773 protein-coding genes, 17 tRNA genes, 12 other RNA genes, 10 pseudogenes and 3 riboswitches (2 of these 815 only partly in view) are annotated in these 922,746 nt (G+C 66.7%); of the genes and pseudogenes, 294 read left to right on the plus strand and 518 right to left on the minus strand.

Translation table 11 applies throughout. The annotated features are described in order from the left end of the window. From dapE to map, 5 genes are all read right to left on the minus strand, one after another. On the minus strand, positions 1 to 906 hold the 5' portion of the coding sequence (dapE, locus tag ACCQ05_RS14350) for a succinyl-diaminopimelate desuccinylase (RefSeq protein ID WP_372391047.1). Its footprint begins 228 nt before the window's first position; only the first 906 of its 1,134 coding nucleotides appear in the window; it begins with the start codon at positions 904 to 906; its stop codon lies off the left edge, out of view. A 110-nt stretch (positions 907 to 1,016) separates the two neighbouring features. After that, positions 1,017 to 1,373: an arsenate reductase gene (locus ACCQ05_RS14355; protein ID WP_228962407.1), complete on the minus strand. Its 357-nt coding sequence runs from the start codon at positions 1,371 to 1,373 to the stop codon at positions 1,017 to 1,019. 541 nt (positions 1,374 to 1,914) lie between these two features. Next, positions 1,915 to 3,066, minus strand: coding sequence for a 2,3,4,5-tetrahydropyridine-2,6-dicarboxylate N-succinyltransferase (gene dapD, locus ACCQ05_RS14360; protein WP_372391049.1), 1,152 nt, complete (start codon positions 3,064 to 3,066; stop codon positions 1,915 to 1,917). Positions 3,067 to 3,083: 17 nt separating this feature from the next. After that, positions 3,084 to 5,693 (minus strand): [protein-PII] uridylyltransferase, encoded by a 2,610-nt coding sequence (locus ACCQ05_RS14365; RefSeq protein WP_372360431.1) that lies wholly within the window; start codon positions 5,691 to 5,693, stop codon positions 3,084 to 3,086. After that, positions 5,690 to 6,466, minus strand: coding sequence for a type I methionyl aminopeptidase (gene map / locus ACCQ05_RS14370; protein ID WP_104542654.1), 777 nt, complete (start codon positions 6,464 to 6,466; stop codon positions 5,690 to 5,692). The genes ACCQ05_RS14365 and map overlap by 4 nt, the downstream gene beginning before the upstream one ends. Positions 6,467 to 6,781: 315 nt before the next feature. Here map and ACCQ05_RS14375 point away from each other — a divergent pair, with 315 nt between their 5' ends. From ACCQ05_RS14375 to bamA, 16 genes are all read left to right on the plus strand, one after another. Further along, a complete protein-coding gene (locus ACCQ05_RS14375; protein WP_167394677.1) occupies positions 6,782 to 7,306 on the plus strand; it encodes a Csu type fimbrial protein in 525 nt (174 codons plus the stop codon). An 8-nt stretch (positions 7,307 to 7,314) separates the two neighbouring features. Next, entirely contained in the window at positions 7,315 to 8,085 is a 771-nt protein-coding gene (locus ACCQ05_RS14380; protein ID WP_372391051.1) for a fimbrial biogenesis chaperone, read from the plus strand. A 16-nt stretch (positions 8,086 to 8,101) separates the two neighbouring features. Further along, complete coding sequence (locus ACCQ05_RS14385) at positions 8,102 to 10,450, plus strand: fimbria/pilus outer membrane usher protein (RefSeq protein WP_372391053.1); 2,349 nt, start codon at positions 8,102 to 8,104, stop codon at positions 10,448 to 10,450. Then, positions 10,447 to 11,481 (plus strand): Csu type fimbrial protein, encoded by a 1,035-nt coding sequence (locus tag ACCQ05_RS14390; protein WP_372391056.1) that lies wholly within the window; start codon positions 10,447 to 10,449, stop codon positions 11,479 to 11,481. Before ACCQ05_RS14385 ends, ACCQ05_RS14390 begins: the two co-directional genes overlap by 4 nt. Before the next feature lie 48 nt (positions 11,482 to 11,529). Beyond that, positions 11,530 to 11,853: a hypothetical protein gene (locus tag ACCQ05_RS14395; RefSeq protein ID WP_372391058.1), complete on the plus strand. Its 324-nt coding sequence runs from the start codon at positions 11,530 to 11,532 to the stop codon at positions 11,851 to 11,853. A gap of 2 nt (positions 11,854 to 11,855) precedes the next feature. Beyond that, positions 11,856 to 12,566, plus strand: coding sequence for a fimbrial biogenesis chaperone (locus tag ACCQ05_RS14400; RefSeq protein WP_372391060.1), 711 nt, complete (start codon positions 11,856 to 11,858; stop codon positions 12,564 to 12,566). Positions 12,567 to 12,875: 309 nt separating this feature from the next. Next, positions 12,876 to 13,679 carry a 30S ribosomal protein S2 gene (gene rpsB, locus ACCQ05_RS14405; RefSeq protein WP_104542666.1) on the plus strand — a complete coding sequence of 268 codons (804 nt, stop codon included), beginning with the start codon at positions 12,876 to 12,878 and terminating at the stop codon, positions 13,677 to 13,679. Between the two features lie 168 nt (positions 13,680 to 13,847). Further along, on the plus strand, positions 13,848 to 14,726 hold the full coding sequence (gene tsf, locus ACCQ05_RS14410) for a translation elongation factor Ts (RefSeq protein ID WP_104542668.1): 879 nt from the start codon (positions 13,848 to 13,850) through the stop codon (positions 14,724 to 14,726). Positions 14,727 to 15,006: 280 nt separating this feature from the next. After that, positions 15,007 to 16,530, plus strand: coding sequence for a sensor domain-containing diguanylate cyclase (locus ACCQ05_RS14415; RefSeq protein WP_104542670.1), 1,524 nt, complete (start codon positions 15,007 to 15,009; stop codon positions 16,528 to 16,530). A gap of 105 nt (positions 16,531 to 16,635) precedes the next feature. Further along, complete coding sequence (pyrH, locus tag ACCQ05_RS14420; RefSeq protein WP_104542672.1) at positions 16,636 to 17,358, plus strand: UMP kinase; 723 nt, start codon at positions 16,636 to 16,638, stop codon at positions 17,356 to 17,358. A gap of 194 nt (positions 17,359 to 17,552) precedes the next feature. Continuing rightward, complete coding sequence (gene frr / locus ACCQ05_RS14425; protein ID WP_228962395.1) at positions 17,553 to 18,110, plus strand: ribosome recycling factor; 558 nt, start codon at positions 17,553 to 17,555, stop codon at positions 18,108 to 18,110. A 17-nt stretch (positions 18,111 to 18,127) separates the two neighbouring features. Beyond that, entirely contained in the window at positions 18,128 to 18,889 is a 762-nt protein-coding gene (gene uppS / locus ACCQ05_RS14430; protein WP_228962394.1) for a polyprenyl diphosphate synthase, read from the plus strand. Continuing rightward, entirely contained in the window at positions 18,886 to 19,713 is an 828-nt protein-coding gene (locus tag ACCQ05_RS14435; RefSeq protein WP_228962391.1) for a phosphatidate cytidylyltransferase, read from the plus strand. Before uppS ends, ACCQ05_RS14435 begins: the two co-directional genes overlap by 4 nt. Positions 19,714 to 19,715: 2 nt before the next feature. Next, positions 19,716 to 20,906 (plus strand): 1-deoxy-D-xylulose-5-phosphate reductoisomerase, encoded by a 1,191-nt coding sequence (locus ACCQ05_RS14440; protein ID WP_372391062.1) that lies wholly within the window; start codon positions 19,716 to 19,718, stop codon positions 20,904 to 20,906. 26 nt (positions 20,907 to 20,932) lie between these two features. After that, positions 20,933 to 22,291 (plus strand): RIP metalloprotease RseP, encoded by a 1,359-nt coding sequence (gene rseP, locus ACCQ05_RS14445; RefSeq protein ID WP_228962389.1) that lies wholly within the window; start codon positions 20,933 to 20,935, stop codon positions 22,289 to 22,291. 83 nt (positions 22,292 to 22,374) lie between these two features. Continuing rightward, positions 22,375 to 24,741 (plus strand): outer membrane protein assembly factor BamA, encoded by a 2,367-nt coding sequence (bamA, locus tag ACCQ05_RS14450; protein ID WP_228962388.1) that lies wholly within the window; start codon positions 22,375 to 22,377, stop codon positions 24,739 to 24,741. A 77-nt stretch (positions 24,742 to 24,818) separates the two neighbouring features. On the opposite strand, the gene ACCQ05_RS14455 is transcribed toward bamA, so the two are convergent. Further along, on the minus strand, positions 24,819 to 25,010 hold the full coding sequence (locus ACCQ05_RS14455) for a hypothetical protein (protein ID WP_228962386.1): 192 nt from the start codon (positions 25,008 to 25,010) through the stop codon (positions 24,819 to 24,821). A 127-nt stretch (positions 25,011 to 25,137) separates the two neighbouring features. On the opposite strand from ACCQ05_RS14455, the gene lpxD reads away from it, so the two are divergent. The 9 genes from lpxD (at position 25,138) to ACCQ05_RS14500 (ending at position 35,735) form a co-directional block, all read left to right on the plus strand. Further along, positions 25,138 to 26,151 (plus strand): UDP-3-O-(3-hydroxymyristoyl)glucosamine N-acyltransferase, encoded by a 1,014-nt coding sequence (gene lpxD / locus ACCQ05_RS14460; RefSeq protein WP_228962385.1) that lies wholly within the window; start codon positions 25,138 to 25,140, stop codon positions 26,149 to 26,151. Next, positions 26,148 to 26,609 carry a 3-hydroxyacyl-ACP dehydratase FabZ gene (fabZ, locus tag ACCQ05_RS14465; RefSeq protein WP_104542688.1) on the plus strand — a complete coding sequence of 154 codons (462 nt, stop codon included), beginning with the start codon at positions 26,148 to 26,150 and terminating at the stop codon, positions 26,607 to 26,609. The genes lpxD and fabZ overlap by 4 nt, the downstream gene beginning before the upstream one ends. Before the next feature lie 23 nt (positions 26,610 to 26,632). Then, positions 26,633 to 27,424 (plus strand): acyl-ACP--UDP-N-acetylglucosamine O-acyltransferase, encoded by a 792-nt coding sequence (lpxA, locus tag ACCQ05_RS14470; RefSeq protein ID WP_104542690.1) that lies wholly within the window; start codon positions 26,633 to 26,635, stop codon positions 27,422 to 27,424. Between the two features lie 95 nt (positions 27,425 to 27,519). Then, positions 27,520 to 28,737, plus strand: a complete 1,218-nt coding sequence (lpxB, locus tag ACCQ05_RS14475; protein WP_228962439.1) for a lipid-A-disaccharide synthase — start codon at positions 27,520 to 27,522, stop codon at positions 28,735 to 28,737. Continuing rightward, entirely contained in the window at positions 28,734 to 29,450 is a 717-nt protein-coding gene (gene rnhB, locus ACCQ05_RS14480; RefSeq protein WP_372391064.1) for a ribonuclease HII, read from the plus strand. The genes lpxB and rnhB overlap by 4 nt, the downstream gene beginning before the upstream one ends. Before the next feature lie 205 nt (positions 29,451 to 29,655). After that, positions 29,656 to 33,243, plus strand: a complete 3,588-nt coding sequence (gene dnaE / locus ACCQ05_RS14485; protein ID WP_372391066.1) for a DNA polymerase III subunit alpha — start codon at positions 29,656 to 29,658, stop codon at positions 33,241 to 33,243. Between the two features lie 187 nt (positions 33,244 to 33,430). Continuing rightward, entirely contained in the window at positions 33,431 to 34,390 is a 960-nt protein-coding gene (locus ACCQ05_RS14490; RefSeq protein ID WP_228962382.1) for an acetyl-CoA carboxylase carboxyltransferase subunit alpha, read from the plus strand. A 58-nt stretch (positions 34,391 to 34,448) separates the two neighbouring features. Beyond that, on the plus strand, positions 34,449 to 35,204 hold the full coding sequence (locus tag ACCQ05_RS14495) for a tetratricopeptide repeat protein (RefSeq protein ID WP_228962381.1): 756 nt from the start codon (positions 34,449 to 34,451) through the stop codon (positions 35,202 to 35,204). A gap of 81 nt (positions 35,205 to 35,285) precedes the next feature. After that, positions 35,286 to 35,735: a hypothetical protein gene (locus ACCQ05_RS14500; RefSeq protein ID WP_372391068.1), complete on the plus strand. Its 450-nt coding sequence runs from the start codon at positions 35,286 to 35,288 to the stop codon at positions 35,733 to 35,735. A 270-nt stretch (positions 35,736 to 36,005) separates the two neighbouring features. Here ACCQ05_RS14500 and ACCQ05_RS14505 read toward each other — a convergent pair whose 3' ends face one another. Then, positions 36,006 to 36,452: a HemJ family protein gene (locus tag ACCQ05_RS14505; RefSeq protein WP_372391070.1), complete on the minus strand. Its 447-nt coding sequence runs from the start codon at positions 36,450 to 36,452 to the stop codon at positions 36,006 to 36,008. A 72-nt stretch (positions 36,453 to 36,524) separates the two neighbouring features. Between ACCQ05_RS14505 and ACCQ05_RS14510 the strand changes: the two genes are divergently transcribed. Then, a complete protein-coding gene (locus ACCQ05_RS14510; protein ID WP_372391073.1) occupies positions 36,525 to 37,127 on the plus strand; it encodes a methyltransferase in 603 nt (200 codons plus the stop codon). 137 nt (positions 37,128 to 37,264) lie between these two features. Here the strand turns inward: ACCQ05_RS14510 and ACCQ05_RS14515 are convergent, their stop codons facing one another. Beyond that, the gene (locus ACCQ05_RS14515) at positions 37,265 to 38,185 is read right to left on the minus strand and encodes an IS110 family transposase (protein ID WP_372391075.1); all 921 of its coding nucleotides are present in this window, start codon (positions 38,183 to 38,185) and stop codon (positions 37,265 to 37,267) included. 485 nt (positions 38,186 to 38,670) lie between these two features. Between ACCQ05_RS14515 and ACCQ05_RS14520 the strand changes: the two genes are divergently transcribed. Continuing rightward, positions 38,671 to 40,014, plus strand: coding sequence for a polyhydroxyalkanoate depolymerase (locus ACCQ05_RS14520; protein ID WP_208800490.1), 1,344 nt, complete (start codon positions 38,671 to 38,673; stop codon positions 40,012 to 40,014). A gap of 137 nt (positions 40,015 to 40,151) precedes the next feature. On the opposite strand, the gene ACCQ05_RS14525 is transcribed toward ACCQ05_RS14520, so the two are convergent. Further along, positions 40,152 to 41,069: a sensor domain-containing protein gene (locus tag ACCQ05_RS14525; protein ID WP_372391077.1), complete on the minus strand. Its 918-nt coding sequence runs from the start codon at positions 41,067 to 41,069 to the stop codon at positions 40,152 to 40,154. After that, entirely contained in the window at positions 41,066 to 41,428 is a 363-nt protein-coding gene (locus tag ACCQ05_RS14530) for a PadR family transcriptional regulator (RefSeq protein ID WP_167394456.1), read from the minus strand. The genes ACCQ05_RS14525 and ACCQ05_RS14530 overlap by 4 nt, the downstream gene beginning before the upstream one ends. Before the next feature lie 377 nt (positions 41,429 to 41,805). Here ACCQ05_RS14530 and ACCQ05_RS14535 point away from each other — a divergent pair, with 377 nt between their 5' ends. After that, the gene (locus ACCQ05_RS14535) at positions 41,806 to 43,359 is read left to right on the plus strand and encodes an alginate export family protein (RefSeq protein WP_372391079.1); all 1,554 of its coding nucleotides are present in this window, start codon (positions 41,806 to 41,808) and stop codon (positions 43,357 to 43,359) included. A gap of 269 nt (positions 43,360 to 43,628) precedes the next feature. Here ACCQ05_RS14535 and ACCQ05_RS14540 read toward each other — a convergent pair whose 3' ends face one another. Continuing rightward, a complete protein-coding gene (locus ACCQ05_RS14540; RefSeq protein ID WP_372391081.1) occupies positions 43,629 to 44,987 on the minus strand; it encodes a hypothetical protein in 1,359 nt (452 codons plus the stop codon). A 483-nt stretch (positions 44,988 to 45,470) separates the two neighbouring features. Between ACCQ05_RS14540 and ACCQ05_RS14545 the strand changes: the two genes are divergently transcribed. From ACCQ05_RS14545 to ACCQ05_RS14555, 3 genes are all read left to right on the plus strand, one after another. Beyond that, complete coding sequence (locus tag ACCQ05_RS14545) at positions 45,471 to 46,145, plus strand: DUF502 domain-containing protein (RefSeq protein ID WP_104539714.1); 675 nt, start codon at positions 45,471 to 45,473, stop codon at positions 46,143 to 46,145. A 4-nt stretch (positions 46,146 to 46,149) separates the two neighbouring features. Then, positions 46,150 to 46,926 (plus strand): queuosine precursor transporter, encoded by a 777-nt coding sequence (locus ACCQ05_RS14550; RefSeq protein ID WP_372391083.1) that lies wholly within the window; start codon positions 46,150 to 46,152, stop codon positions 46,924 to 46,926. Positions 46,927 to 47,195: 269 nt separating this feature from the next. Then, complete coding sequence (locus tag ACCQ05_RS14555) at positions 47,196 to 49,142, plus strand: DUF885 domain-containing protein (protein ID WP_372391085.1); 1,947 nt, start codon at positions 47,196 to 47,198, stop codon at positions 49,140 to 49,142. Positions 49,143 to 49,321: 179 nt separating this feature from the next. On the opposite strand, the gene mmuM is transcribed toward ACCQ05_RS14555, so the two are convergent. Beyond that, entirely contained in the window at positions 49,322 to 50,287 is a 966-nt protein-coding gene (gene mmuM / locus ACCQ05_RS14560; protein WP_372391087.1) for a homocysteine S-methyltransferase, read from the minus strand. Beyond that, the gene (gene mmuP / locus ACCQ05_RS14565; RefSeq protein WP_372391092.1) at positions 50,284 to 51,681 is read right to left on the minus strand and encodes an S-methylmethionine permease; all 1,398 of its coding nucleotides are present in this window, start codon (positions 51,679 to 51,681) and stop codon (positions 50,284 to 50,286) included. Before mmuP ends, mmuM begins: the two co-directional genes overlap by 4 nt. Before the next feature lie 357 nt (positions 51,682 to 52,038). On the opposite strand from mmuP, the gene gloA2 reads away from it, so the two are divergent. From gloA2 to ACCQ05_RS14645, 16 genes are all read left to right on the plus strand, one after another. Beyond that, the gene (gene gloA2, locus ACCQ05_RS14570) at positions 52,039 to 52,428 is read left to right on the plus strand and encodes an SMU1112c/YaeR family gloxylase I-like metalloprotein (RefSeq protein ID WP_372391094.1); all 390 of its coding nucleotides are present in this window, start codon (positions 52,039 to 52,041) and stop codon (positions 52,426 to 52,428) included. A 194-nt stretch (positions 52,429 to 52,622) separates the two neighbouring features. Then, on the plus strand, positions 52,623 to 53,072 hold the full coding sequence (locus ACCQ05_RS14575) for a DUF2147 domain-containing protein (RefSeq protein ID WP_228962371.1): 450 nt from the start codon (positions 52,623 to 52,625) through the stop codon (positions 53,070 to 53,072). A 226-nt stretch (positions 53,073 to 53,298) separates the two neighbouring features. Beyond that, on the plus strand, positions 53,299 to 55,383 hold the full coding sequence (gene metG / locus ACCQ05_RS14580; RefSeq protein ID WP_372391096.1) for a methionine--tRNA ligase: 2,085 nt from the start codon (positions 53,299 to 53,301) through the stop codon (positions 55,381 to 55,383). A 309-nt stretch (positions 55,384 to 55,692) separates the two neighbouring features. Further along, entirely contained in the window at positions 55,693 to 56,283 is a 591-nt protein-coding gene (locus tag ACCQ05_RS14585; RefSeq protein ID WP_372391098.1) for an HAD family hydrolase, read from the plus strand. 7 nt (positions 56,284 to 56,290) lie between these two features. Then, positions 56,291 to 56,710 (plus strand): Rnf electron transport complex subunit RnfB, encoded by a 420-nt coding sequence (rnfB, locus tag ACCQ05_RS14590; RefSeq protein ID WP_372391100.1) that lies wholly within the window; start codon positions 56,291 to 56,293, stop codon positions 56,708 to 56,710. A 155-nt stretch (positions 56,711 to 56,865) separates the two neighbouring features. Beyond that, entirely contained in the window at positions 56,866 to 57,654 is a 789-nt protein-coding gene (locus ACCQ05_RS14595; protein ID WP_372391102.1) for a hypothetical protein, read from the plus strand. Positions 57,655 to 57,739: 85 nt separating this feature from the next. Then, positions 57,740 to 58,105, plus strand: a complete 366-nt coding sequence (locus ACCQ05_RS14600; RefSeq protein WP_104539671.1) for a DUF4345 family protein — start codon at positions 57,740 to 57,742, stop codon at positions 58,103 to 58,105. Positions 58,106 to 58,163: 58 nt separating this feature from the next. Beyond that, complete coding sequence (locus tag ACCQ05_RS14605) at positions 58,164 to 58,727, plus strand: sigma-70 family RNA polymerase sigma factor (RefSeq protein ID WP_104539670.1); 564 nt, start codon at positions 58,164 to 58,166, stop codon at positions 58,725 to 58,727. Beyond that, entirely contained in the window at positions 58,724 to 59,551 is an 828-nt protein-coding gene (locus ACCQ05_RS14610; RefSeq protein WP_228962366.1) for an anti-sigma factor, read from the plus strand. The genes ACCQ05_RS14605 and ACCQ05_RS14610 overlap by 4 nt, the downstream gene beginning before the upstream one ends. A gap of 253 nt (positions 59,552 to 59,804) precedes the next feature. Next, positions 59,805 to 60,803, plus strand: coding sequence for an acyl-CoA desaturase (locus ACCQ05_RS14615; protein WP_372391104.1), 999 nt, complete (start codon positions 59,805 to 59,807; stop codon positions 60,801 to 60,803). Further along, positions 60,800 to 62,050: an NAD(P)/FAD-dependent oxidoreductase gene (locus ACCQ05_RS14620; RefSeq protein WP_372391106.1), complete on the plus strand. Its 1,251-nt coding sequence runs from the start codon at positions 60,800 to 60,802 to the stop codon at positions 62,048 to 62,050. Before ACCQ05_RS14615 ends, ACCQ05_RS14620 begins: the two co-directional genes overlap by 4 nt. Then, positions 62,050 to 62,934, plus strand: coding sequence for a DUF1365 domain-containing protein (locus ACCQ05_RS14625; RefSeq protein ID WP_372394106.1), 885 nt, complete (start codon positions 62,050 to 62,052; stop codon positions 62,932 to 62,934). Before ACCQ05_RS14620 ends, ACCQ05_RS14625 begins: the two co-directional genes overlap by 1 nt. Continuing rightward, on the plus strand, positions 62,931 to 64,223 hold the full coding sequence (locus tag ACCQ05_RS14630; RefSeq protein WP_372391108.1) for a class I SAM-dependent methyltransferase: 1,293 nt from the start codon (positions 62,931 to 62,933) through the stop codon (positions 64,221 to 64,223). Before ACCQ05_RS14625 ends, ACCQ05_RS14630 begins: the two co-directional genes overlap by 4 nt. Further along, complete coding sequence (locus tag ACCQ05_RS14635) at positions 64,220 to 64,765, plus strand: DUF2878 domain-containing protein (protein WP_372391110.1); 546 nt, start codon at positions 64,220 to 64,222, stop codon at positions 64,763 to 64,765. The genes ACCQ05_RS14630 and ACCQ05_RS14635 overlap by 4 nt, the downstream gene beginning before the upstream one ends. Next, on the plus strand, positions 64,762 to 65,544 hold the full coding sequence (locus ACCQ05_RS14640; protein WP_372391112.1) for a DUF1295 domain-containing protein: 783 nt from the start codon (positions 64,762 to 64,764) through the stop codon (positions 65,542 to 65,544). Before ACCQ05_RS14635 ends, ACCQ05_RS14640 begins: the two co-directional genes overlap by 4 nt. A gap of 17 nt (positions 65,545 to 65,561) precedes the next feature. Beyond that, positions 65,562 to 66,632, plus strand: a complete 1,071-nt coding sequence (locus ACCQ05_RS14645) for an SAM-dependent methyltransferase (protein WP_372391115.1) — start codon at positions 65,562 to 65,564, stop codon at positions 66,630 to 66,632. A gap of 377 nt (positions 66,633 to 67,009) precedes the next feature. Here ACCQ05_RS14645 and ACCQ05_RS14650 read toward each other — a convergent pair whose 3' ends face one another. Both ACCQ05_RS14650 and ACCQ05_RS14655 read right to left on the minus strand, forming a co-directional pair. Next, a complete protein-coding gene (locus ACCQ05_RS14650) occupies positions 67,010 to 67,357 on the minus strand; it encodes a RidA family protein (RefSeq protein WP_104539661.1) in 348 nt (115 codons plus the stop codon). 10 nt (positions 67,358 to 67,367) lie between these two features. Next, on the minus strand, positions 67,368 to 68,075 hold the full coding sequence (locus ACCQ05_RS14655; protein ID WP_372391117.1) for a DUF998 domain-containing protein: 708 nt from the start codon (positions 68,073 to 68,075) through the stop codon (positions 67,368 to 67,370). Positions 68,076 to 68,336: 261 nt separating this feature from the next. Between ACCQ05_RS14655 and mprF the strand changes: the two genes are divergently transcribed. Then, positions 68,337 to 70,901 carry a bifunctional lysylphosphatidylglycerol flippase/synthetase MprF gene (gene mprF / locus ACCQ05_RS14660; protein ID WP_372391119.1) on the plus strand — a complete coding sequence of 855 codons (2,565 nt, stop codon included), beginning with the start codon at positions 68,337 to 68,339 and terminating at the stop codon, positions 70,899 to 70,901. 531 nt (positions 70,902 to 71,432) lie between these two features. Here mprF and ACCQ05_RS14665 read toward each other — a convergent pair. The 6 genes from ACCQ05_RS14665 to ACCQ05_RS14690 all read right to left on the minus strand — a co-directional run bounded on the left by ACCQ05_RS14665 (position 71,433) and on the right by ACCQ05_RS14690 (position 77,040). Further along, positions 71,433 to 72,806 (minus strand): virulence factor, encoded by a 1,374-nt coding sequence (locus tag ACCQ05_RS14665; protein ID WP_372391122.1) that lies wholly within the window; start codon positions 72,804 to 72,806, stop codon positions 71,433 to 71,435. 69 nt (positions 72,807 to 72,875) lie between these two features. After that, complete coding sequence (locus tag ACCQ05_RS14670) at positions 72,876 to 73,058, minus strand: oxidoreductase-like domain-containing protein (RefSeq protein ID WP_228962356.1); 183 nt, start codon at positions 73,056 to 73,058, stop codon at positions 72,876 to 72,878. A 63-nt stretch (positions 73,059 to 73,121) separates the two neighbouring features. Continuing rightward, a complete protein-coding gene (locus tag ACCQ05_RS14675) occupies positions 73,122 to 73,727 on the minus strand; it encodes an HD domain-containing protein (protein WP_372391128.1) in 606 nt (201 codons plus the stop codon). A 48-nt stretch (positions 73,728 to 73,775) separates the two neighbouring features. After that, positions 73,776 to 74,378, minus strand: a complete 603-nt coding sequence (thpR, locus tag ACCQ05_RS14680; RefSeq protein WP_228962354.1) for an RNA 2',3'-cyclic phosphodiesterase — start codon at positions 74,376 to 74,378, stop codon at positions 73,776 to 73,778. A 263-nt stretch (positions 74,379 to 74,641) separates the two neighbouring features. Next, positions 74,642 to 75,097 carry a PA2169 family four-helix-bundle protein gene (locus ACCQ05_RS14685; RefSeq protein ID WP_372391130.1) on the minus strand — a complete coding sequence of 152 codons (456 nt, stop codon included), beginning with the start codon at positions 75,095 to 75,097 and terminating at the stop codon, positions 74,642 to 74,644. Between the two features lie 734 nt (positions 75,098 to 75,831). Continuing rightward, positions 75,832 to 77,040 carry an MFS transporter gene (locus ACCQ05_RS14690; RefSeq protein ID WP_372391132.1) on the minus strand — a complete coding sequence of 403 codons (1,209 nt, stop codon included), beginning with the start codon at positions 77,038 to 77,040 and terminating at the stop codon, positions 75,832 to 75,834. A gap of 245 nt (positions 77,041 to 77,285) precedes the next feature. On the opposite strand from ACCQ05_RS14690, the gene ACCQ05_RS14695 reads away from it, so the two are divergent. Further along, on the plus strand, positions 77,286 to 78,377 hold the full coding sequence (locus tag ACCQ05_RS14695) for an alkene reductase (RefSeq protein ID WP_372391134.1): 1,092 nt from the start codon (positions 77,286 to 77,288) through the stop codon (positions 78,375 to 78,377). Between the two features lie 268 nt (positions 78,378 to 78,645). Beyond that, positions 78,646 to 79,437: a hypothetical protein gene (locus tag ACCQ05_RS14700; protein ID WP_372391137.1), complete on the plus strand. Its 792-nt coding sequence runs from the start codon at positions 78,646 to 78,648 to the stop codon at positions 79,435 to 79,437. A 4-nt stretch (positions 79,438 to 79,441) separates the two neighbouring features. Here ACCQ05_RS14700 and ACCQ05_RS14705 read toward each other — a convergent pair. Together ACCQ05_RS14705 and ACCQ05_RS14710 are read right to left on the minus strand one after the other, a co-directional pair. After that, a non-coding RNA gene (locus ACCQ05_RS14705) (sX9 sRNA) lies at positions 79,442 to 79,517 on the minus strand. A gap of 285 nt (positions 79,518 to 79,802) precedes the next feature. Further along, positions 79,803 to 80,138 (minus strand): zinc ribbon domain-containing protein YjdM, encoded by a 336-nt coding sequence (locus ACCQ05_RS14710; RefSeq protein WP_228962351.1) that lies wholly within the window; start codon positions 80,136 to 80,138, stop codon positions 79,803 to 79,805. 111 nt (positions 80,139 to 80,249) lie between these two features. Between ACCQ05_RS14710 and ACCQ05_RS14715 the strand changes: the two genes are divergently transcribed. From ACCQ05_RS14715 to ACCQ05_RS14730, 4 genes are all read left to right on the plus strand, one after another. Continuing rightward, positions 80,250 to 81,320, plus strand: a complete 1,071-nt coding sequence (locus ACCQ05_RS14715) for a cation diffusion facilitator family transporter (RefSeq protein WP_228962350.1) — start codon at positions 80,250 to 80,252, stop codon at positions 81,318 to 81,320. A 377-nt stretch (positions 81,321 to 81,697) separates the two neighbouring features. Next, positions 81,698 to 82,171: an FKBP-type peptidyl-prolyl cis-trans isomerase gene (locus ACCQ05_RS14720; protein WP_372391139.1), complete on the plus strand. Its 474-nt coding sequence runs from the start codon at positions 81,698 to 81,700 to the stop codon at positions 82,169 to 82,171. Between the two features lie 138 nt (positions 82,172 to 82,309). Beyond that, positions 82,310 to 83,686: an Hsp70 family protein gene (locus ACCQ05_RS14725; protein WP_372391142.1), complete on the plus strand. Its 1,377-nt coding sequence runs from the start codon at positions 82,310 to 82,312 to the stop codon at positions 83,684 to 83,686. Between the two features lie 190 nt (positions 83,687 to 83,876). Beyond that, complete coding sequence (locus tag ACCQ05_RS14730) at positions 83,877 to 84,062, plus strand: hypothetical protein (protein WP_029221706.1); 186 nt, start codon at positions 83,877 to 83,879, stop codon at positions 84,060 to 84,062. 134 nt (positions 84,063 to 84,196) lie between these two features. Here ACCQ05_RS14730 and ACCQ05_RS14735 read toward each other — a convergent pair whose 3' ends face one another. The 3 genes from ACCQ05_RS14735 to ACCQ05_RS14745 are packed head-to-tail and all read right to left on the minus strand — an operon-like array spanning position 84,197 to position 86,201. Next, entirely contained in the window at positions 84,197 to 85,081 is an 885-nt protein-coding gene (locus ACCQ05_RS14735) for a DUF4097 family beta strand repeat-containing protein (RefSeq protein WP_372391145.1), read from the minus strand. An 11-nt stretch (positions 85,082 to 85,092) separates the two neighbouring features. Next, on the minus strand, positions 85,093 to 85,614 hold the full coding sequence (locus tag ACCQ05_RS14740) for a hypothetical protein (protein WP_372391148.1): 522 nt from the start codon (positions 85,612 to 85,614) through the stop codon (positions 85,093 to 85,095). Continuing rightward, the gene (locus ACCQ05_RS14745; protein WP_372391150.1) at positions 85,611 to 86,201 is read right to left on the minus strand and encodes an RNA polymerase sigma factor; all 591 of its coding nucleotides are present in this window, start codon (positions 86,199 to 86,201) and stop codon (positions 85,611 to 85,613) included. Before ACCQ05_RS14745 ends, ACCQ05_RS14740 begins: the two co-directional genes overlap by 4 nt. Before the next feature lie 265 nt (positions 86,202 to 86,466). Here ACCQ05_RS14745 and ACCQ05_RS14750 point away from each other — a divergent pair, with 265 nt between their 5' ends. After that, positions 86,467 to 86,718, plus strand: coding sequence for a hypothetical protein (locus ACCQ05_RS14750; protein WP_372391152.1), 252 nt, complete (start codon positions 86,467 to 86,469; stop codon positions 86,716 to 86,718). A gap of 359 nt (positions 86,719 to 87,077) precedes the next feature. Continuing rightward, complete coding sequence (locus tag ACCQ05_RS14755) at positions 87,078 to 87,671, plus strand: mechanosensitive ion channel family protein (protein WP_228961344.1); 594 nt, start codon at positions 87,078 to 87,080, stop codon at positions 87,669 to 87,671. Between the two features lie 147 nt (positions 87,672 to 87,818). Here the strand turns inward: ACCQ05_RS14755 and ACCQ05_RS14760 are convergent, their stop codons facing one another. Continuing rightward, positions 87,819 to 88,085, minus strand: a complete 267-nt coding sequence (locus ACCQ05_RS14760) for a DksA/TraR family C4-type zinc finger protein (protein WP_228961336.1) — start codon at positions 88,083 to 88,085, stop codon at positions 87,819 to 87,821. Positions 88,086 to 88,215: 130 nt separating this feature from the next. Here ACCQ05_RS14760 and ACCQ05_RS14765 point away from each other — a divergent pair, with 130 nt between their 5' ends. Then, complete coding sequence (locus ACCQ05_RS14765; protein ID WP_104539647.1) at positions 88,216 to 88,470, plus strand: DUF2789 domain-containing protein; 255 nt, start codon at positions 88,216 to 88,218, stop codon at positions 88,468 to 88,470. Positions 88,471 to 88,628: 158 nt separating this feature from the next. Here the strand turns inward: ACCQ05_RS14765 and ACCQ05_RS14770 are convergent, their stop codons facing one another. Next, on the minus strand, positions 88,629 to 88,802 hold the full coding sequence (locus ACCQ05_RS14770) for a DUF1328 domain-containing protein (protein ID WP_104539646.1): 174 nt from the start codon (positions 88,800 to 88,802) through the stop codon (positions 88,629 to 88,631). 410 nt (positions 88,803 to 89,212) lie between these two features. Here ACCQ05_RS14770 and ACCQ05_RS14775 point away from each other — a divergent pair, with 410 nt between their 5' ends. From ACCQ05_RS14775 to ACCQ05_RS14785, 3 genes are all read left to right on the plus strand, one after another. Continuing rightward, a complete protein-coding gene (locus tag ACCQ05_RS14775) occupies positions 89,213 to 89,740 on the plus strand; it encodes a M48 metallopeptidase family protein (RefSeq protein WP_372391154.1) in 528 nt (175 codons plus the stop codon). Between the two features lie 35 nt (positions 89,741 to 89,775). Next, positions 89,776 to 91,032, plus strand: coding sequence for a 2OG-Fe(II) oxygenase (locus ACCQ05_RS14780; protein WP_372391157.1), 1,257 nt, complete (start codon positions 89,776 to 89,778; stop codon positions 91,030 to 91,032). Between the two features lie 156 nt (positions 91,033 to 91,188). Next, positions 91,189 to 92,289, plus strand: a complete 1,101-nt coding sequence (locus ACCQ05_RS14785; protein ID WP_228961338.1) for a Glu/Leu/Phe/Val dehydrogenase dimerization domain-containing protein — start codon at positions 91,189 to 91,191, stop codon at positions 92,287 to 92,289. 98 nt (positions 92,290 to 92,387) lie between these two features. Here ACCQ05_RS14785 and ACCQ05_RS14790 read toward each other — a convergent pair whose 3' ends face one another. After that, entirely contained in the window at positions 92,388 to 95,231 is a 2,844-nt protein-coding gene (locus tag ACCQ05_RS14790; RefSeq protein ID WP_372391159.1) for a S8 family serine peptidase, read from the minus strand. Between the two features lie 157 nt (positions 95,232 to 95,388). Here ACCQ05_RS14790 and ACCQ05_RS14795 point away from each other — a divergent pair, with 157 nt between their 5' ends. The 11 genes from ACCQ05_RS14795 to pdeM all read left to right on the plus strand — a co-directional run bounded on the left by ACCQ05_RS14795 (position 95,389) and on the right by pdeM (position 107,161). Then, complete coding sequence (locus tag ACCQ05_RS14795; protein ID WP_228961340.1) at positions 95,389 to 96,564, plus strand: thiolase family protein; 1,176 nt, start codon at positions 95,389 to 95,391, stop codon at positions 96,562 to 96,564. A 122-nt stretch (positions 96,565 to 96,686) separates the two neighbouring features. Then, positions 96,687 to 97,028, plus strand: coding sequence for a hypothetical protein (locus ACCQ05_RS14800; RefSeq protein ID WP_029221720.1), 342 nt, complete (start codon positions 96,687 to 96,689; stop codon positions 97,026 to 97,028). Between the two features lie 227 nt (positions 97,029 to 97,255). Then, on the plus strand, positions 97,256 to 97,582 hold the full coding sequence (locus ACCQ05_RS14805; RefSeq protein WP_104539642.1) for an XAC1346 family secretion chaperone: 327 nt from the start codon (positions 97,256 to 97,258) through the stop codon (positions 97,580 to 97,582). A 248-nt stretch (positions 97,583 to 97,830) separates the two neighbouring features. Continuing rightward, a complete protein-coding gene (locus tag ACCQ05_RS14810; RefSeq protein ID WP_372391161.1) occupies positions 97,831 to 99,540 on the plus strand; it encodes a diguanylate cyclase in 1,710 nt (569 codons plus the stop codon). Positions 99,541 to 99,637: 97 nt separating this feature from the next. Continuing rightward, entirely contained in the window at positions 99,638 to 100,216 is a 579-nt protein-coding gene (locus ACCQ05_RS14815) for a bactofilin family protein (RefSeq protein ID WP_372391163.1), read from the plus strand. After that, a complete protein-coding gene (locus tag ACCQ05_RS14820; protein WP_104539639.1) occupies positions 100,213 to 100,578 on the plus strand; it encodes a hypothetical protein in 366 nt (121 codons plus the stop codon). The genes ACCQ05_RS14815 and ACCQ05_RS14820 overlap by 4 nt, the downstream gene beginning before the upstream one ends. A 609-nt stretch (positions 100,579 to 101,187) precedes the next feature. After that, positions 101,188 to 102,198 (plus strand): ligase-associated DNA damage response exonuclease, encoded by a 1,011-nt coding sequence (locus ACCQ05_RS14825; protein WP_372391165.1) that lies wholly within the window; start codon positions 101,188 to 101,190, stop codon positions 102,196 to 102,198. After that, positions 102,195 to 102,428 carry a hypothetical protein gene (locus tag ACCQ05_RS14830; RefSeq protein ID WP_372391167.1) on the plus strand — a complete coding sequence of 78 codons (234 nt, stop codon included), beginning with the start codon at positions 102,195 to 102,197 and terminating at the stop codon, positions 102,426 to 102,428. Before ACCQ05_RS14825 ends, ACCQ05_RS14830 begins: the two co-directional genes overlap by 4 nt. Next, on the plus strand, positions 102,425 to 104,029 hold the full coding sequence (locus tag ACCQ05_RS14835) for an ATP-dependent DNA ligase (RefSeq protein WP_372391170.1): 1,605 nt from the start codon (positions 102,425 to 102,427) through the stop codon (positions 104,027 to 104,029). The genes ACCQ05_RS14830 and ACCQ05_RS14835 overlap by 4 nt, the downstream gene beginning before the upstream one ends. After that, a complete protein-coding gene (locus tag ACCQ05_RS14840; RefSeq protein ID WP_372391172.1) occupies positions 104,026 to 106,527 on the plus strand; it encodes a ligase-associated DNA damage response DEXH box helicase in 2,502 nt (833 codons plus the stop codon). Before ACCQ05_RS14835 ends, ACCQ05_RS14840 begins: the two co-directional genes overlap by 4 nt. After that, positions 106,517 to 107,161: a ligase-associated DNA damage response endonuclease PdeM gene (pdeM, locus tag ACCQ05_RS14845; protein WP_372391174.1), complete on the plus strand. Its 645-nt coding sequence runs from the start codon at positions 106,517 to 106,519 to the stop codon at positions 107,159 to 107,161. Before ACCQ05_RS14840 ends, pdeM begins: the two co-directional genes overlap by 11 nt. A gap of 131 nt (positions 107,162 to 107,292) precedes the next feature. Here pdeM and ACCQ05_RS14850 read toward each other — a convergent pair whose 3' ends face one another. The 14 genes and pseudogenes from ACCQ05_RS14850 to rlmD form a co-directional block, all read right to left on the minus strand. Beyond that, positions 107,293 to 108,762 carry an XVIPCD domain-containing protein gene (locus ACCQ05_RS14850; protein ID WP_372391176.1) on the minus strand — a complete coding sequence of 490 codons (1,470 nt, stop codon included), beginning with the start codon at positions 108,760 to 108,762 and terminating at the stop codon, positions 107,293 to 107,295. A 14-nt stretch (positions 108,763 to 108,776) separates the two neighbouring features. Continuing rightward, a complete protein-coding gene (locus tag ACCQ05_RS14855) occupies positions 108,777 to 109,406 on the minus strand; it encodes a hypothetical protein (protein ID WP_372391178.1) in 630 nt (209 codons plus the stop codon). A gap of 86 nt (positions 109,407 to 109,492) precedes the next feature. After that, positions 109,493 to 109,847 (minus strand): annotated as a pseudogene (locus tag ACCQ05_RS14860) (SymE family type I addiction module toxin). Positions 109,848 to 109,923: 76 nt separating this feature from the next. Then, on the minus strand, positions 109,924 to 111,192 hold the full coding sequence (locus tag ACCQ05_RS14865) for an FAD-dependent oxidoreductase (protein ID WP_372391181.1): 1,269 nt from the start codon (positions 111,190 to 111,192) through the stop codon (positions 109,924 to 109,926). Between the two features lie 94 nt (positions 111,193 to 111,286). Further along, positions 111,287 to 111,493 (minus strand): transcription antiterminator/RNA stability regulator CspE, encoded by a 207-nt coding sequence (gene cspE, locus ACCQ05_RS14870; protein WP_003488188.1) that lies wholly within the window; start codon positions 111,491 to 111,493, stop codon positions 111,287 to 111,289. 87 nt (positions 111,494 to 111,580) lie between these two features. Next, positions 111,581 to 112,333 (minus strand): S-methyl-5'-thioinosine phosphorylase, encoded by a 753-nt coding sequence (locus ACCQ05_RS14875; RefSeq protein ID WP_372391183.1) that lies wholly within the window; start codon positions 112,331 to 112,333, stop codon positions 111,581 to 111,583. Positions 112,334 to 112,564: 231 nt separating this feature from the next. Further along, positions 112,565 to 112,636, minus strand: a non-coding RNA gene (locus ACCQ05_RS14880) — sX9 sRNA. A gap of 59 nt (positions 112,637 to 112,695) precedes the next feature. After that, positions 112,696 to 113,250 (minus strand): hypoxanthine-guanine phosphoribosyltransferase, encoded by a 555-nt coding sequence (locus tag ACCQ05_RS14885; RefSeq protein ID WP_228964311.1) that lies wholly within the window; start codon positions 113,248 to 113,250, stop codon positions 112,696 to 112,698. Continuing rightward, positions 113,250 to 114,251 (minus strand): beta-N-acetylhexosaminidase, encoded by a 1,002-nt coding sequence (gene nagZ / locus ACCQ05_RS14890; protein ID WP_372391185.1) that lies wholly within the window; start codon positions 114,249 to 114,251, stop codon positions 113,250 to 113,252. The genes ACCQ05_RS14885 and nagZ overlap by 1 nt, the downstream gene beginning before the upstream one ends. 437 nt (positions 114,252 to 114,688) lie before the next feature. Further along, positions 114,689 to 116,266 carry a cryptochrome/photolyase family protein gene (locus tag ACCQ05_RS14895; protein ID WP_372391187.1) on the minus strand — a complete coding sequence of 526 codons (1,578 nt, stop codon included), beginning with the start codon at positions 116,264 to 116,266 and terminating at the stop codon, positions 114,689 to 114,691. A 145-nt stretch (positions 116,267 to 116,411) separates the two neighbouring features. Next, entirely contained in the window at positions 116,412 to 117,452 is a 1,041-nt protein-coding gene (locus ACCQ05_RS14900) for an NAD(P)/FAD-dependent oxidoreductase (protein WP_372391189.1), read from the minus strand. Positions 117,453 to 117,467: 15 nt separating this feature from the next. Beyond that, positions 117,468 to 118,151, minus strand: a complete 684-nt coding sequence (locus tag ACCQ05_RS14905) for a DsbA family oxidoreductase (RefSeq protein ID WP_228964315.1) — start codon at positions 118,149 to 118,151, stop codon at positions 117,468 to 117,470. Between the two features lie 114 nt (positions 118,152 to 118,265). Further along, the gene (locus ACCQ05_RS14910) at positions 118,266 to 118,781 is read right to left on the minus strand and encodes a CYTH domain-containing protein (protein WP_228964316.1); all 516 of its coding nucleotides are present in this window, start codon (positions 118,779 to 118,781) and stop codon (positions 118,266 to 118,268) included. A 175-nt stretch (positions 118,782 to 118,956) separates the two neighbouring features. After that, the gene (rlmD, locus tag ACCQ05_RS14915; RefSeq protein WP_372391191.1) at positions 118,957 to 120,291 is read right to left on the minus strand and encodes a 23S rRNA (uracil(1939)-C(5))-methyltransferase RlmD; all 1,335 of its coding nucleotides are present in this window, start codon (positions 120,289 to 120,291) and stop codon (positions 118,957 to 118,959) included. A gap of 158 nt (positions 120,292 to 120,449) precedes the next feature. On the opposite strand from rlmD, the gene ACCQ05_RS14920 reads away from it, so the two are divergent. After that, on the plus strand, positions 120,450 to 121,172 hold the full coding sequence (locus ACCQ05_RS14920; RefSeq protein WP_228964318.1) for a response regulator: 723 nt from the start codon (positions 120,450 to 120,452) through the stop codon (positions 121,170 to 121,172). 106 nt (positions 121,173 to 121,278) lie between these two features. Here ACCQ05_RS14920 and recO read toward each other — a convergent pair whose 3' ends face one another. From recO to rpoE, 10 genes are all read right to left on the minus strand, one after another. Next, positions 121,279 to 122,001 carry a DNA repair protein RecO gene (gene recO, locus ACCQ05_RS14925; protein ID WP_372391193.1) on the minus strand — a complete coding sequence of 241 codons (723 nt, stop codon included), beginning with the start codon at positions 121,999 to 122,001 and terminating at the stop codon, positions 121,279 to 121,281. A gap of 142 nt (positions 122,002 to 122,143) precedes the next feature. Next, positions 122,144 to 122,920, minus strand: coding sequence for a hypothetical protein (locus ACCQ05_RS14930; protein ID WP_372391195.1), 777 nt, complete (start codon positions 122,918 to 122,920; stop codon positions 122,144 to 122,146). A gap of 26 nt (positions 122,921 to 122,946) precedes the next feature. Next, positions 122,947 to 123,846, minus strand: coding sequence for a GTPase Era (gene era / locus ACCQ05_RS14935; RefSeq protein ID WP_372391197.1), 900 nt, complete (start codon positions 123,844 to 123,846; stop codon positions 122,947 to 122,949). Continuing rightward, positions 123,843 to 124,523: a ribonuclease III gene (rnc, locus tag ACCQ05_RS14940; protein WP_228964320.1), complete on the minus strand. Its 681-nt coding sequence runs from the start codon at positions 124,521 to 124,523 to the stop codon at positions 123,843 to 123,845. Before rnc ends, era begins: the two co-directional genes overlap by 4 nt. Beyond that, positions 124,513 to 124,920, minus strand: a complete 408-nt coding sequence (locus ACCQ05_RS14945; protein WP_104539618.1) for a DUF4845 domain-containing protein — start codon at positions 124,918 to 124,920, stop codon at positions 124,513 to 124,515. Before ACCQ05_RS14945 ends, rnc begins: the two co-directional genes overlap by 11 nt. Then, positions 124,921 to 125,721 (minus strand): signal peptidase I, encoded by an 801-nt coding sequence (gene lepB / locus ACCQ05_RS14950; protein WP_104539617.1) that lies wholly within the window; start codon positions 125,719 to 125,721, stop codon positions 124,921 to 124,923. It lies immediately after the preceding gene. Positions 125,722 to 125,825: 104 nt separating this feature from the next. Continuing rightward, on the minus strand, positions 125,826 to 127,616 hold the full coding sequence (lepA, locus tag ACCQ05_RS14955; protein ID WP_372394108.1) for a translation elongation factor 4: 1,791 nt from the start codon (positions 127,614 to 127,616) through the stop codon (positions 125,826 to 125,828). A 190-nt stretch (positions 127,617 to 127,806) separates the two neighbouring features. Beyond that, positions 127,807 to 129,387: a DegQ family serine endoprotease gene (locus ACCQ05_RS14960; protein WP_372391199.1), complete on the minus strand. Its 1,581-nt coding sequence runs from the start codon at positions 129,385 to 129,387 to the stop codon at positions 127,807 to 127,809. Between the two features lie 109 nt (positions 129,388 to 129,496). Further along, complete coding sequence (locus ACCQ05_RS14965) at positions 129,497 to 130,366, minus strand: sigma-E factor negative regulatory protein (RefSeq protein ID WP_372391201.1); 870 nt, start codon at positions 130,364 to 130,366, stop codon at positions 129,497 to 129,499. Beyond that, positions 130,363 to 130,983: an RNA polymerase sigma factor RpoE gene (gene rpoE, locus ACCQ05_RS14970; RefSeq protein WP_064509110.1), complete on the minus strand. Its 621-nt coding sequence runs from the start codon at positions 130,981 to 130,983 to the stop codon at positions 130,363 to 130,365. Before rpoE ends, ACCQ05_RS14965 begins: the two co-directional genes overlap by 4 nt. Positions 130,984 to 131,216: 233 nt before the next feature. On the opposite strand from rpoE, the gene ACCQ05_RS14975 reads away from it, so the two are divergent. Next, positions 131,217 to 133,298: a 3-hydroxyacyl-CoA dehydrogenase NAD-binding domain-containing protein gene (locus ACCQ05_RS14975; RefSeq protein ID WP_372391203.1), complete on the plus strand. Its 2,082-nt coding sequence runs from the start codon at positions 131,217 to 131,219 to the stop codon at positions 133,296 to 133,298. Between the two features lie 190 nt (positions 133,299 to 133,488). Here ACCQ05_RS14975 and ACCQ05_RS14980 read toward each other — a convergent pair whose 3' ends face one another. The 6 genes from ACCQ05_RS14980 to ACCQ05_RS15005 form a co-directional block, all read right to left on the minus strand. After that, positions 133,489 to 134,469 (minus strand): cation diffusion facilitator family transporter, encoded by a 981-nt coding sequence (locus tag ACCQ05_RS14980; protein WP_372391205.1) that lies wholly within the window; start codon positions 134,467 to 134,469, stop codon positions 133,489 to 133,491. A 558-nt stretch (positions 134,470 to 135,027) separates the two neighbouring features. Next, positions 135,028 to 135,930, minus strand: a complete 903-nt coding sequence (mmsB, locus tag ACCQ05_RS14985; protein ID WP_372394110.1) for a 3-hydroxyisobutyrate dehydrogenase — start codon at positions 135,928 to 135,930, stop codon at positions 135,028 to 135,030. A 126-nt stretch (positions 135,931 to 136,056) separates the two neighbouring features. After that, positions 136,057 to 137,229, minus strand: coding sequence for an enoyl-CoA hydratase/isomerase family protein (locus tag ACCQ05_RS14990; RefSeq protein ID WP_372391207.1), 1,173 nt, complete (start codon positions 137,227 to 137,229; stop codon positions 136,057 to 136,059). Next, entirely contained in the window at positions 137,229 to 138,026 is a 798-nt protein-coding gene (locus tag ACCQ05_RS14995) for an enoyl-CoA hydratase (protein WP_372391209.1), read from the minus strand. Before ACCQ05_RS14995 ends, ACCQ05_RS14990 begins: the two co-directional genes overlap by 1 nt. After that, on the minus strand, positions 138,023 to 139,204 hold the full coding sequence (locus tag ACCQ05_RS15000) for an acyl-CoA dehydrogenase family protein (RefSeq protein ID WP_372391211.1): 1,182 nt from the start codon (positions 139,202 to 139,204) through the stop codon (positions 138,023 to 138,025). Before ACCQ05_RS15000 ends, ACCQ05_RS14995 begins: the two co-directional genes overlap by 4 nt. Positions 139,205 to 139,214: 10 nt before the next feature. Next, the gene (locus ACCQ05_RS15005) at positions 139,215 to 140,720 is read right to left on the minus strand and encodes a CoA-acylating methylmalonate-semialdehyde dehydrogenase (RefSeq protein ID WP_372391213.1); all 1,506 of its coding nucleotides are present in this window, start codon (positions 140,718 to 140,720) and stop codon (positions 139,215 to 139,217) included. 134 nt (positions 140,721 to 140,854) lie between these two features. Here ACCQ05_RS15005 and ACCQ05_RS15010 point away from each other — a divergent pair, with 134 nt between their 5' ends. The 4 genes from ACCQ05_RS15010 (at position 140,855) to galA (ending at position 149,350) form a co-directional block, all read left to right on the plus strand. Further along, positions 140,855 to 142,240: a helix-turn-helix domain-containing protein gene (locus ACCQ05_RS15010; protein ID WP_372391215.1), complete on the plus strand. Its 1,386-nt coding sequence runs from the start codon at positions 140,855 to 140,857 to the stop codon at positions 142,238 to 142,240. A gap of 490 nt (positions 142,241 to 142,730) precedes the next feature. Then, positions 142,731 to 145,424, plus strand: a complete 2,694-nt coding sequence (locus tag ACCQ05_RS15015; RefSeq protein WP_372391217.1) for a TonB-dependent receptor — start codon at positions 142,731 to 142,733, stop codon at positions 145,422 to 145,424. Positions 145,425 to 145,583: 159 nt separating this feature from the next. Next, on the plus strand, positions 145,584 to 146,786 hold the full coding sequence (locus tag ACCQ05_RS15020; protein ID WP_372391219.1) for a glycoside hydrolase family 53 protein: 1,203 nt from the start codon (positions 145,584 to 145,586) through the stop codon (positions 146,784 to 146,786). Continuing rightward, the gene (gene galA, locus ACCQ05_RS15025) at positions 146,783 to 149,350 is read left to right on the plus strand and encodes a beta-galactosidase GalA (protein WP_372391221.1); all 2,568 of its coding nucleotides are present in this window, start codon (positions 146,783 to 146,785) and stop codon (positions 149,348 to 149,350) included. The genes ACCQ05_RS15020 and galA overlap by 4 nt, the downstream gene beginning before the upstream one ends. A gap of 238 nt (positions 149,351 to 149,588) precedes the next feature. Here galA and ACCQ05_RS15030 read toward each other — a convergent pair whose 3' ends face one another. Together ACCQ05_RS15030 and ACCQ05_RS15035 are read right to left on the minus strand one after the other, a co-directional pair. Further along, on the minus strand, positions 149,589 to 151,517 hold the full coding sequence (locus ACCQ05_RS15030) for an alpha-L-fucosidase (protein WP_372391223.1): 1,929 nt from the start codon (positions 151,515 to 151,517) through the stop codon (positions 149,589 to 149,591). Positions 151,518 to 152,251: 734 nt separating this feature from the next. Further along, the gene (locus tag ACCQ05_RS15035; RefSeq protein ID WP_372394112.1) at positions 152,252 to 152,563 is read right to left on the minus strand and encodes a hypothetical protein; all 312 of its coding nucleotides are present in this window, start codon (positions 152,561 to 152,563) and stop codon (positions 152,252 to 152,254) included. A 308-nt stretch (positions 152,564 to 152,871) separates the two neighbouring features. On the opposite strand from ACCQ05_RS15035, the gene ACCQ05_RS15040 reads away from it, so the two are divergent. Next, positions 152,872 to 155,133 carry a methyl-accepting chemotaxis protein gene (locus tag ACCQ05_RS15040; protein WP_372391225.1) on the plus strand — a complete coding sequence of 754 codons (2,262 nt, stop codon included), beginning with the start codon at positions 152,872 to 152,874 and terminating at the stop codon, positions 155,131 to 155,133. Positions 155,134 to 156,261: 1,128 nt separating this feature from the next. Next, a complete protein-coding gene (locus tag ACCQ05_RS15045) occupies positions 156,262 to 156,549 on the plus strand; it encodes an energy transducer TonB (protein ID WP_372391227.1) in 288 nt (95 codons plus the stop codon). A gap of 11 nt (positions 156,550 to 156,560) precedes the next feature. On the opposite strand, the gene ACCQ05_RS15050 is transcribed toward ACCQ05_RS15045, so the two are convergent. The 5 genes from ACCQ05_RS15050 to ACCQ05_RS15070 all read right to left on the minus strand — a co-directional run bounded on the left by ACCQ05_RS15050 (position 156,561) and on the right by ACCQ05_RS15070 (position 162,033). Next, on the minus strand, positions 156,561 to 157,595 hold the full coding sequence (locus ACCQ05_RS15050) for a cytochrome-c peroxidase (protein ID WP_372391229.1): 1,035 nt from the start codon (positions 157,593 to 157,595) through the stop codon (positions 156,561 to 156,563). Between the two features lie 144 nt (positions 157,596 to 157,739). Next, positions 157,740 to 160,502, minus strand: coding sequence for a TonB-dependent receptor (locus ACCQ05_RS15055; RefSeq protein WP_372391231.1), 2,763 nt, complete (start codon positions 160,500 to 160,502; stop codon positions 157,740 to 157,742). A gap of 69 nt (positions 160,503 to 160,571) precedes the next feature. Beyond that, positions 160,572 to 161,549: a FecR domain-containing protein gene (locus tag ACCQ05_RS15060; protein WP_372391233.1), complete on the minus strand. Its 978-nt coding sequence runs from the start codon at positions 161,547 to 161,549 to the stop codon at positions 160,572 to 160,574. Beyond that, the gene (locus ACCQ05_RS15065) at positions 161,539 to 161,757 is read right to left on the minus strand and encodes a sigma factor-like helix-turn-helix DNA-binding protein (RefSeq protein ID WP_372391235.1); all 219 of its coding nucleotides are present in this window, start codon (positions 161,755 to 161,757) and stop codon (positions 161,539 to 161,541) included. Before ACCQ05_RS15065 ends, ACCQ05_RS15060 begins: the two co-directional genes overlap by 11 nt. 51 nt (positions 161,758 to 161,808) lie before the next feature. Further along, positions 161,809 to 162,033, minus strand: a complete 225-nt coding sequence (locus tag ACCQ05_RS15070) for a sigma factor (protein ID WP_372391237.1) — start codon at positions 162,031 to 162,033, stop codon at positions 161,809 to 161,811. Positions 162,034 to 162,512: 479 nt separating this feature from the next. Here ACCQ05_RS15070 and mutS point away from each other — a divergent pair, with 479 nt between their 5' ends. The 4 genes from mutS to ACCQ05_RS15090 all read left to right on the plus strand — a co-directional run bounded on the left by mutS (position 162,513) and on the right by ACCQ05_RS15090 (position 168,712). Next, complete coding sequence (mutS, locus tag ACCQ05_RS15075; RefSeq protein WP_372391239.1) at positions 162,513 to 165,068, plus strand: DNA mismatch repair protein MutS; 2,556 nt, start codon at positions 162,513 to 162,515, stop codon at positions 165,066 to 165,068. A 330-nt stretch (positions 165,069 to 165,398) separates the two neighbouring features. Further along, entirely contained in the window at positions 165,399 to 165,992 is a 594-nt protein-coding gene (locus ACCQ05_RS15080; RefSeq protein ID WP_228962890.1) for a DUF937 domain-containing protein, read from the plus strand. Positions 165,993 to 166,328: 336 nt separating this feature from the next. Beyond that, the gene (gene katG, locus ACCQ05_RS15085) at positions 166,329 to 168,575 is read left to right on the plus strand and encodes a catalase/peroxidase HPI (RefSeq protein ID WP_372391241.1); all 2,247 of its coding nucleotides are present in this window, start codon (positions 166,329 to 166,331) and stop codon (positions 168,573 to 168,575) included. Positions 168,576 to 168,636: 61 nt separating this feature from the next. Continuing rightward, positions 168,637 to 168,712: non-coding RNA, sX9 sRNA (locus tag ACCQ05_RS15090), on the plus strand. Positions 168,713 to 168,818: 106 nt separating this feature from the next. On the opposite strand, the gene ACCQ05_RS15095 is transcribed toward ACCQ05_RS15090, so the two are convergent. After that, entirely contained in the window at positions 168,819 to 169,226 is a 408-nt protein-coding gene (locus ACCQ05_RS15095; RefSeq protein WP_372391243.1) for an RNA-binding S4 domain-containing protein, read from the minus strand. An 837-nt stretch (positions 169,227 to 170,063) separates the two neighbouring features. Here ACCQ05_RS15095 and ACCQ05_RS15100 point away from each other — a divergent pair. Next, positions 170,064 to 171,536, plus strand: coding sequence for an MATE family efflux transporter (locus tag ACCQ05_RS15100; RefSeq protein ID WP_372391245.1), 1,473 nt, complete (start codon positions 170,064 to 170,066; stop codon positions 171,534 to 171,536). A 179-nt stretch (positions 171,537 to 171,715) separates the two neighbouring features. Here ACCQ05_RS15100 and rplS read toward each other — a convergent pair whose 3' ends face one another. The 8 genes from rplS to ffh all read right to left on the minus strand — a co-directional run bounded on the left by rplS (position 171,716) and on the right by ffh (position 178,553). Further along, the gene (rplS, locus tag ACCQ05_RS15105) at positions 171,716 to 172,123 is read right to left on the minus strand and encodes a 50S ribosomal protein L19 (protein WP_005989873.1); all 408 of its coding nucleotides are present in this window, start codon (positions 172,121 to 172,123) and stop codon (positions 171,716 to 171,718) included. 144 nt (positions 172,124 to 172,267) lie between these two features. Further along, a complete protein-coding gene (gene trmD, locus ACCQ05_RS15110) occupies positions 172,268 to 173,041 on the minus strand; it encodes a tRNA (guanosine(37)-N1)-methyltransferase TrmD (protein WP_228961720.1) in 774 nt (257 codons plus the stop codon). A 56-nt stretch (positions 173,042 to 173,097) separates the two neighbouring features. Further along, complete coding sequence (rimM, locus tag ACCQ05_RS15115; RefSeq protein WP_372391247.1) at positions 173,098 to 173,610, minus strand: ribosome maturation factor RimM; 513 nt, start codon at positions 173,608 to 173,610, stop codon at positions 173,098 to 173,100. 43 nt (positions 173,611 to 173,653) lie between these two features. Then, positions 173,654 to 173,914 carry a 30S ribosomal protein S16 gene (gene rpsP / locus ACCQ05_RS15120; protein WP_029220601.1) on the minus strand — a complete coding sequence of 87 codons (261 nt, stop codon included), beginning with the start codon at positions 173,912 to 173,914 and terminating at the stop codon, positions 173,654 to 173,656. Between the two features lie 109 nt (positions 173,915 to 174,023). After that, on the minus strand, positions 174,024 to 174,821 hold the full coding sequence (locus ACCQ05_RS15125) for an aminotransferase class IV family protein (RefSeq protein WP_372391249.1): 798 nt from the start codon (positions 174,819 to 174,821) through the stop codon (positions 174,024 to 174,026). Then, the gene (locus ACCQ05_RS15130; protein ID WP_372391251.1) at positions 174,812 to 175,888 is read right to left on the minus strand and encodes an NAD(P)H-dependent flavin oxidoreductase; all 1,077 of its coding nucleotides are present in this window, start codon (positions 175,886 to 175,888) and stop codon (positions 174,812 to 174,814) included. The genes ACCQ05_RS15125 and ACCQ05_RS15130 overlap by 10 nt, the downstream gene beginning before the upstream one ends. Before the next feature lie 258 nt (positions 175,889 to 176,146). Next, on the minus strand, positions 176,147 to 177,070 hold the full coding sequence (locus ACCQ05_RS15135) for a hypothetical protein (RefSeq protein WP_372391253.1): 924 nt from the start codon (positions 177,068 to 177,070) through the stop codon (positions 176,147 to 176,149). A gap of 106 nt (positions 177,071 to 177,176) precedes the next feature. Next, positions 177,177 to 178,553: a signal recognition particle protein gene (gene ffh / locus ACCQ05_RS15140; protein ID WP_169705450.1), complete on the minus strand. Its 1,377-nt coding sequence runs from the start codon at positions 178,551 to 178,553 to the stop codon at positions 177,177 to 177,179. 446 nt (positions 178,554 to 178,999) lie between these two features. Between ffh and ACCQ05_RS15145 the strand changes: the two genes are divergently transcribed. Then, the gene (locus tag ACCQ05_RS15145; RefSeq protein WP_228961717.1) at positions 179,000 to 179,791 is read left to right on the plus strand and encodes a cytochrome C assembly family protein; all 792 of its coding nucleotides are present in this window, start codon (positions 179,000 to 179,002) and stop codon (positions 179,789 to 179,791) included. A 47-nt stretch (positions 179,792 to 179,838) separates the two neighbouring features. Here ACCQ05_RS15145 and ACCQ05_RS15150 read toward each other — a convergent pair whose 3' ends face one another. Further along, positions 179,839 to 180,888, minus strand: a complete 1,050-nt coding sequence (locus tag ACCQ05_RS15150; RefSeq protein ID WP_372391255.1) for an aldose epimerase family protein — start codon at positions 180,886 to 180,888, stop codon at positions 179,839 to 179,841. A 243-nt stretch (positions 180,889 to 181,131) separates the two neighbouring features. Here ACCQ05_RS15150 and ACCQ05_RS15155 point away from each other — a divergent pair, with 243 nt between their 5' ends. Both ACCQ05_RS15155 and ACCQ05_RS15160 read left to right on the plus strand, forming a co-directional pair. Next, positions 181,132 to 182,715, plus strand: a complete 1,584-nt coding sequence (locus ACCQ05_RS15155) for an alpha-N-arabinofuranosidase (protein ID WP_372391257.1) — start codon at positions 181,132 to 181,134, stop codon at positions 182,713 to 182,715. A gap of 387 nt (positions 182,716 to 183,102) precedes the next feature. Further along, entirely contained in the window at positions 183,103 to 184,452 is a 1,350-nt protein-coding gene (locus ACCQ05_RS15160) for a glycoside hydrolase family 16 protein (protein ID WP_228961714.1), read from the plus strand. 111 nt (positions 184,453 to 184,563) lie between these two features. Here ACCQ05_RS15160 and ACCQ05_RS15165 read toward each other — a convergent pair whose 3' ends face one another. Beyond that, positions 184,564 to 184,932 carry a response regulator gene (locus tag ACCQ05_RS15165; protein WP_228961713.1) on the minus strand — a complete coding sequence of 123 codons (369 nt, stop codon included), beginning with the start codon at positions 184,930 to 184,932 and terminating at the stop codon, positions 184,564 to 184,566. Then, the gene (locus ACCQ05_RS15170) at positions 184,925 to 186,088 is read right to left on the minus strand and encodes a PAS domain S-box protein (RefSeq protein ID WP_228961712.1); all 1,164 of its coding nucleotides are present in this window, start codon (positions 186,086 to 186,088) and stop codon (positions 184,925 to 184,927) included. The genes ACCQ05_RS15165 and ACCQ05_RS15170 overlap by 8 nt, the downstream gene beginning before the upstream one ends. Before the next feature lie 157 nt (positions 186,089 to 186,245). Between ACCQ05_RS15170 and ACCQ05_RS15175 the strand changes: the two genes are divergently transcribed. The 6 genes from ACCQ05_RS15175 (at position 186,246) to trxC (ending at position 193,247) form a co-directional block, all read left to right on the plus strand. Then, entirely contained in the window at positions 186,246 to 189,413 is a 3,168-nt protein-coding gene (locus tag ACCQ05_RS15175; RefSeq protein ID WP_372391259.1) for a response regulator, read from the plus strand. After that, on the plus strand, positions 189,386 to 190,234 hold the full coding sequence (locus ACCQ05_RS15180) for a CheR family methyltransferase (RefSeq protein WP_208622679.1): 849 nt from the start codon (positions 189,386 to 189,388) through the stop codon (positions 190,232 to 190,234). The genes ACCQ05_RS15175 and ACCQ05_RS15180 overlap by 28 nt, the downstream gene beginning before the upstream one ends. Then, positions 190,231 to 190,815 carry a chemotaxis protein CheB gene (locus ACCQ05_RS15185; protein ID WP_228961710.1) on the plus strand — a complete coding sequence of 195 codons (585 nt, stop codon included), beginning with the start codon at positions 190,231 to 190,233 and terminating at the stop codon, positions 190,813 to 190,815. Before ACCQ05_RS15180 ends, ACCQ05_RS15185 begins: the two co-directional genes overlap by 4 nt. Continuing rightward, entirely contained in the window at positions 190,812 to 191,936 is a 1,125-nt protein-coding gene (locus tag ACCQ05_RS15190; protein ID WP_228961709.1) for a hybrid sensor histidine kinase/response regulator, read from the plus strand. The genes ACCQ05_RS15185 and ACCQ05_RS15190 overlap by 4 nt, the downstream gene beginning before the upstream one ends. A gap of 359 nt (positions 191,937 to 192,295) precedes the next feature. Further along, a complete protein-coding gene (locus ACCQ05_RS15195) occupies positions 192,296 to 192,661 on the plus strand; it encodes a DUF1428 domain-containing protein (RefSeq protein ID WP_228961708.1) in 366 nt (121 codons plus the stop codon). Between the two features lie 139 nt (positions 192,662 to 192,800). Then, positions 192,801 to 193,247, plus strand: a complete 447-nt coding sequence (gene trxC / locus ACCQ05_RS15200) for a thioredoxin TrxC (RefSeq protein WP_228961707.1) — start codon at positions 192,801 to 192,803, stop codon at positions 193,245 to 193,247. Positions 193,248 to 193,341: 94 nt separating this feature from the next. On the opposite strand, the gene ACCQ05_RS15205 is transcribed toward trxC, so the two are convergent. Continuing rightward, positions 193,342 to 195,708, minus strand: coding sequence for a TonB-dependent receptor (locus tag ACCQ05_RS15205; protein WP_372391261.1), 2,367 nt, complete (start codon positions 195,706 to 195,708; stop codon positions 193,342 to 193,344). Between the two features lie 280 nt (positions 195,709 to 195,988). Between ACCQ05_RS15205 and ACCQ05_RS15210 the strand changes: the two genes are divergently transcribed. After that, positions 195,989 to 197,638 (plus strand): glycoside hydrolase family 43 protein, encoded by a 1,650-nt coding sequence (locus ACCQ05_RS15210; protein WP_372394114.1) that lies wholly within the window; start codon positions 195,989 to 195,991, stop codon positions 197,636 to 197,638. 460 nt (positions 197,639 to 198,098) lie between these two features. Here ACCQ05_RS15210 and ACCQ05_RS15215 read toward each other — a convergent pair whose 3' ends face one another. The 6 genes from ACCQ05_RS15215 to ACCQ05_RS15240 are packed head-to-tail and all read right to left on the minus strand — an operon-like array spanning position 198,099 to position 203,515. After that, positions 198,099 to 200,054: a PAS domain-containing hybrid sensor histidine kinase/response regulator gene (locus tag ACCQ05_RS15215; RefSeq protein WP_372391263.1), complete on the minus strand. Its 1,956-nt coding sequence runs from the start codon at positions 200,052 to 200,054 to the stop codon at positions 198,099 to 198,101. Then, entirely contained in the window at positions 200,044 to 200,919 is an 876-nt protein-coding gene (locus ACCQ05_RS15220) for a sensor histidine kinase (protein WP_104539571.1), read from the minus strand. Before ACCQ05_RS15220 ends, ACCQ05_RS15215 begins: the two co-directional genes overlap by 11 nt. Then, positions 200,916 to 201,926, minus strand: coding sequence for an ATP-binding protein (locus ACCQ05_RS15225; RefSeq protein WP_372391265.1), 1,011 nt, complete (start codon positions 201,924 to 201,926; stop codon positions 200,916 to 200,918). The genes ACCQ05_RS15220 and ACCQ05_RS15225 overlap by 4 nt, the downstream gene beginning before the upstream one ends. Next, the gene (locus tag ACCQ05_RS15230) at positions 201,917 to 202,312 is read right to left on the minus strand and encodes an ATP-binding protein (protein WP_228962550.1); all 396 of its coding nucleotides are present in this window, start codon (positions 202,310 to 202,312) and stop codon (positions 201,917 to 201,919) included. Before ACCQ05_RS15230 ends, ACCQ05_RS15225 begins: the two co-directional genes overlap by 10 nt. Next, on the minus strand, positions 202,309 to 202,671 hold the full coding sequence (locus ACCQ05_RS15235) for an STAS domain-containing protein (protein ID WP_064509613.1): 363 nt from the start codon (positions 202,669 to 202,671) through the stop codon (positions 202,309 to 202,311). Before ACCQ05_RS15235 ends, ACCQ05_RS15230 begins: the two co-directional genes overlap by 4 nt. A 1-nt stretch (position 202,672) precedes the next feature. Continuing rightward, positions 202,673 to 203,515, minus strand: a complete 843-nt coding sequence (locus ACCQ05_RS15240; protein ID WP_104539569.1) for an STAS domain-containing protein — start codon at positions 203,513 to 203,515, stop codon at positions 202,673 to 202,675. Positions 203,516 to 204,201: 686 nt separating this feature from the next. Here ACCQ05_RS15240 and ACCQ05_RS15245 point away from each other — a divergent pair. Then, on the plus strand, positions 204,202 to 205,302 hold the full coding sequence (locus tag ACCQ05_RS15245) for an NADH:flavin oxidoreductase/NADH oxidase (RefSeq protein ID WP_372391268.1): 1,101 nt from the start codon (positions 204,202 to 204,204) through the stop codon (positions 205,300 to 205,302). A 216-nt stretch (positions 205,303 to 205,518) separates the two neighbouring features. On the opposite strand, the gene ACCQ05_RS15250 is transcribed toward ACCQ05_RS15245, so the two are convergent. The 4 genes from ACCQ05_RS15250 to ACCQ05_RS15265 all read right to left on the minus strand — a co-directional run bounded on the left by ACCQ05_RS15250 (position 205,519) and on the right by ACCQ05_RS15265 (position 211,782). Next, complete coding sequence (locus ACCQ05_RS15250; protein WP_372391270.1) at positions 205,519 to 207,843, minus strand: tetratricopeptide repeat protein; 2,325 nt, start codon at positions 207,841 to 207,843, stop codon at positions 205,519 to 205,521. A 21-nt stretch (positions 207,844 to 207,864) separates the two neighbouring features. Next, positions 207,865 to 209,733 (minus strand): ATP-binding protein, encoded by a 1,869-nt coding sequence (locus ACCQ05_RS15255; RefSeq protein ID WP_372391272.1) that lies wholly within the window; start codon positions 209,731 to 209,733, stop codon positions 207,865 to 207,867. Between the two features lie 208 nt (positions 209,734 to 209,941). Further along, a complete protein-coding gene (locus ACCQ05_RS15260; RefSeq protein ID WP_372394116.1) occupies positions 209,942 to 211,297 on the minus strand; it encodes a helix-turn-helix transcriptional regulator in 1,356 nt (451 codons plus the stop codon). 281 nt (positions 211,298 to 211,578) lie between these two features. Then, positions 211,579 to 211,782 (minus strand): hypothetical protein, encoded by a 204-nt coding sequence (locus ACCQ05_RS15265; protein ID WP_372391274.1) that lies wholly within the window; start codon positions 211,780 to 211,782, stop codon positions 211,579 to 211,581. A 436-nt stretch (positions 211,783 to 212,218) separates the two neighbouring features. Between ACCQ05_RS15265 and ACCQ05_RS15270 the strand changes: the two genes are divergently transcribed. Beyond that, positions 212,219 to 213,007 carry a winged helix-turn-helix transcriptional regulator gene (locus tag ACCQ05_RS15270; RefSeq protein ID WP_104539697.1) on the plus strand — a complete coding sequence of 263 codons (789 nt, stop codon included), beginning with the start codon at positions 212,219 to 212,221 and terminating at the stop codon, positions 213,005 to 213,007. Between the two features lie 446 nt (positions 213,008 to 213,453). Here the strand turns inward: ACCQ05_RS15270 and ACCQ05_RS15275 are convergent, their stop codons facing one another. Beyond that, the gene (locus ACCQ05_RS15275; RefSeq protein WP_228964683.1) at positions 213,454 to 213,837 is read right to left on the minus strand and encodes a DUF805 domain-containing protein; all 384 of its coding nucleotides are present in this window, start codon (positions 213,835 to 213,837) and stop codon (positions 213,454 to 213,456) included. Positions 213,838 to 214,067: 230 nt separating this feature from the next. Then, positions 214,068 to 215,459, minus strand: a complete 1,392-nt coding sequence (gene radA, locus ACCQ05_RS15280) for a DNA repair protein RadA (protein ID WP_104539562.1) — start codon at positions 215,457 to 215,459, stop codon at positions 214,068 to 214,070. Positions 215,460 to 215,807: 348 nt separating this feature from the next. On the opposite strand from radA, the gene ACCQ05_RS15285 reads away from it, so the two are divergent. Beyond that, a complete protein-coding gene (locus ACCQ05_RS15285) occupies positions 215,808 to 216,392 on the plus strand; it encodes a hypothetical protein (protein ID WP_372391276.1) in 585 nt (194 codons plus the stop codon). 131 nt (positions 216,393 to 216,523) lie between these two features. Here the strand turns inward: ACCQ05_RS15285 and ACCQ05_RS15290 are convergent, their stop codons facing one another. The 11 genes from ACCQ05_RS15290 to murJ all read right to left on the minus strand — a co-directional run bounded on the left by ACCQ05_RS15290 (position 216,524) and on the right by murJ (position 230,734). Then, a complete protein-coding gene (locus tag ACCQ05_RS15290; RefSeq protein WP_372391278.1) occupies positions 216,524 to 218,404 on the minus strand; it encodes a M61 family metallopeptidase in 1,881 nt (626 codons plus the stop codon). 154 nt (positions 218,405 to 218,558) lie between these two features. Beyond that, positions 218,559 to 218,894, minus strand: a complete 336-nt coding sequence (gene cyoD, locus ACCQ05_RS15295) for a cytochrome o ubiquinol oxidase subunit IV (RefSeq protein ID WP_104539560.1) — start codon at positions 218,892 to 218,894, stop codon at positions 218,559 to 218,561. After that, positions 218,894 to 219,526, minus strand: coding sequence for a cytochrome o ubiquinol oxidase subunit III (gene cyoC / locus ACCQ05_RS15300; RefSeq protein ID WP_208800484.1), 633 nt, complete (start codon positions 219,524 to 219,526; stop codon positions 218,894 to 218,896). Before cyoC ends, cyoD begins: the two co-directional genes overlap by 1 nt. Then, entirely contained in the window at positions 219,523 to 221,523 is a 2,001-nt protein-coding gene (gene cyoB / locus ACCQ05_RS15305) for a cytochrome o ubiquinol oxidase subunit I (RefSeq protein WP_104539559.1), read from the minus strand. Before cyoB ends, cyoC begins: the two co-directional genes overlap by 4 nt. After that, positions 221,523 to 222,458: a ubiquinol oxidase subunit II gene (cyoA, locus tag ACCQ05_RS15310; RefSeq protein WP_104539558.1), complete on the minus strand. Its 936-nt coding sequence runs from the start codon at positions 222,456 to 222,458 to the stop codon at positions 221,523 to 221,525. The genes cyoB and cyoA overlap by 1 nt, the downstream gene beginning before the upstream one ends. 356 nt (positions 222,459 to 222,814) lie before the next feature. Beyond that, positions 222,815 to 222,890: transfer RNA gene (locus tag ACCQ05_RS15315), tRNA-Thr, on the minus strand. A gap of 85 nt (positions 222,891 to 222,975) precedes the next feature. Beyond that, positions 222,976 to 223,926: a 4-hydroxy-3-methylbut-2-enyl diphosphate reductase gene (gene ispH / locus ACCQ05_RS15320; RefSeq protein WP_372391280.1), complete on the minus strand. Its 951-nt coding sequence runs from the start codon at positions 223,924 to 223,926 to the stop codon at positions 222,976 to 222,978. Positions 223,927 to 224,063: 137 nt separating this feature from the next. Beyond that, the gene (gene lspA / locus ACCQ05_RS15325; protein ID WP_372391282.1) at positions 224,064 to 224,567 is read right to left on the minus strand and encodes a signal peptidase II; all 504 of its coding nucleotides are present in this window, start codon (positions 224,565 to 224,567) and stop codon (positions 224,064 to 224,066) included. Between the two features lie 292 nt (positions 224,568 to 224,859). Next, entirely contained in the window at positions 224,860 to 227,691 is a 2,832-nt protein-coding gene (ileS, locus tag ACCQ05_RS15330; RefSeq protein ID WP_372391284.1) for an isoleucine--tRNA ligase, read from the minus strand. A gap of 6 nt (positions 227,692 to 227,697) precedes the next feature. Continuing rightward, entirely contained in the window at positions 227,698 to 228,831 is a 1,134-nt protein-coding gene (locus ACCQ05_RS15335) for a bifunctional riboflavin kinase/FAD synthetase (protein ID WP_372391286.1), read from the minus strand. A gap of 298 nt (positions 228,832 to 229,129) precedes the next feature. Then, a complete protein-coding gene (gene murJ / locus ACCQ05_RS15340; protein ID WP_372394118.1) occupies positions 229,130 to 230,734 on the minus strand; it encodes a murein biosynthesis integral membrane protein MurJ in 1,605 nt (534 codons plus the stop codon). Between the two features lie 116 nt (positions 230,735 to 230,850). Here murJ and rpsT point away from each other — a divergent pair, with 116 nt between their 5' ends. Beyond that, positions 230,851 to 231,120 (plus strand): 30S ribosomal protein S20, encoded by a 270-nt coding sequence (gene rpsT / locus ACCQ05_RS15345; protein WP_002807888.1) that lies wholly within the window; start codon positions 230,851 to 230,853, stop codon positions 231,118 to 231,120. 91 nt (positions 231,121 to 231,211) lie between these two features. Here the strand turns inward: rpsT and cgtA are convergent, their stop codons facing one another. From cgtA to rplU, 3 genes are all read right to left on the minus strand, one after another. Further along, positions 231,212 to 232,261, minus strand: a complete 1,050-nt coding sequence (gene cgtA, locus ACCQ05_RS15350) for an Obg family GTPase CgtA (protein WP_372391289.1) — start codon at positions 232,259 to 232,261, stop codon at positions 231,212 to 231,214. A 232-nt stretch (positions 232,262 to 232,493) separates the two neighbouring features. Continuing rightward, a complete protein-coding gene (gene rpmA / locus ACCQ05_RS15355) occupies positions 232,494 to 232,754 on the minus strand; it encodes a 50S ribosomal protein L27 (protein WP_003484326.1) in 261 nt (86 codons plus the stop codon). 12 nt (positions 232,755 to 232,766) lie between these two features. Next, positions 232,767 to 233,087, minus strand: a complete 321-nt coding sequence (gene rplU / locus ACCQ05_RS15360; RefSeq protein ID WP_003484328.1) for a 50S ribosomal protein L21 — start codon at positions 233,085 to 233,087, stop codon at positions 232,767 to 232,769. Between the two features lie 291 nt (positions 233,088 to 233,378). Here rplU and uvrA point away from each other — a divergent pair, with 291 nt between their 5' ends. Both uvrA and ACCQ05_RS15370 read left to right on the plus strand, forming a co-directional pair. Then, the gene (uvrA, locus tag ACCQ05_RS15365; RefSeq protein WP_228963753.1) at positions 233,379 to 236,354 is read left to right on the plus strand and encodes an excinuclease ABC subunit UvrA; all 2,976 of its coding nucleotides are present in this window, start codon (positions 233,379 to 233,381) and stop codon (positions 236,352 to 236,354) included. Further along, on the plus strand, positions 236,354 to 236,758 hold the full coding sequence (locus ACCQ05_RS15370; protein WP_372391291.1) for an acyl-CoA thioesterase: 405 nt from the start codon (positions 236,354 to 236,356) through the stop codon (positions 236,756 to 236,758). The genes uvrA and ACCQ05_RS15370 overlap by 1 nt, the downstream gene beginning before the upstream one ends. Positions 236,759 to 236,981: 223 nt before the next feature. On the opposite strand, the gene ACCQ05_RS15375 is transcribed toward ACCQ05_RS15370, so the two are convergent. Further along, positions 236,982 to 237,389: a copper chaperone PCu(A)C gene (locus tag ACCQ05_RS15375; protein ID WP_372360437.1), complete on the minus strand. Its 408-nt coding sequence runs from the start codon at positions 237,387 to 237,389 to the stop codon at positions 236,982 to 236,984. A gap of 86 nt (positions 237,390 to 237,475) precedes the next feature. Between ACCQ05_RS15375 and ACCQ05_RS15380 the strand changes: the two genes are divergently transcribed. The 4 genes from ACCQ05_RS15380 to ACCQ05_RS15395 all read left to right on the plus strand — a co-directional run bounded on the left by ACCQ05_RS15380 (position 237,476) and on the right by ACCQ05_RS15395 (position 241,256). Continuing rightward, complete coding sequence (locus ACCQ05_RS15380) at positions 237,476 to 238,246, plus strand: enoyl-CoA hydratase/isomerase family protein (RefSeq protein ID WP_372391293.1); 771 nt, start codon at positions 237,476 to 237,478, stop codon at positions 238,244 to 238,246. 71 nt (positions 238,247 to 238,317) lie between these two features. Beyond that, the gene (gene tesB, locus ACCQ05_RS15385) at positions 238,318 to 239,223 is read left to right on the plus strand and encodes an acyl-CoA thioesterase II (protein WP_228963747.1); all 906 of its coding nucleotides are present in this window, start codon (positions 238,318 to 238,320) and stop codon (positions 239,221 to 239,223) included. 223 nt (positions 239,224 to 239,446) lie between these two features. Further along, positions 239,447 to 239,944 carry a putative signal transducing protein gene (locus ACCQ05_RS15390; protein ID WP_372391296.1) on the plus strand — a complete coding sequence of 166 codons (498 nt, stop codon included), beginning with the start codon at positions 239,447 to 239,449 and terminating at the stop codon, positions 239,942 to 239,944. Between the two features lie 118 nt (positions 239,945 to 240,062). After that, positions 240,063 to 241,256, plus strand: a complete 1,194-nt coding sequence (locus ACCQ05_RS15395) for an RNA polymerase sigma factor (protein WP_372391299.1) — start codon at positions 240,063 to 240,065, stop codon at positions 241,254 to 241,256. Positions 241,257 to 241,492: 236 nt separating this feature from the next. Here ACCQ05_RS15395 and ACCQ05_RS15400 read toward each other — a convergent pair whose 3' ends face one another. After that, positions 241,493 to 242,083, minus strand: coding sequence for an EF-hand domain-containing protein (locus ACCQ05_RS15400; RefSeq protein WP_228963743.1), 591 nt, complete (start codon positions 242,081 to 242,083; stop codon positions 241,493 to 241,495). A gap of 40 nt (positions 242,084 to 242,123) precedes the next feature. On the opposite strand from ACCQ05_RS15400, the gene ACCQ05_RS15405 reads away from it, so the two are divergent. Then, entirely contained in the window at positions 242,124 to 243,038 is a 915-nt protein-coding gene (locus ACCQ05_RS15405; RefSeq protein WP_228963742.1) for an arginyltransferase, read from the plus strand. Next, on the plus strand, positions 242,992 to 244,320 hold the full coding sequence (locus tag ACCQ05_RS15410; protein ID WP_228963740.1) for an endonuclease/exonuclease/phosphatase family protein: 1,329 nt from the start codon (positions 242,992 to 242,994) through the stop codon (positions 244,318 to 244,320). The genes ACCQ05_RS15405 and ACCQ05_RS15410 overlap by 47 nt, the downstream gene beginning before the upstream one ends. A 389-nt stretch (positions 244,321 to 244,709) precedes the next feature. Here ACCQ05_RS15410 and purT read toward each other — a convergent pair whose 3' ends face one another. Next, positions 244,710 to 245,912 (minus strand): formate-dependent phosphoribosylglycinamide formyltransferase, encoded by a 1,203-nt coding sequence (purT, locus tag ACCQ05_RS15415; protein ID WP_372391301.1) that lies wholly within the window; start codon positions 245,910 to 245,912, stop codon positions 244,710 to 244,712. Positions 245,913 to 246,039: 127 nt separating this feature from the next. On the opposite strand from purT, the gene ACCQ05_RS15420 reads away from it, so the two are divergent. The 4 genes from ACCQ05_RS15420 to ACCQ05_RS15435 all read left to right on the plus strand — a co-directional run bounded on the left by ACCQ05_RS15420 (position 246,040) and on the right by ACCQ05_RS15435 (position 248,477). Next, positions 246,040 to 246,906: an SPFH domain-containing protein gene (locus ACCQ05_RS15420; RefSeq protein ID WP_228963736.1), complete on the plus strand. Its 867-nt coding sequence runs from the start codon at positions 246,040 to 246,042 to the stop codon at positions 246,904 to 246,906. Positions 246,907 to 246,915: 9 nt separating this feature from the next. Continuing rightward, positions 246,916 to 247,200 carry a hypothetical protein gene (locus ACCQ05_RS15425; RefSeq protein WP_228963734.1) on the plus strand — a complete coding sequence of 95 codons (285 nt, stop codon included), beginning with the start codon at positions 246,916 to 246,918 and terminating at the stop codon, positions 247,198 to 247,200. Then, positions 247,197 to 247,376 (plus strand): type II toxin-antitoxin system antitoxin, encoded by a 180-nt coding sequence (locus ACCQ05_RS15430; RefSeq protein ID WP_029219408.1) that lies wholly within the window; start codon positions 247,197 to 247,199, stop codon positions 247,374 to 247,376. Before ACCQ05_RS15425 ends, ACCQ05_RS15430 begins: the two co-directional genes overlap by 4 nt. 303 nt (positions 247,377 to 247,679) lie before the next feature. Beyond that, the gene (locus tag ACCQ05_RS15435; RefSeq protein ID WP_372391304.1) at positions 247,680 to 248,477 is read left to right on the plus strand and encodes a M15 family metallopeptidase; all 798 of its coding nucleotides are present in this window, start codon (positions 247,680 to 247,682) and stop codon (positions 248,475 to 248,477) included. Between the two features lie 34 nt (positions 248,478 to 248,511). On the opposite strand, the gene ACCQ05_RS15440 is transcribed toward ACCQ05_RS15435, so the two are convergent. The 5 genes from ACCQ05_RS15440 to ACCQ05_RS15460 form a co-directional block, all read right to left on the minus strand. After that, positions 248,512 to 249,186, minus strand: coding sequence for a DNA-3-methyladenine glycosylase family protein (locus tag ACCQ05_RS15440; RefSeq protein ID WP_372391306.1), 675 nt, complete (start codon positions 249,184 to 249,186; stop codon positions 248,512 to 248,514). A 1-nt stretch (position 249,187) separates the two neighbouring features. Further along, entirely contained in the window at positions 249,188 to 249,559 is a 372-nt protein-coding gene (locus ACCQ05_RS15445) for a DUF423 domain-containing protein (RefSeq protein ID WP_372391308.1), read from the minus strand. 97 nt (positions 249,560 to 249,656) lie between these two features. Further along, positions 249,657 to 250,826: a polyketide cyclase gene (locus ACCQ05_RS15450; protein ID WP_228961757.1), complete on the minus strand. Its 1,170-nt coding sequence runs from the start codon at positions 250,824 to 250,826 to the stop codon at positions 249,657 to 249,659. Positions 250,827 to 251,237: 411 nt separating this feature from the next. Continuing rightward, entirely contained in the window at positions 251,238 to 251,879 is a 642-nt protein-coding gene (locus ACCQ05_RS15455; protein ID WP_104539537.1) for a response regulator, read from the minus strand. Further along, positions 251,879 to 253,072 (minus strand): sensor histidine kinase, encoded by a 1,194-nt coding sequence (locus ACCQ05_RS15460; protein WP_372391310.1) that lies wholly within the window; start codon positions 253,070 to 253,072, stop codon positions 251,879 to 251,881. The genes ACCQ05_RS15455 and ACCQ05_RS15460 overlap by 1 nt, the downstream gene beginning before the upstream one ends. A gap of 264 nt (positions 253,073 to 253,336) precedes the next feature. On the opposite strand from ACCQ05_RS15460, the gene ACCQ05_RS15465 reads away from it, so the two are divergent. From ACCQ05_RS15465 to ACCQ05_RS15485, 5 genes are all read left to right on the plus strand, one after another. Beyond that, entirely contained in the window at positions 253,337 to 253,936 is a 600-nt protein-coding gene (locus ACCQ05_RS15465; RefSeq protein ID WP_372391316.1) for a GNAT family N-acetyltransferase, read from the plus strand. Between the two features lie 3 nt (positions 253,937 to 253,939). Further along, positions 253,940 to 254,683 (plus strand): septum site-determining protein MinC, encoded by a 744-nt coding sequence (minC, locus tag ACCQ05_RS15470; RefSeq protein WP_372391318.1) that lies wholly within the window; start codon positions 253,940 to 253,942, stop codon positions 254,681 to 254,683. Between the two features lie 35 nt (positions 254,684 to 254,718). Beyond that, positions 254,719 to 255,528, plus strand: coding sequence for a septum site-determining protein MinD (minD, locus tag ACCQ05_RS15475; protein WP_372391321.1), 810 nt, complete (start codon positions 254,719 to 254,721; stop codon positions 255,526 to 255,528). A gap of 2 nt (positions 255,529 to 255,530) precedes the next feature. Continuing rightward, positions 255,531 to 255,788: a cell division topological specificity factor MinE gene (minE, locus tag ACCQ05_RS15480; protein WP_104539532.1), complete on the plus strand. Its 258-nt coding sequence runs from the start codon at positions 255,531 to 255,533 to the stop codon at positions 255,786 to 255,788. A gap of 157 nt (positions 255,789 to 255,945) precedes the next feature. Then, positions 255,946 to 256,437: a hypothetical protein gene (locus ACCQ05_RS15485; protein ID WP_372391323.1), complete on the plus strand. Its 492-nt coding sequence runs from the start codon at positions 255,946 to 255,948 to the stop codon at positions 256,435 to 256,437. 55 nt (positions 256,438 to 256,492) lie between these two features. Here ACCQ05_RS15485 and ACCQ05_RS15490 read toward each other — a convergent pair whose 3' ends face one another. Continuing rightward, on the minus strand, positions 256,493 to 257,794 hold the full coding sequence (locus tag ACCQ05_RS15490; protein WP_372391325.1) for a sensor histidine kinase: 1,302 nt from the start codon (positions 257,792 to 257,794) through the stop codon (positions 256,493 to 256,495). Beyond that, complete coding sequence (locus ACCQ05_RS15495) at positions 257,787 to 258,503, minus strand: response regulator transcription factor (RefSeq protein ID WP_228961552.1); 717 nt, start codon at positions 258,501 to 258,503, stop codon at positions 257,787 to 257,789. Before ACCQ05_RS15495 ends, ACCQ05_RS15490 begins: the two co-directional genes overlap by 8 nt. 160 nt (positions 258,504 to 258,663) lie before the next feature. Here ACCQ05_RS15495 and ACCQ05_RS15500 point away from each other — a divergent pair, with 160 nt between their 5' ends. From ACCQ05_RS15500 to ACCQ05_RS15520, 5 genes are all read left to right on the plus strand, one after another. Beyond that, entirely contained in the window at positions 258,664 to 260,391 is a 1,728-nt protein-coding gene (locus ACCQ05_RS15500) for an ArnT family glycosyltransferase (protein WP_372391327.1), read from the plus strand. A gap of 99 nt (positions 260,392 to 260,490) precedes the next feature. Continuing rightward, positions 260,491 to 261,255 (plus strand): phosphatase PAP2 family protein, encoded by a 765-nt coding sequence (locus ACCQ05_RS15505; protein ID WP_372391329.1) that lies wholly within the window; start codon positions 260,491 to 260,493, stop codon positions 261,253 to 261,255. Beyond that, a complete protein-coding gene (locus ACCQ05_RS15510) occupies positions 261,252 to 262,916 on the plus strand; it encodes a phosphoethanolamine transferase (protein WP_372391331.1) in 1,665 nt (554 codons plus the stop codon). Before ACCQ05_RS15505 ends, ACCQ05_RS15510 begins: the two co-directional genes overlap by 4 nt. 242 nt (positions 262,917 to 263,158) lie before the next feature. After that, on the plus strand, positions 263,159 to 265,180 hold the full coding sequence (locus tag ACCQ05_RS15515) for a M2 family metallopeptidase (RefSeq protein ID WP_372391334.1): 2,022 nt from the start codon (positions 263,159 to 263,161) through the stop codon (positions 265,178 to 265,180). 132 nt (positions 265,181 to 265,312) lie between these two features. Beyond that, entirely contained in the window at positions 265,313 to 267,247 is a 1,935-nt protein-coding gene (locus tag ACCQ05_RS15520) for an XVIPCD domain-containing protein (RefSeq protein WP_372391336.1), read from the plus strand. Positions 267,248 to 267,503: 256 nt separating this feature from the next. Here ACCQ05_RS15520 and ACCQ05_RS15525 read toward each other — a convergent pair whose 3' ends face one another. Together ACCQ05_RS15525 and ACCQ05_RS15530 are read right to left on the minus strand one after the other, a co-directional pair. Beyond that, positions 267,504 to 267,908 carry a hypothetical protein gene (locus ACCQ05_RS15525; protein WP_228961546.1) on the minus strand — a complete coding sequence of 135 codons (405 nt, stop codon included), beginning with the start codon at positions 267,906 to 267,908 and terminating at the stop codon, positions 267,504 to 267,506. Between the two features lie 16 nt (positions 267,909 to 267,924). Next, positions 267,925 to 269,178, minus strand: coding sequence for a multidrug effflux MFS transporter (locus tag ACCQ05_RS15530; protein ID WP_372391338.1), 1,254 nt, complete (start codon positions 269,176 to 269,178; stop codon positions 267,925 to 267,927). 265 nt (positions 269,179 to 269,443) lie between these two features. Beyond that, positions 269,444 to 269,558, plus strand: a riboswitch (glycine riboswitch). A gap of 99 nt (positions 269,559 to 269,657) precedes the next feature. On the opposite strand from ACCQ05_RS15530, the gene gcvP reads away from it, so the two are divergent. Beyond that, a complete protein-coding gene (gcvP, locus tag ACCQ05_RS15535) occupies positions 269,658 to 272,585 on the plus strand; it encodes an aminomethyl-transferring glycine dehydrogenase (protein ID WP_372391340.1) in 2,928 nt (975 codons plus the stop codon). 120 nt (positions 272,586 to 272,705) lie between these two features. On the opposite strand, the gene ACCQ05_RS15540 is transcribed toward gcvP, so the two are convergent. Continuing rightward, a complete protein-coding gene (locus ACCQ05_RS15540; RefSeq protein WP_372391342.1) occupies positions 272,706 to 272,939 on the minus strand; it encodes a hypothetical protein in 234 nt (77 codons plus the stop codon). Between the two features lie 246 nt (positions 272,940 to 273,185). Here ACCQ05_RS15540 and ACCQ05_RS15545 point away from each other — a divergent pair, with 246 nt between their 5' ends. From ACCQ05_RS15545 to ACCQ05_RS15560, 4 genes are all read left to right on the plus strand, one after another. After that, positions 273,186 to 274,778: a carboxylesterase/lipase family protein gene (locus ACCQ05_RS15545; RefSeq protein WP_372394120.1), complete on the plus strand. Its 1,593-nt coding sequence runs from the start codon at positions 273,186 to 273,188 to the stop codon at positions 274,776 to 274,778. 136 nt (positions 274,779 to 274,914) lie between these two features. Beyond that, on the plus strand, positions 274,915 to 275,769 hold the full coding sequence (locus ACCQ05_RS15550; protein ID WP_372391344.1) for an aldo/keto reductase: 855 nt from the start codon (positions 274,915 to 274,917) through the stop codon (positions 275,767 to 275,769). Between the two features lie 206 nt (positions 275,770 to 275,975). Continuing rightward, the gene (locus ACCQ05_RS15555; RefSeq protein ID WP_372391347.1) at positions 275,976 to 278,078 is read left to right on the plus strand and encodes a catalase; all 2,103 of its coding nucleotides are present in this window, start codon (positions 275,976 to 275,978) and stop codon (positions 278,076 to 278,078) included. Positions 278,079 to 278,891: 813 nt separating this feature from the next. Beyond that, a non-coding RNA gene (locus tag ACCQ05_RS15560) (sX9 sRNA) lies at positions 278,892 to 278,967 on the plus strand. 3 nt (positions 278,968 to 278,970) lie between these two features. Here ACCQ05_RS15560 and ACCQ05_RS15565 read toward each other — a convergent pair. The 5 genes from ACCQ05_RS15565 to ACCQ05_RS15585 all read right to left on the minus strand — a co-directional run bounded on the left by ACCQ05_RS15565 (position 278,971) and on the right by ACCQ05_RS15585 (position 286,267). Continuing rightward, positions 278,971 to 279,696, minus strand: coding sequence for a PAS domain-containing protein (locus ACCQ05_RS15565; RefSeq protein ID WP_372391353.1), 726 nt, complete (start codon positions 279,694 to 279,696; stop codon positions 278,971 to 278,973). 122 nt (positions 279,697 to 279,818) lie between these two features. Continuing rightward, the gene (locus ACCQ05_RS15570) at positions 279,819 to 280,304 is read right to left on the minus strand and encodes a hypothetical protein (RefSeq protein WP_372391355.1); all 486 of its coding nucleotides are present in this window, start codon (positions 280,302 to 280,304) and stop codon (positions 279,819 to 279,821) included. 378 nt (positions 280,305 to 280,682) lie between these two features. Then, positions 280,683 to 282,824 carry a prolyl oligopeptidase family serine peptidase gene (locus tag ACCQ05_RS15575; protein WP_372391358.1) on the minus strand — a complete coding sequence of 714 codons (2,142 nt, stop codon included), beginning with the start codon at positions 282,822 to 282,824 and terminating at the stop codon, positions 280,683 to 280,685. A 109-nt stretch (positions 282,825 to 282,933) separates the two neighbouring features. Next, the gene (locus ACCQ05_RS15580) at positions 282,934 to 283,776 is read right to left on the minus strand and encodes a transporter (RefSeq protein ID WP_372391361.1); all 843 of its coding nucleotides are present in this window, start codon (positions 283,774 to 283,776) and stop codon (positions 282,934 to 282,936) included. Positions 283,777 to 284,296: 520 nt separating this feature from the next. Next, complete coding sequence (locus ACCQ05_RS15585; protein WP_372391363.1) at positions 284,297 to 286,267, minus strand: OPT family oligopeptide transporter; 1,971 nt, start codon at positions 286,265 to 286,267, stop codon at positions 284,297 to 284,299. 165 nt (positions 286,268 to 286,432) lie between these two features. On the opposite strand from ACCQ05_RS15585, the gene ACCQ05_RS15590 reads away from it, so the two are divergent. Further along, positions 286,433 to 287,149 carry a DUF3757 domain-containing protein gene (locus tag ACCQ05_RS15590; protein ID WP_506191527.1) on the plus strand — a complete coding sequence of 239 codons (717 nt, stop codon included), beginning with the start codon at positions 286,433 to 286,435 and terminating at the stop codon, positions 287,147 to 287,149. An 18-nt stretch (positions 287,150 to 287,167) separates the two neighbouring features. On the opposite strand, the gene ACCQ05_RS15595 is transcribed toward ACCQ05_RS15590, so the two are convergent. Further along, positions 287,168 to 287,986 (minus strand): HDOD domain-containing protein, encoded by an 819-nt coding sequence (locus ACCQ05_RS15595; RefSeq protein WP_104539512.1) that lies wholly within the window; start codon positions 287,984 to 287,986, stop codon positions 287,168 to 287,170. 786 nt (positions 287,987 to 288,772) lie between these two features. On the opposite strand from ACCQ05_RS15595, the gene ACCQ05_RS15600 reads away from it, so the two are divergent. Further along, a non-coding RNA gene (locus tag ACCQ05_RS15600) (sX9 sRNA) lies at positions 288,773 to 288,848 on the plus strand. 4 nt (positions 288,849 to 288,852) lie between these two features. Here the strand turns inward: ACCQ05_RS15600 and ACCQ05_RS15605 are convergent. The 4 genes from ACCQ05_RS15605 to lexA all read right to left on the minus strand — a co-directional run bounded on the left by ACCQ05_RS15605 (position 288,853) and on the right by lexA (position 294,957). Beyond that, positions 288,853 to 292,101 (minus strand): error-prone DNA polymerase, encoded by a 3,249-nt coding sequence (locus tag ACCQ05_RS15605; protein ID WP_372391369.1) that lies wholly within the window; start codon positions 292,099 to 292,101, stop codon positions 288,853 to 288,855. 172 nt (positions 292,102 to 292,273) lie between these two features. Beyond that, positions 292,274 to 293,692 (minus strand): Y-family DNA polymerase, encoded by a 1,419-nt coding sequence (locus tag ACCQ05_RS15610; protein ID WP_372391372.1) that lies wholly within the window; start codon positions 293,690 to 293,692, stop codon positions 292,274 to 292,276. Between the two features lie 7 nt (positions 293,693 to 293,699). Further along, positions 293,700 to 294,350 carry a translesion DNA synthesis-associated protein ImuA gene (imuA, locus tag ACCQ05_RS15615; protein WP_228963587.1) on the minus strand — a complete coding sequence of 217 codons (651 nt, stop codon included), beginning with the start codon at positions 294,348 to 294,350 and terminating at the stop codon, positions 293,700 to 293,702. A 1-nt stretch (position 294,351) separates the two neighbouring features. Beyond that, the gene (gene lexA, locus ACCQ05_RS15620; protein ID WP_372391375.1) at positions 294,352 to 294,957 is read right to left on the minus strand and encodes a transcriptional repressor LexA; all 606 of its coding nucleotides are present in this window, start codon (positions 294,955 to 294,957) and stop codon (positions 294,352 to 294,354) included. A gap of 149 nt (positions 294,958 to 295,106) precedes the next feature. Here lexA and ACCQ05_RS15625 point away from each other — a divergent pair, with 149 nt between their 5' ends. Together ACCQ05_RS15625 and ACCQ05_RS15630 are read left to right on the plus strand one after the other, a co-directional pair. Next, positions 295,107 to 295,328 (plus strand): AbrB/MazE/SpoVT family DNA-binding domain-containing protein, encoded by a 222-nt coding sequence (locus ACCQ05_RS15625; protein WP_228963590.1) that lies wholly within the window; start codon positions 295,107 to 295,109, stop codon positions 295,326 to 295,328. Positions 295,329 to 295,337: 9 nt separating this feature from the next. Further along, positions 295,338 to 295,763 carry a type II toxin-antitoxin system death-on-curing family toxin gene (locus ACCQ05_RS15630; RefSeq protein WP_372391379.1) on the plus strand — a complete coding sequence of 142 codons (426 nt, stop codon included), beginning with the start codon at positions 295,338 to 295,340 and terminating at the stop codon, positions 295,761 to 295,763. 83 nt (positions 295,764 to 295,846) lie between these two features. On the opposite strand, the gene ACCQ05_RS15635 is transcribed toward ACCQ05_RS15630, so the two are convergent. The 3 genes and pseudogenes from ACCQ05_RS15635 to ACCQ05_RS15645 form a co-directional block, all read right to left on the minus strand. Beyond that, complete coding sequence (locus tag ACCQ05_RS15635; protein WP_372391381.1) at positions 295,847 to 296,365, minus strand: DUF6496 domain-containing protein; 519 nt, start codon at positions 296,363 to 296,365, stop codon at positions 295,847 to 295,849. Between the two features lie 285 nt (positions 296,366 to 296,650). Continuing rightward, positions 296,651 to 297,244 (minus strand): GIY-YIG nuclease family protein, encoded by a 594-nt coding sequence (locus ACCQ05_RS15640; RefSeq protein WP_372391383.1) that lies wholly within the window; start codon positions 297,242 to 297,244, stop codon positions 296,651 to 296,653. Then, positions 297,241 to 298,571, minus strand: a pseudogene (locus ACCQ05_RS15645) (DUF763 domain-containing protein). The gene ACCQ05_RS15640 and the pseudogene ACCQ05_RS15645 overlap by 4 nt, the downstream one beginning before the upstream one ends. 284 nt (positions 298,572 to 298,855) lie before the next feature. Here ACCQ05_RS15645 and ACCQ05_RS15650 point away from each other — a divergent pair. Genes ACCQ05_RS15650 through ACCQ05_RS15660 form a run of 3 tightly spaced genes read left to right on the plus strand, consistent with a single transcriptional unit; the run spans position 298,856 to position 302,786 of the window. After that, a complete protein-coding gene (locus tag ACCQ05_RS15650) occupies positions 298,856 to 299,431 on the plus strand; it encodes a (2Fe-2S)-binding protein (protein WP_372391385.1) in 576 nt (191 codons plus the stop codon). Continuing rightward, positions 299,404 to 300,492, plus strand: a complete 1,089-nt coding sequence (locus ACCQ05_RS15655; RefSeq protein WP_372394122.1) for an FAD binding domain-containing protein — start codon at positions 299,404 to 299,406, stop codon at positions 300,490 to 300,492. The genes ACCQ05_RS15650 and ACCQ05_RS15655 overlap by 28 nt, the downstream gene beginning before the upstream one ends. Beyond that, on the plus strand, positions 300,489 to 302,786 hold the full coding sequence (locus ACCQ05_RS15660; protein ID WP_372391388.1) for a xanthine dehydrogenase family protein molybdopterin-binding subunit: 2,298 nt from the start codon (positions 300,489 to 300,491) through the stop codon (positions 302,784 to 302,786). Before ACCQ05_RS15655 ends, ACCQ05_RS15660 begins: the two co-directional genes overlap by 4 nt. A gap of 304 nt (positions 302,787 to 303,090) precedes the next feature. Here ACCQ05_RS15660 and ACCQ05_RS15665 read toward each other — a convergent pair whose 3' ends face one another. Beyond that, the gene (locus tag ACCQ05_RS15665) at positions 303,091 to 303,681 is read right to left on the minus strand and encodes a TetR/AcrR family transcriptional regulator (RefSeq protein ID WP_372391391.1); all 591 of its coding nucleotides are present in this window, start codon (positions 303,679 to 303,681) and stop codon (positions 303,091 to 303,093) included. Between the two features lie 132 nt (positions 303,682 to 303,813). Here ACCQ05_RS15665 and ACCQ05_RS15670 point away from each other — a divergent pair, with 132 nt between their 5' ends. Then, on the plus strand, positions 303,814 to 304,887 hold the full coding sequence (locus tag ACCQ05_RS15670; protein WP_372391394.1) for an NAD(P)-dependent alcohol dehydrogenase: 1,074 nt from the start codon (positions 303,814 to 303,816) through the stop codon (positions 304,885 to 304,887). Positions 304,888 to 305,171: 284 nt separating this feature from the next. Here the strand turns inward: ACCQ05_RS15670 and ACCQ05_RS15675 are convergent, their stop codons facing one another. After that, positions 305,172 to 307,715: an excinuclease ABC subunit UvrA gene (locus ACCQ05_RS15675; protein WP_372391397.1), complete on the minus strand. Its 2,544-nt coding sequence runs from the start codon at positions 307,713 to 307,715 to the stop codon at positions 305,172 to 305,174. Positions 307,716 to 308,141: 426 nt separating this feature from the next. Further along, entirely contained in the window at positions 308,142 to 308,780 is a 639-nt protein-coding gene (locus tag ACCQ05_RS15680; RefSeq protein WP_228963606.1) for an HD domain-containing protein, read from the minus strand. Between the two features lie 347 nt (positions 308,781 to 309,127). Between ACCQ05_RS15680 and ACCQ05_RS15685 the strand changes: the two genes are divergently transcribed. Further along, on the plus strand, positions 309,128 to 309,874 hold the full coding sequence (locus ACCQ05_RS15685; RefSeq protein ID WP_372391399.1) for an EAL domain-containing protein: 747 nt from the start codon (positions 309,128 to 309,130) through the stop codon (positions 309,872 to 309,874). Positions 309,875 to 310,014: 140 nt separating this feature from the next. Further along, a non-coding RNA gene (locus ACCQ05_RS15690) (sX9 sRNA) lies at positions 310,015 to 310,090 on the plus strand. A gap of 99 nt (positions 310,091 to 310,189) precedes the next feature. Here the strand turns inward: ACCQ05_RS15690 and ACCQ05_RS15695 are convergent. Beyond that, the gene (locus ACCQ05_RS15695; protein ID WP_372391402.1) at positions 310,190 to 311,893 is read right to left on the minus strand and encodes an FAD-dependent oxidoreductase; all 1,704 of its coding nucleotides are present in this window, start codon (positions 311,891 to 311,893) and stop codon (positions 310,190 to 310,192) included. Positions 311,894 to 312,238: 345 nt separating this feature from the next. On the opposite strand from ACCQ05_RS15695, the gene ACCQ05_RS15700 reads away from it, so the two are divergent. After that, complete coding sequence (locus ACCQ05_RS15700; protein ID WP_372391404.1) at positions 312,239 to 314,584, plus strand: GH92 family glycosyl hydrolase; 2,346 nt, start codon at positions 312,239 to 312,241, stop codon at positions 314,582 to 314,584. Between the two features lie 637 nt (positions 314,585 to 315,221). Here the strand turns inward: ACCQ05_RS15700 and ACCQ05_RS15705 are convergent. Further along, complete coding sequence (locus ACCQ05_RS15705) at positions 315,222 to 316,106, minus strand: NAD(P)H-hydrate dehydratase (protein WP_372391406.1); 885 nt, start codon at positions 316,104 to 316,106, stop codon at positions 315,222 to 315,224. A 1-nt stretch (position 316,107) separates the two neighbouring features. Continuing rightward, positions 316,108 to 316,887, minus strand: coding sequence for a histidine phosphatase family protein (locus ACCQ05_RS15710; protein ID WP_372391408.1), 780 nt, complete (start codon positions 316,885 to 316,887; stop codon positions 316,108 to 316,110). A 181-nt stretch (positions 316,888 to 317,068) separates the two neighbouring features. Between ACCQ05_RS15710 and ACCQ05_RS15715 the strand changes: the two genes are divergently transcribed. Next, positions 317,069 to 317,698 carry a TetR/AcrR family transcriptional regulator gene (locus ACCQ05_RS15715; RefSeq protein WP_372391411.1) on the plus strand — a complete coding sequence of 210 codons (630 nt, stop codon included), beginning with the start codon at positions 317,069 to 317,071 and terminating at the stop codon, positions 317,696 to 317,698. Positions 317,699 to 317,703: 5 nt separating this feature from the next. Here the strand turns inward: ACCQ05_RS15715 and ACCQ05_RS15720 are convergent, their stop codons facing one another. The 13 genes from ACCQ05_RS15720 to ACCQ05_RS15780 form a co-directional block, all read right to left on the minus strand. Further along, on the minus strand, positions 317,704 to 317,973 hold the full coding sequence (locus ACCQ05_RS15720; protein ID WP_372391413.1) for an XAC0095 family protein: 270 nt from the start codon (positions 317,971 to 317,973) through the stop codon (positions 317,704 to 317,706). 366 nt (positions 317,974 to 318,339) lie between these two features. Beyond that, a complete protein-coding gene (locus ACCQ05_RS15725; RefSeq protein WP_372391415.1) occupies positions 318,340 to 319,044 on the minus strand; it encodes a M48 family metallopeptidase in 705 nt (234 codons plus the stop codon). After that, complete coding sequence (locus ACCQ05_RS15730) at positions 319,044 to 322,166, minus strand: type I restriction endonuclease subunit R (RefSeq protein ID WP_372391417.1); 3,123 nt, start codon at positions 322,164 to 322,166, stop codon at positions 319,044 to 319,046. Before ACCQ05_RS15730 ends, ACCQ05_RS15725 begins: the two co-directional genes overlap by 1 nt. A gap of 4 nt (positions 322,167 to 322,170) precedes the next feature. Next, a complete protein-coding gene (locus ACCQ05_RS15735; RefSeq protein WP_372391419.1) occupies positions 322,171 to 323,226 on the minus strand; it encodes a PDDEXK nuclease domain-containing protein in 1,056 nt (351 codons plus the stop codon). Continuing rightward, positions 323,223 to 324,461 carry a restriction endonuclease subunit S gene (locus ACCQ05_RS15740; RefSeq protein WP_372391421.1) on the minus strand — a complete coding sequence of 413 codons (1,239 nt, stop codon included), beginning with the start codon at positions 324,459 to 324,461 and terminating at the stop codon, positions 323,223 to 323,225. Before ACCQ05_RS15740 ends, ACCQ05_RS15735 begins: the two co-directional genes overlap by 4 nt. After that, complete coding sequence (locus ACCQ05_RS15745; RefSeq protein ID WP_372391423.1) at positions 324,452 to 327,196, minus strand: type I restriction-modification system subunit M; 2,745 nt, start codon at positions 327,194 to 327,196, stop codon at positions 324,452 to 324,454. Before ACCQ05_RS15745 ends, ACCQ05_RS15740 begins: the two co-directional genes overlap by 10 nt. A gap of 140 nt (positions 327,197 to 327,336) precedes the next feature. Next, complete coding sequence (locus ACCQ05_RS15750) at positions 327,337 to 328,227, minus strand: restriction endonuclease (protein WP_372391425.1); 891 nt, start codon at positions 328,225 to 328,227, stop codon at positions 327,337 to 327,339. 40 nt (positions 328,228 to 328,267) lie between these two features. Next, positions 328,268 to 328,576 carry a type II toxin-antitoxin system RelE/ParE family toxin gene (locus ACCQ05_RS15755; RefSeq protein WP_372391427.1) on the minus strand — a complete coding sequence of 103 codons (309 nt, stop codon included), beginning with the start codon at positions 328,574 to 328,576 and terminating at the stop codon, positions 328,268 to 328,270. A gap of 6 nt (positions 328,577 to 328,582) precedes the next feature. Then, positions 328,583 to 328,846 carry a YlcI/YnfO family protein gene (locus tag ACCQ05_RS15760; protein WP_372391430.1) on the minus strand — a complete coding sequence of 88 codons (264 nt, stop codon included), beginning with the start codon at positions 328,844 to 328,846 and terminating at the stop codon, positions 328,583 to 328,585. A gap of 195 nt (positions 328,847 to 329,041) precedes the next feature. After that, complete coding sequence (locus ACCQ05_RS15765) at positions 329,042 to 329,992, minus strand: IS481 family transposase (RefSeq protein WP_372391432.1); 951 nt, start codon at positions 329,990 to 329,992, stop codon at positions 329,042 to 329,044. 67 nt (positions 329,993 to 330,059) lie between these two features. Then, positions 330,060 to 330,662 carry a hypothetical protein gene (locus ACCQ05_RS15770; RefSeq protein ID WP_372391435.1) on the minus strand — a complete coding sequence of 201 codons (603 nt, stop codon included), beginning with the start codon at positions 330,660 to 330,662 and terminating at the stop codon, positions 330,060 to 330,062. Then, on the minus strand, positions 330,652 to 331,182 hold the full coding sequence (locus tag ACCQ05_RS15775) for a MarR family transcriptional regulator (protein ID WP_372391437.1): 531 nt from the start codon (positions 331,180 to 331,182) through the stop codon (positions 330,652 to 330,654). Before ACCQ05_RS15775 ends, ACCQ05_RS15770 begins: the two co-directional genes overlap by 11 nt. 130 nt (positions 331,183 to 331,312) lie before the next feature. Next, on the minus strand, positions 331,313 to 331,909 hold the full coding sequence (locus tag ACCQ05_RS15780) for a TetR/AcrR family transcriptional regulator (protein WP_372391439.1): 597 nt from the start codon (positions 331,907 to 331,909) through the stop codon (positions 331,313 to 331,315). Positions 331,910 to 331,980: 71 nt separating this feature from the next. Here ACCQ05_RS15780 and bdcA point away from each other — a divergent pair, with 71 nt between their 5' ends. The 3 genes from bdcA to ACCQ05_RS15795 all read left to right on the plus strand — a co-directional run bounded on the left by bdcA (position 331,981) and on the right by ACCQ05_RS15795 (position 335,164). Continuing rightward, positions 331,981 to 332,694, plus strand: coding sequence for an SDR family oxidoreductase (gene bdcA / locus ACCQ05_RS15785; RefSeq protein ID WP_372391441.1), 714 nt, complete (start codon positions 331,981 to 331,983; stop codon positions 332,692 to 332,694). Between the two features lie 255 nt (positions 332,695 to 332,949). Beyond that, positions 332,950 to 333,813 (plus strand): Smlt3025 familytype IV secretion system inhibitor, encoded by an 864-nt coding sequence (locus tag ACCQ05_RS15790; protein WP_372391444.1) that lies wholly within the window; start codon positions 332,950 to 332,952, stop codon positions 333,811 to 333,813. Between the two features lie 25 nt (positions 333,814 to 333,838). Continuing rightward, positions 333,839 to 335,164 (plus strand): Smlt3024 family type IV secretion system effector, encoded by a 1,326-nt coding sequence (locus ACCQ05_RS15795; RefSeq protein WP_372391446.1) that lies wholly within the window; start codon positions 333,839 to 333,841, stop codon positions 335,162 to 335,164. A gap of 183 nt (positions 335,165 to 335,347) precedes the next feature. Here ACCQ05_RS15795 and ACCQ05_RS15800 read toward each other — a convergent pair whose 3' ends face one another. The 9 genes from ACCQ05_RS15800 to ACCQ05_RS15840 all read right to left on the minus strand — a co-directional run bounded on the left by ACCQ05_RS15800 (position 335,348) and on the right by ACCQ05_RS15840 (position 346,717). Next, entirely contained in the window at positions 335,348 to 338,020 is a 2,673-nt protein-coding gene (locus ACCQ05_RS15800; protein WP_372391448.1) for a M1 family metallopeptidase, read from the minus strand. Positions 338,021 to 338,182: 162 nt separating this feature from the next. Beyond that, positions 338,183 to 339,475, minus strand: a complete 1,293-nt coding sequence (locus tag ACCQ05_RS15805; protein ID WP_104539740.1) for an adenylosuccinate synthase — start codon at positions 339,473 to 339,475, stop codon at positions 338,183 to 338,185. 339 nt (positions 339,476 to 339,814) lie between these two features. Beyond that, complete coding sequence (locus ACCQ05_RS15810) at positions 339,815 to 340,000, minus strand: DUF2065 domain-containing protein (protein ID WP_228964189.1); 186 nt, start codon at positions 339,998 to 340,000, stop codon at positions 339,815 to 339,817. A 136-nt stretch (positions 340,001 to 340,136) separates the two neighbouring features. Further along, the gene (locus ACCQ05_RS15815; protein WP_228964190.1) at positions 340,137 to 340,601 is read right to left on the minus strand and encodes an REP-associated tyrosine transposase; all 465 of its coding nucleotides are present in this window, start codon (positions 340,599 to 340,601) and stop codon (positions 340,137 to 340,139) included. 399 nt (positions 340,602 to 341,000) lie between these two features. After that, positions 341,001 to 341,864, minus strand: coding sequence for a protease modulator HflC (gene hflC / locus ACCQ05_RS15820; RefSeq protein WP_104539742.1), 864 nt, complete (start codon positions 341,862 to 341,864; stop codon positions 341,001 to 341,003). Continuing rightward, positions 341,864 to 342,997 carry an FtsH protease activity modulator HflK gene (gene hflK / locus ACCQ05_RS15825; RefSeq protein ID WP_104539743.1) on the minus strand — a complete coding sequence of 378 codons (1,134 nt, stop codon included), beginning with the start codon at positions 342,995 to 342,997 and terminating at the stop codon, positions 341,864 to 341,866. Before hflK ends, hflC begins: the two co-directional genes overlap by 1 nt. Positions 342,998 to 343,699: 702 nt before the next feature. Next, complete coding sequence (gene pilH, locus ACCQ05_RS15830) at positions 343,700 to 344,086, minus strand: twitching motility response regulator PilH (protein WP_029219344.1); 387 nt, start codon at positions 344,084 to 344,086, stop codon at positions 343,700 to 343,702. A gap of 862 nt (positions 344,087 to 344,948) precedes the next feature. Further along, positions 344,949 to 345,845, minus strand: coding sequence for a DnaJ C-terminal domain-containing protein (locus ACCQ05_RS15835; RefSeq protein ID WP_372391451.1), 897 nt, complete (start codon positions 345,843 to 345,845; stop codon positions 344,949 to 344,951). A 395-nt stretch (positions 345,846 to 346,240) separates the two neighbouring features. Beyond that, positions 346,241 to 346,717, minus strand: a complete 477-nt coding sequence (locus ACCQ05_RS15840) for an Hsp20/alpha crystallin family protein (RefSeq protein WP_372391453.1) — start codon at positions 346,715 to 346,717, stop codon at positions 346,241 to 346,243. Between the two features lie 161 nt (positions 346,718 to 346,878). Between ACCQ05_RS15840 and ACCQ05_RS15845 the strand changes: the two genes are divergently transcribed. Both ACCQ05_RS15845 and ACCQ05_RS15850 read left to right on the plus strand, forming a co-directional pair. Next, positions 346,879 to 347,361, plus strand: a complete 483-nt coding sequence (locus ACCQ05_RS15845) for a peroxiredoxin (RefSeq protein ID WP_228964290.1) — start codon at positions 346,879 to 346,881, stop codon at positions 347,359 to 347,361. 42 nt (positions 347,362 to 347,403) lie between these two features. Beyond that, the gene (locus ACCQ05_RS15850) at positions 347,404 to 347,964 is read left to right on the plus strand and encodes a ferritin-like domain-containing protein (RefSeq protein ID WP_228964291.1); all 561 of its coding nucleotides are present in this window, start codon (positions 347,404 to 347,406) and stop codon (positions 347,962 to 347,964) included. Between the two features lie 480 nt (positions 347,965 to 348,444). Here ACCQ05_RS15850 and pbpC read toward each other — a convergent pair whose 3' ends face one another. From pbpC to prpB, 12 genes are all read right to left on the minus strand, one after another. Then, on the minus strand, positions 348,445 to 350,865 hold the full coding sequence (gene pbpC / locus ACCQ05_RS15855; protein ID WP_372391455.1) for a penicillin-binding protein 1C: 2,421 nt from the start codon (positions 350,863 to 350,865) through the stop codon (positions 348,445 to 348,447). 90 nt (positions 350,866 to 350,955) lie between these two features. Next, a complete protein-coding gene (locus ACCQ05_RS15860; protein ID WP_372391458.1) occupies positions 350,956 to 351,750 on the minus strand; it encodes a CPBP family glutamic-type intramembrane protease in 795 nt (264 codons plus the stop codon). 268 nt (positions 351,751 to 352,018) lie between these two features. Continuing rightward, positions 352,019 to 352,966 carry a glycerophosphodiester phosphodiesterase family protein gene (locus tag ACCQ05_RS15865; protein WP_372391460.1) on the minus strand — a complete coding sequence of 316 codons (948 nt, stop codon included), beginning with the start codon at positions 352,964 to 352,966 and terminating at the stop codon, positions 352,019 to 352,021. A 152-nt stretch (positions 352,967 to 353,118) separates the two neighbouring features. Then, positions 353,119 to 356,085: a TonB-dependent receptor gene (locus tag ACCQ05_RS15870; RefSeq protein ID WP_372391462.1), complete on the minus strand. Its 2,967-nt coding sequence runs from the start codon at positions 356,083 to 356,085 to the stop codon at positions 353,119 to 353,121. A 557-nt stretch (positions 356,086 to 356,642) separates the two neighbouring features. Beyond that, a complete protein-coding gene (locus tag ACCQ05_RS15875) occupies positions 356,643 to 361,544 on the minus strand; it encodes an alpha-2-macroglobulin family protein (protein ID WP_372391464.1) in 4,902 nt (1,633 codons plus the stop codon). 819 nt (positions 361,545 to 362,363) lie between these two features. Then, positions 362,364 to 363,356: a nucleoside hydrolase gene (locus ACCQ05_RS15880; RefSeq protein WP_372391467.1), complete on the minus strand. Its 993-nt coding sequence runs from the start codon at positions 363,354 to 363,356 to the stop codon at positions 362,364 to 362,366. Positions 363,357 to 363,432: 76 nt separating this feature from the next. Next, the gene (locus tag ACCQ05_RS15885) at positions 363,433 to 365,649 is read right to left on the minus strand and encodes a TonB-dependent receptor (RefSeq protein WP_228962224.1); all 2,217 of its coding nucleotides are present in this window, start codon (positions 365,647 to 365,649) and stop codon (positions 363,433 to 363,435) included. A 255-nt stretch (positions 365,650 to 365,904) separates the two neighbouring features. Continuing rightward, complete coding sequence (gene prpF, locus ACCQ05_RS15890) at positions 365,905 to 367,092, minus strand: 2-methylaconitate cis-trans isomerase PrpF (RefSeq protein ID WP_372391469.1); 1,188 nt, start codon at positions 367,090 to 367,092, stop codon at positions 365,905 to 365,907. 65 nt (positions 367,093 to 367,157) lie between these two features. Then, positions 367,158 to 369,800, minus strand: coding sequence for a Fe/S-dependent 2-methylisocitrate dehydratase AcnD (acnD, locus tag ACCQ05_RS15895; RefSeq protein ID WP_372391471.1), 2,643 nt, complete (start codon positions 369,798 to 369,800; stop codon positions 367,158 to 367,160). Further along, positions 369,793 to 370,008: a hypothetical protein gene (locus ACCQ05_RS15900; RefSeq protein WP_372391473.1), complete on the minus strand. Its 216-nt coding sequence runs from the start codon at positions 370,006 to 370,008 to the stop codon at positions 369,793 to 369,795. The genes acnD and ACCQ05_RS15900 overlap by 8 nt, the downstream gene beginning before the upstream one ends. A gap of 84 nt (positions 370,009 to 370,092) precedes the next feature. Next, positions 370,093 to 371,247, minus strand: a complete 1,155-nt coding sequence (gene prpC, locus ACCQ05_RS15905; RefSeq protein ID WP_372391475.1) for a bifunctional 2-methylcitrate synthase/citrate synthase — start codon at positions 371,245 to 371,247, stop codon at positions 370,093 to 370,095. A gap of 75 nt (positions 371,248 to 371,322) precedes the next feature. Then, entirely contained in the window at positions 371,323 to 372,219 is an 897-nt protein-coding gene (gene prpB / locus ACCQ05_RS15910; RefSeq protein ID WP_372391477.1) for a methylisocitrate lyase, read from the minus strand. Between the two features lie 145 nt (positions 372,220 to 372,364). Between prpB and prpR the strand changes: the two genes are divergently transcribed. Next, positions 372,365 to 373,969 carry a propionate catabolism operon regulatory protein PrpR gene (gene prpR, locus ACCQ05_RS15915; protein WP_372391479.1) on the plus strand — a complete coding sequence of 535 codons (1,605 nt, stop codon included), beginning with the start codon at positions 372,365 to 372,367 and terminating at the stop codon, positions 373,967 to 373,969. A gap of 132 nt (positions 373,970 to 374,101) precedes the next feature. Here prpR and ACCQ05_RS15920 read toward each other — a convergent pair whose 3' ends face one another. Then, on the minus strand, positions 374,102 to 374,428 hold the full coding sequence (locus ACCQ05_RS15920; RefSeq protein WP_104539760.1) for a hypothetical protein: 327 nt from the start codon (positions 374,426 to 374,428) through the stop codon (positions 374,102 to 374,104). A 208-nt stretch (positions 374,429 to 374,636) separates the two neighbouring features. On the opposite strand from ACCQ05_RS15920, the gene ACCQ05_RS15925 reads away from it, so the two are divergent. Continuing rightward, complete coding sequence (locus tag ACCQ05_RS15925) at positions 374,637 to 374,897, plus strand: hypothetical protein (RefSeq protein ID WP_372391481.1); 261 nt, start codon at positions 374,637 to 374,639, stop codon at positions 374,895 to 374,897. 84 nt (positions 374,898 to 374,981) lie between these two features. On the opposite strand, the gene ACCQ05_RS15930 is transcribed toward ACCQ05_RS15925, so the two are convergent. The 12 genes from ACCQ05_RS15930 to ACCQ05_RS15985 all read right to left on the minus strand — a co-directional run bounded on the left by ACCQ05_RS15930 (position 374,982) and on the right by ACCQ05_RS15985 (position 384,906). After that, a tRNA-Val gene (locus ACCQ05_RS15930) sits at positions 374,982 to 375,056 on the minus strand. 166 nt (positions 375,057 to 375,222) lie between these two features. Continuing rightward, positions 375,223 to 375,576, minus strand: coding sequence for a PilZ domain-containing protein (locus ACCQ05_RS15935; RefSeq protein WP_003483889.1), 354 nt, complete (start codon positions 375,574 to 375,576; stop codon positions 375,223 to 375,225). Further along, positions 375,573 to 376,532: a DNA polymerase III subunit delta' gene (locus ACCQ05_RS15940; RefSeq protein WP_372391483.1), complete on the minus strand. Its 960-nt coding sequence runs from the start codon at positions 376,530 to 376,532 to the stop codon at positions 375,573 to 375,575. Before ACCQ05_RS15940 ends, ACCQ05_RS15935 begins: the two co-directional genes overlap by 4 nt. Beyond that, positions 376,529 to 377,602, minus strand: a complete 1,074-nt coding sequence (mltG, locus tag ACCQ05_RS15945) for an endolytic transglycosylase MltG (RefSeq protein WP_372391486.1) — start codon at positions 377,600 to 377,602, stop codon at positions 376,529 to 376,531. Before mltG ends, ACCQ05_RS15940 begins: the two co-directional genes overlap by 4 nt. A 60-nt stretch (positions 377,603 to 377,662) precedes the next feature. Continuing rightward, a complete protein-coding gene (locus tag ACCQ05_RS15950; protein ID WP_372391488.1) occupies positions 377,663 to 379,018 on the minus strand; it encodes an aminodeoxychorismate synthase component I in 1,356 nt (451 codons plus the stop codon). A 205-nt stretch (positions 379,019 to 379,223) separates the two neighbouring features. Continuing rightward, on the minus strand, positions 379,224 to 380,459 hold the full coding sequence (fabF, locus tag ACCQ05_RS15955; RefSeq protein WP_228964178.1) for a beta-ketoacyl-ACP synthase II: 1,236 nt from the start codon (positions 380,457 to 380,459) through the stop codon (positions 379,224 to 379,226). A gap of 140 nt (positions 380,460 to 380,599) precedes the next feature. Next, a complete protein-coding gene (gene acpP / locus ACCQ05_RS15960; protein ID WP_002814322.1) occupies positions 380,600 to 380,839 on the minus strand; it encodes an acyl carrier protein in 240 nt (79 codons plus the stop codon). Positions 380,840 to 381,042: 203 nt separating this feature from the next. Further along, positions 381,043 to 381,786: a 3-oxoacyl-ACP reductase FabG gene (gene fabG / locus ACCQ05_RS15965; protein WP_228964177.1), complete on the minus strand. Its 744-nt coding sequence runs from the start codon at positions 381,784 to 381,786 to the stop codon at positions 381,043 to 381,045. Positions 381,787 to 381,867: 81 nt separating this feature from the next. Next, positions 381,868 to 382,812 carry an ACP S-malonyltransferase gene (gene fabD, locus ACCQ05_RS15970; protein WP_228964176.1) on the minus strand — a complete coding sequence of 315 codons (945 nt, stop codon included), beginning with the start codon at positions 382,810 to 382,812 and terminating at the stop codon, positions 381,868 to 381,870. A 223-nt stretch (positions 382,813 to 383,035) separates the two neighbouring features. Next, on the minus strand, positions 383,036 to 384,013 hold the full coding sequence (locus ACCQ05_RS15975; RefSeq protein ID WP_372391491.1) for a beta-ketoacyl-ACP synthase III: 978 nt from the start codon (positions 384,011 to 384,013) through the stop codon (positions 383,036 to 383,038). 90 nt (positions 384,014 to 384,103) lie between these two features. Next, positions 384,104 to 384,298: a 50S ribosomal protein L32 gene (rpmF, locus tag ACCQ05_RS15980; protein ID WP_010368401.1), complete on the minus strand. Its 195-nt coding sequence runs from the start codon at positions 384,296 to 384,298 to the stop codon at positions 384,104 to 384,106. Positions 384,299 to 384,396: 98 nt separating this feature from the next. Then, complete coding sequence (locus tag ACCQ05_RS15985) at positions 384,397 to 384,906, minus strand: YceD family protein (RefSeq protein ID WP_104539768.1); 510 nt, start codon at positions 384,904 to 384,906, stop codon at positions 384,397 to 384,399. Between the two features lie 110 nt (positions 384,907 to 385,016). Between ACCQ05_RS15985 and ACCQ05_RS15990 the strand changes: the two genes are divergently transcribed. Further along, positions 385,017 to 385,592 (plus strand): Maf family protein, encoded by a 576-nt coding sequence (locus ACCQ05_RS15990; RefSeq protein WP_372391493.1) that lies wholly within the window; start codon positions 385,017 to 385,019, stop codon positions 385,590 to 385,592. Positions 385,593 to 385,705: 113 nt separating this feature from the next. Here ACCQ05_RS15990 and ACCQ05_RS15995 read toward each other — a convergent pair. The 3 genes and pseudogenes from ACCQ05_RS15995 to ACCQ05_RS16005 form a co-directional block, all read right to left on the minus strand. Continuing rightward, positions 385,706 to 387,521: pseudogene (locus tag ACCQ05_RS15995) on the minus strand (hypothetical protein). Further along, positions 387,521 to 388,515: pseudogene (locus ACCQ05_RS16000) on the minus strand (glycosyltransferase family 2 protein). The pseudogenes ACCQ05_RS15995 and ACCQ05_RS16000 overlap by 1 nt, the downstream one beginning before the upstream one ends. 8 nt (positions 388,516 to 388,523) lie before the next feature. Next, positions 388,524 to 390,365, minus strand: coding sequence for a glycosyltransferase family 39 protein (locus tag ACCQ05_RS16005; protein WP_372391496.1), 1,842 nt, complete (start codon positions 390,363 to 390,365; stop codon positions 388,524 to 388,526). A gap of 37 nt (positions 390,366 to 390,402) precedes the next feature. Here ACCQ05_RS16005 and ACCQ05_RS16010 point away from each other — a divergent pair, with 37 nt between their 5' ends. From ACCQ05_RS16010 to ACCQ05_RS16025, 4 genes are read left to right on the plus strand one after another with little or no spacing between them, the layout of a single operon-like run. Next, positions 390,403 to 391,356, plus strand: coding sequence for an AAA family ATPase (locus ACCQ05_RS16010; protein ID WP_228964172.1), 954 nt, complete (start codon positions 390,403 to 390,405; stop codon positions 391,354 to 391,356). 5 nt (positions 391,357 to 391,361) lie between these two features. Then, positions 391,362 to 392,318, plus strand: a complete 957-nt coding sequence (locus tag ACCQ05_RS16015) for a DUF58 domain-containing protein (RefSeq protein WP_372391498.1) — start codon at positions 391,362 to 391,364, stop codon at positions 392,316 to 392,318. Beyond that, positions 392,311 to 394,263 carry a transglutaminase TgpA family protein gene (locus ACCQ05_RS16020; RefSeq protein WP_372391500.1) on the plus strand — a complete coding sequence of 651 codons (1,953 nt, stop codon included), beginning with the start codon at positions 392,311 to 392,313 and terminating at the stop codon, positions 394,261 to 394,263. The genes ACCQ05_RS16015 and ACCQ05_RS16020 overlap by 8 nt, the downstream gene beginning before the upstream one ends. Further along, the gene (locus ACCQ05_RS16025; RefSeq protein ID WP_104539774.1) at positions 394,260 to 394,793 is read left to right on the plus strand and encodes a Slp family lipoprotein; all 534 of its coding nucleotides are present in this window, start codon (positions 394,260 to 394,262) and stop codon (positions 394,791 to 394,793) included. Before ACCQ05_RS16020 ends, ACCQ05_RS16025 begins: the two co-directional genes overlap by 4 nt. 134 nt (positions 394,794 to 394,927) lie before the next feature. Here ACCQ05_RS16025 and ACCQ05_RS16030 read toward each other — a convergent pair whose 3' ends face one another. The 4 genes from ACCQ05_RS16030 to dnaX all read right to left on the minus strand — a co-directional run bounded on the left by ACCQ05_RS16030 (position 394,928) and on the right by dnaX (position 398,417). After that, complete coding sequence (locus ACCQ05_RS16030) at positions 394,928 to 395,278, minus strand: histidine triad nucleotide-binding protein (RefSeq protein WP_372391502.1); 351 nt, start codon at positions 395,276 to 395,278, stop codon at positions 394,928 to 394,930. A 99-nt stretch (positions 395,279 to 395,377) separates the two neighbouring features. Then, complete coding sequence (gene recR, locus ACCQ05_RS16035) at positions 395,378 to 395,971, minus strand: recombination mediator RecR (protein ID WP_372391504.1); 594 nt, start codon at positions 395,969 to 395,971, stop codon at positions 395,378 to 395,380. A gap of 100 nt (positions 395,972 to 396,071) precedes the next feature. Continuing rightward, positions 396,072 to 396,392, minus strand: coding sequence for a YbaB/EbfC family nucleoid-associated protein (locus ACCQ05_RS16040; RefSeq protein ID WP_104539777.1), 321 nt, complete (start codon positions 396,390 to 396,392; stop codon positions 396,072 to 396,074). Between the two features lie 6 nt (positions 396,393 to 396,398). Then, positions 396,399 to 398,417, minus strand: a complete 2,019-nt coding sequence (gene dnaX / locus ACCQ05_RS16045; RefSeq protein ID WP_372391506.1) for a DNA polymerase III subunit gamma/tau — start codon at positions 398,415 to 398,417, stop codon at positions 396,399 to 396,401. 223 nt (positions 398,418 to 398,640) lie between these two features. Here dnaX and ACCQ05_RS16050 point away from each other — a divergent pair. Both ACCQ05_RS16050 and ffs read left to right on the plus strand, forming a co-directional pair. Beyond that, positions 398,641 to 398,733: transfer RNA gene (locus ACCQ05_RS16050), tRNA-Ser, on the plus strand. A 74-nt stretch (positions 398,734 to 398,807) separates the two neighbouring features. Beyond that, an RNA gene (gene ffs, locus ACCQ05_RS16055) (signal recognition particle sRNA small type) lies at positions 398,808 to 398,904 on the plus strand. Positions 398,905 to 399,135: 231 nt separating this feature from the next. Here ffs and ACCQ05_RS16060 read toward each other — a convergent pair. The 7 genes and pseudogenes from ACCQ05_RS16060 to ACCQ05_RS16090 form a co-directional block, all read right to left on the minus strand. After that, positions 399,136 to 399,579, minus strand: coding sequence for a molybdenum cofactor biosynthesis protein MoaE (locus ACCQ05_RS16060; RefSeq protein WP_372391508.1), 444 nt, complete (start codon positions 399,577 to 399,579; stop codon positions 399,136 to 399,138). Next, entirely contained in the window at positions 399,576 to 399,821 is a 246-nt protein-coding gene (locus tag ACCQ05_RS16065; RefSeq protein WP_228964166.1) for a MoaD/ThiS family protein, read from the minus strand. Before ACCQ05_RS16065 ends, ACCQ05_RS16060 begins: the two co-directional genes overlap by 4 nt. Next, positions 399,818 to 400,315, minus strand: a complete 498-nt coding sequence (moaC, locus tag ACCQ05_RS16070) for a cyclic pyranopterin monophosphate synthase MoaC (protein ID WP_372394127.1) — start codon at positions 400,313 to 400,315, stop codon at positions 399,818 to 399,820. The genes ACCQ05_RS16065 and moaC overlap by 4 nt, the downstream gene beginning before the upstream one ends. 27 nt (positions 400,316 to 400,342) lie before the next feature. Next, a pseudogene (locus ACCQ05_RS16075) lies at positions 400,343 to 400,564 on the minus strand (DUF4440 domain-containing protein); the annotation flags it as partial. Between the two features lie 155 nt (positions 400,565 to 400,719). After that, complete coding sequence (moaA, locus tag ACCQ05_RS16080) at positions 400,720 to 401,751, minus strand: GTP 3',8-cyclase MoaA (RefSeq protein ID WP_228964164.1); 1,032 nt, start codon at positions 401,749 to 401,751, stop codon at positions 400,720 to 400,722. After that, complete coding sequence (locus ACCQ05_RS16085; RefSeq protein ID WP_372391510.1) at positions 401,751 to 402,500, minus strand: MBL fold metallo-hydrolase; 750 nt, start codon at positions 402,498 to 402,500, stop codon at positions 401,751 to 401,753. Before ACCQ05_RS16085 ends, moaA begins: the two co-directional genes overlap by 1 nt. Continuing rightward, the gene (locus tag ACCQ05_RS16090; RefSeq protein ID WP_104539785.1) at positions 402,500 to 403,249 is read right to left on the minus strand and encodes a 3-deoxy-D-manno-octulosonic acid kinase; all 750 of its coding nucleotides are present in this window, start codon (positions 403,247 to 403,249) and stop codon (positions 402,500 to 402,502) included. The genes ACCQ05_RS16085 and ACCQ05_RS16090 overlap by 1 nt, the downstream gene beginning before the upstream one ends. 20 nt (positions 403,250 to 403,269) lie before the next feature. Between ACCQ05_RS16090 and ACCQ05_RS16095 the strand changes: the two genes are divergently transcribed. Next, positions 403,270 to 404,319, plus strand: a complete 1,050-nt coding sequence (locus tag ACCQ05_RS16095; protein ID WP_228964162.1) for a glycosyltransferase family 9 protein — start codon at positions 403,270 to 403,272, stop codon at positions 404,317 to 404,319. Positions 404,320 to 404,538: 219 nt separating this feature from the next. On the opposite strand, the gene ACCQ05_RS16100 is transcribed toward ACCQ05_RS16095, so the two are convergent. Both ACCQ05_RS16100 and ACCQ05_RS16105 read right to left on the minus strand, forming a co-directional pair. Beyond that, complete coding sequence (locus tag ACCQ05_RS16100; RefSeq protein WP_228964161.1) at positions 404,539 to 404,943, minus strand: DUF6165 family protein; 405 nt, start codon at positions 404,941 to 404,943, stop codon at positions 404,539 to 404,541. 164 nt (positions 404,944 to 405,107) lie between these two features. Beyond that, a tRNA-Ser gene (locus tag ACCQ05_RS16105) sits at positions 405,108 to 405,198 on the minus strand. Between the two features lie 196 nt (positions 405,199 to 405,394). On the opposite strand from ACCQ05_RS16105, the gene ACCQ05_RS16110 reads away from it, so the two are divergent. Then, complete coding sequence (locus tag ACCQ05_RS16110) at positions 405,395 to 406,099, plus strand: PP2C family protein-serine/threonine phosphatase (protein WP_372391512.1); 705 nt, start codon at positions 405,395 to 405,397, stop codon at positions 406,097 to 406,099. Positions 406,100 to 406,262: 163 nt separating this feature from the next. Here ACCQ05_RS16110 and dnaQ read toward each other — a convergent pair whose 3' ends face one another. The 3 genes from dnaQ to ACCQ05_RS16125 are packed head-to-tail and all read right to left on the minus strand — an operon-like array spanning position 406,263 to position 408,146. Continuing rightward, positions 406,263 to 406,997 (minus strand): DNA polymerase III subunit epsilon, encoded by a 735-nt coding sequence (dnaQ, locus tag ACCQ05_RS16115; protein WP_372391514.1) that lies wholly within the window; start codon positions 406,995 to 406,997, stop codon positions 406,263 to 406,265. 9 nt (positions 406,998 to 407,006) lie between these two features. Further along, the gene (rnhA, locus tag ACCQ05_RS16120) at positions 407,007 to 407,459 is read right to left on the minus strand and encodes a ribonuclease HI (RefSeq protein WP_029219283.1); all 453 of its coding nucleotides are present in this window, start codon (positions 407,457 to 407,459) and stop codon (positions 407,007 to 407,009) included. Between the two features lie 30 nt (positions 407,460 to 407,489). After that, positions 407,490 to 408,146 carry a hypothetical protein gene (locus tag ACCQ05_RS16125; RefSeq protein WP_104539791.1) on the minus strand — a complete coding sequence of 219 codons (657 nt, stop codon included), beginning with the start codon at positions 408,144 to 408,146 and terminating at the stop codon, positions 407,490 to 407,492. Between the two features lie 12 nt (positions 408,147 to 408,158). Here ACCQ05_RS16125 and gloB point away from each other — a divergent pair, with 12 nt between their 5' ends. Both gloB and ACCQ05_RS16135 read left to right on the plus strand, forming a co-directional pair. Further along, entirely contained in the window at positions 408,159 to 408,926 is a 768-nt protein-coding gene (gene gloB / locus ACCQ05_RS16130) for a hydroxyacylglutathione hydrolase (RefSeq protein WP_372391516.1), read from the plus strand. Further along, on the plus strand, positions 408,923 to 410,104 hold the full coding sequence (locus ACCQ05_RS16135) for a lytic transglycosylase domain-containing protein (RefSeq protein WP_228964157.1): 1,182 nt from the start codon (positions 408,923 to 408,925) through the stop codon (positions 410,102 to 410,104). Before gloB ends, ACCQ05_RS16135 begins: the two co-directional genes overlap by 4 nt. A gap of 434 nt (positions 410,105 to 410,538) precedes the next feature. Here the strand turns inward: ACCQ05_RS16135 and ACCQ05_RS16140 are convergent, their stop codons facing one another. The 10 genes from ACCQ05_RS16140 to ACCQ05_RS16185 all read right to left on the minus strand — a co-directional run bounded on the left by ACCQ05_RS16140 (position 410,539) and on the right by ACCQ05_RS16185 (position 419,954). Further along, the gene (locus ACCQ05_RS16140; protein WP_372391519.1) at positions 410,539 to 412,509 is read right to left on the minus strand and encodes a peptidyl-prolyl cis-trans isomerase; all 1,971 of its coding nucleotides are present in this window, start codon (positions 412,507 to 412,509) and stop codon (positions 410,539 to 410,541) included. A gap of 275 nt (positions 412,510 to 412,784) precedes the next feature. Beyond that, positions 412,785 to 412,861: transfer RNA gene (locus ACCQ05_RS16145), tRNA-Asp, on the minus strand. A gap of 93 nt (positions 412,862 to 412,954) precedes the next feature. Further along, positions 412,955 to 413,031, minus strand: a tRNA-Asp gene (locus tag ACCQ05_RS16150). Between the two features lie 28 nt (positions 413,032 to 413,059). Further along, positions 413,060 to 413,134, minus strand: a tRNA-Val gene (locus ACCQ05_RS16155). 11 nt (positions 413,135 to 413,145) lie between these two features. After that, positions 413,146 to 413,418 carry a non-specific DNA-binding protein Hbs gene (gene hbs / locus ACCQ05_RS16160; RefSeq protein WP_002806049.1) on the minus strand — a complete coding sequence of 91 codons (273 nt, stop codon included), beginning with the start codon at positions 413,416 to 413,418 and terminating at the stop codon, positions 413,146 to 413,148. Positions 413,419 to 413,632: 214 nt separating this feature from the next. After that, complete coding sequence (gene lon, locus ACCQ05_RS16165) at positions 413,633 to 416,104, minus strand: endopeptidase La (RefSeq protein ID WP_372391522.1); 2,472 nt, start codon at positions 416,102 to 416,104, stop codon at positions 413,633 to 413,635. Positions 416,105 to 416,248: 144 nt separating this feature from the next. Beyond that, the gene (gene clpX / locus ACCQ05_RS16170) at positions 416,249 to 417,535 is read right to left on the minus strand and encodes an ATP-dependent Clp protease ATP-binding subunit ClpX (RefSeq protein WP_005920420.1); all 1,287 of its coding nucleotides are present in this window, start codon (positions 417,533 to 417,535) and stop codon (positions 416,249 to 416,251) included. A gap of 125 nt (positions 417,536 to 417,660) precedes the next feature. Beyond that, the gene (gene clpP, locus ACCQ05_RS16175; RefSeq protein ID WP_002806026.1) at positions 417,661 to 418,287 is read right to left on the minus strand and encodes an ATP-dependent Clp endopeptidase proteolytic subunit ClpP; all 627 of its coding nucleotides are present in this window, start codon (positions 418,285 to 418,287) and stop codon (positions 417,661 to 417,663) included. A 92-nt stretch (positions 418,288 to 418,379) separates the two neighbouring features. Further along, the gene (gene tig / locus ACCQ05_RS16180) at positions 418,380 to 419,672 is read right to left on the minus strand and encodes a trigger factor (RefSeq protein WP_372391525.1); all 1,293 of its coding nucleotides are present in this window, start codon (positions 419,670 to 419,672) and stop codon (positions 418,380 to 418,382) included. Positions 419,673 to 419,869: 197 nt separating this feature from the next. Further along, a tRNA-Leu gene (locus ACCQ05_RS16185) sits at positions 419,870 to 419,954 on the minus strand. Between the two features lie 775 nt (positions 419,955 to 420,729). Between ACCQ05_RS16185 and ACCQ05_RS16190 the strand changes: the two are divergent. Then, positions 420,730 to 420,915: pseudogene (locus tag ACCQ05_RS16190) on the plus strand (alpha/beta hydrolase); the annotation flags it as partial. Between the two features lie 237 nt (positions 420,916 to 421,152). On the opposite strand, the gene ACCQ05_RS16195 reads toward ACCQ05_RS16190, so the two are convergent. The 4 genes from ACCQ05_RS16195 to ACCQ05_RS16210 form a co-directional block, all read right to left on the minus strand. Continuing rightward, a tRNA-Lys gene (locus tag ACCQ05_RS16195) sits at positions 421,153 to 421,228 on the minus strand. Between the two features lie 91 nt (positions 421,229 to 421,319). Further along, positions 421,320 to 421,396: transfer RNA gene (locus tag ACCQ05_RS16200), tRNA-His, on the minus strand. A 32-nt stretch (positions 421,397 to 421,428) separates the two neighbouring features. Beyond that, positions 421,429 to 421,505: transfer RNA gene (locus tag ACCQ05_RS16205), tRNA-Arg, on the minus strand. Between the two features lie 42 nt (positions 421,506 to 421,547). After that, a tRNA-Pro gene (locus ACCQ05_RS16210) sits at positions 421,548 to 421,624 on the minus strand. 151 nt (positions 421,625 to 421,775) lie between these two features. On the opposite strand from ACCQ05_RS16210, the gene ACCQ05_RS16215 reads away from it, so the two are divergent. Beyond that, entirely contained in the window at positions 421,776 to 422,537 is a 762-nt protein-coding gene (locus ACCQ05_RS16215) for a Bax inhibitor-1/YccA family protein (RefSeq protein WP_372391527.1), read from the plus strand. A gap of 140 nt (positions 422,538 to 422,677) precedes the next feature. Here ACCQ05_RS16215 and ACCQ05_RS16220 read toward each other — a convergent pair whose 3' ends face one another. The 3 genes from ACCQ05_RS16220 to grxC all read right to left on the minus strand — a co-directional run bounded on the left by ACCQ05_RS16220 (position 422,678) and on the right by grxC (position 424,645). Beyond that, complete coding sequence (locus ACCQ05_RS16220) at positions 422,678 to 423,685, minus strand: isocitrate dehydrogenase (RefSeq protein WP_104539798.1); 1,008 nt, start codon at positions 423,683 to 423,685, stop codon at positions 422,678 to 422,680. Between the two features lie 262 nt (positions 423,686 to 423,947). After that, entirely contained in the window at positions 423,948 to 424,343 is a 396-nt protein-coding gene (locus tag ACCQ05_RS16225; RefSeq protein ID WP_372391529.1) for a carboxymuconolactone decarboxylase family protein, read from the minus strand. After that, a complete protein-coding gene (grxC, locus tag ACCQ05_RS16230; protein WP_372391531.1) occupies positions 424,340 to 424,645 on the minus strand; it encodes a glutaredoxin 3 in 306 nt (101 codons plus the stop codon). The genes ACCQ05_RS16225 and grxC overlap by 4 nt, the downstream gene beginning before the upstream one ends. A gap of 148 nt (positions 424,646 to 424,793) precedes the next feature. Between grxC and ACCQ05_RS16235 the strand changes: the two genes are divergently transcribed. The 8 genes from ACCQ05_RS16235 to lpxH all read left to right on the plus strand — a co-directional run bounded on the left by ACCQ05_RS16235 (position 424,794) and on the right by lpxH (position 435,680). Beyond that, positions 424,794 to 426,440 carry a M48 family metalloprotease gene (locus ACCQ05_RS16235; RefSeq protein ID WP_372391533.1) on the plus strand — a complete coding sequence of 549 codons (1,647 nt, stop codon included), beginning with the start codon at positions 424,794 to 424,796 and terminating at the stop codon, positions 426,438 to 426,440. 193 nt (positions 426,441 to 426,633) lie between these two features. Continuing rightward, positions 426,634 to 427,323, plus strand: a complete 690-nt coding sequence (gene phoB, locus ACCQ05_RS16240) for a phosphate regulon transcriptional regulator PhoB (RefSeq protein WP_104539801.1) — start codon at positions 426,634 to 426,636, stop codon at positions 427,321 to 427,323. Between the two features lie 79 nt (positions 427,324 to 427,402). Further along, positions 427,403 to 428,731 carry a phosphate regulon sensor histidine kinase PhoR gene (gene phoR, locus ACCQ05_RS16245; protein WP_372391535.1) on the plus strand — a complete coding sequence of 443 codons (1,329 nt, stop codon included), beginning with the start codon at positions 427,403 to 427,405 and terminating at the stop codon, positions 428,729 to 428,731. Positions 428,732 to 428,852: 121 nt separating this feature from the next. Next, positions 428,853 to 430,955: a polyphosphate kinase 1 gene (gene ppk1 / locus ACCQ05_RS16250; protein WP_372394129.1), complete on the plus strand. Its 2,103-nt coding sequence runs from the start codon at positions 428,853 to 428,855 to the stop codon at positions 430,953 to 430,955. A gap of 58 nt (positions 430,956 to 431,013) precedes the next feature. Next, entirely contained in the window at positions 431,014 to 432,540 is a 1,527-nt protein-coding gene (gene ppx, locus ACCQ05_RS16255; protein ID WP_228964253.1) for an exopolyphosphatase, read from the plus strand. 461 nt (positions 432,541 to 433,001) lie between these two features. Beyond that, positions 433,002 to 434,141 carry a glycosyltransferase family 4 protein gene (locus ACCQ05_RS16260; RefSeq protein ID WP_372391537.1) on the plus strand — a complete coding sequence of 380 codons (1,140 nt, stop codon included), beginning with the start codon at positions 433,002 to 433,004 and terminating at the stop codon, positions 434,139 to 434,141. Continuing rightward, positions 434,122 to 434,664, plus strand: coding sequence for a phosphatase PAP2 family protein (locus ACCQ05_RS16265; protein ID WP_104539805.1), 543 nt, complete (start codon positions 434,122 to 434,124; stop codon positions 434,662 to 434,664). Before ACCQ05_RS16260 ends, ACCQ05_RS16265 begins: the two co-directional genes overlap by 20 nt. Positions 434,665 to 434,936: 272 nt before the next feature. Beyond that, positions 434,937 to 435,680: a UDP-2,3-diacylglucosamine diphosphatase gene (gene lpxH, locus ACCQ05_RS16270; protein WP_104539806.1), complete on the plus strand. Its 744-nt coding sequence runs from the start codon at positions 434,937 to 434,939 to the stop codon at positions 435,678 to 435,680. A gap of 107 nt (positions 435,681 to 435,787) precedes the next feature. Here the strand turns inward: lpxH and ACCQ05_RS16275 are convergent, their stop codons facing one another. The 13 genes from ACCQ05_RS16275 to ACCQ05_RS16335 all read right to left on the minus strand — a co-directional run bounded on the left by ACCQ05_RS16275 (position 435,788) and on the right by ACCQ05_RS16335 (position 449,691). Beyond that, the gene (locus tag ACCQ05_RS16275; protein ID WP_104539807.1) at positions 435,788 to 436,207 is read right to left on the minus strand and encodes a hypothetical protein; all 420 of its coding nucleotides are present in this window, start codon (positions 436,205 to 436,207) and stop codon (positions 435,788 to 435,790) included. A 130-nt stretch (positions 436,208 to 436,337) separates the two neighbouring features. Then, positions 436,338 to 437,591, minus strand: coding sequence for a zinc-dependent metalloprotease (locus tag ACCQ05_RS16280; protein ID WP_372391540.1), 1,254 nt, complete (start codon positions 437,589 to 437,591; stop codon positions 436,338 to 436,340). Positions 437,592 to 438,067: 476 nt separating this feature from the next. Further along, entirely contained in the window at positions 438,068 to 438,892 is an 825-nt protein-coding gene (locus tag ACCQ05_RS16285) for an IS3 family transposase (protein WP_228964733.1), read from the minus strand. After that, positions 438,892 to 439,206 (minus strand): DUF1153 domain-containing protein, encoded by a 315-nt coding sequence (locus tag ACCQ05_RS16290; protein WP_372390370.1) that lies wholly within the window; start codon positions 439,204 to 439,206, stop codon positions 438,892 to 438,894. The genes ACCQ05_RS16285 and ACCQ05_RS16290 overlap by 1 nt, the downstream gene beginning before the upstream one ends. A 150-nt stretch (positions 439,207 to 439,356) precedes the next feature. Beyond that, positions 439,357 to 440,163 (minus strand): ferritin-like domain-containing protein, encoded by an 807-nt coding sequence (locus ACCQ05_RS16295; RefSeq protein WP_267475856.1) that lies wholly within the window; start codon positions 440,161 to 440,163, stop codon positions 439,357 to 439,359. Next, a complete protein-coding gene (locus tag ACCQ05_RS16300) occupies positions 440,160 to 440,765 on the minus strand; it encodes a hypothetical protein (RefSeq protein ID WP_372391542.1) in 606 nt (201 codons plus the stop codon). Before ACCQ05_RS16300 ends, ACCQ05_RS16295 begins: the two co-directional genes overlap by 4 nt. Next, positions 440,740 to 442,206: an amidophosphoribosyltransferase gene (gene purF, locus ACCQ05_RS16305; protein ID WP_104539812.1), complete on the minus strand. Its 1,467-nt coding sequence runs from the start codon at positions 442,204 to 442,206 to the stop codon at positions 440,740 to 440,742. The genes ACCQ05_RS16300 and purF overlap by 26 nt, the downstream gene beginning before the upstream one ends. A 30-nt stretch (positions 442,207 to 442,236) precedes the next feature. Next, positions 442,237 to 442,986, minus strand: a complete 750-nt coding sequence (locus tag ACCQ05_RS16310) for a CvpA family protein (RefSeq protein WP_104539813.1) — start codon at positions 442,984 to 442,986, stop codon at positions 442,237 to 442,239. A gap of 227 nt (positions 442,987 to 443,213) precedes the next feature. After that, positions 443,214 to 444,293: an SPOR domain-containing protein gene (locus tag ACCQ05_RS16315; RefSeq protein WP_372391546.1), complete on the minus strand. Its 1,080-nt coding sequence runs from the start codon at positions 444,291 to 444,293 to the stop codon at positions 443,214 to 443,216. Between the two features lie 68 nt (positions 444,294 to 444,361). Further along, positions 444,362 to 445,630: a bifunctional tetrahydrofolate synthase/dihydrofolate synthase gene (gene folC, locus ACCQ05_RS16320; protein ID WP_372391549.1), complete on the minus strand. Its 1,269-nt coding sequence runs from the start codon at positions 445,628 to 445,630 to the stop codon at positions 444,362 to 444,364. A 228-nt stretch (positions 445,631 to 445,858) separates the two neighbouring features. Further along, positions 445,859 to 446,407, minus strand: a complete 549-nt coding sequence (locus ACCQ05_RS16325; protein WP_372391551.1) for a hypothetical protein — start codon at positions 446,405 to 446,407, stop codon at positions 445,859 to 445,861. A gap of 208 nt (positions 446,408 to 446,615) precedes the next feature. Beyond that, a complete protein-coding gene (locus ACCQ05_RS16330; protein ID WP_372391553.1) occupies positions 446,616 to 447,260 on the minus strand; it encodes a histidine phosphatase family protein in 645 nt (214 codons plus the stop codon). Between the two features lie 349 nt (positions 447,261 to 447,609). Then, a complete protein-coding gene (locus ACCQ05_RS16335; protein WP_372391555.1) occupies positions 447,610 to 449,691 on the minus strand; it encodes a phosphocholine-specific phospholipase C in 2,082 nt (693 codons plus the stop codon). A gap of 104 nt (positions 449,692 to 449,795) precedes the next feature. Here ACCQ05_RS16335 and ACCQ05_RS16340 point away from each other — a divergent pair, with 104 nt between their 5' ends. Further along, entirely contained in the window at positions 449,796 to 452,210 is a 2,415-nt protein-coding gene (locus ACCQ05_RS16340) for a TonB-dependent receptor (RefSeq protein ID WP_372391557.1), read from the plus strand. 537 nt (positions 452,211 to 452,747) lie between these two features. Then, positions 452,748 to 453,782 (plus strand): L-threonine 3-dehydrogenase, encoded by a 1,035-nt coding sequence (gene tdh, locus ACCQ05_RS16345; protein ID WP_167394470.1) that lies wholly within the window; start codon positions 452,748 to 452,750, stop codon positions 453,780 to 453,782. A gap of 159 nt (positions 453,783 to 453,941) precedes the next feature. Here the strand turns inward: tdh and ACCQ05_RS16350 are convergent, their stop codons facing one another. From ACCQ05_RS16350 to ACCQ05_RS16370, 5 genes are all read right to left on the minus strand, one after another. Then, on the minus strand, positions 453,942 to 454,658 hold the full coding sequence (locus ACCQ05_RS16350) for a TorF family putative porin (protein WP_104539819.1): 717 nt from the start codon (positions 454,656 to 454,658) through the stop codon (positions 453,942 to 453,944). Positions 454,659 to 455,132: 474 nt separating this feature from the next. Then, positions 455,133 to 456,164 (minus strand): sulfate/molybdate ABC transporter ATP-binding protein, encoded by a 1,032-nt coding sequence (locus ACCQ05_RS16355; RefSeq protein WP_372391559.1) that lies wholly within the window; start codon positions 456,162 to 456,164, stop codon positions 455,133 to 455,135. A 7-nt stretch (positions 456,165 to 456,171) separates the two neighbouring features. Then, a complete protein-coding gene (gene cysW, locus ACCQ05_RS16360; RefSeq protein WP_104539821.1) occupies positions 456,172 to 457,125 on the minus strand; it encodes a sulfate ABC transporter permease subunit CysW in 954 nt (317 codons plus the stop codon). Then, positions 457,122 to 457,985 (minus strand): sulfate ABC transporter permease subunit CysT, encoded by an 864-nt coding sequence (gene cysT / locus ACCQ05_RS16365; protein ID WP_228963549.1) that lies wholly within the window; start codon positions 457,983 to 457,985, stop codon positions 457,122 to 457,124. The genes cysW and cysT overlap by 4 nt, the downstream gene beginning before the upstream one ends. A 2-nt stretch (positions 457,986 to 457,987) precedes the next feature. Next, positions 457,988 to 459,004, minus strand: a complete 1,017-nt coding sequence (locus tag ACCQ05_RS16370) for a sulfate ABC transporter substrate-binding protein (protein ID WP_228963551.1) — start codon at positions 459,002 to 459,004, stop codon at positions 457,988 to 457,990. A gap of 170 nt (positions 459,005 to 459,174) precedes the next feature. Here ACCQ05_RS16370 and kbl point away from each other — a divergent pair, with 170 nt between their 5' ends. Both kbl and ACCQ05_RS16380 read left to right on the plus strand, forming a co-directional pair. Then, on the plus strand, positions 459,175 to 460,383 hold the full coding sequence (gene kbl, locus ACCQ05_RS16375) for a glycine C-acetyltransferase (protein WP_228963552.1): 1,209 nt from the start codon (positions 459,175 to 459,177) through the stop codon (positions 460,381 to 460,383). Between the two features lie 2 nt (positions 460,384 to 460,385). Then, positions 460,386 to 460,790, plus strand: a complete 405-nt coding sequence (locus tag ACCQ05_RS16380) for an HNH endonuclease (RefSeq protein ID WP_228963555.1) — start codon at positions 460,386 to 460,388, stop codon at positions 460,788 to 460,790. Here the strand turns inward: ACCQ05_RS16380 and ACCQ05_RS16385 are convergent. The 3 genes from ACCQ05_RS16385 to ACCQ05_RS16395 all read right to left on the minus strand — a co-directional run bounded on the left by ACCQ05_RS16385 (position 460,729) and on the right by ACCQ05_RS16395 (position 463,414). After that, positions 460,729 to 461,589, minus strand: coding sequence for a pseudouridine synthase (locus ACCQ05_RS16385; protein WP_372391563.1), 861 nt, complete (start codon positions 461,587 to 461,589; stop codon positions 460,729 to 460,731). The genes ACCQ05_RS16380 and ACCQ05_RS16385 overlap by 62 nt on opposite strands. A gap of 19 nt (positions 461,590 to 461,608) precedes the next feature. Continuing rightward, a complete protein-coding gene (locus ACCQ05_RS16390; RefSeq protein WP_372391565.1) occupies positions 461,609 to 462,115 on the minus strand; it encodes a hypothetical protein in 507 nt (168 codons plus the stop codon). A 201-nt stretch (positions 462,116 to 462,316) separates the two neighbouring features. Further along, a complete protein-coding gene (locus ACCQ05_RS16395) occupies positions 462,317 to 463,414 on the minus strand; it encodes an OmpA family protein (protein WP_104539826.1) in 1,098 nt (365 codons plus the stop codon). Between the two features lie 414 nt (positions 463,415 to 463,828). Here ACCQ05_RS16395 and ACCQ05_RS16400 point away from each other — a divergent pair, with 414 nt between their 5' ends. The 4 genes from ACCQ05_RS16400 (at position 463,829) to ACCQ05_RS16415 (ending at position 470,069) form a co-directional block, all read left to right on the plus strand. Next, entirely contained in the window at positions 463,829 to 464,851 is a 1,023-nt protein-coding gene (locus ACCQ05_RS16400; protein ID WP_372391567.1) for a zinc-binding alcohol dehydrogenase family protein, read from the plus strand. A 291-nt stretch (positions 464,852 to 465,142) separates the two neighbouring features. Further along, a complete protein-coding gene (locus ACCQ05_RS16405; RefSeq protein WP_372391569.1) occupies positions 465,143 to 467,182 on the plus strand; it encodes an oxidoreductase in 2,040 nt (679 codons plus the stop codon). A gap of 365 nt (positions 467,183 to 467,547) precedes the next feature. Continuing rightward, positions 467,548 to 468,858, plus strand: a complete 1,311-nt coding sequence (locus ACCQ05_RS16410; RefSeq protein ID WP_372391571.1) for an MFS transporter — start codon at positions 467,548 to 467,550, stop codon at positions 468,856 to 468,858. A gap of 749 nt (positions 468,859 to 469,607) precedes the next feature. Further along, complete coding sequence (locus ACCQ05_RS16415; protein ID WP_064508663.1) at positions 469,608 to 470,069, plus strand: cell wall hydrolase; 462 nt, start codon at positions 469,608 to 469,610, stop codon at positions 470,067 to 470,069. Between the two features lie 43 nt (positions 470,070 to 470,112). Here ACCQ05_RS16415 and ACCQ05_RS16420 read toward each other — a convergent pair whose 3' ends face one another. Then, positions 470,113 to 471,906: a chloride channel protein gene (locus ACCQ05_RS16420; RefSeq protein ID WP_506191554.1), complete on the minus strand. Its 1,794-nt coding sequence runs from the start codon at positions 471,904 to 471,906 to the stop codon at positions 470,113 to 470,115. 429 nt (positions 471,907 to 472,335) lie between these two features. Between ACCQ05_RS16420 and ACCQ05_RS16425 the strand changes: the two genes are divergently transcribed. Beyond that, on the plus strand, positions 472,336 to 472,950 hold the full coding sequence (locus ACCQ05_RS16425; RefSeq protein WP_372391575.1) for a glutathione S-transferase family protein: 615 nt from the start codon (positions 472,336 to 472,338) through the stop codon (positions 472,948 to 472,950). Positions 472,951 to 473,278: 328 nt separating this feature from the next. On the opposite strand, the gene ACCQ05_RS16430 is transcribed toward ACCQ05_RS16425, so the two are convergent. Continuing rightward, positions 473,279 to 474,265, minus strand: a complete 987-nt coding sequence (locus ACCQ05_RS16430; RefSeq protein WP_104539831.1) for a malate dehydrogenase — start codon at positions 474,263 to 474,265, stop codon at positions 473,279 to 473,281. A gap of 121 nt (positions 474,266 to 474,386) precedes the next feature. Further along, complete coding sequence (locus ACCQ05_RS16435; protein WP_039413197.1) at positions 474,387 to 474,881, minus strand: peptidylprolyl isomerase; 495 nt, start codon at positions 474,879 to 474,881, stop codon at positions 474,387 to 474,389. A gap of 242 nt (positions 474,882 to 475,123) precedes the next feature. On the opposite strand from ACCQ05_RS16435, the gene typA reads away from it, so the two are divergent. The 3 genes from typA (at position 475,124) to ACCQ05_RS16450 (ending at position 479,161) form a co-directional block, all read left to right on the plus strand. Then, positions 475,124 to 476,953 carry a translational GTPase TypA gene (typA, locus tag ACCQ05_RS16440; protein ID WP_104539832.1) on the plus strand — a complete coding sequence of 610 codons (1,830 nt, stop codon included), beginning with the start codon at positions 475,124 to 475,126 and terminating at the stop codon, positions 476,951 to 476,953. An 18-nt stretch (positions 476,954 to 476,971) separates the two neighbouring features. Then, positions 476,972 to 477,439, plus strand: a complete 468-nt coding sequence (locus ACCQ05_RS16445) for a DUF2127 domain-containing protein (RefSeq protein WP_228963569.1) — start codon at positions 476,972 to 476,974, stop codon at positions 477,437 to 477,439. A gap of 108 nt (positions 477,440 to 477,547) precedes the next feature. Continuing rightward, positions 477,548 to 479,161 carry an amidase gene (locus ACCQ05_RS16450; protein WP_372394131.1) on the plus strand — a complete coding sequence of 538 codons (1,614 nt, stop codon included), beginning with the start codon at positions 477,548 to 477,550 and terminating at the stop codon, positions 479,159 to 479,161. 178 nt (positions 479,162 to 479,339) lie between these two features. On the opposite strand, the gene ACCQ05_RS16455 is transcribed toward ACCQ05_RS16450, so the two are convergent. The 55 genes from ACCQ05_RS16455 to ACCQ05_RS16725 form a co-directional block, all read right to left on the minus strand. Next, positions 479,340 to 480,467 (minus strand): mechanosensitive ion channel family protein, encoded by a 1,128-nt coding sequence (locus ACCQ05_RS16455; protein WP_228963571.1) that lies wholly within the window; start codon positions 480,465 to 480,467, stop codon positions 479,340 to 479,342. 85 nt (positions 480,468 to 480,552) lie between these two features. Beyond that, on the minus strand, positions 480,553 to 481,950 hold the full coding sequence (locus ACCQ05_RS16460) for a class II 3-deoxy-7-phosphoheptulonate synthase (RefSeq protein WP_228963572.1): 1,398 nt from the start codon (positions 481,948 to 481,950) through the stop codon (positions 480,553 to 480,555). Positions 481,951 to 482,099: 149 nt separating this feature from the next. Next, the gene (locus tag ACCQ05_RS16465) at positions 482,100 to 482,618 is read right to left on the minus strand and encodes a disulfide bond formation protein B (RefSeq protein ID WP_372391578.1); all 519 of its coding nucleotides are present in this window, start codon (positions 482,616 to 482,618) and stop codon (positions 482,100 to 482,102) included. Positions 482,619 to 482,971: 353 nt separating this feature from the next. After that, positions 482,972 to 483,355, minus strand: a complete 384-nt coding sequence (gene rplQ / locus ACCQ05_RS16470; protein ID WP_003486665.1) for a 50S ribosomal protein L17 — start codon at positions 483,353 to 483,355, stop codon at positions 482,972 to 482,974. 179 nt (positions 483,356 to 483,534) lie between these two features. After that, positions 483,535 to 484,533 (minus strand): DNA-directed RNA polymerase subunit alpha, encoded by a 999-nt coding sequence (locus ACCQ05_RS16475; RefSeq protein WP_002811635.1) that lies wholly within the window; start codon positions 484,531 to 484,533, stop codon positions 483,535 to 483,537. A 53-nt stretch (positions 484,534 to 484,586) separates the two neighbouring features. Then, positions 484,587 to 485,213: a 30S ribosomal protein S4 gene (gene rpsD, locus ACCQ05_RS16480; protein WP_002811641.1), complete on the minus strand. Its 627-nt coding sequence runs from the start codon at positions 485,211 to 485,213 to the stop codon at positions 484,587 to 484,589. A 15-nt stretch (positions 485,214 to 485,228) separates the two neighbouring features. Next, positions 485,229 to 485,621: a 30S ribosomal protein S11 gene (gene rpsK, locus ACCQ05_RS16485; protein ID WP_003486671.1), complete on the minus strand. Its 393-nt coding sequence runs from the start codon at positions 485,619 to 485,621 to the stop codon at positions 485,229 to 485,231. Between the two features lie 10 nt (positions 485,622 to 485,631). Beyond that, on the minus strand, positions 485,632 to 485,988 hold the full coding sequence (rpsM, locus tag ACCQ05_RS16490) for a 30S ribosomal protein S13 (RefSeq protein WP_104539893.1): 357 nt from the start codon (positions 485,986 to 485,988) through the stop codon (positions 485,632 to 485,634). A gap of 332 nt (positions 485,989 to 486,320) precedes the next feature. Beyond that, positions 486,321 to 487,685, minus strand: coding sequence for a preprotein translocase subunit SecY (gene secY, locus ACCQ05_RS16495; RefSeq protein ID WP_008571664.1), 1,365 nt, complete (start codon positions 487,683 to 487,685; stop codon positions 486,321 to 486,323). Positions 487,686 to 487,692: 7 nt separating this feature from the next. Then, positions 487,693 to 488,136: a 50S ribosomal protein L15 gene (gene rplO, locus ACCQ05_RS16500; protein WP_372391581.1), complete on the minus strand. Its 444-nt coding sequence runs from the start codon at positions 488,134 to 488,136 to the stop codon at positions 487,693 to 487,695. A gap of 4 nt (positions 488,137 to 488,140) precedes the next feature. Then, a complete protein-coding gene (gene rpmD / locus ACCQ05_RS16505) occupies positions 488,141 to 488,332 on the minus strand; it encodes a 50S ribosomal protein L30 (protein WP_003486678.1) in 192 nt (63 codons plus the stop codon). Beyond that, positions 488,325 to 488,867, minus strand: a complete 543-nt coding sequence (gene rpsE / locus ACCQ05_RS16510) for a 30S ribosomal protein S5 (RefSeq protein WP_003486682.1) — start codon at positions 488,865 to 488,867, stop codon at positions 488,325 to 488,327. Before rpsE ends, rpmD begins: the two co-directional genes overlap by 8 nt. A 158-nt stretch (positions 488,868 to 489,025) precedes the next feature. After that, positions 489,026 to 489,385 carry a 50S ribosomal protein L18 gene (gene rplR, locus ACCQ05_RS16515; protein WP_104539838.1) on the minus strand — a complete coding sequence of 120 codons (360 nt, stop codon included), beginning with the start codon at positions 489,383 to 489,385 and terminating at the stop codon, positions 489,026 to 489,028. Positions 489,386 to 489,476: 91 nt separating this feature from the next. Further along, complete coding sequence (gene rplF, locus ACCQ05_RS16520; protein WP_104539839.1) at positions 489,477 to 490,004, minus strand: 50S ribosomal protein L6; 528 nt, start codon at positions 490,002 to 490,004, stop codon at positions 489,477 to 489,479. A 15-nt stretch (positions 490,005 to 490,019) separates the two neighbouring features. Next, entirely contained in the window at positions 490,020 to 490,418 is a 399-nt protein-coding gene (rpsH, locus tag ACCQ05_RS16525) for a 30S ribosomal protein S8 (protein WP_010371096.1), read from the minus strand. A 204-nt stretch (positions 490,419 to 490,622) separates the two neighbouring features. Next, positions 490,623 to 490,928, minus strand: coding sequence for a 30S ribosomal protein S14 (gene rpsN / locus ACCQ05_RS16530; protein ID WP_005917137.1), 306 nt, complete (start codon positions 490,926 to 490,928; stop codon positions 490,623 to 490,625). 18 nt (positions 490,929 to 490,946) lie between these two features. Next, on the minus strand, positions 490,947 to 491,489 hold the full coding sequence (gene rplE / locus ACCQ05_RS16535) for a 50S ribosomal protein L5 (protein ID WP_010371090.1): 543 nt from the start codon (positions 491,487 to 491,489) through the stop codon (positions 490,947 to 490,949). 11 nt (positions 491,490 to 491,500) lie between these two features. Further along, positions 491,501 to 491,818: a 50S ribosomal protein L24 gene (gene rplX / locus ACCQ05_RS16540; RefSeq protein ID WP_003486696.1), complete on the minus strand. Its 318-nt coding sequence runs from the start codon at positions 491,816 to 491,818 to the stop codon at positions 491,501 to 491,503. Positions 491,819 to 491,833: 15 nt separating this feature from the next. Next, the gene (gene rplN / locus ACCQ05_RS16545) at positions 491,834 to 492,202 is read right to left on the minus strand and encodes a 50S ribosomal protein L14 (RefSeq protein ID WP_003486699.1); all 369 of its coding nucleotides are present in this window, start codon (positions 492,200 to 492,202) and stop codon (positions 491,834 to 491,836) included. A gap of 14 nt (positions 492,203 to 492,216) precedes the next feature. Then, a complete protein-coding gene (gene rpsQ / locus ACCQ05_RS16550; RefSeq protein ID WP_003486701.1) occupies positions 492,217 to 492,486 on the minus strand; it encodes a 30S ribosomal protein S17 in 270 nt (89 codons plus the stop codon). A gap of 11 nt (positions 492,487 to 492,497) precedes the next feature. Beyond that, the gene (gene rpmC / locus ACCQ05_RS16555; protein WP_003486703.1) at positions 492,498 to 492,683 is read right to left on the minus strand and encodes a 50S ribosomal protein L29; all 186 of its coding nucleotides are present in this window, start codon (positions 492,681 to 492,683) and stop codon (positions 492,498 to 492,500) included. After that, positions 492,683 to 493,096: a 50S ribosomal protein L16 gene (rplP, locus tag ACCQ05_RS16560; protein WP_003486706.1), complete on the minus strand. Its 414-nt coding sequence runs from the start codon at positions 493,094 to 493,096 to the stop codon at positions 492,683 to 492,685. The genes rpmC and rplP overlap by 1 nt, the downstream gene beginning before the upstream one ends. Positions 493,097 to 493,101: 5 nt before the next feature. Next, the gene (rpsC, locus tag ACCQ05_RS16565) at positions 493,102 to 493,836 is read right to left on the minus strand and encodes a 30S ribosomal protein S3 (RefSeq protein ID WP_033898118.1); all 735 of its coding nucleotides are present in this window, start codon (positions 493,834 to 493,836) and stop codon (positions 493,102 to 493,104) included. Positions 493,837 to 493,853: 17 nt separating this feature from the next. After that, positions 493,854 to 494,189, minus strand: a complete 336-nt coding sequence (gene rplV / locus ACCQ05_RS16570; RefSeq protein ID WP_003486710.1) for a 50S ribosomal protein L22 — start codon at positions 494,187 to 494,189, stop codon at positions 493,854 to 493,856. 12 nt (positions 494,190 to 494,201) lie between these two features. After that, complete coding sequence (gene rpsS, locus ACCQ05_RS16575; RefSeq protein ID WP_005917128.1) at positions 494,202 to 494,471, minus strand: 30S ribosomal protein S19; 270 nt, start codon at positions 494,469 to 494,471, stop codon at positions 494,202 to 494,204. A 6-nt stretch (positions 494,472 to 494,477) separates the two neighbouring features. Continuing rightward, on the minus strand, positions 494,478 to 495,305 hold the full coding sequence (rplB, locus tag ACCQ05_RS16580; protein WP_003486715.1) for a 50S ribosomal protein L2: 828 nt from the start codon (positions 495,303 to 495,305) through the stop codon (positions 494,478 to 494,480). Between the two features lie 10 nt (positions 495,306 to 495,315). Continuing rightward, the gene (gene rplW / locus ACCQ05_RS16585) at positions 495,316 to 495,615 is read right to left on the minus strand and encodes a 50S ribosomal protein L23 (RefSeq protein WP_002811694.1); all 300 of its coding nucleotides are present in this window, start codon (positions 495,613 to 495,615) and stop codon (positions 495,316 to 495,318) included. Beyond that, positions 495,612 to 496,217 carry a 50S ribosomal protein L4 gene (rplD, locus tag ACCQ05_RS16590; protein ID WP_010371054.1) on the minus strand — a complete coding sequence of 202 codons (606 nt, stop codon included), beginning with the start codon at positions 496,215 to 496,217 and terminating at the stop codon, positions 495,612 to 495,614. Before rplD ends, rplW begins: the two co-directional genes overlap by 4 nt. A gap of 12 nt (positions 496,218 to 496,229) precedes the next feature. Continuing rightward, positions 496,230 to 496,880: a 50S ribosomal protein L3 gene (rplC, locus tag ACCQ05_RS16595; RefSeq protein WP_005993363.1), complete on the minus strand. Its 651-nt coding sequence runs from the start codon at positions 496,878 to 496,880 to the stop codon at positions 496,230 to 496,232. Positions 496,881 to 496,891: 11 nt separating this feature from the next. After that, on the minus strand, positions 496,892 to 497,203 hold the full coding sequence (gene rpsJ / locus ACCQ05_RS16600; protein ID WP_003486723.1) for a 30S ribosomal protein S10: 312 nt from the start codon (positions 497,201 to 497,203) through the stop codon (positions 496,892 to 496,894). Between the two features lie 456 nt (positions 497,204 to 497,659). Continuing rightward, positions 497,660 to 498,850, minus strand: a complete 1,191-nt coding sequence (gene tuf, locus ACCQ05_RS16605) for an elongation factor Tu (protein WP_372360458.1) — start codon at positions 498,848 to 498,850, stop codon at positions 497,660 to 497,662. 46 nt (positions 498,851 to 498,896) lie between these two features. Further along, positions 498,897 to 501,014, minus strand: coding sequence for an elongation factor G (fusA, locus tag ACCQ05_RS16610; protein WP_104544220.1), 2,118 nt, complete (start codon positions 501,012 to 501,014; stop codon positions 498,897 to 498,899). Between the two features lie 137 nt (positions 501,015 to 501,151). Next, positions 501,152 to 501,619, minus strand: coding sequence for a 30S ribosomal protein S7 (rpsG, locus tag ACCQ05_RS16615; protein WP_005993356.1), 468 nt, complete (start codon positions 501,617 to 501,619; stop codon positions 501,152 to 501,154). A 12-nt stretch (positions 501,620 to 501,631) separates the two neighbouring features. Further along, on the minus strand, positions 501,632 to 502,006 hold the full coding sequence (gene rpsL / locus ACCQ05_RS16620) for a 30S ribosomal protein S12 (protein WP_003469157.1): 375 nt from the start codon (positions 502,004 to 502,006) through the stop codon (positions 501,632 to 501,634). A gap of 221 nt (positions 502,007 to 502,227) precedes the next feature. After that, positions 502,228 to 506,442: a DNA-directed RNA polymerase subunit beta' gene (gene rpoC / locus ACCQ05_RS16625; protein ID WP_104544222.1), complete on the minus strand. Its 4,215-nt coding sequence runs from the start codon at positions 506,440 to 506,442 to the stop codon at positions 502,228 to 502,230. Positions 506,443 to 506,595: 153 nt separating this feature from the next. Next, a complete protein-coding gene (gene rpoB, locus ACCQ05_RS16630) occupies positions 506,596 to 510,747 on the minus strand; it encodes a DNA-directed RNA polymerase subunit beta (protein WP_104544224.1) in 4,152 nt (1,383 codons plus the stop codon). A gap of 347 nt (positions 510,748 to 511,094) precedes the next feature. Continuing rightward, a complete protein-coding gene (rplL, locus tag ACCQ05_RS16635; RefSeq protein ID WP_104544226.1) occupies positions 511,095 to 511,460 on the minus strand; it encodes a 50S ribosomal protein L7/L12 in 366 nt (121 codons plus the stop codon). A 54-nt stretch (positions 511,461 to 511,514) separates the two neighbouring features. After that, positions 511,515 to 512,048 carry a 50S ribosomal protein L10 gene (gene rplJ, locus ACCQ05_RS16640; protein WP_372391586.1) on the minus strand — a complete coding sequence of 178 codons (534 nt, stop codon included), beginning with the start codon at positions 512,046 to 512,048 and terminating at the stop codon, positions 511,515 to 511,517. A 545-nt stretch (positions 512,049 to 512,593) separates the two neighbouring features. Then, complete coding sequence (gene rplA / locus ACCQ05_RS16645) at positions 512,594 to 513,292, minus strand: 50S ribosomal protein L1 (protein WP_104544230.1); 699 nt, start codon at positions 513,290 to 513,292, stop codon at positions 512,594 to 512,596. A gap of 3 nt (positions 513,293 to 513,295) precedes the next feature. Beyond that, complete coding sequence (gene rplK, locus ACCQ05_RS16650; RefSeq protein WP_104544232.1) at positions 513,296 to 513,724, minus strand: 50S ribosomal protein L11; 429 nt, start codon at positions 513,722 to 513,724, stop codon at positions 513,296 to 513,298. A 198-nt stretch (positions 513,725 to 513,922) separates the two neighbouring features. Then, positions 513,923 to 514,480, minus strand: coding sequence for a transcription termination/antitermination protein NusG (gene nusG / locus ACCQ05_RS16655; protein ID WP_372391589.1), 558 nt, complete (start codon positions 514,478 to 514,480; stop codon positions 513,923 to 513,925). A 13-nt stretch (positions 514,481 to 514,493) separates the two neighbouring features. Further along, positions 514,494 to 514,904, minus strand: coding sequence for a preprotein translocase subunit SecE (secE, locus tag ACCQ05_RS16660; RefSeq protein WP_104544236.1), 411 nt, complete (start codon positions 514,902 to 514,904; stop codon positions 514,494 to 514,496). 49 nt (positions 514,905 to 514,953) lie between these two features. Beyond that, positions 514,954 to 515,029 (minus strand) — tRNA-Trp (locus tag ACCQ05_RS16665). Between the two features lie 104 nt (positions 515,030 to 515,133). Then, on the minus strand, positions 515,134 to 516,324 hold the full coding sequence (tuf, locus tag ACCQ05_RS16670) for an elongation factor Tu (protein ID WP_064508646.1): 1,191 nt from the start codon (positions 516,322 to 516,324) through the stop codon (positions 515,134 to 515,136). 46 nt (positions 516,325 to 516,370) lie between these two features. Next, a tRNA-Thr gene (locus ACCQ05_RS16675) sits at positions 516,371 to 516,446 on the minus strand. Positions 516,447 to 516,479: 33 nt separating this feature from the next. Continuing rightward, positions 516,480 to 516,553: transfer RNA gene (locus tag ACCQ05_RS16680), tRNA-Gly, on the minus strand. Between the two features lie 29 nt (positions 516,554 to 516,582). Beyond that, positions 516,583 to 516,668: transfer RNA gene (locus tag ACCQ05_RS16685), tRNA-Tyr, on the minus strand. Positions 516,669 to 516,820: 152 nt separating this feature from the next. Next, positions 516,821 to 517,912: a redox-regulated ATPase YchF gene (ychF, locus tag ACCQ05_RS16690; RefSeq protein ID WP_372391591.1), complete on the minus strand. Its 1,092-nt coding sequence runs from the start codon at positions 517,910 to 517,912 to the stop codon at positions 516,821 to 516,823. 74 nt (positions 517,913 to 517,986) lie between these two features. After that, positions 517,987 to 518,571 carry an aminoacyl-tRNA hydrolase gene (pth, locus tag ACCQ05_RS16695; RefSeq protein ID WP_372391593.1) on the minus strand — a complete coding sequence of 195 codons (585 nt, stop codon included), beginning with the start codon at positions 518,569 to 518,571 and terminating at the stop codon, positions 517,987 to 517,989. A 51-nt stretch (positions 518,572 to 518,622) separates the two neighbouring features. Continuing rightward, on the minus strand, positions 518,623 to 519,258 hold the full coding sequence (locus ACCQ05_RS16700) for a 50S ribosomal protein L25/general stress protein Ctc (RefSeq protein ID WP_104539844.1): 636 nt from the start codon (positions 519,256 to 519,258) through the stop codon (positions 518,623 to 518,625). Between the two features lie 108 nt (positions 519,259 to 519,366). Then, positions 519,367 to 520,326 carry a ribose-phosphate diphosphokinase gene (locus ACCQ05_RS16705; RefSeq protein ID WP_228963981.1) on the minus strand — a complete coding sequence of 320 codons (960 nt, stop codon included), beginning with the start codon at positions 520,324 to 520,326 and terminating at the stop codon, positions 519,367 to 519,369. 157 nt (positions 520,327 to 520,483) lie between these two features. Next, a tRNA-Gln gene (locus ACCQ05_RS16710) sits at positions 520,484 to 520,560 on the minus strand. Positions 520,561 to 520,572: 12 nt separating this feature from the next. Beyond that, positions 520,573 to 521,451, minus strand: a complete 879-nt coding sequence (ispE, locus tag ACCQ05_RS16715) for a 4-(cytidine 5'-diphospho)-2-C-methyl-D-erythritol kinase (RefSeq protein ID WP_372391595.1) — start codon at positions 521,449 to 521,451, stop codon at positions 520,573 to 520,575. Continuing rightward, complete coding sequence (gene lolB, locus ACCQ05_RS16720) at positions 521,433 to 522,086, minus strand: lipoprotein insertase outer membrane protein LolB (protein WP_228963985.1); 654 nt, start codon at positions 522,084 to 522,086, stop codon at positions 521,433 to 521,435. Before lolB ends, ispE begins: the two co-directional genes overlap by 19 nt. Further along, positions 522,083 to 523,771 carry a tetratricopeptide repeat protein gene (locus ACCQ05_RS16725; protein WP_104539848.1) on the minus strand — a complete coding sequence of 563 codons (1,689 nt, stop codon included), beginning with the start codon at positions 523,769 to 523,771 and terminating at the stop codon, positions 522,083 to 522,085. Before ACCQ05_RS16725 ends, lolB begins: the two co-directional genes overlap by 4 nt. A gap of 65 nt (positions 523,772 to 523,836) precedes the next feature. On the opposite strand from ACCQ05_RS16725, the gene hemA reads away from it, so the two are divergent. The 5 genes from hemA (at position 523,837) to ppk2 (ending at position 529,758) form a co-directional block, all read left to right on the plus strand. After that, positions 523,837 to 525,135 (plus strand): glutamyl-tRNA reductase, encoded by a 1,299-nt coding sequence (gene hemA, locus ACCQ05_RS16730; RefSeq protein ID WP_372391598.1) that lies wholly within the window; start codon positions 523,837 to 523,839, stop codon positions 525,133 to 525,135. Then, complete coding sequence (prfA, locus tag ACCQ05_RS16735) at positions 525,113 to 526,198, plus strand: peptide chain release factor 1 (RefSeq protein WP_372391600.1); 1,086 nt, start codon at positions 525,113 to 525,115, stop codon at positions 526,196 to 526,198. Before hemA ends, prfA begins: the two co-directional genes overlap by 23 nt. Continuing rightward, positions 526,195 to 527,901 (plus strand): O-linked N-acetylglucosamine transferase, SPINDLY family protein, encoded by a 1,707-nt coding sequence (locus ACCQ05_RS16740; protein ID WP_372391602.1) that lies wholly within the window; start codon positions 526,195 to 526,197, stop codon positions 527,899 to 527,901. The genes prfA and ACCQ05_RS16740 overlap by 4 nt, the downstream gene beginning before the upstream one ends. A 523-nt stretch (positions 527,902 to 528,424) precedes the next feature. Continuing rightward, the gene (gene moaB / locus ACCQ05_RS16745) at positions 528,425 to 528,943 is read left to right on the plus strand and encodes a molybdenum cofactor biosynthesis protein B (RefSeq protein ID WP_372391605.1); all 519 of its coding nucleotides are present in this window, start codon (positions 528,425 to 528,427) and stop codon (positions 528,941 to 528,943) included. Between the two features lie 32 nt (positions 528,944 to 528,975). After that, positions 528,976 to 529,758 (plus strand): polyphosphate kinase 2, encoded by a 783-nt coding sequence (gene ppk2 / locus ACCQ05_RS16750; protein WP_372391608.1) that lies wholly within the window; start codon positions 528,976 to 528,978, stop codon positions 529,756 to 529,758. Here ppk2 and ACCQ05_RS16755 read toward each other — a convergent pair. The 4 genes from ACCQ05_RS16755 to ACCQ05_RS16770 all read right to left on the minus strand — a co-directional run bounded on the left by ACCQ05_RS16755 (position 529,740) and on the right by ACCQ05_RS16770 (position 533,205). Continuing rightward, on the minus strand, positions 529,740 to 530,969 hold the full coding sequence (locus tag ACCQ05_RS16755) for a hypothetical protein (protein WP_104539855.1): 1,230 nt from the start codon (positions 530,967 to 530,969) through the stop codon (positions 529,740 to 529,742). The two genes, ppk2 and ACCQ05_RS16755, sit on opposite strands and share 19 nt — an antisense overlap. A gap of 84 nt (positions 530,970 to 531,053) precedes the next feature. Continuing rightward, entirely contained in the window at positions 531,054 to 531,320 is a 267-nt protein-coding gene (locus tag ACCQ05_RS16760; protein WP_372391612.1) for an acylphosphatase, read from the minus strand. Further along, entirely contained in the window at positions 531,320 to 531,931 is a 612-nt protein-coding gene (locus ACCQ05_RS16765; protein WP_228964005.1) for a TlpA family protein disulfide reductase, read from the minus strand. Before ACCQ05_RS16765 ends, ACCQ05_RS16760 begins: the two co-directional genes overlap by 1 nt. Then, positions 531,928 to 533,205: a YihY family inner membrane protein gene (locus ACCQ05_RS16770; RefSeq protein WP_104539858.1), complete on the minus strand. Its 1,278-nt coding sequence runs from the start codon at positions 533,203 to 533,205 to the stop codon at positions 531,928 to 531,930. The genes ACCQ05_RS16765 and ACCQ05_RS16770 overlap by 4 nt, the downstream gene beginning before the upstream one ends. A gap of 51 nt (positions 533,206 to 533,256) precedes the next feature. Between ACCQ05_RS16770 and wrbA the strand changes: the two genes are divergently transcribed. The 4 genes from wrbA (at position 533,257) to ybaK (ending at position 535,391) form a co-directional block, all read left to right on the plus strand. Further along, a complete protein-coding gene (gene wrbA, locus ACCQ05_RS16775) occupies positions 533,257 to 533,913 on the plus strand; it encodes an NAD(P)H:quinone oxidoreductase (protein ID WP_372391614.1) in 657 nt (218 codons plus the stop codon). After that, positions 533,910 to 534,254 (plus strand): DUF2069 domain-containing protein, encoded by a 345-nt coding sequence (locus ACCQ05_RS16780; RefSeq protein ID WP_104539860.1) that lies wholly within the window; start codon positions 533,910 to 533,912, stop codon positions 534,252 to 534,254. The genes wrbA and ACCQ05_RS16780 overlap by 4 nt, the downstream gene beginning before the upstream one ends. A 167-nt stretch (positions 534,255 to 534,421) precedes the next feature. Then, positions 534,422 to 534,907, plus strand: coding sequence for an asparaginase domain-containing protein (locus ACCQ05_RS16785; RefSeq protein WP_104539861.1), 486 nt, complete (start codon positions 534,422 to 534,424; stop codon positions 534,905 to 534,907). Positions 534,908 to 534,911: 4 nt separating this feature from the next. Beyond that, positions 534,912 to 535,391 carry a Cys-tRNA(Pro) deacylase gene (gene ybaK, locus ACCQ05_RS16790; protein WP_228964008.1) on the plus strand — a complete coding sequence of 160 codons (480 nt, stop codon included), beginning with the start codon at positions 534,912 to 534,914 and terminating at the stop codon, positions 535,389 to 535,391. Between the two features lie 154 nt (positions 535,392 to 535,545). Here the strand turns inward: ybaK and ACCQ05_RS16795 are convergent, their stop codons facing one another. From ACCQ05_RS16795 to sufT, 6 genes are all read right to left on the minus strand, one after another. Continuing rightward, the gene (locus tag ACCQ05_RS16795) at positions 535,546 to 537,243 is read right to left on the minus strand and encodes a S8 family peptidase (protein ID WP_228964011.1); all 1,698 of its coding nucleotides are present in this window, start codon (positions 537,241 to 537,243) and stop codon (positions 535,546 to 535,548) included. 346 nt (positions 537,244 to 537,589) lie between these two features. Beyond that, on the minus strand, positions 537,590 to 538,996 hold the full coding sequence (locus ACCQ05_RS16800; RefSeq protein WP_372360459.1) for a S8 family peptidase: 1,407 nt from the start codon (positions 538,994 to 538,996) through the stop codon (positions 537,590 to 537,592). A gap of 269 nt (positions 538,997 to 539,265) precedes the next feature. After that, positions 539,266 to 539,340: non-coding RNA, sX9 sRNA (locus tag ACCQ05_RS16805), on the minus strand. A gap of 61 nt (positions 539,341 to 539,401) precedes the next feature. Beyond that, positions 539,402 to 541,150, minus strand: a complete 1,749-nt coding sequence (locus ACCQ05_RS16810; RefSeq protein WP_372391616.1) for a S8 family peptidase — start codon at positions 541,148 to 541,150, stop codon at positions 539,402 to 539,404. 313 nt (positions 541,151 to 541,463) lie between these two features. Next, the gene (locus ACCQ05_RS16815; RefSeq protein WP_064508623.1) at positions 541,464 to 542,549 is read right to left on the minus strand and encodes a branched-chain amino acid aminotransferase; all 1,086 of its coding nucleotides are present in this window, start codon (positions 542,547 to 542,549) and stop codon (positions 541,464 to 541,466) included. Between the two features lie 65 nt (positions 542,550 to 542,614). Next, the gene (gene sufT / locus ACCQ05_RS16820) at positions 542,615 to 543,169 is read right to left on the minus strand and encodes a putative Fe-S cluster assembly protein SufT (protein WP_228962207.1); all 555 of its coding nucleotides are present in this window, start codon (positions 543,167 to 543,169) and stop codon (positions 542,615 to 542,617) included. Between the two features lie 173 nt (positions 543,170 to 543,342). Between sufT and ACCQ05_RS16825 the strand changes: the two genes are divergently transcribed. Continuing rightward, positions 543,343 to 543,762 carry a hypothetical protein gene (locus tag ACCQ05_RS16825; protein ID WP_372391618.1) on the plus strand — a complete coding sequence of 140 codons (420 nt, stop codon included), beginning with the start codon at positions 543,343 to 543,345 and terminating at the stop codon, positions 543,760 to 543,762. A 585-nt stretch (positions 543,763 to 544,347) separates the two neighbouring features. Here ACCQ05_RS16825 and ACCQ05_RS16830 read toward each other — a convergent pair. Next, positions 544,348 to 545,805, minus strand: a complete 1,458-nt coding sequence (locus ACCQ05_RS16830) for an NAD(P)(+) transhydrogenase (Re/Si-specific) subunit beta (protein WP_372391620.1) — start codon at positions 545,803 to 545,805, stop codon at positions 544,348 to 544,350. Next, a complete protein-coding gene (locus ACCQ05_RS16835; RefSeq protein WP_104539868.1) occupies positions 545,802 to 546,107 on the minus strand; it encodes an NAD(P) transhydrogenase subunit alpha part 2 in 306 nt (101 codons plus the stop codon). Before ACCQ05_RS16835 ends, ACCQ05_RS16830 begins: the two co-directional genes overlap by 4 nt. Positions 546,108 to 546,220: 113 nt before the next feature. Between ACCQ05_RS16835 and ACCQ05_RS16840 the strand changes: the two genes are divergently transcribed. The 3 genes from ACCQ05_RS16840 to ACCQ05_RS16850 are packed head-to-tail and all read left to right on the plus strand — an operon-like array spanning position 546,221 to position 547,613. After that, a complete protein-coding gene (locus ACCQ05_RS16840; RefSeq protein WP_228962210.1) occupies positions 546,221 to 546,781 on the plus strand; it encodes an RNA polymerase sigma factor in 561 nt (186 codons plus the stop codon). Beyond that, positions 546,778 to 547,125, plus strand: coding sequence for a hypothetical protein (locus ACCQ05_RS16845; RefSeq protein ID WP_372391622.1), 348 nt, complete (start codon positions 546,778 to 546,780; stop codon positions 547,123 to 547,125). Before ACCQ05_RS16840 ends, ACCQ05_RS16845 begins: the two co-directional genes overlap by 4 nt. Positions 547,126 to 547,130: 5 nt before the next feature. After that, positions 547,131 to 547,613, plus strand: a complete 483-nt coding sequence (locus ACCQ05_RS16850) for a DUF3106 domain-containing protein (RefSeq protein WP_372391624.1) — start codon at positions 547,131 to 547,133, stop codon at positions 547,611 to 547,613. Between the two features lie 175 nt (positions 547,614 to 547,788). Here the strand turns inward: ACCQ05_RS16850 and ACCQ05_RS16855 are convergent, their stop codons facing one another. Further along, positions 547,789 to 548,880, minus strand: a complete 1,092-nt coding sequence (locus ACCQ05_RS16855) for an NAD(P) transhydrogenase subunit alpha (RefSeq protein WP_372391626.1) — start codon at positions 548,878 to 548,880, stop codon at positions 547,789 to 547,791. Positions 548,881 to 549,035: 155 nt separating this feature from the next. Beyond that, entirely contained in the window at positions 549,036 to 549,635 is a 600-nt protein-coding gene (locus ACCQ05_RS16860) for a TetR/AcrR family transcriptional regulator (RefSeq protein ID WP_372391629.1), read from the minus strand. A gap of 122 nt (positions 549,636 to 549,757) precedes the next feature. Here ACCQ05_RS16860 and ACCQ05_RS16865 point away from each other — a divergent pair, with 122 nt between their 5' ends. After that, a complete protein-coding gene (locus ACCQ05_RS16865) occupies positions 549,758 to 550,621 on the plus strand; it encodes an alpha/beta fold hydrolase (protein WP_372391631.1) in 864 nt (287 codons plus the stop codon). A 185-nt stretch (positions 550,622 to 550,806) separates the two neighbouring features. Here the strand turns inward: ACCQ05_RS16865 and pacR are convergent, their stop codons facing one another. Continuing rightward, positions 550,807 to 553,164 carry a PacR family protein gene (pacR, locus tag ACCQ05_RS16870; protein ID WP_372391633.1) on the minus strand — a complete coding sequence of 786 codons (2,358 nt, stop codon included), beginning with the start codon at positions 553,162 to 553,164 and terminating at the stop codon, positions 550,807 to 550,809. Positions 553,165 to 553,386: 222 nt separating this feature from the next. Further along, a complete protein-coding gene (locus ACCQ05_RS16875) occupies positions 553,387 to 555,609 on the minus strand; it encodes a DUF1631 family protein (RefSeq protein ID WP_372391635.1) in 2,223 nt (740 codons plus the stop codon). A 262-nt stretch (positions 555,610 to 555,871) separates the two neighbouring features. Here ACCQ05_RS16875 and ACCQ05_RS16880 point away from each other — a divergent pair, with 262 nt between their 5' ends. From ACCQ05_RS16880 to ACCQ05_RS16895, 4 genes are read left to right on the plus strand one after another with little or no spacing between them, the layout of a single operon-like run. Then, on the plus strand, positions 555,872 to 556,447 hold the full coding sequence (locus tag ACCQ05_RS16880) for a nitroreductase family protein (RefSeq protein WP_104539876.1): 576 nt from the start codon (positions 555,872 to 555,874) through the stop codon (positions 556,445 to 556,447). Further along, a complete protein-coding gene (locus tag ACCQ05_RS16885; RefSeq protein WP_228962218.1) occupies positions 556,444 to 557,430 on the plus strand; it encodes a 5'-3' exonuclease in 987 nt (328 codons plus the stop codon). The genes ACCQ05_RS16880 and ACCQ05_RS16885 overlap by 4 nt, the downstream gene beginning before the upstream one ends. Beyond that, on the plus strand, positions 557,427 to 557,978 hold the full coding sequence (locus ACCQ05_RS16890; RefSeq protein ID WP_372391637.1) for an NUDIX hydrolase: 552 nt from the start codon (positions 557,427 to 557,429) through the stop codon (positions 557,976 to 557,978). The genes ACCQ05_RS16885 and ACCQ05_RS16890 overlap by 4 nt, the downstream gene beginning before the upstream one ends. After that, the gene (locus ACCQ05_RS16895; RefSeq protein ID WP_372391640.1) at positions 557,971 to 558,756 is read left to right on the plus strand and encodes an N-formylglutamate amidohydrolase; all 786 of its coding nucleotides are present in this window, start codon (positions 557,971 to 557,973) and stop codon (positions 558,754 to 558,756) included. The genes ACCQ05_RS16890 and ACCQ05_RS16895 overlap by 8 nt, the downstream gene beginning before the upstream one ends. Before the next feature lie 199 nt (positions 558,757 to 558,955). Here ACCQ05_RS16895 and pip read toward each other — a convergent pair whose 3' ends face one another. Together pip and prmC are read right to left on the minus strand one after the other, a co-directional pair. Then, a complete protein-coding gene (gene pip / locus ACCQ05_RS16900) occupies positions 558,956 to 559,897 on the minus strand; it encodes a prolyl aminopeptidase (RefSeq protein WP_372391643.1) in 942 nt (313 codons plus the stop codon). Positions 559,898 to 560,018: 121 nt separating this feature from the next. Continuing rightward, entirely contained in the window at positions 560,019 to 560,870 is an 852-nt protein-coding gene (prmC, locus tag ACCQ05_RS16905) for a peptide chain release factor N(5)-glutamine methyltransferase (RefSeq protein WP_372391645.1), read from the minus strand. A gap of 203 nt (positions 560,871 to 561,073) precedes the next feature. Here prmC and ahpC point away from each other — a divergent pair, with 203 nt between their 5' ends. From ahpC to ACCQ05_RS16935, 6 genes are all read left to right on the plus strand, one after another. After that, complete coding sequence (gene ahpC, locus ACCQ05_RS16910; RefSeq protein ID WP_064508604.1) at positions 561,074 to 561,637, plus strand: alkyl hydroperoxide reductase subunit C; 564 nt, start codon at positions 561,074 to 561,076, stop codon at positions 561,635 to 561,637. A 189-nt stretch (positions 561,638 to 561,826) separates the two neighbouring features. Further along, a complete protein-coding gene (gene ahpF / locus ACCQ05_RS16915; protein WP_104544286.1) occupies positions 561,827 to 563,419 on the plus strand; it encodes an alkyl hydroperoxide reductase subunit F in 1,593 nt (530 codons plus the stop codon). Positions 563,420 to 563,507: 88 nt separating this feature from the next. Continuing rightward, positions 563,508 to 564,449, plus strand: coding sequence for a LysR substrate-binding domain-containing protein (locus ACCQ05_RS16920; RefSeq protein ID WP_372391649.1), 942 nt, complete (start codon positions 563,508 to 563,510; stop codon positions 564,447 to 564,449). 427 nt (positions 564,450 to 564,876) lie between these two features. Beyond that, the gene (rnk, locus tag ACCQ05_RS16925; RefSeq protein WP_104544282.1) at positions 564,877 to 565,317 is read left to right on the plus strand and encodes a nucleoside diphosphate kinase regulator; all 441 of its coding nucleotides are present in this window, start codon (positions 564,877 to 564,879) and stop codon (positions 565,315 to 565,317) included. Positions 565,318 to 565,368: 51 nt separating this feature from the next. Beyond that, complete coding sequence (gene tal, locus ACCQ05_RS16930; RefSeq protein ID WP_372391651.1) at positions 565,369 to 566,337, plus strand: transaldolase; 969 nt, start codon at positions 565,369 to 565,371, stop codon at positions 566,335 to 566,337. A 411-nt stretch (positions 566,338 to 566,748) separates the two neighbouring features. Further along, positions 566,749 to 567,318 (plus strand): type 1 glutamine amidotransferase family protein, encoded by a 570-nt coding sequence (locus ACCQ05_RS16935; RefSeq protein ID WP_372391653.1) that lies wholly within the window; start codon positions 566,749 to 566,751, stop codon positions 567,316 to 567,318. A gap of 248 nt (positions 567,319 to 567,566) precedes the next feature. Here the strand turns inward: ACCQ05_RS16935 and msrA are convergent, their stop codons facing one another. Next, on the minus strand, positions 567,567 to 568,217 hold the full coding sequence (msrA, locus tag ACCQ05_RS16940; protein ID WP_372391655.1) for a peptide-methionine (S)-S-oxide reductase MsrA: 651 nt from the start codon (positions 568,215 to 568,217) through the stop codon (positions 567,567 to 567,569). 97 nt (positions 568,218 to 568,314) lie between these two features. Continuing rightward, positions 568,315 to 568,830, minus strand: a complete 516-nt coding sequence (locus ACCQ05_RS16945; protein ID WP_372391656.1) for an SgcJ/EcaC family oxidoreductase — start codon at positions 568,828 to 568,830, stop codon at positions 568,315 to 568,317. A 126-nt stretch (positions 568,831 to 568,956) separates the two neighbouring features. Between ACCQ05_RS16945 and ACCQ05_RS16950 the strand changes: the two genes are divergently transcribed. The 3 genes from ACCQ05_RS16950 to ACCQ05_RS16960 are packed head-to-tail and all read left to right on the plus strand — an operon-like array spanning position 568,957 to position 572,032. Continuing rightward, on the plus strand, positions 568,957 to 569,664 hold the full coding sequence (locus tag ACCQ05_RS16950; protein WP_372391657.1) for a helix-turn-helix transcriptional regulator: 708 nt from the start codon (positions 568,957 to 568,959) through the stop codon (positions 569,662 to 569,664). Then, complete coding sequence (locus ACCQ05_RS16955) at positions 569,661 to 571,571, plus strand: hybrid sensor histidine kinase/response regulator (RefSeq protein WP_372391658.1); 1,911 nt, start codon at positions 569,661 to 569,663, stop codon at positions 571,569 to 571,571. The genes ACCQ05_RS16950 and ACCQ05_RS16955 overlap by 4 nt, the downstream gene beginning before the upstream one ends. Further along, positions 571,568 to 572,032 carry a response regulator gene (locus ACCQ05_RS16960; RefSeq protein WP_372391659.1) on the plus strand — a complete coding sequence of 155 codons (465 nt, stop codon included), beginning with the start codon at positions 571,568 to 571,570 and terminating at the stop codon, positions 572,030 to 572,032. The genes ACCQ05_RS16955 and ACCQ05_RS16960 overlap by 4 nt, the downstream gene beginning before the upstream one ends. A gap of 105 nt (positions 572,033 to 572,137) precedes the next feature. On the opposite strand, the gene ACCQ05_RS16965 is transcribed toward ACCQ05_RS16960, so the two are convergent. Beyond that, complete coding sequence (locus tag ACCQ05_RS16965; RefSeq protein WP_228964605.1) at positions 572,138 to 572,368, minus strand: putative signal transducing protein; 231 nt, start codon at positions 572,366 to 572,368, stop codon at positions 572,138 to 572,140. Continuing rightward, entirely contained in the window at positions 572,368 to 573,009 is a 642-nt protein-coding gene (locus ACCQ05_RS16970) for a glutathione S-transferase family protein (RefSeq protein WP_372391660.1), read from the minus strand. The genes ACCQ05_RS16965 and ACCQ05_RS16970 overlap by 1 nt, the downstream gene beginning before the upstream one ends. A 278-nt stretch (positions 573,010 to 573,287) precedes the next feature. Between ACCQ05_RS16970 and ACCQ05_RS16975 the strand changes: the two genes are divergently transcribed. The 3 genes from ACCQ05_RS16975 (at position 573,288) to ACCQ05_RS16985 (ending at position 576,913) form a co-directional block, all read left to right on the plus strand. Further along, positions 573,288 to 575,027, plus strand: coding sequence for a glutamine--tRNA ligase/YqeY domain fusion protein (locus tag ACCQ05_RS16975; RefSeq protein WP_372391661.1), 1,740 nt, complete (start codon positions 573,288 to 573,290; stop codon positions 575,025 to 575,027). A gap of 267 nt (positions 575,028 to 575,294) precedes the next feature. Then, a complete protein-coding gene (locus tag ACCQ05_RS16980) occupies positions 575,295 to 576,224 on the plus strand; it encodes a DMT family transporter (RefSeq protein ID WP_372391662.1) in 930 nt (309 codons plus the stop codon). A gap of 353 nt (positions 576,225 to 576,577) precedes the next feature. Beyond that, on the plus strand, positions 576,578 to 576,913 hold the full coding sequence (locus ACCQ05_RS16985; RefSeq protein WP_104541593.1) for a hypothetical protein: 336 nt from the start codon (positions 576,578 to 576,580) through the stop codon (positions 576,911 to 576,913). Between the two features lie 96 nt (positions 576,914 to 577,009). Here the strand turns inward: ACCQ05_RS16985 and ACCQ05_RS16990 are convergent, their stop codons facing one another. Beyond that, positions 577,010 to 577,960, minus strand: a complete 951-nt coding sequence (locus tag ACCQ05_RS16990; protein WP_506191528.1) for an IS481 family transposase — start codon at positions 577,958 to 577,960, stop codon at positions 577,010 to 577,012. Between the two features lie 184 nt (positions 577,961 to 578,144). Between ACCQ05_RS16990 and ACCQ05_RS16995 the strand changes: the two genes are divergently transcribed. Next, on the plus strand, positions 578,145 to 578,705 hold the full coding sequence (locus tag ACCQ05_RS16995) for a nucleoside deaminase (protein WP_104541591.1): 561 nt from the start codon (positions 578,145 to 578,147) through the stop codon (positions 578,703 to 578,705). 21 nt (positions 578,706 to 578,726) lie between these two features. Next, on the plus strand, positions 578,727 to 579,770 hold the full coding sequence (gene rlmM, locus ACCQ05_RS17000) for a 23S rRNA (cytidine(2498)-2'-O)-methyltransferase RlmM (RefSeq protein WP_372391663.1): 1,044 nt from the start codon (positions 578,727 to 578,729) through the stop codon (positions 579,768 to 579,770). Positions 579,771 to 580,117: 347 nt separating this feature from the next. Here the strand turns inward: rlmM and ACCQ05_RS17005 are convergent, their stop codons facing one another. Further along, on the minus strand, positions 580,118 to 581,227 hold the full coding sequence (locus ACCQ05_RS17005) for a Gfo/Idh/MocA family protein (protein ID WP_372391665.1): 1,110 nt from the start codon (positions 581,225 to 581,227) through the stop codon (positions 580,118 to 580,120). 271 nt (positions 581,228 to 581,498) lie between these two features. On the opposite strand from ACCQ05_RS17005, the gene ACCQ05_RS17010 reads away from it, so the two are divergent. From ACCQ05_RS17010 to ACCQ05_RS17040, 7 genes are all read left to right on the plus strand, one after another. Further along, entirely contained in the window at positions 581,499 to 582,404 is a 906-nt protein-coding gene (locus ACCQ05_RS17010) for an SMP-30/gluconolactonase/LRE family protein (protein WP_372391667.1), read from the plus strand. An 81-nt stretch (positions 582,405 to 582,485) separates the two neighbouring features. Next, positions 582,486 to 583,208 (plus strand): hypothetical protein, encoded by a 723-nt coding sequence (locus ACCQ05_RS17015; RefSeq protein WP_104541584.1) that lies wholly within the window; start codon positions 582,486 to 582,488, stop codon positions 583,206 to 583,208. A gap of 189 nt (positions 583,209 to 583,397) precedes the next feature. Continuing rightward, positions 583,398 to 583,793, plus strand: coding sequence for an EF-hand domain-containing protein (locus tag ACCQ05_RS17020; RefSeq protein WP_372391668.1), 396 nt, complete (start codon positions 583,398 to 583,400; stop codon positions 583,791 to 583,793). Between the two features lie 141 nt (positions 583,794 to 583,934). Then, a complete protein-coding gene (locus ACCQ05_RS17025) occupies positions 583,935 to 584,408 on the plus strand; it encodes a MarR family winged helix-turn-helix transcriptional regulator (protein ID WP_104541583.1) in 474 nt (157 codons plus the stop codon). Between the two features lie 33 nt (positions 584,409 to 584,441). Continuing rightward, on the plus strand, positions 584,442 to 585,269 hold the full coding sequence (locus ACCQ05_RS17030) for a p-hydroxycinnamoyl CoA hydratase/lyase (RefSeq protein ID WP_104541581.1): 828 nt from the start codon (positions 584,442 to 584,444) through the stop codon (positions 585,267 to 585,269). 82 nt (positions 585,270 to 585,351) lie between these two features. After that, positions 585,352 to 586,821: an aldehyde dehydrogenase gene (locus tag ACCQ05_RS17035; protein WP_228961171.1), complete on the plus strand. Its 1,470-nt coding sequence runs from the start codon at positions 585,352 to 585,354 to the stop codon at positions 586,819 to 586,821. Positions 586,822 to 587,024: 203 nt separating this feature from the next. Beyond that, complete coding sequence (locus tag ACCQ05_RS17040; RefSeq protein WP_228961170.1) at positions 587,025 to 588,503, plus strand: AMP-binding protein; 1,479 nt, start codon at positions 587,025 to 587,027, stop codon at positions 588,501 to 588,503. A gap of 100 nt (positions 588,504 to 588,603) precedes the next feature. On the opposite strand, the gene ACCQ05_RS17045 is transcribed toward ACCQ05_RS17040, so the two are convergent. From ACCQ05_RS17045 to ACCQ05_RS17055, 3 genes are all read right to left on the minus strand, one after another. Continuing rightward, positions 588,604 to 589,605: a LysR substrate-binding domain-containing protein gene (locus ACCQ05_RS17045; RefSeq protein ID WP_104541575.1), complete on the minus strand. Its 1,002-nt coding sequence runs from the start codon at positions 589,603 to 589,605 to the stop codon at positions 588,604 to 588,606. Between the two features lie 65 nt (positions 589,606 to 589,670). Beyond that, complete coding sequence (locus tag ACCQ05_RS17050; RefSeq protein WP_372391669.1) at positions 589,671 to 590,030, minus strand: protocatechuate 3,4-dioxygenase; 360 nt, start codon at positions 590,028 to 590,030, stop codon at positions 589,671 to 589,673. Between the two features lie 10 nt (positions 590,031 to 590,040). After that, positions 590,041 to 590,937: a gallate dioxygenase gene (locus ACCQ05_RS17055; protein WP_104541571.1), complete on the minus strand. Its 897-nt coding sequence runs from the start codon at positions 590,935 to 590,937 to the stop codon at positions 590,041 to 590,043. Positions 590,938 to 591,164: 227 nt separating this feature from the next. On the opposite strand from ACCQ05_RS17055, the gene ACCQ05_RS17060 reads away from it, so the two are divergent. Then, positions 591,165 to 591,839 carry a GntR family transcriptional regulator gene (locus ACCQ05_RS17060; protein ID WP_228961173.1) on the plus strand — a complete coding sequence of 225 codons (675 nt, stop codon included), beginning with the start codon at positions 591,165 to 591,167 and terminating at the stop codon, positions 591,837 to 591,839. 172 nt (positions 591,840 to 592,011) lie between these two features. Here ACCQ05_RS17060 and ACCQ05_RS17065 read toward each other — a convergent pair whose 3' ends face one another. The 5 genes from ACCQ05_RS17065 to ubiH all read right to left on the minus strand — a co-directional run bounded on the left by ACCQ05_RS17065 (position 592,012) and on the right by ubiH (position 596,911). Further along, the gene (locus ACCQ05_RS17065; RefSeq protein WP_372394133.1) at positions 592,012 to 593,046 is read right to left on the minus strand and encodes a SphA family protein; all 1,035 of its coding nucleotides are present in this window, start codon (positions 593,044 to 593,046) and stop codon (positions 592,012 to 592,014) included. Positions 593,047 to 593,168: 122 nt separating this feature from the next. Next, positions 593,169 to 593,597, minus strand: a complete 429-nt coding sequence (locus tag ACCQ05_RS17070) for a nuclear transport factor 2 family protein (protein ID WP_372391670.1) — start codon at positions 593,595 to 593,597, stop codon at positions 593,169 to 593,171. A gap of 82 nt (positions 593,598 to 593,679) precedes the next feature. Continuing rightward, a complete protein-coding gene (locus ACCQ05_RS17075; RefSeq protein ID WP_372391671.1) occupies positions 593,680 to 594,399 on the minus strand; it encodes an alpha/beta fold hydrolase in 720 nt (239 codons plus the stop codon). Between the two features lie 125 nt (positions 594,400 to 594,524). Then, positions 594,525 to 595,706 (minus strand): UbiH/UbiF family hydroxylase, encoded by a 1,182-nt coding sequence (locus ACCQ05_RS17080; RefSeq protein WP_372391672.1) that lies wholly within the window; start codon positions 595,704 to 595,706, stop codon positions 594,525 to 594,527. Continuing rightward, positions 595,703 to 596,911 (minus strand): 2-octaprenyl-6-methoxyphenyl hydroxylase, encoded by a 1,209-nt coding sequence (ubiH, locus tag ACCQ05_RS17085; protein ID WP_372391673.1) that lies wholly within the window; start codon positions 596,909 to 596,911, stop codon positions 595,703 to 595,705. The genes ACCQ05_RS17080 and ubiH overlap by 4 nt, the downstream gene beginning before the upstream one ends. Positions 596,912 to 597,103: 192 nt before the next feature. Here ubiH and ACCQ05_RS17090 point away from each other — a divergent pair, with 192 nt between their 5' ends. From ACCQ05_RS17090 to ACCQ05_RS17130, 9 genes are all read left to right on the plus strand, one after another. Next, positions 597,104 to 597,682: a hypothetical protein gene (locus ACCQ05_RS17090; protein ID WP_372391674.1), complete on the plus strand. Its 579-nt coding sequence runs from the start codon at positions 597,104 to 597,106 to the stop codon at positions 597,680 to 597,682. A 4-nt stretch (positions 597,683 to 597,686) separates the two neighbouring features. Continuing rightward, the gene (locus tag ACCQ05_RS17095; protein WP_372391676.1) at positions 597,687 to 598,244 is read left to right on the plus strand and encodes a cob(I)yrinic acid a,c-diamide adenosyltransferase; all 558 of its coding nucleotides are present in this window, start codon (positions 597,687 to 597,689) and stop codon (positions 598,242 to 598,244) included. A gap of 38 nt (positions 598,245 to 598,282) precedes the next feature. Beyond that, entirely contained in the window at positions 598,283 to 599,191 is a 909-nt protein-coding gene (locus ACCQ05_RS17100) for a histone deacetylase family protein (protein ID WP_104541555.1), read from the plus strand. A 127-nt stretch (positions 599,192 to 599,318) separates the two neighbouring features. After that, on the plus strand, positions 599,319 to 601,742 hold the full coding sequence (gene lptD, locus ACCQ05_RS17105) for an LPS-assembly protein LptD (RefSeq protein ID WP_104541553.1): 2,424 nt from the start codon (positions 599,319 to 599,321) through the stop codon (positions 601,740 to 601,742). Further along, on the plus strand, positions 601,739 to 603,130 hold the full coding sequence (locus ACCQ05_RS17110) for a peptidylprolyl isomerase (RefSeq protein WP_372391678.1): 1,392 nt from the start codon (positions 601,739 to 601,741) through the stop codon (positions 603,128 to 603,130). Before lptD ends, ACCQ05_RS17110 begins: the two co-directional genes overlap by 4 nt. Before the next feature lie 4 nt (positions 603,131 to 603,134). Further along, positions 603,135 to 604,106 carry a 4-hydroxythreonine-4-phosphate dehydrogenase PdxA gene (gene pdxA / locus ACCQ05_RS17115; RefSeq protein ID WP_372391680.1) on the plus strand — a complete coding sequence of 324 codons (972 nt, stop codon included), beginning with the start codon at positions 603,135 to 603,137 and terminating at the stop codon, positions 604,104 to 604,106. 112 nt (positions 604,107 to 604,218) lie between these two features. Then, positions 604,219 to 605,007, plus strand: coding sequence for a 16S rRNA (adenine(1518)-N(6)/adenine(1519)-N(6))-dimethyltransferase RsmA (gene rsmA / locus ACCQ05_RS17120; protein ID WP_228961159.1), 789 nt, complete (start codon positions 604,219 to 604,221; stop codon positions 605,005 to 605,007). Between the two features lie 36 nt (positions 605,008 to 605,043). Next, complete coding sequence (apaG, locus tag ACCQ05_RS17125) at positions 605,044 to 605,427, plus strand: Co2+/Mg2+ efflux facilitator ApaG/CorD (protein ID WP_104541545.1); 384 nt, start codon at positions 605,044 to 605,046, stop codon at positions 605,425 to 605,427. 28 nt (positions 605,428 to 605,455) lie between these two features. Further along, positions 605,456 to 606,451, plus strand: coding sequence for a symmetrical bis(5'-nucleosyl)-tetraphosphatase (locus tag ACCQ05_RS17130; protein ID WP_372391682.1), 996 nt, complete (start codon positions 605,456 to 605,458; stop codon positions 606,449 to 606,451). A gap of 47 nt (positions 606,452 to 606,498) precedes the next feature. Here the strand turns inward: ACCQ05_RS17130 and ACCQ05_RS17135 are convergent, their stop codons facing one another. From ACCQ05_RS17135 to ACCQ05_RS17165, 7 genes are all read right to left on the minus strand, one after another. Then, positions 606,499 to 607,032 (minus strand): dihydrofolate reductase, encoded by a 534-nt coding sequence (locus ACCQ05_RS17135; RefSeq protein ID WP_372394135.1) that lies wholly within the window; start codon positions 607,030 to 607,032, stop codon positions 606,499 to 606,501. A gap of 95 nt (positions 607,033 to 607,127) precedes the next feature. Continuing rightward, on the minus strand, positions 607,128 to 607,922 hold the full coding sequence (locus ACCQ05_RS17140; RefSeq protein WP_228964721.1) for a thymidylate synthase: 795 nt from the start codon (positions 607,920 to 607,922) through the stop codon (positions 607,128 to 607,130). Further along, positions 607,919 to 608,809 carry a prolipoprotein diacylglyceryl transferase gene (gene lgt, locus ACCQ05_RS17145; RefSeq protein ID WP_104541539.1) on the minus strand — a complete coding sequence of 297 codons (891 nt, stop codon included), beginning with the start codon at positions 608,807 to 608,809 and terminating at the stop codon, positions 607,919 to 607,921. The genes ACCQ05_RS17140 and lgt overlap by 4 nt, the downstream gene beginning before the upstream one ends. Positions 608,810 to 608,862: 53 nt before the next feature. Next, on the minus strand, positions 608,863 to 609,354 hold the full coding sequence (locus ACCQ05_RS17150) for a TPM domain-containing protein (protein ID WP_372391685.1): 492 nt from the start codon (positions 609,352 to 609,354) through the stop codon (positions 608,863 to 608,865). Beyond that, a complete protein-coding gene (locus ACCQ05_RS17155; protein WP_372391686.1) occupies positions 609,354 to 610,247 on the minus strand; it encodes a TPM domain-containing protein in 894 nt (297 codons plus the stop codon). Before ACCQ05_RS17155 ends, ACCQ05_RS17150 begins: the two co-directional genes overlap by 1 nt. 196 nt (positions 610,248 to 610,443) lie before the next feature. Continuing rightward, complete coding sequence (locus ACCQ05_RS17160; RefSeq protein WP_372391688.1) at positions 610,444 to 611,070, minus strand: LemA family protein; 627 nt, start codon at positions 611,068 to 611,070, stop codon at positions 610,444 to 610,446. 168 nt (positions 611,071 to 611,238) lie between these two features. Continuing rightward, the gene (locus tag ACCQ05_RS17165; protein WP_228964717.1) at positions 611,239 to 611,619 is read right to left on the minus strand and encodes a diacylglycerol kinase; all 381 of its coding nucleotides are present in this window, start codon (positions 611,617 to 611,619) and stop codon (positions 611,239 to 611,241) included. Between the two features lie 182 nt (positions 611,620 to 611,801). Here ACCQ05_RS17165 and ACCQ05_RS17170 point away from each other — a divergent pair, with 182 nt between their 5' ends. Next, positions 611,802 to 612,497 (plus strand): SGNH/GDSL hydrolase family protein, encoded by a 696-nt coding sequence (locus ACCQ05_RS17170; RefSeq protein ID WP_228964716.1) that lies wholly within the window; start codon positions 611,802 to 611,804, stop codon positions 612,495 to 612,497. Between the two features lie 367 nt (positions 612,498 to 612,864). Here the strand turns inward: ACCQ05_RS17170 and ACCQ05_RS17175 are convergent, their stop codons facing one another. From ACCQ05_RS17175 to ACCQ05_RS17185, 3 genes are all read right to left on the minus strand, one after another. Beyond that, on the minus strand, positions 612,865 to 614,136 hold the full coding sequence (locus ACCQ05_RS17175) for a sensor histidine kinase (protein WP_372391691.1): 1,272 nt from the start codon (positions 614,134 to 614,136) through the stop codon (positions 612,865 to 612,867). Between the two features lie 157 nt (positions 614,137 to 614,293). Beyond that, positions 614,294 to 615,007 (minus strand): response regulator transcription factor, encoded by a 714-nt coding sequence (locus tag ACCQ05_RS17180; RefSeq protein ID WP_005408123.1) that lies wholly within the window; start codon positions 615,005 to 615,007, stop codon positions 614,294 to 614,296. An 88-nt stretch (positions 615,008 to 615,095) separates the two neighbouring features. Continuing rightward, complete coding sequence (locus ACCQ05_RS17185; RefSeq protein ID WP_228964713.1) at positions 615,096 to 615,764, minus strand: arylesterase; 669 nt, start codon at positions 615,762 to 615,764, stop codon at positions 615,096 to 615,098. A 109-nt stretch (positions 615,765 to 615,873) separates the two neighbouring features. Between ACCQ05_RS17185 and ACCQ05_RS17190 the strand changes: the two genes are divergently transcribed. From ACCQ05_RS17190 to ACCQ05_RS17220, 7 genes are all read left to right on the plus strand, one after another. Next, the gene (locus ACCQ05_RS17190; RefSeq protein WP_104541529.1) at positions 615,874 to 616,476 is read left to right on the plus strand and encodes an ABC transporter ATP-binding protein; all 603 of its coding nucleotides are present in this window, start codon (positions 615,874 to 615,876) and stop codon (positions 616,474 to 616,476) included. Continuing rightward, a complete protein-coding gene (locus tag ACCQ05_RS17195; protein ID WP_372391694.1) occupies positions 616,473 to 618,956 on the plus strand; it encodes an ABC transporter permease in 2,484 nt (827 codons plus the stop codon). Before ACCQ05_RS17190 ends, ACCQ05_RS17195 begins: the two co-directional genes overlap by 4 nt. Before the next feature lie 535 nt (positions 618,957 to 619,491). Next, positions 619,492 to 620,409, plus strand: coding sequence for a TauD/TfdA dioxygenase family protein (locus ACCQ05_RS17200; protein WP_372391696.1), 918 nt, complete (start codon positions 619,492 to 619,494; stop codon positions 620,407 to 620,409). A gap of 38 nt (positions 620,410 to 620,447) precedes the next feature. Next, entirely contained in the window at positions 620,448 to 621,491 is a 1,044-nt protein-coding gene (locus tag ACCQ05_RS17205; protein WP_372391698.1) for an ABC transporter substrate-binding protein, read from the plus strand. A gap of 3 nt (positions 621,492 to 621,494) precedes the next feature. Then, positions 621,495 to 622,328 (plus strand): ABC transporter ATP-binding protein, encoded by an 834-nt coding sequence (locus ACCQ05_RS17210; RefSeq protein ID WP_372391700.1) that lies wholly within the window; start codon positions 621,495 to 621,497, stop codon positions 622,326 to 622,328. Beyond that, positions 622,325 to 623,209, plus strand: a complete 885-nt coding sequence (locus ACCQ05_RS17215; RefSeq protein WP_372391702.1) for an ABC transporter permease — start codon at positions 622,325 to 622,327, stop codon at positions 623,207 to 623,209. Before ACCQ05_RS17210 ends, ACCQ05_RS17215 begins: the two co-directional genes overlap by 4 nt. Before the next feature lie 172 nt (positions 623,210 to 623,381). Beyond that, positions 623,382 to 623,735: a DMT family protein gene (locus ACCQ05_RS17220; protein ID WP_104541520.1), complete on the plus strand. Its 354-nt coding sequence runs from the start codon at positions 623,382 to 623,384 to the stop codon at positions 623,733 to 623,735. 93 nt (positions 623,736 to 623,828) lie between these two features. Here ACCQ05_RS17220 and ACCQ05_RS17225 read toward each other — a convergent pair whose 3' ends face one another. The 5 genes from ACCQ05_RS17225 to ACCQ05_RS17245 all read right to left on the minus strand — a co-directional run bounded on the left by ACCQ05_RS17225 (position 623,829) and on the right by ACCQ05_RS17245 (position 630,016). After that, complete coding sequence (locus ACCQ05_RS17225; RefSeq protein ID WP_372391705.1) at positions 623,829 to 624,755, minus strand: DUF6607 family protein; 927 nt, start codon at positions 624,753 to 624,755, stop codon at positions 623,829 to 623,831. 29 nt (positions 624,756 to 624,784) lie between these two features. Next, positions 624,785 to 625,426, minus strand: coding sequence for a Hemin transport protein (locus ACCQ05_RS17230; protein WP_372391707.1), 642 nt, complete (start codon positions 625,424 to 625,426; stop codon positions 624,785 to 624,787). Positions 625,427 to 625,431: 5 nt separating this feature from the next. Next, on the minus strand, positions 625,432 to 627,663 hold the full coding sequence (locus tag ACCQ05_RS17235) for a TonB-dependent hemoglobin/transferrin/lactoferrin family receptor (protein WP_372391709.1): 2,232 nt from the start codon (positions 627,661 to 627,663) through the stop codon (positions 625,432 to 625,434). A 303-nt stretch (positions 627,664 to 627,966) separates the two neighbouring features. Further along, positions 627,967 to 628,206 (minus strand): hemin uptake protein HemP, encoded by a 240-nt coding sequence (gene hemP, locus ACCQ05_RS17240; RefSeq protein ID WP_228964703.1) that lies wholly within the window; start codon positions 628,204 to 628,206, stop codon positions 627,967 to 627,969. 826 nt (positions 628,207 to 629,032) lie between these two features. Beyond that, positions 629,033 to 630,016: a potassium channel beta subunit family protein gene (locus ACCQ05_RS17245; RefSeq protein WP_228964702.1), complete on the minus strand. Its 984-nt coding sequence runs from the start codon at positions 630,014 to 630,016 to the stop codon at positions 629,033 to 629,035. Between the two features lie 154 nt (positions 630,017 to 630,170). Between ACCQ05_RS17245 and ACCQ05_RS17250 the strand changes: the two genes are divergently transcribed. The 6 genes from ACCQ05_RS17250 (at position 630,171) to ACCQ05_RS17275 (ending at position 636,905) form a co-directional block, all read left to right on the plus strand. Beyond that, entirely contained in the window at positions 630,171 to 631,469 is a 1,299-nt protein-coding gene (locus ACCQ05_RS17250) for a NupC/NupG family nucleoside CNT transporter (protein WP_104541511.1), read from the plus strand. Positions 631,470 to 631,549: 80 nt separating this feature from the next. Continuing rightward, entirely contained in the window at positions 631,550 to 632,503 is a 954-nt protein-coding gene (locus ACCQ05_RS17255) for a ribokinase (protein ID WP_228964700.1), read from the plus strand. A 215-nt stretch (positions 632,504 to 632,718) separates the two neighbouring features. Continuing rightward, a non-coding RNA gene (locus ACCQ05_RS17260) (sX9 sRNA) lies at positions 632,719 to 632,794 on the plus strand. Between the two features lie 80 nt (positions 632,795 to 632,874). Continuing rightward, entirely contained in the window at positions 632,875 to 634,998 is a 2,124-nt protein-coding gene (locus ACCQ05_RS17265; protein ID WP_324250859.1) for a TonB-dependent receptor, read from the plus strand. Positions 634,999 to 635,050: 52 nt separating this feature from the next. Then, positions 635,051 to 636,049, plus strand: coding sequence for a tRNA dihydrouridine synthase DusB (gene dusB, locus ACCQ05_RS17270; protein WP_228964699.1), 999 nt, complete (start codon positions 635,051 to 635,053; stop codon positions 636,047 to 636,049). Between the two features lie 28 nt (positions 636,050 to 636,077). Then, positions 636,078 to 636,905 (plus strand): methyltransferase domain-containing protein, encoded by an 828-nt coding sequence (locus tag ACCQ05_RS17275; protein ID WP_104541505.1) that lies wholly within the window; start codon positions 636,078 to 636,080, stop codon positions 636,903 to 636,905. Here ACCQ05_RS17275 and ACCQ05_RS17280 read toward each other — a convergent pair. Then, positions 636,899 to 638,005, minus strand: coding sequence for a metal-dependent hydrolase (locus ACCQ05_RS17280; RefSeq protein ID WP_228964698.1), 1,107 nt, complete (start codon positions 638,003 to 638,005; stop codon positions 636,899 to 636,901). The genes ACCQ05_RS17275 and ACCQ05_RS17280 overlap by 7 nt on opposite strands. A gap of 219 nt (positions 638,006 to 638,224) precedes the next feature. Here ACCQ05_RS17280 and metK point away from each other — a divergent pair, with 219 nt between their 5' ends. Further along, complete coding sequence (gene metK / locus ACCQ05_RS17285) at positions 638,225 to 639,436, plus strand: methionine adenosyltransferase (RefSeq protein ID WP_228964697.1); 1,212 nt, start codon at positions 638,225 to 638,227, stop codon at positions 639,434 to 639,436. Between the two features lie 494 nt (positions 639,437 to 639,930). On the opposite strand, the gene ACCQ05_RS17290 is transcribed toward metK, so the two are convergent. The 6 genes from ACCQ05_RS17290 to ppc all read right to left on the minus strand — a co-directional run bounded on the left by ACCQ05_RS17290 (position 639,931) and on the right by ppc (position 649,599). Further along, positions 639,931 to 641,454 carry a histidine-type phosphatase gene (locus tag ACCQ05_RS17290; protein WP_372360513.1) on the minus strand — a complete coding sequence of 508 codons (1,524 nt, stop codon included), beginning with the start codon at positions 641,452 to 641,454 and terminating at the stop codon, positions 639,931 to 639,933. A 401-nt stretch (positions 641,455 to 641,855) separates the two neighbouring features. Further along, positions 641,856 to 643,052, minus strand: coding sequence for an OmpA family protein (locus ACCQ05_RS17295; RefSeq protein WP_372391711.1), 1,197 nt, complete (start codon positions 643,050 to 643,052; stop codon positions 641,856 to 641,858). Between the two features lie 115 nt (positions 643,053 to 643,167). Further along, positions 643,168 to 645,120 (minus strand): esterase/lipase family protein, encoded by a 1,953-nt coding sequence (locus ACCQ05_RS17300; RefSeq protein WP_372394137.1) that lies wholly within the window; start codon positions 645,118 to 645,120, stop codon positions 643,168 to 643,170. A gap of 77 nt (positions 645,121 to 645,197) precedes the next feature. Further along, entirely contained in the window at positions 645,198 to 646,235 is a 1,038-nt protein-coding gene (locus ACCQ05_RS17305; protein ID WP_228964695.1) for an Lnb N-terminal periplasmic domain-containing protein, read from the minus strand. Continuing rightward, positions 646,232 to 646,804, minus strand: a complete 573-nt coding sequence (locus tag ACCQ05_RS17310; protein ID WP_228964694.1) for a TetR/AcrR family transcriptional regulator — start codon at positions 646,802 to 646,804, stop codon at positions 646,232 to 646,234. Before ACCQ05_RS17310 ends, ACCQ05_RS17305 begins: the two co-directional genes overlap by 4 nt. Positions 646,805 to 646,884: 80 nt before the next feature. Then, positions 646,885 to 649,599, minus strand: a complete 2,715-nt coding sequence (gene ppc / locus ACCQ05_RS17315; RefSeq protein ID WP_372391713.1) for a phosphoenolpyruvate carboxylase — start codon at positions 649,597 to 649,599, stop codon at positions 646,885 to 646,887. Positions 649,600 to 650,068: 469 nt separating this feature from the next. On the opposite strand from ppc, the gene ACCQ05_RS17320 reads away from it, so the two are divergent. Then, on the plus strand, positions 650,069 to 651,040 hold the full coding sequence (locus tag ACCQ05_RS17320; protein WP_104544391.1) for an IS110 family RNA-guided transposase: 972 nt from the start codon (positions 650,069 to 650,071) through the stop codon (positions 651,038 to 651,040). Positions 651,041 to 651,111: 71 nt separating this feature from the next. Here ACCQ05_RS17320 and ACCQ05_RS17325 read toward each other — a convergent pair whose 3' ends face one another. After that, entirely contained in the window at positions 651,112 to 653,592 is a 2,481-nt protein-coding gene (locus tag ACCQ05_RS17325; protein ID WP_372394139.1) for a S9 family peptidase, read from the minus strand. Between the two features lie 270 nt (positions 653,593 to 653,862). Then, a riboswitch (S-adenosyl-L-homocysteine riboswitch) is annotated at positions 653,863 to 653,976 on the plus strand. A 31-nt stretch (positions 653,977 to 654,007) separates the two neighbouring features. Here ACCQ05_RS17325 and ahcY point away from each other — a divergent pair. From ahcY to ACCQ05_RS17345, 4 genes and pseudogenes are all read left to right on the plus strand, one after another. Next, a complete protein-coding gene (ahcY, locus tag ACCQ05_RS17330) occupies positions 654,008 to 655,450 on the plus strand; it encodes an adenosylhomocysteinase (RefSeq protein ID WP_104541487.1) in 1,443 nt (480 codons plus the stop codon). Positions 655,451 to 655,832: 382 nt separating this feature from the next. Further along, positions 655,833 to 656,117 (plus strand): CopG family ribbon-helix-helix protein, encoded by a 285-nt coding sequence (locus ACCQ05_RS17335; RefSeq protein ID WP_029219084.1) that lies wholly within the window; start codon positions 655,833 to 655,835, stop codon positions 656,115 to 656,117. 1 nt (position 656,118) lies between these two features. Next, entirely contained in the window at positions 656,119 to 656,418 is a 300-nt protein-coding gene (locus ACCQ05_RS17340; RefSeq protein ID WP_372391717.1) for a type II toxin-antitoxin system RelE/ParE family toxin, read from the plus strand. Positions 656,419 to 656,512: 94 nt separating this feature from the next. Then, a pseudogene (locus tag ACCQ05_RS17345) lies at positions 656,513 to 656,728 on the plus strand (hypothetical protein); the annotation flags it as partial. Positions 656,729 to 656,770: 42 nt separating this feature from the next. On the opposite strand, the gene ACCQ05_RS17350 reads toward ACCQ05_RS17345, so the two are convergent. Together ACCQ05_RS17350 and ACCQ05_RS17355 are read right to left on the minus strand one after the other, a co-directional pair. After that, the gene (locus ACCQ05_RS17350; protein ID WP_372391719.1) at positions 656,771 to 657,328 is read right to left on the minus strand and encodes a DUF3228 family protein; all 558 of its coding nucleotides are present in this window, start codon (positions 657,326 to 657,328) and stop codon (positions 656,771 to 656,773) included. A gap of 162 nt (positions 657,329 to 657,490) precedes the next feature. Beyond that, complete coding sequence (locus ACCQ05_RS17355; RefSeq protein ID WP_228963125.1) at positions 657,491 to 658,036, minus strand: DUF2058 domain-containing protein; 546 nt, start codon at positions 658,034 to 658,036, stop codon at positions 657,491 to 657,493. 163 nt (positions 658,037 to 658,199) lie between these two features. Here ACCQ05_RS17355 and ACCQ05_RS17360 point away from each other — a divergent pair, with 163 nt between their 5' ends. The 3 genes from ACCQ05_RS17360 to ACCQ05_RS17370 all read left to right on the plus strand — a co-directional run bounded on the left by ACCQ05_RS17360 (position 658,200) and on the right by ACCQ05_RS17370 (position 662,884). Further along, positions 658,200 to 658,838, plus strand: coding sequence for a hypothetical protein (locus tag ACCQ05_RS17360; protein ID WP_372391721.1), 639 nt, complete (start codon positions 658,200 to 658,202; stop codon positions 658,836 to 658,838). Between the two features lie 571 nt (positions 658,839 to 659,409). Next, positions 659,410 to 660,780 carry an alpha-amylase family protein gene (locus ACCQ05_RS17365; protein ID WP_372394141.1) on the plus strand — a complete coding sequence of 457 codons (1,371 nt, stop codon included), beginning with the start codon at positions 659,410 to 659,412 and terminating at the stop codon, positions 660,778 to 660,780. 433 nt (positions 660,781 to 661,213) lie between these two features. Beyond that, entirely contained in the window at positions 661,214 to 662,884 is a 1,671-nt protein-coding gene (locus ACCQ05_RS17370) for a histidine phosphatase family protein (RefSeq protein ID WP_372391723.1), read from the plus strand. A gap of 73 nt (positions 662,885 to 662,957) precedes the next feature. On the opposite strand, the gene ACCQ05_RS17375 is transcribed toward ACCQ05_RS17370, so the two are convergent. Then, a non-coding RNA gene (locus tag ACCQ05_RS17375) (sX9 sRNA) lies at positions 662,958 to 663,033 on the minus strand. A gap of 61 nt (positions 663,034 to 663,094) precedes the next feature. Then, positions 663,095 to 664,030, minus strand: coding sequence for a Gfo/Idh/MocA family protein (locus tag ACCQ05_RS17380; RefSeq protein ID WP_372391725.1), 936 nt, complete (start codon positions 664,028 to 664,030; stop codon positions 663,095 to 663,097). Between the two features lie 378 nt (positions 664,031 to 664,408). On the opposite strand from ACCQ05_RS17380, the gene ACCQ05_RS17385 reads away from it, so the two are divergent. Beyond that, positions 664,409 to 664,807, plus strand: coding sequence for a VOC family protein (locus ACCQ05_RS17385; RefSeq protein ID WP_372391727.1), 399 nt, complete (start codon positions 664,409 to 664,411; stop codon positions 664,805 to 664,807). Between the two features lie 75 nt (positions 664,808 to 664,882). On the opposite strand, the gene ACCQ05_RS17390 is transcribed toward ACCQ05_RS17385, so the two are convergent. Then, positions 664,883 to 665,860, minus strand: coding sequence for an NAD(P)H-quinone oxidoreductase (locus ACCQ05_RS17390; protein WP_372391729.1), 978 nt, complete (start codon positions 665,858 to 665,860; stop codon positions 664,883 to 664,885). Between the two features lie 568 nt (positions 665,861 to 666,428). Between ACCQ05_RS17390 and metF the strand changes: the two genes are divergently transcribed. Next, on the plus strand, positions 666,429 to 667,256 hold the full coding sequence (gene metF / locus ACCQ05_RS17395; protein ID WP_228963119.1) for a methylenetetrahydrofolate reductase [NAD(P)H]: 828 nt from the start codon (positions 666,429 to 666,431) through the stop codon (positions 667,254 to 667,256). A gap of 71 nt (positions 667,257 to 667,327) precedes the next feature. Then, the gene (locus ACCQ05_RS17400; RefSeq protein WP_372394143.1) at positions 667,328 to 667,960 is read left to right on the plus strand and encodes a hypothetical protein; all 633 of its coding nucleotides are present in this window, start codon (positions 667,328 to 667,330) and stop codon (positions 667,958 to 667,960) included. A 223-nt stretch (positions 667,961 to 668,183) separates the two neighbouring features. Here ACCQ05_RS17400 and ACCQ05_RS17405 read toward each other — a convergent pair whose 3' ends face one another. The 4 genes from ACCQ05_RS17405 to ACCQ05_RS17420 form a co-directional block, all read right to left on the minus strand. Continuing rightward, a complete protein-coding gene (locus tag ACCQ05_RS17405; protein WP_104541463.1) occupies positions 668,184 to 669,131 on the minus strand; it encodes a Nudix family hydrolase in 948 nt (315 codons plus the stop codon). A gap of 133 nt (positions 669,132 to 669,264) precedes the next feature. Next, positions 669,265 to 669,633 carry a VOC family protein gene (locus ACCQ05_RS17410; protein ID WP_228963118.1) on the minus strand — a complete coding sequence of 123 codons (369 nt, stop codon included), beginning with the start codon at positions 669,631 to 669,633 and terminating at the stop codon, positions 669,265 to 669,267. 459 nt (positions 669,634 to 670,092) lie between these two features. Next, positions 670,093 to 672,831, minus strand: a complete 2,739-nt coding sequence (gene secA, locus ACCQ05_RS17415) for a preprotein translocase subunit SecA (protein WP_372391731.1) — start codon at positions 672,829 to 672,831, stop codon at positions 670,093 to 670,095. Between the two features lie 168 nt (positions 672,832 to 672,999). Then, entirely contained in the window at positions 673,000 to 673,944 is a 945-nt protein-coding gene (locus ACCQ05_RS17420) for a M23 family metallopeptidase (protein ID WP_372391734.1), read from the minus strand. Between ACCQ05_RS17420 and ACCQ05_RS17425 the strand changes: the two genes are divergently transcribed. Then, a complete protein-coding gene (locus ACCQ05_RS17425) occupies positions 673,945 to 674,391 on the plus strand; it encodes a DciA family protein (protein WP_104543950.1) in 447 nt (148 codons plus the stop codon). A 302-nt stretch (positions 674,392 to 674,693) separates the two neighbouring features. Here the strand turns inward: ACCQ05_RS17425 and lpxC are convergent, their stop codons facing one another. The 15 genes from lpxC to mraZ all read right to left on the minus strand — a co-directional run bounded on the left by lpxC (position 674,694) and on the right by mraZ (position 692,702). Continuing rightward, positions 674,694 to 675,605, minus strand: a complete 912-nt coding sequence (gene lpxC / locus ACCQ05_RS17430; RefSeq protein ID WP_228963117.1) for a UDP-3-O-acyl-N-acetylglucosamine deacetylase — start codon at positions 675,603 to 675,605, stop codon at positions 674,694 to 674,696. Between the two features lie 234 nt (positions 675,606 to 675,839). Continuing rightward, positions 675,840 to 677,072: a cell division protein FtsZ gene (gene ftsZ / locus ACCQ05_RS17435; RefSeq protein ID WP_104543946.1), complete on the minus strand. Its 1,233-nt coding sequence runs from the start codon at positions 677,070 to 677,072 to the stop codon at positions 675,840 to 675,842. A gap of 291 nt (positions 677,073 to 677,363) precedes the next feature. Then, positions 677,364 to 678,599 carry a cell division protein FtsA gene (ftsA, locus tag ACCQ05_RS17440; RefSeq protein ID WP_003485272.1) on the minus strand — a complete coding sequence of 412 codons (1,236 nt, stop codon included), beginning with the start codon at positions 678,597 to 678,599 and terminating at the stop codon, positions 677,364 to 677,366. Further along, complete coding sequence (locus ACCQ05_RS17445) at positions 678,596 to 679,423, minus strand: cell division protein FtsQ/DivIB (RefSeq protein WP_372391737.1); 828 nt, start codon at positions 679,421 to 679,423, stop codon at positions 678,596 to 678,598. The genes ftsA and ACCQ05_RS17445 overlap by 4 nt, the downstream gene beginning before the upstream one ends. 169 nt (positions 679,424 to 679,592) lie before the next feature. Continuing rightward, complete coding sequence (locus ACCQ05_RS17450; protein ID WP_372391740.1) at positions 679,593 to 680,537, minus strand: D-alanine--D-alanine ligase; 945 nt, start codon at positions 680,535 to 680,537, stop codon at positions 679,593 to 679,595. 68 nt (positions 680,538 to 680,605) lie between these two features. Then, positions 680,606 to 682,039: a UDP-N-acetylmuramate--L-alanine ligase gene (gene murC, locus ACCQ05_RS17455; protein WP_372391742.1), complete on the minus strand. Its 1,434-nt coding sequence runs from the start codon at positions 682,037 to 682,039 to the stop codon at positions 680,606 to 680,608. Continuing rightward, positions 682,036 to 683,238, minus strand: a complete 1,203-nt coding sequence (gene murG, locus ACCQ05_RS17460; protein WP_372394145.1) for an undecaprenyldiphospho-muramoylpentapeptide beta-N-acetylglucosaminyltransferase — start codon at positions 683,236 to 683,238, stop codon at positions 682,036 to 682,038. The genes murC and murG overlap by 4 nt, the downstream gene beginning before the upstream one ends. Before the next feature lie 59 nt (positions 683,239 to 683,297). After that, positions 683,298 to 684,677, minus strand: coding sequence for a putative lipid II flippase FtsW (gene ftsW, locus ACCQ05_RS17465; RefSeq protein ID WP_372391744.1), 1,380 nt, complete (start codon positions 684,675 to 684,677; stop codon positions 683,298 to 683,300). After that, positions 684,677 to 685,762, minus strand: a complete 1,086-nt coding sequence (gene mraY, locus ACCQ05_RS17470) for a phospho-N-acetylmuramoyl-pentapeptide-transferase (RefSeq protein ID WP_372173317.1) — start codon at positions 685,760 to 685,762, stop codon at positions 684,677 to 684,679. The genes ftsW and mraY overlap by 1 nt, the downstream gene beginning before the upstream one ends. Next, positions 685,752 to 687,308 carry a UDP-N-acetylmuramoyl-tripeptide--D-alanyl-D-alanine ligase gene (locus ACCQ05_RS17475; RefSeq protein ID WP_372391746.1) on the minus strand — a complete coding sequence of 519 codons (1,557 nt, stop codon included), beginning with the start codon at positions 687,306 to 687,308 and terminating at the stop codon, positions 685,752 to 685,754. Before ACCQ05_RS17475 ends, mraY begins: the two co-directional genes overlap by 11 nt. Then, positions 687,305 to 688,780 (minus strand): UDP-N-acetylmuramoyl-L-alanyl-D-glutamate--2,6-diaminopimelate ligase, encoded by a 1,476-nt coding sequence (locus ACCQ05_RS17480; protein ID WP_372394147.1) that lies wholly within the window; start codon positions 688,778 to 688,780, stop codon positions 687,305 to 687,307. Before ACCQ05_RS17480 ends, ACCQ05_RS17475 begins: the two co-directional genes overlap by 4 nt. Before the next feature lie 8 nt (positions 688,781 to 688,788). After that, a complete protein-coding gene (locus tag ACCQ05_RS17485; protein WP_372391748.1) occupies positions 688,789 to 690,651 on the minus strand; it encodes a peptidoglycan D,D-transpeptidase FtsI family protein in 1,863 nt (620 codons plus the stop codon). A 283-nt stretch (positions 690,652 to 690,934) separates the two neighbouring features. Next, positions 690,935 to 691,198: a cell division protein FtsL gene (ftsL, locus tag ACCQ05_RS17490; protein WP_005991913.1), complete on the minus strand. Its 264-nt coding sequence runs from the start codon at positions 691,196 to 691,198 to the stop codon at positions 690,935 to 690,937. Beyond that, positions 691,195 to 692,241 carry a 16S rRNA (cytosine(1402)-N(4))-methyltransferase RsmH gene (gene rsmH / locus ACCQ05_RS17495; RefSeq protein ID WP_372394149.1) on the minus strand — a complete coding sequence of 349 codons (1,047 nt, stop codon included), beginning with the start codon at positions 692,239 to 692,241 and terminating at the stop codon, positions 691,195 to 691,197. Before rsmH ends, ftsL begins: the two co-directional genes overlap by 4 nt. A 14-nt stretch (positions 692,242 to 692,255) precedes the next feature. After that, entirely contained in the window at positions 692,256 to 692,702 is a 447-nt protein-coding gene (mraZ, locus tag ACCQ05_RS17500; protein ID WP_003485296.1) for a division/cell wall cluster transcriptional repressor MraZ, read from the minus strand. A 323-nt stretch (positions 692,703 to 693,025) separates the two neighbouring features. Here mraZ and ACCQ05_RS17505 point away from each other — a divergent pair, with 323 nt between their 5' ends. The 3 genes from ACCQ05_RS17505 to ACCQ05_RS17515 are packed head-to-tail and all read left to right on the plus strand — an operon-like array spanning position 693,026 to position 694,406. Next, positions 693,026 to 693,814 (plus strand): NRDE family protein, encoded by a 789-nt coding sequence (locus ACCQ05_RS17505; protein WP_372391750.1) that lies wholly within the window; start codon positions 693,026 to 693,028, stop codon positions 693,812 to 693,814. A 26-nt stretch (positions 693,815 to 693,840) separates the two neighbouring features. Then, positions 693,841 to 694,092 carry a type II toxin-antitoxin system CcdA family antitoxin gene (locus ACCQ05_RS17510; RefSeq protein ID WP_104543924.1) on the plus strand — a complete coding sequence of 84 codons (252 nt, stop codon included), beginning with the start codon at positions 693,841 to 693,843 and terminating at the stop codon, positions 694,090 to 694,092. After that, positions 694,089 to 694,406, plus strand: coding sequence for a CcdB family protein (locus ACCQ05_RS17515; protein WP_372391753.1), 318 nt, complete (start codon positions 694,089 to 694,091; stop codon positions 694,404 to 694,406). Before ACCQ05_RS17510 ends, ACCQ05_RS17515 begins: the two co-directional genes overlap by 4 nt. A 616-nt stretch (positions 694,407 to 695,022) precedes the next feature. On the opposite strand, the gene rnpB is transcribed toward ACCQ05_RS17515, so the two are convergent. The 3 genes from rnpB to rsmI form a co-directional block, all read right to left on the minus strand. Then, positions 695,023 to 695,449, minus strand: an RNA gene (gene rnpB / locus ACCQ05_RS17520) — RNase P RNA component class A. Between the two features lie 20 nt (positions 695,450 to 695,469). Then, on the minus strand, positions 695,470 to 695,694 hold the full coding sequence (locus tag ACCQ05_RS17525) for a hypothetical protein (RefSeq protein WP_372394151.1): 225 nt from the start codon (positions 695,692 to 695,694) through the stop codon (positions 695,470 to 695,472). Positions 695,695 to 696,178: 484 nt separating this feature from the next. Then, positions 696,179 to 697,006, minus strand: coding sequence for a 16S rRNA (cytidine(1402)-2'-O)-methyltransferase (rsmI, locus tag ACCQ05_RS17530; RefSeq protein ID WP_372391755.1), 828 nt, complete (start codon positions 697,004 to 697,006; stop codon positions 696,179 to 696,181). Positions 697,007 to 697,088: 82 nt separating this feature from the next. Here rsmI and ACCQ05_RS17535 point away from each other — a divergent pair, with 82 nt between their 5' ends. From ACCQ05_RS17535 to ACCQ05_RS17555, 5 genes and pseudogenes are all read left to right on the plus strand, one after another. Further along, positions 697,089 to 698,819, plus strand: coding sequence for a penicillin-binding protein activator (locus ACCQ05_RS17535; RefSeq protein ID WP_228963106.1), 1,731 nt, complete (start codon positions 697,089 to 697,091; stop codon positions 698,817 to 698,819). 5 nt (positions 698,820 to 698,824) lie between these two features. Continuing rightward, positions 698,825 to 699,193, plus strand: coding sequence for a YraN family protein (locus ACCQ05_RS17540; RefSeq protein WP_104543916.1), 369 nt, complete (start codon positions 698,825 to 698,827; stop codon positions 699,191 to 699,193). A gap of 28 nt (positions 699,194 to 699,221) precedes the next feature. After that, the gene (locus tag ACCQ05_RS17545) at positions 699,222 to 699,761 is read left to right on the plus strand and encodes a metal-dependent hydrolase (protein WP_372391757.1); all 540 of its coding nucleotides are present in this window, start codon (positions 699,222 to 699,224) and stop codon (positions 699,759 to 699,761) included. After that, positions 699,758 to 701,152 (plus strand): FAD-binding oxidoreductase, encoded by a 1,395-nt coding sequence (locus ACCQ05_RS17550; protein ID WP_372391759.1) that lies wholly within the window; start codon positions 699,758 to 699,760, stop codon positions 701,150 to 701,152. Before ACCQ05_RS17545 ends, ACCQ05_RS17550 begins: the two co-directional genes overlap by 4 nt. 99 nt (positions 701,153 to 701,251) lie before the next feature. Then, positions 701,252 to 701,552 (plus strand): annotated as a pseudogene (locus ACCQ05_RS17555) (hypothetical protein); the annotation flags it as partial. Between the two features lie 37 nt (positions 701,553 to 701,589). On the opposite strand, the gene ACCQ05_RS17560 reads toward ACCQ05_RS17555, so the two are convergent. The 12 genes from ACCQ05_RS17560 to ACCQ05_RS17615 form a co-directional block, all read right to left on the minus strand. Further along, the gene (locus ACCQ05_RS17560; protein WP_104544312.1) at positions 701,590 to 702,306 is read right to left on the minus strand and encodes a response regulator; all 717 of its coding nucleotides are present in this window, start codon (positions 702,304 to 702,306) and stop codon (positions 701,590 to 701,592) included. Continuing rightward, positions 702,296 to 704,956, minus strand: a complete 2,661-nt coding sequence (locus ACCQ05_RS17565) for a DUF4118 domain-containing protein (RefSeq protein ID WP_372391762.1) — start codon at positions 704,954 to 704,956, stop codon at positions 702,296 to 702,298. The genes ACCQ05_RS17560 and ACCQ05_RS17565 overlap by 11 nt, the downstream gene beginning before the upstream one ends. 140 nt (positions 704,957 to 705,096) lie before the next feature. Then, a complete protein-coding gene (kdpC, locus tag ACCQ05_RS17570) occupies positions 705,097 to 705,711 on the minus strand; it encodes a potassium-transporting ATPase subunit KdpC (RefSeq protein WP_372391764.1) in 615 nt (204 codons plus the stop codon). Between the two features lie 30 nt (positions 705,712 to 705,741). Next, positions 705,742 to 707,790 carry a potassium-transporting ATPase subunit KdpB gene (gene kdpB / locus ACCQ05_RS17575; RefSeq protein ID WP_228962145.1) on the minus strand — a complete coding sequence of 683 codons (2,049 nt, stop codon included), beginning with the start codon at positions 707,788 to 707,790 and terminating at the stop codon, positions 705,742 to 705,744. Positions 707,791 to 707,799: 9 nt separating this feature from the next. Beyond that, a complete protein-coding gene (gene kdpA, locus ACCQ05_RS17580) occupies positions 707,800 to 709,599 on the minus strand; it encodes a potassium-transporting ATPase subunit KdpA (protein ID WP_372391766.1) in 1,800 nt (599 codons plus the stop codon). A 15-nt stretch (positions 709,600 to 709,614) separates the two neighbouring features. Continuing rightward, entirely contained in the window at positions 709,615 to 709,707 is a 93-nt protein-coding gene (locus ACCQ05_RS17585) for a potassium-transporting ATPase subunit F (RefSeq protein WP_006452907.1), read from the minus strand. A gap of 1,046 nt (positions 709,708 to 710,753) precedes the next feature. Continuing rightward, on the minus strand, positions 710,754 to 712,334 hold the full coding sequence (locus ACCQ05_RS17590) for a CocE/NonD family hydrolase (RefSeq protein WP_372391768.1): 1,581 nt from the start codon (positions 712,332 to 712,334) through the stop codon (positions 710,754 to 710,756). Positions 712,335 to 712,860: 526 nt separating this feature from the next. After that, entirely contained in the window at positions 712,861 to 713,835 is a 975-nt protein-coding gene (gene thiL, locus ACCQ05_RS17595) for a thiamine-phosphate kinase (RefSeq protein ID WP_372391770.1), read from the minus strand. A gap of 211 nt (positions 713,836 to 714,046) precedes the next feature. Beyond that, positions 714,047 to 714,517 (minus strand): transcription antitermination factor NusB, encoded by a 471-nt coding sequence (gene nusB / locus ACCQ05_RS17600; RefSeq protein ID WP_104539297.1) that lies wholly within the window; start codon positions 714,515 to 714,517, stop codon positions 714,047 to 714,049. Continuing rightward, on the minus strand, positions 714,514 to 714,978 hold the full coding sequence (gene ribH / locus ACCQ05_RS17605; protein WP_003490334.1) for a 6,7-dimethyl-8-ribityllumazine synthase: 465 nt from the start codon (positions 714,976 to 714,978) through the stop codon (positions 714,514 to 714,516). Before ribH ends, nusB begins: the two co-directional genes overlap by 4 nt. Positions 714,979 to 715,221: 243 nt before the next feature. Beyond that, positions 715,222 to 716,361, minus strand: coding sequence for a 3,4-dihydroxy-2-butanone-4-phosphate synthase (gene ribB / locus ACCQ05_RS17610; protein ID WP_372391772.1), 1,140 nt, complete (start codon positions 716,359 to 716,361; stop codon positions 715,222 to 715,224). Further along, the gene (locus ACCQ05_RS17615) at positions 716,358 to 716,960 is read right to left on the minus strand and encodes a riboflavin synthase (protein ID WP_372391774.1); all 603 of its coding nucleotides are present in this window, start codon (positions 716,958 to 716,960) and stop codon (positions 716,358 to 716,360) included. Before ACCQ05_RS17615 ends, ribB begins: the two co-directional genes overlap by 4 nt. Before the next feature lie 167 nt (positions 716,961 to 717,127). Further along, positions 717,128 to 717,297: riboswitch (FMN riboswitch) on the minus strand. Positions 717,298 to 717,512: 215 nt separating this feature from the next. Between ACCQ05_RS17615 and ACCQ05_RS17620 the strand changes: the two genes are divergently transcribed. Next, positions 717,513 to 718,136: a hypothetical protein gene (locus ACCQ05_RS17620; protein WP_372391776.1), complete on the plus strand. Its 624-nt coding sequence runs from the start codon at positions 717,513 to 717,515 to the stop codon at positions 718,134 to 718,136. A gap of 353 nt (positions 718,137 to 718,489) precedes the next feature. Here ACCQ05_RS17620 and ribD read toward each other — a convergent pair whose 3' ends face one another. The 5 genes from ribD to ACCQ05_RS17645 form a co-directional block, all read right to left on the minus strand. After that, the gene (ribD, locus tag ACCQ05_RS17625; RefSeq protein ID WP_372394153.1) at positions 718,490 to 719,554 is read right to left on the minus strand and encodes a bifunctional diaminohydroxyphosphoribosylaminopyrimidine deaminase/5-amino-6-(5-phosphoribosylamino)uracil reductase RibD; all 1,065 of its coding nucleotides are present in this window, start codon (positions 719,552 to 719,554) and stop codon (positions 718,490 to 718,492) included. A 35-nt stretch (positions 719,555 to 719,589) separates the two neighbouring features. After that, complete coding sequence (locus tag ACCQ05_RS17630; RefSeq protein WP_372394155.1) at positions 719,590 to 720,075, minus strand: GNAT family N-acetyltransferase; 486 nt, start codon at positions 720,073 to 720,075, stop codon at positions 719,590 to 719,592. Continuing rightward, positions 720,072 to 720,596 (minus strand): transcriptional regulator NrdR, encoded by a 525-nt coding sequence (gene nrdR, locus ACCQ05_RS17635; protein WP_024743411.1) that lies wholly within the window; start codon positions 720,594 to 720,596, stop codon positions 720,072 to 720,074. Before nrdR ends, ACCQ05_RS17630 begins: the two co-directional genes overlap by 4 nt. A 102-nt stretch (positions 720,597 to 720,698) precedes the next feature. Then, a complete protein-coding gene (gene glyA, locus ACCQ05_RS17640; protein ID WP_228962580.1) occupies positions 720,699 to 721,952 on the minus strand; it encodes a serine hydroxymethyltransferase in 1,254 nt (417 codons plus the stop codon). 183 nt (positions 721,953 to 722,135) lie between these two features. Then, the gene (locus ACCQ05_RS17645; protein WP_228962579.1) at positions 722,136 to 722,639 is read right to left on the minus strand and encodes an RcnB family protein; all 504 of its coding nucleotides are present in this window, start codon (positions 722,637 to 722,639) and stop codon (positions 722,136 to 722,138) included. A 226-nt stretch (positions 722,640 to 722,865) separates the two neighbouring features. On the opposite strand from ACCQ05_RS17645, the gene ettA reads away from it, so the two are divergent. Continuing rightward, positions 722,866 to 724,527 (plus strand): energy-dependent translational throttle protein EttA, encoded by a 1,662-nt coding sequence (gene ettA / locus ACCQ05_RS17650; RefSeq protein ID WP_228962578.1) that lies wholly within the window; start codon positions 722,866 to 722,868, stop codon positions 724,525 to 724,527. A 230-nt stretch (positions 724,528 to 724,757) separates the two neighbouring features. On the opposite strand, the gene def is transcribed toward ettA, so the two are convergent. Both def and arsC read right to left on the minus strand, forming a co-directional pair. Beyond that, positions 724,758 to 725,273 (minus strand): peptide deformylase, encoded by a 516-nt coding sequence (gene def, locus ACCQ05_RS17655; protein WP_372391779.1) that lies wholly within the window; start codon positions 725,271 to 725,273, stop codon positions 724,758 to 724,760. Between the two features lie 215 nt (positions 725,274 to 725,488). Then, entirely contained in the window at positions 725,489 to 725,911 is a 423-nt protein-coding gene (gene arsC / locus ACCQ05_RS17660; RefSeq protein WP_372391783.1) for an arsenate reductase (glutaredoxin), read from the minus strand. A 678-nt stretch (positions 725,912 to 726,589) separates the two neighbouring features. Between arsC and ACCQ05_RS17665 the strand changes: the two genes are divergently transcribed. Beyond that, a complete protein-coding gene (locus tag ACCQ05_RS17665) occupies positions 726,590 to 727,000 on the plus strand; it encodes a post-PEP-CTERM-1 domain-containing protein (protein WP_146091806.1) in 411 nt (136 codons plus the stop codon). Next, positions 726,993 to 728,651, plus strand: a complete 1,659-nt coding sequence (locus ACCQ05_RS17670) for a PA domain-containing protein (protein WP_104539306.1) — start codon at positions 726,993 to 726,995, stop codon at positions 728,649 to 728,651. Before ACCQ05_RS17665 ends, ACCQ05_RS17670 begins: the two co-directional genes overlap by 8 nt. Before the next feature lie 202 nt (positions 728,652 to 728,853). Here ACCQ05_RS17670 and ACCQ05_RS17675 read toward each other — a convergent pair whose 3' ends face one another. The 12 genes and pseudogenes from ACCQ05_RS17675 to ACCQ05_RS17730 all read right to left on the minus strand — a co-directional run bounded on the left by ACCQ05_RS17675 (position 728,854) and on the right by ACCQ05_RS17730 (position 747,760). Beyond that, positions 728,854 to 733,377 carry a cellulose biosynthesis protein BcsC gene (locus ACCQ05_RS17675; RefSeq protein WP_372391785.1) on the minus strand — a complete coding sequence of 1,508 codons (4,524 nt, stop codon included), beginning with the start codon at positions 733,375 to 733,377 and terminating at the stop codon, positions 728,854 to 728,856. After that, positions 733,359 to 734,540, minus strand: coding sequence for a cellulose synthase complex periplasmic endoglucanase BcsZ (bcsZ, locus tag ACCQ05_RS17680; RefSeq protein ID WP_228962575.1), 1,182 nt, complete (start codon positions 734,538 to 734,540; stop codon positions 733,359 to 733,361). The genes ACCQ05_RS17675 and bcsZ overlap by 19 nt, the downstream gene beginning before the upstream one ends. Continuing rightward, the gene (gene bcsB, locus ACCQ05_RS17685) at positions 734,537 to 736,837 is read right to left on the minus strand and encodes a cellulose biosynthesis cyclic di-GMP-binding regulatory protein BcsB (RefSeq protein ID WP_372391787.1); all 2,301 of its coding nucleotides are present in this window, start codon (positions 736,835 to 736,837) and stop codon (positions 734,537 to 734,539) included. Before bcsB ends, bcsZ begins: the two co-directional genes overlap by 4 nt. A 44-nt stretch (positions 736,838 to 736,881) precedes the next feature. Continuing rightward, positions 736,882 to 739,026, minus strand: a complete 2,145-nt coding sequence (gene bcsA, locus ACCQ05_RS17690) for a UDP-forming cellulose synthase catalytic subunit (RefSeq protein WP_372391789.1) — start codon at positions 739,024 to 739,026, stop codon at positions 736,882 to 736,884. Between the two features lie 91 nt (positions 739,027 to 739,117). Further along, positions 739,118 to 739,582, minus strand: a complete 465-nt coding sequence (locus ACCQ05_RS17695; protein WP_372391791.1) for a hypothetical protein — start codon at positions 739,580 to 739,582, stop codon at positions 739,118 to 739,120. 28 nt (positions 739,583 to 739,610) lie between these two features. Continuing rightward, entirely contained in the window at positions 739,611 to 740,066 is a 456-nt protein-coding gene (gene bcsD / locus ACCQ05_RS17700) for a cellulose biosynthesis protein BcsD (RefSeq protein ID WP_372391794.1), read from the minus strand. 190 nt (positions 740,067 to 740,256) lie between these two features. Next, the gene (pncB, locus tag ACCQ05_RS17705; RefSeq protein WP_104539313.1) at positions 740,257 to 741,438 is read right to left on the minus strand and encodes a nicotinate phosphoribosyltransferase; all 1,182 of its coding nucleotides are present in this window, start codon (positions 741,436 to 741,438) and stop codon (positions 740,257 to 740,259) included. Positions 741,439 to 741,549: 111 nt separating this feature from the next. Next, positions 741,550 to 742,518, minus strand: coding sequence for a glycoside hydrolase family 113 (locus ACCQ05_RS17710; protein WP_372391797.1), 969 nt, complete (start codon positions 742,516 to 742,518; stop codon positions 741,550 to 741,552). 220 nt (positions 742,519 to 742,738) lie between these two features. Next, positions 742,739 to 743,795 (minus strand): annotated as a pseudogene (locus ACCQ05_RS17715) (hypothetical protein); the annotation flags it as partial. 49 nt (positions 743,796 to 743,844) lie between these two features. Next, positions 743,845 to 745,752, minus strand: coding sequence for a glycosyltransferase family 2 protein (locus ACCQ05_RS17720; protein WP_228962571.1), 1,908 nt, complete (start codon positions 745,750 to 745,752; stop codon positions 743,845 to 743,847). Between the two features lie 12 nt (positions 745,753 to 745,764). Beyond that, positions 745,765 to 746,667 carry a hypothetical protein gene (locus ACCQ05_RS17725; protein ID WP_372391800.1) on the minus strand — a complete coding sequence of 301 codons (903 nt, stop codon included), beginning with the start codon at positions 746,665 to 746,667 and terminating at the stop codon, positions 745,765 to 745,767. 253 nt (positions 746,668 to 746,920) lie between these two features. Next, a complete protein-coding gene (locus ACCQ05_RS17730) occupies positions 746,921 to 747,760 on the minus strand; it encodes a glycosyltransferase family 2 protein (RefSeq protein ID WP_372391802.1) in 840 nt (279 codons plus the stop codon). Between ACCQ05_RS17730 and ACCQ05_RS17735 the strand changes: the two genes are divergently transcribed. The 5 genes from ACCQ05_RS17735 (at position 747,759) to ACCQ05_RS17755 (ending at position 753,148) form a co-directional block, all read left to right on the plus strand. Continuing rightward, positions 747,759 to 747,992 carry a hypothetical protein gene (locus tag ACCQ05_RS17735; protein WP_372391804.1) on the plus strand — a complete coding sequence of 78 codons (234 nt, stop codon included), beginning with the start codon at positions 747,759 to 747,761 and terminating at the stop codon, positions 747,990 to 747,992. The genes ACCQ05_RS17730 and ACCQ05_RS17735 overlap by 2 nt on opposite strands. 145 nt (positions 747,993 to 748,137) lie before the next feature. After that, on the plus strand, positions 748,138 to 749,298 hold the full coding sequence (locus ACCQ05_RS17740; protein ID WP_372391806.1) for a phosphotransferase enzyme family protein: 1,161 nt from the start codon (positions 748,138 to 748,140) through the stop codon (positions 749,296 to 749,298). Between the two features lie 29 nt (positions 749,299 to 749,327). Beyond that, a complete protein-coding gene (locus ACCQ05_RS17745; protein WP_372391808.1) occupies positions 749,328 to 751,499 on the plus strand; it encodes a TonB-dependent receptor in 2,172 nt (723 codons plus the stop codon). Between the two features lie 239 nt (positions 751,500 to 751,738). Further along, the gene (pnuC, locus tag ACCQ05_RS17750; RefSeq protein WP_372391811.1) at positions 751,739 to 752,314 is read left to right on the plus strand and encodes a nicotinamide riboside transporter PnuC; all 576 of its coding nucleotides are present in this window, start codon (positions 751,739 to 751,741) and stop codon (positions 752,312 to 752,314) included. Positions 752,315 to 752,419: 105 nt separating this feature from the next. Beyond that, positions 752,420 to 753,148: a UTRA domain-containing protein gene (locus ACCQ05_RS17755; protein WP_372391813.1), complete on the plus strand. Its 729-nt coding sequence runs from the start codon at positions 752,420 to 752,422 to the stop codon at positions 753,146 to 753,148. 18 nt (positions 753,149 to 753,166) lie between these two features. On the opposite strand, the gene ACCQ05_RS17760 is transcribed toward ACCQ05_RS17755, so the two are convergent. Further along, positions 753,167 to 753,937 (minus strand): substrate-binding domain-containing protein, encoded by a 771-nt coding sequence (locus tag ACCQ05_RS17760; protein ID WP_372391815.1) that lies wholly within the window; start codon positions 753,935 to 753,937, stop codon positions 753,167 to 753,169. Positions 753,938 to 754,100: 163 nt separating this feature from the next. Next, the gene (locus tag ACCQ05_RS17765) at positions 754,101 to 754,883 is read right to left on the minus strand and encodes a type 1 glutamine amidotransferase domain-containing protein (RefSeq protein ID WP_372391817.1); all 783 of its coding nucleotides are present in this window, start codon (positions 754,881 to 754,883) and stop codon (positions 754,101 to 754,103) included. A gap of 240 nt (positions 754,884 to 755,123) precedes the next feature. Here ACCQ05_RS17765 and ACCQ05_RS17770 point away from each other — a divergent pair, with 240 nt between their 5' ends. Then, on the plus strand, positions 755,124 to 756,029 hold the full coding sequence (locus ACCQ05_RS17770) for an AraC family transcriptional regulator (RefSeq protein ID WP_372391820.1): 906 nt from the start codon (positions 755,124 to 755,126) through the stop codon (positions 756,027 to 756,029). Positions 756,030 to 756,122: 93 nt separating this feature from the next. Here ACCQ05_RS17770 and ACCQ05_RS17775 read toward each other — a convergent pair whose 3' ends face one another. From ACCQ05_RS17775 to xerD, 20 genes are all read right to left on the minus strand, one after another. Continuing rightward, positions 756,123 to 756,959 carry a glycosyltransferase family 2 protein gene (locus ACCQ05_RS17775; protein WP_372391823.1) on the minus strand — a complete coding sequence of 279 codons (837 nt, stop codon included), beginning with the start codon at positions 756,957 to 756,959 and terminating at the stop codon, positions 756,123 to 756,125. Then, positions 756,956 to 759,265 carry a type II secretion system secretin GspD gene (gene gspD, locus ACCQ05_RS17780; RefSeq protein ID WP_372391825.1) on the minus strand — a complete coding sequence of 770 codons (2,310 nt, stop codon included), beginning with the start codon at positions 759,263 to 759,265 and terminating at the stop codon, positions 756,956 to 756,958. The genes ACCQ05_RS17775 and gspD (ACCQ05_RS17780) overlap by 4 nt, the downstream gene beginning before the upstream one ends. Next, a complete protein-coding gene (xpsN, locus tag ACCQ05_RS17785; protein ID WP_372391829.1) occupies positions 759,262 to 760,056 on the minus strand; it encodes a type II secretion system protein XpsN in 795 nt (264 codons plus the stop codon). The genes gspD (ACCQ05_RS17780) and xpsN overlap by 4 nt, the downstream gene beginning before the upstream one ends. After that, on the minus strand, positions 760,046 to 760,702 hold the full coding sequence (gspM, locus tag ACCQ05_RS17790) for a type II secretion system protein GspM (protein WP_104539328.1): 657 nt from the start codon (positions 760,700 to 760,702) through the stop codon (positions 760,046 to 760,048). Before gspM ends, xpsN begins: the two co-directional genes overlap by 11 nt. Continuing rightward, complete coding sequence (locus tag ACCQ05_RS17795) at positions 760,686 to 761,807, minus strand: PilN domain-containing protein (protein ID WP_104539329.1); 1,122 nt, start codon at positions 761,805 to 761,807, stop codon at positions 760,686 to 760,688. Before ACCQ05_RS17795 ends, gspM begins: the two co-directional genes overlap by 17 nt. Further along, on the minus strand, positions 761,804 to 762,655 hold the full coding sequence (locus ACCQ05_RS17800) for a type II secretion system minor pseudopilin (RefSeq protein ID WP_104539330.1): 852 nt from the start codon (positions 762,653 to 762,655) through the stop codon (positions 761,804 to 761,806). The genes ACCQ05_RS17795 and ACCQ05_RS17800 overlap by 4 nt, the downstream gene beginning before the upstream one ends. Next, the gene (locus ACCQ05_RS17805; RefSeq protein WP_104539331.1) at positions 762,652 to 763,287 is read right to left on the minus strand and encodes a type II secretion system protein J; all 636 of its coding nucleotides are present in this window, start codon (positions 763,285 to 763,287) and stop codon (positions 762,652 to 762,654) included. The genes ACCQ05_RS17800 and ACCQ05_RS17805 overlap by 4 nt, the downstream gene beginning before the upstream one ends. Further along, positions 763,284 to 763,700, minus strand: a complete 417-nt coding sequence (gene xpsI, locus ACCQ05_RS17810; protein WP_104539332.1) for a type II secretion system protein XpsI — start codon at positions 763,698 to 763,700, stop codon at positions 763,284 to 763,286. The genes ACCQ05_RS17805 and xpsI overlap by 4 nt, the downstream gene beginning before the upstream one ends. Next, positions 763,697 to 764,206, minus strand: coding sequence for a type II secretion system protein XpsH (xpsH, locus tag ACCQ05_RS17815; protein ID WP_228962558.1), 510 nt, complete (start codon positions 764,204 to 764,206; stop codon positions 763,697 to 763,699). Before xpsH ends, xpsI begins: the two co-directional genes overlap by 4 nt. Before the next feature lie 10 nt (positions 764,207 to 764,216). After that, the gene (gspG, locus tag ACCQ05_RS17820; RefSeq protein ID WP_104539334.1) at positions 764,217 to 764,648 is read right to left on the minus strand and encodes a type II secretion system major pseudopilin GspG; all 432 of its coding nucleotides are present in this window, start codon (positions 764,646 to 764,648) and stop codon (positions 764,217 to 764,219) included. A 228-nt stretch (positions 764,649 to 764,876) separates the two neighbouring features. Next, positions 764,877 to 766,094, minus strand: coding sequence for a type II secretion system protein XpsF (gene xpsF, locus ACCQ05_RS17825; protein WP_372391831.1), 1,218 nt, complete (start codon positions 766,092 to 766,094; stop codon positions 764,877 to 764,879). A 265-nt stretch (positions 766,095 to 766,359) separates the two neighbouring features. Further along, positions 766,360 to 768,087, minus strand: a complete 1,728-nt coding sequence (gene gspE / locus ACCQ05_RS17830; protein WP_372391833.1) for a type II secretion system ATPase GspE — start codon at positions 768,085 to 768,087, stop codon at positions 766,360 to 766,362. A 130-nt stretch (positions 768,088 to 768,217) separates the two neighbouring features. Further along, complete coding sequence (locus ACCQ05_RS17835) at positions 768,218 to 770,101, minus strand: S8 family serine peptidase (RefSeq protein ID WP_372394157.1); 1,884 nt, start codon at positions 770,099 to 770,101, stop codon at positions 768,218 to 768,220. A gap of 220 nt (positions 770,102 to 770,321) precedes the next feature. Continuing rightward, positions 770,322 to 776,903, minus strand: a complete 6,582-nt coding sequence (locus ACCQ05_RS17840; RefSeq protein ID WP_372391835.1) for an ESPR-type extended signal peptide-containing protein — start codon at positions 776,901 to 776,903, stop codon at positions 770,322 to 770,324. Positions 776,904 to 777,424: 521 nt separating this feature from the next. Further along, complete coding sequence (locus tag ACCQ05_RS17845; RefSeq protein ID WP_372391837.1) at positions 777,425 to 779,305, minus strand: S8 family serine peptidase; 1,881 nt, start codon at positions 779,303 to 779,305, stop codon at positions 777,425 to 777,427. Between the two features lie 89 nt (positions 779,306 to 779,394). Beyond that, positions 779,395 to 781,914, minus strand: a complete 2,520-nt coding sequence (locus ACCQ05_RS17850; RefSeq protein ID WP_372391840.1) for a YadA family autotransporter adhesin — start codon at positions 781,912 to 781,914, stop codon at positions 779,395 to 779,397. After that, a complete protein-coding gene (locus tag ACCQ05_RS17855) occupies positions 781,805 to 783,148 on the minus strand; it encodes a hypothetical protein (protein ID WP_372391842.1) in 1,344 nt (447 codons plus the stop codon). Before ACCQ05_RS17855 ends, ACCQ05_RS17850 begins: the two co-directional genes overlap by 110 nt. A 1,319-nt stretch (positions 783,149 to 784,467) precedes the next feature. Beyond that, the gene (gene purL / locus ACCQ05_RS17860; RefSeq protein ID WP_372391844.1) at positions 784,468 to 788,520 is read right to left on the minus strand and encodes a phosphoribosylformylglycinamidine synthase; all 4,053 of its coding nucleotides are present in this window, start codon (positions 788,518 to 788,520) and stop codon (positions 784,468 to 784,470) included. A 565-nt stretch (positions 788,521 to 789,085) separates the two neighbouring features. Beyond that, a complete protein-coding gene (locus ACCQ05_RS17865; protein ID WP_372391846.1) occupies positions 789,086 to 789,889 on the minus strand; it encodes a DsbC family protein in 804 nt (267 codons plus the stop codon). A 234-nt stretch (positions 789,890 to 790,123) separates the two neighbouring features. Next, complete coding sequence (gene xerD / locus ACCQ05_RS17870) at positions 790,124 to 791,095, minus strand: site-specific tyrosine recombinase XerD (protein WP_372391848.1); 972 nt, start codon at positions 791,093 to 791,095, stop codon at positions 790,124 to 790,126. Positions 791,096 to 791,270: 175 nt separating this feature from the next. On the opposite strand from xerD, the gene ACCQ05_RS17875 reads away from it, so the two are divergent. Continuing rightward, the gene (locus ACCQ05_RS17875) at positions 791,271 to 791,738 is read left to right on the plus strand and encodes an RDD family protein (RefSeq protein ID WP_372391850.1); all 468 of its coding nucleotides are present in this window, start codon (positions 791,271 to 791,273) and stop codon (positions 791,736 to 791,738) included. A gap of 98 nt (positions 791,739 to 791,836) precedes the next feature. On the opposite strand, the gene ACCQ05_RS17880 is transcribed toward ACCQ05_RS17875, so the two are convergent. From ACCQ05_RS17880 to lptF, 3 genes are read right to left on the minus strand one after another with little or no spacing between them, the layout of a single operon-like run. Continuing rightward, positions 791,837 to 792,088, minus strand: coding sequence for a hypothetical protein (locus ACCQ05_RS17880; RefSeq protein ID WP_228962200.1), 252 nt, complete (start codon positions 792,086 to 792,088; stop codon positions 791,837 to 791,839). A gap of 53 nt (positions 792,089 to 792,141) precedes the next feature. Beyond that, positions 792,142 to 793,248: an LPS export ABC transporter permease LptG gene (gene lptG, locus ACCQ05_RS17885; RefSeq protein ID WP_372391853.1), complete on the minus strand. Its 1,107-nt coding sequence runs from the start codon at positions 793,246 to 793,248 to the stop codon at positions 792,142 to 792,144. Further along, positions 793,245 to 794,327 (minus strand): LPS export ABC transporter permease LptF, encoded by a 1,083-nt coding sequence (gene lptF, locus ACCQ05_RS17890; RefSeq protein ID WP_372391855.1) that lies wholly within the window; start codon positions 794,325 to 794,327, stop codon positions 793,245 to 793,247. Before lptF ends, lptG begins: the two co-directional genes overlap by 4 nt. Before the next feature lie 107 nt (positions 794,328 to 794,434). Between lptF and ACCQ05_RS17895 the strand changes: the two genes are divergently transcribed. The 4 genes from ACCQ05_RS17895 (at position 794,435) to ACCQ05_RS17910 (ending at position 801,277) form a co-directional block, all read left to right on the plus strand. Further along, a complete protein-coding gene (locus ACCQ05_RS17895; RefSeq protein ID WP_372391857.1) occupies positions 794,435 to 795,919 on the plus strand; it encodes a leucyl aminopeptidase in 1,485 nt (494 codons plus the stop codon). 121 nt (positions 795,920 to 796,040) lie between these two features. Next, a complete protein-coding gene (locus tag ACCQ05_RS17900; protein WP_372391859.1) occupies positions 796,041 to 796,466 on the plus strand; it encodes a DNA polymerase III subunit chi in 426 nt (141 codons plus the stop codon). A gap of 208 nt (positions 796,467 to 796,674) precedes the next feature. After that, positions 796,675 to 799,713: a valine--tRNA ligase gene (locus ACCQ05_RS17905; protein WP_372391861.1), complete on the plus strand. Its 3,039-nt coding sequence runs from the start codon at positions 796,675 to 796,677 to the stop codon at positions 799,711 to 799,713. A 331-nt stretch (positions 799,714 to 800,044) separates the two neighbouring features. Further along, a complete protein-coding gene (locus ACCQ05_RS17910; protein WP_372391863.1) occupies positions 800,045 to 801,277 on the plus strand; it encodes a multifunctional CCA addition/repair protein in 1,233 nt (410 codons plus the stop codon). 146 nt (positions 801,278 to 801,423) lie between these two features. Here the strand turns inward: ACCQ05_RS17910 and ACCQ05_RS17915 are convergent, their stop codons facing one another. Next, positions 801,424 to 804,069 (minus strand): TonB-dependent receptor, encoded by a 2,646-nt coding sequence (locus ACCQ05_RS17915; protein WP_228962158.1) that lies wholly within the window; start codon positions 804,067 to 804,069, stop codon positions 801,424 to 801,426. Here ACCQ05_RS17915 and ACCQ05_RS17920 point away from each other — a divergent pair. Beyond that, on the plus strand, positions 804,068 to 804,568 hold the full coding sequence (locus ACCQ05_RS17920) for a hypothetical protein (RefSeq protein WP_228962159.1): 501 nt from the start codon (positions 804,068 to 804,070) through the stop codon (positions 804,566 to 804,568). The genes ACCQ05_RS17915 and ACCQ05_RS17920 overlap by 2 nt on opposite strands. Before the next feature lie 195 nt (positions 804,569 to 804,763). On the opposite strand, the gene nagA is transcribed toward ACCQ05_RS17920, so the two are convergent. The 19 genes from nagA to ACCQ05_RS18015 form a co-directional block, all read right to left on the minus strand. Next, positions 804,764 to 805,918, minus strand: coding sequence for an N-acetylglucosamine-6-phosphate deacetylase (gene nagA / locus ACCQ05_RS17925; protein WP_228962160.1), 1,155 nt, complete (start codon positions 805,916 to 805,918; stop codon positions 804,764 to 804,766). A gap of 2 nt (positions 805,919 to 805,920) precedes the next feature. Further along, positions 805,921 to 806,949, minus strand: a complete 1,029-nt coding sequence (locus tag ACCQ05_RS17930; RefSeq protein ID WP_228962161.1) for an SIS domain-containing protein — start codon at positions 806,947 to 806,949, stop codon at positions 805,921 to 805,923. A 6-nt stretch (positions 806,950 to 806,955) separates the two neighbouring features. After that, on the minus strand, positions 806,956 to 808,023 hold the full coding sequence (locus tag ACCQ05_RS17935) for a LacI family DNA-binding transcriptional regulator (protein WP_029218977.1): 1,068 nt from the start codon (positions 808,021 to 808,023) through the stop codon (positions 806,956 to 806,958). Positions 808,024 to 808,063: 40 nt separating this feature from the next. Beyond that, positions 808,064 to 809,341: a sugar MFS transporter gene (locus ACCQ05_RS17940; protein WP_372391865.1), complete on the minus strand. Its 1,278-nt coding sequence runs from the start codon at positions 809,339 to 809,341 to the stop codon at positions 808,064 to 808,066. A gap of 43 nt (positions 809,342 to 809,384) precedes the next feature. Further along, entirely contained in the window at positions 809,385 to 810,107 is a 723-nt protein-coding gene (locus ACCQ05_RS17945; RefSeq protein WP_372394159.1) for a GntR family transcriptional regulator, read from the minus strand. Positions 810,108 to 810,507: 400 nt separating this feature from the next. Beyond that, the gene (gspN, locus tag ACCQ05_RS17950; RefSeq protein ID WP_372391867.1) at positions 810,508 to 811,224 is read right to left on the minus strand and encodes a type II secretion system protein N; all 717 of its coding nucleotides are present in this window, start codon (positions 811,222 to 811,224) and stop codon (positions 810,508 to 810,510) included. Then, positions 811,221 to 811,673 carry a type II secretion system protein M gene (locus tag ACCQ05_RS17955; RefSeq protein ID WP_372391869.1) on the minus strand — a complete coding sequence of 151 codons (453 nt, stop codon included), beginning with the start codon at positions 811,671 to 811,673 and terminating at the stop codon, positions 811,221 to 811,223. Before ACCQ05_RS17955 ends, gspN begins: the two co-directional genes overlap by 4 nt. Continuing rightward, on the minus strand, positions 811,670 to 812,761 hold the full coding sequence (gene gspL / locus ACCQ05_RS17960) for a type II secretion system protein GspL (protein ID WP_372391871.1): 1,092 nt from the start codon (positions 812,759 to 812,761) through the stop codon (positions 811,670 to 811,672). The genes ACCQ05_RS17955 and gspL overlap by 4 nt, the downstream gene beginning before the upstream one ends. Further along, on the minus strand, positions 812,758 to 813,750 hold the full coding sequence (gspK, locus tag ACCQ05_RS17965; protein WP_372391873.1) for a type II secretion system minor pseudopilin GspK: 993 nt from the start codon (positions 813,748 to 813,750) through the stop codon (positions 812,758 to 812,760). The genes gspL and gspK overlap by 4 nt, the downstream gene beginning before the upstream one ends. Beyond that, on the minus strand, positions 813,747 to 814,349 hold the full coding sequence (gene gspJ / locus ACCQ05_RS17970; RefSeq protein WP_372391875.1) for a type II secretion system minor pseudopilin GspJ: 603 nt from the start codon (positions 814,347 to 814,349) through the stop codon (positions 813,747 to 813,749). The genes gspK and gspJ overlap by 4 nt, the downstream gene beginning before the upstream one ends. Further along, positions 814,346 to 814,723: a type II secretion system minor pseudopilin GspI gene (gspI, locus tag ACCQ05_RS17975; protein ID WP_372391878.1), complete on the minus strand. Its 378-nt coding sequence runs from the start codon at positions 814,721 to 814,723 to the stop codon at positions 814,346 to 814,348. The genes gspJ and gspI overlap by 4 nt, the downstream gene beginning before the upstream one ends. Then, positions 814,707 to 815,207, minus strand: a complete 501-nt coding sequence (locus tag ACCQ05_RS17980) for a GspH/FimT family pseudopilin (RefSeq protein WP_372391880.1) — start codon at positions 815,205 to 815,207, stop codon at positions 814,707 to 814,709. The genes gspI and ACCQ05_RS17980 overlap by 17 nt, the downstream gene beginning before the upstream one ends. A 7-nt stretch (positions 815,208 to 815,214) precedes the next feature. Then, the gene (gene gspG / locus ACCQ05_RS17985; RefSeq protein WP_372391882.1) at positions 815,215 to 815,679 is read right to left on the minus strand and encodes a type II secretion system major pseudopilin GspG; all 465 of its coding nucleotides are present in this window, start codon (positions 815,677 to 815,679) and stop codon (positions 815,215 to 815,217) included. 26 nt (positions 815,680 to 815,705) lie between these two features. Beyond that, on the minus strand, positions 815,706 to 816,914 hold the full coding sequence (gene gspF / locus ACCQ05_RS17990; protein WP_372391884.1) for a type II secretion system inner membrane protein GspF: 1,209 nt from the start codon (positions 816,912 to 816,914) through the stop codon (positions 815,706 to 815,708). Continuing rightward, positions 816,901 to 818,388, minus strand: a complete 1,488-nt coding sequence (gene gspE / locus ACCQ05_RS17995; RefSeq protein ID WP_372391887.1) for a type II secretion system ATPase GspE — start codon at positions 818,386 to 818,388, stop codon at positions 816,901 to 816,903. The genes gspF and gspE (ACCQ05_RS17995) overlap by 14 nt, the downstream gene beginning before the upstream one ends. Before the next feature lie 4 nt (positions 818,389 to 818,392). Beyond that, positions 818,393 to 820,477 carry a type II secretion system secretin GspD gene (gene gspD, locus ACCQ05_RS18000; protein ID WP_372391889.1) on the minus strand — a complete coding sequence of 695 codons (2,085 nt, stop codon included), beginning with the start codon at positions 820,475 to 820,477 and terminating at the stop codon, positions 818,393 to 818,395. Continuing rightward, complete coding sequence (locus ACCQ05_RS18005) at positions 820,474 to 821,289, minus strand: type II secretion system protein N (protein WP_372391891.1); 816 nt, start codon at positions 821,287 to 821,289, stop codon at positions 820,474 to 820,476. The genes gspD (ACCQ05_RS18000) and ACCQ05_RS18005 overlap by 4 nt, the downstream gene beginning before the upstream one ends. Before the next feature lie 158 nt (positions 821,290 to 821,447). Continuing rightward, positions 821,448 to 824,096 carry a TonB-dependent receptor domain-containing protein gene (locus tag ACCQ05_RS18010; protein ID WP_372391893.1) on the minus strand — a complete coding sequence of 883 codons (2,649 nt, stop codon included), beginning with the start codon at positions 824,094 to 824,096 and terminating at the stop codon, positions 821,448 to 821,450. 77 nt (positions 824,097 to 824,173) lie between these two features. Further along, a complete protein-coding gene (locus ACCQ05_RS18015; RefSeq protein WP_372391895.1) occupies positions 824,174 to 825,634 on the minus strand; it encodes a beta-helix domain-containing protein in 1,461 nt (486 codons plus the stop codon). A gap of 186 nt (positions 825,635 to 825,820) precedes the next feature. Here ACCQ05_RS18015 and ACCQ05_RS18020 point away from each other — a divergent pair, with 186 nt between their 5' ends. Then, a complete protein-coding gene (locus tag ACCQ05_RS18020; RefSeq protein WP_372391897.1) occupies positions 825,821 to 826,681 on the plus strand; it encodes a 2OG-Fe(II) oxygenase in 861 nt (286 codons plus the stop codon). A 562-nt stretch (positions 826,682 to 827,243) separates the two neighbouring features. Here ACCQ05_RS18020 and ACCQ05_RS18025 read toward each other — a convergent pair. Both ACCQ05_RS18025 and ACCQ05_RS18030 read right to left on the minus strand, forming a co-directional pair. Continuing rightward, positions 827,244 to 827,657, minus strand: coding sequence for a VanZ family protein (locus tag ACCQ05_RS18025; RefSeq protein ID WP_372391899.1), 414 nt, complete (start codon positions 827,655 to 827,657; stop codon positions 827,244 to 827,246). Then, a complete protein-coding gene (locus ACCQ05_RS18030) occupies positions 827,645 to 828,898 on the minus strand; it encodes a class I SAM-dependent methyltransferase (RefSeq protein ID WP_372391901.1) in 1,254 nt (417 codons plus the stop codon). The genes ACCQ05_RS18025 and ACCQ05_RS18030 overlap by 13 nt, the downstream gene beginning before the upstream one ends. On the opposite strand from ACCQ05_RS18030, the gene ACCQ05_RS18035 reads away from it, so the two are divergent. Next, positions 828,897 to 829,634, plus strand: coding sequence for a pteridine reductase (locus tag ACCQ05_RS18035; RefSeq protein ID WP_372391903.1), 738 nt, complete (start codon positions 828,897 to 828,899; stop codon positions 829,632 to 829,634). The genes ACCQ05_RS18030 and ACCQ05_RS18035 overlap by 2 nt on opposite strands. 263 nt (positions 829,635 to 829,897) lie before the next feature. On the opposite strand, the gene folK is transcribed toward ACCQ05_RS18035, so the two are convergent. The 5 genes from folK to ACCQ05_RS18060 form a co-directional block, all read right to left on the minus strand. Next, positions 829,898 to 830,407 (minus strand): 2-amino-4-hydroxy-6-hydroxymethyldihydropteridine diphosphokinase, encoded by a 510-nt coding sequence (gene folK / locus ACCQ05_RS18040; RefSeq protein WP_104539483.1) that lies wholly within the window; start codon positions 830,405 to 830,407, stop codon positions 829,898 to 829,900. Positions 830,408 to 830,498: 91 nt separating this feature from the next. After that, positions 830,499 to 832,001: an ATP-binding response regulator gene (locus ACCQ05_RS18045; RefSeq protein WP_372391905.1), complete on the minus strand. Its 1,503-nt coding sequence runs from the start codon at positions 831,999 to 832,001 to the stop codon at positions 830,499 to 830,501. Between the two features lie 3 nt (positions 832,002 to 832,004). Continuing rightward, positions 832,005 to 832,445: a response regulator gene (locus ACCQ05_RS18050; protein ID WP_064510966.1), complete on the minus strand. Its 441-nt coding sequence runs from the start codon at positions 832,443 to 832,445 to the stop codon at positions 832,005 to 832,007. Further along, positions 832,442 to 834,253, minus strand: coding sequence for a sensor histidine kinase (locus ACCQ05_RS18055; RefSeq protein ID WP_372360468.1), 1,812 nt, complete (start codon positions 834,251 to 834,253; stop codon positions 832,442 to 832,444). The genes ACCQ05_RS18050 and ACCQ05_RS18055 overlap by 4 nt, the downstream gene beginning before the upstream one ends. Before the next feature lie 284 nt (positions 834,254 to 834,537). Further along, positions 834,538 to 834,915 carry a BON domain-containing protein gene (locus tag ACCQ05_RS18060; RefSeq protein ID WP_167394429.1) on the minus strand — a complete coding sequence of 126 codons (378 nt, stop codon included), beginning with the start codon at positions 834,913 to 834,915 and terminating at the stop codon, positions 834,538 to 834,540. A gap of 149 nt (positions 834,916 to 835,064) precedes the next feature. Between ACCQ05_RS18060 and ACCQ05_RS18065 the strand changes: the two genes are divergently transcribed. Then, positions 835,065 to 836,123: an oxidoreductase gene (locus ACCQ05_RS18065; RefSeq protein ID WP_372391908.1), complete on the plus strand. Its 1,059-nt coding sequence runs from the start codon at positions 835,065 to 835,067 to the stop codon at positions 836,121 to 836,123. Between the two features lie 51 nt (positions 836,124 to 836,174). On the opposite strand, the gene gnd is transcribed toward ACCQ05_RS18065, so the two are convergent. The 8 genes from gnd to ACCQ05_RS18105 form a co-directional block, all read right to left on the minus strand. Beyond that, a complete protein-coding gene (gene gnd, locus ACCQ05_RS18070; protein WP_372391910.1) occupies positions 836,175 to 837,116 on the minus strand; it encodes a phosphogluconate dehydrogenase (NAD(+)-dependent, decarboxylating) in 942 nt (313 codons plus the stop codon). 20 nt (positions 837,117 to 837,136) lie between these two features. Next, positions 837,137 to 838,480 carry a hypothetical protein gene (locus ACCQ05_RS18075; protein WP_372394161.1) on the minus strand — a complete coding sequence of 448 codons (1,344 nt, stop codon included), beginning with the start codon at positions 838,478 to 838,480 and terminating at the stop codon, positions 837,137 to 837,139. Between the two features lie 143 nt (positions 838,481 to 838,623). Further along, positions 838,624 to 839,004: a glycine zipper 2TM domain-containing protein gene (locus ACCQ05_RS18080; protein WP_372391912.1), complete on the minus strand. Its 381-nt coding sequence runs from the start codon at positions 839,002 to 839,004 to the stop codon at positions 838,624 to 838,626. A gap of 125 nt (positions 839,005 to 839,129) precedes the next feature. Continuing rightward, the gene (locus tag ACCQ05_RS18085) at positions 839,130 to 839,930 is read right to left on the minus strand and encodes a DUF2242 domain-containing protein (RefSeq protein ID WP_228962186.1); all 801 of its coding nucleotides are present in this window, start codon (positions 839,928 to 839,930) and stop codon (positions 839,130 to 839,132) included. 73 nt (positions 839,931 to 840,003) lie between these two features. Next, on the minus strand, positions 840,004 to 841,068 hold the full coding sequence (locus tag ACCQ05_RS18090) for a DNA methyltransferase (protein ID WP_228962187.1): 1,065 nt from the start codon (positions 841,066 to 841,068) through the stop codon (positions 840,004 to 840,006). Beyond that, a complete protein-coding gene (locus ACCQ05_RS18095) occupies positions 841,061 to 842,167 on the minus strand; it encodes a hypothetical protein (RefSeq protein ID WP_372391915.1) in 1,107 nt (368 codons plus the stop codon). The genes ACCQ05_RS18090 and ACCQ05_RS18095 overlap by 8 nt, the downstream gene beginning before the upstream one ends. A gap of 16 nt (positions 842,168 to 842,183) precedes the next feature. Further along, the gene (locus ACCQ05_RS18100) at positions 842,184 to 843,587 is read right to left on the minus strand and encodes a nicotinate phosphoribosyltransferase (RefSeq protein ID WP_372391917.1); all 1,404 of its coding nucleotides are present in this window, start codon (positions 843,585 to 843,587) and stop codon (positions 842,184 to 842,186) included. 128 nt (positions 843,588 to 843,715) lie between these two features. Next, on the minus strand, positions 843,716 to 844,771 hold the full coding sequence (locus tag ACCQ05_RS18105; RefSeq protein WP_372391919.1) for a bifunctional nicotinamide-nucleotide adenylyltransferase/Nudix hydroxylase: 1,056 nt from the start codon (positions 844,769 to 844,771) through the stop codon (positions 843,716 to 843,718). Between the two features lie 180 nt (positions 844,772 to 844,951). On the opposite strand from ACCQ05_RS18105, the gene ACCQ05_RS18110 reads away from it, so the two are divergent. Next, positions 844,952 to 845,818, plus strand: a complete 867-nt coding sequence (locus ACCQ05_RS18110; RefSeq protein WP_372391921.1) for an endonuclease/exonuclease/phosphatase family protein — start codon at positions 844,952 to 844,954, stop codon at positions 845,816 to 845,818. 211 nt (positions 845,819 to 846,029) lie between these two features. Here ACCQ05_RS18110 and ACCQ05_RS18115 read toward each other — a convergent pair whose 3' ends face one another. Then, entirely contained in the window at positions 846,030 to 846,935 is a 906-nt protein-coding gene (locus ACCQ05_RS18115) for a LysR family transcriptional regulator (protein WP_267475678.1), read from the minus strand. Positions 846,936 to 847,023: 88 nt separating this feature from the next. On the opposite strand from ACCQ05_RS18115, the gene ACCQ05_RS18120 reads away from it, so the two are divergent. After that, positions 847,024 to 847,767, plus strand: coding sequence for a sulfite exporter TauE/SafE family protein (locus ACCQ05_RS18120; protein WP_372391923.1), 744 nt, complete (start codon positions 847,024 to 847,026; stop codon positions 847,765 to 847,767). 84 nt (positions 847,768 to 847,851) lie between these two features. Here the strand turns inward: ACCQ05_RS18120 and ACCQ05_RS18125 are convergent, their stop codons facing one another. The 4 genes from ACCQ05_RS18125 to ACCQ05_RS18140 form a co-directional block, all read right to left on the minus strand. Then, entirely contained in the window at positions 847,852 to 850,011 is a 2,160-nt protein-coding gene (locus ACCQ05_RS18125) for a carboxy terminal-processing peptidase (protein ID WP_228962203.1), read from the minus strand. 354 nt (positions 850,012 to 850,365) lie between these two features. Further along, entirely contained in the window at positions 850,366 to 851,379 is a 1,014-nt protein-coding gene (lipA, locus tag ACCQ05_RS18130; RefSeq protein ID WP_372391925.1) for a lipoyl synthase, read from the minus strand. Positions 851,380 to 851,393: 14 nt separating this feature from the next. After that, the gene (gene lipB, locus ACCQ05_RS18135; RefSeq protein WP_372391928.1) at positions 851,394 to 852,092 is read right to left on the minus strand and encodes a lipoyl(octanoyl) transferase LipB; all 699 of its coding nucleotides are present in this window, start codon (positions 852,090 to 852,092) and stop codon (positions 851,394 to 851,396) included. Beyond that, positions 852,080 to 852,358, minus strand: coding sequence for a YbeD family protein (locus ACCQ05_RS18140; RefSeq protein ID WP_104539387.1), 279 nt, complete (start codon positions 852,356 to 852,358; stop codon positions 852,080 to 852,082). The genes lipB and ACCQ05_RS18140 overlap by 13 nt, the downstream gene beginning before the upstream one ends. Positions 852,359 to 852,629: 271 nt before the next feature. On the opposite strand from ACCQ05_RS18140, the gene ACCQ05_RS18145 reads away from it, so the two are divergent. Next, complete coding sequence (locus ACCQ05_RS18145; protein ID WP_228962196.1) at positions 852,630 to 853,691, plus strand: lipid A deacylase LpxR family protein; 1,062 nt, start codon at positions 852,630 to 852,632, stop codon at positions 853,689 to 853,691. Between the two features lie 345 nt (positions 853,692 to 854,036). Here ACCQ05_RS18145 and ACCQ05_RS18150 read toward each other — a convergent pair whose 3' ends face one another. The 9 genes from ACCQ05_RS18150 to ACCQ05_RS18190 all read right to left on the minus strand — a co-directional run bounded on the left by ACCQ05_RS18150 (position 854,037) and on the right by ACCQ05_RS18190 (position 866,426). Continuing rightward, on the minus strand, positions 854,037 to 855,242 hold the full coding sequence (locus tag ACCQ05_RS18150; RefSeq protein WP_228962197.1) for a D-alanyl-D-alanine carboxypeptidase family protein: 1,206 nt from the start codon (positions 855,240 to 855,242) through the stop codon (positions 854,037 to 854,039). 264 nt (positions 855,243 to 855,506) lie between these two features. Beyond that, positions 855,507 to 856,883: a septal ring lytic transglycosylase RlpA family protein gene (locus tag ACCQ05_RS18155; protein ID WP_372391930.1), complete on the minus strand. Its 1,377-nt coding sequence runs from the start codon at positions 856,881 to 856,883 to the stop codon at positions 855,507 to 855,509. Continuing rightward, positions 856,880 to 858,028, minus strand: coding sequence for a lytic murein transglycosylase B (gene mltB, locus ACCQ05_RS18160; protein ID WP_104539392.1), 1,149 nt, complete (start codon positions 858,026 to 858,028; stop codon positions 856,880 to 856,882). Before mltB ends, ACCQ05_RS18155 begins: the two co-directional genes overlap by 4 nt. A gap of 524 nt (positions 858,029 to 858,552) precedes the next feature. Continuing rightward, positions 858,553 to 859,950, minus strand: coding sequence for a glycoside hydrolase family 28 protein (locus tag ACCQ05_RS18165; RefSeq protein ID WP_372391933.1), 1,398 nt, complete (start codon positions 859,948 to 859,950; stop codon positions 858,553 to 858,555). A gap of 312 nt (positions 859,951 to 860,262) precedes the next feature. Beyond that, positions 860,263 to 861,381 (minus strand): rod shape-determining protein RodA, encoded by a 1,119-nt coding sequence (gene rodA, locus ACCQ05_RS18170; RefSeq protein ID WP_372391935.1) that lies wholly within the window; start codon positions 861,379 to 861,381, stop codon positions 860,263 to 860,265. Continuing rightward, a complete protein-coding gene (gene mrdA, locus ACCQ05_RS18175; RefSeq protein WP_372391936.1) occupies positions 861,378 to 863,438 on the minus strand; it encodes a penicillin-binding protein 2 in 2,061 nt (686 codons plus the stop codon). The genes rodA and mrdA overlap by 4 nt, the downstream gene beginning before the upstream one ends. Before the next feature lie 3 nt (positions 863,439 to 863,441). Continuing rightward, positions 863,442 to 863,927 (minus strand): rod shape-determining protein MreD, encoded by a 486-nt coding sequence (gene mreD / locus ACCQ05_RS18180; protein WP_104539396.1) that lies wholly within the window; start codon positions 863,925 to 863,927, stop codon positions 863,442 to 863,444. Continuing rightward, positions 863,924 to 865,207 (minus strand): rod shape-determining protein MreC, encoded by a 1,284-nt coding sequence (gene mreC / locus ACCQ05_RS18185; protein WP_372391938.1) that lies wholly within the window; start codon positions 865,205 to 865,207, stop codon positions 863,924 to 863,926. Before mreC ends, mreD begins: the two co-directional genes overlap by 4 nt. A gap of 172 nt (positions 865,208 to 865,379) precedes the next feature. After that, positions 865,380 to 866,426: a rod shape-determining protein gene (locus ACCQ05_RS18190; protein WP_010368259.1), complete on the minus strand. Its 1,047-nt coding sequence runs from the start codon at positions 866,424 to 866,426 to the stop codon at positions 865,380 to 865,382. Positions 866,427 to 866,703: 277 nt separating this feature from the next. Here ACCQ05_RS18190 and ACCQ05_RS18195 point away from each other — a divergent pair, with 277 nt between their 5' ends. Together ACCQ05_RS18195 and ACCQ05_RS18200 are read left to right on the plus strand one after the other, a co-directional pair. Then, the gene (locus ACCQ05_RS18195; RefSeq protein WP_104539399.1) at positions 866,704 to 867,636 is read left to right on the plus strand and encodes a carbohydrate kinase family protein; all 933 of its coding nucleotides are present in this window, start codon (positions 866,704 to 866,706) and stop codon (positions 867,634 to 867,636) included. Positions 867,637 to 868,391: 755 nt separating this feature from the next. After that, positions 868,392 to 870,362 (plus strand): sigma-54-dependent Fis family transcriptional regulator, encoded by a 1,971-nt coding sequence (locus ACCQ05_RS18200; protein WP_372391941.1) that lies wholly within the window; start codon positions 868,392 to 868,394, stop codon positions 870,360 to 870,362. A gap of 118 nt (positions 870,363 to 870,480) precedes the next feature. Here the strand turns inward: ACCQ05_RS18200 and ACCQ05_RS18205 are convergent, their stop codons facing one another. From ACCQ05_RS18205 to ubiE, 12 genes are all read right to left on the minus strand, one after another. After that, positions 870,481 to 872,865 carry a TonB-dependent receptor gene (locus ACCQ05_RS18205; protein WP_372391943.1) on the minus strand — a complete coding sequence of 795 codons (2,385 nt, stop codon included), beginning with the start codon at positions 872,863 to 872,865 and terminating at the stop codon, positions 870,481 to 870,483. Between the two features lie 11 nt (positions 872,866 to 872,876). Beyond that, a complete protein-coding gene (locus ACCQ05_RS18210) occupies positions 872,877 to 873,983 on the minus strand; it encodes an S-(hydroxymethyl)glutathione dehydrogenase/class III alcohol dehydrogenase (RefSeq protein WP_372391945.1) in 1,107 nt (368 codons plus the stop codon). 35 nt (positions 873,984 to 874,018) lie between these two features. Continuing rightward, the gene (locus ACCQ05_RS18215) at positions 874,019 to 875,098 is read right to left on the minus strand and encodes a beta-propeller fold lactonase family protein (protein ID WP_372391947.1); all 1,080 of its coding nucleotides are present in this window, start codon (positions 875,096 to 875,098) and stop codon (positions 874,019 to 874,021) included. Continuing rightward, positions 875,095 to 875,754 (minus strand): c-type cytochrome, encoded by a 660-nt coding sequence (locus ACCQ05_RS18220; RefSeq protein ID WP_372391949.1) that lies wholly within the window; start codon positions 875,752 to 875,754, stop codon positions 875,095 to 875,097. The genes ACCQ05_RS18215 and ACCQ05_RS18220 overlap by 4 nt, the downstream gene beginning before the upstream one ends. A 24-nt stretch (positions 875,755 to 875,778) precedes the next feature. Next, positions 875,779 to 877,563, minus strand: a complete 1,785-nt coding sequence (locus ACCQ05_RS18225) for a quinoprotein dehydrogenase-associated putative ABC transporter substrate-binding protein (RefSeq protein WP_372391951.1) — start codon at positions 877,561 to 877,563, stop codon at positions 875,779 to 875,781. Beyond that, complete coding sequence (locus tag ACCQ05_RS18230; protein WP_324250862.1) at positions 877,560 to 879,575, minus strand: methanol/ethanol family PQQ-dependent dehydrogenase; 2,016 nt, start codon at positions 879,573 to 879,575, stop codon at positions 877,560 to 877,562. The genes ACCQ05_RS18225 and ACCQ05_RS18230 overlap by 4 nt, the downstream gene beginning before the upstream one ends. Before the next feature lie 516 nt (positions 879,576 to 880,091). After that, a non-coding RNA gene (locus ACCQ05_RS18235) (sX9 sRNA) lies at positions 880,092 to 880,167 on the minus strand. A 42-nt stretch (positions 880,168 to 880,209) separates the two neighbouring features. Continuing rightward, a complete protein-coding gene (locus ACCQ05_RS18240) occupies positions 880,210 to 880,839 on the minus strand; it encodes an HAD family hydrolase (protein ID WP_228964771.1) in 630 nt (209 codons plus the stop codon). A 4-nt stretch (positions 880,840 to 880,843) separates the two neighbouring features. Next, positions 880,844 to 881,563, minus strand: a complete 720-nt coding sequence (locus ACCQ05_RS18245; protein ID WP_372391953.1) for a hypothetical protein — start codon at positions 881,561 to 881,563, stop codon at positions 880,844 to 880,846. A gap of 232 nt (positions 881,564 to 881,795) precedes the next feature. Next, positions 881,796 to 883,751: a M1 family metallopeptidase gene (locus ACCQ05_RS18250; protein WP_372394163.1), complete on the minus strand. Its 1,956-nt coding sequence runs from the start codon at positions 883,749 to 883,751 to the stop codon at positions 881,796 to 881,798. A gap of 139 nt (positions 883,752 to 883,890) precedes the next feature. Then, positions 883,891 to 884,781, minus strand: a complete 891-nt coding sequence (locus ACCQ05_RS18255) for a GGDEF domain-containing protein (protein ID WP_167394431.1) — start codon at positions 884,779 to 884,781, stop codon at positions 883,891 to 883,893. 181 nt (positions 884,782 to 884,962) lie between these two features. Next, positions 884,963 to 885,724, minus strand: coding sequence for a bifunctional demethylmenaquinone methyltransferase/2-methoxy-6-polyprenyl-1,4-benzoquinol methylase UbiE (gene ubiE / locus ACCQ05_RS18260; protein ID WP_104539409.1), 762 nt, complete (start codon positions 885,722 to 885,724; stop codon positions 884,963 to 884,965). Between the two features lie 86 nt (positions 885,725 to 885,810). On the opposite strand from ubiE, the gene ACCQ05_RS18265 reads away from it, so the two are divergent. The 4 genes from ACCQ05_RS18265 to ACCQ05_RS18280 all read left to right on the plus strand — a co-directional run bounded on the left by ACCQ05_RS18265 (position 885,811) and on the right by ACCQ05_RS18280 (position 889,556). Further along, on the plus strand, positions 885,811 to 887,460 hold the full coding sequence (locus ACCQ05_RS18265) for an MFS transporter (RefSeq protein WP_372391956.1): 1,650 nt from the start codon (positions 885,811 to 885,813) through the stop codon (positions 887,458 to 887,460). Continuing rightward, positions 887,457 to 888,542: an HlyD family secretion protein gene (locus ACCQ05_RS18270; RefSeq protein WP_372391958.1), complete on the plus strand. Its 1,086-nt coding sequence runs from the start codon at positions 887,457 to 887,459 to the stop codon at positions 888,540 to 888,542. The genes ACCQ05_RS18265 and ACCQ05_RS18270 overlap by 4 nt, the downstream gene beginning before the upstream one ends. 61 nt (positions 888,543 to 888,603) lie before the next feature. Continuing rightward, the gene (locus ACCQ05_RS18275; RefSeq protein WP_372391960.1) at positions 888,604 to 889,104 is read left to right on the plus strand and encodes a GNAT family N-acetyltransferase; all 501 of its coding nucleotides are present in this window, start codon (positions 888,604 to 888,606) and stop codon (positions 889,102 to 889,104) included. Next, on the plus strand, positions 889,101 to 889,556 hold the full coding sequence (locus ACCQ05_RS18280) for a nucleoside deaminase (protein ID WP_372391962.1): 456 nt from the start codon (positions 889,101 to 889,103) through the stop codon (positions 889,554 to 889,556). Before ACCQ05_RS18275 ends, ACCQ05_RS18280 begins: the two co-directional genes overlap by 4 nt. A gap of 893 nt (positions 889,557 to 890,449) precedes the next feature. On the opposite strand, the gene hslU is transcribed toward ACCQ05_RS18280, so the two are convergent. From hslU to ACCQ05_RS18320, 8 genes and pseudogenes are all read right to left on the minus strand, one after another. Beyond that, the gene (gene hslU, locus ACCQ05_RS18285) at positions 890,450 to 891,817 is read right to left on the minus strand and encodes an ATP-dependent protease ATPase subunit HslU (RefSeq protein WP_372391964.1); all 1,368 of its coding nucleotides are present in this window, start codon (positions 891,815 to 891,817) and stop codon (positions 890,450 to 890,452) included. A 100-nt stretch (positions 891,818 to 891,917) separates the two neighbouring features. Then, positions 891,918 to 892,469: an ATP-dependent protease subunit HslV gene (gene hslV / locus ACCQ05_RS18290; RefSeq protein ID WP_026112384.1), complete on the minus strand. Its 552-nt coding sequence runs from the start codon at positions 892,467 to 892,469 to the stop codon at positions 891,918 to 891,920. A gap of 299 nt (positions 892,470 to 892,768) precedes the next feature. Continuing rightward, positions 892,769 to 893,671 (minus strand): tyrosine recombinase XerC, encoded by a 903-nt coding sequence (gene xerC / locus ACCQ05_RS18295; protein ID WP_372391966.1) that lies wholly within the window; start codon positions 893,669 to 893,671, stop codon positions 892,769 to 892,771. A 75-nt stretch (positions 893,672 to 893,746) separates the two neighbouring features. After that, positions 893,747 to 894,418: a DUF484 family protein gene (locus tag ACCQ05_RS18300; protein WP_228963218.1), complete on the minus strand. Its 672-nt coding sequence runs from the start codon at positions 894,416 to 894,418 to the stop codon at positions 893,747 to 893,749. After that, on the minus strand, positions 894,418 to 895,269 hold the full coding sequence (gene dapF, locus ACCQ05_RS18305) for a diaminopimelate epimerase (RefSeq protein ID WP_372391969.1): 852 nt from the start codon (positions 895,267 to 895,269) through the stop codon (positions 894,418 to 894,420). The genes ACCQ05_RS18300 and dapF overlap by 1 nt, the downstream gene beginning before the upstream one ends. Next, entirely contained in the window at positions 895,259 to 895,513 is a 255-nt protein-coding gene (gene lptM, locus ACCQ05_RS18310; protein ID WP_372391972.1) for an LPS translocon maturation chaperone LptM, read from the minus strand. Before lptM ends, dapF begins: the two co-directional genes overlap by 11 nt. A gap of 39 nt (positions 895,514 to 895,552) precedes the next feature. After that, positions 895,553 to 895,951, minus strand: a complete 399-nt coding sequence (locus ACCQ05_RS18315; protein ID WP_064509415.1) for a YbaN family protein — start codon at positions 895,949 to 895,951, stop codon at positions 895,553 to 895,555. 155 nt (positions 895,952 to 896,106) lie between these two features. Then, positions 896,107 to 898,222 (minus strand): annotated as a pseudogene (locus ACCQ05_RS18320) (S9 family peptidase). A gap of 109 nt (positions 898,223 to 898,331) precedes the next feature. Here ACCQ05_RS18320 and ACCQ05_RS18325 point away from each other — a divergent pair. Then, the gene (locus ACCQ05_RS18325; RefSeq protein ID WP_372391974.1) at positions 898,332 to 899,516 is read left to right on the plus strand and encodes a pyridoxal phosphate-dependent aminotransferase; all 1,185 of its coding nucleotides are present in this window, start codon (positions 898,332 to 898,334) and stop codon (positions 899,514 to 899,516) included. Positions 899,517 to 899,999: 483 nt separating this feature from the next. On the opposite strand, the gene ACCQ05_RS18330 is transcribed toward ACCQ05_RS18325, so the two are convergent. Together ACCQ05_RS18330 and ACCQ05_RS18335 are read right to left on the minus strand one after the other, a co-directional pair. Continuing rightward, positions 900,000 to 902,093 (minus strand): prolyl oligopeptidase family serine peptidase, encoded by a 2,094-nt coding sequence (locus ACCQ05_RS18330; RefSeq protein WP_372391976.1) that lies wholly within the window; start codon positions 902,091 to 902,093, stop codon positions 900,000 to 900,002. 68 nt (positions 902,094 to 902,161) lie between these two features. Further along, positions 902,162 to 902,473 carry a hypothetical protein gene (locus ACCQ05_RS18335; protein WP_372360472.1) on the minus strand — a complete coding sequence of 104 codons (312 nt, stop codon included), beginning with the start codon at positions 902,471 to 902,473 and terminating at the stop codon, positions 902,162 to 902,164. A 561-nt stretch (positions 902,474 to 903,034) separates the two neighbouring features. Here ACCQ05_RS18335 and ACCQ05_RS18340 point away from each other — a divergent pair. Continuing rightward, positions 903,035 to 903,604 carry a lipocalin family protein gene (locus ACCQ05_RS18340; RefSeq protein ID WP_104539424.1) on the plus strand — a complete coding sequence of 190 codons (570 nt, stop codon included), beginning with the start codon at positions 903,035 to 903,037 and terminating at the stop codon, positions 903,602 to 903,604. Positions 903,605 to 903,692: 88 nt separating this feature from the next. Here ACCQ05_RS18340 and ACCQ05_RS18345 read toward each other — a convergent pair whose 3' ends face one another. Then, the gene (locus tag ACCQ05_RS18345; RefSeq protein WP_228961443.1) at positions 903,693 to 904,658 is read right to left on the minus strand and encodes a helix-turn-helix transcriptional regulator; all 966 of its coding nucleotides are present in this window, start codon (positions 904,656 to 904,658) and stop codon (positions 903,693 to 903,695) included. 274 nt (positions 904,659 to 904,932) lie between these two features. Here ACCQ05_RS18345 and ACCQ05_RS18350 point away from each other — a divergent pair, with 274 nt between their 5' ends. After that, complete coding sequence (locus ACCQ05_RS18350) at positions 904,933 to 905,739, plus strand: DUF481 domain-containing protein (RefSeq protein WP_228961442.1); 807 nt, start codon at positions 904,933 to 904,935, stop codon at positions 905,737 to 905,739. 164 nt (positions 905,740 to 905,903) lie between these two features. Here the strand turns inward: ACCQ05_RS18350 and hemC are convergent, their stop codons facing one another. The 8 genes from hemC to ACCQ05_RS18390 all read right to left on the minus strand — a co-directional run bounded on the left by hemC (position 905,904) and on the right by ACCQ05_RS18390 (position 916,895). Continuing rightward, entirely contained in the window at positions 905,904 to 906,818 is a 915-nt protein-coding gene (hemC, locus tag ACCQ05_RS18355) for a hydroxymethylbilane synthase (protein ID WP_228961441.1), read from the minus strand. Positions 906,819 to 906,848: 30 nt separating this feature from the next. Next, positions 906,849 to 907,586 (minus strand): LytR/AlgR family response regulator transcription factor, encoded by a 738-nt coding sequence (locus tag ACCQ05_RS18360; RefSeq protein ID WP_167394433.1) that lies wholly within the window; start codon positions 907,584 to 907,586, stop codon positions 906,849 to 906,851. A gap of 33 nt (positions 907,587 to 907,619) precedes the next feature. Further along, a complete protein-coding gene (locus tag ACCQ05_RS18365) occupies positions 907,620 to 908,672 on the minus strand; it encodes a sensor histidine kinase (RefSeq protein ID WP_104539429.1) in 1,053 nt (350 codons plus the stop codon). Between the two features lie 4 nt (positions 908,673 to 908,676). After that, the gene (locus ACCQ05_RS18370) at positions 908,677 to 909,345 is read right to left on the minus strand and encodes an alpha/beta hydrolase (protein WP_372391978.1); all 669 of its coding nucleotides are present in this window, start codon (positions 909,343 to 909,345) and stop codon (positions 908,677 to 908,679) included. 83 nt (positions 909,346 to 909,428) lie between these two features. Further along, the gene (mdoH, locus tag ACCQ05_RS18375; RefSeq protein ID WP_372391981.1) at positions 909,429 to 911,366 is read right to left on the minus strand and encodes a glucans biosynthesis glucosyltransferase MdoH; all 1,938 of its coding nucleotides are present in this window, start codon (positions 911,364 to 911,366) and stop codon (positions 909,429 to 909,431) included. 871 nt (positions 911,367 to 912,237) lie between these two features. Beyond that, positions 912,238 to 913,872 carry a M28 family metallopeptidase gene (locus ACCQ05_RS18380; protein ID WP_506191555.1) on the minus strand — a complete coding sequence of 545 codons (1,635 nt, stop codon included), beginning with the start codon at positions 913,870 to 913,872 and terminating at the stop codon, positions 912,238 to 912,240. Between the two features lie 315 nt (positions 913,873 to 914,187). Then, the gene (locus tag ACCQ05_RS18385) at positions 914,188 to 915,168 is read right to left on the minus strand and encodes a GGDEF domain-containing protein (protein ID WP_372391987.1); all 981 of its coding nucleotides are present in this window, start codon (positions 915,166 to 915,168) and stop codon (positions 914,188 to 914,190) included. A 239-nt stretch (positions 915,169 to 915,407) separates the two neighbouring features. Next, positions 915,408 to 916,895, minus strand: coding sequence for a SulP family inorganic anion transporter (locus tag ACCQ05_RS18390; RefSeq protein ID WP_372391990.1), 1,488 nt, complete (start codon positions 916,893 to 916,895; stop codon positions 915,408 to 915,410). Positions 916,896 to 917,103: 208 nt separating this feature from the next. Between ACCQ05_RS18390 and ACCQ05_RS18395 the strand changes: the two genes are divergently transcribed. Together ACCQ05_RS18395 and ACCQ05_RS18400 are read left to right on the plus strand one after the other, a co-directional pair. Then, positions 917,104 to 918,567 (plus strand): cellulase family glycosylhydrolase, encoded by a 1,464-nt coding sequence (locus ACCQ05_RS18395; protein WP_372391992.1) that lies wholly within the window; start codon positions 917,104 to 917,106, stop codon positions 918,565 to 918,567. 463 nt (positions 918,568 to 919,030) lie between these two features. Continuing rightward, entirely contained in the window at positions 919,031 to 921,163 is a 2,133-nt protein-coding gene (locus ACCQ05_RS18400; RefSeq protein WP_372394167.1) for a methyl-accepting chemotaxis protein, read from the plus strand. A gap of 450 nt (positions 921,164 to 921,613) precedes the next feature. Here the strand turns inward: ACCQ05_RS18400 and ACCQ05_RS18405 are convergent, their stop codons facing one another. Further along, positions 921,614 to 922,746, minus strand: the 3' end of a protein-coding gene (locus tag ACCQ05_RS18405; RefSeq protein WP_372391994.1) for a PAS domain S-box protein. 1,576 nt of this gene lie beyond the right edge of the window; 1,133 of the gene's 2,709 nt are visible here — the last part of the coding sequence; its start codon lies off the right edge, out of view; the stop codon is at positions 921,614 to 921,616.

Raw genomic sequence — 922,746 nt, forward strand, 5'->3', positions numbered from 1 at the left:
GCGCAGGCGGCCCTCGGGGGTGTAGAAGGGTTCACCGCTGCGATGCCAGCGCAGCGCGTAGTCCAGCCCGTGTTGATCGAGCATGGCGGCGATTTCTGCTTCCAGCCGCGGCGCATCCCAATGCGGGGTATAGCGAAGATTGAAGGCGACCTGCAGCTCGCCGGGAATCACGTTGTTGGCGCCGGTGCCGGCATGGATGTTGGACAGTTGCAGGCTGGTGGGCGGAAAACTTTCGAAGCCCTCGTCCCACTGCCGGGCCACCAGCTCGGCCAGCGCCGGCGCGGACTGGTGGATCGGGTTGCGCGCCTTGTGCGGGTAAGCCACATGCCCTTGCACGCCGCGCACCGTGAGCGCACCGGACAGGCTGCCGCGCCGACCCACCCGCAGCAAGTCGCCCAGCCGTTCGGTGGACGACGGCTCGCCGGTGATGCACCAGTCGATGCGCTGCCCGCGCGTGCGCAGCAGCTCGGCCACGCGGCGCACGCCGTCGATGGCATCGCCTTCTTCGTCGGAGGTGAGCAGTACCGCCAGCGTGCCGGGATGCTGCGGGTGCGCGGCTACGAACTGCTCTGCAGCGACGACGAACGCGGCCACGCTGCCCTTCATGTCGGCCGTGCCGCGCCCGTACAACACGCCATCGCGGATCTGCGCTTCGAATGGATCGCTGGTCCACGCATCGCGCGGTCCTGGCGGCACCACGTCGGTATGCCCGAGCAAGACAAGCACCGGTGCACCGCTGCCATGCGTGGCCCAAAGATTGTCGACCTCGCCCAGGCGCAGGTGTTCGCACGCAAAACCTGCGGCAGCCAGGCGCTCGGCAAGCATCGTCTGGCAGCCGGCATCGTCGGGAGTCACCGACGCGCGCGCGATCAGGTCGCAGGTCAATTGCAGGACGTCGCTGGTCATCATGATCTCTAGCTTGTGGATGCATGCCGCGCATGCATGGAAACGGGCAGCGTGCGCCTGCACGCAGCAATCGGCAGGCCATCAGGCGAAACGATGACGCCGCATTGGCGTCAGCCGATCGAAAAGCGCGCCTTGAAGCCGTTGTCGGAAAAGCCCTGGCTGACGACGCCGTCGTCGGTCACCACCACCGGGCGGCGGATCAGTTGCGGATACTCACGCAGCAGCAGTTTCCATTCCGCGTCCGAGCCTGGCGTCTTTCTGTTGTCGGGCAACTGCCGCCAGGTGGTGGAGGACTTGTTGATCAAGGCGTCGAATCCGCCGGCCTTGCCGGCCCACTCCAGCAGCGTTTCCGGCGAGGGCTTGTTGTCGCGGTAATCCACAAACGCATGGGCGACACCGAAACGGTCCAGCCACTTGGTGGCCTTCTTGCAGGTGTCGCAGTTCTTCAATCCGTAGAGCGTGGTCATTTCTGTATCCCGAAAAATCGGCCTGTAATGCCCCTCTTCCGCCGGGAGAGGGGTTGGGGTGAGGGTACGGGCGCAGCCTAGTGCAGACCGTGCAGCAGGCCTTGCTCTCGCCCTCATCCGGCGCTGCGCGCCACCTTCTCCCCATGGGAGAAGGGAAGCACGCGCGTCCTCATTCAACGCGAGTACCTTGCAATGCCCCTCTCCCGCCGGGAGAGGGGTTGGGGTGAGGGTACGGGCGCAGCCTCGTGCAGAACGTGCACCAGGCGTTACTCGCGCCCTCATCCGGCGCTGCGCGCCACCTTCTCCCCGTGGGAGAAGGGAAGCACGCGTGTCCTCATTCAATGCGAGTACCTTGCAAGGCCCCTCTCCCACCGGGAGAGGGGTTGGGGTGAGGGTACGGGCGCAGCCTCGTGCAGACCGTGCACCAGGCCTTGCTCGCGCCCTCATCCGGCGCTGCGCGCCACCTTGTCCCCATGGGAGGAGGGAAACATGCATCTCACGCCCGAGCAATTCGCAGCACTCCTCACGATGGACAAACGGATCAATCCGCCAGCCCGCGCAGCAGTTCGTTGACGCTGGTCTTGCTACGCGTCTTGGCATCGACCTGCTTGACGATCACCGCGCAATACAGCGAGTGCGAGCCGTCCTTGGAGGGCAACTGACCGGAGACGACCACGCTGTAAGGTGGCACATAGCCGTAGGAAATCTCGCCGGTGGCACGGTTGTAGATGCGCGTGCTCTGGCTGATGAACACCCCCATGCCGATCACGCTGTGGTGGCCGACGACCACGCCTTCGACCACTTCCGAGCGCGCACCGATGAAGCAATGGTCTTCGATGATGGTGGGGCTGGCCTGCAGGGGTTCGAGCACGCCGCCAATGCCGGCGCCGCCGGACAGATGGCAATGCTTGCCGATCTGCGCGCACGAGCCCACCGTGGCCCAGGTGTCGACCATGGTGCCTTCGCCGACATACGCGCCGATATTGGTGAAGCTCGGCATCAGCACCACGTCCTTGCCGAAATAGCTGCCGCGGCGCGCCACCGCGCCCGGCACCACGCGCACGCCGGCCTTGCGGAATTCCGCTTCGTGGAAGCCGGCAAAGCGCGATTCCACCTTGTCCCAGAACGGCGCCGGCTGCGCATCGATCACCGCCATCTCGTTGACGCGGAAATACAGCAGCACGGCCTTCTTCAACCACTCGTTGACGGTCCAGCCACCCTGCCCGTCCGGCTCGGCCACGCGGAATTGTCCGCTTTCCAGGCCGTCGATCACGCGATTGACGATGGTGCGGGTGGAGCCGTCGATCTCGTCCATGGTCAAGGTGGCGCGACGCTCGAAGGCGCTTTCGATGCCGAACCTGAGCTCATCGTCGCCCACATGGGTTGCCGCGCTCTGCACCGCCTGTTCGGCGATCGGCCGCTTCCTGGCGGCAGCGGCCTTCCTGGCCGCCGGCGTGGAGACCACACTGGTCGGCTGCCTGGCCACGCGCGGCGCGCCAGCCGACTTCTTCACCGCAGCGTTCTTTGCCACAGCGGGCCTGGATGCAGCGTTCTTGCCGACAGCTGCCAGTGGCTTCGCCTTGGCGGCGGGCATTGCCTTGGCGGCCTTGCTGCTGCGCGTGCCGGCTTGCTTGGATGCGGCGCTGGCAGCGCTCGCGCTGGACTTGCGCGCGGTCTTCTTGGTGGTGGCCATGGGGGTCTCCAGGAGTGCTAGGCGGGATCGAGACAGGCGCATAGCGCATCGCGCAGCGCCTGCCGGGCGGATTCGGACAACGGGCGGTCGTGCTCGTCGGTGATCTGGAACTGGTCCTCGGCACGCTCGCCGAAGGTGGCGATGCGTGCGTCGTGCACGCGCAGGTGCTGCATCCGCAGTACATGCGCGATGTCGGCGAGCAGACCGGGGCGGTCGGGTGCGACCAGGCTGATGCGGGTACGGCGGCCGCCGGCGCTTTCGCTGAATTCCACCCGCGGCGCGAAGCGGAAATGCCGCAACTGGCGCGGCACCGCGCGTCGCGCCGGGCGCACCTTCGCCAGGTCGCCGGCCAGCACCTGACGCACGGTCGCGGCCAGTCGCTGCGGGTCGCCGTCGGCAAAGCTGTCCTGCGGCAGGACCTCGAACACGTCGAAGATCGCATCGTGCGGCGCGTCCAGCACGCGCGCGCGATGGATGCCATAGCCCTTGCGGTCCAACGTGGCCACGATCGCCGAAAACAGGCCGTCGCGGTCGGGCGAGTACACGAACACTTCCAGCGCATCGTTGTCAGGCACCGCACGCCGCGCCTTGACCAGGGTCTGGCCGATCTCCACCTCGATCAGCGAGGCGGCCTGCCAGGCCAGTTGTTCGGGACGGAAGCGCAGGAAGTTTTCGTCCGGCATGCCGGCGAACTGGCGGTCGATGGTGACATCGTCATGCCCTTGCGCCTGCATCAGCGCGCGTGCGGATTCGCGCGCCTCGCGCAGGCGTTCCTCGCGCGGCGGCGGGTGTTCCAGCCCTTCGCGCAAGGCGCGGCGTGCGGCGAAATACAGGTCGGCCAGCAAGCGGTCCTTCCACGCATTCCACAACTTGGGGCTGGTGCCGGCGATATCGGCGCAGGTCAGCAGATAGAGGTAATCCAGGCGCTCGCGGGTGCCCACCAGGGTGGCGAAGCGGTGGATCACCTCCGGGTCGGAGATGTCCTGCTTCTGTGCGGTGACCGACATGCGCAGGTGCTGCTCCACCAGCCAGGTCACCAGTTCGGTATCGCCTTCGCTCAGGCGGTGCGCCAGGCAGAACGCACGCGCATCCACCGCGCCCAGTTCGGAATGATCGCCGCCACGGCCCTTGGCGATGTCATGGAACAGGCCGGCCAGCAACAGCAATTCCGGCTTGCGCAGGCGCGGCCAGACTTCATGCGTGATCGAGAAGCGCTCGTCGGCGCGGCCGGCGGCGAACAGCGCGATGTTCCGCAGCACCATCAAGGTGTGCTGATCGACCGTGTAGACATGGAACAGATCGAACTGCATGCGCCCGGAGACGCTGGCAAACGCGGGAATCCACTGCCCCAGCACGCCCAGCCGCGCCATGCGGTTGAGCGTTTCCACCGCGCGCGGGCCGCGCAGCAGCGCCATGAAACGATCGCGCGTGGCCGCATCGGCGACGTCGTAGGCCGGCAGAGCGTGCAGCACCTCGGCCAGCGCGCGCGCGGTCAGCGAGTGCAGCCCGCGCACCTCGCGATGCGCGGCCCATTGCGCGAACAACGCGAGCACCTGCAACACATCGCCGTCGGGCCAGCTGTCGGCATCGGCAGCCAGGTAGCCACGGCGCAGGCTGAAACCGTCGCCCAGCGGCTCGGGGACCGCTTCGCCATCGAACTGTTCCTCGAAGCGCTGCAGCAGCCGGTCGCTGATGCGGCGAATCAGCGCAGCGCTGCGGTAGAAGCGCTGCATCATCTTTTCCACGCCCAGGCTTTCCGGGTCGTCGGCGAAGCCCAGCCGCTGCGCCAGGGTCTTCTGGTAGTCGAAGCGCAGGCGCTCTTCCGGCCGGTTGGCGACCAGATGCAGGCCAAAGCGCAGCCGCGCCAGTTCCTCGCGCTCGCGGCGCAGCGCCGCCGCCTCGTCGAAACCGACATGGCCCAGCCCGACCAGCGCTTCCAGATCCTTGACCCCGAACGCACGCAACGCCATCCAGCCCAGCGTCTGCAGATCGCGCAGGCCGCCCGGGCCATCCTTGATGTCGGGTTCGAGGTTATCGGCGGTATCGCCGAAGCGCTGATGGCGTGCCAGCAATTCCTCGCGCTTGGCCTGGAAGAAATCGCGCGGCGGCCACACCTGTTGCGGCGCGATCGCCTTGGCCAGTGCCGCGCGCGCAGCGGCATCGGCCACCAGCGCGCGCGATTCGATCAGCGCGGTGAGCACCGTCTGGTCGGCCGCGGCCGCCGTGCACTGCGCGGGCGAGCGCACCGCGTGACTGATCGGCAGGCCTACATCCCACAGCAGCGCGAACAGGCGCGCCAGATGCTGCTCATGCTGTTGCTGGGCCGCGCTTTCGCCCAGCACCAGCACATCCACATCCGAGCGCGGAAACAGCTCGCCACGTCCGTAGCCGCCCACCGCGTGCAGCGACAGACCGCTGTCGGCCGGGATGCAGCGGGCCCAGGCATTGCGCATCAACTGATCCACGGCGCGCGCACGCAAGGCCACCAGCCGCTCGATCGGCTCGCCCTGGTCGAAACGCTTGCACAGGCGCATGTCCGCATGCACCAGCAGCGGACGGGCCTGTGCGGCCCAGTCCGCGTCGCCGGCGACGCCCGGGTCGGGTCGCTCCGCCGGCGCGTCCGTCATACCGGCGCGGGCGAATTGGCCGACAGCGTCAGCACATCCACGCCGTCTTCGGTTACCGCCACCATGTGTTCCCACTGCGCGGACAACTTGCGGTCCTTGGTCACCACGGTCCAGCCGTCGGGCAGGGTCTTATGGTGATAGGTGCCTTCGTTGATCATCGGCTCGATGGTGAAGGTCATGCCCGGCTTGAGCACCAGGCCCTCGCCCGGACGGCCGTAATGCATCACCTGCGGTTCGTCGTGATAGACCTTGCCGATGCCGTGGCCGCAGTAGTCGCGCACCACGCTGAAGCGCTCGGCTTCGGCGAACTTCTGGATCGCGTGCCCTACATCGCCCAGGGTGGCACCGGGCTTGACCGCACGGATGCCACGCCACATCGCCTCATAGGTGGTCTCCACCAGCCGCTTGGCCATCACCGAGGGCGTGCCCACGTAATACATGCGGCTGGTATCGCCATGCCAGCCATCCTTGATCACGGTGACATCGATGTTGACGATATCGCCGTCTTTCAGCACCTTGGCCGCGCTGGGGATGCCGTGGCAGATCACATTGTTGACCGAGGTGCACACGCTCTTGGGAAAGCCGCGGTAGCCCACGTTGGCAGGAATGGTGCCCTGCACGTTGACGATGTGGTCGTGGCAGATGCGGTCCAGTTCGGCCGTGGTCACGCCCGGCTTGACATGCGGGGCCACGATATCGAGCACCTCGGCGGCCAGGCGGCCGGCGACACGCATCAGTTCGATTTCTTCTTTGGTTTTCAGATTGACACTCATGGCGGGGATTATCGCCGATCCGGGCTGAATCTGAACGGCCCGCGCCGACGTTTTTTGTACGCCACCGCGGCTCGGCAAGCGGACCGGGCAACAGGAAACCGCCACCGTTGCCCATTCATCCGTGACGATGTGCACGCAGCGTCAAGATTTGCACTAGCGAAGTCATGCGCAAGACATCGCAGATTTGACGAAAGCGCCAGCAGAAACAGGTAGATACAAGCTGAATTCGCCGCTATGTTTGGCACGGCGGATGCATTGCATGAGCAGCGACGAGTGGTCGCGTCATCAATGACCTGATCGGTCAAGGAAATGTCCATGCGTACTGTCCGCCCTGTCCTGCTGTCCCTTGGCCTGCTCTCGACCGTCGGCATCGCCAGCGCAGCAGATACCACCACCTTCAACGTCAAGATCGCCGTGACCAAGGCCTGCACCATCACTGCCGCCTCCGCCACCGACGTGGACTTCGGTTCGGTGCTGTCGACCTCGACCGCCAACGCCGATGCCAACGGCAGCGTGACCGCCCAGTGCACGGCGCTGACGCCCTACAACATCGCGCTGAGCGCGGGCAGCAACGCCGGCACCGCCAACGACGTCACCACCCGCCGCATGAAGAACGCCGACCCGCTGGTCACCACCAACAACTACATCGCCTACCAGCTGTACCAGGACCTGGGCCGCAGCACCGTCTGGGGCAGCACCACCGGCACCAATACGCTCAGCCGCACCGCTACCGGCATCAACCAGGTCTATCCGGTCTACGGCCGCGTGACCAATCCCTCGGCTAACAACCCCGCCACCGGTAGCTACCAGGACACGATCACCGCCACGATCATCTACTGAGGCCACGCATGTCCTTGCATTGCTGCCTGCCCCGTCACCTGGCCTCCTGGCCGATCCGCGCCGCACTGGCACTGCTGTTGGTGCTGGTCGGCGGCTGGCTGTCGCTGCCGGCGCACGCGGCCAGCCTGCAACTGGCGCCGACCTCGCTCAGCCTGAGCGCAGAGCAGGCCGCCGACGGGTTGTGGCTGAGCAATAGCGGCGGTGCGCCGGTGCAGGTACAGACCCGCGCCTATCGCTGGACCCAGCGCGATGGCCAGGACCAGCTCGAGCCGACCCAGGAGCTGCTGGTCAGCCCGCCGATGCGCACCCTGGCCGCCGGCGAGCGCCAGCTGATCCGGGTGATTCGCGCCGGGCCGCCCCCCACCGGGGAGGAACGCTGCTACCGCATCATCGTCGACGAACTTCCCAGTGCCGATGCCGACCGCAAGGGCATGCAGTTCGTGCTGCGCTATTCGGTGCCGATCTTCGTGCTGCCACCGGGCAACAGCGAACCGGCGCCCAGCCTGAGCGCACAGGTGGTTGCCGGCAGCGACGGCACCGCACAGATCCAGATCCGCAACACCGGCAACGGGCACGCCCAGGTGGCCGACCTGCAACACCGCGTCGACGGCGCGACCAAGAGCGCGCTGAGCGGCCTGGTCGGCTACGTGCTGCCCGGCCAGACCATGCGCTGGTCGCTGGGCGCGCCGGTGGCGCAGTTCGCGCGCGGCTCCATCGTCGCAAGGATCAATGGTGAGGCCGACGAACGCACCCTGCTGGCCGTGCCCGCGGCCCCGTGACGCGGCCCGGCTGGCGATGACGCTGTTCGCCGCCACCGGCTGCCTGGGAACCGTTGCGGCCAGCGACCTGGCCGACATGACCTCGCTGCCCGACCCTCCCGCGCAAGCCGCTACCACGCAGCCGCAGACGCTGTATCTCGATGTCACCCTGAATCAGGCCGACCGCGGCCTGGCGCCTTTCGAGATGGTCGATGGGCATCTGCGTGCCTCGGTCGACACGCTGCGCAAGCTTGGCTTCGTTCTCGCCGACCGTGCCGCCGACGAGCAGGTCGCGCTGGACAGCCTGCGTGACGTGGAGGTGCGCTACGACGCCGCACTGCAGCGGCTGGCCCTGCAGGCCCCGCTGGCGCAGCTATCGTTATCGACAACCGTGCTGAAGGCCGAGGACATCGCACCGCCCAGCGCCACCGCATCGCCGGGCATGTTGCTCAACTACGACCTGTACGCCACGCGCAACACCGGCGCCAGCAGCGTATCGCTGTCCACCGAACTGCGCGGCTTCGGCATCGGCCGCGGCATGGTCGACACCACCGCCGTGTTCCTGACCTACGACCGTCCGCAGGACAATCGCTGGCGCAGCGAAGCGGTGCGCCTGGACAGCGCCTGGCAGATGGATTTTCCCGAGACCGCCACCAGCCTGCGGGTTGGCGATTTCTATAGCGGTTTCGTCGACTGGAGCCGCTCGTTGCGCCTGGGCGGCGTGCAGATCGGGCGCAATTACGCCTTGCAGCCGTATCGGGTGCTGACTCCCACGCCCAGCTTCCTGGGCGAGGCGGCCGTGCCCTCGACGGTGGAGCTGTATGTCGATGGCCTGCGCCAATACAGCGGGCAGGTGCCTGCCGGCCCGTTCCAGTTGGCCGCGCAACCGGGCATCAGCGGCACCGGGCAGGCGCAGATCGTGGTGACCGATGCGTTCGGGCGCGTGCGCCGGCTGGACTTTGCGTTCTATGGCACGCCACAGCTGCTGGCGCGCGGCATCTCCGAATGGTCGGCCGGCATCGGCCATCTGCGCCGCGATTACGGTGTGCGCTCGTTCGCTTACGCGTCCCGGCCCGTCGCCAGCGCCACCCTGCGCAAGGGGCTGCGCGATGATTTCACCATCGAGGCGCATACCGAAGCCGGCGGCGGCGTGGTCAATGCCGGCGCTGGCGGGATCTGGCTGCTCGGCGCCGGCGGCGTGGTCAATGCGGCCTACGCGCACAGCCGCATGCATGCATTGAGCGGCGGCCAGTACGTGCTGGGCTATGCCTGGAACAACCGCCGCTTCAACTTCAACCTGGGGACCCAGCGTACCCATGGCGACTATCGCGACCTGGGAGCGCTGCAGGGCAGCCTGCCGGCGCGCATCAGCGACCGTGTCGTATTCGGCGTCAACCTTGCCGCCATCGGCTCGCTGGGCACCAGCTACGTGCGGCTGAGCTATCCGCAGGGCGACACCTCGCGCTACGCCAGCGTGTTCTGGTCGCGCAGCTTCGGGCGCAGCTGGGCCGCCAACCTGTCGGCCAACCAGAACCTGGATGTGCGCAGCGACCGCAGCGTGTATCTGTCGCTGTCGACCACCTTCGGCGAGATCCGCCAGGCCAGCGCCTCGATGCAGCGCAACGGCAATCGCACCGGGTTTGTGGCCGACATCAGCCAGCCGCTGCCCGGCGATGGCGACCTGGGCGGCATCGGCTGGCGGCTGCAGGGACGCGCCGGCGACGACGCCAGCGGCGGCCTGGCCGAGCTGGGCTGGTTGAACCGGGTCGGCCGCTACAACATCGGCGCCGCCAATCAGGGGGGCGACACCTTCGGCTATGCCAGCGCCAGTGGCAGCCTGGTCTGGATGAACGGCAGGGGGTTTGCGGCGCGCGACATCCAGGACGCCTTCGCCGTGGTCTCCACCGACGGGCAAGCCGGCATTCCGGTACGGCTGGAGAATCGCCTGATCGGGGTGACCGATGCGCGCGGCACCCTGCTGGTGACGCCGCTGCAATCGTGGCAGCGCAATCAGCTGTCCATCGACACCCTGAACCTGCCGGCCGACCTGCGCGTGGACCGGGTCGACACCACGGTCACCCCGCGCCAGCAGTCCGGCGTGGCGGTGCGCTTCGGTATCACCCGGGTACAGGCAGCGGTCATCGTGCTGCACGACACCAACGGCGCACCGGTGCCAGTGGGCAGCGTGGTGCAACGCGAGGGCGACGCCGAACGGGTGGTGGTCGGCTACGACGGCGAAACCTATCTGGACAACCTGCAGCGCGACAACCGCATCCTGGTCGATACCCCGGATGGCCGCTGCGTTGCGCAGTTCGCCTATCCCACGTCCTCCGGCGGCATCCCACGCGTGGGCCCGCTGCCCTGCATCGCCGAGCGCGCGCCATGACTGCGCACAGGGTCTGGCGGGCGCTGCTGATCCTGGCCCTGGCCACGTTGTGGCTGGCGCCCGGCGCGCCAGCGCGGGCCGACACCGTGTGCACCGTCACCCTGGGTACGCCGCTGGCCTTCGGCAACGTGGCCGCCAACGGCGCCACCGACGCGGTGGCCACCTTCAACGTCTCCTGCGCCACCGCCGCACTCAGCGTGCTGGGCAACGCACGGGTGACGCTGTGCCTGGACCTTGGCCCCGGCAGCGCCAGTGGCGGGCAGTACACGCCACGCCGCCTGGGCAATGGCACAGGCGACAGCCTGGGCTACCAGATCTACAGCGATGCGGCGCGCACGCAGATCTGGGGCGCAGCCAACTCCACGGTCCCGTCGCCGATGGTGCTGAACTTTGCCTACGGAGTGCCGGTCATCACCGGCGGCTCGCAGACCACCACCGTCACGCTGTACGGGCGCATCCCCGGCAGCCAGACGTTGTCGGTGGGCAACCACACCAGCACCTTCGGCGGCGCCGACACCGTGGTGCGCTACGCCTACAACGAAAGCGTGATCGGCGGCATCCAGCAGCCAGCCGACTGCAACACCGCCATCAGCGGCGCCAAGACCGCCAGCAACGCGTTTCCGTTCACCGCCTCGGCCAATGTGCCGGCGCGCTGCAATACCTACGTCACCACCGATCTGGATTTCGGCAGCATCGCCGGCAGCATCGAAAACGCGATCGACCGCACTTCCACCATCAGCCTGGCCTGCACCAACCGCACCGCCTGGAACATCGGCCTGGATGTCGGCAGCAACGCCAACGGCAGCACCCGTCGCATGCGCCACGCCAGCAGCGCCAACTTCATCACCTACGAGCTCTACCGCGATGCCGGCCGCAGCAACCGCTGGGGCACCACGATCGGGCTCGACACCCTGGCAGGCACCGGCAACGGCACCACCCAGACGGTGACCGTGTATGGCCGCGCGCCTGCCCCGCAACTGCCGATTGCCGGCGCTTACTCGGACACGGTGACCGTCTCCATCACTTACTGACAGTTAATAAAGTTCGCTGCGGTGGCGTCGTTATTTCCTACGACTCCAATGCAAACGATTGCCTTCATGACGCCGGTCATCTTTCTGAAGCGCTTGATCCTGGTCGCCCTCGTTTGCGGCGTCACTCCAGTCCAAGCCGCCAATCGCGGGCCGGAGAACTCCACCCTGCACATCGGCCTGCGCCTGCTCAGCGGCTGCGAACTGCGCACCACGCCGCCGCGCGCCAGCTGCTCGCGCGGCACGCCGATGGCGATCGCGCTGCCGGCGCGCAGCACCGACGCTCCGGCCACCACCACCAGCGGCCAGGACGCCAGCGCCCTGGCCGGGCCCGCACCCAGCGGCGCGGCGCGCGTCACCACCATCGCGTTCTGATCATGGCCACCTCCTGCCCACGCCGGGCCTGGCTGGCCGCCGGCCTGATCGGGCTGACAAGCCTGGCCGGCACTGCCGCCGGCGCCGAGATCGCGATCGCCCCGACCACCGCGCACATTCCCGCCGACAGCGATCAGGCTGCGGTCTGGCTCTACAACCAGGCCGCGCAACCCTGGCGTGCCGACGCCAAGCTGTACCGCTGGCGCCAGGATGGCGAACGCGAGCTGCTGGAGCCGGCCACCGGCGCCACCGTCAGCCCCGGCCAGTTCGAGATTCCCTCGCAGGGCCGCCAGTTGCTGCGGGTGATCCGCCTCGGCCCCAGCCCGACGCACACCGAGGAGAGCTACCGGCTGGTGGTGACCCAGAACGCCGACGGCAGCGACACCGAGCTGCTGCGCTACTCCACGCCGGTGTTCGCCACCCCCCGCGAGCCTGGCCGGACGCATCCGCTCCTGCAGGCGACGCTGTCCTCCCAGGGCACTCAGCGCACCCTGCGCGTGCACAACGCCGGCCTCAATCACGCACGCCTGGCCGATCTGGCCTTCATCGATGCCGGCGGGAACCGCCGCAGCATCGGCAACGACCTGGCCGGCTACGTGCTGCCTGGCCAGACCCGGCAATGGGCGCTGCCAGCGAGCATCGCCACCGGCCCAGGCCGTTTCGTGGCACGCGTCAACAGCGAGACCGAAACCACGCTGACGCTGCAGCCCTGAGCGTCGCCCCTGCCGGCCAACGCCAGCGTAGATTGCAGGCAACCACCCGGGCGGATATACTCCGCCGGCTGTTTTGCGTCCCTGGCGCAGCGCGCCGTCCACGTCGGACGTCACCGACGAATCCACACCTGCTGCCGCCATCCGCGCCGGGGTGCCCCCACAAGGGGTTCGTCGCGGAGGCAACAGGGAAGCCCAACCCCGGAATCCTGTGCGTTTTGATGCGAGTCCCTCGCAACAGCCCGCACATCCATGTGCGGACTTTTCAACAACAAGCCGCGCACGGCGATTCCGCTATCAGGAGTTACTGCAATGCCCCAAGTCACCATGCGTCAGATGCTGGAAGCCGGCGTCCACTTCGGCCACCAGACCCGCTACTGGAACCCCAAGATGGCGCCGTACATCTTCGGCGCGCGCGGCAAGATCCACATCATCAACCTCGAGAAGACCGTTCCGCTCTTCAATGACGCGATGAACTTCCTCTCCTCGATCGCGCAGAAGCGCGGCACCGTGCTGTTCCTGGGCACCAAGCGCAGCGCGCGCGAGTCCATCAAGGAAGAAGCCGAGCGTTGCGGCATGCCGTTCATGACCCAGCGCTGGCTGGGCGGCACCCTGACCAACTTCCGTACCGTCAAGCAGTCGGTTGCCCGCCTGAAGGAACTGGAATCGGCCGAAACCGACGGCACCTTCGACAAGCTGGTCAAGCACGAAGTGCTGGGCCTGCGTCGCGAGCGCGAGAAGCTGGATGCCTCGCTGGGCGGCATCAAGGAAATGAACCGCCTGCCCGACGCGATCTTCGTGATCGACATCGGCCATGAAGACATCGCCATCAAGGAAGCCAAGAAGCTCGGCATCCCGGTGATCGCAGTGGTCGATACCAACTACGATCCGGCCCTGGTCGACTACGCCATCCCGGGCAACGACGACGCCATCCGCGCCGTGCAGCTGTACGCACGCGCCGCTGCCGACGCCGTGCTGGAAGGCAAGGCGGCTGCACCGAACTCCGCTTCGGTTCGCGAAGAAGAGTTCTCGGCCGAGTCCGCCGACGAAGGCAAGGGCCGTCGCGCTCCGGCCAAGAAGGGCGACAAGAAGGCCGACGCCGCCGCTGCCGAGTAATCGGCATGCAATGCGGCCGCACCATGCTGTGCGGCCGCAGCCCCGGCGGGTCCATCACGACCTGCCGTCCGGGCCACCAAAGACACCGTGGGGGCGGCCGGCACGCTGCACCGTCTCCTACTGGCGGAAACACCTCCGCCGCACGCATTCGTCCAATGAGGTAATCCCGTGGAAATCACTGCTTCCCTGGTCAAGGAACTGCGCGAGCGCACCGGCGCCGGCATGATGGAGTGCAAGAAGGCACTCGTCGAAAACGCTGGCGACATCGACGCCGCTGCCGAGTGGCTGCGCAAGTCGGGCCTGGCCAAGGCCGACAAGAAGGCCGACCGCGTCGCCGCCGAAGGCCGCATCGCCACCGCACAGGCCGGCGGCAAGGCCGTGCTGGTCGAAGTCAACTCCGAAACCGACTTCGTCGCCAAGGACGAGAACTTCCTGGCCTTCACCGAAGTCGTGGCCAATGCCGCGCTGAACTCGGACGCGGCCGATGCCGAAGCGCTCAAGAGCGTCAAGCTCGACAGCGGTGAGACCATCGAAGAGCGCCGCGCTGCGGTCATCGCCAAGGTCGGCGAGAACCTGCAAGTGCGTCGCCTGGTCCGTATCGACAGCGCCAACAACGTCGCCGCCTATGTGCACGGCGGCCGTATCGGCGTGCTGGTCGAGCTGAAGGGTGGCGACATCGAGCTGGCACGCGGCATCGCCATGCACATCGCCGCCATGAACCCGCCGCACGTGAAGGCCTCCGACGTCCCGGCCGAGTTCATCGCCAAGGAAAAGGAAATCGAGCTGGCCAAGATGTCCGAAAAGGACAAGGCCAAGCCGGCCGACATCCTGGAAAAGATCATCAGCGGCAAGATCAGCAAGATCGTCAACGAAGTCACCCTGTACGGCCAGCCGTACGTGCTCAACACCGACCAGACGGTCGAGCAGGCGGTCAAGGCCGCCGGCGCCGAGGTGATCGGCTTCCAGCGCCTGGCAGTCGGCGAAGGCATCGAGAAGGTGGTGGAAGACTACGCCGCCGAAGTGATGAAGCAGGCCGGCCTGGCCTGAGTCCGGTCACGCTGAAAGAAGCCGCGGCATGCCGCGGCTTTTTTTTGCCTGCCGCAGGCCCACACCCGGCGACGACGCCTTGCCGGTCTGCGCCCAGCCCAGCCCGACGCCGGCGGCCGGCCGCGGCGCTACAGATGCGCCTGCCGGTGCCGCTACTTCCAGATGCCGACCAGGCTTTCAGCACCTGCGCGCATGCACTGCCGCGCGGCGATTGCGGGGCATGGCGCGCCCTACTTACCGAACGCAGCTGTATGCTTGCGATCACTGTCGGCGATGACTCATGCAACCAGATCTTCAGGCCGCCCTGCACTACTGCCATAACCTGCCCTCGCCGCCCGGCGTGGCGCTGCGCATCATCGCGCTGGCGCAGGACCCGGACGTGGACATGACCACCACGGCAAAGGTCATCGGCATGGACATGGCGCTGAGCGCGCGCATGCTGCGTGTGGCCAATTCGCCGCTGTACGCGAGCCGGCGCCGCGTGGACAACCTGGGCCAGGCGTTGACCATGCTCGGTCTCAACGCCACCTTGAGCCTGGCACTGGGATTTTCGATGGTGCATGGCGTGCGCAGCACCTTTACCGCCCATCCCTTGCACGAGCGCATCTGGCGACGCGCCGGGCTGTGCGCGCTGGCCAGCCGCATCCTGGGCCAGGCCTATGGCATCCGCAAACCCGAGGAACTGATGCTGGCCGGCCTGCTGCAGGACATCGGCAAGCTGGCGCTGCTGCAGGGCGCACCCGAGCTGTACGCGCCGCTGCTGGAACAGGCGCCGGACAATGCCTCGCTGCTGGACGCCGAACGCGAGCACCTGGGCGCCACCCATGCCGAGGTCGGCGCCTGGCTGGCGCATCAGTGGCAGCTGCCGCCGTACCTGCAGAATGCGATCGCCCAGAGCGAGGAGGAGCCCGTCAGCCTGGAGCCTTTCATGGCCTGCGTGGCGCTGTCCGGCCGGCTGGCCGATATCTGGCTGTCGGCAAGCGCGGTCGCCGCCACCGAGCACGCGCAGCGGCAGGCGCAGGACGTGCTGGAACTGGACGCCGAACGCTTCGAGAAGGTGATCGAACGCATCGCCGAATCGCTGCCCGAGCTGGAAGCGCTGTTCGACATCCGCGTGCCGCAACCCGAGCACATCCAGATGATCTTCGAGCAGGCGCGCGAGCTGGCCATGCTGCGCAGCCTGCGCGAATTGCAGGACGTGGCCGAAGCGCGCCGGCATGCCGACGAATCGGAGAACCGCATGCGCCATCTGGCCGAACAGGCCAGCCGCGATGCACTCACCGGCGTGTTCAACCGGCACCAGCTGGGCACCGCACTCACGCATGAATTCGAACTGGCTTCGCGGCAGGGCTGGCCGTTGTCGATCGCCTTCATCGACCTGGACGACTTCAAGCGCGTCAACGACGCGCACGGCCACCTGGTCGGCGACGAAGTCTTGCGCAATTTCGCGCAGACGCTGCAACGCATGGTGCGCACCAGCGATCTGGTGGCGCGGTATGGCGGCGAAGAATTCCTGGTGCTCCTGCCCAACACGCCGGCCGATGCGGCCTTGATGGTGATCGAGCGCATCCTGGCCGAAACCGCACGCACGCCGATGGCGCAGCTGCAGGGTGGCCCCTTGCACATCACCTTTTCGGCGGGCCTGGCCACGCACGGCGGCGTCGAGCGCCAGTTCGACAGCATCGACCACCTGCTGCAGGCCGCCGACAGCACGCTGTATCGCTCCAAGCATCGCGGCCGCAACCGCGTGACCGCCTACGATGCGACCGATGTGCCGACGCCGCCGAACCCGCGCGCGCACTGAGCCAGGCATCACGCCGAGGCCGACAAAGGAATTTTTACCACGCCCGGTGGCGGGCTTCCGCTAGAATTGCCGGCGTTTGCCGTCCCCCACCCCCGAGGCCTCCCCATGTCCGAACTTTCCTATCGCCGCATTCTTCTCAAACTTTCCGGGGAGGCGCTGATGGGAGACGGGGATTACGGCATCGATCCCAAGGTCATCAATCGCCTCGCCCTGGAGGTGATCGAAGCCCAGCAGGCAGGCGCGCAGGTGGCCCTGGTCATCGGTGGCGGCAACATCTTCCGCGGCGCCGGCCTGGCTGCCAGCGGCATGGACCGGGTCACCGGCGATCACATGGGCATGCTGGCCACGGTGATCAATGCGCTGGCGATGCAGGATGCGCTGGAAAAGCTCGGCGCCAAGGTGCGCGTGATGAGCGCGATCAAGATCAACGATGTCTGCGAGGACTTCATCCGCCGCCGCGCCATGCGCCATCTGGAAAAGGGCCGCATCGCGATCTTCGCCGCCGGCACCGGCAATCCGTTCTTCACCACCGATTCGGGCGCCGCGCTGCGCGCGATCGAGATCGGTGCCGACCTGCTGCTGAAGGCGACCAAGGTCGATGGCGTGTACGACAAGGATCCCAAGAAGCACAGCGACGCGGTGCGCTACGACAGCCTGACCTACGACGAGGTCATCCTGCAGGGCCTGGAAGTGATGGATACCGCCGCGTTCGCGCTGGCACGCGACAGCGACCTGCCGCTGCGCATCTTCGGCATGAGCGAGCCCGGCGTGCTGCTGCGCATCCTGCGCGGCGAGCAGATCGGCACTCTGGTGCAGGGCCGGAGCTGAGGTTCGGGATTCGGGAGTCGGGATTGGGGAATCGCAAAGGCGCAGTGCCGCAGGCTGCACGGAACCCTCCAACCCAATCCCGGCGCGAAGACGGGCGGCAAGTGAACCGGCTGCGCGGGTCCTGACGACCCGCGAGTCGTGAAACCCCAGTCCCGGCTATAATCCCCGGATTCAGCTCCACACGGATTCCGGCGATGCTCACCCAGATCAAACAAGACGCGCAGACGCGCATGACCAAGAGCATCGATGCTCTGCGCCATTCCCTGACCACCATTCGCACCGGCCGTGCGTCGCCGGCGCTGCTGGATGGCATCAAGGTCAAGGCCTACGGTGCCGACACACCCCTCAACCAGGTCGCCAGCATCAGCGTCTCCGAAGGCCGCTCGCTGGTCATCAGCCTGTTCGACAAGAACATGATCAAGGACGTGGAAAAAGCCATCTACGCCTCCGACCTGGGCCTGACCCCGACCGTGGTCGGCACCGTGATCCGCCTCAACCTGCCGCCGCTGACCGAGGAGCGCCGCAAGGAGCTCAGCAAGGCCGTGCATGGCGAAGGCGAAGACACCAAGGTGGCCATCCGCAACATCCGTCGCGATGCCAACCAGCAGGTCAAGGATCTGCTCAAGGACAAGGCCGTCACCGAGGACGAGGCGCGCAGCGCCGAAGACGACATCCAGAAGCTCACCGACAAGGCCATCAAGGACGTGGATGAGGTCGTCAAGGGCAAGGAACAGGAATTGATGACGGTCTGATCGTGGCAGTGCCTGCCATGCATCCAGCCCCTCCCGCCGATGCGGTCCCGCGCCATATCGCCATCATCATGGATGGCAACGGGCGTTGGGCGCAGCGTCGGCGCCGTCCGCGCATGATCGGCCATCGCGCCGGCGCGCGGGCGGTCAATCGCACCATCGATTTCTGCCTGGAAAAAGGCGTCGGCGCGCTGACCCTGTTCGCGTTTTCCAGCGAAAACTGGGGCCGCCCACAGGAAGAAGTGGATGCGCTGATGAAGCTGTTCCTGCATGCGCTGGACCGCGAGGTCGACGAGCTGCAGCGGCGCGGCGTGCAGGTGCGTTTCATCGGCGAGCGCGGCCGGTTTGCCGCTGCGCTGCGCGATCGCATGGCCGCGGCCGAGCTCGCCACCGCGGCCAATACGCGGCTGGTGCTGAGCATCGCGGCCAGTTACGGCGGCCGGCAGGACATCGCGCAGGCCGCGCGTGCGCTGGCCGAAGAGGTCGCCGCCGGCCGCCTGCAGCCGCAGCAGATCGACGAAGCCCTGCTCGCCAGCCGGGTGGCCCTGGCCGACCTGCCGGCGCCGGACCTGTTCATCCGCACCGGTGGCGATACGCGCATCAGCAATTTCCTGCTGTGGCAGCTGGCCTACACCGAGCTGTGGTTCACCGAGACCCTGTGGCCGGAGTTCGACGCCGGCGTACTGCAGCAGGCGCTGGACGATTACGCCGGACGCGAGCGTCGCTTCGGCCTGACCAGCGCCCAGATCGCCGACAAGGCGACGGAGATGTCCTCCGCATGACCAAGACCCGCGTGATTGCCGCGCTGATCATGGCGCCGCTCGCCATCTGCGCGATCGTGCTGCTGCCTACCCAGTGGCTGGCGGCGCTGGCGGCGATCCTGTTCCTCACCGGCCTGTGGGAGTGGCTCAAGCTCTCCGGTATCGACGACAGTCTGCCGCGCACCGTGCTGCTGATGCTCAACCTGCTGCTGATGGTGCTGATGGTGTGGGCCTCGGCCGGCTCCATGGTGCTGTTCCAGATCGCTGCGCTGGTCGGAGTGGCGTGGTGGGGGCTGGCGCTGCTGTGGCTGCGCTTTTTCACCTTCGGCGCCGATCACGGCAACGGCCAGGCGCGCGCGCTCAAGCTTGCGGCCGGCAGCCTCGCGGTCCTGCCGGCCTGGGCCGCGCTGGTGTTGCTGCATGCCAACCCGGACAAGGGCAACCTGTGGCTGCTGACCGCGTTGACCATGGTATGGGCGGCCGACTCGGGCGCGTATTTTGCTGGGCGCGCGTTCGGCAAGCACAAGCTGGCACCGCGGATCAGCCCCAACAAGACCATCGAAGGCCTGGTCGGCGGCATGGTCGCCGGTATCGCGGTGGCCTGCGCCTTCGGCTGGCTGGCCGGGCTGACCGTGGCACACGTGCCTCAGCTGGTGCTGGTGGCAGCAGTGGCGGTGCTGGCCTCGGTGCTCGGCGACCTGTTCGAAAGCCTGCTCAAGCGGCATGCCGGCGCCAAGGACTCCGGGGCGGTGATTCCCGGCCACGGCGGCGTGCTGGATCGTATCGATGGCGTGCTCGCCGCCCTGCCGGTGTTCGCACTCGGCAAGGAAATTCTCGGATTCTAGGCATGGCTGGTTCTTCTCTCCGTCAGGTTGCCGTGTTCGGCGCCACCGGCTCGATCGGCGCATCGGCGCTGGATGTGATCGCACGCCACCCGGAGCGACTGCGCGCCAGCGTGCTGTCGGCCGGCAGCAAGGTCGATGAGCTGCTGGCGCTGTGCGCCATCCACCGGCCCGCGCATGCGGTGATCGCCGACCAAGCGCTGTATCCGGCGCTGCGCGACGGCCTGCGTGCCGCCGGCCTGGGCACCCAGGCACATGCCGGCACCGACGCGCTGGACGCACTGGCCGGCAGCGATGCCTGCGATACGGTGGTGGCCGCGATCGTGGGTGCCGCCGGCCTGCCCTCCACCCTGGCCGCCGCGCGCGCCGGCAAGCGCCTGCTGCTGGCCAACAAGGAATCGCTGGTGCTGGCCGGCGAACTGCTGACCCGCACCGCCACCGCCGCGGGTGCGGACATCATTCCGATCGACAGCGAGCACAGCGCCATCTTCCAGTGCCTGCGCTCCTGCGACGCCAGCGGCGGCGTGCGCCGGGTGATCCTGACCGCCTCCGGCGGCCCGTTCCGCGGTTGGGACCGCGCCGCGCTGTCGGCCGTGACGCCCGCACAGGCGGTGGCGCATCCCAAGTGGTCGATGGGGCCGAAGATTTCGGTGGATTCGGCGACCCTGATGAACAAGGGCCTGGAAGTCATCGAGGCGCATCACCTGTTCGGCCTGCCCGGCGACCGGATCGATGTGCTGGTGCACCCGCAAAGCCTGGTGCATTCGCTGGTCGAATTCGTCGACGGCTCCACCCTGGCCCAGCTCGGCCTGCCGGACATGCGCACGACCCTGGCGGTCGGCCTGGCCTGGCCGGAGCGGGTCGACTCGGGGGTGGCGGGGCTGGATCTGTTGCAACAGGGCCGGCTGGATTTCGAGGCGCCCGACACCGCTGCATTTCCCTGCCTGGGCCTGGCCTGGGCCGCGCTGCGCGCCGGCGGCACCGCCCCGGCCATCCTGAACGCAGCCAATGAAGTAGCCGTTTCAGCGTTTCTTCAGGGCCAAATAGGTTTCCTAGCTGTTCCTGCGTTGGTCGAACACACGTTGACAACGCTCCCGCGGCACAATGCCGACACCCTCGACAGCCTGCTTTTTGCCGACGCGCAAGCCCGGCAAATCGCCGAACGCGCCCTTCCCCACTACGCCCTTCATGCCTGATCGATTCACGCAACCGAGTTGCATCCATGGGTGATTTCATCGGGTCGGTCTGGTGGATGATCGTCAGCCTGGGTGTGTTGGTGACCTTTCACGAATTTGGGCACTTCTGGGTCGCACGCCGCTGCGGCGTCAAGGTGCTGCGTTTCTCGGTGGGCTTCGGCAAACCGCTGTGGATGCGCCGCGACCGCCACGGTACCGAGTTCGTGGTGGCAGCGATTCCGCTGGGCGGCTACGTCAGGATGCTGGACGAACGCGAAGGCGACGTGCACCCGGCCGAGCAGGACCAGGCCTTCAACCGCAAGAGCGTATGGCAGCGCATCGCGATCGTCGCTGCCGGCCCGATCGCCAACCTGCTGCTGTGCATGGCGATGCTGTGGGCCATGTTCGTGGTGGGCAAGCAGGACTACTCGGCCACCGTCGGCCGCGCCGACGGCCTGGCCGCCGAAGCCGGGCTGACCCCGGGCGAACGCATCGTGCGCATCGACGGGCGCAGCGTGAGCAGCTGGAGCGATGCCAGCATGCAGCTCACCACCGCGGCGATGGACAGGCGCGACATCCAGGTGCAGACCAGCGTCGAAGGCGCGGGCAGCCGCGAACATACGCTGCGCCTGTCGCAGCTGCCGGTCGGTTTCGACGAACGCCGCGTGGCGTCGCTGGCCGGGATCGGTTGGCAGTTCATGCTGCAACCACCGGTGATCGCCGAAGTGGTCCCCGGCTCGGTGGCCGACGGCCTGCTCAAGCCGGGCGACCGCATCGTGGCCATCGACGGCCAGCCGATCCGCTCGGCCGAGGACATCATTCCGCAGGTGCAGGCGCTGGGCGAGCACGGTGGCCTGGGTATGATCGAGGTGGCGCGCAAGGGCGAACAGGGCGAAGACCGGCTGGCGCTGGAGATCGCCCCACGCAAGTCGCCGCAGGGCCAGTGGATGATCGGCATCCGCCCGGCCGCAGCGCCCGCCCCGGCGTACGACAGCCGCCAGCAGTACGGTCTATTTGCCGCGGTGCCTGCGGCGATCCGCGAAACCGGCCGGATGACCGCCGATTCGCTGGGCATGATGAAGCGCATGTTGACCGGCCAGGCTTCGGTGAAGAACATTTCCGGCCCGGTGACCATCGCGCGCGCCGCCAATGCCTCGGCCGAACGCGGGCTCGACTGGTTCCTGTATTTCCTCGGTCTGCTGTCGCTGAGCCTTGCGATCATCAACCTGATGCCTATCCCGATCTTGGACGGGGGGCATCTGCTGTATTACCTTATTGAGTTGGTCAAGGGCAGCCCGATCAGCGAGCGGGCCATGATTGCCGGGCAATATGTCGGCCTCGCGGTCCTGGCAGGGCTGATGGGACTGGCGTTCTACAACGACATTCTTGGCCTGGTTACACGATGAAGCTGCTCCACTCTTTCCGCCTGTTGTCGTCGTCATACGCCGGCATCCAGCAACACCCGAAATCGACTCCAACCGGATGTGACATGACGCGTCTTCCCACTCGCCGCTTGCTTGCCCTCGCTCTTGCCGCCGGCCTCAGCCTGCCAGCCGTTGCCCTGGCCGCCGAGCCGTTCGTTGCCAGCGACATCCGCGTCGATGGCCTGCAGCGCATTGCATCCGGCACCGTGTTCACCTATCTGCCGGTGAACCGCGGCGACACCGTGGACGATGCCAAGGTGGCCGATTCGATCCGCGCGCTCTACCGCACCGGTTTCTTCGAGGACGTACAGCTGGACCGCCAGGGCAACATCCTGGTCATCACCGTCAAGGAGCGGCCGGCGATCAACAAGCTCACCGTGACCGGCAACAAGGACATCAAGTCCGAGGAGCTGCTCAAGGGCCTGGGCGACATCGGCCTGTCCGAAGGCGGCACCTTCGACCGCCTGAGCCTGGACCGCGTGACCCAGGAACTGACCCGCCAGTACAACAACCGCGGCAAGTACAACGTGGAGATCACCCCGACGGTGAGCCCGCTGGACCGCAACCGCGTCGATGTGGCCATCGCGATCAAGGAAGGCAAGGCGGCCAAGATCCGCCACGTCAACCTGATCGGTACGGAAAAGTTCGCCAACGAGGACATCCTGGAGAACTGGGAATCCAAGGAGCACAACTGGGCCTCGTGGTATCGCCGCGACGACCAGTACTCCAAGGAAAAGATGTCCGGCGACCTGGAGAAGCTCAATTCCTGGTACCTGGACCGTGGCTACGTGGACTTCAGCATCGATTCCACCCAGGTGTCGATCAGCCCGGACAAGCGCGACATGTTCGTCAGTGCCGGCGTCACCGAGGGCGAGCAGTACAAGATTTCCGAGATCAAGGTCACCGGCGACACCGTGCTGCCGCAGGCCGACATCGAGCGCCTGGTGATCCCCAAGGCCGGCGACATCTTCTCGCGTGCGCTGCTGGAGTACACCTCCGATGCGATCACCAATACGCTGAGCAATGTCGGTTACGCATTCGCCAAGGTCAATCCGATCCCGACCCCGAACCGCGAGGACCGCACCGTTGCGGTGAACCTGCAGGTGGTGCCCGGCCCGCGCGTGACCGTGCGCCGCATCCTCTACAAGGGCAACAGCCGCACCTCCGACGAGGTCTTGCGCCGCGAAATGCGCCAGTTCGAGAACACCTGGTATTCGCAGGCGGCGATCGACCGTTCCAAGATCCGTCTGCAGCGCCTGGGCTACTTCGAGTCGGTGAACGTGGAAACCCCCGCGGTGCCCGGCAGCAACGACCAGGTGGACGTGGTCTACGACGTCAAGGAAACCACCTCCGGCAGCTTCGTGTTCGGCCTGGGCTATTCGCAGAGCTTCGGCGTGACCACCTCGGTGCAGTTGTCGCAGAACAACTTCCTGGGCGGCGGCAACCGGGTGGCGGTGGAAGCCTCGCGCAGCACCTTCCAGCAGCGCTATGCGTTCTCCTACACCAACCCGTTCTTTACCGACGACGGTGTGTCGCTGGGCTACAACCTGTCCTGGCGCTCGCTGGACTACTCGGACTTCAACACCGCGCAGTTCAACAGCAAGAACGGCTCGGCGCAGGTGGTGTTCGGCGTGCCGATCACCGAGAACGACACCGTCTCGGCGATGGTGGGCATCGACAGCAACCAGATCACGGTTTTTCCAGGCACCACCCCGCGCGCCATCATCGACTACATCGACGCGGTCGGTACCCGCACCTTCCACGCCTGGCGCACCGAGCTGGGCTGGGCGCGCGATACCCGCAACGATTTCTTCATGCCCACCCGCGGCATGTACCAGCGCGTCGGCCTGGAGACCACCCTGCCCGGCTCCACGGTCGAGTACTACAAGCTCAACTACCAGATCTCCAACTACTGGCCGATCATCCCCGCGCTGGTGTTGAACACGCGTTTCGAGCTGGGCTACGGCGACAGCTACGGCAACGACAGCACCCGCGTGGTCACCAACCCGGATGGGTCGACCCGCACCATCACCGCCACCGGCCTGCCGTTCTACGAGAACTTCTATGCCGGCGGTACCAACTCGGTGCGCGGTTTCGAAGACAACACCCTGGGCCCGCGTTCGGAAGCGATCAACGGCTTCAACCGCGGCCAGCCGCTGGGTGGCTCGTTCAAGACCGTCGGTTCGGTGGAAATGTATTTCCCGAAGCTGTTCGACAGCCCGTCGGCACGTATCTCGGCGTTCGTCGACTTCGGTAACGTCTACAACGGCGTGGACAACTTCCAGGCCAACGAGCTGCGTGCCTCCACCGGTGTGGCGCTGTTGTGGCGCGCCCCGGTCGGCCCCATTTCGATCAGCTATGCGTTCCCGCTGAAGAAGGAAGACAACGACGAAATCGAGCGTCTGCAGTTCACCTTCGGCGGCCAGTTCTAAGATTGGCACGCAAAACAATGGCGGCCCGGTCGCTCGGGCCGCCATTGTTTGTTTGAACAACCCGATGCGAAACAGCCTTAGAAGTAGTTGCTCCAGACCTTGCCCAGGCAGCTGGCGGTGGCGCTCCAATCGGATGAGTCCACGCATTGCACCTGCTGGTCCCAGAAGCTCTGCGCATCGGCACGCTGCTGCGCGAAATCGTCGGCCGATGCGCTGCTGACAGCGCCCAGCAGGATCACACCGGCGAACATGGAGAGGAGGGATTTCATATGCTTCTTCCTGGGTTAGCCGCGCGGTTGCGGCCAGGCAACAGATACGCCTGACTGTTTAGCGCATTCTTGGCAATGTTTTTTTTCCGTAAAAACAGCCACTTACTGTTTACGCGAGGTTCACCTGATGCCGTTGACCGCCAGTGCGATTGCCGAACAATTTGGTCTGACCGTCGTTGGCGACGGCGCGACCGAGGTCACCGGGGTGGCGACGCTGGCGCACGCCGGCGCAAGCCAGCTGAGCTTCCTGTCCAATCCGCGTTACCGGCCGCAATTGGCTGACACCCGGGCCGCCGTGGTCGTGGTGCGCGCCGAGGATGCCGAGGCCGCGCGCGGCACCGTGCTGGTCGCCAAGGACCCGTATACAGCGTTCGCCAAGATTGCGGCGCTGTTCGACGTGGCGCCGGTGCGTGCACCTGGCATCCACCCGTCGGCCGTGATCGATCCCAGCGCGCAGGTCTCGCCGGGCGCGCATGTCGGCCCGTTCGTCAGCATCGGTGCGCGTAGCCGCGTGGGCGATGGCTGCGTGATCGGCACCGGCAGCATCATCGGCGAGGACTGCGTGGTGGACGACGGCAGCGAACTGCTCGCCCGGGTCACCCTGGTCACCCGGGTGCGCCTGGGCAGGCGCGTGCGGATCCATCCGGGCGCGGTGATCGGCGCGGACGGCTTCGGCCTGGCGATGGACGCCGGCCACTGGATCAAGGTGCCGCAGCTCGGCGGCGTGGTCATCGGCGACGATTGCGAGATCGGCGCCAACACCTGCATCGACCGCGGCGCACTGGAAGACACCGTGCTGGAAGAAGACGTGCGCGTGGACAATCTGGTGCAGATCGCGCACAACTGCCGCATCGGCGCCCATAGCGCCATCGCCGGCTGCACCGGCATTGCCGGCAGCGCCAAGATCGGCCGCTATTGCCTGCTTGGCGGGCATGTGGGCGTAGTCGGCCACCTGGAGATCTGCGACAAGGTGGTGATCACCGGCAAGTCGGTGGTGCGCAATTCCATCCATGAGCCGGGCGAGTATTCGTCCGGCACCCCTCTCACCGACAACCGCACGTGGCGCAAGAATGCCGCGCGCTTCAAACAACTCGATGCGCTGGCAAGGCGCATCCTGGCTGTGGGCAAGGAGAACGCATGAGTCACCCCGTTTACGAGCTGCCGATCGACGTCAACCAGATCCAGACGCTGATCCCGCATCGCTACCCGTTCCTGCTGATCGACCGGGTCATCGAGCTGGACCTGGATGCCAAGCGCATCGTCGGCCAGAAAAACGTCAGCATCAACGAGCCGTTCTTCCAGGGCCACTTCCCGACCCGCCCGGTGATGCCCGGCGTGCTGATCATCGAAGCGCTGGCGCAGGCCGGCGGCGTGATGACCCAGCTCGGCCTGGGGCGCGATGCGCTGTCCAAGCTGTTCTACATGGTCAAGGTCGACAACGCCCGCTTCAACAAGCAGGTGGTGCCGGGCGACGTGCTGATCCTGGACGTGCAGATGAAGCGGCTGATCCGCAACATGGGATGCTACTACGGCGAGGCCAAGGTCAACGGCGAAGTCGTGGCCAGCGCGGAAGTCATGTGCGCCGGCGCCAGGGAATAATCCGTTTTTGGAGGTGAGAGACGATGCGTGATCAGGCACCCTTGATTCATCCCACCGCCGTCATCGATCCCGCGGCGCGACTGGCCGACGATGTGCGCGTCGGCGCGTTCTGCCTGATCGGCGCCGATGTGGAGATCGGCGCCGGTACCGAGGTGGGGCCGCATTGCTCGATCCACGGCCCTACCCGGATCGGTCGCAACAACCGCTTCATCGGCCATGCGGCGATCGGCGGCGAGCCACAGGACAAGAAATATGCCGGCGAACGCACCGAACTGGTGATCGGCGACGGCAACGTGATCCGCGAGTTCGTCACCATCAATCGCGGCACCGGTGGCGGCGGCGGCATCACCGTGATCGGCAACGACAACTGGATGCTGGCCTATACGCACGTGGCGCACGACTGCCATGTCGGCAACCATTGCGTGTTTTCCAACAACACCACGCTGGCCGGCCACGTTACCGTGGGCGACTACGTGATCATCAGCGGCTTTGCCGGTGCGCATCAGTTCTGCCGCATCGGCGCGCACGCCTTCCTGGGCATGGGCGCGCTGACCAACGGCGACGTGCCGCCGTTCACCATGGTCGGCAGCGACTCGTTGGGCCGCCCGCGCGGCATCAACAGCGAAGGCCTCAAGCGCCGCGGCTTCGATGCCGAGCGCATCACCGCGATCAAGCGCGCCTACCGCACGCTGTACGTCGCCGGTCTGCCGCTGGCCGATGCCAAGGCGCAACTGGCCGAACAGGCCAAGGACAGCGAAGACGTCCGCGGCATGCTGGAGTTCATCGAAGCGGCGGAAAGGCCGTTGCTGCGATGAAGACCGGGATTCGGGAGTCGGAATTGGGGATGAGCAGCGTTACCTCGCAGCAGGGTGAGGCGGTCATCCCCGCCCTTGCCAATCCCGAATCCCGAATGCCCAATCCCGGCGCGCGTGGGCGCGCGCCGCGCATCGCGCTGATCGCCGGCGAAGCCTCCGGCGATATCCTGGGCGCGGGCCTGATAGAACAGTTGCGGCTGCGCTACCCCAACGCCGAATTCGTGGGCATCGGCGGCGATGCGATGCGTGGCGCGGGCTGCCAGACCTGGTTCGATGCCAGCGAGCTGGCAGTGATGGGCCTGACCGAAGTGCTGCGCCATCTGCCGCGTCTGCTCAAGCTGCGCAGCGCGTTCCGCGAGCGCGTGCTGGCGTGGAAGCCGGACGTGTTCATCGGCATCGATGCGCCGGACTTCAATCTGCCGGTGGAGCGCTGGCTCAAGCAGCGCGGCATCAGGACCGTGCATTACGTCAGCCCCTCGGTGTGGGCCTGGCGCGAAAAGCGTGCGGAAAAGATCGGCGCCAGCGCCGACCTGGTGCTGTGCCTGTTCCCGATGGAACCGCCGATCTATGCCAAACACGGCGTGGACGCGCGCTTCGTCGGCCACCCGATGGCCGACGACATCGCCTACCAGGCCGACCGCGAGGCCGCGCGCGCCACGCTGGGGTTGTCTGCCTCCAGTACCGTGCTGGCGGTGCTGCCGGGCAGCCGACATGGCGAAATCAGCCGACTCGGCGATACCTTCTTCCAGGCCGCCTGGCTGGTGTCCGAGCACCTATCCAACCTGCATGTGCTGGTGCCGGCCGCCAACCCGGGCTGCAAGCAGTTGCTGGCCGAGCAGCTGTCGCGCTCGTCGCTGCCGGTGATGCGCTCGCACCTGCTCGACGGCCAGGCACGCACCGCCATGCTCGCCGCCGACGTGGTGCTGCTGGCCTCGGGCACCGCCACGCTGGAAGCGATGCTGGTCAAGCGCCCGATGGTGGTCGGCTACAAGGTGGCGCCACTGACCTACCGCATCGTCAAGACGCTGGGCCTGCTCAAGGTCAACCGCTACGCCCTGCCCAACATCCTGGCCAACGACGACCTCGCCCCCGAGTTGATGCAGGACGACTGCACCCCGGAACGGCTGTGCGTGGCCCTGCTGGACTGGTTCAAGCACCCGGAAAAGGTCGCCGCCCTGCAACCGCGGTATCTGGCCCTGCACGCCGAACTGCGCCGCGATGCCTCGGCGCGCGCGGCCGATGCGGTGGCGGAGCTGCTGGAGGGCCGGGATTCGGGAGTGGGGATTCGGGATTCGTCAGGAGCAACAGCATGACCGACCTCCGCCAGCCGGCCTTGTTTGGCCAATCCCAAATCCCGAATGCCGAATCCCGGATTTTGACCGCCGGTGTCGACGAAGCCGGCCGCGGTCCGCTGGCCGGGCCGGTGGCAGTCGCGGCGGTGGTGTTCGACCCGGGCAAGCCGCGCATCAACGGGCTGGACGATTCCAAGCAGCTCACGGCCGAGCGCCGCGAGCAGTTGTACGCGCGCATCATCGACCGGGCGCTGGCGTGGTCGGTGGTGTTGATCGAGAGCGAAGAAATCGACCGCATCAATATCTACCAGGCCACCATGCTCGGGATGCGCCGCGCGGTGGAAGGTGTGGCGCATGTGGCCAGCTTCGCGCGCATCGACGGCAACCGCGTCCCCAAGGGGCTGCCCTGCCCGGCCGAAGCGCTGATCGGCGGCGATGCGCTGGACCGCGCCATCATGGCCGCCTCGATCGTGGCCAAGGTCACCCGCGACCGCGTGATGCATCAGCTGCATGCACAGCACCCCGAATACCGCTTCGATCAGCACAAGGGGTACAGCACGCCCACCCACCTGGCCGCCCTGCAGACCCACGGGCCGTGCCCGCAGCATCGCCGCAGCTTTGCGCCGGTGCGGTTGGCGCTGGAGAGCCTGGGGAGCCGGGACCCGGGACCGGGGATCGAGGACCCGGAACAGCTGCAGGTGGTGCAGCTGGTTGCGCCGCTTTTAGAGGTCTGAGGTCTGAGGCCGGGACTGGGGACCCGGGACCGGGGACCCGGCAAAGCAACGGCAACGGCAACGGCCGGCAGCGGACCGCCACGTATTCGCGCTTTTGCTTTTGCTCCCCCCGGGTCCCCGGTCCCGGGCCCCCGGTCCCGGCTTGTCAAGCCTTGTTCCTCCCCGCCCCCGCCGCTACCCTGCCCGGGCATCGTTCTGGTTCCGCATGTCCACTTCCCGCTTCGTCCATCTGCACGTCCACACCGAGTTCTCGCTGGCGGATTCCACCATCCGTGTGCCCGAGAAACCGGATCAGGCCGATCCGAAAAAAGCCAAGCAGGCCAATCTGCTGAGCCGGGCGGTCGAACTCGACATGCCCGCGCTGGCGGTCACCGACCTCAACAACCTGTTCGCGCTGGTCAAGTTCTACAAGGCCGCCGAAGGCGTGGGCATCAAACCCATCGCCGGCGCCGACGTGATGATCGCCACGCCGGACATGACGCCGTGGCGCATGACCCTGCTATGCCGCGACCGCGAGGGTTACCTGAGCCTGTCGCGGCTGCTCACCCGCGCCTGGATGGAAGGCCACCGCCCCGAGGGCGGGGTGGCGGTCCATCCCGAGTGGTTGCAGGCCGGCCATGCCAACCTGTTCGCGCTGGCCGGACGCGACAGCCTGGCCGGGCGCTTGTTCAACGAGGGCCGTGCCGACCTGGCCGAGCAGCAGCTGGCCGACTGGCAACGCGTGTTCGGCGATGGCCTGCACCTGGAACTCACCCGCACCGGCCGCGAGGGCGAAGAACGCTTCAACCAGTTCGCCCTGCATGCGGCCGGCGTGCGCGGGTTGCCGGTGGTGGCCAGCAACGACGTGCGCTTCCTGTACGCCAACGATTTCAACGCGCACGAGGCGCGCGTGTGCATTTCCTCCGGCCGCGTGCTGGACGATCCCAAGCGGCCACGCGAGTACAGCGATCAGCAATACCTGAAATCCAGCGAGGAGATGGCCGCGCTGTTCGCCGACATCCCCGATGCGATCGACAACACACATGCGCTGGCGCAGCGCTGCAACATCGAGATGCGGCTGGGCACCTACTTCCTGCCCGCCTACCCGGTGCCCGAAGACGAGACCCTGGACAGCTGGATCCGCAGCCAGTCGCGACAGGGCCTGGCCGCACGCCTGGAAAAGAACCCGATCGCCCCGGGCAAGACGCGCCAGGACTACGTGGACCGGCTGGAATTCGAGCTGGACACCATCATCAAGATGGGCTTTCCAGGCTACTTCCTGATCGTGGCCGACTTCATCCAGTGGGGCAAGAACCAGGGCATTCCGATCGGCCCGGGGCGCGGTTCCGGTGCCGGTTCGCTGGTGGCCTGGGCGCTGCAGATCACCGACCTAGACCCGCTGCCGTACAACCTGCTGTTCGAGCGCTTCTTGAACCCCGAGCGCGTGTCGATGCCCGACTTCGACATCGACTTCTGCATGGACCGCCGCGACGAAGTCATCGACTACGTGGCGCGCAAGTACGGCCGCGAGCGCGTCAGCCAGATCATCACCTACGGCACCATGGCGGCCAAGGCGGTGGTGCGCGACGCCGGCCGCGTGCTGGGCTTCTCGTATGGTCTGGTGGACAGCGTCGCCAAGCTGATCCCCAACATCCTGGGCATCACGCTCAAGGACGCGATGGGCGAAGGCAAGGACTCGGAGATGGCCTCGCCGGACCTGATCCAGCGCTACCAGGTCGAAGACGACGTGCGCGACCTGATGGACCTGGCGCGCCAGCTCGAAGATCTCACCCGCAACGCCGGCAAGCACGCCGGCGGCGTAGTGATCGCGCCGGATCCGCTGTCCGAGTTCTGCCCGCTGTTCGCCGAACACGACGAAGACGGCCGCGGCAAGAACCCGGTGACCCAGTTCGACAAGGACGATGTTGAAGCGGTGGGCCTGGTGAAGTTCGACTTCCTCGGCCTGCGCACGCTGACCATCATCGACTGGGCGGTCAAGGCGATCAACGTGCGCCACGCGCGCGCCGGCATCGACCCGGTGAACATCACCGCCATCCCGCTCGACGACGCGCCGACCTACAAGGGCGTGTTCGCTTCCGGCGCCACCGGTGCGGTGTTCCAGTTCGAATCCTCGGGCATGCGCCGCCTGCTCAAGGACGCGCGCCCGGACCGCTTCGAAGACCTGATCGCGCTGGTGTCGCTGTACCGCCCCGGCCCGATGGACCTGATCCCGGACTTCAACGCGCGCAAGCACGGCCAGCAGGAGATCGTCTATCCCGATCCGCGCACCGAAGTCATCCTGAAAGACACCTACGGCATCATGGTGTACCAGGAGCAGGTGATGCAGATGGCGCAGATCGTCGGCGATTACTCGCTGGGTGGCGCCGACCTGCTGCGTCGCGCGATGGGCAAGAAGGTGCCGGCCGAAATGGCCAAGCACCGCGAGATCTTCCGCGAGGGTGCGGCCAAGGGCGGCGTGGGCGCGGCCAAGGCCGACGAAATCTTCGACCTGATGGAGAAGTTCGCCGGCTACGGCTTCAACAAGTCGCACGCGGCCGCCTACGCGCTGGTCAGCTACCAGACCGCCTGGCTGAAACGGCATTACCCGGCCGAATTCATGGCCGCCACGCTGTCCTCGGACATGGACAACACCGACAAGGTGGTGGGCTTTCTCGATGAGGTGCGCAATCTCGGCCTGACCGTCAGGCCGCCGCGCGTCAACGAATCGGCCTACATGTTCGAAGCCGCCAGCCCGGACACGATCCAGTACGGCCTGGGCGCGATCAAGGGCGTCGGCCAGGGTGCCTGCGAAGCGATCGTCGAAGAACGCCAGCGCGGCGGCCCCTATACCACGCTGCTGGATTTCTGCACGCGCGTGGGCACCGCAAAGCTCAATCGGCGCACGCTGGAAGCGATGATCAATGCTGGCGCCATGGATGGGCTGGGCAAGAACCGCGCCTCGCTGATGCTGCAGCTGCCCGAAGTGATGAAGGCCACCGAACAGATGGCGCGCGAGCGCGCCTCGGGGCAGAACTCGCTGTTCGGCGGCCCGGACCCGAGCGCGCCGGCGATGCGCCTGGACCTGCCCGAGAGCAAGGAATGGCCGTTGGGCCAGCTGCTCACCGGCGAGCGCGAAACGCTGGGCTTCTACCTCAGCGGGCATCCGTTCGACCCGCACCGCGAGGAGGTGCGCGAGCTGGTCGGCTGCGACCTGGGCGCGCTGGAAAAGATCCTGGCCTCCCAGCAACGTGGCGGCGGTGGTGGTGGCGACGGCGAGAAACGCGCCTGGCGCCCGGAGGTGAGCGCCATTCTTGCCGGCCAGGTGGTCGGCGTGCGCCGCAAGGGCGACAGCCAGGTGTTCGTGCAACTGGAAGACGGCCGCGGCCGGGTGGAATGCAGCGCGTTCTCCGATGCGATGGCCGAGTTCGGCCACCTGCTCACCCGCGACCGCATCCTGATCGTCAAGGGCGGCCTGCGCGAGGACGAATTCAACGGCGGCTACAGCCTGCGCATCCGCCAGTGCTGGGACTACGAGCAGATCTGCGCCGACCACGCGCAACGGCTGTCGCTGCGCCTGGACCTGCGCGAGAAGCAGGCCTTCAAGCGCATCGACGCCCTGCTGGCCAAGCACCGCCCCGGCAAGACGCCCCTGCGCCTGGACCTGCTGCTGCGCGCCCCCTGCGGCGGCGTGGCCGGCATGCTCGACCTCAACGGCAACCACTCGGTGCGCATCGACCAGCAACTGATGGACAGCCTGCGCGCCGACCCGGCGGTGCGGACGTTGAAGATCAAGTACAGCCCCCCATGGGCCTGAGGGGCCGGGATTGGGCATTCGGGATTGGGGATTCGCAACGGCGGTCTACCGCCATGCCGAAGCGGCGCGGTACTGCTCTAGCGAATCCCGAATCCCGACTCCCCAATCCCCGCCTCCGAACGGCTGCGTACGGGCCAGCCACACCGCTTCAGCTACACTCCCCGCCTTACGTTGACGACGCCATTGCATGAATCCTAACTACCTCGACTTCGAGCAACCCATCGCCGATCTGGAAGCCAAGATCCAGGAGCTGCGCAAGGCCAGTACCGGGCCTGCAGTCAACGTGGAGACCGAAGTCCGCGCGCTGCGCGACAAGTTGCGCGTGCGCACCGCGCAGATCTTCCGCGACCTGTCGGCCTGGCAGGTCTCGCAGCTGGCGCGCCACCCGCAGCGCCCGTACACGCTGGACTACATCGGCACCATCTGCGATGAGTTCCAGGAACTGGCCGGAGACCGCGCCTATGCCGACGACAAGGCCATCGTCGGTGGCCTGGGCCGCATCGATGGCCGCCCGGTGGTGATCATCGGGCACCAGAAGGGCCGCGATACCAAGACCAAGGTGGCACGCAACTTCGGCATGCCGCGTCCGGAGGGCTACCGCAAGGCGCTGCGCCTGATGAAGCTGGCCGAACGCTTCCGCCTGCCACTGCTGACCTTCATCGACACCCCCGGCGCCTATCCGGGCATCGGCGCGGAGGAGCGCGGCCAGTCCGAAGCGATCGCGCGCAACCTGCTCGAAATGGCCGAGCTGAAGATCCCGGTGATCTGCACCGTGATCGGCGAAGGCGGCTCCGGCGGTGCGCTGGCGATCGGCGTGGGCGACCGCACCCTGATGCTGGAATACGGCACCTATTCGGTCATTTCGCCCGAAGGCTGCGCCTCGATCCTGTGGAAGGACGCGGCCAAGGCCAAGGACGCCGCCGAACAGCTGGGCCTGACCGCCAAGCGCCTGAAGGGCCTGGGCCTGGTCGACAAGGTGATCCGCGAACCCACCGGCGGCGCGCATCGCAATCCAGAACAGATGGGCAAGCGCCTGAAGGCGGTCCTGCTCAACGAACTGGACGCGCTGGAAAAGATCCCGATGGAAACCCTGCTGCAGCAACGCTACGAGCGCCTGCGCAGCTACGGTGCCTACGAGGGGCATTGATCCGCGTGCACGATGACCGGCCGCGCCAGCTGCGCGGCCTTGGAAAGGACTCCCAGGCATGACCCCACTCCTGCTGATCTCGCTGTTGCTGCAAGCCGCCTGCTGCGTCCACGTCGTACGCAGCGGCCGCCCGTTGTACTGGATCTTCCTGCTGCTGGCGTTTTCGCTGCTGGCGGTGCTGGTCTACGTGTTCGTGGCGGTGATCCCGGACCTGCGCAACGACCCCAACGCGCGCCGCAGCCTCAAGCGCGTGCGCAACACCCTGGACCCGCAGCGCGAACAACGCGATGCCTCGCGCCGCCTGGATGTGGCCGACACTCCGGAAAATCGTCGCCAGCTCGCCGAGAGCCTGTTGGCCCGCGGCGACTACGCGCAGGCCGCCGAGCATTACCAGGGCGCGTTGCGCGGGCTGTATCGCGACGATCCGCACCTGATGCTGGGCCTGGCCAAGGCCCAGTTCGGGCTGGGCCAGCCGCAGCAGACGCGGCAGACCCTGGATGCCCTGATCGCGGCCAACCCCGGCTTTCGTTCGCACGACGGGCACCTGCTGTATGCGCGTGCCGTCGAAGACAGCGGCGACATCGATGCCGCGCTGCACGAGTACGAAACGCTGGCGCAGGGCTATCCCGGCGAAGAGGCGCGCGTGCGCTATGCGCAGCTGCTGCAGCGCACCGCACGCAGCGACCAGGCCAAGGCGATGTACGAACAGGTGCTGCGGCATGCCGCCGCGTCGCCCAAGCACTACCAACGCGAGCAACGCGCCTGGGTCGACCTGGCACGCAAGGGTCTGCGCGAGCTGGACACCGGCGCGTAATCGCCGGCCGCTCCAGGGGTCATCTGGCAACAACGAACGCGACGCGCATTCGAGCAGCCCCGCGCGACCAAGGCGACCAGCATGCCCAGAAAACCCGACATCGAGGCAGGCCTGAAGGCCGAGATCGACCATCTGCTGGAGCTGTCGGCGCAGGCGTTTCGCAGCGGCGCCATTGCGGACTCGCTGGCCCTCGGATTGCAGGCCTGGGCGCTGATCCCCGAGCCCAAACAGGCCTGGGATTACTACCCGCAAAGCCTGTCGGCGAGTTTCGTGAAGGACTACGCCGATCTGCGCGACGAGGACAACGTGCGTCAGTGGATCGAGGTGATGGCGCTGATGTACGACGACCCGGATCACACCGACCATCTGGTGCTGATGACCGAAGGCGAAGCACTGCTGCAGCTCGGGGATGAAGCGGGTGCGCGCGCTGTCTTCGGGAAAATTTACGCGCTGTACGGCAAAAAGGGATTTGCCGGGCACCAGAAGCGCTATCTGGCCGTGCATCTCGAGCAACAGCGCAACGACGCGTAACCCACCACGGCTGCCACGCGCTCGCTTCGCACCGCATCGCTCGCGGCTGCATCGACGTGCGTGTCGATGCAGCTGATCCATTTCACCGTCACTGCATGAACGCGACACGCCGAGGCATGACTGCGCACGCCCATCGCGAACCTGTCTGAGCAGGCGGTTTCTGCGCTTGCGATGCCGAAGCTACCGTCGGCGAGCTGGCCTCCACGCCCTGGCGCTCGATGATGTCCACAGCGAGTCCAGCAAGCCTGCGTCACCTTGCTGTGGCGTGGCTCAGAACGGCTTGGCCAACACCAGCCAGATCACGCCCACCAGCAGGATCACCGGCACTTCATTGAACCAACGCAGGGCCCGACCACCGGGCACGCCACGTCCCTGTTCGGCGCCTTTGACCCAGCGGCCGGACACGATGTAGTGGGCAAGAATCAAGGCCACCGCAAACAACTTGGCGTGCAGCCAGCCGCCGGCCACCATCGTCGGGAAATCCGGAATCACCCGGTAGCCCTGCCACAGCACCGCACCCAGCAGCAGCGCCAAGCCGAGCATGCTGTGGCCGAATTTGTACAGCCGCCGCCCCATCAGCACCAGGCGCGCGCGCACCGCGGTGTCGCTACCGGCTTCGGCGATATTGACCAGGATGCGCGGCAGGTAGAACACCGCGGCCATCCAGGCGATGACGAACAACAGGTGGAAGGTCTTGATCCACAGATACAAGGTCATGCGCTGGCTCCACTGGCTCGCGTAGGATGGCCCGCATTTTCACCTATCCAAGGCCGCGAAAGCGCCTCACACATGTCCACGCCCGATCACAAACAGTACGACGCCGCCTATTTCACCCGCTGGTACCGCAACGCGGGCCTGGCCGACCCGGCGCGCCTGCGACGCAAGGTCGCACTGGCTGTCGCCCAGGCCGAGTACCACCTGGAGCGCCCGATCCGCAGCGTGCTGGACGTGGGCTGCGGCGAAGGCGCATGGCGTGCGCCGCTGCTGGCGCTGCGCCCCAGGCTCAGCTACCTGGGCTTCGACAGCAGCGCCTACGCCGTGCAGCGCTATGGCCGCAGCCGCCAGATCCATCCGGCCCGTTTCGGCGATTTCGCCTGGCTGCGCCCCTGCGCACCGGTGGACCTGCTGATCTGTTCGGACGTCCTGCATTACGTGCCCACCCGCGAATTCAACCAGGGACTGCCCGGGCTGGCCGAGCTGTGTGCGGGCGTCGCCTTCCTGGAGACCTTTGCGCAGGAAGATGCGTTCGAAGGCGACCACGACGGCTTCCAGCCACGGCCGGCGCGCTGGTATCGCAAGCGCTTTGGCAGCGTGGGCTTCACCGCGCTGGGATCGCATTGCTGGTTGTCGCCGCAGCTGGCCGATGAGGCGTCGTCGTTGGAGCGCGGTTGAGGAGAACTGCTTCGCCCGTGCCGTGAAGACAGGCAGCTTTTCTGCCGTGTGTTGGCTGCTTGAAGCATGCAATGCGTGTAGCTTCGCTCCGTACCCTCACCCCAACCCCTCTCCCGCAGGGAGAGCAACTGTCTTGATCAACCGGCGGCGTCAGCCGCCAGTTGATCTCGCATCTTGGCGTTGAGGATGACCAGCAGCTTGCGCATTGCCGCGACCAGGGCCACTTTGGCGGCCTTCCCGCGCTCACGCAGCCGTTGGTAAAAGTCGCGCAGTGCCGGGTTGAAGCGCACCGCCACCAGCGTCGCCATGTACAGCACCTGGCGCACGCAGGCCCGTCCACCCCAGATGTGGCGGACCCCGCGCATCAGGCCGCTATCGCGTGCCAGCGGCGCCACCCCGACCAGCTTGCCGATCGCCTTGCCGGTCAAGCGGCCCAACTCCGGCAACTGCGCCGCCAGGCTCGCCAGCAGGACCGGGCCGACCCCTTTGACCTGACGCAGCACCTCCAGCTCCGGACGTGCAGCCACCTGCTGGGCAATGCGCGCGTCCAATTCACTCAACTGCTGCTGCCATTGCCGTAAACCGCAGTGCGCCTGCTCCTTGAGCCACGCATCGCTCAGTTGGGACACCTGCTGGCGCTGCTGCTGCACCAGCGCCAGGACCTGCATGCGGCGCTGCTGGTAGGCGCGCAACCTCCGGCGCCAGTCCTCCAGCGGCTGATAGCGCCTCAAGCTCAGCACTGCTGCCATCTGCGCCAGCACCCGTGCATCCAGCTGATCGGTCTTGGACAGTTGCCCGGTTGCCCGGGCAAAGTCGCGCCCTTGCCGAGGATTGATGCGCACCACCGGCAGGCCGGCCGCATGCAACGCGTCCAGCGCCATCTGCTCATAGTTGCCGGTTGCCTCCAGCACCACCTGATGCAGCTCCATGGATCCCAGCCAGGCGCACACCTGGCGCAGGCCCGCTGCGTTGTTGGCAAAGCGCCGCCCCTGACGCAGCTGGTGAATATGGACATCCAGCCACTGCTTGCAGACATCGATTCCTGCACTGTCGTTCATGGATAACTCCGCTATGCTCCAAGGGTCGAGAGCTCTCCTGTGCAGCCCAGCCTTATCGTTACGAGCGCCTACTCGAGCAACTGTTCGGGCGTTTGACAGGAGATTCCGGCGTGGCGACCTCGCTCTCCCGCGGTCACTCAGACCTGTGGGCTATCGGTCGACCACGCCGGCTCTCGACGCCTAATCTGGCAGATCGCCAAGAGATAAGGGTCGAGAGCTCTCCTGTGCAGCCCAGCCTTATCGTTACGAGCGCCTACTCGAGCAACTGTTCGGGCGTTTGCCAGGAGATTCCGGCGTGGCGACCTCGCTCTCCCGCGGTCACTCAGACCTGTGGGCTATCGGTCGACCACGCCGGCTCTCGACGCCTAATCTGGCAGATCGCCAAGAGATAAGGGGTCCCTTCCACGGCAGGCCTATTGCCATATTTCGTATGACAGCCTCAACCATCCGCAGCCCCATTAAGGTGCAAATGCGCCAAACCCGGTATGCTGCGCGGCAGCAAAACCGCACGGATGGGTGGAATGCTTTATCAACTGCATGAGCTGACCCGCAATCTGCTAGCCCCCTGGGTGCATCAGGCCCAGGCGAACGCCAAGATGTTTTCCGACCCCGACAGCCTGTGGGCCTCGCTCCCGGGCGCCGAACGCATGGCCGCCAGCAACGAGCTGTTCCACCGGCTGGGCAAGGAATACGAGAAGCCTGCCTGGGCGCTGGACGATGTCGAAGTGGACGGCCATTCGCTGCCCATCATCGAGCGCGAGGTGCTGAGCAAGCCGTTCTGCCGCCTGCTGCGCTTCAAGCGTTTCAGTGATCACGTCGAGCTGATCGGCAAGATGAAGGAGCAGCCGGCGGTGCTGGTGGTGGCGCCGTTGTCCGGCCACCACGCCACCCTGCTGCGCGATACCGTGCGCACCCTGCTGCGCAACCACAAGGTCTATGTGACCGACTGGGTGGACGCGCGCATGGTGCCGTTGGAAGCTGGCGCGTTCCGGCTCGAGGACTACATCACCTATATCCAGGACTTCATCCGCCACATCGGCGCCGAGCGCCTGCATGTGGTGAGCGTCTGCCAGCCCACCGTGCCGGTGCTGGCCGCGGTGTCGCTGATGGCCAGCAACGACGAGCCCACGCCGCGCTCGCTGGTGATGATGGGCGGCCCGATCGATGCGCGTCGCAGCCCGACCCAGGTCAACAACCTGGCAACCGAAAACGGCATCGAGTGGTTCCAGAACAACCTGATCCACACCGTGCCGTTCCCATACCCGGGCCACGGCCGCCAGGTGTATCCGGGCTTCCTGCAGCACGCCGGTTTCCTGTCGATGAACCCCAACCGGCACGTGATGTCGCACTGGGATTTCTACACCGACCTGGTCAAGGGCGACCTGCAGGATGCGCAGGCGCACCGGCAGTTCTACGACGAGTACAACGCCGTGCTCGACATGCCGGCGGAGTATTACCTGGACACGATCCGCGTGGTGTTCCAGGAGTTCCTGTTGCCGCAGGGCAAGTGGAAGGTGGACGGCCAGCTGGTCAAGCCCTCCGCGATCCGCAATACCGCCTTGCTCAGCATCGAAGGCGAACTGGACGACATTGCCGGCCTGGGTCAGACCGAAGCCGTACACGATCTGTGCACCGGCATCGATGCGGCGCACCGCCGCCACCTGGTCGTGGAAGGCGCCGGCCATTACGGCATCTTCAGCGGCCGTCGCTGGCGCGAGGTGGTGTACCCGCAGGTGCGCGAGTTCATCGCCCGCTACGATGCCGACCCGGTGGGCAGCCGCGACCCGGCTACCGTCACCCCGATCCGCAAGCGCGGCAAACGCGCCTGATCCGAGAGAACAATCCCCGACACGCCCGGGGATTTTTTTGTGTCAACGCCAGCGGCGGACAGCGCAGTCGGTCGCAGCCAGGCTGGCCGTCGTCGCCTGGCGTCGGCGCCTGGCGTGCACAGCCGGTGCGCCGCACATCACGCGGCAGCATCGCCGCTCTTGACCAACAGATGCTTGGCGAACATGCCGTGCAGCTTGCCGAAGGCGCGCGCCAGATGCAGCGTGACGAACAGCAACAGCGCGCCCACCGCGAACAAGGGCAACGTCAGCCAGGAGCTGGTGATGTCCACGCCATCCCAGGTCAGCACCGCCGTGTGGTCGAACAACGCGATGACCGGTGACGCGGCCAGCCCCAGTGAGAGCGACAGCAGCGTGATGAACACGGTGAAGTAAACGATGCCCAGCGGCAGCATCAGCAGGAAGTACAGCATCGTGCTCCAGGTGCGCGCGTCGGTGAACATCGCACCGATGCGCTGCAGCCAGCCGCCTTGCGCGCCGGGATGCTGTGGGCGGCGCGGCATGCGCACGCCCAGCAAGGTTTCCACCACGCGCCCCTCCACCAGCGACAGCACCCGCACCGAGCCGAAGAACACCACCAACAGCGGTACGCCGATGATCAGGATCAACAATCCCAGCGACAGGCTGGCACCGGTGACCACCCAGGTGAAATAGAAGATGCCGGTGGCCAGCGACAGCAGCATGTAGAACAACGCGCCGTAGGTGCGCGGGTCGGCCGCCACGCCGAAGAACTTGCCCAGCCACGAGCTGCGCCGGGGCGGCAGCGGCGGGCGCAGCGCGCGGCTCACCGTGACTTCGGTTTCGCGGTAGATCTCGGCCACTTCCTCGGGCGCGCCGTAGCTGCCGGCCACACCCGCAATGACATCGGCTTCGCTCTTGCCCTGCTGCTCTGCCAGTTCGGCACGCAGATATTCTTCGGCGTCGTAGAGCGCGTCCTGGATCATCGCCGGATCGGCGCCGGACAGCGCCTGGCGCAGTTGCATCAGGTAATCGGGAATGGTCGTCGGCAACGGACGTGGGTGTGCGGTCGTCATCATGAGTGAGTCCCCTCCAGCACGGAATCAACGGAATCACGGGTGGCTCGCCAGGCGGCGGTCCAGTCGCGCAGGCAGTCACGCCCGCTGTCGGTAATGCGGTAATAGCGTCGCGGCGGCCCGGAGGCCGACGGCTCGACATGGCTCTGCAGCAATCCGGCCCCTTCCAGATTGCGCAGTACCGGGTACAACGCGCTCTGCTTGCCGCTGAGTACCCCTTCCAGACCTTCCAGTCGCTTGGCGATCAGATAGCCGTACAGCGGCTCCCCGGCCTGGGCCAGCACCGCCAGCAAGGCCAACGACACCGTGCCGGCACTGAGTTCCTTCTGGAACTTCTTCAGATGGGCATCCAGCTCGCTCATCGCCGTCTCCTGTTAGGTTGAAGGCAATGCTATGTAGAAGTTTGGTATAGCGGATGTGCTGGTAGTCATGGACTGGGAGTGGGGGTGGGATTCGAGATTGGTCACTGCGGGATTGGGCAGCTGACGGCGCAGTGGCCTGGCAACAAGCTGCAGCGCAAACTCGGCCGCTGACAGACGCACAAGGCCCATGCCATCCGCTGTAGCCAATCCCTCCACCGAATCCCCGCTCCCGCCCCTGTCGCGTTCGATTCCCGAGCCGGTTCATGAGCTTAGAACCTTTGGGTTACTGCCTTTCCGCCGAGGCTCCACTACAGTCAACGCCCCCTGTGCCGTTAAAACTCGCTCAGGTGGTTTTCACTTTTCGATAGGGCGACACGATGCAACTGACACGCTTGGCGCAGCTGGCCACGGCTGACACTTCCTTTGGTGCCACACGGCGCCTGTGCCTCGCGATCGGGTTGGCGTTGCCGGGCCTTGCTCTGGCGCAGGCGCAGCCAGCCCCGGCCAATGCCGAACAGGCGGTGGCCGAGCCCGCCAAGGCACCGGTCACCGCTGCGCCGGCCACCGCCAAGGGCTATCCGCAGGAAGCCCAGGGCTGGGGTGCCAAGCAGGGCGGCAACATGTGGCAGGTGCGCTGGGCCGAAGACTGGTCGTATCTGAAGGATCGGTCCAAGCGCAAGAGCCCGTTCGACCCGCTCAAATACATCCCGCTCAGCGAAGACGGCGATGTCTACGTCTCGCTCAGCAACGAGCTGCGCGTGCGCAGCAACACCATCACCAACCCGGGGCTGATTCCCGGCAGCCACTCGCAGCAGCAGTACCTGTTCCGTGCGTTCTTCGGTGCGGATCTGCACGTGGGAGAGCACTTCCGTCTGTATACCGAACTGGCGCACGGCAGCCTGGACGGGCGCAACGAAGGCGCCAAGACCGGCACCCAGGAGAACAACGCGATCCTGCAGCAGGTGTTCTTCGACGTGAAGGGCAACATCGGCGGCGCCGATACCGGCCTGCGGATCGGCCGTCAGGTGTTCGTCGATGGCCCGACCACCCTGATGGCGCTGCGCGACAACACCGATATCTTCGTGACCTTCAACGGCACGCGCGCCTGGGCGATCGGCGAAAAGACCCGGGTGGACGTGTTCGACTTGAACTTCAATCTCGACGGCACCGAAGGCCTGGGCGACGACCGCATCGACCGCTCGCGGCACTTCCGCGGCGTGGTCGGCGGCTATCGCCTGCCGACCGCCAAGCCGATGTACCTGGAGCCGTTCTTCTATCAGTTCCGCAACGACAACCAGGTATGGGGCCGCCAGACCGCCGAAGAACACCGCAATTACTACGGCCTGCGGCTGTGGGGCAACGTGGGCAAGCTGCGCACCGATTCGTTCGTGACGGTGCAGCGCGGCAGCTATGGTGGCCGCGATCTGCGCGCCTACATGGCCAGCACCTCCAACGCCTGGTCGCTGAGCGACACCGGCTGGAAACCGCGCCTGGGCTTCCACAGCGAAATCGCCTCCGGCGGCGGCGGCACGTCCGGCACCGGCACGCTGCGCAACAACAACTTCCTGTACGGCAATACGATCTACTTCAGCTGGGCCACGTTCTTCGGCCCGGTGAACCTGGTCACCGCCGCCCCGACCTTCACCTTCTCGCCCACGCCCAAGCTCACGGTGAACCTGGAGTGGGAAACCCTGTGGCGCCAGACCACCAGCGATGCGATCTACAACAACCAGGCGCGTGCCTACGCGCGCACCCAGAGCACCGGCGAGCGTCGCATCGGCACCATGCCGCGCATCAACGCTACCTGGAACATCGACCCGAACTGGTCGGTGACCTTCCGCGCCGAGCACCTGATGGCCGGTCCGGCACTGGAGAAGGCCGGCTACGGCGATTCGACCTTCGTGATGGGCTGGTTGAACTTCCGCTTCTGAGCATGCGCCCGGCGCGCCTGTGCGCACCGCTTCGTTCTGCTGCGCGCTTGCGTGGCGACCCGTCTCCATGCCGCATCCTGTCAGGGGCGCGGCATGTTGCTTTTCAGCGTATGGAATGCCGTTGCTGCGATGACCGCGGCGCGCACGTCTTGCACGCCTTGGATGATCGCACGGATTCGCTGATGAACCTTCAGGGCCGCTGCCGGCGGACCGGGGCGAGTAGCACCGCGCTCCAGAGGGCTGCGCAGCGCCGGTGACGCCTTGCGCCGCTACTGGATCGCAATGCCCGTGGGCTCCAGCGCAAGCCGGCTGGCTGACATTGGCCAGCGATCGTCTCCGGCATCTTCTTCGCCTCTGGCATACCGAGCGATGCTCAGATGCTTGCCGTCGCCATCGGCCTGCAGCGGGCGTGCCTGCCCGCGCAGCGCGGGCGGCAGCTCGGCCAGTCGCTGCGCGAGCGGCCTCGTGTCGGCCGGACGATCGCGCAACCACAGCAGGGCCGTCACCGTGCGTAGCGCCGCGGCAGTGTCCTGCAGCCTGTGCTGGTAATTGGCATAGTCCGGATGCGCCACATTCGCCAACAGGCAGCCGGTGGCATTGGCCACGCAGGCCACCGTGGCCGTGTCGGGCGTTGCCACCATGCCCGGCGGCAGCGCCCGATCCTGCGCCAGCACTGCCCGCACCGGTGCGCTGCAGGCCCAGGTAAAGGTCGGTGCCAGCAGCGCCTGGGTGCGCTCGCGATCCAGCAGCCGTGGCGAGATGCGATCCAGCCAGGCGCGATCGCCATCCTGCACGGACGCGTTCTGCAGCATCGAAAACACCATCCGCGATTCGCCGTGCAGCGCATTGCACAGCGAGATCTCTTCCATCGCCGCCGGTGCAAACGCCGCGGCGCACCGCGCCGGCAGCGGCGCCTGCATCGGTAGCTCGGCCAGCATGTCGGCGAACAACTGCGCATTGCCGCGCAGCATCGCCGCACCGATCATCGTGATCGCCAGATTGTCGCCGCTACGCAGCAGCACCCGGGCAACCTGCGCGTCGCTGCAGACATCGCTCAGGGCCTGGGTGGTGCGCCCCTGGACGAAGTCCAGTGCGCTGGCCGTCATCGACAGCGGCATCCGCGGCAGCTCGGGCACCGCCATATCGGCGCGTGGCCGGAACGGGCTGCGGTAGTCGCTGTAGTTCGCCAATGCCCGCATCCTGCTCAACATCGGCGCCTGCGTGGCCAGTGCATCGGCATAGGCCTGCGGTTGTTCACGCACGCGCTGCAGGCATCCACCTGCGCTGGCCCTGCACAGTGCCGGCGCGGTGGATGGCCAGCGTGGCAGGCGCGGATAGTCCGCTGCGGCACTTTGAAACGGCACTTCTTGCGGCTGCCGATTCAACCGCGCCACGTCCTTGGCCAGCACGGTCTCGCGCTGCGCTTCCGGAACCGCATAGGACAGCGACCACAGCGCCGCGAACAGATTGGCCCCACGCAACGGCGGCAGCGGTTGACGCAGCTGCGCCAGCGCCTGCCGCTGTGCATCGGGGATGGGCCAACGTTGGGAGACGGCATACAGCGCCGCCAATACCGCAAGCAGGATGCAACCACCGAGCAAGGCGGTCTTGAGGAACTTGGCAAGCATGCACAGCGCTTTCGGCGGGAAGCCGGGCATCTTACTGCCGTCGGCGTAGCCCCGCGATGGGTGGACGAAGACACGTCCACGTATCGACATCGTGTTCCTTCAGCAGGCAAAACAGCGACAGCCGATTGGGCGAAAAATCCGCGCAGTGTCCGGGCGACGGCCGGCCGGTTTTCAGGCAGCGCAGTTGGAAGAGCCTGGTCCCAGAGATCAGCGGCGGCCGTACCCTCATCCGGCGCTACGCGCCACCTTCTCCCGGCGGGAGAAGGAAGCGGCCCACCATCTGCTTTTGCTTTTGCTTTTGCTTTTGCCCGCGCCTCAACCTACCCGGCGTTCTGTGCCCAGGCCCTTACGTTGCCGTTGCCTCTGAAACCACTGGTTGCACCAGTACGCCACACAGTGCCGCGCTTCTACCACTCCCCACTCCCCACTCCCCAATCCCCGCCCCACCTCCACCGAGCGCGGCCGAATGCCTACACTATGCCGATGTCCGAATCCCCCACTCCGCACGCCCGCCCTTCCCTGCAACGCGTCTTCCTGACCGGGTTGCTCACCTTGCTGCCGGTCTGGCTGACCTGGGTGGTGGTGAAGTTCGTCTTCGCGCTGCTCTCGGGTATCAGCAGCCCCTGGGTGGTGCCGTTGTCCGAACGCATCGCCGCCTCGTTTCCGGACGAACTGGGCTGGATCAAGGCGCTGTGGGTACAGAACAGCATCGCCCTGGTTGCCACGGTGGCAGCAATCCTGTTCGTCGGCATCCTCAGCCGGCGCGTGATCGGCCAGCGCCTGCTGCGCTGGTTCGAAGCGGTCATGCGGCGCATTCCGCTGGCCAGCGTGGTCTACGACAGCGCGCGCAAGCTGCTGGATATCCTGCAGACCCAGCCGGGCAGCACCCAGCGCGTGGTGCTGATCGACTTCCCGCATCGGGACATGAAGTCGGTCGGCCTGGTCACCCGCGTGATCAAGGAACAGGGCACCGGTCGCGAACTGGCGGCGGTGTATGTGCCGACCACCCCCAACCCCACCTCCGGCTACCTGGAAATCGTGCCGGTGGAACTGCTCACGCCCACCGACTGGAGCGTGGACCAGGCGATGAGCTTCATCATCTCCGGCGGCGCGGTCGCGCCGGAATCGGTGCCCTTCACCCGGACCGCGGATCGCTGACACCATGGCACCTGTGCGCACCCTCGACGATCGTGCGGTACGCCTGTTCATTGCGCTGGCGGCATTCTTCTGCGTCAACGCCGCGCTGGCCGAGTTCATCGGGGTCAAGATCTTCGCGCTGGAAGACACCCTGGGCATCGCGCCGCTGAACTGGAACCTGTTCGGCCAGACCGGCTCGCTCAGCTTCACTGCCGGCACCTTGCTGTGGCCGGTGGTGTTCATCATGACCGACACCATCAACGAGTTCTTCGGCAGCCGCGGGGTGCGTTTCATCTCGTGGGTGGCGGTGGCGCTGATCGGCTATGGGTTCGTGTTCGCCTTCGCCGCCATCGCCCTGGCTCCGGCCGGCTGGTGGGTCACCGCCGCGCAGAGCCAGGGCGTGCCGGACTACCAGGCCGCGTTCGCGGCGGTGTTCGGGCAGGGGCTGTGGACCATCGGCGGCTCGCTGGTGGCGTTTTTGTTCGGCCAGCTGATCGATGTATCGGTGTTCCACCGCATCCGCCGCGCCACCGGCGAAAAGCACGTGTGGCTGCGCGCCACCGGCTCCACCGCGGTCTCGCAGCTGGTGGACAGCTTCGTGGTGATCTACATCGCCTTCGTGCTCGGTCCGCAGCACTGGTCGATGGACCAGTTCCTGGCGGTGAGTACGCTCAACTACGTCTACAAGATGGGCTTTGCGGTGGCCCTGATCCCGCTGCTGTATCTGGCGCGCCGCGGCATCGGTGCCTACCTGGGCGCCGAGCGGGCCGAGCAGCTGCGCGAGGAAGCCGCTGCGGAGTGAACCGGGCCGCGTCTGGCAGACGCATCGTGCCGGTGCATCGCTACAGCAATGCCTTGCCGGCAGTGGTACGCAGCTTCGCGTGACAGCCATGCGCGCCGCACGCTGTGGTCGCCTGCAAATCCTGGGTATGCCGCAGCGCACCACGCCAGGCCGGCGCAGGTCCGCGCCCATGCGCCGGATGAATTGCCGATAGGCGGTATGACCGCGGTGGGTGGCCGTAACCGTGCATATCGGGCAAGCTCCCCGCTCGCTTGTTTCCGGAGCCGGTAATGCCCCTCAGCTTTTCCCGCCTGCTGTCGCTGGCCCTCGCCGCCGTGTTGAGCCTGTCAGTGGCAGCGCCCGCCGATGCGGCCAAGAAGAAGACCGCCAAGGCACAGACCACGCAAACGCGCGCGAAGGCGAGCAAGGCCAAGAAGACCACCAAGCCGGCCAGGAGCAGCAAGGCCGCCAAGGGCAGCAAGACCACCAGGGCCAGGCCGCGCGCCGTGGCCGCGCCGGTGGTGCTGACCAAGGCACAGCAACTCAACCTGCTCTACGACCAGTACTGGGACGCCTCGCTCAAGCTCAATCCGCTGCAGGCCACCTTCCAGGGCGAGAGCCGCTACAACGACCAGCTTCCCAACTTCCTGTCGCCGGCGTTCCGCCAGCAGTCGCACGATTTCACCGTGCTGTGGCTGGGCAAGGCCGAAGCGCTGGGCCCGGACGGCCTGAGCGGACAGGACCTGCTCAGCTACCAGATCTTCGTGCGCGACGCGCGCAGCGCGCTGGCGGCCGAGCAGTTCCCCAGCTGGATGCTGCCGATCAATCAGTTCTACAACATCGCCAGCATCGCGGTGGTGCTGGGCTCGGGCACCGGCGCGCAGCCGTTCAAGACGGTCAAGGACTACGACAACTGGTCGCGGCGCGCGCTCGGCATCCCGGACCTGTTCGATCAGGCCATCGCCAATATGCGCGCCGGCATGCAGGCCGGGGTGGTGCAACCCAAGGTGCTGATGCAGAAGGTGCTGCCGCAGCTGGATGCGATCATTGCGCGCAGTGCCGAAGACAGCCTGTTCTGGGGGCCGATCCGTAACCTGCCGGCCGATATGCCCGAGGCGGACAAGCAGCGCCTCACCGCCGAGTACAAGCGGCTGATCGAGGTGCGCATCCTGCCGGCGTATCGCGCGCTGCGCGGCTTCATCGCCACAGAATACCTGCCGGCCTGCCGCGACAGCGATGGCCTGGCGGCGCTGCCCAACGGCGCGGCGTGGTACGCCTACGACGTGCGTCAGAGCACCACCTCCGAGCTGAGCCCGGAGCAGATCCACCAGATCGGGCTGGACGAAGTGGCGCGCCTGCAGGGCGAGATCCAGGCGCTGGCCAAGCAGGTCAAGTTCCGCGGCAGCCTGCCAAAGTTCTACAAGTTCATGCAGACCGACAAGCGCTTCGGCTTCCGCAGCGACACCGAACTGCTGGGCTATTACCGCGGTCTGCAGGGGCGCGTGCAGGGTGCGGTGCCGCGCCTGTTCAACATCCAGGCCATCCCAGCGCTGGAAGTGCGGGTGGTGGAACCGGCGCGGGCCGCGTCGGCTGCCAGTGGCTCGTACATGCGCCCGGTCGTCAATGGCAGCAACGGCAGCAGCCCGGGCATCTTCTACGTCAACACCTACGACCTGCCCTCGCGCAGGACCTGGGAAGCGGAAAGCCTGTTCCTGCACGAAGCCATTCCCGGCCATCATTACCAACTCGGCCTGCAGCAGCAGCTGACCGACCTGCCCAAGTTCCGCCGCCTGGGCGGCGAAACCGCCTACATCGAAGGCTGGGGCCTGTACGCCGAATCTCTGGGCCGCGAGCTGGGGCTGTATCAGGATCCGTACAACTACTACGGCTACCTGCAGAACGCCTTATGGCGCTCGATTCGGCTGGTGGCCGATACCGGCCTGCACAGCAAGGGCTGGACCCGCGCCCAGGCGATCGACTACATGCAGGACAACTCGGCGATGAGCCGTACCGATATCGAAGCCGAGGTCGACCGCTACCTGGCCATTCCCGGCCAGGCGCTGGCCTACAAGGTGGGCGAGATGAAGATCGCGCAGCTGCGCGACCAGGCCCAACGCGAACTGGGGCCGCGCTTCGACGTGCGCGCGTTCCACACCGAAGTGCTCAAGGACGGCTCGGTGCCGCTGGACATCCTGCAGGAAAAGATCCAGCGCTGGATCGCAGCGCAGAAAGGCTGAGGCAACGATCGCGGCCGCCGTGCTCGTCATCAGCCGTCGTGACCGGGCCGTTGCTCCGGCGGGTGTCGATGCAGGACTGGCGCGCTGCGCTCGAGGGCGGCATGACGTCGCCGATTGCAGGCAGTGCTCCGGCAACGGCAGCTTCCGCCCGCACACTCAGTGCGCACATCTGGGTGTGATCAACCTACTGCCCGCGCCGCCGCCAATGCGGCGATGTCGCGTGGGGTGGTGCGGCAGCAGCCACCGATCAGGCGCGCGCCGGCGGCCAGCCATTGCGCGTGCTGCTCGGCCAGGCTGCAGGCAGGCGCATCGCCGGCATGCCAGCGCTTGTTGCCCGCATCGTACTGTTCGCCCGAGTTCGGATACACCACCAATGGCAAGGCGGTCAGCGCCGACAGGCAGTGCAAGGCCGGCGTGACCCGATCCAGGGCGATGCAGTTGATGCCCACCGCGAGCACCTGCGGGCAGGCATCCAGCGCCGGAACCACTTGCGCCAGCGGCGTGCCATCGCTCAGGTGCGCCGCATCGCGCAGGGTGAACGAAAACCACGCAGGCAGCTGCGGAAATTCGTTTTCCAGCAACTGCCGTAGCGCCACGATTTCGCTCGCCGATGGCAACGTCTCGCAGGCCAGTACATCCACCCCGGCCGCCGCCAGCGCAGCGATGCGCGGACGGTGGAAGTCCATCATCTGCTGCAACGGCACCGCGTAATCGCCGCGATACTCCGAACCATCGGCCAGATACGCGCCATACGGACCCACCGAGCCGGCCACCCACAACGGCGCAGCATCCGGCTGCTGCTGCAGGTGATCGGCGCGTGCCTGCGCGGCCAGTTGCACGCTGCGCGCGATCAGCGCCTGCGACTGCGCCAGATCCAGTCCCCGCGCGGCAAACCCCAACGGCGTGGCCTGGTAGCTGGCGGTGATCGCGCATTGCGCACCGGCGGCGAAGTAGTCGCGATGCACCTGGTAGATCAGCTCCGGCTGCTCCATCAGCACCCGCGCCGACCATAGCGCATCGTTGAGATCGCAGCCGCGGTGTTCCAGTTCGGTGGCCAGGGCGCCATCCAGCAGCACGTACCCCTCGTGCTGCAAGGCCTGGCTGAAGGGCGCATTTTCGCGCGGTTGGCGGGCAGCGATCGTCATGGGCGCAGTCTCCGGGCCTCAAGCCATTGGGTCAGTGCGTAGGCGCCATAACACAGCGCCACGAAGGGAATCCCGCAGTACAGCGCAATGCGCTGCTGCGGATCGAAGGCCAGCCCGATGCAGGCCAGCAGGCACAGCGCAAATCCCAGGATCGGCGTCCACGGATACCACGGCGCACGATAGGCCAGCGTCTCCACCGCGATGCCATCGCGCAGCAACTGGCGGCGAAAACGGTAATGCGCCGCGCAGATGCTCAGCCACACCACCACCACCGCAAACCCGGACACCGCGGAGATCGCCACGAACACGGTATCGGCGGCATACACGCCGGTCAGCAGGGCCAGCAGCCCGCCCAGCATGCTCAGCAACAAGGCCGGCAACGGAATGCCGCGACGGGTCAGCCGCGCAAGCCGCGCCGGTAGCGTGCCCTCGTTGGCCAGCGACCACAGCATGCGCGCGGCGGCGTACAGGCCGGAATTGGCGGCCGACAGAATCGCGGTCAGGATCACCGCGTTCAGCACGTCGGCCGCATACGGGATGCCCAGCAACGCGAAGCCGCGCACGAACGGACTGGTGTCCACCGCCGCCTGCCCGGCCGGCAGCAACGCCGCCAGCACCAGCACGGTGCCGACGAACAGCACCACCAGCCGAACCAGCGTGGTGCGGATCGCCAGTGGGATCGCACGTGCCGGCTGCGCGGTCTCGCCGGCGGCCACGCCGATCAGCTCGGTGCCGGAGAAGGCGAAATTCACCGCCACCATCGTCATCAGGATCGGCAAGGTGCCCTGCGCAAACCAGCCGTCGGCACGCAGATGGCGCAGACCCGGCGGCGGCGAACCATCGGCCAGCGGCAGCAGGCCCACCACTGCCGCACCGCCCAGCACGATGAAGATCAAAATGGTGATCACCTTGATCAGCGAGAACCAGAATTCGCCTTCGGCAAACCAGCGCGCCGATACCGTGTTCAAACCGAAGATCAGCGCGCAGAACAGCAGGCACCACGGCCATGCCGGGCTGTGCGGAAACCAGTACTGCATGCAGAACGCCGCGGCGGTCAGGCTGGAGCCCAGCGCCACCGTCCAGGTCAGCCAATACAGCCACGCCACCACGTAGCCGGTGGCCGGCCCCAGATAACGCGCGGCATACACATGGAACGCGCCGGTCTGCGGCATCGCCACGGCCAGTTCGCCCAGGCATTGCATCACCAGATACACCACCAGCGCGCCGATCAGGTACGCGATCACCTTGCCCAGCGCGCCGGTGCTGGCGATGATGTAACCAGTATTGAAGAACAGCCCGGTGCCGATCACCCCGCCCAGCGACAGCATCACCAGATGGCGTACCTGCATGCTGCGCTGGAACTGCGGTGCCGCGGTGGACGATGGTTCGGACATGGGTGCGTCTGGGCGGAGGAGCTTCATCCTGCCATGCACACGCAGACGAGCCCAGCCATGCGCAGGCCAGCTGTGACGCAAGACCTGCAACTCACTTGCCGACCGTTATGCTGATGACTGTTTCTTGCAGGCCATCCCCATGCCACACGATCGCCGTCCAGCTCTTCAGACATCCACGCGCGGCCTTGCCGCGGGCGTGCCGGAGCACTTGCCAACTGCGTACAGCGCGACCAGTGCAGGCATCGCCGACCCTGTTGCGTTTTCACTCGCGCGCATGCATCTGCGCTGCGCGCACGGCACGTGGCCGAACACGTCGGCATCGGGCATCCTGCCGACCACGCTGCTTCGGAGCGCTGCATGATGCTCGCCGGCATCCACCACGTGGCAATCATCGCGGGCGACTACGCGCGCTCCAAGCAGTTCTATTGCCAGATCCTGGGCCTGCGCGTACTCGATGAGCATTACCGGCAGGCGCGCGATTCCTGGAAGCTGGACCTGGCGCTGCCCGATGGCGGCCAGATCGAGCTGTTCTCGTTCCCCAACGCACCCGCGCGCCCCAGCCGCCCGGAAGCGCAAGGACTGCGCCATCTTGCGTTTCGCGTCCAAGACCTGGATACGGCCGTTGCGCATCTCAACGCGCATGGCGTGGCGACCGAAGACATCCGCATCGACGAATACACCGGCCGCCGCTTCACGTTTTTCGCCGACCCGGATGAGTTGCCGCTGGAGCTGTACGAGGCCGGCTAGGCAGCAACGCGCAGGCGACACCGATGCCGCCCACGGAAGACGTGCGTCCGCCGAGGGGCTGCCATTGCCTCGGCGAAGAGCGACATGCACGCATGAACGCATCCCGCAGCGCATCTTTCCGCAACCATACCCCACGGTATACATTCGCTCTCAGGCCGCCGACGGCGGCCCCCGTCATCCCTGGGAGGGGACACATGCGCAAGACCTTCAAGACCCTGATCGTGGCCCTGCCGCTGGCGGCCGCCTCGTTGCTGGCCCAGGCCTCCGATTCGCCGGTGGGCCGCTGGAAGACCATCGACGACGAAACCGGCAAGCCCAAGTCGGTGGTGCAGATCGAACAGGCCGCCAACGGCACGCTCAGCGGCAAAGTCGTCGAGATCCTGCAGTCGGCCAAGGGGCCGAACCCGATCTGCGACAAGTGCGATGGCGAGCGCAAGAACAAGCCGATCAAGGGCATGACCATCCTGTGGGGCCTGAAGCCGGACGGCACCGCGGTATGGAGCGGCGGCTCGGTGCTCGACCCGGCCAAGGGCAAGACCTACAAGGCCAAGATCACCCTGACCGAAGGCGGCAAGAAGCTGCAGATGCGCGGCTATGTCGGCATCGAAGCGCTCGGTCGCACGCAGACCTGGGTGCGCGAGTAGCCGGGAATCGGGATTCGGGATTCGGTAAGAGCAGGCGCCCGTGAGGGCGCCTTTTTTGTGCGTGCCCATCCTGACGCCACATGCGCGGCAAAACACCTGCGCGCCTCGACAACACGGCCACATGACCCTGCTTTGACCGATTCCCTAATCCCGATTCCCCATTCCCAGCCCCAATCCCGGCTGCCGACTAGTGCGATAATCGCGTGTCCCCCGCATTACGCCCGCCATGACCCGCACTGCACTCGTCACCACCGCCCTGCCCTACGCCAACGGCCCGCTGCATCTGGGGCACCTGGTCGGCTATATCCAGGCCGACATCTGGGTGCGCGCGCGCCGGTTGCGCGGCGACAAGACCTGGTTCGTCTGCGCCGACGACACCCACGGCACGCCGATCATGCTGGCCGCCGAGAAGGCCGGGGTGACCCCGGAAGCATTCATCGCCAGCATCCAGGCCAGCCACGAGCGCGATTTCGCCGCGTTCGGGGTGACCTTCGACCATTACGATTCGACCAATTCGCCGGTCAACCGCGAACTCACCGAGGCCTTCTACGCCAGGCTCGAGGCCGCCGGACACATCAGCCGGCGCTCGGTGGCGCAGTTCTACGACCCGGCCAAGGGCATGTTCCTGCCGGACCGCTACATCAAGGGCATCTGCCCCAACTGCGGCAGCGCCGACCAGTACGGCGACAATTGCGAGGTCTGCGGCGCCACCTATGCGCCCACCGAGTTGAAGGAGCCCAGGTCGGTGATCTCCGGCGCCACGCCGGAGCTGCGCGATTCGGAGCATTTTTTCTTCGAAGTGGGCCATTTCGACGGTTTCCTGCGCGACTGGCTGGCGGGCGAGGTGGCGCTGCCCGGCGTCAAGGCCAAGCTCAAGGAGTGGCTGGACGCCGAAGGCGGCCTGCGCGCCTGGGATATCTCCCGCGATGCGCCGTATTTCGGTTTCCAGATTCCCGGCCAGCCGGGCAAGTATTTCTACGTGTGGCTGGATGCGCCGATCGGCTACCTGTGCAGCTTCAAGACGCTGTGTGTGCAGATGGGCGAAGACTTCGACGCGCACCTGGTGGCCGGCACGCAGACCGAGCTGCATCACTTCATCGGCAAGGACATCGTCAATTTCCACGGCCTGTTCTGGCCGGCGGTGCTGCACGGCACCGGCCACCGCGCGCCCACGCGCCTGCACGTCAACGGCTACCTGACCGTGGACGGCGCCAAGATGTCCAAGTCGCGCGGCACCTTCGTGATGGCGCGGACCTTCCTGGACGTGGGCCTGGAGCCGGAAGCGCTGCGTTACTACTTCGCCGCCAAGTCCTCCGGCGGCGTGGACGATCTGGATCTGAACCTGGGCGATTTCATCGCGCGGGTGAACGCGGATCTGGTCGGCAAGTTCGTCAACCTGGCCAGCCGCTGCGCCGGCTTCATCGGCAAGCGCTTCGACGGCAAGCTGGCCGACGCGCTGCCCGACCCGGCGCAATACGAGCGCTTCGTCGCCGCACTGGCGCCGATCCGCGAAGCCTACGAGCGCAACGATGCGGCCAGCGCGATCCGCCAGACCATGGCGCTGGCCGACGAGGCCAACAAGTACATCGACGACACCAAGCCATGGGTGATCGCCAAGCAGGAGGGCGCCGATGCGCTGTTGCAGTCGGTGTGCACGCAAGGGCTGAATCTGTTCCGCATCCTGGTCGCCGCGCTCAAGCCGATCCTGCCGCGCACCTGTGCCGAGGCCGAGGCGTTTCTGTCGGCGCCGATGACCAGTTGGGAAGATGTGGAGCGCCCGCTGACCGCGCACACGATCCAGCCCTACACCGCCCTTTTCACCCGTATCGACCCCAAACTGATCGACGCCATGACCGACGCCTCCAAGGACACCCTCGCCGCACCTGCGGCACCGGCTGCCACCTCCAAGCCTGCACCGGCCAAGGCGGACGCAAAGCCTAGCGCCGTTGCGAGTCCCGAATCCCAAACCACCAATCCCGGCCTCATCGGCATCGACGATTTTGCCAAGCTCGATCTGCGCATCGGCAAGGTGCTGGTGTGCGAATTCGTGGAAGGCTCGGACAAGCTGCTGCGCTTCGAACTGGATGCCGGCGAGCTGGGCAAGCGCCAGATCTTCTCGGGCATCCGCGGCAGCTACGGCGAGCCGGAGACGTTGGTCGGCCGCAGCGTGGTGTTCATCGCCAACCTGGCCCCGCGCAAGATGCGCTTTGGCATCAGCGAAGGCATGATCCTGTCGGCCGGTTTCGACGGCGGCGCGCTCGCGCTGCTGGACGCCGACAGCGGCGCGCAGCCGGGCATGCCTGTCAGGTAACGGGATTGGGGAGTCGGGATTTGGGATTCGTAGAAGCCGGAGCTGATTGTTGTAGTAGACCTGACTTGAGTGCTCGGCACCTGCCCTCATCCGCCCCTGCGGGGCACCTTCTCCCGCACGCGGGAGAAGGGAGCAATCAGTCACCGCGCTTTTAACCAATCCCCACTGTCGTAGTAGACCTGACTTGAGTGCCTGGCACCTGCCCTCATCCGCCCCTGCGAGGCACCTTCTCCCGCACGCGGGAGAAGGGAACAATCAGTCACCGCGCTTTTAACCAATCCCCACTCCCGACTCCCCAATCCCAGCCCCATGCACCTGGCCCTGTTCGACTTCGATCACACCGTCACCACCTGCGACACCTATGTGCGTTTCCTGCGCAAGGTCGCCACGCCTGCGCAACTGGCGGCGGCGAAGTGGCAGGTGGGCCCATGGCTGCTCGGGTATCGGACAGGCGTGGTGTCCGCTGCCGCGCTGCGCGCGCGGGTCACGCGCATGGTGTTCAGCGGCCGTGCGCTGGACGAGATGGCCGCATATGGCGTGGACTACGCACGCACCGCACTGCCGGGCGTGCTGCGTGCCGAGGTGATGCAGCGCATCGACTGGCATCAGGCGCAGGGGCATGAAGTGGTGCTGGTCTCCGCCTCGCTGGACCTGTATCTGCAGCCGTGGTGCACGCAGCATGGGCTGTCGCTGATCTGCAACCGGCTCGAACACACCGGTGGCGTGCTGAGCGGGCGCTATGCCGATGGCGATTGCGGGCCGCACAAGGCCGTGCAGATCCGCGCACGCTACGACCTGGCGCAGTACGCCTGCGTGCATGCCTACGGCGACAGCCGCGAAGACCGGCCGATGCTGGCCCTGGCGCAACAGCGCTGGTATCGCGGCCATCCGCTGCACTGACACCGCCATGCCCGCCTCCATCCCCGATCTGGTCGAACGGCTCGACCGCCTGCTGCCGCAGACCCAATGCGGCCAGTGCGGCTACGACGGCTGCCGCCCCTATGCGCAGGCGATGGCGGACGGTCAGGCCGGTGTCGACCACTGCCCTCCCGGCGGCGATGCCGGTGCGCGTGCGCTGGCGCACCTGCTCGGCGTGCCTGCACGTCCCTACGATCGCAGTCGCGGGGCGCACAAGCCGGCGCAGGTGGCGTGGATCGTGGAGGCCGACTGCATCGGCTGCACCAAATGCATCCAGGCCTGTCCGGTGGATGCCATCGTCGGTGGCGCCAAGCACATGCATACGGTGATCGCACCGCTGTGCACCGGTTGCGAGCTGTGTCTGCCGGCGTGCCCGGTGGATTGCATCGAGCTGCATCCAACCGGCTGAGGCAGCGCCAGATCCGGCGGATCGGTGATCGCCATGCCGCCACGCGGCACCTGCGCGCTGCACCCACAGGCGGTCAGGAACGTCCTGACGCGCGATGGCGCATCCATGCTGCGGCCGCGCCCGTATGGGTAAACACTGCCATCGAGGATGTGCCCATGCGTCCACTTGCTGCCGCCATTGTCGCCATTGCCGCCTGCTGCCGGCCGATTCCGCCATTGCTGCTGCTGGTGCTTGGCAGCCTGCCGCTGAGTGCGGCGGCGGCGACGCGCGTGGACGGCGAGGTCTTCGATGCCGACAGCGGCGCATTGCGCTACCGCGAATCGCATTGGCTGCTCGATGACGGCGGGCGATTGGTGCTGTACCGCTGCCTCAACGGGCAGGCGTTTGCGCGCAAGCAGGTCGACGGCGGCGGCACGGCACCCGATTTCAGCCTGATCGACGGACGCGACGGGTATCGCGAAGGCGTGCGCCGGCGCGATGGCGTGCGCGAGATGTTCCAACAGCCGCCAGGGAAACCCGAACGTAGCACCGCGTTGCCGGCCGGCGAAGACGAGCGCGTGATCGATGCCGGTTTCGATACCTATCTGCGCAACCACTGGGAGGCGCTTGCCAGCACGTCGCAACGCGTGGACTTCGTGCTGCCCAGCCTGCAACGGCAGTTGGCGTTCCGGGTCGAACGCATCGACGACAGCGCAGGCCAGCGGCGCTTCCGCATTTCGCTCGATGCCTGGTATGGCGCGGCGGTGCCTTCGCTGGAGGTGCGTTATTCCATCGCCAACAAACGCCTGCTCGAGTTCCGCGGCGTGGGCAATCTGCGCGACGCGCAGGGGCGCTACCCGCGCGTGCGCATCGTGTTCCCGGACACCGCGCCGGCTGCCGCCAGCGACACCGAGCTGCAACAGGCGCGCGAGCAACCGCTGACCCGCAGCTGCGCCACCCCGTGACCCAGACGGCCTCCATCTTCACGCCCGACCACGCGCCGTTGCGTACAACGGCCCAGGCCCCCCTTTCGCGCACAGGAGCACCCGCATGGCAAAGGCCTACCTCTGGATCAACGCAATACTGTATGTCGCCCTGGCGATCTGGTGCACGCTCTCGCCGATCAAGACCGCGAACGCGGTGGGCTACACCCAGCTCTCCCCGGCCGGACAGTCCGAATACCTGGTCATCTACGGCGGCCTGCAGCTGGGCATGGCGTTCCTGTTCGGCTACTTCGCCTGGATCGATCAACCGCGTACCGGCCTGCTGGTCGCACTGGCCTTCTACGTGCCCATCGTGCTGTTCCGCAGCGTGTCGCTGGCCAGGCTATGGCCGGTCTCCGCGCCCACGGTGGCGCTGGCCGTCGTGGAAGTCGTCTTGCTGCTTGCCGCTGCGCTGCTGTGGTGGCGGAAATGAAGGACAGCATCGGCACAGTCCGGTAGCATCGCGCTCACCTCTCCCAACGCCCGACCGCATGAGTGCCATTCCCGGCAACGACGACGATGAGACCGGACGCCTGCTGACCGCAACCGCAGGTGGCGACCGGCATGCCTTCGAAGCGCTCTACCGGCAGACCTCGCCCAAGCTGTTCGGCGTGTGCCTGCGGTTGATCCCGCAGCGCGCCGAAGCCGAGGAAGTGCTGCAGGACGTGTTTACGCTGATCTGGCACAAGGCCGGTCAATTCGACCCCAGCCGTGCCCGCGGCCTGACCTGGCTGGCGATGATCGCGCGCAACAAGGCCATCGACCATCTGCGCGCCAACGCGCCGCAGCGCCGCAACGTGGCGCTGGACGATGCCGGCGAGCTGCGCGACCAGGATGCACTGCCGCTCGAGCGGACCGAACGCGCCAGCACCCGGCGCCGCATCGACCACTGCCTGGCCGAACTGGAACCGCCGCGGAGCGAGCTGATTCGCACCGCGTTTTTCGAAGGCATCACCTACGAAGAACTCGCCGCGCGCACCGATACACCCATCGGCACGGTCAAGAGCTGGATCCGCCGTAGCCTGGCAAAACTCAAGGCATGTCTGGAACGATGAGTACGCCCTTTCCCATCGACCAGGAACCGCCACGCGACGTGTTGGCCGGCGAGTACGTGCTCGGCCTGTTGAGCGCCGACGAACGTCTGGCGGCCGAGCAGCGGATCGCCACCGATGCCGCGTTCGCCCAGGCGGTGCTGCAGTGGCAGGAGCATCTGGCCCCGCTGCTGGAAGAGATCGCCGCGGTGACGCCGCCGGACCAGGTCTGGGCACGCGTGCGCCAGACGCTGGGCTTCGATACGCCGTTGCGCGCCGTGCCGGTGGCAGCGCCCGCCAGCACCGGCACGCCGGCCACCCCGCTCTGGAACAACCTGCGCTTCTGGCGCTGGGCCAGCGCCGCTGGCCTGGCCACCGCCGCGGTCTGCGTGCTGGCGCTGTTGAACCTGCGCACGGCGCCCGTGCAGCCGCCGCGCGACACACCCGTCGTGCAGACGCCGGTCACCCCGCCTGCGGAGACCACCCCGCCGGCGACCGGCATCGCCATGACCTCGACGCTGGCGACCGAAGACGGACGGCCGGGCTACGTGGCGCTGATGGATGCCGACAAGCACACCATCACGGTGACGCCGCTGGACCGCACCGCCACCGCCGGCAAGGTGCCCGAGCTGTGGCTGATCACGCCCGATGGCAAGGCGCACTCGATGGGCACCTTCGACGATCAACGGGCCCACCGCGCCCAGATCCCCGATCAGCTGATGCCCATGCTCAGCAACGAGGCGATCCTGGCCGTGACGCTGGAACCGCCGGGCGGCGCACCCGGTGGCGTGGCGACCGGCACGGTGGTTGCCAAGGGTGGCATCAGCACGCTGGCGATGGCGCCCTGAGCCAGCGCAACCACGGCTGCCTGCGATACACGCGCAGGCAGCCGTGTTCACAAGCAGCCTCATACGTGTCACCGATACTGCGCGCACAGTTCGCCGCGCGCGATAACGCGATCGTGCATGCGAGCGCCCAGCTGCGCAATCCGCATGCGACGCTCACCGCTAGGTGTCGAAGCGGCGGGCGATCGACTGGGCGGGTGCATCTGTTTGCCGGCCGCTTCCGTACAGGGTCACGACTACACACGGAGATTGATGCGTGCCGAGTTCCGGAACCGACCCACACCCCGCCTCGCCCCGGTCCGGTCTCTCGCGTCGGCGCGGTGGAGTCGCCGGCCGTCTGGGCAGCCTGCGCCGCTGGGTGGATTCGCAAGCCGATGGTCCCCTGGACGAGGCGCGCGCCGACCGCATCGACTGGCTGCGCGCCCTGCCCTTCATCGCGCTGCACCTGGCCTGCCTGGCGGTGTTCTGGGTTGGCGCCTCGTGGTTTGCGGTCGGCACCGCGCTGGCGCTGTATGCACTGCGCATGTTCGCGCTCACCGGCTTCTACCACCGCTACTTTTCGCATCGCGCGTTCAAGACTTCGCGCGTGCTGCAGTTCGTGTTCGCGTCCATCGGCGCCACCTGCGTGCAACGTGGGCCGCTCTGGTGGGCCGCGCATCACCGTAACCATCACCGGCATACCGATACCGGGCGCGATCCGCATTCGCCGGCCCAGCACGGCTTCTGGTGGAGCCACACCGGCTGGTTCCTGACACCGCGCAATTTCCGCACCGACTGGGAGGTCATCCCGGATCTGCGTCGGTTTGCCGAGCTGCGCTTTCTCGACCGCTTCGACATCGTGATGCCGGTGCTGCTGGCCGTGGGCCTGTACCTGCTCGGCAGCTGGCTGGACAGTGCCGCACCAGGGTTGCACACCAATGGTCCGCAGTTGCTGGTATGGGGATTCGTCATTTCTACCGTGGCGTTGTTCCATGCCACCTTCACCATCAATTCGCTGGCGCACCGTTTCGGCAGCCGGCGTTTCGACACCCGCGACGACAGCCGCAACAACTGGCTGCTGGCGCTGCTCACCTTCGGCGAAGGCTGGCACAACAACCACCACTTCTATCCCGGCTCGGCACGCCAGGGCCTGCGCTGGTGGGAATACGACGTGACCTGGTACGGACTCACCGCGATGTCGTGGCTGGGCCTGGTCTGGGATCTCAAGCCGATGCCGGCGTCGCTGGTCAGCCGTGGCCAGCGGGTGAGCCCATGAACGAGCGCAGGATCGCCGTGGTCGGCAGCGGCATTGCCGGCCTGGGCGCGGCGTGGCTGCTGTCGCGGCGCTACGAGGTCACGGTGTTCGAAGCCGCCGATTACCTGGGCGGGCACACCCACACCCACGACATCCAGTTGGACGGCCGGCACTACGCGGTGGACAGCGGCTTCATCGTGTTCAATCCGCAGCACTACCCGCTGCTCACGCGCATGTTCGCCGAGCTCGACGTGGCCGCGCAGCCGACCACGATGAGCTTTTCGGTGCACGATGCGCGCAGCGGGCTCGAATACAACGCCGGCACCTTGAACGGGCTGTTCTGCCAGCGCCGCAACCTGCTCAGCCCACGCTTCTGGGGCATGCTGGCGGACCTGCGCCGTTTCTATCGGCAGGCGCCGGCGGTGCTGCACAGCGACGAGCGTTTCAGCACGCTGGGCGCGTATCTGCAACGGCATGGCTATGGCGCAGCATTCCGCGATCAACACCTGGTACCGATGGCGTCGGCGCTCTGGTCTTCGCCATCGCAGACCATTCTCGAATTTCCGATGGGCCAGTTGATCGGCTTCATGGCCAACCACCACATGCTGCAACTCAGCGGGCGGCCGCAGTGGCAGGTGGTGCGCGGCGGCTCCAACAGCTATGTGCGTGCGCTGCGGCGGCGCTGGCAGGTGATCGAGCGCCTGTCCACGCCGGTGCATGGCATCCGCCGTACCCCCGATGGCGTGGTGGTGAGCTCGCTGCGCGGGCAGGAACATTTCGACGAGGTGGTGCTGGCCTGCCACGCCGACGATGCGCTGGCATTGCTCAGCGATGCCTCCGAGGCCGAACAGCAGATCCTGGGCGGCATCACCTACCAGAACAACGACACCGTGCTGCATACCGATGCCCGCATCCTGCCGCGCGACCGGCGTGCCTGGGCGGCCTGGAACGCGCATGTGCCGGCCGACTTGCAAGCGCCATGCACGGTGAGCTACTGGATGAACGCACTGCAATCCATCGACGCACCGCAGCCGTTCATCGTCTCCCTCAACCGCGACCACGACATCGACCCGGCCAAGGTGTTGCGGCGCATGCGCTACCGGCATCCGGTGCAGAACGCCGCCGCGCTGGCGGCGCAGGGCCGCAAGGCCGAGATCCAGGGCAGGCAGCACACCTGGTTCGCTGGCGCTGCATGGGGCTTCGGCTTTCACGAAGACGGCCTGCGCAGCGGTGTCGATGTCGCCCACCAGTTGGGAGTGAGCTGGTGATGCAGCTGCTGCGCGAAGCCAGCACCGATGCCGTGCCGCTGCCTCCCGGTGAGGACAGCGGTGCCGGCAGCGCGGCGGGTGGCTTGCGCAGCGCGGTCTACACCGGCTGGGTGCGGCATCGGCGGTTCGCGCCCAAGCCGCTGGACTTCCGTTACCGGCTGTTCCTGCTGTATCTGGATCTGTCCGAGCTCGATAGGGTCTTCGCGGGCCGCTGGCTGTGGTCGGTGGGGCGCGCCAACCTGGCGCAGTTCCGCCGCAGCGATTACCTGGGCGACCCGGCCATTCCACTGGATCAGGCCGTGCGCGACTGCGTGCAGGCGCACACCGGGCAGCGCCCGGACGGTGCGATCCGTCTGCTGACGCACCTGCGCTACTTCGGCCATGTGTTCAACCCGGTGAGCTTCTACTACTGCTTCGACCGCCACGAGGGATTGCGCTGGATCGTGGCGGAAATCACCAACACGCCGTGGCAGCAACGCCACGCCTACGTGCTGCCGGTGGCGCAGGCGCGCACCCATCGCGATGTGCATGCCTGGCGCTTCGACAAGCGCTTCCATGTCTCGCCGTTCATGGGCATGCAGCATCGCTACGACTGGCGCTTCAATGTGCCGGATGCGCAACTGCGCGTGCATATGGACGTGCTGGACGCCACCGATGCTGCCGCTGACCGCGCGATCGACAACGGCGATACGCGCCGCTTCGATGCCACGCTGGTGCTGCAGCGTCAGCCACTGACCGCGCGCACGCTGGCGCGCACCTTGCTCGCCTACCCCCTGATGACCGTGCAGGTGGTGCTCGCCATCCACTGGCAGGCCTTGCGCCTGTGGATGCGCGGTAACCCTGTGCACGACCACCCCCACCCGCCTGTGCGAGATCGCCGATGAACGCCACGTCCCTGCCCGACTCCGCCATACCACGCGCGGCCTCCTGGACGGACCGCCTGTTGCGCAAGCGCCTGCTGGCCACGCTGGGCGAGCTGCACGACGGGCAATTGCAGCTGCACGATGCCGACGGCATCACCACGCTGGGCACTGCCAGCGGCGCGGACGCGCTGCAGGTGCAACTGCACGTCAGCGATCCGGGCTTCTACCGCCAGGCCGCGCTCAACGGCAGCGTAGGTGCCGGCGAGTCGTATATGGACGGGCAATGGCGGTGCGACGATCTGGTCGGGCTGATGCGCGTGCTGTTGCGCAATCGCGACCGCCTGGATGCGATGGAAACCGGCACCGCGCGCCTCGGCGGCTGGGTCATGCGCAGCCTGCACGCGCTGGCCCGCAATACCCGCAGCGGCAGCCGGCGCAATATCGCCGCGCACTACGACCTGGGCAACCCGCTGTTCAACTTGTTCCTGGACGCCAACCTGATGTACTCGTCGGCGATCTTCGTCGATGGCGAAGAAGCGCAGGGCGAAGCGGCGCTGGAACGCGCGGCCACGCGCAAGCTCGAACGCATCTGCCAGAAACTTCGCCTGGGCCCGCAGCACCACGTGGTGGAGATCGGCACCGGCTGGGGCGGCTTCGCCCTGCATGCCGCCCGCGAACATGGCTGCCGCGTCACCACCACCACGATTTCGCGCGAGCAGTTCGAGCTGGCCACCCAGCGGATCGCCGAAGCCGGCCTGGGCGAGCGGGTCACCGTGTTGATGAGCGACTACCGCGACCTGCAGGGCCGCTTTGATCGCGTGGTGTCGATCGAGATGATCGAGGCGATCGGCCATCAGTATCTGGACACCTACTTCGCCAAGGTCGGCAGCCTGCTCGCAGACGATGGCGAGGCGCTGATCCAGGCCATCACCATCGAAGACCATCGCTACAAGCAGGCGCTGCACTCGGTGGACTTCATCAAGCGGCACATCTTTCCCGGCAGTTTCATCCCATCGGTGGCGGCGATGACCGGCGCGATCGCCAATGCCAGCGATCTGCGCCTGTTCCATCTGGAAGACATCGGCCCGAGTTATGCGCTGACCCTGCGCGCGTGGCGGCAGCGCTTCATGGCGCAGCTGCCGCAGGTGCGCGCCCTGGGCTACGACGAGCGCTTCATCCGCATGTGGGAGTTCTACCTGGCCTATTGCGAAGCCGGCTTTCTGGAACGGTCGATCGGCGATGTGCATCTATGGCTGAGCAAGCCCGGTGCGCGCCCACCGCAGTTCGTGCCCGGTCTTGCCAACGCATGAAGCAGCTGGGCAACTATCTCGGCCTGCAGGTGCTGTGGGTGGTGGCGGTGGCCGCCGCCGCGCACGGGCGCGTGTGGCCAACGCTGCTGATATTGGCGCTGTTCGCGCTGTACCAGCTGTGGCCATCGCGGCGTGCGCCGGGCGATGTGCCGTTGCTGATCGCCGCGTTGGCGCTGGGTTTGCTGCTGGACACCACGCTGGCGGCAGGAGGCTGGGTGCGTTACGCCGCGCCCTGGCCCGGTAGCGTGCTGGCGCCTGCCTGGATCCTGGCGCTGTGGCTGGGCTTTGCGCTCACGCTCAACCATTCGCTGCGCAGCGTGATGCGCCATCCGGGGTTGGCGGTGTTGCTTGGCGCCATCTTCGGTCCGTTTTCCTACTGGCTGGCGCAACGCAGCTGGCACGCAGTGGAACTGTTGCCGCCGTTGCTGCATGCGGTCCTTGCCGTGGGCATCGGCTGGGGCGTGGCATGCGGCGTGTTGTCGCTGTATGCACGGCGTCTGGCGCGACCATTGCCGCACGACATGACCGGAGAACTGCAATGACTGCGTGGCCGCTGCTACATGTGGGCGTATTCGCAAGTGTGGTGATGCTGCTGGGCTGGCTATGGCAGCGCCGCAGCGGCAACGCCGGCCCGGTCGATGTGTTGTGGGCCGCCTGCCTGGCGCTCGCTGCGCCGTACTGCGCGTGGATGTCCGACGGTGCGTTGCTGCCGCGCGTGCTGGTGGGCGTGCTGGGCGGTCTGTGGGGCGCGCGTCTGGCCTGGCATCTGGGCGTGCGCGTGTTCGGCGACCCGCACGAAGACGGCCGTTATCGCGCCCTGCGCGAGCACTGGAACGGCGACCAGCGCAAGTTCCTCGGCTTCTTCCTGGCCCAGGCGGTGGTGGTGGTGCTGTTTGCGGTGCCGTTTCTGGCTGCGGCCAGCAATCCGAACCCGGCATGGAGCCTGTGGAGCACGCTGGCGGTCGTGGTGTGGTTGATCGCAGTCGGCGGCGAAGCACTGGCCGACCGGCAGCTGTCTGCGCACAAGGCCGACCCGGCCAATCGCGGCAAGACCTGTCGCAAGGGCCTGTGGCGGTATTCGCGTCATCCCAATTATTTCTTCGAGTTCGTGCACTGGTTCGCCTACCTGGCATTGGCGGTCGGCGCCGGGCCGTTGCCGGTGGCGCTGTGCGCGCTCGGGCCGGTGACGATGTTCGCGTTCCTGTATCGCTTCACCGGCATTCCCTATACCGAGCAGCAGGCATTGCGCTCGCGCGGCGAGGACTACGCGCAGTACCAACGCACCACCAGCGCGTTCTTCCCGCTTCCCCCTTCGTCCTGAGTTGCCTGGAGAGTCGCATGTCCACCATCACCGTCCCGCCCTCCTCGCTCCCGGACGAAGCGTTCGCCACCCGCCTGGCCGAATCCGGCGTGCTGCCCGACGCCGCCCTGCGCTACGGCATCCGCCGTCTGTGCGCGCAGCGGCTGCGTGATGAGCGTGGCGACGACGCCGATGCCAACGGCGAGCGCCAACGCGCCTTCATCGACAGCCTGCGTGCCAGTGCCATCGCGATCGAGACCGATGCGGCCAATCGCCAGCACTACGAATTGCCGCCGCAGTTCTTCACCCTGTGCCTGGGCAAGCGCTTGAAGTACAGCAGCTGCTACTGGGACGCGAGCACGCCAGACCTGGACGCAGCCGAAGAACGCATGCTGGCGCTGTACGGGCAGCGCGCCGAGCTGGCCGATGGCCAGCGCATCCTGGAGCTGGGTTGCGGCTGGGGATCGCTGACGCTGTGGATGGCCGAGCGCTACCCCACTGCCACGATCACCGCGGTGTCCAACTCACGCCCGCAGCGCGCGCACATCCTGGAGCAGTGCCGCCTGCGCGGGCTGGACAACGTGCAGGTGATCACCGCCGACGTCAACGCGCTGGCGCTGCCGTCGGGCACGTTCGACCGTGTGGTGTCGGTGGAGATGTTTGAACATATGCGCAACTACCGCGAGCTGCTCGCGCGCGTGGGCAGCTGGCTGGCGCCGGGCGGCAAGCTGTTCGTGCACATCTTCTGCCACCGCGATCTGGCCTATCCCTTCGAAGTGGCCGGCGAAGACAACTGGATGGGCCGGCACTTCTTCACCGGCGGGCTGATGCCGGCGGCCGATACCCTGCTGCATTTCCAGCAGGACGTGGTCATCGAACAGCGCTGGCTGCTCTCGGGCCAGCACTACGAAAAGACCGCCAACGCCTGGCTGCACAACCAGGATCGCCATCGCACGCAGATCATGCCGTTGCTGCAGCAGACCTATGGCGACGATGCGCAACGTTGGTGGCAACGCTGGCGCATGTTCTGGCTGGCGTGCGCGGAACTGTTCGGCTACGACCAGGGCCGCGAATGGGGCGTGGCGCACTATCGCTTCGTCAAGCGCTGATCGCCGGAGGCCGGCACGCCCGCGGCGGAATACCGGCTGCCGGGTGGCCTGGCTGTCCGGATGCCGCTCGCATGCATCGGACATCGAAGTATCGGAGATGGCCGTGGGCTGGCGCACCACCTGCCCCCGCATCGCCGTTTCAGTCCGTGTGAACGTCGAGAAGTGCGCACACGCGTCGACGGCAACGCGCGCCAACGCCTCGCACGACAGCGCACCGGCGCCGCAGCACGAGCGGTTGACCGAGCGCAGTGGTGCTCGTTAAGTCATCGATAGCGCCTGTGCCCCGCAGCGACCGGCGGCGCCCGCCAAGTCGATCGCCGGGCACCACCTGCATAACCAAACTGCGCTCGTCGCGGCCGCCGCTCCGAATGCCGGAGTCAGCCCGCCGCTGCAGTGATCACGATCTCCACTTTCCATTCCGGCCGCGCCAACTTTGCCTCGACCGTGGCACGCGCCGGGGTGAACCCATGCGGCACCCATTCGTCCCAGGCCGCGTTCATGCCATCGAAATCGGCAATGTCGGCCAGGTAGATCTCCGCGCGCAGGATCTTCGTCTTGTCGCTGGCCGCCATCGCCAGCAATTTGTCGATCTCGCCCAGCACCTGGCGGGTCTGGCCGGTGATGTCTTCGCTGGTGTCCTCGGCAATCTGGCCGGCCAGATAACACACGCCGCCATGGACGGTCATCTCGGACATACGCGGGCCCGCATCGAATCGCTGCAGCATTTCAGACTTCCTACGGTTGATGGACCCTGCCATTGTCACGCGAATGCGCAGCGCGTGCAGCTCCGCTGCGTACCAGGCGCGCAAGCCAGAGCCCGACGCGCACCATCCACAGCACGATCAGCACGATGGCGCTCTTCTGGCTGATGCCCAGGGGCGCGGTGCTCACGCTGACGTGGAACAGCAGCGCGGCAAACGCGGCACAGCCCACGCCGAATGCCGATGCGAAGTGCTGTCGCCATGCGCGATCACGCCGGAAATACCAGGATTGCAGCAATACCGCTGCGATCACGCACAGGAAGGTGGCATCGGCCGACAGCACATGCACCATCTTCGCCGCGTCAGGCGCCAGCTCCGGCATCCAGCTGTCGCCGATCGACACCGCGCACAATCCCAGCGCCGCCAGCCAGAACAGTCCCAGCACGGTGCGGCTGCGCGCGGCCGGCTGCAGCGCTGCATACAGCCCCAGCGCCAGCCATGCCATCGCCACAGCCAACAAGCAATACGCGGTGCGCAGCAGCAGGCCATAGGCGCCGTGCAGATAGGCACTCAACTGCGCATCGATCCAGCGCAGGTCGCCACGCAGCCATTGCAGCACCAGCACCAGGCCGATGAAGGCGGCGCCGGCCGCGGCGGCGAGCGCGCCGGCCCGGCCGCTCCAGGCGGGTAGATCTACCGCTACCGGTTGCGCTTCCGGTACGCATCGCTCCGACGTGCTCATCCGCTGCCTGTCTGCCTTACAACCGTGACCTCGTGCATCCTGCTTCCCCGCGGCACGCGCATGCGCCGATGCCCTATGATGCGCGCGGCCGTCCCGGGCCGACAGGGGGCAGCGCCTTCGAACCTGTGTTCACTTCTTCTCGGCACTCACGCGATCACGCTGCATGCACCTTCACTTCGCTGGCCCATGCAGACCCACCGCGCACGCGGCACACCGCGTGCATGCGTCCTACCTCCCTCTTGAACAGACCCCGTTGCCCCCATGACGGATACCCCCGTGTCTTCCGAAGCGCCGGCCAGCGGCTGGCGGCGCGCCCTGCCGGTCCTGATCAGTCTGGCGATCCTGGCGATGGCCCTGCACGCGCTGTCGGCGCAGTTCACCGACCATGGCTATCGCCAGATCCGGCAGGCGTTCCGTGCGCTGGGGGCCGGGCAGATCGCCCTGACCTTGCTGCTGGGGCTGAGCAGCTACGCCTGCCTGGTGGGCTTCGACTGGGTGGGGCTCAAGCGCACCGGCAAGCGGCTGCATCCGGCTCGGGTGGGTATCACCGCCTTCATGGCGCACGCGGTCGGCCAGACCCTGGGCTTTGCCGCGCTCACCGGCGGCGCCGTGCGCCTGCGTGGCTACGGCAGCGTCGGGCTGACCCTGGCCGAAATCGGCCAGGTGGTGTTGATGAGCACGCTGGGCTTCATCTTCGGCGCCTGGGTGCTACTCGGGTTGGCGCTGATGCTGGAACCGGAAGCGGCCGCGCGCGCCCTGCCGATCACCGCCGGGGGCATCCGCATCGCCGGCATCGCCCTGCTGGCGAGCTACGTGGCCATGCTGGTGCTGGTCGGCAGGCAGGGCCGCGAGTTCGGCCTGCGCAGCCATCGCTTCTGGTTGCCCGATCGCAACACCGTGCTCGGTGTCACCGCGCTCAGCCTGGTCGAACTGGGTCTGGCCGCGGCCGCGTTCTACGTGCTGCTGCCGCCGGACCCGGGCACCGGCTATTTCGGCTTCATCGGCATCTGGCTGGTGGCGGTGGTGGCTGGCCTGATCTCCACCGTGCCGGCCGGCCTGGGCGTGTTCGAGTGGAGCCTGCTCAAGCTGCTGCCGCATGTCACCCCTGCGGCCGTGCTGGCTGCGGCGCTGGCCTACCGCGTCACCTACTACATCGTGCCGTTGCTGATTTCGGTCGCCATGGCGGCGGCCTCGGGATTGGGCGCGCCGGTCCGCGCCAGCGCCAGTACCGCCCGCACGGTGTGGAAGGCGCTGCGTCCGTGGTTGCCGCAGATCCTGGCGCTGGCGGTGTTTGCGGTGGGTGCGGCGCTGATGATCGACGGCACCCTGCCGACGCCGCGCGCGCGCCAGGACGTGGCGCCGCTGCCGCTGATCGAAACCTCGCACCTGCTGGTCAGCCTGGGCGGCATGATGCTGCTGCTGATCGGCCAGGGGCTGCAACGCCGCAGCCACGCCGCCTGGATGCTGGCGCTGGGCGTGTGCATCCTGTTGCCGCCGCTGTCGCTGCTGCGCGGCAGCCATATTTCGGTGTCGCTGTCGGCGGCGCTGGCCGCGCTGGCGCTGTGGGCGGCGCGGCGCGAGTTCTATCGCCAGGGCGCGCTGCTGGACGAAGCCTGGTCGTGGCGCTGGCTGAGCAACCTGGGCCTGGTGCTGGTGGCCACCTTCTGGCTGTTGTTCTTCGTCTACAGCCATGTCGAATACAGCAACGACCTATGGTGGGAATTCGCCACCTCGGCCAACGCCCCGCGCGCGCTGCGTGCCGCGCTGATCCTGTGCGTGGGTGTGATCATGTTCGGCATGGCGCGCTTGCTGCGCGGCGGACGGCGCCCGATGCCGGCGGCAGATGCGCAGACCCTGTCCGCGCTGGCACCGATCCTGGAAAACAGCACCGACACCCAGGCCTGCCTGGCGTTGACCGGCGACAAGGCCTTCCTGTTCGACGGACAGAGCCGCGGCTTCGTGATGATGCAGCGCTACGGCGGTTCGCTGATCTCGATGGGTGATCCGGTGGGCCCGCCGGAAGTGGCGCGTGCGCTGATCTGGCGCTTTCGCGAGGAAGCCGACCATATGGGCCTGCGCCCGGTGTTCTACCAGGTCGGCGAAAAATACTGGCAGACCTACCTGGACATGGGCATGACGCTGGTCAAGCTGGGCGAAGAGGCGATCGTGCCGCTGGAGCACTTCACCCTGGAAGGCCGCGACCGCGCCGAGCTGCGCCAGGCCTGGAACCGCGGCAAGCGTAGCGGCCTGAGTTTCCGCATGCTGCAGCCCGAACAGGTGGACGCGGTGTTGCCGCGCCTTGCCGAGGTGTCGGAACAGTGGCTGGAAGAAAAGTCCGGCGAAGAGAAAGGCTTCTCGCTCGGCAGCTTCGATGCCGATTACCTGCGCCGTTTCCCGGTGGCGGTGGCCGAGGCGGAAGGCCGGATCGTGGCCTTCGCCAACGTGTGGTGGGCGCCGGCCGGTGGCGAGCTGTCGGTGGACCTGATGCGGCATAGCGCCGAAGCGCCGAAGGGCACCATGGACTTTTTGTTCATCGAGTTGTTCCTGTGGGGCCAGGCCAACGGCTATGCGCGTTTCTCGCTGGGCATGGCACCGCTGTCCGGACTGGCCGAGCACCGCCTGGCCGGCCGCTGGAACCGCTTCGCCAGCCTGGTGGCACGCCACGGCGAGCGCTTCTATGGCTTCAGCGGGCTACGCCGCTTCAAGTCGAAATTCGCCCCGACCTGGCGCCCGCGCTATCTGGTTGCGCCGGGCGGCATGCATCTGCCGGCCGCACTGCTGGATGTGACCCGATTGATCTCGGTGGATCCGGGCCGGCAGGAGTAAGGCCGCTCGATACCTGCGGTCTTACGCGAATGCCTCGCCCTGCTTCGGGCGCTTGCACGTGTGCCTGAAGGCAGTGCTTGCCGATCGGCGATCACAATCTTGAAAGCGCGGTGCCGCGTCCGGGGCCGGGACCGTGTGGCGGCATGGATGCCGCCACCGAGCCTCCAGGGACGGATTCACGGCGTGTCCCGGCACCGGATGCGGCGCCGCGCTGCCGACCGACCCCGCACACCGATCGATCTTGTGCACGACATCCAGAGTTCCAAGCGACGCTTCGGTCTGCTGCGGGCGCTTGCACGCGCACCGGCGTGGGACACGCCGCAAGTACGTCCATGCAGGCTTTGGCGCGGCATCCATGCCGCTCAAGGTCCCGCACCGGCACGCGCGCAAGCACCACCGATTGTTATCGGTTGTGGAAAGAAATGCCGGGGGCCTGCCAGGCTGGACGCAGGCCGAACCGAACGGCGACGACCGGGTTGTTGACCTGCATCGGCCCGGCGTCGGGCCGAACCAGCTCACACACTCCCTGCTCTACGGCTTCGACAGTGCGTGCAACTGCTCCATGATCACCTTGGCCAGGGTCGCGTAATCGCCCTTGAAATGGTGATCGCCCGGCAGCGCAACGCGCTTGACAGCGGTTGCGGGCAAGCTGGGGCACAGTGCGTCGTCGTCGTCCTGTCCATAGATGCAGACCGTGGTACCGGCCGGCAGGCGCTGCACCTCCGGCGCGATCGGCAGGCCCTCGTCATCCGAACCCAGCCAGTTGCTGACATGGAATTCGTAGTCGGCCAGCTTGCCCACCGACAGCAGCGCGGTCATGCGGATGTTCTGCTTGGTCGGTGCGGGCAGCGTGTTGATCGCCGCCGGCAACACATCGGCGCCCTGCGAAAAACCGATCAACACCACGCGCTTGCGCTGCCAGCGTTGCGCATAGACGCGTGCAATGCGATCCAGGTCGGTGGCAAAGCCCTGCGGGGTGCGCTCGGTCCAGAAGTAGCGCAGCGAATCCAGCCCCACCACCGGGATGCCCTGCGCGGCGAGCGCATCGGCCACCTCTTCGTCCAGGCCGGCCCAGCCGCCGTCACCGGAGACGAAGATCACGAAGGTATCGTCGTCGCTGTCGCCGTCAGGCTTGGCCGGCAGTTCCACCACCGGTAGGTCGCTCAACCCACCCGGCGGCGGCGGCAAGGCCACGCCCTTCTGGTCGCCCAGCGAACGGGCGGCCGCGCGCAGGCCGGGCAGGATGTCGCCCCGCGCAGAGCGCCTGAAGGTGCGCGCTTGCGGAATCTGCTTGAGAAAGGCCTCTTCGGCGGGTGCGGGGCACCGCGTGTCCTGGCTGCCGGCAAGCACCCACGGAATCTGCAGCGGCACCGGAACCAGGCGATTGCCGCCCGGCTGCACGCCCGGCTGGCAGATCGCCTGATCGGACACCGCTGCCGGGCACACCCCGTCGGTGAGCACACCGGCAAGCACATGCGGCTTGGCCTGTGCGCCGATCGCGTACGCCAGCGCGGCGCCCTCGCCATCGCCCACCAGCAGCGGCAGGCGGTAGGTGGGGATGTGGTAGAAGGCCTGCAGGTAGCGGGAAAAATTCTCCACATCGCCGACCGAGAACGCGCAGGTGCCGCCGGCCTTGCGCAGCACCGCATACAGATGGGCGGTGTCCACCACGGCGACCATGGCGCCATCCTCGCGCAGGGCCTGTGCCTGCGCCTGGCGCTTGCCGGCATTGCCGGTGCCGGCCAGCCAGATCACCACGCGCTGCGGCTCGCCCTTGGGCATCAGCACCGGCACTTGTTCGAACCGCCCGTGGCTGACCGGATCCGGGGCCTGCGCGGCAACCATGCCCGACAGCATCAGCACCGCCGCGCCGCAGAGCGCGCTCACTCGTTCAAGTCGTCGCATGTCGCACCATCGGGGAAAGTGGTCCAAAGATAATCGTTCCGGCACGTGCCGCGAAGCGCCGTGCTCCGTTCACCGCGCCTGCGCCTGTTGGCGCGCTTCCCAGGCGGCCAGGGCCTGGCGGTAGCGGCTCAGCTCCTCGGCATACAGGTCGTGCACGCACAACGGGCAGCCGCTCTCGCAGCACTCGTTGGGCGCTGGCGCCTGCGGCGGTTGCGGGCGTGGATCGGCGGCGGAAACGGCGTGGTCGTGCATGCGGTCATTGTAGCGTGCGCTGCGCGGCCTTCCCCGACGCGGCGCAGCGCCCGCAAGGACCCCTCAACGGCCCAGCCGACGACGCAGGTTGGCGCGCGCCGCGGCATCGGCGTTGGCATGGAAATACGCGCTGAGAAAGATGCGCGGACGCTTGAGCAGGCCGGCCAGGAAACGCCGTCGATTCAGCCGGAACAGCACCGCAGGCACATGCCCCCGATATTCGTCGGCGATTGCGCGGTCGTAGGCATCGAAGATCTCGGCCGGCGCCGCCAGAATCGCCATGTCGCAATCCAGAAACAGCGCCGCCTCTTCGTCGACATCGTTCGGTTGCAGCTGGCCATGCCGTGCAGTGAGCAGGATCAGTGCCTGCACGCGCGCAAGGTCTACCTCGGCCTGTGGCCACCAGCGCGGGATGCACTCCAGTGCCCAGGCCGCCGATTGCGCTTCGTTGTCGCTGCGCCCGGGGTGGTACACCGCATCGTGGAACAGCACGGCCAGCCAGACCTCGACCGGCCGCTGCCAGCCGGGCCCGGCAGCGACCTCGGCATAGTGCTGCAGCAGTGCGCGCACGTGGCCGAAGTGATGATAGGCGCGCGCAGGCGTGGCGTAGGCCTGCTCCAGTGCGGCCAGGTGGTCTGCATGCAACGGCAGCGGTGTGGTGATGTCCATGCACGCAGGCTAGCGCGTACGCGCCGGTCTGCCCATGGGCGCGACGGTTCAGTGCAGCGACCAGCGCCCTTCGATCTGGTAGCGCGACTGTCCCAGGAAACTGCGCACCAATGCGAATTCGCGCACTGTCCAGGCCAGTGCCTGGCAACGTCGCTGCGGCAGTGCCTGATTGCAATACAGCAGGGTCATGTGCGGCGTGTACTGCCCATCGCCAGCAATACCCACATGTGCCAGCTGCCGCCCCAGTGCTCCCTGCAGCTCGTACAGCCCGCGCACCCGCTCTTCGCCGCGCAACACGCAAGGCAATTGCGAACGTCGCCCACCGAAGGTGCCAACGCGGTCGAACTCCACATCGAAGGCCGGCAGCGCGATGCGTTCGGCGGCCTGGCTGGCCCGGCTGACCAGCGACGGCGGCAATCCGCCCGCGTAATCGCCCAGGTGATGCAAGGTCACGTGCAGCCGCTCGCGCCCCAGCAGCTTTCCATCCACCTGCCCTGCCTGCAGCAACCCATTGGCGATGTCGGTTGCACGGTCTGCGGTGTGCGCATCTGCCATCACCGCAAAGAACAGCCGCTCGGTGGTCTTCTCCTCGCCCAGGCCCAGCGACAACTGCGCCTCGGCCGATGACAGGTAGAGAAACTGCTGTTTCATGAGGGTGTCCACGACCGCCTGCGCGGGCCTGGCTGAAGAAGGGCGGCGGATACTAGCAGACACGGTGCCTGCCGAATACGCCGCATCCGTATGCGTCAGTGTGGAACACGCCGCACTCGTGGAACAGCACATGGTGAAGAACGCAATGCGGCTACGTCACACACGGCACAAAAAGAAACGGGCAGCTTGCGCCACCCGTCTCCCGCCTGTATCGATTTATCCCGGAGCTGCATCGAGGTGATGCACTACGGGTTTGCAGCCACTCAGGCCGCGTTCTTCATCGCGTGCTTGCGGTTGCGCATCACGTCATGGCAGGCACGCACTTCCGGCAACAGGCGCAGTGCGGCGTCGCGTGCGGCAGCCGGCGCATCCTTATCGGCGATGGTTTCATCGAATGCCTTCAGCAGACGATCTTCGGACTCTTCCAGTTCGGCCACGTAGCCGTACTTGGTGTCGCCCAGCGTTGCACGGACCTTGCCGTAGAACTGCTGCATGCTGCCGACCATGGTACCTTGCTTCTCCGGCGTACCACCCACCGATGCCACCACGCTGCTCAGATTGCTGACGATGTCGCTCTTGACGCCGGCAATGCGGCGGAACAGCGTCGCAAGCTCGGCATCGCCCACCTTGGCAGCGGCTTCTTCGTAGAAGTCCTTGCCGTCGCGGGAAATGGCGATGAGGTCGTTGAGGCTGTGCTCGGTCTTGCTCTGGATGCTCATGTGTCGCTCCTGGTTGCATGGGCCGCGCGGCGCGGTGATGCGTTGCGCTGGCTTTCGGGATGGCGCAATCGATGCGTTGATTGCGGTGCCTTTGCGTTGTGTACGGCTCCATGCTGGCGATGCCCGCATAATCGGCATGTGAGCGAGACGACCTGCGTCCTCACACCGTCGTGCGGCCGATGAATCGCGATTCATCGATGCCAATACCGCATCAAGGCGCCTTCGGTTGTCGGCTGGCCCACATGTTGTCGATCAGATTCGGGTATGGGCGCCCAGCCTCCTCTGCTCGCCGCCGGGCCGCGGCCTTCTGCGCTTCGGTCAACGGCGTGGACACCTTGCGTCCGGGGCTGGGACGCTTCCATGGCGGTGGAGTGAAGTCGGTCATGACGGTTCGGTCCGCTTGCTGGCAAGCACGCAGTCTCGATGGCGTGTCGTGAGGTGACCGTGGATGAGACATGGCCGCGCACGACAGCAGCATCGGTGTTGGCAGGATCCGGACAACCGGCACCGGCACGACCTGCACCAGTGCAGCCGGCACGGCGCTGTGCGCGCGTCTGAACTCAGCGGGCGCATGGCCGCCCTGGCCGGTGACTGGCACCGCTGCAGTAACAACGCAGGCAACAGCAAATCACCGCGCCCGGCAGACATCGCCTGCACGCACGCGCAATGTCCGAGCACAGCGATATCAGAGACGTGGTGTTACCCGACAGGAGGTGAACCGACAACGGTTCACCTCAATAGCTGGCCAGCGCGCTGCGCTGACGCTGCTCCTGCCACACCGCTGCCGCATAGATCAGCAGGCCACCCAGCGCGGTGGCAGCGCCCACATAACCGGTGGACGTCCAGCCCCAGCCCGCGGTGATTGCCATGCCGCCCAGCCACGGCCCCAGCGCATTGGCGGTATTGAACGCCGCATGGTTGGACGCCGCCGCCAGGGTCTGCGCTTCGGCGGCCACATCCATCAGGCGGGTCTGCAATGCAGGCGCCAGGGCGCCCATGGTGCCCACCGCGACGATGGAGACGAATACCCACAGCCCCGAATGCGCGGCCAACGGAAACGTCAGCATCACCACGATCGACCACCCCAGCAGCACCGGCACCGCGCGGAACTGCAGGCGATCGAACAGCCAGCCGCCCAGGATGCTGCCAAGCACGCCGCCCACGCCGAAGGCCGCCATCGCCAGGGGGATGCGCGCCGGCTCCACGCCGGTCACTGCCGTCAGCGTTGGCGCCAGATAACTGAAGACGCAGAACATGCCGGAAAACCCCACCGCGCCGATCGCCAGCGCCAACCACACCTGCGGCCGGTTGAACGCACGCAGTTCGCGCAGCGGCTGCTGGCGGGGCTCGTCCGGCGCGGGCGGCAACAAGGCAGCCACCGCCGCGACCGTGCCCAATGCGATCACCGACACCGACGCGTACGCCCAGCGCCAGCTGACGATCTGCCCCAGCCAGGTCGCCAGCGGATTGCCCACCAGCAACGCCACGCTCAAGCCCAGCAGCACGCGCCCCACCGCCGTTGCGCGCTGATTGGGCGGGCTGATCGATGCGGCCACCAACGAGGCCACGCCGAAGTATGCGCCATGCGGCAGGCCAGCGATGAAGCGGCACAACAACATCGTGTGATAGCTCGGCGCCAACGCGCTGGCGAGGTTGCCGAGCGCGTAGAACACCATCAGCAGCAGCAACAGGGTGCGCCGTGGCCAACGCGCGCCCAGGATCGCCAGCAATGGCGCACCGACCACCACGCCGAGCGCGTAGGCACTGATGACATGGCCGACCTGCGGCTCGCTGATCTGCAGGCCCTGCGCAATCTGCGTCATCAGGCCCATCGTGGAAAATTCGCTGATGCCGATCGCAAAGCCGCCCATCGCCAGCGCCAGCAGGATCAGCACGTAATCGCGCCGGGGCACGCGCGGGGCGGAAGGATCGATATCGGACATGCCCGACTCCAGATTGACGGGGCGGCTTATTATTGTGCAATGCAGCAACGCAGGAAAGGCCGGTGTTCCGGGCGATTCAGCCCACGCCCCTTGTCCGTCAAGGTTTCGCTCGCCTCAGTGCGCCAGGAGACGCTGTGTCCCATCGGCGTCGCTCGAATCCGCTTGGGTCCGCCACCATCGCTGTGGAGCACCGCGATCGGCGCGGCGCCGCGCCTTGCGTGTGATCCAACAACGACTGGTTGCTGATGTCCACATCCACTCATTCCCCACTGTTTTCCCCGGTGCGCCTGGGCGCGCTGGATCTTGCCAACCGCGTGATCATGGCGCCGCTGACGCGTAACCGCGCCGGCGCCGGGCAGGTGCCGTCGCCGCTGGCCGCCGAATACTACGGCCAGCGCGCCACCGCCGGCCTGATCGTCGCCGAGGGCACCCAGATCAGCCCGCTCGGCCAGGGCTACCTGGACACGCCAGGCATCCACAGCACCGAACAGGTCGCCGGCTGGCGCGCGGTCACCGATGAAGTGCATCGCCGTGGCGGCAAGATCGTGTTGCAGCTCTGGCATGTCGGCCGCGTCTCGCACACCAGCGTGCTGCCGCCGGGCGAAGTGCCGGTCGCGCCCAGCGCGATTCGTGCAGAGGGCAAGACCTACACCAAGAACGGCTTCGAGGATGTTTCCGAGCCGCGCGCACTGGCGCTGGACGAAATTCCCGCGCTGATCGAGGACTACCGCATCGCCGCGCGCAATGCGATCGAGGCCGGCTTCGATGGCGTGGAAGTGCATGCAGCCAATGGCTACCTGCTCGACCAGTTCCTGCGCGATGGTTCCAACAAGCGCACCGATGCCTACGGCGGCGATATCGAAAACCGCACCCGCCTGCTCGCCGAAGTGGTGCAGGCCATCGCCGACGAGATCGGTGCCGAGCGCACCGGCGTGCGCCTGTCGCCGGTCACCCCGGTGTACGGCGCACACGACTCCGACCCGCAGCCGTTGTTCGAACGTGCCGTGGAACGGCTGAACCTGATCGGCGGCTTGGCATTCGTGCACGTGATCGAGGGGGCAACCGGCGGCGCACGCGACAACATCGCCTTCGACTACGCTGCATTGCGCGCAAAGTTCGATGGCGCCTGGATTGCCAACAACGGCTACGACCGTGCGATGTCCGAGCGTGCCCTCAGCAGCGGCTATGCCGATGCCATCGCCTATGGCCGTCCGTTCATTGCAAACCCGGATCTGGTGCGTCGCCTGCGCGAACACGCCCCGCTGGCCGAGGTGGATCAATCCACCCTCTATGGCGGCGGCGCCAAGGGCTATACCGACTACCCGTCGCTACCGTAGGCAAGCATCACGCCGGCATGCCCGGTCGTCGTTGCCCTGCGGCGGCGCTCGGGCTGCGCCTGCGACCGCCCACGCGCACTGCCGGAATTCCTGCAAGCCGCACGCTGCATGTCGGGCGTCGCCTCCAGGACACGGCGGCGACGCCTTGGGGGCAGCGGCGATGAGGCAGCGGCGATGGCGCGACGATCTGCCGCCGCTGCGCTGGCGTTTGCAAGCGCAACGCAGCCGGCACATGATGCAGCTATCTCATTGGCCAAGGATGTGCATGATGCCTACGCCCACCGCGACTTTGCTTGGCATCGCGTTGTCCTGCTGTTGCGCGCTCGCTGCATCCGCAGAGCCAGCGCGCCCCGCCGCGCCCGATGCCAGTTGCCTGGATGCGCGCCAGGTCTCGGAGTTCCATCAGGCCGATGCGCGCACGCTGGCGGTGGCTGAACGCGATGGTCGCCTGTTCCGCCTGCAGCTGGCGCAGGACTGCCCGCAGCTCGGCGCACAGGCCGATGCGAACCTGCTCGCACCACACGGTTGGGTCTGCAACGGGGCGCCGGCGTACGCCAGCGCCGGACAGCAGCGCTGCGCCGTTGCCCAGGTTGCCGCGATCGATGCACGCGACTTCGCCGACCTGGCGCGTCGTCGCAATCATGGCGAGGTGCCGACCCTGGAAGGCGTGAGCGTGCGCGAGGCACGGCGGCGCAACTTCGCCGGCTCATCCAGCTACTGCTTTCATCCCAGCCTGCTGCGTGCCTGGTCGGAGGATGCGCAGGGGCTGGTGGTGGAAGTCTCCCCGCGCCATCCCGGCACGCATCGCCACTACCGGGTGGAGCTGATGGACAGTTGCAACGAACTGAGCGGCGCCCCGCCGATCCGCTTCGTGTCCGGCATGGGCTTGAACGCGATCTGCGGCAATCCCGGCGACAAGGTCGACGTGCTGGACGAGATCGGCATTGCGGGCGCAAGCGCCGGTGCCGGCCACGAGGGAGACCTGGGCACGACGCGTGGCGGCCGGCTCTCTCGCATGCGCCAGAGCTGCCTGGTGGCAGCGGTGTACCCGCGCGACTGAGCGCGGCTACCACACCGCGGCGAGCGATCGTCAGGTGGATGCGGATGGCGCGAGGGAGCCGGAGTGTACGCGTGCTACATCCCGTACCGGGCACCGGCCGCGCCCGCCTGGCGGTGAGCACGGTAGTTTCGTAGCTGCTCCAAGTATCGGCATACGTTCTTGGCTGGGCGGGCCTGGCGCGTTGCGCATGGCATCTGATCTTGCGGCACGTCCAGGGTGTAATTCGCCGCGCCAGTGCGGCGCACCGCGGCGCGGATCACTGCGCGCCGCGATCAACTGGGGGCACGGAAGCCGCAGCGCGCATGCCAGTCCCGACCAAGCACCTCACATGCGCGACTGGACGCCGTCATGCCACCAGCAAGCGGTCAAGCCTTGCGCAGGAAGCAGGTCTTCAGCACCAGTCCCTTGATCTTTTCCGAGTTGCCCTCGATATGCTCGGCATCGTCTTCGACCAGGCGGATATTGCGGATCACCGTGCCCTGCTTGAGCGGAATCGACGAGCCCTTGACCTTGAGATCCTTGATCACCGTCACCGTGTCGCCGGCCTGCAGCGCATTGCCGTTGCTGTCGCGTACCACGGTGGCGTTTGCGGCAGGCTCCCCCGCACTCCACTCGAAACCGCAGTCCGCGCAGACCGACAGCGCGCCGTCGGCATAGGTGTTGTCCTGGCCGCATTGCGGGCAGGCGGAAACGGTAGACATGCGAGTCCTTGATCGAAGCGGGCGTGGATTGTAGCCGCCAGCGCTGCGATCACGTAGCGGGCACGGCTGCAGCGCGATAGTGCGGCGCTTGCCGAAGACTGCAGGCCGCCTGTGTCCAATCGCCCAGACCCTTCCACACCTGCTGCCGCATCGCCGCTCAGCGATGCGCCCGCTGCCGGGCAGAACGGCGACGCCGCCAAGGCTGCAGATAAGAACGCCGGGCCGGACCACACCAAGGGCTCGCACCTGGTGGTCTACGTCGCACTGGCCGGCAACCTGGCCATTGCGGTGGCCAAGTTCATCGCGGCCGGCATCTCCGGCAGCTCGGCCATGCTCAGCGAGGGCGTGCATTCGCTGGTGGACACCGTCAACGAAGTGCTGCTGCTCCATGGCCTGCGTCGCGCGGCGCGCGCGCCTACACCCACCCATCCGTTCGGCTACGGGCGCGAGCTGTACTTCTGGAGCTTCATCGTGGCGCTGCTGGTGTTTGCGATGGGCGCCGGCATATCGCTGTACGAAGGCATCGTGCATCTACGCCATCCCGAGCCAGCCAAGAATCACCTGATCGCCTACGGCGTGCTCGGCGTGTCCATCGTGTTCGAAGGTATTTCCTGGGTGGTGGCATTGCGCGAGTTCCGCGCCAAGAAGGGCCGCATGGGTTACTTCGAGGCGTTTCGCAAGAGCAAGGACCCCAGCACCTTCACCGTGCTGCTGGAAGACAGCGCCGCCTTGATCGGCTTGTTCATGGCCCTGCTCGGCCTTGCCGGCGCACACCTATTGGACATGCCGCAGCTCGACGGCATTGCCTCGATCGGCATCGCCGGCGTGCTCGCCTTCACCGCCTTCCTGCTGGCACGCGAAACCAAGGGCTTGCTGATCGGCGAACCTGCGCATGCGCATATCAGCGCGTCGCTGTTGCGCATTGCTGCCAGCGACCCGGACGTACGCGCCGCCAATGGCGTGCTGACCATGCAGATGGGTCCCAACCAGGTGGTGGCCGCGCTGAGTGCCGAATTCGAGGACACCCGCAGCACGCCGGAAATCGAAGCCTGTGTCGCACGTATCGAAGCGGCGGCCAAGCGCCAGCATCCGGAGATCACCGCCTTGTTCGTCAAGCCGCAGACGCCGGAAACCTGGCGCGCGCGACGCACCCAGATCGAACGTGGCGCGCAGGCAGACTGAGCGCCATCCACACGCATGCAATGTAAAACTGGCAGGCGCGCTTGCGCGTTTCTGCAGAATCTGCAGGATCCACCCTGCCTGCTGTGGGGGTGGCATCGAGTCGCACCAGCGCGCCGGATCGCAGCCGGCACGCGACGCCATGCACGATGACCACTCACACCGGTACACCTGTCTGTCTTGCGCGCACCGCGCATGTGCAGCGCCGTTCGGCAGTGCCGCCGACAGGCGCGTTTCCACCAACCTGATCCTCGGCCCAATAGCCGCTCCGGCAGCGGTTGCATGATGCAGCCCGATTGCCTACGGTGTGCCTGCGGCATCTCTTCGCATCGTGAATCCGCCGATGCACTCCCCTTGATCCCCCTCATGGAGGTTTCCATATGGAAATCAGCCAGGGTCGCGTTGCGACCATCCATTACACCCTTTCCGACGACAGCGGCCAGGTACTGGACCGTTCCACGCCGGACACGCCGCTGAGCTACCTGCATGGTGCCGGCAATATCGTGCCTGGCCTGGAGCAGGCGCTGGACGGCAGGCAGGTCGGCGATACCCTCACTGCCGATGTCGCCCCGGAACAAGGCTATGGCCCACGCCACGAGCAGCTGATCCAGCACGTGCCGCGCGATGCCTTCCCGACCGATGTGGACGTGGTGCCGGGCGTGCAGTTCGAGGCACGCACCCAACAGGGGCCGGTGCTGGTCACCGTGACCGAGGTTGGTCCCAAGCAGGTCACCGTGGACGGCAACCACCCGCTCGCCGGGCAGACCCTGCATTTCGCAGTGGAAGTGGTGCAAGTGCGCGAAGCCACCACCGAGGAGTTGAACCAGGGCCACGTCGACGACGTCGCCGCCTGAGGCCAGCTTCCGCCTGCCTTGAGGCACATGGCAGTGTCGCCCCGTGTATCGTCCAGGCATGTTGTCCAGGCACACCGGCCTGGACGGCGGCTGCAGCCGCCGTAGTAAAGTGCGCGGCCCGTTCCCAGGCAGCTGCACATGAAACTCGGCATCGACTTCGGTACCAGCAACTCCGCCGCCGCGGCAATCGTCGATGGCAAGGTGGAGCCGGTGCGCTTCGGCGAGGCCTTGCAGTTCCGCACCACGGTGTACTTTCCCGAGACCATGCGCGACCCGGAGGATTTCAGCCTGACGCCGGCGCTGGAATACGAGATGGAGCGCCTGATCGATTCCGCGCGTCGCGACGCCACCGCCGCCGGGCGCTCCTCCAATCCCGACAGCCTTCGCCGCGACGCGTTGCGTATCGTGCGTCGCCAATGGATGGAGCAGCAGGTGCGCGAGCCGCGGAGTTCGGCGGCACTGCTGCAGAACGCGGTCTACGGCGACGAGGCGCTGGACGCCTACTTTCTCGAAGGCGAAGGCAATCTGGTGCAGAGCCCCAAATCGATGCTGGGCTATAACCTGCACCCGCGTGCGCGCCAGACCATTACCGGCATCGCCACGCACGTGCTGGAACATATCCGCCTCACCGCCTCGCGTCAGTTCGACATCAATATCCGCGAGGCCGTGCTCGGTCGTCCGGTGCAGTTCCGCAGTTCGATCGGCGATGCCGGCAACGCGCAGGCGCTGGAGATCCTGCAGACCGCCGCCATTGCCGCCGGTTTCGACAGCGTGGAGTTTCTCGAAGAACCCGCTGCGGCGGCCATGCATTACCACGTCAGCCACAACAGCCGCCACGACACCGTGGTGGTGGATATCGGCGGCGGCACCACCGATATCGCGCATGCCAGCGTCGGCGGCAGCGCCGCACCGCAGGTGCATCGCGCCTGGGGCATCGCGCGCGGCGGCACCGATATCGATCTGGCGCTCAGCCTTGCCAGCTACATGCCGCTGTTCGGCCGCGGCAGCACCCGCGTACCAGCGCACCATTACGTGGAAGCGGCGATGGTGCAGGACATGACGCGCCAGCGCGAGTTCCGCCTGCACAACTATCAGGACGCCCCGGCCCCGTTCGATACGCGCCTGAAGGCGCTGCAGGACACCGGCAATACCGCGCGCCTGTATCGCAACGTGGAAGCCTGCAAGATTGCGCTCAGCGAAGCCGACCAGCACCACACGGCACTGGATTTCATCGAACGCGGGCTGCAGGTGGACGTGCAGGCCGATGCGCTGGTTGCGTCCGCCTCCAGCTACCTGCGCGAGCTGGAAGCGCTGCTGGCGCAGGTCCGCGCCGACATGGCCGCGCCCCCGACCACCCTGTTCCTGACCGGCGGCATGTCGCGCGCCGGCTATCTGCGCGACGCGGTGGCGGCCGCTTTCCCGGAATCGCGCATGGTGCAGGGCGATCCGTCGTTCGGGGTCGTGCAAGGCCTGGCCTGGGCTGCGGCAGGCGGCGCCCGTCCATCGGAGCGTTAACAAAAGTCGCCAATCAGCTCGTATAATGCGCGGTTGCTGCGTGACGCCCCGCCGTCATGCCTGCAAGGCACGCCCGCCGTGCCGCCGCGATTGCGCACCGAACGCAATCGCACTTCTCGACACCGCTTCACGCGCGCGCCACCCCTCGCCGCACGCGGTGTCATTGCACTTCCCCGCTACAGGAGGCCACATGGCACGTCCCGCGACCAAGCAGAAATCCCAGCCCAGCATCGCTCGCAGCGAAGGCAAGTCGCAGCCGCTCAGTCGTGAGCGCATCGCTGCCGACATTGCCGCGTTCCGCAAGACCGGCGGCCGGATCGAAGTGCTCACCACCAACTTCGGCCCCGCGCGCAACGATGGCGACAAGATCGGCTGAGCGGCACGCCGCTGTCGTCTGCCCCGCCGTGCGGCGAGCAGACCGGCAGCTGCCTGCAAGGGTTGCCTTGAAGTGTTTCACCGACGTGCCACCGCAAGGTGGCACGTTTGTTTTGCAGGCCCGGTTGCCGCGGCTCAGTTGTTGTAGTCGATACGCACCGAGCCCGAGTGCGACTCCAGCTTGATGTCGCCATTGCCGCCCCCCAGCGTGGTGCGCAGGTGCTTGCCGGGGCCGTACTCGGGGCGCTCGACCTTGCCGACCACCGAGCGGATGTCGCCGCTGAACACGTCCACGTCCAGCGCTGCCGACACGTTGCGCGGTACCCCCAGCGTGATCGTGCCGCTGACGCTTTCTGCAGAAATGCTGCCGCCCGGCGCCAGCCCGGCCACTGTCAACGCAGTCGCGCCCGACACGCTTTCCGAGCGCAACTGCGACACCTGGCCGGCGCCGATCCGGATCTGACCGGACACCGATTCGACCGACACCACGCCGCTGGCGCCCGCCTGCGCATCGATCTCCCCGCTGACCGTCCCCAAGGTCACCCGCGCACTGTTCACCGTGCTGCGCAGCTGCCCGCTGACCGTTTCCAGTTGCGTTTCCCTGGCGCGTCCGCTGGCGACCACATCGCCACTGACGGACTTGAGCTGCAGCGTCGCCAGGTCGACCTGATCCACATCGACCGAGGCACTGACCGCATCCACCTGCAACAAGGCGCCGCGCGGCACGCGCAACTCCAGCTGCGCGCCCCGGCCGTTGTGGCTGTTGCGCGGGTAGATCACCTCGAACTGCAGCCGGTTCGAGCTTGCGTCCACATCCAGCCGCTGGCCCTCGCCCAGGGTCCCGGTCAGCGTCACTTCGTCGCGGTCCCAGCCGCGCACGCGGATCTTGCCGGCAATATTTTCCAGTTCCACGCGCCCTCCGCGCGCCAGCGGATGGCTCTGATTCACGGCGTTCTGCGCTGTCGCAGGCGCAGCGCAGAACGCGGCCAACAGCAGCAGGGAAACGGTGGCGTAGCGCATGGGCATGCTCCTCAACTCGGAAAGGACGCCTCGCCTTGCGAGGCGAGACGGGTCAACTGCAGCCGCTTGGCGTAGGTACGCTGCAGCTGCGACAACAAAAAAGCCGAACGCGGGCTTTGCACGATGGCGGCATGAATGCTGCGGGCGCTGCGATCCAGCTCGTCCAGTGCCGGCCGCAGCGCTGCCGGCGCCTGCTGCAGCGGAAATTCCGCCATGGCCTGCTGGTATTGCCCAGCCATCGCCTGCGCCTGCAGCACCAGCGCCGGCTGTGCGGGCGGTGGCGCCGACCGGTGGATGCCGGGCACGACGGCGATCAAGGCCACCGCCGCGGCCAGGGCCACGCCGAGCGCCGGTAGTGCCCAGCCCCGCCTGCGCTGCGCCCGCAGCGCAGCGGCGCCAGGCTGCGGCCCCAACGCGGGGGCGATGCGTTCCCACACCTGCGCAGGTGGCAGGCGTTGCTGAGGCAAGGCCTGCAGGCGCGCGCGCAATGCAGCGTCCGCGGCCTCGTAGTGGTCATGCGACTCATGGGTCATGCGGGTTCTCCCAACCGCGCGCGCAGCAGCCCGCGCGCACGATGCAGTTGTGCCTTGGAACTGCCGACCGCCATCTGTAGCTGGTCGGCAATCTCCTGGTGTTTCCAGCCTTCGATATCGTGCAGCACCAGCACTGCACGGGCGCGTGGCGGCAGGGTTTCCAGCGCCCGCTCCAGATCCATCCGGGTCGACTGGCACCGCGCAGCGTCGGGCACCGCCGCCAGGATCTCGCCATCGGCATCGTCCACGACGGGGTGGCCGGAGGCCGCGTGCGCACGCAATTCCATCAGCGCGGTATTGACGGCCAGACGGTGCAGCCAGGTGCCCAGCGCGCTCTGGAAACGAAACTGCGGCAGCGCCTTCCACGCGGCGATGAAGGTCTCCTGCAACACGTCGTCGGCGCGCGCGGCGTTGCCGCCACACAGGCGCCAGACCAGCGCATACAACCGCGGCGAATGCCGGCGATAGATCGCCTCGTACGCCGCGCGCTCTCCTGCCGCCGCCGCACGCGCCAATGCCGCGTCGTCGCGGTCGGCGGAGGTGGCACCGGGCGGTGGTCGGTCGATGGGCACGGAGGTGTCGAGCATAACCAGTTGGATGCGCCTGACGGCGCAAAGGTTTAAACCTCGGCAGTTTTTTTGCACCCGCGCCTCAGATGCAAAGTGCCGCTGCAGGATTGGACTGGTGTTGCATCGATCCCGTGCCCGCCCCGCCGCACCCGCTGGAGCGCAATGCAGATTGCGCTCTAAACCTTTTCGGCGGTTGACGCATCCAAGCCTGCAACGGCGCTTCTGCGCCGCACGCTGCCTGCTCCTTTCGTGCTGGCAGCGCCTGTCCACGCTGGAGATCGTCATGTCGTACCTGCTCGGCCTGATTCTGGCCTTGTGCTCCCCCAGCCACTGCACATCCGCCCTGTCGCTGGACGCGGTACAGCTCACACTGACATCCACCCGGATCGAACTGTGCCTGCGTCGCACAACGTGGTCGCAGTCCTCCTGCATTGGCGTGGAGGGCCCAGCTGCATGGATGCCGGTCCGTTCCGTCGAGCAGACCTTGCAGCGCCTGGTCAGGCTGGCCGACCCAGGCCGGCGCCGTCAGCGATGACCCGCAAGGCCGATCGTCGCGCTTCCCTGTCGCCAGCGCACATCGCGGCGTGATCGCCGACATGGCCGCAGTGCAGACGAGATCCCCACATCGACGTTGCATGCGGCCACCGCGCCGCGGTTGAAGAACCAGGCACACAGACTGTTGGCCAATACGTACCGTGCGCACATGGACAAACCGGCGAACAACGCTACGTTGCAAGCTCACCTGCGCATATTGGTCACGCACGTCGCAACGCCACGAGCCCGCCGATATCGGCAGACATCTCGCCAAGCCGGACGAGCGCGCATCACCCCATGCTCCTGGCGATCGAATCTCGCGCGTTACAATGGGCGCCTGTTCCGCTTTCCCATGCAGTGATGTCCGCGTCCGATGCCTTGCCCGCCATGATCCGCAGCCTGCTGCCACACTGGAACCCGCAATGGCTGGCGGTTGCGGTGCCAACGATCAAGATCGTCCTGATCCTCGCGGTCGCCGCATTGACCCGGTTACTGCTGCGCCAGCTGCTGCGGCGCATCTGCACCCATTACAACGTCCCGGCGGAGATCACGATCGGTATCCGCCGTGTCGGCAGCTTCGTCATTTCGTTCAGCGCGGTCCTGATTGCGCTGCACGTACTCGGCGTCTCGACCGCCGTGCTGTGGACGGCCTTCACCAGCTTTGCAGCGGTTGGCGCGGTCGCGTTCTTCGCCGCGTGGAGCGTGCTGTCCAACATCTTCTGCACGTTCCTGATCATCACCACCCGCCCATTCCGGCTGCACGACCATATCGAATTGCTCGAAGGGGGCGACAAGCCGGGCCTGAAAGGACGCGTGATCGATATCAATGTGATCTACACGACGCTGGAAGAAACCGGCGACCACGCCGGCAGCGTACTGCAGGTGCCCAACAGCCTGTTCTTCCAGCGCACCACGCGTCGCTGGCGCGAGAGCAGCGGCCTCACCGCGGGCTGACATCTGGGCGACTTGCGCGGCGGGCACGCCACGCGGGCAAGCCTGCCCGCCGCATGCCTTCGTCGCAGGCGCCCGCCCTGCTCGGCCTGCTCGATACGGGCGACAGGACATGCGGTCTGCAAGCCGACGGACAGGCCGCCGGCCTGGTCAGCGCAGCTGGCTATCCTTGCTGCCACGGCGGTTGAAGCCGCTCTGCGCGCCGTGCTCCCGATCGTGGATTTCCTGGCAGCTCACGCACAGATGCACGCCCGGCACGGCCTTGCGGCGCGCCTCGGGGATCGGTGCGTCGCAGTCCTCGCAGTGGCTCAGGCTCGGCCCCTGGTGCAACTGGCTCCGCGCGCGCTTGATTGCATCCTCGACGGTGGCATCGATCTGGTCCTGCACCGCTCCATCACCCGCCCATCCGGTCGCCATGGTGGTCTCACCCTTGCTGGTCAGGCTATCGATATGGTCATTGGCGCAGGCAAATCCAAGCCGCGTGTGCACAGTGCCCTCAAACTGGGTGCTCTAACATCCGGTCATCCGCACCTACGAGGGATCTGCAATGGAACAACCCGTCCACCCGTTCTCGGAACTGTTCGCCCAGCTTGGCCTGCCGTCGGACGAGGCGAGTATTCGCCATTTCATCGCCGAGCACTCGCCGCTGCCGGGCGAGATGCGCCTGGAGGAGGCGCCGTTCTGGACACCGGCACAGGCGCAGTTGTTGCGTGAAGAGCGTCTCGACGATGCCGACTGGATCGTGACCATCGACCAGCTCAACATCGCGCTGCATACCACGGCCGACAACACCGGCGTCTGACGGCAGGTCGGAGCACAGCCTGTGGCTACCGACTACGGTTGCGGCCGCCTGCGGCACCGCGGCCGGACAGGCAGGTGTAAAAAAAAGAGCGGCCCTTGGCCGCTCTCTGGCTGCATGGGACTCGTCGAGAGAGGCCTTGGCAACAAATGCGAGCCGCCTCAGGTCACCTTCCTGGCGATCGTCATCCCCAGCACGAACAGCACGATGGCGATGATGATGCCGGCCCAGAACAGGAACTTGGCAATCCCCATCGCGGCGCCCGCCATTCCACCAAATCCGAGCGCACCGGCGATCAGTCCGATGATGGCGAAGATAATGGCCCACTTGATCATGTTGTTGTCTCCTGGTTCGACACAGTGCAATCGTGTGTCTGCGGCACAGCGCCGCAAAACATGCGCTGCACGCTACCCACCCGGATGTGCCGCGTTCGTGAATACGCATGACACACGCTGGCACACATCCGTCACCCCGGTCTGACGCAGCAGTGCGAGCCCGCCTGCGCGTCGCCATATCACTGCAACCGTGCTGCCGTTCCACACTGATTCGATAGCGCCCGCTTTTGAACTCTGCACTGCGCTTACGGATGACGCTCCACGCACAAGCCGACCGCCTGCCACCTCACGAGGTCTTTTGCGGCCGTCATGGCCGCCTCCACAGCCCCATATTCCCGGCGTCGCTTTGGGGGTCCACTGCTGGCGCGGCGCCAGCGCAACAGTCGCCAGCCCTGCCCGCATCGGCGATCATGCGGTTCTCGCCGCACCCGATCGCCATGGACACTCTTCGCTATCTCGCCGGTTACCCACCCGCTGTCCTGGATCAGGTGCGCGAACTGATCGCGCAGGACAAGCTTGCCGCAGTACTGGCACGGCGCTACCCCGAGCGGCACACCATCCGCACCGATCGCCACCTGTACGACTACGTCAAGGCCATGAAGGAGCGCTACATGCGCTCCTCGCCGACCTTGCACAAGGCCGTCTACGACAATCACCTGCAGGTAGTGAAGCACGCATTGGGCACGCACACCGCAATCTCGCGCGTCCACGGCAGCCGGCTCAAGGCCAGCCGCGAGATCCGTATCGCCACGGTGTTTCGCGACGCGCCCGAACCCTTCCTGCACATGATCGTGGCCCACGAGCTGGCGCACCTGAAAGAGGCCGATCACAACAAGGCCTTCTACCAACTGTGCAACCACATGCGCCCGGATTACCACCAGCTGGAATTCGACCTGCGCCTGTACCTGACCCACCTGGCACTTCAGGCAGGCACCTGATCGCGCAGTACGGGGCCAGGGCTTAGGATGCACTCATGCATCCCCCCTCACTCGACAGCCTTCTGCTTGCCGCACAAAGCCGACAACCTGCGGCCATGAATGCCCTGGCACAGGCACTGATACGCAGCGGCCAGGCAGAGGAGTCCCTTGCCTGGTATCTGCGCAGTGCAGCCACTGGCGATGCCACCGCGCAGATCGAGGCCGGCCGCCTGCTGGCGTACGGCATCGGATGCACGGTGGATGTCGCGCAGGCACGGACGCATTGGCAAACTGCCGAACGCGGCGGCGCCGTGGCAGCGGGGTATTTGCTGGCGACGCTGGCGGTAGGCACTAGCCCAGTGGAGCTGGAAGCACGGGAACTGGCGCGCCTGCACGCGGCAGCGGCGGCTGGCTATTCACCGGCCCTGCGTGCGCTGGCGATCCAGCACGGCCGGATCGATGATCCACAGCAGCAACAGCGCTGCGTCGGCTTGCTGGAACACGCCGCATCGCTCGGGGACGTGCCTGCTGCGGTCCTGCTTGCCGAGCGCCTGGCGCGCGGCGAAGGCGTGCCGCGGCAGCCGGATGCCGCGGCCCACCTGCTGCTGCAACTGCAGCCGCTGGGCATTGCGGCGCTTCCCGATCTGGACATCGCGCCTCCCGAAACCGCCGATGGCAGCGAAGCCAGCAGGTTACGTTTCACCCCGCACCGCTTGCCGACATCGCACCACCAGCGGCCGATGATCGAGGAACACTCGGCCGTGCTGTCAGCCGACGAGTGCCGGTTGTTGATCCTGCTGGCACGCCCGCATCTACGCGCCTCCCAGGTGCTGGACCCCAATGATGCGAGCGCGCACCACACACCGGTTCGCACCAGCCGCGGCGCCACGCTCGATCCGGTTCTGGAAGATTTTGCCGCGCGTGCGGCGCAGGCACGGTTAGCAGCGTGCGCCCGGCTGCCACTGACCCACGCCGAACCGCTGTCGGTGCTGTGCTACGCACCCGGCGAGCACTATCGCGCACATCGCGACTACCTGCCGGCAGGCAGGGTGGCGGCCGACCGCCCCGCTGCCGGCAATCGTCTGCGCACTGCCTGCGTGTATCTCAATGCGGTCGAAGCAGGCGGCCAGACCGATTTTCCGATCGCAGGGATCCGCGTACAGCCGCGTGCCGGCTCGGTGGTGTGCTTCGACAATCTCCACCCCGACGGCCGCCCCGATCCGGATTCGCTCCACGCCGGCCTGCCGGTTGCGGCCGGAAGCAAGTGGCTGGGGACGCTGTGGTTTCGGCAGCAGCGCTATCGGGATTGGTGAACAGATTCATACACAACCCCCTGTCGACGTGGTTTAAAATGTTGCAGCGCGACGTGACCGGACTGGATCTGCAAACGTTGCGTTTTTTGTTTCCCATTGCACGGGTGCAGACCCGGCCTCAGGGAAGGCACATCACGCAGCCCCGCGGAGCCTTCGATGCTTTTCGAAACCCTCGACACCACCGGCCACGAGCAGGTGATCTTCTGTCACAACCGCGACGCCAATCTCAAGGCCATCATCGCCTTGCACAGCACGCGGCTCGGGCCTGCCCTGGGCGGCGTGCGCATGCGCCCCTACCCCGACAGCGAGGCGGCGCTGGACGACGCGCTGCGGCTGAGCCGCACCATGACCTACAAGAACGCGCTGGCCGGCCTGAATGTCGGCGGCGGCAAGGCGGTGATCATCGGCGACCCCAAGACCGACAAGAGCGAGGCGCTGTTCCGCGCATTCGGCCGGTTCGTGGACACCCTGGGCGGGCGCTACATCACCTCCGAAGACGTCGGCACCGACGTCAACGACATGGAGCAGATCTACCTGGAGAGCGAGTACGTCACCGGCGTGCACCAGGTGCACCGCGGCTCCGGCGACCCTGCTCCCTTCACCGCCTATGGCGCGCTGCAGGCGCTGATGGCCTCGCTCAACCGCAAGCTCGGCCATGAGGAAGTGGGCAAGGCCAGCATTGCGATCCAGGGCCTGGGCCACATCGGCATGGAGTTGGTGAAGCTGCTCAAGGAACGCGGCGCGAAACTGTATGTGGCCGACCTGAACCAGGCACTGGTCGACCGCGCCGTCGCCGAATACGGCGCCGAGGCCGTGCGCCCGGACGAGATCCATCAGGTGGCGGCCGACGTGTTCGCTCCCTGCGCACTGGAGGGAGCCATCAACGAACAGACCCTGCCGCAACTCAAGGCCAGGATCATCTGCGGCACCGCCAATAATCAGCTTGCCAGCGCTGCTATCGGCGAGGAACTGCACCGGCGCGGCATCCTGTATGCGCCCGATTACGTGGTCAATGCCGGCGGGGTGATGAATGTCTCGCTGGAGATCGACGGCTACAACCGCGAACGCGCCATGCGCCTGATCCGCAGCATCTACCACAACCTGGAAAAGGTCTTCGACCTGTCGGCGCAGCAGGACGTCTCGCCGCAGGTGGCGGCCGATCGGATCGCCGAAACCCGCATCGAGGCGATCAGCAAACTCAAGCTGCCGCTGGGTCGTACCGCGCCGCGCTTCCTGCACAAACTACGCGGCGAGTAACTGGAAACAGACGGATCGGGCGCAACGAGCAGCGCAGTCTGTGATTGCCGCTGAAAACGCCGCGCCCGGGCATCGCGCCCGGGCGTCATGGGCGCCGATCAGAAATCGGCGCTGTACTTCAGGCTCAGCGCGCGATCGTCGCCGCGCTCGCCCACCCGCTGGTCGTAACCGAAACGCAGCTGGCTCTGCTGCCCGAGCGGCGCGGACGCGGCAATCCCGAACAGCCCGCCCGAACGCGCCGGCTGCATGCCACGCAACGGTGCCCAGGCATCCACACCGATGAAGCTGGCATCCAGCATCAGGCCCTGGCTGCTCAACGCCTGCTGCCATTCGGCATAACCACCGAGTTGCAGGCCACGCCACCGGTACGCCGATCGCACGCCTGCCAGCACCTGGGTGCGCGATGAAGTATTCGCATCGGCACGCAGACCGAAGCCGTCGCCACCGCTTTCGCGGAAGCCTTCGCTGCGCAGGCGCACATGGTCCAGCCCGATATATGGCGTCAGCGAGGCGGCTGCATATCCCCAGCGGTAGCCGGCTTCCAGGTTGCTGCTGAGATAACTGCCGCTGTAATCGCTGAAGGCGCTGCTGCGGTCTTCGCCCAATTGCAGATTCCGTTCGATCTGCCGGTTGACGTTGCCAAACCCCAGCTGCCCGAGCGTATAGGCCGACCCCAGCGTGGTGCCCCAGTACAGCTGTGCCTGCACCTGCCGATCGCGGCCACGTGCACCGTCCAGGTCGCCCAGGCTATTGGAGCGCGTTTCGCCGAACGCAAAACCGGTGACTGCGCCCGATGCCAGGCGCAGGTCGTTGCCCATCATCCAGCCGGAGGTGGCAAACCCGGTAGTGGTCACTCCGCCCTCGCCCGGGCCACCCAGCGCGCGCTGCCAGGTACCGAGCAGGCGCGGCTGCTGCGACAGACCATCGAAATGCGAGGCCAGCGCACGCCGCCCCAGATCGATGGTGTCGAAGGTCATTGCCGCCGATGCCGCATGCGCACGCCCCGACAGGCTGCGCAGCGAGTCCGCTGCGGTCTTGGCATCGGGTGATTGCTGCAACGCCGCTGCGGCACGAATGAAGCTGCCGCTGATCGCGCCACTGCCCTGCAGCTGTTGCGCATCCACTTGCTGGAACGCCTGCTCCACCCGAACGGCAGACTCCATCGCGGCCGTCCCCACTGCACCGAGCGAGGTGGCGACCGCGGTGACATCCATCCGCTGCAGCGACACGAACGCGGTGTTGGCGTCGTAGCTCAGCGTGGCGTTGAGGAAGGTCACGGCAGGGCCGCTGCTGGTCGTCGCAAACGTGCCCTGCAAACCGTTGGTCGCCTGCAACACCGGATAGGTGGTGTTGTTGACGACATAGCTGCGCCGGCCAAGCAGTTGCAGGTCACCGGCGATGCTCGCGGTGCCGCTCACGCTCAGGCGATCGCCGACAGTCAGTGCCAGGCGCCCGTTGCCGTCCTGGGTGTAGTTGCCGTTGACCGAGAGCACTGCGCTGTCGACCTGCAGCGTGCCGGCATTGTCCACCCGTCCGCCGATCCTGCCAGCGCCGATTAAGCTCGCTCCATTGGCGATACCCACCCGTGCGCTCTGCAGGCTGGCGGTCTGCAAGGTGCCGCCAAGTACCTGCGTATCGCCAGTGAAGGTATTGGCCGCGCTGCCCAATACCAGCGTGCCGCTCCCACGCTTGATCAGGCCACCGGTGCCACTGATGTCGTTGGCCCAGGTCGAACGCAAGGTGTTCACGTTGACGTCCACCGTGCCCCAGTCGAACCGTGCCGGCCCCAGGACCGCCTTGCCCACATTGAGCAGGCCGTTGCCGAACACCGGATCGACACCTGCTGCGCCCAGATCGGTGGCCGTTCCCAGCAGCGTCTGGCGCACCAGATCGTTGTTGAAATACGGAAACGCCTGCCATACCAGCGCCGCTGCGCCGGAGACCAGCGGTGCGGCAAACGAGGTACCGCTGCCATGGAAATAACGGATGTTGCTGGCGGTGGCATCGGGGTCGATGAACATCGATGTCCCCGGCGCCACCAGACAATAGCGCATCGCCACGCCGCAGGCGTTGGAGTAGGAGGCCAGCTGGGTGGGATTGGCGGTATCCAGCGCGCCGACGACCAGCCAGCCGCGCTCCAGGTCCGCTGCCGGCAAGGTGCCGTTGGGGCCCGGCTGACTCGGCAGCGCCGCAGTGTCGGAAGGCTGGGCACGCGCCTCGTTGCCTGCGGCAAATACCACCAGACCGTCGTTACCGGTGACGAAGGACCGATATTCCTGCGCGATCTGATTGGTGACCGATGCGTCGTTCCAGTACAGGCCACCCCAGGAATTGTTCATGATGCGCACGCCGGCACCGATCAGGTCCGCATGTACCGGTCCCAACCCGAGCGGGCCATCCACCTGGTTGCCTTGGCCGCTGCCATCATCCACCGGCGCCCGGTCATTGATGATGCGCGCAGACACCAGACCCGCTCCGGGCGCGATACCGCCCGGCCATTGAGCCACTGCGCGTCCGGCAGCGAGCTCGGCGACGATGGTGCCATGCCCGACCACGTCGCCCACGGCAACGTTGTTGGTACGCGGATCGACATAGATGAAGCTGTTGCTCACGCGCCCCTGCAACGCCGGATGAGTGGTGTTGATGCCGCTGTCGATGACCCCGATGCGATAGCCCGCACCGGTGAAGCCCAAGGCCTGCGCCGCACGTGCGTTGGTCAGTGCCAGATGCGCATCGATCGCAGGCTCCGGTGCCGGCGCAGTGGCCGGCGGTGGCGGAGGCGTAGGTGGCGGCGGCGGCGGTGGAGGCGATGTCGGCGGCGGTGCGACCGGCGGCGTCGGACGGATACCGCCCCCGCCACCACCCCCACCGCCGCCGCACGCGGTCAACGCCACGGCCAACGCCGAAGCCAGGACAGTCCTGGCGACATCCCCTTTTTTCATGCTCGCTCTCCCCCAATCCCATTCCATGGAACGGGCCCAACCCGGGCCCGACTATCCATTTTTATACTGTATGCCATGCACGTGCTCCAGCGCGGCGTGCGCTGGCGCGATCTGGCCATGAGGCAGATAATCGTTTCACTTTAAACGGTATCCACTCATGTCCGACATCGTCATCGTTGCTGCAAAACGCACCGCCATCGGCTCGTTCCTCGGCCAATTCAACGGAGTGCCGGCACCTGCCCTCGCCGCCGCCGCGATCGAAGGCGCGCTGGCGCAGTCCGGGGTCGCGCCGGCCGATGTTTCCGAGGTCATCGTCGGCTGCGTGCTGCCGGCCAATCTCGGCCAGGCGCCTGCGCGGCAGGCCGCCATCGCGGCCGGCATTCCGACCTCGACCGGCGCCACCACCATCAACAAGGTGTGCGGCTCGGGCATGAAGGCGATCATGTTCGGCCACGACCTGATCAAGGCCGGCTCGGCCAGCATCGTGGTCGCCGGCGGCATGGAGTCGATGAGCAACGCACCGCATCTGCTGCCCAATTCGCGCACCGGCAATCGCTACGGCAATTTCCAGGCCGTGGACCACATGGCCTGGGATGGCCTGACCAACCCGTATGACGGCCAGGCCATGGGCGTGTTCGGCGAAGCCACTGCCGAAAAGTTCGGTTTCAGCCGCGCCGACCAGGATGCGTTCGCGATCGCCTCGGTCGAACGTGCGCAGGCCGCGCAGCACAGCGGCGCGTTCGCCGAAGAAATCGTTCCGTTCACGGTGACCACGCGCAAGGGCGAGGCCATCGTCGATCGCGATGAGCAGCCCGGCAAATCCGATGTCGCCAAGATCCCGACCTTGAAGCCGGCCTTCAAGAAGGACGGGACCGTGACCGCGGCCAGTTCGTCGAGCATCTCCGACGGCGCCGCGATCACCGTGCTGATGAGTGCCGAGGACGCACAACGCCGTGGCGTGACCCCGCTGGCGCGCATTGTCGGCCATGTTACCCACTCGCAGGCGCCCGAATGGTTCACTACCGCGCCGGTGGCGGCCATCCAGTCGCTGCTCGGCAAGATCGGCTGGCAACTGGACCAGGTGGACCTGTTCGAAATCAACGAAGCCTTCGCCGTGGTGGCGATGGCGCCGATCAAGGAACTGGGCATTTCGCACGACAAGGTCAACGTGCATGGCGGTGCCTGCGCGCTGGGCCACCCGATCGGTGCATCCGGTGCGCGATTGGTGGTGACATTGGTGAATGCGTTGCGCACGCGCGCAGGCAAGCGCGGGATCGCGACGCTGTGCATCGGTGGCGGCGAAGCGACCGCCATCGCTATCGAATTGATTTAACAGCCTTTAACGGCGATTTTGCAAAACTGAATGCGCGTGCGCTTGACACCCGTCTTGTGGCCGTCATCATGTCGGGGGCGCGCAATAGCGCGTTGCCTAATCTAACGACGAGGATTGAAACAATGACCATCAACAAGCTGCTGATCGCAATGGCTCTGGGCCTGGCCCTGACCGCTTGCTCGAAGCCGGAACAGGCTCAGGACGCTGCTGCTTCGGCTAACGAAGCTGCTGCCGACGCTCAGACCGCTGCCGACCAGGCTGCTGCCTCGGGCTCGCAGTCGGCTGACGCCGCTCAGGCTGCTGCCACCACCGCCGCTGCTTCGGCCGACACCGCTGCCGACGCTGCCCAGGCTGCTTCCGGCGCCGCGACCGACGCTGCTGCCGAGCAGGCTGCCGACGCTGCCAAGACGGCTGAAAACACCGCCGAAGCTGCTAAGGACACCGCTGAAGAAGCCAAGAAGTAATCACTTCTTCGCTTTAAGCGCGTTCGGAGAAAGCCGCTGGTTTCCAGCGGCTTTTTCTTTGCCTGTCATCCGGCTGGTGCTTTGCTGATCGATGGGGATGCGGCCTTGCGTCGCCACCGATTCTCCTGTGTGCCCTGCATCGGGGAGCAGGCTGCACCTTGACGCAGGCTGCATCGGCCCCTGCATAAGCTCGGCTCTCCACTACCGGAACAGGAACAGGACCACCCATGAAGACGATCCGCATGCTGTCGTTGAGCGCCATCGCCGCCCTCACTCTCGCCGCCTGCCAGGGACCTGACGCGGAGCAGGCGCGCCGCGACGCTGCCTCTGCCGCCAAGCACGCCGCAGCGGCCACCGAGCAGGCCGCCGACCGCGCGGCGATCCAGGCCAAGGAGGCCACTGCCGATGCCCGCGTTGCCGCCAACGAGCTGGCGGCCGATGCCAGCCGCGCCACTGCCAATGCCGCCGACGCTACCGCCGACAAGACCCGCGAGCTGGCCAACAAGGCCGAGCAGAATGCCGACAAGCACGACGCCGAGCATTCCCAGCACTGAGAGCAACCGACGCGGCTTGCACTCAGGCGCAAGGGAGCAGCCAGTGCCCGAAGGCGGGTGTGGGTATCGCCCGGGCGCAGCAGTCAACCAGCCACCCACGCCTGACGAAGGACGGCTCGCCACGAGGCGCCAGCCACGTCCATCACCCTGCATCACTTCGTTTGCGCGCCGGCAATTTCGTGCCGGCGCGCACGCCTCCAGCCGGCATCGCGCTCGTGTTGTCGAGGCTGGCACGCTAGCATTCGGACATGCCCTCTTCCTTTACCTCGCGCCGCCGCAACCAGCTGGCGCTGGCCTTCTCTGCGCTGATCTTCATCGCCATCGGCATTGGCATCTTCGTCGGCGCACGCCGCTCGCTGGCCGATGCCGCGCTGGTGTCGCATACGCATGAAGTGATCGGCCGGGTCGACGAAATCCAGGCGCGCTTGCTCGATGCCGAATCGGCGCAGCGCGGTTTCCTGCTCACCGGCAACGACGCCTACCTGCTGGATTACCAGACCAGCGTCGAGCGCCTGCCGATCCTGCTCGCCAACCTGCGCCGGCTGATCGCCGACAACCCGGCGCAGGAGCAGCATCTGGACCAGTTGCAGGCGCTGGTGCAGGCGCGTCTGCAGCAGATCCAGCAGGTGCTGGATATCTACGCGCAGAGCGGCCTGGAACCGGCACGTGCGAGCATCCGGCAGACCGCGTTCCGCACCACCAGCGCCATCCGCGAACAGGCGCTGACCATGGTGCAGCGCGAACAGGAACTGCTGGCGCAACGCGCCGAAAGCAGCCGGCAGAGCGCCACCTTGCTGCTGGTGCTGGCATTGGCCGGCATCCCGTTCGGGCTGTTGGTGGTCGGCGCGGTGTATGCCTTGCTGATGCGCGAATTGCGCCATCGGGCGCAGGCCGAACGTCTGGCTGCGCAGGCCAATCGCGAGCTGGGCGACAGCGTGGGCGCGCTGCAGCGCAGTACCGCCGATCTCAACCTGCTCAGCCGCTATACCGGGCTGCTGCAGAGCTGCATCAGTGCCGAAGAAGCATTGGTGGTCACCAGCCGCACCCTGGCCAGCCTGCTGCCCGGCGTTGCCGGAAGCGTGTATCTGCTGCGCGCCTCGCAGGATCGTGCCGAGGCGATCAGCCACTGGGGCGAACCGCTGGTGCAAAGCGCTCCGCATCTGTTGCCGGAAGAGTGCTGGGCCTTGCGCCGCGGCCAGCCGCACATCGTCGAGGACCTGCGCCGGGATGCGGTGTGCGCGCACATCGAGTCGCCTGACACCGACGTGTCCATCAGTACCGCGTGCCTGCCGATGTCGGCGCAGGGCACCCAACTCGGCTTCCTGTTCCTGTCCTCGCCTGGCCCGGGTCCGATGCCGCGGCTGGAAATCGCCGAGGCGGCCGCCGAGCAGCTGTCGCTGGCGTTGAGCAATCTGCGCCTGCGCGAGTCGCTGCGCCGGCAGTCGATCCGCGATGCGCTGACCGGGCTGTACAACCGTCGCTACCTGGAAGAATCGCTCAGCCATGAACTTGCGCGCTGCGCACGCCGCGGCCTGCCGCTGTCGGTGCTGATGCTGGATGTCGATCACTTCAAGCAGTTCAACGACAGCCAGGGACATGCCGGCGGCGACCTGCTGCTGGCCGCGGTGGGCGAGCTGCTGCTGACCCGCCTGCGCGCCGAGGACGTGGCCTGCCGCTACGGCGGCGAGGAATTCACCGTGATCCTGCCCGAGGCCGATGGCGACGAAGCCATGCGCGTGGCCGAGCAGATCCGCGGCCATATCGCAGCGCTGGCGGTCAGCGACGGCCAACGTGCGCTGCCGCGGGTGACCGCCTCCATCGGGGTGGCCAGCTTCCCGGCCGATGGCGAACTGGGCGCCAGCCTGATCCAGAAGGCCGATGCGGCGCTGTACGCGGCCAAGCACCGGGGACGCAACCGGGTCGAGCGCCATGGCGCGGGAATGCCTGCGCTGGACTGAGCAGGCACCGCGTCGATCCCGGATTGCGCGCGTCGTCACAAAAAAGATCGATTGACGCGGCGATAGTCGGCCCAGACCCCCGAAGCGAGGCAATCCGATGTCGATGTGGCGCGATCAAGGTCCCAACAAGAAAGACGGCGTTCCGCCGGCCCCCGAGGTTCCGGCCGCCGATGGACGGCTGTTCACCGCAGACGCCAGCCCCGCCCCGCCCGTGCCCGCCGCCGCTACGCCCGCTGCCACGCCGTCGCCGCGGCAGAGCGAGGCCAAGGAATCGCTGATCGCCGCCGACATCAGCATCGAGGGCAAGATCGAAGGCGCCGGCCATGTGCGTCTGGCTGGCCGCTTCAAGGGCGATGTGAACGTCAAGGGCGACCTCACCATCGAACGCGGCGCCAAGCTCAACGGCGGGGTACGCGCCAACAAGGTCATCATCGCCGGCGAGTTGGAAGGCAATATCGAATCGGCCGCGCAGGTGGAGCTGCAGACCTCCGGCGTGCTGGTCGGCGACGTCAAGGCCGGCAGCCTCACCGTGGCGTCGGGCGCGCGGATGCGCGGCCAGGCGGATTTCGGCTGGGGCGAGGATGCGGCCAAGCCGGGCGCTGGCGGCAAGGCCAACGGCAGTGGCGGCAGCGCCGCTGTCGGCACCAGCGGCGGCGGCGACAGCGACGCCACATGAGTGCAGCCCGCCCGGGCACGCCCGGCGCTACCCGCAGCTGCCCGCATTGCAAGGCCACGATCCTGGAAAGCGCCAGCGTCTGCCCGGCCTGCAAGCACCACCTGCGCTTCGACTCGGCGGCTGCGCAGCACGCGCAGCCGGCGCCGATCGTGCCGCTCAAGGTCGACGGCACCATTCGCCATCCTGCCGATGGCGATCCGTGGGAATACACGGTGGTGGTGATCGTGCGCAATGGAAAAGGCGAGGAGATCCGCCGCCAGGTCGTGGATGTGGGCGCGATGCTCGGCGGCGAAGAACGCGGCTTCACCCTGGCTGTGGAGGCGACCGCGGTGCGTTCGCCTGGGCGGCGCACGCGGCACTGACGCGGACCGGTGCGAAAGCTGCTACCGGCTCAATCGCTCGGCAGCGCGGATGCGCTGGAAACAGCCGGGGGCTGTCCTCGTCAGTGGCGCAGTGACCGGGTTTCGATTCCCGGGCGTGCGAGATGATCGTCCCGCTGCCAGATGCAGGCAACGCCTGTCGGTCGGCCACGCTCTGCTGTTTGCTTGTCGCTTCCTGCTTGCCTGCTGCCTGTCATCGCCGTTGCCATTGCAGCGGTTGTCCGCTGCCTGGCGGTCGATGCGTGTGGCGTCGTTCGGTGCCAGCGCAAGGCTTGCCAGTCCGTGCAATCGGTCATGACGCCGCTCGATGTGACAACGCGACCGATGCTCAGCCCGCCCAGGACCTCGACCAACGTGGTCTAGCGGCTCGTGTACCGATTGCCTGATCGCATCATCCCTCTGCGCGGCGCGCGACAGGTCACGAGGTGTATGGGATGGCTGGCGTCGCGCGCTCTGGGCCGCGGCAGGGAGAGCAAGGATAACGTTTGATGGCGATGCGCTCGGCGCGGGCGGCGATGCCTGGCACATTCCATCCACCTGCATCCATTCCCATTCTCAGGATCTGCACATCGGCTTGGCCAGAGTTGGGCCATGCATAACGGCAACGACAAACGCGGCGATCTGGTGGTGCTGGGGCCCGAAGGGCTGTATTGCCCGCAGGGCGACTTCCACATCGACCCGTGGCGGCCGGTGCCGCGCGCGGTGATCACCCACGGGCATGGCGACCACGCGCGCAGCGGCATGGGCGAGTACCACTGCACGCGCGAAAGCCTGCCGATCCTGCAGTGGCGGCTTGGCGAACAGGCCTATCACACGCATGCCGATGGGGAAGCGTTTACGCTGGGACGTGCCCGCGTGTCGCTGCATCCGGCCGGACACGTGCTGGGCTCGGCGCAGGTCCGCATCGAAGTGGATGGCGAGGTCTGGGTGGCCTCCGGCGACTACAAGCGCCAGCACGATCCCACCTGCAAGCCTTTCGAGGTGGTGCCGTGCGACACCTTCATCACCGAAGCGACCTTCGGACTGCCGGTGTATCGCTGGCCGGACACCGCGGCCGTTGCCGCCGACATCGTCGCCTGGCGCCACGAATGCGCCGGGCGCGGCGAGGCCGCCATCCTGTACTGCTACGCGCTGGGCAAGGCGCAGCGCGTGCTGGCCGAACTGCGCGCCTGTGACACGCAACCGGCGTTGCTGCATGGCGCGATCGCCACCGGCGTGGAGGTGTATCGCCAGGCCGGCATTGCGATGCTGGACACTCAACCAGTCAGCGAGCATGCGCGCGGTGCCGACTATGCCGGCCAGCTGGTGCTGGCACCGCCCTCGGCCGCGGGCAGCACCTGGATCCGCCGTTTCCGGCATGCTCAGCAGGGATTCGCCTCGGGCTGGATGCGCATCCGCGGCAATCGTCGTCGCCGCAATTACGACCGCGGCTTCGTGGTGTCCGACCACGCCGACTGGCCGGACCTGTTGCGCACCATCGAAGACACCGGCGCTCGCCGCGTGATCGCCACCCATGGCAATACCGATGCGCTGATCCAGCACCTGCGCGAGCACGGCGTGGCCGCCGAGGCCTTCCGCACCGATTTTGGAGCCGAGGAATGAATCCGCTCCCCGCACGCCGGTATACGCGCGCACGTGCGCGCATCCGCCTGAGCGGCGCGCTGGCGTTCCGCCGGCATGCGCTGGCATTTCGCGTGCATCGCAGCGCGCCGGCCGCCGTCATCGGTCCACCCCGGCCACAGCGTCGCCCACGCACGCTGGCTGCATTCACACGCCGCGCACTGGAGTTGCGCGCGGCCAACCGACACGCAACGGCGCAGGCGCTGCCGTGAAGCGGTTTGCTGCGCTGTACCGCACCCTGGACCGCAGCACCGGCACGCTCGACAAGCGTGCCGCGCTGGTCGCCTACTTTCGCGATGCCGCTCCGCTGGATGCGGCCTGGGCGCTGTACCTGCTGGCCGGCGGCAAGGTCGCCAGCAGCCGCATGCGCATCGCCAGCAGCGGCGAGCTGCGCGAATGGATCACCGACACCGCCGGAATCGCCGACTGGCTGGTGGCCGACAGCTACGACCACGTGGGAGATCTGGCCGAAACGCTGGCATTGCTGCTCGACGACCCGGTCACCGAAGCGGCCGATCTGCCGCTGGCCGACTGGATCGAACAGCGGCTGCTGCCAATCGCCAACCAGGATGTGGACGTGCGCAAGGCGTGCATCGTGCAGGCCTGGCGCAGCCTGGCCTTCGACGAGCGCCTGGTGTTCAACAAGCTGCTGACTGGCGCCCTGCGCGTGGGTGTCTCGCAGCGGCTGGTGCAACAGGCGCTGGCTGAGTTGTCGGGCGTGGACATCGCCCGCATCGCCCAACGCATGCTGGGCAGCTGGCGCCCGCATCCCACCTACCTGGCCGAGCTGTTGACCAGCGAAGAGCTGCCCGGTGACCGCCAGCAGCCCTACCCGTTCTTCCTCGCCTCGCCGTTAGAGGCGGATGTGGACACGCTGGGCGCCATCGACGACTGGCTGCTGGAATGGAAATGGGATGGCATCCGCCTGCAGCTGATCCGGCGCGCCGGCGAAGCCGCCTTGTGGTCGCGCGGCGAAGAACGCCTGGATGGCCGCTTCCCGGAGATCGAGCAGGCGGCGTTGCAGTTGCCCGACGGCACCGTCATCGATGGCGAGTTGCTGGCCTGGCAGCCCGAGCAGCCGTTGCCGATGGCGTTCACTGCCTTGCAGACGCGTATCCAGCGGCTCAAGCCTGGGCCCAAGACCCTGGCGGCCGCGCCTGTGCGCGTGGTCGCCTACGACTTGCTGGAACTGGATGGCACGGATCTGCGCGAACGCCCCCTGCAGGAGCGGCGCGCGCTGCTGGACACGCTGCTTGCCACGCTTGGCGACCCACGCATCGTGGCCTCGCCGCTGGTCCAGGCCGGCGATTGGCAGGCCGCCGCGCAGCTGCGCGTGCAGGCGCGCGAACGCGGCGTGGAAGGCCTGATGCTCAAGCGCGCCACCTCGGTCTACCAGGCCGGGCGACGCCGCGGCGACTGGTGGAAGTGGAAGATCGACCCGCTCACCATCGATGCGGTGCTGCTGTACGCGCAGGCCGGCCATGGCCGGCGCAGTACCCTGTATACCGACTACACCTTCGGGCTGTGGCATGCCGGCCAGCTGGTGCCGATCGCCAAGGCCTATTCGGGCCTGGACGATGCCGAGATCCTGCAACTGGACCGCTGGATCCGCGCCAATACCACCGAACGTTTCGGGCCGGTGCGTGCGGTGAGCCCGCATCACGTGTTCGAGCTGGGCTTTGAGGCGGTGAACCGTAGCGCACGCCACAAGTCGGGTATTGCGGTGCGCTTCCCGCGCATTCTGCGTTGGCGGCACGACAAGCCGTATGCCGAGGCCGACCACCTGAGCAGTCTGCAGGCACTGGCGCGGTGACGGCACCGCAGCACGCACGCGGCACCCCATTGCAGCAATGGCGCGCCTGGTTCGCGCAGCGCGGCTGGGCACCATTGGCGTTCCAGCGCGATGTCTGGAAGCGCTATCTCGACGGCGAGTCCGGCTTGCTGCATACGCCTACCGGCAGCGGCAAGACGTTGGCGGCCTTCGGCGGTCCACTGCTGGAAGCGCTGGCCGCGCGCGGACGCAAACCGGTGGCACCATCCGCCAGACCCGCAGCCAGTGCGCGCCGGCAGCAACAACGCACGCTACAGGTGCTCTGGATCACGCCACTGCGTGCACTGGCCGCCGACACCGCGCGTGCGCTGCGCGAACCGGTAGATGCCTTGGGGTTGGACTGGCAGGTAGGCCTGCGTACCGGCGATGCCAGCGCGCGCGACAAGCGCCTGGCGCGCAGCGGCAAGCTCGATGTGCTGGTCACCACACCCGAGTCGCTCGCCCTGCTGCTGTCGTACCCGGACACCGCGCCGCAGCTGTCGGCGTTGCGTTGCGTGATCGTGGACGAGTGGCACGAGCTGCTGGGCAACAAGCGCGGCGTGCTGCTGCAGTTGTGCCTGGCGCGCCTGCGCGGCTGGGCGCCGACCCTGCGCATCTGGGGTCTGTCGGCCACCTTGGGCAACCTGGCGCAGGCGCGCGACGTGCTGCTGCCGCATCTGCCCGGTGCCGCACTGGTATCCGGCGCCAGGCCACGCGCCATGACGCTGGAAACGCTGTTGCCCGACAGCGGCGAGCGCTTTCCATGGGCAGGGCATCTGGGTCTGGCGCAACTGGCGCGCGTCTTGCAGAAGATCATGGAGCACGGGACCAGCCTGGTGTTCACCAATACCCGTGCGCAGGCGGAGCTCTGGCATCAGGCCTTGAGCGCCGTGTGGCCGGACGATCTGGCCACGCTGGCGCTGCACCACGGCTCGCTGGACCCGAGCCTGCGCGCAGCGGCCGAGCAAGGGCTGCGCGATGGCAGCTTGCGCTGCGTGGTGGCCACCTCCAGCCTGGACCTGGGTGTGGATTTTCCGGCGGTGGATCAGGTGCTGCAGGTCGGCAGCCCCAAGGGCATTGCGCGCTTGCTGCAACGCGCCGGCCGCGCGCGCCATCGCCCCGGCGAATCCGGCCACGTGGTGTGTGTGCCCTCGCACGCGCTGGAACTGGTGGAGTACGCCGCCGCACGCCGCGCGATTGCCCACGGCCACATCGAGGCGCGGCCGCCTCCGCGATTGTCGCTGGACGTGCTGGCGCAACATTGCGTCACCCTCGCACTCGGCGGAGGTTTCGATGCCGATGCCTTGTTCGCGCAGGTGCGCGGCACCGATGCGTTTGCCGCACTGGACCCAGCCACCTGGACTGCAGTGCTGGACTTCATCGTGCAGGGCGGTAGCGCGTTGGCGCACTACCCGGATTTCCACAAGGTGGTCCGCGACGACGAGGGAATCTACCGCGTCACCGACCGGCGCGTTGCGCTGCGCCATCGGCTGTCCATCGGCACGATCACCAGCGATGGCAGCGTGCGCGTGCAGTTCCTGCGCGGTGGTCGGCTGGGCGCGGTGGAAGAACAGTTCGTCGGCCGCCTGCGCCGCGGCGACCGCTTCCAGTTCGCCGGCCGGTTGCTGGAACTGGTGCGCCTGGAAGACATGACCGCCTACGTGCGCGTGGCAAAAGGCGGCAGCGGCGTGGTGCCCAAGTGGATGGGCGGGCGCATGCCGCTGTCCTCCGCATTGGGGCGCGAAGTGGAAGCACTGTTCGCCGACCCCGGCGACGCGCCGGAGATGCAGGCGCTGGCGCCGTTGTTGCAGCTGCAGGCGTCGCTCTCGTCGCTGCCCGGCCCCGATCACCTGCTGGTGGAGAGGATCAAGGCGCGCGATGGCCGGCACGTGTTCGTGTACCCGTTCGCCGGCCGCCAGGTCAACGAAGGCCTGGCGGCCCTGCTGGCTGCACGCTGGGGCCGCCGCCAGCGCAATACCTTCAGCTTCGCCGCCAACGATTACGGCTTCGTGCTTTCGCCGGCACAGGATGTGGACATCGATCCCGGCCTGTTGCAGGCACTGCTATCGCCGCTTGGCCTGTTCGACGATCTGCGCGACAGCCTCAACCTGGGCGAGCTGGCACGCCGCCAGTTCCGCGAGATCGCACGCGTGGCCGGCCTGTTGTCGCCATCGTTGCCCGGCCGAGCACCGCGCAGCCTGCGCCAGCTGCAGGCCTCCAGCGGATTGCTCTACGACGTGCTGCAGCGCTTCGACCCCGACCATCTGCTGCTGGCGCAAGCCGAGCGCGAAGTGTTCGAAGGACAACTGGAACTGGCGCGCCTGGCGCATGCGCTGGAGGACTGCGCCCGGCGCGAGCTGCGCCTGTGCACGCCACGCAGCCTCACCCCGTTGTCGTTTCCGCTGTGGGCCGAGCGCGTGCGTGGCCAGCTGAGTACCGAAGACTGGAAGGCGCGCGTGTTGCGCGCCGCCGAACAACTGGAGCGCAAGCATGGGCGATAGCGTGCAGCTGCAGCTGGGCGGCGAAACCGTGGAATTGCTCGGCGAACGTGCGCTGTACCGGCCGGCGCGGCGCGCCTTGCTGATTGCCGACCTGCACCTGGGCAAGGCCGATGTGTTCCGGCGTGCCGGCATCGGGCTGCCGGCAGGCGGCACCGCGCACGATCTGGACCGGCTGGATGCCTTGCTTGGGCAACGCGAGGTGGACGCGCTGTGGATTCTGGGCGACCTGCTGCATGGACCGGCACCGCGTGCGGCCTGGCATCGGCGCTGGAGCGCCTGGCGCGAACGGCACTGCAGCCTGCGTGTGATCGCGATCCGCGGCAATCACGATCGCGCCCTGGCGGGTGCGGACCTGCATATCGAAGCGGCCGGCGAACAGGTCGAGGACGGTCCGTTCGTGCTGCGCCACGATCCGCTGCCGCACCCCACCGGCCATGTGCTGTGCGGGCATCTGCATCCGCTGGCGGCACTGCCCGGGCTGTCGCGGCGCTGGCCGGCGTTCTGGCTGCGCGAAAACGTCACCATCCTGCCGGCGTTTTCGCAGTTCACCGCCGGCGTGGTGCCGACCCTGGTCCAGGGCGAGCGTCTGGTTGCCTGCGTGGAAGGCGATGCAGTGGCCTTGCCGGTGCGTTGAACCCCCACCGTGGCGGCTACGCCGTTGCACGGTCGACGGATCGCCGACTGTGCCTGTCACGCGTGCCGCCGGCCCATCGTCGTCAGCAGTCTCGCTCAGGAAGGCCAGGCCTTGCCGTGCTGCGTTGAACCTCAGCGCGTCATCGACGCAGCCGCCTGGGTAACGGCTTGCTGCGACTGCTCCAGCGCCTGCTGCTGTTCGCGCACCTGGGCCTGGGTCTGGCTGATCATCTGCAAACGATCGAACGACTGCGTCTCTGGCGTCTGCACCGCTTCCACGGTTGGCATATAGGCGCGTTGGTGCGCCGGATCATTGAGGGCGCCCTGCACGACGAAGACCCTCTCGCCACCGGCAAGATCGGCTGTTGGGCTGTTGAGCACAACGTGGTCCACACGCGACAATCCTTCTTCTTTTGCCAGCGCAAGCAGGCTGGCGGTCATCCGCTGGCTTGATGCATCCCACTGCCTGCCGTGCTGGGCATCGAGATTTTGCACCCCCTCCTTGATCTGTTGGTAGAGCGAGTAATCCGCATGACCGGGGTCTGACGGAAGACGCTGGGCTGGTGGCCCTGGCGATTGCGGATCGCGCTGCCGCAGCTCCTGTTCCAGTTCGCGTGCGGTGATGGGCGAGACGTGCAAGTGCGTATTCTTGCTGTGCTGGAACAGGCCGGGCGTCGGTGGCTGCGTGCTGCTGTCCAGGTAAGGCATGGGGCGGGTATCGCTACCCAGGTCGATGCCGTTGCGCTCCAGTATTTCTTCCTTCAGCCCAAGGCGCTGCATATCCAGAATCATCGGCTGTTCTGGCTCGCCGGGCTTTGTTTTGTTGTAGTGTCGTTCGTATATCGCGGCGGTGCTGACCACCCACGGACCGTAATGGTTGACGTAGTCGGACTGCCCCACATGACCGATACGGGTGTCCTTGACCGATTTGTCGAAGTAATTCACTCCCATTGCCTCGACATTACTTCCCGTGGGCGACAACGTCAGGTCGCTATTGAACGTCAGGTTTGCCTTGGGCGTATAGACGCTTGGATAGCCGCTGCGCGTGACGAAATCTCTGGCCCGACCATCCGCAAATAGGTACACATCTTCAAGCGTAGGATTAGGATTACGACTCTTGACCGCGCTCACGATAGCGTTCCATCCGGCTATTTCGGCCGTTGCTTCATCCGTACGGTTACTGGCCAGCACTTTCCCGCCAGCAGTAGTGTAATCGTGCGTGCTACGGGCAATTTTTATTGCCTCTGTTGTGAACTTTTCCCGCGCAAGCGCGGCAGTTGGACTATAAAGGCTATGCTGAATTTCATGCCCCAGGACGAAGGTCAAATCGCCTGCTGCTGCATGCCTACCGTTGGCATCGTTTACCAGCGCCGCAAGCGGCAGGTGAATTTTCTGATCGCGTGGATCATAGATGCCTCCCGCATGCGGGTCGTTCAACGGCGCGAAGCCTTTCAGCACTTTTTTCTGCACCGCCTCGTTGATCTGGCGGGTCAACTCTGGCGAATCGTTCAGGACCCGGTTGAAGTTGCCCAGATGCTCACGCGTGACACCTGGTTGCTGACCAAATGACGCCACCACTGCACTTGCTTCTTGGCTCAACATGCCCGCTCCTTGGACTAGCGAATTTGAATCCACTCGACGCACTGATGCGTGGTGCGCGCTAAAGGTTCGTCAGCTTCGCCACGCGGGAAGAGCTCCACGCGCATTCCTGGGCGTTGAAAAATATCGCTCATCCATCGTCCATCCTCGACACGATTGCGCTGTCGCGAAAACCCCATTTTCTCGAGATGCGCCGCAAATGCCTCGAAGTCGATCTGGCAGATATCCGACATAGACGGAGCCGCTTCTGGCGGATTAGGCAGGAACAGGAACTCGAACCATGCGCCCTTTACTTCCGTTTTGTTGACACCAAACCCGTAGTTCCAGTCTCGGGTCAGCACTCCGCTGGCACCGAATCGCCCGGAACCATCATCGCGATGCTGTACCGACTGGCCCATTGCTCGAGACACATGGTCGGCAGTGAACGATTCAATGCTGGCACTTGTGCGAATCAGCTCCAGTACCCGCTCCAATGCTTCCTGCGCGGTACGTGGTCCACCTTTGGAAGGATCTGCAGGTATGTGATCGGATGAGGAACTCATGGCAGATGTCTCCGTGACGGTTGCCGGGGCTGGGGTGGCCGCCGTGTGGGCGCATGCGCCCAGGGCTAGGGTGACGAGCAATGCGTAGAGGGCGCGCGCGATCATGTAGCGTCCGTGGTGCGCTGGTGTGGCTGCGACGCTAGTGGCATCCCGTGCGCAGGTCAATCGCAAGGCTTCTGGCAGACGCAGCGTCATCGCCGCACGCTGCGCGGCTTGGCCGGCACCTCCATCGGCGGCAACACCTCCATCAACAACTGACCTTCACTGGCGGCGATGCGTAGCCTGGTGCCAATGGCAAAGCCCAATTGTTCCAGCCATGGGCCGCTGAGGCGGACGTGGCGCACATGCTGGTCGCCGTCGTGGTCGTGCGCGCCGGGGTAATGGGTGTAGCTGATGGTACATTGGCGCGCGCGGCGGGCGCGGCGGGCGCGGCGGGCGCGGCGGGGTGCGCGTAGCGTGCCGGGGCCTTGCGGGGGAGTCGTCAGGGTCGGGCGGCAGCATCGGTGGCGGCCTGGCACGGTCTGGTTCCACAACCACCCACTGCACCCGCCTGGGCGGCGCGGGGCGCGCACGCGCGCGGGTGGGCCGTGCGCTGGCAGATACCGTGGGTGGGTCTACACAGCTAGCGCGCCGCTGCCTCGACGCCTTGGCCGATCGGCTGCGCGCAGGGCTGCGACAACGCCCCCACGAATTCCGGCGCCAACGCCAGCTTGCCGAACCAGCCATGCTGGGTGCCGCTCAGCACGCGCAACATATGCCCGCGCCCGCCCGGCACGCGGCCCATCGGTTGCAGCAACAGATCGCGCCCATAGGCCCACACATCGCGCTCGGATTGGAACAGCGGCGTCAGCCAGCGGCTCCAGCGGTGGTAGATCGCCACATGCGCCTGGCGTTGCCGCTGGTAGCGCAGCAAGGCCTCGTCCAGATCGGTGCCCGCGCGCAGCGCGTCGCGCAGCGCCAGCGCATCCAGCAGCGCCATGTTCACTCCCTGCCCCAGCTGCGGACTCATCGCATGTGCGGCATCGCCTGCCAATACGAAACGACCACGGTGCCAGCGCGTCATCACCGCATCGCGGTAGCTGGCGCGTGCCAGCGCGGTGTGGACCTGCACCGTCTGCAGGCGCGCGATCGCATCGGGCCACATCTGCGCCACTTCCTCGCGCCAGGCCTCGATGCCGCGTTGTTCCCATGCGGCGAAATCGCTGCATGGCAGGCTCCAGAAAAAGCTCAGGCGCGGGGTATCGTCGCCCGGCCGCGTGCCGACCGGCAACAACCCGATCATCTTGCGCGCACCGATGTAGCGCTGGCGCAACTCGTCGACAAACGGCCAGTCCTCGCGCGGCAGCAGGCACCACAGCGCCCCCCACGGATACACCCGGTCCAGCCGCGTGCCTTGCACCTGCGCACGCAGTGTCGATGCCGAACCATCGGCGGCAATGATCAGATCGTAGGGACCATGCCACTGCCCGCGCTGGTCCTGCACGCGCGTGCCGTCATGGTCGATGGCGGTGATCTGCGTATCGGTGTGCAGCTGCGCGTACTCGGGCCAGGCATCGCGCAACAGCGAGAACAACGCACCGCGCTGCATGCCCAGCCCCATCAACCGCGGGTCCAGATCGCGGTACTGCATGTCCATCACTGCGCGACCGCAGGGCGTTTCGCCGTAGAGACGCCGCACCGGCGCCCCATGCGCCAAGGCTTGCGACAACAGGCCCATCTTCCACAGCACCTGCAGGCCGCTGGGCTGCAACAGGAAGCCGGCGCCAACCGGCCCAGGTGCCGCAGCGCGTTCGAAGACATCCAAGTGGTGGCCGTCTGCGCCCAGCAGCACCGCCAAGGCCTGACCGGCCGTTCCATAGCCCACTACCGCAATCCGCAATGTCCGTTGCATCGTTCCCGACTCTGTTCTTCTCTTGCCGCCCCGCGGGCCGGCGCAAAAAAAACCCCGCCGTGGCGGGGTTCTTCAACCGCTCAATCGAGTCAGCTTACTCGACCGGCGTGATGTTCGAAGCCTGGGCACCCTTGGGGCCCTGGGTCACGTCGTAACTGACGCGCTGGCCTTCCTGCAGGCTGCGGAAGCCCTTGGAGTTGATCGCGGAGAAGTGCGCGAAGACATCGGCGCTGCCGTCCTCCGGTGAGATGAAGCCAAATCCTTTGGCGTCGTTGAACCACTTGACGGTACCGTTCGGCATGGTGATGCGAGACCTTTGCAATAATTAATGGGTGGTGTACGGCAGTGCGTACGCGCCGAGTATGCAAAGCTTATGCCCCGATGACAATCACCCGCGTGCAAGTTCGCCGATCAGTTCCGGCAGCCCCGACGAGGCCGCATCCACGTTGGCCAGCACCTCCGCCATGGTGATTTCCTGGGCGTCGCCACAGCCGGCCGCCCAGTTGGCCACGATCGCCAGACACGCATATTCCAGGCCTTTTTCGCGCGCCAGCCCGGCTTCCGGCATGCCGGTCATGCCGACCAGGTCGCAGCCGTCGCGGCGCATGCGGGCGATTTCTGCAATCGTTTCCAAACGCGGTCCCTGCGTTGCGCCGTAGCAACCGCCGGCAACCAGCGTGACGCCGGTCACCTTGGCGGCGGCGATGACCTTGCTGCGGAACATCGGAGAATACGGGTGGCCGAAATCCACGTGCTGTACCTCGCTGCCCGGCTCTTCGCAGAAGGTGGAAATACGGCCCCAGGTGTAGTCGATCAGTTGGTCGGGGCACGCCAGCACGCGCGGACCGAACTGCTCGGTGATGCCGCCCACCGTGTTGAGCGCGAGCACGCGCGAGGCACCGATTTGCTGCAGCGCAGCGATGTTTGCGCGGTAGTTGACCTTGTGCGGCGGCAGCGAATGCCCCTCGCCGTGCCGGGCCAGGAACGCCACGCGATGGCCAAGCAACATGCCAACCCGGATCGGCCCGGACGGTACGCCGTACGGGGTGTCGAGCTCATGCGTCTGCACGTCGTCGAGCTGCGCAAGCTTGTAGACACCGGTGCCGCCGATGACGGCCAGGGCGATGGAATTGGGGGACATGGGCGACCTCTGCTACGGATTGACGTGGATGCGCGCGGTGCGCGCCGGATTGCCCGCGCGGCGGCGGGCCAGGACGAACGACGCCGACCAGGCCGTCGGTGTCGCTATTGAACATGCGGGACTGCGATCTGCGCGCTCCCAGCCTCGGTGCGCGCGGCGTTGGACATCGTCCGCGCTGCTTGGGGCCTCGCGCGCAGCCGGCACGCTCGGCCGCGCTGCATGAACCTAGGGGGTCACAGGACATAGCCGGCAGCCGGCGACTGCGGACGGCGCGCTTGGAACCAGAGTGTACGAGCGGTACATGCCGCACCGAGCACCGGCCACGCCGCCTGGCGGCTGCGCGGCCGTGTTGTCAGCCGCTGTTACTGCTTCATCGCATAGATGGCCGGAATGCCGCGCAGTTGCTCGTTGACGTCCATGCCGAAGCCGAACACATAGCGGTCGGGCACTTCCACGCCCACGTAGTCGGCGGTCACGCCAGCCACGCAGCGGTCGTGACGCTTGACGGTCAACACCGCCACGCGCACGTCGGTGGCGCCCTGCTCCAGGCACCACTGCCGCACGCCCTGCAGCGTGTAGCCCTCGTCGAGGATGTCGTCGACCAGGATCACCCGGCGACCGAACAATGCGGTGGCCGGGCGGTGCTTCCACACCAGCTCGCCGCCGACGGTTTCGCCGCGGTAGCGGGTGGCGTGCAGGTAATCGAACTGCAGGTCCTGGCCGCGCGCGCCCAGCTCCAGCGCAAGCTGTCCGGAGAACGGCAGCGCACCGTGCATGATGGTGAGGTACACCGGCACTTCGCCGGCATAGTCGCGCGCGATGGCGTCGGCGATGGTGGAGACGGCCGTGTCGATAGCGGGGCGATCGACCAGCAGATCGGCTTGGGCCAGGGCCTGGGAAATGGTGAGCGTGGACATCAGGCAAGTGTTCCGAAAGGGGCAGAAGGAGTGTTGAAGGAAGCGTCGGTGCCGGCCAGCAGGCCATCCCAGCCGAGCGCGCCGCGCCCGATCAGGCCGATCAGCGCGGCGGTATTGAGGTGGAGGCCCTGCACGGCCTGCAGCGACTCGGGCACCAGTTCCGGATGGCAGACCAGCACCACATCGCAGCCGGCATCCAGATGCGCATGCACGCGCCCTGCCACGCCGCCGGCGCTGAACGAGGCGGCCATGCCGATGTCGTCGGAGAACACCACGCCGCGAAAGCCCAGTTGCCCGCGCAGGATCTGCTCGATCCAGCGCGACGAATAGCCGGCCGGCTCCGGTGCCACCTGCGGATAGACCACGTGCGCCATCATCACCGCGTCGGCGCCAGCCTCGATGCCGGCCACGAACGGCAGCAGATCTTCGGCCTGCAGCACCTCCAGCGGACGCGGGTCGCTGGCGTGATCCACATGGGTATCCTCAAGCACCGTGCCGTGGCCGGGGAAGTGCTTGAGCGTGGCCGCCATGCCGGCACCATGCAGGGCCTGCACATAGGCACGGGTGAAGGTAGCCACCACCTGCGGATCGTCGCTGAAGGCGCGATCGCCGATGGCGCGATTGCCGCGGCCCAGATCCACCACCGGCGCAAAACTCAGGTCCACACCGCTGGCGCGAACTTCGCTGGCCATCAGCTGCGCATGCACGCGGGCCGCAGCCAGCGCGCCGTCCGGGTCCTGCGCGTACTGCACGCCGAAACTCTGCAACGGCGCCAACGCACTGAAGCCTTCGCGAAACCGCTGCACGCGGCCGCCTTCCTGGTCCACGCAGATCAGCACCGGGCGCGGCGCGGCGGCACGGATGGAGGCAGACAATTCGGCCACTTGCGTGCGCGAAGCGAAATTGCGCTTGAACAGCACCACGCCGGCGACCGCATCGTGCTGCAACCAGTCGCGTTCCTGTGCGCTGAGTTCGGTACCGGCAACGCCGATCAAAAGCATGTTGGGGGACTCCGGGCCAGGCGCCACAAGGGCGCAGCGCGGCATTGTCGCAGATGCGCGTGGCAGCGTCAGATTGCGCATTCAGGCAAGGGCTGGCGTACCCACGCCCGGGCGTCCCTGCGCTACGGCACCCACCGCCGGTGCGCTGCCCCCGAACGCGGGAGGAATCCCGGCCGACCCGCGTTTGTGGCAGTCATGCAGGCCTGCCAATAATGCCGGCCTGCGTCTGCCAGCATGGGAAGGCATCGGGTGACTCACGATGCCCGCGCTGTCTGGCGCGTCCCTCCCGTTGCCACGCCGGATCCGTGGCGTGGTGCCGGGGCGTGCATCACCGCTGCGCGGCCCAGGCCGCCGGTGGGCAGGGCTGTCTGCAACAGCGACGCATGCGGCAGGCATGCGCTCCCGCCGCACGGCAGGCGCGCCGCCCCCTGGTCGGTTCAGAGGTGCTCCAGGTTCGCCCTCCAGTGCGCGGCTTGGGCCTGGATGCCTTCCAGCACCTCGGGAGCCATCGTGTCGAGCTGCCGATACGGCATCGCCAGCCGCTCGTTGGCGCCCAGCAACGGGCGCTGCCGCGCCAGGAAATCCCAGTACAGCGCGTTATAGGGGCAGGCCCGTGCGCCGACCCGCGCCTTGCGCTGGTAGCGGCAGCCGCCGCAGTAATCGCTCATGCGGTCGATATAGGCCGCGCCGCTGATATAGGGCTTGCTGCCGAGCAGCCCGCCATCGGCGAACTGGCTCATGCCCACCGTGTTGGGCAGTTCCACCCACTCGAAGGCATCGATATACACGCCCAGATACCAGCGATGTAGCGCCTGCGGGTCCAGCCCCGCCAGCAGCGCAAAATTGCCGATCACCATCAGCCGCTGGATATGGTGCGCATGCGCATTGGCCAGCGAATTGCCCACCGCATCGGCCAGGCAGCGCATGCCGATCTGCCCATCCCAGAACCAGTGCGGCAACGGCAGGTGCTGATCCAGGTAGTTGGTCTGCGCGTACCCGGGCATCTGCGACCAGTACACGCCACGCACGTATTCGCGCCAGCCCAGAACCTGCCGGATGAAGCCTTCCACCGAGGCCAGCGGTGCCCGCCCCTGGCGCCAGGCGGCTTCGGCGCGCGCGATCACTTCGGCCGGGTGCAGCATCTTGACGTTGAGCGCGAACGACAGCAGCGAATGGAACAGACGCGGGCTGCGCGTGCTCATCGCATCCTCGTAGCGGCCGAAATCCGGCAAGGCGCGTTCGATGAAGGCATCCAGGTGCTGCAACGCTTCGGCGCGATCCTGTGGCCACGGCAGCGCCTGGGCGTTGGGCGTGCCGAAACTGCGTACGCCAGCCGCCTCGATGCTGCGCCACAGCTGGCTGTGATCGTGTGCGCTGCGCCAGTCCTGCGGCGCAGGCGGATCGCCTGGCCAGGGCTCACGATTAGCGTGATCGAAGTTCCAGCGCCCGCCTTCCGGTTGCCCGGCGGCATCGAGCAGGATGCGATGGCGTCGGCGCATCTGCCGATAGAACACTTCCATGCGCCATGGACTGCCCGCGCGGAAGCACGCAGCCACCTCGTCACGCGTGGCCAGAAAATGCTCGCTGTCGACCCTGCGCGTGACGAACGCCTGCGCGGCACTCCACTGCTGCAAGGCCTGATCCAGCCGCCATTCGTCCGGTGCCTGATACTCCAGTTGCTGCGCGCGGTAATGCGCCATCAGCGCGTCCAGGTTGGCCGGAATCGATTGCCGGTTGCTGGCGGCGTCGATTGCCACGTAGCGCACCCGGTGGCCGGCCTGTCGCAGCGCGGCGGCAAACGCGCGCATCGCGGCGAAGATCGCCAGGATCTTCTGCGCATGGTGCAGCACGTAGTCGGTTTCGGCGCGCACCTCCATCAACACATAGACCACGCCAGGGTCGTGCGTGGCGAACCAGCTGTGCTGCGGGTTGAGCTGATCGCCCAGGATCAGGCGCAACGTGTGGGCAGGCGTTTGCGCCGTGTTACCGATCGAAGGAGTTTCGGGCGGCGTCATCAACGTCGGCCCAACGCAGCCGAGGCGAGCACTGCCGATTGCGCAGCGCGCAGCAGCGTTGCCGAGAGCATGCCGGGCGATGCTGCCACGCGCGTGGCTTGCAGGCAGTGCTGCATCGATACCGACGCGGCGGCACGCCAACGCATCACTGCGCCGTGCAATCTGTTGCCGCGATGCCGGCCACCTCGCGTGCCAGGGCGGTTCCACTGAGCCAGGCGCCTTCGACCTTGCCGCCTGCCAGCCAGTCGCCACACAGGCCGAGCCCGAGGCTGGCATCCCAGGCACAGCCGGCCTGCAATGGCGGATCGGTACTGGCCGCCACCCAGCGATATGCCTCGCAGGCCAGCGGTGGCGGCAGGCCCAGCGCCGCCAGTTCGGGCAACAGGCTGTCGATCACCTGCGCGGGCGTGGCATCGCCATGCATCTGGCTCCACGTTGCCGTGGCATGCAGCAGCCAGGTCTCGGCACCTGCACGCGCGGGTTTGCTGGAATCGCGCGCCACCCAGTGCAACGGGCCGGCGTTGACGAACAGGGCGTCGTAGCCCGGATCGATAGGCGCAGCGAACTGCAGCACGACGGCCCAGGCCGGCAACATCTGCGCGCTGCGGGCAACGCGCAGCAGCGCGGGTGCGCGATCGGCCAGCAACCTGGCCGCATCGGCAGCCGGCACTGCCAGCAGCAGCGCATCGACCGCCTGCGTTGCGACCGCGGTCGCAGCGCCGAGGTCGACCACCCATCCCGCACTGCTGCGCTCGAGCGCATGCACGCTCGCCCGCGTGTGCACCTGCAGGCCGGCTGCCAGCGCGCGTGCGGGTGCGGCCATGTCGGGAGTTCCGACAAACCGCGCCAATGCGCTTTGCGAGCGGCGCATCACCGCGCCATCCCAGCTGGCGACCCGTGCCGGCCAGCGTGCGGCCACGCCGTCGGCGATCCATCGCTCGATCACGGCCGCGAAGCCCGGATCGCGCGCGGTGAAGTATTGCGCGCCGTCGTCGCACTGCCAGCCCTGTCCGGTGCGGGTATGCATGCGTCCGCCAACCACATCGGCGCCTTCGTACACCGTTACGTCAATGCCTGTTTTTTGCAATGCATCGGCACAAGCCAGGCCGGCCAGGCCGGCACCAATGATCGCCACGCGCGTTGGGCGGCGCGGCGGCGTCATCGGATCAACGCCTTGCGCAGACATGCTGCCATCGGCCGGTCACACCGCGCAGCCATCCGGCCCGCAGGCATCGGCGCCACCGACCGGCACCGATTCGGCGGCCAGCTGCAACAGTGCCTGGGCAAAACTCTCCGGCGGCTGCGCCCCCTGGATCAGGCTGCGCCCGTCGATCACGAAACTGGGCACCGCGCGGATGCCCAGCGCGCTGGCCTGCGCCAACTGCGCCTGCACTTCCACCGTGCCTTCATCGGAGTCCAGCATCGCCTGCACGCGCGCGGCGGCCAGACCGCCGGCCTCGCCGGCATGCACCAGGGTTTCGGTCGCCGCAACGTTGCGGCCTTCGGCAAAATGCGCATGGAACAGCGCTTCCATCACCGCACCGACATCGCCTTCGTGGGTGGCCAGCCACAGCAGCCGATGCGCCCGCAGGGTGCTCACCTGCACCTGGCCGCGTCCGAAGTCGAATGGCAGGCCTTCGGCGCGCGCCGTGGCCTGGGTTTGCTCAAGCATCTGATCGACGCGTGCGATGCCGCCGAACTTGCGTGCCAGGGCATCGCGCAGCGGCACCGGTGCCGCGCCGGCCTCCGGGTCCAGCTCGAACGCGTGGTAATGGATGTCCAGCGCCGGCGCCTTGTCGCCAAGCGCGGCAATCGCCTGCTCAAAGCGGCGCTTGCCGATCCAGCACCAGGGGCAGACCACGTCGGACCAGATATCGATGCGCATGAGCGGGGATTGGGGATTGGGCAGTGGGGATTGGCAGAGCATAAGCCCCAACACGCGGATTGGGGATTGGAGATTCGCAACGCATCGCCCAGGGCCGACGCATCACCCTTGCTCTCACGAATCCCCAATCCCCAATCCCGACTCCCGCCACTGCTTGAACGGATGCGATGCCAGCGCCAGATTGTAGTAACGCGTGTCGTCCGTCACTTCCTTGCCGATCCACCCGGGCCTGGCAAAGGCTTCGTCGGCGCTGGCGAGCTCGATCTCGGCCACCACCAGCCCGGCGTTGTCGCCGAGAAATTCATCCACTTCCCATACATGGCCCTGGTATTCGACCAGATGCCGGCGCTTGTCGATCAGCCCGCCGACGCACAGCTCCAGCAACGCGCGCGCATCGGCGACGGGAATCGGGTACTCGAACTCCTGGCGGGTATGCCCCACCTCACGCGACTTCAGATTCAAGAACGCGCCCTCGCCCTGCACCCGTACACGCACCGACGCATGTTGCGCCCCGCTACGCAACGCTGCCTGGTCGTTGATGTAGCCCTGTGCCATCGGGATCACCGCATGCGCGGCAGCGCGCCAGCCATCGCCGGTGACGAGAAACTTGCGTTCGATTTCTAGGGGCATGGGATTGGGGATTCGGAATTGGGATTGGTTAAAGCAACGCACGGCATGCCTGTGGGGTTCTTGCCAAGACCCCGCAGTACCACGGGCAATGCTTCGATCTGACGCTTGGGTACAGCGGTTGGCGAAAGGACACATCACGACTCGCTGTTGCGAATCCCCAATGTCCAATCCCCAATCACCGCTTCTCAAACACCGCGATACTTTCCACATGCGCGGTATGCGGGAACATGTCCATCGCCCCTGCCGACACCAGGGTGAAACCCTGGTCGTTGACCAGGTAGCCGGCGTCGCGCGCCAGCGAGCCCGGGTGGCAGCTGACGTAGACGATGCGCTGGAAGCGCTTCAATGGCAGCTGTTGCAGCACTTCCAGTGCGCCCGAGCGCGGCGGATCGAGCAGCAGCTTGTCGAAGCCCTGCTTCATCCAGGGCGCATTGCGTTGGTCCTGGGTGAGATCGGCGGCGTGGAACTGCGCGTTGGCCAGGCCATTGCGCTGCGCATTTTCCCTGGCGCGCGCCACCAGCCCGGCATCGCCTTCCACGCCCACCACCTCGCGCACCGTGCGCGCCAGCGGCAGGGTGAAGTTGCCCAGGCCGCAGAACAGGTCCAGCACCCGGTCTTCGGCGGTGGCATCCAGCAGCGCCAGCGCATGCGCAATCATCTTCTGGTTGAGCGAGGCATTGACCTGGATGAAGTCCAGCGGCCGGAACGCCAGCTCGACATCCCATTGCGGCAGGCGGAACGCCAACGGCACCTCGCGCGGCCACAGCGGGTGCACACTGTCCACACCGCCGGGCTGCAGGAAGATCGCAAAACCGTGCGCCTGTGCAAACTCCACCCAGGCCTGCTGATCGCGCTCGCTGAGCGGCTGCATGTGGCGGATGGTCAGCACCACTGCCTGGTCGCCGGCGATGAACTCGATCTGCGGGATGTCGCGCTTGCCGTCCATGCCTTCGATCAGCGCCGCCAGCAACGGGATCTTCTCGCCGATCTGCGGAATCACCGTGTAGCACACCGACAGGTCGGCCACGAAACGCGGGTCCAGCTCGCGGAAGCCGACCAGGGTCTTGTCCTTCTTCTCCACCCGCCGGACCGAAAACCGCCCCTTGCGCCGGTACCCCCAGCTGTCGCCCACCAGGGCAGGCAACACGGTCTGCGGGGTGACATGCCCGATCCGTTCGAGGTTGTCGGTGAGCACCCGCTGCTTGGCGACGATCTGCTGCGATTCTTCCAGGTGCTGCAGCACGCAACCGGCGCAGACGCCGAAGTGCGGGCAACGCGGAGCCACCCGCTGCGGCGAGGCTTCCAGAACCTCGATCGTCCTGGCTTCGTCGAAATGGCGGCTGCGCGCAGTGGGTTCGGCACGTACCAGCTCGCCCGGCAAGGCGCCGCTGATGAAGGTGACCTTGCCACCCTCGCCATCGCGACGGGCCACTCCGCGGCCGTCGTGGCTGAGGTCGATGATGGCGGTCTGGAAAGGAGTACGGTCGAGGCGATTGCGGGTTCTGGCCACGTGGCGACAGGCTGCGGGCAAAAAGGGTGCGTATTGTCGCAGATGCGATCGACGGAGGCCGCTCCACGCGGCACGGCAATTGTCGTGCCACCCAAACACAGGCAAACTTCACCTGCGCGCGGCAGCTCAGGCCGCGGCACCGCTGACAAGGAGGCAGCATGAATATGGCGACACGTCAGGAACCCCATCCACGCCTGCTGTTGGTGGAGGACGACCCGATCAGCCGTGGCTTCCTGCAGGCCGCACTGGAAGGCCTGCCGGCCCAGGTGGATTGGGCCGATTCGCTGTCTTCGGCGCTGGACCGTGCGCGCGAACGTCGCCACGATCTTTGGCTGATCGACGTCAATCTGCCCGATGGCACCGGCAGCGGCCTGCTGCGGGCGCTGCGCCTGCTGCACCCGGACGTCCCCGCACTGGCGCACACCGCCGACGGCACCGTGGCGATGCAGCAAGGCCTGCAGTCCGATGGCTTCCTGGAAATGCTGGTCAAACCGCTGACCACCGAACGCCTGCTGCAGGCCGTGCGTCGTGGCCTGGCGCGCGGCCGCTACAGCGTGGCACCTGTCGGGGTGGTGGACATTGCCGCCAGCGACTGGGACGAGGCCGCGGCACTGAGCGCACTCAATGGCCAGCAGCATCACCTCAATGCCTTGCGCGAGTTGTTCCTGGCGGAATTGCCGGGCACCCGCGACGCAGTGACCTCGGCGCTGAACGTCAGCGACGAGCAGGCCCTGCGCAATCACCTGCACCGGCTGCAGGCCAGTTGCGGGTTCGTCGGCGCCGCGCGGCTCGCTGGAGCGGTGCGCCTGCTGCGTGGCGATCCGCAGTCGCGCACTGCGCAGACCCAGTTCCATGCGGCGGTGGCCGCGTTGCTGCACTGATCCACACCATCGCCTCGCCGCGCCCCAAGGTTCGGCGCCGGGTGAAGGGCATCCCCGATCTGATTGAATGGCACGCGCCGCACTGCACTCGCAGCTGCGCTGCCGGTCAGCGACGCAGCGCCAGATCCTCGAGCATTTCCCAGGATTTCAGGCCGCGTCCGTTCAGATGATGCAGCAGCACGCTGCGCATGCTGCGGCGCAGGCCGGGCATGTCCTCGCTCGCCGGCATGCGGTCTTCACCCAGGGCAAGCAACCCCGCACCGGTGACGGTCTCGCGCCGATCCTGTGCCAGACGCTCGCTCAATACCCGCATCGCGCCCTCCTGCGGGTCGAGTCGATAGCGCGCCGCCGGGTCGATCGGTTGTCCGTCGCTGTCGTGTTGCAGATCGAAGGCAAACCCCAGCCCCTCCAGCACATCGCGCTCGAACCGGCGCAGCCCCCACGCCAGCGACAACTCCGATGCCAGATGCGCCCGTGCCTGCGCATAGCACGCATACAACTCCGGAACCGCGTCGTTGCGCGGCGCCAGGCGCAGCAGCAGTTCGCAAATATAGAACCCGGCCAGCATGCGTTCGCCGACCAGTCGCGGGGCAGTATCCAGCGCTTCGGCCTGGCGCAGCTGCGCGAGCTCACCGCGCTGCACGGCACTGAACTGGATCAGTTGCAGCGGCTGCAGCGCCGCACGCAGCGCTTGTTTGCGCGGCCCCTGAACACCGCGCGCCAGCAATCCCACCCGGCCGTGCTGCTCGGTCAGCACCTCGACCAGCAAGCTGGTCTCACGCCAGGCCCGCACATGCAGGACGAAGCCGTGTTCGTGCTCGATCAGCATCTCAGGCCAGCGCTCGCCAGCGCATTTCCAGCCCAGGCCATGCGGTCATCATGCGCTCGGCAGTGCGGTGCCAGCACAGCTTGCAGCATTTTTCGTGAGTTCCCAAGGACGACAGAAAGCGCACATGCAATGCCGCAATCGGCTACGAGGCGCCATCTGCTTCAATACAGCGCCTCAATTGATCTCTGGCTTGGTGACCATCGTGCCACTCGATTTCGAACACCTGCTTATTGTCGATGAGTAACCTGTAATGCGCCTTGTCGTCTATCCCACCAAGCATTGCCTCGGCACTTGGGACCGCGAAGGCGATCGTGGCCAATTCAGTACCAGGAGTGAGGTAGTGGAAGGCGCGCACGGTTGTCGGCTTTCCATCGCCACCATCCAGGCCAACCTTGATCAAACCGTCTTTCTTGGCCTTCGGTAATCCGGGCCCGGTAAACGACATCAGCGCACGGCGATAGTCACCTGCAGGGCCGGCCAGGGTCACGATACCTTGCAGATTACCGTATGCCACAACGCAGTTATCGCCAGGCTTCGCATCGGCACCAGGCTCGAAGTATTGCCAGAAGCCGTTACGGAAACGTTGATAATTCGGATCGCTCGCTAGCTTGGCCTTCTCACTCAAGAGCATCTGTGCCATGCCCAGTGCAGCGGTCGCACGCGCTTTGAGCGGGTCGTATTCTGGCTGCGCCGTACCTGTCGAGGCCGCGCCATCACGTACGCATAGTGGTGTAGGTGCCAGGCCGGGACCACCTGGTGCTGTCCCCACCATACGCTCGCCGGCTCCAGGTGTATTGGAGCATGGGAAGGTCTGCGCACTCGCTGCAAATGGCAGCAATCCCAGCACCAGCGCGCCAACCACCGTCCTGCCGCCAATCCAAGGCCTTAGCCCGATAAAGTTCGCTTTCTTAAGCCACATCATGCACCTCCCTGTTTAATCCAAGATTAGTCGCCGTACCCAAATGCCTTGAGCGCGCCCTCATCGTCCGACCAGCCTTCGCGCACGCGGACCCAGGTTTCCAGGAACACCTTCGCACCGAACAGCCGCTCCATCTGCAGACGCGCCTTGCCGCCGATTTCCTTCAGGCGGGTACCGCCCTTGCCGATCACGATCGCCTTCTGGCCTTCGCGCTCGACCCAGATCACCGCACCAATGCGCAGCAGCGCGCCGTCCTCGGCGAAACGTTCGATTTCCACCGTGGTGGCATACGGCAATTCTTCGCCGAGCTGGCGCATCAGCTGCTCGCGGACCAATTCGCCGGCCAGGAAGCGCTGGCTGCGGTCTGTGATTTCGTCCTCGCCGAACATCGGCTCGGCCTCGGGCACCAGCTTGAGCAGGTCGCCCACCAGCGCTTCCAGGCCCTTGCGCTTGAGCGCGGAAACCGGATGCACCGCCGCGAAGGTGCGCCCCTCGCTGACCTGGGCCAGGAACGGGAACAATGCGGTCTTGTCCTTGAGCCGGTCCACCTTGTTGACGACCAGCACCACCGGCACATTGGCATCGCTGAGCACACGGAATGCCAGGGTGTCCTCTTCGTCCCAGCGGCCGGCTTCGATCACCAGCACCGCGGCATCCACGCCTTCGAGCGAGCCACGTGCGGCACGGTTCATCACCCGGTTCATCGCGCGCTTCTGCTCGCGGTGCAGCCCGGGCGTGTCGACCAGCATCAGCTGCCCTTCGGGGAAGGTGGCGATGCCCAGCAAGCGATGCCGGGTGGTCTGCGGCCGGTTGGAGACGATGCTGACCTTGGCGCCCACCAGGGCGTTGGTCAGGGTGGACTTGCCGACATTCGGCCGGCCGATCACGGCAACGCTGCCGCTACGGTGGGGAGTGGTTTCGCTCACGTGTTGACATCCAGTTGTGCGATGACGGTAGCCGCCGCCTGCTGCTCGGCAAGACGACGCGACGTGCCCTGGCCTTCGGCGCGGGCGACGGGATGCTCCAGGATGCAGGCGACGTGGAACTGCTTGGCATGCTCGTCGCCGCTTTCGCTGATCAGCGCGTAGGTGGGCAACGGCAACTGCCGCGCCTGCAACCATTCCTGCAGCCGGGTCTTGGGATCTTTTTCCGCCTTGCCGACCGGCAGCGCCGCCAGCGAGGGCTCGAACCACGGCAGCACCACCGCGCGGCAGCGCTCGAACCCGCAGTCCAGATAGATGGCCGCGACGATCGCCTCGACTGCATCGGCCAGGATTGAATCGCGGCGATGACCACCGGATTTGAGTTCGCCCGGCCCCAGCGTCAGCCGTTCGCCCAGGTTGAGCGTGCGCCCGATCACCGCCAGCGCACCTTCGCGCACCAGCTCGGCGCGCGCGCGCGTCAGTGCACCTTCGTCGGCCTTGGGCCAGCGCTGGTACAGCGCCTCGGCGATCAACAGATTGACGATGCCATCGCCAAGGAACTCCAACCGCTCGTTGTGCGGCGTCCCGGCGCTGCGATGGCGCAGCGCCTGGGCGAGCAGACCCGGATCGGCGAACGCATGCCCGATCGGATCACCGCGCTGGAAGGTTCTATTCGACACTGCGCCCTTTCATGTCCTGGGACGTGTCGAACTTGCCCACGATATCCAGATTGCCGATCAATTCACGGCGCACTTCGTAGTTGACCTTCATGCGCCAGCCGCCATCCACGCGCTCGAACTTCACGTCTTCCTTTTTGACATTTTCCGAGTAGTTGATGTACAGGCGGCGAAAGAACAGGTCCTGCAACTTGGACGGATCCATATTGGCACTGCCCGGCTCATTGGCCAGACCCTTCATCGCCGTCCGCACGGAGTAGTACTCCTGGTACATCGGAAACAGCTTCATCCCGATGTACAGGCCGAACCCCACCACCGCCAGCACCACCACGAACGACGTCAACGTCATACCGCTTTGCTTGCGCTTCATTGTGCTTCCCCTGGCACGCCGTGCGTGCATTTACTGGATTCCAGTCCCGATCCGCGATGGATCGAAACTCCCCTTGCAGAACCACCCTTCGCAATTGAGCCAGATCAGGAACGCCTTGCCGCGCAGATTGGCTTCCGGCAGAAAGTGCGTCTGGGTCCAAAACCGGCTGTCTTCGCTATTGTCGCGATTGTCCCCCATCACGAAATAGCTGTCTGCCGGCACCGTCCAGTCGCCCTGGCCGGCCGGCATGTTGCGGTCCACCCACTCCAGCACGGTATGGGTGCGGCCTGGCAGGTCTTCCACCAGCAACGTGGTGCCGGTCATCTCCGCGCCCTTGCCCTTGCCGATGTACTCGCCCTTGACCGTGTAACGCATGGGCTTGTCGTTGATGTACAGGGTGTCGCCATGGAAGCCGATCTTGTCGCCCGGCAGGCCCACCACGCGCTTGATCCAGTTCTGGTCCGGCGCATGCGGCGGCTTGAACACCACCACGTCGCCGCGCTTGGGCTCGCCGGTGGGAATGAACTTGGTATTGGTGATCGGCAGACGGAAACCGTAGGCGAACTTGTTGACCAGGATGAAATCGCCGATCAGCAGGTTGGGCATCATCGAACTGGACGGAATCTTGTACGGCTCGGCCACGAAGCTGCGCAGGATCAGCACCACCGCCAGCACCGGGAAGAAGGCGCGCGAGTAGTCGACGATCGCCGGCTCGCTGTCCAGCAACCCGGCGCGTGCAGCGCGGCGCTTGGCCAGGAACAGCTTGTCCAGCAACCAGATGAAGCCGCTGCCCAGGGTCAGCACAACCAGGACGATTTCAAACCATTTCATTGGTGTTCCTTCGGAACGGGATTCGGGATTGGAGATTGGGGATTCGCAAAAACTCAGGGCTGGTGCGTCGCTGCCAATCCCCAATTACGAATCCCGAATCCCTGCTACTTATCCATCTGCAGCACGGCCAGGAAGGCTTCCTGCGGAATCTCCACGCGGCCGACCTGCTTCATGCGCTTCTTGCCTTCCTTCTGCTTTTCCAGCAGCTTTTTCTTGCGCGAGACGTCGCCACCATAGCACTTGGCCAACACGTTCTTGCGCATCGCCTTGACCGTGGAGCGCGAGATGATCTGCGAGCCGATGGCGGCCTGGATCGCCACGTCGAACATCTGCCGCGGGATCAGGTCCTTCATCTTTTCGCACAGCTCGCGGCCGCGCCGGTCGGCGTGGCTGCGGTGCACGATCAACGACAACGCATCGACCTTGTCGCCGTTGATCAGCACGTCCACGCGCACGAACGGGCCGGCATCAAAGCGCACGAAGTGGTAATCCAGCGAGGCGTAGCCACGGCTGACGGACTTGAGCTTGTCGAAGAAATCCAGCACCACCTCGGCCATCGGCAGCTCGTAGCTGATCTGCACCTGGCTGCCCAGGTAATTGATGCCGATCTGGGTGCCGCGCTTTTCTTCGCACAGCTTGATGATGTTGCCGATGTACTCCTCGGGCGTGAGCACGTTGGCGCGGATGATCGGCTCGCGGATCTCGTCCACCAGGTTCAACTGCGGCAGCTTGGCCGGGTTGTCCATGTTGATGACCGAGCCATCGGTCTTGAGCACCTCGTACACCACCGTCGGCGCGGTGCTGATCAGGTCCAGGTTGTATTCGCGCTCCAGCCGCTCCTGCACGATTTCCATGTGCAGCATGCCCAAAAAGCCGCAGCGGAAGCCGAAGCCCATCGCCTCGGAGCTTTCCGGCTCGAAGCGCAGCGCCGCGTCGTTCAGGCGCAGCTTGTCCAGCGCTTCGCGCAGGTCCGGATAGTCCTCGGCATCGACCGGGAACAGGCCGGCGAACACGCGCGGCTGCATTTCCTGGAAGCCGGGCAAGGCATGCGGGGCGGGATCGCCGGCCAGGGTCAGGGTGTCGCCGACCGGCGCACCGTGCACGTCCTTGATCGAGGCATTGATCCAGCCCACTTCGCCGGCGCCCAGTGCGGCCAGCTCCTTGCGCTTGGGCGTGAACACGCCGACCTTGTCCACCAGATGGGTGCGACCGGTGGACATCACCAGGATCTTGCTGCCCGGTTTGATCTCGCCCTGCATCACGCGTACCAGCGACACCACGCCCAGGTAGTTGTCGAACCAGGAGTCGATGATCAGCGCCTGCAGCTTGTCGGTGTCGCGCGGCTTGGGCGGCGGAATGCGATGCACGATCGCTTCCAGCACCAGGTCGATGTTCAGGCCGGTCTTGGCGCTGACCGCCACCGCACCTTCGGCATCGATGCCGATCACCGCTTCGATCTCGGCCTTGGCGCGGTCGACATCGGCGGTGGGCAGGTCGATCTTGTTGAGCACCGGCACCACTTCCAGGCCCTGCTCCACTGCCGTGTAGCAGTTGGCCACCGACTGCGCCTCCACGCCCTGCGCCGCATCCACCACCAGCAGCGCGCCCTCGCAGGCGGCCAGCGAGCGGCTGACTTCATAGGAGAAGTCCACATGCCCGGGGGTGTCGATGAAGTTCAGGTGGTAGGTCTGCCCGTCCTTGGCCGTGTACGGCAGGGACACCGACTGCGCCTTGATGGTGATGCCGCGCTCGCGCTCGATCGGATTGGAGTCCAGCACCTGGGCCTCCATCTCGCGCGCCTGCAGGCCGCCACACAGCTGGATGATCCGGTCGGCCAGGGTGGATTTACCGTGGTCGACATGAGCAATGATGGAGAAATTGCGGATGTTCCGCATTGAATCAGAGGACATTGAGGTGGGCGCCGGCGCAGCCGTCGTCAGGGTAACGCAGCATTATCGCATGCTTTGGAGCCGGGATTAGGGAGTCGGGATTGGGGATTGGAAACGGCAGAGCAGGAGCAGGCATCCCCGAGCGGGGGCCTGCTCCTGCCAATCCCGAATCACCAATGACGCATCCCGGCAGCCCTCAGCCGCCGGCCTTCAGGGCCACGTAGCTGGTGGCCTTGCCATCGGTGACCAGCAGCATGACCACATCGCCCTTCTTGTAGCTGGACAGCGCGCGGTTGAGCTCGGCGACGCTGCCGACCTTGGTGCGGCCGACGCGGGCGATGATCAGACCCGGCGACAGCGGTGGCTGGGTGCTACGCGCGGCAGCGCCGGTGACTGCGGTAATCCGCACGCCCTCACCCGCGTCCACGCCCAGGCGGCTGCGTTCAGCGGGCGTCAGGTCGGCCACCTGCAGGCCGAGCAAGGCCACGCTGGCCGGAGCCTCCGGCTTGGCGTCCTCGGCGGCGGTGCGCGGTGCAGCGCTGTCGCTGCCGTCCTGCAACGGCGCCAGGGTCACGCTGATCTGGCGCGGTTTGCCGTCGCGCAGGATGTCCAGGTTGACCTTGGTACCCGGTGCCATCAGGCCGATCATCGGCGGCAGATCGCTGGCCACCTCGATCGGCTTGCCATTGACTGCACGAATCACATCACCCACTTCGACACCAGCCTTGCCAGCCGGGCTACCGGCCGGGATATCGTTGACCAGCGCGCCGCGCGTATCCGGCAGGCCCAGGCCCTGCGCCTTCAACGAATCGATCGGCCCCACCGCCACGCCCAGCATGCCGCGACTGACCCGCCCGGTGGCCTTGATCTGCTCGGCGGCACTGAAAGCCAGGTCGATCGGGATCGCAAAGCTGATCCCCATGTAGCCGCCCGACGCGGAGAAGATCTGCGAGTTGATGCCGACCACTTCGCCGCGGGTGTTGAGCAGCGGGCCGCCGGAGTTACCCTGATTGATCGCCACGTCGGTCTGGATGAACGGCACGTAGCGCTGATCCGCGTACGGATTGCTGCGACCGGTGGCACTGACGATGCCGGCAGTGACCGAGTGGTCCAGGCCGAACGGCGAGCCGATCGCCACCACCCACTGACCCGGCTTGAGCGTATTGGAATCGCCCAGGCGCACGGTCGGCAGACCCTTGGCCTCGATCTTCAGCAGCGCCACGTCGTACTGCTCGTCGCTGCCCACCACCTTGGCCTTGAACTCGCGGCGATCGGTCAGCTTGACGGTGACCTCGCTGGCGCCGTCGACCACGTGATGATTGGTCAGCACATACCCGTCGGCGGAAATGATGAAGCCCGAGCCCATCGACTTGCCGGCAATGCCGCCGTCGTCATCGCCGCCCTGGCCAGGCCCCTGGCGCGGCCCGCCGGGCATCTGGAAATCCGGCCCGAAAAAGCGCTTGAAGAACTCCGGCATCTGCTCGTCGTCGGGCATCCCGCCCTGACCACCGCGCCCGCCCCGTGCCGAACGCGCCATCGCGTCCTTGCGGGTGGTGGTGGTTTCGATATTGACCACACCCGGGCCGACCTGCTCGACCAGATTGGTGAAATCCGGCAAGCCCGCCACCAGCTGCGGCGCCGGGGTGGTGCTGCGGTTGGCGGCGATCGGTGCACTGGCTTTGGCGGCGGACGCCGGTGCGCCTTGCTGGGCACAGGCGGCCAGCGGCAGGGTCATGGCGAGCAGGCCGAACATCTGGGTACGGATGCGGTGATTCATCGAGTTGCCTCCGATGGCAGGGCGACAGGAACCGGAACCCGTGCAGCGACACGGGTCCGACAAAGTAACGGGAGGGAGGGCGCCGAGTGGATGAAGATCGGCCGCCGGATCAGCGTTGAGGGTCCGGCGCCGACGACGGCTGGCTCGGTGCGGGAGCCGGGGCCGCCTGCGGCGCTGGTTCGAACGGATAGAACGCCGGGCCCTGACGGCTCTGGCTGAAACTGGCATTGAGCGGATTGTCGCCAACGCCAGACAGTGCCGCGCGTGGCCAGGGACGTGCCTGCAAGGTGGTCTCCGGGTGCGTGAACGGGCTGGACGACACCGTCGGACTCGCCGCGGCCGGGGGAGCGGCAGCGACCATCTGCACCGGCGCCTGCTGCTGGCGCGCCGCCGCGCTGCGCGCGACCTGCTGATTGCGGGTGGCGGCACCGCGACGCGTGGACGCCAGCGCAGCGGCCGGGACTGCCGCAACCAGCGCACCACCGTCGCCGGGGTTGGCCGGATCGGGAGCTGCAGGCGCCTTCGGCGCGATGGACGGCCGGGCGGTGGCAGGCACCTCGGCAACCGTGGCATACACCGGCACCTCGGTTACCGGCGGGGCCGGATCCGGCAAGCGCTCGCGCGCCATGAACATGGCGATCGCCGCGACCGAGGCGGCAATCGCCGCACCGCCGCCCCACCGCCAGCGTGCGGCCGCGCGCGGCGCCGGCTGCGGCAGGGGTGCGGGCTCATCGGCAATCGCACTACGGACCCGCGCCGCGAAATCCAGCGGGGCCGGCGCACTGGCCGCGCCGCGCAATACATCGCCGCAGAGCTGCCAGCGCTCGTGGCAACCGGCCAGCTCTTCGTCGTGGGCCAGCCGGCGCAACAGGAAACGCGATTCGTCGGCACTCAGCTCGCCGTCGACCAGCGCAGACAACTGCTGCCGGTAATGACGTTCGAACTTGTCGGTGGTGGACATGTCGGGGTTATGGCTCATACACGGTGTCGCTCACGGGTAGCGCTTTCGGTCTCCAGCAGAGGCCGCAGCTCGATGTCGATGGCCTCGCGCGCCCGGAAGATGCGCGAGCGCACCGTTCCGATCGGGCAATCCATCTTTCGCGCGATGTCCTCGTAACTTAGACCTTCCACCTCGCGCAGGGTGATGGCCGACCGAAGTTCTTCCGGCAGGGCTTGGACCGCGCGCATCACCGTTTGTTCCAGCTCCTGTCGCATCAGTTCACGCTCCGGGGTATCGGTATCGCGCAACCGGGTGGCCCCATCGAACTGCTCGGCATCGCTGATCTCGATGTCGTCGGTGGGCGGCCGGCGGTTGTGCGCAACCAGATGGTTCTTGGCAGTGTTGACGGCAATGCGGTGCAGCCACGTGTAGAACTGGGAGTCGCCGCGGAAACTGTTGATGGCGCGATACGCGCGCACAAACGTGTCCTGGGCCACATCCTGGCATTCGCTCCAGTCGGCGATGTAGCGCCCGATCAGGGCGACGATCCGATGCTGGTACTTGCGCACCAGCACATCGAACGCCGCGCTTTCGCCGCGCTGCACACGCCGGACCAGTTCAAGGTCCAGCTCCTGAGGTGTATCGACTTCGGCCATGGTGGGCCGCACTCCTGTCAGCCCACCGAAGTCGGGCAATGAGACCGCCGTTGAAGAGGAAAGTTCATACCGATCCGTACGCGTCACGCATCAGGGTGGCGGTACCGATGCGCCGCCGGCGACGCCTCGCCGAAGCGCGCGCCGTCCCCGTCGACAGGTATGGGTATTTGACGTGAAGGAAACAACCTCTGGATGATAACGGCCTTTCCTTATATCGCCGGACGGCCAACCGCATGCTTCCAGGTTTCGACGGGCTCCGATTCAGCCACTGGCAGGCCGACCTGCGCGAGGACGGCGTGCTCGTGCTCAGCCTTGATCGTCAGGGCGCAGCGGTCAATGCATTTTCGCAGGAGGTGCTGCTCGAGCTGGGCGCACTGGTGGAACGGCTGGCGCTGGATCCGCCCAAGGGCGTGGTACTGCGCTCGGCCAAGGCCAACGGCTTCATTGCCGGTGCCGACCTCAAGGAGTTCCAGGATTTCGACCGCAAGGGCACCGTCAACGACGCGATCCATCGCGGCCAGCAGGTGTTCCAGAAGCTGGCCGAGCTGCCCTGCCCCACGGTGGCGGCCATCCACGGCTTCTGCATGGGCGGCGGTACCGAAATCGCGCTGGCCTGCCGTTACCGGGTGGCCTCCGATGACGGCAGCACCCGCATCGGCCTGCCGGAAACCAAGCTAGGCATCTTTCCCGGCTGGGGCGGCAGCGCCCGCTTGCCGCGTCTGATCGGCGCACCGGCGGCGATGGACATGATGCTGACCGGGCGCACCGTCTCGGCCAAGGCCGCGCGTGCGATGGGCCTGGTGGACAAGGTCGCAGCGCCTGCCGTGCTGGTCGACGTGGCCGCTGCCCTGGCGCTGGCCGGCACCACGCGTCCGCTCAAGCAACGCGCCACCGCCTGGGCAACCAATACCTTGCTCGCCCGCAAGCTGCTGGCGCCGCAGATGCGCAAGCAGGTGGCGCGCAAGGCGCGCAAGGAGCATTACCCGGCACCCTACGCCTTGATCAATGTCTGGGAGCGGGCCGGCGGCAGCGGCATCCAGGCGCGCCTGGCGGCCGAGCGCAAGGCGGTGGTCAAGCTCGCCAGCACCCCGGCCGCACGCAACCTGATCCGCATCTTCTTCCTCACCGAGCGGCTGAAGGCGCTGGGCGGCAAGGAGGCCGGCGGCGCGGCAGCGACACCGATCCGCCATGTGCATGTGATCGGCGCCGGCGTGATGGGTGGCGACATCGCGGCGTGGGCCGCCTACAAGGGCTTCGAGGTCACCCTGCAGGATCGCGAGCAGCGCTTCATCGACACCGCGCTGGGCCGTGGCGGCGAGCTGTTCGCCAAGCGGGTCAAGGACGAGGCCAAGCGCCCGGCGGTGGCTGCACGCCTGCGTGGCGATCTGGCCGGTGCCGGGGTGGCGCAGGCAGACCTGGTGATCGAGGCGATCATCGAGAATCCGCAGGCCAAGCGCGAGCTCTACCAATCGATCGAACCGCAGCTCAAGCCCGATGCGGTGCTGACCACCAACACCTCGTCGATCCCGCTCACCGAACTGCGTGGCCATCTGCTGCGTCCGGCCCAGTTCGCCGGCCTGCACTACTTCAACCCGGTGGCGATGATGCCGCTGGTGGAGATCGTGCAGCACGACGGGCTGGATCCGGCCAATGTGGCGCGCCTGGCGGCGTTCTGCAAGGCGCTGGACAAGTTCCCGGTGCCGGTGGCGGGCACCCCGGGCTTCCTGGTCAACCGCGTGCTGTTCCCGTACCTGCTTGAAGCGGCCACCGCCTATGCCGAGGGCATCCCGGGACCGGTGCTGGACAAGACTGCGGTCAAGTTCGGCATGCCGATGGGGCCGATCGAACTGATCGACACCGTGGGCCTGGACGTGGCTGCCGGCGTCGGTGCGGAACTGGCGCCATTCCTGCACCTGCCGATTCCAGCCGCCCTGGCGACCGTGGAAGCCGGCAAGCGCGGCAAGAAGGATGGCCAAGGGTTGTACAAATGGGAGAACGGACGTGCGATCAAACCTGAGGTGGCCAGCGGCTACGCCGTGCCGGCCGATCTGGAAGACCGCCTGATCCTGCCACTGCTCAACGAAGCGGTGGCCTGCCTGCACGACGGCGTGGTGGCCGATGCCGATTTGCTCGATGCCGGCGTGATCTTCGGTACCGGGTTCGCCCCGTTCCGCGGCGGCCCGATCCAGCACATCCGCAGCGTCGGTGCCGACGCGCTGCTAGCGCGCCTGCAGGCGCTGCATGCCCGCTACGGCGAACGCTTCGCTCCGCGCCCGGGCTGGGACTCGCCGGTGTTACGCGAGCTGGTGGCATGAGGCCAAGCTGACCTGAGTAGCAGGCCCTGATACGCAAGAAGCCGCCTATGGCGGCTTCTTGCGTTTGCGCTCAGCCATCGGCGGGCACGCTGCTGCGCCATGCAGCGATACGAGTTCGATGCAGATGTCCGGGGACGCTTCAAGCGTTGCGGCAGAGTCCACGCACCGCCCTTTCGAGCATCGCAACGCCTCAGTGGTGGTGATGACCTCCATGCGCATGCGAGTGCCCATGCCGGTGTCCAGCATGCCCGGCGTGCCCGTGCTGCTGGGCGCTGGCTGGGGAACCGCAGGGGTCGGTGCCGCAATCGCCGCTTTCCACCTGCAGGGTCACGTGGTCGATGTCGAAGCGTTCGTGCAGGAGCGCGGCGAGTGCGTCGCGCAGCTGGTCGCGGTCGACGGACTCGCCCACCACCACGTGTGCGGTGAGTGCAGGCGTGCTGGAGGCCAGTGCCCAGACATGCAGGTCGTGCACATCGTCCACGCCCGGATAGCCGGCCAGGGCCTGACGTACCTGCGCCAGGTCGATGCCCTTGGGTACGCCCTCGAGCAGCACATTGATCGCTTCGCGCAGCAGCACCCAGGTGCGCGGCAGCACCCACAGGCCGATCAGCACCGCAAGCACCGGGTCGATCCAGTGCCAGCCGGTCCAGCGGATCAGCAAGGCACCGATGATCACCGCCACCGAGCCGAGCATGTCGCTCCAGACTTCCAGGTAGGCGCCCTTGACGTTGAGGCTTTCGCCGCTGCCGGCATGCAGCAGCTTCATCGCGATCAGGTTGATCACCAGGCCCAGCCCAGCGATCAGCAGCATGCCGTTGGAGGAAATGTCCTGCGGGGCGCGAAAGCGTTGCGCGGCTTCCCACAGGATGTAGGCACCCACGACGAACAGCAGTGCACCATTGACCAGCGCCCCCAGCGCCTCCAGGCGCACATAGCCGTAGGTACGGCGTGCGTCTGCCGGGCGCCGGCTCAGCCGCACGGCAAGCAACGCGATCATCAGGCCGAGCGTGTCGGTGGCCATGTGCGCGGCATCAGACAGCAAGGCCAGACTGTTGGACACGAACGCGCCGATGACTTCGGCCACCAGGAAGGAGGCCGTCAAGCCAAGCGCCCACCATAGCGGTGCTTCGTGGCGGATTTCGCTGGGGGCGTGGTTGTGGTCGTGTCCCATGCTGTGCGGCCTCGTGCAGTGCGCGCACACAGTAGGCGCGTGGGCATGCGGAGACTATTACACCTGTGCGTGATGAAATCACATCACGTGAGCACGGCGCTGCGCCGTATTGCCCGAGCCGGGCAGCCAATTGAAGCGGCTGACACAAGCGCTCGAACACCGTCGCAATGGCGGCACGCATTGACCCCACTGCCTTCATTGGCGAGTGGAAGGATGTCGTTGTGGCAGTGCGACTGCTCGGGTGGAAGATGCTGACAAGACCGCGCTTCGTCAGACACCGCGCTACACGCACTGCTTGCAAGCATGCATACCGACCATCCCGACAGGCCCTTGCCCGCCTACCGTCGCGGGACCTTATGCGGCATGGATGCCGCATAAGAGCCTACAGGGACGTACTTGCGGCGCGTCCGGCGATGGTGGGCGGGCAAGGGCCTTGCAGCCAGGCCGCAGATCATCGCTCTGCCCGCTACGCCCTCCTGTTCAATCACACGAGGGAGGCGAGTTACAACGCCGGCGAGGTCCACTTGCCGGTGGACGCAGTGGCCCTGTAAGCCGCTCTCACACCTTGGCGACCAGCTTGACCACGCTGGAAAAATCCAGCGCGCCGTTGCCGGCCTGGCTGTTCATCGCATACAGGTTGCGCGCCAGCTCGCCCAGCGGGATCGAGACACCGGCCTGCACTGCCGATTCGGCCACCAGCCCCAGGTCCTTGAGCATCAGATCGTTGCCGAAGCCGCCGCTGTAGCCGCGCGAAGCCGGTGCGTTGGGCAGCACGCCCGGCCAGGGATTGCAGACCTCGGTGGCCCAGCTGCGGCCGGTGCTGACCGCCATCATCTGCGACAGCACCGCCGGATCCAGACCCTGTGCCACGCCCAGCGCCAACGCCTCGCCGGTGGCGGCCATGATCACGCCCAACGCCATGTTGTTGCACAGCTTGGCGACCTGGCCGGCGCCGTTGTCGCCGACGTGGAAGATGTTCTTGCCCATCGCCTGCAGCACGGGGCGCGCACGCTCCAGTGCCTCGGCAGCACCGCCGACGATGAAGGTCAGCGTGCCGGCCGCCGCGCCGGCAGTGCCGCCGGAGACCGGGGCGTCCAGCATCGCCAACCCGCGTGCGTGGGCGGCGTCGGCCACCTTGCGCGCGGACACCGGTGCGATGGTGCTGCAGTCGATGACCAGCGCGCCGTCTGGAATCTGCGCCAGGATGCCGCCGTCGCCCAGGTACAGGCCCTCCACATGGCGGCTGGCAGGCAGCATCGAAATGACGATCTCGGCCTCGGCCAGGGTGTCGTGCGCCGAGCCGGCCGCGTGCGCGCCGGCAGCTGCAGCAGTGTCCAGCGCGGCAGGCACCAGGTCGAACACACGCAACTGGTGCCCGGCCTTGATCAGGTTGGCGGCCATCGGACCACCCATGTTGCCCAGGCCGATAAAGGCGATCTTGCTCATCGTGTCGATCTCCAGGTTGGAGCGTTCATCAGAAGAAGAAACATAGTGCGTCCTGGCCGGCAGCGACCTTGCGGCTACACGGCCGCGGGGCGCGGCGGCGCGCAAGCGCGCCCGCCTGCACGGCGCCGCACATCGCCATGCCTAGCGCGTGCCCAGATCGGCCAGCGGATGCTGCGCCGCCGGCCATGGGGCATCGAAGAAGGTTGCTGCCCACGCCGCATCGGCTTCGCCCAGCGATGCCGGTTGCCAGCGCGGCTGGCGATCCTTGTCGATCAGCAGCGCGCGGATGCCTTCGGCGAAATCGCCATGCGCGGCGGCATGCAACGCCACCACATACTCGGTACGGAACGTGTCGGCCAATGTTGCAGTGCCGGGATGACGTTGCAGTTCCCAGGCCAGACGTGCCGACCCCGGCGCACCGGCGGCCAAAGTGCTGCGCGCGGCCTGCAGCCAGGCGTCCTCGCTCTGCAGGGCGTCGATGGCCGCGACGACCTGTTCCAGCGTGTCGCCGGACACCAGTTGCGCGATCAACCCCGCATGCAGTTGCAGCGGGCCCGGCTCCAGCGGCTGTGCACTGCCCTGCAGGAAGGCGCCCAGTTGCGCGCGATCCTCCTGCGCATCGCCGCTCCACGCATGCGCGCTGAGCGCTTCCAGCACCGCCGGATACTGCGCATGTTCCAGCTGCACGTCGGCCAGCCCGGCATGGATGGCATCGCTGGCAGTGAGTGGAGCCCCGGTCAATGCCAGGAACAGGCCGGCGCCGTCCGGCACGCGCCGCAGCAGCCAGCTGCCGCCCACATCCGGGAACAGGCCAACGGTGATTTCAGGCATGGCCAGGCGCGAGCGCTCGGTGACCACGCGATGGCTGGCGCCGGACATCAGCCCGATCCCGCCGCCCATCACGATGCCATGACCCCAGCACAGCAGCGGCTTGGGATAGGTGTGGATGCGGTGATCCAGCCGATACTCTTCTTCGAAGAAGGCAGCGGCGTGCGCATTGTCCTGCGGCCTGGCGCGTCGCTGCGGAGCCTCGGGCACCGCCTCGCGATGCGCGCGCATGCTCTGGTGGAGCCCATGCAGATCGCCACCGGCACACAAGGCCTTGTCGCCGGCACCGCGCAACACCACGCAGGCGATCTGCGCATCGTCGGCCCAGGCCCGCAGCTGCGCGTCCAGCAGCCGTGTCATCTCCAGCGACAGCCCGTTGAGGGTCTTGGGTGCGTTCAAGGTGGCGATGCCGATGCGGTGCCCGTCGGCGCAGTCGCGCTGTTCGAACAGCACCGGCGCGTTGTCGCGTGCGCTGCTGTCCGGCATCAGGCGGCGCTCCAGCGCGGCGCGCGCTTTTCCAGGAATGCGGCAACGCCTTCGGCCTGGTCGGCCTGCTCGAACAGATCCACGAAGGCCTCGCGCTCGGCCACCAGGGCCGCGGCATGGGTGCCGGTGCGGGTGGCCTGCACCAGGCGCTTGCAGGCCGCAACGCTGACCGGGCTCTGTTTGCCGACGCGCTGCGCCCAGGCGATCGCCAACGCGCGCGACTCGCCCTGGCCGACGACCTCTTCCACCAATCCGATGCGCTGCGCGGTGGCGGCATCGATGCGTTCGCCCAACAGGATCATGCGCTTGGCCCAACCCTCGCCGACCAGCCGCGGCAGGTTCTGGGTGCCGCCGGCACAGGGCAGCAAGCCGACACTGGCTTCCGGCAAGGCCAGCTGTGCATGTTGTTCGGCAATGCGCAGATCGCAGGCCAGTGCGCATTCCAGCCCGCCGCCCATCGCATAGCCGTTGATGGCGGCAATCGACACGCCGCGGAACGCGCTCAAGGCCTCGAAGGCTTCGCCGAAGCGCCGCGCCGCTTCGCGTGCCACGGCATGATCGCCGCTGGCGAACTGCTTGAGGTCGGCACCGGCGCTGAAGAACTTCTCGCCCTGGCCGGTGATCACCAGCGCGTACACGCTGCGGTCGGTATCCAGGGCATGCACCAGCTCGCGCAAGGCCGCCAGGCTCTGCACGGTCCAGGTATTGGCCGGCGGGTTGCTCAGCGTGACGATGGCCACATGGCCATCGCGTTCGACCTGCAGGCCGGTGTGCACGCGCCCTTCCCACTCGCTCATCGCAGTTCCTCCTCGCCGTTGAGCAGGTGACGCGCCACGATCATGCGCATCACTTCGTTGGTGCCCTCCAGGATGCGATGCACGCGGCTGTCGCGCAGCAATCGCTCGATCGGGTACTCGCGGATATAGCCATACCCGCCGTGAATCTGCAGTGCCTCATCGCAGATGGCAAAGCCGGCGTCGGTGGCGAAGCGCTTTGCCATCGCGCACCACACCGTTGCGTCATGGCTGCCGGCATCGAGCTTGCGCGCAGCGGTGTGCACCATCTGCCGCGCGGCCACCAGCTGGGTGGCCATGTCGGCGAGCTTGAACTGCAGGGCCTGGAAATCGGCGAGCTTCTTGCCGAACTGGCGGCGCTCGCCCATGTAGCGGCGCGCGGCGTCCAGCGCGCCCTGCGCGGCGCCCAGCGAGCAGGCGGCGATATTGATGCGGCCGCCATCCAGTGCCTTCATCGCCATCTTGAAGCCTTCGCCTTCCTTGCCGAGCAGGTTGGCGGCGGGAATGCGCACATCGGCGAAGGTCACCCCGCGCGTGGGCTGGCTGTTCCAGCCCATCTTCTCTTCCTTGCGGCCGTAGCTGATACCGGGCGCATCGGCAGGCACCACGAAGGCGCTGATGCCACGCGCGCCGTCTTCGCCGGTACGCGCCATCACCACCAGCACATCGGTGGCGCCGGCGCCGGAAATGAAGGCCTTGCTGCCGTTGAGCACGTAGCTGTCGCCATCGCGCTGCGCGCGCGTCTTTAGCGAGGCCGCATCCGAACCGCTGCCAGGTTCGGTCAGGCAGTACGAGCCCAGCTTGGCGCCGCTGGTCATCGCCTCGCCCCACTGTGCGCGCACCGCGTCGCTGCCGTAGCTGGCGATCAACCAGGTGGCCATGTTGTGGATGCTGATGAAGGCCGAGGTGGAGGGATCGACCGTCGCCAGTTCCTCGAACACCACTGCCGCATCGAGCCGGCGCATGCCCAGGCCGCCCACGCCCTCGTCGGTGTACAGGCCGCAGAAGCCCAGTTCGGCGGCCTTGGCGATGGCCTCGCGCGGGAAGTGTCCTTCCGCGTCCCACTGCGCGGCGTGCGGGGCGAGTTCCTTGTCGGCGAAGTCGCGCGCGGCGGCGCGGAAGGCCTCCTGCTCGTCGTTCAGATCGGCCGCGTTGGGGTGGAGCTGGATGGCTACATTCATGGCGATCGGCTCACTTGAGGGAGATGGTGGTGTTGACGCCATGGCTCAGCGTCTGGTCGTCGAACCAGCGCGCGGTCACCGTCTTGGTCTGGGTGTAGAACATCACCACCTGCTTGCCGTACGGGCCGAGGTCGCCGAGCTTGGAGGCGCGCGAGCCGGTAAAGGAGAACAGCGGCACCGGCACCGGGATCGGCACGTTGATGCCGACCTGACCCACGTCGATGTCTTCCTGGAAACGCCGCGCGGCCGCGCCGGACTGGGTGAACAGCGCGGTGCCATTGCCGTTGGGATTGGCGTTGACCAGCGCGATGGCCTCATCCAGCGTGGCGGCTTCGAGAATGACCAACACCGGCCCGAAGATCTCTTCGTCGTAGATGCGCATGCCGGGTTTGACCCCGGAAAAGATCGTCGGACCGACGAAGTTGCCCTGCTCGAACCCCGGCACCTGCGGCGCGCGCCCGTCCAGTTCCAGGATGGCGCCCTGCTCCACGCCCGAGGCGATCAACGCCTCCACACGCTCGCGCGCAGCGCAGGAAATCAACGGACCAACATCGGTGCCAGCAGCGTTGCCCGCGCCGAGCTTCAGCTGCCTGGCCTTGTCCACCAGCTGCGCAATCCACTGCCGCGCCTCGCCGACCAGCACCAGGGTAGAGGCGGCCATGCAGCGCTGGCCGGCCGCACCGAAAGCGGCACCGACCATCGCATTGAGCGTCTGCTCCTGGTTGGCGTCCGGCAGCACCACGGCATGGTTCTTGGCGCCCATCATGCATTGCACGCGCTTGCCGGCCAGCGAGGCGCGGCGGTACACATGCGTGCCCACCTTAGTGGAGCCGACGAACGACAAGGCCTTGATATCGGGGTGATCGCACAGCGCATTGACCACCGCTTCGCCGCCGTGCACCACGTTGAGCACGCCCTTGGGAATGCCCGCCTCCAGCGCCAGTTCCACCAGCCGCATGGTCACCATCGGGTCCTGCTCGGAGGGCTTGAGCACGAAAGTATTGCCAGTGGCAATCGCCATCGGGAACATCCACAGCGGAATCATCGCCGGGAAGTTGAACGGGGTGATGCCGGCGCACACGCCCAGCGGCTGCAGCAAGGTGTAGGTGTCCACGCCGGTGGCGACGTTGTTGGCCAACTCGCCCAGTTGCAGGTTGCCGATCGCCGCGGCGTGCTCCACCACTTCCAGCCCGCGGAACACATCGCCCTCGGCATCGGCCAGGGTCTTGCCCTGCTCGGCGCTGAGCAGCGCGGCCAGCTCGGGCATGTGCTCGCGGATCAGTTGCTGGTACTTGAGGAAGATGCGCGCGCGGGTGCCGATCGGCGTCTTGCGCCAGCCGACGAAGGCCCGGCTGGCTGCGGCAACGGCGGCATCGACCTCGGCAACGGTGGCGAACGGCACCTGCGCCAGCACCGACTGGTCGGCCGGGTTGACCACGTCCTGCCACTGGTCGCTGGCCGAGACCACCATTTCACCATCGATCAACAGGGATACGCGGGGGACGGATTCGCTCATCACGGGCTCGCTCACAGGGGGCATCGGGCCACACCGGCCCAGTGCTTCGCATTGTTCGCACCCGGCCCGGGCATTCCCAGCCATGGATTGCTTAATCGCGCTAAGCTGCCTGCAAACTTTTGCGAAGTTTGCGAATGCCCCAATCCCTCACTTCCTTGCGGCATCAGCTGGGCCTGCGCCTGCAGCGGCTGCGCCAGCGCCACGGCCTGACCCAGGCCGAGCTGGCGCGCCGGCTGGGCCTGTCGCCCAGCTATCTGAACCAGATCGAGCGCAACCAGCGGCCGCTGACCCTGGCGATCCAGCAGCGCCTCAAGGCCACGCTGGGCGAGCTGGACGGCCTGCACGACCTGGACGACCCGGCTGCCCTGGTCGAGCCGCTGGACGATGCGCTGCGCAGCCTGGGCCACACCTTGTCGCCGCCCGAGCTGCGTGCGCTTACCGGCAACCTGCCGCAGGTAGCGCAGGCCTTGCTGGACCTGCAGCGCGCCCACCAGCATCTGCTGGAGCGCAATGCCGCGCTGGAAGTACAGGTTGGCGTGGGGCATGCGGCAATGCCGTCGCTGTCGCCCGGCGAGCAGGTGCGCGATTACTTCAACCGCGCGCACAACTATCTGCCCGAACTGGACGAGCGCGCCGAAGCCCTGCACGCCGAGCTCGGCGCGACCACCGACAGCCTGCCGCTGCGGCTACGTCAACGCCTGGCCGACCGCCATGGCCTGCTGGTGCAGGAATCGCCCGATCTGCACCACGACAAGCGGCATGTGGATGCACAGGCGCGCGTGCTGTGGCTGCCGGCGCACCTGCGCCCCGGCCAGCAGGCGTTCCAACTGGCCGCGCAACTGGCCTTACTGGAATGCGCCCCGCTACTGGAGGCGCGTATCGCCGATGCCGGCTTCGCCGATGCCGAGCGCATCGCGCTATCGCGGATCGGGTTGTCCAACTATTTCGCCGGCGCGCTGGTGATGCCGTACAGCGATTTCCTGCACAGTGCGCAAGCCTCGCGCTACGACATCGAATGGCTGGCGGATCGTTTCGGCGTGGGTTTCGAAGCGGTCTGCCATCGCTTGAGCACCCTGCAGCGGCGCGGCGCGGTGGGCTTGCCGATCTTCTTCATGCGGGTGGACCGCGCCGGCAACGTCTCCAAGCGCCACTCGGCCACCGACTTCCATTTTTCCCACGTCGGCGGCGCTTGCCCGCTGTGGATCGTGTACGAAGCCTTCAACCAGCCCGACCGCATCCTCACCCAGATCGCGCGCATGCCCGACGGACGGCGCTATTTCTGGCTGGCACGCCAGGTCAGCAGCGGGCCGCCAGGCTACGGCCGCCCGCGCAAGACCTTTGCGCTGGCGATGGGCTGCGACCTGCGCCATGCCGACCAGTTGGTCTATGCGCGCGGCTGGGACCTGGGCGCGGTGGACGATGCGGTGCCGATCGGGCCGGGCTGCCTGACCTGCGAGCGCAGCGATTGCGTGCAGCGTGCATTTCCGGCGCTGCCGCGCCTGGGAGCGAACTCACGCTGACGCGGCCGACCCCACTGCGCCGGCCGCGCATGGCTACCGCCGACGAAGGCTCGCCGCAGCGAGAACAGCCCCGCGGAGTCGCCCGGGCCGTCATACCTCTTCTGCGCCCGACGGCCAGGCAACACTGGCGCAGACCCGGAATCTCTCCACCGGACGGTCGACGCTTCGCGATGGACCTCATGTCCCCAACGCGACCAAGCAGACGCTAGCGCTGCACTGCAGCATTCCAAGCCGGGATAGCTCCCGCAAAATGCTTCATTGGAATGGAATGACTCACGCTTCTACCCTGAAGCGGACACGTGCAGGACAGGGGGGCGTCACGCGATCCAACCGATTGCAACAGCGCCGCGCAAACGAATACGCAACGCCAATAACGCAGCACCGCACCAACCGCCATGCCTCGCGATCGCGCCCGCCCACGCCGGCGCCGCGGGATCGCCACAGCCGCACCACACCGATTCGATCACATCGTCCTGGGAGGGATCATCCGATGCCTGTTCACCATACCGGTCGCCCGGCCAGCCGGCGCCTGCGCCGCACGCCGGTCCGCGACATCCTCTGCACCACCATCGCCTGCGTGCTGGCCACCGCGTTCGCCGCCCAGGCGCAACAGGCGCCGGCCACCGCACCGCCGGCCGCCAGTACCGACAATGCGGCCGGCAGCGACCAGGCGCCGGTCACCCTGGACAACATCACCGTGATCGGCCAGCGCGCCAGCCTGAATCAGGCGGTGCAGGCCAAGCAGATGTCCGACCATGTCGTGGAAGTCATCTCGGCCGACAACATGGGGCAGATGCCGAACGTCACCGTGGCCGAGGCGCTGGTGCGCCTGCCCGGCGTCAACGGCACCCGCGACCGCGGCAACGAGAGCCTGGCCACCGTGCGCGGCCTCGGGCCGCGCATGACCATGGGCACCGTCAACGGCCGCGAGATCGCCTCCTCCGAGCCCAACCGGGCGGTGCGCTGGGAAGTGTTCCCCACCGAGGTGGTTTCGACCGTCAAGGTCTACAAAACCCAATCGGCCGATCTGGTGGCAGGCGGTCTTGCCGCCACCGTGGACATCTCCACCATCAGCCCGCTGGACTACAACGGCCCTGGCTTCGTCGGCACCGCCGCGCCGGTCTTCTACGACCATGCCAAGGACGTTCCCGGCTACAGCCCCTGGGGGAGCCGCTTCGGCGCCAGCTGGGTGCACAAGATCAACGACAATCTCGCCGTCGCCCTGGGCGCCACCTACCAGAAGCAGAAGAACGCCGGCTCCTCGATCGGCAGCTGGGGCTATACCGATGCCAGCAGCGCGCGCGACATCAACGGCGACGGCACCCCGGACCCCACGCCGTGGGGCGCCGCCGACCAGCTGAAGTTGATCGATCAGACCCGCACCGGCGCGATGGGCACCGTGCAGTGGCGTTCGGGCAACCTGGACGTGAAGCTCGACGGCCTGTACTCGCGCATCGCGATCGAAGAAGACCAACTGCAGAACTGGTTCAACGGGCTGGCCTACAGCGTGTTCTCCAGCGGCGCCAATCCGTATACCGCACCGGGCTCGTCCTACACCATCGTCGGCGGCGACGTGGTGGCCGCCACCCTGGCCAACTCGAACCTGCAGGTCGACCATGTGGTCAGCCACTACAACGAGGTCAAGACGCTCGCTGCCGGCGGCCTGAATGCCAAGTGGAGCGGCGATGTGTGGACGCTGGCCGGCGACCTGTCGTTCTCGCAGGCCAAGCGCGACAACGAGTGGCAGGCGGTGCGCTTCGGCAGCAATCCGGACACGATCTCCTTCGACTTCCGTCGCACCATCAAGCCGACCATCAGTACCAGCTCGGACACGCCCGAGTACGGCATCAACGGCCAGACCAATCCGCAGGGATTGCGCGACAAGATCGCCGCGCTGGCGCTCAACGCCAGCCGTGCGGTCGATGCAGGCCCTTTCACCTCGCTGGAGTTCGGCGCGCGCGCGGCCCACCGGGAAAAACAGAACCGGGCCTTCGTCAGCAATCAGTCCAATTTCGACCAGCCCATCTCGGCATACCAGGACCTGATCTATCCGGTCACGATGCCGGGCCTGCGCGTGCCCACACTCACCGGCGGCAACATGCAGGAGATCGCCCGGATCGGCTTCGGCGGTTTCGATCCGAATGCGATCACCGAGCAGATGCTCGATCACTGGGCCGTCAAGGAGGACGTGCGCGAAGCGTTCGCCAAGGCGGTGTTCAGCTCGCAGCTGTTCGGCACCGATGTCACCGGCAATATCGGCGTGCGTCTGGTCAACACCCGGACCGACAGCGACGGCTTCGATTCGGTGGGCAGCACCATCCAGCCCAGCAGCGACAGCAAGGAGTACACCGATGTACTGCCCAGCGCCACGCTCAACTTCCTGATCGACGAGCAGCGCATCCTGCGCTTTGCCGTGGCCAAGGTCATCGCACGCCCGCCGCTGGACGAACTGCGTACCGGCCGCCGCCTGGACGACCCCAACGTCACCGTCGGCCAGCTCACCGGCAGCGGCGGCAATCCGCAGCTGGATCCGTTCAAGGCCACCCAGCTCGACGTCTCCTACGAGTGGTACTTCCACAAGGAAGCGCTGGCGGCACTGGCGGTGTATCGCAAGGAAGTGGATTCGAGCATCGGGTACCGCACCGATCGCGAAGTGATCAACGGCCTGGATTACCTGGTCAGCGCGCCGTTCAACGGCGGCGGCGGCCACATCAACGGCGTGGAGCTCACCTTCCAGACCCCGTTCTTCTTCATCCCGCACGTGGAGAATTTCGGCGTCTATTCGAACTTCTCGCTGGTGGATTCCAACCTCAAGGAATTCTCGCCGCAAGACAACCCGCTGCCGCTGAGCGGGCTGGCGCGCAGGACCGGCACCTTCGACCTGTGGTACAGCGACGGCACCTTCGAAGCGCGCGTGGGCTACAAGTACCACAGCCCCTACACCGTGGTGTACGGGTGGAATGCCGCGCGTCTGGCCAGGCTGCAGAGCGAAGGCACGGTGGATCTGAGCCTGAACTGGCAGTACAGCAAGCAGCTCGGCTTCCGTTTCCAGGCCAGCAATCTCACCGACGAACCGCTGCGCGCCTACACCGACAACCGGCCAGACCGCCTGGCCAACCAGGACGACGGCGGCTACCAGTTGTTCGGCCGGCGCTATCAGCTGGAGGCGACCTACCGGTTCTGATCCACCGTTTACCGCCTGGCGCGTTCGACGCCAGGCGGGCACGGCCATCGCGCGGCAGCGCACCGCTCCAGGCGGCGCCCGCCGGGCACCGGCTGTGCAGCAAGGCGGCCGCACGCTGCACGCCGCCGGCCGCTCCACTTTGCTTCGTCGAGGAATCGCATGCGCTCTACCCGCCGCTTCTGGACGCCAACGCTGCTGGCATTGGCCCTGTCCGTCTCCGCACACGCCGCCCAGCCCCCCGCCACGCTGTATCTCGGCGCGGACCTGTCCTACGTCAACGAGATGGAGGAATGCGGTATGCAATACCGCGAGAACGGCGTGGTCACCGATCCGTTCGAACTGTTCCATGCGCATGGCGCCAATCTGGTGCGGGTGCGGCTGTGGAACGATGCGCGCTGGACCAAGTACAGCGACCTGTCCGACGTGAAGAAGACCATCGCCCGCGCACGCGCGCAGGGCATGCAGGTGCTGCTGGACCTGCACTATTCCGACGACTGGGCCGACGGCGACAAACAGCTGATCCCCAAATCCTGGGTCGGCATCACCGATACCGACGAACTGGCGCGCATCCTCTACGGCTTCACCTACGACACGCTCAGCGCACTCGACCGCGCGGGGTTGATGCCGGAACTGGTGCAGGTCGGCAACGAAAGCAATTCCGACCTGATGGCCAGCCAGCCCTGGGACAAGAAACGTCCGATCGACTGGCAGCGCAACGCCAAACTGTTCAACGCCGGCATCAAGGCGGTACGCGACATGAGTGCACGCTCGGCGATAAAACCGCGGGTGATGCTGCATATCGCCCAGCCGGAAAACGTGGAGCCATGGTTCGCTGCCGCTGCCAAGGCCGGCGTCACCGACTTCGACCTGATCGGCATCAGCTACTACCGCAAGTGGTCCACCCAATCGATGGCGCAGCTGGGCAAGACCATCAAGCGCCTGCGCGGGCGCTACGATGCCGACGTGGTGGTGGTGGAAACCGCCTATCCCTGGACCCTGGAATCCGGCGACACCTCGCCCAACCTGCTCGGCGAAGACTCCCTGATCGCCGGCTATCCCGCCACCGCGCAGGGGCAGGCACGCTACATGATCGATCTCACCCAGCTGGTGATCGATACCGGTGGCGCCGGCGTCGTGTATTGGGAACCGGCCTGGACCAGCAGCAGCTGCAAGACGCGCTGGGGCACCGGTTCGTCGTGGGAGAATGCCAGCTTCTTCGATTTCCGGCACGGCAACGAGGTGTTGCCGGCCATCGACTTCATGCGCCACCCGTACACCGGCGCGCCTGCATCGTACCGGCCGGTACCCGCTGCGCCGGGAGCGGACAGGCCAGCCAACCCCGGCAAGGAGACACAGCCATGACCGGCATCAACCGCCGTGAACTCTTGCGCGGCATGCTTGCCAGCGGCGTGAGCGCCGCCTTACCGGTGGGCGCCGTCGGCGCCCTGGCGCCGGCTGTGGCCGGCGCCGCTGCGGCGAGCACCGACAACACCGCCCCGGCCGGCTCGCTGGGCGATGCCGCGCTGGCGCCGCGCGAACGCCTGTTGTTCGATTTCGGTTGGCGCTTCCATCTGGGCCACGCCAGCGATGCATCGCGCGACTTCGAGTTCGGCACCTTCCAGCGCAGCTTCGCCAAGGCCGGCAAGGACACCGCCACCGCCGCGCAACTGGAGTTCGACGACAGTGCTTGGCAGCAGGTGGATCTGCCGCACGATTGGGCGGTCACCCTGCCGTTCCGGCCGGAGCCGATCTCGGCCACGATGACCGAGGACGACCCGGCCGCCTCGCACGGCTACAAGGCCCTGGGGACCAGCTTTCCGGAAAACAGCGTGGGCTGGTACCGGCGCACGCTGCAGATTCCGGCCAGCGATCTGGGCAAGCGCATCTGCCTGGTGTTCGACGGCGTGTTCCGCGATTGCATCGTGTTCTGCAATGGGCATGTGGTCGGCCGCAATGCCAGCGGGTATTGCGGCTTCGAGGTCGACCTCAGCGAAGTGCTCGACTACGGCAAGCCCAATGTCATCGCCGTGCGCGTGGATGCCACCCTGGGCGAAGGCTGGTTCTACGAGGGCGCCGGCATCTACCGCCATCTGTGGCTGCAAAAGACCGATCCGCTGCACGTGCCGCAGCACGGCGTGTTCGTGCGTAGCGGCATCGAGGGCGGCAACGCCACCGCGCAGGTCTCCACCGAAGTGCGCAACGACGGCACAACGCCACGCCAGTGCGTCGTGCACACACGCATCACCGCGCCCGATGGCCGCGTGGTTGCGCAATCGGCCAGCGCAGCCATCACGCTGGCGCCTGGGCAGCTGCAGCAGATCGAGCAGACCCTGCCACTGGGCCAGGCCATGCTGTGGTCGATCGACACGCCGCAGCTCTACAGCGCCACCACCAGCGTGCACAGCGACGGCCGCGCCACCGATGCGCTGGTCACGCCGTTTGGCGTGCGCAGCATCGCCTTCGACGCGCAGCGTGGATTCCTGTTGAACGGGGCACCGCTCAAGCTGCACGGCACCAACAATCACCAGGATCATGCCGGCGTCGGCACCGCCATCCCGGATGCGCTGCACGAATGGCGCCTGCGCCAGCTCAAGTCGATGGGTTGCAACGCGTATCGCAGCTCGCACAACCCGGCCACCCCCGAACTGCTCGCGCTATGCGACCGCTTGGGCATGTTCGTCATCGAAGAAACCCGGCGCATGTCCACCGACCCCGAAGCGATGGGCGAGCTGGAAACCATGGTGCGACGCGGGCGCAATCATCCCAGCGTCATCCTGTGGTCGCTCGGCAACGAAGAGCCGCAGCAGGTCACCGAGCGCGGCGCGCGCATCGTGTCGCGCATGCAGCAGCGCGTGCGTCAGCTCGACCCCACCCGCCCGACCACCTTCGCCATGGACAAGGGCTTTGGCGACGGCGTTGGCCAGGTGGTGGACGTGGTCGGCTTCAACTACCGCACCAGCCAGATGGATGGCTTCCACGCGCAATACCCAAACATTCCGATCTACGGCAGCGAAACCGGCAGCACCGTGTCGGTCCGCGGCAACTATCGGCGCGACGACAAACGCGGCTACACGCGCGCCTACGACCTGGACCACCCATGGTGGGCCAGCACCGCCGAAGCGTGGTGGAGCTATGTCGCCCAACGCCCCTATATCGCCGGCGGCTTCATCTGGACCGGCTTCGACTACCGCGGCGAACCCACCCCATACAACCGCTGGCCCAATGTGGCCTCGCAATTCGGCGTGCTCGACAGCTGCGGATTTCCCAAGGACAACTACTGGTACTACCGCGCGCAGTGGACCAGCGAACCAGTGCTGCACCTGTTCCCGCACTGGAACTGGGAGGGTCTGCTGCAGCCGGACGACAATGGCCATGTCGCGGTCTGGTGCCATAGCAACCTCGAGGCGGTGGAACTGCTGGTCAACGGCGTCAGCCAGGGCTTGCAGAAGGTGCCGGCTTATGGCCATGTGGAATGGCGCGTGGCCTATGCGCCCGGCGCGATCGAAGCGCGCGGCTATCGCAGCGGCAAGCTGGTGCTGAGCGAGCGCCGCGAAACCGCAGGCAAGCCGGCCGCCATCCGCCTGAGTTGCGATCGAAACGCATTGCGCGCCGATGCCGAAGATGTGGCCGTGGTGAAGGTGGAAATCGTCGATGCGCAAGGGCGCATGGTGCCGACCGCCGACAATCAGGTGCAGTTCGCCGTGCGCGGCCCCGCACGCCTGATCGGCGTGGGCAACGGCGATCCCACCAGTCACGAGGACGACAAGGCGCCGCAGCGCAAGGCGTTCAATGGGCTGTGCGCGGCGCTGCTGCAGACCACGCGCACGGCCGGCACGCTGGTCGTGGAAGCAAGCGCGCCGGGGCTGACCACTGCGCGGCTGGCGTTGCGCAGTAGCCAGGCAAAAGCGCGGCCGTCGGTGACCTGATCGGCAGGACAGCGCGGCAGCCACCGCGCGTGTCGCCGGCCCGAGGTGTCTCGGGCCGGCACCTGGCCGGGTGCACTTCGTCGCGCGGATCCGCCAAGGCCACTCTTCAAGACCCCCCCTGGATGCCCGGGCGGATGAAGCAGTTCTTCGAGGCGCTCAGGTATCGCCGGGTTCGTGATGCCGCACCGCCGAGCCATGCACGGCCGCCGCCGTGCATGCCGAGGAGGACCAGCTGCTGTCAGCGCAAGCGCGAGAACGCACCGATCCCGGCAATCGCCAGCCGTTCGGCAGGTACCGCCGTTTCGGCGAACGACAGCCGCAGGTAACGGATCTGGCGGACCTCGGGGAAATTCAGGCGTTGGGTCGAAAGCGCATAGGCGATGTTGGCCAGCTCGCCGGCGCCGGCCGGCTGCCAGCGTTGACCATCTTCGCTGGTTTCGGCGCGATAGCCCTTCGGTGGCGCGGCACCATTCATCACCGTGCGCGAGGGCGTGAGGCTGAAGCCGGCGACCTGACGCAGCATACCCACGTCGATGGTCACCTGCGCAGGGCGGCCCGGGGTGGGAGCGGGCACGATCCAGATCGTGCTGGCATCGTCGTCGAGCAACGTCTCCGCCCCCGGCGCGCTGGCCTCGACGATGCGCCAGCCGGCGCTGGACAGCACGTCCGGCGCGTTCGCCGTCGGCCGCGCGACCGGCACCGGCGCCACCGCGCGGAACAGCGCGAACTCGCTGATCGCCGGGCACACCGGCGCCTCCAGCACGACCAGGCGCACCCGGCGTGCGGTCAGCGGGCGATCCAGGCGCACGATCCGCTGCGCGCCGATGCATTGCGCTTCGGCCAGCCGCCGCCATTGCCCATCGACCTCGGCCTCGACCGCGAAACGGGTGACGCGCACGCCCAGCGGCAGATATTCGCGCAGCCGGATCAAGTCGAAGGCGTGTGCCGCCGACAATTCCAGCGTCAGCGTCGGCGTGGTGACCTCATCCGGCGTGGACCAGTAGCTGTCCGGCTGGCGATCGAGCACGCGCGCCGGCTCGAACCCCGCACCGCGCGACGCAGTGGCGCTGGCCTTGGCGCCCTTGGCCAGGTCGATGGCGAAGCTGCCGCGGATCGCATCGCCGAAACTCTGCAGCACTGCCACATCGTGGTCGGGAATACGACCTCGTCGGTCCGGCGGCAGATTGAGGTTCATGTTGGTGCCGCGCGCCACGGAGGTGTCGAAATAGCGCACCAGGTTTTCCGGGCTGCGTACCTTGCCGTCTTCGTCGGCGTGGTAGAACCAGCCCGGGCGGATCGAGGTATTGGTTTCTGCCGGCCACCACAGCGGCGCCCCGCGCACGCCGGAGTTGCCGTTTTCCTGGGTGTACGGAGCATTGGGCATGGTCGGCCAGCTCGGATCGCCGGCGATCCCGTCCTCGTTGCCGCCCCAGCGAATATCGGCACCGAGCGGGTCGAACGTGCAGGCCATCGGCTGGTGCTGGTGAACCAGCGCGATCATCCGTGGCCAGTCGTAGTAGGCAGGCGCATCGATCTTGCGCGACTCGCGCGCACCACCGTAGTAGCCGTCGCCGCCATTGGCGCCGTCGAACCAGAACTCGAACAGCTCGCCATAACCGGTGCAGAGCTCGACGATCTGCTTGCGGAAGTAGTCGAGATAGCCGGGGCGGCCATAGTCGGCGTGGTTGCGATCCCAGGGGGAGAGGTAGATGCCGAACGCCAGGCCGGCGCGGCGGCACGCCGCCGCCATTTCGCCGACGATGTCGCCCTTGCCGTTCTTGTAGGGCGAATTGCGAATGCAATGTTCGGTCAAGCGTGTCGGCCAGAGGCAGAATCCATCGTGATGCTTGGCGGTGAAGATCAACCCTTTCAGATTGCCGGCCTTGGCAGCGGCGACGATCTGGTCGGCAGAGAAATCGCTGGGATCGAACCTGCGCGGATCTTCGTCCCCGTAGCCCCACTCCTTGTCGGTGAAGGTGTTCATCGCAAAATGCACGAAAGCGTATTGCTCCCACCGATGCCACCGCAGCTGTCGTGCGCTGGGCACGGCGCCCCATGGTGCCGGCCCGTCCGCACGCGGCGCAGCCATCACCCGGGCGGGGTAGGCGCCAACACTTGCGGCAACGGCCACGACACCGGTGGCAAGGAAAGTACGACGATCGATCATTGGCGCCTCCAACTCTGCACAAGCTCGGATCTTAGCGTTTCCAACGGCGTGAGGGGTTTTCGCCGACGCCACCCACGATGCGGATTTCCTGCAAATGCTGGCTTGAACGAGCCAGCCAGCATCCGCAGTCCGCTGATGGACAGGAAGGTGACGTGCGGATGCTGCCGATCGGTCTTGGCAATGGCAACGACGCCGGTGGTGAACGCCATAGGTCAGCATCACCACGTCATCAACGGTCAGCAAATGACGTACTGCCCCGTTGGCAGCGGCAACGCGGTGTCGCTGTCAGCTTCCGCGTCCGCCTGGCTTCTAAGAAGCTGCCGTCGATGAGCATGCGAAGCCGCCACGATCGTTCGCGGGGCGACGGTTGGTTGCGCCATGTAGACTCGCTTCGCCAAATCCGGTGCACGCTTCTGCCCTGAACAGGCAACCGGCTCGCATCGGAGGCATCGGCTCTTGCACGCAGATCGACGCGTGCGGCGCAGCTGTCCAGCGCTGCGTCGCCTTCTTCATCACAGCACCAATCGCCAAGCCGCAACGCTCGCCATGACAGCAACGCCACCGGCAAGCAGGGCAGGATCCGCGGGACGTCTCTCATAAGACATCGGGTATCAGACAGGGCTAGCAGATGCTCCCGCCTTCGAACAAACCGGATGGAAAGTCATCCCGGCAACTGGCGGCCAACGCCTGCTCGGTGGCGCGCAAGGCGATGCCCCCTGCCAGTACGCTCGTGATCACCCTGACGTATCGTCAGGCGATGGATTCAGATCGCGCGGGAAATAACGGCGAAACTTCTCTTCCCACGCCTGGAATTGCTCCAGCGTATAGCCATCCATCGGCCGTTCCACCTGGGCGGCCGCCTTGTTTTGCGCCACGTAGGCGATGCGCTGGGACGACAGTTCATCCCACGCCTTTCTGAGCGCGGCAGGATCGGGATGCGAGACCAGCATCGCCTCCAGCAAGGTGGCCTGCGCAACGCGCGCAGCCAGCAGGTCGCTGAGCGCATCGGTGACGGCCTGCATCCATTCTTGGTTGTGGGTCTCCATGCGCGCATGCCGGACGTCGGTGGGGGCAACGACTCTAACGCGGCCGCCGACACGATCATGTGCACTGACGGCTGAGTTCGCTGCCATCGCAGGCTGTCGCCTCTGCAGTCTGCAGACTCGCCCAGAACGTCCGCCAGTCGGGTATTTCCCGACCTTTTGACAACGGCGACGCGGACTTAAATCTGTTTGCATCGAAAGATCAAGTTTCCAAAACGCCCGTCGTTATCCACGGTGCCGACCCGATCCTCATGCGATCTTCACACGACTGGTCTGACCGGCGCCTTCCAACCTGGACTCGGGACTGCCGCATGACCACCTTACTGCAACGCTATTCCGTCGGCCGCCGTCTTGGCGCCGCATTCGCCTTGTTAATCCTGCTGTCGGGCCTGCTGGTTGCCATCGGCTTGAGTTCGATGGCCAGTGCCAAGAAGCAGCTGGACTTCATCGTGCTGGACCGCATGGCCAAGATCCAGATGGGCAATGGGATGCTGGATGCCAACTCGTCGATCATGATCGCGCTGGGCACCTACGCCATGGCCACCAGTGCCGAGCTCGACAGCCAGGCCCTGGAGACGATCAAGACCCAGCGCCAGCGCTACAAGGAGTTGCGTGCAAAGCTCGACACGCTTCCAAGCTCCGAGGAAGACCGCAAGATTCTCGCCGAGATGGACGCGCTGCGTGCGGTCTCCGGCAAGATCAATGACGACGTGATGGCGCTGGCCGCAGCCGACGACAATACGCCCGCGCAGATCTTGCTTGGCGAAAAGGCCCGCGCTGCCAATGTCGCCTGGCAGGACAAGATCCGTGAGCTGGTGAGCCGGCAGGAGCAGCAGAGCCAGCAGGCCTATGCTGAAACCGTGCAATCGATGCACCGTGCCAAGTTGTTGTTGCTGATCGGCGGGATTGCCGTGGTCACCGTCAGCGGCTTGCTGGCCTGGCTGATCACCCGCAGCCTCACTCATCCATTGGCCCGTGCCACCAAGGCCGCCGAAGCGATCGCCAACGGCCAGCTGGACAACCAGGTGCAGACCGACGCACAGGACGAAACCGGCCGCCTGTTGCGCGCCATGAGCGGAATGCAGGCCCAGTTGCAGTCCCTGTTGCGCGCGCAAGGCGAAATGGCCAAGCGTCACGACGAAGGGCAGATCAGTTTCCGTATCGATGCCAATGCGTTTCCCGGCGATTACGGCCGCATGGCGCAGGACACCAACACGCTGGTGGCCTCGCACCTGGCGGTGCAGACCACGCTTGCGCGCATCATGGGCCGCTACGCGATTGGCGACCTGAGCGAAAGCATGGCGGCCTTGCCCGGCGAAAAGGCCGTGCTCACCCAGACCATGGACGAGGTCAAGGCCAACCTGTCGGCGATGAACGCAGAAATCAAGCAGCTGGCCGTGTCTGCAGCCAACGGCGACTTCAGCGCGCGTGGCGATGCCGATCGCTTCCAGTACGACTTCCACGTCATGGTCGATAGCCTCAACCAGCTGATGGCCACCGCCGATGGCAATCTGCAATCGCTGTCCGCGCTGTTGCAGTCCATCGCCGCGGGCGATCTCACCGCACGCATGAGTGGCGATTTCCGCGGTGTGTTCGCGCAGATGCGCGACGACGCCAATGCCACTGCCACGCAACTGGCCGAGATCGTCGGGCGCATCCAGCAGTCGGCGGTGTCGATCAATTCGGCCGCCAGTGAAATCGCCGCCGGAAACCAGGACCTGTCGCAGCGCACCGAACAGCAGGCCGCCAACCTTGAAGAAACCGCGGCGTCGATGGAAGAGCTCACCTCCACCGTCAGGCAGAACGCAGAACACGCGCGCCAGGCCAACCAGCTGGCGATCGGTGCGGCCAGTGTCGCCTCGCAAGGCGGCGAGATCGTGGGCAAGGTCGTGGGCACCATGACCGGTATCGAAGCCTCGTCCAGGAAGATCGCCGACATCATCAGCGTCATCGACGGCATCTCGTTCCAGACCAACATCCTGGCGCTCAATGCCGCGGTGGAAGCCGCACGCGCCGGCGAACAAGGCCGCGGTTTTGCCGTGGTTGCCAGCGAGGTGCGCACCCTCGCCCAGCGTTCCACCGCCGCGGCCAAGGAAATCAAGAGCCTCATCGACGACTCGGTCCAGCGCGTGGCCGAGGGCTCCACGCTGGTGCACACTGCCGGCACCACCATGGCCGAGATCGTGGCCAGCGTGCAGCGGGTCACCGACATCATGGGCGAGATTTCCGCCGCCTCGCAGGAGCAGTCGGCCGGCATCGAGCAGGTCAACCTCACCGTCACCCAGATGGACGAGACCACCCAGCAGAATGCCGCACTGGTGGAAGAGGCCACCGCCGCCGCCCGCTCGATGGAAGAACAGGCCGTGCAGCTCAGGCAGGCGGTATCGATCTTCAAGATCGAAGCCGAACGTCCATCGGTCCTGCATGCAGTCGCGCCCACCGTGGTGCCTGCCAAGAGCAAGCCGGCCAGCCCGCCCAAGCGCGAAACCGCCGCGGCACCAGCCAAGCGCCCGGCCAGGCAGGCAGCGGTCGCCAGCGTATCGAGCGGCAGCGCCGATTGGCAGGAGTTCTAGACCTGGGACCATCCGACCGCAAGGCCGGCTGCGCAAGCAGCCGGCCTTGCGCCGTCATGGCATCGGGCGCGCGCGACACGATCACGCCATCGCGCAGGAGCGCCTGCCTTCGAGCCTCCGCCGAACGAGGAAACAGCGATCGGCGGCTGGCGGCCGGCGTGGCAGCAGCCAGTAGCCGGCATCACCGCCGACAGCATCGACCGTGGCTCTTGGTGCACTCGCATTCGATGCAGTGACATGGTGTCCACCGATCCAGTGCCGTGTGTCGCGGTGGTCTTTGCATTGCAGGTGCCTGCCAGCGCTCGCCACTGCCGCGCGCCTGCCACAGGCTCGAATGTCGTCCGTCGCCTGTCGAATGCCGTGTCGCATTTCCGCGCGAGCGGGCGTTGGCATTGCACGCCGGGCAGTCCGCCCTCCCGGAAGGGATCGATCGCTGCGCGAGCGCAGGCGAAATAGCAGCGCAAAACGGCATGCGTCCGGGACGAGCGTGCGATCGCCAGGCGCCGGCGTGCGCTTGCGCGACCATCGGTGGCCGCAGCGGTGTGCTGTTGGGAATCGTCCCGCGCGCGCTGTCCGTGACCTCGTCTGGTCGACCGCGCTGGCAGCACCGGCCCGGCCAGGGTGTAAAATATAACGACTCTCATTTACATCCACGTCATGCCCCGTGCCGCCCGTCACTCCATCCGCGCCATGGCTCGGTCGGACCCTCATCTCTGGGCACGTGTTGCCGCAGCGACTGCCACGGTCGTGATCCATGCATTGGTCGCCTGGCTTGTGTTCGATGTGCGCCGCTTCGAGGCCGACCTTGCGCCGCCGCAGGACGTCCGACTGCGCCTCACCCTGCTGCCCGCGGCGGCTCCGCCGACACCCGTCGCACCGCGACTCGCTCCAGAACAGGTGGTGCCGCTGCAGGCGCACCGTGCGCCCGCCGTCCGGTCTCGCCCGCAGCTGCCTCCGGTCGAGCATCCGACACGCGATCCGCTGCCCGCTGCGCTCCCCAGCGTTGACCTCCCACCGTCATCGACCGCAATCACCCAGCAGGTCCCCGCATCCGACGGCCAGGACAATGCCACCTCGGCAGCGGCCGCCCCGGCCCCGCCCCCTGCACCACCGGCACCTGCCGCCGGAATGAGCGACCCTGGTTGGGAAGGGCGCGTCCTGGAGCGCCTGCAGCGTTTCCGTCGCTACCCCAGCGCCGCCAGAGCGCTTCGTCAGGAGGGGGTGGTCTTCGTGCGTGCCATGGTCGACCGTCAGGGCCGGGTCATCGCCGCACGCGTGCAGCTGGGGAGCGGCTACCTGGCGCTGGACGACGAAGCGCTTGGCACGTTTGCCCGGGCGCAGCCGCTTCCTCGGCCGCCCCACACCTTGCCCGACCCCGTGGAGCTCGAGGTGCCGGTGGAATTTTTCCTGCAGTAGCCCGCCGCCGGTCAAAGCGTTTCCAGAAACGCCACGATGGCATCGCGCTCTTCCTTCTGCAGGCCAAGAGGAACCAGCAGGGGATCGGGTCGAGGAAAGAGCGGATCGCCGCGCTGCTGCTCCCTGGGCCTCGGCCTTGGCATGCCCGCGTTGTAGGCGGTAACGACACTGCGCAGATCGGTGAATCCGCCGGTGTGCATATAAGGGCCGGTCTTGCCCACCTGGCGCAACGACGGGGTGCGGAACGTTCCGCTGTCGCGAGGATCCCCGCTGACCTCGTAGCGGCCCAGATCCTGGCGCGCGCGCCCGTAGAAATGCAGCCCGAGATTGTGGAAGCGATTGTCGGCGAGCGTCGGGCCGCTATGGCAGTTCATGCAGCGGGCCCGCGTCCTGAAAAGATGCAGCCCCCACAGCTGCTGATCCGTCAACAGCTCGCGCCGCCCCTGTAGAAAGCGATCGTAGCGACTGGCACGCGGCACCAGGCTGCGTTCGAATGCCGCCAATGCCCGGGCGATGTCCTGCCCGGTGATGCGTGATGTGCCAAACACGCGTCGGAATCGGCCGGGGTAGTCCACGCTGCGGTTGAGCCGCTCCACCAGGCCGGCGGACGAGAACGCCATTTCCCTGCCATCTTCGATGGGGTGGAGCGCCTGCTCCTCCAGCGACGGCGCACGTCCATCCCAGAACAACGACGCTGCAAATCCCGCCATGGCCACACTCGGTGCGTTGCGTCGTCCCTGCTGGCGATCGTGGCCGAACGATACGCGACGCCCATCCCCCCACCCGAATTGCGGATCGTGGCAACTCGCGCACGCGATCTGCCCCGAGCGCGACAAGCGCGGGTCTTCGAACAGCTGTCGGCCAAGCTCGATCTTCTGCGCGGTTGCCGGATTGTCGAAGGGCTCCGGGGCTTTCGTGGGCAGGGGCGCCAGCTCTCGCCAGGTTGCGCCTTCGGAAATGTGAGGCCTCGGCCACGATGCCTGCGGGCCGGCATAGGCCTGGCGCAGGCAAGCCATGTCAATGCCGGGCGATGACAACGCAAGCATCGCCTCGCAGTGCCGAACTGCGGGCGTGGACGCTGTCTCGGGCACCGCATGGCCTGCGATACACCAGGCCGCCAGCACCAGCCAGCCGCGTCTGGCAGCGCCTGCCACCTCAAAGGCCCCAACGCATCGGTCAATTCCTCGCCATCAAAACCGATAGCCCGCTTCGAGCCAGTAGCTGCGCCCCTGCTCGAAGTAGGACGACGACGACGTCGTTCCAGCGATCTTGTTGATGCGATTGAGCACGTTCATGGCTTCCACGCGCACATACAGGTGCTGTTGGGCAGGCAGGCGCAGGCTGTATTCCAGGCTCGTGTCCACGGTGAAGGCGCGCGGGTAGCGCACGTCGCGATAAACCGGATAGACCTCGCCACCGACGTCCTCGCTTCCTTGCTGCACGATGTCGCGAAACCCATCGCGGTAGCGCAGGAAATTGCTCCAGACCAGTGCGCCGGGCCCGAGGTCCAGGTGCGATTGCGTTGACAGGCGGGCGGTCCATTTCCGCGCGAAGTCGGTGGCCGGAAGGTCGTAGAGCCAGACGCGGCTTCCCTTGTACAGCACCAGCTGATCGCTCTGCTCGCTCCAGCTGGTCTGGTAGGTACTGTAGTTACGTCGAATATCGGTGTAGTCGAAGGCGAACTGCAGCTGAGTCCGACTCGGTCCCCAGTTCACGCTGTTTTCGGGGGTTACGCTCAGGGTGTAGACGTCGCTTCGGCTACGTCCGTTGTTCACGTATTCGTAGACATTGCTGGTGAATGCACCGGATGCGTCGTCGCTTCGCACCGATTGCCGCAGCACCTCGTCGCGGTTGTCGCGATTGACGTACTTCAGGCTCAGGTCCAGTCCACGCCAACGCTGGTCCAGCCCCACCGTCCATTCGTTGGTATAGGGAATGTCGACATCGCTCAGACGGTTGGTCGAAGCGGCGGACGTGCCCTGCAGGCTTTCCCATGCGGTGCGTGCACTGGTGCGGGTCTTGACCAGGGTCAGGCGTTCGCGGCCCTCCCGCAACAGATACGTAAAGAAATTGCGCCCGTAGTAGCGGTTGAGCCCAGCGGTCAGCAGGGTGCGCTTGTTGTCGAACACATCCCACGAAGCGGCCAGGCGTGGGGAGAACGTCGTCCTGTCCCAGATGCTGTCCTGATCCAGACGTATCCCGCTGCGTATGCTCACCGGACCCAGGCGCGCGTCGTCCTGCAACCACGCTCCATAGGCCTGGCCACTGACCTTGAACTCCCCTGCCTGGTAGGTCGTCTGCCGCCGGAAGTATTGCCCGCGCCCGGCGACGACGGTCCCGGATACGGAGGTCAGCACCGGCGACAGCGAACAGCTTTCCGTATCCACCGTGCCGTTGCTGCTGGTGCAGCTGGTAGTGGCGTACGGCTGCAGATAGCTGTAATGGTCGTTGAGGCGCTCGTAATTCGCCTCCCGGTGCTGCAACGACATGCCCAGCTGCAGCGTGTGCTCGCTGGCGCCCCAGGCCAGCGGCTCGCGGTCGAACTGCGCCTGGTAGCCCACCTTGCGGTCATGCTGGTCGATATTGCCCCAGCTGCCCTCTCGACTGCTGTTGTTCACTCCCCAATCGAATTCCCGCGACCTGGCCCAGGATTTCCAGTAATCGACCTTGCTTCTGCGCGAGCTTTCCAGATCGCTGTAGCTCAGCGTATTGCGCATCGTCCAGGCCCCGCGTTCGAGATTGGCCCGCAACGCGAGCACCGGGCCACCGGATTTCAGATCGAACCAGGAGTGCCTGGCACTCTGGATGAAGTAACGGTCATCGGTCGGCGCATAGGTGAGGCTGGCGCCGAGTTCGATGCCGCGACCGCTTGTCCAGTCGGCCGACAGGCTTGCTGCAGTGTTCTGTCGGGTTTGGGTTTTGCGATTAGCATCGCTGGCGCTCTCCTCTCCTGCGGCATAGCCACGGAGGGGGATGTCCGAACGTGTCTGCGTCACGGTACCAATCAGCCCGATGCCGCCCGCGGTTCGTCCTTCCAGCCGTACCCCCAGCTTGAACTTGTCGAACTCCGGCTGGAAGTCGCTGCTCGCCGACTGCTCGAAGTCCTGTTCCTGTCCCTCGGGGACGATGATGTCGTTCCACACCGAGCGCGCCATGCGGAACCACACCTTGCCATGCAGCTGCTCGCCTGCCCTGCGGGTCTGGGCATCCACTACCCCGCCGGTGAAATTGCCGTAGGCGGCGGGTACATTGCTGTCGTAGACTGTCACGCCTTCGAGCAGATCGGTGTCGACCGCGATGCCCTGCGACTGGCTGGGCACATCGGCATAGTGGTCAGGGTTGTTGAAGACCGGATCGATGTCGTTGTTGAAACTGATCCCATCGATCAGGAACAGGTTCTGGTAGAACGGCGCACCATTGATGCTGAAATCTGCCGGACGAATCTCGCCGGCATTGCGCGAACTCCTGGCGGTATCGCTGAACTGCACCGAGGGATTGATCCGCAACAGCGTGGCCAGATCGCTCTCGCCGCGCGGGGCCGCATCGAGATAGGCCTGGTCCAGCGCCATTCCTTCCGAGTAGGGGAAGGTGCGCTGCGCTCCGATGCGCAGAGGCGCCAGCGGAACGACACCGCTGCCTGCGGCAGGCGCCCGCAGCAGCGTGTAGCTTCCATTGGAGCGCGCAAGCAGACGCAGCCCCGAGCCCGCCAGCAGGTGCTCCAGGCCTTCGCGATCGGTCACGCGGCCCTGTAGCGCGGGCGCGGAGAGTCCATCGGTCAAGGCAGGATCGAAGGCCAAGGCGATCCCTCGTTCCGCGGCAAACGCGGTGAGCGTCGCTCCCAGCGGACCGGCGGGCAATCGTGCCGGCGTTGCCTGGGCGAAGGCTGGACTTGAGGTGGCCGCCAGGGCCAGGGCCAGTAGACGGATGCGCACAGGGCGGCAAAGACGACGCATGAAGACGCTCAACGGTGGGGGTTCTTCCACTTGCCCCGCGAAACCGGAAAAAGTGTCACCCCGATGGGCTCAGGGCGGGACGACCGTCGTCCACCAGCCGTGGGCGCGACGCTCGATGGCCAGGCCGTGGGCCTGGGCGATCATGTCGAGCGCCTGGTCGGTCCGCGCCAGCGGGAAGACACCCGAGACCCGCAGCGCTGCCACACGCGGGTCGCAGCGCAGCACGCCACGGCGATACCGGCCAAGCTCCTGGATCACCTCCCCGAGTGGCTGGGCATCGATCGCCAGCACGCCGCGTGTCCATCCGGCCAACCGCTCCGTTGGTGCGGGGGCACGGTCACAGCGATTGCGGTCGAACCACACCGCAGCTCCCGCATCGACCCGGTGGAACGAAGGCACCCGCCCTCCCAGCTCGACGCGCACCGCGCCGTCGAAGACGGCCAGATGCGTGCGGTGGTCTTCGACACGGACCGTGAAGCGCGTGCCCAGCGCCTGCATGCATCCATGCGCAGTGGCGACCTGGAACGGCCGCGATGCAGGCAGGCTGTCAGGCGCGGTGGCGATCAGCACCTGACCGCGCTGCAGACGCAGCAACCGGTGGGTTGTCCCGTACGCGACCTCCAGCGCGGTCTGGGTATCGAGGTCGACCTGGGTTCCATCGGCGAGCTGCCGGTGCAGGCGCTCCCCCGTGCCTGTCCGCAGATGGAGATTCCCGTTCGATCGCTCCCACAGCTGCCAGGCAAGCCACCCGCTGGGCGCGGCGATTGCGCAGGCACCGAGGTGCTTCAGGGCCAAGCGCCGCCCCGGATAACGCGGACGTTCCAGGACAGGACGGGCCACACGCGGGGGGATCGTCTTCAGCGTCCCCAGAAGTTCCTCGACCCGTTGCCAGGCCCGGGCATGATCGGGGTGCTGTCGCTGCCAGCGCTCGCACGCTGCCCGGTCCTCCGCTCCGCCATGCTCGCTCAGGCGCATGGCCCAGTCGGCGGCCTGTTCGAGCACGCGGGGATCGAGCGGAACGGTGCGCCCGGCGGGATCAGGGCGCATGGGTCAGGCACGCAAGCCAGGCGCGCTTCATGTGGCGCTTGACGGTACTCAGCGACAGCTCGAGCGCGTGGCCGATCTCCGCATAACCGAGCCCCTCGCACTGTGCCAGCAGGAAGACCTGGCGCACCGGCACCGGCAATCCAGCGAGCATCGCGTCGATCAGGCACAGCGCCTCGCAGACCAGCGCGCGCTCCTCTTCGGAGGGCACGCTGGCATCGGGGAGCGCGGCCAGGCTGTCCAGGTAGGCCCGCTCCAGCGACTACCGGCGATACCAGTTGGCCATGAGTCCCTTGGCCACGGTGGTCAGGAAGGCACGCGGCTCGTTGAGTCCTCCGAGGTCTCGCCGGCCGACCAGGCGGGCGAAGGCGTCCTGGGTCAGGTCTTGCGCAACCTCTTTGCATCCGACCCGGCCGCCAACCCAGCGCTGCAACCACGGCTGATGATTGCGGTAGAGCAAGGCGAGCTCGGAGTGGTCGACGGCCATGAGAAACCCCTGGAAGCGAGGGCGGCTTCGAACGACATGGCTGACCCAAAGATGAGAGTGATTCTCAATTTTGACATGCCGTGCAGGGCCTGGCTACCGTCGATGGGCGGCGGGCAGGCGCCGATACGGTGTCGAAATGGCCTTGCCGATGTGCATGCCGTCGGGGCCAACGGGCAACGGCACGACGGCAGCGCACGGATTCGCCGGTGAGTGCGCTTAAACTTGCGTGCGCGCCGACCCGGGGCAGCGGCCGATCCCGTTGCAGACACCTGTGCCATCCCGGCCCCGTACGTGTCGTCGCAGCATCGACCTCACCCCTGTTCAGAGGGTCGTCGCGACAGGCTCGCGCCGAACATCGCGCCACCTCGCCGCACCCGACCCTGATCGACCGCCACATCCCGGAAGAAGATTTCTTGCAAAACACCGACACAAAAGAAAAAACCAGGAACACCGGTGGGGCTGTAGAGCACACCCCGCTGATGAAGCAGTTCTTCGCCGCCAAGTCGGACTACCCCGACCTGCTGCTGTTCTTCCGCATGGGCGATTTCTACGAGCTGTTCTACGACGATGCGCGCAAGGCCGCGCGCCTGCTGGATATCACCCTGACCCAGCGCGGCAGCTCCGGCGGTGCACCGATCCCGATGGCCGGCGTGCCGGTGCACGCGTATGAAGGCTATCTGGCGCGGCTGGTGGCCTTGGGCGAATCGGTGGCGATCTGCGAGCAGATCGGCGATCCGGCGCTGGCCAAGGGACTGGTCGAGCGCAAGGTGGTGCGCATCGTCACCCCCGGCACGGTCACCGACGAGGCGCTGCTGGACGAACGCCGCGACACCCTGCTGATGGCGATCGCGCGCAGCAAGCAGGGCTATGGCCTGGCCTGGGCGGATCTGGCCGGTGGCCGCTTCCTGGTCAACGAAGTGGACAGCGTCGATGCGCTGGAGGCGGAAATCGCCCGCCTGGAGCCGGCCGAGCTGCTGGTACCGGACGAAGACAACTGGCCGGAGTTCCTGCGCAGCCGCACCGGCGCGCGGCGCCGGCCGCCGTGGTTGTTCGATGCCGACAGCGGCCGGCGTCAGCTGCTGGCGTTCTTCAAACTGCACGATCTGTCCGGCTTCGGCATCGACGACAAGCCCTGCGCCACCGCCGCTGCCGGCGCGCTGCTCGGCTACGTGGAAGAAACCCAGAAACAACGCCTGCCGCACCTGACCTCGATCGCGATGGAAGTGGCCGGCGAAGCGATCGCGATGAATGCCGCCACGCGTCGGCATCTGGAGCTGGACACGCGTGTGGATGGCGACACCCGCAATACCTTGCTCGGGGTGCTGGACAGCACGGTCACGCCGATGGGTGGGCGCCTGCTACGGCGTTGGCTGCATCGCCCGCTGCGCCTGCGCGATGTGCTGGTGCAGCGCCATCACGCAGTGGCAAGCCTGATCGATTCCGGCGCCGATGCGGATGTGCGCGAGGCCTTCCGCGCGCTCGGCGATCTGGAACGCATCCTCACCCGCGTGGCGCTGCGCTCGGCGCGACCGCGCGATTTCTCCACCCTGCGCGATGGCCTGGCATTGCTGCCGAAGGTGCGCGCCCTCCTGGCGCCGCTGGATTCGCCGCGCCTGCAGGCCCTGTTCGTCGAACTCGGCGAGCACGATGCCACTGCGCATCTGCTGGTCAGCGCAGTGGCCGAACAGCCACCGCTCAAGCTCAGCGATGGCGGCGTCATCGCACCCGGTTACGACGCCGAGCTGGACGAACTGCGCCGGCTGTCCACCAACGCCGACCAGTTCCTGATCGACCTGGAGCAACGCGAGCGCGCCAGCAGCGGCATCGCCACGCTCAAGGTCGGCTACAACCGCGTGCACGGCTATTACATCGAGATCAGCAAGGGCCAGGCCGACAAGGCGCCGCTGCATTACAGCCGCCGCCAGACCCTGACCAATGCCGAGCGCTACATCACCGAAGAGTTGAAGAGTTTCGAAGACAAGGTGCTGTCGGCGCGCGAGCGCTCGCTGTCGCGCGAAAAACTGCTTTACGAAGGCCTGCTCGATGCGCTGGGCAGCGAACTGGAAGGCCTCAAGCGCTGCGCAGGCGCCCTGAGCGAACTGGATGTGCTGGCCGCCTTCGCCGAGCGCGCACAGGCACTGGACTGGTCGCAGCCGGAACTGGACGACGCGCCCTGCCTGCGCATCGAACGCGGCCGCCACCCGGTGGTGGAAGCGGTGCGCGAGCAACCCTTCGAACCCAACGATCTGGAGTTGCACAGCGAGCGCCGCATGCTGGTGATCACCGGCCCGAACATGGGCGGTAAATCGACCTATATGCGGCAGAACGCGTTGATCGTGCTGCTGGCGCATATCGGCAGCTTCGTGCCGGCCAGCCGCGCGGTCATCGGGCCGATCGACCGCATCCTCACCCGCATCGGTGCCGGCGACGACCTGGCGCGCGGGCAATCCACCTTCATGGTGGAAATGGCCGAGACCAGCTACATCCTGCACCACGCCACTCCGCAGTCGCTGGTGCTGATGGACGAGATCGGCCGCGGCACCTCCACCTACGACGGGCTGGCACTGGCAGACGCGGTCGCGCGCCACCTGGCGCACAGCAATCGCTGCTACACCTTGTTCGCCACGCATTATTTCGAGCTCACTGCGCTGGCCGACGAATCCCACGCCGGCGGCGCCAGCGGCATCGCCAACGTGCACCTGGATGCGGTGGAACACGGCGAGCGGCTGGTGTTCATGCATGCGGTCAAGGATGGCCCGGCCAATCGCAGCTTCGGTCTGCAGGTCGCCGCGCTGGCCGGCCTGCCCAAGGCGGCGGTGACCCAGGCGCGACGTCGGCTGGCCGAGCTGGAGCAGCGCGGTGGCGAAAGCCATAGCGCGCAGATGGCACCGGCGGCACTGGATGCACCGCAGCAGTTCGGGCTGTTCACCGCGCCGTCCTCCGCGGCCCAGGAAGCGCTGCAGGCGCTGGACCCGGACGAGCTCACGCCCAAGCAGGCGCTGGAAGCGCTGTATCGGCTGAAGGCGCTGCTCTGACAGCGGTGCCAGGACCGCACAGCGATCCTGGCAGCCTCGCGCCGTCGGGAACGTGGAAAGGCAGCTCCGGCACGTAGCCACGGCATCGTGCCGCTTCGCACTCGGGCAGGACGTATCCACCACCAGGCACTCCTGGCACGCGGCCGGCGCAGCCCAGCCTGCGGCCAAGCGCGCCGCTCCACCCCAGGGCCCGTGCCCCGACGCGGCACCACGATGCGATCGACCCGGGCAGCGGCGTTGCCAAGCGACACCAGGCAACTCTCCGCCAATTGCCCTGGATGCCGGACGGGAGCACCCTGCCGTAACGCTCGCTCACAGGAAACGATGCCGATGACCCCGTCCGACTCGCTCACCGCGCAACTGCTCGCGCAGCTACAGGGCCCGCACCTGCAACACCTGGCTGGGCGCCTGGGCATCGCGCCCGACCAGGCGCAATCGGCGGTGCAGACCGCGCTGCCGCTGTTGATGGGCGCCCTGGGCCGCAACAGCCAGCAGGCCGGTGGCAGCGATGCCTTGCTGGGTGCACTGCAGCGCGACCATGCCGGCAGCCCCGACATCGGCAGCCTGGTCGGCTCGCTGCTGGGCGGCACCGCCAGCGGCGCGCAGGCCAACGGCGCCGGCATCGTTGGCCATGTATTCGGAGCCAAGGCAGCGCAGGCGGCCGCCGGCCTGGAATCCGGCAAAGCCAGTCAATTGCTGCAACTGCTCGCCCCCATCGTGATGGCGTACCTGGCCAAGCGCTTCGTCGGCGGCGGTGCGGCGGCCGGCAGCCAGCTGGGGCCCGCGCTGGCGCAGGAACAGCAGCACGTCAACAGCGGCGGCGCGGGCGGCCTGCTGAGCCGCGTGCTGGATCAGGACGGCGACGGGCAGTTGGGTCTGGGCGATGTCATGCAGCTGGGCGGACGTCTGTTCGGCAAACGTTGAGCGCTCTGCCGCTCCGGCACCGGCGTGCTATCCATAGCAACGCGCTATCGATACGTTTGAATCATTCGAATTCAATAAGCGATCAGCGCTCTTTATGGTGTCTCAACGCTTCCAGAAAATGTGTCCGCTCGATGCAGCCTCTCAGCCCATTTCGATCTCCCCACTGTTCCGGCGGCTGCAGCCACCCGCTAGCATCGGCAGGACCCGTGGAGCTCCCCGCGCTCGCTGTTTCATCGATAACCATGCACTGAGCCTTGCCCGCCACTTCGATCCCCCAGCACGTGCCGGCCGTTCGGCACGCCGCTCCCCAAGTGCCCACGCACACAGGTAACCGCCATGACAACCGAAGCAAAGTGCCCGTTCAACCACGCCGTCGTCGGGACCGGAACCACCAACCGCGACTGGTGGCCGAACCAGCTGCGCGTGGATCTGCTGAGCCAGCATTCGAGCAAGTCCAATCCGCTGGGCGAGACCTTCAACTACGCCGAGGCGTTCAAGCGCATCGACCTGCAGGCGCTCAAGCAGGACCTGCGCGCGCTGATGACCGATTCGCAGGACTGGTGGCCGGCCGACTTCGGCCATTACGGCCCTCTGTTTGTGCGCATGGCCTGGCATAGTGCCGGCACCTACCGTATCGGCGACGGGCGCGGCGGCGGCGGCCGTGGGCAGCAGCGTTTCGCGCCGCTCAACAGCTGGCCGGACAACGTCAGCCTGGACAAGGCGCGCCGGCTGCTGTGGCCGATCAAGCAGAAGTATGGCCAGGCCATCTCCTGGGCCGACCTGATGATCCTCACCGGCAACGTCGCGCTGGAATCGATGGGCTTCAAGACCTTCGGCTTCGCCGGCGGCCGCGAAGACACCTGGGAACCGGATCAGGATCTGTACTGGGGCCGGGAGACCAAGTGGCTGGGCGGCGACGACCGCTATTCGCGCGGCTCGCCCGGCGTGGACGAAGCGCACGGCGTGCTGGTGAAGGACGACGACAGCGAAGTACCGCACACCCGCGATCTGGAGAACCCGCTGGCCGCCGTGCAGATGGGCCTGATCTACGTCAACCCGGAAGGCCCGGACGGCAAGCCGGACCCGGTGGCCGCCGCGCGCGACATCCGCGACACCTTCGCGCGCATGGCGATGAACGACGAAGAGACCGTGGCGCTGATCGCCGGTGGCCACACCTTCGGCAAGACCCACGGCGCCGGCCCGGCCGATAACGTCGGCGCCGAGCCCGAAGCCGGCGAGCTGGAAAGCCAGGGCCTGGGCTGGCACAACCGCTACGGCAGCGGCAAGGGCGCCGACACCATCACCAGCGGCCTGGAAGTGACCTGGACCACCACGCCGGCGCAGTGGAGCAACGACTTCTTCGACCACCTGTTCACCTTCGACTGGGAACTGAGCAAGAGCCCGGCCGGAGCGCACCAGTGGGTGGCCAAGAACGCCGACGCCATCATTCCCGATGCGCACGATGCCTCCAGGAAGCATCGCCCCACCATGCTGACCACCGACCTGGCGCTGCGCTTCGACCCGGCGTACGAGGCGATCTCGCGCCGCTTCCATCAGCACCCGGAGCAGTTCGCCGATGCCTTCGCGCGCGCCTGGTTCAAGCTCACCCACCGCGACATGGGCCCGCGCTCGCGCTATCTGGGCCCGGACGTGCCGTCGGAGGAGCTGCTGTGGCAGGACCCGGTGCCGGCCGTCGACCACCCATTGGTCGATGCACAGGACGCTGCGGCCCTCAAGCAGACCATCCTGGCCTCGGGCCTGAGCGTGGCGCAGCTTGTCTCGACCGCCTGGGCCTCGGCGTCCACCTTTCGCGGCTCGGACAGGCGCGGCGGTGCCAACGGCGCGCGCATCCGCCTGGCGCCGCAGAAGGACTGGCAGGCCAACCAGCCCGAGCAGCTGGCCACCGTGCTGGCCACGCTTGAGCGCATCCAGGCCGACTTCAATACCGCGCAGTCGGATGGAAAGAAGATTTCGCTGGCCGACCTGATCGTGCTGGCCGGTAACGCGGCGGTGGAGCAGGCTGCGCAGGCAGCGGGCCAGCAGGTGACCGTGCCGTTCGCCCCTGGCCGCACCGACGCCTCGCAGGAACAGACCGATGTCGAATCGTTCGCGGTGCTGGAACCGGTGGCCGATGGCTTCCGCAACTTCGCCAAGCGCCGCTACGCGGTGCCGGCCGAAGCGCTGCTCATCGACAAGGCACAGCTGCTGACCCTGACCGCGCCGGAGCTAACCGTGCTGGTCGGTGGCCTTCGCGTGCTGGGGGCGAACGCCGATGGCTCCACCCATGGCGTGTTCACCAGCCGTCCCGGCGTGCTGAGCAACGACTTCTTCGCCAACCTGCTCGACATGCGGACCGAGTGGACGGCTACCTCCGACACCAAGGAGCTGTACGCAGGCCGCGACCGCAGCACCGGCGAGCAGCGCTGGACCGGCACGCGGGTGGACCTGGTGTTCGGCTCCAACTCCATCCTGCGCGCAGTCGCCGAGGTCTATGCCAGCGCCGATGCGCAGGAGAAGTTCGTGCAGGACTTCGTCGCCGCCTGGACCAAGGTGATGCAGCTGGACCGTTTCGATCTGGCCTAAGAGCAGCTAGCAAAACGACTGCGCGGCCGCCAGGCGGGCGCGGTCGGTGCTCGGAATCGGCATGTACCACTCGTACACTGCGGTTCCTCCGCGCCGTCCGCACCCACCTGACGACCGCTCGCTACGTTTTGTTAGCCGCTCTAAGTCGCTGGATCGTTCGTCGATCCGGGCCGCACGGCTGCTGCGATACACACGCCCCGGGCCACCGGGGCGTCTTGTTTGCGTTCGATTCGGCCGCCAGGACTACAAGGCGTCGATATCGCCCAAGGCATTGATCAACCGGCGTGCGCGCTTGTCGGGCTTGCTCTCCGGCGCCCGGTAGCCGGTGCGCTCGGCGGCGCGCTGCAACCGCCACTGCGCGCGCGCCTCACGCGATGGCTCGCTCTCCACGTACAAGGCCTGCGCCACCGGCGCCGGCCTGCGGACATCGCTAAGCCCGGCCACCGTGATCTCGAAGATTTCGCCACCACGGTCGATGCGCAGTCGCTCGCCGCGGCGCAGGCTGCGCGAGGGCTTGGGGCGCTGGCCGCCCACGTCCACCTTGCCGGTGTCCACCGCGTTCTTGGCCAGGCTGCGTGTCTTGAAAAAGCGTGCGGCCCACAGCCACACATCCAGCCTGACCGTCGTGCCCTGTTCCAGCTCCGGATTCATGCGCCGTGTTGTCTCGCTCTGTCAGGTAACCGATGTTTGGGCAGCCATCGGGAACTCAAGCTGGGCCGTCGATGCGGTCGTGGTGGTCGGGAACCCAGCGCGATGGTCGGCACTGCCCCCATCCGCCCTGCGGGCACCTTCCCCCGCAGGCGGGGGAAGAAAGCGCGAAGCGCCGGATGAGGGAACGCCCGCCCATGCCCATCGCCGACCGAACAAGCACCCGCCAGCCCCGCCCTTCTCCCGCCCGCGGGAAAAGGTGGCGCGCAGCGCCGGATAAGGGAACGCCTGCCCATGCCCATCGCCGATCGAACAAACACCCGCCAGCCCCGCCCTTCTCCCGCCCGCGGGAGAAGGTGGCGCGCAGCGCCGGATGAGGGAACGCCCGCCCATGCCCATCGCCGACCGAACAAGTACCCGCCAGCCCCACCCTTCTCCCGCCCGCGGGAGAAGGTGGCGCGCAGCGCCGGATGAGGGAACGCGCGCCCATGCCCATCGCCGACCGAACAAACACCCGCCAACGCTCCCTTCTCCCGCCCGCGGGAGAAGGTGGCGCGAAGCGCCGGATGAGGGAACGCGCGCCCATGCCCATCGCCGACCGAACAAGCACCCGCCAACGCGCCCTTCTCCCGCAGGCGGGAGAAGGTGGCGCGAAGCGCCGGATGAGGGACACGGCCCGGCCTCGACCGAAAGAGTCAGCGCACCGTCCCCGAAGGCTGCATCGCTACTGTCGAATATGGAACCTGCCTCGAAACAAGATACGCAGCGCAAGCGGATGACTGCATTGGCTCTCATCCAGCAATGCTAGTGTGCGCAACTTCTGCGCGACGATGCCAAGCGATGCCCAACTCCGCTGTCCTGACCGAAGGCCCGATCGGCAAGAACCTACTGTTGTTCGCGTTGCCGATCATGGCCGGCAATATCGCCCAGTCGCTCAACGGCTCGGTCAACGCGATCTGGATCGGCCGCTATCTTGGCGAGGAAGCGCTGACCGCCGCAGCCAACGCCAACAGCATCATGTTCTTCCTGATCGGTTCGGTGTTCGGTATCGGCATGGCATCCACCATCCTGATCGGCCAGGCCATGGGCGCGCGCGACATCGCCCAGGCGCGCAAGGTGATGGGCACCAGCGCGAGTTTCTTCGGCGGGCTGTCGGCCGTGATCGCCATCCTCGGCTGGTTCCTGGCACCGCATCTGCTCACCGCGATGGGCACGCCGGCCGCTTCGCAACAACTGGCCGAAGCGTATCTGCGGGTGATCTTCCTGGCGATGCCCACGCTGTATCTGTTCGCGTTCCTGTCCGCAGCCCTGCGCGGCACCGGCGATGCGCGCACGCCGTTCCGTTTCCTGCTGCTGTCGGTGCTGCTGGATATCGTGTTCAACCCGCTGCTGCTGTTCGGCATCGGGCCGTTTCCGGCGCTGGGCATCGCCGGTGCAGCCTGGGCCACGCTGATCGCGCAGGTGGTGGCGCTGGTCGGGCTGTTGGTGTATCTGCGCCGGAAGCGCCACATCCTGTGGCTGGGGCGGCGCGACCTGCACCTGTTCCGCATCGACCCCGCCATCCTGCGTGCGCTCATCGTCAAGGGCGTGCCGATGGGGCTGCAGATGGTGATGATCTCGCTGGCGATGATCGCGATGCTGTCGTTGGTCAACGGCTTCGGCACCGACACCGCTGCCGCCTATGGCGCGGCGCTGCAGCTGTGGAATTACGTGCAGATGCCGGCGATGGCGGTGGGCGCAGCCTGCTCGTCGATGGCCGCGCAGAACGTGGGCGCCGGCCTGTGGGCGCGCGTGGACGCCACCGCCCGCACCGGGATCGCCGCCAACTTCCTGATGACCGGCCTGCTGATCGCACCGCTGATCCTGTTCGACCGCTGGACCCTGGCGTTGTTCCTGCCCGAGGGCAGCGCCACCCTGGAGATCGCGCGCCATCTCAACCACATCGCCATCTGGTCGTTCCTGCTGTTCGGAGTGAGCTTTGTGGTATCGGGCGTGGTACGCGCCACCGGTGCGGTGATCCCACCGCTGTTGATCCTGGCGTTTTCGCTATGGGGCGTGCGGGTACCGCTGGCCAATGCGCTGTTGCCGCACCTGGGCGCCGATGCGGTGTGGTGGAGCTTCCCCATCAGTTCCACCTGCTCGATGCTGCTGTCGCTGGCGTATTACCGCTGGGGCGGCTGGCGAACGGCACGCATGCTGGCGACGCCGGCCAATCCTTCCGAGCTGGCCGCCGCGGCGGAAGTGCCCGCTCATCCGGCCTCGCCGGTGGCGGATACGGCGCCGATACAGGCGCCGCCGCAACCGCCGCGTTGATCATGCCTGCGACCGCAGGCGCACCCCGCTACACGGTGCCGGGCAGCTTCCCAGTACAACGCTGCATCGACACGCCCGGTGCGAATTGGTACGACGTTCGCTGAGCCACAAACGCAAACGGCCGCCCCGAGGGCGGCCGTCTGACAGCTGCAGGCACGAGGACCTGGCAGCGATATGGCTTACTCGGCCTTGGCAGCAGCCTGGCGAGCGGCCTTGGCCTGCGCAGCGGCGGCCAGATCTTCCTTGATGCGGGCAGCCTTGCCTTCCAGGCCACGCAGGTAGTACAGCTTGCCGGCGCGGACCTTACCGCGGCGCTTCACTTCGACCGAGTCGATGATGGCGCTGTGGGTCTGGAACACGCGCTCGACGCCGAAACCGTGCGAGATCTTGCGCACGGTGAAAGCGGAGTTCAGGCCGGCATTCTTGGTACCGATCACCACGCCCTCATAGGCCTGCACGCGCTCGCGGTTGCCTTCCTTCACCTTGACGTTCACCACAACGGTGTCGCCCTGGTTGAATTCCGGCAGCTTGCGCTGGATCTGGGCGGCTTCGAAGTCAGCCAGGATGGTCTTGTTGAGTTTGCTCATGGTGGGCACCGCGTGTCTGGTGATATTGGACCGGCAGTCGCCGCACGGCGATTGCTCGAGGTTCGTAGGAGGGCCAGACGCAAGGCTGGCCAGCAAGCCGCATATTGTACCCCAATCGAATCTTCAAGGGCTAGGGGTGCGCCCTTATTTCTTGTCGCCGGGCTTGTCGTCGCCTGGGTCGAGTTCGCGGCGAAACTCTTCCAGCAACCGACGATCGTGCTTGTCCAATCCGGCCTCGTCCAGCAGGTCCGGGCGACGCAGCCAAGTCCGGCCCAGCGACTGCTGCCGCCGCCAGCGCGCGATGGCGCCGTGGTTGCCCGACCGCAGCACCTCGGGAACGTCACCCCAGGCATGGGTCGCCGGATGGCTGTAGTGCGGGCAGTCCAGCAGGCCCTGTGGCCCTTCGAAACTGTCCTGCGCGGCGGATTCGGCGTCGTTCAACACGCCGTCCTGCAACCGCGTCACCACGTCCACCAGCACCGCCGCGCCCAGCTCGCCACCGGACAGCACGTAGTCGCCGATGGAGATTTCCATGTCCACCGCCTGATCGAGGAAGCGCTCGTCCACGCCCTCGTAGCGGCCGCACAGCAGCACCATGCGCGGCAGCCGCGCCAGCTCGCGGGCGAGCGCTTGGGTGAGCGGCCGCCCCTGCGGGCTGAGGTAGATCACCGGTGCCGGGCGCGTGTCAGCGGCTTGCGCCGCTTCCAGGCAGGCCCGCAACGGCTCGATCAGCATCACCATGCCCGGGCCGCCGCCGAACGGACGGTCGTCCACCCGGCGGTAGTTGCCCTGCGCATGATCGCGCGGATTCCAGCCCTGCAGTTCCAGCAATCCGCGCTCCTGCGCCCGCCCGACCACGCCGAACGCCGCGCATTGCGCGATGAACTCGGGAAACAGGCTGATGACGTCGATGCGCACTGGCAGGGATTCGGGAATCGGGAATGGGAAGGCAAGAGCGAAGCGGATGGCTTCGCTCAGAAATCCGGGTCCCAGTCGACCACGATCCGGTTGGCCTCGAAATCCACCGACTTGACGTAGTCCGGCAACACGAACGGAATCATCCGCTCGCGATCGCCGCGCACCACCACCACGTCGTTGGAGCCGGTGGAGAACAGGTGCGAGACCGTGCCGAGGCTGACCCCTTCGACGGTTTCTACCTGCAGGCCTTCCAGATCCACCCAGTAATACTCATCGGGCTTGGGCGGCGGCAACGCACTGCGGGGAACAAAGATCTCGGTCCCGTGCATGGCTTCGACGGTGTCGCGGTCGCTGATATCGGGGAACACCGCAATCAGATTCTTGCCCTGATCGCGTCCACGCACACCGCTGAGCATCGATTCCTGGCCCGATGGCGAGCGCACGATCCACGGCTGGTACCGGAAGATCGCGATGCGCGGCTCGGTCCAGGATTCGAGCTTGAGCTCGCCCTTGACACCAAAAGCGCCGACTATCCTGCCTAACAGGATGCGGCGCTCGGTCGGCTTCATCTGGGTCGACTCTGGGCCGGGCAGCGAGGCCTGGCCCTCAAGATCAGGCCGCAGCGGCCTGGGACTTGGACGCTTCGCGATACAGGTTGCGCACCTTGTCGGTGAGCTGTGCACCGTTGCCAACCCAATGGTCGACACGGGCGATATCGAGCACGATGCGCGGTTCGGCGCCCTGCGCCACCGGGTTGTAGTAACCCAGACGCTCGATGTTGCGGCCGTCGCGCGCGCTGCGCACGTCGGTCACGATGATGTGGTAGAACGGACGCTTCTTGGCGCCGCCGCGGGTCAGTCGAATCTTGACCATGGTGTCGTTTTCCTAAGTTGCCCAGTCGCCAGAGTGGCGCGGTAAGCCGGAGATTATAGCCGGCCGCGCCAGCGAAGCCAAGCCACCCCGCGCAACTGCGCCGGATCGCTCAGATCGCTTGCCAGGCATGGGTTTGCAGGGCCCGCTCCAGTAGCGGCAGCTGCGCGGCATGCGGCGCCCAGCGGGCCGGCCCGAGCGCAACGATGGCCTGCTGCCCGCGTGCGTTGCAGGCGAATGCGCCATCGAAACGCTCCAGCTCGCCCAGCTCCACCGGCCGGCTCACCTGGGCGATGCCCAGCGCCGTCAGTCCCGCCTGCAGCAGCTGTTGCCGCGTGCCCAGCAGCACCGGCCCCTGCGGCCACACCACTCCACCGCGCTCCCACAGCCCCAGATTCCAGAACGCCCCCTCCAGCACCCTGCCCTGCCGATCGTGCAGCACCACATCGTCATGGCCGGCCTGCATGGCCAGCCGGCGCAGGTGCAGCAGCGGAAAGGTGCCGACATGCTTGAGTTCCGGCCGTTCGCGCACGTACTCGGCGAGCTGCGCGCGCAGCCCGGTCTCGGGCATGTCCGCAGGTGGCGACAGCGCGACCAGCACCTCCAGCGCGACCTCGCGCAAGGGGTTGCGAAAATCGTAATCGGGCGCGAACACCGTGACGCGCAGACTGGCATCGGCCATGGCCGACGCGGCCAGCGCGGCACGCAGGTGCGCGCGCAGCTGCTGCGGCTCCAGCGCCTGGCCGAACAGCGCGCGACTGCCGTCCTGCAGGCGCTGCAGGTGCAGATCCAGCCCCAGCGCGGCGCCGTTGCGGACCTGCAACGTGGTGAAGTGGCCGTAGTTGATGAGCGCCGCGGCGCCGAGTTGCTGCGCGCTGGCCGGTGCGCCGTTGCAGAAGATCAGCGACATAACAGGGCCTGCGCCCGCTCCCACCACTGCGTGACCAGGTCGCCGGCCGGTTGCGCAGGCGCCATCCAGGCCGACTGCCCGGCCCAGGCCTGCATCGCATCCAGGCGGTTGTCGCGCGCGGCGGCCTGGCGCATCGGTGCAGTCAGCGCGCGCTGCACCGGATACGGTGCCGGCGGCGGTGCATCCGCCGCGCTGGCGGCCCGCACGTAAGGCGTTGCCAGCGCGCGGCCGAGTCGTCCGGAAAATGCGCGGGTGGGCTGGGTCTGCTCGGGTTCGGACGTGGCCAGCGCGTCGGCCCAGGCGCCGGGCAGTGCCGCTTCGGGCGTGCGCAGCAGGCCGGTGCCGATCTGCACGGCACTGGCGCCGAGCAGCAGCGCCGCGGCGATCCCGCGCGCATCGGCGATGCCGCCGGCGGCGATGACCGGGACGTCCAGGTGATCGACCAGGCGCGGCAACAACGCAAACAAGCCGGTCATCTGGCGCTCGGCCTGGACGGCATCGAACGCGCCGCGATGGCCGCCGGCTTCCGCGCCCTGCGCAACCACCGCATCGGCGCCGGCGTCCTGCGCCGCACGCGCCTCCTGCAAGGTCGTGGCGCAGGCGAACCAGGCGATGCCGGACGCCTTCAGTCGCGCCACCTGATCGGGACGGAACACGCCCATGATCGAGGAGGCCACCGTCGGGCGTGCGGCGAGCAAGGCCTCGAACTGTGCATCGAAGTCGGCCGGCCCAGCGTCGTCCGCCGATTCGGGCACCGACGGCCCCCATTGCGCGAGAAACGCACGCCCACGCGCCTCGGCTTTCGCATCGCGCGCGGGCGCCGGACCGGGAATCCAGAGATTGACCTGCGCAGGCCCGTCACCAGCCTGCCGGAAGGCCTGCATCCACGCCACGATGTCCTGCGGCTGCGACAACACCGCCCCCATCGCCCCCATGCCGCCGGCATTGGCAACCGCCACCGACAACGGCACCGGGCAGGCGCCGGCCATTGGACTGAGCAGGATCGGCAGGCGCAGACCGAAGCGCTCGCAAAAAGCGGCACCGTGACTTGAGTTCGAACGATTCATCGTCACTCTGAAACATTACGACCGAGTCCCAGTATGCATTGAGACATCAAACCATGCGCACCGTCTTTCGTTATGCCTCAGGCATCACCCCCAATGAATTGGTCATCCAACTTACCAAACAGCGAGGCAACGATACGCCCAACAGCTCATGCCTGACACACCAATTAAAAATCACGCATTGAGAGATTAAGAATGACGCACTGAAAGACGGGACAGACTCACAAGGTTGGCCCGCGTGTCACGGGCCAACCTTGCTGACTAGATACCGAAGCGGATCGTTCCACGTAACGGCGCAGTCCCACAATACTGCTCAAACTCAGCATGCAACTTGACTACATTACCCTCGACATCTTTTTCGATAGCACGCACATTCAGCGTACCGCTATTCTCGTTGCATCCTCGTCCATTGCCGGCGAAATCCAAGCCGGCATGAGTACGATCCCCAAAACGATTTGTAGAATAACGGCCAGGCACCAACGCCTTCCCCACTGGTGCGACTATGCTTGCAGACCAGTCATCACGTTGGCCTGACGCGTAATATTGAAGGCGCGAAGTTGTTCCGCTAAGCACGAAGATGCTGGTGTCGTTGTAATACATCTTCCCGACGCCACCACCAATGTAATCACCAACACCACTGGTAAGCTTCAAAGATAATGGCGGAGCATTGTAGCTAATGACACCAGCGAGCGCCGGTGCCTTACTACCATCGCATCGCTGCAAGAACGTCGCCTCTAACTTATCCACATTCCCAGCGACGTCAAACGAAATCTGCCTGATCGTGAATTTCCCCCATACCTCATTGCATCCCCGCCCGGTACTGGAGGCATCAAGGCCAGGCGAACGTCCCGTCTTAAATGCTGACCGCTCTGCGCTCCCATATATTCCCGGAGCCAGAACGCCACCGACCGGAGCACTCATCCGTATAAACCAAGATTCGCCCGAAGTGGCATTTACAGTAAATGTAAGCCGGTCTTCGGTACCTCGCAGGCCGAAGGCCGCGTTGGCATCCGTCAAAACGGCGGACTTGCCTTGGCCAATGAAATCATTTGCGTTACTGGAATAAGAAAATATGGATGCCGCACTACAGGTAACCACTAGCCCGACACCAGCAAGACCGATCGCAAACTTGCAGAAAAATCCTTTAAATCCTTGCATGAATCCTCCGATGATTAGGTTGCTCATCCACGAGCAAGCTCGCCCGTCCGCGGGCGCGCAATCCTAACATTGAAGCGATTTCAATACTCAACAGATGATGCGACCAAGCGGACGCATCAACACACCACTGTACTCAGCGGAACGGCATGCCGCCGCGGCCACCCATCGCACCCATCATGCCCTTCATGTTGCGCATCAGGCCCTTCATGCCGCCGCCGGCCAGCTTGCCCATCATCTTTTCCATCTGCTGGTACTGCTTCATCAGCTTGTTGACGTCGGCCGGCTGCATGCCCGAGCCGCGTGCGATGCGGGCGCGGCGCGAGCCGTTGAGCAACGCCGGATTGCGGCGCTCCTTCTTGGTCATCGAGTTGATGATGGCGATCATGCGCGGCACTTCCTTGCCGGTGACCTGCTGCTTGACGTTGTCCGGGATCTGGCCCATGCCCGGCAGCTTGTCCATCAGCCCATGGATGCCGCCCATGTTCTGCATCTGCTCAAGCTGTTCCTTCATGTCGTTGAGGTCGAACTTCTTGCCCTTGGCGACCTTGGCGGCGAGCTTGGCGGCCTTTTCCTGGTCGACGCTGTGCTCGACCTGCTCCACCAGCGACAGCACATCGCCCATGTCCAGGATACGGCTGGCGACGCGGTCGGGATGGAACACGTCCAGGCCGTCGGTCTTTTCGCCGGTACCGACGAACTTGATCGGCTTACCGGTGATGTAGCGCACGCTCAGCGCCGCGCCGCCGCGGGCATCGCCGTCGGTCTTGGTCAGCACCACGCCGGTCAGCGGCAGCGCCTCGCCGAACGCCTTGGCGGTGTTGGCCGCGTCCTGGCCGGTCATCGCATCGACCACGAACAGGGTCTCGGTGGGATTGACCGCAGCGTGCAGCGCCTTGATCTCGTCCATCATCGCCTGATCGATGGCCAGGCGACCGGCGGTATCGACCAGCAGCACGTCGACGAAGGACTTGCGCGCATCGCTGATGGCCGCGCGCACGATGTCGACCGGCTTCTGCGACGCATCGGAGGCAAAGAACAACACGCCGACCTGTTCGGCCAGGGTCTTTAGCTGCTCAATCGCGGCCGGGCGGTAGACGTCGGCCGAGACCACCATGACCTTCTTCTTGCGCTTTTCCTTCAGGTGCTTGGCGAGCTTGCCCACGGTGGTGGTCTTGCCCGCGCCCTGCAGGCCGGCCATCAGCACGATGGCCGGAGCCGGCACGTTGAGATTGAGATCCGTGGCGGCCGCACCCATCACGGCGGTGAGCTCGTCGCGCACCACCTTGATCAGGGCCTGGCCCGGAGTCAGCGACTTGAGCACTTCCTGGCCCACCGCACGCACCTTGATGCGCTCGATCAGCGCCTGCACCACCGGCAGCGCGACGTCGGCCTCCAGCAGCGCGATGCGCACTTCGCGGGTGGCTTCGCGGATGTTCTCCTCGGTCAGGCGGCCGCGGCCGCGCAGGCGCTCCATGGTGCCGGAGAGACGTTGGGTAAGGGACTCGAACATGCGCAAGGGACCGCGAAGGGGAAACGGGCGTCGATTATAGCGGCACCGGCCAACGCCCAGCCCCAACCCCAACCGGCCCGTCCCCTGCCTGGCAGCACCGTCCCGAGGGAGGAACTCCGCGAACGCGCGGCGGTGCGGACACCAGCACAACGGGCCCGCAAAGAAGAAGAAGAACAAGAGCAGCAGCAACCAGACCAGACCAGACCAGTCCGCCCTACCGCCCCGCCCCGCCCTGCCTGCCTGCCTGCCGGTGCGAGCCTGGTGTGGTGCGGAGTCGAGGCACGCCTCACTCGCGGGCGCCTCCCGTCGCTACGTGCACCGCTTCCCCGCCTACCCCAAACCCACGCACCCCGCCGCCGCCAGCTTTTCCCGAATCCCGAATCCCGAATCCCGAATCCCGAATCCCGAATCCCGAATCCCAGCCCCCAGTATGCGAAACTTCCACGATGACAATCGTTCTCATCGCGTTCGCCCTGTACCTGCTGGCTGCGGCCCTGCTCACCCGCGCGGTGATGCGCGATGGCAACCAGTCGCCTGCGCGCTGGCTGGCGCCGGCGCTGGCAGCGGTGGCGCTGCATGCCGGCTACCACGTGCTGGTGGCGTTGCGTACCGCCGGTGGGCCGGACATGCATTTTTTTGCGGCGCTGTCGCTGACCGGGCTGGGCATGGCTGGGCTGACCGCGGTGTTCGGCGGGCGCGGCAGGACCGCAGCGGTGGGCGTGGTGGTGTTCCCGTTGTCGGCGATCCTGCTGGCCTGTTACCACGCCTATGGCCACGAGCCCAGCGCGGACCTGGGCTGGCGGCTGGAGCTGCATGCGTGGATGGCCCTGCTGGCCTACGCCACCTTGGGCATCGCCGCCTTGCTGGCGATCATGTTGTGGCTGCAGGAGCGCGCACTACGGCGACGCGACTTCCACACCTGGCTGCGTGCGCTGCCGCCGCTGACCGAGCTGGAAACGCTGCTGTTCCGCACGATCACGGTCGGCTTCGTGTTGCTGAGCCTGACCCTGCTGACCGGCCTGCTGTTCGTGCAGGACTTCCTGGCGCAGCGCCTGCTGCACAAGACCGTGCTCAGCATCCTGTCGTGGATCGTGTTCGGCGCGCTGCTGATCGGCCGCTGGCGTAACGGCTGGCGCGGCACCAAGGCGGTGCACTGGACGCTGACCGCGATGGCGCTGCTGGTGCTGTCGTTCTTCGGCAGCAAGTTCGTGATCGAACTGGTGCTGGGCCCGCGCTGATTGCGATGACGTCGGGTGACCGACGGTCACCGGCGCCGACGCAGCCTCTATCCATCCAATGCAGCGCTGACCAACTCCCATGGCTGCTGCGGGCCCGGGTGGGCGAAGCGATAGGCGATGCGGCGGCGATAGACCTGGCCAGGTCGCAGGATGGTCGAGGGGAACTGTGGGTGATTGGGCGCATCCGGGTAGTCCTGCGGCTCCAGGCAGATGCCGCGCCCGAGCCCGGGGTGATGCGCATCCAGATGCTGCCCTTCGTAGAGCTGCACGGCCGGCGCATCGCTGCTGATGCGCATCGCCACGCCGCTGTGCGGCGAGTACAGCTCGGCAACGCAGTCCGCGCCCTCGGCCAGCACCAGGCACTGGTCGTAGCCCTTGCCCAGCACGATCTGCGGATGCGCCGGGTCGATCCGCTCGGCCAGCGCGGCAGGCGTGCGGAAGTCGAACGGCGTGCCGGCCACTGCGGCGATCTCCCCGGTCGGGATCGATTCGGCATCCACCGGCAGATAGCGGTCCGCCGGCACCCGCAACACCTGCGATGCGGCACGCAGCTGCGGGTCGCCGGACAGGTTGAAATAGGGGTGATGGGTCAGGTTCACCGGCGTGGCGGCATCGCAGCGCGCCTCGAAGTCCAGCTGCAGCGTGTCGCCATGCAGGGCCAGCCGTGCACGCACCTGCAGGTTGCCGGGATAGCCTTCTTCGCCATCGGGCGAATCGTAGCCAAGCAGCACCTGTTCGGCGGTTTGCTCCAGCACGCTCCAGACCCGCCGGCCGAAACCGCGCAGGCCGCCGTGCAGCTGGTTGCGCCCCTCGTTGGCGGCCAGCACATGGGTGAGGCCATCGAGCGTGTAGCGCGCACCGGCAATGCGGTTGCCGAAGCGGCCGACCAGGATGTTGAGGCTGTCGCCATCGGCGGCGTAGGCAGGCAGATCCGGCAGGTTCAGCACCAGCGGCACCACGCCCTGTGCGGTGGTCAGATGCAGCGTGTGCAGGATGCCGCCATAGGTCAGCACTTCGGCCGTCAACCCGGCATCGCTGCGCAGGGTCAACGCATGGACCTCGGTTCCGTCTGGCAACTGCCCGAACACTCGCTGCATGGATCGCCCCGCCGCTGTTGGAAGCCCGCGAGCATAGCCGCCTGGCGCCGTCGCCGGCCATGCGCTTGCGCACATCCTGGCCGGCCTGACACTGCCGCCGGCACGCACCAGCGCGCGCACGCGGCAGGGCTCGCCTTCCCATCATCCAACGCGGCGACAGACGGCCACGCACGCACTACCCTACCGCCACGCCTGCGACGCCGGCGCACGCCCTCGCCTACCGATCCCAGGAGCGCCCAGCCGATGCAGTGGATTTCCCTCGCGTTGCAGACTTCACGCAGCAGGCTGCTGCCCGCCATGGTTGCGACCGCCGTGGCGATCACCGCATTGGCGGCCCCTGCGGCCGAGGTCAAGGTGACCGGCACGCTGCGCGTGGACCAGCCTGGCGCACAGGTGTCGCGCCAGGTGTTCGGGCAATTCGCCGAACACCTGGGCACCGGCATCTATGGCGGGGTGTGGGTGGGCGAGGAGTCGCCGATTCCCAACACGCGCGGCTATCGCAACGACGTGCTTGCGGCGTTGAAGGCGATCGCGGTGCCCAATATCCGCTGGCCGGGTGGCTGCTTTGCCGACGAATACCACTGGCGCGACGGCGTGGGTGCACCGGCGAAGCGCCCGATCCGCGTCAACACCCACTGGGGCGGCGTGGAGGAATCCAACCGGTTCGGCACCCACGAGTTCATGGACTTCACCGAACTGCTCGGCACCCAGGCGTACATCGCCGGCAACGTGGGCAATGCGGCGCCGGACGAGATCGCGCAGTGGAGCGAGTACATGACCGCCCCCACCCGCTCCAGCCTGGCCAGCGAGCGCCGCGCCAATGGCCGCGATGCGCCCTGGCAGGTGCCCTACTTCGGCGTGGGCAACGAGCTGTGGGGCTGCGGCGGCAACATGCGGGTGGAATACGCGGCCGATGTGTACCGGCGCTACCAGACCTTCGTCAAGGCGCCAGCCAACCAGAAGATCCTCAAGATCGCCCCCGGCCCGAACAACGACGACTATCACTGGACCGAGGTGATGATGCGCGAGGCCGGCACCTTGATGGATGGCCTGAGCCTGCACTACTACACCGTGCCCGGCGGCTGGCCGCCGCGCGCCTCGTCCACCGATTTCGACGAGGCCGCGTGGATCGACACGCTCTCGCGCACCCTGGTGATGGACGAACTGATCACCAAGCACAGCGCCATCATGGACGAGTACGATCCGGCCAAGAAAGTGGCCCTGGTGGTGGACGAATGGGGCACCTGGTACGCCGGCCTGCCCGGTGCGAACCCGGGATTCCTGCACCAGCAGAACAGCCTGCGCGATGCATTGGTGGCGGCGCTGAATATCGACATCTTCAGCGCGCATGCCGAGCGCGTACGCATGGCCAACATCGCGCAGATGGTCAACGTGCTGCAGGCGATGATCCTCACCGACGGCGACAGGATGGTGCTGACGCCGACCTACCACGTGTTCGCACTGTACAAACCCTACCAGGACGCCTCCCAGCTGCCGCTCGAGCTGCGCACGCCCGAGTATCGCCATGGCAGCGTGCACGTGCCGGCGGTGCACGGCTCGGCCGTCAAGGCCAGGGATGGGCATGTGTATGTGGCGCTGACCAACCTGGATGCAACAAGCGCGGCTGACGTCAGCGTGGAGGTGCGGGGGCTGTCCGCACGCCGTGTCGAGGGACAGATTCTCACCGCCCCCGCGATCACCGCGCACAACACGTTCGCGCAGCCGCACGCAGTGGAACCCGCAGCGTTCAAGCAGGCACGCCTGCAAGGCAAGACGCTGGCGGTGGCGCTACCTGCGCGCTCGGTGGTGATGCTCAGGCTTGAGTGAGCCGCCAGCGGCGGATGGGCGATCGGTGCGCTGGCGCCGCGGGACGCGATACTGGGGATGGCTATCTTGCGCCGATCGCATGGTCGCCCACCACCCGGGACGCACGGGCGATCCGACTCGCATGCAACGCATGGCGAGGGTGCCTGCCCAGTTGCACCGGCGATCCACGCCGACGCAGTAACGGCAGTTTCCGTCAGGCATCGCTGCCGGCTGCTGCCACGCAACATGCGGCGGCCATCGTTTGCGACCGGCGTCACGCCAATGATTGATTATTCCGGAATGAACACCACGAAACTGAAACACGCCGGACATTTGCTTTGACACTGAAGTACCGGCTCCGCAGCGTCGCCTCTCCACGGGCCCCGGCCCGCGCTTGGAGAAGCACGCATGAAGTCCTTGGGCAGTGTGGCGATGCAGGTGGCGGTTGTGCTCGGCGTGGCGTTGGCGCCCGGCGCACACGCGCAAACCCTGGTGTGGGAAGAGAACTTCAACGGGCCGTCCATCGACGGCAGCAAGTGGACCTACGATGTGGGCACCGGTTGCCAGATCGGCTTGTGCGGATGGGGCAACGGCGAGATGCAGTACTACACCAGCCGCCCCGAGAACGCGCGCATCGACAACGGCCGGCTGGTGATCGAAGCCAGACGCGAGGCCTTCCAGGGCATGCCGTTCACCTCGGCGCGGCTCAAGACCGAAGGCCGCATGCACTTCAAGTACGGCACGCTGGAAGCACGGATCAAGACACCGGCAGTCGGCAATGGGCTGTGGCCGGCGTACTGGATGCTGGGCACGATCGGCGTGTGGCCCGGCCGTGGCGAGATCGACCTGATGGAAGCCGGCATGGCCGCAGCGATCGCCAACGGCACCGCCAATCGCCGCATCGGTGCGGCCGTGCACTGGGACTACAACGGCTCGCAAGCCGACTACGACACCAGCTACACCCACCCAGTGAACCTGCACAACGACTTCCATGTGTACCGGCTGACCTGGGACCCGCAGTTCCTGCGCGTGTCGATCGATGGGCAGCAATACTTCGAATTTGCCATCTCCAATATCGAAGGCGCATCGCTGCACGAATTCCACCAGCAGCATTATCTGCTGCTCAATCTGGCCGTCGGCGGAACCTATACCGGCGTGACCTCGCCGGCGGCCGTCACCGCACCACTGCCCGGCAAGATGGAGGTCGACTACATCCGCCTGTATCAGAACCCCGGATCGCAGCTGTACGTGGGCACGCAACATGCGGTCCCCGCCGGACGCTTCGGTGTGTTCACCGAGCAGAGCGATACCAGCGCGCGGCTGACCTTCGGGCAGGATGCCGAACTGTATCTGTGGAACAACCTCAGCCCGATCGCGCAGGCACCGTTCGAGGGCGGCAGCGTGATGGCCTATCGCGCCAACGCCGGCGCCTGGTTCGGGCTGGGCATCCAGAGCGATTACCGCAACCTGGCCGCCTACGCCGGTGGCACGCTCAAGCTGCACCTGAAGACGACCACAGCATCCACGTTCAAGGTCGGCATCAATACCAGTTTTGGCGATAGCTGGGTGGATTTCGTGGCCGGTGGCAACCAGTACGGACTGGTGCGCGATGGGGCCTGGCACGAGGTGAGCATTCCCTTCAGCGCGTTCTACGATCTGGACCTGCAGGCGGTGAAGCAGCCCTTCATGCTGGTGGCCGACCCGCCGGCAGCGCCGGTGGAGATCGCCATCGACAAGGTGTATTACCAGAGCCGCTGAGCGCGGCAGCGGCTGTGCAGCCAGCGATCAGCGCTGGCTGCAGAAACATGTCGAAACCAGGGTGACGCGACTCCGGGGTGGGTGCAACGCCCACCTCGCAGCTGCCGGCGCTCAGGCGCTGGCGGCCGCTCCCTTCAACATGTCGATGAGCTGGCGCAGCCGATACGGCTTGGGCAGGAAATCGACCCGCGCCGGCAACGGCGGTAGCTGCGCCTTGGCAAAGCCCGACGCCAGGATTACGCGCGCCTGCGGCAACAACTGCGCCACCTGCTCGCTCAATTCGATGCCCGACATGCCGTTGGGCATGCGGATGTCGCTGAACACCACATCGTAAGGGCCGCTCTCGCGCAGCATGCGCAATGCGCCATAGCCATCGTCGGCGGTGTCGACACTGATGCCGGCATCGCGTAACGCTTCGCCGATCAACTCGCGCAGTTCTTCCTGATCTTCCACCATCAGCAGGCGCAGGGGTTCAGTCATGCTCGGCCTCCTCGATGGCCGGGAGAAACAGGGTGACAGTGGTGCCGCATCCTGGGGCGGTCTCGATCTCGGCAAAACCGCCGGACTGGGACGCAAAGCCGAACACCTGGCTCAACCCCAGGCCGGAGCCCTTGCCAACATCCTTGGTGGTGAAAAACGGTTCGCTGGCGCGCTGCGCCACGTGCGCCGACATGCCCGGGCCGTCGTCGCGCACGGCGATGCCGACATAGCGGCGCACCGCGCCGTGCGGCTCCGATGGCACAGCGCGCTGCTGCACGGCCGTGCTCAATGCGATCGCGCCACCGTCGGGCATCGCATCGCAACTGTTGAACACCAGGTTGAGCAGTGCCGATTCGAGCTGACTGGGGTCAACGCACACATCCGGCAATGCATCGGGCAGTTGCAACGCCAGACCAATCCCGGCCGGGCAGGCGCGGCGCAGTAGCTCCAGCGCACGCGTCACTACCGCATTGGCGGCATGTCGTTCCGGTGCCAGCCGTTGACCGCGCGCAAAGCAAAGCAGTTGCCGCGTCAGCAAGGTGCCGCGATCGGCCGCCGTCTGCGCCGCTTCCACCAGCATGCGGGTGCGCGCATCATCGCCGGCGCGCAAGGCGATCAGGTCCAGGCTGGTCACCATGACCGTCAGCAGGTTGTTGAAATCGTGCGCCATGCCCAGTGTCAACCGGCCCAGCGCTTCCATCTTCTGCGACTCCAGCAGTGCATGCTGCGCCTGTTGCAGTAGTCGCTGCGCTTCGTGGCGGTCGGTGACATCGCGGGTGATCTTGGCAAAGCCGACCAGCACGCCGAATTCCAGCACCGGCTCGATCACCACGCTGGCCCAGAAACGGCTGCCGTCCTTGCGCAGGCGCCACCCCTCGGTGGCCAGGCGCCCCTGCTGGCGGGCAAGCTCGAGATTGTGCATGGGCTCGTTGCGCTGCACATCGTCGGGCAGGTAGAAACGCGAGAAATGCACGCCGAGCACTTCGTCGGCGCGATAGCCCTTGATGCGCTCGCCACCGGGATTCCAGCTGCGCACATTCCCCGCGACATCGAGCATGTAAATGGCGTAGTCGGAAACGCTCTGCACCAACAGCTGGCACTGCCGGCTGTCGTGAGACAGCGGCCCTGCGTTGTCGATGGCGGTCTGGGCATCCATCTGGCGATGTTTTCCCGGAAAAGCGCGCGACCATAGTGACGTGCGCGTGAAGGTTGCGTGCAAGCCGTCGCAGCCGCAAAAGCGTCAAAAACCCGGCGATTTGCGCGTGAAACTTATCGGCTACCATGACCGCCCTCCCAGTTTCGGTCAGCGCCTCATGCAGAACATCTCGACCACACGCGACCGCTGGATCTGGGTGTGCGCGGGGGCCCTGATGGCCGGGACATTGGGCGCAGAGCTGGTGACGCCGCTGGGCTACGCGGTGTGGCTGACCTATTTCATGGCCGTTGGCGTCACCGTGTTCCAGAACCGCCCGCAGGTGCCCATCGTGGTCGGCGTACTGTCGTGCGTGCTGCTGGCAACCGGCTTTCACCTGGCGCCGCCCAGCACCAACTCGAGTTTCTCTTCGATCAATCGCAGCATCGGCGGTGTGTCGTTCCTGGCGATGGCGCTGGTGGTGACGCAGGCGATTCGGGCGCGGCGCCAGGCCGAGGTGGCGCTGTGGCTGCAGCAGGCCGAAAACACCGTGGAAGCCAGCCTGCGCGGCGACCAGAATCCACAGGACCTGGCCGATGCCGCGGTGCGCGCCCTGTGCGAGACGCTGGATGCGCAGGTCGGTGCGCTGTATCGCATCGAGGGCGATCGCCTGCGCCTGACCGGCGGTGCCGCACTGCCGGTGGACATGCCGGCCTCGCTGCCGAGCAACGCCGGCCAATGGGGCGAGGTATTGCAGCGGGCGGCGGTGCGCCGGGTGCGCGGCGTGGACGCCGGGCACCTGCAGATCGCCTCCGGCCTGGGCCAGAGCGCCTGCCAGGAACTGTTGCTGGCGCCGGTCACTGCCGATGGGCGGGTGATCGGCCTGCTGGAGCTGGGCCGTGTCAGTGATGCGCGGCCGGCAGCCACGCGCGAGGACGAACTGCTGGCACGCTGCGGCGAAAACATCGGCCTGGCCCTGCGCACCGCGCTGCTGCGCGCGCAGTTGGTGGCCCTGCTGGAAGAAACCCAGCGCCAGAGCGAGGAACTGCAGACGCAGCAGGAAGAACTGCGCGTTGCCAACGAAGAACTGGAAGAACAGAGCCGTAGCCTGCAGCAGTCGCAGAGCGATCTGGAGCAGCAGCAGGCCGAGCTGGAACAGACCAACGTGCAGCTGGAAGAGCGCACCCAGGCGCTGGAAGCGCAGAAGCAGGCCTTGCTGGTGGCGCAGAACCAGCTGGTGCGCAATGGCAACGAGTTGGCGACCGCATCGCGCTACAAGTCCGAGTTCCTGGCCAATATGTCGCACGAGCTGCGCACGCCGCTCAACAGCGCGCTGATCCTGGCCAAGCTGCTGGCCGACAACAAGGACGGCACGCTCAGCGCCGAACAGGTGAAATACGCGCAGGCGATCCTGTCGTCCAACAACGACCTGCTGGCGCTGATCAACGACATCCTGGATCTGTCCAAGATCGAGGCCGGGCACGTGGAGCTGGCAGATGAGACCGTGGACACCGGCAGCATCGTGCAGCGGCTGCGCGACACCTTCGAACCGCTGGCGCGGCAGAAAGGGCTGACGCTGGAGATCGAAGCCGGGGTCGGCGTCCCCAGCCAGCTGGTGGTCGACAACCAGCGCCTGCAGCAAATCCTCAAGAACCTGCTGGCCAACGCGGTCAAGTTCACCGAGCACGGCAAGGTGCGTCTGTCGATCCAGGCGCATACGCCCGGGCGGGTGCTGTTCAAGGTGGAAGACACCGGCATCGGCATTGCGCGCGAGCAGACCGAGGTGATCTTCGAAGCGTTCCGGCAGGCCGATGGCAGCACACGGCGGCGCTATGGCGGCACCGGCCTGGGGCTATCGATCTCGCGCGATCTGGCGCAACGCATGGGCGGCAGCATCCGCGTGGACAGCGAACCGGGACGTGGCAGCTGCTTCACGCTGGAGCTGCCTACCGACGGCGCACCTGCCGAGGATGTCGTCCTCCCCCACACCGACCCTACTGCCACTGCATCGACATCGGCAGCCGAGTCTGCGCAACTCACGCATGCTGGGGTGGCCACTGCCGCACGGCGCGGCGTTGTCAACGGCATCACGTCCACGCCGCCGTTGCCGATTCCCGCCGCCGGCGCCGCGCCGCTGCCGCCTGCGCTGGACGATCGCGAGCAACGGCTACGGCCCGGCCGCCTGATCCTGGCGGTGGAAGACGACACCCGCTTTGCGCAGGCGCTGGTCGATCTGGCGCATGAACTGGATTTCGACTGCGTGGTGGCGCCCAATGCCGAAGAGGCGCTGCGCCTGGCCGCCGAACTGCGCCCCAGCGGCATCCTGCTGGACATCGGCCTGCCGGACGCCTCCGGCCTGAGCGTGCTCGAACGCCTCAAGCGCGATCCGGCCACCCGGCATATCCCGGTACACGTGGTATCGGCGCTGGAACGCAGCCAGATTGCGCTGGAACTCGGCGCAGTGGGCTATCTGATCAAGCCGGCCACGCGCGAGTTGCTGGCCGGCGCGATCCGCCAGCTGGAAGAAACCAATGCACGCGCAGTGCGACGCCTGCTGATCGTCGAAGACGACAGCGCCTTGCGTGCCAACCTGCAGCTGCTGCTGGCGCGCGACCAACTGGAGATCGTGGCCGTGGGCACGATTGCCGAAGCGATGGAGCAACTGGCCGGCTCCACCTTCGACTGCATGGTCACCGACCTGGCGTTGCCGGACGGTAGCGGCTACGACCTGCTCGAACGCATGGCCGGCAACGATGCGGTGGCCTTCCCACCGGTGATCGTCTACACCGGTCGCGCACTGACGCGCGATGAAGAGCAGCAACTGCGTCGTTACTCCAAGAGCATCATCATCAAGGGCGTGCGTTCGCCCGAGCGCCTGCTCGACGAAGTGACGCTGTTCCTGCACAGCGTGGAAGCCTCGCTGCCCAGCGACCAGCAACGCCTGCTGCGCGAAGCGCGTCGCCGCGATGCGGTGCTCGACGGCGCCACCGTGCTGCTGGCCGAAGACGATGTGCGCAACATCTTCGCGCTGTCCAGCGTGCTCGAACCGCTGGGCGTGACGCTGGAAATCGCCCGCAACGGACGCGAGGCGCTGGAACGGCTGGCCGTCCGCGAGGTGGACCTGGTACTGATGGACATCATGATGCCCGAGATGGATGGCCTGACCGCGATGCGCGAAATCCGCGCCAATCGGCAATGGCAGGATCTGCCCATCATCGCGCTGACCGCCAAGGCCATGGCCGACGACCGCGAGCGTTGCCTGGAAGCCGGCGCCAACGACTACATCGCCAAGCCCATCGACGTGGACAAGCTGGTGTCGCTGTGCCGCGTCTGGTGCTCGCGGCAATGAACCCGGTGGAACTGTTCGACCTGGAATTGCGGGTGCTGCTGGAGGCGGTCTACCAGCGCTACCACTACGATTTCCGCGATTACGCGGTGTCCTCGCTGCGGCGGCGCATGCGCCATGCGATGGCGCGTTTCGAGTGCGCGCGGGTGGCCGACCTGCAGCACCGCCTGCTGCACGAGCCGGACACCTTCGCGCAGGCGATGCAGTTCTTCACGGTGCAGGTGTCGGAGATGTTCCGCGATCCGGCGTATTTCCGCGTGCTGCGCGAGCATGCGTTGCCGGTGTTGCGCACCTACCCTTCGATCAAGCTGTGGGTGGCCGGCTGCAGTACCGGCGAGGAAGTGTGGTCGCTGGCGATCCTGCTGCACGAAGAAGGCCTGCTGGAAAAAGCGGTGATCTACGCCACCGACATCAATCCCGAGGCGCTCGGCATGGCCGAGGCCGGTGCCTACGGCATCGACCGCATTGCGCAGTTCAGCCGCAACTACCTGGAGGCCGGCGGCCTGGGTTCGCTTTCGGATTACTACACCACCGCCTACGACGGTGCGGTGTTCGACCGCCGCCTGAAACGCAACATCGTATTCGCCGATCACAGCCTGGCCACCGACACGGTGTTTTCGGAAGTGCACCTGGTGTCGTGCCGCAATGTGCTGATCTATTTCAACCGCAGCCTGCAGGACCGCGCGGTGGGCCTGTTCTTCGAGGCACTGGTGCACCGCGGGTTCCTGGGCCTGGGCAGCAAGGAATCGCTGCAGTTCGGCGCGCATGCGCAGGCGTTCGAAACCTGCGCGCGCGAACAACGCCTGTATCGGAAGGCCGCATGAGCGCCCTGCCCGCACACCCGCGCTTCGATGCGATGGTGATCGGCGCGTCGGCCGGCGGGGTCACGGCGCTGCAGGCGCTGTTGTCCAGCCTGCCGGCGTCCCTGCCGATGCCGGTGCTGGTGGTGCTGCACCTGCCGCGCGACCGCGCCAGCCATGTGGCCGAACTGATGGATGCGCGCTGCGCGCTGCCGGTGCGCGAGGCCGAAGACAAGCAGCCGTTGCTGGCCGGCACCGTCACCATCGCGCCACCCGATTACCACCTGCTGGTGGAGAGCCGCACCACCCTGGCGTTGTCGATGGATGCGCCGGTGCTGTTCTCGCGCCCGGCGATCGACCCGCTGTTCGAGTCGGCCGCCGACGTGTTTGCCGAGCGCCTGCTGGCGATCCTGCTCACCGGCGCCAGCAGCGATGGCAGCGCCGGCGTGGCGGCGGTGCGCGCGGCCGGTGGCACGGCCTGGATCCAGCGGCCCGACGATGCAGCCTCTCCCTTGATGCCCGCCTCCGCGCTTGCCCACGCCGGCGCCGATGCGGTGCTGACCCTGCAGGCGATCTGCAGCGAACTGGAAACCTTTCGCCCATGAACCTCACCGCGACCGGCCCTGATGCGCCCGGCGATGAACCCGCCAAGATCCTGATCGTGGACGATGTGCCGCAGAATCTGGTGGCGATGGAAGCGCTGCTGCAGCGCGACGGCATCGAAGTGCTGTGCGCCGCATCCGGTGCGCAGGCGCTGGAGCTGCTGCTCGAACACGACGTGGCGCTGGCCCTGCTCGATGTGCACATGCCGGAAATGGACGGATTCTCGCTGGCCGAACTGATGCGCGGCTCGCAGCGCACCCGGCATGTACCGATCATTTTCCTGACCGCGTCGCCGAACGATCCGATGCGCGCCTTCCAGGGCTACGAGACCGGCGCGGTGGATTTCCTGCACAAGCCCATCGAGCCGCACGTGATCCTGAGCAAGGTCAACGTGTTCATCGAGTTGTACCAGCAGCGGCGCTTGCTCAAGGCACGCAACGCCTCGCTGGAACGCGCGCTCACGCTCAACGAAACCATGATGGCGGTGCTCACCCACGACCTGCGCACGCCGCTGTCGGTGATTTTGTTGTGCGCCGACAAGCTCGGCCTGGACGTGGCGGCCGATGGCTCGGCGGCCCGCACGCTCGAGCACCTGGAAAACAGCGCGCGGCGCATGGCGCGCATGGTCGAGCAGTTGCTGGATTTCTCGCGCCTGCGCACCGATGGGTTGCCGATGCAATTCGGCCCCTGCAATTTTGGCGAGGTGGCGCATGGCGTGGTCGGTGAAGTGGCGCAGGCCAACCCGCAGACCACCATCGATTTGCGCACCGAGGGCGACCTGCACGGCGATGGCGATGGCGACCGGCTGGCCCAGGTGGTCTCCAACCTGGTCGGCAACGCCGTGCTGCACGGCGGCCAGCACCCGGTGCAGGTGCATCTGGACGGGCGCGAGGCCGACACGCTACGGCTGTCGGTACGCAATGCCGGACACATCCCAGACAGCCTGATGCCGCGCCTGTTCGAGCCGTTCAAGGCCAGCTTCCATGCCAGCCAGGGGCTGGGGCTGGGGTTGTTCATCGCCGACCAGTTCGTCAAGGCGCATGGCGGCACCTTGCAGGCGCGCAACGAAGACGGCGAGGTGGTCTTCGAAGCCCGGCTGCGTCGCCACAACCTGGCGGCCTGACCGCCGCACTGCAGGTCTCGCGCCCGCGGCAGGCAACAGCGGGCTCCGGCTCCTCCCTGCAGGGGCGGCCCGCCTGTTGTCCCGCCCGAGGAGCGGAATCCGGGCGCTGCCATCGGTCAAACCGAGCCAGCGCGAGCCATCGGCAGTCGTTCGAACGGGCCCGACCGGCGCCGTGTAGGGCGCACCCCACGTGACAGCCAACTCAAGCAGTGCTCACCGGCTGCCAGCACCGTATGCTCAAGCGGCAAGCGCGCTGGATGCACGCTCCCGGCCCCCACTGCTTCCCACGTTCTTGGTCGCACCAACATCCCTTGGTCATCCTCGGGTGCACGCCGTGCGCCCGGTCTACGGAGGTGGTTATGTCGTATATCGATGGGTTTGTGCTGGCCGTGCCCACGGCCAACAAGGACGCGTTCATCGCGCACGCCCGCATGGGCGATGCGATCATCATGGAATACGGTGCGCTGCGCGTGGTGGAGTGCTGGGGCGATGATGTGCAACGGGGGCAATGGACCGACTTCTATCGCGCGGTCGAGGCCACCGAGGACGAGACGGTGGTGTTTTCCTGGATCGAATGGCCGGACAAGGCCACCCGCGACGAGGGCATGCGCAAGATGATGGAAGACCCGCGCATGGACCCGTCGGTCAACCCGATGCCATTCGACGGCAAACGCATGATCTATGGCGGCTTCGTTCCGACCGTGGTGCTGGGGCAGTCGGCCTGAGCCTGCAGCGTGCGCTCGCCGTGCATCTCGCAGTGCACGGTGTTCGCGCATGGTGATGGCTACACTGGCAGCCTGCCGCCGCGTTCGCCGCCCAGGCGCGAGCTGGCGAACGCCCTGCATGACCACCGGAGACCCCTGCATGACCGACGCCCCGCTGCTGATTGCCTGTCCGAGCTGCGCGTCGATGAACCGCGTCGCGCGTGCGCGTCTGCGCGATGCGCCCAACTGCGGCCACTGCCACCGCCCGCTGTTTCTCGGCGCGCCGGTGGCCTTGTCGGCTGTGGATTTCGACAAGCACGCCGTGCGCAGCGAGCTGCCGCTGGTGGTGGATTTCTGGGCGCCGTGGTGCGGGCCATGCCTGAGCATGGCGCCGCAATTCGCCGCCGCCTCGGCAACGCTGGAGCCGCAGGTGCGGCTGGCCAAGGTGGACACCGACCTGCATCCGGCCCTGGGCACGCGCTTTGGCATTCGCAGCATCCCCACCTTGCTGGTGATCCGCGCCGGGCACGAGATCGGCCGACATTCCGGTGCGGTGAGCAGCGCGCAGATCGTCAGCTGGGTACGCTCGGTCCTGAGCCAGGGCTGAGACGACAACGCCAGCGGCGCATCCATGCCGCTGGCCTGGCTGCGTCAGCAGGCAGGGCCGCGACAGCTGCGCCGCGGCCCTGTCTGCGCTGGCGTTACTGCCAGTTGACGTTGACCGACACGCCCACGATGCGCGGCTCGTTATAGACCGCCGCCATGTAGTTTTCGATCACACCCTTGACGTTCTTTTCGTTGGTGATGTTGCGTGCGAATGCCGCCACTTCCCACGCACCGTAACCGCCGGTATAGCCCAGCTTGAGGCCGCCTTCGAAATTGCCGTCGGCGCGGAACTCGGTGGAGTCGTACAGCACGAAGCTGGTCTGGCCCTGCCTGTTCCAGTCGGTGGACACGAAGAACGCACCGTCGTTGCCCACCGGGATGTCGTAGCGCGCGGCCAGGTTGAGGTTGTACTTGGGCGCATTGGGCAACGGGTTGCCGTCGATCTGCGCAAAGGTATTGGCACCCACGCGGATGGTCGGGTCGTTGACCGTGCACACCACCACGCCATTGAGTGCGCAGGCCTGTGCATAGACACGCTTGTCGTGGATTTCGCTATGCAGCAGGCTCAGGCCGGCGGTAAGCGACAGATTGGAGATCGGGCGCCAGTCCAGGTCCGCTTCCAGGCCGTAGGCCTTGGCCTTGTCGGCGTTGAACAGCACGCCGTTGCCGTCCGAATCGTTGCCGTTGAGCTGGATGTCATCGACGGTGTAGGTGAAGCCGCTGACGTTCAGACGCAGGCGATTGTCGAACAGGCTGCTCTTGATGCCGGCTTCCCAGGACAGGATGGTTTCCGAATCGGCAGTGGTGAAGTCCGAATTGAACACCGCGCTGCGGCCCTGGATGGTGGGGCCGCGGAAGCCGCGCGCCACGCGGGCATACACGCTCAACTCCGGGTTGAACGCGTACATGGCGCTCAGGTCCCAGCTGGGTTGGGTGTCGGACAGGCGCACGTCGCGCCGGCCGCGGTAGGTCACCACGCCGGCGGCGGTGTCGGCGCTCTTGAGCAGGCGGGTCTGCTTGGTGTCCTTGGTCTGGCGGATGCCGGCGGTCAGCGTCAGTGCGTCGGTGGCCTTGTAGCTCAGCTGGCCGAAGCCGGCCCACGAGGTGTTGGTGTTGCGCAGGCGCACCCAGTTGTTGGGATTGCGCGCGGCGGTCTGCAGGAAATAGGCACGCTGATAGAAATCGGTGGTGTCGCGGCCGTCGAAATAGAACGCGCCCAGCTGCCATTGCAGCGCATCGTCGCCTTCGCTGGCCAGTCGCAGTTCCTGGGTGTACTGGTCCAGGTCGCGGATCTGGCCCATCGACTGGCCGAAGCCGTTCGGCACGCCATTGACCGGGAAATTGGCCGCCGCGCCGCCATCGGTGTCGCCACGGCTGTAGCCGGAGGTGGTTTCGTAGGCGGTGATCGAGGTCAGCGACACGCCGCCGAAATCGTAGATCGCCTTGATCGAGCCGCCGTCGGTCTGGTACGCCTGCGGGTTGTCGTGCGCTTCGTCGTAGGCCACGCGATCGCGCGGCACGTCCACCTTGTCGCTGCCGCGGGTGACCGCATTGCGCAGGAACAGCGTGGAGGTACCGTCGTAATCGCGTGTATGCACCGAGCCCAGCAACGAGAACGCGTCGTTGGGCTTCAGCAGCACCTGCAGGCGCGCGTTGCGGTCGTTGTAGCCGCCCATCGCGTCCTTGCGCGGGGTGCGCGTGCCATCGGCGCTGCTGCCGGCGAAGGTGTTGTCCACCCAGTCGTCGCGGTGCTGGTACAACGCCGAGACGCGGAACGACAGCACATCGTTGATCGGGCCGCCGAAGCCGCCATCCAGGGACACGGTGTTGTAGCTGCCGTAGCTGGCGTCGAGACGGCCGGTATAGGTGTCGCCGGGCTTGACGGTGTCGAACTTGACGATGCCGGCGGTGGTGTTGCGGCCGAACAGGGTGCCCTGCGGGCCGCGCAGCACTTCCACCTGGTCCACGTCGTAGACCGGGTTGGACTTGAGCACCACGTGCTCCAGCACCACGTCGTCCTGGATGATGGACACCGGCTGCGAGGCGCCCAGATAGAAGTCGATGTTGCCCAGGCCGCGGATGTAGAAGCGCGGGAAGATGCGCCCGGTGGTGGTCTCGGCGTAGAAGCCCGGCACGCGGCCGGACAGCGCCAGCAAGGTGTCCTCGCCACCGGCGGTGTACTGGCGCATGGCCGCGCCCTGCACCACCCCCACCGACACCGGCACCTCCTGCAGGTTCTGCTCGCGGTGCTCGGCGGTGACGGTCACCGTATCCAGCGCGGTCGGGCTGCCCTCGCCCTGGGTCACCGGCGCCTGCTGCGCGGAAGCGGCGGCCGCCATCGAGGCCAGCAGCAGGCCGGCGCAGGCGCGTGCCAGCGGCGTGCGCTGCAACGCGGTGCGGCAGCGCGCGGGGTGCAGGGTGGCGGGCGTCAGCGACGGCGAGACAGGCGAGTACAACGACATGCGGGTGGGTCCTTGAATGAGTGACGCGAGAATGAGTCCGTTCGGCATGGGCATGCCGGAAGGGGGCGCAGCATGGCGCCGCGCGCACGATATGTCAGCAATGTTGCAGCGAAGTGGCAGCCGCGACCGTCCCGGGCCACCGGCCGTGGTGCAGGCAGTCATGCTGGTGTGCCATGGCGCATCGTCGCCACCAGCCCTGCCACGAAGTGGCATGCTGCCGTGGGGCTGGCGCCGGGCCAGCGCGACGATTGGGGAAGCGGTCTTGAAACGCATCGGATGGATGTTGGGGATGCTGGCCAGCGTGAGCTGCCAGCTGGCATATGCCGGCAGCGCGCTGGTCACCCGCGTGGACTACCAGGGCGATGACGGCGGGCCGCTGCCCACCGAAGCCCAGTACCGCAACCCGGTGCTGGCCGGCTTTTATCCCGACCCGTCTGCGATCCGGGTCGGCGATGACTTCTACCTGGTCAACTCCACGTTCGGCTACTTTCCAGGCCTGCCGGTGTTCAAGAGCAGCGACTTGGTGCACTGGACCCAGATCGGCAATGCGATCGATCGGCCGGACCAGATCGATTACGGCCGCGACGAACTGACCCGCGGCCTGTTCGCCGCCAGCATCAGCCACCACGACGGCACCTTCTACATCGCCAACACCTGTTTCTATTGCGATGGCGGCAACTTCCTGATCACCGCCAAGGACCCGGCCGGGCCCTGGTCGGATCCGGTGTGGCTGGATGCCAAGGGCATCGACCCGTCGCTGTTCTTCGACGACGACGGCAGCGCCTGGCTGGTCCACAACGACGTGCCTGCGGGCAAGATGCGGTACGAAGGACACCGTGCGATCTGGCTGCAGCAGCTGGATCTGGCCAGCATGAAGTTGGTCGGCACGCGCCAGATGATCCGGGATTCCGGCTTCCAGCCGGCCACCAATCCCGAACACATCGAGGGCCCCCACCTGTTCCGCCACAAGGGCTACTACTACCTGACCGCGGCCGAAGGCGGCACCGGCGAACAGCACGCACAGATGATCTACCGCAGCCGCAAGATCAACGGCCCGTACCAAGCCTGGAGCGGCAACCCGGTGCTCACCCAGCGCGATCTGGATCCCGGCCGCAGTGCGCCGATCACCTCGACCGGGCACGCACAGTTCGTCGAGCTGAAGGACGGCTCGTGGTGGGCGGTGTTCCTGGCCACCCGCCCCTACCGGGGCAACCAGTACAACCTGGGCCGCGAAACCTTCCTGCTGCCTGTGACCTGGCGCGACGGCTGGCCGGTGGTGCTGCCGCACGGGAGCGCCGTGCCGGCGGTGACCACGCGCCCGACGCTGCCGAAGGGCACGCAGACCATCCCCACCAGCGGCCCGATGCAGTGGAGCGAGCGCTTCCAGACGGCGCGGGTTCCGATGCAGTGGATGACCTTCCACCCGCCGGTGCAACCCTGGTACGTGCCTGGACCACAGGGCCTGCGCATTACGCCATCGAAAGTGGCCTTGGGCGATATCGGCCGCGGCCAGCCGGCGTATCTGGGTCACCGCCTGCAGCATCATCACGCTACCCTGCTGGCACAGGTGGATGGCAGTGCCCTGGCATCCGGCGAACAGGCCGGCCTGGCGGTGGTCGCCAAGGAAAGCCACTTCCTGGCAGCGATGCTGGTACGCGACGACGCCGGCACCTCGGTGGTGCTGTATCGCCGTGCGGGCGTGCAGGATCCGGCCATCGGCAGCGTGCTGGCACGTGCACCACTTTCCGATGCCACGCAACCGGTGCAGCTGCGCTTCACGCTGGATGGGGCGCGGGTGCGCGTGGACTATGCCGTGGGCGCCGGCCAGTGGCAGACCTTGCTCGAGCAGGGCGATGCCAGCATCCTCAGTACCGACACCGCCGGCGGTTTCCTGGGTGCCACGTTCGGTCCGTACGCGTATGCGCGCTGAGTGCAGCCGCGCTACGGATGCGAGTCTTGCGGCTGGGGGCTGACGCGCGCGATTGGGGATTGGGGATTGGATCAGCGATCAGGATGATCGCAAACCGGCCGTGCCGGTGTGCCCCGAGAAATGCGATGCGCTCGCAACGTACACGTGCGAGCGCATCGCCCCGCGCGGCGGCGACCTTGGCCACACCCGCGGCGCGAAACCACGCCGCTGTAGCGCGCCTCTCCACGCACGACCTCGCACCGCGTGCACACAGGAAACACCCTCAGCAGGCGTCACGCGGCATCTCACGCCCGCTGATGATCGAAGCCTCACGCACCACCGATGCCGAAGCACGCATCGCCTTCCAGCGCCACTGCCGCGCACCGCGCCAAGCGCCACCCTCTCGCGCCTGTGCCACGCGTCCGGCCTGGCGGTTGCAGCCGATCGCAGCTGCCATCGCTGCGGCCAGGCGCGCCGGCCGCTACGCGCGCGCCAGCGCGCTGCTGTCGAGCATCTGGCCGACGGTATTGAGCAGGTCGTTGAGGCTGAAGGGCTTGGGCAACAGGGCCATGCCCTCGGCCAGGAACTCCTGCCGGGTGATCGCGTTCTCTGCGTAGCCGGTGATGAACAGGATCGGCAGGCCAGGCCGCAGCACCCGCGCCAGGTCGGCCATGTCGCGCCCGTTCATGCCCGGCAGGCCGACATCCGACACCACCAGATCGATCGGCACCTCGGTGCGCAGATGGGTCAGCGCGCCGTTGGCATCCTCGGCTTCGAGCACCAGATAGCCGGCGTCGGTGAGTACCTCGCTCACCATCATGCGCACCACGTCGGTGTCGTCCACCAGCAGGATGCGCGCATTGTGCGTGCGCGGCGTGCTCGGTGCCGGCGGCGGTGGCAGCTCGCTGGCGGTCAGCCCGCGCGGCAGCAGCAGCGTCACCGTGGTGCCCTCGCCCACCTGGCTGGAGATGCGCGCGGTGCCACAGGACTGGCGCGCAAACCCGTAGGTCATCGACAGCCCCAGGCCGGTGCCTTCGCCGATGGGCTTGGTGGTGAAGAACGGCTCGAACACCTGGTTGAGGATGGCCGGTGCGATCCCGCTGCCATTGTCGATCACCTTCACCGCCACGTACTCGCCGTCGTCCAGCTCCGGGTCGTCGTGCGCGGTATGCGCGGTGGTCTGCACGCGGATGCTGCCCTGGCCCTGCAACGCATCGCGGGCGTTGATCACCAGGTTGAGCACCACGTTTTCCAGCTGGTTGGCATCGGCCACCGCCACCAGCGTCGCGTCGGCCAGTTCCAGTTCCAGCACGATGTTTTCGCCGATCGAGCGGCGCAGCATGTCTTCCAGCGAACGCACGCGCAGGTTCACGTCGAAGGGCTGGGCATCCAGCGATTGCTTGCGCGCGAAGGCGAGCATGCGCTGGGTCAGCGCTGCGGCACGATGCGCCGAACCGGTGGCGACTTCGGCCAGCCGTGGCACCCGCTCGATGCGGTTGGATTCCACTGCCAGCTGGATCATGTCCAGGCCGGAGATGATGCTGGTCAGCAGGTTGTTGAAGTCGTGCGCGATGCCGCCGGTGAGCTTGCCCAGCGCTTCCATCTTCTGCGCCTGCAGCAGCTGGATTTCGGTGCGTTGGCGCTCGGCGATCTGGTGCGCCAGTTCGGTGGTGGCAGTGTCCAGTTCCTGGCGCTGCTCGCGCTCGCGCAGGCGCTGCTCGGTCACGTCCTCGACCATCAGCAGGCCCAGATCCGGCTCGCGATATGGCGACACCCGCCATTCGGTTTCGCGTGCACGGCCATCGCGCAGCAAGGTCAGAGCGCCGCTCCAGCGTTCGCGTTGCCGCAGCGCGGTGGTCAGCGCCTGCACGGTCGCGGACTGGTCCAGCCCAGCGGCCTGGATCGCCTCGGCCGGGCTGGCGCTGCCGATCAGGCGTTGGAATGCCGCATTGACCTCATGCGTATGCAGCTGCGCATCGACCACCGCTATCGGTGCGCCGATGTGTTCGAAGATCTCGCGAAAACGCGCCTCGCTGGCCCGCAGCTCCTCTTCGGCATGGCGCGCGCGCAGCAAGGTACGCAGCGTGGCGACCAGCACGTTCGGGTCCACCGGATGGATCATGTACGCGTCGGCGCCGGCATCGAGCCCGGTGATCATGTCGCCGGTGGCGATCGAGGCGGCCGAGACGTGCACCACCGGCAGCAACGCGGTGCGCGGCTCGGCGCGCAGCGTGCGCACGATGTCGAAACCGCTCATGTCCGGCAGGTTGACATCCAGCACTACCGCCGCGAACGACTGCGCGGCCAGCTTGGCCAGGCCATCGGTGCCGGTGCCGGCTTCCTCGACCACGAAGCGGTGGTGCTCCAGCACGCGCCGCACCGAATAGCGCGTCACCGCATTGTCGTCCACGACCAGGATGTGGTGCTTACTGCCCAAGTGCCTTCTCCGCTGCCAGCGTCACCGGCAGCACCACGAAAAATTCCGACCCCTGCCCCACCACGCTGTTGATGCCGACCCGTCCGCCCAGCAGCTCGGCGAAGCGCTTGCAGATCGACAGGCCCAGCCCGGTGCCGGTCAGGCGCTTCTGCAACGGCGAGTCCACCTGTACAAAATCCTCGAACAAGGCCTCGTGAAGCTCCGGTGCGATGCCGATGCCGGTGTCCTGCACGCTGAAGCGCACATGGTGCTCGTCTTCCAGCTGCGCCAGCACGCGCACATGGCCTTGCGGGGTGAACTTGAGCGCGTTGGAAATGAAGTTGCGCAGGATCTGCGCCAGCTTCTTGTCGTCGGTGTACAGCATCGGCAGCACCGGCGGATCTTCGAAGATCAAGGTGGTGCTGCCCACATCGGTAAGCGGGCGGAACATGCCGCGCAAGGCGGCGAACAGGTCCATCAGGTCGAACCAGCCCGGCGAGATGGTGATGCGCCCGGCCTCGATCTTGGCCAGGTCCAGCAAATCGTCCACCATCTCGCTCAGTTCGCGCGTGGAGGCGCTGACAAAGCGCACCTGCTTGAGCTGCTCGTCGTTGAGCGGCCCGTCCATGCCGTCCTCCAGCAACCGGGTGATGCTCAGGATCGAGCCTAGCGGGGTGCGGAACTCATGGCTCATGTACGACAGGAAGCGGCTCTTGAGCTCGGACACATCGCGCAGCTGCTCGGCCTGCTGGTCGAGCTCGGCGTACAGCGCGAGCACGCCCTGGTTGGTTTCTTCCAGCTCCTCGCGCAGGGCCTGGTTCTGCTGGCGCAGGGTCTCCAGTTCGGCCAGCGGATCGCTGGCCGGTGCCGCATCGGGTGGGTTCATTGCAGGCCTCCCAGGCGCATGACGAAGACGCAGGCATCGTCGCGGCCGCGCGCGTAATCGCGCGCCAGCACCGCGGCAACGATGCGTGGATGGCGCGACAGCACGCCTGGATGATCGCGCAGGTTCCAGCGCGATTGCAGGCCGTCGCTGTGCATCACCAGCAGCTTGCCGGCGGCCTGTGGAAAGTCGAAGGATTGCGCCTTGCGAAACTGCACGCCGACGATGCCCGGATGCGACGGCATGCCGCGCACGCCGTCGCCATCGCACAGCGTCGCGGCGATGTTGCCCACCCCGGCAAAGCGCACCCGGCCGGTTTCACCGTCGAACTGCATCACCGCCGCGGCGCCTCCACGGGTGCCGGACATGGCGACATGCAACCGTGCAAGACGCGCGCCGGGCTCACCGCTGGCCACCGCGGCGGCGCGCGCACCCGCATCGGCGGCATCGGCCGCGCCCGCTCCGTGGCCCAGGCCATCGATCACGGTGGCGGTGAGGCACTGCGCATCGACGTCCAAGTGCCAGGCGTCGCCGCAGACGGTTTCGCTGTGCAACGGCAGGCGGATCGCACCATAGGGCAGGTCTGCCGCCGTCTCCTGCGTGGCGTATACCCGCGCCAGTACCACCGCACCGGTCGCATCCGAATAGGCATCCAGCAACGCGGCATGCCGCTGCACGGTGCCCAGTCCGTTACCGGGCGTGCTGCCGGTGGAATAGCCATCGGGCAGGCAGTCGGCAAGGACGAAGCCGGGGCCGTGATCGAGCGAGCACAATTCCACGCCAGGGCCATCGCGGCCGGCCACGCTGCACAACTGCATCTGCCCGCCACCGCCGTGGTTGAGCAGGTTGGTGCACAGCTCGGTGGCCACCAGCGCCACACGTCCGCAGGCGTCCTCGTCGAATCCGCAGGCCTGGGCCAGCGCCACCGCGTCGCGGCGTACCTGCCCCACCTGGGTGGACTCTTCGACGCGGATCACCTGGGTGAGCGCACCGGCGACATTCACTTCCATTTGGTGATGGTGATGCGGGTGCCCTTGCCGGCTGCACTATCGAGCACGAAATCGTCCACCAGCCGCCGGCTGCCGGACAGGCCCAGCCCCAGCCCGCTGCCCGAGGTCCAGCCATCGGTGAGCGCAAGGTCCAGGTCGGCAATGCCCGGGCCTTCGTCGCGGAAGGTCAGCTGCACGCCCTTGCGAATGCCGCTATCCACCAGCGCCCAGTCCATGTCGCCGCCGCCACCGTAGATCACGGTATTGCGCGCCAGTTCGCTGGCCGCGGTGACCAGCTTGGTCTGGTCGACCAGCCGCAGCCCGCATTGCACCACCAGCTTGCGCACGGTCTGCCGTGCCAGCACCACGTCCTGTTCGGTGCGGACCGGTTGCGAACCGGCGCTCATGACTGCGGGTCGGGTTGTTGCAGCAGGCGCATGCCGCGCTCGACATCGAGCGCCGTGCGCACCGATGGCAGGGTCAGCCCCAGTTCGACCAGGGTGATCGCCACCGCCGGCTGCATGCCCACCACCACGGTCCGCGCGCCCATCAGCGCGGCCAGACCGGAAATGGTGCTGATCATGCGGCCGATGAACGAATCGACGATGTCCAGCGCGGAGATATCGATCAGCACGCCGCGCGCGGAAGTGGCGCTGATCTTTTCCGACAGGTCTTCCTGCAGCTGCAGCGCCAGCTGATCGTGCATGTCCACCTGGATGGTGACCAGCAACAGGTGGCCCATGCGCAGGATCGGGATGCGTTCCATGTCAGTCTGCCTTGCTCACGGTCAGACCGGTGCGCTTGAGCGCCAGCGCCAGCGCATCGGCCAGGTTGGCCTTGGTCACGATGCCCTGCAGGTCCAGCCCCAGGTGCACGATGGTCTGGGCGATCTGCGGGCGCACGCCACTGATGATGGCATCGGCGCCCATCAGACGGATCGCGGTGACGGTCTTGAGCAGGTGCTGCGCCACCAGGGTGTCCACGGTGGGCACGCCGGTGATATCGATGATGGCGATCTCCGAACCGGTATCGACGATACGCTGCAACAGCGACTCCATCACCACCTGGGTGCGCTGCGAATCCAGCGTACCGATCATCGGCAGCGCCAGCACGCCTTCCCATAGCTTCACCACCGGCGTGGACAGCTCCAGCATCTCTTCCTGCTGGCGCACGATGATGTCTTCGCGGGTCTTCTGAAACGTCCTGACGGTGTACAGGCCCAGGCGGTCGAGCAGTTCGGACAGGGCCCACAGCTGCTGGCCCAGTTCGTCCGGATCACTGGCGTATTCGCGCTGGACCAGCGTAAACAGCACGCGCTTGAGCGAGAAGATGAAGTTGGCGGTTTCCTGCGAATCGAAGCCGCGCGTGGCGCGGTCGCGTGAGAGGGTCTCCAGGAAGCGGCGGACCTCGCTCCATTCGGCGCTGTCCAGGCTGCTGCCATCCTCCTTCAACGCCGCCACCAGCAGACTCAGGAATTGTGCGCTCTGGGTTTCCAGCTCCTGCCGGGAAAGGCGCGCATCGTTGCCAACGCCGGATGCGAGCCAGGCGGCCAACAAGGCCGGCTCCTGGCTACGAATCACGTCGATCGAGCGCTGCTGCAGTGCCACCATGAGATCACCCGCCAAATAAAGTAAAGAGAGGCTGGGCATGCGGGCTGGACTGCGCCCGGATCGACGCGGCGCCCCCACGCCGAAGCGCAGCAGAGTAAAGCAATTCAGTTTCTGCAACCAGCGACCCAACCTGTCGCGGTCAGCGGCGCTGGCCTGGGCAGTTTGACATTGCCGCGACGGCGGCGAACGTGCGCCGGCCCACGCCTGCGGACAAGCGCCACATCGGCCGCCCTGGACGCCCGTCAGCGATCGGGCGTATGCAGGCGGCGGGCTATGCAGGCGCTGGAAACGCACCGCACCCGGCTGGCTCCAGGGCACGCTCCGCGTCGGGGGCACCTCGCAAGACCAGGGTTCTGGCCGGCCCATTACCGTGCGAGCGTCCGGCCTCGAAAGATGGCCAGGCCGCTGTCTGGTGCCACCAGCTTGCAGATGCGTGCCGGCGCAGTGGCGCCGGTGGCGTGGCCGCCCACGCCGCATGTGGTGCACCCGGTGCGGCGTCGATCGGCATTGCGGCGACACAGCGTTGCAACGGCCGCCGTCCGCCCGCAGCAACCCTCTGCGCAGGCATGGTGTGGCCGGGCGCGCAGTCGGCAGCGGCTGCAACGCGGTGTGCCAATGGCGCGGGTGTCGCGCGGCCGCACGACATGGTCTGATCGCGCCCTCGCTCTCTCAGACCAAAGTCCCCCATGTCATCGTTGTTTTCGCCGTACCAGCTGAAGGATGTCACGCTCCGCAATCGCATCGCGATTCCTCCCATGTGCCAGTACACCGCCGTTAACGGCCTGAGCAACGACTGGCATCAGGTGCACTACGCCGCACTGGCGCGCGGCGGCGCCGGGCTGGTGATCGTGGAGGCGACCGGCGTCTCGCCGGAAGGACGCATCACCCCGGGATGCCTTGGCCTGTGGAACGACGCGCAGGCCGAAGGGCTGGCGCGCATCGCCGCCTCCATCCGCGCCGCCGGCGCGGTGCCGGGCATCCAGATCGGCCATGCCGGGCGCAAGGCCAGTGCCAACCGTCCCTGGGAAGGCGACGACCATATTGCTGCCGACGATGCGCGCGGCTGGGACACCGTGTCGCCATCGGCACTCGCCTTCGGTGGCGGCCTGTCCAAGCTGCCGCGCGAAATGACGCAGGACGATATCGCCCGCGTGCGTGGCGATTTTGTCGCCGCCGCGCAGCGTGCACGCGATGCCGGCTTTCAGTGGCTGGAACTGCACTTCGCGCACGGCTATCTGGCGCAGAGCTTCTTCTCGGTGCACGCCAATCTGCGCCAGGACCGCTATGGCGGCGATGCCGACGGCCGCGCGCGCTTCCTGCTGGAGACGCTGCAGGCGGTGCGTGCGGTCTGGCCCGAACATCTGCCGCTCACCGCCCGCTTCGGCGTCATCGAATTCGACGGCCGCGACGAGCAAACGCTGGCCGAAGCGATCGACCTGACGCGCGCATTCAAGCGCAGCGGCCTGGACCTGTTGAATGTCAGCATCGGCTTCAGCACGCCGACTGCGCAGATTCCCTGGGGCCCTGCGCTGCTGGCCCCAATCGCCGCGCAGGTAAGCCGCGAGGCGCAGCTGCCGGTGGCCTCGTCCTGGAATATCGACGCCCCGCACGAAGCCAACCGCGTGGTCGCCGACGGTCAGATGGAACTGGTGATGGTCGGCCGCGCGCATCTGGCCAACCCGCATTGGCCCTATCAGGCCGCACTGGCACTGGGCGAAGAACGTCCGTCCTGGCAACTGCCGGCGTCGTATGCGCACTGGCTGGAGCGCTACGGCGCACGTCACTGATGGCAAGGCCGGCAGGGTTGCCGCTCGCTGCGGCAACCCTGGGCAAGGCCAACGCGTTGCAGCACTGGCCGGAACAGCGCACGGCGGCGCCAAACCGGCGGCGAAGGCGTGGCCACGCAGTGCGGGCTGGCGACAACGTCAGTCCGCCACCTTAGACGCTTCGATCGCACGTCACCGCCCTGGCCGCTCGAGCTGCACGCGTCCCCGGAGCACGGTTTACAACCCGTAACGCTCCACCGCGTCCAGATGCGGGCGTGGATCCTGGTCGCAGGCCTCGGCCAGCCGCAGCCAGCACATCGGGTGCGACCAGCGCGAGGTGGTGCAGCGCAGGACGCGGTGCAACTCCTGCGGCGAAACGTTTTCCGGAAGCGCCACGGTGAACAGCACCCCCGGCAGGCCCGAGGTCGCATCGTCCGGGTCGAAGGCGTCCGGCCGATCCGGATCCATGACACGGTAGTCGCCGCGACTGTGCACCCACATCTTCCAGCCGCGCGATTCCATGTCCGCGCGCATCGCCTCGATGACCTCGTCGCCCGGATGCACGCCATCCACCAGCCAGCTACTGCCGTAGCCACCGGTCTCCAGCACATGCACCTGCGCATAGGTGGGCACGAAACGCTCGCGTTCGGCCTCGTCCTCCGGCGCCGGATACAGCAGCTCGGCATCGAACACCACCCAGTCACCGACATGCTGGCGCCGGTGCGCAGGCGCATTCTCGATGATGCGCGCGGTCACCGGGCCGGTGCGGCGTGCGTAATAGTCGGCCGCCTCGCCATCGTCCACGCAACGCACGATCACCCAGCCCCAGTCTTCCTCGACAACCCCGCTGGTGCTGCTCAGTTCCATGCCGATCGCCGCTGCCGAGGCACGCACCGCATCCCAATCCTGCGCGGCGCTGGCGGCGGTCATATGGTCCCAGTGCGCCGAGCGTGGCTCGTCCATCACCGCGATCAAGTGACGGTAGACCTCGGCAGCCTCGGCAAAACGTCCGGTGTCCAGATACATGCGCGCCAACAATCCGCGCGCGCCATGCGAGCCGGGCGACAGCTCCAGCAAGGCCGTGCACGCCTGTTCCAGCGCCGGCCAGTCGGCCAGCCGCTGGGCCAGTTGCGCCTCGCACCACAGCGCGGCTACCGGCACCTGCGGGCGATACAGCTGCGCCAGCTTGCGCACCCCGGCGTCGTCGCCGCGGCCCAGCAGCAGATTCATCAGCCGGAAGGTCGGGCTGGTTTCGCGGTCGGCGTGCCGCTGCACGAAGTCCCACAGCAACATGATCGCCTGCTCGTCCGCCGCGCAGGCGATCAAGGCCGACGCCGCGGTATCGACCAGCTCCGCATCGTCGGGCCGCTCGGCCACGGCCTGCAGCAACCGCTGCGCCTCCCGCTCGGGATTGCGCACCGCCTCCTGGCCCTGCGCGTTCAACCACTCCAGCAGCTGATCGGCCGGCACCGGTGCCGCCTCGCCGGTGGCAGCCGGCTCGACACGGGCGGCCCAACGGTCCAGTGCCTGCGTGGCACCGCGGTCCTGCCGCAACTTGGGCAGGTGCGCACGGGCGAGCGCCAGATGCCGGCGTGCCGTCCACACCGCACCGCGTTGCAGGGCAAGATCGATCGCAAGTTCCGCCGCCTCGATCAGGATGCGATGCGCACCGACCTGCGCGTAATGATCGAGCATCAGCTGCACGCGGCTGCCCAGGTCCCAGGTATTGCGCTCGGGCGCACGCGTCACCAGCACCGCCACCGCGCGCAACCAGTGCAGGCGGTAGCGCGGCGCCACCTCGCGCCAGGGCAGCAAGGCGTCCAGGGCCTCGTCGTCGCGATTGAGCATTGCCAGCGCGCGCGCCTTCTGCAGACGACGCGGCTGACTGCAATTGGCCCACTCCGCACCCTCGCGCGCCGCCTCGCGCTCACGTTGTTCGATCAATACCAGCGCCTGCTCGGCGCGTCCCAGCGACAGCAGGATCGAGATCCGCATGTCCGGCACGCCGTCGTAGATCTGACCACCGTGGGCAACGATGGTCTGCGACTGCTGGTCCAGATAGCTCAGCGCCGCATCTCCACGCCCGTCGTCGAGCAGGGCATCGGCTTTTTCGCAGCTCAGGCACTGGTAGCACGACCAGCTCGGGTCGATGCGGCCCAAGGTTTCGTCGCAGACCTCGATGCGTTCTTGCACCCAGCCCGGGCCATCGATGTTGGCATAGCACGCCGCCAGATCCTGGGTGACGCAGACCGATTGCGGGCATTCCACCGCATCGGCGCGGTGCGCCCGCTCGAACAGCGCCACCGCATCGCCGAGCGCGCGTTCTCCCTCGCACAGGTTACCGACCCGGTTGCGCATCTCCCAATGGCCGACGAACACTTCCAGCCACGGATTGGCCAGCGTCTTGCCCAGCGCACGCGCCTCGGGCAGCAAGGCTTCGGCACGTTCGATCTGCAGATCGCAAATATGGTCGGTCAGGCGCGTCAGCAGCTGCGCGTTCTGCGGCTGCCCGGCTTCGCCCAGGTCGTCCTGCAGTTTTTCCACCCAGTTCCAGATTTCCATCGCACGTCCTTCGGTGCGCGCTCAGCGCGCCAGCAGTTGACTCACGGCCGCGGCAAGATCGCCGAAGGCCTTGTTGAGATCGGGCCCGCCCGACTCGGGGCCCCCTGGCTGCGGCGGCGCACGCCCCTGCGCTGCCACGATCACCTTCAGTGAGCGCAGCAAGCGCGCAGCGATGGCGGCCTGCGGATTGCCATCGCGCTGGGCGGCCAGCAAGGCCTGCAGCGCCGGATTGTCCAGATTGAGATACAGCCGCTGGGTCTGCCGCGCCTCGATGCGCGCGGTGAACTGCCGCGCCAGCCGCAACGCGGCCGTCGACACCCGCTTGTCGTTTTCGTCCTGTTCCAGCCGGCGCTTGAGCTCTGCCTCGCGATCGGGCACCACCACCAGCGGCAATTCCGCAGGACTGAAACGTGCCGGCACCAGCGCTTCGCCATCGCCCAGGTGCTGCTCCAGCCATGCCAGTTCATCGGCCGGCAGGCGATCCAGATGGAACAACTGACGGTTGCCGTGCTCGGTTCCCAGCTCGACCAGGCGCACCCCCTTGGCCTGCGCCCAACGGCGCAGGAACGGCACCACCGCATAGCGGTTGCCATAGGCCACCGGCACGCCCATGGCGCGGAACAGCATCTCTTCGAAGCCGCTGTCGCTGTCCAGGATCACGTGCACGGCGCCACGCGCCGGCAATTGCTGCGCCGGCAGGTCACCCTGCGAGGTCGGCACCCGCACATGTTCCAGCAGCAACTCGAACAGGCGCTCGTCGCACAGTGCAGCGCCCAGCAAGGCCTCGTTATGCCGCAGCAGGATGCGACGCCATGCCTCCGGCTGCTGCCGCGCCACATCCGCCAGCCCCTGCACCAGGGCCTCGGACAGCGCATGCTGCACCGAGCTGTAGACCGCATCGCGCTGCAGGTCCTCGCGGCTTGCCGTCGGCGTCAGGCGATTGGATTCGATCACCCCGCCAATGAAACCGGCCCACGGCGGCAGCAATTCGCGCGCGTTGTCGTCCAGCAACATGCCGCGCAGGAACACCGACAGATTGCGGTTATCGCTGGTGCCGTAGGTGGCACCGTCCTGCACCCACAGCAGGCCCACCGCGTCGCTCCCCTCGTCCGCACGGACCGGCATGCAGCACAACGGCTCGAAGTTGCGCTCGAAGCGCGCAGCGAACTCGCGCTGCCGGCGCCAGGCCTGCACCGGATGCAGCGGCACCGCATCGTGCGTGCGCCACGGCGGCGGCTCGGGATTGATCGGCTGCATGTTGGCACCGACCCAGATCGGCTCGCGCAACAAGGCGCAATAGCGCGCCAGGATCTCGTGCAGGCGTCCGTCCTGTGCCAATGCCAGGTATTGGTCGTGCAACTCCAGCACCACCTCGGTACCCACCTGCCCACGCGCGGGTATCGGGCTCACCGTGTATTGCTCGGCATTGCTGGAGATGTAGCAATGGCCCAGGGTCGGCGTCTGGTAGGAGGTGGTGCGCACGGTGACACGGCGTGCCAGCACGAAGGCCGACAGGAAGCCCAGCCCGAACATGCCGATCAGCCCGCTGTCTTCGTGCCCGCCCTGGCGTAGCCCGCGGGTATAGCCCACGCCCACGGTAGCCAGGTAATCATGGATTTCCTGCTGGGTGAGCCCGGCACCCGTATCGACGATGCGCACGATTCCTTGCGCCGGATCGGCCTGCACGTGGATGCGCGATTCACCCTGCCACTGCGGCTGTTCCAGCCGGCGCCGCAGGATCGAGTCGTGCGCGTTCTGCACCAGCTCGCGTAACGCGACCACCGGCGTGGAATACAGATGCTTGCTCAGAACCGACATCAATCCATTGAGGTCGACGCCGGCACGGCGGATCTGTGAGGCGTCCGTCGCCTCGGAGATGGGATCTTGCATGATCGTCGTCGTTTCCCTGGCGGCCACGCCCGTCCTCGGACGCGCCTCCTGCGTGGCAGTGCGAGCCGGCAAGGATAGCCGCAAGCCATCGTGCACGCACGTCTCACCTGGGCTCCTGCCCTCGCCTGCGTACCAACGACGGCGCCTGCACGGGATGCAGGAAACGATGCGCACGGCCAGGCGCTGCCGCCCGGCCGTGCGCGGCCGGCTAGCGTTGCAGGGTCTCCATCGGCGCTTCATTGAAATGCTGGCGATACCCCTTGGCGAGCGCTGAACGACTGCCAACGCCCCAACGGCTGGCCGCCTGCAGCACGCTGCCGCAACCGCCATCGGCCAGCAGCTCGTCGCGGATGCTCTGCATGCGATAGCGCCGCAGGACCTGGGTCGGCGACAGCCCGGTGGCCGACTTGAATGCCTGCTGCAATGCCCGCCCGGTCACCCCGATCTGCGCGGCCACTTCGTTGATCGACAGGTCCGAGCGGTGCGCATTGGCGATCATGTAGCTGTAGGCACGGCGGTACTTGGCCGGCAGGCGCGCGGAGATGTCGTCGCTGACATGCGCCGGCGTGCCGCTTTCGAGCAGGCGCGGCGCCTGCACTTCGCTGCGCAGGCATTGCACCGCACCCAGCGCGTAGCGGTTGTACAGCAGCAAGGCCTGTTCGGTGCGCCCCAGCGCCTGGCTGATCTTGGCCTGGCAATACTCGAACTCCAGATTCCAGCGCGGCGCGTGATGCCGGCCGGCACCGGCCAGGGCGCGCTCGGCCAGGTCGGCTCGGCCTACCGCCAGGGCGGCCAGCGCCAATTCCACCTGCGCGTCCTGCCGCGCGCATGGGGGGAACCCGTTGGCTGCAGCCGGCAGGGCGTCGATCTGTGCATCGAACCCGAAGGTGTCGCCACCGGCGATCCGCAGCAGGTTGCGAACATGCCGCAGCCGCTGCGCGAGCACCGGCATGCTTTCGGACAGATCGGCGATGCAGGCCCGCAGCTCGCTCGGTTCGAAGGCATGCGCGGCGTCTTCCTGGCGCAGCGTGGCCTGCCAGAACACGTGGTCGCTCATGCGGTCGGCGCGGCGGATACGCAATTGCGCGATCATGTCCAGACGCAGCGCCGTGACGATCCGCAGCCAGTCGGATGCACCGCTTTCCAGTTCGGACAGCACTTCGTGGGCACGCTCTAGCGTCTGCAGGGCCAGGCTGCTCTGGCCAAGATGGAAATGCGTCAGCGCCTTGCCGAGCAAGCCTTCGCCACCCAGACAGGCCGGCGTATCGCGGTCCATCGCAAGCTGCGCAAAGCAGTTCAACGCGGCGCTCAGCCGGCGCTGGCTCAGCATCAGCCAGGCGGTATTGCGACACGACAGCAGTCGCAGCTGGCGCTGATGCCCACGCATCGCCTTCAAGGCATGCCGATAAGCGTCTTCGGCTTCTTCTTGATACTCCAGGATCAACAACGCATCGCCGCTGGCACCGAGCAGGCTGACTTCATCGTCGGTTCCTTCGGGCGTTCCCTGGCCGTCACGGCGTTGTTGAAGATGTTGCAGACCTTGCGGCCAGGCACCAACCAGCATCCTGCTTGTATAGGTAGGAAGACGATCTGCGTACGACAACGCGGAGATCGCTGCGAAGTAGGTGGAAAGGATCATGCCGGGCTCTCTCGTAGGGGGATGAGCAAAAGACAACATCGCGCCGGTCTCGCTGGCGCAAACGATTGTATGCAGGGGATCCAATGGAATTTCTCACCCGGAAGCGCTGCAAAAATCAAAAAATCTCACTCTGTCTTCCTGCACGTCGGCCACGCGTTTTTGACTATGCCCAATTCCTTCGCGCGCGCCGACGCCGATGTCTAGCGCTAGACATCGCCCACCATTCGAGCGGGTATTGAATAAGGAGCAGTGCGCGCCGCTGCGCGGTGTTCGTACAACGTCTGCCAACGCGCCGCTTCGGCGCGGATTTCGCCGCGTTGGTGCTCCGGCTGCGTGGTGCGGTCAGTGCCGATCGCGGAACACGACGACGACACCGTCGGCTCCGGATCGAGGCAAGAGAATTTCTTCATGCGGGCGATCAGCTATTCCATAGAGGCGACAAGATCATCCGAATCGCAATACGTTGGTCTAGACCTCTATCCGCCAATCCGGCTTCGCTCGATCCTCGCTCCGAAACTGGAGCCGTCATCCGAAAAGCCTCGATAGATACTGAAATCCCTTATTCCCGTTCGGCCCATGCCCTGGCCGTAAGAGCTGTTGCACGCGTAGATGAGCGTAGGTTAAAGCGCACCTACTCAAACCCGAAGAAAAGTGCGCAGCAGTGAAACTTTCTGCCTTCGGAATGGTACATACCATTCGTCCGACCTCGGTCCGACACCCCCCTTGGCAGCCGGATGGTTTGGCGATGCACCTTTCTATAGATGTGGGTTTCACGTTGACGCCTGCGGTCCGTCGCCGGCATCCCACGCACGACTGGTACGTGTGCCGCCACGGGAAGGCTGGCTGATGCACGGCAACCCTCCCCTCGGTAAGCAAGGATCGGCTTTCCTGTTGACGCAGGACGCGCGTCTGGCCTCGCAGGTCAATGCGAGCCTTGCTCCGTTGGGTCCACAGATCGCGGTGTTTTCCGACGAACTCGAGCTGCTGCGTTCCCTGCGGCATTCGCCCTGTGAGCTACTGATCTTCGATGCGACCTGTGTTGCCTCGGACGATAGCTCGGTGCTGGCCTGGCAGCGCTGCCATAGCGGCCACCCCACTCCATTGATCGTGCTTGGACGCTTCGACAGTCCCAACGAGATCCTGGCCTGGTATCGTGCCGGCGCCCAGGAAGTGCTAGCGCTCCCATTCAATTCCCACGAGTTGCAGGTTCGCTCGGCCCTGGCCATCTCGCCAGTGGCCCATACCTGCCAGGAATCGCAACATCTCAGCGTCGGCCCGTATCACCTGATCCGCGAAGAAAACACCGTCTACCTGCACGGCAAGCCGATCGTGCTCACAGCACGGGAATTTTCGATCGCCTGGCTGCTGTTCTCCAGCCCCGGCGTCTGTTTCCGCCGCTGCCAGTTGGCCAAGGCCGTCTGGGGCAGCCATACCGAATTCACCGACCGCACGATGGAACAGCACATCTACAAGCTGCGCAAGAAGTTGCAGCTGTGCAACAACAGCGGGGCGGTCCGCATCAGGACCGTGTATTCGCACGGCTACAAGCTGGAACTCGCCTCGCAGGACAAGGACCCGCTGATGCCGGGCAAGAGCAATAGCCCAAGTTCTGCCCATCACTCGGCCGCCTGCTAGCGAAGCGTTCACCACCAGGCAAGGGCCATGCGTCGACGCCTGCTTGCCATCTGCACTGAGCGGCGACGTAGAAATCTGGTGTGCCTACGTTCGGAGCCAACGCGGCTGCGGGGCATCCGGATCGCACGAGGCCGATCACAACTGACAGCGACGAACTCGCCTGTACGGTCTCGCCATCGCGCTGGCGAAGAATCGTTCCAGCTGCAATCCGCTACGCAACGGCGCCAGGCCGCTGCAGAACCGGCGTGCTGCGCCTCAAGATGTGTTACTGCGCGGCACTCGACAAACAGCTGCAACGCAGGAAACTGCAGCAGTGCCATCGACCGTGCGCCAGCCCGATGGGGTTGCATTGCATCGCACCCGCTGTCGCCAGCCATCGCATAAACGATAATGGCGCAGGGAATCCCCGCGCCATTGCTTGAATCAAACTCGGTATGTAGCGCCGATTACTTCGGGCTCTCGCCATATTGGTTCGGGCCCGGCGTTCCCTCCAGGCACATGAAGACCAGCACGATAAGGCCGCCGACGTAGGGCACGAAGCTGATCAGATAGTACCAGCCGGACTTGTTCTGATCGTGCAGGCGGCGAACCGTCACTGCGATGCTCGGAACGATCAGCGCCAGCACGACAATACCGATCACCGCACCCACCAACCATGCCAGCGGACCGGGGCCGCTATCGTTTCCCATCACCGCTGCTGCGATGGCAAACAGGGTGCCCAACACGGCCAGGACGATCACCTGCAACAGCATGAACATCCAGTATTCCTTGCGACGCGAGCGACCTTGAAAGTCGGCATAGCGCTTGAGCGGCAACAACATCCATTCCATCGTGATTCTCCAGTTCGAGCAGTCAGCGGTCTTTGTGATCCGGTGCACAGTGCAACGGGCCGCGCATGGTGCCATAGCCGCTACCTGGTGAAAACGGTTTCTTCATATCCAAATGCAGCTGCGAGCGACCAGCCGACAAACGGTCGCGGGCACTGGGCCGGGCGCCCGGCTATGCCAGGCACGACCTGCCTGGTGACATCCGCGGCTCGCCTCGCCGATCGGCGACGCTCCTAGTCCGCCGCCGCTTCCAGCGCCTGGCTCAGCCGCTCCACCGCGATGATCTCCATGCCCTTGATGCTGGCCGTCTTCGGCGCATTGGCCCTGGGCACGATCGCGCGCTTGAAACCGTGGGTAGCGGCCTCCTTCAAGCGGTCCTCGCCATTGGGCACCGGGCGAATTTCACCGGACAGCCCCACTTCGCCGAAGGCGATGGTCTTCTCGGACAATGGCCGGTCGCGCAACGAGGACAGCACCGCCAGCAGCACCGGCAGGTCGGCTGCGGTCTCCTGCACGCGAATGCCGCCGACCACGTTGACGAACACGTCCTGGTCGCCGACCACGATGCCGCCATGCCGATGCAGCACCGCCAGCAGCATCGCCAGCCGGTTCTGCTCCAGCCCCACCGCCACCCGGCGAGGATTGGACAATGGCGAGGCATCCACCAGCGCCTGCACCTCCACCATCAACGGCCGGGTGCCTTCGCGGGTCACCATCACGCAACTGCCCGGCTGCTGGGTGCTGCCTCCGGACAGGAAGATCGCCGAAGGATTGGAGACCTCCTTGAGCCCCTTCTCGCCCATCGCGAACACGCCCAGCTCGTTGACCGCGCCGAAGCGGTTCTTGAACGCACGCAGCAGGCGGAACCGGCTCCCGCTCTCGCCTTCGAAGTACAGCACCGCATCGACCATGTGTTCGAGCACACGCGGACCGGCGATGCCGCCCTCCTTGGTGACATGGCCCACCAGGAACACCGCCGTGCCGGTTTCCTTGGCGAACCGAACCAGCCGCGCCGCGCTCTCGCGCACCTGGCTCACCGACCCCGGCGCTGCAGTCAGCGATTCGGTCCACAGCGTCTGCACCGAATCGGCCACGATCAGCTTCGGCCGCGCCACGCTTGCATGCTGAAGGATGTGTTCGATGCCGGTTTCGGCCAGCGCATTCAAGCCTTCCAGCGGCAGATCCAGGCGCACCGCGCGCCCGGCCACCTGGGCCAGCGACTCTTCGCCAGTGACATAGAGCACCGGCAGCGCGCCCGCCATGCTGGCCAGCGCCTGCAACAGCAGGGTCGACTTGCCGATGCCGGGGTCGCCGCCGATCAACACAACCGCCCCTTCGACCAGGCCGCCGCCCAACACCCGGTCGAACTCGCCGATGCCGGTGGACACGCGCGCCTGCTCGGTCTGCTGCACATCCTTGAGCGCCATGATTTTGGGCGCTTCGGCCTTGCCGGCCCACCCACTACGCCGCGACGCCGCCGGCGAGGCCTTGCCGCCAGGGGCCGCACTTTCCAGCACGATTTCGCTGAGCGTATTCCACACCCCGCACTCAGTGCATTGCCCCTGCCACTTGGTGTATTCGGCGCCGCACTCGCCGCAGACATAGGCCGTCTTCGCCTTCGCCATTTCGCTGTTGCCTGTTTCCGGAAGCTGCCAGCATAGTGGCTGGCCGTCTCAAAAGACGCGATCGCGTCGCCGTGCACAAGCGTAATGCCTGCCTGCGCCGCCACGCGCAGCACCTGCAGCGCGTCGGAGATTGGCCATCGCCGCGCAGGCGGTTCGCTGACACCACAGACCAGCGCCACGCGAACCCGCGCACTGCATGTCCGCACTCAAGCACGTGGGCGGCCTCGTGAAGCGATGCAGCCGGCGGTCATCGCAACGCGACGCAGCCAGCCACTTTTCGCGACTTCTGCGGCTTGTCGACGAGCTCGCGCATGCGCCTGGACGCGCCTTGCACCGCTTGTGGTCGCCATGGGCGTTTCACATATCCCTGCCTCCATCGCTTGTAGCGTCGTTGCCGAGATCGGCCGCGCACTCGTGGATTGGCGGCATCGCGCATGGGAGGGTCGGTCCTGTTCGCTGCAGGTTGGCAAGACACTGCAAGGCACGCAATCAACGGACGAGGTCATCATGAAACTGCTCATCATCGTGCTGTTCGGATTATTCGGACTTGCCCATGCGGGCGCGGCGCGCGCCGACGGCTGCGGCGGCAATCTCATCGATCACAAGCCTGTGAGCATCGCTGGCGAACGAGTGGGCGAACTGCAGCTGTACTACAACAGCGGCAATGGCAGGAATTGCGCGGTTTTCGCACATCTGGGCTCCACGCGTGGGAAGCCGCTGTTCACCAGCGTGGAGGTCTACGTCTGCAAACCCAACCGCACCAATTGCGGTGTGTGGCAATGGGATCCGTGGTGGGATCGCGACGATGGAACCTATGCCTACCAGGCAGGCCCGGTGCGCATCGACGGACGCGACAAATGCGTGCAGGCAATGGGATATCTGGACTACAAGGGACAAACGGCAGTTGCCGTGTCCGGCGTGCATTGTCGCTAGCGCAGCGACTACGGCGAGCATCTATGGGCACAGGCGGCGCGCTCGCACCGCCTGCTTGAGTGAATCGCCCGTAGGCTCGGCGACGCAAGACGCGACACCGAGCCCACGGATGGCGAGGCGAGGCGCCGCGCTCAGCGCGCCTTGTACAGCTCGCTCAAACGATCCGGCTTGCCGGCAACACGCTCCAGGTGCGGGTACAACAGACCGCCGTGGTAGTCGATGCGAACGGTGTCGTAGCGGTCGCCGCGCTTGACCAGCAGTTCGATCGGCGTCGTCGTGCCCTTGGCCGCCTTGATGGCATCCTTGATCACCTCACCGCTGAACGCGCGGCCGTTGACCGCAACGATCGTGTTGCCGCTGATCAAGCCGGCATTGAATGCCGGGCTGTCCCACAACACCTCGTTGATTTCCCCAGACCCTTCCAGCGACAGCCCCAGCGAGTAGGTCAGGCTGACATCGTTTTCGTTGCTCTCGTAGGTCTTGGTGGCCAGGTTCGGTTGGTCGGTGTAGACCAGCTTCCAGCCGTTGGCCTCGATGCCACCGTTCAACGAGCCATGCCCGTCCATGCGGCTGCGCAACAGGCTGGCCCAGTCGTAGGCCGCCACGCCGTTGAGGGTGGCGACGATGTCATCGAAGGTGTACGGATTGACGTCCCAGTCGCCGTTGTTCATGCCGAAGAAGGCCTTGCCGAAGTCGTCGATCGAACGCTTGTTGTTGGTCAGTTCGCGCAGCTTGCCATCCACTTCCAGCCACATCATCTGGCCGCCGGAATAATAGTCTTCGGCCATCTGATAGCTGCGGTAGGCCCTGGGCCGGCGCATCGACATGGTGGGGTCATTGGTGGTGTCCTGCACCGTGCGCCACGCCATGCCCGGGCGACCCCGCTCATACTGGGCCGCAACGCCGGCCAGCATGTCGCGGGCCTGGTCCTGCGTCCACAGGCCCGAACGTGCCGCCATCACCTCGCCCCAGAACTGGGTCTGGCCTTCGTACAGCCACAGCAGGCTGTCGCCCATCGGCACATTGAAGTTGGGCGTGGCCAGGTCCGCGCCACGGCGGTATTTGCCGTTCCAGGAGTGGTTGTATTCGTGCGCGAGCAGGTCGCGCATGGTCCAGCTCTTGTCCCACTCGGTGAAGTAATTGGTCGGGCCGCTGTTCTCGCTGGAACGGTGATGCTCCAGGCCGATGCCGCCCAGCTTCTTGGTCAGCGCCAGCAGGAATTGGTAATGATCGAAATGCCGCGCACCGTACAGCTTGTCCATCTGCTGCACCAGCGCCGCATGCGCCTTGATCTGCTCGGGCTTGGCCTCCAGCGCCTTGGCCTCGTCGGCAAACACGTTGAGGTAGACCGGCTGCTTGCCGCTGCTCAGCTCCACCCGCTTGTAGTACTTGCCGGCGAACATCGGCGAGTCGACCAGGTCGTCGAAGTCGATCGGCTTGAAGGTGACCGTGTCGCCCACGCGGCGATCTGTTTCCAGCGCGGTGGCATAGCTCCAGCCAGCCGGCAGGGTGACGCTGGCCTGGGCCTTGATGTTGCGCGCGAAATACCCGGCCGGATAGAGCGCCGTGGTGTTCCACTGCAGGTTGAGCATTTCCGGGGTCATCATCACCCGGCCCTGGTTGCTCGCCTGCGGCGAGAGGAACTTGAATTCGGCCGTCAGCTCGGTGGCGCCCTGCGGCACATCCACCTTGAACGCGTAGACGTCGAATTGGTCGCGCGTCCATGGCACCACCTTGCCGTCGACCTTGACCACCAGCCCGGCAAGCTTGTCGATCGGACCGGTCGGCGAATGGTTGCCGGGAATCCACTGCGGGTACAGCAGCGTCATCGGGCCCGGCTTGGCCGGCATGCTGGTCTTGACCTTGAAGATGCGGTGGGCCAGGTCGGTGGCGTCGACGTCGATCTTCAGCGTGCCCTCGAACGGCACGTCCTGCGGCGGCGCGGTTTGCGCTGCGGCGGGCAAGGACAACGCTGCCAGCAGCGACACGGACAACAAGGTGGGCATCTTCATCGCAACTCCGCAGGTGACCTGGACCAGGCAAGCCCACGATGCTAAGCGCCAACCAGGCGTTACCCGTATGCCATTGGTCATGCCACAGGCCATTGGCGGGCAAAAAAAAGCCGCCAATGACTGGCGGCTTCCTTCGATCCGGCCCGCGGCCGTCTCAATGCATCATGTTGACGTTCATGTTGTGCAGCACCCACAGCGAGCCGACGATCACGATGCCGATGATCAGCAGCGAGAACAGGCCGACCTGCACGTTGGAGCGCTGCTCCGGCGAGCGGTCCATGTGCAGGAAGTACACCATGTGCACCAGCATCTGTACCGCCGCCATGATCGAGATCACCACGACGGTGACGCCCTTGGAGAACGCGCCGCTCATCACCATCGCGAACGGGATGACGGTCAGGATCACGGCCATGACGAAGCCGATCAGGTAGGACTTCAAGCCACCGGCATGCGCATCGGCGGCATTTTCGGTGTGGTGGTGATTGGCCATTACAGCGCTCCCAGCAGGTAGACGACGGTGAACACACCGATCCAGATGATGTCCAGGAAGTGCCAGAACAGGCTCAGGCACGCCAGGCGGGTGCTGTTGCGCGCGGTCAGGCCATGCTTGGAGATCTGGATCACCAGCACCGCCATCCACAGCAGGCCCGACGCCACGTGCAGGCCGTGGGTACCCACCAGGGTGAAGAATGCCGACAGGAACGCACTGCGACCCGGGCCAGCGCCTTCATGGATCAGGTGGTTGAACTCCCAGATTTCCATGCACAGGAAGCCGATACCCAGCAGCGCGGTGACCGCCAGCCAGCCGTACAGGCCGCCCATCTTGCGCTTGTGCGCGGCGATCATCGCGAAGCCGAAGCTCAGGCTGCTGAACAACAGCAGGAAGGTTTCCACCAGCACGAACTTCAGATCGAACAGTTCCTTGGCGGTCGGTCCATCCACCGTGGCGCCGGAGAGCACCGCATAGGTGGCGAACAGGCCGGCGAACAGCAGGCAGTCGCTCATCAGGTAGACCCAGAACCCGAAGACGGTGTTGCCACCGGCGTCGTGATGCTCGTGGTCGTGATCGTGGCCGCCCGCGTGGGCGGCGTGGTCAAGCGTGGTCGAGGAAGCCATGGTCATACCACCTTCGCGGCCTGCGCCGCCTGTTGCTGTTCGAGCAGGGCAAAGCGTGCATTCTCGATGCGCTCCACTTCTTCGGCCGGCACCCAGTAATCGATGTCGTTATCGAAGGTGCGTGCGATGAAGCTGCCGATCATGCCCACCAGGCCAACGATGGCCAGCCACCAGATGTGCCAGGTCAGACCGAAGCCCAGCAGCACGCTGAACGCCCCCATGTAGACGCCGGCGCCGGTATTGCGCGGCATGTGGATCGGCTCGTACTTGGACGGCCGCACCCAGCCCTTGCCGTTCTGCTTGTCGGCCCAGAACTGATCGCGATCGTCGATGTGCGGCAGCACGGCGAAGTTGTAGAACGGCGGCGGCGAGGAGGTGGCCCACTCCAGCGTACGACCGTCCCACGGATCGCCGGTGTAGTCCATGTGCTGCTTGCGCTTCCACACGCTGTAACCGATCTGCACCAGGTTCAGGAAGATGCCCAGGCCGATGATCGCAGCGCCCACCGCGGCAACGTACAGCCACGGCGCCCACTCGGGGTGGTTGTAGGTGTTCATGCGGCGGGTCATGCCCATGAAACCGAGCACGTACAGCGGCATGAAGGCGATGAAGAAGCCGATGATCCAGCACCAGAACGAGGCCTTGCCCAGCTTCTCGTTGAGCTTGAAGCCGAACGCCTTCGGGAACCAGTAGGTCAGGCCCGCCAGGTAACCGAACACCACGCCGCCGATGATGACGTTATGGAAGTGCGCGATCAGGAACAGGCTGTTGTGCAGCACGAAGTCCACGGCCGGAATGGCCAGCATCACGCCGGTCATGCCACCGATGGTGAAGGTGATGATGAAGCCGATCGTCCACAGCACCGGCGAGGTCATGTGCACGCGACCGCGGAACATGGTGAACAGCCAGTTGAAGATCTTCACGCCGGTCGGAATCGAGATGATCATCGTCGTGATGCCGAAGAAGGCATTGACGTTGGCACCCGAGCCCATGGTGAAGAAGTGGTGCAGCCACACCACGAACGACAGCACGCCGATGCACGAGGTGGCGTAGACCATCGAGGTGTAGCCGAACAGGCGCTTGCGGCTATAGGTCGCAATCAACTCGGAGAAGATGCCGAACGCCGGCAGGATCAGGATGTAGACCTCCGGATGGCCCCAGATCCAGATCAGGTTGACGTACATCATGGCGTTGCCGCCACCGTCGTTGGTGAAGAAGTGCGTGCCCAGGTAACGGTCGGCCCCCAGCAGCGCCAGCGCCACGGTCAGGATCGGGAACGCGGCGATGATCAGGATGTTGGTGATCAGCGCGGTCCAGGTGAAGATCGGCATGCGCATCAGGGTCATGCCCGGTGCGCGCATCCGCATGATCGTCACAAAGAAGTTCACGCCGGTCAGCAAGGTCCCCAATCCGGAGATCTGCAACGCCCAGATGTAGTAATCGACACCGACCCCCGGACTGTATTCCAGCCCCGACAACGGCGGGTACGCCAGCCAACCGGTCTGCGCGAATTCACCGACGCCCAGCGAGATGTTGATCAGCGCCGCGCCGGCCACGAACAGCCAGAAGCTCAGCGAGTTCAGGAACGGGAACGCCACGTCGCGCGCGCCGATCTGCAGCGGCACGATCAGGTTCAACAGGCCGGTCATGAACGGCATGGCCATGAAGAAGATCATGATCACGCCATGCGCGGTGAAGATCTGGTCGTAGTGATGCGGCGGCAGCACGCCTTCGCCGCCATTACCGGCCAGCGCCTGCTGGGTGCGCATCATCGCCGCATCGGCGAAGCCGCGCAGCAGCATGACCAGCGCCACGATGATGTACATCACGCCGATGCGCTTGTGATCCACCGAGGTGAACCACTCCTTCCAGAGATAGCCCCACAGCTTGTACTTGGTGAGGGCGCCCGCGATGAGCAGGCCGAGCAGGCCGGCACCACCCAGCGCGACCATGATGATCGGCTCGTGGTACGGAACCGCCTCGATCGTAAGTTTGCCTAACATCACTTGTCTCCAGAAGTGCACATGGCAACCGGCTCAGTGCCCGATGCCTGATGGTCGCCGTGGCCCTTGTTGTGGCCCGGACCATTCATGTATTTGTCGACCAGCGAGCGGAACATGCCTTCCTGCACCGACGAGTAGTAGGTGACCGGGTACTGTTCCTTGTCGTTGCGATTGGCGGCCAGCACCTGGTATTCGGCGGCATTGAGCGCGGTCGGCGAGGCCTTGACCTTGGCCACCCATGCATCGAAGCCGGCCTGATCGAGCGCATGCGCCTTGAAGCTCATCTTCGAGAAGCCGTGACCGCTGTAGTTGGTGGACAGGCCGAAGTATTCGCCCGGCTCGTCGGCCACCAGATGCAGCTTGGTTTCCATGCCCGCCATCGCGTAGATCATGGTGCCCAGATGCGGAATGAAGAACGAGTTCATCACCGTGTCGGAGGTGATCTTGAAGTTCAGCGGCGTGCGTACCGGGAACGCGATCTCGTTGACCGTGGCAATGTTCTGGTCGGGGTAGATGAACATCCACTTCCAGTCCAGCGACACCGCTTCGATGGTGATCGGCTTGACGTCCGAATCCAGTGGCCGGTACGGGTCCAGCGCATGCGACGAGCGCCAGGTCAGCACTGCCAGCACCAGAATGATCACGCACGGAATCGACCACACCACCACTTCGATCGCGGTGGAGTGCGACCAGTCCGGCTCATAGCGGGCCTTGGTGTTGGAGGCGCGATACTTCCACGCGAACGCAATCGTCATCACGATCACCGGGATGACCACGATCAGCATCAGCACCACCGAGGTGATCAGCAGTTGCTTCTCGTCGTGGCCGATCTGGCCTTTCGGATTGAGGATGGCCGAGTTGCAGCCTGCCAGCAGCAGGAACGGCAACATCAGGCCTGGACGAAGTAAACGCCCGAGATGTTTCAGCGGAATCATCGGTCGATCCAAGTGCGAAGGAACGCCAGCCTCGTTCGTCGTATCGGCAAGGAACATGTCCGACAGAGCCCTTCCTGGTGAAGGCGGGCCCGCGCAGACCGAAGACACGGGTTAGCGCGCCAATTTTAGTCTTTGCTGCACCTGCACGAAACCCATTGGCAATGATCTGCCGCAATAAATGCGCGCAAATTTGTGCGACATGTTGTCGCAGCGCAGCGAAACGCCATAGCGCGCCCCGACGCACGCCGACAACGACACGGAGAGTGGTGTACGCGACTGCAGCGACCTGCGTGGACTGCCCACACGCCAGGCCAAACGCAACTGGGCCGGCCATAGGCCGACCCAGTGCGAAGTGATGGTGCCGGAAATAGGAATCGAACCTACGACCTACGCATTACGAATGCGCCGCTCTACCAACTGAGCTATTCCGGCGAGCCGCCAATTGTAGGAGCGCGGCCAGCCCGCGGTCAATCGCCGGCATGCGCGGCGTCGGCCATCGACCGATGCGTACCCTGCCTCAGCCGACCAGGCGCAGCCGCAATTCCTTGGGCAGCGCGAACACCATCGATTCCGGCTCGCCTTCCAGTTCGGAGACGCCCGCCGCGCCAAGCTCGCGCAGCCGCGCCAGCACGCCATCGACCAGCACCTGCGGCGCCGAGGCGCCGGCGGTCAGGCCGATGTGCTGCTTGCCGACGATCCAGGCCGGATCGATCTCGCTGGCGTTGTCGATCAGGTAAGACTCCACCCCGTCGCGCCGGGCCAGCTCGCTCAGGCGGTTGGAATTGGAGCTGTTGGGCGAGCCCACCACCAGCACCAGATCGCATTGCCGCGCCAGGTCGCGCACCGCGTCCTGGCGGTTCTGGGTGGCGTAGCAGATATCGTCGTGGCGCGGCCCCTGCATCGCCGGGTAGCGCGCACGCAGGGCCTCGATGATGCCCATGGTGTCGTCCACTGACAGCGTGGTCTGGGTGGTGTAGGCAAGATTGTCGGGCTGATCGATCTGCAGCGTGGCGACCTGCTCGATGTCTTCCACCAGGTAGATCCTGCCCGCGCCGCGCTCGCGGTTCCATTGGCCCATGGTGCCTTCCACTTCCGGATGGCCGGCATGGCCGATCAGCACCACGTCGCGACCGGCCCGGCAATGCCGCGCCACCTCGAAGTGCACCTTGGTCACCAGCGGACAGGTGGCATCGAACACCTTCAGCGCGCGCCGTTCGGCCTCCTGGCGCACCGCCTGCGAGACGCCGTGCGCGCTGAAGATCACCGTAGCGCCGTCGGGTACCTCGTCCAGTTCCTCGACGAAGATGGCGCCGCGTTCCTTGAGATCGTCGACCACGAAGCGGTTGTGCACCACTTCGTGCCGCACATAGATCGGCGCACCCAGCGTCTCGATCGCACGCTTGACGATCTCGATCGCGCGGTCGACACCGGCGCAGAAACCGCGGGGATTGGCGAGCAGGACGTCCATACGCTTGTTCTCTTCGACAGCCCGGCCAGGGTGGCCGGACATTTCAGGGGGGCATCTGCCGAGCACGCGGTGCCGCGCCTTGGGCGGGTGCGGCGACCGTCCTTGCGGGACGGACGCACGACGGCTTGGGACCGGGATTATCCCGCTTTTCGGCTGCGCTTGCCGTCGAACAGACCGAACACTGCGATCCCGATGGCGCCGCCCACGATCGCCGAATCGGCGATGTTGAAGGCCGGCCAGGTGTGGCTGCCGATGTACCACTGGATGAAGTCGACCACGTGGCCGTGCATCAGGCGGTCGATCACGTTACCGATCGCCCCGCCGATCACCAGCGCGTACGGCAGCGCGCTGCGCCAGTCTCCACGTGCGGTGCGCGACAGCCAGAACGCCAGCAGGCCGCTGATACCCACCGCCAGGGCAGTGAAGAACCATAGCTGCCAGCCACCGGCATCGCTCAGAAAACTGAAGGCTGCGCCGGTGTTGTAGGTGCGGTACCAGTTCCAGAAACCCTCGATGACCGGCACCGGGGTGTATTCAGGCAGGCTGGACAGCACCCAAGCCTTGCTCCACTGGTCCAGTCCGACCACGGCGACGGACAGCAGCAGCCAGATCAGGGCGGAGGGTTTGGGTCTTGCGGTCATTGAATCACCTTAGCTGTTGCTACTCCCGGGTTCGGAAGAAGCTGCCCAACGGGCAAATCGGCAAGCGGCGCCGGATGCGCCGGTATGGCCCTCATCCGGCGCTGCGCGCCACCTTCTCCCGCTTGCGGGAGAAGGGTGTTGAAATGGACTCCCGCTTGCGGGAGAAGGATAGTGAGACGGACTCCCGCTTGCGGGAGAAGGATATTGAAATGGACTCCCGCTTGCGGGAGAAGGATATTGAAATGGACTCCCGCTTGCGGGAGAGGGAATCAGGACATCAGAACCAGCGAGGCTAGAACCAGCGACGGTCCTCGCCAGGGCCTTCGATGTTGCTGACGCAGCGGCTGCACAGCTCCGGATGCCGCGGGTCGCTGCCCACGCTGGCCTGGTGGTGCCAGCAGCGCACGCACTTGGCCTTGGTGGTCGGCTGGGCACTGACGAAGATGTCGTCGGTGCTGGCCGCGGTCACGGTCACATCGCCACTGATGAACAGGAAGCGCAGTTCCTGGCTCAGCGGCTGCCAGCGCGCGGCGGTTTGCGCATCGGCGGCGACGGTGATCTCCGCTTCCAGTGCCGCGCCAATGGCGCCATTGGCACGCATCGGCTCCAGCACCTTGGCCACCTGCTCGCGCAGCGCCAGCAACTTCTCGACATCGGCACTGGTCAACGCCGCATCGGCCGGCAGCGGCGCCAGGCCGTCGTACCAGGTGGCGAACAGCACGTTGCCGGCATGCTCGCCCGGCAGATAGGCCCATAGTTCGTCGGCGGTGAAGCTCAGCACCGGCGCGACCCAGCGCACGAACGCCTCGGCCACGTGATACATCGCGCTCTGCGCCGAACGCCGGCCGCGCGAATCCTCGGCCATCGTGTACAGACGGTCCTTGGTGACATCCAGGTACAGCGAGCCCAGGTCCACGCTGCAGAAATTCAGCAGCGCCTGCACGATCTCGGCGAAGTCGTAGCGCGCATAGGCGGCGACGATCCTTTCCTGCAACTCGTGCGCGCGGTGCACGATCCAGCGGTCCAGCAGCACCATGTCCTCCAGCGCCACCAGATGCTGCCGTGGATCGAAGCCATGCAGGTTGCCGAGCAAAAAGCGAGCGGTATTGCGCAGGCGGCGGTAGGCGTCGGCATTGCGCTTGAGGATCTCCTGCGACAGCGACATCTCGTTGCTGTAGTCGGCCGAGGCGATCCACAGACGCAGGATGTCCGCCCCCAGGGTCTTCATGATGTCCTGCGGCTCGATGCCGTTGCCCAGCGACTTGGACATCTTGCGGCCGTGCTCGTCCACGGTGAAACCGTGAGTCAGGCATTGCTTGTACGGCGCCGCCTTGTCCATCGCCACGCCGGTCAGCAGCGAGGACTGGAACCAGCCGCGGTGCTGGTCCGAGCCTTCCAGGTACAGGTCGGCCGGCTTGGGCAGGCCACGGTCCACCAGCACCGCCTCATGGGTCACGCCGGAATCGAACCAGACATCCAGGATGTCGGTGATCTTGTCGTAGTCGGCGGCCTCCTCGCCCAGCAGTTCGGCCGCATCCAGCGTGTACCACACGTCCACACCGCCCTGCTCCACCCGATCGGCCACCTGACGCAGGAGCTCGGTGCTACGCGGATGCGGTTCGCCGGTTTCGCGGTGCACGAACAACGCGATCGGCACGCCCCAGGTGCGCTGGCGCGAGATGGTCCAGTCCGGGCGACCTTCCACCATGCCGGCGATGCGCGCCTGGCCCCAGGACGGATACCAGGTCACGCCTTCGATAGCCTTGAGCGCGTCGGCACGCAGGCCCGCCTTCTCCATCGAGAAGAACCACTGCGGCGTGGCGCGAAAGGCGATCGGCGTCTTGTGGCGCCAGCAGTGCGGGTAGCTGTGCTCCATCTTGCTGGCCGCCAGCAGCACGCCGGTGTCGCGCAGGGATTCGATGATGACGTCGTTGGCCTTCCAGATATGCAGCCCGGCCAACACGGTGTCGCCCAGCGGCGGCGTCGACGGCAGGTACACGCCGCGGCCGTCCACCGGATTGATCTGCGCGGCGCCATAGCGCTCCAGCAGGCCGTACTGCCTGGACACCTGGTAGTCCTCCTGGCCATGGCCAGGCGCGGTGTGCACGGCGCCGGTACCGTCCTCGGCCGACACGTGGTCGCCCAGCAGCAGCGGGATCTCGCGCTCGGCATAGAACGGGTGCGCCAGCAGCATCTGCTCCAGCGCCGCACCCTTGGCATGGCCGTGCACCACGACCTCGTCCACGCCGTAGCGGGCCAGCGCGTTGGCCGCCAGCGCTTCGGCCACCACCAGCCAGCGCGGCTGGCCGCGGTCGGCCGGGCCTTCGACCAGCACGTAGTCCAGCTCCGCGCCCAGGCTCACCGCCAGCGAGGCCGGCAGCGTCCACGGCGTGGTGGTCCAGATCGGCACAGCCACGCTCATACCGGCCGGCAGGCTGGCGCCGAAAGCAGCAGCCACAGCCGCCGGGTCACGGGCCGGATAGGCGATATCCACCGTCGGCGACAGCTTGTCGGCGTATTCGATCTCGGCCTCGGCCAGCGCCGAACCGCAGTCGAAGCACCAGTGCACCGGCTTCACGCCACGGGTGAGGTGGCCGTTGTCGACGATCTTTGCCAGCGCACGGATCTCGTTGGCCTCGAAACGGAAATCCAGCGTCTTGTACGGGTTGTCCCAGTCGCCGATCACACCCAGGCGCTTGAAGTCGCGGCGCTGCAGATCGATCTGCTCGGTCGCGTATTCGCGGCACTTCTGCCGGAACTGCGCGGCATCGAGCTTGACGCCGACCTTGCCGTACTTCTTTTCGATGGCGATCTCGATCGGCAGGCCGTGGCAGTCCCAGCCCGGGATAAACGGCGCATCGAAGCCAGCCAGATACTTCGACTTGACGATGATGTCCTTGAGGATCTTGTTGACCGCATGGCCGAGGTGGATCTGGCCGTTGGCATACGGCGGACCATCGTGCAGCACGAACAGCGGGCGCCCTGCCGCGTTGGCGCGCAGCTGCGCATACAGCCCCTCGCGCTCCCAGCGGTCCAGCATCGCCGGCTCGCGCTTGGGCAGGTCGCCGCGCATCGGAAATTCCGTCGCAGGCAGATGAAGAGTGGCTTTGTAGTCTTGGGTCACAGGAATCTACCGTTGCGCTGGATTTTTTACTAAGTCCGCACAGGGATGTGCGGGCTGTTGCGAGGGACTCGTATCATGCGAGGAGCCCGCATGGATTTCGCCTGCAGCAGGAGCCGCAGCGTCTTGCGTGCGACTGCTTTCGGCATCCACGCAAACATCGACAGCCTGCTGTGGGCTGCCAATGCTTCCAGCGCCCACCAGCATTGGCGACGGACTGCGCTGAAGCACCGCGCGCGCCTGCTCGGCATCACGATGCATCTGTAGCGTCAGCGCCTGAAGGCCATCGAACTTTTCCTCGTCGCGCAGCTTGGCGACGAACTCGACCTCCAGGTGCCGGCCGTAAAGGTCACCCTGGAAATCGAACAGATGCGCCTCCAGCAGCGGCTCCACGCCAGCCACGGTCGGCCGTGTGCCGAAACTGGACACCGACGGCCATGGCTGCGCGGCCACGCCATGCACCCAGGTGGCATAGATGCCCGACAGCGCCGGCGTGCGCGAGAACCGCAGATTCGCAGTGGGGTAGCCCAACGTGCGTCCCAGCTGCTTGCCACGCACCACCCGCCCGCCGATGGCGTACGGGCGGCCGAGCAGAGCTGCGGCATGCGCAAACTCGCCCGCCACCAACAACTCACGGATGCGTGTGGCGGAAATGCGCTCGCCGTGCAGATGCACGGGCGCGATCTCGCCGGCGACGAATCCATGCTGCTGGCCGAGGACGCGCAGCAAGGCGATGTCGCCGCCACGGCGATGGCCGAAACGGAACTCCGGGCCGATCCACACCTCGCGCGCGCAGAGCCGGCCAACCAGGGCCAGGCGCACGAAGTCCTCGGCGCTCATCGCCGACAGGCGGCCGTCGAAGCGGATCAGGCCCACGCTGTCGGCGCCGAAACCGAGCAGGCCCTCGATCTTGGCGCGTGCCAGGGTCAGCCGCGGTGGCGGTGCGGCCGGGGCGAAGAACTCGCGCGGCAACGGTTCGAAGCTCAACGCCACCGCCGGCACGCCGAGCGCGCGCGCGCGGTCGACCGCGTGCTGCACCAATGCCCGATGCCCCAGGTGCAGGCCATCGAAGGCGCCGATGCAGACCACGCTTCCGTGCGGGAACAACGTCCCGCCCTCGACGTCTCTAAACAGCCTGCTCATTCCTCGATCCAAACAGATGCCGGCCTGCGGCCGACCCTCGCTGATGCATAACTTGTAAGTATAGCCGTGCCTGTCAACCCGCATGACCCGCATCGATCACGCAAGCGCTCAGCGGCACCAGGCCAAGCCCGCCGCCAGTGCCGCCTACCCCCATCCGCCCTTCGGGCACCTTCCCCCGCACGCGGGGGAAGGGAGATCTGATCGCGATGAAGAAGGCAGGGTGCCGTCGTTGGTTGAGCCGGCGACGCCCTTCGGGTCCCTTCCCCCGCACGCGGGGGAAGGGACCCGACGCCCAGACTCAGCTCTCGCGCAGGTGGCGCGGCCTCAGACCCAGCGCCAGCTGGGCCACCACATAGGTCAGCCCGCCACTGCCGACCAGCACCGCCAGCCAGCCGATCCGCTGCCACTTGTCCATTCCGGTGAACGACGGCAGCCACCACAGCAGGCCCAACAGCACCGCCACCATGGCCGCACACGCCAGCAGCAGACGCAGCGCATAGCCGCCCCACCCTGGCCGGCGCTGATACACGCCGGATTTACCCAGCCAGTACCACAGCAGCCCCAGGTTGAGATAACTCGACAGCGCGCTGGCGATGCCCAGCGCCAGATGCAACCCCGGCTGTTTGCCCAGCGCCTGCATCACGCCCTGCGCCTTGAGCTCGGGCGGCACCATCAACTGATACAACACCGCCAGGAACGCGAAATTGAACACCATGTTGGCCACCAGTGCGGCCACGCCGGCGCGCACCGGGGTACGGGTGTCCTGGCGCGCATAGAAGGCCGGCAGTACCACCTTGAGCATCGCGTAGGCCGGCAGGCCGAAGCTCAGCCCGTACACCGACAACGCCGTCATGCGAGTGTCGAAGGCGGTGAACTTGTGATATTGGAATAACGTTGCCACCAATGGCTCAGCCAGCAACACCAACCCCAGCATCGCCGGCATTGCGATCAGCAAGGTGGTCCGGAAGCCCCAGTCCAGCGCGCTGGAAAACGCTGCGCGGTCGGTCTTGACGTGATGGCGTGCCAGTGCCGGCAGGATCACCGTGCCCAGCGCCACGCCGAACACGCCCAACGGCAATTCCAGGAACCGGTCGGCCAGCGACAACCACGACTGCGAGCCATCGGTCAGCTTGGCGGCGATCACGGTGTCCAGCAGCAGGTTGATCTGCGCCACCGAGGAGCCGAACAGGGTCGGCACCATCAGGGTCAGCACCTTGCGCACACCCGGATGTCGCCAGCCCCAGCGCGGCAGGGTCAACAGATTGATGCCTTTCAGCGAAGGCAGCTGGAACAGCAACTGCAGCATGCCCGCGGCCAGCACCGCCCAGCCCAGCGCGAGGATCTGCCTTTCCGGCGTCCCGCCCAGCCGCGGCGCCAGCCACACCGCCCCGGCGATCATGCACAGGTTGAGGATCACCGGGGTCAGCGCCGGCATGGCGAACTTCTGGAAACTGTTCAGCGCCCCGCCCGCCAGCGCGGTCAGCGAAACGAACAGCAGGAACGGGAAGGTCAGACGGAACAGGTCCACCAGCAGGCCATGCTTGGCCGGATCGGTGTCCACCCCGCTGGAGAACAGCGTGGCCAGCTGCGGGGCGAAGACCAGCGCCAGCGCGGTGACCAGCAGCAGCACCCCGCCAAGGGTGCCGGCCACGCGCGCCATCAGTTCGCGCAGCTCGGTATGCGGGCGGGTCTCCTTGACTTCGGTGAACACCGGCACGAAGGCCGTGGCGAAAGAGCCCTCGGCAAACAGCCGCCGCAGGAAATTGGGAACCCGGAAGGCCACCCAGAACGCATCGGTCACCGCATTGCTGCCGAAGGTGGTGGTGATGACCTGGTCGCGCACCAGCCCCAACACCCGTGACACCATGGTCATACTGCTGAACGAGAGCAGGCCCCTCACCATGCGGGGTGTGCTCATGGGCGATCCCTCTTGACAACTGACTTGACGTACATAATTGAGTCCATCATACTTTCGCGCTTGCTTTTTCCACCATACCGATTTTTCAGGAACCCACCACCGTGGCCAATATCAAGTCCGCCAAGAAGCGCGCCAAGCAGACCGTTGTGCGCAATGAGCGCAACACCGGCCAGCGCTCGATGCTGCGCACCGCCGTCAAGAAGGTGATCAAGGCCCTTGACGCCAACGATGCTGCCGGCGCCGAAGCCGCTTTTGCCGTTGCACAGCCGATCCTCGACCGTTTCAGCGCCCGCGGCCTGATTCACAAGAACAAGGCTGCACGTCACAAGAGCCGCCTGACCGCACGCATCAAGGCCATCAAGGCCGCGTAAGCGATCAGTCGAGCCATTGCCGGGAGCCTGGCTTCCGGCAATACAGAAAAACCCGGCCTTGGCCGGGTTTTTTGTGTGCCCGCTCCGGCACTCAGCCCGCATCGCGCGCTTCGAGTTCGTCCTCGCGCTGGCGATCGAAGAACGCCATCACATCCTTCATGATCGGGAAGGTACCGTCGCGGCCCAGCGCCGAGACCAGATACCAGGGCGCGGTCCAGCCCAGCTCAGCCACGATGGCCTCGGCTGCGGCACGCGCTTCATCCTCGAACAGCAGGTCGGCCTTGTTGAGCACCAGCCAGCGCGGCTTCTTCAGCAACTCCGGATCATGCCGTTCGAGCTCGCGTTCGAGCGTGCGCACCTGGTCGGCCGGCGACACACCGTCCACACCATCCATCGGCGCCATGTCCACCAGATGCAGCAGCAGGCGGGTGCGCTGCAGATGGCGCAGGAACTGCGTGCCCAGGCCGGCACCATCGGCAGCGCCTTCGATCAGACCCGGCACATCGGCGATCACGAAGCTGCGATGGGCTTCGACGCTGACCACGCCCAGATTCGGGTAGAGCGTGGTGAACGGATAATCGGCCACCTTCGGCGTCGCCGCCGAGACCGCGCGGATCAGCGTGCTCTTGCCGGCGTTGGGGAAGCCCAGCAGGCCGACGTCAGCCAGCAACTTGAGCTCCAGCTTCAACAACCGCTCCTCCCCTTCTTCGCCGGTGGTGGCCTGGCGCGGCGCGCGGTTGACCGAGCTCTTGAAATGCATGTTGCCCAGGCCGCCCTTACCCCCCTTGGCCACCAACAGGCGGTCGCCGTGCCGGGTCAGGTCGCCGATCACTTCGTCGGTCTGCACGTTGATCACCACGGTGCCGACCGGCACCACGATGACGCGATCCTCGCCGCCCTTGCCATAGGCCTGGCGGCCCATGCCGTTCTCGCCGCGCTGCGCCTTGAAGGTACGCTCATGGCGGAAGTCGACCAGGGTATTGACGTTCTCGTCGGCCACGATCCACACGCTGCCACCGGCCCCGCCATCGCCACCGTCCGGCCCGCCCAGCGGGATGAATTTCTCGCGGCGAAAGCCGACACAGCCATTGCCGCCATTACCGGCGGTGACCAGGATTTCTGCTTCGTCGACTAACTTCATGAGATTTGGGATTCGTTATTTGGGATTGGTAACACCACCGCAGGACGTCGCATGGCGGCCGCGGAAACAGCAGGAAGCGCCGGCATCGGGACGATCGAAATCCGCCGTCGCGAATCCCCACTCCCGAATCCCCACTCCCGGCCGTCAAACGAAAAACCCCGCAAAAGCGGGGCTTTCCGTCTCGTCCGCCGGGCAGCGATGCCTGACGGACTGGCCTGCATGGAGCGGGCGATTACGCCTCGGCGACCACGCTGACGGTACGACGCTTCTTCGGGCCCTTGGTGGAGAACTCCACCTTGCCGTCGACCAGCGCAAACAGCGTGTGGTCACGACCCAGGCCGACGCCGGCGCCCGGATGGAACTGGGTGCCGCGCTGACGCACGATGATGTTGCCGGCATCGATGGCCTGGCCACCGAAGATCTTCACGCCCAGGTACTTCGGGTTGGAATCGCGACCGTTGCGCGAGGAACCTACGCCCTTTTTATGTGCCATGACTGGTTCTCCTTACTTCTTGTCGCCACCGGCAATGCCGGTGATCTCGATTTCGGTGTAGTGCTGACGGTGCCCCTGACGCTTCATGTGGTGCTTGCGGCGACGGAACTTGATGATGCGCACCTTGTCGGCGCGGCCATGGGCCACGACCTTGGCGGTGACCGAGGCGCCCTTGAGCGCATCGCCCAGCTTGATGCCATCGCTATCGCCCAGCATCAGGATGGTGTCGAACTTGATCTCGTTGCCTGCTTCGACTTCGAGCTTTTCCACGCGGAGCGTTTCGCCCTGCGCGACGCGGTATTGCTTACCGCCGGTTACCAGAACTGCGTACATGACCAGGTGTTCCTCTGTAGTTATTATGGTCGCCTGCCTTGCCCATGGGGCAGACAGGAGCGGGATTGTACTGACCCGGCGGGTTTGGAGTCAACCTGTAGGCAGTCTGGCCTCGGCAGGCCCGGATCGGGCCGTGAAACGCATCATCCGGCCGCCACAACCGCCCCGGCAGACTGGCATTGAGGCAATTTGCCCTCACCTAGGTCGGCGGGTAGGCTGATCGACTGCCACTCATTCCTGCTGAGCACGCTCGCACCACCGCCGGTTCGCCGGCCCGACATCGGATCCCCCATGGCGATGGATTTCATCCGCATCCGCGGCGCGCGGACGCACAACCTCAAGAACATCGACCTCGACCTGCCTCGCGACAAACTGATCGTGATCACCGGCCTGTCCGGCTCGGGCAAGTCGTCGCTGGCGTTCGACACCATCTATGCAGAAGGCCAGCGCCGCTACGTCGAGTCGCTGTCGGCGTATGCGCGCCAGTTCCTCAGCGTGATGGAAAAGCCGGATCTGGACCACATCGAAGGCTTGTCGCCGGCGATTTCGATCGAACAGAAGTCCACCTCGCACAACCCGCGCTCCACCGTGGGCACCATCACCGAGATCTACGATTACCTGCGCCTGCTGTACGCGCGCGTCGGCCAGCCGCGCTGCCCGGACCATGGCTTCCCGCTGGAAGCACAGACCGTCAGCCAGATGGTCGACCACATGCTCACCCAGGACCAGGAGCAGCGCTACATGTTGCTGGCGCCGGTGATCCGCGACCGCAAGGGCGAGCATGCGCAGGTGTTCGAGCAACTGCGCGCGCAGGGCTTCGTGCGCGTGCGCGTGGACGGCGAGCTGTACGAGATCGATGCGGTGCCGCCGCTGGCACTGCGCCAGAAGCACACCATCGAAGCGGTGATCGACCGCTTCCGCCCGCGCGAGGACATCAAGCAGCGGCTGGCGGAAAGTTTCGAGACCGCGCTCAAGCTGGGCGAAGGCATGGTGGCGGTGCAGTCGCTGGACGACCCGGCCGCAGCCCCGCATCTGTTCTCGTCCAAGTACAGCTGCCCGGTGTGCGATTACTCGCTGCCGGAGCTGGAACCGCGCCTGTTCTCGTTCAACGCACCGGTGGGCGCCTGCCCGAGCTGCGATGGCCTGGGCGTGGCCGAATTCTTCGACCCGGACCGGGTGGTGGTGCATCCGGAGCTGTCGCTGTCGGCCGGCGCAGTGCGCGGCTGGGACCGGCGCAATGCCTATTATTTCCAGCTGATCGCCTCGCTGGCCAAGCACTATAAGTTCGACGTGGATGCGGTGTGGAACACGCTGCCGGCCAAGGTGCGCCAGGCGGTGCTGTTCGGCAGCGGCGACGAGGTCATCAATTTCACCTACTTCACCGACGCGGGCGGGCGCACCACCCGCAAGCATCGCTTCGAGGGCATCCTGCCGAACCTGGAACGGCGCTATCGCGAAACCGAGTCGCCGGCCGTGCGCGAAGAGCTGACCAAATACGTCAGCCAGCAACCCTGCCCCGCCTGTCATGGGACGCGGCTGAATCGCGCCGCGCGCAACGTATTCGTCGCCGACCGTCCATTGCCGGAACTGGTGGTGCTGCCGGTCAACGAGGCACTGAGCTTCTTCCGCGGCCTGTCGCTGCCGGGCTGGCGTGGCGAGATCGCTGCCAAGATCGTCAAGGAGATTGCCGAGCGGCTGGGCTTCCTGGTCGACGTGGGCCTGGACTACCTCACCCTGGAGCGCAAGGCCGACACCTTGTCCGGCGGTGAAGCACAGCGCATCCGACTGGCCAGCCAGATCGGCGCCGGCCTGGTCGGGGTGATGTACGTGCTGGACGAGCCATCGATCGGCCTGCACCAGCGCGACAACGAGCGCCTGCTCGGCACGTTGACCCGGCTGCGCGACCTGGGCAACACGGTGATCGTGGTCGAGCACGACGAAGATGCGATCCGCCTGGCCGACCATGTGCTGGACATCGGCCCCGGTGCGGGCGTGCACGGCGGCGAGATCTGCGCACAGGGCACGCTGCAGGACATCCTGGAATCGCCGCGCTCGCTGACCGGGCAATACCTGTCGGGCAAGCGCCGCATCGAGATCCCCAAGCAGCGCCACAAGCCCAACCCGAAGATGATGCTGCATCTGCGCGGAGCCACCGGCAACAATCTCAAGAATGTCGACCTGGACATTCCAGCCGGGCTGCTGACCTGCATCACCGGCGTGTCCGGGTCGGGCAAGTCCACGCTGATCAACGACACCCTGTTCTCGCTGGCCGCCAACGAGATCAATGGCGCTTCGCATCCGGTGGCCGCGCATCGGGAGATCGAGAACCTCGATCTGTTCGACAAGGTGGTGGATATCGACCAGTCGCCGATCGGGCGCACGCCGCGCTCCAACCCGGCGACCTACACCGGCATGTTCACCCCCTTGCGCGAGCTGTTCGCGCAGGTGCCCGAAGCGCGTGCGCGCGGTTATTCGCCAGGGCGCTTCAGCTTCAACGTGCGTGGCGGCCGCTGCGAGGCCTGCCAGGGCGACGGCATGATCAAGGTGGAAATGCACTTCCTCCCCGACGTGTACGTGCCCTGCGATGTCTGCCACGGCAAGCGCTACAACCGCGAGACGCTGGAGATCCGCTACAAGGGCTTCAACATCAGCGACGTGTTGCAGATGACCGTCGAGGACGCGCTGCAGCTGTTCGAGCCGGTGCCGGCGATCGCGCGCAAGCTGGAAACGCTGGTGGACGTGGGCCTGAGCTACATCAAGCTGGGCCAGAGCGCGACCACCTTGTCCGGTGGCGAGGCGCAGCGCGTCAAACTGTCCAAGGAGCTGTCGCGTCGCGATACCGGACGCACCCTGTACATCCTCGACGAGCCGACCACCGGCCTGCACTTCCACGATATCGAGGCCTTGCTCGGCGTGCTGCACAAGCTGCGCGACGAGGGCAATACGGTGGTGGTGATCGAACACAACCTTGACGTGATCAAGACCGCCGACTGGATCGTGGACCTGGGTCCGGAAGGTGGTCACCGTGGCGGCACCATCCTGGTGTGCGGCACGCCGGAAGAAGTGGCCGCCGAGCCGACGTCCTACACCGGACAGTTCCTGGCCAAGATGCTGCCGTCGGTCAAGGCGCGCGAGACGCGTCCGGCCGCGACGGCCAACAAGCCCGATGCGCGCCCGCCGCGCAAGGTCAAACCGGAGAAGGTGGCCAAGGCCGCCAAATCCGCCAAACCCGCCACCAAGAAGACTGCGAAGAAGAAGGCAAGCTGATGAGCGAACACAAGGTTCTGGCACGCATCCCGATCAGCGTGCGCTGGCGCGACATGGACAGCATGGGCCACGTCAACAACGCCAAGTACATTTCCTACCTGGAAGAGGCGCGCGTGCGCTGGATGCTGGGCGTGCAAGGCGTGTCGATGACCGACCGTATCGCCCCGGTGGTGGCCGCCACCAACGTCAACTACAAGCAGCCGCTGATCTGGCCCAACGACATCACCGTGGAATTGTTCGTCGAGCGCCTGGGCACCAGCAGCGTGACCATCGGCCACCGCATCTTCGACCAGAAGGACGACGGCAAGCTGTATTCGGACGGCAATGTCGTGGTGGTGTGGATCGACACCCAGACCGGCAAGAGCGCCGCGCTCCCGGACGCGGTACGGATCGCCAGCAGCTGAGCCGACGCGGCGCTGCCAGCACATGCTAGATCGCGACAACGACGGCGGCTCTCCCGGGAGCCGCCGTTTTTCATGCCGCTTTGGTGGCGTTGCCACCGGCAATGCAAATCAGCGCCGCACAGCTGCATCGTCCGGGGCCGCCTGCCTGCACGGCAGTGCCGAGCAGGCGCGCAGCCAACGCGAGCGCCCACTGCCCGGGCACGGCAGCGCCGACGCCGCGACCTTACGACCCCGGTGCGCGCTTGCGGGCCTGAAGCGTGGCCTTGATCTGGCGACCATCCTGCAAGGTGAACGTCACCGGCACCTGCGTGCCTTCCTGCAATGGCGCGCGGGCGTCCATCAGCATCAGGTGCAGGCCGCCCGGGGCCAACGGCACCGCCCCACCGGCCGGCAACGCCAGTTCGGGCACCGCGCGCATGCGGCTGACGCCATTGCTTTGCGTGGTTTCGTGCAGGGACACATCGGCGAACGCGCTGCTGCTGACCGCGGTGACCTTCAGCGGCTGCGCGCAGCCGTTGTGGAACTGGCCGAAGCCGGCCGCCATCCCCATGCCACCAGGCGGCGGGATGCGGATCCAGCCCTGGTTGAACTCCGGCAGGCACTGCGCTGCGACGCCTGCACTGCCCAGCATTACCACCGCACCAAGCAGCACACGCGCACGCAGGTGCCGCCTGCTTCGACTGCCGTCTATCATGACCCGACCTCCAGGAGCCCCGAATGAGCATCCAGATCTTAGACCATGGCCGAGTTCGCGAAATCCGTCTGGCGCGCCCGCCGGTCAACGCGCTGGACAGTGCCCTGTGCCAGGCCCTGAGCGCTGCGGTGCGGCAGGCCGGCGACGAGGCCGACGGCATCGTGCTGTCGGGCAGCGAGCGGATTTTTTCCGGCGGCATGGATGTGCCGCAGTTGCTGGCGCATGGCACCGACCGGGCCGCGCTGCTGGCCAGCTGGACGGCGTTCTTCCAGGCCGCGCAGGCGCTGGCCAACAGCCGTATCCCGGTGGTGGCGGCGATCGGCGGGCATGCGCCGGCCGGCGGCTGCGTGCTGGCGCTGTGCTGCGATTACCGGGTGATGGCGCGCAGTGCCGATACCGCCAAACCGTATACGATCGGCTTGAACGAAGTGCAGGTGGGCCTGGCCGCACCCGAAGGCATCCAGCGGCTGTTGCGCCGCGTGGTCGGCGCGCACCGCGCCGAGCGCCTGCTGATCGCCGGGCAGCTGCTGCCGGCCGAACAGGCGGTGCAGATCGGCCTGGTGGACGAGTTGGTCGATGGCGAACTGGTCACCGCGCGCGCGGTGGCCTGGCTGCACGATCTGCAGCAGCTGCCGCGTCAGCCGATGCTGGCCACGCGTGCGGTGGCACGCGCAGACCTGCGCGCGGCACTGGCTCCGGAACTGATCCAGCTGGAGCGTTTCGTCGACGGCTGGTACGCGCCGGATGCCCAGGCTGCACTGCAGGGCCTGGTGGCGCGCCTGCACAAGGCCTGAGCCGGCCGCGGCACGGTGCCCGGCGGGTGGCCCGGTATAATCGCCACCCTTCGCACGCCCAGGCCAGCCTCTTGTCCGCCAATGCCGAACCCGTGGTCTCCGAACTGATCAGCCTGCTGTCGCTGGAGCGCCTGGAAGACAACCTGTTCCGCGGCCAGAGCCGCGATATCGGCACCAAGTACGTGTTCGGCGGCCAGGTATTGGGCCAGGCGCTGTCGGCGGCGCAGGCCACGGTGGAAAACGGCCGCCAGGCGCATTCGCTGCATGCCTATTTCCTGCGCGCCGGCAATATCGACCACCCCATCGTCTACGACGTCGATCGCACCCGCGATGGCGGCAGTTTTTCGGTACGGCGCGTCACTGCGATCCAGCACGGCAAGGTGATCTTCTTCTGCGCGGCCTCGTTCCAGGAACGCGAGGACGGCGCCGAACATCAATCGGCAATGCCGGTGGTACCGCCGCCGGAAGACATCGAGCCGGCCGCCCCACTGGCACCGGAGGTGCTGGCGAACCTGCCGGCCAAGGTGCAACGCTGGCTCTCGCGCGGCGGGCCGTTCGAGTTTCGTCATGTGTTTCCGCGCGACGAACTCAAGCCGCCCAAGCGCCCGCCATTCCAGCAGATGTGGCTGCGCCTGACCGACCCCATCGGCGACGACGTCGGCCTGCACCAGGCACTGCTGGCCTATGCCTCGGACTTCCAGTTGTTGGGCACCTCGACGTTTCCGCACGGCATCAGCTACTACACGCCGAACGTGCAGATGGCCTCGCTGGATCATGCGCTGTGGTTCCATCGCCCGTTCCGCACCGACGACTGGCTGCTGTATTCGCTGGACAGCCCTACCGCGCAGGGCTCGCGCGGCCTGGCGCGCGGGCAGTTCTTCACCCGCGACGGCGTGCTGGTCGCCAGCACGACGCAGGAAGGCTTGATCCGCGTGGTACCCGACGGCAGCGCGGCCGCGGTGCCGGCCAAGGAGTAGCGCGCAACGGCGTGGCCAGGGTGCGCCTATCGGTGGTCCCAGGGCACAGCGCCCCGGTCGTGTACGCCGCAGTCCACCGCCACGCACGCCGCAGAGGCTGCAAACTGGCATGCTCACCTGCCATGCGATGCGAGCAGCTGACGGCAGCCGCACCTGAATGCCTCATCTTGAACCGGCACCTTAGCGGTGCCATCTGATCCGGACCCAACGGCGTTTTCCCACCATGCGCAAGATCTTCAGCAGTCAACGTATCGAAACCGCCGAAGGCGTCGCCAATCTGTTGCGCGATGCGGGAATCGAGATCCGCATCAGCAATGGCCGCTCCTACCAGAGCAAGCGCGGTGGCCAGTTCAGCTATCTGGAGCAAGGCAACGCGCAGGCGCAGCCCACCGTGTGGATCGTGCATGCCAACGACCAGCCGCGTGCGCGCGATCTGCTGCGCGAAGCGCGCCTGCTCGACACCACCCGCCGCGACCTGCCGAACGTGGAGTACACCTTCCGCGATGGCGAGAACGGTTCCAGTGCCAGCGCGCGCAGTTGGGCCTGGCGGATCCGCCTGGTCCTGCTGCTGGTGATCGGCGCCGTGGCCATGGTGGTGGTGATGCGCCATCGCAGTGCGCCTGCGCCGGTCGCCCCGTCAATGCAGCCGGCATCGCCATCGGCAGCTGACCCAGCGCCAGAAGACGAGGAAATGCGGGTACGGATCCAGCCATCGCGCTGACTGCGGCCGGCCGGAGGGCGCCCGCTCGGTCGATGGCGTGACAGGTGCGAGGTTCACCAGCTCGGTCACATCCATTGCCGGCATGCGTCATGCTGGCAACAGGACATGGAGTGCGCCGATGACTGCCGACACGCTGGATCTGATGTTGCAACGCGAACTGCCCAGCGCCGCAGCCGGATGCCAGCAGGCCTATGGCCGCATCGTCAGCGCCTGCCAGAACACGGTGACCGCCATCGCACTGGCCATCACCCGGGATATCGCCGCCAGCGAGGACATCGCCCAGGAAGCCTTCCTGCGCGCCTGGCAGCGGCTGGCGCAACTGCATCAGCCCGCCAGCTTCCTGCCGTGGCTGCGCCAGATCACCCGCAACCTGGCGCGTGACTGGCTGCGTGCGAATCGCCACCGCGCGCTCAGCGGCGAGGCCGCCGACCTGGCGATCGCCATGGCCGCCGATCCGGCTCCCTCGCCCGCCGACCATCTGTTGCAGGCCGAGGAAGAGATCGCCGCATTCGACATGATTTCCGCGCTACCGGAAGAAAGCCGCGAGACGCTGCTGCTGTATTACCGCGAAGGCCAGAGCTCACAACAGGTTGCGTCGCTGCTGGGCCTGAGCGACGCGGCGGTGCGCAAGCGGCTGTCGCGCGCACGTGCCAGCGTGCGCGATGAACTGTTGAAACGGTTCGGCGAATTCGCACGTGGTAGCGCACCAGGCGTTGCCTTTGCCACCGCAGTGACCTCGGCAACCCTGCTTGCGGCACCAGGCACCGCAAGCGCGGCGATCGTGCTGGGCGGTCTCGGTGGCGCGGGCAAGCTGGGCATGAGTGCAGTGACTGGCTCGGTGCTCGGCGGGGGTGGGTCCGCTGGCGCGCTCAGCATCTGGCTCGGCATGCCGGCGCTGTTCGCAACCGGCGCCGTGCTGGTTGCCGGATTCGGCACGTACTGGTCGTGCTGGTACCTGCTGCGCTTTGCACAGACCGACCTTGAGGCAGCCGCCATTGGCCGCTTCATGCGCATGACCACGCTGACGTCGGTGCTGGTGGTCGGCGGCACGCTCCTGCTTAAAAAGCTGGATGCCGGTGCGTGGCCATCGCTGCTGGTGCTCTGCACCGGCATGGCGGTGCTCAGCTATCAATCCATCCGGGTGCTACCACGGGTCATGCGCCCCATGCTGGAACGCGATGCGCGCAGACGCGGCGCCACACATGCACCGCTGCTGTACCGGTGCCTGTTCAGTCCGGGTGCAATGCTGGCGAGCGTGGCGGCAGTCATGCTGCCGATCGTGCGTCACTACATGCAGCTGGGAATGCTTTGAGGCCGGCGTGGCGTCACCGCTACACCGCCAATGACAGCCCACTGCAGGCAACGAGAACGGCCCCCTGCTCGCGCAGGAGGCCATTGGTCGATCGGCGCCTTGTTACGTATTGCTGTTACGTATTGCTGTTGCGTATTGCTGTTGCGTATTGCTGTTGCGTGTTGCTGTTGCCTGCAGCGACCGACACGCGTCACGCGCCGGCCGCTGCATCATTCACATTGATGCGCGCTACGCGCTCAGTTGGCGGCAGCGGGCCTGGGCGGCATCGGATGCTTGCCGTGATCGCCATGCTCGCCCGGACCACGCGGGCCGTGCTCGCCACGTAACTTCGATGCTGCATCGAACTCGGCCTTGCTCAGCTTGCCGTCCTTGTCGGTGTCGGCCTTGGCGAACCAGGCATCGCGGTGCTGCTGCATGCGCAGCTCACGGTCGGCACGATCGATAAAGCCATCCTTGTTGACGTCCATCTGGTCGAAGCGCGCAGCGAATTTCGGATCGGCCTTGGCCTCTTCGCGGCTGATGCGCCCGTCCTTGTTGGTGTCGAACTTGGCCAGCCACTCGCCGCGACCTTCGCGCCCTGGGCCACGATGGCGAGGACGCTCATCGCGCGAGAGCTTGCCGTCCTTGTTGGCGTCCAGGGTGTCGAACTGCGCCGCCAGCGTCGGGTTGGCGGCCGCTTCGCTGCGGTCGACCACGCCATCGCCGTTGCTGTCGAGCTTGGCAGGACGCGGCGCATCGCCGGATGCCGGCGGGGTGGCGGCGACGACTGCGCCGGTGGACAGCGCGGCCAATACGGCCAGGGCGAGAAAGGGTTTGCGGGACGTCATGGGAAACTCCTGATCTGTGGGAACCACACGCGGCACCTGCATGGGCCGCATCGCGTGGGTGGCGCATCCGGATCCGCCGTGCGCTGCCACCAACACACACACCAACGAGCCGCCGGCGCAGGCGTTGACGCGCGCATCGGCCGCATTCATCCGGCGGACAGTCGCCGCTGTTGCGACGCACAGGCGCTATCCTGCGCGCATGGCCATCCATGCCGACACCCACGACGACCTGCGCCTGTTCCAGACCGGCGAACATCCCTGCGGCTACTGGCCCGACCGCCAGGCGCGCGATCTGGTACTGGACCCACACGATCCGCGTTTGGGAACGATCTACCCGCAGGCCCTGGCGTGGGGATTCCGCCGCTCCGGCGATCTGGTCTACCGTCCGCATTGCGAACGTTGCCGCGCCTGCGTGCCGGTACGCATCGTGGTGGATACGTTCCAACCCGATCGCAGCCAACGCCGCTGCCTGGCGCGCAACCAGGACCTGGTGGTGCGCGTGGTCGCCGCCGAACGTACCGACGAGCAGCTTGCGCTGTACCGTCGCTATCTCAAGCACCGGCATCCCGGCGGCGGCATGGACGAGCACGGCGCCACCGAGTTCGACCAGTTCCTGATCGGCGGCTGGTCGCATGGGCGCTTTCTGGAAATCCGCCAGGCGCCTGTCGCGCATGGTCCGGGGGAATTGCTCGCCGTGGCGGTCACCGATGTCACCGAACATGCGCTGTCGGCCGTTTACACGTTCTATGCGCCCGAGGCGGCTACGCGCAGCCTGGGGACGTTCGCGATCCTGCAGCAGATCCAGTGGGCACAGCGCGAGCGGCGCGCACATGTCTACCTGGGCTACTGGATCGAAGGCCACGCCAAGATGAACTACAAGCGCCGCTTCGATGCGCTGGAGGCCTACGATGGCCGCCACTGGCGTGGATTGCCCGCCAGCGTACTGCCTCCTTGAGCTGCCAAACGGCGACATCGGCCTGTCGCATCGGCCATGCGAGAATTCCGCGATGATCAAACCTCTCCTGCTGCTTGCGCTCGGCGCACTGTGTACCGCCTGCACCCATCGGGTGCCGTCCACCACCACGGCGTCCGATCCTTCGCCTGCCAAGCCTGTTGCAGCGCCACTGCGCATCGCCACCTACAACACCTCGCTGTATTCGGACGAAGCGGGCGGCCTGATCGCCGAACTGCAGGGCGACAGCGCGCATGCGCGCAAGATTGCCGCGGTATTGCAGCGTGTGCGCCCGGATCTGGTGCTGCTCAACGAATTCGATTTCGATCCGCAACACCGCGCTGCCGATCTGTTCCAGCAGCGCTACCTGCAGGTGGCGCAGCCGGGGGGCGGCGAGCCGCTGCGTTATCCGTATCGGTACCTGGCGCCGGTCAACACCGGCGTCCCGAGCGGGCTGGATCTGGACAACAGCGGCAGTGTCGGCGGCGATGGCCGCAACCGCGGCAACGATGCCTGGGGCTTCGGCCTGCATCCCGGCCAGTACGGCATGCTGGTGCTGTCGCGGTATCCCATCGATGCGCAGGCCGTGCGCAGTTTCCAGCTCCTGAAGTGGAGCACGTTGCCCGGCGCACTGCGGCCGATCGATCCGTCCACGCGGGCATCGTTTTACAGCGACGCGATCTGGGCGCAGTTGCGGCTGTCATCCAAATCGCACTGGGACGTGCCGGTACGCACGCCGCTGGGCGTGGTGCATGCACTGGTGTCGCACCCCACCCCACCGGTGTTCGATGGCGCGGAAAAACGCAACGCCGCACGCAACCACGATGAGCTCGCGCTGTGGCGTGCATACCTGGACAACGCGGCCGACAGCCGGCGCTGGCTGTGCGACGACAAAGGCGCCTGCGGTGGCCTGCCCGCCGATGCGCGTTTCGTCATCCTGGGCGATCTGAACAACGACCCGATCGATGGCGCCGGCCGCCATGAGGCGATCCGCGCATTGATCGATCACCCGCGCGTTCTCCAGTACCCCACCCCACGCAGCGCCGGCGGCCCGGAAAAGACCGCCGAATACGCCGCGCACGGCGTCGCGCATACCGGCGACCCGCACCAGGTCACCGGCGACTTCGGCCCGCAGGCCGGCACCATGCGTCTGGACTACGTGCTGCCGTCGCGCCAGTTCACCCTGGCTGGCAGCGGCATCTTCTGGCCCGCCAGCAGCGACCCGGAAGCGGCGATCGCCGATGGCAGCGACCATCACGCGGTGTGGGTGGATGTGGTCTGGTAGCCGGGATTGGGGAGTGGGGAGTGGGGAGTGGGGATTCGGAAGGGTGGGTTCCTGGCCCCGCCTGCGTTTGTGCGCCTGCTGGTGGGCCGACGCAGGCACGTGCGGTCAGTCGCGCTTGGTGGCGCAGGTTTGCTCGCAGTGAACCGATCATGTCGCTTCACTACCAACGATCCGAGCCAAACGGCACTCGCGTGTTTGCTTCTCCCGCCCGGACATTGCCCTCCTTTGTGGGGAGAAGCTGCCCGGAAGGGGCGGATGAGGGTACGCGCGAAGCCTCGTGCGGTTTGCATGGGCCAGGGATGCCGGTCATGGTGACGCATCGAAGCCCGCAGCGTTTGGCGGGCTGAAGAAGTGCAGCGGTGCGCTGCACCTCTCAGAACGTGCGGCGATCAGTCCTGCAACTGGATCGACAGCGCCGCAGCGGCCACGCGCGCCTTCTCGCGTGCGTCATCGATGCTGCCGGCACGGGCAAGCGTCACGCCGACGCGGCGGTGACCATCCACCCGTGGCTTGCCGAACAGGCGCAGTGCGGTGTCCGGGTCGCGCAGTGCATCGGCCACGTTGTCGAACACCGGCACGCCGTTGCCATGCGCCAGCAGCGCGCAGGAGGCCGACGGGCCGCTCTGGCGGATCACCCCGCCATCCTCCGCACCGACCGGCAGGCCAAGAATGGCGCGGGCATGCAATGCGAACTCGCTCAGGTCCTGGGAGACCAGCGTGACCAGCCCGGTGTCGTGCGGGCGCGGCGACACTTCGCTGAACCACACTTCGTCGCCCTTGACGAACAGCTCCACGCCGAACAGGCCCCAGCCGCCGAGGTCGTCGGTGATGGCTTTTGCGATCTGTTGCGAGCGACGCAATGCGGCTTCCGACATCGGCTGCGGCTGCCAGCTCTCGCGGTAATCGCCATCCTGCTGCCAGTGGCCGATAGGGTCGCAGTACGAGGTGCCGCCGGCATGCCGCACGGTGAGCAGGGTGATCTCGTAATCGAAATCGATGAAGCCTTCGACAATGCAGCGGCCGGCACCGGCGCGCCCACCGGTCTGCGCGTACTCCCACGCCGCATCGATATCGGCCTCGCTGCGCAGCGTGCTCTGGCCCTTGCCGGAGGAGGACATCACCGGCTTGACCACGCAGGGCAGGCCAACGGCGGCGATCGCCTCGCGGTATTGCGAGGCGGTGTCGACAAAGCGGTACGGCGAGGTCGGCAGACCCAGCGTCTCGGCAGCCAGCCGGCGGATGCCTTCGCGGTCCATGGTCAGGCGTGCGGCGCGCGCGGTGGGAATCACCTTCTGGCCCTGTTCGCGTTCCAGCGCCACCAGGGTCTCGGTGTGGATGGCCTCGATCTCCGGCACGATCAGCTGCGGCCGCTCGCTGGCGATCAGCGCGCGCAGCGCCGCGGGGTCGAGCATGTCCAGCACGTGCGAGCGATGCGCCACCTGCATCGCCGGCGCGTCCGCATAGCGGTCGGCAGCGATCACCTCCGCACCGAAGCGCTGCAGCTCGATCGCCACTTCCTTGCCCAGTTCGCCCGAGCCCAACAGCAGCACGCGGGTGGCGGAAGGCGACAGCGGAGTGCCGAGGGTGGTCATGAGGCGTTATCCAGATCGAGGGGACAGCCATTTTAGCGGGCCGATGCCACGACCGTCGGTCGGAAACCCGGTTAAAACTTGATATCAATTTGATATCTTTCATCCAAACCACAAGGACGCCCCAGCCATGAAAGAGAAGTCGCTCGGTTCTTTTCCCGGCATTCCAGTGATCGCTGCCAGTGTCGTCGTGCTGCTGCTGGCTGCCACGGTGCTGATCGCCGCCGGCGCGGGATATCTGCCGCCACTGGCCATGCTGCCAGCCATTCTGGTCGCTGCCGGCAATGTGTTCGTCCTGGCTGGCCTGTACACGCTGGAGCCGAACCAGGCGGCCGTCCTGAGCCTGTTCGGCAAGTACATCGGCACGGTCAAGGATTCGGGGATGCGCTGGAACAGCCCCTTCTACTCCAAGCGCCGGGTCAGTCAGCGCGTGCGCAATTTCGAAAGCGGACGGCTCAAGGTCAACGAGCTGGATGGCAGCCCGATCGAGATCGCCGCGGTGATCGTGTGGCAGGTGCTGGATGCCTCCGAAGCCGTGTACAACGTGGACGACTACGAAAGCTTCGTGCACATCCAGTCCGAAGCCGCATTGCGCGCGATGGCCACCAGCTACCCGTACGACCAGCACGAAGAAGGCCAGATTTCGCTGCGCAGCCACCCGGCCGAAATCAGCGAACAGCTCAAGCACCACCTGGACGAACGCCTGACCCAGGCGGGCGTGGACGTGATCGAAGCACGCATCAGCCATCTGGCCTATGCACCGGAAATCGCCCAGGCCATGCTGCAGCGCCAGCAGGCCAACGCAGTGATCGCCGCGCGCACGCGCATCGTGGCCGGTGCGGTGGGCATGGTCGAAATGGCGCTGGCCGAGCTGCAGAAGAACGGCGTGGTGCAGCTGGACGAAGAGCGCAAGGCGCATATGGTCAGCAACCTGCTCACGGTGCTGTGTTCTGATCGCGGGACCCAGCCGGTTGTCAACGCCGGCTCGCTGTATTGAGGTGATGCAATGAATGTGATGGTGCCGCTGGTGGTTGCGCTTTCCGGATTGCCCGCGTTGGCGATCGCCGCCTCGATCGGGGCGAACGACGACGACCGCGCGCGCGGACTGGGCCTGCGCTGGGCATTGATCAGCCTGGTGATCCTGGTCGGGGCTGCGTGCCTGTACTGGGCGGGCGACAACCGCGCCGGCATCTATGCGGTGGTGATCGGCATGCTCATCGGCGTCAACACGCTGATCGTGTCGATGGTCATGCACCTGCGCCGCCACGGCAGCCGCGGAAACGGCGAATGAGCGAAAAGAAGGCCTATCCGCTGCGCATCAACGCCGATGTCCTGGCCGCCGCGCAACGCTGGGCCGACGACGAACTGCGCAGCCTCAACGCGCAGATCGAATACGTGCTGCGCGATGCGCTGCGCAAGGCCGGCCGGCTACCGAAACCGCGCGACGAGCCTGAACGCGATGCGTGAGCGTTCATCGGTCCATCGGCGTGCGGGAGCGGCAACCCTGACCATGGCCCTGACTATCGGCACGCCGGCCGCCGTCTCGGCCACCGGATCGGGACAGGCCGGGCGTCGAAGCGGCGCCTGTACCCGCGCGATGCACCGCCCCTGCCTACAACCGGGGCCCATCGCCATGACTTCGGCGATCGGAATCGCGCGCGCCTTGTCGGCATCGTCGCCACCGCGCACGACCGGCAGCTCGCCGGCCGGAAATGCCCGCCGGGTCTGCAACGTCTGGCCGCGCATCACCGTTCGCCCTACCCTGTCGCGATGCGCCCGACCCTGACCCTGCTGCTCAACACCACCGCCATCGAACTGCTGCCTGCCGCGCTACTGCACGCGCGCAGCAATGCCGACGCCCGCGTACTGGCGCAGGCCGACTGGCTGCTGCGGCGCAAGCGCGACGGACGCTATCTGGCCGCGCAGCTGCCATGGGGGATCATGCCGTTGATTCCGCACCTACCGCGCGAGCCCGGTCTGGACGAAGCGCTGGACCGGCTGCAGGCTGCCGCGACGGGCCCCGTGCGGTCCAGCGGCGCAGCGCTGGCGATCGATGGACTGCAGCGACGCCTGGCGCAGCTGGGGCTGGCCGCGGACGACTACGTGCGACAGACCGGCCTGTCCCTGATCGCGGAGCCGGCCACGCTGCAGTTCGCCGGACACGACCGCTTCGGGCGGCCATTGTGGTTGAGCGACGGCGCGGCGCGTGCGTGGCGCCTGATGCGTGCGGCAGCACTGCGCGCGGACATCGTGCTGGATGCCATCTCCGGCTATCGCAGCCACGATTACCAACTGGGCATCTTCGAGCGCAAGTTCGCACGCGGACTATCGTTGCAGCAGATTCTGGCAGTCAACGCAGCGCCCGGTTTCAGCGAGCACCACAGCGGCGACGCGCTGGATATCGGCACCCCCGGCGAACTGCCGGCCGAAGAGTCGTTCGAGGCTACCGCAGCGTTTGCGTGGCTGAGCCGGCATGCTCCGGATTTTGGCTATCGCCTGAGCTACCCGCGCCACAACCCGCATGGCATCGTCTACGAGCCGTGGCATTGGCGCTGGCACGCGGTGTGAGGCATGCGGAGCTCGCGTCGCGCTCCATGCCTGATCACTCCTGCGAACGCGGTGTCGGCACCTTGGCGGCGATACTGAAGTCGGCGATCTTCCAGAGATAGAACGCGGCATACGTGCGGTAGGGACCCCAGCGTTCGCCGCGTTCGGCCAATGCCTTGGGGGCAGGCATCTGTTCGTGCCTGTCCACGCGCTGGGCACCCTTGCGCACGCCCAGGTCGTCGATGGGCAGCAGGTCCGGGCGGCCCAGGCGGAACATCAGCATCATTTCCACCGTCCAGCGGCCGATGCCACGGACCGGTACCAGCGTCTGCACAATGGCTTCGTCGGGCATGAAGGCCATGCTGCGCAGCGAAGGAATTTCACCGGCCAGTTCGCGCTGCGCCAGGTCGCGGAGCGCCAACGCCTTGTTGCCGGACACACCGCAGGCGCGCAACGCGGCATCGTCCACGCGCGCCAGCGTGCCGGCATGCAGCCGGCTCGCGCCGATGGCCACTTCCACCCGTGCCACGATGGTGGACGCGGCCTTGCCGCTGAGCTGCTGGAACAGGATCGCGCGCGCCAACGCATCCACCGGGTCGAACGGTTTGCGCCAGCCCGGCTGCGCGGCGATGGGGCCGACCCGTCGCATCCACGCCCCCAGCGCGCGATCGCGCCGGACCAGATGCGCAAAGGCGGCCTCCACATCGAACCCGCGCGCATGCCGCGGCATTTCAACGTCTCAACGCGCCAATGGCCAGCAGCACCCAGCCCAGCATCAGGCTGACCCCGCCCACCGGTGCCAGGCTGGTCGGCCAGTGCAGCAACGCGCCGCCGACCAGGCTGCCGGCAAACAGCAGCGTGCCGAGCAGCAGCAGGTACAAGCCAACCCGCCCGAGCACGCGCGTTTCGGCAGCGCCCAGCACGGTCAGTACCGCGCCATGGCCGAACGCATACAGCGACGCCAGCTGTAGCCGCGACTGCACCAGCGCATCGGCCACGCCGTGCGAGGCGTAAGCCGACAACCCGACGGCCACGGCGGCCAGCAGGCCGCCGCAGAACGCCAGCAGCGAGGGGTGTTTCTTACGACGGTCGAGCAAGGACATGCAGGCAACTTCCCCGGCAGCGCCGTAGCGCCAAAAAAAAGCGCGCCGCAGGACTGCGGCGCGCTTTGGTCTGGATCAGGTCATCGCGGTAAGACGATTACTTGATGGCCCAGTAGACATCGTAGGTACCGTCCTGGGTGAACGACTTGTCCACGCCGCCCTTCCAGGCTTCGTACGGACGCTCGGTCACATCCATGCCGCTGGTGGCAGCCCAGGCGCGCAGCGAGTTACGTACCGCATCCAGGCCCGCCATGTGGCCCGCATAGGTCGCAAACGCCGAGCGGTGCGCCGGAGTGCGCTGGTACTTCACCGGTGCCTCGGACGGGATGTTGAGCTTCAGCTCTTCGCCGGTGGCAGCGACCGGAGTCGCATCGACCGGAGCAGCGGCTGCCGCGTCATCCTTCTTGGCGTCGGTCTTGGCGGTGTCGGTCTTCGGCGCGCCACCGGCACGCTTGCGGACCGGCTGCACGACGTCGAAGGCGTACTTGTCGGTGGCGAAGTCGGTGGTGACGATACGGACCGGGCCAGCAGCTTCCAGACCATTGGCGTCCATCACGCGCTTGATCCACTCCTGGTTGTCCTTGATCGACTTCTTGATGGTCTCGTTATCGCGGTCGATGTTGCCCGCGGTGACGACCAGCAGGTCTTCGGCCGGCACGTCGACGATCTTGAGATCGCTCAACACCGGCTTGCCATCCAGCTGCGCGCGGTAGTCGAAGTTCGGCACGGTGGCCAGTGCGGTAGCCAGACGCGACAGACCCAGCTTCAGATCGTCGCCAACGTGGCGGCTGACATACAGGCCGGCATAGCGACCGAACAGGTTCCAGCCGTACTTGACGCTGTAGTCCTGCGTGATCTTGACGTTCCTGTTGTTCTTGCCGGTCGGTGCCAGGGTGAAGTTGGTGACCTTGTCGTAGCCCTTGGTGGGATCTTCGATCGCGATCTCGACACGCTCGTTCTTGACGGTGTTGGTGATTTCCCAGCTGCCGTTGCCGATGTAGCCTTCGGTGGAGCTGTACTCGACACGTGCACCCTTGCCCTCTTCCGGGCCGACCAGCTTCAGCTGGATCTTCGGGTCGCGCAGCACAAGCGGGTTCCAATCCTTGAAACGACGGAAGCTGTTCACAGTGTCGTAAACGATCGTCATTCGGCGGTTGGTCTCAACACTCTCGGACATCTGCCGTTCCGAGGGCAACACCAGGCCCACCACGACAAACAAGCCAGCCACGATCCCCAAGGCGATCAGGAACTCGATAATACGGGTCATTCAGGAGGTCTCCGGGGCCGATCCCACGGCCGGGTTGAGTGAAGCGAAGCCACCATCCTAGCAGGCTTCGGCAAAGATGTTCAGTTGTGCGACGGGTAGCGCGGTCTTGCGGTGTCATTTGGCGCGTGCAGGGCCGCGCTGGAGCTGCGCAATCCCAGCCGTTGCAAGGGTTTGCGCCAATCGCGCGCAGCCATCATGCACATCCCACGCTGCCTGCGTGTGATGCCGCCAGGGCACGACGCCCGATCGGACCGATGCGGGCCGTCGCCAAGCCGCCACCGATGCAATCCACAGGCAAGCCGGCGCCACTGCACTTGCCGCCGGGACAGGGTGAGCGAACGCCACCTGCAAGCCGCAGGCTTGCGCGCCCGCGAACGCCCGGCGCGCTGCGCCGGGCGGGACATGCTGCCGTCACACCAACTGCAGCTCGAACGCCTTCAGCACCGCGCGGGTGCGGTCGCGTACGCCAAGTTTGGACAGGATGTTGGACACGTGATTCTTGATAGTGCCCTCGGCTACGCCCAGCGAATTGGCGATCTCCTTGTTGGAAAAGCCGCTGGCCATCAGGCGCAGGATCTCGGTCTCGCGGTCGGTGAGCGGATCGGGCCGGTCCAGGCTGACGAACTCGTTGCGCATGTGTTCCAGGCCCGAGAGCAGGCGCTGGGTCACTGCCGGCTGCACCAGCGAGCCGCCCTCGGCCACGGTGCGGATAGCGCCGACCAGCTGTTCCAGCGAGACGTCCTTGAGCAGGTAGCCCTTGGCGCCGGCCTTGAGCCCGGCCAGCACCAGCTGGTCGTCGTCGAAGGTGGTCAGGATGATGGTCGGCGGCAGCGTGCCGTTGCGCGAGAGCATCTGCAGCGCTTCCAGGCCGGACATCACCGGCATGCGCATATCCATCAGCACCACGTCCGGCTGGATCTGCGGGATCTGCTCCACCGCCTGCTTTCCGTCAGAGGCCTCGGCCACCACCTCGATGCCGTTGTCCAGCGCCAACAGCGAGCGGATCCCCTGGCGCACCAGGGTTTGGTCGTCGACCAGGCACACACGGATCATCAGAACACTCCTTGGGTCACGGCCGCAGGCATCAGTGCCGGCGCGCCTGGAACGGAGATGCGCAGGCCGAAGCCGTCACCTCGCCGGGTTTGGATTTCCAGCTGCCCACCATACTGGCTGAGCCGCTCGCGCATGCCGCGCAAGCCGTTGCCGGGCGCCACCGCATCGGCACCATGGCCATCGTCGCGGGCATCGATCAACACCGTCCCCGCATCGCGCCGCACCTGGATCCACAGGTTACGCGCGCCGGCGTGGCGCACCGCATTGGTGATGATCTCCTGGGTGCAGCGCAGCAGCACATGGGCGCGCTCGGGGTCGTCCAGGGTCAGCGGCTGGGCGATGTCCAGGTGGATGTCCAGCGACGGCACCTGGGTCACCAGCGGCCGCAGCGCCGCTTCCAGGTCGATCGCGCCGCTGTCGCGCAGCTGGCTGACCGCTTCGCGCACGTCGGTGAGCAGCAGCTTGGCCAGGGTATGCGCCTGGCGCACATGCTCCTGGGCCTGGCCTTCGGTGATGTGGCCGGCCACTTCCAGGTTGAGGCTGAGCGCGGTCAGGTGGTGCCCGAGCAGGTCGTGCAACTCGCGCGAGATGCGGGTGCGTTCGTTGATGCGCGCGCTTTCGGCCAGCAGCGCACGGGTGGCGCGCAGTTCGGCGTTGAGCCGGCGCTGTTCCTCGCGGGCCTCGGCCTGCTGGCGGGCCACCAGGCTGGTGACGAAGATGAACATCGAAAAGCCGCCGTAGAGCAGCGACTGCATCAGCGCGCCCGAGACCGGAAACCCCAGCAACAGGTGGTAGACCGGAAGCACGGCCAGCTGGCTCAGCACCAGCCAGACCACGCCAACGCGCAGCGGCAACAACCAGGGGATCACACCGGCCGCCACCATCATCAGGATGCTGCCGAGCCCGGTCCGGGTGAGATAGCTCACCGCAAGCGCGCAGACCGTGAGCAACAGCAGGATCAGCCGGTCGTACCAGTGGGCATGGCCGCCGCTGCTCAGGCCACGCGTCAACCAGAAATAGCTGGCCCCGAAGCCGACGAAGAACGCCGACATCAAGGCCGCCTCCATCACGCTGCGGTGGTCGCCCTCCTCGGCGGGTGCCCAGTAGATGAACACCAAGGGCATGGCGATCATCGCCCAGGTGAACAGGCCGGCGAAGCGCAGGACGCGCGTATGGCTGAGGTATCCCAACATGTCCGCATCTTAGGCCCAAGCGCCGCCGCTGCCCTCTTGCCGGAAGTCATGCATGCGCCGGCCAGCGCTTGCGGACCAGCAATCGGGTCGGCGGCGCAGCGGCGCGGCATGCGTCGGCGGCATGCGTCGGGCGCTGCGCATTGGCTCATTGCCCGGGCGCGCGACCAGCGGCGGGCACGCGCCGGGTCGCCGCTTCAGGCCACGCATGTAATAATCCGACGCAGATCCGATTTCGGGTCGAGAGCGTTACCCCACGGAGTCCCAATGTCGATCGTCATCCGCGACGTGCGCGAGCACGAGCTCGATTCCGTCCTGGCCCTGAACAACAATGCCGGACTGGCGATCCTGCCGCTGGATTCAACCAAGCTGCAACGGTTCTACGCCCAGGCCGAATATTTCCGCGTCGCCGAGCGCGACGGCAACCTGGCCGGGTTCCTGGTCGGGTTCGGCAGCGGCAGTGCCCATGACAGCAGCAATTTCGCCTGGTTCCGGGACCGTCATCCGGAATTCTTCTATATCGACCGCATCGTGGTCGCCAGCCGCCGGCGCGGCGGCGGCGTCGGGCGGGCGTTCTACGCCGACGTGCAGAGCTATACCGAGCTGCGTTACCCGCAGCTGGCCTGCGAGGTGTTCCTGGACCACGGTGCCGATGCGGCGCTGCTGTTCCATGGCAGCTTCGGCTTCCGCGAGGTGGGCCAGAACACCATGCCGGACGTGGACGTGCGCGCCAGCATGCTGATGAAGGACATGTGCAGCTATCCATGGGTCAAGGAAACCTATGGCGGCAAGCTGCCCGAAGACCTGCCGTGGGTGGGCCGGCCGCGCCATGCCGCCGCCACCGCCAATCCATCGACGGGGAGCTGAGGCGTGTCGAGTGTGAATGTGGATTTTGAACAGGCCGGCGAGCTGAAGATCGGCCAGGTGGGCATCGCCAACCTGCGCGTGCGCACCCTGGATGTGCCGCGGCTGGTGCAGGAAATGCGCGAGCGCGTGACCCGCGCGCCCAAGCTGTTCGGGCGGGCGGCGGTGATCCTGGATTTCGGCGGGCTGTCGCAGGTGCCGGACATGGGCACCGCCAAGGCACTGCTGGATGGCCTGCGCGATGCCGGCGTGCTGCCGGTGGCGCTGGCCTACGGCACCAGCGAGATCGACCTGCTGTCGCAGCAGCTCGGCCTGCCGTTGCTGGCCAAGTTCCGTGCCCAGTACGAGCCCACCGCGGTCAGCCCACCGCCTCCACCGCCCCCTGCGCGCGCCGAGCCGGCGCCGCCGGCCGCGCGCCCGGCGCCTGGCCGCATGCAACGTACCGCGGTGCGCTCGGGCCAGCAGCTGTATGCGGAGAATTGCGACCTGACTGTGCTCAATACGGTCGGTGCCGGAGCGGAGGTCATCGCCGACGGCAGCATCCATATCTACGGTACCCTGCGTGGCCGCGCTTTGGCCGGCGCGCAGGGCAACCCGGACGCGCGCATCTTCTGCCGCGACTTCCACGCCGAACTGGTCGCCATCGCTGGCCACTACAAGGTGCTGGACGATGTTCCCATGGACCTGCGTGGCAAGGCCGTCCAGGTCTGGCTGGAGCAGGATCAGATCAAGATCGCTGCGCTTGATTGACGCAGCCCAACCACAGAAACATTCGGAGAAATCCTTTGGCTGAAATCATCGTAGTCACCTCCGGCAAGGGCGGCGTCGGCAAGACCACCACCAGCGCGAGCCTGGCCTGCGGGCTGGCACGGCGCGGCAAGAAGGTCGCCGTCATCGACTTCGACGTCGGTCTGCGCAACCTGGACCTGATCATGGGCTGCGAGCGGCGCGTGGTGTACGACTTCGTCAACGTCGTGCACGGCGAAGCCACGCTCAAGCAGTCGCTGATCAAGGACAAGCGCTTCGAGAACCTGTACGTGCTGGCCGCCTCGCAGACCCGCGACAAGGACGCACTGACCCAGGACGGCGTGGAGAAGGTGCTCAAGGACCTGGCCGCCGACGGCTTCGACTACATCGTCTGCGACTCGCCGGCCGGCATCGAAAAAGGCGCGTTCCTGGCGATGTACTTCGCCGACCGCGCGGTAGTGGTGGTGAACCCGGAAGTGTCCTCGGTGCGCGACTCCGACCGCATCATCGGCCTGCTCGACTCCAAGACCCGCAAGGCCGAGGAAGGCAAGACCGTGCCGGCCTTCCTGCTGCTGACCCGCTACAGCCCGGGCCGCGTGGAAGGCGGCGAGATGCTCAGCATCACCGACGTGGAAGAAGTGCTGGGCCTGAAGGCGATCGGCGTGATTCCCGAATCCGGCGACGTGCTCAACGCCTCCAACAAGGGCGAGCCGGTGATCCTGGATGCCGAGTCCCCGGCCGGCCAGGCGTATGACGACGCAGTCGCCCGCATCATGGGCGAGGAGCGCCCGATGCGATTCACATCCGTGGAGAAGAAGGGCTTCTTCAGCAAGCTGTTCGGAGGGTAAGCATGGGCCTGCTCGATTTTCTCAAGAGCAAGAAGAACACCGCCGAGACGGCCAAGAACCGCCTGCAGATCATCATTGCGCAGGAGCGCAGCCACCGCGGCGGGCCGGATTATCTGCCGCTGATGCAGCGCGAATTGCTGGAAGTGATCAAGAAGTACGTCAACATCGACGCCGATGCGGTGCGGGTTGATCTGGTCAAGGACGGCGAGCACGACGTGCTGGATATCTCGGTCGCCTTGCCGGAAGACGGCGACAAGTAAGCCTGGTCATGGATGCCGGCACGCCGTCCGTGCTCGCTGGCACGGAGCACGGTGGCGTGATGCGACATCCTTCCAGCGGCACCGTGCCTGCACGGTGCCGTTTCGGTTTCCGCCCATCGTGCGCCCTTGCGGCGCTCCCGACCGCGAGCCATTGCGTATGACCCCTCACCCCGCGACGGCGCCCGAGGCATCCGGCGTGCTGTGTGTGGCCGATATCGGCCTGGATGCGCCGGCTGCCCTGCTCGCACGCTACGGCCTGCGCCTGCATCGCGTGGCGACCGGCGCGCCGATACCGGGCAGTTTCTGGGGCGAACCGGAGGCCGGCATCATCGGCTGCGATGTGTATGTGCGCGACGACACGCCGGTGCATTCGATGCTGCACGAGGCCGGGCATCTGATCGTGCTGCCGGCCGACAGGCGCGCCGCCGTGCACACCGACGCCACCGATTCGGTGGATGAGGAAGATGCCACCTGTTACCTGCAGATCCTGCTGGCCGACCAGCTACCCGGCGTGGGCAGCGCACGGCTGATGGCCGACATGGATGCCTGGGGATACACCTACCGCCTGGGCTCCACCCGCGCCTGGTTCGAGCAGGATGCGGAAAATGCGCGCAGCTGGCTGGAGGCGCGCGGCTTGTTGCCAGCCTAGGAGCGGCGCCGTCAGCACCCGTCTGACGACTGCTCGCTACGTTTTGGTAGCCGCGCTAGGTCGCCCTCGATTCGGTCGTGGCGATCGCAGCGGACAGGTCCAGCGTCGCCACGGTGCCCTGCCCCGCATCGGATTCCAGCTGCAGGTGCCAGCCCAGGTGCTCGCAGAGCCGGCCGATCAGTTCCAGGCCGATGCCGTTGCCCTGCCGTGCGTTGCCGCGCGCCAGGCGCGCGTAGATGGCGCTGATTTCCTCCGGGCTCATTCCGTGCCCCGGGTCGGCGATGCGCACCACGCCCGGCGCGGACAGCCGGACGCGGATGACGCCGCGGTCGCTGTTCTCGATCGCGTTGCGCAGCAGGTTGCCGATGGCGGTCTGCACGATGGCCATCGGCGCGGTCAGGCTGCACGACGGGAGCGGGTCGATGACCACCTGCAGATCCTTGTCGGCACACAGATGCGCATGGTCGGCGACGATCTCCGGCAGCAGGTGATCCAGCCGCACGGCATCGCCGCTGCGTACCAGCCGCCCCGGATCCTTCGCAAGCACCAGCAGCAAGGTGATCAGCTGCTCCACCGCGGCGCTGGTCTGCGCGATGCGGGTGAGCTGGTGGCGCACCGCCGGCGGCGTGCCCGGCTGTTCCAGCGCCAGCTCCACCGCATTGCCGATCACCGCGATCGGGGTGCGCAGCTCGTGGCTGGCGCTGTCGATGAAGGCGCGTTCGCGCTCGACGAACTGGCTGTTGCGTTCCAGATAATCGTTGAGCGCATCGGCGATGACGTAGAGCTCGGCACTGCCCTGCGCGCCCACGGTGATCTGTTGCGCGCGTCGTTCCGGGCGCAACGCGCCGATGTCGCGGGCCAGCTCCACCAGCGGGTGCACCAGCCGCGCCATCGCGTAGGCGCCCATCAGCAAGGTGATGCCGATCAACGCGACGCCGGCCGCCAGCATCCAGCGGGTGAGAAATTTTTCCAGCGCCTCGAAATCGGTGATGTCCAGCACCAGCGCCAGGCGGCCGGCCTGCGGCGTGTCGCGCACCATCACTGCGCTCTGGCGGCCGGCGATCTCCAGCTCGTCGTGCAGGCCGGGGTGCAGCGTACGCAGCACCGGCGGCACGCCGGCCGAGCCATCGATGCGGTACAGCCGCAAGGTGTCCGAGTCCTGCCAGTGGTAGTCCGGATTGCGCACGCTGCGCTCCAGGATGCTGTCCAGTTCGGAATTCAGCAGCGAGCGCCACACGCCGTGCTCGGCACGCTCATGCAGATACTGCGCGGTGCCGAACACCGCCAACGTCATCAGCAAGGTGTAGCCGAACAGCCACAGCATGACGCGCCGGCCCAGCGGGCGCGGCCTAGCCATCGACGCACGCGTTGCCGGCCGATTCGCCGGCGGCATCCAGCGCCGCCAGGCGATAGCCGAGCCGCGGCAGGGTGTGGATCAGCTTCTGCGCGAACGGACCGTCCACGCTGCGGCGCAGTTCGTAGATATGCGAGCGCAGCATGTCGCCATCGGGCGGGTCGTCGCCCCACAGCGCCTGTTCCAGGCGTTGCCGGGTGACCGCTGCCGGACTGGCCTGCATCAGCACTTCCAGCAGCTTGCGGCAGGCCGGATACAGATGCAGCGCCTGGCCCGCACGGGTGGCTTCCAGGGTCGCCAGGTCCAGCCGCAGATCGGCCACCTGCAATACCTTGCCGCGGCGCCGACCATGTGCACGGGCGAGCAAGGCGTCGATGCGCACTTCCAGCTCGGGCAGCGCGAACGGCTTGGTCAGGTAATCGTCGGCCCCGGCGCGAAAGCCGGCGATCTTGTCGGGCAATTCGTCGCGCGCGGTGAGCATGATCACCGGCAGCTCGGAATGATGCTGCTCGCGCAGGCGGCGCAACACCTCCGGGCCATCCATGCGCGGCATCATCCAGTCCAGCACCAGCACGTCGTAGTGCTGGGTGGTGGCCAGATGCAGGCCGGTGATGCCGTCGGGCGCCGCGTCCAGGGTGTGCCCGCGGGCTTCGAAATAATCGAACAGGTTGGCAACCATGTTGCGGTTGTCTTCGATGACCAGCAGCCGCATGCGCGCGATTCCAGAACGGTCCGACAGGGACGCTGTGCGCATCCTACCCGAGGCCAGCCGGCCGCCGACTGCCCTCGTCGTTCGGCGCGCGCGGCGGCAGGGCTTCCGACAAAATTCCGACAAGGTCGCCAGCTATCGTTCCGCCCCTTTCACTCGAGGCGTGCGCGTGCCGCCAGCCACCTCTGCCTCCCTGCCCCACCGCCCTGCGCTGTTGGTGGCATTGCTGCTGATTGTCGTCAGCCTGCTGGCCGGCCTGGGGCTGCGCCAGCCCAATCCGCCGGACGAGCCGCGCTTCGTGCTGGCGGCACGCACCATGGTCGAGAGCGGCCAGTGGTTGCTGCCGCACCGTGGCAGCGAGCTGTACGCGGAAAAGCCGCCGGTGTTCATGTGGCTGCAGGCGGCGACCTATGAGCTGGTGCCGCACTGGCCGGTGGCGTTCCTGCTGCCCTCGCTGCTGGCCGCACTGGTCACGCTGTGGCTGACCTGGGATCTGACGCGCCGGCTGTGGAACCGGCGCGTGGCCGGCGATGCGGTGCTGGCCCTGTTCGCGGTGCTGCAGTTCGGCCTGATGGCAAAGCGCGCGCAGATCGACATGGTGCTGGTGGCGCTGACCACGCTGGCGTTGTGGGGAATGCTGCGGCATCTGCTGCGCGGGCCGGATTGGCGCGCGTGGACACTGGGGCTGTTCGCCGCCGGCGTCGGCACGGTCACCAAGGGCGTGGGCTTCCTGCCGCTGCTGCTGTTGCTGCCATGGATGGCGCTGCCGCGCAGGCACTGGAGCGTGCTGCCCGCGCGTGCGCAGGCCGGCCGCACCTGGTTGCTGGTGTTGCCGGCATTCGTGGCCGGCACCGCGGTGTGGCTGGGGCCGCTGGGCATCGCGCTGCTGCACAGCCAGGACCCGCAGTTGCACGCCTACGCGCACGAGTTGCTGTTCAAGCAGACCGGCACCCGCTACGCGCACGCCTGGCATCACGTCAAACCGGCCTGGTACTACCTGCAGGTGATCGCCACCTTGTGGCTGCCCGGCTGCCTGTTGCTGCCCTGGCTGTTGCCGGCGTGGTGGCGCCGGTTGCGGCGTGGCGATCCGCGCCATGTGTTGCTGCTGGCGTGGAGCGTGCTGGTCCTGCTGTTCTTCAGCGCCAGCCCGGGCAAGCGCGAGGTCTATATCTTTCCGATGCTGCCTGCGCTGTGCATGGCGGCGGCGCCGTTGCTGCCCGGGCTGCTGCGCAGGCGCGGCGTGCGCGCGGTGCTGACCGGCTACGTGGTGGTGCTGGCGCTTGCCGGGCTGGTGCTGGGCGGCGCGATCGCGCTGCATCTGCCCTGGGCGGAAACCACCGCCTTGAAGCGCGGGATGGAACTTGCCTCGCTGCGGCCGGTGGGATTCTGGCTGCTCGGCCTGGGCGTGATCGGTGCCGGCGCAGTGGCCTGGTCGCGCGGCAAACGCGCCGGGACGGCGGTGGTGGCGATGACCGCCGCGCTGTGGATGGTGCAGGGCCTGGGCCTGATGCCGGCGCTGGATCCGTACAGTTCCTCTGCACGGCTGATGCAACGCGTGGGGCAACGCATCGGGCCCGATGCCGAACTGGGCATGCTGGCCTGGCGCGAGCAGAACCTGTTGCAGGCCGACCGGCCGGTGACCGATTTCGGCTTCAAGGCGAGTTGGCAGGCGCAATGGGCCAAGGCCGGCCCGTGGCTGGCGCAAGCGCCGGAAAAACGCTGGCTGTTCGTGCTCGAGCAGGCGGTACCGGCCTGCATCGATCCGGCGCGGCGTATCGACATCGGCGAATCCAACCGCAATCGCTGGCAGCTGATTCCGGGCACGGCGTGGCATGCCGGCTGCACCACGACCGCGTCCGAACAAACCGGTGGCGACAGCGACGCAGACTGAACGACAGGTGTTGGGTTAACGCCTGAGCAACTCCGGTCCGACCGCTCTCCGACATCGGGGTTTCGAAGATGCCGGGCATTGACACAGCCCGACGTTTCGATGACCACGCTTCCGGTTTTTTCGCCTGCCCTGGCACGCACTGCCACCGTTGCACACACGCACTTTCTTGCCCGCCATCTGTGGCTGCCATTGGCGGGCGCGCTGGTAGCCAGTGCCTTGCTGATGGGCGCCGGCGGCGACCAATGGGTGGCCGATGCGCTGTATCGGCTGCAAGGCGGGCATTGGCTGCTCAAGGATCATTGGTTCACCAGCGGCGTGGTGCATCGTGTCGGCAAATGGTTGAGCACCGCAGCCGGCGTCAGCGTGGTGATCCTGGCCGTGGCGGCGTGGTGCAAGCCTCGCCTGCGCGTGCTGCGCTGGCCGCTCACCTATCTGGGCGCCTCGGTTGCAGTGTCGACCTCGCTGGTCTCGCTGCTCAAGTCATGGACTGCGATGGATTGCCCGTGGGACCTGAGCCGCTATGGCGGCACGCAGGCGATGGTGGGGCTGTTCGAATCGCGCCATGGCATTGCTGCGTCCGGGTGTTTTCCCGCTGGCCATGCCAGTGCCGGCTATGCGTGGGTGGCGCTGTATTTCTGCGCACTGTCGCTGCGCCCCGCATGGCGCCTGCAGGGGTTGTCCATCGGCCTGGCGGCAGGCCTGATCTTCGGCATCGCCCAGCAGTTACGCGGCGCGCATTTCCTGTCGCACGACCTGTGGTCGCTGGCGGTGTGCTGGCTGACCGCGCTGGGCTTGTACTACGTGATGCTGGCGCGCCCGCGTCGCGCGCTCCAACCGCTGCTGCCATCGGGGGATGCGGCATGAGCACCTGGCTACCGGAACCGCATGCGCGGATCGGCGCGCGATCGCTGACGTGGCGCATGCGCCCCACGGTGTCGACCGAGGCATTGATCCTGCTGTCGAGCCTGTTCTTTGCGCTGGTGTGCAACCAGCTGTTCTGGCGCACGGCGATGGCCACGCACCCGGGCAGTATTGGATTTGCGCTCTCGTTGATGGCGTTGCTGGTCGCCGTGCATGCGCTGCTGCTGGGGCTGCTGGTGTGGCGCTGGAACGCCAGACCTCTGCTGACGTTGCTCCTGTTCACCACCGCATTGGCCGCGCACTACATGGACAGCTACAACGTCTATCTGGACGCGGACATGCTGCGCAACGTGCTGCATACCGACCACAAGGAATCGCGCGAGCTGCTCACGCCCGGCCTGATCCTGCCGCTGCTGTGCTACTTCCTGATTCCGACAGTGCTGCTGTGGTGCATCCGTCTGCGCGTGCGCAGCATTGGCAAGTCGCTGCTGTGGCGGTGCGGCTTCCTGTTGGCAGTGGCCGTGGTGGGTGCGGGCGGTGCGATGCTGTCGTTCCAGGACATCTCGGCCCTGATGCGCAATCACCGCGAGGTGCGCTACTTGGCCACGCCGATCAACTACATCGTCGCGCTGCGCCAGAACCTGAAGTCCGACTCGCCGATCAAGCACGCCCCCAAGCAACCTGTCGAACACGATGCCATGGCCACCCCGCGCGCGTCAGGCAGCCGCCCGCGCCTGTTGCTGGTGGTGCTGGGCGAAACCGCGCGCGCGCAGAACTGGGGCCTCAACGGCTATGCGCGGCAGACCACGCCGGAGCTGGCGCAGGCCGGGGTGATCAATTTTCCGGACATGCATTCCTGCGGCACCAGCACCGAGGTCTCGGTGCCCTGCATGTTCTCGCCGTTCGGCCGCCGCGACTACAACGAAGACAGGATCCGTGGTCACCAGTCGCTGCTGCATGTGCTCGAGCACGCCGGCATTTCGACCTTGTGGCGCGACAACCAATCCGGTTGCAAGGGCGTCTGCGATGGCCTGCAACTGCAGAAACTCGATGACGCCACCACGCCGGGGCTGTGCGCCGATGGCCGCTGCATGGACGAAATCCTGCTCGGCGACCTGGCCGCGCAGGTGCGCGCCAAGCCCGGCGATCGGGTGGTGGTGCTGCATCAACTCGGTAGCCACGGTCCCAGTTATTTCGAACGCTACCCGGCGCAGTTCGAACGCTACAAGCCGGTCTGCAAGACCGCCGACCTGGGCAGCTGCAGCCGCCAGGACATCGTCAACGCCTACGACAATTCCATCAGCTATACCGACCATTTCCTCAGCCAGGCCATCCACACCCTGCGCGGCCTGCCCGACTACGACACTGCCATGATCTATCTGTCCGATCACGGCGAATCGCTGGGCGAAAAGGGCCTGTACCTGCACGGCGTGCCGTACGCCATTGCGCCGAAAGAGCAGACCCACGTGCCGATGGTGATGTGGTTCTCGCCGGAATTCGCGCGCGACCGCGGACTTGACGAGACCTGCCTGCGCCACCGCGCCGGCCAGTACACCGACCAGGACGCGCTGTTCCCCTCGGTGCTGGGCCTGATGCAGGTCAGGACCAGCATCTATGCACGCGAGCGCGATGTGTTCGCGCAATGCACGACGAAGACCGGCTGACAATGGACAAGGCGTACCGCCAGCGTGCCGGAGCTATCAGGGACGCAGACATGCCGCTTGCGGCCGGCGGCAGTCCGCCCCCGGGATTACGCAGCGCTGCGGGCTGCGACTTTCCGAACCGGACCTGCATCGCGACGACGCACTTGCCGGGTCGCCGCTACCGCGATTGAAACGGTCGTACCGCTTGCCCTGGCGCCTGGCGCGCTCTAGCCTTTGGCCGGACTTCACCGCAAGGACCACCCGTGAATCCTCGTCTGCTGTTGCTGGCACTGGCTGTCGCCGCCGGCGCCGTATCGCTGTCGGCCTGCCGTCGGGATGCGGCACCGCCAAGCCCCCCCACCGCGACCAAGCCCGCGCCCGCCGAAAGCGCCGACGCCTTCGTTGCGCGCATCAATGCCGAGTACAAGGCGGCGTATCCGGAGGTCACCGCCGCGCAGTGGCTGTCCTCGACCTACATCAACAGCGATTCGCAGTTGCTGGCGGCCAAGGCCAACGAGCGTTCGCTGGCACAGCTGGATCGCTGGATCGAACAATCCAAGCAGTACGCCGGCACGCCGATGTCGGCCGACAGCGCACGCGCCCTGCAACTGCTCAAGCTGATGAGCGCCCTGCCCGCGCCGCGCGATGCCGCCAAACTGGCCGAACTCACCCGTATCGCGGCCAAGATGGAAGGCGACTACGGCGCCGGCACTTACTGCGTGGGCGATGGCGAACAACGCCGTTGCCGCCAGCTCGGCGAGCTGGAACAGGTGCTGGCAAGCAGCCGCGACTACAACGAGCAACTCGATGCCTGGCAGGGCTGGCATGCCACCGCGCAGCCGATGCGCAAGGACTACCAGCGCTTCGTCGAGCTGGCCAACGAAGGCGCACGCGGCCTGGGCTTTGCCGATGTCGGGCTGATGTGGCGCAGCGGCTACGACATGCCGCCGGCGCAACTGGCGAGCGAAACGGATCGATTGTGGGAACAGGTCAAACCGCTGTACGCGCAGCTGCAGTGCTACGCGCGCGGCAAGCTGGATACCCAGTACGGCAAGGACAAGGGCGAGCTGCCCGGCGGGCTGTTGCCTGCGCACCTGATGGGCAATATGTGGCAGCAAGACTGGAGCAACCTGTGGGACCTGTTGCAGCCCTATCCCGGTGCCGGCGACCTGGACATCACCTCCGCCCTGGAAAAACAGTACCAGGGCAATCTGAGCGCGGTGCTGGCGCGCAACACCGGGGGCGATGGCGGTAGCGCCGCACGCTTCAACGCCGAGCGCGAGGCGCAGCTGCGCACCGCCAAACAGATGACCGAGCGCGCGCAGGAGTTCTACACCTCGCTGGGCATGCCCAAGCTGCCGGAAACCTATTGGAAGCGCTCGCAGTTCATCAAGCCGCTGGACCGCGACGTGGTCTGCCACGCCAGCGCCTGGGACATGAACATGGGTGGCGAACCGGGCCAGAACAGCGGCGCGGACGTGCGCACCAAGATGTGCATCAAGCCCACCGAGGAAGACTTCACCACCATCTACCACGAGCTCGGCCATATCTATTACGACCTGGCCTACAACCCGTTGCCGCCGCTGTTCCAGAACGGCGCCAACGACGGCTTCCACGAAGCGATCGGCGACACCATCGTGCTGGCGATGACGCCGAAGTATCTGCAGTCGATCGGCATGGTGGGCGAGCAGCAGGCCGGCCGCGAAGCGCTGATCAACTCGCAGATGCGCATGGCCTTGAGCAAGGTGGCGTTCCTGCCGTTCGGTTTGATGATCGACCGCTGGCGCTGGGGCGTGTTCGATGGCTCGATCACGCCGGAGCGCTACAACCAGGCCTGGTGGGAACTCAAAGCCAGATACCAGGGCGTGGCGCCGGCCAGCGCGCGCGGCGAGGAATTCTTCGATCCCGGCGCCAAATACCATGTGCCTGGCAATACGCCCTACACGCGGTATTTCCTTGCGCACATCCTGCAGTTCCAGTTCTACAAGGGCCTGTGCCAGGCGGCCGGCCACCAGGGCCCGCTGTACGAGTGCAGCTTCTACGGCAACAAGGACGCCGGGCAGAAATTCTGGTCGATGCTGCAACGCGGCTCCAGCCAGCCATGGCAGACCACGCTGAAGGAACTCACCGGCAGCGACACGCTCGATGCCGGTCCGATGCTGGAGTACTTCGCGCCGATGAACGAATGGCTCAAGCAGCAGAATCAGGGGCAGATGTGCGGGTGGCAGCCGGCGCTGGCGCCTGCTGGCGCGAGCAACGCGCCTGCACCTGCAGCGCCGCGCTGACGCGCCGCTCTGGCTGCGGCATGCGGCAGCCGCGACATCCGGTTGCCGCATAACATTCCTTTGATAACCGCCTGAAAGCCCGGCGATATACTGCGCGCCCGCTGCACAGGCGCAGCATGCAGGAAGCATCCCATGAGCAACGCCTCCACCGGCCCTGACGCGCGCGATGCAGATCGCAACACGCAGTTCATCGACGATGCGAACGATCGCGCGTTCGACCCGACCTACAGCAGCTCCAACAGCGAATACGCCGCGACGGTGGGAAGCGGCACCGTCTCGGTCACCCCGGCAGAGCAGTCGGCCAAATATTCGCAGACCAGCGAGCAGAGCATTGGCAATCCGACGCAGCCGCTGGGCGCAACCAGCCTGCGTCACGGCGGCTCGCTGAGCGCAGGCATTGTCAGCGATGCCGACGCAAAGACCACCACCTTCAGCCTTGAGGCCGACGCGCAGACCGGCCAGCAACAAAGCCTGCAATCCAGGCTCGGCGACAGCAAGCTGAGCGTCGAGGCCGGCGCCAGTGCCGGGCAGCGCATGCGCTACGTCCTGACGCTGCCCGGGGTCGATCAACCGCTGGAGGCCGCCAGGCAGGTCAATCCACTGCAGCCGGAGAGCCTTCCTATTGGCGCACGCGCGGTGATGGACACCCAGACGTTCGTGCAGCGCGAATCCTCGGCGAGCCTGCGCTCGCTGAGCACGCAGAGCGAGATCACCGAAGCCAGCGGCCGCAGCTACATGATCGAGCGCGTCGACGAGCGCCACGTGCGCGTGGTGACCGGGCCGAACGCGGCCATCGAGGCGGTGAATGCGCTTGGCGTCAAGGCGGGGCCGGCGCAGGCCCTGCTCGGGCGCGCCGACTCCCTGGGACAGTCGCAGGTCAACAGCGCGCAGTTCGACCTGGCCGATCCGCGTGCACGCGCGGCGATGGACGCGTTCGTGCGTGAGGGCAGGATTGCCCCGGGCGTGCCCGGCGTCGATGAAATGCAGACGCTGGAGCGGGTCAATTTCAGCTCGCAGCAGCGTCTGCAGCTGGAACTGGGCCCACTCAGCGCCGATGTCGCCGGCAACCGCAACGAAGGCAGCCAGGTGCGCATCAGCACGCCGGGCCAGGATGGCTATACCGTGGTGCAACAGCTGCGCTATGGCGACAACGTGCCGCTGACGATCGTGCGCCAGTACGACGGCAACGATGCCGAGCGCACGGAGCAGCGCAGCTACCGTTTCGAGATCGATGGCGACGTGGCCGCGCCGGGCCTGCTGCAGCGCCTGGGCGGACGCAACGAGGCCAGCGAGGAAAAGGCGATCGCGCAGACCCTCAACAGCGTGTTGAGCGGCGAGATGACGGGTGACGGCGCGATTGCGCCGGGCCAGAAGACCACGCTGGAGTTCAGCGAGGTGCAGATGCAGGCGTTGCTGGAGCAGACCCGCGCCAGCGCCAACGCCAGCAGGATCGGCGGCAGCGCGCTGACCTCGCTGGTCGGCGACCGCGATGCCCCGGCGCAGTCGCCCGAGCAGTTCGCGATCGCGATGGCCCGCAACCTGGGTGGATCGCCTTATGCGTTTGCCGAACGGCTGCAGCACATCGCCGACGGCGCGGACGGGAGCTACGACGGCCAGCTGCAGCGTGTCGATGCCACCGTACTGCCGCGACCGGCAGATGCCGCCCCGGCGCTTGCGGACCCGCGCGATGCAGCGCACCCGGATCACGCCCTGCTGCAGCAATGCACCGCGGCAGTGGAGCGCCTGCAAGCGGCGCCCGGCCCCGCGGCCGGAATGGATGGCGAACGCCTGGCCCTGGGGTCGGTGGTGGCCGCACGCGAAAATGGCTTGCAACGCGTGGATCACGTGCTGCTCGGCAACGATCCCGCGCGTGGTTTCGTGGTGCAGGGAGCGCTCGACTCGCCAGCCCACCTGCGCGGCAGTTTCGATGCAAAGGCCGTGCAGGAAGCGCCACTGGAAGCCAGCCTGCAGCGCCTGCAGGCGCTGGCCCCCGGCTTGGAGCGCGATGCCGTTGCACAGTCACAGCAGACACAGCAGGAAACGCAACGACAGGCACCGGCACGCTGAGACAGCGCGCCAGGTCGTCGCACTGACGTCCCGGATCGGAAGAGTTCGATCGCAGCTGCGGCCAACCACTGTGTTGGCCGCGTGCGCTGGCGACATCATCGGCGGCTGGCTGGCCGATGATGTCGCGCGACACATCTCCGGGCGCCAGACCTGAGCCCCCCTGTCGCTCGCCCTGGCGGCAGGTGCAGCAAGCCGGTGATCGGCCCCAACCGCCGCGCACCTCGACGCGCCCGCGACGGCAGGCGGCGAGAGTGGCTCAATTGAGCTTGGCGCCCCCCTGCAAGCGCTCGCTCAATCTGGTCTTGAATTGCTCGAACTCCATGCCGTCGGCCTGGGCTTCGGCATGCGCGGCGTCCTTGAGCGCGTCCGAATAGGTCAGCCGCACCGGCGTGCCCTGGCGTTCGTGCAGTTCGGCCGCACGCATGATCAAGGCCAGCACCTGTGCGGCGCTGGTGCTCTCGCCGGCGATGCGGCCGTCCATGCCCAGTACCCATTCGCCATCGCGGCGGACGATGCCGGCCAGCAGGGTGCGTTGCTGGTCGCGCAGTTCGGCGTGCGGCTCGATCGGAGAGACCGGCGCGGGATTGGCGGCGGCCTGGTTGCGCTGGCGCTCGGCGGCGCGTTTGCGGGCATCGCGGCGCAACTTGGAATCGGTGGACATGCAGGCTCCTGTCGGGTCAAAGGTGGTCGGCCGGTTCCAGTGGGACCGCCTCGGTCGCCTGGCGGTGACGCAGGCGGCGGCCGCTGCGGCGCTCCCAGCGCCAGAATAGCCAGCCCAGCAAGAAAAAACCGGTCATGCCGATCGCCAGATGCCGCGGGTGTTCACTCAGCAGCGGCGACAGTACCCCGGCCACCAGCGTATTGGTCATCAGCTGGGTGAAGGCCTGCAGCGAGGACGCCAGGCCGCGCTGGTGCGGGTACATGTCCAGCACCGCCAGCGCCAGGATCGGGAAGATCAACGCCATGCCCACGCCGGCCAGGAAGATCGGCAGCACCGCCCATGGCAGGGCGATCTGCGCCACGGTCATGGTGTAGCCCAGGTTGGCCAGCGCAGCCACGCCGCAACAGATGAAGCCGATGCGGATCTGCCGCACCGGCTGCATGCGCCCGGCCATGCGCCCGGACAGGAACGAGCCCAGCGTCATGCCGCCGATGGTGGGGATGAACAGCCAGGCGAAGTCGCCCTCGCCCAGACCCAGGTGCTGCATGATCAGCACCGGGGCCGAGGCGATGTACAGGAAGATGCCGGCGAAATTGAACGCCCCGGCCGCAGCCAGCCGCTGGAAACGCGGGTTGAAGCCGATCCGCACGTAGTCCTGCAGCAGGCGCTTGAACTGCAGCGGGGTACGCGCCTGCACCGGGTGGGTTTCCGGCAGCCAGACCAGGGTGGCCACCAGCAGCACCAGCCCGAATGCCACCAGGAACCAGAAGATCAGCGGCCAGCCAGCGCCGCTGAGCAGGATCCAGCCGCCGATGATGGGCGCGATGGCCGGCGCAATGCCGAAGATCATCGACACCTGGCTCATCAGCCGCTGCGCATCCGGGCCATGGAACAGGTCGCGGATCACCGCCCGTCCCACGATCATACCCACGCCCGCCGACAGGCCCTGCAGCGCGCGGAACGCCAGCAGCGTCGGCAGGTCCTGCGACAGCGCGCAGCCCACCGAGCCGGCGATGAACAGCACCAGCCCGCCCAGGATCACCCGCTTGCGGCCCCAGGCGTCGGACAGCGGCCCATGCGCGATGCTCATCGCCCCGTAGGCCAGCAGATAGACGCTGATCGTTTGCTGGATCGCCACCTGGTCCACCGCCAGGCTGCGACTGAGCCGCGAGAACGCCGGGAAGATGGTGTCGATGGAAAACGGGCCGAACATCGCCAGCCCGGCCAGCAGCAGCGCCATGCGTCGGGTGGAAGGCGTGGTGGGGGTCATGCAGGGATCCGAAACGTGGTGCATCGGGGGACGCACGCCGGCACCTGCCTGTCGCAGTGCCGGGATGAGCACAAGGACGCCGATGATAGGCGCTTGCGTTGCCAAGGTTAAGCAAACGCGAGTGCGCCACCCACCGGGGCGCCCCTGCCGGCCCGCCCCACGGCGCGCAGCCACGCTATAATTGGCCGGCAACACGGTGGGAGAAGCGGCACTGCCGCTGCCGAAGGCGCAACAGCCCGTAATCGCTCAGGCCCGATACCATCTTCAACACAACTCTGGAGAGACCGGCCGATGCCGGCGCCGAAGGGGCACGGAACGCAGGCAGGCACTACGCCAGGCCGCATTCCTAAACTCTCAGGCAAAAGGACAGAGGGGCGCGAGGAAGACCGCCACTGCGGCAGGTGATGGCGCGCCCATGCGCGTCATGCCGGTCGCGGTGCTTCCGACCTTTCGCATGCCCTCTGCCCCGGATGCCCGCCATGTCCCACACTCCGTCTTCCCTGCGCGACCTCGAACACCACAGCGCGTTCGTCGAACGCCACATCGGCCCCAACGACACAGAAATCGCGCAGATGCTGGAGGTGGTCGGCCACGCTTCGCTGGATGCGATGACCGATGCCATCGTGCCGGGCAACATCAAGTCGCCGGCCGCACTTGCGCTGCCCGAGGCGATCACCGAAGAAGAGGCGCTGGCCAAGATCCGCGCCATCGCCCGCAAGAACCAGGTGCAGCGCAGCTTCATCGGCCAGGGCTATTACGGCACCCACACGCCGAAGGTGATCCTGCGCAACATCCTGGAAAACCCGGCCTGGTACACCGCCTACACGCCGTACCAGGCGGAAATTTCGCAGGGCCGCATGGAAGCGCTGATCAACTTCCAGACCCTGTGCGCGGATCTGACCGGCATGCAGATCGCCAACGCCTCGCTGCTGGACGAAGCCACCGCCGCGGCCGAGGCGATGACGCTGGCCAAGCGCTCGGCCAAGTCCAGATCCGACACCTTCTTCGTGCACGACGCCGTGCACCCGCAGACGCTGGAACTGCTGCGCACCCGCGCCGAGCCGCTGGGCATCGTGCTGCGCGTCGGCACCCCGGAAGAAGCGCTGCAGGCCGAGTGCTTCGGCGTGCTGCTGCAGTATCCGGACAGCTTCGGTCACATCGGCGACCACGCCGCGCTGGCCGATGCCGTGCACGCGCAAGGCGGCCTGGTGGCCGTGGCCACCGACCTGCTGGCACTGACCCTGATCGCCGCACCGGGCGAATGGGGCGCGGACATCGTGGTCGGCAATTCGCAGCGCTTTGGCGTGCCGTTCGGTTTCGGCGGCCCGCATGCGGCCTTCATGGCCTGCCGCGATGCCTACAAGCGCTCGATGCCCGGCCGGCTGATCGGCGTGTCGATCGATGCCGCCGGCAACCCGGCGTATCGCCTCACCTTGCAGACGCGCGAACAGCATATCCGCCGCGAAAAGGCCACCTCCAACATCTGCACCGCGCAGGTGCTGCTGGCGGTGATGGCCTCGATGTACGCGGTCTACCACGGCCCCGATGGGCTGACCCGCATCGCGCGACGCACCCATCGCCTGGCCGCGATCCTGGCTGCCGCCCTGCGCAGCGCCGGCGTCGACGTGGGCGAGCAGTTCTTCGACACCCTGCACGTCAAGGCGATCGATGCCGAGGCCATCCATGCGCGTGCGCGTGCGGCCGGCATCAACCTGCGCGCCATCGACAGCGAGGCAGTGGGCATCAGCCTGGACGAAACCACCACGCGTGCCGACGTGGTCGCGCTGGCCGCGTTGTTCGGCGCCACTGCAGAAGTGGACGCACTCGATGCCACCACCGCCGATGCGTTGCCGCAGGGCCTGCTGCGCACCAGCGCGTTCCTGACCCACCCGGTGTTCAACACCCACCACAGCGAGCACGAACTGCTGCGCTACATGCGCTCGCTGGCCGACAAGGATCTGGCGATGGATCGCACCATGATCCCGCTGGGCAGCTGCACCATGAAGCTCAACGCCACCGCCGAAATGATCCCGGTGACCTGGCCCGAATTCGGCGCGATCCACCCGCTGGCCCCGGCCGAGCAGTCGGCCGGCTACGCGCAGCTGATCGATGAACTGGAAGCGATGCTGGTCGAGTGCACCGGCTATGACGCGGTGAGCCTGCAACCCAATTCCGGTGCGCAGGGCGAGTACGCCGGCCTGCTGGCGATCCGCGCCTATCACCGTGCCCGCGGGCAAGCGCATCGCGATATCTGCCTGATCCCCGAATCCGCGCACGGCACCAACCCGGCCTCGGCGCAGATGTGCGGCATGACGGTGGTGGTCACCAAGTGCGATGCCAACGGCAACGTGGACGTGGACGACATACGCGCCAAGGCGGAAAAGTATTCCGATCGCCTGGCCGCACTGATGATCACCTACCCGTCCACCCACGGCGTGTTCGAAGAAGACGTGGTGGCGATCTGCGAAGCGGTGCATGCGCATGGCGGCCAGGTCTACACCGACGGCGCCAACATGAATGCCCTGGTCGGCGTGGCCAAACCGGGCAAATGGGGCTCGGACGTGTCGCATCTGAACCTGCACAAGACCTTCTGCATCCCGCACGGCGGCGGCGGCCCGGGCGTCGGCCCGTGTGCGGTCAAATCGCACCTGGCCCCGTATCTCCCGAAGACGCTTCCTATTGCCGGCGTCCGTGCCGGCGAGAATCAAACAGCTGCCATCCATGGCAGCGGATTCAACGGCGGCGAAGGCGACGTCGGCATGGTCAGCGCTGCCAGTTACGGCTCGGCCTCGATCCTGCCGATCAGCTGGATGTACGTGACCATGATGGGCAGCGCCGGTCTGCGCAAGGCCACGCAAGTGGCATTGCTCAACGCCAACTACATCGCCAAGCGCCTGGCACCGCACTACAAGACGCTGTACACCGGCCGCAATGGCCTGGTCGCGCACGAGTGCATCCTCGACGTGCGCCCGCTGGAAAGGACCAGCGGCATCGGCGCCGAAGACATCGCCAAGCGGCTGATCGACTTCGGCTTCCACGCACCGACGCTGAGCTTCCCGGTCGCCGGCACGCTGATGGTGGAACCGACCGAAAGCGAATCGCTGCACGAACTGGACCGCTTCATCGACGCGATGATCCAGATCCGCGAAGAGATCCGCGCCATCGAAGACGGCCGCCTGGACCGCGAGGACAACCCGCTCAAGCACGCCCCGCACACTGCCACCCAGGTGTCGGCCAGCGAGTGGACCCACGCCTACCCGCGCGAACTGGCCGCCTTCCCGCTGCCCAGCCTCAAGCAGCAGAAGTACTGGCCGCCGGTGGCACGCGTGGACAATGTCTACGGCGACAAGAACGTGATGTGCGCGTGCATCCCGGTGGATGCGTACAAGGACGATGTGGTGGCGTAACTCCGCGCCATTGCAGTCCTGTCGTCACACCCGGCCGTGTCCGTTGCGGCCGGGTGCGACGGCGAGCATGGAGCCAGCATGTTGCCGGTGATGGCAGCCATCGTCAGGCCGCATACGGCGCTAGCGCTGGCGACGTTCGCGCCGGCGTCGTACGCCCCACGCGAGCATCACCGCCACACCTACCAGGACAATGGCCAGAATAGGCCAAAGCACCAGCTCGGCCAGCACTCCGCAGCCGCCTTCGCTACAGTCGAACTGGCCGCTCAAGGCCCACCAATAGGCCAGGTGAAAGGCGAACAGGGCGCAAACCCCGCAGATCCCTGACCACGAGAGGAATTGCTTCAACCGTGTCATGCCGACCGTCCCTGCATACGCTGCCATCCAGGCCGGACGTATAGCACAAGTGCTTTCGCTATCGGCAGCGGCGCAGGCCCGCGTCCACGCATTGAATCGCGCTCACATGCATCGCTGCGCCATCGCTCGTTGACTCCTCCCTCAGCATGCACTTGCGATGCTGGCAGGCATCGACACAGGAGAGCGCGCGCAGTGATCAAGCTCGATATGACCAGACGCCTGTGCACGCTGAGCTGCCTGCTGCTGATGGCTTGCAGCATCTCCAGCTGCGCACCACGTCGTCCCGGCGAAGTGCCGGCACTGGTCCATGCACCCGATGCGCGTACCGACGTGGTACAGACACAGGCCGGACCGGTGCGCGGTGTTGCCAGTGCGCTGGGCCGGGCGTTTTTGGGCGTGCCGTTTGCGGCGCCGCCGGTGGGCGCGCTGCGCTTCCGCGCGCCGCAGCCGGTGGCGGCGTGGACGCAGGTGCGCGATGCCACGCAGGCCGGTCCGGCCTGCCTGCCGCGCTATCGTTTCGGGCAGAAGCATGTCTCCGAAGACTGCCTCACGCTCAACCTCTATGCCCCACCCGGCCCTGCGCCCGCGCATCCGCGCGCGGTGATGGTGTGGATCTACGGCGGCGCCCTGCAGTTGGGCAGCAATGTCGATTACGACCTGAGCGCATTGGCGGCACGCCAGGATGTGATCGTGGTGGCGCCCAACTACCGGCTGGGCGTGTTCGGGTTCCTTGCGCACCCGGCGCTGCGTGGCGAAGGCGAAGGCGCCTATGCCCTGCTTGATCAGCAGGCGGCATTGCGCTGGGTGCAGCGCAATATCGGCGCCTTTGGCGGCGATCCGCGCAACGTCACCGTGTTCGGCGAATCGGCCGGTGCCTGGAGCATCTGTTACCAGCTGGTGTCGCCAGGAGCGAGGGACCTGTTCCAACGTGCCATCCTGCAAAGCGGCAGCTGCCTGGCTGCCGATTCCAGCATCGCGCGCAACGCAGCCGAAGCCGGCGGCACGCGCATGGCGCAAACGCTGGGATGCGCCGGCGGTGCGGATGCGGCGACGTGCCTGCGCGCGTTGCCGGCCGATGCCATCGCCGATGCCAGGCCGCAACGGCGTGGCCTGACCGGCCGCGATGCCTGGGCACCGATGAGCGGCGGCGACGTGCTGCCTGTGCCGCCTGCTGCCGCCATCGCCAGCGCGCAACAGATGCAGGTGCCCGTCATGATCGGCACCAATCGCGACGAAGGGCGGCTGTTCGCGCAGCTGCTGTCTTATGTCGGCGGGCTCACGCTGCGCAGCGGCTATGCCGCCCGCGTGGAACGCATGCACCCCGACTCCAGCCATGTGATGGCGCAGTACGCGGACATCGCCGCGCAGTCGCGCTGGAATGCGTATGCCGACATCGTCACCGATAGCGGCTTCGCCTGCCCCAGCCGCCGGCTGGGACAGGCATTGCGTACGCAGGCGCCGGTGTATGCATATGAATTCGATGATGCGCATGCGCCCTACGGCCTGCTCCGCCTGCCGTTCTCGCCGCCGCTGGGCGCGTATCACGCTTCCGAGCTGGTGTACCTGTTCCAGCGCCCGTGGGTGCTGAGCGGCACCCCGCGATTCACTGCCGCGCAGCAGGCGTTTTCCACAACCCTGCAGGATTATTGGGGTGCGTTCGCGCGTACCGGCGACCCGAATGGCGATGCTCGTCCGCCGTGGCCGCGCTTCGATGGCGAGACCCCGTTGCTGCTGTCGCCGCAAGGAATCGGGCCGGCCGCGGATTTCGTGCAGCGTCACCGCTGTGCGTTCTGGGATGCGCACGCGGACGCGGACGCGCCCTCACCGGCACTGCCGTGATCTTCGCATCAGGATCAGCCGCACGTAACACGCCATGGGCAACCCTGTCCGTGCCGCCAGGGAGTTCGCACGGTTTGGTCTGTGTCTCATCCGGGCTGTCATTTGTGCATCGCATTCACCGTTACAGGAGCGTTCCATGACCACAGCCACGTCATCCCCCTGCCCCACCGTGCAACTACGCAACGGGCGGCAGGCTCCGGCACTGGGCCTGGGTTCCTGGAATCTGGGGCAGGGCCGGCATCCGCCGCAGCAGGAGATCGAGGCCTTGCAGACCGGCCAGCAGCTGGGCATGCGCCTGATCGATACCGCCGAGATGTATGGAAATGGCCGCTCCGAGCAATTGATCGGCCAGGCCATCGATACCGCGCAGCCGCCGTACCTGGTGTCCAAGGTGCTGCCGAGCAACGCCAGCGCACGCGGTATCGCGCGGGCCTGCGAGGCCAGCCTGCAACGGCTGGGCGTGCGCAGCCTGGATCTCTACCTGTTGCACTGGCGGGGTGGCAGCGATTTGGCCGAGGTGGTGGACGCCTTCGAAGCGCTGCGCGACGCTGGCAAGATCCGCGACTGGGGCGTGTCGAATTTCGACGTCGACGACATGGAGGAGCTCTGGGCCGTCGATGGCGGAGCGCGTTGCCTGGTCAACCAGGTGCTGTATCACGCCGGCAGTCGTGGGATCGAATTCGACCTGTTGCCGTGGTGCGCGGAGCAGGCGGTGACCGTGATGGCGTATTCGCCACTGGGAAGCCGTGCCTTGTTGGATCATCCGGTGCTGCACGCCATCGGCAAGCGGCGCGGTGTGGCCGCGACCACCATCGCACTGGCCTGGGCAATCCGCAGCGGCAAGGTGATTGCCATCCCGGAATCCGGCACGCCCGAGCATGTGCGTGCAAATGCAGCGGCTTGCAGCCTGCATCTGCAGGCGCAGGATCTCGAAGAGCTTGATCGCGCATTTCCTCCTCCTACCCGCAAACAGGCGCTGGACCTGTTGTAAGCCAGTTGACCGCATCATGTTCGGAGCTGTTGCGACGGCGCCACGCTGGCATGTGATGCCTTCAACGTGCAGTAGCGCACGCTTTGCACCGCTGCAAAGTGCACGCGCGTGAGTATTCGTTCGCATGCAGACACGCGCAATTAACGGCGGCACTCCCAGGCTCGATGAAATAGCTCGCCTCTCAAGCCCGCCAACGTGGAGTCCCCATGGCCAAGTCCCCCAAATCCGTACAGCCGACTGCTGTCGGCAATTCCGCAGCTGCGCACGACGTGCGCGGCACCGGCGACGAATTGCACCAGAAAGCAGGCGGTACGCATCCGCAGCTGACCACCAACCAGGGCATTCCCGTTGGCGACAACGAGAACTCGCTGCGCGCCACTGCGCGCGGGCCGACGCTGCTCGAAGATTTCATCCTGCGCGAGAAGATCACCCATTTCGATCACGAGCGTATCCCCGAGCGCATCGTGCATGCGCGCGGCAGTGCCGCACATGGCTACTTCGAGTTGACCAAGTCGTTGAGCCAGTACACCACCGCCAAGATCTTTACCGAGGTGGGCGAGAAGACGCCGTTGTTCACGCGCTTTTCCACAGTGGCAGGCGGCGCGGGCTCGGTAGATACGCCGCGCGATGTGCGCGGCTTTGCGGTGAAGTTCTACACCAAGGAAGGCAATTGGGATCTGGTGGGCAACAACATCCCGGTGTTCTTCATCCAGGACGCGATGAAGTTCCCCGACCTGATCCATGCGGTGAAGATGGAACCGGATCGCGGCTTCCCGCAGGCGGCCAGCGCGCACGACACGTTCTGGGACTTCATTTCGCTGTCGCCCGAATCCATGCACATGATCATGTGGGCAATGAGCGACCGCACCATTCCGCGTTCGCTGCGCATGATCGAAGGCTTCGGCATCCACAGCTTCCGCTTCCTCAACGAGAAGGGCGAAAGCACATTCGTCAAATTCCATTGGCGGCCCAAGCTCGGCCTGCAATCCACCATCTGGGACGAGGCGGTGAAGATCGCCGGCGCCGACCCGGACTTCCAGCGCCGCGACCTGTTCGAAGCCATCCAGAACGGCGACTTCCCGGAATGGGAATTGGGTGTGCAGCTCTTCACCGAGGCGGAGGCCGACGCCTTCCCGTTCGATCATCTGGATTCCACCAAGGTCATCCCGGAAGAATTGGTGCCGCTGCAAATCGTCGGGCGCATGGTGCTGGACCGCTGGCCGGACAATTTCTTTGCGGAAACCGAGCAGGTCGCGTACTGCCCGGCCAATATCGTGCCCGGCATCGACTTCAGCAACGATCCGTTGCTGCAAGGCCGTCTGTTCTCGTATCTGGATACACAGCTGAGCCGCCTGGGCGGGCCGAACTTCCACCAGATCCCGATCAACGCGCCCAAGTGCCCATTCGCCAACAACCAGCGTGATGGACATATGCAGATGGGCGTGCCGAAGGGTCGGGTGGCCTACGAGCCGAGCTCGTTGCAAGCCGATGCACCGCGCGAGGCGCTGCGTGGATTTCCCAGCCACGCCACGCCGGCCGAGAATGGCGCAAAGGGCCGCGTGCGCGCGGAGAGCTTTGCCGACCATTACAGCCAGGCGCGGCTGTTCTTCCGCAGCCAGACAGCGCCGGAACAGGCGCATATCGCTTCGGCCCTGGTGTTCGAGCTGTCCAAGGTGGAAACCGCGCACGTGCGTGAGGCCATCGTCGGCCACCTGCGACACATCGATGAAAGCCTGGCCAAGCGCGTGGCCGACGGCATGGGCATGACCCGCCTGCCGCCTGCCCCACCTGCCGCTGTCGCGCCCACCGACATGCCGTTGTCGCCAGCCCTGCAGCTGATCGGCAAGATGAAGGACACCTTGCAGGGCCGCACGGTCGGCATCCTGATCCACGACGGTTCCGATGCCGCCGCCATCAAGGCCGTGCGCAAGGCGGCCGAGGCCGCAGGTGCCACGGTCAAGATCGTCGCGCCCAAGCTCGGCGGTGCAAAGCTCAGCGATGGCAAGCAACTGGCGGCCGACGGACAGCTGGCCGGTACGCCATCGATCGTGTTCGATGCGGTGGCGGTGCTGTTGTCCTCGGAAGCGGCGAAACAGCTGACCAACGAATCGGCCGCACTGGATTTCGTCAGCAATGCCTGGGCGCATCTGAAAGCCATCGCCTTCGACGACGGCGCGCAGCTGCTGCTCAAGGCAGGCAATGTCGGCAAGGACGCAGGCATCGTGCCGGCCGCCGACACCAAGGCCTTCATCGCCGCGGCCAAGACCCGCCAGTGGGCGCGCGAGCCGAAGGTGCGCATGCTGGCGTAACCGCATCCGCAAAGGTGCTGCAAACTTGGGCGCGGCCGACTGTCATGTCGTTTCGCGCCCATTGCGTTTCATTCGCTCCTTATCAGTATCCCGTTTTGGCGAGGACACAGCGCGCACGACGCGCTCAGCGTTTGAGCGCTATCGATATGCCGCCATGACTCGGAAATCTTGCTCGCCGTGGAGTGATTGCGTGGATCGCGCGCGGAGAGATCGGTTGTGGAGCGGATATCTGCGACCAGGCTGCAGGGCCCTTGCCCGCCCACCATCACGGGACACGCTGCAAGTACGTCCATGTAAGCTCTTTGGCGGCATCCATGCCGCCAAAGGTCCCGCGACGGTGGGCGGGCAAGGACCAATCGCGATAGTCGGTGTCCAAGGCTGCAAGCCATGCCGGACGTACGTCTGATCGGCTAGGTATCGCTCCGCGACTCGGACCAGCACGCCAACGCGTCGCACGAGACTGCCGGCTTTTTTACCAAGCGACCGACCAACGTCCTGGCGCGGTGTCCTCGCCGCTTGCGGGACCGTGTGGCGGCATGGATGCCGCCACCGAGCCTCCATGGACGAATTCACGGCGTGTCCCGCAAGCGGTGGGGGCGCCGCACGCTCGACTCCGCAGGCTTTTGACTGCATCTGCCGAACAAGGATGCAACCCGGAATCCCGATGGATTCACGCAGTTCCCCGCAAGCATTACAGAGGAGCGGTGCTCGACCAATTCAGCAGCTGAGCAGTCGTCTTGTCGAATGCACTAAGAGCAACCAGCAAAACTACTGCGCGGCCGCCAGGCGGGCGCGGTCGGTGCTCGGTGCGGCATGTACCACGCGTACACTGCGGTTCCTCCGCGCCGTCCGCACCCACCTGACGGCCGCTCGCTACGTTTTGTTAGCCGCTCTAAGCCGGTTCGGCAGGAAACTGTGCAGCACTCGCCAGCGCACGATACTCGCGCGGGGTCATGCCCACTGCCAGCTTGAATTGCCGCGCAAATGCGCTCTGGTCGCTGAAGCCGCAGGCGTGGCCGATCTCGGTCAGGCTCTTGTCGCCATGCAGCAGATGCATGGCCATCTGCAGGCGCAACTTGGCCAGCACCTGTTGCGGGGTGAGCTGGAAGACCTTGCGAAACGAACGCTGCAGCTTGGACATCGAGAACCCGGTGATCTCCACCAGCGCCTGCATGCGCACGTTCTGCGCGTAGTTGGCGTTGAGGTAGGCCAGCGCCAGCCGCAGCTTTTCGTACTGCGATTCGTGCCCGTCCTGAGGGCCAAGATCGCGCGAGATGCCGATGATGCCCTGCACCTTGCCCTCCACCAGCAGGGGACGCTTGCAGGTCAGGCACCAGCCCGGCTCGCGGTTGGCGAACAGATGCAGTTCCAGCAGGTTGTCGATCACCTCGCCGGCCAGCACCTGCTCGTCCTGATTGGCGTAGTTGGCGCCCAGCCCGCTCGGGTAGACCTCGGCAACGCGCTTGCCGATCAGCTCCTTGCGCGATTTCAGCCCCAGCCGCCGCAGCATGGTCTGGTTGACGTGGGTGTAGCGACCCTCGCGATCCTTGACGAAGAACAGCACGTCCGGCACGGCATCGAACAACGCTTCCAGATCGGCAGGATCGATGCTCTTCATGCAGGACGGTGGGCTCGTGACCAGGAAAGGCGCGGCAATCGGACGGCGACGCCGCACTCCCTGCGAACACCATCAACGTGTGCGTGATGATACGCCGCACGGACCGCGCGGCCTGCAGGCGCTCAGCGCGGGTCTTCGGCCACGGTGGCCGTGGCGGCAGCGGGGCCGGCCTTGGCGCTGTCGAGCGAGGCACTGGTGGCACCCATACGATCGGCCGGCGTGCGCCGCGCCGCCCAGCCCTGCACGACTGCCGCGCCAGCCTGCGAACCCACCTGCACACGCAGGCGCGCGCCGGCGGTGGCTGCGACGAATTCGATCTCGCAATCGCCAGCCGCCATGCAGCTGTCGGCAGCCAGCGGGTCGACCGGCTGCCAGCCCTGTTCGGCGATCGCCTGCGAGAACGCGCGGTAGCTCATGCCCGACTTCAGCGACGCCGGCAGCGGCACCAGCAACTCGCTGTTGGCCGCATCGTTGGTCGAGCCGGCCACAGGTGGCGCGGCAACCTGGGTATGTGCAGCCGCGGCCGCTGCAGGCCGCGGTACGGCGCTCCAGGCAGGGCTGAACATCAAGGCGAGCGCCAACATGGCGGGGCGGGCAAACGTGCGCATACGCGACATCCTTGCGATCCTGGCAGGGATTGGAGAAGTTAAGGAAGCGCTATTTTGACACGTCCACATGACGTGCGGGAGATGACGCCGCTGGCCGATCAGCTGCCATTGCGTCGGCGGCACCCAATAAGCGAACTCATCTTCTTGCACTGCGCGCAAGGCATGCGCGGAGCAGGCGCGGCGTTTGCACGCTTCCCATGATGACGCAGCGCTGCGCCGATTGCAGCGCAGGAATGGCCCCGGCGCGCCGGGGTCCAGATTGCGGTGCGCGGTGCGGACAGCATGCTGGAACGTCGCTGCAGATCGATCCACATTGCCCGTAACGGCCGACCATCATCCCGGCACGCCGCACCGCGCGACATGCCGGGATGACACAGCTTACTGGCCGATATGCCGCTTCAACCAGCCATTGACGGTGTCGTGCCACAGGATGCTGTTGTCCGGCTTGAGCACCCAGTGGTTCTCGTCCGGGAAGTACAGGAACTTGGATTCGATGCCCTTGCGCTGCAGCGCGGTGAATGCGGCCAGGCCCTGCTCGACCGGGATGCGGAAATCCTGCTGGCCGTGGATCACCAGCATCGGCACCCTCCACTTGTCCACGTGCAGCACCGGGTTGAACTTCTCGTAGCTGGCCGGGTTCTGCCACGGCGTGCCGCCGTTCTCCCATTCGCTGAACCACAATTCCTCGGTGGCGTAGCCCATGGTGCGGTTGTCGAACACGCCGTCGTGGTCGACCAGGCACTTCCACGGTTGATTCCAGTTGCCTGCCATCCAGTAGACCATGTAGCCGCCATAGCTGGCGCCCAATGCACACGCCTTGTCGCCGTCGAGGAAGTCGTACTGCTTCTGCGCGGCAGCCCAGCCCTTCTGCAGGTCTTCCAGCGGGCGGTCGCCCCAGTGCTGGCTGATCGCATCGGTGAACTCCTGGCCGTAACCGGTGGAGCCGTGGAAGTCGATCATCACCACTGCATAGCCCTGGCCAGCGTAGGTCTGCGGATTCCAGCGATTGCTCCAGCCATTGCCGAAGCTGCCCTGCGGGCCGCCGTGGATCAGGAACGCCACCGGATAGGTCTTGCCTTCCTGGTAGTTGTACGGCTTGACCACATAGCCATACACGGTGTCGTTGTTCCAGCCCTTGAACTTGAACTGCTCGTAGTCGCCGAACTGCACGTCGGGCAGCTGCTCGGCAGCGCTCTGGGTGATGGCACGCACCCCCTGGCCTTGCGCATCGCTGACGAAGATCTGGTCGCCGCTCTTGAGCGAGCTGCGGGTAAACGCCAGCGTGCTGCCGGCCAGCGTCGGCGCATGCACGCTGCCCTCGCCCACCAGCTTGGTCACCTCGCCGCTGGCGATATCGATCTTGAACAGCGGATGCTCGCCGAGGTCGTCGGCACTGGTGTAGAGGCTGGTGCCGTCTTCGCTCAGCACGATCTCGCCGGCCGAGCGATCCCACTTGGGCGCAATCTCGCGGGTCTTGCCGCTGGCCACGTCCATCGCCATCAGGCCGAAGCGGTCGGCCTCGAAGCCAGGGCGCTTCATGGCGCGGTAGTACAGCGTCCTGCCGTCGGCGCTGAACACCGGGCCGGCGTCCCAGGCCGGGTTGGACGCAGTCAAATTGACCGGAGCGGACTTGCCGCTGGCATCCAGGCGGTACAGGTCGAAGTTGGTCTGCCAGGATTCGTCGTTGCCGGTGGGCTTGGCGCCGGCCTTGGCGTTCCTGCCCGCTTCCGGGCCATGCGGCTGCGGGATGCGCACGCTGGCCACCACGCTGGCGCCATCGGGTGACCAGGCGTAGTCGTCGTTGCCACCGAACGGCTTGGACGGCGCGTCGCCGGCCAGGGTGGCGCTGATCGCCGACGCCCCGGCCACGGCCTTGGCGCCGGCGGCGGGCAGGTCGGCCACGAACAAGGTATTGCGGCGGCCATCGTTCCAGGTGTCCCAATGGCGCACGAACAGCTGGTCGTAGACCACGCCGCTGGCCTTGCTGTTCTTGCGCTCGCCCAACTTCTTCTTGGTGCAGCCCAGGTCCGAACCGCAGTCCTGGAACACGCCGGCACTGAAGGCGATGCGCTTGCCGTCGGGCGAGAGCTTGTAGCTGTCCACGTCCACCGCAAAGGCGGTGAGCTGCTGCGGCGTGCCGCCGGCCAGCGGCTGCGCGTACAGCTGCTGGCTGCCGGACTTGCTGCCGAGGAAATACACGGTCTTGCCGTCGGGCGACAACGCCGGGCTGTTGACGTTCCATCCGTCCGGGGTGAGCCGCTTGGGCGGCGCCAGATCGCGGGTGCGCAGGTTGCGCACCCACAGGCTGGTGGCGGGCTTGCCATTGCCGGTCTTGGCCTGGCGTTTGGCGAACACGACCATGCTGCCGTCGGGGCTGAGCGTGGGCGAGGACACCCGGTCCAGCGCCACCATGTCGCGCACATCGAAGCCGCGCGCGGCGGCGAGGTGCGGCAAGGCGGCCAACAGGCACAGGGGCAATACGGCGTGACGCAGCTTCATCGGCGATTCCTGCAACGGCAAAACGTCGATGGTAGGCGTTGCTGCGGCGCACGTGCAAAGGCCTGCGCTCATGCACGCGGCGTATCGCCTGCACCCTGCCGCCTCGATGCGGCAGGGGCCGCTGAGCGATTCAGAACCGGTGCGACAGCCCCACGTAGATCTGGGTGTCGGGAGTGCGGTCGTTGAGGCCGAAATTGGCGCCCGCGTCCAGCTGCAGCAGCGGATTCAGCAGATAGGTGGCCGCGATATCGGCCGACGCCTGTTCGACGGTCTGCGCAGGGTCGCGATTGATCGAGGACCACAGCTCCACCGCCATCGAGAATCGGGGCGTCAGCGGCCGCGCCAGATTGATCAGGTTGATGATCGCCACGTGCTTGCCGCTGCCATCGCTGTCGGCCAGCCAGTCCAGCTCCGGGCCGAAGGTCAGCGAGAAGCTGTTGGGCAAGGCGAAGTTGATCGGCAATGCAACGCCCCCTTCCCATTCGTCATTGCCCAGGCCGGTGCGCGCGGTGGGCGCCTTGACGAATGGCAGTACCGCGACAGTGGCGGTATCGCTTTCGTAGAAGCGCGCCTTCATGCGCAGATAGATGTCGCCACCGCCGCTCAGACTGCTGCGCTCGCCGGTTGCACGATCGGTGCTTTTGACCTGCAGCTGCGGGGCCCAGTTGAGCTGCAGATCGATACGCTCGCTGATGCCGACCTTGAGCGTGGGATTGGTGAAGTACGCCGTTTCCGTGCGCGTGCCGGGCTGGGTATCGCGGATGTAGTTGCCGATATCGGTTTCCAGCTGCCAGGCGCCGGCTGGCACCGTGCAGGTGGCATTGGCCTTGGTCGGGCGGTCGGTGCACAGCGCGGCCTCGGTGGCGTCCTGCGCCTGGGCCTGAAAGACAAGACTGCCCAGCAGGCCGGCGATAGCGAGGGCGAGCAATGGGCGGCAGGTTGCGGTGGAAGCGCGTAAAGCGAAGAGTTGCATGACGGTGATCCAGGGTGAACCGCTGGAAGATCGAACGATCGGCCAGGGTTGAATGAGTAGGAAAATAAGCTGTATCGCGGCGCAAGGCAGCGCCGCTGCCGTGATGGGCAAACGGCGTACGCGCAGGCCAGGGTTGCATCGCGTCGTGCATGTCGCCGGCATCGCCGCGCGCACATCGGTGTGCGATGGGAATGCGCGATAGACAAACGAAGCGGTACTAGCGACAACGACGGCCTGCGTCGGGTTGTGTCATCGGGTCGGTCGAAGCATGCAGCCCCCTTGGCGCACCATGCGTGCGAGAGACGGCACGATACGGAGCAGGGGCATAAAGTCGCTATCCGCAGCGGCGGTGCCTGGCGTAAAGCCGGCGCAAAGTGGCGTGATGGCGCGTTCAACCCACGCTGCGGCAAACATCGATATCGCAGCGGCGCAAAGGCCGCCATGCCCGGCCCATTCGCCTGCATGGGGTGCCACATCGAGATGGCGCATGCAACCGGCATGCGCCATCTCCAACGCAGGCTCAGGCCGCCTTTTCGCCGCGCTTGCCCACGCGATACAGCAGCCAGCCGACCAGGGCCAGGATGGCCAGGCCGAACCACTGGTTGAGTTGCAGCGTCTCCGGCAATGCCAGCACATCGGCGCGGCTGGACAGCACGATCGGCACGGCAATGGCGATACCCATCAGCGCCTCGCCGGTGATCAGGCCCGCCGCGAACAGCACGCCGGGGCGATGCACGCGATCGCGGCCGTCTTCATCGTCGGCGCGGATGTTGTGGAAGCGCTCGACCAGATGCGCGATCAGCCCCCCCAGGAAGATCGGCACCATCAGCTCCAGCGGCAGGTAGATACCGATGGCCGCTGCCAACACCGGCACGCGGAAACGTTTGCCGGTGGCCTTCAACCATTCGTCCAGCGCGATGATGGCCGACCCCACCACCGCACCGATGGCGATCATGCTCCACGGCAGCTGGCCACCGAACAGGCCCTTGGCCACAGAGGCCATCAGGGTGGCCTGCGGCGCGCCCAGCGAATTGGGATGCTGCGGCGTGGCCGGGCCGATGCCGTAGGCCTGGGCCAGCAGGTTCAGCACCGGCGCCATGATCAATGCGCACGAAAACGCACCGATGCCCAGCATCAGCTGCTGCTTCCACGGCGTGGCACCGACCAGGTAACCGGCCTTGAGATCCTGCAGGTTGTCGCCGCCCACCGCCGCCGCGCAGCACACCACCGCGCCGATCATGATCGCGGCCACCGCGCCCAGCGGCGCGGCGCCGATGCCCACCGGCACCAATCCGCTCTTGCCCAACAGCAGCACCAGCACCGCCGAGGCGAACAGGATGGTGGAGATGGTGATGCCGGAGACCGGGTTGTTCGACGAGCCGATCAGCCCCGCCAGATACCCCGACACCGACACGAACAAAAAGCCGGCCACGATCATGATGATGGTCATCGGGATCGATACATGCCACTGCTGCACGATGGCCTGGTACAGGCCCAGCAGCGGCAAGGTGCACAGCACCAGCGCCACCAGCATCCACTTCATCGGCAGGTCGCGCTCGGTCTCGGCCACCACGCCGCCACCGCCCTTGCGCGCGGCGGCAAAGCCGCTCCTGACGCCGGACAACAGCGACTTGCGCAGCGAGAACAGCGTCCACACGCCCCCGATCAACATCGCGCCCACGCCCAGGTAGCGGATCTTCGCGCCCCAGATGCCGAACGCGGCATCGGCTGCCGGCGCACCGGCCAGGCTCTGCGCCAGTGCCGGATCGCTGCCCATGAAGAACTGCTGGTAGAGCGGAATGGCGATGTGCCAGGACAGGATCGAGCCGGACAGCACCACGATGCCTACATTGAGGCCGACGATATAGCCCACGCCCAGCAGCGCTGGCGACAGGTTGGTGCCGATATAGCCCACCAGCCGGCTGCTGCCCAGGTAGGTGGCCTGTGCCCAGGTATCGGGGATCACGCGCAGGCCGCTGGCCGCGCCCAGTTTGACCAGCGCGCCGATGGCACCGGACACCGCCAGGATCTTCAGGCCCGGGCCGGGATTTTCGCCGGCCTTGAGCACCTCGGCCGCAGCCTTGCCCTCGGGGAACGGCAGCGGGTCTTCGACGATCATCGAGCGCCGCAGCGGCACCGAGAACAGCACGCCCAGCAGCCCGCCCATGCCGGCAATGCCCAGCACCCACCAGTACTTGAAGTCCGGCCAGTAGCCCATGATCACCAGCGCCGGGATGGTGAAGATCACCCCGGCGGCGATCGACGACCCGGCCGAGGCGCCGGTCTGGACGATGTTGTTCTCCAGGATGGTGCCGCCGCCGAGCAGGCGCAGCACGCCCATCGACACCACGGCCGCCGGAATGGCGGTAGCGATGGTCAAACCGGCGAACAGGCCGAGATAGGCGTTGGCAGCCGAAAGCACCACCGCCAGCACGATGGCCAGCACGACGGCGCGGAAGGTGAGCTGGCGCGGTTGCGCGTCGTGGCGCATTGGGCATTCCCCTGTAGGCAAAAAATCCGCACCACGCTAGCGCCTGCGCCCAGCTGAGTCCAGCTGCGGCGCGGCGTGACAGTGTGCACGCTATGGCGTGTGGCGCACAGGCATCGACAGCGATGCCTTGCGTGGCGCAATGCAGACGCCAACAGGCGGCAGCCCGTGTGGATCGGTGCGCCCGTGGCGCCGCCGGTTCGCACACCGCGCCAGTCGGGACGCGGCGCTCGCTATCGTCGTGCACAGCAGCGCGTCGACACGAGCCTGTGCGCCCCGCTCCGGCCGATACGGCGTGCGCTGACCGCCAAGGTCGCTTTCATCGGCCATCCATTGCACACCGCGGCCGCGTGCCCGAAGGTCCGACACATGATCCGTTCACTGACACCGTTGATTCTGGCCGGCATGCTGCTGCCGCCTGCCGCAGCCAGTGCATCCGGCAAGCAGCCTGCCCAGGACCTGGCACGATGCCCGGCGCCTGAAACGGTGCACTACCAAGCTGGGCGCTATCGCGCCCCTGTCCGGCTCAACGTCGGCTCCGGGAACGGCGTGTGGGCCAGTACGCTGCAACCCAACGCGGGCAGCCCACGGCATCTGTCATCGGCGCTCTACTACGGCACCCTCGCCGCTGCGGCGCCCAGCACCGGGGTGCTGGTCAATTGCAGCTACACGTTGCGCGCCGGCACGCAGGTGGATCTGGCCTACTTCGACCGTCAAACGCCGCAGACGCAACGCAATCTGATCGTCACCCTGCAGGACCCATCCCGCTGGCAGCTCGATGAAGAAACGCCGGCCCCCGGGCGGGAGCAGTTCTATGCCTGTCCGCGGGGCGGAGAGATCCGGAGCGCGGCCGACTGCGCGTTCGAACCGCTGCGCCTGGAGTGACGCAGCGGCAGGCACTGTTCAGTGCAGCAGTTCGGCGAACGCGCGATCGGCCTCGATGACATCCGGCAGCGCGGTGAACAGCGCCTCCAGGTCCACGCCGTCCATCAGCGGCCCACGCACCGCTTCCAGCGCCGCCGGGGTGGCGCCGCCGTGGGCGTGCAGCGCGTCGGACACCTGCGCTGCCTGGGCGACCAGCAGCGGCATCCGCGCCCCATCCGGCGCGGCCGCGGGGCGCACCTGGTAGGCGATGGCGTCCTGGATCACGCTCGGCAACTGCCAGCGGCGCGCCAGCTCGGCACCCACCTCCGGATAGCCGAAGCCAAGTTGCAGGGTTTCTTCGGCGGCATGGCCGGCGGACGAGGTCTCGTGGTTGATGCGGCTGGCGTACTCCGGCGCGCCGGACTGGATCAGCAGCTCGCCGATGTTGTGCATCATGCCGCAGGTGAAGGCGGTCTCCGGATCGAGCCCGTGCTGGCGCGCCAGCAGGCGGCAGATGCCGGCCACTTCGAAACTGTGGCGCCAGAATGCCTTGAGGTCGAAACCCGGGCCGGCACGGAAGGCGCCGGTCATCGCCGAGGCCAGCACCAGCGTGCGCAGCGTATTGAAACCCAGGCGCATGGCGGCATCTTCCACGCTGGTGGAATCGCGCAGGCCATGGAAGCGCGCCGAGTTGGCGAGCCGCAGCACCTTGGCGGCGATCACCGGATCGCGCTCGATGGTGTGCGCCAGCGTATCGATATTGGTGTCCGGATCGTCGAACTGACGGATCAGGTCCTGCGCCACCTTGGGCACGGTGGGCAAGGTGTGCAACTGGTCGAACAACGCCTCCAACTTCATGATCGCCTCGTGGGTGAAGGAACAGGCCGCGCGGTGCGCGGGAGTGCATGGTGTAGCACAGACCGGTTGGTTCCCGGTGACTCGCGCGTGGCCGGATTCACCTGCGCGTGAGGCCGCTGGGCACGGCCCAGCATTGTCCGGCGGATGTAGCGGGATGCCCCCCGCCTTGGCGAGCTCGGCCGTCCATGGAAAGCCGGAAGCCTATCGGCGCCGGCGCCCGATGATGGCGCGGCAGGTGACTGGCGGCAATGCCGCGACAAAGCACCCACGCGCGGAACGCCCGCGTTATCCGGGTACGCGAGTGCGGGTGGTCGCCCTTACCCGTGATCGGGCGTGCATGTGCGGGGCCAGTTGGGCCGATGCCGGTGCGGCTGCGATCGGCGGCAATGTCGCAATGCAACGCGCCGGCACGGAACGTCCACGCAGCCTGACCGATGGCCGAGGCGAAGTGATCGTACTGCCCGGACCCGGGGCGACGCGTACCCGGGCTGGCAGGAACACGCCGGTCTTTTTGGGGATACGGGCGGCACCTGCCGATTCGAAGCACGGGCCTGGCCGTGGTGTCGGCGATCGGGAGTGGAGCAGCCAAGCACTTGCGCAGCTGCCGTCAGGTGGATACGCACGGCGCATATTCACCGCGGCGGTCAGCTGTGTCGCGTGCCGACTTGGAGGGCGCAGGCGACGTCGGCCTCGGCGCACACGCAGCAATCGTGTTGGTCGTCGTTAGAGCAGCTGGCAAAACGACTGCGCGGCCGCCAGGCGGGCGCGGTCGGTGCTCGGTGCGGCATGTACCACTCGTACACTGCGGTTCCTCCGCGCCGTCCGCACCCACCTGACGACCGCTCGCTACGTTTTGTTAGCCGCTCTTAGTGGAAATCGCGCGAAGGCAGCTGCATCTGGCCGAGCAATTGACTGAGGTCGTACAGATCGCCGGCGATCAGGTGCTCCACGCCGTCCACGCGCTCCCAGCGGCCGCGCACCGCGAGCAAGCGCGATTCCAGCAGTGCGCGGCGGCGGCGCAACGCCAGGTGCGCCCAGACGATGACGTTGATCATGCCGTGTTCGTCTTCCAGGGTGACGAAGATGGTGCCCTTGGCGGTGGCCGGACGCTGGCGCTGGGTGACCAGCCCGGCCACGTGCACGCCGCTGCCGTGGCGGCGACCCTGCAGCTCGCGCAGGCCCAGGATGCGCCGCTGCAGCATCTGCGGGCGCAGCAGCGCCATCGGGTGCTGGCGCAGGCTCAGGCCCACCGCGCGGTAATCGGCCAGGATCTCCTCGCCGGCGCGCGGCGCCTCGAAGTGCACCGGGCGTTCGGCCGGGCTGCCCGGCAGCAATGGCCGCCGCGCCTCCACCCCGGCCATGGCCCAGCGCGCGGCGTTGCGGTTGCCCACCATCGACTGCAGCGCGCCGGCTTCGGCCAGTGCCAGGCGCGCCTTTTCGTCGAGTGCGGCGCGCAGGCACAGGTCGCCGATATCGGCGAAGGCGCGTTGCGCGCGTGCGGCGACGATGCGTATGGCCGCCTGTTCCGACAGGCCGCTGACCTGGCGCATGCCCAGGCGGATCGCCGGTTGTTCGCCAGGATCAACGTCGCTGCGCCACGGCCGCCCGCCGACCAGGCTGTTGTCCCAGTCGCTGTGCAGCACATCCACCGGCAACACCTCCACCGGCTGGCGCTCCGGGCTGCCGCGGCGCGCGTCCTGCACGATCTGGCTGGCCGAATAGAACCCCATCGGCTGCGCGTTGAGCAGGCCGCAGGCAAACGCCGCCGGCTCGTGACGCTTGAGCCAGCAGCTGGCATAGACGAGCTTGGCGAACGAGGCGGCATGGCTCTGCGGAAACCCGTAGGAGCCAAAGCCCTTGATCTGTTCGAAGATCTGGTCGATGAAGGTGGAAGCGTAGCCTTTGCGCTCCATCAGGGCACGTATGCGCACGCGATGCGATTCCATGTCGCCGCCGCGCCGCCAGGCTGCCATCGAGCGGCGTAGATTGTCGGCCTCGTCAGGCTCGTAGCCTGCATGGATCACCAGTTCCATCACCTGCTCCTGGAACAGAGGGATTCCCAGGGTTGGCCCGAGAATCTTCTCCACGCCTTCGGAGGGATAACTGATCAGGCTGCTGTCTTTGCGACGTTGCAGATACGGGTGCACCATGTCGCCCTGGATCGGACCTGGCCGCACGATCGCCACCTCGATCACCAGATCGTAGAACACGGCAGGCTTGAGACGCGGCAGCATTGCCATCTGCGCGCGCGATTCGATCTGGAACACACCCACCGTATCGGCACGCTGGATCATCTTGTAGGTCGGCGCATCCTCATCGGGCAGCGTGGCCAGTGTGTAATCGCGACCACGGTGGCCGCGTACCAGATTCAGCGTCTTGCGGATGCAGGTGAGCATGCCCAGGGCCAGGCAATCGACCTTGAGCAGCTTCATGGTTTCCAGATCGTCCTTGTCCCACTGGATGATGGTGCGATCAGCCATGGCGGCGTTTTCCACCGGCACCAGCAACGACAGCGGCTCGTCGGAGATGACGAACCCGCCGACATGCTGGGACAGATGGCGCGGGTGATCGCGCAAGTGCTCGGTCACTTCAAGGATCTTGTCGATCAGCGGGTTGGCCGGATCGAAGCCGGCTTCTTCGATGCGCTGCTGCATCGGCGTATCGCCATTGCCCCAGCCATAGCAATTGGCCAGCAGGACGATCTGGTCCGGCGGCAGGCCGAAGGCCTTGGCCACGTCGCGCACTGCGCTTTTTCCGCGGTAGCAGATCACCGTGGCTGCCAGCGCGGCGCGCTCACGGCCATACTTGTTGTAGACGTACTGCAGCACTTCCTCGCGGCGTTCGTGCTCGAAATCCACGTCGATATCCGGCGGCTCGTTGCGCGCCTTGGACAGGAAGCGCGAGATCAACAATCGTGTCTTGATTGGATCTACCGAGGTGATGCCGAGCGCATAGCAGACTGCCGAATTTGCTGAAGACCCACGTCCCTGACACAGGATCTCTTTGGACCGGGCAAACTGCACCACATCCTGTACGGTGAGAAAAAATGCCTCGTACTTCTTGTAGGCGATCAGCTCCAGTTCTTTTTCGATGTCATCACGTATTTTTCTTGGCACCCCATCAGGCCAGCGCTCCCGGATGCCGGCCTCGGTGAGCTGACGCAAATAACTGGCAGGCGTATGCCCTTCAGGCACCAGCTCCCTGGGATAGGTGTACTCGAGCTTGGAAATATCGAACGTGCAGCGCTGCGCCAATGTCACGCTGGCCTGCAGCAAGGCCGGTGGATAGATATTGCCCAGCGCGCGCCGGGTACGCAGATGCCGCTCGCCATTGCGGAACAGGTGCGCACCGCACTCGGCCAGCGGCAGGGTGTGGCGGATGGCGGTCAGGGTGTCCTGCACGATGCGCTCGCGGCGTTGCGCCATATGCACATCGCCACTGGCCAATGCGGTCATGCCCAGGCGCTGGGCCAGCAGTTGCAGCGCCTGCAGGCGCGCGGCGTCGTCCTGTTCGCGATGCAGCTCCACCGCCAGGAACGCACGCTCGCCGAATACCTGCTGCAACCACGCGCCCTGCTCGGCCTGCGGCTGCACACCGGGCAACCACAACGCGAACACGCCCGGCACCCCGGCGCGGAACTGTGCCTCCACCTCGGCACACCCCAACCGATAGGCGCCTTTGCCTGCCGCGCGCCGCGCAGTGGTGATCAGCGCACACAGCTGCGGATAGCCTTGCGCATGTTCCACCAGCAGCACGAAGCGAGTGCCATCGACCAGGGTGAATTCGCTGCCGACGATCAACCGCACTCCGGTGGCGCGCGACGCTTCCAGGCCGCGCACGATGCCGGCCAGCGAGCATTCGTCGGTGATCGCCAGTGCGCTGTAGCCGCAGTGCTGCGCGCGGGAAAACAGCTGCTCGGCACTGGACGCACCGCGCAAAAACGAAAAGTCCGACAGGCAATGCAGCTCGGCATACGCAGGCAGGCCATCGGCATCCTGGGTGTGGGCGATGTCATCGTTGGCCGCGCGCAGCCGTGCGGCCACGTTCCAGGCACGCGGCATGCGCCCGCCAGGCGTCTCGCGGTCCACCCCATCGACGGCGTCATCCCAACTCATGGCCGAACGTCTTCGACAGCGCGCTTTGCCACAAGCACGTCTGCATGCGCGGCAAAGCGCTGCACAGACCCTGCTGCGGACCGCCTGCAGCGCTGGCAGCGACTGCCTGGATCATCGCCACCATCAGCAGTCGGCAAGGACGTGCCCGCAGACCGCACGCGCATGCACCCGATCACGCAAACCACCCATGCAGCATCCACCCTTCCACGCGGCCGGGCGCGGCAAACACCCAGGCGCGCCGGCCGCGCGCGGTTTCCACCACGTAGTAGTCGCGCCGCGCCTCGTCGTCGTCCCACCAGCCGCTTTCCAGGCGTTCCGGGCCGGACACGATGCGCAGCTGCGGCTCATGCAGCGGCACCGGTTGCGGCAGCAGCCAGGTAGGCCGCGGCGGGCGCGGCGGCGCGGCGGCTTCGTGCACCGCATCGCCGATGGCGCGGCGCCAGGCACGCTCCGGGCGCGGGTCGTCGGCAGGCAACACGCGGTACACCGCCTCGTCGCCCAGCCGCGCACGCAGCCGCTCGCGCAACTGCGGCCAGTCCACCGATTGCTGCGCGCGTTGATCGAACAGGTCGCGCATGGCCGGCACGAACGGCGGCAGCTGGCGCGCCAGCAGGCGCATCGCCACCACCGGGCGCGGAATCTCCACCCGTTCCAGCCGGTTGCGGGCCAGCTCGAACAACAGCGTGGGCGCACGCTCGGGCGTGAGCAGGCCGATCTCGACATCGGTGGCGCCTTCTTCGTGTTCCAGCCGCAGCAGAAACCGCTGCACGCCACCATCGCGGATCGACAGATAGGTGCACAGGTCGCCGATCAACCGGCGCAGCGGGAACAGCAAGGCCGGGTGCGTTTCCACCTCGTAGCCCAGCTCCACGCGCTGGTCGAAATGGTCCGGCGGCGCATAGCAGTCCAGCGGGTCATCGGCATCGCCGTAGAGACGGTCCAGATGTTCCAGCAGGCCGGCCCCGAAACGCCGGCGCAGGCCATCGCGCGGCAACGCACGGACTGCGGCGAGCGTGCGCAGGCCCATGTGCTGCAGGCGCTCGCCGGCATCGCCCGGCAAGGCCGCGCGGCGCACCGGCACGGTGTCCAGCGTTCGGTGCAAGGCCGGCAGTTCGGTCACCACCATGCCATCGCGCAGGCCGGCCAGCACCCGCGCCGCGCGCGGCGTGGGCGCCAGCGCAAGCCGGTGCTGGAAGCCCAACGCCTGCAGTTCGTCGCGCAAGCGGCGCTCGAAGCGTGGCCAGGGGCCGAACAAGCGGAAGCTGGCTGCCGCTTCCAGCACGATGGCGCGCGACCACTGCTGGCTCACCAGCGAGCTATGCCGGTATGCCCAGGCCGCAAGAAACCGCTGCGTGCGCGCTTCGTTCTGCGCGTCGTAATCGATGGTGCGCACCTGCGTCATCAGCGCATGCGCCGCCGACAACCGCATGCCCGCCTTCAAGCCGGCCGCGGCGGCCGCGGCATTGACCGAATGCAGGCTGCGCAGCTGCGCCGGCCCCTGCACCAGCACCAGCGGCGCCTGCGGTTCTTCCATGCGCCGCAGGACAGCGTCCAGCGCCAGCTGTGGCAGCAATAGGCAGGCCCACAACATGCGCGCCTCAATGCGCCAGCCGCAGCGGCTGCGAGGGCACCTGCCCGCCGCGGCACTTGCGCACCTGCCAGGCATCGCGCTCGGGCAGGAATTCCAGCCGCAGCGCCGCTGGCGATGCATTGACCGCATGCCGGCGGTCGCGCAACGCGAACGCGCAGCAGTTGCCGCTGTCGGCCGCCACCTGCAGGCGCCGCAGCGCGCGGGCATCGCCGGTCTGCGGCCAACCCAGCACCGCCGCACAGGCCCCGCTGCGCAGGCATTGCTCGAACGCCCACAGCGCTTCGCGCGGCTCGGCCTGTACCACCTCCAGCTGCTGCAGCACCACCCCACCCGCCTGCCAGGCCGGCGCATACGGAATGAACGGCGGCGCCACCAGCACCACCCGGCTGCCGGCACCGGTCATGCGCGCCAGCGTGGGCAGCAGCAAGGCGATCTCGCCGATGCCATGGGCGGGCAGCAACAGTTCGGTCAGCGCGCGCCGCGGCCAGCCACCATCGGGCAGCACCGCATCCAGCCCGGCATGTCCGGTGGCTTCGCCGCCGCCGACGGTGGCCGTGCCGTGGCCGGCCCGCCATACCGTGCGCGCCGCCAGCAACGCGTCCAGCGGCATCGCCACCGCCGCATTGCCGTGTTGTCGCAGTTGCACCGGCTCGCTCATCTCAACCCTGCCGGATCAGGCCGCAGTAGAGCCCTTCGATCGCGAAGTCGGCATCGGCCGGCACCACGATCGGCGCATGCGCGCGGTTGCGCGGCAGCAGGCGGATACGCTCTGCGCCACGCTCCAGCCGCTTGATGGTGATTTCGCCCTCCACCCGCGCCACCACGATCTGCCCATCGCGCGCCTCGTTGCTGCGATGCACGCCGACCAGGTCGCCGTCCAGGATGCCGTCGTCGATCATCGAATCGCCTTGCACCTTGAGCAGGTAATCCGGCCGCAGCGAAAACAGCGCGCGGTCCAGCCACAGTTGCCGGTCCAGGCCGATATCCGCGCCGATCGGCACGCCGGCCGCCACCCGCCCCAGCACCGGCAACGCCAGCAAGGCATCGCGCCCGCCACTGCCCGGCACGCGGATGCCGCGCTTCTGATTGGGCCGCAGTTCGATCAAGCCGGCCTCGGCCAGCGCCTGCACATGCTTCTGCGCCGCGGTGCGCGAGGCAAACCCGAACGCCTGCGCGATCTCGGCCAGGCTGGGAGAGACCCCTGCCATGGCTTGCTCCTGCAGAAACGCCAGCACGGCGGCACGTTGGGGGGTGAGCGGTGGCATCGGGGCGCGGCAACTGGATGGGACAAGGTGTACATTTGTACACCGATCGGTCGCAGCAGGCGAGATTGGCTTGCTGAGCCGCTTCAGCACGCCACTTGCGAGTAGCCGAGGCGCAAGTTATAACTCAAGTACTAACGCGAGATGCCGCCATGAAACTCAAAATCACTGCCATCGGCAATTCCTCAGGGGTCATCCTGCCCAAGGAACTGCTTGCCCGCCTGCGCCTGGGCAAGGGCGACGAGCTGTATGCGCTGGAAACCCCGGACGGAGTCAAACTGACTGCCTTCGACCCCACCCTGGCCGCACAGATGGAGGTGGCCGAGCAGGTGATGCGCGAGCGTCGCACGCTGCTGCACAAGCTGGCGCAGTAGCCCGCAGCCATGATCATCTGGATCGAACGGCCCCTGCTGCTGGCCATCCATGACCGCCAGCTGGCAGAGCATGGTGGCGGCAGCGGCGTGCGCGACGATGCCCTGCTCGACTCGGCACTGGCCAGACCCAGGCAATTGCTGTCCTACGGCGACCCGCCACCGGATCTGGCGGCACCTGCGGCCAGCCTAGCCTATGGTCTGGCGCGCAATCACCCGTTTGTCGACGGCAACAAACGCACCGCCGCCGTCGCTTGCGAAACCTTCATCGTGCTCAACGGCGCAAGCCTGGTAGCAGACGACCTGGAACTCTACGGGCTCTACATCGGGCTGGCCGACGGCTCGCTGGACGAGGCGGCCTGCGCGGCGTGGTTGCGGCCCCGCCTGCAAGTGCGGCACCCGCAGCGCGTCAACGAATCAACGCCCGACTACGGCTGAAGCGCACTGACCGATGCGCACCGTGTCGGGCATTGCACAAACGCCGTGTCTGGCCGACGCACGCAACCTGATCGATCGCCGCGCTAGCTCTTGCTGCCCTGGCCGGTACGCTGGCGTGTCGCCGCCGCCTTCTTCGCCGCTGCCTTGCGCACGGCCGGGCCTTTGGTTTTCGCAGCTTTCTTCGCAGTTGCCGAGCGGTCGCTGGCGCTGCGCTTGCTGGCGGCGTGCCCGGTCTGTGCCGACAATGCCTGCTTGCCCACCGTTTGGCTGGCCGTGGTCTTCTTGCTTGCGGTCTTCAGCGCTTTCTTTGCACCCGCTGCGCGCGTCGGCGAGGTCGGCGTGTCGGATTTGGCTGCAGCGCTGTCATGTGCGGCTTTCTTCCTGGTGGCCTTGGATGCGGTGTTGGAAGGCGGCGCGTCCACGCCATCACGGCGCGCCTTGGACAAGCCGATCGCGATCGCCTGCTGGGTGTTCTTGACCCCGTGCGTCCCCTTGCGCACGCGTTCGATTTCTTCCTTGACGTATTCGCCGGCCTGCGTGCTGGCCGACTTTCCTTCGCGCTTGCCCTTGGCGGCGGCGCGGCGTGTCTTGGCGTCTGGCATGGGAGCGTCCAGTGCGGGAGTCGTTGCACGGTGTAACAAGCGCGGCGTCAATGCGAGGTGGGTAACGTGCCTGTCCAGTATGGAAATCTCATCGTCTGCTGCTGGTACCAGTCCAGCGCGTGGTTGGAATGCGCATCTTCAACGCGCGCTGGAAGCTGACATCGCCGCAGTCAGCCCTTCCCCGCCGGCAACGGCTCACCCTGCGCATTGAAGTCTGCATGGCAGCACCTGCCCAGGATTTGCAGCGCTGCCCGCCTGCACTGCGTCACCGGCTCGCCGACCCGCTCACCGCGCTCCGCAATACCAGGCCCAGATCCGCTCGGGCAGATGCGGCTGCAGCGGCAGATCCATGGCGCGGTAGCCATCGAGCACATCGCGCAGCGCGCGTTGGGCCGGTGTCGGCCCGAGCAGGCCATCCAGTTCGTCCGGACTCAGCTGCACGGCCGACCAGTCGTACAACCGATCGATGCGCTGCGCCATCGCCGCGTGCAACCAGTCGCGCACTACGAACACGCGGTAGCCGTGGGCCTGCAAACCACTCACTGCCAGTTCCAGCGCCCCACTCACCCCACGGAACCACTCGGTTTGCCCGCCGGCCGCGATGCGGATCGCCATCGGCGCCGGTGCCTTGTGCACGCGCAAGGGACGACGCAGTTGCAGCTCCAGATCGCGCGCATCGCGCTCGCGTTCGGTTTCCACCAGCAGCCCGCGTTCGAGATCGAAGAACTCGAACCAGCGCGGGTGCAGGCTGCCGATGCGTGCCAATGGGTCGCGCGAAAAGCCGATCTTGCAATGGTCTTCCCATTGGCACGGAAACACGTAGGTGAAGCAGCGGCCATCGGTCGCCGCCGTCGCGCCACGGCCCTTGCGCGCCGTCATCGCCGCCCTGCACGCGTACGCGCTGGCAGCCATGATGCGGCCGGATCCGGTGCCGGCTCCCAGCCGAATACGCTGCGCCCGCCATAACGGTGCGCATCGCGCCGTTCCTGTGCGATGTACTCATCGACCGAGGGGCCGTGTGCGGTGGCTTCGAGCCGGCGCGCCTGTGCGTCCAGCCGCGCAATCGCCTGCAGGCGTTCGTCATTGCCCAGCCGGGCCTGTTGCATCGCCTGCTTGAGCACGCCGATGGTGTGGTCGAGCACGCGCGTGGGCACCGAGAACGGCTGCCGGTCCTTGCCGCCATGGGCCAGCGAAAAACGCGCCGGGTCGCTGAACCGGCAGGGCGTCCCGTGCATCACCTCGGCCACCATCGCCAGCGAGCGCAATGTGCGTGCGCCCACACCGGGCACCTGCAACAAGGCAGTGAAATCGCGCGGGCCAGCCTCTGCTGCGGCGGCCAGGCTGGCATGCAGGCGCCGCGCAATCACCGTCTCGCTGCGCACCTCATGATGGTCGGGCATGCACAGATGCGGTTGCTGCGCCGGGTCCCAGGCGTGACCGGCGAACAGATCGCCGGTGACCGGGGCCGGGGCGACAACCGCCGATGCAGGCGCTGCTGCATCGGCGATGCGTTGCCACTGGCGTGCCAACCGGTCCGGTGCGGTGCTGCGCAACAGCTCCACTTGCGCATCGCGCGAGGCAGCGGCGCGATGGTCGGTCAGATTGACGATAGCGCCCTGGTGCCTCCCGTCGATGGCCGCATGCGGTGCATCGACAAAGCTGCTCAAACCTTCCGACAGCCAGTGATAGCGGCGCGCCTGCTTGCGCTGCGTCTGCATGCCCTGCTGCAAACCACCCAGCGGCCATCGTCGCTGACGATGAAACCGTGCAGATACAGGTCGAATCCATCCTGTACCGCTGCGCTGTCCACCTTGGCCACCAGGCGGCTGGCCTGCGCCAGTGCCGCGCCGTCGATGCCCACCGCATCGCCTACCGCCAGCAACTCGGCGGGCGTGGCACGCGAATGCCGGCCGCGTCCGCCGCAGACATGGATCCCGAGCTCGCCGGCCAACGGCGTCAGGCCGCGCTTGAGCGCACCGATCACGCTGGTGGTGATGCCCGAGGAATGCCAGTCCATGCCCATCACCGCGCCGAACGACTGGAACCAATACGGATGCGCAAGCCGCCGCAACAATTCGTCGCGCCCGTAGCTGTGCACGATCGCCTCGCACATCACCGTGCCCAGCCGCGTCATGCGCTCGCCCAGCCAGTGCGGAACACGTCCGCCATGCAATGGAAGATCCGCACTGCCGCCGCGCCGGCTCATTGCTGCCACCGTGTTCTCATCGTGCAAGGATACCGGCGCGCGGTCGCAGCAGCCGGGACGCCGGCACATGCCGCAGCAGCGTCGCTGACGAATTCAGCTCGCGGACCATTGCGTGTTGCGCATCCACACAATGCCTGTCCACGCAAGCGTGCCACCGTCACAGTGCGGCACGTTGCCTGCAGCATCGCGTGGCAAACATCGCTTCGGTGTCGGTGCGGTCACTCTGTCTTGACTGCAGCGCGCCCAAGGTGGTGGCCCTCCTCAGCCATCGCCACGGGGTTCGCATGAATGCCACGCCCGCCACCGCCCATGACACGGCATCGGCACCCGCCACATCCGCGCCGACCTATCCGGTCAATCTGCGCATCAACGGCCAGCCCCATCACTTGCAGCTCGAAGCCTGGGTGAGCCTGCTCGACCTGTTGCGCGACCGGCTCGACCTCACCGGCACCAAGAAAGGCTGCGATCACGGCCAGTGCGGCGCCTGCACGGTGCTGGTGAACGGGCGCCGCATCAATAGCTGCCTGACGCTGGCGGTGATGCAGGACGGTGCCGACATCACCACCGTCGAAGGTCTTGCCGACGGCGAGCACCTGCATCCGTTGCAACGCGCCTTCATCGAACGCGATGCCTTCCAGTGCGGCTACTGCACACCTGGCCAGCTGTGCTCGGCCGCCGGCCTGCTCAACGAAGGCAAGGCGCATACCCGCGACCAGGTGCGCGAACTGATGAGCGGCAACCTGTGCCGCTGCGGCGCCTATCCGCAGATCACCGACGCGGTGATGGATGTACTCGATGCATCCGGCCAGGCAAGCCAGAGCACCAGCAAGACCTGGGAACCCGGGACGGTGCCGGCATGATCCCGCTCAGCTATACGCGCGCAGACAGCATCGACGCCGCGCTCACCGCCATCGCCCCGCGCGCCGACGAGGCGCACCCTGTGCCGTCGCAAGCGCCGGTCCGGCTGATCGCCGGCGGCACCAATCTCACCGACCTGATGAAACTGCAGCTGATGCGGCCCAGCCGCCTGGTCGACATCAATCGCCTGCCGCTGGACAGCATCACCGTCCAGCCCGATGGCGGCCTGCGCCTGGGTGCACTCGCACGCAACGCCGATACCGCCTATCACCCGGAAGTGGAAACACGTTACCCGTTGTTGAGTGCGGCGATCCTGGCCGGCGCCTCGGCGCAGATCCGCAACATGGCCAGCAATGGCGGCAACCTGCTGCAGCGCACCCGCTGCCTGTATTTCTACGACAGCGCCACGCCCTGCAACAAGCGCGCACCCGGCAGCGGGTGCTCTGCCATCGGCGGGCTCACCACCTACAACGCCATCCTGGGCACCAGCGCGCACTGCATCGCCACCCATCCATCGGACATGTGTGTGGCACTGGCTGCACTGGATGCGGTGGTGCATGTACAAGGCCCAACCGGCGAACGCGATATCGCATTAGCCGATTTCCACCGCCTGCCCGGCGACCACCCGGAGCTGGACAGCACGCTGGCGCCGGACGAATTGATCGTGCATATCGACCTGCCCGAGGCGCAGCGTTTCGTCGCGCATAGCGCCTACCTGAAAATCCGCGAGCGCCTGTCGTATGCGTTTGCGCTGGTCTCGGTCGCCGCCGCGCTGGATCTGGCCGAAGACGGCAGCATTGGCGAGGTGCGCGTTGCCCTGGGGGGCGTGGCGCACAAGCCCTGGCGCAAGCCGGAGGCCGAAGCACGGCTGGTGGGCCTGCCCGCCAACGCAGACAGTTTCGCGCGCCTGGCCGACGCGTTGCTGGAGGGTGCGCAGCCGCAGGGCGCCAACGCCTTCAAGCTGCCGTTGGCACGCCGCGCCATCGTGCGCGCGCTCGAGGTCGCGCGCGAGGGCAGCATCGACAACCGCGGGCGCCCCCATGCGCTGGAGGAATCGCCATGAACGCACGCAGCTCCGATCTATCCAACACCGAATTGACGCCACCGGTCGCCGATCGAGGCACCGGCTTTCGCCCCACCGGCACTGGCGTGCCGCGCATCGATGGACGCGCAAAAGTCACCGGCCAGGCACGCTATGCCGCCGAATGGCCGGTGCCGGACCTGGCCTATGGCGTGGTGGTCAGCAGCAGCATTGCGAAGGGAACCATCGTCGGCTTCGACCTGGCGGCCGCACGCGCGGTCCCCGGCGTGCTGGAGATCGTCACCCACGAGAATCGCCCGCATATGCGCGGCATGGATCTGTTCTACAAGGACATGACCGCACCGCCCGGCTCGCCGTTCCGGCCACTGTACGACAACGTCATTCTCTACAGCGGCCAGCCCGTCGCGCTGGTGGTGGCCGACACGTTCGAGGCGGCGCGGCATGCCGCGCATCTGGTGCAGGTGGAGTACGCGCAGGAACCGCATCAAACCGATCTGATGACACAGCTGGACCGTGCGCACAAACCCAAGGGCATGCGGGCCGGCTTCACGCCGCCGCCCAAGGACAAGGGCGCGCCGGACACCGCGTTCGCCGATGCCGCCTGCCAGGTGCAGGCCGATTACTACAGCGGTGTGGAGCACCACAATCCGATGGAGCTGTTCGCCTCCACCGTGATACGCGAAGACGACGGCAACTTCACCATCTACGACAAGACCCAGGGCTCGCAGAACAGCCGCTGGTATGTCTCGCATGTGTTCGGCCTGAGCAAGCGCAAGGTGACCGTGCGCAATCCGTACGTGGGCGGCGCGTTCGGCTCCGGGTTGCGCCCGCAATACCAGCTGGCGCTGGCGGTGATGGCGTCCATCCTGCTGGATCGCTCGGTGCGCGTGGTGCTCACCCGCCAGCAGATGTTCACCTTCGGCCACCGCCCGGAAACCGTGCAGCGGCTCAAGCTCGGCGCCGACCGCGACGGCACGCTGCGTGCGATCTGGCACGAGGCCATCGCCGAAACCTCGCGCATCGAAGACTACGTCGAAGTGGTGGTCAACTGGAGCGGGCAGCTGTATGCCTGCGACAACGTGCACCTGGGCTACAGCCTGGTCAGCCTGGACCAGTACAGCCCGATGGACATGCGCGCCCCCGGCGCCACCCATGGCATGCACGCGCTGGAAGTGGCGATGGACGAGCTGTCCTACGAAGTGGGCATCGATCCGCTGGCGCTGCGGCTGAAGAACTACGCCGAGGTCAACCCTGCCGACGACACGCCGTTTTCCAGCAAGGCCCTGCGCGAGTGCTACCAGCAAGGCGCCGAGCGCTTCGGCTGGTCGCAGCGCCCCCCGCAGCCACGCGCGCGCAAGGAAGGCCGTGAATGGGTCGGCTGGGGCATGGCCACCGGGCAATGGGATGCGATGCAGATGTTCGCGCGTGCGCATGCCGTGCTGCATGCCGACGGGCGCCTGGTGGTGAGCAGCGCCGCCAGCGATATCGGCACCGGCACCTATACGGTGATGGCGATGATCGCCGCCGAAGCGCTCGGCCTGCCGCTGGAACAGGTCACCTTCCAGCTTGGCGATTCCACCTTGCCGGTTGCTCCCATCGAGGGCGGCTCATCGCATGTGAGCACGGTCGGCTCGGCCGTGGATGGCGTCTGCCGTAAATTGCAGACCCAGCTGCTGCGGCTGGCGCAGGCGCTGCCCGATTCGCGCTTCGCACGTACCAAGCTGGACGATGTGGTGTTCGCCGATGGCAGCATCGCCTTGCGCGCCGACTCCAGCAGTGCCATCGCCTTGCCGGACCTGTTGCGGGCCGCAGGAAAGGAACAGATCGACGACAAGTTCCTGCTGCTGCCCAATGTGCTCAAGCAACGCAAATACACCCGCGCCACGCACGGGGCGGTGTTCGTGGAAGTGCGGGTGGACGAAGAACTGGGCACGGTGCGGGTGACGCGTGTGGTCAGTGCGATCGCCGCCGGGCGCATCCTCAACCCCACCACCGCGCGCAGCCAGATCATCGGTGGCGTGGTGTGGGGCATCGGCCAGGCCCTGCACGAGCACACCCAGGCCGATCACCGCTTCGGCCGCTTCATGAATCACGATCTTGCCCAGTATCACGTGTCCGCCAATGCCGACATCCACGACATCGAGGTGATCTTTGCCGACGAAGACGACCGCGTGGTCAGCAGCCTGGGCGCGAAGGGCGTGGGCGAGATCGGCCAGGTGGGCGTCTCTGCAGCCATCTGCAATGCCATCTTCCACGCCACCGGCAAGCGCATCCGCAGCACGCCGATGACGCCGGAGAAGGTCATGGCCGACTGATTGCCCGCGGTGGATCGGGAACGGTCCGTACCCTGTCGCAGATGACGGCGCACGAGCCCGGCACATGCCGGGCTCGTTGCGTCTCCACGATGGTGGCCCGAGATCCGCCATACGTGAAAGGCTCGGCTGGAGACATCGCCGGGCAGTGGCATGCCGATCTACCGCCCTGCACCGGTGTGAGTGCTTCATCGTGTAGCGCTGACCACGTCCCGATGCAGCGGGCCGACGCTCCAGGCCCTGTCTTTCGACCGTGGTGCGCATGCAGATGCGATAGCCATGTCGCCGATCGCTGCATGCAGCCCCGTCATCGACCGCGAGCCGGCGACTTCTTGGCCTGCGTATTGTTGCCCGGCGCCCGCCCCGCCCCGGCCTGCACCGTGGACAAGGCCATCGTGATCAGGCCGGCAATCAGGCGACGCAGCACCGCTTCGTTATCGGCCGAGGCCTTCAGGCTGGTGGTGGCAAGCCGCAGGATGTAGGCGAGATCGGCGGCCGACATCGCGCTGTCTGCCCGCACGTGCGGGCCGAGCAGGCGCACCAGCGTGTCCTCCATCTGCTGGTACAACGCGTCCAGCGCGGCCGGCGCGTAGACGCCGCAGTTGGCCACCAGATCCAGCCCATTGTCCGAGTCGATCACCGAGGCCATCGGCTCCAGCACCCAGATATCGAACAGGTGCCGCAATTGGGTGTGCAGATCCTGCGAGTCGCGCACGCGTTGCGCGGTCTCGGCCACGCAGGCATCGCGCTGGCGCGCCACCTGTGCCGCAAAGATCGCTTCCTTGTTGGGGAAGGCCGCATACAGTGACGGCCGCGACATCTGCGCGGCCTGGGCAATGTCGCTCATGCTCACCTTGCGGTAGCCGTGGCGCAGGAACAGCTGCAGCGCGGTGTCCATGACACGCGCTTCCTTGCCCTCGGCGGGTGCGGGCAAGGCGTCGACGGCCGCCCGATGCGACTTTACACTTGACATTATTTGTAAATAAGTAAATCTTACAGATTCAGCCAATTGTAAAGCATCGCCACCGCCATGACCTCAGCCCAGACCAGCGCCACCGGCTCCGGCCGCCTCACCCGTGCCTACGCCGCGCTCGAAAAGCGTGGCCCCATGCTGCCCTGGCAGTTCGAGCGCCGCGCCGTGCGCGCCACCGACGTGGCCATCAAGGTGCTGTACTGCGGCGTCTGCCACTCGGACCTGCATTCGGTGAACCAATGGGCCAGCGAATATCCGCTGGTGCCCGGCCACGAAATCGTCGGCGAGGTGATCGAGCTGGGTGCGCAGGTCGAAGGCTTCGCGCTGGGCCAGCGCGTGATGATCGGCACCATCGTCGATTCCTGCCGGCACTGCGCGCCGTGCCAGGCCCATGACGAAGTGTATTGCCATGCCTTTCCCACCCTGACCTTCGACGGCGTGGACCGTGTCGACGGCAGCCGCACGCGCGGAGGGTATTCGGAGTACTACGTGTCCGATGCGCGCTTTGTCTACCCGCTGCCCGAGGGCCTGGATCCGGCTGCCGCCGCGCCCTTGCTGTGCGCCGGCATCACCAGCTTTGCGCCGCTGCACCGCTACGGCATTGGTCCTGGCCATACAGTGGGCGTGGTCGGCATCGGTGGGCTTGGCCATCTGGGCATCAAGTTCGCACGGGCGATGGGCGCGCACGTGGTCGCCTTCACCACCTCGCCCAGGAAGGCTGCCGAAGCGCAGCGCCTGGGCGCACACGAGGTGGTGGTATCCACCGACTCGGTACAGATGCAGGCGCAGGCCTACCGCTTCGATTTCATTCTCGATACCGTCTCACGCCGCTATCCCATGAACGACATGCTCAAGGCGCTGAACCTGGATGGCACGCTGTGCTCGCTCGGCTTGCCGGACCAGCTGGATTTCCGCCCGGTGCTGTTGGCCATGGGTCGCCGCAAGGTCACCAGCTCCGGCACCGGCGGCACTGCCGACACCCACGCCATGCTCGCGTTCTGCCAGCAGCACGGCATCGTGGCCGACATCGAGCTGATCACGCTGCAGGACATCAACGCCGCCTTCGCGCGCGTGGACGCCAACGATGTGCATTACCGGTTCGTGATCGATCTGCAGGCATCGACCTTTTGAACCGGCGGCACGGGCAGCGACCGCGCGTGCTCCTCCGACACATCGCCCGGCCAGGCGATGTGCGGCAATGCCACCTCGGCCTGGAACGAGAGTGCGTGGCACCGTGCGCGCCTTCGGACTACCCAACCGGAAACCATGCCAAGGGCCTCTCTTTCCGCGCCTGTTGCGCACCAGGCGACTGGACCTGATCGGCGGGATCGCCAGCGATGCGCCGCAGCGCAGCGCCCACTCCACGCAGCAGCCATGCACATCAGGAGGCTGTCGCCATTGTCAGCAGCGCACGCTCAGCCCTGCGTTTCCTCACGCATCGCCTGCGCCAGAAACGGCGCGGTGCGGCTGCCACGCTGCCGCGCCACTACCTCCGGCGCTCCGGCCACCACCACGTTGCCGCCGGCATCGCCGGCACCCGGGCCCATGTCCAGCACCCAGTCGCTGCTGGCGGCCACGCGCATGTCGTGTTCGACCACGATCACCGTATTGCCTGCCTGCACCAGCCCCTGCAGCTGCGCCATCAAGGTATCCACGTCGGCCGGGTGCAGGCCGGTGGTGGGCTCGTCCAGCACGTAGACGGTATCGCGCCGTTGGGCGCGTTGCAGTTCGGTGGCCAGCTTGATGCGCTGCGCCTCGCCGCCGGAGAGTTCGGTGGCCGGCTGGCCCAGCCGCAGATAGCCGAGCCCCACCTCGCGCAGCACCTGCAGTGGCCGCAGCACGCTGGCATCGTCGGCAAAGAAGCCTGCCGCCTGGTCCACGGTCAGCTCCAGCACCTGCGCGATGGTGTGCCCGCGCAGTTCGATCTCCAGGGTCTTGGCGTTGTAGCGCGCGCCGTGACAGGTCGGGCATGGCGCATAGACGCTGGGCATGAACAGCAACTCCACCGACACCGAGCCCTCGCCTTCGCAGGTGGCGCAGCGGCCCTTGGTCACGTTGAAGGAGAACTGGCCCGGGTCGTAGCGGCGGCGGCGTGCGGCCGGGGTGGCCGCGAACAGCTTGCGAACCGGGTCGAACAGGCCGGTGTAAGTCGCCAGATTCGAGCGCGGCGTGCGCCCGATCGGTTTCTGGTCCACGCGTACCAGCCGGCGCACCCGATCCAGCCCGCCGACGATCGCACCATCCACCGGCACCTGGGTGCCGCGCTCCAGCGGGTCCAGTGTGTCCTCGTCGTCTGCGTGGCTCTGGCCGAGGTGGGCGGCAAGCAGTTCCACCAGCGCCTGGCTGATCAACGAGGACTTGCCCGAGCCGGAGATGCCGGTGACGGTGGTGAACACCCCCAGCGGCAGATCCACATCCAGGCCGCGCACGTTGTTGCGCGTGATACCGCGCAACTGCAGCCAACCACTGGCCTGCCGCGCATGGCGATGTACCTGCGGCGGCGCGCCGAACAGATAACGTCGCGTGGACGATGCCTCCACCGCCTCCAGCCCGGCGGGCGGGCCGCTGTACAGCACCTGCCCGCCATGCGCACCGGCGGCCGGGCCCACGTCCACGATCCAGTCGGCGTGGCGGATCACATCAACTTCGTGCTCGACCACGAACACCGAATTGCCGGCCGCCTTGAGCTGGTCCAGCGCGCCCAGCAGCGCCTGCGCATCGGCCGGGTGCAGGCCGGCCGATGGTTCGTCCATCACATACACCACGCCGAACAACTGCGAGCGGATCTGCGTGGCCAGCCGCAGCCGTTGCAGTTCGCCCGGCGACAGCGTGGGCGTGCTGCGCTCCAGGCTCAGATAGCCCAGGCCCAGGGCCTGCACCACGGCGATGCGCGCGCGCAGGTCTGCGGCGATGCGTTGCGCGGCGATGCGCTGTTCCGGATGCGCGGCTGCGCCTTTCTTGTTGCCCTGCGTGCGCAGGTCGGCGTCCGCCGCCGGGCGCAGCAACTCGGCCACTTCGTCCAGCGGGCGCCGCGACAACTCACCGATATCCAGCCCGGCAAATGTCACCGACAGCGCCTCGCGTCGCAGCCGCTTGCCGTCGCAGTGCGGGCATTGGGTGCTCACCAGATACTGCGCCACGCGCTTTTTCATCTGCGCGCTCTGGGTGCTGGCGAAGGTGTGCAACACGTAGCGCCGCGCGCTGGTGAAGGTGCCCATGTAGCTGGGCTCTTCCTTGCGTTTGAGTGCGCGCTTGACCTCGGCCAGGTCGTAGCCGGCATATACCGGCACCACCGGCTGCTCGTCGGTGAACAGAATCCAGTCGCGGGTCTTCTTCGGCAATTGATGCCACGGCACATCCACGTCGATGCCCAACGTGGTGAGGATGTCGCGCTGGTTCTGCCCATGCCAGGCACCCGGCCAGGCCGCCACCGCGCGCTCGCGGATGCTCAGGCTGCGGTCCAGCACCATGGTCGCCTCGGTGGCGTCGTAGATGCGGCCCAGGCCGTGGCAGGTGGGGCAGGCACCGGCCGGCGTGTTCGGCGAAAACCCGTCCGCATAGATGATCTGCTGCCCCGGCGGATACTGGCCCGCGCGCGAGTACAGCATGCGCAGCGAATTGGAGATGGTGGTGACGCTGCCCACCGACGAACGCGCGCTTGGCGCACCGCGTGCCTGCTGCAGGGCCACCGCCGGCGGCAGGCCATCGATGGCATCCACCTCCGGCACACCCACCTGGTCGATCAGGCGCCGCGCATAGGGAGAGATGGAGTCCAGGTAGCGCCGCTGCGCTTCGGCAAAGAGGGTACCGAACGCCAGCGACGATTTGCCCGAGCCGGACACCCCGGTGAACACCACCAGCGCATCGCGCGGGATGTCCACGTCCACGTTCTTGAGGTTGTGCTCGCGCGCACCGCGCACGCGCACCAGGCCGGAGAAAGATGAGATTGCGTTGGACATGACCACCAGACCGACATTCGACAGCGCCCTAGCCTAGCGCGGGACGCATGCAGCCAACGTCAGTGTTGCCGGCGAGCCCTGCAGCGCCTGGCGCTGATCGCCTTGAAATACATCGGTCGAGGGCGCGGTGCCCACACCAGACAATTGGTCGGCGCTCACTTGAAAAGCTATCCGTAGTGCGGCGCGCATCCGGCATGGTGACGATGCTCATGACCGAATAGGGCGCACCCGGCAGTGCTCTTCCATGCACACCGACCAACTCGCCTGGTCCTTGCTCGCCCCCCGTCGCGGGACCTTACGCAGCATGGATGACGCGTAAGAACTTACATGGACGTACTTGCAGCGTGTCCCCGCGATGGTGGGCGGGCAAGGGCGCTGCAGGCAGGGAGCAAATCAGTCGCCCTAATCGGCCATCCTAAAGCGCGATCAGCCCAGCGCGTGCGCCGGCACCGGCTGCTCGCCGGTCTCCGCCAGTGCCTGCATGCGCATGACAACGCCACTGAACAGCCGCGCAGTTGCCGCATCGCGGGTGCGGAAGATCTCTTCCAGCGCGGCGTAGTACCACAAGGTGCCGTCGCGGCCGGCGGTAAAGACCTTGAAGATGTCCTGGCCCACCGCAGGGTTTTCCAGGTCCTGCACGATGGTGCGTGCGTTGTAGAGCTTGTCGCAACCGGACACCAGCAAGGCGCGCTCCGGGGTCTTGCGCAGATGCTCCAGATAGGCCAGCTTGCGTTCGCGCCAATCGCGCTTGCGCGCACGCTCGCTGTTGTCCACCTCGGCCTTGTCTTCGGCGGTGGCGTCGGTGCAGGCCATCACGATGTCGGCCACGCTGTCGCCGAACTGCGCGCGGATCGACGCCTCATGCCCACCGCCACAGTCTTCCACCACATCGTGCAGCAGCCCGGCGATAGCCTGCTCCTCGTCGCCACCGCATTCCAGCACCAGCGTGGAAACGCCGAGCAGATGACTCAGGTACGGAATCTGCGTGCCCTTGCGCAGCTGCCCGGCATGGGCGATGCGGGCGTAATCCACGGCCTGGGCGTAGCGTTCGGTAAGGGCGGTCATGGGGCTTCCGATGCGGGCGATATGCCCAGTATCGCCGAGCCCGACCACCGGCAGGGTGAGGACGTTGCGATGGAGAAGGCGCGGGAGCCGCGGAGGCTGCGCTCGCGTGGCGCGCGCTCGCCGTGTACCAGAACCGGCACAGCGGGCGCGGCCTGCGGTGCAATGCCGCACGCGTGCGCCCCAGCTTGCCAGCCGCGGCGACACCGGACGCCCAGGGACTGTGCCGACTCCTGGCATTGGCCATGCCGGCCCTGCCTGCAACGCCGCAATCGGACTGGCCGCCCTCAATGACGCGCCATTGCGGCCGATAAGGCTAGGCTCGATCCAAGTCGCACGGTGATCCCGCCATGACCCAGATTCCTGTTTGCAACGCCTGCCGCGATGGTCAAGAGTTCCCCACCGCCATCACCATGGCCTTCCAGCCGATTGTCGATGTGGTCGCGCACACCGTCTACGCCGGCGAAGCGTTGGTGCGTGGCATCAACGGCGAGTCGGCCGGCAGCATCCTGGCCGCGGTGGACACCCACAACCGCTACGCCTTCGACCAGGCCTGCCGGATCAAGGCGATCGAATGCGCTGCGCAGATCGCCCTGCCGACGCTGCTGTCGATCAACTTCATGCCCAACGCGGTCTACAACCCCGAGCACTGCCTGCGCGCCACGCTTGCGGCCACCGCGCACTACGGATGGCCGCTGGAAGCGATCATCTTCGAGGTCAGCGAGCAGGAATACCTGACCGATCCGTCGCATCTGCTCGAGATCCTGCGCACCTACCGCGCGCGCGGCATGAAGACCGCCATCGACGACTTCGGCGCCGGCTATGCCGGGCTGGGCCTGCTGGCCGAGTTCCAGCCGGATCTGCTCAAGCTGGACATCGCACTGATCCGCGGCATCGACACCGACCGCAACCGCCAGGCCATCGTGCGCCACGTCACCCGCATGTGCGAAGAACTCGGCATCGCCGTCATCGCCGAAGGCATCGAACGAGCCGACGAATACCGCGCCCTGCGTGAGCTGGGCATCCACCTGCAACAAGGCTATCTGTTCGCCCGCCCGCAGATCGGAGTGCTACCGCAGGTGCACTGGCCGACTTGAGTGGCACGCGGTGCCAGGCGCATCCAACGATGCCCGGCAGATCAAGCGATCTCCACCAAAAGCAAGCACCAAAAATTTAGAGCAGCTAGCAAAACGACTGCGCGGCCGCCAGGCGGGCGCGGTTGGTGTTCTGAATCCTCATGTACCACTCGTACACTCCGGTTCCTCCGCGCCGTCCGCGCCCACCTGACGACCGCTCGTTACGTTTTGTTAGCCGCTCTTAGACGCGGACGCTTGGCTTGACGATTGTCCAATCCCGATTCCCGATTCCCGATTCCCGATTCCCGGCAGGACATCAGCGCGGCATTAAGCGATTCAAGTGCCGGTCGGCTCCTGGGTGGCAAGTTCGGACACCGGCACCGGTTCTGCCTGATGCGCCAGATACTGGTGAATCTGCGCGACCACCGCAGCGCCCTCGCCCACCGCCGCCGCCACGCGCTTGACCGAGCCGGCCCGCACATCGCCGATGGCGAATACACCGGGGCGATTGGTTTCCAGCGGCAGGCAGGCGGGCACGCCATCGCCGCGTGCGCTGCCGGTGATGACGAAGCCGCGCTTGTCGGTCTCAACGCAGTCCTGCAGCCAGCCCGTGTTGGGATCGGCACCGACGAACAGGAACAGGTGCCGCAGCTCCACGCGCGTGGTCGCGCCATCGCTGTGCGTGCGCAGCGTCGCCGCCTGCAGCCCGCGCTCGTGGTCGCCATCCAGTGCGGCCACTTCGGTGCCGGTATGCAGCTGCACGTTTGGCAGCGCGGCAATGCGCTCGATCAGGTACTGCGACATCGACGCTTCCAGGCCGTCGCCACGAATGATCAGATGCAACTGCTTCACCCGCGGCGCCAGGAACGCAACCGCCTGGCCTGCAGAATTGCCGCCACCCACCAGCGCCACCACGCCGCCCTCGCATAGCCGCGCTTCCACCGGCGAGGCCCAGTACGACACGCCATGGCCTTCGAAGCGCTCCAGCCCGTCGATCTGCGGGCGCCGGTAGCGCGCACCCGAGGCGATTACCACGGTGCTGGCCAGCACCTGCTTGCCGTCGGCCAGATCCAGGTGCAGCGCGCCATCGTCGCGCCCGCACTCCAGGGTGGCCGCCTCGATCGGGATCGCCAGCTCGGCGCCGAATTTCAGCGCCTGGTTATAGGCACGGCCCGCCAACGCCTGCCCGGAAATCCCGGTGGGAAAGCCCAGATAGTTTTCGATGCGCGCCGACGCGCCGGCCTGGCCGCCGATGGCGCGCTGGTCCATCACCAGCACCGACAAGCCTTCGGAGGCGGCGTACACCGCCGTGGCCAGGCCCGCAGGCCCGGCACCGACGATGGCCACGTCGTAACGCCTGTCCGGGTCGATGTCGGGTGTCATGCCCAGGCAATGCGCGGCTTCGGCATCGCTGGGCTGGCGCAGCACGCGGCCGCTGGGGCAGACCATCACCGGCAGATCGTGCTCCTGGATACCCAGTCGCTCGACCAGCGCGCGGCCATCGTCGTTGGAGATGTCCACCACCGTGTTGGGGTAGCCGTTGCGGGTGAGAAAGCCCTGCAGCCGCGTCAGATGCCTGTCGTCCGGTGCACCGATCAACACCGAGCCGGAGGCATCGCCCTCGATCAGGCCCACCCGGCGCAGGATCAGCGCACGCATCACCACTTCGCCCACTTCGGCAGAACTGATCATCAATGCGCGCAAGTGTGCGGTGTCGAACGGCAGTGCCAGGCAGCCCTCCGGTCCGGCCCGCCCGGCTGCCAGCGACGCGCGGCCGGCCAGCTGGCTCACCTCGCCGGTGAATTGCCCGGGCGTGTGCCGGGTGATCGGTTTTTCGTTGCCCAGGCCGTCGCGGCGTACCACCTCGATGCTGCCTTCCAGCACCACCCAGACCGGTGCGTGCGCATCGCCGACATCGAACACGGTGTCGCCGGCTGCAAACCGCTGCGCCGGCCCGCTGGCGAAGCGCCGCGTCATCGCCAACAGGCCCGCGTCCAGTTCGGGAAACATCTGATGGTGGCGGGTATCGTCCAGGGGCATGGATCGGCAACGCAGGTGGGGACTGCATGCAAGCATGGACAGGGGTGATGGCAATGGCAATCACCCGACAGAGGCAGCACACACCGCCTTGCGCACGCCGCGCGACGCACGCGGCCACCCGCGCAGGCGCCCTCGCGTCGGTGCGCGCCGACCCAGCGTGACGGCGCAGACGAACGCCACCGGCAGCGTCCGCGGCGCGCACATGACAGATGCCTCCGACGTGATCGCAACGCGCAGGCGCTGCAGAGCGAACGCGACCACTCGCGCGGAATACGCCACTGCAAACTGGCTCGCCGCCGCCGCTGTGCTACGGTCCGGCGCTGCATCCGCACGGAGCCGTCCCGCATGCCGCATCGACCGATCGTTTTCTGCCTGCGCTGGCTCGCAGTGTTTGCCGCCGCTGCCTGTCTCGCAGTTCCCGCCGCTGCACGCACGGCCGGGTCCGCCTTCGACGCGGTGGATCCGTTCATCGGCACCGGCGGCGAAGGCCATACCTATCCCGGTGCCACGGTGCCGTTCGGCATGGTGCAGCTGAGTCCGGATACGCAGATCAAGCCGCGCAAGGAGGCTTATGGCTGGGCCGCCGGTTACCGCCATAGCGACAGCACCATCGTGGGGTTTTCGCATACGCATTTTTCCGGCTCCGGGCATTCGGACCTGGGCGACATCCTGCTGATGCCGCAGACAGGCGAGATCAAGCTGGAACGCGGCGATGCCAGCAAACCGGGCAGCGGCTACACCGCGCAGTTCGACCACGCCAGCGAACAGGCGCAGCCTGGCTACTATGCAGTGACCTTGAAGGACCGCAATATCCGCGCCGAACTCACCGCCAGTGCGCGCGTGGGCGTGCACCGCTACCAGTTCCCCAAGGGCAAGCCGGCGCATGTGTTGGTGGACCTGCGCACCAGCCTGTACGACTACCCCGGCAAGGTGCAGTGGGCGCGGCTGCGCGTGCGCAGCGATGGCACCGTGACCGGTTTTCGCCAGACGCGCGGTTGGGCGCCCGGCCGGCAGCTGTATTTCGCCATGCGCTTCTCGCGCGCGCTCACTGCCACGCAGTTGCACGACACCGAGCAGGACATCCCGTACAAGGGCTTCCCGCCGCCGGGCGAGAAGAACCCCGCGCAGCGCGCGCAGATCGAAGGCCGGCAACTGGTTGGTGTGTTCGATGTCGCCAACGACGGCACGCCGCTGGTGGTCACCGTGGCGCTGTCGCCGGTCAGCGAGGCCGCGGCCATCGCCAACCTGCAGGCCGAAGTGCCCGGCTTCGACTTCGACCGCGTACGCGCCGATGCGCGTGCGCAATGGACGCAGGCGCTATCGGCGATCGACGCGCAGGGTACGCCGCAACAGCGCACCCAGCTCTACACCGCGCTGTATCACAGCCTGCTCGGCCCCACGTTATTCATGGACAGCGACGGCGGCTATCGCGGCCCGGACAATGCCGTGCATCGCGCCGATGGCTGGACCAACTATTCCACCTTCTCGCTGTGGGATACCTACCGCGCCCTGCACCCGTTGCTCACGCTGGTGCAGCCGCCGCAACGCAGCAGCGACATGGTCAATTCATTGCTCGCCGCACGCCGCGACAGCGCCTACGGCATCCTGCCGGTGTGGGCGTTCCATGGCCTGGAAACCTGGTGCATGATCGGCTACCACGCAGTGCCGGTGATCGCCGATGCCTACATGAAAGGCATCGGCGGCTTCGATGCCGACGCGGCCCTGCAGGCGATGGTGGCCAGTGCCAACTACGGCCCCTACGACGGTATCGCGCAGTATCGCGAGCTGGGCTATGTGCCCATCGACGAAGAGGGCGAAGCCGCCTCGAAGACGCTGGAATATGCCTTCGACGATTGGACCATCGCGCGCATGGCCGACAAGCTCGGCAAACCCGAGATCGCTGCCGATTTTTCCAAGCGCGCCGGCAACTGGAAGCACGCCTTCGACCCGTCCACCGGCTACATGCGCGCGCGCACCCGCGCCGGCAATTTCCGCGAACCCTTCGATCCCTCCGCCAGCGGCTACGGCAGCGACTACACCGAAGGCAATGCCTGGCAGTACTCCTGGTATGTGCCGCAGGACGTGGCCGGCCTGGCCACCGCGCACGGTGGCGAAGACAAGCTGCTGGCGCGCCTGGACGCCGTGTTCGATGCCAAGGTGGACCCCAAGGTATTCGAGCACATGGAAGACATCACCGGCCTGATCGGTTGGTACGCGCATGGCAACGAGCCCAGCCACCACGTGGCCTATCTCTACGCCTACGCCGGCCAGCCGTGGCGCACGCAGGCGCGCCTGACCCAGATCATGGACACGCAATACCACGCCGGCCCGGAAGGGCTGGCCGGTAACGACGACCTGGGCCAGATGTCGGCCTGGTACGTGTTCACCACCCTGGGCTTCTATCCGGTGGCGCCGGGCAGCAACCAATACATCATCGGCCGCCCGTTCCTCCCGCGCGCCACGCTCCACCTGCCCAACGGCAAACGCTTCAGCGTCATCGCCGATGGCCTCAGCAACGCACGCGCCTACATCGGCAGTGCCAGCCTCAACGGCAAGCCATTGCATCGCGCTTACCTTACGCACGAAGAAATCCAGGCCGGTGGCGAACTGCGCTTCCGCATGCAGGCCACGCCGAACACGCAGTGGGCCACGGACCCGGCACAGCGGCCGTATTCGATGTCGGTGCAGTAACGCTGCACCGTCAGTAATGGATGCCCATGCGCAACCCGCAGGCATCCAGCTCCCCCACCGCAGGCAAGTTGCTCCATCACCGCAAGCAAGTTGCCGGCGGCGCCCGCGGCGATGCGCTGCGCGCTCCAGATTCCTTCTCCCACCGGGAGAAGGTGGCGCGCAGCGCCGGATGAGGGTACGGGCGCATGCTGACTGTGAGTGCGCTCACAGCGATGCGAGCAAGTACACCAAGCCGTCTCCAACACGATCGAGCGATCGTACCCTCACCCCAACCCCCGCTCCGCGCCCCGGCCCGCGCTTGCGGCGCGGGCGCTCCAAGGCACACGCGCCAATGGCGCGTAAGCCGTGCCTTTTCGCCCCGACGGGAGAGGGGGCTATCTGCCCGCTGCGAACAAACGCGACAACCGATCCACGATTCCCGGCACTTCGCGCGGAGTTCGCTAAACGCTCGCGAGCACGAAAGTAGTTCCGAGGTTCCTTCTCCCATCGGGAGAAGGTGGCGCGCAGCGCCGGATGAGTGTGCGGGCGCACGCGGAGCATGCGTACGCAGCGATGCGATGCGAGTAAACATCAACCGTCTGCAACACGGTCGACCCATCGCACCCTCACCCCAACCCCTCTCCCGACGGGAGAGGGGCTATCTACCCGCTGCGGACACTCGCGATAACCGGTCCACGATTCCCGGCACTTCCAGCGGAATTTCTCGTGCCAGAAATCCCACCGTACCGATCCGCCCGGCCAATCGCTTGCCGGCCGCCGCATGCACAAACACGCCCCATAGCGCGGCAGTCAATGCATCGCTTCCGCGCGCGGCAAATCCCGCAATCAGTCCAGCCAAGGTATCGCCCGAACCGGAGGTGCCCAGGCCTGGCACCCCGCCACGGTGCACCCACAGCGCGCCGTCAGGCCCGGCGATGAAACTGTCGGCGCCTTTGACGATCACCACGCTGCGCATCTTCTTTGCAAAGGCCAACGCGTAGTCGCCAGGCGCCGCCTCCACTGCCGTCTTGTCGTCACCGGCCAACGCCGCCATTTCGCCAGCATGCGGCGTCAGCACGAACGGCCGCCCGGCCGGCGCGCGCAGGTTTTTCGATAAAGCGCCGGCATCCAGCACCAATGTGCACACCGCCTGCGCAATGGCGCGCCTGACCAGCGCCGCTGTAGTGCTAGTGGAGGACATCCCCGGGCCGATCACCGCTGCGTCGCACACAGCCATCGCCGCATCCAGCGCACGGTGCCCGCGCACGATCTCGCCTTGCCCGTTCTGCCCCAACCCCAGCACCAAGGCTTCCGGCACCGCCAAGGCCATGCCCGGCGCCACGCTTGCCGCCGTGGCGATCTGCAACTTGCCCGCACCCGCACGCAGCGCGGCTTCGCCCGCCAACAGCGCCGCACCAGGCACCCGCATCGACCCGCCCACGATCAGCACCCGCCCACGCTGCTCCTTGTCCCCACCGGGCGATGGCAACGGCATCGTGCGCAATGCGGCAGCCGTCAAGGTGCGTAGCCGCGGGGCGCTCATCTCAGCGCGCCCCGGCCGGGCGATCGGACTCGGTGGTCACCGGCTCATCGGCCAGTTCCGGCGGCACGAACTTGGTGCGGATCAGCTCCAGCGATTGCCCATCGGCAGCGGCCGCATACTCTGTGACGCCGCAATTGGGCACATCGCCTTCGCGATCGATGGCCAGGATGGTGGCCTCGTCCATCCGCTCGATCAGATAGCGGAAGCAATTGACGATCACCTGGTGCCCCACGATCAGCACCCGTGCCCCCACATGGTTGCGCTGCAGATCGCCCACGATGCTGCGCAGGCGAAAGATCACATCGCACCAGCTCTCGCCACCAGGCGGGCGGAAATAGAACTTACCTACCAGATTGCGTTGCTCGAACAAGGCCGGAAAGGCCTCGCGGATGCCCGAGGTGGTGTAGCGATCGAGCACGCCAAATTCCTTCTCACGCAAGCGTTCATCCACACTGACCGCATCGGCTGGCTGACCCAACGCTCGCGCAACCGCCGCTGCTGTCTGCCGCGCACGCACGTACGTTGAACTCAGAATCAGGGTTGGCCGCTCCTGTGCCGGCAACCCGGCAATCCATGCGCCCAGCGCATCCGCCTGGCGCTCGCCTAGCGGCGACAATGGAATATCCGCATCGCGATGCTCCAGCTCGATCAACGCCGCCCCATTGGACTCAGCCACATCGCGCGCCACGTTGCCCGCACTTTGTCCATGCCGCACCACCCATAAGCGCGCCGGCCATTGCGCCGACACGCCTGCAACTGCACTGTTCTCACTCACATGCATCTCCTGCAACCAGACCTCACGTGTCGCACAGCCGCCGTGAAAAATCGGTTGATCCATGCCCGCAGTACACAGTGCAGGTCGCCTTGCAAGCCCCCATGACTGATGGCACAGATGCAAGCGAACGCAACGGATGGGCAACGCTGCGCCGGTATACTGCAGCCCCCCGCCGATCTGCTGCCCCATGTCCAACGTTCTGCTGCTACGCACGGCGAAAGAGCGCGAAGAACTGCTGCTGGAAGATGTCCTGGACGCCACCGAACAGTGCATCGACGAAGTGGGCCTGGGCGCCACCAGCTTCGAACTGATCGCCGAACGCGCCAGGGTCAGTTGCGGCAGCCTGCTGCAACGTTTCGAAGACAAGGACGCGCTGGTACGTGCACTGCTGGAGCGCAACTACATGCGCGCTATCCGCCAGATGTGGCTGGTGGAGCGCCCGGCCAACGTGCACGTAGTGGATTTCATCGCCGGCCTGCTCGAAGAGTGGCTGTTGCAGGAAACCAGCATCAAGCGCACCCGCATCGACCTGGAACTGCACCTGGCCACCCTCCGCGACCCGGTGCTGGCCGCCTTCATGCGCAGGCAGAGCGCATCACTGATCGAACACCTCAGCGCCCTGCTCAAGCGCCTGCTCCGCGGCCACGCCGACCCGGCCAGCAGCGAACACGAATTCCAGGCCCGCGTCTTCGCCGTCGCCGCCATGTGCGGCGGCCTGCACAGCGTGATGACCAGCGGCATGGAGCTCAACCGCATGCATCTGCAGCTGATCCTGCGGGAGAGTCTGTCGGGCATTTTGAAGTCTGCGCCGGTGTAGGAGCGCTACTTCTCTCCGACTGATTCTTCCAGACTCGCCGGCCACTGAACTTGCTTCAGCGCATGGGTCATCTGATCGGCAAGCAGCTCCAGACAAAACGCCAGCTCGTCCATGCAGATGGCTGGCTGCCTCGCCTGCTCTTCGGCCTGCGTGCGCGGCTGCGCCAGACGCGCCAGAAAGCGCATATGGTCGCGCAGCTGCTGCAAGCGGTACTGCGCGCCTTCTGGCAGGTAGTAGCCCGGGTGTGACTGCGCATCACGTACAACGTCCGACATGGCCTGCTCCTCATTCCATGGAATCAGCCCGCCCGCCGCTAGGCGACGGACGGGAAGTCGGGAGGCTCGAAACCGCGTACAGCCGGCGGGCGTATTTCCCTTGCGGGTGTTGTATTAGCCGCCCTCCCGACGCAGGCATCGCGTCGGTTGCGCCCCTAAACAAGCAGGCACAAAAAACCCACCGGTTTGTCGGAGGTGGGTACCGCTGTACGGGGAGTTTCGAGGCTCCGTAGGCTGAGCATGCTACTCATCAAATCCAGCGTCAACCCCAAGGCACGCGTTGGAGCGGAGAGCCTGCACCCTTCTAGACTTGAGCTAGCAGCCGCCCTCGAATCGTCGCAGTGCGAGCAGGGCGATACCTGTCGGCTATGTCGCCAGGGGCAAGGCGTTGAGCTCAGCTCTTGCGTCTCGCCATCCAGCGTAGTGCTTGTCCAGCAAGGCAATGAAGCGTGCATTGTGCGTTGGCTCAAGCAGATGAATCATCTCATGCACAATCACGTATTCGAGCAAGTCACGCGGCTTCTTGACCAGCTCGGTATTGAGCCGGATGTGGGCGCGCAGGTGATTGCAGCTCCCCCACTTGGTTTTCATGCGCTGAAGGAAATAGCCATCCACCTTTACGCCGATACGGCCTTCCCAGTGCGCGATCAACGGCTGGATCGCTTCATGCAACAAAGACCGCTGCCAACGTTGATAGATGGCCTCGCGCCTGCCTGCATCGGTGCCGGGACGCACACTCAGGGTGATGCGCCGGTGGTCCATCTTGACGGCGGGCGGAGTATCGCGCTCCACCACAGCAAGCAGATAGCGCCGCCCCCAGATGTAATGACTCTCGCGGGTGACAAACGCCCTGGGTGTTTCACGTACCTGCGCCAGCAATTGCATCTGCTGTTGGCGAATCCAACGCAACTTTGAAATCACATAAGCGCGCGCCACTTCAAGCCGTGTGCCAGTCGGCGCCACCAGTGTCACCTCGCCTTGCGGCGGGTGAACAGACAGATGAACATTCTTCACGGCCTTGAAGGTGACCGCAATGTCCAACTCGCCCAAGCGAATGTGCGTCTGTTTCATTAGTAGACCGACTGACTCTTCAGCAGCTCGAACAGCTTGAGTGTGGCCTCGCGATTGCGCCCCGTCAGCGGATACAGGACATTTTGCACAATGCGTTCCTTAGCCTCATCTCCTCGCCATCCTGCCGGAGCCTCGTCACGCATCAGGCGATCGATGTTGAGTGCCAGGAAGGCCAGCCGGTTGCCGTAATTCACTTCCGACTCCTGGACAGCGCAATGTCCAGCTTGAGCATCATCAGAAATGATGTCCGGCAGATTGCGATAAATCACCAGCGCGCCGGTATTGCCACGCAGCATGGTGGGTTCATCACTATCGTGCTGTCTCTCATGCCAGGTCATCACCAACGCCTCTGCCTTCCTCAGAAATGCCTCGTAGGCTTCGGTGCTCTCGCGGCTTTGTTGGATCAAATCGTCGAGCAGCTTGGACATCTGCTCGTAAAACCGTGGATCAGTCAGGCGGTCGCGGATAATGGTCTTGCGGACATTGTTGATGATGGTTTCCGCAATGGCATTCTTTGACAGCTTACCCTTCTCGTTTAGCTTTTTGGCAATGGCGTCGTGGACACCGGTTTCGATGATCAGCTCAGTCAGCGAGAGCTCGGCCAACTGCCCCAATACTTGCGCCGGTTCGGCATGGACATAGGTGTTGATGAGATGTCGCATATCAGCCTCAAAGGGTTTGATATCCAGCTCCTCACAACTGCAATGCTTGATGGCAGACCTAACCTCGGCATAGAACTCGGTTTCTCGCCGCAAGGTGTCGGCCTCGCTATTGGGATAACCCGCCTCGGCCAAATCCTGGGCAATTTCGGCAAAGGCGCGCAGATAGGTCGCTACAGCTTTGTAGAAGGCAATACGTAGCGCCTCACTCTCCAGTAGCGCCTCCGGATCACCCGCATGGCCGCAAAAGTAGTGGATGAACTGTTCCACTTCGCGAGGGTGCTCGACCGGCTCGCACAGGTAGTGCAACGCCTCGCGCGCCTCATCCAACTGTTTACGACCTTCGCCCAGCCAATTCTTTAGCTGTATGTTGTTGTCGCCACCGTTACCGGCGTCGATATCCAATGCGTCGGAGCTGTACACCGCAATCGCCTCCTGCACATCGTCAAACAGCTTTTTGTAATCGACGATGTAGCCATAGCCCTTGTCCTCGCCGTCGAGACGGTTGGTGCGACAAATGGCCTGAAACAGGTTGTGGTCATGCAGTTCGTTGTCCAGGTAGATGTAAGTGCAACTGGGCGCATCGAACCCTGTCAACAGCTTGCTGACCACAATCAGCAGCTTCATGCTGGCCGGCTCTTCAATAAAGCGGCGCTTGGTTTCGTCTTCGTACTGCTTGGTTGTTTGGCCGGTGCGCAGCACATGCTGCTTATAGGTGTCGTACTTGTAGCGCTCATCGCTGCCCGATGACGCCTTCGAAATCGCCGCCGGGTTGGGCTCAAACGATGTGATGACACCCACATGCGGGCTAAAATGTGTGTTCTGGAAAAGCCGAAAATAATGGCATGCGTCGTAGATCGACGCAGCCACCAGAATCGCCGTACCACGATCGTTATCCAGGCGGGGCTTGAGGCTGAAATCCTCGATAATGTTGGCAACGATGCGGTCCTTGCGCTCTTTACCGCTCATCAACTCTTCCATCGTTGCCCAGCGCTTGCGCAGGATGGATTTCTGAAAGTTGTTCAACCCTCGCGTTTTCTTTTCGAACCAGGCATCGATGGCCGCACGCGAGGTCAACCGCTGCGGCACGTCGCGGGCCTCGTACTTCAAGTCCAACACCACCTTGTCTGCCACTGCCTGGTGAAACTTGTAGGTGTGGATGTAGGTCCCGAACACATCGCGGGTGGTTTGCCTATCCTTGCGCAGTAGCGGCGTGCCAGTAAAGCCAATGAAAATCGCATCGTCTAGCCAGCGCTTCATCTGCTTGTTCATGTTGCCACCCTGAGTACGGTGGCATTCGTCAACAAACACGTAGAACCGCCCATGGATCGGTGGTGGCTCGCCCTTGAGGTCCGCAGCATCAAACTTGTGGATCAGCGCGCACAGCAAGCGGGGAGCGGCCGCACTCAGTTTTCGCACGAAGTCCGCTCGGGAGGTGATGCGCGGCGCAGCGGATTCCGCACCAATCACACCGGCATTGCGCATGACACCTTCGATCTGCTTGTCCAGTTCGTCGCGGTCAGTGACCACCAGCACGCGCGCCTGCGGGTCGTGCTCCAGCAGCCACTTGGCCAGCAGCACCATCAAGATGCTTTTGCCACTGCCCTGGGTGTGCCAGATCACACCACCCTCGCGTTGGGCAATGCGCGCCTGGGCCGCCTTGATGCCCTGGTACTGGTGCTGCCTGGGCACCTTCTTGAAGCCTGCGTCGAAGATCACGAAGTTGCGGATCAAGTCCAGCAACTGCACCTTGCTACACATCTGTGCCAGTGGACGATCCAATAAGGCGCCTGCCGCTACTGCAGCCAATGGTTGTTCGTCTTTCCACTGCACGAAGAACTGTTCAGGGGTGCCGGTGGTGCCATAGCGCAGCCCCTGCGCGTCGCTTCCGGCCAGCAACACCTGCACCGTACTGAAGAAACCTTGGTTGAACGCCTCCTCCTGATTGCTGCGCAGCTGGCGAATGCCGTCGCCCAGATCCACCGAGCTGCGCTTGAGCTCAATCACCGCCACCGCCAGGCCATTGATGTACAGCACGATGTCCGGCCGGCGTGTGCTCCCGCCTCTCAGCGTCACTTCTTCGGCAAGGGCAAACTGATTCCGATGCGGCTGCACCCAGTCGATCAGCTGTACCGTCTCGTGCGATTTGCCGGCCGCAGTCTGCACCGGCACGCCATAGCGCAGCAATTGGTAGGTGCGTAGGTTAGCCTGATAGGGCGTGATGCCGGTGACATCCACCGCAACTTCCAGCTTCTGCAGCGCGGCGCTGATATGGGCAGGCGCGTAACCGCGCGCTGCCAGATTGACACGTAGCAGATCGACTTCAATGGCCCGATTATTCTCACGCTTGCTCCAATTGCCAAGGTGCTCGTACCCCAAGCCGCCCTTGTCTACGGGGTCAGCGAACAGGCGCGCTACGCGGTTTTGTGAGTTGCGCTCGGAGCGCGGCATGCTTTGGGTCATTGCATCATTCCTTGGTGCGTTCATTGACAGCGCTGGCCAGCTCCCGCTCGATCTGCTCGATGCTCGGCAGGCTGGTTTGCAGCTCTTGCGGCAGAGATTCCACTAGCTTGTATTCGGCAATGCCCATCGGCTGCGACTTGTCGCCCAGCGCGTATTCGGCCACCACCTTGTTCTTGCTCTTGCACAGCAGCAGGCCGATGCTTGGGTTGTCTTGCACGTGCTTCAGCTGCCGATCCACCGCCGTCAGATAAAAGCCCAGTTGCCCCAGGTGCTCGGGCTTGAACTTGCCTGCCTTGAGTTCGATTACTACGTAGCAGCGCAGTTTGAGGTGATAGAACAGCAGGTCGATGAAGAACTCCTCGCCGCCCACGTCCAGCAACACCTGCCGCCCCACAAAGGCAAAGCCCGCGCCCAGTTCCAGCAGGAAATCGGTCACATGCTGCACCAGCGCGCCCTCGATCTCGCGTTCCTGCGCTTGCTCGCCAAGGCCGAGGAAATCGAAGCGGTACGGATCTTTCAACGACTCCATGGCCAAGTCGGACTGCGGGGCGGGCAAGGTGGCCGGAAAGTTCGTCACGGCCGAACCGCTACGCTCCAACAGCCCGGACTCGATCTGCAGCACCAACACGTTGCGCGACCAATTGTGCTCGATGGCCTTGGCGGCATACCAGCGGCGGGTTTCAGGGCCGGGCAACTTGTCCAGCAAGGCCAGCTGGTGATACCAGGGCAATTGTGCAAGCACCGCTTGCACAAATGATTCGTCCGGCCAGGCCTCGGCAAAGGCCCGCATGTATTTGAGGTTGCGTGGCGAAAAACCATTCATCTCCGGGAAGGCAGCACGCAGGTCATGCGCCAGACGCTCGATCACCTTGGCGCCCCAACCCTGCTCGGCCTGCCGCGCCAGAATGTCGCGGCCGATCTGCCAGTACAGCCCCACCAGCTCCCGATTGACCGCCAGCGCCGCACGTTGCTGTGCGCCGTGGATGCGTCCCTTGAGCTCTACCAGCCAGTCGGCATAGCCCTGCGGGGTGGCGGCGAGGGAAGCTGGCTTGTCGCTCATATCAACCTCGTCTTCCCCGTCAACAGTTCCTGCATCATCGCCTGCTTGAGCACGCGGGTCTTGGCGCGACGGATTTCGAGCGCGATGATCTCGGCATTCATGTCAGTGAGGACGGTAGCGATGGCAGTTTGTTCATTTTTCTTTGGAAAAGATATCTCTAGGCGCTTCAACTCGTTAACTGAAATACCCTTAACTGTGCTTCCGCTACCAATATCGTCTATGCGCTCACCATAGCAAGAAAACCAGTGGAATAAGAAATCAACAGTCACGTCCGAATTCAAGAACAAAGCCTTCATGTCTTGATTGATTGCCACATCAACTTGATAGACCACTGCTTTACCAAGCGTCATACGAACTGAAGTTATCAGCGTTCCAGTCGGAATCAAATTTGATGCACTATTACATAAACCCAACCTTGTTATTCCCTCTTGCGCCTGAAACGGATTGAAGGTTGCAAAATCCTTCACGGTCACCCAGGGAATTTCATTCCCCCAATATGCGGGATTTGCCCGACTTGGTGTCCCACCCCCAACAAAATGGTCAACCACATCGCCAAGCGTCTTCACCTCCCATTCTCCGCTGAACCCCGGCAGGCGAATGTGGCCGGCAAGGATTTTCTGCATGGCGGACTGTTTGATGGCGCGCTTTTTGGCGATCAGGCGATCCAATCCGTCCAGCAGCGCATCCATATCACTCAGGACAGAAGCGATAGCGCGCTGATCTTCATACGGAGGTATAGGCGCTAAAACTTTACCCAAGCTCTGCTGTCCGATGTTTGCACGAACTGCACCTTGCCCCATCGGAACAATCTGAGAGCGAATAAATGGCGCGCGAAAAGCATAGCCAGAGTACAGAGGATCAAGAGCCTGAAAAATTGGTCGCCCACGAATAACAAAGCCACCAAACACAACAACCTCGGAATCAAGATAAGTCGCCGCCAAACCAATTTCAGATTCCGTCTCTGATGTACGATTAAAAATTACGTCACCCTTCTTGACGGCGTAATGATTAATAATGCGCTCCGGAAGAGACACCCTCCCAGGAATATCTTGGCCATGTAGGTGCGAATATGTAATAGGCTCCAGAACATTTATGAACCGAACACCCTCACCATATGCATTCTTATCGGCGTTAACTCCATTTCTAAATTCGAATAATTCGTCAAATGACTTAATCTCCCAATCCTCCGGAATCACTCCCACGTCCGTCAGCTTGTAACCCGGTTTCACTTCCATACCGCCCCCATCTTTTTCAGATGTGCTTCCACCTTGGCGCTAATGGTGGCCACGTCATCTTCCAGCGTGGGCAGCGGGGTCTCGTAGCGCTCGGCCAGTTCGCGGATGCGCTGGGCGAGGGTTTGCGAGATGCTTTCCAACTCTTGTTGCACCTTGGCTTGGAGGTGGGCCAGCCATTTGTCTTGCACCACCAGCGTTTTCACCTCAGCTTCGCCCAGGCTGGCGTACCGCTCGTAGGCTTGCTGGTCGAGTTCCCCTTCAAGCGCTTTGACGGTCTTTTTCAGCGCTGCTTCGCGGGCGCTGAGCTGCTGCCACTGCTGGAGCACGGCGCGTTCGTCAGCGCTGTCGGCGTCGTCGCCAATCTCGGCGATACGGTCTTTCACCTGCACGGCGTTGATTTTGTCGAAGCCTGCGAAGGCACCATCTTCGCCACTGTGTTCTTCCTGCAACTCGGCAAGCTGACTAGCAACGCTATCAAGCTCGGCTTGTTTGGCCTCCAGCTCGGCCTGCTCGGTGGCGAAGTAGCGGGCAACGATATAGGACTTCGGCAGCAGATCGCAGATCCAGCCCTTGTCCTTGGATTTGCCTTTCTTGTCGATTTCGACGATGCGCCGGGGCAGCGCCACCCAGCCGTCGGCAGCAATCAGGTAGGCGTCGTCCTGCATCACTTCCGCCCAGTAGTCCATCAGATGCTGGTAGATGTCATAAGGGTCAAGCAGGGGCGCAGCGTGGAAGGTTGCAAGCAGGGTTTCGGCCGCCTGCGTAATCAGCACCTTGGGTTTGTCGCCGGGCTGGATACCGGTGAGTAAGGGGGTGACAGCTTGTTGCCATTTTTCGAACAGGGTTTCGACCTTGCTGCGGAATCGCTGGAATTGCGGGTGGGCCAGGATGACGGGGCGCACTTCGGCTATCGGCTGGCGCAGCCGCGCATAGCCAGGGCGCTCGGCCTCGAACAGCGCCTGGCGCAGGGCTGGCATTTCCTCCCAGTCAGCGGCGAATGCGCCGATATCGCACTCGGGGATGCCGCCGTTGAGGTGCGCATCGATGTCGTGCAGGTCTTCCGGCTCGCTGCTGTCGATGTAGCGCGGCAAATTGAGGTTGTAGCTGTTCTTGTCGCTGGCGATTTCATCCAGCGGCACCATACGGGCATAGCGCGGCACATCCACGCCACGGCGGAAGGCATCGACGATGCGATGGATATCCTGCTCGCGCAGGCGGTTCTTGGGGCCGTCCTTGATGAAGCCTTTGCTGGCGTCGATCATGAAGATGCCCTTGCGAGCGCTGGCATTTTCCTTGTCCAGCACCAGGATGCAGGCGGGGATGCCGGTGCCGTAGAACAGATTGGCCGGCAGGCCGATGATGCCCTTGAGCATGCCGGAGCGCACAAGGTTTTTGCGAATGACGCCTTCCGCGTTGCCACGGAACAGCACACCGTGCGGCAGGATGATGGCACCCTTGCCGGTAGTTGCCTTCATGCTACGCATGACGTGCAGCAAATAGGCGTAGTCGCCCTGCTTGTCCGGCGGTGCGCCCCAGGCAAAACGTTGATAAGGATCGTTGGCGGGTGTCAGCCCGGTGGACCACTTCTTGTCCGAGAAAGGCGGATTGGCGACCACATAGTCGTAGCTACGCAGTTGCTCCCCATCCTTGAACCTGGGATTGGACAGCGTGTCCCCGCCAAGGATGGTGGCACTGGGGAAGTGGTGCAGGATCATATTCATCCGCGCCAGGCCGGCAGTGGTCACGTCCTTTTCCTGCCCTTCCAGCGTGATCTGCCGGCCGGCCTCGGCTGCCACTTTCAGCAATAGTGAGCCTGAGCCGCAGGTTGGATCGTAGGCGGTCGTAGATCCGCGGCTATTGGCATGCGAGATGCCGATCACCTGGGCGATGATGCTACTGACTTCGGAGGGGGTGTAGAACTGGCCCTTGCTCTTGCCGGAGTCCTGCGCAAAGTGGCGCATCAGGTACTCGTACGCATCGCCGAGCAGGTCGTCGTTGTCGGCCCGGTTGTTGGCGAAGTTTAGCTCGGGCTTTTCGAAGATGGCGATCAGGTTGCCCAACCGCTCGACCATGGCCGGGCCTTCGCCGAGCTTGTTGGGGTCGTTGAAGTCGGGGAAGTCGCTGCGCGCCAGCTTGGTGTTGGCGTCGATCAGCTTTTGAATGACTTGCGTGTTGATCCTGTCACCGATATCGGCCTTGCCCTTGAGCGCCACCATGTCCTTGAACGAGGCGCCAGGCGGGATGACGACAGGCGGGGCGAATTCGTCACTGTTACCGTACTTGTCGCTGATGTACTTGATGAACAGCATAAACAGTACATAGTCCTTGTACTGGCTTGCGTCCATGCCACCGCGCAGCTCATCGCAGGAGGCCCAGATGGAGCTATATAAGTCCGACTTTTTGACTACCCCGCTGCGCCTCACCGACGGTGCTGTGTCTGTCTCGATATGCGTCTTGGCTGCCTTTGCTTTAAGAACTTCCACTACTTTTTCTGCCTGTTTTGCACCAGAATCTCCGGCTCTGTTTTGCACCACAGCCGTCTCAGCAAGCGCGACGGAACCGCCGCGCCCTCGGCCAGACACGATGTCGCCTTGCTCGATCAACAGGTGTTTGATGCGTAGATACGTACTTTCCTGCCAGCCAAGTTCCTCTCGCAGCTTGCTGTTGCCAGCAGAGCCGCCGAGAGACTGCAACATGGCGAGAAAACGTTCGGTATTTTGCTCGGTGGATGTCACTGCGTCGTTCCGTACTGCTTGAGGGCCTGCATCACGCCTGCCAGTGAAGCCGCTTCAGCGGCACAAAGTAATTTTTCGGCATCGACAGCCACTTAGCCAGGGGTTGTTTCAAGCATGACGCGCACGATGCTCGGACCTACTTATTCTTTTCCGGCCAGAAACCAAACCGGCTTGAGCGGCAGACGGGCCCTGGCGGTGTCCTCAAGCTGTGAATAGTGCGTGGTCCATAGCTCCACCAACTTCCGCGCATCGATCAGATTGATGCGACGATGCGACTGCCGCGCTTCGTAGTCGGCGTCCTTGGTGAAACCTGACAACGCGACATACAGGCCGACGTCGCCCTCTCCCAGCACAGCCATAAAGCTGCGCAGGCCAGTCACATCGATCCGCGGTGAGTTGGCATTGCGCTTGACCTGCACCTTGATGCGCGGCGGACGGGTGCCGAGCGGGTCATTGTAGGCAATGATGTCGGTGCCACCGTCCTTGCCCGGCGGTGCGACCCAGGCGACGTGATACCCCATCGCCCGTAGCAGCGAGGCCACGAGTTCCTGGAAGTCATACGGCGGCATCGCGGCAAGGTAAGCCTCGATCTCGGCCCATGCCATTTCTTCGGCTTCTTCCAGCGTGATGCTGGCCGATTCCTCGGTAAGTTCGCCTTCGGGATCGTCGACCTCGTCGGCAACGGGCTGGGCACTCTTCCATTTCTTGTACAGCTGCCCCACCGCGCGAATGAACTCCTCTGGGTCCGGATACGCGTCAAGCGCCGCTTCCCCCTCTGGCGTGAGGGTCCAGATGCCTTTGTCCTTGACCAGCCAGCCGGCCTTGACCGGCGCCACGGTGCTGAAGCGCACAATTTTCTCGAAGCGACGGCCGCCGGTTTCGTAGTCGCCCGCTTCGTACTCGGTGAGCACGACCTGCTTTTCCAGCACGGCCAGCGCGTCTGCGGCGCGCATGCCTTCCGGCTGGGTCTTGAGGATATGGAACAGCGCACGGGTCAATTCCCCCGTGCGGCGCCTGCTGATATTGGCCATCTACTTCCCCTGTGGCGCGGCGTTGGCGCCGGCGCCGTGCTTAATGATAGTCGTCTTCACGCTGATGCCTGACTGCCAAAACGGTGACGACCTGATCGCTTTCCACCTCAAACAGCAGTGCGTAGCCGCCGGCACCTAAGCCGATCACCAGCTCCCGCAAGAACGGGTCTGCCACCCCCGCTTTGCGGCAGCTCAACGGGGCCAGTTCAAGCATGGTGACGCCATCGCGGATGGCCTGCAGCGCGCGCTCGGCCACGGTGAAGTCACCTTCGGCACGCTGTAGCAGCCAGTCGTAAAGACGCGCGAGATCCTCGCGCGCTTGCTGAGTGAAGCGGACAGAAAATCCCACCTTGGCTTAGCCCTTACGTGCCTTGCCCAGTTGGGACTGCAGCCCGGACAGAACATCGGTCGCGTCGATGTAGCGGCCAGACGCTTTGGCGCTGTCACGCGAGGCCAGCCCACGTGCAATGAAGGCTTCCTGCTGCTGGCGCTGCTGCACCTGGGCGCGCACGGAGTGCTCGACGAAGCTGGAAAGCGTCTCGCCCTCCTGTAACACAGCTTCGGCCGCTTCGCGCAGCGCCGGGTCTACCCGGAGCGATGGAAGAGATGCGGATTTCATGGCAGGCCCAGTGCGTTGCAATTGCGATGCATCATCGCAAGCGAGCGCCGGTGCTTCAAGGTTTTCTTTGCAGACCTAAGCCGAAGATGTGCAGCTACGCTGATGCAATGGTGCGTAGACGCTGAAGCACGACGCTTGCGCGATCCGGTTCGGCGACCAATCCCGGCAACGCGTTCACAAACGCCGGGTTATCCACTAGCTGTGTAAACCCACCACGTTGTTCAGTGGAATGTGGATGCGGGAGATGGGTGGGCGTTTTCCGAGACTGGCATGGGGCCGATGCCAGTTGTAGTGATGGAGCCAGGGCAATAGGTGCGCGGCACGTTGCTCGGAGTTGTCGTAGCGGTGGGCATAAGCCCACTCACGCAATGCCGTCTGGATGAAGCGTTCTGCCTTGCCGTTGGTGCGTGGGGTATAGGGACGGGTGCGGTAGTGCCTGAGGTTGAGGCGCCGGATGGTGCGGGCGAAGGCCTTGGAGCGATAGCAGGCGCCGTTGTCGGTCAACACCCGCTGGAAGGTCACGCCCAGGCTACGGTAGTAGCGCAATGCGGCGATCAACGCCCGGCAGGCACTAACACCGCACTCATCTGGATGCAGGCTGGTAAAGGCAACGCGGGAGTGATCGTCGATGGCGACATGGACATACTCCCATCCGGCGCCTCGGCTGGTCTGGGTACGGTCCCCCGTGACGCGATGGCCGGCTTGCTGGAAGCGCCCGAGCTTTTTGATGTCCAGATGCAACATGCCGCCAGGCTGGGGGTATTGGTAGCGCACGACAGGGGGCTTGGGTTCCAGTTCGGCCAGGCGATGCAGGCCGGCACGGCGCACGATGCGCGCGATGGTGCTGTGGCCCACGTTCAGGTGGGTGGCGATCTGCCAATAGGTGGCGCGTTGTCGGCGTTGCTGCAGGATCTGCTCGACCAGTTCCGGCGGCGTGGCATGCGGACAGTGTTGAGGGCGCGAAGAACGGTCCTGCAGGCCGTCCTCTCCCAGCAGGCGGTAGCGCGCCAGCCACTTGTAGGCGGTCCGCACGCTCACGCCACTGGCGTGCGCGGCCTCTTCCACTCGCAAGCCGTGCTCCACGATGCGCTGCACAAGCAAGGCTCGACCTCGTGGCGTCAAACGGGCATGTTTATGCAGGTTCATCCGGGGCTCCTGGGGGCTGGGTTGGTGTGGTAACCCCCATCTTCCAGATCGGCCCCGGATGAACAACCTACTGAGAGATCACAACTAGCCCCACAAACACGCCAGCAACCCACTGCCGGAGGTCTACATGCTCCACCGCGAGCTCTTCCACCAGCTCGGTACGGCCATCGACGACATTGAGGACGTCTTCCAGGTCGTGACTGGAAAGAAAGTCGCTGTTGCCTCGGGTGACGAAGGCTTCGAGCTTGGTTGCCACGAATGCTGTCGCTGTCACCAGGCGGATGGACAGACGATCGCTCAAGGCCACCACTTGGGCCGTCTCTACAGCATGGGCGTACCAGCGGTTTGAGAAGCCAAGCACGCCTTCATCCACCGGCATCAGGTCGAAGAGGACGCCTGACGCTTTGTGTACCCAGCGGCAGACGACGCCGCTCTGCATTTCGCGCGCGAAGCCCTGCGATTCCACACGCGCCTCGATACCGCGGAACCGGGACCAATCAAGATTGACCACCGCATCGACGTCATAGGTGGCGCGGACGTTTTCCGCCAATGGATCCGACACCAGCAGGCCGACGACTGCCCCGCCAAGGAAGACCACCTGGTCGCAAAGTTCGCCCAGTGCATCCGCAATCACCAGTAGATGCGGCAGATTAGGATCGTCAGGCCGCATCACCAAGCCCCAGCAACTGCTTGAGATAGCGCGCTGCAAGCGTGCGCTCGCGGGCACGCCCGCTGCGCAGGGCGTCCTGCAGCGCCAGCAATTGGTGCAAGGCAGGGTCGGCCAGCGCAGCGTTGGGCGCACCTGCCGACAACGGCGACAAGCTGGGGCCTTTGGCCGTGCCCTGCGCGCTTGGCCACACCGGTGCCTCCCCTGGGGAGCTGGCAATGGTAATGGACAGTGGGGGCACGCCAAAGGCCGTAGGAATGCCACGCTTTGGCGGCCCGATGACTGCGGGAAAGGCGTAACGCACGCCGTGGACCGCAAACTCGTGCAGCGCCGTGCGCACTGTCTCCCACCCGCCGCGGCTTTTTTCCAGCGCCAAGCCGGATGCCACCGCGCGCTTGACGCTGCGATGCACCTGAGAAGGGCTCATGCCCAGCGCTTCTCCAAGGGATGCATACGTCCAGGCCTGGCCCGCCTGAGCGACCTGCTTGTACAGCACCACCAGATCCTGGGGCTTCAGTTCCACAGCCGAGCCCGCCTTATTCCATATTCCGGAATATGGAATATCCAGCGAGCGAGCTGTTTTTGCAAGCAGTCTTCGCTAAGCGCTCTGACTAAAAGAGGGTCTACCACTCAACGGCAGAAGCCAGACACGCTCAACCAATTCCCCGCAGCGCCACCCGAAGCGCCTCCCCCGCCAACCGCGCACTCGCCAGCAGACGCTCCAGGCTCTGCCCATGCCGGGCGCTCGCGGACAGCCCGGCCATGGTGGTGCTAACGAAGTCCGCCAGCCGGTCTGCGTCGTGCGGGCACTGCTTGGCGATGTGGGAGCGGATCAACTCCTGGGCGGCGACATGAAAGCCGCAGGCGGCCTCGCGCGCCTGCGGGTCGTTGCTGCGTGTGCCTTCCAGCACCAGGCAGCCGGTGGCGGTGGGGTCTGCGGCGTAGCAGCGCGCTGCCTGCTCCAGTACATCGGCCAGCGCGTCGGCCAGCGGGCGGTTGGCGTCCAGAATTTGCGGCAACGGGATGGCCCCGGTCTGCGCGTAGCGGTCGAGGATGCGCGCATACAGGCCGGCCTTGCTGCCGAAGGCGGCGTAGAAACTGGGCGGGTTGATGCCCAGCGCCTGGGTGAGATCGGCCACGCTCAGTGCGTCGTAGCCGCGCGCATGGAACAGCTGCTGCGCGGTGGCGACCGCTTGATCCGGGTCGAATGCACGCGGCCGCCCGCGGGCCCGGGAGCTTTCTGTAGTCATTGTTACAAAATCCTTGACGGCGGACGAGATCTATTATGTATTGCTCGCTACATTAATTGCGAGGTGGGTGCATGTCAGCGTTCAAAGACAAGTCGGTGTTGGTGCTTGGTGGCAGCCGGGGGATTGGGGCCGCCATCGTGCGGCGCTTCGTGGCCGAGGGCGCACAGGTGACGTTTACCTATGCCGGCTCTGCCGAGGCGGCGCAGCATCTGGCCAGCGACACCGGCAGCATCGCGGTGCTGGCAGACAGCGCCGACCGCGATGCGGTCATCGACACGGTGCGCCTCAGCGGGCCACTGGATGTGCTGGTGGTCAACTCCGGCATCGCCTTGTTCGGCGATGCGCTGGAGCAGGATCCGGATGCGGTGGACCGGCTGTTCCGCATCAACGTGCACGCGCCCTACCACGCGGCCGTGGAGGCAGCGCGGCAGATGCCGTCCGGCGGCCGCATCATCGTGATCGGCTCGGTCAACGGCGACCGCATGCCGCTGCCCGGCATGGCGTCCTACGCGCTGAGCAAATCCGCGCTACAGGGGCTGGCGCGCGGGCTGGCCCGCGACTTCGGGCCACGCGGCATCACCATCAACGTGGTGCAACCGGGCCCGATCGATACCGACGCCAACCCGGAAAACGGGCCGATGAAAGACCTGATGCACAGCTTCATGGCGATCAAACGCCACGGCCGCGCCGAGGAAGTGGCCGGCATGGTGGCTTGGCTGGCGGGTCCGGAAGCGAGCTTTGTCACTGGGGCGATGCATACGATCGACGGTGCGTTTGGGGCATGACGCGGCGAGGTCTGCGTTGATGGCACTGCAGCTCGACACGTGCGACCGATGGCGGCAAACGCCCTCCTTCAACACACATGGCGAGCTGACGTTGCACGGCCAGCCTCCTGGTCCGCCTGTATATCCTGCCGGCAGCGCGTGATCGCATTCCCATGCCATGCGGCGCATGGCACGGGTCATCGCAGGCTTGGTCCTTGCTGTCGCGCTGATCCCAAGTTGCCTATAGTTACGGCGAACCCTGCAATGGATTGACCAATGCACATGATGTCATCCGGCCGGTGCCTGGCCCTTGCACTCGCCGTGGCTGTCACCGGCAGTGCGTGTGCACGGACGCCATCACCCGAACAAGAAAGGACTTCCCCCATGCCAGACAACGTCATCACCGGCCGCACCATCAACGGCCACACCTATTCGGACGCTCCGGTTGACGTAAAGCTGGGGCCGAACACCTTCCGCATCCCCGCCAACTACCTGGACAGCCAGATTGCACCGTGGTCCGTCGAGGTGGTGACGCTGGTCATCGAGTGGCCAGATATGACCCCCACCCCGCCCGGTGCGCGGGCGAACCCGCGCACGAATGATTTCCGCAAGGAGATCCATGCCTCGATGAATTATGTTGACCGCGTTCCCATTGAGGGATTGCTGGCACGCTATTCATCCAACGAAGCGATTACCGAGCCTGATTCGGTCGAACGAGGTGATCCCGTCGACAGACTCGATCTGCGTATCGCACAGCCTGAAACACTCGGATTGACGCCCTATGCCATCGATGAAGAAAAGATGGCCGTGTACGTTAAAGCGTACGAGGCCCACTATGGCAAGCCTCCAACACGCAACCCTGCGTTTGAGGACGACTGGTACGTCGCGCGCGACTCCAGCGGCAATTTGACCACATTCATCAAGTGCGACAGCAAAAAATTCCGAGCAGATGGCGTTCGGCTGGAGGGATCTGAAGTAGTTCATGAAAAAGGTGCCGTCGCTGCAAGTTGCGTCCACTACTTCTCCGATATCGAGAACAAACTTTCCATCAGTCTCAACTACAAGCGTGCATTCTTGAAGGACTGGAAACGCATGGAAGATGCAGTAAAAGAAGTACTGGCACGCACCAAGGTCAGGTGATCAGCGTATTGACAGGGAGTAAAACATGAGTGGACTGACTGGGCGAGATATCGAAATCCTTGCCAGCTATGCGGATAAAGGCAATCGCGAGTTGTATTGGAACTATCTTTCGCAGCTGGATGGTGCGGACGGCTACGGTACGCTGGCGCTGGGCGTGGTGCGCAACGACAGCTTGCCCGGCCAAGTGGCCAATAGTTATGCACAAGACTATGCCAGGACACAGCACGATACTGGCTCTCGTTTTGCCAATGCGGACTTGAGCGAGCGGCAGTGGGAGGAGTTTGGACAGACACTGCTCAAGAAGGATCTTGAACTTCGGCAAATCTGGTTCCGTCAAGATCGTCCGGATCTGGCGCTGAACCTGCCCGGGGCCTCCGTCATGCTGGCACACGATCAAGCCTTCCTGGACCATGAGCTCGACCCCAACTGCTGGACGCCCCGCGTGCTCCTGCAGGCAGCATTGGAAAAAAGCGGCCCCCAGAAGCTGGAACAGATCTGGACCAACATGCTCGACAACGGGTATGCCGGCGCCACCCGCATCAGCAACACGGGCTATGAGACCTTTGCGCAGATGGGCCTAGCGGCCGGTAGCGAGTACCTGGCCAAGCTCGGCACTACCGAAGCGATCCAGATGCTGGAGGGCCGCTCTGCCGTCGATCCCAATGTCATCGGCAGCAACAGCTTCTACGCGATGTACTTCGAAAAAGAACAGAAGTGGGTGAACGTCAGCGCAGGCGGCGGGCATCTTTCCATGCGCGAAGAGACCAATCCCGGCCGTATCGCCGAACTCGACGATGCCCGCGCCGTCCGCCTGGAGCGGCAGCAGAAAGCCACGCAGTTCCATGAAGACGACCCATACCGCTCCATCACCCGCAGCCCGTTCACCGCGTCGGTCGATGACATGCCTGATCGGATGCTGCCGCCCACCAAGCTGGCCGATATCGGCCCTGATCATCAGGACTACGCACTACTGCAGCAGGTGCGAGCGGGCGTAAGCGCGATCGATGCGCAGGCTGGGCGCACGCCGGACGAAAACAGCGAGCGCCTCATCGCCAGCGTGATGACCCTCGCACGCCAGAACAACCTGGACCGGGCCGACCATGTGGTGCTGAGCGCACAGACCGCCGACAGCCCGGCCGGCCGCAACGTGTTTGTGGTGCAGGGCGAATTGAACAATCCCGCGCACCTACGCGCCCACATGCCCACCGATGTGGCCGTGCAGACGCCGGTGGAGCAGTCGCTGCAGCGGCTGGAAGTGACCAGCGCGGAACGCCAACAGGCCTTGGCGCAGAGCCAGCAGCAGGAGATGGACAACCGGCAGCGTGAGAGTGCAGCAATCCGCATGGGGTAAGCGATGCTGCGTGTCGGCGCCTCCGAGGCAACGCCACCCCGGGGCCGCCCTAACGGGGGGGCGGCATCGCTGCCCTCCCCGTCAGGATCACGTGGCGCGCCAGGGTGGAGAAAGCTTTCCGGGAGTAGGCTTTGGGCTTGTCGACGGCATCCGATGCAGCCAAGGCTGCACAGCGCGCGTGAATCAAGCCTTGCGCGCCTGCAACCACGCCCTGATCTGCGGCACACGCTGATCACGCAGCCGGACCCGCGTCTGGATGGTGCCGATCGCGGTGTCCGCCTCGCGGCGCGAGGTGGGGGCGATGTACTTGTCCGCAAACGCCTTGATCCTGTTGACGGTATTGAGGTCGAACGAGCCATCCGCCAGGCCGGGGTAGTAACGCGCACGCGAGGTGGTGTCGACCAGTGCGTCGACTTGGCTGCGATGGGCAACGGCGAAATCGAACGCCAGCTCCGGGTGCTCCTCTGCGACCGCACGGATCATGCTGGCGGCATTGGTCGCCCCAGGTTCGCTGGTGAGGGCCAGCGCCAGGGCGCGCTCTGCCAGTGCCGGGTCCTTGGCCTGTGCAAGATAAAGATAGTCCTCATCGCGCACCATCGCGGAGGTTTCCTTTCTTGCCATTGCCTGCAGTACTTGCCAGGTGGCGGCATCGGCATGCCGGGCGACGATGCCGAGCACGGCACTGCGCAGCTCCGGCGACAGCGCGGCGGGCGTGGCCTGGAAGGCAACGAAGCGGCGCTGCGCTTCGGCGATCACCGCAGGGTCGTCCAGTGAGCTCAGCGAGGTGATCAATTGCGCGCGTAGTTGCTTGACCTGCGCCGAGTCGCCAGCGCGGTCGTCCCAGCCATAGCGGGCGAACACCGGCGCCAGCCGCGCCAATGCGTAGCTGCGCCAGGCGGTGCGGTCGGCAACACTGTCCGCGAACAGATCATCCAGATCCACGACGGTGCGGGACACGATCTGCCACAGGTCCGGTGCGGCATCGGCCGATAGGTTGGCGGTGAGGTCGAGCAGGTCCGCATCCGGCTGCAGGCCCACCTTGGCCAGTGCCGCGGTATCCAGCAGGACGCCGAGTTGGTCCACCACCGGCAGCGTCGGCAAGCGCGCGGCCAGCGCCTTGAACTGCGCGGGCGCATACAGCGTGCGGTAGTAGCCCTTCTGGCCGGCGTTGACCAGCACCGGGGCATCGCAGCCGGGCAGTGCGAGCTGCGCGGTGCGGTCCACCAACACGCGCTGGGTGTTGCCGGCGCCGTCGCGCACGGTGACCGGCACGCGCCATGTCAGCGGTGTCTTGTTGGGCCGATCCAGGGTGTATTCGCCCTGCTGCAAGGTGAGCGTGGTGGTGCCGGCATCGCAGCGGGTGCTGGCCTTGATCAGCGGCACGCCCGGTTGCTGGGTGAAGTCGTGCGCAATATCGATGAAGTGCTTGCCGGGTGCGACCTTGTCGATCTGCTGCCACAGCTGGCCGGTGACCGCATTACCGTACTGATGCTGCTGCAGATACTGCCGCACGCCGGTGCGCCAGTCGTCCGCGCCCACATAGTCTTCCAGCATGCTGATCACCGCCTCGCCCTTGTCGTAGGTGATGGTGTCGAAGGCCTGGCTGGCCTGCTCCACGGTGGCCACGTGCTGCACCACCGGGTGGGTGGTGGCATAGGCATCGAGCGTCATCGCGTTGCGGCTTTTGTAGGCCGGGCCGGTCTTGTCGATATCCCACTCCGGATGCAGCTTGGCGGTGGTGCGCGCCTCCATCCAGTTGGCGAAGCCTTCGTTGAGCCACAGGTCGTCCCACCAGGCCATGGTCACCAGATTGCCGAACCATTGATGCGCGATTTCATGCGCGGCGATAGTGAACACGTCCTGCCTGTCGCTGACGGTGGACACCGCCGGATCCAGCAGCAAAAAGCGCTCGAAGGTGAAGATGGCGCCCCAGTTTTCCATCGCACCGAAGAACTGGCTGCTGCCGGGCGCGGCGATGTTGTCCAGCTTGGGCAAGGGATAGGGAATGCCGAAGTAGGCGTTGTATTCGTGCAGCACATCGCGGCCGGACTCCAGTGCGAACTGCGCCTGATCCACCTTGCCCTTCTGCGCAATCACGCCGATCTCGGTGCCGTTTTCGGCAGTGACGGTGGCGCGCTCGAACTCTCCCATGCTGACGAACAGCAGGTACGTGGACATTTTCGGCGAGGTCTGGAATGCGATCCGGGTGCGACCATCGGCGCCCGGCGTGGACGATGCCACCGGCATGTTGCTCACCGCCATCTGCCCGGCCGGTGCATGGATGACCAGGTCGAAGGTGGCTTTGAAATCGGGTTCGTCCCACGCCGGCACGAAGCGGCGCGCATCGGAGTTCTCGAACTGGGTGAACAGCGCGCGACGGGAGCCCTGCGCGGTGGGGTAGTCCAGTGCGAACAGGCCATTGGCCTGGGTGCCGATGGTGCCGCTGTACTCCAGCGTGAGCAGGTACTTGCCCGGCGCCAGCGCGGCGCCGGTAGCGATGCTGGCGGTTTGCGCCTCCGCATCGGTGGTGACCTTGGCGACCGCCGGCTTGCCACCTGCCGCGGTCAGCGTGGCCTTGTTGAAGCGCAGATCCGCTGCCTGCAGCACGATGGCATCGGTGGGCACCAGCACGTCCACATCGATGCCGACCTTGCCGTCGAAGCGCATCGCCTCGGCATGCGGGGTGATCTCGATGGCGTAGTGGCTGGGCCGGGCGGTGCGCGGCAGCTGGGTGGTAATGGCCGCATCGGCCGGTGCCGCCGTCGTGGCCTTCGCGGTTTCGGCAGCATGGACCGCGCCCGTCAGGGCGGTGCCGGCGAGGGCCAGCGCGATGGCGGTTACCAGGGGAAGACGCATGGGCAATTCTCGCAAGAGGGCGTGTGGATCGACCCATCCATGATCCTCCTGCGGGCTCATCCGCGCGCACCGCCGAAAGTCATGCCAATGCGCAGCAAGGCTCAAACGCCAACGGCCCGGACAAGCCGGGCCGTTGGTGTGCCACTGCGCGGGGTCAGCCGATCAGGCGAACGGGTCCTGCAACACCATGGTGTGGTCGCGGTCCGGGCCGGTGGAGACGATGCTGATCGGGCAGCCGGCCAGTTCTTCCAGCGCGCGCAGGTAGGCGCGGGCTGCCGGCGGCAACTCGTCCCACACGGTGATGCCGTGGGTGTTCTCGGTCCAGCCGGGGAACTCCAGGTACACCGGGGTGCACTCTTCCCAGCCCTGCGCGTCCAGCGGGGCGTATTCGGTGCGCTTGCCGCGGTATTCGTAGGCGATGCAGACCTTGAGCTTTTCCATGCCGTCGAGCACGTCGAGCTTGGTGATGCACAGGCCGGAGATGCCGTTGATGGCCACCGCACGCTTGAGCGCGACGATGTCCATCCAGCCGCAACGGCGCGGGCGGCCGGTGGAGGCGCCGTACTCGGCACCGCGATCGCGGATGCCCTGGCCCACTTCGTCGTCCAGCTCGGTCGGGAACGGGCCACCGCCCACGCGGGTGGCATAGGCCTTGGCGATGCCCAGCACGTAGTCGATCGCGTCGGCACCCACGCCGGTACCGGCCAGTGCGCCGCCCACGGTGGTGTTGGAGCTGGTGACGTACGGATAGGTGCCGTGGTCGATGTCCAGCAGCGCGCCCTGCGCGCCTTCGAACAGCACGCGTTTGCCCTGCTTGCGCAGGTCGTGCAGGATGCCGGCCACATCCGACTTCATCGGCTGCACGTACTCGCCGAAGGCCAGCGCCTCGTCGAAGGTCTTCTGGAAATCCACCGCGTCCACGCCCAGGTACTTGGTCAGCACGAAGTTGTGGTAATCCAGCGCGGTGCGCAGCAGTTCTTCCAGCTGCGCCGGGTAATGCAGGTCGGCGATGCGGATGCCGCGGCGTGCCACCTTGTCTTCGTACGCCGGGCCGATACCGCGGCCGGTGGTGCCGATGGCCTTGCCGCCGGCGGCCTTCTCGCGGGCCTGATCCAGGGCGATGTGGTAGGGCATGATCAGCGGCGCGGCCGGGCTGATCTTCAGGCGCGAACGCACTTCCACGCCGGCCGATTCCAGCTCGCCGATCTCCTTGATCAGCGCCGCCGGGGAGATCACCACGCCGTTGCCGATCAGGCACAGCGCATCGTCGCGCAGGATGCCGGAGGGGATCAGGTGCAAGACGGTCTTCTTGCCGTTGATGACCAGGGTATGGCCGGCGTTGTGGCCGCCCTGGAAGCGGACGACCGCACCGATCTCTTCGGTGAGCAGATCGACGATCTTGCCCTTGCCTTCATCGCCCCACTGGGCACCGAGCACGACAACTGATTGACCCATGACGGGTGAACTCCTGAGTTTTGCTGCGGCCATCGGGGCCGCGGGATGGGACCGGTTCGGGGCCGACGGCGCCACCATGCGCGCGGCTCCATCGGGGAGCGTTGCGGCGGCCAGACGCCCGGACACGGAAAAAGCCGAACGGAGTGCTCTGGTTGGAGCGTGCCCGGCCGACTTTTGTGCATTATCCGGGTTTCGGGTGACGTGCACTACCCCTGGCGCGCGGGAACGCGGCAGTCTGGTCAATCAGGAGCTGGACCCAGTCCGCGGCCGCCCGGCCCGGCCGGCTGGCGACGCCCAGGCCTCTTCACGCCAATCCCAATGCCGCTCACCGCAGGCCGATCAATGGCGCACGATCCACAGCCCGATGACGGCCAGCGCCAGGGTCACTGCGCCGATGGCCCGCACCTGCGCGACCGGCAGGCTGAAAAGCTGATCGATCATGCGCTTCCAGGCGATGGGCATGGCAAACAGCAGCAGGCCTTCGATGACGAAGATCAGACACAGGGCAGTGAGCAAGTCTTGCATGGGCGATGCGGTATCAGGACGGAATTGTAGTGTGCCTCGATCCGTAGCCACACGCGCTCCTCGCGTAGGAGCGCACCCGGGCGCGACATGGCATTACCGGAAATGCCTTGTCGCGCCCCGGTGCGCTGCTACGCCCTCAAAGCCAGACAGCGTTCCAGAACGGATAATCCCCGATCCGGGTGACCAGTCCAGCCCGGAGCGGGTTGGCTACGATGTATCGCGCTGCTACCCGCAGATCGTCGTCCGTACGCAACGCGTGATCGTGATAACTCCGGCCCCACACCGGTGCGCTCGACTGGCGCTGCACGTTCACCGCTCGCGCTGAACATGCTTCCATGCGCGACACGGCGTCGGCCAATACGGCAACGTGTCCAAGTTGCATCAGAAAGTGCGCGTGATCCGGCATCAACACCCAGGCCAGCAGCGTGGCGTCGGATGGCGTTGCCGCGGTGAACGCGCGACAGGCCGTTGCTGCCAGCCCCCAGTCTGCGAACACGGCGCGACGCTGCCATGTGGCCGTGGTCAGCAGGTAACAACAACTGGGCACCGAATGCCTGCCATGGCGCAGCGCGCGATGTCCTGGAGCGTGGACGTCACCCATGAGGCGATGCTGACGCTCTTCAACATCACGCGCCATCAGTTATTGGTGCAGTGATTGGTGCATCCAGCCCTTGGGAAGTTGCACTGCGCATCATGCTTGAAACCCGCTGGAGACAGCGTTCGCGCCCAGGTGCGCTCCTACGCGATGGCAGCTCTGCATGTCTAGGGGTTTGGGAACCGGCCAGGCGCCTTGTCCATGCATGTTCGGATGCGATGGCATACCAAACGCCGGCATTCATGCTGACACCCGCTCAATGCGGCGGTCGCGCCCGGGTGCGCTCCTATGCACGGTGGCGGATCTTCCTGCCGATGCCAAGGCTTGCCTATGCATGCGCGGCTGCAATGGCGCACAGACAAGAACGCCCGCATGACGCGGGCGTTCTTAATCATGCAACGCGACTCAGCGATCGCTCTTGAGGTACTGCAGGAACGGGTCGTTCTTGTCCAGCACTACCACGCCGTTGCCATCGGTCATCGACTCGCGGTAGGCCTCCAGGCTGCGGTAGAAGGCGTAGAACGCGGGGTCCTTGGAGCCGGCCTGCCCGTAGATCCGCGCGGCTTGGGCATCGCCTTCGCCACGCAGCTTCTGTGCGTCGCGCTCGGCATCGGCCTTGATCACCGTGCTCTCGCGGTCGGCCTGGGCGCGAATGGTCAGTGCCTGCTCTTCGCCTTCGGCGCGCAGCTTGCTGGCTTCCTGCTTGCGCTGGGCACGCATGCGCTCGTAGACGTCGGTGATCACCTGGCTGTCGGTGGGCAGGTCGATCTGCTTGATGCGCAGGTCGGTGATCTGCATACCCAAGCCCTTGATGGCGGCGTTGATGCCCTTGAGCTGGTTGGCGATCAGCTCGCTGCGGTCGCCGGAGACCAGCTGCTGCAGGGTGCGCGAGTTGATCTGGTTGCGCAGCGAGTCGGTGATGATCGGGGCCAGGCGCGAGTTCGCCACGGCCTCCTCGCCGCCGGTGGCGCGGTAGAACGCCCGCACATCGGAGATGTAGCCGATGGCGAAGAAATCCACGCTCACGTCTTTCTGCTCGGCAGTGAAGTATCGCGCCGGGGCGGTGTCCAGCACCTGGAAGCGACGGTCGAACACGCGCACCGATTCCACCATCGGAATCTTGAAGTGCAGGCCGGGCTTGAGGTCGGCGCGCACCACGCGGCCCAGATTGAGCACCATGGCGGTCTGGTCCTCGCGCACCACGAACACCGAGCCCATCAGGCCCAGCAACACGGCGACGATCAGGCCGATGACTAGCGAATTCTTCATTATTCGGTTCCCTCACGGCCGGTCGGACGCGGGCCGCGATCCGGATTACGGATGGCCTCGCTGCTGGCACTCTGCGGCGGGTTGAGCAGCACGTCCTGCGGCACCATCGACGGCATGCCACCGTTGGTGTTGCCACTGGCGTTGGCAGGCTTGTTGGCATCGGCTGGCAGCGGCACATAGATGACCTGACGGCCATCGCTGCCGATCACCTTGCGGTTCTCGGCCAGCACCTTCTGCACGGTTTCCAGCCACAGCCGCTTGCGGGTGACCTCCGGGGCGCCGGCATACTGTTCCTGCAGCAGGGTGAAGCGGTCGGCATCGCCCTCGGCCTTGGAGATCACCGCCTGCTTGTAGCCTTCGGCGCCGGTACGGGTGCGTGCACCCTGGCCGCGCGCTTCCGGCACCACCTTGGCGGCGTAGGCCTGGGCTTCGTTGATCAGGCGCTCGCGCACCTGCTGGGCACCGTTGACCTCGTCGAAGGCCGGCTTCACCTCTTCCGGCGGACGGGCGTCGGGCAGGGTGACGGCAGTGACGGACAAGCCGGTGTTGTAGGCGTCGAGCGAGGCCTGCAGGCGATCCTTGGACGCGATCGCCAGCGGGCCGCGATTGTTGAGCACGGTATTGAGATCGGAACGACCGACCTGCTCACGCACGGCACTCTGCGCGGCCTGCTCCAGCACCAGGTCGGCATTGCGCGAACCGAACAGATACTTGCGCGGGTCGCTGATCTGGTACTGCACGTTGAGCGAGACGTTGACGATGTTCTCGTCGCGGGTCAGCACCGGCACCTGGTTGCTGAAGGTCTTGATCTCGGTGGCATTGACCTTGCGCACCGACTCGATCGGCCACGGCAGCTTGAAGTTCGGGCCAGGCTGCAGGATGCGCGAGAACTGGCCGAAGCGCAGCACCACGCCACGCTGCTGTTCGCCGATGAGCTGGAAGCTGGAGAACAGCACCATCAGCACCACCGCGACCAGGATCCAGCGGCCCACGCCGCCATCGAACAGCTCCTTCAATGGCGCCGGCAGATTGCCCCAGCCCCCGCCATTGCCGCCGCCGCGCGGCCCCCAGGACCTGCGACGGTTGGGATCCGGGCCATCTCCGCCCTTGTTGCCGGGTGTATTCCAGGCCATGCACGCTCCGTGATCGAGGGGCTGTGCGGGCCAGTCCCGCAGTGCCGCCGTGTTGTGTGATTCGCCGATTCTACTAGATGGGGCAGACCCGCCGTTTTGAAAGGCCCGGATCGGTGCATCGGCGGTTTAGCCGCTGGGGCGGATCGAACGCGAAGCGGGTGTCGGCACCGAGCGACCAGCGACATGCCTGCGCGGGCGGGAATCGGAGAACCAGGCGCGCGCCTGCCCCGCAGTGCGATGGCCGGGAGCGAACTACCGATATGTCGCCCGCCTGAGCGGGCAGCCCTGGCCTGCCGGCGCTGGGCTGGCGTGCGTGGGTGCGAGCGGGCGCATCGACGTGCGCCCCGGTCCAACCAAAGGGCGCGTAAGCGCAGATCCGACGTTTGGGGACGATGCGCGCTGCCACGCTGGGCAATGCGCCGACGCCGATGCCTCTGGCTCACCGGAGGCGTAGTGGTTGCGTGCGGGCAACCGCTGCGTCGGTCGCAGGCATGACGCCGCCTGGTGAGTTGACGCGGCCGTGCGCAGCGATGCATGGGGCGTTGCGCCGGCGGCCTTCAACGGCGCATCTGCTCGACCCGTGCACCGGCCGGGGCGAGGATCGCCATGCCGCTTATCCTTATCCCAGCCTGCTCCCATGGAAGCGGGGTGTGCCCCGCCCGCCTGCGAAGGACCTTGTCCGGCAGAGCCTTGCCGACGCGCTCAGGCCGCCGGCGGTTCGTCCTTCTGGTTGAACACGCGTTCCATCACTTCCAGCAGTTCGTCTTCGGAGAACGGCTTGGTGATGTAGGCGCGCGCGCCCTGGCGCATGCCCCACATGCGGTCGGTGTCCTGGTCCTTGGTGGTCACCAGGATCACCGGGATGTGCTGGGTGGTGGGCTCGCGCTTGAGCGTGCGCGTGGCCTGGAAGCCGTTGAGGTTGGGCATGACCACGTCCATCAGCACCAGATCCGGCAGCGACTCCTTGGCGGCTTCCACGCCGGCGGCGCCATCGGTGGCGGTAATGGTCTCGTGTCCCAGCTTCTCGACGATGCGCTGAATCCCCAGCAGCTGCGACGGCGAGTCGTCGACGATCAGAATGCGTGCCATGTGTTTCCCCTAGTGTGCGGCGAGTGTAGTGCGCCGGCAGCGCTTTCGGTAGCTGGGCCGGGCCAACTGCCTGATGCGTGCTGCCTGGCGCCTTGCAAGTGTTGCTGCACGCGAACGCACGGCGCTGGCGTGTGAACGCACGTCCCCCCATCCGCCCTTCGGGCACCTTCCCCCGCGAGCGGGGGAAGGGAGCGGGTGGATGGTCGTGCAGCGCAACCAACAGATCACACGCATCCAGGCGTCTCTTCTCCCGCTGGCGGGAGAAGGTGGCGCGCAGCGCCGGATGAGGGCGACACCGTCATGGCCACACAGCTGCAGGCATGGCAACGCACGGCGCTGGCGTGTGAACGCACGTCCCCCCATCCGCCCTTCGGGCATCTTCCCCCGCGAGCGGGGGAAGGGAGCGGGTGGATGGTCGTGCAGCGCAACCAACATGTCACACGCAGCCAGGCGTCCCTTCTCCCGCTGGCGGGAGAAGGTGGCGCGCAGCGCCGGATAAGGGCGACACCGTCATGGCCACACGGCTGCAGGCATGGCAATGCACGGCGCTGACGTGTGAACGCACGTCCCCCCATCCGCCATTCGGGCACCTTCCCCCGCGAGCGGGGGAATAGAGCGGGTGGATGGCCGTGCAGCGCAACCAACAGATCACACGCAGCCAGGCGTCCCTTCTCCCGCTGGCGGGAGAAGGTGGCGCGCAGCGCCGGATGAGGGCATGGCTACGATTCGATGGTGCAGATCGACGTCGACTGCTGCGGTGCTGGCCGAGCGTACCCTCCCCCACCACCTCGCGCGCCAATGGCGCGCAAGCCGTGCCTCATCGCCCCGTAGGGAGGGACTCCAGTTCCCGTTGTGGGGAACCTCACACCGTCTCGCCAAAGGCCTTGGCGAGATTGCGATACGCCTTCTTCTGCGCATCTTCGGTGGGCGCCGGCGCCAGGATTTCCAGTTCCACGATCTGGTCGCCCGGGGTGGTGCCCGGCAGCCCGCGCCCGCGCAGGCGCAGCTTGCGGCCGGCATCCGAATCCGCAGGCACCTTCAACTCCACCGACCCGCCCAGGGTGGGCACGCTGATGGTGGTGCCCAGCGCAGCCTGCCAGGGCGTGACCTGCAAGGTGTACAGGATGTTGCGCCCGTCCACCTCGAAGTGCGGGTGCGCGGCATATTCGATCTCCAGCAGCAGATTGCCGCCACCATTGCCCTGCCCGCTCAGGCGGATCACCTGGCCGGGCTGCACGCCCTTGGGCACGCGCACGTCCAGCTGCTTGCCATTGATGGTGATGCGCACGCTGTCGCCCGAATGCACGGCCTCCAGCGGCACCGCCAGCTTGGCGCGGGTGTCGCCACGCGCCTGACGGCCGGCTCCCGCGCCCGGACCGGCACCCGGGCCGCGTGGCCGCCCACCGCGCTGGCCGGCGAACAGGCTCTCGAAGAAATCGCTGAAGCCGCCACCGGCACCGCCGTTGCCGAACACTTCCTCGAAATCGAAGCCCTGCCCGCCGCCGTAGCCGGGGGGAGCCTGGAATTCGTCGCCCGGGCGATAGCCCTGCGCCTTCAGCTGATCGTAGGCCTTGCGCTTGGCCGGGTCGCGTAATGCCTCGTAGGCTTCGTTGATGGCCTTGAACTTGTCTTCGGCGCCGGCTTCCTTGCTGACGTCGGGGTGGTACTTGCGCGCCAGCCGCCGGTAGGCGGTCTTGATCTCCGCATCGCCTGCGCTGGGCTCCACACCCAGCGTTGCGTAGTAATCCTTGAATTCCATCTAATCACCTCTGGAAAAAAAACGGCCCGCAGCCAGGGCCACGAGCCAGTTCGAGGGGCGGCACCCGGTTGGCGCGGCCATGACTGCGGTGGCACCCGCTGCAGGGACATGCCGCCCCTGCAGATCCGGATACCCACCGCGCCGTGGCGCTGACGCAACTCAAGTGCCAGCCGATCCATTCGCAGCCGGGCGGGCGACCGCGCCTATTCTACGGCGCGACCGTCGCCGGGGAGCGAAGCCGATGGCTTCGCCCCAGGTCGATTGCCTTTCAGTGGCTCGCCGCATTGGCGCACAGGCGGCCGTCCGGTGCTGCCACGTTCCGGGCGCCGTACGCGGCCCGGAGCGTGGCAGTCAGCAGAATCGGCGGCCTTGCAGCCTCGCTGCGACCACGCGGCTTACTGCACCGTGCCGCCGCTGGCGTCCTGCCCGTTACCGACCTGAATACGACGCGGTGTCGCCGCCGGACGCTTGGGAATGCGGATCTCCAGCACCCCGTTATGGCCGGCCGCAGTGATGCCGTCGGGATCGGCACTGTCGGGCAGCGCGAAGCGGCGATGGAAGCTGCCGTAGCGGCGCTCGATGCGCGAGAAGCGCTCGGTCTCGGTACTGGACTCGCCCTTGCGCTCGCCCTTGATCGACAGGATGCCCTTATCCATCTGCACCTCGATCTGGCTCGGGTCGATGCCCGGCAGGTCGGCATACAGCACGAAGTGATTGGCCTCTTCCTTGATGTCCACGCGCGGCACCCACTGCGCGGTGACCACGGCCGATTCGTCGGTATCGCCGTTCTGCTCGAAGAAGCGGTCGAACACATGCTTGATCTCGTTTTGCAGGGCGTGCGTGGGCCACTGGGGATAACGAACGATGTTCATTGCAAGCCTCCAAAAGGTTGGGTGAGGGGCCGGCGGCGGTGGCGTGCACCGTTGCGCCGGCCATGTGCGTCAGATAGGCGTCGGGTTGCGGATTTCAAGCGCGTTGACGCGCTTTTCCCCTGCCCTTTTCTAGACTTCGTTCAGCCACAGGAGCCCCACCCATGACCATCGCCGTTGGTGACAGCATTCCCGAAGTAGTGCTCAAGCGCATGCGCGAGGGTATCGAAGCGGTCGACACGCATAGCCTGTTCGCCGGCCGCAAGGTGTTGCTGTTTGCGGTGCCGGGCGCGTTTACGCCCACGTGTTCTGCCAAGCACCTGCCGGGCTATGTGGAGCACTTCGAGGAGTTCCGCAAACGCGGCATCGAGGTGCTGTGCACCGCCGTCAACGACCCGTTCGTGATGCAGGCCTGGGGGCGCAGCCAGCTGGTCCCCGACGGCCTGCATCTGTTGCCCGACGGCAACGCCGAACTGGCGCGCGCCCTGGGCCTGGAGATCGACGCCAGCGGTTCGGGCATGGGCCTGCGCTCGCGTCGCTACGCGCTCTATGCCGACGACGGCGTGGTCAAGGCCTTGTTCGTCGAAGAGCCCGGCGAGTTCAAGGTGTCTGCCGCCGATTACGTCCTGCGGCACTTGCCCGACTGATCCACTGATTTCCCCGTCCACTCAGAAGGAGAACGGCCAGCCATGTCCACTCAGCCAGCCAGCCCCACCGCCGCCGGTATCACCGATACCGCCACCCTGCGCGCCCGCGCACGCAAGAGCATCGAAGACGGTGCCATCACCGAGAGCTACCATGCCGATCGCGAGAAGGTGATCGAGCTGCTCAACACCGCGCTCGCCACCGAATACGTGTGCACCCTGCGCTACTACCGCCACTACTTCATGGCCAAGGGCATGCTCGCCGACGCGGTGAAGGGCGAGTTCCTGGAGCATGCGCAGCAGGAGCAGGAACACGCGCACAAGCTCGCCGAACGCATCGTGCAGCTGGGCGGCGAACCGGACCTCAACCCGGATACGCTGACCAGGCGCTCGCACGCCGAGTACAAGGAAGGCAGCGACCTGCGCGACATGGTCAAGGAGAACCTGATCGCCGAGCGCATCGCCATCGACAGCTACCGCGAGATGATCGATTTCATCGGCGACAAGGACACCACCACCAAGCGCATCCTGGAAAGCATCCTGGCCCAGGAAGAAGAGCATGCCGACGAATTCGCCGACATGCTGGAAGGCTGGATCGGCGAGTGAGCCGAGCGGTGGCGATGCGTTTGATCGACGCGTTTGGTGTACCGCAGTAGCGACAGCGACGATGAAACAGACAGGGCGCTCGGAGCGCCCTGTTTACTGTCTGCACTGCGCAGTGGCGCGTGGATGACATCGTTCCGGCCGATGCCGCTGCGATGCGGCACGCCATGCCCTTGGCCATCGTTGGAACCCATATTGGCGCGACGGGATTTCCAGGCAACGCCCGTCGCGCCCGGGTGCGCTCCTACCCCGGCAGCGGTGTTCCTGCGTGGACGCCGCCACACGATGCAGAAAAAACAGCGTGCCGTTGAGCACCACGCTTCCATCCATCGCCGGTATGGCTTGCCAACTGAGCGGTGAGTTTTAAACACCATGCAGACAACCATCATTCCCTAGGAGCGCACCCGGGCGCGACGAGATTCCAGGCAGTGTCTGTCGCACCCAGGTGCGCTCCTGCCACAACAGTGCTGTGGCCCTGCCCGCTCAACGCAGGACGCGAAAGCGCACCTGGGTCCAGGCGCCGTCGGCGGCCATCGCGGTCAGCGTGTGCTGGCCTACCTCGGCAAAATCGCGCTGAAACCCCTGTCGCCCGCTGGTCTGGGCGATCCAGCGGCCATCCAGCAGCCAGTCGATGCGTGCTTCACTGCCCAGCGCGCGCAGTTGCAGCCGCACCGGGCGGGCGCTGTCGTTGGCGCGTGCCAGGGTGGCGCGGTCGCTCAGCCCGTCGATGCGCAGCACCCCGCCACCGGTCATGCGCCCATCGGGCAGGCAGTCGGCGGCCAGCGGCGGCAGTTGCGCAGCCGCGCGCTCGGCCGCGCTGAGCCATGGCGACACCAGCGCCGGCCAGCGCGCCAACGCACGCGGTTCCCGCTGATGCGGCTGGGTGCACTCCTGCGACAAGCGCTGGCCGCTGCGCGCGTCCACCTCGAACCGCAGCTGGCCGCTCTGCCATAGCCGCGCATCGCGTTCGGCAAAGGTGGGCGGCACCGCACCCTCGAGCGTGTAGGCCTCGGCCCGGCGCGCGCACAGCGGCGGCGGCGTCTGCTCGGCCGCACCGCCCAGCGGCCAGCAGATCTCCACCGGCTGCACCGTGGCAGGCATCGGCAGTGGCGCGCTGTCGCCGGCATTGCGCGGCAATGCATCGATGACTTCGAACATCAGCGGCAATGCAGTCACCGCGCCGTACTGCCCCGGCAGCGGCGTGCCGTCCGGTCGCCCCACCCATACGCCCACGGTGTAGCGACGCGTTCCGCCGATCGCCCAGGCATCGCGGTAGCCATAACTGGTGCCGGTCTTCCAGGCCACGCCCGGACGCGCGGCGGTGTCGAAGGTGCCGCTGCCATAGCCGGGGCGCGGGTTGCTCTGCAGGATCTCGCGCACGATCCAGGCCGCACCGGGCGACATCAGCCGGCGGTTGATCTGGGCATCGTCTGGCGTATAGCGCACATGCCCGGCAATGCCGCCGCGATTGAACGCCGCGAAGGCGCCGACCAACTCCTGCAGTTGCGCGCCGGTACCACCCAGTATCAACGCCAGCGAAGGCGGCGTGCCGCGTGGAAAATGCAGCGCGATCCCGGCATTGGACAGCCGCGCGGCAAAGCGTGCCGGGCCGATGCGATCGAGCAGATCCACTGCCGGCACATTCAACGACAGCCGTAATGCAGTGGCCGCGCTCACCGGCCCATTGAAGGCGGCATCGAAATTGCCAGGCCGGTAATTGCCGAAGCTCTGCGGCGCGTCCACCAGCAGGCTCTCCGAATGGATCAGGCCATCGTCCAGTGCCATGCCGTAGAGAAACGGCTTGAGCGTGGAGCCGGGCGAGCGCCAGGCCTGCACCATGTCCACATGCCCCAGCCGCCGACGGTCGCCGAAGCTGGCCGAGCCGACATAGGCGCGCGCTTCCATGGTGGCGTTATCGACCACCAGCAAGGCGGCCGAGGTACGTTCGGGCAATTGCGAGAAATAGCTGCTCACGCGTTCTTCCAGCGTGCGCTGCAGCTCCACGTCCAGCGTGGTGACGATGCGTGCGGCGCGCGGCTGTGCGCTGTGCAGGCGCTGCGCCAGCAGGGCCGCATGCAGTGGCGGTTTGAGCGACCGGGTCACCACCGGCTCGATGCGCGCATCGTCCACCTGCGCGCGCGACCACACGCCCAGTTCCACCATGCGATCGAGCACCTTGTCGCGTGCGCGCTGCGCCGCCTCCGGATGCCGGTCCGGGCGCAGCCGGCTGGGCGATTGCGGCAACACTGCCAGCAAGGCCGCTTCGGCCTGCGAGAGCGCCCTGGCCGGCTTGCCCAGGTAGGCCCAGCTGGCCGCCTCCACACCCTCGATGGTGCCGCCGTAGGGCGCGCGCTCCAGGTAGAGGGTGAGGATCTCGCGCTTGCTCAGATGCGCTTCCAGCTGCAGCGCACGCAGTAGCTGCTTGATCTTGCCCCATGGCGTTCGCGTATGCGGGTCCAGGATGCGCGCCACCTGCATGGTCAGGGTGGAACCGCCGGAGACGATGCGCCCCTGCCCCAGCCACTGCCCGCCGGCACGCAGCAGCCCCCACGGATTGATGCCAGGGTGGCGCCAGAACCAGCGATCCTCGTAATTCAGCAATGCCTGCAGATACAGCGGCGACACCGTCTGCGGGCTGGCCGGATAGCGCCACACGCCATTGCGATCGGCGAACGCACGCAACGGCGTGCCGTCGCGCGCCACCACCAGGGTGGAGGTGTCGCGAGATTTGGGTAGCGGCAGCGGGAAGGCCAGGTCCAGCACCAGCAATACGGTCAGCAGCGCGGCCGCGCTCCAGCGCAGCCATCGCAGCCAACGGCGGCGACGCTGGGCCGGTTGTATCAGCGCATGCGGGCGCGGCGGCGTCTGGTCCATCCCTGTCTGCGCCTGCGGTTGTTCGTCCATCGTGCAAAGCATGCAGGGCAAAACGCATTTCGGCCACTGCCACGCGGTGCGGGCGGTGGTATTGCCAGCGCCGGCTGACCAGCCGCGGCGCTAGGGGTGCGGCGTCCGGTCGGCAACGACAGCGCTGTGCGCGGGCCGGGCAGGCCTGACGAATGCCCGCAGCAATCCCATTGCCAGAAGCACCGCCGACAACCGCAGCGCCATCCCCAGCCAGCCACTGGCCGCCGAGTCGGACACCGCAAACACGGTCCACGCGGCATTGAGCGAGACATGCAGCACCCAGCCGCTCCAGATCGTGTAGCCATCCTGCGCATCCACGATGGCAAACAGCAGCGCCCCGATCCCGGTGATGGCAAAAATCAGCAGCGCCTCACCGCCAGCGCCGCTTGCCCCCAGCCAATGCACGCCGCCGAATACCAGCGCCTGCAGCAGCGCGGCCAACGCCGGGCGCCAGGCAAGCGCGCGGCAGGCGAACACGAAGCCGAACCCGCGGAAGACGATCTCTTCGGCCAGCGGAAACAGCACCGCCAACCACAGCAGTCCCAGCAAGTCGTCGGTACCGATCGCGGTGGCCTGCGTCCACAGGCCGATCCAGCACGGCAGCGTGGCAAGCAGCGTCAACAGCGGCCCACGCAGGCCATTGCAGCGCAGCCCCAGGCGCGCGAACAGATCGCCAGGCGTGCTGCGGTAGAGCAAGGCGGCCGTCGCCAGCACGACGACGACGCTGAGCCCGTTGTCGAGGATCGCGCCGCCATACGGCACCGGAATCCTGGGAATCGGCAGGCCGATGGCCTTGGCGATATCGCGCACCTGCAGCGCGACCAGCAGCACCGCCATCCAGACAAGATGCCGGGCCAACGGCCAGGCGCGGAACGCGAGCGACATGCAGACATCCTTGAGCGCAACCGTCGGAGCCCGACTGTAGCCAGTGCCGACCGATGCCCGCAATGGCTTCGACCTGGTCAAGCCGATAGCCGTGGCGCCAGACCCTGCGAGTCGGCGGCTCGCGTGCAGCATGCACCGTGGTCTTTGCACGCGACCGCTGCATCAGGCGGTCAGGCGCCTCTTGGTGCCCGCTGTACACGGTGACATGGTGACGCTTGATTGGGCAGCGCGCAGCTCAGTAGGTCCACTGCGCACTCCTGTCACGTACTCAACGTTTTTCCAGCATGGCGCGATAGCGCAGCAACGCTTCCGGCGCATCGGTCTGGATGATGCTCACCCCATCGCGGTACAGGCGGCCCCAGACCTGGTCCGGGTCGCGCAGCGCATCGGCATCGCCGCCATAGCCGGCGATGAAGCCTTCCCACAACGAGTTGACCATCAACCGCACGTTGTGTGCCTTGCTGACCGCTGCCAGGGCCGGCAATTGCTCCGCGGTCATCTTGGGCAACTCGAATGCCATCGGGCGTGCGTTGCGGGTCTGTGCGGTGGCGATCGCGGCCAGATCGGCGGTGCCGTGTGCATTGATCAAGATCGGGAAAAAATACACGGTGTTGAACGGCACCATCGCCGCCAGCGGCGGCGTGGCGATGCCGGCTTCGGCCTTGACGATCACCTGGTGATGCATGCCGGCGCGCGCGACCGCATCGACCACCTGCACATAGATCGCATCCTTGACATCCAGATTGAGCAGGATGCGGCCCTTGGACGCAGCCAGCATCTGCTCCAGCGTGACCACGCGCTGGTCGGTCAATGGCGCCTGTGCGCCGCCTTCGTCACTGCGCAGGCGCAGCTTCTGCAGGTCGGCCAGGGTCAGCTCGGACAGCTTGCCGGTGCCGTCGGTGGTGCGGTCCACGCTGGCATCGTGCAGCATCACCAGCGTGCCGTCGGCGGCGCGGCGCACGTCGGTTTCCATCACATCGGCACCGATTGCGATGCAGCGCTCCAATGCGGCCAGCGAGTTCTCCGGCGCGGTGTCGGCGAAGCCATGTTCCGGTGCCGGCGCGTGACAGCCGCGATGGGCCACCACCACGATGCCACCGTGCGGATTGCTCAGGCGTGCCTGGATGGCGGCCACGCCGCCCGACGCTGCGCTGGCTGCACTGGTCATGGCCGCACACACCAGCGCAGCGAGGACGGGGATAGATTGCAAGGACATCGGAACGACTCCAGGTGAAGGAAAGAACGCACTGCGCATCCGCCAGCGCAACAGACCGACTGCGAACGATCGGCGCATGCGCCCCCGTACAGGCTGGCACCACGCGCTGGAGACAGGCATGCCGCAGCGAACAAGGGCTTGCTGCGGCCGGATCAAAACGCTGGGGTGAACCGCAGACCAACCCAATAGGTGGTGGGCACCGAATAGCTGTCCTTGAGCAGGTTCTGCCCCGGGCCGGTCACGCTGGTGATGCGGCTATGGGTGAGGTTGCTGACCTGGCCGACCAGGCTGAGCTGCTTGCCGATGGCATAGGTCGCGCTGAAGTCCAACTGCGAGCGTGGCGACCAGTACAGATCCTGCCAATCGATATTGCTGACGATGGCGCGCAGCGCCTTGCCCTGGCGATTGTAGGCCGCGCGCAGTTCCAGGCCGCCGCTGTTGTAGAACACCGTGGCGTTGGCGGTGTAGTCCGGCTGGCCGACCAGGTTGTCGAGCTTGCGCTCGCGCTGGGTGACATTGCTGCCGCTGCCCACGCTGTACGGCACGTCGAGGCTGCCATCGAGCACGGCAACATTGGCACTGAAGCCCACACCGCTGAGCCACGGCGCAAGCGGTGCCAGCGTGTTGACGATGCCGTTGAATTCCACACCGCGGATGCGCGCCTTGGCGGCATTGGCCGGCGTGCTGATCAGCGCATTGGCGTAGGTGGTGCCGTCGAAGGTGTAGCTGTCGGTGCGCGAAAGGGTAAAGATTTCGTCCTGGATGCGCTTGCCGAACACCGCCGCAGAGGCGAACGCATCGAAATCTCCAGGCAGGCGCCATTCCAGCGACAGATCCAGGTTATTGGACACGCGCGGCTTGATATCCGGGTTGCCGATGGTGACGGTGACGCCTTGTGCATTCGGGTTGCCGGCGTCGGCGGTGTTGACGAAGCCGATCGAGGTGCGGGCGGCATACGCATCGTACGGCGGGCGGCCCAGCGTGCGGCTGGCACCGGCGCGCAGGTCCAGCGCGTCGGTCAGGTGGTAGGTCATGATGGCCGACGGCAGCAGATAGTCGTAATCCGCGCTGGTGGGATTGTCGACATACACATATCGGTTGGTGGCGGTATCCAGCTGCCGCTGGCGACCGACGGTGTCGAGCCTGGTGCTGTCCAGATGCACACCGGCCTGCACATTGAGCCGGTCGCTGCGATAACTCAGCAGGCCGTAGCTGCCGAAGATCTTCTCGGTGTGCGTGAAGTTGTCCTGGTTGCTGAAGGCCTGCTGGTCGGTGCTGTTGAAAGCGCTCAATGGTGTGTTGGCCAGCACGCGGTTGGCCTTGTCCGGATCGATGGTGAGCAGGTTCAGGCCGGCGTAGCGCATCGGCGCCGTGCCGGTGCCGGCCACGTCGGCCAGGCCCAAGACCGGCGCGCTGGCATTGGGCTGATATTCCACGCGATAGATGTCGTAGGACGGCTTGTCGGTGGTGTAGGACACGCCTGCCGCAACGCCAATGCCCTGATCGCTTTCGCCCTGATTGAAGCCGTAGTCGAGCCGACCGGTGAGGATGCGATCGGCGGCGGTGCGTTTGTAGTCCGGCCGCCAGTACGACAGACTGTAGTTGTCCAGGTTGTTGTAGGCCTGCGGCGACACGCCAAACCGTTGATCGAACCTGGAGGTGTCGTAGTTGAATGCGTAATTGGGCGTGGCATTGAGGGTCACTCCACTGCCGGTCTGCCCCACCGGCACCGGCGCGGCGCGGCTGATGCCGGTGGCGTACTTGATCATGCGGATCGGCTCGTCGTAGGTCGCATCCGACCACGCACCGCGCGCAGAGAATTGCTGCCGGTCGGTCGGCCGCCAGAGCGTTCCCAACTGCGCCACCTTGGTGCGCGTGGTGACGATCTGGTTGGAATAACCCACCTCGATATCGCCGCCGGGATAACGGCCGGAGGTGGCGGTCTGGTCGAACACCTGATTGCGGTTGCGCGGGTCGATGATGATCTCGTTGCGCTCCATATCGTCCTTGAAATAGTAGTAGCCGGCCATGGTATAGGCTTCCAGCGCCGCGCTGGGCCGCAGTTCGAACTTGCCGGTAACGCCATAGCGGTCGCGCTGGTTCTGCACGTACCAGTACTTGTCCTGCTGCGGCACCGCCCAGCCATTGCCGAGATTGGCACCGGTCTGCAGCACGCCATTGTTGTCGTAGAACCCGTAATGCACCGTATCGGTGGTCATATGGGTTTCGGTGTAGCTGCTGAGCGTCTGGTAGTTGGCCGACAGCGTGAGCCCGTACTGCTGCTCGCTGCCGAAGGTATGGCTGCCGGTGGCATTCAACCGGTAGCCGAGATCGTCCTGGTCGCGCGGCTTGCCCACGTCGTTGGCGTGGCCGAGCGCGGCTTCGGCACTGAAGAAGGGTTTGCCGCCGTTTTCGAATGCACTGCGCGTCTTGAGGTTGATCGCACCGCCGGTGGCATTGGGATCCAGATCCGGCGTAAAGGTCTTGACCACCTGCAGCTCGCTGACCATCGAGGCCGGCAGCAGATCCAGCCGCACGCCGCGGGTGATCGACCCGAGCGTGCCGTTCGGCGTGCCGGGTGATGCGATGGTGAGCCCATCGATGGTGACATTGTTGTACGACGGACCCAGGCCGCGCAGCACCGGCGTGGCTGCTTCGTCGCGCGGATGCTCGTTGTCGGTTGCCGGCAGTACCGACAACCCCGGAACGCGACGCAGCGCTTCCACAATCGTGCTGTCCGGCAATGCGCGCACATCGGTGGCACTGATCACATCGGTGATGTTGGTCGCCGCACGCTTGCTCTCCACTGCGGCGGCGTTGGCGCGCCGTACGCCGGTGACCTGCATGGCATCCAGCGTCTGCACACCGGTTTTGGTTGCGGCGGCTGGTGCATCGGCGTTGGATACGTCACCCGGGGACGCGGCGGATTCTGCGCCTGCCGCGTTGTCCGGTGCCGCGCTAGCGTCTGCAGGACTTACAGATGATGTAGGCGACGATGAGACGGTGCGCTCTGCGCTAGCAGACATCGCGTTGGTCTGCGCCTGCAACGCTGGTGAACATGCCGCGATGGCGACGGCGAGAACGGTCAAGTGAAAACGGCACGAATCGGAGCGCTGCATGGAATCCCGGGATCGCGCAGCAAGGGCGCCACGCCTGTGAGAAAGCACGCCACCGTAGCCAGTAGAAATGACCCTTGCGTGTCGCTTGCATCGCACCGCCAAGACAATGCGCAGCGGTGTCGCCAGATACGAAGCGGGTCGTTGGAGGCGCAACGACCTTCAGTGCGGCGCTTCAAAAGTCCCTCTCCCGGCCGGAGAGGGATTGGGGTGAAGGTACGGAGCGAAGCCACTTGGCCATCGATGACACCAGGCTTCGCACCTACCCTCATCCGCCCTTGCGGGGCACCTTCTCCTCCATGAAGGAGGACAATGTCCCGACGAGAGAAGGAATCGCTTACGGCACCGCTACGTTTGCGACCTTATCCCTCCTCACTCCTGCCGCGGGCGATCAAAGCCCCTCTCCCGGCGGGAGAGGGGTTGGGGGTAAGGGTGCGGGGCGAAGCCACTCAGCCATCGATGACATCAGGCTTCGCAGCTACCCTCATCCGCCCTGCGAGGCACCTTCTCCTCCATGAAGGAGGACAATGTCCCGACGGGAGAAGGGCCAACGCATCGCCTTATGGCTGCACCACCGTGATCGTCGCGGGCGCGGTGCGCCCCACCCCGCGCAATTCCGGCCGGTACATGTCTTCCACCAGCGACGGCGGCACGGTGTAGGTGCCCGGCGTGACTGCGCGCACCAGGTAATACAGCTGGGCCTTGCTGCCTTTGGAAAGCGCCAGCGCGGCCACGTAGCGGTCGTCGCGGAACTCTTCGTGCTTGATGTCGGCCGCGCTGGAACGCTCGCTGATGCCGATGCCGTCCACCACCACGTCGGCCCACTGCTTGGCATCGCCCAGGTTGAAGTTTTCGATCTCCAGGCCGGCCGGCAGCAGGTCGGTGAGCAATGCATCGGGCATCGATTCGTTGGCGGTGATGGTGACGCGCACGATCAGCGCCTCGCCTTCCTTCAACGCGCGCGGCGTCCACGGCTTGCCGTCGGTGGTGTACCAGCTGCGCTCCACGCTGAGGTGGCGCGTATCTGCCTCCGGTGCGCTGCGCGGGATGCCGGCCACTTCCAGGCTGGCGTACATCGGCGCCTCGCCCTGCGGTGCGAACTGCACACCGCGTGCAAGCGCGGCGCTGTCGAAGCTGCGCCCGAACAAGCGCACCGGAGCGATCTGCTGGGCGTCGCCGCCGATGGTCAACGTGCCGGACACCTGCTTGCCCTGGCCCACCATCAAGGCCTTGCCCAGGCGTGCCAGGGCGACCTGTTCCTGCGTGCTCAGCCACAGTGGGCCACCGGCGCGGCGTGCATCCAGCGCACGACCCAGCGCCACCGCGCGGGTGTCGTACTCGGGCTTGGACAGACCACGCTCGTGCAGCAGGGCCATCATCAAGGCATCGTCGCGGATCGCACTGCCGTAGTCGCCGAAATACGGCGGCCGCTCGGAACTGTCCTTGGCAAAGCCAGCCTTGATCGCCGCCGCGCCGCGCTTGGTGTCGCCCTGCAGCGACAGCGCCGCCCCCAGGTGCACCAGCGACAAGCCGGTCAGCGCCTTGTCGCGCTGGTTGTCGTACAGCGCGCGCAGCGTGCCCAACGGGGCGCGGTTGACGCGTGCCAGCACGTAGCCGGACCAGGCCTGGTTGGCGAACTTCAGATTGTCGCGGCGGTCCTGCCCATAGAACTCGTTGCCGCCGGAGAGCAGATCTTCGCTCAGGCGATTGAGCGCCTTCTGCAGCACGTTGTCGGGCACCGTGAAACCGGCATCCTTGGCGTCGAGCAGGAACTCGGCGATATACGGCGTCAGCGCCGGATTGACGTAGCCGTCGTCGCCCCACATCGAAAAATGCCCGCTGGCGATCTGCATCGACGCCAGCCGCCCGAACGCGCCTTCCATGCGTTCGCGGCGCTTGGCCGCATCGAGCCCCTGGGTGCCGAGCGCCTTGGCGGTGGCGTCGTCGAGCAACAGCGCCGCATAGCCCTTGCTGGTGGTCTGCTCGGCGCATCCATACGGATATTCCAGCGCGCCCTGCAGCGCGCTGGCGAAGGGAATCGGCGGCAACGGGCTGACCACCATGCGCGCGGTGACCGAGCCGGCCATCAGGCCATCGGCAAAGCCGCTGTCCAGGGTGATCGGCGCCAGCGGATCGAGCACGCGCGTCTGCGCACGCAGCACCTGCGGCCAGCCGGCACGCACTGGCAGCTCATAGCTGCGGTCGGCCTTGAAGCCGTTGCCGTCCACGCGCACGCGCACCTTGGCCACGCTATAGCCTTCGGTGGCGGTGAGCGGGAAGCTCAGCGTCTGCTTGGCATCCACGTTCAACTTGATGCTGCGCGTCGCCTCGGCAATCGCCAGCGGGCCGATGCCGTCCACGCGTACATTGAACTCGCCGGGCTTGCCGGTGAAGTTCTGCACGTCCAGCGTCACCGTGCTGCGATCGCCCGGTGCCATCACGCGCGGCATGCTGGCTTCGGCCAGGATCGGCGCACGCACGACGGTTTCCATGTCGCGGTTGCCGTAGCGCGAGTCCGAATACACCAGCGCAGACACCCGCAGGGTGCCGTTGAAATCCGGCACCGGCAGTTGCACGCGCGCATTGCCACGGGCGTCGAGCTTCACCGAGCCGGAGAACAGGTCCACGGTCTGCACGCGCGCAGTGGGGCGCTTGGCCTGCGGCAGTGCTTCCAGTGCCATGTCGCCACCGAACTTGAGCTTGCCGCTGGCGCCTTCGAAGCTTTCGATCACCCGGCCATAGATATCGTAGGCATCGGTACCCAGGCGCCGCTGTGCGAAGAACTGCGCATTGGCATCGGGCACCGGGAAGCGAGTGATGTTGAGAATGCCCACGTCCACCGCCGAGATGGTCACGTGTGCCGCCTTGCCTGCCAGCTCGGGCACGCTCACCGTCACCGGCAAGGGCTGCTCCGGGCGCATCTGCTTGGGCGCCGACAGACCCACTGCCACGCGGCGGCTCTTGCGTTCCATCGGCACGAACGCCACGCCCACCGCGCGTGCGGGCGTGATCTTGCTGGGGGCGGTGCCGCCGCGGAACACCAGCGCGGTGACATACACATCGTGACGTTCCCAGCTGTCGGTCACCGGAATCTCGAACGTGCTGCCCGGCTTGACGTCGATGTCCTGCACGTACAGCAGCTTGTCGCTTTCCACCAGCAGCACGCCCTTGCCGGCATGCGGCGGGGTCAAGGTGACCTTGAGCGTATCGCCGGCGCGGTAGCCGGTCTTGTCCAGGGCCAGCTTGACCTTGTCCGGGCGCGCGTCCAGGCCGCGATTTTCGTCGTTCCAGCTCCAGCCGGCGCGGAACGGATAGCGCGTGGTCAGCCCGGTGGCCGGGTCGAACACATCCAGGCGGTACTCGCCCCATTCCACCGGGAAATCCAGCTTGGCGTTGCCGCTGGCCACGTCGATGGTGCGCGTGTCCTTGTTCTCGAAGCGGCGGGTGAAGTCGTAGTCCCAATGGTCGTCGGTGTAGTTCCAGTGGTAGTCGCGCAGCTCGCGCACCAGCGTGGCCTTCAGGCCCTTGGCCGGCTGCGGCTTGCCATCGGCATCCACGCGGGTGATCTCGAAGCGCGCATTCGCGTTGGCATCGGCGCCGTCCTTGTCGTCGAACAACGGGCGCACGCCCACCAGCGCCTTGGCCGGCCACAGCACGCGCTTGAGCGTGCGGGTGACGGTACGCCCGCCGGTTTCATACACGCTGCCGGAGACCACCGCGGCAATCGTACTGACCGGCTTGGCCTCAGCCGGCAGCGCGATGTCTTCGCGCAGGATGCCGTCGCCGCCGAACTCGGTATCGATCACGTCCTTGGCCTCGCGCGGCAGCTCCAGCGTGGGGTCGCCGAAGAACCAGCCCGGCAACGACTCCAGCGGGTGCTGCTCCACGCTCACCGCCAGCTTGGCGGTGAAGCGGTTGCCATCGGCCGGCGCGCCGTACAGGTACGCGGCATTGGCCACCAGCTTGAACGGCTGGCCGGCGCTCAAGGTCTTCTGCGTGCTGTCCAGGTCCAGCTTCATGCGCTCGGGCAGGAATTCTTCCACGCGCACGGTCATGCCCTGCACGGCCTCCTTGCTGGCCGGGTCGGTGCGGAACTCCACCTGCCAGCGGCCGGTCGGCGCATCGGCGGGAATCTGCTGGGTGAACTCGAAATAGCCTTGCTCGCCGGGTTGCAGCTTGGTTTCGCGGAAGGTCTTGCCGTCGGGCTGCTTCAGGCGCAGGAACACCGGCTGCGGCTTGGTGGGCTTGCCGTCGTTGTCGCGCAGGATCGCCGAGACGCGCATGGTCTCGCCGGGGCGATACAGGTCGCGTCCGGCCCAGGCGAATACGTCGAACCACGCGCTCTGCCGCCCGGCCACCGCAAATTCGCTCAGGTCCAGCGCCGGCTGGTTGAACGGCAGCATGGACAGATCGGTCTTGCTGCGCGCCACCAGCACATGGCCGGCATCCAGCGTGTAGTTGAGCAGCGCATTGCCGTTGCCGTCGGTGGCACCCTTGAGGAACAGCTCGCCCTTCGCATCCAGGATGCGGATTTCCACGTTCTTGATCGCCTCACCGCTCTGCAGCGAGGCGGTGTGCACGAACAGCTTGTCCTTGTAGGCGCGCGTATGCAGGCCGATGTCGCTGACGGTGAAGAACGCGGTATCGAATTCGTTGCCGAAGCTGCCGGCGCGCTTCATCACCGCGAAGTACAGGCCCGGCTCCTGCAGCTCCTTGATGTCCTGCGTGGGCAGGTAGGTCAGCACGCGCTCGTTCTGCTTGCCGCCCAGGATGAACCGGTTGACGTAAACCGGGTCGGCCAGCTTGGACAACGGCTGCTTGCCGCTGTATTCGCTCTCCAGCTCCCAGCTGCCGCGGCGCCCGCCGCGCTGAAAATGCTGGAAGAACGCCGGCAGCGACTTCTCGCGCACGCGCAGGAATTCCACGTCCACTTCCGGCACGTTGACCGACACCACCGGCAGGCCGCGGCTTTCGCGCGCGGGCAGCACGCTGCCCTGCGAGGCGAACCCGGCCACCGGCTGCAACTGGCCGGTATAGACCTTTTGCTTGAGCGGCTTGCCCAGCCGGCTGCCGTCGGCGGCCAGCAGGTTGGCGTCGACCAGTACCGTGTAGTCCTTGGCGGCCTCGACATACGGATAGCGCAGGGTCTTGCCGTCGTCGGACAGCGACCAGCTGCTGTCGCCGTTGCCGACCTTTTCCTCGAAACGCACCAGCGCATCGAAATCCTGCGTACCGACCAGCGGCCGGGAGAATTCCAGCGCCAGCGACACGCCATCGCCGGTCTGGTCGGGATAGGCGCGCGCTAGCGCAAAACCGGTGATGGCCTGCGTGTCGCCCTTGATCGCCTCGCCGCTGGCCGCCGGCAGCTGGCCGCCCTCATTGCGCCTGCAGGCCACGCTGCCCAGCGCCACCGCCAGCAACACCACCCACAGCAGCATGCGCTGCATGCCCGACGCCCTCATCCCTGATCCCCGGCTGTCCATTCGTGCTATCCCATGACTGAGGCGCCCAGTATAGCGACGTGCCTCACCCGCATGCGTGGCGCGGCAGCACAGGCATCGCCCCTCTGGCGCTGCGCGTCCTGGTCTTCAGCGGCCTCGGGCAGGGAGTCCTGGCGGTTGCTGGATCGGCTGCGCGCAGGCGCATCGAGCCGGGCACCTGGACTCGATGCGTGGTGGGTGGGCTGACAGGGATTTCCCAACAGCCCCTCATCCGCCCTTCGGGCACCTTCTCCCGCACGCGGGAGAAGGAGTGCCGGGCTGGATGGACGTGCATCTGGCCCGCAGGCGTGGTGCCTGGCACCGCGCATTGTGTCGACGCACCTGCGCAAGCGAGTATGCACCTGTCCTTCGTTCGTCTGCCTCGCACGCGTGGAGGTTGCTTCCAGGCCTGATGCGTGCGGGTGTCGCGGCAGTGGGCAGACCTGGCACGCACGTCATTGCCCCAAGTGGCCAGCAACGCCACCAAGCTCATGCCTCTCCCTTCCCCCATTTGACGGGAGAAGGTGCGCGAAGGGCGGATGAGGGGGCGGTTCACGGGAATACCAAGGCTCCCAGCATCGCCGCGATGCTCGTGCCCTTCCCTTCTCCCGTTCACGGGAGAAGGTGCCCGAAGGGCGGATGAGGGGGCGGCAATTCACGCGAACACGAAGGCTCGCACCAGACACACCAGCAACACCACCAGGCTCATGCACCTCCCTTCTCCCGTTTGACGGGAGAAGGTGCCCGAAGGGCGGATGAGGGGCAGTCCACGCCGCCACGCCGGAGTTTGCAACAGGCATCTCAGCGCAGCAGTTGTCGCATGTACAACGCAATCAACGCCGGCTTGTCCAGGCGCAGGCACGCCTGCACGTTCGGTGCGCCTGGCATCTCGCGGGTGTAGCCCTGCGCGTCCACGTCCAGGTGCAGCGGGGTGGTCGGACATAGCTGCGGCTGCAGCAACCAGGCCACCGGCACCACATCGAACACCGTCGGAGTGGCGCTGGCCCAGGGCTGGTCGGTGTTGCGCCATTGGTAGTAGAGCTGGGTCAGCGCATCGGTCAGGCCGTCGCCATGCGCGAACAGCGCGATACGTTCGGGCTCTTCCAGCCCGACCTGGGTGGCATCCAGCGGTAGCAGCACGATGGGTACGCCCGCAGCGAACACCCGTTGCGCCGCAGGCACGTCTGCCAGGATGTTGTATTCCGGTGCCGGCGCACTGGCCGGGCGATACGCGGACTTGCCGTAGCCCGCCCGCACCGAGCCGCCCATCGCCACGATGCGCTTGAGCTTGGCAAAGCCGGCCGGATCGCGTTGCTGCGCCAACGCGGCATCGGTCATCGGGCCCAGCACCAGCAAGGTCACTTCGCCCGGATGACGCCGCGCCTGCTGCAGGATCATCGCCGCCGCGTCCGGCAGTCCGGCCGGCAGCTGGCCCCTGGCGGCCCAGCGTGCCTGGCTGAAGGGAATCGTGCTGGTCGTGGGTGCCCCCACCGCCAGCGCAATCTCGCCGCGCCCGGCCTGCTGCAGCAAGCGCTGCAGCAACTGTGCGCGCAAGCGGGTGTCACCCCAGGCCGAGGCAATACCCAGCACGTCCAGCTGCGGGCTGCGCAGCAACAGACCCAACGCGAAGGCATCGTCGATGTCGTCGCCGATGTCGGTGGAAACAATCACCTTCTCGGCCGCCAGCGGCACGGCTGCGTGCTGTTCGGCCGGTGCAGGACGCTGCGCCCACGCGGAGGTGGACGCGCACACCATCGCCATCATCACCCACACCCGTTGCCGGATCCGCTGCATGTCCTCACTCCTGCCGCCATAAAAAAACCGCCGGCAGGATCGCCGGCGGCTGGATGCTGCTACACGCCGGCGCCGATCAGAAATTGGCGCGGAACTGCGCACCGACGATGCGCGGGTCGTTGATGAAGCCGGTGAGGTTGTTGAAGTCGATCGCACCGGTCACGCGGATCTGGTTGGTGCAGTTGCGGCAGAACACCGACAATTCGTACGCACCGCCCCCCCAGTTGTAGCCGATCTTGGCGCCGCCTTCGACCAGCGGCGGGCCGGTGAATTCCTTGGAGTCGTACAGGAAGAAATTCACTTCGCTGCGGTAGGACCAGTCGGTGTAGAAGAACAGTTCACCGTCTTCGCCCATCGGGATGCCGTAACGCAGGGTGGCGTTGGCCATCCACTTGGAGGCCTGCGGCAGGTCGTTACCGTCGATCAGCGCGCGGCCGGCCGCGTTGAGCGGGTCGGTCACGGTGCAGGTACGGCACACGCCCACCGACAGGCTGGGATCGTCGATGCGGGTCCAGTTATAGGCGCCGCCGGCGGTCACGCGCAGGTTCTGGGTGAGCAGCGCCTCGAAATCGAACTCGGCGCCGCGCGCCTTGGTCTTGTCGGCATTGAGCAGGCGCACGTCGTTGGACGCGCCGCCCACCGCGGTGAGCTGCTGGTTCTTGACCCGAAAATCGTAGATGTCGAAGCTCAGGCGCGCACGGTTGTCGAACAGGTCGGACTTGATGCCGATCTCGAACGAATCCACCGTCTCCGGCTCGGCCACGGTCAGCGGCGCGGTGCCCGATGGCACGCCGAAGCTGGCTCCGCGGAAACCGCGTGCCGCGCGTGCGTACACATTGACGTCGTCGTTGATGGAGAACGTGGCCGCCAGGTCGCCGGTGACCTTGGAGTTGTCGGTCTCGCCGCTGGACGGGGTCTGCAGCACGACGCGATCCAGCGCCAGCACGTCGAAGGTCTTCTTGTCGTAGGTGTAGCGGATGCCGGCGCGCAGGTTCAGCCGATCGGTAGCCGCGTAGTTCAACGAGCCGAACGCCGCCCACGAGGTATTGCGCTGGCGGGTCAGCTGGTAGCTGGCCAGGGCGCCGCCACCGAAGGTGTTGTAGGTGTAGTTTTCGCCTTCCACATCGTCATGGAAGTAGTACAGGCCGGCCTGCCAGTTGAGCGGGCCTTCGTACTGCGATTCGGCACGCAGTTCCTGGCTGTACTGATCCAGGCTCTTGATGCCGCCGGCGGTTTCCACCGGGAACGGGATCGCGCCGGGGCCGGACGGCGGCGCGAACACCGCGCCGAAGCCGCCGTCGATATCGCCGCGGCTGTAGTACTTGCCAATGCCTTCGTAGGCGGTGATCGAGTGCAGCGCGATGTCGCCCAGGTCCCAGGTCAGGTTGGCGCTGCCGCCGTAGGTCTGCAGTTCCTGGGTATTGGCGCCGTCGATGAAGGATTTTTCCGCATCGAAGCCATCCACCAGCTGGTTGGTGCCGGGCTGGATGATGTTGGCGCGGAACAGCCGCGCGGTGCCGTCTAGGTGGCGCGCATGCGCATTGAACAAGGCGCTGAAATCGTCGCTGGCCTGGTACAGCAGCTGCAGGCGCACTGCCGAGTCGGTATAGCCTTCCAGGTCGCGGCCGTCGCGGTTTTCCACCCAGTCGTCGCGGCGCTGGCCCAGCGTGGACAGACGCGCTGCCCAATGTTCGCCCATGGCGATGCTCAGGCCGCTCTCCAGGGTCATGGTGCCGTAGGTGCCATACGACAGGCTGGCGTAGCCGTCGTTGGCGCCGATGGCCGGCTTGACCGAATTGAACTTGACCACGCCGGCCGGCGTGTTGCGGCCGAACAGGGTGCCTTGCGGGCCGCGCAACACCTCCAGGCCTTCCAGATCGAAGATCGGGAAGCCCTTCAGGAAGGCGTTTTCCTGCACCACGTCGTCATAGATCAACGATACCGGCTGCGAGGCATAGGTGTTGAAATCGGTGTTGCCGTAGCCGCGGATGTACACGCGCGGGAACACGCGGCCGTTGGACGATTCGATGTTCAGGCTGGGCGCCTTGCCGGCAAGCACGCGGATATCCGAGCCACTGGTGGCGATGGCATCCAGGAATTCCGGCCGCAGCACCGAGGCGGACACCGGCACGTCCTTGGAATCTTCCGAACGGCGCTCGACGGTCACCTTGACCGCATCCAGGCGCACGACACCGTCGTCGCCGGGCGCCTGCTGCGCGGCAGCGTGGAGCGGGAGGAAAGAAGCGACGGCAACGGCAAGCGCGCTGATCTTGAACGACCGGCTGGCTGACATGGGAAGACTCCGGATTCTGGTGGCGGGGCGGCTGCCTGGCCTGCATGCCGCGGTGCAACAGAATTAACACGATTTACACAATTATGGCAGAGCCCGTACGAAAAAGTTTTCATAATTCGACCTGGCGTTCGAATTAATGCAACACCCCAGTGCAATTCGTGCGCCAGGTCGATGCCAATCTCCCGGCCGCGCGTTCGCGTGACGGCGTCCGTAGCGGTCGCTCGTCCGCATCGGCGACGCGCGGCCGCCGCTCACTCACTGCGGCGCGGGCACCCGCACCCAGCCTTCCATCAGCACCCGCGCACTGCGGCTCATCAGCGCCTTGGTGACCTGCCACTGCCCATCGACCCGTGTCGCCTCGGCCCCCACCCGCAAGGTGCCCGATGGATGCCCGAACCGCACGGCCGAGCGTGCCGCGCCGCCGGCCGCCAGGTTGACCAGGGTGCCCGGCACGGCCGCCGCGGTGCCGATGGCGACCGCCGCGGTGCCCATCATCGCGTGATGCAGCTTGCCCATCGACATCGCCCGTACCAGCAGGTCGATCTCGGCCGCATGCACCGGCTTACCGCTGGAGGCGACGTAGTCCGCGGGCGGCGCGACGAAGGCCACCTTGGGCGTGTGCTGGCGCGTGGCCGCCTCTTCCAGTCGCGCGATCAAGCCCATGCGAACCGCACCGTGGGCGCGCAAGGTCTCGAACATGGCCAGCGCACGCGGGTCGCCATTGATGGCGTCCTGCAGTTCGGTGCCGGTGTAGCCCAGGTCGCGCGCATTGACGAAGATGGTCGGAATGCCGGCGTTGATCAGCGTTGCATCGAGCCGGCCAAGGCCGGGAATGTCCAGCTGGTCGATGAGGTTGCCGGTGGGAAACATCGCCCCGCCCTCGCCTTCGGCATCGTCGGCCGGGTCGAGGAACTCCAGCTGCACCTCGGCCGCCGGAAAGGTCACCCCGTCCAATTCGAAGTCGCCGGTTTCCTGCACCTGGCCATCGCTCATCGGCACATGCGCCACGATGGTCTTGCCGATGTTGGCCTGCCAGATGCGCACCGTTGCCACGCCATCGCGCGGCAGCGTTGCGGCATCGACCAGGCCGCTGGCAATGGCAAACGGCCCCACTGCCGCCGACAGGTTGCCGCAGTTGCCGCTCCAGTCAACGAACGCGCTGTCGATGGACACCTGTCCGAACAGATAGTCCACATCATGATCCGGCCGCGCGCTGGTGGAGACGATCACGCTCTTGCTGGTGCTCGAGGTCGCCCCGCCCATGCCATCGATCTGCTTGCCATAGGGATCGGGGCTACCGATCACCCGCAGCAACAGCGCATCGCGTGCAGCGCCGGGCTGCTGCGCCGCTGCGGGCAGATCCTGCAGCCGGAAGAACACGCCCTTGCTGGTGCCGCCGCGCAGGTAGGTGGCAGGGATGCGGAGTTGCGGAAGATGGGTCATGGGTGAGAGCCCGGGAGTGGGGATTGGGGATCAGCGCGGCGATATGACGCCGGTAGCCATTGACGTTAGTGCGCTCGCGCTGCCGATGTCGCTTGCAACGAATCTCGATTCCCGACTCCCGATTCCCGGCTCTCCAGAAAATCCTGCGCGAACCGTTGCAGCACGCCACCGGCTTGGTAGATCGAGACTTCCTCTGCAGTGTCCAGCCGGCAGGTGACCGGCACCTGCAGCAGCTCGCCATCGCGCCGATGGATCGACAGCGTCAGCGTGGCGCCTGGCGTACGCTCGCCGGTCACGTCGAAGGTCTCGCTGCCATCGATCCCCAGGCTCTTGCGATCGGTTCCAGGTTTGAATTCCAGCGGCAGCACGCCCATGCCGATCAGGTTGGTGCGGTGAATCCGCTCAAAGCCCTCGGCCACGATCACTTCCACGCCCGCCAGCCGCACGCCTTTGGCTGCCCAGTCGCGCGAGGAGCCCTGCCCGTAATCGGCGCCGGCAATGATGATCAGCGGCTGCTTGCGCGTCATGTAGGTTTCGATCGCTTCCCACATGCGCAGCACCTGGCCCTCTGGCTCCAGCCGTGCCAGCGAGCCGGCGACGACCCGCCCATCGACCACCGCCATTTCATTGACCAACTTGGGGTTGGCGAAGGTGGCGCGCTGCGCGGTGAGGTGGTCTCCGCGGTGGGTAGCGTAGGAATTGAAGTCTTCCTCCGGCACGCCCATCCGCGCCAGATACTCGCCGGCCGCACTGCCGGCCAGGATCGCGTTCGATGGCGAGAGATGATCGGTGGTGATGTTGTCGCCCAGCACCGCCAGCGGCCGCATGCCGCGCAGGGTGCGTGCACCGGCCAGCGCGCCCTCCCAATACGGCGGGCGGCGGATATAGGTACTTTGCGGGCGCCAGTCGTATAGCGGGCTCACGCGGAGCCCCTGCCCCACGCTGCGCTTGAACATCGGGTCGTACACGCTGCGGAAATGCTCCGGCTTGACGCTACGCGCCACCACCGCATCGATCTCCGCATCGCTGGGCCACAGGTCCTTCAGCGTCACCGGCACCCCGTCCGCATCGATGCCGAGGACATCCTTCTCGATATCGAAGCGCACCGTGCCGGCGATGGCGTAGGCAATCACCAGCGGCGGCGAGGCCAGGAAGGCCTGCTTGGCGTAGGGATGGATGCGGCCATCGAAATTGCGGTTGCCCGACAGCACGGCGGTGGCATACAGATCACGCGCGATGATCTCCTGCTGGATCTCCGGATCCAGCGCCCCGCTCATGCCGTTGCAGGTGGTGCAGGCGAACGCCACGATGCCGAAGCCCAGCTGCTCCAGTTCGCCCAATAGGCCAGCGTCTTCCAGATACAGCTGCACCGCTTTCGACCCCGGCGCCAGCGAGCTCTTGACCCATGGCTTGCGGGTCAGGCCGCGCGCGTTGGCGTTGCGCGCCAGCAGGCCGGCGGCGATGACGTTGCGCGGATTGGAGGTGTTGGTGCAGGAGGTGATCGCGGCGATGATCACCGCGCCATCGGGCATCTGCCCCGGTACCTCGTCCCATTGCCCCGCGATACCGCGTTGCGCCAACTCAGTGGTCGCCACGCGCTTGTGCGGGTTGGAGGGCCCGGCCATGTTGCGCACCACGCTGGCCAGATCGAACTGCAGCACGCGCTCGTAGCGCGCGGTCGCCATGTCGTCCGCCCACAGGCCGGTGTGGCGTGCGTAGGTTTCCACCAGCGCCACCTGCGCATCGTCGCGGCCGGTCAGGCGCAGGTAGTCGATGGTCTGCTGGTCGATATAGAACATCGCCGCGGTGGCACCGAATTCCGGGGTCATGTTGGAGATGGTGGCGCGGTCGCCGATGGTTAGCGCACTGGCACCGGCGCCGAAGAACTCCAGGTAGGCCCCCACCACGCGCTGCTGGCGCAAGAACTCGGTCAAGGCCAGCACGATGTCGGTGGCGGTGATGCCAGGCGCCGGCCGGCCGGTCAGCTCCACTCCGATGATATCCGGCAGGCGCATCCACGAGGCGCGCCCCAGCATCACGTTCTCCGCTTCCAGCCCGCCCACGCCCACCGCGATCACGCCCAACGCGTCCACATGCGGGGTATGGCTGTCGGTGCCCACGCAGGTATCCGGAAACGCCACGCCGTCCAGCGTGTAGATCACCGGCGACATCTTCTCCAGATTGATCTGGTGCATGATCCCGTTGCCTGGCGGAATCACTTCCATGTTCTCGAAGGCGCGCTTGGTCCATTCGATGAAATGGAAGCGATCGGCATTGCGGCGATCTTCCACATCGCGGTTCTTGGCGAACGCCTGCTTGTCAAACCCCGCATATTCCACCGCCAGCGAGTGGTCCACGATCAGCTGCACCGGCACCACCGGGTTGACCTGGGCCGGGTCGCCCCCCTGTTCGGCGATGGCATCGCGCAGGCCGGCCAGGTCCACCAGGGCGGTCTGGCCAAGGATGTCGTGGCAGACCACACGCGCCGGAAACCACGGAAAATCCAGCTCGCGCTTGCGCTCGATCAGCTGGCGCAGGTAGGCCTCCAGCATTTGCGGTTCGGCGCGGCGCACCAGGTTTTCCGCGTGCACGCGTGCGGTGTACGGCAATGCCGCATACGCGCCGGGCTGCAACGCATCGATGGCGGCGCGTGCATCGAAGTACTCCAACGACGTGCCCGGCAAGGGCTTGCGGTACTGGCTATTCATGGCTGGCGATATCACAAAGCGGGCGGGGTCTGTTGTTGTTGCTGTTGTTGTTGCTGTTGTTGCTGTTGTTGCTGTTGCTGTTGTTGCTGTTGTTGCTGTTGTTGCTGTTGTTGCTGTTGTTGCTGTTGCTGTTGTTGCTGTTGTTGCTGTTGTTGCTGTTGTTGCTGTTGTTGTTGCTGTTGTTGTTGTTGTTGTTGCTCCCATTCACGACGCATTGCATGCCGCTCCCCCTTCTCCCGCCGGGCGGGAGAAGGTGCCCGAAGGGCGGATGAGGGGCACTTGCAAGCAGCCGTCAGCCGCGCTGATCCAGCGGCACGAACACCCGATCCTCCGGACCCGTGTAATTGGCCGAAGGCCGAATGATCTTGCCGTCCACGCGCTGCTCGATGATATGCGCGCTCCAACCAGCCGTACGCGCCAGCACGAACAGCGGGGTGAACATCGCCGTCGGCACCCCCATCATGTGGTAGCTCACCGCACTGAACCAGTCCAGGTTGGGGAACATCTTCTTGATGTCCCACATCACGCTCTCCAGACGCTCGGCGATGTCGTACATCTTGCGGCTGCCCTGCTCCTCGGAAAGCTCGCGCGCCACGTCCTTGATCACCTTGTTGCGTGGATCGGACACGGTATACACCGGATGTCCGAAACCGATCACCACTTCCTTGCGCTCCACCCGCGCCTTGATATCGGCCTCGGCTTCGTCGGGCGTGTCGTAGCGCTTTTGCACTTCGAACGCCACTTCGTTGGCGCCGCCATGCTTGGGACCACGCAGCGCGCCGATGCCACCGGCAATGGCGCTGTACATGTCGCTGCCGGTGCCGGCGATCACGCGGCAGGCGAACGTGGACGCATTGAACTCGTGCTCTGCATACAGGATCAGGCTGGTGTGCATCGCACGCACCCACGAGTCCTTCGGCGCAAAGCCGTGCAGCAAGTGCAGGAAATGCCCGCCGATAGAATCGTCATCGGTCTCCACCTCGATGCGCTTGCCGTTGTGGCTGTAGTGATACCAGTACAGCAGCATCGAACCCAGCGACGCCATCAGCTTGTCGGCGATGTCGCGTGCGCCCGGATGATTGTGGTCGTCCTTTTCCGGCTGCAGGCAGCCCAGCACCGACACGCCGGTGCGCATCACATCCATCGGATGCGCCGACGGCGGCAATTGTTCCAGCGCCGCCTTCACTGCCGCCGGCACGCCGCGCAGCGAGCGCAGCTTGGCCTTGTAGCCGCGCAGCTCGCCGCTGTTGGGCAACTTGCCGTGCACCAGCAGGTAGGCGATCTCCTCGAACTCACTGGTGGTGGCCAGATCGAGAATGTCGTAACCGCGATAGTGCAGGTCGTTGCCGCTGCGCCCCACGGTGCACAGGGCCGTATTGCCGGCGGCAGTGCCGGACAGGGCAACGGATTTCTTCGGCTTGAAACCAGGATTGACGGTGTCGTTCATGCAATGAGCTCCCAGACTATGTCGTATCGCGGTGTGACTGACGAGGTGGCAACGAAGGTGATCAGCAGAACGCGATCATGCGCCTTTGCGTGCAAACAAGGCATCCAGCCGCTGCTCGTAATCGTGATAGCCGATGCGTTCGTAAAGCTCTTCGCGCGTCTGCATGCTGTCCAGCACGGCCTGTTGATGCCCATCGCGACGGATCGCGGTATAGACCGCCTCGGCCGCCTTGTTGGCCGCACGGAAGGCCGACAGCGGAAACAGCTGCATCGCCACACCGGCCTGCGCGAGCTGGTCGCGGGTGAACAACGGCGTCTTGCCGAATTCGGTGATGTTGGCCAGCACCGGCACCTTCACCGCATCGACGAAGCGCGCGTAGGTCTCCAGGTCGTAGGCGGCCTCGGCAAAGATGCCGTCCGCACCGGCCTCCACGCAGGCGATGGCGCGCTCGATGGCCGCTTCCACGCCTTCCATCTGGATTGCGTCGGTGCGGGCGATCAGGAAGAACGCCGGATCGGTCTTGGCATCGGCCGCCGCCTTGACCCGGTCCACCATCTCGCCCTGGCTGACGATTTCCTTGCCCGGCCGATGCCCGCAGCGCTTGGCGCCGACCTGGTCTTCGATATGGCAGCCGGCCGCACCGGCCTTGATCAGCGATTTGATGGTGCGTTCGATGTTGAATGCGCTTGGCCCGAAGCCGGTGTCCACGTCCACCAGCAGCGGCAATGCGCAGACGTCGGTGATGCGACGCACGTCGATCAGCACGTCCTCCAGCGTGTTGATGCCCAGGTCCGGCAAGCCGAGCGAACCGGCCGCCACCCCGCCACCGGACAGATAGATGGCCTGGTAGCCGGCTCGCTGGGCCAGCAGCGCATGGTTGGCATTGATCGCGCCGATCACCTGCAGCGGCGACTCGGCAGCCAGCGCCGCGCGAAAGCGCATGCCGGCGGTGGTGGTGGGCGAAGACGTCATGGCGATTCCTGCGGTGAGATGGGGGAGTAGGCGCAAAGGCCGTGCCAACGGCAAATAGTTGATTTTGCTATCGCAAACAGCCTTCAATGTTGCAAAAACGAAACATCCAGCGCAGCATGCAACACAACTGAAACATGGCTTGCCAGTGCCCAGAATCCCGCCGAACGACTCCTTGGAGTCCACCCCACCCACCATCTGGACCGTCAGCGTCTCGCGCCTGACCGGCCTGCTGGCCGACGTCATTCCCGAATTCGACCAGCGCGCTCGCATCGAGCAGATCAACCTGGGCTTTGCCGACGCGGTGGAGGTCATCAGCCAGCGTCTGCGCCGCGAGCGCTGCGACGCGCTGGTCGCCGGCGGCTCCAACGCCGCCTACCTGCGCAGTCGCCTGCCGTTGCCGCTGGCGCCGATCCAGGCCACCGGCTTCGACCTGATGGAGGCGCTGGCGCGCGCGCGCCGCATCTCCCCGCGTATCGGCGTGGTGACGCATGCCAGCGACGTTCCGTCGTTTCATGCCTTCCAGACCAGCTTCGACCTGGACATCGAACACCGCCGCTTCGTCACTGCCGAAGATGCGCGCGACTGCATTGCCGACCTGCGCACAGCGGGTATCCAGGTCATCGTGGGCACCGGCATGGCGATCGATTTCGCCGAACAGGCCGGCCTGCCCGGCGTCTTGCTGTATTCGGCCGCGTCGGTGCGCCAGGCACTGGAGCAGGCCATCGCATTGTGCAGCGCCTCCACTAGCCCGCCGCCGCGCACTGCGCGCAACGGCACGCGCCGCGTGCGCCGCAACGATGCCCTGCTTGGCGAGGACGCCCCCATGCTGCAGGCGCGCGACCTGGTGCAGTTGTACGCCCCCCATGCGGGGACCGTGCTGATCAGCGGCGAGACCGGCACCGGCAAGGAACTGGTTGCGCGCCAGCTGCACGCCGGCAGCCGGCGTCGCGGCCGCTTCGTCGCCATTAACTGTGGCGCCATCAGCGAATCGCTGCTGGAAGCGGAATTGTTCGGCTACAGCGATGGTGCCTTCACCGGCGCGCGCCGTGGTGGCCACACCGGCTTGATCGAGGCCGCGCACGAGGGCACCTTGTTTCTCGATGAAATCGGCGAGCTTCCCACGCCGCTGCAGACCCGCCTGCTGCGCGTTCTGGAGGAGCGCGAGGTGCTGCGTGTCGGCGCCACGGTTCCAGTGGCGGTGGACGTACGCGTGGTCGCCGCCAGCCTGCAGGACCTGCACGCCCTGGTCGAGCAGGGCCGCTTCCGGCGCGACCTGTTCTATCGCCTGGCGGCATTGCGCATCGCCCTGCCCCCGTTACGCAACCGCCCCGACGCCATTGCGCTGCTGCTTGCGCATTACTTCCAGCAATTGGGCAATAGCAGCTCGCCCCTGTCCGAAGACGCCCTGCAGCGGCTGCAACAGCACACCTGGCCCGGCAACGTGCGCGAATTGCGCAACCTGGTCGAACGGCTGTGCATCCATTGGAAAGCGCAGCCAGGCAATCGCTTGAGCCTGGAACAACTGCGGCGCTGGGCGCCCGAACTGTTCGAAGGGCATCCCCATCAACAGACCGCTCCGGGGACGCAAACGGACCTGTCCACCTCGCGCAGGCAACTCACCGACGCAGCGGTGCGCATCGCGCTGGATCGCGCCAACGGCAACCGCGCCATCGCCGCACAGGCACTGGGCGTTTCGCGTACCACGCTGTGGCGCTGGATGCAGGCAAACCGACGCACAGCAGACTCGTAGTCATCAGCTCGCGCACGCAGTCACGCGTACGACGCTTCTCCAGCAGCGTCGTCGGCAAGCGATGCGCCTGCACATGCATTGCCTCCCTGGGCAACCACGCCTGCAACGGCACCGCAGCGCCCCATCCCGGCGTCACTTGACCCGCGTGTATTCGGTATCGCCAGTGCTCAAACGCCCGGTCGCCTCATCGATCGCATAGTTGACGGTGCCGCTGCCACTGGACACCTGCAGCACGCCCTTGGTCAGCAGCGCCGGGTAGTTCCTGGTCTTGGCGCCATTGCCAAACAGTTCCGGCGTGGTGTCGCGGATGATGAAGCTTTCGCCATTGTGCTCGATGCTCAGCACATGCTTCTGCGACTTCACGTCCACCCACTTGCCCACGTACTGCTCGCCCACATCGCGCGCGCAACCAGCCAACAGCAACATCGCAACCAGCGCACTTCCCAGCAGCGTCTTCATCGCCACTCCATCTCGAACGGGGGGCTTTGCAGGATGGCAACTCCTTGTCGAGCTCGCAACAACCGGGGACCAGCTGGGCGATGGGCAACGCGCCGGGCCGCAGCCACCATTCAGACCGTAACTCCGTGCACGACGAGACCTGCGCCGACCATTGATCCTGATTGCCAATTTGCGGTAATGCGCGCTCCTGCCATTACCGAGCGACCCGATGACCGTCCATGCGTACCCACGCCTGCAGGCACTGCAGGCGATCGCCACTTGCATCTACGGACGTCGCTGGCGCGCACCCGCGGCACGCGCGATGGGGGTTTGGCTGGAAACGCTGGAAAGCTGGTTGCTAGACCGCACGATCATGCCCGCCGGCCATATCGAACTCATTGTGCGGCTTGGACGCATGCACGCCAGGCGCTGCATTGCGTACTGCGATGCCATTGAAAGGATTGAGCGCGACCCACTGCTCGACTCCTAGCAGACAGAAAACGCGGGCACAAAAAAACCGGCGCATGGCCGGCTTTCTCTTCGCGTCGAAATCCGTGGACCCGCTGGATTTCAATGGTGGGCGGTACAGGGATCGAACCTGTGACCCTTGCCGTGTGAAGGCAATGCTCTACCGCTGAGCTAACCGCCCGGTGACGCGAGCCGCACATTATAGGGCAGCGGCAGCCATCGTCAATAGTTGTTTACCTGGCCCTGTCATGCGACGACACGGCGGCTGCATCGCCCGACCCGACTACGGCGGCGAAGCGGATGCGCCTTGCGCCTTGCGTACCACCCCGCTACGCCAACGCCCCGTTTCACATGGTGTGCGTGGGCTTGTCCGAGGTGGTCAGGCCGGCCAGCAGGGTTTCGATCTTGTTGCGCACCGCCTCGCCTTCCGGGCCGTCCGGAAACTGCACGCCGATGCCGGCGGCGCGGTTGCCCTGCGCACCGGCGGGCGTGGTCCAGATGACCTTGCCGGCCACCGGCAGGCGCTCGCTGGAATCGGGCAGGGTCAGCAGTAGGAACACCTCGTCGCCCAGCATGTAGCGCTTGGGCGTCGGGACGAAGATGCCGCCGCCTTTGACGAACGGCATGTAGGCGCTGTAGAGCGCCGGCTTGTCCTTCAACGCCAGCGACAAAATGCCTTGGCGTGCATTCATTGCACTCATCGAGTTCCCCTAGAACGTGCCTGGCGCTCTCCCTCGCGCCAGGCCAGCAGCAATTCCGTCACTGCCAGGTCGGCGCGGACGGTGGTGCGCAACAGATCGCGGGTGCGATTGGCGGCGTCGAACCAGGTCGCCAGCTTGTGCAACCGCGGCGGATCGGTCAAGCCGGCCGATGCCTGCGCCAACGCCAGGTCGGCGGCATGGCGCAGGCGCTGATCGGCCTGGCCGTCGTTGGTCCAGCGCTGCGCGACATCCACCGCGCCGGCGCGACCACTGGCGATCTGCTCCAGGTCCTGCGCCACAGCGCGTCGCAGCGCCAGGCCGTCCTCGCGCACCCACTGTATGGCCAGGCCGGGATGACCGCGCGCGGCATCCAGCGCTTCCTGCGCGGCGCGCGCCTGGACACCTTGCGCCAGCAGCCACTGCAGCGCCTCCTGCGCGGGCGGCAGCTTGAATTCCAGCCGCTGGCAGCGGCTACGGATGGTGGCCGGCAGGCGTGCCGGCTGCGCGCTGATCAGCCACAGGTAGCGGCCGGGCGAGGGTTCTTCCAGCGTCTTGAGCAAGGCATTGCAGGCGGCGCGATTGATCGCATCGGCCGGGTCGACGATCACCACCTGGGCGATGCCGTATTGCGGCGTCAGCGCCAGCTTCTGCGAAATCTCGCGCACCTGCTCGATGATGATCTCGGTGCGCAGTTTGTCGCCGGTACGGTTGGGAATGAAGGAGATCAGCTGCAGGTCCGGATGGGTGCCGGCGGCGATCAACTGCCGCGTGCGCTGCGCCAGCGCCGGGTCTGGCGAGCTGGCCAGCACGTGCTCGGCCAGCGCCAGGGCCACCTCGCGCTTGCCCAGGCCTTCGGGGCCGCAGATCAGCAGCCCGTGCCCGAGCCGGCCGGCGTCCAGTGCCGCCACGGTCTGGTCGAAGGCGCGCCGCTGCCAGGGCGAAAACGCGGCGGTCATGGCGTGGGCTCCTTGTGCGGCATCTCGGGCAGGCGGCGGCGTTGCAGGTAGCGCGCCACCGCGGCGTTGTGCTCGGCCAATGTGGCCGAGAAGGCATGGGCACCGGTGCCGTCGCCCACGGCCACGAAGTACAGCGCATCGCCGGGAGCCGGGCGTACCGCCGCCAGCAGCGCCTCGCGGCCAGGCATGGCGATCGGCGTCGGCGTCAGGCCGGCGCGCGTATAGGTGTTGTAGGGCGTGTCGGTGGTGAGGTCGCGGCGGCGGATATTGCCGTCATAGCTGCTGCCGATGCCGTAGATCACGGTGGGGTCGGTCTGCAGCTTCATGCCCAGCTGCAGGCGGCGCAGGAACACCCCGGCGATCAGCGGCCGCTCGCTGCCCAGCGCGGTTTCCTTCTCGATGATGGACGCCAGGATCAGCGCCTGCTCCGGCGATGCCAGCGGCAGGTCGGCAGCGCGTTGTTCCCAGGCCTGCGCCAGCGCCTTGTCCATCGCTGCGTGCGCGCGCTTGAGCACATCCAGATCGCTGTCGCCGCGCTGGTACAGATAGGTCTCCGGCAGGAAGCGCCCTTCCGGATGCTGACCCGGGAATCCGAGCCGCGCCATCAGCTCCGCATCGTCCAGGCTGCCGATGGACTGCTGCAACGGCGTGGCGGTGGCCAGCGCGGCGCGCAGCTGGCGGACATTCCAGCCCTCCACGATCGTGAAGCGGTACTGGATCACCCGCCCCTGGCGCATGCGCGTCAGCAGCTCGCGCGGCGACAGTGCCGGCGCCAGTGCGTATTCGCCCACCTTGAGCTTGCCGGCCGCATCCACCTGGCGGGCCAGCAGCTGCCATTCCAGATCCATGCCCTGGGTGATGCCGGCTTGGCGCAGCTTGCGCAGCGTGGCCTTGAGCGAATCGCCGGGCGCCACCACCACGCTGGGCGCGGCGGCCTTGGCCGGCGTGTCGGCGAACTGCAGGTAGTGCCGCCATGCCACCAGCCCGGCAATCGCCACTAGTGCCACGAGCAGCACTGCCGTGCCCAGCACGGCCAGACATCCGCGTTTGCCAGTCACCGCCACACCCACCTCGTCATTGCCCCAGCGCCGCGCAGGATACCGCGCGCCGGTGATGTCCCGTTGAAGCGCTCACGCCGGATCCAGTGCGCGCAGTACACCGCGCGCCTTGGCGCGGGTCTCGTCCAGCTCGCGCTGCGGATCCGAATCCACCACGATGCCGGCCCCGGTGCGGAACCGCACCTGGTTGCCGGCCACCTCGGCGGTGCGGATCAGGATGTTCAGGTCCATGTCGCCATCGCGATTGAGCCAGCCGAACGCACCGGTGTAGGCGCCGCGTGCGGTCTGTTCGAGCTCGGCGATGATCTGCATGCAGCGCACCTTCGGGCAGCCGGTGATGGTGCCGCCCGGGAACACCGCCGCGATCACTTCGCCCGGGGTGACGCCGGCACGCAGGCGGCCGCGCACGTTGCTGACGATGTGGTGCACGTGCGCATAGCTTTCCACCGCCATCAGCTCGTCCACCTCCACCGAGCCCGGCGCGCAGATGCGGCCCAGGTCGTTGCGCTCCAGGTCGATCAGCATCACGTGCTCGGCACGTTCCTTGGGGTGCCCCACCAGTTCGCGGATCCGCGCCGCATCGTCGTCGCCGGCAAAGCGCGCGCGGGTGCCGGCGATCGGGCGCGTCTGCACCGCATCGCCCTGCACCGACACCAGACGCTCGGGCGAGGAACTGGCCACTGCCCGCCCGGCCGCAGCGAAGACTCCGGCAAACGGCGCGGGGTTGGCTGCGCGCAGCCGCGCATGCAGCGCCGCCGGGTCGACCGCCTCGGCGAACGTGGCCTGCCAGGCGCGCGAGATATTGGCCTGGAACACATCGCCGGCGCGCAGGTAGTCGAGCACCCGCAGCACTGCGTCGGTAAAGCGTTCTGGCGCGTCTTCATCGACCGCCACCGGCCCGACCCAGGCCGGCAGCGGCGGCAGCGCAGCGCACGCAGCGATGTCCTCGACGATGCGCGCCAGCAGATCATCACGGCCCGGTTCGGCCAGCGCGATGCAGCGGCCTTGCACACGGTCGCGCAACACCGCCGCCGGCGCGCGCAGCGCCAGTGCCGAGGGCAGGCCATCGGCGCGCGTGGGCAATTGCAGGATCGGCTCGACCTGGGCCGCCACCTCGTAATCCAGCAGCACCGCCCAGCCACCACGAAACGGCCACGGGCCGTGCGCATCATGCGGCACGCGCTCGGCCTGCCAGGCGGCGTCCAGCGCGGCCAGGAAGCTGCCTTCCAGCACCCTGCCCTCGCCATCGCGGGTGCGGCCATCGGCATCCAGCCGCAGGCTGTCGCCCTCGGCCAGCAACAGCACGTCCCAGCGCCCATGCTCGGTGCCGGAGGCGGTGGATTCCAGCAGTGCCGGATAGCGCTGCGGCGCCAGCCGGTGCAGCGCCAGCAAGTCGATGTCCGCGTGCAATGATCTGGTGAGCGTCATCGGTCCGGCATAGCGAGGGTACGGGAGTTCGCGGCGCTGCCGAGACTGCAGCGCGCACGGGAGTGAATCGGGAATGGATCAACGATCGATCGGCAAACGACGGATCGGCAGCAGATCGAACGACAACCGGGGGCGCCGGCGTGAGTGCCGCGCCTCGCCGTGCAGGCGCGCGCGGCACGGCGTGCAGCGCGACCGGCGCGCCGGCTCAGATGCGCTTGAACACCAGCGTTCCGTTGGTGCCGCCAAAACCGAAGCCGTTGGACATCACCGCATCCACCTTGGCCTCGCGCGCCACGTTCGGCACGTAGTCCAGGTCGCAGCCTTCGCCGGGCTCTTCCAGGTTGATGGTCGGCGGAATGATGCCGGTGTGCAGCGCCATCACCGAGAAGATCGCCTCGGCACCGCCGGCAGCGCCGAGCAGGTGGCCGGTCATCGACTTGGTCGAGCTGACCATGGTCTTGTAGGCGTGATCGCCCAGCGCGCGCTTCATCGCCAGCGTCTCGGCCAGATCGCCCAGCGGCGTGGAGGTGCCGTGCGCGTTGAGGTAGCCGATCTGCTCGGGATTGAGCTTGGCGTCGCGCATGGCGGCGACCATGCTGCGCGCCGCGCCTTCGCCGTCTTCGCTCGGCGCGGTCATGTGGAAGGCGTCGGAGCTGGCGCCGAAACCGACCAGCTCGGCATAGATGCGCGCACCGCGCGCCTTGGCGTGTTCGTATTCCTCCAGCACCAGCACGCCGGCACCGTCGCCCAGCACAAAACCGTCGCGCTGCTTGTCCCACGGGCGCGAGGCGGCAGCGGGATCGTCGTTGCGGGTGGACATGGCCTTCATCGCGCAGAAACCGCCGACCGAGCTCGGCGAGGACCCGCGCTCGGCGCCGCCGGCCAGCATCACGTCGGCATCGCCGTACTGGATCATGCGCATCGCCGTGCCGATCGAGTGGTTGGAGGTGGCGCAGGCCGATACCGCCGAGAACGTCGGGCCCTTCAGGCCTTTGATCAGGCTCACTTGGCCCGGCAGCATGTTGATGATGGTGCTGGGCACGTAGAACGGCGAAATCTTGCGCGCGCCGCCCTCATGGAATTTGATGGTCTGCTCTTCGATGCCGAGCAGCCCGCCGATGCCGGAGCCGAGGATGGCACCGATGCGTTCGGCATTGCTTTCGTCGATTTCCAGGCCGGAGTCGTCCAGCGCCATGAACGAGGCGCCGACACCGTAGTGGATGAACGAATCCATCTTCTTGACGTCCTTGGCGGACACAAAAAGCGTGGGGTCGAAATTCTTGATCTCGCCGGCGATCTTGGTGGTGAACTGCGAGGCATCGATCTGCGTGATCGGGCCGATGCCGGAGCGCCCGTGGATGATTCCATCCCAGCTGCTGGCCAGATCATTGCCCAGCGGCGACACCATGCCCATGCCGGTAACGACAACACGACGACTCATTGCAGATCTCCTCACCACGGAACGGACGGTGCTTGCGGTTAGCGGGTGACGCTTGAAAAACACAGGGCCGCATCAGCGGCCCCATGGATGTCTGACGCAGCAGCGGCATGACGCGCGCCACCGCCGTCAGGAACAACGCATCAGCTCTTGACGTGAGCCTTGACGTAGTCGATCGCCTGCTGGACCGAGGTGATCTTCTCGGCCTCTTCGTCCGGGATCTCGCACTCGAACTCTTCTTCCAGCGCCATCACCAGCTCGACGGTGTCCAGCGAGTCGGCACCCAGGTCATCGACGAACGATGCGCTGGTGGTGACTTCCTCTTCCTTGACGCCGAGTTGTTCGACGACGATTTTCTTGACGCGTTCTTCGATGGTGCTCATTGGGGATATCGCTCCAGCTGGAGTAGTGGTGGTTCGAGTTTTAGGATCCCCGCACATGGATGTGCGGTGCTCCTGTGAGGGACTCACAAACGCCATCGCCGCTGCGATGGCCGCGTTGGATAGTGTAGTGGAAGCGCCCGGGCCTTGCATTGCAACACAAGTCCCGGCCGATCAGCCACTTAGCGCCTCCCGGCGGCGCACGCTCACGGCATGTACATACCGCCGTTGACGTGCAGGGTTTCACCAGTGATGTAGCGGGCGGTCGGCCCCGCCAGGAACGCCACCGCATTGGCGATGTCCTCGGGCGCGCCCAGATGGCCGAGCGCGATCTGCTCCAGCAATGCCGCCCTGGACTCCTCCGGCAATGCCTTGGTCATGTCGGTATCGATGAAACCGGGCGCCACCACGTTCACGGTGACCCCGCGCGAGCCGATTTCCTTGGCCAGCGACTTGGAGAACGCGATGATGCCGGCCTTGGCCGCGGCGTAGTTGGTCTGGCCCGGATTGCCGGTCACGCCGACCACCGAGGCGATATTGATGATGCGGCCCTTGCGCGCCTTCATCATGCCGCGCATCACCGCCTTGGAGGTGCGGAACACGCTGGTCAGATTGGTGTCCAGGATGGCCTGCCAGTCGTCGTCCTTCATCCGCATCAACAGATTGTCGCGGGTGATGCCGGCGTTGTTGACCAGGATCGAGATGGCGCCGAATTCCTTGCCGATCGCATCGATCAGGCCGTCGACCGCGGCGGCATCGGTGACGTTGAGTTCGCGGCCGTGGCCGCCGCCTGCGGCCAGACGCTCGCCGATGGCCGCCGCGCCGGACGCCGAGGTGGCGGTGCCGATGACGGTGGCGCCCTGGGCGGCCAGGGTGTCGGCAATGGCCGCACCGATACCGCGACTGGCGCCGGTGACGAGGGCGATTTCGCTCTGAAGAGGCTTGCTCATGACTACTGTTCCTCGAAGGGGGACGTCGCGATCATCGCCGCGAACGTCGAGGGGGCCGGCATACCGCGTGCGTGCGCTGGATCAGTGCGTCCACGCGTCGAGCGCGCCGGCGTAATCGGCCGGAGTGGCGAGCGAACGCGCGTCCAGGGTCTTGTCGATCCGCTTGATCAGCCCGCTCAGCACCTTGCCGGGGCCGCATTCGGCGACGCGGGTGATGCCCCGGGCGGCCAGCGCCTGCACGCAGCCGGTCCATTGCACCGGCAGGTACAACTGTTCCACCAGCGCCTGGCGGATCGCCTCGCTGCCGTCGTGCACGCGCGCGTCCACGTTCTGCACCACCGGGATCTGCGGCGCCTGCCAGCGCAGCCCGGCCATCGCTTCACCCAGCTGATTGGCCGCATCGCGCATCAGCGGGGTATGCGAAGGCACGCTCACTGCAAGCTTGACCGCCTTGCGCACGCCGCGCTCGGCCAACAGCGCCAGCGCGCGGTCCACCGCTGCGGCATCGCCACCGATCACGATCTGGCCCGGCGAATTGAAGTTGGCCGGCACCACCACCTGGCTGCCGGACGCCTGCTCACAGACCTCCTGCACCACCGCATCCTCGGCACCCAGCACCGCCGCCATCGCGCCGACACCGGCCGGGGCGGCCGCCTGCATGAACTGGCCGCGCAGGCGCACCAGGTGGGCGCCGTCGTGCAGCGACAAGGCGCCGGAGGCGACCAGGGCGGTGTATTCGCCCAGGCTATGGCCCGCCAGCAGCGCCGGGCGTTCGCCGCGCTGCGCGTTCCACAGCCGCCACACCGCCACGCCCGCGGCCAGCAGCGCCGGCTGGGTGTACTCGGTACGGTTGAGCATCTCTTCCGGGCCGCCCTGCGACAGGGCCCACAGATCGACACCGGCGCCATCGGAGGCCTCGACGAAGGTCTCGCGGATCTGCGGGTGCAGTTCGGCCAGTTCGGCCAGCATGCCCAGGGACTGGGAGCCCTGGCCGGGGAACACGAAAGCGAGCGTAGATTCGGTCACGCGATGCTGCCTACAAAAATCGAGCCGGGATGATACGTGCGAAATCGCCCGGCCGTCTGTACTGCCGCGTATGCAGGGGCCACCGGAACGTGGCCAGACGTCGCAACGCTGCACACCGGTTCGGTCCCGAACGGGCACGCAACGGCATCCGCCGCGCAGGTGCGCGGCAGTCCGGAATCGATATCGAAAGCGCTGCCGGCGAATGCGGCAGCGCTCGGGGGCCTCAGTAGCGCAGCAGCGCCGAGCCCCAGGTGAAGCCGCCACCGAAGGCTTCAAGCAACAGCAACTGCCCACGCTGCACGCGGCCGGAGCGGACCGCCTCGTCCAGCGCCAGCGGCACCGAGGCCGAGGACGTGTTGCCGTGGCGATCCACCGTGACCACCACCTGCTCCATCGGCAGTTCCAACCGCTTGGCGGTGGCCTCGATGATGCGCAGGTTGGCCTGGTGCGGAATCAGCCAGTCCAGGTCGTGCTTGTCCAGGCCATTGGCGGCCAGAGTCTCATCGACCACCGAATCCAGCGCCTTGACCGCGTACTTGAACACGTCGTTGCCCTTCATCAGCAACGCACCGCCGCCATTCTTGCCTTCGCCGAAGCCGACCGACACGCCGACAGGGTCCCATAGCAACTCCTTCTTGCTGCCGTCGGCATGCAGGTGGGTGCTGAGGATGCCGGTCTCTTCGTCGGCCTTGAGGATCACCGCGCCGGCACCATCGCCGAACAGCACGCAGGTGGTGCGGTCGGTCCAGTCGACGATGCGGGTCAGGGTTTCCGCGCCGACCACCAGCACGGTCTTGGCGTCGCCGCTGCGCACGAACTTGTCGGCCACGCTGAGCGCGTAGACGAAGCCCGAGCAGGCCGCGTTGACGTCCATCGCGCCGCAGCCGACATTGCCCAGCCGCGCCTGCAACAGGCAGGCCGTGGACGGAAAGATCAGGTCGGGCGTGGTGGTGCCGACGACGATCAGGTCGATCTCGTCGGCGGTCACACCGGCCGCTTCCATCGCCTTGATCGAGGCGAAGTACGCCAGATCGCTGGTGGTCTGGTCGTCGGCGACGATGTGGCGCTCACGGATACCAGTGCGCGAGAAGATCCATTCATCGCTGGTGTCGACGATCTTCGACATGTCGTCGTTGGTCAACACCTTTTCGGGCAAATACCTACCCGTGCCCGCGATTCTGGAATAGATCCGCTTGCTCATACTGTTTCCTGGTGCAAGAGCCGCGGTGACCGGCGGCTCCGGAAGAATCGAGGGTCACCCGGCCGCGCGTGGCGCGGCGGGCGCCACGGATCAATCTTCTTGGACGGCCGACGACTTGGTCGTGATCACCTTCTTGCCACGGTAGTAACCGTCGGCGGTGATGTGGTGGCGCAGATGGATCTCGCCGCTGGTCGGGTCGGTCGACAGCTGCTTGGCGGTCAGGGCATCGTGCGAACGACGCTGGCCGCGGCGGGACGGGGTGACACGGGATTTCTGCACAGCCATGGGATTGCTCCAACTTTAGTTCGATAACTTGATCTGTTGAGTCGAACAGCACGCTCTACGCCCGCGTCGACCTGTCTTACCGCCCTTCACAGCGGCGGTTACTGTTTCTTCAACGCTGCCAGCGCCGCGAACGGACTGGCCTTGTCTTGCTCTTCCCGGGTCGGAACCCACTCGGCCTCGACCGCCTCGCTTCCCGGCGCCATCGGCACCACCGGTACCGACAGCACCAGTTCGTCCTCCACCAGATCCATCGCCCGCAGCATGCCGTCTTCGGGCACCAGCAAGGCCTCGTAATCGGGCGGCAACGCGGCCTCTTCGTCCTCGTCGCGGATCAGTCCAAGACGCTGCCTAACCTGCACCGGATACAGAAACCGCTGCAAGGTGCGCTGGCAGGCCAGTGGCAGCTCGACATCGATGCTGAGCTCGACATAGGCGACCTTGAGCAGAGCGTCCTGGTCGAATTGGAGCGAATAGACGCATTCGCCCTCGGTATCGACCAGACTTCCCTGCAAGCGAGTCATCGCAGAGAGCGGGATGCGGCCATCGAAGCGCCTGCGCGCTGCGACCATCCGCCAAGCATCCAGCATTTCGGGTACGTTCGCGGACATAAGCCGCAGAATGTTAAAGACCCGCCGAGGCCATGTCAAATGCACCCATTCACAGATCCTGCGACCCGTGCCGGCTGGCAAACTCCCCCTGCCCGTCCTTCGTCATGCCCATGATGCCACGCCTGATCCTCGCCTCCACCTCCGTCTACCGGCGCGAGCTGCTCGCCCGCCTGCAACTGGAGTTCAGCACCGCCCGCCCGGACGTCGATGAGCAGGCGCAGCCGGACGAGAGCCCTGAAACCCTGGCCAGCCGCCTGGCCGCCGAGAAGGCCGCGGCCGTGGCAGCCGGCGCGCCCGACGCCTGGGTGATCGGCTCGGACCAGGTCGCCGACCTGGACGGACAGATTCTGGGCAAGCCCGGCACCCTGGAGCAGGCGCGTGCGCAACTGGGCGCCATGGCCGGGCGCACGGTGCGCTTCCACACCGCCGTCAGCCTGACAGGCCCACAACGCAGCTTCCACGCACTGGATCTGACCGAGGTGCAGCTGCGCCCACTGACGCCTGACGACATCGCGCGTTACCTGGCCGCCGAGCCGGCACTGGACTGCGCAGGCAGCTTCAAGTGCGAGGGCCTGGGCATCAGCCTGTTCGACGCCATCCGCACCAGCGACCCGACCGCACTGATCGGCCTGCCGTTGATCGCGCTGGCTCGGTTGCTGCGACAGGCGGGGTTCGTGCTTCCTTGAAACCCGCTGCGGACGCAGCTTGCGACAGCAGCGCCGGCCTGAACGAACATCACGCCGGCATCGCCGCCGAGCCACCCGCGGCGATACCCCGCTCTCGCACCTGCCGCTCCTTGCTACGGATGTGCCAGTGCGCAGAACTGATAGGGATAGTCGGCCTGCCCGACCTGCGAGGACAAAATGCGGCAGCGCGCCGGATCCAGCGTCAGCCCATACGCAGCAAGACGCTGCTGCGCAGCCTCGCGCACCGCGCGGTCCGCAGCGACGGTATCCAGCGCCTTGCCCTTGGGCACCGTGAGCAGGCAGCGCCCCGGCGGCACCTCTTCCAGCCCGGCACGCAGCCCGCGCGCGATCAGCCACCGCAACCGCGTGCACTGCGGCTGGACATCCCAGCCCAGCTGTTGCGCCAGCTGGTTCATTCGATCGACCCGCAACTGCTGCTTGTCGCGCGCCGCACCCAACATCGCATAGAGCCGCGGCCGCTCGGCGATCAGCGCGCGCACTCGCTGGCGATACTGATCTGTTTCGGAGATGTTGGTGGCCACCCCGATGTAGCGCGCCTGCCGTGGCAGCAGCGGCACGCGCCAGGATTGCGGCTCATCGCCAACCAGCAACACGGTCGCGGCAGCCGCATCCCCAAGGTCCGGCTGCTCGACCCGAAAACTGTCGCGCGCCCAGGACTCGTGCCCCCAATCCTTCCACCCCACTACCGCCACCAGCGCGCACAGACCGATCAACCAGGCGGCCTTGCGCTCAGGCTGAGCGGTGAAGGCGCGTCGGCACACGATCCACAGCACCAGCGGTGCCAGCAGCTCCAGCACCACCAGGTAGCGATGAATGCTGAAGACCGCCTGCCACAGCGCGTAGGCGACGCCGAAGAAGACCAGCAGCACGACGGCGGAGCGATCGAGGCCATCTGTCCGCACCGGACGCCGCAGCACGCTGCGCCCAACTGCGAGAACGGCCACGACGTACAACACCGCCCAAACTGCCTGCACCAGACCGAGATCACCGATTCGCTGCGGCTTGAGCGTGAACAGCAGCGGCCAGATCAGCTGTTCGCCCAGGTTGCGCGGCAGCCAGCGCACATCGGCAATCGACACCGGCGCCGCCAGCGGCGACTGGAAGATGCCGTTGAATTGTGGAAACAGCGGGTTGCCCAGCTGTTGCCACACCTGCCAGTACCACGGGCCAGCCACCAGCGCCAACACCAGCAGCGCCGTGCCCGACACCACGGCGAGCGCGGTCACGCGCGAACGCCCAGGCCCGCCATCGCAGAGCATCGCCGGCGCCAAGGCCAGCGCGTACAACGCGTTGGTGAGCTTGAGCGACACCGCCAGACCGATCAGCGCGCCGGCCATGCCCCATATCCGCCCAACACGCGCACCGCCGCGCGCCCCGGCGTGTGCCCACAGCACGGCGGCCACGGCCCCCAGCACCGGTATCGCCCATGGTGGCGCCCAGTTCGGACAGGAACACCGCACTGCACATGCCGGCCAACGCGAGCAGCGGCGCCCACTGCGCGCGCCGGGGATGGTTGGACAGGACCCGCCACGCCACTGCCGCCACCGGAATGAAGACCAGCGCGTGCAAGGCACCCAGCAATGCTCCCACCAGTGGCGCCGGCAGCCGCAGCATCAACCCGGCATGCAGCACATCCAGCAACGGGCTGAAGTAGCTCTGCATCTGCGCAGGTGCCAGATCCACGCCCAGGCGGCCATTGACCCAGGCATCGCCGATGTAAAGGTGATAGTTGCGCAGATCCCAGTTGGCATCCTGGCCGAGACAAAGCGACAGCAGTGCGCCGAGCAGCACCACTGCACACGTCGCCGCGATGACATGGCGCGGCGAATGGAAGCCGAAACGATGGTCCGCCCAGTGCAAAAAGCGCTGTCGGCGGGTGATGGATGCAGCGGCGGTCGCAGTTGCCATCAGGTCGCGTCCCCGGCGCGCAGCATCGCACGCAGAGTTCCCACGCCCGGCTCGGCGAGATAGGCCAGATGCTTGGCTTCGACCCGCCCCCGCGTGACCGTGTCCAGGATCAGCCCACAGGCCAGCAACAGAAATCCCAGCAGCATCAGCGCCACGCACAGGATCGCCGTTGGAAAGCGCGGCACCAGCCCGGTCTGCAGGTACGTTTCAAACAGCGGGATCGCCAGCACGATCGACAGCGCGGCACTGAGCACGAAGCCGATCGAGAAGAACAACAACGGCCGTTCGGCCTTGAACAGCTTGGCGATGGTGGTGAGGATGCGCCAGCCATCGCGCCAGGTATTCAACTTGCTTTGCGAGCCTTCCGGGCGCACGCCGTAGGCGGTCTGCACCTCGGCCACCGGCATGCGCAGTTGCAGGGCGTGCACGGCCAGTTCGGTTTCGGTCTCGAAACCCTGCGCATGCGCGGCGAAGGATTTGACGTAGCGCCGCGAGAACACCCGATAGCCGGACAGCATGTCGTCGAAACTGCGACCGAACAGCAGCCCCACGCAACGCGTCAACAATACGTTGCCGACGCGATGACCGGCCGATAAGCGGCCTGCTGCTGATCGCGTCGCGCGCCGACCACCATGTCCAGCCGCTCGTCGACGAGCTTGCGCACCAGGATGGGCGCAGCAGCTGCATCGTAGGTGGCATCGCCATCGACCAGCACATAGATGTCGGCCTCCACATCGGCAAATCCACGCCGCACCACATTGCCCTTGCCTTTCAACGCCACGCGACTCACCTGCGCGCCCGCTGCCGCTGCGACCGCGGCGGTGGCATCGCTGGAATTGTTGTCCAGCACATGCACGACCGCGCCCGGCAGCGCCGCGGCGAACGCGCCGACCACCTCGGCCACGGTCGCCGCCTCGTTGTTGCACGGCACCAGCACGGCGATGCGAATCCCGGACGCAAGCGCGGGATGGGGAGAGGAGACGGTATCGGTCATCGCGGGATCTAGGGTGCGGAAACGGTGACGGGTTGCTCCCACCAGTCCTCGACGCTGCCGTCGCGGCCGTGCAGGCGCAGTCCCAACCAATGCGTGCCGGGCGGCAACGCCTGCGTGTCGAGCGTGGCGGAGAAGCCGACATTCGGATGCTGCGGGTCGGTGGAGATCTTCCAGTACGGGCGCACGTCCAGCACGCTGCCATACTCGGCGTTCGCCACCGGCCGCCCGTCGAGCAGCAGCTCCACGGCTGCCAGCCCGATGCCATCCTTGAAGGCCCAGCCGCGCACCTGCACCCGACCGGCGACGTTCGCATCCGGCAGTGGCGCATCGATCCAGGCCATCGCCGGGGCCACGCATGGACCGGGTGCGCGCTGGGCCGGCAGTGCGAACAGCAGGAAGCGCTGGTAGCCATGATCGGTGGAAACCACGGTGGGCGGCGGCAATGGCCCGACCATGTCGCAGACGGCGTGATAGCGCGCGAGCAGATCGCGATAGCGCTGATCGCTGGGCGACAGCACCAGCAAGCGCGGTCCGTCGCGCCTGCCGTCGCTGAGCAGCCCCCACTGCTGCAGTTGCGCGCTGCGCCCGTGCTTGTCGTTCAACTCGGCGTACAGCACCTCGATCTGCGCATTGCGCAACTGGAAACCGAGCTCGGCGCCGACCTTGAAATTCCCCGCCAGCACGCGCGTGCCCGGCGGCATCTGCGCCAGCTGGCGCTTGACCGCGCGCGCCAGATCGTTCCAGCCGGCAAAATTGCGCGGGTAGTATTTTTCGCCGGCCGCCTGCGCGCGAATGGAGGGCACCGACACCGCCAGGTAGTACCCATACGCGCCCAGCGTGCCGAGCAGCGCAAGCAGCCAGGCGGCACGCCGCAGCGGATGCGGCCAGCGCATCAGGATCATCGGCACCGGCACCAGCAGCGCGAGATAGCCGGGCAGCGGCCAATGGAAGCTGATGCGTTCGGCATCGCTGAAGAAGCCGAGCACGAAGATCGCCACGGTCGAGATGCCGCCCAGCAGGCCGAAGTAGCGCCATTGCGCCCGCGACCCGCCGCCGCTACGGGTGCCGGCCAGGCCCACCTTGAGCATCGCCCAGGCCAATAGCGGCGTCACCGCCACCGCCTGGATCAGCAGGAACCACAGGCCGCTGATCTGGAAACGCCACGGATGCCGATCGACCAGCTGGAAGCGCAGCCCGGCCTCGTCATGGTCGGTGTTCCAGAACAGCAGCGGCAGCCAGCTCATCGCACCTACCGTCAGCGCCATCCAGATGCGCGGGTCGCGCAGTACCGCGCGCCCCTGCGGAATGCACAGCAGCGCAATGCAGCCCACCCCGATCACGCCGACAAAGCGGTAGTGGCTGAGCGCACCGATGACCAGGCCGATGGCGAGCTCCAGCGCACTGGTGGCATCGACCTCGCGCAACAGGCGTGCGCCGGCGTCCATGCACAGCACCGCGGCCAGGGCCATCGGCACGTCCGGCACCGCCAGGATGCCCAGCGTGGCCGACAGCGGCATCAGCAGAGTCAGGCTGCCCGCCTGCCAGCCCAGGGTGGAGCCGAACCAGCGCGTGGCGATGTGCGCGATCAACCACGGCAGCAACGCGGCGATGGCCAGGAACGGCAGCCGCAGCGCCAGCAGGTGATGTCCACCGAATTCGACACCCAGTCGCGTCAGCCAGGCGGTCATGCCCGGCAGATCCGAATACGCCGCCGCCAGGTGCTGGCCTTCCTGCCAGTAGAACGCCTCGTCCACGAACAACGGCAAGCGTGCGGCGATCAACAGCTTGACGGCAGTGGCCAGTGTCCACAGGATCACGAAGGTGCGATGTGCGCGTTGGTCCCCCTGCATTGCCCTGTGCACTCTTCTTTTCACCTACGGAATTGTGATGTCGACACCGCTGCGTTCCACGGAAATGCTAACCGATGCGCTGCGCCAATCGCTGCGGCGTGCGCAAGACCAGGTCAATTCGCTGCTGCTGGGCAAGGCGCAGGAAGTGCGGCTGGCGTTCGTGGCACTGCTGTCCGGGGGACATTTATTGATCGAGGACCTGCCCGGCCTGGGCAAGACCACCCTGGCCCACGCCATGGCCTCCAGCCTGGGGTTGGGTTTCCAGCGCGTGCAGTTCACCTCGGACCTGTTGCCGGCCGATGTGCTGGGCGTGTCGGTCTACGATGCCGCCTCGCGCCAGTTCCAGTTCCACCCCGGCCCGGTGTTCACCAACGTGCTGCTGGCCGATGAAATCAATCGCGCCCCGCCGCGCACGCAGAGCTCGCTGCTGGAAGCGATGGCCGAGCAGCAGGTCACCCTGGATGGCATCACGCATTCCTTGCCCGAGCCGTTCTTCGTGATCGCCACGCAGAACCCGGTGGACCTGTCGGGCACGTTTCCCCTGCCCGATTCGCAGCTGGACCGCTTCCTGCTGCGGCTGAGCCTGGGCTACCCCAGCGCCGATGCCGAACGCGCCCTGTTGTCGGGGACCGACCGGCGCGAATTGATCGCCCAGGCCGCACCGCAGCTCAGCGATACCGACGTGGTGACGTTGCGCGCGGTGGTCGGCCAGATCCACACCAGCGATGCGTTGATCGCCTATGTACAGGCGCTGCTGCTGCGCAGCCGCCAGCATGCTGGGGTGCGCGTGGGGCTGTCGCCGCGTGCCGGCATCGCACTGCTGCGCGCCGCCAAGGCCTACGCGCTGCTGCTGGGGCGCGAGCATGTGCTACCGGAGGATGTGCAGGCGCTGTTCGTCGCCGTGGCCGGACACCGGCTGGTACCGGAAGCCGAATCCTCGTCCGGTCCGGCGCTGGCCAAGGCGCTGCTGCACAGCGTGCCGGTGGACTGAGACCGGTGCTTGCGTCATTGCGCGGCGTTGGCCGCCGACTCAGCCTGCTGGCCCGTCCGCGGGGCGCGGAAGCGTTGCCGATCGTGCTGGATCGGCGGCGGATCTATGTGCTGCCGACCCGCTTCGGCCTGTTCGTCGCCGCACTGCTGCTGGCGATGTTGCTGGGTGCGCTGAACTACAACAACAACCCGGCGCTGCTGTTGGCGCTGCTGCTGGCCACCGCCGGGATCGCCAGCAGCATCATGGCGCACCTGCAGTTGTCGGCGTTGCGCGTGGAAGCGGTGTCGGCCGAACCGGTGGTCGCCGGCGAACCGCTGCGCATGCGGGTCTCGTTGGCCCGCCGCGACACCCGCCTGCGGCGTGGCCTGCGCCTGGATCATCTGGACAGCAGCGGCTTCTGTTCGCTGCTCGACCACGACAACGCCGAGGTCGACCTGTTGGTGCCCACCACCCGGCGCGGCTGGCAGGACATCGAACGCATCCGCCTGTCCAGCACCCAGCCGCTGGGACTGGTACGTGCCTGGTCCTGGGTCTGGCCGGAAACGCCGCTGCTGGCCTACCCCCGGCCCGAGGATCACGGCCCCACCCTGCCGGACGGCGCCGGCGCGCCCAACCAGACCCGGCTGCACGCCCAGGGCGAAGAACTGCACCAGCTGCGCCCGTACCGCGCCGGCGATGCCCCACGCACGATCTCCTGGAAGCATTCGGCCCGCCGCGACACCCTGCTGGTGCGCGAGTACGAACAGCCCCTCGGGATCGAAGTGACCCTGGACTGGCGCACGCTGCACGCACTGCCCTACGAACGCCGCATCGCGCGGCTGGCACGCTGGGTCAACCTGGCCGAACGCGACGGGCGCCGCTATCGCCTGTTGCTGCCCGGCCAGCCGCCGCTGGGGCCTGCGCAAGGGCCCTCGCACCATCATCTGTGTCTGCGCGCCCTGGCACTGCTTCCCCATGACTGAGCCGGCCCTTCCCATTTCACAGGCCAGCCGTGGCTGGGTGCTGGCCACCAGCTGGCTGGCGCTGGCGCCGCTGCTGCTGCAGCTGCCCGGCCTGCTCGCCGCCACCATCGCGGTGGCCGCGGTGCTGGTCGGGGCGATGAGCTGGCGCGGCAGCCTGCTGGCGCCGCTGCGGCTGTTGCTGGTGATCGCGATGCTGGCGGCGGTGTACTGGCAGATCGGCATGCGTTTCGGCCGCGATACCGGCTGCGCGGTGCTGGCTGCGATGCTGGCGATCAAGGCCTCCGAACTGCGCACCCTGCGCGATGCGCGCAGCCTGCTCGGCTTTGCGTTGTTCGCACCGTTCGCTGCATTCCTGCTCGACCAGGGGCCGACGACGATGGGCCTGGCGCTGCTGGCCGTGCTCGGCGCCCTGCTCAGCATGCAGCGGCTGGCCGACGAAGAGCACCGCACCCCCACCCCCACCCTGCGCCTGCAGTTGCGCGGCATCGGCAAACTGGTGGCGATCGGGGTACCGCTGGCGCTGGCCACGTTCTGGCTACTGCCGCGCCTGAGTTCGCCGCTCTGGGGAGTGCCCGAGCGCGCGCTGTCGCGCCCCGGCCTGTCGGACAACATGTCGCCGGGCGAATGGATCGACCTGATGGCCGACGACAGCCCGGCACTGCGCGTGCAGTTCGCCGGCAAGGCGCCGCCCCCGCAGCAGCGTTACTGGCGCGGGCCGGTGATGTGGGATTTCGACGGCCGCAGCTGGCAGCGCGCGCGCTGGACCGGTCGCGGCCGCCCCGCCACGGTGACTTCCGGCCCGCAGACCTATCGCTATCGCCTGGATTACGAGCCCACCGACCGGCGTCAGCTGGTCTCGCTGGACCTGCCGACCCAGGGCGTTGCCAATGCCGATCTCTCGCCCGACTACGAACTGTTCGCGCAGCGCCCCTTGAGTGCGCTGACCCGCTGGGAGCTGCAATCGGCACCGCCGGCACGCTTCGACATCGACCTGCCCGAGCCGTTGCGCAAACGCGCGCTCGCGCTGCCGCCCGGCTTCAATCCACGCACGCTCAGCCTGGCCCGGCAATGGCGCACCGAAGCCGGCAGCAACGACGACGCCATCGTGCAGCGGGCACTGCAGTGGATCACCCGCGAATTCGCCTACACGCTGGACACGCCATTGCTGGGCCGCAACAGCGTCGACGAATTCCTGTTCCAGCAGAAGGCCGGCTTCTGCGAGCACTTCAGCTCGGCGTTCGTGGTGCTGATGCGCGCGGCCGGCATCCCTGCACGCGTGGTCACCGGCTATGCCGGCGGCACCTACAACAGCTTCGGCAACTATTGGGTGGTGCGGCGCATGGATGCGCATGCCTGGACCGAGGTGTGGCTGGCAGGCCGCGGCTGGGTGCGCGTGGACCCCACTGCCGCCGTGGCGCCGGAGCGCATCTACGACACCCTGGAAGATCGCCTGCAGACCGGTGGCGGCAACGACTTCGCCCAGCTCGGCGCCTGGGCCAGCCTGGGCCAGGTCAGCGACTGGCTGCGCCGCGGCTGGAACGACCTGGTGCTGTCCTTCAATGCCGACCGCCAGCAACGGCTGCTGCAACCGTTCGGCATCGAGCGCCTGGATCCCACCCAGCTGGCCGCCCTCTTCGGCGTGTTTGCCGTCGGTGCCCTGGCCTGGATGGGCTGGCTGCTGGCGCGTGGCGAACGCGAACGCGATCCGCTGCTGCGCGCCTGGCACCGGGTCAGCCACCGCTACGGCAAGCTGGGCCTTGCCCGGGAACCGCACGAACCGGCCATCACCTGGGCGCGACGCGTGGCCCGCACACACCCGGACACGACACTGTTGGCACTCAGCCAACGTTTCGCTGCCGCGCGATACGCTGGCGCCGATTCGGACAGCGCCTCACTTCTGAAAGACTTGCAGCAGCATCGCCCGCGAACCGGAGCTTCCTCATGAGTACCCGTTTTCTGATTCCCATTGTCGCTGTGCTCGGGCTCGCAGCCTGCGCTACCGCGCCCAAGCCGCTGCAGGGCCAGTTCCCCACGGTCAGCCCGAGCGATTCCACTGCCAGCGCGCAACTGGGCACCTCGGTGCGCTGGGGCGGCAAGATCATCCAGACCAAGCCCAGCCAGGGCCAGACCTGCTTCGAGCTGATTTCGCGTCCGCTCAATGCCAGCGGGCGCCCGGATCGCAATGCCGTGGATGCCAGCGATGGCCGCTTCCTGGCCTGCCGCGCAGGCTTCTACGACCCAGCGGTGTTCGAGCCGGGCCGTGAGGTCACCTTCATCGGCAAGATCGAGGGGTATGAAACCACCAAGATCGGCGAGTACGACTACAAGCTGCCCAAGGTGGCGGCCGACGTGGTCTATCTGTGGCCGGAAGTGCGCGATGTGGAGGTGATTCCGGCCTACCCGTATGGCCCGTGGGGCGATCCGTGGGGTCCGCGCTGGGGTGGCGGCTGGGGCTGGGGCCGCGGCTGGTGGTAATCCACCGCTGAGTCAGACCTGATGCAAAACGCCGCTCGCAGGAGCGGCGTTTTCGTTTGCGCGAGCGTGTGCGGAAGGCCGACGACCAGCCGTCCGGCGTGTGCCCGATGCCGGGTCGGCACACGGCGCCCGGCTCAGGGCGTACCGAATCGTCCCAGTGGCGCGCCGGCCAGCAGGTGCAGATGGATATGGAACACCGTCTGCCCGGCGTGCTCGCGACAGTTCATCACGATGCGGTAGCCATCCTGCGCCAGACCCTGCTCACGTGCGTATGCGGCGGCGGCGAGCGCCAGCTTGCCGATCAGCAGGGTCTGCTCGGGCAGCACATCGTCCAGGGTGGGAATCGCGTGCTGTTTGGGGATGAACAGCACATGCACCGGTGCCTGCGGCGCGATGTCTTCGAAGCCCAGCACGTCGTCGTCTTCGTAGACGATGGTGGCCGGAATTTCGCGGCGGATGATCTTGCCGAAGATGGTGTCGGTCATAGACGGGATCGGGAGTTGGGATTCGGGATTGGCCAAAGCTTACCGCGCGCGTCAGCCTGCTTTAGCGAATCCCAAATCCCAACTCCCCAATCCCCGCCCTCAAAGCACCTCACTGCGCGTGCCGAAGGCATGCGACAGGGTGCCACGGTCCACGTATTCCAGCTCGCCGCCCAGCGGCATGCCCTGGGCGAGCCGGCTGGGGCGCACGCCGTGCTGGCGCGCCAGCTGCGCCAGGTAGTGCGCGGTGGCCTCGCCTTCCACGGTGGCGTTGGTGGCGATGATCATTTCGGTCACTTCACCGGCAGCCAGGCGCTCGCCGAGCCGGTCCAGCCCCAGCTCGCGCGGGCCGATGCCATCCAGCGGCGACAGGCGTCCCTGCAGGATGAAGTACAGGCCACGGTAGCCGGTGGCGTGCTCGATCGCCAGGCGATCGGCCGGCGATTCCACCACGCACAGCTGCTGCCGATCGCGGCTGCTGCTGGCGCAGATCGCACAGATGTCCGATTCGGTGAAATCGCGGCACTGCACGCAATGCCCGACCTTTTCCACCGCATTGCCCAATGCCGCGGCCAGGCGACGCCCACCCTCGCGCTCGCGTTCGAGCACGTGATACGCCATGCGCTGGGCGGATTTCTGGCCCACGCCCGGCAACACCCGGAAGGCCTCGATCAGTTGTTCGAGTAAGGAAGACATTGCGTGGCCGGGATTGGGCATTGGAGATTCGGGATTCGCAGATGCAGAAGCAAACTCGCTTCTGGCCACTCCCCAATCCCGACTCCCCAATCCCACTCGTTCAGAACGGCAACTTCATGCCCGGCGGCAGCTGCATGCCGGCGGTGGCCGAGCCCATGCGCTGCTTGGATTCGGCGTCGATCTTGTTGGAGGCGTCGTTGAAGGCGGCGGCGATCAGGTCTTCGGCCATCTCCTGGTCGGAGAGGATGCTCGGATCGATGCGCACCTTGCGGCATTCCTTGGCGCCGGTCAGCGTCACGCTGACCATGCCGCCGCCGGCAGTGCCGGTGACTTCCAGCTTGGCCAGTTCTTCCTGGGCGCGCTGCAGGTTCTCCTGCATCTTCTGCGCCTGCTGCATCAATTGGGCGATATTTCCACGCATGGGTCGTTACTCGTCGTAAGGGCGGATGGAATCGGGAACCACCCGCGCGCCCTGCTGCTGGATCAGCTGCTGCACATGCGGGTCGTTCATGAAAGCGTCTTCGGCGGCGCTCTGGCGCTCGCCTTTCTGCCGGCTGGCGCGCTCGTGCAAGGTCTCGACATCGGCACTGCCGGTCTCGATGACGATGCGGGGCGTGTTGCCCAGCACCGGTGCCAGCGCCTGGGCCAGGTTGGCGATGGAACGCTCGGACGTGAGGTATTCGAAGCCCGGCGCCAGCGCCAGGCGCAAGACGCCATCGCGGTGACCGATAAAGGCCGCGTTGGCCGCGAGCTGGCGCGACGGGCCGTTCAGGCCACTGCGGGTGACAAGGTCCAGCCACTGCTCGGCATCGGCAATCTGGCCGTCATCGATCAACGCTGCCGGAGTGCTGGCCGGTGCGGTGGATACCGACGTGGAGACCGGCAACGGTGCAGCCAGCGGCACGGCCACCGCAGTCGCATCGGATGCGGCTGCAGGATCTGCGGCCTCGACAGGAGGCGCCATGGCCGCTTCCGGCGCAACCACCACCGCTGCCGAAGCGATCGCCGGCGCGGTGGCGTCGGACGCAACGGCCACGGTCGAAGAAGGCGCAGGCGCTGCGGACGTCCTGACCGGCGCATCGTCCACCGCCCAGGGCGGGGTATCGTCGGTGCGCGCCGTCGCTGCGCCGACAGGCGCTGCCGAGGCCGACAGCGAGACCACCGGCGCAGTAGCAGCGGCGGCCGGCGGTGCAGCAGGCACAGGTGGCGCAAATGCCGCTTCCATGGCCTGCGCCGGCTCTGTTGCGGGCACGGCGGCGGCGGCGGCGGCGGCCGGCGCAGCCGCCTGCACGCCGGCGCCCGGCGCACGCGTGCCGCCGCCGACCGTGGCTCCACGGCCATCGTCGCTGCTGCCGGCCGGCACCGCTGCCGCCGGCCGGAAGGCCAGCATCCGCAACACCGCCATTTCAAAGCCTGCGCGCGGGCTGGGCGCCAGATACAGATCGCGACGCCCGTTGAGCGCCATCTGGTACCACAGCTGCACCACTTCCGGGCGCAGCTGGGCGGCAAACGGAGTCGGGTCGATACCGTCGCCGACGAACGCCACCGACGGCACCAGCTGTTGCACCTGCACGCGGTGCAGGGCCTCGGCCAGCGCTTCCAGCACGCCACTCCAGTCCGGCGAGAATTCGGCCAGCGCGGCCACGACCTTGAGCAACTGCGCGCCATCGCCATCGGCCAGCGACTGCAGCATGGCGCCGACCTGGGTGCGGTCCACCGTGCCGAGCATCGTGCGCACCACGTCCTCGCGCAGCGCACCGCCGGCATAGGCGATCGCCTGGTCCAGCAGCGACAGGCCGTCGCGCAGCGAGCCGTCGGCCGCCTTGGACAGCTGCACGATCGCCGACGGGTCCGATTCGATCTGCTCGGCGGCCAGGATGCGGGTCATCTGGCCCTGGATCTGGTCTTCGTCCAGGCGCTTGAGGTTGAACTGCAGGCAGCGCGACAGCACCGTCACCGGCAGCTTCTGCGGGTCGGTGGTGGCCAGCAGGAACTTCACGTGCTCGGGCGGCTCTTCCAGCGTCTTCAGCAACGCGTTGAAGGCGGCCTTGGAGAGCATGTGCACTTCGTCGATCAGGTAGACCTTGAACTTGCCGCGCGAGGGCATGTACTGCGCGTTCTCGATCACCTCGCGCACGTCGTCCACACCGGTGTTGGAGGCGGCGTCGATCTCCAGCAGGTCGATGTAGCGCCCGGCATCGATGTCCAGGCAGGCCGGGCAGGTACCGCACGGGTCGGCGCTGGTGCCGGTCTCGCAGTTCAGCGACTTGGCGAAGATGCGCGCGATGGTGGTCTTGCCCACGCCGCGGGTACCGGTGAACAGGAAGGCGTGGTGCACGCGCCCGCTATCGAGCGCATTGCTGAGCGCACGGACCACGTGTTCCTGGCCTACCAGCTCGGCAAAACGCTTCGGGCGCCACTTGCGGGCGAGAACGAGATAGGACATCGGGCAACCGGCTTCTTCTGAACCGATATTGTGCCATGCCGTGTCAAGCCGATCGTTCAGGGGTTGCCGCCCGTCTTCACGCCGCCGACCATGCCGCCACGCCCCTGCCCAGCAGGTCCCCACTGCACGCGGATGCGCTGCCGCCTGGCGGGTGTCCTTGTTAACGGCGCGCGTGACGGCTAGAATCCCGCTCCTGCCTTCGACCTGGTCGTCCGGCAGGCACGGAGAGGTGTCCGAGTGGTTGAAGGAGCACGCCTGGAAAGTGTGTAAGCGTCTAAACCGCGCTTCGGGGGTTCGAATCCCCCTCTCTCCGCCAGATTCACGATGTGCGCGATGACACCGTCGCAGCAGATCCCGGGCCATGCCACTGGCCCACGTCTTATGGTGGCCCCGTCGGTCCCTCGCGACGCTAGATCGAAAATCCCGCCAGGGCCGGAAGGCAGCAACGGTATCGATTGATGCGGGCGCCGAGGTCAACCGGCGGGGACACCACCCCAACTTTCCACAGACGCCACGCAAAACAGCCGGAATCCTGGCTTGCATGCGATTGATCAAGCGGCAAGCAGCAGTCATCTCGTGCAGCGCTGTGCGCCCGTGTACAAAGCCAAGCAATCATTCGCACTCGCCGTGGCGACGGCGACGCATTCCCACGACGTCAGCGTCCTACGGCGCGCCGCGCCGGCCTCACGCATCAGCCAGCCTTGCGCTCGCGCCTGCCCTACTGCGATTCCGGATGCAGCCAACCCGCATCGCCGTCGAGGTAATGCTCGTGCTTCCAGATCGGTACGCGCGCCTTGACCTCGTCGATGATGAAGCGGCATGCATCGAAGGCAGCGCCGCGGTGCGCCGCACTCACACCCACCCACACCGCCATGTCGCCGATACCCAGTTCGCCCACGCGGTGCACGCAGTGCGCGTGCACAATGGAAAACCGTTGCATCGCCTCGTCCAGCACGCGCTGGCCTTCGGCCTGCGCCAGCGCGGCATACGCCTCGTAGCGCAGCCCGGCCACACTGCGACCGTCATTGTGATTGCGCACCCAGCCTTCGAAGCTGGCAAAGGCACCAGCATGCGGATGTTCCATCCCGGCACGCAACCGATCGAGCGGCAACGGGACATCGGACAACGCAAACACCGCGGCACTCTGCTCGCTCATGCTCAACCTCCCGACACCGGCGGAATGAACACCACTTCGCTGCCGTCGCGCAGCGCATCCTCCCAGCGCGCGAACGCGCCATCCACGGCCACCCGCAATTGCGCCGGTGTCCAACGCAGGCCGTGCCGCGCATCGAGCTCGGTGTACAGGCCACGCAAGCTCTGTGCATCGGACTGCACGCGTTCGTCGGCCATGCCCGCCGCCTCGCGCAGGCTGGCGAAATACAACACCGTCACCGTCGCACTCATTGCGCCGCTCCGATATCGCGCTTGCCACCACGCTTGCACACCAGCCTGGTCGGCCCGATCGTCATGGCATGCGACAAGGCCTTGCACATGTCGTACACCGTCAGGGCCGCCATGCTGGCGCCGGTGAGCGCCTCCATTTCCACCCCGGTGCGGTGCACGCAACGCACCGTGCACTGGATGTCCAGCACCTGCTCGCCAGCCCAGTCGATCTCGAACCGGCAGGCATCGATCGGCAACGGATGGCAGAACGGAATCAGCTCGTGCGTGCGTTTGACCGCCATGGTGCCGGCGATCACTGCGGTTTCCACGATGCCGCCCTTGGCGCTACGCAAGCCAGTGGCGCGCAACTGCGCCGCAACCGCTGCCGGAAAGCGCACCCGGCTGGTCGCCGTGGCGCTGCGCGCGGTGACGGCCTTGTCCGAGACATCCACCATGGTGGGAAGCCCGGCGGCGTCGATGTGGGTCAGGCGGGCGGAACGGGATTTGGCAGACATGGGAGGCGACGCGAAAACAGGCAGGCAGGATGCGGCATTCTCGGTGAACGGGGTGCCTTGATGGAACAGCAACCGGCATGCGTCAGCGTTCCTGCGCCACGACAAACTGCGCAAGGCCCGTCGCTCAACACCCTGACGGCGATCCATCGACCGCTAACGCAGCTGCGCAAGATTCGATGCAAGCCGCACGCACTCAGAGCCATCGGCGTGGCACTCGGCCGCGACACCGGGGGCGCGCCAGGCCTCGATCACCGCGCTGTGCGTGTACCGACGGCCCCGACGCACCGAACTCGGCAAACGCCGGTTCGGGCAGCGCTTCTACAACCCGCACATCGGCACACGGCTGCGCAGATCGAGCAGACGCAGTTCCAACGCGCACGGCTGAGCCAGCAGCAGGTTCTCGCTCATCCGCCGATCAAAAACATCTCGACCGGCTTGCCGCGCCGCGGCGCCGAGGCCCGCACTTCGCTGTAGCGGTCGCCGCGCAAACTCCAGCGCTGCCGCAGATGCGTCGCCAGCGCTTGCTCGCCTTCGGCCAGGGCCGGCTTGAGGTCATGGCCCTGGCTGGCGAACAGGCAGGTGTACAGATGCCCATCGGCCGACACGCGTGCACGCTGGCAGTCGCCGCAGAACGGCACGCTGACCGAACTGACGAATCCCACCTCGCCGGCACCATCGGCAAACGCGTGTCGCTGCGCGACCTCGCCGATGTAGTTGGCATCCAGCGCCCGCAGCGGCCAGCGCGCGTGGATGCGCGCATGCAGTTGCGCCGAGCTCACCACCGCCTCCGGCGTCCACCCGTTGCAGCTGCCCACGTCCATGAATTCGATGAAACGCAGCACATGCCCGCTGCCCCGGAAGTGCTCCACCAGCGGCAGCACCTGGTCTTCGTTGACGCCGCGCTGCACCACGCAGTTGATCTTCAACCGTTCGAACCCGGCGCGCTCGGCCGCGGCAATCCCGCCCAGGACCTGTGCGATCTGGCCGCGTCCGCCGCTCATGCGCTCGAACAGCGCAGGGTCCAGCGCATCCATGCTGACGGTGATTCGGCGCAGGCCGGCCTCACGCAACGCCTGCGCCTGCCGCGCAAGCAGGGTGCCGTTGGTGGTCAACGCCAGGTCTTCGATACCATCGATCACCGCCAGACGCGCAATCAGGCTCGGCAGGTCGCGTCGCAGCAGCGGCTCGCCGCCGGTCAGGCGCAGCTTGGTGACGCCCACGGCCACGAAGGAGCGCACCAGCGTCTCCAGCTGATCGAAACTCAACCGCTGCTGCGCATCCAGGCCGTAATCGTCGGGCACGCGGTCGGCCGGCATGCAGTAGCCGCACCGGAAGTTGCAGGCCTCGATCACCGACAGGCGCAGGTCGCGCAGCGGGCGGCCGTAGCGGTCCTGCATGGGCGCGCCGGCCAGCGTGGGCAGCGTCAGGGCACCCATCAGCGCACCATGGCGGCGGTCGGGTCCGCCAGCGTCAGATATTGCCCGGGCACGGCCACGCGGTGACCACGCGCGCGCAGCACGTCGCCGTCGGCATCGCTGGCATAGTGGTACAGCAGCATGCGGCTCAACAGGTCCTGCGGGTACTCCCGCTCCAGATCGTCCACGCCAGTATGCGACGGGTTGCCGTGAACGCCGCAGTCATGCGCAATCAGCTCGTTGTCGCCGGCATAACGCTTCAGCATCTCCGGGATGGGCCGGGTGTCGCCGGTCCACACCAGCGCGCCCTGCAGGCGCAGCCCGTAGGCGGTCTCCGGCCAGTGGTGGCGCACCGGAAACACCTCCAGCCGCACGCCGTCGTGCCAGAACGCATCGCCCACCGGCACCAGTTGGAATGCATCCCAGAAGTTGGCCCCGCCCTCGGCCAGCACATTCGGATAATCGGCGATGCGCCGCTGCAACAGGGGCACCACCGGCGCCGGCACGTACAGGCGCGTGCGCCCACGTCGCTCGGAGAAATAACTGTCCACGAACAGCCGCTCCAGCCCGCCGACGTGGTCCAGATGCACGTGGGTGATGAAGACTGACTGCGGTAGCTGGCCGTAGTGCGCCTGATAGGCAGTCAGCCCCTCGCTCCCGCAATCGATGGTCAGCCATGGCGCTCCGGCACGCTCGAGCGTGGCCATCGGCGAACCGAGCGCCACTGCCGACGCATTGCCGACTCCCTGGACACGCAAGCCCCATTGCATCAATAGCCCCGGCCCCAGGCCAGTTCGTAGGCGCGGTGCAGGCGCTCGTAGTCCTTGTCGACCTCCTCGCGGCTGCGGCTGCCACGCAGCTTCAGCAGCGAACGATGCAGCCGCTGGAGGTTGCGCTCGCGCCAGCGCGTGGCCGGGATGCGCAGCACGCCGCGGTCGAAATCGATCAACCAGCCATGCCCGCCGGCATCGAACAGGATGTTGTGGGCGTTGAGATCGGCGTGATCCAGCCCGGCGCGATGGAAGCGCGCAATCAGCTGGCCAGTGGCCTCCCACGGCGCACCGCGCCCGGCCACCTGGGCGTGATCGGCCAGCGAGCGCACGTTTTCCAGCCGCTCCATCAACAGCGCCGCGCGATAGCCCAGGCCTTCGCGCAGATAGCAGGCAGCCAGCGGTCGCGGCACCGGCAGCTTGCGCTTGATCAGTTCGCGCATCAGCCGGAACTCGGCAAAACTGCGCGTGCGTCCGGCGCCTTTCCACAGGTAGTGATCGCGGCTCACGCGCGCCGCCATGCCGCCACGCAGGTACTGCCGCAAGACGCTGCGGCCGAATGGCGCATCCACGAACCACGCCCCGCCACGCCCGCCCTCATCCACCGGCCGCGCCCTGTCGCCCCAGCGCTGCGGCGAAAACAGCCCGGCATCGGCTTGCCGCAGCCGTTCGCGGTCGAACAGAATGGCGCCATAGCCGCGGCCCTCGCGGTACGGCGTCAGCGCTTCGGTGGCGTCGAAAGAAACCATCTATCGAGTCTAACAACACCATGGCTGTAACGCCTGCATCGCTGTGTCTGCTGCGCCTGTCCGCCCTGGGCGACGTCACCCATGTGGTGCCGCTGGTGCGCACGCTGCAGGCGGGCTTTCCGCAGACGGCGCTGCACTGGATCATCGACAAGGCCGGGCTGAAGTTGCTCGACGGCCTGCCCGGCGTGCATTTCCACGCCTACGACAAACGCAGTGGCGTGGCCGGCATGCGCGCACTGCGCCGGCAACTGGTGCCGCTGGGTCGCTTCGATGCCCTGCTGCAGATGCAGGTGGCGTTGCGCGCGAACGTGCTCTCGGCCTTCGTGCCGGCGCGCCGGCGCATCGGCTACGACCGCAGCCGCTCCAAGGACCTGCACGGCCTGTTCGTCAACGAACGCATCGCCGACCGCCCCGGTATCCACGTGCTGGACGCCATCGGCAGCTTCGCCGAACCGCTGGGCCTGCAGCAGACCCGGGTGCGCTGGGATCTGCCGGTGCCCGAGGATGCGCACGCCTGGGCGCAGGCGCAGTGGCAGGACGATGGTCGCCCGGTGTTGATGATCTCGCCCTGCTCCAGCCACGCACGACGCAACTGGTATCCGGATCGGCATGCCGCACTGGCCGATCATGCGGCCGCGCAGGGCTGGCGCGTGGTCCTGTGCGGGGGGCGTAGCGATCTGGAGCGCAGCACCGCCGACGCCATCGTCGCCAGTGCGCGCGCGCCGGTACTGGACCTGGTCGGCAAGGACACGCTCAAGCAGCTGCCCGCCCTGCTCGCCCGCGCCGATCTGGTGGTGACGCCGGATTCCGGGCCGATGCACATCGCCAATGCGATGGGCACCAAGGTGCTGGGACTGCATGCGGCCAGCAATCCGCGGCGCAGCGGCCCGTATTCGGACGTGCGCTATTGCGTGGACCGCTACGACGCGGCTGCGCGCAAGTTCCTGCACAAGCCGGCCGACCAGCTGCGCTGGGGCACCAAGATCGAGTTCGATGACGTGATGGCGCTGGTCACCGTCGAAGATGCGATTGCCGCCTTCGAACGCTACCGCGCCGATCATCCCCGCTAGGCGCCAGACCGCGCCTGTGAGCGCTCGGGCCGTCGGCCAGGCACTGCCGTCGGTTGCCACCTTTCACACCGGCACCATGCGCAGATGCCAGCGACCGGCCCCCGAATCACAGCCGCGGGCATCGCGCCGCGGCAGGCGCCGCCCCTCCCCACACGCACTCGCTGCATCCACGACAGTGCACGCCAACCGGACGGCGGCGCGACCGGTCGGACAAGGATCTCAGGCGGTGGGCGCGCGATAGTCCTGGTAGGACTTCTCTTCCACATACGAAGAGCCCAACGCCAGGTTGATCTGCTTCTTGATCCGCGCACGCTCGTCGTTCTCGATATACACGCTGCGCGCGAGCTGCACGAAGGTGTCGTCGAAGGTCTGGGCCTGCTCCTTGAGCCGGATGTCGTCCTCGATCACCCACAGCCGCTCGTTGACGGCCTTCAGTTCGGCGCGCAGCCGCACGATGTCGTGGCCGGCGGCCGGGTGCGCCATCCAGCTGTTCTCCAGCGCGGACAGCTCGTTGCGCACGTTGGCCAGCTTGGCCGCGTCGCTCATCCGCTCGGACTTGATCTGCAGGATCGCGATCTTGTCGAGCAGCTCACCAAAGGACACGGGCACCAGGATCTCGGACATGACAGGCCTCCAACGGGAATCGAGCGGATTGTAGTCATCGCCGCAGGCAGCGATGGACACACATAAACAAAAGCCCCCTTGCGGGGGCTGATGCGAGTCTGGCGACAGAAGGAAATACCGCCGGCGAAACCCGCGCGGCACTGGCACACCTGTTCGCCTCAATCTGGCGGAGAGGGGGGGATTCGAACCCCCGAGGCGCTATAAACGCCTGCCTGATTTCGAGTCAGGTACATTCAACCGCTCTGCCACCTCTCCAGATGGTCCCCAGTGTCCTGGGGCCGTGCATCATACGGGCACACGGCCCCGGCCACAAGCGGCCCGGGCCGGCGCCAGGTAGCGCCAGGACCGGCCGGGCGTGAACCGGTCCTGCGCCGTTCGCCGGCCGCGTGTTGCTGCTGGCCGGGCGGGCCGCGATGATGGTGGCGCATCTTCTCCCTGGCGACCCGGCCCCATGCTCGAATTCGGACACCTTACCCACGTTGGCCTGCGCCGTGACCTCAACGAGGACACCTACTACGGCGACAGCGAACTGGGGTTGTGGCTGGTGGCCGATGGCATGGGCGGGCACGCCTGCGGCGAGGTCGCCAGCGCACTGGCACGCGAAACCATCGTGCGCGAAGTGCGCGCCGGCACGCCGCTGGCACAGGCGATTCGCATCGCCGACGAGGAAATCATCAAGACTTCGCGCCGCTGCAACGACACCTTGCCGATGGGTACCACCGTGGTCGCCGCACGCGTGCTGGGCCAGCGCTTCGAAGTGGCCTGGGTCGGCGACAGCCGCGCGTATCTATGGCGCGACGGACGCCTGGCCCAGCTGAGCCAGGACCACAGTTATGTGCAGGAGCTCATCGCCCAGGGCACGCTCACCAGCGAGCAGGCGCGCGCGCACCCGCATCGCAACGTGGTGACCCAGGCGCTGGGCGTCACCGACCCGGCGCATCTCAACGTCGCCACCATGCAGGGCGAACTCAAATCCGGCATGCAGCTGCTGCTGTGCAGCGACGGACTGACCGAGGAGGTGGACGATGCCACGATCGCGGCAACGCTGTCGCAGGCCGACTGCAGTGCGCAGGAGTGCGTCGAGTGCCTGGTTGCCGCAGCACTGGATGGCGGCGGCTCGGACAACATCACCGCCATCCTGGTGCGTAGCTACTGAGGCGCGCCCCCATCCTGATACATAGCGACTGAGGCGCGCTTCGCGCTGCTGAAGCACTTCGACAGCCCATTTGCCTCTCGATCCGCGCCGTGCGCGTGTCGAGAGCGCAGGACTAGGCGGGCCTGACCACATCGCCCCCCACTCGCCTATTGCTTATCGTCGCCTAGCCGGCGGCCGCGGCCTCTTCGACCGGCGGATCCCACAGCGCACGCCCGGCCTTCTTGCGCAGCTGTGCCAGGCGCGCCTCGTGCGCCTGCGTCTCGGAGACAGTCACCGCCACGCGCGGGCGCGGCAACAGCAACGCCGGATCAAAGGTGATCGCATTGTCGCCATCGCTGGCATGCTGTCCGGCATCGGCGCTGGCGAAGCCAATTTCTTCCTGCCCGGAGGTCAGCGCGATGTACACATCGGCCAGGATCTGCGCATCGAGCAAGGCGCCATGCAACTGGCGGTGCGAATTGTCCACGCCCAGCCGCTTGCACAAGGCATCCAGCGAATTGCGCTGCCCCGGATAGCGTTCGCGCGCCATCATCAAGGTGTCGACCACGCTGGCGCGGTCGATGATGCGGCCGTAGCCGTCGCCCAACAGCGCCAGTTCGTTGTCGAGGAAGCCCAGGTCGAACGCGGCGTTGTGAATGATCAGCTCCGCGCCGTCGATATAGGCGAGAAATTCCTCCACCACATCGGCGAACAGCGGCTTGTCGGCCAGAAATTCCAGGGTCAGCCCGGTCACTTCCTGCGCGCCGGGCTCGAAGTCGCAATCGGGTTTCAGGTAACGATGGAAATTGTTGCCGCTAGGGCGCCGCTCCAGCAGCTCCACCGCACCGATTTCCACGACGCGATTGCCCTTGCGCCATTCCAGGCCGGTGGTTTCTGTATCGAGAATGATCTGACGCATTGAATCCTCTTACGCGGTTGCACTGCCACTGCGCTGGGCAATGGCCTGGTTGCGGGCGAGCACGTCGACGCGTTCGTTGTCCGGGTCGCCATTGTGGCCCTTCACCCAGCGCCAATCGATGCTGTGCCGTTGCGTGGCCGCATGCAGCCGCTCCCACAGTTCGCGGTTCTTGACCGGATCGCCGCCGGCCGTCTTCCAGCCACGCCGTACCCAGCCGGACATCCACTCGGTAATGCCCTGGCGGACGTATTGCGAGTCGGTATGCAGCACGATCTGGCACGGTTCGGTCAGCGTTTCCAGCGCCATGATCGCGGCCATCAGCTCCATGCGGTTGTTGGTGGACACCGCTTCGCCGCCGGCCAGTTCCTTCTCGCGGCCGTTGTAGCGCAACAGCGCCGCCCAACCGCCCGGACCGGGATTGCCGAGGCAGGAGCCGTCGGTATGCACTTCAATTGATTTCATCAGATTCCAGGATTGCAACGTTACTGAGGATCAGATCGTGGCCACCGGCTGCGGCCAGCGCGACGGCAGCGCAATCGGGGTCGGCGCGATCGGGGCGCAGGCGCGCTTTTCCACTTCAAGCAGATACACCGCGCGCCAGGGCGCGCGACCGGGATCGGGCGAGCCACGCCCGGCACGCCAGATCGGCCCGAGGTAGCGCTCGGTTTCGACACCTTGCAGGCCGGCGCGCTGCGCCAGCACCCGCCAGCGATCCGGGCGCAGCGCCACCGGGCCGCGGCGCGCCCAGTGGAAGCGGTAAGGGCTCAACGGATTGAGCGTGAACAGCCATAGCCGGCCACCCGGCATCAACAGGCGCTCGCACTCAGCCAGAAAATCCGCCGCCCCGCCAACCACGGCATGCTGCACCACGATGGCCTGCAGGCTCTCGGTCGGTAGCGGAAACGGCATCGCACACCGGGCATCGCCGGCAAACCGCCCGGCATTGCGAAACAGGCGCAGGCCGCGGCCCTGCAGGCCCTCGCGCGGCGGCAGATCGCCGCTGGGCGTGACCCACAGCCAGGGCTGGGATGGTCGCGCCTGCAGCGCCTCCAATGCCAGTCGGCGCTCCAGCTGCAGCAGGCTGCGCCCCGCCCCCGTATCAAACCAGGTCGAGACACCAGCTTGACGGGAGAATGGCGTGGCAGGCATGGTCCCAATTCTATGCGACTGATCGCCCTGCCCGCATTCGACGACAACTATATCTGGGCATTGGTCGCCGCCGATGGCCGCGCCATCGTGGTCGATCCCGGCCAGGCCGAGCCGGTGATCGCCGCCGCAGAACGCGGCGAGCTGGTCCCCAGCGCGGTGCTGCTGACCCACCACCACGCCGACCATATCGGTGGCGTAGCAGCGCTGCAGGCGCGTTGGCCGCAGCTGGAGCTGTTCGGCCCTGCCGACGAACGCATCCCTGCAACTGCCCGCCAGGTGGGACAGGGCGAGCGCTTGCGTCTGCTTGAAACCGCATTCGAAGTGCTGGAGGTTCCCGGCCACACCCGTAGCCATATCGCCTTCGTGACCGACCGCCACCTGTTCAGTGGTGATACCCTGTTCAGCCTAGGCTGTGGACGCATGTTCGAAGGTACCGCTCCGCAGATGTTCGACTCGTTGCAGCGCCTGGCCCGATTGCCCGGCGAAACGCTTGTGTGTTGCGGCCACGAATACACCCTGGCCAATGCGGCCTTTGCGCTGCACGTCGACCCCACCAACGCTGCCTTGCAGCGCCGTCAACAGGAAGCCCAGGCCATGCGTCAAGCAGCCCGTCCTACCCTGCCGATTTCGCTCAAGAGTGAACTGGCCACCAATCCGTTCTTACGTACCAGCCGCCCTGAAATCCGCTCCGCGGTCACACCACGCGCAGCCGGTGCAGTTTCCTCTGAAGTAGACGTTTTCGCCGAACTTCGGCGCTGGAAAGACGAATTTCGCGCATGAGGCGCCTGGTTTTTGCAGTGCTGGCCGCCTGCGCGGCCACCGCGCCAGCGGCCGCCTCATCCACCGATGCCAGTCGCCCGACGTCGGCCGAGAGCATCTCCCCCTCGACCAGCGCACCCAGCATGCGCAACGGGCGCGAGATCTTTTCGTCGTTTCTGGAAGGCCGCGCCGACCCCGGCTGCGACAGTGAGCATAGCGACACCCGCTGGGAACAGCATTTCTCGCGCGCCCCCGCGCGCCTTGCCGACGACGCACAGGACGTCCTGCCGTTGTTCGGCTATGTCGTCGACGAGTTGCGTGCCGCCGACATGCCCACCGAATTTGCGCTGATCCCGTTCGTCGAGAGTGGCTACCGCCCCGGCGCGCGCAACGGCAGCGGCCCGGCCGGACTCTGGCAATTCATCGCCACCACCGCCCGCAACCACCATGTTCCGGTCGGCGCGCAGTACGACGGCCGCCTGTCGGCGGTGGATTCCACCACCGCGGCGGTGCGCTATCTCAAGACCCTGTACGGCATGTTCGGCGGCGACTGGCGCCTGGCACTGATGGCCTACAACGCCGGCGAGTACCGGGTGTTGCAGGCGATGCGCAGCGCCGGGATGAATGCCCAGAACGCGCGTCCGGCGGAACTGCCCGGCATGTCCAGGGTCACCTACGACTATGTCGAAAAACTGCACGCGCTGGCCTGCGTCCTCGATCATGCGCAGCAGCAGGGCAGTCTGTTGACGTCCCTGGACCGCCAGGTCCCGGTCCTCACCGAACATGCGCTGCCTGCCGGTACCAGCCTCAACACCTGGGCCGGGCAACGCGCGATCGAACCGCAGCTGCTGGCCCGCCTCAATCCGGCCGTGGCAAGCGCCCGTGCCGCGCCCAAGGGGGTGCATGTGCTTGCGCCCATCGCCCCGGCGCAGCCAGGATCCAGCACGGCGGTTGCCGCCGCCCAGACAGCTGCTGCCGACCCGCAGACCAGCGCCGCCACAGCGGCGGTCGCCAGCGTTGCGGTCGCCAAGCCATCCCGCGCCCCCGCCAGAACCCACACCGTCCGCAATGGCGAATCGGCCTGGGCCATTGCACGCCGCTACGGCATCACGGTCGCCACGCTGCTCGCCAGTAATGGCCTGGACAAGCGCGCCGTCCTCAAGCCCGGCATGGTGCTGTCGTTCAACGATACGCCCTGACGTCCGCACAGGTCGTCGCACCCGATCGTTCCCGGTGGCCCAGCGCCTCACCGCACATGCCCATCGCACCGCCCCGGCTTGCATATCTTCCGTAGGAGCGTGGCCCTGGCCGCGATGGGCTTTACAGATAGAGCCCTCACGGCCAGGACCGTTCCTACGACGGCATCGCGGTCGAGGTGGTCAGTCAATCGCGCCAGGCCGCCCTGCCCGGCACAGGTTTGCCGGCCGGAAGAGCGCCCGCAGTCGTGCCGCCCCGACGGGGTATACCCTTTGCCGCGTGCGCCCTTTCGAATTCGTGAGCGCCGGGCTGTCATGCGTCGATTCGTCCAGACCGCGCAGCCCATCAGCGCGCCCCGTGCCATGGACCAGCAGTTCAGGCAAAGAAAAAGCCCGGTTGCCCGGGCTCGTTCCTGACAGCAATCGTCAGCGCGGCGTTACAGCTGCGCTTCCTCGATCTGGATCTTGTAACGCTTGCGCATTTCCTTGACGTAGGCCTGCGCGGCGTTGTTTCCGTCGATCTGGCTCAGCTGCTCGCGCAGCATGGTCTGCTGTTCGGCCGGCATCTGCTTTAGGTCGCCCGGCGTCGCCTTGCTGATGACGAACACCGCAAAGCGCCCGCCGTCCAGCTCCACCTTGCCGACCGAAGGCTTACCCTCGCTTGGGCGAGGAGCGCTGAAAATTGCGCGGTTCGCGGCTGGCGTGGGGATCGGCGCGGTGCGCGGCAGCCCCGGGATCGGCTGCAGCTGCAGCTTCTCGCTCTCCGCCAGCGCCTGCAGGGTTTCGCCCTTCTGCACGCGGGCCAGCAGGGCGCCTGCAGCGGCGGCAGCAGCCTTCTCGGTGCGATCCGCATGCACGGCGGCAATCACCTTGTCGCGCACCTTGTCCAACGGCAACGCCTGTTCGGCGGTGTGGTTGGTCACGCGCAACACCACGCTGTGGTTGGGCGCGATGGTGATCGGATCGCTCACCATCCCGTCCTGCACCAGCGTTTCGGAAAATGCCGAGCGCAGTACCGCCGGATTGGCGGCAATGCCGCTGGCAGTGGTGCGCGAGAACGGGCCCAGGGCCTGTACCGGCAAACCGACCTGCTTTGCGGCCGGCTCCAAGGCGGTGGGGTTCTTGTAGATCTGATCCACCAGCTTGCCGCTGACATCGGCAAATGCCTTGTCGGCATCGGCCTTGAGCTGCTCGGCCGCGAGCTGGTCGCGGACCTGCTCGAACGACTTGCCCTGCCCGCCCTTGACCTCGCGCAGCTGGATCACGTGATAACCGAATTCGCTCTTGATCGGCCCGACCACCTCGCCCGCCTTCATCGAAAACAGCGCGTCTTCGAACGGCTTGACCATCGTGCCCTTCTCGACCCAGCCCAGATCGCCACCGGCATCCTTGGAGCCAGGATCCTGCGAGTTGGCCTTGGCCAACGCGGCGAAGTCGGCGCCCGGCTGCTTGGCATCGGCGGCCAGCTTGGCGGCCTTCGCCTCTGCTGCCTTCTGCGCAGCAGCATCGCTGCCGGCAGTGATCAGGATGTGCGATGCCAGACGCTGATCCGGCTCGACAAAGCGCGCCTTCTCTTCTTCGTAGCGCTTGCGCAGCGTGGCTTCATCGGCCGCCGTGGCCGGCGGCATCGTGGCGGCGTTGAGCTCCACGTATTCGATGCTTACCGTCTCCGGCTGACGGAAATCCTGCGTGTGTGCGTCATACCACTGCTTGATCTGCGCATCGCTGACCGGGGCAGTGTCGGCCGCGGGCGCCGGCAACATCGCCAGCTCCACGTCACGGGTTTCGCCCATCAGCTTGAGCAGGCGCTCGAATTCGGTCTTGGTCGCAAAACCCGATTCGGCCACGGCCTGCGGAATCACCGACTGCTGCAGGCTGTCGCGTACCAAGGCATCGAACTGCGCAGGGGTGCGCGGCGGAGTGCCCTGCGCCAGGGCGGCGCGGTACTGATCCGGACTGAACTTGCCATCGACCTGGAACGCCTGGATGTTGGCGATGTAGTCGCGCACCGTCGCATCGCCGATCACGATCCCGGCATCTTCCGCGCCCAACCGCACGACTTGCTCATCCACCAGCTGGTCGAGCACCTGCAGCTTGTTCTCGCGGGATTCGAACGCGCGCGGATCGAAATTCTCGCCCTGGCGCTGACGTTCCTGCATGCGCGCCTGTTCGAAACGCGCGCGGAAATCCTGCGTGCTGATTTCATGGTGCTGCCACAGCAGCGAGACCGGCCACCACGTCGGCGCAGACTTCCACCATGTCGGTGGCGCCTGCACCTTGGCCACGTTATTGGCGCCAATGCCGCCCAGGTAGCTGTTGTCGATGACGAACAGGAACGGAATCATCAGCAACCCCAGGATGGCGGTAGCGACCCAGCCTGACGTCTTGTCGCGAAGTTTCTGCAGCATTGGCAAATCACGGCCTGTGGGCGAGCCGCGCAGTGTAACCCGCCTGACGCCACGCACCCAGCCCGGGGCCGGTCACTCCGGGCCCGCAGTACAAAAACGGCCGATCTGGAGTGATGCAGGCGCATTCGGCGCATCGAGACGGACGCGCGCCCACCGCATGGTCGAGCGATGCCACCGCCGATTTCCACATGCGGCGCTGCACACCGTCTGGCTTGGAGCGCTGCCCGAAGGCCAAAAAAAAGCCCCCGGCACAAGGCCAGGGGCTTTGGTGTAACTGGCGGAGCGGACGGGACTCGAACCCGCGACCTCCGGCGTGACAGGCCAGCATTCTAACCAGCTGAACTACCGCTCCGCTTTAAACTTGGACATCTGCCCCACGACATTCGCAGCACGAATGTCGTGGAGAAAGCGAAGCCCCCAATCGCTCAGGGGCTTTGCGTGTAACTGGCGGAGCGGACGGGACTCGAACCCGCGACCTCCGGCGTGACAGGCCAGCATTCTAACCAGCTGAACTACCGCTCCGCGCTTGAAACTTTTGCCTGGTGCTTAGTGGTGGGTGCTGAGGGTTTCGAACCCCCGACCCTCTCCGTGTAAGGGAGACGCTCTACCGCTGAGCTAAGCACCCTAGCGAGTCGATTAGTTTACTGCATCCTTCAGGGCTTTACCAGCCTTGAATGCAGGATTCTTCGAAGCGGCGATCTTGATGCTGTCGCCCGTCTTCGGATTGCGGCCGGTACGCTCGGCGCGCTCGCGGACCTGGAAGGTGCCGAAGCCAACGAGGGTGACGGCGTCGCCCTTCTTCAGCGCCTTGGTGATTTCGCTCACAACCGCGTCGACAGCACGGCCAGCTTCAGCCTTGGAGATGTCAGCGGCAGCGGCAACGCCATCGATCAATTCGGTTTTATTCATTCTTGAAACTCCCTTTGCGGCAGATGCCGCGGAATCGACAATCGGCGCTCTTGCCGTTAGCGAAGAACCCGACACAAGTGGTATCGCGTGACGCATCACATTTTGCCGCGCCCACGAGTCGTGCATTTATACCAGCGCCCCCAACAGCACGCAAGCCAAAACCCAATAACGACGCGGGTTTTGGCTTGTTTCGGGACGTCTTAGACAGCGCACGTTAGTGCTTGACGCGGGCTCCCGGAGTGGTGCGCGACTTGCCGCGGACAGCCACGCGCGAAGCGGTCTTGCGCGCCTTTTCCTTGCCGACCTTCTTGGGCGCCAGCGGGCGCTCCAGCGCCAGATCCAGCACTTCGTCGATCCACTTCACCGGTACGATCTTCAGGTCGCGGGTGACGTTGGCAGGAATGTCGGCCAGGTCCTTGCGGTTCTCATCCGGGATCAGCACCGTGCGGATACCGCCACGTAGCGCAGCCAGCAACTTTTCCTTCAACCCACCGATGGCCGACACGCGGCCGCGCAAGGTGATTTCGCCAGTCATCGCCACATCGGCCCGGATCGGCACGCGGGTCAGGATCGACACCAGCGAGGTCACCATCGCGATACCTGCGCTGGGGCCATCCTTCGGCGTAGCGCCGTCGGGAACGTGCACGTGCACGTCCTGCTTCTGCAGGAAATCCACGTCGATGCCCAAGCGCTCGGCACGCGAGCGCACCACCGACAGCGCCGCCGATGCGGATTCCTTCATGACGTTGCCGAGCTGGCCGGTGAGGATCAGGTTGCCCTTGCCCGGCACCAGCGTGGATTCGATCTGCAGCAATTCGCCACCGACCTCGGTCCAGGCCAGACCGGTCACCAGGCCGATCTCGTTTTCTTCTTCGGCGCGCCCGAAGTCGAAGCGACGCACACCGAGATACTTGTCGAGATTCTTCGAGCCCACCGTCACCAGCGCCTTCGGCTTGCCCTTCTTGGCGACCGTCTTCTTGGCGGCCGGCTGCGGGCCGGCCAGCGCGATTTCCTTCACCACCTTGCGGCAGATCTTGGCGATTTCGCGCTCCAGATTACGCACACCCGATTCGCGCGTGTAGTAGCGCACGACGTCCTGGATGGCGTCGCCGCCGATCTCGATCTCTTCGGGCTTCAAGCCATTGGCCTTGATCTGCTTGGGCACCAGATAACGCATGGCGATGTTGAGCTTTTCGTCCTCGGTATAGCCGGGGATGCGAATGACCTCCATGCGATCCAGCAGCGGGCCGGGGATGTTGAGCGAGTTGGACGTGGCGACGAACATCACCTCCGACAGGTCCAGATCCACTTCCAGATAGTGATCGTTGAAGGAGTTGTTCTGCTCGGGGTCGAGCACCTCCAGCAGCGCCGACGACGGGTCGCCACGGAAGTCCATCGACATCTTGTCGATTTCGTCCAGCAGGAACAGCGGATTCTTGCTGCCGACCTTGTTGAGGTTCTGCACCAGGCGGCCGGGCATGGAACCGACATAGGTCCGACGATGGCCGCGGATCTCGGCCTCGTCGCGGATGCCGCCCAGGCTCATGCGCACGAACTTGCGATTGGTGGCCTTGGCGATCGACTGCCCGAGCGAGGTCTTGCCCACGCCCGGCGGCCCGACCAGGCACAGGATCGGCCCCTTCATCAGCTTCACGCGTGACTGCACCGCCAGGTATTCGAGGATGCGTTCCTTGACTTTGTCCAGGCCGTAGTGATCGGCGTCCAGGGTGTCCTCGGCCACCTTCAGATCCTTGCGGACCTTGGTGCGCTTCTTCCACGGCACGCCCAGCAACCAGTCCAGATAGTTGCGCACCACCGCCGCCTCAGCGGACATCGGCGACATCTGCTTGAGCTTGTTGAGCTCGGCCTTGGCCTTGGTTTCCACCGGCTTGGGCATGCCCGCCTCGGCGATCTTGCGGGCCAACTCCTCCAGTTCGCCCGGCGCGTCGTCCAGGTCGCCCAGCTCCTTCTGGATCGCCTTCATCTGCTCGTTGAGGTAGTACTCGCGCTGGCTCTTTTCCATCTGCGACTTCACGCGGCCACGGATGCGCTTTTCCAGCTGCTGCACGTCGATTTCGCCGTCCACCAGCCCGACCAGCAACTCCAGCCGCTCGCCGATGTCGGTGATCTCCAGCAGACGCTGCTTGTCGGCCAGGCGCACGCCGATATGCGCGGCAATGGTGTCGGCCAGGCGACCCGGCTCGTCGATACCGGCCAGGGTCTGGAGCAGTTCGGGCGGCAGCTTGCGGTTGGTCTTGACGTATTGCTCGAACAGCGACATCAACGAGCGCGCGATCGCCTCCACTTCGCGCGTCTCGCGCGCATCGCTGGCTTCCACCTCGATGCCCTGGCCCTGCAACGCGCCGTCCAGCTCGACCACCTTGTCGACGGTAACGCGCGACAGGCCTTCGACCAGCACCTTGATGGTGCCGTCGGGAAGCTTGAGCAGCTGCAGCACCTGCGCCAGGGTGCCGACGGTATACAGATCGGCCGCCGCAGGGTCGTCGGTTTCGGCCGACTTCTGCGCCACCAGCAGGATGCGCTTGTCCGCCTCCATGGCCTTTTCCAGCGCGCGCATCGACTTGTCACGGCCGACGAACAGCGGGATCACCATGTGCGGAAACACCACCACGTCGCGCAGCGGCAACACCGGCAGATCGAGAACTTCTGGTTGGGACTGGGCCATGGGGCGCTCCGCAGGAATGGGAATTCAAGGCGTTAAAAAAGCCGATGGCCCCGTTATGGGGCCATCGGCTGGACGTTGCAAGTAGCGCTCGGAAACCCTTTAGCCGCCAGCGAGGACACCGCCTGGCTGGCCGGCTGGCGGGGCTCAGTCCCCGGACGCGGCCTTGGCCGGTGCCGGTTGCGCCTGGTAGATCAGATACGGCTCGGACTTGTGCTCGATCACCGACTCGTCCACCACCACCTTGCTGACATTTTCCTGCGACGGCAGCTCGTACATGGTGTCCAGCAGCACCGATTCGACGATGGTACGCAGGCCGCGGGCGCCGGTCTTGCGCTTGAGCGCCTTCTTGGCAATCGCCGACAGCGCATCAGGGCGGAACTCCAGCTCCACGCCTTCCATGTCGAACAGCTTCCTGAACTGCTTGGTGATGGCGTTCTTGGGCTCGGTCAGGATCTTGATCAGCGCCGGCTCGTCCAGCTCCTCCAGCGTGGCGACCACCGGCAGGCGACCGACGAATTCCGGAATCAGGCCGAACTTGATCAGATCTTCCGGCTCGACCTCGGCCAGGATCTTGCCCACTTCCTGCTTGCGCTCGCTGCTCTTGACCTTGGCACCGAAGCCGATACCGCCGGCATCGTTGGACCGCTGCTGGATCACCTTGTCCAGCCCGGCGAACGCGCCGCCGCAAATGAACAGGATGTTCTTGGTGTCCACCTGCAGGAATTCCTGCTGCGGATGCTTGCGGCCGCCCTGCGGCGGTACCGACGCCACCGTGCCTTCGATCAGCTTCAGCAGCGCCTGCTGAACGCCTTCGCCGGACACATCGCGGGTGATCGACGGGTTCTCGCTCTTGCGCGAGATCTTGTCGATTTCATCGATGTAGACGATGCCCTGCTGCGCCTTCTCGACGTCGTAGTCGCACTTCTGCAGCAGCTTCTGGATGATGTTTTCCACGTCCTCGCCAACATAGCCGGCTTCGGTCAGCGTGGTGGCATCGGCGATGGTGAACGGCACATTGAGCAGGCGCGCCAGCGTTTCGGCCAGCAAGGTCTTGCCCGAACCAGTCGGACCGACCAGCAGGATATTGGACTTCGCCAGCTCGACGTCGTCGTTCTTGCTGCGGCTCTCGATGCGCTTGTAGTGGTTGTACACGGCCACCGCGAGCGTGCGCTTGGCACGCAGCTGCCCGATCACGTACTGGTCCAGGACCTCGAGGATCTCGCGCGGCTTGGGCAGGCTGGACCGCGCCGACTGCGCCTTCTCTTCGAGCTCCTCACGGATGATGTCGTTGCACAACTCAACGCACTCATCGCAGATGAATACGCTGGGACCGGCAATCAGCTTGCGGACCTCATGCTGACTCTTACCGCAGAACGAGCAGTAGAGAATCTTGTTGCTGTCGCCGGAACGACCTTGGCGGTCTTCGCTCATGCTTCTGTTACCCAGTTACCCCACCCGATGCACGGGGGTTCGATTTCGAGAATAGCACAGGGCCGGGAGGACATTCGCCCTGCCCGACCCTGCCGGATTTTCCTGCAATTTCAGCGACCTGGCGATCAAGACGGCTGGATCGACTCTTCCGGACGACGCTCCAGCACCTGATCGACCAGGCCATAGGCCTGGGCGTCGACGGCACTCTTGAAGTTGTCGCGCTCGGTGTCGCGTGCGATGGTCTCCAGCGACTGGCCGGTATGCTTGGCGAGGATCTCGTTCAGACGCGAACGCAGGGTCAGGATCTCGCGGGCGTGGATGTCGATGTCCGTCGCCTGGCCCTGGAAGCCGCCCAGCGGCTGGTGGATCATCACGCGTGAATTCGGCAGCGCATAGCGCTTGCCCGCCGCACCCGAGGCCAGCAGCAGCGCGCCCATGGAGGCCGCCTGGCCGACGCAGATGGTGCTCACGTCCGGCTTGATGTACTGCATGGTGTCGTAGATCGCCATGCCGGCGGTGACCACGCCGCCTGGCGAATTGATGTAGATGCTGATGTCCTTCTCCGGATTGTCCGCTTCCAGGAACAGCAGCTGGGCCACGATCACGTTGGCCATATGGTCGTCGATGGGACCGACCAGGAAGATCAGACGCTCCTTCAGCAGACGCGAGTAGATGTCGTACGCACGCTCGCCACGGCTGGTCTGTTCGACCACCATCGGCACCAGGTTCAGGGCTTTGGTCACAATGCTCATCAGTCTTCCTGTTGTGGCAGCGGCCTGTGCCGCTGCCCGTGTTCGATATCCGCGCCCCGACGACCGCAGGGCGCGGTTCTCTTGCTACCGCCTCAGACCCGGATGGCGTCCTGGAACGACAGCGACTGCTCGGTGTGCTGGGCGCGCTCGGCGATCCAGTCGATCACCTGCTCTTCCATCACACGGCTCTGCAGCCCACCCATCAACTGGGGATCGTTGCGGTACATCTCAATGACCTGCTCGGGCTCTTCGTAGGTCGAGGCGATCAGACGCAGCGTTTCGCTGACGCGCTTGGATTCCAGGCGCAGCTCGTTGCGACGGGCCACTTCGCCCACCAGCAGGCCGACCAGCACACGCTTGGCGGCGGCGTCCATGAAACTCTGGTAGGCGTCGTCCGGCACCTGGCCCGGATCGCGGCCACTGCGGCGCACCTGCTCGACCTGCTGGGCCAGCATCGAACGCGCTTCGTTCTCGACCAGGCGCGGCGGCATTTCGACATGCGCGTAGGCGGCGATCAGCTGCTCGCCCACTTCGCGGCGCAGGCGGTTCATCAGCGCGCCCTTGAGCTCGCGCTCCAGGTTGGTGCGGATGTCGGCGCGGAACTGCTCGGCATCGCCACTCTTCACCCCGAAGCTCTTGATGAACTCCTTGTCCACCGCCGGCAACACCGGTTCGGACACTTCGACCGCCTTGACGTGCACCTGCACGGTCTTGCCGGCCAACTGCGGCACGCGCCATTCGGCCGGGAAATCCACGCTCAGGGTTTTTTCTTCACCCTTGGACAGCCCTTCCAGCCCCTTTTCGATCTGGTCGAACATCACGCCCGAGCCCAACACGCTGCTGCCGGTCTCCACGCCTTCGGCGGGCAGACGCTCGTCGCCGGCCTGCGACCAGGTCTCCAGCGCCACCAGGTCGCCGACCTGCGCGCCGCGCGCGACCGGGTTCCAAGTACGGCGTTGCAGGCGCAGGTTCTCGATCATCTGGTCGATGTCGGCATCGGTCACTTCGGCGGTGTGACGCACCACCGACAGCTTACTCACATCGATGTCGCCGAAATCCGGCACCACTTCGAAGGTGGCGACGAAATCGAAGTCGCTTTCGCCCTGGTCGATGCGCGGGTTGCCGGCCAGGCGCAACGAGTGCTCACGCACCGCCGAATCGAAGGTCTCACGCAGCAGGCCTTCCATCGCTTCGGCACGCACCTGCTGCCCGAAACGCTGCTCGATCACCTTCGGCGGCACCTTGCCCGGACGGAAGCCCTTGATGCGCGTGGTCCGCGCAAGCTCGCGTAGGCGGCCACCGACATGCGTCTCCAGGCGCTCCTGCGGCAGGGTGAAGGTCAGGCGGCGTTCCAGATTGCCGGTGGATTCGATCGAAGCTTGCATGTTGACTCCTGCCACCGACAGCGCATGGCGTCGGCACGAGATGGAAGATGCGGGTTGACGGATGGCGAGAAAGCCGCCGAGCCTTGTAGTTTCGCCGATAACGGCGGCCGCTGCCAGCGGGGCGGGCGCCCCAGAGGGCAAAAAGCGAGGGTATGACAGGCGCTGTAGCGGCCGGAGTGCTCACGGCCGCACTGCAGTGGTGCGAAAGGGGGGACTCGAACCCCCACGCCTTGCGGCGTCAGAACCTAAATCTGGTGCGTCTACCAATTCCGCCACTTTCGCAATGCCGCAGGCACCCAACTATTGTTACAGGGACGCCGACAAAGAAAAAGCACCACTGCCTTCCGGGGCCCGGCTGCGCTACTCTGCGGAGCCTGGCGCTTCCTCGCGCCGCTGCTTACGGCGAACCCGGCACTGGAACCCGGTGAACGGTTCATTGTCGAGCCCGCATCAGGCGGTACCCGCAGATCGCGGCCTTGCCGCGGGACTGCCCCGGAGACATCGACCTCGAAGAGCGGATCATGTCAGTCAACGCCGATGGCTTGACACCTACCCTTGTCGCCCGCCACCAGGAGATGCTGGCGCACGCGCAAGCATGGCCTACCGACCGCATCGCACACCCAGCGCGCTCTGCAAGAGCGCACCGAAGGCGATCTAGACGTCGTGGGCGCAGCGCGGGGCGTTGCGGAAAAGAACGCCGATAGGCGCAAAGGGGCGATGTGGCCCGACAACTCCTGGCCTGCGTCGTTCACGAATGCGCTGCGACGTGCTGGACCAGAAGATAGCGCCCCACCGCCACCATCGGATGAATCGACGTCTGCGATGGTGTGCGGGACGTTCGCGCGGGGAGTGTGCGCTTCGTTGCTGCCGAATGCCGCCCCGATCTACAGGCACATAGTCTGCCCACCTGCACAGCCAGGCTTCGCCAACACCCATCTACTGGCTATTGCCGCGCAATCCACCGTCACGCGCGCCTTGATCCACGCGCCTTGCGGATTGCCTGCAGCCAACACCTTCAAGCGTCTCACCACTCCCCCACACGGCCGCATTCACCGCCGCTACCGTCCCGTTGAAGAACGCAACCACGGCCATCGCCGCCTTCAAACGTCGCGGCAGCACGCAGGTGTCGGTGGTGGATGTGGGAAGCGGCAATCCTGCCGACAACGATGCCCTGGCACATCTGGCCAGCAAGGAAAGCTGCATGATCGCCGTGCGCCAGCAGTTGCTGGACAAGCAGCGCTAAGAGGACCGACGACACCAAAGACGGCGCGCAGGATGTTGCCGCCGTCTGCAGGAGTGCGGGCCACAGAAGATCTGTAGCTCCATTGCGCAGCTGAGAGGACGCCGCCAGTGTCTGGCGCAAGACGCGCCCCACTTGCACTGGCAACAGAAGAACGCACTGGTCACGACTGCTTCGCCGGAAACACACATCAGCACAAAGAAAAACAGCCACTCAACTTGCGTTGAGTGGCTGCCTGTCTGGTGGGCCGTCAAGGATTCGAACCTTGGACCTATTGATTAAGAGTCAACTGCTCTACCAACTGAGCTAACGGCCCTGAAACTGGTCGCACATTGTATGCGCGTTTTTGCTTCGTTGCAACACCCGCGACGCATCGGGGCAAACTTTCCTGCAATCGCCTGTTTCAGTGGGGTGGCTGAGGGGACTCGAACCCCCGACATCTGGAATCACAATCCAGTACTCTAACCAGCTGAGCTACAGCCACCACTGAAAACCTGCTTCCTACCGTACCGCCGATGGCGCGCCCGACAGGACTCGAACCTGTAACCGCCGGCTTAGAAGGCCGGTGCTCTATCCGGTTGAGCTACGGGCGCCCGGACCGAACTTCGCATTCCCACGCCGCAAGGAGCTCGGAATGGTCGGGGTAGAGGGATTCGAACCCCCGACATCCTGCTCCCAAAGCAGGCGCGCTACCAGACTGCGCTATACCCCGGCGGGACCTTTCAATCCCGAAGGCTGGAAAGGTCGGCTATTTTGGGAATGATTGGCCTCGCTGTCAATCACCCTGTGTAAATTGGGAGATCACGTATCCTCCCACTATCGCTCGCCGGCAAGGCGGGCACCCTTTCATATGGAGAACGCGCATGCGTAGCGGTAACCCGGCTCTTCGGGAATCCACTTTCCTCGACCTCGGCTCCGGCTCGGTGGTCACCCGCGACGGCCAGGCGATGACCCTCAATGGCACCGTCAACAAGACCGGGCTGCTGTTGTTGATGGCGGTGGTCACCGCCGCGTTTGCGTGGTCGCAATCGATCGGCGCCGACGGCACACCGCTGCCGGCGGCACGCCTGTACATGATCGCCGGCGCGATCGGCGGGCTGGTGTTCGCAATCACGACCTGCTTCAAGCCGACCTGGTCGCCGGTCACCGCGCCGCTGTACGCACTGGTGGAAGGCCTCTTCCTGGGCTCGATCTCGGCGGTCTACGAGGCGCGTTTCGACGGCATCGTGTTCCAGGCGGTCCTGCTGACCTTCGGCACCATGTTCGCGCTGTTGTTCGCGTATCGCAGCGGATTGATCAAGGCTACCGAGAACTTCAAGCTCGGCGTCGTCGCAGCCACCGGCGGCATCGCACTGGTGTACCTGGCGACCATCGTGCTGGGCATGTTCGGCGTGCGCATTCCCTTCATCCACGACTCGGGCCTGATCGGTATTGGCTTCAGCCTGTTCGTGGTGGTGGTGGCTGCGCTGAACCTGGTACTGGACTTCGACTTCATCGAAAGCGGGGTCGCGCAGGGCGCGCCCAAGCACATGGAGTGGTATGGCGCGTTCGGCCTGATGGTCACGCTGGTGTGGCTGTACATCGAGTTCCTGCGCTTGCTGTCGAAGCTGCAGTCGCGGAATTGAGCTGGGAGTCGGGAATCGGGATTGGGGAATCGTAAAAGCGGTTTTCTGCAGTCGATGAGCGGATGCGGCTTCTCAGCAACTTCCGAGCAAAACAAAAGGCGCCTAGGCGCCTTTTGTTTTTGTGCATTCGACCCACCCACTCAGAGGCGGCTGGCGATGGCCTTGGCGAAGCCCATGGTGTTGCCGGTGCCGCCCAGGTCGGGGGTCAGCGAATCCTTGGCTTCCAGGGTAGCCACGATAGCCTCGCGCAGGCGCTCGGCGTTCTGCGGCTGGCCGATATGGTCCAGCATCTGCGCGGCGCCCAGCAGCAGCGCACACGGGTTGGCCTTGCCCTGCCCGGCGATATCCGGCGCCGAGCCGTGCACGGCCTCGAAGATGGCCGCGTCGACACCGATATTGGCGCCCGGCGCCAGACCCAGGCCGCCCACCAGACCGGCGCACAGGTCGGAGATGATGTCGCCGAACAGGTTGGTGGTCACGATGATGTCGAACTGCTCCGGACGCATCACCAGCTGCATGCAGGTGTTGTCGACGATCATTTCCTGGAATTCGATTTCCGGGTATTGCGCGGCCACATCGCGGGCCACCTTCAGGAACAGGCCCGAGGTGGACTTGATGATGTTGGCCTTGTGCACCGCGGTGACCTTCTTGCGGCCGGTGGCGCGCGCCAGGTCGAAGGCGTAGCGCACGATGCGCTCGGAGCCCTTGCGGGTGATGCGGGTGCCGGAGAACGCGGTCTCGCCATCCTCGGACACGGTCTGGCCTTCGCTCAGGTACGCGCCTTCGGTGTTCTCGCGCACGGTGATCAGGTCCACGCCATCGGCGAAGCGCGACTTGGTGTTCGGGAATGACTTGGCCGGACGCACATTGGCGTACAGGTCGAACTTGCGACGCATGGCCACGTTGATCGAGCTGAAACCCTCGCCGACCGGCGTGGTCAGCGGGCTCTTCAGGGCGACCTTGTTCTTGGTGATCGAGGCCAGGGTGGACTCGGGCAGCAGATCGCCATGCTTTTCCAGCGCGACCAGGCCGGCATCGGCGTATTCGTAGGTCAGGCCAGCCTGCAGCGCGTCGAGCACGAACAGCGTGGCATCCATGATCTCCGGGCCAATACCGTCGCCGCGGATGACCGTGATTGTCTGCGTCATAACGTTGGGTTTCCGAACTTGAAGGGGGGAGCGCCAGCCGGAAGCCCGGCTCACCGGCGCAAGGAGGTTTCACAGGCAATTATGCCCGATGCCGGTGAAGGCGCCCAAACCGACCTTGGTCTAAGGCATGGACGGCATGCGGGCAGCCCGCCCGGGACCGACCATCCAAACGCAACGCGCCGCCTCGACTGCGGCGCGATCGGCCCTTCACGAATCCCCAATTCCCAATCCCGAACGTCAGTCACCCGCTCAGCCGCAGCCATCAACCATGCGCGTGCTGGACCGGTGGCGGTGCGCCGCCTTCGAGCTGGTCGAGGAAATCCACCGCGCGGCGCAGGTGCGGGATCACGATCGAACCGCCTACCACCAGGCCGACCGAGAAGGTTTCGAAGAACTCCTCGCGGCTCACCCCGGCCTCCTTGCATTGGGCGACGTGATAGCTGATGCAGTCATCGCAGCGCAGCACCATCGAAGCGACCAGGCCAAGCAGTTCCTTGGTCTTCACGTCCAGCGCGCCGGCCTGGTAGGTCTGGGTGTCGAGCGCGAAGAAGCGCCGCACGACCTGGTTGGGCTCGGCCAGGATGCGCTGGTTCATGCGCTGGCGGAACTCGGTGAACTCGCGCAGGCGGTCAGCGCTGCCCTCGTCGGAACCACTCATGCCTGACCGCCCGTGCCGGTGAACAGCGGCTCCAGCTTGCCGGCGCGATGCATGGCCATCATGTCGTCGTAGCCGCCCACGTGGACGTCGCCGACGAAGATCTGCGGCACGCTGGTGCGCCGCGCCAGCGCGACCATCTTCTCGCGCTCGGCCGGGTCCAAGTCGATCCGCACCTCGGTCCAGGTCTGGCCCTTGCTCTTGAGGAAATTCTTGGCCGCCACGCAGTACGGGCAGATGGCGGTGGAATACAAGGTGATCTGCGGGCCGGCGGCCGCGTCCTGCCCGGTGTTGTCTTGGCTCACGGGAAACTCCGTGGTTGGTCTGAGGTCTGACACATGGTAACGGGCGACTGGAATTTCCACCTCGCCACCGCAACACTGTGGATTAATAGCCGATTCACGCCGCCGCGCCTGCTGCCCGCATGCTCCGCGCACCACTTGGGAGTTCCACTTGCGCCTGCTTCCGCTCGCTACCGCCCTGACCCTGGCCTTCGCCATGGGCGTGGCACCCGCGCAGGAGAACCGCCTGCCCGATATCGGTTCGTCGGCCGGCGAACTGCTGACGCCGGCGCGCCAGGCCGAGTACGGCAAGATGATGCTGGCCGAGCTGCGCAACTACGACTACGTGCTGGACGACCCGTTGATCAGCGACTGGCTGCAGACCATGGGCACCCGCCTGGGCGCCAACAGCGATCAGCCGCAGCAGCCGTTCACCTTCTTCATGCTGCGCGACCGCCAGATCAATGCGTTCGCCACGCTGGGCGGCTACATCGCGGTCAACGCCGGGCTGGTGCTGACCGCCGAGCGCGAGGACGAAGTGGCGGCGGTGCTGTCGCACGAAATCGCCCATGTCACCCAGCAGCACGTACTGCGCGGGGTGGAACGCGCGCAGCGCGACCAGATTCCGATCCTGCTCGGCATGCTGGCCGCGGTGGTAGCGGCGCAGCAGGCCGGTGGCAACTCCAAGGGCGATGCCACCATGGCCACCATCACCAGCGCCATGGGGCTGATGCAGCAGCGCCAGATCGACTACACCCGCTCCAATGAATCCGAGGCCGACCGGCTGGGCATCCGCACCCTGGTACGCAGCGGCTACGACGTCGATGCGATGGCCGGCTTCTTCGAACGCATGTCGGTGGCGATGCGCGCCAACGAGGGCGGCTACAGCGCACCGGATTTCCTGCAGACCCACCCGGTCACCACCACCCGCATCAGCGAAGCCAAGGCGCGCGCCGAGCAGATGAAGAAGAACACCGTGGTGCTGACCACTTCGGTACCGGGCGGCACGCGCCAGGAACGCGTGGACCCGGCCGACCCGTCGCTGTCGGAGCCGTTGAGCCGCAACGGCAACGCACTGCTGCCCTACGCGCTGCGGTTGCCGGTGGACGCGCTCAGCCGCGGCGGCGACCAGCAGGGCTTCGATTGGGCCAAGGAGCGCCTGCGCGTGCTCAGCGCCAGCACGCCGGATGCGGCCATCCGCGAATACGAGAACCTGCGGCGCAGCGCCAAGCAGGGCCTGAGCGATGCGCAGCGCTATGGGCTGGCGCTGGCCCGGCTGCGCAACAGCGGCGGCCGGCCCGGCGAACCGGTGTCCGAACTGACCAGCCTGCTGGAGACGCACCCGGACAATCTGTGGCTGGCACTGGGCCTGAGCGAGGCGCAGGCACGCGTCGGCCAGCGCGAGGCGGCCAATGCGCGTTTCGATGCCTTGCTCAAGCGGTTGCCGAACAATCGCGCGGTGGCGCTGACCTACGCAGGCGCGCTCAACGAGCAGGCCAACAAGCAATCCGGCCAGCGCGCACGCCAGGTGCTGGAGCCGCTGCTGCATCGCAGTGGCGAGGACCCGTTGCTGCAGCAGACCTATGCCCGCGCCTGCGAGCTGGCCGGGGACCATCTGCGCGCCAGCGAGGCCTATGCCGAGTCCGCGTATCTGAACGGGCGCCCGGAGCAGGCCTTGCTGCAGCTGGAGGCGCTGAAGAAGAAGGATCTGGACTATGTGACACGGGCGCGGGTGGATGCGCGCATCGCCGCGATCACGCCCACGGTGCTGGAACTGCGCCGGCAGGGGATTCGCGACCCGGATCTGTCGACGCAGTGACGCCTGGGCGGGATTCGGGATTCGGGATTCGGATGACAGCGTGCCGTGCGACGTACTGGACCTTGTCACACCTTTACAGTCCAGTCCGCTTGCTAGGTCAGCGCGCCGCCGACGGGCTGCGCCGACCCTGTCACATTAGAGTCACAAAACCGTAGTCTACTGGCGACCACCAAAGCCAGACGGTACGCCCCGCGTGCAGAAACGCATTCTGATCGTCGATGACGAACCCGCGATTCGCGACATGGTGGCGTTCGCGCTGCGCAAAGGCGAGTTCGAGCCCATTCATGCCGGCGACGCGCGCGAGGCGCAGACCGCCATCGCCGACCGGGTGCCGGATCTGATCCTGCTGGACTGGATGCTGCCCGGCACCAGCGGCCTGGACCTGGCACGGCGCTGGCGCAAGGAACAACTGACGCGCGAGATTCCGATCATCATGCTGACCGCACGCGGCGAAGAGAACGACCGTGTCGGCGGCCTGGAAGCCGGCGTCGACGACTATGTGGTCAAGCCGTTCTCGGCCCGTGAGTTGCTGGCACGTATCCGTGCGGTGATGCGGCGTACCCGCGATGACGATGAGGACGGCAGCGTGGCAGTGGGCCGCCTGCGGATCGATGGCGCGGCGCACCGCGTGTTCGCCGGCGATGCGCCGGTGCCGATCGGCCCGACCGAATACCGGCTGCTGCACTTCTTCATGACCCATCCCGAGCGCGTGTATACGCGTACCCAGCTGCTGGACCATGTCTGGGGCGGCAGTGTGTACGTGGAAGAGCGCACCATCGACGTGCACATCCGCCGCCTGCGCAAGACGCTGGAACCGTTCGGCCTGGAAAACATGGTGCAGACCGTGCGTGGCTCGGGCTATCGCTTTTCCTCGGCAACCTGATCGTTGCCGCACAGCCGCCGGGCCGCCACATTGGCTGGCCGGGCAGCTGCCTACCTGACGCTTCGTGGTAACGCCTTCCATGCCTCAACATATCCGTTCCGCCTGGCTCAAGACGCTCGGCACCCTTGCGCTGTTGTTGGGCGCTGCCGTCGTGGTGGGCGTGTTGATCGAGCATGTGTGGATGGCACTGACGCTCACAGCGCTGGGCGTGCTGGGCTGGCATTACTGGCGGCTGCGCCAGGTGCTGCGCCGGCTCACCGCGCGCCAGCGTGCCGAACCCGCCGCCGGCGTCGGCGCCTGGAACGAACTGGACCGCCTGCTGTACCGCAGCCAGGCCGAAATGCGCGGGCGCAAGCGGCGCCTGATCGACATGCTGCGCACCTACCGCGCCGCCGCGCAGGCGCTGCCCGATGCGGTGGTGGTGGTAGACCGCAACAGCCAGCGCGTGCAGTGGTTCAACAAGGCCGCCGGCGGCCTGCTCGGCCTGCACCATCCCGGCGACATGGGCGTGTCGGTGGTGGAACGCCTGCAACCGCTGCCGCTGGCGCATTGGCTGGCGGCCGGGCGCAATGCAGAACCAATGCTGGATGCGGCCTCGCCGGTGGATCCGGACCTGCGCCTGAACCTGCGGCTGATCCCGTATTCGGACGATTACTGGCTGCTGGTGGCGCGCGATGTCAGCAAGCTGCTGCGCCTGGAGCAGGTCCGCCGCGACTTCGTGGCCAATGTCTCGCACGAGCTGCGCACCCCGTTGACGGTGGTGCACGGCTACCTGGACATGCTCGATCCGGAAGACTTCCCGGACTCGGGCCCGATGCTGGCGGAGATGCGCAAGCAGTCGCAGCGCATGGCGCAGCTGGTGGAAGACCTGTTGACCCTGTCGCGGCTGGAATCGCAGGAAGAACTCGGCGAAGAACACGTGGCGATGGCGCCGATGCTGTCCACCCTGCGCCGCGAGGCCGAGGCGCACAGCCAGGGCCGGCACACGGTGGAAGTGATCGACGAGGCCGGCGTGGATCTGCTCGGCTCCAACAAGGAACTGCACAGCGCGTTCTCCAACCTGGTAACCAACGCGGTGCGCTACACGCCCGGCGGCGGCACGGTCACGATCCGCTTCCTGCGCGAAGGCGACGGCGCGGCGCTGGCGGTGCGCGACACCGGCTACGGCATCCCCGCCTCGCATCTGCCGCGCATCACCGAACGCTTCTATCGCGTCTCCAGCAGCCGCTCGCGCGAGAGTGGCGGCACCGGGCTGGGGCTGTCGATCGTCAAGCACATCCTGGGCCTGCACCAGGCGCGGCTGGACATCGAAAGCGAGGTGGGACGCGGCAGCGAATTTTCGTGCCATTTCGTGGCCGCCCGTGTCGTGCAACGCGAACAGTCCCTGCCACTGTCACGCTCGGCGTGATATGTAAGAGGTGCAGGCCGCAACGCGGCGCGATGCACCGGCGCCATCCGTGTCGCATCGCCTGCGCCACGGCCCACGCGCCGCACACCACGCACACCTATTCGCCTTGATGACCGACTCCATGGGCCACGCCAAAGAACTGCACGACGTCAAAACCGGCGACGACATCGCCACCGATCCGCTGCGTGATCCGGCGCTGTACATCAACCGCGAGCTGTCGCAGCTGGACTTCAATTTCCGGGTATTGGCGCAGGCGCTGGACGAACAGGTGCCGCTGCTGGAACGCCTGCGTTTCCTGTGCATTTCCTGCACCAATCTGGACGAATTCTTCGAGATCCGCGCCGCCACCGTACGGCATGCACAGGAGTTCGGCTTGCCACCGGCACCGGACGGCTTGAGCCCCACGGCCATCCTCAATGCCGTGCACGATCGCGCGGCCAAGCTGGTTGAGCAGCAGTACCACGCCTGGAACGAGGTGCTGCGCCCGGCGATGGAAGAGGCCGGCGTGGCGGTGCTCAGCCGCAGCGCGTGGACGGCGCGGCAGAAGCGCTGGCTGCGCGCCTACTTCCGTAACGAGATCATGCCGGTGCTGTCGCCGCTGGGGCTGGATCCGGCGCATCCGTTCCCGAAGATCCTCAACAAGACCCTGAACATCGTGGTGGTGCTGGAAGGACAGGATGCGTTCGGACGCGCCGGCCACCTGGCCATCGTGCGGGCGCCGCGTTCGTTGCCGCGCATCATCCAGTTGCCGTCCAGCCTGTCGCCGGAAGGCGCGCAGAGTTTCGTGTTCCTGTCCTCGGTGCTGTCCGAGTTCGTGGACGAGCTGTTCCCGGGCATGCAGGTCAAGGGGTCCTACCAGTTCCGCGTCACCCGCAATTCCGAGTTGGTGGTGGACGAGGAAGAAGTCGAAAATCTTGCGCTCGCCCTGCGCGATGAGCTGGTCACGCGCGGCTACCGGCCGGCGGTCCGCCTGGAGATCGCGCACGATTGTCCGGCGCCGATCATGCGCACCCTGCTGCAGAACTTCGGCCTGAACGAAAACGCCGTGTACCGCATCGTTGGCCCGGTCAATCTCAGCCGCGTCACCCAGGTCTACGACCTGGTGCAGCGCCCCGAGCTCAAATATCCCTCCTTCAATCCGCGCACCCTGCGCGACAGCGAGGGCATCTTCGATATCATCGGCAAGGGCGATGTGCTGCTGCACCACCCCTTCGATGCGTTTACCGCGGTGCTGGACGTGATCCGGCAGGCGGCGGTCGATCCGAACGTACTGGCGATCAAGCAGACGCTGTACCGCACCGGCAAGGACTCGCTGATCGTCGATGCGCTGATCCTGGCCGCGCGCAACGGCAAGGACGTGACCGTGGTGGTGGAGCTGCGCGCGCGCTTCGACGAAGAAGCCAACCTGGGGCTGGCCGACAAGTTGCAGGAAGCCGGTGTGCAGGTGGTCTACGGCGTGGTCGGCTACAAGACCCACGCCAAGATGCTGCTGATCGTGCGCCGCGAGGGACGCAAGCTCAAACGCTATGTGCATCTGGGCACCGGCAATTACCACAGCGGCACCGCGCGGATATACACCGACATCAGCCTGATCACCGCCGATGCGGAGATCGGCAACGATGTGCACATGCTGTTCCAGCAACTGTCCGGGCTGGCCCCGCGCATGAAGCTGGATCAGCTGCTGCAATCGCCGTTCACCCTGCATGCCGGCGTGCTGAAACGCATCGAACGCGAAACCCGCCTGGCCCGCAACGGCCGCCCGGGCCGCATCATCGCCAAGATGAACGCACTCAACGAACCGCAGGTGGTGCGAGCCCTTTATGCCGCGTCGCAAGCCGGCGTGCAGATCGACCTGATCATCCGCGGGGCCTGCACGCTGCGGCCGGGCGTGCCGGGCGTATCCGACAATATCCGCGTGCGTTCGATCGTGGGGCGTTTTCTCGAACACAGCCGCGTGTACTGGTTCGGCAACGACGGCGCGGCCGAGCTGTATTGCGCCAGCGCCGACTGGCTGGAACGCAACCTGTTGCGCCGGGTGGAAACCTGTTTCCCGATCCTGGAGCCGGATCTGGCCAGGCGCGTGTATCGCGAGGTGCTGCAGAACTATCTGGACGACAACGTCAGCGCCTGGGAACTGGATGCCGAGGGCGTCTACCACAAGCGCACCCCTGCGCCCGGAGAACCGCCACATTCGGCGCAGATGACGCTGCTCGATCGGATCTGAGAACGCCGCGGCCGGGGACTCTCACGTGGCCAACGGCCCATCGGCTACCATGCGGCCCATGCCAACATCCTCCCCCACGATTGCCCCCCTGCGTGATGGCGATTTTCTTGCTGCCATCGATCTAGGTTCCAACAGTTTCCACATGGTCATCGCGCGCTACCTGATGGGTCAGCTGCGGGTGGTCGACCGCCTGCGCGAAACCGTGCGCATGGCCGATGGTCTGGATGGCAAGGGCGGCCTGTCCAACGAGGCGCGTCAGCGTGCGCTGGAGTGTCTGGCGCGCTTCGGGCAGCGCATCCGCGACGTGCCTTCGCTGCGCGTGCGCGCCCTGGCCACCAATACGGTGCGTCAGCTGCGCTCGCCGCAGACGTTTCTGATGCCGGCCGAAACCGCGCTCGGGCATGCGATCGAAGTGGTGAGCGGCCGCGAGGAGGCGCGCCTGATCTATCTCGGCGTCACCCACGCGCAACCGCCCAAGCCCGACCAGCGCCGGCTGGTGATCGACATCGGCGGCGGCTCCACGGAATTCATCATCGGCCGCGGCTTCCAGACCCTGGAGCGCGAAAGCCTGCAGGCCGGCTGCATCGCCAGCACCCGGCGGTTCTTTCCCGGCGGCAAGTTGTCCAAGAAGAAATGGAAGGACGCGCTGACCGAGATCGGTGCCGAATTCCAGCAGTTCGCCGGCCAGTACAAGGCGTTGGGCTGGCACGAAGCGATCGGTTCGTCGGGCACGCACAAGGCGATCGGCGAGATCTGCGCGGCGATGAAGCTCACCAAGGGCGCGATCACCGCGCAGGCGCTGCCGGCACTGCGCGAGGAGCTGCTCAAGGCCAAGCGTATCGAAGACATCCAGCTGCCCGGGCTGGCCGCCGAACGCCGGCCGATCATTGCCGGCGGCATCCTGGTGCTCGAAGCGGCCTTCCAGGCGCTGGGGCTGGAGAAGCTGATGGTCAGCAAGGCGGCGATGCGCGAAGGCATCCTGTACGACATGCTTGGCCGCGCCGGCCAGAACGACCCGCGCGACAGTTCGGTGGCCTCGCTGGTGCAGCGCTACGGCATCGACGAAGTGCAGGCGCAGCGCGTGGAGGCCACCGCCTGCCGCCTGTTCGACCAGGTGTGCGACTCCTGGCAACTGGACGGCGACGATGCACAGGTGCTGCGTCGCGCCGCGCGCCTGCACGAACTGGGCCTGATCATCGCGCACAGCCAGTACCACGTGCACGGCAGCTACATCCTGGAGCACTCCGATATCGCCGGCTTCTCGCGGCAGGAACAGCAGGTGCTGGCTGCGCTGGTGCGCACGCATCGGCGCAACGTGCCCAAGACCGCCTTCGACGCCCTGCCCGACCGCCTGCTGCTGCCCACCCGCCGCAAGGCCGCGCTGCTGCGCCTGGCGGTGTTGCTGCACCGCGCGCACGAAGCGGACCCGATTCCGACCCTGGAACTCACCGCCGAAGACACACGGCTGTCATTGATCCTGTCGCAAAGCTGGATCGACTCACGCCCGCTGCTGCGCGCCGACCTGATCGGCGAAGTGGAAAGCATGGCCGGCCTGGGTATCGCGTTCAAACCGTTTGTGACCTGAGGCCGGAGGCCTCAGGTGGGATTCGGGATTCGGGATTCGGGATTAGTTTGGCATTGGGCTCTGATGTCTTTGCCTGACCGTCAGCGGTCGCGCCAAACGCTGGCAGTGCACCGCTTCTGCGAATCTCCAATCCCGAATTCCCATCCCGTCGCGCTTGTCACTACCGCGACTTGTCGGCACACCATCGGTATCGCCTTCAAACCGTTTGTGACCTGAGGCCGGAGGCCTCAGGCGGGATTTGGGAGTGGGGATTCGGGATTTGTTTGACATGGGCTCTGATGTCTTTGCCTGACAGCCAGCGGTTGCGCTAAACGCTGGCAGTGCACCGCTTCTGCGAATCTCCAATCCCGAATCTCGAATCCCGAATTCCCACTCCCGTCGCGCTTGTCACTACCGCGACTTGTCGGCGCAACATCAATGCCATCGCGCTCCCGGAAGCTAGCGAAAACGGGAGAACGGGCATGCGCTACGCGATCGTTACCGAAACCTATCCCCCCGAAGTCAACGGCGTGGCACTCACGGTGCATGGCCTGGAAACCGGGCTGCGCGCGCGCGGGCACCAGGTGGACGTGGTGCGGCCGCGCCAGAACAACGATTCGGCCGAGGCCGCCGATGCCTTGCTGGTGCGTGGCGCGGCGCTGCCGCGTTATCCGGGGCTGAAGTTCGGGTTGCCGGCCACCCAGCGCCTGGTCCGCCACTGGCGCACGAGCCAACCGGATGCGATCTACATCGCTACCGAAGGCCCGTTGGGCTGGTCGGCGATGCGGGCCGCGCGCCGGCTGGGCATTCCGGTGGCCAGCGGCTTCCATACCCGCTTCGACGAATACCTGCCCGACTACGGCGCGGCCTGGCTGCAAGGCGCCGCACTGCGCTGGATGCGGCGCTTCCACAACCAGGCCGAAGCCACCCTGGTACCCACCCGCGAGCTGCAGCAGACCCTGCGCGATGACGGCTTCCAGCACGTGCAGGTGCTGGCGCGCGCGGTCGACAGCCAGCAGTTCGATCCGGCACGGCGCGATCCGGCGTTGCGGGCGCAATGGGGGATCGAAGGCGAAGGGTTTGCGGCGATCTATGTCGGGCGCATCGCCAACGAAAAGAACCTGCCGCTGGCCGTGCATGCATTCCGCAAGCTACAGCAGGTGCGCCCGAAGGCGCGCTTCGTCTGGGTAGGCGATGGCCCGGCGCGCGAGAAGATCGCGCATGAAAACCCCGACTTCATCTTCAGCGGCATCCAGCGCGGCGACGCGCTGGCGCGCCATTTCGCCAGCGGCGATCTGTTCCTGTTTCCCAGCCGCAGCGAGACCTTCGGCAATGTGACCCTGGAGGCCATGGCCAGCGGTGTGGCCACGGTCGCCTTCGACTACGGCGCCGCACGCGAGTACCTGCGCAATGGCCAGAACGGCGCGGCGGTGGAGACCGATGAGGCCTTCGTCCAGGCCGCCGTGGCGCTGGCCCAGGACGATGCACTGCGCCAGCGCCTGGGTATGGCCGCCGCGCAGGCGATGAAGAAACTGCACCCGGACACTGTGGTGTCCGACTTCGAGGCCCTGCTGCTGGGCATCACCGCTGCACGGGGGCGTTATGTCGTCGACGCGGCTTGAGGTATGGCGCGGTCACGAAGCGCGCTGGTGCCGGCGCGCCAACCACTGGTGCCGTCGCCACCCGGTGCGGCGCACGTTTGCCGCGATCAGCCGGCTGGGCGACGGCGTGTTCTGGTACAGCCTGATGGGGCTGCTGGTGCTGCTCGACGGCATGGACGGCGTGCGTGCCTCCGCGCACATGGCCGCGACCGGCGTGCTGGCGCTGACGCTGTACAAGGCGCTCAAGCGCTGGACCCGCCGCCCGCGCCCCTACGCGGCCGACGTGCGCATCCGCGCCTGGGTGGCGCCGCTGGACGAGTTCAGCTTTCCGTCCGGGCACACCCTGCACGCGGTGTCCTTCAGCATCGTGGCACTGGCCTACTATCCCTGGCTGGCTCCGCTGCTGGTGCCGTTCTCTGCAGGTGTTGCGCTGTCGCGCGTGGTGCTGGGGCTGCATTATCCCAGCGACGTGCTGGCCGCCACCGCGATCGGTGTGGTGCTGGCGAGCCTGTCGCTGTGGGGGCTGCCTGCGCTGCTGGGGTAAGCGATAGAGGCTTGCGTGAAAACCGGTTTTCTGACCGACCGGCGCAATGCGGGCGAACAGGGAGCCAAGACGAACTCAGCAAATTTCAGAGCGTCTCCGCTGTTCCTTCTCCCTGTGGGAGAAGGTGCCCCACAGGGGCGGATGAGGGTGCATGCGAGGCCTGGTGTTATCGATTGCCGAGTGGCTTCGCCCGTACCCTCACCCCAACCCCGCTCCCGCAGGAGAGGGGCTTGCTGCATTCCCGTCCCGTGCTCCCGCCGTACAATGACGCGATGACGACCCTGTTCATTTCCGATCTGCATCTGGATCCGGCCCGGCCGGCGATCACCGAGTTGTTCCTGGAGTTCCTGCGCACGCAGGTGCCCGGCAGCGATGCGCTGTACATCCTCGGCGACCTGTTCGAAGCCTGGATTGGCGACGACACCCCGTCGACCGCGGCCGATGCGATCGCGCTGGCGCTGCATGCGGTGGCCGATGCAGGCGTGCCGGTGTTCTTCATGGCCGGCAATCGCGACTTCCTGGTTGGCGAACACTATGCACAGCGTGCGGGTTTCCGCATCCTGCCCGACCCCACGGTGATCGATCTGTACGGGCACACCACCTTGTTGATGCACGGCGACCTGTTGTGCACCGACGACACCGCGTACCAGGCCTTCCGCGCGCAGACGCGCGACCCGGTGTTTCAGGCGCAATTCCTGTCGCAACCGCTGGCAGCGCGCGTGGCCTTTGCACAGCAGGCGCGTGCCGCAAGCCAGGCCCGCTACGCCGAACTCCAGCAAGGCGATCAGGCACAGCTGGAAACCGTCACTGATGTCTCCCAGACCGAAGTAGAGACCACCTTCGTGCGTTACGGTGTGGATCGCCTGATCCATGGGCATACCCACCGCCCCGCCATCCACACCGTGCAGGCCGGCGATCGCACCTGCACGCGCATCGTGCTGGGCGACTGGTACGAACAGGGCTCGGTGCTGCGCGTGGATGCCGACGGCGTTGCGCTGGAACAACTGCCACTGTAGTTGCGCCGCCGGTGTGTTGCGAGCGGCCGACACGTCGCTCACGCGCCAGCGGGCAGTGCCTTCAAGCCGCGGCCGGAATTCAAGATGCTGGTGTTGCTGCGCAGGCCTTATTGCAGGCTGCGCGCGCGCTCGGCGTAGTCGACGAAATCGGCGTTGACCACGTCGTACCACTGCACCGTGCCGTCGGCCTGCACGCGGAAGCGATCGCGCACCGGGCTGGTCTGCGGGTCGCCGGGGCAACCGTTGCCGTGGCGCTCGTGGACGGCAAATTCAAATGTACCCGCAGCAGGCGCATCGCCGGCTTCGGTGAGAATGCTGATGCAGTTGTCCGGATAGGCGTGATCGCGCTGCAGCTGCGCTTCGAGCACGTGCAGCGCGCGGGCCTCGGCATCGTTGCCGGTCACGGCCGCCGGCGCTGACGCGGCAGGCGTGGGCGTGGTGGCAGCGGGCTCGGCCGGCTGCTGCCGGCAGCCGAGCACCGCCAGCGCAACCAGGCACGCGACGGCATAACGCGAGGATGTAGACATGAGGACTCCGCTCGACAGGACGTGACCGGCTGGCGCCGGCGGGGCCTCTAGTCTGCGCGATCATCGCGTGCGGGAGTAGCGCCCCGTCCCGGCACCTGACGGTGTCGGGACGGGAGCTGCAGGCACGGCCTCAGCGGAAGCCGGCGATCGTGGCCTTGGTGTTGACCAGCACGCGCTGGTTGTCGGCGGTGCTGGCATTGCCCATCGGCACGCCGTTGTAGCTGATGTTGGGATTGGACCAGTAGTTCAGGCGCGGGCAACCACTGTTGCAGTCGTAGGCCATGATGGTGCGCCAGCTGTTGCCGTAGCGATACCCGTGGCCGTAGGCGTACGGCGAAGTGCTCGGGTCGTTGGTGGCATCGTGACGCGCGCTCTGCAAGTGGCCGATTTCATGCGCGAAACTGTAGTAGCCGGTGGCGCAATCCCAGTACACCGAGGCGAACGCACTGGCCGCATTCGAGCCGATGCCCGAGGCCAGGCCGCAGTAGCTGCTGTTGTCCAGCACGATCACGCCCACGTCCGCGGTGTAGGTATTGCGGCTGGTGTGGATGCTGTCCATGTAACCGTCGTTGGTCACGCGGAAGCGTTGCAGATCGGTGGTGAAGTTGCCGGATTCGGTGTAACTGGTGGTCTCGTAGCGCGCCAGCTGCAAGGTGATGCCGACGTTGCTGTTGATATAGCCCTGGTTGGCTTCGGCCACCGCCAGCTGCACCAGCGATTGCATGTTGCCGCCGTACGCATTGACCGCCTTGTTGGTGGCGACCACCAGCACGCGAATGGTGGCCGGGCTACCGGACGAGGCAGCCGCAGTGGTGACGCGCCCGTCGCCCGGCATGTCGAACTTGGGCAACAGGCTGTACTCGGCCGGATGCTCCTGCGGCATGCGCTGCTCGTCGACCTGCACCAGCACGTGGCGGCCATCGGCCAGCGGACGCAGGCGATACAGTTTGCCGGCATAGCGAATGGTGCCGGTGACGGTGTCGCCACTACGCACCAGGATGGCCGAGTTCAGCGGATCCACGCCGGACAACGTGCGCGCACGGGTGCCGGCACGCGGGCCGAGATTGCCGTACCAGACGCTGTCGCCGCCTTCCAGCGCGTCCACTTTGGCCTGGGTGGCGGTGATGGTCTGGCCATCCAGCTGCAATTCCAGCAGCTTCTCGCCCGCTGCCACCGCGCCGGCATCGAGCTGGACCACCTGGGCATTGGCGGTGGACGGTGCGCTCAACAGGCGTTGCAGCGAGGGTTCGGTGGTGACCGTGGCAGCGGCGCTGCGGCTGAGCGCCGGACCGGCCTGGTATAGCGGCTTGCCCGCGGCGGCGGCGGTGCCGGCCAGGCACATGGCAATCAGGCCCACCGTGGTGCACATCGACTTCGACTTCATCGTCTCTCTCTCCTAAGACATGGAAGTAACGGATGCAAAGCACCGGGCCCCTGTCCCCGGAACGCCATTAGGGCGCGCACGAATGTATTTTTTGCAAGTTGTTACAAAAGAAAATTACGTTTATGTGATGAATAGCGGCCACTGGATGCGATTCCGGCGGCGCCAGGAAGGGAACCAGCGCACAGTCCGGTCCGGCAGGCCGCGCTCGTCGCATGGCAGAGCGGCCGGGCAGCGCGCGATCAGGCAGCACGCAATCGCAGCGGGCAGCGTCCACACCGGCAGCGGTCTCGCCTTCGTGCCGGGCAGCTGGCGAGCGAGGCCCGGTGCAATGCCGCGTGCGCGTTGCCACGCGGCACCATCGCGATCCGGCGCGTGGTCCCGCACTCCGGCCTGCCCGTCGCACGGTCACGCGGCGCCACCGCGCGCAGCCGAAGCCGAATCGCCCTCGTGTAATGACCCATCGGTTTCTGCTCAGGTCATGCAGTTAATGTAGCGGCATAGGCCGCATCCGGGGTCATCATCTTCAGCGCCTGGTGAGGGCGCTGTTGGTTGTAGAAGGCGATCCAGTCAGCAATCACTCGCAGCGCGTGTGTGTGGCTCTCAAAGCGATGTCGGTGCACGCACTGTTCCTTCAAGGTCCGGATCACACGCTCCACCATCCCGTTCTGCTGTGGGCAATGCGGGGTGATGAACTCCTGCATCAGCCCATAGCTGCGAACCAGTCGGGTGTAGTCGCGGCTGGTGAACACCAGACCATTGTCTGAGCGAAGCAGAAATGGCTCCTGCACTCGGCCCAGCGTGCCGTAGCGTGTGATGAGCGCCTGCTCCAGTGCGGCAGATGCCGTGCTGGCTTTACCGGTCCGTGACAGGTGCCAGCCGAGCAGTTGCCGCGTGCTGCAGTCGATCACCAGCGCCAGACTCAGCCAGCCGTCCTTGCCGCCCCAAACGCGACACAGATCAGTGGCCCAGCGTTGATCCGGCTTCTCGGCGCGGGAGACCTTGGCTTCAATGCGCGGGCGCTGGCCAAGGGCACGCTTGCGCACCTGCCAGCCCTTCAGCTGGAAGATCCGCTGCACCGTGTTTTTGTTCATACCAAGCAGCGCAGCGACCGTGCGATAGCCGAAACTCGGCTCCGTCTCGATCATCTTCTTGATCGGTTCGGCCAGCTCCGGCTTCACTTTGGCTGGCGATCTGGTCGGCTTGTAGTACGTCGTGCGACGTGCCACACCGAACCATTGGCACAACTTGGTCATCGGAACCGAAACACCTTCGTCCTTCAGGCCCTGCTGGACCGAGAGCATCAGCTCTCGTCCTTTCCCAGCAGGGAGGCCAGCTTTTTTCGGGCGCGGATCTCCAACATCGCCTCGCCGTAGGCCTCCTGCAAGTCCTTCAGCTGCCGCTCGTACTGCTCGCGCACGTCCTCGGGCTTCGCCCGTAGGGCGTTCTTCATGCCTCGCTTGCCCTCCTCAACCCAGTTCTCGATCTCAGCCGGGGTCAGGTCGAACTGCCGGCTGGCCGCTGCTACCGTCGTCTTGCTCTGGATGATCTCAAGCACCAGCGCTGACTTGCGCCGGGCGGTCCAGCGCTTGATCTCTTCTTCCATCACTTCGCTCATCGGTGTCTCCTTCGGGGAAAGTAACACCTGAGCAGGAAATCAGTGGGTCATTACACTTGATCGTCGGCCTGCAGCAGGCGCAGCGCCGCAGCCGATTCATCCACACAGCGGACCGGCGTCGACCGCACGAAGGCCAGTCGCGTTGCGTCGCTAGCCGGCCTGCTCCACCAGGCTGGCCAACTCGTCCTCGTCGAAGCCGGCAAGCAGGCGTGCCTGGATATTGAACGGACCATGCAGATAGCCGCCGGCATACTCGCGCAGCAACGTCTTGAAGCGGGCACGCGGCTCGATGCCGGCCCGCTCGCAATACCAGCGGTACCAGCGCGAGCCGGCCGCCACGTGCGCCACTTCTTCGCGCAGGATGATGTCGAGCACGTCGGCAGTGGCGGCATCGCCCAAGGAGCGCAGCTTGACGATCATCGCTGGCGTCACATCCAGCCCGCGCGCCTCCAGCACGCGCGGCACCAGCGCCATCCGCGCCAGTCCGTCGTGTGCGGTCTTCTCGCACATCTCCCACAGCCCGTTATGCGCGGCGAAGTCGCCGTAGTCGCGAGCGTGCGCCTGCAATCGCGCGCGCAGCAGCATGAAATGCCGCGATTCGTCGTCGGCCACCGCCACCCAATCGGCGTAGAACGCGTCGGGCAGCCCGCGAAAGCGGTACACCGCATCCCAGGCCAGGTCGATCGCATTGAGTTCGATATGCGCAATGGCGTGGATGAAGGCGGCACGCCCGTCCGGCGTGCCCAGCCCGCGCCGCGGCAGCTCGCGCGGGTGCACCAGGATCGGCGCGGCAGGACGGCCCGGCATGCGGATCGGCGCCGGCGGCGGCGCCGCCGGATCGATCCTCAATTGACCATCGCGAAACGCCGCTGCGTAGTGCTGCGTCAACGCGACTTTTTGCAGCGGATCGGCAGCGTCCAGGCACGCGCATGCAGCGTCGAACAGATCCGTGATCATTTTGCCTGCCGCAGTGATGGCTGGCTCAGCGCTGCGAGCGATGCGGCACGCACCCGCTCGCACGCGTTTGCCTTGATCCGCAGCTCGCAGGCGGTGCGGTTGGCACACACCAGCCCGAACAGACGCGTGCGATCGGCCTGCGCAGGCGCCGGCACCGATGAAGACAACGCGCCGGGCAGGCCTGCACCAATACCGATTCCTGCACCGAGCAAGCGCGTCCGCTGGCTGCGGCAATCCACCGCGTACGTCCATTCCGCCAGGCCCGCTGGCGCTGCGCCCGCGGCCGCCGCCTCGCGCAGACGCACCACCACGATCGCCTCGCCCACGCGTGTGGCGCCGGCAAGATCCAGCCGCCGCGCGCCTGCAGGCGTGGCGAATGCGGGATCCAGCGCGGCCTGCTGCTGCCAATCCAGTTGCATGTCCAGCGTGGTGCTCAGCGCCACGGGCGGTTGTCCGTTGCCCAGGCGGTGGTCGTCTACCGAGCGCACTGCCGCCGTGTCGTTGGCCGCGCAACCCACCAGCTGCGCCGCCACTCCAGCCGCCAGCACGGCCAGCCGGCGGCAGCGCCGCTGGGATTCATGCGCGGCGACGCTTCTTGGCATCGTCCGAGCGCAGCTGCTGGATGCGTTCGAAATATCCCGGCTCGATGCCGGTGATGTACTCGCCGTTGAAGCACGAGGAATCGAACTGCTTGATGTCCGGGTTGCCTTCGCGCACCGCCACTTCCAGGTCTTCCAGGTCCTGGTAGATCAGCCAGTCGCAGCCCAAAAAGTCCTGGATTTCCTGCTCGCTACGGCCATGCGCGATGAGTTCTTCGGCGGCCGGCATGTCGATGCCGTAGATGTTGGGGTAACGCACCGGCGGCGCGGCCGAGGCCAGATACACCTTGCGCGCACCGGCATCGCGCGCCATCTGCACGATCTGCCGGCTGGTGGTGCCGCGCACGATCGAATCGTCCACCAGCAGCACCACGCGGTTGCGGAATTCCAGGTGGATCGGGTTGAGCTTGCGTCGCACCGACTTCTGCCGTTCGCCCTGCCCCGGCATGATGAAGGTGCGGCCCACGTAGCGATTCTTGACGAAGCCTTCGCGGTACTTCACGCCGAGCACGTTGGACATTTCCAGCGCCACGTCGCGCGAGGTATCCGGGATCGGAATGATGGTGTCGATGTCGTGATCCGGACGCAGGCGCAGGATCTTCTCGCCCAGCTTCAGGCCCATGCGCATGCGCGCCTTGTGCACCGAGATGTTGTCGATCATCGAATCGGGACGCGCGAAGTACACGTACTCGAAAATGCACGGCGCATGGTCGGTGGGCGCGGCGCAGACTTCCGAGAACAGCTCGCCGCGCGCGGTGATCACCAGCGCTTCGCCCGGGCGCACGTCGCGCACGCGCTGATAGCCGAGGATGTCCAGCGCTGCCGACTCGGAGGACACGATGTATTCGGTGCCTTCGGCGTGTTCGCGCTTGCCCAGCACCAGCGGGCGAATGCCGTGCGGATCGCGGAACGCGACCAGGCCCAGGCCCAGCACCACGCTGACCACCGCATAGCCACCCTTGCAACGGCGGTGCACGCCGGCCACGGCACGGATCGCCGCTTCCGGGGTGAGCATGCGCTGCGCGTCCAGCTCGTAGGCGAACACGTTCAACAGCACTTCGCTGTCCGAATCGGTGTTGATGTTGCGGCGGTCGGCTTCGAACACCTGCTGGCGCAGCGCCTCGGTATTGATCAGGTTGCCGTTGTGCGCCAGCGCGATTCCGTAGGGCGAATTGACGTAGAACGGCTGCGCTTCGTCCATGCCTTCCGACCCGGCGGTGGGGTAGCGGCAATGCGCGATGCCGACACGGCCCTCGAGCACCGCCATCTTCCTTTCGTCGAAGACATCGCGCACCAGGCCGTTGGCCTTCTGCACGCGCAACCGCGTGCCGTCGGCGGTGGCGATGCCTGCGGCGTCCTGCCCACGATGCTGCAGGACGGTCAAGCCGTCATACAGCTGCCCGGCGACGTTCTGGTTGCCGACAATACCGACGATGCCACACATGGTGCGTGTTCTCCGCTTCGGCTTGCGCCGTTACTGTGAAGGTGGCCGTGCCTGGCCTTGGGACTCGACCCGCGCGGGGTCGCTTTCTCCGCCGCGAACCTGCGCCGGATCGATATTGGCCGGCATCGCCTGCGCCGGATCGCGTCCGTCGCTGGCGGCCTTGCCGGGCTGCTTGCCGAGCGCACGCGTGATGGTGTCGCTCAGCCCCGAGCCGGCAAGCGCCTTGCCCAGGTCGGCATTATCGCCTGCCGAGGGCAACTTCCCCAACTCCGCTGGCAGGTTGCGCAATTCCATCGACGGCATCTCCATCGATGGCATCCGCCAGCCCGGCAGCTGCGCCCGCATCCAGCCCGCACCGGGCTCCAGCACCGGCAACAGCACCGACTGGCGCCATGCCGGTTCGCGCGGCAGCGGGGTGAACCCCATCAGCAACACCAGCACGCTGGCCAGGAATGCGCCGCGCACTACGCCCAGCCCGAACCCGAGCATACGATCGGTACCACCCAGCTTGACCGCGTCGACGCCGGCGCGGATCACCATGCCGGTCACTGCCACGGTGATCAGCACGCCGACGAACACCATGGCGTAACCGCCGAACGATTCGGTCGCAGACGGATGCTTGCCATCGGCCAGCCAGCGCGCGGCCGCCGCGCCGAACTGGAACGTGGCCCAACCGGCAAGCAACCACGACAAGGTTCCCACCACGATCGCGACGAAGCCGCGCAGCAGCCCCAGCAGGGCCGACACCAGGATGATGACGCCCAGCACCATGTCGATCATCGGCGATGTCTCCGCGCGGCATGCGGGCCGCTTGTGCAACGTGGCGAGCTGATCATGGCCTTCCCCTCCCTGGGCGTGAGGCTGTCGAACGATTCGGTGCAACAGATGCGTGCTGAACGCATGCATTGGTCAAGACGGCGTCTGCTTTACGTGGATAGCGTAGACAGCATGCTACGCCCTCGTGCCGCCGCAACCGCCGGGCGACGGCGCGACGCATTGCGCTGATCTCAAGGATGCGGGCGCACCATGCCGGAAATGCCGACCTTGGCCGCCACCTGCGCACGCAACTGTTCGGCATCGCCACGGTTGGCCACCGGACCGACGCGCACGCGATTGAGCGCACCCTTGTCGGTGCGGACCTGTTCGACGAACGCGCTGAAGCCGGCGGCGCGCACACGGTCGCGCAGCGCATTGGCGTCTTCGGCGCGGCCGAAGGCACCCAGCTGTACCGCAAACCCGACGCCGCTGGCGGCCGGCGCTGCCGGAGCCGTGGGGGCAGGCGCAGCGGGTTTGGCCGCTTCGGGCTTGGCCGGTGCCGGCGTTGCCGGGGTGGTCTTGGCGACCTCGGGCTTGGCCGGTGCCGGCTTCGGGGTCTCGGCCGGCTTGGGCGCGGCGGCGACCGGCTTGGCTGGCTCCGGCGGCAGGCTTTCGGTCCTGGGGGCGGCCGGCGTGCCAGCGGCAGTGGCGCTGCTGGCCGGCTTGGGCGCCGCCGCCGGGGTCGGGGTCGCCACCGGCGGTGGCGCGCTGGCGCTCGCATCCAGCGTCACTACCTGGGCATTGACGTCGCTGCGGACCTTCACCGCCTGCAGCCGGGCCGATTCGGCCTGCGCCTGATCGGCATACGGGCCCACGCGCACGCGCCAGGCCTCACGGCCGCTGATCTGGGTCTTCTCGCTGAAGCCGGGCAACTGCGCCTGCTTGAGCCGGGCGATCACCGCATCGGCATCGGCGCTGGTGGCGTAGGCGCCGAAATTGACCGCGTAGTTGCCGGCCGCCACTTCCGGCGCGGACGGCGCACTGGACGGCGTGGCCAGATCGGCGGCGTCGGGGTTGTCCTGCACCGCTGCCGGGGCGCCGGGGGCGCCGGCCATGCCCAGCGCACCACCGGCCGGGGCATCGCCCGGCGTCACCAACGGCAGCTCACGGGTTTCGAATTCGCCCTTGCCGGGCGCGGCGGGCGCCTCCAACGGAACGTCGGCCACGCCGCTGGACGGCGCAGGGCCCTTGACCAGCATCGGCAGGAAGATCACGGCAAGCGCCACCAGAACGATGGCGCCAATCAATCGCTGTTTCAGAGCAGTGTCCACAGAAGAGAGCTAGAGGCGGCGTGGCGGGGTGCCGCGGCGATTATAAGGCCGGCGCCCGCTTGCCGACCCTAACGGGCTGAACGAAGTGCGCTCAGCGCGTCGGCAACGGTATGGAACGAGCCGAACACCAGTATCCGATCGCCGGCCTGGGCGGCGGCCAGCACCGCCTGCAGCGCGCCAGCAACGTCGGCGTGGCAAGCGGCCTGGGCGGCGGCGGTGCCGTGCAGGCGTTGCTGCAGGGCCTGGGCCGATTGACCGCGCGCACCGTCCAATCCTGTCAGCGTCCAGTGGTCGACCTGCGCCGCCAGGGCCTCGACCACGCCTGGCGCATCCTTGTCGGCCAGCGCGGCGTAGACGGCGTAGGTGCTGCCGGCGACAGGCTGCGCGGCCAGCGCCTGGGCCAGCGCGCGCGCCGCCTGCGGGTTGTGCCCCACATCCAGCAAGACTTCCACGCCGGCCACATCCAGGCGCTGCAAACGCCCTGCCACCTGCGCCGCGACAATCCCCTGCGCCCACGCCGCCTGCGGCACCTCCACCGGCAGCGCCTGCAAGGCAGCAATCGCCGCGGCGGCATTGGCCAGCTGCACCGGCGCCTGCAGCGCAGGCATCGGCAATTCCAGGCTCACCGCCACATCGCGCCAGCGCCAGTGCTGCGCATCGACCGGTTCATGGAAATAATCGCTGCCGGCACGGATCGCATTGGCGCCCAGCAGGTAGGCGCGGCGCAGTACGCTCGATGGCGGGTCGATCTCGCCCAGCACCACCGGCTTCCACGCGCGGATGATGCCGGCCTTCTCGGCGCCGATCGCCTCGCGGTCCTCGCCCAGCCAGTCGGTGTGATCGATATCGACCGTGGTGATCACCGCCACGTCCGAGTCGACGAGATTGACCGCATCCAGCCGTCCGCCCAGGCCGACTTCCAGCACCGCCAGATCCAGCGCGGCGCCCTGGAACAGCCACAAGGCCGCCAACGTGCCGAATTCGAAATAGGTCAGCGCGGTGTCGCCACGCGCGGCCTCTACCGCAGCAAACGCATCGACCAGCTGCGCATCGCCGGCCTCCTCGCCATCGATGCGCACGCGCTCGTTATAGCGCAGCAGATGCGGCGAGGTGTAGGCACCCACCTTCCACCCGGCAGCACGCCCGATCGCCTCGATGAAGGCCACCGTCGAGCCCTTGCCGTTGGTGCCGCCCACCACGATGACGTGCCTGGCCGGCGTCTCCAGCTGCAGACGCGCGGCAACCTCGCGTACGCGTTCCAGACCCATCGCGATGGCGCTGGGATGCTGCTGCTCGATGTAGGCGAGCCAGTCGGAGAGAGAAGTGGTTGCGTTCATGGGGAGGGCTGCGCAAAGAGGGGCACATTATCGCCATTTGCGCGTGCGCATCGCACACCACGTCGGCGCTTGATGCCTCGCGAATGCTTGGTCAGACCGATGCACGGCACGGCGCGTCATCAATTCGTACAGGCGATATGCGCGCGTGGCCTTGGAAGGTTGTTTGGACTTACCGGCAGCAATCCATGCGGGGGACACCACTGCCAGAAAGACCACGCGTTCGACCACTCATTGCGGCCCGTAGATCTCAGTGACCCGCGCACCCAAGACCGAGCGTTGCCCTTTCAAGGTCACCGCGATCGGCTGCTCTGGGTAGCGGCGGTACAGCTCCTCCTTGATGCAAAGATAATTTGGAAATGCATGCTCCATCGGGCCACCGCGCAATTGATATTTGCAAAAATCGCTCGTCGATTGATGGTAGGTCTGCATGACATATGTCTCCTCGAACGTCGCCCCCACCAGCAATGTCACTCCCCAGGGAATGGCTTTTGCCAGAAACAACCAGGAGAGAAAGCCCATCATTGCCGGCATCCCGAGGAACATAAAGACTTTAAGAACGTGCCCGCCACCCTCCATGTCTGTTCGTCGACCCAAGCGACGGTTATGCCTACGCAGAAACATCGTTAGCGCGACGCCGATCGCCAAGGCTGGCCACTTCCAATAGCGCCCTTGCAGGAAATCGGCCGGGATAAATGTGGCAAGCGTGCTAGGCAGAATTAGTCCCAGCATCATGAAGATAGAGGCAACCTTCATCAAAGCGAACAGCTTTGTTTTCACCGAACTGGTCCCTCAGACGTATGCGCATGCTGCGCAGCGGCCAAGCAACGCTGAAGAGCGAGACCAAACATCCCTCTTCAAACATGCAAATTCAAAGAGGACACATGCATTGCAAGCAGCAACGCATGGAACTCCATCTCGATCACCTGAATGTTGGCAGCGTGAAGACAGTCAGAATTATTCCCGAGCGCAACACGCCACCACCAAGCTACAGCGCCCGATGCTTGGCTTCCCCGAAGAACGGCGTGTGGTGGGCGCAGTCGTTGAGACGCACCACGTCCAGATGATCGACGTCGTCGCCTTCGAGCAGGTTGAGCGTGGTCGGGGCCTGGCGGAAGGTCCACAGCCTGGACAACGGCAGGCCCAGGATCTTGCACAGGATGACGCGATTGACCGCGTCGTGCGCGACCACCAGCAGGGTGTCGTCGGCGCCCAGTCCGTCGGCGGCACGCGCCAGGCCGCGCCAGCTGCGGTCCAGCACCTGGCGCAGCGATTCGCCGCCGGGCATCAGCACGGTATCGGGTTCCTCGCGCCAGGCGCGCAGGCGTGCCGGGTCCTTGTCGTGGATTTCGCTTGCAAGCAACCCTTCCCATTCGCCGTGCGCGATTTCCTGCAGGTCGGCATCGGTCTGCAGCAGCGATGCGCGCGACGCGCCAAGGGCGGCCTTGGCCGTGGCCTGCGCGCGCGACAGCGGCGAGGCGACCGCACGGGTGATCTGCAAGGTCTGCAGCCGTTCGCCCAATGCACGCGCCTGGTCTTCGCCGACCGGCGACAGCGGAATATCGATCTGGCCCTGATAACGGCCTTCGGCGTTCCACGGCGTCTCGCCGTGACGAGCAAGCAGGATGCGCATGCGCTGAGAGTTCCTTGGGGAGGGGGCGGCTCGCAGCAGCGAAACCGGACCGCATCATAACCGCTCCCCGCCCCGCGCCCGGCCGACTCAGCGCACGCCCAGCTCCTACAGCAGCCGCGGCGCTGGCGCCACCTCGGTCATGATCCGGCGCAGGCCGCGGCTGTCCACGGCGATCGCGCAAAGCACGGCCGGGGCGACCATTCCCTTGCCGCTGCTCCACTCGCACCGCCATCCAGGCCCCGCCCGCATGTCCCGCATGTCCCGCGCATCCATCGCCGAGGAGCCAGAGTTGCCGCTGGCGATCTGCGGTTGAAGCGCAACTGGAAGCGCGCGATGCGGCCGTCGTGGCTCAGGCGCGCCCGAAGCTGGGGTCGCTGCGGCTGGGCCGCCCGGTTTCCAGGTGGCCGGCCAGGCGGCGGCGGAAGGCCGCACCCGGCTGCTCGACCACCAGGTCGTACCAGTGATCGCTCGCCGCCAGCGGCAGACGGATGCTCTGCCGCTGGCCGGCGGCCAGGCGCAGCGGCCGCGGCGTCGGGTCGCCATGGTCCAGCGCGCGCAATTGCAGCGCGCAGGACTGTGGCCCGGCGTTGCCGATCTCCAGCACCAGCGCCTCGCCGTCCTGTCGCGCTTGAACCCAGGGCCCGGCCTGCTGCGCAGCGTCGGGGTGGAGTTCGCCGGCGAACTCGCGCAGGAAACCGTTGGGCCCATGCACGCGCAGCGCGTACGTCCCCTCGTGCAGCGCACCTGGCGGGACATCGTCGAGCTGCGTGCCCGGCAGCACGGTGTAATACCAGGGGCCACCGCTGGGCTTGCTGGTGTAGACGTTGAACGCCGCCGCCGCGGTGCCGCTGTTGACGAACTGCAACTGCAGCGCGTTGCCGGCGTGCACGCGCGCATGCACCTGCAGGGCGTATGGCAACGCGCGCGCGGGGCGTTGGCCCGGCTCCTGCCGCGGCATGCCGGGGTCGCTCGGCGGCACCGGTAGCGGCTTGTTGCGCAACGCAGCGGTACGCGCGCGGTAGTCGTCGATCGCTGGCAACGCGCTCAGCGCCGAATCGTCCGGCTTGCGGAAATCGAACACGCTGGTCAGATCGCCGCTGACCGCGCGGCGCCACGGGCTGATGTTCGGCTCGGCCACGCCGAAGCGGCGCTCCAGCAGGCGCAGCACCGAGGTGTGGTCGAACACCTGCGAGTTGACCCAGCCACCGCGGGTCCACGGCGAGATCACCAGCATCGGCACGCGGATGCCCAGACCGACCGGCACGCCGTCATGGGCTTCGCCGCGCACATCGACATTGCTGCGCCCCATGCGCGCATCCAGCGCCGGCAACGGCGCCGGCACATGATCGAAGAAGCCGTCGTTCTCGTCGTAGTTGATGATCAGCGCGGTCCTGGCCCAGACCTGCGGATTGGAGGTCAACGCATCGATCAGCCGCGCCACCAGCGACTCACCGTAGGCCGGCGGCGCTTCGGGATGTTCGCAGTACGCGGTGGGTGGAATGATCCACGACACCTGCGGAAGGCGATTGCCCTGCACGTCGGCCGCAATCGCTGCGATCAGATGATCGGCCTGGGTGGTGACCGCGTTGTCTGCGCTGGATCCGGGCACATAGGCACGTGCGCGCCGATAACGTTCGTCGGCGGGATCGAGCCCACGGTAATGGGAAAAATACGCCAGCGAGTTGCAGCCGAAGTTGTCGTATTCCTGGTACACGCGCCAGTCGATGCCGGCCGCCTGCAAGCGCTGCGCATAGGTGGTCCAGCCCATCGCCGCGTAACCGGGTTTGTCGCGCGCCATGTCGGCGGTCCAGTTGCCGTCGTCGGCGTTGCTGATCACCTGTGCGCGGGTGTCGCCCACGGTCAGCCCGCTGGTACCGGTAAACAGATACATGCGATTGGGATTGGTGGGCCCATGCATCGAACAGAAGTAGCCGTCGCAGATGGTGAAGGCGTCGGCAAGCGCGTGGTAGTACGGGATGTCCTGGCGCTGGAAATAGCCCATCGTCAGCTCGCCCTTGTACGGCACCCAGGCATCGTATTCGGCCCAGCGTGTTGGGTCCTGCCCATGGCCGGCCTTCCAGGAGTGATCCAGGCTCTTGATCAACGGCGCGCTGGTGTTGTGCGAATCGAATGCGAACGGCAACAGCCGGCGTCCATCGGCGGCAGGCTGGCTCCAGACCGGGTTGCCGTCGCGCAGCTGCAGCGCGTGCGGGTCGCCGAAGCCGCGCACGCCGCGCAGCGCGCCGAAGTAATGATCGAACGAGCGGTTTTCCTGCATCAGGATCACCACATGCTCGATGTCGCGCAGCGTGCCGGTGCGCGCATTGGCAGGCAGCGCCAGCGCGCGACCGATCGACGACGGTAGCGCACCGGCGGCGGTGAGCGCGGCAACCCGCTTGAGGAAATCGCGGCGCGAAGAAGAAGACGTCATGACCAAAGCCTTGCCGAAGTCGGTGCGATGCAGCGCATGTCGCGATGCGCAGCGCACACGTATAGCCGCCGTGCACGACAGTTTTGCGACAGCGGCCGTCATCAATGTTTCATGAGCCGTTGACACCCTGCGTCGCGAAACGCCGGTCTTGCGCCGCGCGTCCGCCCCCAGCCGTGCTCGAACAGGATTCCCCCATGACTTCCGCTCGTCGTTTTGATGTCACTCCGTTGGCGCTGGCCCTGACTGCGCTGCTTCCCGTCATGGCGCATGCCGCCGAGCCGGTTGCCGCCCGTGGTGCAGATGCTCCGGCCGCCGTGGCCGATGCTGCAGGCAACGCGACCCAGCTGGATGCGATCAACGTGGTCTCGCAGGGCAGTACACGCCAGGTACAGCGCATCAGCCGACAGGACATCGAGCAGCTGACGCCGGGCAGCAGTGCCTTCAAGGCGGTGGAAAAACTGCCAGGCGTGCAGTTCCAGTCCGCCGATCCGTTCGGTACCTACGAGTGGTCCACGCAGGTCACCCTGCACGGCTTCGATCAGAGCCGCCTGGGTTACACGCTGGATGGTATTCCGCTGGGCAACATGAGCTACGGCGTCACCAACGGCCTGCACATCACCCGCGCGATCATTTCCGAAAACCTCGGCTCGGTGGAGATCGCGCAGGGTGCCGGTGCGCTGGGCACCGCCTCCAACACCAATCTCGGCGGCACCATGCAGTTCTACTCGGCCGATCCGCAGACCACGCCCGGTGCGCGGCTGGTGCAGACGGCGGGCAGCGATGCGACGCGCCGCACCTTCGTGCGCGCCGACACCGGCGATCGCAATGGACTGTCGGCGTACCTGTCCTACGCCAACGCCAGTACCGACAAGTGGAAGGGCTTCGGCGACCAGACCTCCGAACAGGCCAACCTCAAGACCGTGTACCAGTGGGGCGACGGCAATCGCCTGAGCCTGTTCCTGGATACCTCGCGGCGCAAGGAATACGACTACATGGACCTGTCCTTGACCAGCCAGCGCGCGCTGGGCTGGGATTTCGACTACCTGCAGCCGGATTGGGCCACCGCGGTGCAGATGGCACGCGCCTACCAGAGCACCGGCGCCACCAGTGGCGTGGCCAACGGGTATCCGCAATCGCTGTCCAGCCTGCCCAGCGACTACAGCTGGCTGGATGCCAGCTACTACGCCGGTGGCGGCCTGCGTCGCGACAATCTGGCTGGCCTGTCCGGCACCTTCGTGTTCGGCGGCGCCACCCTGGATGCCACCGGCTACTACCACGCCAATCGTGGCGAAGGCCAATGGGTGACCCCGTACGTTGTCACCTCGGCGCAGATTCCTCTCTCCATGCGTACCACCGACTACGGGCTGGATCGTTTTGGCGGCACCAGTGCCTTGAAGTGGTCGTGGGGCAATCACGATCTGGAAGTGGGCGCCTGGGCCGAGAATGCGCGCACCACGCAGGGCCGCAACTATTTCGCGCTCGGCAACGAGGGCTATACCTCGCTGTACAACGTGTACGAAGCGCAGATCCCGTTCCGCCGCGACTTCCTGCAGCGCTACACCACCCAGACGCGCATGCTCTACCTGCAGGACACCGTGCGCCTGCTCGATGACCGCCTCACGTTGAACTACGGCGCAAAAGCGCTCGACACCACCACGCGCGCGCAATCGCTGGTGCCGACCACCGCGCTGGCGCAAGGCCGCATCCGCGCCGAAGACGGCTTCCTGCCGCAGGTAGGCATCAACTACAAGCTCGACGAGCGCCAGGACCTGTACGCCTCCTACAGCAAGAACATCGCCGCATTCGGGTTCACCCCGTTCGCCACCTCGCAGGCCGCCTTCGACCGCAGCCGCGCCACGCTGGAGCCGGAACAATCGCAGACCGTGCAGGTGGGCTACCGTGTGCAGGACGCGCAGTTCCAGCTCTCGGCCGATGCCTACTTCACCAAGTTCTCCAACCGCCTGCTGACCACCTCGCCGTGTACTGCGGTGCAGACCTGCGCGGCGATACTGAGCAACGTCGGCGCCGTGCATAGCGCCGGTGCCGACCTGGCGCTGATGTGGCGCCCGGTCGAAGGCCTGAGCTGGTTGAACTCGCTGTCGTGGAATCGCTCGCGCTACCAGGACGATTACCTCAACAATGGCGTGGTCGCCACCTCGGGCAAGGACGTGGTCGGCATCCCCTCGCTGATGTTCTCCTCCAGCGCCAGCTACCAGATCGGCAACCTGCGCCTGGACCTGGACGGCAAGTACGTCGACAAGCGCTACATCACCTTCCTCAACGATTCGCAGGTGCCTTCGTACTGGCTGTTCAATGCCGGCGCGCGTTACGACTTCGGCCGCCTCGGCGGGGTGGCGGACGTGGCCCTGGCGCTCAACATCACCAACCTCACCGACAAGCGCTACTTCGCCAGCACCGGCACCAACGGCTACGTCGCTTCCGATCCGGATGGCTACAACCAGACCATGGTGGTCGGCGCACCGCGGCAGACCTTCCTGAGCTTGGATGTGAAGTTCTGAGCATCCGTCGGTGGCGCCCCTCATCCGGCACTGCGCGCCACCTTCTCCCGCAAGCGGGAGAAGGGTGAAGAAGGCAGTGATGACTTCCATCAGGCGCTGCACACTCCTTCCCCCGCACGCGGGGGAAGATGCCCGAAGGGCAGATGGGGGCAGCGCGCGAACGTGGCCCTAGCGCTCGACATCACCAACCTCACCGACAGATGTGAAGTTCTAAGCGTCTGCCGGTGGCGCCCCTCATCCGGCGCTGCGCGCCGCCTTCTCCCGCAAGCGGGAGAAGGGTGAAGAAGGAAGTGATGACCTCCATCTGGCGCTGCGCCCCCCTTCCCCCGCACGCGGGGGAAGGTGCCCGAAGGGCGGATGGGGGCGGCGCGCGAAGTCGCCCCCCTGCCCGGCTCGTGATTGCCCGCTCGTGCACCGCCTGCTCCCGCCTCCCGGCAGGCGCCGGAGCAAGGTGGACGGCCGTCCTGCACTGCCGCATGGCGGATGCGGCATCGGGCATATAATTGCCGACTTATTTCACTTAGCAGGCCTCGCCACATGGCGCAGACGATGAAGGCGCTGGTCAAGCGCGATGCGGGAAAAGGGATCTGGATGGAGCAGGTGCCGGTTCCCACCCCCGGCCCCAATGAGGTGTTGATCAAGCTGGAAAAGACCGCCATCTGCGGCACCGATCTGCACATCTACCTTTGGGACGAGTGGAGCCAGCGCACCATCAAACCCGGCCTGACCATCGGCCATGAATTCGTCGGCCGCGTGGCCGAGCTCGGTTCGGCAGTGACCGGCTACCAGGTGGGCCAGCGCGTCTCGGCCGAAGGCCATATCGTCTGCGGCCATTGCCGCAACTGTCGCGGCGGCCGCCCGCACCTGTGCCCGAACACGGTGGGCATCGGCGTCAACGTCAACGGCGCCTTTGCCGAATACATGGTGATGCCGGCCTCCAACCTGTGGCCGATCCCGGACCAGATCCCGTCCGAACTGGCGGCATTCTTCGACCCGTACGGCAACGCCGCCCATTGCGCGCTGGAATTCGACGTCATCGGCGAGGACGTGCTGATCACCGGCGCCGGGCCGATCGGCATCATTGCGGCAGGCATCTGCAAGCACATCGGGGCGCGCAACGTGGTGGTCACCGACGTCAACGATTTCCGTCTCAAGCTGGCCGCCGACATGGGCGCCACCCGCGTGGTCAACGTGTCCAACACTTCGTTGAAGGACGTGATGAAGGACCTGCACATGGAGGGCTTCGACGTCGGCCTGGAGATGAGCGGCAACCCGCGCGCGTTCAACGACATGCTCGATTGCATGTACCACGGCGGCAAGATCGCCATGCTCGGCATCATGCCGCGCGGCGCCGGTTGCGACTGGGACAAGATCATCTTCAAGGGCCTGACCGTGCAGGGCATCTACGGCCGCAAGATGTACGAGACCTGGTACAAGATGACCCAGCTGGTGCTGTCGGGTTTCCCATTGCAGAAGGTGCTGACCCACCAGCTGCCGATCGACGACTTCCAGAAGGGCTTCGACCTGATGGAAGAAGGCAAGGCCGGCAAGGTCGTGTTGAGCTGGAACTGATCGGCTGATCCTGCAGATACGCAAAAGGCGCCGCGAGGCGCCTTTTGTATGTCCATTGCCTGACGTCACCTGGATGCAGGGACCGAAGACGCTGCGCGCAACGCTTCGCTACGCACGGCGACGCAGCGAAGGTGAGGGAGTCGCTTCAGCCAATCGCACTTACGGCCAGGTGACCGTTGCCGTCGCCACCAGGTGGTTCTGCGAATTCTGCTGCCCGAAGCCGAATTCGGCCGCTTCGCTGGTGTCGTAATACCCAACGCTCAAGCCCAGCGGACCGAAGGTCTTGCCGACATTCACGCCGAAATCGTTGTAGTCGTGATCCACCTGCCTGAGCGCCGAGGTATAGATGCTGTGCCCGGCGTGCGCCCCGATGGTGAAGTTGTGCGGCAGTGACCAGTTGGCATCCAGCGCGTAGTAATACCCGTCCGTCTTCGAACCGTACAGATCGTTGGTGTACGCCAGGGTCAGGCTATAGGTTTTCAGGAACGTGGTCTTGGTGATCAGCTCGGCGTAGTTGGAGGCACCGGCACCGAGGTAGTGATAGCGGTTGACCATCACGTCCAGATTGAAATTCGCGCTGAGGTCGGTGTTGTAGCCGACAAACCCATCCACCTCCCAGTCCGGATCGCCCGCGCCGAAGTCGACGTTGGAGCCCCAGGTCCCGACGTAGAAACCATACGGCAGCTTGTAGGTCAGGCCCGCCTGGAACGCAGGCTCTTCGTTGGTCTGCGAGATGCCGCGGAACAGGTAATCGCTGGTCAGCGCGAACGTGCCGCTGAGCGGCGGCGCGGGCGCCTCTTCGTCCTGCGCCTGTGCCAGCGGCACGACGCCAGACAACAGCAACGACAGACAACAAGCGAGCGAGGACGGCTTCATGGGGCTTCTCCTGGAGCGGCGGGCGGTCGGATGGCGCGAAGCGGGGGCTGCAATGAATTCTTAGTCGAACTGTCGCTGCAGCGCAACATAAAAGTCGCGCTCGCTTGATCCAGCGCACATCCTTCGCCTGGCGATGCGCCGATCCGATAGGCGTTTCATCGACCACTGCTGTGGAATCTTGATGTTGGAGATTCGGGATTCGGGATTCGGGATTCGGGATTCGGGATTCGGGAGTCGGGAGTCCGCGTCCGGGACCTGGCGTCTGGAATGCGTACTGACAGTCTCGGGCAGGCCTGTAGAGATGTGTCGTTCGCAAAGCGCCCCCGCTCCGCACGCAGCGCGGCCAGCTGGCGCCGATCGCTTGCCGATCGGTCCTTGGGATTTCGCATTCACAGGCACGGCAAGCCGGGGGCTCTCCCAGCGATCCCCGGCACTTGCATCACGCACTGAGTGAGGCGCACCCGCGGCGACTTCTCAGGCCGGAAACACCCCGTAGTGGCGTGCGGCCAGTCGCAGCTGTTGGCCGGGCTGGAAATTGCCGGCCGAGGCCGGCAGTTCCACTTCCACCTCGTTGCCCGCCGGCTGCAGGGTGGCGCGCAGCCGCAGCCGTGGGCCGCTGCGCTGCGACCAGGCCACCGTGGCCGGCCAGCCGGCGTCATCGGGCACCAGATCCTCGGGGCGCACGTAGACTTCCACCGGACCGGCGGCCAGTGCCGCATTGGCCGCCGGCAAGGCATGACCGGCCACCTGGATCTGCCCCTGCTCCAGCACGCCGGGGATGCGGTTGACTGCCCCCACGAAGGAATACACGAACGGCGAGGCCGGTGTGTCGTAGATCGCCGCCGGGGTGTCGAGCTGTTCGATGCGTCCGCGGTTGAGGATGGCGACCCGGTCAGCCAGTTCCAGCGCTTCTTCCTGGTCATGGGTCACGAACACCGTGGTCAGGCCGGTACGCTCGTGCAACTCGCGCAGCCAGCGCCGCAGGTCGCGGCGCACCTGCGCATCCAGCGCGCCGAAGGGTTCGTCCAGCAACAGCACACGCGGTTCGATCGCCAGCGCCCGCGCCAGCGCCACGCGCTGTCGCTGGCCGCCGGAGAGCTGGGTGGGATAACGCTGCTCCAGCCCCTGCAGCTGCACCAGCGCCAGCAGCTCTTCAACCCGCGCACGGATGCGTGCTTCGGCCCAGCGCTCGTTGCCGCGCCGCACGCGCAGCCCGAAGGCGATGTTCTCGAAGACATCCATGTGCTTGAACAGCGCGTAGTGCTGAAACACGAAGCCGACCCGGCGCGACTGCACGCTCATACCGGTGGCGTCCTCGTCGCCGAACAGCACCTGGCCGCCGTCTGCGTGCTCCAGCCCGGCCATGATCCGCAACAAGGTGGTCTTGCCCGACCCGGACGGCCCCAGCAGCGCCAGCAGCTCGCCCTGGCGCACGTCCAGGCTGATGTCGTCCAGCGCGGTGAAATTCTCGAACTGCTTGCGCAGGCGGTGGATACGGATGCCCATGGTGACCTCAGTGGCGGTGGTTGGCGGCCAGCGAATCGCCGTGCCGCCATTCCAGATACGTCTTCAGCGCCAGCGTCAGCAGCGCGGTCAGAGCCAGCAACGAGGCGCACGCGAATGCCGCGCTGTAGGCGTATTCGTTGTAGAGAATTTCCACATGCAGCGGCAGCGTATTGGTGCGCCCGCGGATATGTCCGGACACCACCGACACCGCGCCGAACTCGCCCATCGCCCGCGCCGCGCACAACAGCACCCCATACAGCAGGCCCCAGCGGATATTGGGCAGGGTCACCCGCCAGAACATCTGCCAGCCATTGGCGCCCAGGCTCAGCGCAGCCAGCTCCTCGTCGCTGCCCTGCTGCTCCATCAACGGCATCAGTTCGCGCGCGATGAACGGGAAAGTGACAAACGTCGTTGCCAGCACGATGCCCGGCAACGCGAACACGATGCGTGGCAGCTGGATCAGCGTCTCGCCCAGCAGCGGCAACTGCACGCGCCAGCCCTCGTCGATCAGCGGCCAGGCCCAGCCGTTGCGGCCGAAAATCAGCACGAAGATCAGCCCGGCCACCACCGGCGACACCGAGAACGGCAGGTCGATCAGGCTGACCAGCAGGCGCTTGCCGCGGAACTGGTGCTTGCTCACTGCCCAGGCAGCGGCCACCCCAAAGACCAGGTTCAACGGCAGCACGAAGGCCGTCACCAGCAGCGTCAGCTTGATCGCCGACAGCGCATCCGGGTCGACCACCGCGCGCAGGAAGGTCTCCCAGCCGCCGCGCAGCGCTTCGGCGAACACCAGCACCAGCGGCAGCAACAAGAACGCCAGCAGAAATCCCAGTGCGCCCAGGATCATCAGCCACTGCACCCAACGCGGCTCGTTGGTGGCCGAATCGGTGATGCGGCGCGCCTGCTCGGTCATCGCACGGGTCTGCAGCATCGAGGGCAACGAGGAAACAGCATCGGTCATGCCGGCCTCCGTTGATAGCGCAACAGGCGTGCCTGCAACGTGTTGACCACCAGCAGGATCACCAGCGACAGCAACAGCATCGCCGCAGCGATCGCGGTGGCGCCGGCATAGTCGAACTCTTCCAGCCGGATGGTGATCAGCAACGGCGCGATCTCGGTGGCGTTGGGCAGGTTGCCGGCGATGAAGATCACCGACCCGTACTCCCCCACCCCGCGCGCGAACGCCAGCGCAAACCCCGTCAGCACCGCCGGCCACAGCCCCGGCAACACCACTCGCCAGACCGTCTGCCAGCGCGAGGCGCCCAGCGTGGCGGCCGCAGCCTCCATTTCACGATCGCTTTCGGCCAGCACCGGCTGCACCACCCGCACCACGAAGGGCAGGCCCACGAACACCAGCGCGATCACGATGCCGAGCTGGGTATAGGCCACCTTGATGCCGGCGGCCTCCAGCCAGCGCCCGATCCAGCCGTTGCCGCCATACAACGCGGTCAGCGCGATGCCGGCCACTGCGGTAGGCAACGCGAACGGCAGGTCGATCACCGCGTCGAAGAAGCGCTTGGCCGGGAAGCGATAGCGCACGAATACCCAGGCCACCCAGGTACCCATCACCGCATTGAAGGCGCCTGCCGCCAGCGCGGTGCCGAAGCTCAGCCGCAACGCCGCCAGCACGCGCGGTTCGCTCCAGACCTTCCACAACCCTTCCCAGCCCAGCCCGCTGGTCTTGATGAAGATGCCCAGCAACGGGATCAGCACGATCAGGCCGAGCCAGGTCAGGGTGATGCCCAGACTCAGGCCCAGTCCGGGCATCACGCGGCGGCGGCGCGCTGGCGACACCGGGCGGGGTGCAACCGAGGTCTGCATGCCTACTTCTTGGCCTGGATCTGGTCGAACAGGCCGCCGTCGGCGAAGTGTTCCTGCTGCGCCTTGTCCCAGGACCCGAACGCCTGCTGGATGGTCACCAGCTTGATGTCGGGGAAGCGGGCCAGATCCGCGGGATCGGCAAACTCCCGATGCCGCGGGCGATAGAAATGCCTGGCCGCCAGTTTCTGCCCTTCCGGCGCATACAGGTAGCGCAGATAGGCCTCAGCCACCTCGCGGGTGCCGTGCCTGTCGACGTTCTTGTCCACCAGCGCCACCGAGGGCTCGGCCAGGATCGACAGCTTCGGCACCACGATCTCGAACTTGTCCTTGCCCAGTTCCTCGCGCGCCAGCAGCGCCTCGTTCTCCCAGGCCAGCAGCACGTCGCCGATACCGCGCTGGACGAAGGTGGTGGTGGCGCCGCGCGCGCCGGTATCGAGCACCGGCACATTGCGGAACAGCGCCTGCATGTAGCGCAGGATGCGCTCGCGGTCGCCCTTGAAGATGTGGTCGGCATACGCCCAGGCGGCCAGGTAGTTCCAACGCGCCCCGCCGGAGGTCTTGGGGTTGGGCGTCACCACCGCCACGCCCGAACGCAGCAGGTCCGGCCAGTCCTTGATGTTCTTCGGATTGCCCTTGCGCACCAGGAACACGATGGTGGAGGTGTACGGCGCGCTGTTGTCCGGCAGCCGCTTCTCCCAACCGCTGTCGATCAGCTTGGCCTTCTGCGCGATCGCATCCACGTCGTAGGCCAGCGCCAGGGTCACCACGTCCGCCTCGATGCCGTCGATGACCGCGCGCGCCTGCTTGCCGGACCCGCCGTGCGAGGTCTCCACGGTGACCGTGTCCTGCGGGTGCTGCTGCTTCCACTGCGCTGCGAAGGCGGTGTTGAAATCGCGATAGAACTCGCGGGTCGGGTCGTAGCTCACATTGAGCAAGCCAATGTCGCGTGCGCCTGCCGGGCCGGCCAGGGCCAGCAGGATGCACACGAAGGAAACAAGGCGGAAGCGGGGGTGTGTCACAACGATCTCCTGGCCGGGGGCACAGCTGAACAGCAAGCATGCCATGCTGCGCAGCGGCACGCAGGCGGTGAAATGACATCCGCGCCGCTGCTTATGCCGATATTGCATGACGTAGTGGTATGCCATGGTGATCGTTAAGATTGCGCTTCTTCCTTGCCACTGCGACCGCCATGACCCGTCCGCCTGCCGCGCTCACCGCCCACTACGCCGCCGAACTGGATGCCATCCAGTCCCAGGGCCTGTTCAAGTCCGAGCGCATCATCACCGGCCCGCAGTCAGCACGGATCACGCTGGCCGACGGCCGCAGCGTGCTGAACTTCTGCGCCAACAACTATCTTGGCCTGGCCGACCATCCGGACATCATCCAGGCCGCCAAGGACGCACTGGACAGCCACGGCTTCGGCATGGCCTCGGTGCGCTTCATCTGCGGCACCCAGGACCTGCACAAGCAGCTCGAGCGCACCATCGCCGCGTTCTTCGGCACCGAAGACACCATCCTCTATGCGGCCTGCTTCGACGCCAACGGCGGCCTGTTCGAACCGCTGCTCGGCGAGCACGATGCGATCATTTCCGATGCACTGAACCACGCCTCCATCATCGACGGCGTGCGCCTGTGCAAGGCCAAGCGCTTCCGCTACGCCAACTGCGACATGGCCGACCTGGAGGCGCAGCTGCAGGCCGCCGATGCGGCCGGCTGCAAGACCAAGCTGATCACCAGCGACGGCGTGTTCTCGATGGACGGCTTCATCGCGCCGCTGGACGAGATCACCGCCCTGGCCCGCAAGTACAACGCGCTGGTGCATATCGACGAATGCCATGCCACCGGCTTCCTGGGCGCCACCGGCCGCGGCTCGGCCGAGGTCAAGGGCGTACTGGACCAGATCGACATCTTCACCGGCACGCTGGGCAAGGCCATGGGCGGTGCGCTGGGCGGCTTCACCACCGCCAGGCGCGAGGTGATCGAACTGCTGCGCCAGCGCTCGCGCCCCTACCTGTTCTCCAATTCGTTGCCGCCGCACGTGGTGGCTGCCGGCATCAAGGCGTTCGAGATGCTGGACGCGGCCGGCGAGCTGCGCACGCAACTGGTGGAAAACACCCGCTACTTCCGCGAACGCATGACCGCCGCCGGCTTCGACCTCAAGCCCGGCGTGCATCCGATCAGCCCGGTGATGCTCTACGACGCACCGCTGGCGCAGAGGTTCGCCGAGCGCCTGCTGGAAGAAGGCATCTACGCGATCGGCTTCTTCTTCCCGGTGGTACCCAAGGGCCAGGCCCGCATCCGCACCCAGATCAGCGCCGCGCACACCCGCGCGCAGCTGGACCAGGCCATCGACGCCTTCATCAAGATCGGCCGCGAACTGGGCGTCATCAAGGCCTGAGCATGCGGACAGTGCTGCGCCAACGGCTCCTGCTCGCGGCGCACACCGATGCCCAGGCGCGGCTGCTGGATGGCAGCTGGGAAACCCGCTGCCTGCATTGCCGGCGGCGCCTGCACGTCGGCATCGACGGCGAACCGCTGGGGCACACCACGCTGGAACACGTGGTGCCGCAGGCCTGGTTCGGCCGGCGTGCGGCCGCCGCGCTCTGCGCGCTGGTGGGTGACGACCCCAACGACGCGCGCAATCTGGCGCTGGCCTGTGCCAGCTGCAATCACGCCAAGGGCCGGCGCCATGACGCCAACGGCGCCGGCGACGCGCGCGCGGTGGAAGTGGTGAATGCCTTGCTCAGCGCGCGCCTGGCGCGCTGGCGCGAGCCGGCGTCAGCGCCAGGACTTCCGCCGCACTGAGCATCCGCCAGGCGCCCTTGCCCAGCTCGCCGATTGCCAGCGGCCCGATCGCCACGCGCACCAGCCGCAGCACGCCGATGTCCAGCGCCGCCAGCAACCGGCGGATCTGCCGATTACGGCCTTCGTCCAGCACGATTTCCAGCCAGGCATTGCGCTCGCCTTCGCGCAGCACCTCGACCCGCTTGGCGCGCAGCAACACACCCTCGCCTTGTGGATCGGGATCGACCACCCCGGCCTGCAACTGCGCCAGTTGCGCAGCGCTCGGGTGGCAATCGATCTGCACGTGATAGGTCTTGTCCGGACCACTGGCGGGATCGGTCACCGCTGCCGCCCATTGCGGATCGTTGCTGAACAGCAGCAGGCCTTCGCTGGCCTTGTCCAGCCGCCCCACCGGCGCGAGCCACGGCAGGCCCGCGCCATCGAAACAGCGGTACACGGTGTCCCTGCCCTGCTCGTCGCGCACCGTGGTGACCACGCCGCGCGGCTTGTTGAGCATCAGATACAGCCGCGAAGGTCCAGCCAGGGGTTGGCCATCGATGGCGATGGCCGCGTGCTGCGCGGTGCGGATCGGACATTCGGGGTCGCGGATCACCCGTCCATCGACGCTGACCCGGCCATCGGCGATCCATCGGGCCGCCTCGGTGCGCGAGCACACGCCCAGCTTGGACAGCACCCGCGCCAGCCCGTGTCGCGGCGCGGAATTGCCCTGTGCAGCGGTGGACGCGCGCGCGGCGCGCGCCGGCGGTGCCGGGCCGCGCGGGCGAGGCCGGGACGTCGCCGGCGGAAGCCGCCGGGTCATGCCGTCCCGACCGCGTGGATTACTTGTTCTCGACCGGCTTGGCGTCGGCTGCCGGCGCCGCTGCGGCAGGAGCCGCGACGGGGGCCGGACGCGCCTTGACCACGCGCACGCCGCGCGCCTTCATCCAGGCGTCGAATTCTTCGGCCGTCATGCGCTTGCCGTTCTGGCTCATGTCGAAGCGCCACGGAGTGTTGTCGAAGGCGGTGGTGGCCTTGTAGGCCGCCGGATCGTTAGGGTTGACCGCGCCACCCGGCGGGATCACCTTGGCCACGTCCTGGCAGCCTTCCACGCGCAGGCGCAGCAGCACGCGGTCCACAGACTGATCGCTGCTGTAGGGCTGGGCCAGCACGCCGGTGGGCATGCCCAGCTGCACGCTGCGGGTATAGAACTCGGCGGCGGCCGGCGCAATCACGGTGGCGGGCAACGGCAGCGGCTGGGACACCATGCTGCCGGCGCAGTTCGGAGCGGCGTAGGCGGCGGGAATCAGAGCGAGACAGAGCAGTCCTGCCGTAGCGGTACGCAGCATCGTTGGTTCTTCCAATTAAGAGTATGTGTCGACGCGGCGAGTGTAGGCAGCGATGAACGCTGTTTCAACAGGAACCGTGCCGGAAGCGCAACACAGACAGCATCGCAGCCTGTATGCGAAGGAACCAGGGGACGTTTGGTACACATATAGACAAAACCCGGCGCAAGGCCGGGTTTTGTATGAAGCAGACTGGCGGTCCGATTAGTTCTGGACGTTCAGCTCGGTACGACGGTTCTTCGCACGGCCTTCCGGGTTGTCGGAACCATCCGGGTTGGCGTTCGGAGCGATCGGACGGCTCTCGCCGTAGCCGATCGGGCCGACCAGACGCGACGCATCGACGCCGTTCTTGGTCAGGTAGTCGTACACGGTGGTCGCACGACGCTCGGACAGCTTCTGGTTGTACGCGTCGGTACCCTTCGAGTCGGTGTGACCGGCAACCTCGACCTTCAGGTCGGGGTAGCGCTTCAGGATTTCGGTCGCTTCGCTCAGGATCGACACGGCATCCGGACGCAGGGTCGACTTGTTGAAGTCGAAGTTCACGCCCTTCAGGTCGATCGACACAGGCACCGGGCAGCCGTCCGGACCGATGGTCTGGCCAGGCTGCGAAGCCGGGCACTTGTCGTCGCAGTTGTTGACGCCGTCACCGTCGTCATCCAGGTCTGCGCAGCTCGGGGCAACCGGAGCCGGAGCCGGCGGCGGAGCGGTCGACGGAGCAGGTCCCAGCGGGATCACGACGCCGACCGAAGCCAGCACGTCGCCGAACCAGTCTTCCTGCGGAGCGGCAACGCTCTGGTCGTTGAAGTCGGCGCGGTAGGCCACTTCGGCACGCACGGCAACGCGCTTGTCGAAGGTGGTCTGCAGACCCACACCAGCCTTGGCGGCAAAGTTGCCGTCCTTCTGCTGGCCCGGCGACACCGGGTTCGGGGTGGCGTCGAACTCTTCTTCCGAGCGCTGGTAGCCCAGACCGAACAGCAGGTACGGGTTCCAGCCGCGGCCTTCCTGGATGAAGTGACGACGCAGGTCGAACGAGATGCCGTACTGGCTCCAGTTCTGGTCCTGGTTGGCGTCGAAGTTCGGATTCTGGTAGTTCAGCTCACCGTCGATCGACCAGTTCGGGCTGACGAACTTGCCCAGGCCCAGGGTGACGAACGGAGCATCATTGGTCAGACGGTCGTTGTCCTGGAAGTTGAAGCCAGCGCCACCGGTCAGGTACCAACGGTCATCGAACTCCTGCGCGGAAGCAGCCTGGGCCACTGCCAGACCGCCGAGCAACGCGGCAGTGAGAATTTTCTTGTTCATTTATACAGCTCCTTCTTTGGGAGATAAAACCGATAGAGGCGGTGTTCTTGGTAAAGATGCTCGTCACATCCAGAGCCATCGGGGCGCAGATTAAGCCGGCCTCAGTGAAGATCGCGTTAACGGTCATATAACATGTGAAAGCAATCGCCAGGGCTGCAAACCCTAGCCAATACTACGTATACAGTTTCATGAAGAAAAGGACCGGGCACCCACTTCTGCCGATCGCGTGATATGAACGAGAGCCGAATCGAGCACATTGGAGACGGTTACAACACGGCCCGGTTTTGACCTTCCTGAGCGTTGGAAAAACCACATTGGTGAACGCCAGGCCCCGTTCGAGCTGAATTGTGGGGTCCATGGTTGCAGCCAACTTGCTTCACAACGCACCCTGAACTCCCCACCAGGAGCGTCCCGATGAAAGCTGTGGTCCTCACCCGTTATCTTCCGATCGACGATCCGGCGTCGTTGCTCGACATGGAGCTTCCGGCTCCCGGAGCACCGTCGGGGTATGACTTGTTGGTACGAGTGGAAGCGATCTCGGTGAATCCGGTCGACACCAAGATGCGCGCGCCCAGGCAACAGCCCCTGGAAGCGCCGAAGATCCTGGGCTATGACGCCGCTGGCGTGATCGAGGCGGTGGGTCCGGACGTCACGGCGTTTGCGGTGGGCGACGAGGTCTACTACGCCGGCGACATCAGCCGGCCGGGCAGCAACGCGCAGTACCAATGGGTGGATGCGCGCATCGCCGGCTGCAAACCCACCTCACTGAGCTTTGCCCAGGCCGCGGCGCTGCCGTTGACCACGCTCACCGCGTGGGAGCTGCTGTTCCAGCGCATGCCGTTCGCCTTCGACGGCGCACGCAACCGCGGCCGGCATCTGCTGATCATCGGCGGCGCCGGCGGGGTTGGCTCCATCGCGATCCAGCTGGCGCGGCATGCCGGCTTCACGGTGATCGCCACCGCATCGCGGCCGGAGAGCATCGAATGGGTGCGGCAGATGGGCGCCCAGTATGTGATCGACCATCACCAGCCGCTGCACCCACAGTTGCAGGCGCTGGGCCTGCACAGCGTGGATGCGGCGCTGAACCTGGCCGACACCGATCTCTACTGGCAACCGCTGGGCGAGATCCTGGCGCCGCAGGGGCATGTCGGCCTGATCGTCGAGCCCCGCGGTCCGTTGCCGATCGGCGACCCATACAAGTCCAAGTGCATCGGCATTCATTGGGAGCTGATGTTCGCCCGCTCGCGCTACGCCACCGACGACATCGTGGAACAGCATCGCATCCTCAACCGTGCGGCGAGCCTGATCGACGCGGGCGAGTTGCGCACGACACATACCGAAACGCTGTCGCCGATCAATGCCGGCACCTTGCGTGAAGCGCACCGTCGGCTGGAAAGCGGCAGCACCATCGGCAAGCTGACCTTGGCCGGCTGGTAGCCGTGGCAGGTCGCGTTTCGCTGCCGCCCCTGCACTGAAGCGGCCATCGGTCCGCAGCGAAACAGCAATGGCCCCGAGGCTCGCGCCTCGGGTTCATTGCACCTCGAAACCAGCTGCCACAGCAGGCATGGGCCGGCACTGCGCCGGGCAGCTCCTGGCATGGCAGGCGGTGTCACCTCGGCGATCCGGTGGCGGCGGCGCAGCCCTCACCCCGGACTTGGGCACCGGGGACTTGCCGCCACGCCCGTTTGCCTGCATCGTGCGCACTCCGTACGCCAGCGTATCCACATCATGTCGCCCGCCACCGGCCCTTCGCCCTCGCCCTTCCCGCACCTGTTCACGCCGCTCGATCTGGGCTTCACCCAACTGCGCAACCGCGTCCTGATGGGCTCGATGCACACCGGGCTGGAAGACCGTGCACGCGATTTTCCCAAGCTGGCGGCGTATTTCGCCGAGCGCGCGGCCGGTGGGGTCGGCCTGATCGTCACCGGCGGCTTTTCTCCGAACGTGGTGGGCTGGCTCAAGCCGTTCGGTGGCAAGCTGTCCTGGCCCTGGGAAGTGCGCCCGCACCGCCAAGTCACCCGCGCCGTGCACGAGCATGGCGCCAAGATCTGCCTGCAGTTGCTGCATGCCGGGCGCTACGCCTATCACCCGCTGTCGGTGGCGCCGTCCAGGCTGCAGGCGCCGATCAATCCGTTCACCCCGCGTGCCCTGTCTGCGGCAGCGGTGGACCGCCAGATCGCCGCCTACGCGCGGTCGGCGCGGCTGGCGCGCGAAGCCGGCTACGACGGTGTGGAGGTGATGGGTTCGGAAGGCTATCTGATCAACGAGTTCACCGCCGCACGCACCAACCAACGCAGCGATGCCTGGGGCGGCGATGCGGCAAAGCGCATGCGCTTTGCGGTGGAGATCGTGCGCCGCATCCGCGAGGCCTGCGGACCGGACTTCATCATCATCTACCGGCTGTCGCTGGTGGACCTGGTCGAGGACGGCAACCAGTGGCAGGAAATCCTGGCCCAGGCCCAGGCGATCGAAGCGGCCGGCGCCACCATCATCAATTCCGGCATTGGCTGGCACGAGGCGCGCATCCCCACCATCGCCACCTCGGTGCCGCGCGCCGCGTTCGCCAGCGTGACCGCCAAACTCAAACCGCACCTGCGCATTCCCGTGGTGGCGAGCAACCGCATCAACATGCCGGAGGTGGCCGAGCGCATCCTGGTCGACGGCGCGGCGGACATGGTGTCGCTGGCGCGACCGCTGCTGGCCGACCCGCAGTGGACCAACAAGTCGCGCACCGGGCAATCGCACACCATCAATACCTGCATCGCCTGCAACCAGGCCTGCCTGGATCATGTGTTCGAGAACAAGCTGGCCACCTGCCTGGTCAACCCGCGTGCGGTCCACGAGACCGAGCTGGTCTACACCCCCGCCGCCACGCCCAAGCGCATCGCCGTGGTCGGCGCCGGCCCGGCGGGGCTGGCCTGCGCGACGGTGGCGGCCGAGCGCGGCCACCACGTGACCCTGTTCGATGCGAGCAATGCGATCGGCGGGCAGTTCAACGTCGCCAGGCGCATTCCCGGCAAGGAAGAGTTCAACGAGACGCTGCGCTACTTCAGCCACCGCATCGAGGCGACCGGCGTGCAGTTGCGCCTGGATACCCATGTGCAGGCAGCCGACCTGACCGAGTTCGACGAGGTGGTTCTGGCCACCGGTATCGAGCCGCGCAAGGTCGACTTCCCGGGCGCCGACCATCCGATGGTGGTGAGCTATTTGGACGTGGTGCTGGGCCGCCATGTCGCTGCCGACAAGGTCGCGATCATCGGCGCCGGCGGGATTGGCTTCGATGTCGGCGAATTCCTGGTGCACGAGGGCGAATCCGTGTCGCTGGACCCGGCGCGCTGGATGGCCGAATGGGGCGTGGATGCGACCTTCGAGACCCGCGGCGCGCTGGTCAGACCGCAGCCCGAGCGCCCTGCCCGCCAGGTCTGGCTGCTGCAACGCAGCCCGGGGCGGCCGGGTGCGCGGCTGGGCAAGACCACCGGCTGGATCCACCGCGCCACACTCAAGGCCAAGGGCGTGAAGATGCTCGGCGGCGTGGAATACCTGGGCGTGGACGATGCCGGACTGCGGATCCGCGTGGAGGGCAGCGAGCAGTTGCTCGATGTCGGCACGGTGGTGATCTGCGCCGGCCAGGAACCGCGCCGCGAGCTGCAGGCCGCCTTGCAGGCGCTCGGCAAGCAGCCGCACCTGATCGGCGGCGCCGATGTGGCAGCCGAGCTGGATGCCAAGCGCGCGATCAACCAGGCCAGCCGACTCGCCGCAACCTTGTGATGTCTGCGCCGGTGCCGCCGCCCTGCGTTTGACGGCGTGGCCGCTGGCGCATGCCGGCTGACCAGGGCCGGTCGACGGGCAATCGTCGGAATCCCTTCGTTCTGGAGGGGCACTGGCCTCTGTCGCGCCATCGCCGCTCTGCGGCAACCGCTGCGGGTCGTGCCCCAGGCCGCATGCCGGTCGCGCACGCCCGGCCCGCCGCGGCGAAGCTGTTGATAGCGCCAGCGCGCGTACTGTGGATCGAAACAGATCCACGCCGCCGCGCAGCCCCTTGCCAACGCCCGAGGCAGGCGTCGCAACCGCGCGCGGCGGCGGCATCCTGCGGCCTTCTTTTTGTTGTCGCAGAACACGTCTATAACCGGCCCATGCCAGCCTCGACGACAGCGCCGCCGCCCCTCACCCTGCCGCTGTCGGCGATGCTGGCGTACGCAGCTGCGCACTTCGGCAAGAGCCTGCTCTGGTACACCGGCGAGCTGTTGCTGATCTTTGCCCTGACCGAATACGTACAGCTGAGCGCCACCGCCGCCGGCGTGTCGGTCGCAGCGGGCCTGGTAGTGAGTGCAGTGATGGGCGTGCTCGCTGCACGTCGCTGGCAGGCAAGCAGCAGCCTGACCTGGGCCGGTCATGCGCAATGGCGCGGCGTGGCCATCGCCGCCGTGGCGATGGCGCTGCTGTTCCTGGTGCCGTGGTTGCCTGCGCCCACGCGCCTGGCCTGCGTGTTGCTCTTCAGCCTGTTGTTCCGCGCGGCATACGCAATGGGAGATGTTGCGCAGAACACCTTGCTTGGCCTGGGCCGCTGGCCATGGCGGGGCGCCAAGGGCGTCAGCGCACTGCGGTTGGTCGGCAGTGGCCTGGCCGCATTGTCGGTCAGTGCGACGATCGGGATGCTGGTGCATTCCAGAGCGCATGCAGGCGCCTGCCTCGCGATGGCGGTGGTGGCTGCCGTCAGCACGCTGGCCATGCTGACGGCATGGCGGCTGCGCCAAGCACTATTGCCGCATGCGCAGCACATTGCAGGCCCGGCAGACATAGCGCGTGCAGTCCTGTGCAGCGCATCTGTGCTGCCACTGCTGGTGATCGCAGTGTTATCGCTGGCCCTGCCCACCTTTACCAAACTGGCGCCGTATCTGGCGCAAGCGCTGCTCCCTTCGCCAGGCTGGGGCAGCGCCGTTCTGATCAGCTACGCCGTCGGTACCGTGGCCATACAGCCGCTTGCGGCACGGTTGCAGACCGGCGCTGTCCAGCGGCTGGGATGCAGCGGGCTCGCGTTGGTCGTGTTCGGGCTGCTGTTTGCGATGAAGACAACACGCAGCGTATGGCCCGACGCCACGCTGGCATTCGGCATGGGGATGGCAGCCGGCGCAGCCGGGCAGTGGGCGTGGGCACGACATGCCGAACTGGCCACGCACTATGGCCCCGCGCAACAGGCACGCGGCGTCGCAATCCTGACGGCCGTCGCCCAACTCGCGCTTGCATCAGGCAGCGTGCTGATCGGCCTGTTGCTGCACTTGAATAACGATCATGCCGCCGGTCATGCACAGTTGGCATGGTCGATGGCGATCGGCCCTGTGCTCTGCGGTGCGGCATGCGTGTTGCTGGCCTGCGGCAACCCATCCCGCATGACGCCCCGACAGCAGCGGCATAGTGAAAGAGCGAACCTGCCGCAACGAGCCTGAACGCTGCTCGCCAGAGGCGTGCATACCTATCTTTTGACGGCCCGACGCAAGAGCGCGCATCGGTTGCAGCGAGCGGCCAACTCGAACGCATGACTGATCAGAAGACGCAGTCGTGGCCGAGTCGCGCCCTGCGCGTCATCTGGTGGTGACGAACTGGTTCAAACTGGGTGCGACGCCGATACAGCGCGAGCGGCGTCGGCGGCTTCTCTGCTCACGCTCGTCAGTCACGCGCAGGCACGAATGCGCAGCTGACGGCGTGTGTTGCCAGGCATCTGCGTGAGGCCGCGCATCGGTTGCCCGCTACACCTGTCCCACAACTGTCCAGCCGATACGATCGGCCTGCGACGCCTGGCAGACGCTGCATGCCGTCATGCCTGAATCCCTCCACCCATTGCCATGCGCGTTGCCAATGCAGAGATATGCAGACGGATGCGGCGACGCCACCGGTCCGTCGCTGTGCCGATGCGACGCGGCTGCGCTGCCGCAGTGCGTTGTGCACGACTGCGCAAAGCAGGCACAGCAGCCCCCTGCGCTGCGTCAACCCCGTCCATTCAGCCTCGATTGTGTGATCGCCGCCTACCTTGCGCCAACTTTTTGACCCACCCACTTGGTGGGCACCTTCGGCAACTCTCTTTCGCCGGAGACCGGGCGGCCCGTGACAGGTCGCCTCCCCATGACGCCAAGCCTTTCGCACTGGTGCATCCACCTTGGATGCCCTGCGGACCGGCCCATACGGAGCAAGGAGTTGTATGAAGATGATTTGGATTTTCTGGCTGGCGCAATTGATGCCGCAGCCAGCTGCGGATTCGCTGTGCTTGAGTACCACCGTGTACCTGGAAGCGCGCGACCAGACCTTGCGCGGCCAGCAGGCTGTCGCCGAAGTCGCATTGCGCCGGCTGGACAGCGGTCTGTGGGGCGATTCGATGTGCGAAGTGGTTACCGCACGCAAGCAGTTCGCACCGACCATCGTGGCGCCGGGCACGCAGCTGAAGAACGATGACGCCTGGAACAAGGCGCTCGGTGTCGCACTGGCTGCAGAGCGCAATTGGGCATTGCCGGCTGGTCAGCGCAAGGAAATCGTGCCGGGTGCCAGCCACTTTGCCGCCAGCGCGATTGCAAGCCCGAGCTGGCGCAATGCCTATCAGGTGGCCACCATTGGCGACCACACGTTCTATCGCGTGCAGAAGCTGCGTCCGCGCACAGCGTCGTAAGCGACACACCGCACCATGCTGCGGCGTGTCGCTACCGCCGTCGTCACGCCTCTGGAATTATCTGCGCTGTCTTTGCCCGCATTGGGCCGCGCGCAGTGCTTCGCACGATTTCCCTGGCGGCGCGCAGGCGGCCGCCATGCGCCGCGAGCAGGTCGCTACGCGTGATGATGCCGATGACACGCAAGGTCTGCCGCCCATCCACGACCACCAACCTGCCGACACCGGCATCGCTCATGTGATCGGCGGCTTCGCGGAGCGAGTGCTCTTCGCCGATGACCACCGGAGCACGCTGCAGCAGCGCAGCCAGCGGCACGTCATCGCCCAGACGCAGGTCGAGCAGATCGCGGCGTGTCAGCACGCCGCGCAGCATGCCCTCCGCGCCGGTGACCGGAAAGCCCTGGTGGCTGACCTCGGCACCGCCACCGCGCACCCACTGGCGCACCTCGCCCAGCGTCTGCGTTGTCTGCAGGCTTACCACGTCGCGACTGCACACCGTGCCTACTGCGATCTGATCCAGATGATCGGCACTGTAGTCGGATGGAACGCGAACGCCGCGGCGCACGATCTTCTCGGTCATGATGGTGTGGCGCATCATCAAACCGGAGACCAGATACGCCGCAGCGCAGCCGCCCAGCAGTGGCAGCAGTCCGTGCGTCTGCTGTGTCGCTTCGAAGGCAAAGATCACCGAGGCCAGGAACGCGCGCGATGCGCCGGCGAACATGGCCGCCATGCAGACCAGCGCTGCCATCCGTGGGTCGACGCCGAGCCAGGGTGCATGGCTCGCCACGGCAATCCCGAGCACGCCACCCAGCGCACCTCCGATGGTGAACAACGGCGCCAGTGTGCCGCCAGAGGTTCCACTGCCCAGCGCCACCGACCACGACACCAGTTTGGCCACGCACAGGATCAACATCGTGCCCAGCCCCACGCCACCGCCCAATACCAGAATGATGTTGTCGTATCCCACGCCCAAGGTCCGCGGCACCCAGTAGCCGACGACGCCCACCACCACGCCACCGATCGCCGGCCACCACATCCAGTGCAGCGGAATCCGTTCGAATGCATCTTCGATGCCGTAAGTCAGGCGTGTCACGCCGACGCTGATCGCGCCGACCACGGCTCCCATCGCCACATAGGCGAACAAGGCACTCAACGCCGCCGGCGGCAGCGTCGGCATGGGAAATACCGGGCCAGTGCCTTCGAATACGCCGTGCATCGCGGCCCCGACCATTGCCGCCAGCGCCACCGGAATCAGCGAACGCGCGCGGCGTTCGAACAACAGCAGCTCCACCGCCAACACCACCGCCGCGATCGGGGTTGCAAAGATCGCGGCCATACCGGCGGCAGCACCTGCGGCAAGCAGGGTCTTGCGTTCGTCGGCAGTGACATGCAGTCGTTGCCCCAGCAGCGATCCGAGTGCGCCGCCGGTGGCGATGATGGGTCCTTCCGCACCGAATGGCCCGCCGGTGCCGATCGCCACGGCCGACGATGTCGGTTTGAGCCAGGTCATGATGGGCGGAATGCGGCTGTCGTTACGCAGCACCTGTTCCATCGCCTCGGGAATGCCGTGCCCCCGAATCGCACGCGACCCGTAGCGCGCCATCGCACCGACGATCACGCCACCGACCACCGACACCGCAATCGCCCAGGCTCCCAAGGCGTGCTTTGCCGGGCTGACCATCTCCACGCTCAGACGCCCGAAATACGCCAGGTTGGTGACCAACCCGATCAGCGCCGTCAGCACCTGCGCAACGCCCGCCACGACGAAGGCCAACATCAGGCCGAGACTGGCGATCCAGACCACGCGGCAATCCAGCGGCCGAAACCGAGCCGGCATCTGTGCCTGCGCCAGTGCTGGATCCAACGATGGGGCGAGCGGAATCGCCACGCGCGAGTGCGTGCTGGAGGTGGAATCGATCAAGGGGAGGACGTCAGAAGTGGGACGCGGCAAAGGCTACGCCGATCGTCTCGCAGTAGCTGGCTCAAACTTAAACCCGTGCGTCATGCGTCTGTCGGGACAAGCGTGCCTGGAACGGTCCATGTGCATCCACCGCACCGCCACGATCGGCACTGCCGCAACACCGGCGGCGGCATCTGCGAAGGACCACATCGGCCTCGTCCTTGCCGCGCCTGTCGCGCCGCCTGCATCGAGGCACGCCGTCACGCCCGTCCGTCTCCAGTGGTGCGCCGCGCGTCGCCCGTCCGGCGCCACAGCTCGCAGGGCAACCCGGCTAAGCTTGTGATCCTGTTCCTCACTGGATTGACCATGAAGCTCTACACCAAGCCCGGCGCCTGCTCGCTCGCTGACCACATCGTCCTGCGCTGGTCCGGGTTGCCGTTCGACCTGGTGGTGGTCGATGCCGCCACCATGAAGTCGCCCGACTATCTGCAGCTCAATCCGGCAGGTGCCGTGCCGTTGCTGGTCATCGACGATTGGGCGCTCACGCAGAACGCCGCCATCCTGAATTACATCGCCGACATCGCGCCGCTGACCGGCCTGGGCGGCGATGGAAGCGCGCGCAACCGCGCCGAGATCAATCGCTGGATCGCATTTTGCAATGCCGATGTCCACCCCACCTTCAAGCCGATCTTCGGCAGCACCGCCTACTTGCAGGATCAGGCATTGATCGCGCGCAGCCACGACGATGCGCGCAGCAAGTTGCGCACGCTCTACGCGCGTGCCGATGCGCATCTGCAGGGCCGCCAGTGGCTGGCCGGCGACAGCCATACCGGCGCCGATGCGTATCTGTTCGTGACCTTGCGCTGGGCCCGCAAGGCCGGCGTGGACGTGAGTGGGCTGACGGCACTGGATGCCTTCTTCCAGCGCATGCAGGCCGATGCCGACGTGCAGGCTGCGCTGAAGGCCGAAGGCCTGGAATAAGAGCGACTGACAGAACGACTGCAGCCGTGAGGCCTACACGGCCGGTACCCGGTGCGGCATGTACCACGCGCACCCTCCCGAGCGCGCCGTCCGCACCCGCCTGCCGACGGCTCGCGGCGTCCTGTTATCCACTCCACGCGATAACGCGGCCAGGGCACGTAGCTGGGCCGCCGATTCACGGGGGCGTCGGCACGGCGCGTTGTCGCAGCGCGCAGTGCACTCCACGCGGCACCGCCGCGATGCCCACCCGCTGGTGTCACCGCTGGTGAGCAGACACAAAAAAACGCCGGGCAATGCCCGGCGTTCTGACTTGCGGCAACCGTGGTACTCAGCCCAGCAGATGCGACACGCCGCTGCGCTCTTCTTCCAGCTCGGCCAGGGTCTTGTCGATGTATTTCTGGCTGAAGTCGTCGATCGGCAGATCCTTGACCAGGGTGTACTGGCCGTTCTCGGTAGTGACCGGGAAGCCGAAGATCACGCCTTCGGGAATACCGTAGGAGCCGTCGGACGGCACGCCCATGGTCACCCACTTGCCGTTGCTGCCCAGCACCCAGTCACGCACGTGATCGATGGCGGCGTTGGCGGCCGACGCAGCCGAGGACAGCCCGCGCGCTTCGATGATCGCCGCGCCGCGCTTGCCCACGGTCGGGATGAAGGTGTTGGCGTTCCATTCCTGGTCGTTGATCGCATCACCGATGGATGCGCCATCGGCGGTGGCGAAACGGTAGTCCGGGTACATGGTCGGGCTGTGATTGCCCCATACCACCAGCTTCTCGATGCCGCCGACCGGCTTGCCGAGCTTGAGCGACAGCTGGCTCAGCGCGCGGTTGTGGTCCAGGCGCAGCATGGCGGTGAAGTTCTTCGGGTTCAGATCCGGCGCCGACTTCATCGCGATGTAGGCATTGGTATTGGCCGGGTTACCGACCACCAGCACCTTGACGTCGCGCTTGGCCACCTTGTTCAACGCCGCGCCCTGTGCGGTGAAGATCTTGGCGTTTTCCAGCAGCAGGTCCTTGCGCTCCATGCCCGGACCGCGCGGACGCGCGCCGACCAGCAGGGCCACGTCGATGTCCTTGAACGCCACTTCGGCGTCGTCGGTGCCGACCATGCCGGCCAGCAGCGGGAACGCGCAGTCTTCCAGCTCCATCATCACGCCCTTGAGCGCGGCCTGGGCCTTCTCGTTGGACAGTTCCAGCAATTGCAGGATCACCGGCTGATCCTTGCCCAGCATTTCGCCCGAGGCGATGCGGAACAGCAGGGCGTAGCCGATCTGGCCGGCAGCGCCGGTCACAGCAACACGAACAGGTGCTTTCATGGGGTGTTTCCTCTGCTAAAAAGCGTTGGTGGGGGTGGCGCGCTGGCGTGGCCGCAAGGCCTGGCGGCGCGCATTGACAAGCAAACGGCCGCACGAGGCGGCCGTTCGACGGGGGTGGCGATCAGGCGGCGAGGATCTTGTTCCACTCCGCAACGCGGTCGGCCTTGGCGGCCAGCACGGCGTCGGTATCGCCTTCGATGGTGAGCGTGTTGATGGTGTCGCCCTGGGCAACGCTGTCCACCACGTCCAGGCCCTGGGTGACCTTGCCGAACACGGTGTGCTTGCCGTCCAGCCACGGGGTGGCGGTGTGGGTGATGAAGAACTGGCTGCCGTTGGTGTTGGGGCCGGCATTGGCCATGGACAGCACGCCGCGCTCGTGGCCCACGCCGTTATTGGTCTCGTCTTCGAAGCGGTAGCCCGGGCCGCCGCGGCCGGAACCTTCCGGGCAACCGCCCTGGATCATGAAGTCGGCGATGACGCGGTGGAAGCTCAGGCCGTTGTAGAAGCCGCGCTTGGCCAGGTTGACGAAGTTGGCGACCGTCAGCGGAGCCTTTTCCGGGTACAGCTCGACAACGATCGGGCCGCGGGAGGTGTCGAAGGTGGCGATCAGGGACATGGAAATCCTTGCAGGTTCTGGGGTGATCAACAGCCCATTAGGATACACCCGGGCGCGTGGCCGGCCGCGCGGTTACGACCATGGTCCAACGCTCGTGGCCGCCTGGAGACCAGGCTCGTCACGCTGGCTGAATGGGCGATCTGAACCGACGTGCGCCAATCCGCAACGGCAACGCAACGAAACCGCTATAATGTCGGGCTTACCTCATCTCAAGACTGGCGCCAGACAGGGGCCCTTTCCGCATGTCCATCGAAAAACTCCGCAATATCGCCATCGTCGCGCACGTCGACCATGGCAAGACCACCCTCGTCGACTGCCTGCTGAAGCAGTCCGGCACCCTGTCCGAACGCACCGTCCTGGCTGAGCGCGTGATGGACAGCAACGACCAGGAAAAGGAACGTGGCATCACGATCCTGGCCAAGAACACCGCCATCACCTGGCAGGGCAACCGCATCAACATCGTCGACACCCCGGGACACGCCGACTTCGGCGGCGAAGTCGAGCGCGTGCTGTCGATGGTGGACTCGGTGCTGATCCTGGTCGACGCGATGGACGGCCCGATGCCGCAGACCCGCTTTGTCACCCAGAAGGCCTTCGCGATGGGCTTCAAGCCGATCGTGGTGGTCAACAAGATCGACCGCCCCGGCGCGCGCCCGGACTGGGTGATCGACCAGGTGTTCGACCTGTTCGACAAGCTCGGCGCCACCGACGAGCAGCTGGACTTCCCGATCGTCTACACCTCGGCACTGAACGGCTACGCCAGCCTGGATTCGAACGTGCGCGACGGCGACATGACCCCGCTGTACGAAGCGATCATGCAGCACGTCTCCGCCCCGGACGTCGATCCGGACGGCCCGTTCCAGATGCGCATCAGCCAGCTGGACTACAACAACTTCGTCGGCGTGATCGGCATCGGCCGCATCCAGCGCGGCGTGCTGAAGAAGAACATGCCGGTCAGCGTGATCGACCGCGAAGGCAAGAAGCGCCAGGGCAAGGTGCTGCAGGTGCTGGGCTTCCTGGGCCTGGAGCGCATCGAGCAGGACAGCGCTGAAGCCGGCGACATCGTCGCCATCTCGGGCATCCAGGAACTGACCATTTCCGACACCGTGTGCGCGCTCGACCACCCCGAGGCGCTGCCGGCGCTGACCGTGGACGAGCCCACCATCTCGATGACCTTCCAGGTCAACAACTCGCCGTTCGCCGGCAACAAGGACCTGTCCGGTGGCAAGTTCCTGACCAGCCGCCAGCTGCGCGACCGCCTGGACCGCGAGAAGGTGCACAACGTGGCGCTGAAGGTCGAGGAAGGCTCGGACGCCGACAAGTTCCTGGTCTCCGGCCGTGGCGAACTGCACCTGTCGGTGCTGATCGAGAACATGCGTCGCGAAGGCTATGAGCTGGCCGTGTCGCGTCCGGAAGTCATCATCAAGGAAATCGACGGCAAGCTGATGGAGCCGATCGAGCAGCTGGTGGTGGACATCGAAGAACAGCACCAGGGCGGCGTGATGGAAAAGCTGGGCACCCGCAAGGGCCAGCTGAAGAACATGGAACCGGACGGCAAGGGCCGCGTGCGCCTGGACTACATGATCCCGGCGCGCGGCCTGATCGGCTTCCAGAACGAGTTCCGCACCCTGACCCAGGGCTCGGGCCTGCTGTTCCACGTGTTCGACCATTACGGCCCGAAGGAACAGGGCGCCATCGCCAAGCGCCAGAACGGCGTGATGATCGCCAATGCACCGGGTGCAACCCCGGCCTATGCATTGGGGCCGCTGGAAGAGCGTGGCCGCCTGTTCGCCGCCGAAGGCGACAACGTGTACGAAGGCCAGCTGGTCGGTATCCACTCCAAGGACAACGACCTGACCGTCAACGCGATCAAGACCAAGCCGCTGACCAATATGCGTGCCTCGGGCAAGGACGATGCGATCAAGCTGACCCCGGCGATCAAGTACACGCTGGAACAGGCGCTGGACTTCATCGAGGACGACGAGCTGGTCGAAGTCACCCCGAAGGAAATCCGCCTGCGCAAGAAGCACCTGACTGAAAACGAGCGCAAGCGCGCCGGCCGCTCCGGCTAAGCACTGGCGTCCACGCTCGTGCAGCGCAAACCCTATAGCCCGGATCCGCGTGCGCATCCGGGCCTCCACGCGATTGCCTTGCTCGAGGCGGTCAAGGGAGCGCTTGCGCTGCTGGCGGCGACGGGCCTGGAAATTCTGGGCCCGCTCCCGCTGCAGCAGGCGGTCAGCACGCTGATCCGCCGTTTCAATCTGGATCCCGAGCACGGCGCATTGCCGTCGTTGCTCAAGACCATCAACCCCGATGCCGTGCATCTGGCCGCTGCCGCCATGCTGGCCTACGGCTTGCTGCATGTGGTGGAAGCCTGGGGCCTGTGGCGCGCCAAGGCCTGGGCCTCGTTGCTGGGCTGCCTGTCGGCCGCCATCTATCTGCCTTTCGATATCTACGCCATCGTCCGCCATCCCGGCTGGACCGCCTGGGCCGTGCTGGCGATCAACCTGATCGTGGTCGGCGTGCTGGCACGCGATCTGGTCCGGCGTCGCCGCTGACCCACCCTGCCCTGTCCACGCGGACGCGGCCATCCGTTGTCACCCCGATCCTGCGCCGTTAGCCTGCGCAGACTTCCCGGGGAACCCGCGCCGATGCGATCCACCACCTTGTCCCTTGCATTGCTGCTGGCGCTGTGCGGCTGTGCGCATGCCGACGCCCCGACGCGCCACACACCCGCCACGGCGGCCGGCGCCGAACCGCTCGATCTGGTCGAAGCCGATGTGGCCGGCCTGCAGGCGCGCATGCAGTCCGGCACCACCACCAGCCTGGACCTGACCCGCGCCTACCTGCAACGCATCGCCAGCATCGACCGCGCCGGCCCGCGACTCAATGCGGTGATCGAACTCAATCCGCAGGCCGAAGCCGAGGCGCGCCGACTCGACGAGGAACGCCGCGCCGGCCGCGTGCGCGGCCCGCTGCACGGTATCCCGGTGCTGCTCAAGGACAATATCGACGCCGTGCCGATGGTCAACAGCGCCGGCTCGCTGGCACTGGCCGCGTTCCGCCCAGCCCGCGATGGCTTCCTTGTGCAGCGCCTGCGCGCTGCCGGCGCAGTGATCCTGGGCAAGACCAACCTGAGCGAATGGGCGAATTTCCGTTCCACCCAGTCCAGTTCCGGCTGGAGCGCCCGCGGCGGGCTGACCCGCAATCCCTACGCGCTCGACCGCAACCCGTGCGGTTCCAGCGCCGGTACCGGTGCGGCCATCGCCGCCAGCCTGGCCACGGTGGGGATCGGCACCGAGACCGACGGCAGCATCGCCTGCCCGGCATCGGTCAACGGCCTGGTCGGACTCAAGCCGACCGTGGGCCTGGTCAGCCGCGACGGCATCATCCCGATCTCGGCCAGCCAGGACACCGCCGGCCCGATGACGCGCAGCGTCGCCGACGCGGCCGCGGTGTTGCAGGCGATCGCCGCGCCCGATGTGCAGGACCCAGCCACGCGCAATGCGCCGTCGTCCCCTCCAGACTATCTCGCCCACCTCAAACCCGATGGCCTGCGCGGCGCGCGCCTGGGCCTGCTGCGCAATCCATTGCGCGAAGATCCCGCGATCGCTGCCGCACTGGATCGCGCCGTACAGACCTTGCGTGCGGCAGGCGCGACGGTGGTTGAGACTGCCCTGGTCACGGATGGCAAGTGGGATGCTGCCGAGCAGATGGTCTTACTGGTCGAATTCAAGGCCGGCCTGAACGCCTACCTGCGCAGTCATGCCGCGCCGGTCAAGGATCTGGACGCGCTGATTGCCTTCAATCGCGCCAATGCGCAGCGCGAACTGCCTTACTTCGGCCAGGAGTTGTTCGAGCAGGCGCAGGCCGCGCCGGGCCTGGAGGACCCGGGCTATCTGAGCGCGCGTGCCAGCGCCAGACGGCTAGCCGGCGAACAAGGTATCGACGCAGCACTGAAGTCCGACCGGCTGGACGCGCTGATCGTACCGACCACCGGCGCTGCCTGGGTGACCACGCTAGGCAAAGGCGACACCTTTCCCGGTGCCGGCTACGGCGCCGCGGCAGTGGCCGGATATCCCAGCCTGAGCGTGCCGATGGGGCAGACCCAAGGCTTGCCGCTCGGGTTGCTGTTCATGGGTACCGCATGGAGCGAGGCGCGACTGATCGAACTGGCCTACGCCTACGAGCAGCGTAGCCACGCGCGGTTCGCGCCTGGCTACGCGCCGAGCGCATCGCCAGCGCCACCAGGCGCATCGCAACCGAAGACGGCAGACTGAGCGCACCGCAAGGCAGTACGCAGGCGGTGCAGGCATCGACGTCACGAGACAGCATCACCAGGATGTCGCGCTGCCAGCCGCAATGGCAGCTGCGCACCGCGAGCCGGCGATGTGCAGCATCACGCACCGGTTGACCGCCCGCGCGCACCGACGCGACCACGCACGCCTGCAGGCAACGCTAGAGCGATGCGGCAGGCTCGCCATCTTCTGCGCCCGGCGAACGCACGCCGTCCGGCGCGATCGGCGCTGCGGCGCGCAGGGCCGGCTTTTCCTGCGCGGCGATCTCTGCACGGATCCTGGGCAAGGCGTAGGGATGCTCGCGGGTCAGGAAATCGATCATGCGTTCGCGCACCAGGCAGCGCAGGTCGAAGGCATCGCCGGAGTTGCGCGCACTCACCAGCAGGCGCACCTGGATGGTGTTGTCGCTGGTATCGGTGATCTGGGTGACGCACACGCGCCCGTCCCATAGCGGCTCGCCCTGGCAGATGCGCTCCAGCTCCGCACGCACCGCCGCGATCGGGGTGCGGTAATCCAGCCACAGGAAGGCGGTACCCAGCAGATCCGCGCTGGCGCGCGTCCAGTTCTGGAACGGATTCTCGATGAACCAGGTGAGCGGCACCACCATGCGCCGCTCGTCCCAGATCCGCACCACCACATACGAGCTGCCGATTTCTTCGATCCGGCCCCACTCGCCTTCCACGATCACCACATCGTCCAGCCGGATCGGCTGGGTCAAGGCGATCTGCAGGCCGGCGATCAGATTGCCGAACACCGGCTTGGCCGCGATACCGGCCACCAGCCCGATGATGCCGGCCGAGGCCAGCAGCGTCTTGCCGATCTGGCGCACCTGCTCGAAGCCGAGCAGCACCACCGAGATGCCAAGCAGGATCACCGCGCCCATCACCACCCGGCTCAGCACCCGGGTCTGGGTCTGGATGCGGCGCGCGGTGAGATTGTCCGACACTTCGATCGGGTTGCTGCGCAGAATCGCCGCCTCGCCAGCCGCCACCGCGCGCACCAGCAGCCAGGTCACGCAGCCGACGATGCCGACATGCAGCAGGTGCTGCACCGCCGCCAGCGCCTTGCCGGTCAATGGCGTGGCCTCGGTGGCCACGCCCAGAAACAGCAGCGGCAGGATGAAGGCTGCCGGCAAGGTGATCACGCGAATGATGCGTGCGCGTCGGTAATCGCGTCCCTGCATGCGGCGGAACAGCCACAGCATCAGCGACCAGGTGACGACGCCGGCAAGCAGCGCGGCGCCCAGCGGAATTGCGTATTCGCGGATGACGTTCCAATCGGCAGTCAAACCGTTCCTCCTGTGGGGGGAAAGAGGGATGGCTGCAGCAGCATGCCGCAAGCGGCATGAGCATCACGTCATGCGCACAGTCCGGTCAGCTTCCCAGCGGCTGCGATGCGGCCTGTTGCTGCTTGCGCACGATCGCCATCGCGATCTCCAGCGACTGCTCGTAGTTCAGGCGCGGATCCACGCTGGAGCGGTAGGCACGCTCCAGATCGCGCTCGGTCAACTCGCGCGCGCCGCCGGTGCACTCGGTGACATCTTCGCCGGTGAGCTCCAGATGCACACCGCCCAGCCGCGTACCGGCAGCCGCATGCAGGTCGAACGAGGTCTCCACCTCACCGCGGATGTTGTCGAAACGCCGGGTCTTGTAGCCATTTCCTGTGCTTTCGGTATTGCCGTGCATCGCATCGCACACCCACAGTACCCGGCGCCCGTCGCGCTTGACCGCCTCCAGCAGCGGCGGCAACTTCTCGGCGATCTGCGCCGCGCCCATGCGATGGATGAAGCTCAGCCGTCCGGGTTCGTCCTCGGGATTGAGTACGTCGATCAACCGCAACAGCTGGTCCGGCTGCACCGACGGCCCCACCTTGATGGCGATCGGGTTGCGCACGCCGCGCAGATATTCCACATGCGCGCCATCCAGCGCCGCGGTGCGCATGCCGATCCACGGATAGTGCGTGCTGAGGTTGAACCAGCCCCATTGGCGCGGCACCTGGCGGGTCAGGCATTCCTCGTAGGGCAGCAGCAGCGCCTCGTGCGAGGTGTAGAAATCGATGCGGTTGAGGTTATAGACCTCGGCCCCGGACAGGGTTTCCATGAAGCGCACCGCATCGCCGATCGAGGACACCATCTTCTGGTAGTCCGCCGCCAGCGGCGAATAGCCCACCCAGTCCAGATTCCAGTATTCGGGGTGATGCAGGTCGGCAAAACCGCCATCGATCAGGGCACGCACGAAGTTCATCGTCATCGCCGAGCGCGAGTGCGCGGTGATCATGCGGCGTGGATCGGGCACCCGCGCGGCCTCGGTGAAAGCCGGTGCGTTGATCACATCGCCGCGATAGCTGGGCAAGGTCACCCCGTCGCGCGTTTCCGTATCGGCCGAGCGCGGCTTGGCATACTGCCCGGCAAAGCGCCCCACCCGCACCACCGGCAGCCGCAGGCCGTGCACCAGCACCAGACTCATCTGCAGCAACACCTTCAGGCGATTGGAAATGGTGCCCGATTGGCAATCGCTGAAATTCTCCGCGCAATCGCCACCCTGCAGCAGGAAGCGCTTGCCCTCCTGCGCTTCGGCCAGCTGGCGCTTGAGTGCGAAGATTTCCCACGAGGTCACCAGCGGCGGCAACTGACCCAACTCGTCCATTGCCGCCTGCAGCGCCACCTGGTCCGGATACGCTGGCAGCTGCAGCGCAGGTTTGCCACGCCAGCTCCCGGGTGCCCAGGTCGAGGCGGCGGGATCGCAGATGGTTATCGGGGCGGAACGATTCATGACGGATCTCCTGGACAGCCTGCGATGGTGGCAGAGCCGGCGCGCCACGCAAAGCGCCGCCGCCGTGGCCGGGGCTTCGGCAGGGCGACGCGGTCCAGTCGCCGTCTGGTGGGCGCGACCGGACGGCAAGCGGCACCAGGCATCGCGCCTCAGCGGTGCCCAGAACCGCGCCGTGCCCTGAAACCGGCGTACAGCGCCCACAGGGCCAATGCCACGAACCACAGCATGCTCCACATCGGCATGCTCAGGCCCAGGAAGCGCCAGTCGATGTTGCCGCAGTCTCCGGTACCGGTCAGCACGGTGCGGAACACCTCGAACGGCCCCATCGTCTCGCTCAGAAAACTCAGCGGCGGGCCGCATGAAGACATCATGTCCTTAGGCCGGATCTGTACCCAGACATGCCGCGCGGCGATGCCCATGCCCACTCCGGCGGCGATGAAGCTCAACACCCCATAGGCCTTGCGCCCACCAGCTGCACGCGGCCCATGCAGGGCACCGAGCAGGAACAACACCGCCAGTGCTGCAAACGCGATCCGCTGGAAGATACACAGCGGGCAAGGCTCCAGCCCCAGATGCAGCTGCACATAGATCGCATAGGCCAGCAGTCCCGCACAGGCCAGAAAGCCCAGTAGAAACTGCGCCCGAAACCCCCAACGCAATGGATTCATCGTGACTGCTTGCCTAGGATCGAATCCGGATTATCAATCATCGTCGCGGCCCTGACCACGCATGCCCGGCCCTGCTCCGTCGTATACCGCAAAGCGCCATGCACCACCGCGGCTTCGCACTGCCAGGCGATGAGCTGCATGACCATCGGACAGGAATCAACGCGACCACGCCGGCAAGGAACCTTCGCATCCACCATCATGGCAACGCCACCGCCCTGGGCTCGGCCGGCACCCCAGGCGAGCATTGGCCAGGACGCCCCCACTTCCCCGAACGGCCGGTCCGACTCGGTGCCGCGCGTAACAAAAAGCCCGGCAATGCCGGGCTTTTCGGGAATCTTGATGGAGCGATCCGATTACTCGGCCACTTCCTCAGCCACGACCGGACGGTCGACCAGCTCCACATACGCCATCGGCGCATTGTCGCCGGCACGGAAACCGGCCTTCAGGATGCGCAGGTAGCCGCCGGGACGGGTCGCGTAACGCGGGCCCAGTTCGACGAACAGCTTGCCCACCGCTTCCTTGTCGCGCAGGCGGGCGAACGCCAGACGACGATTGGCAACGCCATCGACCTTGCCGATGGTGATCAGCGGCTCGGCGACGCGACGCAGTTCCTTGGCCTTCGGCAAGGTGGTCTTGATCAGCTCGTGCTTGAACAGCGAAGCGGCCATATTGCGGAACATGGCTTCGCGGTGCGCGCTGGTGCGGTTGAACTTACGACCGGATTTCTGGTGACGCATGAGTGTGATTTCCTAAGGAATGTTGAGACTGCTTGAGAGACGTTGTCGCCATCCTGGCGCTGCTGAATGGACTGCGGTTGGTCCGAACCGGCCGTCCCTCGACCGGTGTCACCGCGGGCTTCGGCCCGTCGATGAGGGAAAACGGCATGGGCGCCCGAAGACGCCCATGCAGTGACGCATCAACCAAGCATGCCGTGCTGGGCGACACCGGCCGGCGGCCAGTTCTCTAGCTTCATGCCCAGTGCAAGGCCGCGCTGTGCCAGCACTTCCTTGATTTCGGTGAGCGACTTCTTGCCCAGGTTCGGGGTCTTGAGCAGCTCCACTTCGGTCTTCTGGATCAGATCGCCGATGTAGTAGATGCTTTCGGCCTTCAGGCAGTTGGCCGAGCGCACGGTCAGCTCGAGGTCGTCGATCGGGCGCAGCAGCACCGGATCCACGCCGCTGGCAGCCGGCTTGGCCGCACCGCGATCGCGGTGGGTGAAATCGCCGAACACCGACAGCTGATCGCTGAGGATGTCGGCGGCGGTGCGCACGGCTTCCTCGGCATCGATCGTGCCGTTGGTTTCGATATCGATGACCAGCTTGTCGAGGTCGGTACGCTGTTCGACGCGCGCAGCTTCCACGGCGTAGGCGACGCGACGCACCGGCGAGAACGACGCATCCAGCATCAGACGACCGATGGTACGGGTCTCCTCGTCCGGACGACGACGCGCAGCAGCCGGCTGATAGCCGAAGCCACGCTCGATCTTCAGGCGCATGTTCAGCGCGGTGTCCTTGGTCAGGTGGCAGATCACGTGGTCGCCGTTGATGATCTCAACGTTGTGATCGGTCCTGATGTCGGCCGCAGTGACCGTGCCCGGACCCTGCTTGGACAACGACAGCGTCGCGCTGTCGCCACTGTGCATGCGAATGGCCACGTCTTTCAGGTTGAGCAGGACGTCCAGCACGTCTTCCTGCAAACCCTCGACCGTGGTGTACTCGTGCAGCACGCCGTCGATCTCGACCTCGGTGATCGCAAAACCGGGGATCGACGACAACAGCACACGACGCAGGGCATTGCCCAGCGTGTGCCCGTAACCGCGCTCCAAGGGTTCGATCACGACCTTGGCACGGTTGTCGGTAAGACGTTCGATCTGCGGACCACGAGGGCGCAGAACCTGGTTGGCGGTAACCGTCATGTTGCGGGGTCTCCTGCGAACCTCCGGCAGTGCCGGAGGTTCTCCAATGTGAATTACTTCGAATACAACTCGACGATCAGCGCTTCGTTGATATCCGAAGGCAGGTCAGCGCGATCCGGAACGGCCTTGAACACGCCGCTGAACTTCTTCGAATCGACTTCAACCCACGACGGCGTCATGTCGTGCTGCTCAGCCACGGTCAGGGCTTCCTGGACGCGGAGCTGCTTCTGTGCCTTTTCCGACAGCGTGATCGCATCGCCAGCCTTGATCTGGTACGAGGCCAGATTCACCGACTTGCCATTGACCAGCACGCCACGGTGCGACACCAGCTGGCGCGCGGCCGGACGGGTGACGGCAAAGCCCATGCGATAGCAGACGTTGTCCAGACGGGTTTCCAGCAACTGCAGCAGGTTCTCGCCGGTGTTGCCCTTCTTGGTCGAGGCCTTCTTGTAGTAGTTGCGGAACTGACGTTCCAGCAGACCGTAGATACGCTTGACCTTCTGCTTCTCGCGCAGCTGGGTGGCGTAGTCGGAGAGCTTGCCCTTGCGAGCCGCGCCGTGCTGGCCGGGCTTTTGCTCAAGCTTGCACTTGGAGTCCAGCGCACGAGCCGGGCTCTTGAGGGAAAGGTCGGCGCCTTCGCGGCGGGCGAGCTTACAGGTAGGACCGATATAACGAGCCATTTCTTATCGCTCCCTTTAGACGCGACGCTTCTTCGGCGGACGGCACCCGTTGTGCGGGATTGGCGTCACGTCGATGATGTTGGTGATCTTGTAGCCCACGTTGTTCAACGAACGCACGGCCGACTCACGGCCCGGACCCGGACCCTTGATACGTACTTCCAGCGACTTCACGCCGTAGTCGAGCGCAGCGCGGCCAGCCTTTTCGGCGGCAACCTGGGCAGCGAACGGGGTCGACTTGCGCGAACCACGGAAACCGGCGCCGCCGGAGGTAGCCCACGACAGCGCATTGCCCTGGCGATCGGTGATGGTGACGATGGTGTTGTTGAACGAAGCGTGGACGTGAGCAACGCCGTCAGTGATGACGCGCTTGATCTTCTTCTTCGTTTTCTTTTCTGCTGGCTTGGCCATGATCTATCCCTTACTTCCTGATCGCCTTGCGCGGACCCTTGCGGGTGCGGGCGTTGGTACGGGTGCGCTGACCACGCAGCGGGAGACCACGGCGATGACGCAGACCGCGATAGCAGCCCAGGTCCATCAGTCGCTTGATCGCGATACCGATTTCGCGGCGCAGGTCGCCTTCGACGACATACTTGCCCACTTCGGCGCGCAGGCGCTCGATTTCGGGTTCGGACAGATCACGGATCTTCGTGGTCGAGGTCACACCTGCGGCTTCGCAGAGCTTCTTCGAACGGGTACGGCCGATGCCGTAAATGCTTTGCAACCCGACCCAGACATGCTTCTGGGCTGGCAGGTTGACGCCTGCAATACGCGCCATGACGCGATTCTCCAACTGAGTGATGGCCCGACGGCGCACAGGCGCCATCCGGCAGGATGGATCAAAAGTGAACTCGGAATTGTAGCAAGGCCTCGGATTGCTTTGAAGCCCGTGGAACCAGAGGTTCCATGGACCCGGCGTGGGGAGTGTGCCCTCGCTCCGGCGCCGGACGGTGTTGATCCAGAAAACCTCTCCGAATCGCCTGTGCTACTCCCGCACAAGACCACCCCGTCACACCCGCGCGCGAGACGTCGCGCGAGCCGCCCTTCTGATCGGAAGACCGTGGCCCGGGAACCAGGCCGTCTTCACGCAATGAAGATCTAGTGTACCACTTAACCGCGCGCAAGACCGCCGCGCGAGCCGCCCTTCAGGTTGGCCTTCTTCAGCAAACTCTCATACTGGTGGGACATCAGATGCGCCTGGATCTGCGCAATGAAGTCCATCACCACCACGACTGCGATCAACAGCGAGGTGCCGCCGAAATGGAACGAGGTACCGAGCTGGGTGCGCATGATTTCCGGCAGCAGGCAGACGATGACCAGGTACAGCGAACCGGCCGCAGTCAGGCGGGTCAGCACGCCATCCACGTAGTCGGCGGTCGCCTTGCCCGGACGGATCCCTGGAATCAGCGCGCCCGACTTCTTGAGGTTGTCGGCGGTTTCCTGCGAGTTGAACACCAGCGCGGTGTAGAAGAACGCAAAACCGATGATCAGCGCAGCAAAGACCAGCATGTGCACCGGCTCGCCCGGCCCAAGCGCGTTGGCGATCTTCTGCAGCCACGATCCCACCCCACCCGATGCCGCCTGGCCCGACCACATCGACAACGTCGCCGGAAATGCCAGGATGCTTGATGCGAAGATCGGCGGAATCACGCCAGCCATGTTGAGCTTGAGCGGCAGGAACGAGGTCTGGTTCATATACGCATTGCGACCGCCCTGGCGGCGCGCGTAGTTGACCGTGATGCGTCGCTGCCCACGCTCGACGAACACCACGAACAGGGTGAAAGCCAGAATGGTGATGACGATCAGCAGCAACGAAATGAAGCTCAGGTTGCCTTCGCGGAACGCTTCAACGGTCTGGATCGCTGCCGACGGAAGGCCTGCCACAATACCGGCGAAGATGATCAGCGACACGCCGTTGCCAATGCCGCGCTCGGTGACCTGCTCGCCGACCCACATCAGGAAGATGGTGCCCGCCGTCAGGGCGATCACCGCGGTCAGCACGAAGCCCATGCCCGGTGCATACACCACCGGAGCGCCGCCCGGGGCGGTCTGGTTCTGCAGTGCCAGCGCGATACTGCCGCCCTGCACCACCGCCAGCAACACCGCACCGATGCGCGAATACTGGGTGATCTTGCGCCGGCCCGACTCGCCTTCCTTCTGCATCGCCTTGAGGGCGGGAAAGATATGCGTGGCCAGCTGGATCACGATCGATGCCGAGATGTACGGCATCACGTTCAACGCAAAAATACTGAAACGGTGCAGGGCGCCGCCCGAGAACATGTTGAACATGTCCACGATGCCGCCGCCCTGCGCCTGCATCAACGAAAGCATGGCATCGGGATTGACGCCCGGCACCGGCACGTAGCAGCCGATGCGATAGACGATCAATGCCCCGAGGACGAACAGTAGCCGCTGGCGAAGTTCCGTGAACTTGCCGAGCCCGCCACCGAGGTTACCAATGCCAGCCTGCGCCATCTGCCGATTACTCCTCTACGCTGCCGCCGGCAGCTTCGATTGCTGCCTTGGCGCCTGCGGTTGCCGCAACGCCCTTCAGCACGAACTTTTTGCTCAGCTCGCCCTTCAGCACGATCTTCGCCTTCTTGGCGCGGCTCGGGACCAGATTGGCCGCACGCAGCGCTGCGAAATCGATGTCACCGGCATCCAGCTTGTCCAGCTGGTAGGACAGCACTTCAGCGGTATCGCGCGCCATCTTGGAGCGGAAACCGATCTTCGGCAGACGGCGCTGCATCGGGGTCTGGCCGCCTTCGAAGCCGGCCTTGATCTTGCCGCCACCCTTGCGGGCGAACGAACCCTTGTGACCGCGACCAGCGGTCTTGCCGAGACCCGAACCAATACCACGGCCGACGCGGGTGCGTTCGGTACGCGCGCCATCGGCGGGCTTGAGGTCATTAAGACGCAGAGTCATTGGATTACTCCTCAACCTTGACGAGGTAGTGAACCGTGTTGATCAGGCCACGCACCTGCGGGCTGTCCTTCAGTTCACGCACATCGTTGAGCTTATTCAGGCCCAACGCACGCACCGACAGGCGGTGACGCGACTGGGTTCCACGCAGGCCACGCACCAGGCGCACCTTCACGGTCTTGTTGGTGTCCTTAGCCATGGTTGAGCTCCTCCACCTTCTTGCCGCGCTTGGCCGCAACACGGGCCGGCGACTGCACTTCCGACAGACCCTTCAGGGTTGCGCGGACCAGGTTGATCGGATTACGCGAACCAACAGCCTTGGCCAGCACGTTCTTCACGCCAACCGCTTCGAGCACGGCGCGCATCGCACCGCCGGCGATGACGCCGGTACCTTCGGAAGCCGGCTGCATGTACACGCGTGCGGCGCCATGGCCGGACTTGACCGCATGCCACAAGGTGCCGTTGTTCAGGTCGACAGTGGCCAGGTTCTTGCGCGCCTGCTCCATCGACTTCTGGATGGCGACCGGCACTTCGCGCGCCTTGCCATAGCCGAAACCGACCTTGCCCAGACCATCGCCGACCACGGTCAGCGCGGTGAAGGTGAACTGGCGACCGCCCTTGACCGTCTTGCTGACGCGGTTGACCGCGACCAGCTTCTCGATCATGCCATCGTCGACTTTCTCTTCGCGGTTACGGTCGCGATCACGACCCCGCGGTGCACGTTCTTCTGCCATCTTGATTCCTTGATTGATTGAGTATGTACGGCTCGAAGCCGCTTATGGTTGTGGAGTGACGCGGTGTTGCCGAATACCGCTGCAAAAGAACGGGTCGGCCCGGCACTTACCTGCCGGCGGAACGCAGGGGCGGCCTGAGGCCACCCCTGCAGCAGTACTTAGAACTGCAGGCCGCCTTCGCGAGCTGCATCGGCCAGCGCCTTGATGCGGCCATGGTAGCGGTAGCCCGAGCGGTCGAAGGCGACCTTCTCGATGCCCGCCGCCTTGGCGCGCTCGGCGATCAGCTTGCCGACCTTGGTGGCGGCGTCGCTGTTCTTGCCGTTCTTCAGGCCTTCCTTCACGTCGGCCTGCAGGGTGTTCGCCGCAGCGATCACCTTGGAGCCGTCGGCAGTGAAGACCTGCGCGTACAGGTGCTGACCGGTGCGCAGCACCGACAGACGCGCGACGCCCAGCTCGCGAATGTGTGCACGGGTCGACTTGGCGCGACGCAGGCGGGCGATGTTCTTGTTGATGCTCATGATATTTATCCTACGGAAGCTGAAGGAAAACAGGCTTGTACATTGAAAAGTCCGGCCATGGATGGCCGGGCTCCTCGCAGAGGGACCTGCCTTACGCCTTCTTGGCTTCCTTGCGAATGATGACTTCACCGGCGTACTTCACACCCTTGCCCTTGTAGGGCTCCGGCGGACGGAAACCGCGGATCTTGGCGGCAACTTCGCCAACGCGCTGCTTGTCGGCGCCCTGGACCACGATTTCGGTCTGGCTCGGGGTCGACAGCGTGATGCCTTCCGGCGCCACGAACACCAGCGGGTGCGAGAAACCGAGCGCCAGGCTCAGGTCCTTGCCCTGCATGGCAGCACGGTAACCGACGCCGACCAGCTCGAGCTTGCGCTCGAAGCCTTCGGACACGCCCTTGACCATATTGGCCAGGATGGCGCGCACGGTGCCGGTGATGGCGATCTGCGAAGGATCATTGGCCGACAGGGTCGCAACGTCGCCGTCGACGGCGATCTCGACGCCAACCGGCTTCGGCAGGGTCAACGTGCCCTTCGGGCCCTTGACGCTGACCAGGTCGGGCTGGACCTTCACTTCAACACCCTTCGGGAGGGACACGGGCTTCTTGGCTACACGGGACATGTTCGATTCCTTCCCTTAGGCCACGAAGCACAGGACTTCACCACCAACGCCGGCTTCGCGAGCCTGCGCATCGGTCATGATGCCCTTCGACGTGGAGATGATGGCGATACCCAGGCCACCCAGGACCTTGGGCAGCTCGGTCTTGCCGCGGTACTGGCGCAGACCCGAGCGCGAGAAACGCTTCAGGGTCTCGATGACCGGACGGCCTTCGAAATACTTCAGCACGATTTCCAGCTCCGACTTGTTGTTTTCGGTGGCCGTAACGCGCAGGTCGGTGATGTAACCCTCGTCCTTCAGGACCTGGGCGATCGCAACCTTGATCTTGGACGACGGCAATTTCACCGTCTGCTTACCAACCGCTGCCGCATTCTTGATGCGAACCAGCAGGTCGGCGATGGGATCAGTCATGCTCATATGAGTACCTTTGAGTGCACCGATATCCGCTTTCGCGAAAATCTCGTGTTTTCCTGGGGACGGGCCAGGACCCTTGACGCAACGCCTGGCCCGAACGGGCAAGACAGAAGCGGAAGTATACGACAAAAGAGCCCGACTTGCGTCGGACTCCTTTGGTGAACAGAACAAACCTGTCCAGACCGGCCGCGAGCGGCCGGCGCGCTGTTACCAGCTTGCCTTGCGCAGCCCCGGAACGTCGCCGTTCATCGTGGCCTTGCGCAGCATGTTGCGACCCAGACCGAACTTGCGGTAGACACCGCGCGGACGACCGGACAGCTCACACCGATTGCGGTGGCGGCTAGGCGACGAATCGCGCGGCAGCTTCTGCAACTTGGTCGACGCGTCGATCTTCTCTTCGTAGGACGCATCCTGACTGGAGAGGATCTTCTTCAGCGCATCACGCTTGCCGGCGAACTTCTTTGCCAGCTTTGCACGCTTGATGTCGCGGTGGATCATGGAGGTCTTTGCCATTTCGGATGTCCTCTATGGTCAGTTACGGAACGGGAACTTGAACGCTGCCAGCAGCGCCTTCGCTTCCGCATCCGTCTTGGCGGTGGTGGTGATGGCGATATCCATACCGCGGATCGCGTCGACGGCGTCGAAGTCGATTTCCGGGAAGATGATCTGTTCCTTCACACCCATGTTGAAGTTGCCACGACCGTCGAAGGAGCGACCGGACACACCACGGAAGTCGCGCACGCGCGGCAGTGAGATGTTGATCAGGCGATCCAGGAACTCGTACATCTTGGCGCGACGCAAGGTGGTCTTGCAGCCGATCGGCCAACCATCACGAATCTTGAACGATGCGACCGAAACGCGCGACTTGGTGACCACCGGCTTCTGACCTGAGATCTTGGACATGTCGGCGACCGCATTTTCCAGAATCTTCTTGTTGGTAGCGGCCTCGCCCACGCCCATGTTCAGCGTAACCTTGACCAGCTTCGGCACTTCCATCGGATTGGTGTAGCCGAATTCCTTCATCAGGGCCGGCACCACGTTTTCCTTGTAAAACTTTTCGAGACGAGTGTTCATGATCTCATTCCTCAGGCGTCGAGCGCCTCACCGCTGGAGCGGAACACACGCAATTTGCGTCCATCCTCCAGCACCTTGAAGCCAACGCGCTCGCCCTTGCCCGTTGCCGGGTTGACGATATTGACGTTGGAGATATGGATCGACGCTTCACGCTCGACCACGCCGCCGGCGACACCCGCCTGCGGGTTCGGCTTGGTGTGGCGCTTGATGACGTTGGCGTTGGAGACGATCACGCGATCGCCATCCACACGCACCACTTCACCTTGCTTACCCTTGTCCTTGCCGGTGTTGATGACGACCTGGTCGCCCTTCTTGATACGGTTAGCCATGTGTATGTCCTCCGCTCACAGCACTTCGGGAGCGAGCGAGACGATCTTCATGAACTTCTCGGAACGCAGCTCGCGCGTCACAGGCCCGAAGATGCGGGTCCCGATCGGCTCCTGCTTGTTGTTCAACAGCACAGCGGCATTGCCATCGAAGCGGATCAGCGAACCGTCCGGACGGCGCACACCCTTGCGGGTACGCACCACGACGGCGTCGTAGACTTCGCCCTTCTTGACCTTGCCACGCGGAATGGCGTCCTTGACGGTCACCTTGATGATGTCGCCAATATGTGCGTAACGGCGCTTTGAGCCGCCCAGCACCTTGATGCACATCACTTCCTTGGCACCGGAATTGTCGGCGACATCGAGGTAGCTCTGCATCTGGATCATGATTCAGATCTCCCTTATTCGGCCGAACGGGTGACGATTTCGACCACCCGCCAGTTCTTGGTCTTGGACATCGGAGCAATCTCGGTCACGCGCACGACATCGCCTTCGTTGCAGGCATTGTCGGCGTCGTGTGCGTGCAGCTTGGTCGAGCGCTTGATGTACTTGCCGTACAGAGCATGCTTGACCTGGCGCTCCACCAACACGGTGACCGTCTTGTCCATCTTGTTGCTGACGACACGGCCTTCGACCGTGCGCAGCGTTTGCTTTTCGTTGTTGTCGCTCATCGCGGCCGTCCTTACTTGGTGCTGCCGAGCAGGTGCTTGACGCGAGCGATCTCGCGGCGCACCCGGCGGGTTTCGTGGGTCTTCGGCAGCTGGCCGGTGACCTGCTGCATGCGGAGCGAGAACTGCTCCTTACGCAGATCGGTCAGGTGGGCCTTCAGTTCGTCAGCCGACTTTTCGCGGAGTTGTTTGATATCCATCAGCGCACCGTCCGGGTCACGAAAGTGGTGGTCACCGAGAGCTTGGCGGCGGCCAGGCGGAACGCCTCGCGTGCGGTCTCTTCGGGGATCCCCTCGATTTCATAGATCATGCGGCCCGGCTGAATCTGCGCGACCCAGTACTCCACGTTGCCCTTACCGGAGCCCATGCGGACTTCGATCGGCTTCTTGGTGATCGGCTTGTCGGGGAACACACGGATCCACATCTTGCCGCCCTTCTTGACGTGGCGGCTGATCGTGCGGCGTGCTGCTTCAATCTGGCGCGCGGTCAGCTGACCGTGCGCCGTGGCCTTGAGGCCGTATTCGCCGAAGCTGACGGCGTTTCCGCTCCATGCCAGGCCGTCGTTACGGCCCTTGTGCATCTTGCGATATTTGGTTCGCTTGGGTTGCAACATTGCCGTTACCTCGCTTCACGGGCCGGGCGCGACGGGCGGTCACCACGGTCGCCGCGATCGTTACGATCGTTGCGCGGGCTGTCGTCCTGCTTTTCCTGGCCAACCTGAGAGAAGTCGAAGACTTCGCCCTTATAGATCCAGACCTTGATGCCGATGATGCCGTACGTCGTGGACGCTTCGGCAAAACCGTAATCAATGTCGGCACGTAGCGTGTGCAGCGGCACGCGGCCTTCGCGGTACCACTCCGAACGGGCGATTTCTGCACCGTTGAGGCGGCCAGCGACGTTGACCTTGATGCCCAGGGCACCCAGACGCATCGCGTTGCCGACCGAGCGCTTCATTGCGCGGCGGAACATGATGCGACGCTCCAGCTGCTGCGCGATCGACTCGGCGACCAGCTGCGCGTCCAGCTCCGGCTTGCGCACCTCGGTGACGTTGATGTGCGCCGGAACGCCCATCAGCTCGCTCACTTCCTTACGCAGCTTTTCAATGTCCTCGCCACGCTTGCCGATCACCACGCCCGGACGGGCTGTGTGAATGGTCACGCGGGCGGTTTTGGCAGGGCGCTCGATCAAGATCTTGCTGATCCCTGCCTGCGCGAGCTTCTTGCGCAGCATTTCACGCACTTTCAGGTCGGCAGCCAGATAACCGGCGAACTCGGCCTTGTTTGCGTACCACTTGGAATTCCAGTCCTTGGCGATGCCCAGGCGAATTCCAGTCGGATGAACTTTATGACCCATGGTCTTTTCCTTTCCGCTTACTTGGCGGCGCCCACAACCACAGTGATGTGGCTGGTGCGCTTGAGGATGCGGGTACCGCGGCCTTTCGCCCGCGCCATGAAACGCTTCAGGGAGGGACCTTCATCAACCATGATGGTCTTGACCTTCAGCTCGTCGACATCCGCGCCCTGATTGTTCTCGGCATTGGCGATCGCCGACTCCACCACCTTCTTGATCAGGTGTGCAGCCTTCTTGTCCGAGAACTTCAGCAGATTGACCGCACGTTCGGCGGACAAACCACGCACCTGGTCAGCGACCAGGCGGGCCTTCTGCGGGGAGATGCGCGCGGTGCGCAGGATTGCTTTCGCTTCCATCGTCATCTCTCCTTACCTGCCCGACTTCTTGTCGCCACCGTGACCCTTGAAGGTCCGGGTGACGGCAAATTCGCCGAGCTTGTGGCCGACCATATTCTCGTTGACGAGCACCGGAATGTGGTTCTTGCCGTTATGCACGGCGATGGTGATGCCTACCATTTCCGGCAGGATCATCGAACGGCGCGACCAGGTCTTGATCGGCTTCTTGCTACCCGCAGCGGACTCCACCTTCTTTGCAAGGTGGTGATCGACGAACGGGCCCTTCTTGAGTGAACGTGCCATGGTCGATTAGCCCCTACGATCGCGGACGATGAACTGCTGGGTGCGCTTGTTCTTGCGCGTCTTGTAACCCTTGGTCGGAACACCCCACGGGGTGACCGGATGCGGATTACCCTGGCCAGCCTTCGCTTCACCACCACCGTGCGGGTGATCGACCGGGTTCATGGCCGCACCGCGAACGGTCGGGCGAACACCGCGCCAACGCTTGGCGCCGGCCTTGCCCAACTTCTCGAGGTTGTGCTCGTCGTTGCCGACTTCGCCGATGGTGGCGCGGCACTCGACCGGCACCTTGCGCATTTCGCCCGAGCGCAGACGCAGCGTGGCATAGATGCCTTCGCGAGCGACCAGCTGGACGGCTGCACCGGCAGCGCGTGCGATCTGAGCGCCCTTACCCGGCTTCAGCTCGATACCGTGGACCGTCGTACCGACCGGGATGTTACGCAGCGGCAGCGTGTTACCGGTCTTGATCGGCGCGTTGGCACCGGCAATGACCTGATCGCCAGCTTTCAGGCCCTTGGGGGCGATGATGTAGCGGCGCTCGCCATCGACGTAGCACAGCAGGGCGATATGGGCGGTACGGTTGGGATCGTATTCGATCCGCTCCACACGCGCCGGAATGCCTTCCTTGTTGCGCTTGAAGTCGATAATGCGGTAGTGCTGCTTGTGGCCACCACCGACGTGACGCACGGTGATGCGGCCATGGTGGTTACGACCACCGGACTTGCTCTGCGAGTCGAGCAACGCCGCGTGCGGTGCGCCCTTGTGCAGATCGGGAGTAACCACGCGCACGGCGGAACGACGGCCGGGAGAGGTGGGTTTGAACTTCATCAATGGCATGGGATGGACCTCAGGCCTTGGCCGTTACGTCGATGGACTGACCATCGACCAGGCGGACGTACGCCTTGCGCCAATTGCCACGGCTGCCAGCACGGTTACGGAAGGACTTGCTCTTGCCCTTGACGTTGACCACGTTGACTGCCTTGACCTTGACGTCGAACAGCTGCTCGACCGCGGCCTTTACATCGGCCTTGGTGGCTTCGTTCGAAACTTCGAAGACATACTGGTTGGAGATTTCCTGCAGGCGCGCGGTCTTTTCGGAGACTCGCGGAGCACGCAGCACGCTGAAGATTTTTTCGTTGCTGCTCATGCCAGCCACTCCTCGACCTTCTTGACCGCATCGGCGGTGATCACGACCGTATCGGCCCCGACCAGAGCGACCGGATCCAGACCCTGCACGTCACGCACCTGCACATACGGCAGATTGCGGGCGGACAGATACAGGTGCTCGGAGGCTTCTTCGGTGACGATCAGCGGGCGCTTGCCCACGTCCAGTCCCTTCAGCTTCTCGATCAGACCCTTGGTCTTGGTCGCTTCGAGGTCGAACGCGTCGACGATCATCAGACGACCCTGACGGTTCAACTCGGAGAAGATCGCGCAGATGGCCGCGCGGTACATCTTGCGGTTGACCTTCTGCTCGAAGCTGCGCGGCTTGGCCGCGAAGGTCACGCCGCCGCCGACGAAGATCGGAGCCGTCAGCGCGCCATGACGCGCACCGCCGCCCTTCTGCTTCTTCGACTTCTTGGTCGTGCCCGCAACTTCCGAACGCGTCTTCTGTGCCTTGGTACCAGCGCGGCCGGCATTGCGATAAGCGACGACGACCTGGTGGACCAGATCTTCGCTGAATTCGCGACCGAACACGGCATCGGAGACCGAGACCTTGTTGTTGCTACCCGTGATAACGAGTTCCATCGTCATCTCTCCTTATGCCTTGCTCGCCGGACGGACGATCACGTCGCCACCAGCTGCGCCAGGCACGGCGCCGCGGATAGCAATCAGACCACGCTCGACGTCGACCTTGACCACTTCCAGGTTCTGCGTGCTTTGCTGCACGGCGCCCATGTGGCCCGACATCTTCTTGCCCGGGAAAACGCGACCCGGCGTCTGGCGCTGACCCAGCGAACCCGGCGCGCGATGCGACAGCGAGTTACCGTGGGTTGCGTCGCCCATACGGAAGTTGTAGCGCTTGATGGTGCCCTGGAAACCCTTACCCTTGGTGACGCCCTGGACGTCGACCTTCTGGCCGACCTCGAAGATGTCCGCCTTGATTTCACCACCGACGGCGAAATCGCCGAGCTGGGCGTCTTCAACGCGGAATTCCCACAGGCCGCGACCCGCTTCCACCTTCGCCTTGGCGAAGTGGCCTGCAGCCGGCTTGTTGACCAGCGCGGCACGACGGGCGCCAACGGTAATCTGCACGGCGCTGTAGCCGTCGGTTTCGACGGTCTTGATCTGCGCGATGCGGTTCGGAGTTGCTTCGATCAGCGTAACCGGCACCGAGCGGCCGTCTTCAGTGAAGACGCGGCTCATGCCAGCCTTGCGGCCCACGAAGCCCAACGAATATTTCTTCGTCATGGTCGTAGTCCTCAGGTCAACTTGATCTGTACGTCGACGCCAGCCGCGAGTTCGAGCTTCATCAGCGCGTCCACGGTCTTGTCGTTGGGGTCGACGATATCAAGCACGCGCTTGTGCGTGCGGGTTTCGTATTGGTCACGCGCATCCTTGTCGGCATGCGGGGATACGAGGATGGTGTAACGTTCGATCTTGGTCGGCAGCGGGATCGGGCCACGCACTTGCGCGCCGGTCCGCTTGGCCGTTTCGACGATCTCGCTGGCCGAACGGTCGATCAAACGATGATCGAACGCCTTCAACCGAATCCGGATCTTTTGTTCCGACATGACGGAAGCTTCCTTCGTTAAAAGAGCGACGGGCAAGGCCTCTGGGATACCTGCCCCGATGTTCCTGCGTAGATGAGCGCCGCGCATCCTGCCGGCGAGGGCATTCCTCCGCCCAAAAACTGAGGCAGCCCGGTAAACCGGCCTGCCCAGACGGAAAAGTATAGTGCGCAACAAGAGCACGGTCAACAACGCGTGAGTTGTTGAGTGCTCCATGCAACGCGACCTTCCCGGTCTGGCGAACACGAGCGGCATCCTGCCGTTCTTTTCGCTGTAACTCAGCGCCCTACCCAGGGACACCGAGCCGCGCATTATAGCGAGCGTGATTTCGCCGCGCAAGCACCCTTTCAGCAGCTTGCGACCGCCCGCCCGCCCGACTTTCCACGCAACAAAAAGGGGCCAGCTTGCGCTGACCCCCTTCGCTGCATCGACTGCCGAAGCCGTCGAATTGCAGATGTCTTACTTGACGATCTTGGCAACCACGCCGGCGCCGACCGTGCGGCCGCCTTCGCGGATGGCGAAACGCAGGCCTTCGTCCATCGCGACCGGGTTGATCAGGGTCACGACCATCTTCACGTTGTCGCCCGGCATCACCATTTCCACGCCTTCCGGCAGCTGGCAGGCGCCAGTGATGTCGGTGGTACGGAAGTAGAACTGCGGACGGTAGCCCTTGAAGAACGGGGTATGACGGCCACCCTCATCCTTGGACAGCACGTAGACTTCGGCTTCGAACTCGGTGTGCGGCTTGATCGAACCCGGCTTGCACAGCACCTGGCCGCGCTCGACGTCGTCACGCTTGGTGCCGCGCAGCAGCAGACCGGCGTTGTCGCCTGCCTGACCCTGGTCCAGCAGCTTGCGGAACATTTCCACGCCGGTGACGGTGGTCTTCTGCGTATCGCGGATACCGACGATTTCGATTTCGTCGCCCACCTTGATGATGCCGCGCTCGATACGACCGGTCACCACGGTGCCGCGGCCGGAGATCGAGAACACGTCTTCGACCGGCATCAGGAACGGACGATCCACGTCGCGGGTCGGCTCCGGAATGAAGCTATCCAGGGCATCGACCAGCTTCAGGATGGCCGGCACGCCGATCTCGCTCTGATCGCCGTCCAGCGCCAGACGGGCCGAACCGTGGATGATCGGGGTATCGTCGCCCGGGAAGTCGTACTTGCTCAGCAGCTCGCGCACTTCCATTTCGACCAGCTCGAGCAGCTCGGCGTCGTCAACCATGTCGGCCTTGTTCAGGAACACCACGATGTGCGGCACGCCGACCTGACGCGAGAGCAGGATGTGCTCGCGGGTCTGCGGCATCGGGCCGTCAGCGGCCGAGCACACCAGGATCGCGCCGTCCATCTGGGCCGCACCGGTGATCATGTTCTTGACGTAGTCGGCGTGGCCGGGGCAGTCGACGTGCGCGTAGTGGCGGGTCGGGGACTCGTATTCCACGTGCGCGGTCGAAATAGTGATGCCGCGCGCCTTCTCTTCCGGCGCTGCGTCGATCGCGTCGTACGCCTTGAACTCGCCACCGAAACGCTCTGCACCGATCTTGGTCAGCGCGGCGGTCAACGTGGTCTTGCCATGGTCGACGTGACCGATGGTGCCGACGTTCACGTGCGGCTTGTTGCGCTCGAATTTAGCTTTTGCCATGACTTGCTACCTCTAATTGGAAAATTTTTGAAGCGGCTGAGCGAACTCAGCCCTTCTTGGTGACGGCGTCGGCGATGTTGGCCGGTGCCTCTTCGTAATGGTCGAATTCCATCGAGAACGTGGCGCGACCCTGGCTCATCGAACGCAGCGAGGTCGCATAGCCGAACATCTCGCCCAGCGGAATCATCGCGTTGATGATCTTGCCCGACGGGCTGTCGTCCTGACCCTGCAACACGCCACGACGACGGCTCACGTCGCCCATCACGTCGCCCAGGTAATCCTCCGGGCTGACGATTTCGACCTTCATGATCGGCTCCAGCAACACCGGGCTGGCTTTCGCAAAACCCTGCTTGAACGCCATCGACGCGGCCAGCTTGAACGCCATTTCCGAGGAGTCGACGTCGTGGTACGAGCCGAACACCAGCTTGACCTTCACGCCCACCACCGGGAAGCCGGCGATCGGACCACTGGTGATCGTTTCGCGCAGGCCCTTCTCGACCGACGGAATGAATTCCTTCGGGATGATGCCGCCGGTGATGTCGTTGATGAAGAGGAAATCGTCCTTGACGTTGTCGCTCTTGCGATCTTCCTCGGTCATCGGCGACAGCTCGATCACCACGTGACCGTACTGACCCTTACCACCGGACTGCTTGGCGTGCTTGTAGTCGGACTTGACGTCGGACTTGCGGATCGTTTCGCGGTAGGCCACCTGCGGCTTGCCGACGTTGGCCTCGACATTGAACTCGCGACGCATGCGGTCGACGATGATGTCCAGGTGCAGCTCGCCCATGCCGGAGATGATGGTCTGGCCGGATTCTTCGTCGGTCTTGACGCGGAACGACGGGTCTTCCTGCGCCAGACGGCCCAGGGCCATACCCATCTTTTCCTGGTCCGACTTGGTCTTCGGCTCCACCGCCATCGAGATCACCGGCTCCGGGAACACCATGCGCTCCAGGGTGATGATCTTGTCCTGCGCGCACAGCGTGTCGCCGGTGGTGACGTCCTTCAGACCCACCGCCGCGGCGATATCGCCCGCGCGCACTTCCTTGATCTCTTCGCGGTTGTTGGAGTGCATCTGCAGGATGCGACCCACGCGCTCCTTCTTCGACTTGACCGGGTTGTAGACCTGGTCGCCAGAATTCAGGGTGCCCGAGTAGACGCGGAAGAAGGTCAGCGAACCCACGAACGGGTCGGTCATGATCTTGAACGCCAGCGCCGAGAACGGGGCGGTGTCGGTCGCAGGACGCGAATCGTCCTTTTCGTCTTCATCGATACCCTGGACCGGCGGACGGTCGGCCGGCGACGGCAGCAGGTGCACGACACCGTCGAGCATGGCCTGCACGCCCTTGTTCTTGAACGCCGAACCACAGAACACCGGAACGATCTCGACCTTCAGGGTGCGCTCGCGCAGGCCCGCCAGGACTTCTTCCTCGGTGAGGTCGCCCTCGTTGAGATACTTGTCCATCAGGTCTTCGCTGGCTTCGGCAGCCGCTTCCACCATGAACGAACGCGCTTCGGTCGCGATATCGACCAGATCGGCCGGAATGTCGCGGTATTCGAAGGTGGTGCCCTGAGAGGCGGTATCCCAATGGATCGCCTTCATCTTCAGCAGGTCGACCACGCCTTCGAAGCCGTCCTCGGCGCCGATCGGCACCTGCATCGGCACGGCATAGGCGCCCAGACGGGCCTTCAGCTGCTCAACGACCTTGTCGAAGTTGGCACCGGTACGGTCCATCTTGTTGACGAAGGCCATGCGCGGCACGGAATACTTGTTGGCCTGGCGCCACACGGTCTCGGACTGCGGCTGCACGCCACCGACGGCGCACAGCACGAACACCGCACCGTCGAGCACGCGCAAGGAGCGCTCCACTTCGATGGTGAAGTCGACGTGCCCGGGGGTGTCGATGATGTTGAAGCGGTGCTGCGGCATGGACTTGTCCATGCCCGACCAGAATGCGGTGGTGGCAGCGGAGGTGATGGTGATACCACGCTCCTGCTCCTGCTCCATCCAGTCCATCACTGCAGCGCCGTCATGGACTTCGCCGATCTTGTGACTCACACCGGTGTAGAACAGGATGCGCTCGGAGGTGGTGGTCTTGCCGGCATCGATGTGGGCCATGATGCCGAAGTTGCGGTAACGCTCGATAGGGGTGGTGCGGGCCACGGGGAGCCTCTCAATTTCTTGGATTTCGGATGGCCGAACGCCGCCTTTCGGCGGCCTTCGGATTGGATGCGACACCAAAGGCGTCGCAAACAGCACTCAGATGGTGCTGAAGGGCCCCGTTACCAAGGCCCCCGAGGTCACCAGCGGTAGTGTGCGAACGCCTTGTTCGCTTCCGCCATACGGTGAGTCTCTTCGCGCTTCTTGATCGCGCCGCCACGGCTTTCCGAGGCGTCCAGCAGTTCTGCAGCCAGCTTACGCGGCATGGTGTTCTCGCCACGCTTGCGCGCGGAATCGATCAACCAGCGCATTGCCAGCGCCATGCGACGGGAGGAGCGCACTTCGACGGGCACCTGATAGGTAGCACCACCGACGCGACGCGATTTAACTTCGACAGCCGGGGCCACGTTGTCCAGTGCTTTCTGCACCAGCTCGACGGCATTCGGATTCTTTTCGCCAATGACGTCCATCGCGCCATAGACAATTTTCTCAGCAACCGACTTCTTGCCACTTTGCATCACCATATTGATGAAGCGGGCAATGGTTTCGCTGCCATGCTTTGGATCAGGCAGGACGGTGCGCTGCGGAGTAGAACCTTTACGGGACATTTGAGTGTTTCCTTAGCTCTTCGGGCGCTTGGCGCCGTACTTGGAACGACCTTGACGGCGCTTTGCGACGCCGGCGGCGTCCAGCGAACCACGGACGGTGTGGTAACGCACACCGGGAAGATCCTTGACGCGACCACCACGAATCAGGACCACGGAGTGCTCCTGCAGGTTGTGGCCTTCACCACCGATGTAGCTGATGACCTCTTCCTGGTTCGTCAGGCGCACCTTGGCGACCTTACGCAGGGCCGAGTTCGGCTTCTTCGGGGTAGTGGTATAGACGCGTGTGCAGACGCCACGGCGCTGCGGACACTTGTCCAGTGCCGGGGAGGCACTCTTGTAGGTGGTCGCTTGCCGGGGCTTGCGGACCAGCTGATTGATCGTTGCCATCAGTCGATTCTTCTGATTGGAGGCCGAAACGGCCTTGCATGAACACGAAGGCAGGCCGCGAAACGGCCCACCGAGACAGAGAAGTATAGCTGGCAGGGCAAAACTCCGTCAACTTCACGGAAATCTAACTCTGCTGGCCCATCCAAAGGCCGGAAAACGGAGGGCGTCCTGCCCTCCTTTTCGCCTGGCTTACGACGGCCTTTCGGCCGCCGTCGGAGCGCTTACTCCTCGTCCGCGCCAGCGTCGGCCACAGTTGCGACCGGTTCGGCTGCCGCCGGCTTGCCCGACAGCGTTTCCATTTCCGAGTCGGTCAGACCCGAGGCCTTGCGACGGCTGGCGTGGTACGCCAGGCCGGTACCGGCCGGGATCAGGCGACCCACGATCACGTTTTCCTTCAGGCCACGCAGGTTGTCGCGGGTGCCGCGCACGGCAGCCTCGGTCAACACGCGGGTGGTCTCCTGGAACGAGGCCGCCGAGATGAACGACTCGGTGGCCAGCGAGGCCTTGGTGATGCCCAGCAGCACCGGGTCGTACTTGGCCGGCAGCTCGTTGCGCGTGGTCAGGCGGGCATTTTCCTCGATGACGCGCTGGCGCTCGACCTGCTCGCCGTTGAGGAACTTGCTGTTGCCCTGGTCGACGATCTCGACCTTGCGCAGCATCTGGCGCGTGATCACCTCGATGTGCTTGTCGTTGATCTTCACGCCCTGCAGGCGGTACACGTCCTGGATTTCCTTGACCAGATACGCCGCCAGCGGCTCGACGCCCAGCAGGCGCAGGATGTCCTGCGGGCTCGGCTCGCCGTCCACCACGGTCTCGCCCTTGGTCACGTGCTCGCCTTCGAACACGATGATCTGGCGGTACTTCGGGATCAGCTCTTCGTGTTCCGAACCATCGGTGTCCTTGATGATCAGGCGCTGCTTGCCCTTGGTGTCCTTGCCGAAGCTGATGATGCCCGAGCGTTCGGCCAGGATCGCCGGATCCTTCGGCTTGCGCGCTTCGAACAAGTCGGCAACGCGCGGCAGACCACCGGTGATGTCGCGGGTCTTGGACGCTTCCTGCGGAATCTTCGCCACCACGTCGCCCACGCCGACGGCTGCGCCGTCCTGCAGGTTGACGATGGAGCGCGGCGGCAGCAGGTACTGCGCCGGCAGATCGGTGCCCGGGATGGTCAGGTCGTTGCCCTTGCCATCGACGATGCGCACGATCGGCCGCAGTTCCTTGGCCTGTGCACCGCGACGCTTCGGATCGGTGATCTCACGCGATGCCAGGCCGGTCAGTTCGTCGGTCTTCTCGATGACGGTGACGCCGTCGACGAAGTCGATGAAGCGGATGAAACCGGCCACTTCCGACACGATCGGGTGGTTATGCGGATCCCAGTTGGCCACGCCCTGCCCGGCCTTGACCGCATCACCGTCCTTGGCGGTGATGGTGGCGCCGTACGGCAGCTTGTAACGCTCGCGCTCGCGACCATGGCCGTCGAGTACCGACAACTCGCCCGAACGCGATACCGCGACCAGCGAACCGTTGGCATGCTCGACCGACTTCAAGTTGTTGAACTTGATCGAGCCGGTGGTCTTGACCGTGATGTTGTCCACTGCCGCCGCACGCGATGCCGCACCACCGATGTGGAACGTACGCATGGTCAGCTGGGTACCCGGCTCACCGATGGACTGCGCGGCGATAACGCCGACCGCTTCGCCGATGTTGACCTGGTGACCGCGTGCAAGATCGCGACCGTAGCAACGTGCGCACACGCCAAACGAGGATTCGCAGCTGATGGTCGAACGCACCTTCACCGACTGCACGCTGGCGTCTTCGAGCTTGGCGACCCAGGCTTCGTCGAGCAGCGTGTTGCGGGTGACGATGGGCTCTTCGTCGTTGCCGGGCAGGTAGACGTCCTCGGCCACGACACGGCCCAGCACGCGCTCCTTCAACGGCTCCACCACGTCGCCGCCTTCCACGATCGGGGTCATGATCAACCCTTCGGTGGTACCGCAATCGACTTCGGTGATCACCACGTCCTGCGCCACGTCGACCAGACGACGGGTCAGGTAACCCGAGTTCGCGGTCTTGAGCGCGGTATCGGCCAGACCCTTACGCGCGCCGTGGGTGGAGTTGAAGTACTCCTGCACGTTCAGGCCTTCGCGGAAGTTCGCCTTGATGGGCGTCTCGATGATCGAGCCGTCCGGACGCGCCATCAGGCCGCGCATACCGGCCAGCTGACGGATCTGCGCCTGGCTACCACGCGCACCGGAGTCGGCCATGATGTACAGCGAGTTCATCGACTTCTGGTCGATGGTTTCGCCCTTGGCGTTTTCGACCTTTTCGGTACCGATGGTGTCCATCATCGCCTTGGCGATGCGCTCGTTGGTACGCGACCAGATGTCCACGACCTTGTTGTAGCGCTCGCCGGCGGTGACCAGACCGGACTGGTACTGCTCCTGGATTTCCAGCACTTCGGCTTCGGCCTCGGTGAGGATGCCCTTCTTCTCATCCGGGATCAGCATGTCGTCGATGCCGATCGACACGCCGGCGCGGGTGGCGTAGGCGTAGCCGGTGTACATCAGCTTGTCGGCGAACACGACGGTGTCCTTCAAGCCCAGCAGGCGGTAGCTGGAGTTGATCAGACGCGAGATGTTCTTCTTGGTCATCTCGGTATTGGCCAGCTGGAACGGCAGGCCTTCGGGCAGGATCTCGCTCAGCAACGCACGGCCGACCGTGGTGTCCACGATCGAGGTGCCGCTGGTGCGCTTGCCGTCGGCTTCCACGTCCACCTGGGTGATGCGGACCTTGACCTTGGCGTGCAGTTCCACCACGCGGTTGTCGTAGGCGCGCTTCACTTCGCTGGTGTTGGCGAACACCATGCCCTCGCCCTTCTTGTTCTCCAGGGCGCGGCTCATGTAGTACAGGCCCAACACCACGTCCTGCGACGGCACGATGATCGGCTCGCCGTTGGCCGGCGACAGGATGTTGTTGGTGGACATCATCAGCGCACGCGCTTCCAGCTGGGCTTCCAGCGAGAGCGGCACGTGGACGGCCATCTGGTCACCGTCGAAGTCGGCGTTGAACGCGGTACACACCAGCGGATGCAGCTGGATGGCCTTGCCTTCGATCAACACCGGCTCGAACGCCTGGATACCCAGGCGGTGCAGGGTCGGTGCGCGGTTCAGCAACACCGGATGCTCGCGGATAACTTCTTCGAGGATGTCCCACACCTCGGCCTCTTCGCGCTCGACGAGCTTCTTGGCGGCCTTGATGGTGGTGGCCAGGCCACGACGCTGCAGCTTGGCGAACACGAACGGCTTGAACAGCTCCAGCGCCATCTTCTTCGGCAGGCCGCACTGGTGCAGCTTGAGGTACGGACCGACGGTAATGACCGAACGGCCGGAGTAGTCCACGCGCTTGCCGAGCAGGTTCTGACGGAACCGGCCCTGCTTGCCCTTGATCATGTCGGCCAGCGACTTCAGCGGACGCTTGTTGGTGCCGGTGATGGCACGGCCGCGACGGCCGTTGTCCAGCAGCGCATCGACCGATTCCTGCAGCATGCGCTTTTCGTTGCGCACGATGATGTCCGGCGCATTGAGCTCGAGCAGGCGACGCAGGCGGTTGTTGCGGTTGATCACGCGGCGGTACAGATCGTTCAGATCCGAGGTCGCGAAGCGGCCGCCATCCAGCGGCACCAGCGGACGCAGGTCCGGCGGCAACACGGGAAGCACGGTCATGACCATCCATTCCGGACGGTTGCCCGATTCCAGGAAGGCTTCGATCAGCTTGATACGCTTGGTGAGGCGCTTGAGCTTGGTTTCCGAACCGGTGCTGGCGATTTCCTCGCGCAGGCGGGTCATTTCCGACTGCAGGTCGATCGTGCGCAGCAGCTCGTACACGGCCTCGGCGCCCATCGCGGCGTCGAAGTCGTCGTTGTACTCCTGGCGCGCGGTCAGGTACTGCTCTTCGGTCAGCAGCTGGCGGCGCTCGAGCGGGGTCAGGCCCGGCTCGGTGACGACATAGGCTTCGAAGTACAGCACGCGCTCGATATCGCGCAGGGTCATGTCCAGCATCAGGCCGATGCGCGAGGGCAGCGACTTGAGGAACCAGATGTGCGCGACCGGCGAGGCCAGGTCGATGTGGCCCATGCGCTCACGGCGCACCTTGGCCAGGGTCACTTCGGTGCCGCACTTCTCGCAGACCACGCCACGGTGCTTCATGCGCTTGTACTTGCCGCACAGGCACTCGTAATCCTTGATCGGTCCGAAGATGGCGGCGCAGAACAGGCCGTCACGCTCGGGCTTGAAGGTCCGGTAGTTGATGGTTTCGGGCTTCTTCACTTCGCCGTAAGACCACGAACGGATCAGGTCCGGCGACGCCAGCGCGATCTTGATCGCATCGAAATCCAGCGTCTGGCGCTGCTGATTGAAGAGGTTGAGCAGGTCTTTCATTTGATATCTCCGGGTCGGAGGAATTCGTATCTGAGATGGAACGCGCAGAGATCTGTTCGGGACCGGGGACCCGGGGCCGGGGACCCGGAAAAGCGAGGAGCACAAAGCCCTTGCTCTTCCGGGTCCCCGGTCCCGGGCCCCGAGTCCCGGCTCTTACTCTTCCAGTTCCATGTTGATCGCCAGCGAGCGGATTTCCTTCACCAACACGTTGAAGGATTCCGGCATGCCCGCGACCATCTCGTGCTCACCATCGACGATGTTCTTGTACATCTGGTTGCGGCCCTGCACGTCGTCGGACTTCACCGTCAGCATTTCCTGCAGGGTGTAGGCCGCGCCGTAGGCTTCCAGCGCCCAGACTTCCATCTCGCCGAAGCGCTGACCACCGAACTGCGCCTTGCCGCCCAGCGGCTGCTGGGTGACGAGCGAGTACGGGCCAGTCGAACGGGCATGCATCTTGTCGTCGACCAGGTGGTTCAACTTCAGGTAGTGCATGTAGCCGACCGTGGTCTTGCGATCGAACGCTTCGCCGGTGCGACCATCGAACAACTGGGTCTGACCGCTCTGCGGCAGATCGGCCAGTTCCAGCATGCGCTTGATCTCCGCTTCGCTGGCACCGTCGAACACCGGGGTGGCCATCGGCACGCCGTCGACCAGGTTCTTGCCGAGGTTGAGCAGTTCCTCATCGCTGAATTGCGACAGGTCCACGCGCTCGGCATTGATCGCGCCATCGTGGTTGTAGATGTCGTTGAGGAACTTGCGCAGCTCGCTCACGGCAGCCTGGGCTTCCAGCATGCGCTGGATCTTGCGACCCAGGCCCTTGGCGGCCCAACCCAGATGCACTTCCAGAATCTGGCCGATGTTCATACGCGACGGCACGCCCAGCGGGTTCAGCACGATGTCCACCGGCTCGCCGGTGGCCATGTACGGCATGTCCTCGACCGGCACGACATTGGAGACCACACCCTTGTTGCCGTGGCGGCCTGCCATCTTGTCGCCCGGCTGGATGCGGCGCTTCACGGCCAGGAACACCTTGACCATCTTCAGCACGCCCGGTGCGAGGTCGTCGCCCTGGGTGATCTTGCCGCGCTTGTCGGCGAAGCGTGCCTCGAATTCCTTCTCGTGCGCCTGGATCTGCTTCTGCGCGCGTTCGATGGCGTCGGCGGCGTCTTCGTCCTTCATGCGCAGCTGGAACCAGTCGGACTTCTTCAGCCCGTCCAGGTACGCGTCGGTGACGTTGTCGCCCTTCTTCAGGTTCGGACCGCCGTTGGCGACCTTGCCCACGATCTGCGAGCGCAGACGTGCGTAGATGGCCGCTTCCAGGATCCGGAACTGGTCGTCGAAGTCCTTCTTGACGCGCTTGATCTCGGATTCTTCGATCTGGCGCGCACGCTTGTCCTTCTCGATGCCGTCGCGGGTGAAGACCTGCACGTCGATGACGGTGCCGTCCATGCCCGGGGGCACGCGCAGCGAGCTGTCCTTCACGTCGGACGCCTTCTCACCGAAGATCGCACGCAGCAGCTTTTCTTCCGGAGTCAGCTGGCTCTCGCCCTTCGGCGTGACCTTGCCGACCATGATGTCGCCGGCGCGCACTTCCGCACCGATGTACACCACGCCGCTCTCGTCCAGACGGTTCAGGGCCTGCTCGGACACGTTCGGGATGTCGGCGGAAATTTCCTCCGGCCCCAGCTTGGTGTCGCGCGCCACGCAGGTCAGTTCTTCGATGTGGATCGTGGTGTAGCGATCTTCTTCCACCACGCGCTCGGAGAGCAGGATGGAGTCTTCGAAGTTGTAGCCGTTCCACGGCATGAAGGCGATCAGCATGTTCTGACCCAGCGCCAGCTCACCGATGTCGGTGGACGGGCCGTCGGCCAGCACGTCGCCGCGCGCGATCACGTCACCCACGTTCACCAGCGGACGCTGGTTGATGCAGGTGTTCTGGTTGGAGCGGGTGTACTTGATCAAGTTGTAGATATCCACGCCGGCATCGGTGCCGCCGCCGATTTCTGCTTCGTTGACCTTGACCACGATACGCGCCGCATCGATCTGCTCGATCACGCCGCCACGCAGCGCGTTGACGGTCACACCGGAGTCGCGCGCCACCGCACGTTCGATGCCGGTACCCACCAGCGGCTTCTGCGAACGCAACGTCGGCACGGCCTGGCGCTGCATGTTGGCGCCCATCAGTGCGCGGTTGGCGTCATCGTGTTCCAGGAACGGCACCAGCGCCGCAGCGACCGAAACGGTCTGCATCGGCGAGACGTCCATGAAGTGCACTTCGGCCGGCGGCTTCAGCAGCGACTCGCCCTGGAACCGGCACGGCACGAACTGCTCGGTGAGCATGTTCTTGGCGTCAGTCAGCGCGTTCGCCTGGGCGATCACGTACTCGTTTTCTTCGATCGCCGACAGGTACTCGACATCGTCGGAGACCTTGCCGTCCAGCACCTTACGGTACGGCGTCTCGAGGAAGCCGTACTGGTTGGTGCGGGCGAACACGGCCAACGAGTTGATCAGGCCGATGTTCGGGCCTTCCGGCGTTTCGATGGTGCAGACGCGGCCGTAATGGGTCGGGTGCACGTCGCGCACTTCGAAGCCGGCGCGCTCGCGGGTCAGACCGCCCGGGCCCAGTGCGGAGACGCGACGCTTGTGCGTCACTTCCGACAGCGGGTTGTTCTGGTCCATGAACTGCGACAGCTGCGAGGAGCCGAAGAACTCCTTGATCGCCGCGGCCACCGGCTTGGCGTTGATCAGTTCCTGCGGAGTCAGGCCTTCGGACTCGGCCATCGACAGGCGCTCCTTGACCGCGCGCTCGACGCGGACCAGGCCCACGCGGAACACGTTCTCGGCCATTTCGCCAACCGAACGCACGCGACGGTTGCCCAGGTGGTCGATGTCATCGACCACGCCGCGGCCGTTGCGGATCTCGGTCAGCACCTTGATCACTTCCAGGATGTCGGAGGTGTCGGCGTGCTCGGCGACCAGACGCTTGGATTCTTCGTCGTTACGCTCGGCGAAGTACTTCTTGTCGTACAGCACCGACTCGCCCAGCACGTCCTTGCGACCGACGCGACGGTTGAACTTCATGCGGCCGACCGTGGACAGGTCGTAGCGCTCGAAGGTGAAGAACAGGTTGTGGAACAGGTTCTGCGCCGCTTCCTTGGTCGGCGGCTCGCCCGGACGCATCATGCGGTAGATTTCCACCAGCGCTTCCAGCTGCGTCTTGGTCGGATCGATGCGCAAGGTGTTGGACAGGTACGGGCCACGGTCCAGGTCGTTCACCCACAGGGTGCCGACCGCATCGACGCCGGCCTTGCGGAAGGCAGCCAACTGGTCTTCGTTGATTTCGTCGTTGGCATTGGCCAGCAGCTCGCCGGTCGAGCCATCGACCACGTCATGCGACAGGATGCGGCCGACCAGGTAGTCGTCCGGCACGGCCAGCGCGGCAACGCCGGCGGCTTCCAGCTGCTTGACGTGGCGGGCGGTGATGCGCTTGCCCGCTTCCACGATTACCTTGTCGCCATCGGCCAGGTCGAAGTTCAGCGTTTCGCCACGCAGACGCTCCGGCACCAGCTCCAGCTGCACGCCTTCGTCCGGGTTGATGTGGAAGGTGTTGATCTCGAAGAACTCGGCCAGCATCTCTTCGTTGCTGTAGCCGAGCGCACGCAGCAGGATCGACACCGGCAGCTTACGGCGGCGGTCGATACGGGTGAACAGCGCGTCCTTCGGGTCGAACTCGAAGTCCAGCCAGGAACCGCGGTAGGGAATGATGCGGGCGCTGTACAGCAGCTTGCCCGAGCTGTGGGTCTTGCCACGGTCGTGGTCGAAGAAAACGCCCGGCGAGCGGTGCAGCTGCGACACGATCACGCGCTCGGTGCCGTTGACGATGAAGGTACCGTTGCCGGTCATCAACGGGATTTCGCCGAGATAGACCTCCTGCTCCTTCACGTACTTGATGGCCTTGGTCGACGACTCGCGGTCGTAGATCACCAGGCGCACGGTCACGCGCAGCGGCGCGCCATAGCTCATGCCGCGCTGACGGCATTCACGCTCGTCAAACACCGGCTGACCCAACTTGTAGCCCACGTACTCGAGCGCAGCGTTGCCGCTATAGCTGGAGATCGGGAACACCGACTTCAGAGCGGCATGCAGACCGAGGTCCTTGCGCTTGGTCGGTTCCACGTCTTCCTGCAGGAATTCGCGATAGGAATCCACCTGGATGGCAAGCAGGAACGGCACTTCGAGAATCGAGCGCTGCTTGCCGAAGTCCTTGCGGATACGCTTCTTTTCGGTGAACGAATAAGACGTCATGAGGTCTTCCACCCTGGGTTGTACGGGCCGCGCGCATCCGCGGCCGTGGATAACAAAATTGAACCCGCGCACATGGATGTGCGCTGCTCGTGTCGGACTCACATTCAAGTTGTCAGTTGGAAGTCGCTGGTATTGCCGGCACCAGCACGCCTTCTCCCGCTACTTCCAACTACCCACTCGGTGAGGCGAGGATTGGGATGACGGGATTGGGGATTGGCGAAGGTTGCCCTCGAATCCCGAATGCCGACTCTCAAATCCCGGCTTTCCATCAACGGCCAAAGGCCGGGGGCTTTACGCCCCCAGCCTTCAGTGCATCACCATGAAACACCGGCGATGCAAGGTGCTGCTTACTTGATTTCGACCGTTGCGCCAGCTTCGGTCAGTTCCTTCTTGATCTTTTCGGCTTCTTCCTTGGTGGCGCCTTCCTTCAGCATGCCACCGGCTTCGGTCAGGTCCTTGGCTTCCTTCAGACCCAGACCGGTCACGCCGCGCACGGCCTTGATGACGCCGACCTTGTTGGCGCCGCAGTTGACCAGCACCACGTTGAACTCGGTCTGCTCTTCGACCACGGCAGCCGGGCCGGCAGCAGCGGCTGCGACCGGGGCGGCGGCGGAGACGCCGAACTTTTCTTCGATGGCCTTGACCAGCTCCATCACTTCCATCAGGGACTTCTCGGCGATGGCGTCGACGATCTGTTCGTTGGTAAGGGACATTGTGATTACCTTTAGATGATTTTCTGGATTGGGGTTCTAGCGAACGCTAGGACATCAAGCTTCGGCAGTCTCGGCAGCCGGCGCGGCGGCTTCGTCGCCACCACCCTGCTTCTCGCCAACGGCCTTGACGGCACGGGCGAACATGGCAGCCGGTTCGGACAGCACGCGAGCCAACATGGCCAGGGCCTGGTCGCGGGTCGGCAGCGAGGCCAACACGTCGACGTGGCTGGCCGGGAACAGTTCCCCGCCGATTGCCACGACCTTGGCTTGCAGCTTCTCGTTGCTCTTGGCGAATTCCTTGATCAGGCGACCGGCAGCGCCGGGTTCCTCCATCGAAAACGCATACACCAAAGGACCAACCAGCTTGTCGGACGCGACAGCGAATTCGGTACCTTCGACGGCACGCACGGCCAGGGTGTTCTTGACGACTTTCAAGAACACACCGGTTTCGCGGGCCTGCTTACGCATCGCGGTCATCTGGGAGACCGTGGTGCCAGCGTATTCGGCGGCGATCAGGGAGTGGGCCTTGGCGGCGATGTCTGCCAGCTCGGCGACTACGTCTTGCTTCTGGGACAGATTGAGAGCCATTGCACTCCTCCGTTAAAGCCAGGATTAGGGATTGGTGATTCGGGATTCGCCAGAGCCGTGAAGCAGCCTGCAAATCCCCAATGCCGAATCTCGAATCCCCGCTTCAAACTACTCCGCTCGCGGCTCCTGCCGGTTGCGGTCCAGGGCAGCCTCCTTCCTGGAAGCCGGGAACATCGACCGATGTTCCATTGGTGGCCGTTCTAGACCTGGAGTGGACTCGATCCGGGATGTCCCAGACGCGCGTAAACCAGAAAGCTCCAGAAGGGCGACACCATCTACGCCGGCCAGTTCGAAAACGAACCGATTAAGCGATCCCGCTGCATCGACGGCGACTCCTTGCCAGTGCGAGCATCCCTGCCCGTCGTCGACCTGCGCTGACCGCGCCTGCGGTCTTTGACGGCTACCGCCGGACGTGCCGGCGATCGCCTTCAAAATGTCCGTTACCCCAAAGGAGGGAACGGACTCCCAGCACACGGTTGCCCGGGCCGGAAAAACGATGCAGTACTACACGAATACGTCAGGCGCATGACGCCCGACGCCTTCGATCACTTCAGCGACAGGCTCGACTGATCGACCGTCACGCCCGGACCCATGGTCGAGCTGACCGACACCTTCTGCAGGTAGGTACCCTTGGAAGTGGCCGGCTTGGCCTTCAGCAGATCGCCCAGCAGCGCCTGCAGGTTCGACTTCAGCGCTTCGTCGTCGAAGCTGGCCTTGCCGATGGTGCAGTGGATGATGCCGGCCTTGTCTGTGCGGTAGCGCACCTGGCCCGACTTGGCGTTCTTGACCGCTTCGCCCGGATTGGCCGACACGGTGCCGACCTTCGGGTTCGGCATCAGGCCGCGCGGACCCAGCAGGGTGCCGAGCTTACCGACGACGCGCATGGCATCGGGGGTGGCGATGACCACGTCGTAGTTCAGGTCGCCGGCCTGCATCTTCTCGGCCAGGTCGTCCATGCCCACGGCTTCGGCGCCGGCGGCCAGGGCTTCGTCAGCCTTGGCGCCTGCCGGTGCGAACACCGCAACGCGCACGCTCTTGCCGGTGCCGGCCGGCAGCACGGTCGAACCGCGCACCTGCTGATCGGACTTCTTGGCGTCCACACCCAGGCGCACGGCAACGTCGATGGACTCGACGAACTTGGCCTTGGTGGCCGTCTTCAGGATCTTGATTGCGTCTTCGAAGGCATAGGTCTTGCCCGGAACGACAGCGGCCGTAATGGCCTTAACGCGCTTGCTCTGTGCCATGTCTTAGCCCTCCACCGTCAAACCCATGCTGCGGGCGGTACCCGCAATCGTGCGAACCGCCGCTTCGAGCTCGGCCGCCGTCAGATCGGCTTCCTTGGTCTTGGCGATCTCTTCCAGCTGCTTGCGCGTCACCTTGCCCACCTTGTCGGTGTTGGGGCGCTTGGAACCGGAGGCCACACCTGCAGCCTTCTTGAGCAGCACGCTGGCCGGGGTGCTCTTGGTAATGAAGGTGAAGCTGCGGTCCGAGTACGCGGTGATGATCACCGGCGTCGGCAGACCCGGCTCCAGCTTGGAGGTCGCCGCGTTGAACGCCTTGCAGAACTCCATGATGTTCAGGCCACGCTGACCCAATGCAGGACCGACCGGCGGCGCAGGATTGGCCTGCCCGGCCTTGACCTGCAGCCTGATGTAACCCATTACTTTCTTAGCCATTTCGATACTCTCCGGGTGCTAGCGCCTGCATTGCAGGCTCCCCATCGGACCGGGAGAATCACGCGTCCCGGCTTCGCGTTTTTGACCACACGCAGATGGCCGCCATGCGGCAGCCATTATTTCCCGGCGGTCGCCAGGTCAGCGAGCCGCGCACTATAGCAGGATTTGGCACCGGCGCCTAGCAGGCGCCAGTCACGGTCAGCCCTTCTCGACCTGGCCGAACTCGAGCTCGACCGGCGTGGAGCGACCGAAGATGAGAACGGCCACACGCAGCCGGCTCTTTTCGTAATTGACCTCTTCGACCACGCCGTTGAAGTCGTTGAACGGACCATCGGTGACGCGCACCATCTGGCCCGGCTCGAACAGCACCTTCGGGCGCGGCTTCTCGACCCCATCCTGCACGCGCTGCAGGATGGCATAGGCTTCCTCGTCGCGAATCGGCAACGGACGATCGGCGGTACCACCGATGAAGCCCATGACCTTGGAGGTTTCCTTCACCAGGTGCCAGCTTTCGTTGTCGATGCGCGGAATGCCGGCCTCTTCGTGGGTTTCGATCTGCACCAGCACATAGCCGGGGAAGAACTTGCGCTCGGACCGGCGCTTCTGGCCGGCGCGCATCTCGATGACCTCTTCGGTCGGCACCAGCACTTCGCCGAAACGATCTTCCATCCCTGTGCGCACGATGCGGTCGCGCAATGCCTGCGCAACGGATTTTTCGAAGCCTGAATAGGCGTGAACGACATACCAACGCTTCACTGCTTGATTCTCCTCAACGAGCCAGGAACCACTGCGTGAGCTTCTGGATGACGAAATCGAAGCCGCCCAACAGCAAACTCAGAATGATCACAACAACAATGACGACCCAGGTGGTGCGGATGGCTTCCTGACGCGTCGGCCAGACCACCTTACGCAGCTCGAACCTGGATTCGGACAGGAATTCACGGGTGTCACGACCTTTGCCGGTACCCAGAAACACGAATGCACCCGCCACCAACCCCACAATGACTGCCAGCGCGCGCAATTGCGGCGTCCAGGCACCCAGCTGGGTGGCGCGCTCGGGCGCTGAAAACCAGAACCACACAAACAGCCCTGCAATCACCAGGATTGCAGAGATCACGTATTTCACGATATCAGCGCTGGCAGCAGACGCGCTTTTGGAGGGCTCGATTTTGCTATTCATCCGGCTCTAGTTACCGATCTGACCCGAATCGCTGGGCCGGAAAGAGGAGTGGCACGCCAGGAGGGACTCGAACCCCCAACCTGCGGTTTTGGAGACCGCTGCTCTGCCAATTGAGCTACTGGCGTATGTACTCGTTTACCGCACACCCTAAGACAACGAAGGCGGACCGCGGTTCAGCCGGCCCGCCTTTCCGCGAATCCGGTGGCCGAGGCCACCGGATCACAGGTTCTTACTTGACGATCTTGGCAACCACGCCGGCGCCGACGGTGCGGCCGCCTTCGCGGATGGCGAAACGCAGGCCTTCGTCCATCGCGACCGGATTGATCAAGGTCACGACCATCTTCACGTTGTCGCCCGGCATCACCATTTCCACGCCTTCCGGCAGCTGGCAAGCGCCAGTGATGTCGGTGGTACGGAAGTAGAACTGCGGACGGTAGCCCTTGAAGAACGGGGTATGACGGCCACCCTCATCCTTGGACAGCACGTAGACTTCGGCTTCGAACTCGGTGTGCGGCTTGATCGAACCCGGCTTGCACAGCACCTGGCCGCGCTCGACGTCGTCACGCTTGGTGCCGCGCAGCAGCAGACCGGCGTTGTCGCCTGCCTGACCCTGATCCAGCAGCTTGCGGAACATTTCCACGCCGGTGACGGTGGTCTTCTGCGTATCGCGGATACCGACGATTTCGATTTCGTCGCCCACCTTGATGATGCCGCGCTCGATACGACCGGTCACCACGGTGCCGCGGCCGGAGATCGAGAACACGTCTTCGACCGGCATCAGGAACGGACGATCCACGTCGCGGGTCGGCTCCGGAATGAAGCTATCCAGGGCATCGACCAGCTTCAGGATGGCCGGCACGCCGATCTCGCTCTGATCGCCGTCCAGCGCCAGACGGGCCGAACCGTGGATGATCGGGGTATCGTCGCCCGGGAAGTCGTACTTGCTCAGCAGCTCGCGCACTTCCATTTCGACCAGCTCGAGCAGCTCGGCGTCGTCAACCATGTCGGCCTTGTTCAGGAACACCACGATGTGCGGCACGCCGACCTGACGCGAGAGCAGGATGTGCTCGCGGGTCTGCGGCATCGGGCCGTCAGCGGCCGAGCACACCAGGATCGCGCCGTCCATCTGGGCCGCACCGGTGATCATGTTCTTGACGTAGTCGGCGTGGCCGGGGCAGTCGACGTGCGCGTAGTGGCGGGTCGGGGACTCGTATTCCACGTGCGCGGTCGAAATCGTGATGCCGCGCGCCTTCTCTTCCGGCGCTGCGTCGATCGCGTCGTACGCCTTGAACTCGCCACCGAAACGCTCTGCACCGATCTTGGTCAGCGCGGCGGTCAACGTGGTCTTGCCATGGTCGACGTGACCGATGGTGCCGACGTTCACGTGCGGCTTGGTGCGCTCGAATTTAGCTTTTGCCATGGGTGCAAGTTCTCGGTAATCGTTTGGAGTTAAGACGATTGAGTAATGGTGCTCACGAAAGGAATCGAACCTTCGACCTCCTCCTTACCAAGGAGGTGCTCTACCGACTGAGCTACGTGAGCGAGTTTTGCATTATGCCATGCATTTGCGTTCAATGGAGCGGGAGACGGGAATCGAACCCGCACCATCAGCTTGGAAGGCTGAGGTTCTACCGTTGAACTACTCCCGCGCCGGGAACTGCATGCCACAACGTGAAACTGGTGGAGGGAGGTGGATTCGAACCACCGAAGGCGTAAGCCAGCAGATTTACAGTCTGCCCCCGTTGGCCGCTTGGGTATCCCTCCAGCTTTTACTACCGGACCGTTGCGCCAGGAGGCGAATCGGTTCGGGGTGAAGCAGCCCGTTATTTTGTTGTGGGCGACGCCCGGTGTCAACAAAAATTTCGAGAAATCGTCACGACTGAATACGCACGCCGTGCAGGGCGGCGCGCTGCCGGTCAGACGTTGAAACGGAAATGCAGCACATCGCCTTCCTGGACGCGGTATTCCTTGCCTTCCAGGCGCAGACGGCCGGCGTCGCGCGCACCGGCTTCGCCACGGTACTTGATGAAGTCGTCGAAGCCGATCGTCTCCGCGCGGATGAAGCCCTTCTCGAAATCGGTATGGATCACCGCTGCGGCCTGCGGCGCGGTGGAGCCCGCCCGGACCGTCCAGGCACGCACTTCCTTGACGCCTGCCGTGAAGTAGGTCTGCAGGCCCAACAGTGTGTAGGCCGCACGAATGACGCGATTGAGGCCAGGCTCGGCCAGGCCGAGATCGGCCAGGAAGGTGTCGCGGTCTTCGTCGTCGAGCTGGGACAGCTCTTCTTCGATGGCAGCCGAGACCGGCACCACTTCGGCGCCCTCGGCAGCGGCGTGCGCACGCACCGCATCCAGGTGCGGATTGTTCTCGAAGCCGTCTTCCAGCACGTTGGCGATGTACATCACCGGCTTGAGCGTCAACAGGAACAGATCGCGCACCAGCGCCTTCTCTTCCTCGTCCAGACCGGCGGCGCGCCCCGACTTGCCGTCGGCCAGCGCTGCCTGCAGCTTGGCCAGCACCGGCTTGCGCGCCGCTGCGTCCTTGTCGCCGCCCTTGGCGCTGCGCTCGGCGCGATTGAGCGCCTTTTCCACGCTGTCCAGGTCGGCCAGCGCCAGCTCGGTATCGATAGTTTCGATATCGGCGATCGGGTCGACCTTGTTATTGACGTGGATGACGTCATCGTTCTCGAAGCAACGCACCACATGGGTGATCGCATCAACTTCGCGGATGTGCGCCAGGAACTTGTTGCCCAGCCCTTCCCCGCTAGCCGCACCGGCCACCAGGCCGGCGATGTCGACGAACTCGACCGCGGTGGGGATCAGCTTCTGCGGCTTGACGATCTCGGCAAGCTGGTTGAGACGCGGATCGGGCACCGGCACGATGCCGACGTTCGGCTCGATGGTGCAGAACGGAAAGTTGGCCGCAGCGATGCCCGCCTTGGTCAGCGCGTTGAACAGGGTCGACTTGCCGACATTGGGCAGGCCGACGATGCCGCATTTGATACCCATGGGTCACATCCGGGATTCGGGATTCGGGATTGGGGATTCGTCGCGACGCCTGGCCGCGAATCCCCAATCCCCAATCACGCGCCCCTGCTGGTATGCAGACGCTTCATCGCTTCGTTGAAATTGCCTTCCATTGCCAGCGGCAGCATGTCGATGGCTGCATCCACGGCCGCGCCGATCGCCGCGTCGTCCTCGCGCCCTGCCCGCCCCAGCACCCATGGCACCACGCGATCCTTGTGACCGGGATGGCCGATACCGACCCGCAACCGATGGAACTTGCCATGCCCGAGCAGGCGGATGGTGTCGCGCAGGCCGTTCTGGCCGCCGTGACCGCCATCGAACTTGAGCCGTGCCGTGCCCGGTGCCAGATCCAGTTCGTCGTGTGCGACGAGCAGCTGCTCCGGCTCGATCTTCCAGAACCGCAATGCGGCGGTGATCGACTTGCCACTGAGATTCATGAAGGTGGCCGGCCTCAGCAGCCAGACCGATTGCCCCGCAAGATCGACCTTGGCCGTCTCGCCGAACAGCTTGCTGTCCAGGCTCCAGCGGGCGCCACTGCGCTCGATGAGGGCATCGACGAAACGAAACCCGGCGTTGTGCCGGGTTTGCGCGTGTTCGGGACCGGGATTGCCCAGCCCGACGATCAGACGAAGTGCAGACATGCCAGTGACCGCAGCCGATTCCCCGCATGCGGCGAGGAATCGGCCAGCGGATTACTTGGTCTCTGCGCCTTCGCTGCCTTCTTCACCGGCAGCATCTTCTTCCTCGACGCGCACGTGCTTGGCGGCGACCACGGCAACGTCGTGTTCCTTGCCCAGCTTCAGCTCGGGGATCTCGACACCGGCCGGCAGCTTGATCTCGGACAGGTGGATCACGTTGCCCACTTCCAGGTTGGCCAGATCGATCTCGATGAACTCCGGCAGGTCCTTCGGCAGGCACACCACCTGGACTTCGTTGAGCTCATGGGTGACGACCACTTCGCTCGACTTGCCGGCCGGCGAGCTGGCTTCGTTGATGAAGTGCAACGGCACGGCGGCGCTGAGCTTCTCGTTGGCGCTGACGCGCTGGAAGTCGATGTGCATGATCAGCTGCTTGAACGGATGGCGCTGCATGTCACGCAGCAGCACCTGCTGCACGTCGCCATTGAGGTTCAGGTCCAGGATCGACGAGTAGAACCACTCGTTCTGCTGGGCGAGCCAGATCTGCTCATGGTTGAGCTGGATGCTGACAGGCTCCAGATCGCCACCGTAGACGATGGCCGGAATGACGCCAGCGTGACGCAGGCGGCGGCTCGCACCCTTCCCCTCGTCTGCGCGGCGCTCGACCTTGATTTCGTGAGTCTTTGCCATGTTGTTTCACTACCTAGATTGGAATACCGCCTCGCGGCGATGAAGCGTCTCACCCGCGACCAGGAGAGACGTGTTGCCGGCGCCCGCGCCTGCGGGCACCGAATGGGGTTAGTCGACGTAGAGCGAGCTGACCGATTCGCCGAAGGCGATGCGGCGGATGGTCTCGGCCAGCAGTTCGGCCACGCTCAGCTGGCGGATCTTCGTGCACGTGCGAGCGGCGGCGCTCAGCGGGATCGTGTCGGTGACCACCAGCTCGTCGAGCTGCGAATTGTTGATGTTGTCCACCGCCGGGCCGGACAGCACCGGGTGGGTGATGTAGGCCACCACCTTGAGCGCGCCGCGCTGCTTGAGCGCTGCGGCGGCCGCACACAAGGTGCCGGCGGTATCGACCAGGTCGTCGACCAGCACGCAGGTCTTGCCCTGCACGTCGCCGATGATGTTCATCACGGTGGCGACGTTGGCGCGCGGACGACGCTTGTCGATGATGGCCAGATCGGCATCGTCCAGACGCTTGGCGACGGCGCGCGCGCGCACCACGCCACCCACGTCCGGCGAGACCACGATCAGGTTGTCGGTGCCGTAGGCGCGCCAGATGTCGGCCAGCAGCAGCGGCGAGGCGTAGACGTTGTCGACCGGCACATCGAAGAAGCCCTGGATCTGGTCGGCATGCAGGTCCACCGTCAGCACGCGGTCGGCCTCCATCGCGCAGATCATCTTGGCGGCGACCTTGGCGGTGATCGGCACGCGCGAAGAACGCATGCGGCGATCCTGGCGCGAGTAGCCGAAGTACGGGATCACGGCAGTGACCGACGCGGCGCTGGCGCGCTTGAGCGCGTCGATCAGCACCAGCAATTCCATCAGGTTTTCGGCGCTGGGCGCGCAGGTCGGCTGGATGACGAACACTTCCTGCCGGCGCACGCTTTCTTCGATCTCGACCTGCACCTCGCCATCGGAGAAGCGCGTGACCAGCGCCTTGCCCATGCGCACGCCCAGTTCCTTGCAGATGCTCTGGGCAAGCGGCTTGTTGGCGTTGCCGGAGAACACCAGCAGGTTACGTTGGTCTTGCATGGGATCTCTCGGGCGGCGGCGAAGAGCGTGCGATGGTGGAGCTGGACAAAGCCGACCCAATGCCGGGCTTTTTGTCCGATCCCCGCACATGGATGTGCGGGCTTTTGCAGAGGGACCTGCATCAACTACAGAGGGACCTGCATCAATGCATCAACAATGGCAGGGGCGGTAGGATTCGAACCTACGAATGCCAGGATCAAAACCTGGTGCCTTGGGCCTCTTGGCGACGCCCCTGCATCAAACCTGTCACGCGTCCAGTACGTCGAGCAAGGGCGAGTGCGCTGCACCCTCCACCACCCACGCCCGCAGGCTGCCCGGCAACTGCGCCAGCGCCTGCTCTGCAGCGGCGCGCGTGGCGAATTCGACGAAACAGCCGCTTCCCGACCCGGTCAAACGCGGCGTTCCGATCCTGGCCAGTGCCTGGAACACAGCCTCGACGGCAGGTTCCCGGCGCCGCAGGACCGGCTCGAACGCATTGTCGAGCAGAGAACCGGAAGCGAAGTCCGCTATTTTCGCGGGCGCGGCATCCCGCGTCAATTCCTGTGATCGAAATAGCGCCGGCGTAGGCACGTGAACGCCCGGATCCACCAGTACATAGGCCGCGTCCGCCAGCGCCATTGGAGTCAGCTGCTCCCCCACGCCCTCGGCCCAGGCGTTGTGCCCGCGCACGAACACCGGCACGTCCGCCCCCAGCTGCAAGCCCAGCCCGGCCAGTGCATCGACCGGCAAACCCAGGCCCCACAAGGCATTGAGCGCGACCAGCACGGTGGCCGCGTCCGATGAGCCGCCACCGAATCCGCCACCGGCGGGGATGCGCTTGTCGACGCGGATCTCGGCTCCGGCCTGGGTGGCGGCGGCCGACTGCAGCAGGCGCGCAGCCCGGATCACCAGATCGTCGTCTTCGGCGATGCCCGGCAGGCTGTCGCCGATACGCCGGATCTGGCCGTCGTTGCGCACACGAAGATGAATGGTGTCCCCCCAGGCCAGCAGCCGGAACACGGTCTGCAGCAGGTGGTAGCCATCGGCGCGGCGCCCGATAATCCGCAGAAACAGATTCAGCTTGGCCGGCGCGGGCCACGCCGACCAGTCGCTACCCGGCGCGTCCATCAAGGCGACACTGTCCACTGGTCCACCAGCAGGCGCACCTTGGCCTCGCCCTGGCGAGCCTCGATGCGCTGTGGTAGTTCGGGCAGACCGTCGCCGGCCGGTGCCCAGGCCAGGAAATCGATGGTCCAGCCGTCCTGCTGCACGGTGCGCGGGCGGCCGGCGGCGTCCAGGTCGACGCGCTGCGCGCCGGCCTCGGCGCTCCGCAGCGCGCGCACCCAGTCCGGCATCCGGTTGACCGGAATGGTCCAGCCGGTGGCCTCGCGCAGCACCTGCTCGGCATCCGGCCCGCTGCGCGGCCCGCCGTCCAGCCCTTCGATGCGACCGGCACCGGTGGCACTATCGCCGGTGAGCACCCAGCTCTGCCGGGTCACCGGCGCGCTGAGCTGGACGCGGTAGTGCGCGCCGTCCTGTTGCCAGTCGATGCGGCCACTGCCGCCGTCGCGGCCCTTGCTGATCGCCACCCGGCCCTGGAAGGACCACTGCGGATGCGCCTGCAGCCAGGCCTGGCGCGCCGCTTCCGCGGCGCGCGCCTCGTCGGAGACGCGCTCGACCACGGCCGCACCGCCGCCCTGCCCGCGCGGCACGCTGACGCAGCCGGACAACCCCACCAACACCAGCCCGCTCAGGGCCAGCGCCCGCAGCAAAACGCTCACAGGCCGAACTTCTCGATTGCGCGCTGCAAGGCGCGATTGTCCGGATCCAGCCGGCGCGCTTCGTCGAAGTAGCGCCGCGCCTCGTCCTGCCTGCCGCTGACCCACAGCACTTCGCCCACATGCGCGGCGATCTCCGGATCCTTGACCAGCGCCCAGGCGCGGCGCAGCTGCACCAGCGCCTCCTTGGTACGACCCATGCGATACAGCACCCAGCCGTAGCTATCGACGATGGCCGGGTTGTCCGGATCGGCGGTGCGGGCGCGATCGATCAGCGCCAGCGCCTCCTTGTAGCGGGTGGTGCGGTCGGCCAAGGTGTAGCCCAGCGCGTTTAGCGCCGCAACGTTCTCCGGTTCGGCCACCAGGATCTTGCGCAGGTCGGCCTCCGCTCGCGGCACGTCGTCGCGCCGTTCCCAGGCCAGTCCGCGGGCGTACAGCAGCGCGCCGTCGTCCGGGTACGCGGCCAGGCCACGCTCGAAGGCGTCCAATTCGCCGGCGGCATCGTTGGCGCGCTGGTGCAGCTCGGCTTCCAGCACGTAGGCATCGCGGCGGGCGTCGTCGTCGGCGCTGGCATCGCCCTGCAGCGCGCGCACCTCGGCCAGCGCCTCGGGTTTGCGGCCCAGTTCGTACAGTGCGCTGGCGGCACGCAGGCGCGCCTCGCTCAGCTGCGGGCCACCGGGCACGCCGCGGTACCACTCCACCGCCTCGTCGTAACGTTTGAGGAATTCGGCGATCTTGCCCAGCAGCAGGCGGCGGTCCGGGTCCGGCTTGGTCGCGTTGCTCCTGAGCTCGCCGTACAACGCTTCCAGCGCGCTGCGGTCTTTCTCCTTGGCCAGCATGGAGGCACGCAAGCCGTAGGTCTGGGTGTCCTGCGGGCCGGTGGACAGCACCCGCGCGGCCGCTTCGGTCTGGCCCATGGCGTCATAGGCGAAGGCCAGTGCGCCGCGCAGTTCGGAGTCCTTGACCGCCTGCGGCTCGACAGCCTTCAGCAGCGCCAGGGCCTCGTCGTTCTTGCCCTCCTGCTGCAGCTGGGTGGCGTGCAGCAAGGCCACGCGCGGCTCTTCGGGGAAGCGGCGCACCACCTCGTCGACGATGCGCTTGGCCAGCGCCGGACGTTCCATGCGCAGCGCCAGCCGGCCGAATTCCTGCCAGGCCTCGATCTGGTTGGGGATGGCACCCGCCTTGACCAGGTCTTCGAGCACATCGGCCGAGGCCTCCGGCTCGCGGCCGCCATTGGCCAGTGCGATCAGCGCAAAGCGCCAGCCGCGCGGGTCCGGTTCCTTGAGCAGGCCGAGCAGATCGCGGCGCGCGGTGCGCAGATCGTTGCGGCGCAGGGCCAGCGAGGCCTCGGTGCTGCGCATGGACATCGACGAGGGCGCGCGGGCGCGCCACAGCGCCAGGGCTTCGATGGCACGCGGATCGTCGTTGGCCAGCATGGCGATGCGGGCGGCGCGCTCGGCCAGGCCGGCATCGCCGGCTTCGGCCTTGGCGGCGTCCAGGTAGGCACGGGCAGCCTCGTCCAGCTGACCGGCCTGCAAGGCGAACTCGCCTGCCAGCACGGGCTCCAGCGAGGAGCTGCCGGCACTGCCGGCGGCGGCGGTGGGCGCCGCTTTCTTCGGTGCTGCAGTGGCACTGGCGGAGACTGCGACCAGCAAAAGAACACACAGGATGCGAATCGGTACAGGCATCGGGAGCAACCGGGCCGTAAAATGGGGCCCTGAATGGCCGCCAGCTTATCGCAAGCAACTGAACAATGACGTTGTGGGTGCTCGGACTGAATCACCAGACCGCCCCTGTGGACCTGCGCGAACGCGCGGCGTTCGCAGGTGATGCGCTGCCGCGCGCGCTCGAATCGCTGCGTGCGTTGCCGCATGTGCGCGAGGCCGCGTTGCTGTCCACCTGCAACCGCACCGAGTTGTACGCGATGGCCGACGACGCCCACACGCTGGCCGGCTGGCTGGATGCGCAGGCGCCGGGATTGGGCGGCCATCTGTACCAGCATCAGGACGCCGCCGCAGTACGCCACCTGTTCCGGGTGGCGACCGGGCTGGACTCGATGGTGCTGGGCGAGCCGCAGATCCTGGGCCAGGTGAAGGATGCCTGGGCCGTGGCGCGTGCGCACGGTGCGCTGGGCAGCGGGCTGGATCGCCTGTTCCAGCAGACGTTCTCGGTCGCCAAGCGCGCGCGCACCGATACCCGCGTTGGCGCCAATCCGGTATCGGTGGCGTCCACCGCCGTGCGCCTGGCACAGGAGTCGTTTGCCCGGCTCAACGAATCGACCGTGCTGCTGGTCGGTGCCGGCGAGACCATCGAACTGGCCGCCAAGCACCTGAGCGAAGGCCGGGTGCGGCGCCTGTTGATCGCCAACCGCACCCTCGCCCATGCGCAGACCCTGGCCAGCCAGCATGGCGGCTACGCGCTGCCGCTGACCGACCTGGAACGCCATCTGGCCGAAGCCGACGTGGTGTTTTCGGCCACCGCCGCGCGCGAGCCGGTGGTGACGCGGGGGCAGGTGGAGCAGGCGCTGCGCATGCGCAAGCGCAAGCCGATGCTGCTGTTCGACCTGGCGGTGCCGCGCGATATCGAAGCCTCGGTGGCGGAATTGAGCGACGCCTACCTGTATACGGTGGACGATCTGGAGCGCGCGGTCGAAGACAACCGGCGCAGCCGTCGCGAGGCGGCCGACCAGGCCGAGGCCATCATCGACCTGCAGGTGGCGCGCTATGTCGAGACCGTACAGGCCAATGCGCGTCAGGCTCCGTTGAAGCGACTGCGCGCCTTCGGCGACAACACCCGCGACGAGCTGCTGGCCAAGGCGCGCCAGCAATTGCACAACGGCAAGCCGGCCGACGAAGTGCTGGAACAACTGGCGCATGCGCTGACCAACCGCCTGCTGCATCCGCCCACCGCCGCGTTGCGCGATGCCGCGCTCAACAACGACCTGGAACTGACCAGCGCAGCCGACCGGCTGTTCCCGGAAAAGCCCGGTTACCAACATCCCCCTGTAGCTACCCCGATCGTGAGGACTGATGACGCCGACCCTGCGCCGTAAGCTCGAAGCGCTGGCCGAGCGCCGCGAAGAACTGCAGCACCTGCTGTCCGATCCGGACGTGGTGGGCAACAACGACAGGTTCCGCACCTTGTCGCGCGAACTGTCGCAGCTGGAGCCGGTAGCCGTGGCACTGGAAGAGGAAGCGCGCGCCAAGGCCGATCTGAGCGCCGCCGAGGCCATGCGCAACGACCCGGAAATGCGCGAACTGGCCGAGGAAGAGATCGCCGCCGCACAGGCGCGCCTGGACGAACTGGACGCGCAGCTGGCGCTGCTGCTGGTGCCGCGCGACCCGCGCGACGACGGCAACCTGTTCCTGGAAGTGCGCGCCGGCACCGGCGGCGACGAAGCGGCGATCTTCGCCGGCGACCTGTTCCGCATGTACGCCCGCTATGCCGAGCGGCAGGGCTGGAAGGTGGAGATCGAATCGGACAGCCCCGGCGAACATGGCGGCTACAAGGAAGTGGTGGCGCGGGTGGTCGGGCGCGGCGCGTATTCGCGGCTGAAGTTCGAATCCGGCACCCATCGCGTGCAACGCGTGCCGGCCACCGAATCGCAGGGCCGTATCCATACTTCGGCGGCGACGGTGGCGATCATCCCCGAGGCCGACGATGTGGAAGAGATCGCGATCAACCCGGCCGACCTGAAGGTGGACACCTTTCGCTCGTCCGGCGCCGGCGGCCAGCACGTCAACAAGACCGAATCGGCGATCCGCATCACCCACGTACCCAGTGGCGTGGTGGTGGAATGCCAGACCGAGCGCAGCCAACACGCCAACCGCGACAAGGCGATGAAGCGGCTGAAGGCGCAGTTGCTGGAGACCGAGCGCAGCAAGGCCGCCGCCGCCGAAGCGCAGACACGCAAACTGCAGGTGGGCAGCGGCGACCGCAGCCAGCGCATCCGCACCTACAGCTTTCCGCAGGGCCGCATCACCGACCATCGCGTGGAAGGGCTGACCCTGTACGACCTGCCCAACATCATCGAAGGCGACCTGGATGCCCTGATCGGCCGGCTGATCCACGAGCACCAGGCCGACGAACTGGCGCGGTTGAGCGACAGCCCGTGAGTGCGCAGGTCCCGCGCGAGCTGCTGCAGCTGCGCGAGGCGGTACAGCACCGGCCCGGCGATTTCGTGGCCTGGTTGATGCTGGCCGACGCCGAACTCGGCATGGGCGCCACCGCGGCCGGCGAGCAGGCGGTGCAACGCGCACTGCTGCTGCAGCCGGGCCACCCGGAAGCGGTGGCGCGGCTCGGGCGGGTGCGCTGGGCACAAGCGCGGCACGCCGAGGCGGCCGACCTGCTGCAGCAGGCGTCCGACCTAGTGCCGCAGCATCCGGGAATTGCACTGTGGCTGGGCCATGCATTGGAAGATGCCGGCCAGCCGGAACAGGCCGCCGCGGCCTACGCGCGCGCGTACCGGCTGCTTCCCGACGAGCCCTACATCGCCGCGCAACTGCTCAACTGGCGGCGTCGCCTGTGCGATTGGCGCGATGTACAGGCGCTGTCCACGCAGGTACGTGCGGCAGTGGCGCAAGGCGCTGCGGCGGTGGAGCCGTTCGCGTTCCTCAGCGAAGACGCCAGCGCGGCCGAACAGCTGGCCTGCGCACGGACCCGCGCGCAGGCCATCGCGACGCTGTTGCAGCCGCTGCCGCCGGTGGCGTTGCGCCGCCAGGGCGCGTTGCGGATCGGGTTCGTCTCCAACGGCTTCGGTGCGCATCCCACCGGCTTGCTGACGGTGGCGCTGTTGGAAGCCTTGCAGCAGCGTCAGCCGGGGCTGCAGGTGCATCTGTTCGCCACCAGCCACGATGACGCAAGCGAGATCCGTGCGCGTCTTGCGCGTGCCACCACGCTGCACGATGTCACCACGCTGGGGCACGTGGATGCCGCCCGGCACATCCGTGCGCAGGGGATCGATCTATTGTTCGACCTGCGCGGCTGGGGCGGCGGCGGACGCCCGGAAGTGTTCGCCTTGCGCCCGGCACCCCTGCAGTTCAACTGGCTGGCCTACCCCGGCACCTCCGGTGCGCCATGGATGGACTACGTGCTGGGCGATGCGTTCGCGTTACCGCCCTCGCTGGCACCGTTCTACAGCGAGCAGGTGCTGCGCCTGCCGCGCGTGTTTCAACCCTCGGATACCTCGCGCACGGTGGCCGCCCCGCCCTCGCGTGCGGAGTGCGGCCTGCCCGAGCACGGCGTGGTGCTGTGCTGCTTCAACAACAGCTACAAGCTCAATGCGCGCAGCCTGGCACGCATGCTGGCGGTGCTGCGCGCGGTACCGGGCAGCGTGCTGTGGCTGCTGTCCGGGCCAGGCCGGGCCGACGCGCGGCTGCGCGCGGCAGCGCAGGCGCAAGGCGTGGAGGCGCAGCGCCTTGTGTTCATGCCGAAGCTGCCGCACCCGCAGTATTTGGCGCGTTACCGGCACGCGGATCTGTTCCTGGACACGCACCCCTACAACGCCCACACCACCGCCTCCGATGCGCTATGGGCAGGCTGCCCGGTGCTGACCACCCCGGGCGAGACCTTTGCCGCGCGCGTGGCAGGCAGCCTGAATCATCATCTGGGGCTGGACGAAATGAATGTGGTCGATGACGCTGCATTCGTGGCCAAAGCCACCGCGCTGGCGAACGATCCGGGCCTGCTGGCTGAGGTGCGGGCGCGTCTGGCCGAGCAACGACAGCGCAGCGGCGTTTTCGATATGGATGGGTTTGCCGACGATCTTGCGACGATGCTGCGGGCGCTGGCGCGGGAGCATGGTTGGTTGGGGGTTTAGAGCAGCCAACAGCATTCCCTGTGCAGCTTCTATGCAGTTGCCAGGCGCGCGGCGGATGATCGAAATTCTCGTGTGCCACGCGCACTCGGAGTCTGAAAGCGCTAACCGCGCTACTGACAACTGCTCGCTACGGTGTCGGCTGCGTTTGATGCGTGGTTGGTAGCTGGTGAAAACTGGGCTGAAGCGGTGTTGCGGGTCGCCATGGCACTAGACGTCGCAATTGGCTACATGCAACCTCTGCGACGGTTGCGCGACTAGTTCGTCCAGGAAATTCTCCATGCGGCTTCGCCCGTACCCTCACCCCAACCCCCGCTCCGCGCCCCAGCCCGCGCTTGCGGCGCGGGCGCTCCAAGGCACGCGCGTCAGTGGCGCGCAAAGCTGTGCCTTTCGCCCCGCAGGAGAGGGGCTTTGGTCAGCGTGCTACTGCCTGGCACGAGGGAGGCTTTGGTTACGGCGCTGGTGCCTGACCCGACTTCACACCGCGGCGCTGTACCCGGCTCGTCAGCCTCGCTAGGCTTGGCGCATGCCATCGACTCCCGACTTCATTCCCCTGCGCCTGTGCGTGCTGACCGTGTCCGACAGCCGCAGCCTGGCCGACGATCGCTCCGGCGACTACCTGGCCGATGCCCTCACCCGGGAAGGCCATGTGCTGCACGAGCGCGCGCTGTGTCCGGACGACCGTTACCGCATGCGTGCGATCGTGTCGGCCTGGATCGCCGATACGCAGGTCGACGGCATCCTGGTCACCGGCGGCACCGGGTTCACCGGCCGTGACAGCACACCGGAGGCGATCACGCCGCTGCTGGACAAGCTGATGCCCGGCTTCGGCGAGATGTTCCGTGCGGTCAGCGTGGACGAAATCGGCACCTCTTCGCTGCAATCGCGCGCGTTCGCGGGGCTGGCCAACCACAGCTTCGTGTTCTGCCTGCCCGGCTCCACCTCGGCCTGCCGCACGGCGTGGGAAAAGATCGTGCGCGCGCAGCTGGATGCACGCACCAGACCCTGCAACCTGGCGACACTGCGTCCACGTCTGGGGCAATAGCCTGCGTGCTCTGCACTTTTGCCGGAACGCGCATGTCGCATCTCAAACGCAAGGCCTACAAGAAACTGCTGGCGCCGCTGCAACTGGAACTGGTCGGCATGGCGCGCTGGCTGCAGCACACCGGCCAACGCGCCCTGGTGCTGATGGAGGGCCGCGACACCGCCGGCAAGGGCGGTGCGATCCAGACCATCGCCAGCCACCTCAATCCGCGGCAGTGCCGGGTGGTGGCGCTGCCCAAGCCCAACGATCGCGAAAGCACGCAGTGGTACTTCCAGCGCTATGTCACCCATCTGCCGGCCGCCGGCGAGCTGGTGCTGATGGATCGCAGCTGGTACAACCGCGCCGGCGTGGAACGGGTGATGGGCTATTGCACAGACGCGCATTACGAAACGTTCCTGCAGCAGGCGCCTGGCTTCGAGCAGATGCTGGTCGATGACGGCATCCTGCTGTTCAAGTACTGGTTGTGCGTGGATCAGGCCGAGCAGGAACAACGCTTTGCCGAGCGGCACGAAGATCCGCTCAAGGGCTGGAAGCTGTCGCCGGTGGACCTGCAGTCGCGCGACAAATACGAGGCCTACACCGAAGCGCGCGAGCGCATGCTCGAGGCGACCCACACCCCGGCCGCGCCGTGGACCCTGGTGGACTTCAACGACCAGAAGCGCGGCCGGCTGAGCCTGATCCGCAACCTGCTGGACCGGCTCCCGGACACCTCGGTGCCCGAAGAACCGCTAGCGCTGCCGCCCTTGCACGGCAAGCCGCACAAGGAACGCTACGGCATGCTGGAACCGATCGACGATTACGCCGGCCAGTCCTGAGAGACTTCGTCGCTGGCCGCGGTGGCGCGCGGCAACGGATGCAGGCCGGCCTGACGTTCGGCCTGCTCGGCCTGCAGCACCAGCTGGCTCAGGCGCTGATTGAACAACTGCATGAAGCCGCGATGCAGCGGACGCATCGCTTCCATGTAATCCACGTCGTCGGCCTGCGGCCCGAGCGGGCTGCACGAGGACAGCAACACTTCGTCCAGGCGCAGCGCGCTGTCGGGCAGGCGCACCAGGGCGGCGCGGCGCAACCAGTCGCGCATGCCTTCGCGGTATTCGGCGGCCAGGATGTAGGCCACTTCGACCTGGTCCAGGTCCACGTCCGGGTTCCAGGCCAGCACCTGGATCACCTGCGAGCGCTCGTCCAGCACGCGGCTCTCGGCCACCAGGGCGTGCAGTTGCTGCAACAGGCGCCATTGGGTGCCGGCAGCATCGCGCTGCGTGGCCGGCATGGCCTCGATGGCCAGGGCCAGGCGGCGCGCGAACAATGCCGGCACATCGGCCAGCACGGCCGGGCCGGCGTCGGCGCCGAGCAGGAAACGTTCGGTGCGCAGCGCGGCCGTGTCGGGCAGATAACCGTCCTGCAGCGGACGCATCACGCCGTGATCGAGCAGCGACAACACCACGTCCAGCCAGTAGCGGCGCTCCTGTTGCAGCGCGCGGTTGGCGGAGGCGTTGTGCCAGGCACCACGTACCTCGTCCAGGCGGGCGATGCAGGCTTGGGCATCCATGCCGTCCCACGGCGTGCGGGTAGCGTCGTTGGGGTCGAAGCTTTCCGCGCTGAGCATACCGGCGCCGAAGCGATGCCAGGCCGCGCCGCGTTGGGTGCTGGTCGGGTCGAGCCTGGCAGCGCTCGCCGGGGCCGCAACCGCCGGGCGCAGCAATGCCGCGTAGGCATCGGCCCAGGACTCCGGCAGGCGCGCCGAGAGCGGATAGCTGGCGCTGGGCGCACCCAGACCATGCCGCGCCAGGCGCAGGCTCCACACCACTGCGCCGATCACGATCCCACCGAAGGTCCAGGCCAGCAGCCAACCGGCGGCCGCCTGCCCGGGGCGCAGCACCCGCGTCTGCGGCTGCTGGAACAACAGCCAGCCGATCCCCAGCAACGCGGCGAGATAGAGCCACGGCCCCCACTGCGCCAGAACCCGCGTGATGCCGTGGGCAGGCAGGTCGTGCCCGTGAGTGTGATCTTGAGATGGAGCAGCCATTGCATTCCCCTGAACGCCTGATCGCGTTGACAGGGTTATCGGCGAGGCGACCCAACTCTGTTGCCCCGCTGCGTTGGCGTGCGCTTAGCCAGTTACAAAGTCTTCAGACGGCGGCAGCGCACACGGCGTGCGCACCACCGTCGCCACGCTGGCCGCCGGTGGACCCTGCCACAGCCAGCGTTCCAGCGCATCCAGCGCCGCCGGGTCTCCGGCCGCGACGACCTCCACGCTGCCATCGGCCTGGTTGCGCGCATGCCCACGCAGGCCCAGCGCCCGCGCCTGCTTGCGGGTGGAAGCGCGATACCACACGCCCTGCACCACGCCGCTGACCACAAAGCGCGCGGCCTGCATCAGCCGGCCTTGCCGGTGATGCCCACCGCCGTTTCGATATCGCGTGCGGTGACCGGGCCGAGGAATTGCTTGGCCACCTTGCCGTCCGGACCGATCAGGTAGGTCATCGGCAGGCCGCGCGGCGTGGCGAAGTCCTGCGGCGGCTGGTAGGGGTCGAGGATCGCCACCGGATAGGACACCGGGTGGTCCTTCAGGAATGCCTGCATATCGGCGGTGGTGATGTCTTCGTAGGCCAGGCCCACCACTTCGACGGTGTCGCGCATGGTGTGCAGGGCCGACAGCTCCGGCATCTCCTTCAGGCAGGGCGCGCACCAGGTGGCCCAGAAGTTGACCACCACCCACTTGCCGCGATGCGCGGCCAGGTCGTAGGTCTCGCCCGAGACGGTGGGCAGCGACAGCCTGGGCATCTGCGCGGTCTGCTGCACGACCGAGCTGTTGGCGGCGCCGGCAGGCTCCGGGGCAGCGGGCTTTTCCGCCGGCTGGGCAGGGGCGGCCGGCGCAGTGGTCGCCGGGCCGGCAGCGGGCGTGCCCTCGCCGGTGGGCTTGCAGGCGGTCAGCAACAACAGCGGCAACAGCAGCGCACAGGCGCCGCGCACGAGGCGCACGGTCATGGAGGATCTCCGGGGAGGTGGGTATAGAGGTCGCCGACCGGTTGCGCCAGCACGCTGCGCAGGGGTTGGCGCAGCTGTTCCAGCGCGGCGGCAGCGGCCTGGCCATAGGCATCGTCGCGGCAGGGCAAGGGGCGGTCTTCGATCGGCACGCGCAACTGGCAGTTTTCGTAGAGTTCGGCCAGCGGCACAACGTCCAGATCGCGCGCCAGCAGCCATTGGCCGCGCTCGTCGCGACGCAGCAGGCGGATGCGTTTGAGCTCGCACAGCAGCTCCTGCATCACGGTATCGGTCAGCATCGGTTCCAGCGCCAGGATGCGGTCTTCGTCCAGGCCGTTGCCATGGATGCGCGCCTGCCGGAAGCGGCCCAGCAGACGCAGCAGGCCGTAGATCTCGAAGCCCGGCGGCAGGCGCATGGCCTCGGGCTGGTAACGGAAGGCGGACATCGACGAGGCCAGCGAGGCGCCCAGCAGCACCGACACCCAGCTCAGGTAGATCCACAACAACAGGATCGGCAGCGCCGACAGCGCGCCGTAGATGCGCTGATAGGTCTGGAAATTGCCCAGGTAGAAGCCGAAACCCCACTTCACGATCTCCATCAGGATCACTGCCAGCAACGCGCCCGGCAGCGCATGCCGCAGGCGCACCGCATGCTGCGGCACCACGCGGTAGATCAGCACGATGCAGACGAACTCCACCGCCATCGGCGCCAGCCGCCAGGCGAATTCGGCCAGCCATTGGCCTTCGGTGGTGCGGAACAGCGGCAGCGCGAACACGTAGGCGGCCATCGCCATCGCAGCGGCGGCCAGCATCGTGCCCAGGGTCAGCACCGTCCAGTAAATCAGGAACCGCGTCACCTTGGGCCGTGCGGCGGCCACCCGCCAGATGCTGTTGAAGGTCTGCTCGATGCTGTGCAGGGTGATCAGCAACGAGGCCACCAGCGCGACCATGCCGGCCACGGTGAACTTGCCCAGGTCTTCCAGCGAGCGGTTGAGATAGTTCTGCACCGAACGCGCTGCGCCGGGCACGAAGTTGTTGAAGATGAAGTCGGTCAGTGCGTCCTTCCACTCATTGAACGCGGGGAAGGCGGACAGCACGCCGAACACCACGATCGCCAGCGGTACCAGCGCAAACACCGTGGTGTAGGCCAGCGAAGCGGCGGCCTGGAACAGGCGGTCATCCAGGAAGCGGCGCCACAGGAAGCGCCCGAAGCTCACCGTCCGCGCGCGGTCGTGCAGACGTTCTTTCCATTGGTGGAGTTTGTTCACACGCGCCATCGCGCAAGGGTACCCGATGCGCCGTCATCGCGGCCTTGCCGCAACCGCGGCGTGCAGTGGGGCAGCGGCTTGGCCGATACTGCGGCAACTCACACAGGCGGCAGGAACACGATGGCGGAGATTCTGGTGCTGTATTACAGCCGTGGCGGTTCGGTGGCGCGGCTGGCGCGGCAGATCGCGCGCGGCATCGGCGAAGTGCCCGGCATGAGCGCGCGCCTGCGCACGGTGCCGCCGGTGGCCGCGGTGACCCAGACCAGCGCCCCGCCGGTGCCCGACGAAGGCGCGCCCTACGTGGACCGCGCCGACCTGGCCGAGTGCAGCGGCCTGCTGCTGGGCAGCCCGACCCGCTTCGGCAACATGGCCGCACCGATGAAGCACTTCATCGACAGCCTGGGTGCCGAATGGGCCAGCGGCACGCTGGCCGGCAAGCCGGCTGCGGTGTTCACCTCCACCGCTTCGATGCACGGCGGGCAGGAATCCACCCTGCTGTCGATGCACCTGCCGCTGCTGCATCACGGCTGCCTGATCGTGGGCATCCCGTTCACCGAGGCCGCGCTCAGCCATACCAGCAGCGGCGGCACGCCGTACGGCGCCAGCCATGTGTCCGGCGCCGGCGGCGACCCGCAACCGAGCGAGGACGAAGCCCTGCTGGCACGCGCGCTGGGCCGCCGGGTGGCCGATGTCGCGCGGCGGCTGGCCGCCGCATGAGCCTGCGCGCGGTGCACTGGTTGCTGACGACCGCCCTGCTGGCGCTGGCGGTGGTGTTCGTGGTCTGGTTTCACGACGATGCGCATCGCACCGCAGCGCTGTTGGTGTTCGCATTGCCAGCGGCGTGGATGGGCGTACTGGCGGTCCGTAGCGCGCGTGCGCGGTTCTGGGCCGGCGTGTTCGCGTTGGGCTGGTTCAGCCATGGCGTGATGGCAGCCTGGAGCCAGCCCGAGGCACGCGGCCTGGCCTGGCTGGAGCTGCTGCTGGCATTGCTGGTGATCGGGCTGGTGAGCGGGCCGGGCGTGGCCGCGCGCTTCGGCGGCAGGCGCAAGGCGCGCTGACCCGCACACCGCGCAGGCGGCCGCCGCCGACAGCCGCGCATGAGCGCACGTTTTCGACCTCCCCGCCCTGATGGCCGCAGCGTGCGCACTGCCAGCATCCCGGGCGGGCGGTATCATGACCGCCCTCGCGCGGTCTGCACCGCGTTGGCCCTACAGGATTGGCAGCAATGGAAGACCTTCTGATCGTCACCACCGGTGGCACGATCGACAAGATCTACTTCGACGACAAATCGGATTACCAGATCGGCGACCCGCAGATCGGGCAGATCCTCAAGGAACTGGGCGTGACCTTCCGCTTTTCGGTGATTCCGATCATCCGCAAGGATTCGCTGCACATCACCGATGCCGACCGCGAGCTGATCCGCGCCACCATCGCCGCCCAGCCCACCCGCCACGTGCTGATCACCCACGGCACCGATTCGATGGTGGAGACCGGCAAGGTGCTGCAGTCGATTGCCGACAAGACCATCGTGATGACCGGCGCGCTCAACCCGGCGCGCTTTCGCGGCTCGGATGCGGAATTCAACATCGGCTGTGCGGTGGGTGCGGTGCAGTCCTTGCCGGCCGGGGTCTATATCGCCATGAACGGGCGCGTCTGGAACCCGCAGAAGGTCCGCAAGAACGTCGCCGCCAACCGCTTCGAAGCGATTTGAGGCCATGAGCAAGGCGACCCGCGCCACCGGTGCGCTGGACGCGGCGGGCGTGGCATACGTGCTGCATCCATACGACTATCAGGCCGATGCCGATGCCAAGGGCCTGCAGGCGGCCACGGCGCTCGGCCTGGCACCACAGACGGTGCTCAAGACCCTGATGACCTGGGTCGACGACCAGGCGGTGTGCGTGGTGATTCCCTGCAACCGGCGCCTGTCGCTGAAGAAACTCGCCAGCGCGCAGGGCGGCAAGTCCGCCCGCATGATGGATGCGGCCGATGCCGAACGCCGCACCGGCTACAAGGTGGGCGGGATCAGCCCGCTCGGCCAGCAGCGGCAAGCACCGGTGCTGGTGGAAGCCACGGCGCTGGACGCGCCGGCGCTCTGGATCAATGCCGGCCAACGCGGCTTGCTGCTGGAATTGCCCGCTGCCCGCTTGTTGCAGGCCCTGGATGCGCGGGCCTGCACGCTTTGCGAATGCGCCTGATCGGCGCGTGCCGTCCACGTACGCACTGATGCTGTGCAGTCACTGCCGTGCATTGCACGGCGCACGCCGATCCGCGCGCTCCCGCGTCGGCGTCGAGCCGACGCGATGGTGCGCACGCCGCTGATGGCGCTTTGCCTGCGTGCGCACGCGGCACTCAGTACGCTGCAGTGACACTGACGCCCGAAAATGCCAGCGCCGCTTTCAACCGCACGTAGTACGTGCCGGCCGCCGGCGCGTTCACCGTGCAGCTGTCGGCATTGCCGGGCAGCATGCTGCGGCAGCTGTATGCGCTGTCGCTAGGCAACGCGCCTGCGCGCAGCGACAGATCGGCGTTGCCGCTGCCACCGCCCAGCGTCACCTTCAGTGCGCGCGTGCCGGCCGGGACGTTGACCTGGTAATACAGCACGTCCGACTGCGCAGCGCTCAGCCCGGTGCGCGCCACATTGCGGGCAAGCGTGGTCGATGCGATCACCGCTGCCAGCGCCCCGTCGGCGTTCACCAGGCCCGCGCCGCAGCCCTGGGTGCAGGCGACCGGCAACGGCCGTGCGCTGCTCTTGAGCAAGGCCTTCACCGTTGCCGGCGTGAGCGGGTTCAAGGCCACCGACTGCATCAACGCCACCACACCGGCCACATGCGGTGCGGCCATCGAGGTGCCGCTGTACGACGCATACGCCGCATTGCCCGGCACCGAGGTGCCGCTGTTGAGCGTGGACACGATGGCCTGACCCGGCGCCGCGATATCCACGCCCTTGCCGAAGTTGGAAAAACCGGCCTTCGCACCGGCCGAGGTGGTGGCCGCCACCGCGATCACGTTCGGGCAGTTGGCCGGCACGCTGGTGGACACATCCAGGTTGTTGTTGCCCGCGGCCACCACCACCGAACTGCCACGTGTCACTGCGGCGGCGATGGCATTGCTCATCGTCGCCGAGCAACTGCCGTAGCCACCCAGCGACAGATTGATCACCGTGGCAGGAGTCGGATTGGCAGGCAGCCCGGTCACCTTGCCGCCCGCTGCCCAGACGATGGCATCGGCGATATCGGACATATAACCGCCACACCTGCCCAGCACACGCAGTGGCAGCACCTTGGCATTGAACGCAGTACCCACCACGCCGGCGCTGTTGTTGCCGACGGCGGCGACGATGCCGGCCACATGGGTGCCATGCCAGCTGGAACTGGATGCGGACGCCCCGGAGCCGCACTCGTTCGCGGCTGACCAGTCGCCCTGGTCGGCTGCGTTCGCGTCGCGCGCATTGCCGTCGCGGGCGGTCGCCGGATCGGTGATGAAGTCGTAGCCGGGCAAGACATTGGCGGCCAGGTCCGGATGCGCGGCGATGCCGGTGTCGACCACCGCCACCACGATGCCCTTGCCGGTGGAACGGTCCCAGGCCGGACGGATGTTGAGGCCGGCGTTACTGGTGCCCATCGCCCACTGCTGCGGAACGCCAGGATCGTTGGGCACCAGCAAGGGGCGCATCAGCACATCCACTTCCACGCGTTTGACCGCCGGGTCGGCGGCGAGCCGCCGCATCAGGCTTTCGGCATCCACGCGGTCGAGCTTGCGGTCGGCCACCAACAGCATCGGGCCGGTGCTGAGCCGGCGCGTGGTCGACAGACCCAAGGCGCGTCCCTGCCGCGCGGGCACGGCGCTGGCAATCTCGCGCCACGGCGCAGACAGCCCGGTGGCGCGGCTGGTGCCGACGCGGTTGGTGTAGCTGACGATGAAGCGCTGGTGCGTGGTACTGGACCCCAGCCCTTGCAGACTGACCTCGCCCGCAGCGGCGTGGAACGTACAAGACAGTGCACAGACGAACACGGCGCGGCGCAGCACGCCAACCGATGCATACGACATGGATCAATCCCTCCCCAAGGACCTGAAACCCGGAAAGACAAGGCGCCGATGCCACTGGCGACGCACCCTGCCCGATCGTGTGGCGGCTGGTGCTCCGGCCATGCCTCACGTGCGGTGGCTATCGGCGTGCCGCACCCGGCGCTGAAGCGTCCTGAAGCAAGGCATCGGCGTGTTGTTCAGCCATCGCTGCGGCAGGCGGCCTGCCGCCCAGCAACGACCGGCGCCCCAAACGCACACTGCCCCGCCGAAGCGGGGCAGTGCGGAATTCAAAACACCGACAGACCGGTCGGGACCGGCCCGACGGCGATGCCGGCGGTCATGCCGGCATCGCCGCGCGAGGGTGGGGTCACGGGGTCTGGCTGACCGCTCCCGCCGCATTGACGATGCCGGCGCCGCAGCCGCCCGAGCAGGCGCCCGGCAGCGGACGGGCTGTGTTCTTCAGCAGGGTTTCCACTGCCGCCGGGGTCAGCGGACGGCTCGCCGCCGACTGCACCAGCGCCACCACGCCAGCGACATGCGGCGCCGCCATCGAGGTGCCGTTGTAGCTGGCGTAGCTGGCCGAGCCCGGGGTGGTGGTGCCGCTGTTGAGCGTGGACAGGATCGCCGAACCCGGGCCGGAGATGTCGATGGTGCTGCCGAAGTTGGAGAAGCTCGAACGCGCGCCGGCCGAGGTGATCGACGCCACCGAGATCACGTTGGCGCAGCTGGCCGGGGTGAAGTTGGCCACGTTGGCATTGCTGTTGCCGGCCGCCACCACCACGGTGGTCCCGCGCGACACCGCGCCGTTGATGGCATTTTGATAGGTGCTCGAACAGGCGCCGTTGCCGCCCAGCGACATATTGATCACCTCGGCCGGGTTGGCATTGGCCGGCACGCCGGACACGCTGCCGCCGGAGGCCCAGACGATGGCATCGGCGATATCCGACGTGGTGCCACCGCACAGACCCAGCACGCGGATCGGCACGATGCGCGCGTTGAACGCGGTGCCGGCCACGCCGCTGTTGTTGTTGGTCACCGCGGCGATGGTGCCGGCCACGTGGGTGCCGTGCCAGCTGGAATTGGCCGCCGGCGCACCGGGGCATTGATTGGCCGCACGCCAGTCGCCCTGGTCGGCCGGGTTGCTGTCACGGCCGTTGTTGTCGCGCGCACGCGCGGCATCGCTGATGAAATCGTAGCCGGGCAGCACGTTGGCGTTGAGGTCCGGATGGCTGGTGATGCCGGTGTCGATCACCGCCACCACCACGCCGGTGCCGGTGGCGGTGTCCCAGGCCGGACGCACGTTGATGCTGGAGGCGCTGGTGCCGAAGCCCCACTGCTCGGACAGACGGGTGTCGTTCGGGGTCAGCACCGGGTACATGATCTGATCGACTTCGACATAGTCCACGCTCGGATCGGCGGCGATGCGACGCATCAGCGTCTCGGCTTCGGCGCGGTCCAGGCCACGGGTGGCCTTGAGCACTTCCGAACCCAGCGCGGTGCGGCGCACATGGTTCAGGCCCAGCGCGCGGCCGGCACGTGCCGGCACGGCAGTGGCGACCGAGTTGAGCGAGGCGCGCATCGAGGTGGGGCTCACCGCCGGGCTGCTTCCGTCCTTGTACTTGACGATGAAGCGATCCAGCGTCGGCTGCGAATCCAGGCCGGACAGGTTGACCTGACCGGCGAACGCCGGCACGGCCAGCAGGGAGGTCAGCGCGGAAACACCCAGCACCACCAGTGCGCGTGCAGGTGCACGACGTTGCGACACATTGGACATCGATCGTTCCTCAGATTTTTTAGGAAGTACCGCGGTTGCGGCGAGATGGCCGGCCGTTACCGCAGACCGCGGGTCGGGCCGGAATGGACGGGCGCTGGCGCCCGTCGAAACGACTGACCGGTGTCCATCCCGGCCGAGCGGCAATGCGCCGCCTGCGCCGGCCGCAAGGGCAGACGTGGGCGAGACATCGCAGATGGGTGGCGCGGCGCCTGCGCTGCCTGGCGCATGCCCAGACAGCGCAGACCGCGCCGAGCGGCCGGCCTTGGAGCGGCTACCAAAACGTCGCGAGCGGTCGTCAGTGGGTGCGGACGGCGCGGAGGAAGCGGCGTGTACGAGTGGTACATGCCGATTCCGAATACCGGCCGCGCCCGCCTGACGGACGCGCAGTAGTGTTGTTAGCTGCTCTTAGTAGCTGGCTCGCAGGGTGACGCCGGAGAACGTGCTGAACGCCTTGACCCGCACGTAATACGTGCCCGACGGCGCACTGATGCTGCAGGTTTCGGTGTTGCCGGTGCGGTACGGGCGACAGGTGTAGGTGGCGTCGGTCGGCGCACTGCCGGCACGCACGTACAGGTCTGCATCGCCGGTGCCGCCGCTGATCGCTACGGTCAGCGTGCCGCTGCCGGCTGGCACGGCGATGGTGTAGTTGAGTTCCGCGCCGGTTGCAGCGCCCAGGCCGGTCACCGGGGTACCGTTGGTCAGGGTGTTGCCGCTGCCGCCACCTCCGCCGCCATTGCTGCCGTTGATTGCGGCGGTCACCGCGGCATCGGCGTTGACGATGCCGGCGCCGCAGCCACCGGAACAGGCACCCGGCAGCGCGCGGGCGGTGTTCTTCAACAAGGTTTCCACCGCCGCAGGCGTCAGCGGCGAGGGGGCCGCGGCTTGCACCAGGGCCACGACACCGGCCACGTGCGGCGATGCCATCGAGGTGCCGTTGTAGGACGCGTAGCTGGCGCTTGCCGGCGTGGTGGTGCCGGTGTTGAGTGTGGACAGGATGGCCGAGCCCGGCGCGGAGACGTCGATGCCGGCACCGAAGTTGGAATAGCTGGCCTTGGCGCCGGACGAGGTGGTCGCCGCCACCGCGATCACGTTGTTGCAGTTGGCCGGCAACGAACTGGATACGTTGGCCGACTCGTTACCCGCCGCCACCACGACCGTGGTACCGCGCGAGACCGCACCATTGATCGCGTTCTGCATGGTGGCCGAACAGGCGCCACCGCCGCCGAGCGACAGGTTGATGACGTCGGCCGCATCGGTGGACGACAGGCTCGGCACGCCCGAGACGGTGCCGCCCGAGGCCCAGATGATGGCGTCGGAGATATCCGACAGCGAACCGCCGCACTTGCCCAGGACGCGCACCGGGATCACACGGGCGTTGTAGGCCGTGCCGGCCACGCCGGAGCTGTTGTTGGTCACCGCCGCCACGGTGCCGGCGACGTGGGTGCCGTGCCAGCTGGAAGTTGCCGCCGGAATGCCCACGCCGCACTCGTTGGCGGCGTACCAGTCGCCCTGGTCGGCCGGGTTGCTATCGCGCCCGTTGCCGTCGCGCGCGGTCGCCGCGTCGCTGATGAAATCGTAGCCCGCCACGACATTGGCGTTGAGGTCGGCATGGCTGACGATGCCGGTATCGATGACCGCCACGCGCACGCCGGCACCGGTGGACTTGTCCCACGCAGAGCGGATGTTGAGGCCGGCGTTGGTGGTGCCGAACGCCCACTGCTCGGACAGGCGGGTGTCGTTGGGGGTCAGCGTGGCATGCAGGATCTGGTCGACTTCCACACTCTGCACATTGGGATCGGCGGCCAGCTGGCGCATCAGGGTTTCGGCTTCGGCGCGGTCCAGCGCCCGATCGGTCTTGACCAGTTCCGGCCCCAGCGCCAGCCGACGGACCGGGCTCAGGCCCAGCGCCTTGCCAGCCTTGGCCGGTACCGCGCGGGCAGCGGCGCGCAGCGAAGTGGTCAACGCATTCGGGCTGGCCAGCGCGGTGCTGCCATCCTTGTAGGTGACGATGAATTTCTGGTGGGTCTGGGCGGTGGCCAGACCGTCCAGATAGACCTCACCCGCGAAGGCGGGCGTTGCCAGCAACAGGGAGGTCAGCGCAGCGGCGCTGAAGATGGTGAGCGTGCGAGGACGCTTGCGAGACGCGTTCGACATCGAATTCCCTTCCAGATCAAAGAGAACCGCCTGGGCGGTGTATGCCGACGCCGCCTTCCGTAGGCCAGCGCCGGTTCCCCGGATCGAGCCCCTGTTATCGATCCGTTCAGCGAACCTATCTCACTAAAACCGAAGTGGACAATACGAGATCGACACTTTTGAAACTTAAATATCATTTTTGTGACACAGCGCACCCCTGTTCAGCCCGCTTGACACAGTTTTTGACCTGTTCAAGACGCTTTTTGCTGCACAGCAGGCCAAAAAAAACCCCCGTGCTGCCACACGGGGGCCATTTTTGACGATGTATGTCGGCTTACGACAAACGCACCAGCCAACCGTGACGGTCCGGCACACGACCGTACTGGATATCGGTGAGCTCCTGCCGCAGCGACATGGTCACCTCACCCGCCGGCGCTGCCGGGTCGCCCACCGCGAATCCGTCGCCCTTGAGCTCGCCGATCGGGGTGACCACGGCGGCAGTGCCGCAGGCGAACACCTCGGCGATCTCGCCGGAGGCCACGCCCTGCTTCCACTCGTCGATGGCGACCTTGCGCTCGACCACGCGCATGCCACGGTCGCGGGCCAGCTGCAGGATGCTGTCGCGGGTGATGCCTTCCAGGATGCTGCCGGACAATTCCGGCGTCACCAGCGTGCCGTCCTTGTAGACCAGGAACACGTTCATGCCACCCAGCTCTTCGATGTATTTGCCTTCCACCGGGTCCAGGAACAGCACCTGCGAGCAGCCCTGGGCCTGGGCCTTCTGCTGCGGCAGCAGGGAAGCGGCGTAGTTGCCGCCGCACTTGGCCGCGCCGGTGCCGCCCTTGGCCGCACGCGCGTACTCGGTGGACAACCAGATCGACACCGGCGCCACGCCCTTGGCGAAGTACGGGCCGGCAGGACTGGCGATCACGTAGTACGAGGCCTTGTGCGCGGCGCGCACGCCCAGGAAGGCCTCGTCGGCAATCATGAAGGGACGGAAATACAGGCTGGTCTCCGGCGCCGATGGCACCCAGCCGCCATCCACGGCCACCAGCTGGCGCAGCGATTCGACGAACAGGTCCACCGGCAGTTCCGGCAGCGCCAGACGGCGCGCCGAGCGCTGCAGGCGCTCGCCATTGGCCTGCGGGCGGAAGGTCCAGATCGACCCATCGGCGTGCCGGTAGGCCTTGATGCCTTCGAAAATCTCCTGGCCGTAATGCAGCACCGAAGCGGCCGGATCCAGCTGCAGCGGCCCGTAGGCACGCACCTGCGCGTCGTGCCAGCCCTGCTCGTTGCTCCAGGAAATGGCGACCATGTGGTCGGTGAAGTGCAGCCCGAAGCCGGGCGCGGCCAGGATCACGGACAGTTCGTCGGCACTGCGTGGCGACGGGGAACGGGTGGAAGCGAAGGACACGGACACCGGAAGATTCCTGTATGGCGGGCGGTAAGGACGCGGCGCCAGCCCGTGGACATGGCGCCTGGCGATCAGAGCATGCCGGTCTCGAGACGGGCCGCTTCGGACATCATATGACGGCCCCACGGCGGGTCGAACACCAGCTCGACATCGGCCTCGGCAATGGTCGGGATCATTTCCAGCTTGCTGCGCACGTCGTCGACGAGGATTTCGCCCATGCCGCAACCAGGCGCGGTGAGCGTCATCTTGACGTCCACCCGGCGCTGATTGTCTTGCTCGCGATGACTGACCACCGCCTCGTAGACCAGGCCCAGATCGACGATGTTGAACGGGATCTCCGGGTCGAAGCAGGTGCGCAGCTGCTGCCACACCAGGGCCTCGACCTCTTCGTCGCTGGCGTTGTCGGGCAGTTCCAGACCCGGCGGAGCCTCCTTGCCGATCGCGTCGCCGTCCTTGCCGGCAATGCGGAACAGATTGCCTTCGACAAACACGGTATAGCTGCCACCCAATGCCTGGGTGATATAGCCGTAACTGCCTGCGGGCAGGGTCACCGAATCGCCCTGCGGCACCATGACGGCATCGCAATCGCGTTCGAACTGGACGGGTTCGCTGCTACGGGAATACATGGGCTGGATATGGGGCCGCGCCGGACGCGCGCAAGTCGGCCATTCTAGCCGACCGCGGGCCCCGCTTCGGGCCGTCACTGGATGCGCAGGGCGACGCTGCATTCCATCCAGGCACCGCGGGCCTGGCAAAGCGCGGCATGCGCTCTATCATGTGCGCATTGTCAGGAGTTCCAATGCCGCCCACCACTGCGCCCGCCAGAACCGCCCACTGGCTCTGGCCCCCGCTCCTGCTGCTGGGATGCGTCACCGCCCTCATCGCCTGGCTGCTCATCGCCCTGGCACTTGGCAACCAGGCCGGCTGGATGGCGGTGCTGGTCGCCGTGGAAGTGGTCTGGATGCTGCGCCTGGGCACCTTGCAGGGTGGCCCATTGCGCATCGGCGTGGCAGTCGTGGCCACCGCGGCGGTCATCATTGCCACCAACTGGGGCATCGCTTCGGCGCACGTTGGTGGATCGCTGGGCCTGGACCCATGGACCTCGGCGCAGAAGATGGGCCCCGGGCTGGCCTGGACCCTGCTGCAACTGGCCAACAACGGTTTCGACCTGCTGTGCTATGCCACCGCGCTGGTGCTGGCGTGCTGGGCTGCGCGCTGAGTCGGTTGCGTCCCTTGCGGTAGCCAATGCAGGAGGAGGCTGACGCCGATGCGTCACCCGTGCCGTTTCGCGTGAGGCGGCTCCTCGATCGCCGTCGCTCTGGTTTGAGACAATCTAGCGATACCTGGAAAGCACTGCGTGTTTGCTGCGCGGTCCTTGCCCGCCCCCCATCGCGGGACACGCCGCAAGTACGTCCCTGTAGGCTCTTACGCGGCATCCATGCCGCGTAAGGTCCCGCGACGGGCGGCGGACAAGGACCTGTCAAGTTGATCGGTACGTCAGACTTTCAACAAGCAGCCAGCCGTCCGGCGACGCTGTAGCTTCGCTTTTCAACAAACCATCTGCCAACTCTCTGGCGCGGTGCCCTCGCCGCTTGCGGGACCGTGTGGCGGCATGGATGCCGCCACCGAGCCTACAGGGACGTACTTGCGGCGTGTCCCGCGAGCGGTGAGGACACCGCGCACTCGACGCACGAGACGTGTGATCCGAGAAGCATATGAGCGAACCTGGCAAAGCCACGGCGCACCACTGACCGACATGGCTTTTCACCTGCACATTCGAGCGCGACTGCACTACACCAAGCGCTCAATGCCCGCCGCCATCCAGCGCCTTCAATTCGCTGACCAGCGCACCGGCCGCCTCGGCCCCGTCGCCGTAGAGCATGCGGGTGTTGTCGGCGTAGAACAGCGCGTTTTCGATCCCGGCAAACCCCGTGCCCTTGCCCCGCTTGATCACCACCGTATTGCGCGAATTGACCACGTCCAGGATCGGCATGCCGTAGATCGGGCTGGCCGGATCGGTTCTGGCGACCGGATTGACCACGTCGTTGGCGCCGATCACCAATGACACATCGGTGCTCGCGAACTCGGGATTGATATCGTCCATGTCGGAGATCAGGTCGTAGGGCACGCCGGCTTCGGCCAGCAGCACGTTCATGTGCCCGGGCATGCGCCCGGCCACCGGATGGATCGCGAACTTGACCTTGACCCCGCGCGCGATCAGCCGCTGCGCCAGCTCCCAGATCTTGTGCTGCGCCTGCGCCACCGCCATGCCGTAGCCGGGCACGATCACCACCCGCTCGGCGAAGGCCATCATCGCCGCTACGTCGCCGGCTTCGATCGGCTTCTGCGTGCCGGCGATCTCCTGCGCCTGCCCGCCACCGCCGAAGTTGGAGAACAGCACGCCGCTGATCGGCCGGTTCATCGCCTTGGCCATCAACCGGGTCAGCAGGATGCCGGCCGCGCCCACCATCATGCCGGCGATGATCAACGCCTCGTTGCCCAGCACATAGCCCTCGAACGCCACTGCCAGCCCGGTGAAGGCGTTGTAGAGCGAGATCACCACCGGCATGTCGGCGCCGCCGATCGGCAGCGTCATCAGCACGCCCAGCGCCAGCGCCACCACGAAGAAGGCGATGATCGCTGTCGGCTGCAGGCTGCTCGCCGCCCACGCACCGAGCACCACCATGGCCAGCGCCACCACCAGATTGAAGGCTTGCTGGCCGGGGAAGGTCACCCGCCGGTCGAGCCGGCCGTCGAGCTTGGCCCAGGCGATGATCGAGCCGGACAAGGACACCGCGCCGATCGCCGAGCCGATCACCGCCAGCACCACGGTGGTGGTGTCCGGCCGCCGCGCGGCCAGTTCGGCGATCGCCTGCGCGCTCCAGTGCGCGGTGTCGCGGTTGACGAAGAACGAAAACCGCAGCAGTTCCACCGCGCCGATCGCCGCTGCCGAGCCACCGCCCATGCCGTTGTACAGCGCCACCATCTGCGGCATGTCGGTGATGGCCACCTTCCTGGCCGACCACCACGCCACCCCGGTGCCGATCGCCAGCGCCGCCAGGATCAGCGGCACGTTGTGCAGCTCGGGCAGGAAGAACGTCGCCACAGTGGCGATCAGCATGCCCAGCCCGGCCCAGCGGATGCCGCTGCGCGCGGTCAGTGGCGAGGCCATCCGTTGCAGGCCCAGCAGGAACAGGGTGGCGGCCACCAGGTAGCTGGATTTCACCAGCCATGCCAACAGCTCGGGCGTGAAGATGTTCACGGCGCCTCTCCGCCCGGCGGCTTGCGGCTGGACTTGAACATTTCCAGCATGCGCTCGGTCACCACGTAGCCGCCTGCGGCATTGCCGGCGCCCAGCGCCACCGCCACGAAGCCCAAGGCCTTTTCCAGCGTGGTGTCGGCATGCCCGAGCACCACCATCGCCCCGATCAGCACGATGCCGTGGATGAAGTTGGACCCGGACATCAGCGGCGTATGCAGGATCACCGGCACCCGCGAGATGATCACATGGCCGGCGATGGCCGCCAGCATGAAGATATACAGCGCTACGAAACCGTCGCTCATCGTCGATCGCTCCAGTGGCCGGTGCGGCCCGCCGATCATACCCATCCGGCGGGCATGTCAACCGAACCGGCACTCACACGTTGACGTCGTATCGTCCTCGCGGAAGCTACGCTGTGCTGGTGGGAACCCCTTTCGATCCGCAGCCCGCTGCCCCGGCCGCCGCCCCCGTGTCGCTGGATGCCTTCCTGGCCGGCATCGGGCCGCGTGCGTTCCGCTTTGCCGAGGCCGGCCTGCGTCACCGCGAAGACGCGCTGGATGCCGTGCAGGACGCCATGGTCAAGCTGCTCGGCTACCGCGAGCGCCCGGCCGAGGAGTGGACGCCGTTGTTCTGGAGCATCCTGCGCAGCCGCATTATCGATCTGCAGCGCCGGCGCAGTTTTCGCCTGAAATTCTGGGCACCGGCCGAGCGCAGCGACGACGAAGGCCCGATCGACTGGGTCGACCCCGGCGTCGGCCCGGTCGGCGAACAGCAACATCAGCAGGCCTACCAGCGGCTGGTCCACGCGCTGCGCGGCCTGCCGGCACGCCAGCGCGAAGCCTTCACCCTGCGCGTGCTGGAAGACCTGGACGTGGCCACCACCGCCAAGGCGATGGGCTGCTCCGAAGGCTCGGTCAAGACGCACCTGTCGCGCGCCCGCGACGCGTTGCAAAAACAGTTTGAGGATTTCCTGTGAAGCGCTCCCACGATCCGGCCCAGTTCGATGCGCAGCTGCGCCAGCTGCACGCCACCGCCCTCGACAATCTGCCGGCGCAGACGCTGGCGCGCCTGCGCCAGGCCCGCCAGGCGCCCGCCGCGCGCTCGCGCCGCGGCCATTGGCTGCTGGCCACCGCCTGCTCGGCGCTGCTGGCCGTCGGGATCGGACTGCAATTGCGCCCCGGCGATACGTCCGTACCGCAACCGGCGACTCCCCAGGCGATCGCCGGCAGTACGGCAAGCACCGAGACCGACGACCTTCTCACGCAGAACCCGGACCTGTATGTCTGGCTCGGGTCCGACACCGCCCTGGCCATGGAATGAGCACGATGACCCGCACCACCCGCCTGCTGTTGACCCTGTTGCTCTGCGCCGGGCCGCACGCGCCGCTGCTGGCGCAGGACCACCCACCGGGTCCGCCGCCACCGATGGACGGCCCCGGACCGCACGGCCCGGGAGCGCGCAACGAGAGGCCGATGCCCGAGTGGGACCGGCTCACCCCGCAGCAGCGCCAGGTCATGATCGACGCCTTGCGCGAGCGCTGGAACGACGTGCCCGAAGAGCGTCCGCGGATGTACCGCCATGCCCGCCGCTGGCTGGACATGACGCCGGAGCAGCGCAAGCAGGCCAAGGCCGGCATGGACCGCTTCCGCAACATGAGCCCGGAGCAACGCCGCGAAGCCAAGGCCTTGTTCGACCGCATGCGCACGCTCAACCCGCAACAGCGCAACGAGCTGCAGCAACGCTGGCAGAAGATGACCCCGGCCGAGCGCAGCGCCTGGTTGCGCGAGCATCCGCCGACGGACGATTGAACCTGCAGCCGGGCGCATGCCGGGCTGTGACGGTTTTCTTCGGCGGATTGGACCGCTGCATCCGCAGCGGCCAGGGCCGGTGGGTGACGGCAATGCCGCGACTCATGCGGTTGCAGTGCCACGCCTGCGCGCTTGAACACCTCGCGCGTGCTGACGCATAACGCGTGCTGACGCATCACGCGGCAGGCGCTGCCGACCAACGCGTCTTGGCCAGCAGTTCATCGTCCCAGTCGAACGACAGTGCGCCGTCCCTGATCAACAATGCCGCGAAGGCATACACGTTGCGCGCGAACATCTCGCTGGCGTGCACGGCCCCCTGGCTGGCCAGATTGAGTGGGCCGGCGATGGCCACGCCGTCCAGGTCGTAGGTCTCGCCCGGGCGTGTGGCCGCGCAGTTGCCGCCGGTTTCCGCGGCCAGATCCACGATCACGCTGCCCGGCCGCATGCCACGCACCATCTCGTTGGTCACGATCTTCGGCGCGGGCCGCCCGGGCACCGCTGCCGTGCACACCACCACGTCCACGCCCTTGAGGTGCTCGGCCAGGCGGCGCTGCTGTTCGGCGCGTTCGTCGTCGGTGAGCTGACGCGCATAGCCGCCTTCGCCGGCGGCGCTGACGCCAAGATCCAGAAAGCGTGCGCCCAACGAAGCGATCTGTTCGCGCGTTTCCGGCCGCACATCGAAACCTTCCACCTGCGCGCCCAGTCGTTTGGCGGTGGCGATCGCCTGCAGGCCCGCCACGCCGGCGCCGATCACCAGCACCTTGCACGGACGCATGGTGCCGGCTGCGGTGGTCAGCATCGGGAAGAAGCGCGGCGCCAGTTGCGCGGCGATCAGCACCGCCTTGTAGCCGGCCATGCCGGCCTGCGAACTCAGCACGTCCATCGATTGCGCGCGGGTGGTGCGCGGCAACCGCTCCAACGGAAACGCCACCAGCGCGCGCGCTGAAAACGCCTGCGCGCGTGCCGGGTCGGCCTCGGGCGCCAGCATGCCGATCACCACCGCCTTCGACTTGCATTGCAGCAACAACTCGGCGGGCGGTGCCTGCACGCAGAGCACCACGTCGGCCTGAGCCAGCGTCTGCGCATCGGCAGGCTGCGCGCCGGCGGCCACGTATGCGGCATCGTCCATGCTGCTGGCGCGGCCGGCGTCCGGCTCGATCCACACCTGGGCACCAAGCGCCACCAGCTTCTTGACCGTTTCCGGCGTCGCAGCCACCCGGCGTTCGCCCGCCGCCCGTTCTTTCAGCACCAGCACCTGCACAGCCATGCGTTGCTCCGGTCTCGCGCTCCAGTCGCGGCGATGCTAGCAGAGCGCGCCGCCCGCGCTGGCGATGCAGGCCGCAGCCAGCAACCGGCGGCCCGAGGCATGGACACCTGCGCTTTGCGGCCTCGGCATCGGCAGCCGCGACGCCTGTCGCCGCGCTAGGGCTCCAGCAAGCCCTTCAACAAGGGGGCCATCACGCTCTCCGGCGCGAAGGCGCGCAAGCGTTCGTGCCTGCCGTCGATCACCAGCGAGGCATAGCCATGCACCGCGCTCCAGCTCAGCAGGGTGCGCTGTTCCAGTAGCGCCGCATCCGGTTCGCTGCCATGCCGGGCGATCCACTGGGCGCGCAGCGTATCGCGCAGATAGGCCATCGCCGCCTCGCTGACCTGCACCAGCCGTGGCAGGCCGCTGGCACGCACGTCCAGCCCCAGCATCAGGCGGAATTGCTGCGGAAACTCGACGGCAAAGCGGATGTAGCCCAGCCCGCAGCCCAGCAACGGATCGTCCAGTTCCTGCTGGGTGGCGCGGATGCGCTCGAGCATGCGTTCGTAGCCATCGGCGGCCAGCTCCGCCAGCAACCCATCCAGCGAGCCGAAGTGGTGCGCGGGCGCGGCGTGCGACACGCCGGCCCGGCGCGCGCATTCGCGCAGGGTGAGTCCACGCAGCCCGGATTCGCCCAGCAACGCCCAGCCGGCACGCCGCAGCGCGGCCGGCAGGTCGCCGTGGTGATAGGCAGCAGGGGGCGCTGATCGCGGCATGGCGGTTCGCTTCTCGGGACCTCAGTGCAGCAGAGAATCTTGACGATGACAAGATCCAGGCGCCAGACTGAACGCACATCTTGTCATCGACAAGATGGCGATCGCCTCCACAAGGAATGCCCATGAGCTCGTCCTTCGCCAAGCTGCGCGCGCGTCTGCTGCGCGGCCTGCTGGCCAGCGCCAGCCGGGTAGCGCCCGGCCCGACCGGCCGCTACCTGGCGCGCCGCTTCGTCACTCCGGCACCTTCGGGCCGTCGGCAGGCCGCCGACATCGCCGCCACCCTGGACGATGTGCAGCGCCAGACACTGCGCATCGACGGCTTCGACATCGCCGTCTACCAGTGGGGCGATCCCGCCCGGCAGCCGTACGTCCTGCTGTCGCATGGCTGGGCCAGCTACGGGCTGCGCTTCGCCGCCTGGGTACCGCAACTGCGCGCGCTCGGCTATGCAGTGCTGGCCTTCGACCAGGCCGCGCACGGCCTGAGCAGCGGGCAGATCAGCAATCTGCCGCACTTCGTGAAAATCCTCGCCCAGATCGGCAGTCGCTTCGGGCGCCCCGCCGTCTTCATCGGCCACTCATTGGGCACCGCGGCGGTGGTCTTTGCCGATGATCCGGCGTGGCGGCCGCAGCGCTATGTGCTGATCGCCCCGCTGGTGGAGCCGGCCGGCAGCGCGAGGCGCCAGTTCCAGGCCGCCGGCATCGCGCCGGCGACGTTCGTGCCGTTCGAAAACTGGTTGATCCAGCTGACCGGCACCTGTTTTGCCGACTTCGATGCCAGCCCGCACCTGCCGCAGTTCGACCGCCCGGCGCTGGTCATCCACGACCGCCGCGATCGCGAGACGCCGTGGGAAGAAGGCGCCCGCTTCGCCGCGCTGTGGCCGGGCGCGCAGTTGTTCACGACCCAGGGGCTGGGGCATAACCGCATGCTCGATCATGCGTCGGTGATCGCGCGCGCCCTGGAATTCATCGGGCCGGCACCGGCTTGAGCTCCTGAGACCTTGACATTGCCGCAGATAGCGCGGCGATGCGCCCGTTGCATGCAGGACTGCGCACGCCGGCGCGATGCGACCTGCGCCGCTGCGGATGCGGATGCGGATGCGTTGAAGATGGCAGGTGCAGCGCACGTGTGCGTATCGACCCTCGCGCCGGCGCGGGCGCGCAACGGCGGCGCTCAGTGCACCGTGCTGTTGTTGTGCAACGGGTCCAACCTGTCGATCACGCCCTGCATCGCGCTGTCGAAGGCACCGTCGTTGATGTGCTCGCGCAAGCGGCCAAGGCGCACCATCACCGCCAGTTCTTCCGGCGAGGCGACGCAGAAACGCACGCCGCGCCGATTGACGAACAACAACCGCTGCGAGATCGGGCTCACCCATGACAGCTTGCCCGCCTGCACCTTGCCGTCCTTGTCGACAAAATCCAGCCAGGTGCCGATGTCCATGGCGCGGAAGCGCTCGGCATCGGCACTGTCGATACTCTGCGCCACCGCTTCGGCGCCCAGTACCACGCTGACGCTCTCGGCGGCCGGCGGCGGCAGGTTGACCTGCGGCAATTCCGGCAACGCCTTCTCCAGTTCCGGACGCGCCTCGGCAATGGCCTGCAGGGTGTCGTGCAGCGCGGTGATCGCCACCACCACCGCATCGCCATGCAAACCCACGCTGGCGAAGACGCGGTGCAGGGCCGGCTGCCAGACCTGCAGCCAGGGCTTGCCGATGATGTGGCGGCGCGCTTCGGCCAGTTCTTCCAGCACGCCGTCGGCCAGCGCCAGCGCCTCCGCCGTGCCGGGGCCTTCATCGCCGTCGCGCAGGATCGCCATGGTCAGGTGATGCAGCCACGGCTGGCGCAGGAAATCCTCCACCGCCTTGGGCAGGCCCGCCGCCTCCGGTACCCGTTGCTCCAATTCCGACAGCGCGCGGGTGCGCGCCAGTTCGAGTTTTTCCTGGCCGCGCTGGGTTTCGGTGGCGCGGCGCTCGGCGATTTCCACCCGGCGCCGGTGCTGGGTCAGGAAATCGCGGAATTCCTCTTCCAGGGTCAGGAAGATCGCCAGGTTCTCGTTGAATTCGGCCACCAGCCGGTCGACGATTTCCTCGACCTTGCCCATCAGCACGCGTTCGGCGGCACTGTCGCCGTTATTGCCTTCGCAGGCCTCGGCCAGCGAATTGAGCAGGCGCCGCGCCGGGTGCGTCTTCTGCACGAACATCTTGCGGTCCAGCAACGCCACCTTGACGAACGGCACCACCAGCCGGCCGATCATCTCGCGCGAGCGGCTTTCCAGGTCGCGTTCGTCCAGCATCACGTCGAACAGCATGCCGACCAGGTCGATGGCGTCTTCGTCCATCGGGTCGAGTTTTGCGGTGGCCGGGTCCACGCCCAGCCGCGTGGCGCTGTTGAGCACCTCGTTCTTCAGCCGCTGCGCAAGCGATTCGTTATCGTCGCCGATCGCTGCCTGCAGGGTCGCGCTGGGCGTGGCCTGCAGCAGCGACAACACCGACATCATTTCGCGCTGGCTCAGCGGGCGTTGCTGGCCCACCGCCACCGAGGCGGCCGAGGCGGCGCTGTCGCGCACGCTGCGGGTCTGCTGCAACAGCTCATGCAAGGCATCCAGCAGCACACCCTGGCTGCCACCGGGGTGGTCGGCGTCGCCGTCCATGCCACCGCCGCCGGCCCCTTCGGCGTGGCCGCGTTGTGCAGCCGCCTGCATGCGGCCGCGGCTATGCGCCCAGCGGTCCAGGAAGCGATTGGCCCAGGCTGGCGCGTACTGATCGCCCTGCTCGTCGCCGCCCATCTCGTCGTTGCCGCCCTGCGCCTGGTCCTGCGCGCGCCCTTCGGGCGTCTCGCCCCGCGACTGCATGCGCGGCGGCGGGCGCTTGGGCTGGGAGATTTCCGGCATCACCCCGGCCTTGGCCAGCGTTTCGTCCAGGCGCGCGTACAGCTTGCCAATCGGCTCGGCCAGATCGCGCTCGCACAACTTGATCAGCACCAGGCGCACTTCCGGCGCCAGGTCGCAGGTGGCGAAGGCTTCGTGGATCGCCACGCCCAGATGTTCCGGGCCGAACGGGTTGGTGTCGGCCACCAGCTCCAGGCCGCCGGCAATCCAGCCCAGGCGGCGATCCACGCGCGCCAGTACCTGCTTGAAATCGCGCAGCAGCACGGTGGCCAGGTTGCGCACCGCCAGCCGCGATTCCAGAACATGCTCTGGCACCAGGCTCAACGGCCCGGTGCCCATATCGCCGGCCAGCACCACTTCGGCCGACAACGGCGTGCCAAGCAGCAGCGCCTGCCAGCCGTCTTCCAGCTGCTGGCGGAACTGCGTGGCCACGTCCTCGCGCTTGCGGCGCAACTCGCGCATGCCATCGAGAAACAGCAACTGTGACGCGCCCGCGGATTCGGCGCGATCGAACAGGACATCATCGAAATGTGCCACTGCAGCTGCAAACACCTGTACGAGCGGCGGCACGAATGCGGCGTGCGCCTGTTCGAGCAAGCGTTGGTCACGGCCCGGGTGTCCCGACGGACTGGGCTGAAAAGTCATGCGCAAAGGCTCCCCGCCTCTGCAGGCGTGAAAATATTCAAACGAGGAATAACAGACGCGGCCCCAAATTCCGCCCCCGCATGGTAGGCGCTTCGCTCGTTTGTTAAGTGTGACGCAGCTCTCACTTTACTCGTGACTGCCCAGGGTTCGCCGATCGAGCCACCATCCTAGCTCGCAACGGCATGGTGGAGCCTGCCGCTGATCGTGATTGGCCTGCGAGGGTTAAGCCTTCAGCGTGGCAGGCGCGTCCAGCGCGTCGACCACGCCCTGCATCGCGCTGTAGAAGGCGTCTTCCTCGCGATGCAGGCGCAGCCGGTCCAGCCAGACCATCATCGCCAGCTCTTCTGGCGAGGACACGCACAACCGCCCGCCGCGCCGGTTGACGAACATCAGCCGGCCGGAAATCGGGCTGATCCATGACAGCTTGCCCGGCTGCACCCGTCCCTCGCGATCGACGAAATCCAGGCTGGTGCCGATCGCCATGGTGCGGAAGAACTCGGCAGTGATGCGGTCGAATTCCACCTGCGCGCCGGCGTCGAGCATCGGCGTCAGCGGCTCGGCGACCGGATCGACCGGGCTGGGCGCCAGGCTCAGCGCGGTCAGCGTGGGCGCCTGTCGGTCCGCGACGTCGGCAGCCGGCATCGGCGCCAGCGCACGCCGCAATTCCTGCAACGCCTGCTCGGCCTCCCGCGGTCCCAGGCCGGCCAGCGCGAAGGCCTGCAGCAAGGGCGCCTGCTGCGCCTCCAGCACCGCCGCATCGCGGGCGGGCGTCAGCTGGGCCAGTACGCTATCGCCAAGCGCGATGGCGGCGTCCACTGCCGGGCCTGCGCCGTCGGCGCGCAAGGCGGCCTGCTGCACGCTCGGGTGCCACACGCGTCTGAGAAACTGCTCCACCACCGGCGGCAACGGTCCACGCGCCAGGCGCTCGGCCAGCGCCTGGGCCGCACAGCGGCGGGCGCGCTCGCGGCGCTCCTCGGCGCGCTGCAGTTCGTTTGCGCGGCGTTCGGCGATCTCCACGCGGCGCCGATACTGCTCGTAGCTGGCGCCGAACTCGGCCTCCAGCGCCAGAAAAAGCGCCGGATGCTCGTCGAACTCGCGCACGATGCTGGCCACGGCCGCATCCACCTGCGCCAGCAGGGCCTGTTCGGCCGCGGTCTCGCCGCCGTTGCCATCGCAGGCGTCGACCAACAGGTTGAGCAGGCGCCGCGCCGGATGGCCGTCGCGCACGAACAGATGGCCGTCGAGCATCGCCAGCTTGGCCATCGGCACCAGCAACTGGCCGAGCGTGCTGCGTTGGGTGTCCGACAGCTGGCTCTGCACCAGGATCGCCTCGAACAACAGCGCGATCAGATCCAGCGCATCGGCATCGCTGGGGTCAAGGCCGGTGCTGGCCGGGTCCACGCCGAGCGAGGCCGCCGCGCGCATGAGGTGCTCGCGCAGCGCGCGCGGCAGCCCTTGCCGCGCCTCGTCGATGCTGTCGAATCCGGCCCGCGGCATGGTCTGCAGCAACGACAGCGCCGACACCACCTCGCGCGGCGACAACCGCCGCTGCACGGCCGGCGGGCCAGTCTCCGGCTCGCGCTGGCGGCGCGCCTGCAAGCGCTGGTGCAGCCCGGCCGGCAAGACCTCGCGACCGCTGCGCAGATGCACGTCGATGACCTCGACCCCGACCAGCGCGCCCTGCCCGCCCGACCAATCGGCAAAGAAGCGTGCCATCCAGTCCGGCGTGTCGGCCGCATCCTCGCCACAGTGCAGGCCCTGGCGCGGGATGCCGCTGCGGCGCTGCCGCGCCAGCGGCAACTCGCGCAGGCGCGCGACCTGCGCCAGTGCCTGCTCAAGCTCGGCATAGCGCTGGCCCACGCGCGGCATCAGCTGCTGTTCGCATACCTTGAGCACCGCCAGGTGCACCTTGGCCGTCAGCGTCACGCCCTGGAACGCCTCGTACAGCGCAACGCCCAGATGCTCCGGACCGAACGGGTTGCTGTCGCCATCGATGCGCAGCCCGCCGGCGATGAAGCCGAGATAGCGGTTGAGCCGCATCAGCTCCGGCCGCCACTGATGCTGCAGCGCGCCGGCCAGATTGCGCACCGCCAGCCGCACCTCCAGATCGTGCTCGGGCAACAGGGTCAGCCCGGCAGCGCCGCGTGCCAGGGTGCGCTCGGCCGACAGCGGGCGCCCGGATTCCAGCCCCTGCCAGGCCTTGGCCAGATGCCCACGGAACCGTGCGGTGATCGGCTCGCGCTGCTGCCGCAAGGCCTGGATCGCCTCCATGAAATCGTTCTGGCCCGCGCCGGCATCGGCGGCCAGCGCGAACAAGGCCTGCGCCAACGCGTCCTGGACGTCGATGAAGGCATCGGCCAGCGGCACCAGCACGATGTCGCGCACCTGATCGAGCAGTTGCGCGTTGCGGCTGGGCAACGGGTCGGTGGAAACGAACTGGGTCATCGGACGACGCACGCAACGAGCACGAGGAAAGGCGGACACCCTGCACCACGCGGGGTCAGGTGGATGCGAACGGCGCGCAGGGATCGCAGTGTACGTGCGCCGCTACCGGTTGCGCGCCATGCCCTTGCCTGCGGCAGCGGCGCGGCCGCTGCGCCACGCACCTGCAATCACGACCGCCGGGGCATCCGGCGCGTCGTCGCAATGAGGCGGGCGTTGTGCAGCGCCTGTCTATAATCGGCGCATTCCCCCAGAACACCTACCTATGCACGCACCGTATTCGCTTCAGGCGCTGGATGCGCGTCGCTCGGTCCCCTCCAAGCAGTTGGGCGAACCCGGCCCGGATGAAGACACCCTGCTGCGCATGCTGACCTCGGCGGTGCGCGTGCCCGACCACGGCAAGCTGGTGCCGTTCCGGTTCCTGCGCATCCAGGGCGATGCACGCCAGGCGCTGGGCGATTTCCTCGCCGAGCGCACCCAGGCCGCCGATCCGTTGGCGCCGCCGGCGGCGGTGGAAAAAGACCGCAACCGCTTCAACGATGCACCAGTGGTGATCGTGGTGATCGCCACGCTGCAGCCGGACCACAAGGTGCCCGAGCAGGAGCAGCTGCTCACTGCCGGCTGCGTGTGTTTTGCGCTGCTGCAGGCCGCACAGGCGTATGGGTTCGGCGCGCAATGGCTGACCGCGTGGATGGCCTACGACCCGGCCGTGGGCGGCTATCTGGGCCTGCAGGAACACGAACGCATCGCCGGTTTCATCCATATCGGCACGCCGCGCCTGCAGGTGCCCGAACGCGAGCGCCCGGACCCGCGCACCCTGCTGCGCGACTGGACCCCATGAGCACGCTGCCCGGCGCCATTGCAGCGGCGCTGCCGGGCGGCCCGCGGCCGGAGCCGCTGTATCTGGTGGATGCCAGCCTGTACGTGTTTCGCGCCTGGCATTCGATTCCGGATGAATTCCAGGACGCGCAGGGCTGGCCGACCAACGCCGTGCACGGGTTCGCACGCTTCCTGCTGGACCTGCTCGAACGCGAGCATCCGCAGTACATCGCCATCGCCTTCGACGAGGCGCTGGACAGCTGCTTCCGGCATGCGATCTACCCCGCCTACAAGGGCAACCGCGAACCGGCGCCGGACGCATTGCGGCGCCAGTTCGCCCATTGCAAGGCGCTGTGCGCGGCGCTGGGGCTGAGCGTGCTGGCCCATCGCCACTACGAGGCCGACGATCTGATCGGCAGCGCCCTGCACAGCGTGCGCGGGCATGGCCTGCGCGGCATCATCGTCTCGGCCGACAAGGACCTGTCGCAGCTGTTGTTCGAACACGACGAGCAATGGGATTACGCGCGCAATCTGCGCTGGGGCATGGACGGGGTGAAGGCGCGCCACGGCGTGCATGCGCACCAGATCGCCGATTACCTGGCGCTGTGCGGCGATGCGATCGACAACATTCCCGGCGTCACCGGCATCGGCGCCAAATCGGCAGCGGTGCTGCTGGCGCATTTCGGCAGCCTGGATGCGCTGCTGGAGCGTATCGACGAGATCCCGTTCCTGCGCCTGCGCGGCGCCGCGCAAATGGCAGCGCGGCTGCGCGAACAGCGCGAACATGCGCTGCTGTGGCGCCAGCTCACCACCATCGCGCTGGATGCGCCGCTGGACCTCACCGCCACCGGTTTCACGCGTGCACCGGCCGATACCGACATGCTGACCGGGCTGTGCGACAGCCTGCGCTTCGGCCCGCTCACGCGCCGGCGGCTGCTGGCCGCCTGCACGGCTGCCACGCCGCCACTTCCCCCCGCATCCCTGTCCCAAGGCCCGACCCCATGAACCGACACGACACGCCGCCCACCGTGGTTTACGAAGGCAAATACCAGCGCATGGTGGTGCGTGGCACCTGGGAATATTCCGAGCGCGTGCATGCCGGCGGCCTGGCCGCGATCATCGTGGCGGTGACCCCGGACGATGCAATGCTGTTCGTCGAGCAATTCCGCGTGCCGCTGCAGGCGCGCACCATCGAAATGCCGGCCGGGCTGGTGGGCGACGTGCATGCCGGCGAGTCGATCGAACTGTCGGCCATCCGCGAGCTGGAAGAAGAGACCGGCTGGACCGCCGACAACGCCGAAGTGCTGATGATCGGCCCCACCTCGGCTGGCGCAAGCAGCGAGAAGATCGCCTTCGTGCGCGCCACCGGGCTGCGCAAGGTCGGCGCCGGCGGTGGCGATGCCAGCGAGGACATCACCGTGCACGAAATCCCGCGCGCGCAGGTCGGCGCCTGGCTGGTGCAGAAGATGGCCGAGGGCTACCAGATGGACCCCAAGCTATGGGCCGGCCTGTATCTGGTCGATCACGCACTGGATGGCACCCCGCGTGGTTGATGCAGCAATCGAGCCATTGCTCGGCGCCGGGGATCCGGCGCCGTTCACCGTGCACAACGCGCAGGCCGCATCGCCCTGGCTGTTGATTGCCGACCATGCCGGCCAGCGCGTGCCGGCACGGCTGACCAATCTGGGCCTGCCGCAGTTCGAGCTGGACCGCCATATCGGCTGGGATATCGGCATTGCGCAGGTTACCCGCCTGCTGGCCGAGGCACTGGATGCGATCGCCATCACCCAGACCTATTCGCGGCTGGTGATCGACTGCAACCGGCCCGATGGCGCGGCCAGCCGGATGCCGGAACGCAGCGACGGCACCACCGTTCCCGGCAATCTGCAGCTGACCCCGGCCGAGCGCCAGCAGCGCATCGATGCCATCTTCGCGCCGTATCACGACCGCATCGCCGCCGAGCTGGACGCGCGCGCCGCACGCCGGCAACCGACGCTGCTGGTGTCCATGCACAGCTTCACCCCGGTGATGGCCGGCCAGGCGCGCCCCTGGCATGCCGGCGTGCTGTACCACCGCGACACCCGGCTGGCACATCGCCTGCTGGATGCCTTGCGCGCAGAACCGGGGTTGGTGGTTGGCGACAACCAGCCGTATGCGGTCAGCGATGCCACCGACTACGCGATTCCGGTCCATGGCGAAGGCCGCGGCCTGCCGCACGTGGAACTGGAAATCCGCCAGGACCTGATTGCCGATACCGCCGGGCAAACGGCGTGGGCGCAGCGATTGGCGCGCCTGCTGCCGCCGCTGGCTGAGGATCTGCCGCCGCGGTGACCGTCCTGCGACACGCGACGACGAACAACACATTCCCAGGTAGGAGCGCCCCCGGGCGCGACGGGCCTTACCGACAAGGCCCGTCGCGCCCCAGAGGCGTTCCTACACAGAACGAGTCCTGCGCGAGCGACCCACCCTAAAGATCAGGCGACGCGCGGCCCGCGCAGGCAATAACCGCCCCCCGCGTGGCAGCGTGCGATCACGCAAACCCATCGGTCGCACGCACCAATGCATCGACATTTTCCGGCTCGAACGCCGAGTGCCCCGAGGCCGGGCTGATCTGCAGCTGCGCCTTGGGCCAGACCTTGTGCAGATCCCAGGCGCTTTGCAGCGGGCAGACCACGTCGTAACGGCCGTGCACGATCACGCCGGGGATGTCGGCGATGCGGTGCGCGTCGCGCAGCAACTGGCCTTCCACCTCGAAAAAGCCCTGGTTGACGAAGTAGTGGTTCTCGATGCGGGCAAAGGCCAGCGCAAAGTGCGCGTCCTCATGCCCGGTGACGAAGTCCTGGTCCACATGCAGGAAGCTGGTGGCGCCTTCCCACACGCTCCAGGCCTTGGCGGCGGCCAGTTGCGTGGCCTCGTCGTCGCTGGTCAGGCGGCGATGGAAGGCGGCGATCAGGTCGTCGCGCTCTTCGACCGGGATCGCATTGATGTAGTGCTCCCAGGCATCCGGGAACAGCCGGCTGGCGCCTTCCTGGTAGAACCATTCCAGCTCGAACCGGCGCAGCAGGAAGATCCCGCGCAGCAACAGCTCGGTCACCCGCTGCGGGTGGGTCTGCGCATAGGCCAGCGCCAGCGTCGACCCCCAGCTGCCGCCGAACACCTGCCAGCGTTCGATGCCCAGGTGCGTGCGCAGGCGTTCGATGTCGGCCACCAGATCCCAGGTGGTGTTGTCGGTGAGATCGGCATGCGGGGTGGAACGGCCCGAGCCGCGCTGATCGAACAGCACGATGCGGTACTTGGCCGGGTCGTGGAAGCGCCGCATCTTGGCGTTGCAACCGCCGCCCGGGCCGCCGTGCAGCAGCACCACCGGCTTGCCCTGCGGGTTGCCGCACTGTTCGAAATACAGCGTGTGGCGGTCGTCGACCTTCAGGCTGCCCTGCTCGTAGGGGGTGATCTCGGGATAGAGCGTGCGCATGCGTCGGTCCTGGGCGAAAACCCGTAGTGTATCGGCCGGCGGCGATGCATCGTCTGCTTCTACCGCATGGCGCGCAGCAATACATTAGGCGGCATGGGCTGCCTTGCGGTCGCCAACCGGCTCAGGCCGCGCCGTCGTCCTGCCAGCAGCCCAGGCTCACCCGGTCGCGCTGCTCCAGGTCCTGTTGCGTGGCGACCTGCACAAACCCACGCGCGCGCAGCAGCTCGGCCACCGCCTCGCCCTGATCCCAACCGTGCTCGAGCAGCAGCCATCCGCCGCTGCGCAGATGCATCGGTGCATCGGCCACGATCCGGCGGATGTCGGCCAGCCCGTCGTTGCCGGAGGCCAGCGCGCTGGCCGGCTCGTGGCGCAGATCGCCCTGCGCCAGATGCGGGTCGCCGGCGGCGATATACGGCGGGTTGCTGGCGATCAGGTCGAAGCGCTCGCCTGCCAGTGGCACGAACCAACTGCCGTGGCGGAACTGCACGTTCAATAGGCGATGACGATCGGCGTTGCGCCGCGCAATGGCGAGCGCGGCCGCACTGGCATCGGTGGCGATCAGCTGCGCCTGCGGGCGCTCGCTGGCGATGGCCAGGGCGATCGCGCCACTGCCGGTCCCCAGATCGGCCACCCGCCGGCCAGGGGCGTGGTCCAGCCGCTCCAGGGCCAACTCGACCAGTGCTTCAGTGTCCGCGCGCGGGATCAGCGTGGCCGTCGAGACCTCCAGATCCAGCGTCCAGAAGCCGCGCGAACCGGTCAGGTAGGCCACCGGCTCGCCGTCCACACGCCGCTGCACCAGGGCCTGGAACTCCGCAGCCACCGTCGCCGTCACCGGATCGCGGCCATGCGCGAACAACCAGGCGCGATCGCGGCCCAGCGCATGCAGCAACAGGGGCTCGGCATCGCCACGATTGATCCGCTGGCATGCCTGCCGCAACAGGTGCTCGGCGGAGGCGGCGGACTCATCGCTCATACGGATCATTCACTCGTGCGCAACGTCGGCCGGCCATTATCGGGGCTGGAACCGCGCGCCGCATCGGCAGATGCCATCTGCGGAATCGATAGTCACAGACTATCTATGCAATTCCAAAAATCGATTTGAGAAATCTATTGATCCTGCCTACCATGGCGCCTGTTCCATCCCCCGCCCCCCCTTTCATCGCACGAGGAAACTCAATGTCTCTCATCAACACCCAGGTCCAGCCATTCAAGGCGAATGCGTTCCACAATGGCAACTTCATCGAAGTCACCGAGGCCAGCCTGAAGGGCAAGTGGTCGGTGCTGATCTTCATGCCGGCCGCATTCACCTTCAACTGCCCGACCGAAGTGGAAGACGCCGCCGATAACTATGCCGCGTTCCAGAAGGCAGGCGCCGAGGTCTACATCGTCACCACCGATACGCATTTCTCGCACAAGGTGTGGCACGAAACCTCCCCGGCCGTGGGCAAGGCGCAGTTCCCGCTGATCGGCGACCCGACCCATAAGCTGACCCGCGCCTTCGGCGTGCACATCGAGGAAGAAGGCCTGGCCCTGCGCGGCACCTTCATCATCAACCCGGAAGGCGTGATCAAGACCCTGGAAATCCACGACAACTCCATCGCCCGCGACGTCACCGAGACGCTGCGCAAGCTGACCGCAGCGCAGTTCGTGGCCAACAATCCTGGCCAGGTCTGCCCGGCCAAGTGGAAGGAAGGCGCCAAGACCCTGGCTCCGTCGCTGGACCTGGTCGGCAAGATCTAAGCCGCCGCGCATCCCTGGCCCGATATTCCGGGCCGGGGGTGAACCGGAGCCGGTGCCGGGCTGCCCGCCCGCCATCGCCAGCACGCATCCCGACCCCGCGCCGGCTGCGGTTCATCCCTTCCTCCCCAGGCGAGCTGCGCATGCGCAGCGGCGTCACGCCCTCCCCTTGCCCATTCCCAGGAGTTTTCCATGTTGGATGCCAATCTCAAGACCCAGCTGACCGCCTACCTGGAACGGGTGACGCGCCCGATCCAGATCCACGCGTCGATCGACGACAGCCCCGGCTCGCGCGAAATGCTCGACCTGCTGGAAGACCTGGTGCTGCTGTCGGACAAGATCAGCCTGGAGGCGCATCGCGACGACGACCAGCGCAAGCCGTCGTTCGCGCTGACCACCCCGGGCCAGGACATCTCGCTGCGCTTCGCCGGCCTGCCGATGGGCCACGAGTTCACCTCGCTGGTGCTGGCGTTGCTGCAGGTGGGCGGCCACCCATCCAAGGCCACCGCCGAGTTGATCGAGCAGGTGCAGCACCTGGATGGCGACTACCAGTTTGAAACCTATTTCTCGCTGTCCTGCCAGAACTGCCCGGATGTGGTGCAGGCGCTGAACCTGGCCGCCGTGCTCAACCCGCGCATCAAGCACGTTGCCATCGATGGCGCGTGGTTCCAGGACGAGGTCGAAGCCCGCCAGATCATGTCGGTGCCCACCGTGTACTTGAACGGCGAACTGTTCGACCAGGGCCGCATGACGCTGGAGCAGATCGTCGCCAAGCTGGACACCAATGCCGCCAAGCGCGATGCCGCCAGGATCGCCGCCAAGGAGGCCTTCGACGTGCTGGTGGTCGGTGGTGGCCCGGCCGGTTCTGCAGCGGCCGTGTACGCCGCACGCAAGGGCATCCGCACCGGCGTGGCCGCCGAGCGTTTCGGTGGACAGGTGCTGGACACCATGTCGATCGAGAACTTCATCTCGGTGCCGGAAACCGAAGGCCCGAAGATGGCGGCTGCGCTGGAACAGCATGTGCGCCAGTACGAGGTGGACATCATGAACCTGCAGCGCGCCGAACAGCTGATCCCGGCCGGTACCGATGGCCTGATCGAGATCAAGCTGGCCAATGGCGCCTCGCTCAAGAGCAAGACGGTGATCCTGTCCACCGGTGCGCGCTGGAGGCAGATGAACGTGCCGGGCGAAGACCAGTACAAGAACAAGGGCGTGGCCTATTGCCCGCACTGCGACGGCCCGCTGTTCAAGGGCAAGCGCGTGGCGGTGATCGGCGGCGGCAACTCGGGCGTGGAAGCGGCGATCGATCTGGCCGGCATCGTGGCGCATGTCACGCTGGTTGAATTCGACGACAAGCTGCGCGCCGACGAAGTGCTGCAGCGCAAGCTGCGCAGCCTGCACAACGTGCGCATCATCACCAGCGCGCAGACCACCGAAGTGCTGGGCGACGGGCAGAAGGTCACCGGCCTGGTCTATACCGACCGCACCGGCGGCGACACCCAGCACATCGAGCTGGAAGGCGTGTTCGTGCAGATCGGCCTGCTGCCCAACACCGAGTTCCTGCGCGGCACGGTGGAGTTGTCGCCGCGTGGCGAGATCATCGTCGACGACCGCGGCCAGACCAATGTGCCGGGCGTGTTCGCCGCCGGCGATGCCACCACGGTGCCGTACAAGCAGATCGTGATCGCGATGGGCGAAGGTTCCAAGGCTGCCCTGAGCGCCTTCGACTACCTGATCCGCTCCAGCGCCCCGGTCAGCACGCAGGCTGTTGCCGAAGCCGCGTAAGCGCGGCGACGAACCGCCGCCCGACACCGGGCGGCGTAAGCTGTCACCACGCCGGTCTCAACCGTCACCGCAACGAGGGCTGCTGCACATGAATCTGCGTGACCTGAAGTATCTGGTCGCCCTGGCCGACCACAAGCATTTCGGCCGCGCCGCCACCGCGTGCTTTGTCAGTCAGCCCACGCTGTCCACCCAGATCAAGAAACTCGAAGACGAGCTGGGCGTGCCGCTGGTGGAGCGCGCACCGCGCAAGGTGATGCTGACGCCGGCCGGCCGCGAGGCCGCCATGCGCGCGCGCGGCATCGTTGCCGAAGTGGAGCAGATGAAGGAAGCCGCACGCCGCAGCCAGGACCCGGAAGCGGGCACCGTGCGGCTGGGCATCTTCCCCACCCTGGCGCCCTATCTGTTGCCGCATGTGGTGCCGCGCATCCGCGAACGGTTTCCGCGCCTGGAACTGCTGTTGATCGAAGAAAAAAGCGACCAGTTGATGCACCAGTTGCGCGAAGGTCGCCTGGACGCCGCGCTGCTGGCGCTGCCATTGCAGGACGATCAGCTGCATGCCGAGTTCCTGTTCGAAGAACCCTTCGTGCTGGCGGTACCGGACGGCCATCCGCTGGCGCGCCACGACAGCATGACGCTGGACGATCTGTCCGAGCAGCGTCTGTTGTTGCTGGAAGATGGTCACTGCCTGCGCGAACAGGCGCTGGATGTCTGCCATCTGGCCGGCGCGCTGGAAAAGTCGGAGTTCCAGGCCACCAGCCTGGAAACCCTGCGCCAGATGGTGGCGGCCAATGTCGGCGTGACCCTGCTGCCCTTGCTGGCGGTCAAGCCGCCGGTTGCGCGGTCGGAAAACATCCGCCTGATCCGCTTCCGCGAAGACAAGCAGCCCAGCCGCCGCATTGCGATGGCCTGGCGTCGCAGCTCCGCCATGACCGCGTTCCTGGAGCAGCTGGCGCAGTTGTTCAAGGAACTGCCGTCGGACCTGTTTGCGTTGGAACAGCCTGCGACCGGACCGAAGGCGGTGGCCGCTTAGGGATTTGGGATTCGGGATTCGGGATTCGGGATTCGGGATTCGGGATTCGGGAAAGCGCAACACGGCTGCGGTTGGTTTGTGCCGGGTTGCCGGGAATCGAAGAAGCGGCGCGGGAGCGTCGCTTTATTTTCAGCTGCAGGCAGATCGCATGCGGTAACGCGACGCAGTCTTGCTGCTGCGCTGGCCGCTCACCTTGCCGCTTTGCGGTTGCGTTCGTCGTTCGCGCCACTCGCTTGGACTTGCCATCCGGATCTGGTGGTCGATTGCGTACGGCGCCGCTCCTGCAGCGGGCTCAGCGACGATCGTCGCTGCTTGCGGCATTGCAGGCGAGCATTCTTCAGGCGCTGCATTGCGAACGATCCGGGGCGCCCTCATCTTGACCATGCTGCCTGCCATTCGGGCGGGCCGTACTCGTCAGGAGAGTGCCATGACCTCGCAACACCACAGCGGCTTGCCGCCATCCATCCTTGTCTCCAGCCACGACCTCGCCCGGCTGGAGGCCTTGCTCGATTCCCCCGCGTTCAACAAGCATCCCGCCGCCACTGCGCTGAGCGATGAATTGGGCCGCGCACGCGTGCTGCCGCCCGACCAACTTCCCGGCGATGTCGTCACCATGCACTCGCGCATCGAATGCGAAGACCAGTTGCACGGCGAACGGCATACGCTAACCCTCGTGTACCCGCAGGAGGCCGATATCCAGCAGGGCCGCATCTCGGTGCTGGCACCGGTCGGCAGCGCGCTATTGGGCCTGTCGGTCGGCCAGAGCATCGACTGGCGCACGCCGGACGGGCGCAATCTGCGCCTGCGCGTGCAGGCCGTGCACGCTCAGTCCGCCGCCGCGGGCGACTTCCAGCGCGCGGCGCGCTAACGTAGCGCGCTGCGCCATCCCCGACCCGTTCCACGATTCGAGAGAACCCGCATGACTGCATCCCCCTCCAAGCTGGCCCAACTGCGCGAGCTGTCCGTGGTGGTCGCCGACACCGGCGATTACGACGCCATCAAGCGCCTGAAGCCGGTCGACTGCACCACCAATCCCACCCTGGTCAAAAAGGCGCTGGACCTGCCGGTCTATGCCGACCTGATCGAGCGCGAGCTGGCCTGGGGCCGCGAGCATGGCGGCGACGACCGCACCGCCACCGTCCACGAGGTGGCCGACCGCCTGACCATCGGCGTAGGCGTCAAACTGGCCGAACTGGTCCCCGGGCGCGTGTCCACCGAAGTCGACGCCGATCTGGCCCACGACACCCAGGCCACCATCGCCAAGGCGCGCAAGTTCATCGCGATGTACGCCGAGCGCGGCGTGCCCAAGGACAAGATCCTGATCAAGATCGCCGCCACCTGGGAAGGGATCGAAGCCGCGCGCCAGCTGCAGCGCGAAGGCATCGACTGCAACCTGACGCTGATCTTCAACCACTCCCAGGCACTGGCCTGCGCCGAGGCCGGCGTGTTCCTGATCTCCCCGTTCGTGGGCCGTATCCTGGATTACTACGTCGCCCACGGCCAGACCCCGTCCAGCATCGATGAAGACCCGGGCGTGGTATTCGTGCGCACCGTGTACGACGCGTTCAAGCGCCGTGGGTCGTCCACCGTGGTGATGGGCGCCTCGTTCCGTTCCACCGCGCAGATCGAGGCGCTGGCCGGCTGCGACCGCCTGACCATCTCCCCGGACCTGCTGGAAAAGCTCGACGCCGAACACGGCGAGCTGCCGCGCAAGCTCTCCCCTGCGCAGGCCGACAATGCGCAGATCACCCCGATCAATGCCGACAGCTTCGCCACCGACCTGGCCGGCGATGCGATGGCCACCGAAAAGCTGGCCGGCGGCATCGAAACCTTCGCCAAGGACCTGCAGGCCCTGCGCAAGACCATCGCCGACAAGCTGGCCGGCTGATCGCCGCAGCGAACAGATGCGACCATCCACGCCCGCAGCCGATGCTGCGGGCGTTGTCGTTTTCGGAGATGCCGCGGAGATCGCACTGCGGTGTTCACGCCTGATCGGACCCGGCAGCCCGCGCATCCGATGCAGCGCCCGCACGTCGCTGCCGGTGCTTCACGCCCGTGTCCAGCGCTGACCCGTGCTGTCGCTCGAGGGAAAGCAGCTAACGGGACGGAGCTGGATCGACACTGCGCCTCGCGCCAGGTTGCCATTCGCCACGACCCCGCGTATCTCACAGGCCCCGCGTTCGAGCAGCCGAGGGAGGCCGCGATGCCCGCCGCTCCACCTGCCGGTCTCCACACCCTGCTTACAATCGCCACGCGCGCAGTGCCTAGAATCCGGATACCTCAACTGGCGTAGCGGACGATGGCAAACATTGCAGTGGTGATGGTCGACGGCGTGGCCGACTGGGAGATCGGCGTGGTGCTGCCAGCGGCGCGCGAATGGTTCGGCGACCAGGTGGCCATCGCCAGCATCGATGGCCAGCCGGTACAGTCCATCGGCGGGCTGCGGATCACGCCGGACTTCGCCCTCTCGGATCTTACGCCGCTGGAGGCGGATCTGTGGATCCTGCCCGGCAGCGAGCGTTGGCAGGCCGGCGAGATCCCGGGCCTGAGCGGCTTGCTGGTCGAACGCGTCCAACAGCAGCGCCCGGTCGCGGCGATCTGCGGCGCCACCCTCGCACTGGCCTACGCCGGCCTGCTCGACGAACGCGCCCACACCAGCAACTCGCTGGCCTTTCTGCAGGAAAACGTGGTGCCGTACGCGGGTGCCCAGCAGTTCCGGCACGAAAAAGTCGTGACCGCCGACAGCGTGATCACCGCACCCGGCACCAGCCCGGTGGGATTCGCGCTGGCCTGCATGCGTCTGCTGCATCCGGAACGCACCGATACGCTCGCGCAGCTGCGCGGCATGTTTGCCGGCGAATTCGTCTGACGCAGCCCATGCAGTCGGCGCCCCGGCGCTGCAGCGAAACGGCCAGGCCACGCTGCCGATGTCTCGACTGCAACGCCCGTTGACTGGAAAAAAAGATGGCCACGTCGTCTCCGACGTAGCCATTCAAGTTGCCTGGCATGCACTCCCATGCGCTGCCTGATCGTGATAACGCTGCCGGTCACTATTGGCCATCGGCGCGCTGCCACGATCACGTGGTTAGCAGCGTTTCAATCCGGCCCGCCTTTCCGTCAGGCATCCAGCCCGATCGGGCAGCTCACTCCCGTTCCGCCAAGCCCGCAATACCCATTGGGATGCTTGGCGAGGTATTGCTGGTGATCGTCTTCGGCGTAGTAGAACGTCGGTGCCGGGAAACGGATCTCCGTGGTGATGGCGCCATACCCCGCCGCGGTCAGCTGCTGCTGGTAGGCATCGCGGCTGGCAAGCGCCGCGTCGTATTGCTCCTGCGTCGTGCAGTAGATGGCCGAGCGGTATTGCGTGCCGACGTCGTTGCCCTGTTGCATGCCCTGGGTGGGGTCGTGGCTTTCCCAGAACGTGCGCAGCAACTGCGCAAACGGCACCGACGCTTCGTCGTACACCACCAGCACCGCTTCGGTATGCCCGGTCTGCCCGGAACACACTTCGCCATAGGTAGCATTGGGCGTCTGGCCACCGGCATAACCCACTGCCGTGGTGTACACCCCTGGCACGCTCCAGAACTTGCGTTCTGCGCCCCAGAAGCAACCCAGACCGAACTGCACCTGGGCCAGGTCAGTGAAGTCGCCACGCAACGGATGCCCATGGATCACGTGCGTGTTGTGCAGCGGTAGCGCTTGCTCGCGCCCGGGCAGTGCTTCGCCCGGACGTGGCATGCGTTGTTTGAAGGCGCCGATTCCCAGCATGGTGCAACTCCGCAATCGTAAGGATTGCCTGCTGGATGGCGCCGGCCGGAGCGGCTTTCAAGCCTTCCCGGCCGGCGCACGCCGCCTTGCACGGCACTTACTTGGTCTTGGCGACGGCCGCGCGCGTATCCACTTCCGGCATCGCCGAGCTGTGGTGATTGATGATCAGCCACTTGCCGTCGCGCTTTTCGTACACGAAGGTGTAGCGCGCCTGCACATCGCTCGTCTTGCCGTTCTTGTCGGTCAGCGTGAAGGTGTACACGCCGGCATCCACCGCGCTGTCGTCATCGAGCACGCGCACGGTGCGGTAGTTGACCACGCCCTTTGGCTTCTTGGTCAGGAACATCTCGAAGTACTTTTCGATCTGCTCGCGCGAAGCGCGCACCTCGTTGGACACCGTCGGCAGCAGCACGCCATCGGGCGCGTACAGGTCGGCCACCTTTTCCGGGTCACCCGACGCCAGGGCGGCGTTCCAGGTATCGAACAGCGCGGCGACTTCGCGCTCTTCGCCGCCGGCCGGCAACTTGGCCTTGTCGGTGTAGTGCATCACGCCGCCAGCCAGGGCCGGGGTGGCAGCCAGAGCCAGAACCAAGGAAGACAGTGTGCGACGCATGTGGAATCTCCTTGTGGATTGTTGGGGGGTGCCTCGGAGGGCGAGCCCAGTATCGACATCGAGCAGCCCCAACAATTCCGCCGACTGGCATATACTCAAATATGCTGATCGGCCTAGAGGAACCCAATGGATACCCCTATCAGTGCAGGCGATTGGCGGCAGGCCCTGCGGCGCGAGGCCTCCGACGGCGCGCGTTGGCAGGCGCTCTGGGAGGCGGCCGTGGCATTGCGCCATACGCAGACCTGCGAACAGGCCTGCGATGCGGTGCTGGGACGTGTGCTGGCGCTGCTGGGGCTGGAGCACGGCGCGGTGCTGGCGCAACGCGGCCCGCGCGTGCAGCTGCTGGCCAGCCGCGGCCTGGCCCTGCCCCCCGGCGCCAGCGCTGCAGGGGACAGCCACGAGGCGAGCTGGCTGATGCCCCCGCGGCCGGCCGATCTGCGCGAGGCCAGGGTGCCTGTCCATGCGCTGGGCACCACCCACGGCATGCTGTGCGTGGCGTGGCACGACCATCGCCCCGCCCCCGGCAACGACGACGTGCAGGCACTGCAGGCCTTCGCGTTATTGTTGCCGGCGATGGTGGCCGAACCCGCCAGGCCGATCGCCACGCGCCGGCGCAAATCACCGCAGGACGACCGCCTCAATGCGCTGAGCAAACGCGAAAAGCAGGTGCTTTCGTTGCTTCCGCGCGGGCTTACCAATGCCGGCCTCGCAGCTGAACTGGGGATTTCTCCGGGCACGGTGAAAGTGCATGTGGAGCGCATCCTGCAGAAACTTGAGGTAAAAGATCGCACCCAGGCCGCGGTGTACGCGGTTCAAGCCGGACTCGCGCTATGACTACAATGGCGGTGCGTTGGAACGATTGGCCAATCACCCGCAAGAGCCTGGCGGTGGTCACCCTGCCGTTGCTGTTGCTGGCCGTGGCACTGATGGCGATCTACAGCGTGGAGCGGCAGAACATCGCCGCCGAAAACGATGTGCGCCGCACGCTGGAAGTGCTGAGCGACCTGTACGAGGCGCATGCGCTTCTGGCCGAAACCGCGGCCGGCGTGCGCGGCTACCGGCTGGTGCGCCGCGATGAATTCCTCGCTCCGTACCGCTATGCAGAGCCGCGCCTGCAGCCGGTGGCCGACCGGCTTTCCAAGCGCATCACCGACCCAGTGCAGGCCAAGCGTTTTGCGCGCATCAAACCGTTGTTCGCCGAGAAGATGCAGGGCTGGCGTCGCCTGCTGGCGCCGGACCTGAGCCGCGAAGAGGAGATCCGCCAGCTGTGGGACGGCAAGTACAAGCTCGACATTCTGCGCGCAGAACTGCGCGAGCTGCGCGATTACGAGACGGCGCAGTTGCAAGTACGCACCGCCAAGGCGCAGGGCTTGCGGCAGCGCAATCTGATCATCACCCTGAGCGCGGCCATGCTTGGTGGCCTGGGTGCGGTCTTTGCAGTGGCCTGGTTCGCCTCGGCGCTGTCCGGGCGCCTGCGCACGCTGGCCGCCAATGCCGACCGGCTCGGCGAAGGCCTGCCGCTGGACCCGCAGCCCCGTGCCGGCGATGAACTGGGCCAGGTCGGGCAGCGCCTGGCACAGGCCAGCGAACTGCTGGCCGCCCGCGCAGCCGAAGCCCAGCTCGCGCGAAGCGAGGCGGAAACGGCCAACCGCGCCAAGACCGAATTCCTCTCACGCAGCAGCCACGAACTACGCACGCCGCTCAATGCGATCCTGGGCTACGCGCAGGTGCTGGACATGGACCTGCCCGAACCCGGGCACCGTCGCCATCTGCAGCACATTCTCGGCGCCGGCCGCCATCTGCTCGGGTTGATCACCGAACTGCTGGACATTGCGCGTATCGAGGCCGATCAGCTGGATCTGAGCCCGGAGCCGGTTGCAGTGGACGCGGCTGTGCACGAAGCGCTGGGCCTGATCGCACCGGATGCCGAAAAGCATGGCATCCACCTGCAGCCGCCGGCCATCGAGGGCGCGTGGACGGTACGCGCCGATGCCCAGCGGCTGCGTCAGGTCTTGCTCAACCTGCTGTCCAATGCCGTCAAGTTCAATCGCCCCGGCGGCCATGTGCAGGTGAGCGCGCAGGCCGATGGCGGGCAGGTGCGCATCACCGTGGCCGATCAGGGCCAGGGGCTGACACCACCGCAGATCGAGCGCCTGTTCACCCCGTTCGAGCGGCTGGGCGCCGAGCGTTCGGCGGTGGAAGGTACCGGCCTGGGGCTGGCGCTGAGCAAGAAGCTGATCGAGGCGATGGGCGGGCAGATCGGTGTGGACAGCAGCCGCGATGGCGCGCGCTTCTGGATCTCGCTGCCGCAGGGCGAGCCGCAGCGCAGCGAACCGGCGCGCACGCTGTTGCCGCCCAGTAGCAGCGGCAGCGGCGTGTGTCGCTTGCTGAGCATCGAAGACAACCCGTCCAACCAGGCCCTGATCCGCACGCTGACCGAGCGCCGCCCGCAATGGCAGCTGCTGGAGGCGGCCAGCCTGGCGCAGGCGCGCGAGCTGCTGCAGCACGGCTTGCCGGACCTGATTTTGCTGGACCTGCACCTGAGCGACGGCAACGGCGAGGAACTGTTGCGCGAGCTGCAGGCGCAACCGGCTACCGCGCAGCTGCCGGTGGTGGTGATCAGCGCCGATGCCACCCGCGCCACGCTGGCGCGGGTGGGCGACCAGGGCGTACGCGCCTACCTGACCAAACCGCTGGACGTGGCGGAATTCTTCACCGTACTCGACAGGTTGCTGGCATGACACGCGACGATATCCTCGGCTCCCGCATCCTCATCGTCGACGACGAGCCGGCCAATGTGCGGCTGCTGGAGGACCTGCTGCAGCGCGAAGGCTTCCAGCAGGTCATCGCCACCACCGACCCGCTGCGCGTGATGGGGCTGGTGTCGGCGTTCGCGCCGGATCTGATCCTGCTGGATCTGAAGATGCCGGAGCTGGACGGCTATGCATTGCTGGAACAGCTGGCGCGGCTGTCCGACCCCGGCCGCTTCCTGCCGGTGATCGTGCTCACCGCCGACCCCAGCCGTAGCGCACGTCATCGCGCCCTGGGCCTGGGTGCCAAGGACTTCCTGACCAAACCGCTGGACACCTTCGAGGTGGCGCTACGGGTGTGGAACGTGGCCGAAACCACCGTGCTGTTCAAACGCCTGCGCGCACTGGCCGCGCCAGACACCGTGCTGCCTGGATGGCGTCAGCCGGAATGATGTCTGGGCATCGCAGGAGCGCACCTGGGCGCGACGTGGCGTTTATCGGCAAGGCTTCATCGCGCCTGGGTGCACTCCTGCGACTGGCGCTGGGCAGCTTCAGCCCTACAGCGCGCGGGTGACCTGCCCGCACAGGCCGATCTCGGCCAGCACCGCCTGGGCCTGGCCCAGGTGCGCGTCGGCCACGCAGACCTGTAGCACGCCGAAGGCCGGCAATTCGCCGGCACCGCCCAGCAGCGATTCGCCGAACACGAAGGCGGTGATGCCAGCATCTTCCAGTGCATGTTTGGCCAGATGCGCATCGATGATGTGGCTGGCGCGATAGGCGATCTGCATCAGCCGCGCCCCGCGCGTTCGCGCTCTGCTCCATGGCGCCACTCGCGCAGCGCCGGCAGTGCGTCCAGCGCGGCCAGATAATCGCCGGCCGCTTCGAACAGCGGCACGCCATAGCTGGCAAAGCGCAGCGCCACCGGCGCGTACATCGCATCGACGATACCGAAGTCACCGCACAGGAAACTTCCTGCATGGCCATGCTCGGCGCGCAGGCTGGCCCACAGCGTCTGGATGCGGGTGATGTCGCGCTCGGCCGCGGCATCCCATTGCGCCGGGCCTGGCGCGCGGGCGAGATCCATCGGCAACTGGCTGCGCAAGGCGGCAAAGCCTGCATGCATCTCGGCTGCGGCCGCACGCGCCTGCGCGCACACCGCCAGATCGGCCGGCCAGCCGCGCCCGTCCAGCCAACGCTCGTTGACGTATTCGCAGATCGCCAGCGAGTCCCACACGTGCAGGGCATCGTCCCACAACACCGGCACCTTGCCGGTAGGCGAGTAGCCGACGATACGCGCCTGGAATTCGGGCGTATCGAGCGGCAGGCAGACTTCCTCGAATGGAATCCTGAAATGCCGCAACAGCAACCACGGCCGTAACGACCAGGAAGACAGGGTCTTGTCGCCGATCACCAGGCGGGGCAATGGCATGCGGGGCGCGCTCCTGACGGGGTCGGCGCAGCGTACGCGGGGCGGCCGGTTGTCGCCAGCGCCGTCAGACCGGCCACGCCCGCACGTGACCATCGCGCGATGAGGCCGGCGGCGGCGCGCAAGCGCAGGGGGATCCCTGCAACGGCGGATTCTCCGGCGCACCCGGAGATGCTCGGGACTCGCCCGATCAGGCTTGCCGCCCCATCCCCGGGCCGGCCGCCTACCCCTAACCGGTGCCACCGCCTAAACTTGCGGTTTACCTATTGCCGATGCCCCGCATGTCCGAGATCCCAGTCACCGACGCCACCGCCCCGGCGGAGAAGAAAGACTTCATCCGCCAGATCGTTCGCGAGGACCTGGCCAGCGGCAAGCACACGGTCATCCGCACGCGCTTTCCGCCCGAGCCCAACGGCTACCTGCACATTGGCCACGCCAAGGCGATCTGCCTGGACTTCGGCCTGGCAGCCGAGTTCGGCGGGCTGTGCAACCTGCGCCTGGACGACACCAACCCGGCCAAGGAAGACCCCGAGTTCGTGGTCGCCATCCAGGACGACGTGCGCTGGCTGGGCTATGAGTGGGCGCAGCTGCGCCATGCCTCGGACTACTTCGAGGTGTATTACCTGGCCGCGGAAAAACTGATCCGCGACGGCCATGCCTTCGTCTGCGACCTCTCTGCCGAGCAGGTGCGCGAGTACCGCGGCACGCTCACCGAACCGGGCCGCAACTCGCCGTACCGCGAGCGCAGCGTGGACGAAAACCTGGACCTGTTCCGGCGCATGCGCGCGGGCGAGTTCCCCGATGGCGCACGCACGCTACGCGCCAGGATCGACATGGCCAGCGGCAACATCAACCTGCGCGACCCGGCGCTGTACCGCATCAAGCATGTGGAGCACCAGAACACCGGCAACGCCTGGCCGATCTACCCGATGTACGACTTCGCCCATTCGCTGGGCGATGCGGTGGAAGGCATCACCCACTCGTTGTGCACGCTGGAATTCGAAGACCATCGCCCGTTGTACGACTGGTGCGTGGACAAGGTGGACCTGGCCGGTCACCCGGAACTGCTGCAGCCATTGCTGGACAAGGGCCTGCCGCGCGAAGCCGCCAAGCCGCGCCAGATCGAGTTTTCGCGCCTGAACATCAACTACACGGTGATGAGCAAGCGCAAGCTCACCGCGCTGGTGGAAGAACGGCTGGTGGACGGCTGGGACGACCCGCGCATGTACACGCTGCAGGGCCTGCGCCGCCGCGGCTACACGCCGGAGGCGATGCGGCTGTTCGTGGATCGCGTAGGCATCAGCAAGCAGAACTCGCTGATCGATTTCTCGGTGCTGGAAGGCTGCCTGCGCGAGGATCTGGATGCCGCCGCGGCGCGCCGCATGGCGGTGATCGAGCCGCTCAAGCTGGTGCTGACCAACCTGCCGGACGGCCACACCGAGACGTTGCAGTTTTCCAACCACCCCAAGGACGAGAGCTTCGGCACGCGCGAGGTGCCGTTCGCACGCGAGCTGTGGATCGAGCGCGAGGATTTCGCCGAAGTTCCGCCCAAGGGCTGGAAGCGTCTGGTGCCGGGCGGCGAAGTCCGTCTGCGCGGCGCCGGCATTGCGCGCGTGGATGAGGTCATCAAGGACGCTGACGGGCAGATCGTCGAACTGCGCGGCTGGCTGGATCCGGAATCGCGTCCGGGCATGGAGGGCGCCAACCGCAAGGTCAAGGGCACCATCCATTGGGTCAGCGCCGCGCATGCGGTGGAAGCGGAAATCCGCCTCTACGACCGCCTGTTCTCGGTGGAAAAGCCCGACGACGAATCCGAAGGCAAGACCTACCGCGACTATCTCAACCCCGCGTCCAAGCGCAGCGTGCGCGGCTATGTGGAGCCGTCTGCCGCGCAGGCTGCGCCGGAACAGGCGTTCCAGTTCGAGCGCACCGGCTATTTCGTCGCCGACCGCCGTGACCACAGCGCAGCAACGCCGGTGTTCAACCGCAGTGTGACCTTGCGCGACACCTGGGCCACGTAGTGCCCAAGGATGCAGCGGCCGCGTCCACCGCACGGTGTGGCGTGGCCGGTATGTCAAATGTTTCGATGGCGCAGGATGGCTCGCCCGCTGCGTGCACGCTCGTATCGATGGCGGCGTCGAGTTCCGGCCCGCCTGCGCAGCCATGATCGCCCTATGGTCGTGAGGCCTGCACTGCTGCAGCGCCGGCACTGCATGTCCACCTGCCAAGCTTGCTCATCCCGCGGCCGCACTGCACGCTGCCGGGCATGACAGGCAGGGAGAGGCGCGATGCGTGAACGTTTGACGATGGGCGTCGCCTGCGGCATTGGCGCGGGCGCGCTGTGGGGGCTGGTGTTCCTGGCACCGCAACTGTTGTCTGCATTCACGCCGATGCAGCTGGCGGTGGCCCGCTACCTGTCCTATGGCGTGGTGGCCGCACTGGTCCTGGCCCCACGTGCGCGCCTCACCGCCGCCCGCCTGGGCCGCGCCGAGTGGTGGGCGCTGGTGCGCCTGAGCCTGATGGGCAATCTGGTCTATTACGTGCTGCTGGGCAGTGCCGTGCAGTGGGCCGGCAGCGCCGCCACTGCGCTGATCATCGGCCTGTTGCCAGTGGTGGTGACCGTGATCGGCACGCGCGCGGCGGGCGCGGTGCACCTGCGGCGGCTCGCCGCACCATGCGTGCTCTGCGTCATCGGCGTGGCCTTGGTGGCGCTGGACACCGTACACGACGACTCCGGACAGCAGGCTGGCGATCGTCTCACCCGCATTGCCGGGCTGCTATGCGCCGTGGGCGCCCTGGTCTCGTGGTCGGCGTACTCGATCGCCAATGCGCGATGGTTGCGGCGCCGCCCCGATCTCTCCGGCGGCGACTGGTCGCTGCTGACCGGTGTGGTGACCGGGGCGCTGGCGGCACTGCTGGCGCCGGCGGCACTGATCGGCAGCGCCACCCATGCACCGATCGACTGGGCCGGCTTCTGGGGTATCTCGCTGTTGCTGGGCATCCTGGCCTCGGTCATCGGCAATGCGCTGTGGAACCGCGCGAGCCGCGTGCTGCCACTGACCTTGGTGGGGCAGATGATCGTGTTCGAAACGGTATTTGCGCTGATCTACGGATTCGCCTGGGAAATGCGGCTGCCCACGCCGCTGGAACTTGCCGCGATCGCCTGCCTGCTGATCGGCGTGCTGTGGTGCGCAGCACTGCATGCGGAAGCGACTTGACCACGACCACTGGCGTGTCATCGCCTCTGGATTGCAGTGCGCATCGGGTGGAATGCCGCCACGTGCCGCCCAGGATCAGGGCCTTGGGCCCTGTATGGAGCGAAATTTTCGCTCTGGACCTGCATGTCGGCCTGCTCGCCGCCTCCACCACGCGCTTCTATCGCAACAACGTCTCCGCCCCGGCATCCACTACCACAGCGCAGCCAGCGCCCCGGCCGCACCCTGGCGCTGCCCACGGCCAGCGCGGCTCCGACTGCATCGGATTGGGCGACGCGACTGCAGCTCGGGGTGCCGCACGCAGCGCATCCAAAGGCTTACCATGACCATTCACCTGTCATGATCGGAGCAACCGCATGTCCCGAGCCTTGTCCTGGTATCTGAGCAGTCTGTTGCTGATGGCGTCGGTCTTTCTGATCGGCTGTGTGGCCGCACCGCCAACCGACGCGGCCACGCCGCCGGCAACCGCCAAGCCGATCACCGTCGTCACCACCTGCAAGGTCGACGCCGATTGCGCGGTGAAGAACGTCGGCAACTGTTGCGGCGCCTACCCAGCCTGCGTCAACGTCAACAGCCCGACCGACCCGAAAGGCGTGATGGCGCAATGCCAGTCCAGCGGCATGATGAACGTCTGCGGTTTCCGCGAGATCAGCGCCTGCCAGTGCGTATCCGGCCAATGCGCTGCAAAGTAGATCCCTCGTCATGAGACGACTATGCGCGCCTGGCGGCGCGCCTGCGCGCGACGCGCCGCCACGACGCCGCCTGAGCACGCCGGACGACCGCCGGCGCTAGCTGTGTAAACCCACCACGTTGTTCAGTGGAATGTGGATGCGGGAGATGGGGGGGCGTTTTCCGAGACTGGCATGGGGCCGATGCCAGTTGTAGTGATGGAGCCAGGGCAATAGGTGCGCGGCACGTTGCTCGGAGTTGTCGTAGCGGTGGGCATAAGCCCACTCACGCAATGCCGTCTGGATGAAGCGTTCTGCCTTGCCGTTGGTGCGTGGGGTATAGGGGCGGGTGCGGTAGTGCCTGAGGTTGAGGCGCCAGATGGTGCGGGCGAAGGCCTTGGAGCGATAGCAGGCGCCGTTGTCGGTCAACACCCGCTGGAAGGTCACGCCCAGGCTACGGTAGTAGCGCAATGCGGCGATCAACGCCCGGCAGGCACTAACACCGCACTCATCTGGATGCAGGCTGGTAAAGGCAACGCGGGAGTGATCGTCGATGGCGACATGGACATACTCCCATCCGGCGCCTCGGCTGGTCTGGGTACGGTCCCCCGTGACGCGATGGCCGGCTTGCTGGAAGCGCCCGAGCTTTTTGATGTCCAGATGCAACATGCCGCCAGGCTGGGGGTATTGGTAGCGCACGACAGGGGGCTTGGGTTCCAGTTCGGCCAGGCGATGCAGGCCGGCACGGCGCACGATGCGCGCGATGGTGCTGTGGCCCACGTTCAGGTGGGTGGCGATCTGCCAATAGGTGGCGCGTTGTCGGCGTTGCTGCAGGATCTGCTCGACCAGTTCCGGCGGCGTGGCATGCGGACAGTGTTGAGGGCGCGAAGAACGGTCCTGCAGGCCGTCCTCTCCCAGCAGGCGGTAGCGCGCCAGCCACTTGTAGGCGGTCCGCACGCTCACGCCACTGGCGTGCGCGGCCTCTTCCACTCGCAAGCCGTGCTCCACGATGCGCTGCACGAGCAAGGCTCGACCTCGCGGCGTCAAACGGGCATGTTTATGCAGGTTCATCCGGGGCTCCTGGGGGCTGGGTTGGTGTGGTAACCCCCATCTTCCAGATCGGCCCCGGATGAACAACCTACTGAGAGATCACAGCTAGCCGCATTCAGATCCGCCTGCGGCGGCGTTTTGCGCGCCGCGCCCGGGCCGATACACTGCGCCGCTTGGCTTCTTCTCCGCTACCGGTCGTCCAGTGATGCTCTACGCGCAAGTCCACCTCACCCTGCCCGCCTGGATCCATGACTTCGTGGATGCCAGCCGCGCCTATCCCGGCGACGACGACAAGGTGGCGCTGGCCATCGCGCTGTCGCGGATGAATGTGGAAGCCCGCAGTGGCGGTCCGTTCGGCGCGGTGGTGTTCGGGCCGGATCATCACATCGTCGCGGCCGCGGTGAACCGGGTGGTGCCGCAGACCACCTCGCTGGCGCATGCCGAGAACATGGCCTACATGCTGGCGCAGCAGCGCCTGCAGACGCCTCGCCTGAACGATGTGCTGTCGCCGATCACGCTGGCCACCTCCGCGCAGCCGTGCTGCCAGTGCTATGGCGCCACGGTATGGGCCGGCATCGATCGTCTGCTGATCGGCGCCCGCGCCGAAGACGTGATGGCATTGACCGAATTCGACGAAGGCCCACTGCCCACCGACTGGGTGGGCGAACTGACCCGCCGTGGCATCGAGGTGGTGCGCGATGTGCAGCGCGAACAGGCCTGCGCGGTGCTGCGCAGCTACGGCGAGGGCGGCGGTGATCGTTATTGACCGCTCACCGGGCGCGCCGCGATGAGCGGGCTTCTCTGTTATTGCCGCCAGGGCTTCGAACCTGAGCTGGCGGCCGAACTGAGCGCGCGCGCGGCATTCGTCGGCATTGCCGGCTATGCGCGCACCCAGCGCAACGACGGCTATGTGCTGTTCGTCTGCGACGCCGCGGCGCAACTGGCTGCCAGGCTGCAGTGGCGCGAGCTGATCTTCGCGCGCCAGAAACTGGTCGTGCTTGCCGAACTCAAGGGCATCGATCCCACCGACCGCATTGCACCGATCCTGGCCGCGCTGGATGGGCAATCGCGCTTTGGCGATCTGTGGGTGGAGCATCCGGATTCGGATGCCGGCAAACCGCTGGCGGGGCTGGCGCGCAGCTTCGGTAACGCACTGCGTCCGGCACTGCGCAAGGCCGGCCTGTTGACCGACAAGCCGCAGGCGCGGCTACCGCGCCTGCATGTGTGCTTTCTGGATGGCGACCACGCACTGCTGGCAGTGGCCGATGCCGACGACAGCGCCCCGTGGCCACTGGGGATTCCCCGCCTGAAACTGCTACCCGAAGCACCGTCGCGCTCGGCGCTCAAGCTCGACGAAGCACTGCTGACCCTGCTCACATCCGAAGAACGCGAGCGCCTGGTCAAACCCGGCATGCGTGCCGCCGATCTGGGCGCCGCCCCCGGCGGCTGGACTTGGGTGCTGACGCGCCAGCATGTACACGTCACCAGCGTGGACAACGGCCCGTTGCGCGAGCACGTGCTGGCCACCGGCCTGGTCGAGCACCTGCGTGCGGACGGCTTTCATTGGAAGCCGGCGCAACCGCTGGACTGGATGGTCTGCGACATGGTGGAGCAACCGCGCCGCGTTGCCGAGCGCATGGCCACCTGGGTGCGCGAAGGCTGGTGCCGCCACACCATCTTCAACCTCAAACTCCCGATGAAAAAACGCTGGGACGAGACCCGGCTGTGCCTGGACCTGTTCGAACAGCAGGCCGAAAAATCGCTGACCGTGCGTGCCAAGCAGCTGTATCACGATCGGGAAGAGATCACGGTGCTGGCAATGCGGGAATGAGGCTGGGAATCGGGAATCGGGAATCGAGATTTGGGAATTGGGAGTTGGGATTCGTAAAAGCGGTTGGCCGGCTCGGCTGTATGTGCTGCCGTCGATTCCTTCAACCACCGCGCGACGTTCACTGACCGTTTGCATCATTCCTGCACAGCGATGCTCTGAGCGTTTGAAGCGCGCCTGCGGCGTGGAGGGAGAATCATTGCAGGCGTGGTATGTGCGGCTCGTTGGCCGCTTGTTCGCTCCACAGTCCCGCTGCCTGTTGCCGCTGTGTGCTGCCATGCCCGGCGGCCCTGGCCATTGCCTGCTGTTTCGACGGTTCCGGCGGCACCTGGCCGCCGGAACCGGCTGACTTAGAGCACGATGCGTTTGCTGCCTTCCCGCGCGGAGCGGTAGATCGCATCGACGATGCGGATGTCGCGCAGTCCTTCTTCGCCGGGCGCGCGCAGCGGCGTGCCATTCATGATCGCCAGTGCGTCCTCGTCCATCTGCAGCGCCTGCTGGTGCGGCACCTTGGCATCGAACACGCGGCCATCGCTGGCCTTGCCGGTCACGCCCTGGTAGCTCTGGAACGGCGATAGCTCGTACCAGCCACGTTCGCACTCGGCGCGCAGCACGTTCATGTTTGCGCCGAAGCTGGTCTTGCATTGCGCACGCACGTCGTTGGGGAACTCCAGCGTGAAGTCCATATGCTCGTCCACTTCGTCGAATAGCTCGGGACGGTCGGTCCAGCGCTTGGCGGTCACCGCCAGCGGTTCGGCACCCACGGTGTAACGCGCGGCATTGAGCGGATACACCCCCATGTCGTACATCGCACCGCCACCGAACTGCGAACGCAGGCGCCACGGCCGATCGGCCTTGGTGGTATCGCGGTAGCCGTTGTAGCCGGCCTCGGCACGCACACGCTGCATCGCACCGAACGGCTTTTCGCCGGCCATCGCAATCAACCGTCGCGTATTGGGCTCATGCTGCATGCGATAGCCGATCGTCAGCGCCACCTTGTTGCGCTTGCAGGCAGCGATCATCGCCTCGCATTCGCCCGCATGCATGGCCATCGGCTTTTCGCACCAGACATGCTTGCCAGCCGCGGCCGCGCGCAATGTCAATGGCGCATGCAGATGGGTCGGCGTGACGACATACACCACATCGATGTCGTCGTTGTCGGCAATGCGGTCGAAATTCTCGTAGTTGTAGACGTTGCGATCGGCAATGCCGTACTTGGACTGCCACTGCGGAATCTTCGACGGCGTGCCAGTGACGATGCCCGCCAGCTTGCAATGCTTGGTCAGGGCCAGGCCCGGGGCGAGTTGTTCGCTGGCATAACTGCCCAGACCCGCCAACGCGACATTGAGCGGCTTTCCAGGCTTTTTCTTCGGCAGTGCCCATGCGGGTGCGCCGAGCAGGATGCCTGCACTGCCGAAGGCGGCAAGCAGGCGGCGACGTGTCAAGGATTCCACGGACATGCAAACCTCCTTCAAGTAAGAGTGGCGACCAGGGCGCGCAGGCAGCATCAGACCGGCGTAACGCCTGTCGCGAGTCGCGCGTGACAGGGGCATGTCTTCGAATCATCAAGCCGACCAGCACTACCGATCGCCGATCGCCGATCGCTCCAGGCTCATGCTGCCGCGCTACTGCAACACTGCCCGCGCACCTTACTTGATCGCGCGTGATCACCGCCATGGCTGCTACGCACGTTCTGGCACACTGCTGGCGATCCCATCCGGAGCGTGTTGCATGAACGCCGTTACCCGCCTTTGCCTCTTGCCGCTGGCCTTGCTGCTGTCCAGTTCGCTCGCCATCGCTGCCGACACGCCATTCGTCGCGCGCGACCTGATCGGCGATGGCGCCTTCACCCACAATGCCGAGGGTCCCGCCTTCGGCCCGGATGGCGCGCTCTATGCCGTCAACCTGGGCAAGGACGGCACCATCGCGCGCATCACCCTGCACGCCGATGGCAGCGCGAAGGCCGACGTCTTCCTCACCCTGCCGGCGGGCAGCACCGGCAATGGCATCCGCTTCCGCGACGGGGTGATGTACGTGGCCGACTACACCGGTCACGCCTTACTGCGGGTGGATCTGAAGACACGGGCGGTCAGCACCTTCGCTTCGCTTCCCGAGGCCGATGGCCCCAACGATCTGGCGCTTGCGCCCGATGGCAGCTTCTACGCCAGCGATCCGAACTGGAAGGACAACAGCGGGCGCCTGTGGCACATCAGCCGCACCGGCGCGGTGCGTTTGCTGGAAGCCGGCATGACCACACCCAACGGGCTCGACGTCAGCCCCGACGGCAAGCATCTGTACGTCAACGAAAGCATGTCGCGCAAGGTGTGGGTCTACGACCGCCAGGACGACGGCAGCCTGCGCAACAAGCGCCTGCTGATCGCCTTTCCCGATTTCGGCATGGACGGCATGCGCTGCGATGCCGACGGCAATCTCTACATCGCCCGTTACGACGCCGGGCAGATCGCCGTGGTGTCGCCGGCCGGCAAGTTGCTGCGCACCATCGCGCTGAAGGGCCGCAAGGCCAGCAACCTCGCCTTCGGCGGCAGCGATGGCAAGCAGGTGGTGGTGACGTTGCAGGATCGGGGCGCAGTTGAAACGTTCAGATCCGATCGCCCGGGGCGCGAAACCGGACGCTGAAATTGCTGTGCGCGTCGCATCGGTTCTCAGGCCGCGCAACAGCGTCCTGGCATCCTGCAGGTCACCCGTGGAGGACTCCCCATGCAACCGATCGAACTCAAGGACGCGGCCGCCTTCGGCAGCGAATTCCTGCGACTGACCCTGTTGCAGGGGTTCCAGTCATTGACCAAGCGCGACCTGGAATTGCTGATCTTCGTGCTGCTGGAACGCGACGGCGCCATCTCGCGCAACAGCTCCAATGCCGCGGTGGCGCTGCAGTTGCGCGTGACCTCGGCCAAGGTCAAGGCATTGCGTCGCGATGGCTACGCACGTTGGCGCGCGCTGGTTCCCGAAGAAGGCGATGCGGCCATGCAGCGCATCGTGGCCAACGTGCTCACCGAAGACAATCTGCGCTCCGGCGCCAAGCACGTCAGCGAGCGCAGCCGCAAGGAAGGGTTCCTGGCCGTGCGCATCGAACACCCCGACGACGCGCAGCAGTTCGAGCAGGCCATTCTCGATGTCGGCGCACTGCCGGTCTACGAGCGCAATCGCGAAGTGGTCGCGGTGCGTTTCGACACGCTGCTGAAGATCGCCGAGCGCTGGGGATACCTGCAGCCGGATCCGCAGGCCACCGTGCGCGAACTGCAGAAACTCACGCCCACCGCGGAAGAAGTCGCCGACCTGCTGAAGAAGGACATCGCGCAACTGCGCTGGGAGGATGTGCGCCGCGCGCTCAACAGCCTGGGCGCCAAGGCGGTCGCCAGCACGGCAGAAGGTGGCCTGAAAGGATTGCTCAAGATCGTGTTTCCGTTCATCCCCGGCTGAGCGGCGCGCAGGGCGGCGGCAGAGTGCCGTCGTCCTGGCGTGGCGGACAACGCCGCCACTACAGCGCCGCATCCACGCCGTACCCGGCACTGCCCGGGCCGCCGATCGTCCGCAACGCCGGCATCGGGCATCCCTCAATCCATCCCACACGTTCTATCCTTACGGGCTGTTCCACATCAGGGGGATCTGATGACCACCCGTCGTATCGCCACACTCGCTGCCCTGTTGCTCATCTGCGGCGCGGCCTCCGCACAGCAGGCACCCACGCCGGCCAGCAGCATGCCGCTGATCGATGTGCCCAGCGCCATCCGCACCCAGCCGCTGGCTGCAGGCGAGGTCACCCACCAAACCCAGCTCGAACGCCCGCGCGGCCAGTCCAGCGTGATCGTGCGTTCGATCCAGCCCAGCAGCGTGGTCGGCAGCTACCGCATCGATTTCCAGGCCATGGACACCGATGGAGATGGCCGCATCAGCCGCGCAGAAGCCCAGGCAAACCCGGCACTGGCCGATGAATTCGATGCGCTCGATACCCGCCACAGCGGCTATCTCAGCCGCGAACAGCTGGCCGGCTGGCTGATCCAGTAAATCCGCCGTCAGCTGCGGTCGCGCGCCCGCCATGGCCTCACGCGGGCGCGCGCCGGCGGGTGCTTTTTAACGGCGGCACCTCTTGCAGCGCCTGCTTCGGTCGGCTAGATTGTATTTAACGGATACAATCTGGATGGATCGATGACCGCTCGCCCGACACTTGCCGCAGACCTGGGCTACCAACTGCAATTGGCCGCACTGGCGTCCAGCCATGCCGCGCGCCAGGAACTGGCCGAACTACGCCTCACACCCGCGCGCGTCACCGCGTTGATCCACATCCGCGACCAGCCCGGCTGCGACCAGACCGAACTCGGCAACCGCCTGCTGGTCAACCGTGCCGCCGGCATGAAGATCGCCAATGCCCTGGCAGAGCAGGGTCTGATCGAACGCCTGGCCGGCCGCGACCGACGCAGCAAGGGCCTGTATCTGACCAAGCATGGCCAACGCACCCTGGACGTGGCGCAGGACTGCCTTGCGCGTGCCGTCGAGCGCACCTGCACCGGCCTGCAGGCAGGCGAGCAGCAAACCCTGCTGCGCCTGCTGTGCAAATTGAACGACAGCGCCACCCTGGAGCGGTCGAACGTTCCAGACGCTGCGCTGGCCGAAGAGTTCTGATCCCCGCAGCCCCCGACTTGAAGGAGACGCCGCTTGAACGAGCATGACGTGGTATCGGTCCGTATCGAAAACCGCATCGCCTGGGTGAAGTTCGCACGCCCCGACAAGCGCAATGCGATGAGCCCGGCGCTCAACCGTCGCATGATGGACGTGCTGGACGAGCTGGAATTCGACGACAACGTGGGCGTGCTGGTGCTGGGTGGCGAAGGCACGGCCTGGTCGGCCGGCATGGACCTGAAGGAATACTTCCGCGAGACCGAAGCGCAGGGCCTGCGTGGCGTGCGCCGCTCGCAACGCGAATCCTATGGCTGGTTCCGCCGGCTGCGCTGGTATCAGAAGCCGACCATCGCGATGGTCAACGGCTGGTGCTTCGGCGGCGGTTTCGGCCCGCTGTTCGCCTGCGACCTGGCCATCGCTGCCGATGAGGCGCAATTCGGCCTGTCGGAAATCAATTGGGGCATCCTGCCCGGCGGCGGCGTGACCAAGGTGGCGGTGGAGCTGCTGTCCATGCGCGATGCGATGTGGATGACGCTGACCGGCGAAATGATCGACGGCAAGAAGGCAGCCCACTGGCGTCTGGTGAACGAAAGCGTGCCGCTGGAGCGCCTGGAAGCACGCACCCGCGAAGTGGCCGAGCTGCTGTTGCGCAAGAATCCGGTGGCGCTGAAATACGCCAAGGATGCGGTCCGCCGCGTGGGCACCATGACCTACGACGAAGCCGAGGATTACCTGGTGCGCATGCAGGAAGCGGCCAACTCCTTCGACAACAACGCGCGCAAGGAAGGCATCCGTCAATTCATCGACGAGAAGAGCTACAAGCCCGGCCTGGGCGAATACGACCTGACCAAACACCGCGCCTGAGTCTTTCCGCTGCGTCCGGCGCGATGCGTGCATCCCACGCATCGCTGGCGCTGCCAGTGGTTTTCTGCACCGAGGAGGGAGTATGGAAGCCTTAAACGCTACGCTGCGCGGGATCGCCGCACGTGGACCCGATGGCCTGTTCATCGATGGCCAGTGGCGCGCCAGTAACGGTGATCGCGTTGTCGATGTGATCGCCCCGCATACCGAGCAGCGCCTGCTGCGCTACACCGAGCCGTCGCCTGCAGATGTCGAGGCTGCCGTGGCTGCCGCGCATCGCGCCTTCGATGGCGGTCCCTGGCCGCGGCTGTCGCCGGCCGAGCGCGGGGCCGTGCTCAAACGCGTCGCCGAGCAGCTGCGCGCACGCCTGCCGGAGCTGGCCGAGGCCTGGACCGGGCAGGTGGGTGCCACCATCGGTTTCAGTCGTCGCGCATCGCAACAGGCGCCCGGCCTGTTCGACTACTACGGCGATCTGATTGCGACCCACCCGTTCGTCGAATCGCGCGCCCGCGCCAACGGCGGCCTGGTGCACGTGGTGCAGGAGCCGGTGGGCGTGGTTGCGGCGATCACGCCCTGGAACGCACCGCTGGTACTGCTTTGCTACAAGGTGGCCGCAGCGCTGGCCGCCGGCTGCACCGTGGTGGCCAAGCCGTCGCCGGAAACCCCGATCGATGCCTACATCCTGGCCGAGTGCATCAGCGCCGCAGGCGTCCCCGATGGTGTGTTCAACCTGGTGCCGGGCGGTCGCGAGGTGGGCGAGCAGCTGATCCGTCACCCGCTGGTGGACAAGGTCAGCTTTACCGGTTCCACCCAGGCCGGACGGCAGATCGGCATTGCCTGCGCGCAGCGTCTGGCGCGATGCGGCCTGGAACTGGGCGGCAAGTCGGCTGCCATCGTGCTCGAGGACGCCGATCTGGCCAAGGTGCTGCCCAGCCTGGTGCCCTACTCGATGCCGATCACCGGCCAGGTGTGTTTTTCGCTGACCCGCGTCCTGGTGCCGGTGCAACGCCGCGAAGAAGTCCTGCAAGCGTATTGCGCGGCCCTGGGAGCACTCAAGCTGGGCGACCCGTTCGCTGCCGACACCGGCATGGGTCCGCTGGCATTGGGCAGACAGCTGGAGCGCGTGCAGTCCTATATCGCCAAGGGCAGCGCCGAAGGCGCGCGCCTGATCATGGGCGGCGGTCGCCCGGCGCACCTGCCACGCGGGTTCTTCATCGAACCGACGGTTTTTGCCGGGGTCACGCCGGACATGACCATCGCACGCGAAGAAATCTTCGGCCCGGTGGTGAGCTTCATCGACTATCACGACGAAGCCGACATGATCGCCAAGGCCAATGCCAGCGACTATGGCCTGCACGGCACCGTCTATGGCGAAGATGTGGATCGCGCGTATCGCATCGCGCGTCGCGTACGCAGCGGCAGCCACGCGATCAATGGCATGTGGGTGGATATCGACATGCCGTTTGGCGGCTTCAAACATTCAGGAATCGGCCGCGAAGGCGGCATCGAAGGACTGCAAGCGTTTCTCGAAACCCAGACCGTCTATCTCCGCTAGTCCGTCGCGGATCGCCACGTTGCCAACGCATTTACGCAAGCGCGATGCGTGGCGATGCGCGAGGTGTCGGTCGATGCCTGCTGCAGATCGACCATAACGCATCAATGGGTCACCGCCGCCAGTCAGCCAGGCAAGCAAACCTTCTGCCGTCACCGTCGCACTCACCACCGTCACGCCCCACTCCACTCTCGGAAGACAGTGTCATGACCATGCCGACCGACTCGATCTCGTTCCATGCCCGCCTCACGCCACGACGGCTCGCCGCCCGCGACCTGCTGCTGGAGCAGCAATGGACGTATGCCGAACTGGACGACCTGATCGGCCGCCTGGCTGCCTTGCTGCAGACGCGCGGCTGCGTCGACGGCGAACGGCTCGCCGTGATCGCGCGCAATTCGGTCTGGCAGGTGGCACTGCACTTCGCCTGTGCACGGGTGGGTGCGATCTATGTCCCGCTCAACTGGCGGCTGAGCGCCAACGAACTGGACGCGCTGCTGCAACGCGCAGAACCGCGACTGCTGCTGGGCGACGAGGTGGCCGCAGGACGCGCACAGGTGGAGACATTGGCCGACTTCATCGATAGCGCCAGCGCGCTCACGCCTGCCCAGACACCCTATATTCCACCCGAACGCGTCAGCCTGATCCTGTTCACCTCGGGCACTTCCGGCCAACCCAAGGGTGTGATGCTCAGCGAACAGAACCTGCAGCAGGTGGCGCACAACTTCGGCGTCACCACGCGCGTGGATGCGGGAAGCAGTTTTTTGTGCGAAGCGCCGATGTTCCACATCATCGGCCTGGCCACCAACGTGCGTCCGGTGCTCGCGGTCGGCGGCTCGATCCAGGTCTCCAGCGGTTTCGAACCCGAACGCACGCTCGGATGGCTTGGCGATCCGGCGCTGGGGATCACCCACTATGTCGGCGTGCCGCAGATGATGCAGGCGTTCCGCACCCAGCCGGGCTTCGATCCTGCCTCGTTGCGTCACCTCACTGCGCTGGTCAGCGGTGGCGCGCCGCATGCCAGCGACGATCTGCTGGGCTGGCTGGAAGACGGCATCCCGATGGTCTGCGGCTTCGGCATGAGCGAGGCCGGCACGGTGTTCGGGATGTCGGTGGACTGCGAGGTGATCCGCAGCAAACTCGGTGCGACCGGCATTTCATCGCCGACGGTACAGACCCGGGTTGTGGATGGCGACGGAAACGAGTGTCCTCCGGGCACGCCCGGCGAGCTGTTGCTGCGCGGTCCCAACCTCAGCCCGGGGTACTGGCGCGACCCGCAGGCAACGGCAGAGATGCGCGATGGGCAAGGCTGGTTCCGCACCGGCGATATCGTCAGGCGCGATGCCGATGGCTTCTTCTGGGTCGTCGATCGCAAGAAGGACATGTTCATTTCCGGCGGCGAGAACGTCTACCCCGCCGAGATCGAAGCAGTGTTGGCAGATCACCCGCAGATCCGCGAATGCGCGGTGGTGGGCATGGCCGATCCGCAATGGGGAGAGGTGGGTTGCCTGGCGATCGTGCCGGCCGTCGAGGAGCTGGATCTGGAACAGATCCGCAGCCATCTGATCGAGCGCCTGGCCAAGTACAAGGTGCCCAAGCACCTGCGCGTGGTCGAGGCACTGCCGCGCACCGCCACCGGCAAACTGCAGAAAGCGCGCCTGAGGGATGCACTGGCGAGTGAATCCTGATCGCATCGGCGGGTCCGCAAGCGTGGGCAGGCCGATTGCTGCACACGCTCGCCTCGAACTGTCGAGCTGGCCCGAGGCATCGCGCCGACCACACCGCCGCTTACGCGGACGCGTCCAGCAAGATGTCGTCTTCGCCAACCTGGTTGTCCACCCATACCGCGCCCTGCTCGGCCATCAACGCGAGCTGATGCTCCAGCTCGCGCATCAGTAGGCGCACGCCCGGCTTGTGGATGGCGCTGCTGTCGCGGTAGATCACCCCACCGGCGCGCGCCTGCGAGGGTTGCTGCAGTTGAAACGCACGCAACTCGCCACGTGCGATATCGCCGGCCACCATCATGCTCGGCATCACGGCGATGCTGTCGGTACCGAGCAGGATCTCGCGGGTGAAGCTGGCCGAGCTGGAACGCAGCTGATCGCGCGTGGCCAGCCCATGTTCGCGCATGACCTGCGCCACGTCGCGCTCCACGTGCTGGCTCAACGTCGGCAACACCTGCCGATAGGCCGCCGCTTCGGCAATCCGCACCGGGCCATTGGCAAACAACGGGTGATCGCTACGCGCCACCAGCGCGATGGGATCCTGGTACAGCACCTTGCGAACCAAGGCGTCGTAGCGGGCCAGCGGATAGAGCCGGCCGACCACCAGGTCGACTTCGTTGCCCGCCAGCTTGGGCAGCAGCTCATCGGTACGTCCATGCAGCAGGCGCACGCGCAGCGTGGGTTCGGCGCGGTAGAGGGCAGCCAGTACGGCGGGCAGCAGGCCGCTCGCGGCCACCGGCAGCGCGCCTACGGTGATCGTGAGCGCGTCGTCCTGCAGCAGGCCTTCGAAGGTATCCTGCGCGCGGCGCAGTTGGCCCAGCACCACGTGCGCAGTCTGCACCAGCACCTCGCCCATCGCATTGGGCCGCACGCCACGCGAATGGCGCTCGAACAGGGGCGCGCCGACGATCTCCTCGATCTCCTGCAAGGCGCGCGTGAGCGCGGGTTGGGTGACATTCAAGACGCGTGAGGCGCGGAGCAGGCTTTTTTGCCGGTCCAGCGCCTCGATCACACGTAGATGCCGGACCTTGATGCGGTGTTCGAAGAACACGGAGGACATGGTCATGGGGGTGGGCCTTACGTTGGGAAGTCGGGAATACGGCGCCCGGGCCGACGGCCGGGGCGCGCAGCTCAGCGCGCTTCTGGAACCCGCCGCGTCTGCATGAATTGTTCGAAGGTTTCTCCGCGCATGATGGCGTAGACCTGGAGATTGGTCATCCGTACCACGCGGGCGAATTTCTCGATGACGAAGAAGTTGGCGCCATATTGCACCAGGCCGAGCCAGTCGCGCGCCCGGATTAACTGCTTTTCCTCGTCGGTAAGTTCGGCTTCCTGCATCAGGGTTTCTGCGTCCTGCAGGAAGCGGTCGCGCCATGGGGCACGGATCATGTGCCAGAAGAAACGATTGAGGCGCAGCGCGCGGTTGCTGGTGCGCAGATCGAACACGTAGGTGCCGTCGATCTTCTCCATCCCGTCTACTTGCGGATTCATCTGCCTCTCCTCATGCCGCGTCGGCGGTGCGTGCCAGCAGCTCGGCCGAGCGCGGCGCATCGGCGGACTCGATGCCGGGCTCGTACAGCACCACGGTCATCGCGGTGGTCGTCATCAGGTAGTAGTTCTGATGCAGCTTGCGGATCGGCCCATCCAGCGCGCCGCGCATGGCCAGCCACATGATCTGCTCCACGCTTTCGGCCCCGCCCAGGCGCACATAGTCGGTGTGGGTGAGATCGGTCAGCGTTTCCGGGGCATGCTGGAAGCGATCCAGGAATTCCATGTCCCACTCGGTGTTGTTGAAACCGGTGCGTTCGCCGTGGATCTGATGCGACAGCCCGCCGGTACCGACCACCACCACCCTGAGATCCTGCGGATACGACTCGATCGCCCGGCGCACGGCCTGGCCCAGCCGGTAACAGCGACGCGCGGTCGGCAGCGGATATTGCAAGACATTGATGGCAATCGGAACCACCGTGCCCGGCCAGTCCGGAACATGTGGCCACAGCAGCGGCAACGGCGCGGCGCAGCCATGGTCGATCGGTTTGTCCTGGAACACGGTCAGGTCGAATTCGTCGTTGACCAGGCATTCGGCGATATGCGCCTGCAACTGCACGTCGCCACGGATCGGAGGCAGGTTGCGCAACCCGGCCCCCTCGTCGGCCACCGGAAAGCGCTCGCCCACGCCCAGCGCGAAGGTGGGATACAGATCGAAGAAGAACGTGGTGCAGTGGTCGTTGTAGAAGAACACCAGCACGTCGGCACGCTGTTGCGCCAGCCAGGCAGCGACCGGCGTGTAGCCGTCGAACAGCGGCTTCCATATCGGATCCTGCTGCTTGCCCTTGTCGTAGGCCACCCCGATGGTGGGAACATGCGAAGTCCCGATGCCGCCGATGATGCTTGCCATGCTGCACTCCTGCGACGCACCTCGGCCGACCGGCTGAGCGAGCGTCTTTGATTGGGTCAGGATCCACCGCAATGGATCCCAACGAGGACGACCAACGACTCCGGATCGCCAAAACGGTATCCTTGGGATCCAAATTGCCACCAAGCGCTCTCATCCGCAAGGTTTTTATACAGGTATTGCGAGTTTTCCCCCTGGAAGGAACGTGCGCTGCGGTACGGCGCGAGAGAATGGAGCCAATGGCGAACAACCACCGATTGCAAGCGGTTCAGCAGTTACGCGAATTGATCCTGTGCGGCACGTTTGCCCCGGGCGAACGCATCACCGAGGCGGCGCTGGCCGAACGTCTGGCCATCTCGCGCACGCCCATCCGCCAGGCATTGCCGGCGTTGTGCCAGGAAGGACTGCTGGCGCAGGCGGGCAACCGTGGCTATGCGGTCCGCCGCTTCAGCCAGCAGGAGAGCCTGGACGCCCTGGCCGTACGCGCCCTGATGGAAGGCATGGCTGCGCGCACGGTCGCCGAACAGGGAGCATCGCCCGAGGTGCTCGCCACCCTGCATGCCTGTCTTGGCGAAGGCGACCGGTTGTTCGCCAAGCGCAACCTCGATGCCGGCGACGAGCAGACCTATGCCGCAATGAACGCCCGTTTCCATCGGACCATCGTGATTGCGGCCAACAAGCCGATCCTCACCGAGACCGTCGACCGCTGCACGGTGGTGCCGTTCGTCAGCCCGGCCCATGTGGTCTTCGGCCAGCGCTCGGCCACCGTGGCCTACAACGATCTGTACTACGGTCACCGGCAACATGGGGCGATCGTCTCGGCGATCGAGCAACGCGATGGCGCGCGCGCAGAGCTGCTGTTCCGCGAGCATGCGCACACCCAGCGACACAGCATGGGGCTGTGAGCGGGATAGCCTCGGCGCCAGGCTCCGGCCAGCCACCCGACACTGCAGAAGCACACCATGCGCCAACCGGGGAACAGCCGCCGGCCGGACACGCTGCGGCGGGCAGCAACGACAACCTGCCCGCCACGCACGGCCACCCACCGCAGGCGCCGCGCGTGGCAGGTAGGGATCCCTACAACGAATGCACGAACATCAGGTTGAAGTTATTGCCGGCGACCGAATTTTCCACATCCACCGGCAGGTACACATTGAAGTTGAACAGGTTCTTTTCATCCATGCGCCATGACAGGCCCGGCCCGATATAGAACTGCCTGCGCTTGCTGTCCGGCACGCGCTGGTCGTTGGTGCGGTTGTCCTTCAATTGCTGCAGGTAGTAGCCGTTCAGACCCACCCGCCACTGCTCGTTGAGCTTCAGTGACGAGGCGAAGTTGAGCCAGAGCACGTCGCCGGCCTGCCCGTTGCGGAAACGAAAGCCCGGAATGGGCGGCACGCCGCCGGCGCGGCTGGTCCGGAAGTTGTACAGGTAATTCAGGCGCGCACTGACTTCCCAGTTGTCGCTGGGTTGCACGGTAAATGCCCAGTGCGGTGCGATCGACCAGAAACCGGTGCTTTGATTGATCGCGATGTCACGATCGAACTTGCCGACCGGTGCAAACGCGTCGATAGCAAATCGCTGGAAGAAGAACACGCGGCCGTTGCGCATCACCGGTGGAAACTGCAGCGCAGGCCCGAATGAAATATCGCCCATGCCGAACCCATTACTGCTCAGCCGCACGGGACTGTCGGCAGCGAAGGAAGTATCGTAGTTGACCAGCGGCAAGATGGCATTGAAGCTCAACGATGCGCTTTTCCAGGTGTAGGGCGTGACATAGATCAGCTGCGTCAGCAGCACGCTGACGTCGACTTTCGGATCGCGGAACGCAGGCGAATCGTTGCCGCTCGCGTCCTTGATCGCATTGAAATTGTAGTAGCGCGGATATGCGATGACGGTCCAGCCAGGCGTCAGCGAGCCAAACCCGTCCATGAAACTGGTTCCCCCCAGGTTGATGCCTTGCGGGGGCGCCGCCGTTTCCGGCACGGCCTGCGCCATCGCCGTGCCTGGCAGCACCGCGGCGAGCGTGGCGCCGACAATCCATGACCATTGCCGACGCGACACCGCGCGCAGCAACACCGAACGACAATGAGCGGATGAACGGACGCGTTCCACTAGGCGACTCTCCAATGCGGAAGGATGGATGACAGCAGGCGCGGCATGGGGGGAGAAAGCGATACGACAGCACTGCTTGCCGATGGCGGCTGCAACGCTTGTTGCGATCCAGCGGCTCCGGCTCAGTTGCCGATCTGCAGCAGCAGCGATCCAAGCCGCTGCTTGAACAGCCAGCGCTCCTGATCGAAAACCAGCACATCGTCGAAACGGCCGAGCAAGGCCGGCGACTGCGCAGCCCATGGCGGCGCTGCAGAGGTTTCGCTGGCGGTGTAGAGCAGCACGTTGCTGTGCGCGTGCGCCAGGATCGGCGATCGAATGGTGACCAGGGTATTGAGCATCAGGTGGCAGGTGGTGCGCGGCGGACGCGCGCGAAACGCCTGCAGGATTGCCTCGCGCCCCTGCACCGGCGCATCAGGCGCACTGGGCCGCGCGAACACGCCATCGGCAGTGAACAAGGCCGCAAGACCTTCGTGATCATGGCGATCGTTGTAGAGCGCAAACCGCCGGATCAATTGCTCGCAGGCAATGATGATCGATGCGTCTTCGTGCATGCAGCCTCCTCGAGTTTTTCAGCTACCGCGCAGCGTGGATGGCGAGGCCACAGCCTCCATGCGTGTCCAGGCGCGACGGCGCTCACGCGGCCTGCAACCAGTCGCGCAACGCCGCAGTCACCGCCACCGGCGCCTCCACCGGCGCCATGTGCCCGCTGTCTTCGAACACCACCAAGCGGGCGCCCGGTATCTGCCGCGCCATGTCCTGATGCCGTGCCAACGGGCTCCAGGCATCCTGGCGCCCAACGCCCAGCACGACGGGACAGCGGATCTGCGCCAGCACCGGCGTGGCATCCGGACGCTCCAGCAAGGCAGTGACCTGGCCGGCGAAGCTCTGCGCGCTTTGCCGGCGCACCATCGCGACCAGGCGTTGCATGAGACTGGCATCGGCAACGCGCGCCGGGTGCAGCATCGGCGGCAGCCAGGTCAGCGCAAGCGCCTGCATGCCCTGGGTCTGCGCCAGGTCCACCAGTGCCTGGCGCTCCTCGCGTTCGCCCTCCCGACGCGGCGCAGTACCGGTGTCGAGCAAGGCCAGCTGTGTGACCCGCTCGGGCGCCTGGCGCATGATCTCCAACGCCACCCGCCCCCCCATCGAATGCCCGGCCAGCGCAAACCGCGGCGGCGCCAGGGTCAGCGCATGGGCAGCCATCTTCGGGATGCTGTCGAAACCGGCGAAATCCAGCACCTGCACGTCGGCCAGATCGCCCAGCGCGTCGCGCTGCGGCTGCCAGATGGTGGCGTCGCACAGCAAGCCACAGAGCAGCAGCACGGTGGGCCTGGGTGGATGCGTATGCGAGGTCATGGATCGACTGTAGCTAGGCCGGCAGCATCCGTCGTATGGAAGATGCTGCCTCCGCTATAAGCTCTGAAACATAGAACAACGCGACCGCAGGTTCCCCGCGCGCAGCCCGGCACGCGCGGTGCCGGCTACGCCTTGCCGGACGCGCGCTTCCACAGCAGGTCCACCAGCGGTGGAAGCCTGCCGGCCAGGCCGAGCACCGACCCACGCAGCAGGGTCAGGTGCATGTCATCGTTGGAAAACACGCTGTTGATCGCATCGAAGCCGTAGGCGGCAACGGTGTTCTCGCTGCGCCGGGTGCGCGCCCAGCGCTGCAGGCGGTGCGGCGCCGCCCAGTCCGCACGTCTGGCGAGGGCGTTGCGCACCGTGTCGCGCAACGCAGCGACATCGCGCAAGCCCAGGTTGACACCCTGGCCGGCCAGGGGATGCACCACATGCGCGGCATCGCCCAGCGCCAGTACGCGGCCACTGACGTAGCGCTCCACCAGCTGCCGCTGCAGCGGGAATGCAGCGCGTGCAGAAACCACGCGCACCTCGCCCAGGCGCTTGCCGAAGGCCTGGGTGAGTTCACGCGAAAACGCCAGATCGTCCAGTGCGAGCACGCGCTCGGCCTCGGCATCGGGCAGGGTCCACACGATCGAGCTGCGGCCATCGACGAACGGCAGGAATGCCAGCGGCCCGGTGGTCAGAAAGCGCTGCCAGGCGGTGGACTGGTGCGGCTGCCCGGTCTCCACGAAGGCGACCACACCGCGTTGCGCATAGGCATGCCGCGAGACCGGAAACCCGGCAAGTTCGCGCAGCGTGGAGGACGCGCCGTCGGCGGCGATGGCAATGGCCGCTTCCAGCCGGCTGCCATCGTCCAGGCGCAGCCGCACGCTGCCGGCGTCCTGCTCCAGTTCGACCACCCGCGCCGGGCAATGCACATCGATTCCCGCCGTGTGCACGGCGGCCCACAGCCGATCCACCAGCAGCGCGTGTTCGACGATCCAGCCCAGCTGCTCGCGTCCCAGCGTATCGGCATCGAACCCCAGCTCGCCGCCGCCACCGGCGTCCCATACCCGCATGCGCCGGTAAGGCTGCGCGCGCGCTGCGCGGACTGCGTTCCATACGCCAAGGCTGTCCAGCAACCCGGCGTTGTCGGCGGCGAATGCATAGACGCGCAGATCGGGCTGCCCGGCCTGCCAACGTGCAGGCTCGCGCCCTTCCACCAGCGCCACGTGCAAGCCGGCATCGGCCAGCGCCAGCGCGCAGGCCGCGCCGACCACACCGCCGCCGACGATCACCGCATCGCGTCCAGGGCGCCGGCTCATGCGATCCCCCGGCACAGCTGCGGCACGTCGCCGCGGAAGCCCATCGCGCCGCCGACCAGCATCGACTGCAGCGGCGCGGCCTGCGAGGTCACCAGCAAGCCCAGGCTGCGCAACGGCCGCAGCAACGGCGCCGGGTTGCCGGTCAGGCGTGCCAGGCCACTGGAGAACGCAATGGTCTGTTCGCGATCCACGCGACGGCGCGCCAGATAGTCGGCCAACAATGCGCCGGCGCCGGCATCGCTGCGATCGTGCTCGATCAGTTCGGCCAGCGTCAGCGCATCGCGCAGGCCCAGGTTGAACCCCTGCGCGCCGATCGGGTGCAGCGTCTGCGCCGCATTGCCCAGCAGCACCACGCGCTCGGCGATCAGTTCGTTCGCCAGCACCTGCACCAATGGATACGCGCTGCGTTCGCCACTGGCGACAAAGCGACCGGCGCGCCAGCCGGCGGCGCGCTGCAGCCGTGCCAGCCAGCCGGCGTCGTCGAGGGCGGCTACCGCCTCGGCCTCGGCGCGCGCCACGCAATGGATGGCGCCGTAATGGCGGTCGCCCCGCGGCAACAGGGCGGTGGGCCCATGTTCGCCGAAGCGTTCCCAGGCGGTGCCGTCCGGCGGCCGGGAGGCGCGCACGCGCGCCACGAACAGGGTCTGCAGGAAATCCTGCGCGTCGCTACCGATGTGCAGCAGCTCGCGCACCGCGCTGTGGCTGCCATCGGCACCGACCACCAGCCTGGCCTGCACACGCTGTTCGCCATCGGCGGTTGCCAGGCGCACCGCGCGCATGCCGTCCTGTACCGGCTCCACACCGATGCAGCGCGCCGGGCGATAGCGGCGCACGCCGGTCGTGTCGTCCAGGCGTACCTGCAAGGCGTCGCCGAAGTCGCGCGCCACCACCACCTGGCCAAAGCTCTCGCGGCCATAGTCGGTGGCGTTCAGCTGCACCCGGCCGAAATCGCCGGCGCGGCTGACGTGGATGCGCCGGATCGGGCCGGGCGGGCTACGCAGCTTGGCCATCACCCCCAGCACGCCGAGCGCGTTGACGGTGGCCGCGGCAAAACTCAGGTTGCGTTGGTCGAACACCGCCGGCGGCGCGCCGGCCGGGGTGGCTTCGACCAGCCCGACATCCAGGCCGAGGCGGTCCAGTGCGATCGCCAGGCTGGAGCCGACCAGGCCGCCGCCAACGATCAGAACGTCATGTGGGAGTGTCATCCGGCCATGATAAGCCCTCGCCCACGGCCCGGTGGCGCCGCTGCATGGGACATCTTGCCGCGTCTGCCAGCGCGCGTAGCTGACGCAGGCATCGCCCCTCGCACCGCCCAGCCCGGCGCCGCTCAGGCCGCGGCGCGGGCACGCCGGCTTCCACGCTACACTCCCCGCTCTGCAACCCGGCCTTTCTCGCACATGACGCCTCGCTCCCACGACACCTGGATCCTGAGCCTGCTGGCCGTGCTGATGGCGGCCACCCGGATCAATCACTTCGCCCCGGTGCCGGATGCGTCGTGGGCGGTGTTCTTCATCGGCGGATTCCATCTGGCGGCACGCACCCGGCTGGCATTCCCGCTCTTGATGGGGCTGGCGGTGGCGGTGGACTGGCTGGTGATCACCGGCCAGGGCATGAGCTTCTGGCAGCACTACTGCGTGTCGCCGGCGTACTGGTGCCTGATCCCGGCGTATTTCGCGCTGTGGGCCGGCGGCGTCTGGCTACGCCGGCATTACCACGGTGCGCAGTGGAGCGCGTTGGCCTGGCTGGTTGCCACCCTGCTGGTCGCCGTGGCGGTGTGCCAGCTGATCGCCCAGGGCAGCTTCTACTGGATCAGCGCCAGCGTCAGCGAGCCCACCGTGGCCGGCTGGTTCAAGAACTATACCGACTGGCTGGGGCCCTACCTGCGCAGCGCTGCGCTGTACGTGGCTGCGGCAGCGCTGGTCCAGGTCGTTGCCGAGCGCCTGGTCGCCCCAGCGCGCCAGACCCACGCCGGCTGACGTCATGGGCAACCGGCTTTCTCGTATCTATACACGTACCGGCGACGATGGCAGCACCGGGCTGGGCGATGGCAGCCGTACCGGCAAGGACGCCTTGCGGGTCAATGCCTACGGCACCGTGGACGAAGCCAATTCTGCCATTGGGGTGCTGCTGGCCGCGCCCGGGGTCCCGACTCCGATCGCCGAGCTGCTGACTACCGTGCAGCACCAGTTGTTCGATCTGGGCGGCGAACTGTGCATCCCCGGGCATGCGGCCATCGCCGCGCAGGACATCCAGGCCCTGGAAGAGCAGCTGGATCATTTCAACGACAGCCTGCCGCCGCTGCAGGAATTCATCCTGCCGGCCGGTGGCGAGGCGGCCGCACGCTGCCACCTGGCCCGCACCATCGTGCGCCGGGCCGAGCGCGAAACCGTCGCCCTGTCGCGCCAGGAAGCGGTGCGCAGCGAGGCGATCGGCTATCTCAACCGGTTGTCGGATCTGCTGTTCGTGCTGGCGCGGGTACTGGCCCGGGTCGATGGCCAGCAGGAAGTGCTGTGGCGGCACGACCGCCGCCGCGCTTGAGCATGTGCCTGGCGCTGCGGAGAGGCTAGAGTTGCCCCATGCTGGTCTTTACCCACCCCGCCTGTCTCGGCCACGACGCCGGCCCTGAGCACCCCGAGAGTCCTGCCCGCCTGGAGGCGGTGGTCGACGCCTTGCGCGCCGCCTTCCCGGACCTGGACTGGCGCGAGGCGCCGCTGGCCAAGCTGGGCGACCTGTGCCGCGTGCACGAGCGCGAACAGGTCGATGCCGTGCTGGAAACCGCCTTCGAAGGCTACCGCCAGCTGGACGTGGACACCCGCATGGTGCCGGCCTCGCGTGCGGCCGCCCTGCGCGCGGCCGGTGCCGGCATCGCGGCGGTGGATGCGGTGATGCAGGGCCTCAGCCGCACCGCCTTCTGTGCGGTCCGCCCGCCGGGCCACCACGCCACCGCGCAGGTGTCGATGGGCTTTTGCCTGTTCAACAACATCGCCGTGGCGGCCGCCCACGCCCGCGACCGGCACGGGCTCGAGCGCATCACCATCGTCGATTTCGACGTGCACCACGGCAATGGCACCCAGGCGATCTTCGAACGCGACCCGGCCGTGCAGTACCTCAGCACCCACCAGTCCGGGCTGTACCCGCATTCGGGCAGCGTCCACGAGCGCGGCGTCGGCAATATCCACAATCTGCTGCTGCCGCCGGGCAGCGACGGATTGCGCTTCCGCAATGTCTGGGAAGACGAAATGCTGCCGTTGATCGATGCGTTTCGTCCGCAACTGATCCTGATCTCGGCCGGCTTCGACGCCCATCTGCGCGACCCACTGGCCGACCTGCTGCTGGACGACGACGATTTCGGCTGGCTTACCGCCGCCCTGCGCGCCCTGGCCGAGCGGCATGCGCGCGGGCGGGTGGTGTCCATGCTGGAAGGCGGCTATGACCTGCAGGCCCTGCGCGAGAGCAGCGTAGCCCACGTCGCCGCACTGCGCTGACCGCCACGAGCGCCCCCGGCCGCACCGCTGCCGGCGATGAACCTCGCCCTCTCCACGCGGGCCCTCTTCATTGCCCCTATGCGGGGTATGCGGCAAGCTAGCGGCCATTTTATTGGTTGAACCACGCGTGCGCCGAGCTCTCCGTCTGCTGCCCCTGCCCTTGAGCATCGCCATCTGCCTCCCGGCCATGGCTGCCGACAAGCCGTTGAACTGGGGATTGTGCCCGGCCGTGGACCCGCTACCAGGCTTCGACGGCGCTCCCGCCGCCGACCCCAAGGCGGCCGAGATGCGCCAGCAGCTGCCGACCGACATCGAAGGCGACCAACTGTCCGGCACCAGCACCACCCCGCAATACCAGGGCAACGTGGCGCTCAGGCGCGGCGACCAGTTCCTGGGCGCGGACAACCTGCGCATGGACACCGAAACCGGCAACTACATCGCCGAAGGCAATGTCCGCTACCAGGACACCTCCTTCCGCATGGTTGCCGATCGTGCCGAAGGCAACCAGGATACCGACAGCCACAAGGTCACCAACATCCAGTACCAGCTGGTGGACCGGCGCGGCAACGGCGGCGCCGAGTCGGTGGACCTGCAGGGCCAGGTCGGCCAGATGCACCGTTCGACCTATACCACCTGCGACCCGTCGCAGCCGATCTGGCGCGTGCGTGCGCCGGAGATCGACGTCGACAACGAGGAAGGCTTCGGCACCGCGCGCAATGCCGTGTTGCAGATCGGCAAGGTGCCGGTGCTGTACTTCCCGTGGTTCAAGTTCCCGATCGACGACCGTCGCCAGACCGGCCTGCTGTTTCCGCAATTCGGCCTGTCCGGGCGTAATGGCTTCGACTACCTGCAGCCGATCTACCTCAATCTTGCCCCGAACTACGACGCCACCCTGCTGCCGCGCTACATGAGCAAGCGCGGTTTCATGTTCGGCACCGAATTCCGCTACCTGTACGAAGGCGGCCGCGGCGAGATCACCGGCAATTACCTGCCCAGCGACAAATTGCGCGACAAGGACCGCGGCAGCGTTTTCTACAGTGGCTATCACAACGTCAATACCCACTGGCAGGCGCGCAGCAGCATCTCCTGGGTCAGCGACACCCGCTATGTGGAAGATTTCACCAGCCGCGTGAACGGCATGGGCTCGGCGTCCAGTCTGCAGAGCACCATCGGTATCTACGGCACCGGCGAAACCTGGACTGCCGGCCTGATGGCCGACCGCTGGCAGCTGACCGACTACACCCTGGACGAGCGAGCCCTGCCCTACAACCGTCAGCCGCGTGCGTATTTCACCTGGGAAAAGCCGTTCGGCATTTTCGAAGCCGGTGTCTATGCCGAGGCGGTGCGGTTTACGCATGACGATTCGTACCAGGTGAACTTCGTCCCGAACACCAACGGCAATAACGACAACAACGGCGACGAATACGTCCGCACCAACATCCGCAACCAGGACTACGGCAGCGGATCGCGGCTGGACGTCAAACCCTACATCTCGATGCCGTTGTCGGGCGCGGCCTGGTTCCTGACGCCCACGGTCGCCTGGCGCTATACCGCCTATCAGCTGGACTCCACCGTGGCCACGACGCCTCCGCTCACCGGCGGCCGTACGCCCTCGCGCAGCCTGCCGATCGCCTCGCTGGATGCCGGCCTGTATTTCGATCGCGAAACCTCGCTGTTCGGCACCAACTATCTCAACACGCTGGAACCGCGCATGTACTACCTGTACGTGCCGTATCGCGACCAGGACGACCTGCCGGTCTTCGACACGCGCCCGTTCACCTTCAGCTACGGGCAGTTGTTCCGTGACAGCCGCTATACCGGTGCCGACCGCCAGAACGATGCCAACCAGCTGACCCTGGCGGTCACCTCGCGCTGGCTACGCCAGGAGGATGGACGCGAAAAACTGTCGCTGAGCGCAGGCCAGATCCTGTACTTCAACGACTCGCTGGTCACCATCAACAGCTCCACCGCCAATAGCGAACAACCCATCGAGCAGGGCAAGTCGGCCTGGGTGGCCGATGCCAACTACATGATCAACGACCGTTGGTCGATGGGCGCCACCTACCAGTGGAACCCGAACTCGCGCAAGGAAGATCTGGCCAGCCTGCGCACGCGCTACCTGCTGGGCAACGACGGCATCGTCAATCTGGCCTATCGCTATCGCCGCAACCTGATCGACGATAGCGACCAGCTCAAGCAGGCGGATTTTTCGTTCCTGTATCCGATCAACCCCACCTGGAGTGCGGTCGGCCGGTATTACTACTCGCTGCTGGACCGCAAACCGCTGGAAATCATCGGCGGCGTGCAATGGGACAGCTGCTGCCTGGCCGTGCGCGCGTTGGTGCGCCGGTTCGTGCGCAACCGCGATGGCGACATGGACAACTCCATCCAGTTCGAGTTCGTGCTGAAGGGCTTGAGCTCGTTCGGCCAGAACACGGACCGCACTTTGCGCCGTGCTATTCTCGGCTATTACCGCGACGACCTGTACCTGGTCCCGCCCAGCAACACCACGACCAATCCGGACGATTACGATCCGAACCTGATTCCATGACCAAGCCTTTCTCCGTTGTTCTTGCCTCGTTGCTGGCGATCACCAGCACGGTCTCGCCGCTGGCATCGGCGCAGCAATCCCAGCCGCTGGATCGGATCGCCGCCATCGTGGACGAAGACGTGGTGTTGCAGAGCGAGCTCGATCGCGCTGTACGCAACGTCAAGTCGCAGTACGCCGGCCGCGAGAACCAGCTGCCGCCGGACGATGTCCTGCAGCGCCAGGTGCTCGAGCGCCTGGTCCTGGTCAAGTTGCAGGTCGGCCGCGCCGAGGGCAGCGGCATCCGCGTCAGCGACGAGGAACTCAACCGCGCCATCGCCAGCATCGCCCAGCAGAACGGCACCAGCGTCGATGGCCTGCGCCAGAAGCTGGCCGCCGACGGCATGGGTTACGGCGATTTCCGCGCCTCGGTGCGCGATGAAATCATCGTGCAGCGCCTGCGCCAGAGCTTTGCGCAGAGCCGCATCAGCGTGAGCGAGGGCGAAGTGGACAGCGCACTGGCCCAGCAGGCCACCACCGGGAGTCAATACCACCTGGCGCACATCCTGATTGGCCTGCCGGAAGGCGCGACCGCCGATCAGATCGCGACCGGCCAGAAGAAGGTGGATGGCGTCAAGGCCTTGATCGACAAGGGCGAACTGGATTTCTCCGCGGCGGCGGTGCGTTATTCGGACAGCCCGAATGCACTGGAAGGCGGCGACCTGGGCTGGCGCAGCCTGGACGAAATTCCCAATGCCTTCGCCCAGCTGATCCGCGACATGCAACCCGGCCAGGTCGCCGGCCCGCTGCGTGGCCCGAGCGGGTTCCAGTTGCTCAAGCTGGTGGAAATGCGCGATGCCAATGCCGGCGGCGAAAAGAAGATGGTCACCGAGTACAACGCCCGGCACATCCTGATCCGCATCGGCGACAACCAGACCGAGGCCCAGGCCAAGGCCAAGATCGACACGCTGCGCGCGCGCATCATCGGCGGCGCCGACTTCCAAGCGACCGCCAAGGAAGCGTCCGAAGACACCAATAGCCGTGGGCAGGGTGGCGATCTAGGCTGGTTCCCGGCCGACGCCTTCGGCCCGGATTTCGGCAAGCAGGTCGAGAGCCTGGCCGACGGCGGGGTCTCCGAACCATTCCGCACCCAGGCTGGCTGGCATATCGTGCAGCGCGTCGGCAGCCGCCAGACCGACGTCAGTGCCGAGAACCAGCGCGCCCAGATCCGCGAGACGATCGGCCGCCGCAAGCTGGAAGAGGAATACAACCGCTACCTGCAGGAACTGCGCGGCGAAGCCTATGTGAGCTACCGCACCGGCGATCGTGCCGACGGCAATGCCACCGCCGAACCGACCAAGCCGGCAGAACCGGCTGCACCGACCCCGCCACCGGCACAGCCGGCGCGCTGAGGTCATGCGGGTCCCGTCGCTCGCGCTGGTGCCAGGCGAGCCGGCCGGGATCGGGCCGGAGCTGTGCGTTCGGCTGGCCCAACGGCCGCGCTCGGACGCACATCTGATCGCCTACGCCGATCCGGATACCTTGCACAGCGCCGCACAGGCGCTGTCTTTGTCTGTGCGGCTGCTCGACCCCGACCAGCCCGCGCGGGCACCGGGCGACCTGCCGCTGTTCCCGATTCGCCAGGCCACCCCGACCCGCTTCGGCACGCCGGACCCGGCCAATGCTGCGGCGGTGATCGCCGGGCTGCGTACCGCTGCCGGCGACTGCCTGGCCGGCCGCCTGCAAGGCATCGTGACCGGCCCGGTGCACAAGGCGGTCATCAATGCCGGCGGCATCGCCTATACAGGCACCACCGAACTGCTGGCCGAGCAGGCCGGCTGCCCGGTGGTGATGATGCTGGCCAATCACATCGTGCGTGTCGCCCTGGTCACCACCCACCTGCCGCTGCGCGCGGTGGCCGATGCGATCACCGCCCCAGCGCTGGCGCAGTGCCTGCGCATCACCCACGCTGCGCTCGGGCGCGACTTCGGCCTGTCTGCGCCACGCATCGCCGTGCTCGGGCTCAACCCGCATGCGGGCGAGGACGGGCATCTGGGCCGCGAGGAACTGGATGTCATCATTCCGCTGCTGGAGCAGCTACGCGGCGAAGGGCTGCACCTGATCGGCCCGTTGCCGGCGGACACCGCCTTCCTGCCGCAGAAACTGAGCGGCTTCGACGCGGTGGTGGCCATGTACCACGACCAGGGCCTGCCGGTGCTCAAATACAGCGGCTTCGAGCAGGCGGTCAACATCACCTTGGGCCTGCCCTACCCGCGCGTGGCGGTCGACCACGGCACCGCGCTGGAACTGGCCGGGCGCGGCATCGCCGACCCGTCCAGCCTGATGGCGGCGACCGCGCTGTGCGCGCGGCTGGCGGCGCGCGGCTGAGCTGCCCGCGCGGCGCGGGAGGCCACAGCGGTGGCCCGGTTAGCCGTTCGCTGCACGCCGCGCAACCGGCGCCGATACCGCGTGCGGCCGCCGGCTCCGTTAAACTGCGCGGATGAATTCTTCCTTCAGCGCACCGGCCAAGAAGTCGCTTGGCCAGCACTTTCTTGCCGACCGGTATTACATCGACCGGATCGTGCAGGCGGTGGACCCGCGCGCCGGCCAGCACCTGGTCGAAATCGGCCCCGGCCAGGGCGCCATCACCTTTCCGCTGCTGCGCAAGCACGGCGCGTTGACCGTGATCGAGTTCGATCGCGACCTGATCGCCCCGCTGACCGAGGCCGCCGCGCCGATCGGCACGCTGAGCATCATCCATCGCGACGTGCTCAGCGTGGACTTCACCGCGCTGGGCGAAGGCAGTCCGATCCGCCTGGTCGGCAACCTGCCCTACAACATTTCCTCGCCGATCCTGTTCCACGCGCTGGACCATGCCGGCGCGGTGGCCGACATGCACTTCATGCTGCAAAAGGAAGTGGTCGACCGCATGGCCGCCGGCCCGGGCAGCAAGGTGTATGGCCGGCTCAGCGTGATGCTGCAGGCGTACTGCGAGGTCACCGCGCTGTTCGTGGTGCCGCCGGGCGCATTCCGGCCGCCACCGAAGGTGGACTCGGCAGTGGTGCGGCTGGTGCCGCGCGACCCGGCCACGGTGATGATCACCGACCGCCGCCGCTTCGCCGACGTGGTGCGCGCCGGCTTCGGGCAGCGCCGCAAGACCTTGCGCAATGCCCTGTCCGGGGTGTGCGAGCCGGCGCATTTCGAGGCTGCCGGGGTGCGCCCGGATGCCCGCGCCGAACAACTCGAGGTGGCCGATTTCATCCGGCTGGCCAATGTCCAGCTGGCGTGAGCGCCGCTCCCACACCGTTTTATCTAGAATTTTCGCATGCACGATGATCCACGCTATCGGGTCGAGGTCGAGGTGTCGCCACGCTTCCTTGCCCAGCAATCGACCCCGGAAGAAGGCCGCTATGCCTTCGCCTACAGCATCCGCATCCACAACGCGGGCGCCGTGCCTGCGCGCCTGATCGCCCGCCACTGGCAGATCACCGACGCCAACGGCCGCACCGAGCGGGTCGATGGCGAAGGCGTGGTCGGCGAGCAGCCCTGGCTGCGCCCTGGCGAGGCGTTTCATTACACCTCCGGCGTGCTGCTGGAAACCGAGCAGGGCCAGATGCAAGGCCACTACGACATGGTGGCCGACGATGGCACCGAATTCACCGCCCCGATCGCCGCCTTCGTGCTGAGCGTGCCCAGGACGCTGCACTGATGACTGCTGGACTGATGGAGCGCACGCGATGAGCGTCTGGGCGATTGGCGACCTGCAAGGGTGTTACGACATCACCCAGCGATTGCTGGAGAAGATCAATTTCGACCCGGCGCAGGACACGCTGTGGTTCTGCGGCGACCTGGTCAACCGCGGCGGTCAATCGCTGGAAACGCTGCGGCTGGTGCATTCGCTGCGCGCGCACAGCGTGGTGGTGCTGGGCAATCATGACCTGTCGCTGCTGGCGATCGGCGCGCGTTCGGAAGAGGAGCAGCGCAAGGTCAACCCGGACCTGCAGCGCATCGTACTGGCCGAGGACCGCGACGTGCTGCTGGACTGGCTGCGCATGCAGAAGCTGGCGCACGTGGACCGCAGCCTGGGCTGGATGATGATCCACGCCGGGCTGGCGCCGAAGTGGACCACGCAGATGGCCGAGAAGCATGCGCGCGAGGTCGAGCAGCAACTGCAGGGTGGCGGCTACCGCAAGCTGCTGCGCAACATGTACGGCGACCAGCCCGGCTGGTCGCCGGGATTGAGCGGCTATGAGCGCAGCCGCGCCATCATCAACCTGTTCACGCGCATGCGCTATTGCACCCCGCGCGGGCGGATCGCCACCGAAGACAAGGGCACGCCGGGCACGCAGGCACAGGGACTGTACCCGTGGTTCGAGGTGCCGGGCCGGGTCGAGCGCGACCTGAAGATCGTCTGCGGGCACTGGTCGGCATTGGGGCTGACGATCACCCAGGGCGTGCACGCCATCGACACCGGCGCGGTCTGGGGCGGCAAGCTCACCGCGCTGCAGCTGGACACCGACGAGCTGCGCGTGGTGCAGGTGCCGGGACGTGAAGTCACCGCCCCGGCGGCGCCAGCCGCGCACGCCCCCCGGCGTCCACGCGAAGGCCAGGGCCGCCAGCGCGGGCGCGGCCGTGGGCGCGGCAATGGAGGAGGCAACGCGGGGAATGCTGGAACTGCGGGCAACGGCAATGCTGCGCCGGCCAAGCCGCAAGGTGGCGGCGTTCATGAGTAAGCCGCATTGAACCTGGCGCGCCGATCGCGCGCTGCGTCCGTGCCGGCTCAGCGCCGCAGGTAATCCACAAAGGAAAACGCAAACGCATGGCGGTCATCGGGCGCATGCGCCTGGCGATGCGCTGGAACCCACACCGCCGGATCGATGGGCGGAAAGTGCGTATCGGCATGTTCGACCGCAGTGTCCACCTCGGTGACAGCCAGCAGATCGGCGCGTTCCATCGTCAGCCGATAGACCTCGCCACCACCGATCACGCACAGCTCCTGCGCGCCCGCCTGTTCGGCGCACTCCAGCGCCTGCTCGACCGACGCCACCGCCTGCATGCCGGCAAAGGGCACCTGCCCCGACCGCGTCAGCACCAGGTTTAAACGCCCCGGCAGTGCACGCCCCAGCGATTGCGCCGTCTTGCGCCCCATCAGGATCGGCTTGCCCAGCGTCAGCGCCTTGAAGCGCTTGAGATCGTCCGGCAGCTTCCACGGCAGGTCGTTGTCGCGACCGATGGCGTTGTTGCGGTCGAAGGCGACGATCAGGGTGATGGAGAGCCGGGACCGGGGACCCGGGACCGGGGACCCGGGAAGCAGATCCACGCAAATCTCCGACGTTGCCGTTGCCGTTGCCGTTGGTGCTGCAGCTGCTGTTTCCGGGTCCCCGGTCCCGGGTCCCCGGTCCCGCCTACTCACACCGCCACCGGCGCCTTGATCGCCGGATGCGGGTCATAGCCTTCGATGGCGATGTCATCGAAGCGGAACGCAAACAGGTCGGTCACTTCCGGATTCAGGCGCAGTGTCGGCAACGCGCGCGGGGCGCGCGTCAGCTGTTCGCGCGCCTGGTCGAAGTGGTTCGCATACAGATGCGCATCGCCCAGCGTATGCACGAAGTCGCCCACGCCCAGGCCGGTGGCCTGCGCCACCATGTGCGTCAGCAGCGCATAGCTGGCGATGTTGAACGGCACACCCAGGAAGATGTCGCCGCTGCGCTGGTACAGCTGGCAGCTGAGCTTGCCGTCGACCACATAGAACTGGAACAGGCTATGGCACGGCATCAGCGCCATTTGCGGCAGCTCGCCCACGTTCCAGGCGCTGATCACCAGCCGCCGCGAATCCGGGTTGCGCTTGATCTCGTCCACCAGCCATTGCATCTGGTCGATCTCCACGCCGTCCGGGCCGGTCCAGCGACGCCACTGCTTGCCGTACACCGGGCCGAGGTCGCCGTTGTCGTCGGCCCATTCGTCCCAGATGCGGACCTGGTTGTCCTTCAGATAGCCGATGTTGGTGTCGCCCTGCAGGAACCACAGCAGCTCGTGGATGATCGAGCGCAGGTGCAGTTTCTTGGTGGTGACCAATGGAAACCCGGCATTGAGGTCGAAGCGCATCTGCCAGCCGAACACGCTGCGCGTGCCGGTGCCGGTGCGGTCGGACTTCTCGGCGCCGTGCTCCAGCACATGCTGCAGCAGGTCCAGGTACGGCTTCACTTGACCGCCTCCACGGTGACGGCAGCCGGCAGCACCGGCTGCAGCACCGGGGCGCGGCGCGACATCGCCAGCAGTACCAGCCCCACCACGATCAGCGGCAGGCTCAGAATCTGCCCCATGGTCAGCCAGTTGAAGGCCAGGTAGCCGATCGGCGCATCCGGCACCCGCACGAATTCCACGATGAAGCGGAACACGCCGTACAACAATGCAAATACGCCCGACACCGCGTAGCGGGCACGCGGCTTCATCGAAAACGCCCACAGCACCACGAACATCACCACGCCTTCCAACGCCGCTTCATACAGCTGCGACGGATGACGCGCGAACCGATCCAGCGCCCCGGCGGCGTATTGCGCCTGAATCTGTGCCGGCGCCATGTTGGCCAGCTCCGGCGCATGCGGAAAGATCACACCCCACCCGGCCTGGGTGAACTTGCCCCACAGCTCGCCGCCGACGAAATTGCCGAGCCTCCCGAAGCCAAGGCCCAGCGGGACCAGCGGCGCGACGAAATCCATCACGTCGAAGAAATGCAGCCGGTGGCGGCGCGCCCACAGCCAGCAGGCCAGCAGCACCCCGAGCAGGCCACCGTGAAAACTCATGCCGCCTTCCCACACCTTGAACAGAATCAGCGGGTTGGCCAGGAAGGTATCGAACGCATAGAACAGCATGTAGCCGATGCGCCCGCCCAGCACCACACCGAGCATGCCGTAGAACAGCAGGTCGGAGAAACCGTCCATGTCCACGCCAGGCAGGCGGCCGCGCAGGATGCGCGAGCGCCCCAGCGCCCAGGCCGAGAAAAAGGCCGCCAGGTACATCAAGCCATACCAGTGCACCTGCACCGGGCCAAGCGAGAAGGCGATGGGGTCGATGGCGTGCAGATAGATCATGCCGAGCGCGGATCACGTAGAGCGAGATCGCTATTCTGACATCTCGGGCGCCTTCAGCCTAAAAGCTGTGGCCGGTTGGGCAGCTCGTCTTCATACGGCGCGTCCGCGCTGCGCGGGAAGTGCGCGACCAGCAGCTCGGTCACCGCCTCGATGCCCGCCAGCACCGCCACCTCGTACTGCCCCTCGCGCAGGAACTGCTGCATGCGCCGGCACACCTCCGCCCACTGGGCATCCGGCACCAGGCGGCGCAGGCCGCGGTCGGCCACCACCTCGATGGCGTGGTCGGCCAGCAGCAGGTAGATCAGCACCCCGTTGTTGGCCTCCGTATCCCAGGTGCGCAGGTGGGCGAAGGCCTGTTCGGCGCTGTGCCGCGCGCTGTGACGGCGCCACAGCGCGGCAAGCGGCAGGTCCGCCTCGACCGCCACCATGATCTGCCCTGTGTGGCTGCGCTCGCTGGCGGCAACCGCCGCGGCGATCGTCTCCATGCAGGAGGCTGGAAATCTGCGCTGCGCCGAGGGCGCGAAGACATGCCTGAGCCACCGCATTACCAGCTCCCCGAGGCGCCACCGCCTCCCGACGATCCGCCACCACCGCCCCAGCCGCCGCCGCCGAAACCACCGCGGCCACCGCCCCCGAATCCTCCAAAGCCACCGCCGCCCCAGCCACCGCCGCCGACGAAGCGTCCCGGCGACGCCGAGGCCAGCCCGGCCAGCAAGCCGATCACGGCCGCGCCGACGCTGGCCAGCAGCAGGGAGGTGAACAGCAACGCCGCGCCACCGGCCGCAATGGCGGTCAATAACGCGCGCACCGGGCGTGGCAAGGCGCCCAGGATGCCGCGCGCCACCATCGCGACCACGAAGCCGATGAACAGCGCCATGATCCAGCCACCGCCGCCGGCGCCCTGACCGGCTCCGCCCTCATGGCCGCTGACCGGCGGTGGCAGCGCCTCGCCCTCGATCAGGCCGGCCAGCGTCGCAGTGGCGTCGCGGATACCGCCGCCATAGTCGCCTTCGCGGAAGCGCGGCGCCAGGTATTCCTGGATCACGCGATTGGCCACGATATCGGGGATGGCGCCTTCCAGGCCGTAACCGGGCTGGATGCGCACGCGGCGATCATCCTTGGCCACCAGCAGCAGCACGCCATCGTCGACGCCCTTGCGCCCGATCTTCCAGGTGTCGAACACGCGCTGGGTGTATTGCTCGATCGTCTCCGGCTGCGTGCTGGGCACGATCAGGATCTGCAACTGCGCACCCTTGCGCTGTTGCAGCGCCAGTGCCTGTTGCTCCAGCTGCTGGATCTGCACCGCATCCAGGGTGCCGGTGACATCGACCACCGGCGAACGCAGCGGCGGGATGGCCGCCAGCTCCTGCGCCAGCAGCGACGCCGGCAGCAGCAGCAAGACCAGCATCCACACCACTCTCAAAGACGTTGGCCGCATTGCCGACTCCTAGCTGATGCGTACTGGATTCAGTCGCTTCCTTCTCCCACCGGGACACTGTCTTCCTTCATGGAGGAGAAAGTGTCTCGAAGGGGCGGATGAGGGTGCGAGCGAAGCCACGTGCAGTTGGAAAACACGGCAGCTTCGCGCCGTACCCTCACCCCAACCCCTCTCCCGAGGGGAGAGGGGCTCGTGATTACTGCGCAGGCTGTGGTGCAGGCTGTTGCTGCGGTGCCTGCTGATTGCCGAAGTCCACCTGCGGCGCGCGCGAGATCTGCGCTTCGTTCTCCACGCTGAAGTTCGGCTTGGGTTGGTAGCCGAAGATCTTGGCGGTGATCACCTGCGGAAACGAGCGAATGTAGGTGTTGTAGTCCTGCACGGTCTGGATGTACCGACCACGCGCCACGGTGATGCGGTTCTCGGTGCCTTCCAGCTGCACCTGCAGATCGCGGAAGGACTGGTCGGACTTGAGCTGGGGGTAGTTCTCGCTGACCACCAGCAAGCGCGACAACGCACTGCCCAGCTCGCCCTGCGCCTGCTGGAACTGCTTGAGCGATGCTTCGTCGTCGGCATTGACCTGGATCTGCCCCACGCGTGCACGCGCGTTGGTCACTTCGGTCAGCACCTGGCGTTCCTGCTGCGCATACCCCTGCACGGTGCGCACCAGGTTGGGAATCAGATCGGCGCGGCGCTGATACTGGTTGAGCACTTCCGACCAACCAGCCTTCACTCCCTCCTCCTTCTGCTGGATCGTGTTGTAGCCGCAGCCGGACAGGCCGACGGCCAGGATCAGCACCACCAGGGCGCGCATCAGGACAGACATGCAGGCGATTCCGTTGAAAGAGAGCCCCAGCATGCCACGCGCCAGGTCAAGCCCCCATGCACGCGCCGGCGCCTGACAGCGGCTGGATCGGCAGCGAAGCAACAGATCGCTGGCGTGCAGCGGCGTCAAGCCATGCCCCACGCTCGCTGCCCCACCGCAAGCGTTGCCTCAGACAAGCCGCGGCAACAGGATCAGCCCCCAGCACAGCAGCACGTTGAGCAACAGCAGGAACACCGCCGCCGAGCCCATGTCCTTGGCGCGACCGGCCAGCACGTGATGCTCGGGGCCATAGCGTTCGATCACCGCTTCGATGGCGGAATTCAGCAGTTCGGCCGCCAGCACGATCAACAACGGGGCGATCAACGCGATGCGCTCCAGCGGCGTCTGTCCCAGCCACGCGCCCAACGGGGCCATCACCGACGCCAGGCAGACTTCGAGCCGGAACGACGATTCGTGCAGCCATGCCGCGCGCAGGCCCTGCCACGACCAGATCGCCGCCTTGAGCATGCGGCGCGGGCCGCGCGGCACGTGTCCCAGTTGATCGGCCATGCGTCAGGACGTCCGGCCGCACGGGCGGATCTGGGGACAGGAAGAACGCATGGCGTGGTCGCTGCTGGGGAAAGTGCGAATCTTGCACCGTGACGCGGCGCATCGCCAGCCACGGTCCGGTTTGCCCTCAGCTTGCAGACTGCTGCACCATGCCAGGCCCGCTCCATCGTTGCAGGATTCTCATGCTCCCACATCGCTTACGCGCACTGCTGTGCGCACTTGTGCTGGTCTCCAGCCAAGCCATCGCCGAAGCCCCGCGCACTGCGCCCGTGATCCCTGCGCAGGTGTCCGATGCGGCCTGGGAGCAGGACATGCAGCGCTTCGCCGCCAGCGATGCGCGCCAGCCGCCACCCAAGCACGGCATCGTGTTCGTCGGCAGTTCCTCGATCCGCTTCTGGGACACGCTGGGCAAGGACTTTGCCGGCAAGCCGGTGATCAACCGTGGCTTTGGCGGCTCGCAGGTCCGCGACAGCACCTGGTACGCCGACCGCATCGTGATTCCGTATGCACCGCGCCAGGTGGTGCTGTATGCCGGCGACAACGATCTCAACAGCGGGCGCACGCCCGAGCAGGTGCGCGATGATGTGGTGGCGTTCGTGACGCGTATCCGCCGCGACTTGCCGGACGCGCGCATCAGCTATCTGTCGATCAAACCCAGCCCGGCGCGCGCGCAGCTGCTACCGTCGGTCATTGCCGCCAATCGCCTGATCAAGGACGCACTGGCGGGCTTTGCGCGGGTGGATTACGTAGATGTCTACACGCCGATGCTCGATGCCAGCGGCAAGCCGCGTCCGCAGCTGTTCCGCGAAGACAGGCTGCACATGACCGTCGACGGTTACGCGCTATGGCGCAAGGCCGTGGCCCCGGTGCTGGAATAATCACCGCCGCGCCATGTGGACCGATCCGCGCAGCGTTGCCGGGTCGCCCACGCTGCGCGGGTGGCGGCGACATGCCTGGCTGACCACCTGCAGCCTTGCGAATGCAGCGGTCACTGCGGAAATCGCGCAGGACGGTTCGCTGTCCGCTGCAGGGTGAGGATCGTCGAGACGTTTCACGCGGCCTGGGCGAAAGCCGTGCCGTCGCATCTGCGCGCAGCGACACGTCAGCATGTCATCCGCATGGTCGCTCCGCGCGCACGCCGGAGCGCATCACGCGACGTCGGCCAGGCAGCGCTCTGATGCGGCAGCGGTGCCTGCCACACCCAGGCGATCCACGAGCGCTCGCAGCGGCCGGCAGCGGCCAGCCTCAGGCCACCACCACCGCCACCGACGTGCCCACGCCCGCTTCGCTCTCCAGCTCGATGCGCCAGCCGAAGCGGTCGCACAGCCGGCGCACGATCGACAACCCGAGCCCGGTGCCCTGCGGGCGCGTGGGGTCGGCGCGGAAGAATGGCTCGAATGCCCGCGCGCGGGCTTCGTCGCTCATGCCGATGCCGGTATCGCGCACCACGACCCGGTCGCGGGCGACCTCCACCTCGATGCTGCCGGTGTCGGTATAGGCGCAGGCATTGCGCAGCAGGTTGCTCAGCACCACCCGCATCACCCGCGGTGGCGCGAACATCTGCAGGTGGCGGTCGCCGACCATGTGCAGCGACACCGGCTTGTCGCCCAGCAGTTCGCGCGCGATCTCGACCTCCTCGCTGGCCAACTCGGCCACGTCGAAGGTTTCGCTCTGCGGGTCGATCTCCGCTTCGCGGGCCAGGATCAGGAAGGCGTCGATCACCGCTTCCATGTCGCGGCCGGCGCGCTGGATCCGGCGCAGGCTGCGCTGGGTGCGCTGCGGCAGATCGTCGTCGGCCAGGGCCATGTCGCTGGCCACGCGGATCACCGTCAGCGGTGTGCGCAGCTCGTGGCTGGCATCGCGGGTGAAGTTGCGTTCGCGTGCCACATGCTCGCTGACCCGTTGCCCCAGCGCATGCAGCGCGAGCGCCAGCTGCCGGGTTTCGCCCTGCAACTCCGCCGGCAGGCGCTCCGGCGCCAGTTCGTCCACATCCGGGTTGCGCGGGTCCCACTGCGACACGCGCCGTGCCAGCCAGCTGATCGGCGACACCAGGCGTTTGGACACCCGGTAGGTGAACCACGACACGCCGTAGATTCCCAGCAGCACGATGATGGCCGGCACCACGCCGAACCACAGCGTGAGGTGCGCCGCGCGCGAACGCGGGAACACCAGGTACAGGCGCCCTTCCGGACGCTGGTCCACATAGACCATGGCATCGGCGGCGGCAACTTCGCTGAAGCCCGGCGACAGGCGGCGCAGCGCAGCAGGCGCCGCATCGGCGGCGGTTCCGGCCGGCGAGAAATACCCCTGGATATTGCGCGTGTTCGGCGGCCGGTTGTCCGGCGCGCTCTTGTGCATCTGCCAGAAATGCACGGCCTCGTCGGCGAGCACGGTGCGCACCAGGCTGTACTTGATGACGAAGGAGATCAGGTACCCGCCCAGCACGATCGCCAGGCTCGCCAGCGCGACCTGCAACAGGAAGGCAAGACGTATTTTTCTCGGGAGCCCGTGTGGCATTGCTGCATCCAGGGGAGAGCGCCGGAGTATAGGCAACGCTTCCGTGATTCCGTCGTGCAACCGGTCAGCAGCACGGGAGAGCGAGCGGCGCGGGGGCGCCTGCAGGAGCGGCCGGCCACCTGACGGCGGCCGGCCGGAACATCAGGTCAACGGCCGGTCAGGTCATCGGCTGGGCGATGTCGGCGATGCGGTAGCCGGCGCTCTGCACGGTGTGCAGCAGCGGGCGATCGAACGGTTTGTCGATGATCTTGCGCAGGTTGTAAAGATGGCTGCGCAGGGTGTCCGAGTCCGGCAGGCCATTGCCCCAGATCTCGCGCTCGATTTCCTGGCGGGTCACCACCCGCGGCGACTCGCGCATCAGGATGGTCAGCAGGCGCAGGCCGATCGGCGAGAGCTGCAGCTCGGTGCCGGCACGGGTGGCGCGCATGCTCACCGGGTCGAGCACCAGATCGGCCACCTTGAGCACTTCCGAGCCCACCTGGCGACGCTCGCGGCGGATCAGGGCACGCAGGCGCGCCTCCAGCTCCTGGATCGCGAACGGCTTGGTCAGGTAATCGTCGGCTCCGAAACCCAGTCCGGTGAGCTTGTCGTCCAGCGTGTCGCGGGCGGTCAGCATCAGCACCGGCGTGGACTTGCGTGCGTCGTTACGCAGGCGGCGACACACTTCGATGCCGTCCAGACGTGGCAGCATGAGGTCCAGCACGACCACGTCGTAGCTGTTCTCGGCGGCCAGACGGTAGCCGTCCAGTCCGTCCTGCGCATAGTCGACCTCGAAACCACGGCCTTCCAGGTACTCGCCGATCATTTCGGAGATATTGCGGTTGTCTTCGACGACCAGCACGAGGCCGGACGTTTCCTTGGTCTGACGCATGGACTTTCCTCGGTCTTCAGCTTTGTGAAACATGCCGGATCGCCGGTGCAAGCGACGTGAAGGCCGAATAACGTTTCATCTCATCCGATCAACGCCCAAGCAGTGGCCGCAGTGCCGGCCACACCGTCTCCAGTACCTTGGGCTGGGCGGCCGCAGTCGGATGCAGGCCATCGGCCTGCATCAGGCCCGGCTGCAAGGCCACCTTTTCCAGGAAGAACGGCACCAGGGCCGTGTCGTACTGCCTGGCCAGGTCCGCATAGGTCGCCTTCAGCCGCTCGCGGTAGGCCGGGCCGTAGTTGGGAGGTACATCGATGCCCAACAGCAGCACCTTGGCACCGGATGCCTGGCTGAGCTTGATCATCTTCTCCAGATTGCCTTTGAGCTGGGCCGGAGTCAGCCCGCGCAGCGCATCGTTGCCGCCCAGCTCGATCACCACCACCCCCGGTGCATGCTTCTGCAGCAGCCCGGGCAGCCGGGTCAGCGCGCCGGAGGTGGTCTCGCCGCTGATGCTGGCATTGACGACCGCCGGTGGCGTCGCCATGTCACGCTTGAGGCGCTGGTCCAGCAGGGTCACCCAACCGGACTGCACCGGGATATTGTGCGCAGCGCTCAGGCTGTCGCCCACCACCAGGATCGGCGCGGCCGTAGCCGGACTTTTGGCAGAGGCAATCCCCGGCGCAAGCAGGGAAAGTGTCAGCAGCCACAGGACCAGCGCGCCATATCGCAGTGTTCTTTCACGCATTCGGAGATTCCTCATCGACAGTCTGGCCCCCCGCTCCAGCACCCGTACCGCCATCGATGTTCGCGAGGTCGGCAAATCCGTCAGTGGCCCGGAGGGAACGCTCCACATCCTCGACAACATCAGCTTGACGGTCAGTGAAGGCGACAGCATCGCGATCGTTGGCGCCTCCGGTTCCGGCAAGACCACCCTGCTTGGCCTGCTGGCCGGGCTGGACCTGCCCAGCCGCGGCAGCATCGCACTGGCCGGCCAGGAGCTGGGCCAGCTCGACGAGGAAGCGCGCGCCGCGCTGCGTGCCCGCGAGGTGGGCTTCGTGTTCCAGAGCTTCCACCTGCTGCCGGCGCTGACCGCCGAAGAGAACATCGCACTGCCGCTGGAACTGGCCGGGCGCGAAGACCCGGCGCGGGTGCGCGAGGTACTGGAGGCGGTAGGCCTGGGCGCGCGTGCGCGGCACTACCCGCGCCAGTTGTCCGGCGGCGAGCAGCAGCGCGTGGCGCTGGCGCGCGCCTTCGTGGCGCGCCCGCGCATCCTGTTCGCCGACGAGCCCACCGGCAGCCTGGACCAGGCCACCGGCGCGCAGATCAGCGACCTGCTGTTCGCGCTCAATGCCACCAGCGACACCACCCTGGTGCTGGTCACCCACGACATGACCCTGGCGCAACGCTGCCGGCACATCTACCGCATCGACGGCGGCCGCCTGCACGCGCAAGCGTCCGGCGCGGCGGCATGAACGTCGTCAAGCAGGCGGCGCGCGCGGTACGCCGCGAATTCCTGGCCGGCGACCTGCTGACCGTGTTCGCCGCACTGGTATTGGGCGTGGCGGTGATGACTGCCGTCGGCACGCTGGTGGACCGGGTGACGCTGGCACTGACCTCCAGCGCGGCCGAGGTGCTCGGTGGCGACCTGGGCGTGACCGGACGCCAGGAGATTCCGGCCGACTTTGCCGCCGAAGCGCAGCGCCGCGGGCTGCAGAGCACGCGCATGGTCAGCTTCCCCAGCGTGCTGTTTCATGGCGAGGCCAGTCAGATGGCCAATATCCGCGGCGTGGCCGCCGGCTATCCGCTGCGCGGGCAGTTGCTGGTGTCCAGGGATGGCGGCGGTGCGGAAGGCACGCCGGCCACCGCACCGCCGCCGGGCCAGGCCTATGCCGACCCGCGCCTGCTCGAAGCCCTGGGGCTGCGGGTGGGCGAGCAGCTGGAATTTGGCGCCGGCCACCTGACCATCGCCGGAGTGCTGCGCGCCGAACCGGATGCCTCCGGCGAGCTGATGCAGCTGTCGCCGCCGCTGCTGGTCAATCGCGCCGACATCGACGGTGCCGGCCTGCTCGGGCCCGGCAGCCGCGCCTCCTACCGGTTGATGTTCGCCGGTGCGCCGGATGCCATCGCCGACCTGCGCGCCTGGCTCAAGCCGCGCGCCAGCGAATACCGCCTGGTCGGCATCGAAGATACCCAGCGCGGCATGCGCGCGGCGTTCGACCGGGCCGGCCGCTTCCTGGCCTTGTCGGCCTTGCTCGCCGTGCTGCTGTCGGGCGTGGCGACCGCGCTGGCGGCCAACCGTTTTGCGATGCGGCGCATCGACACCGTGGCGGTGCTGCGTTGCCTGGGCGCGAAGCAGCGCGACATTTTGGCGATGTTGTCGCTGCAGTTGCTGTTCACCGCGATTCCGGCCTGCCTGGTCGGCATCGGACTGGGCATGCTGGCGCAGGAAGGCCTGGTGCAGGCGCTGGGCAGTCTGATTCCCAACCGATTGCCGCTGCCGCAGGCCACCCCGGCCCTGGCGGGCGCAGGGATCGGCCTGGTGCTGTTGCTGGGCTTCGGCCTGCCGCCGCTGCTGCGGCTGCGCAACGTGCCGCCGATGCGAGTGCTCAACCGCAGCTTCGCCGCAGTGCCGCCGAGTTCGTTGCTGGTCTACGCCGCTGCGCTGGCCGCAACGCTGGCGCTCACCGTCTACGCCACCGGCAACCTGGTCCTGGCGGGTTGGGTGCTGGGCGGCCTGGCCGCGCTGGCGCTGGTGGCGATGCTGCTCGGGCTGGGCCTGCTGGCCCTGCTGCGGCCGATCCAGCACCGCCTGCGCGGCGCCTGGAAACTGGGCCTGGCCTCGCTGACCCGCCGGCGCGGCCTGAGTGTGGTGCAGCTGGTCGGCCTGTCGCTGTCGTTGTGCGCGCTGTTGCTGCTGGCGGTGGTCGGCCCCGGCCTGCTCGGCCAGTGGCGCGACCGCCTGCCGGCCGATACCCCGAACTATTTCCTGATGAACATCCAGCCCGAGCAGACCGCGCCGGTGCTGCAGACGCTGCGCGGCCTGGGCGTGGACAACGCGGCGGTGGAGCCCTTCTCCACCGGCCGCCTGGTCGCCATCAACGACAAACCGCCGGTGCGCGGCGACCGTGACCCGCAAGACGATGGCGATGGCGACAACCGCCCGGTCAATTTTTCCTGGCGGCACGCGTTTCCGCCGGCCAATACGCTGCTGCAGGGCAGGTTCTGGAGCGCCGGCAGCACCGCCGCCGAGGCCTCGGTGGAAGAAGGCTGGGCGCAGCGCTACCAGCTCAAGCTGGGCGATCGCATCACCCTGCTGCTGGGCGAACAGCAACGCAGCTTCACCGTCACCAGCATCCGCAAGGCCGATTGGGATTCGTTCCGGGTCAACTTCTTCCTGCTGCTCAACGAAGGCGCGGTGGGCGATGCGCCGTACAACCTGATTTCCGCCTTCCACCTGCCCCCCGGCAGTGCGCCCAGGCTGGCATCGCTGAGCCGCGACTACCCCAACATCTCGGTGCTGGATATCGATGCCATCCTGGGCCGGGTGCGCGAGGTGATCGACCAGGTGGCGCAGGCGGTGCAGCTGGTGATGGGCTTCAGCCTGCTGGCCGGGGTGCTGGTGCTGCTGGCGGCCTTGCAGGCCACTGCCGGTGAGCGCCGCTACGACAGCGCCGTGCTGCGCACATTGGGTGCACGTCGCGGGCAGCTGCGCGGCGCGGTGCTGGTGGAATTCGGCGCGCTGGGGCTGCTGGCGGCCGGCCTGGCGGTGACCGCGGCGGCCGTGATCGGCGCGGTGGTGGGCCAGCAAGCCTTCGAGATCGCACTGGCACCGGACTGGCCGCGCCTGTTGCTGGGCGGCGCCTTCGGACTGGTACTGAGCCTGTTGGCCGGCTGGTCCGGCACCCGGCGCATCCTGTCCACGCCGCCTGCATTGGCGCTGCGTACCGAGTGAGCAGGCAGCGCTGGCGCTGGCGTTAACTTGTTTGTCACCGTCCTGGAGTGCCGCTCGGCATTCCGGGCGGTCGATTCGCCATGACGCGCGTTACTGCCCGAGCGGAAACCATCTTCGGTTCTGCTGGCGCCGCGCGCCTGGGCCCCTGAAACAGGCGTCTGACCCAGGCAATCCGCAGCCAGCAAAGCGGATGCAGCCTCAACGTGCGCGGTGAGTGCGGATGACAAACACCGCGTGACCGTCAGGCACGTGCGCGGTGTTCCGGATTCGCCTTGTACCGCACAGACGCCGTGCGTTCTTCGGGCAATTCGTGCTCATGGCTGGCGCTTGCAGCGTCTTGCCGGGTGTTGCGGACCAGGCAGCCGTCTGACACTCAGCTTGTCGATGTCGATGTCGATGTCGATGAGACGCTGCATATACCCGCAGCGCATAAGCACCTTGCCAATCGTACGTTCGCAGCAGCAACGCGACTGCCTACAGTGACCAGTCCGGTCGCCGTGTCAGGCGACCTTTGCTGTTGTCGAGGTGCAAGCTCGTGGCCAATCTCAGTTCTGCAGCGCGCGTGCAGCCGCCGCACGCCGATGCCAACACGGGACACACCGCCGGCGTGCGGATCGTGCCCTTCGATGCGCCGCTGGGCGCGGAAGTGATCGGGCTGGAGTTGTCGCAGCCGCTGGATGCGGACACCTTCGCGCGCATCCATCGCGCGCACCTGGATCATCATGTGCTGGTGTTTCGCGATCAGCGCATCACCCCGGCCCAGCAGGTCGAATTCAGCCGGCGCTTCGGCCCGCTGCAGATCCATGTGCTGCGCAATTTCCAGCTGCCCGATCATCCGGAAGTGCTGGTGGTGTCCAATATCAAGGAAAACGGCCAGCCGATCGGCCTGGGTGATGCCGGGCATTACTGGCATTCGGACCTGTCCTACAAGGACACCCCCAGCCTGGGCTCGCTGCTGCATGCGCAGGAGCTGCCTGCCGAGGGCGGCGATACCTTGTTCGCCAACCAGCACCTGGCCTGGCAGACCCTGCCCGAGGATCTCAAGCGCACCGTGCAGGACCTGCGCGCCGAGCACAGCTACCTGGCCAAGTACGAGGAATTGCGGGCGCGCAATCCGTGGCGCCCGGCGTTGACGCCGGAGCAGATCGCCGAGGTCTCTCCGGTGCAGCATCCGGTGGTGCGCACGCATCCGGAAACCGGGCAGAAGGCCTTGTTCGTCAGCGAACATTTCACCACCCGCATCGTCGGGCTGCCCGCCGACGAAAGCCACGCGCTGCTGCAGACCTTGTTCGCGCACAGCACGCGCGCGGCGCTGGTGTACCGGCACCGCTGGCAGCCGCACGACATGGTGTTCTGGGACAACCGCTCGGTGATGCATCTGGCCGCCGGCACGCCCGACCACCTGCGGCGCCGGCTCAACCGCACCACCATCGAAGGCGATGCGCCGTTCTGAGCGCCGCTGGCCTCTCCCCCTTGTATCCGGAGCACTGCATGCGCCTGACCGTCACTTCCCACGCACCGTTGCTGCGCCGCCGTTTTTCGCAACGCGCGGCCGTCCTGCTGCTGGCGGCCCTGCCGCTATTGAGCGGCGCGGCGCAGGCCGAGGGCACGCTGCGCATCGCCAAGCAGTTCGGCATCGTTTACCTGCTGCTGGACGTGGCGCAGGATCAGAAGTTGATCGAGCAGCAGGGCAAGAAGGCCGGCGTGGAGATCGACGTGCAGTTCCTGCAGCTGTCCGGCGGTGCGGCGGTCAACGATGCCTTGCTCACCGGTTCGATCGATATCGCCGGGGCCGGTGTCGGGCCGCTGTTCACCATCTGGGACCGCACCCGTGGCCGGCAGAACGTGCGTGGGGTGGCGTCGCTGGGCAATTTTCCGTACTACCTGATCAGCAACAACCCGCGCATCAAGAGCATCGGCGACTTCACCCCAAAGGACCGCATCGCGGTGCCGGCCACCGGCGTTTCGGTGCAATCGCGGTTCCTGCAGCATGCCTCGCAGCAGCGCTGGGGCGACAAGGGCACCCATCAGCTGGACCAGCTGCAGGTGGCGCTGCCGCACCCGGATGCGGCCGCAGCGATCATCCGCGGCCGCACCGAGATCACCGCGCATTTCGCCAGCCCGCCATTCCAGGAGCAGGAACTGGCGCGCAACCCGGCCGCGCATATCGTCACCAGTTCCTACGACATCGAGGGCGGCCCCGCGTCGGCCACGGTGCTGTATGCCACCGAAGCATTCCGCCGCGACAATCCCAAGACCTATCGCGCCTTCGTCGCCGCACTGGACCAGGCCGCGAAGTTCGTCAGCGCGCATCCGGAGCAGGCTGCGGACATCTTCCTGCGCCGTAACGGGTCGGGCATCGACCGAGCGCTGGTGTTGCAGATCCTCAAGGACCCGAAGGTGCAGTTCACCGTGGTGCCGCAGAACACGCTGAAGCTGGGCCAGTTCATGCAGCACAGCGGTGCGATCAAACAGGCGCCGGGCAAGGTGGGCGACTACTTCTTCGACAACCCGCTGATTGCGGGCGGGAGCTGAGCGATGGCCACACCCTTGCTGCAGGTCGATCACGTCAGCCTGGAATACGTCAACGCACAGCGCGTGGTGCGGGCGACCCATCGGGTGCGCTTCGATGTGCACGCAGCCGACCGCTTCGTGCTGCTGGGGCCGTCCGGCTGCGGCAAGTCCACCCTGCTCAAGGCGGTGGCCGGCTTCGTGACGCCACGCGAGGGACAGATCCGCCTGGAGGGGCAGGTGGTGAGCGGGCCGGGGCCGGACCGGGTGGTGGTGTTCCAGGAATTCGATCAACTCGCGCCGTGGAAGACCGTGCGCGAGAACGTGGTGTTCGGGCTGCGCGCAGCGCGCAGGCTCGGCCGCGCCGAAGCACGCGAGCGGGCCGACGAGAGCCTGGCCCAGGTCGGGCTGAGCGGATTTGCCGACGCCTATCCGCACACTTTGTCCGGCGGAATGAAACAGCGCGTGGCGATCGCGCGTGCGCTGGCGATGCGTCCGCGCGTGCTGTTGATGGACGAGCCCTTCGCCGCACTGGATGCGCTGACCCGCTCGCGCATGCAGGAACAGGTGCTGGAACTGTGGGAGCAGGCCCGCTTCACCCTGTTGTTCGTCACCCATTCCATCGAGGAAGCGCTGGTGGTCGGCAACCGCGTGCTGCTGCTGTCGCCGCATCCGGGCCAGGTCCGCGCCGAACTCAATGCGCATGCCTTCGGCCCGCACAGCGCCGGCAGCGTGGCCTTCCAGCAGACTGCCCAGCGCATCCATCGCCTGTTGTTCGACCTGCCCGACGACACCCTGGCCGACGACAAGGTGGCGCCGCTGCGTCGCACCGCCCCGCTGCAACGCGAGGCGCTGCCATGAGCCGCTCGCCCACCACTGCGCTGCCGCCGGTTCCGCCGGTGCGCCCGGAATACGAACTGGCGTTGCAGCCGCTGGATCCGGCCCTGCTGCATGCCGCCGCGCCCAGCCGCTGGCAGGCACCGGGATGGCTGCGCAAGGCCGTGGTGCTGGTGGTGCTGGCGGCGGTGTGGGAGATCGCTGCGCGCGTGGTCGGCGACGACCTGATGCTGCCCAGCGCCGTGCAGACCGCGCGTGCGTTCTACGACGGCCTGCTGTCGGGCGAATTGCTGCGCCGGGTGGGTGCCTCGCTGCGGGTGCTGGGCCAGGGCTATCTGCTGGGCGTGCTGTCGGCGTTCGCGCTGACCGCGGTGGCCGCATCCACGCGCTGGGGCCGCGATGTGCTCGGCACGCTGACCGCGATGTTCAATCCGTTGCCGGCCATCGCACTGTTGCCGCTGGCACTGCTGTGGTTCGGCCTGGGCAGCGGCAGCCTGGTGTTCGTGCTGGTGCATTCGGTGCTGTGGCCGCTGGCGCTGACCACCTATGCCGGCTTCCAGGCGGTGCCGGAGACCTTGCGCATGGCCGGGCGCAATTACGGCCTGCGTGGGCCGCGCTACGTGGCGCAGTTGCTGATCCCGGCCGCGCTGCCGGCGATCCTGTCCGGGCTGAAGATCGGCTGGGCGTTCGCCTGGCGCACCCTGATCGCCGCCGAGCTGGTGTTCGGCGCCACCTCCGGCCAGGGCGGGCTGGGCTGGTACATCTTCCAGAACCGCAACGAGCTGTACACCGACCGCGTGTTCGCTGGCCTGGCCATGGTGATCGTGCTGGGCCTGCTGGTGGAAGCGGTGGTATTCCAGGCGATCGAACGGCTGACCGTGCATCGCTGGGGCATGCAGCGCTAGCGCGATGACGTGGCGCGGCGGTGCGTGGCCTAGGCAACTGCCCGACCGTACTGCGGGCAAATGTTCGCACCGGCATCGAGCCCCCGACGCCGCATGCCAGGCTCATCGCCATGGTCGCGTGCGCTTAACGGAGCTGGCTTATGCTTCCGGCCCCTGTCCAACCGCCGCCGTCATGCCCACCGCTTCCTTCACCGCTTACCTGTACCCGGTCCTGCTGCTGATCGCCAGCAATGTCTTCATGACCTTCGCCTGGTATGGGCACCTGAAGTACAAGAGCACGCCGCTGATGATCGCGATCCTGGTCAGCTGGGGCATCGCGTTCTTCGAATACTGCCTGCAGGTGCCGGGCAACCGGCTGGGCAGCGCGGTGTATTCGGCGCCGCAGCTCAAGGGCATGCAGGAAGTGATCACGCTGCTGGTGTTCGCCGGCTTCTCGACCTTCTACCTGGGCCAGTCGCTGAAGTGGAACCACTGGGCTGCGTTCGGGCTGATCCTGGTGGCGGCGTTTTTGATGTTCAAGGAATAACCGCCGTCTCGCCCGTAGGAGGGCCCCCGGGCGCGATGGGCTTTATCGGTAACGCCCATCGCGCCCGGGGGCGCTCCTACGGCACGGACGCCTCTAGTTCGCTGGTTCCACCCACTGCGCAAACACCGCATCGATCTGCGCGTCCTTGATCCGCTTGCCCTGCTGCGCGGCTTCGGCCTGTTCGAACATCGGCATGATCATCGCCATGCCGTCGGGCTTGGTCTTCAGGTGCAGGCCCGGTGGCGTGTCGAGGAACCTGGCCCAGCGTGCGCGCACCTTGGCCCAATACCCCTGCGTGCCCTTCCAATACGCGTAGGCCGGGGCGAAATCCACGTCGGTAGTCTTGCGGTAATCGTTGAAGCCGAATTCGCGTGCGATCGGTTCCTGGCTGCCGTCGGGCTTGCGCAGCACCTTGGTGTTGAACTGCTCGTGGGTCCAGCCGTTGGGCGTTAGCGTGTGCCGGTTGATCACCGACAGCGCGTTGTAGTCGCTGCGCTTGGTGTATTCGCGGCGCGGCAACGGGCGCCAGCTCAGATCGCTGGTCCAGGTCGGGTGACCGTCGGCATACTCCCAGCGCCCGGTGCCGCAGTAGCGCGGTGCATCGCTGACCTCGAACACGCATTGCGTCCATGCGCCCTGCGTGGCCGATGCCGGCAGCGCACGCACCTGCCAGGTCTGGTCGGCGGTGAATTCGAAACGCTGCGGCGCCTCGTACACCCAGTCCTGGCGCCAGTGCTTGGTCACGTGCTTGCTCTTTTCGTCGACCAGCAAATGTTGCAGCACCAGCTTGCGTGGCGAATCCTCCACCACGATGACCACCTCGTTGGCACCGCTGCGCATCGCCGGGGCGCGCTCGTAGCCGGGCTTGAGCAGCACGGTTTCGTCGAAGGCGAAGTCCACTGCGTATTCGCCCTGCATCGCCAGGATGCTCTGCCGATCGCGCTCGGGATCGGCAGCGGCGGCGGCCAGGGGCAACAGGCTCAGGGTGACGGCGATACAGCGTGGCAACAATCGGCTCATTGGAACTCTCGTTTGTGGTATCGGGAACATCAGCGGCGTAGCCGCAACAGGGCAGAGGTCATGGCGGCCGGGTCGCTGCCGGCGGTGATCGTGCCGGATCGCAGCGCCGCGGCACGCGCGCAGCAGCAATCATCCACCGCCACCCGCGCCTCGATGCCTTCATCGTGCGCCACTCGCGCGGCCACCACCGCACCCAGCGCCGAGACGGTGGCCAGGCTGGCCGCCAGCGGCGGCGCGCGACCACTGCCGGCGCTCAGGCGCAGCGCGCTCAGCCGCCAGGTTTCGCCACGCATGCGTCCGGCCAGGCGACGCCACAGGCGCTCACCCAGGCCCATGCCCGCACCGGTTGCCTGGGCGTCCATCGACAACGGCGGCAACCGCGACACCAGCCGATCCCAGTCCAGAAAATCGCTGTCCGGCAACAGGTAGAGCCGCCAGCAGCAATGTCCTTCGGCATCGAAGAACCAGATGCCCTCGCGCACACCGTCGCTATCGAGCTGGCGGCAGGCCGCTGCCTCGACCGCATGCTGCCATCCATCGAGTTCGTGGCCGAGTGCGGGGCGATACAGGCAGAGCACCGTGCCCAAGGCCGCCAGCTGCGACGGGCGTGGCAACGTGGTACCGGTGGCACGCGCGCGCGACGACGATGGCAGCGGGCGGGCGATCGGCATGGCCGCTACCAGCTCACGGCCAGGCTGACCGAGGCGGTGCGCCCGGCTGCGGTGAAGCGGTCCACCACCGTGCTGCTGGCAAGCGTGCCGTTGGGCAGCGCATTCCAGTCCACATAACGCCGGTCGGCCAGATTGAAGATGCCGGCGGTGACCTTGGCGCCGGGCGCGAACTCCCAATGCCCCATCAGGTCCAGCGTGGCGTAGCCGGCCGGCGTGTAATAGCTGTCCAGCTGCGGGCGGCGCTTGCGCGCGACGAAGGTGCCGATCAGTTCGGCGCCCCATTGCTCGCCGTCGAATGCCACGCCCAGCGTGCCGCGCAGCGGGTCCACCGAATTGAGCGGCATGTCGTCGGTGAGGTTGTCGCCTTCGGAGTAGGCCACTGCGCTGTTCAGCGACCAGCCCTGCCAGCCAGCCAGCACGCCCAGATCGAGCCCGCCGCGCGCTTCGGCGCCCTTGATCACCACATCGTCCACGTTGCGCGACTGGAACACCAGGAAGCCGTCGGCATTGGTACCGGCCGGCGCATTCGATTCGATGAAGTCGCGGTAATCGGTGTAGTACACGGCCAGGCCGAGATAACCCACCGCATCGTTGAAGCGCAGCCCCAGCTCGCCGCCGCGGCTGGTTTCCGCCTTCAGGTCGGGGTTGGCGATGGCGGTGTAGCGCGACTGCAGGTTGGTGAATCCGATGTTGACGTCGTTGTACGGCGGCGCGCGAAAGCCATGCGCGTAGTTGGCGTACGCCGACCACGTATCAGAGAAGCGCCACACCGCGCCGAACTTGGGCGAAACCTGGGTCTGGTCGATGGTCGATACCGCCACGCCCGGATTGTCCTCGCGGAAAATGTCATCCACCTGCGGCGACAGGCGGAAATAGTCCACGCGCACGCCCGGGGTCAGCGACAGCCGCCCATCCAGCAGGCCGATCTCGTCCTGCGCGTACAGGCCGAGCTTGGTGGTTTCGCTCTTGGGGAAATCGCGCACCGGAAACACGTCCTGGCCGACCCGGTTGCTGATCGCGCCGTTGGCAAGAGTCAGCGAATAGCCGTCGCGCTTGGCGCGGGTGTCGGTCCAGGTACCGTCCAGCCCATAGGTGATGTCGTGTTGCATCGCATCGGTGGCGATGGCCTTGTGCGCATTGACCAGCACCCCATACACGCGCTGGTCGAAGCTGTGTTCGTTGTGGCGGCGGGTGTTGTTGCCGCGTAGCTCGTTGGTGCGCTGCAGGCTCTCGCTGTCCTGGCGATACAACAGCCATTGCAGGTCGTCGGCGAGCGCGCCGTCCAGCGCGTCCAGTTCATGCCGCAACGACACCCGCGCGCGGGTCTGATGGTCGCGCCCCTGCTGCGACAGCACACGCAACGACGGTGTCGGCGAGCGCGTATCGATGCTGCTCAAGGCCTCGATGCTGCCGTAGTCTTCGTTGCCTTCCACCGTGAGCTTGAAGCGCTGTTGCGCGCTCGGCGCGTAGACCAGCTTGGTCAGCACGCTGCGGCCATCCACAGTCTGCGGGTTGGCGGCGGTGCGGGTGAAATTGCGGCTGCGGTTGTCGCCCTGGTTCTGGGTTTCCTGCCCCTGGCGATGCGCCACTGCCACCATGCCGCTCCAGCGCTCGCCGCCGAATGCGCCGGTGGCGCCGGCGAACAGGCCGTTCCAGTCGCCTTCGTAGCCGAACTTCAGGCCGAGGTAGCTGTGCTTGTCGTCGCGCAGATAATCGGCCGGGTCCTTGGTGACGAAGGCCACCACGCCGCCCAGCGCATCGGAGCCATACAAGGAACTGGCCGGCCCGCGCACCACTTCCACGCGCTTGAGCGTTTCCAGGTCGACGAAATTGCGGTTGGCATTGAGGTAGCTGCCGAACGCAAAGGTGTCCGACACCGGCACGTTGTCCACCAGGATCGCCACGCGATTGCCATCCAGGCCGCGGATGCGGATGCCGTTGGCGCCGGTGAAGCGGCCGTTGGTGCTGGTCACCGACACCCCCGGCGTATAACGGAACAGGTCCTTGAGCTCGCGCACCAGCTGGTTGTCCAGTTGTTCGCGATCGATCACATCCACCGTGGCCGGCACGTCCACCAGCGCGCGCTGGGTCCGCGTGGCGGTGACCTGCAGACGGTCGAAGTCGTGCACCTCCCGCGCAGCTTCGCCGCCGGCATCGGATTCTGCGGCATGGACACACAACGGGGCGGCAGGCAGCGCGAGCGATAGCGCGACCACCAGCGGATGCAGGCGAATCATCAAGCAACCTTTGTGGAAGAACCCCCGGCAGCGCGCACAGCGAACCGGCCGCGCACGGCTACCGAGGGTGGAGAGATGGGTGGCGGACGGCGGCGGCAACGCCCGCGGCGAACGGTCGGCGCCCCCCTGCAGAGCAGCGCCGATGGAGCGAGTGCAATGGCTGCGGAACCCTGCCGCCAGCGGCATCGCACGCGGCGATGTCTGCGGCTTGCCGCGCCGGCCGATGGCGACCGTTGCGGCATCTGCGCCCGGTCGATCAGGGCGCAGCGGTTCCCTGTGCCGGGATGACGTGGGGGACGCGCATTACTTGGTCAGGATGAGCTTGTCGTTGCTGGTGTGGCGCAGGCGATAGACGCGATCGCCATGCTGGATCAGCACTTCGCGGCGCCCCTTGAGCAACGCCTCGCTGCTGATGAGGTCTTCGGCGGGAACCACGCGCGGTACGGCGCGGTCGCGCAGATTGACCGGTTCGGAGCGAAGCGGCACGGGATGAGCGGTCATGATCTGGATCTCCAGTCGGTTGGCCTGACAAATAATAACCATTCTCATTTAATGATCAAGAGCCATTCTCATTTGAACGGCGGAATATTTGCATGACCTCCTGCCTTTCGATCGATTCCATCAATCGAACTGCCCGTTCGCCAGCACCGTTGCGGCTGCGGGCTTGCGACAGCCGGGCCACGCGCCGGGGCATCGATGGCCCGGCCACTCGGCGATGCCCGGTCCGAGCAGCCACGGTTGGAAGGCCGCCGGAGGGGTGTCGTAACGGTCCTCGCAACGGCTGCCGTGGGCCGGTTCCTGAAGGCGCAGGACGGCGCTGATGCGTCCTGTCGCGCCGGTCCACGGGTCCGCGCAACGACATCGCCACGCGCGCCGCAGTCACCACGCGCGGGACACGCCGTGCCCCCTGCGTGGATGCTCCGTGGCAGCCTCCATGCGCCCCAGGTCTCGCCCGCGATGCGACATCGCCCGAGGCAGGCCGCCGGACACGCGCCCTGACGCAGACCGCAGCCTGTGTCTTTCGCGTTGAGGACGCCTGGACGTCCCGCGCCAGCGCATCCTGCAGCATGCTCAACGACCGCGCGACCGGCTATTGCCCTTGCCCATGCATCGTTGCAGGAGGTCCTGCGGCATGGACGCCGTACCAGCGCCTGCTGGAACCTACCTGCGGCGTGTCCTGCGATGATGGGCGGGCAAGGTCCGCAGCCAGATGCAAGGCCGTAGTTCACACCCGCAAGAGATGAACGGTGGCCGGGCTACGCTCCGGCTGCCACTGCTGTCGCGCTAGCCAAACCTTTCAATCCAGGCACCGCACGCCGCGCACTGCCTGCACCCTGCGGGCCGCACGTACTCGACGATCCCTGCCCGCTCAGCGTGTCGCCGCTTCCACCTGCGCCCAGCCCGCTGCATCCACCTGGTCCAGCACATCGAGCGCGGCCAGGTTCTGTTCCAGCTGCTCCACCCGGCTGGCGCCCAGAATCACCGAGGACACGTGCGGGTTGCGCAGGCACCAGGCGATCGCCAATGGCGCCGGCGCATGCCCCAGCTCGGCGGCCACCGCGCAGAACGCACGGGCGCGCTCGAGACGGCGGGATTCCGGCGTGCCCAGCACCTCGTCCTGCAGCCAAGCATTGTCGGGCTGGCCCAGCCGGCTGTCGGCCGCCACCCCCGCGTTGTACTTGCCGGTCAGCAGGCCAGAGGCCAGCGGCGACCAGATGGTGGTGCCCAGCCCGGCCTCGCACAGCGGTGCGTACTCGTGCTCCAATCGCTGGCGGTGCAGCAGGTTGTACTGCGGTTGCTCCATCGACGGCGCATGCAGATGCTCCTGCTGGGCAATGGCGATCGCCGCGCGCAGCTGCTCGGCGCTCCATTCGGAAGTTCCCCAGTACAGCACCTTGCCCTGGCGGATCAGCGCATCCATCGCCCGCACGGTTTCCTGGACCGGCGTGTCCGGGTCGGGCCGATGGCAGAAATACAGGTCCAGATACTCCACGCGCAGCCGCTTGAGCGCGGCGTGGCAGGCGTCGGTGACATGCTTGCGCGAGAGCCCGCGCTGGGTGGGACGCGGGCTGTCCACCGCGCCGAAGAACACCTTGCTGGACACACAGTAGCCGTCGCGCGGCAGGCGCAGGTCGGCGATCACATCGCCCATGACCTCCTCGGCGCGGCCGCGCGCGTAGACCTCGGCGTTGTCGAAGAAGTTGATGCCGTTGTCCCAGGCCGCGGCGATCAGGTTGCGCGCCTCGCTGCGGCCGATCTGCTTGCCGAAGGTCACCCAGGCCCCGAACGACACGGCCGACAGCTGCAGCCCGGTGGAACCCAGACGACGGTAACGCATGGCGAACTCCTGCACCCTCCGTGGCACCTGCCCCGGACCGGATTGCGCAGTTTAGCGGGCGGGGCGCTGGCACGAGCCAGTGGCGGCCGTCTGAATGCCGCTCGCCTTGCCCGCCGACACCCCCTGCTCTAGGCTTCTCGTTTTGCCGTCAGCAGCCCTGGGGATAGGAATGGTCGAAGGTTTGGGAAGGATCGGTTTCGGCCTGTTCGGTCTGGCGGTGCTCATCGGCATCACCTGGCTGTTTTCGACCAACCGCCGTGCGATCGACTGGAAGCTGGTCGCCACCGGCCTGTTGCTGCAGATCTCGTTCGCCGCACTGGTGCTGCTGGTGCCGGGCGGACGCGACGTGTTCGATTCCCTGGGCAAGGGATTCGTGAAGGTGCTGAGCTTCGTCAATGAAGGCTCCACCTTCATTTTCGGCAGCCTGATGAACATCGAAAGCTACGGCTTCATCTTCGCGTTCCAGGTGCTGCCCACCATCATCTTCTTCTCTGCGCTGATGGGCGTGCTCTACCACCTGGGCGTGATGCAGATCGTGGTGCGGGCGATGGCCTGGGCGATCACCAAGGTGATGCGCGTGTCGGGCGCGGAAACCACCAGCGTGTGCGCCAGCGTGTTCATCGGCCAGACCGAGGCACCGCTGACGGTGCGCCCGTATATCCCCAAGATGACCCAATCCGAGCTGCTGACGATGATGATCGGCGGCATGGCGCATATCGCCGGCGGCGTGCTCGCCGCCTACGTGGGCATGCTCGGCGGCAGCGACCCGGCGCAGCAGGCGTTCTATGCCAAGCACCTGCTCGCGGCCAGCATCATGGCCGCGCCGGCCACCCTGGTGGTAGCCAAGCTGCTGGTGCCGGAGACCGGCACGCCGCTGACCCGCGGCACGGTCAAGATGGAAGTGGAGAAGACCACCAGCAACATCATCGATGCGGCCGCGGCCGGTGCCGGCGATGGCCTGCGCCTGGCGCTGAACATCGGCGCGATGCTGCTGGCCTTCATCGCGCTGATCGCGCTGATCAATGCACCGCTGACCTGGCTGGGCGAAGTGACGGGCGCGGCCGCGGCGCTGGGTCGGCCGACCAACCTGTCGACGATCTTCGGCTACCTGCTGGCGCCGGTGGCCTGGGTGATCGGCACGCCGTGGGCGGACGCGACCACGGTCGGCTCGTTGATCGGCCAGAAGGTGGTGATCAACGAATTCGTCGCCTACACCGAGTTGTCGCAGATCGTGAAGGGCCAGGTCGCCGGCGTGAGCCTGAGCGAGGAAGGCCGGCTGATTGCCACGTATGCCCTGTGCGGCTTTGCCAACTTCAGCTCGATCGCGATCCAGATCGGCGGTATCGGCGGGCTGGCACCGGAACGTCGTCACGATCTGGCCAAGTTCGGCCTGCGGGCGGTGCTCGGCGGTTCGATCGCCACCTTCATGACCGCTACCATTGCCGGCGTGCTGTCGCATTTCGGCTGAGGCGGCGCGGGTTCATCGGTGTCGCGGTCTAATCGCCCGACGCCAGGTTTCATTCAAGTCATTCACGCAAGCAGGTATTTATGAGTTCGGTCGTCGTTGTCGGGTCTTTCAATGTCGATCACGTGTGGCGTTGCGACGTGCTGCCTGTGCCGGGCGCCACCATCGCCGGCCGCTACAGCACCGGCCCGGGTGGCAAGGGCTTCAATCAGGCGGTGGCGGCGGCACGTGCCGGTGCCAGGACGCATTTCCTGTGCGCACTGGGCGACGATGCCGGCGGTGCGCTGGCGCGTTCGCTGGCCGCGCACGACGGCTTTGCGTTGATCGCCGAACCGAGCAACGAACCCACCGGCACCGGCGGCATCTACGTCGATGGACACGGCCGCAACACCATCGTGATCGGTGCCGGCGCCAACTCGGTGCTGAGCGCGGGTTTCGTTGAAAACCAGCGCGCGCTGGTGGCGTCGGCGCAGGTGTTGCTCGCACAGCTGGAATCGCCGGCAGAGACGGTCGAAGCAGCGCTCGCGCTGGCCCACGAATGCGGCGTACTGACCGTGCTCAACGCCGCACCCGCCAACGCGCCGACCTCGATCGGCCTGCTCAAGCTGTCGGACGTGCTGACCCCGAACGAAACCGAATTCGCCGCGCTGCTCGGCCGCCATGTCGGCGAGCGTATCAACGCCGACGATGTGGCCGCGCTGGACGGCAACACGCTGCATTCGCTGTGCCGCAAGTTGCTGCCAGGCGGCACGGTTGTGGTCACGCTGGGTGCAGTGGGCGCCTTCATCTCGCATGCCGACGAGCAGTTGCGTGGCGACACGGCCGCGCATTACCGGGTAGGCGCCGAAAGTGCGCAGACGGTGGACACCACCGGCGCCGGCGATGCGTTCAACGGTGCGCTGGTGGCCTCGCTGGCGCAGTCGCCCGGCGCCAGCTTCATCACCCACGTGCGCTTTGCCACCCGCTACGCCGCGCGCTCCACCGAAGTGGAAGGCGCCGCCACCTCGATGCCACGGATGCTGCCAGAGGCGTTGTAACCACCTCTGGCCTGCAATGCCGCTGCACCTGCAGCGGCGCACCGGGTGGCGGCGATCCCGTCCGGCCCAGCCGATGACGTCACAGCGCCAAGGCTTGAGTCCTTGGCGGCGCGTCTTTGCGAAGGAATTCGGCGCGCCTTTTCTAGGCGAATAAGAGCAGCTAGCAAAACGACTGCGCTCACCGCCAGGCGGGCGCGGTCGGTGCTCGGTGCGGCATGTACCACTCGTACACTGCGGTTCCTCCGCGCCGTCCGCACCCACCTGACGACCGCTCGCTACGTTTTGTTAGCCGCTCCAAGCAGACGCCGCCGCCTTTCACTCGAGAATGCATCGCATTAACATGCGCAACCTTCTCCGCGCCTGGATGCCCGATGCATCGCCACGCCCTGTTTGCGCTCACCGTTCCGCTGCTCGGCCTTGCCGCAGCGGCACATGCCACCGACCCGCAGGAGGGCGTGGTGGCGCTGGATCGGGTCAACGTATCGGCCAGCACCAGCCGCATGCCGACCTCCGATGCCGCGTTGCCCAACACCATCACCGTGATCGATCGCCAGCAGCTGGACCAGCAGCTGGCGCTGACCCAGGACCTGTCGCAGGTGCTGGCCAACCTGATCCCCTCCTTCGCGCCGTCGCGGCAGAAACTCACCAACGGCGGCGAGACGCTGCGCGGGCGCAAGCCGCTGTATCTGGTCGACGGCGTGCCGCAGTCCACTCCGCTGCGCGAGGGCGGCCGCGATGGCCATACCGTCGACCCGGCGATGATCGAACGCATCGAAGTGATCCACGGCGCCAACGCGCTGCAGGGCCTGGGCGCGTCCGGCGGCATCATCAACATCATCACCAAGCGCGCGCCGCGCCAGGACGGCGACAGCGTCCATGAGCTCAATCTCGCCGCCAGCAGCGCGCTGCCGCACAAGCACGACAGCGTCGGCCAACGCGCGGCCTACCTGTTCGGGACACGGCGCGGCGCCTTCGACGTGGTGGCGGGCGCCTCGTATGCGCAGGAGGGCCTGTACTACGACGGCGACGGCCGCGCGATCGCAGTCAACGACGTGCAGGGCGATCTGATGGACGCGCGCAGCAGCAGCCTGTTCGCCAAGCTGGGCTGGAATGTTGATGCGCAACGGCGGCTGCAACTCACCGCCAGCCGCTACCAGCTGCAGGGCGACAACGACTACGCCACCGTCAACGGCAACATCGCCACCGGCCTGCTGGCGACCTCGGCGCGCGGCAACAAGCCAGGCGAAGGCCCGCGCAACCGTTCCACCGGGGTGAACCTGGACTACACCGATCAGTCGCTGGCCGGCGGCTTCCTGCAGGCGCAGCTGTACTGGCTGGACTTCCAAGGCCTGTACGGCGGTTCGAGCTGGCAGAACCTGCGCAACGACGGCATCACCCGCTTCGACCAATCGCAAAATGCCTCGGAAAAACTCGGCGGCAAGTTCAGCTGGTCGCGCGGAGACCTGTTCGGCCTGCGGCTGCGCGCCACCGTTGGCCTGGACCTGGCCCAGGACCGCACCTACCAGGAGCTGGTGGTCAGCCAGTTGAAGTGGGTCCCGGCCACCACCTACGTGTCGACCTCGCCGTTCGCACAGGCCGAATGGTGGGTCAGCGACAGCGTGATGCTCACCGCCGGGCTGCGCTACGAACACGGCAAGCTGGAGGTGGACGACTTCACCACCCTGCCGAGCAACAACGGCGGCCAGTTCGTGGAAGGCGGCACGCCGCGCACCAACGAAACCCTGCCCAATGCCGGACTGGTCTGGCAGCCCAACGAGGCGCTGAAACTCTACGGCTCGTATTCGGAAGGCTATACGGTGGCCGACATCGGCCGCGTGCTGCGCGCCATCAGCGTGCCCGGCCAGCGCGTGGACGCGCTGGTGGACCTGTCGCCGGTGATCTCGGACAACAAGGAGATCGGCCTGGACTACGACGATGGCCGCTGGCTGCTGCATGCGGCGATCTACCGGTCCGACTCGGACCTGGGCTCGCGGCTGGCGTTCGACAACGCCACCCAGAGCTATTACGTGGTGCGCGAGCGCACCACCATCGACGGCTTCGAAGGCAGCGCCGCCTTCCAGTTCGACGACGCCACCCGCCTGGGCGTGGCCTATGCGCGCACCAACGGCCGCTACGACAGCGATGGCGACGACCGCGTGGACAGCGACCTGCCCGGCGCCAACGTCAGCCCGGATCGCATCACCGCGTTCTGGAACCAGCAATGGAGCCCGGCGGTGTTCACCCGCCTGCAGGGCAGCCATGCGCTGGACCGCCAGTTCGAGCTGCGCGGCGCCGAGGTGGCGCGCTTCGAGGGCTACACCACGCTCGACCTACAGGCGGCCATCACCCTGCCGCTGGGCCAGCTCAACCTCGGCATCGAGAACCTGCTGGGCGAACAGTACGTCACCTATTTCTCGCAGACCACGCCGCGCAACGATACCTACGTGGCCGGACGCGGGCGCGTGCTGACGCTTGGCTGGTCGCACCGCTTCTGAGCCGTGCCCTGGCGGCGATGAGGCCGGCCACGCGCCCGGCTACAATAGGCGCATGCGCATCGGCCCCTACACCATCGCCCCCAAGGTGATTCTCGCGCCCATGGCGGGCGTGACCGACAAGCCGTTCCGGCTGCTGTGCAAGCGGTTGGGCGCCGGGCTGGCGGTGTCGGAGATGACCATTTCCGATCCGCGCTTCTGGGGTACGCGCAAGTCGCTGCACCGCATGGATCACGCCGGCGAGCCGGACCCGATCAGCGTGCAGATCGCCGGCACCGAGCCGCAGCAGCTGGCCGAGGCGGCGCGCTACAACGTCGACCACGGCGCGCAACTGATCGACATCAACATGGGCTGCCCGGCCAAGAAGGTGTGCAACGCCTGGGCCGGCTCGGCACTGATGCGCGATGAGGCGCTGGTGGCGCGCATCCTGCGCGCAGTGGTGCAGGCGGTCCAGGTACCGGTGACACTGAAGATCCGCACCGGCTGGGATTGCGATCACCGCAACGGCCCGGAGATCGCGCGTATTGCGCAGGATTGCGGCATCGCCGCGCTGGCGGTGCATGGGCGCACCCGCGACCAGCATTACACCGGCAGCGCCGAGTACGCGACGATTGCGCAGATCAAGGCCGCGCTGCAGATCCCGGTGATCGCCAACGGCGATATCGATTCGCCGCACAAGGCCGCGCAGGTGCTGCGCGCCACCGGCGTGGATGCGGTGATGATCGGCCGCGCGGCGCAGGGCCGGCCCTGGATCTTCGGCGAGGTGGCGCATTACCTGGCCACCGGCGAGGTATTGCCGCCGCCGTCGCTGGCGTTCGTGCGCGACACCTTGCTTGGCCATCTGGAGGCGCTGCACGCCTTCTACGGCCAGCCGCAGGGGGTGCGCATCGCGCGCAAGCATCTGGGCTGGTACGCCAAGGACCACCCGCAGAGCGCGGACTTCCGCGCGGTGGTCAACCGCGCCGACACGCCGGAAGCGCAGCTGGCGCTGACGCGCGATTACTTCGATGCCTTGATCGCCGGCGTGGCGCCCGCAGTGCCGGACGCCGCCTGAGGTTTTTCTGCTTGCTGGAGCCGCACGCATGAGCGCACCGAGCGACACCCCCACGTACCTGCACGGCTTCTCGGCCACCGAACAGGCACGCCTGCTCAAGCAGGCGCGATTGCTGGAAGCCACGCTGTTCAACGAGGTCGACTACAGCGGCGCGCGGCGCCTGCTGGAAGTCGGCAGTGGCGTCGGCGCGCAGACCGAGATCCTGCTGCGCCGGTTTCCCGAGCTGCATGTCACCGGCGTGGACCTGAGCGAGGCGCAACTGGGTGCGGCGCGCGCCAACCTGGAGCGGCTGGCCTGGTGCCGCGAGCGATACAGCCTGCAGCAGGCCGATGCGGGCGACCTGCCCTTCGAGGCCCGCCAGTTCGATGCGGCCTTCCTGTGCTGGGTGCTGGAACATGTGCCCTCGCCGGCACGCGTGCTCAACGAGGTGCGGCGCGTCCTGCTGCCAGGCTCGCCGGTGTATGTGACCGAGGTGATGAACGCCTCGTTCCTGCTGCACCCGTATTCGCCCAACCTGTGGCGCTACTGGATGGCGTTCAACGACTTCCAGCACGACCAGGGCGGCGACCCGTTCGTCGGTGCCAAGCTGGGCAACCTGCTGCTGGCCGGCGGCTTTCGCGATGTGCAGACGCAGATCAAGACCCTGCACCTGGACAACCGCGAGCCGGGCCGGCGCAAGACCATGATCGGATTCTGGGAAGAAGTGCTGCTGTCGGCGGCCGAGCAGTTGCTGCATGCCGGTGCGGTGGACGCCGACACGGTGGACGGCATGCGCCGCGAACTGGCGCAGGTGCAAAGCGACCCGGATGCGGTGTTCTTCTATTGCTTCGTGCAGGCGCGCGCCACGGTCTACTGAGGCGCCGAGGCCTGGGCCGGTGCGCTTGCCGGCGCCGCATCGTGTTCCAGATCGCCGGTCAGCGCCTTGCCGCTGGGCGCGTTCCAGATGCGGTGCCACATCTGCGCCAGCACCGCCCAGATCTGATCGCGGGCCACCGGCGCACGGTACGCCGCCTGGACCTGCCGCGGCACGATCGGCTGCCAGATTCCGTCTTCGCGATGGGCGACCACGAAGTTGAAGTTGTAGTCCGGCTCCAGGCCCATGCGCAGGTCGCTGAGCATCAGGTCGTCGTCCACCAGGCGCGCGCGCATGAAGCCGCGGTTGAACCAGGTCAGCCGGCGCACCGAGTCGAACGCGGCCACCTCGCCCAGTGCCTGGGTGTTGCTGGAGAAGCCGCGGAACTGCATCGGGCCGCTATCGGCCACCAGCGAGCGCTCGCCGATGACGTAGCCGCTGGGCGTCATCGCCACCACGCGCCACAACAGCGTATTGAAGGGCATCGGCACCGAGAAGCGCGGCGCATCGGCCAGCCCCATCGCGGCCAGCGCGCGATCGGCCTGTTGATCGACCAGCTGCTTGGCGATCAGCGACCAACCCAGGTACGCGGAACTTGCCACCAGGCCGATCACCAGCACCCGTTGCGCCAGCGGGCGCTCGCGCGCGAACCAGGCGATGGCGCACGCGCCCAGCAGCCACAGCGTATAGGCCGGGTCGATGATGAAGACGCTGGACCACATGCTCGGATGCGGTTGCAGCGGCCACCACAGCTGGGTGCCGTACACGGTGAAGGCGTCCAGCAGCGGGTGGGTGATCAAGGCCAGCTGGATCGCCCAGAACCAGCGCGTTGGCGCGCCGGCCACCCGTCCGTTGCCGTAGCGGCGGAACAGCCACCAGATCAGCCACCCCAGCAGCGGCAGCACGAACAGCGAATGACTGAAGCTGCGGTGCACCGTCATCAGCGTGACCGGGTCGTCGGTGAGCGGCAGCAACACCAGCGAATCGAGGTCGGGCAAGGTGCCCAGGGCCGCGCCGGCGAGCAAGGCGGCACGTCGCTGTCCGGGCGGCGCGATGGCGGCAGCGATGGCGCCGCCAAGAACGATCTGGGTCAATGAATCCATCGGCCGATGCTAGCAGGCTGGACATGCATGCATGGGGATATCGACCGGTGCTTTCGTTCGGTATCGCCACAGAGGCACCGTCCCCGGTACGGGATGCGCCCGATCCGCCGACATCGACTTAACCCCACGCCGCCGCGTTCAGGCGCACAATGCAACGGTCACCGCGGGCGTGTATCATCCGCACCCATCTTTTCATCCGAATCAAGGGATATAAGCCTGATGTCCAGCTACCTGTTCACCTCCGAATCGGTCTCCGAAGGCCATCCGGACAAGATCGCCGACCAGATCTCCGACGCCGTGCTGGATGCCATCCTGGCCCAGGACAAGCGCGCCCGCGTGGCCTGCGAGACTATGGTCAAGACCGGTGTGGCGATCGTGGCCGGCGAAGTGACCACCAGCGCCTGGATCGATCTGGAAGCGCTGACCCGCAAGGTGATCCTGGACATCGGCTACAACAGCTCCGACGTCGGCTTCGACGGCGAGACCTGCGGCGTGCTCAACCTGATCGGCAAGCAGTCGCCGGACATCAACCAGGGCGTGGACCGCAAGAAGCCCGAAGAACAGGGCGCTGGCGACCAGGGCCTGATGTTCGGCTATGCCACCAACGAGACCGACAGCTACATGCCGGCGGCGATCCACCTGTCGCACCGTCTGGTCGAGCAGCAGGCCAAGATCCGCAAGAAGAAGAACTCGGCGCTGGCCTGGCTGCGTCCGGATGCCAAGTCGCAGGTCACCCTGCGCTATGAAGACGGCGTGGCGACCGCGATCGATGCGGTGGTGCTGTCGACCCAGCACGACCCGGGCGTCAAGCAGAAGGACCTGATCGAGGCGGTGCGCGAGGAAATCCTCAAGCCGGTGCTGCCGGCCAAGTGGCTGCACAAGGGCACCAAGTTCCATATCAACCCGACCGGCAAGTTCGTCATCGGCGGCCCGGTGGGCGATTGCGGTCTGACCGGCCGCAAGATCATCGTCGACACCTACGGCGGCTGGGCCCGTCACGGCGGCGGCGCGTTCTCGGGCAAGGATCCGTCCAAGGTCGACCGTTCGGCCGCCTATGCCGCGCGCTACGTGGCAAAGAATGTCGTGGCCGCCGGCCTGGCCGACCGTTGCGAAGTGCAGGTCTCCTACGCTATCGGCGTGGCCGAGCCGACCTCGATCTCGGTCACCACCTTCGGCACCGGCAAGATCGCCGACGAGCAGATCGAGAAGCTGATCCGCAAGCACTTCGACCTGCGTCCGTTCGGCATCATCCAGATGCTCGACCTGATCCACCCGATGTACCAGCAGACCGCGTCCTACGGCCACTTCGGCCGCAAGCCCAAGGAGTTCAGCTATGCCGACGGTGCCGGCACCAAGCACACCGCCACCTCGTTCTCGTGGGAAAAGACCGACCGCGCCGACGCCCTGCGCGCCGATGCGAAGCTGAAGTAAGCACGCCGCTCCTGCAGGAGCGAGCGCGATGCACGACGACTGGGCCGCCGATGCGGCCCGGTTTCGTTTCGGGGTCTGTCGGTGGTTGCCCAACTCAGGAAGTGGCAGCTTGCGAAGGCTTCGGCCTACGGCGGGCCCGCCGTGTACGGGCGTGACGAAATAGAGCCGCTCTCCCCGCGGGGCAAGAAGGCACGGCTTACGCGCCACTGGCGCGTGTGCCTTGGAGCGCCCGCGCCGCAAGCGCGGGCCGGGACGCAGAGCGGGGTTGGGGTGAGGGTACGCGGCGAAGCCACTCACCTGCCCAATAGCACGTGGCTGCGCACTTACCCTCATCCGCCCCTACGGGGCACCTTCTCCCGCAAGGCGGGAGAAGGGACAACGACGCCAGCCACTGCTCAAGCCCCCCCTCCTGCGAGAGAGGGGTTGGGGTGAGGGTGCGAGGCGAAGTCACATGCCGTGAAGACCAGCGCAAGACAGTTGCCGCGAACCTGTTGCTAGCGATCCAGCTGCAACTGCTGTTCGAGCGCCGTGGCAAAGTCTTCCAACGGGCAGGCCATGCGTTGCCCGGCCGCACACAGGCCCAGCGACAGCTCCTGCTGCAGCGGCGGATGGGCCAGATCCAGCGGTGCCAGCGTGCGCAGCTGATCCAGCGATTGCGCCAGATAACGGGCACGTACGACCCGGCTGCCATCCGGTTCTCGCCAGAGGCCGAGCAGCAGTGCGCCGCCTGGCGGCGGGTCGTCGGCGCCGTAGCCGGGCAAGTGGAAATGCACGTCCAGCAATCCGCTCAAGGCGGCGATATGGGTGTCGCTACCGACGAAGACCGACAGCCTGGGGGCATTCGCATCGCCGAAGCGCTGCATGACCTGGCGTGCCAGCGGTGCGCCCGAGCGCTGCGCCATGTAGTGCGGCCGTGCGTAGATATCGAACAGCAGCGCATGCAAGCGCGAGACCTGCGCCAGGCGCTCCGGTGTGGCGCGGCCCCAGCCGACCTGCGACAACGGCAAGCCATCGGCGTACTGCAGCAGCAGCACTTCGCCGGTGCCGGAGGTCAGATCGATCGGCCCGCTCAAGGCCAGGCCACGCCCGTTGGGCGACGGCGTCAGCGTGGACGTCATCTGCACAAAGTCGCACGGCGTCTGGGTGCATCCCAGGATCTGCTGCATGGCCTGCAGCTCGGCGGCATGGCCTTGCAATAGCGCGTCCGGGCCACCGGTTTGCTGCGCGATGGCAGCCACCGCTGCCGTGGCATCGAACGGCACGGCGCCGGCTTCGATCGGCCGGAACAGCGGGTCGTTGCTGCCCGGCGAACGGTGTCCGGCAACGAGGCCGCAGCCCGGCGCGAGCGCATCGGCCAGCAGTGCGCCGCTGTCGATGGTGCGCTGGTCGGTATTGGCCCAGACCGCCACTGCACCCGGCGACGGGCACCCCGCCGCCGGCAGTACGCCCTGCTGCGTCAGCCACTGACGCAGGTAGTGGCCACTCAATCGCACCGCCTTGCGGCCGCGCGGGGTGAGCAGGCTGGCCGGTGTGGACCACTGCGGCCAGGGTTGGTCGGCATAGCGCGCCGCAGCGGCCTCGCCCTGCAGCGGCGCACGCACGCCGTGGCGGAAGATCATCACCACACGCTCCAGCTGCGCTGCCGGTGCAGCGGGCAACGCTCCGGCGACGGCATGCGTACGCACGTCCACAGAGGTGTGCGATGCACTGCGCGCCGATGACGCGCAACCAGCCAACAGCGCGGCAGCCAGCATCGGCGTGCACCATGCGCTAGCGGCCAACTTCGACGGCGCGCGGAAATGCCGCCCGCACAGGTCGGGCGCTGACCTGTGCGCTGGCTGCCCAGGGCGCGCCCCGCAGTGCAGCGGGCGCAACGCGATCCCCATCGCATCGCGCCCGCTGCGGCGAGCAGTCGCGGACCGCAGCGATTCCCCTTCGCCAGCGAACGCCGCCTGCCGCCATGCCCCCTGCTCCACATCGTCGCGCTTGCGCACACCTACGCTGCCCCGGCGATACACGCGCAAGACGGCGTCACAGCCCGCGTGCAGGTGCCCAAGACAGCACTGCGAACGGTGCAGCAGCCAACCACGATCGATCATGCGTCATCCAGGTGCGGCGCGTCGTTCACGGTGACCGCGCCAGCGCCACTGCGAACACCGACAAAGCGATGCAGCGCTCCGCATCGCACCTGCAAGCAGGCGCCGCGGATGGTGGTGAAGAGGTGTTGCACTTCGATGACGCTACGGCACTCCCCGATATCCGCATGCGCAAGACGCGCAAGTCGGCATAGTCGCTGGAGCATGGAAGGCGCAATCACGGCCGTGCTGCGCAGACCAGCAGTGCTGGCCACCGGCGCACACCGGCATACACCATCGCCCCGCCGGTCAGCGACGACGCAGCGACGGCAACCAGCTCGCGCTCACGTCCGAAGAAAGATCTCGACCCGTCGATTGAGTTGTCGCCCGCCGGGGTTGTCCTGCCCGTTGACGGTGTTGGGGGCCACCGGCTGCGTTTCTCCGTAGCCCTTGGCGCTGGCGGCCTGCGCGGCGCCGCGCGTGCGCAGCGCTGCCAACACCGCAGTGGCGCGGCGTTCGGACAGTGCCTGGTTGTAGCCGTCCTCGCCCTTGGCATCGGTGTGCCCACGCACTTCCATCTCCCGGGCGGTCACGGTGCCAAGCGCTGCAGCCAGCGTGTCGAGCACGCGTGCGGCATCGGGGCGGATATCGGACTTGTCGAAGTCGAACAGGATGCGGTCGTTCAAGGTGATCAGATAGCCACACGGCGCACCGGGAGGAGCGAACTTCTGCAGTGGCGGGAAGCGGCCGGCCGGCGGCACCTTCGGGAGCGGCGGCATGCGCACTTCGCGCGGCGGGGTGCCCACCGTGCCGGTGCCATCGCCACGGTTCTGCACCAGGCCATCGGGGCCGTTCCAGGTGCCCGAGCCGTCGGCATTGATGGTGACCAGGCCGCGCGGTCCATTCCAGGTGCCGCTGCCATCGCCGCGATTGTCGATCAGCCCGCTCTTGTCGCTATTCCAGGTGCCGGCGCCCTTGCCATCCAGGCTGATCAGCCCGGCCGGGCCGTTGTAGGTGCCGCCGCCGTTGGACTGCACGTCGATCAGCGCATCGTCGCCATCCTGGCCGGTAGCATTGATGGTGCCGCTGCCATCGGCGTTGACGCTGATCAGGCCACCGGCGAAGTTGGCGGTGCCGCTGCCGTCGGCCTTGAGATTGAACAGACCTCCCTGGCCGTTGCGCAGCAGGTTGCCGTTGGCATCGACGCTGGTGATGCCGGCATCGTTGACCAGCGTACCGCCATCGCCGCAGCGGGCCGCTACCACGCTGATGCCCTCGACCGGGTCGAGCACCTCCTGCAGCGAGGCTTCCAGCGCGCGTTGCGCCGGGGTCACGCCAAGGATGTCGGGCACCACGATGGTGGGAATGGCGGGGAATTCCGGCACGGCGTCAGCCGCCGCTGCAGGCGCGCCCACCGCGCGCACCGCAACCTGCGGTGCGGACGCTGCGGTGCCGCCAGCACCTGCATCCTTCGGCGCTTCGCCACGACCGCAACCGACCAACACCACCGCGGCCCACAGCACTGCCGACAGCTTGCGCATCGCGTCTTCCTTGTTCGAGCCTGTTCGAGAGGTGACCTGATACCACGAGCGGGATCAACACGGCGGTAACGGTGCCGGACATGTGCCGCCCCCCCCCCCCGGGCGCAAGGCCAACTCACAAGGCGGCGGACACAGACACCGGCGCAGGTTCCGGCGATTGCATCGGCGCCTGCACCTCGCCAGCTTCGGCCTGCAACTGCGCATGCAGGATGCGGCGGATCTCCAGGATGGCCTGCGGCGTTTCCTGCACGCTGTGCCAGGAGGTCACCACCAGCTCGGACACGGCGCCGTCCAGGTGTGCGCTGCGGTACGGCACCAGGCCATCGTCGGAGTCGGCCAGCGGTATCTGCGGTTTTTCGCGGCCCACGATGGTGTGGTAGCGCACCTGCGGGGAGATCGGCAGATCCATCGTGGCGCGCACGAACGGGTCGGTATCGCGCAGGTTGTCGATGCTGGTCGGCGGCAACAGGCGACCCTTGCGACGCGGCGGCCCGCCCTGCCCGTTCTGCTCGCTGTCGGCGAGGTCCTGCAGCACATCGCCGAAGCGGTCCAGCAAGGCGATCGGCAGGCGCACCATGCGGCCGACGAAGCGCCCCAACCCGCCCTCGGCCAGCGGCGTGCCGCGATGCGGCGCGGCGATGAAGATGGCGCGGTCGATCTGCGGCATCGGCGAAAAATGCAGCAAGGGCGACAGCGTCGCGCGCACGCGCGCACCGCGTTCGCCTTCCAGCCGATAGTCCTGCAGCAGCGAGTTCCAGAGTCGCTCGCCGGACGAAGACACCAGCAGGCGTCCGATCACCCCGCCCATGCTGTGGCCGATCAACACCATGCCGTGCGAGGCGGGTGCGGTGCCGGCCGGGTCGAAGTGCTGCAGGCTGCGCTCCACCAGCGCCTGGATCTGCGCACGATTGACCGCAATCGGCGCGTTGGTCGGGTAATACACCTGCCAGATCTGATAGTGCTGGCGCAGGGTTTCATCGCCCATCACCTCGTTGGCCACATTGACCCAGGCCTCCGGGCTGCTGGCCAGCCCATGCAACATCAGCAGCACGCGCCGGTTGGGATCGTAGGGCTGCATCAGATACAGATGCGGGCGATCGATGCCGCGGGCGCTGCCCAGCATGGACCGCAGCGACTGCGCGGCAAAGCCCGACCTGGCCAGCCACAGCCCGTAGGCCGCCGTGAAGTTGGCCGCCAGCGGCACGCGCTGGCCGTGCAGCACCACCTCGTTCTGGCGATACGGGTCGTACGGCACCACCGTCACTAGGTCGGTGCGCAGCACCGCATCCAGGCTATCGCCCTCGAAGCGCAACAGCAGCGTTGCTGGTGCATACGGCATTTCGCTGAAGGTCGGCAGCGCGCGCCCGGGCGCGGTGCTGGCGGCCGCAGCCTGCTGCACGGCCAGGCCGGCCGGGTCGCCGACCACCTGCGGGTCCACTTCGGCCACCAGTTCGGCGCCGAAGCCGTCGCGTCGATACGTGCTGCGCAATCCGTCAAAGTGCAAGGCCGAGGCCGCGAGGATCGCGCGCGGTGTGTTGCCGCCGCCCGGCAGCCGATACGCAGACGTGTCGATGACGATCTGCCAGCGGCCGACAGCGGTCGGTGTGGGGGCGATCTGTCCGGCTTGCTGCGCACGCGCGAACAGGCGTTCGACCACCTGCTGCACGGCGTAGTTGTAGTAGTCGCGCACCTGGGTCTGGCGGTTTTCGAAGGCGCGCGCACCGGGCGCACGCGCAGTGAAGAACAGGTAGGCATAGGCATGCCGCGCGGCTTCCAGCCAGGCTTCCACCGCCGTGTCGCTCATCTGCGCCTGGTTGCGACTGCCCAGGTCGATCGCATGCGCGGTCCACAGCTCGGCCTGGGTGGCCAGACGGCACTCGTCGCCGATGCCCGCCACCGTGGCCAGGTGTTGCACGCAGGGCAGTGGCTGCTTGCGGCAGGCCTTGGGTTGCAGGCCGGCCACCTGCAGGGTCTCGCTGCCGGACTGGCTGAGTGCACCGGTGTTGAGCACATCGCCGCGCGTCTGCGCGATGTAGTCGCCGCTGCTGCGCGATTGCACCGTGACCATGGCACAGCCGCTCAGCCACGTTCCCAGCAACGCGGCCGCCAGCAGCGCAGCGCTGCCGCGCAGGCGTGCACGCGGGATCACTGCGCCGCGCTCGCCGAGGCACCGGGTGCCGGTGCCTGCGGCATGCCGGCGCGGATGCGCTCGGAAAAATCCGCGGCAGTATCGGCGGCGATCGCACGCGCAGTGAAATGCCCGCGCTGCTTCAGCGTGGCGAAGTCGTAGCCCGGCATCAGCCCCTGGTGGTCGTAGGCGTATTCGTCGGCATAGCCGGACAACAGCAGGCGGTGATCCAGCGGCAGGGTGGGCCGTAGCTGGCGTACCAGGGCGAACACGATCGTGGTGCAGTTGCTGGTCAGCGTGTTGTAGAACGCCGGCTTGCGATTCAGATCGTTGGCCAGCCCGACATAGCCCATGAACATCCGGCGCAGCCCGGCCTTGGGAATCGCCAGGCGATACAGGTACATGTCCTCGCCGCGCACGTTGGTGCGCACGCGCAGGATGTCGCGCTCGTCGGCGGCCACCAGGGTTTCTTCGAAACTGCGGAAGAAGCCGCCCACGGCCGAGAACGACTCGCCGCGCTCCTTGCGGATTTCCAGCGAAAACACCACGTGCGAGCCATCGTCGAAACCGAACGACACCAGGGTGTGCGCGATCGCCGGGCCCATCCAGTACGACAAGGCCAGGTCGGCACTGACCAGCCGATCCAGATCGTACTGGCGCGTTTCCCAGCGCGGAACGTAATTGGTTTCGCCACGCCAGTCGAAATTGCGCACGTTGTGCAGGGTGACGATGTTGCCGCGCACCTCCGGCTGCAGGCGCTGGGCGACATCGTCGGCCCAGTCGCGGTCCTGGCTGGGCTGCATCATCGCCCACGACACCGCCAAGGCCACGAATGCCGCGCCGAAGATGCCCACCAGCGCCCAGTTCTCGCGGCCACGGCGCAAGCCCCACAACGCGGCCAGCGCCATCGCGCACCACGATGCCACCCAGCCGATGCGCACCAGCGCATTGCCGGTGAGCGCGAAATGGATCGCCAATGCACCCCAGGTCGCGGCCAATACCAGCGCAACGCGCAATGCCCAGCGGCCGATGACCGCACGGGTGGCCGGTGTCATCGCGTGCCGCCTTCGGGCACCTGCATGCCCAGCGCATGCATCAGCAGATCGGCCGAGCGATGGGCAAGCCGCTTGCGTTCGGACTCGTCATTGCCGCGCAGGCAACTGCCCAGCATGTCGATCACCAGCAGCAGTTGTTCGTCGTCGACGTCGGACCGGCACAGGCCGGCATCGCGGGCGCGCTGGACGAACGGCAGGAAGATCGCCACCACGCGCCGGTCGGCGGCTTCCACCGCCGGGTGCGCGCGTTCGATCGAGCGCCAGAAGTCCACCAAGGGCGCCGACTGGGCGATGTGCTCGGCCACGTCATGCAGCAGCACGGCCAATCCATCCGGGCGGTCGGCCAGGTCGGCGGCCAGTCGCTCCAGGCCGTCCAGTCCACGCGTCATCAGCGCGGTCATCAAGGCGAGCCGGTCCGGGAAGTTGCGGTACAAGGTGGCGCGGCCCAGGCCGGCACGCTCCACCACCAGTTCCAACGGGGCATTGACGCCGTATTCGCTGAATACTTCGTCGGCGGCATCGAGAATCTGCCGGCGGCGCAGCGCGGCATCGGGGCGGGAGGTCATCATGCCGGCATTATCGGACAGATTTGTCCGATTATGCCAGAGCCCGCTTGCCGATTGCGCACATGCGCCGACCAACGGTCGGATCAGCCGGTGTTCTGCACCCCTTGCGAGACGCCGTTGACGCAGGCAACCAGCGCGCGCAGCAGGTCCTCGTCTTCGCCATCAGTAGCCCGCCAGCGCTGCAGCAGGTCCACCTGCAGCACGCTGATCGGATCGATGTACGGGTTGCGCAGACGGATCGACAAGGCCAGCCGCGGGTCGTGCTGCAACAACGATTGCTGCTGCAGCAGCGCCTTGACCCAGCCCTTGGTCAGCGCCAGTTCGTCGCGGATCTGCGGGAAAAACCGCGCGTGCAGGTCGCCCGACAGCCGCGAGAACAGCTCGGCAATGGTGAGGTCGCCCTTGGACAGCACCATCGCCACATCGTCCAGGAAGGTATGGAAGAACGGCCAGTCCTGCGCCATCTCGCGCAAGGTATCTTCGTGCCCGGCATCCACCGCGGCCTGCAGCCCGCTGCCTACGCCGTACCAGCCCGGAATCACCGCACGCGCCTGGCTCCAGGCGAACACCCACGGAATCGCGCGCAGGTTCGACAGCGCGGCATCCTGGCCCAGCCGCCGCGAGGGCCGCGAGCCCAGCGTCATGCGTTCGATCACATCGATCGGCGTGGCCAGGCGGAAGTACTGCATGAAATCCGGCGCACCGACGAAGGCGCGGTAGGCCACCGTACTGCGTTCGGCCACCAGATCCATCACCGGCCGCCAGCGCTCCTCGCGCGGTTCCGGCGCACGCGGGCGCAGGCTGGACAACAGCACCGCACCGGTCATCTGCTCCAGCGAGCGCAGCGCCAATGCGCGGATGCCGTACTTGCGGTGGATCACCTCGCCCTGCTCGGTGACGCGCAGGCGGCCATCCACGCTGCCGCGCGGGGCGGCATCCAGCGCACGGCTGGTCTTGCCGCCGCCGCGGGCGATCGAGCCGCCGCGGCCGTGGAAAAACGTCAGCCGCACGCCCAGCTCGGCAGCGGCTTCCAGCAGTTCCACCTGCGCGCGTTGCAGGCCCCAGCGCGAGGCGGCAATGCCACCGTCCTTGCCGCTGTCCGAATAGCCCAGCATCACCATCTGGGTGTCGCCGCGCGCGGCCAGATGCCGGCGGTACACCGGGTCGGCCAGCAGGTCCTGCACGGTGCCGGTACCGCCACGAAGATCGTCAACGGTTTCGAACAGCGGCACGATGTCCAGCGGCACCGCACCGGCGTCGTCGACCAGCCCGCCGCGGCGCGCCAGCGCCAGCACGGTGAGCACGTCGGCGCGGTTGTGCGCCATCGAGATGATGTAGCTGCCCAGCGCATCGGCACCGTGGCGCGCACGCGCATCGGCGAGCGCGGCAAACACCGCGTCCAGCCGCGCATTGCCTTCGTCGTCCACGCGCGGCAGCGCCTGTTCGCCAGCGGCATACGGACCGAGCACGGCGGCGCGCCGTGTCGCATCCTGCCCTTCCCAGTCGCCCTGGCCCAGCGCAGCGGCGACCGCGCGGGCATGCACGCTCGACTCCTGGCGTACATCCAGCCGCGCCAGATGAAACCCGAAGCTGCGCACGCGCCACAACAGGCGGCGCACCGCGAACCAGCCGGCATGCAGGCCCTTGTTGGCCTGCAGGCTGTCCAGGATCAGCTGCAGATCCTGTTCGAGTTCGGACGGTGCGGCATAAGCGCCTTCGGCATCGTCCAGCGTGGCCTGCAGGCGCGCGCGCATCAGGTCGTTGAGCAGGCGGTACGGCATGTCGCCGTGGCGCGGGCGCGAACGCGCAGCCGCGTCCGGCAGCAACGCGCGATAGCGCTCCAGCTGCACGGTGAGTTCGGGGCTGACCTGCACCAGCGTGGTCGACTGGCTGAGCAGGCTGGCCAGTTGCCAGAGCTCCTTCTGGTAACGGTCCAGCACCGCGCGGCGCTGCGCATCCAGGGTGCCGGCGATGGTGGCGGCATCCACATTCGGATTGCCGTCCATGTCCCCGCCCACCCAGGTGCCGAAGCGCAGCAGGCGCGGCAGCGGCGGCACGCTGCCGTAGGTCTCCTCGATGGCGTGTTCCAGGGTTTCATACATCACCGGGATGACGCGGTAGAGCACCTGGGTGAGGTAGAACCCCACGTGTTCGCGCTCGTCGTCCACGGTGGGCCGCACCGGCGAGGAATCGGCGGTCTGCCAGGAAGCGGTCAAGGCCATGCGGAAGCGTGCCGCATCGCTGGCGCGCTCGTTGGGCGTGCGCATGCCATCGAGATTGTCGACCAGGCTGGCGACCATCAACTGTTCTTTTTCCAGCAGCGCGCGGCGCACCGCCTCGGTGGGATGGGCAGTGAACACCGGTTCCACATCGATGCGCGGTAGCCAGGCGCTGAGTTCCTCCAGCGTGACACCCTGCGCCTTGAGCCGGCGCAGCGCATCGTGCAGGCCATCGGGCTGCGGCGTATCGGTGCCGCTGCGCTGATAGTCGCGGCGGCGGCGGATGCGATGCACGCGCTCGGCGATGTTGACCACCTGGAAATAGGTGCTGAAGGCGCGCACCAGCGCCTCGGCATCGCGCGGCGCGCGCCCGGTCAATTGTTCGCTCAACGTGGAAGGCGGCGCATCGCTTTCGCGGCGCGAAATGGCGGTGGTACGGATGCGTTCGATTTCATCGAGGAATTCCACAGACACCTGCTCGGCGAGCAGGTCGCCGACCAGCGCGCCGAGCCGGCGGACATCGTCGCGCAAGGGCAGATCGGGGGTAGCGAACACAAGACTGCTGCGGTACTCGTTCATCGGAAACGCACACCCTCTTCAAGCGCAAAGTCGTCGAAGACTAACCCAAAAGGATTAGAGGGTTGCGTTGCGCAAGACGGTTTCAGAGCGAACCATCCTGCGCCGGTCCCACTCGCATTCGTACATGCCACTAAAAACCTGTCGCCCGACGCCAGCATCAATGCGTAGGAGCGCAACCCGGGCGCGACAAGGTTTTACCGGCAACGCTCCATCGCGCCCGAGTGCGCTCCTTGTATCTGGACATGGCCGCATAACAGCGTTATGTCTTCCGACTGATCATCGGAGCAGATGCAAGAAGCCCATGCGCTCCTTAAGCCTCGAGCTTGTATCGTAGATCGGCTCTGCATCTGCAACTGCTGGCCCTCGGTGTCCGGACGGTATCAAGAGTCCGCCACAGGCGTGAACTCGCATCACAAGGCAGGACCTGGACCAGCGCTGATCGTCGTCCATCTGATTTCAGGAGGTTTCCATGTCCCCCATCGTGGGCATCGACGTCGCCAAACACAGCGTGGATCTGGCCATCGAGCTGGCCAATGGCAAGCACCGCACCAAGGCCAAGCTCGCCAACGATCCCAAGGGATTTGCTGCCCTGCACGCGTGGCTGCGCACCCACGCGCAGCCGGATAGCTGGGTGGTGATGGAGGCCACCGGCAGCTATCACGAAGCGCTTGCCGAGTTCCTGCACGAGTGCGGCTATCGGGTGTGCGTGCTTAATCCGGCGCAGGTGGCACTGTATGCGCGCAGCCAGTTGCGGCGGGTCAAGACCGACCGCAGCGATGCGAAGCTGATCGCCAGTTACGGGCTGCGCCATCGCGACCAGCTGCGCGCCTGGCAGCCCGATCCACCGGCCCTGAAGACGCTCAAGGCGCTGGTGCGTCGCCGCGATGACCTGCTGGAGATGCTGCTGATGGAGCGCAACCGGCTGGAGGTTGCCCCCGCAGACGTGCAACCCTCGATCCAGGGGCTGATCGCGCATCTACAAGCTCGGATCAACGAGATCCAGCAGGCCATCGACGATCACATCGACCAAGACCCGGACCTGCGTCAGCAGCGTCATCTGCTGACCAGTATCAACGGGATCGGCGACATCAGCGCTGCGCTGCTGTTGGCCGAGCTGGGCCCGGTAAGCCGCTTCGCCGACGCGGGCGCGGTGACGGCCTTCGCCGGCCTGAACCCGCGCCTGCACGAATCAGGCAGGTATCAGGGCAAGGTCTGCATCTCCCGCACCGGCTCGGCGCGGCTGCGCGCCGGACTGTACATGCCAGCCCTGGTCGCCATACGTCATAACCCGGTGATCACCGCGCTCAAACAGCGTCTGCATGCACGCGGCAAACACGGCAAGCAGATCGTCTGCGCCGCCATGCGCAAGCTGCTGCATCTGGTCTATGGCGTCCTCAAATCGGGCACCGCATTTGACCCACAGAAAGCCCTTGCCAGGTGAGGGGCAAGACGGTATCTACCTGCGAGACGCTGATCCGACATGCTTTCGCACACCATTGTGTGCGACGACGCTCATCGCGTGGACGGCGCTGCAGCCGGCGCGGACGGATCGCCGACATTGCTCTTCAACCACTGCTCGCTCTCGGCCAGCATCTGCAGGATCGATTGCCGCGCGCGGTAGGCGTGCGATTCGTTGGGCAACATCACCAGCCGCGCGGTGCCGCCCAGCCCCTTGATCGCAGCGAACATGCGCTCGCTCTGGATCGGGAAGGTGCCGGTGTTGTTGTCGTCCTGGCCGTGGATCAGCAGCAGCGGGTCCTTGATCCTGTCGGCGTAGTTGAATGGCGACATCGCCTGGTACACCGACTGCGCCTGCCAGTAATTGCGTTCTTCGGCCTGGAAACCAAACGGGGTGAGCGTGCGGTTGTAGGCGCCGCTGCGTGCGATGCCGGCCTTGAACAGGCGCGTGTGCGCGAGCAGATTCGCCGTCATGAAAGCGCCATAGGAATGCCCGCCGATGGCGATGTGCTGCCGGTCGGTGACCCCGCGCCGTACCACTTCGTCCACCGCCGCCTGCGCATCGGCGATCAGCTGCGGTACGTAGGTGTCGTTGGGTTCGGCATCGCCTTCGCCGACGATCGGCATGGTCGGGTTGTTGAGCACCACGTAGCCGATCGCCAGGAAGGCCTGCGGCCCCCAGTAGCTGATGGCATTGAAGCGATACGGCGAGTCGGTGACCTGGCTGGCGGTATCGGCGCTTTTGAATTCCCCGGGGTAGGCCCACATCAGCAGCGGCCGCGGACCGTCGCGTTTGGGGTCGTAACCGGGCGGCAGCAGCAGCGTGGCGGTCAGGTCCACGCCATCGGCACGCTTGTAGCGGATCTGCTCTTTCTGCACGCCGCGCAACTGCGGCAATGGATGCGAGAAGTGCGTCAACGCACGCGGTGCAGCGGCCGCATCGCCCAGCGACTGCACGAAATAGTTGGCCGGTTCTTCGGGCGATTCGCGGCTGAGCAGCAACTGCGTGGCTTGCGCATCCAGCAGCGCCAGTGGCGCGGAATAGCTGGGTGCCTGCGAATGGAACAGCCGTGTGGCGCGCTTGCTTTGCAGATCGAAGCGATCCACGAACGGCCGGTCGCCTTCCGGCGAGGCGCCCTTGCCGAGCAGGAACAGGCTGTGGCCATCGCTGCTGGTCTGCAACAGCGCGCGCCCCTTGCCATCGGCAACGGTTGCCGGCGTGCCCGGGTCGTTATAGCGGTCTTGCGAGGAACGGTCCCACAGCAGTTCCGGCGCACGCTTGGGCTGATCGGGGGCGATGCGCCATTGCTTGATGCGGCGGGTCTTCCACCAGCTCTCGCTGAGGATCGCCAGATCGCCGCGGCCCCACAGGATCCCGTCGAAGCGACTGCCCAGCTGCGCCAGCGTGACCGGTGCGCGCGTGAACGGCGCGGCCTGCATCCGCACCGCATCGCGGATCTTGCTCTCGCGCGCCGGGTCGCCGCCATCCTGCGCTTCAACCCAGACCAGCGTGGCCGGCGCATCGTGCCGCCAGGTGATGTCGCGCACACCGGTCGGCACCGCATCGTTGCCGGTGGGCAGGCCTTCCACCAGCGGCAGCTGCGCGATCTGGCGCACCAGCTTGCCTTGCATGTCCAGCACCTCGATGCGACGCGGGAAGTTGTCCACCGGCACCAGATACGAGAACGGCCGCTCGCTGCGTTCGCTCAGGATGTAACGGCCATCCGGCGACACCGACAGGTTGAGATGGATGCCGGGCGTGGCGATCGGGCGCACCTGCCCGTTCACGCCCACGATGATCGGCTGGCCGGTGGCGTAGTACTCGAACACGCGTGCATCGGCTTCGTTGCGCAACAGGTCCTGATAGGTCGGCAGCGAGCGCACACCCGCCGCCGCGACGGTGTGCTGGACTGCAGGGCCTTGCGGCGTGGCATCGCGCGGCGGTGGCGTGCCCTGCCCTGGCATCTGCTGCTGCACCAGCAGGCCACTGCTGTCGGGCAACCAGCGCAGCTCGTCGTTGACGGTGCTGTTCAAACCGGCCACCAGCCGCCGCGCCTGCGCGGTGGCCACGTCCACCAGCCACAGCTCATTGGCGCCGCTGGCGGCATCTTCGCGGCGGAAGGCCAGATAGCGTTGGTCCGGCGACCAGTTCAACGTGGCCAGCGACAACGGCGTGGGCAACCCGGCGATCTGCCGCTCGCGACCGTCGCCGATCGATTGCAACCACAGCTTGCCGGCGAAGGAAAACCGGCTGCTGGCGAAGGTTTTGGGATGGATGCGCACGCCGGCCAGCTTGAGCTCGGGCTGGGCCACCTCGGCGATGTCCGGCAGCGCCGGCAGTTGCAGCATTGCAGCCAGGTCACGCTGCGGAGACAGCTGCAGCAGCGGGGCGCGGGGCGCATCCACCACCGCCTGCAGCGGCTGGGAAGGCACCTGATAGCCAGTGCCCGCGGTAGCCACCTGCCCCGCCGGCACACCCGCCGCGCAGGCCAGCGATGGCAGGCCCAGCACGGCCAGCAACACCGCACGCGCCATTGGAAGAGCGCCGGCTGCACTGCGATCGGCCTGCCCGCGCCACGGGTCGGTCGGCGGCGCGGCGATCGCCGCAACATCACTCGTCGATCTGGTTTCGTGCTGCAACCTGTGATGCGCCTTGCGTTTGGCCTGCATTGCCGCTTCCCCGCTCTGATCGAGCCCGGACCATAGCAGCCGCCCGCTGCCCGCTCCCCTGCCGTTGGTTGGGGGCATGCCAATCAAGCAGGCCAATTCATGCCGGAGGGGAGTGCTGTCGATATAATCGGCGCTCTCGTCGAGGGGCGCTGCGACCGGTAAGGCGGACTGATCCGCCATCTGCACCACAGGTGCGGGGCATACGGCCAGGCTCGACCAGCATTCACCGTTCAACGGCGCCCGGCATTGCAGACATTCGTTTGCCTACCGGAGCCATTGCATGAACGCTGTGACCAAGATCGATCCGCATACCGATTACAAGATCGCCGACATCTCCCTGGCCGATTGGGGCCGCAAGGAGCTGGACATCGCCGAGCACGAAATGCCGGGCCTGATGTCGATCCGCCGCAAGCATGCGCAGACCAAGCCGCTGAAGGACGTACGCGTCACCGGCTCGCTGCATATGACCATCCAGACCGCGGTGCTGATCGAAACCCTCAAGGACATCGGCGCCAACGTGCGCTGGGCCTCGTGCAACATCTTCTCCACCCAGGACCATGCTGCCGCCGCGATCGCCGCCACCGGCACCCCCGTGTTCGCCTGGAAGGGCGAGACGCTGGAAGAGTACTGGGACTGCACCCTGGACGCGCTGACCTTCACCCTGCCCGACGGCACCCTGACCGGCCCCGAGCTGGTGGTGGACGACGGTGGCGACGTCACCCTGCTGATCCACAAGGGCTATGAGCTCGAAAACGGCAGCACCTGGGTCGACGAGCCGGCGGCCTCGCACGAGGAAGGCGTGATCAAGGCGCTGCTCAAGCGCGTGGCGGTCGAACGCCCGGGTTACTGGGCGCGTGTGGTCAAGGATTGGAAGGGCGTCTCCGAAGAGACCACCACCGGCGTGCACCGCCTGTACCAGATTGCCGAAGCCGGCAAGCTGCTGATCCCGGCCATCAACGTCAACGACTCGGTCACCAAGAGCAAGTTCGACAACCTCTATGGCTGCCGCGAGTCGCTGGCCGATGGCCTCAAGCGCGCGATGGACGTGATGCTGGCCGGCAAGGTCGCCGTGGTCTGCGGCTACGGCGACGTGGGCAAGGGCAGCGCCGCCTCGCTGCGCGCCTATGGCGCCCGCGTGATCGTGACCGAGATCGACCCGATCTGCGCCCTGCAGGCCGCGATGGAAGGCTTCGAGGTCAACACCATCGAATCCACCCTGGGCCGTGGCGACATCTATGTCACCACCACCGGCAACAAGGACATCATCACCGCCGAGCACCTGCAGGCGATGAAGGACCAGGCCATCGTCTGCAACATCGGCCACTTCGACAACGAGATCCAGGTCGATGCGCTCAATGCCCTCAAGGGCGTGCAGAAGATCAACATCAAGCCGCAGGTGGACAAGTACGTGTTCCCCAACGGCAACGCGATCTTCCTGCTGGCCGACGGCCGCCTGGTCAACCTGGGCTGCGCCACCGGCCACCCGAGCTTCGTGATGTCCAACTCGTTCGCCAACCAGACCCTGGCCCAGATCGACCTGTGGGAAAAGCGCGACAGCTACGAGAAGAAGGTCTACATCCTGCCCAAGCACCTGGATGAAGAAGTCGCGCGCCTGCACCTGGAAAAGATCGGCGTGAAGCTGACCACCCTGACCAAGGACCAGGCCGACTACCTTGGCGTGCCGGTGGAAGGCCCGTTCAAGCCGGATCATTACCGCTACTGATCTATTGGCAAACCATCGCCATGCACACAAAAAACGGGCGCCTTACGGCGCCCGTTTTTTGTGTGATCAGTGGACAAGACGCGCCTGATGTTCTGCCACCGGCGCTGCCCCATCAGCTGAGGATGCCGGCGGCCCGTTCGCTGCGACAGTGCCCGCCCGATCCGAACCTGCCCCCCCTGCCCGATGTCGCTGGAGACACGAGCCGAACGATTCATCCAGACCCTGGAGGTACTGGCTGGCTCTGCAGGCAACGGCAAACTGAGAAGCGCGTTGGGCTGAGCGAGCAGCCTCTCCGGCCAGCTGACCTGACGTTCTTGCTTGGTCCGGCCGCCTGTATCACAACTGTGCTACAGTGCGGGCAACCCATCGTTGGGAGGCCAGCATGAGCACCACCACCATCCGCCTGCCGGACGCGCTCAAGGCCCGCATCGCCAAGGCCGCGCAAGCGGCCGGCACCACCTCGCACAACTTCATCCTGGAAGCCATCGCGGAGAAGGCCGAGTTGGCCGAACGGCGCGCCGACTTCCATGCAGAGGCCGAACGCCGTTGGGCCGAATTCCTCGATACCGGCGAGAGCATTCCCTGGGACGAGATGCGTCGCTATCTGATGGGACGCATTCAGGGCACGGACACTCCACTTCCCGTCCCCCGCAAGTTCGCCAAATAGCATGGCGCGCGTCGAGTTCCTACCCTCTGTCAACGAGGACCTGCGGCGCATCATCGGCCACCTGGAACAGCACGAGGCGGCGCACATCCAAGAGCGTCTTGGCGGGATCGTCAGCGCATTCGATGTGCTCACGAACAATCCGCTGATCGGGCGCCTGACGCACTACGATCTGCGTGAACTGGTCATTGGCCAGGTCGCTCGCGGATATATTGCCCTCTACCAGTATGTAACGGCGCTGGACACCGCATTTGTCCTGGCGATCCGCGCGCAACGCGAGACGGGCCATGCACGCGATGCATGAACCGAGGCCGACATCCGCGCCAACCGCATCGACCCGGTGCTGCGCGATGCCGGCTGGGGCGTCGCGGACGCAGCGGGTGCAGTCAGTGTTGTCTACCGGCCCTGGAGGATACGAGCGCGAGATGCGTTCGTTCCTGGAGTACGTGCTGGGCAATTACGCACGCAACGGCACCGGGGAGCTGGCCAGCAGCCGGATCGGCGACGTCCTGCGGATTCGCTACGGCGGGGTCAACGACGCCAAGCCGATGCTGGGCAGCGTTGCGGATATCCGCAGTGCATTCGTGGGGATCCAGGCGCACGTGTTCCGCTGATCCACGAACGCTTGAAACGCAGCGGAGCGATCACGATCAGGCTCACGGCCGCCAGTTCGCATTGACCTCCCAGAACGCCACGCTGCGCCGGTAGGCCTCCCGGTCCAGCGGCACGCCGGAGCCGCCTTCTTCCACGCCCAGTGCGTTGCGCAGCATCGTGATCGGCGCCATCGGGATGTCGCCGGGCTCGGCGGTGTACAGGCAGCCGACCACGCCCCAGTCGGCATCGATCGGTGAACCTTCCTTGGCCAGCTGATCGCGGCTGTACAGGATCGGCACCATGTACTGCGCCACCGGCGGCTCGACGCCTTCAAACCAGCGCACCAGGACGGGAAGCTCCTGCGTATTGCGCGCTTCGTAGCCAGAGCGCAGCAGATGCTGGTTGTCGGCAGTGATCGGCACCGTCAGGCAGCGCGTGCTGGTCCAGTTGCGGTGTACATGCAGCTGGCAGAACGGTGCATAGCCTTCGATCACGCGCAACGGTGGGGTGTCGTTGAGATGCTGGATGAATTGCTCCGGCGTGCAGTCCTGGATCGCGTTGCGACGGCCATCGCGCGGGAAGAGACGGGGGCGGGCAAACGCAGTCAAGACGATGGACATGGCAGTGCGGGCAGCGGCTGGGCCATCAAGGGTACCCCTGCGCGCGGCATTCATGCACAGGTCCAGGCTTGCTGGCAGCGATACATGGTGCGTCACGCCGCTATCGACGCATCGCGGCGCACCCCGGGCGATACACCGAGTGATAGCCCTTCGCGTGCGGCCTCACCAGATCAGATCGTCCGGCACCTTGAACTGACTGTAATACTCGTCGTCGCTGTCCGGTGCTGGCGCGGCGCCAGTGCGGCCATGATCCAGCACCACGGTCGCCGCATCGCGGCTATAGACCTTCTCGGCGGCCGCACGCGGAATCAGCTCGAAGCCCTCGCCATGCCGCACGATCACCAACGCACCGCTGGCCAGCTGGCTACGCAAGGTGGGATTGACCAACACGCTGCGAATGACGCTGCCATCGTTGAACCGGTAGTCGATCTCGCCTTCGCGCTTGACCTTGCTGGTCTCCACGATCTGCCGCACCTGGGCCAGCATTTCCTGCTTGCGCAGCTGCGCATTGCGCTCTTCGGCCAGCGCCCGATCGCGCTCGGCGCGCTCGGCCTGCAAACGCGCCGCATCCACCTTGTCGGCATCGGCCGGCATGGCCGCCCCGCCCTTGGCATGACGCTGCTTGACCTGCTCACGCGCCACCTTGTCCACCTGGGCCTTCTTGACCAGCCCGGCCTTGAGCAGTTGTTCTTGCAATGGATTACGCATGAGAAGGATCGGCAATGAACTGGCCGCTAGTCTAGCGCGCCAGGCCTGCGCTGCCGGGCAACCGGCCGCAAGCGCGCCGTTCGTCGTCGGCCCGGCCAGGAATCTGCCCAAATGCCCGAACACCCACTATCATGCGGCGCTCACAACCACTCAAGGACGAAGGATGATCATCTGGGGATCAGGCGGCGACGTGATCGCGCTCGGCGCCGCCGATGGCGCACATTGCAACCAGTGCGAACAGCAGCGCAGCTTCCGGCATGTATTGCAGTACCGCTATGCGCACCTGTGGTATGTCTTCAGCTGGGTGACCAAGAAGCAGTACCTGCGCGTCTGCGACGGTTGCAACCAGGTAACCCCGCTGGACACCAAGACCTTCGAACAATCGCGCGGCAAACCTCCCATCCCGGCGTACCGCCGATTCGGCGGGCTGGTCCTGCTGGGCCTGATCGCGGCCGTGGTGGCATTTGGTGTCTACAGCGACTCGCAGACGTCCAAGCGCGACGACGCCCTGCTGGCACAGCCCGCACAGGGCGACCGATACACCGTCGATCTGCAGACCGTGGCACCCGGGGCCTATGAAGGACATGCTTACGGCGTGGTGCGGGTCGATCGTGTCAACGGGCAGACCATCACCCTGGCGCTGCCGAGCAAGGGCTACGACAAGTGGAAAGGCGCCGAGCGCGATGCAGGCGGCAGCAGTGCCAGGCAGCCGGCTTACTACACCGACGATCAGGTCGAGGTACCGCTGTCCAAGCTACAGTCCCTGCACGCAAGCAATGAGCTCCGCCACGCCTATCGCTGAACACGCAGCTGCTGTCGGCGCAGCACACGCTGCGCCGGCATTCCGTGCGGCGATGCCTGCCGTGGGCAACACTTCGCGCGTGCGTTTCACTGCGTAAGCGGCCAGACACGCGCCGGTCGCTTGCGGCCGGATTGCGAGCCTGCCGTCGCTTGCGCCGGCCTTTGCAGGGTATCTGCAGCGCCAGCGACCCGGATCGGGCGCACCCACGATCTCCACGCGCCATCCCGTCGGAAGCGTCGGCCGCCGAAAGTCGCCGGCCAGACGCCCCTCAGCGACGCCCCCGCCCCCGTGCAATGTGCGACCGGCCACGCGATTGCCGCCGAACACCGCGCGCACTTCGGCGGCGCATTGCAGTGAATACGTATGCACAACCGCGATGCTGCGCCGCGATGCGCGCTTAGCATCACCGCGCGCTGCACGCCGTGCGCGCGCTTTCCGGAACAGGGGCCGGAGGCCTTGCTGCGGGCAGCGTGATGCACACGCCGGCCTGCGCCTACCACTGGAGAACCACCCGATGCGCACCACACTTGCACACGCTCCACGCTCGGCCCTGCAACGCGGCGCCCGTGCATTGCTCACGGCACTGGCACTGCTCTTGGTGACAGCCAACGTACAGGCCGATGTCATCCTGCATGCGTTCAACTGGCCGTATGCCACCGTGGAAGCACGCGCCAAACAAATTGCCGATGCCGGGTATCGCAAGGTGTTGGTTGCCCCGGCGTACCGTTCCGAAGGCAGTGCCTGGTGGGCACGCTACCAGCCGCAGGACATCCGCCTGATCGACAATCCGCTCGGCGACACCATCGCGTTCAGGCGCATGGTGCAGGCGCTGGCCAATAACGGCGTGGAAACCTACGCCGACATCGTGTTCAACCACATGGCCAACGAAGCGGCCACCCGTTCGGACCTCAACTATCCCGGCAGCGCCGTGCTGGCGCAATACGCCGCCAATCCGGGCAGGTACGATTCGCTGCGCCTGTTCGGCACCTTGCAGTCCAACTTCCTCAGCGCCAGCGATTTCGGCCCGGGCCAGTGCATCAGCAACTACAACGATGCCTTCCAGGTCCGCAATTACCGCATCTGCGGCGGTGGCAACGACCCGGGGCTGCCCGATCTGGTCGGCAACGATTGGGTGGTGCAACAGCAACGCGCGTACCTGCAGGCGCTCAAGGGCCTGGGCGTGACCGGCTTCCGCGTGGATGCGGCCAAGCACATGAGCTTCGACCACCTCAACCGCGTGTTCGACGCCGGCATCCGCTCCGGCGTGTACGTGTTCGGCGAGGTCATCACCGGCGGCGGTACCGGCAATGGCGATTACGACCAGTTCCTGGCGCCGTACCTGCAATCCACTCCGCATGCGGCCTACGACTTCCCGCTGTTCAACGCAGTGCGCAACGCCTTCGCCATCGGTGCCAGCCTGCAGCAGCTGGTGGATCCGGCCGCGTCCGGGCAGGCCTTGCCGGGCAACCGCGCCGTGACCTTCGCCGTCACCCACGACATCCCCAACAATGCCGGCTTCCGCTACGCCATTCTCGACCCGGTCGATGAAACCCTGGCGTATGCGTATTTGATCGGACGCAACGGCGGCATGCCGATGATCTATACCGACAACAACGAAAGCGGCGACAACCGTTGGGTCAATGCCTACCAACGCGACGACCTGCGTCGCATGATCGGCTTCCACAACGGCGTGCAGGGCACCGACATGCAGGTGCTGTCGTCCAGTTCCTGCCACATCCTGTTCCGTCGCGGCAGCCTGGGTATCGTCGGCATCAACAAGTGCGGCAATCCGGTCACCACCACGGTGGGCATGAACAACAGCGTGCTGTACTGGAATGCCGATTACATCGACGCGCTGGGCTCCGGGAATGTAGTCCGCATCACCAGCAGCTCGTACACCTTTACCCTGCCGGCGCGTGGCGCGCGCATGTGGCGTCGCTGAGCGATCGCCATGGGCAGTTGAATCGCCGGCGCTCAGGTGAGGTTCGACTGAGTGGCTAAGCGCCTGCGTCGCTGTCGTACCAGATCATCACCTGCTCGACAGAAGGCCTCCGCCGCGGCAAGCGTGCGGAGGCCTCCTGCATTCAGGCGTCCATCCGTGTGATGTCAGCACGCGCCGTTGCGCCGCGCGGCTGCCGCTTCTTTATTCAATGGCTTTATCCAGCGGCCATCAACACAAACTTGGACACACACTGAATTGATCCGAGAACGACAGTCTGTCGATGCAACGAATCCTGCTGCACCCCGCACCTACGTGGCAGCCACCCGCATGCCCTGCCACCGGCACGCGGGCGGGCTGAGCGCAGTGAATGGCGTTGCCACGCAAGCCGGCAACGCTCTCGATCATCCACCAATCGAGCCACCGGAGCAGCCCGATGCCTTTGTACTTCGTCCGTCATGGCGAGTCGCTCGCCAACGAGCAGAACTATTTTGCCGGTGCACAGAACTCGCCACTGACGCCGCTGGGTCGGCGACAGGCAAGGCAGGCAGCCGATGTTATCCGGCAACGTGCGCTGCGCTTCGACGAAGTGCATGTTTCGACACTCGAACGCGCGCAGGCGACCGCGGCGATCATCCTGGACGGCGCTCCCAACGAACCCCGGGTGATCTACAGCGACGCACTAAAGGAACGCGACTTTGGCATCTTCGCCGGCAAGAACAAGACCCTGATCAAGAAATCGATCGGCCATCGTCTGTTCGACGCCTGTTTTCACGACGCCAGTGGCGCCCCGCCCGATGGCGAGCACTGGATGGACATGTATACGCGTTGCAGGCAGTACTACGACACGGTGCTTGCACCGCTGGACCGCCAGGGCAAGCAGGTGCTGGTAGTGGCGCACAAATACATCGTCGAGGTGTTCGCCTTGATCGCCTCGGGGCTTCCGCCTGCAGACTACATCGATTTTCGCTTACCCAATTCGCGCCCATTGTCGTGGGACGAACTCAAACGCATGACCGCGCGCAGTTCCTCGCGCCTGAATTATCTGAGCGAGCAGACCGAAATCCATTTGCTGCAATGGATGCTGATCGCCGCCGTGGCCGGCTTTGCACTCTCCTGCCTGGGCGTTGCGCTACCGCACGCCCTCACCTCCACCGCCATCGTGGCGCTACTGGCGGTGAATGCGTTTTTCCTGTCGGTGCGCATCGAGCCGGGCGCGTTGCGCCTGACCGGAGGGCCGGAGAACCTCGCGCTGAGCGTGATCGGCATTGCACGCGCCGGCCTGGCGATCATGCTGCTCACGCAGTTTCACAACGCGTGGGTGCACGTCCTCGGTCTGCTGCTGATCGTGCCGCCAGCGCTATCGGTACCGACCTTCTCGCTGGCGCGCGGCGGCGACTACTTCTTTGCAGCGCGCTACACCCTGATATTGTCGATCCTGCTGCCGGTGGCATTGTTGTTATTGTTCCTGGATCGCCATGATGTGCTGGGCAGTGCGCATGCGCTGGAACGCTACTTCGTGGTGTTGCTGCTCGCACTGGCGTTTCCGTTTCTGCTCGCACAGGGCTGGCGACATGCGCACCCGATCGCAGCCGGCAAACTGGCCACCAACTGGAGTTGGGTGGGTGCGCTGACGATGGTGCCGATGGCATTGCTGGTGGCGCTGCGCGCGGGAGGGACGCCGTTGGCAGATGCAGTGATGCATGGCCGATGGCAGGCATGGGCGGCCTTAGTGTTGCCATTTGCGTTACTGCTGACTTGCCGCCTGGGAAGCGTGGCGTATCTCTCCATCCACCAGCGCCTGACGGGCAAGGCCATTCCCGCCGCGATCGCCTCGGATATCCACCTGCTGCAGACCTCGCCGAACATCTTCCTGTGGCTGAGCCTGTTGCTGCCGGGCACGTTCGCACATGCACCCACGTTGGTGGCAGGCACACTGCTGGGGTTTTTCGCCTTCGCGCTGCTGGACGAGGCATGGGTGGTGCGGCGCTTCCGCGCGCAGATCACGCCCGCACTGCGTCAGCATGCAGCGCGCGCTGCAACGTCGGCCCGGCCGCTGGACCCGGACGCCGTAACGTCTGCCAGCGTGGCGCTGGATAGCCGGTAGACCACGCCGCACCAGGCGCATCGCTGGATGCGTCCGGTGCCGTCGCATTCATCGGGCCATCCAGACGTAGAGCGGCTCACAAAACGTAGCGAGCGCTCGTCAGGTGGGTGCGGACGGCGCGGAGGAACCGCAGCGTACGGGTGGTACATGAGAATTCCGAGCACCGACCGCGCCCGCCTGGCGGGCGCGCAGCAGTTCTGTTGGCTGCGCTTACCAGGCAAACGGCGCGGTGACCTTGCGTGCGCCCAGCAGGAATGCGTCGGCCACATGCACGAACGGCGCCACATCCACCTCCGACTGGCCGGCGCGTACCAGCTGCACGAAACGCTGGTACAAACCGTCGTATTCGCTGGACGCTGGCAGCGCCTGCGCTTGCCCATCGATGTGCAGCTTGGCGCCGCCCTCGCTGAGCACCAGCTGTCCCTGCGTGGTGTCCACCTCGATGTCCCAGCGCTGGTGGCCGGTCTGCAAAAAGTCGAATTCGGCCGTCACCGGCACACCGGCGGTATCGACAAAGGCCAGCCTGGCGTACAGCGGTGCCTGGCGATTTTCCGGCGTGTGCAACTCGGCCTCGCGCAAGGCGAACGCGCGCGGCAACACGTGGGTGGCGATGGAAAGCGCATTGATGCCGGGATCGAACACGCCCATGCCGCCCGGCTCCAGAATCCAGTCCTGGCCGGGGTGCCAGTGGCGAATGTCTTCCTTCCAGGTGATGTGCGCGCGCAGGATCTGCTTGTCCGCCAGCCACGCGCGCGCAGGCTCCACGCCAGCGGCGCAGCGCGAATGCCAGCTGGTGAACAGGCTGCGTTGCGCCGTGCGTGCCACCTCGCGCAGATCGTCGATCTCGGCAAGCGTGGCCGATGGCGGCTTTTCCAGGAAGACATGACGGCCGGCGCTCAATGCCGCCTGCGCCAACGCATGCCGCCCGACCGGCGGCGTGCACAAGGCCACTGCTTCCAGCTCCGGATGCGCAGCAAATGCTTGCTCCAGCGTCTGATACGCCGGCACGCCATCGACAGTGCCATGCCGGCTGACGGTGGCGACCAGTTGCACATCGGCGCGCGCGGCAATCGTGGGCACATGCTGGTCGCGGGCGATCTTGCCGATACCGACCAGGGCAATGCGCAATGCATCTGGATGCTTCATCGAAACCTTCATGCTGATGAGTGAAGTGAGCGTGCCCACGCGATTGCCGCTGCGATCTGCCGGGCATGCGATGCCACCGCAGCCGCGACCCGGAGGCAACCACGGCCGGCGCGATCGCAGTGTACGGCGCCCCCCTGGCTGGCTGCGAGACATCGCTCCTGCTTGTTTTGCTATACCTGCGCGCGGCCACGCCGGGCAGTTGGGTGATCGGCTCGCCGGGAGCGCGCAGCCCGACGGTGACCGGCGACAGTGCGGCTGCCCGCGCAATCGGCAGGACGGGCATGCGCAGCTGCACCGGCCTGCCGATTGACGCGCACCCGCGACGCGGCACACTTGCGCCTCCGGCACGCGGGCGTGCCGCTGCACAGGGCTGCACCGATGCTGCATCACGTTTGCCTGGGGGTTCGCACGATCGAGACATCGGCCGCGTTCTACGATGCCGTCCTCGGTGCGCTGGGCTATGTGCGCGTGTGGTCGGACCTGGAGCCGGGCACGCTCGATCAGGCCATTGGCTATGGCAGGCCGGGGGGCGAGGACTGCCTGGCCCTGAAGCAACAGCAGGCCGCGCAGTGCGCTCCCGGCGCCGGCTTCCATCTGGCATTCACCGCCAGCGACGCGGCCGCGGTGGGTGCGTTCCACCTGGCCGCGTTGCAGCACGGCGGGCGCTGCAACGGCGCTCCCGGTCCACGACCGGACTATGGCGATGCCTACTACGCCGCGTTCGTCATCGACCCGGATGGGCACCGGATCGAAGCGGTGGTCGAGCGCGCGGCCTGAGTGCGCCTGGCGCCACGCGGCGCATGACACGCCGCACGGCTTCGGGCGCTTCGTCGACAAGGCCAACGCAGCCAGCTACATCTCCAGCACCACCTTGCCCAGGTGGCTGCCCTGCTCCAGGTAACGATGCGCCGCAGCCGCTTCGCTCAGCGGGAAGCGCTTGTCGAGCAGCACGCGCAGCTTGCCCTGCTCGATCCATGGCCACACCACGCGTTCCACTTCCGCGGCCAGCCGGGCTTTTTCATCGGCATTGCGCGGACGCAGGGTAGACCCGGTGAGGATGGCCTGCTTGCGCATCAGTTGCGGAATCGGCACCTGGAGGGTGGCACCGGCTTGGGACGCGATATAGACGATGCGCCCACGCGGGTTGAGCGCTTCCAGCGTGTCGGCGAACACCGCAGCGCCCACCATGTCCAGCGCCACATCCACCCCGCCATGCGCCTTGGCCACTTCGACGAACGACTCGGCGGTGGAGTCGATCGCCACATCGGCGCCCAGCTCACGGGCCTGCCCAGCCTTGCCGGCCGAACGGGCGGTGGCCAGCACGCGTGCGCCGGCGGCCTTGGCCATCTGGATCGCGGTCACCCCGATGCCGGAGGTGGCGCCGTGCAGCAGCAACCATTCGCCGGCCGCGAGCTGGCCGTGCTCGAACAGGTTGGTGTAGGCGGTGAACATGGTTTCGGGCAGCGCTGCGGCGTGGACAAGATCCAGGCCGGCCGGAATCGGCAACACGTGGCGTGCGTCGACGGCCACGTACTGCGCGTAGCCACCGCCGCCGAGCAACGCGCAGACGCGGTCGCCCGCCTTCCAGCGACCGGCCGGCTCCACGATCTCGCCGGCCACTTCCAGGCCCAGCGTCTGCGGCGCACCTGGCGGCGGCGGGTAGTGCCCGGCGCGTTGCAGCAGGTCCGGGCGGTTGATGCCGGCGGCGTGCACGCGGATCAACACCTGACCCGGTGCAGGACGCGGGCGAGGTTGCTCGGTCGCGTACAAGGCGTCGGCGTCGCCCTTGCCATCGCGGATGGCGATGGCGGTCATGCTGGTGTCGCTCATGCGAACGCTCCGGTGAGAAAGCAACCAGTGTAGGCATGCGGGTGTGATGTCTGGCGCAGCGGGTGCGTACGAGGCGTAGACCGTCATTGACGCGCGCCGGACTGTGGCAGACGCGTGTTGCGAGCAGGTTGCTCCGCCGGGACCGGCGACCTGATCGCTGTCGGCGGAACGTTTCGGCTAGCGTGGACGTGTGCGCGTCCTGGCTCCGCAACAACGGTGCCGCCAAGTCGCTCGGCAACGTGGCACCATCCACGCCCGGCTGCTTGCGCAAGCGCAAGATCGCCGACGTCCCCCGGATGCGGCACCACGCTTTGGCGATGACGCCCTTCTCCGTTCCCGACGCTTGCGCCATGACGTGGGATGGCAAAACCCACCCTCATGCGCAACGGGTCGTCCATCATCTTGCGCATGCCCTCGTCGCAGGTGGCGTCGAGGCGCCGGCCCAAGCAGACCCGAGCGCCTGCCTTCAGCCAGGGCGCACCACAGCGAATCGGGACACCCGCAACCAAATATGCATTCATCGCGATGAAGCGATATTATGCCGGCACGATCCGCCGGACCCGCCGCGATGACGCATCTCAGTTTCGAGTTCTACCCACCCAAGACCGACGACCAGCGCGCGCAACTGGACCGTACCGCGGCCAGGCTCAAGGGCTATGCGCCCGAATACGTGTCGTGCACCTTCGGCGCGGGCGGCTCCACCCTGAGCTACACCTCCGAGACGGTACGCCACCTCAAGCAGAAGCACGGCTTCGAAGCCGCACCGCACCTGTCCTGCGTCGGTGGCAGCCGCCAGGAGATCCGCGAACTGCTCAAGCTCTACCGCGCCATCGGCTGTACCCGCATCGTCGCGCTGCGTGGCGATCTGCCGTCGGGCATGGGCCATCCCGGCGATCTGCGCTACGCCTCGGACCTGATCGCCTTCATTCGCGCCGAACATGGCGATGCCTTTCGCATCGAAGTGGGCGCCTACCCGGAGACCCATCCGCAGGCGACCGACGCATTGAGCGACCTGCGCCATTTCAAGGCCAAGGTCGATGCCGGCGCGGATGCGGCCATTACCCAGTATTTCTACAACGCCGACGCCTACTTCCATTTTCGCGATGCGGTGGAGCGCCTGGGCGTGGCGGTGCCGATCATTCCCGGCATCATGCCGATCTCCAACTTCTCGCAGCTGCGGCGCTTTTCCGAGCAATGCGGCGCCGAGATTCCGCGCTGGATCGGCAGGAAGATGCAGGCCTACGGCGACGATGCCGAAGCGGTGCGCGCCTTCGGTGCGGAAGTGGTGGCCGCCCTGTGCGAGCGCCTGATCGCAGGCGGCGCGCCGGCGCTGCATTTCTACACCCTCAATCTGGCCAAGCCGACCACCCAGGTATTGCAGCTGCTCGGACGTTGAGCGCGGCCGGCAAGAGCCGCCACTGCCACACCATCGGGGGCGCGAATGCCAGAACCGCGCGCGCAGCACGCATCTTCCTCGCCAGCTCACGCCTGCCCGGCTACGCTGCGCCGATGCCTCGCCTTTTCTTGACCTTGCTCGCCTTGCTGCTGTGCCTGTGCCCCACCATGCGCGTGCAGGCGCAGGAGATCCGCCGCTGCGTCACCCCGGATGGGCAGACCATGTTCACCGACCGCCGCTGCGAAGACGTGGGAGCCGCCACGCGCGCGCCACCGGCGGTGCGCAGCCAGGGCAACACCGGTCTGTATCGCTACGGCTGCCCACGTCGGCTGAGCGAACTGGTGTCGCTGCTGCAGCTGGCGGTGGACAGCCGCGACGTCAATCGCCTGTCCAGCCTGTACCTGTGGAGCGGCCAGTCCGATGCTGCCGCCAACCAGGTGCTGAGCCGGCTGGAGGCCATCGTGCAACGCCCGCTGCTCGACATCGTGCCGATGTACCCGCAAGCCGATATGCCTACCTGGGAGACCGGCGACGACGCGGCAACGCCGTCGCTGGATGGCAGCCCGATCGACGCACCGCTACCGGCTCCCACGCGTCCACGTCCCTGGGGCCTGCGCCTGGAACAGAATCTGGCCAGCGGTACGCCGGCGCGCAGCGTGTTGCGGCTGCGCCGGCAGTACAACTGCTTCTGGGTGACGTTCTAGCGGCGCCGGGCACCGCGCGGCGCGCGACTGCCGACCGCGTTCTGCTCATTCCCTGCGCAGTACCTGCATGACGCCGGCGGCCATCGGCAACGCCGACCTGTCGTCGCAAGGATCTCTGGCATCGATCCGCCTGCATCGCCGGGCGACGATTCCCTGCGCAATTCACCCACCCGCCTGTCGGTCGCATCGCCAGTCGGCAACGCGATCGCCGCAAGCGCCGCCATCAGGCCGGCCACAGCCCGCGAATGGCCGCAATGCCCTGGGCTCCGTGCGCGCGCGCTTCGCGCAGGTCATCGACGCCCATCCCGCCGAGCGCGTAGATCGGCAACGACACCTGCTCGCGCAGACGCTCGAAGCCGTCCCACCCCAGCGGCGTGGCGCCCGGATGCGACGCGGTGGGCTGCACCGGTCCCAGCACGGCGAAATCGCAACCGAGCCGCTGGGCATGGCGCAGGTCGTCCACCCCGTGGCAGGACGCGGCCACCAGGTGCTCGGCGGAAAGCGGGCGCTCCTGCAGGCCGGCCAGTTGCTCGGCGCCCAGGTGCACGCCGATGCCCAGTTCGATGGCCAGGGCGATATCGCGATTGAGCAGCAACTGCGCACGGTGGCGGCCACGCAGGCGCATCACCTTGTGCAGCAAGGCCTGCCAACGCGCCGGCTCGCAGTGCCGCGCACGCAACTGCAGGCGCGTCGCGCCGGCCTGTAGCGCCCGCTCCAGGCCGTCCAGCCAGTGCGCTTCGTCGTCGGGCTCGGGGGTGATCAGGTAGCGGTCGGGCTGGCGCAGCACGCCCACCACCGGCACATCCGCCGGCGGCATCGAATAGCGGGCCAGCTTGTCGGCCGCCACCCAGGTCATCGCCTGGCCTTCGCGCCCACGCGGGCTGCCCTTCCAGCCAGCGATGTGGCGCACTTCCAGGCGCAGGCGCTTGTCCGGATACAGCTGCGGTACTTCCATCACCCAGTCGCCCACCTGCGCCTCGATGCCCAGCTCTTCGTAGAGCTCGCGCACCAGCGCCTGTTCGGAGGTTTCGCCGGGCTCGCGCTTGCCGCCGGGGAACTCCCAGAGGCCGGGCATGTCGCGGGTTTCGGTACGGCGGGTCAGCAGGATGCGGCCGCGGGGGTCGGTGATCACGCCGGCAACGACGTGAATGGATCTGAGGGAGTCGGGCATGGGCGCAAGAGTGCCGCGAGTGCGCGGCTCAGCGCAATCGCTTGGGGGCTGGGATTGGTGATTGGGGATTCGGGATTCGTCAAAGCGCGGCCTGTGCTTTTGCCAATCCGATTCCCGAATCTCCGATCCCGGCCTACAACGGATGCCCGATGCGCCAGAGCACCCCACTGGGATCGTGCAGGGTGAAATCGCGCGCGCCCCAGGGCCGGTCTTCCGGCGCGCTGTAGCTCACCCCGAACTGCGCGTCCAATCCCGTGTCGTGGATGTGCTGCCACCAGGCATCGGCATCGTCCACCCATAGATGCAGCATGAGATTCTCGGCCAGCTCGCGTACATAGAAATCCTGCAGCAAAAACGCACAGTGCTCGCCGTGGCGGAAGCAGCTCACGTTGCCGACCTCGTCTTCCTGCACGAATCCCAGCGCGCGATAGAAACGCTGCGACAGCGCGTAGTCACGTGCAGGCACGAACACCTTCAATTGCTGGCTCGACAACTGCGCCATGACGCACTCCACGCCGGATGTGGATCGAGCATACGCCCGCAGTGGCGCAGGCGGAGAAGCCTGGGTGCCACGGCACAGTTGGCGCCCGCGCGCGACAAGCAAGCGCGTGGCGAACCGTGCCAGGCCGAGGCTGATCGAATCGCACTCATCGAGCTGGTCGACCTCTTCTGGCGTCCATGCCGTGATTTGCAGACATTGCCTGGCAACGATGCAGGCCTCGCGGTTGCCCGGGAATCGGCAAAACGTACGCGACCCCACCGTGGCATTGCACCCAGCCGCCGCCATTCCACGCGCAAGCATCAGCAACCCCAACCAATCGCCCCGAATGCAAAGCTCCCCTTGGTAAGGGGGCGCGCCGAAGGCGCGGGGGATCGGAAGCAACACCGTGAGCCCGCTATCCGCGTTGCGGATAGCGGGTGGGCCGCCCGCGTTGCGGGCGGCTCCACGGTCAGCTCAGCATCAGCTGAGCTGACCGTGGCAGTGCTTGTACTTCTTGCCGCTGCCGCACGGGCAGGGATCGTTGCGACCGACCTTGGGCTCGTCGCGGGTGACCTGCGACACCGGTACCGGTGCGTTGCCGCCCTGCATCTGTTCCACTTCCTCGTCGGCGCCGTAACCGCCGGCATCCTGGTGCTGGAACTGCGAGGCCATCAGGCGGGCTTCGGCCTGGCGGCGTTCCTGCTCTTCCAGTTCGGCCACTTCTTCCTCGCTGCGGATGCGCACGCGCGCCAGCAGGTTGATCACCTCGCGCTTGACGTTCTCCAGCATCTCGGAGAACAGCTCGAAGGCTTCCTTCTTGTATTCCTGCTTGGGCTGCTTCTGCGCGTAACCGCGCAGATAGATGCCCTGGCGCAGGTAATCCATCTTGGCCAGATGCTCCTTCCAGCCCTGGTCCAGCACCGTCAGCATCACGTGCTTTTCCAGCGCGCGCATGGTGTCGTTGCCCACCGCCGCTTCCTTCTCGGCAAAGTGCGCATCCACCGCGGCCTGCACCTTGGCGGCGATCTGTTCGGCATCCAGTTCTTCCTGCGTGCGCGCCATCTCGCGCAACGCCAGCTGCATGCCCAGCTCCGATTCCAGCGTGGCCTCCAGGCCTTGCAGGTCCCACTGCTCGTCCACCGAATTGGGCGGCACGAAGCGCGCGACCAGGTCGTAGATCACATCGCCACGGATGCCGTCCACGTTGTCCTTGACCGATTCGGCATCCAGCAACTCGTCGCGCTGGGCATAGATCACCTTGCGCTGGTCGTTGTTGACGTCGTCGAAGTCCAGCAGGTTCTTGCGGATGTCGAAGTTGTGCGCTTCCACCTTGCGCTGCGCCTTCTCGATCTGCCGGCTGACCAGGCGGTCTTCGATGACGTCGTCTTCCTTCATGCCCATCATGCGCATCGCCTTCTGGACCCAGTCCGAGGCGAAGATGCGCATCAGGTTGTCTTCCAGCGACAGATAGAAGCGCGAGGAACCCGGGTCGCCCTGGCGACCGGCACGGCCGCGCAGCTGGTTGTCGATACGCCGCGATTCGTGGCGCTCGGTACCGATGATGTGCAGGCCACCGGCGGCCTTGACCGCGTCATGGCGGCGCTGCCACTCGGTCTTGACCTTGAAGCGCGCATCGTCGCTGGCGTCTTCGCCCAGCGCGTGATATTCCGATTCGAGCGAACCACCCAGCACGATGTCGGTACCGCGCCCAGCCATGTTGGTGGCGATGGTCACCGCGCCCGGCTGGCCGGCATTGGCCACGATGGTGGCTTCGCGCTCGTGCTGCTTGGCATTGAGCACTTCATGCTTCACCCCGGCCTTGCGCAGGTGCTCGGACAGCATTTCCGAGGTTTCGATCGAGGTGGTGCCCACCAGCACCGGCTGACCGCGCTTGGCGCAGTCTTCGATATCGGCCAGCACCGCATTGAACTTGCCCTTGCGGTTGAGGAACACCTGGTCCGGGTGGTCCTTGCGCACGGTCGGGCGGTTGGTCGGGATCACCACCACTTCCAGGCCATAGATGCTCTGGAATTCGTAGGCTTCGGTGTCGGCCGTACCGGTCATGCCGGACAGCTTCTTGTACATGCGGAACAGGTTCTGGAAGGTGATGCTGGCCAGGGTCTGGTTCTCGCGCTGCACCGGCACGCCTTCCTTCGCTTCGACCGCCTGGTGCAGGCCGTCGGACCAGCGGCGCCCGCTCAAGGTGCGGCCGGTGAATTCGTCCACGATCACCACCTCGCCATCGCGCACGATGTAGTCCACGTCGCGCTGGTAGATCGCATGCGCACGCAGCGCGGCATTGAGGTGATGCACCACGCTCAGGTTCTGCGCGGCGTACAGGCCATCTTCGGCGTTTTCCAGGATGCCGGCCTGCATCAGCAGCTCTTCGGCATGGCCCATGCCCGCCTCGGACAGATGCACCTGCTTGCCCTTCTCGTCGACCCAGAAATCGCCCTCGCCCTCTTCGCTCTCCTGCTTGGTCAGCTGCGGCACGATGCGGTTGACGCGGATGTACAGCTCCGGCGATTCGTCGGCCGGGCCGGAAATGATCAACGGGGTGCGCGCTTCGTCGATCAGGATCGAGTCCACTTCGTCGACGATGGCGTAGTGCAGCTTGCGCTGGTAGCGATCGGCGCGCGACAGCGCCATGTTGTCGCGCAGATAGTCGAAGCCGAACTCGTTGTTGGTGCCGTAGGTGATGTCGGCGGCGTAGGCGGCGTGCTTGTCGCTGTGCGGCATGCCCGGATACACCACGCCCACGCTCAGGCCCAGCCAGTTGTACAGCTTGCCCATCTGCGCCGAGTCGCGCCGCGCCAGGTAGTCGTTGACGGTGACCACATGCACGCCTTGGCCTTCCAGCGCGTTGAGGTAGACCGGCAGGGTGGCCACCAGGGTCTTGCCTTCGCCGGTGCGCATTTCGGCGATCTTGCCCAGGTGCAGCACCATGCCGCCGATCAGCTGCACGTCGTAGTGACGCATGCCCAGCACCCGGCGGCTGGCCTCGCGGCACACCGCAAAGGCTTCGGGCAGGATCTTGTCCAGGGACTGTCCGTCGGCAAGCCGCTGCTTGAACTCCGGGGTCTTGGCTTGCAGCTCGGCGTCGGAGAGCTTCTCGATCGTCGGCTCCAGCGCGTTGATCTGGGTGACGAGGCGGTTGAGCTGGCGCAGCTGGCGTTCGTTACGACTGCCAAAGACACGGGTAAGCAGACTGTTGATCATTGAAGAAACCGGTTGAAAAGGAACGGTTTGACCGACGCCGGTCCCCACAGACCCGACCGCCGTAAACGAAACAGGGCGCACTGCGCCCTGTCGATGGCAACACCCTATTGTAGCTTGGGGCGAGCCCTCACGAATCAAGCACCTCCGCCGGAGCGTGCCATGCCTTCGTCAACCGCGCCCGCGGCGTCCCACCGGCGTATTGGTGTCGCCCAGGAACTTGCGTGGATTGACCACGTGCCCGTCCGCCCATACCTCGAAGTGCACGTGCGCACCGGTGGAACGACCGCTGGAACCGGCCCTGGCCACCTGCTGCCCGGCGCGCACCAGGTCGCCCACCTTCACCACCAGCCGCGAATTGTGCGCGTAGCGGGTGACATAGCCGTTGCCGTGATCCACTTCGACCACGTTGCCGTAGCCGCCACGCACGCCGGCGTAGCTGACCACGCCGTCGGCCACCGACAGCACCGGATCGCCCACGTTGGCATGGAAGTCCACGCCCTTGTGGAAGGCCGAGCCACCATCGAACGGGTCGGCACGACCGCCGAAGCCGGAGGTGATGTAGGTATTGCGGATCGGCATCCGCGACGGCACCGAATTCTGCTCGAGCTGATGATCGAACATCAGCGAGGCCAGCACGTTCAGCTGCTGCCCGGAGGCGGAAAACTGCTGCTCCACCTGCCCAAGGCTTTGCTTGAGCGATTCGACCGGCATGTCGCTGACCGGCTCATCGCCGCCACCGACGCCGACCGGTGCGTCGAAGTCGAACTCGCCATCCTTCAGCTTGCCCATTTCGGTCAGCCGCTCGCCCAAGGCATTGAGACGGGTAGCCTGTGCCTGCAGCTCACCCAGCCGGGCAGCCAGGGCATTGACCTGTGCCTGCGACGCGCGCTGCGCCTGCGCAAGCTCGGCCTGCTGCTGGGCGACCTTGGCCTGCAGCGCGGAATTGGTCACCATGCCGGTGGCGGTGCTCGCACCGACGCCGATCAGCATGCCCAGGCCAAGTACGGCCCCGAGTACCAGCATCGGCCGATCTGCCGCAAAGCCCTGGATCTGTTGGGCCACGCGCTGGGCCCGGGTCTGTCGAGATTTGATTACAACTTTCTTCAACGCCATATGAGTGTCATGTCCAAGCCCAAGTCCAACGCACGCAACCCTTCCGCTCCACAGCCGGCGATCGACGCCGCGCTGGGTGAAAAGGCTGGCGACCCCTTGCGTCGAGCCTTGTGGCTCGATGCGCTGGACCGGCAGTTGCGCCCCCTGTTACCGCCTCATCTGGCCACCCGTTGCCGGCTGGCCAATGTCCGAGGCGAACAGCTCGTTTTTCTGGTTGATTCACCGGTCTGGCATGCCAAGGTGCGGCTTGCCGAGACCCAACTACTCGATGCCGCCCGATCCATCGGGCTGAAGGCCACCGCAGTGACCGTCAGAACTGCAAGCGCCGTGCCGCATTCCCCAACGCAGCACAGCCGCAGCCAGCAGCGGCCAGTGTCCGAGGCCACGCACAGGGGACTGCGCGATGCGCTCGCCTCCCTGCAGGACGTCCCACCGACCAAGCGCTGAGACCGGCGGCGTTACGTGACGGCAGTCACCGCGTGAAACACTTGCGAAGACCGCATTGGCCGCAGGCATGCTAGCGGGCTGGCGCCATCGGGAAGTTAGATAAGCCTTAAATAAAAGTTAAAAATCGACCCTAAACCTGATGGAATTCACACTTTGCCTGCCGATGGCGGCATTCCCCGACAGTCGTCCGGCATGCGACCACAGGCAGACGCTCCAGCAACCGGGGGCGCCGGGGGATCGGACGGACTGATGGTGGTAGCGGTAGCGCCCGCCAACGCGGCGTTGGCTGGCCGATGGGTCGCTCAGGCGTAGACGGGGCTGGCGTAGGTCACCGGCGGCGGCTCGGCACCCTCGGCAAAGCTGACCCATTCCCAGGCGCTCTGGTCGGCCAGCAGCGCACGCACCAGCTTGTTGTTGAGCGCATGGCCGGACTTGAAGCCTTCGTAGGCCCCCAGGATCGCGCCGCCGGCCAGATACAGGTCGCCGATGGCATCGAGGATCTTGTGGCGCACGAATTCGTTGGTGTAGCGCAGGCCGTCCTCGTTGAGCACGCGGAACTCGTCCAGCACGATGGCATTGTCCATCGAGCCGCCCAGGCCCAGGTTGCGCTCGCGCATGTACTCCAGATCGCGCATGAAGCCGAAGGTGCGGGCGCGCGAGATTTCCTTGACGTAGGCCGAGGTGGAGAACTCGATTTCCTGGCGCGACTGCTTGGCCGGGATCATCGGGTGATTGAATTCGATGGTGAAGCCGAGCTTGTAGCCTTCGTACGGCTCGAAGCGCGCGATCTTGTCGCCCTCGCGCACTTCCACCGGCTGCTTGATGCGGATGAAGCGCTTGGCCTTGCCCTGTTCGACGATGCCTGCCGACTGCAGCAGGAACACGAACGGGCCGGACGAGCCGTCCATGATCGGCAACTCGGCCGAGGACAGCTCGACGATGACGTTGTCCACACCCAATCCGGCCAGCGCCGACATCAGGTGCTCGACGGTCTGGATCTTGGCGCCGTTGCAGGTCAGGCCGGTGCACAGCGTGGTCTCGGTGACCAGCTCGGCATCGGCGGGCACTTCGACCACCGGCTCCAGGTCCACGCGCCGGAACACCACGCCGTGATCGACCGGGGCCGGTCGCAGCGTCATGTACACCTTGTCGCCACTGTGCAGGCCGACGCCGGTGGCGCGAATGGTGTTCTTGAGAGTGCGTTGCTGGGTCATAGGACGAAGTCTGGGGGAACAATGCAGACAGACGCTGAACAGGCTGTCTAATTCGCTGAGGTTAGCCGAATTTTAACAAGTTACGCGTGACGAGAGCTGTAATGCCGCGGTCACGCCACTGCAAAAGCTGCCGGAGCGTGACCGATCCGGCAGAAAGGGACATGGCATGGCGGCCCCGACGGAGTCGTCGGGGCTGGACGGGCTGCGCCGCCGTGGCGACGCAGCCGGCGCCCGTCAGTCGGCCTGGCGGCGCAGGAACGCCGGGATATCCAGGTAGTCGTTGGGCAGGTCGGCCGCCGCCGGCGCCGAGTTGCCCGCAGAACTGCCGCCGACCGAGTCGCTGCTCGGACGACGCAGGCCCAGGCCCATGCTGCCGCCGACGGCCTTGGACACCGCATCGCCGCTGCTGGTGTCGAAGTCGCCAAATTCCGGTTGGCCGGTGGTGGCATTGCGCACCAGCTTGATCGGCGCGCGCTGGTCCGGACGCTGGGTCTGGCGGGCAACCGCACGGTTCAGGCCGGTGGCCACCACGGTCACGCGCACTTCGTCCTGCATGTCCGGGTCCAGCACGGTGCCGACGACCACGGTGGCATCTTCGGAGGCGAACGCTTCGATGGTGCGGCCGATCTCGTCGAACTCGGACATGGTGAAGTCCGGGCCGGCGGTGATGTTGACCAGGATGCCGTTGGCACCGGCCAGGTTCACATCGTCCAGCAGCGGGTTCTGGATGGCGGCTTCGGCGGCGGCCTGCGCGCGGTCGTCGCCGCGTGCCGAACCGGTACCCATCATGGCCAGGCCCATTTCCGACATCACGGTGCGCACGTCGGCGAAGTCGACGTTGATCAGGCCCGGACGCACGATCAGGTCGGCGATGCCCTGCACGGCGCCCTGCAGCACGTCGTTGGCAGCGCGGAACGCCTGGATCATGGTGGCGTTGCGGCCCAGCACGGTGATCAGCTTTTCATTGGGGATGGTGATCAGCGAGTCGCAATGCTGGCTCAGTTCCTCGATGCCCTTCAGCGCCACCTGCATGCGGCGGCGGCCTTCGAACGGGAACGGCTTGGTGACCACGGCCACGGTCAGGATGCCCATTTCCTTGGCCAGCTGCGCAACGACCGGTGCCGCGCCGGTGCCGGTGCCGCCGCCCATGCCGGCGGTGATGAACACCATGTCCGCACCCTGCAGCGCGTCCATGATGCGCTCGCGGTCTTCCAGCGCGGCCTGACGGCCGACTTCCGGATTGGCGCCCGCGCCCAGGCCCTTGGTGACGTTGGTGCCCAGCTGCAGCTGCAACTTGGCGCCGCAGTTCTTGATCGCCTGCGAATCGGTGTTGGCGGTGATGAATTCCACGCCATCGACATTGGTGTTGACCATGTGCGCCACCGCGTTGCCGCCGCCGCCGCCCACGCCAACAACCTTGATGACCGCGTTGGGAGCCATTTTTTCAATCAGTTCGAAATGTGCCATGTCAGTGTCCTCTTGAGCCGGGATTGGGGAGTGGGGATTGGGGATTCGCAAAAGCGCTGGTCCCTGCCCACTTCGCACCACGGCGAGTGTTGTTGTTTGAAAGTCGGGATTCGTGTGGCGGGGCCGTAGATTCGCTGTTGCGCTCCACGGCTCGTGCCACCTACTCCTCGACGCAATGCCTGCAAAAATTTTACCGCCTGCCCGCTCACCGCTCTCCACTTATCTTCGCCGCCGCCCTGCTTTTCTTTCGCTCTTGCCAATCCCAAATCCCGAATTCCAAATCCCGGCTCCTCAAAATTCGCCGCGATACCAGTTCTTCAATTTCTTGAACAAGCTGCCCGCGCGCCCGGTCGGGATCGATGGACGACGCGGATGTTCGATCTGGCTGCCCATCAGCAACAGGCCCACGCCGGAGGCGTGTACCGGGTTGCCGACGACTTCACCCAGGCCGGTGACGTGCTGCGGAATGCCCACGCGCACCGGCATCTGCAGCATTTCCTCGGCCAGCTCCACCACGCCTTCCATCTTCGAGGCGCCACCGGTGAGCACCATGCCGGCGCGCACCATTTCCTCGAAGCCGGAGCGGCGCAGTTCGGCCTGCACCATCTCGAAGATTTCCTCGTAGCGCCCCTGCACCGCCTGCGCGAGCGCGTGGCGCGGCATCCGGCGCGGCGGGCGGTCGCCGACCGACGGCACCTGGATGCTCTCTTCGGCGGTGGCCAGTTGCGCCAGTGCGCAGGCGTAGCGGACCTTGATCTGCTCGGCTTCCGGGGTCGGCGTGCGCAGCATGTGCGCGATGTCGTTGGTGACATGGTCGCCGGCGATCGGCAGCGAGGCGGTGTGGCAGATCGCGCCCTGCACGTAGACCGCCAGGTCGGTAGTGCCGGCGCCGATATCCACCAGCACCACGCCCAGCTCGCGCTCGTCGGCGGTCAGCACCGCCACCGAGGATGCCAGCGAGGACAGCACCAAATCGTCCACCTGCAGGCCGCACTTCTGCACGCACTTGGTGATATTGGCCGCAGCCGACTGCGCGCACACCACCAGGTGCGCGTGCACCTCCAGGCGCACGCCGGTCATGCCGACCGGGTTGCGGATGCCTTCCTGCGAATCGTCCAGCACGTATTCGCGCGGGATCGCATGCAGGATGCGCTGGTCGGCCGGAATGGCCACCGCCTTGGCCGCATCCAGCACGCGTTCCAGGTCGCTCCAGGTCACTTCGCCGTCGCGGATCGGCACGATGCCGGGCGAGTTCTTGCACTGCACGTGGTTGCCGGAAATCGAGGCATACACCGAACGGATCTCGCAGCCGGCCATCAGCTCGGCCTCTTCGACCGCGCGCTGGATCGACTGCACGGTGGACTCGATGTCCACCACCACGCCGCGCTTGAGGCCGCGCGACTCATGCGAACCGATGCCGATCACTTCGATCGGATTGCCGGGCGAATACTCGCCGACCAGCGCGACGACCTTGGAGGTGCCGATGTCCAGTCCAACGATGAGGGATTTGTCGCCTTTGCGGTTCATGTCTTAAAGCCGGGATTCGAGATTCGGGATACGGGATTGGGAAAACGCGGAAATGCCAGGGCGACGGGAGGTGCGGAAGGTGCTGCGCGATGCCGGGGCTGCGCTTTTTCCAATCCCGAATCCCCACTCTCCAATCGCTGCCGTTCAACGGTAAATCCGTTGGTGTAGCGCAGGTCGGCGCGCGCGATCGGGCGCTGCGGGTCGGCCAGTTGCGGCAACACGCGCGCGAAGCGCTGCAGGCGGGCGCGCGCATCGTCGCGGCCGATCATGATCTGCAGGCCATCGCTCAGCTGCAGCGACCAGCTGCCGCGTGCGTCCATTTCAAGACGCTCCACGTCCAGCCCGGTCGGTGCGAACAGCGCGCGCGACTCGTTGTACAGCGCCACCACATCCTGGGTCTTGCTGTCCGGGCCGCCGAGCTGGGGCAACTTGAAATCCTTGAGCAGCGGCGGGGTGCGGAACAGCCGGCCCTGTTCGGACAGCATGCGGTCGGTGCCCCAGCGCGCAAACGGCTTGTGCTCGGTCACGTGCACTTCCAGCACATCCGGCCAACGCTTGCGCACCTGCGCGCTTTCCACCCACGGCAGCCGCGCGATGGCATCCTGCGCCTGCTGCAGCTTCACCGCGAAGAAGCCTGCGCGCGCGTACGGCAGCACCACCGCGCGCAATTGCTCGGCCGGCACCCGCTTGAAATCGCCGGACACCCGCAACTTGGCCAGCGGCCAGCGCTCGGCACCGACCCAGCCATTGAGCACGGCCACCACCGGCAACGCGACCAGCGCCACCGCGAGCAGCCAGGCGAGGATGCGCAAGGTGGCGTTCATTGGTGTGCTCCGCACACGGGATTGGGCATTGGGGATTGGGGATTCGTCACGGCGCGCGCTGCGCGCGCGGGATTGGAAATTCGGGATTGGGGATTCGCCACAGCAACGGCAACCGCGCGCATGGCGTCGCTGTCAGCCAATCCCGAATCCCCAATCCCCAATCCCGGCCTCACAGCGTCTGCTCCAGCACGCGCCAGACCAGCGTTTCGAAATCGATGCCGAGCTGGCGGGCGGCCTTGGGTACCAGCGAGTGGCTGGTCATGCCAGGGGCGGTGTTGACTTCGATCAGTTGCAGGCCGCGCACGCGGTCGCGCATCACGTCCACGCGCCCCCAGCCGCTGCAGCCGGCCGCCTGAAATGCCGCCAGCGCCAGTGCGCCGATCGCGGCCTCCTCCTCGCCCTGCATGCCGGGGCAGAGGTATTGCGTATCGTCGGCCACGTACTTGGCGTGATAGTCGTACCACTCGCCGGCAGGAACGATGCGGATGGACGGCAGCGCGATCTCGCCGAGAATGCCGACGGTGTATTCCTCGCCCTGCACCATCTGCTCGACCAGCAGTTCGCCCGCATAGGTCCGCGCAAAGGCGATCGCCGGTGCGAGATCGGCTTCGGCCAACACCCGGAACACGCCGACGCTGGAGCCTTCCTTGGATGGCTTGATGAACACCGGCAGGCCCAGCGCCTGCGCGGCCGCATGCAGATCGCCGCCCGCAGGCACACGCACGAATTCCGGGGTGGGCAATCCGGCGGCGCTCCAGACCTGTTTGGTACGCACCTTGTCCAGGGTCAGCGCGGAGCCGAGCACGCCGGCGCCGGTGAACGGCACCTGCAGCGCGCACAGCAGTCCCTGCAGCACGCCGTTCTCGCCGTCGCCGCCGTGCAGGATGTTGAACACACGATCCACCGTGCCGGCGTCGATCGCCGCCAGCAGTGCCGGAATGCCGTCCACCGGCTGCGCATCGACGCCGCGCGCGCGCAGCGCTTCCAGCACATTGCTGCCGGAATTCAACGACACCTCGCGCTCGGACGAGGTGCCGCCGAGCAGCACCGCAACGCGGCCGAAGGTTGCCGGATCGCTGGTGCGGGAAGATGCGGGGCCGGAGACCTGGGACAAGGCGGACTGCACGTCCTGCTCTTCACCGGTCCCGGGTCCCGGGTCCCGGGTCCCGTTAGAGGGCGCGCTCATGCCTCACCCCCAACGAACCCGTTGTTGATGATGTGCTGTGCCACATAACCGATATCGCCGGCGCCCATCATCAGCAGCAAGTCGCCATCCTGCAGCACGTCCGGCAATACTTCGGCCAGGCCGGCGATCTGGCCCACGACCACCGGCTCGCTGCGGCCGCGCGCGCGGATGGCACGCGCCAGCGCGCGCGAATCGGCGCCGGGGATCGGCGCTTCGCCAGCTGGATAGACCTCGCTCAGGACCAGCGCATCGACGGTGCTGAGCACCGCGGCGAACGCATCGAACTGATCGCGGGTGCGGCTGTAGCGGTGCGGCTGGAACGCCACCACCAGGCGCTTGTCCGGCCAGCCACCGCGGGCGGCGGCGAACACCGCTTCCAGCTCGCGCGGATGGTGGCCGTAATCGTCGACCACGCGCACGCGTGCGCCGTTGCTGGTGGTGACTTCGCCCAGATCGTTGAAACGGCGGCCGATGCCGGCGAAGTTTTCCAGCGCGCGTGCGATGGTCTGCGGCTCCACGCCCAACTGCCAGCCGATCGCCGCAGCGGCCAGGGCGTTGAGCACGTTGTGGCGGCCCGGCAAGGCCAGCGTCACCGGCGTGGTGGTGCCTTCGGGCAGGCGCAGGGTGAAACGCATGCGCGGGCCATCCTGCACCACGTCCTCGGCGCGCACGTCGGCAGTCTCGCTGATGCCGTAGGTCATCACATGGCGCGGCGTCTTGCCGGCCAGCGCAGCCACTTCCGGGTCGTCGATGCACAGCACCGCCAAGCCGTAGAACGGCAGGCGCTGCAGGAATTCGGCAAACGCGGCCTGCACGCGGGCGAAATCGTTGCCGTAGTTTTCCAGGTGGTCGGCGTCGATGTTGGTGATCACCGCCATCAGCGGATTCAGACGCAGGAAGCTGCCGTCGCTTTCGTCGGCTTCGGCCACCAGCCACTGGCCGCCGCCGAGTTTGGCATTGGCACCGGCCGCCAGCAGCTGCCCGCCGATGACGAAGGTCGGATCCAGTCCGCCCTCGCTCAACACCGCGGCCGCCAGGCTGGTGGTGGTGGTCTTGCCATGCGTTCCGGCCACCGCGATGCCGCGACGGAAACGCATCAGCTCGGCCAGCATCGCCGCGCGCGGCATGATCGGAATGCGCTGGCTGCGCGCTTCCATCAGCTCGGGGTTGTCTTCGCGGATCGCGCTGGAGACCACCACGCAATCGGTGCCCAGCACGTTGGCCGCCGAGTGGCCGCGCATCACCCGCGCACCGAGCTTGGCCAGCCGGCGCGTCGCCGCGTTATCGGCATTGTCCGAGCCGGAGACTTCATAACCCAGCGTCAGCATCACCTCGGCAATACCGCTCATGCCGGTGCCGCCAATCCCGACGAAATGCACGCGCGGAAACGCGCGCACCAGATCGCCACTGTCCTGCAGGCGGCGGATCACGCTGCACCTCCTGCGGAGGTGCAGGGATTAGGGAGTCGGGATTGGGGATTGGTGGCGATCAACTGCGCCGAGCGGTCGCCATTTACGGATGTCTGCATGCTGTCCTGCTTGTGCGTTTGCTTGTTACGAATCCCCAATCCCGAATCCCCATTCCCGGCTTCTTGCAGAATGATGTCGGCAATGCGCTCGGCGGCATCCGGCTTGGCCAGGGTGCGGGCGGCCTGGGCCATGGCCAGGCGGCGTGCGGGGTCGGCGAGCAGGGTCTGCAGGACCTGCTGCAGGCGCACCGCCAGGGTGTCGTCCTGCTTGAGCAACACCGCGGCGTCGGCGCCGACCAGGTATTCGGCATTGCGGGTCTGATGGTCGTCCACGGCGGCGGCGAACGGCACCAGCACGCTGCCGACACCGGCCGCGCATAGTTCGGCCAGCGTGGATGCACCTGCGCGACACACCACCAGATCGGCCCAGGCATAGGCGGCGGCCATGTCGGCGATGAACGGTTCGACGCTGGCATCGACGCCGGCCTGCGCATACGCCGCATCGGCTTCGCCGCGCAGCTTTTCGCCGCACTGATGGCGCACCTGCACGTCGGGGTGACCGAGCGCGGCCAGCGCCGACGGCACGGCTTGATTGAGCACGCGGGCGCCCTGGCTACCGCCCAGCACCAATAACCGCACCGGGCCACCGCGGCCGACCAGGCGGACTGCCGGATCCGGCAGCGTGGCGATTTCCGCACGCACCGGATTGCCCACTGCCTCTTCGCCGGCGAAGCTGCCGGGAAAGCCGGTCAGCACGCGCCGCGCGAGGCGCGACAACACCTTATTGGTCATGCCGGGCGCGCGATTCTGTTCGTGCACCAGCAACGGCACGCCGAGCAGACGCGCGGCCAGGCCACCGGGGCCAGCCGCAAAGCCACCGAAACTGACCACTGCGCGTGGCTGGCGCTTGCGCAGCACGAAGCCGGCCGCGCGCACCGCGCGCATCACCCGCACAGGTGCGCCGAGCAACTTGACCATGCCCTTGCCGCGCAGGCCACTGATGGCAAGGGTGTCGATGTCGATGGCGTGCTGCGGCACCAGCCGCGTTTCCATCGCACCGTCGGCACCCAGCCAGGTCACCGGCACGCCACGCGCGCGCAGCACCTTGGCCACGGCCAGGCCCGGAAAGATATGCCCACCGGTACCGCCGGCCAGAATCATCACCGGTCGATTCCCCACACCTGGATGTGCGGGCGTTTGCGGGGGATTGGCATGAGCGCTCACGCGATCCTCCCGAAGGTCGGTTCCACCCGCGGCTGCATGCGGCTGGTGCCACGCAGGATGGCCGACGCCGGCGCCACCGAAGGTGCTGCTGTTGACGGCGCTGCCACCGGTGCCGGCGCTGCCGCCGTCTCGCGCTGCGGCCTGCGTCCTGCCGTATACGCCGGCGGAACCGGATCGACCGCCGGCTCGGCCGGCTCGGAGGGTGCGGTGCCCGCACCCTGCGGCGACAACTTGCTGCGCAGCCGCTCGGCGCGGTCCATTTCATAGGACACCCGCAACAGCAGGCCCATCGCCACGCAGGTCATCAGCACCGAGGAACCGCCGGAGGAAATCAGCGGCAGGGTCAGGCCCTTGGTCGGCAGGATCCCCAGGTTCACCCCGATCGACACGAAGCTCTGCATCGCCACCCACAGGCCGATGCCGAAGGCGACGTAGCCGGAGAAATGGCGCTTCATCTCCACGCAGCGCATGCCCAGCCAGAACGCCCGGCCGACCAGCAGCGCATACAGGGCCACCACGCCGCACACGCCGATGAAGCCCAGCTCTTCGGCGATCACCGAGAAGATGAAGTCGGTATGCGATTCGGGCAGGTAGTTGAGCTTCTGCACCGACGCGCCCAGGCCCACGCCGGTCCACTCGCCACGGCCGATGGCCATGAGCGCGTTGGACAGCTGATAGCCCGAGCCGAGCTGATCGACCCACGGGTCCATGAAAGAGGTCACGCGCCGCATGCGGTACGGCTCGAAGATCACCAGCGCCACCAATGCCGGCAGCAGCAACAGGATCGGCAGGATGATGCGCCCGATCGGCGCGCCACCCAGCACCAGCATGCAGGCGGTGACGCTCAACAACAGCATCGAGGAACCGAAGTCCGGCTGCAGCAACAGCAGGGCCACCAGGAAACCGACCACGAACACCGGCTTGAGCATGGCCTGCCAGGTCGCGTTGACCTCGTCGCGAAAGCGCACCAGGTAGCTGGCCAGCCAGATGATGTAGAGCACCTTGACCGATTCGACCACCTGGAATCTGGACACGCCCAGATTGATCCAGCGCTTGGCGCCGTTGACGGTGCTGCCCAGGCCCGGCACGAACACCAGGATGAGCATGACAAAGCAGCCCAGCAGCAACATCTGGTTGTGCTGCTCGATGGTCTTGAGCTCGGTGCGCATGGCCCAGAAGGCCAGCCCGATGCCGACGCCCAGGAACAGCAGGTGGCGGGTCAGGTAATAGAACGGGCTGGCTTCCAGCTCGATCGAACTGGAGGCCACCATCACCACGCCCAGCGAGGCGAGCGTGACCGCGGCCCCGAGCAGCCACGGATCGTAGCGGCCGCCGATGGCGTCCAGTCGCGTGGCCTGGCGGGACATGTCGTTCATCAGCGCACCTTCAACGTGGCCAGGCCGATCAGTACCAGCACCACCGAGATGATCCAGAAGCGCACGATCACGCGCGGCTCCGGCCAGCCCTTGAGTTCGAAGTGGTGATGGATCGGCGCCATGCGGAACACGCGCTTGCCGGTCAGCTTGAAGCTGGCCACCTGGATCATCACCGACAGCGTTTCGATCACGAACACGCCGCCCATGATCACCAGCACCATTTCCTGGCGCACGATCACCGCGATGGTGCCCAGCACCGCGCCCAGCGACAGCGCGCCGATGTCGCCCATGAACACCATCGCCGGATAGGTGTTGAACCACAGAAAGCCCAGCCCTGCCCCGGCGATTGCCGAGCAGATGATGATCAGCTCGCCGGCGCCGGGAATCAGCGGGATCTTCAGGTATTCGGCGAACACCACGTTGCCCGAGGCGTAGGCGAACACGCCCAGCGCGCAGGCCACCAGCACGGTGGGCATGATCGCCAGGCCGTCCAGGCCGTCGGTGAGGTTGACCGCATTGGAGAAGCCGACGATCCAGAAATAGGCGATCACCACGAAGCTCACGCCGGCCAGCGGCAGCGCGATCGACTTGAACATCGGAATGTAGAAGGTGATCGCCGCCGGGACGTCGGCGGTGTAGTACAGGAACAGGCCGGCGGCCAGGCCGAAGACCGACTGCAGCAGGTATTTCCAGCGCGACTTCAGGCCATTGGGATCGCGTTTGACGATCTTGATCCAGTCGTCGTACCAGCCGATCGCGCCGAAGCAGATCATCACCGCCAGCACCAGCCACACATAACGGTTGCGCAAGTCGCCCCACAGCAGCACCGACAGGGTGACGGTGAGCAGTATCAGCGAGCCGCCCATGGTCGGCGTGCCGGCCTTGGAGAAATGCGTCTGCGGGCCGTCCTGCCGGATCGGCTGGCCACCCTTGAACTGGGCCAGCTTGCGGATCACCGCAGGGCCCATCCACAACGACAGGAACAACGCCGTCAGCGCCGCCAGGATGCCGCGGAAGGTCAGATAGTTGAACAGCCCGAACAGGCTCTCCAGTTGCTGCAGCCAGCGCGCCAATTCAAGCAGCATGGGAGGCATCCTCCGCAGGTGCGAGCAACGCGGCGACGATGCGGTCCATGGCGCTGCCGCGCGAGCCCTTCACCAGGATCGTGGTGGAGCCGGGACCGGGGACCGGGGACCGGGGACCCGTAAAAGCGGGCGCGGACTGCGACTGTTGTTGTTCAATCAAAGCGTGTTCCTGCGTATTTCCTGATGCGTCTTGCTGTTGCTGTTGCTGTTCCCGGGTCCCCGGTCCCGGGTCCCCGGTCCCGGCTTCGGCAAGATCCGCCTGCAACGCATCGATCAACTCCGCATGCGTGGCGAACACCCGCCCACCGGCGCCGAACGCCTGCGCAGCCGCGGCACTGAGTTCGCCCAGCGCATACAGGCGCTGCAGCTTGGCCGCGCGGGCGCGCCGACCGGCAGCGGCATGCAATGCGGCGCCTTCCGGGCCGAGTTCGCGCATGTCGCCCAGGACCAGCCAGCCCTCGCCGGGTGCGGCCGCCAGCGCATCGATGGCCGCATCCAGCGAACCAGGGTTGGCGTTGTAGCTGTCGTCGATCAATACCGCCCCGCCGGGCAGGCGATGGGCGATCTGCCGGCCGGCCACCGGACGCGCCTGCGCAAGGCCAGCGGCAATCACCGGCAATGCGATGCCCGCACCCAGCGCCAGGCCAGTGGCGGCCAGCGCATTGAGCACGTTGTGGCGACCCGGCAACGGCAGCGCAATCTGCGCCTGGCCCTGCGGCGTCACCAGGGTGAATTGCGCGCCCTCGGCATGCAGCCGCAGCCCGCGCGCGGTGATCTCGGCACTGGCCTGCAGGCCGAACCGCAACACGCGACGGCCCTGCACCGGCTGCGCCAGCAGCTGCTGCTCGAACCACGCACCGAAGGCGTCGTCGGCATTGATCACCGCCACGCCATCGGCCGGCAGCGCGGTGTAGATGGCGCCCTTGGTCCGTGCAACGCCGAGCAGGCTACCCAGGCGCTCCAGATGGGCCGGTGCGATGTTGTTGACCAGGGCCACGTGCGGCCGCGCGATGTCGGTGAGATAGGCGATGTCGCCGGGCTTGCCGGCACCCATTTCGTAGACCGCGATATCCGCATCGTCCGGCGCGGCGATCACCGCCAGCGGCAGGCCGATTTCATTGTTGCGATTGCCCGGCGTGGCGTAGACGGTGGTGCCCTCGACACGCCCGGCCTCGGTCAGGATGGCCAGCAGCAGCGCCTTGACGCTGGTCTTGCCGTTGGAGCCGGTCAGCGCGATCACACGGGTGGCACGGTCGCGCTGCAGGCCGGCGGCGATGCGCGCCAGGGCCAGTTCGGTATTTGTCACCAATACCTGCGGCACGCCCAGCGCCGGCAACAGGCGCTCGACCAGCACAGCGCTGGCACCACGCGCCACCGCGTCGGCCGCGAAGTCGTGCCCGTCGAAGCGCTCGCCGCGCAGCGCCACGTACAGGCTGCCGCTGCCGAGCGTGCGGGTGTCGTTGCCGACCGCATCGATCATGGCGTCTTCGCCATGCAGTTCGCCACCGGCAAAATGCGCGATCAGCGACAGCGGGGTGAGCTTCATGCGCGCACCCCCAGCCCGGTGCGCGGCAGCAGGGCTTGCGCTGCCACCGCCGCATCGTCGAAGGGATGCTGCACGCCGGCCACTTCCTGGTACGGCTCGTGGCCCTTGCCGGCGATCAGCACGATGTCCGAGGCGCCCGCCATGCCGATGGCCTGGAGGATGGCTGCGGCGCGGTCGCGCTGCACGAGGGCCGCATCCGGGCGCGCGAAGCCGCGCAGGATGTCGGCGACGATCGCATCGCCATCCTCGCCGCGCGGGTTGTCGTCGGTGACGATCGCCACGTCGGCATTGAGTTCGGCAATGGCCGCCATCTGCGGGCGCTTGCCGGTATCGCGTTCGCCACCGCAGCCGAACACGCAGATCAGCCGGTCCTGCGCATGCGAGCGCAGGCTGGTCAGCGCCTGCTCCAGCGCATCGGGGGTGTGTGCGTAGTCGACCACCACCAGCGGTGCGCCATGCGCGCCGCCGAGGCGATTCATGCGGCCATGGATCGGCTGCAGCTGGCCCAGCACCTGCGCGATCTGCGCAGGCGCGATGTCCATCGCATGCAAGGCGCCGGCCACGGCCAGCAGGTTGTCCACGTTGAAGCGGCCCAGCAGCGGCGAGTGCACCGGATGCACTTCGCCCTGGATGTTCAGTGCGAAGTTGATGCCGTGATGGTCCAGCTGCAAGGCCTGCGCGCTGACCCCGGCGCCGGCCTGGGCGCGCGAGCTCACGCCGACCGCGCGCAGTGCCGGATCGAGCGAAGCGAACAGGCTGCGGCCGAACGCATCGTCCAGATTCACCACCGCTGCCTGCAATCCGGTGCGTGAGAACAGCTTGGCCTTGGCCGCGCCGTACTGCTCCATGTCGCCGTGGTAGTCGAGGTGGTCGCGGGTGAGATTGGTGAACACCGCCACGTCGAAATGCACTGCGTCCACGCGGCCCTGGTCGAGCGCGTGCGAGCTGACTTCCATCGCTACCGCCTGCGCGCCTTTCTCGCGCAGCTGCGCCAGCAACGCGTGCATGGGCAGCACCAGCGGCGTGGTGAATCCAGTCGGCACCGCTGCGCCGTACAGGCCCACGCCCAGCGTGCCCAGCGTGCCGGTCGGCGTGCCGAGCAAGGTCAACGCCTGGGCAAGCAATTGCACGGTGGAAGTCTTGCCGTTGGTGCCGGTGACGCCGACCATGCGCAGCGCGCGCGACGGGTGGCCATGGAACTGATCGGCCATCGCGCCCAGGCGCGCACGCAGGCCGGGCACCGCGATCGCATCGGCAGGCGCCGGCAGGTCGGCCGGCGCCGGTGGTTCGAACAACACCACCGCCGCGCCATTGGCGCGCGCCTGCTCGGCATAGCCCAACCCATGTGCGCCGAATCCGGCGATCGCCACGAAGGCATCGCCCGGACGCACCGCACGGCTGTCCATCACCAGGCCGCAGACCTGCACATCGCGCGCAAGCGTCAGGTCAGGCAATAGCTGCGACAGCGGCATGCTGCGGCTCACTGGCGGCTCTCCTGCAACGGTGCCGGCTGCGCGGGCGGGGTCGGCGGTGCGATCGCGGTCGGAATGCCGGCAGACACTTCGTCCACCGGGTCCGGCACCAGCGCCGGATCGGGATCGGCCGGCTGCGGCTTGGCGATCGGCTGGCCGGTCTTGCCGGCCGCCTGCGCAGCCAGCCACGACTGGATGTCGTCCGGCGGCACATCCATCAGGCGCAGCGCCCCTTCCATCACCTTGTGGAACACCGGCGCCGACACCAGGCCGCCGTAGTACACCTTGCCCTGCGGATCGTTGATCACGATGACGGTGGCAAAGCGCGGGCGGCTGGCCGGCACCAGTCCAGCGAACAATGCATTGTAGTGGCCGCGTTCGTAGCCGCCGGCGCCGTTCTTGCGCGCGGTGCCGGTCTTGCCGGCCACGTGGTAACCCAGGATCGCTGCGCCCTTGGCGCCGCCCTGGGTGACCACGGTTTCCATCATGTCGATGACTTGCCGCGCCACCTCCGGCGTGACCACCTGGCGCGAGGCGTTGTGCTGGCCGCGCACGAAGGTCGGCGGCGTCAGCTTGCCGCCGTTGCCCAGCGTGGCATAGGCCTGCGCGATCTGCAGCGGCGTCACCGACAGGCCGTAGCCGTAGGACATGGTGGTCTTGGACGGGCCGCTCCATCGCTGCGGCTGCAGCACCACGCCGGACGATTCGCCTGGAAACCCGCTGTGCGGCGCGCTGCCGTAACCGAAATTGCGGATCGACTGGTAGAAGGTCTGGTCCGGCACCTTGGCCGCGATCTTGGCCGCGCCGATGTTGGAGCTGCGGGTGATCACGCCGGTGACGTTGAGGACGCCGTTGTTGCGCGGCACATCGCGAATGGTGAAGCGCCCCACCGACATGTAGCCGGGGTTGGTGTCGATGACGGTGTCCTTGGTCACCACGCCGGCAGTCAGCGCGGTGGCCACGGTCAGCGGCTTCATCGTCGAACCCGGCTCCACCAGATCGGTGACCGCGCGGTTGCGGCGCGCCGACGGGTTGATGCCGGTCACCGAATTGGGGTTGTACGTGGGCAGGTTGACCATCGCCAGCACCTCGCCGGTGGCCACGTCCATCACCACCATCGACCCGCCGGCGGCGTTGTTTTCGACCAGCGCGTTACGCAGCTCCTTGTAGGCCAGGAACTGGATGCGGCGGTCGATGCTCAGGGTCAGGTCCTTGCCCGGCTGCGCCGGACGCACCAGGTCCACGCTCTCCACGATGGCGCCGCGCGCATCGCGCACCACCTTCTTGGAGCCGGGCTTGCCACGCAACCATTCGTCGAAGGCCAGCTCCAGGCCTTCCTGGCCGCGGTCGTCGATATTGGTGAAGCCCAGCACGTGGGCCATCGCTTCGCCCTGCGGATAGAAGCGGCGGAACTCGCGCTGCGAGAACACACCGGGAATCTTCAGGTCCACGATCGCATGCGCCTTGTCCGGGTTGATCCGGCGCTGCAGGTACATGAATTCCTTGCTGGCCTTCTGCGCCAGCCTGGCGTTCAACTCGTCCAGCGGCTGGCCGAGCGCGGTGGCGAGCTCGGGGATGCGGTCCGGGTTGCGCAGCAGTTCCTGCGGATTGACCCAGATCGACTCCACCGGCGTGGACACCGCCAACGGCTCGCCGTTGCGGTCGGTGATCATGCCGCGCGAGGTGGCGATGGGCAGCTCACGCAGGTAACGCGCTTCGCCCTGGCGCTGGTAGAAGTCGCGGTTGATCAGCTGCACGTACGCCGCACGGCCGATCAGTGTGACCGAGCACAGGCCCAGCGCCACGCCGACCAGGGTCAGGCGGCCGCGCAGGTTGAAGTTGCTGCGGGGACGGTTGCGGCCGGTTTTCATGGCGCACCTCCGTGTGCGCCACCCTGCGGGCGGCTGCGCCGTGCAAAACGGCTGTCCTGCCGTTTTGTCGATGGCGCACCTGCGTGTGCGCCACCCTGCGGGCGCCTGCGCCGTGCAAAACGGCTGTCCTGCCGTTTCGTCATTGGCGCACCTCCGTGTGCGCCACCCTGCGGGCGGCTGCGCCGTGCAAAACGGCTGTCCTGCCGTTTTGTCGATGGCGCACTTGCGTGTGCGCCACCCTGCGGGCGGCTAGACCGTGCAAAACGGCTGTCGTGCAGTGGTGTCATGGGCGCACGACCACGATGTCGTTGGTCTCCGGGAACTTCATCCCGATGCGCGCGCGTGCGACCTGATCGACCCGGTTGCTTTCCGCCCAGGTGGCCTGCTCCAGCTGCAGCCGGCCGAATTCGATATTCAACTCATCGCGCGTGTGTTCGAGCTTGGACAACTGCACGAACAGCTTGCGATGCATGTGACGCATGTACACCACCCCGATCGCCGAGGCGATGCTGCAGGCCAGCAGCACGATGAGCAGCAGGCGGCTCATGCAGCGTCTCCGTTCGGAGACGCCGGGATTGGGGATTGGGGATTCGGGATTCGCTCAGGGCGCTCATCCAATCCCGAATCCCGACTGCCGAATCCCAGCTTCTCAGCCACCCGCAACACCGCGCTGCGAGCGCGGGGGTTGATGTTCAATTCGGCGTCGTCGGCCTTGATCGCGCCGCTCACCAGCTGCAGCGTGGGGACGAACGGCTGCGCTTCGGGCAGGCGGCGGTTGCTCGGCGGGGCCTTGGCGTAGCGGGCCATGAATTGCTTGACGATACGGTCTTCCAGCGAGTGGAAGCTGATCACCGCCAGCCGGCCGCCCGGCTTGAGCGCGTCCAGCGCAGCGTCCAGCCCGGCTTCCAGATCGGCCAGCTCGCGGTTGATGTGGATGCGGATGGCCTGGAAGCTGCGCGTGGCCGGATGCGTCTTGCTGTCGCCACGCGGCATCACCGATGCGATCAGATCGGCCAGTTGGGCGGTGCGCAGCAGCGGCTGTTCGGCGCGACGCGCCACGATGGCGCGCGCGATCCGCCGGCTCTGGCGTTCTTCGCCATAGGTCCACAGCACATCGGCGATTTCGCGATCGGTCGCCTGCGCCAGCCACTGCGCTGCGCTCTGGCCGCTGTCCGGGTCCATGCGCATGTCCAGCGGGCCGTCCTTGCCGAAACTGAAACCGCGCCCGGCCACATCCAGCTGCGGCGAAGACACGCCCAGGTCCAGCAGGATGCCGTCCACCGTCGCGGCCGCGACCACCTGGCCAAGCGTGGCGAAACTGCCGCGATGGATGGACACGCGCGCATCGCCACCGAAGCTCTGTTCGGCCACCGCGATCGCTTCAGGGTCCTTGTCCATCACCAGCAGTCGACCTCCCGGTCCAAGGTGTTCCAGCACGCCACGTGCGTGCCCGCCACGCCCGAACGTGCCATCGAGGTAGGTTCTGTTGTCGGTCACCTGCAGGCCGTCCAACACCTGCGTGTACAGCACCGGCACATGCGCCGCCGGCGGCTGCGACACCGGGTGACCGGGCTGCGCTTCACCGCGCATCCGGGCACCCCGGCTCACAACCTGAGATCGAGCAATTCATCGCCCAGATCCCCGTCAGACAATGTCTGCTGGATCAGTGCGCGATGTGCCTGCTCGCTCCAGAGTTCGAACTTGTCGCCCATGCCCAGCAGCACGGCCTTTTTTTCGATGCCCACCGCATTGCGGTGGCTGGCCGGAATGCTCAGACGGCCATTGGCGTCCAGCTCCAGCACCGCGGATGAGCCCACCAGCTTCTGCTGCAGCGTGCGGACCACGCGCTGGGTGTTGGGCTTGGACATCACATCGTCGCGCACCCGCTCCCACTCCTTTTCCGCATACAGCCACAGACAGCCGGCCTCGAACGGGTTGTAGGTGAGCACCAGGCGATTGCCGCTCACGCGCGCAACAAGGTCGCGGTATGCGGTGGGTACCGCCATGCGCCCTTTATCGTCCACCGTGATGGCAGTTTCGCCCTGAAACACCGAATGCAACCTCGAATACCCGCTGGGGGATCATTGAACCACGAAAAACCACAAAACACCTGGTTTTCCCTCCGATGCCCACCTTAGCAGCGCGTCAAAGGTTGTCAACAACTTTGACAACCCCAAATCGCCAGTCACATCAATGAGTTGCAGCACTCTTTAGAGACTTGTTCAAAGCTTATCCACAAGTTGCTGTTTCCTCTCAGATTTTGAGATTGAACGAAAATTCAGGGCCGTGAAGGCCATGTAAACCCGACCGCGGTCTCACTTCACGCTGCGCCAGCGGCGCGCCGCAACTGCGCAAACCGGCGACAATCGACGGCATGTGCCTGGTCGCTCTTGCCTGGAAAACCCACCCGCGCTGGCGCCTGCTGCTGGCCGGCAACCGCGACGAATTCCATGAGCGACCGACCGTCCCGCTCGCGCGATGGGCGGCGCCTGCGGACAGCGTGCTGGCCGGACGCGACCTGCGCTCGGGCGGAAGCTGGGTCGGGCTGGGCGACGATGGCCGCGTTGCGGTGGTCACCAACGTGCGCGACCCGCTCGCCACCGCCTCGGGCCGCTCGCGCGGACATCTGATTGCGGACTACCTGTCCGGCAGCCTGGACGCCGCTGGCTATGCCCGCGATCTGGCAGGCGCCGGGCATGAGTTCCCGCCGTTCAATCTGCTGCTGTGCGACGCAGACCGCTGCGAGCACCTGAGCAACCACCCACCGCTGACGCGCCAGCTGGAGCCAGGCATCCATGGCATGTCCAATGGCCCACTGGACGCGCCCTGGCCGAAGACGCGCGCGTTGACCGGCGCCCTGCACGACTGGTGTGCCCACGACAGCGACGACCTGCAACCGCTGTGGGATGCGCTGGGCAACCCCGCCATCGCGCCTGACCACATCCTTCCCAGCACCGGCGTGGATCTGCCCACCGAACGCCTGCTCTCGGCCGCCTTCATCGCCGGCCCCGGCTACGGCACCCGCGCCAGCACCATCGTGGCGGTGGACCGTCACGGCGGCGGCTTCATCCACGAGCGCCGCTTCGGCCCGGATGGCATCTTCCAGGGCGAAACCCGGCTGGACATCCCCGAACACGTTGACAACCCACAATCATGCGCATAGCGTGCGCATGATCGAGGAGCCAACGCATGAACCGCTATTACGACGCTTCTGCACAGAAGAAGCCGCTGAACCTGACCATCAACGCTGACTTGGCCTCCCAGGCCCGCGCGATGACCGGCAACCTGTCGGCCAAGGTCGAGGAACTGCTGGCCGAGTATGTGGCCAGGGAGCGCGACACCCACAGCGCCAGGGCGATGGAATTGCAGCGCGCCGCGAGCGAATGGAAGACCTTCACCGACGCGCACGGTTCCTTTGCCGACGAGTTCTCCACGCTATGACCGACCAGTTCGATGTCTACGCCAACGTCGGACAGAACAAGCACATTCCGTATGTGGTGGTCGTGCAGTCGAAGATCTTCGATGCCTCCCCGCGCCGCGTCGTCGTGCCATTGGTCAGCACATCCGCGCACTCCCCGACGCCATCCCGCTTCACCCCCGAATTCGTGGTCGCCGGCCACCGCGTCATCCTGCAACCGCTGGAAATGACTTCGGTCCCGCTCGCGGTACTCACCCAGCCGGCTGGCTCATTGAAGGACGAAGGGCAGCGCATCGTCGACGCCTTGGACGAGCTGTTCACTCGCTCGTTTGGTTAGGCAGCACGCTGGCATCTGCAGCGTGAGCGAGACGCCCATGACGCAGGTCGCGGCAGGTTGCGCACACCGAAGCATCGGCTGATCCAGGATCGCAGCGCGTGACGCCCGATTCGCCGCCAGGACGGCCAGAGCGAAAAGCTCGCCCCCATCCGCCCTTCGGGCACCTTCCCCCGCAAGCGGTGGAAGGAATGGACCGCGCATCGCGCGTTGAGCCACGCATCGTCATCGTCCTGCAAGGAACAACGCGACAGCGAGCGCATCGCGCAAGCACCCTCAGCCACCCCCTATCTGCAAGCCCCCTTGAGTCAAGGGGGCGCGGCGACAGCCGCGGGGTTGTGGCATGCCCGGAGCGGGACCCGCGTTTTGTACTACCGCAGCCGGTACGAACTGCTCACCCCCATCCGCCCTTCGGGCACCTTCCCCCGCAAGCGGTGGAAGGGAGTTGATCGCGTAGCGAGAGCCCCTCGACCAACCACCTACCTGCAAGCCCCCTTGAGTCAAGGGGGCGCGGCGACAGCCGCGGGGTTTTGGAATGCCCGGAGCGGGCCCCGCGTTTTGTACCGCCTGCGGCGGTACGAAGCGTGGGCGCCTTTTTTGGGCCTACGCCCAAAAAAGGCGGCGGAGCCGGCCGATAAGCCGGGTTCTGTCGTGGACAGTCATTCGTCTAGGCGCTACGTCACCGCAGCGCTCAAGCAACCTACCCGGATCCAGCGCGGGCCACGCCAATGGATCCCTATTTGGTCTTGCTCCAGGTGGGGTTTGCCGTGCCGGTCCGTTACCGGACTCGCGGTGCGCTCTTACCGCACCATTTCACCCTTACCGGCCCCTCGCCACCCCTCTGCGGCCTCCGAACGCACTTGGCGATGCTGCGCATCGCCGACACGCATTAGTGGCGGCAGAGGGGTGACGAGGAACGTAGGCGGTATCTTTCTGTTGCACTTTCCGTCGGCTTGCGCCGCCCAGGCGTTACCTGGCACCTTGCCCTATGGAGCCCGGACTTTCCTCGGCACTCTTGCGAGTGACGCGACTGTCTGGCCGACTCCGCCGGGACGAACTATACGCTCTATCGCCAGATCATGCCCTGCCTGCCGTTTTCTTCGGCGTAAAGAACGACGCGTTCAAAATCGTGTACGAACGACCATCCTGTCGCTTCCGCCGGTATCGCGTGCTGCGCGAGCGAAGGAGTCATCGGGCAATAGATCAAGAGTGCTACGGCGTCGGCGTGCGCGCGATATCCGCTAATCTGGCGATGCTTGCGGCCTATGCAGTCCGCTATCTGCTCCTTGATCAGCGCAGTTACCTTGAAGTCGCCGCCTGATCGGAGCCCTTGCTGATCGGATGGCCACAACTGCACATGGTTGATGAATGGAGGAAGCCCGTCTCTGATAACAACCTGCGGCTCCTTCGTTTCTGCGTGCGTGCGAAGCAGACACTCGATCCGCTCGACGGCCTCCGCAAGTGCGGGAAGTGGTCCGTCGGCAAAGCTCAGGCTCACTTGCACCTGCGGCAAAAGTCGCGCAAGCCGAGGCCTTAGTGCGACAAGCAGCTTTTCTCTCGCACGCATCCGCTCCTGACCTTCGGAGCGCAACAACCGTGTGATCTCGACAGCGTAGCTCGAGCCATCTGCGAGATGAAAAAGAATATCTGCGGCTGGTTCCTTGGGCTGCTCCAGGTCACTGGCAGGAGCGGGAAATGCCTCTGGCCACACATCCAGGACACACTGGAACTGTTTCAGTTCCAGTGCCTTCTTTTTGCTCTCCGCAGTCTGCAGCTCAGCCATTGCCGCCATACAACGCCTTACGCGGTGCACCGGTCAGCTCGGCGGCCAGCTTGGCGGCGGTGGAGGGCGGCAGGTGCTCGGCGAGCTTGGCGTAGACGCGGCGGCCTTCGGCCAGCTGGCCATCGGCGGCGTCGGCGGCGCCCTGCACCATCACCACGAACTCGCCCTTGCGCTGGTTGTCGTCGGCTTCGACCTGGGCCTGCAGCTGCGCCAGGCTGCCGTCGAGCACGGTTTCGAACAGCTTGGTGAGCTCGCGGGCGATCACCGCCGGGCGGTCGTCGCCGAAGGCCAGGCGCAGGTCGGCCAGCGATTCGACGATGCGATGAGAGGACTCGTAGAACACCAGCGTGCGGGTTTCGCCGGCCAGGTGCGCCAGGCGCTCGCGGCGAGCGGCACTCTTGGCCGGCAGGAAGCCTTCGAAGCCGAAGCGGTCGCTGGGCAGGCCGGCCACGCTGAGCGCGGCAATCGCCGCGCAGGCGCCGGGTACGGGGCTGACCTTGATGCCGGCGGTGCGGGCGGCACGCACCAGCTTGAAGCCGGGGTCGCTGACCAGCGGGGTGCCGGCGTCGCTGACGATGGCCAGCGATTCACCCTCGCGCAGGCGTGCCACGATGCGCTCGGACATGGCGTCTTCGTTGTGGTCGTGCAGGGCCAGCAACGGGCGATCGATGCCGAAATGGCCGAGCAACTGGCGGGTATGACGGGTGTCTTCGGCGCAGATCGCGGCCACGCCACGCAACACCTCCTGCGCGCGCGGCGACAGGTCGGCCAGATTGCCGATCGGCGTGGCGACCACGTGCAGGGTTCCAGGGGACATCATCAGCGGGCTTCCGGGAGCAAAGGGTAGAATCGTAGCGGTTTTCAACGGACCGCCCTGGCGGCCCCTGTCCAATGGATCTGAAATGAACAAGCGTGTTGCAAGGATCTCCGCCCTTTCGCTGCTGGTCATGCTGGCCGCCGGCTGCGCCACCAGCAGCGTCACCCAGACCGCCTCGCCGACGCAGAGCGCAGCGCTGGCGCTGCTGGACCAGGGCAAGCCGCGCGAGGCAGCGCAGCAACTGGAAGCCGAGGCCGCCGGCGCCAGCGGCGCGCAGCGCAGCCGCCTGCTGGCCGCCGCCGCGTTCGGCTGGCACGACGCCGGCGACGACGCGCGTGCGCGCACGCTGCTGGCGCAGGTCAACGCGCGCCACCTGGGCGGCGAAGACCGTGCCCGCTTCGGCCTGCTGACCGGCGAGTTGGCGGTGATCGACAAGCAAGGCGCGCAGGCGCTGCAGGCGCTGGGCGACAGCCCGCAGGGCCTGCCGCAGCCATTGCAGACACGCTGGCTGCTGGCCCACGCCGCCGCGCTGGAGGCCACCAGCGACCTGTTCGGCGCCGCGGCAGCGCGGGCGCGCGCCGATGCCAGCCTGACCGGCAGCGCGCGCAGCGAGAACCAGCGCGCCATCGTGCGCCTGCTGGCCGCACTGGACGACACCACGCTCAAGAGCCGCACCGCCGCATTGCCGGCCGGCGACCCGCTGTACAACTTCGCCGGGCGGGCATTGATCAGCCGTGGCCTGGCCCTGCCGCGCGCGTTCGAGCGCGATGCGCAATGGGGTTTCGACACCAGCAAGCGGCCACCGGCCGAGCGCGATGGGTATCGCCCGCCGGTCAAGCTGGGCGTGCTGTTGCCGCTCACCGGCACCCTGGCCACCGCCGCCGCGCCGGTGCGCGATGGCCTGCTGGCCGGCTATTACGCCGAAACCCGCCGCCGCCCGGAGCTGCAGTTCTTCGACACTGCCGGTACCGCCGCCGGTGCCAATGCCGCCTACGACAAGGCGGTGAGTGCCGGCGTCGATTACGTGGTCGGCCCATTGGGTCGTGACGAGGTCAGCGCGTTGTTCGCGCGCGGCCAGCTGGCGGTGCCGGTGCTGGCCCTCAACCGCCCCACCGACAACAAGGCACCGCCTACCGGCAGCGCGGGCTTCTCGCTGGCGCCGGAAGACGACGGCATCATGGCTGCCGAATACCTGCTCTCGCGCGAGCGCCGCAATGTGCTGATCGTCGGCACCGGCGACGACAACGGCAAGCGCACCATCAAGGCCTTCCGCGACCGCTTCAGCGAACGCGGCGGCACGGTGGCCGGCAGCATCAGCGTGGCCGAGGCGCCGGGCGACATCGGCGCGCAACTGCGCAACTACGGCACCGCCGATGCGGTGTTCCTGGCAGTGCGCGGCAACACCGCGCGCGCGCTGGCGCCGCAGCTGGCGCTGGCCGGATTCGCCGGCAAGTCGCGCGTGGGCACCTCGCAACTGGTGGCCGGCACCGGCAAGGTCGAGGACGACCTGGCCCTGGACGGCATCGTCTATCCCAGCGAAACCTGGACTGCGCTCGGCGTCTCCGGCCTGCCGGCGGCCAGCCAGGTGGCCAGCACCCTGCCCAGCGCGCGCGGCCCGGCCGCACGCCTGTTCGCATTCGGCTACGACGCCTGGAAGATCAGCGCGTATCTGGAAAAGCTGGCCACCGGCACCGATGGCGGCCTGCGTGGCGCAACCGGCACCCTGCATCTGGACGGCTTCGGCAACGTGCTGCGCACTCCGGCCTGGTCCACCTTCAACGGTGGCCGCCCGGTGCCGATCGCCGACGGCCGCTGAGGCCGATGCCGGCAGCGCGCCAGCAACGCGGAGCGGCGGTGGAAGCCGCGGCCTGCGCGTTGCTGGAGCAGGCCGGCCTGCGGCGGGTGGCAGGCAATGCCAGCTACCGCGGCGGCGAACTGGACCTGGTGATGCGCGACGGGCAGTCGCTGGTATTCGTGGAAGTGCGCTACCGCCGCGATACCCGCTTCGGCGGCGGTGCGGCCTCGGTGGATCTGCGCAAGCGCCGCAAGCTGGTCCTGGCCGCGCAACTGTTCCTGGGCGCGCACCCGGCACTGGCAGCGCTGCCGTGTCGCTTCGATGTGGTGGACGCCAGCGGCGAACCGCCGGTGCTGCACTGGATCCGCGACGCGTTCCGCGCCGACGATTGCTGATTCTTCCAGACGCTCGCCCCGACCTCCGATGCCGACCATCATGACCCACGCTGCGGTCCCGCTTGCGCTCTGGTGCGCCAGCGAACGCGGACGCATTTCGCCGCGCCTGCTCGGTGCCGGCATCGTGGCGGCGATGCTGCCCGATGCGGATGTGTTGGCATTTGCGCTGCACGTTCCCTATGCCGATGCGTTTGGCCATCGCGGTGCCAGCCATTCGTTGCTGTTCGCCAGCGTCGTCGCACTGCTCGGCGCGGCGGCGCATCGCAGCCTGCGTGCGGATGTCGTGCAGGCAGCGGTATGGCTGTTTGTCTGCACTGCATCGCACCCGTTACTGGATGCGATGACCTCCGGCGGGCTGGGCGTGGCGCTGGCGTGGCCATGGAGCGAGGCGCGCTGGTTCGCGCCGTGGCGGCCGATTCGCGTGTCGCCGTTCGCCAACGGATTCTTCAATTCGCGCGGTCTGGCCACGCTGCTCTCCGAGCTGCGTTGGGTCTGGCTGCCGCTCACCGTCGCAGCGTTGGGATTCAGATGTCTCCAACGCACCCCGCCACAGGATCCACCGTCATGACCGATGTCCTTCCCGCCACACTGTCCGAGCACTTGGCTGCACGCCTCGGTGCCGATGGCTGGCTGACCGGCACCGAGGCGCGCCGCCGTCATGGCGAAGACGACTCGCGCCGCTGGGCATTGCCCGCCGCCGTCGCCTTGCCGCGCGACACCGACGAGGTGGTCGCCATCGTGCAGGCCTGCCGCGCGCATGGTGTGCCGATCGTGGCGCGCGGCGCCGGCACCGGCACCACCGGCGCGGCGGTGCCGTTTTCCGGCGGCGTGGTGGTGTCGATGGCGCGCATGAATCGCATCGTGGCCCTGCGCCCGCAGGATCGCTGCGCGGTGGTACAGCCCGGCGTATTCAATGGCGATCTGCAGCAGGCCTTGCAGCCGCATGGCCTGTTCTGGCCACCGGACCCGTCCAGTGCGGAGATCTGCAGCGTCGGCGGCAATCTGTCGACCAACGCCGGCGGCCCGCGCGCAGTGAAGTACGGCGCCACCCGCGACAATGTGCTCGGCCTTGTCGCCGTCACCGGCACCGGCGAGGTGATCCGCTGCGGCGGTGCGTACACCAAGAATTCCACCGGCTACGACCTCACCCATCTGCTGGTCGGCAGCGAAGGCACCCTGGCGATCATCGTCGAAGCGACGCTGAAGCTGAGCCCGCGCGCAGTGGCGCAGGCCGGGCTGCGCGCGCTGTACCGCGATGCGGCCAGCGCGGCGGCGGCGGTGTCGCGGGTGATGGCGCAACCGACCACGCCGACCATGCTGGAATTCATGGATGCCAGCGCGATCGCGCTGCTGCGTCGCAACGGCAGCGATGTACCCGATGCCGGCGCGATGCTGCTGATCGAGGCCGACGGCGATCACGACACCCTGCCCTACGCGTTGCAGGCACTGCACGACGCGGCCGATGGAGAGGGCGTGTTGAGCCTGGACGTGGCCGCCGATGGCAGCGCGCGCGACAAACTATGGGCTGCGCGCCGCGCGCTCTCGCCGGCGTTGCGCACCATCAAGCCCGGCAAGATCAACGAGGACGTGGTGGTGCCGGTGTCACGCATCCCCGAGCTGGTCGCAGGCGTGGAAGCGCTGGCGGCGGAATGTGCGTTACCGATCGTGGTCTTCGGGCACGCCGGCAACGGCAACCTGCACGTCAACATCATGTACGACCCGGACGATGCCGATGAAACGTCACGCGCACACGCCGCCTTGCCGCGCGTCTTCGCGCTGGTGCTGGCGCTGGAGGGCACGCTGTCCGGCGAGCACGGCATCGGTGTGGCCAAACGCGACTTCATGACCCAGGCCTTCAACCCGGCCACGCTGGCCGCGATGCGCGCGATCAAGGCGGCGCTTGATCCGGATGGGATCTTGAATCCGGGCAAGCTATTGCCTCCCCCGCCCGCGGAATGACCGTGCCATGGATGCTCACGCGATAAACCACGTTAGGAACGCACTCGATCCACAGCGCAACCGAGCGATGGGACGACTGCTGATCGCACGCGATGCTTTGAGAGCGTGGCCGCCACCTGTGACTACGCTGTAGGCAAAGAACGAGTTCAAAGAGTTGCGTGATCAGGACTGGTTCGCCTTCGCGATACGCCTGCGCAATGCCTTCAGCCACAAAAATGCGTGGAAATTCGGCAACAGAAGCAAGCTTCCTGTTCAATGGCGCAGCTTTACCATTGACGCTGCAATGGCGGGACTTCCACTCAACGACTTCCTTCCCTGGTATCACGGACTGCTGCTATGCGCGCAGATGATCCTGTACGTCGAAGGCGTTGTCGATTGTCGGCAAGAACACGTCCAGTGACACTCAGAGTCACACATGCCTCGCGCGCTAGACCTGCTCAGCGCGCCACACCGATAAACCGCAGGCCCACGCCCGGTTCGGTGACGATGTAATGCGGGTCGGCCGCATCGTCATGCAGTTTCTGGCGCAGCTTGCCGACCAGGATGCGCAGGTAATGGGTGTCTTCTTCGTGGGTGGGGCCCCACACCTCGCGCAGCAACTGCGGTTGCGTCACCACCCGGCCGGCGTGCTTGAGCAGCAGCGCGAGCAACGCGTATTCCTTGCGGCTCAGCGGCACCGCTTCGCCATCGAGGGTGACTTCGCGCAGGCCCAGGTGGATATGTAGGCGGCCGTCGTCGAACACGCTTTCTTCCAGCATGCTGCCGGCGCCGGACTGGCGCAGCAGCGCGCGAATGCGCGCCATCAGTTCCTGCACGCCGAACGGCTTGGTGACGTAGTCGTTGGCACCGGCATCGAGCGCGGCGACCTTCTCGGTTTCGCCTGCGCGCACGGTGAGCATGATCACCGGCACGCTGGACCACTGGCGGATCTCGCGCAGCACCTCGTGGCCATCGCGATCGGGCAGGCCGATATCCAGCACCACCAGTTCGGCGCCCTGCCCGGCCAGCGTGGCCAGGCCCTCCTCGGCGGTGCCGGCCTGCAGCACGCGGTAGCCCTGCGCGCGCAGGCTGATGTCGAGAAAACGGCGGATTTGCGGCTCGTCGTCGACGATCAGCACACGGGCGGGCGGGATGGCAGCGGGGTCAGTCGGCATCGGTGCGGGGTGGCGCGGCAGGGAAGAGCAGCGGCAGCGTAATGCGAATCGTGGTGCCCTGACCATGCGCCCCGGCCAAGGCTTCCACGCTGCCGCCATGCGCGCCGATCATGCCCTGGCAGATGGTCAGTCCCAGGCCGGTGCCGTGGCGGCCGCGGTCGCCGCGCTCCACGCTGTAGAACATGTCGAAGATGCGCGCGCGCTCGTCTTCGGGAATGCCCGGGCCCTGGTCGCCGATATCGATCTGCAGCGCGCCACTGCGCAGTTGCGCCTGCACCGTGACCGCCATGCCGGGTGGCGAAAATTTCGCCGCATTCTCCAGCACGTTGAAGATCGCCTGTTCCACCAGCGCCGGATGCACCCAGATCGCCGGCAGGTCGGGGGCCAGGTCCAGTTGCAGGCGCACCTGTGGCTGGTAGCGCTGCAGCCGGCGGGTGGCCGAGCCGATCAACTCGTCCACGCCGATCCAGTCGCGATTCAAGGTCAGCCCGGTGTGACCGAGCCGGGTCATGTCGAGCAGGTTCTGGATATAGCGGTCCAGCCGCTCGCCTTCGAGCTGGATGGTGTCGAGCAGGCTGTGGCGGTCGTGCGCGTCCATCGCATCGCCATAGCTGGCCAGGCTGCTGGCCGAACCGATCATCGAGGCCAGCGGCGAGCGCAGGTCGTGCGAGACCGAGGACAGCAGCGCCGAGCGCAGCCGCTCGGTTTCGCCGCTCACCCGCGCGCCCTCCAGGTCGGCGACCAGCCGCGTGCGCAGCGCGGCCTGGCCGATGTCGTCCACCATCGCTTCGGCCAGGCGGCGCTGCTCCAGGCCGGGCCGCTGCACGCCCTGGCGGAAGCGCAAGGCCGCCACGCCCAGGGTGCCGCGCTCGTGCCGCACCGGCAGGCACCACCACTGCGCGCCGGCCAGGGTATCGGTGAAGCGTCCGGCCGGCTGGCCGTGGCGCTGGGTCCACTCCGCCGCGCTGCGGTCGAGCGCGCCGAAGCCGGGTGGCGCCTCGCTCTCGCGCTGTTCCAGGCGCAGCCAGACCTCGGCATCCAGCGCGGTGGTCAGCGCGCGCCGGCCGGCTTCCAGTACCTGCCCCAGATCGGCGGCGGTACTGAGCTGGCGGCCCAGCGCCTGCAGTGCATTGGCATGCGCATTGGCCGCACGCAGCGCCAGCACCTGGCTGCGCAGGCGCGAGGCCAGCCGCCCGGCGACCAGTGCGGCAATCAGGAACAGGCACACCGTCACCACGCCCTGGCGGGCACTGATGTGCAGGGTGAAACGCGGTTCGATGAAGAAGAAGTTGTAGGCGACAAAGCTCAACAGCGCCGCGATCACCGCCGCGGCCATGCGCGTGCGCGAGGCCACCAGCACCACCGCGACGATGAACACCATCGACAGGTCGTCGATCTCGGTCCAGCGCTGCAGCAGCCACGCCACGCCGACTGCGCCAGCCGCTGCGATCGCCGCAAAGGCCAGGTCGTAGCGCTGCAGCCACTGGCGCGGATTGCGCCAGCGCTGACGCGCGCGCGCGCGCGCATCGGCAGAGCTGACGATGACCAGTTCGTAATGCGCGCCACGCTGCAGCAGTTGCTGGGTCAGGGTGCGGTTGAACATGCGCGCCAGCGGGCGTTCGCGCGTGCGCCCCAGCACCAGCGTGGAAACGCCGTTTTGCGAGGCGAAATCCAGCAGGGCCTCGGCGACATTGGCCCCATGCAGCAGCGCGGTGTCGCCGCCGAGCCGGCGCGCGAGCGCGAAGGCGCGGTCGATCTCCAGCTGCCAGTCCGCGTCGGCGACGGTACGCGTCTGCACCGTCGCCACTGTCCACGGCGCATCGCGGCGCTCGGACAGGCGCCGCGCCACCCGCACCAGATACTCCGAACTGCCGCGGCCATCGATGGCCACCACCACGCGGCGGCGCAACGCGGCCGTGCCGGGCAGCCCGCGTGCGGCCTGGGTGTCGCGCAGGTCGCTGTCGACACGGTCGGCGGCGGTCTGCATCGCCAGTTCGCGCAGGGCGGTGAGGTTGGAGGGAGAAAAGAACGCCTGCAAGGCCTGGGTGGCCTGTTCGGGCAGATACACCTTGCCCTGCTGCAGCCGCTCGATCAGTTCGCGCGGCGGCAGGTCCACCAGCACGATGTCGCGCAGGCGGTCGAACACCGCATCGGGCACGGTTTCGGACACGCGCACGCCGGTGATGCGCAGCACGATGTCGTTGAGGCTTTCCAGGTGCTGGATGTTGACCGTGGTGTAGACATCGATGCCGGCATCGAGCAATTCCACGATGTCCTGCCAGCGCCGCTCATGCCGGCTGCCGGGCACGTTGCGGTGCGCCAGTTCGTCGATCAGCGCAAGCCGCGGCTTGCGTGCCAGCAATGCATCCAGATCGAGCTCTTCCAGTACCCGTCCCTGGTAGTTCACGCGCATGCGCGGCAGCAGCGGCACGCCGTCCAGCAGCGCCGCGGTTTCGCTGCGCCCGTGGGTTTCCACCACGCCGGCCACCACGTCCATGCCCTGCCGCAGACGCTCGCGCGCCCGCGACAGCATGGCGTAGGTCTTGCCCACGCCGGGCGCCGCGCCCAGGAAGACCGTGAGCCGCCCGCCGTGTTCGCGTTGCAGTTCGCCGATCAGCGCGTCGGCGTGTTGGGTGCGGGCATCGGACATGGAGGCCGGGATTGGGGATTGGGGATTCGGGATTGGGGACCCGAGTCCCGGGTCCCGCGAAAGCGTACCGCGCAGTGAGTGCGCATGACGTTCATTAGCTTGCGAGCCATCGCAGTGCTCGGCTGCGTTGGCTGCTGTCTTTAACGGGTCCCCGGTCCCGGGTCCCGGGCCGCGGCTTCATCCAGCGCCAGGTTCAGCGCCAGCACATTCACCCGCGGCTGCCCGAGCAGGCCGAACTGGGGTTGTTCGGTGGCGGCCCGCAGCAATGCGGCGACGCGTCGTTCCGGCCAGCCGCGGGCGGCGGCGACGCGGCGCACCTGTACCTGCGCGCCGGCTGGGCTCAGGTGCGGGTCCAGGCCGCTGCCGGACTGGGTCAGCAACTCGCCGGGCACCGCATCCGGGGCGATGCCATCGCGCGCGGCGACCTCGGCACGGGTAGTAGCGATGCGCGCCTGCAGGTCCGGATTGGAGCGCGCCTGGTTGCTGCCGGCGGCGGCGGTGAGGTCGTACTTGGCCGCGGATGGGCGCGGCTGGAAGTAACGCGCATCCGTGAAGGGCTGGGCCACCAGTGCCGAACCGACCACCTTGGCCTCCACGCGCAGCAACGAGCCCTGCGCCTGCGCCGGAAACAGCGCGCCGGTGATGCCGGTGGCGACCAGCGAATAGGCCAGGCCCAGGCCGAGCAACGTGAACGCGGCAAAGGCAAGGGAGGCGCGCAACACGCCATCGTCGCGCAATGGCAGGGAGGTGGACATGGCAATGCTCCTGGAAGAAGTGGTCATGACTCAGGCCCCCAGGGTGGCGGCCAGCGCCAGGTCGATCAGCTTGATGGCCGCGAACGGCAGCAGCACGCCGCCCAGGCCGTAGATCAGCATGTTCCGGCGCAGCAGCGCGGTGGCGCTGGAAGGACGGAAGCGCACGCCGCGCAGCGCCAGCGGGATCAGGGCCGGAATGATCAAGGCGTTGAAGATCAGTGCCGCCAGCACCGCATGCCGCGGGCTGGAGAGCTGCATCACATTGAGCGCGGTCATCGACGGAATTGCCGCAGCAAATAGCGCCGGCAGGATCGCGAAATACTTCGACACATCGTTGGCCAGCGAGAACGTGGTCAACGCACCGCGCGTGATCAGCTGCTGCTTGCCCACTTCCACCACTGCCAGCAGCTTGGCCGGATCCGAATCCAGGTCGACCATGTTGCCGGCCTCCTTGGCCGCCTGCGTGCCGGAGTTCATCGCCAGGCCGACGTCGGCCTGCGCAAGCGCCGGTGCGTCGTTGGTGCCGTCGCCGACCATCGCCACCAGCCGCCCGCCGGCCTGCTCGGCACGGATGCGGGCCAGCTTGTCTTCCGGACGTGCCTGCGCGATGTAGTCGTCCACGCCGGCTTCTGCGGCAATTGCGGCAGCGGTGAGCGGGTTGTCGCCGGTGATCATCACCGTCTTGATGCCCATCGCCCGCAATTGCGCGAACTTTTCCTTGATGCCCTGCTTGACCACGTCGCTCAACTCGACCACGCCCAGCACATGCCGGCCTTCGGCCACTACCAGCGGCGTGGCGCCGCCGCGTGCAACTTCCTCGATGCGGCCCTGCAGTTCCGGCGACACCGTGGCGCCCTGCCCCTGCACGTACGCCACGATCGCATCGCCAGCACCCTTGCGGATGCTGCGGCCGGCCAGATCCACGCCAGACATGCGCGTCTGCGCGGTGAAGGCGATGAAATGCGCGCCCTCCGGCTCGACAGCCACCGCCCCCTGCTGGCGCGCCAGCTTGACGATGGACTTGCCTTCCGGCGTGGGGTCGGCCAGCGAGGCCAGCATGGCCGCGTCACGCAGCTGTGCGCGGTCGATGCCAGCCAACGGATGGAACGCGGTGGCCTGGCGGTCGCCGTAGGTGATGGTGCCGGTCTTGTCGAGCAGCAGCACGTCCACGTCGCCGGCCACTTCCACTGCCTTGCCGGATTTGGCCAGCACATTGGCCGACAGCGCGCGGTTCATGCCGGCAATACCGATCGCCGGTAACAGCCCGCCGATGGTGGTGGGGATCAGGCACACCAGCAGCGCGATCAGCAGCAACGGATCCAGCGTGACGCCGACGAAGCCCGCAATCGCCGGCAGCGAGGCCACCACGATCAGGAAGGTCAGCGTCATCGCTGCGAGCAGCAGGGTCAGCGCGATCTCGTTCGGCGTCTTCTGCCGGTTGGCGCCTTCCACCAGCGCGATCATGCGGTCCAGGAAGCTGTGGCCGGGCTCGGCGGTGACCTTGAACACGATCTCGTCGGACAGCACCCGCGTGCCGCCGATCACGCCACTGCGATCAGTGCCGGCCTCGCGCAGCACCGGTGCCGATTCGCCGGTGACCGCCGCTTCGTTGATGGTGGCAAGACCGCGCACGATTTCGCCATCGGCGGGAACGAATTCGCCCTCGGACACGATGACGTAGTCGCCCGGGCGCAGCTCGGCTGCCGGCAGCCGCGTTTCGCGGCCACCCAGCGCGGTTTCCACCCGCCGCGCCACCAGGTCCTTGCGTGCGCGGCGCAGCGAGGCGGCCTGGCCGCGGCCGCGCGCTTCGGCGATGGCCTCGGCGAAATTGCCGAACAGCACCGTCACGAACAGGATCGCGGTCACCGCCCAGCCGAAGCCGGCATGGTCCTGCCCGCTGGCGGTGATCACCGCCGCCAGCACGGTGCCGCCCATCACCACCGCCATCACCGGGCTGCGCAGCAGATGCCGTGGCGACAACTTGACGAAGGCCGCACGCATCGCCGCGACCAGCACACCAGCGTCGAACAAGGCTGCATCGCCGCGTTCGCGCTTCTCATTCAATTGGATCGTAGACATTGTTCGGTCTCAGGACGCCGCCAGGGCGAGGTGTTCGGCGATAGGGCCCAGCACCAGTGCCGGCATGAACTGCAGCACGGTCAGCACGAGCACGATCGCCATCAGGGTCAGCGCAAAGGTGGGCGTTTCAACTTGCAGGCTGCCGGCCGACTCGGGCGCGCGCCGCTTCACCGCCATGCGCGCAGCCACCATCAACGGCAGGATCAATGCCGGGTAACGGCCCAGGGCCAGCACCACCGCGCAACTCAGGTTCCACCAGTACGTGGCATCGCCCAGCCCCTCGAAACCCGAGCCGTTGTTGGCGAACGCCGAGGTGTACTCGTAGAACACCTGGCTGATGCCATGGAAGCCGGGATTGGAATTGGCAGTGAACGAAGGCACCGCCAGCGCCACTGCGGTAAAGCCCAGCACCACCAGCGGCTGCAGCAGGATCAGCACCGCCAGCAGCTGCACCTCGCGCGCTTCGATCTTGCGGCCGAACAGCTCCGGCGTGCGCCCGGTCATCAGCCCGGCCAGGAACACGCTCAGCAGCAGATACACCACGAACTGCTGCAGACCGCAGCCGATGCCGCCCCAGATGGCGTTGATCAGCATGTCCACCAGTGTGACCAGGCCGCTCAGCGGTGCCAGCGAATCGTGCATCGCATTGACCGAGCCGTTGGAGGTCTGCGTGGTCAAGGCCGCCCACAACGCGGAGGCGTCGGCGCCGATGCGCACTTCCTTGCCTTCCATCAGGGCCGGCGAGGTCGCACTGCCCGAATGCGCTTCGGACCACAGCAACAGCGCGGTACTTGCCGCCGACAGCGTCAACATGGTGCCGAACACCAGCGCCGTGAGCCGTTTGCGTCCGGTCAGGTAGCCGACCATGAACACCACGCTCATCGGCAGCAGCACCAGTGCCAGGGTTTCCAGCAAGTTGCTCAGCGGCGTGGGATTTTCCAGCGCCACCGTGCTGTTGGGGCCATACCAGCCGCCGCCGTTGGTGCCGAGCTGTTTGGCCGCCACCATGGCCGCCACCGGGCCCACCGGAATGGTCTGCCTGGCCATGCCGGCGCCGCTGTCCAGCGGCACGGCAGTGGCCGCGCCCTGCAGCGTGGACGGCACGCCCTGCCAGCCCAGCAGCACCGTCCACAGCAGGCACAGCGGCAGCAACACGCGCACGCTGGCGCGGATGACGTCGGCCCAGTAGTTGCCGACATCCGCGTCGGCAAGTGCCTCCGCGCCGGAGCTTTGCGGTTGCCCGCCGTGGCGCGCCAGCGCCGTCTCCGCATCGTCCTGCCGCGCACTCGCCGTTGCTTCCGCTGTCGGCAAGGCATCGGGCACACCTGCGATGGCGCGCCCACCGAACAACGCACGCAGCGTTGCCACCGCCAGCGCCAGGCCCATCATCGGCGTCGCCACCTGCAGGCCGACGATGCCGGTCATCTGCGCCAGGTAGGACAGCTGCGACTGGCCCGAGTAATGCTGCTGATTGGTGTTGGTAAGAAACGACACCATGGTGTGCAGCGCGGTATCCCAGCGCATGTTGGGAATGGCATCGGGGTTGAGCGGCAACCAGGCCTGGGTCATGAACACCGCCCAGGTCAGCAGGCCGACCACCAGGTTGCTGACCAGGAACGCCATGGCGTAACCGCGCCAGGACATGCCCTGCTGCGGGCGCGTGCCGAGCAGCGCGTACAGGGGCCGTTCGATCAGCCCGAACACGCCATCGCCCCGCATCGGGGCGCCACGCATCACCGCCGCCAGGTACCGGCCCGCGGGCCACGCCAGCACGATGGCCAGCGCGTAGACAAGAAAGGTTTCAGTCATTGCAGCGCACTCGCATCAGAAGTCTTCGGGCCGCAGCACCACGTACAGCAGGTACGCGGCGGCAACGAGTACGGCCACGCCGCACAACAGGGACAACCAGGCAGGCATGTCGGTCACTCCCCGAAACGTGCGCAGGCACGCGACAAAGTGAGGCTGCCTGCATCTTCAGGCAGCCGGGACACGACAACAGGGCAAGGCGCCGCCGCACCGCGCGCGCAGCGCCGGTGGAGCAGACAGAGCAAGGGATGCATCGGAATCGTCCACGGCGGAACCGCTCCGCCAACCCGCGCAGTGTCTTCCTGCGCTGCGTAAAGTCGCTATGGACCTGCTGCAGCCGGGGCGTAAATTCCGCATAAAGCCGCTCGATGGCTGTCAGCGGGAAAGCCGGATAAACGCTCAGCCGATTGCGCTTGCGGCGGATTGCTCCGCGATGACGAATGTCCAGGGTCTGGATCGATCCTGTGGTTGACGGCACCCAGAGCGTGCCGCGTGATGCCTCTGCGCATACCGGCGACGTACGGAATCCAGGGCTGCTTCGAGATAGCAGGCTCCCTTGCTGGGTTCAAGCCGCGGAGACTTGCGGAAAGGCGAGGACATCCAGCGGCTGCGTGGCGGGGCGGCTATGTTCGCGCTTGATCGCCATGCGGCCGGAGCACGCCTCCCGGCACACGGCGCCGCGGCTGCCTGTCAGTGACATCGAGCGACAGCGATGTCGAGCTGCGCCTTCCGATTGCAAGAACAGCATTTGATCGGTGGCGGGATGCCCTCGCCGCTTCCGGGACACGCCGTATCTCCGTCCATGACGACTTCCCGGCGGGCCCCACGCCGCCAAGGCTCTCGCCACCGGCGAGGACATCCCGCCTGTGGCGTTGGCCGCGTGCGGTGGAACGGAGATGGATGGAACAGCGATGGTCGGTGATGGACTGCACGCAGCGCTGCCCGGCTGACTGTCGGTGGATCGGTGGTTGAGGAGCCCGATTCGCCGCCAACGCTGTTCACTGCGGTCGCTGCAGTCATCGGTGCCGACTGAGCGCGATCGAGCTGGAATGCGTGATCAGGGCATCACCCGTCCTGGATGCGAACCGCCACCTGATCGGCGCAATCACCGGCTGATTGCGCCACCAGAATGCGCTGTGCCTCACCGGCCGGGCGTATCACCGCAGCGGCACGTTCAACACCGATGGGGTGGCGACCGGCGAGGTGAACGTCACCGTGCCGCCGCCATCGCTGGCATCGGTGTAGCGCGCATCGCGGGTATCGACGACCAGCACCAGCCGCTGTCCGGCCGGGATCTCGGTCGCCGCTGCCTGCAACGGCCAGTCCAGCGTCACCGCACGGCCGGCGGTAACACCACGCAGCGAGTACGGTGCATGCGTGATCAACTGCGCCACCCCCAACGCGTCCATGCGGTACAGATACGCAAACAGGCTCACGTTCGACTGGCTGGGTACCACGGTCACGCGCAGCGACGGGCTGCCCGCCAGCCGGCGCACGCCATTCGACGGCGAGCCTACCCAGACCGCGGCAGCGGCGCGACTCACCAGCGGGATCGAGGTGGTCACCGGCAGCCCGATGCCCTGCAGCAGGCCGCTGACCAGCACCACCCCGGAGTCGGCCACGGTGGGCACATCGGTGGCGATGCGCGATTGCCAACCGCTGGCGCTGCCGCCGACCAGGCCACCGGTGGGGATGAGCGAGCCCGTCGGCGCGGACAGACCCAGCCGCGTGCTGCCCTGCTGTACTGCCGCCCAGTCCGGATACTCCAGCCATTGCCCGGCGCGCGGCGACAGCCGCACCGGCGCTTCGGCATCCACCCCATTGTTGCGTTGCTTGAGATGGCGGTCGAACCAGCGCGTGGCCGCGGTGTAGATCTCATTGGGCAACCCCAGGGCGCCCGGCAATTCGGTCGTCGCGTGGTCGCCCTGGCTCAGCAGCAATTGCTTGGGCCCGCGCAATCGATCGAAGAACGCGATGGTCTGGTTGGGCGGGAACAGCCCGTCGTTGAAGGCATTGCCCAGCAATACGGCGGTGCGGTTGCGGTTGAGCGCGTCCACCCCGCTCGCCGGGCTGCGCGAGGCGGCCTGCGGCAGGAAGCCCTGCACTGCGCCGTCGTAATCGCCAACGGCGACCTGCCGCCCGATCTGCGCCAGGTCAGGACCGGGCCGGCCGGTCAAGGCCCCCGCGCCCACCAGCAACCCGACGCCCTGCTGGCTAACCGTGCGATTGGAATACAGCGCCGCTTCCAGGTCGGCCCAGCCGCTCAGGGCGGCCACTGCCTTGATGCGCGGATCGCGCTCTGCCGCGAGCAGGCTGATACCGGCTCCGTACGAGATTCCCGACGCGCCGATCGCATTCGGGTTGGCTGGCGTATGCGCCAGTGCCCAGTCGATCACCGCGCTGACGTCTTCCACCGTGTCCGGCCCGGCGATATCGATCTGCCCAGCCGAATCCCAGAACCCGCGCGAGGTGTAGCTGACCACCACGTAGCCGTCGCTGGCCAGTTGGGTGGCGCGGCCCAGATATTCCAGGTTGGGCAACGACCAACTGGCCGGCATCACGATCAAGGGAAACGGCCCGGCGCCCTGCCCCTGCGGCACCAGCACCAGGGCCCCCATCTGCGCGCCATCCCAGCCGGGGATGCGTTCATAGGTCTTGCTGAAGGCACCCGCCACGGCCGACGCCGAGGCCATCAACAACGCCAGTGCGGCGATGCCACGAATCCAACGCTTGCTCATGCTGCTTCTCCCATGCAAGGCCGGGCCGGGATGGCCCAGCGGCAGTTGCCATGCATCTGTGGTTCGGGGGAGAACGCCAAGCGAACGTACCAGACGGTACGGTATGGCTCAAGGGCTGGGATTCGGGATTCGGGATTCGGGATTCGGGATTCGGGATTCGGGATTCGGGATTCGGGATTCGGGATTCGGGATTCGGGATTCGGGATTCGGGAGGCGGGAGGCGGGAGGCGGGAGGCGGGAGGCGGGAGGCTTGCCTTGCGGAGGTGGACAGCGCGGCACATCAGGCGCGACCCGATCCCAACCGGCAAGCTCCCTTCTCCCGCTGGCGGGAGAAGGTGCCCGAAGGGCGGATGAGGGCAGCCGGCAACATCCGCAAGTCCCGGAGACAGCATCAACCCGACCTTGCACAAGGCGCCACCGCCTCGCCTGTAACGCGCCCAGCGATCAGCTCAGCCGCGCCGTCCCGGCGGCGCGCCAACCCGCCACCACCACATGGCATCCCGCTACACACGCTCCAACCCACGCATCAGCCAACGAAATGCTGATACCCGCGCTGCGTCGGATGCCAGGGATTGCCATCTGCGTCGTGCACCACCACACCCGGTGTGGCCACGATGCGGCCGATACGCGTCGCGGCCACACCAGCGAACGCCATCGCCTGCTGCACCGCATCGCGGTGCTGCGCGGCGGCGGTGAAGCACAGTTCGTAATCATCGCCGCCACCCAGCTGCCAGCCCAGCCACGTCGGCGCGTCGAGATCGGCGCCGCGCGGCATTGGCGGCAGCGCCGCCGACAGGATCTGCGCACCCACACCGCTGCGCTCGCACAGATGGCCCAGATCGGCAAGCAGGCCATCGGAGACATCCACGCAGGCATGCGCAAGCCCACGCAGACGCAAGCCGGCCTGCACGCATGGCCGCGGGCGCAGCAGACGGCCGCGCCAGGCTTCATGCAACGGATCGGCCGCCACCTGCGTGACATCCAGCCGGCCTGCCTGCCATAGCGACAATGCCGCGGCCGCTTCGCCTGGCGCGCCAGTGATCCACACGTCATCGCCCACGCGCGCAGCATCGCGACGCAGTGCCGCGCCTGGCGGCACGCTGCCGATGGCGGTCACTGCACACGACAACGGCCCGCGCGTGGTATCGCCGCCGACCAAGGCGATGTCATGCGCATCGGCCAGCGCAAAGAAGCCATCGGCAAACCTGTCCACCCAGGCCAGATCGTCGCTGGGCAGCGACAGCGACAAGGTGCACCACCGCGGCTGCGCGCCCATCGCGGCCAGATCCGAGAGATTCACCGCCAACGTCTTCCAGCCGACATCGGCGGCCTGCGTCTCGTGCGGGAAATGCACTCCGGCATTGAGCGTGTCGGCGGTGATCGCCAACTGCTCACCGGCCGGCGGCTGCAACAATGCCGCATCGTCGCCAATGCCCAACGGCACATCGGCACGCGCGGCAATGCGGGCGCGCAGACGGGCGATCAGATCGAATTCGGGCATTTGCAGGGCCGGGAGTGGGGATTGGGCATTCGGGAGTGGTAACAGCAGGCTGTGTGAGCAGCTGGCCAGCCGTCCTGTCGAAGCATGCGACAGCACAGCCACGGCGGATCAACTCAAGGCTGCGTCATTCGAGCAAAGGCGCTCGCACCTTGCATCAGCGGGACCGCCGCTAGCTGCCAATCCCGAATCACGAATGCCGAATCTCAGCGCCTCAGGCGCCCGACTCGATCTTGCGCCACTCCACCGCAGCGCGATCCAGCACGCCGTTGACATAGGTGTGGCCATGTTCGGAGCCGAAGCGCTTGGCGGTTTCGATCGCTTCGTTGATCACCACGCGGTACGGCACGTCCTGCCGATACAGCAGCTCGTAGGCGGCCAGGCGCAGCACCGCGCGCTCGATCGCATCGACTTCTTCCACGCCGCGGTCCAGATACGGCGTCAGCGCGGTATCCAGCTCGGCGCGGTTGGCGATCACGCCATCGACCAGGCTTTCGAAGTACGCCAGATCGGCCACTTCGTGCGCCTGCTCATGCGCGAACTGGGCGATCACCTGCTTGGCGAATCCGCCGGAAATCTGCCAGGCATACACCGCCTGCAAGGCACGCCGGCGCGCGCGCGAACGCAGCACCGGGTCGATGCCGTCGCGACGGCCGTGGCGGGCATGTCCACCGGACTTGCTCATGGCAACAACTCCATCAGATTCACCAGTTCCAGCGCGGCAAGCGCGCATTCCTCGCCCTTGTTGCCGTGGCTGCCGCCGGCACGCGCCTCGGCATCTTCCACGCGCTCGACCGCCAGCACGCCATTGAGCACCGGCACGCCGGTCTGCAGCTGCACGCTCATCAGGCCTTCGGCGCACAGGTCGGCCACGTGTTCGTAATGGCGGGTATCGCCACGGATCACGCAGCCCAGCGCGATGATCGCGCCATGCTGGCCGGACTGCGCCACGCGGTTGGCGGCGATCGGGATTTCCCAGGCGCCGGGCACGCGGATCACGTCGATGGCGTCCTCGCCAATGCCGTTGCCGGCCAGGCTCTGGCGCGCGCCGGCAACCAGCACGTCGGTGATGCGGGCGTTCCAGCGGCTGGCGATGATCGCAAAGCGCGCGGTGGTGGGGCGAAGATCGCCTTCGTAGTGGGTCATGCGGGTCGGCAACTCGAGGGGGCGGGAAGTTTAACAGCTGCCGGGGCCGGCCCCGGCGCGCATCGGCACGGCGCGGCCCGGCAAAGCAGGCCCTGCCTTGGCGCCGAGCGCTTGGCATTGGGCGACGCTGCCGTGCGGGCAGGCGACGGGCAGGCGGCAACCGGGCGCCGCCTGCGGACGGCGCGTTGTCGCCGGACTGCGCCAGCGCCACGCGACAGCGCGGCGCTGGCGCAGCAGCATGACCTACGGCACCGCGTCCGGCGGTACCGAGCGCACGCCCTGGCCCGGGTGGCATTCCAGGTACTCCACCACTTCCAGCCCGAAGCCGGCCAGGCCGACCTGGCGGCGCGGCGTCCCCAGCACCCGCAGCTTGCCCAGGCCAAGTTCGGCCAGGATCTGCGCGCCGGCACCGTTGCGCCGCCACTGGCTGACGTCCTTGGCGTTGGCGGCGGCCTCCGGCTGCTGGCGCAAGCGGGCCAGCAGCGACTCGCTGTCGCGCGGGGCCGACAGCACCACCATCACGCCCTGCCCTTCGGCGGCGATGGCACGCAAGGCGTCGGTGGCGGCCACGCCGAAATCCTCGCGCTGCCAGTGCAGCAGGTCGGCCAGCGGGTTCTCCACCTGCACCCGCACCAACGTGGGCGTGTGCGGATCGGCCGTGCCGCGCACCAGGGCGAAGTGCAGGTCGTGGGCGATGCGGTCGCGGTAGGTCACCAGTTGGAACGGCCCGAACTCGGTGGCGATCTCGCGCGCGTCCACCCGCTCGACGGTGTGCTCGTTGGCCAGCCGGTACGCGATCAGGTCGGCGATCGAGCCCATCTTCAGCCCGTGCTCGCGCGCAAACACTTCCAGCTGCGGGCGACGCGCCATGCTGCCGTCCGGGTTGAGCACTTCCACCAGCACCCCGGCCGGTTCCAGCCCGGCCAGCATCGGCAGGTCGCTGGCCGCCTCGGTATGTCCGGCACGGGTCAGTACGCCACCAGGCTGGGAAATCAGCGGGAAGATGTGGCCCGGCTGGCTCAGGTCCTGCGGCTTGGCATCCGGACGCACCGCCGTGCGCACGGTGTGCGCGCGATCGTAGGCGGAGATGCCGGTGGTCACGCCTTCGGCCGCTTCGATGCTGACGGTGAAGTTGGTCTGGAACTGCGCGGTGTTGTTGCGCACCATCGGCGCCAGGCCCAGCTGCGCGCAACGCTCGCGGGTCAGCGACAGGCACACCAGGCCGCGCGCGTGGGTGACCATGAAGTTGATGTCAGACGGCTTGACCAGCTCGGCGGCCATGATCAGGTCGCCCTCGTTTTCGCGGTCTTCGTCATCGACGATCACCACCATGCGCCCTGCGCGCAGTTCTTCGATCAACTCGGGAACCGGTGCGAAATTCATGCCGCACCCCGCGTGCCGAGCAGGCGTTCGACATAGCGCGCCACCAGGTCGATCTCCAGGTTCACCGCCGCGCCCACCGCGGTCGCGGAAAACGCCGTGTTTGCCACCGTATGCGGGATCAGCGCGACCTCGAAGCCGGCATCGTCCACCGCGTTGACGGTCAGGCTGACGCCATCGACGCAGATCGAGCCCTTCTTGGCGACATAGCGCAGCACCTGCGGCGGTGCGGCAAACCGCCAGCGCTGTGCGCGGGCATCGTCATGGACCGATTGCACCTGGCCCAGGCCATCGACATGTCCGCTGACCAGATGACCGCCCAGCCGGTCGGTGGGGCGCATCGCGCGTTCGAGATTGATCAGCGCACCTTCGGGCAGCGCGCCCAGCGTAGTCAGCGCCAGGGTTTCGGTGGATGCATCGGCCTGGAAGCTGGTTGCATCGAACCCGATCACGGTCAGGCACACGCCATTGACCGCGATGCTCTCGCCCAACTGCACGGCGTCGAACGGCAGGCTGCCGGTGGCGAAGGTGAAACGCACATCGCCGCCCTGCGGCTGGCGCGCGGCCAGGCGGCCGACGCCCTCGATGATTCCGGTAAACATCAGTGCGCCCCCTTCTGCAGCGGGCGCTGCGTGGACGTCGGGCGGTGAACAGGTGCAGGACAGCGCAGCGGGTGATGCAAAGACATAGTCGTTTCTCGCAGGAGTTGAGCGAAAAACGCCACAAGGCAAAGCAAACAGGCGCACGCACAGCCGCAAGGCTGCGCATTGGCCGTCTTCTTTCATCCGGACTATACCGTCGGCTCCGGCATCGGACCGGATCTGCTGACCTTCGCCGCCGTGTCCGCACGGGGCGGGTCGACGGCGAAGCGCTCGCGGGCTCGCACGCTTGCGCATGCCTACCGCCGGTGGGGAATCGCACCCCGCCCTGAAGACGTTCGTGAGTGCCGGCGAACCGGCCCGGAGAGTTTAACAGTGCCTCGCCTGGGCATTGCTGGCCGCAGCACGCGCGCTGGCAGGACGCTGCGTCATGTCGGGAATTCCCCCATAGCCAGCATTGTGAAGGCTCTGTTAAATTGCGCGCCGCGACGGGAGACGTCGCTCGCCGTCCCGCAACGGGATGGACTTACGGATATCACTGGAGAGAAGTACATCATGCGCAACACCCTCATTCTGGCCGCCTTGCTGGCCGCCGCACCGTTCGCTGCGTCCGCTGAAGGCTTGAGCTACAGCTATGTCGAAGGCGGCTGGAATCGCACCGAGATCAGCGTGAACAGCGATTCCGACGACCTGGACGGTGGCTACATCCGCGGCTCCTGGCAGATCGCCGAACCGGTCTACGTGTTCGCTGGCTACCAGCGCGCCGAAAAGGACTTCAACCTCGGCTCGGGCTTCGTGCTCGAAGGCACTCTGCAGCAGGCGAATCTGGGTATCGGCTACCGCCAGGAAATGACCGAGCGGGTCGAGTTCATCGCCGACATCAGCGTACTGCGCTCCAAGGTCGAATCCGAACTGCGTCGCGGCAATAGTTCGCTCGGCGATTCGTCCGATACCAGCACCCTGGGTTTCGGTAATCTGGGCCTGCGCGGCAAGCCCTCGCCGCGCACCGAAGCGTGGGTCAAGGCGGGCTACATCGACGGCAGCGACGTGGACGAAGGCGAATTCGTCGGCACCCTCGGCGGTCAGGTCAACTTCACCCGCACCTGGGGCCTGGTCGGCGAAGTCGAGTTCATCGACAACGCCAACCAATACAAGGTCGGCGTGCGCGCCAGCTTCTGATCGGCGGCGTCATCGCATCACCGAGGCCCCGAATGCGGGGCCTTTTTGTTGTCTGAATCGAGGCTGCGTGGTGAGACCTGCACGCCGCGTAACGACGATCGGTATACGCCTGCGACTGAAGTTCTCGCGATGCGTCAACGCCAGCGTGTGATCGCACATCGCAACCCATGAGATGTGCAGCAGGCCAGCTCGCGCGCAAGCCCAGACGATATCCGGCGCGCGGGAGTACGCACCGGCATGCTTGAATCGCCCTGGTACACCTCGCAGCCGTTCGCATCAACCGCCTGGCACAGGCGGTGACGGCCTTGCTGCGCGACTCAACTGCTGTGGCTCGAACGGCGCTTTGCCGGATGTCAGCCAGCCGTCACGGGCGCGTAGCGCAGGCGCAGGTCCTGCCCCAACTGACGAACGTCGAGCAACTGCAGCTGCTGGCGTTGCGCCAGCGTCTGGATGTCCAGGCCCGCCACCAGCGGCCTTGCGCTATCGCCCAGCAGCACTGGCGCCAGGTAGACCAGCAGCTCGTCGACCAGTCCGGCCTGCAGGAGAGCGCCACTCAGGGTGGCACCGGCCTCCGTATGCACCTCGTTGATGCCGCGCTCGGCAAGCACCGCCACTACGGCCTGCAGATCGAAACGGCCATGATGCAATGGCATGCCGACGAACTCGGCAGCGTCGAGCGGCGGCGGCGCCATCTCTTCGCCATGCAGATACAGCGTCGATGCGTCGCCCCGGCGGATGTTGCCGCATGCAAGCGTACGCAGGCCCGCATCCAGCACCACCCGCAGCGGCGGCACGAACGGCGTATCGTCGCCCAGCCGTAACGTCATCGACGGATCGTCGGCCAGCACCGTGCCGGCGCCGGTGAGGATGGCGCCGGCGCACGCGCGCCAGCGCTGCACATCGGCACGCGCATCGCCGCCGGTGATCCATTTGGATTGGCCGCTGGCCAGCGCAGTGCGTCCATCCAGGCTGGCGCCCAGCTTGACCCGCATCCACGGCCTGCCCCGCTCCACCCGCGAGAGGAACCCGCGATTGAGCGCGCGCGCCTGCGCCTGCAGCACGCCGCTGACCACCTCGATTCCGGCCTCGCGCAGCAGCGCGAATCCGCCGCCGTTGACCTGTGGAAACGGGTCGGCCATCGCAGCCACCACACGTGCCACGCCGGCCTCGATCAAGGCCAGGGCACAGGGCGGGGTGCGCCCGTAATGCGCGCACGGCTCCAGGGTGACATAGGCCGTGGCCCCACGCGCCTGCTCGCCGGCAGCGCGCAGTGCGAACACTTCGGCATGCGGACCACCAGCGCGCTGATGGAAGCCCTCGCCCACACAGAGGCCATCGCGCACGATCACGCAGCCCACCATCGGGTTCGGCCGGGTGGTGTAGGCACCACGCTCGGCCAGGCGCAGCGCCTGCGCCATCCAGCGGTGGTCGTCGGCGGTGGCGGCATGATCGGTCACGCTACTGTCTCCTGCGGGGCGATGCGCATCACCACGATCTGCATCGGCCCCAATAAAAGTTCGGTGTGCGTCTGCCATCCCAGGCGCTGGTAGAACGGCACCAGCGCCGGTTGGCAGTACAGATACAGCAGCCGCACCTTCAGGCGTGCGGCTGCCTGCACGCAATGCACCACCAGGGCCTGGCCGATGCCCCGCCCGCGCGCCTGCGGCCGCACGTACAGCGAGGCCAGCCAGGGCGTCCAATCCCCGAGACGGGCATCATCGGTGTCCAGCAGGCTGACCGATCCCAGCCAGTGCGCGCGATCGAGCGCGATCCAGGTGGTGGGAATGACGTCGTCGCGCATGTGGCTGCGCAATTCGTCCAGCGCCTGGTCCAGGGTCCAGTCGGGCAACAACGCGCCGAACGCCTGCAGCTGCGCCTGCGCAATGGCCGGCAGATGCTCCGGCGTTTCCGCCACGCAGGCGATGCGCACCGCGCTCAGCGCTTGCCGGGTTTGCCGGCGCGTTCCAACGCCGCTTCCAGCAACGGCAGCTGCTCGCTGCCGACCGGAAGCTCGCGTTCGAGCTTTTCGATTTCCTCGCGAAAATCGGCCACGTCCTGAAAACTGCGGTAGACCGAGGCGAAGCGCACATAGCCGACATGATCGAGCTTGCGCAGCTCGACCATCACGTATTCGCCCACCCGCAGCGAGCCCACTTCGCGCTCGCCGGACATGCGCAGCTGGTGCACCACCGAGCGTACCGCCGCCTCGATCTGCTCCTCGGCCACCGGCCGCTTCTGCAGCGCACGGTCGAAACTGGTGCGCAGCTTGCGCGCGTCGAAGGCCTCGCGCCCGCCATCGCTCTTGACCACGGTGGGCAACTTCAGTTCGATCGTTTCCAACGTGCTGAAGCGCTCGCCGCACGCCTCGCACTCACGGCGCCGACGAATCGTCGTTCCGTCTTCGGACACGCGCGAATCGATCACGCGGGTGTCGTTGTGCTGGCAGAAGGGGCAGTGCATCAGAGGGCCGGGATTGGGGAGTGGGGATTAGGGATTGGCAACAGCAGGAGCAAGGACGCGCTTGCCGCGCATCCCCAATCCCGAATCACCAATCCCGGCACCTCAGCCATACACCGGATACTTCCTGCACTGCGCGGTCACCGCGTCGCGCACCTTCGCCAGCACGGCCTCGTCGCTCGGGGCGTCGAGCACGTCGGCGATCCAGTTGGCCAGGTCGATGCTGTCCTGTTCCTTGTAACCGCGCGTGGTGATCGCCGGGGTGCCCAGACGCAGGCCCGAGGTCACGAACGGCGAGCGCGGGTCGTTGGGGACCGAATTCTTGTTGACGGTGATGTGGGCCTTGCCCAGCGCCGCTTCGGCGTCCTTGCCGGAGACATCGCGGCCGATCATGTCCACCAGCATCAGGTGATTTTCGGTACCGCCGGAGACGATCTTGTAGCCGCGCGCGATCAGCGTGTTGGCCATGGCCTGGGCATTCTTCACCACCTGTTGCTGGTAGGTCTTGAACTCCGGCTCCAGCGCTTCCTTGAACGCCACCGCCTTGGCCGCGATCACGTGCATCAGCGGGCCGCCCTGGATGCCGGGGAACACGATCGACTGCAGCTTCTTCTGCAGTTCCTCGCTCGCCCCCTTGGCGACGATGATGCCGCCGCGCGGTCCGCGCAGGGTCTTGTGGGTGGTCGAGGTGACCACATGCGCATGCTCCATCGGGCTGGGATACACCCCGGCGGCCACCAGGCCGGCGATATGGGCCATGTCCACGAACAGAATCGCGCCGACGCTGTCGGCAATGGCGCGGAAGCGCGCCCAGTCGATCTTCTGCGAGTAAGCCGAGAAACCGGCCACCACCATCTTCGGCTGGTGCTCGGTGGCCAGGCGCTGGACCTCGTCGTAGTCGATCAGGCCCTGCTCGTTGACGCCGTACTGCACCGCGTTGAACAGCTTGCCGGAGACGTTGACCTTGGCGCCGTGGGTCAGGTGGCCGCCGTGCGCCAGGCTCATGCCCAGGATGGTGTCGCCGGGCTGCAGCAGCGCCAGATACACCGCCTGGTTGGCCTGCGAGCCGCTGTGCGGCTGCACGTTCGCATAGTCGGCGCCGAACACCTGCTTGACGCGGTCGATCGCCAGCTGCTCGGCGATGTCCACGTACTCGCAGCCGCCGTAGTAGCGCTTGCCCGGGTAGCCTTCGGCGTACTTGTTGGTCAGCTGGCTGCCCTGCGCCTGCATCACCAGCGGGCTGCAGTAGTTTTCGCTGGCGATCAGCTCGACATGATCCTCCTGGCGGCCAGCTTCAGCGGCGATGGCCTTGGCCAGTTCGGGGTCGTAGGTTTCCAGTCGGACGTCGCGCGAGAACATGCAAAGCTCCGGAGCAGCTGCAGCCAGTAGGGCCGCCGATTGTATGCCTCCGCCGCACGGGTGACCAATCGGGGTAACTGCGCTCGCGCCGCACACATGGCAAGGGCGCACCCGTAGGTGCGCCCTTGTGTGATGACCGGCGCGATTACGCTCCAGCGGCTGGAAGCCGCTGGCCGCAGCGCTTTAGTTGTTGAGCACCAGGTCGGCAATGATGCCGGTGGCGATGGCGACCAGCAGCAGGTTGCCGCGGTCGTCGCGCTGCCAGCGGTAACCGTACGGCGGGCGGCGCAGGTCGTAGCGGTCGTAGTCGTTGATCACATAGACCGGGCCGTGATAGCGCTGGCCGCGGGCCCAATACGGACGCGGCGGCGGGCCGGCGCGGTAGTAGGACGGGCGATCGTAGACATACACCCGATTGCCGTAGCGGCGATCCTGGTAGCGCGCGTCGCGATAGCCCTCACGGTAGCCGTTGCTGTAATGGCGGCGGTCGTCGCGCCATTCGCGCCGGTCGGCCCGGCGATCGTCTCGCCAGTCGCGGCGGTCGTTGCGCCAGTCGCCGCGGTGGTCGCGGTCATGGCCGCGACGATCGTGGTCGCGGTCCCAGTCCCCGGCAAAGGCAGCCGGAGCCACGGAACCCAGCGCCAGGATGGAGGAAAGCACAACGGTAACGATGCGTTTGCGGTTCATGACCAGCTCCTGTTTGCGATGTCGCAATTTCATTAAGGCGCTGCCCGCCTTAACGCATTATTGCTGGAATCGGTTACGAAATTCCCTATTCAGGTCATAGGTAGGCTGCTGTTTAGCTCCAGATCGGCACACCGCGGCTCCGGGCAGTTGCCGGTATAATCGACGCAATCCCTTTTCCGCTGCCTCCGGCCTCGGCCGGCGGGCTGCCTGCGTCCACGGAGCACCCATGTCGCAATACATCTACACCATGAACCGCGTCAGCAAGGTGGTCCCGCCCAAGCGGCAGATCATCAAGGACATCTCGCTGAGCTTCTTCCCGGGCGCCAAGATCGGCCTGCTGGGCCTGAACGGCGCCGGCAAGTCGACGGTGCTGAAGATCATGGCCGGCGTGGATACCGACTTCGAGGGCGAAGCCCGCCCGCAGGCCGGCATCAAGGTCGGCTATCTGGCGCAGGAACCGCAGCTCAACCCCGAGCACACCGTGCGCGAGGCCGTCGAGGAAGGCGTGGGCGACGTGCTGCAGGCGCAGGCCGCGCTGGATGCGGTGTATCTGGCCTATGCCGAGGAAGGCGCCGACTTCGACGCCCTTGCCAAGGAACAGGAGCGCCTGGAGGCGATCCTGGCCGCCGGCGATGCCCACACCCTGGAGAACCAGCTGGACGTGGCCGCCGATGCGCTGCGCCTGCCGCCGTGGGATGCGGTGGTCGGCAAGCTCTCCGGCGGCGAGAAGCGCCGCGTGGCGCTGTGCCGGCTGCTGCTGCAGAAGCCGGACATGCTGCTGCTCGACGAACCGACCAACCACCTGGATGCCGAGTCGGTGGAATGGCTGGAGCAGTTCCTGGCCCGCTATACCGGCACCGTGGTGGCGGTGACCCACGATCGCTACTTCCTGGACAACGCCGCCGAGTGGATCCTGGAACTGGATCGCGGCCGCGGCATTCCGTGGAAGGGCAACTACACCGACTGGCTGACCCAGAAGGACGAGCGCCTCAAACAGGAAGACAACCAGGAGAAGTCGCGCCAGAAGGCGATCCAGAAGGAACTGGAATGGTCGCGCCAGAACGCCAAGGGCGGCCGCACCAAGGGCAAGGCGCGCCTGGCCCGGCTGGAAGAGCTGCAGTCGGTGGACTACCAGAAGCGCAACGAGACCAACGAGATCTTCATCCCGCCGGGCGAGCGCCTGGGCAATGCGGTGATGGAATTCAAGAACGTCTCCAAGAAGTTCGGCGACCGCCTGCTGATCGACAACCTGTCGATGATCGTGCCGCCGGGCGCCATCGTCGGCATCATCGGCCCCAACGGCGCCGGTAAGTCGACCCTGTTCAAGATGATCACCGGCCAGGAGAAGCCCGATTCCGGCGAGATCGTGGTCGGCCCGACCGTGCAGCTGTCCTACGTGGACCAGAGCCGCGACAAGCTGGAAGGCAACCACAACGTGTTCCAGGAGATTTCCGGCGGGCTGGATATCCTCAACATCAACGGCACCGAGATCCAGTCGCGCGCCTACATCGGCCGCTTCAACTTCAAGGGCCAGGACCAGCAGAAGATGGTGGGCTCGCTGTCCGGCGGCGAGCGCGGGCGCCTGCACATGGCCAAGACGCTGCTGCAGGGCGGCAACGTGCTGCTGCTCGACGAACCGTCCAACGACCTGGACATCGAAACCCTGCGTGCGCTGGAAGATGCCTTGCTGGAATTCCCCGGCAATACCTTCGTGATCTCGCATGACCGCTGGTTCCTGGACCGGATCGCCACGCACATCCTGGCCTTCGAAGGCGATTCGCACGTGGAGTTCTTCCAGGGCAACTACCGCGAGTACGAAGAAGACAAGCGTCGCCGCATGGGCGACGATGCCGGCCCCAAGCGCCTGCGCTTCAAGGCGCTGAAGTAAGGCCGACACGGACGACCGGGGCGCCGCAAGGCGCCCTTGTTGTTTCCGGAGCGGGGACAGCGTGTGCACCGGATTCCGCGCAACCGGTGACCTCACGCCGGCGGATGGACGCGCTTGCACGAGCGCAGGCGCGCCGGTGCCGCGATGCGCCTGATCGAGCGCGCGATGCGCCCGCCGATACGGGACACCGCCTGCATCCGCCCACGACCACGGGTCTGCCGGGCGCGTGGCTACAGCTCGTACGACAACACGTCTTCGAAGCCGAAGGTAGCGAAGTTCTCGATGCGCGAGGGATACAGACGACCGATCAGATGGTCGTACTCGTGCTGCACGACGCGGGCATGGAAGCCTTCGGCCTGGCGATCGATCGGGCTGCCGTCGGGCGCGAAACCGCGATAACGGATGCGGCGGTAGCGCGGAATCACCGCGCGCAGCCCCGGGATCGACAGGCAGCCTTCCCAGCCGTTTTCCATCTCCTCCGACAACGGCTCGATCTGCGCATTGGCCAACGCCGTACGCGGCACCGGTGGCGCCTCGGGATAACGCTCGCTGGCCTCGAAACCGAACACCATCAATTGCAGGTCCACCGCGATCTGCGGTGCCGCCAGGCCGACGCCGTGTGCGTGGTCCATGGTCTCGAACATGTCGGCCACCAGTGCCTGCAACTCGGCGCTGCCGAGGTTGGTGACCGCAGGTGCGACACGCAGCAGACGCTGGTCGCCCATGCGGATGATCTGGCGAATCATGCGGATGCTCCCGAAAACGATGACGCGATCTTAGAGCCTGCGATGCATGTCGAGGTGAGCGCGCAGCGGCCGATTGCCTGCCCCGGGGAGCCTGCGTTGCCCCCGCTGGCCGCCCGGGCAACGCAGGCTCCCGGGGCAGCGCGCCAGTCCAACGTCCGGATGGCGGGTCCGTCACCGCCACCGAGCATGCGCCGTGCTGCAAGACAGCGCAGCGGTCAGCCGCCGAGCGGCCGCCCGGTATCGTCCAGCACACGCTCGCCGTCTTCCTTTTGGAAGGCGCCGGTGGCGGGCGGCAACACGGCCAGCACCTGCTCGGCGGGGCGGCATAGCCGGGTCCCCAGCGGCGTCTGGACGAACGGGCGATTGATCAGCACCGGATGCGCCAGCATCGCGCTCAGCAAGGCGGCATCGTCCAGCTCCGGATCGTCGAGCCCCAGCTCCAGATAAAGCGTTTCCTTCTGCCGGATCGCCTCGCGTACCGACAGACCCGCCTGGGCAATCAGCTGCTGCAACTTCTGCAGGCTTGGCGGGTGCTGCAGGTAGTGGATGATCTGCGGTTCGATGCCGACATGCCGGATCAGCGCCAGGGTGTTGCGGGACGTGCCGCAGGCGGGATTGTGATAGATGACGGCGTGCATGCAGGTCCTCGAAGGTGCGACGGAGCACGCGTGCAGGCGTGACTGCTCACGCCCCCGCCGCGACGCGTGGCGCGCAGTGTACGAGCGGATGGATCGAGTGCGCACACGCACCGACCGGCTCCGTCCTGCGGGGGCAGGTTTTCCGTGCCGCCCTTGGCGCACCCCGCCAGGCGACCAGCGGCGACCGGGTCGTCCACCACCGCCTCCATCATGCCGCACCTCAAGCCCCTCCCGCGCCGATCACGACGACATCGATCACTTCCCTGCAGCGCGCTGGCCCACGGCTGCGCGGCAAGCGCGGGCCAGGCACGAAACGCCAGTGTGACGCACCGGCGCGCCATGTGCCGGCGCACGACCCACGCAGCGTCGCCCGCACCGCATCCGCCCATGTCGGCACCTGCCCGAAGACGGCGGGCGGCCCCCCTCTTGGCGCCGCGTCGGATTTCTGACTGAGGCCGGCGCCAGGTGGGGTCTTTGAACCAAACAAGCAGCCGAGCACAAGCACAAAGCTGACTTTTTCAGGCCATTGTTCGCATGAGACGTCCGACCTGTCAAAAGATTGACACAAGTCACGGATTCATGATTCAGTCATGAACAGACTAAACCGGAAGGATTCTCCCGAACGCCGGGATCTCGCACGGCGTTCTTTCTGCAGTTGGACCCAAGGAAACCCCAACGATGATGAGCTTTCGCAAGCCCGGATGGATGTTGTCCGGCGTGCTGTGTATCGCCTGCCTGCCGGCGCTAGCCGGGGCGCAGGATGTCGCCGCCAGTTCCAAGGTCGGTATCGATCCTGCCACCGGCAAGCTGCGCCCGCTGACCGACGCCGAGAGCGCGGCACTGGACCGGCAGGCCGGCGCGGCTGCGCGCAGCGCCGCGACCCGCACGGCGATACCGCAAACCGAGGCGGCCGCCCGCGCCACCGAGCGTCGCCTGCCAAACGGCACCGTGGCGCGCAAGTTGCCGGCCACGCAGATGAGTTCGCTGACCGCCACCCGTCAGGCCGACGGGCGGATCGTGATCGAACATGGCGACGACGCCGACACCCAACCCGCCCACGCCGAGCACGGAGCGCTGCCGCATGAATAAGCCCTTGTTGCTGTTGTCCCTGGCCGTGGGCGCCGCACTCGCGCCGCTGCACGCCTCGGCTGCCAATGTCACGCTGATCAATGGCGATGCGGGCACCGTGGTCGGCTTGAACGACCCGACCGCCGCTGCCCCGCTGGGCGGCAACCCCGGGCGCTCGGTGGGCGAGCAGCGTCGCATCGCCTACCAGTACGCAATGGACCTGTGGGGCGCGGTGCTGCAGAGCAATGTCGAGATCAAGGTCTACGCCTCGTTCGCGCGACTGACCTGTACCGCCACCGGCGGCACCCTGGGCCAGGCCGGCCCCAACTGGATCGTCAACAACTTCCCCGGCGCCAAGCCCAATACGCTGTACCCGTCTGCATTGGGCGATGCGATCGCCGGGCAGGACCTGGTGCCCGATCCGGCCGATCCGGCCGACGTGTTCTCGCAATTCAACGGCGACCTGGGCAAGGACGACTGCCTGGCCGGCTCCGGCTGGTACCTGGGCCTGGACGGCAAGACGCCGGAAGGCCAGATCAACTTCCTCAACGTGGTCATGCACGAGATCGGCCACGGCCTGGGCGCTGCCGGCTTCCTCAACAAGACCACCGGTGTGCTCGGTTCGGGCAGCGGCCTGACCGACGTCTACACCTCGCAGGCCTACGACAACGTGCAGAACAAGCGCTTCGACGATCCGGCCATGACCAACGCCCTGCGCGCCGAAGCGATGCGCACGCCGGGCCGCACGGTATGGGCCGGCACGCGCGTCAACCGCGAGGCGGCGTTGATCCTGGATCCGCGCACCCTGCTGCAGGTCACCGCGCCCAGCACCGCCGCCGGCAAGTTCGAGGTGGGCTTTGCCAGCTTCGGCCCGCTGGCCACCGCCGGCAATTTCCCCGCCCGCGCGGTGGTGACGGTCAACGATGGCGTCGCCGCCGCGTCGGCCACCGATGGCTGCGAGACGCCGTTCGTCAACGCGGCCGAGGTGGCCGGCAAGGTGGCGCTGATCGACCGCGGCACCTGCGCCTTCGCCATCAAGGTCAAGAACGCCCAGCTCAATGGCGCGGTGGGCGTGATCGTGGCCAACAACGCCGCCGGCGTGCAGACCATGGGCAACGCGGCACCGCCGATCACCGACATCACCATCCCGGCGATCATGGTGTCGCAGGCCGATGGCGCACGCCTGAAGGGCAGCACTGCGGTCGTGGCCGGGCTGTACGAGGACCCGGACCTGCTGCAGGGCACCGACAGTGCCGGCCGCACGCGCTTGTACGCCCCCAGCGTGGTGGCGGGCGGCTCGACGTTCTCGCACTTCGACACCGACCTGCAACCGAACGCGTTGATGGAACCGTTCGATACGCCGGAAGTGCAGGCGCATCTGAACATCGACCTGACCCCGGCGATGTTTGCCGACATCGGCTGGACCTTGAACCGCGGCCTGACCCGGCTGGGCAACTGCAATACGCTGGTGCCGACCGTGGAGACCGGCGGCCTGATCGCCGGCGCCAATGTCACCGCCGAGAGCAGCCTGTGCAAGACGCAGAATGCAGGCAACCGCTTCGGTTACCTGAGCTGCATGAACGACCATCTGCGCGAACTGGAAGGCCAGGGAGCGATCAGCCGCGTGCAGCAGGCGGCGACCTTCATCTGCGCCACCAAGGTTCGCCCGTAAGGCGAAGTGCACCAGGTGATGGGGATGCGAACGGCGCCGCGAGGCGCCGTTCGTTTGTGCGGTGCCCGGCGGTGCGCCGCAGGCCGGCCTGGGCATCCATGCATGTGTGCATGCATGCATCGCCGGCACAGGCCGCAGGCCCCGATCGCTCTGGCTCGCATGCAGCGGCGACGGCCGGCGGGGTGGAGCCCACCCCACTGCCTCAACGATCGGCGGCGTACGGCGAGGTCAGCACCTGCGGTGCGCGGCCCAGCGCGGCACCCAGGCGGTCCATCACGAAACGCAGATAGAGATTGCTGCTGAACTGGTTGTAGTCGCGCGCGTTGTTGAAGGTCATGCGCCCGCCAAGGAACAGCTGCGGCGCCACCTGCCATTCGGCCGCGCCGCTGAGGTTGTAGGACACCCCGGTGCGGCTCTGGCCGGCGTACACCGGATCGGTGTAGCGGTCGACCAGGCCGAGCAATGCGGCCAGCGATGCCGCATCGTAGGCGGCCTGCTGCAAGGTCGGGTCGGTGGGGAAGTACGGTGAGGCCTCGGTCTTGAAATGCTGCACGCCGATGCTGGCGTCGACCTTCCAGTTGACGGTCTGCCCTGCGCTGCGGCCGCTCCAGTGCACCGGGAAGCCGAGATCCACGTAGTCCTGCGGGCTGAAGTAACCGCCGTGGCCGTAGGTGAAGCCACTGAGGTTCTTGTCGTACTGCATGGCGGTCAGGTTGACGCCGGCGGTCAGCGACTGGTTGCGGGTTTCCAGCGCATGCACGTAGAAGCCCAGGTCGGCCTGGCGGTGGTCGTTGTCGGCCACGTTGTTGCCCCTCAGGCGATGCGCGGCCAGGTTGGCGTAGCCACCGAGCAGGCCGTTGTCGGCCGTGGCCGACAGCGCGATGCCGCTGCTGGTGACCCCGCCCCATTCGCGCCCGCTGCGGCCATCCTGCGTGCCGGCGAACGACAGCACGCTGTCGGTGACCGCACGCCGCGAGGCATCGGCCGACCAGCTCACCGTCTCGCCGAGCTCGCCGCGATAGCCGACCCCGCCGACGATGTTCTGCTCCTGGAATCCGATCGGCGTGCTGCCCACATCGGCGCTGAACCCGCCGTTGCGGTAGCGCACGCCGACACCCACGCCGGTGTCGTCCTGGCTGAGCCGGCGCGCACCGTTGCCGGTGGCGGCCATGCTGTTGAGCGTGGCGGCCAGCGTGGTGGGCGTCTGCTGCGCGGCGGCATCGCTGCTGGCCAGGGCCTGCAGCGCGGCGCCGTCGCCGGCGGCCAGCTGCTCGCTGATGGCGGTGTTGCCGAGGATGTCGCGCGCCAGCTGCGCGATCGGGGTATTGGCGGCGTTGACGCTGAGCAGGTACGCCGGCAACGGTTCGTTGGCCAGCGCGGCCACCGCGGCCGGCGTGCTGTTGTTGTTCTCGGTCAACAGCTCGCCGAACAGGCCGGTGTTCAAGGCATAGCGACGCAGGCGTTCGCGCGTGGCGGGGGTGTTGCCTTCGGTGGCGAGCAGTTGGTAGACCGATGAGTTGGTCAGCGTGTCGATCGAGCTGCGGTCGGCGGCGAGCGCGTCGTTGACCGCCGTCTGCGGGCCGCTGCCGAAGCGGCTGGCGGTGGCGTAATCGGAGGTCACGGTACCGGCATCCACCACGGTGGGCGTCAGCGTCAGCCCGAGCTTGCCTTCGCCGACCGCGAACTCGGCCTGCACCGGCATTTCGATGTCGTCCAGGCGGCCCAGGCCGTCTTCGCCATCGCGCGAGCGGTACAACGCGCCACCGGCGAGGTGGTCGCTGTTCTCCGACTGCACGGCGCGCAGTTCGTCGAGCACGCTGTTGCCGCTGCCGACCGGCGGCAGCGCCTGGGCGGCCGGCCTGGTCAGGCGTGGGCCGGCATCCGCGCCGATCGGCGCAACGGTGCGCGTGGCCAATGGCGCATCGTCGCGCGAGGACGCGCGCGTGCGGCTGCCGGGTGCTGGCAGCATGGTCGGCGCAGCGCTGGCGCTGACCGGTTGCGGCAGCATATCGGTGCCGTCGTCGAAGGAGGGAGCGAGCGGCGCGGCAGCGGCCAAGCGTGCCGATGCCGGCGGCGCGGCGAGCGCAGCCTCGCCGTACGCGTCACCGGCCTGCATGCGCTCGGACAGCACCGCCGGCGAGCGCGGCATGCCGCCGGTCATGCCGGAGAACGGATTGAGCGGGCGACCGGACGAGGCCACCGCGGCGGGGCCGCGTGCGGCCGGCAGGCCGTTGTCGAGCTGGCCGGCCTGGCGCTGCTGCGCAGCCAGCGAGGCGCGGAAATACTGCTCGGCCTTGCGGTTCTTGCCGGCGCTGCGATACACGCGGCCGGCCGCGGCCAGCACTTCCGGCGACTCCGGTGCCTGCGCCAGCGCGCGTTGCAGATAGCTCTCGGCATTGCGCAGATCCGACTGCGCGGCGGCGCTGTTGGCGGCGGCGGTGAGCGTGTCCAGATCGTTGGGATGGCGCTGCAGGATCTGCTGGTACAGCGCCAGCGCCTGCGGCTGGTCGCCGGCGGCGGCATACAGCCGCGCCAGTGCGGCCTGCGCGTCGCGGTTGTCCGGCTGCTGCGCCAGGATCGGCGACAGCGCGTCATAGGCGCCTTCCAGATTGCCCAGCTCGCGCAAGGCATCCACCTGCCGCAGCGTGTAGGCGCTGCGCAAGCCCTGATAGCGGCGCAATTGTTCCGGCGTCATGGTGGTGGATTGCAGTTGGCGCAGCACCGCCGACAGCTCGGCGTCCTGCTGCGCACGCAGCAGCACGCCGGCATATTGCAGGCGGTCTTCAGTGCGCGGGTTGGCGCCGGTGACCAGGCGCTGGGCCAGCACCAGCGCGCGCTGGGTGTTGCCGGCGTCGGCATGCGCACCGGCCAGCGCGGCCAGCAATTGCGGGTCGTCGAGCTGGTTGCCGAGCGCGGTTTCGGTCCGCGCCAGCAACTGCTGGGCCTCGCCCACCCGCCCCTGCTGCACCAGCCCGCGCGCCTGGCGCGCCTGTAGTTCGATCCAGGCGGTGGTGCGCAGCTGGGTCATCTCCGGCGTGCGCGCAGCCACCGGGATGCGGTCCAGGCTGTCGTAGGCGCCCTGCCAGTCGCCGCTTTCCTGGGCGAACAGCGCATTGGCCTGCAGCGCTTCGGGTTGGTCGGCATGCACGGCAAGCAGGCCGTCCATGACGCTGCGGGCCTGATCGGGGCGGCCGGCCTGCCGGTACAGGCGCGCCAGATCCAGGCGGATCCAGGCATCGCCGGGACGTTCGACCATGGCTGCTTCCAGCTCGGCCTGTGCGCTGACCGCATCGCCCGCCTCCAGCGACTGGCGGGCACGCGCACGCTGCACGTTGGAACGCAGCAAGGCCTGCCCACCGGACTTGGCGCGTTCGGCGGCCGGCAGGCGGTTGAACAACTCGGTGGCTTCCTGCATGCGGCCCTGGCGGCTGTACAGCCCGACCAGGCCCTGCAGGGCGCCGGCATTGTCGGCGTCGCGCGACAGCGCCTTGCGATAGCTGGCCTCGGCGGCGACCGGGTCGCCGGCAGCCTGCAATCCGCCCAGCGCCACGTGCCCGGCCGGCTCGTTGGGCAGCAGCTGCACCGACTGCTCCACCAGCTGGCGTGCCTGCGCCAGGTCGCCGCGCGCGCGCGCGGCCTCGGCCTGCTGCAGCTGCTGCCAATAGCGCGCGCTGTCCAGCGCGGGCTTCCATTTGCCATTGCTGGCCGCGGCCGGGCGCAGCAGCTCCTGCGCTTCGGAAAAACGTTGCTGGCGCAGGCGCACCGAGCCCAGCCCACCCAGTGCCTCGGGGTCGCGCGCGCGCGCGCGCAGCACCTGGGTGAAGCGTTGTTCGGCCACGCCGAGGTTGCCGGCGTTGAGCGCGCGGAAACCTTCGCCGAGCGCAATGCCATTGGGGTCGGCGGGCGTGGTCTCGGCGCTGCGGCGGTTGCTCAGCTGGCCGAGCTTGGCGGTGACTTCGGCATCGTTCGGGGTGCCGGCCAGAAACGCCTGGTACAGCGGCGCATCGGCGCTGCTGGCGTTGAGCCACAGCAACGCCTGGCGCCAGCTGGTGCGCGCCGGGCCGCCCACGTCGGCGCGCTGCGCCAGCGTGCGCAGCTGCGCGATGCCTTCGCGGCGGGTGGGTTCGCGGTAGCTCAGCACCTGGGCCAGGGCCAGCTGCAGCGACGGATTGCCCGGCTCGCCGGCCTGCAGCTTGCGCAGACCGTCGCGCGCACGCTCCCAGCCGGTGGGCGTGCCCGCCAGCGATTGGTAGTACTCCAGCGCCAGGTTCGGCGGCGGTGCCTTGCCGGCGAACACGGCCTCGTAGTTGCGCGCGGCTTCCACATACCGCCCGGCGGCGGCGGCGCGGCGCGCGTTGCGCAGGTTGGGGTCTTCGCCGGCGCCGGCGCTGCCGCGCGCGCCGATCGCCACGCGCAGGCGCTGGGCCTGCGGCGATTGCGGGTGGGCCGCCTCCAACTGCTGCAGGCGCTTGCGCGCCTCGGACTGGCGGCCCTGGGCCAGGTCGATCTGGGCCAGGCCGAGCAAGGCATCCGGCTGGTCCGGGTCGATGCCGAGCAGCTTCTTCCAGGTGTCGGCGGCCAGATCGTCGCGGCCCTGGTCATGCCAGTAATTGCCCTGCCCGACCAGTTGCTGGGTGGCGCTGGTCTGCGCATGCACCGGTGAGGCGAGCAGGCACAGGTCGATCATGCCGGCGAGGTAGAGCGGGGTCAGGTTTTTGCGGAGCATGCAGGCGTTCTCCAGGCGGGCAACAGGCGCCCGTCTGCGGCAAAGCGGTAGCGGTTCTCAAGCCAGCCCTGTCCGAACAGGGCCAGCGTGCGTTCGTAGTACGGCAGGGCGGCGGCCGCGGGCTGGGCGGCGGCGGGAATGCGCTGCGCCTGCGCCTTGAGCAATGCAGGCTGGCCCAGGGCGCTCAGGTAGGGCAGCAGCGCGGCGGAAAAGCCCACCGGCACCGCGCCGGTGCCCACGCCGCGCGCGGTATCGATCTTTTCGGCGAAACCGGTGCCTGCCGCCAGCAGGTCGGCCGGTCCGGACAGGTCCTGCAGCAGCCTGGCGCGCAGCGGTTCGCCGGCATCGAGCATGCCGGCCCACAGATACACGCGGATGGCGTCGTAGCTGCCGACATTGCCGCGCTTGGGATCGGCGCTGAAGCTGGTGCCGTCCCATACCGTCCAGTCCGGGGCGAATCCCACCGGCGCACTGTCGCGCAGCACGCGCGCGCTGTTGGCGGCGATGGCGGCCCATGGGCCCTTGGGATCGGCACTGGCACACCGACGCAGGGCCTGGATCGGCAGGTAGCTGGGGTTGAGCGTCCAGCGGCCCTTCTCGACGAATCCGTTGCGGCCGGGCAACAGCATCGGCCCGAGCCCGGGCAGTGTGGCCACTTCCTGCGCGCGCATCAGCTGCAGGATCTGCTGGCCGGCCTTGACATAGCCGGGGCGGTTCCACAGCCGGCCGGCTTCCAGCAGCGCGTAGGCGATCCACAGCTCGCCGTCGCTGGCGGTGTTGGGGTCGAGCACCCGCCAGGTGCCGCCCTCGTCGCGGCCCCACAGCCAGGCTGGCAGGTTCAGGTCCGGACGGCCGCCGCACAGGTTGTGCCGGGTCCAGCCCAACACCTTGTCGAACAGCACCTGGTCGTTGGCCACCAGCGCGAAGAACAGCGCGTACGACTGGCCTTCGGAGGTGGAGCGCTGGTCGGCATTGAGAAAATCCACCACCCGGCCATCGGGCTGGATGTGCCTGGAGACGAAGGCATTCCACAACGGCCAGCTGCCGCACTGCGCCGGCGCCGGCTTGGCGCCCGCCGGCAGGACCGCCGCCAGGCCGGCCAGCGCGCCGGCGCGCAGCAGGCGGCGGCGGGTCATGGCACTGCCGGTGTGATGTGCGCTCATGTGCCCTGCCCTTCGTTGAGACGCTGCGCAGTATGCCGGCGCAGCAGCACGCGGGCGGCCAGGGCCAGCAACAGCGCCAGCAGGACCACGGTGAACGCCAGCCACACCGGATGGTGCGAGAAGTACCAGCGCAACCAGGTCGGCAGCGGCAGGTGGCCGACGTAGTAGGTCTGGTTGCCGACCAGGCTGGTGACCTTCTTCTGCTGCAGCAATACCACGCTGCCCTGGAAATCCTTGAGCAGGGCCGGGTCGAACCAGGCATCGAACAGGCGGCTCATGTTGGCCGGGTCTTCGGTCTGGAATGCGACCACGCTGCGGCCGGATGTCAGCGGCGATTCGAAGCCCATCAACAGCACATCGTCCGGCTGCGGCTGCAGCGCGATCTCGGCCGTGGTGGGCAGGTCGGTGCGGCGCGCATCGAAGGACAGGAAGCCAGGGAGCTTGTCGAACAGCCAGTCGGTCAGGCCGATGCGCCGGCTCTGCCCGTCCTGGCCAATGGGAAGCTGCGCGCGCCACTGCTTGAACAAGGGCTGAGAGGTGGCGCTGCCGAGCAGCAGCAGATCGCGATCGGCGTGCTGCTGCACCGCGCTGGCGCCGATGATCTGCGCATGCAGCGCCGGGTAGCCGGTGGTCGCACCGAACCGCCCGAGCAGGGTCAGTACGTTGCCCAGGTCCTGATCGCCCGGATTGTTGGGCAGCACGATGGTCGATTCGGACAGGTCGGCCAGCCGCGTGAACGGATAGCCGGCGTTTGCGAACGCGGCCAGGTTCGGCATCGCCATGTAGTGATGGAAGCCGCTCAGGTCGATGGTGGAATCGGCATCGATGGCGCCGGACACGTCCGGGAAGGTGTTCTTGCATTCTTCGCCCTGCGGGCGATCGAAGAAGAAGTGGAAGCGCAGCTGGCTATTGGCCGAGAACGCGCCTACCGGCAACTTCAGGTCCTGGTGCACCGGCATGCTGCCGCGCGCGCCCAGGCTGTTCCACCAGCGCATCGGGGTGGACTCGGCGAACGGACGGCCGGTCAGCGGCAGCGTGGTCACGAACGACTCGTTGATGCTGACGTTGAGCGCGGACTTGTTGTCCACCTCCGGCACCGTGTAACGGTATTTCAGCGCCACCGGGATGCCGTCGCGCTCCCACACGAACAGGTCTGGCGGCAGCTGCAGGCCGACCCGGATCAGGTCCGGGTGGTAGCCGGTGACATTCAGCGCACCGGGCTGGGTGACCAGGTCGCCGAAGCGCACCGGATGTTCGCTGGACACCCACTTGGGCGCGTCGTAGGGCTGGCGCGGCGCCGGCGCGGACATCTCGCCGATCCGGGCCACCGCGCCGGTCAACGGCGCACGCAGCGCCAGTGCGGCGGCGGCGCGCTGCAGTTCCTCGCTGCTGCGGCCGAGCACCAGCAGCAGCTTGCCGTTGGGATCGGTGGGGTTGACCGCCACCGCCACGGTGGGGCCGCGGATATCGGCCACGCCACTGTCGGCGGTGGCGAACTGCGCCGGCAAGGTGGCCGGGGTGGCGAACACCACGGCGTTGCCGCTGGCCGGCAGGCTCGCGGTGGACGCGGGGAAGACCGCGCCGCGATACCCGGCCAGGGTGCCGAACCACGAGGCCACCGTGCCGGCCGCCTGCAGCGTGGCCATGTCCGGCTGCTGCGGGAAGTAGAACGGCAACTCCAGACGCCGCGTGTCGCGGACGTCGAAGAACGGCACCGGCAGCAGCGCCAGGTTGTTGGCCAGCGCCAGCGGCGTGGTGGTCAGCGACAGGCTGGTGGCCGCGTCCACGTTCGCCCACAGGCTGCTGTGGTCGGGGTCTTCGCACTCGCGCGTGTAGTGGCCGATCAGCTGCAGGTTGAGCTGGTTGTAGTCGGTGATCAGGCGCGGGTCGATCGGCAGGTCGGCCGAGAGCAGCTTGCCGGCATTGGCCTTGTCGGTGGGCAAGGTGGCCACGGTGACGCCGTTGATGGTGACCTTGAGGTGCGACAGGTCCGGCAGCAAGGAGGGCGAGTAGCTGTACTTGAGATTGAGCGTGGCGGCGGTGACGATCTCGTCGCTGCGCACGCTGAAGGGCACGCCGGCACTGCCCTGCACGCCGCGCAAGGTGATTTCGTAATCGATGCCCAGATCGCGCAGCGTGGCCGCACGCGCGCTGCCGGCGGGCAGCGGCGCCTCGGGCACGGTCGCCGCGGCGGCCTGCGCATCGGCTGCGGGCGCGGTCGGCGCGAGCTGCTGCGCCTGCGCCAGGCCAGCCAGGAGGGTGAGCGCGCAGGTCAACACGGCGGGGGACATTCGCATCAATGGCTTCTTGGCAAGGGAAAGGGACACAGCACGCATCACGCTCACGACTCCAGATCCACCGGGCGCGAGGGGCGAAAGCCCTGCCGCGCACTGTCCACCATATGCCGGCCCAGCCGCCCGAAGCCGCGTGCACTGGCTTCCAGCACCTGGCCCATCGAGCGCCAGAACGAATCGCGGTCGTGCTGGCCCCATTGCGAGAGCCAGATATCGGCGCGCGCGAAGGTGGATGCCACCAGCCAGCGTTCCTGCTCCATCGACATCTGCGTGAACTGGATGCTGACCTGGCCATCGCGATCCTGCCGCACCACCGCCGGCAGGGTCTGTTCGATGCCGCGATGGCTCAGGCCGATCTGGACCGGCAGGCCGGGTTCGATCGGCTGCGGCCGATCGAGCTTGATCGCCATGCCGCCGGTGGAGAAATTCAACGAGCGGCTGGGCAGCACGTTGCCGTCGGGCAGGTACAGGTTGACCGGGATATCCAGCGGCACGCGGTGTGCGCTGCGCACCTGGCGGGTTTCGCTGGCAGTGGCGATCGTGGCGCCCAGCAGCACCATGTTGTACAGCGTCCAGGCCAGGTTGAACCAGATCGTCTGCTGCTCGCCGCTGCCGCCGACATAGATCAGCCGCAGCACGCCGGCCACCACGCCCACCACGTTGAGCAGCAGCAGGAACAGATAGGGCTTTGCGATCTGCGCGTCGAAATAGCTGCGCGCCACCAGGCCGCCCTTCGGGGTCACGTTGAACTTGCCCAGCTTGGGGTTGATCAGCGCCACCAGCGTCGGGCGGAAGATGTACCAGGCCAGCGTGGTCTCGTAGACCTCGTTCCACAGCAGATGGCGGAACCGGCTCTGCACGCGCAGGTTGGTCAGGTTGGCCTGCAGGATGTGCGGCAGCGCATAGGCCAGGATCATCAATGCCGAGGCCTGGATCACATGCGCGCCGAAGAACAGGTAGGCCAGCGGCGCGGTGAGGTAGATGATGCGCGGCAGCCCGTAGAAGAAGTGCAGCATCGCGTTGAGATAGCACAGCCGCTGCGAGAGCTTGAGCCCGCGGCCGAGCAAGGGGTTGTCGATGCGCGCGATCTGCGCCATGCCGCGTGCCCAGCGGATGCGCTGTGCCACATGGCCGGACAGGCTTTCGGTCGCCAGCCCTGCGGCCTGCGGCACCGCCAGGTAGGCGGTGCGGTACCCGCGGCGCTGCAGTTTGAGCGCGGTGTGCGCATCTTCGGTGACGGTTTCCACCGCCACCCCGCCCACTTCTTCCAAGGCGGTGCGCTTGATCACCGCGCACGAGCCGCAGAAGAACGTGGCATTCCACTGGTCGTTGCCGTCCTGCAGCAGGCCGTAGAACAGCTCGCCCTCGTTGGGCACCTTGCCGTGGGTGTCGAGGTTGCGCTCGAACGGATCCGGCGAGAAGAAATAGTGCGGCATCTGCACCAGCGCCAGCTTGGTGTCGCGCAGGAACCAGCCCATCGCCACCTGCAGGAACGAGCGGGTCGGGATGTGGTCGCAGTCGAAGATCGCCACGTACTCGCCGCTGCACTTCTTCAAGGCCGCATTGATGTTGCCGGCCTTGGCGTGCGCGTTGTTGGTGCGGGTGACGTAATTGATGCCGACCTCGGCGCAGAACTCGCGGAACTCGTCGCGGCGGCCGTCATCGAGCAGGTGGATGGTGATCTTGCCGGCCGGCCAGTCGATCACGCTGGCGGCCAGCACGGTGGTGCGCACCACCGACAGCGGCTCGTTGTAGGTGGGAATGAAGACATCCACGCTCGGCCACAGGCTCTGGTCGGCCGGCAACGGCACCGGCTTGCGGTTGAGCGGCCACAGCACCTGGAAATAGCCCAGCACCAGGATCACGAACGCATACAGCTCGGCGCCGAGCAGGCCCAGGCCGAGAATGAAATCCACCGCGCTGCCCACGCCCATGGTCTGGGTAATGCGCCACCAGATGTAGCGGCACGACACCGCCAGCGACATGCCCATCATCATCAGGATGACCACCCGCCCGCCACGGTTGCGCACCGCCAGCGCCACGGCGAACAGCACGCCGGAGAACACCAGCTGCTGGTTCACGTCCATCGGCACGGCCACCACGAACACCAGCAGCAACGCACCCAGCAGCCACAGCGCCCAGGTCGCCAGCCTTGGCAGCGGTGATGCGGAACGGACACTGGCAGCGGTCATCGGACAAATCCTTTCAGGCGTGGCGGCATGCGGCAAAACGGAAACGAACAAGCGCGCGGGCGCTTGCCGGGGGATCACTCTGCTACGGGAATCAACGCGAGCGCAGCCGCTTGAGCGGGCTCTGTGCCGAGGTGCGCGCGTCGGCCTGCAACAGGCGCTGGAACAGGCGTTCCAGCGGCGTATGCGCCGGCCGCTCGGGCGTCGGCAGGCCGCGCGGGCCGGCCTCGTCGAGCTGGCGCAGCTTGCGCAGCGGCGCCAGCGCATCGGCCGGCGGCAGCTCGGGAACCGCGTCGGCCGGTGCTGCGGCCTGCGCGGTACCCGGCGCCTGCACGGCTGGCGCGCGCGGCGCCGGGACCGCTGTCGGCAGGGGCGGCATCACCGCGTCCGGTGCGGGCGTCACCGCCTCGGCCGATGCAGGCGCATCGGTCGGCTTGCGTGGCGGCAGCTGGGTGTAGGCGAAGTCGTGGTAGCCCTCGCTCGCCTGCGTCCCCAACCGCGCGAACAGGCCCGAGACATCGTCATGCCCAGGTGCATTCTTGGTGTCCTTCGGTGCCATCACTGTCCCCTTGCCCGATCACACATGCTCATGCCGTTCGCGCCAGCACGAACTGGCGCAGATCGACGGTCTCGCCCGGAACGGTCTGCACCGCCAGGCCTGCCAGCATCCCCAATTGCTGGAACCACCCTTCATACACACCTTGCAAAAACCCATCGCTCCACGCCGCGCCGTCCAGGGCCACGCCCAACGGCGCGCCGCCATGGCGGATCCGCACATGGTCGGCCTGTTCGTCCATGGTGCACTGGCCCCAGTCGCAGCCGTCCCAGATCGTATTGGCGGCTTGTTGCACCTCATCCAGCGTGGTGCAGGGCGCAAGCCGGTGCTCGCGCGCGAAACGGCGGCCGATACGCGCCATCAGGGTGGCCAGATCGTGCTCGGGCAACTCGGCACCGAATTCCTCGGCCATCGCCCGCACGAAGCCCAGCCACTGGCGCGAGCAGCTGCGGGTGCGGTAGAGCGATAGTGGATCGAGTGCGGACATTCGACAGGCTTCGCGAGGGAGGGACGTCACATACGACGCATGCGCCAAAAGTGATGCAAGCGTGATGCCAATGTTAACGTTTGCCAACTGGCAATTGAGAGATGCATCTCACTTTTCCGGGCATTCCCTGACAGCCGCCGGTCCTTTTCGGCAGTTACTGCCAGCCTGCGTCAGTGGTTGCCGCCACCGGTCAGGCGCCTTCCGGCATCGGCGGCAGGCCGAACACGTCGCGCAGATAGCGCAGGTAGCCGGCGTCCTCGCACATGCTCTTGCCGGGCGAATCGCTCAGCTTGGCCACCGGCTGGCCGTTGCAGCGGACCATCTTGATCACGATCTGCAGCGGCGTCGGCCCCAGGTCGTTGGTCAGGCTGGTGCCCACCCCGAACGCCAGCCGGCAGCGGGTGTGGAAGTGCTGGTACAGCCGCATCACCTTGTCGATATTGAGGCCATCGCTGAACACCAGCACCTTGGTCCTGGGATCGATGCGATGGGCTTGCAGATGCGCAATCACCCGCTCGCCCCATTCGAACGGGTCGCCGGAATCGTGGCGCATGCCGTCGAACAGCTTGCAGAAGTACAGGTCGAAGTCGCGCAGGAACGCGTCCAGCCCCACCACATCCGATAGCGCGATGCCCAGGTCGCCGCGGTACTCGCGCGCCCACGACTCCAGCGCGGCCACCTGCGAATCGCGCAGCCGCGGCCCCAGCGCCTGGAACGCCTGCAGGTATTCGTGTGCCATCGTGCCCAGCGGGGTCAGGCCGTAATGCTTGGCGAAATACACATTGCTGGTGCCCACGAACTGCTCGCCCAGCCCGTCGCGCAGCAACGGCAGCAGCTCGCCGTGCCAGTGCCGCGAATAACGCCGCCGGGTGCCGTAATCGGCGATCTTGCAGCCGGCCGGCATGCCGCGCAGGCTGCTCACCTTGGCGCGCAAGCGGCTGCGCCCCTCTTCGAAATCCGGCTCGGAAGTGTTGCGGAACCACACCTCGTTGACGATGGCCAGCAACGGCACCTCGAACAGGATGGTGTGCAGCCACGGCCCGCGAATGGTCAGTTCGATCTCGCCCGGGTGGGTGCTGGACGCCGCCAGCTGCAGGTATTTGCGGTCCAGGTGGAACAGCGCCAGGAAGTCGGCGAAGTCCGGCTTGATGAAGCGCAGGCTGCGCAGGTAGTCCACCTCGTCCTCGCGCAGGCGCAACCGGCATAGCGCGTCGATCTCGCGCGAGATCTCATCGATGAACTGCGCCAGGTCCACGCCAGGCGTACGGCACTTGAAGCGGTACTCGACCTGGGCGGCCGGGTGCTGGTGCAGCACCGCCTGCATCATGGTGAATTTGTACAGGTCGGTGTCGAGCAGCGAATGGATGATCATGCCGCCGGATTATGCCCGCAGCGGCAGCGCGCGCGCGTGCAAGTGGGCATAACCGGACCGCTGGCTGCGCCACGCTGACCCATCGCCCGGCACGACCGCGCGTTCAGCGTCTCAGCGCGCCAGCACCTGCAGCGCCGGCTTGCCCTGCACGGTGAAGTCACTGTCGCCCGGGCCACCGGCGGTGGGGTTGGTGTACCAGCACCACAGCGCGATGCCGTCCATGCCGTGCGCCTGCAAGACCGTGCGCCATTGCTGCAGCACCTGCAGCTGCAGACGGGTATCCACCGCCGCGGCGCGCTGCTCCGGGCTTTCCCATGGCGCGGCCAGGCTGCCGCGCGCCGAGCGCAGGCCCAGCTCGGCCACCCACACCGGCTTGCCCACGCGCTGCCCCAGCTGCTGCAGCCGCTGCGCGGCGGCGTTCATTTCCTGTGTGCGCGCCTTGGCTGCCTCGGACAGGCGCGGATACAGGCTGGTGCCCACCGCATCGAACAGCGACCAGTAGCGAAAGCGTTCCGCGTACTCCATGCCGTCGGCCACGTACAACAGCTTGCCGCGATAGACCTCGCGTACTGCCGCCACCAGCCCGGGCCATTGCGGCGCGTCCTGCAGCTTGCGCAGCTCGGTGCCGACCACCAGCGCCTCGGCGTGTTCGTCCTCGGCCAGCCGTGCCAGCGGCAACAGCGCCTTCCGGTACGCGGCGAACCAGGCCGCCTGGTCGCCGGGCGCCACTTCGCCAGCCCAGTGGCCGGGGATCCAGACATGCACCTTGAGCGTCGGACTCAGGCCGGCGCGATGGCTCTGTCGCAGCGCCGCCCGCATCGCCTCCAGGCTGCTGTCGCTGCCCAGCACCGGGTCGCTGGATTGCGGTGTGGCCTGCCACACGAACGCCACCAGCAAGGCCTTGCTGGCACCGGTGGCGGCCAGGGATTGCAGCGACTGCGCCGCGGCGGGGCTTTCCCAGGGCGCGTTGGCCGAGACCTTGACGTTGGCGCCCATCCACATCGGCGCGGCCGCATTGCAGCCATGGGCCAGCAGGCACACGCCCAGCACCGCGACGAAGGTCAGAACGCGCTTGAACATGCGGCCGCTGCCTCGCTGGTCGACGCTGCCGTGCCCTGCACGCAGTGGGCCGCGCCCAGGGTCGCCTGCGTTGTGTCCGACGGTGCCCTGCTGCCGGTGGTCGGGCCTGCGGCCGCGTCGGGCGCGCTGGCCAGCGTCGATGCATCGAGCACGGACGGCGTCTGCGTTGCGTCCTGCGACACCACCGGCGCATTCACCGGCTGCGGAACCGCGCGCCCCAACGGCAGCGAGGCCGGCGCCGTCATCACCACCGCCTCGCCCTGCAGCAGCGCCTGTTCGTCGGCCGGAACCGCGCGCAGCCAGCTCCCCCAGCCCTGCGGTTGCACCCAGGCGGCACCCAGCAGGCCAAGCAGCAGCAAGCCCGCAGCCTGGCTGCGCTGGTCCGGCTGCAAGGCGCGCAGCAGCAACGCGGCCGGCACCCATAGCAGCACCAGTGCATCGAACCCAGCCCAACCCAAGGCGAACGACAGCGCCGCCGCGCAGATCACGGTGCCGGCACTGGCAACCACGCCACGGGCCAGCGCCGCGCTGCGCGCACGCACCACCAGCGCCAGCACCGGGAAGCAGGCCAGCGCGGCCACGCCCCAACGCACTGCCGGCAGCCAGTCCTGCGCCTGCGCGGCCAGCGGCAACGGCAGCGGATGCGCGCCCTGCGCAATGCTCGACAGCGTCGGCCACGGCGCGTTGAACACGATCAGATTGACGTAGGCCCACATGCCGACCAGAAACACGAACGGCAGGTAGCACACCAGGTAGAACGACCCCGGCGCCTTGCGCAGCAGTTGCGCCGGCATCACCAGCAACAGCCACGGCGCCACCATCGTCGACAGCGCCAGGGTCTGCAGGTCCAGGCACAGCAAGATGCACAGCCAGCCAGCGATGCGCAGATAGGTGAACGCTTCCACCGGTGCCTGCAGGCGGCGCAGCGTGCGGCACAGGCCATAGAACGCCAGCAAGCCCACCGCCTGGCTGCCACCGACAGCGATTGGCAGCAGGAACAGCGGGTTGCAGCCCACCAGCAGGGTCAGGCCGCTGGCCCAGCCACGCCCGAACACGCCGGCCAGGTCGCGCCACAGCAGCGACAGGAACAGCGCATTGGCCGCCACCGCCAAAAACGGCCAGACCTGGAACGGCAGCTCCCAGCGATGCAGCGCCAGCTCCACCGCCCACGCCAGCAGCCCGCTGGCCGGCACGCCCACGCCGGGGGCGGCCACCGGTGCGGCGGCGCCCAGCGACTGCACCAGCAATGGCTGGCTCAGCAGCGACAGCGCCACCACCGCCACCAGGAACGCCGGCAGGCCGCTGTCGCGACGCGCGGCAGGCGGCTCACTCTTCGAGTGCGGCGCGGCGCTCGTCTTCCGAATGCTTGCTGATGCCATGCGTGGTCTTCTCCCAGTAGAACGGATTGTGGATCAGCTGCCAGAGCCCCTTGTAGCCGGCGATCGATTGCAGCACCCAGTAGAACGGCACCGTCAGCGCATACGGCGCCAGCTTGAAGTAGTCGCGCTTGAACGCGGCCACCAGCGTGATGTAGATGAAGAACGCATTGGCCAGCAGCAGATTGACCAGCGACACCGCAGCCAGCCAGGGTGGAAAGATCGCCTCGAAGAAGCGCGCGCCGCTGACCACGCTGATCAGGCACAAGGTCCACATCAGCGGCACGCCCAGCGCAATGAAGAAATTGCCGCCGATGAAGAACTGGAAGCCCCAAAAGCCCTTGAACCCGGTGCTGCGATACAGGTGCAGCGGGTCGCGCATGTGCACCAGCCAGGTCTGCATGTAGCCCTTGAGCCAGCGCGAGCGCTGCCGGATCCAGTTGGGAATGCTGACGTTGGCTTCTTCGAAGGTGGTGGAGTTCACCACGTTGACGCGGTAGCCGTTCTGGATCAGCCGCACGCCCAGGTCGGCGTCTTCGGTGACGTTGTACGGATCCCATGCGCGCACCTGCCGCAGCACATCCAGCCGGAAGTGATTGGAGGTACCGCCCAGCGGAATCGGGATGCGCAGGTATTCCAGCGCCGGCAGGTAGAAGTCGAACCAGAGCGTGTACTCCAGCGTGAACATCCGCGTCAGCCAGTTTTCGTCGGCGTTGTAGTAGTTCAGCCGCGCCTGGATGCACACCACGTCCTGTTCGGCCTTGCGGAACGCCGCCACCACGCGCTTGAGCTGGTCCGGCTCGGGCTTGTCTTCGGCGTCGTAGATGGTGAGCAGCTGGCCGCGGGCGAAATGCAGCGCGTAGTTGCAGGCCTTGGGCTTGGTCTTGGGCTGCGAGGGCGGCACCCGGATGATTTCGAAGAACGCTTCCAGGCCGAGCTTCTTGGCCGCCTCGATGGTGTCCACGTCGTCGGCTTCCAGCACCAGCTTCACGTCGAGCTTGCTGATCGGGTAATCCAGCTTGCGCAGCGCGTTGGCCAGGATCGGCAACACCTCCGGTTCCTTGTACATCGGCACCAGCACGGTGTAGACCGGCAGCTCGTCGTCGCGCAGCGCGGCCACTTCGTCCTTGGTGACCTTGATGTCGATGCGGTGGCGCGAGCCGAACCACACCAGCAACAGCTTCAGGCCGAAGGTGGCCAGAAAGCCCAGCGCCACCAGCACGTTGACGGCAATCAGCGCCGGCACCGGAAACGCCGCCAACGTCACCACCAGCAGCGCGGCCAGCGCCCACAACGCGATCTTCTGCCGGTGTGTGACCACCTGGCGCGCCGAGTAGGTCGGCGCATGCGCGGCGAGCAGGTTCAGCGCGTTGTCGGTGAGCTGCTCGTCGGCGTGGCGTTGCAGGCTCCAGATGATGTCGAACTTGGCGGTGCCGACAAAGCGCACCTCCTCGCCATAGTGCGCGCGCGCCCAGGCGAACAGCGCCGGGTCCGGGTCGGCCACCGCCAGCACCAGCACGCCGTCCTCGCGCCGCCACGGCAGCAGCAGGCGTTGCGCGTAGCTGTCCAGATCGGCCGCGACCAGCAGCGCCGGATCCGGCGGCTGCTGCACCAGATCGATGAACTCCAGCCCGAAGTGCGCCGCCACGATGGCGTAGAAGCGCTGCGCCGGCACCCCGCGCTGGGCCAGGATCACATCGCCCAGGCGCGAATTCCAGCGCTGCTGCAGCGCCAGCGCCGCACGCAGTTGCTCATCGGTGATGACGCCTGCCGACACCAGCGCACGACCCAGCAGCCCGCGTTCGCGGCCGATGTCCGGCGCCCGTCCCAGCGCATCCATGTCGCAGGTGACCGTCATGGCGTGGCCTCCTCAGAACCGCCACCAGGCGGCCACGAAGGGCCCGCCTGCGGCGCCGGTATTGCGGCCCATCACCGGCTGCTGGTAGCCCAGCTGCCACTGGCTGCCGCCCGGCGCGGTGTACAGCGTGGACAGCTGCAGCTTGGTGAGGTCGTAGTTGGTGCCGGTGGCGACGAAGCCGACGCCGCCGGCCGTGCCGGCCACATCGACGTTGCCACGACCATTGCCCAGGCCCTGGATCACGTTGAGTTCGCCCAGCAGCAACCAGCTTGGGGTCAGGCTCAGGCCCGTGGACGCATCCACCCGCACTTCGTCCGACGCCGCGCTGCCGCGCAGGCGCACTGCGCCGCCCAGGTCGACATAGCCATTGCGACCACCCAGCGTGTAGCCACGGCCGCGGCTGTAGCGCAGCTCCAGCCCATAGTCGCCCAGTCCAAGCGCAGGATCGGAATTGGCGTCGGGATTGTCCGGATGGTAGGTCTTGCTGCGGCCATAGGCAGGAATGCTCACCAGCGCCTGCACCGAACTGCGCCAGACATCGTTCTGCCCGCTGGGCAACGCATACCGCAGACCGACTTCCTGATCGGCAAAGCCGGTCGTCGAGGTCTTCTGCCGCCCGTTGACGGCATCGTGGCTGCTGAAACCCACATCGCTGAAATAGAAATTGCCGATGAAGCTGAGCCGCTCGGTCAGCCCATGCTCGACATACACATTGAGCTGGTCCTGGCGACTGCGCCCGTTGCCATCGAATTGCTGGCCATCGCCAAAGGTGGTGCGGTGGTGGCTGTCGTCGAACCATCCGCGGCCATCGCTGTGCAACGCCTTGACGATCACCAGGGTGTCGCCTTGCGGCTGGGTCCAGGCACCGGCCGTGGCGGCGCCCGACAGCGCACAGCCCACGACCAGGGCCGACATCGTGGCCAGTGCCAGCCGGCCAGATGGACGCGACAGACCGGCTGCCGGGACAACCGGACGCGACTGCAGACGGGCAGGACACGACTGACGTACCCGCGAGCGCGGGTCGTTCCTTGGAGACATTTGTACGATTCCTGATGGGGGACCCGTTAGGGACAGGAAGCACGGGCTAGATCACACTTCGTCGCGCAACGTATCACAGTTGCGAACGCTTCCCCATCACGAAATTATCACCAATTTAACGCGCCAAAATTCATTTCGCGCGCAACAATCTCGGCACCTGGACAACGGCGTGGGTCCAGATCGCCAACCACACGCCCACCCGGGTCGGCAGGCCGCGCTGGCCTGCCTCGAACTTGCGGAAATAGCGCCACAGGCCGCGATGCTTGTGCCACTCCACGAAGAATGGCCGCGCACGGCTGGAGACGCCGCGCACATGCACCACCTGCAGATCGTTGGCCACCGCAACCAGCGCACCGGCCTGGCGCGCGCGCCGGCACAGGTCCAGGTCCTCGGCATGCAGCCGGTAGCGGCCATCCCAGCCCTCCAGCCGGTCGAACAGGCTGCGCTGCATCAGCATCAATGCGCCGGAGATGGCATCCACCCGCTGCAATGCCGTGGACGGGTCGGCCGGCACCGCCAGTTGGGCGGCGGCACGCGGCGCGCGCAGCATCGCCGCGAAGTCGGGGTCGCGCCGACGCACGGCCGCATCCGGCCGGCCCTGTTCGTCCACCTGCTCCACCCCCAGCAGCACGGCGGCGTGCCCGGCGGCACGCGCGCACAGTTGCACCAGCGTGTCGGTCTCGACCATCAGGTCCGGGTTGATGAAGACCAGCCAAGGGGCGTGCGAGTCGCGCGCGCCCTGGTTGCAGGCCGTGGCAAAGCCGGGATTGTCCGGGTTGGCGATGAAATGCACGCGCGCATCGGCCAGGGCATGCCGCTGCACCACGTCCAGGGTGTCGTCGCTGGAGGCGTTGTCGACAACGCGGATTTCGCTGATGCCCTCGGCCGCACGCAGCCGCGACAGGCAGGCATCGATGGTGCTGCTGCTCTGGTAGGTGACGACGACAGCGGCGATCTGAACAGGGGTCATGCGCGCATTATCCGGTGACCAGGCGTTGCCGCGCCATGGCATGCGCGCGCAGCGCCCACAGCACACCGGCATGGCGGCCGGCACCGGCAGCGGGCATACTGCGCGCCCGACGGCCGCCCAGCGGCCCGCGTCGGTGCCGTTCGCGGCGCCCCTCTACTCGATCCAAGTGATGACAGCCAGCAACCGCACGGTTTGCCGCTGCCTTTTCACCTTCTGCCTCGCGGCGGCCTGATGCGGCCAGCGCGGCAACGACGGCCCGGCAGCGCCGTCCTTCGTAGCGCCGGCCTGCATACCGGTCCCGCCCATGCGCTTCCACCAGGCTGGTCTATACCACCTGCCGCTCGTGCAGGCAGCGCGTACGCGCCCGGGGGTGCCCGATGAGTGCCACCCATCAGGTCCACGGCATGAGCCTGGAGCTGGCGCTGCCGGACTGGCCAGCCTTGACGGTGGACGAAATCCAGCGCGTGCTGCAGCGGTTCGCCGGCATCGGCGGCGGCGAGGTGGTGCGCTGGCACAGCGCGCGCCCGTTCTCCGCGGCGGCCTGCGTACAGACCGCCGCCGGGCCGGTGATCGTCAAGCGCCACCACTGCAGCGTGCGCAGTGTCGCGGCCTTGCGTGAGGAACACAGCTTCATGGCGCATCTGCGCTGGGCCGGCGCACCGGTAGTGGAGGTGTTGCATGCGGCCGGCGGCCAGACCGCACTGGCGCAGGACCAATGGGTCTATGAAGTGCAGCGCGTCGGTCACGGCCAGGACCTGTACCGCGATGCCTTGTCGTGGACGCCGTTCGCCGACCGCGCCCATGCGCAGGCGGCAGGCGAGGCGCTGGCACAGCTGCACAGCGCGGCGCAGGGCTTCGATGCGCCGCCACGCTCCACCAGCGTGCTGGTCGCCAACCTGCAGCTGTTCTCGCAGGCCGAGCCCTTGCTGGCGCTGCAACGCGCGCTGCCGACGCGGCCGCACCTGGCGGCGGCCCTGCAGCGCTTTGCATGGCAACGCGACCTGGCCACACACCTGCTGCCCTGGCATGCCAAGGCCTGGCCGCTGCTGTCTGCGCCGGGTGCGATGCCGCCGCTGTGGACGCATGGCGACTGGCATGCGTCCAACCTGCTCTGGACCACCGACGCCGACGGCCACGCCACGGTCAGCGCAATCTTCGACTTCGGCCTCAGCGACTGCAGCAGCGCGCTGTTCGATCTGGCCACCGCCATCGAACGCAACCTGGTGCCCTGGCTGCAGCTGGATGCCGGCGCGCGCGCGCGGCCCGAGCTCGCCCAGCTCGATGCCTTGCTGGACGGGTACGCCCTGCACCGCCCATTGACGGGTGCGCAGCTGCGTTGCCTGGCGGCGCTGTTGCCGATCGTGCATGCGGATTTTGCGCTGAGCGAGATCGACTACTTCGCCGGCATCACCCGCTCCGCCGACAACGTGGACATCGCCTATCACCGGTACCTGCTCGGCCATGCGGACTGGTTCGCCAGCGCCGACGGCCAGGACCTGCTCGCGCATCTGCACGCGCGTGCGCACCGCGCGCCATGAGCGCCTTCTTCTCCTCTCGAGTCTTTCGCATGCCTGCATTGCGCCCCACCCTGCTCTCCCGCTGCCCGCTCACGCTCGCATTGGCGCTGTGGCTGGCCACCCCGGCGCTGGCACAGCAACGCCCCGACGCCGACGACGCGGTGGAACTGGACGCGGTGAATGTGCGTGGTCAACGCAGCGACACCGCCACCGCGCTGGGCGGTTTCGGCGCCACCGGCCTGCTCGATGCGCCCGCCTCGATCGCCGTGATCGAGCGCGCGCAACTGCTCGATCGACAGGCGCGCGTGCTCAGCGAGGTGCTGCGTGCCGATGCCTCGGCCGGCGATGCATACGCGCCGATCGGCTATTACGAAAACTTCGTGGTGCGCGGCTATTCGCTCAATGCCGCCAACAGCTACCGCATCAACGGGCTGAGCGCGGTGGGCGAACAATCGATCGCGCTGGAAAACAAGCAGCAGGTGCAATTGCTCAAGGGCCTGGCCGGGCTGCAGTCGGGCGTCAACGAACCGGCCGGGCTGATCGACTACCGCACCAAGCGGCCAGAGCACGTGCGCAGCGTGACCCTGGGCACCGACGAGCAGGGCTCGCGCTACATCGCCGCCGATCTGGGCGACTGGTTCGATGCCGGGCGCACGCTGGGCCTGCGCGTGAATGCCGCGCGCGAAGAGATCGACAGCTATGTCGATCACGCCGATGGCTACCGCAACTTCCTGTCGCTGGCCGGCGACTGGAAGATCGCCGCGCACTCGCTGCTGCAGCTGGACGTGGAATACCAGCATCGTCAACAGCGCTCGGTGCCCGGCTATCAATTGCTGGGCGGCACGCAGGTGCCCCGCGACATCGACGTGCGCCGCCTGCTCGGCTACCAGCCGTGGGCACGCCCGGTGGAAATGGACACGCTCAACGCGCAACTGCGCTATGCCTACCAGTTCAACGACGACTGGCGCGCCACCGCCGAAGCGTCGCGCAGCCGCTCGACGATCAACGATTTCTCCGCGTTCGCCTGGGGCTGCTATGGCGCCGCCAGTTGCGCCGACATCGCCACACCCAACTTCTTCAGCGCGCAGGGCGAGTACGACATCTACGACTACCGCAGTCCCGACGACACCCGCGTGCACGACCAGCTGCGCGCCACGCTGGAGGGCCGCGTGGTCACCGGCGCGCTGGAACATCGCCTGAGCATCGGCGGCGACTGGCTGCGCCGCACCATCGACCGCTTTGGCTCGGTCAACGAATTCGTCGGCAGCGGCCACATCGATCGCGACCCGGACGTCTTTGCGCAGACCGATGTCGCCCTGGACCCCAGGCAACGCCGCCTGGATAGCCGCCAGCGCGCGCTGGTGCTGGCCGACCGCATCGGCCTGGGCGCCGCGTGGGAACTGTCGCTGGGCGCGCGCGCCGTACGGTTGGACGAGCGCGCCTTCGATCGCGACGGCCTGCTGGAACGGCGCACGCGCAAGGACGCGGTCTTGCCGCAGGCGGCGCTGTTGTTCAAACCGCAGCAACACGTATCGCTGTACGCCAGCTACGCCAAGAGCCTGGCCGCCGGTGGCACCGCGCCCTGGTTTGCCGACAACGCCGATGAAATCCTGCCACCGACCAACGCCTACCAGCTGGAAACCGGCGCCAAGCTCGACCTGGACGGCCTGCGCCTGGGCGCGGCGCTGTTCGATATCCGCCAGGCGTATCAGTTCACCCAGCCCCAGACCGACGGTGGCCTGCTGTTCGTGCAGCAGGGACGCCTGCGCAACCGTGGGCTGGAATTGTCGGCCGATGGCGCGGCGACCGAGCAGCTGCGCCTGTTCGCCAGCGTCGCGGCCATCCGCGCGCGCGCCGAAGACACCGGCATTCCCGACTACGAAGGCCACCAGGCCATCAACGTGCCCAAGCTGCGTGCCAGTCTGCAGGCCGACTACAGCGTGCCCGGCATCGATGGTCTGGCGGTGCTGGCGGGCGTGCAGTACAGCGGGCGCAAGTTCGCCGACCGGCTCGGCAACGCCAGCGTGCCGGCCTATACCGTGGCCAATCTGGGTGCCCGCTATGCCACCACCGTCGGCGGGCTGGCGACCACCTGGCGGTTGAACGTGGACAACCTGTTCGACAAGCGCTACTGGCGCGATTCGGGCGAATACCAGGGCGATGCCTACCTGTTCCCGGGCGCGCCACGTACCGCGCGCATGACGGTGCAGGTGGATTTTTGAGCGCTGTCGCCCCCATCCGCCCTTCGGGCACCTTCCCCCGCACGCGGGGGAAGGACGTGACGTCTGGTAGCCGCTCCAAGGCAGGAGCTCAGCGACGAGGGCGCTGTGGCGTTTCCATCGCACGCAGCTTCGGGGCATCGCACGGCATCCACTTCCGCATCACGGTGTTGCACGGGTTGCAGCTCTCCCACCGCTTTCCGCTTTCCGCTTTCCGCTCTCTACTTTCCATCAGGCATTGCATGTCGTTGCTCGAATCCATCGCTGTCGTAATCAACCTGCTGGGCGTGTGGCTGACCGCGCGACGCATCCGCTGGTGCTGGCCGGTGGGTATCGTGGCGGTGGCCTTGTACGCATGGTTGTTCTACCAGTGGAAGCTTTACTCGGACATGCTGCTGCAGGGCGTGTACGTGCTGACCCAGCTGTATGGCTGGTGGCAGTGGCGACAACACAGTGGCGTGCAGGCACGCATCCGCCCGGTGCCGATGCCGCAGCGGGAGCTGTGGCTCTGCCTGTGTATCGGCGCGGTCTTCGCGGCCGCGCTGGGCGGCTACATGCACCACCGCACCGATGCCGCACTGCCCTGGCTGGACGCGGCGCTGGCCAGCTTCAGCCTGGTCGCCAGCGTCTGGGCCGCGCGCAAGCGCATCGCCAACTGGGTGCTGTGGATCGTGCTCGACTGCATCTATGTGGGCGTGTTCGTCAGCAAGGGGCTGTATCCCACTGCCCTGCTCTACGCCGGCTTCGTGGCGCTGGCCGTGTACGGATGGCGTAGCTGGAAATCCCAACAGAACCGGAATCTGTCTGCGCCACATTGAGCCGGGGGCGGTTTGCCTGTGCATTTGTCTTTACCATCGCCGCATGCACCACTTCCCATCTGTCGTCCTGCCGATGTTCCAACTCCCAGCCTGGCGACGTACCGCATGAGTGCGTCGCGCCAACACGCCATCACCGAAATCATCTCCGCACAGATCACCGCCGGCGAATGGGGCCCGGACCAGCGCCTGCCGGTGGAACGCGCGCTTGCCGAGCGCTTCGGCTGCACCCGCATCACCTTGCGCGAGGCCCTGCAGCAACTGGAAGCGCAGGGGCGCATCTACCGCGAAAACCGCCGCGGCTGGTTCGTCAGTGCACCGCGCGTGCGCTACGACCCCACCAGCATCGCCGGCTTCATGCAGTACGTGGCCGCGCAGGGGCGCAAACCGCGCACCGAGCTACTGAGCGCGACCCGGCAACCCGCAGGCGCCGCATTTGCCGCCACCCTGCGGCTGGAGTCGCCGTACGAGGATGTGTTCGTGCTGCAGCGCCGGCGCTGGATCGACCGCCGTGCGGTGCTGCTGGAAACCAACGTGGTGCTCGCCGCCTGGGCGCCGAGCCTGCTCGAGCACGATCTGGCCGGCTCGCTGTCGAGCGTGTTCAACCAGAAGCTCGGGCTGTTCCTGAGCCGCGCACAGCTGTCGATGCACCCGGCCGGACTGGATGCCAACCAGGCCATGCTGCTGCAGTCCACCACCGGCACGCCGTGTTTTCGATTGCAACGCATCAGCTTCGCCGAAGACGGCCGCGCGGTGGAGCTGGATATCGAATCCTGGCGCCACGATGCGCTAGAAGTGGTGGTACGCACCGATGCGCCAACGCATGCCGTGCGCTAGCGCGCGCCGCATCCGTCGCTAGAGTGGGCCGAACCCTGCCTTTTCCAGCTCCGCCGCAACAGCGGGTGTCGCCAGATAGGCGATCAACGCCGCAGCCGCAGCCGGTTGCCCGGCACGCTCCGCGATCGCCGCGGCAACCACGTTGGCGCGTTGCAGCGCTTCGGGCAGCGGCCCGACCACCTGGATGCCGGGAACCGCCAGCAATTCGCTCATCTGCTGCAGACCCACCTGCGCCTGGTTGCGCAGCAACGCCTGGCCGACCAGTTCCGGCGCTTCGATGATCCGGAGCTTGCCGGCCAGCTGGTCGGCGATACCCAACCGGGGCAGCAGGCTCTCGGTGACATATCTCCCGCTGATGCCATCCGACAAGGCCACCGAGCTGGCGGACAGCAGACTGCGGCGCGTGCTGTCGACGGTGCCGATGTCGGGCCTGTGCGCGCCCTGTCTCACCGCCAGCCCGATACGCGAGGTGGCAAGACCCACTCGGGTTTTGGCCCGAAACCGACCGCGCCGGATCTGGGTCTGCAGCGCATCGTCGATCATGATCGCCACATCGACCGGCTGCCCCCTGCCGATGCGCACCGGCAGGGAATCCTGCGCCGATCCATAGGAGGCGCCCCAGGAAAACAACAGACGATGTCCGGTGGATCGCTCGAAATCCGGGGCGATCCGCTCCAGCACCGGTCGCATCGCGGTGGTGGCCAGCACCTGCACCTCTGCTGCATTGGCGTTGGCATCGGCGATCAGCAACCACAGCGCCGCGACGGCTGCGGCGCGCGCGGACCGCATTGCGAAGTTGCACCAGCCTGCCATCGGCGTGTCGGTCATCGTTGCCCCCTGATCACGCGCCGCGTGCGGCGATTGCCTCCAGGTGTGCCGAACGCCAGGCACGACGGACGGGCGATACCGGCACGGATAACGCGCCGGCCTGCGCACGTCGCTGCACGGCGCATCAGCGCCCACGCAGCGCATTGACCACCGCCTCGCCCACCCCCTTGGCCGATGCGGGGTTCTGCCCGGTGATCAGGCGGTCGTCCACCACGACGCGGGACTCGAAGATCGAGGCTTGCTCGAACCTCGCGCCGGCATCCTTCAAGGCCTGTTCGAGTTCGAAGGGAACGATCGTGTCGTAGTGCCGGGCGGCCTCTTCCTCCGCGGTGAACGCGGTCAGGCGGCGCCCGTCGATCAGCCGCGCGCCATTTCCCAACCTGACATCGACCAGCCCGGCAGGACCATGGCATACCGCGCTGACGATGCCGTGGTTGTCGTAGATGGTGCGCACGAGGGCGCCCAGCTCCGGATTGTCGACGAAGTCCCACATCGGGCCATGCCCGCCGACCAGCAGGATCGCCGCATAGTTCGCCGGGTCGACCGTCGCCAGCCTGAGCGTGTTGCCCAGCTTGTTGCGATGCTGCGGGCTGGTCCAGAAGTCCAGGTTCGCCTGATCCTTCAGATCGAAGCCGTCGAACGGCGCCAGGCCGCCCTTCGGGCTGGCGATGTCGTAATCCACTCCCGCGTGATCGAAGACTTCCACAGGGTGGGTCAGTTCCGGAAACCAGAATCCGCCCACCAGGTTCGGCGCCTTCTTGTCCAGGCTGGACACCACGATCAGGACGCGTTTTTTTGCCGGACCTGGTGCCGTGGCATTGGCCGCTGCCGTGGCATTGGCCGCCACGGCGGTGCCAGCGGCCAGCAACGACAGGACGATGACGATGGTTCTGAGAAAGACATGCACGCGTGGACACTTCTGCTGGGTGGTCGTCGGCCAACCGGTGTCGGCCTGGAAGCAGGCTAGTTGCAGCCACCCGGACGGATAAGGCGCAAAGTTCCGAATCTTTTGCCCGATCCTGCAAGCACGCGCAGCAAACGGTTGCGGCACCGCGGGCCGCACGCCTACAGTGCGACCATCTTCAGCGGTGATGTCCCGATGGCGCCTGGCCGGCACGCGTTGCACCTTTCGACGCAGATGCAGGAGATGGCCAGGCGCATCGGCGCGCTTGCCACCAGTGACGGATTTCTGCCGTCGGCGTTGCCGGAGGTGCGGCTGATGCGTTCGGGCAGGCATCTGTCCCGCAGGCCGATGATCTATGCGCCCAGCGTCGTCATCATTGCGCAGGGAAGAAAGCTCGCCCGCTTTGCCGACCGGACATTCACCTACGATCCCGGTCACTGCCTGACGCTCAATGTTCCATTGCCGTTCGAGAGCGAAACCTTCGGCACGCCGTCCGAACCGGTGCTGGGCATGGTGGTGAGGATCACGCCCGCCCTGGTCACCGAGCTGCTGCTCCAACTGGATGCGCCGCCGCCGGAATCGGCGCTGCATGCCATGCAGGCCTGCCCGATGGATGACGCACTGGCGGACGCGGCGCTCCGCCTGCTGGCCTGCATGCGGCGTCCGGAGGAGGCACGCATCCTCGGGCCGGCACTGATCCGTGAGCTGACCTATCGGCTGCTCGACAGTGCGCATGGCAGCAATCTGCGCGCGCTCGGCCATACCGGCAGCCGGTTCGGCCAGATCGCCAAGATCCTGAACCGGCTGCACACCGACTATGCGCAGGACCACGACATCGAACGCATGGCGCGCGACGCCGGAATGAGCCTGTCCTCGTTCCATGCGCATTTCAAGCACATCACCGCCTCAACGCCATTGCAGTACCTCAAGACGATCCGGCTGCATCGCGCCCGCATGTTCATGGTCAACGAACGCATGAGCGCGTCCCAGGCGGCCGCGCGTGTCGGCTACGAGAGCGTGTCGCCATTCGGCCGCGAGTTCAAACGGCTGTTCGGCGATACTCCCGGCAACATCACTGCGCAACTGCGCGCGATCCTCAGCGAACGCGGTATCGCGCAGTTGCATGGCACACCGGAATTTTTCGACTGACCCGTTGCCCCTGCGCTACCGAACGTCGATGTCCTGTTGCGCAGCTGGCGTGTCCTTTTCCAGTGCAAGGTGTCTACCTGGAGTGGAGGCGGCCTAACCGAACAGCCGGTGCTGCGGATCCGGCGGTGGCAGCTCGGCCAGCAACTGGCTCAGCTGATCGCGCTGCGCGCGTAGCGGGTCATGCATGAGGAAACCGGCCAGCCGCGCATGCCAGGCTGGCCAGCGGGTGGCCAGGGCATCCATGTCGCCGTCGGCCGGATACCCTTCGTGCGGCGAGCCGACGAAGGCGCTCTCGCACAGCACATTGCGCCAGCCCAGGCCGCCCATGCGCAGGCTCAGGTCCACCAGCGCGGCGTACCACGAGCCGTAACTGCTGGCATCCAGGCCGCCGGCCTTGCGGCGCGCACTGCCGCGCAACAGCACCGCATGGCCGACCGCCGACGGCAGTTCCGGGTGCAGCGGCGGCATCGCCGCGCAGGCACTGGCAAGCCGTTGCGGCGCCTCCGGCATGGGGTTGAGTTCACCCAGCCGCGGCCAGCTGCAGGCTTCGCCCACATTGCTCCATGGCGTGGCGGTGGCGATGGCGGCGTCGCGCGCGAAACATGCGCTCAACTGGCCCAGCCAGCCCGGAAACGGGCAGGCGTCCACGCCCAGCACCGCAACATCGGCATCGCCGCAGGCGCTGAGCATTTCATCCAGATGCGCCACCTCGCCCAGCATGCGCTGGCGGCGGGTGTGATGTGCCTGCAACCGCGTGCGTGCCAACCAGTGTTCGATCACCGCGCGTCCGCGCGGGCCGGCCTGCGCATCGTCGGCCAGCCACACCCGCGTGCCGGCCGGCGTGGCGGCATCCAGCGCGCCCAGGCAGGCATCCAACGCCTCGTCGTCGGTGCCCACCGGCACCAGCACGACGGGCAGCGCCGCACTCATTGCGGCTTCTGGCTGGGTTTCAACGGCTCCATGGCCTTGAACTTCTGCCCGTACTCGTCGGTGAGATTGCGCGCTTCCTGCGGGTTGCGCACGATCGAGGGGGTGATTAGCACGATGACTTCGCGGCGGTTGTTGTCGCGGGTTTTGCTACCAAACAGGGCCCCTACAACTGGCAACTTACTTAGGAACGGCACGCCGGAGCTGCCATCGGTCGTGCTGTCATCGATCAGCCCAGCCAGCATCATGGTGTCGCCACTCTGCACCGCAGCTTCAGTCTTTACGCGACGTGTATTGATATCGACGTTGCAGGCAGCGCTATTGACTGTGGTAGTTGCCACCGCCGTACACGCTGCAGGTCGTGCACCGGGTGTGCTGACTTCCTGCACGATATCCAGGAACACCATGCCGTCCTTGGTGACCCGCGGACGCACTTTCAGGATCACACCAGTATCGATGTACTGCACCGAAGAGAAACTGCTGTCGCTGCCCAGACCGGTGTTGATCGAAGTGGAATTGATCGGAATTCGTGAGCCAACATTGAGTGTGGCCTCGGCGTTGTTACGCACAAACACCGATGGCGTCTGCAGCAAGCGGACATTAGTCACCCGGTCGAGCGCGCTGATGACGGCTGCGGCATTTTTGCCAAGGAATGTCCAGCCAACGCCGTTGCCAGTCACGCTACCAGCAATGTCGCCCCAGATATTACGGCCCGCAGCCGGTGGCAAGGCAGGTCCGCCACTGCCATCGGCATTGAACGGTGTTGTCACCGCATTCTCGAAGTACCAGTTCACGCCATAACTTAGCTCGCCGGTCAGATTGACCTCCGCAATCTGCGCCTCGATATGCACCTGCATCGGCATCACGTCGAGCTTTTCGATGACGTCGCGGATGGAATTCCAGGACTGCGGGGTGGAGCGCACCAGCAAGGTGTTGGTTTCGGCCACTGCCGACACGCCGACCTTGTCGCCCTCCACTTCCAGCGTCACCGCGCCGTTGCCGTTGCTGCGCGGCGACAGCTGCAGGCTGCCGTTGCCCAGGCCGCCGCCGGTACTGCCGCTGCCCATGCCGCTGCCGCCGCCGAACTCGCCGCCCACCGTGCCGCTGCTGCCACCGCTCTCGCCGATGCTGCCTCCGGTCAGGCCGGAGCTGCCGCCCATGCTGCTGTCGCGATTGCCCAGCTGGCCGCCCAGCACGCTGGTTTCCGCCCCCGGTGCCAGCGAGGCGTTCGAGTCGCCGCTATTGCCACGCCCGCCGAATACTTCCGCCAGGCGATCGGCCAGATCCTTGGCCTTGATGTATTTGAGCTCGTAGGAAAACAGCCGCACGCCGCCACCGGCACTGTCGATGCGGTCCAGCCACTGCTGGATCTGGTCCAGGTAGCGCGGCTGCGGCGTGATCACCAGCACCGCATTGGCGTTATCCAGCGGCATGAAGCGGAACATGCCGGCGCTGGGCGTCTTGCTCTGTTCGCCGAATACCTTTTCCAGATCGGCGCTGACCTTCTCGGCCTTGCCGGACTGGATCGGGAACACGCCCACCGACATGCCCGACAGCCAGTCCACGTCGAAGATCTGCACGGTGCGCAGGTAGTTTTCCAGCTCGGCACGGGTACCGCCCAGGGTGATCACATTACGCGCCGGGTCGGTGCCGACGATGGCGTTCGGGCGCGCGTAGGGTTCGAGCACCTTCTTCATTTCGCTGGCGGAAATGAACTTCAAGGGCACCACGCGCACCTCGAAGCCGCGTGCGGCCGAGGGCGATGCGGTGCTGGGCGCCACCGTGCCGGCCAATGCCTGGTCGGCCGGCACGATGTTGTAGCGGCCACCGCTGAACACCATGCGCGCATTGTTCCAGCCCAGCACCATCTCCAGCAGGTTCAGCGCCTGCGCGGGCGAGACCGGGTTGGGCGTGGCCAGGGTCACGGCGCCCTGCACGCCGGGCGCGATGACGTAGTTCTGCCCGAGCATGTCGCCCAGGATCGCCTTGACCACCGCCTGCACCGATTCGCCTTCGAAGTTGAAGGTGGCGCTGCCGCTGCTGGCCATGCCCAACGTGGGCGCCGGCGCGCCAGCCGCGCCCTGGTTGATCATGGTGCCGCTGCCACGGCGGATCACCGGGCTGGGCTTGGCGCTGGCATTGCCGTCGGCACGCTGCTCGGCGGGGGTCTGGGTGGCGCCGGCGGCGCCGACTTGCGGGTCCAGGCGCGCATTGCGGCGCACGTCCGGCGGCGGAGTGGTGGCGCAACCGGCCAGCAGGCCAATCAGCAGGGACACGGGAAACAGGCGCGGCGTCATGCGTTCACTCATTGGGTCTGACCGGGGGTAGAGCCGCTCTGGCGCTGCTGTTGCAGCTGGCGGCGTCGGGCTTCGATGCGTTCGCGGATGGCCCGCATCTGATCGTCGGAGGGGCGTGGGGCTTCCTGTGCGCCATCGCTGCGCTGCGGCGGCACCGTCGGCGGTGCCTGCCCGCCGGGCTGCTGCGGCGGCGTGGACGGCTGCGGCTGCGGCTGCTGTGGCGGTTGCACGGTCGCGGCGGCATCGGGCGGCGGTAACGGCGGGGTGCCAGCGGCGGCGCCACGCGCGGCGGCGTTGGCAGTGGGCGGCTGCCCGCCCTGGCCGTTGAACACGTGCAATTCCAGGGTCTGGGTACCGCCGGGGCCTTCGATGGTTGCGCTGCGCGGCTGCAGCGCCAGCAGGCGCCAGCCCTTGACCGCCTCGCCGCCCAGCTGCACGCGCACCGAATCCTGTGGGTCCAGGGTCAGCGTGGCCATCTTGAAGTTCTCGGTCAGCAGCACGCCGGTCAGGCGCACCGTCGACGCCGCGCCGCTGCCGTCGTTGCCGGACAGGAAGAACGGGTGCGGCAGGCGATCTTCGGCGAAGGCCGGGTGCGCGGCGATCTCCGAATACTTCTCGAAGGCCCCCAGGCGCTCAGGCGCCGGCGCCGGCAGGGTGGGCAGGCGTTGCACCAGCGCCGGGTCGTCCGGCAGCAGGTCCACCCGCTTGCCCAGCCCGGCCACCGCCAGGATGCACACCAGCAGCGCCCAGCCGACCACGGTGGCCAGCAGCCAGGTGCGCAAGCCGATCAGGTCAAGGCGCATTGCTGGCCTCCCCGGCGTCGGCGGCAGCGGCGGGCGCGGCATCGGTGTTCAACGGCGCGGCGCTGGCGCCCGGGCGCAGATAGCCGGCCAGTTCGAAGGCGATATCCAGGCCGTTGCCGCTTTCGTTGGGCGAGAGTTGGTAGCGCTGCGCCATCACGTTGAGATTGTCCACGAACAGGCGCGGGGTGCCGTTTTCCAGGCTGTACAGCACCGAGGCCAGCTCCGGGGTGCCGCAGCGCAGGCGCACCTGCACCGCCACGCGGGTGAAGCGGTCCTTGCTTTCCGGCTGCAAGGGCGAGCGGTTGCTGATGGCGCAGCTGCGGTTGCCGGGGCTGGCTTCCACCACCGCGCGTTCCAGCCGCTGCACCAGTCCGGCCGAGGCCAGCTCGGCGGAGGTTTCCGGCAGGAAGCCGGGGCGGCTCTCCAGGGTCTGGCGCGCCTGCTGCAGCCGTTTGCTGACTTCCGGTGCCTGCTGCAGCTGCACGCGCACGCGCAGCTCGCGCTCGCGCAGCGCTTGCAGTTCGTCCTGCACGGCGATCATCGGCTGGGTGAACCACGGGTGCACCAGCACCAGGTAGGCCACGCCCAGCACCAGCAACAGCAGGCCCAACGCGATCCAGCGGTCGCGTTTAACGTTGCGTGGCATCGGCCGCCTCCTTCGCATCCGGGCCGGCCAGCTCGGCGGTGATGGTAAAGCGATCGACATTCCGACCGGCATCGCTCTGCAGCACGCCGGTCAGCGAAGGCGTGCGCCACAGCGGCGAGCCTTCCAGACGGCGCACCAGCGAGGAGGCTTCGTTGCTCAAGCCGATCAATTGCAATTGCCCGCCTTCGACCGAGAATTTTTCCAGATAGGTACCGCCCGGCAGACGCCGGCTCAGCTCGTCCCAGATCTCCACCGAGGTCGGGCGCGTGGCACGTTGTTTCTGGAAGAAGTTGGCGCCTTCGACCAGGTCCATCAGTTGCTGGCGTTCGGCGGCTACCTGGCGCGCGCGCGCGGCATTGGCCTGCACCTTGGCGCGCAGGTCGTCGGCGGCCTGGCGGCGATTGTCCAGCAGCAGCCAACCGGCCACCGCCAGCAACACCACGGCGGTAGCGGCAAGCAACAGGTTCCAGCGCTGCATCGGGTCGCTGCGCCGCAGGCGGCGCGCCGGCGGCAGCAGGTTCACGCCCAGCGGCGCGCCCTGCGCATCGGCCACGTCGATGCCGGACAAGGCCGTGGCCCAGGCATCGGGCACACCGGCCGGGCCATCGATCATGCGCCGCGGCACCACCACCAGTTCGGCATCGAGCTGGCCGTCTTCGCGCACGTCGAGCACGCGTGCATCGAAATACACCTGGTCGGCAGTGAACGGGGTTTGCCGGTCGATCTCGAAACGCGCCACATCCTGCAGCCGCGCGGCGGCGGCGGCCGGCAGGCGCAAGGGGCGCCGCAAGGTGTGTGCGGCCGGCAGCAGCCAATGCCGCGGCAGTCCGTCCAGCGCGGTCGGCAGCACGGCGTTGACTTCCTGCGGCTGCACCGGCCAGGGCAAGCTGGCGATCGCCTCGCGACTGTGATCGCGCTGGCGCACCAGGTGCAGGGTTTCGCCATCGAGCTGCAACAGCAGACGCGCCTGCGACAGGCCCAACTGCCATTGCCAGCGCTGCGGCAACCACGCCAGCAGCGAATGCTGCCACCAACGCCAGAAGCCTCCGGCTCCCGGCATGGCGCGTACGCCGATACGACCCAAGGTATCCCGCCATGCGGTCATTGCACTGCTGCTCCCTCTTCCCAACGCAACACGGTGTAGGCCGATCCCGGCAAGGCAGACGCGCTGGTGGACACCACCGCCCGCAATACAGCCTCGCGTCCCTGACTCAGTCGCGCCCGGCTCTCGATACTATAAGTGTCAGAGCCACCGACCGTCGCCTCGCTGCCCGGCAAACCCAGCGGCGCGTCACGCTGCGCCAGCAGTTGCTGCGCATCCAGCCCCATCGCGGTCAACACCGGGCCAGGCGCAAAGCGCGCTTCCGGACGCGAGCGCCCGCTGTACAGGGTGATGTTGGGCAGCAGCTTGCGATACAGCTCGCTGTCCATGCCCAGCACCAGACGCAGTTCGCCCAGGGTTTCGAACGGGCTGTCCTTGGCGCCGTACGGCAGGCCGGCATCGGCATAATCACGGTCTTCGGCGCCGCCGCCGGGCTGGCTCAGCGAATCGCCATCGCGCCAATCGACGATGGCGCCGGCAATGCGCGTATCGCGGCCCTGTTCGCCGCCAACCGCACGCACCAGCCCGGCCAGCAGCGCCGGCTCGGCCATGTTCAGATCCACCTTGCCGCTTTCGTCGGTGATGCGGATTTCCACCGTGGCATCGTCCATTCGCCAGCGATAGCGCCGGCCATCCGCGCGCCAGCGCGCCTGGGTGTCGGTGCTTTGCAAGCGCGAGAGTGCGTATTCCAGGCCGGCACGCGCATATTCCTGCGCCTGTGCGCCGTTGCGCAGCATGCTACCCTGCAGGGCTTCCACCCGTGCGGTCAGCGCAAATGCACCGATCATCGCGGTGAGCAGCGCGATCAACCACAACACCAGCACCAGCGCGGCACCGCGCGCCCGGCTCATTGCCCCGCTCCCGGGTTGCTGGATTGCGGCAGCGCCACCACCACCGGCGGCCACGGCGCATCGTTGCTGCGGATCTCGATGCGCACCATCAGCGGCAGCCGGTCATGCCATTCCCACTGCGGCAGCCAGGCGCTGAGGCGGCCATTTTGCGGGTCCATGCCGCGATAACGAAAGCTCACCTGTTGCACGCCGTCGGCCAGCGTCTCCGGCGGCAAGGCGGTGCCTTCTTCGATCGACTTGCCCGATTGCAACATGGTCAGCGCAATCTGCAGGCGGCGCTGCTCGCCATCGCCAACCACCGACAGGTCGTGCAGATACGGGCCGCCACGGCCCAGATAATCCGGGATGTCGGCGGCAAAGCGCATGCGTTGCGGCTCGCCGACGAACAGCATCGGCTGCTGGCTCTGCGGATCGATGCCCATGGCCAGCGGCAACGCGGCCGCCAGCCGTCGGCGCAGGAATTCTTCCACCGCACGTACGCGCTCGCTGCGCTGGGCGATCGCTTCGCCACGCTGGCTCACTGCGCTGGCCGAGCGCAGCGTGGCGAAGGCCAGCGTCAGCCCGCCGACCAGCAACATCGTGGCCAGCAACACCTCGATCAAGGTGAAGCCTGTATTGCGCGAGCGGCTCACAGCGTCCCGTCCTGCGCGCTGGCCGCGACCAGGCGCAAGGTGCGCCATTGCAGCAATTGGTTGGGCGCATCGCCCCAGCGCACCACCAGGGTCAACTGCAGCAAGCGGTGTCCGCCCGGCGCAACCGGCGCCTGCGGATTGCGCCGCGGCTCGTCGTAGGGGCGCACGTCCATCGACCAGCGGAAGTGCCCATTTTCAAAAGTGCCCTGCTGCTGCTCGGGAACCAAGGGTTTTTCCATGCCCTGCATGGCCAGCAACGACTGCGCGTGCAAGGTGGCACGCGTGCTTTCATCGGCCGCACGCACCTGGCGCGCCGCACCGGACAACGACCCCAGCAACAGGCTCAGCGCCAGCGCGAGCAACGCGAAGGCGACGATCACCTCGATCAGGCTGTAACCGCGCTGCCGCTTCATGGCGCCGACGTCCGCAGCGGGCCGGAACGTACTTCGCCGGTGATCCAGCCCACATCCACGCGCCAGCGCGCGTCCTTGACCTGCAGGTCGATCCGGCCGCCGGTGGATGCACCATCGGGAAAGAACTGGATCGCGCCCTGGTCCTGGCGCGATTGCACCTGGCGCGCGCCGGTGAAGCGCACCTCAAGTGACGCCGGCAGGTCGCCGCGGTGGCCGCCGGGCGCTTCCCAGCGGCGTTGCTGCGGATCGATCAGAAACCGCTGCGGCGTGCCGGTGGCGATGGCCTGGGTGCGCGTATAGCGCAACTGCGAGGCGATCGCCTTGCCGGCAGTGCGCAGCCGCATGCCGTCGATACCACCGTTCAACGCGGCGGCAGCCAGCACGCCGGCCACGGCGATCAACGCAATGACCAGCAGCATTTCCAGCAGCGAACTGCCACGCGTGCGCCTGCCCCCAGAGCCGACCACTGCATGCGGGCAACGCAACGGCGGACGCGCAACGCGCATGTCGTAAGGCTTATTGGTACTTGATGTCCGCGTCGTAGCTGCTGCCACCGGGGCGGCCGTCCTTGCCCAGGCTCATCAGATCGAACGGCTGGCCATCGCCGGGCACGCGGTATTCGATGGTGTGGCCCCACGGGTCGTTGAGTTCGGCCGGCTTGGCGTACGGGCCCAGCCAACCGCTGCTGCCGCCGGGCTGGGTGACCAGGTCGTCGAGCTTGCCCGGCAACTTGCCGGTGTCGAGCTGGAAATTCTCGATCTTGCCGGCCAGGGTCTGGATCTGCGATTTGGCCAGGTTGGCCTTGCCGCGATCGGCGCCGCCCAGCACACGACTGCCCACCAGGGTCAACACCGCGCCGATCAGCACGATGACGATGATGATTTCCAGCAGGCTCATGCCGGCCTGGGCTGCACGCGACGGACTGCGGGTAATGGAACGCTTGATCATGAACGATTTCCTTGCACGTCGATGAAGGATGCTGCCGCCAGCAGATGACACGGCGACCATTGCATTGGTTCCCGCGTGGGTGTTGAGCGGTCACCTGAACGTTGTGGTGGATACCCCGCACAGCTGAACGCACTGCGCGACGCTACCGAAGTGTACGAGCGATACCTGCCGATGCCGAGCCCCGCTCGGGTCCGGCTGACGGCAACGCAGCGGTGTGGGTCATTGCACTCAGCCGATCGCATTGGTGAGGTCATACAGCGGTACCAGCACCGAAATGATGACAAGCCCCACCACCGAGGCCAGCACCAGGGTGATCAACGGCACCAGCGCCGCCAGTGCGCGATCGATGGCCTGCGCGGTTTCCAGCTCGAAAGTGTCGGCGGTCTTGAGCAGCATGGTGTCCAGGGCGCCGGATTCCTCGCCCACCTGGATCATCTGCAGCGCCAGCCGCGGGAACCGCTTGCCGCGTGCCAGCGACACCGACAAGCCATGGCCGTTCTTGACATCGTCGGCAGCAGTGGCCACGTCCTCGACCAGCGCGGTATTGGACATCACGTTACGCGCGATGCCGATCGCCGCCAGCAGCGGCACGCCATTGCGCAACAAGGTGCCCAGCGTGCGCGTGAGCCGTGCGGTTTCCAGTCGCGCGATCAGGCTGCCGATCACCTTCTGGCGCAACAACCATTCGTCCAATGCTGCACGGAACGCCGCATTGCGACGCTTGCGATCCAGCCACAGGCCCAGCACGCCCGGCACCACCACCAGCACGATCCACCAGTCGCGCACCAGCAGGCCCACGCTCAGCACCGCCTGGGTGAACCACGGCAAGGCGACATCCAGGCTCTCGTACATCTGCGCGAACTGCGGCACCACATAGCCGAGCAGGAACAGCAGCGCGCAGCCCACCACCGCCAGCAGGATCGCCGGATAGATCAGCGCGTTGATCACCTTGCCCTTGAGCGCGCGGCTGCGCTCCAGGTAATCGGCCAGCCGCTGCAAGGTGTCCTGCATGCTGCCGCCGGCCTCGCCGGCGCGCACCATGTTGATGTACAGCTTGGAAAACAGCCCGTGCTGGCGCTCCAGCGCCGAGGACAGCGGCGCGCCACCGCGCACGGTGTCGCGTACATCGGCGATCACGCGCCGGCTTTTGTCGTCGTCGGGCAGGTCCATCAGGATCGACAGGGCGCGATCCAGCGGCTGCCCGGCGCCGATCAGGGTGGACAGCTGCTGGGTGAACTGCACCAGCGCCGCGTTGTCGAACGGCTTCTTGCGCAGCAGCATGCGCAACGACGGCGAGTCGTTTTCGCCGGTAGCCAGGCGGGTTTCCACCGGCAGGTGGCCCTGCTCCTGCAGCCGCAGCGCCACCTCGGCATCGTTGGCCGCTTCCATCTGGCCATCGAGCATTTCGCCGTGGGCGTCGAGCGCTTTGTAGCGGTAGAGGGGCATCAGTAAACGCCGGGACCGGGGACCCGGGACCGGGGACCCGGGAAAGGCAGCACAGTGCAGCACTGCAACCTGGCAGCGCACTGGTCAGCGCATGCGACGTACCGCGCCGCGCCCTTGCCTCGGCTGTTCCCGGGTCCCCGGTCCCCGGTCCCCGGTCCCGCACAAAGCGACTCGCGGCAAGGCTGAGCCGAAGCCGCAGCCCTGCCCTTGCCTTGGCTATCCCCGGGTCCCCGGTCCCGGGTCCCCTGTCCCGTCGCCCCACCGATCACGCATCCTCCGTGACGCGCAACACTTCCTCGATGGTGGTTTCGCCACGCAGGGCCTTGGACAGGCCGTCTTCGTACATGGTGCGCATGCCGGCCTGGCGGGCCAGCTGTTCGATCTCGCCCATGCCGGCGCGGCGCATCACCGCACGCCGCAGCTCGTCGTTCATCACCAGGAATTCGACGATGGTGGTGCGACCCAGATACCCGGTCGGCGCCGCCGCCGAGGGACGCGGGCGATACAGGAAGATCTCGCCATCGGGCTGCAGGCGGCGCAGGTTGAAGCGTTCGATCTCCTCCGGCGATGCGGCATAGCGTTCGGCGTTGGCCAGATCGAGCTTGCGCACCAGGCGCTGCGCCAGGATGCCGTTGATGGTGGAGGTGAGCAGGTAATCCTCCACCCCCATGTCGAGCAGGCGGGTGATGCCGCCGGCAGCGTTGTTGGTGTGCAGCGTGGACAGCACCAGGTGGCCGGTGAGCGCGGACTGGATCGCGATACGCGCGGTTTCCAGATCGCGCATTTCGCCGATCATGATGATGTCCGGGTCCTGGCGCACGATGCTGCGCAGCGCGTTGGCGAAATCCAGCCCGATCTGCGGCTTGGCCTGGATCTGGTTGATGCCCTCGATCTGGTATTCCACCGGATCTTCGACGGTGATGATCTTGACGTCGGCGGTGTTGAGCTGGCTCAGCGCAGTGTACAGCGTGGTGGTCTTGCCCGAGCCGGTGGGGCCGGTGACCAGCATGATGCCGTGCGGCTGCTCCAGCACCTTGCGGAACTGCGGCAGGAATTCTTCGGTGAAGCCGAGCTTGTAGAAGTCGAACACCACCGTTTCGCGGTCCAGCAGGCGCATCACCACGCTCTCGCCGTGCGCGGTGGGCACGGTGCTCACGCGCAGGTCCAGCTCCTTGCCCTGCACGCGCAGCATGATGCGCCCGTCCTGCGGCAGCCGGCGCTCGGCGATGTTGAGCTTGGCCATGATCTTGATGCGGCTGATCACCGCGGCGGTGAGCTTGGCGGGCGGGCTTTCGCCTTCCACCAGCACACCGTCCACGCGATAGCGCACCTTGAGCCGGCTTTCGAACGGTTCGATATGGATGTCGGAGGCGCGCAGCTCCACCGCGTGCTGGATCACCAGGTTCACCAGCCGGATCACCGGCGCTTCAGAGGCCAGGTCGCGCAAGGCCTCGATGTCGTCGCTGCTGTTGGCGTCGCCGTCGGCGGTTTCCACGATGGTGCCCATCGCGCTGCGGCCCTGGCCATACCAGCGCTCGATCAGATCGTCGATTTCCGAGCGCAGGCCAACCTGCAGGAACAGCGCACAGCCGGTGGCAAGACGGACCGCATCGATGGCGTAGTCGTCGTACGGGTCGGCGATCCACAGATCCAGCCGGCCATCGCGTTCGCCCACCGGGCACAAATGGAATTGCTTGAGAAACCGCAGCGACAGCCCCTGCACTTCGGGCAGCATTTCCGGCGGTGTGTCGCCGAGCTGGCGCGCGTCCACCAACGGCAGGCCGAGCACGTCGGCGCAGGTCTCTGCGTGATCGCGTTCGGACACCAGGCCCAGACGGCCGAGCAGGGCCAGCAGGCCCATGCCCGATTCGGCCTGCAGCTGGCGCGCGCGCAGCAGATCGGTGTCCTTCAGACGGCGGCGTTCAAGCAGCGCTTCGACGATGCGCATCTCCGCGCTTCGATGCTCAATTGGATCGACGGCAACCGCGTTCACACTCGTCTCCACTGGTCCGGCGCCGACTGTAGCAGTTTGCCGCGACGATCAACCGCACGCATCTGAATCGCCCTGAAAAACGATGCCCCCGGTGATGAGCCGGGGGCATCGGTCACACTATTGTCCGCACTTACTGTCGCGCGACGAGCGTCACCTTCGCATAGTCCATCGCACCCACCAGCTTGATGTAGTAAGTGCCCGCCTTGGGCGCGGTGAAGCGCACGGTCTCGCTGTTGCCCGGACGCGTGGACTTGGCGTCGAAGCTGGTGGCGCTGGGCTCGGCCTCATGGCTGACGTAGACCGACACATCGCCGGTGCCGCCGTAGGTCATGAAGCTCAGCACCGCGCCGGCCTTGGCCTCGAAGCTGTACAGCGTGGAGCTGCCATACGTGCCGCTCAGGCCGGTCAGCGGCACCTTGTTGGTCAGCGCGATGGCGGTCGGGGCGCAGGTCTCGGTGTCCGGATCGCACGGCTCTTCGAGCACCGCTTCCAGCGCGGCCTTGGCATCGACGATGCCGCTGCCGATCGGGGTGCTGGCCGGCGGGGTCACCGGGAAGCGGCGGCTGGTCTGCTTGAGCAGGGCCTCGACCGCGGCCGGGGTCAGCGGGCCTTCGCCCAGGCCGATGGCCGCGCTCTGCACCAGGGCCACGATACCGGCCACGTGCGGGGATGCCATCGAGGTGCCGCCCATTCCCATGTACGTGTAGGAACCGGAGGTCGGAGTGGTGGCGCCGGTGTAGCCGGACTGCCAGACGTAGCCGCCCGGGTTGCCGTCCACGCTGCCGCCACCGCCCGGGCCGGACAGATCGACCTTGCTGCCGTAGTTGGAGTAATAGGTGATGCCGCCATTGATGCGGGTAGCACCGACGGTGATGGTGTTGTTGCAGCTGGCCGGCGAATGGTTGGCCGCATCCTCGCCATCGTTGCCGGCCGCCACTACCACGGTGGTGCCGCGCGACACCGCGCCATTGATCGCCAGCTGGGTCGCCGAATCGCAGGCACCGCCGCCGCCCAGGCTCATGTTGATGACTTCGGCCGGGTTGGTGTTGGCGGGAACGCCCTCGACCGTACCGCCGGAGGCCCACACGATCGCATCGGCGATGTCGGAGGTATAGCCGCCGCAGCGGCCGAGCACACGCACCGGCAGCACGGTGGCCTTCGGCGCCACGCCTGCCATGCCGACGCCGTTGTTGGTCGCTTCGGCCACGGTGCCCGCGACATGGGTGCCGTGCCAGGAGCTTTCCGCCGCGGTCGAGCCGGGGTAGCAGACATTGTCGGCTTCTTCCCAGTCGCCGTAATCCAGCGCACCAGGCACGCGGGCATCGGTCGGACGGCGCGAGACTTCCGCATCGGTGATGAAGTCATAGCCCTGCAGCAGGTTGCCGGCAAAATCCGGATGACCCGGCAGGATGCCGGTATCCAGCACCGCCACCACCACGCCGGCACCCTGCGACAGGTCCCAGGCGGCCGGCGCGTTGATGCCGCCGTTCGGGTTGCTCAGGTGCCACTGGTACTGCGCGTACAGCGGGTCGTTGGGAACCAGCTGCGGGCTCACGTCGGTGGCGGCAACGCTCTTGTTGATCTCCACCGGGCGCAGCATGCGGTCGATCTGCACGTCGGCCACGGACGGATCGTTGCTCAGTTCGACCACGACCTTGTCCACCTGCGCGGCGGTCAGGGTGCTGGACAGCTTGATCAGGTCCGAGCCGATGCCCAGCTTGCGCACGTACGTGGCCTTGGCAGCGGCAGCGCTGCTGCGTGCGCCGGTGCTGGCGCCAACGCGGCCGACTGCGGCCTGCACCGCACCCAGCTTGCTGCTGCGATCGGTCGCAGCGGCGGTATTTTCCTTGTAGCGCACGATCAGGCGGCTACTGAAAGCGGCGCCGGCCGGAGCTGCCTGGGTCGGTTCCTTGACCAGCAGTTTCGGGGCGGCTGCCAGGGTGCCGGAGGCACCGAGCGCCATCATCAGGATGGCGCCGGTCAGCGGGGTGAGGCGGAAAGTCTTGTCGATCACGGTGAAGTCCTCTTCGTGTTTTTCGTGAATCAGGCTTGGAGCAGCGTCGAAAACGCCGTGCAGCCGCTGCGCGGCCTGCGGTGCTTTCTCGATCGCCCCTGGTACGGCCATTCCTCCATGCGAATCCGTTGGCTGGCCTAGCCACGGTCCTTGCCCGCCCCCTCAGGCCCTGCCCTGCCGCGACGGCGCACATCGGCGCCGCCGCGTTTGATGCAACCGCTTACCAGCCGAAACCGGCACCCACGCCGATCGAACGGTCGTCGCCGCTGAGCGCACCGCCCACGGTCAAGGTGGCGCGCGGGCTGATCGCACGCTGGTAACCCACCGACAACGCCGATTCGCCGTTCTGGAAACCGACACCGGCACCGATGCGGTTGGGCGAGGCGATACCCGCCACGCTGGCGGACATGTTCAACATCGCCGAGCTCATCGCACCCTGGCGATCCAGGCGACGGTTCTGCCTGCGCAGACGGTCCTCGATATCGCCCTGGTAGCTTTCGAAGCTATCGGCCATCGCGCTGTAGCGGCTGTCGGTGTAGCTGTTGGCCGCGGCAACCCCGCTGTCCAGCTGGCCCTTGTTGACCGCATCGGTGGCACGCGTACCGGCGGCCACATTGGCCACCTGACGCTCGCCGCCCACGCTGCCCACCGACACCGTATTGGCGCGGTCGGCGACCGAGCCCTGGCCCAGTGCCACGGCACCCTGCGCGGTGGCACGGGCGCCCTGACCGATCGCGGTGCCGGACGCAGCGGTCACTTGCGCGCCTTCGCCCATGGCCACCGCATTGGTGGCCACTGCCGCGATCTGCGTGTTGGCGCCCACCGCCGTGCTGCCATCGGCATTGACGCGTGCGTTGGAGCCGATCGCGGTGTCGTTGGGGCCGTGCGCATAGGCGCTGCCGCCGATGGCCGTGCCGGTCACGTGATTGGCCACCGCGGCGGTACCGACTGCCGTGGAGGTCGCCGCCGGGGTGATGCTGCCAACCGCTGCCGTGGTCGGCGTGCCCTGCACGCCGGCGGTTGCGCCGCTCCCGTTGCCTGCAGCAGCCGCCGGCACCGGCGCATTGCCCGGCGACACCGGACGTGCAGGAGTACCGGCAATCGCAGTGCCAGTGCGCACGTCCAGCTCGCTGACCTTGCTGTCCAGCGCGGTCAATGCAGCGCCCACGTTGTTGTAGCTGGCACCCTGGATCACATAGGTCGGCGCCACGAACACGCCTTGCGCACCGATCGCCGCGCCACCGCCGAGGAAGCTGGCCGCATTGCTCAGCGCCTGGTACAGCTGGCCACCGTTGATCGCATCGGTGCTGACATCGGTGATCGCACCGGCACCTACATTGACGATGCGACGCGTAGCCGGGCCACCGCGGCCATTGCCGCTGCCCACAGACACGGTGTTGGCGTCGTAGGTGCGCGATCCCGAGCCCAAGGCCACAGAATCCGAACCGCTGGCACCGGCATTGGCACCCAGTGCCACGGCATTGCTGCCGCTTTCGCGCACGAAGGAGTTGTAGCCCAATGCAACGCCGTTCTCGCCGATCGAGTTGGTCTGACGGCCCATCGCGGTGCTGTTCACGCCGCTGGCGCTGCTGTCCACGCCCATCGCGCTGGCACCGGTGGCCGAGGCCTTGCTGCCGGAAGCGATGGCGACGCTGCGTGCGCCAGTGGCAGCGGCACCTGCGCCGGCGGCAGTGCTGCGATCGCCCTCGGCCGTGGCCACGCCATCGCCGGTGGTCTTGAACTTGCTGCTGGTGTTCTGCACATCCGCAGACAACGCATCCAGCTGGCCCTTGTTCACCGCGTCGGTCGCCGCCTGGCCATCGCTGACATTGACGATGCGACGCGTGGCCGGACCGCCGCGGCCATTGCCGCTGCCGATCGACACCGTGTCCGCGTCATAGGTACGCGAGCCGGCGCCCAGGGCCACCGAGTTGGCACCGGTGGCGCCGGCATTGGCACCGAGCGCCACGCCATTGACCGCGCTCTGCCGCACGAAGGAGTTGTAGCCCACCGCAGTGGCGTTTTCGCCGATCACATTCACCTGACGACCGACACCGGTGCTGTTGATGCCGGTGGCCGACGCATCCACGCCGACCACGCTGGCACCGATCGCATCGGCGCGGCTGCCGCCGCCCACCGCCAGCGTGTTGTCGGCCAGCGCGGCTGCGCTCTGGCCCAGTGCACTGGCGTTGAGGCCATCGGCAAAGGAATTCCAGCCAATCGCCGTGGTGTAGTCCGCCGTGGCCCACGCACCCGCGCCGAAGGCCGCCGCGCCGGTACCCGACGCGCGCGCCGGAATGAAGCCGAAGAACGTGCTGCCGCCGACGGCGACGCTTTCATCGCCGGTGGCTTCGCTGAATTCACCCACGGCCACGGCGCTGGCGCCGGAGGCCTGCGCTGCGGCACCGACTGCGGTGCTGTAGTCGCTGGATGCCACTGCGCCGTAGCCCAGTGCAGAAGACAACCGGCCGGTGGCTTCGCTGTAGCCACCGAACGCGGCGCTGCCGACATCCGACGCGGCGCTGCGGAAGCCCATCGCCGTGGCCTGGTTGGCCGAGGCAACTGCCTCGTTGCCCACCGCCGTGGTGTAGGTGGAACTGGCCTGTGCGCCGGCGCCGTTGGCGGTGGCGCCCACATCTGCGGCAAGCGCGTCGCTGCCGAACGCGCTGCTGTTCTCGCCCAGCGCCTGCGCATTGCTGCCCACCGCTGCACCGCCGATGCCGCTGGCCAGTGCATTCAGGCCGACCGCCGTGGCCGTATCGGCAACGGCTTGCGCGCCGGCACCCAGGGCGGTGGTGCCGCTGCCGGTGGCATTGGCGCCCTCGCCTGCTGCCAGGGCGTTATCGCCCTCGACATACGCGCCGGCATCGCTGTCATCGCTGCCGCTGGCCTGGAAGTACTTGCTGGTGGCCGCGCCGGCCTCGGCAACGGCGTTGAGCTGATCCAGGTTCACCGCATCGGTGCCCTGCGTACCGGCGGCGACGTTGGTGATCTGCCGTTCGTTGCCGGCACTGCCCACCGACACCGCGAAGTCGCGGTCGGCGACCGAATCGGCACCCAATGCCACGCTGCTTTCGCCGGTGGATTCGGCGAAATTGCCGAGTGCGGTGCTGTTGAGGCCCGGCGCCCATGCCGCGCCGCCCACGGCGGTGGAGTAGTCGCCGGAGGCTTCGGTCGGCAGCAGGCCGAGCAAGGCGCCGCCAACCGACACGCTGTGGTAGCCACTGGCCACACTGCCCTGGCCTGCGGCGACGCTGTAGGCGCCTGTTGCGGTGGCATCACCGCCCACGGCCACCGTGTTCGAACCGCTGGCGGTGCTGAAATTACCCAGCGCAGTGCTGTTGAAACCGCTGGCGGTGGAATACCCACCCAGGGCGGTGGAGTAGTTGGACGTGGCTTCGGCGCCGAAGCCGAACGCCGCGGCGCTGGTGCCGTTGGCGACACTCTCCGCGCCGACGGCGGTGGCCGATTCGCCGCTGGCGCTGGCGAAATACCCCATCGCGGTGGATTCGCTGCCCTGCGCCTCGCTCAACGCGCCGACCGCCAGCGAACCATCGCCATAGGCGCCTGCCGCTGCGCCGAGCGCGGTGCTCTGCGCGCCGGCCGCTTCGCTCTCGCCACCCACGGCCACGGCGTAATCGCCGCTGGCCTGGCTGAAGGCACCATGGGAAACGCTGCCGAAACCGCTGGCCGCCGCGTTGTAGCCGGCGGCATTGGCGTATTGCGCGGTGGCGCTGGCACCGCTGCCGATCGCCACGGCACCGATGGCGGTGGCCTGGCTGCTGGCACCGAAGGCGCTGCTGTAATCGCCATCTGCGGTGGCATCCGAGCCGGCGGCAGTGGCATCTTCGCCCTGCGCCAGCGCGGTGCCTTCACCGGTGCCGGAATACAGGCGCGCGGTATTTTCGGCAGCGCCAGCCACGGCGTTGAGCTGGTCCAGATTCACCGCGTCGGTGCCTTCGGTGCCGGCAGCGACATTGGTGATCTGGCGCTCGCCGCCGACCGTGCCCACCGACACCGTGTTGGCGCGATCAGCGAGCGAGCCTGCACCCAGCGCAACGCTGTTGTCGGCAGGGGTATACGCACCGCTGCCAAGGCTGACGCTCTGCGCGCCCGAGGCGTTGGATTGCCAACCCAGCGCGACGCTCTCGTTGCCACCCGCATAGGATTGGCCGCCAAGCGACGTGGCGCTCTGGCCAGCCGCGACTGCATAGGTGCCCACAGCGATCGACGCGAGGTTGGTTGCAGACGCATTCGCGCCCAGCGCCGTGCTGTCATCGCCGTAGGCGACACTTTCCGTACCGATCGCGGTGCCACCGTCACCCCACGCCACACTGGCAAGGCCCAGCGCGGTCGACGCGGTTCCGTTGCCGATGCTGTCGTAACCGATCGCCGTTGCACCGCGCTCGTTGGCGACGCTGTAGCCGCCGACGGCGGTGCTGGAAGCTCCCAATGCCCTGCTGTCGGCACCGAGCGCGGTAGCGTGGATACCGCTGGCGCTGCTGTAGGCCCCCATCGCCGTGGCGTAGACGTCGCTGGCGCTGGCGTAGCTGCCAACGGCAGCGGTACCCGTCGCAGCGGCCTGACTGCTTGCACCGAATGCAATGCTTTCGTCGCCCGACACGTTGCTGGAGACGCCCAGCGCAACGCTGTCGGTGCCGCTGGCGTTGCTCTGCGCACCGATCCCGATCGCGCGCTCACCGCCGCTCAAGGCGGTGTTGCCGATCGCGATGGAGCCGGTGCCACCGGCACCCGAACTGAACCCCAGCGCCACGCTACCCTCGCCGTAAGCAGTGCTTTCCGCACCCACCGACGTGCTCAGATCGCCCCATCCCACGCTGGCGAACCCCAGCGCGGTGGATTCGAGCCCGTTGCCGATGCTCTCGAAACCGATCGCAGTGGCACCGCGGCCTTCGGCCACGCTGGTGCTGCCGACCGCCGTGCCATAGAAGCCCGACGCCGTGCTGTCCGCGCCCAGCGCGGTGGCGTAACGGTCGCTGGCAACGCTGTTGAAACCCACCGCGGTGGCATTGTTGAAATTGGCCACCGCACCGCTGCCGACGGCGGTGGTGTTGATGTCCGACGCCAGGCTGCTGGAGCCCAGTGCGGTGCTGTAGTCGCTCAGCGCCGATGCGTTGGAGCCGGCAGCCACGCTGTCGACACCTTCGGCCAGCGCGCTGCCGTTTCCGGTGGCAGCAAAGCTGCGCGCGGTGGCCGAAGCCACATCGGACACAGCGGTGAGCTGATCCAGGTTCACCGCATCGGTGCCTTCGGTACCGGCAGCGACGTTGGTGATCTGGCGTTCCGCACCGGCAGCGCCCACCGACACGGTGTCGGCGCGCGTGGCCACCGAATTGGCGCCCAGCGCCACCGAGTTGGCGCCGCGCGCGGTGCTGTAGTAGCCCAGCGCCGTGCTCAGTTCGCCGCTGGCCCAGGATTCCGGGCCAACCGCGGTGGCGCCCTCGCCAGGCGCGTAGGCGAAGTAACCCACTGCGGTGGCTTCGCTGCCGGAGGCTTCGCTCAGCGTGCCCACCGCGGTGGTGTAGGTGCCCGAGGCGATCGCACCGGCGCCCAGCGCCGTCGACGCATCGCCACTGGCCTGGGTCTGCACGAAGAAGCCCAGCCCCGGAATCAGATCCACCGGGCCGCCCACGGCGGTGCTGCTGGTGCCACTGGCGCTGGTCTGGGTGCCGACGGCGGTGGCGTAATCGCCAGCGGCGTTGGCCACCGCACCGAACGCGGAGGACTGCGCGCCGGCGGCATAGGCACCGACGCCGAACGACGAGGCGGCAAAGCCATCGGCATTGGCGCTGGCACCGACGGCGGTTCCGCCAACGCCGGCACTGGTGGCGCCGGTATCGACCGGCACGCCGCCGTTGGTGATCAACGGCTGGCCGTCTTCGTCCACTGCCGCGCCGCCAACGGCCACGCTGGCGGGGCCATTGGCCTGTGCGTTATGGCCGAATGCCGCGCTGTTCTGTCCCGATGCCAGTGCGTTGGATCCCACTGCCGTCGCGTTCTCGGCCACCGCATTGGCGCCGGTGCCCAGCGCGGTGGTGGCGGTGCCCACTGCATTGGCACCGTCGCCTGCGGCCAGGGCGCGCTCGCCTTCGACATAGGCGCCGACGCTGTCTTCGCCCGGGCTTGCCTTGAAGAACGTTGCGGTGTCTTCGGCCACATCGGCCACGTCCTGCAACTGCGCCACGTTCACCGCATCGGTGGCGTTGACGCCGGCGCTGACGTTGGTGATGCGGCGCGTGGCCGGGCCACCGCGGCCATTGCCGCTGCCCACCGAGACCACGTCGTCTTCGTGGGTGCGCGAGCCTGCGCCCAACGCGACCGAATTGGCGCCGGTGACGCCGGCATTGGCGCCCAGCGCCACGCCGTTTTCGCCTGCCTGGCGCACGAAACTGTTGTAGCCGATCGCCACGGCGTTCTCGCCGATGGCATTGGTCTGGCGCCCGATCGCGCTGCTGTTCACGCCACTGGCGCTGCTGTCGGCGCCGGTGGCCACCGCGCCGGTCGCACTGGCATGGCTGCCGGCACCGATGGCGGTGGCCTTGGCGGCAGGTGCCGACGCACCGCGGCCGACTTCGACCGATTGCGCGCTGGCGGGGAGAGGGGTGACGAAGCCGGCGCTACCCAGCGCCAAGGCGATGGCAGCGGCCAGTGCCAGGCTCTGCCGGCGGTCGATGAGCGAGGCCTGCGCTACTGCTCCAGGGCTGTCGCCGCTGGCCAGTTCCGAGGCCACCGCCCACACACCCAACGATTTGTTCCAGACCTTGCGATAAATCCGATTCATCGACGTACGACTCCTGAGTTGTTGGGACTGGTTTTTGTCGAACCCCCACCATCGAATGGCCCTGCGAGCCAGGCGATTCCCCGTGGTTGTTGGCGCCATGTGCCGATCGGCGGTGCGCGGCGAACGCCTGCACCCTGGATAGTCAAAAAGTGAACGCTACCCAACCATAGAACTGCGCAGAGTGTTAACAGCCGTCAAATCGGGCGTCAAGTTTTTGACAGGAAGCGAAGTTAAGTGTGTTTTTTGTCACACTTCTGCTTGCTTTTATTATTTTTTTGATAATTCTTTGGAAAACATGGACCTAGATCATGTCCTTGGAGACATTTCCAGACTGAATGGCTGGAACCGCCAGGGACAAAAAAAGCCCGCTGGCAGGACGCCAGCAGGCTTGGTTGCGCAAAATTGCAGGTCAGCGGCCGGTCAAACCTCGGCCCAGGACTGCCCGCGCGGTGCCCCCGACCCGTGGGGGCGACATGCGCCAAAGAACCGGCGTGGCGCCGGTGTCCGTGCGCGGCGGCGGATCATTGACGCGCCATCACGCTCACCCCACTGAAGCGCGGCCCCTGCAATTTGACGATGTAGGTGCCGGCGCGCGGCGCGGTGAAGCGCACCGTCTGGCTGGTGCCTACGCGTGTGGAAGCACCGTCGTTGTCGGTGGCGCTGGGCTCGCGCCCCAGGCCCACGTACAGCGACGACTGGCCGCCCCCGCCAAAGCTGATGAAGCTCAGCACCGCACCGGCCGCGGCGTCGAAGCTGAAGATCTGCGCATCGCCGGCAACATTGGACACCCCGCGCTCGGGCACGTTGTTGCGCAAGGCCACGGTGTCCAGGCGGCAGCCGATATCGCCGGCGGCGCAGCGGCGCAACGCACGCGTCACCGCTGCACCGGCATCGACGATGCCGCTGCCGGCAGGCGTGGCGGCCGGCACGGGCACCGGGAATGCACGCGCGCTGCGCTTGAGCAGGCGTTCCAGGTCTGCCGGCGGCAGTGCCGCGCGGCCGTCGGCGATCAGCGCGCTCTGCACCAGCGCGGCTACCCCGGCCACATGCGGTGAGGCCATCGAGGTGCCGGCAAAATCCACGCCGAGATAGGTGAACTGGCCCGATGTCGGCGTGGTCAGCCCGGTGTAGCCGGTCTGCCAGACCCAGCTGTCGATCGGTCCATCGAGCGGGGTACCGCCCTGGGTCAGGCTCGCAGCGCCGCCGGGCCCGGCAAGATCGATCTGCGCGCCGAAATTGCTGTAGAAGGCCAATGCCCCGGTCGCACCGGTGGCCGCCACGGCGACGACATTGGCGCAACCGGCTGGCGATATATCGGCCACATCGACAGCGCTGTTGCCGGCAGCCGCCACCACGGTGGTGCCGCGCGCCACGGCGCTGTCGATGGCGAGCTGCATGGCCGTCTCGCAGCCGCCTCCGCCGCCCAGGCTCATGTTGATCACCTCGGCCGGCGTGGGATTGTCGGGCACGCCATCGACGTGGCCGCCGGATGCCCAGACGATGGCGTCGGCGATATCGGAGATGTAGCCACCGCAATGACCAAGCACACGTACCGGCAGGATCTTCGCCTTGTAGGCCACGCCCGCGCCGCCAATGCCATTGTCGGTCACCTCGGCGACCGAGCCGGCCACATGCGTGCCGTGCCAGGTACTGGGCTGGGCCACCGAGAAGATCCCGCAATCGCCGTCCTGCGCCACCCAATCACCGCGATCCAGGGCACCGGGCACGCGCGCATTGCTGGGGCGCCGCGACACCTCGGCATCGGTGATGAAGTCGTAGCCCGGCAACACGTTGGCCGCCAGATCCGGATGCGTGGGCAGGATGCCGGTATCCAGTACCGCCACCACGATGCCCTCGCCCTGGCTCAGCGCCCAGGCGGCCGGCGCATCGATACCACCCACCGGATCGATCAGATGCCATTGGTTGGTCTGCAGCAGCGGGTCGTTGGGCAGGCTGCCGCCGCTGCTCTGCAGCGGCACCTTCATCCGATCGATCTCGGCGTATTCCACCGCCGGGTCGGCACGCAATTCGCCCAGCACGCGCTCGGCGTCGCCACGGTCCAGCGCGCGCGGCAAGCCGATCACCTCCGCACCCACCGACAGCGTGCGCAGGCGCAGCGGTTGTGCCGGTTGCGCACCACCGCGCGCAACCGGCGCCAGCTGGATCGAGGCGCGGTGGGCGGCCGCCGTGACGCTGTTGATCGACGTCGATGCACTGCGCGTGACAGCGGGATTGCGATATTTGACGATGAGCCGTTGCACCGGCGCATCGTCGATGGCCTGCTGGCGCCGCTCGCCGGCATCGCTGGTACCAGGGTCGGCAGCGGATGCCGCGCCGCCGAGCGACAGCGCGAACGCAGCGCAGACCACGGCCAGGTGTTTGGAAACATGCGAATGGATCACGGGAATATCCTTGTGCTGGGAAAACTGCCAATGAGGGAGAAAGCCGCACCACCTGCACGGCAAGCGGTGCGTACGCTGCTGCCGGCCGGTTACCAACCGAAGCCCGCGCCCATGCCGATCGAACGGTCGTCGCCACTGAGCGCACCGCCCACGGTCAAGGTGGCGCGCGGGCTGATCGCACGCTGGTAGCCCACCGACAACGCCGATTCGCCGTTCTGGAAACCGACACCGGCACCGATGCGGTTCGGCGAGGCGATACCCGCCACGCTGGCGGACATGTTCAACATCGCCGAGCTCATCGCACCCTGGCGGTCCAGGCGACGGTTCTGCCTGCGCAGACGGTCCTCGATATCGCCCTGGTAGCTTTCGAAGCTGTCGGCCATCGCGCTGTAGCGGCTGTCGGTGTAGCTGTTGGCCGCGGCAACCCCGCTGTCCAGCTGGCCCTTGTTGACCGCATCGGTGGCACGCGTACCGGCGGCCACATTGGCCACCTGACGCTCGCCGCCCACGCTGCCCACCGACACCGTATTGGCGCGGTCGGCGACCGAGCCCTGGCCCAGTGCCACGGCACCCTGCGCGGTGGCACGGGCGCCCTGACCGATCGCGGTGCCGGACGCAGCGGTCACTTGCGCGCCTTCGCCCATGGCCACCGCATTGGTGGCCACTGCCGCGATCTGCGTGTTGGCGCCCACCGCCGTGCTGCCATCGGCATTGACGCGTGCGTTGGAGCCGATCGCGGTGTCGTTGGGGCCGTGCGCATAGGCGCTGCCGCCGATGGCCGTGCCGGTCACGTGGTTGGCCACTGCAGCGGTCCCCACCGCCGTGGAGGTAGCCGCCGGAGTGATGCTGCCAACCGCTGCCGTGGTCGGCGTGCCCTGCACGCCGGCGGCTGCGCCGCTCCCGTTGCCTGCAGCGGCACTGGCGGCCGGCGTTGGGACAGGCGCCGTCTCGCCGGCGACCGAAGTCGCCGACACCGCACCGGCATCATCGGCAGCGCTGCCAGCACCGGTGCTTCGTGCACCGCTCATCCGCGTTGCTGCAGTACGTAGTGCAGACACCCGCGAGGCGGTCGCCGTGCCTGCACGCGCATCCAGTTCGCTGACCTTGCTGTCCAGCGCGGTCAATGCAGCGCCCACGTTGTTGTAGCTGGCGCCCTGGATCACATAGGTCGGCGCCACGAACAGGCCTTGTGCACCGATCGCCGCACCGCCGCCGAGGAAGCTGGCGGTATTGCTCAACGACTGGAACAGCTGGCCGCCGTTGATCGCATCGGTACTGCTGCCTGCGAGCGCGCCGGCACCCACATTGACGATGCGCCGCGTGGCCGGGCCACCGCGGCCGTTGCCGTTGCCCACCGACACCACATTGGCGTCGTAGGTGCGCGATCCCGAGCCCAAGGCCACCGAATCGGCACCGCTGGCGCCGGCGTTGGCACCCAGCGCAAGCGCATTGCGCGCGCTCTCCCGGGTGAAGGCGCTGTAGCCCATCGCCAGACTGTTGTTGCCGAGCGCCCGCGCCTGCACGCCCAACGCGACCGCGGCACTGCCCACCTCGCCGACGAAGACACCAACGCCGGCATCGCGTCCGATTGCGATCGCATCGGGCGCATCGGCCTTGGCATTGGTCCCCAAGGCGATGGTGTCGCCGTAGATGATCGAAGTATCGGCGCCACTGCCGATCGCGATGCTGCGGCTGGACGCAGCACGCGCGTCGTAACCGATGGCGATCGCCTCCGCCGCCTGCGCCGACGAAGCGGCACCCAGCGACACCGTGCGCGGCCCGAATGAGCCGGCGCTATGCCCGATGGCCACCGCGTCGACGTTGTTGTCGTTGCCGAACACATTGGCGTTGTAGCCCAGGGCGATGGCGTAGTCGGCCTCGCTACGCGCGCCTGCACCGATCGCCACGCTGCCCAGACCCGAGCTCCCCGCACTGAACAGCGTGTTGCTGATCAGCGAGAACCCACCGATGGTGATGCTGCGCTCCCCGAACGCCGCTGCACTGCTGCCAACCGCAACGCTGCTCTCGCCATTGCCAAGCGCAGCAAATCCCACGGCGGTGGCCAGCCTGCCGGTGGTCACCGCATTGAATCCCAATGCCGAAGACGCCGCGCCACGCGCCGCCGAGAAACTACCCAGCGCGGTATTGGTCTCTTCCAGCGCCTGCGCGGCGAAGCCCATCGCCGTGGACTGCGCGCCGCGTGCCGATGCACCGGTGCCCACCGCAGTGGCAAAGGTCTGCATGGCCTGCGCGCCACCGCCCAATGCCACCGCGCCACGCCCTTGCGCTGTGGTCGCCTGTTCCTGTTCGCCGACGATGAAGCCGGTCGCATCGAACAACGGCACGCTGGCCACACCGCCCAGTGCCACCGCCGACGCATCCGAAGCGCTGGCGTTGCGCCCTACCGCCACGGTGTCGCGGCCGACTGCCGCGCTACCGGAACCCAGCGCATTGGCACCATCGCCCAATGCATTGCTGGCGCTGCCAAGGGCAATGGCATCACTGCCTTCGGCAAAGGCATCCGGCGCCTCGGTATCGGATTTGGCCAGCGCCAGATGACGGTCCAGACGCGAAGCCCAGATGACGGTCCAGACGCGAAGCGATGGCACCAACGCGATCGAGCTGCGCCAGGTTCACCGCATCGGTGGCCTCGGTACCGGCGGCAACGTTGGTGATCTGCCGAGTCAAGCCGGTCTGCGCGTTGCCCACCGACACCGTATTGCTGCGGTCGGCATACGAATACGCACCCAAGGCCACGGCGCTGGACGGGGAGCGGTTCCAGGCATCGTCGATCAGATCGCCCACCCGTGCGCCATACCCGATCGCCAGCGCATCGACGCCGTTGGTTTGCGCATCCGCACCGATGGCGGTGTTGTTGCCGTTGAACCACGAGGTCGCAGCGCGCGCACCCACCGCGACGCTGTTCTCGGCGTAGGTGACGCTCTCCTGGCCGATCGACACGCTGCCATCGCCCATCGTCAATGCAGAGCCGCCCAGGGCAACGGTATGCGGCGCGAAGGTTCCGGCGGAATGACCGATCACAATCGCATCGGTATTGCCCGGCTGATTGGGGAAGACGTTGGAGTTGTAGCCGATCGCGATCGCGTAGTCGGACTGGCTCTGCGCGCCGGCACCCAGCGCGATGCCACCGAGCCCTGTCGCCGCATTGATCGACCCCTGGGTGCTTCTGCTGGCACCGCCGATGGCCACGCTATCGGCACCGCTGGCGAGCGAGCTGTCGCCCATCGCCACCGTGCCGGTGCCGGTGCCGCGTGCGCCGAAACCCACCGCCGTGGCGAAATCGCCGCTCGCATTGGCGCTGTAACCCAGCGCGGCACCGCCAAAACCCGACACCTGCGACAAACCACCCACCGCCGTGGCGGCATCCTGCGCAGTGCGTGCGTGATACCCCAATGCCGTGCTCTGTATGCCGCCGGCAATGGTGCCGGTGCCCACCGCCGTGGTCAGCGGATCGACCGCCTTGGCACCGCCACCGATGGCGGTGGACGCAATGCCGGTGGCCTCGGTGGCTTGCTCGCTGCTGCTGATGATGAAGCCAAACGCGTCGTACTCGTAGACCGTCGCCACCCCGCCGATGGCAACCGCAGAGGTTCCGACGGCCACCGCATTGCGCCCCACCGCCGTCGTGTCGCGTTCCAGTGCCAGGCTGCCGGCTCCCAGCGCACTGGCGCCATCGGCCAACGCATTGCTCGCGGCCCCCAGCGCGATGGCATCGCGTCCATCCACAAACGGAGGAACCTCGCCGTCCTCGTCCGCCGCTGTCGTCGCCCCCCCGCCGGTGGTCGGCACGGCTGCATCGGCGAGCGCATCGGCACCGGTCATGGCCGCCATTGAGGACGCAAGGCAGCTCTGCCGACCGTCGAAGACGGCGCAGCGTTCGGTGGCAATGCGGGCCTGGGCCGCCGCAGTTGCCGGCATGCCCCCGCCGGCCAGCACGATGCAGACGGCAATCGCCAGCCCGCTGCGTGCCTGCGCTCCCACCCAGACGTGGAGAGTTGAGATAATCCGGTCACGCTTCGCCGTACCGGAGGGAGAATTCCCTCCGGCATGTCTGATATTTTTCATTAACGACTTACTCCCCATTATGGTCAGGCGTATAAGAACCGACCACCGTGCGCCACTGTGGCGCAGGGTCCCCCTGAGGTTTTATCGAGCGCAGCAACTCCCGTTCGCCTTTATTTCCCGGCGAAAACAGCAATCGCGAGTGTCCAGCAGCAGTGCGAACTGTACGGATATGTAACGCACAAAGAATTTATTGAAAATCCGAATGACTAAAAGCGAACCATGTCACGTGGATAAAAAAAAAGAACTCCGCACCGAATAACTATTATTTTTTATAGTTGCCATAAGTAAACCTTATGGTTGTTTCGTGACTTTGTGGCGACTGCGAGGCCGGGGCAGCCCGGGACTCGACAACGCAGCGGGCAGTCCGGGACTCAGCGCGACGAATAAACGTCTGTAGAGCCGCCAGGCGGGCGCAGCCAGTGCTCGCAATCGATATTTGCCGGCCGAGCACTGCTGACCCGAGCGCACCGCCCACACCCGGCTGCCCACTGCTCGCTACGTCCTGCCAGCCCCTCAGCGGGACCGGTCAGTCGCATGCAGGCAATGCAAGCATCGGTTGCCGTTGTTCACACCCGCAGCTGTCACAGCAGCGTCTTTTCTGCGGCAGCAGCGCTGCAACGATGGTTGAGCGCGGATTCCGGCGCCCCGTGCGATGCGACGTCCTCGCAGGCATGACCTGATCTTTCGGCACCGCGGGTAAACCGCCTGCAGTCTGTCATGCCTCGCCGGCCAACCTGCGATGGTGGCCAGGGCCACATGGCAGGCGTTGCGCGGGTGAGCCGGGCCAGGCGACTGGAGAACCGTGCAACGCAAGGCACACGATACCGACCGCCCACTCGGGCCGGAGCCGGCGATGGCGCGTAGAGGCCTGTGCAAAACCCGCTGCGTGCGACACCGGGCGGGCGGGCTCCCAGCCACCCGGCACATGCCTTTCCCGGCACGCGATAGCACGCTTTGCATTCACCGCAATGTACACACCACGCGCCAAACGCGAACGGCCGCGTGCATCGCTGCACACGGCCGCCAGCACAAAAGCGCATGGTGCAGTCAGCGCATGCGGCTCCTGCGCATCCGGCTCAACCGCACCAGACGCGCGCGTTGCGGAACATCCGCAACCAGGGCGACTCCTCGCCCCAGTCCGCCGGATGCCAACTCAGGTTCACCGTGCGCGGGGTGCGCTCGGGATGCGGCATCAGGATGGTGGCGCGGCCATCGGCGCTGGTCAGGCCGGTGATGCCGTCCGGCGAGCCGTTAGGATTGAGCGGGTAGCGCGAGGCCGCCACGCCATCGCCATCGATGAAGCGCAGGGCCACCCGTGCGGCCGCCTGGTCCACGGCGGTATCGAATTCGGCGCGGCCTTCGCCGTGCGCCACCGCCACCGGGATCCGCGAACCGGCCATGCCGCGCAGGAAGATCGACGGCGATTCCACCACCTCCAGCAGCGCGGTGCGTGCCTCGAACTGTTCGCTGCGGTTGCGCAAAAAGCGCGGCCAATGCTCGGCACCGGGAATGATGTCCTTGAGCTGGCTGAGCATCTGGCAGCCGTTGCACACGCCCAGCGCGAAGGTGTCGCTGCGCGCAAAGAATGCGGCAAAGGCATCGCGCAAGGCCGAGCGCTCCAGGATCGAGGTGGCCCAGCCGCGGCCGGCCCCCAGCACGTCGCCGTAGCTGAAACCGCCGCAGGCCGCGAAGCCGGCGAACTGCGCCAGATCCACGCGCCCGGCGATCAGGTCGCTCATATGCACGTCGAACGCGCGGAACCCGGCGCGCTCGAAGTTGTAGGCCATCTCGATCTGCCCGTTGACGCCCTGCTCGCGCAGGATCGCCACCTTGGGCCGCGCACCGGTGGCCACGAACGGCGCGGCCACGTCTTCGGACGGATCGAACGCCAGCTTCGGACGCAGACCGGGCGCCTGGAAATCCCGCGCCAGCGCGCGCTCTTCGTCGGCGCTGTCGGGGTTGTCGCGCAGCTTCTGCATGGCGTGGGTCACCGACCACCAGGCATCGAACAGCTCTTCCCAACGCCATTCGGCCAGCACCCGGCCCTGCCCGCTGACCCGCACCCGCGGCGTGCCGGTGGGGCGTGCGATGCGCTGCGCGCATTCGGTCAGCGCATGCCGCTCGACCAGATCGGCGAACGCGGCGCGATCTTCGCTGGCGATCTGCACCACCGCACCCAGTTCCTCGTTGAACAGGCTGCGGAACGCGTCCTCGCCCCAGGCATCGAGGGTGATGTCCAGGCCCTGGCGCGAGGCGAACGCCATCTCGCACAGCGCCGCAAACGCGCCGCCATCGCTGCGATCGTGATACGCCAGCAGCAGCCCGCTCTGGCGCGCATCGCGGATCAACTCGAAGAAGCTGCGCAGCCGCTGCGCATCGTCCAGGTCCGGCACGTCACCGCCGAATGCCGGCAGCGCCGCAGCGTCGGCGTACACCTGCGCCAGCACCGACCCACCCAGACGCTGCTTGCCGCCGCCGAGCCCGATCAACCACAGCTCGCTTTGCTCATCGTTGCGCAACAGCGGCGTCAGCTGGGTGCGGACATCGCTTACCGGCGCAAACGCACTGATGATCAGCGAGACGGGGGAAACGCTCTTGTGGGTGGTGGGATTGGGCATTGGGGATTGGGGATTGGCAAGAGCGGAGGGCTCCGGTGTTTCGCCAATCCCGAATGCCGAATCACCAATCCCGGCCTCAACCCACTGCGCCTGCATCGACAGCGAATCCTTGCCCACCGGGATGCTCAGCTCCAGCGCCGGGCACAGTTCCATGCCGACCGCGCGCACCGCGTCGTACAGCAGCGCGTCTTCGCCGGGGTGACCGGCGGCGGCCATCCAGTTGGCCGACAGCTTGATGCTGTCCAGCGCTTGCACCGGTGCGGCGCACAGGTTGGTGATCGCCTCGCCGACCGCCATGCGCGCGGAGGCGGCGGCATTCAGCAGCGCCAGCGGGGCGCGCTCGCCGATCGACATCGCCTCGCCTTCGAAGGTCTCGAACCCGGCCAGGGTGATCGCGCAATCGGCCAATGGCAGCTGCCACGGCCCGATCATCTGCTCGCGTGCGGTCAGCCCGCCCACGCTGCGGTCGCCGATGGTGACCAGAAAGCTCTTGGACGCCACGGTGGGATGCGCCAGCACGCGCAGGCCCGCCTGCTGCAGATCCAGCCCGGCGGTCTGCAGCGCCGGCCACTTGGGCGCGGCCGGATGCACGGCATCGCGATGCATCTTCGGTGCCTTGCCGAACAGGACGTCCATGGGCAGGTTGATCGGGAGCTGGGATTGGGGATTGGGGATTGGGGATTGGTTGGAAGCAGGAGCGACTCCAGCACCCGAGGAAGCGCCGTTGCGAATCCCGAATCCCGCATCTCCAATCCCGGAGTCGAAGACTCCATACCCCACCACCAGCCGCTCCTCGGCCGTGGCCACGCCGACGGCGGCGAACGGGCAGCGCTCGCGGGCGCAGATGGCGGCGAATTGCTCCAGGCGCGCCTGCGGTACGCCCAGCACGTAGCGTTCCTGCGATTCGTTGCACCACAGTTCCAGCGGTGACAGCGAGGGGTCGTCGCTGAGCACGCGGCCCAGGTCGATGATGCCGCCCACGCCCGAGTCGTGCAGCAGTTCGGGGATGGCGTTGGACAGGCCGCCCGCACCCACGTCATGGAACCAGCGGATCGGGTTGTCGGTGCCCAGCGCCACGCAGCGGTCGATGACCTCCTGGCAGCGGCGCTCCATTTCCGGGTTTTCGCGCTGCACGCTGGCAAAATCCAGCGCCTCGGCGCTGTCGCCGGCAGCCACCGAACTGGCCGCGCCGCCGCCCAGGCCGATCAGCATCGCCGGCCCGCCGAGCACGATCACCGCATCGCCCGGCTGCAGGCGCAGCTTTTCCACCTGGTTGCGATCGATCGCGCCCAGGCCGCCGGCCAGCATGATCGGCTTGTCGTAGGCGCGGGTCAGGCCCTGCCCCTCGGCAAGCTCGAAGCTGCGGAAATAGCCGAGCAGGTTCGGCCGGCCGAATTCGTTGTTGAACGCGGCACCGCCCAGCGGGCCGTCGAGCATGATGTCCAGCGCCGGCGCCATGCGCGGGTTCAGCGCGCGCGGCGCTTCCCACGGCTGCGGCAGGGTGGGAATGCGCAGGTGCGAGACCGAAAACCCGGTCAGGCCGGCCTTGGGTTTGCCGCCGCGGCCGGTGGCGCCCTCGTCGCGGATCTCCCCGCCCGCACCGGTGGCCGCGCCGGGGAACGGCGCGATCGCGGTCGGGTGGTTGTGCGTTTCCACCTTGATCGCAAATGCCGACGGCAACACCGCTTCGCTGCGGTACTCGCCGCTGGCAGGGTCCGGGCGGTAGCGCGCAGCCGGCACGCCTTCCACCACCGCCGCGTTGTCGCTGTAGGCCGACAAGGTGTGCTGCGGGGTCTGCTGGTGGGTGTGCTTGATCATCCGGAACAACGAGCGTTCCTGCGGCTTGCCGTCGATGGTCCAGCTGGCATTGAAGATCTTGTGCCGGCAATGTTCGGAGTTGGCCTGGGCGAACATCATCAGCTCGACATCGGCCGGATCGCGGCCCAGGGCGGCGAAGCGTTCGCGCAGGTAGTCGATCTCGTCCTGCGCCAGCGCCAGGCCCAGCTCGCGGTTGGCCTGCTCCAGCCCGTCCAGCGGCACGCGCTGCAGCTGGCCCGGGTCGGGCACGTTGAACAGCGCCTCGGCCGCAGCGGCCGACCCCAGCAGCGACTGCGTCATCGGGTCGTGCAGCAGCCTGGCCACCGCGGCCTGCGCGGCGGCATCGGCCGGCCAGCCGACCAGATCGATACGGGTGCCCCGCTCCACGCGCTGGATCGGCTGCCCGGCCCCACGCACCAGCTCGGTGGCCTTGCTCGACCACGGCGACAGCGTGCCCAGGCGCGGCACCACATAGCGCGAAGAGGCGTCCTGGTCGCGCGGCGCCGGCTCTGCGCCGGCCTGCAGGATCCGCTGCAAGGTCACCTGATCGGGCGCTTGCCCGGCCTCGGCGCGGACGAAGTAGACGTGCCAGGCGCCGGTGATGCGCAGCGCGGGAACGAGGGTTTGCAGGCGGGTTTCGAGCCGAGCGCGGCGGAACGGCGAAAGGGCGGAAGCGCCCTCGAGGACCATCATGTCCGGGGAACCGTGTCAGAAACGGGGCTGCAGATTGTAACGGAGCCGATGGGTCGGCGTCGGTCGCGCGTGCGGCGGCAGGCAATCGGCCAGCGAATCAGGCCGAAGGCCACCAGTCCACGTTCGTTCGACGCGGCCACCATGACGGGCGGACGAGCGAAGCGAGCTGGCGCTTGGCTGTCTGGCTGTCTGGCTGGCGAGCTGGCGCCTGGCTGTCTGGCTGTCTGGCTGTCTGGCTGACGCGTTGGCGACCAGCCATCGGGCTAACGCGCTGGTTGGCAGCGCCCTGTCCTGCCCACCTGTCTTCGTCCACTCCCCCATCGTGGCCCTGCAACCGGCGCAGTCGCGCGACCTGGCAGTGGCGACATCTGCGCGCAGATGCAGCCGATCCACACCACCGCCTGCGCAAGCCGGCTGTCCGACACCACCCGGCCGCTCGATCAAGCCAGCCATTCCATCCCGAAACGCAAAAGGCCGGAATGCAGACGCATCCCGGCCCTCCAGCGAGCGCCCGGCCATCGAGGGCCAGCGCCAACGCGGCATCACACGACCGCGTCGCTATGGATCAGCGGCTGCCGCCCGCCGTGGTGACGGCGCGCTTTTCCAGCGCTTCACGCAGCTGCGCCGGCGGCAGGTAGCCGCCGAGCTGGGTACCGTCGGGCGCAAAGATCGCCGGAGTACCGTTGACGCCAAGACGCTGACCCAGGGCGTATTCCATCGACACCGGGTTCTTGCAGTCCTTGGAGTTGACCGGCTGGCCCGACTTGGCCGCCGTCAACGCCTGCTTGCGGTCGGCCGCGCACCACACCGCAATCATTTCCTTGTGGTCCTGGCTGCCCAGACCCATGCGCGGGAAAGCCAGGTATTCGACCGCAATCCCCTGCTTGTTGAGCTCGCCGATCTCGCTGTGCAGCTTGCGGCAGTAGCCGCATTCCACATCGGTGAAGACGGTCACGGTGTACTTCGGGTTGGCCGGCGCGAACACGATGCGATCGGCCTTGGGCACCGTCTCCAGCTGCTTGCGGCGGTAGGCCAGCAGGCCCGGGCTGGCCGCGAACTGCTTGTTCTGGATGTCGAACGGCTGCGCCTGGATCAGATAGCGGCCGTCGTCGCTGACGTACAGCACCTGCCCGCCGACCACCACTTCGCGGAACCCGGGAAACGGCGCGGCACCGATGTAGTCCGGCTTGAAGTCCGGGTCCAGCGCCTTCAGCGCACTGCCCACGCGCTGGTCGACATTTCCCGACGCGGCGGCGGCAGGAGCGGCAGCGGGCTTGGTTCCGGCAGTGCTTGCCGCAGGCTGCGAGGACTGCGCGCAGGCAGTGAGGCTGAGTGCGCCCAGCAGCGCGGCGATAGCAAGACGATACATTCACGCATCCAGTGGAATGGGGTCGCACGATTCTCGCACAGGGCGGATGAAGCCTGGCAGCGGCCGCGACGGTTTGTTCGCGTGCGCGCCGGCAAGTGGCGATTCCCAGGACTTCGGCGCATCGGAATGCACGTTGCACCGCCATTCGTGCGGCGGTAACGACGGGGTGGCGCCCACCGCACCGTCATTGCCCGGGCTGCACCCGGAACCTGATGCCTGCCGCTCCCGCCTGTCCTAGCCGCGCGGATGGTGCCGGGCATGCAGCGTCTGCAGGTGCTGACGCGCCACGAGCGTGTAGATCTGGGTGGTCGAGAGCGAGCTGTGGCCCAGCAGCATCTGCAGCGCGCGCAGGTCGGCGCCATGGTTGAGCAGGTGGGTGGCGAAGCTGTGCCGAAGGCCATGCGGGCTGACCGTGGCCGGATCGATGCCGGCCAGCGCCGCGTAGCGCTTGACCAGCGTCCAGAACTGCTGGCGGCTGAGCGGCTGGCGCGCGGCATCGATGAACAGCGGCACCTGCCCGTCTGCGGCGGGCACTGCCTTGCCGTCGGCCAGCAGCGGGCGCGCCTCGCGCAGATAGCGCTCCAGCCAGTGCTGGGACTCCTCGCCCAGCGGCACCAGGCGTTCCTTGCTGCCCTTGCCGGTGACGCGCATGACGCCCTGGCGCAGATTGACTCCCACCGCCGGCAGCTCGACCAGCTCGCTGACGCGCAGCCCGGCCGCATACATCAATTCCAGCATGGCGCGGTCGCGCAGGCCCAACGGCGTCTGCACATCCGGCGCCGCCAGCAAGGCATCGACCTGGGTTTCGGTCAGCGCCTTGGGCAGGGAACGCGGCAGGCGTGGCGGGTCCAGCAAGGCGGTGGGATCGTCGCTGCGCACGCCATCGCGCAGCAGCAGCCCATAGAAGGCGCGCAGGGTGGACAACAGCCGGGCATTGCTGCGCGGGGAATAGCGCGCCTCGGTGCGCCAGCGCAGGTAGTCGAACAAGGCCGGACGCTGCATTCCCGACAGGCCGCCACCGGCACCGTCGCACCAGCGCGCCAGCCCTTCCAGGTCGCGTCGGTAGCTGTCCAGCGTCTGTCGCGCCACGCCGTTTTCGGCCCAGAACCGGTCGACAAAGCGTTCGATCGCCGCCGCATCGGCCGTCTGCAAGGGCGGCAGCTGCCGGGCGAGTTGGCGACGTTCGGCGGGGCTGCTGGCAGACATCGCCACAGCATAGAACGTGACCGACGGCATGCGCGAGACGGGGACTGCCTTCGGCAACGCGCATCCAGCGCTTGCCCGGCTGGTTGGTCACCGCACAGGCACGCCACACCGACGCCTGCCATGCACTGCCGCAGCGCGGCGTTGCCGTTGCGCTGGCGCCGGCTATGCTCGCGGCATGACGGCGATTCCTGCACCCCGCACTGCGCGCCCGCCTGCCCTGCTGGGCTGGCGGATACTGTCCCTGTGTTACGACGTCTGGCCGGCGCTGGCGCTCTGGATGCTGGTGTCCACCGGCTTCACGCTGGGCTTCACCCTGGCCGGACACCCCGCCCGCCAGAACATCGCTCCCTTCAGCGCCTGGCAGTGGCTGCTGTGGCTGTGCTGCTGGATCGTGGCGGGCGTGTACGCCACGGTCAGTTGGCGCCGCGGCGGGCAGACCCTGGGCATGCGTCCGTGGCGGCTGCGATTGCGCGAGCCGCGCCCCAGCTGGCGACAGGCCTGGACGCGTTATGCGGTGGGCACGCTGTCGCTGGCCCTGGCCGGCGCCGGATTCTGGTGGGCCTGGGTGGACCGCGACCGGCTCACCTGGCATGACCGCGCGAGCGGGACCGGCCTACAGCGCATTCCCAAGCCCGCCCGGTGAACAGATGGCAGTTCAGGTGCGGACCGAGCCCGACTGAGAATGAGTCGATGGCGACGTCGTCGAGCAGGCACGCTCCAGATCCGCCCGGACAGTGTCGTCTACCGTGAAAACGGCGACGGGCGCTCGATCCATGCCTGTATCAGACTGCCCAGCAGATACAACACGACCAGAAACGGCGGCACCAATACGAGGTAACTCGCCAGCCAGGACAGGCCAGATGCCCAGGAGCCGGCACCGACCGCATCCAGCAGCGCGAGCTGTGGGGTAAGCGGCAATTGCAGCATCACAAACCGCCCCTTATCGTCCCCACCCGCTTGCTGAGCGATCCACAGGCAGAGCACCGTCGGCATCGCGTACAGCACGCACAATGCGATGCCGAACACGCTGGGACGCCACCGGTGGATCAACTACTGCGTCGCCGGAACAACCACGCCGCCACGCCCAGCATCACCATCGGCGGCAGCGCGTAGGCGATGCGGTAGTCCAGCTTGAGCGCGCCGGCCATGCGGCCGAAGAACAGCTGCAGCAGCCAGAAGCCCAGCGCGAACAGGATGCCCAGGAACAAGCGCTTGCCCAGGCCGCCGCTACGCAGCGAACCGAACGAGAACGGAATGGCCGCCATGCACAGCGCCAGCACGTTGAGCGGGTAGAACCAGCGGCTCCAGTACTGGTCTTCGTAGTCGCGTGCGTCCAGGCCGTTGCGGCGGCGGTACTCGATGCTCTGCTCCAGTTCGTGTGCGGAGAGATTGCGCGGCTTGGCCAAGCCGGCCGCCAACGCAGCCGGACTCAGCTGCGATTGCCATGCCAGTTCGGGAAAGGTCTCGCGCTGCACCGAGCGTTCCTGGAAGGTGTCGCGGCGTACCTGCCGCAGCGTCCAGCGGCCATCGCGGTGCTCGGCCACCGACGCATAGGTCAGCTGCTGCATGCGGCCGTTGGCATCCAGGTGATACAGGCGCACGTCGTGCAGATCCAACGCAGTGCCGCCGCTGTCGAGCAATTTTTCCTCGCCACTGAGCGCATTGAGGAAGGTGTCGCCTTCGCGCGCCCACAGGCCGGAATAACGCGACGAGGCCATATTGCTGTTGTAGCGGGCGCTGGCCTTGAGCGTGTCGGCCTGGTTCTGCGCCCACGGCCCCACGGTCTCGCCGCTGATCACCATGCTGGCGGTCAGCAAGGCCATTGCAGCGACCACCGAGGCGGACATGCGCTTGCGCGACACACCCAACGCACGCAGCGCGGTCAATTCGGATGTGGCCGCCAGCTGCCCCAGACCCATCAGCGCACCGATCACCGCGGCGGTGGGAAACAGGGTATAGGCGCGACGCGGCACCGTGTAGGCCACATAGGCCACCGCATGCCCGAAGCTGTAGCTGCCCTGGCCGATGTTCTTGGCCTCGCTGGCAAACGCATTGACCAGGTCCAGCCCCAGCAGCACCGCCCAGGTCAGCAGTACGGTGAACAGCACCGCACGGCCGACGTACCAATCGTGTACCCGTGGCGTCAGCCTCATGCGCGCGCCCTCGGCCGGCGCACGCGTCCATCGCGCGCATAGGTCCAGATCGCCACCGCCAGCAACGGCAGCGTCAGCCACCACAGCCCCAGCGCGGCCGGGGTCTTGCCGTTGGCGATCCACTGGGTGCCGACGATCATCAGGTTGGTGCCGACCATGTAGGCCAGAAAGGCCAGCATGATCCGGCCGTAGCGCTGCTGCCGCGGCGCGCTGCGCGACAGTGGCAGGGTCAGCAAGGCGAACGCCAGCGCCAGCAGCGGCGGCGCCAGCCGCTCATGCAGTTGCGCGCGGGCAGCCGGGCGTTCGTCCGACAGCAGCTGCGTGGTCCACATCACTTCCGGGTCGTTGGCATCATGCACGCGGGTACGGTCGGGCAGGGCCACGTCGTTGCTGGCGAACTTCATCAGGCGGTAGTCCAGGGTGTCGCCGGCCGCCGGGCCCTCGATGCGGTAGCCATCCTCCAGGCGCAGGTAGCGGTCGGTCTTGCCTTCGAAGAACATCGCGCCGCGCTCGGCAGTGACCACATCGATGCGGTCGTCCTTCTGCCGCTGCAGGAACACCTTGCCCAGGTTCTTGCCGTCGGCGGAAATGGTGGTCAGGTAGACCACGCCACCGCCGGAGAGCGGGGTGAACTTGCCCGACTCCAGGCCGGCCATCAGCACGCTGCGATTGGCGTCTTCCAGCATGGTTTCGGCGGTGCGGCTGGCCCAGGGACCCAGCCACAGCGAGCACAGCCCGATGACCACCACCACCGGCACCACCAGCATCAGCATGGGCCGCAGCATGCGTTTGGGGCCCACACCAATGGCGGTGATGACGGCCATTTCTGAATCGCGGTACAGCCTTGCCAGCGCCAAGAGCAGGCCCAGCATCAGCGCCAGCGGCAGGATGATGGGCAGATAGGCGACGAATTGCAGCCCCACCTGCGACAGCAGCAGGCGCGCCGGGATGCGGCCATCGGCGATATTGCCGAGGATATCCACCAGCACACCGCCGACGCTGACGACCAGCAGCACGATCAGGGTGGCCAGGAAGCTCTGGGTGAAATCGCTGAGCAGGTATCGATCGAGCTTCGGCATGGGGTGGGCTTGTTTTAAACTCTCGGATTCGTTCGCGGCGCCGCCAGCCTAACCAGGCCGGCGTAAACGGCCCGCGATTGTACGGATTTGCCTACGGAATCTGATCAATGGCCCTGCAATTCACCCTGAACCAAGACGCGCCGGCAAGCGCCGCGGTCGACTGCATCGTGGTTGGCGTGTTCGCCGACAAGACCCTCTCGCCCGCTGCCCAGGCGCTGGACAGCGCCAGCCAGGGCCGTCTGACGGCCTTGGTGGCACGCGGCGATGTGGTTGCCAAGACCGGCTCCACCACCCTGCTGCACGACCTGCCCGGAGTCACCGCCCCGCGCGTGCTGGTGGTGGGCCTGGGCGATGCCGGCAAGTTCGGCGTGGCGCCCTACCTCAAGGCGGTGGGCGACGCGACCCGCGCGCTCAAGACCGGCGCGGTGGGCACCGCCCTGCTGACCCTGACCGAGCTTCCCATCAAGGCCCGCGATGCCGCCTGGAACATCCGCCAGGCCGTGGTGGTCAGCGACCATGCCGCCTACCGCTACACCGCCACGCTGGGCAAGAAGAAGGTCGACGAGACCGGCCTGACCGCCCTGGCGATCGCCGGCAACGACGCCCGCGCGCTGGCCGTGGGCATTGCCACCGCCGAAGGCGTGGAGTTCGCCCGCGAGCTGGGCAACCTGCCGCCGAACTACTGCACCCCGGCCTACCTGGCCGACACCGCCGCCGCCTTCGCCGGCAAGTTCCCGGGCGCTGAGGCCGAGATCCTGGACGAGACGCAGATGGACGCGCTGGGCATGGGCTCGCTGCTGTCGGTGGCGCGCGGATCGGCCAACCGCCCGCGCCTGATCGTGCTGAAGTGGAACGGCGGCGGCGACGCGCGTCCCTACGTGCTGGTCGGCAAGGGCATCACCTTCGACACCGGCGGCGTCAACCTCAAGACGCAGGGCGGCATCGAGGAGATGAAGTACGACATGTGCGGCGGCGCCAACGTCATCGGCACCTTCGTGGCCACGGTCAAGGCCGAGCTGCCGATCAACCTGGTGGTGGTGGTGCCGGCGGTCGAGAACGCCATCGACGGCAACGCCTACCGTCCGTCGGACGTGATCACCAGCATGTCCGGCAAGACCATCGAGGTCGGCAATACTGACGCCGAAGGCCGCCTGATCCTGTGCGATGCGCTGACCTACGCCGAGCGCTTCAATCCCGAGGCGTTGGTGGACGTGGCCACCCTGACCGGCGCCTGCATGGTGGCGCTGGGCCACCAGACCGCCGGCCTGATGAGCAAGCACGACGACCTGGCCAACGAGCTGCTGGCCGCCGGCGAGCATGTCTTCGACCGCGCCTGGCGCCTGCCGCTGTGGGACGAATACCAGGGCCTGCTGGATTCCACCTTTGCCGACGTCTACAACATCGGCGGCCGCTGGGGCGGCGCCATCACCGCCGGCTGCTTCCTGTCGCGCTTCACCGAAAACCAGCGCTGGGCGCACCTGGACATCGCCGGCGTGGCCAGCGACGAAGGCAAGCGCGGCATGGCCACCGGCCGCCCGGTCGGCCTGCTGACCCAGTGGTTGCTGGACCGCGCCGCAAGCGGCGCGGCGTGATTGGGGAGTGGAGATTCGGGATTCGTGCCGCCGCACGCATCCCGCCGTCCTTAGCAACTTGCAGGCAGACAGTGACCGGCTGTCGCCAATCCCGAATCCCCCTCAACGAATCCCTGCCCTGATGCCCCGTGCCGACTTCTACCTGATCGCCAAGCCGCGCTTCCTCAACGAACCGCTGCGGCTGGTCTGCGAGCTGGCGCGCAAGGCCAACGACGCCAACCTGTCCACGCTGATCCTGGCGCGCGATGCGCAACAGGCCGAAGCGCTGGACGACCTGCTGTGGGCGTTCGACGACGAGGCCTATGTACCGCACCAGATCGCCGGCACCGACGACGAAGACGAACTGGCGCCGGTGCTGATCGCCGCCCCCGAGTTCGCCGCGCCATCACGCCCGCTGGTGATCAACCTGCGCGACGATCCCTACGTGGGCGCCTGCGACCGCGTACTGGAAGTGGTGCCGGCCGACCCCGCCGCCCGCGAACCGCTGCGCGAACGCTGGAAACAGTACAAGGCCCTGGGCCTGGAACTCACCAAGTACGACATGTGAGTGCGGCGGGGATTGGGGAGTTGGGATTGGAGATTCGTCACCACGGGTTGTCGCGCTTCCACAGCGCTACAGCCAACGACGAATCGGAAATCGCCCCCCTCGGTTCCACAGCACCATCGTTGTCATTGATGCGTGGGTTGCCAGTGATCACCACAGGCCCCATGACGCAACAAATCCCGAATCCCGAATAACGAATCCCAGCCCTTCTATGACCACCCTCGCCTCCAGCTACGACCCCGCCTCCTTCGAATCGCGCCTGTATGCGCAATGGGAGGCGGCCGGCTATTTCGCGCCGTCCGGCAAGGGTGAGCCGTACACCGTGCTGCTGCCGCCGCCCAATGTCACCGGCACGCTGCACATGGGGCATGCGTTCCAGCAGACCTTGATGGACGCGCTGGTGCGCTACCACCGCATGCGCGGCTTCGACACGCTGTGGCAGGTGGGCACCGACCATGCCGGCATCGCCACCGAGATGGTGGTCTCGCGCAATCTGGCGCTGGAAGGCAAGGGCGAGACGCGCGACACGCTCGGCCGCGAAGGCTTCATCGCCAAGGTGTGGGACTGGAAGGCGCAGTCCGGCGACACCATCGAGCGCCAGATGCGCCGGCTGGGCACCTCCAGCGACTGGTCGCGCAGCACCTTCACCATGGACCCGCAACCGTCGGCGGCGGTCAACGAGGCCTTCGTGCGCTGGTACGAGCAGGGCCTGATCTACCGCGGCCAGCGCCTGGTCAACTGGGACCCGGTGCTGAAGACCGCCATTTCCGACCTGGAAGTGGAAAACGTCGAGGAAGACGGCTTTTTGTGGTCGATCCGTTACACCCTGGCCGATGGCGTGAGCTACGAACACGTCGAGCACGACGCCGACGGCAACGAGACCCTGCGCGAAACCCGCGATTACCTGGTGGTGGCCACCACACGCCCGGAAACCCTGCTCGGCGACACCGCGGTGATGGTGCACCCGGACGATGCGCGCTACGCCACCTTGCACAGCGCACGCATCGTGCTGCCGCTGACCGGCCGCCAAGTGCCGGTGATCACCGACGATTATGTGGACCGTGCGTTCGGTACCGGCGTGGTCAAGGTCACGCCGGCACATGACTTCAACGACTACCAGGTGGGCGTGCGGCACTCGCTGCCGATGATCAACATCCTCACGCCAGAAGCAAAGATCATTGGTCTTTCTAGCTATCGTAAGCGTCGTGATGCTGAAAACCCCCGTGACCCAATTCTGACTCTGGATCGCGATGCTCTGCCTTCCGATATAGGAATTCCGGAGAAATACTGGAACCTCGATCGCTACGAAGCTCGCAAGCTTGTCCTAGCTGATTTGGAGGACGAAGGTCGATTGGCCGAAACCAAGCCGCACAAGCTGCAGGTGCCGCGTGGCGACCGCACCGGCCAGGTGATCGAGCCCTATCTCACCGACCAGTGGTTCGTGAAGATGGACGCGCTGGCCAAGCGCGGCCTGGAGCTGGTGGAAAGCGGCCAGATCCAGTTCGTGCCGCCGAACTGGATCAACACCTATCGCCACTGGATGGAAAACATCCAGGACTGGTGCATCAGCCGCCAGCTGTGGTGGGGCCATCGCATCCCGGCGTGGTTTGACGAAGGCGGGCGCTGCTATGTGGGTCGCGACGAACGTTCGGCCTACGAAAAATATCTTGAGTCCAATATTTCTCTTCCAGAGGAAGTACGGTCCAAGCTACTTGCTTGCATCAAGCTTGTGCGCAATGACGAATTCATTCTGGCGATTCAGGAACAAGTTCCTGCTCAGTATCGCCTAAGCCAGGACAGCGACGTGCTGGAAACCTGGTTCTCCTCGCAGCTATGGCCGTTCTCCACCCTGGGCTGGCCGGATGCGAGCGCGATGGCCGAGCGCGGTTTCGGGCGCTATCTGCCGTCGTCGGTGCTGGTCACCGGCTTTGACATCATCTTCTTCTGGGTGGCGCGCATGATCATGGCCACCGACAGCTTCACCGGCCAGGTACCGTTCCGCGATGTCTACATCACCGGCCTGATCCGCGATGCGCAGGGCCAGAAGATGTCCAAGTCCAAGGGCAATGTGCTCGATCCGCTGGACATCATCGACGGCATCAGCATCGAAGACCTGGTGGCCAAGCGCACCGGCGGATTGATGCAGCCGCGCATGGCCGAGAAGATCGAAAAGGCCACGCGCAAGGAATTTCCGGACGGCATCATCGCCCACGGTGCCGATGCGCTGCGCTTCACCATCGCCGCGCTGGCAACCCATGGCCGCGACATCAAGTTCGACCTGGGACGTGCAGAGGGCTACAAGAACTTCTGCAACAAGCTGTGGAATGCCACGCGCTTCGTGCTGATGAACAGCGAAGGCCAGGACCCGGGATTCGCGGCCCGGGGCCCGGGCCAGCTGCAGCCGGTCACCGATGCCGAGAAGTGGATTCTTGCGCGCCTGGACAAGGTCACTGCAGAAACCCACGCGCATTACGCCAACTACCGTTTCGATCTGCTCGCGCAATCGCTGTACGAGTTCGCCTGGAATGCCTTCTGCGACTGGTTCGTCGAACTGGCCAAGCCCGCACTGAACGGCCAGGACAGCGAAGCTGCCGCCAGCACCCGCCACACCCTGCTCTACGTGCTCGAAGCCCTGCTGCGCCTGCTGCACCCGCTGATCCCGTTCGTGACCGAAGAGTTGTGGCAGCAGGTCGCTCCGCGCCTGGGCATCACCGACGCCACCATTTCCCTGCAGGCCTTCCCTCAGGCCAGCGACCTCGATACCAGCGGCTATGCCGGTGCGGAGGCCGATGTCGAATGGCTGAAGTCGATGGTGTCGGCGCTGCGGCGCGTGCGCAGCGAATTGAACGTGCCGCCCTCCAAGCAGGTGCGCCTGTTGCTGCAGGCCGGCAATGCCGACGACCGTGCGCGCGTGGCGCGCTTTGCATCGCAGCTGTCCTTCCTGCTCAAGCTCGAGGCGATCGACTGGCTGGCAACCGGCCAGGACACGCCGCCCTCGGCCACCGCCATCGTCGGCGAACTCACCCTGCTGGTGCCCCTGGACGGTCTGGTCGACATGGATGCCGAACGCACCCGCCTGGACAAGGAAATCAAGCGCGTGGAAAGCGAGATCGGCAAGTGCAACGGCAAGCTGGGCAATGCCACCTTCGTGCAGAACGCGCCGGCCGCGGTGGTCGAGCAGGAGCGTGCACGCCTGAACGACTGGACGGTGCAATTGACCGGCCTGCGGGAACAGCGCGCCAAGATCTGACGCAGCGGATCGTCTCGGTGCGCTGCAACTGCACGGTCACGCATCCGTGCAAGCGGCACCGATGCGACGGCAACACCGGGCCGGGCACTGGGCGGATCGCTCACAGCGATGAAGGCACGCACTGCTTGGTGGTGCACCGACCATCGTGACCGGTCCTTGGCCCTGCAGCCAAGTCTCAGACCAGACGCCTGGCGCATCATCCATCCGCAGCAACCGCTTGCAGACACCGATATCTACGCGATGCCCCCGCCGGGCACCACACCCAAGCAAAACCCGACAGCGCTGGCCGCGCGTTGTTTCGACGCAGCACCGCATCGGGCACCATGTGCGCATGAAGATCTATCTCGTTGGCGGCGCCGTCCGCGATGCCTTGCTCGGCCAGCCGGCCGGCGACCGCGATTGGGTGGTGGTCGGTGCCGATCAGGCGCAGCTGCAAGCGCAGGGATTCAAGCCGGTAGGCAAGGACTTCCCGGTGTTCCTGCATCCGCGTAGCGGCGAGGAATATGCGCTGGCGCGTACCGAGCGCAAATCGGGCCGGGGCTATCGCGGCTTCGTGGTGGATGCCGATCCCTCGGTGACACTGGAAGAAGACCTGTTGCGGCGCGACTTCACCATCAATGCGATCGCCCGCGACGAAGACAGCGGCGAGCTGGTGGACCCGTATGGCGGTGCGCGCGATCTGCAGGCGCGCATCCTGCGTCATGTGGGGCCGGCGTTTATCGAAGATCCGGTGCGCGTCCTGCGTGCGGCACGCTTCATGGCGCGGTTCGCCCCGCTTGGCTTTACGCTGGCGCCGGAAACCGCAGCGCTGATGCGCGAGATGGCGGCCAATGGCGAGCTGGACAGCCTGGTCCCCGAACGCGTCTGGCAGGAACTGCGCCGCGCCCTGACCTGCGCGCGACCGTCCGCCTTCCTGCGCACGCTGCACGACACCGATGCACTGCGCATCATCCTGCCGGAAATCGATGCGCTGTACGGCGTGCCGCAACGCGCCGACTTCCACCCGGAAGTGGATACCGGCATCCACCAGGAGATGGTCAGCGACATGGCCGCACGTCTGGCGCCCGGCGATGCGCTGATCGGCTTTGCCGCGCTCACCCACGACCTGGGCAAGGCGCTGACGCCACCGGAGCAGTGGCCTCGCCACCTGATGCATGAGCAGCGCGGTGTCGACCCGCTGCTGGCGCTGTGCGAACGGCTCAAGGTGCCGCAGGACTATCGCCAGTTGGCCGTCACCGCCTGCCGCGAGCATCTCAACGTGCACCGCCTACCCGAACTGCGCAACAGCACCGTACACGACTTGCTGGTGCGTTGCGATGGCTTCCGCCGGCCGGAGCGCATCGCACAACTGGCGCTGGTGTGCGAGGCCGACAAGCGCGGCCGCCTCGGCAGCGAAGAATCTGCCTACCCGCAAGGCGACCTGCTCAAGCGTCTGCATGCAGCAGCACTGGCGATCAATGCGCGCGACCTGGCCGCGACCGGCCTGAAAGGCCCGCAGATCGGCCAGGCCCTGGCGAAGGCGCGGATTGCCGCGATCGCTGCGGTGCGCAACCACCCCAGCTGAGAGCTACCGACCGGCTGCGGCACGCAGCCCCTGGATCGATGAGCGCACACGTGACACGCGCAACGCCTGGCACCCACGCCACATCGAGACCGAGTCCCCGGCCCTATCGACCGAAGCGGCTGCACCACGCAGCCGCCCGTCACCCGTCACAGTTTGAAGTTCAGGCTCAACATGAAGGACCTGCCGTTCTTGTAGAGGTAGTACGGCTGGTTCTTGTTGCCGATGTAGCTGAAGTAGGTTTCGTCCAGCAGGTTGGTGGCTTCCAGCGCCACGCGCAGCCGCTCGGTGGCCTGGTAGCCGAACGAGGCATCGACCTGGGTGAAGGCATCGGTCATCTGCTGGCCGTTGAGTCGGCCGATCTGGGTGAAGTATTCCGAGCGCCAGCCCAGGTTGACCCGCGCGCTCCACTTGCCCTGCTCGTAGTACGGGCTGATGTTGTACGCGTTGCGCGAGTTGTACGGCAGGCTGTAATCGCCGTCGGTATTGGAATCGGAATAGGTGTAGTTGGCGACCACGCCGAAGCCATTGCCGAAATTGTGCTGCAGGTTGAGCGCCACGCCCTGCACCTTGGCATCGCCGGCATTGGTGGGCACCGAGGTCTGGTAGGTGCTCGGTCCACCGGTGGCGTTGTTGAAGAACACCCGGTCTTGTACGGTGGTGAGGATGTAGTTGGAGATATCGCGCGAGAAGAACTCGGCGCTGAGCAGGCTGCTGTCGGCGAAATACCATTCCAGCGACGCGCCCAGGTTGGTGGATTCGTACGGGCTCAGGCCGGGGTTGCCGGTCGACGCGGTCAACGTGGTGTCGTCGGTAGCCACGTACGGGGTCATGTTGGTGTAGCGCGGCCGCGCGATGACCTTGGAGGCGGCAAAACGCAGCATCAGGTCATCGCGCAGGTCGTAGGCGATGTTGAAGGCCGGCAACCATTTGCCGTAGCTGCTGAGAAAGTTGACCGGCGTGTAGCTGCCGCCCGGCGCATAGCTGAAGCCATCGGTGGAATCGCGGGTATGCACGTAGCGCACGCCGATGTTGCCGCGATAGCGCTCGCCGGAGAAGTTGCCCTGCAGGAACCAGGCGCGGTTCTGCTCCTCGATGCTGTAGTTGCCTGCGTAGCTGATCGGTAGGCCGGCATCGCCTTCCAGGCCGCCGATGTAGCGGCTGATCGCGCCGCGACCGATGGTGGACCAGCGCTGCATGTCGGCGCTGGTGGACAGGCCATCCAGGTAGCCGGATGGCGTGGTGCCTGGCGAAAAATCCGCCAGCGTACTGCCATCGTTCGGCGCCCAGGTCCGGCTATAGGACGACTGCCCGGTGGCGTGATTGGTGAGCTTGATACCGGTGAGGATCTGCGTGAACGGCCCCCATTCCACCGCATGGTCGAAATCCAGCTGCAGGTAACGCTCCTTGTCGTACTGCGGGCTGTGGCTGGCCGAGGCGTTGTTGAGCTGCATCGCCGCGGTATTGGTCGGCTCGGTGCTGTAATCCATCGCGGTGCGACGCCCGTCGATGGCGTAGCTGTAGCCGGCCTGATTGCGGAACTGGATGCCGTAGATGCGCTCGGCACCGCCTTGCGAGCTGGTGTAACCGACCTGGCTGGAGGCATTCCAGCCGTCGCCATGCCAGTCGGCGCGCAGATGGATGCTGCCGGTGCTGACATCGCTGTTGCGCAGGTACCCATCCAGGAACGTCGTTGACTGATCGCCGAAGGTGCCGGAGGTGGCCACGCCGTCCTCGAAACCCAGCGCCTGTGCATCGCCGGGGTTGGATCCCCAGTAGCCGTAGCGGCTCTGGTTGTAGTTGTCGAAATTCTCGGTGACGTATAGGCCGGTCAGGTTGAGCTCGAAGTCCGCATCGGGTTTCCACTGCAGCGCCGCGCTGATGCCATCGCGTTTACGCGTCTGCTGGAACAGCGCGGTGTTGATCGAGGTCGGAAACACGCCGGTGTTGTTGCCGACCACCGCAGGTGGAAACGCGGCGCCGGCGACATCGTCGTAACCGAAGATCTCCACGCCCTCGCGGCGCAGCACGCGCTGGGAGTGCATCACCGAGGTCAGTATGCCGAAGGTTTCGTCCTGGTTTTTCCAGCTGTAGAGCGCGGAGGCGTTCGGCTTGCCCTCGTCGGAGCGATCGTTGTACCCGTAGCTCACTGTCCCGGTGAGCGTATTGCGATCGAGCTCCAGCGGCTTGCGCGTGTGCACGATCACGGTGCCGCCGATGGAGCCTTCGTCGATCCGCGCCTCGGGGGTCTTGTAGACCTCCATCAGGCCCACCACTTCCGGTGCCAGCGTGCTGTAGTTGAACGAACGGCTGTCCGGGTCGTTGGGATCGCCACCCCAACTGGTGGAAGCGATGGTCTGGCCGTTGAGCAGCACGCGATTGAGCGCCGGATCGGTCCCCAGAATGCTGACTTTTTCGCCTTCGCCGAACTGGCGATCCACGGTGATGCCGGACAGGCGCGACAAGGATTCGGCTACGTTGGTATCGGGGAACTTGCCGATATCCTCGGCGCTGATCGCATCCACGATCGCGTCGGCATTGCGCTTGACGTTGAGCGCCTTGCCCAGGCTGGCCTGGTAACCCACCACCTTGATTTCGTCCAGCGTGGAGACCGAAGGATTGGCTGGCGGCTGTTGTTGTGCAGCCGCCGCTGCGGGCTGCGATGGTGCGGGCGTTGATGCGGGCTGCTGCGCAGACGCCGGAAGCGCCAGCGCGCCACTCAGTGCGGCGCCCCCGATCAACAGCGCGCGGACCGCTGCGCCCAATGGCGCGCGTTGCGGCGATCGTTTTCGCATGACAGCGCGCGAAGGCGCGCCCGTGCCCTGCATCGGACAGGCGATCGCGGCGATTGTTGATACACGATTAGCGGGGACAGTGGGCAGCGCGGAAGCGCAACGATCACGCGCGGCGATCGGCCGCGCGACGGCGGGACAGATGGCATCGACAGACAACGACAACAGACGGGGAAACAGCATTGCATTGACCTCGTGGCGAAGACGTCAGGCCGCAACCGATGGGTTGCACTGGAGCGCGGTGCGCGCGGTGCTGCATTCCGTCCCCTGCGCCGGAATGCAGGCAATGACCCACACGCGCAGTCCGCGTGCAGATCGGGGCTACCAGACCGCAGCATGGGCGGCTGGCAATGAAGCGATCGAATGGAACAGGCTCCTGTTCGCTGACAACGTTATCAGCGAAGGTGCCTTCCGACAGTGGCACTGTCAACCAACTGCCGGAAACGCCTGGATTTATGCGAGATACGCTGTGGTCGCCGTCGATAATGGAATAGCGGCGTGACCTGTATCGCAGTCCTGATGACTGCATATGCAGACCACTGCGCTAGGCAGCATGACGTGGAAAGGCTGCGCAGTGAAATGTTGCGATGCAAGGTACGGTGGTTGCGGGGTGTGGTACACGCGCGTCAGCACGCCGGTCGTCTGTCTTGATTGACCTCACCCGAAACAGACGAAGGCGGCGGTGGAACGCGCGGCGTCAGTCGCGCTGCCCGGCCACCCAGGTGTTCACGACCTGCACGTCGGCGTCCACCAGCACCAGGTCGGCCTGGTAGCCGGGTGCGATGCGGCCCAGGCGTTCGCCCAGGCCGATGCATTGGGCCGGATAAGTAGAGGCCATGCGTGCGGCTTCAGCCAGGTCCACGCCCAACCAGCGCACGCTGTTGCGCACGGCGGTGGCCATGTCCAGCGCCGATCCGGCAAGAGCGCCGTCGGCATTGCGCACCACGCCATCCACCGCCGTGATGGTTTCGCCGTAAAGGTCGAAGCTGGGGCTGTCGCTGCCGACCATCGGCATGGCGTCGGTCACCAGCAGCAGCTTGCCGCGCGGCTTGGCCGCCAGCGCCACGCGCAAGCTGGCCGGATGCACATGCACGCCATCGACGATGACACCGCACCACACATCTGGATCCTCCAGCGCGGCGCCCACGGCGTTGGGCTCGCGCCCGGCCAGTTGCGACATCGCGTTGTACACGTGCGTGAAGCCGCTGACGCCAGCAGCGATGCCATCGCGCGCCTGCTCGTAGGTTGCCGCAGTGTGGCCGGCGAACACGATTGCACCGCCAGCCACGAACGCGCGGATGTCCTCCAGCGGCACGCGCTCGGGGGCGAGCGTGATCAGGGTGACGCCGTTGTCCAGCGATGTGTCCACCGCGATCTCATACGCGTCCGGCAGACGGAACTTGCGCGCGTCGTGGGTGCCCTTGCGCGCGGGGCTCAGGTAGGGCCCTTCCAGATGGATGCCAAGCACGCCGGGCACGCCTTGCGCGATGGCGGCGCGTATCGCCTCGATCGCTTCGGCCATCACCTGCGCGGTATCGCTGATCAGCGTCGGCAGCATGCCGGTGGTACCGAAGCGGCGATGCGCCGCCGCAATGGTGGCCAGCGCCTGCGGGTCGCGTGCGTTGTTGAACAACACCCCGCCGCCGCCGTTGACCTGGATGTCGATGAAGCCGGGCAACAAGGTGGCGCCGCCCAGATCCACGCGCGTGTGCGCCTGCGCCACGCGTGCATCATCGGCCGGCACGATCGCCTGGATCTGCGCACCGTCCAGCAGCACGGCCAGGCCATCCTGCAGACCGTCGTCGGTCAACACGCGCGCATTGCACAGCGCTTGAATCGGGGAAGCATCCATGTTCAAACGGTTTCCGTAACCTTGTTCAAGTGCGGCGGCAGATCGGGATTATGGCCGCGCTGCAGTGCCAGCGCATTGATCGCGCGATAGAAGCTCTGCACGGTCAGCAGCGGCGCACACGCCGGGTGCGCGGCATCGGCCAGCGGCAGATCGCCATCGGGCGCGGCCAGCCACACTTGCGCGCCACGTGCACGGAATTCGTCTGCCAGTGCGCGCGTGCCTGCGCCGGTTTCATCGGGCTGGGCGAACACCAACACCGGGAATCCCGGGCCGACCAGCGCCATCGGTCCGTGCTTGACCTCGGCCGAGCTGTAGGCCTCGGCGTGCAGGCCGCAGGTTTCCTTGAACTTCAGCGCCGCTTCCTGCGCCGCGCCCAGGCCGAGGCCACGCCCGAGCACGAACAGGTTGTGCGCAGGCACCAGGCCGGCGGTGAGCGTGGACCAGTCGGCCTGCCAGGCGCTACGCAGTTGTTGCGGCAACGCGTCCACTGCGGCGAGCAGTGCGGGGTCGTTCTTCCACACGGCGCCCAGCTGCAGCACTGCCGCCAGCGAGGCGAGATAGCTCTTGGTCGCGGCCACGCTCTTTTCCGGGCCGGCACCAAGCGCAATCACCACATCGGCCAATTGCGCCAGCGGCGAATCCTCCACGTTGACCAGCGCCACCACGCGTGCACCGGCGGCCTTGGCCGCTTCGGCATTGCGCAGCAGGTCCGGGCTCTTGCCCGACTGCGAGATCACGATGTACAGCGCGCCACGCAGCTGCAGCGGCGCGGCATAGACCGATCCAACCGAGGGCGACGCCGAAGCGGTGACGATGCCCAGCTGCGTCTCGAACAGGTACTTGGCATACGTTGCCGCGTGATCGGAACTGCCACGCGCGCAGGTCACCACGAACGGCGGCGGGTTATCGCGCAGCGACTGCGCCAGCGCGGCGATGGTATCGGCGTTGCGCGCGAACTGGGCGGCCACCACGTCGGCGGTCTGTGCCGCCTCGCGGAACATCAGGGTCTCGGTTTCGAGGGGGAGGCTCATCTGGACTCAGGCGGATTCGGGGGGAAGAGGTTTGCTGGCCGGCGTCTGCGCCGGAGCGGTGGAGCCGCGCACCACCAGTTGCGGCACGAAGCCACGGTTCTGCAGTTGCGCGGGCTGGTCGTCGTAGGCATCGCTGCGCAGCTGGCTGATCAACAGGCGTGCGGCATGCCGCGCGATGTCGTCGGTGGCCTGCTTGGCGGTGGTCAGTGCCGGCCACGATTGCCGCGAGAACGGGCTGTCTTCGAAACCGGCAATCGACAACTGGTACGGCACGTTCATGCCGGTGGACTTGGCCGCGGCCAGCACGCCGGCGGCGATTTCGTCGTTGCTGCCGAAGATGGCGGTGGGCGGTTCGCGCAGCGACAACAGCCGGCGCGCACCACGAAAGCCGTCGTCGAAGGTGTAGTCGCCGGGAATCACCAGGTGCTTGTCCAGGCTGATGCCGTAATCCTTCAACGCGGCCTCGTAACCAGCATAGCGCTCGCCGCTGGAACGGTGCTGCGGGCCGCCCCACAGGAAACCGATGCGCTGATGGCCGAGCTGGATCAGATGCTCGGTGATTTCATACGCGGCATCGCGGTCGTCGATATACACACAAGGGCCATCGCCCGGGTCGTCGGTGGCGGCGATGATGCGCACGCTCTTGATGCCGCGCGCGGCCAGACCAGCCAGTAGCTCGGGGCGCTCGGACATCGGCGCGGTCAGCACCACCCCGGCCAGGCGCGAACGCTGCACCCATTCGGCCAGTTCCTCGGCCAGCAACGGCGAGGTGGAATCGCAGGGATGGATCTGCAGGCCAAAGCCGGTTTCGCGGCAGGCGGCCAGCACGCCGTTCTGGATGCCGATGATGTGATACGGATTGGGATTGTCGTAGACCAGGCCGATCACGAACGGCGTGCCGCTACGCAGATTGCGCGCGGACGGATCGGGTTCGTAGTCGAGATCGGCGATGGCACGCAGCACGCGCGCGCGCGTGGCCTGCATCACCGAGGGCTCGTTGTTGATCACCCGCGACACGGTCTTCAATGAGACCTTGGCGCGCTCGGCGACGTCTTTGATGGTGGGCCTGCGCATGGGTGTGCCTTGGTCGTCGGAACGCATCATGCCGGCGCGCTCACTTGGCCTGGGCCGGCAGGCCCACGCGGTGACCGCGCAGCGAATAGAACAGGATGTACAGATAGCACGGCACCATCAGCGCAGCGAACACGACCTGGAAGTCGTAATGCTGTTTGAGGATGGCGAACAGCTGCGGAATGATCGCGCCGCCGGCGATGCCCATGACCAGCAACGCCGAACCGATTTCGGTGAAGCGGCCGAGCCCGCGGATGGCCAGCGGAAAGATCGCCGGCCACATCATCGCGTTGGCGAAGCCGAGCGCGGCGACGAAGCCCACCGACACGTAGCCATGGGTGAACAATGCGCCCAACGAGAACAGCACGCCCAGCACCGCCGACACGCTCAGGTAGCGCGCCTGCGAAATGATGTTGGGGATCAGCACCAGGCCGGCGATGTAACCCAGCAGCATGGCACCCAGCGTGTAGGAGGTGAATAGTTTGGTGCTGTCCAGCGGCAGGTTGAAGCCATGCCCGTAGGTGCCGATCGCATCGCCGGCCATCACTTCCACGCCCACGTAGACGAACAGGCACAACACGCCCAGCCACAGGTGCGGAAACTGGAAGATGCTGTGCTTCTGCACGCCGGTCTTGGCGCCGGGCGTGGCATTGGCCTCGGCGGCCCGGAGTTCGGGCAGTGGCGAGAACAGCACGCCGATGGCCAGCAGCAGCAGCACGCCGGACATCACCAGATACGGTGCGTGGATCTTGGCGGCGAATGCAGTGAGCAAGGTTTGCTTGGTCGCGGCATCGGCGCTGGCGACCTGCGCGGACAGGTCGCCGATGCCGTGCAGCACCAGCGAGCCGATCAGGATCGGTGCCAGGATGCCGGCGACCTTGTTGCAGATGCCCATCAAGGCGATGCGGCGTGCGGCGCTTTCGATCGGTCCGAGGATGCTGATGTAGGGGTTGATCGCGGTCTGCAGCAAGGCCAGCCCGCTGCCGATCACGAACAGCCCGCCCAATGCGCCCGGATACCAGCGCTGGGTGGCGAACTGGCCGAAACCGGCCGCGCCCACCGCCATCACCACCAGGCTCAGCGCCAGGCCCTTCTTCATGCCGGTGCGCCTGAGGATCCACGACGACGGCAGCGCCAGGAAGAAGTACGACAGGTAGAACACCATCAGCACCAGGAAGGCGTTGACCTCGTTGAGATCGAACGCCAGCCGCACGAAGGTGATCAGCGGCCCGTTGATCCAGGTGAAAAAGCCGATGATGAAGAACAGCACGCCGACGATGGCGATCGAGACAACGGGATTTGCGGGCCTGGCGGTAGTCATGGATCGGCTGGCTCTGAAGTTGGCGTGGGGGAGGCCGTTGGCGTCAGCGGCGCAGTTCGGCGACGAAGTCGTAAAAGTCGTTGTGGCAATAGGTATCGGTCAGTTCGATCGCGCTGCCGTCGCGGGCGTAGCCCACGCGCACCACGTGCAGGATCGCCTCGCCGGTCTTCATGCGCAGATGCTCGGCCAGCCGCGCCGGCAGGTTGATGGCGCGAAAGTACTGCAGTGCGCGCACCACCGGGGTGCCTTGCGCATCCAGATAGCTGTAGAGCGAATCGCCTACCTGCTGCGGGTCGGCCACGATGCGCTGCGGCAGCACGGCATGTTCGTAGGCCATCACGCGGTCGTCGGCGCTGCGCAGGCGCGTCAGCGAGGCCACCGATGCGTCCGGCGACAGGCCCAGCCGCAAAATCTCTTCGCCGTGGGCCGGGCGCAGGCGCCGCTCCAGCCAGCGCGTGCCCGGCTCGTAGCCCTTGATGCGCAGCGTCTCGCTGAAGCTGGTGAGGCCGCTGAGCTGGTGCTGGATCTGGGTGGTGACGAAGGTGCCGGCGCCCTGCCGGCGCGACACCAGGCCTTGTTCGACCAGCACGTCCACTGCCTGGCGCAAGGTCACCCGCGAGATCTGCAGGCGCTCGCACAGCTGGCGCTCGGCCGGCAACGCCTCGCCGGCCTTCCATTGACCACCGCGGATGGCATCGGTGAGCTTGCCGGCCAGTTGCAGGTAGAGCGGCGTCGGCGCGGATGCGTTCAGGTGCAACTCGTCCAGTCGCTTGTCGGCGTCCGTCTTGGGCTTGGCCATTGGTTGTTTCCGCCCGCCTGAATTCGATAGGTCCAATATAGTACCAATCGACGGCAGCGCACCAGCCCCCGGCACGCCAGGGGCAGATGAGGCTTGGATTCGGCGAGGAATTCAATCTCGGGCTGGCCGACGCACTGGTATGAAATTTCGGGACGATCGCGCAGTGGTCTGCCTGATGCCACGGCGGCAGGGCCGGACGAGACGCCTTGCCAGGACCGCGGCAATGGCGTGCCGAATCGGGATTCAGACCGATTGCATTACGGGTCGGCCGCAGCGTGCCCGATCGGTCCTGCCGGACAGCGCGCTACGCCATGGACGTGTCGCTGTCCCCCACTGCACCGGTGGCCCATCGGCCCTGCAAACAGATCTACAGCTGCCCTTCGTCGCGCCGTACCAGCCAGCGCTCCGGCGTCTGCGTGAAGCCGAGCAGTTGCAGGCCCAGCTGCAGGGCGGTGTCGGGGCCTGGCTCGACCTGGGTGCGCCACTGCCAGCGCCCATCGCGCTGCAGGCGCAGTTCGGCATTCAACTGCACGCCATCCGGCAGGCCGCCATCGGGGGCGAGTGCCAGCACCACTGCATCGTCCACGCAACGCGGGCTGCCGCGCAGGCGCAGCGGCAGCAACCCGGCGGCCTCGCCACCCTCGCTGGGTACGATCTGCAAGGCCACATCGCCGCCGGCCTGGATGCAGCGGGTGTCGTCGAAGACCGCGCGGACATCGCGCAGATCGATCGACAGATCCATCAGACTCACCCCGCCGGGCTTGCGGAGCAACAGCCGGCCATTGGCCTGTTCCACGCCTTGCCGTGCGCCCTGCAGTGCAACCGCTTGCACGGTAGCCGAACGCAGCTGCACCTGGCGTTCGCCACGCAATAGCGGCACCGCACGCAGGCGCACGCCGACATCGCCCAGCTGCAGGCTGTTCCAGCGCAGCTTGCGCAAGGTGCCGTTCCAGATCGAGCCCTGCGCTTCCAGCGCGGAAAACGGCAGGCGCTGCGCCGACAACAGCAGGCGCAGCGGCAAGGTGGCGATCACAGCCGTGGCGAGCAGCAGCAGGCCCAGCAGCGTCCAGCGCAGTGCCCTCATGGCGCGATGCCCGGCAAGGTGATGTGCGCCTGCAGTTGGCCGTCGCGGCGGGTGATGTCGAGTTGCGTCGGTGCCAGATGCTCGCGCTGGCGCAGCTGTTCCAGCCAGGCAAACAGGCTGGCACTGCTCACGCTATCGATCTGCAGCTCGAGCGCTCCCGTTGGGCTCACGCGGTGATGGGTGATGACGATGGTGGCCTCGCGGGCGCTGCGCAGAATGCGCTCAAGGGGGACCGCGGCTACTGTAGCGGCGCGTTGTGAAGCGCGCGCAGCGAGCAGGGCTTCGGCGGCCTGGTCATAACGGGACTGCGCACCGTCCTTCCAGTGTCGCAGTGGCACCAACAGTGCGTACCACCCCACGAAGGCCGCCACGGCCACCAGCATGATCGCCAGCATGCCGCGCTCACGCGGCGCACGCGCCTGCCACCATGCCTGCATGCGTTGGCTCATCGTGGCGGCTCCAGCTGCAAGGTGGTACGCAAGCGCGCATCCTCAGATTCGCTGGGCGATGGTTGCAGCTGCCAGCCGGCATCGCGCAGACGAGAAGTAACATTCTGCAGCTGCGCCGCATCGGCATGCAGCACCGCGATCCGTATTGCGCCGGTGTGCCGGTAAGACAGCGCATCCAGTTCCACGCCTGGTGCCGAGTCCACTGCGGAGAACACGGTTGCCAGGCGCGTAGCGAATGCGTTCGGCGCTGTAGCGGCGGCCTGTGCGGCCGCATCGGACGGACGGTTGGCACCGCTGCTACCGAGCAGCGCGGCAGCGCGCCGCTGCAGCAGCTGCGCACCGATCTCGTAGCGCAGGGTCTGCGCGAGCAGCAGCAACACCGGCGACAGCACCAATAGCGCAACCAACAGTGTCAGCGTGCGCGTGCGCAGGCCGGCGCGCTGGCGGCTGACCAGCGCAAAGCCTTGCTGGCGCAGATCGATCGGCGCGCTGGCCGCATGCCGGGCGAACTGCGCGATGGCCGGCTGCGGATCCGGATCCGGCGGCAGCACGGGCGCGACGGCAAGCGAGGCAATCAACACCTGCGCAAGCGGCGGCTCCAGGCTGCAGGCCAGACGCGGGCCGCGCAACAGCCAGCGCCCGTCCCACTGCAGCAGTGTCGGCGGCTGCTCGGCGGCCGGCACGGGCAGCAGCAGGCAATCCGGCACCACCGCATCGGGAACGATGCCAACGCCTGCAGCGCGCTCCAGCCACTGCTGCATCACCGCCGTGTCCACCGCCGCGACCAGGTGCATGCCGTCGGCATCCGGCTGCGCAGCAATCGCCACGTGCAGGGACTGCGCGTCTGCCGCCAGGTGCTCGGCCAACTGCAGGCGCGCGGCCGCCACCGATTGCGCCCTGCTGCGCCCGGGCAAGGCCATCCAGCGCAGCTGCACATCGGCGCCGGGCACCACCAGCACGCTGCGTCCAGCCGGCGCAGGCCGTGCGCTGCATTCGCCCTGCCAGACCACCTGCCCGTGCGCATCCACATGCACGGCAGTTGGCGGCATTGCGGTGTCGGCCGGCAGCAGCACCAGCGTGGTCATCATGCATCGGGGCTCCATTGACGTGCCACCAGCCGCACGCGGCCGGCCGGGTCTTGCTGCAGCAAGGCTTCGAGCATGATCTGCGCACCGGCATGCTCGACTTCGCTGAAGAGGGAAAAATACGTGGTGCGCAACTGCACCTGCTGCAGCACGGCGTTCGATGGTGCCGCTTGCAGCAGGGCCGGCATGTTGAAGAACACCGCCGGATCGCGCCATCCGCCGGCCGGGCGCGCGGCGATCACCCGGCGTGCGGCGGCCAGTTCCAGCCGGCCTTCGGTCAGCGCCACCAGCACCGGCGCATCCTGCAGGCGCAGCGTGTTGATGTTGAGCGGCGACAGCCGCCCTTCCGGCAGCGCGCACAGATAGGGCTGCAGCAACGTGATGCGCTCCGGGGTGTAGCCGGCGATGGCGGCCAGCTCGCTGACACCGGCCAGCAGGGTCGCACCGGTCCGCAGCGGCACGGCCGATTGCAGATACTGCTCGTCCTCGGCGCCATGCGCGCCGGGTTGGCTGTCGCTGTCGATCCAGTCCACCAGCACATCGGTCAGCGCCTGCGCCTGTGGCGGCGTGACGCCCAGCGCCTCCAGTAGTGCCTGATATTGGCGCGCACCGTCGTCGCTGCGCTGCCATTGCTCGGGCGCGCCGGCGACCACGCTATTGAGGTTGAAACAGCTGCCACGGTCGCGCAGCCGTACGCTCACCATGCCGTCGTCCAGCGGGAAGGTGACCGGCTGATCGTTCCAGCCGCCATCCAGCGTGGTGCGCAGCGGGTCGCGCCTGGCCAGTGCCTGCAGGCGTTGCCGCGCGACCGTTTCGCTGCCCAGTGCATACCACTGCGCCTGCGTCATCGCCTCGCCATTGCCGCTGCGGCGCAGGCCAAAGCGCAGATCGTCCAGCACCGCGACCATCAGCAGGGTCATCACCGCCACCAGCAGCAATACCGTCAACAATGCGACGCCGCGTTGCCGCGCAGGTGCATACAGCGCCCTCATGCGCGCCCCTCCGGCAGCAGGAACACTTGCCGCACACGTCCCCATTGCTCCAGGTCCAGCTCCAGCGAGATCGCATCCGGCAGCGCTTCCAGCCCGCCGCTCCAGCCATCGCTCCATTGCGCACGGTAATGAAACGCCACCACCGCCGAGCGCACGCCACGCAATAGCACCTGCGGCGTTGCGGCCGCCGTGCCATCCAGCGCCGCGCGTGCGCTGCGCTCCAGGCGTCCTTCGACCAGGCGGTACTCCACATATTGCAACGAGGCACGCGGCGCCCGATCCGGATTGCTCCAGCCACGCCGCACGAAGCCGAACAACGGCCCCTGGGTTCCCGGCGCACTGGCGATGAAGGCCGTGCGCGCGGCACTGCCATCGCCATTGCGCGTGCGCCGCACCGCGGCCTGTTGCAGATCGCTGCGCAGCAGGCCATGGGCCAGCTGGAAATCGCGTACCTGCTGCAGCCGCTCACGGACCGCATCGCGTTGATCGATGCTCTGGCGCATCGCCACCACCGCCGCAGCTGCCACCAGCGCGAACACCGCCAGCGCCACCAGCAGTTCGATCAGGGTGAAACCCGCCGCGCGACGTGGGCTGCTCATTGCACGCTCCGCAACACGCTCAGGCTGGCGATTTCCTGCACCTGGCCTGCGGCACGCACCTGTACTTCGATACGCACCATGCCGGCGCTGGCCGGCATGGCCTGGCGCTGCCAGTCCCAGCTGCGGCCACCCAGCCGTTCTTGCCCGCGCGCAGGCGCCAGCGCAGCGGCGGTGGGGGCAAGCATTGCCTCGATCGCCTGGTTTTCCGCCACTACCGCCGCCAGTGCGCGTTCTTCCAGCACCACCGCCGTGCGCGTGCTTTCGCCGGACAGGTTCAACAGCCCCACCACCGCCATGCCGAAGATGGCCAGGGCGACCAGCAGCTCCAGCAGCGAAAAGCCGGCCGCGGCCTGGCGATTACCGGTGCGGCGCATCGACCCGTACTCCGCCGGCGGCATCGACCAGCACCTGTAGTTGTTGCTGCCCGTCGGCCAGGGCGATGCGTTGCGGCGTAGCCGCACCGGTAGGATCGAAGCGCACGCTCAGCTGCGTGGCGCCGGCTGGTAGTTGCGCCCGCACACCGGCCGGCCAGCGCGTGGCGACGAACGGTTTTTCGTCCAGCACCACCCACTGCTGCCGCGCCTGGCGACGGAATGCGTAGCCGCCGCTATCGACGATCACCTCGACCATGCGCAGGCTCAGGATGGCGTCATCGCGCGCGTTGATCAGTGCGCTGGCCAAGCCGTCGGCCTGGTCGTGCAGATCGCGCCGGGTGTCCGGCAGCGTCATCACCACCAGCGTGCTGGCCAGCGCGGTGATGACCAGCAGGGCCAACACCTCCAGCAAGGTGAAACCACGCGTGCCCGCACGCCGGTGGCGTCGTGCGCATCGCTGCACGATGACGGGTGCGATCGGCACGCGCGTCTCAGCGCCAGTTGCCGATGTCGGCGTTGTCGGCATCGCCGCCTTCGGCACCGTCGGCACCGAAGGAATAGACGTCGAAGCCGCCATTGCGGCCCGGGCGGCGATATTGGTAGGCATGCCCCCATGGATCTTCCGGCAGGCGGCGGATATAGCCGCCCTGCCGGTAGCGCTCCGGCCGGGCCAGGCCGCTCGGCGCGGTGAGCAGGGCCTGCAGGCCCTGTTCGGTGCTGGGATAGCTGAGGTTGTCCAGGCGATAGGTTTCCAGCGCCTGCTCCAGCACCGCCACATCCGCGCGCGCCTTCTCGACCATGGCGCGGTCCTGGCTGGGCATCACGTTGATCATCACCACGGTGGCGAGCAGGCCGATGATGACGATGACCACCATCAACTCGACCAGGGTGAAGCCGCGCGCGCGACCACGCAGCGGACGCGCGCCGGCAGATGCAAGAAAGTGGATGGAGTGCATATGGATCTCCGAAAGGACGGCTGCGCTCAACCAAGCGCCAGGGTGTTGAATTGCAGGATGGGCAACAGGATCGACAGCACGATCACCGCCACCACGCCACCGAGCAGCACGATGATGGCCGGCTCCAGCAGGCTCATTGCTGCGGTGGTGAAGGATTCGAACTCGCGTTCGAGGTAGTCGGCGGCGCGTTCCAGCATCGGCGCCAGCCGCCCGCTGTTCTCGCCGCTGGAGGCCATGTACAGCAGCGTGGGCGGAAACACGCCCGCGCGCTTCATTGCCGCCGCCAGGCTGCCGCCTTCGCGGATGGCAGTGACCATGCTGTCGGTGGCCAGCCGCAGGGCGCGGTTGTCCACGGTGCGTGCGGCGATCATCAGCCCTTCCATCAGCGGCAGGCCGCTGTTGACCATGATCGCCAGCGTGCGTGCCATGCGCGCAGCGTGCAGGTCGCGGATCAGCCGACCCAGCAAGGGCGCGCGCAGGATGGCGCGATCCGCGGCCAGCCGCGGCGCCGGCCGCTTGAGCAGACGGGCCGCCGCGAACCCAGCGATCGCCATGGCGATCAGCAACGGGATGCCTGCCTGCAACAAAATATTGGATACGCCGATCACCGCCCGCGTCAGCCAGGGCAAGGCGCGGCCGATCGAATCGAACTGGTCCACCACCTTGGGCACCACGAAGGTCATCAGCACGATCACCACCGCCCCGGCGGTCAGGGCCAGCGCCGCCGGGTAGACCAGCGCAGACTGCAGCTTGCTGCGCACCTGCGCCTGGCGTTCGAGCAGGTCGGCCAGGCGTTCGAGCACCTGCGGCAGGGCGCCCGCACTTTCGCCGGCGGCCACCATGGCGCGATACAGCGGCGGGAATGCGTTGCCCTGGCGTGCCATCGCATCGGACAGGCGGAATCCTTCCACCACCAGCGCATGGGTCTGGCCGGTGACCCGGCGCACGCCGCGGCGCTCGGACTGGGTGCCGATGGTGCGCAAGGCTTCCTCCAGCGGCGCGGTTTCCACCAGCGTGGCGAGCTGGCGGGTGAACAGCACCAGGTCCTTGCCGCTGAAGCGCGCTGCACGCACGGTGATCGACGTCGTCGTGGCGGCGGCGGCCGGATCGACGCGCACCGGCACCCACTGCCGCTGTTCCAGCTGCACCCGCGCGCCCTGCACGCTGTCGGCGCTGATCACGCCCTGGCGGCTGCGCCCCTGCAGGTCGAGCACGGTGTAATCAAACCGCGGCATGCGCATCCTCCTGCTGGCGGGTGACGCGCATGGCTTCTTCCAGCGTGGTGAGGCCTTGCAGCACGGCTGCACGCGCGGCCTCGCCCAGGCGCGGCGCACGCGCGAAGGCCACCGCCGCCAAGGCGTCTTCATCGGCGTTGTCGCCGATCAGCCGGCGCATCGCATCGTCCACCGCAATGGCTTCGTAGATGCCCACGCGCCCGGCGTAGCCGCTGTGATGGCAGGCGCTGCAGCCCACGGCCGCATACACGCTGGCAGTGGGGTCGCACCCCATCAGCTCGCGCGTGGCGGCGTCCAAGGGGCGCGGCGTGCGGCAGTGCGTGCACAGCCGCCGTACCAGCCGCTGCGCCAGGATCAGGCGCAGGCTGGAGGCGAGCAGGAATGGCTCGATGCCCATGTCGCGCAGGCGCGTGACCGCGCCGACCGCATCGTTGGTGTGCACGGTGGAGAGCACCAGGTGGCCGGTGAGGCTGGCCTGCACCGCGATCTGCGCGGTCTCGGTGTCGCGGATCTCGCCGATCATCACCACGTCCGGGTCCTGGCGCAGGATGGCACGCAGGCCGGCGGCGAAGGTCATGCCGACGCGTGCGTTGACCTGGGTCTGGCCGACGCCGTCGATGGCGTATTCCACCGGGTCTTCGACGGTGAGGATGTTGCGCGAGCCATCGTTGAGCAAGCTCAGCGCCGCATACAGCGTAGTGGTCTTGCCCGAGCCGGTGGGGCCGGTGACCAGCACGATGCCATTGGGCACCTGCAGGGCGCGCTGCACGGTGTGCATCACCGCCGGCGGCATGCCCAGCTGCGCCAGCGACAAGGTGCCCTGCTCCTTGTCCAGGATACGCAACACCACCCGCTCGCTGCCGCGCGTAGGCAGGGTGGACACGCGCACATCCAATGCCTTGGCGCCCATCACCAGCGACACGCGGCCGTCCTGCGGAATGCGTTTTTCGGCGATGTCCAGCCGTGCCATCACCTTGACCCGCGACACCAGCAAGGGCGCGATACGGCCGGGCAACGTGGCCGCTTCGCGCATCACGCCATCCACGCGCAGGCGCACGCGCAGACGCGATTCGTAGGATTCCAGGTGTACGTCCGAGGCACCCAGCCGCGCTGCCTCGGCGATGATGCCGTTGATCAGCCGAATGATCGGCGCATCGTCCTGGCTGTCGAGCAGGTCGGCGGTGGGGATGTCGTCGATCAACGAATCCAGGCTGCCGTGCAGGTCCAGGGCCTCGACCTGCACGCCCTGTTCCAGCCCGGCGTCGGCGTAGATCTCCGACACATGCCGGTCGAACACCGCCGGGGCCAGGGTGCGCACCTGCAACGGCATGCCGAGCGCGCGCCGCAATTCGATCAAGGCCTGCACGTCGCCGCCTTCGCGCAGGCCGATCTGCGCGCTGTCGTGCGCGCCGAGCAGCACCACGCCATGGCGCTTGGCGAATGCATAGGAAATGGCGGTGCGTGCGGTGGTCATGGCCTCAGCGCTGCATCGGACGTGCGCCAGGCGCAGGCGTCGCTGCCGGTGCCGGTGCCGGCGCAACCGACGACGGACCCGCCGGCAGCTGCGGCGGCTGCGCGCGCAGATAGTCGCGCACCAGCGCATCGAGCGCGGCTTCCGGGTCGCCATCGGCCAGCTGCCGATCGCGCAGGTAGTTGTAGCGCGGCGCGGTCATGCGCTGCGCATCGGCCGCATCGCGGATGATGGTGGGGCGGATGAACACCATCAGGTTGGTCTTGTCGCGGTTGCGCGACTTGTGCCGGAACAGCGCGCCCAGGCCCGGCACGTCGCCCAGCAACGGCACCTTCTCCACGGTCTGACGATCGTTCTGATCGAGCAGGCCGCCGAGCGCGACGATGGCACCGTTTTCCACCACCACGCGCGTTTCGATCTGGCGCTTGTTGAACACCAGCTCGGAAGACTGCGTGCTCACCGGCCCGGCGATGGCCGAGACTTCCTGCTTGATCGCCAGCGTGATGCCGCCGGCGGTATTGATCTGCGGGCGCACTTCCAGCTGCACGCCCACGTCCTGGCGCTGGATGGTACGGAAGGGATTGTCGTTGGCCGCCCCCAGCACCTCGCCGGTGGTGATCGGCACTTCCTGGCCCACCAGGATGCGCGCCTGTTCGTTGTCCAGGGTCATGATCGAGGGCGTGGACAACAGGTTGGAGCCGGTGTCGCTCTTGACCGCATCGATGATCATGCCGAACACCGCATCGTTGCTTTGCCCGGCCAGCCCGATCAGGCCGCCGCTCAGGCCCAGCAGGGATTGCGCGGCCACGTTGCGCGCCTGCTCCAGCGCCGAATCGTCATCGTCATTGCCGCTGCGCGTGCCGGCCGCCGCTGCGGCCAGCGGCACGATGCCGGGCGAGGCACCGCTGTACTGGGTAGCGATCAGGGGCACGGTGCCGTTGCGGCCGGCCAGCAGCAGCTGCACGCCCAGGCGCTTGGCGGCGGTGTCGGAGATCTCCACCACGATCGCCTCCACCAGCACCTGCTCGCGGTGCACGTCCAGCTGGCGGATCACATCCATCAGGGCGCGCTGCGTCTCCGGGTCGGCATTGATGATCAAGGCGTTGGAGCCGGGGTAGCGCACGATCACCGGGCGTTTGCCGCCAGCGGGCGCGATCACCTGCGTCTGCGCAGCGCCGCTCGCCCCGGCCACATCCACCGCAGTGGAACGCGTGTCCTGCCCGGGCTGCGCCTCGTTACCCGGCGTCTGCCCGACCAATTGCTGCAATACCGGCAGCAATTGTTCGGCACTGGCGTGCTGCAGGCGCACCACGCTGACATCGCCGCGGCGCTCGGCGCGCCCGTCCAGATCCACCGCGGTGCGCACCACCCGCTGCACCAGCGCCGGGTCGCCGCGCACGATCAGCGAATTGCTGCTCTCCACCGGCAACACCGACAGCACCGCGCTGCGCTCGCCAGCCTGCCCGTACAGCGAGGTCAATGTACGCGCCAGTTCCTGCGCCGAACTGTTGCGCAGCGTCACCGTGTCGATGGCGGCGCGGTCGGTATCGATCTGCGCCACCAGCCCGCGAATGCGCCGCAGGTTGTCGGCGTAATCGGCGATCAGCAGGCTGTTGCCTTGCGGCATCGCCATGATCACCCCGCCGCGCCCGACCAGTGGCTTGAGGATTTCCGCCGCGCTGCGCGCATCCACCCGTTGCAGCGTGAACACCTGGGTGGCGAACCCCAGGTTGCCGTTGGCCGCGCTGCCCGGCTGCTGCGCGGCGGTGTCGTCGGGAATGATGCGATAGGTGGACGGGCCACTGGACACCGCAATCAGGCCATTGGCCCGCAGCACCGCCAGCAGCATGCCCAGCAGATCGGCCTCGGACATGGCCTGCGCGCGCGCCACGTTCACCGTGCCCTGCACGCGCGTGTCCACGATGAAGGTGATGCCGGTGGCACGCGAGACATCCTGGATGAAGGCGCGCAGATCCACATCCTGCAGGCGCACCGCCGGCGCATCGGCCGCGCGCAGCGAGACCGCCGGCATCACAGGCAGTGCAAACAACAACGTGGCCGAGATCAGCCATAGGGGGCGAACGGCAGTCATTGCGGGCGCTTCAAGGTCATGGTGTGGGTCTGGCCATTGCGGCGATAGGTCAGCGTGGCCGCCTGGCCACCGCGCAGTTCGTCCTGCAACTCGCGCAGGTGTTCGGCATCGAGGGTGCGGCCGTTGATCTGGGTCAGTACATCGCCGGCCGCCAGGCCGGCCTGGCGCAGCAGCGCGCCATCACCGCGCGGCATGATCGTGAAGCCGCTGCCGTCCTCGCTTGCGCGCAGCCCGGCAGTGCTCAACAGCTGCTGCGGGTCCACGGCAGCGGCGGCGGCAGCGTCGGCCGCGTTGCCCACGTTCGACATCACCGCAGCGGCCGGGCCTGCCGCTGTCGTGCCCGCGACCGGTGTCGTGGAGGCGGGCACCTGCGGCGCGGCCTCGATCAACGCCAGCCGGCGCATGCCGCTGCCGGTGCGCAGCAGCACGTGGTCGGTGGCGACCGCCTGCAGCACCACGCCGGGCCGCACCGCATCGCCCACACGGTAGGCACCCTGCCCACCCTCGCCGTCACTGAGATAGGCCGCCGCGTGCATGCCGCCGGCACGTACGCCATGCAGCACGATGCCATCGCTGTCGAGGTCGCCGACATTGCGATGGAACACGTCGCGACGCAGTGCCGACAGATCCGATGTCGGCTCGCTGACGGACGCTTGCGTGCCCAGCGGGCCGATCGGCGTGACCACCAGCCACACCAGCCGCAGCGCCTGCACCGCCAGCAACACGGCCAGCACGCAGAGCACGGCCGTGCGTGCGCCGCGCAGCGACATGACGGTATTCAACGAGGGCAACACACGCTGCAAAACAGACATCCGTCTCACGATTGCGATCGGATGACAGAATGCGGCAGCAATGTGTCAGTTATAAGAAACCGATGACATGGGCCGACACAAACCGATGTGCGGCAAAACGCAAACGCCCGCCGTGCCAAGCACAGCGGGCGTTTGCGGCCCTTCCCGCGCGCTGCGGATCAGAAGCGCGCTGTCACACTGATGTCATAGCTTATGCCGGGCTGGTAGCTGTACAGGTCCACCCGGCTGCTGCCCACCTGCTGGTATTCCTGGTACTTGGTCTTGAGCAGGTTGCGTGCGGCAAAGTTCACCGACAGCGTATCGCCCGACCACACCAGGCCTTTCCTGATCACCAGATCCAGCGAGGTGCCCGGCTTGTCGATGTAGTCCGGCTGGCCGGGGCGGCCGCGCGCCGACACCCGCTCGCCCACGTAGTTGGCGATCAGGGTGGCCTGGCTGTTGGTGCTCTCGCTTTCCACGCCGATCTGCAGATTGGCGATATCGTCCGACTGCCCCTGCAGTGCCGAGCCATCGCGGATGAACAGGTTGGCCTGCACCGGCGCACTGAAGCCGAACGGCTGCACGGTGTCGCTGGCGCTGGCGCTCACCTTGGACTTGGTGCGCGTGTAATTGCCGGACACGAACAGACGCTTGTCGCCCCACCAATCGGCGGCGATCGGCAGGTCCAGATACTTCTTGGCTTCCAGCTCGATGCCGTAGAGGTTGGCCTTGGGCGCATTGATGAAACTCTGCACGATGCCGCCACCGGGCGCGTCGTTGACGATGGCTTCGATCGGCTTGTCGATGTCCTTGTAGAACGCACCGACGGTGACGTACTGGCCCGGTTCGAAGAACCATTCGTAGCGCGCATCCAGATTGACCAGCTCGCTGTCGACCAGGAACGGGTTGCCGAAGAACTGGCGGTCGATATCCGGGTCCAGATACTGCTGCGGCGCCATTTCGCGGAACTGCGGGCGCGCGATGGTCTTGGACGCACCAAAGCGCAGCTGCTGGTTGTCGGCGAAGTTCCAGGTCACCGTGGCCGACGGCAGCGCGTAGCTGTTCTGCAGCGGCGCCACGCTGTCCTGGCGTGTGCCGCTGAAGATGTCGTACGGATGCACCGCCTGGGTGGCATCTTCGTAACGCACGCCGACGGTGGCACGCAGGGTCGGTACGATCTCGCCTTCGGCCTGCAGGTACGCTGCCTTGACCTTCAAGGTCGCATCGTAGGCCGCCGCACCGAAGCTGCCGGTGGTCTCGCGCAGCCGCAGCAGATCGTTGCTGAGATTGTAGTCGGAGAGCAGATAATCCACGCGCTGATACTGGTTCAGGAACGGCAGCGGGCCGTCCAGCGCCAGGAAGCGGAACTCGCGGTTCCACGCGCTGCGGTCGTTGTCCAGATAGGCCAGACCGCCCTTGACGGTGAGATCGTGCTCGATCGGCAACCGCCAGGTCACGTCCACGCCGCCGCTGGCGACGGTGTCGTCGACCTTGCTGAAACGGGTGTAGTTCTGCACGCGCGAGGCATCGTGCGCCCAGTAGCCATCCAGCAACTCATAGCGGATGCCGGTTTCGTACGGCACGTCGCGGCTGGCATTGGCCACTGCCGCGCGCCATTGGATCTTGAGATCGTCGTATTCGCCGAACGCGTGCGAGCCCAGCAGCTGGTTGTTGATCAGTTGGCGCTCGTACCATTCGGTGTTGTCGTCGCGCACATCGAAACCGGCCAGCTCATCGCGGCCGGCACGGCTGCGCGCCACCTTCAATGCATCGTGCACGTACAAGGTGGTCCAGCCGATCTTGTGACGGCCATATTCCCAGCCCAGACCCAGCATGCCGTTGCTGCGCACGTTGTTGCGGGTGGTGGCGAAATCGTAGTTGGAGTTGAACTCCACGCTGTCGCCGACGAAGATGCCGTCCTGCTGCTTGCCGGTGCGGGTGCGCCATTCGTTGTCGTAGCTGGCAACGGCCAGGATGCCCAGCTTGGCCTCGCCGATGTCCATGCTGTAGCCGGCGCTGGCGCCCACATTGACGTCCGGGTCGATGCTGTCCTTTTCCTGCAGCACATACAGGTTGGCATTGTTCATGCTGCGCCCGATGCGGCGGATGTCCTCGCGCGAGAAATTGCCCAGGTCCACACGGCGCCCGCTGGCGATGGCATCGCGCAATGCACCGGGCTGCTTGCGTGCGCCGTCGTCATAGCCCCACTCGTCATCGCCGGAACCGTAGTAGGTCAGGCCCTTCTCGCCGGTGCTGACGCTGTTGGCGCCGCCGCCCACGGTGAGCGAGAGGAACGGCTTGTCCGGCACCGTCATCGATTGCAGATCGATCACGCCGCCACCGAATTCGCCCGGGTAATCGGCCGAATAGGTCTTCTGCACGGTCACGCTCGCCAGCACATCGCTGGGAAACAGATCCAGCGGCACCACGCGCTGCATCGGCTCGGGGCTGGGCAACGGCGAGCCGTTGAACAACGCCGACGAGTAGCGCTCGCCCAGGCCGCGCACATACACATATTTGCCGCGCGACAGGCTCAGGCCGGTGACACGCGTCAGCGCCACCGCGGCGCTGCTGTCGCCGGTGCGCTCCATGTCCTCGCGGGTGACGAACGAGGCCACCTCGGAGGTCTGCAGCATCGGTTCGGGAATGTATTCGCCACGCACCACGACCTGGTCGAGCTGCTTGGGCGCAATGGCGGCACTGGAACTGCTGCCGCCGGCAGCATCGCTGGTGGTCGACTGCGCCAGTGCGGCGCCGGACATCAGCAAGGTGGAAATGGAAAGAGACAGGCCCGTCCGCGAGAGACGGGCAACAGTGGAGGTTCGCATCGTGTGAGCCCTGGCAACAGAAAGATGAAGCGGGACGCATCGCGCGGCGGCATCGGGCCACCGCGCGATGCCGTGCCTCAGCAGGGACGATCGGCGGTCAGGCCGCAGGTCCAGCCCTGCCACCAGGTGTCGTTGGCATCACGCACGCCACCGATGTAGTTCACCTGCTGGAAGAAGCTGCTCACCCCGTTCAAGCCCTGGAATGCCGGCACCGCGCTTTCGTTGGCGCCATTGACGAACGTGTTCTGCAAGGTGGACACGCCGTTGGCGACGTTGTTGGTACCGGCCGCGAACTGAGTGGCCGCACGCGGATCGCTGCCGAACGCAGTCGGGCAGGCGAAGAACACCGAGTTGAAGGTACCGAGCGTATCGGTATCGGCCAGGTTGAAGCACACCAACCCATCACCGGTGCCACCGGCCGGACGGGTGACCACCGTGTTGTAGAACGCGGCCTGGGTGCCCTGGTTGAGCATGATCGCCGCACCGGCGCGCGCATTGCCCACATAGGTGAAGTTGGCCACCTTCGGGCGCGAATACGGTTGGCGACGCAGGCTGCTCCACTCGTTCATGCGATCGCCGCCACCGGCGCGCTGCACCACGATGCCGAACTGCAATGCACCGCTCCAACCCGCATCGGTATCCAGCGAATCGTCGTCGGCGCCGGTGATGACCACGTGGCTGCCGTTGACCGTGCCGCCGAACCATTCGATGCCGTCGTCGGAGCTGTTGTGGATCTGCACATAGTCCAGACGCGTGCCGCTGCCCACGCCGGCCAGGGTGATGCCCTGCAGCTCGTTGTTGGGCGAAATTTCGAAGCCCGAATACATCACGCGCAGGTAGCGCAGCGAACCGCTGTTGTCGGTGGCGCTGTTGCCGCCGTAGAACGCGTTGGTGCCTTCCACCTGCGCCTGACACTCCGGCGTGCCCGACACGGTAGCGCCCGGGCAGTTGTTGATCGCCGCGCGGCCCAGCACCACGATGCCGCCCCACAGACCGATGGTGTTGGCGCTCACCGTGCCGTCCAGCGCCTGGCGTGCCGTGAACACGATCGGTGCGGTGGCGCTGCCTTCGGCAAAGATCTGCGAGCCCCGATTGACCACGATGTAGTCGCTACCGGCCGAACCATACAAGGTCACGCCCGGCTCGATGGTCAGAATGCCCTGCACACTGCCGGCCGCCGGTGCGGTGGCATTGCCGCCGCGGTCGGTACCCACATTGACGCGACCACTGATCGAATACGCGGTGCCTGCACGGGCCGGCACCACCAGGTTGCCGGTGATGGTTTCCGGCAACTGACAGGAGCGCAGCGTATTGTTGGCGATGGTGCCGACGTTGGAAAAACCGGTCGGGCAATCGGCGGCCGGGCCGCTAGGTGCCGGTGCCGGCGTGGGTGCCGGCGTCGGTGCGGGCGCCGGTGCAGGCGGAAACGCGCCTTCGCCCGGCGAAGCCACACGGTCGGCACCGCCACCGCAGGCAGACAGCGCCAGGGCGGTACCAAAGGTCATGAGAAGTGTCTTGCTGCTGTTGCGAACGGCCATGTGGCTGATCTCCAGGTCAAAGGTCTGGTATGAAGAGGAGTCGTCAAGAATTGGTTGCGTTCCGCGCACCGCAGTGGCGAGCACGTTCAAGATCCCCGTCATCTTTATAGGGGCCGTCTGTTGCATTTGTCTTACCGCGACACATTTGACATATCGCTGACACACGCCAGCATGCACTGTAGCCGGATGACATCCACCGCAATTCCCACCCCATTGGCCGACTGGATCCTGGCGCAGGCCTTGGCCGGCCAGCCGCCCGAACAGGCGCTACAGCCGCTGATCGATCAAGGCTGGACCGAGCAGGACGCCATCGACGCGGTCGAGGCATTGGTGCGCGACCACGTCCAGCGCCATGCCCAGGCCAATGGCCTGCCGCTGCCGGTCCGCGTGCCGGCGCTGCTGCAACACGACGATGCCTCGCTATTGGAGCTGGGCGACCGCCAGGTGCGCGTGCTGATGAGCCTGCTGCTGCCGCGCGTGGTGGTGTTGGGCGGCTTTCTGTCCGATGAAGAATGCGATGCCTTGATCGCGCTCGCACAGCCGCGCCTGGCGCGCTCGCGCACGGTGGACAACGGCAGTGGCGCGCAGATCGTGCACGCCGCACGCACCAGCGACAGCATGTGCCTGCAGCTGGGCCAGGATGCGCTGTGCCAACGTATCGAGGCACGCATCGCGCGTCTGCTCGACTGGCCAGTGGATCACGGCGAAGGGCTGCAGGTGCTGCGCTACGCCACCGGCGCGGAGTATCGGCCGCACTACGATTATTTCGACCCCGATGCGGCCGGCACGCCGGTGCTGCTGCAGGCTGGTGGCCAGCGCGTCGCCTCGCTGGTGATGTACCTCAACACGCCCGAACGCGGTGGCGCCACGCGTTTTCCCGATGTGCACCTGGACGTCGCGGCGGTCAAGGGCAATGCGGTGTTCTTCAGCTACGACCGCCCGCATCCGATGACGCGCAGCCTGCATGCCGGCGCACCGGTGCTTGCCGGCGAAAAATGGGTGGCGACCAAGTGGCTACGCGAGCGTGCAGTGCGCATGCCTGGCTGAGGGCGGCGATCAATGCGTACACAGTTGCCAGGTGCTTGACGATTTCGCTGAAGATGATCCGTCCAAGCTCTTGGATCAGCTCCTTGCGACAGGATGTCGACTCATGATGGCTCTCAGAGACAGTCAAGAGCTAGGTGCGTCGAGCGCGCGGTGCCCTCACCGCTCGCGGGACACGCCGTTAACCCATCCATGGGGGCTCGATGGCGGCATCCATGCCGCCAACGGTCCCGCAAGCGGCGAGGGCACCGCACCAGAGAGTTGGTCGGCAGCTAACCGAAAGCGGTCACACCACATGCCGCGTGGGCTTGCTGCTACGGCACTGGTGTACGACAGCGAGAAAAGCAATCGAATGAATCTGATCAGCAACGCGCTCATGCATTGCTCTCACTTGCACACCCACCAACTCCACTAGCCCTTGCCCGCCCACCGTCGCGGGACCTTACGCGGCATGGATGCCGCGTAAGAGCTTACAAGGACGTACTTGCAGCGTGTCTCGCGATGGTGGGCGGGCAAGGGCCCTGCAGTGAATCTGCAGCCCCACACCCACCGTCTTGCCAAACAATCAGCGTGCACCAAACAAGCGCTGATCCACGCGCAACATCACCCAACGCAACGGCGTCCACGCCAGGCACAGGCCGGCCAGGATGCCCAGCGTATCGGCCAGCGCATCGTAGGGATCTGCGCTGCGGTTGGTGGTCAGCGCGCCTTGCGCGATCTCGATCCCGACCCCCAGCAGCAGCAGCCCGAACGCAGCCAGCAACAACGCGCGACCGGTTGCGAACAACTGCACCGCTCCCCAGCTCAGCAGCGCGAAACTCAGGAAGTGCTCGGCCTTGTCGCTGTTGGAGGGCAGCTCGGGAAATTCCGGCGGTGGCCCCAGGCACACCGCGATCAGTACCCCGATGGCCGCGATCCACAGCCCCACCCACAGCGCCGGCCGGTGGAACGGCCGCAGCGCCGCCCTCACAGCCGCCACGTCAGATCGCCGGCCAGGAAGGCAGGGGCGAAATCCACCTCGCGCGAGAAACCCATCACCTGGAAACGCTCGCCCATTTCGCTGGGCAAAGTGAGCTGCTTGACCTGCTGACGCAGGCGCATGCGCCCGACTTCATCGGTGCGCGCATCGGCCTGGGTCAGCAAGGTATCCAGGCCATTGCCCAGCAGGAAGCTGGCCTGCGTGCAGTAACCGGCCAGTTCGAAACCGGCGCCGGTGCCCGCTTCGGCCAGGGCGGTGAAATCCACCGAGGCAGTCAGGTCCTGCAGACCCGGCCAGCGATACAGATCCTCGTGCATGCGGTGGCGATAGAACGCGCGCAAGGTGCCGTCCTCGCGCTGCGCACGATAGAACTCGCCACGCGGGTAACCGTAGTCGACGAACAGCATGGCACCGCGTTTCAGTCCGCCGGCCACCGCCTGGATCCAGTACGGCAGCTGCGGCAGCAACTCGGAGCGGTAGCCATCGGCGAACGGCCGTTCCAGATAGCGTTCCAGATGCCGTACCGCCGCGCTCAACAAGGCATCGGCCGGCTGCTCGCCGCGCGCGAACTGCTGCTGCGCGTCCAGCACCACGGTTTCCTCGTACACCTGCCCATCGCGCATCGCAAAGCGTGGCGTGGGCAAGGCGTCGATCACCTCGTTGGCGAACAGCACCCCGTCCCAATCGTCGGGGAACGGTGCGTCCAGCCACTCGACCAGCTCGAACACCGGCGGAATCAGGCTGCGCCCCAGCCGCTCGCGCTGACGTTCGCGCAGGTCGGCGCTGGGCTCGAGAATCGCATAGCGCTCCGGCAGCGCATCCAGTTCCAGCAAGCGCTTGAGCGTGACCTCGGCAAACGCACCACTGCCGCCGCCCACTTCCAACACCCGCGCCTGCGGCCCCAGTTGCTGCAGCACCGGCGCCAGCGCGCCGGAGACGGTGGCAGCGAACAGCGGCCCCAGCTCGGGCGCGGTGACGAAGTCGCCGGTCTCGCCGAACTTGCTCGACCCGGCGCTGTAGTAGCCCAGGCCCGGCGCATACAGCGCCAGCTCCATGAAACGCGAGAACGCAATCGCCCCGCCGGTCGCCTGGATTTCGGCACGCAGATGTGCGGCCAAGCGCTCGCTATGCGCCAGGGCGTCCGGATCGGGGGTGGGAAGGTCGGCGTGCATGCGGGCACCGGTTGCGAAGACAATGCACAGGATAGCCGAGCCCTCCGCAACACCGAGCGAGTACGCCATGACAGACAGTTCCAAGGTGGTGTTGATCACCGGTGCAGGCCGCCGCATCGGCGCGCAGATCGCCACCACGTTGCACGCCGCCGGCTACCGCCTTGCGCTGCATGCGCACCGCTCCGGCCAGGCGCTGAGCGCGCGCGTGGCTGAGCTGTGCGCGCAACGTGCAGGGAGTGCGTGCGCCCTGCAAGCGGACCTGCGCCTGCCGCAAGCGCCCGCCCAGCTGGTGGACGACTGCATCGCCGCCTTCGGCCGCCTGGATGCGGTGGTCAACAACGCCTCGGCGTTCTATCCCACCGCGCTGGGCCAGGCCACACCGGCGCAATGGGACGAACTGTTCGCAGTCAACGCACGTGCGCCGTTCTTCATCGCCCAGGCCGCCGCCGCGCAACTGCGCCTGCACCGCGGCGCCATCGTCAACCTCACCGATCTGCACGCGCGGCAGCCGATGCGCAATCACCCGCTGTACGGCGCCTCCAAGAGCGCGCTGGAGATGCTGACCCGCTCGCTTGCACTGGAGCTGGCGCCGGAGGTGCGGGTCAACGCAGTGGCGCCCGGTGCGATCCTGTGGCCGGAAGAAGGCAAGGCCGCCGAGGCCAAGCAGGCGTTGCTTGCGCGCACGCCGCTGGCGCGCATCGGCACCCCGGAGGAAATCGCCGAGGCGGTGCGCTGGTTGCTCGACGACGCCAGCTTTATCACCGGCCACACGCTGCATGTGGATGGCGGCCGTCGACTCAGCTGAGAACGGTTGGCCGCACAATTGCGCTCACCGCCAGGCGGGCGCGAACGATGCTCGGAGAGAGGGGCGCATGGCGACTCGTACGATCCTGAGCGCGCCATCCACACCCGCCTGCCGACTCCTGGATACGTCTGCTGCGCGAAGACGGACCAAGCACATTGCGTCGTGCGACTACATCGTCGGCGATCGGCATACGCCTGCGCACAAGCCAATCTGCACAGAGCCCGGCTTGAGTGCGGCACGGCCAGCTGCGCTGCACACCTGCGCTAAAGCGCAGCATTCAGCGCAGGCGCATCCAGCTCCACTGTGGCGAACGCACTGCCATGCTGCGGATGCGCCTGCCATAGCGCGGCCAGCGTCTGCCCGCTCAACGGGTCCACGAAGTCCGGCGCGATATCGGCCAGCGGCTTGAGCACGAAGGCATGCTTGAGCTCGGGCCGCGGGATGCGCAACTGCCCTGGCCCTTCGACGATGCAATCGCCGAAGAACACCACATCCACATCCAGGGTGCGGTCGCCCAAACGCGGCCCGCTGCGATCGCGGCCGTGCGCATCTTCCAGCGCATGCAGCCACTGGTCCAGCGCGGGCAACTCCAGCTCGGTCTGCAGCGCCACGGCGTTGTTGACGAAATCCGGCCCATCGAAGCCCACCGCCGGCGTGCGGTACGCCGGGGACACGAGGAGCGGGCCAAAGCGCGCGTGCAGCGCCGCCACGGCCAGGCGCAGGTAATGGGTCGGCTGGACGTTGCTGCCCAGGCTGAGAAGCACGGTGGTCATGCGGTATTCGCGCATGCGGCCGGCGTCAGCGTCAACTGTTGCAGGCGTGCCGGCTGCCGATCGACGCGCAAGCCGCACACCGCACTTCAGCTCAGGCCACTTCGAGCGCGTGCGCCACCGCGCGGAACACCCGGCGCATTTCCAGCGGTTTGCGCAACACGTGCACCGGAATGTCGGGCGGAAAGTGCACCCGCTGCAGCGGCGACCCCATGTCTTCCAGCAAGATCGCCGGCCCCTGGTAACCCAGCTCCTGCATGCTCAGCAGCACATTCACCGCAGACAGCTGGATGATGTCGCTGTCGATGATCACCAGGTCCGGCATGGCATGCTGCTGCACCAGCTGCAACGCCGCAAAGCCATCGGTGGCGAGCTGTGGCTGATATCCCTGGCTGGACAACGCATTGCCCAGCAGCGACAGGCGCGTGGCCTCGCCATCCACCAGCAGGATGCGCTGCCCACGGCCCAGCGCAAGCGGCAGTTCGGTGTCGGCGATCGTCACTGCGGCCGCACGCATGGGCACGATCATGTCAAAGCGCGTGCCTTCGCCCAGCCGGCTATCGACCTGGATGCTGCCGCCGTAGCTTTCCACGATGCGCTTGCACGAAATCAGACCCAGTCCGGTGCCATCGACCTTGGTGGTGAAGAAAGGGCTGAACAAGCGCGCGCGGGTTTCATCGCTCATGCCCACGCCGGTATCGGCCACGCTCATGCGCACGCGCGTGGCATCGAAGCGATCGGCCGACAGCATCAAGGTGCCGCCGCCCGGCATCGCCTGGATCGCATTCAAGCCCAGGTTGAGCAGGCATTGCTGCAGCTCGGTGAAGTTGGCCTCGATGGTCAGGTCCGCCGCGATCGGGTCCATCTGCAGCCGCACGCCATCGGGCAGGCTGCTCTTGAGCAGCATCTGCACGGCCGAAAACAGGCTGGCGATGGACACCTGCTCGCGCGGCTTGTTGGAGCCGCGCACGAACGACAGCATCGACTCGGCCATCTCGTGCCCGCGTCGGCCGCACTCGGCCACCACGTTGGCCAGCTGGCGCAGCTGCGGGTCGTCGGTGCGGCCGGCCAGCAGGTCGGGCACGATCAGCAAGGGTTGCAGGATGTTGCGCAGGTCGTGGCTCAAGCCGGCCGCCAGCATCGCCAGGCTCTCCAGGCGCTGCGCACGCATCAGTTCGCTTTCCACCCGCTGGCGCTCCAGATCCGCGCGCGCCTCGCGGATGGCCCGCATCACCGCGCTCGGCAGGCGGGTGGGATTGTGCTTGATGATGTAGTCGTTGGCGCCGTCCTGCAACGCCTTGACCGCGGTCTCCTCGCCCATGGTGCCGGAGACGAAGATGAAAGGAATGGCGCCGTTCTGCCGCACCAGGCGCAATGCCTGGTGACCGGAGAACCCGGGCATGCTCAGATCCGACAGCACGATGTCCGGCTGGAACGCGTCCAGCGCACCGCGCAGGGACGGCTCGCTGTCCACGCGCTCGAACGCCGCATCGATGCCGGCATCGAGCAACTGATCGGACAACAGCTCGGCGTCTTCTGGCGAATCTTCCACCAGAAGGATCTTCAGCTGCTCCAGTTTGCCCCCCTCATGCGGCATGGCTCAATCCAGCTCCGGCGCCTGGTTGATGACCGCCCAGAAGGTACCGAGCGTCTTGACCGCGTTGAAGAACTGATCCACATCCACCGGCTTGACCACGTAGGCATTGACGCCCAGGTCCCAGCTGCGCGCCAGGTCGCTCTCCTCGCGCGAGGACGACAGGATCACCACCGGCAGACGCTTGAGCGTTTCATCGCTGCGCACCTGCTTGAGCACTTCCAGCCCGTCCAGGCGCGGCATCTTGATGTCCAGCAGCAGTACCGCCGGCAGACCTTCCTCGCGGTTGGCATAGGCACCGCGGCGCAGCAGATAGTCCATGGCTTCCACGCCGTCTTCGACGTGCACGATGGGGTTGGCCAGGCGCGCATCGCGCAGGGCGTCAACCGCCATCTCCGCGTCGGCCGGGCTGTCTTCTGCCAGAAGAATGGTACGAATGGCACTCATACGGTGAACTCTTGGTTGGGCGCCTCATGCGCAGGGGGAAGCTCGAAATAAAACGTGGCGCCTTCATCGACGACGCCTTCGGCCCAGATGCGGCCACCGTGACGCGTCAGCACCCGGCGCACGCTGGCCAGGCCGATGCCGGTGCCCGCGTACTCGCTGGCCTTGTGCAGCCGCTGGAACACGCCGAACAGCTTGCCGCTGTACTCCATGTCGAAACCGGCGCCGTTGTCGCGCACGCTGAACTGGTGGCCGCCCTCAGGCGTTGGCACATAGGTGATCTCGATCCTGGCCACCTCGCGCTTGGCGCTGTACTTGACCGCATTGCCCAGCAGGTTCATCCACAGCTGGCGCATCATGTTCTCGTCGGCCACCAGCACCGGCAGTGGCGCGATCTGCCACTCCACGCGGTGACCGGTGTTCTCGCTCTTCACATTGGCATCCAGGATCGCGCGCGTTTCGGCGACCAGCGACTGCATGTCCACCGCCTGCAGTCGCAGCGCACCACGGCCCAGGCGCGAGTACACCAGCAGATCGTCGATCAACGACGCCATGCGCCGCGCCGAACTGCTGATCACTTCCATGTAATGGCGCGACTTCTCGTCGGCGGCATCGCCCAGATGGCGCGCCAGCTTGTCGGAGAAGCCGGCCACATGCCGCAACGGCGCGCGCAGGTCGTGCGAGACCGAATAGCTGAAGGCCTCCAGTTCGCGGTTGACCTCCGACACCTGCTCCACCTTGCCCTCCATCTGCCGGTTGAGCTCGGTGATACGCAGCTGCGAGGCCTTCTGCAGGCTGATGTCGCTGACCGTCATCAGCACCACGTCTTCGTCCACCGTGTCCGGCAGCGGCATACGGCGCGCATTGATCAGCATGGTGCGCATCACGCCGTCGGCAGCGCGTTGCTCGTGTTCGAAATCCCACAGCTCGCGGCCGCGCAGCAACACGTCGGCCAGCCGCTGGTGGATCTGCTGGTCGCGCCACACGCCGTCCCCCACGTCCTCCAGCGCCATCAATTCGTTGCCGCGCTCTTCCAGGCCGTAGAGCTCGGCGAAGGCGGGGTTGTGCAGCACGATGCGCTGGCTGGCGTCCAGCAGCACGATGGGCTCGCGCACGGTCTGCAGCACCGAGCTGGCGCGGCCATTGGCACGCAGGTATTCCTGTTCGGCCGCCAGCCGGCGACGGATCTGCCGCTGCAGCAACCAGATCACCGTGGTCAGCAACAGCAACTGCACCGCCAGCGCGGCCCAGCTCAGCATCGTGTAGTGCATGCGCTCGGTTTCCGCGCGCGCGTTGCGCTGCGCCAGCAGCCGGCCCTCTGCACCTTGCAGTTCGTCGATCAACACGCGGATCGGGTTGTTCACCGTCATGTCGTTGATCAGCGTGCGGATCTGCTCCGGCTCGGTCGTCACGGCGATCCGCTCGGCCAGCAGCAACCGGCGCTCGATCGTGCTCTGGATCCGCCCGACGCGCAGCAGCTGCGACGGGTTGTCGTTGGTGAGTGCAATCAGCCGCGACACCGCGGACATGGATTCGCGCCGGCCCCGACGCATGCGCTCCAGCAACGCGGGGCGGTCCACGCCATGCGAACGCATCAGCGCGGCCGACTCGGTGTCGCGCATCGCCGCTTCCAACCGCTGCGCGGTCTCCTGCACTTCCTGGCTGTGCGACACCCACACCGCGGCCCGGTTGGCGTTGTGCGCCATCTGCTGCAGCAACAGGGACGGCACCACCACGATCAGGCACACCGCCACCGCCAATGAAGGCAGGCGCCAGCGATCCCATTTGTCTGCTTGGGCCGTTGTCTGCATTACCAGATCTGTATCCGCTCGCTGCAAGTCCCCGGGTCGGCTCGACATTGTCTCCGATCGCGCCCCACACCAGATTAATGATTCAGCAAATTTCGGTTAGCTCCGTGACATTGCTGAATGGGCATATCATAAGTGCAGCAAACGTGAAAACGGCGAGAGCGCCCGCCGCCTGTCGGCTTGCCGGTCAACTGGGCCAGACGAAAAAAGGCGCACTCCGGAGAGTGCGCCTCGTGCTCGGGCCAGCCGCCTCGCCTCGGCCGGCCCGGCATTGCCAGTGGCTGCGCTTACTTCTTGGCAGCGACGACCTTCAGGCCGGTCGACTTGACGCTCTTGACGCCTTCGATGCCCTTGGCCACGGCCACGGCCTTGTCGTGCTCGGCCTGGGTTGCCACCGAGCCGGTCAGCGTCACGATGCCGTTCTTGGTCTCGACCTTGACGTCGGTGCCGGACACGTTGTCGGTCGCCAGCAGGTCGGCCTTGACCTTGGTGGTGATCCAGGTGTCGGTGACCGGCTTCTTGGACTCGTTCATGCCGGCGGCATGGTCCTTGTGCGCACCCATGTCCTTGTCCTGCGGCGCGGCGAATGCCTGCGTCGCACCCAGGGTCAGGCCCAGCGACAACGACAGCGCCAGCAGCTTGCGTGCATGTTTCATGTTCTTCATTCGAGCCACTCCTGTTGAACGTGGCTGCAGCTTGCGGCGGCGCTCGTCGAGCAGACGTGACCGCAGCATGCAGGCGCCGTGAACCCGGCGAACACGCGTGGGTGCAATACCATGCGGGTTCCTTCCGTCGTTGCGATGAACCGTTTTCAATGCCTAAACCGTTCAATCTGGCCGTCGTCGGCTACGGCTATGTCGGCCACACCTTTCATGCACCGCTGATCGCCAGCACGCCGGGCCTGCAGTTGCACAGCGTGGTGTCGTCCAAGCCGCAACAGCCACAGGCGGACTTCCCGGGCATCGATGTCGTCGCCGACCTCGACACCGCGCTGGCCGATCCCGCGCTCGATGCGGTGGTGCTGGCCACGCCCAACCAGACCCATGCGCCATTCGCGTTGCAGGCGCTGGCGGCCGGCAAGCACGTCCTGGTGGACAAGCCCTTTGCGCTGGATGCCGCGCAGGCGCGCAGCATGGCGGCCGCCGCGGCCGCCGCCGGGCGCATCGTCAGCGTGTTCCAGAACCGCCGCTGGGACGCGGACTTTCTGACCTTGCGCCGGCTGATCGACGAGGGCCAGCTGGGCGAGGTGGTGGAATTCCATTCGCACTTCGACCGCTATCGCCCGCAGGTGCGCGACCGCTGGCGCGAAAGCGATGGTCCCGGCGCCGGCCTGTGGTACGACCTGGGCCCGCATCTGCTCGACCAGGCCCTGCAACTGTTCGGCATGCCGCAGGCGATCGGCGCGGACCTGCAGCGCCAGCGCAGCCAGGCGCGCAGCGACGATTATTTCCACGTCACCCTGCACTACCCGCGGCGACGGGCAATCCTGCACGCCGGTTCGCTGGTGGCCGACAACCGCCTGCGCTTTGCGGTGCATGGCACGCGCGGCAGCTATCTCAAGCATGGCCTGGATACGCAGGAAGATCAGCTGCGTGCCGGGCGGCGCCCCGGTACGGTCGGTTGGGGCGTAGACCCGTTGCCGGGCACGCTGACGCGCGTGGACGACGAAGGCCGCGTGCACACCCATCAGCCGGACAACCTGCCCGGCGATTACCGCCAGTGCTACGCCGCCTTCCGCGACGCCCTGGCCGGTACCGGTCCGGCGCCGGTGGCTGCTGAGGAGGCGGTGCAACTCATGCATTTGCTGGAGCTGGCGCAGCGCAGCGCGGCGACCGGCCAGGTGCAGTGGCTGGAGGACGTGCGCACGCCGTGATGCAGACCCGGCCGCACCCGCGTTGCAGCGGGCACGGCCATGCAAAGCCGCTTATGCGTCCTTGCTGCCGATCGTCGGCGGGGCCGCGGTGGCGGACATCACCGCATGCCCGCCGAACTGGTTGCGCATCGCCGCCAGCAGCTTGTCGGTGAAGGAGTCCTTGTCGCGCGAACGCAGCCGCTCCATCAGCGACAGGGTGATGATCGGCGCCGACACTTCCAGATCGATCGCCTCGGCCACCGTCCAGCGGCCTTCGCCCGAATCGGCCACGAATGGCGCAATGCCGCCCATGCTGGGGTTGTGGCGCAGCGCATCGGCGGTCAGGTCCAGCAGCCACGAGCGCACCACGCTGCCGTCGCGCCAGATCTCCGAAACCTGATGCAGGTCCAGCGCGAAATCGGTCTTGTGCTGCATCAACGCGAAGCCCTCGGCGTAGGCCTGCATCATTCCGTACTCGATGCCGTTGTGGACCATCTTGGTGAAGTGGCCGGCGCCACTGGGACCCACGCGCCCCCAGCCCTTGTCGGGTGCCGGCGCCAGGGTGGCCAGGATCGGATGCAGCGTGGTCACCGCCGCTTCCTCGCCACCGACCATCAGGCTATAGCCTTCCTTCAACCCCCACACGCCGCCGCTGGTGCCGCAGTCGACGAAGGCGATGCCGCTGGCCTGCAATTGCGCGGCGCGGCGCTGCGAATCCTTGTAGTACGAATTGCCGCCATCGATGACGATGTCACCGGCCTGCAACAGCGGCAGCAACTGCGCCAGGGTGTCGTCGACGATCTTGCCGGCCGGCACCATCAGCCACACCACGCGCGGGCTCGGCAAGGCGGACACCAACGCGTCCAGCGCATCGGCCGTCACAATGCCCTTGGCCTGCGCACCGCTGCGCGCGCTGGCGCCCGGATCGTAGCCATGCACGCGGTGCCCGCCGTGCACCAGGCGCTCGGCCATGTTGGCGCCCATGCGGCCCAAACCCACCATACCCAGTTCCATAACCACTCCTCATGCTCTGATCAGTGCAGGGTGCCACGCCCGGCGTACGTCGGCGTGGCGGAATTCTCAATGGATCGTTCCGCGGCGGTGCTGGTGGCGCACTGTTGCAGCTGCCAGTCGATCCAGCGCCAGTACAAGGTGGTGTGCAGATTGTGCAGGGTCAGGTCGATGGCATAGGGCGTGCGCGGATTGCGGTCCAGCAAGCGCGCCACGTGATAGCCGATCGGCTTGATGCCCTTGGGATGCACGTACACCAGAAAGCCCTGATAGAACGGATCGTCCAGCAGCGTCTGCAATGCCTGCAGCTGCGCCTGCTGCTGCGGCTCCAGGCTGGCGCGCAGCGACGCATCGCGTTCGTAGAGCAGCCGTTCGAAGCGTCGCTTGCCCGGCCCGCGCAGTGGCTTGGACAGTTCCCAGATCCGCCGGTTGAGCGCGTCGTAATGCGCAAAGCCGCCATGCCGGGCCAGCGCCTGCGCCGCCGCATCGCTGACATCCACCACCACGAAGTTTTCGGCCTGGTTATGGATATCGTCCAGATAGGCCTTGTCGAACACGTGCGCGATGAAACCCGGCGCACCGACGAAGGCCTGCCGTCCCAGTCGTGAGGTCTTGACCGCCTTGCCATCGGCAAAGAATTCACCAGCGTGCGCGCCGAGCAGAATGCTGTCGGTGTCGTGCAGGGTGAGGAAAGTGCCGATCGACAGCTCGCCAGGCGTGAACACCTGGTCGAATCCGGCATCGCCATACAACTCGCGTTGGGTGGCGAGCTGGGCCACCTGCCGCCCCACTCCGCATTCGGAGCGCACATGCCCGCGGTAGAACGCATCCAATGCCTGCGCATTGCCGGCACGCGGCCGATAGCCGCGGCCGAAGCTGCGAAATCCGCTCCAGCCCTGCGCGGCCGCACCGCGCCAACCGAAGCCGATCCAGCCCAGTTGCAGCGCCGAAAAACGGTAGTTCGGATTGTTCTGCAACTGGGTCACCGCACGGCGGGTTGCCGCCCCAACCTCGAACCCATAGGCGCAGTGCGTGGCCGGTTCATCCAGCAACGCCTTGAGCGCGGCGCTGCGTTGGGACGTGTTCCAGCTCGACGGCAAGGTCGCCTGCAGATCGCCGGCTGCCTGCGCCTGCGCCCGCGAGGCGCGTGTGCACGGAGCGCCTCCGGCGATGACCGGCGCCTGGACCGCAGCCTCGCGAATGGTCCAACCCAAGCGTTGCAACAGCGCCTGCACGCAGTCGGCGCTGGCTGCGCCTGCTGCATCGCTGGGCGCAGCCGTCGCTGCCTGCAGCAGCTGCGCAGCGACCAGCACCGCGGCACAGCACAGCGCCGCCACACGGGCGCGCACGCCATGCCGCGTGGCCACGCAGCTGGAGGGCAATGCACGCTGAGGGCACGGTAGCTGGGGTTTGCTCATTCGCACGACGGCGGGGATGGAAGGCGTTGCTCTCTCGACCACAACAGAAAGCCCCGGCATGGCCGGGGCTTTGCGGATTCACTGCATCAGGTTCAGCGGCGTTCGCAGACGCGCTCGACGCGGCGGTTGCCGTTGGCCTGCTGGCGGTTGCCCTGGATGGTGCGGCCTGCCGCGCCGCCGGCCACTGCACCGGCGACCGTTGCCAGCTTCCTGCCGCTGCCGTCACCCACCTGGTTGCCCAGCAGTCCGCCAATGGCCGCACCTGCCAAAGTGCCGCCGATACGATTGGGGTCGGTCGAATTCTTCTGCACTTCCACGTTGCGGCAGCGCACGCGCGTGCCGTCGGAAAACTTGCGGCCCTCGTCGGCTTCCGTATACGACCCCTGATGCGAGTAGCGCTGTGCCTGCGCAAAGGGACTGGTCGCCATCAGGCCGATCATGGTCAGGCCCAGCAGGGATGTCTGGATTTTCATCGTCGCTCTCCATCGTTCTCGCCCGCTCGGGCAGTCATGGCCCGCACTCTGTTCGCCTGGTCGAGAACATTACGTGAAGCGCGCTTGCGGCTATTCAGGCACTGGCGCGGAGCATGAACCGATCGTCACGGCTGCGTGGACGGTTCGTGTTGCGGCTCCTTTGCCGGCGCCGGCGGCGGGTCCTGCGCCTCCACCGGCAACGGCGCCACCGGAGGCTGCGCCACCGCCGCCGGGGGCGCAGTGGCCGGTGCTGCCGAGCCCACCGGCGCATTGGCAGCCGATGCCTGCGCAGGTGGCACTGCGGGCGCTGCGGGCGCCGTGGGTGCGGCAGGTGCTGCCGGCGGATGTGTCGGCACCGGTGCGGGCGCTGGCGCCGCGGCGGCGGGGACCGCTTCGGTCACCCTGGGCAAATACGAATTCAGGCGCTCGAAAAAACGCTTGTAGAAGGCCGCGTCCTGCACCGTGGTGCTGGACACGCGCACCAGCGAATCGCCGCTGCTGCCCACCGGCAGCGACAACGAGCCGAGGACGCCCACGCCGACGCTGGCGGAGGTCGAACTCTTCTTCAGCGCATACCGGTCCTGCAGCGCACTGACGAACACCTGCGCCTTGCCGCCGTCCTGGGTGGCGCAGGAGATGCGCAAGTTGAGTTGCTCGCTCTGCTCGGCTTCCTTCAACTGGAAATTCTTGCTGCCTTCCACCGCCGCCGCATCGGCACGGGTGACCGCGTAGCCCTGGCTCAGCAGCACGCGCCGAGCCGCTTCGCAGGCCTGCGGCGAGCTGGCCGCCACGCTGCGCGAATAGGTGTCGTCGGAATTGAACGACTCGCGCATCAGCATCGTGTCGCCCTTGCTGCCACCGCAGCCGGCCAGGGTTGCCAGCGCGCCCAGCAGTGCGCCATGCGCGATCAGGGAAGTACGAGACATGGGAAGATTCCATCATCCAAAACCGGCCAAAGCATAGCCGCAACCCATGTGCGCGCGGTGTCGCCTTGCCTGCTCAGGGCATCGGCGGTTCATCCGCTGGCAGCTGCAGGTCTACCTGCAGGCGGCTGCCGTCGGCGCCGATGCGTTCGGCGCGCAGGTAGTGATGGGTGCGGACCGCCGCCAACGGCACCGGTGCCCGGCACGGCTCGCCCCACAGGCTCAGGCGGAAGCCCTGCGCCTGCAACCAGGCGGTCAGCCGGTCCCATAGCGGCTGCTCGGCGCACAGCTCCAGGTCCAGGTCCGCCGGTCCGTCAGGCACCAGGGTAGGCGACTGCAGCCAGCGCGCGTAGCTGCCATGTACCCGCACCGGTATTCCCAGCGCCTGCACGGCCTGCAGCAGCTGCGCGGTCTGCGCCAGGTCCAGTCGCGCCCGGCAGTGCTGGAAGATCAGCGCGTACTCGTGGCTGCGGTTGCTGTCGGTGCGTGCATGCGCGATCGCATCGGCTGGACGCCGGTAGCACAGCACCCGCTCTTCGTGCAGCGTGAACAGGCTACCCAGGATCCGGCCCAGGTCCCAGGCCTGCGGAATCAATCGTCCGCCAAGACAGATGTTTTCCACCATCGCCACGCCGAATGCGTTTGGCCGCAGCCACCGTCGCAGCGCATGGAACACCGCGCGCATGCCGGCCAGATAGCCGGCGTAATCGGCACTGGCATACAGCTGGCCTGCCTGCGCCTGGCCCCGCCACTGGCAGCCGAAATACGGCACGTTGGTCAGGCACAGATCGATCGCCGCTGCGGGCGCGGCCTGCACCAGGCTGCCGAACACCACCGGCGCATCCACCCCATGCCGCCGCAGCCGTGTGCGCGCGGCCTGCGCCCGCGCGACATCGATTTCCATGCCGTGCGCGTTGCGCCCTTCGAGCGCAGCAGCGAGCAAGGTGGTGCCGAATCCGCAGAACGGGTCGAACACCTGCTCGCCCGGCAGGCTGAAGTGGCGCACGAACGGGCGCATCTGATTGACCCAGCCGCAGTCGCGGCCCTGCAGCGGATCTGCGGCGCGCAGATCCTGCGGCAACGCCCAGGCAGCATCGTCGGCGCTCGGTGTCCACCAGCTGCGCCGATCGAACTCATCCATCGGCCGGCTCCCACAGCACGTCGGCGTCGGGGTCCCAACCCGCGCACAGGCGACCGTTGGCGAAGAACACCAGCTTGTAGATGTCGCCGGTGGCATGACGCGCGTGCATGGCCGCGTAATCGGCACTTTCGAACACCACCTGCAGGCCGTCGTCGCCGCGCAGGCGCACGTTCCAGAAGTAATACCCTTCGGTCATGCCATCGAGCTGCCACTGCGCCCACCAGGGCTGCTGCATGCACTCGGCCAGCAATGGCTCCACGCCGATGCGCTGCTGTTCGATGTAGCGCCAGGTGCCGTTGCTGCGATACGCCTCGTCCAGGCGCGACAGCTCGCGGAAGATCACCTGGCTGGCGCCGCAACGACGTGCCCACGCGATGTACTGCGCCACGTCCTCGGCACAGCAGATGCCATCGCGCTGCACGATGCAGACCAGCCGCACCGGCAGGCGTTCGGCAATACTGCGCGCGGTGCGCATGAAGGTGGCCGCATCGGCAATGGGCTCGCCCGCCCGAAACCGCATGATGGCATCGTTGCGCGCCTGCAACGGATGGTGGCGCGACAGTTCGATCCACGACAGGCCGAACGCGCTCAGCGCATCCAGCAGGCGCCCGCCCTGCGCACGCGCCAGGCCCGCACCGTTGCTGTAGAGCACGCGCTGCTCGACCTGCGGGCCATCCGGTGTCTGCGACAAGGTCTGCAGCAGGGTCTGCAGCCAGTGTGCGTCGTCGGTCATCTCCAGACCCGACAACGAATACGACAACGGCACCGCGTGCAGCAACCGCAACGCAGCGCGCAGCTGATCGAAATACGCCGGACCCGGCCGCAGCATGGACGCGCTCAGGCCACCGCCATGCTGGCGCAGGTTTTCCGAACAGAACCCGCAGCGCGCCGAGCAGGGCCGCACCGACGCATACGGGGTGAAGGTCACCGGCAGCGCGATCCGATAGCTGCGTTCGCCCAGACGCACGCGATGCCAGCGGTGGCCCTCGTCCTGCAGCGGCACGCGCCGCTGCAGGCTGGGCACGGCGGCGCGCAACTGCGCCAGCAGCGGTGAGGCGGACGATAGCGGCGCGTTGTCGAAGGAGGCGGGCGTGTCCATGCCTGCGTGCTGCCGGTCAGCGGCGCGCGGCGTCGGCGCGCGCACGCACCTGCTCCAGCGTCCACTCCTGCCGCATCGCCCCGTTTTCCCACACCGTTACCAGCGCATCTTCGCTGTCGGCGCTGGCGGCCACCTCGTCGAGCAGGGCACTGCGGTAGCTGCCATCGCGACGGTCGCGCAGCAGGGTCAGCCGGCCACGCTTGCTCTGCTTGCCCTGGTCGGTGATCGGATCCTTGTAGACATCGATCCACTGCCCGTCCACGCGCACCGCCGAGCACTTGAGCGCGAACTTCTGGGTGTCGCGGTCCACCTTCTGCAGCAGGGCGCCGCCCATGCCGAAGGCGACGTTGTCGGCGGCATAGCCGGCGGCGGTGATGCGCTCCAGAATCGCGCGCAACGACTGCGGATTGATGCCATCGCCCTGGATCACGCGCACGTGGTTGAGCACCTTGTAGCCCTTGCCATTGACCTGGTGGCCAAAAGCTTCGTCCAGCAGCAGCAGGCACTGTTCGACCACATCCACCGGGTCGCCGGAATCGGGGCGGATCACCACCGTGGCGCCGGAAGCGATGATCTGCTCGCGCAAGGTGGTACCCCAGTGTTCGCGGATGGCGCGATAGATGTCGTAGCTGTCCGACACCACCGCCACGATGGAACCGGGCCGCGCGAACTGGGCGAGCATGTTGCGGTACGCATCGACCTCGCGCTCGCGGCCCCAGCTGGTGATGGTGCTGTGTTCGGCGGCGGGAATCGAAAAGCCCGCCACCGGTGTGTGGTAGTGCGCGCGTGCCAGCAGCAGCGCCGACAAGGTATCGGTGCCGAGAAAGTTCACCAGATGCGCTGCGCCACCGAGGGCAGCCGAGCCCAGGCTGGACACGCCGCGCGCACCGAAGTCGTGCAGCTTGAACGGCAACTGCCCTTCCGGATCGTCGCTGCTGCGCTGCAGGTAATCGCGCACGACCTGCTTCACCTGCCAGCTCACCGTGGCCACCGTCACCGGATACCACACGCGCAGCAACAGGGTTTCCAGGTACGACGGCACCCAGAACGCCTGGGCGTCGGTGGACTCGATCGTCATCAGCACGTTGTGCGTGGGCACCACCGTGCCTTCGGGCACCGCACGGATGCGGATCGGCAACTGGCCACCGAGACGGTCGACGATATCGCGCCAGCCGGCTTCGTTGAACGGCTCGCCATGCGCGGCCAGCAACGCCTTCGCATCGTCGATGTCGGCGTGCGTGACCGGCCGGTTGATGGCTTCCTTCAGGATCGACTGCAGGCCGAAGAACACGGTCTGGTCGTACACGCCGCCACGCGATTCCACGTAGAAAAACGCGGCATCGGTGCCGGGCGGATACTGCAGCCAGTGGCTGGCCTTGTAGCTATCGGTATTGAGCAGCAGGTTATCGAGGTAATGCATGACGGAAGCTCCTTCGCGTCGGGGAAACCGGCGGTCTGTCCGCCGGCGGGAGGCCGTGCCGCAAGCAACGCCACGGGCCATGCGGCCAACACCGAGCGGTGCCGGCACGCAGGCGCAGGGCGCTGCCTTCAACCACGGCCCAGGAAGAATTCGAGGATATGCAGGTGGTCTTCGTACAGCCGCGGGCCCATCGCCATGACTTCGGCGATCGGAATCCAGCGCGCCTTGTCGGCATCGTCGCCACCGCGCACGACCGGCAACTCGCCGGCCGGAAATTCGAAGTGGAAGGCATGGGTGATGGTGCGCCCGCGCAGGCTGCGGTCGGGATGGTCGAACACCTGGCGCGCACGCAACGAGCCTTTGAGCACCGGCACCGGCAGCTTGAGCCGGGTTTCCTCGCGCAGCTCGCGCAGGCAGCTGTCCAGCAGCCCCTCGTCCTGTGCGACAAAGCCGCCCGGCAACGCCCACAGGCCCTTGCCCGGTTCGGCACGACGGCGCACCAGCAGCACGTGGCCCGAGTGCACCACCACCGCATCGGTGGTCACGAAGGTCGGCGCATACGGCGCATCCTTCCAGGCAGCGCGGTACTGCTCGATGAAGCGGTATTCGGCCACCAGCTGCGCATAACTTGGCGAATTGCGCCGGAACGCTTCGAGCATGTCGTACACCGGCGCCGGCACGTTGCCGCGCAGCATCAGCAGCCCGCCATGGAAACCGATGTCGCCGGCCTCGAACAGATAACGACGCAACTCGGTGGCCGACAAGGTGGCGGTGTGCTGCACATCTTCCAGCGGCCACTGCGGGAACTCGCGCAGGTAATAGCTGCTGGCATCCTTGTCCATGCCGATCAGGCCGACCCGCGCATCCGGCACGCCGCCATCGGCTTGCACCGCTTCGGCGACCTGGCGCTGCACCTCGGCGATCCACAGGCTTTCGTTATAGAGATGATCGCGCAATGGACGCAGGATCAGTCGCGCATTCTCGCCCGGCAATGCCGATTCGATCATCACTGCGCGCTCGGCGACGGTCCAGGGGTTGCGAATGGTGCGTGGCGTGTCGGCCGAGCCGATCAACACGATGAGCTTGCTGGCCTTGCCCAGCGCGTGGCGGGCGACGGCGGCGTGGCCGTTATGAAAGGGCTCGAAACGCCCGATAAACACGAGATAATTGTACTGCGATGCCATGAGAATCCCTCACGGTTGGTGGGTAGCCAGCGGTCTGTCCGCTGGCTTGGCGCAAATGCTACGCCGATGCGCGACGGCGTCAAGCAGGCAATGCGGTTGCATACGGCATCACGGTCGTGACGCAGCGGTCATCATTGCTGGCTAGACTCGGCACTCTCGTTTCCCAAGGAGTTCGCCTGCATGCCACGTTCGATCGCGCAGGCGCTGCTGCGCAGTGTGCTGGTCGCTATCGCCATGCTGGGCACCGCCCTGCCGGCGCTGGCGGCAACGCCGAGCGCGCCACTGCGGGTGATGTCGTTCAACGTGCGCGTGCCGGTGGATACCGACGGCGACAAACGCTGGCAGGCGCGTCGCGATGCCATGGTCGCGTTGATCGCGCAGACGCATCCGGATGTCGTCGGCACGCAGGAACTGGTGCAGGAGCAGGCGCAGTATCTTGCAACGCACTTGCCGACCTACCGCTGGTTCGGCAAGGGGCGCCGTGCCGACGGCGGCGATGAGCACATGGGCGTGTTCTATGACAGCGGTGCGCTGACGGTGATCGAATCGGGCGACTTCTGGCTGTCCGACACCCCGGAGGTGGCCGGCAGCATCACCTGGGGCAACGTGTTACCGCGCATGGTGACCTGGGCGCTATTCGAACGCCGCAGCGACAAGCGCCGTTTTTACCTGTTCAACACGCATTTCCCCTATCGCGACGAAGATGAACCTGCCCGCGAGCGCAGCGCGCAGCTGATTCTGTCGCGCATTGCCCGCTTGCCGGCCGACATACCGGTCGTGCTGACCGGTGATTTCAACAGCGATCCGGACAAGCTCACCTATTCCACGCTCACTGCCGTACTGGGCGATGCACGCGCGCGCGCATCCGAGCGCAGCGGGCCGGAAAACACCTTCCAGGGTTTCAGCACCCGCCCCACCCGGCGGATCGACTGGATCCTGTTCCGCGGCCTGAGCCCCACCCGCTTCACCACCCTGGACGATCGGCCTGGCGGCATCCTGCCTTCTGATCATTATCCGGTGCTGGCCGAGTTCGGCTGGCCGCGCTGACCGCAGACGCGCCGTCGTTTCCCGGACAACGACGGCGCCTGCCAGAGCCGCTACCACGATCCGATCCACGAGGACGCTGCGCCACGTGAGACGGCTCTCATGCATCGCGAGCAAGCATTTTGCCGGTAGGCAAGGCGCACATGCATCGATGGGTGAACCGATAAAACATTGAACGTCCGCGCAGCGACCACGCAGCGATATTGTCGGCGGCTCAAGCCGTCTGGATACCGGCCTGTGCCGCGCTGGCCTGCAGCCATTCCAGCAAGGTCTGCAGGATCGCCGATGGCGTGTCGCGCCAGACGATGGACAGCTCGCGCCGCGCCCAGCTTTCGTCCAGCGGCACCGCCGCCAACTGCTGCCTGACGCTGGAGCATGCCAGCGCCGCATGCGGCACGATGGCCACGCCCACGCCGCGCGCCAGCATGCGGCACAGCGTTTCGATGCCGGGCACGCGCGCGCGGATGCGCAGGTGCACGCCGGCCCTGGCCAGATGCGTGCGCAGGTGACGCTGCAAGGCGTTGTCGGCCGACAAGGCCAGCAACTGCATCTGGGCGATATCGGCCAAGCGCACGCTGCCTGCACCAGCCAGCGGATGGCTGGCGGCCATCGCCAGCACCAGGCGATCCTGCCGGAACGGGCGTCGCTGCAGGCCGGTGAAGTCCGCATGCCCCGCCACCACGGCCAGATCGGCACGTTCATCGCGCACCGCGTCGGCCGCCTCCTCGCTGCCCCACTCGGCCAGGGTCAGATCCACCCGCGGATGCGCCAGCAAGAAATCCGCCACGCATTCGGGTAGCCACTCCGAGAGTGCGGCGGTGTTGGCGGCCAGTCGCAGCGTGACCTGGCCGCCGATGCCATAGTCGCCAAGTTCGCTGCGCATCGCCTGCTCCTGCCGCGCCAGCACCCGTGCGTGGCGCAACAACACCTGGCCGGCGGCGGTGAGCGTCACCCCACGCCGACCACGCTCGAACAGCGCCGCCCCGACCTGCAGCTCAAGCGCGCGAATGCGCGCACTGACGGCCGCCAGCGACAACGCCACGCGGTCGGCGCCAGCCGTGATGCTGCCGGTGTCGGCCACTGCGACAAAGATCCGCAGATCGACGAATTCCACCTGCATGCGCACTCCCAGCCTTCGGTGTGGCCGAAGTCTGCCTCAAACAAAGACAGCTTGCCGGGTCGGCATCGCCGCGCGGATCCTGGCCGCCATGAGTGGACATGTTTCGCAGTGGCTGCTGGTTGCAGCGGTCTTCCTGCTGGCCGGCGGCGTCAAGGGCGTGGCCGGCATGGGGCTGCCGACGGTAGCGATGGGGCTGCTCGGGCTATGGCTGCCGCCCAGCCAGGCCGCTGCACTGCTGGTGCTGCCTTCGCTGGTGACGAATCTGCAGCAGGCCTGGGGGCCGGCGCCGGCGGCGCTGCTGCGGCGCCTGTGGCCGGTCTTGGCATTCGTGGTGGCGGGTACCTGGCTGAGCGCCGGGGTGATGATCGGCGGCAACCCGCGCGTCCTGCGCGCCACACTCGGCGTGCTGCTGGTGGCCTACGCCCTGCTCGGGCTTGCGCGCCGGCAGTGGACGCTGCCGCCACGCCACGAACGCTGGGCCAGCCCATTGACGGGACTGGTCGGTGGCCTGCTCAACGGCGCCACCGGCGTGCTGGTGCTTCCGGTAGTGCCTTACCTGTCTGCGCTGGGCCTGCCGCGTGAGCTGCTGATCCGCGCACTGGCGGCGTGCTTCGGCACGGCAACGCTTGCCCTGGCCATTGCGCTGGTCTGGCATGGCGGGGTGCCGCTCTCGGCCGGCCTGCCATCGCTGTTGGCGCTGGTACCTACCGCAGCTGGCGTATGGGCTGGCACGCGGGTGCGCCGCCGCATCTCTGCCGAGCTGTTCCGCCAGGTATTTTTCGGCACCTTGCTGCTGCTCGGCCTGCAGGCCTGCTGGCAGGCGCTGGCCTGAGACCCTGCTGACAGCGGATGCCGCACACAAACGAAAACGCCACCGGCAAGCGGTGGCGTTCGTCGATGGGACAAGCAGCGGTGATCAGTCTGCCCAGCGCCCCGGGGCCGTGGATTGCGGCAGCACCTGCGCCGACAGCGGTTGGTCCTGCGACAGCAGGCCCAGCGCATCGGCCAGGATGGCGGCCGACTCGTGCAACAACGGGTCCGGACGCTTTTCTGCGGCCTTTTCGCGTGCGGTGTCCTTGACGATGTCGCGCTCGCTGCCGGTCAGGCCGTCATCGGTGTCGTCGGCAAGCGGATCCAGCGGCAAGCCGAGCTGCTTGCGGATCTGCTGACGATCCTTGCGCTGCTGGTCCTGCTTCTGGCGCTCGGCCAGGCGCTCGGCCTCGTTCAAGGAAATGTACTTCTTGGCCTTCTCTTCGCGGAACTGTTTGACGTCCTCTTCCCACCACTGGAACTCCTTGTCGGTGGCGATGCGGGCGGTGTGCAGGGTCTGCAGTTTGGGCAGCAGCGGCGCGAAGTTGCCGTACTGGGTGTGCGGCGCGGCAGCGATGCGCGTCCACGGCAGTGCGTTGTCGTAGGTGCTCTCGCCGAATTCGGTGGCGTCCACGCTGGCCGGGAAGGCGATGTCCGGCACCACGCCCTTGTGCTGGGTGCTGGAACCGCTGACGCGGAAGAACTGCGCAATGGTCAGCTTGACCTGCCCGTAGCGCTGGCCTTCGGCGGCTGGCCAACGGTCCAGGTCCACGATGTTCTGCACCGTGCCCTTGCCGAAGCTGGTTTCGCCGATCACCAGGCCACGGCCGTAATCCTGGATGGCGCCGGCAAAGATCTCCGATGCCGATGCCGAGCCGCGATTGATCAGCACGCCCAGCGGGCCATCCCAGGCGACCTTGGGATTGCTGTCGCCATTGACGGTGACCCGGCCGCCGGATTCGCGCACCTGCACCACCGGGCCCTGTTCGATGAACAGGCCGGTGAGCTCGATCGCCTCGTCCAGCGAGCCGCCGCCGTTGTTGCGCAGATCCAGCACCACGCCGTCGACCTTGTCGGTCTTGAAGCCTGCCAGCAACTTGGCGACGTCGCGCGTTGCAGAGGCGTAATCGGTCGCATTGCGACGACGCCCTTCGAAATCCTGGTAGAAGCCCGGCAGCTTGATGATGCCGATGCGGCGTTCCGGCTGACCGCCCTGGGCCGGCAGGGTGATGGTTTCGCCCTTGGCGGCCTGTTCGGCCAGGCGCACCTTCTGCCGGGTCAGCGTGACCGTGCGGTGCTTGCCGTCGATGCCCGATTCGGCCGGGATGTATTCCAGGCGCACCTGGGTGTCCTTGCTGCCGCGGATCTTGGCCACCACGTCGTCGATGCGCCAGCCGATCACGTCCTCGATGGCGCCATTCTTTGCCTGGCCCACGCCGACGATGCGATCGCCCGGCTTGAGCGTGCCATCCACCGCCGCCGGGCCGCCCGGGATCACCTCGCGGATCACCACCATGTCGTCCTGCTTCTGCAGCTGCGCACCGATGCCTTCCAGCGACAGCGACATCTGCTGATTGAACGTCTCGGCAGTACGCGGGGTGAAATAGTCGGTGTGCGGGTCGACCGCATTGGTATAGGCGTTGACGAAGAACTGGAACACGTCCTCGCCCTTGAGCTGCTTGACCGAATCGGCAAGCGCGGCGTAACGCTTGTCCAGCGTCTTGCGGATGTCCTCGGGCTTCTTGCCGGCCAGCTTCAGGCGCAGCCAGTCGTTCATCACCGATTGCCGCCACAACACATCCAGCTGCTTGTCATCCGATGCCCACGGCACATCCTTGCGGTCGTACTCGAACTTGTCGCTGCCGTTGAAATCGAAGTCCTGCTTGAGCAGGTCGCGCGCGTATTTGACGCGCTGGTCGACCCGCTTGCGGTACACCGCAAAGACCTGGAACGCCGGTTCCAGATTGCCGCCGCGCAATGCGTCGCCCACACCGGCCTGCAGTGGCGCAAAGCCGTCGATGTCGGCCTGGGTGAAGAACTGCTTGCCGCCATCGAGCGTTTCCAGATACCGCTTGAAGACGTCCTTGGCCATCGCTTCGTCCAGCGTGCGCGGCCGGTAGGCGTAGCGGCTGTCGGACAGCAGGCCATAGACGAGTTTGGTCGCGGTCGCCTGCTCGGGCGTGGCGGCCGCCGGCAACGCGGTATCGGCGCGTGCCAGCAATGCCATCGGAGTGGTCAACACCAGCGCCAGCAGGCCGGCCTTCATGGACGCAGAAACGTTGTAGGTCATCGAATGGCTCTCGGCACGGGGCCGATGAAAGAAAGGCGTTGATCGGATCAGACAGCATGACAGTGCCGAAAGTTGCTGGCGTTGTCATCCGCCGGCTGAATCAGCCTAGCGCCGGGCATGTAGCGGATTGTGAACGAGACCGTACCTCGCTCGGCCGGACGCCGCCGCCGGATGCAAGACGGCCCCATGCAGTGCACAGGGCCGAATCGGGCCAATTCGTCGAGGCCGAATCAGCGGAGTGGACGCACGCTTGCGCTCCCGGCGTTGATGCTGGCCGCGCCGAACAGCAGGACGCGACGGCAATCACATGCCGACCAACGCTACCGCCACTCAGGCGGCGACGCCGGCGCCTGCGGCCTGCCGGTCGGCGTGATACGACGAACGCACCATCGGACCCGATGCGACGTGGCTGAAGCCCAGCGCATTGCCGTACTCCTCCAGCGCCTTGTATTCCTCCGGCGTCCAGTAGCGCATCACCGGGTGATGGTGCGGCGTTGGCTGCAGGTATTGCCCGATCGTGATCATGTCCACATCGTGCGCACGCAGATCGCGCAAGGTGGCCTGCACCTGCTCCATGGTTTCGCCCAGCCCGAGCATGATGCCGGACTTGGTGGCGATGGACGGATGCTGCGCCTTGAAGCGCTGCAGCAGGGTCAGCGACCACTGGTAATCCGCACCGGGGCGCACGTTCGGATACAGGTCCGGCACGGTTTCGATGTTGTGGTTGAACACGTCCGGCGGGCTGAGCGCCAGGATCTCCAGCGCACGGTCCATGCGGCCCTTGCCGCGGAAATCCGGGGTCAGGATCTCGATGCGGGTGTTGGGCGAACTGGCGCGGATGGCGGAGATGCAATCCACGAAGTGCTGTGCACCGCCGTCGCGCAGATCGTCGCGGTCGACGCTGGTCACCACCACGTATTTCAGGCCCATGTCGGCCACGGTGGTGGCCAGGCTGGCCGGCTCGTTGGCGTCGGGCGGCTTGGGCCGGCCGTGCGCCACATCGCAGAACGAGCAGCGCCGCGTGCACACCTCGCCCAGGATCATGAAGGTGGCAGTGCCGTGGCTGAAGCACTCGTGGATGTTCGGGCAGCTGGCTTCCTCGCACACGGTGACCAGGCGGTTTTCGCGCAGCTTGGCCTTGAGGTTCTGCACCGCGTTGCCGGATGGAATGCGCACGCGGATCCACGACGGCTTGCGCAGTACCGGCGCATCGACGAACTGCACCGGCGAACGATGGATCTTGTCGCCACCGATCTGCTTGACGCCGGTCTGCAATGGCGCAGGCGCAGCGGCGTCGCCGGAGACGACCTGCAAGGGGATGGAACGGGCGATGGGCTGGGTCATGACGATACGGGCGCTCAGGCCGGAAGCGAAAGGTCGGGCAATGCGGAAACGGGCTGCAGCACGAGGCCGAACTGGCGTGCCAGTTGCTCGAGCAGCACCGCCTTGACGGCGTCCATCCCGGAAGGGCCGCCCAAGTCTAGCACCGAGGTCACCTGCAGACCCTGGTAGCCGCAGGGGTTGATGCGGTGGAACGGCTCCAGGTCCATCGCCACGTTGAACGACAGCCCATGGAACGTGCAGCCCCGGCGCACCCGGATGCCCAGCGCGGCGATCTTGGCCGCACCGACGTAGACGCCGGGGGCGCCCTCGCGGCGCTCGGCCACGATGTTCCACTCCTCCAGCGTGTCGATCAGCGCCTGCTCGATCTTGCATACGTAATCGCGCACGCCGATCCTGAGCCGGCGCAGGTCCAGCAGCGGATAGACCACCAACTGGCCGGGGCCGTGATAGGTCACCTGCCCGCCGCGATCGACCTGCAGCACCGGAATGGCGCCCGGCGCCAGCACGTGCTCGGGCTTGCCGGCCTGTCCCAGGGTGAACACCGGCGCGTGCTCGACCGCCCACACCTCGTCGGCCGTGTGCTCATCGCGCGTATCGGTGAAACGCTGCATTGCACGCCACACCGCGGTGTAGTCCTGCTGACCCAGGTCGCGCAATTGCGCCGGCGGGATGGCACCCGGAGCCACGACCGGTTCGGCCGCTACAGCGTCCACTTCACTTCCGGATGGTCGCGCAGCGCCTGATGCGCGGCGTCGAACTGTTCCCGGCTCTCGGCACGGAAGCCGATCTTGACCGAGACATACTTGCCGCTGGAAGAGTGCTTCCAGCTGACGCTTTCCTGCAGCAGCTCCACGCCGGTGGCGGCGAGCAGGCGCGGAAGCTCCGTCTCCAGGCCACGATCGGCCGCGCCCATGGCGCTGAGCTCGAAGGTGCCGGGAAACTGGAAGCCGTGATCGGGGTTGTCGGTGCTGATATCCATCGCCCCATTATCGGGCCGGTGGCGGGCAAACCCAAGTCCGTCGCAGGCCGCTGCGGATATCGGCCCATCGCTTACCACCATGCACCGGGTGCGTGTACCGGAGCTCGGTGATTACCTTCTCCAGCCAAACACAGTTATGCAGCAGCGCGCCAGCTGCGGTAATCGGACTCGACAGACACTACGTCGGTGCCTTGCGAAATTCACATGATGCAGCAGTGGTGGAAGGCACCTTTGCTGAACCTAGTCCCTCCTTCACTCCCCCAGGCCCTCCATGCTCCGACCGCGCGCGTTGTCTGCTGCCCTGCTGCTTTCTTTCACCGGGTTGTCGATGCCCGCCCTGGCGGCGGATCAATGCGACTCGAGCCGGCTGGGGCGCACGCCGCCGGCGGTGAATTTTCGTGTCGATAACGACCTGTTCGGGGGCGAAGACCAGGACCAGGGATACTCCAACGGGGCGATGCTGACCCTGGTATCGCCCAACCTGGTGGACTACACCGACGACCCCTGCCTGCCGCGCACCGCGCGCTGGGTGAACAGTTATCTGGAACGCCTGCATCCGGGCGAGTTCGACCAGCAGAACATGGTGTTCTCGATCGGCCAGGCGATCTTCACCCCGACCGACTACACCCGTCGCGACGTGATCCCGGACGACCGCCCGTACGCCGGCATCCTGTTGGCAAGCTTCGGTTACAACGCGCGTAACGATGCACACCTGCGAACCACCCAGTTGCAGCTTGGCGTGGTCGGCCCGTGGGCCTTCGCGCAGGAAGCGCAGGATGCGATCCACGACATCCTGGGCGACGAGAAATTCCAGGGCTGGGACAACCAGTTGCATAACGAACCTGTGATCAACCTGGTCCACGAGCGCATGCGCCGCTGGCCATCCGATGCCAGCGGCAATGCCGGCGGTTTTGGCTGGGACTTCATTTCCCATTGGGGCGGGGCGGTGGGCAACATGGCCACGCATCTGAATGCAGGTGGCGAAGCGCGCTTTGGCTGGAAACTCCCCGATGACTTCGGCAGCACCCCGACGCGCCCGGCCGGCGAAAACACTGCGCCCAGCCGCCTGGGCCGTGCCAGCGGCTGGTCGGGGCATCTGTTCGTGGCCACCGACGCACGCTGGGTGCTGCGCGACATCACCCTGGACGGCAACACCTTCCGCAACAGCCACAGCGTGGACAAGCGCCCGTTCGTGGGCGATGTCGGTTACGGCCTGGCCATCATGTACGGCCGCTGGAAATTCGCCCTGGCCCGCTACCACCGCACCCGCGAATTCGAGACCCAGCGCGAGACGCCGGTGTATGGGAGTTTCACCATCAGCCGGATGCTTTGAGGGCTGGGATTGGGGATTCGGGATTGGGGATTCGCAAGAGCGGGCTGTTGGGGCCTTGCAGCTGCTGTTGCTGGTGCGAATCCCTAATGCCCAATCCCCAATCTCCGCCAACAAAAAAGCCGGCTTTCGCCGGCTTTTTGTTGAATCGTTACGATTGCTGCCGCATCCAGATGATCAGCGGCCGGATAGCGACATGTGTCCGAGCTGGGACTGGAGATCGAAACTGGGGCATTGATCAAAACGGGCTTCCAGGCGCCGCACCCGCTCTTGCTGTTACAAATCCCGACTCCCCAATCCCCAATCCCCGCCAACAAAAAGCCGGCTTTCGCCGGCTTTTCGTTGGCATCACTCCGATTCCCACCACATCCAGAACGCATCCCAGAGGCGTTTGAAGAACCCGCCTTCCTCCACCGCGTTGATGGCTACCAGCGGAGCCTGGGCGATGAGCTTGCCGTCCAGGCTGACCTTCACGGTGCCGACCTGCTGGCCCTGCTTGATCGGCGCCTGCAGGTTCTTGGCCACTTCCATGCTGGGCTTGAGGTCGTTGTAGCGGCCGCGCTGCAGGCTGACCAGCAATGGCTGGGCCACGCCCAGCTGCACTTCGTCCTGCGCACCCTTCCAGACCTTCTGCTTGGTCACCACCTTGCCCGGTGCATACAGGCTGTGGGTCTCGAAGAAGCGGAAGCCCCAGTTGAGCAGCGCCAGGCTGTCGTCGGCGCGCTGGCGCTCGGAGCTGTCGCCCATGACCACCGCGACCAGGCGCTGGTCGCCACGTTTGGCCGAGCTCAGCAGGCAGTAGCCGGCCTCGGAAGTGTGGCCGGTCTTGATGCCATCCACGGCCGGGTCGCGCCACAACAGCAGATTGCGGTTGTTCTGCTTGATGTTGCCGACCTGGAATTCCTTGATCTTGTTGTAGGCGTAGGTTTCCGGGTAATCGCGCACCATCGCGCGGCCCAGCAGGGCCAGATCGTAGGCGGTGGAATGGTGGCCCTCGGCGCTCAGACCATGCGCGTTGACGAAGTAGGAGTTCTTCATGCCAATCTTGGCGGCATAGCTGTTCATCAGCGAGGCGAAGGCTTCTTCGCTGCCGGCCACATGCTCGGCCAGCGCGATCGCCGCGTCGTTGCCGGACTGGATCGCCATGCCCTTTTCCATGTCTTCCAGACGCGCGGTCTGGTTGACCGGGAACCCGCTGTAGCTGCCATCGGTGCCGGCGCCACCTTCGCGCCAGGCGCGTTCGCTCATCATGACCTGGTCGTCGCGGGTGACCTTGCCGTTCTTGATCTCGGCGGCCACCACGTAGGAGGTCATCACCTTGGTGATCGAGGCCGGTGCCAGTTGCTGGTGGATATTCTCACCGGCCAATACCTGCCCGGTGGCGTAGTCCATCAGGATCCAGGACTTGGACACGGCCGGCGCGGGCGCGGGCGGAACCGGCAAGGCAGCCGGGGCAGCAGGCGCGGCGGGCGTCGGCTGCGGCGCGGGCGTCTGGGCGCAGACCAGGCCGAAGGCGAACGTGGCCACGGCAGCGGCGGCGAAGCGGAATTTCATTGAAGAACGACTCCTGACGGGCCCGAAGGCTGGGTAATCGGAAATTGTAAAGGGCTGCAGCAATGAGGGCGACGCATCAGACCACGCAGGCGCCCGCGCAGTTCAGCGATGACTGCAGGCCGCGCGCCGCCCCGGCCTGGGGCGGCGATCCCACAGAGCGGTTGGCTCATCCACCCGCAGACGGTGGCAGACGGGGATGGATGCAGGGGCAGTCATCGGTTTCAAGCTGGCCCGCCAGTGACCTGGCAGGCCCGGCCGCCATGCTCAATTGGCAACGATCTGCGGGCGCCCGAAGCCCAGACCGGCAATGCGCTGCGCGATTTCGGACGCGTTGGCGTGATCGCGTGCATTGACGCGCAGGCGCCACAAGGTCCGCCCACCGCTGACGATATCGCTGACACTGGCTCCGACAATGCCGGCCGATGCCAGCTGCGACAGCGCACGATTGGCATTTTCGCGGCTGGCGAAACTGGCAACCTGCAACAGGATGTCGCCCAGCGCGGATTCGGCGGCGCTGGGCGCCTTGGCCGGAATCGGATCGACCTTGACCGGCCGTGCAGGCGCGCGCTCGGGCGCCTTGACCACCGCGACGGCGACCGGTGCGGCGGCCGCCGGGCGCGGTGCGGCGGCGGCCGGCTTGCCGGTGGCCACACGCACGCCCTGCGATTTCATCCAGGCATCGAAATTGTCGGCATTGCCGGGCTGGCGCGAATCGGCCACGCGATAGCGCCACCGCTCGCCGGCCGGAAGGACCACAGCGCCATTCGAGGCAACGGCAGGCGCGGCAGCCGCCGTACCCGCGCTCGCCGCCGCACGTGGCGGGACGGTGCGGGTGGGCAGGCGCTGCACCAGACCATCGATCTGGCTGCTGCCCGCAGCAGGCCGCGCCGTGGCAACGGCCGTAGACACCGGCTGGCCGCTGCGGCGCTTGGCCAGCAGGTTGCCGTTATCGGCTTCGGTGAGCCCACGCACTTCGACATTGCCGGTGCCCTTGCCGGTGATCCCCAGCTTGACCGCAGCGGCGTAGCTCAGATCGATCACGCGCCCGTCGTGGAACGGACCGCGGTCGTTGACCCGCACCACCACCGAATCGCCGGTGTCGGTATTGGTGACCAGTGCAAAGCTCGGCAGCGGCAGGGTCTTGTGCGCGGCGGTGAAGGCGTACATGTCGTAGACCTCCTTGTTGGAGGTGAGTCGGCCGTGGAACTTGCTGCCGTAATACGAGGCAGTGCCGCGTTCGACATAGTCGCCGGGGCTGTCCATCACCACGTAGCGCTTGCCCAGCACCTCATACGGCGAGCGGTTGCCCACCGCCGAGCGCGGCTCGTTGGTGACCAGGGGTTCGGGAATGCAGGCCACGTTGGGCACGTGGTCCGGGGTGCTGTCCTTGACGCCGGGTTTGTACAGGCCGCCGGCGGTGTAATCGCCGCGTGTGGACGGGTCCTCCTTGGCTGCCGCGTACGGCGACGTGGAAGGGCATCCGGTCGCGACGTAGGCCGGCCCCTTGCCGTCGACCTTGACGCCCTTGATGGCACCGCTGCCGGTGCTGCCGGCACCTTTCTTCGGTGCGCTGCTGCAGGCCGCCAGGCCCAGCATCAGCGCCATCGGGATCAGCCACTTGGGACCTGTCATGCTGTTCATGCCGGTGGTAACTCCTTGCCGGCGATGGCCTCGGACAGCTGGAACACGGCCATCGCATACATCTTGGAAATGTTGTAGCGGGTGATTGCGTAGAAGTTCTGGAAGCCCAGCCAGTACTGCTTGCCGTTGGCGTCGTCCAGGCTGATCGGGGTGGCGGTGCTGCCGGCCACCACCGGCGCGCTGGGGTGGTAGCCGCGCGCGGACAGATCGGCCAGCGTGTACACCGGCGACCAGTCGGTGGGATTGAATTCCTCGTGGCCGGCGGCCAGCGTGGCCGGCACCGCCACCTGCCCGTCGCGCACCCAGCCGCCCTTCTTGACGAAGTAATTGGCGATCGAGGCGAACACGTCGTTGTAGTCGGTGAACAGGTTGCGCTTGCCGTCGGCATCGCCATCGACACCGAACTGGCGGTAGCTCGATGGCATGAACTGGCCCATGCCCATCGCACCGGCGTAGCTGCCGATCAGCGCGGTGACATCGAGCTGCTCTTCCTTGCCGAGCGCGAACAATTGACTAAGTTCATCGCGGAAAAACAGCTCGCGCCGCACCTCGCGTTCCAGCTTGGCCGGGTCGCCGCTACGTGGATAACGGAACGCCAGCGTGTAGAGCGCATCCAGCACGCGGTATTTGCCTGCGTTGGTGCCGTAGCTGGTTTCCACCCCGATGATGGCCACGATCACCTGTGCCGGCACGCCGGTGGCAGCCTCCACCTTGCTCAACTCGGCACGGTGTTGCGCCAGGAACTTGCGCCCGCCATCGATGCGCGCCTGGGTGATGAACATCGGCCGGTATTCGTTCCACGGCTTGACCCGTTCGGCCGGACGCGACATCGCGGTGACGATGGCGTCCTTGAACTGTGCCTGCGCCAGGGTCGCCTCGATCTGCGCCGCATCGATGCCGTACCTGGTGGCGGTGTCGCGCACGAAGTTGGCGCGGGCGATCTCGAACGGCACCGGGGTCAGATCCACGGGCGGCAAGGCGGGCGCCTCGGCAGCAGCACTGGCGGGCGTCGCGGACGCGACAGGGGGAGCGGGCGGCTTGGCCGGGGGCGCACTGGCGGCCGGCGGCGGGGACGGAGGGCTGGGCTGGGTCGCGCAGGCGACAAGGCCGAGGGTGAGCAGGCAGGTCAGAGTGCGTCGAATCATCGGCCGAGGGTAACAGACATCAGATGAACTTCTGGCAATAAGGCCATGAAACGCAAAGACTTTGGATCAAGTCAAGAGGTGGTGCAGCAAATTCGGGATTCGCGATTCGCGATTCGCGATTCGCGATTCGGGATTCGGGATTCGGGATTCGGGATTCGGGATTCGGGATTCGGGATTTGAAGGCAGGAAGAGTCGGAAATAGAAGCGGAGGATTGGGTTTGCGGTTGAGGCCGTGACGCGGGAGCGGACTTGGCGGGCTGCTGCGGGCCGAGCCATGCGGTCTGGCTTTGGCGGGCTGATGGCAGAACCCTAGAACGGCAAACTCGTCAGCGCGGTGGTCGCCTGCGCTTGTCGAGGTCATGGAGCGACGACTCCCCGCACGCGACTCATGCAGCTGCGTCGCAGTTGCGCATGCGGCGTGGATTGGCTGAACGGGGATTTCGCAACTGCGCCGCCTTGATGGGTGCAGCGCTGCGCGGTAGCCACCGGTCCGGCGCGGCCGTTGGAGGGCCGCGCCGGGTGCTTCACAGTGCCGGGAAGCGGGGTGCGCCCGAGCAGGTGGGAATGGCGCCGCTGACCTGCACCGGGCCGGTGGTGACGCCGGTGCCGGTGGGCGTCACCGCGCTGTTGCTGAGTCCGATCTGCGCATTGCTCGCGGTGACCGTGGCCGGCGCGCTTCCAATGGCCACATTGGCCAGCACCAGATCCAGCGGCGTCTGCGCGTCGTAGCCGCGCAGGATCCACCCCTTGCCGCCGGCGTCGTTGCTGCTGCGCAAGCCGTCCACCACGATCGCGCTGAAGGTCGGCTTGGTGCCGCTGTTGCCGCCGGCATAGAACGGGTTGATCACCACCGGGCTGGTCACGCCGTACAGGCAGGTATTGCGATAGGTGACCTGGCTGACCGGGCCGCCCTTGACGATGCTGGTCTTGATGCGCAGGCCGTTGTTGTCGGTGCTGCGGTTGCCTGCATCGTCGGTGGACACCAGCGCGTTGTTGTCCACCAGCACGTTGCTGACGCCGAACATCACCTCGCTACCGATCGAGATGCCATGGGTGCCGTAGCAACGGCTATTGCGCACGGTGATGTTGGCCGATTTGGAGGCGATGGTCTTGATCGCCACGCAGTCGTCGCCGCCCATCACGTCGCTGTCGTGGATGGTGGCGTTGACCACGCTGTCCAGATCCAGGCCGTCGGTGTTGGGGCTGCTGGCCGGCGATTTCACCCGCACGCCCCAGATGGTGAGGCCATTGACGCTATGCGAGAAGAAATGGAAGTACGCCGCATTGATCAGATTGATGTCGTAGAGCGTGAACTCGCTGGAATTCTGCACCTTGATCAGGTCCGGGCTGTTCTGCACCTGGCCGACCTTCTTGGCGTTCTCGCCGAACTCCCACCAGGTGGTGCTCTTGCCCAGCATGGTCTGATCGCCGCGCCCATCGATGGTGCCCTGGCGACCGCCGGTGCGGATGCCCATGACGCCTGCATTGTTGCCCTTGACGCTGATCAACGGCGTGCAGACACCGCTCTTGGAACCGGCAGTGCCGCAACCGGTGCCGTAGTCGGCCGGGTTGCGCGAGCCGTACAGGGTGACGCCCTGGTCGATGACCAGGGTGACGTTGGCCGGGATGGACAACGGCCCGGTCAGAAAGGCATTGCCGCTGCCGCTGGTCAACAGCACGCTTCCGTTCTTGCAGGCGTTGAGCGCGGCCTGGATGGCCGCGGTATCGGGGGGCGCGCTTTCCAGCGCGGCGTCGAATTGCCGTCCGGCCGGCGTGTGGCTGGCCTTCAATGGCGGCTGGCAACTGGCGGGAATCGACGGTTGCGCGACAGGGCGGCTATCGCCGTTGGCGAAGGTGACGGCGCCGGCCTGTGCGCAAAGCGACAGACAGACACCGCCGATGGCAGCGTTGAGCAGTTTCATGGAAGAGATCACCCGAATGAGGAATGGCGCGGGCCAGTGCAGGCAACGCGAGGCGGCCGCCAGCACTGCAGCGGCGTGGCGCACTCTACGCAGCGCCGCGCCGGTCTGTGGTGGACGCGCGAACCCGGCGCCGCATCAACGAAGCCGGCCTGCGCCGGCGTGTCGTGGTTGCAATGCACTGCGCAAAACCACCACGCACTCCAAAGATTGTCAGCGTTTGACATAGGCGATTCGCACACGCTGCCGCATCGGGTGCGCGCGTGACGCTTGGCGCGCAACGCGGCCCTAAGAAACGTGCCAGGCGCAATCGCGTCAGTAGCCGTGCACCGGTCGGTGCGATTTCACTGCCATGACCAGCCCCAGGCCCGCCAGCAACGACACTGCCGAGGTGCCGCCGTAACTCAGCAGCGGCATCGGCACGCCCACCACCGGCAGCAGGCCGGAAATCATGCCGCCGTTGACCAGCACGTAGACGAAGAACGCCAGGCCGGTGGCGCCGGCGATCAGGCGCGAATAGGTGTCGCGCGCCTGCGAGGCGATCCACAGGCAGCGGCCGATCACGATCAGATACAGCGTCAGCACGATGGCCACGCCGATCCAGCCGAATTCCTCGCTCAGCACCGAGAACGCAAAGTCGGTGGTCTGCTCGGGGATGAAGTTCAGATGCGATTGCGAGCCCAGCCCCCAGCCCTTGCCATCCAGTCCGCCGGAGCCGATGGCGATCTTGGACTGGATGATGTTCCAGCCGGCACCGAGCGCATCGCTTTCAGGGTTGAGGAACATCATGATGCGGTCCTTCTGGTACGGGCGCAGCAGCCAGAACCAGGCCACCGGCGCGGCCGCGGACACCCCGCCGATGCCCACCGCCACCCACCACCACGGCAGGCCGGCCAGCAGCAGCACGAACACCCCGCTGGCGGCGATCAGCACGCCGGTGCCGAAGTCCGGCTGCAGCATGATCAGGGCGGTCGGCACGCCGATGATCATGCCAGTCACCAGCACGGTGGAGATCCGTGGCGGCAACGGCATGCGATGCAGATACCAGGCCGCCATCATCGGCAGGCTGATCTTCAGCAGCTCCGCCGGCTGCAGATAGAACACCTTCAGGTCCAGCCACTGGCGGCCGTACTTGCCGGTGCCCAGCACGAAGACCGCCAGCAGCGGCAGCATCGACAGGCCGTAGATCCACGGCGTCCACGCGCGCAGCCGGAGCACCGACATGCGCGAGATCGCCCACATTGCGCCCGTACCGATGACAAAGCGCACGCCCTGCGCCATCACCAGATGATCGCCCTCGGCGGCGCCGCCGGCGCTCTTGAGCACCGACAGGCCGATCACCATCAACGCGCCCAGGGCCAGGCACAGCACCCAGTCCAGGCTGCGCGTAAAGCGCGCGGCCATGTCCACCAGCCAGCGCAGGATGTCACTCAATGGTCGGTCTCCTGCACCGCATCCGGCACGTCCGGCACCACCGGCTGCGCCGGGGTATTCGGGTCCAGCGCCACGGCGGTCTGGCCGATCACCACCGGCAGGTCTTCCAGCGTGGCGGCCGCCGCGTCGCCGGCCTGGCGCGCGTCGGTGGCGCCGGCGTCGAACTGGTTGATGCCCACTGCGGTCATGCCCAGTTCGCTGTCCAGCGGCAGGAGGCCGGCGGGCATCTTGCCCAGCAGCCAGGCATCGAAGATCTTGCGTGCGATCGGCGCCGCCGAGCTGGTGCCGAAACCGCCACCCTCCACCGCCACCGCCACCGCGATGACCGGGTTGTCGGCGGGCGCAAAGCCGACGAACAGGCCGCGGTGACGCAGATGCAGCGGCAGGCTGCGCGGGTCCACCGCGGCCACGCCCTTGCGGCTGACCACCTGCGCGGTACCGGTCTTGCCGGCCATCTGGTACGGCGCGCCGGGGGTGATCGCATAGCCGGTGCCACCCGGACGCATGGTGTCCATCATGCCCTCGCGCACCACCTGCAGGTGCGCCGGGTTCGGGCTGATCGGCTTGCCCGGCGGCTGGATCATCGGCTGCCAGGGATGGTCGAAGCCGGTGCGCTGCTCCAGCACCAGGTGCGGGCGCAGCAGCAGCCCGCCGGCGATGGCCGATACGCCGCGTACCAGCTGCAGCGGGGTGACCTTCCAGTCGCCCTGCCCGATCGCGATATTGACCGTGTCGCCGGGATACCAGCGCTCCTTGCGGGTTTTGTATTTGTAGGCCGGCGACGGCAGGATGCCGCCGATTTCGCCGAGCAGGTCCACCCCGGTGGGCTGACCGAAGCCGTAGTCGGCCATGTAGCGGTCGAAGCGCTCGATGCCCATGTCCACCGCCAGGCGGTAGTAATAGGTATTGACCGACTGGGCGATGGATTTGCGCAGGTCGGTCCAGCCATGCCCGCCGCGATGCGAATCGCCCCAGCCGCGGCTGACCCCGGGCAGGTAGAACATGCCGGTGGACAGCACCCGGTCCTCGGGCCGGCGCAGGCCGCTGTCCAGCCCGGCCAGCGCGATCAGCGGCTTGAGCGTGGAGCCCGGCGCCACGCCACCGAGCACCAGCCGGTTGAACTGCGGCCGCGACGGGTTGTCGTTGAGCATCTTGAAGTCGGTATGCGAGATGCCGTTGACGAACAGGTTGGGGTCGTAGCTGGGCAGGCTGACCATGCCCAGGATCTCGCCGGTGCGCGGGTCCATCGCGATCGCCGCGCCTTCGTGCTCGCCGAACGCAGCCACCATCGCGCGCTGCAGGTCGGCGTCCACCGACAGCCGCAGATCGGCGCCGGATTGCGGCGCCACCCGCCCCACGGTGCGGATCGCCCGCCCCTGCACGTTGGTCTCGACCTGTTCGTAGCCGACCTGCCCGCGCAGATCCTGCTCGTAGTAGCGCTCCAGCCCGGACTTGCCCATGTGGGTGAGCGCGGCATTGCCCTCGCCCAGCACCGCCAGGTCTTTTTCGTCGATGCGGCCGACGTAGCCGATGATGTGCGCGAACAACGGCCCGAACGGATAGCGCCGGGTCAGGTAAGGCTCCAGCTCCACGCCGGGAAAGCGCCAGCGCTCCACCGCAAAGCGCGCCATTTCCTCGTCGCTCATGCGCAGCTTGAGCGTCACCGGCAGGAAGCGGCGGCGCGCCTTGCGTTCGCGATTGAAACGCTCCAGGTCCTCCGGCGCGATCGGGATCACCTTGCCCAGCGCGGCCAGCATGGCATCCATGTCGGCAACCTTGTCCGGGGTCACGTCCAGGCGGAAGGCCGGCACGTTCTCGGCCAGCAGCCGGCCGGTGCGGTCGTAGATCATGCCGCGCCCCGGCACCACCGGCTTGGGCTTGATGCGGTTGGCCTCCGAGCGGGTGGCATAGACCTCGTGGTCGAGCACCTGCAGCTTGAAGTACCAGCCGCCCAGGCCGACCAGGCAGATCACCACCATCACGAAACCCAGCACCGCGCGGCGGCGGAACTGCTCGGCCTCGGCATGCGGGTTCTTGGGCTGGCGACGGCCGTGCATGACCTACTTCTTGCTCCGCTTGCCCAGCCGTACCGCGTCCAGCAACACGAACAACGGCGGCCACAGCGCCATGCCCAGCAGCGGCGCCCACCAGTAGCTCCACGGCAGGGTCGGCTCGCCGACCGCCAGATGCACCGCAGAGGACACGATCCGGTCATTCAGCAACAGCCCGCCGATCGCCAGCGCCTGCTGCGACACCGGGAAGAAGCGCAGCCGCGCGCGGAAGCGCTGCAGGATGAAGGTCATGATCACCAGCCGCAGCGCCTGCTCGCCAAGCAGCCCGCCATACAGCAGGTCGGCCAGCACCCCGGCCACGAAGGCGATGCCCAGTCCCACCCGGTCCGGCTCCTCGATCACCCAATAGGCCAGCACCAGCGCCAGCCAGTAAGGCCGCAGCGGCTGCACCACCGCCGGCAGCGGCAGCAGCCCCAGCAGCAGCGCGATGAAGATGCTGACCGGCAAGATCCAAGTGTTGCGCATGCGGGTCATTGGTCCGTCTCCTGCGGAGCCGGACGGGATTGGGGATTGGGGATTGGGGATTGGTTGGAAGCAGCGCCCTGTGGCGGAGCCGGACGGGAATCGGGATTGGGGCCGTTGGATGCGGTCGATGCGGGACGCCGGGCGGGCGTGCTGGCAGGGCGGCCGGACGCTGGCGCACTGGACGGCTGCGCGCCGGGCGCGGCAGGTGTCGCTGCGGACCGTGCAGGCGCCGAGGTACCGGTGCCCGATGCCGCGGCGGCCGTCGGGCGCGCGGTATCAGTCGCTGCGTTGGAAACACCGCCCGCAGGCGTGCGCGGTGTTGCAGTCACCGGCGCGCCGGCCGCCGCCGCGACGCCGTTGCTGTTGCCGTTGCTGTTGCTGTTGCTGTTGCTGTTGCCGTTACCAATCCCAACTCCCGAATCCCCAATCCCGACCCCAGGCACCACCCGCAACGGCTTCCCCGCCCGCAACAAAAGCACATCGCGGCCGCGATCGAGCTTGGCTGCCGGGGTCAGTTCACCGACCAGGAAGGCATGGGTGTCGTCGGGGTGCAGCTCGGACACCTTGCCGACCGGGAAGCCGGCCGGGAAGCGGCCGCCCAGGCCGGAGGTGACGATCTCGTCGCCCACCTGCACGCCGGCGCTGAGCGGGATATCGCGCAGTTCCAGGCGATCGCCGCGGCCGTAGACGATCAGGCGCACGCCGTTGCGGGCCACGCTGACCGGCACCGCGTGGTCGGGGTCGGTGAGCAGCAGCACGGTCGAATGCAGCGGGGTCACTTCGATCACCTGGCCCATCAGCCCGCCAGCATCGATCACCGCCTGGCCCAGCAGCACGCCATCGCGGCTGCCGGCATCCAGCAGCAGGCGCTGGCGGGTGGGGTCCAGGTCGATGTCCAGGATCGGCGCCAGCTGCACGTCCAGGCCACGGCGTTCGGCCACGTTTAGCAGTTCGCGCAGCTGCGCGTTGTCCAGCGCGGCGGTCTGCAGCCGGGTCAGCCGCGCATTGGCCACCAGCAACTGGTTGCGCAGCTCGCGGGTTTCTTCCACCAGCTGCGCATGGGTGGCGGCGTTGTCGCGCACCTGCGAGCCGATTCGCCCCGGCAACCCGGCCACCGCCCAGATCGGCTGGATCAGCAGGTTGGCCTGCGACCGCAGCTGGCTCAGCCAGCTGCCCCGGCTATCGAGCGCGATCAGCACCACCGCCAGCACCAGATAGACCAGCAGCCGCAGCGTGGAGGTGACTTCGCCCGGACGGGAGGCGACGGGTGGACCGGCGTAGGAGGGCACGTTCAGGGCCGGGATTGGGGATTGCGAATTGGGGATTCGGGGAGCGGTCGGCTGCCCCCGATACGGATGCGGCTAAAACGTGAACTCGCGGAACTGCGGAGCAGTCCTACCGGGCCGTAGGCAGGAACCGCTTTTGCGAATCCCGAATGCCGACTGCCCAATCCCGAACGCCTCACTCCGGCGCGAAGAACTCGTTGCCATGCATGTCCACCAGCTCCAGCGCGCGGCCGCCGCCGCGGGCCACGCAGGTGAGCGGGTCGTCGGCCACCTGCACGTGCAGGCCGGTTTCCTCGGAGATCAGGCGGTCCAGGTCGCGCAGCAGCGCGCCGCCACCGGTGAGCACGATGCCGCGCTCGGCCACGTCGGCGCACAGTTCCGGCGGGGTCTGCTCCAGCGCCAGCTTGACCGCCGAGACGATGCCGGACAACGGCTCGTGCAGCGCTTCGAGCACCTCGTTGGAGTTGATCTTGATCATCTTCGGCACGCCCTCGGCAAGGTTGCGGCCGGAGATTTCCATCTCCTGCACCTCGTCCTGCGGGTAGGCGCAGCCGATCTGCAGCTTGATGCGCTCGGCGGTGGCTTCGCCGATCAGCATGCCGTGGTTGCGGCGCACGTAATTGGTGATCGACTCGTCGAAGCGGTCGCCGCCCACGCGCACCGACTGCGAGTAGACGATGCCGTTGAGCGAGATCACCGCCACTTCGGTGGTGCCACCGCCGATGTCGATGACCATCGAACCGCGCGCCTCGGTCACCGGCATGCCGGCGCCGATCGCTGCGGCCATGGGTTCTTCGATCAGGTACACATCGCGCGCACCGGCCTCTTCCGCCGATTCCTTGATCGCACGGCGCTCCACCTGGGTGGAACCGGCCGGCACGCAGACCAGCACGCGCGGGCTGGGACGCAGCACGCGCGACTTGTGCACCTTCTTGATGAAGTGCTTCAGCATCGCCTCGGTGTAGGTGAAGTCGGCGATCACGCCGTCCTTCATCGGGCGAATGGTGGTGATGTGACCGGGGGTGCGGCCCAGCATCTGCTTGGCCTCGGCGCCGACCGCGGCCACCGAACGCGTACCGCCGATCGCACGGTCCTGACGCACCGCCACCACCGATGGCTCGTTCAGCACGATGCCCTGCCCGCGCACGTAGATCAGCGTATTGGCCGTGCCCAGATCGATGGACAGGTCGTTGGAGAACATGCCGCGCAGTTTCTTGAACATCGAGGGAGTTGTTCCTGGATAAGTCGCGTGCCCTGCCGCCAGCGTGGCGAAATTTTGGGCAGAAAACGAAGTCGGCTAGCCTAGCAATCCCCCCCGGGGTGAGCAAGGAAAAATCGGTTATTCCGCCCCCGTTTTCATGTGCCGGTCACGCCGGCCGTGGCATGCGGCTGTGGCCCTGATCGGTCGCAGCCGTTACCCTTTGCGCCGCGGCGCTCGCGCCGTCCCGCTGCCATGCCCGGCACCTGGCGGGTATTTCCCTACGCAAAGGCCTGATTCGATGTCCGCACTGATCTGTGGTTCCCTCGCCTACGACACCATCATGGTGTTTCCGGACCAGTTCAAGAACCACATCCTGCCGGACAAGGTGCACATCCTGAATGTGTCGTTCCTGGTGCCGCGCATGCGCCGCGAGTTCGGCGGCTGCGCCGGCAACATCGCCTACAACCTGCATCTGCTGGGTGGGGCGCCGATCCCGATGGGCACGGTGGGCCAGGATTTCGGCCCCTACCGCGAGCACTTCGAAACCCTGGGCATCGACCTGTCGCGGGTGAAGATCATCGAGGACCTGTTCACCCCGCAGGCCTTCATCACCACCGACCACGACAACAACCAGATCACCGCCTTCCATCCGGGCGCGATGATGCGCAGCTACGAGAACCACGTGAAGGACGTGCCGGGCGTGACCCTGGGCCTGGTCGGCCCGGACGGGCGCGAAGGCATGATCCAGAACGCGGAAGAGTTCGCTGCCGGCGGCGTCCCCTTCATCTTCGATCCCGGCCAGGCGATGCCGCTGTTCAACGGCCCGGAGCTGCGCCAGTTCATCGAGCAGGCCGACTACGTGGTGGTCAACGACTACGAGTCCAACCTGCTGCAGGAGCGCACCGGCTGGGACGAGAAGGACATCGTCTCGCGCGTGCAGGCCTACATCACCACCCAGGGCCCCAAGGGCGCGTTGGTGCACACCCCGGACAAGACCTACGACATCCCGCCGGCGCACGAGCGCCGCGTGGTCGACCCGACCGGCTGCGGCGATGCGTTCCGCGCCGGGCTGATCTACGGCATCCAGCACAACTATGACTGGCTGACCATCGGCCGCATGGGCAACCTGATGGGCGCATTGAAGGTGGAGCATCCGGGCACGCAGAACCAGCGCTTCGACTTTGCCGAGTTCAACGACCAGTTCAAGCAGCAATTCGGCTACGCGCTCTGAGGCGGCCGCGGGCTCCGAGTCCGATGCCTCCCCGGGCCGGCGCTAACCCCTGAATCGGGTACGTGCTCCGAGCTGGTCCGCAGCTGCGACACGCAGGCCGCAGCCTTCGGCCTTATCCCACCAGACCAGTGCAGGACCGTCCCTTCTCCCCCCCGGGGGAGAAGGTGCCCCGCAGGGGCGGATGAGGGGATAGGCGAAGCCACGTGCAGGTTGGAAAGACATAGGGCTTCGCCTCGTGCCCTCACCCCAACCCTTTTCCCGGCGGGATGGGGCTTCAGCCACAGCAGCGCAGGACTATCCCTTCTCCCCCTGGGGGAGAAGGTGCCCCGCAGGGGCGGATGAGGGGATAGGCGAAGCCACGTGCAGGTTGGAAAGACATAGGGCTTCGCCTCGTGCCCTCACCCCAACCCTTCTCCCGGCGGGAGAGGGCTTCAGCCACACCAGCGCAGGACTACCCTTCTCCCCCCGGGGGAGAAGGTGCCCCGCAGGGGCGGATGAGGGGACGGGCGAAGCCACGTGCAGGTTGGAAAGACATAGGGCTTCGCCTCGCACCCCATCCCCCTGCGCCGCACGCCGGCGCGTGCTTCTAGCGCGGGCGCACTCACGCACGCGCGTCCGTGGCGCGCAAGCGGTGCCTTCTCGGCCCGCAGGGAAAGGCGCGTCATCATCGTCACACGTTTGCTGCAATGCAGTTTGAGCATAGACCCGGTTTGTGTCTCTACTGACGCCTCGCGTCCATCGAGGAACGCTGGCCCATGTCCGAGCCAGTCGTCGCCGCCGCTTCCATCGTTACGCCGGAGATCGAACCGGATGCCCTCCGGCAGATCAGACGGCTGCGCGACATCGCGCCGCTGGCCGCGCCACTGTCGCGCTCGTGGCGACGCTGCCTGGACGACTATGCGCTGCTGCCCGAAGCGACACCCGAGCCACTGGTGCACGACGCCCTGCACGTGCGCGAGCGCCAGCAGCGCCTGGGCGAGGTGCTGCGCATCGCCAGGGTGGAAATGGAAAACCTGTACGAGCAGATCGCCGGCAGCGGCTATTCGGTGATTTTCGCCGACACCGATGCCACCGTGCTGCACAGCGTGCAGGACTCCTCGCTGCTGCGCGAATTCCGCCAGGCGGGCCTGTTCTGCGGCGCCAGCTGGGCCGAGTGCCATCAAGGCACCAACGGCCTGGGCACCTGTGCAGCCGAACGCACCGCGGTCAGCGTGCATCGCGGCGAGCATTACCTGACCCGCCACCTGCCGCTGTCGTGCAGCGGCGCGCCGATCCTGGACCCGCACGGCAGGCTGCTGGCGGTGCTGGACGCCTCCACGCCCAACGCGCAGGACAGCAAGCAGATCCAGCGGCACACCATGGCCCTGGTCAGCATGTCGGCCGCGCAGATCTCGCGTTCGCACTTCCTCAACCAGTTCGGTCACGCCTTCATCCTGCGCTTCCACAGCCGCCCGGAATTTGCGGGATTGCTGCACGAGGCCTTGATCGCGATCGGTGCGGACGGGCGCGTGCTGGCGGTCAACGAAGCAGTGCTCGAACAGCTGGGCAAGCTGGACCGCAGCCAGCTGGTGGGCCGTGATATCTCGCAGGTGATGCAGCTGGATTTCGACACCCTGGAACACCGCGCCGGCAGCGACGCAGGCACCTTGTGGTCGATTCGCTGTGCGTGCCATGGACGACGCTTCTACGCGCTGGTGCGGCCGCCGCGCGCGCGCGCGGCACCGGCGGTCGTCGGCGCTGCCGGACAGGCGGCGCCGGAGTGCGAACTGCAGCCGGGCGAACATGTCGGCTCTGATTCGCGCATGCGCCACAACCTGGCCAATGCGCTGAAGCTGGCCGCACATCGCGTTGCGATCTTGCTGCGCGGCGACACCGGCACCGGCAAGGAAGAATTCGCCAAGGCGGTGCATCGCGGCTCGCCGTGGGCCGGCGGCGCCTTCGTGGCGATCAATTGCGCGGCGATCCCCGAGGCGCTGATCGAAAGCGAATTGTTCGGCTACGCGCGCGGCGCATTCACCGACGCCGCGCGCGAAGGGCGCCACGGCAAATTGCTGCAGGCCAGCGGCGGCACGCTGTTCCTCGACGAAATCGGCGATATGCCGTTGCCATTGCAGAGCCGCCTGTTGCGCGTGCTGGAAGAACAATCGGTCACCCCGCTCGGCAGCGAGCGCGCGGTGCCGCTGGAGCTGCACGTCATCAGTGCCAGCCACCGCGATCTGGGGCAACGCGTGGCCGCAGGCGAGTTTCGCGAGGATCTGTATTACCGCCTCAACGGCGTGGTGCTGCACCTGCCGCCGCTGCGCGAACGCAGCGACAAGGCCGAGCTGATCCGCACGCTGCTGCGCGAGGAAAGCACCGAACGCAGCGTGCGCATCAGCGAAGAGGCCATGCACAAGCTGCTCAGCTACGCCTGGCCCGGCAATCTGCGTCAGCTGCGCAACGTGCTGCGCACCGCCGCGGTGCTGTGCAGCGATGGCGTGATCCGGCTGCCCAACCTGCCGCAGGAAATCGTCGATGCCGGCAGCGCGCCGTGCCTGGTCGATGGCCGTGCGGTGGCAGCCGACGACATGCCCGGCCGCGCCGCACTGGATCAGGCCGAACGCGTGGTGCTGCAACAACAACTCGAACGCCATCGCTGGAACGTCAGCCGCACCGCCGATGCACTGGGGATCAGTCGCAATACGCTGTACCGCAAGCTGCGCAAGCACGGTCTGGATACCGGGTGATGGGGGGGCTGGGATTGGGGATTCGGCATTGGGGATTCGTAAACGCCGGCACAGCGCTGATGCCAGCGTTTGATGTTGCCAATCCCCAATCCTTAATCCCCAATGCCCAATCCCCTCTTCAAAGCGCCCACCGCACCCCGATCAGATACTGCCGGGGCACCCCCGGTGCCAGAAAGCGGGCCGGTCCGGTTTCCACCGGCGATTGCTGCGGGCGGGCGAGTTCGCCGTCGGGGAACACATCCTCGGCCACCGCGGCATAGGTGGCGTACTGGCGATCGAACACATTGTCGATGCGTGCGAACAGCGACACGCGCGCAGTGATGGCCCAGCGCGCCTGCAGATCCACCAGCGCGTAGCCGGCGGTGCCGATGTCGATGCGCCCGGGCGCGGTCTCGCCGTCTTCGGCGTTGTCGACCTGGCCGTCTTCGTTGCCGCTGGCGACCCGCCCGGAGACCGCGCGCATGCCCACTCCCAGCGTCAGCGCATCGCGCTGCCACTCCACCCCGAGCTTGAGGTTGTGCCGCGGTAGCGCGGCGATCCGCAGGCCCGGCCGCAGGGCGATCACGCGTTCGCCGGACAACAGTTCGCCGCTGCTGCGATAGGTAGCGTCCAGATAGCTGTAGCCGGCCGACCACTGCCAGTCGCCGCTGCGCAGGTGCAACGCGAGATCGGCGCCCTGGTAGCGGGTACGGCCGACATTATCGAAATAGCCCAGCTGCGTATCCGGTGCACGCAGGAACAGGATGTCGTCGCGATTGTCGGCGCGGTACAGCGACAGCGTGGCGTGGCTGTCGGCCGATGGCGTCCAGCGCGCGCCCAGCTCGTAGGTGCGCGAGACGATCTGCTCCAGGCGCGGGTCGGCCTGCAGGCCGGTGGGCAACCGGCATGGCTGGGTGGGATCGGCGCAGCCCAGCTCGATGGCCGTGGGCGCGCGCGTGTTCTGCGCCACCGAGCCGTACACGGTCAGGCCTGACTCCAGCCGATGGGTGAGACCCAGCGAGGGGTTGGCCTTGGCGTAGACGAAGCGCTCGCGCGGGCGGTCGCCGTCTTCGGCGGTGGAGAGGATGTTGTCGACCACCACGCGGTTCCAGCGCACGGCGGCGGTGAGATGGGTGGCCGCGTCCAGCTCCCAGGTATCTGCGACAAACGCACCCAGCGTCTTGGTGCTGCCACGCACGCCGGAAAAGAACGCACGCTCGGCATCGGGGTCTGCCTGCACCGAACGGTCTGGCTGCACCCAGCCATCACGGGCGAATTGCAGGTACCGCACATGCCCGCGATCGAAGGTGACCCCGGCACTGAGCGCATGCGCGCCCCATTGCTTGCTCAGATTGATCGCAAGCCCCTGCGCATCCTGGCGCATCTGGGTGGTGTTGAGCGCGCCGGTCGGCAGCGTGTCTGCATCGGCGCGCGCCACATCGCACTCGGCGTCCAGGGCCGTACCATCGGCCGCGTAGCCGGAGGCGCATTCTTCGACGAACTCTTCGTACTCTTCGCCGATATCGCCGTTGACGGTATCGCGCCGGCCTGCCCGCGAGTACGCCACGGCATGCAGCGCAGTGTCGGCATCGAAGCGATGATCCAGTTGCGCGGTCAGCAGCGTGTTGCGATTGCGGGTGAGGTCGGGCGAGGTGTAAACCGCGCGGCGGTCGGCGCGATACAGCCCGGGCTCTGGCCCTTCGTCGGTATAGCGCGTCTCCGGCAGCAGGCCATTGCCGATCAGGCGGCTGCGTCCGTGCAACAGCGACAGGCTCCAGTCGGTGTCCTCGCCCTGTCGCCCAAGCTTGCCGAACAGCGTGCCCAGGCGCCCTTCGGAGGCATCGCGCCAACCGTTCTCGTCGAATCCGGTCACCGCCACATACCCATGCCAGCCATCGGCGCCGGCAACGCCATAACCGGCATCCAGCCGCTTGCGCGCACCACTGCCGATGCTCAGTTCGCCTTGCACTCCGGGCGCGGTCAGGCCGGAGGCGGTGGTCAGCACCACCGCACCGCCGAGCGTGTTCGGCCCGAACAGGGGGTTGGAACCGGGCATCAGGGTCACCGCAGTGATGGCCGCTTCGGGCAGCATGTCCCAGCTGACGATGTCGGCGAACGGTTCGTTGACGCGTACGCCATCCAGGTACACCGAGACCCCTTGCGAGGCACCCGGCAAGGCCGAGGCGCGAAAGCCGTGGAAGGTGAGATCGTTCTGGAACGCGCTGCCCTGCACGTCGTTGCCGTCCACGCCGACGAAGCGCCGTTGCAGCAGGTCGCCGAGATTGTTGCTGCGCCCGCGCGACAACTGCGCGTCGGTGGCCGACTGCACCATGTACGGCAACTGCGCCGCGTCGATGGTGGTGCCGGGGATCGGCGTGGCGGTGACCTCGATCCGGTCCAGCCAGGTCGCCTGCGGCGCGTCTGCCGCCGCGACCTGCGCACTGCCGGCAAGCAATGCCAGCGTACAGGCGCCCACCAGTGCGCGACGTCGAAGTAGCGTGGTCCTGCAGTTGCCGGCTGCCATAGCTGTCTCCCTCAATAAAGCACGATCGATTTGATGCCGCGCGCTGCACGCAGATCCGCCAGCGCCTGATTGATGTCGTCCAATGCAAGCGTGCGGGTGATCAGCGGTGCCAGCTGGAGATCGCCACGCAGATAACGCTCCACATAGCCGGGCAACTCGCTGCGCCCCTTCACCCCGCCGAACGCACTGCCGCGCCACACCCGCCCGGTGACCAGCTGGAATGGACGGGTGCTGATTTCCTGCGCATCGTCGGCCACGCCGAGAATGACGCTTTCGCCCCAGCCCTTGTGGCAGCACTCCAGCGCCGCGCGCATCGCGCCGACATCGCCCACGCATTCGAAGCTATGGTCGGCACCGCCATCGGTGAGGTCCACGATCACCTGCTGGATCGGCGCGCCGTAGTCGCGCGGATCCAGGCAATCGGTGGCGCCCAGCGCGCGTGCCAGCGCGAATTTTCCAGGATCGATATCCACCGCGATGATGCGCCCGGCCTGCGCCAGTACGGCGCCCTGGATGACCGACAAGCCGATCCCGCCCAGACCGAACACCGCCACGCAATCGCCGGGCCGCACATGCGTGCTGTTGAGCACCGCACCCACCCCGGTGGTGACCGTGCAGCCGAGCAGGCAGACCTGATCCAGCGGCGCATCCGGGTGGATGCGCGCCACCGCGATTTCCGGCAGCACGGTGTATTCGGAAAACGTGCTGGTGCCCATGTGGTGCAGGATCGGGCGCCCATGCAAGGAGAACCGGCTGCTGCCATCGGGCATCAGGCCGCGCTCCTGACTGCTGCGGATCGCCTGGCACAGGTTGGTGCGCCCGGAGCGGCAGAACTTGCACACCCCGCACTCGGGCATGTAGAGCGGGATGACGTGATCGCCGGCACGCACGCTGGTGACGCCGATGCCGACGTCTTCGACGATACCGGCCCCCTCCTGCCCCAGGATCGCCGGGAAGCTGCTTGCCTGCCCGTGCGCCAACGCATGCGCGTCGCCATGGCAAATGCCCGTCGCGACCAGGCGCACCAGCACTTCACCGGGGCGCGGCGGCTGCAGGTCCACTTCTTCGATGGTCAGCGGCTGATGCGCAGCCCAGGCCACCGCAGCGCGTGTCTTCATCCCGCCTCCCCGGCGCGTGTCGGCATGGGCGCCACTCAGCGCGCGATGACCACGCCCCACGGCAGTTCGCCGACAGGGATCTGCTTGAGTTCGCGCAAGCTGGCGGTATCGATCACGCTCACCGTATTGGAACGCCCGTTGGCCACATACAGCTTGTCGCCGGCCGGTGTGAGCGCCGGGTTCCAGGGCCGCAGGCCGACCGCGATCTCGGCCACGCTGCGGCCCTGCCGGGTGTCGATCACGCTCACCGTGCCGGCGCCGCCGTTGGATGCGTACAACCGCGCGCCATCGCCCGACAGGGCGACCCCGGCGGTGCGCACGCCGGCCGGCAGGCTGGCGCGGCGCGTACGGGTCTTCAGATCGATCACATCCACCGCGTTGGCGGTTTCCTGCGCGATGTAGACGCTGTGTCCGTCCGGGGCGAACGCCATCCCGCGCGGGTGCCCGCTGGTGGCGACCACGCCACGCGACCGGTGCGTGGCCAGTTCGATCATGTCCATGTCGTTGGAACCTTCGTTGCTGGTGAGCAGCCACTGCCCGTCCGGCGTGTACGCACAGTGTTCCGGTGCCTGCCCGCGCGTGGCGATGACCTCCTGCACGCGGAACCGCGCCGCATCGATCAGCATCACCTGGTTCTGCCCTTCCACGCACACGGCGAACTGGGTGCCATCGGGCGAGCGGGCGATGCCTTCGGCGTTCTCGCCGATGTCCACCTGGCGCAGCACCGTGTCCTTGGCGGTATCCAGTTCGATCAACCGGTGATGCTGCGCATCGATCAGATACAGCAGCCCCTGCGGCCCAGGCAGTACCTGCTGCAGGCGCTTGCCGAGCTGGCCCTGCGCGCTGAGCGTACGCACCACGGTGTCGCTGGCGGTGTCGATCACCGACACCGTGCCGCTCCGCTGATTGGGCACATACGCAAACACCGGCGGCGTTGCAGGCACCGGCGCGGCATCGGTGGCGCCTGCCGGTGCGGGGACCGCAGGCGCCGCCGTGGAGGCCGTCGCCGGCGCGTCGCGCTGGCAGCCGGCCAGCAGAAGCAGTGCGCCGAGTACCCCGCCAAGAGGCAGGCGCAGCCAGGCGCCGGAGGCCGCTCTCGGTGCGCCTGGCCTCATTGCGCCTTGCCCGCGGTCTTGTTGATCGAATGGATGAAGGCCAGCAGTTTTTCGGTATCGCAGGGCTTGAGTACCGGTGCGAACGGCGGCATCTGCCCGACGACCTTCTCATGCCCGATGCGGGTCTTGCCGTGGGTGATCATCGCAGCGGTGCCTTCGCTGATCAGCGCGCGCAAGGTGTCGTCGTCGCCGCCGTACACCCACACATCGTTGGTCAGCGGCGGGCACATGCCACCGCCACCGGTGCCGCCATGGCAGGCGTTGCAGCCGGCCGAGAAATAGATCTTCTTGCCTTCGGCCACCAGCTCCGGGGTGACCTTGACCTCGGGTCCCTTCGGAATCGGCACCACGGTGGCCGGCGGGGCGGGCGGAGTGGCCGGATCGGGCGCAGGCCCGGCAGCGGGATTGGACGTTGCCGGCGGTGCGGCAGCGGGCGCGGGCGCTGTGGCGGCTGGTGCGGGCGCTGGTGCGCTGGCGGCGGCGGGCGTTGCCGCATCCGGCGCCGGGGCGGGCGGTGGCGCTTCTTCCTTGCCGCATGCCGCCAGCACGGCACTGAGCAGCGCGCCGCACAGCGCTGCGCGGACAGAACGATCGATACAACCCACGGTGGACTTGCGCATGAACGAACCTTTCTGATCGGAGGGAACACCGCGCACCCGTGCACGCAGTGGATAAAACAGTCAGCGTCTGGAGGGACGCCCGGCGTCGCTCAACAGCGCGGCCAGCGCGGTATCGCCACGGTCCTGCGCCAACGCTGCGGCAGTCTTGCCTTCGCGATTGCGTGCAGCCGGGTCCGCGCCGGCGGCGAGCAGGCGTTTGGCAACCTGTTCGCGTCCGGCCGCCGCGGCCAGCATCAGGGCGGTGACACCGGCCTGGTTGGCGTGCCCCACGTCGGCGCCGCGCGCGAGCAGCGCGTCGAGAATGGCCGGGTCGTCGCGTGCCACTGCAAACATCGCCGGCGTAAAGCCGGTGGCGTTGGCGCGCCGTACATTCGCGCCGGCGGCGAGCAGCGCCTGGAGCACTTCGGCATCGGCGTAGGACACCGCCAGATCCAGCGCGCTCCAGCCATCGCCGGACACGGTGTCCACCGGTGCGCGCTTGCGCAGCAGGCGGCCGACACTATCGGCATCGTTGGCCCAGGCCGCCTTCATCAACGCGGTCCAGCCGCTGGCATCGCGCGCATCCAGCCGTGCGCCGGCATCCAGCAGCAGGCCGACCAGATCCGGTTCCTGGTTGCGGATGGCCTGATGCAGTGGCGGCTCGCCGAGCAGGTTGGGCGTGTTGGCATCGGCACCATGCCGCAGCAACCAGGCCGCACGTACCGCATCGCCGGCATCCAGCGCATGCGCCAGTTCCTGGTTGGGGTCGGCACCATCGGCAATGCGCAACTGCAACTGCGCCAGCTCCTGCGAGGAGGCGGCAGGACTGCGCGCAGTCGATGCGGCGGCCGGTGTGGCGTAAGGCCCATGCGACGGCAGATCGCCAGCCACGATGCAGTCGCTGCAACGGACCAGCGGCACGTGATAGTCATGCAGGATCTGCGCGATCCTTGCCGCGTTGTCCTGCAGCGCCTTGTTCAATGCATCGCGTAGCGGCGCGTTCTTGCGCGACACCGCCCACGCCATCGAGTACTCCAGCACCGCATCGTCGATGGTGTTCAACGGCACCATGCCCAGCCCGCCACGTGCGGCGTAGTAGCCGGCCACCGGCCCCCAGGATTCGGCCGCATCCAGCTGGTTGGCGGCCACCCGCTCCACCAGCTTGCCCGGGTGCTCTTCCGGTGCGGTGGCCGAGTCGTAGAACAGGTATTGCACCTCACCGCTGATGCCATGCTCGTACAGCGCCTGGCGCGCCGGCGAACTCTGGAACACGCCCAGCTTGATCGATTTGAGCGCCGCATCGTCCAGCGAGCGCGGCCTCAGCTCCAGGCCCTTGCGCGTCACCAGCACATAGGTGGAACGGTATACCGGGCGCGTGGTCAGGCCTTGCTCGAAGTCGCTATTGAGATCCATCAGCAGATCGCAGCGGCCGGCATTGATGGTGCTGCGCGCCAGTCCGCGCTGGTAATAGGTGCGCCATTCGTATTCCAGCCGCCGGCCCATGGCATCGGCGACGACGTGCGCAATCTTGTTCTGGAAGCCTTCGCCGGCCTTGTTGGACAGCGGCATGTTGCCCGGGTCTGCGCAGACGCGCAGCACTGTGGGATCGGGCGCAGGTGGCGGCGTGTTGGCCGGCGTCTGCGCAGCGGCTGGCGCTGCGGTGGATGCCGTGGATGCAGGTGTCGCTGTGGACGCCGCCCCGGAATCGGAAGCGCGAGCCGCCGGTGAGGACGGCTCGCGTGTGCAACCTGCGGCGACGAGTCCGAGGCTGCAAACCAGCAGCACCGTGTGCAGGTGCCGGTGGGTACCGCGCAGGCCGGCAGCGAGCTGCCGACCTGCGCGTCCAACGCCTTGCGTGGATGTCATCGTGCCGTCTTCGCTGCAGCATTGGCGGTGCCGCCACCGGCGGAGGCGGTGGCCGTTGCAGTGGCGGACACGGTCTTGCCGGCCCCATCGATGCGGAAGGCGTGCACCATGCCGCCCAGCGGGATCTTGTCGAAACCGGCGCCAAAGGCCAGCCCGGCCGCACCCAGCGCGCCGTACGGATCGGACGGATCCAGACCTGCGGTGACCGGCAGGCCAATCCAGCCGCCGATCCCGGAGAACACCGCAATGTACTGGTGTCCGTTGGCCTTGTAGGCGATCGGGTTGCCGATGATGCCGGACGGCAGCTTCATCTCCCACAGCTTCTTGCCGGTGTCCTTGTCCACCGCACGGAACCAGCCATCCAGGGTGCCGTAGAACACCAGCCCGCCATCGGTGACCAGGGTGCCGCTCCACACCGGGAATTTCTCCTTGATCTCCCACTTGGACTTGCCTTCCACCACGTCGAAGGCCTTGACGATGCCCAACGCGCCGGGCTCGTTCGGCTTCATCATCACATTGGCGAACACATACGGCAGGCCCATCATGGTGTTGCCGCGTTCCTGCGGCTCCAGCTCCATGTGCCAGTTATTGGTGCCGCAGAAGAACACGGCCGAATTGGCCGGATCCACCGAACACGGCTGTTGATCCTTGCCGCCCATCGCCGACGGAAACGCCTGCACTTTCTTGCCGCGTTCCAGCGGCGAATGCGCAGCCACCTTCACCGGCCGGCCGGTCTTCATGTCGATGCGTTCGGCCCAGTTGGCCGGCACGAATTTATGCGCGCGCAGCAGCGTGCCATCGCGACGATCGAGCACATAGGCAAAGCCGTTGCGGTCGAACTGCACCACCGACGGGACCTGCTTGCCGTCGATGCTGAGGTCCACCAGGATCGGCTCGTTGATGCCGTCGTAGTCCCACTGGTCGAACGGGGTCTTCTGGTAGCCCCATACCGCTTCGCCGGTATCGATCTTGCGCGCGAACAGCGTCATCGACCACTTGTTGTCGTGTTCACCGTTATTGCACTCTTCCTGCGTGGTCTTGCCGCAGCGATACGACGGGCTCCACAGGCCAGGATTGCCGGTGCCGTAGTAGACCAGCTTCAACTTGGGGTCGTAGCTGTACCAGCCCCAGGCCGCACCGCCACCGCGCTTCCATTCGTCGTTGGGGAAGGTCTTGACGCCCAGGTCGCCGAGTTGGCCGTGCTGCGGATTGGCCTTGTTGAAATCCGGACCCAGGCAGATCGCCTTGTCGGTGCCGGCCGCGTCGCAGGACCAGGCCTGCTTGCCGTCGGCCAGGTTGTAGGCGGCCACGCGCCCGAGTACGCCGAACTCGTTGCCGCTGATGCCGGCCACCACCTTGCCGTCGGCGATGATCGGGGCCATGGTGATGGTTTCGCCCTTGTCCGGGTGCGCGAGTTTCTGCTTCCACGCTTCCTTGCCGGTCTTGGCATCGAGTGCGATCACATCGCCGCTGAGGCTGCCGAACACCAGCTTGCCATCGGCATACGAAGCGCCGCGGTTGACCGTGTCGCAGCACGCCACCGCCACCGAACGCTCGTCCTGTTGCGGGGTGTATTTCCACAACACCTTGCCGCCGTCTTCCTGCGCAGCCAGGTCGATGGCGAACACGTTGTTGGGATACGCGCTGACCATGTACATGATGTTGCCGATCACCAGCGGCTGGCCTTCGTGACCGCGGGTGGCATCGGTCTTCATTTCCCACGACATCTTCAGGTTCTTGACGTTGTCGCGATTGATCTCGGCCAGCGGGCTGTGCCGGGTGAGCGCGAAATCGCGACCGACGCCGCCCCAGTTGTCCGCATTGCTGGCATTGGCGGCGAATTCGCTGTCGGTATCCACCACGGCAGCGGCTGGCGGCGCCGCCGGGGCCGCTGCAGGTGCCGGCGCGGCGGTTTCGGCCGGCGTGTCCTTCTTGCAACCGGATAACACGGCGCTCAGCGCGAGCATCAGCAGCGCGCCGCTGCGAACGCTGCGACAGGAAGATTGGTGCATTGCGTCTACCCCTCTCGGTGGAAGTCCAATCGAACGAAGAGCCACTGGCGTTTGGTGCGCGCGACTACGGCGCAAACGGGTGGGTGCGGCAAAGACGCAGCACAGCGCGTGCCAGCGCACTGTTGCGGCGCAGCACCCTGATGGAGAAAGGAGTTGTGAGCATGGCGCCGGCACGGCGCGAAAAGTGTCACGCATTTGGCACACTTTGCGCCTTACGTGCTGTCGCGCTGGTGGAGCACTGCGCACGCCTGCGTGTGGAGATGGGTTTGCTGCGCGTGCCCAAGCAGGTCATGCCGACTGTGCGTTGGTCGTCGGAACGTTGCTTGCCTCGGTCTGCCCGGAGTGGCGCCCGCTGAAGGATGAGAGCGGGTGTCGCAATGTTGGAAACTCGGCATTACCCATCGACGCTGCACGCACCGCGCAGCGTCTTTGCGCGATCCACTACGGATGCGCCAACCGCGCTTGGTCCCTGCCTCAACCCCAACCCCACCCCTTGCGATGAACAGAGCCCTTAGCGGCTGACAAAGCGTTGCGAGCGCTTGTCGGGTGGGTGCGGACGGCGCAGAGAAGCCGGAGTGTCCACGTGGTACATGCCGCACCGAGCAGCGGCCTCGCAGTAGCGTTGAGCTGCCCGTCAATGACCGGCACTGGCCTGCCAGTGGTGTAACAGTTCAACACAATCGCGCAAGCGCCAATCGGCCAGGCCCGGCCAGGGGTCGCCGGGGGTATTGACCAGCACGGTGCCTGCGCCAGCGGCGCGGCCACAGGCCAGGTCGTTGTGGTGGTCGCCGACCATCAGCAACGCTGTGGCATTCACTTCCCAGCGCCGCTGGAAATACTGCAGGCCGTCCGGCGCGGGCTTGGGCGCGGCCTCGTCGCGGCCGACGATGTCGTCCCATGCGAAGACATCGCCCAGGCCGATCGCCTCCAGCGTCACCTGCGCCAGCACACGCGCATTACGGGTCAGCAGGCCGAGCCGGCAGCCATCGGCCTGCAGTGCGCGCACCAATGCCGGCGCGCCCGGCGCAGGTTGCGCGGCCTCGGCCAGTTCGCGTTCGTGTTCCAGCAACCAGGCGTGCTTGGCCTGCGCCTGATCGGCAGGCAATGCAGCCAGGTGATGCAGGATGTCGTGTTCCGGCGGGATCTCCAGCGCGCGCCGGATCAGCGCGAAATCGTGCGCCGGCAGCGTGAGCGTACCGTCCATGTCGAACACCCAGTGTCGGCAGGCAGACAGCGGCAGGCGTGCGGCGATCGCGCCGTCCATGCGCTTATTTCCAGCCCGGCATTTGCGTGGTATCCAGGCCACCGACCTCGAACTCGGCCGTGCGCGTGCCGCCGGCCTTGACCGGGAAGGCGATGCTGATGCGCTTGGCATTACGCACCACTTTCCACAGCGCCTTGTCGTCATCGATGAACATGGCGATCGCTTCATCGGTGTCCGGGCGGTGGGCGGCCATCGCACGCGGTGCGCCACCATCGGCGGCGACCTGCACCTTGCAGCCGCCGTAGCAATTGAAGTCGCCGGCCTTGAGCACGAGATAGCTGTGGCGCTTCCACTGCGGGTGATCGCGGAACACCAGGCTCACCGGCTTGGGCCCGCTGCCGTCCACATCCACGCGCTGCTTGGCATCGATCATCGCCGAGCGCTGCGTGCCGCCCTTGGCCGGTACCTGCGAGTACTGCCAGAGCGCCTGCATGCGACGTAGTTCGCGCGCCTGCTCGCCCTTGGCCTTGATGTCGGCATAGCCGGGTTCGATGCGCGTGGCGGCCGCGGTGCCGGCATAGCCTTCGAGCAGGGCCGCACCGTGGGCGCGCGCCATGTCCCAGTTCTGCGCCTTGACCGCTTCGTCGTATTGCTTGGCGAGCGCATCGGCCTGGGTTTCCTTGGCCTGCGCCTGCGCGGTTTCCTGCGCCTTGCGTTGCGCCTCGCGGTCGGTGCAGGCGCTCAGGGCCGCAACGCACAAGGCCGCGCTCAGCAGATACTTCATCGTCGACTCCGGAAGACATGAAAGGCAGCGGCAACGATACCAGCCTGCCCGCGACAGCCGCGATCAGACTGCGGCACAGCGTAGGAGCGCACCCGGGCGCAATGGAGCATTCCCGGTAACGCCACGTCGCGCCCGGGTGCGCTCCTGCAACGGCGATTGCAGGGCGCGGTGCCGCCTGCACGATGCAGCAAGGAAAGCGGCGGGAGGGCGTCTGCAACGCCCTCCCCTGCCATTACGGCTGCGGCTGTGCCGGCGGCGCCGCCTTGGCCTTGGCGATCATCTCGGTCACCGAGGCGGTGGTGATCGGGTGATAGCCGGGCTTGGCCTTTTCGAAGGCCTGTTCTGCAAACGCGATACCGTCCGGGGTCTTCAACAGCTCGGCATAGATCGGCAGCACCAGCTTGCGCCGGCCCACGCGCTCGATGAACTCGCCGGCCGCCGGGCGTGCGTCGGTGTAGCCGCTGCGGATCGCCAGCGGATACCAGCGCATGGCGATCTCGCCGTTCGGGGTACCGGTGAAGTGATACGCATCGTCCAGCTGCTTGAGCTGCTCGGGCTTGAGCGTGGCGCCCATGCCGCTGAGGAAATGCACCCACTCCTGCGTGCCCCACTCGCCGGTGACCTGCTTGCTGGGCAGCGTGCCGCTGCCGCTCCAGGCGATGCGCGCGGTGTCCACGATGGAGAAACTGCGCGAGCGCGCCTTGGCCGCAAACGCCGGGATGCCCGGCTGGTTCAACCACGCATCCACTTCGGCAGCGGTCACCGCGGTGGGGTTCTTGGCCAGCAGGTTCTTTTTCAGGTAATCGACGAACTGGTCGGTGGTGGCGCTCTGGAAGGCGTGGTCGTCGAACCAGCCGCGCAGGAACGGGTCGAATACCTCGCGGCCGAAACGCTGCTCCAGGAACTGCAGGAACCAGGCGCCCTTGACGTAGGCCACCTGGCTCAAGGCTTCGTCCGGATCGCGCTGCGCCAGCGGCGGCAGTGCCAAGGCCTGGTCGGCCGGCGCCATCTCCTTCACTTCGGCCAGCAGATCGCCCTGGTCGATCTCGCGCTCCATCTCGGCCATCTCGGCGCCGTACAGCGCCTCGGTGATGCGGCCCTGCACGTAGGTGGTGAAGCCTTCGTTGAGCCAGATGTCCTTCCAGCTGGCGTTGGTCACCAGGTTGCCGGACCAGCTATGCGCCAGCTCGTGGGCGACCAGCGACACCAACGACTTGTCGCCGACGATCACGGTGGGCGTGGCGAAGGTCAGGCGCGGGTTCTCCATGCCACCGAACGGGAACGACGGCGGCAGCACCAGCATGTCGTAACGGCCCCAGCGATACGGGCCGTAGAGTTTTTCGGCGGCACCGATCATCTTCTCGGTGTCTTCGAACTCCTTGGTGGCCTTGTCGGCCATCGCCGGCTCGGCCCACACGCCCGAGCGCGCGGAGATCGGCTTGAACACCACATCGCCGGCGGCGATGGCCAGCAGATAGGACGGGATCGGCTCGGGCATCTTGAAACTGTAGTCGCCGTCGCGCGCGGCCTTGGGGTCGTTGTCGGCGCTCATCAGCACCATCACGTCCGGGCGCGAGGTCACATGCGCGCTGTAGGTGAAGCGCACGCTCGGGGTGTCCTGCAGCGGCACCCAGCTGCGCGCGTGGATGGCCTGCGACTGGCTGAACATGAAGGGCAACTGCTTGCCCTCGGTCATCGACGGCTCCAGCCACTGCAGGCCCGAGGCGGTGGGTGCGGTGTGATAGGTGATCACGACCTTGGCGGGCTGGTTCGGCGTCTCGATGGTGAGCTTGCTGCCGAAGGTCTTGTCGGCCGGCGCCAGCGCGAACTGCAGCGGCGCCAGGCCGCCCTTGCCGTCGTCGGCCTGCACCTGGGCGATGCTCAGCTCGCGCGTGTCCAGCACCAGCTGCTTGGCGGCCTTGTCCTTCCATTCCAGCGTATAGGTGGCGGTGCCACCGATCTGCTTGCTGTCGAAATCCAGCTTCAGGTCCAGCGCCAGATCCTTGATGACCACCGCCTGCGGCTGGGCGTAGGAGCTTTCGTCGTGGTTGCGGGCGTCTGCTTTCACGGGGGCCTTGGCAGTGGCGGCCGGCGCGGCAGCGGTGGACGCCGGCGGCGTGGAGTCATTGGAACAGCCGGCCAACGCAATGGACACGGCCAGGGACAGCGACAGGAACGGGAAGCGCATCGACGGCACCGCAGCGAGAGAATTGGCCATTTTAGCGCCCCAGGCCATGACCTGCCCGTGCCGCCGCGCGCGGGCGTGCCGCCGGTGGCCGCCGACAGCTAGTGCCTGCTGACAGTGCGCGCTGGCGCAGCGCCGGCGGTCATGTCACCGGATGATCGCGCGGGGTGTCATGCCCATCGCGCACCAGGCGCCGGCCACCGGAGAACTTGGCGCGGTACATCGCCGCATCCGCACGCCGGTACAGCTCGGTGGCATCCACATCCGCTGCGTATACCGCGCTGCCGGCGCTCAGGTGCAACGGCGCTTCCTCGCCGTCTTCTCGCTCGAGCATGGACAGCCATTGATTGAGCTTGAGCGTGGCCTCGTCCTCGCCAGCGTGCACGCCGATCAGGAATTCGTCACCGCCCCACCGACCGATCCAGTCCTGCGCGCCCAGCCAGCCATAGGCCGATTCCACCAGCCGCACCAGCACACGGTCGCCGGCCAGATGCCCGAAGCGGTCGTTGATCTGCTTGAGGTTGTCCATGTCCAGCACGAACAGCACGAACGGCCAGCCTCCGCGCTGCGCGGCAGCCACCGAATCGCGCATCGCCTGTTCGCAGCCGCGGCGGTTCAGCGCCTCGGTGAGCGGGTCCAGCAGCGCGTGCTTCTTGAGATCGCGCATGCCGGCATCGATGCCGCGCAGGCTGCGGTTGATTCCGCGCAACAGCCGGCCCAGTTCGTCATCGCCATGCTCGGGCAGGCTGGGCAGGCGCTGGTCGGCGTAATAGGTATCCAGCGCGTCGGCGGCGATACGCAGTGGCGCCAGCAGCCGGTACAGGGCCGAGAGCGTCAGGGCGGTGCCGGCCAGCGTCGCCAGCAGCGCCACGACGATCACCGACCACAGCAGGTGTCCGCCCAACTCGCTTTGCGAGGCCAGCCACGCAATCAGCAACAGCAGCGGCAGATGGATGCCGACAAAGGTCACCGCCAGCAGCTTGGCGCTGAAGGAGCGGGGAAACACGCGCGAGAGCCCGGCATACAAGCGCATCCAACTCTCCGGCAAGGGGGCGCCTAGTGTCGCCGACCGCTGGTGGAGCCAACGCGACGGAAGTCGCAGAACCTGGCGGTGCGCACGCCGATGCAAACAGCAACCGGCGCAAAGCGAACCCGAGCACCCGGGCTGGCATGCAGCACGCAATGCGCCGCATGCAAGCCCCGGAGGCGCGACGTCAGATCTTGTAGCCGGAGTGGATCGCCACGATGCCGCCGGTGAGGTTCTTGTAGTGGCAGCGTGCAAATCCGGCCTCGCCCATCATGCCCTTGAGCGACTCCTGCGGCGGATGCTTGCGGATGCTCTCGGCCAGGTACTGGTAGCTGTCGGCATCGCGCGCGAACAGCTGGCCCAGCCTGGGCAGGATCTTGAACGAATGGAAATCGTAGATCGGCTTGAACCACTCGGCGGTGACTTCGGAAAATTCCAGCACGCGCGCCTGCCCGCCCACCTTCAGCACGCGGTACATCTCGCGCAGCGCGGCATCCTTGTCGGTGACGTTGCGCAGACCGAAGGAAATCGTGACCAGGTCGAAACTCTGGTCCGGGAACGGCAGCGCTTCGGCATTGCATTGCACGTAGTCGAAGCCGGCCACCAGCCCACGGTTGGTCAGCCGGTCGCGGCCCACCGACAGCATGCCGGCATTGATGTCGCCCAGCACCACCGCACCCTCATCGCCCACGCGCTCTTTCAGCAGCACGGCGATGTCGCCGGTGCCGCCGGCCAGGTCCAGCACGCGGTCGCCCGGCTTCACCTGCGCAGTGGCCACGAAGTAACGTTTCCAGGCGCGATGCACGCCCAGGCTCATCAGGTCGTTCATCAGGTCGTAATTGCGCGCGACCGAGGTGAACACTTCGCCGACCAGCTTCTGCTTGTCCTTGGCAGCGACATCGCGAAAGCCGAAATGGGTGGTACCGGAGGTATAGGGGGATTCGCTCATGGGGGGATTATCGCACTGCTGACACCACCGTGACCGCCACCGGACCACACTGCGACCTCTTCCGCAACCGGCCCCGCGAGCATTGCGTGCGCGACAAGTACGTTCAGCGCGACTGGCAGCCCCATGAAAAGCCCACCCTGCCCGGGTCGGCCTCCACGCCCCTGCATCCGACCCGGCGCCGCATCCAGTACGGCCTGGTGGGCGTGGTGGTGGCGCTGACCGGGGGCCTGAGCAATGCGCTGGTCACCGCCAACCTGCCGTATCTGCAAGGCACGCTGGGCGCCTACGGCACTGAAATGGCGTGGCTGCCGGCCGCCTATGTGATGACCAACATGTCGGCCAACCTGCTGCTGGTGAAGTTCCGCCAGCAGTTCGGGCTGCGCCGGTTCACCGAGATCTTCCTGGCGCTATACGCGGCCATCGCCTTCGCCCACCTGTTCGTGCACAGCCTGAGTTCGGCGATCACCGTGCGTGCGGCGCATGGGCTGGTGGGCGCGGCGCTCAGCTCGCTGGGGCTGTACTACGTGATCCAGGCGTTCCCGGCCCGGTATCGGCTCAAGGCGGTGGTGCTGGGCCTGGGCATCACCCAGCTGGCGTTGCCGCTGGCGCGGGTGTTTTCCACCGACCTGCTCGAATTCGGCCAGTGGCAGGGCCTGTACCTGTTCGAGTGCGGGCTGGCCGTGTTCGCGCTGGCCTGCGTGCTGGCGCTCAAGCTCCCGCCGAGCGATCGCTATCGGGTGTTCGAGCCATTGGATTTCCTCACCTTCAGCCTGTTCGCCGCCGGGGCGGCCGGCCTGGCGGCGGTGCTGTCGCTGGGCCGGCTGCTGTGGTGGACCAGCACTGCGTGGCTGGGCGTGGTGCTGGCCGCCTCGATCGTGCTGCTATGCGCCGCCACCTGGATCGAGCACAACCGCCGCAACCCGATGATCAACACGCGCTGGCTGGCCAGCGGCGACATGCTGCGGCTGGGCCTGGCCATCCTGCTGATCCGGCTGGTGCTGTCCGAACAGAGCACTGGCGCGATCGGCTTCTTCCAGACCCTGGGGCTGGCCAATTCCCAGCTGCAGACCCTGTTCGCGCTGATGCTGCTGGGCGCGGTGGTCGGCGTGGCCGCCAGTGCGTGGCTGATCGATCCGGCGCGCATCGCCGAGCACCTGATCGTCGCAGTGGCGGCCATCTGCGTCGGCTGCTTCATGGATGCCGATGCCACCAGCCTCACCCGCCCCGAGCAGATGTATGTCAGCCAGTTCCTGCTCGCCTTCGGCAGCACCTTCTTCATCGGCCCGGCGATGGTGGCCGGCATCGGCCGGGTGATTGCGCAGCCCGGCAACCTGATCAGCTTCATCGTGCTGTTCGGCATGGCGCAGAACATGGGCGGCCTGCTGGGCAGCGCGCTGCTGGGCACCGTGCAGGTGCTGCGCGAGAAATACCATTCCAGCCGGTTGGTGGAGCACCTGGTGCTGACCGACCCGCAGGTGGCCGCGCGCGTGCAGGCCTATGCGAGCGCGTACGGCAGCAGCATTGGCGACCCAACCTTGCGCCAGGCCCAGGGCGTGCGCGCACTGGGCAGCGTGGCCACCCGCGAAGCCAACGTACTGGCCTATAACGACGTATTCCTGTTGATCGGCTGCATCGCCATCGCCACCGGGCTATGGATCCTGTCCGTGCTGGTGTGGCGGCGCTACGTGCGCCCTGCCGTTTCCCCCTCCTCTCCTGCTTCCAGCGCACGCCCATGAGTACATCCGCAGACTCCTCTCCTGCCACCGACCGGCAACGTCGCCGCCGCCGCTTCACCGGCGCGATCGGGTTCGGCGGCCTGGCGCTGATCGGCGTGGCGTTGGTGCTGTATGCCTGGCGGCTGCCGCCGTTCGTCAGCGCCATCGAACGCACCGAGAACGCCATGGTGCACGGGCAGATCACGGTGATCGCGCCGCAGGTCAGCGGCTATGTCACGCAGGTGTCGGTGCAGGATTTTGCGCACGTCAAACGCGGCCAGCTGCTGGCTACCATCGACGACCGCATCTACGCCCAGCAACTGGAACAGGCCAAGGCGCAGGTGCAGACCGCGCAGGCAAATCTCGCCAATTGGGAGCAGCAGCGGCATGGCGCGCAGGCCGCCATCGCCGAACAGCGCGCTGCGCTGAGCAGCACCCAGGCCCAGCGCGACCGCACCCGCTCGGCCTATGCCCGCACGCAGCAACTGGCCGACCAGAAGCTGGTGTCCGAGCAGGACCGCGACACCGCCTTCGCGGCGCGCGCGCAGGCCGAAGCGGGCGTGACACAGGCGCGCGCCGCAGTGCAGGCGGCCGAAGAAAACGCCCGTAGTGTCACCGTCAACCGCGCCGCGCTGCAGGCCGCGGTGGCCAATGCGCAGGCCGCGCAGCAACTGGCGCAGATCAACCTGGACAATACCCGCATCCTGGCCCCGCGCGATGGTCAGCTCGGCCAGCTCGGCGTGCGCCAGGGCGCCTACGTCACCAACGGCACGCAGCTGATGGCGCTGGTACCGGACACGCTGTGGGTGGTGGCCAACTTCAAGGAGACCCAGATGGCGAAGATCCGTATCGGGCAGCGCGCCAGCTTCACCGTGGATGCGTTGAACAACGCGACCCTGCGCGGCCGCGTGCAGGAGATCTCGCCAGCCGCCGGCTCGGAATTCAGCGTGCTGCCGGCCGACAACGCCACCGGCAACTTCGTCAAGATCGCCCAACGCATCCCGCTGCGGATCAGCGTCGACCCCGATCAAGCGCTGGCCGCGCGACTGCGCCCGGGCATGTCGGTAGTGGTGGCCGTGGACACCGGCAGCGCCGTCGACTGAGCACCGCCATCGGCATGCCCGCGGCGCGCACCTGCGCGCGAAGCACCGCTATCATGCGGCGATGCCTTCCTCGATGCGCCCCGACCTGCAGTGGCAATCACTGCGTTTTGCCGAGCTCGGCACCGTGCAGCTGTATGCGCTGCTGAAGCTGCGCAGCGACGTGTTCGTGGTGGAGCAGCGCTGCGCCTATCCCGAGCTGGACGGCAAGGACACCCACCCGGGTGTGCTGCATCTGCTCGGAACGAGCGCCACCGGCGAGCTGGCCGCCTATCTGCGCGCCCTGCCGCCGGGGCTGAGCTATCCCGAGCCCAGCATCGGGCGCGTGGTGATCGGCAGCGCGTTCCGCGGCAGCGGGTTGGCGCATGTCTTGTTGCAGCATGGCCTGCAGCTGGCGCATGCGCATTGGCCCGGCAGCGCGATCCAACTCGGCGCGCAGGCGCATCTGCAAGCCTTCTACGCGGCGCATGGATTTGCGCCAGCCTCTGCGCCGTATCTGGAAGACGGCATCCCTCACCTCGACATGCTGCGCCCTGCCGGTGCAGCCCCTCTGGAGTCTGCATGATCACCACCCCCGACTATCGCGCCCTGCTCGACACCGCCATCGCCGAAGCCCGCCAGGGTCTGGCCGAAGGTGGCATCCCGATCGGCGCGGCGTTGTATCACACCGACGGCCGCCTGCTCGGCTGCGGCCACAATCGCCGCATGCAGGAGAACGACCCGTCCGTGCACGGCGAAACCGATGCCTTCCGCAAGGCCGGCCGCCAGCGCCGTTACAAGGACACCATCATGGTCACCACGCTGGCCCCGTGCTGGTACTGCAGCGGGCTGGTGCGCCAGTTCAACATCGGCACCGTGGTGGTGGGCGAATCGGTCACCTTCCAGGGCGGCATCGCCTGGCTGCGCGAGCATGGCGTCAACGTGATCGACCTGCACAGCCAGGAATGTATCGACCTGCTCGGCGGCTATATCGCCGCTCATCCGGACGTATGGAACGAGGACATCGGCGAGGATTGAGCGCGCGCGGAGATTCCCGCGACAGCTGGCCTGGCGATCGCGATGCGTACTGTCGGCACCTTGCGGGCTGGCGGTGACGCATTGCCCATTGCCGACGTCAACGCGCCTTGACATGCACGACGCTAGTCTCGCGCTTTGCCCACGGGGGGATCGTTCAATGGCAGTGCCAGATGTCGTAATACCCGGCCGCGTCACGGCGCAGCCGGTCATGGAAGTGGCAGGTGCGGCCGCGGGCGTGCTGCCGGTGGCGCCGGTAGATGCGTGGGCTTCAGGGTTGCTCGCAGTGGACCAGGCGCGCTGCCCTCATCCGCCCTTCGGGCACCTTCTCCCGCAGGCGGGAGAAGGACAGGCGGCAGGTGTCGGATTGAACGTCGGTGGCCTGGTTGCCGCGTCTGCGCTGGCTGGCAATGGTCTTGCACAGGCGGCAAGCGGAGCGACGCAGGGATCTCCATTGGACATGACGGCCCCATTGCGCAAGCCGCTGCTGCAGGCACCTGTGACGCAACCGGCTGCCAGACCCCCAGCGGCTAGCTGGAGCCGGCTTGATACGCCGCAGCAGCCTGCACTGACGGATCCCGCAGTCAACGCCCGTGCGCACCTTGGCGCCGTGTTGATCCAGCGCTACAGCGCCAGTCTGCGCTGACTGACGACGGCGAACGTCGCGTCGCTGGGGGGCCAGCCACTGGCAGGTCGACGTATGCGGCGCGGCACAGCTGCAGCGCACGATGTGACCCATGCCGCTGGTGACGACTGCCTCCAGGGCGACCACTCACATCGGCCTTGAGCAGTGAAGAAACAAGATCGCCACGACAAGAAGACCCGCCATTGGCGGGTCTTTTACGCTACCGCTGCATGCTTGTATGTATCACCGCAGGCACGCAGACGGTGGACGATCACAGGATGTAGCGGCTCAGGTCAGGATCCTGCACCAGCTCGCCCAGCTGCGCGTCCACATAGGCCGCATCCACGCTCACGCGCTGGCCATCGCGATCGGGGGCTTCGTAACTCAAGCCATCCAGCAAGCGCTCGAGCACCGTGTGCAGTCGGCGTGCACCGATGTTTTCCTGGCGCTCGTTGACCTGGGCGGCAATCTCGGCCAGACGCTCCACCGCATCGGCACCAAAGCTCAGCGACACGCCTTCGGTCTGCAGCAGCGCTTCGTACTGCTTGATCAAGGCGGCCTTCGGCTCGGTGAGAATGCGCACGAAATCGGCCTTGGTCAGCGCGGTCAGTTCCACCCGGATCGGGAAGCGGCCCTGCAGTTCCGGAATCAGGTCGCTGGGCTTGGCCAGATGGAACGCGCCCGAAGCGATGAACAGGATGTGGTCGGTCTTGACCGTGCCGTACTTGGTTGACACGTTGGAACCTTCCACCAACGGCAGCAGGTCGCGCTGCACGCCTTCGCGGCTGACATCGCCACCGCTGGAGCCGGCTTCGCCACGCTTGGCCACCTTGTCGATCTCGTCGATGAACACGATGCCGTGCTGCTCGCAGGCCTCGATCGCCGCCGCGCGCACATCGTCTTCGTTGACCAGCTTGCCGGCTTCTTCTTCGATCAACAACGGGCGCGCGGCCTTGATGGTGAGCTTGCGCTTTTGCGACTTGCCGCTGCCGATGTTGGCAAACATCTGCCGCAGCTGCTGGCCCATTTCCTCCATGCCCGGCGGGGTCATGATGTCCATGCTGGCATTGACCGCCACGTCCAGTTCGATCTCGCGCTCGTCCAGTTCGCCGTTGCGCAGCATGCGGCGGAACTTGATGCGGGTATCGTTCTCCTGCGACGAAGGCTCGTTGCGTGCAGCTTCCGGATCGAAACCGATACCGGCAGCGCGACGTGGCAGCAGCGCATCGAGGATGCGGTCTTCGGCGCGTTCTTCGGCCTGGTTGCGCACGCGCACCTTGGCCTGCTCGCGGTACAGCTTGACCGAGGTATCGGCCAGATCACGGATGATCTGCTCCACGTCCTTGCCGACGTAGCCGACCTCGGTGAAGCGGGTGGCTTCCACCTTGACGAACGGCGCATTGGCCAGGGTAGCCAGGCGTCGCGCGATCTCGGTCTTGCCCACACCGGTCGGGCCGATCATCAGGATGTTCTTGGGCATGACCTCGTTGCGCAACTCTTCAGGCAACTGCATGCGACGCCAGCGGTTGCGCAGCGCGATGGCAACGGCGCGCTTGGCATCGTGCTGACCCACGATATGACGGTCGAGCTCCTGCACGATTTCGCGCGGAGTCATGGTTGTGGTTTGGGGATTTGACATTGGGGATTGGGGATTCGTAGAAGTGGAGTAGGAACGATCGATGCGTGTCCGGCTACGGGGAGAGGAGCGCTGTTGCCAATCCCCACTCCCCATTGCCGAATCACAGCTCCTCGACCACCACGTTGCGATTGGTATAGATGCAGATATCGCCGGCGATGTTGATGGCCTCGGTGGCGATGGTCCTGGCATCGAGCTCGGTATGCGCCAGCAGCGCGCGCGCAGCAGACAGCGCATACGAACCGCCAGAACCAATGGCGATGATGCCGTCCTCCGGCTCGATCACATCGCCGGTGCCGCTGATGATCAGCGAGGTTTCCTTATCGGCCACCGCAAGCAAGGCTTCGAGCTTGCCCAGGCGGCGTTCGGTGCGCCAATCCTTGGCCAGTTCCACTGCTGCACGGGTCAGCTGGCCATGCTTGTCCAGCTTGGCTTCGAACAATTCGAACAGCGTGAATGCATCGGCCGCAGCGCCTGCGAATCCGGCCAGCACCTGACCCTCGCGACCAAGCCGGCGCACCTTGCGCGCATTGCCCTTCATGACCGTATGACCAAGGGTGACCTGGCCATCGCCAGCGACGGCGACGTGTCCACCACGCCGCACCGAAATGATGGTGGTGGCGTGAACGATATTGGGGTTCTGGCTGGGGTCCATGGATCCTCCGGGGGTTTCCAAGGAGGTGGGGACGCCCCTGCCGGGTTCAAGCGCGCTGCGATGAAGCGACGCGGGGACGCGACGCAAGGCCCCGCTCACGCGTCAGCCATCTAACCCCTCTCAGCCTCACAGCGTTTTCGAAAGAAATTAGCCTTAGAAATCGAGGCTACTAGCGCACGTACCCTCACCCCAACCCCTCTCCCGAGGGGAGAGGGGCTTTGAGCACCTCCCCAGAACGCGCCCACCGCTGCATCAGTTGCATCATGCGGCGATCTCGCTGACATCACGCACACGCCAGCTCACTCAGTCGCTTTCTTGCGTCTGGCGCGCGGATGCGCGGCGTCGTAGACCTTGGCCAGGTGCTGGAAATCCAGGTGTGTGTAGATTTGCGTGGTGGCGATATCCGAATGACCAAGCAATTCCTGCACGCCGCGCAGATCGCCGGACGATTCCAGGATATGGCTGGCAAAACTATGCCGCAGCATATGCGGATGCACGTCCTTGAACATGCCCTGGCGCACGCCGAGCTGCTTGATGCGGATCTGCACCGCGCGCTGCGAGATCGCGCCACCGGCGCGCCCCGGAAACACGTGCATTTCGGCACCTGCGCCGCTGTCGCGCTGCCACTGCCGCAAGGCGGCAACCGCATGCGAACCCACCGGCACCAGCCGCTGTTTGCCGCCCTTGCCCAGCACCATCACCAGCCCGCTGACCAGATCCAGGTCGCGCCAGCGCAGCGCGCACAACTCGCTCAGGCGCAGACCGGAGGAATAGACCAGCTCCAGCAGGGCACGGTCGCGCAGGCCCAGCGGTGCATCGGTTGGCACTTCGACCAGGCGCACGGCTTCGTCGGCATCGAGCACCTGCGGCAGCTTGCGCGGCGCCTTGGGCGCACGCAACGCCGCCGCAGGGCTGACCGCGATGCGTCCATGCTTGAGCAACCAGGCGTAGTAGCTGCGGCAGGCGGACAGGCGCCGCTGCAGGCTCTTGGCCGACAGCCCGCGTCGGTGTTCGTCAGCGACGAAGCGGCGCAGGTGTGCGCTGTCCAGGCCTGCGACATCCCGCGGTAGTGCCGCCTCGGCCGGTTGCTGGTCCAGCCAGCTCACCAGCGCGGTGAGGTCGCGTCGATAGGCGTCCAGCGTATGCGCAGACACCTGCCGTTCGACCTGCAGATACGCCAGGAAGTCGTCTACCGAAGACACGTCACAGATCCTGCGGCCGCACCACCACGACAGCGGCGCAGCGCATTCGGTCCAGCGGCCGCGTCGCCGCCGCTATCACGCCTCAAAACGCTGCAGCGCCACGCTCAGCGACTCGCCCATCATGCGCAGGAACAAGGTCCCCATGCCGGGATAGAAGCGGTTGGCGTCGTGGCTGCCGACCGCGATCAGGCCGATGCCTGGCAGCGGCAGCAAGGCCGTGGACTGCACCTCGCCGGCCTGCTCGCCATACAGCAGCGCGTGCTTGTCGGCCTGCAGGCGGCCACAGATCGGCTCGCCATCGCTCAGACAGTCGCGAAACGGCGCCAGGCGTGCGTCGTCGGCGGCCACGGTCTGCAACCAGTCGGCTTGCAGACCGTCCACCGGCGTCAGCAGCACCAGCCGCACCAGATCGCCGTTGAAATCTTCCGCCAGCGACGCGGCCATGGCCTTGAGCGTGTCGGCCGCGGTGCGTTGGCGCATCAGCGCCAGCGTCAGCTGGTGGGTGCGCACCGCCAACCGCTCGTTGACCTGGGCGTTGCTGCCCAGCTCGTGCAGCCGCCGCGACAGCTCGCGGTTCTTGTCGCGCAGCACTTCCAGCTGGTAGGTCGCCAGCGAGGCGGTGGGGCCATCGTCGCGCGGCACCAGCAGGCTGACCGCCAGATCCGGAAACTGCTTGAGGAAGGTGGGATGACGGCGCAACCATGTCGCCACATCGTGCGCGCCCAGCTTGTCGGTGGTGTCGCTCATCAGATCCATTCTCCATCGAAGACGAACACGGCCGGACCGAACATCACCACGGCCTGCCCGGCACCGGGCCAGCGGATCCGCAGCTCGCCGCCCGGCAGCGACACGCGAACATCGCGCTCCACGCGGCCGCGCTGCATCAGCACCACTGCCGCCGCACAGGCGCCGCTACCGCAGGCCAGGGTTTCACCCACGCCGCGTTCGAACACGCGCAACTGCACATGCGTAGGGTCTACGACCTGGGCAAAGCCCACGTTGACCGAATCGGGAAACGCGGGGTTCTGCTGCAACAGGCTGCCCACGCGCTCCACCGGCGCGGCCTCTACCCGACCGACCTCCAGCACCGCATGCGGGTTGCCCATCGACACCGCGCCGAAGCGCACCGTCTCGCCGTGCACCGGCAGCGCGTATTCCTCGCGCGCATGCGCAAAGCCGGCCAGCGGAATCTGCGGCGGCTCGAACTGCGGCACGCCCATCGCCACCGCATAGGTGCCCGCATCCACCCGCTCCACCGCATGCGCAGTGACCGGGCTGTCGATGATGAAGCGATCGCCTTGCGCCGTGCCGTCGCGCACCAGCCAGGCCGCGACGCAGCGCGCACCGTTGCCGCACTGGCGGGCGGCCGATCCATCGGAATTCCAGATGCCGTAGGCGGCCACGGCGCCATCGCTGCGCGGGGCTTCGATGGTCAGGATCTGATCGCAACCCACGCCGAAATGCCGGTCGGCCAGCCGCGCGGCCAGCGCGGCGTCCGGCGGCGGCGAACCGTCGCGCAGGTCCAGCACCACGAAATCGTTGCCTGCACCATGCATCTTGGTGAAACGCAGGCGCCCGTTGCGGCCGTCAGCGCTCATTGCCGCTGCTAGCGGGCTGGTCGGTGCTGGATGCGGGCGGCGTATCGGTCTGCACCGGCGCAGGCGCGGGCGTGGACTCGTCCAGCGGTTGCGGTGCATCCGGCGGCTGCGGCACGGGCTGCGCTTCCACCGGCACCGGCTTCTGCGGCATCACCAGCGGGCCCTTGTTGCCGCAGGCGGCAAGCAGGACAAGGCTCGCACCAACCAGTGCGAGACGAACGAAAGGTCGGGACATGAGGCTCATGAGCCCGAGTATAGCCAGAACACCCTGACTGCCGTGCGCTCAGTGCGGCGCGGGCAACGTGCGCGGCGGCGGTTCCGGGCGCAGCCACAGCCAGATCGCCACCACCGCCATGCTGCCGATCGACAGGCACTTCACCCACAGCACCGGCACGCACCACAGCATGATGCCGGCACACACGGTCATGGTCAGCGTGGCCATCCACTTGGCCTTGCGGCTCACCGCCCGATAGGTCTGCCATTCCACGATGGCCGGGCCGAAACGCGGATGCGACAGCAGCCAGCGATGCAGGCGTTCGGACCCGCGCGAGGCGGCCCAGGCCGAGATCAGGATGAACACGGTGGTCGGCAGGCCGGGCACGAAGATTCCGACAATGCCGGTCGCCAGGCTGGCATACGCCAGCAACCACCAGGCCCAGCGGAATCGGTTCGGTCGCGTCATGGGCAAATGATACGGCCAGCAGGCACCGAGATGGTCTGTGCATCCCCCTTCGCCCACCGTGCGAAGGAGCCCGAAGGGCGGATGAGGCGACGCCTACAGGCAGGGATGGAAGACCTGCCCTTACGAATCCCCAATCCCAACTCCCAGCCCTTGAGCTACTTGACCCCCAGCTGATCCAGCACGAAGGCATACGACTCGGCCAGCTCGCGGTAGCGCCGGAACCGGCCGGATTTGCCGCCGTGGCCGGCTTCCATGTTGATGCGGAACACGATCGGCAAGCTGCCGGTGTTGTCGTCGCGCAGCCTGGCCACCCACTTGGCCGGTTCCCAGTACTGCACCTGCGAATCCCACAGACCGGTACCGACGAACATCGCCGGATACGCCTGCTTGCGCACGTTGTCGTACGGCGAGTACGACAGCATGTAGTCGTAATAGTCCTTGTTTTCCGGGTTGCCCCACTCGTCGTATTCGTTGGTGGTCAGCGGAATGCTGGCATCCAGCATGGTGGTCACCACATCCACGAACGGCACCTGCGCCACCAGCACGCGGTAGTCCTGCGGCGCCATGTTGGCCACCGCCCCCATCAGCAGGCCACCGGCGCTGCCGCCGGACGCCGCCACGCGGTCCTTGGAGGCATAGCCCTGCGCCACCAGGCCGCGGGTGACATCGATGAAATCGTTGAAGGTGTTCTTCTTTTGCAGCAGCTTGCCGTCGTCGTACCACTGGCGACCCATTTCCTGGCCGCCGCGGATGTGCGCGATGGCGTACACCACGCCGCGGTCGAGCAGGCTGACGGCAGGCAGGTTGAACGCCGGATCCATCGACATGCCGTAGCTGCCGTAGGCGTACTGGAACAGCGCCGCCGAGCCATCCTTCTTGAAGCCCTGCCTGTACACCAGCGACACCGGTACCTTGACCCCGTCGCGTGCGCTCACCCACACCCGCTCGGTGACGTACTTGGCCGGGTCGTAGCCGATCACCGGCTGCTGCTTGAGCAGCTTGCGTTCGCCGGTCTGGGTATTGAGTTCGTAGGTGGTGGCGGGCGTGGTCAGCGAGGTGTAGCTGTAGCGCAGCCACGGCGTGTCCGGCTCGGCGTTGATCGACAGCCCCATCGAATATGCCGGCTCATCGGCCTTGACGTACTCGTGGCTGCCATCGCGCTTGAGCAGACGCACGCGCTCCAGCCCGCCGGAGCGTTCTTCGATGGCGGTGAATCCGTCGAACAGCTCGAAATTCTCGATGTACACGCCATCGTCGTGCGCGACCCAATCGGTCCACTGCGTGCGCGTGGTCGCATCGGTCGGCGCGGTCACCAGCTTGAAGTTCTTGGCGCCGTCGGCATTGGTGCGGATCACCCAGCGGCCATCGAAATGGTCGGCGTGGTATTCCACGTCGCGCTCGCGCTTGGCCAATACCTTGAACGTGTCCGGCTTGGCGGCGGAAGCGTAACGGGTCTCCGAGGACACCGTGCTTTCCAGGCCGATGGTGATGTACTTGTCGTCGCGGGTACGCCCCACGCCCATGTAGAAACTGTCGTCCTTTTCTTCGTAGACCAGCACGTCGTCCTTGGCAGGCGTGCCGAGCACGTGCTTTTTCACGCGCACGGTGAGCAGCGTTTCCGGATCGTTTTCGACATAGAACAGCGTCTTGTTGTCGTCGGCCCAGACCATGTTCGGGGACACGCCTTCCACCGTGTCGGGATAGACCTCGCCGGTCTCCAGGTTCTTGAAACGGAGCGTGTACTGGCGGCGGCCGATCGCATCGTCGGCCCAGGCCAGGATACGGTTGTCCTGACTGACCTCCGCCTCGCCGACGCTGAAATACCCCTTGCCCTGCGCCATCTGGTTGACGTCCAGCAGGATCTCTTCCGGCGCCTCCATGCTGCCCTTGCGGCGCGCCTGGATCGGATAGTCCTTGCCGGCTTCGAAGCGGGTGTAATACCAATAGCCGCGCTGCCGGTACGGCACGCTGGCGTCGTCCTGCTTGATACGCCCCACGATCTCGGTGTAGAGCGTGTCCTCCAGCGGTTTGAGCGGCGCCATCACGCTGTCGGTGTAGGCGTTCTCGGCATTGAGATAGGCCAGCATCGCCTTGTCTTGCCGCTTGTCGTCGCGCAGCCAGTAGTAGTCGTCATTGCGCGTGGCGCCGAACGGTGCCTTGACCACATGCGGATGCCTGGCGACGTCCGGCGGCGTTGGGAGAGCGGCAAGTGCGGGGGTGGCGGATATGGTCATCAGGCTGGCGATCAACAAAGGTCAGGACAGGCTTCATCAGATTGGGGTCCGTTGGATGAACGCAATGCCATCCCAGCGCCCGAGTGTGGAAGAGCCCGTCGCCGAGCGTCATGTGTCCTAGGCCATGCTGGTCTATCATCTTGGTAATGGATTCCACGCTTCCGCTCCCCAGCGGCTATAGCCGCCGCAGCCAGGACATCGCCCCGTTCCATGTCATGTCGCTGCTGGCGCGCGCCAATGCGCTGGAGCAGGCCGGGCACGATGTGATCCACCTGGAGATCGGCGAACCCGACTTCACCACCGCCGCGCCGATCGTGGCGGCCGGGCAAGCCGCCCTGGCTGCCGGCCACACCCGCTATACCGCTGCTCGCGGGCTGCCTGCGCTGCGCGAGGCCATTGCCGGCTTCTATGCGCAGCGTTATGGCTGCAATCTCGATCCGGAGCGGATCCTGATCACCCCCGGTGGCTCCGGTGCGCTGCTGCTGGCCAGCAGCCTGCTGGTGGACCCTGGCAGGCACTGGCTACTGGCCGACCCCGGGTATCCATGCAACCGCCATTTCCTGCGCCTGGTCGAGGGCGCCGCGCAGCTGGTACCGGTCGGGCCAGACAGCGATTACCAGCTGACCCCGGCACTGGTGGATGCGCGCTGGAACCCCGACAGCGTCGGCGCGCTGGTCGCTTCGCCGGCCAATCCCACCGGCAGCGTGTTGTCGCGCGAACAACTGGGCGGGTTGTCCCACGCGCTGCACGCCCACGGCGGGCATCTGGTAGTGGATGAGATCTATCACGGCCTGACCTATGGCCTGGACGCGCACAGCGTGCTGGAAGTGGACGACAGCGCCTTCGTGCTGAACAGTTTTTCCAAATACTTCGGCATGACCGGTTGGCGGCTGGGCTGGCTGATCGCGCCGCCCGCGGCAGTCCCCGAGCTGGAAAAACTGGCGCAGAACCTCTACATCAGCGCCTCCACGATCGCCCAGCACGCCGCACTGGCCTGTTTCACGCCCGAAAGCATCGCCATCTTCGAAGCACGCCGCGCCGAATTCCAGCAGCGCCGCGACTATCTGCTGCCGGCGCTGCGTGCGTTGGGTTTCAATATCGCCGTCGAACCGCAAGGCGCGTTCTACCTCTACGCCGACATCAGCGCATTTTCGGACGATGCGCAGGCGTTCTGCGCGCATTTCCTGGAAACCGAACATGTCGCCTTTACCCCCGGCATCGACTTCGGCTTCCACCGCGCCAACCAGCATGTGCGTATCGCCTACACCCAAAGCCTGCCGCGGCTGGAACAGGCGGCAGCGCGGATTGCGCGTGGGTTGCGGCGTTTTTGATCACACCAACTGCGAGTTGCGCTGCGCTTAGCGGCAGCATCGCTTGCTGCAGTTGATGAAAGAGCAGCCGCCCCATGCTTCTGCGCTTGTACCGTTGCACTCAAGAACAGCCAGGCCTGCGTGCGACCGCACCCTCATCCGCCCTTCGGGCACCTTCTCCCGCAGGCGGGAGAAGGACGAAGGCGGCAATGCGATGCAGATCGCCGAGGCGGCGCAGAAGATTGGCATCCGCGATTTGCGGCAGTCGGCGTTGATGAAGGCTGCGCATGGGGTGACCAGCCTGGCCGAGATCAATCGGTGTCCAAGGACCAGGCGCCCTCATCCGCCCTTCGGGCACCTTCTCCCCCATGAAGGAGGACACTGTCCCGGGGGGGGGAGAAGGGAATAACAAAAAGCCCTGGACCACGCGGCCCAGGGCTTCTTCTTCCAGGCACCGTATGACCAACGCAATCGAGTTGCCGATTGCGTTCGATCAACACCGGATCAATCCGCCAACCGCTCCCACAGGAAGCTATAGGCCAGTGCCGCCATATGCGCGGCCTGCGCGTTGTTGGCCGCGCCACCGTGGCCGCCTTCGATGTTCTCGTAGTAGGTCACGTCCTTGCCGGCCTCGATCATCTTGGCGGCCATCTTGCGGGCGTGGCCGGGATGCACGCGGTCGTCGCGCGTGGAGGTCAGGAAGATTACCGGCGGGTAGGTCTTGTTCGGGTCGAACAGGTGGTACGGCGAGAAGGTCTGGATGAAGTTCCAGTCGTCGGTGTCCGGGTTGCCGTACTCGGCCATCCAGGAGGCGCCGGCCAGCAGATGGCTGTAGCGCTTCATGTCCAACAGCGGCACCTGCACCACCACCGCACCGAACAGGTCCGGATACTGGGTGAGCATGTTGCCGGTCATCAGGCCACCGTTGCTGCCGCCCTGCACGCCCAGGTGCCTGGTCGAGGTGATCTTGCGTGCGACCAGATCCTTGGCCACCGCGGCCATGTCTTCGTAGGCCTTGTGGCGGTTCTGCTTGAGGGCGACCTGGTGCCAGCGCGGGCCATACTCGCCACCGCCGCGGATGTTGGCCACCACGTACACGCCGCCCTTTTCCAGCCACGAGCGGCCCAGGGCGCCGGAGTAGTTCGGCGTCATCGAGATCTCGAAACCGCCGTAGCCGTACAGCAGCGTCGGCGCGCTGCCATCGAGCTTCAGCGCCTTCGGGCGGACCAGGAAATACGGCACGCGGGTGCCGTCCTTGCTGGTGGCGAAGTGCTGCTCGATGGTGTCCTTGCCGGCATCGAAGAACGCCGGCATGGTCTTGAGCGGCTGCGGCGCGCTGCCTATGTCCACCCACGACAGCGTGGTGGGGGTCAAATAGTCGGTGACGGTCAGCCACAACGCATCGCTGTCGTCGCTGTCCACGGCGCTGACGTCCACGGTTCCGAGCGCCGGCGCACCGACGAAGGTGCTCTTCTTCCAGCCGTCCTGCGAGGGAGTGATCACGCTCAGGCGGTTCTTGACGTCGTCCAGCACGTTCAACACCAGGTGCGACTTGGTCCATGCCATCCCGGCCAGCGAGGTGGTGTCGGTGGGTTCGAACAGCACCTCGATGTTGCGCTTGCCGGCCATGAATTCGTCAAAGCGCGTGGCCAGCAGCGAACCGGGCTTGTAGGTTTTGCCACCCACCGTCCACGGCTCGCGCAGTTCCAGGGTCAGCCATTGCCGCTTGACCGCCTTGCTGGCGGAATTGGGCACATCCACCTTGGTCAGCTTGCCGTCGGCGCCCTTCAGATACAGCTCGTCGTTGTAGAAGGCCAGGGTGCGGCTGACGAAATCACGCTCGAACCCGGGCGTGTCGTCGTGCATCGCGGCGATGTACATGTCGGTCGGCTTGCCCTCGTACACCACCGCAGCGGCGCTGAGCGGGGTGCCGCGCTTCCACTGCTTGGCGATGCGCGGGTAGCCGGAGGTGGTCATCGCGCCGGGGCCGAAATCGGTGAACACGTAGACGGTGTCCTGGTCGATCCAGCCCAGCCCGCCCTTGGACTCGGGACGGAAGAAGCCGTCCTTGACCCACTGCTTGCTGCCCAGGTCGAACTCGCGGGTGACATCGGCGTCGGCACCGCCGCGCGACAGCGCGATCAGGCAGCGCTGGTAGTCCGGGCGCAGGCAGTCGGCGCCGTGCCAGACCCAGTTCTCGCCCTCGGCCTTGTTGAGCGCATCCAGGTCGAGCACCGTTTCCCACTTGGGCGCCGGCTTGCGGTATTCGTCCAGCGTGGTGCGCCGCCACAGGCCGCGTTCGTGCTGCTTGTCTTTCCAGAAGTTGTAATAGAACGCGCCGATCTTCTGCACGCTGGGAATCTTGGCGTCCGAATCCAGCACCTCGCGGATGCGGGTTTCCATCTGCTTGAACGCCGGCGTGGCGGCCAGCCGCGCCTCGGTCTTGGCGTTCTGGGCCTTGACCCAGTCCAGCGGCTTGGCGCCGGTGACATCTTCCAGCCAGGCGTAGGGATCGTTGGACACAGCGGTTTCCTCTGCAGAGACGGCGCCAGCGGTGATCAGGCCGGCAACCAGGCAGATCGAGGCGAACTTGGACATGAAAATTTCCGGAGAACCCAATTGCCGGAACCTATCATGCCGCCCTGCCCGCTCGACCCTGCCGAAGGTCAGGCCGCCCGTGCCGGTGTCGCTGCCGGCGAGGCGGCGCGCCGGCGCTGCGCCTGCGGCCTGCGCCGGCGCGGCACCGTGCGGCGTGCACCCGGCCGTGCCAGGGTTGGCAACGCAAACCGGTACAGGCTCCACCAGGCCAGCATCGGCATGCCGACCAGCCACAACGGCAGCCATCCGATCCATTCGCTATGGCCGCGCGCGGCCGGCCACACCAGCACCAGCGCAAGCCCGGCCAGGGCGACCTGACGGACCGGGCGCAGCACGCGCGGATCGGGGCGTTCGGAACGGGAGGAAGGACGATGCGACATGGCGGCACTCCGTGACGGGAAGGATCAGGACAGGCCGGCAGGATTGCCGGCGCCCATCTCACCGATTGCGACCTTGACGCCGGCACTGCGGCAGCGCGCGCTGCCGCAGCCGCGCATGGGCCGCTGGAGAGCCGTGGCTGCGCACTGCCTTGCAGGAGGTGATCGGTGGCGACAAGCGGTGGCCCTCGCAGCAGGCGAGGGATCTGCGACGCCGCATCTGTGCTGCGGTGCGCCCACGCCAGCGGCCAGTGCATGCCGTTCCGAACGCCTCGCATACGGCACGCCCCGCCGGAATGGACACGCGGCGTGAGGGACACAGGCAGGGCGGCGAGATTCACGCGGCCCGTACGGCACCTCCCACAGCCTCACTTGGGCGACCGAACGCGCGCCACCCATCCGGCGCGCGGCAATGCGGCGCCAGCTCGTCGCCGGTCGCACGCCGCGGCCGGCAGCGATCGGCCGCAAACATCGCTGGCGCACACGCCAGGCCCGACCGTTGACGCGAACTTGCCCCCTGCATGCGGTAGTGTGCTGCACCTATTGCCCCTTTGTGATGTTGCGATGCGCCTGACCGTTACGATCGCCCTCGCTGTCCTGCTCGTCCTCGGCCTGCCGGTGGCGCATGCCAAGGACGCATCCACCACCGAGCCGGCGATCGATCTGTCCAAGATCATGGGCACCTGGTATGTGATCGCCCGCATGCCCAACCCGGTCGAGCGCGGCCACGTCACCAGCCGCGACGAATACACCCTGGTGGAAGACGGCAAGGTGGCCGTGCGCTATCTGTACCGCGAAGGCTTTGGCGAGCCGGAAAAGGAAGTCACTGCACGCGCGTCGGTGGATGCGGACAGCGGCAACCGCGACTGGCGGGTGTGGTTCTACAAGGTGATTCCGGCCAAGCAGCGCATCCTGGAAATCGCCCCGGATGGCTCGTGGATGCTGATCTCCTACCCCGGCCGCGACCTGGCCTGGATCTTCGCGCGCAAGCCGGATATGAGCCGCGAGCAGTACCGCACCCTGGTCAACAAGATGCGCGACGACTACGCCATCTACACCGACAAGCTCAAGCGCGTGCCGCAGTTGCGCGAGCAGGTGGACCGTTTGGGATTCGAAGTGCCGAACAAGCGCTGAGGCCTGGCGCGGTCACTGGCCGCGCCCGCCGTCGATAGCCTCCGCCGCGGGCCTGCCCAGCAAGGCGACGCGATACTGGCCTTCGCGCTCAGTCGTAATTGCTCAATGCCAGCGACAGCAATGCCTTGGCCTGTTCGCGCAGCGAGATGGGCTCGACGATCTCCGCATCCGAGCCGTAGTGCAGCACGTCCATCAGCAACTCGCGCGAGTTGCTGTACGGCAATTTGAGCTCGTAACGGCCATCGGCCAGGAAGCGGCCCTGCTGCTTGGAATGCCAGTGCTCGTCGGCCACCCAGCGCGCGGCCTTGGCGCTGAACACGATGGTGGCCCAGCCCTTGGGTGCGCCGGAAAAGATGCCGTAACTGGCGGCGAGCTGTTCGTCCAGCTCGCTGTCGGGCACATCGCGCGGCGCCGCATCGAGCAGGCGCGCGTGGTTGATGCGGTCCACCGCGAAGCTGCGTACGCCATCGCGGCCATGGTCCCAGGCATCCAGATACCAGTTGTCGCGGTAGTGGGTGATGCGCTGCGGGGAGACGGTGCGCTTGGTGGATTCGTCGGTGGAGCGGGCGCGGTAGTCGAAGCTCAGCTGCTTGCGCTCCAGCACACCGGAGGCCACGGTACGGAAACTGGCCTCGTCCAGCTTGCGGCCGCGGTGCGGGATCACCCGGACCCGGTCTACCGGCCATTGCGAGACCCCGGCCTGGGCAGCCAGCAACCCTTCGATGCGTTGCTGCAACGGCGCCAGCATCGAGGACAGCACCCCGCCGCCGGTGCGCGAGAGCAGTTGTTGCGAGGCCAGCAGCGCGTGCAGCTCTTCCGAACTCAGCCACAGGCCAGGCAGCTCGAAGCGGTCGCTCTCGCCGGACAGGTAGCGGAAGCCGGATTCGCCGTCGCCTTCCACCGGCGCCATCAGCGCATCGCGCAGAAACGCCAGGTCGCGGTACACGGTGGCACGGGAACAGCTCAGCTCATCCTGCAGCCGCGCCACCGTGACCGGATAGCGTGCCGATTTGAGCAAGCGATGCAGGGAGTTGATGCGTTCATAGCGGTCCATGCGCCGATTATGTCCGGTTCTTCGCGCGACGGGGTGAGCATGCGCGCCGTACACGCTCGCCGGTGCCAAGCCAGCGCGCTTGCGGCATAGCGCGCGATGCCGCAAGCGATGCTGACGTCCCGGCACAAACCGGACTCGACTGCATGGAGCCGGTGCACCGCCCGAACCGACACTAAAGCGCAGCGTTCACCCGGTCATGACGGAGCGCACAGTCCGTTATCATGAAATCGCTTTCACGCATCGCCCTCCCGCCCTGTCCTCAAGCGAGCTGCCCATGTCCCGCCGTGCCCCGTTGTCCGTCCTGTTGCCGCTGCTGTTGATCACGCCTGCCGTGTGGGCCCAGTCGATCGCGGTTGCGCCGACGCCGGTTGACCCGGCCGCCGCGCTGGTGCCCTCGCCCTGGAGCGGCAGCAGCGGCGAGCTGGGCTATGCCTCGGCACATGGCAACAGCACCACCGACAGCCTCAATGGCCGCATCCGTCTGCGCTATACCGACGGCGACTGGATCCACAGCCTGGATGCCACCGCGCTGCGGTCGAGTTCCGAATACACCAACACCAACGACGACGGCAGCACCACGCGCGAGCGCCAGACCACCGCCGAGCGCTACACCGGCAGCGCCGGCAGCGCGTTGCAGTTGGGCGAACACCGCCAGCTCACCGCCACCGGCCGTTACGAACACGACGACTTCGCGACCTACGACCGCCTGGCCACCTTCGGCATCGGCTACGGCACGCGGCTGATCGATGCGCAGCGGTTCTACCTGGATGCGCAGGTGGGCCCGGGTATCCGCCGCGCGCACAACAGCGAAGACGACCGCAACGAGACCGGGCTGATCGGGCGCGGCCTGTTCGATCTCAAGTACACCGTCACCGACAACACCGACCTGATCAACACGCTGCTGGTGGAATCGGGCGAGTACAACACCTACGCGCAGAACGATTTCGGCGTGCAGGTCAGCATGAACTCGCACTTCGCGCTGAAGGCCGCCTGGCAGATGCGCCGCAATAGCGATGTCAGCGAAGGCGACAAGAAGACCGATACGCTGACCACGGTGAACCTGGTCTACACCTTCAAGTAAGCGCCTGCGTCTGCACGCGTAGGAGCGGACCCGGCCGCGACGGCTTTCCCGGTAAGGCCTGTCGCGGCCTGGGCCGCTCCTACGAAACTTCTCTCGTGGCCTGGGCAGCTCCTACGTGCGGGGCGGCCGTCTTGCGGCGGGTTCAGGTCCCGACCAGCCGGGCGTTACAGCTCGGCCAGCAGTTGCGCGGCGCCCTTGTCGAACAGGCCCTGCGCGACGCGGCGGCCGAGGTCTTCGGTGTCATCGGCGCTGCCGTGCGCGTCGGCGTGGATCAGCCGGCCATCGCTGGCGCTGCCGACCATGCCCTGCAGGGACAAGCCCTTGCCTTCCCAGCGCGCGAAGGCCGCCACCGGCACGTGGCAGCTGCCGTGCAGCGCGCGATTCATGGCCCGCTCGGCTTCCACGCAGACGCGGGTGGTGGGCGCGTCCAGCACCGCCAGCAGCGCGTGGATGCGTGCATCGTCGCCGCGGCATTCCACCGCCACCGCGCCCTGCGCCGGTGCCGGCAGCCACTGCGGCGCGTCCAGCCGTGCGCTGATGCGCGCGTCCAGGCCCAGCCGCTGCAGGCCGGCACAGGCCAGCACGATGGCGTCGTAACCGCCGTTGTCGAGCTTGGCCAGACGCGTGTTGACGTTGCCGCGCAGGTCGATCAGTTCCAGGTCCGGGCGCGCGGCGCGCAGCTGCGCCTGCCGACGCAGCGAGGAGGTGCCCACGCGCGCGCCCAGCGGCAGCGCCTGCAGGCTGGCGTAGAGGTTGGAGACCAGCGCATCGGCCGGGTCGCCGCGCTCCAGGATCGCCGGCAGCACGAACGGGTCGTCCAGCTCCATCGGCACATCCTTGAGCGAATGCACGGCGCAATCGGCCTCGCCGCGCAGCATCGCCAACTCCAGCTCCTTCAGGAACAGGCCCTTGCCGCCGATCGCCGCCAGCGAGCGGTCCAGCACTTCGTCGCCGCGGGTACTCATCGGTACGAGTACGACATCCAGGCCGGGATGGTGCTGGCGCAGCGCGGCGGCGACATGTTCGCTCTGCCAGAGGGCAAGCGGGCTTTTGCGGGTGGCGATGCGGAGCGTGGTCATCCCGCCATTATCGCGGAGCGGGCCGGCAACTCATACATGGCGCAGCTGATCGCGCAGGCTGGCCACGCAGCGGCGGCTCACTTCCAGGGTCTGCGGCACGTTGCGCAGCACCGCATGCACCTGGCCATCACCGCTGCGGCGCAGCTCCACCAGTTCGTCGCGCGCAACCAGGCAATTGCGATGGATGCGCACCAGGCGGTCGGAGAATTCGTCTTCCAGCGACTTGAGCGACTCTTCGATCAGGTCCTCGCCACGGGTATGGTGGACGATGACGTACTTCTCTTCGGCCTGCAGATAGCGGATATCGCCGATGGCGATCAGCCGCAGGCTGCCGCGCAGGCGCGCGCACAGATGGGTGCGCAGCGGCGCCGGCGCGGCGCTGGGCACGCGACCGGCCAGGAAGGTGGCCACCCGTTCCAGCGCCGCGGCCAGGCGTTCCGGGCGCACCGGTTTCATCAGGTAGTCCAGCGCGGCCGCATCGAAGGCCGACAGCGCGTGCTGGTCGTAGGCGGTGCAGAACACCACCGCCGGCTGCGGCTGGCACTGGCGCAGCAATCGCGCGGTTTCCAGGCCGTCCACGCCGGGCATGGCGATATCCAGCAGCACCAGGTCCGGGTGCCATTGCTCGCATTGCTGCAGCACCTGCTGGCCGTTTTCGGCCTCGCCGATCACCTGCACCTGTGGATGGTCGGCCAGCAGCATGCGCAGGCGCTCGCGCGCCAGTGGCTCGTCATCGGCGATCAACACCCGCACTTGCGTGGTCGTCATGGACATCCCCCCCTACGCTGCGGCGACTCTCCCTCACGGCAGCGGCAATGTGATCTCGCAGGCATAGTAGCCTTCGGCCCAGCTGGCCGCCATCCGTGCCCCGGCACCGAACTGGAACGCCAGCCGATGCGAGATGCTGGCCTGGGCGTGCCCGGCGCCGGCGAGCAGCGGCGCCTGGGTGCCCGGCTGCGGGGCCGGGTTGACGATACGGATCTGCAACTGGCTGCCGCGCTGGCGCAGCGACAGGTACAGCGTGCCCCCCTCGGGCATGCGCGAGACCCCGTGCAGCACGGCGTTTTCCACCAGCGGTTGCAGCACCAGGCGCGGCATCGGCAGGTCCCAGGGCAACGGCTCCTGGCGGTGCCAGCGCACCTGCAGGCGCTCGCCCAGGCGCAGGGACTCGATCGCCAGATAGCGCTCGGCCAGTTCGCATTCGGCGCGCAGGGTGGACACGCCCTCGCCGGCGCCGAGCGCGGCGCGGAACAGGTCCGACAGGTCCAGCACCGCCTGCTCGGCCACCACCGGGTCGCGGCGCAGCAGGCTGGCGATCAGGTTCATGCTGTTGAACAGGAAATGCGGGCGGATGCGCGCCTGCAGCGCATCGGCCTCGGCGCGGGCATTGGCCTGTACCTGCGCTTCCCAGCGGTCGCTGACATAGAAGTAGCGCAATGCCAGCGCGGTGATCAGCACCACGGTGGCCGCGCTGCCCAGGGTGAACCGCCAGAAGCCCACCAACGGGCCCAGCGGGGCCTGGTCGAGCGCCGCATACAGCGCGTGCACGATGCCCGCACCGAGCATCGCCACCACCGCGGCGATCGACAGCGCGGCCAACCCACCCAGCCGTGGCGGCAACCGCGACAACGCGGGCCGCAGCACGCACAGCAACACGCTGACCGCCAGCGCCAGCCATAGCGCCAGGCCGCTGGCCGAGACGAAGCGCGACAGGGTGATGCTGCGCGCCGCATCGGCGTCCGGTACCAGGGTCACCACCAGCACCACCAACTCGGCCAATCCCAGCATCGCGCCCAGCCGGGGCAGCCGGCACAGGTCCGGCATCCAGGTGATCTGGGGGGCGCTGGCGGCCATGGGCTCAGGCGGCGGTCAAGCGCGCCTGCATCCAGTCGCGCAGGGCATCGATCTCTTCCAGGCAGACCTGATGGCCCATCGGGTAGGTGTGCCAGTCCAGCGCGAAGCCGAGCGTGCGCAGGGCCTGCATGCTGGCCTGGCCGGCCGCGAACGGCACTACCGGATCGGCGCTGCCGTGGGCCATGAACACCGGTTGCGCAGTGGCGGCCGGCTGCAGCTGGCTGGCCGCGGCGGCCGGGTCCGGCAGATAGGTCGACAGCGCGATCAGCCCGGCCAGCGGCACGCTGCGCTGCAGGCCCACCGCCAGGGTCACCGCGCCGCCCTGCGAGAAGCCGGCCAGCAGGATGCGCCCGGGCGCGATGCCGCGGCTCTGCTCGTGGGCAATCAGCGCTTGGACCTGGGCCACCGATTCGGCGATGCCGGCCTTGTCGGCACGCTGGGCGAAATCCATGCCCACGATGTCATACCACCCGCGCATGCGCACGCCGTTGTTGATGGTGATCGGACGGATCGGCGCATGCGGGAACACGAAGCGCAGCGCCGGCCAGTCGGCACGCACCAGCTCCGGCACCAGCGGCGCGAAATCGCTGCCATCGGCCCCCAGGCCATGCAGCCACAGCACGGTCCATTGCGGGTTCGGTCCGGTCTCGCGTTCGATCACTTCCAGCATCATCCAGCTCCGTTCGGGGGCCGGGCATTATGCCTTGCGCGCCGGACCTGCCCGATCACGCCGGGCACGGGGCGCGGCGATGCCGCTCAGATCAACGGCGGTTCCAGCGCCGCGGCACGGCGCAGTTCGGAGGCACGCACCAGCACCTTGGGCGGGTCGAGTTCTTCGGGGATGCAGAAGATGCCGGCGCGGCGCAACGCCAGGCCGGAACGGCGCAGCGAGGTCAGCGCCACCACCGGGATCGACAACGCCATTCCCACGATCACCGGCGCCATCCAGGCCGCCAGCGACGGCGACACCGTGTAAGCCACCGCGCCCATGAACAAGCCGAACACGGTCAACCCGCCGTAGCTGCGCAACAGCGCCGGCCAGGACAGCTTGCCGTCGTCGCGCACCTGCGCATCCCAGCCCGAATCCTTGCCGGCCAGCACCTCGAACACGCCGCGCGACTGCAGATACATCACCACCGGCGCCATCAGCGCGGCCAGCACGGTTTCCAGCAGGATGCTCAGCGCGGCGCGAATGGCGCCGCCACAGGCGCGCAATTCGCGCGGATTGAGCAGCAGCGCGATGTAGCCCAGCAGCTTGGGCGCCAGCAGCACGAACATGGTGCAGACGAAGATCCAGATCGCATTGCCCTGGCTGCTGCCATGCCAGTAGCGCGCCGGCGAGAACGGCAGGTTGCCGGCCAGGTCGATGCCGCCGCCGGCCAGCGGGATGCCGATGCCGATCAGCATCAACAGGCCCCACATCGGCGCGGTGAAGTAATGCCCGATGCCGATCAGCATGTGCATGCGGCTGATCCAGTGCAGCCCCTTGGCGCTGACCACCTTGGCGTGCTGCAGGTTGCCCTGGCACCAGCGGCGGTCGCGGATCAGCAGGTCGGTGAGCGTGGGCGGGCCTTCTTCGTAGCTGCCCTGCAGGTAGGGCACCATGTGCATGGCCCAGCCGCCGCGCCGCATCAGTGCCGCCTCCACGAAGTCGTGGCTGAGCACATGGCCGCCGAAGGGCTTGCGTCCGCGCAGCGACGGCAGGCCGGCGTGATCGGCGAAGGCCTGGGTACGGATGATGGCGTTGTGGCCCCAGTAGTTGCTCTCGGCGCCGTGCCACCAGGCCACGCCGAAGGCGATGATCGGCCCATACACGCGCCCGCCGAACTGCTGCATGCGGGCGAACAGGGTCTGGCCGTTGACCACCGCCGGCAGGGTCTGGATCAGGCCCACGTCCGGGTTGTTTTCCATGCCGGCGACCAGCCGCACGATGGTGTCGCCGGTCATCACACTGTCGGCGTCCAGGATCAGCATCTGCGGATAGCTGCCGCCGAAGCGGCGTACCCAGTCGGCCACGTTGCCGGCCTTGCGCGCGGCATTGTCGGCGCGGCGGCGGTAGAAGATGCGCCCATGCCCGCCGACGCGATCGCACAGTTCGTGATAGACCAGCTCTTCGGCGCGGCCGATATGCTCGCGGGTGGTGTCGCTGAGCACGAAGAAATCGAAGTGCTCCAGCTGGCCGGTCTCGGCCACCGATTCGTAGATGGCCTGCAGCCCGGCCAGCAGCCGGCGCGGGTCCTCGTTGTAGGTGGGCATCAGCAGCGCGGTGCGCGAGCGCAGCGTGGGCAGTGGCTGCTCCGGATCGATACCGAGCTTGCGCCCGGCACGCGCCACCACGGTGACGAACCCGGCCACCGCGCTGGCGAAGGACATCGCGATCCAGGCGAACAGCAGCACGAACAGCCCAAGCAGGCAGCCTTCCAGCACGCTGATGCCGTCCGGCCACAGCACGCTGAGCATCACCCACACCGCGATCGCGGTGGTGGCCAAGGTACCGCCGATCAGATAGAAGCGGCGCAGCCCGATGCCGGGCGGCGAGGTGCGCTGGTGCGGCACCTGCAACTGGCCTTCGCGCAGCGATTGTTCGGGCATCGCCAACGGCGCTTCCGGCGGCAGCGTGGGCTGGCCGGCATCGAGCGCGGAGACGGGGAGCAAGCCGGTTGGTGCGGGGGAAAGGGTCACGGTACCGTCCATCAGGGCTGCCCGTCGCACGAGCGCGACAGTGTGGGCGGAAACAGAAGATGCATCGCGGCCACGCATGGCGACAGCGAGCTGGGCGCGACGACGGGAGCGAGCCTTGCGCTGTGCAGGCACAACGCGGGATGGGCAGCTTTGGAACCACTCCGATGCACAAACTCTCCTGGCGGCGACGCAACGTCGCGGCTCATCCTAAAGAATCGTCCGTTAAAGGAAACGAAGACCATTGTGCGGTCTTCGCCCCTCCCGACGAGGACCGCGCGGCAGACTACGCCGTGACAACCGAACGCAACCCCAACAGATTGCAGGCTGGCGCACCCGTTGTCACGGCTGCTGGCCGGGCTGTACAGCAAGTGGTGTGCCATAAGGTGCGATCGGCTACGTCGAAGGGCGCTGGCGTTGGGTCGTCAGGTTTTTCGATGCGGCCAAGGCCGGGAGCTAAAGCCTGGGTGGTCGAGCGCGCGGCGCCCTCACCGCTCGCGGACACGCCGTTAACCCGTCCATGGGGCTCGTTGGCGGCATCCATGCCGCCAACGGTCCCGCAAGCGGTGAGGACACCGCGCCAGCCAGTTGGCTGGTGGCTTCATCGAAGAACGGAATCGGCGCACCAGACAGTTTGCTGGCTGCTTTTATTGAACGCTCTGCACACCGACCAACTCCACTGGTCCTTGCCCGCTCACCGTCGCGGGACCTTTGGCGGCATGGATGCCGCCAAAGAGCTTACAGGAACGTACTTGCAGCGTGTCCCGCGATGGTGGGCCGGCAAGGGCCCTGCAGCAAACGCAAACAAGCCGAGGGCGCGGCGCTCTGCGCAGCAGACAACCGCAACGCCCGCGCGATCATTGGGCAACAATGCTGTCAGACGTTGTCACTTGCGTGCCGCCTCGCTGGCATCGCGGGTGGCGCGGAACTCCGAATCGCTGCTCCAGTTCGGCCACTGGCGCGAATCGGCCAGCTGCTGGCCCAGCGTGTACAGCACGCCCAAATCGCGCGCGGCACCGGCGAAGCTCCAGTCCGGCTTCCACTCATCGCCCTGCTGGTGATAGCGCTTGGCGGTGTAGTCGTCGGAAGCGGCCTTGCCTGCCGCCACGCCGCCCACTTCCCAATCCTGCCCGGCCGCATACGACAGCGCCGGCACGCCGCGCTTGGCGAAGGAGAAGTGATCGGAACGGAAGAAGTAGCCGGCCTGCGGCTTGGGATCGGGCGTGTAGCGCAGCTTGGACTGGGCGGCCACGGTCTTGAGCTGGTCGAGCAGGTCGAGCTTGGCGGTGCCGTAGATGCCGAAGTCGCGCGAGGGCACGAACGGGTTCATGCCGTCCATGTTGATCACCGCCACCGTGGTGTCCAGCGGGTACAGCGGCTTGGAGGCGTAGAACTCCGAGCCCAGCAGGCCCTTTTCCTCGGCGGTGACCGCCAGGAACACCACCGAGCGCTCCGGCCTGGGCGCTTTGGCGAAGCCGCGCGCCAGCTCCAGCAGGGCGGCGGTACCGCTGGCGTTGTCCAGCGCGCCATTGAAGATGGTGTCGCCACGCGCATCCGGCTTGCCCACGCCGATGTGGTCCCAGTGCGCGCTGTAGATCAGCGTCTCGTCGGGCCGCTTGCTGCCCTCCAGCCGCGCCACCACGTTATGCGAGGTGATCACGTCGGAGCTGACCTGGTAGCTGGCGCTCAGGCGCTGGCCCTTGAGTTCCACCGGCGTGAAGCCGCGGGTCTGCGCCTGCTTCTTCAAGGTGTCGAAATCCAGCCCGGCGCGCTTGAACAGGTCGGCGGCCAGATCGCGCTGGATCCAGCCCTCCAGCGTGGGATGCGCGCTGCGCGGGTTGTCGCGCACCACGTCGAACATGGTGTTGGTGTTGGAACTGGCCACGGTGTCCCAGCCGTAGGAGGCCGGCGCGGTTTCGTGCACCACCAGCACGCCGAGCGCGCCCTGGCGGGCGCCCTCTTCGTATTTGTAGGTCCAGCGGCCGTAGTAGGTCATGCCGGCACCGTCGAAGGCGCCCTTGCCGGTCTCGAAATCCGGGTCGTTGATCAGCACCACCGCGATCTTGCCCTTCAGGTCCACGCCCTTGAAGTCGTCCCAGTCGCGCTCGGGCGCCTTGACGCCGTAGCCGACGAACACCAGCGGCGCATTGGCGATGTCGACGGTGGACGATCCGTCCAATGCGGCGCGGATGGCGATCTGCTTGCCCTGGGTCAGCGGCTGCGACTTGCCGGCATCGGCCAGCGCGATGGTCGGTGCACCGACGATATCGGCACGCCGCAGCGGCACCGCCTGGGTCCACAGGCGCTTGCCATCGGCGAGATCGCCGCCAGGCTGCAGGCCGGCATCGGCGAACTGCTTGCTCAGGTAGGCAATGGTCTTCTCTTCGCCGGCGGTGGCCGGGCCGCGGCCTTCGTAGGCGTCGGAGGCCAGTTCCCTGACATCGCGCGAGATGCGCGCGCCATCGAACGTCGGCGCCTGCGCCATCACCACGGTCGAGACCGCCATCGCCAGCAAGCCCATCGCCACGGTCTTGCCGGCACGCTCGATCGCGGCACGCTTGATCACAACTCGCTTCACTGCAGCACCCCAGGTGTTGTCCGAACAGCCCCGGAGTGTAGCCACTGCGGCCGGGACCTGCTGGCGGTGCAAGGTGGGGCGCGATCCGTGCCGCCGTGCCTGCTGCACGCGGACACCGCTTGGGTTGCCGGCGTGGCGGGATTGCGCGCAGGCGTCAGGATGCCGCACGCCGCGCGGAGCAGACGCTGCACGCGCCATCCAGGCCGATTCGGCGCACGTGTACCGGCGCGAAATGCGCAGCGCGCCCGGTCCTCGCGCTCAGAACAGGTCGACGCTGCCGACCTGCGGGGCGAGCTGCTGCATCTGCCCGCTGGCGATCAGTTCGGCATACACCGCCGCGCGATTGCGGCCGTGCTGCTTGGCCCAGTACAGCGCCTTGTCGGCCTCGTCGAGCATCTGGCTGATCAACCGGCCATGGGTCAGTTCCACGATGCCGGTGCTGAGGGTGACCTGGCCGACCTGCGGGAAGTCGTGCCCGGCCACCGCCGCGCGGAAGCGCTCGAACAGGCCGACCGCGACATCGCGATCCACCCCGCGCAGCACGATCACGAATTCCTCGCCGCCGAACCGGAACAGCAGATCGTCCTGGCGAAACGTACGCTGCATCAGCTGCGCCACCAGCAACAGCACCTCGTCGCCGTACAGATGGCCGAAGGTGTCGTTGACGCGCTTGAAGTGATCGATGTCCACGATCCCCAGCCACACGCCCTGCGCCGCTGCCGCCTCGGCGCTGCCGGCGAACAGCTGCAGGATCACATCGTCGAAGGTCTTGCGGTTGCGCAGGCCGGTCAGCGCGTCGCGCTGGGCATCGTCGAGCAGGCTGCGGTAGTTCTGGAAGAAGCGTGCGAAGCCCTGCAGCATCGCCTGCTCGGCGGCACCGGGTGCGCGTGCGCTGCCCACCCGCAGGCAGGTGCGGATACCGCGCGCTTCCATCATCGGGTAGACCAGCAACGCGCGGCCGTCCTGGTGCAACTGCACCACATCGCCGGCGCCATGCACCTCGGCCAGCTGGGCACGCAGCTGCGCATCCTTCAGCTCGGCCACCGTCAACTGCAGCCGGCCATCGTCGCGCAGCCGGGTTTCGGCCATGCTGCGGCCGTCCGGGGCGATGCGCAGCAGCGACAGCTCGTCGGCGGCACAGACCTCGCGCATGGTGCGCAGCAGGCTCAGGTCGAGCAGATCGGCATCACGGATGGCCGTCATGTCCACCATCCGCTCCAGCAAGGGCGTGGCGCTCATCGGCGCCTCGGTCCACACGCAGATGCCGACCTGGCGTGGCGGGCACGGACGGCTGGCAGACAACGGCAGTGGCAACGCACAGGCTTCACGACGGCGACCGGCAATCAGGATGCCGGTTCATCGGCGTGGGCCCCACAAACTTGAGGCCGCTGACCGGCCGCCCTCAGCCACCGGCCAGCCCGCCTGCGCAGCGGACAAAAACGCCCGCCACGCCCGGCATTCGCAGCGCCCGCGCCGGCTCAGGGCAGCGCGGATTCCAGCGCGTCCTCGCCCAGCGCATGCGCCTGCATCAGGCGCCGGCTGCCGGCGTTCAAGCCCCTGACCTGCACCTCCAGATCGTGGTGCCGCAGCCGCTGCACCACCTTGTCCAGGGCGGCCACGGCAGTGATGTCCCAGAAGTGCGCACGGCTGACATCGATCACCACGCTGCGGCCGGGCACCTGGCGCGCATCGAAGGCATCGATGAACACGTCGGCCGAGGCGAAGAACACCTGCCCGCGCACGCTGTAGGTCCGCACGCCGTCTGCGCCATCGTCGTGCGCGATCTGCAGCAGCCCGGCCACCTTGAAGGTGAAGAACACCCCGCTCAACACCACCCCCACCGCCACCCCGGCGGCCAGGTTGTGGGTGGCCAGGGTCACCGCCACGGTGGCCAGCATCACCACGCTGGAGGTGCGCGGATGGGTGACGACGGTGCGCAGCGAACGCCAGGCGAAGGTCTCGGCCGAGACCATCACCATGATCGCCACCAGCGCCACCACCGGCACCTGCGACACCCACGGCTTGAGCAGCACCATCAGGATCAGCAGGAACACCCCGGCAAACAGCGTCGACAGCCGGCCACGGCCGCCATACTTCACGTTGCCCACGGTCTGCCCGATCATGCCGCAGCCGGCGATGCCGCCGAACAGGCTGGCCGCCGCGTTGGCGATGCCCAGTCCGGTGCACTCGCGGTTCTTGTCGCTGGGGGTGTCGGTGAGCTCGTCGACCACCCGCGCGGTCATCAGCGATTCGAGCAGGCCCACCATGGCGATGGCCAACGCCGGCAACGCGATGATGCGCAAGGTCTCCAGCGTCAGCGGCACCGACGGCCACTGCAGGACTGGCAACGCGTCGGGCAGTTTGCCCAGGTCGGCCACGGTCTTGAGCGGCAACTGCAGCGCGCTGCCGGCGATGGTCAGCAGCGCGATGCACAGCAGGGGCGAGGGAATCGCCGACAGCCCGGGCACGCGCAGGCGCGGCAGGCCGTAGATGATCGCCAGGCCCACCCCGAGCATGGCCCAGGTGGCGAGGTTGGCGCCCAGCAGATGCGGCAGCTGCGCGGCGAAGATCAGCACCGCCAGCGCGTTGACGAAGCCGGTGCGCACCGAACTGCTGACAAAGCGCATCAGCACGCCCAGCCGCAGCAGCCCGAACGCGATCTGCACTACGCCAGCCAGCAGGCCGGCGGCCAGCAGGTACGGCAAGCCGTGCGCGGCCACCAGTGGTGCGGCCACCAGCGCCACCGAGCCGGCCGCGGCGGAAATCATCGCCGGGCGCCCGCCACAAAACGCGATCACGATCCCGATGACGAAGGATGCGAACAGACCGACCTGCGGATCCACCCCAGCCACGAAGGCGAACGCGATCACCTCGGGAATCAGGGCAAACGTGGCGACCGCACCGGCCATGAGTTCGCGCGCGGGCGACGCGCGCCACTGCGCCAGTTCGGCACGCAAAGGGGACATCGGGAGACACTCCGGGGACAGAAAGGACAGCCTGCGGACAGTGCGCAGCGGCGATAGTGTGCGGGAAAGCGACCGCGCCCGCAGCCCGCCTGTGATCTGTGCGCCAATGCGCTTTTCTGTGGCAGCGATCACGCCACGCAACGCGGCTGCAGACCAAGATGCGCCCCCCGGGCTCGGGTGTCGAGCTCGGTCATCTAGGGAGAAAACCATGTCGATTCTCAGGACCGCAGGCAGGCTCGCACTCGCCACCGCGCTGGCCATGGCCGCCGCACCGGCGTTCAGCTATTCCATCAGCAACAACAGGGTTGTCGACGACAGCGGCAAGGTGGTGCAGCTCAAGGGTGTCAACGTGTTCGGCTTCGAGACCGGCAACCATGTCATGCATGGTCTGTGGGCGCGCAACTGGAAGGACATGATCGTGCAGATGCAGGGCCTGGGCTTCAACGCCGTGCGCCTGCCGTTCTGCCCGGCCACGCTGCGCAGCGGCCAGATGCCCAGCAGCATCGACTACAGCCGCAATGCCGATCTGCAGGGCCTGACCTCGCTGCAGATCCTCGACAAGGTGATCAACGAATTCAACGCACGCGGCATGTACGTGCTGCTGGATCACCACACCCCCGATTGCGCCAGCATCTCCGAGCTCTGGTACACCGGCTCCTACTCCGAAGCCCAGTGGCTGGCCGACCTGCGCTTTGTGGCCAACCGCTACAAGAACGTGCCCTACGTGCTCGGCCTGGACCTGAAGAACGAACCGCACGGCGCCGCCACCTGGGGCACCGGCAACGCCGCCACCGACTGGAACAAGGCCGCCGAACGCGGGTCGGCCGCGGTGCTGGCGGTGGCGCCGAAGTGGATCATTGCGGTGGAAGGCATTGGCGACAACCCGGTGTGCTCGATAAATGGCGGGATCTACTGGGGCGGCAACCTGCAGCCGCTGGCCTGCACCCCGCTGAACATTCCGGCCAACCGCCTGCTGCTGGCGCCGCACGTGTACGGCCCGGACGTGTACGTGCAGTCGTACTTCAACGACAGCAACTTCCCCAACAACATGCCGGCCATCTGGGACCGTCACTTCGGTCAGTTCATCGGCAAGTACGCATTGCTGCTGGGCGAATTCGGCGGCAAGTACGGCGAAGGCGATGCGCGCGACAAGGTCTGGCAGGACGCGCTGGTGAAGTACCTGCGCAGCAAGGGCATCAACGAAGGCTTCTACTGGTCGTGGAATCCCAACAGCGGCGATACCGGCGGCATCCTGCGCGACGACTGGACCACGGTGCGCCAGGACAAGATGACCCTGCTGCGCACCTTGTGGGGCACCGTGTCCAACACCACTCCCACGCCTACGCCCACTCCGACTCCGACTCCGACTCCGACGCCAACCCCGACTCCCACGCCGACGCCGACGCCCACCCCGGGCACCAGCAGCTTCAGCACCAAGGTGATCCTGGACAGCAGCTGGAACGGTGGCTCGTGCAACCGCGTGCAGGTCACCAACACCGGTACCGCCAGCGGCACCTGGGCAGTGACGGTGCCGGTCACCGGCAAGGTCAACAACGCCTGGAACGTGGTGTGGTCGCAGAGCGGCAGCACCCTGAGCGCCAGCGGCGTGGATTTCAACCGCACGCTCCCGGCCGGCGCGACGGCCGAATTCGGCTTCTGCTCGGCAACCTAAGTGAAGAGCGGGGGCGGATACCCTGCGTGTCCGCCCTACCGGCCATGCGGTGATCGAGCGATCACCGCATGGCCGGATTGAAGACTGCATGCCGACCACGCGCCGTGGTCGGCATGCCCGGCATCGGTGCGATTCCATCACTGCATCTCGTCCGGCCAGGATCCGTCATGCGGAACCGCCGGCGCATCGCATCCACACCACGACCGTTGCGCGCAGTTGACATCACTGCGTGCAGTGCGACGCAAGCAGCGAACGCCCTTGCACTTCTACGCGTGATTCATCGCCGCGCAGTGCCAGTGTCGCTGGCCGCCCGGCATGCAGGCAGCTGCGATGCATCGACATGCCGCAACTACAAGCAGGCGCTGCCGCAGATAGCGCTTCATCCCCTCTCGCCGCCGCCGATATCCCGTAGGTAGCGCCCTGCGCCTTCCTGGATGTCGTTGCCATGCCTGTCGTTTCCCTGTTGCGTCGTCACGTTGCCAATCTCCCGCTCACCCGCAAGTTCGTCCTGTTATGCACGCTCCTCACCGTCGGTGTGATCCTGCTGGCCGTCGCCGCCGCGCGCCTGCAATACCTGGACCTGATCGAAGCGCGCAAGCTCAGCGTCAAGACCGAAGTCGAGATGGGGCTGACCGTGATGCAGCACTACGCCGACAAGGTCAAACGCGGCGAACTCACCGCTGACCAGGCCAAGGAGGCTGCACGCTCCACCCTGGCCGACATGCGCACCAACGAGGGCGTGGACTACTTCTTCATCGTCGATCCGCAGATGCGCATCCTGATGCATCCCAAGCGCGCCGTCGGTACCGATATGAGCGACTACAAGAGCGATGCCGGGCAGTACGTGTATCGCGACATCAAGACCGCCATCGACAGCGGCGACGGCTTCAGCTACTACGACGCGCCCAAGCCGGGCAAGCAGGAACAACTTCCCAAGATCAGCTATGCCAAGACCTTCCCGGCCTGGAACTGGGTGTTGGTGATGGGCGTGTACGCCGAAGACATCCAGGTGCAGGCCTGGGGCTTCACCCGCACGCTGACCCTGATCGGCGCCGCACTGGTGGCGATGGTGATCGGCGTGTGCTGGCTGATCGCCTCGGCCATGGCCGCGCCGTTGCGTGCAGCAACCCGCACTGCCGAAGCGATCGCCTCGGGCCGCTTCGACAACGACATCCGTGTCGAGTCGCGCGATGAAACCGGCCAGCTGATGCACAGCATGCAGCAGATGCAGACCCAGTTGCAGCGCTTCAATGGCGAGATGCAGACCATGATCCGCCTGCAGCAGGGCGAGAACATCGCGCACCGTATTCCGGAAGATTTTCCCGGTGATTACGGCACGCTGGCGCATGGCGTGAACACCGTGGTGTTCGAGCACCTGGATGCCATCAACGAAGCGATGGATGTCATGAGCGAGTATGGCCGTGGCGATCTGCGCCGCGACATGCGCCGCCTGCCCGGCCAGCGCGCGGCCCTGCATGACGCGCTGGATACGGTGAAGCGCAACCTGTCGGCGATCAACGGCGATATCGCGCGCCTGGCCGATGCGGCCGCGCGTGGCGACTTCTCCGCACGCGGCGAGCAGGGGCGCTACCAGTTCGCGTTCGCCGAAATGGTGCAGGCCTTGAACCGGCTGATGCAGCAGGCCGATGCCGGCCTGGACGATGTGGGCCGCATCATGGCCGCCATTGCCGATGGCGACCTGTCGCAGCGGGTGGAATCGCATTACGAAGGCGCGTTCGGCCGCCTGGCCGACGCCGCCAACCGCACTGCGATCCAGCTCACCGGCATCGTGCAGGGCATCCAGCATTCGGCCGAGATGATCAATACCGCCGCCGGCGAGATCGCCAGCGGCAACGCCGACCTGTCCACGCGTACCGAGAACCAGGCTGCGAACCTGGAAGAAACCGCCGCCTCGATGGAAGAACTGACCTCCACCGTACGCCAGAATGCCGACAACGCGCGCCAGGCCAACCAACTGGTCAAGGGCACCGGCGAGGTGGCCGAAAGCGGCGGACGCGTGGTACAGGACGTGGTCACCACCATGCAGGCGATCACCCAGGCCTCGGCGCGCATTTCCGACATCATCGGAGTGATCGACGGCATCGCGTTCCAGACCAACATCCTGGCCCTGAATGCAGCGGTGGAAGCTGCGCGCGCCGGCGAACAGGGCCGCGGCTTTGCGGTAGTGGCGACGGAAGTGCGTGCGCTGGCGCAGCGTTCGGCCGGTGCGGCCAAGGAGATCAAGCAACTGATCTCCGACTCGGTGGAAAAGGTGGAACAGGGCTCGGACCTGGTGCAACAGGCCGGCAGCACCATGACCGAGGTGGTCGGCTCAGTGAAGCGCGTGACCGACATCATGGCCGAGATCACCGCCGCCAGCACCGAACAGAGCGCCGGTATCGAGCAGGTCAGCACCACAGTGATGCAGCTGGATGAGATGACCCAGCAGAACGCCGCGCTGGTGGAAGAAGCCACGGCGGCCGCACGCAGCCTGGAAGACCAGGCCGCGGACCTGGCACGCGCGGTGGCCGTGTTCCGGCTGGCGCCGGCGCAGCCTGCCGCGAAACTGCGCCACGGCGCCGCTCAGGCAGCGTAAAAAAACGGGCGGATGCCATCACCACATCGGCAGACGCACCCTCATCCGCCCTTCGGGCACCTTCTCCCGGGGGAGAAGGAACAGCATCCAACGCGTGCCAAGGCCCCTCTCCCGCCGGGGCGAGAAGGCACGGCTTACGCGCCATTGGCGCGTGTGCCTTGGAGCGCCCGCGCCAATGGCGCGGGCCGGGCGCGGAGCGGGGGTTGGGGTGAGGGCGCCCGGCAGCAGGGAGGCTTCGAGCACCAGATGCATTACTAAACGAACGAGATGCATCGACGAACAGGCAGGCGTACCGCCGGTAGGCGGGAATCGGGAATCGACGCGTATTTATCGCTCGTCAAAACACGGGCGACCGCCATCACCATCGGCTGACGTACCCTCATCCGCCCTTCGGGCACCTTCTCCCGTGGGGAGAAGGATGAGCGATGCACCGCCAATTGACACACTCTTTCAACGTGTCGCGTCGCGGCCGTTGGTCGCGGCGTTCTTGCTGCCGCGCGCGTTCTTTGCGGCATACATCGCTTCGTCGGCGGCATGCATCAGGCTGGCGGCGTCGGCCTGGTTGCCGTGCTGCCAGGCCACGCCGATGCTGGGCTGGATCGGTAGCCGCTGCTCGCCAAACATGGCGCCAGCGGCGGCGGCATGGCGGATACGCTCGGCCACCCTGGCGCAGTCCGCCTCCGGTGCCTGCAGATTGTCCAGCAGCACCACGAATTCGTCGCCAGCCAGGCGCGCCACCAGGTAGCGCCCCTCCACCGCGCGTTGCAGGCAATGACCGAACGCCACCAGCACCGCATCGCCGGCGCGGTGGCCGTAGGTATCGTTGATGCGCTTGAAGCCATCCAGGTCCAGGAACATCACTGCCACCGCGCGCTGCAGCTGCTGCGCCTGCACCACCGCAGCCTGCAACGCCTCGGTCCAGGCGTGGCGGTTGGGCAGGCCGGTCAGCGCGTCGCGGGTGGCACGCTCGTGCATCAGCCGATGTAGCGTCTTGTGCGCGGTGACGTCCTGCGCCATCAGGAAGAAGCCTTGCGTGCCCGCATGCGAACGACGGGCTTCCGGCACCAGGGTGATCTCCACATCGCGCGGCGTACTGCCCACCTGCAGCACATGCTCGAAGCTGGCGCGCTGTCCGGCCGCCACCTGTGCCAGTGCGGTGCGGGCGGGAACGCTGAGCGCCGCGCCGAGCAGATGGGTGATGGGCGTACCGACCAGACTGGCCGGCTCCACGCCCAGCCAGTCGCGGTGTGCTTCGTTGGCAAACAGGCAGCGCTGGCTGGCGTCGAACTGGCTGACCAGCGCCGGCGTGGCATCGCTGATGGCCCGCAGCCGTGCTTCGCTTTCGGCCAGGCGCTCGGCGGCGACATGGCGCTCGGTGACATCCTGGATCTGCGAAACGAAATGCACCGGCGCGCCGCTGCCGTCGCGCACCAGCGACACCGACAACTGCGCCCAGATCACCGCGCCCTGCTTGCTGATGTAGCGCTTGGCCAGGCTGTAGCTGTCGCGCTTGCCGTCGATCAGTTCCTGCACCAGCTTCAGGTCCATATCCAGGTCCTCCGGATAGGTGATCTGCTGGAACG

It is taken from the genome of Xanthomonas sp. NCPPB 3582 (assembly GCF_041475735.2).
GTDB classification, from domain to species: domain Bacteria; phylum Pseudomonadota; class Gammaproteobacteria; order Xanthomonadales; family Xanthomonadaceae; genus Xanthomonas; species Xanthomonas codiaei.

Coding starts and splice junctions, on each gene's coding strand:
- ACCQ05_RS14355 (WP_228962407.1), bottom strand. CDS start 1,373: ATGACCACGCTCTACGGATTGAAGAACTGCGACACCTGCAAGAAGGCC.
- dapD (WP_372391049.1), bottom strand. CDS start 3,066: ATGGCCACCACCAAGAAGACCGCGCGCAAGTCCAGCGCGAGCGCTGCC.
- ACCQ05_RS14365 (WP_372360431.1), bottom strand. CDS start 5,693: ATGACGGACGCGCCGGCGGAGCGACCCGACCCGGGCGTCGCCGGCGAC.
- map (WP_104542654.1), bottom strand. CDS start 6,466: ATGAGTGTCAATCTGAAAACCAAAGAAGAAATCGAACTGATGCGTGTC.
- ACCQ05_RS14375 (WP_167394677.1), top strand. CDS start 6,782: ATGCGTACTGTCCGCCCTGTCCTGCTGTCCCTTGGCCTGCTCTCGACC.
- ACCQ05_RS14380 (WP_372391051.1), top strand. CDS start 7,315: ATGTCCTTGCATTGCTGCCTGCCCCGTCACCTGGCCTCCTGGCCGATC.
- ACCQ05_RS14385 (WP_372391053.1), top strand. CDS start 8,102: ATGACGCTGTTCGCCGCCACCGGCTGCCTGGGAACCGTTGCGGCCAGC.
- ACCQ05_RS14390 (WP_372391056.1), top strand. CDS start 10,447: ATGACTGCGCACAGGGTCTGGCGGGCGCTGCTGATCCTGGCCCTGGCC.
- ACCQ05_RS14395 (WP_372391058.1), top strand. CDS start 11,530: ATGCAAACGATTGCCTTCATGACGCCGGTCATCTTTCTGAAGCGCTTG.
- ACCQ05_RS14400 (WP_372391060.1), top strand. CDS start 11,856: ATGGCCACCTCCTGCCCACGCCGGGCCTGGCTGGCCGCCGGCCTGATC.
- rpsB (WP_104542666.1), top strand. CDS start 12,876: ATGCCCCAAGTCACCATGCGTCAGATGCTGGAAGCCGGCGTCCACTTC.
- ACCQ05_RS14415 (WP_104542670.1), top strand. CDS start 15,007: ATGCAACCAGATCTTCAGGCCGCCCTGCACTACTGCCATAACCTGCCC.
- pyrH (WP_104542672.1), top strand. CDS start 16,636: ATGTCCGAACTTTCCTATCGCCGCATTCTTCTCAAACTTTCCGGGGAG.
- frr (WP_228962395.1), top strand. CDS start 17,553: ATGCTCACCCAGATCAAACAAGACGCGCAGACGCGCATGACCAAGAGC.
- uppS (WP_228962394.1), top strand. CDS start 18,128: ATGCATCCAGCCCCTCCCGCCGATGCGGTCCCGCGCCATATCGCCATC.
- ACCQ05_RS14435 (WP_228962391.1), top strand. CDS start 18,886: ATGACCAAGACCCGCGTGATTGCCGCGCTGATCATGGCGCCGCTCGCC.
- ACCQ05_RS14440 (WP_372391062.1), top strand. CDS start 19,716: ATGGCTGGTTCTTCTCTCCGTCAGGTTGCCGTGTTCGGCGCCACCGGC.
- rseP (WP_228962389.1), top strand. CDS start 20,933: ATGGGTGATTTCATCGGGTCGGTCTGGTGGATGATCGTCAGCCTGGGT.
- bamA (WP_228962388.1), top strand. CDS start 22,375: ATGACGCGTCTTCCCACTCGCCGCTTGCTTGCCCTCGCTCTTGCCGCC.
- ACCQ05_RS14455 (WP_228962386.1), bottom strand. CDS start 25,010: ATGAAATCCCTCCTCTCCATGTTCGCCGGTGTGATCCTGCTGGGCGCT.
- lpxD (WP_228962385.1), top strand. CDS start 25,138: ATGCCGTTGACCGCCAGTGCGATTGCCGAACAATTTGGTCTGACCGTC.
- fabZ (WP_104542688.1), top strand. CDS start 26,148: ATGAGTCACCCCGTTTACGAGCTGCCGATCGACGTCAACCAGATCCAG.
- lpxA (WP_104542690.1), top strand. CDS start 26,633: ATGCGTGATCAGGCACCCTTGATTCATCCCACCGCCGTCATCGATCCC.
- lpxB (WP_228962439.1), top strand. CDS start 27,520: ATGCCCAATCCCGGCGCGCGTGGGCGCGCGCCGCGCATCGCGCTGATC.
- rnhB (WP_372391064.1), top strand. CDS start 28,734: ATGACCGACCTCCGCCAGCCGGCCTTGTTTGGCCAATCCCAAATCCCG.
- dnaE (WP_372391066.1), top strand. CDS start 29,656: ATGTCCACTTCCCGCTTCGTCCATCTGCACGTCCACACCGAGTTCTCG.
- ACCQ05_RS14490 (WP_228962382.1), top strand. CDS start 33,431: ATGAATCCTAACTACCTCGACTTCGAGCAACCCATCGCCGATCTGGAA.
- ACCQ05_RS14495 (WP_228962381.1), top strand. CDS start 34,449: ATGACCCCACTCCTGCTGATCTCGCTGTTGCTGCAAGCCGCCTGCTGC.
- ACCQ05_RS14500 (WP_372391068.1), top strand. CDS start 35,286: ATGCCCAGAAAACCCGACATCGAGGCAGGCCTGAAGGCCGAGATCGAC.
- ACCQ05_RS14505 (WP_372391070.1), bottom strand. CDS start 36,452: ATGACCTTGTATCTGTGGATCAAGACCTTCCACCTGTTGTTCGTCATC.
- ACCQ05_RS14510 (WP_372391073.1), top strand. CDS start 36,525: ATGTCCACGCCCGATCACAAACAGTACGACGCCGCCTATTTCACCCGC.
- ACCQ05_RS14515 (WP_372391075.1), bottom strand. CDS start 38,185: ATGAACGACAGTGCAGGAATCGATGTCTGCAAGCAGTGGCTGGATGTC.
- ACCQ05_RS14520 (WP_208800490.1), top strand. CDS start 38,671: ATGCTGCGCGGCAGCAAAACCGCACGGATGGGTGGAATGCTTTATCAA.
- ACCQ05_RS14525 (WP_372391077.1), bottom strand. CDS start 41,069: ATGATGACGACCGCACACCCACGTCCGTTGCCGACGACCATTCCCGAT.
- ACCQ05_RS14530 (WP_167394456.1), bottom strand. CDS start 41,428: ATGAGCGAGCTGGATGCCCATCTGAAGAAGTTCCAGAAGGAACTCAGT.
- ACCQ05_RS14535 (WP_372391079.1), top strand. CDS start 41,806: ATGCAACTGACACGCTTGGCGCAGCTGGCCACGGCTGACACTTCCTTT.
- ACCQ05_RS14540 (WP_372391081.1), bottom strand. CDS start 44,987: ATGCTTGCCAAGTTCCTCAAGACCGCCTTGCTCGGTGGTTGCATCCTG.
- ACCQ05_RS14545 (WP_104539714.1), top strand. CDS start 45,471: ATGTCCGAATCCCCCACTCCGCACGCCCGCCCTTCCCTGCAACGCGTC.
- ACCQ05_RS14550 (WP_372391083.1), top strand. CDS start 46,150: ATGGCACCTGTGCGCACCCTCGACGATCGTGCGGTACGCCTGTTCATT.
- ACCQ05_RS14555 (WP_372391085.1), top strand. CDS start 47,196: ATGCCCCTCAGCTTTTCCCGCCTGCTGTCGCTGGCCCTCGCCGCCGTG.
- mmuM (WP_372391087.1), bottom strand. CDS start 50,287: ATGACGATCGCTGCCCGCCAACCGCGCGAAAATGCGCCCTTCAGCCAG.
- mmuP (WP_372391092.1), bottom strand. CDS start 51,681: ATGTCCGAACCATCGTCCACCGCGGCACCGCAGTTCCAGCGCAGCATG.
- gloA2 (WP_372391094.1), top strand. CDS start 52,039: ATGATGCTCGCCGGCATCCACCACGTGGCAATCATCGCGGGCGACTAC.
- ACCQ05_RS14575 (WP_228962371.1), top strand. CDS start 52,623: ATGCGCAAGACCTTCAAGACCCTGATCGTGGCCCTGCCGCTGGCGGCC.
- metG (WP_372391096.1), top strand. CDS start 53,299: ATGACCCGCACTGCACTCGTCACCACCGCCCTGCCCTACGCCAACGGC.
- ACCQ05_RS14585 (WP_372391098.1), top strand. CDS start 55,693: ATGCACCTGGCCCTGTTCGACTTCGATCACACCGTCACCACCTGCGAC.
- rnfB (WP_372391100.1), top strand. CDS start 56,291: ATGCCCGCCTCCATCCCCGATCTGGTCGAACGGCTCGACCGCCTGCTG.
- ACCQ05_RS14595 (WP_372391102.1), top strand. CDS start 56,866: ATGCGTCCACTTGCTGCCGCCATTGTCGCCATTGCCGCCTGCTGCCGG.
- ACCQ05_RS14600 (WP_104539671.1), top strand. CDS start 57,740: ATGGCAAAGGCCTACCTCTGGATCAACGCAATACTGTATGTCGCCCTG.
- ACCQ05_RS14605 (WP_104539670.1), top strand. CDS start 58,164: ATGAGTGCCATTCCCGGCAACGACGACGATGAGACCGGACGCCTGCTG.
- ACCQ05_RS14610 (WP_228962366.1), top strand. CDS start 58,724: ATGAGTACGCCCTTTCCCATCGACCAGGAACCGCCACGCGACGTGTTG.
- ACCQ05_RS14620 (WP_372391106.1), top strand. CDS start 60,800: ATGAACGAGCGCAGGATCGCCGTGGTCGGCAGCGGCATTGCCGGCCTG.
- ACCQ05_RS14625 (WP_372394106.1), top strand. CDS start 62,050: ATGCAGCTGCTGCGCGAAGCCAGCACCGATGCCGTGCCGCTGCCTCCC.
- ACCQ05_RS14630 (WP_372391108.1), top strand. CDS start 62,931: ATGAACGCCACGTCCCTGCCCGACTCCGCCATACCACGCGCGGCCTCC.
- ACCQ05_RS14635 (WP_372391110.1), top strand. CDS start 64,220: ATGAAGCAGCTGGGCAACTATCTCGGCCTGCAGGTGCTGTGGGTGGTG.
- ACCQ05_RS14640 (WP_372391112.1), top strand. CDS start 64,762: ATGACTGCGTGGCCGCTGCTACATGTGGGCGTATTCGCAAGTGTGGTG.
- ACCQ05_RS14645 (WP_372391115.1), top strand. CDS start 65,562: ATGTCCACCATCACCGTCCCGCCCTCCTCGCTCCCGGACGAAGCGTTC.
- ACCQ05_RS14650 (WP_104539661.1), bottom strand. CDS start 67,357: ATGCTGCAGCGATTCGATGCGGGCCCGCGTATGTCCGAGATGACCGTC.
- ACCQ05_RS14655 (WP_372391117.1), bottom strand. CDS start 68,075: ATGAGCACGTCGGAGCGATGCGTACCGGAAGCGCAACCGGTAGCGGTA.
- mprF (WP_372391119.1), top strand. CDS start 68,337: ATGACGGATACCCCCGTGTCTTCCGAAGCGCCGGCCAGCGGCTGGCGG.
- ACCQ05_RS14665 (WP_372391122.1), bottom strand. CDS start 72,806: ATGCGACGACTTGAACGAGTGAGCGCGCTCTGCGGCGCGGCGGTGCTG.
- ACCQ05_RS14670 (WP_228962356.1), bottom strand. CDS start 73,058: ATGCACGACCACGCCGTTTCCGCCGCCGATCCACGCCCGCAACCGCCG.
- ACCQ05_RS14675 (WP_372391128.1), bottom strand. CDS start 73,727: ATGGACATCACCACACCGCTGCCGTTGCATGCAGACCACCTGGCCGCA.
- thpR (WP_228962354.1), bottom strand. CDS start 74,378: ATGAAACAGCAGTTTCTCTACCTGTCATCGGCCGAGGCGCAGTTGTCG.
- ACCQ05_RS14685 (WP_372391130.1), bottom strand. CDS start 75,097: ATGAGCATCCAGAGCAAGACCGAGCACAGCCTCAACGACCTCATCGCC.
- ACCQ05_RS14690 (WP_372391132.1), bottom strand. CDS start 77,040: ATGTCCGATATCGATCCTTCCGCCCCGCGCGTGCCCCGGCGCGATTAC.
- ACCQ05_RS14695 (WP_372391134.1), top strand. CDS start 77,286: ATGTCCACATCCACTCATTCCCCACTGTTTTCCCCGGTGCGCCTGGGC.
- ACCQ05_RS14700 (WP_372391137.1), top strand. CDS start 78,646: ATGCCTACGCCCACCGCGACTTTGCTTGGCATCGCGTTGTCCTGCTGT.
- ACCQ05_RS14710 (WP_228962351.1), bottom strand. CDS start 80,138: ATGTCTACCGTTTCCGCCTGCCCGCAATGCGGCCAGGACAACACCTAT.
- ACCQ05_RS14720 (WP_372391139.1), top strand. CDS start 81,698: ATGGAAATCAGCCAGGGTCGCGTTGCGACCATCCATTACACCCTTTCC.
- ACCQ05_RS14725 (WP_372391142.1), top strand. CDS start 82,310: ATGAAACTCGGCATCGACTTCGGTACCAGCAACTCCGCCGCCGCGGCA.
- ACCQ05_RS14730 (WP_029221706.1), top strand. CDS start 83,877: ATGGCACGTCCCGCGACCAAGCAGAAATCCCAGCCCAGCATCGCTCGC.
- ACCQ05_RS14735 (WP_372391145.1), bottom strand. CDS start 85,081: ATGCGCTACGCCACCGTTTCCCTGCTGCTGTTGGCCGCGTTCTGCGCT.
- ACCQ05_RS14740 (WP_372391148.1), bottom strand. CDS start 85,614: ATGACCCATGAGTCGCATGACCACTACGAGGCCGCGGACGCTGCATTG.
- ACCQ05_RS14745 (WP_372391150.1), bottom strand. CDS start 86,201: ATGCTCGACACCTCCGTGCCCATCGACCGACCACCGCCCGGTGCCACC.
- ACCQ05_RS14750 (WP_372391152.1), top strand. CDS start 86,467: ATGTCGTACCTGCTCGGCCTGATTCTGGCCTTGTGCTCCCCCAGCCAC.
- ACCQ05_RS14755 (WP_228961344.1), top strand. CDS start 87,078: ATGTCCGCGTCCGATGCCTTGCCCGCCATGATCCGCAGCCTGCTGCCA.
- ACCQ05_RS14760 (WP_228961336.1), bottom strand. CDS start 88,085: ATGGCGACCGGATGGGCGGGTGATGGAGCGGTGCAGGACCAGATCGAT.
- ACCQ05_RS14765 (WP_104539647.1), top strand. CDS start 88,216: ATGGAACAACCCGTCCACCCGTTCTCGGAACTGTTCGCCCAGCTTGGC.
- ACCQ05_RS14770 (WP_104539646.1), bottom strand. CDS start 88,802: ATGATCAAGTGGGCCATTATCTTCGCCATCATCGGACTGATCGCCGGT.
- ACCQ05_RS14775 (WP_372391154.1), top strand. CDS start 89,213: ATGCGGTTCTCGCCGCACCCGATCGCCATGGACACTCTTCGCTATCTC.
- ACCQ05_RS14780 (WP_372391157.1), top strand. CDS start 89,776: ATGCATCCCCCCTCACTCGACAGCCTTCTGCTTGCCGCACAAAGCCGA.
- ACCQ05_RS14785 (WP_228961338.1), top strand. CDS start 91,189: ATGCTTTTCGAAACCCTCGACACCACCGGCCACGAGCAGGTGATCTTC.
- ACCQ05_RS14790 (WP_372391159.1), bottom strand. CDS start 95,231: ATGAAAAAAGGGGATGTCGCCAGGACTGTCCTGGCTTCGGCGTTGGCC.
- ACCQ05_RS14795 (WP_228961340.1), top strand. CDS start 95,389: ATGTCCGACATCGTCATCGTTGCTGCAAAACGCACCGCCATCGGCTCG.
- ACCQ05_RS14800 (WP_029221720.1), top strand. CDS start 96,687: ATGACCATCAACAAGCTGCTGATCGCAATGGCTCTGGGCCTGGCCCTG.
- ACCQ05_RS14805 (WP_104539642.1), top strand. CDS start 97,256: ATGAAGACGATCCGCATGCTGTCGTTGAGCGCCATCGCCGCCCTCACT.
- ACCQ05_RS14810 (WP_372391161.1), top strand. CDS start 97,831: ATGCCCTCTTCCTTTACCTCGCGCCGCCGCAACCAGCTGGCGCTGGCC.
- ACCQ05_RS14815 (WP_372391163.1), top strand. CDS start 99,638: ATGTCGATGTGGCGCGATCAAGGTCCCAACAAGAAAGACGGCGTTCCG.
- ACCQ05_RS14820 (WP_104539639.1), top strand. CDS start 100,213: ATGAGTGCAGCCCGCCCGGGCACGCCCGGCGCTACCCGCAGCTGCCCG.
- ACCQ05_RS14825 (WP_372391165.1), top strand. CDS start 101,188: ATGCATAACGGCAACGACAAACGCGGCGATCTGGTGGTGCTGGGGCCC.
- ACCQ05_RS14830 (WP_372391167.1), top strand. CDS start 102,195: ATGAATCCGCTCCCCGCACGCCGGTATACGCGCGCACGTGCGCGCATC.
- pdeM (WP_372391174.1), top strand. CDS start 106,517: ATGGGCGATAGCGTGCAGCTGCAGCTGGGCGGCGAAACCGTGGAATTG.
- ACCQ05_RS14850 (WP_372391176.1), bottom strand. CDS start 108,762: ATGTTGAGCCAAGAAGCAAGTGCAGTGGTGGCGTCATTTGGTCAGCAA.
- ACCQ05_RS14855 (WP_372391178.1), bottom strand. CDS start 109,406: ATGATCGCGCGCGCCCTCTACGCATTGCTCGTCACCCTAGCCCTGGGC.
- ACCQ05_RS14865 (WP_372391181.1), bottom strand. CDS start 111,192: ATGCAACGGACATTGCGGATTGCGGTAGTGGGCTATGGAACGGCCGGT.
- cspE (WP_003488188.1), bottom strand. CDS start 111,493: ATGCCGAACGGTACCGTCAAGTGGTTCAACGACGCCAAAGGATTTGGC.
- ACCQ05_RS14875 (WP_372391183.1), bottom strand. CDS start 112,333: ATGTCCCCCAATTCCATCGCCCTGGCCGTCATCGGCGGCACCGGTGTC.
- ACCQ05_RS14885 (WP_228964311.1), bottom strand. CDS start 113,250: ATGTCCACGCTCACCATTTCCCAGGCCCTGGCCCAAGCCGATCTGCTG.
- nagZ (WP_372391185.1), bottom strand. CDS start 114,251: ATGCTTTTGATCGGCGTTGCCGGTACCGAACTCAGCGCACAGGAACGC.
- ACCQ05_RS14895 (WP_372391187.1), bottom strand. CDS start 116,266: ATGACGCCGCCCGAAACTCCTTCGATCGGTAACACGGCGCAAACGCCT.
- ACCQ05_RS14900 (WP_372391189.1), bottom strand. CDS start 117,452: ATGTCTGCGCAAGGCGTTGATCCGATGACGCCGCCGCGCCGCCCAACG.
- ACCQ05_RS14905 (WP_228964315.1), bottom strand. CDS start 118,151: ATGCGCATCGATATCTGGTCCGACGTGGTCTGCCCCTGGTGCTGGATC.
- ACCQ05_RS14910 (WP_228964316.1), bottom strand. CDS start 118,781: ATGCCCCTAGAAATCGAACGCAAGTTTCTCGTCACCGGCGATGGCTGG.
- ACCQ05_RS14920 (WP_228964318.1), top strand. CDS start 120,450: ATGAATATGGCGACACGTCAGGAACCCCATCCACGCCTGCTGTTGGTG.
- recO (WP_372391193.1), bottom strand. CDS start 122,001: ATGCTGATCGAGCACGAACACGGCTTCGTCCTGCATGTGCGGGCCTGG.
- ACCQ05_RS14930 (WP_372391195.1), bottom strand. CDS start 122,920: ATGTGGCTTAAGAAAGCGAACTTTATCGGGCTAAGGCCTTGGATTGGC.
- ACCQ05_RS14945 (WP_104539618.1), bottom strand. CDS start 124,920: ATGCACGCACGGCGTGCCAGGGGAAGCACAATGAAGCGCAAGCAAAGC.
- lepB (WP_104539617.1), bottom strand. CDS start 125,721: ATGAAATGGTTTGAAATCGTCCTGGTTGTGCTGACCCTGGGCAGCGGC.
- lepA (WP_372394108.1), bottom strand. CDS start 127,616: ATGCGGAACATCCGCAATTTCTCCATCATTGCTCATGTCGACCACGGT.
- ACCQ05_RS14960 (WP_372391199.1), bottom strand. CDS start 129,387: ATGAATCACCGCATCCGTACCCAGATGTTCGGCCTGCTCGCCATGACC.
- ACCQ05_RS14965 (WP_372391201.1), bottom strand. CDS start 130,366: ATGAGCCATAACCCCGACATGTCCACCACCGACAAGTTCGAACGTCAT.
- rpoE (WP_064509110.1), bottom strand. CDS start 130,983: ATGGCCGAAGTCGATACACCTCAGGAGCTGGACCTTGAACTGGTCCGG.
- ACCQ05_RS14975 (WP_372391203.1), top strand. CDS start 131,217: ATGCTTCCAGGTTTCGACGGGCTCCGATTCAGCCACTGGCAGGCCGAC.
- ACCQ05_RS14980 (WP_372391205.1), bottom strand. CDS start 134,469: ATGGGACACGACCACAACCACGCCCCCAGCGAAATCCGCCACGAAGCA.
- ACCQ05_RS14990 (WP_372391207.1), bottom strand. CDS start 137,229: ATGCCGGACAGCAGCGCACGCGACAACGCGCCGGTGCTGTTCGAACAG.
- ACCQ05_RS14995 (WP_372391209.1), bottom strand. CDS start 138,026: ATGAGCGAGTGGGAAGGGCGCGTGCACACCGGCCTGCAGGTCGAACGC.
- ACCQ05_RS15000 (WP_372391211.1), bottom strand. CDS start 139,204: ATGAATGTAGCCATCCAGCTCCACCCCAACGCGGCCGATCTGAACGAC.
- ACCQ05_RS15005 (WP_372391213.1), bottom strand. CDS start 140,720: ATGAGCGAATCCGTCCCCCGCGTATCCCTGTTGATCGATGGTGAAATG.
- ACCQ05_RS15010 (WP_372391215.1), top strand. CDS start 140,855: ATGCCCCAATCCCTCACTTCCTTGCGGCATCAGCTGGGCCTGCGCCTG.
- ACCQ05_RS15015 (WP_372391217.1), top strand. CDS start 142,731: ATGCCTGTTCACCATACCGGTCGCCCGGCCAGCCGGCGCCTGCGCCGC.
- ACCQ05_RS15020 (WP_372391219.1), top strand. CDS start 145,584: ATGCGCTCTACCCGCCGCTTCTGGACGCCAACGCTGCTGGCATTGGCC.
- galA (WP_372391221.1), top strand. CDS start 146,783: ATGACCGGCATCAACCGCCGTGAACTCTTGCGCGGCATGCTTGCCAGC.
- ACCQ05_RS15030 (WP_372391223.1), bottom strand. CDS start 151,517: ATGATCGATCGTCGTACTTTCCTTGCCACCGGTGTCGTGGCCGTTGCC.
- ACCQ05_RS15035 (WP_372394112.1), bottom strand. CDS start 152,563: ATGGAGACCCACAACCAAGAATGGATGCAGGCCGTCACCGATGCGCTC.
- ACCQ05_RS15040 (WP_372391225.1), top strand. CDS start 152,872: ATGACCACCTTACTGCAACGCTATTCCGTCGGCCGCCGTCTTGGCGCC.
- ACCQ05_RS15045 (WP_372391227.1), top strand. CDS start 156,262: ATGAGCGACCCTGGTTGGGAAGGGCGCGTCCTGGAGCGCCTGCAGCGT.
- ACCQ05_RS15050 (WP_372391229.1), bottom strand. CDS start 157,595: ATGCTTGCGTTGTCATCGCCCGGCATTGACATGGCTTGCCTGCGCCAG.
- ACCQ05_RS15055 (WP_372391231.1), bottom strand. CDS start 160,502: ATGCGTCGTCTTTGCCGCCCTGTGCGCATCCGTCTACTGGCCCTGGCC.
- ACCQ05_RS15060 (WP_372391233.1), bottom strand. CDS start 161,549: ATGCGCCCTGATCCCGCCGGGCGCACCGTTCCGCTCGATCCCCGCGTG.
- ACCQ05_RS15070 (WP_372391237.1), bottom strand. CDS start 162,033: ATGGCCGTCGACCACTCCGAGCTCGCCTTGCTCTACCGCAATCATCAG.
- mutS (WP_372391239.1), top strand. CDS start 162,513: ATGAAGCAGTTCTTCGCCGCCAAGTCGGACTACCCCGACCTGCTGCTG.
- ACCQ05_RS15080 (WP_228962890.1), top strand. CDS start 165,399: ATGACCCCGTCCGACTCGCTCACCGCGCAACTGCTCGCGCAGCTACAG.
- katG (WP_372391241.1), top strand. CDS start 166,329: ATGACAACCGAAGCAAAGTGCCCGTTCAACCACGCCGTCGTCGGGACC.
- ACCQ05_RS15095 (WP_372391243.1), bottom strand. CDS start 169,226: ATGAATCCGGAGCTGGAACAGGGCACGACGGTCAGGCTGGATGTGTGG.
- ACCQ05_RS15100 (WP_372391245.1), top strand. CDS start 170,064: ATGCCCAACTCCGCTGTCCTGACCGAAGGCCCGATCGGCAAGAACCTA.
- rplS (WP_005989873.1), bottom strand. CDS start 172,123: ATGAGCAAACTCAACAAGACCATCCTGGCTGACTTCGAAGCCGCCCAG.
- rimM (WP_372391247.1), bottom strand. CDS start 173,610: ATGAAGCCGACCGAGCGCCGCATCCTGTTAGGCAGGATAGTCGGCGCT.
- rpsP (WP_029220601.1), bottom strand. CDS start 173,914: ATGGTCAAGATTCGACTGACCCGCGGCGGCGCCAAGAAGCGTCCGTTC.
- ACCQ05_RS15125 (WP_372391249.1), bottom strand. CDS start 174,821: ATGTCGCTGATCTTCTGCAACGGCGCACCGGCCAGCGCGCAGCAACTC.
- ACCQ05_RS15130 (WP_372391251.1), bottom strand. CDS start 175,888: ATGAATCGTTCGAACTCAAGTCACGGTGCCGCTTTTTGCGAGCGCTTC.
- ACCQ05_RS15135 (WP_372391253.1), bottom strand. CDS start 177,070: ATGAGCAACCTAATCATCGGAGGATTCATGCAAGGATTTAAAGGATTT.
- ffh (WP_169705450.1), bottom strand. CDS start 178,553: ATGTTCGAGTCCCTTACCCAACGTCTCTCCGGCACCATGGAGCGCCTG.
- ACCQ05_RS15145 (WP_228961717.1), top strand. CDS start 179,000: ATGACAATCGTTCTCATCGCGTTCGCCCTGTACCTGCTGGCTGCGGCC.
- ACCQ05_RS15150 (WP_372391255.1), bottom strand. CDS start 180,888: ATGCAGCGAGTGTTCGGGCAGTTGCCAGACGGAACCGAGGTCCATGCG.
- ACCQ05_RS15155 (WP_372391257.1), top strand. CDS start 181,132: ATGCAGTGGATTTCCCTCGCGTTGCAGACTTCACGCAGCAGGCTGCTG.
- ACCQ05_RS15160 (WP_228961714.1), top strand. CDS start 183,103: ATGAAGTCCTTGGGCAGTGTGGCGATGCAGGTGGCGGTTGTGCTCGGC.
- ACCQ05_RS15165 (WP_228961713.1), bottom strand. CDS start 184,932: ATGACTGAACCCCTGCGCCTGCTGATGGTGGAAGATCAGGAAGAACTG.
- ACCQ05_RS15170 (WP_228961712.1), bottom strand. CDS start 186,088: ATGGATGCCCAGACCGCCATCGACAACGCAGGGCCGCTGTCTCACGAC.
- ACCQ05_RS15175 (WP_372391259.1), top strand. CDS start 186,246: ATGCAGAACATCTCGACCACACGCGACCGCTGGATCTGGGTGTGCGCG.
- ACCQ05_RS15185 (WP_228961710.1), top strand. CDS start 190,231: ATGAGCGCCCTGCCCGCACACCCGCGCTTCGATGCGATGGTGATCGGC.
- ACCQ05_RS15190 (WP_228961709.1), top strand. CDS start 190,812: ATGAACCTCACCGCGACCGGCCCTGATGCGCCCGGCGATGAACCCGCC.
- ACCQ05_RS15195 (WP_228961708.1), top strand. CDS start 192,296: ATGTCGTATATCGATGGGTTTGTGCTGGCCGTGCCCACGGCCAACAAG.
- trxC (WP_228961707.1), top strand. CDS start 192,801: ATGACCGACGCCCCGCTGCTGATTGCCTGTCCGAGCTGCGCGTCGATG.
- ACCQ05_RS15205 (WP_372391261.1), bottom strand. CDS start 195,708: ATGTCGTTGTACTCGCCTGTCTCGCCGTCGCTGACGCCCGCCACCCTG.
- ACCQ05_RS15210 (WP_372394114.1), top strand. CDS start 195,989: ATGTTGGGGATGCTGGCCAGCGTGAGCTGCCAGCTGGCATATGCCGGC.
- ACCQ05_RS15220 (WP_104539571.1), bottom strand. CDS start 200,919: ATGAACCCACCCGATGCGGCACCGGCCAGCGATCCGCTGGCCGAACTG.
- ACCQ05_RS15225 (WP_372391265.1), bottom strand. CDS start 201,926: ATGGAAGTGAATGTCGCCGGTGCGCTCACCCAGGTGATCCGCGTCGAA.
- ACCQ05_RS15230 (WP_228962550.1), bottom strand. CDS start 202,312: ATGAGCGCCGGTTCGCAACCGGTCCGCACCGAACAGGACGTGGTGCTG.
- ACCQ05_RS15235 (WP_064509613.1), bottom strand. CDS start 202,671: ATGGAACGCATCCCGATCCTGCGCATGGGCCACCTGTTGCTGGTCACC.
- ACCQ05_RS15240 (WP_104539569.1), bottom strand. CDS start 203,515: ATGGTGGCACTGCAGCAGCGCTCGATCGACGTGATTCGTAGCCAGGAG.
- ACCQ05_RS15245 (WP_372391268.1), top strand. CDS start 204,202: ATGTCATCGTTGTTTTCGCCGTACCAGCTGAAGGATGTCACGCTCCGC.
- ACCQ05_RS15250 (WP_372391270.1), bottom strand. CDS start 207,843: ATGGAAATCTGGAACTGGGTGGAAAAACTGCAGGACGACCTGGGCGAA.
- ACCQ05_RS15255 (WP_372391272.1), bottom strand. CDS start 209,733: ATGCAAGATCCCATCTCCGAGGCGACGGACGCCTCACAGATCCGCCGT.
- ACCQ05_RS15260 (WP_372394116.1), bottom strand. CDS start 211,297: ATGCTGGTTGGTGCCTGGCCGCAAGGTCTGCAACATCTTCAACAACGC.
- ACCQ05_RS15265 (WP_372391274.1), bottom strand. CDS start 211,782: ATGAAGAAATTCTCTTGCCTCGATCCGGAGCCGACGGTGTCGTCGTCG.
- ACCQ05_RS15270 (WP_104539697.1), top strand. CDS start 212,219: ATGCACGGCAACCCTCCCCTCGGTAAGCAAGGATCGGCTTTCCTGTTG.
- ACCQ05_RS15275 (WP_228964683.1), bottom strand. CDS start 213,837: ATGGAATGGATGTTGTTGCCGCTCAAGCGCTATGCCGACTTTCAAGGT.
- radA (WP_104539562.1), bottom strand. CDS start 215,459: ATGGCGAAGGCGAAGACGGCCTATGTCTGCGGCGAGTGCGGCGCCGAA.
- ACCQ05_RS15285 (WP_372391276.1), top strand. CDS start 215,808: ATGGGCGTTTCACATATCCCTGCCTCCATCGCTTGTAGCGTCGTTGCC.
- ACCQ05_RS15290 (WP_372391278.1), bottom strand. CDS start 218,404: ATGAAGATGCCCACCTTGTTGTCCGTGTCGCTGCTGGCAGCGTTGTCC.
- cyoD (WP_104539560.1), bottom strand. CDS start 218,894: ATGGCCAATCACCACCACACCGAAAATGCCGCCGATGCGCATGCCGGT.
- cyoC (WP_208800484.1), bottom strand. CDS start 219,526: ATGACCATGGCTTCCTCGACCACGCTTGACCACGCCGCCCACGCGGGC.
- cyoB (WP_104539559.1), bottom strand. CDS start 221,523: ATGTTAGGCAAACTTACGATCGAGGCGGTTCCGTACCACGAGCCGATC.
- cyoA (WP_104539558.1), bottom strand. CDS start 222,458: ATGATTCCGCTGAAACATCTCGGGCGTTTACTTCGTCCAGGCCTGATG.
- ispH (WP_372391280.1), bottom strand. CDS start 223,926: ATGGACGTCCTGCTCGCCAATCCCCGCGGTTTCTGCGCCGGTGTCGAC.
- lspA (WP_372391282.1), bottom strand. CDS start 224,567: ATGACCGCAAGACCCAAACCCTCCGCCCTGATCTGGCTGCTGCTGTCC.
- ACCQ05_RS15335 (WP_372391286.1), bottom strand. CDS start 228,831: ATGAGCAGGCTGTTTAGAGACGTCGAGGGCGGGACGTTGTTCCCGCAC.
- murJ (WP_372394118.1), bottom strand. CDS start 230,734: ATGGTGAGGGGCCTGCTCTCGTTCAGCAGTATGACCATGGTGTCACGG.
- cgtA (WP_372391289.1), bottom strand. CDS start 232,261: ATGAAGTTAGTCGACGAAGCAGAAATCCTGGTCACCGCCGGTAATGGC.
- rpmA (WP_003484326.1), bottom strand. CDS start 232,754: ATGGCACATAAAAAGGGCGTAGGTTCCTCGCGCAACGGTCGCGATTCC.
- rplU (WP_003484328.1), bottom strand. CDS start 233,087: ATGTACGCAGTTCTGGTAACCGGCGGTAAGCAATACCGCGTCGCGCAG.
- uvrA (WP_228963753.1), top strand. CDS start 233,379: ATGGCGATGGATTTCATCCGCATCCGCGGCGCGCGGACGCACAACCTC.
- ACCQ05_RS15370 (WP_372391291.1), top strand. CDS start 236,354: ATGAGCGAACACAAGGTTCTGGCACGCATCCCGATCAGCGTGCGCTGG.
- ACCQ05_RS15375 (WP_372360437.1), bottom strand. CDS start 237,389: ATGCTGGGCAGTGCAGGCGTCGCAGCGCAGTGCCTGCCGGAGTTCAAC.
- ACCQ05_RS15380 (WP_372391293.1), top strand. CDS start 237,476: ATGAGCATCCAGATCTTAGACCATGGCCGAGTTCGCGAAATCCGTCTG.
- ACCQ05_RS15390 (WP_372391296.1), top strand. CDS start 239,447: ATGCGCAAGATCTTCAGCAGTCAACGTATCGAAACCGCCGAAGGCGTC.
- ACCQ05_RS15395 (WP_372391299.1), top strand. CDS start 240,063: ATGACTGCCGACACGCTGGATCTGATGTTGCAACGCGAACTGCCCAGC.
- ACCQ05_RS15400 (WP_228963743.1), bottom strand. CDS start 242,083: ATGACGTCCCGCAAACCCTTTCTCGCCCTGGCCGTATTGGCCGCGCTG.
- ACCQ05_RS15405 (WP_228963742.1), top strand. CDS start 242,124: ATGGGCCGCATCGCGTGGGTGGCGCATCCGGATCCGCCGTGCGCTGCC.
- ACCQ05_RS15410 (WP_228963740.1), top strand. CDS start 242,992: ATGGCCGCCACTGGCGTGGATTGCCCGCCAGCGTACTGCCTCCTTGAG.
- purT (WP_372391301.1), bottom strand. CDS start 245,912: ATGACCACCCTCGGCACTCCGCTGTCGCCTTCCGCCACCCGCGTGCTG.
- ACCQ05_RS15420 (WP_228963736.1), top strand. CDS start 246,040: ATGAAAGAGAAGTCGCTCGGTTCTTTTCCCGGCATTCCAGTGATCGCT.
- ACCQ05_RS15425 (WP_228963734.1), top strand. CDS start 246,916: ATGAATGTGATGGTGCCGCTGGTGGTTGCGCTTTCCGGATTGCCCGCG.
- ACCQ05_RS15430 (WP_029219408.1), top strand. CDS start 247,197: ATGAGCGAAAAGAAGGCCTATCCGCTGCGCATCAACGCCGATGTCCTG.
- ACCQ05_RS15435 (WP_372391304.1), top strand. CDS start 247,680: ATGCGCCCGACCCTGACCCTGCTGCTCAACACCACCGCCATCGAACTG.
- ACCQ05_RS15440 (WP_372391306.1), bottom strand. CDS start 249,186: ATGCCGCGGCATGCGCGCGGGTTCGATGTGGAGGCCGCCTTTGCGCAT.
- ACCQ05_RS15445 (WP_372391308.1), bottom strand. CDS start 249,559: ATGTCCTTGCTCGACCGTCGTAAGAAACACCCCTCGCTGCTGGCGTTC.
- ACCQ05_RS15450 (WP_228961757.1), bottom strand. CDS start 250,826: ATGACCCGTATTATCGAGTTCCTGATCGCCTTGGGGATCGTGGCTGGC.
- ACCQ05_RS15455 (WP_104539537.1), bottom strand. CDS start 251,879: ATGATCCGTGTGTGCCTGGTCGACGACCAAACCCTGGTGCGCCAGGGG.
- ACCQ05_RS15460 (WP_372391310.1), bottom strand. CDS start 253,072: ATGTTGGGATACCTCAGCCATACGCGCGTCCTGCGCTTCGCCGGCCTG.
- ACCQ05_RS15465 (WP_372391316.1), top strand. CDS start 253,337: ATGTCGATCGTCATCCGCGACGTGCGCGAGCACGAGCTCGATTCCGTC.
- minE (WP_104539532.1), top strand. CDS start 255,531: ATGGGCCTGCTCGATTTTCTCAAGAGCAAGAAGAACACCGCCGAGACG.
- ACCQ05_RS15485 (WP_372391323.1), top strand. CDS start 255,946: ATGACCCCTCACCCCGCGACGGCGCCCGAGGCATCCGGCGTGCTGTGT.
- ACCQ05_RS15490 (WP_372391325.1), bottom strand. CDS start 257,794: ATGGCTAGGCCGCGCCCGCTGGGCCGGCGCGTCATGCTGTGGCTGTTC.
- ACCQ05_RS15495 (WP_228961552.1), bottom strand. CDS start 258,503: ATGCGGCTGCTGGTCATCGAAGACAACCGCAACATGGTTGCCAACCTG.
- ACCQ05_RS15505 (WP_372391329.1), top strand. CDS start 260,491: ATGACCACGCTTCCGGTTTTTTCGCCTGCCCTGGCACGCACTGCCACC.
- ACCQ05_RS15510 (WP_372391331.1), top strand. CDS start 261,252: ATGAGCACCTGGCTACCGGAACCGCATGCGCGGATCGGCGCGCGATCG.
- ACCQ05_RS15520 (WP_372391336.1), top strand. CDS start 265,313: ATGAGCAACGCCTCCACCGGCCCTGACGCGCGCGATGCAGATCGCAAC.
- ACCQ05_RS15525 (WP_228961546.1), bottom strand. CDS start 267,908: ATGTCCACCGATTCCAAGTTGCGCCGCGATGCCCGCAAACGCGCCGCC.
- ACCQ05_RS15530 (WP_372391338.1), bottom strand. CDS start 269,178: ATGACCCCCACCACGCCTTCCACCCGACGCATGGCGCTGCTGCTGGCC.
- gcvP (WP_372391340.1), top strand. CDS start 269,658: ATGTCCCACACTCCGTCTTCCCTGCGCGACCTCGAACACCACAGCGCG.
- ACCQ05_RS15540 (WP_372391342.1), bottom strand. CDS start 272,939: ATGACACGGTTGAAGCAATTCCTCTCGTGGTCAGGGATCTGCGGGGTT.
- ACCQ05_RS15545 (WP_372394120.1), top strand. CDS start 273,186: ATGGCTTGCAGCATCTCCAGCTGCGCACCACGTCGTCCCGGCGAAGTG.
- ACCQ05_RS15550 (WP_372391344.1), top strand. CDS start 274,915: ATGACCACAGCCACGTCATCCCCCTGCCCCACCGTGCAACTACGCAAC.
- ACCQ05_RS15555 (WP_372391347.1), top strand. CDS start 275,976: ATGGCCAAGTCCCCCAAATCCGTACAGCCGACTGCTGTCGGCAATTCC.
- ACCQ05_RS15565 (WP_372391353.1), bottom strand. CDS start 279,696: ATGAAGAGCATCGATCCTGCCGATCTGGAAGCGTTGTTCGATGCCGTG.
- ACCQ05_RS15570 (WP_372391355.1), bottom strand. CDS start 280,304: ATGCGCACGTTTGCCCGCCCCGCCATGTTGGCGCTCGCCTTGATGTTC.
- ACCQ05_RS15580 (WP_372391361.1), bottom strand. CDS start 283,776: ATGCAACTCTTCGCTTTACGCGCTTCCACCGCAACCTGCCGCCCATTG.
- ACCQ05_RS15585 (WP_372391363.1), bottom strand. CDS start 286,267: ATGCGCCACGACGCGCAACCGCGCCAGCTCACCTTCCGCGCCGTCGTG.
- ACCQ05_RS15595 (WP_104539512.1), bottom strand. CDS start 287,986: ATGAAGTTGGAGGCGTTGTTCGACCAGTTGCACACCTTGCCCACCGTG.
- ACCQ05_RS15605 (WP_372391369.1), bottom strand. CDS start 292,101: ATGAGTTGGGATGACGCCGTCGATGGGGTGGACCGCGAGACGCCTGGC.
- ACCQ05_RS15610 (WP_372391372.1), bottom strand. CDS start 293,692: ATGTTGTGGGCCTGCCTATTGCTGCCACAGCTGGCGCTGGACGCTGTC.
- imuA (WP_228963587.1), bottom strand. CDS start 294,350: ATGAGCGAGCCGGTGCAACTGCGACAACACGGCAATGCGGCGGTGGCG.
- lexA (WP_372391375.1), bottom strand. CDS start 294,957: ATGCCACCGCTCACCCCCCAACGTGCCGCCGTGCTGGCGTTTCTGCAG.
- ACCQ05_RS15625 (WP_228963590.1), top strand. CDS start 295,107: ATGAAACTCAAAATCACTGCCATCGGCAATTCCTCAGGGGTCATCCTG.
- ACCQ05_RS15630 (WP_372391379.1), top strand. CDS start 295,338: ATGATCATCTGGATCGAACGGCCCCTGCTGCTGGCCATCCATGACCGC.
- ACCQ05_RS15635 (WP_372391381.1), bottom strand. CDS start 296,365: ATGCCAGACGCCAAGACACGCCGCGCCGCCGCCAAGGGCAAGCGCGAA.
- ACCQ05_RS15640 (WP_372391383.1), bottom strand. CDS start 297,244: ATGACGGCGCGCAAGGGCCGTGGCGCGACGGCGGCGACCGATGGCCGC.
- ACCQ05_RS15650 (WP_372391385.1), top strand. CDS start 298,856: ATGAATGCCACGCCCGCCACCGCCCATGACACGGCATCGGCACCCGCC.
- ACCQ05_RS15660 (WP_372391388.1), top strand. CDS start 300,489: ATGAACGCACGCAGCTCCGATCTATCCAACACCGAATTGACGCCACCG.
- ACCQ05_RS15665 (WP_372391391.1), bottom strand. CDS start 303,681: ATGGACACCGCGCTGCAGCTGTTCCTGCGCCACGGCTACCGCAAGGTG.
- ACCQ05_RS15670 (WP_372391394.1), top strand. CDS start 303,814: ATGACCTCAGCCCAGACCAGCGCCACCGGCTCCGGCCGCCTCACCCGT.
- ACCQ05_RS15675 (WP_372391397.1), bottom strand. CDS start 307,715: ATGTCCAACGCAATCTCATCTTTCTCCGGCCTGGTGCGCGTGCGCGGT.
- ACCQ05_RS15680 (WP_228963606.1), bottom strand. CDS start 308,780: ATGACCGCCCTTACCGAACGCTACGCCCAGGCCGTGGATTACGCCCGC.
- ACCQ05_RS15685 (WP_372391399.1), top strand. CDS start 309,128: ATGACCCAGATTCCTGTTTGCAACGCCTGCCGCGATGGTCAAGAGTTC.
- ACCQ05_RS15695 (WP_372391402.1), bottom strand. CDS start 311,893: ATGCCCCTGGACGATACCCGCCACCATCAGATGTTTCCCGAACTGGAC.
- ACCQ05_RS15700 (WP_372391404.1), top strand. CDS start 312,239: ATGCCGCATCGACCGATCGTTTTCTGCCTGCGCTGGCTCGCAGTGTTT.
- ACCQ05_RS15705 (WP_372391406.1), bottom strand. CDS start 316,106: ATGAGCGCCCCGCGGCTACGCACCTTGACGGCTGCCGCATTGCGCACG.
- ACCQ05_RS15710 (WP_372391408.1), bottom strand. CDS start 316,887: ATGCATGTGAGTGAGAACAGTGCAGTTGCAGGCGTGTCGGCGCAATGG.
- ACCQ05_RS15715 (WP_372391411.1), top strand. CDS start 317,069: ATGTCCAACGTTCTGCTGCTACGCACGGCGAAAGAGCGCGAAGAACTG.
- ACCQ05_RS15720 (WP_372391413.1), bottom strand. CDS start 317,973: ATGTCGGACGTTGTACGTGATGCGCAGTCACACCCGGGCTACTACCTG.
- ACCQ05_RS15725 (WP_372391415.1), bottom strand. CDS start 319,044: ATGAAACAGACGCACATTCGCTTGGGCGAGTTGGACATTGCGGTCACC.
- ACCQ05_RS15730 (WP_372391417.1), bottom strand. CDS start 322,166: ATGACCCAAAGCATGCCGCGCTCCGAGCGCAACTCACAAAACCGCGTA.
- ACCQ05_RS15735 (WP_372391419.1), bottom strand. CDS start 323,226: ATGAGCGACAAGCCAGCTTCCCTCGCCGCCACCCCGCAGGGCTATGCC.
- ACCQ05_RS15740 (WP_372391421.1), bottom strand. CDS start 324,461: ATGGAAGTGAAACCGGGTTACAAGCTGACGGACGTGGGAGTGATTCCG.
- ACCQ05_RS15750 (WP_372391425.1), bottom strand. CDS start 328,227: ATGGCCAATATCAGCAGGCGCCGCACGGGGGAATTGACCCGTGCGCTG.
- ACCQ05_RS15760 (WP_372391430.1), bottom strand. CDS start 328,846: ATGAAATCCGCATCTCTTCCATCGCTCCGGGTAGACCCGGCGCTGCGC.
- ACCQ05_RS15765 (WP_372391432.1), bottom strand. CDS start 329,992: ATGAACCTGCATAAACATGCCCGTTTGACGCCACGAGGTCGAGCCTTG.
- ACCQ05_RS15770 (WP_372391435.1), bottom strand. CDS start 330,662: ATGCGGCCTGACGATCCTAATCTGCCGCATCTACTGGTGATTGCGGAT.
- ACCQ05_RS15780 (WP_372391439.1), bottom strand. CDS start 331,909: ATGACTACAGAAAGCTCCCGGGCCCGCGGGCGGCCGCGTGCATTCGAC.
- bdcA (WP_372391441.1), top strand. CDS start 331,981: ATGTCAGCGTTCAAAGACAAGTCGGTGTTGGTGCTTGGTGGCAGCCGG.
- ACCQ05_RS15790 (WP_372391444.1), top strand. CDS start 332,950: ATGCACATGATGTCATCCGGCCGGTGCCTGGCCCTTGCACTCGCCGTG.
- ACCQ05_RS15795 (WP_372391446.1), top strand. CDS start 333,839: ATGAGTGGACTGACTGGGCGAGATATCGAAATCCTTGCCAGCTATGCG.
- ACCQ05_RS15800 (WP_372391448.1), bottom strand. CDS start 338,020: ATGCGTCTTCCCCTGGTAACCGCCATCGCGCTGGCCCTCGCCGGCACC.
- ACCQ05_RS15805 (WP_104539740.1), bottom strand. CDS start 339,475: ATGGGTCAATCAGTTGTCGTGCTCGGTGCCCAGTGGGGCGATGAAGGC.
- ACCQ05_RS15810 (WP_228964189.1), bottom strand. CDS start 340,000: ATGCAAGACTTGCTCACTGCCCTGTGTCTGATCTTCGTCATCGAAGGC.
- ACCQ05_RS15815 (WP_228964190.1), bottom strand. CDS start 340,601: ATGGGTGACGTCCACGCTCCAGGACATCGCGCGCTGCGCCATGGCAGG.
- hflC (WP_104539742.1), bottom strand. CDS start 341,864: ATGAAGAATTCGCTAGTCATCGGCCTGATCGTCGCCGTGTTGCTGGGC.
- hflK (WP_104539743.1), bottom strand. CDS start 342,997: ATGGCCTGGAATACACCCGGCAACAAGGGCGGAGATGGCCCGGATCCC.
- pilH (WP_029219344.1), bottom strand. CDS start 344,086: ATGGCACGCATTCTGATCGTCGACGACTCGCCGTCGCAGCTGCTGGGG.
- ACCQ05_RS15835 (WP_372391451.1), bottom strand. CDS start 345,845: ATGGAATTCAAGGATTACTACGCAACGCTGGGTGTGGAGCCCAGCGCA.
- ACCQ05_RS15840 (WP_372391453.1), bottom strand. CDS start 346,717: ATGAACATCGTTCGTTATCCCCAGTGGCCCACGCACGCCCTGCAAAAC.
- ACCQ05_RS15845 (WP_228964290.1), top strand. CDS start 346,879: ATGACCATCGCCGTTGGTGACAGCATTCCCGAAGTAGTGCTCAAGCGC.
- ACCQ05_RS15850 (WP_228964291.1), top strand. CDS start 347,404: ATGTCCACTCAGCCAGCCAGCCCCACCGCCGCCGGTATCACCGATACC.
- pbpC (WP_372391455.1), bottom strand. CDS start 350,865: ATGGACGAACAACCGCAGGCGCAGACAGGGATGGACCAGACGCCGCCG.
- ACCQ05_RS15860 (WP_372391458.1), bottom strand. CDS start 351,750: ATGTCGCTCGCGTTCCGCGCCTGGCCGTTGGCCCGGCATCTTGTCTGG.
- ACCQ05_RS15865 (WP_372391460.1), bottom strand. CDS start 352,966: ATGTCCTTGCAATCTATCCCCGTCCTCGCTGCGCTGGTGTGTGCGGCC.
- ACCQ05_RS15870 (WP_372391462.1), bottom strand. CDS start 356,085: ATGCAGCGCTCCGATTCGTGCCGTTTTCACTTGACCGTTCTCGCCGTC.
- ACCQ05_RS15875 (WP_372391464.1), bottom strand. CDS start 361,544: ATGAGGGCGTCGGGCATGCAGCGCATGCTGCTGTGGGTGGTGTTGCTG.
- ACCQ05_RS15880 (WP_372391467.1), bottom strand. CDS start 363,356: ATGCAGCGGATCCGGCAACGGGTGTGGGTGATGATGGCGATGGTGTGC.
- ACCQ05_RS15885 (WP_228962224.1), bottom strand. CDS start 365,649: ATGTCAGCCAGCCGGTCGTTCAAGATCAGCGCGCTTGCCGTTGCCGTC.
- prpF (WP_372391469.1), bottom strand. CDS start 367,092: ATGACCCATCTTCCGCAACTCCGCATCCCTGCCACCTACCTGCGCGGC.
- acnD (WP_372391471.1), bottom strand. CDS start 369,800: ATGAATAGCCAGTACCGCAAGCCCTTGCCGGGCACGTCGTTGGAGTAC.
- prpC (WP_372391475.1), bottom strand. CDS start 371,247: ATGAACGACACCGTCAATCCTGGTTTCAAGCCGAAGAAATCCGTTGCC.
- prpB (WP_372391477.1), bottom strand. CDS start 372,219: ATGACGTCTTCGCCCACCACCACCGCCGGCATGCGCTTTCGCGCGGCG.
- ACCQ05_RS15920 (WP_104539760.1), bottom strand. CDS start 374,428: ATGAAGACGCTGCTGGGAAGTGCGCTGGTTGCGATGTTGCTGTTGGCT.
- ACCQ05_RS15925 (WP_372391481.1), top strand. CDS start 374,637: ATGACCGTCCATGCGTACCCACGCCTGCAGGCACTGCAGGCGATCGCC.
- ACCQ05_RS15935 (WP_003483889.1), bottom strand. CDS start 375,576: ATGAGTGCAATGAATGCACGCCAAGGCATTTTGTCGCTGGCGTTGAAG.
- ACCQ05_RS15940 (WP_372391483.1), bottom strand. CDS start 376,532: ATGACCGCCGCGTTTTCGCCCTGGCAGCGGCGCGCCTTCGACCAGACC.
- ACCQ05_RS15950 (WP_372391488.1), bottom strand. CDS start 379,018: ATGACGCTCACCAGATCATTGCACGCGGACATCGACTTGCTGGCGCTG.
- fabF (WP_228964178.1), bottom strand. CDS start 380,459: ATGAGTCGTCGTGTTGTCGTTACCGGCATGGGCATGGTGTCGCCGCTG.
- acpP (WP_002814322.1), bottom strand. CDS start 380,839: ATGAGCACCATCGAAGAACGCGTCAAGAAAATCGTCGTCGAACAACTC.
- fabG (WP_228964177.1), bottom strand. CDS start 381,786: ATGAGCAAGCCTCTTCAGAGCGAAATCGCCCTCGTCACCGGCGCCAGT.
- ACCQ05_RS15975 (WP_372391491.1), bottom strand. CDS start 384,013: ATGAGCAAGCGGATCTATTCCAGAATCGCGGGCACGGGTAGGTATTTG.
- rpmF (WP_010368401.1), bottom strand. CDS start 384,298: ATGGCTGTGCAGAAATCCCGTGTCACCCCGTCCCGCCGCGGCCAGCGT.
- ACCQ05_RS15985 (WP_104539768.1), bottom strand. CDS start 384,906: ATGTCCGCGAACGTACCCGAAATGCTGGATGCTTGGCGGATGGTCGCA.
- ACCQ05_RS15990 (WP_372391493.1), top strand. CDS start 385,017: ATGATGCCACGCCTGATCCTCGCCTCCACCTCCGTCTACCGGCGCGAG.
- ACCQ05_RS16005 (WP_372391496.1), bottom strand. CDS start 390,365: ATGCAGGGGGACCAACGCGCACATCGCACCTTCGTGATCCTGTGGACA.
- ACCQ05_RS16010 (WP_228964172.1), top strand. CDS start 390,403: ATGTCGACACCGCTGCGTTCCACGGAAATGCTAACCGATGCGCTGCGC.
- ACCQ05_RS16020 (WP_372391500.1), top strand. CDS start 392,311: ATGACTGAGCCGGCCCTTCCCATTTCACAGGCCAGCCGTGGCTGGGTG.
- ACCQ05_RS16025 (WP_104539774.1), top strand. CDS start 394,260: ATGAGTACCCGTTTTCTGATTCCCATTGTCGCTGTGCTCGGGCTCGCA.
- ACCQ05_RS16030 (WP_372391502.1), bottom strand. CDS start 395,278: ATGACCGACACCATCTTCGGCAAGATCATCCGCCGCGAAATTCCGGCC.
- recR (WP_372391504.1), bottom strand. CDS start 395,971: ATGTCTTCCTTACTCGAACAACTGATCGAGGCCTTCCGGGTGTTGCCG.
- ACCQ05_RS16040 (WP_104539777.1), bottom strand. CDS start 396,392: ATGCGTGGAAATATCGCCCAATTGATGCAGCAGGCGCAGAAGATGCAG.
- dnaX (WP_372391506.1), bottom strand. CDS start 398,417: ATGTCCTATCTCGTTCTCGCCCGCAAGTGGCGCCCGAAGCGTTTTGCC.
- ACCQ05_RS16065 (WP_228964166.1), bottom strand. CDS start 399,821: ATGAGTGCGACGGTGACGGTGTTGTATTTCGCCAGCCTGCGCGAGGCG.
- moaC (WP_372394127.1), bottom strand. CDS start 400,315: ATGTCTGCCAAATCCCGTTCCGCCCGCCTGACCCACATCGACGCCGCC.
- moaA (WP_228964164.1), bottom strand. CDS start 401,751: ATGGGTGCCCTGACGCTGCCCACGCTGGCCGGCGCGCCCATGCAGGAC.
- ACCQ05_RS16085 (WP_372391510.1), bottom strand. CDS start 402,500: ATGCAATGGGGCTTGCGTGTCCAGGGAGTCGGCAATGCGTCGGCAGTG.
- ACCQ05_RS16090 (WP_104539785.1), bottom strand. CDS start 403,249: ATGGTTTCTTTCGACGCCACCGAAGCGCTGACGCCGTACCGCGAGGGC.
- ACCQ05_RS16095 (WP_228964162.1), top strand. CDS start 403,270: ATGGCTGTAACGCCTGCATCGCTGTGTCTGCTGCGCCTGTCCGCCCTG.
- ACCQ05_RS16100 (WP_228964161.1), bottom strand. CDS start 404,943: ATGTCCGAGATCCTGGTGCCCGTGTCCTTTGGTGAGCTGCTCGACAAG.
- ACCQ05_RS16110 (WP_372391512.1), top strand. CDS start 405,395: ATGCTCGAATTCGGACACCTTACCCACGTTGGCCTGCGCCGTGACCTC.
- dnaQ (WP_372391514.1), bottom strand. CDS start 406,997: ATGCGTCAGATCATTCTCGATACAGAAACCACCGGCCTGGAATGGCGC.
- rnhA (WP_029219283.1), bottom strand. CDS start 407,459: ATGAAATCAATTGAAGTGCATACCGACGGCTCCTGCCTCGGCAATCCC.
- ACCQ05_RS16125 (WP_104539791.1), bottom strand. CDS start 408,146: ATGCCTGCCACGCCATTCTCCCGTCAAGCTGGTGTCTCGACCTGGTTT.
- gloB (WP_372391516.1), top strand. CDS start 408,159: ATGCGACTGATCGCCCTGCCCGCATTCGACGACAACTATATCTGGGCA.
- ACCQ05_RS16135 (WP_228964157.1), top strand. CDS start 408,923: ATGAGGCGCCTGGTTTTTGCAGTGCTGGCCGCCTGCGCGGCCACCGCG.
- ACCQ05_RS16140 (WP_372391519.1), bottom strand. CDS start 412,509: ATGCTGCAGAAACTTCGCGACAAGACGTCAGGCTGGGTCGCTACCGCC.
- hbs (WP_002806049.1), bottom strand. CDS start 413,418: ATGAATAAAACCGAATTGATCGATGGCGTTGCCGCTGCCGCTGACATC.
- lon (WP_372391522.1), bottom strand. CDS start 416,104: ATGGCCCAGTCCCAACCAGAAGTTCTCGATCTGCCGGTGTTGCCGCTG.
- clpX (WP_005920420.1), bottom strand. CDS start 417,535: ATGAGCGAAGACCGCCAAGGTCGTTCCGGCGACAGCAACAAGATTCTC.
- clpP (WP_002806026.1), bottom strand. CDS start 418,287: ATGAGCATTGTGACCAAAGCCCTGAACCTGGTGCCGATGGTGGTCGAA.
- tig (WP_372391525.1), bottom strand. CDS start 419,672: ATGCAAGCTTCGATCGAATCCACCGGCAATCTGGAACGCCGCCTGACC.
- ACCQ05_RS16215 (WP_372391527.1), top strand. CDS start 421,776: ATGCGTAGCGGTAACCCGGCTCTTCGGGAATCCACTTTCCTCGACCTC.
- ACCQ05_RS16220 (WP_104539798.1), bottom strand. CDS start 423,685: ATGACGCAGACAATCACGGTCATCCGCGGCGACGGTATTGGCCCGGAG.
- ACCQ05_RS16225 (WP_372391529.1), bottom strand. CDS start 424,343: ATGAGTGGTTCCGACGAGGGCAGCGCTGACCGCCTGCGCGAGTTCACC.
- phoR (WP_372391535.1), top strand. CDS start 427,403: ATGCCTCAACATATCCGTTCCGCCTGGCTCAAGACGCTCGGCACCCTT.
- ppk1 (WP_372394129.1), top strand. CDS start 428,853: ATGGGCCACGCCAAAGAACTGCACGACGTCAAAACCGGCGACGACATC.
- ppx (WP_228964253.1), top strand. CDS start 431,014: ATGCCAACATCCTCCCCCACGATTGCCCCCCTGCGTGATGGCGATTTT.
- ACCQ05_RS16260 (WP_372391537.1), top strand. CDS start 433,002: ATGCGCTACGCGATCGTTACCGAAACCTATCCCCCCGAAGTCAACGGC.
- ACCQ05_RS16265 (WP_104539805.1), top strand. CDS start 434,122: ATGTCGTCGACGCGGCTTGAGGTATGGCGCGGTCACGAAGCGCGCTGG.
- lpxH (WP_104539806.1), top strand. CDS start 434,937: ATGACGACCCTGTTCATTTCCGATCTGCATCTGGATCCGGCCCGGCCG.
- ACCQ05_RS16275 (WP_104539807.1), bottom strand. CDS start 436,207: ATGTCTACATCCTCGCGTTATGCCGTCGCGTGCCTGGTTGCGCTGGCG.
- ACCQ05_RS16280 (WP_372391540.1), bottom strand. CDS start 437,591: ATGAAGTCGAAGTCGATGTGCACCACGGTGGGCCTGATTGCCATGTGC.
- ACCQ05_RS16285 (WP_228964733.1), bottom strand. CDS start 438,892: ATGCTCTCGGTCCAGCAGGGCCTGAAGGACGAAGGTGTTTCGGTTCCG.
- ACCQ05_RS16290 (WP_372390370.1), bottom strand. CDS start 439,206: ATGAGCGAAGTGATGGAAGAAGAGATCAAGCGCTGGACCGCCCGGCGC.
- ACCQ05_RS16295 (WP_267475856.1), bottom strand. CDS start 440,163: ATGATCACGGATCTGTTCGACGCTGCATGCGCGTGCCTGGACGCTGCC.
- ACCQ05_RS16300 (WP_372391542.1), bottom strand. CDS start 440,765: ATGCCAAGAAGCGTCGCCGCGCATGAATCCCAGCGGCGCTGCCGCCGG.
- purF (WP_104539812.1), bottom strand. CDS start 442,206: ATGTGTGGCATCGTCGGTATTGTCGGCAACCAGAACGTCGCCGGGCAG.
- ACCQ05_RS16310 (WP_104539813.1), bottom strand. CDS start 442,986: ATGATCGACATGGTGCTGGGCGTCATCATCCTGGTGTCGGCCCTGCTG.
- folC (WP_372391549.1), bottom strand. CDS start 445,630: ATGAACGCAACCACTTCTCTCTCCGACTGGCTCGCCTACATCGAGCAG.
- ACCQ05_RS16330 (WP_372391553.1), bottom strand. CDS start 447,260: ATGCGCATCCTGCTTGCTCGTCACGGCGAGACGCCGTGGAACGCCGAA.
- ACCQ05_RS16335 (WP_372391555.1), bottom strand. CDS start 449,691: ATGACGTCTTCTTCTTCGCGCCGCGATTTCCTCAAGCGGGTTGCCGCG.
- ACCQ05_RS16340 (WP_372391557.1), top strand. CDS start 449,796: ATGTTTCATGAGCCGTTGACACCCTGCGTCGCGAAACGCCGGTCTTGC.
- tdh (WP_167394470.1), top strand. CDS start 452,748: ATGGCGCAGACGATGAAGGCGCTGGTCAAGCGCGATGCGGGAAAAGGG.
- ACCQ05_RS16350 (WP_104539819.1), bottom strand. CDS start 454,658: ATGAAGCCGTCCTCGCTCGCTTGTTGTCTGTCGTTGCTGTTGTCTGGC.
- ACCQ05_RS16355 (WP_372391559.1), bottom strand. CDS start 456,164: ATGGGCATCCGTATCCACCGCCTGCGCAAGCAGTTCGAGAATTTCACC.
- cysW (WP_104539821.1), bottom strand. CDS start 457,125: ATGACCGATGCTGTTTCCTCGTTGCCCTCGATGCTGCAGACCCGTGCG.
- cysT (WP_228963549.1), bottom strand. CDS start 457,985: ATGCAGACCTCGGTTGCACCCCGCCCGGTGTCGCCAGCGCGCCGCCGC.
- kbl (WP_228963552.1), top strand. CDS start 459,175: ATGACCCGTCCGCCTGCCGCGCTCACCGCCCACTACGCCGCCGAACTG.
- ACCQ05_RS16380 (WP_228963555.1), top strand. CDS start 460,386: ATGCGGACAGTGCTGCGCCAACGGCTCCTGCTCGCGGCGCACACCGAT.
- ACCQ05_RS16385 (WP_372391563.1), bottom strand. CDS start 461,589: ATGACCCGGCGGCTTCCGCCGGCGACGTCCCGGCCTCGCCCGCGCGGC.
- ACCQ05_RS16390 (WP_372391565.1), bottom strand. CDS start 462,115: ATGCTGCGTACCGCTACGGCAGGACTGCTCTGTCTCGCTCTGATTCCC.
- ACCQ05_RS16395 (WP_104539826.1), bottom strand. CDS start 463,414: ATGAACAAGAAAATTCTCACTGCCGCGTTGCTCGGCGGTCTGGCAGTG.
- ACCQ05_RS16400 (WP_372391567.1), top strand. CDS start 463,829: ATGAAAGCTGTGGTCCTCACCCGTTATCTTCCGATCGACGATCCGGCG.
- ACCQ05_RS16405 (WP_372391569.1), top strand. CDS start 465,143: ATGTCGCCCGCCACCGGCCCTTCGCCCTCGCCCTTCCCGCACCTGTTC.
- ACCQ05_RS16410 (WP_372391571.1), top strand. CDS start 467,548: ATGCCAGCCTCGACGACAGCGCCGCCGCCCCTCACCCTGCCGCTGTCG.
- ACCQ05_RS16415 (WP_064508663.1), top strand. CDS start 469,608: ATGAAGATGATTTGGATTTTCTGGCTGGCGCAATTGATGCCGCAGCCA.
- ACCQ05_RS16420 (WP_506191554.1), bottom strand. CDS start 471,906: ATGCCGGCTCGGTTTCGGCCGCTGGATTGCCGCGTGGTCTGGATCGCC.
- ACCQ05_RS16425 (WP_372391575.1), top strand. CDS start 472,336: ATGAAGCTCTACACCAAGCCCGGCGCCTGCTCGCTCGCTGACCACATC.
- ACCQ05_RS16430 (WP_104539831.1), bottom strand. CDS start 474,265: ATGAAAGCACCTGTTCGTGTTGCTGTGACCGGCGCTGCCGGCCAGATC.
- ACCQ05_RS16435 (WP_039413197.1), bottom strand. CDS start 474,881: ATGTCCCTGATCGCCACCTTCGACACCTCCCGCGGCCCGATCGTTGTC.
- typA (WP_104539832.1), top strand. CDS start 475,124: ATGTCCATCGAAAAACTCCGCAATATCGCCATCGTCGCGCACGTCGAC.
- ACCQ05_RS16460 (WP_228963572.1), bottom strand. CDS start 481,950: ATGAATCGTTCCGCCCCGATAACCATCTGCGATCCCGCCGCCTCGACC.
- ACCQ05_RS16465 (WP_372391578.1), bottom strand. CDS start 482,618: ATGAATCCATTGCGTTGGGGGTTTCGGGCGCAGTTTCTACTGGGCTTT.
- rplQ (WP_003486665.1), bottom strand. CDS start 483,355: ATGCGTCACCAGAAATCCGGTCGTAAGTTCAACCGCACCAGCGCGCAC.
- ACCQ05_RS16475 (WP_002811635.1), bottom strand. CDS start 484,533: ATGACGGTTACCGCCAACCAGGTTCTGCGCCCTCGTGGTCCGCAGATC.
- rpsD (WP_002811641.1), bottom strand. CDS start 485,213: ATGGCTCGTTATATCGGTCCTACCTGTAAGCTCGCCCGCCGCGAAGGC.
- rpsK (WP_003486671.1), bottom strand. CDS start 485,621: ATGGCCAAGCCAGCAGAAAAGAAAACGAAGAAGAAGATCAAGCGCGTC.
- rpsM (WP_104539893.1), bottom strand. CDS start 485,988: ATGGCGCGTATTGCAGGCGTCAACCTGCCAGCCCAGAAGCATGTCTGG.
- secY (WP_008571664.1), bottom strand. CDS start 487,685: ATGGCGCAGGCTGGCATTGGTAACCTCGGTGGCGGGCTCGGCAAGTTC.
- rplO (WP_372391581.1), bottom strand. CDS start 488,136: ATGACTCTGCGTCTTAATGACCTCAAGCCCGCCGATGGCGCGCGTACC.
- rpmD (WP_003486678.1), bottom strand. CDS start 488,332: ATGGCTAAGGACACCAACAAGACCGTGAAGGTGCGCCTGGTGCGTGGC.
- rpsE (WP_003486682.1), bottom strand. CDS start 488,867: ATGGCAGAAGAACGTGCACCGCGGGGTCGTGATCGCGACCGTAACCGC.
- rplR (WP_104539838.1), bottom strand. CDS start 489,385: ATGAGCATCAACAAGAACATCGCCCGCCTGCGTCGCGCCAAGTCGACC.
- rplF (WP_104539839.1), bottom strand. CDS start 490,004: ATGTCCCGTGTAGCCAAGAAGCCCGTGTCCCTCCCGAAGGGTGTTGAA.
- rpsH (WP_010371096.1), bottom strand. CDS start 490,418: ATGAGCATGACTGATCCCATCGCCGACCTGCTGGTTCGCATCAAGAAT.
- rpsN (WP_005917137.1), bottom strand. CDS start 490,928: ATGGCAAAGACCTCCATGATCCACCGCGACATCAAGCGTGCAAAGCTG.
- rplE (WP_010371090.1), bottom strand. CDS start 491,489: ATGAACACTCGTCTCGAAAAGTTTTACAAGGAAAACGTGGTGCCGGCC.
- rplX (WP_003486696.1), bottom strand. CDS start 491,818: ATGGCTAACCGTATCAAGAAGGGCGACCAGGTCGTCATCAACACCGGC.
- rplN (WP_003486699.1), bottom strand. CDS start 492,202: ATGATCCAGATGCAGAGCTACCTCGATGTCGCCGACAATTCCGGTGCC.
- rpsQ (WP_003486701.1), bottom strand. CDS start 492,486: ATGAGCGACAACAACGAAAAGCAAACGCTGCGCACGGTCGAAGGCCGT.
- rpmC (WP_003486703.1), bottom strand. CDS start 492,683: ATGGATATCAAACAACTCCGCGAAAAGTCGGCTGACGAACTGAAGGCC.
- rplP (WP_003486706.1), bottom strand. CDS start 493,096: ATGTTGCAACCCAAGCGAACCAAATATCGCAAGATGCACAAGGGCCGT.
- rpsC (WP_033898118.1), bottom strand. CDS start 493,836: ATGGGTCATAAAGTTCATCCGACTGGAATTCGCCTGGGCATCGCCAAG.
- rplV (WP_003486710.1), bottom strand. CDS start 494,189: ATGGAAGCGAAAGCAATCCTGCGCACCGCGCGCATCTCCCCGCAGAAG.
- rpsS (WP_005917128.1), bottom strand. CDS start 494,471: ATGGCACGTTCACTCAAGAAGGGCCCGTTCGTCGATCACCACCTTGCA.
- rplB (WP_003486715.1), bottom strand. CDS start 495,305: ATGCCATTGATGAAGTTCAAACCCACCTCTCCCGGCCGTCGTTCCGCC.
- rplW (WP_002811694.1), bottom strand. CDS start 495,615: ATGAGCAGCAACGAAAAAATCTTCAGCGTGCTGCGTGCTCCGCGAGTC.
- rplD (WP_010371054.1), bottom strand. CDS start 496,217: ATGGAACTCGTTATCACGGGTAGCAACAACAAGGTCTCGGTCTCCGAT.
- rplC (WP_005993363.1), bottom strand. CDS start 496,880: ATGACGAAGAAATATTCGTTGGGCTTCGTGGGCCGCAAGGCTGGCATG.
- rpsJ (WP_003486723.1), bottom strand. CDS start 497,203: ATGTCGGAACAAAAGATCCGGATTCGGTTGAAGGCGTTCGATCATCGT.
- tuf (WP_372360458.1), bottom strand. CDS start 498,850: ATGGCAAAAGCTAAATTCGAGCGCAACAAGCCGCACGTGAACGTCGGC.
- rpsG (WP_005993356.1), bottom strand. CDS start 501,619: ATGTCCCGTAAAGGTTCTACTCCGCAGCGCACCGTCCTGCCTGATCCA.
- rpsL (WP_003469157.1), bottom strand. CDS start 502,006: ATGGCAACGATCAATCAGCTGGTCCGCAAGCCCCGGCAAGCGACCACC.
- rpoC (WP_104544222.1), bottom strand. CDS start 506,442: ATGAAAGACCTGCTCAACCTCTTCAATCAGCAGCGCCAGACGCTGGAT.
- rpoB (WP_104544224.1), bottom strand. CDS start 510,747: ATGACGTCTTATTCGTTCACCGAAAAGAAGCGTATCCGCAAGGACTTC.
- rplL (WP_104544226.1), bottom strand. CDS start 511,460: ATGTCCCTTACCAACGAACAGATCGTCGACGCCATCGCCGAGAAGTCC.
- rplJ (WP_372391586.1), bottom strand. CDS start 512,048: ATGGCTCTCAATCTGTCCCAGAAGCAAGACGTAGTCGCCGAGCTGGCA.
- rplA (WP_104544230.1), bottom strand. CDS start 513,292: ATGGCACAGAGCAAGCGCGTTAAGGCCATTACGGCCGCTGTCGTTCCG.
- rplK (WP_104544232.1), bottom strand. CDS start 513,724: ATGGCTAAGAAAGTAATGGGTTACATCAGGCTGCAGGTCAAGGCCGGG.
- secE (WP_104544236.1), bottom strand. CDS start 514,904: ATGAATAGCAAAATCGAGCCCTCCAAAAGCGCGTCTGCTGCCAGCGCT.
- tuf (WP_064508646.1), bottom strand. CDS start 516,324: ATGGCAAAAGCTAAATTCGAGCGCACCAAGCCGCACGTGAACGTCGGC.
- ychF (WP_372391591.1), bottom strand. CDS start 517,912: ATGGGTATCAAATGCGGCATCGTCGGCCTGCCCAATGTCGGCAAGTCG.
- pth (WP_372391593.1), bottom strand. CDS start 518,571: ATGTCTGCACTTCGTCTGATCGTCGGGCTGGGCAATCCCGGTCCCGAA.
- ACCQ05_RS16700 (WP_104539844.1), bottom strand. CDS start 519,258: ATGGCAAAGACTCACGAAATCAAGGTCGAGCGCCGCGCAGACGAGGGG.
- ACCQ05_RS16705 (WP_228963981.1), bottom strand. CDS start 520,326: ATGCAAGACCAACGTAACCTGCTGGTGTTCTCCGGCAACGCCAACAAG.
- ACCQ05_RS16725 (WP_104539848.1), bottom strand. CDS start 523,771: ATGCCTGTACCGATTCGCATCCTGTGTGTTCTTTTGCTGGTCGCAGTC.
- hemA (WP_372391598.1), top strand. CDS start 523,837: ATGACGTTGTGGGTGCTCGGACTGAATCACCAGACCGCCCCTGTGGAC.
- prfA (WP_372391600.1), top strand. CDS start 525,113: ATGACGCCGACCCTGCGCCGTAAGCTCGAAGCGCTGGCCGAGCGCCGC.
- moaB (WP_372391605.1), top strand. CDS start 528,425: ATGCCATCGACTCCCGACTTCATTCCCCTGCGCCTGTGCGTGCTGACC.
- ppk2 (WP_372391608.1), top strand. CDS start 528,976: ATGTCGCATCTCAAACGCAAGGCCTACAAGAAACTGCTGGCGCCGCTG.
- ACCQ05_RS16755 (WP_104539855.1), bottom strand. CDS start 530,969: ATGGCTGCTCCATCTCAAGATCACACTCACGGGCACGACCTGCCTGCC.
- ACCQ05_RS16760 (WP_372391612.1), bottom strand. CDS start 531,320: ATGCAGGCCGCGCGCTTTGTGGTCAGCGGCGTGGTGCAGGGCGTGTGG.
- ACCQ05_RS16765 (WP_228964005.1), bottom strand. CDS start 531,931: ATGACCGTGCGCCTCGTGCGCGGCGCCTGTGCGCTGCTGTTGCCGCTG.
- ACCQ05_RS16770 (WP_104539858.1), bottom strand. CDS start 533,205: ATGGCGCGTGTGAACAAACTCCACCAATGGAAAGAACGTCTGCACGAC.
- ACCQ05_RS16780 (WP_104539860.1), top strand. CDS start 533,910: ATGAGCCTGCGCGCGGTGCACTGGTTGCTGACGACCGCCCTGCTGGCG.
- ACCQ05_RS16785 (WP_104539861.1), top strand. CDS start 534,422: ATGGAAGACCTTCTGATCGTCACCACCGGTGGCACGATCGACAAGATC.
- ybaK (WP_228964008.1), top strand. CDS start 534,912: ATGAGCAAGGCGACCCGCGCCACCGGTGCGCTGGACGCGGCGGGCGTG.
- ACCQ05_RS16795 (WP_228964011.1), bottom strand. CDS start 537,243: ATGTCGTATGCATCGGTTGGCGTGCTGCGCCGCGCCGTGTTCGTCTGT.
- ACCQ05_RS16800 (WP_372360459.1), bottom strand. CDS start 538,996: ATGTCCAATGTGTCGCAACGTCGTGCACCTGCACGCGCACTGGTGGTG.
- ACCQ05_RS16810 (WP_372391616.1), bottom strand. CDS start 541,150: ATGTCGAACGCGTCTCGCAAGCGTCCTCGCACGCTCACCATCTTCAGC.
- sufT (WP_228962207.1), bottom strand. CDS start 543,169: ATGTATTCCCGTAGCAGCGAACCCGTCCAGTTCGAACGCGATTGCGAT.
- ACCQ05_RS16825 (WP_372391618.1), top strand. CDS start 543,343: ATGCCGCCCACCACTGCGCCCGCCAGAACCGCCCACTGGCTCTGGCCC.
- ACCQ05_RS16835 (WP_104539868.1), bottom strand. CDS start 546,107: ATGAGCGACGGTTTCGTAGCGCTGTATATCTTCATGCTGGCGGCCATC.
- ACCQ05_RS16850 (WP_372391624.1), top strand. CDS start 547,131: ATGACCCGCACCACCCGCCTGCTGTTGACCCTGTTGCTCTGCGCCGGG.
- ACCQ05_RS16855 (WP_372391626.1), bottom strand. CDS start 548,880: ATGGCTGTGCAGGTGCTGGTGCTGAAAGAACGGGCGGCGGGCGAACGC.
- ACCQ05_RS16860 (WP_372391629.1), bottom strand. CDS start 549,635: ATGCCGCGATCAGCGCCCCCTGCTGCCTATCACCACGGCGACCTGCCG.
- ACCQ05_RS16865 (WP_372391631.1), top strand. CDS start 549,758: ATGAGCTCGTCCTTCGCCAAGCTGCGCGCGCGTCTGCTGCGCGGCCTG.
- pacR (WP_372391633.1), bottom strand. CDS start 553,164: ATGACTTTTCAGCCCAGTCCGTCGGGACACCCGGGCCGTGACCAACGC.
- ACCQ05_RS16875 (WP_372391635.1), bottom strand. CDS start 555,609: ATGACCCAGTTCGTTTCCACCGACCCGTTGCCCAGCCGCAACGCGCAA.
- ACCQ05_RS16880 (WP_104539876.1), top strand. CDS start 555,872: ATGCACGCACCGTATTCGCTTCAGGCGCTGGATGCGCGTCGCTCGGTC.
- ACCQ05_RS16885 (WP_228962218.1), top strand. CDS start 556,444: ATGAGCACGCTGCCCGGCGCCATTGCAGCGGCGCTGCCGGGCGGCCCG.
- ACCQ05_RS16890 (WP_372391637.1), top strand. CDS start 557,427: ATGAACCGACACGACACGCCGCCCACCGTGGTTTACGAAGGCAAATAC.
- pip (WP_372391643.1), bottom strand. CDS start 559,897: ATGCGCACGCTCTATCCCGAGATCACCCCCTACGAGCAGGGCAGCCTG.
- prmC (WP_372391645.1), bottom strand. CDS start 560,870: ATGAGCGATGAGTCCGCCGCCTCCGCCGAGCACCTGTTGCGGCAGGCA.
- ahpC (WP_064508604.1), top strand. CDS start 561,074: ATGTCTCTCATCAACACCCAGGTCCAGCCATTCAAGGCGAATGCGTTC.
- ahpF (WP_104544286.1), top strand. CDS start 561,827: ATGTTGGATGCCAATCTCAAGACCCAGCTGACCGCCTACCTGGAACGG.
- ACCQ05_RS16920 (WP_372391649.1), top strand. CDS start 563,508: ATGAATCTGCGTGACCTGAAGTATCTGGTCGCCCTGGCCGACCACAAG.
- rnk (WP_104544282.1), top strand. CDS start 564,877: ATGACCTCGCAACACCACAGCGGCTTGCCGCCATCCATCCTTGTCTCC.
- tal (WP_372391651.1), top strand. CDS start 565,369: ATGACTGCATCCCCCTCCAAGCTGGCCCAACTGCGCGAGCTGTCCGTG.
- ACCQ05_RS16935 (WP_372391653.1), top strand. CDS start 566,749: ATGGCAAACATTGCAGTGGTGATGGTCGACGGCGTGGCCGACTGGGAG.
- msrA (WP_372391655.1), bottom strand. CDS start 568,217: ATGCTGGGAATCGGCGCCTTCAAACAACGCATGCCACGTCCGGGCGAA.
- ACCQ05_RS16945 (WP_372391656.1), bottom strand. CDS start 568,830: ATGCGTCGCACACTGTCTTCCTTGGTTCTGGCTCTGGCTGCCACCCCG.
- ACCQ05_RS16950 (WP_372391657.1), top strand. CDS start 568,957: ATGGATACCCCTATCAGTGCAGGCGATTGGCGGCAGGCCCTGCGGCGC.
- ACCQ05_RS16955 (WP_372391658.1), top strand. CDS start 569,661: ATGACTACAATGGCGGTGCGTTGGAACGATTGGCCAATCACCCGCAAG.
- ACCQ05_RS16960 (WP_372391659.1), top strand. CDS start 571,568: ATGACACGCGACGATATCCTCGGCTCCCGCATCCTCATCGTCGACGAC.
- ACCQ05_RS16965 (WP_228964605.1), bottom strand. CDS start 572,368: ATGCAGATCGCCTATCGCGCCAGCCACATCATCGATGCGCATCTGGCC.
- ACCQ05_RS16970 (WP_372391660.1), bottom strand. CDS start 573,009: ATGCCATTGCCCCGCCTGGTGATCGGCGACAAGACCCTGTCTTCCTGG.
- ACCQ05_RS16975 (WP_372391661.1), top strand. CDS start 573,288: ATGTCCGAGATCCCAGTCACCGACGCCACCGCCCCGGCGGAGAAGAAA.
- ACCQ05_RS16980 (WP_372391662.1), top strand. CDS start 575,295: ATGCGTGAACGTTTGACGATGGGCGTCGCCTGCGGCATTGGCGCGGGC.
- ACCQ05_RS16985 (WP_104541593.1), top strand. CDS start 576,578: ATGTCCCGAGCCTTGTCCTGGTATCTGAGCAGTCTGTTGCTGATGGCG.
- ACCQ05_RS16990 (WP_506191528.1), bottom strand. CDS start 577,960: ATGAACCTGCATAAACATGCCCGTTTGACGCCGCGAGGTCGAGCCTTG.
- ACCQ05_RS16995 (WP_104541591.1), top strand. CDS start 578,145: ATGCTCTACGCGCAAGTCCACCTCACCCTGCCCGCCTGGATCCATGAC.
- rlmM (WP_372391663.1), top strand. CDS start 578,727: ATGAGCGGGCTTCTCTGTTATTGCCGCCAGGGCTTCGAACCTGAGCTG.
- ACCQ05_RS17005 (WP_372391665.1), bottom strand. CDS start 581,227: ATGTCCGTGGAATCCTTGACACGTCGCCGCCTGCTTGCCGCCTTCGGC.
- ACCQ05_RS17010 (WP_372391667.1), top strand. CDS start 581,499: ATGAACGCCGTTACCCGCCTTTGCCTCTTGCCGCTGGCCTTGCTGCTG.
- ACCQ05_RS17015 (WP_104541584.1), top strand. CDS start 582,486: ATGCAACCGATCGAACTCAAGGACGCGGCCGCCTTCGGCAGCGAATTC.
- ACCQ05_RS17020 (WP_372391668.1), top strand. CDS start 583,398: ATGACCACCCGTCGTATCGCCACACTCGCTGCCCTGTTGCTCATCTGC.
- ACCQ05_RS17025 (WP_104541583.1), top strand. CDS start 583,935: ATGACCGCTCGCCCGACACTTGCCGCAGACCTGGGCTACCAACTGCAA.
- ACCQ05_RS17035 (WP_228961171.1), top strand. CDS start 585,352: ATGGAAGCCTTAAACGCTACGCTGCGCGGGATCGCCGCACGTGGACCC.
- ACCQ05_RS17040 (WP_228961170.1), top strand. CDS start 587,025: ATGACCATGCCGACCGACTCGATCTCGTTCCATGCCCGCCTCACGCCA.
- ACCQ05_RS17045 (WP_104541575.1), bottom strand. CDS start 589,605: ATGACCATGTCCTCCGTGTTCTTCGAACACCGCATCAAGGTCCGGCAT.
- ACCQ05_RS17050 (WP_372391669.1), bottom strand. CDS start 590,030: ATGAATCCGCAAGTAGACGGGATGGAGAAGATCGACGGCACCTACGTG.
- ACCQ05_RS17055 (WP_104541571.1), bottom strand. CDS start 590,937: ATGGCAAGCATCATCGGCGGCATCGGGACTTCGCATGTTCCCACCATC.
- ACCQ05_RS17060 (WP_228961173.1), top strand. CDS start 591,165: ATGGAGCCAATGGCGAACAACCACCGATTGCAAGCGGTTCAGCAGTTA.
- ACCQ05_RS17070 (WP_372391670.1), bottom strand. CDS start 593,597: ATGCACGAAGACGCATCGATCATCATTGCCTGCGAGCAATTGATCCGG.
- ACCQ05_RS17075 (WP_372391671.1), bottom strand. CDS start 594,399: ATGACCTCGCATACGCATCCACCCAGGCCCACCGTGCTGCTGCTCTGT.
- ACCQ05_RS17080 (WP_372391672.1), bottom strand. CDS start 595,706: ATGAGCCGGCGCCCTGGACGCGATGCGGTGATCGTCGGCGGCGGTGTG.
- ubiH (WP_372391673.1), bottom strand. CDS start 596,911: ATGACACTCCCACATGACGTTCTGATCGTTGGCGGCGGCCTGGTCGGC.
- ACCQ05_RS17090 (WP_372391674.1), top strand. CDS start 597,104: ATGACGCCTCGCTCCCACGACACCTGGATCCTGAGCCTGCTGGCCGTG.
- ACCQ05_RS17095 (WP_372391676.1), top strand. CDS start 597,687: ATGGGCAACCGGCTTTCTCGTATCTATACACGTACCGGCGACGATGGC.
- ACCQ05_RS17100 (WP_104541555.1), top strand. CDS start 598,283: ATGCTGGTCTTTACCCACCCCGCCTGTCTCGGCCACGACGCCGGCCCT.
- ACCQ05_RS17110 (WP_372391678.1), top strand. CDS start 601,739: ATGACCAAGCCTTTCTCCGTTGTTCTTGCCTCGTTGCTGGCGATCACC.
- pdxA (WP_372391680.1), top strand. CDS start 603,135: ATGCGGGTCCCGTCGCTCGCGCTGGTGCCAGGCGAGCCGGCCGGGATC.
- rsmA (WP_228961159.1), top strand. CDS start 604,219: ATGAATTCTTCCTTCAGCGCACCGGCCAAGAAGTCGCTTGGCCAGCAC.
- apaG (WP_104541545.1), top strand. CDS start 605,044: ATGCACGATGATCCACGCTATCGGGTCGAGGTCGAGGTGTCGCCACGC.
- ACCQ05_RS17130 (WP_372391682.1), top strand. CDS start 605,456: ATGAGCGTCTGGGCGATTGGCGACCTGCAAGGGTGTTACGACATCACC.
- lgt (WP_104541539.1), bottom strand. CDS start 608,809: ATGATCTATCTGCACGCCATCGACCCCATCGCCTTCTCGCTTGGCCCG.
- ACCQ05_RS17150 (WP_372391685.1), bottom strand. CDS start 609,354: ATGCGGTGGCTCAGGCATGTCTTCGCGCCCTCGGCGCAGCGCAGATTT.
- ACCQ05_RS17155 (WP_372391686.1), bottom strand. CDS start 610,247: ATGCGGCCAACGTCTTTGAGAGTGGTGTGGATGCTGGTCTTGCTGCTG.
- ACCQ05_RS17160 (WP_372391688.1), bottom strand. CDS start 611,070: ATGTCTGTCCTGATGCGCGCCCTGGTGGTGCTGATCCTGGCCGTCGGC.
- ACCQ05_RS17165 (WP_228964717.1), bottom strand. CDS start 611,619: ATGGCCGATCAACTGGGACACGTGCCGCGCGGCCCGCGCCGCATGCTC.
- ACCQ05_RS17170 (WP_228964716.1), top strand. CDS start 611,802: ATGCTCCCACATCGCTTACGCGCACTGCTGTGCGCACTTGTGCTGGTC.
- ACCQ05_RS17175 (WP_372391691.1), bottom strand. CDS start 614,136: ATGCCACACGGGCTCCCGAGAAAAATACGTCTTGCCTTCCTGTTGCAG.
- ACCQ05_RS17180 (WP_005408123.1), bottom strand. CDS start 615,007: ATGCGTCAGACCAAGGAAACGTCCGGCCTCGTGCTGGTCGTCGAAGAC.
- ACCQ05_RS17185 (WP_228964713.1), bottom strand. CDS start 615,764: ATGAGGAATCTCCGAATGCGTGAAAGAACACTGCGATATGGCGCGCTG.
- ACCQ05_RS17195 (WP_372391694.1), top strand. CDS start 616,473: ATGAACGTCGTCAAGCAGGCGGCGCGCGCGGTACGCCGCGAATTCCTG.
- ACCQ05_RS17205 (WP_372391698.1), top strand. CDS start 620,448: ATGCGCCTGACCGTCACTTCCCACGCACCGTTGCTGCGCCGCCGTTTT.
- ACCQ05_RS17210 (WP_372391700.1), top strand. CDS start 621,495: ATGGCCACACCCTTGCTGCAGGTCGATCACGTCAGCCTGGAATACGTC.
- ACCQ05_RS17215 (WP_372391702.1), top strand. CDS start 622,325: ATGAGCCGCTCGCCCACCACTGCGCTGCCGCCGGTTCCGCCGGTGCGC.
- ACCQ05_RS17220 (WP_104541520.1), top strand. CDS start 623,382: ATGCCCACCGCTTCCTTCACCGCTTACCTGTACCCGGTCCTGCTGCTG.
- ACCQ05_RS17225 (WP_372391705.1), bottom strand. CDS start 624,755: ATGAGCCGATTGTTGCCACGCTGTATCGCCGTCACCCTGAGCCTGTTG.
- ACCQ05_RS17230 (WP_372391707.1), bottom strand. CDS start 625,426: ATGCCGATCGCCCGCCCGCTGCCATCGTCGTCGCGCGCGCGTGCCACC.
- ACCQ05_RS17235 (WP_372391709.1), bottom strand. CDS start 627,663: ATGATTCGCCTGCATCCGCTGGTGGTCGCGCTATCGCTCGCGCTGCCT.
- hemP (WP_228964703.1), bottom strand. CDS start 628,206: ATGGTTATTATTTGTCAGGCCAACCGACTGGAGATCCAGATCATGACC.
- ACCQ05_RS17250 (WP_104541511.1), top strand. CDS start 630,171: ATGGTCGAAGGTTTGGGAAGGATCGGTTTCGGCCTGTTCGGTCTGGCG.
- ACCQ05_RS17255 (WP_228964700.1), top strand. CDS start 631,550: ATGAGTTCGGTCGTCGTTGTCGGGTCTTTCAATGTCGATCACGTGTGG.
- ACCQ05_RS17265 (WP_324250859.1), top strand. CDS start 632,875: ATGCATCGCCACGCCCTGTTTGCGCTCACCGTTCCGCTGCTCGGCCTT.
- dusB (WP_228964699.1), top strand. CDS start 635,051: ATGCGCATCGGCCCCTACACCATCGCCCCCAAGGTGATTCTCGCGCCC.
- ACCQ05_RS17275 (WP_104541505.1), top strand. CDS start 636,078: ATGAGCGCACCGAGCGACACCCCCACGTACCTGCACGGCTTCTCGGCC.
- ACCQ05_RS17280 (WP_228964698.1), bottom strand. CDS start 638,005: ATGGATTCATTGACCCAGATCGTTCTTGGCGGCGCCATCGCTGCCGCC.
- metK (WP_228964697.1), top strand. CDS start 638,225: ATGTCCAGCTACCTGTTCACCTCCGAATCGGTCTCCGAAGGCCATCCG.
- ACCQ05_RS17295 (WP_372391711.1), bottom strand. CDS start 643,052: ATGCGCAAGCTGTCGGCAGTGCTGTGGGCCGCGGTGGTGTTGGTCGGT.
- ACCQ05_RS17300 (WP_372394137.1), bottom strand. CDS start 645,120: ATGGTCACGGTGCAATCGCGCAGCAGCGGCGACTACATCGCGCAGACG.
- ACCQ05_RS17305 (WP_228964695.1), bottom strand. CDS start 646,235: ATGACACCGGCCACCCGTGCGGTCATCGGCCGCTGGGCATTGCGCGTT.
- ACCQ05_RS17310 (WP_228964694.1), bottom strand. CDS start 646,804: ATGATGACCTCCCGCCCCGATGCCGCGCTGCGCCGCCGGCAGATTCTC.
- ppc (WP_372391713.1), bottom strand. CDS start 649,599: ATGAACGAGTACCGCAGCAGTCTTGTGTTCGCTACCCCCGATCTGCCC.
- ACCQ05_RS17320 (WP_104544391.1), top strand. CDS start 650,069: ATGTCCCCCATCGTGGGCATCGACGTCGCCAAACACAGCGTGGATCTG.
- ACCQ05_RS17325 (WP_372394139.1), bottom strand. CDS start 653,592: ATGGCGCGTGCGGTGTTGCTGGCCGTGCTGGGCCTGCCATCGCTGGCC.
- ahcY (WP_104541487.1), top strand. CDS start 654,008: ATGAACGCTGTGACCAAGATCGATCCGCATACCGATTACAAGATCGCC.
- ACCQ05_RS17335 (WP_029219084.1), top strand. CDS start 655,833: ATGAGCACCACCACCATCCGCCTGCCGGACGCGCTCAAGGCCCGCATC.
- ACCQ05_RS17340 (WP_372391717.1), top strand. CDS start 656,119: ATGGCGCGCGTCGAGTTCCTACCCTCTGTCAACGAGGACCTGCGGCGC.
- ACCQ05_RS17350 (WP_372391719.1), bottom strand. CDS start 657,328: ATGTCCATCGTCTTGACTGCGTTTGCCCGCCCCCGTCTCTTCCCGCGC.
- ACCQ05_RS17355 (WP_228963125.1), bottom strand. CDS start 658,036: ATGCGTAATCCATTGCAAGAACAACTGCTCAAGGCCGGGCTGGTCAAG.
- ACCQ05_RS17360 (WP_372391721.1), top strand. CDS start 658,200: ATGATCATCTGGGGATCAGGCGGCGACGTGATCGCGCTCGGCGCCGCC.
- ACCQ05_RS17370 (WP_372391723.1), top strand. CDS start 661,214: ATGCCTTTGTACTTCGTCCGTCATGGCGAGTCGCTCGCCAACGAGCAG.
- ACCQ05_RS17380 (WP_372391725.1), bottom strand. CDS start 664,030: ATGAAGCATCCAGATGCATTGCGCATTGCCCTGGTCGGTATCGGCAAG.
- ACCQ05_RS17385 (WP_372391727.1), top strand. CDS start 664,409: ATGCTGCATCACGTTTGCCTGGGGGTTCGCACGATCGAGACATCGGCC.
- ACCQ05_RS17390 (WP_372391729.1), bottom strand. CDS start 665,860: ATGAGCGACACCAGCATGACCGCCATCGCCATCCGCGATGGCAAGGGC.
- metF (WP_228963119.1), top strand. CDS start 666,429: ATGACGCATCTCAGTTTCGAGTTCTACCCACCCAAGACCGACGACCAG.
- ACCQ05_RS17405 (WP_104541463.1), bottom strand. CDS start 669,131: ATGCCCGACTCCCTCAGATCCATTCACGTCGTTGCCGGCGTGATCACC.
- ACCQ05_RS17410 (WP_228963118.1), bottom strand. CDS start 669,633: ATGGCGCAGTTGTCGAGCCAGCAATTGAAGGTGTTCGTGCCTGCACGT.
- secA (WP_372391731.1), bottom strand. CDS start 672,831: ATGATCAACAGTCTGCTTACCCGTGTCTTTGGCAGTCGTAACGAACGC.
- ACCQ05_RS17420 (WP_372391734.1), bottom strand. CDS start 673,944: ATGGCGTTGAAGAAAGTTGTAATCAAATCTCGACAGACCCGGGCCCAG.
- ACCQ05_RS17425 (WP_104543950.1), top strand. CDS start 673,945: ATGAGTGTCATGTCCAAGCCCAAGTCCAACGCACGCAACCCTTCCGCT.
- lpxC (WP_228963117.1), bottom strand. CDS start 675,605: ATGACCCAGCAACGCACTCTCAAGAACACCATTCGCGCCACCGGCGTC.
- ftsZ (WP_104543946.1), bottom strand. CDS start 677,072: ATGGCACATTTCGAACTGATTGAAAAAATGGCTCCCAACGCGGTCATC.
- ftsA (WP_003485272.1), bottom strand. CDS start 678,599: ATGAACCGCAAAGGCGACAAATCCCTCATCGTTGGACTGGACATCGGC.
- ACCQ05_RS17445 (WP_372391737.1), bottom strand. CDS start 679,423: ATGAACGCCACCTTGCGCATCCTCGCCTGGCTGCTCGCGGTGGCGCTG.
- murG (WP_372394145.1), bottom strand. CDS start 683,238: ATGATTCTGGCCGGCGGTACCGGTGGGCATATCTTTCCGGGCCTGGCC.
- ftsW (WP_372391744.1), bottom strand. CDS start 684,677: ATGAACGACATGTCCCGCCAGGCCACGCGACTGGACGCCATCGGCGGC.
- mraY (WP_372173317.1), bottom strand. CDS start 685,762: ATGCTGCTTGAATTGGCGCGCTGGCTGCAGCAACTGGAGAGCCTGTTC.
- ACCQ05_RS17475 (WP_372391746.1), bottom strand. CDS start 687,308: ATGAAGCTCACCCCGCTGTCGCTGATCGCGCATTTTGCCGGTGGCGAA.
- ACCQ05_RS17480 (WP_372394147.1), bottom strand. CDS start 688,780: ATGCCGCTGTCGCAGCTATTGCCTGACCTGACGCTTGCGCGCGATGTG.
- ACCQ05_RS17485 (WP_372391748.1), bottom strand. CDS start 690,651: ATGAAAACCGGCCGCAACCGTCCCCGCAGCAACTTCAACCTGCGCGGC.
- ftsL (WP_005991913.1), bottom strand. CDS start 691,198: ATGAGCCGCCTGCTGCTCATCGTGCTGCTGGCCTGCAGCATCGCCTCG.
- rsmH (WP_372394149.1), bottom strand. CDS start 692,241: ATGCGCGGTGAAGCGCAGCCCGGTCACCCGGTGTCGCAGCCGCCGGCG.
- ACCQ05_RS17505 (WP_372391750.1), top strand. CDS start 693,026: ATGTGCCTGGTCGCTCTTGCCTGGAAAACCCACCCGCGCTGGCGCCTG.
- ACCQ05_RS17510 (WP_104543924.1), top strand. CDS start 693,841: ATGAACCGCTATTACGACGCTTCTGCACAGAAGAAGCCGCTGAACCTG.
- ACCQ05_RS17515 (WP_372391753.1), top strand. CDS start 694,089: ATGACCGACCAGTTCGATGTCTACGCCAACGTCGGACAGAACAAGCAC.
- rsmI (WP_372391755.1), bottom strand. CDS start 697,006: ATGATGTCCCCTGGAACCCTGCACGTGGTCGCCACGCCGATCGGCAAT.
- ACCQ05_RS17535 (WP_228963106.1), top strand. CDS start 697,089: ATGAACAAGCGTGTTGCAAGGATCTCCGCCCTTTCGCTGCTGGTCATG.
- ACCQ05_RS17540 (WP_104543916.1), top strand. CDS start 698,825: ATGCCGGCAGCGCGCCAGCAACGCGGAGCGGCGGTGGAAGCCGCGGCC.
- ACCQ05_RS17545 (WP_372391757.1), top strand. CDS start 699,222: ATGCCGACCATCATGACCCACGCTGCGGTCCCGCTTGCGCTCTGGTGC.
- ACCQ05_RS17550 (WP_372391759.1), top strand. CDS start 699,758: ATGACCGATGTCCTTCCCGCCACACTGTCCGAGCACTTGGCTGCACGC.
- ACCQ05_RS17560 (WP_104544312.1), bottom strand. CDS start 702,306: ATGCCGACTGACCCCGCTGCCATCCCGCCCGCCCGTGTGCTGATCGTC.
- ACCQ05_RS17565 (WP_372391762.1), bottom strand. CDS start 704,956: ATGTCCGATGCCCGCACCCAACACGCCGACGCGCTGATCGGCGAACTG.
- kdpC (WP_372391764.1), bottom strand. CDS start 705,711: ATGTCCACCTCCCTGCCATTGCGCGACGATGGCGTGTTGCGCGCCTCC.
- kdpB (WP_228962145.1), bottom strand. CDS start 707,790: ATGTCTACGATCCAATTGAATGAGAAGCGCGAACGCGGCGATGCAGCC.
- kdpA (WP_372391766.1), bottom strand. CDS start 709,599: ATGACTGAAACCTTTCTTGTCTACGCGCTGGCCATCGTGCTGGCGTGG.
- ACCQ05_RS17585 (WP_006452907.1), bottom strand. CDS start 709,707: ATGCCTGCCTGGTTGTCCCTGTTGTGCGGCGTGGCCGTACTCGTTGCC.
- ACCQ05_RS17590 (WP_372391768.1), bottom strand. CDS start 712,334: ATGAGCAAGCGTTGGATTCGTGGCATCGCCGCACTGGCGTTGTTGATG.
- thiL (WP_372391770.1), bottom strand. CDS start 713,835: ATGCCCGAATTCGATCTGATCGCCCGTCTGCGCGCCCGCATTGCCGCG.
- nusB (WP_104539297.1), bottom strand. CDS start 714,517: ATGAGCAAGTCCGGTGGACATGCCCGCCACGGCCGTCGCGACGGCATC.
- ribH (WP_003490334.1), bottom strand. CDS start 714,978: ATGACCCACTACGAAGGCGATCTTCGCCCCACCACCGCGCGCTTTGCG.
- ribB (WP_372391772.1), bottom strand. CDS start 716,361: ATGAATTTCGCACCGGTTCCCGAGTTGATCGAAGAACTGCGCGCAGGG.
- ACCQ05_RS17615 (WP_372391774.1), bottom strand. CDS start 716,960: ATGTTTACCGGAATCATCGAGGGCGTCGGCCGCCTGGCCGCGCGCCAG.
- ACCQ05_RS17620 (WP_372391776.1), top strand. CDS start 717,513: ATGCGCAACACCCTCATTCTGGCCGCCTTGCTGGCCGCCGCACCGTTC.
- ribD (WP_372394153.1), bottom strand. CDS start 719,554: ATGGCGCAGGCGCTGCGCCTGGCCGAGCGTGGTGCCTACACCACCCGG.
- nrdR (WP_024743411.1), bottom strand. CDS start 720,596: ATGCACTGCCCCTTCTGCCAGCACAACGACACCCGCGTGATCGATTCG.
- glyA (WP_228962580.1), bottom strand. CDS start 721,952: ATGTTCTCGCGCGACGTCCGACTGGAAACCTACGACCCCGAACTGGCC.
- ACCQ05_RS17645 (WP_228962579.1), bottom strand. CDS start 722,639: ATGAACCGCAAACGCATCGTTACCGTTGTGCTTTCCTCCATCCTGGCG.
- ettA (WP_228962578.1), top strand. CDS start 722,866: ATGTCGCAATACATCTACACCATGAACCGCGTCAGCAAGGTGGTCCCG.
- def (WP_372391779.1), bottom strand. CDS start 725,273: ATGATTCGCCAGATCATCCGCATGGGCGACCAGCGTCTGCTGCGTGTC.
- arsC (WP_372391783.1), bottom strand. CDS start 725,911: ATGCACGCCGTCATCTATCACAATCCCGCCTGCGGCACGTCCCGCAAC.
- ACCQ05_RS17665 (WP_146091806.1), top strand. CDS start 726,590: ATGATGAGCTTTCGCAAGCCCGGATGGATGTTGTCCGGCGTGCTGTGT.
- ACCQ05_RS17670 (WP_104539306.1), top strand. CDS start 726,993: ATGAATAAGCCCTTGTTGCTGTTGTCCCTGGCCGTGGGCGCCGCACTC.
- ACCQ05_RS17675 (WP_372391785.1), bottom strand. CDS start 733,377: ATGCTCCGCAAAAACCTGACCCCGCTCTACCTCGCCGGCATGATCGAC.
- bcsZ (WP_228962575.1), bottom strand. CDS start 734,540: ATGAGCGCACATCACACCGGCAGTGCCATGACCCGCCGCCGCCTGCTG.
- bcsB (WP_372391787.1), bottom strand. CDS start 736,837: ATGCGAATGTCCCCCGCCGTGTTGACCTGCGCGCTCACCCTCCTGGCT.
- bcsA (WP_372391789.1), bottom strand. CDS start 739,026: ATGACCGCTGCCAGTGTCCGTTCCGCATCACCGCTGCCAAGGCTGGCG.
- ACCQ05_RS17695 (WP_372391791.1), bottom strand. CDS start 739,582: ATGGCACCGAAGGACACCAAGAATGCACCTGGGCATGACGATGTCTCG.
- bcsD (WP_372391794.1), bottom strand. CDS start 740,066: ATGTCCGCACTCGATCCACTATCGCTCTACCGCACCCGCAGCTGCTCG.
- pncB (WP_104539313.1), bottom strand. CDS start 741,438: ATGATCATCCATTCGCTGCTCGACACCGACCTGTACAAATTCACCATG.
- ACCQ05_RS17710 (WP_372391797.1), bottom strand. CDS start 742,518: ATGTTCAAGCGCGTTCTGACCTTCGTCGCGGTGCTGGGCGTGTGCCTG.
- ACCQ05_RS17720 (WP_228962571.1), bottom strand. CDS start 745,752: ATGACGGTCACCTGCGACATGGATGCGCTGGGACGGGCGCCGGACATC.
- ACCQ05_RS17725 (WP_372391800.1), bottom strand. CDS start 746,667: ATGTCGGCCCTGGTCGTGGGCTGTGCGCTGTCGGGCGCCGCCACGGCC.
- ACCQ05_RS17735 (WP_372391804.1), top strand. CDS start 747,759: ATGCGCGCATTATCCGGTGACCAGGCGTTGCCGCGCCATGGCATGCGC.
- ACCQ05_RS17730 (WP_372391802.1), bottom strand. CDS start 747,760: ATGACCCCTGTTCAGATCGCCGCTGTCGTCGTCACCTACCAGAGCAGC.
- ACCQ05_RS17740 (WP_372391806.1), top strand. CDS start 748,138: ATGAGTGCCACCCATCAGGTCCACGGCATGAGCCTGGAGCTGGCGCTG.
- ACCQ05_RS17745 (WP_372391808.1), top strand. CDS start 749,328: ATGCCTGCATTGCGCCCCACCCTGCTCTCCCGCTGCCCGCTCACGCTC.
- pnuC (WP_372391811.1), top strand. CDS start 751,739: ATGTCGTTGCTCGAATCCATCGCTGTCGTAATCAACCTGCTGGGCGTG.
- ACCQ05_RS17755 (WP_372391813.1), top strand. CDS start 752,420: ATGAGTGCGTCGCGCCAACACGCCATCACCGAAATCATCTCCGCACAG.
- ACCQ05_RS17760 (WP_372391815.1), bottom strand. CDS start 753,937: ATGCGGTCCGCGCGCGCCGCAGCCGTCGCGGCGCTGTGGTTGCTGATC.
- ACCQ05_RS17770 (WP_372391820.1), top strand. CDS start 755,124: ATGGCCAGGCGCATCGGCGCGCTTGCCACCAGTGACGGATTTCTGCCG.
- ACCQ05_RS17775 (WP_372391823.1), bottom strand. CDS start 756,959: ATGAGTGCGGCGCTGCCCGTCGTGCTGGTGCCGGTGGGCACCGACGAC.
- gspD (WP_372391825.1), bottom strand. CDS start 759,265: ATGAGTGAACGCATGACGCCGCGCCTGTTTCCCGTGTCCCTGCTGATT.
- xpsN (WP_372391829.1), bottom strand. CDS start 760,056: ATGCGCCTTGACCTGATCGGCTTGCGCACCTGGCTGCTGGCCACCGTG.
- gspM (WP_104539328.1), bottom strand. CDS start 760,702: ATGCCACGCAACGTTAAACGCGACCGCTGGATCGCGTTGGGCCTGCTG.
- ACCQ05_RS17795 (WP_104539329.1), bottom strand. CDS start 761,807: ATGACCGCATGGCGGGATACCTTGGGTCGTATCGGCGTACGCGCCATG.
- ACCQ05_RS17800 (WP_104539330.1), bottom strand. CDS start 762,655: ATGAGCCGGGCGCGCGGTGCCGCGCTGGTGCTGGTGTTGTGGTTGATC.
- xpsI (WP_104539332.1), bottom strand. CDS start 763,700: ATGAAGCGGCAGCGCGGTTACAGCCTGATCGAGGTGATCGTCGCCTTC.
- xpsH (WP_228962558.1), bottom strand. CDS start 764,206: ATGCGCGTTGCGCGTCCGCCGTTGCGTTGCCCGCATGCAGTGGTCGGC.
- gspG (WP_104539334.1), bottom strand. CDS start 764,648: ATGATCAAGCGTTCCATTACCCGCAGTCCGTCGCGTGCAGCCCAGGCC.
- xpsF (WP_372391831.1), bottom strand. CDS start 766,094: ATGCCCCTCTACCGCTACAAAGCGCTCGACGCCCACGGCGAAATGCTC.
- ACCQ05_RS17840 (WP_372391835.1), bottom strand. CDS start 776,903: ATGAATCGGATTTATCGCAAGGTCTGGAACAAATCGTTGGGTGTGTGG.
- ACCQ05_RS17855 (WP_372391842.1), bottom strand. CDS start 783,148: ATGACCGGTGCCGATGCGCTCGCCGATGCAGCCGTGCCGACCACCGGC.
- purL (WP_372391844.1), bottom strand. CDS start 788,520: ATGATGGTCCTCGAGGGCGCTTCCGCCCTTTCGCCGTTCCGCCGCGCT.
- ACCQ05_RS17865 (WP_372391846.1), bottom strand. CDS start 789,889: ATGTATCGTCTTGCTATCGCCGCGCTGCTGGGCGCACTCAGCCTCACT.
- xerD (WP_372391848.1), bottom strand. CDS start 791,095: ATGTCTGCCAGCAGCCCCGCCGAACGTCGCCAACTCGCCCGGCAGCTG.
- ACCQ05_RS17875 (WP_372391850.1), top strand. CDS start 791,271: ATGACGGCGATTCCTGCACCCCGCACTGCGCGCCCGCCTGCCCTGCTG.
- ACCQ05_RS17880 (WP_228962200.1), bottom strand. CDS start 792,088: ATGCCGACGGTGCTCTGCCTGTGGATCGCTCAGCAAGCGGGTGGGGAC.
- lptG (WP_372391853.1), bottom strand. CDS start 793,248: ATGAGGCTGACGCCACGGGTACACGATTGGTACGTCGGCCGTGCGGTG.
- lptF (WP_372391855.1), bottom strand. CDS start 794,327: ATGCCGAAGCTCGATCGATACCTGCTCAGCGATTTCACCCAGAGCTTC.
- ACCQ05_RS17895 (WP_372391857.1), top strand. CDS start 794,435: ATGGCCCTGCAATTCACCCTGAACCAAGACGCGCCGGCAAGCGCCGCG.
- ACCQ05_RS17900 (WP_372391859.1), top strand. CDS start 796,041: ATGCCCCGTGCCGACTTCTACCTGATCGCCAAGCCGCGCTTCCTCAAC.
- ACCQ05_RS17905 (WP_372391861.1), top strand. CDS start 796,675: ATGACCACCCTCGCCTCCAGCTACGACCCCGCCTCCTTCGAATCGCGC.
- ACCQ05_RS17910 (WP_372391863.1), top strand. CDS start 800,045: ATGAAGATCTATCTCGTTGGCGGCGCCGTCCGCGATGCCTTGCTCGGC.
- ACCQ05_RS17920 (WP_228962159.1), top strand. CDS start 804,068: ATGACAGCGCGCGAAGGCGCGCCCGTGCCCTGCATCGGACAGGCGATC.
- ACCQ05_RS17915 (WP_228962158.1), bottom strand. CDS start 804,069: ATGCGAAAACGATCGCCGCAACGCGCGCCATTGGGCGCAGCGGTCCGC.
- nagA (WP_228962160.1), bottom strand. CDS start 805,918: ATGGATGCTTCCCCGATTCAAGCGCTGTGCAATGCGCGCGTGTTGACC.
- ACCQ05_RS17930 (WP_228962161.1), bottom strand. CDS start 806,949: ATGAGCCTCCCCCTCGAAACCGAGACCCTGATGTTCCGCGAGGCGGCA.
- ACCQ05_RS17935 (WP_029218977.1), bottom strand. CDS start 808,023: ATGCGCAGGCCCACCATCAAAGACGTCGCCGAGCGCGCCAAGGTCTCA.
- ACCQ05_RS17940 (WP_372391865.1), bottom strand. CDS start 809,341: ATGACTACCGCCAGGCCCGCAAATCCCGTTGTCTCGATCGCCATCGTC.
- gspN (WP_372391867.1), bottom strand. CDS start 811,224: ATGAGGGCACTGCGCTGGACGCTGCTGGGCCTGCTGCTGCTCGCCACG.
- ACCQ05_RS17955 (WP_372391869.1), bottom strand. CDS start 811,673: ATGAGCCAACGCATGCAGGCATGGTGGCAGGCGCGTGCGCCGCGTGAG.
- gspL (WP_372391871.1), bottom strand. CDS start 812,761: ATGATGACCACGCTGGTGCTGCTGCCGGCCGACACCGCAATGCCGCCA.
- gspK (WP_372391873.1), bottom strand. CDS start 813,750: ATGAGGGCGCTGTATGCACCTGCGCGGCAACGCGGCGTCGCATTGTTG.
- gspJ (WP_372391875.1), bottom strand. CDS start 814,349: ATGAGCAGCCCACGTCGCGCGGCGGGTTTCACCCTGATCGAACTGCTG.
- gspI (WP_372391878.1), bottom strand. CDS start 814,723: ATGCGCCGCACCGGTAATCGCCAGGCCGCGGCCGGCTTTTCGCTGCTG.
- gspG (WP_372391882.1), bottom strand. CDS start 815,679: ATGCACTCCATCCACTTTCTTGCATCTGCCGGCGCGCGTCCGCTGCGT.
- gspF (WP_372391884.1), bottom strand. CDS start 816,914: ATGCCGCGGTTTGATTACACCGTGCTCGACCTGCAGGGGCGCAGCCGC.
- gspE (WP_372391887.1), bottom strand. CDS start 818,388: ATGACCACCGCACGCACCGCCATTTCCTATGCATTCGCCAAGCGCCAT.
- gspD (WP_372391889.1), bottom strand. CDS start 820,477: ATGACTGCCGTTCGCCCCCTATGGCTGATCTCGGCCACGTTGTTGTTT.
- ACCQ05_RS18005 (WP_372391891.1), bottom strand. CDS start 821,289: ATGTCTGTTTTGCAGCGTGTGTTGCCCTCGTTGAATACCGTCATGTCG.
- ACCQ05_RS18010 (WP_372391893.1), bottom strand. CDS start 824,096: ATGCGAACCTCCACTGTTGCCCGTCTCTCGCGGACGGGCCTGTCTCTT.
- ACCQ05_RS18015 (WP_372391895.1), bottom strand. CDS start 825,634: ATGGCCGTTCGCAACAGCAGCAAGACACTTCTCATGACCTTTGGTACC.
- ACCQ05_RS18020 (WP_372391897.1), top strand. CDS start 825,821: ATGACATCCACCGCAATTCCCACCCCATTGGCCGACTGGATCCTGGCG.
- ACCQ05_RS18035 (WP_372391903.1), top strand. CDS start 828,897: ATGACAGACAGTTCCAAGGTGGTGTTGATCACCGGTGCAGGCCGCCGC.
- ACCQ05_RS18030 (WP_372391901.1), bottom strand. CDS start 828,898: ATGGCGTACTCGCTCGGTGTTGCGGAGGGCTCGGCTATCCTGTGCATT.
- folK (WP_104539483.1), bottom strand. CDS start 830,407: ATGACCACCGTGCTTCTCAGCCTGGGCAGCAACGTCCAGCCGACCCAT.
- ACCQ05_RS18045 (WP_372391905.1), bottom strand. CDS start 832,001: ATGCCGCATGAGGGGGGCAAACTGGAGCAGCTGAAGATCCTTCTGGTG.
- ACCQ05_RS18050 (WP_064510966.1), bottom strand. CDS start 832,445: ATGAGTGCCATTCGTACCATTCTTCTGGCAGAAGACAGCCCGGCCGAC.
- ACCQ05_RS18055 (WP_372360468.1), bottom strand. CDS start 834,253: ATGCAGACAACGGCCCAAGCAGACAAATGGGATCGCTGGCGCCTGCCT.
- ACCQ05_RS18060 (WP_167394429.1), bottom strand. CDS start 834,915: ATGAAGAACATGAAACATGCACGCAAGCTGCTGGCGCTGTCGTTGTCG.
- ACCQ05_RS18065 (WP_372391908.1), top strand. CDS start 835,065: ATGCCTAAACCGTTCAATCTGGCCGTCGTCGGCTACGGCTATGTCGGC.
- gnd (WP_372391910.1), bottom strand. CDS start 837,116: ATGGAACTGGGTATGGTGGGTTTGGGCCGCATGGGCGCCAACATGGCC.
- ACCQ05_RS18080 (WP_372391912.1), bottom strand. CDS start 839,004: ATGAAAATCCAGACATCCCTGCTGGGCCTGACCATGATCGGCCTGATG.
- ACCQ05_RS18085 (WP_228962186.1), bottom strand. CDS start 839,930: ATGTCTCGTACTTCCCTGATCGCGCATGGCGCACTGCTGGGCGCGCTG.
- ACCQ05_RS18090 (WP_228962187.1), bottom strand. CDS start 841,068: ATGGATGAGTTCGATCGGCGCAGCTGGTGGACACCGAGCGCCGACGAT.
- ACCQ05_RS18095 (WP_372391915.1), bottom strand. CDS start 842,167: ATGGACACGCCCGCCTCCTTCGACAACGCGCCGCTATCGTCCGCCTCA.
- ACCQ05_RS18100 (WP_372391917.1), bottom strand. CDS start 843,587: ATGCATTACCTCGATAACCTGCTGCTCAATACCGATAGCTACAAGGCC.
- ACCQ05_RS18105 (WP_372391919.1), bottom strand. CDS start 844,771: ATGGCATCGCAGTACAATTATCTCGTGTTTATCGGGCGTTTCGAGCCC.
- ACCQ05_RS18110 (WP_372391921.1), top strand. CDS start 844,952: ATGCCACGTTCGATCGCGCAGGCGCTGCTGCGCAGTGTGCTGGTCGCT.
- ACCQ05_RS18115 (WP_267475678.1), bottom strand. CDS start 846,935: ATGCAGGTGGAATTCGTCGATCTGCGGATCTTTGTCGCAGTGGCCGAC.
- ACCQ05_RS18120 (WP_372391923.1), top strand. CDS start 847,024: ATGAGTGGACATGTTTCGCAGTGGCTGCTGGTTGCAGCGGTCTTCCTG.
- ACCQ05_RS18125 (WP_228962203.1), bottom strand. CDS start 850,011: ATGAAGGCCGGCCTGCTGGCGCTGGTGTTGACCACTCCGATGGCATTG.
- lipA (WP_372391925.1), bottom strand. CDS start 851,379: ATGACCCAGCCCATCGCCCGTTCCATCCCCTTGCAGGTCGTCTCCGGC.
- ACCQ05_RS18140 (WP_104539387.1), bottom strand. CDS start 852,358: ATGGATATCAGCACCGACAACCCCGATCACGGCTTCCAGTTTCCCGGC.
- ACCQ05_RS18145 (WP_228962196.1), top strand. CDS start 852,630: ATGCTCCGACCGCGCGCGTTGTCTGCTGCCCTGCTGCTTTCTTTCACC.
- ACCQ05_RS18150 (WP_228962197.1), bottom strand. CDS start 855,242: ATGAAATTCCGCTTCGCCGCCGCTGCCGTGGCCACGTTCGCCTTCGGC.
- ACCQ05_RS18155 (WP_372391930.1), bottom strand. CDS start 856,883: ATGAACAGCATGACAGGTCCCAAGTGGCTGATCCCGATGGCGCTGATG.
- mltB (WP_104539392.1), bottom strand. CDS start 858,028: ATGATTCGACGCACTCTGACCTGCCTGCTCACCCTCGGCCTTGTCGCC.
- ACCQ05_RS18165 (WP_372391933.1), bottom strand. CDS start 859,950: ATGAAACTGCTCAACGCTGCCATCGGCGGTGTCTGTCTGTCGCTTTGC.
- mrdA (WP_372391936.1), bottom strand. CDS start 863,438: ATGCACGGCCGTCGCCAGCCCAAGAACCCGCATGCCGAGGCCGAGCAG.
- mreD (WP_104539396.1), bottom strand. CDS start 863,927: ATGACCCGCATGCGCAACACTTGGATCTTGCCGGTCAGCATCTTCATC.
- ACCQ05_RS18190 (WP_010368259.1), bottom strand. CDS start 866,426: ATGTTCAAGAAACTGCGCGGCATGTTCTCCAACGACCTGTCCATCGAT.
- ACCQ05_RS18195 (WP_104539399.1), top strand. CDS start 866,704: ATGTCCGCACTGATCTGTGGTTCCCTCGCCTACGACACCATCATGGTG.
- ACCQ05_RS18200 (WP_372391941.1), top strand. CDS start 868,392: ATGTCCGAGCCAGTCGTCGCCGCCGCTTCCATCGTTACGCCGGAGATC.
- ACCQ05_RS18205 (WP_372391943.1), bottom strand. CDS start 872,865: ATGGCAGCCGGCAACTGCAGGACCACGCTACTTCGACGTCGCGCACTG.
- ACCQ05_RS18210 (WP_372391945.1), bottom strand. CDS start 873,983: ATGAAGACACGCGCTGCGGTGGCCTGGGCTGCGCATCAGCCGCTGACC.
- ACCQ05_RS18215 (WP_372391947.1), bottom strand. CDS start 875,098: ATGAGGCCAGGCGCACCGAGAGCGGCCTCCGGCGCCTGGCTGCGCCTG.
- ACCQ05_RS18225 (WP_372391951.1), bottom strand. CDS start 877,563: ATGACATCCACGCAAGGCGTTGGACGCGCAGGTCGGCAGCTCGCTGCC.
- ACCQ05_RS18230 (WP_324250862.1), bottom strand. CDS start 879,575: ATGCACCAATCTTCCTGTCGCAGCGTTCGCAGCGGCGCGCTGCTGATG.
- ACCQ05_RS18240 (WP_228964771.1), bottom strand. CDS start 880,839: ATGGACGGCGCGATCGCCGCACGCCTGCCGCTGTCTGCCTGCCGACAC.
- ACCQ05_RS18245 (WP_372391953.1), bottom strand. CDS start 881,563: ATGAAGTATCTGCTGAGCGCGGCCTTGTGCGTTGCGGCCCTGAGCGCC.
- ACCQ05_RS18250 (WP_372394163.1), bottom strand. CDS start 883,751: ATGCGCTTCCCGTTCCTGTCGCTGTCCCTGGCCGTGTCCATTGCGTTG.
- ACCQ05_RS18255 (WP_167394431.1), bottom strand. CDS start 884,781: ATGCGCTTGTATGCCGGGCTCTCGCGCGTGTTTCCCCGCTCCTTCAGC.
- ubiE (WP_104539409.1), bottom strand. CDS start 885,724: ATGAGCGAATCCCCCTATACCTCCGGTACCACCCATTTCGGCTTTCGC.
- ACCQ05_RS18270 (WP_372391958.1), top strand. CDS start 887,457: ATGAGTACATCCGCAGACTCCTCTCCTGCCACCGACCGGCAACGTCGC.
- ACCQ05_RS18275 (WP_372391960.1), top strand. CDS start 888,604: ATGCCTTCCTCGATGCGCCCCGACCTGCAGTGGCAATCACTGCGTTTT.
- ACCQ05_RS18280 (WP_372391962.1), top strand. CDS start 889,101: ATGATCACCACCCCCGACTATCGCGCCCTGCTCGACACCGCCATCGCC.
- hslU (WP_372391964.1), bottom strand. CDS start 891,817: ATGTCAAATCCCCAAACCACAACCATGACTCCGCGCGAAATCGTGCAG.
- hslV (WP_026112384.1), bottom strand. CDS start 892,469: ATGGACCCCAGCCAGAACCCCAATATCGTTCACGCCACCACCATCATT.
- ACCQ05_RS18300 (WP_228963218.1), bottom strand. CDS start 894,418: ATGAGCGACACCACCGACAAGCTGGGCGCGCACGATGTGGCGACATGG.
- dapF (WP_372391969.1), bottom strand. CDS start 895,269: ATGAGCGCTGACGGCCGCAACGGGCGCCTGCGTTTCACCAAGATGCAT.
- lptM (WP_372391972.1), bottom strand. CDS start 895,513: ATGAGCCTCATGTCCCGACCTTTCGTTCGTCTCGCACTGGTTGGTGCG.
- ACCQ05_RS18315 (WP_064509415.1), bottom strand. CDS start 895,951: ATGACGCGACCGAACCGATTCCGCTGGGCCTGGTGGTTGCTGGCGTAT.
- ACCQ05_RS18325 (WP_372391974.1), top strand. CDS start 898,332: ATGGATTCCACGCTTCCGCTCCCCAGCGGCTATAGCCGCCGCAGCCAG.
- ACCQ05_RS18330 (WP_372391976.1), bottom strand. CDS start 902,093: ATGTCCAAGTTCGCCTCGATCTGCCTGGTTGCCGGCCTGATCACCGCT.
- ACCQ05_RS18335 (WP_372360472.1), bottom strand. CDS start 902,473: ATGTCGCATCGTCCTTCCTCCCGTTCCGAACGCCCCGATCCGCGCGTG.
- ACCQ05_RS18340 (WP_104539424.1), top strand. CDS start 903,035: ATGCGCCTGACCGTTACGATCGCCCTCGCTGTCCTGCTCGTCCTCGGC.
- ACCQ05_RS18345 (WP_228961443.1), bottom strand. CDS start 904,658: ATGGACCGCTATGAACGCATCAACTCCCTGCATCGCTTGCTCAAATCG.
- ACCQ05_RS18350 (WP_228961442.1), top strand. CDS start 904,933: ATGTCCCGCCGTGCCCCGTTGTCCGTCCTGTTGCCGCTGCTGTTGATC.
- hemC (WP_228961441.1), bottom strand. CDS start 906,818: ATGACCACGCTCCGCATCGCCACCCGCAAAAGCCCGCTTGCCCTCTGG.
- ACCQ05_RS18360 (WP_167394433.1), bottom strand. CDS start 907,586: ATGACGACCACGCAAGTGCGGGTGTTGATCGCCGATGACGAGCCACTG.
- ACCQ05_RS18365 (WP_104539429.1), bottom strand. CDS start 908,672: ATGGCCGCCAGCGCCCCCCAGATCACCTGGATGCCGGACCTGTGCCGG.
- ACCQ05_RS18370 (WP_372391978.1), bottom strand. CDS start 909,345: ATGATGCTGGAAGTGATCGAACGCGAGACCGGACCGAACCCGCAATGG.
- mdoH (WP_372391981.1), bottom strand. CDS start 911,366: ATGGACGGTACCGTGACCCTTTCCCCCGCACCAACCGGCTTGCTCCCC.
- ACCQ05_RS18380 (WP_506191555.1), bottom strand. CDS start 913,872: ATGGGCTTGCTGGCGATGGCGGTCTCGACCGTGGTGATGGCGCAGGCG.
- ACCQ05_RS18385 (WP_372391987.1), bottom strand. CDS start 915,168: ATGAGCGCCACGCCCTTGCTGGAGCGGATGGTGGACATGACGGCCATC.
- ACCQ05_RS18390 (WP_372391990.1), bottom strand. CDS start 916,895: ATGTCCCCTTTGCGTGCCGAACTGGCGCAGTGGCGCGCGTCGCCCGCG.
- ACCQ05_RS18395 (WP_372391992.1), top strand. CDS start 917,104: ATGTCGATTCTCAGGACCGCAGGCAGGCTCGCACTCGCCACCGCGCTG.